Here is a 922,746-nt window from a genome sequence, read left to right as displayed (position 1 = left end):
GCACGCGAGGTCGAGCTGGATCTCGACGAAAATCCGGTCCTGGCACGGAAACTCGGGGTGCTGTCGCTGCCCACTACCTTCGTCTTCGACGGCGAGGGGCGCGAACGGTTCCGAGTGTCCGGCGTTCCGTCCGTCGACGACCTGCGCACAGCCCTGTCGTCGTTGTGATCCCGGGGGTCCACCCCCGAGGGGACGTGCGTTAAACTCCCTCGCGTGCAGAACCGCCACGAGCTGATGCTCACCCGACGCCGCGCAGTCGATCTGTGCCGCCTCGGTGGCTGTTGTTGTCCCTGCTGAACGCATCGACGGGCTGGCCCCGATCCTTGCGGCACCGATGCCGCCGAACCGATGCGTCGCCCCGCGGTCGTATGAATACCCTCCGCCCAGCGAATCAGAATCCAGCAGGAGATTCCCCATGTCCGTATCCACTCCCCGCACGTCCGGTCGGCAGGTCGACGTCCGTGGCCCGCGTTTCGCGGCGTGGATCACCACCGGCGTCCTCGTCCTCGCCCTGGTCGTCGCCACCTTCTCTCCCGTCGCAGCGGCCGTGATCCTGGCCCTGCAGACGATCGTGTTCGCTCTCGGAGCGGCACTCGGCCCGCGACGCAGCCCGTACGGTGCGCTGTTCGCGAGGCTCGTCGCTCCCCGCCTCGGTGCTCCGATCGAGACCGAGCCGGTGGAGCCGCTGCGGTTCGCGCAGCTCGTCGGATTCGTCTTCGCCCTCGTCGGAACGGTCGCGTTCTTCGCCGGCGCCATCGTCGTGGGCTCGGTGGCCGCAGGCTTCGCGCTGTTCGCGGCGCTGCTCAACGCCGCCTTCGGCGTGTGTCTCGGCTGCCGGATCCACCCGCTGGTCGCTCGAATGCGTCGCGTGCCCGCCTGACCGGCGGTCACCGAACTCGACATCCCACACCTCACCCTGGCACGGACCCTCGCACGGGTTCCGGTCACGGAAACCTCCCGGATTCCCTCACCGAAAGGAACACCCATGGCTCGCTCCGACGTCCTGGTCTCCGCCGACTGGGCAGAGCAGAACCTCACTGCGCCGAAGACCGTCTTCGTCGAGGTCGACGAGGACACCTCCGCCTACGACGGCGGCCACGTCGAAGGTGCCGTCAAGCTCGACTGGCGCAAGGACCTGCAGGACGCCGTCCGTCGCGACTTCCTGAACCGTGAGCAGTTCTCCGAGCTCCTCTCACGCAAGGGCATCGCCAACGACGACACGGTCGTGCTCTACGGCGGCAACAACAACTGGTTCGCCGCCTACGCCTACTGGTACTTCAAGCTCTACGGCCACCAGGACGTCAAGCTCATCGACGGCGGCCGCAAGAAGTGGGAGCTCGACGGCCGTCCGCTGTCGAAGGACGAGGTCACCCGCCCGGCCACCGAGTACAAGGCCGCCGAGCCCGACTACTCCATCCGCGCCTTCCGCGACGAGGTCATCGACTCGATCGGCACCAAGAACATCGTCGACGTGCGTTCGCCCGACGAGTTCTCCGGCAAGATCCTCGCCCCGGCGCACCTGCCGCAGGAGCAGGCGCAGCAGCGCGGCCACGTCCCCGGCGCCATCAACATCCCGTGGAGCACCACCGCCAACGAGGACGGCACCTTCAAGTCCGACGAGGACCTCGAGAAGCTGTACGCCGAGAAGGGCTTCGACGACAGCAAGGAGACCATCGCCTACTGCCGTATCGGTGAGCGCTCGAGCCACACCTGGTTCGTGCTCCAGGAGATCCTCGGCAAGAAGAACGTCAAGAACTACGACGGCAGCTGGGTCGAGTACGGCTCGCTCGTCGGTGCACCCATCGAACTGGAGGTCAACTGATCATGTGCGGCGCCCCTGTCCAGACCCAGACCCTGCCCGCCGGCGTGGACACCGAGAAGGAGACGGTCATCACCGGCCGTGTCCTGAACGCCGACGGCGAGCCCGTGGGCGGTGCGTTCGTGCGCCTGCTCGACGGCACCGACGAGTTCACCGCCGAGGTCGTCGCCTCGGCGACCGGCGACTTCCGTTTTTTCGCCGCCCCCGGCGACTGGAAGATCCGCGCCCTGTCGAGCTCCGGCAACGGCACCTCCACCGTGAGCCCCACCGCTCCCGGCGTGCACAACGTGGACGTGACGGTCGCCAAGTAATCCGGCCGGAACACCCCGCCGAAGGGCTCTGCTCCACCAGGAGCGGAGCCCTTCGTCGTACCGGAAAAGGGGTTGTCTAGAATGACCGCGTGGTCATCTTCTTCGAAATCCTGCTGGTCGCCGCGGCGCTCCTCATCACCTGGTTCGCGCTGTACACCATCTACCGCGTGGTCTCCGACGGATCGTGACGAACGACGGATCGGACGCCCAGCGGCGTAGCGGCGACGAGGCGATCGCCCGGGCCGCCGAGCGCGCTCGCGCCACCGCCGAGCTGAACCTTCCCGTCCTGGCCGGGCTGCCGGGCGCCGAGGACACCGCGAACCTGCGGCTCGGCCCCGACCTGAGCCCTGCCCTGCTCGCCGTCCTTCCCTTGGTCGGTGTGTGGCGCGGCGAGGGTGAAGCCAACGATCCCGAGACCGGCGACTATCCGTTCGGTCAGCAGATCACCGTCGCGCACAACGGCGGCGCGTATCTGGTGTGGGAGTCGCGCACGTGGCGTCTCGACGACTCGGGTGAATACGTGGGCGAGGATCGGCGCGAGAGCGGCTTCTGGCGCGTGTCCGGAACGGGCGCGCCCGACAGCGACGATCCCGAGACGCTCGAACTGCTGCTGACGCACAGCTCCGGCGTCGTCGAGCTGTACTACGGCACCGCACTCACCCAGTCCTCGTGGGAGCTCGCGACCGACGTCGTGATCCGCACCAAGTCCGGTGAGGTCGTCGGTGGCGCCAAGCGCCTCTACGGCATCGTCGACGGCGGCGACCTCGCCTACGTCGAGGAGCGCGTCACCGCCGACGGCGAACTGAAGCCCCGGATGTCCGCCCGCCTGTCACGCCACATCGGCTGACCAGGCCTCTTTCTTCCGAGACTCGAACGGTCCGGGTCTGTTCCCCTGTGAGGGAACAGACCCGGACCGTTTTTCTCAGTTCTCCTCGACGACCGTCGTGCCGGTGGCACTCTTCTTGTCGGCATGTTCACCGTCGCCTCGTACACGGAGCGCATCGGGTTCGCCGGCATGGACCCGGTGGATTCCGGCGTCCTCGGCATCCTCGGCTGCGTTCTCGCCGTCCTCGCACTCGTCCGGGATGGCCCGCGTGTGGATGACGACCTCGGGTGCGGGTAGTTCCTGAGCAGCCTCGAGTTCCTCGGCCGACCGCACCTCGGGCCACTGACGGGTGATCGGCTCCGGCCGCTCGCCCAGGTCCTCGCGGATACCGCGCACCAGGCTGTACATCATGATGAAGCCCATCACGAAGAACGGCAGACCCACCACGGTGATGACCTGTTGCAGGGCGTCGAGCCCGTCCTTACCGGTCGCGACGAGCATGGTCGCTGCGACCAGGCCCATGAGCACCGCCCAGAACAAGCGCTGATGGATGGGCGCCTTCCCCTCGTGACCGGCCGCCATCATGTCGAGCACCATCGCGGTCGAGTCCACCGAGGTGACGAAGAAGATCACCACCAGGATGATCGCGATGCCGGACACCAGGCCGGTGAGGGGGAAGTTGCCGAGGAATTCGAACAACGCACCCGGGATGTCCCCGTCGCCCACGACCCGCTCGACGAGACCACCGTTGCCCTCGAGTTCGATGTGGAACGAGCCCATCCCGAAGATGCTGAACCAGATCACCGAGAACAGCACGGGCAGACCGAGGACACCGCCGACGAACTCGCGGATGGTGCGGCCTCGCGAGATGCGCGCGATGAAGATGCCGACGAAGGGCGACCACGTGATGGTCCACGCCCAGTAGAAGACCGTCCAGGTGTTCTGCCAGCCGGAGTCGGCGAAGGTGTCGTTCCAGAACGCCAGGCGCGGCAGGGCCTCGGCGTAGATACCGGCCGACTCGATCATGCCCTTGAGCAGGAACAGGCTCGGTCCGGTGACGAGCACGAAGACCAGCAACATCACGGCCATGCCGATGTTGATGTTCGACAGGCGCTTGATGCCCTTGTCGAGACCGAGAGCGACCGAGATGCCGGCCATCACCGTCACGATCGCGATGAGGGCGATCTGGACGATCCCGGATTCCTGGATGTCGAACAGCTGCGCGAGACCGGCGTTGATCTGCAGGGTGCCCAGGCCGACCGAGGTCGCGACACCGAAGATGGTGCCGATGATCGCGACGACGTCGATGGTCTTGCCGATCGGGCCGTAGATGCGACCTCCGAGCAGGGGCGCGAAGATCGAGCTGACGCGCGGCGGCAGGTGCCGCTTGTAGATGAAGTAACCGAAGCCCAGGCCGGGCAGGGCGAAGATCGTCCAGGTGTGCAGTCCGAAGTGGTAGAGCGCGAAGCCCATGGCCTCTTCCGCGGCCTCCACGGACTGCGGCTCGACATCTTGCATGGGCGGGTTCGCGAAGTGGGAGATCGGCTCGGCGACGCCCCAGAACATGAGGATCGTGCCGATACCGGCGGCGAACAACATGGCGAACCACGCCAGGGTCGAGTGCTCGGGCCGTTCGTCGTCGCCGCCGAGCCGGACCCGGCCGTAATGGGTGAAGGCGATTCCGACGAGGAAGAGCAGGAAGGTCGTGACGCCCAGGATGTAGAACCATCCGAGGTTCGTCATGATCCAGTTGGACGCGGTACTGAAGATGGAATCGACGCCGTCGGTGAACGCGATCGTCACGACGACGAAGAGCAGCGCGATGAGCGCAGAAGAGAAGAAAACCCCCGGTGACGTGCGCAATCTTAACGAATCGTGAGCTTTTTGAAGTATCGGCACCAAACCGGTGTACCCAGAACGGACGAACTTGTACACCCGAAACGCCGATTTTGCACGAATGCGAACAGCCCCCGAGCCGCACCGCCGCACGGATCGCTCCGTGGACCGGCGGTCCCGATCGGACGGACCGGGAGCTCGGGGGCCGGGTGACTACCTGGGATTCGCCAGCCGCGCGCGGTCGGTGAATTCCGTCGTCTCGAGCAGCTAGCGGGTAGCCACCTCACGCGTCCGAATATCAATCACTTCCAGACCACCTCCTTCCTCGTGTACCAGCGAAACTACGCTTCGTTCACGAGGCGGGCAACGCATTTTTCTCGACGCGAACGACCAGGTCGGCGGCGGTATCCGCGGGCAGGCGGTGGGTGACCACCACGACGGTGCGCTCGGGGCCGACCAAGCGTGCGTCGCGGTCCAGGAGGAGCCGCTGCATCAGGTCGGCGCTCTCGTCGTCGAGATGTTCCGTGGGTTCGTCGAGCAGCAGGATCCGTGCGGGCGACAGCAGAGCCCGGGCCAGCAGGAGGCGACGGCGCTGCCCACCGGAGACCGTGCGGGCTCCGGCCCCCAGGACGGTGTGGACTCCCTGCGGGAGTCCGTCCACCCACTCCCCCAGCCCCACGGCGCCGAGGGCGGCCAGTGCCTCGTCCTCGTCCACGTCGCCCCGCGCGACACGCAGGTTCTCGAGGATCGACGTGTCGAACAGGTGGGCGTCCTCCGCGAAGAAGCCGATCTTGCGGCGCAGGGCCGCGGGATCGATGTCCGCGAGGTCGACACCGTCGAGCGTCACTGCGCCTCCGCGTGGGGCGAGCAGACCCGCGAGCGTCATGAGCACGGTGGTCTTGCCGCTGCCGCTGCCGCCCACGATCGCGACGCGACAGCCCGGCCTCAGGTCGAGGTCGACCGGTTCCGTGGACGGTCCGCCGGGCCATCCGCCTCGCAGACCCACCGCACGTAGCCGGCCGGGTCCGTCGGCCGGTTCGATGCCGTGCGGCACCGTCCTGTCGGCGCGGTCGAGCATCTCCGTGATGCGACCGGCCGCCAGGCGTGCGCGGTTGAGGGTCTGCGCGGCTGCCGGGAGGACGGCGGTGGCCTCGAACGCCGACAGCGGCAGCAGGACGAGGATGCCGAGTGTCGTCGGGCTCATGGCCGCCGGGCCGGAGCCGAAGACGGCGATACCGACGAGGAGCGCACCGAGCACACTCGCGCCGACCGCGAGGGGTGCGGCCGCGTCGGCGAACGCCGCGGGGACCGCGGAACGGTCGGTGGCACGGATGGAGGCGACGTTCGCGGCGCGGGCCCGCCGGGTGAGCGTGTCGAGCCGTCCCGCGACCCGCAGTTCCGCCGCGTGGTCCAGCACCGTGACCGCGTCCTCGGTGAACCGGGTCCGTGCGGCGTTCGCATCGGCGTCCGCACGGGCCGCGGCGCGGGCGGACAGCCACGGTGCGAACAGTCCGGCAACGAGCAGCGCCGCGGCGAGGACCACGCCGGCAGCGGGAGTGATGACGGTGAGGGTCACGACCGCCGCGAGGGAGAGCACGGCCGCGACGGCGATGGGCACGAGTGCGCGCACCACGACGTCGCCGAGAGCGTCGACGTCGGCACCGGTTCGCGCGAGCAGGTCGCCGCGTCCCACGCCCAGGGCGGCGGCCGGGTCGCCGTCCGCGAGTCGCCGGTAGAGATTCGCGCGGGCCGAGGTGGTGCCGCGCAGCGCGGTCTCGTGCGTTGCGAGTCGTTCGAAGTAGCGGAACAACCCGCGGGAGATTCCCAGCGCCCGCACCGCGACGACCGCGACGGTCAGGTCCAGGACGGGCGGCATCTCCCATGCCCGCACGATCAGCCACGCCGAGAGACCGGCGAGCAGCAGGGCACTGCCGAGGGTCGCGACACCGGCGAGGACGGCGAGCAGCACTCGGCGCGGCTCGAGCTCGAGCAGGGCCATCGCCCGGCGCAGATCCTTCACCGGGACACCTCCGTCGGTGCTGCGTGGACGGTGACGACCTCGTCCGCGATGGCGAGCAGGGTGGGGCGATGCGCCACGACCACCACGGTGCGGCCGGCCGCGGCGAGCCCGCGCAGCGTGGACAGGACGGTGGCCTCGGTGTCCTCGTCGAGGTGGGCCGTGGGTTCGTCGAGCAGCAGGACCGGGCGCGGGGAGGCGAGGGTGCGGGTGAGCGCCAGTCGCTGACGTTGGCCGAGCGACAGGCCCGTGCCGCCGGCCCCCACGGGGGTCCGCCAGCCGTCCGGGAGTTCGGCGAGCACGCTGTCGAAGCCGGTGGCGGCGCAGACGTCGTCGAGTTCGGTGGCCTCCGGGTCGACACCGGTGAGTCGCAGATTGTCGGCGAGCGTGCCGGGCAGCAGCACCGGCCGCTGCGGAAGCCACGCCATCTGCGACCACCAGTTCTCGTCGCCCGCGACGGGACGTCCGTCGACGGTGACGGTCCCCTCGCTCGGCTCGGCGAGCCCGAGCAGCGCCAGCAGGGCGGTGGACTTGCCGGCCCCGTTGGCGCCGGTGAACGCGGTGATCCGGCCGGGACGGCAGATCGCGTCGAGCCGGTGCGGGGCGCAACCGTCGCGGCCGGGCACGGAGACGCCGTCGAAGACGATCTCGCAGTTCGCGACCCGGTCGGTGCCGATCGTGCCCGTGGAGGTGCGACGCGAGGAGGCGCGGCGAGAGGAGGCTGCGTCCGGCACCGAGTCGAGCACGGCGAATGCCTTGTCGGCCGCCGCCATCCCGTCCTCGGCGGCGTGGAACTTGCTGCCGACGGTGCGCAGCGGGAGGTAGGCCTCCGGCGCGAGGATCAACGCGATGATGCCGGCTTCGAGGGGCATGGATCCGTAGACGAGGCGCATACCGATGCTCACGGCGACGAGGGCGACGGACAGCGTCGCGAGGAATTCGAGGACCGTGCCGGACAGGAAGGCCACGCGCAGGGCCGACATCGTAGTCGCGCGATGCTCGTCGCCGAGTTCGCGCACGCGATCGGCGGGCCCCTTCTCACGACCGAGGGCGCGCAGTGTGGGAAGACCCGCGAGGAGGTCGAGCAGTTGTGACGACAGCGTCGTCATCGCGCGCAGGGTGCGGTCGGCCTTGCCTTTGGTGAGCAGGCCGATGAGGATCATGAAGATCGGGATGAGCGGCAGCGTGATCACGACGATGACCGCCGAGGTGAGGTCGTGCAGGGCGATCACGACGATCGTCACCGGGGTGAGGATCACGGCCAGCAGCAGCGCCGGCAGATAGCCGGTGAGATATTCCTTCAGCCCGTCGAGTCCGCGGGTGAGAACCACCGCGATCTCGTCGCGTCGCGGGTCGAGTTCGCGCGGGGGCAGATTCGCCGCGGAATCGAGGACCTCGTGTTCGAGTTCGGCGACCACGCGGGTCGCGGACCGGTGCGCGTACCGCGACTGCAGCCACGTCACCGCGACCCGCACGACGATCGCCACCGCGAGGATCGCCAGTTCGGTCGTCCAGTCGCCGACGGACCGGGCGTCGGTGGTGATGACGCCCGCGAGGACCCGTCCGATCATGAGTGCGGTGACGACGACCATCACGACATCGACCACCGAGGTGACCACGGTCAGGACGAGATATCCGCGGGCTGCGGCCGAGTAGCGCCACAACCGCGGGTCCACCGGCCCCCGCCGACGCGCGGGCGCGTCGGCGGGGGCTGCGGACTGCGTCATGCTCACTTCGAGCCGATCTTCAGACCGATCGAGTGCGGGATGTGGTCGGTCGACAGACGCTGACGGAACACCCAGTACGTCCAGCCCTGGTAGGCGAGGACGACCGGGGTCATGAACGCTGCGGCCCACGTCATGACCTTCAGTGTGTACGGGCTCGACGACGCGTTCTCGATCGTCAGCGACCAGGACGGGTCGAGGGTCGACGGCATGACGTTCGGGAACAGCGACGCGAACAGCAACACCGAGGTCGCGGCGATCGCGACGGTGGTGAACACGAACGCCCAGCCCTCACGCGCGACGATGGTCAGCGCGACCACCGCGAGCAGGGAGATCGCCGCCACGGCGACGAGCGCGATCGTCCAGCCCTTGCCGTAGGCGAGCTGGGTCCACACCACGAACGCACCGGCCACGAGGACGGCGGGCACGGCCAGCTTCCGCGACAGCGCCACGGCATCCGTCCGGACCTGTCCCTCGGTCTTGAGCGCGATGAACACCGCGCCGTGCAGCGCGAAGACCAGCGCCGTCGTCGCACCGCCGAGCAGGGCGTACGGGTTCAGCAGGTCGAAGAATCCGCCGACGTACTGCTTGTCGGCGTCGATCGCCACGCCGCGCACGATATTCGCGAACGCCACACCCCACAGCACGGCGGGCACCCACGAGCCGAAGATGATCCCCCAGTCGCAGCGGCGACGCCAGGTCGGATCGTCGACCTTGCCGCGCCACTCGATGGCGCACACCCGCACGATCAGGGCGAGCAGGATCAGCAGCAGCGGGAGATAGAAGCCCGAGAAGAGGGTCGCGTACCACTCGGGGAACGCCGCGAACAGCGCACCACCCGCGGTGATGAGCCAGACCTCGTTGCCGTCCCAGACCGGACCGATCGTGTTGAGCAGCACCCGGCGCCGGGTGTCCGCCTCGACGGTCCTACCGCGGCCGAGCACCGGGAAGTGCATGCCCACACCGAAGTCGAACCCCTCGAGGACGAAGTAGCCGGTGAACAATACTGCGATGAGAATGAACCAGATTTCCTGAAGTCCCATGTCCGCCCACTCCTAGTACGCGAAGGACAGCTGTTTCGGCTGCGTGTCGTCGGTGTCGTCGTCGGAGCCCGGCGGTTGCGCGTCGTGCTCCTGCGGGCCTTCCATCGCGTACTTGCGGATGAGCCAGAACCACACCACGCCGAGCGCTGCGTAGACGAGGGTGAAGGCGATCAGCGAGGTGAGCACCGTTCCTGCCGCGTGATCGGAGACACCCTGGTCGACGGTGAGCCGGATCATGTCCACGCCCGTGGGATTCGGATGCACCACCCAGGGCTGCCGGCCCATCTCGGTGAAGATCCAGCCCGCACTGTTGGCGAGGAAGGGCGTGGGGATCGCGACGAGCGACAGCGTCGAGAACCACCTCTGGTCGGGCACCCGGCCGCCGCGGGTGACCCACAGCCCGGCCAGGGCCAGGGCCGCGGAACCGGCGGCGAGGCCGATCATCGCGCGGAACGACCAGTAGGTGACGAACAGGTTGGGCTTGTAGTTGCCGGGGCCGAATTGCTGTTCGTACTGCGCCTGCAGGTCCTCGACGCCCTGGAGGGTCACGCCGCTGAACTCGCCCTGCGCGAGGAAGGACAGCACGTAGGGCACGTCGAGGACGTGGATCACGCCGTCGCAGTCGTTGTGCGTGCCGATCGTGAGGATCGAGAAGTTGGGGTCGGTCTCGGTGTGGCACAGCGACTCGGCCGAGGCCATCTTCATCGGTTGCTGCTCGAACATGAGCTTGGCCTGGACGTCACCGGTGACGAACAACCCGATGCCCGAGATGATCATGACCATCAGGCCGAGGCGGGTCGCGGGGCGGAACAGTCCGCGGGCGTCGTTCTCGAGGCGCTGGGCCTCCTCGGGTTCCGAGGTGCGGATCTCGGCGGCGCGTCGCATGTTGCGGACCATCCACCAGCCACCGATGCCGGCGACGAAGGTTGCGGCGGTGAGGAATCCGCCGGCGACCGCGTGGGGGAAGGCTGCGAGCGCGGTGTTGTTGGTGAGCAGTTCCCAGATGCTCGTCAGCTCGGCGCGGCCGGTCTCGGGGTTGTAGGTGGCCCCGACGGGATGCTGCATGAACGAGTTCGCCGCGATGATGAAGAAGGCGGAGGCGTTCACGCCGATCGCGACGAGCCAGATGGTCGCGAGGTGCACGAGTTTCGGCAGGCGCGTCCAGCCGAAGATCCACAGGCCGAGGAAGGTCGACTCCATGAAGAAGGCGACGAGACCTTCGAGGGCGAGGGGTGCGCCGAAGACGTCGCCGACGAAGCGGGAGTACTCGCTCCAGTTCATGCCGAACTGGAATTCCTGCACGATGCCGGTCGCGACACCGAGCGCGAAGTTGATCAGGAACATCTTCCCGAAGAACTTCGTGAGGCGGTACCAGTGATCCTTGCCGGTGACCACCCACATCGTCTGCATGATCGCGACGAGCGGCGCGAGGCCGATCGTCAACGGCACGAGGATGAAGTGATACACCGTCGTGATCCCGAACTGCCACCGGGACAGATCCAAGACGTCCATTGCCACTCCGAGTGAGGCCCGGTCGATACGGAGATCCAGAGCGGGGCCGACGCTGCGGTTCTCGTTCGCGAAGACACGCCGGTAGTACTGCTCCGGTCGTGCTACTACCGAATGTAGTAGCGATTGCGCGAAGTGGGACAGGTTCGTGTCGCCCGACACATCGGACTCACGTCACATCGGATACGGATCACCCGCGGGGGCACACCCGCCGCCACTCAGGAAGCTGTATCGACCGATTCGCTCACGAAGCGGCGTCGACCGCCTCGTCGACGAGGCCTTCGATCTCACCCTCCTGGACCCGCGAGACCAGCGCGTGCCCGTTGAGGGTGTGCACCCGCACCGCGAGCGCCACGCTGGAGATCAGCCAGAGACCGTCGGCGACGACGAGATCCGCCGGGCGCAGCGGCTCGTACCGGACCGTGAAGTCCCGCTCCCCCGCCAGGTCGAACAGAGCCTGCTGCGTGGTGCCGGGGAGGATCCCCTGCTCCGGCGGCGGAGTGAGCAATGTCCGGCCACGCGCGACGAGCACCGTCGACCGCGGACCTTCGAGCACGTAGCCCTCGGCACTGACGAAGATCACGTCGTCGGCGCCGACCGACTCGGCGTGACGCAGTGCCGCCATGTTCGTCGCGTACGACAGCGTCTTGGCACCGAGGAGCTGCCACGGCGCCTTCTGCGCCAGATCGGTCGAAAAACCCCGTTCGAGGGTCACCACGGACACGCCGTCGCGCCGTGCGATGCCGACACGCTCGGCCACCGGCGTCACGAGCAGGAAGGCCGTCGGCGTGTCGGCACCCTCACGACCACGCGTGTAGACCAGGCGCAGCACGCCCTCCTGCTCGGCGCCCCACTGTTCGAGTGCCACGTCGACGGCGAGCCGCCAGTCGTCGCGATCGGGTTCGGGCAACTGTGCGGCGGCCGCGGACGCCGCGAGCCGGGCGAGATGCAGTTCGAGCGCACGCGCCCGGCCGCCTCGCACGAGCAACGTCTCGAACACCCCGTCGCCACGAAGAACACCGAAATCGTCGGCGTGCAGAAGGGGTGCGTCCGCATCCCTCACCTCGCCGTCCAGCGTCACCAGCACCCGCTCAGCCATGGCGCTCAGCCTAGCCACTGGCAGACCTGTCGGCCGGTTCCCCATAGACTGGTGTCGTGACCGAGTCTCCGATCGTGTCCGAAAGCGCCCTTCTCGCACTTCCCGGCGCAGTCGCCTCGCCTTCCGGCGGGCCCGATGCCGGACTTCCCTGGCATTACGGCGACCCGCTCGGCGAGCAACGTGCCGCCGCCACGTCCGCCGCCGTGGTCGACCGTTCCACCCGCTTCGTCCTCGCTGTTCCGGGCGACGAACGCCTGAGCTGGCTGCACACCATTTCCAGCCAGCACATCGCGTCGCTCCCGAACGGCACCTCCGCCGAGAACCTGAGCCTCGACGCGAACGGCCGCGTCGAACACCACTTCGTGCAGACCGACCTCGACGGCGTGACGTGGATCGACACCGAAGCCGACCGCGGACCCGACCTGCTGGCCTTCCTGAAGAAGATGGTGTTCTGGGCGAAGGCAGAACCCCGCGACGGCAACGAACTCGCGGTCCTGAGCCTCCTCGGGCCGGACGCCGGCAGCCCCGCCGTGCTCGCCGTGCTCGGTATCGACGCGCTGCCGGCCGAACCCTATGCCGCCGTCGCCCTGCCCGCCGGTGGCTTCGTCCGCCGCATGCCGTGGCCCACCGAGCACTCCTTCGACCTCCTGGTGCCACGCGAGTCGCTCACCGCGATCTTCACCGCCCTGCGGGACGCCGGCGCGCGTCCGGCCGGCAGCTGGGCGTTCGAGGCCCTGCGCGTCGAAGCGGTCCGTCCCCGGATCGGTGTCGACACCGACGAGCGCACCATCCCCCACGAGACCCGCTGGATCGGCGGACCCGAGCAGTACGGCGCCGTCCACCTCGACAAGGGCTGCTACCGCGGTCAGGAGACCGTCGCGCGGGTCCACAACCTCGGCAAGCCCCCGCGACATCTCGTCCTTCTCCATCTCGACGGCTCGGCCGACGGACGACCCGAGACGGGCGACGACATCACCGCCGGAGGTCGCGCGGTCGGACGCATCGGCACGATCGTCGACCATCACGAACTCGGGCCGATCGCGCTCGCGCTCGTCAAGCGCACCATCACGCCCGACACGGCCCTCGTCGCAGGACCGTGCGCGGCGTCCATCGACCCCGACTCCATCCCTCCCGACGACGGCATCCAGGCAGGAAGGGCGGCGGTCGACCGATTGCGCGGCCGGTGACCGCCGAGACGGCCGGCACGCGGCCGGCGACCTCGGGGACCGTCGCAGCGGTCTGCGTCGTGCACACGCTGCACGAGACCGGACTGCGGCGTAATCCCGTCACCGCGATCGACAAGCGTCCCGTCGACGGGCCGGTGCACGTCGGCGAGCTCGGCGTGACCGGCGACCGCCAGTGCGACACCGCCAACCACGGCGGCGTCCACAAGGCCGTCTACGCCTTCTCTCAGGACGAGTCGCGCCGCTGGGGCACCGAACTCGACCGGGAACTGCCCATCGGCTGGTTCGGCGAGAATCTGCACGTCGCCGGGTTCTCCCCCACCGACGCCGTCATCGGCGAGCGGTGGCGCGTCGGCGACGGCGGTCTACTCCTCGAGGTGACCGGCCCCCGTACCCCTTGCCGCACCTTCGCGATCCGTTCGGAGGAAGGCGACTGGGCCACCCGGTTCGTCGCTCGCGGCGATTGCGGCGCGTACCTGAAGGTGATCTCCGAGGGACCGGTGGCCGCGGGCGACCGCATCGTCGTCGAGCACGTCCCCTCCCACGCGGCCACGGTGCGCGATCTGTTCACCGGGCAGGGCCACGAGCGGGTCGCCGCGATGCTCGAGCAGCAGGCCGACATCGCTCCCAGCGTCGCCGACAAGGCCCGCCGCCTCGTCGGACGAACACAGGAGGGGCGGGCACGGAAGGGAGAGAGTCGTTGAGCGTCGAACTGGTCGAGGTGGTGCGCTCGGGCTTCCGGGAGTGCATCCACCGCGGCTCGCTGATCGTTTTGGACCCGGACGGCGAGGTCCTCGTCTCGCTCGGCGAGGTGCACACGCCGATCTATCCGCGGTCGTCGAACAAGCCGATGCAGGCGGTCGCGCTGCTGCGCGCCGGCTTCGTCCCCCGCGACTCCGCCGAACTCGCGATCGCCACGGCGTCGCACGAAGGTGAGGCCGACCACGTGGAGGCCGTCGAGCGGATCCTGTCCGGTGCCGGTTTCACCGAGAAGGACCTGCGCTGCCCGACGGATCTGCCCGGCAACGAACTCACCCGCGCCGAGGTGCTCGCCGCCGGACGCACGCCGCGGTCGATCTACATGAACTGCTCGGGCAAGCACGCGGCGATGCTCGCGGCGTGCGCGGCGAACGGCTGGGACACCGACGGCTACACCGACGCCGGCCACCCGCTGCAGCAGCTGGTGACCGAGACGATCCTCGAACTGACCGGCGACATCGAGGACACCGATCTCGGAATCGACGGCTGTGGTCTGCCGATCGTGCCCGTCCCCCTGTTCAATCTCGCCCGCGCCTACTCGCGGCTCGCGACGGCGGAGGCCGGCACGCCCGAGCGCGCCGTCGCCGACGCGGTGCGCGAGCATCCGTTCCTGATCTCCGGCACCGGCAAGGACGATCTGAAGCTCATGCGCGCGGTGGGCGGTCTGCTGTGCAAGGCGGGCGCCGACGGGATCCACGCCGGCGCGCTGCCGGACGGCACATCTTTCGCCTTCAAGATCGACGACGGGCACGAGCGGGCACGCCTCCCGCTCACCGCGGCCCTGCTCCACCGCCTCGGAGCGGGTGCCGCCGCGAACGCCGCGACCTTCGATTCCGAACGGCTGGCGATGCTCTCGTCGGCACCGGTCTTCGGTGGTGGCGTGCGAGTCGGCACCGTCCGGGCCGTCCCGGGGGTGTTCTGAAGGGCATCTCTATCACATTTCAACAGCATTCATGCAGGTCGGGTCGTTATGAGGCGTAACGGACACCGGCCCAGCCGGGTGTGTGGAGGCGCAACCGAAGTTTCCACGCTAAAGTGGGCGTCAGGAAAATACTCAACACACCGGGGCCGCCACTTTTCCCCAGGCCGCCCCGTCAAAGCGCGAGGGGGTTGGCCATGGGCCGCGGCCGGGCTAAGGCAAAGCAGACCAAGGTTGCACGGCAACTCAAGTACAGCTCGCCGTCCACCGACTTCGAGAGCCTCCAGCGAGAGCTGTCTGGCGGAGCAACCAACTCGCAGCGGGACGAAGTCTTCGCCGAGCAACGTTCCGGTTGGGACGACGACTACGACGACGACTGGCGTCGCTGACCTGATATCACTCTCCGACGGAGGGGGAGGCCGACTTTCGGCTCCCCCTCCGTCGGTGGTGTGGTCGGCGTTCGACGCGAGGCCGGACGGCGCTCGTCACCGTCCGCAGCCTTCGAGCCTGTGACTTCCGAGTTCACAACACGGCAGTAGCCGAAAGGCCGGTTCCCCCATTCATCCTGGGGGAACCGGCCTTTCGTCGTGTTCGCGTCGGACGACGCGCGCCCGTCAGAAGCGCGGGTGGTCTCCGAGCAGCACCGCGCGCTCGTCGGCGCCGTCCTGCGCCTTGCGGACCGTGCCGAGCGTCCAGCAGTCGATGTGCCGGGCGGTGAGCACCGCCAGAGCCCGGTCGACGTCCTCGGGGGCCACGATGGCCACCATGCCGACGCCCATGTTGAAGGTCTTCTCCATCTCGACCCGCTCGACCCGTCCGCGCTGCGCGATGAGGCCGAAGACCGGAGCCGGGCTCCAGGTGGTGCGGTCGAGCTCTGCGACGAGCCCCTTGGGCATCACGCGCGCGAGGTTCGCGGCGAGACCACCACCGGTGACGTGGCAGAAGGTACGCACCTCGGTCTCGGCGGCGAGCGCGAGGCAGTCCTTGGCGTAGATACGGGTGGGCTCGAGCAGCTCCTCGCCGAGGGTGCGACCGAACTCGTCGACGTGCGCCGTCAGGCTCATCTTGCCGATGTCGAGCAGCACTTTGCGGGCGAGCGAGTAGCCGTTCGAGTGCAGACCCGAGGCGCCCATCGCGATGACGACGTCGCCGGGGCGCACGCGGTCGGGTCCGAGCAGCTTCTGGGCCTCGACGACACCCACGCCGGTCGCGGACAGGTCGTAGTCGTCGGCCGCCATGACGCCCGGGTGCTCGGCGGTCTCGCCACCGAGCAGCGCGCAGCCGGCCTGGACGCAGCCCTCGGCGATGCCGGCGACGATCTCCGCGACCCGCTCGGGCACCACGCGGCCGACGGCGATGTAGTCCTGCAGGAAGAGCGGCTCGGCGCCGCAGACCACAAGGTCGTCGACGACCATGGCGACGAGGTCGAGACCGACCGTGTCGTGCTTGTCGAGTGCCTGCGCCACCGCGAGCTTGGTGCCGACACCGTCGGTGGACGCCGCGAGCAGCGGCTCCTTGTATCCGTCCTTGAGCGCGAACAGACCGGCGAACCCACCCAGGCCGCCCATGACCTCCGGGCGGGTGGCCCTCTTCGCGTGCGGGGCGAACAGTTCGACGGCTCGGTCACCGGCCTCGATGTCCACGCCCGCCGCGGCGTAGGAAGCTCCGGGGGTTGCGTCCTCGGTCATGAGTTGTCGGCTCCAGCCTCGAGTTGTGTCTTGTCGTGAAATATCTGGCTACATACGGGCAGGCACACCTGCGTCCGGGCATGCGAAACGCACGCCGAACCGTGCCGACCGCGGCACTTACGGTACCCGACCAGCTTCTACGGCCGACTGAGAACGTCCGCGTTGTCGTTGTCCAACACGGTCGGGGTGGCCGAATCGGTGTCGACGACGCCGGCGAGGACGTCCTTGCCCGCCTGATGTTCGCTGGGGAGGGCGATCGGGTAGTGGCCGTCGAAACATGCAGCGCACAAACGGGATGCGGGCTGCTCGGTGGCGCCGATCATGCCGTCGATCGAGATGTAGCCGAGCGAGTCGGCACCGATCGACCTGCGCACCATCTCGACCATCTCGTCGTAGTCGTGCCCCTCCTCGACGGTGTCGCGGGTACCTGCACCGTTGGCGATCAGCTCGGCCGGCGACGCGAAGTCGATGCCGTAGAAGCAGGGCCACTTGACCGGCGGCGAGGCGATGCGCACGTGGATCTCGAGAGCACCGGCCTCGCGCAGCATGCGGATCAGGGCGCGCTGGGTGTTGCCACGCACGATCGAGTCGTCGACGACGACGAGGCGCTTACCGCGGATCACCTCGCGCAACGGGTTGAGCTTGAGCCGGATACCGAGCTGGCGGATGGTCTGGCTGGGCTGGATGAAGGTGCGGCCGACGTAGGCGTTCTTCATCAGGCCCTGGCCGTACGGGATCCCCGAGCCCTGCGCGTAACCGACGGCGGCCGGGGTGCCCGACTCGGGTACCGGGATGACCAGATCGCCGTCGATCGGGTGTTCCTTCGCGAGCCGGCGGCCGATCTCCACGCGGGTCGCGTGGACGGAGCGACCGGCGATGGTCGAGTCGGGGCGCGCGAGGTAGACGTACTCGAAGACGCAGCCCTTGGGTTCGGGGTTCGCGAAGCGCGACGAGCGCACACCGTCCGCGTCGATCGCGAGCAGTTCGCCGGGCTCGATGTCGCGAACGAAGGAGGCACCGACGATGTCGAGGGCGGCGGTCTCGCTGGCGACGACCCAGCCGCGGTCGAGGCGTCCGAGGCACAGCGGGCGGATACCCCAGGGGTCGCGGGCCGCGTAGAGGGTGTGCTCGTCCATGAAGGTCAGGCAGAACGCGCCGCGCAGCTGCGGGAGCAGCTTCATCGCGGCCTCTTCGATCGTGCTGTCCTTCGCGCCGTGAGCGAGCAACGCACCGACGGTGTCGGAGTCGGAGTTCGCCGCACCGGGCCGTGTGGGATCGAGCACGCCGAGACGACGTCCGCGTTCGGCGAGTTCGGCGGTGTTGACGAGGTTGCCGTTGTGGCCGAGCGCGACGCCCGAGCCGGCGGCGGTGGTGCGGAAGATCGGCTGCGCGTTCTCCCAGGTCGTCGACCCGGTTGTGGAATAACGGCAGTGGCCGATGGCGATGTGGCCGGTCATCGCGGCGAGCGTCTGCTCGTCGAAGACCTGGCTGACGAGACCGAGATCCTTGAACACGAGCACCTGCGAACCGTCGGCCACGGCGATGCCCGCAGCTTCCTGCCCTCGGTGCTGCAGCGCATAGAGACCGTAGTAAGTGAGCTTCGACACGTCCTCGCCGGGAGCCCACACTCCGAACACTCCGCACTCTTCGCGGGGTTCGTTCTCGGGTTCGGTGGAGGCGAGAAGATTACGTGTGTGGACCGACAGATCGGCACTGGTCACTGACGTGCTCCCTGAGGCTGGACAAGCGGGGCTCCCCCCATTCTACGGGCAGCGCGGGGTGCTTCTTCCCGGACGCCCGGCGTGAACCCCGGCAAACGTCAGAGTCGGGCGATCGGGAGCAGCCGTCCGATCTCCGCTGCGCGCCCACCCGACGCCTCCACCGCACCCGAGTCCACGGCCCCGGCGAAATCGATGCTGCCGACCACCAGACGCAGCCACGTCCGCGGATCGGTCTCGACGACGTTCGGTGGTGTCCCCCGCGTGTGACGCGGGCCTTCGATGCACTGGACGGCCACGAAAGGCGGCACCCTAACCTCCACACTCGACCCAGGGGCTATCTGCTCGAGGCTGCGGGCACTGAGCCGCACAGCGGCGGCGAGATCGGAGCGCGGCGGTTTCTCGTCGCTCTCCCCCCTCATCCACGGACCCACCCGTTCGAGAGCTGCGCGCAGTTCGGCGGGGTCGACGGGTCTCCGGGGTGCCATGGCAGCACACCCTAGCGACGCGCGTCGCGCTCGGAAGTACGCAGCCTCGTCGCGATGCCCACGGCGACGGCCCCGCCGGCGTTGATCGCCAGGTGCAGGAGCATCGGCGCGACGACGCTGCCGGTCCGTCGTCGCAGTTCGTCGAACACCACCCCGCTCAGGGCGGTGAGCGCGACGGTTCCGGGCACCGAGTCCCCGGCGTGCCGGGCGGGGGCGACGTGCCAGAGCCCGAAGGCTACCGAGGTCAGCACCCGGTGCCACCTCCGTGACTCGCGGCGGGTCAGTGCGTACAGAACCGATCGGAACAGCAGCTCCTCGGCCAGGACCGTCCCGAAGGGGATGTGCACGAAGACCCACTCGGTGTGGTCGGCGCGTCGCGCTCCGGCGGCCATCCGCCGTCGTACGGGTGGGACGGCGAGCATCACCGTGTAGGCCGCGACGGGCAGGACCACCGACGCGGTCCCCCACCGCAGGCCCTTCCCTGCCCCGCGCCAGCCGAGCTCGGTTGCGGAGACCCCGGCCGCGCGGGTCGCCGCGGCGAGCGCGACACCGAATCCGGCGTTCGCTGCGGCCCGGCCGCGCGGACCGAGATCCATCGCCGGGAGGACGAGGTTGTTCCACGCGACCAGCGCGGCGGCACATCCCGCAGCGGTGCAGCTCACGGCGGTGCCGGTCACTGCAGCGGCTCGCGGTGTCATTTCTCGGGCCCGTCGTCCTCCGCGAACGCCTCGAGGGCGATGCGCACCCGCTCGGTGTCGTTCTCGGTCCAGCCCTCGGGCTGGGTGATCTCGATCCATCCCTCGAGCACCGCCGACCCGTAGTTGTGGCCGTGTCCGTCGGGGACGCCGGCAGCGTTGGTGAGGTCTGCGGAGACCTGCCAGAAGGTGACGAAGGGGAACCACCGCATCTGCGGCAGCCGGTCGCGTCCGGGCGGCTCCGACAGCCAGTCGGGGCGGGAGAACAACAGGTCCGGCGACCACCAGACGACGGGATCCGAGGCGTGCTGGATGTAGAGCACGCGCGGCGACAGCCACGGTGTGTCGGGCTCGTGGATCGCCTCCCGGCTGTCTGCGAAGCGCACGACGAGACCGTCCGCGTACACCGGTTGCACCTCGGTCGTGCCGGGATCGCGGCGCTCGACGAGCTGCCGCCACAGACGGTTGGAGTTGGGCGGGCCCACCCACAACACCCCGTCCATCTGGGCGCGGATCTCGGCGAGGCTGTCGAAGGCACCCTCCCCCGACTGCGTGCCGAGGCTCTCGCCGTAGAGGAACAGATCGGGGCGGTCGTCCTCGGGCAGCTGCGACCAGCGTTCGTGTACCCGCTCGATCAGCATCTTGCCTGCGGCCGCAGCCTTCTCACGGTCGGCGAGGAAGGAGATCCAGCTCGGGAGGTAGGAGTACTGCCAGGCCACCATCGCCAGGTCGCCGTTGTGCACGAGCTCCATCGCGCGGGCCGCGGTGGGATTGACCCAGCCGGTGCCGGTGGTGGGGATCAGGACGAGCGTCGAGCGGTCGAAGGCACCGGTCCGCTCGAGTTCCGCGAGGACGAGGTCGATGCGTTCTTCCGGGGTGGGTGCGGTGTCGAGACCGACGTACACGCGGATCGGTTCCGGTGCGGGACTGCCGTTGACGGCGGTCAGTTCCTCGGCGTCGAGTCCTCGCGAGACGAAGTTGCGCCCCTCGAATCCGAGCGTCTCCCAGGCCGCGAGGGACTCGGGACTGCCGGACTTTGCGGGGTCGACCGGTTGGATCGCCCCGGGACGAGTGGTGTCGTCCTCCAGGCCGAACGCCTGATTGACGATCGCGTAGGAGCCTCGGACGAGCACGCCGTCGATGAGCATGAAGGTCGCCAGCACGACGACGAGAACGCCGAGCGTGCGGGCGAGACCGAGCGGCATCCGGGTACGGCGCATGAGCAGCATCGACACCCAGCGGACGATGTCGCGCAACCCGCGCCACAGAGCGATGAGGGCGGCAGCGACCGCGACGCTCAGCACGATGGTGCGCAGATATCCCGAGGTCGTGGTGCCCTCGACACCCATCAGGGCGGCGAGCTGGCGTTGCTCGCCGGCGGAGAGCACGAGCGCGACGAGCGACGCGAGAACGGCCGCGACCGGAACCGCGACCTTGATGGCACGCAGCACAGGCAGCGGCGGCGGCCACCATCGCCACGCGGGGAGCAGGAAGCGGGCCACGGGCCAGCCGACGACGCATCCGACGCCGTACCCGATCGTGGCGTTGATGCCGCCGATCAGGCCCTGGAAGAGCCAGTCGCGCGGAAGCAGCGACGGCGTCAGCGACCAGCAGAAGAACAGCGCGGCGAAGGCGACGCCCGTGAAGTCCAGGCCGAGCCACCCCCACACCCGCGCGGTGAGGGGGTGGCGCTCACCGAAGTCGGTGACCGCGGCGATGATCCGGCCCTGCCGGGCCTCGAACGCCGCCAGTCGATCGACCTGGGTGGCCGGCACGGTTACCCGAACAGGGCAGGCAGGGTCCCTTCCCACACCTCGCGCAGCTCGGTCATGGGGATCGAGAACAGGCCCTGGATCTCGACGGAGTCGGATCCCTCGTCGACGACGCCGATGCGCACCCACGGCATGTTGCGTGCGGTGCACATGCCCGTGAAGCGCGATTCCTCGGTGCGCGGCACGGCCACGAGCACGCGGCCGGCCGATTCGGAGAACAACGTCACGAACGGATCGGCGCCCTCGGGGAGCAGCACGCGGCAGCCGGTCTCGCCCGCGAGTGCGGCCTCGACGACGGCCTGCGCGAGACCACCCTCGGACAGGTCGTGTGCGGCGGAGATCAGGCCGTCGCGCGAACCGGCGGTGAGGATCTCCGACAGCAGCCGCTCACGGTCGAGATCGACCTTCGGCGGGACACCACCGAGGTGGTCGTGTTCGACCTGCGCCCAGATGGAGCCGTCGAACTCGTCGCGGGTCTCGCCGAGCAGGATCAGCGTCTCGCCCGGCTCGAGGCCGACGCCGGTGGGGATGCGACGGTGCACATCGTCGATCACACCGAGCACCGCGACGACCGGGGTCGGCAGGATCGCGGTGGCGCCGGTCTGGTTGTAGAAGCTGACGTTGCCACCGGTGACGGGGATGCCGAGCTTCGCGCAGCCGTCCGCGAGGCCGCGCACGGCCTGCTGGAACTGCCACATCACGCCGGGGTCCTCGGGCGAACCGAAGTTCAGGCAGTTCGAGACGGCCTTCGGCGTCGAACCGGTGACGGCGACGTTGCGGTAGGCCTCGGCGAGGGCGAGCTGGGCGCCCGTGTACGGATCGAGCTGCGTGTAGCGGCCCGAAGCGTCGGTCGCGAGCGCGATGCCGCGGCCGGTCTCCTCGTCGATGCGGACCACACCGGCGTCGGCGTTCTCGGCGAGCACCGTGTTGCCGCGCACGTAGCGGTCGTACTGCTCGGTGATCCACTTGCGGCTGCACAGCGCCGGCGACGCGAGCATCTTCAGCAGCGTCTCGCGCAGCTCGTCGGCGGTCTCCGGACGCTTCAGGCCGGCGGTGGTGTTCGCGATCAGCTCGTCCTGCGAGGCCGGGCGCTCGACGGGGCGCTCGTAGACCGGGCCCTCGTGCGCGACCGTGCGCGGCGGCACGTCGACGACGGTCTCGCCGTGCCAGTCGATGACGAGTCGGTCGCCGTCGGTGACCTCACCGATGACGGTGGCCAGGACGTCCCACTTCTTGCAGACGTCCATGAAGGCGTCGACGTTGTCGGGCGTGACGACCGCGCACATGCGTTCCTGCGACTCCGAGGACAGCACCTCGGCCGGGGTCATGCCCTTCGCGCGCGTCGGGACACGCTCGAGGTTGATGTGCATGCCACCGTCGCCGGCGGCGGCGAGCTCGGAGGTCGCGCAGGACAGACCGGCACCGCCGAGGTCCTGGATGCCGACGACGAGCTTCTCGCGGTAGAGGTCGAGGCAGCACTCGATGAGCACCTTCTCGGTGAAGGGGTCGCCCACCTGCACGCTCGGGAGCTTCTTGGGGCGGCCGCCGGCGCTGTCGTCGAAGGTCTCGGAGGCGAGGACGGACACGCCGCCGATGCCGTCGAGGCCGGTGCGGGCACCGAACAGGATGACCTTGTTGCCCGTGCCGGAAGCGTGGGCGAGGTGCAGGTCCTCCACGCGCATCGCACCCGCGCACAGCGCGTTCACGAGCGGGTTGCCTTGGTAGGAGGCGTCGAAGACGGTCTCGCCACCGACATTGGGCAGGCCCAGGGAGTTGCCGTAGCCGCCGACACCGCGCACGACACCGTCGACGACGCGACGGGTGTCGGGGTGATCGGCGGCGCCGAAGCGGAGCTGGTCCATCACGGCGATCGGGCGGGCGCCCATGGCCATGATGTCGCGGACGATGCCGCCCACGCCGGTCGCGGCGCCCTGGTACGGCTCGATGTAGGACGGGTGGTTGTGCGACTCGACCTTGAAGGTGACGGCCCAGCCGTCGCCGATGTCGACGACGCCGGCGTTCTCACCGATGCCCGCGAGCATCGACTCACGCATCTCGTCGGTGGTGGTCTCGCCGAAGTAGCGCAGGTGCACCTTCGACGATTTGTACGAGCAGTGTTCGGACCACATCACCGAGTACATGGCGAGTTCGGCGTCGGTGGGGCGACGGCCCAGGATCTCCTTGATCCGGGTGTACTCGTCTTCCTTCAGACCCAGCTCCCGATAGGGCTGAGCGGCGTCGGGGGTTTCGGCGGCGTGGGAGACGGTATCCACGTGCGGTGACACTGGGCGTCGGGTCCCTTCACTCTGGGATCGAAAACGGCAGGCCGGGCGGGAACTGCCGCGGATCAGTCTATCGTTGTGCAGGCGCGACGGGGTTCACCGGTGCGGGCACGAGCCCCGACGGTGTGACGGCCACCTCGGTGCCCAGCGCATCGAGGGTGACGGTGCCCGAGTGCTCCCCGTCGAATCGGTACCACCCGTCGACGAGCGTGAAGGTCGCGATCACCGGCGGTCCGCCGAGATCGACGATCCAGTACTGCGGGACGCCGGCCTCCGCGTATTCGGAGAACTTCGTGACGCGGTCGGTGCGGGCCGTGCCGTCGACGGTGACCTCCACGACCAGCTTCACCTCGGAGATCGGCGCCCGATCGGGATCGGCGTCGACGAGGGAGCGTCCCACGACGATCACGTCGGGGCACCGCACCGTCAGCGGCTTCTCCGCGACCAGCACCTCGACGCCTCCGAGCGCGCACCATTCGTCGGGCAGCTTCTCGTCGAGGAGCAACGCCAGGGTCACCGCGGCATGATCGTGCGCCGCCCCCGGCGCGGGCGCGGCGAGGAGCACGCCCTCGCACACCTCCACATGGTGCCCGTCGGATTCGGGCAGGGCCGCCCACTCGTCGAGGGACAGCAGATGATCGGGGTAGGACGGGACGTCCACTGCATTCCCCCGTTCTCTCCGACCGGACACGACCGTCTTCAGTGTGTCACCGGCGGGTGCTTCGGGGCGGGCGAACGCGGTCACGATGCCGGGGTCAGGAAAGCGGTCAGGGCCTGCGCATAGCTGGCCACGTCGTCCGCGCCCATGAACTCGCGCGCCGAGTGCATGGCGAGCTGCGGGGCGCCGACGTCGACGGTCGTGATGCCGGTCCTCGACGCGGTGATCGGGCCGATCGTCGAGCCGCACGGCAGGTCGGCGCGGTGCACGTACCGCTGCAGCGGGACCCCCGCCTGCTCGCAGGCCAGCGCGAAGGCTCCGGCGCCGGTCGCGTCGCTCGCGTAGCGCAGGTTCTGGTTCACCTTCAGGACCGGTCCGCCGTTGACCGCGATGCGGTGGGCGGGTTCGTGCCGCTCGGGGTAGTTGGGGTGCGTGGCGTGCGCCATGTCGCCGGACGCGACGATCGAGCCGGCGCGGGCGCGGAGGAACTCCTCCCGGCCGCCACCCCGGAGCAGGACGATCCGTTCGAGGACGGTGTCGAGCAGTTCCGAGAAGGCGCCGCGGTCGGACATGCTGCCGACCTCCTCGTGGTCGAACAGGGCGAGGAGCGGCATCGGGCCACCGTGCGCTGCGACGTGTGCCACGGCGGCGAGAAGGGCGTGCAGTCCGGCGTAGCAGGTGCCCTGGTTGTCGAGACGCGGTGCGCTGACCAGGTCGCCGCCCGGCCCGACGACCGCGCTCGGTGCGAGGTCGTGGGTCATCAGTTCCCAGCCGAGCACCGCGCCCGGGTCGATTCCGTGCTGCTCGGCGACCCACGCGATGAACGAGCGCGGTTCGGTGCCGACTCCCCAGACGCCGTTGACGTGGCGCTGCGGGTCGAGCTGGACGCCCTTGCGGTCCTCGGACAGGTGGATGGCGAGCTGCGGGACACGCAGGACCGGCGCGTCGACTCGGACGAGGACGTCCTCGGTCGTCTCCGCCGCGCGCACGGTGAAGCGGCCGGAGATGCCGAGGTCGCGGTCGAGCCACGAGTTGAGCCACGCACCGCCGTACGGTTCGAGTCCCACCATCCGCCAGCCCGCCGATGTGAGGTCGGGATGCTGCTTGACGCGCAGGTTGGGGCTGTCGGTGTGCCCGCCGACGATGCGGAAGGGTGCGGCCGGATCGTCGGCGACACCCTCGGTGCTCCATGCGATCAGCGACCCGCCGCGTATCAGGAAGAAGCGTCCCGGTTCGGAGGGCCAGGCCTGCTGCTCGTGCAGTTCGACGAAGCCCGCCTCGGTCAGCGCCGCGGCGACGGTGGCGCAGACGTGGAACGGCGACGGCGACAGGTCGACGAAATTACAGAGACCCCGAGCATCGGCACGCGTGGAAGACATGACTGCATCTTCGCATCACGGACAGCGGGAGCGCCGACCGAAAGCGCCGGCCCGCTCTCCTCGTACCGAGTGTCAGTGCCCCTCGGCGACGCAGAACAGGTTGCCCTCGGGGTCGGCGAGCGTCACCCAGCGGAAGTCGTCGCCCATGTCCTCACGGTGGACCTCCTTCGCGCCGGCCTGCACGAAGCGCTCGACCTCGGCGTCGAGGTCGGGGGCGGCGAGATCGAGGTGCACGCGGTTCTTCCCGGGTGTCGGATCGGACACCTTCTGGAAGCCCAGCCTGATGCCCTGTGGCAGGGCGACGATGAAGAACCAGCCGTCGTTCTCCTGCTCGATGCGGCCGCCCGTACGCTCGGCCCACCATCTCGCGATCGGAGCCGGATCGGTCGTGTCGAAGGTGATCATCGCAATGGTCGCTGTCATGGCGCGACGGTACCGCCGGGGACCGACACGCAACGCCCGTCGACGGACAGGCCCGATTTGGGTAGTCCTACTCAGGACAGGACGATTCGGCTCCGGCAGACTGATCCGCGATGTCGCGCATGGGGGATGACGACGACATCGCGCCCGGGACTTGATCGGGGGGTCGAGCTCCGGGTTGTAGGGACGAGGGATTCCGCAGCCGATCGGGACGGTGGCGGGGTCCCTCGTTCCGTCTCTCCTGTTCCGGAACTTCGGTTCGAAGGATTCCTCGAGCCCGCCGGAACGAGCGACGCCCCCACGACCCGGGAGGGTCGATGGGGGCTTCGCCGGAAAATTCCGGTCAGGCGGTCACGCGTTGACGACCGCGTCCAGCACGCTGTAGAACATGCCGAGTCCGTCATCGCTGGGGCCGGTGAGCGCCTCGGTGGCGTGCTCGGGGTGCGGCATGAGACCGACGACCCGGCCGTTCGCCGACGAGATGCCGGCGATGCCGCGCTGCGAACCGTTCGGGTTGTCGCCCGCGAAGCGGAACACCACGCGACCTTCACCCTCGAGCTCGTCGAGCACCTTCTCCGATGCCTGGTAGCGGCCCTCACCCGACTTGAGCGGGATGAGGATCTCGGCGCCGGCCTCGTAGCGCGAGGTCCACGCGGTGGTGTTCGACTCGACCTTCAGCCACTCGTCGCGGCAGACGAAGTGCAGACCGGCGTTGCGGGTGAGCGCGCCGGGCAGCAGACCCGCCTCGCACAGCACCTGGAAGCCGTTGCAGATGCCGAGGACGGGCATGCCCTTCTGCGCGGCCTCGACGACCTTGCCCATCACCGGTGCGAACCGTGCGATGGCACCGCAGCGCAGGTAGTCGCCGTAGGAGAAGCCGCCGGGCACGATCACCGCGTCGACCCCCTTGAGATCGGCGTCCCCGTGCCACAGGCTCACGGCCTCACCACCGGCGAGCTTCACCGCGCGGGAGGCGTCGACGTCGTCGAGCGTGCCCGGGAAGGTGATGACTCCGATGCGTGCGCTCATGCGTCACCGTCGATCCGCCGGATGGCCCAGTCCTCGATCACCGTGTTGGCGAGCAACGACTCGGCGATCTTCTCGAGCTCCTCGTCGCCGACGCTGCCATCGACCTCGAGCTCGAAACGCTTACCCTGACGGACGCCGGTCACGCCCGCGAAGCCCAGCCGCGACAGCGCCCCGGTGATGGCCTGACCCTGGGGGTCGAGAATCTCGGCTTTGGGCATGACTTCGACGACGACACGCGCCACGTGCTGCTCCTCGGTAGTAGTACTGGCGCCCGGGGACGGACACCGGACATCCAGCAGTTTACCGGCCGTGGCCACCGGGAAGGGCATCGGCCGAGGTCCCGCTCGTGCGAGACCCGTCACCCCCGTTCAACGCCGCTCGGCAGCAACGAGTTCGCGCACGCGGGGCGCGACCTCACCGGCGAAACGTTCGAGGTCGGACCGCGACCCGTCCGCGGTCTCCGCGAAGGTGCCGGAGATGTTGTAGAGCCGGCGGATCGCGGCGGGATCACGCCCGGCACGGTGCGCACCCTCGTCGACGCGGGCGCTCATCTCCCCCAGCTTCTCGGGCCCGGCGGCGAACGAACTCGGCAGCCATCCGCCGGCGAAGCGGCCGGTGACGTCGAGCATCCGCTTGCCGTAGGCGCCGAGCCAGATGCCGAGAGCGTGCGCGGGGAACGGGCCCCGCTTCGCGCCGGTCAGCCGGTAGTACGTGCCGTCGATCCCGGCCGCGCCCTTCTCGTCCGACCACAGAGCGCGGATCACTTCGATCGCCTCGATCAGTGCGTCGACCGCTTCGCCGGGGCTGCGATGCGGTCCAGGCGCTCTCCGACACCACGGCGAGGTCGACGACGCCCGCCGGATCGGCAGCGGACGGCGTGAGGAAGCTGCCGAAGCGGAGTTCCTGTCCGTGAGTCGGTCATCGGGCTCCTCCCGACGGCATACTCGACGACATGCAACTGACCCATTTCGGCCATTCCTGCATCCTCGTCGAACACCTCGGCGCGAAGCTCCTTTTCGACCCCGGAAATTTCTCCCACGGGTTCGAGGGCATCACCGGACTCGACGCGATCCTCGTGACCCACCAGCATCCCGACCACGCCGATACCACCCGGCTGCCCGCGCTCCTCGAGGCCAACCCCGGAGCGCAGTTGTTCTCCGACCCGCAGTCGGCGAACCTGCTCGACGGCGACTGGACCGCGGTGCGTCCCGGCGACGCCTTCTCGGTGGGTTCGCTGACCGTACGCGGCACCGGCGGACGGCACGCGGTGATCCACCCCGACATGCCCGTCATCGACAACACGGCCTTCCTCGTGGGCGACGACGAGAATCCGTCGCGGCTGCTGCACCCCGGCGACTCGCTGTACATCCCGCACGAGCGCGTCGACGTGCTGGCCCTGCCGTCGACCGCGCCGTGGCTCAAGATCTGGGAGGCGATCGACTACCTGCGCGCGGTGAACCCGCGGGTCGCCGTGCCGATCCACCAGGGCATCGTCAACGACAACGGTCGCGGCATCTTCTACGGCCGGTACAGCGAGATGGCGCCGGAGGGCACCGAATTCCGCGTGCTGCCGCACGAAGACGGCGTCGAGGTCTGACGCTGCGGAGCGCGAAACGGTCGTCGGCGCGGGATGTTTCGCACTCCTACGACCGTTTCGCGCTCTGCTGTCCCAGTCGACGCCGACGGAAGGTTCAGCGGGCGGCGGCGCGACCCGCCGCCCGGCCCGAGAAGATGCATCCGCCGAGGAAGGTGCCCTCGAGCGACCGGTAGCCGTGGACGCCGCCACCACCGAAGCCGGCGACCTCACCGGCGGCGAAGAGGCCGTCGAAGACCGACCCGTCCGACCGCAGCACGCGCGACGACAGGTCGGTCTCGAGCCCGCCGAGCGTCTTGCGGGTGAGCAGGTGCAACTTGACCGCGATGAGGGGTCCGGCCTTGGGGTCGAGGATCCGGTGCGGCGCCGCGATGCGGACGACGCGGTCGGGTGCGTAGGCCCGCGCCGAGCGCACCGCCGCGACCTGCAGGTCTTTTGTGTACTTGTTGTCCATCTCGCGGTCGCGGGCCTCGACCACCGAACGCACCTGCTCGTAGTCGAGCGGCGCCTCCGGGGTGAGTTCGTTCATGCCCGCCACGAGATCGGCGAGCGTGTCGCGGACGACGAAGTCGACACCGCGCTCCTTGAAGGCCTCGACGGGTCCGGGGGCACCCGATCTGACCCGCTGCAGCAGCAGGCGGAGGCTGCGCCCGGTCAGGTCGGGATTCTGCTCGGAGCCGGAGAGCCCGAACTCCTTCTCGATGATCTTCTGGTCGAGCACGAACCAGGTGTGGTCGTAACCCGTGCTCACGATGTACTCGAGGGTGCCGAGCGTGTCGAAGCCGGGGAACAACGGCACCGGCAACCGCTTGCCGGTGGCGTCGAGCCACAGCGACGACGGGCCGGGCAGGATGCGGATGCCGTGATCGGGCCACACCGGGTCGTAGTTGGTGATGCCCTCGGTGTAGTGCCACATGCGGTCGCGGTTGACGATGTTCCCGCCGGCCTTCTCGGTGATCTCGAGCATCCGGCCGTCGACGTGCGCGGGCACACCGCTGAGCATGTGCTTCGGCGGCTCCCCCATCCGCTTCGGCCAGTTCTTCTTCACGAGGTCGTAGTTGCCGCCGATACCGCCGGAGGTGACGATGACGGCTCCGGCGGAGAACTCGAAGTCCCCGACGACGGTGCGGGAGGACGCCACGCCGCGCGCCGCGTCGGCGGGCTCGAGGATCGCTCCGCGCACACCGGTGGCGGCGCCGTCGGTGACGACGAGTTCGTCGACCCTGTGGCGGTGCTTCAGCGTGACGAGACCGCGTTCGACGCCTTCGCGGAGCTTGCGCTCGAAGATCTCGACGAGGCCCGGACCGGTACCCCAGGTGATGTGGAATCGCGGGACCGAGTTGCCGTGCCCTGCAGCGTCGTATCCGCCGCGTTCGGCCCAGTTGACCATCGGGAAGATCTTCAGCCCGCGCTGCTTGAGCCAGGCGTGCTTCTCCCCCGCGGCGAACTCGACATAGGCCTGGGCCCAGCGCCGCGGCCAGCGGTCCTCGATCTCGCGGTCGAAGCCGGCGGTCCCCATCCAGTCCTGCAAGGCGAGTTCGTAGGAATCCTTGATCCCGAGTCGTCGCTGTTCGGGACTGTCGACGAAGAACAACCCGCCGAACGACCAGAAGGCCTGCCCACCAATGTTGTTCGAGTTCTCCTGATCGACCAGCAGAACCTTGCGACCGGCGTCGATCAGTTCACCGACCGCCACGAGCCCCGCGAGTCCCGCCCCCACCACGATCACGTCAGCATCCATGGCCGCCAACATTACCGAGCGGATGCGGCGACCGGGAGCACCGGCGGGCCAGGCGGGATCACGCCACGCGGCTGTTCGACGGACGCGGCCGCCAGGCGTGGACGGTCGGTTCGGCACCGTGGTGCAGCGCGAGGTCGACGGCATCGAGGATCGCCTGCCGGGGTCCGGACTCGGCGAGCCGGGGAGCGGCGATCGCCAGACGCAGCAGCTCCCCGCGCCGCGCCGTCCGCGACGCGCCCATCACCATCGCGCGGCAGCGCCACACGTCCGACCCCGCACCGTCACCGAGCGCGTACAGCCGCGTCTTCGTCACGGTGCCCGCCACCAGATCGTGGATCCCCGCGTTGTCCGCCATCATCCGGAAACCGACCTGCGGAAGTGCTGTCACTGCGCCCGGCGACGCGCGCCATCGCGGTGGTGCGAACAGCCGGGTGCGCAGTCCGGTCTCCTCGAGCACGCGGTCGGCGGCGAGCAGGCGCAACCGTGCTTCGTGCTCGGGCAGCGTCGCGAACTCGGCGCGACGTCGCTTCGTCGCCGCCTGGTCGTAACCGTGCAGCACGATCGCGTCGCCGCCCTCGCGTCGCTCGAGCAGCCACTCCTGCGTCGCCGGATCCCGCACGAGGCGGTAGTGGTCTTTCAGGCGGGGTGCGACGAACAGCGACAACGGCACTCCACGCGCGTCCGTCTCACGGGCGAAGGCGTCCACGAGGTCGCGCGTGACGTCCCGGATCCCCGACACCGACACGATCATCCGTCCGCTCATGCCCCCGAGCCTGCTGCACTCGGGTGAACGGCGTCCTGCCCGACCGGGAAGTCCGGATGAAGACTCGGGCCGGCGATCCGCATCCCGTTCATCGGGACAGTGTCGACGGCCACACCGGGCCGGGCATACCGTCCGGGCGTGGCAGTCCCGAACCAGACCTATACGCGCCTTCTCTCCCCCGGCACCATCGGGCCGATCACCCTGGACAACCGCGTGGTGATGCCCGCCATGGACATGAACCTCTGCGAGGACGGGGAGATCGAGCAGGGCGACATCGATCATTTCGTCGCCCGCGCGGCCGGAGGCACCGGGCTGATCGTCACCGGATGCTGCGCGGTCGCCTATCCGGCGGGATGCACCAGCACGAAGGAACCCGGCCTGTCCGAGGACCGGTTCATCCCCGGCCTCCGCGCACTGACCGACGCCGTCCACGAGGCCGGCAGCAAACTGTGCGTGCAGATGGTGCACCACGGCAAGGTCGCCCGTATCGACACCCTGCAGGGCCGGCCGCAGCTCGTGCCGAGCATCCCGAAGCCGCCGAGCGACATGAGCGCCATGGCCGACTGCACGCCCGCGGAACTGCAGCGCATGGCATCGATCCAGGGTGGCGCGCAGGCCACCTACAACGAGGCCTCCGAGAGCGACATCGAATGGTTGATCCGGATGTTCGCCGAGGCCGCGGGCCGGGTCGCCGCCGCCGGAGCGGACGCCGTCGAGATCCACGCCGCCCACAACTACGTGCTCGGCGCCTTCCTCAGCCGCTACACGAACCAGCGCACCGACGGATACGGCGGGTCGCTGGAGAACCGGGCCCGGCTGACCTGCGAGGTGATCCGCGCTGTCAAGGCCGAGGTCGGCGACCGCCTCGCCGTCATCGTGCGGCTGGCAGGGCAGGAATACGGTGAGACGGACGGCCTGACCGTCGAGGAATCCGCTGCTGCCGCAGTGCTGTTCGAGCAGGCCGGTGCCGATGCACTCCACGTCACTGGCACCGCGCTGAACGCGTTCGCGAATTTCACCGACGGCCCGTTGCCGGACAAGGTCGGCTACTACACCCACAACGCGGCGGTCATCAAGCGTGCGGTGTCGATCCCCGTCATCACCGTCGGCCGCATGCTGCCGGAGGTCGGCGAGCGAATGATCGCCGAGGGCATCACCGACTTCGTCGCGATGGGACGTCAGTTGCTGGCCGATCCCGCGCTCGTCGCCAAGCTCGAGCAGGGCCGCAGCGAGCAGATCCGCCCGTGCATCAACTGCTATGTGTGCGTGCAGGAGAACTTCTGGGATGCCACGCCCATCTGTGCGGTCAATCCGGCGCTGGGCAACGAGACACTCGTGCCGTTCGTCCGCACTGCGGCGCCGAAGCACGTCGTCGTGGTGGGTGCCGGGCCGGGCGGCCTCGAGACTGCGCGGGTCGCCACCGAGCGCGGGCACCGCGTCACCGTCCTGGACAAGACCGACCGGCTGGGCGGGACCCTGTGGTTCTCGACCCTCACCACCCCCGACAACGAGCGGCTGCTGAAATGGCTGACGGCCGAGGTCACCCGCCTCGGCATCGACGTGCGGCTCGGCGCCGAGGCCACCTCCGCATCGATCCGCGCCCTGGAGCCGGACGTGGTGGTCGTCGCGACGGGCGCCGTGCGGGAACGTCCCACCGTGCCGGGCGGGGACTTGCCGCACGTGCACACCGGCGACAGCATGCGTGCGCTCATGACGGGTGCGGGCGACGTCTCCGATCAGTCCCAGGTGCTGCGGGTGATGGGCCGGGTGGGCAGGCTCGCCGGTATCACCACGAGCCCTCGGAGGATCCGTGATCTGAGCCGGCGGTTCCTGCGTTTCCTGCCGATGGCGAAGGACGTCGTCGTGATCGGCGGGTCGCTCGTCGGGCTCGAACTCGCGGAGTTCATGGCCGAGCGGGGAAGCCGGGTGACGCTGCTCGCCGAGGGGAAGCAGCTCGGGGTGCCGATGGCGATGCCGCGCCGGTGGACCGCCGTCAAGCACGCGCGCGAGGTCGGCCTCGAGGTGCATCGTGGTGCGACGGTTCAGCGCATCACCCCGAAGACGGTGGAGTTCACCGTGGATGGCGAGACGAAATCGGTACGCGCCCGCATGGTCGTGGTCGCGTCCGGTGTGTCGGCGGCAGCACCGCTCGCCGACGAACTGGCCGGCTCGGACATCGATGTCCGCGTCGTCGGGGACGCGGGTCGGGTCGACTACATCGAGGGCGCCATCCACAGTGCCTGGAAGGTCGCGACCGAACTCTGAAAACAGGCAGGTGGCGACCGATCTGTGAAACAGCGGGTGGCGGCCGGCTCGCGCACTCACGAACCGGTCGCCACCCGTCGGATCAGGCTTCCCGGTCACCCGGCGCCGCGAACCTGTCGCGGTGCACGGCCTCCTCGAGCCGGCGCCCCTTGCGCCAGCCGAACCGTTCGAGGTCGGGTATCTCCTGGAGCCGCGTGACCGGGCCGACACACAGCCACGCGATGGGACGCACGGGTGCGCTCACTCCGACGAAGTCGGCGAGGAAGTCCTCCTCGTAGAACGACACCCATCCCACGCCGAGACCCTCGGCGGTCGCGGCGAGCCACAGGTTCTGGATCGCCAGCACGGCCGAGAACAGGCCGGATTCGTCGATGGTGTGACGGCCGAGGATGTGCTTGCCGCCGCGTTCGGGGTCGTAGGTGACGACGACGCCGGTCCCCGATTCGACGATGCCTTCGATCTTGATGGGGTCGAAGGTGCTCTTCCGGTCCTCGGGGAGCGAGTCGGCGAACGCCTGCCGGCAACCGGCGACGTGCTCGGCGAACTCCTTCAGCCGCTGTTCGTCCTGTACGACGACGAAGTCCCAGGGCTGGGTGTTGCCGACACTGGGTGCGTGATGGGCGGCCCGCAGGATGCGCATCAGCGTGTCCTCGTCGAGCCGTCCCCCGCTGAATTCTGCACGGACGTCGCGACGCATGCGGATGATGTCGTACAGCGCGTCCCGCGCTTCTGTGCCGAACATGTCAGGCCGGCAGGATCTCTTCGAGGGCGTCGAGGATCTCGGGCGCATCCGGTTCCGTGCGGGGACGGAAGCGCGCGGCGACCGTGCCGTCGGGAGCGATGAGGAACTTCTCGAAGTTCCACTGGATGTCGCCGGCCTCGCCGGAGGCATCCGGGTGCTTGGTGAGCTCGGCGTAGAGCGGATGCCGATTCTCGCCGTTGACCTCGATCTTCTCGAGCAGCGGGAAGGTCACGCCGTAGGTGGCGGAGCAGAACTCCTGGATCTCCTCCGGCGTTCCGGGCTCCTGACCCATGAACTGGTTGCACGGCACGCCCACGACGAACAGTCCGCGGTCGCGGTATTCCTGCGCGAGCTTCTCGAGTGCCGTGTACTGCGGGGTCAGGCCGCACTTGGACGCGACGTTCACGACGAGTACCGCGTGGCCCTCGTACGAGCCGAGATTCGTGGGTTCACCCGAGAGGGTGTTGATCGGGATGTCCTGGAGAGGCGTGGTCATGCATCCAAACTATCGTGTGCCCGATCACTCCCCCGAACATCGGCGTGCTACATCTTCTCCCCCGGCAGCGCGGCGGCCTGTCTCACCCACTTCCGGACCTTCTCCTCGTCGAGGTCCTCGAGCCGGCGGATGTCGTGATAACGCCGCCGGCGCGTAGTCGCTACAGAAATAGCTGCCCGCTACGGAAAATTTCCGTAGCGGACAGCCATTGTCGTAGCGGATGCCGGATCAGACGGAGACCTTCTCCAGGTTCGCCGGTTCGCGCTCGGGGGCGGGCTCGTGATCGTCGACCATCATGCTTTCGTCGAACGGCAGCCGTCCGCTGAGCACCTCGTCGACGCGGTCACGGTCCACCGACTTGGTCCACGTGCCGATGAGCAGGGTCGCGATGGCGTTGCCGGAGAAGTTGGTGACGGCACGCGCCTCGGACATGAACCGGTCGACACCGACGATCAGGCCGACACCGTCGAGCAGGTCGGGGCGGTGGCTCTGCAGACCGCCGGCCAGCGTCGCCAGACCGGCACCGGTGACCCCGGCCGCACCCTTCGAGGCGACGATCATGAACAGCAGGAGCGAGATCTGCTCACCCATGTTCAGGGGACTGCCCATCGCGTCGGACACGAACAGGGCGGCCATCGTCAGGTAGATCGCGGTGCCGTCCAGGTTGAACGAGTAACCGGTGGGCACGACCACGCCGACGGTGGTGCGCTGGACACCGAGGTGCTCCATCTTGGCGATCAGACGCGGCAGCGCGGACTCCGACGACGACGTCGCGAAGATGAGGAGGTACTCGCGGGCGAGGTACTTCACGAGCTTGAACACCGAGACACCGGCGACGGCCCGCAGCAGCGATCCGAGGACGCCGAAGACGAACACGACGCACGTGAGGTAGAAGGCGATCATCAGCACACCTAGCTGCAGGACCGCGCTCAGTCCGGTCTGACCGACGACGTTGGCGATGGCGCCGAAGGCACCGATCGGGGCGAGCCACAGGATCATCGTCAGGATGCGGAAGACCAGCTTCTGCAGGTGGCCGATGCCACGGAGGATCGGTTCACCCGACTTGCCGATGCCCTGGATGGCGAAGCCGACGAGCAGCGCCACGAACAGGGTCTGCAGGACGCTGCCGGCAGTGAGTGCGGAGAGCAGGGAGGTGGGGATGATCGACGCGATGAAGTCGACGGTGCCGCCGGCCGCGTGTGCCTTCTCGGCGAGTTCGGCACCCGATCCGGCGTTGGCCGGATCGAGGGTGAGCCCCGAACCCGGGTCGAGCAGGTTGCCCACACCCAGGCCGATCGCGAGGGCCACGGTCGACATGCCCACGAAGTAGATCAGCGCGAGTCCACCGATCCGGCCGACGCTCGCCGCTGCCCGGACCGACCCGATGCCGAGCACGATGGTGCAGAAGATCACCGGGCTGATCATCATCTTGATCAGGTCGACGAACATGGTGCCGAGGACACCGAGCGACTTGCCCGTCTCGGGGGCCAGCCATCCGACGGCGATACCGGCGACGACGGCGATGATGACGCCGATGTACAGCCAGTGGGTACGGTCGCGGCGTTTCTCGCCCCGCACGGTTGTGGTGCTCATGGAGTGCCCTTCGATCATGCGCGGGCTCGTCGCGCGATGTTCACGGATAACGGGATGCGGTGACGCACCGGCGAGGACTCGGGAATCGACCGTGGTTCGGTCGGGTACTACGGGACCCTGGTAGGGGCCGCTCCGCGCCCGGGTGGTGACCGGCATCACGTCCACATAAGGACATGGTGGTGGCCGGGTCGCCGCGGGAGAAGTTTGTGTACATAGTGTTCACGGGAGGTGAACGGTGAACCGTCGCCAGGCGAGACCGCCGATGAGCGTGGCGGGCCAGCTGCTCATCCTCCAGCTGGTGGTGTTCACGGTGATAGCGATCGTGGCGGGTGCGCTCATCGTCGTCGACGAACGCCGCGACGCCGACGAGGCCACGCGCCGCACCGTGACGGATATCGCAGTGACAGCCGCGCTCTTCCCGGAGGTCGCGGACGGGTTGCTCTCCCCCGATCCGACCGCAGCGCTCCAGCCCCGCGCCGAGCAGATCCGCGAGGCGACAGGGGTGGACTTCGTCGTCGTCGTGGACCCCGAGGGCATCCGCGTGACACATCCGGTGCCGGAGCAGATCGGGTTGCCGTACACGGGCCACACCGATGAGGCCCGTTCGGGCACGCCGTTCACCGAGACGTACACGGGCAGCCTCGGATCGTCGATCCGCACCATCGCGCCGGTCTACGACGACGGCACGCTCGTCGGATTCGTGTCGGTCGGGGTGACACGGGAGAGGATCGCCGAGAACTTCGTGCGGAGCCTTCCGGGCATCGTCGGCCTGGTGGCGGCCGGGCTCGTGGTCACCGCGGCGGGCGGATACCTGATCGCGCGGCGCCTGCGCCGTCAGACCCTCGGGCTCGATCCCGACCAGCTGCGGCGCATGTACGAACACCACGACGCCGTCCTGCACTCGATCGGCGAAGGGCTGCTGGTGTTCGGTGGAGCACCCGGCGCCTCACCGCAGGTCGACGTCGTCAACGACGAGGCACGCCGCCTGCTCGGCCTTCCCCCGACCGGGCCGGTCCCCTTCGACGCCCTGCCCGAGACACTGCGCGAACTCGCAACCACCGGCGAGGCACGCGACGAGGTGCACCTGACGCGCGACCGCACCCTCGTCGTCAACAGCGACGCGGTGAACTGGAACGAGCGCCGCATCGGCACCGTCGTCACCCTCCGCGACCACACCGAGTTGCGCGGTGTCCTCGGTGAACTCGACTCGGTCCGCGGATTCGCCGAGTCGCTGCGGGCGCAGGCCCACGAGTCGGCGAACCGTCTGCACACCATCGTCACGATGGTCGAACTCGGCCGGACGGAGGACGCGGTCGCGTTCGCGACGCAGGAACTGGCGGTCTCCCAGCACCTGATCGACAGGTTGACAAGTGCCATCCACGAGCCGGCGCTGTCGGCGTTGCTGCTCGGCAAGATCGACGAGGCGGCCGAGCGAGGTGTGGAACTGACCGTCACCGACGACACGGAACTGGGCCCGGTTCCGTCCATCCCGGCGCGCGATATCGTCACCCTCGTCGGGAATCTCATCGACAACGCCATCGACGCCTCCCATGCGTCGGACGACCCATGGGTGGAGGTGACTGTGCGTCGGGACGATTCGTCGATGATCGTCGAGGTCGCCGACAGCGGGCCGGGGATGTCGCCGGAGGTGCTGGCCCAGGCCATGCAGCGCGGCTACTCCACCAAGTCCGAGCAGCGCGGCCTCGGACTCGCACTCGTCGCCCAGGTCGTGGCGCGTCACGGGGGAACTCTGCGCACCGAACCGTCGCTGGGTTCGATGATCGTCGCCGTGATCCCCTTGGAGAGCCGGTCGTGATCCGGGTGCTCGTCGTCGAGGACGAACCGCTCATCGCCGAGGCCCACCGCGAATACGTCGGGAGGGTGGACGGATTCGAGGTGGTAGGTGTCGCGCACACGGGTAGCGACGCCGTGCGGGCGGTCGCGTCGGCTGCGCGGGTGGGCACACCGGTGGATCTGGTGCTGCTCGACATCGGGCTCCCCGACACGAGCGGCCTCGAAGTGGCTGCACGCCTGAGCGCCGGTCGTCCGAGTCCCGACATCATCGCCGTCACGTCGAACCGCGATCTGGAGGTCGTGCGGACGGCGGTCGCGCGGGGTGTGGTGCTGTATCTGCTCAAGCCGTTCACCTTCGCGGCACTGCAGGACAAGCTCGAACAGTACGTGGCCTACCGCTCGGCGTTGCGCGACGCCGAGACCGCGGCGGGCCAGCACGATATCGATCGCGCCATGTCGGCTCTGCGCACGAGCAGTTCCCGTCCGTCCACACCCAAGGGCATCTCCCCCGACACGCTGTCGAAGATCACCGATTTCCTTCATCACGCCGACGGGCCGCGAACCGCTGCGGAAGTCGGATCGGCCGTGGGGGTCTCACGCGTGACGGCGTGGCGTTACCTCGAACGGCTCGCCGACGACGGAGCCGCGACCCGCATCACCGAGTACGGCCGCGCCGGCCGGCCCCAGGTCCGGTACGAACTGCGCAGATGAGCGGTCGTGCATCCGCTACACAGTTCGTCATTCGCGTCGGCAATTCGTTGGTTGCCAGGATGGTCGTGAGACACATTCAGGGACGGACGCGGGGAAACGGAAGCATCATGATCGACGTCGAAGTCGGCCGAACACCGACAGGCATGCGTTCGTTCTCGATGGCCTACCGCTCGGAGTTCCTCCGGCAATGGGACGCGGCCATCGAACGCGGCAGCCGTGCCAAACTGCTGCGTGAAAACAACCTCGCCTACGGAACGGTCCACCGTTGGATCGCCGCCCGGGACCGCGGAGAATGGACCGCATCGATGAGGGCGGCCGCAGAGAAACCGGGTAGACGCATGGACAGTCGTGAGCGCGCGGAGCTGGCACAGCTGCGCAAGGAAAACCAGCAACTGCGTCAGAAGGTCGAGCAGGCCGAAGCTGCCCAGCAGATCCTGGGAAAAGCATTCGAGCTCTTGGAGCACGTGACCAAGAGCTCGGCGCCGGAGACACCTGCGATCCCACCGGCGCTGATGAGCGTGGCCGAGTACGAACAATGGCTCGAGGGGTACAGGCTGTCCTGACCGCCACGGTCACCACATTGCACCAGGACGCGGCGATGCCGGTGACCCGGGCCTGCACCCTGCTCGGACTGCCTCGGGCCAGTTACTACCGGCACAGTCGCGGCTATACGCATTACCGGCCGGCCGGGGACCCGCTGCCGCAGGCGAAGCGTCGGCAGCCGGCCGCGCTCAGCGAGAGCGAACGTGACACGATCTGCGATGTGCTGTGCTCCGGCGAGTACGCGGATTTGTCTGTGGCTCAGGTTTATTGGCGTGCATTCGATGCAGGGGTTCTGGCGTGCAGTGAGCGGACGTTCTATCGGGTCGCCGGCGCGGCGAGCTTGGTCGGGGACCGGCGTGGCCGCCGCGGCGGCGGGGGCGGCGGCCCTGTCCGGGCCCGGCCGGTGGTCGGGGCCGGGGCGGTCGGGGATCTGTGGTCGTGGGACATCACCGAGTTGAAGGGGCCCGGGAAGAAGGACCGGTACCTGTTGTATCTGGTGATCGATGTGTTCTCGCGGTATCCGGTCGCGTGGTGCATCGAGTTCCATGAGAGCGGCGAGCGTGCGGTGAAGTTGTTCACCGAGGCGATCGCCGAGCACGGGTGCCCGTCAGTGTTGCATGCGGACAACGGGGCGTCGATGCGGTCGACGGTGTTGCTCGATCTGCTCGAGGAGCGGGGGGTGATCGCGTCGTTTTCCCGTCCTCGGGTCAGTGACGACAATCCGTTTTCGGAGTCGTTGTTCAAGACCGTCAAGTACGACCTGACCTGCCCGCCGGTGTTCGATTCGATCGATCATGCCAGGGAGTGGACCGCGGGTTTTCTGCATCGGTATGCCACCGAGCATCGGCACAGTGGGCTCGGTCGGCATACTCCGGCGTCGGTGTTCGACGGTTCTGCTGTTGCGGTTCGGCGGTTGCGTCAGCAGATGCTCGATGAGTATGCAGCGGAGTTTCCCGAGCGGTTCCGGCGTGCGCCTCGTGCGCCGGAACTGCCCGGGTCTACAGGGATCAACATCCACCACCTGTCTCAGACAGGTTGACAACTACCGAATTGCTGCGGCGAATAGCGAGAACGCGAGCGGATACCGAGCTCAGCCCGCAGAGGTCTCCGCGCGGCAGGCGCCCGACGTCTCGAGCACCCACGCGAACTCGAACGCGACCTCGCGCCACTTCTCGTACCGGCCCGACACACCGCCGTGTCCCGCGCTCATCTCCGTCTTGAGCAGCAACGGCGCATCGCCGGTCTTCGTCGCGCGCAGCTTGGCGACCCACTTGGCGGGTTCGACGTAGAGCACGCGCGTGTCGTTGATGCTGGTGATCGCGAGGATCGCCGGGTAATCCTTGGCCTCGACGTTCTCGTAGGGGCTGTACGAGCGCATGTACTCGTACACCTCTGGGTTCTCGAGCGGGTTGCCCCACTCGTCCCATTCGATCACCGTGAGCGGCAAGGACGGATCGAGGATCGACGTGAGCGGGTCGACGAACGGGACGTTCGCGAGGATGCCCGCGAACAGCTCGGGTGCGATGTTCGCGACCGCACCCATGAGCAGGCCACCGGCACTGCCGCCGTCGGCGACCAGCTTCTCCGGGCTCGTGACGCCGGCGTCGATCAGGTGCCGCGCGCACGCCACGAAGTCGGTGAAGGTGTTCTTCTTCGTCAGCGACTTGCCGTTCTCGTACCAGTGCCGGCCCATCTCGCCGCCGCCGCGCACGTGCGCGACCGCGAAGACCATGCCCCGGTCGAGCAGCGACAGGCGTGCGACGGAGAAGGCCGGGTCGATGCTCGCTTCGTACGAGCCGTAGCCGTACAGCAGCGTGGGCGCGTTCTCGGGGGTGCCCTTGCGCGCGACGATCGACAGCGGGATCTTCGTGCCGTCCTCGGCGGTCGCCCACTCGCGGCGCTGCTCGTAGAGCGTCGGGTCGAACTCGCCGAGCACCGGCTGCGACTTGAGCAGCTTCAGCTCACCGGTGCTCACGGTGTAGTCGTAGACCCGGCTCGGGGTGATGAACGACGTGTAGCCCAGACGCAGTGTGGGCTGGGTCCATTCGGGGTTCGCGCCCGGTCCGACGGCGAAGAGTTCCTCGTCGAACTCGAGTTCGGTGAGCTTGCCGTAACCCTCGTCGGTCAACGGCCACACCGCGAGTCGGGTGAGGGCTTCGCGGCGGTAGCCGAGCACGAGGTGTCCCTCGAACGCGTCGACGTCTTCGAGGCGCACGTCGTGCCGGTGCTCGATCAGGGTGCGCAGCGCGGACGGGTCGTCGACGGGAGCCTCGGCGAGGACGAAGTTCTCGGCCTTCTTCCCCGTCTCGGGGTCGACGTCGTTGTGCAGGATCAGGAAGCGGTCCTCACCGGCGATCACGGCGTGCTCGGCACCGTACTCGACACCTTCGCGGCGCGGCAGGATCACACGGAATTCGCCTGTGGGGTTCTCGGATTCGAGCACCCATCCCTCGGTGGTGATCTTCGAGCCGACCCAGATCATGAGGTACTTCTCGCTGCGGGTCGAACCGATCGACACCCAGTACCGCTCGTCGGGTTCGTGGAAAACCTTCACGTCCTCGTCGACGGAGGTGCCGAGCTTGTGCCGCCAGACGGTGTCGGGCCGCCACGACTCGTCGACCGTCTGGTAGAAGACGTGGCTGTGGTCGAGCGCCCACGTCGCTCCCGGTGCGGTGCCGGGGATCTCGTCCGCCCGCATCTCACCGGTGGTGAGGTCCTTGATGCGCAGGGTGTAGCGCTCGTCGCCCACGACGTCGGTCGAGTACGCGAGCAGCGTGCCGTCGTGGCTGATCGAGAACGCCCCGAGCGAGAAGAACTCGTGCCCTTCCGACTCGACGTTGCCGTCGAGGAGCACCTGCTCGCCGGGGAGTTCCACACCAGGCGTGACGTCGGGCGGTGTCCAGTCGTCGGCGTCGGCGATCGGGCACCGGCACTGGATCGCGTACTGCTTGCCCTCGACGGTGCGGGCGTAGTACCACCAGTCACCCATCCGGGTGGGGACCGACATGTCGGTCTCCTGGGTGCGCGACCTGATCTCCTCGAAGATCGCCTCACGCAGCGGAGCGAGATGTTCCGTCTGCGCCTCGGTGTACGAGTTCTCCGCTTCCAGGTACGCGACGACCTCGGGGTCGTTCTTGTCGCGCAGCCATTCGTAGTCGTCGACGAAGGTGTGCCCGTGATGGGTGCGCTCGAGCGGCACCTTCTTCGCGACCGGCGGAGTGATCTTCGAGGAGGTCATATGCGGTCAGCCGATCCAATCGTCGAAGGACAGTCCCGAAATACGTTCGTACGCCTCGATGTAGCGAGCTCGCGTCTTGTCGACGACGTGCTGCGGCAGCGGCGGGGGCGGGGTGTCGGAGGCGCGGTCCCAGCCCGACTCGGGTCCGGTGAGCCAGTTCCGGACGATCTGCTTGTCGAAGCTGGGCTGAACCTTGCCCTCCTCGTACTCGTTCGCGTCCCAGTAGCGGGACGAATCCGGGGTGAGGACCTCGTCGGCGAGCACCAGATTGCCGGCCTTGTCGAGACCGAACTCCAACTTGGTGTCGGCGAGCAGGATGCCGCGGTCCGACGCGTACATGGCGGCGCGGTCGTAGATATCGAGCGTGTCCTGGCGCAGCTTCATCGCCAGGTTCAGACCGACCTTCTCGACGACGTCGTCGAAGGAGATGTTCTCGTCGTGGTCGCCGAGCGCAGCCTTGCTGGCCGGGGTGAAGATCGGTTCGGGCAGTCTGCTGGCCTCGACGAGCCCCTGGGGCAGGGTGACACCGCAGACGGAGCCCGTGGCTTGGTAGTCGAGCAGGCCGGAGCCGGTGAGGAAGCCTCGGGCGACGCACTCGACGGGCACCATCTCGAGGCGCTTGACCACGAGTGCGCGGCCGAGGACCTCCTCGGGGATACGCTCGTCGTCGGGTTCTCCCGCGAGGTGGTTGTTGGTGGCGTCGAGCAGCTTGAAGAAGAACACGCTCATCGCAGTGAGGACCCGTCCCTTGTCGGGGATCGGGGTCTCGAGCACGTGATCGTAGGCCGAGATCCGGTCACTGGCGACGAGGAGCAGGTGCTCGTCGTCGATCACGTACAGATCACGCACCTTGCCGCCGGCGAGGTGTTGGTAGGACTCGAGTGAAGGACGCACGCTGACACCCTAGTGCTCATCGAGTGGGCGTACCGCACCCCGTGGCGGATATCCCACTCGTTCACCGCCGGGTGGAACAACGAACGTATGAGTGGGAACAGGAGTGGCATGGCCACATCGTCGCGAGTGGACGTCGGGTTCGGGTCCGAGCGGGGCCCGATCCTCATCGCTCTGATGCTCGCCACCTCCCTCGTGGCGCTCGAGAGCACCATCCTGGCGACCGCGATCCCGACGATCGTCGCGGACCTGGGCGGCTTCACGCAGTTCCCGTGGTTGTTCTCCGCCTATCTGCTCACGCAGGCGGTGCTCGTCCCGGTCTACGGCAAACTCTCCGACGTCTTCGGCCGCACTCCGCTGTTGTTGTTCGGGATCGGGGTGTTCGCGGCGGGTTCGGTGCTGTGCGCGGTGGCGTGGAGCATGCCGGCGCTGATCGCGTTCCGCGCGGTGCAGGGACTCGGCGCCGGTGCGGTGCTGCCGATGGCACAGACGATCGCCGGGGACATCTACACGGTCGCCGAGCGCGCCAAGGCGCAGGGCTATCTCGCCAGTGTGTGGGGCATGTCGGCGGTGATCGGCCCGGCCGTGGGCGGTGTCTTCGCAGACTTCCTGTCGTGGCGGTGGATCTTCTGGATCAACCTGCCGTTGTGTGCCCTCGCGGCGTGGGTGCTCGTCCGCAACTTCCGCGAGGACACGCCGTCGGGACCGCGACCGCGCGTGGACTGGGCCGGCGCGGCGACACTCGCGGTAGGCGCCGCCCTGCTGATCCTCGGCCTGCTCGAGGGCGGGCAGTCATGGGCGTGGACGTCGGCGACCGGGATCGGCATCTTCGCCGCCGGTGCAGCCCTGATCGCGGTGTTCGTGTGGATCGAGTCCCGCGCCGCCGAGCCGATTCTGCCGATCCGGCTGTTTACGCGACGTGTGCTGGTCACCACCAGCGCGGTGTCGTGCCTGGTGGGCGCGGTCGTGCTGGGCCTGACCTCGTACGTTCCGTCGTTCGTGCAGGGCGCGCTGGGGACCACGGCGCTCGTCGCGGGCTTCACGCTGGCGACGATGACGATCGGCTGGCCGATCGCGGCGGCGCAGTCGGGCCGGCTCTATCTGCGGATCGGTTTTCGCAACACCGGTCTGGTGGGTGCGGTGCCGCTGTTGTGCGGCGCGGCGCTGTTGACGCAGGTCGGGGTGGATTCGGCTCCCGGGGAGGTGGCGCTCTGCTGCGTGCTCGTGGGACTCGGGATGGGGTTGATCGCCAGTCCCGCGCTGATCGCGGCGCAGTCCAGCGTCGACTGGTCCGAGCGGGGCGTCGTCACGGGCGCGAACGCCTTCGCACGTGCGATCGGCAGCGCGGTGGGCGTGGCGGTGTTCGGTGCGCTGGCCAATGCAGCCCTCGGGGGCGCAGCGGCGGACGAGACCGTCACCGGAACTCCCGGTGCGGCGCAGTTGGCGGACTCGGTGGCGCCGGTGTTCGTCGCCGTTCTGGTCTGCGCCGTGCTGCTGGTGTCGTGCGTGTGCCTGATCCCGAACCGTCCGGCGGCGGCCGGGTAGGCGACACGCCGCGTGCCTATACCGTTACCTACGAGCTGTTTCGTATTCGCTCGAGATCGGGCACCATCTCTGCGGTGAGAACGACAAGCGGCGGCAAGGACACCATCGACGACGTGACGTACTTCCCCGTCGGAGCTGCGGAGCATGCTCTGCAGCGACTGGCACACGCTACGGCGATGCAGGACACGACGGATTACGAGTCGCTGCGCTCTGCCATGGACGCGGAGTACTTCTGGCGCGGTGTCGCCGAGACCTTCCGGATCGCCGACGAGGCGTTCCGGATCGTGTCGTCCGCGACACGCGACCGGCAGGACATCTGCGCGCACGTCATGGCACGCGCTGCCGACTGGGTGGGCACCATCGAGCTCGCCACCGAGGGATCCCGGTTGTACGGCGCGCTCGTCGCTTACACCCAGGGCGTCAGCGAAGGGTATTCGGCCGTGGAGGCCTGGGCGCGCGACGGACGGGTATGACGCGAAAGCGCTGATCGACGCGAAGGCGGGGCCGGGGATCGCCCCGGCCCCGCTCGTCGACCCGCAGGTCAGCCCACAGCTTCGAGATCGCCCGTGTCCTCGAACCGCCGCAGCGTCGGGGTCGCAACGAACATGATCGCGATGATCACCACACCGGCCACGCCGTAGATGGTCAGGGCCATCGAGATCGGCACCAGCGAGGCCACGACGCCCGCCGCGACCGCGCCGACGGAGGTACCGGCCGTCACCTGCGCGCCCCACACGGCCGCGATCCGTCCGCGGTACTCGTCGGAGGTGTTGCGCTGGACGGTCGCGTACCGCACGACGTCCGCGAGCGAGTCGCCGAAACCGTGCGCGGCCAGACCGAGCAGCACGACGGCGAGGACGCCGGTCGCGCCGGCACCCACCAGACCGGCGGCGGAGACCGCCATGAGCAGGTACACCACCAGCCCGTACCGGCGGATCGAGCCGGTCCAGCCGCTGGTCAGCGAGCCGACCACGGCTCCGACGGCGGGTGCGGTGTAGAGCAGGCCGACCACCGACGGTCCGACGCCGAGCACCTCGTCGGCGAACTCCGGGATCAGCACGGCCCAGCCGGACAGCAGCATCGCGAGGAATCCGACGATCAGCACCTGCCCCACCACGCGGTTGTGTGCCGCGTACCGGAAACCCGACACCACCGACTTCAGCGGTGATTCCTCCGCCACGTGCGTCGGCGGCAGCGACGGCAGGCGGGTGATGCAGAAGGTGGTGATCGCCGTGGTGAACGCCGCGAGCGCGTAGGCCACACCCACACCACCGGCGGCGATGACGACACCGCCGAGCGCCGGGCCGATCATGGAACCGAGGTCGGCGGTCAGCGCCATGAGCGCGCCGGCCGCGGCGAGCTTGTCGCGCGGGATCAGGCTGGGGGTTACCGCCATGAGCGCGGTCGACGAGATCCCGCCCGCGATGCCGTCGACGACGGCGAGCACGTAGATCGCCCACATCTGCGGTTCGGGCAGGAACGCGTTGATCGCCAGCAGCGCGAAGGCGACGCCCGCGGTGCCGCGGGCGAGGGCGATGACGTTCCGCCGGTCGTACCGGTCGGCGAGCACCCCGCCCGCGAAGGTGGCCCCGAAGGTGGTCACACCGATCACCGCGGAGACGGCGGCGACCTGCGCCGTCGAGCCGGTGAGCTGGTACACCTGCACGGGCACGGCCACGATGAGGAAACCGAGACCGAACAGCGACACGACGCGTGCGGTGAACAGGTACCGGAACTCGCGGCTGGTCCGCAGCGGGTCGAGGTCGATGAAGAGCTTCTCGAAGACGGCCACGATCACCCGCTCATCCGCGGGTGAGCAGCGCGATCCACTGCTCGAGGTCGGGGGCGGAGGCGAGGTCCACGAAGTCGACCTCGACGCCGGCGCTACGCCACTGTTCCACGAGGGCCATCAGCCGGACGGAGTCGAGTCCCTGGTCGACGAGGCTCACCGAGGGGTCGAGTTCGTCGACGTCGATGTCCAGGATCCGGGCGGTGTCGGCGAGGACGGTAGTGCGATCGAGCATGATGTTCTCCTTCTTTCGATGTGTGCAGGCGTGCTGTGCCCTACTGAGCGGTGCCGGTGAGTTCTCTTGCGGCGACGACGACCTGCACCGTGTCCTGCCAGACCCGCGCGATCTCGGCGAGCGTGTCCGCGTCGACCACGTCCGCTGCGGCGGCGAACTCGCATTCCAGAACCGCGCCGTCCGGGGTGTCCTCGGTGATCGCGTCCACCTGCAGGACGTGGTCGAGCGGCATGTCCGGATCCACCGAACCCCCGATCGCAGCGGCGCCCGGTGCACCCGACCACGGGCTGCCCGACGCCTCGCCGAGCGTGAGCCGACCGAGGTAGTTGAAGACGACGGCCGGCGGCACGTACCGGGCGAAGCGGTCGCCGAAGTCCGGGTTCAGTCGACGCAGCAGGCCGAAGCCGATGCCGTTGTCGGGTCGTTCCCGCGACGCGCGGGCCACCGCACGCAGCACCGCGCCCGCGGCGTCGGTGTCCCGGGACGCGGACGCCATGTCGACCTCCGCCAGATCCACCGTCACCGGATACATCGACGTGAACCAGCCGACCGTGCGCGACAGGTCGGCACCGGGGACCACCTGCTCCTCCCGGCCGTGTCCCTCGAGGTCGATGCGGACCTGGTCGCCACCCCGGACCGACGCCACCGCGACGGCGAGGGCCGAGAGCAGGATGTCGTCGACGACGTCCGCGGCCAGGACCCGCTCGGTGACGTCGACGGACAGTTGCACGCGGGTCGACCGGGTCGAGAGGACGGTGTCGCGTGCCGGGTCGAGCGGGCGCGAACCGAGCATCGGTTCGTCGGCGTCGACGGCACGCTGCCAGGCCGACCACGACGTGGTGATCCGCTCCGAGCGTGCCGCTTTCGCGAGTTCGTCCGCCCACACCCGGAAGGGTGTGCCGCTCGACGACAGGGTCACCGTCTCCCCGCGCTCGGCCTGTTCGACGGCGTCGGCGAGGTCGGGGACGAGGATCCGCCACGACACGCCGTCCACCACGAGGTGGTTCACGACGATCAGGACGCGTCCGGCCTGCTGCGGCCCGAAGTCGAACCACACGATCTGCACCATCGTCCCGTTCTCGGGATCGAGTGCGGCGTACGCGTTCTCACGCTCCTCGTCGAACAACTCGTCCCAGTCCCGGCCCGTGGCGTCGACGTGCCGCACGGCTGCGGTGAGGTCGGGAACGGTCTCGGGGACCGTCCACGACGGTCGGCCTTCGTCGTCGACACGGAAGGTCGAGCGCAGCATCGGATGGGCGGCCACGAGTGCCTCGACCGCGGTACGCAGGGTGTCGAGCGTGAGCCCGACCGGCGCGACGAGCAGTCGCGCCTGCGAGAACCGGGACAACCCCGTCCACTGATCGAGGGTGTCCCACACGATCGGCGTGACGGTCACCTCGCCTGCCACGTCGCCGACGGCTGCCGGACGGGTCTGTCCGCCGCCACTGTCGATCGCGGCCGCGAGTGCCTCGACGGTGCGCAGTTCGATCACCTGACGCGTGGTGATCCACAGCCCGGCCGCCCGGACCTTCGACACGAGCTGGATCGAAACGATCGAGTCGCCACCGAGGGAGAAGAAATCGTCGTCGATCCCCACCCGTTCGAGTCCGAGCACGTCCGCGACGAGTCCCGCCAGGACCCGCTCGGTGTCGGTACGCGGTGCACGCGCCCCGACCAGCGACGAGAAGTCCGGCTCGGGCAACGCCTTCCGGTCGACCTTGCCGTTGGCAGTGACGGGGAAGGCGTCGAGTACGAGCACCACGGCGGGCACCATGTAGTCGGGCAGACGCTCGGCAACGGCGGCACGGACGACCGCCGGATCGACGGCACCGTCCGGGGTCACGTAGCCGACCGGACGCGTCACTCCACGACTGTCGGTGTGCGCGTCCACGACCGCGTCCCGCACCCCGCGCACCGCGGTCAGCGCGGCCTCCACCTCACCGAGTTCGACCCGGAAGCCGCGGATCTTGACCTGATCGTCGCCGCGGCCGAGGAATTCGAGCACGGGCCGGCCGTCGGCACCACGCACCCGCCGGACGAGGTCGCCGGTGCGGTACATACGGGTGCCGTCGTCGGCGAAAGGATTCGGCACGAACCGCACCGTCGTGAGGTCGGGTCGGCCGAGATATCCGCGGGCGACACCGGCACCGGAGACGTACAGTTCGCCGACCACACCCATCGGGACGGGCCGGAGCATCGCGTCGAGGACGTACGCGCCGGCGCCGTGCACGGCCCGGCCGAGGCACGGTGTGTCGGCGTCGGTGACGGCCCCGATGAGAGAGTCCACGGTGCATTCGGTCGGTCCGTAGAGGTTGAAGGCGCGCCCGTCGGTCAGCTCCCGCAGTCGCTGCCACGACGCCGGATTGACTGCCTCGCCACCGAATCCGACGGAGGCGGGGCGGTGTCCGCTCTCGTACAGTCCGGCAGCGAGCATGCGGTCGAGGAAGGACGGGGTGACCTCGAGGAAGTCGAGTTCGTGCTCGAGCGTGTATGCGACCATCCGTTCGGGATCACGCATGGTGTCCTCGTCGAAGACGTGCACCGTGTGTCCGTCGAGCAGCCACAGGGTCGGCTGCCACGAGGCGTCGAAACCGAACGACCACGCGTGCCCGACGCCGACGGAATCGCGTCCGGACGCCGCTACGGTCGGGACGTAGAGATCCGCGCGGTGGCTCTCGAACAGGTTGAGCAGGTTCGCGTGCGTGACCGCGACACCCTTCGGCAGTCCGGTCGAACCGGAGGTGTAGATGACGTACACGCCGTTGTGCGGGCGCAGCGCACCGCGGCGGTCGGCATCCGTCAGTGGGGCGGTGGAGAATTCGCCGAGTTGCAGGTCGGGGTCGTCGAGCACCACGATCCTCGTGTCGCCTGCGATGGGGACGATACCGTCGAGAACCGAGGCGACCGTGACGATCACCTGTGGTCGAGAGTCGGACACCATGTGCGCCAGTCGATCCTGCGGATAGGACGGGTCCATCGGCATGTACACGCCACCCGACGAGATCGCCGCCGCGATCGCGACGACCATGTGCTCGGACCGCGGCAGCGCGAGTCCCACGACCGTCTCCGGTCCGACTCCGGCGTCGACGAGGAGCCGCGCGAGTCGCGCGGAGCGCCCGCCCAGTTCCGCGAACGACAGTGTCGTGCCGTCGGCGACCACCGCAGGTGCGTGCGGGGTGCGGGCGATCTGCCGCGCCAGGAGATCGGCGACGGTCGCCGCTCCGCTCGACGGGGCCGCGGGGGTCGTCGACCGGTCGCTGCGCAGACCTGCCCGCTCGGCGGTCGTGAGCACATCGAGTTGCGCCACGGTGCCGGGGTTCTCGGCGACGAGCTGGTCGAGGATGCGGACGAGGCGCTCCCCCAGTGCGGTGGCGTCGTCCTCGGTGAACAGATCGGTCCGGTACTCGAGGCCGAGGTGCAGTTCGTCCTCCAGTCCCGCGACCAGCACGAGCGGGAAGTTCGTGGCGTCCGAACCCCCGACCGATCCGACCCGCACGCCGCCGTCCCGTTGCGCCGCGTCGAGGGCGTCGCGGTCGACGGGGTAGTTCTCGAAGACGAGGAGGGTATCGAACAGTTCGCCGATTCCGACGGCACGCTGGATGTCGGCGAGACCGACGTACTGGTGGTCCATCACGCGGTTCTGGGTGCCGTGCGTGCGAGTGACGAGATCGGTGATCGACTCCCCCGCCTGCGTGCGGACGCGTACCGGGACGGTGTTGATGAACAGGCCGATCATCGATTCCACGCCCGGCACGTCGGGGACGCGCCCGGAGACGATCGCACCGAAGACGACATCGGTTCTGCCGGTGAGCGACCCGACGAGAAGGCCCCAGGCGGTCTGCACGAGTCCGTTGACCGTGACGCCCTGTGCGCGGCTCGCTTCGACGAGCCGCCGCGACAGCCCGTCGGGCACGGCGACCGTCAGTTCGGCGGGAAACTGCGGTCGCAGCGCCGTACCGGACGGTGTGACGAGGGTGGGTTCGTCCACGCCGTCGAGCAACTCGCGCCACACTTCGACACCGGCCGCGACGTCCTGTTCGCCGAGCCAGTCGAGGTAGTCGGAGAACGGCACGACCGGCGCGAGTCCGGCGGCGGAACCCCCGGCGGCGTAGATCTGCAGGAGTTCCTGCACGAGCAGCGGGGTGGACCAACCGTCGGAGACGAGGTGGTGCATCGTGAACAGCAGTCGCGCACGCGTCGGTCCCGCGACCACCAGCGTGAAGCGCACCAGGGGTGCGGCCGCGAGATCGAATCTGCGGGTGCGGTCGGCGGCGAGCAGTTCCGCCACCCGCGTGTCGAGTTCGCCGGGCTCGACGGTCCCGAGATCGACGACCTCCCAGTGCGGTTCGGCGGCGCGACGGACGACGCCGATCGGTTCGCCCGCTGCGCCGAGTCGATAGCCGGTGCGCAGAACGGCGTGCCGGTCGATGAGTGCACGCACCGAGCGCTGCATCGTGCCGGCGTCGACGCGGCCGTCGAGGGCGAGGTCGGTCTGCATCGTGTAGACATCGACACCCTCGGCGACACTGCCCGATCCCGACGGCTCGTCCAGTCCGGCCAGGAAGTACATGCCGCGCTGCAGGGGTGTCAGCGGCACGACGTCCTCTATGCCCTCCGGATTCTCGGCGTGCAGTGCGAGCACCTCGTCGACGGACAACCCGGACGCCGTGAGCACCGACGGCACGGGGACGCCCACGGCACCGCCGGAGACCGTGTCGGTGAGAAGGTGCAGTGCCGCGAGCCAGCGCTGCCCGATCCGGCGGGCCCGATCGGCGTCGAGAGCACCGGTGGCGTAGGTGAACACCGCCGAGAGAGCGGGTCCGTCCGGTCCGTCCTCCGTGATCGCGTTGACGTCGAGGACGTGGTCGAGGGGCATGGCCGGATCGACGGAACCACCGAGCGCGGCCGCCTCGGGTGCGGCCGACCACGCGGAGTCGGCGGTATCGCCGAGGGTCATCCGGCCGAGGTAGTTGAACATCACCTCCGGGGTCCGGTAGCCATCGAAGCGGTCGCGGTCGTCGCCGAGGAAACGCAGGAGACCGAAGGAGATTCCGTTGTCGGGAATGCGTTTCAGCGATTCGGTCGCGTGGGCGACAGCCCGGAGCGGAGCACCGCCGTCGAGTGCACGGTCTCCGCCGAGTTCGACCGTCACGGGGTACAGGGAGGTGAACCATCCGACGGTACGCGACAGGTCGGCACCAGGCACGATCTGTTCCTCGCGTCCGTGACCCTCGAGATGCACTCGCAGAGCGGATCCGCCGCAGACGTCGGTGACGGCGAGTGCGAGGGCCGCGAGCAGCACATCGCCGGTGCCGATACCGAGGGCGGACGGCACCGTGGTGAGGATGCGTTCGGTGACGTCGACCGGTACGTCGATCTCGACGGACGCCGAGGTCGACACGATGTCGCGCTGCGGGTCCAGGGCGCGGCTTCCCACCGCGGGCGTACTCTCGGCGGCGAGGGCGGATTCCCAGAGCGGCCACGATCCGGTGATCCGCTCGGACGAGGCCGCTTCGACGAGCGATTCCGCCCACTCCCGGAAGGACGTCCCGGTGTCCTCCGGCGCTGGCGTCTCCCCGCGGGTGGCCGCGGAGACGGCACCGGCGAGGTCGGGCACCAGGATCCGCCACGACACGCCGTCGACGACGAGGTGGTGCGCGACGACGACGATCCGTCCGGCCTGCTGCGGTCCCGGGTCGAGGAAAACCACGCGGAGCATCACCCCGGCTTCGGGGTCGAGTGCGTCGACAGCCTCCGCCGACGCTTCAGCGATGAGGTCGTTCCACGAAATTTGTTCCGTGGTCGAGTGATCCACTCGCCGGACGAGCGTCGCGGCCTCCGGAATGTCCTCGGGCACGATCCATGTCGCACCGCGACGAGTACGCCCCGACGGTCCCGAGTCGCCGACGGTGAACCGCGAGCGCAGCATGGGGTGGGCCGCGAGCAGTGCCCGCACACCCGTGACCAGATCCGTCTCTCGCAGGCCGACGGGGGCGACGAGCGTCCGGGACTGGGTGAATCGGCGCAGCGAGTCGAACGATCCGGACGCGAGGGATTCGTGCACGATCGGCGTGACGGGCACCGGGCCGGTCGCCGCCGTCCGGGCTCGCCGGGGTTCCTCGGCGGGTGCCTCGCACGCTGCGGCGAGTGCGGCTGCGGTGCGCAGTTCGAAGACCTGACGGGCGGTCACGCGCAGGCCGGCCGCGCGTAGACGCGACACGAGTTGGATGGAGACGATCGAATCGCCCCCGAGGGTGAAGAAGTCGTCGTGGACACCCACGCGGTCGAGGCCGAGGACATCGGCGACGGTGGCGCACAGCGTCCGCTCGGTCTCGGTGCGCGGTTCGCCGGCACCCGCCAGGGACGAGAAGTCCGGTTCGGGCAACGCCGTCCGGTCGACCTTGCCGTTGGCCGTGATCGGAAGGACGGGAAGAGCGACGAGCACCGCCGGGACCATGTAGTCGGGCAACCGGTCGGCGAGCGCGGCCCGCACCTCAGCGGTGTCGGGTCCGTCGCCGACGATGTACCCGACGAGGCGGGTGGTCCCCCGGTGGTCGGTGTGTGCGACCACCACGGCGTTCCGCACGGCCGGATGCGCGGTGAGCGCGGTCTCGATCTCGCCGGGTTCCACTCGGAATCCGCGGATCTTGACCTGGTCGTCGTCGCGGCCGACGTATCCGAGTGTGCCGTCGTCCGTCCAGCGCACGACATCACCCGTGCGGTACATGCGGGCACCCGCGACCCCGTAGGGATCGGCGACGAAGCGTGCTGCGGTCAGGTCGTGGCGGCCGAGATATCCACGGGTGACACCGTTTCCGGAGACGTACAGTTCACCGGCCACTCCGATGGGCACGGGACGCAGCCAGTGGTCCAGGACCCGCACGCTCGTCCCGGGAGTGGGACCGCCGATCGTCACGGTGTCCCCCGCGATGTGCGCGGAAGTCGCGTCGACGGTGCATTCGGTGGGTCCGTAGCAGTTCGTCGCCACCACGTCGCTCGCGGCGAGTCGCTGCCACAGCGCGGTGCTCACCGCTTCGCCGCCCACGGTGACGATCGCGGGAACGTGCCCACCCGGTTCGAGGAGACCGGCGTCGAGCAGGCGGTTCATGAGCACGGGCACGGTGTCGACGTAGTCGATGCCGTGGGTGCGCACGTAGTCGACGATGCGGTCGACGTCGGCACGGTTGTCGTCGGGAAGCACATGCAGCACATGGCCTTCGAAGAGCCAGGTGAGCGCGGCGACCGCCGAGTCGAAGGCGAACGGGTAGGTGAGCAGGACGTGCCACTGCCCGTCGCGCGGCGCACGACCGGCGGCGTGCATGGGCCCGGCGGCCTGTGCGGCGTGCAGGTCGGCGAGATTGGCGTGCGTGACGGCCACGCCCTTCGGCAGACCCGTGGAGCCGGAGGTGTAGACGACGTAGGCCAGATGATCCGGGCGGAGCGGAGCGCGCCGGTCCGCGTCCGTGAGCGGAGCCGACGACAGCGCCGACAGTGTGGACTCGACATCCGGGTCGTCGAGGACCAGCACGTCGACCCCGTCGAGCACCTCACCGAGACCCGCGCGCACGGCTTCGGTGGTGATCACCAGACGCGGTGCGGCATCGGTGATCATGTGCTTCAACCGGTCGGCGGGATAGGACGGGTCGAGCGGCAGGTAGGCGCCTCCGGCGGTGAGGACGGCAACGATCGCGTCGACCATGGCGCCGGTCCGGGAAAGCGCGAGACCGACCCGGTCGTCGGGTCGCACGCCGCGGTCGACGAGCAGCCTCGCCAGTCGCGCCGAGGCCGCGCCGAGTTCACCGAACGACGATTCCTGCTCACCGCACACCACTGCGGGTCGGTCGGTGCCGGTGGTGAACCGGTGCGCGAGCAGGTCGGCGACGGTGCCGCTCGACGGTGCGGCGGGTGCGGTGGACCAGGTGCCCAGTACACGCCCCCGTTCCGAGGACGGCAGGACGTCGAGGTCGGCGACAGGCGCATCGGGCCGGGCACACAGGGCCTCGAGGATCGCGACGAGGCGGGCGCCCAGGGCGGCGGCCTCGGCCGCGTCGATCAGCGACGGGCGGTGGTCGAGCTTGACGACGAGCCGATCGGACATGCCGGCCGTGAGGACCAGCGGATAGTTGGTGGCGTCGCGTCCGTCGACGCCGGTGATCGTCACTCCCCCGGCGCGTTGCGCTCGCTCGAGGGCGTCGCGGTCGACGGGATAACTCTCGAAGACGGTGAGGGTGTCGAACAGTTCACCGATCCCGACGGCGCGCTGCACCTCGGACAGGCCCAGGTACTGGTGATCGACGGTGCGCGACTGCTCGAGCTGTACGCGTCGCAACAGTTCGGTGACGGTCGCGGCGGGATCGAGCCGCACCCGCACCGGAACGGTGTTGATGAACAGCCCGACCATCGATTCCACGCCGACGAGTTCCGGAGGGCGGCCCGAGACCGTCGCGCCGAAGACGATGTCGTCGCGGCCGAGCAGACCGGACAGGAGCATCGCCCACGCGGTCTGCAGCACCGTGTTGAGCGTGACGCCGCTCGCGCGGGTGAGCTCCGCGAGCTTCGCGCCGAGCCCGTCGGGGACCGGAACCTCGAGTTCGCCGCAGCGTTCCGACGAGCGGGTCGCTCCCGGCGGTGCCACGAGCGACGGCTCGCTCACACCGTCGAGCGCCTCCTGCCACAGCGACCGGGCGGCCTCGTGGTCCTGGCGCCCGAGCCACGCGAGGTAGTCGCGGTAGGGGCGCACGGACGGCAGGCCCGACGCCGATCCCCCGGCGGCGTAGATCTCGAGCAGCTCGCGCACGAGGATCGGGGACGACCAGCCGTCGACGACGATGTGGTGGGCGGTGAGCAGCAGGCGCACCTCGTCGGCGCCGAACCGCACGAAGGTCCAGCGAACGAGCGGCGGTTGCGTCAGGTCGAACCAGTCGTGCAGGTCGTCCTCGACGATCCTCAGGAGCCGACGTTCCGCCTCGGCGCGTTCGAGACCGGACAGATCCTCGCTGCGCCAGGGATTCTCCACACCCGACACGACGAGACCCGCCGTACGGCCGTCCTTACGGGGACGGAAGCACGTGCGCAGCGCCGGATGACGGTCGAGCAGCGCCTGCGCGGAGGCCGCCATCCGCTCCTCGTCGACCGCCCCAGAGAGTCGCACCACCGATTGCACCGTGTAGGCGTCGGGATCGGCCGCAGCCGTGTCGTCGGATGTCGAGCCGGTCGGCGCCGCAACGGTACTCAGGTAGAGCAGGCCCTGTTGCAGCGGCGAGAGCGGAACGATGTCTTCGAGCGCAGTGGAACGGGTCATCTGTCGCTTTCGGTATAGACGGTCATTTCGGGCACGGACGACGAACGGCCCCCGCGCCGGGACGTCGGGGGCCGTTCGGTCGGTGGTGCGGGGCGGGCCCGCAGCAGCGACTACTCCTGGTTCTGGTTGGCCGGAAGTTTCGCCAACTCGGCATCGATGGAATCGAGTGCCAGCAGAGCGGTTTCGTAGGTCGCTGCACTGGAGTGCTTGACGGCGACGAGGTTGCCGGCCTTCACGGCGGGAAGATCCTGCCACAGCGGGGAGGCGAACAGCTCCTCCAGCTCGGGCGGCAGCGAACCGTCGGCCTCGACGCCGTAGACGATCACGTCGGCCTCGCCGAGGTTCTCGGGCAGTTGCTCGACCGACAGGTACTCGGCATGGACGGACTCGGGATCGGTCGGCTCCCCGTAGAAGTCGAGTCCGAGGTCGTCGAACAGATTGGTGGTGTACGACGAGGCGTATTCGCGGGAGAACTCACCGGGCTCGGTACCGCACACACCGCAGACGCCGGCGAACTTCAGGCCCCCGAGCGAGTCGGCGTACTTGTCGGCGATCTCGGCAGCGCGAGCCTCGTACTCCTCCTTGAACTCCCCGTAGGAGTCGCTGACGTTCGCGGCATCGGCGTACTGCTCACCGAGTTCGCGCCACTCGCCCGGAACCGTGAGCCCGACGAAGACCACCGGGGCGAGCGCCTCGAGCTTGGCCACGTCGACCTGCTCCTGCACGCGGGCCGGGACGCCCATGATGATGAGGTCGGGATCTGCGGCGGTGACTGCCTCGTAGTTGAGCTCCGAGACGGCGCCGTCGGGAGCGACTTTCGGCAGCGCCTCGTAGGCGGCCAGGGTCTCCTCGTCCATGTTGTCGAGCTCGCGGCTCCACTCGCATACGGCGGCGAGGTTCGCGCCGGCCTGGATGAGCGGGAGGGTTGCGTAGCCGCAGGACACGATCCGCTGGGGGTCGGCCGGGATCTCGATGCTGCCGTTCTGCGCTTCGAAGGTGCGCGTCGCGGCGGAGTCGGTGCCGCTCTCCGCGCTGCTGCTGTCGCCGTCGCTCGAACATCCCACAAGTCCGACGGCCAGCAGGGCTGCCGCGCCGAGCGCCGCGGCGCCCCGCGCGCGCTTGCGTTCCAGAACGCGCATCGTTGTTCTCCCAGAGTCTCCCGCCGGGGCGCGTTGCCCCGGTCATGATTGGTTAGGCTAACCGAAAGAGAGCGCCCCGCCAAGCGCTCCGTCCTCAGCCGAATTCGAGCGCGAAATCGTCGATCTCCGACTGGTCGAGGTCGTCGAGCGTGAGGTCGGACGGTGTGAACCCGCCCGCGTCCTCGTCCGACGCGTGCCCGGCGAGCGCACGCAGCGCCGCGATCCACTCGTCGACCAACGCCGACACTCTCTCCGCAGGAACGAGATCGGGACTGTACCCGAACATCCCGCGCAGCACCGGCTCGGCACCGGAATCGTCGGTGAGCACACCGATCTCGACGGCGTGCGCCACGGGCATGTCGGCTTCGGTGGCCCCACCGAGCGCCGAACCCTCCGGAGCACCGGCCCACGCCTGCCCTTCGGTCTCGCCCAGCGTGAACCGGCCGAGGTAGTTGAATCCGATGTCCACAGCGCCGACGCTCGCGAGTTCCGGGCCGCCCACTGGGTCGAGATGCCGCAGCATCCCGAATCCGATTCCACTGTCGGGGATCTCCCGCAGCTGTTCCTTCACGCGTTTCAGAGCGTCACCCGTGCTCGCTCCGCCGGCATACGCGTCGGCGACATCGAGTCCCGCGACGTCCAGGCGCACCGGATAGAGCGTGGTGAACCACCCCACCGTGCGCGACAGATCCGCCCCCGGAACGGCCTGTTCCTCACGTCCGTGCCCTTCGAGGTCGACCGCGACCGCCCCTTCGCCGCACACCCGCGCGGAGGCCAACGCCAATGCCGTGAGCAGGACGTCCTCGACACCGGCGTGGAACCGCTCGGGAACGGTGGTGAGCAGCGCGTCGGTGAGCTCGGAGGGAACCTCGACCTGCACCCTCGCGGTTTCTGCCATGGTGTGCCGCGTGGGATCCGGATCACCGGACGCCAGACGCACGCGTCCCGCCGGGGCGAGGATGCGCCGCCACAACGACAATTCGGATCTGCGCGCCGGCACTCCGTCGAGCAGTCCCCGCGCCCAGCGGCGCAGCGACGTGCCTGCGCGCACCGGGGCGACACCGTCGACCGCACCGGCGAGATCGGGCACCAGGATGCGCCACGACACACCGTCGACGACGAGGTGGTGCACCGCGACGAACACCCGTCCCGGCGCGTCGGGACCGGCGTCGAAGAAGATCACGCGCACGAGCGCGCCGGCGGCGGGATCGAGTTCGGCATAGGCGATCCCGGTCGCGGCGACGATCGCCTCCTGCAGGTCGACCGAGTCCGAGACGTCCACGCGGGTCACGACATCGGCGGCGTCGACGGAACCGACCGGGCGGACGTCGAGCACCCGCGCCTGCGGATCGAAGACGGCCCGCAACGCGTCGTGCGTGTCGAGCAGGGCCTGGACGCCGTCGGTCAGCCGGTCGAGCGTCAGCCCTGCGGGCGCGAGGAGCAGCCGCGACTGCGCGTAGCGGGCGTACGGTCCACCACGGTCGAGCATGTCGTGGACGATCGGAGTCGCCGGGACGTCCCCGAGTGCCGCCTCGACGTCGACCGTCCCGGGCCCGTCCTCGATCTCCGCGACGCGGGCGAGTCCCGCCGGGCTGCGGTGTTCGAAGACGTGCCGCGCGGTGAACCGGATCCCGGCGCCGCGCGCCGCGGACACCAGCTGGATGGACACGATCGAATCGCCACCGAGAGCGAAGAAGTCGTCGTCGGGGCCCACGGCATCGAGTCCGAGCACCGACGCCGTCAGCTCGCACAGGCGTTGTTCGAGTTCGTCCGCCGGCAGGCGACTCTCGGTGGCCGGCGTGAAGACCGGCTCGGGAAGTGCTCTGCGGTCGATCTTTCCGTTGCGGGTGACCGGGAGCTCGTCGAGCACGACCGTGACGGCGGGGACCATGTGGTCGGGCAGCCGGTCGGCGACGTACATCCGGAGGGTGTCGGGGTCCGTCGTTCCGGCCGCGTAGGCGACGAGCCGCTTTCGACCCGGTTCGTCCTCGCGGACCACGACCGCCGCGGCACTCACCGCGGGATGGCCGCCGAGCACGGTCTCGATCTCACCGAGTTCGATGCGGAAGCCGCGGATCTTCACCTGGTCGTCGGTCCGGCCGAGGTAGTCGAGCACCGGGCCGTCGGTCCGGGAGATCCTCCAGCGCACCAGATCGCCTGTGCGGTACAGGCGCTCGCCGTCGGTGCCGAAGGGGTCGGCCACGAACCGTCCCGCGGTCTGCGCGCTCCGGCCGAGATAGCCGCGGGTGACGTGCGGGCCGCCGACGTACAGTTCGCCGGGCACGCCCGGGGGCACCTGCCGCAGGTGCGCGTCGAGGACGTACACCCGGCCGCCGTGGATCGGGGTTCCGATGTTCGGGGCGCTTCCCGGGGTGAGCGCGACGCCGGTCGCGTCGACGGTGCATTCCGTCGGACCGTACATGTTGCTCACACGCACATCGGTTTCCGCAGCGAGCTGCGTCCACAGGTCACCCGGTACCGCCTCGCCGCCGAGCACCATGGACTCGGGACGGTGCGGCGCGGCGGGGTCGAGGAGCCCTTCGGCGAGCAGGCGCCCGGCGAGCACCGGACCGCAGTCGAGCGCGTCGATGCGGTGGTCCCGGACGTACCGGACGATGCCCTCGGCATCGGCCATGAGGTCCTCGGCGAGCACGTGCACGGTGTGGCCGCCCAGCATCGCGAGGAGAGGCTCGACGGACGAGTCGAACGCGAAGGTGTAGCTCAGCAGCACGGTGCGTCGGCGCGTCGCGGGATCGCCGACGGTACGGGTGCGCACCGTCTCCCACAGGTTCACGACACCGCGGTGCGGTACCACCACACCCTTCGGGGTGCCGGTGGATCCGGAGGTGTAGACGAGATAGGCGGTGGTGTCCGGGTGCACGACCGGCAGGTGCACGTCCGGGCGGTGCACATCCGGGCGGTGATCGGTGATCGAATCGACCGCGTCGGCATCGAGCACGACACCCACACCGGCGTCGCGGAGCATGTACTCGTTCCGCTCCGCCGGCTGTTCCGGGTCGAGCACCAGATAGGCCGCTCCCGACTTCCACACGCCGAGGATCGCTGCGACCAGCACGGATTCCCGCGGAAGACTCAATCCCACGACGTTGTCGGGGCCGATCCCGTCGGCGACGAGGTGACGGGCGATCCGGTCGGACCACGCGTCGAGATCGCGGAAGGTCAGGCGACTCGACGGGGTGACCAGCGCGGTCTCGTCGCCGTAGCGCTCCACGGTGCGGGCGAACAGTGCGGGCAGGCTGCGGGTCGCCGAGCCGTCGGCGCTGCCACGGTGCGGGCCGGACGGGTCCGGGAGCGCGGTGGCATCACCGGCACGCAGCACCTCGCGCTCGGAGCCGGTGAGCAGATCGAGCTGCGAGAGCCTCGCGTCCGGATCGGCACATACCGCGGCGAACGCCCGCTCGACCCGCGCGGCGAAGGCCTCGGCGGACGACTCGTCGAACAGGTCGCGGGCGTACTCGACGCGCACGCACAGACCGCCGCCGGATTCCTCGATCACATCGAAGGTGAGGTCGAACATCGCGGTGTCGTTCGCGACGAACGAGGGTGTCGGCGTCAGCTCGTCGAATCCCGTGATGGCGGGCGGGCTCTGATACTGCACCATCACCTGGAACAGGGGGTGCCGGGCAGCGCTGCGCTCGGGGTTGAGGGTCTCCACGACGCGGTCGAACGGGACGTCCTGGTGCGAGTACGCCGCGACGTCGGTGTCCTTGATCCGGGCGAGCAACTCCCGCACCGTGGGGTCGCCCGAGAGGTCGGTGCGCAGCACCACCATGTTGACGAAGAAGCCGACGAGGTCCTCGAGTTCCGGGGCGGGCCGTCCCGCGGTGGGCGATCCGAGCGGGATGTCCTCGCCCGCACCGCTGTGCGACAGTGCGACCGCCACCGCCGCGTGCACCATCATGAACATCGTGGTGCCGGTCGTGCGCGCGGCCTCCCGGATCGTCGCTGCGCGGTCGGCGGGGATCCGGTGCTCGACACCGCCACCCGCGTAGGAGGCCACGGTCGGGCGCGGGCGGTCGACGGGGAGGTCGAGTTCGGCCGGGAGACCGTCGAGCTCCTTGCGCCAGAACGCGAGTTGTCGTGCGGCGAGCGAGTCCTCGTCGTCCTGGTCGCCGAGGAGTTCCCGTTGCCAGATCGCGTAGTCGGCGTACTGCACGGGCAGCGGTGCAGGATCGTGGGAGTCGCCACGTACGTGCGCGGAGTAGAAGTTGCCGAGATCGCGCAGCAGCAGCGGCGTGGACAGTTCGTCGCTCGCGATGTGGTGGGCGAGCACGAGCATCACGTGCTCGTCGGGCGCGATCGTGAACAACCGGATCCGCAACGGGATCTCGCGTTCGAGATCGAACGCGTGCCGGGCTTCTGAATGCAGGCGTCCGGTGAGCGCGTCGCGGTCGACGGTCTCGGCCGCGAAGGGAACGGCGACCCCGGCAACTTCTTCCACTCCGCGCACCTGCTGCATCCCCGTGCCGTCACGCTCGACGAGAACGGTGCGCAGACTCTCGTGGCGCGCGAGCACGTCGGAGACCGCCTGCCGCAACGCATCCGGGTCGACCGGTCCGTGCAGGTCCACCGTGATGGGGACATTGTAGGTCGGACTGGGCCCTTCCATGCGGTACATGAACCACAGCCGCTGCTGGGCATACGACAGTGGTGCAAGGGACAGGGCCGCCGGATCGTTCTCACCGCGCGGGACGAGCGCCGGTCCGGCCGGAGCGGCGGTCGGTCGGTCTCCACAGTGCGCGGCGAGCGCGACGACCTGCGGATGATCGAAGACCGTCCGGATCGGCAACTCCACACCGAGCTCGTCACGGATGCGGGCGAGCAGTGTCGCGGCGCTGAGCGAGTGGCCGCCGAGCGCGAAGAAGTCGTCGTCCGCGCCCACCGTGTCGAGACCCAGGATGTCGGCGTAGATCCGGCACAGCGTCCGTTTGGTCTCGGTCTCCGCGGTGCGGGACGAGACCATCGAGGAGAAGTCCGGTTCGGGCAGCGCCGTGCGGTCGAGCTTGCCGTTGGAGGTCAACGGCAGCTCGTCGAGGACGACGAGCGCGGCGGGAACCATGTACCCGGGCAGGAACTCGGCGACGAGGCGGCGCGCCTCGACCGGTTCGGGCACGTCCTGCCCCACGAGATAGCCGACGAGCTGCGCAGCACCGGAGGGATCGGTGCGCACCACCGTCGCCGCACGGGACACGCCGGGGATGCGCAGCAGGGCGGCGTCGACCTCACCGAGTTCGATGCGGAATCCGCGGACCTTGACCTGGTTGTCGACCCGGCCGCGGTAGACGATGCGGCCGTCCTCGGTCCACTGCACGAGGTCGCCGGTGCGGTACAGGCGGGCGTACGGACCCGAGGAGTCCTCCGAGTACGGATTCGCGACGAATCTGCTCGCGGTGAGTGCAGGCGCGTCGAGATATCCCCGGACCACACCCGGCCCGGCCACGTACAGCTCGCCCTCGGTTCCGGCCGGCACGGGTGCGAGTCCCGCGTCGAGGACATGGACGCGCAGGTTGGCGACGGGCCGGCCGACCACCGGTGTCTCGGCGTCGGCGACCTCCGCGACGAGGACGTCGACGCTGCACTCGGTGGGGCCGTAGAAGTTGAAGGCCGCACCCCGGCGTTCGCGCAGGCGGTTCCACAACCGCTCGGAGACGGCGTCGCCGCCGAAACCGAGGGTGGGCACGGTGCCGTCCGGGAACAGGCCGTCGTCAACGAACTGCTCGAGTTGACTCGGTGAGAACTCGACGAAATCCCATCCCTCGTCGAGGGCGCGGCGTGCGAGCGCCGCCGGGTCGCGCCGGGTCGCCTCGTCGACGATGTCGACGGTGTGCCCGGCGAGCATCCACAGCAACGGCTGCCACGACGCGTCGAATGCGAGCGACCAGGCCAGTCCGAGGCGGACGGATTCGCGGCCGGCCTCGCGGGCGGCACGGGTGAACACCTGGGCGCGGTGGCTGTGGAACAGGTTGACCAGCCCACGGTGGGGTACGACGACGCCCTTCGGTCTGCCGGTGGAGCCGGACGTATGGATCACGTAGGCGATCGTCTCGGGTGTCAGCGGGCCGCGCTCCGAGTCGTCGAGCGGAGCGTCGGACACGGCGTCGAGGTCGAGATCCTCGAGCACGACGCGCTTCGGCACCCCCGTCACCTCGGCGACCCGGTCGTCGGTCGTGCGGGTGGTGAGGATGCAGACGGGGTCGGTGGAGCCGAGGATGTGAGCGAGGCGTTCGAGGGGCTGATCGACGTCGAGCGGGACGTAGGCGGCGCCGGTCTCGAGGACGGCGTGGATCGCGATCAGCGCGTCGACGGTGCGGGGCAGCGCGAGGGCCACCCGCGCGTGCGGCCGGTCGAGATCGAAGCTCGAGACGAGGTGGCGGGCCAGGCGGTGCACCCGCGCGCCGAACTGTGCGTAGGTGAGCGTCACATGGGCGTCCGCCGCGGCCGGTGCGTCGGGGGCCGCCTCGATCCTCTCCCGCAGCAGGTCGACGAGGGTCAGGCCGGGGTCGAACGGGATGTCCGGGCTGCGGCTCCAGTCGTCGAGGATCGTCCGTCGCTCGTCGGCGGTCAGGACGGACACCTGCGCGAGCGGGGTGTGCAGATCCCGCTCGGCCACCGAACCGAACAGCATCTCCAGCCGCTCGGTGTGGATCGTCAGATCCGCCTCGCTGTAGACGTCGGCGTCGACGTCGACGAACACTTCGAGTCCGGCACTGTCGTCGAGGGGCCGCACGGTGACCATGAAGTCCTGCAGGGGTCCTCGGGCGACCGAGTGCACGGCCGCGCGCATGTCGCCGAACCGGAGGGAGTCGCCGAACGGCTTGACGTTGACCGACGGCCCGATGACACCGCGGGATCCGGTGGGCAGCCGCAGGTCGCGCTGGATGTCCTCGGTCCGGTAGCGATAGTGGTTGCGGCACAGCGCAACTCCATTGCGTACCTGGGCGACGAGATCGACGAGCGTGACCGAGGCGGTGGGATTCAGGCGCAGCGGAACGACATTGACGGCAGTGATCGGCACCCGCAGTGCAGCGGTGCCCAGGCGGTTCATGACGGGGAAACCGAGTGTGAGGTCCTCGCGACCGGTCGCGCCACGCAGATAGACGGCGACGAGGGCGGTCACCGCATCGCCCCAACTCGCGCCGACCTCCTTGCCGAGGGCCACCAGACCGCGCTGCTGTTCTGCGTCGAGGGTGAAACGCGCGCCGCGGGAGCGCCGCGCGATGCCACCCGGGCCGGGTCGCAGGGCGACCGCTTCGTCCACGCCGTCGAGGTACTCGCTCCAGAAGGTACGGTCGGCATCGAAGTCGGCCGAGTCGCGATAGACCGATTCTTCCCGGATCACCGCTTCGACCGGATCGAACCGTGCGGCAGCAACTTCCGCACCGGCGACCGCGGCGGTGTACCGCTCGGCGATACGCCGGTTGAACAGCGAGAAGCCGAAGGCGTCGAGGACGATGTGGTGGGCGCGGAGGTAGAGCAGGACGTGATCGTCGGCGAGTCGCAGGACCGCTGCCCGGACGCACGGATCCACCGACAGGTCGACGGCCCGTTCGAGGTCGCGTGCCATCCAATCGTGGGCCGCCTCCCAGGGGTTCGCCGCGGAGGTGAGGTCGACGGCCGGGGCGAGATCGAGCGGGCGCGCACCGGGGATCCGGACGACCGTACCGTCGGCGAGGGTCTCGAACCCCGCGACCAGCGCCTCGGCCTCGGACGCCGCCCCGGAAACGGCCGCGACCAGCTTTTCCTCGTCGATCGCACCCCGCAGTTCGACGCACTCCGAAGTGTTGAACAGCGGGTTGTCGGGGTTCAGTTGCTGGGCGAACCATACACCCGACTGTGCGCGCGACAGGGCGAGCCGTGAGGCGTCCGGGCCGGCAAGGGGCACTGGAGATCCTCTTTCCTTCGGTCGAAACGAATGACTGAGAACGGAATCCGCTGATGGGCGCACTGCGGCGCCGGAGGGGACAGTACCAAAGGTTAGGCTTACCGTATATGTTGCTCTGTGATCGTGTGCCCCGTGGCGCGGTCCTGCCAGCAGACCTCCTCAACCGGAAGGTACGAGAATGCAAGTGCCGGTCCTCGGCGCAACCGCTACCGACCGGGCCGAGCGGCCCGTCGCGCACCCGTTCGTCCTGTCCCGCCCGCACGGCACGGTGATCGCCGAAGGCGTGAGCGAACACTTCGACCGCGCGTCCGCCGCCGCCGACGCCCTGCGCACCGGACAGGTCGCCGCGATCGTCGGAGCACTGCCCTTCGCACCCGACGGTCCGGCCGCACTGACCGCTCCGAACACACTCCATCACTCCCCCGCGCACTACGACGCACCGGCCGCCGACCTGCCCCCGATCACGATCACGGGCGCATTGCCGTCGGAAGGCGAGCACATCGATCGGGTCGAGACCGTACTGCGCCTGCTCCGCTCGGACGACAACGACCTTCTCAAGGTGGTCCTGGCCCGGGCACTCGCCCTGCGCGCCGACCGGCCCGTCACCCCGCACGACCTCCTCGTCGCTCTCACGCGAAACGACCCGCTGCACAACGGCTTCCTCGTCGATCTCACCGCGGCCGGCGACCCGTGGACGGGCCGTCATCTGGTGGGGTCGAGCCCGGAGGTGCTCGTGCGCCGTCGCGGCGATCGGGTCACCGCCCACCCCCTCGCCGGTTCCGCACCGCGCCACCGCGATCCCGAGATCGATCGCGCGACCGCCGAGACACTCGCCGGTTCCGCGAAGAACCTCGCCGAACACGCGCACGTGATCGATGCGATCCGCACCGCGCTCGAACCGTTGTGCGCCGACCTCGACATCCCCGAGCAGCCGACCGTGACGAGCACGCGCCAGCTGTGGCATCTCGGCACTCCCATCGAGGGTCGCCTGCACGATCCGGGTGTCACGGCCCTCGATCTCGCACTCGCGGTGCACCCCACCCCCGCGATCTGCGGCACGCCGACCGCGGCCGCCCGCGATCTGATCCTCGCGACCGAGGGTGACCGGGGCTTCTACGCCGGTGCCCTCGGATGGTGCGACGCCGCGGGCGACGGCGAATGGTTGGTCACGATCCGCTGCGCCGTCCTCGATGCCGACGGTGTCGGGCTCACGGCCTACGCCGGGGGCGGTATCGTCGCCGACTCCGACCCTGCCGACGAACTGGCCGAGACGACCGTCAAGTTCGGCACCGTCCTCGATGCACTGGGAGTACTCCGATGACCGAGACCGCACCATCCCCCGTCACGCTCGTCGTCGGGGCCGCGCAGGGTATCGGCCGCGCGACCGCCGAGGCCCTGGCGCGTGCCGGTCACCGTCTCGTGCTCGCCGACCGCAACGCCGAAGGACTGCGCAAGACTGCCGCGCTGCTCGGCGGCTCCGTCCCCACCTACGCCGTCGACATCCGCGACCACGACGCCGTCGCCTACGCCGTCGACAGCATCGAATCCGAGCACGGACCGATCGAGCATCTCGCGCACGTCGCCGGTGTCTTCACCACCGGATCGGTGCTCGACTCCGACCCCGAGGACTGGCAGCACATGTTCGACGTCAACGTCACCGGACTGCTGTCGGTCCTGCGTTCGGTCGGACGGGCCATGAGGGAGCGGCAGTCGGGTTCGATCGTCGTCGTCGGGTCGAACTCCGCGGGCGTGCCCCGCATGGGCATGGGCGCCTACGGATCGTCCAAGGCCGCCGCCACGATGATCGTCCGGATCCTCGGACTCGAGCTGGGGCCGTACGGGATCCGCGCCAACATCGTCGCGCCGGGTTCCACCGACACCGCCATGCAGCGCTCGCTGTGGGAGGACCCCAACGACGACGCCGGCGCACGCAGCGCCATCGAAGGTGACCTGTCGCAGTTCAAGGTCGGCATCCCCCTCGGCCGCATCGCCGAGCCCGCCGACATCGCCGAGGCCATCGAGTTCCTGCTGTCCGATCGTGCTCGTCACATCACCATGCAGGCGCTCTACATCGACGGCGGCGCCACCCTCCGCGCCTGACCGACAGACCTGCATCGACCCTGATCCCGAAAGGAACCGTTCCGTGACAACCGGTTTCGAGCGCACGCCGCTCGCCGACACCGCCCGCTACCCCGAGGAGTTCGCCGAGCGGTATCGCGCAGCCGGTTACTGGACGAACGAGACCTTCGGCGAATTCCTCCCGGCCCGCGCCGCCCGGTTCGCCGGTCGCATCGCCGTCGTCGGACACGACGCGACGGGCACCTGGCGGCGCATCACCTACCGCGAACTCGACGACGCCTCGGCCCGCGTCGCCGCCGGTCTCGCCGACCTCGGGGTCCGGAAGGGCGACCGAGTCGTCCTGCAGTTGCCGAACATCGTCGAGTACACCGAAGTGCTCTTCGCGGTCTTCCGCCTCGGCGCGCTCCCCGTCTTCTCCCTGCCCGCGCACCGCGCGTCGGAGATCGGCTACTTCTGCCGGTTCAGCGACGCCGCAGCGTACGTGATCGCCGCCGAACACGGCGGATTCGACTACCGCGTGCTCGCCCGGCAGGTCGCCTCCGAGATGGAGAATCCGCCGGTGGTCGTGGTCGCCGGTGAGGCCGAGGAATTCACTGCGCTCGGGTCGTTGCGCGACCGCGAAGCGGCGCCGATCACGGAGAACGACGCCGGAAACGTTGCCTTCCTGCAGCTGTCGGGTGGCACGACCGGAACGTCGAAGCTCATCCCCCGCACCCACGCCGACTACCTGTACTCCGTACGCGAATCCGCGGTGATCTGCGGAGTGGACGAGAACACCCGCATGCTGGTCGCGCTGCCGGCGGCGCACAACTTCCCGATGAGCTCGCCGGGCATCCTCGGTGTGCTGCACGCCGGCGGCACCGTCGTCCTCGCTCCGGATCCGAGCCCCGACACCGCGTTCGCCCTCATCGAGAGCGAGGGCGTGACGATGGCGTCGCTCGTCCCGCCCCTCGCGCAGGCGTGGCTGTCGGCGCGGGCCCGCACCGAACGCGACCTGTCGTCGCTCGAGGTGCTGCAGGTCGGTGGTGCGAAGTTCCCGGCCGAGGCCGCCAAACGCGTTCGCCCCGAACTCGGCTGCACGCTGCAGCAGGTCTTCGGTATGGCGGAGGGTCTCGTCAACTACACCCGGCTCGACGACGACGAGGACACCATCGTCACCACCCAGGGCCGGCCGATCAGCCCCGACGACGAGATCCGCGTCGTCGACGACACGGACGAGCCCGTCGCCGCGGGCACCACCGGCCACCTGCTCACCCGCGGCCCGTACACGATCCGGGGCTACTACAATGCGCCGGAACACAATTCGATGGCATTCACCCCGGACGGCTTCTACCGCACCGGCGACATCGTCCGGCTCACCGAGCACGGCTACATCGTCGTCGAGGGACGCGCGAAGGACCAGATCAATCGCGGTGGCGAGAAGATCGCGGCCGAGGAGGTCGAGAATCATCTGATCGCGCACCCGGCCGTGCTCGACGCGGCGGTGGTGTCGATGCCCGACAAGTATCTCGGCGAGCGCACCTGCGCCTTCGTCGTCACCGAGGGGGAAGCGCCGAAGGCCCTCGCGCTCAAGAAGTTCCTGAGGGAGCGAGGGCTGGCCGAGTACAAGATCCCCGACAAGGTGCAGTTCGTCGACGCCTTCCCGGTCACGGGAGTGGGCAAGATCAGCCGGAACGAACTGCGGCGCGCCCTCGCGGCCACTCTGAAGGACTGATCTCGCTCCGCGACGAGGGGATGACTTCACCCCGTTCGGCTCGAGCGGCGAGGATTGCGTAGCGGCCACCGCGGGCGACGAGGTCGTCGTGCGTTCCGCGTTCGACGATGTGGCCCCGGTCGAGGACCACGATCTCGTCGGCGTTGCGCACGGTCGAGAGCCGGTGCGCGATGGTGATGGTCGTGCGTCCGCTGCGCGCGGCGTCGAGGGCCTGCTGCACGGCGTGCTCGGTGTCGTTGTCGAGGGCGCTGGTCGCCTCGTCGAGCACGAGGACACGCGGGTCGCGCAGGAGCGTGCGGGCGATCGCCAGTCGCTGTTTCTCACCACCCGAGAAGCGGTATCCGCGGGCGCCGACGACGGTGTCGTAGCCGTCCGGCAGCGAGACGATCAGGTCGTGGATGTGTGCGGCGCGGGCCGCGGCCTCGATCTCGTCGTCGGTCGCGTCCGGCTTCGCGTAGCGCAGGTTCTCCCGGACGGTCGCGTGGAGGAGGTAGGTCTCCTGCGAGACCACGCCGACCAGTCCGGCGAGATCGGCGAGCCTCATGTCGCGCAGGTCGACACCGTCGATGCTCACGCGTCCCTCGACCGGGTCGTACAGTCGTGCGACGAGCGAGCCGAGCGTGGTCTTGCCCGAGCCGGTCTCGCCGACGAGCGCGACCTGCGCCCCCGCCGGGACGTCGAGATCGATGCCGTCGAGGGCGTTGCGGTGCGCTCCTTCGTAGCGGAAGCTCACGTTCTCGAACCGCACCCGGCCGGCGACGGTCGCAGGGTCGACGGGCACCGGATCGCGCGGGTCGTCGATGTCGACCGGAAGGTCGAGGTATTCGAAGATGCGGCTGAACAGGGCCAGCGAACTGGTGACGGAGACACCGACGTCGAGCAGGCTCATCAGCGGCCGGAACAGCGCGCCCTGCAAGCCGGTGAAGGCCACCAGGGTGCCGATCGTCATGCCGCCCGAGGTGGCCGGCAGACCGGCGACGAGATAGAGGACGGCGGGGATCGCCGCGAAGACGATGTTCATCGTGGCCATGCGCCAGCGGCCGGACAACTGCGCGTGCACCTCGAGATCGGCGAGTTCCTCCGACGTGCGGGCGAACTTGTCGGACAGTGCCGGGCCGGTGCCCAGCGTCTTGACGAGCAGCACGCCGCTGACCGACAGTCCTTCGTCGATCTGCGACTGCATGTCGGCGAGGCGCCGTTGCTGACGGGCGGTGACGGCGCGGCGCATGAGCGCGACCCGGCGCGTGAGCCAGATGGCCGGCGGGAGCACGATCAGGGAGAGCAGAGCCAGTCGCCAGCTGAGGACCGCCATGGCGATCGCCGTGCCGACGACGGTGGTGACGTTGGACGCCAGTGAGGTCGCGGTGTTGGTGACCACGGACTGCATGCCACCGATGTCGTTGGTCAGCCGCGACTGGATCTCACCGCCGCGGGTGCGGGTGAAGAAATTCAGCGACTGTCGCTGCAGGTGGGAGAAGACCCGGGTACGCAGACCGTGCATGACGTTCTGGCCGACGGTCGTGGAGATCCAGGTCTGGACGACGGACAGGAGCGAGCTCGCGACGGTGACGGCCAGCATGCCGCCGACGGCCCACAACAGCAGGCTCACGTTCTGGTGCGGGATGGCGTCGTCGATGACGGCGCGGACGAGGAAGGGCGTCGCGAGGGAGATCACCGACGAGGCGATGATGAGCGCGACGACGAGGGTGATCTTCCACCGATAGGGCGCGAAGAGGGCGCCGATACGGCGCAGGCTCACCGGGGCCTCGCGGAGCTGCTCGAGATCCTTCTTGTCGATCCTGCCGCGGCTGCCCGGCTTGCCGCCGAGAGTGGGTGGGGGCTGCATCATGTGCGCCACCTCGATTCGTGGTTCGTGACTCGTACTTGTTGAGGTTGCCTCATTGAGTGTCAACCGTCAAGTGAGGTACTGTGACCACCATGCCGGATTCACCCGTCGCACTGCGCGATCTCCTCCTCACCACCACGCGTACGCTGCGCCGACGCTGGCACGACCTCCTCCAACCGTGGGGATTGTCACCCCACGAGTACCGGGCGCTCGACGTCATCGGACGCGCCGACGACCCCATCCGCCTCGGCGTCGTGGCCAAGGAACTGCGCATCGTCCCCCGCTCGGCCACCGAGGTCGTCGATCGCCTCGAGTCGCGGGGTCTCACCGAGCGACTCCCCGATCCCGCCGACCGACGCGCGGTCTGCGTGCGGCTGACCGACGAGGGCCGCAGGATCCGGGCCGAGCTGGCCTCGGCCCGCGATGCCGACGCCGTCGAGATGTTCGACCGGCTCGACGCCGAGGAACGCGCACGACTGTCCGATCTGCTGCACAAACTCGTCGACGACCGGCCGCGCTGATCCCTTCCGGTTCCGGGTACTCACATTCCCGACGGCAGCGACGTCTTCCCTACGAGTGTCCGTGCCGATCGAGGAGAGCCCTGTGAAGACCATCGACAGTCTGCAGTCGCGCGTCGACGCACTGAACCTGCCCGAGCTGACGAGCGAACTCGACGAGAACGGCTGCGCCCTCATCGGGCCGCTGTTGAGCGACGACGAATGCGCCGAACTCGCGGCCCTGTGGGACGACGACGCCCGCTTCCGCACCACGGTCGACATGAGCCGCTACGGGTACGGGCACGGCACCTACAAGTACTTCGGCTCACCCGTCCCCGACGCCGTCGCACACCTGCGCTCGGCGTTCTACCGGCAGCTGCTCCCCGTCGCGCGCTCGTGGGCCGAACGCCTCGGCGATCCGGCACCCTGGCCCGACGACTTCGACGACTGGTTCGACATGTGCCACGCGGCCGGCCAGACCGACCCCACCCCGCTGATGCTGCGCTACACCACCGGCGACTGGAACGCCCTGCATCGCGATCTCTACGGCGACCTCGTGTTCCCACTGCAGGTCGTGATCGGGCTCGACCGGGCGGGCGTCGACTACACCGGCGGCGAGTTCCTGTTGGTCGAACAACGGCCCCGCGCGCAGTCGCGGGGCACCGTCACCGTGCTCGAGCAAGGCCACGCGCTGATCTTCACCACCCGCGACCGACCGATCCGGTCGGCGCGCGGATGGTCGCGGGCGCCGGTCCGGCACGGCGTGAGCACCGTCCGATCGGGCCTGCGTCGCGCGCTCGGCCTGGTACTGCACGACGCCGCCTGAGCGTCCTCGTTGCTACCCGACGCGGCCTACGCCGCTTCAGCGTTCGAAGATCCGCCTCGGATTGTCCACGAGCATCGTGGTGATCTGCTCGTCGGTCACGCCCCGTTCGCGCAGGGCCGGCAGCACCTCGTCGCTGATGTGGTTGTAGTTCCAGTTGGGCACGGCGGTCTGCTTCACGTCGTGCGGGAACCAGTCGATGAAGCACGACGCATCGTGCGAGAGCACCATGCGCTCGGTGTAACCGGCCTCCACGAGCGCGACCACCGTGTCGACGCGCTGCTCGAACGGCAACAGCAGATCGAGGCCGAAGCGGTCCATCCCGAGAATCGAACCGGCGTCGGCAATGCGACGCAGGTAGTCCAGATCGGTCGAATCACCGCTGTGCCCGATCACCACCTTGGTGAGGTCGACACCTTCCTCCGCGAGCACCCGCTGCGCCACCTGCCCCGACCCGGTATGCGGATTGGTGTGCACCGTGATCGGCACACCGGTCTCGACGTGCGCCTGCCCCACCGCTCGCATCACGCGCTCGACGCCCGGCGTGAGTCCCGGAATCTCGATGGCGCACTTGAGCATTCCTGCACGCACCCCCGTGCCGGCGATGCCCTCGCGGATGTCTTTCACGAACAGTTCGGTGAGCGGCTCCGGTCCGTCCACCAGCAACCCCGGCCCGACGTTGTGGAACTGGAACGGCAGGTCGTTGTAGGTGTACAGGCCCGTCGCGACGACGATGGAGATGTCCACCCGTTCGGCGACGCGCTGGATGCGCGGAATGTACCGGCCGAGACCGACCACCGTGGGATCGACGATCGTGTCGATGCCGCGCTCCGACAACGCCTTCAACTTCGCGACCGCGTCGTCGACGCGTTCGTCCTCGTCCCACGGGCTCGGGTAGTCGGGAAAGTTGGTGCGGATCTCCTCGCCGAGAACGAAGACGTGCTCGTGCATGAGGACTCTGCCCAGACGGCCCGTGTCGAGAGGGCCGCGAACGGTGTCGACGGATGTCATGACCGGTGACGCTAGGACACCAACGTGGGCAGGGCAATCGATTTCACGAATCGGTGGGAGTCGACTCCTCGAGGGCCTGACGGTAGCGACGCATGCCGCGCAGCCACCGGTCGTAGTCGGCGCCCTTGTTCCGGTACATCTCGAGGACCTCCGGGTGCGGAAGGATCAGGAAGTGCTCCTCCTCCATTGCCGCGAACACCGTCTCCGCGACGTCGACGGGTTCGAGCACCGCACCGGCGGTCGTGACGGCCCGGGTGGCGAGTTCACCGAGTGCGTGCCCGGATGCGTCCCCCGAGTACAGCAGAGGTGTGTTGACGCCCATCGGGCACAGGCAGCTCACCCTCACACCCTTGTCGCCGTAGGTCACCGACAGCCACTCGGCGAAACCGACGGCCGCGTGCTTGGTGACCGAGTAGGTGGCCGAGCCGATCTGTGTGAGCAGGCCGGCCGCCGACGCCGTGCTGACGAAATAGCCCTCGCCACGTTCGACCCATCGGGGTACCAGCAGTCGCGCCGCACGGATGTGTGCGCGCAGGTTGACGTCGAAGGACTGCTCCCAGACCGAGTCCTCGATCTCCAGGCCGGGCACACCGGTGACACCCGCGTTGGCGAAGTACAGGTCCACGGGACCGAACTCCGCTTCGGCGCGCTCGACGAGGCCGCGGATGTGTTCGTCGTCGGAGACGTCCGCCGCCACCGCGACGGCGCTCCCCGGCGTCTCCTCCTCGAGCGTCGCGACGACGCGTTGCGCCGCGTGTTCGTCGAGGTCGGCGACCACCACTCGTGCACCTCGCTCGACGAGGCCGGCAGCGATGGCGCCGCCGATTCCGCCGCCCCCGCCTGTCACGACGGCCACTCTGCCTTCGACCTTCATCGCTGATACCTCCCCGTCGAATCGCAGTGCCGTCCCGTGCGGCACAGTTGGTACTGAACCTGTCTACACGTATCACCGGCTGTAGGTACCGCTCACACGCACGGAGGTCGAGCACCCGGGATGGACGAATTGTTCTCCGTCTCCCGTCCGCGACGCGAGATCGCGCCGGGCGCCGTGCATGTGCCCGACTGGCTCGACCCGGGCGAACAGCGCGAGCTCGTCGAGCTGTGTCGTGATTGGGCGCGCCCGCCGGCGCCGATGCGGCACACCCTGCTTCCGGGTGGCGGACGGATGTCGGTGAGCACGGTGTGCCTCGGATGGCACTGGTCGCCGTACCGCTACACCCGCACCGCGGTCGATGTCGACGACGCTCCCGTTCCGCCGCTTCCCGACCGGCTCGTCGAACTCGGGCGGCGTGCCGTCGCCGATGCCTACGACGATCCGGCGGCCGGGGGCGGGTACGAGCCCGATACCGCTCTGATCAATTTCTACGACCGCGACGCGCGGATGGGGATGCATCAGGACAAGGACGAGCGGGTGAGCGCGCCGATCGTGTCGCTCAGTCTCGGGGATGCCTGCTTGTTCCGGTTCGGCAACACCGAGTCGCGCGGCCGGCCGTACACCGACGTGCGTCTCGAGTCCGGCGATCTGTTCGTCTTCGGCGGTCCGTCGCGGTTCGCCTATCACGGGGTGCCGGTCGTGTATCCGGACACCGGCAGTTCCCGCTGCGGACTCACCGCGGGGCGCCTCAACATCACCCTGCGGAGTACCGGACTTGCTTGATCGAACCGCTCGAAAATTCCGAACGTTCGGTCTGTGACTTTGTAACCAACTACACTCGGAGTAGCGTTTCGCCGGCGAGAAATACGTCAAATCGGACGATATTCTCGTGCGGTAGTCATCGGTGTCGGGGTCGATCACAGGAGACTGCCATGCCCGACTTCGCTTGTCGTCGTGTCCTGGCGATCATCGCAGGACTCGCCCTCGGCCTGACCGGACCCGTCGTCGCCGCCGCCGCCACTGACGGCACCGCGCCCACCGCCGGCGCGGAGACCTTCCGTCCGTGCCCGGAGCGGTTCGTCATCGCGGTCGACGGAACCCGCAACATCGACACCCCGGATTCGATCGATCCCGATTCACCCCTCGCGAAGATCTCGGCGCGGTACGCGGCACCCGGCACGGTGGTCGAGCACATCCGCTATCCCGCCGTCGTGGTTCCGGTGCCGGAGTCCGGGTCGAGCGAGGGATCGGGGCGACTCGCGTACGACGAGTCCAAGAGGATCGGGCATCAGCGCCTGCGCGAGACGATCACCGTCCGGCACGGTTCGTGCCCCGACAGTGAGCTCGTCGTCCTCGGTTACTCGCAGGGCGCGTCGATCGCCGGCGACGTCCTCGCCGAGATCGCGGCCGACGGTTCGGTGCCGCCGGAGCGGATCAGCGGTGTGCTGTACTCCGACCCGCGTGACACCCGGGGAGTCGAAACGCTGTTCCCGGGCGAGGTCGTCCCGGGCATCACGCTCGGTGGCGGTCGCGACGACTTCGGCACGATCGCCGTCGAACGGATCTGCATCGAGGGCGACGCGGTCTGCGACGGCGTGACACCGGAGGAGAGCGAAGGGTGGTTGGGCGAGAACGTCACCGGCTACCTGAGGCTGCACACGACCTATCCCGACTACGACCCGTGAGGATCGTCGCACCCGGGAGAACCCGGGCCGGGATATACCGGTTCGGTATCGTCGGTTCATGAGCGTCGAGTCCCCGGCCACCCACCTCCCTGCTTCCGGTGATGATCCTCTCGCGCTGGAGCGGCAGGTGTGTTTCGCTCTCGCCGTGGCGAACCGCGCCGTGCTCGCGGTCTATCGACCGATCCTCGACAGGCTGGGACTGACCCACCCGCAGTACCTGGTGATGCTCGCCCTGTGGGAACGCTCGCCGCTGACGAGCAAGGAAGTGGGGCAGTTACTCCAGCTCGACTCCCCCACGCTGTCTCCCCTGCTCAAGCGACTCGAGGCGCTGGGCCTGATCACCCGCGCGCGCAGCGCGGCCGACGAACGGCAACTCGTCCTCGAGCTCACCGACGCCGGCCGGGCGCTGCGTGCCGAGGCCGAGTCGGTGCCGGGACAGGTCGTCGATGCCCTCGGTGTCGGGCTCGACGAACTCCAGGACCTGCACGCCGCGCTCGTGCGCGTCAACGCGGCGGCGTTGAAGGCCGGAGCACTCTGACAGCTCGGTAGCTGCCGCAACCCCGACGGCTCGCGGCAGCACTGTCCGACCGTCTTCTATCGATACGCATCGGCACGGTGCGAAATCGCGGTGACCTCGACCGTGCGGTTCGCATCATCGATCAGATACAGGACGCGATATTCACCTCGCCGGGCGCTGTACGCCGGCGCAAGAGGCGGATTCAACGGCTTCCCCACCCGCTTCGGATTCTCGAGAAGGGGTCCTGTGACGAACTCGTATACCGCAGTTGCTACCCTCTCCGGCAACGACCTCGCCATGGCGCGTGCAGCCGACCTCGCCATCACCAGCCGATACGGGTGGTCCGGAGTGCTCATTCCTCGGACGACCGAGCATCACGCATCAGCTGCGTCAATTCCTGTACATCGACGACGTCTCCCGACTCGACCTCCGTTCGGCCCTCGACGTGCGCCCGCAGCAGATCCGTATCCGACAACACCGCGATCGTCTCCTGCATCGCGTCGTAATCGTCGGCACCGAGAAGCACCGCGGCGCGGTGCCCGTTGCGGGTGATCTCGAATCGCTCGTGTGTGCGCTCGGCCTCATCGACCAGTCGTGACAATTGCGCCCGCGCGTCGGCAACAGGAAGAGTCGTCATGTACATAATTCTAGCGAATTACTATGAGAAGTCTCAGGTCATTCCGTTCGCGGCGGTTCCGACACCGGCTTTCGACGGGAGGCCACGAACGCCAGGACGAGGCCGAAGGCCGCCCAGCACAGCAGGACGATCGTAGGTAAACCCGCGCCGGCGCCGTCGTGATCCGGCCGGACGGTCGGTGACCCGGGGCGCCGCACGCGCGGACGCCCCGGGACCGGCTCAGTGCGGGAGTTCGAGCGTCGTCGGCACCAGCGGAACCGATGCCTCGCCGGTGTAGACGAGGAAGGTGAACGACTCCTGGAAGTACAGGTTCACCGTCTCTGCGTCGTGCGAGAGGTAGCCGATCGACAGATCCTGGCCGACCTGCAGGTCGTAGTCGCCGCCGCGCGTGGTCAGCACGAACGCGCCGTCGATCGCCGGGGCCCAGATGAGGTCGCCGTCGATGAGGCGGCGCAGTTGTTCGCGGATCGGGTAGCCGTGATCGGACGTCTCGCTGACCTTGGTGTACTCGTCGGCGCCGAGCAGGATCGAGTACGGGCCACCCACACCCGCCAGTCGCAGCTGCGACAGCGCCTGGCTGATGATCTCCGGGAAGTCGCGGGGATCCTCGGGCAGCTGCAGGGACGGGTTCGACGACGACGCCCGGATGCCCTCGATACCCGCGGCCGCGTAGCCTTCGAAGATCGCGCGGTCCTCGGCGAAGGCGATCTGGCGGGCCGCTTCCTTGACGGGGTCGAGGTCGATGTCGCGGGAACCGCGCTCGACGCTGTCGATCTCCTCGCGCGACAGCGTGAACGGCACCCGCAGTTCGACGACCGGCGCGACGCGGTGCTGACGCGCCCGCACTCCGGCGGCCGGGGGTTCGATCTCGCGGGTGCGGCCGAGACCCACCGCCGCGAAGTCGGTGCCGTGCGGTCCGGAGAAGTCGACGACGGTGCGCCCGGCGACGTGTCGCTTGAAGGTGCGTGCGGCCTCCTCCTCGATCTCGGTCCATGCTGCCTCGGAAATCGGGGCGAGGTCGCGATACAGATTGTTCACAGGGTCGAACTCCTTCGCAGAGCGCCAATTCCGAGTGATCCGTCGGCAGGCCGGCCGGCGGTCGAGGCACTCGGATCTTCGTGGGAGGGAATTTCCGCCGGTGACGGCGGAAGATCTTCGAGGAACTCCAGCGAGGGGCAGAAGAACAGCGATCCCGTCACCGCGGTGGAGAAGTCCAGGATGCGGTCGGTGTTGCCGGGCGGGCTGCCCAGGAACATGTTGCGCAGCATCTGCTCGGTCACCTCCGGGGTGGCCGAGTAACCGATGAAGTAGGTGCCGAACTCGTCGGCACCGAAGCTGCCGAACGGCATGTTCGCGCGCACGATCTGCTGCTCGACCCCGTTCTCGTCGACGATCACGTTCAGTGCGACATGCGAATTCGCGGGTTTGGTCTCGTCGTCGAGCTCGATGTCGTCGAGCTTGGTCCGGCCGATCGCCCGCTCCTGCTCCTCGACGGTCAACGAGTTCCACGACGCGAGGTCGTGCAGGTATTTCTGGACGACGACGTAGCTACCGCCGGCGAAGTCCGGATCCTCGTCGGAGACCAGGGCCGCCTCGACGGCCTCGTCGTCCTCGGGGTTCTCCGTGCCGTCGACGAAGCCGAGCAGGTCGCGGCGTTCGAAATAGCGGAAGCCGTGCGTCTCGTCGACGACCCGAGCCGCACCGCGCAGCCTATCGTTGATCTTCGCGGCGAGTTCGAAGCACAGGTCCATCGTCGACGCGCGGAGGTGGAACAACAGGTCGCCGGGGGTCGAGGGGGCCTGGTGCCGACCGCCGTCGAGCGGGACGAACGGATGCAGTCCGGCGGGCCGGGGGCCGTCGAACAGCCGGTCCCACATATCCGAGCCGATGCCGGTGACGACCGACAGGCCGCCCTCCGGGATGCGGAAACCGACCGAGCGGCGCAGGCCCGAGAGATCTTCGAGCAGATCCCGCACGGTGTCCTCTGCGCCCTCGTCGACGGTGACGACGAGGAAGATCGCCGCTTCGGTGAGCGGGGTCAATATCGGTTGTGCACGAACCACTCCGACAACGCTAGTGCACCCCGCACGAAACAGGCGTTCGCGGCACGCCGACGTTCGTCACTGCACAACTGCAGCGTCAAGGCACCATCCAGCCCAGCACCGAGGTGGACTGCAGCCACACGAGGACGGCGAGCACCGCGAGACCGGCGATGCTCAGCGGCCAGATCCGGCGCATGAGCAGCCCGTCCTTGCCGGACAGTCCCTTCACCGACGACACCAGCGCGAGGTTCTGCAGTGCGATCGGGGTGCCGGTGGTGCCGCCGGCCATGTTCCCGGCGACCAGCACGGTCGGGTCGAGTCCCGACTGCTGGGCCGCGGCGACCTGCAGGCTGCCGAACATCGCGTTGGAGGCGGTGTTCGAGCCGGTGACCACGACGCCGAGCCAGCCGAGCACCGGCGACAACAGCGCGAACGCCACGCCCGCACCGGCGAGGAAACCGCCGATCGTGGCGGTCTGCCCGGACAGGTTCATCACGTACGCGAGGGCGAGGACCGCCGTCACCGTCGCGAACGACCACCGCAACTGCACGACCGCCGCGACGAAGCATCGCACCGCGTCGGCCACCGCGACCTTCAGCACCGGTATCGACAGCAGCGCGGCGACGAAGACGAGGCTGCCCGGGGCAGTGAGCAGATCGATGGTGAAGGTCTCCGCGGTGGGAACGTCCCCGTCGGCCGTAGTCACGTCCACACCCGGCCAGGGGAACGACACGCTCGCGTTCGACAACAGCGACGCCACCGGACCGAACCGGCTGACGAGGAAGACGACCACGATCAGGGCGTAGGGGGCGAACGCCTCGACGACGCGTCGACGCGAGTCGTGGATCCGGTCGGATGCGGCCCGGCGGGCCTCCCGATGCATGGGGTGCACCTTCACCGCGACCAGCAGCACGAGCAGACCGGCCACGGCACCGGCGATGTTGCTCAGCCCCACGGTGAGATAGCTCGCGCACACGAACTGGGCGGCGCCGAAGGCAAGTCCGACGACGAGCGCGACCGGCCACGTCTCGCGAACTCCGCGCCATCCGCCGACCACCGCGACCAGCACGAGCGGGACGAACACCGCGAGCAGGCAGACCTGACGCGCGACGACCGGTCCGATCTCGTCGATCGGGATCTCCGAGACGCGCGACATCGTCAGGATCGGTGTGCCCATGACGCCGAGCGGGGTGACGACCGAGTTGGCGAGCAGCGACGCCGCGGCCGCACGCACCGGGGGCAGACCGGCACCGATGAGCACGACGGTCGCGACGACGATGGGGGTGCCGAAACCGGCGACCGCCTCGAGCAGCGCGCCGAACAGGAAGGCGATGACGATGGTGAGGATCCGCGGATCCGGGGATATTCGCCCGAAGGCGCGGGTGAGGACGTCGAAGTGCCCGGATTCGACGGTGAGCCGGTACACCCAGACGGCGTTGACCACCGTCCACATGATCGGGAAGAGACCGAAGACCGCACCTTCGACACCGGCACTGAGCGCGGACCCGACCGGCATGCTGTAGACGGCGGTGCCCACGATCAGGGCCACGACCACCGCGATTCCCGCGGCCGAATGCGACCGCAGTCGGAAGACGGCGAGCAGGACGAGCATGGTCAGCAGCGGGAGTACCGCCACCAGTGCCGACCACGCGAGCGACCCGCCGACCGGCGCGATCGGCTGAACGTATGCACCTGTCACTGCATCACGACCGGGGTGTCTGCACGGCGGTGCGGATGGTGGCGGCCGTGCCGTCGAGCACGGTCCGGTTCGGTGTCCGCCAATCGGCTCGGATCCCGAAGCCGTCCCCGGCGCTGCGCGGCATGAGGTGCAGGTGCACGTGGAAGACCTCCTGGCCGGCGGCGGCGCCGTCGGCGAGGAACATGTTCACGCCCTCGATCGGGAGGTCGGACGCGCGCATCGCCGTGGCGATCCGTTGCCCGGCGGCGAACACCTTCGCTCCGTCGTCGGGATCGAGTTGTGCCAGTCCGGAGGCGTGCCGCTTCGGAATCACGAGCAGATGCCCGGGAGTGAACGGGCGGATGTCCATGAACGCGAGCACGTCGGGTTCGTCGAGCACGACGCTGGCCGGCGACTGCCCGGCCACGATGGCGCAGAAGATGCAGTCCGTCACTGTGGCGTGGACTCCTCCGCACGTGCGGGTCCGCGGGCGGTTTCGAGCAGGCGTAGCAGTTCGCCCTGCACCGTAGGACGGTCGCGCACCGGGTCGTCGCTGTGCGCGAGACACAGCATCGCTTCCTCGACGGCCGCGACGAGCAGGTGCGCGAGCACCGATGTCCGCGTGGGCGACGCCTCGTAGGTCTCGGGATCGAGGGTGACGAGCATGCGCTCGATGGCCTTCAGCGAGGAGTGCCGGTGGGTCTCGCGGACCTCGGCCCAGCCGAGGACCGCGGGGGCTTCGATGAGCAGCAGCCGGCGGGTCGCGGGGTCGTAGACCGCGTCGAGCGAGGCGAGCACGGCCTGGGTGAAGCCCCCCCAGGCGTCCTCGACCGGTTCGGCCGGGACCAGGGAGCTCTCCGCTTCCGACTGGAGTCGTTCGATGACACCGCGGAACAGATCCCGCTTGTCGGCGAAGTGGTGGTAGAGCGCACCGCGCGTCACCCCCGCCACCGAGACGATCTCCTCCGTGGCCGCCGCCGCGTATCCGTCGCGCAGGAACACCTCGCGCGCTGCATCGAGCAGCGCGGTGCGTGTTCGCGCTGCGTCACGCAACCGACCCGTATTTCCCGGTTTCACCGACACTTCGTTCTCTCCTGCTGATAGCGCCACCCCCATCGGACACTCCCCCCGGCAGTCGGTTCCCGTGATTCCTGTCGAATCGGCTTCCTACAGAATCGGCGCCGGCGTGTACTTCGCTGCTTCCGGATACTGCGTTACGAGGTCCTGCACCGCCGCGACGACCGCTTCGACCTGCGCGACCGCAGCTCCGGCGAAGACCTCCCGGTCGGCCAGTGCCGCGTCGAGCGCGGCGCGGTCGAGCGGCAGCCGGTCGTCGGCGGCGAGACGGTCGAGCAGATCGGGTTCGCGACCCTCCTCGCGCATCGCGAGTGCGACGGAGACCGCATGCTCCTTGATGACCTCGTGTGCGGTCTCGCGACCCACCCCGGCCCGGACCGCGGCCATGAGGACCTTGGTCGTCGCGAGGAACGGCAGGTACCGCACGAGTTCCTTCTCGATCACCGCCGGGTAGGCACCGAACTCGGCGAGGACCGTCAGGAAGGTCTCCATCTGGCCGTCGATCGCGAAGAAGGCGTCGGGAAGGGCCACACGGCGGACGACGGAGCAGAAGACGTCGCCCTCGTTCCACTGCGCGCCGGCGAGCTCGGCGGCCATGGAGGCATAGCCGCGCAGGACGACCTGCAGGCCGTCGACGCGCTCGCACGAGCGGGTGTTCATCTTGTGCGGCATCGCGGACGACCCCACCTGGCCGGGCTGGAAGCCCTCGGTGACGAGTTCGTGGCCGGCCATGAGCCTGATGGTGTGGGCGAACGACGCGGGACCGGCGCCGACCTGCACGAGCGCGGAGAGCACGTCGTGGTCGAGCGAACGCGGATAGACCTGGCCGACGCTCGTGAAGACGTTCGCGAAGCCGAGATGCTGCGCGACCTTCTGCTCGAGCTGCGCGAGCTTGGCGGAATCACCGCCGAGCAGGTCGAGCATGTCCTGTGCGGTGCCCATCGGGCCCTTGATCCCGCGCAGGGGGTAGCGGGCCATCAGTTCCCGGACGCGCTGCAGCGCGATGAGCAGTTCGTCGGCGGCCGACGCGAAACGCTTGCCGAGGGTGGTGGCCTGCGCCGCGACGTTGTGCGAGCGACCGGCCATGACGAGCGAGGCGTACTCGGTGGCGCGCTCGGCGAGGCGTGCGGCCACGGCGACACCGTGGGAGTGGACGTGCTCGAGCGACCGCAGGATCTGCAGTTGCTCGACGTTCTCGGTGAGGTCGCGGCTGGTCATGCCCTTGTGGACGTGCTCGTGACCGGCGAGGGCGTTGAACTCCTCGATGCGGGCCTTGACGTCGTGGCGGGTGACGCGCTCGCGCTGGGCGATGGACTCGAGGTCGACCTGCTCGATCACGCGTTCGTAGTCGGCGATCGCCTCGGCGGGAACGTCGATCCCGAGTTCGGCCTGCGCCCGCAGCACCGCGAGCCACAGCTGCCGCTCGAGCACGATCTTGTACTCGGGCGACCACAGGTCCCGGAGTTCGGGGCTGGCGTAGCGGGTGGCGAGGACGTTGGGGATGTGGCTCACACAAGTGAGTTTACGGTCCGGGTCTGCTCCCGTATTCCCCGACCTCAATCCTCGACCGGGGGCGCGACGGTCTCGACGACGTCGAGCAGGATGCCGCGCGCGAGCGAGCGCGGGTCGGGATCGAGCTCGCCCAGTCCGCCGAGGACCGCGCCGTCCACGACCGCCACGAGCCGACGCACCTCGCGGGGCCGCACCGATCGGCAGCAGCGTTCGAGCAGGTCGGTGAGCAGGTGGTCGATCTGCTCGCGCATGCGGACCTGCACGTCACGCAGTTCCGGATAGCGGGCTGTCGCGACGCACCGCTCGTACCGGGAGATCAGGCGTTCGCGGTCGATGCCGCCGTCGCAGTCCCGCGGTCCGATGAGCAGTTCGACGATGAGATCGGCCGTGCCCTCGAGACTGCGCGGGAGCGGCTCGATGTCGCGGACGCGCTCCCGCATCGCGTCGAGTTCCCGCTCGCTGTTGTAGTCGACCGCGCATGCGACGAGGTCGTCGAGCGATTCGAAGTAATAGGTGGTCGATGCGAGCGGCAGGCCCGCGCGGGTGGCGACGGCCCGGTGGCGGACGGCGTCGATCCCCCCTTCGAGGATGAGGTCGGCCGCTGCCTCGACCAGCGCCTGACGGCGCCGTTCGCCCTTCGGAGTCGCAGCAATCGACACCTTCTCATGGTGACAGTCCCGACCGTCTCACCAGGGGAAAACGGAAGTGGAGACCAACCGGTACCATTGCGCCCGCCCGCGCGTGTCGAGTCCTCGGCGAGCGCAGCCCCGCGAGTAGATCATCGAACGATCGGAGCCGTACCGGATGAGACGTCGACGCTTTCTGCAGGCATCGCTTCTCGGGGCCGCCCTGGCGGGTGCCGGCGCCGCGGCGCCGGGCATGTCCGGTATCGGCCTCCCGCGTGCGGACGCGCTGCCCGTCGGGGTCGACGAGTACCGCCGTCTCGTGCCCGAACTGTTCGTTCCGCCGCCCGCCCCGCCGGAGCATTCCGAGGTCGTCGTGGTGGGCTCCGGTTTCGGTGCGAGCGTCGCCGCGCTGCGCCTGGCCGAGGCCGGGAACCGGGTCACGATGCTCGAGCGCGGCATGCGCTGGCCCCGCGACCCGCACCGCGAGATCTTCACGACCGACCTGCTCGCCGATGGTCGCGGCTACCACCACCGCACCCATTTCACCGGACCGACGGGCATCCCGGTGGTGTGCGACGACTTCGCCGGTGTCCTCGATGTGGTCGACTACCCGAACATGTCGGTGTGGCGCGGCGCGGCGGTGGGTGGCGGATCGATCGTGTTCACCGGAGTGATGATCGCTCCCGAACGGCACCTCTTCGAGCACGTCTTCGGCGGCCGTCTGTCCTACGACGAGATGACCTCCACCTGGTACCCGAAGGTGCGCTCGATGCTGCGCCTCGACCCGATGCCCGACGACATCTACAACGCCGCCGAGTTCACGCACTCGCGGCGATGGGACGACGACGCGCGCGCCGCCGGTTACAGCCCGCACCGCATCGACGGCATCTGGGATTGGGACGTCGTGCGCGCCGAACTCGCCGGCTCGGTCCGCCGATCGGCCGTCGCGGGCGAGAGCAATCTCGGCAACTCGAACGGCGCGAAGTTCGATCTCACGCAGAACTACATCCCGGCGGCAGAGGCGACCGGGCGCACCCTGGTGTGCCACGGTCACCGGGTGCTTGCGATCGGCCAGAACGGCGACGGCCGCTACCGGCTCGACGTGCAGGCCGTCGACCCGACGGGGGTGGTGCTGCGCACTACCACGATCACGTGCGACCGCCTCGTCCTCGGCGCCGGATCGATCGGCACGACCGAACTGCTCGTCAAGGCGCGGCACACCGGTTCGCTGCCGAACCTCGACGAGCGCGTGGGCCGGGGCTGGGGCACCAACGGCGACGCGGTGCTCGTCCGCTCGTTCGCGCTCACCGAGGGTTTCGGCGGCGACCAGGGCGCGCCGTCGGCGTCGCGGATCGTCGACGAGTCCGGTCTGCCGCTGAGCCTCGAGAACTGGTTCGTCGCGGGCACCGCGAAGGACGTCGGGATGCTCGCCTCCCTCGGCATGACCCTCGACCCCACCCGTGCCGACTTCGCGTACGACCCGGGTGCCGATCGGGCGGTTTTGAACTGGCCGACCGGTGGCGAACGCGAGAGCGTCGACGCCCTGCGGGCCGTGCACAACGCGATGGCGCAGGCCGGTGGCACGATCCCGGGCGCATCGCCGATGGCCGAGGACGTCAACGCGACCTTCACTGCGCATCCACTCGGTGGTGCGGTGCTCGGCGAGGCGACCGACGGTTACGGCCGCGTGCACGGCCATCCCGGTCTCTACGTCGTCGACGGCGCGCTGATCCCGGGCAGCACCGGCACCGCGAACCCGTCGCTGACCATCGCGGCGCTGGCCGAACGGAACATCGCGCGGATCATCGCCGACGGGCGGTAACCCGGCCGCGGCGGTCCGGCACGGCGATCAGGAGACGGGCAGCCAGGCCGCGAGCCGGTCGAGCGCCGCGGTGACGTCGGCAGTCGAACCCGCGAACGACAGCCGCACGGTCTCGCCGCCGCGCACGGTGTCGAAGTCGACGCCCGGTGCGAGCGCGAGCCCGGTGTCGTGGAGCAGCCGCGCGCACCACGCCGTCGAGTTCTCGCCGTCGAGCAGATGGCCGATGTCGGCGTAGACGTAGAAGGCGCCGTCTGCCGGTGCGAGTTTCGTGATGCCGAGATCCGGAAGCCCTTCGAGCAGCAGTTCCCGGTTCACCGCGTAGCGGGAGACGTGCCCGTCGAGTTCGGTGCGGGCCTCGGTCCCGAACGCCTCGACCGCCGCGAACTGCGAGACCGACGGCGGGCACACCGTCATGTTCGACGCGAGTCGCTGCAGAGCCGGACGCATCGTCTCGGGCGCGAGCATCCAGCCGAGCCGCCAACCGGTCATCGAGAAGTACTTCGACACCGAGCCGATCACCACCGAGTCGCGCGAGGTCGCCCACGCCGTCGAGGTCGCCGGTGATCCGGTGCCCTCACCGGTCTCGGACCGGACGGTGCCGAACTCGATGCCGTGGTAGATCTCGTCGGAGATGAGCAGGCTGCCGTGCTCGTCGCACCAGCGCGCGAGCGCCGCGAGCTCGGACGGTTCGATCATCGTGCCGGTCGGGTTGGCGGGGCTGGCGACGACGATTCCCGCAGGCGGAGCGTCGAGTTCCTCGAGCATCGCGACGGTGGGCTGGTAGCGGGTCTGCGGACCGCAGTCGAGTTCGACGACACGACAACCGAGCGCGGCGAGGGTGTTGCGGTAGGCCGGGTAGCCGGGGCGGGCGACGACCACGGTGTCGCCGACGTCGAAGGCCGCGAGGAACACCAGGGTGAAGGCGCCGGACGAGCCGGTGGTGACGACGACGTCGTCCGCGTCGACGTCGATGCCGTACTTGTGGCGGTGGTACGCCGCGATCTCCTCGCGCAGCGGCAGGATGCCGAAGGTCTCCGTGTAACCCAGCAGTTCCGCATCGATCGCCAGGTTGGCGGCCCGGAGCACGGGAGCGGGTGCGGGGGTCGACGGTTGTCCGGCGGCGAGACTCAGGACGTCGCCGTGGCTGCGCTGCCGCTCGGCGGCCGCCTTCCACACATCCATGACATGGAACGTCTCGATACCGGAGCGTTGGGATTCGGGGCGCACGTCGACGACGGTAGTACGCCCCGCGTCGTTCGTCAGAGCCGGACGCGCTGAAGTCGGGTGAGGGCACCCCACGAGATCGGATAGTCCTGACGATCGACGACCTTCACCTGCGTGGCCGCCGCGTCGGTGGCCGCCGCGTCGGGTTCCGGCGTCGGTTGCGGCACGACCGGCAACAGCAGATGCGAGTCGAACTGTCCGCCGGCGTGCACGATGTGGAAGCCCTTGTTGATGGTGCGATCGTGCCCGACGCGTGGGTTCTCGTCGAGGTCGTGGCCGGCGATGACGAGCACGAGGCTCGATCCGGCTTCGAAGAAGGTGCTGTGCGGCATGATCTCGATGTCGACGGGCACGATCTGGTCGGGCATCAACGGCCAGTACTTCGTCTGGTCGTGGACGGGCCGGTAGGCGGTGGAGGCCTCCGGGTCCAGCGCCCGCCGCGAGACCCGCATCCACCCGTGGGCGACGAATCCCTTCTCGTAGCCGCCGTGGCCTTCGAACCACACGTCGCGGCCGTGCTCGTCGCGCTTGGCGAGCCCGACGAACAGGTCCATGTCGTTGGCGTCCTTCGCCTGCACCCACAAACGCAGCGCCGCGTGCCCGGTGATCTCGGTGTCCTCGTCGAAGGTGTGGGTGAAGACGAGTTCGTCGCCCGCGACGGGGAAGGTGCGGCGGAACTGGCTGCTCTCGCACGGGGTGGTGCTCAGGTCGGCGTTCGCGTGGTCGAGGTGGAATGCGACGTAACGGGTGTCGGGGACCGGCCACTCGGATTCGAGGCGTTCGGAATAGGTGCGCAGGTCGTGGCGGGTCTCGAGACGGATGCGCGGGGTGTCCTCGAAGCCGTTGTCCTCGTCCTTGAGGAAGCGGTCGAAGAATCGTCGCTGGTAGTCGAGGGCCTCGTTGCCGTAGAAGGTCTGCCACATCTTCCGGCCGTGGGTGTAGAGCCACTTGTGCTCCGACGCGATGCGGCGGTAACCCTCGACCGACCCGCGGGCGCGTGGGCCCTGATCGGACCACGAGACGCCGACGAGCGCGGGCACGGTGACGTCCTCGAGCCGGGGCGGCGGGGCGAGGTGACGGAAGAAGTCGGGGAAACGGCGCCGCAACCACGGGGTGAACCGCCGGAGGGAGGCGGCGCCGCAGCGGGCCCCGGTGTTCATCGCGCTGTACCAGAACTCGCTGTAGCGGGTCTCGGGGATGCCGCCCTGGGTGAGGATGTCGCGGCAGGGATCGCTCACACCTTCCCAGGGTGCGATGGCCGCGAGACAGGGCGGGTTGAGCGCGGCGGTGTACCACTGCAGTGTGGCGAGATAGTCGGCGCCGGCGAGGCCGACGCGGCCGTTGCTCCACTCCTGACCACCGGCCCATTCCACGACGGACGCGCAGTCGAGCGCGGCCCGGCCGAGCAGCAGGCGGGGACGGCCGCCGCTAGCGTGATGACCGCGCATGTCCGCGACGACGAGGACGTAGCCGCGAGGAACCCAGTAGGCGGGGTCCGGTGCTTCGAAGGAGGTGCAGTCACTGATCTCGAGATCGCCGATGTGGTTGCCGGATTCGGCGAGGTCGTCGAAGTCGACGGGATACCGGTCGACGCCGGCGTCCTTGCCGTAGGGGGTGACGGCGACCAGCACGGGGCAGCGGTCGTGTTCACCGGAGTCGGCAGGACGGTAGACGTCGGCTCTCAGTACGGTGCCGTCGCCCGTGCGGATGGGCACGTCGCGCTCGACGAGGACGTCGTCCGGCAACCCGTGGACGACGACGTGGTGGTGCCGTAGCGGTGTCGGGTCCGGCGTCGGCGTTCGTCTTCGAGAAACCATGCAGTCACCCCTGGCGGCATCGAAATGCACCGAGTGTGCAACATACACCCGGTAGGTGCAAGGGTGAAGGACGAGAGTGAAAGGCTAGACCGAGATCCGGCCCTCGACGGCCGCCAGACCGATGTCGCGACGGAAGTGACCGCCCGGCAGCTTGACGTCGGCGAGCCGATCATAAGCGGCCTCGCGCGCGGACGCGAGATCGGCACCCACACCGATCACGTTGAGCACGCGCCCACCTGCGGAGACCAGCGCGCCGTCCTCGCGACGCTTCGTGCCGGCGTGCAGCACCGTGTCGCCCTCGGCGCCGGTGATCACATCGCCGGTACGCGGGGTGGACGGGTAGTACTCGGCGGCGAGCACCACGGTCACCGCGGCGCCGTCCTTCCAGCGCAGCGGCGGGAGCTCGGCGAGCGTGCCGGCGGCGACCGCCTTCAGGGCCTCGCCCAGCGGGGACTCGAGCAGAGCGAGCACGGCCTGGGTCTCCGGGTCGCCGAAACGGCAGTTGAACTCGACCACGGCCGGGCCCTCGGCGCCCATCGCCAGACCCGCGTAGAGCAGTCCGGAGAAACCGCATCCGCGGCGCACCATCTCGGCCGCGACGGGCTCCACGACCTCGGAGACGATCCGCTCGACGCTGCCCTCGGGCAACCACGGCAGCGGCGTGTAGGCACCCATGCCACCGGTGTTGGGGCCGGTGTCGTCCTCGCCGACGCGCTTGTGGTCCTGCGCCGGGAGCAGCGGCACGACCGTCTCGCCGTCGACGAGGCAGAACAGCGAGACTTCGGGGCCGTCGAGGAAGGACTCCAGCAGGACGGGGTGCCCGTTCTCGAGGATCTCGGCGGCGTGGTCGCGGGCGGCGGCGCGATCGGTGGTGACGACGACGCCCTTACCGGCAGCGAGACCGTCGTCCTTGACCACCCAGGTCGGTCCGAACCGGTCGAGCGCCTCGTCGAGGGTCGCGGGAGTGTCGACGACCTCGCTGTGGGCGGTGCGCACACCGGCGGCGGCCATGACGTCCTTCGCGAACGCCTTCGATCCCTCGATGCGTGCGGCGGCGGCGGACGGTCCGAAGCAGGGGATGCCCGCGGCGCGGACGGCATCGGCGACCCCGAGGACGAGCGGAACCTCGGGACCTATGACGACGAGGTCGGCCTTCTGCGCGGTGGCGAGGGCGACGACGTTGTCGGCGGAGGCCGCATCGACGGGGAACAGCTCGGCGACGTTCGCGATACCGGGGTTGCCCGGCGCGGCCAGCACGGCGGTCACGCCGGGGTCGCGGGACAGGGCGAGAGCAAGAGCATGTTCACGGGCACCGGAGCCGATAACGAGTACGCGCACGCAGGACAGACTACGGGACCGGTCTCCACACGAGATCGGCGCGGGAACGCGTGCGCTGAACGGCTTCCGCATTGGGCAGATCGACGGTCCGCACCCATTCGCGTGCACCGTCCTCGTCCCGTCCGTAGTGGCGGTGCCGGCGCACGAGACGTCGCGTGAGCGTGCGGCGGGGTGCGTCGATGTAGATGACGAGGTCGAGCAGCGGACGGATGTGTTCCCATCCCCCGGTCTCGAACATCAGGTAGTTGCCCTCGGTGACGATCACCCGGGCATCGGCCGGCACAGCGTGCACCGCCGCGATCGGTTCGTCGAGCGGCCGGGAGAAATCCGGGGCGTAGATCGTCTCGTCACGGCACTGCCGCACCCGGCTCAGCATGTCGCGGAAGCCGGCCACGTCGAAGGTGTCGGGCGCCCCCTTCCGGTCCCGCGCGCCGAAGGTCTCGAGCTGCCGGTTGGACAGGTGGTAGCCGTCCATCGGCACCTGCCCGGTGGAGACCCCCGCGCATCGGAGGGCGTAGACGAGCAGCGCCGTGGCGCGACTCTTCCCGGCACCCGGCGGCCCGCACAGACCGACGACCGTGCGCCGATCCGCGGGAAGCCCGACGAGGACGTGTGTGACGAGTTCGTCCACGAGCACGCGCAGCGGCGCCTCCCGCACGCTCCCGTCACCTTCCATGAGCCCGACGATACGACCGCCCGCGACCGTCGGAGTCGCCGTGAGCTCTCGACACGCCCACCCGACTGATCTATCGTTATTTCGAAAGTTCGGAATTTCGAACTGTCACCCCGACACGGACGGATACCGCCATGCCGAACAGGATCGGAACCACCCTCGCCGCGACGAGCGTCGTGATCGCTCTGGCCGGATGCGGGCAGAGCACTCCACCGGAGTCCGACATCCCTGCACCGGTCGGGGCGGACGCGTCCGCCCCGGCCGGTGAATGCATGCCCACCCCCGCCGCGGACGTGAGCACCGCCGAAGGCTGGATCGGCTACCTCGCCGAGAACCCCGACACGGTCGCCATCACGGTCGACGACGGCAACGGCGGGACCTTCGAACAACGACCCGACGAGCGGCAACCGCTCGCGTCGGCTGTGAAGGTCGTGCATCTCGCCGCCTATGCCCGCGCCGTCGCAGCCGGTGAACTCTCCCCCGACGAGCGCGTACCGCTCGCCGACTGGGAACGCTGGCATCTCCCGGACACCGACGGCGGCGCACACCCCCGGGCTCTCGAACGGCTCGGTGTGAACGACCCGGAGGACACCGTCACTCTCGACGAGATGGTGTCGGCGATGATCCAGGAGAGCGACAACGCGGTCCCCGACTACCTGCGCGACCGCCTCGGCGACGACGCCCTGCGCGAGGCCGCCGCCCAGGGCGGCTGGGACGACTTCACGCCGCCGACGATGCTCGGCAACACACTCGCGCTGCTCGACCCGACACTCGACGATTCGTCGGCGGTCTGGGACGCCGCGCGCCGCTACGCCTCCGACCCCGCCTACCGCGCCGAAGCGGTGCAGCACCCGGTGCCGGAGGATTTGTTCGCCCGGGTCGACCGCGTCCAGCGTTTCGACAACACCGGATCGGCCGCCGAGCTCACCGCCCTGCATCGCGCGATCGCCGACGGTTCGTTCGGTGCCGGCGGCGACCTCGCGCGTACCCACCTCGAATGGCAACCGTCCACGGTTCCGGGATTCGAGGGAGTCGGATTCAAGGGCGGCAGCCTGCCCGGCATCCTCACCGACGCGGTCACCTTCCGCCGCGACGACGACACGATCGCGACCACGGTGATGCTCGCGTCCGGCATGTCGGACAGCGACTACGCGGAAGCCCTCCAATCGTTCGCCCATCAGGAGATGCTCGCCGCGGCAGCGAACGATCCCGATTTTCTCGAGCGGATACGCTGCGCGATGTGAGCGACGGCGACGTGAACGACGAGTACGAGGCCCGGCTCGCGGATCTCGAACGCCGTGTGCGGATCCTCGAGGGCGAGGCGACCCGCCGGGGCGCCGGGGACGGTCCCGGTGGCACCGGTCCCGTGGCGGACGTGGCAGAAAGCACGGGGTCCGTGACCTACGGGGGCTTCGTCTCCCTGCACGGCCACGTCCGCTGGAACATCGAGTACGACGCGGGCGCATCCCTCGCACTCGATCCCGTTCCCGTCGCCGCCGTCCTCGACGCCTTGGGCAACCCCGCGAGGCTGGCGATCGTGCGGACTCTGCTGCGCGGGCCCGCCACCGCCACCGAACTCCAGGAGGCCACCGACCTCACGTCGACCGGCCGGCTCTACCACCATCTCCGGGCTCTGTCGGCTGCGCGGGTGGTCGAGCAGGGAAGCCGAAACCGCTACCGGATCGCGCCGGAGAAGGTCGTGCCGCTGCTGGTCCTCACCGTCGCGGCGGCCGATGTCGGGGAACAGCTCCGGTGAACCCGGTGTCCCTTATCCTCCCGGTATGACTTCCGTGTTCAGCAAGATCATCGCCGGTGAACTGCCGGGCCGTTTCGTCTGGCAGGACGACGACGTCGTCTCCTTCCTGACCATCAACCCTTTCACCGAGGGGCACGTGCTGGTCGTGCCACGGCAGGAGGTCGATCACTGGCAGAGCGTGGACGACGACCTGTGGGCGAAGGTGAACGACGTCGCCCGCATCCTCGGTCGCGCCGTCACCGCCGCCTTCGACGCCCCGCGCGCCGGCCTGATGATCGCCGGCCTGGAGGTCCCCCACCTGCACCTGCACGTCTTCCCCGCCTACTCCCTCGGCGACTTCGATTTCGCGACGGCCGAGAAGGATCCGTCGCCCGAATCGCTCGACCGCGCGCATCGCAAGATCAAGGACGCCCTGCGCGAACAGGGGCACGGCGAGCACGTCCCCGACTGATCCGCTCGACGGGATATCGGCGGAACAATTCCGACCGGTATCCCGTTGTGTTCCTCGTGTCTTCTACTCCACCGAGTTCCCCAGCCCCGGCTGGTACGGCCGAGCCGCAGGCCGCTGCCGCACCGCGCGCCGGTCTTCTGATCGCCGTTCTCGTCGGGGCCGCATTCGTCGTCATCCTCAACGAGACGATCATGAGCGTCGCGCTGCCGAAGCTGATGGTCGAGTTCGACGTCGGCGCAGCCACCGCCCAATGGCTCACCACGGCGTTCATGCTGACCATGGCCGTCGTCATCCCGATCACGGGTTACCTGCTCACCCGGCTGTCGCTGCGCACGGTCTTCGCGATCGCGATGGGCAGCTTCCTGCTCGGCACCCTGATCGCCGCGAGCGCCCCGATCTTCCCGGTTCTCGTGCTGGGTCGTGTCGTCCAGGCCGTGGGCACCGCGGTGATGTTGCCGCTGCTGTTCACGACGGTGCTCAACCTGGTTCCCGCCGATCGTCGCGGTCGCACGATGGGCGTGATCTCGATCGTCATCGCGGTCGCTCCCGCGGTCGGCCCGACCATCGGTGGCGTCGTGCTCGACCAGCTGAGCTGGCGGTGGATGTTCTGGCTGGTGCTGCCGATCGCGGTCGTCGCGACGGCGCTCGGCCTGAGCTGGATCCGCAGCGTCACCGAACCGGTCGCGGTTCCGCTCGACGCCCCGTCGGTGGTGTTGTCGGCCCTCGGGTTCAGCGGTCTCGTCTTCGGTCTGAGCAGTCTCGGTGAGGCCGCCGAGGGCGATCCGCTCATGCCGCCGTGGCTGCCGCTGGTCGTCGGCATCGCGTCGCTGACGGTCTTCGTCCTGCGTCAGCTCCGCCTCGGCGACGGCGCCCTGCTGGACATGCGCGCGTTCCGTACCCCGGCGTTCTCGCTCGCGGTTGCACTCGTCTCGGTAAGCATGATGTCGCTGTTCGGCACCCTCATCCTGCTGCCGATCTACCTGCAGAACGTGCTGGGTCAGTCGACGCTGACCACCGGCCTGATGCTGCTGCCCGGTGGTCTGGTCATGGGTCTGCTCGGCTACATCGTCGGACGCCTGTTCGACCGGTTCGGTCCGCGGCCGCTCGTCGCACCGGGCGCGATCATCGCCTGCGTCGCGATGTGGGGCATGACGACCTTCGACGCGACCACCACGATCGGCACGGTCATCGCCTGGCACGTGCTGCTCAACATCGGCCTCGCGTTGATGTTCTCGCCGCTGCTGACCTCGGCACTCGGAGCGCTGCCGCGGCGGTTGTACTCCCACGGCAGCGCCATCGTCAGCACCATGCAGCAGGTCGCCGGTGCGGCCGGTACGGCGTTGTTCATCACGGTGCTGACCCGCACGACCGTCGCGGGCGCCGAGAGCGCGGGCGATCCCGCCGGTGCGCTCGCGGACGGTGTCCACGGCGCGTTCACGTGGGGCGCGGCGATCGCGGTGATCGCAGTCGTCGGCTCCCTGTTCGTCCGACGGGCCCCGGAGCCCGAGGCGGATGCGGTGGAGGTGTCGGCCCCCGAGACCGCCGGAACGCACTAGCCGGCAGTACACACCGGCCCGGCACTCACGCGCCGGTCGTCATGACTTCCCTGTTCGACGGGAAGCGTGGCGGCCGGCGCGTTGCTGTCCGCACACGGTTCGTGGAGGAAGGCGTCCAGTTCGACCCACGAGGTGTCGCGTGCGGCGCTGCCGGACGGACGCTGGATCTCGCGTTCGATCGCGGTGAGGTGGTAGGCCGTGCGGACGATGGGTGCGGGCACCCCGCCGAAGACGGCGTCGAGCAGGCCGAGTGCGGGCTCGGCGACGAACAACGACCACGCGTTCCGCGCGGCCTTCCCGACCACGTCCGTGATCCCCATGTATGAGCTCGGAGAACCTGTCCGACGGCAGTGCTATCAAGTGATGCATGACGTGTTCACAGTGCAACCACGACCTCGACCACTGCCACGGCACACTCGTGCTCCACGCCGATACTCGGGTCGACTGCACCGAACCCGACTGCGTCGACTTCGAGATCGTGCGGCACACCCTCGTTCTCGACTGCATCGAACTGGACGGCGGATGTTCGTGCACGGTGATTGCGCAGGAATCGCAGCTACTGCGCGTGTCCTGAGCAATTTGCCAATACTCGCCCGGAATTCCTAACCTCGACGGAGGTGGCCGCCGGTCGGCCTCCCGGACGAGCGCACCGTACCCGGCCAGCGACAAGACGGTGCAGGAGCGTTGTACGTCATGGCCTGGATCGTTCTCGTCCTCTCCGGTGTGCTCGAAGCCGTGTGGGCTACAGCCCTCGGCAGATCTGCCGGTTTCAGCCGGCTCACCCCGACACTGGTGTTCGTCGTCGCCCTCGTCCTGAGCATGGCCGGGCTCGCGTATGCCCTGCGCACCCTGCCGGTCGGGACGTCCTACGCGATCTGGGTGGGTATCGGCGCCGCTCTCACGGTCGGATATGCGATGGTCACCGGCACCGAGACCGCCTCGCTGCTGAAGCTCGCACTGATCGCGGGCATCGTGCTGTGCGTGGTCGGTCTCAAACTCGTGCACTGACGTTCTCGGGCCTCACGTTCTCGGACTGACGTTCTCGAGCACTGACCGTTACAGTCGGTTCCATGAACCTCGGGTCCGTACTCGTGATGCCGGTGCGTGTGGGTCTGACCGCCGCAGAGGTCGCCCTGAGCGTCGCCGAGACGGTCGTCGGCACCGTGCGGGTCGCGGTATCGCCCACCACCTACTCCGCGCTCGGCGCGGTCGGCCTGCCCGACACCCGCAGTTCGGTGGGGCTGCTGCAGCAGATCTCGAAGCTCACGTCGGAGGACCGTGGACTCGGTCACGCGTTGCGTCCCGGCGGTCCCCTCGACCGGCTGCTCGCGCCGGGTGGTCCCGTGGATCGGCTCACCGAGCCGGGTGGCCTGCTCGATCGGTTGCTCGAACCGGGCGGACCCGTCGACCGGCTCACCGCACCGGGTGGTCCCCTCGACCGGATCCTCGCCGACGACGGTGCCCTCGACCGCCTCGTGTCGGAAGGGGGTCTGCTCGATCGCCTCACCGCGCACGACGGCCCGCTCGAACGGCTGCTCGCCCAGGACGGCGCGGTGGAACGGCTCACCGCGCCGGGCGGCATCGTCGATGTGGCGATCCGGCCCGGTGGGGTCGTCGAGCGGGCCCTCGCCCAGGGCGGCGTCCTCGACGTCCTGCTCTCCGAACGGGGCGCCCTCGAACGACTGCTCGCCGAGGGCGGTCCGCTCGATCAGATCGTCTCGCTCTCGGAGACCCTCGCGCATCTCACGCCCGGCATCTCGCAGATGAACGCGAGCATCGACATGTTGCAGGAAACGGTCGAGCTGCTGCGCGGGGCCGTCGGTCCGCTCGGCGACCTCGCCGGCCGGCTTCCCGGGCGCTGGTTGCGCAGCGGCAAGGGCGAGCTGCTTCCGCCGCCCTGACGTAGTTCCTCGCCGTGTCAGCGATCGGAGCGGCGGGATGCGACCAGCCGGGCAGCGTCGGCCGATGCCCGGCGCGCTGCCGCGAACAGGTCCTCCCCCGTGCCGAGCAACGCGGCGAGCGTGCCGGCGAAATGATCGCCCGCCCCCGTCGTGTCGACGACGTCGACCTGCGGGACCCGCAGATGTTCGATCGCGTCCTCGGTTCCGACCACGACGTCCTCCCCACCACGGGTGATCACCACGGTGCGCACCTGTCCGAGCAGGCGGGTCACGATCGCGTCGAAGGGGGTCCCTGCGGGAAGACCCGCGTAGTGCAGGGCTTCCTGCTCGTTGAGTACGAGCGGATCGGCGCCGGCGAGGACGTATTCGTCCAGGTCGATCACCGGGCTCGGATTGAGCACGAACCGGCGGTCGTGATCGCGCGCCCACTGGGCGGCGGCCCAGGTCACTGCGGGGAGCAGCTCGAGTTGGGTGAGCACCACCGCGGGATCGAGGGCATCGAGTGCTGCGGTCACGTCCTCGGCCTCGAGCAACGAATTGGCCTCGGGTACGACGACGATCCGGTTCTGCCCGTCGTCGGAGACGAGGATGACGGCCCGGCCGGTCGGGCCCGGTGTGGTTCGCAGATGGGAGGTGTCGACCCCTGCCCTCTGTTGCACGCCGCGCAGTACGTCAGCGGCATGATCGCTGCCCACCGCGCCGACGATGGCGGTGGGAGCCAGGCGGGCAGCACCGATGGCCTGGTTCGCGCCCTTGCCTCCCGGATAGGTGCGCAGATGCCGGCCGAGTACCGTCTCACCTTCTTCGGGAGCACGTGCCACGACGACCGTCAGGTCGAGGTTCAGCGATCCCACGACCGCCACCACGCATCGACTCGACTCGGTCACGGGTCGAGCCTACGACCGATCGACCCGCGGGGCGGGCCTACGATCGATCGACCGCGAAGGGCGGGCCTACGATCACTGCGCCTGCGGGTCCGGTTCCAGTTCGGGGCAGACGATGTGGACGACCTCGTCCGCCCAGGACTCCCCCACCTCGCCGTGACGCAGGTAGGCGCCGAGATACGCGCCGACGAGCATCGAGACGGCGGTGTCGACGTCGATGTCCTTGCGGATCGCGCCCGACTCGATCGCGGTGCGGAGCACGTCGGCGACGACCTCGCTCCGGGCATTGATGATCTCGCGGATCGACTCGGTGAACTCGGGTTCCTGGTCGGTGAGCAGTGCGCCGACACTGCCCATGCCCACTTCGTTCGACAGTCCGCGACGGATCAGCTCGAGGGTCCATTTGACGCGGTCGTAGACGCACAGCCCGTCGGGCACGCACGGTGAGGCGACCTGCGAGTGCAATGCCGCGTCGAGGATCTCCTCACGGTTCGCGTAGCGCCGGTAGATCGTCGTCTTCGCGACGCCCGACAGCGCCGCGACCGCCTCGACGGTGACGCGGTTGGGCCCGTGAAGCCGCAGGATCTCGAGCGCGGCCTTCACGATGCGTGCGTCGGTCCCGGCACGCTCCTTGACGGGGCGCCGCGACGTCAGGGCCGCGGATTCCGTCTCGACCTCGCCCACCATGTCTACATCCTCCTCGCGCGGGCATACACCCGCAGGATTCCCGAGTCTCCCCGACAAGGCGACCCCGAATCAAACACTACGAAACGATACGCTACGATGAGCGTATCGTTCCAATCGTCGACGAAGGGGAACGCATGACAGATATCTACGCACCGACACCCGGGCACTACACCGAATCCGAAACCGTCCTCGAGAGCTACCGCACCTACGACGCCGTCGAGAGGGCCATCGACCACCTGTCCGACGAAGGCTTTCCCGTCGAGTACCTGCGGGTCGTGGGCCAGGGAGTCACCACCGTCGAGCACATCGAAGGCCGCATGACCAACGGCAAGGCCGCGCTTCGCGGCGCCGCCGCAGGCGTCTGGACGGGCCTGCTCTTCGGTCTGCTCCTGGCACTGCTCCTGCCTGCCACCGGCATGGCCACCGTGATCCTCACCGCTGTCGTCTTCGGCGCGGTGTGGGGCGGATCACTCGGCTTCTTCACCCACTGGAGCACCGGGGGACGCCGCGACTTCGTCTCGAGAAAGAGCATCGAGGCCTCGCGCTACGACCTCATGGTCGATTCCGAGTTCGTCGATCAGGCGCGCGAGAAGCTCGCACTGCGCTGACCGGCCATTGTTTCTCCGATTCGAGAACCTCTTCGCCCACGCCGACCGGCGTGGGCGAAGTCGTTTCTGGTGGGAAAGAACAACACGAAAGGGGTATTCCACCCGAATCGCCACATTCGTCCGATGCGGATAATCCGTGTTTGCCCGGTCAATTCTTTCCACTGATGGCATGATTCGAGTTATGGCCGGATCGTCGAATACTCCCCCGAAGCCTGCTGTGGGCTCGAAGGTCGTCGTACGCGCGGGTGTCGCGGGCACCAAGGCCTGTCCCGGCACGATCGTCGAAGACTTCGGTCCAGCACAGGAAGCCGTGGGCGACAAGCTGGGTCGCGACTGGGCGCGCGTGCGCCGCTGGGCTGTGGCACTCGACGACGGACGGCTGATATTCGTCGATATGGACGCATTCGAATCCTCGAAGTCCTGATATCCGATCCATTTCGTCACTTCCGTATTCACACGCCCCTGCAGTGACATGCGGAGGGTGAACAACCGGGTGAACTGCGGCGGATCCGTTGACGCTCCGTGCGCCCGAACCGTTCTCCGGATATGACCTGGATCGGTTGGCCGCTGCTCGGATGGCTCACCGCATCCCCGGTGGTCGCCCTCGTATTCGGGCGCGTCGCCGCGGCGCACGACCTCCACGAGGCGCCGCACACGATTGCGCCGGTGATCGACCTGTCCGAGCGCCGAGCACTCCGCCTCGGTGAACATCACCGGCCGGAGCAGGACGGCAACGGCCCGGCAACCCTCCCGGAGCCCCGTCTTCCGATGTAAATTGTCCTTCTCGCCTTCGACGGGACAGGGATCCGGTCCGGGCGAACACCCGCCCGTGCATGTGTGCCTCCCGGATCGAGGGACGATGACCGCAGACCGCTTCACCCCGGTCCCGCCCCGCAACGGCGCCGGAAACACGGCACTGACCGCAGGGATCGTCGCGCTCGTCTTCGCCTTCGTACCCGTCATCGGCGACTTCGTCGCGATCCCCGCAGGTCTGGTCGCAGTGGTGTGCGGATGGATCGGTCTCGAACGGGTCGACAGGGGCACGGCGACGCATCGCCGCGAAGCTCTGATCGGTGCGTGCCTCGGCGTCGCGGCACTGTTCGCCGTGTTCGTGGTCTTCGCAGCGGTTCACAGCAGCACCGGATGAAACAGGCCCGCGCGGTACGCGACGGGCCCTACTGGAGCCCCCTGTCAGGATTGAACTGACGACCGCTCGCTTACAAGGCGAGTGCTCTACCACTGAGCTAAGGAGGCACAGAACTCGACGGTCGCGGACGACGCGTGAGCGACGCCATCATATAGCGCGTCACACTCTCGGCGCGCACCCACCCGCCTTCGTTACGGTGGATTGCATGCCCACCCTCCCCGTTTCCCCCAGCCGTACCGGAGGCCGCGGACGGTGAGCCGCTTCGACGACTTCCTCGATCGGGTTCTCGGTACCCGCCGCGCGACCATCGATGCGGTCACCGAGGCGCCGGCGCCACTGCAGCCGATCGATCTGACCGACGATGCAGTGGTCGCCGAGGCGCTCGACGTCGCCGTGCGTGTCGGTGAGGTCCTGCTCGCCTCGGGCACCGGCGCGATCGACACCGCCGAACAGGTGCGGTTCGTCGCTGCCACCTACGGTCTGGCGCAGTGCGACGTCGACGTCACCTACAACTCGATCGTGCTGTCGGCCTATCGCGGACCGACCATGCCGCCATCGAGCACGATGCGGGTGGTGCACTACCGCTCGATGGACTTCACGCGGCTCGCGGCCGTCGACCGTCTGACCCGCCGCATCCGCCGCGACGCGATCTCCCCGGCGCAGGCGCACGAAGAACTGCTCGCCATCACCACCAAGGCGCATCCGTACAACCGTTGGGTGGCGACGATCGCGTGGTCGGCGATGGCCGCCTCGATCTCCGTGCTCCTCGGCGGCGACGCGCTGGTTGCGCTCGTCGCCTTCGGTTCGACGTTCGTGATCGACCGCGTCAACCGCAAACTCAACGCGGCCGGGTTGCCGTTCTTCTTCCAGCATCTGGTGGGCGGCATCGTCGCGACAGCCCCGGCGATCACGCTGTACGGGATACGGGAGACAATCGGGATCGAAGTGTCACCGGGACTGATCATCGCGGCCGGCGTGACGGTGCTGCTGTCCGGTCTGTCGCTCGTGGGTTCGGTGCAGGACGCCATCACCGGGGCCCCCATCACGGCGTCGGCGCGTTTCTTCGAAGTGCTGATGATGACGGGCGGCATCGTCGCGGGTGTCGCGACGACCCTGCGGGTCGCGTCGGTGTTCGGCGCCGAACTCCCTCTCATCAGTTACGAGGCACTTCCCGACCTCACACAGCTGCCGACGAAGATCCTCGCCGGTGCCGCGGCGGCGTTGTTCTACGCTGTCGCCTGCTACGCCGAACGTCGCGCTCTCACGGTCGCCGCGCTCGCCGGCGCCACCGGCAGCCTCGGCTACCAGCTCGCGCTCGGGTTGTCGCTCGGTCCGATCATCTCGTCGGCGCTGGCCGCGACCGTCATCGGTTTCGCCGGTGGTCTGATGGCCCGCCGCGCGCTCACGCCACCGCTGGTCGTCGCGGTCGCCGGCATCACGCCGCTACTGCCCGGTCTCGCCCTCTATCGCGGCCTGTACGCGATGCTCCGCAATCAGATGGCCACCGGCATGACGGCGCTGTTCTCGGCGTTCGGTATCGGGTGCGCGCTCGCCGCGGGTGTCACGCTCGGTGAATGGCTCGCCCGCCGCACGCGCAACCCGCGCGGTGTCCTCCGCGTCGGCGCGCTGCGTCGCCCGCAGCTGCGGCGGATCCCCCGGATCCGGCTCGACAAGAACCGCCCGGTGTGGCGTCCGGCGCCCGGCCCCGCCACGGGTCCCATCCCGGTGGGATCGCTGCACACCGGCCCGATACCCACAGCTTCCGGGACGGGCCCCATCGCGACGGGACCGATCGCCACCGGTCCGATCGCCACCGGTCCGATCGCCACCGGTCCGATCGCCACCGGTCCGATCGCCACCGGTCCGATCGCCACCGGTCCGATCGCCACCGGCCCGATACCGACGGGCCCGATCGCGTCGGGTCCCCTGGCCACGGGCCCGATACCTCTCGACCCACACGGGTCGTCGTCGGGCCGGGAGGCAGGATCGTCCGTACAAACGACGAGAGCCACGCTGCGCTTTCGGCGCGGGCGTGACTCTCGGCGGATCTGACGGAAGCGTTCAGCTGCCCTGGCGGGCCTTCTCGTCGGCTTCCATTGCGTCGCGAAGGCTCTTCGGACGCATATCGGTCCAATTCTGCTCGACGTACTCGACGCAAGCGGCGCGCGACTCTTCGCCGAATACCACCCGCCACCCCTGCGGAACCTCGGCGAAGGTCGGCCACAGCGAGTACTGCTCCTCATCATTGATGAGGACGTAGAAGCGGCCGTCTTCGTCGTCAAATGGATTCGTGCTCATCTCGCCTCACTTGTTGCGTAGGTGTGATGGTCCGATATCCTACCAAGCTCGTCGATTCCTCCCCCGGCTCCGGGCAGACGGAGCTCTCGGCGTTCGACGATCGAGGTCAGGATCTCACCCGCGCGGATCGCTGCGTTGGACAGCAACGACGCGGTCAGACCGTGTGTCTTCTCGGTTCCGCCCTGCAGGTAGACGTCGGCCGTGACGTTCTCGGGCAGCGGCAGACGGTAGTCGCGGGCGACGGACAGAACGGGTGCCTCGGGCGCGAGATCACCCAGCAGCGACGCGAGAGGCGTGGGCTCGAAGCCGGTCGCGAGGACCACCGCATCGCACTCGAGGGTCTCGGTGTCGCCTTCGAGATTGTCGCGGATCTCGACGGTGACTCCCGCCTCGCTCTCGATCGCCGACACGACCTCCGAGGCACGACGCATGAACAAGCGGCGACGACCGCTCACCCGTTCGCGGTATTCGGTCGCGTAGAGCGCCTCGATGAGTTCGGGCGAGACGACCGAGTAGTTGGTGCTGCGGTGCAGGGCGAGCAGACGCTCACGCTCGGACAGCGGGGCCGCGTGCAGTTCGTCGACGACCTGCGGGTCGAAGATGCGGTTCGCGTACGGGCTGTCGTCGGCCGGGCTGTACCCGAAGCGGTTGAAGACGTTGTGGACCTCGGCCTGCGGGTAGTGCGTGTGCAGGTACTGCACGACCTCGGCCGCGCTCTGCCCGGCACCGACCACCACGAAGCGCTGGTTCTGCGGCTCCGGCATGTCCTCGATGTGGAAGAGGAAGTGGTGGTTGTGGAAGCAGCGGGCGGACTCGGTCGCCCACTTCGGGAGCCGGGCACGCAGTCCGACTCCGACCACGACGCTGTGCGCGTACACGACGGCGCCGTCGGCGGTCCGCACGGCGAACAGATCGGCGACCCCGTTGTGGTTGCGGACGGTCTCGACCGAGACGACCTCGGTTCCGTAGCGGACGTCGGCGTCGACGCGCGTGGCCGCCCACTGCAGATAGTCCTGGAACTCGTGACGTGTGGGGAAGAACGTCTGGTGGTTGACGAAGTCCACGAGACGGCCACGGTCGTGCAGGTAGGAGAAGAAGCTGTACGAGCTCGCGGGGTTGCGGAAGGTGACCAGATCTTTGGGGAACGCGATCTGCATCGTGGCGCCCTCGATCAGCATGCCCGGGTGCCAGGCGAAGGCCGACCGACGTTCGAAGAAACGTGCCCGGATCGCCGAGGAGGGGTTGTCGGTGTTGTGCTCCTCGACGGCGATCGCGAGCGCCAGGTTCGAGGGGCCGAAACCGATACCGACGAGGTCGAAGACGTCTCCTTGCGAGTTGCCCTCCGACCTCCCCGCGTCATCGGCGACAAGGCTGGAACGGTCGGTCATCACTCAACTTCCGTACTAGGGGGTCCGGAGGGGCCCGTGATCGGTTCGTACGAGACTCGAAGATAGCCCAGGCTAACCTTTGTTCGGTGAGCGTACCAGTGCCCGACGGTCCGCGGGACGTCCCGATCTCCCGGATCACAGGGACCTTCGTCGCATTTCGACGACGGCGGGCGCGGTGGATCGTCGCCGATCCCACCGCGCCCGCCTGCCGATTTCCCGTGTGAAGGGACTCCTCTAGGAAGCCAGGAAGTCCACCAGGATCTTGTTGACCGCCTCGGGCCGCTCGAGATAGCCGTAGTGCCCCGCGTCCGGGATCTCCTCGTAGCGCGCACCCGGAATGGCGTCCGCCACCTCGCGCGACAGATAGGCCGGGATCATCCGGTCGTCGGCGAATCCGACGGCCAGGCACGGCACGGTGATGCCGCGGTAGGCCGCGCGCCGATCGAACTCCCGGTCCATGCCGAGCTGCGCGCGCACGCCCGCCGACACCTTTCCGCCGCTGAACTCGAAGACGTCCAGCCAGTCGCGGGCGGTGTGCTCGTCGGCCAGCGAGGCCGGCGACAGATTCATCACGGCCGTGACGGCGGCCTGGTACTTCGGCGGCAGTTCGACGCCGCTGTCGTAGAGCTGCCGCTCGCCCTCGGTGAGCGTCAACTGGAACTGGTCCATACGGGCGTGACCGGCCAGGAAAACGGCCTTGCGGACGAGTTCGGGACGGGCGAGCGTCAGCTCCTGCGCGACACGCGCACCCATCGACGTGCCGATCACGTAGGCGGGGCCGCCGAGCAGTTCGATCAGGCCGGCGGTGTCCTTCACCAGGTCGTCGATGGTCATGCCGCCGAGGCTCTCGCCCGACGGTGCGATGCCGCGATTGTCGAAGGTGGCGACCCGGTAGCCGGCCTTGACGAGCGCGGGCACCTGGTGCAGATCCCACACGCGCCCCGGACTACCCGTTCCCATGATGAGGACGACGAGATCGCCCGTTCCCTTGACCTGGTAGTTCAGCGGGATGCCGTTCACGGTGGCAATGGGCATGAATACCTTCCTCGACGAGAGCGCGGTTGTGCGCCGCGGGTCGGCGCTGTGACGTCGTGCGCCGGAAACACACACGGTGTACCTACTGCACGACCGTCCTACGGTACCGCGACGTAGACGTGCAGGACCGTGCCAGGACCGCCCTCGGAAGGCGGGTGGCGGCGAGCTGTCCGATTCTCCTAGAGTCGAAGGACGATGCGTGCTCGCACAGAGCAGCGACCCCGGGAGGACATCATGGCCGCGGACCCGACCACCGCGAACGACATCGCCGACGAGGATCTCGAACCCGTCGCCGACGAAACCGCACGACAGGCGCAGCGAGTCGTCGCTGCCTACGCAGAGAACGCGGACGAGTGCCGCATGCTGCTGTCGATGCTCGGCATCGGTCCCAGCGACAAGCACTGACGAGCTCGACACCCATCCCGGTGCCGATGTCGGCACCCACACTGCCGGGCCGGCGACGGCACCGGCTCCGAAAGAGGACCACAACGTGACAGCAGGCGAAGCGGACGCAGCGGGGAACCACGACTCGCACGCCGGGTCGGACTTCGTGGTCGTCGCCAATCGCCTGCCGGTCGACCTCGAACGGCTTCGCGACGGCACCACCCGCTGGAAGCGCAGTCCGGGCGGGCTCGTCACCGCACTCGAGCCGATCCTGCGTTCGAACAACGGCGCCTGGGTCGGCTGGGCCGGCGTGGCCGACGCCGAGTCGGGCGTCATCGTCGAGGACGGGCTGACCCTGCACTCGGTGCGGTTGAGCACCGAGGACATCGCCGAATACTACGAGGGGTTCTCCAACGCCACGCTGTGGCCGCTCTACCACGACGTGATCGTGCGTCCGGAGTACCGGCGCGAATGGTGGAACTCCTACGTCGAGATCAACCGCCGCTTCGCCGAGGAGACCGCGAAGGCCGCCTCGGAGGGCGCGACCGTCTGGATCCAGGACTACCAGCTGCAGCTGGTGCCGAAGATGCTGCGGATGCTCCGTCCCGATCTGACGATCGGCTTCTTCCTGCACATCCCGTTCCCGCCGATCGAGCTGTTCATGCAGCTGCCGTGGCGCACCGAGATCGTGGAGGGTCTCCTCGGCGCCGACCTCATCGGCTTCCATCTTCCCGGGGGTGCCCAGAACTTCCTGTATCTCGCCCGACGTCTGGCAGGTGCCCAGACCTCACGCGGCAACATCGGCATCCGGTCCAAGCTCGGCGTGGTCCAGGTCGGCTTCCGCTCGGTGCGCGTCGGCGCTTTCCCCATCTCCATCGAATCGGGCCGGCTCGACCAGCAGTCGCGGAGCAAGGCCATCCGCGATCGCGCCAAGGCGTTGCGCAAGGAACTCGGCAACCCGAAGACGATTCTGCTCGGCGTCGATCGCCTCGACTACACCAAGGGCATCGACGTGCGGCTCGATGCGGTGCACGAACTTCTCGCCGAGGGTCGCATGGACCCGAAGGACACCGTGATGGTGCAGCTCGCGACCCCGAGCCGGGAGCGCGTCGATTCCTACGTCCACATGCGCGGCGAGATCGAGCGGACAGTCAGTCGCATCAACGGTGAGTACGCCGAGGTGGGGCGTCCGGTGGTGCACTACATCCACCGCCCGGTCCCCCGCGACGAGCTCATCGCGTTCTTCGTCGCGGCCGACGTCATGCTGGTAACCCCCTTGCGCGACGGCATGAACCTCGTCGCCAAGGAGTACATCGCGTGCCGCAGCGATCTCGGCGGCGCGTTGGTGCTCAGCGAGTTCACCGGTGCCGCAGCCGAACTGCGGCAGTCGTTCCAGTGCAATCCGCACGACCTCGAGGACGTCAAGGACAAGATCCAGGCCGCGATCGAGGTGCCGCGCGAGGACGGCCGCAAGAGGATGCGTGCGCTGCGCCGTCAGGTGCTCACGCACGATGTGGATCGCTGGGCCCGTTCGTTCCTCGACACCCTCGCCAACACCGGCGCCGCCGGACGCGCGCTGATCGCGCCGGGTGAGGCCGGCGAACCCGACCCCACCTGACGGCTCTCTTCTAGATCGGGGTCAACCGGCTGACGAGCCAACGCCCGTCCTGCTTTTCGAGTTCGACGCGCACCCGACTGCCGCTGCTCACCGCTTCGGGGTTCTCCGAACTCGTCGTGATCTGGTTGAGGAACAGCAGGGTCACAGCGTTGTCGGCGTCGGCGGAGACCACCGACGACGCCTGCACGCTCACCTGCACGCTGATCGCTTTCTCCTTGGCGCCCGGCGCGATGATGTTCTTCATCAGATTCGTGTACTCGTCGCGGAAGTCGCCGGTGAGACCCTCCGCGGCGGCGTCGGTCTGCGCGTCCACCTGGTCGTGGGTGTAGGCGAGCATCGCGACCGCCTGTTCCTCCGCAGCGACCCTTGCCTCCGTCCGTGCCGTCTCGGCGGCGGACTGCTGGACGGTGCCGTAGGCGAGCCATCCCACCAGGACCGCGAAAACCACTGCCACGAAAGACAATCCGATCGCGATGTGTGGCATGTACGAGGCCTTCGGATCCGAAATCGCGTCCGGGACGGAGGTGTCGGCGGCCGAGGTCTCGGCGGCGGTGGATCCGTCCTTCTCTGCGGTCCCACCGGCCACAGTGTCGTCGGTCGTCTTGTCGAGCGTCACGCGATCGTCCTTCTCGTCGGTCACGGCACGAACTCCACCTTCGACGCCAGCAATCTGCCGTTCTCGTCGCAGATCGTCACCCGCAGACGGAAGTCGCGTGCTTCGGGTTCGGTCTGGTCGGCGTTGCTCACCATCGCGCGAGAGGCGACGAGCGACGACGCGCACGTGCCGTCCTCGTTCTGGATCCCCGCTTCGAGGACCTCACCGGTGGTGTCGACGCCGGCCTGTTGCACGACCTCCACGAAAGGCCCTTCGCGGCCCTCGAACTCGGCCTTGAAATCGCCCGTCGCGCCTTCGAGCAGACGCGCGACGTCGGCGTCGGCGGTATCGGCGTTGATGGTGGTCAGGTTGAGCACCGTCTGCCGCGCGGCCTGCAGGTACGCCTCCCGCTTCTCGTCGCGTTCGTTCGCGGACTGCCTGTCGACGATGAGCCAGGCACCGGTCGCGACGAGCGCGATGACCAGTACGGACGCGATGATCGCGACCGGCTTGGCCCATGCCGGCTTCGTCTTCTTGTCGATCTCGTCTGCCATCAGCCCTGCTGCGCCTTCATGTAACTCTCCAAGCTCCGATCTCCACCGAGATCGGCGTGCGTGTACACGGTGCCGTCGGGACCAATGTACGTCCCGGTCTGCGGATCGATCCGTCGCGCCGCGACCCCCGCGGCAGCCGTGCCGTCTCCCCCGCCGTAGGAGGCGGGCGCGGGTGCGACGTTCTCCGAGGCCACCGGTGTCGGCGGTCCGGTCCACGGATTGTCCGAATAGGTAGGGCTGTACCCGGTGCGGCACGTATCGGGCGTCGGTGCGCGACGGCCCGGGTACTCCATGCACGGTACGTTCCGGGCGCCGCGGACCGCGTTCGGATAATCCTGTGGCAGTTGACAGAAGATGTCGCCGGGTGTGTCGACCACGGAGGTATCGGCCGGACTGCGCCACTGCTCCGGCGGCACGAAGCCTGCCAGGCACGGCGGCGGATCGTTGACCTGCAGGTGGAAGTCCACCACGGCACCGTCCTCGGGCGGGCCGGCGCCGGCCGCGGTGATCAGGGCCGTCGTCATCGGCGGGTACAGCACCAGGATCTGCTCGATGCCGGCGTTGTAGACCACACCCACCTCGCCGACACTCACCAGATTCGCAAGCAGCAACGGCAGGGTCGGTTTCAGTTCCTGCAACAGGGATTCGGTTTCGGCAGCGGCACCCGGTCCGACGTCGAGCAGGGCTCGCAGGTCGGGGTCGCTCTCGCGCAGGCGGTCGGTGAAGGTGACCATGTCGCGTGTCCACGACCGGATCGCATCGCTCGTGACCACCTGCGTGTCGAGCAGCGGACCGATCTGGTCGATCAACTGCCGTGTCTCGGCACTGTTCGCCGAGGCCTCCTGCACGAACAGGCGCGTCGAGTCGATCAGTTCCTGCAGTTCGGGTCCGGAGCCGTTGAACGCGTCGAACGCCTCGTCCACCACGGTCTGCAGCCGGGTGTCGCTGATCGAGGCGAGCAACACGTCGGCCTGGTCGAGCAGGGCACCGACCTCCTGCGGCACGCTCGTGCGGTCGATCGGGATCACGTCGCCGTCGGCCAGGCGTTCGCCGCCCGAACCGTCGGCTCGGGGAACGAGATCGACGTACTGTTCGCCGACAGCCGAGACGCTGCGCACCGCCGCGTCCACATCGGCGGGAATCTTCGCGTCGCTGTCGATGGACAGCAACGCCTCGACCCCTGTCGGCGACAGGGCGACGCTCCGCACGGTGCCGACGGTGTTTCCGCGATAGGTGACGTTCGAGTGCGGATACAGACCGCCGGTCGACTGCAGTTCGACGACGATCTCGTACCGTCCGATCCCGAACAGCGCCGGCAACTTCACGTACATCAGCGACATCACGACGAGTCCGACGACCGTGAGGATCGCGAAGATCGTGAGCTGGATGCGGACGAACCGCGTGAGCATCATGGTGCGGGCACCCCCAGGGGCAGGCCGGGAATGGTGATCTCACCGATGCCGGGGATCGTCAGTTTCCCTTCGGGACCGGGAGGCGGCGGCGGGGGTGGTTCGAGCGGTGCGCGGAACGGGTCCGTCGCCTGTGCGGCGAGTCCCGCGTCGCGGCCGAGGATGCCTTCCGGGCCGGCGAGGCGTCCCGCGAGCGGCGTCCCGGACAGGAAGTTCAGGTCGAGGCGGTCGAGGGTGAGGTCGATCGTCATCGCGAGGTTCGCGTAGTCGCCGCGGATGATGTTGTTGATGCCCGCCTGCGGGAAGGGATAGGTGAGCAGCACACCGAGCACCTCGGTCAGGGCACTGCCCGAATCGGCCAGGGCCTTCAACGTCGGCGCGAGCCCTTCGAGATTCGCCTTCAGATCGTCGTTCGAGGTCTCGACGATCCGGCTCGCCACGGTGCTCAGTTCACCGAGCGAACTCATCGCGGCGGTGAGGTTCGAACGCTGATCCGAGAGCACCTCCAGCGCGGGTGGCAACTCCTCGAGGGCACGGACGAGTGTCGCGTTCTGGTCGTCGACGGTCGCGGCCAGCCGGTCCATGCCCTCCAGCGCCGCGATGATGTCGCCGCGCTGCGTGTCGAGGGTGGACACCAGTTCGTCCAGGCGCGGGAGCAGATTCCGGATCGAGTCCTCCCGGCCGACGAGCGCCGCGTTCAGTTCGGTGGTGATGTCGTTGATCTGCGCGAGTCCACCACCGTTGAGCACCACCGACAGCGACGAGAGTGTCTGTTCGGTGGTCGGATACGCACCGGCGCGTTCGAGCGGGATGACGTCGCCGTCCTCGAGCCGGCCCTGCGGGGGTTCGCCGACGGGCGGGATCAGTTCGAGGTGTTGCGACCCGAGCAGACTCGTCTGCCCGATCCGGGCGAGCGAGTTGGCCGGAACGATCACGCCTTCGTCGAGCGAAACCGTCACGAGCGCGTGCCAGCCGTCGAGTTCGATCCCCGAGATCGACCCCACAGTGACGTCGTCGACCCGCACGGGCGAGTTCTGGGTCAGAGTCGTCACGTTGGGCATCTCGATCTGCACCTCGTAGGCGCCCTCCCCGCGGCCGGCGCTGCCGGGCATGGGAATCGAGTTGAGTCCGTCCCACTCGCAGGCGGTGAGCGTCGTGCTCACCGCGACCGCGGTGGCCGCGACGCCCAGGCGGCGGAACATCGAGCGGCCGGTCATCGCACTCCTCCCGGCTGCAGCAGAGAACCCAGATCCTGCGGGACCTGCAGCGACGGCAGGCCACCGAGGATCCCGTCGACCGGCGACGCGGTCTCCGAGGACGACGGCTCGGGCGCGGTGCCACGACCTGCCGACGCCTCCTGGAGCCAGCTTTCGGTGTAGACGATGTCGTCGGGGAAGGCCTGCACACCGGCGAGCGGATTGACCAGCAGCGGAAGGTAGTTGGCGTTGATGGACGACAGCACCGGGCCGAGTTGCTGGCGGCACAGTTCCTCGCTGCGCTCGGAGGTCGCGTTCGCGGCGGCCGCGACCGACCCGCACATCCACTCGACGGGGTTGGCGAGGTTGTTGATCGCGAGCGCGCCCGTGAGCGACCCCTGCGCCGGCTTGTAGATGTTGTAGAAGTTCGCGAGGGAGGTCGGGCCGGAGTGCAGCACCCGCTCGATCTCGGGACGTTTGCGGGCCAGCACCTCGGTCGCATCGGCCAGCCGCTCCACCGATTCGGTGAGCCCGGCCCGGTTGTCCTGCACGAACCGCTGTACGTCGCCGACGGCGATGTTCAGCTCGGACAAGGAGACACCGAGCTGGTCGGAGCTCTGCGCGAGCACGTCCGAGACTGACGCGAGACGACCGCCGAACTGCACGATCTGTTCGTTGCTCGACGAGAGGACCGACACGAAGGTCTGCAGGTTGCGGATCGTCGAGAACAGATCGGTGCGCCCCTCCGAGAGCGTGCGCATCGTGTCCGACAACTCCCGAAGGGCCTCGCGCACGGTCTGCCCGTTGCCCTCGAGATTCTCGGCTGCGGTGTCGATGAACCGGCCGAGAGATCCCTGCGGATCGAGTTCCTCTGGACCGAGCGCTTCGGACAATCGCATCAGTTCGGTCTTGATCTGGTCCCACTCCACGGGAGAGGCCGTGCGCTGCATCGGGATCGTCGCGCCGTCCTCGATCGTCGGGCCACCCGAGTACACAGGGGTGAGCTGGACGAAGCGCGCCGAGACGAGACTCTGCGCGATGACGACGGCACTCGCATCGGACGGGATCTCGACGCCGTCGTCGACCTTCATCGTCACCTGTACGAGGTCGTCGCGGGGTTCGATGTCGCTGATGCGCCCCACCGAGACGCCGAGCACCCGCACGTCGTCGCCCTCGTACAGGCCGCTGGTGGACGCGAATTCGGCGTGGATCGTGCGTTTACCGAGGTCCGGCAGGACGAACACGGCGAGGGCGCCGAGCACGAGCACGACGACGGCACCGATGATCACCGGCACCAGCAGGGGTGGGCGACGGCGGGCGGTCGTCGGGGCGGTATCGGTACTCATTCGCCGTCCCTCTTGATCGTCGGGGGCCCGTCCGGGATCACGTCCTGGAGATCCTCGGGGAGAAGATCGGGCGCGACCTGGCTGTCCACGATGGCCTTCCACCACGGCGCCGGCAGGATGTTGGACACGTAGGCGTTGAAGAACGGTCCGCTGGCGACGGATTCCCCGAGGGCGCTGATGTACGGGCCCAGGCCGTCGAGCGCCCCGGCGATGTTCTCCTTGTTCGCCTGCAGGTTGGCCGTCACGAGGTTGAGCTTCTCGAGTGTCGGTGCCATCTGCGCCTGGTTGTCCTGCACGAGCCCGGTGAGCTGACGCGAGACGGAGGAGATGTTCGCGATCAGTTCGGTGATGGCGTCGCGGCGCAGGCTCAGTTCGCCGAACAGAGCGTTCGCGTCGACGATGAGCGCGTTGACCTGGTCGCTGCGCTCGGCCAGGATGCCCGTCACGCTCTCGGCACGCTCGAGCAGTTGGTGCAACGACTCGTCGCGGGCGTTGATCGACTGCGACAGGCGGGTCATGCCCTCCAGGGCGCCCTGGATCTCGGGCGGGGTGTTCTCGAGGGTCTGCGACAGCGCGTCGAGCGAGTCGTTGATGCGATCGGTGTCGAGTTCGGAGACGGTCGTCGTGAGATCGCCGAGTGCGTCGGTCAGTGAGTACGGCGAATTGGTGTGCTCGATACCGATGATCGAGTTCGGGCGCATCACACCGTCGCCACCGGGGCGCAGCGCCAGCGACTTCCGGCCGAGCACGGTGTTGGTCTTGATGTCGGCTCCGGTGGTGTCGCCGAGCCCGATACCGTCCCGGATGCGGAAACTCACCAGCACGGCCTGACCGTCGAGGCGCACCTCGGTGACGTCGCCGACGTTCACCCCGGCGAGCATGACGTCGTCGCCGGGCACCAGACCGCCGGCGTCCTGGAAGCGCGCCGAGTAGCTCAGGCCGCCGGAGAGGAAGTGCAGCTGGTCGTACTGCAGACCGGCGAGAACGATCGCGGCGGACACGGCCAGGCCGATGATGCCCGTCCGGATGTAGTTGGGGTCACGGGGTGCACTCATTCGACCTTCGCACACCTTCCCGTGTCGTGGTTCGCCGTGGTGTACCGGATCGTGGTGCCGTCCGGTCCGGAGAACTTGAAAGTATTGGCACAGAGGAAGAATTGGAAGAAGTTTCCGTATGCACCCACGCGGATGAGTTTCTTGTAGTCGGAGGGCAGGCGTTCGAGCGTGCGGTTGATGTCGTCCTTGCCGAGGTCGAGCTGGGTCATGGTGCGGTTCGTCTCGGCGATGACCGTCTGCAAGTCGGGCCGGTTGTTCTGCAACAGCGCGGCGAGATCCGCGGTGCCGGAGGCGATCGGCGGGATCGACGCGCCGATGGGATCACGATCGGCGGACAGCCCGCCCACCAGGGTGTGCAGCTGTTCGATCGTGTTCTCGAACTCGCGGTCGTGATCGTCGATCGTGCCGAGGACGGCGTTGAGGTTGTCGATGACGTCGCCGATCAGCTGGTCGCGGTCGGCGAGTGAGTTGGTGAACGAGTTGGTGTTCCCCAGCAGCGACACGAGCGTGTCGCCCTGCCCCTGGAAGACCTGCAACAGAGCTCCGGAGAGGTCGTTGACCTGCTGCGCGTCGAGGCCCTGCAACAGCGGCTTGAACCCGCCGAGGAGCAGGTCGAGATCGAGGGCGGGTTCGGTCTGCTCGATCGGGATGTTGCCACCGGCGGGCAGGACGTCGACGCTGCCGGCACCTTCGAGCAGTTCGAGATACCGGTCGCCGACGAGGTTCTCGTATCGCACGGTGGCGCGGGTGCCGGTGAACAGCGTGTGTTTCGCGTCCACGTCGAACTCGATCTCGGCGGTGTTGTCGCGGCCGATGTCGACCTTCTTCACCGAACCGACCTGCACCCCGGCGATGCGGACCTTGTCGCCGGCACCGAGACCGGAGACGTCCGTGAAGGTGGCCCGGTAGTTCTCGGTGCCGGTGAACCGCGCCTGGCTGAACACGACGGCCAGCCCGGCGAAGATCAACGTCATCGTGACGGCGAAGATCAGGAACTTGACGGTGGTCGCTCTCATGGTCACCGCCCGCCCACGAGATGGTCGCCGAACAGGTACTGGAAGATCGTCGGGTAGCGGATCCAGGCTTCCGTTGCGGGCTTGTAGGGCGTTTCGCCGGTGTTCGACACGACGAACGGCGCGTGACCGTCGCGGCGCGGGTCGAAGTTCGGCAGGCCCCAGCAGTTCGGTCCGCCGGTCGCGCCGACCACGGGCAGATCCTGGGCGTCGTTGTACGGCGTCGCGCCACCCATGAAGCTGGTGCTCAGCATCAGCGCGGCGTACTCCCCGGTGCCGGCCATCGGTTCGAACGCCACCCGGGCGTCGTTGAGACCGACGATGAAACAGGTCAATTGCGGCGAGTACTCACCGAGCAGGCCGGTGGTGCGGCTCAGGCTGTCGAGTGCGGTGGTCAACTGTGTTTCGTTCTCCCCCAGGACGTCCCGTCCGGTGTTCGCGAGACCGGTGAGGTTCATCAGTAGCAGATCGAGTTGCTGTTGTTCGTCGACGACGGTGTTGCCGACGTCGGTGGCGTTGCCGATCGTGGTCATGAGGTCGGGGGCCGTGTCGGCGTAGACGTCGGTCACCTGCGCAGCCGAGACGAGGTCGGCCTGCAGTTGCGGCAGCGACGGATTCATCTCGGCGAGATACGCATCGGCCTCGGCCAGGGCGGCACCGAGGGCGTCGCCGCGTCCGTTGAGCGCTTCCGACAGCGCGCCGAGGGTGGCGTTGAGCTTCTCGGGCTGGATCTGGGCGAGCACGTCGGACAGGTGCTCGAAGACCGTGTTGAACTCGACGGTGACGTTGTCGGCCGCGATTACGGCGCCTTCCTGCATCGGCACCGAGGACGGATCGTCGGGGACGACGATGTCGACGAACTTGGCACCGAAGACGGTGGTGGATTCGATCGCCACCCCTGCGTTCGACGGGATGAGCTGCATCTGCCCGGGCTGCATGTCGAGATGCAGGACCGCACCGGCCGGTGTGTGCTCGATCGACGCCACGCGGCCCACCTCGACGCCGCGCATCGTCACCTTGGCGTCGGGTTCCATCACCAGACCCGACCGGGGCGAGGTGACGGTGAGCGGGACCGTCGAGGTGAACCCACCGGCGAACATCGTCAGTGCCACCACGACGATCGCGGCGAGGCCGCCCACGAGACCGAAGGCGGCGAACTTCTTCTTCCACGAAGGAGTGTCCATGTCGCGCGCCCTATCCCGACAGGTTGAAGTTGCCGGTCGCGCCGTAGACGGCGAGCGAGATGAGCAGGGTGACGGTGACGACCGCGACGAGCGAGGCCCGCACCGCGTTGCCGACCGCGACACCCACACCGACGGGGCCGCCACCTGCGGTGAAACCGTAGTAGGTGTGGATGAGCATCACGGCGATCGCCATCACGATGGCCTGGACGAACGACCACAGGATGTCGGTGGGTATCAGGAAGGTCGTGAAGTAGTGGTCGTACACGCCCGCCGACTGGCCGTAGAGCACCACCGTCGCGAAGCGGCTCGCGACGAACGAGGCGATCACGGCGAGCGAGTACAGCGGGACGATCGCGATCATCCCGGCGAGCACGCGCGTGGACACCAGATACGGGATGGACGGGATCGCCATGGTCTCGAGCGCGTCGATCTCCTCGGAGACACGCATGGCGCCGAGCTGGGCGGTGGAGCCGGCGCCGATGGTGGCCGCCAGCCCGATGCCGGCGATCGTCGGGGCGGCGATACGCACGTTGATGAAGGCCGCGAAGAAGCCGGTGAGCGCTTCGACACCGATGTTGCCGAGTGAGCTGAAGCCCTGCACGGCGATGATGCCGCCGGTGAAGAGCGTCAGGAAGCCGACGATCACGACGGTGCCGCCGATGACGGCGAGTGCGCCGGTGCCCATGCTGATCTCGGCGACCAGACGCACCGTCTCCTTGGGGTAGTGCATCAGCGCCCGGGGGACCGTCGCGAGGGCGCGCCCGAAGAACAGCGCCTGCTCCCCCACCCGGTCCACCGTGGACGACGCACGTGTCATGCGCCGAACCGCACGGGGGAAGCGCCAGGACATCACTGCCATGAAATCTCCGCTGCCCTCATCCCGCGGTCAGCTTGATGCCGACGGCCGTGACGAGGAGGTTGACCACGAACAGCGCCATGAACGCGAACACGACCGTCTGGTTGACGGCGTCACCGACACTCTTCGCTCCACCTTTGACATTGAGACCGAGATAGGACGCGACCAGCCCCGCGATCATGCCGAACAGCCCCGCCTTGACCTGGGAGATCATCAGTTCTCCGAAGCCGGTGAGCAGGGTGATGCCGTTGATGAACGCGCCGGGGTTGACGTCCTGGAGGAAGACCGAGAAGGCGAACCCGCCGAGGATGCCGATCGTGCACACGAGACCGTTGAGCAGTAGGGCAACGACGGTGGACGCGAGCACCCGGGGCACGACGAGACGCTGGATCGGATCGATGCCGAGCACACGCATCGCGTCGATCTCCTCGCGGATGGTGCGCGCCGCGAGATCGGCGCAGATCGCGGTGGCGCCGGCACCGGCGACGATGAGCACCGTGACCATGGGACCCACCTGCGTCACCGCGCCGAGGGCCGCACCCGCTCCGCTGAGGTCGGCCGCGCCGATCTCCCGGAGCAGGATGTTGAGGGTGAAGCTCACCAGAACCGTGAACGGCACCGCGACGAGCACGGTGGGCACGAGCGAGACGCGTGCGACGAACCATGCCTGGTCGATGAACTCGCGCCGTTGGAAGGGGCGACGGAAGGCCGCCCGGGCGGTCTCGCCGGTCATGGCGAACAGTCCGCCGACGGCCCGTAAGGGAACCTCGAGGAGGTCTACCATCGTGTACCCCCTTCGATCCTCACGTCGTCGGCGCGCGGCCGATCGATGGCGTGTGCTGTGACCCGGGTCATATTAACTAGAACGTGTTCACCTGTCAAAGCTCCGTCGAGGGGCATCTCGATCCATTTCCGTCCGAACGGACACACGGGCGTCGACCGACGCGCATCGACACGCTCATAAGTGGTTTACCCTGGGGTTTCGGTGAGATTCTCGACGCCGGGCCCGAGCTCGATCACCTCGACACGAGAGGCCGTCACGGCCCGATCGGGTCGTCGCAGGAGGGGAAAAAATTAGAACACGTACCAGGCCAAAACACGGGGCCGGGCGAGAGCCGGAGGAACGGCCCGAGTGGGCGTGACGCTACCGGAACCCCGGTGTCCGTCACCCATAGTTGCAGGATCCCGGCCCGGGGACGAAGACACGACATCCCCTGCTGTCCCCGAACGGGAACAGCAGGGGATGCCGGAACTACAGATCGAGAGCCGCCGAGGCCGAGAACGTCCGGCCCGGATCACGATCGGCGAAGTAACCGCCGAGCTCGTCGGCGAGCGCTGCGGGGGTCCACTGCCCGTCGGCGTCGAAACGCTGCTCGACGACCGGCGCGGCCATCAGGGCCACCATGGGTCCGTAGACGATGAAGACCTGCCCGTTGACGCGCCCGGCCGCCGGGGAGGCGAGATAGGCGACCAGATTCGCGACGTGGTCGGGCGAGAGCGGATCGATGCCGTCGTCCGGCGCACCACCGAAGACCGCCTCGGTCATCGACGTCCGCGCTCGCGGGCAGATCACGTTGGCGCGGACACCGTACCGCTCGAGACCGCGGGCGGCCGAGAGGGTGAGCGCGGTGATGCCGGCTTTGGCGGCACTGTAGTTGGGTTGCCCGGGCGGCCCGAGCAGACCGGCCTCCGAGGACGTGTTGACCAGACGCCCGTAGACGGGGCCACCCTCCTGCTTCGACCGGTCGCGCCAGTAGGCCGCAGCATTGCGGGACAACAGGAAGTGACCACGCAGGTGCACGGCGACCACCGAATCCCACTCGTCGTCGGACATGTTGGGCAGCATCCGATCCCGCGTGATGCCTGCATTGTTGACGACGATGTCGAGACCACCGAACTTGCCGTGCGCCGCGGCGAGCATCGCATCGGCCGTCTCACGCTCGGCGACGCTGCCGGGCACGAACTCCGCCTCGGCACCGAGATCGCGGATCCGCGCGAGGGTGTCCTCCACCGCGTCGTTCTCCACGAGATCGTTGACCACCACCGATGCTCCGGCCCGCGCGAGCGCGAGCGCCTCGGCACGTCCGAGTCCCGCTCCGGCTCCCGTGACGACGGCGACCCGCCCTTCGAGAGACACCCGATCGTCGTTCTCCGCGCCACCGTTCGCGTCCGCACTCATCCACGTACTCCTCGAGATTCGGGCCGATTGCCGGCCGCACGCCGGTGCTCTCCCCACCAGGACCCGGGGGCACCGAGAATGTAGAACTTGTTATTTTTCCCGACAAGGGTCGGTGCCGGTCACCGTCCGACGCTCATGCCTCGGCGAGGGCCGCACGCGGGCACTGGGCGACGGCCTCGCGGACGACGTCCTCGCTACCCTCGGGTACGGGATGCGTGACGATCAGCTCGTCGTCGTCGTTGAGATCGAAGACGTCGGGCGCCAGCCCGACACACACGCCGTTCGCTTCACAGCGGTCGAAGTCGACCTTGACATCCATTCCGGGACCTCGCTTCACATTCGCGCCGACCGATCGAGTCCAGACTAGAACGCGTTCCAATTCTGTGCAATGATTCGCGATGATCCCACAGAGACGATTCGCGGGGACACGCAGCGACGAAACGGAGCGTTCGTGGACATCTCCTACACCCCCGGGCAACAAGCCCTCCGCGAGGAATTGCGGGCCTATTTCGCACAGATCATGACACCCGAGCGCCGCGAGGCGCTCGCGGCCACGACCGGGGAGTACGGCGTCGGCAACGTGTACCGCGAGGTCGTGCAGCAGATGGGCAAGGACGGCCGGCTCACCCTCGGCTGGCCCGAGGAGTACGGCGGCCAGAACCGTTCCGCGATGGACCAACTGATCTTCACCGACGAGGCGGCCATCGCCGGCGCGCCCGTCCCGTTCCTCACCATCGATTCCGTCGCGCCGACGATCATGCATTACGGCACGGACGAGCAGAAGGAGTTCTTCCTCCCCCGCATCTCCGCAGGGGAACTGCACTTCTCGATCGGCTACTCCGAGCCGGGCGCCGGCACCGACCTCGCTTCCCTGCGCACCACCGCGGTGCGCGACGGCGACGAGTGGGTCATCAACGGGCAGAAGATGTGGACGAGCCTGATCGCCTACGCCGACTACGTCTGGCTCGCCGCGCGCACCAACCCGGATGTCAAGAAGCACAAGGGGATCAGCGTCTTCATCGTGCCGACCGACGCTCCCGGCTTCTCGTACACCCCCGTGCACACCATGGCCGGCCCCGACACGAGCGCCACCTACTACCAGGACGTGCGCGTCCCGGCGTCCGCACTCGTCGGCGAGGTCGACGGCGGCTGGGCGCTCATCACCAACCAGCTCAACCACGAGCGGGTCGCGCTCACCTCCGCCGGCCCCGTGCGCACCGCACTGACCGAGGTCCGGCGCTGGGCGCAGGAGACGCATCTGCCCGACGGGCGACGGGTGATCGACCAGGAATGGGTCCAGATCAACCTGGCACGCGTCCACGCCGAGGCCGAATACCTGCAGCTGATGAACTGGGACATCGCCTCGAGCGCCGGCACGACCCCGCTGGGCCCGGAGGCCGCCTCCGCCAACAAGGTGTTCGGAACCGAATTCGCGACCGAGGCCTACCGGTTGCTCATGGAGGTCCTCGGACCCGCGGCGACGGTACGGCAGAATTCGGCCGGCGCGCTGCTCCGCGGACGGATCGAACGCATGCACCGCAGTTCCCTCATCCTCACCTTCGGTGGCGGCACCAACGAGGTCCAGCGCGACATCATCGCGATGACCGCTCTCGGCCAGCCGCCCGCCAAGCGTTAGAAAAGGACGCGCACCGTGGACTTCACCCTTACCGAGGCCCAGCAGGATCTCGCAGAACTGACCCGCAGCATCGTCGCGGACATCGTCACCAACGAGCACCTGCGCACACTCGACGCCTCCGAGGACCGCCTCGACCGCACCCTGTGGGACACGCTCGCATCGTCGGGCGTGCTCGGCGCCGCTCTTCCCGAGTCGCTGGGCGGAGACGGTTACGGCCCGCTCGAGCAGGCGAGCATCCTGCGCGAACTCGGCCGCGGCGTCGCCGCCGTCCCGTACATCGGCTCGATCGCCGCGTGCGCGTCGGCGATCGCGGAGTTCGGCGCCGCCGAGCAGCAGGCCGAGTGGGGACGCCCTGCGGCGACCGGCGAGCAGATCCTCTCCGCCGCGCTCGCCGAGGAACTGAACCCCGATCCCACGACCCCGGCGACCCGGGCGCAGGCCACGGGCGACGGTCACGTGCTCGACGGCGTGAAGATCGTCGTCGACTCGGCGCCGGTCGCCGACGGTTTCCTCGTCCCGGCCACCATCGGCGGCTCGGTGTCGGTCTTCCTCGTGCGACCCGACGATCCGGGTGTCTCGATCACCCGTCAGCAGACCACCGACTTCGACAGTCGCGGCATCGTCACCCTCGAGCAGGTCGCGCTCCCGGCCGATCGTGTCCTCGGCACCGACGGCCTCGCCGTGGCGACGTGGTTGCGCGACCGCAGCCTGCTCGGCTCCGCCGCCTACCAATGCGGCGTCCTCGAGCAGGCGCTCGAGCTCACCGCGCAGTACGCGCGCGAACGCGTCCAGTTCGACCGCCCGATCGGCAGTTTCCAGGCCGTCTCCCAGCGACTCGCCGACGCCTATATCGACGTCAAGGCGGTGCGTCTGACGTTGTGGCAGGCCGCCTTCCGCATGGCTTCGGGTGAGCGTCACGACGACGCCCTGCGCACCGCGGCCTTCTGGGCGGCCGATGCGGGACATCGTGTCGCGCACACCACCGTGCACGTGCACGGCGGTGTCGGACTCGACGAGGACCATCCGGTGCACCGCTACTTCCTCGCGGCCAAGCACCACGAGTTCCTGCTCGGCTCCGCCACCGACCAGTTGCGCGCGCTCGGACGCGAACTCGCCGACGTCCCGGCCTGATCGCATGTCCGCCTTCACCGTCACCGAACTGCTCGAACGACTCGCCGACGTCGACGATCGAGGACTGCGCTTCGAGGAGACCGAGCTGTCCTGGCGCGAACACGTCGCACAGTCCCGGCGACGCGCCGCATTGCTGCGCGACCTGCTCGACGGCCCGGCACCGAAGCACATCGGGATCCTCATGGACAACGTCCCGGAGTTCTCGTTGCTGCTCGGCGCCGCGGCCTTCTCCGGTTCGGTGGTGGTGGGCCTGAACACGACCCGGCGCGGTGCGGCGCTCGCCCGCGACATCGCGCTCGCCGACTGCCGGGTCGTGTTCACCGAGGCCGCACATGCGTCACTGTTCGACGGTGTGGATCTCGGCGACGTGCGGGTGATCGACGTCGACTCCCCCGAGTGGACGGCGATGCTCACCCCCTTCACCGGCACGGTCGTGGAGACTGCCGCGCATTCCCCCGACGAACTGTTCATGCTGATTTTCACGTCGGGCACGAGCGGCGACCCGAAGGCCGTGCGGTGCACGCACCGCAAGTTCACCGATCCCGCGACGATGCTCGCCACGCGGTTCGGTCTCGGCTCCGACGACACCGTGTACGTGTCGATGCCCCTGTTCCACTCCAACGCGATGATCGCCGGCTGGTCGATCGGACTCGCCGCGCGCGGCAGCATCGCCCTGCGTCGCCGGTTCTCGGCGTCGGGTTTCCTTCCCGACGTCCGCCGTTACGGCGTGACCTTCGCGAACTACGTCGGTAAGCCGCTGTCGTATGTGGTGGCGACTCCCGAGCAGCCCGACGACCACGACAACCCGCTGCGCATCGTGTACGGCAACGAGGCGTCGGCCGCCGACGTCACCGAGTTCACGCGGCGCTTCGGCGCGCGGGTGGTCGACGGGTTCGGCTCGACCGAGGGCGGCATCGCGATCGCGTCGGCACCCGACGTCCCGGCCGGCGCCCTCGGTCGGCTTCCCGAGGGCATCGAGATCCTCGATCCCGAGACGGGGCGACGCTGCCCTCCGGCGGTGTCGGACGCGAACGGCAGGATCACCAACGCCGACGCCGCGACGGGCGAGCTCGTCAACGTGCGCGGTGCCGGTCTGTTCGACGGCTACTACAACAATCCCGAGGCCGACGCCGAGCGCCTCCGCGACGGGCGCTATCACAGCGGCGACCTCGCCTACCAGGACGAGAACGGTTTCGTGTACTTCGCTGGGCGCAGTTCGGGCTGGCTCCGGGTGGACGGTGAGAATCTCGGTGCGGCGCCCATCGAGCGCATCCTGATGCGGTACGAAGGCTTCGCTCAGGTCGCGGTGTACGGGGTGCCCGACCGGCAGGTCGGCGACCGCGTGATGGCCGCCGTGATTCCCGCTGCGGATTCCGACTTCGATCCCGCCGCTTTCGCGCGTTTCCTCGATGCACAGACCGATCTCGGCCCCAAGCAGCTGCCCACCCTGATCCGTATCTGCCGCGAATTCCCCCGCACCGCGACCTTCAAGGTCCTGACCCGTTCTCTGGCCGCCGAACGCTGGTCCTGCACCGATCCGGTCTGGATTCGGGAACGTGGCGATTCCGAATTCCGGCTGTTGTCGGACGAACTGGCGCAGCTTCTCGAACCGGCCTCCCTCGGCACTTCTGCGCGATAGCGTCGTCGCCCCTCGGCCGACGCGCCCCCGCGCGTACAGTTGTGCCGCGGCGGTGGTTGTTCGGCGACAAGTCCGGAAGGACTTCCGTCGCCGTCGAGTCGAGTGACGGGCGGGACCGATGGACACCGACGGGTCATCCGGAGGGGCGGAGCGCACGCCCGACGGCAGATATGTGGTGGTGAACGGGCGGCGCTGGCGTGCCACCGATCCCACGATTCCTGAACCGTTGCAAAAGCAACTCGTGGCGGAGTTGATGCGCGCTCGGCGTCTCGTGAAGAGCGACGGCGACTCCGCACGGCACCGCGTCCAGGACGCGAAGGTCGCGCTCGGTGAACGCGGGCATCCGTGGTGGGAACCACGCGACGAATATGCGGATCGTGAACGGCTGGCGGCCACGATCTGCGCGCTGCTCCGGGAACGGAATCCATCCACCATCTGTCCCAGCGACGCCGCGCGGGTCGCGGGTGGCGACTCGTGGCGCGACCTCATGGACGCCGCACGCTCGGTGGCCGCCGAACTCGAACGCAGCGGCCACGTGGTGATCACGCAGAAGGGCGAGCCGGTGGACTTGGAGACGGCACGAGGCCCGATCCGGATTGCACCCGGACCGAACCTCGAGCACCCTCGTCCCTCCCGGTGAGACGAATCCGAGCGGATCAGACGCTCGCGGCCTCGTTCAGCTTCTCCAGCGTGCCGGTCGCCTCGAGGTACTCCTGCACCCAGCGTTCGATGACCGCGGAGGTCTTGTCGACCTTCGTGAACTGCCCGACGACCTGACCGACGGGGTTGAACGCGACGTCGACCGACTCGTCGGGGTACTTGTGAGTGGCGGCGACGGCCATGCCGGAGACCATGTACTGCAACGGCATTTCGAGGGGCTTCGGGTTGCCCTCCTGCTCCCACGCCTCAGTCCAGTCGTTGCGGAGCATGCGGCAGGGCTTGCCGGTGAACGAGCGGCTGCGGACGGTGTCGCGGCTGCTCGCCTTGATGTAGGCCTCCTGCCGCACCGGGGTGTTCTCGGCCTCCTCGACCATGAGCCACTGCGAACCGGTCCACGCACCCTGGGCGCCGAGCGCGAGCGCCGCGGCGATCTGCTGGCCGCTGCCGATACCTCCGGCCGCCGGCACCGGGACCGGCGCGACCTCCTTGACGACTTGCGGCCACAACACGATCGAGCCGACCTCACCGCAGTGCCCGCCACCTTCGCCGCCCTGGGCGATGATGATGTCGACACCGGCGTCGGCGTGCTTGCGGGCCTGCTTCGGCGAACCGCACAGCGCCGCGACCTTGCGACCGGCTTTGTGGATGTGCTCGATCATGTCGGCCGGCGGGGTGCCGAGTGCGTTGGCGATGAGCGGGACCTTCGGATGCTGCAGCGCCACCTCCACCTGCGGGGTGACCTTGCGCGGAAGGTACGCAACAACGGACGAAGGCTCGCAACACCGGTAGTGACTGCCGACGTTGCGAGCCTTCGCCTCGCGTTGCGTACCTCAGATGATTCCGCGCTCGCGCAGTTCCTTCTGCTCGATGTCGCTCAGTCCGAGGATCTCGCCGTAGACCGCCGCGTTGTCGTATCCCGCGACGGGCGGGCCGGCACGACGCACCGAACCCGGCGTCCCGGTGAGCGTCGGCACCACACCGGGGCCGAGTACGTCTGCGCCGGTGCGCTCGTCGTGATGCGGAACGATCATGTCCCGTGCCTGGAACTGCGGATCGGCGACGACCTCCGCGACGGTGTTCACCGGCCCGGACACCACACCCGACGACGACAGGTGCGCCAGCAGGTCGTCGAGCGTCCACGTCGCCGCCCACTCGCCGATGAGGGCGTCGAGCTCGTCCTGGTTCACGCCGCGCGCGAGGTGGTCGGCGAAGCGCGGGTCGTCGGCGAGCTCGGGGCGCTCCATCGCCGCGCACAGGCGACGGAAGACGGTGTCCTGGTTGGCGGCGATGACGATCCACATGTCGTCGGACGTCCGGTACAGGTTCGACGGGGCGATGCCCTCGAGCCGGGTGCCGGAGGGGCCGCGGACGACGCCTGCGACGTCGTAGTCGGGGATCACCGATTCCTGGATCGCGAGGCACGCCTCGGTGAGCGCCACGTCGACGACCTGCCCGCGTCCGGTCCGTTCGCGGCCGAGCAGCGCGGCGAGGATGCCCTGCACGGCGAACATCCCGGCGAGGGAGTCGCCCAGGGAGAGCGCGAGTCGCGGGGGCGCCTGCCCGGGATAGCCGTTCAGGTGCCGCAGACCGCTCTCAGCCTCGGCCACGGACGCGTAGCCGGCCTGCCCGGCCTTGGGACCGGTCTGCCCGTATCCGGAGACGCGAGCCAGCACGATGCCCGGATTGATCTCGGAGAGCAGGTCGTAGCCGAGCCCCCACTTCTCGAGCGTGCCGGGACGGAAGTTCTCGACCACCACGTCGGACTCGGCGACGAGACGCCGGAACAGTTCTTGCCCGTCGGGCGCCCGGAGATCGAGGGTGACGCAGCGCTTGTTGCGCGCGTGCACCGTCCAGAAGAAGCGGTGCCCGTCCCGTTCGCCCTGCCCCCAGGTGCGGAGCGGGTCGGGCCGCTTCGGGTCCTCGATCTTGATGACGTCGGCGCCCATGTCGCCGAGCAGGCGTCCTGCATACGGCCCGGCGATCAGGGTGCCCAGTTCGAGCACCCTGATGTCCGCGAGCGCTCCGGTTGCCTGCGACTCGGCCTGTGTCACTGCGTCTTCCGTCCTCTGCTCGGTAACCGAGGTGAACGGCCTCCTCCTCGGTGAACGCTTCGAGTCCGCTGCGGTGCGGTTCACGACCGGTACCGCTCGCGTCACGTCCACCCCAGGGTAGTGCCGGATCGGGCACACCTCAGCCATCGACCCCCACCCGCGACCGCCGCTGCCCCCCCTTGTCCGGCGACACCCCGGCCGACGCAGATCCCGGAAAGGGACGATGCCCGGGGCGGATCACTCCACCCCGGGCACCTGCCACCCCACCAGTGTGGTCCTATCGCGCCTCGTTCAGCCGATCGACGGCCTCGTCGTAGCCCCGCACGAGGTCGGCCATGATCTCCGCGACGGGACGGATCTCGTTCATCCGCCCCACCACCTGCCCGACCGGCATCGCGACGGCCTCGGGGTCATCGGCCGCCGACATGCGCTGATGCGCCTCGCTCACCAGGATGTTCTGCAGCGGCATCGGCAGCGGTTCGGGCGCAACGGGTTTCGACCACGCCTCCGTCCACTTGGTCTTGAGCAGACGCGCGGGCTTTCCCGAATAGATCCGCGACCGCACGGTGTCGGACGAGCTCGCTCCGAGCAACGCGCGCTGGATCGACGACGGACCGTGCGCGGCCGCCCCGAGCTTGTACTCCGAGGTGGTGAGCCAGTACGAACCCATCCACACACCGGAGGCGCCGAGGGCCAGCGCCGCCGCGACCTGCCGTCCCGATCCCACACCACCGGCGGCGAGCACTGCCGCGGAATCGCCGAGCGCATCGACGATTTCGGGCCACAGCACCATCGATGCGATCTCACCCGTGTGCCCGCCGGCCTCGTAGCCCTGCGCGATCACGATGTCGACACCGTTCTCGACGTGCCGCTTCGCGTGCTCGACCGCACCCGCGAGTGCCGCGACCGGCACTCCCTTCTCGTGCGCGAGGTCGATGACGTCCTTCGGCGGCGACCCCAGGGCGTTGGCGATCAGGGCGGGCCGGTGTGCGAGTGCCACGTCGACGTGCGAACGCGCGACCGAATGCAGCCAGCCCAGAACACCGCTCGCCTTGCCGACGTCGTCGGACAGCGGCGGCACACCGAGTTCTTCGAGCGTGCGGTTGACGAAGGCACGGTGTTCGGCGGGGATCAGTTTGTCGAGGCCCACCGCGGTGCCTTCGGTGGGCACCTTGGCGGGCATCACGATGTCGACGCCGTACGGTTTGCCGTCGGTGTTCTCGTCCATCCAGGTCAGGACGGCGTCGAGTTCCTCCGGGTCGTTGAACCGCACACACCCGAGGACACCGAGTCCACCCGCGCGGCTGATCGCCGCCGCGACGTGTTCGGAAGGCGTGAATCCGAAGATCGGATACTCGATACCGAACTTCTTGCTGAGGCCGGTCTGCATGCGTCCTTCTATCCCGTCGCCGCGGCGCCGTTGCCGTCGCCGTTGTTGTAGACCTCGTCGGCCGGACGCAATCCGGTCTGGTCCTTGGCCCACCGGTAGTCGGGCTTGCCGGCCGGCGACCGCTTGATCTCGTCGACGAACCACACCGCGCGCGGCACCTTGTACCCTGCGATCTTCGACCGTGCCGTCGTCATGAGTTCGTCGAGCGTCGTCTGCTCGCCCTCGCGCAGGGCGATGACGGCGCAGACCCGCTCGCCGAAGCGCTCGTCCGGCACACCGACCACCAGGGCGTCGAAGACCGCCGGGTGCTGCTTGAGTGCGCCCTCGACCTCTTCGGGGTAGACCTTCTCGCCGCCGCTGTTGATCGAGACCGAACCGCGGCCGAGCATTGTGACGGTGCCGTCACCCTCGACGCGCGCGTAGTCACCGGGGATCGAGTAGCGGATCCCGTTGTACTCGCGGAAGGTCGCCTTGGTCTTGGCTTCGTCCTTGTAGTAGCCGAGCGGGATGTTGCCGGTGCGCGCGACCATGCCGACCTTTCCGGAACCCGGTTCGATCGGGTTGCCGTCGTCGTCGAGGACGGTGGTCGACTCGTCGATCTTCACCGTGGGGCCGCCGCCGAGGGTCTTGCCCTTCTCGGCGATGCCGATGCCACCGAAGCCGGTCTCGGACGAGCCGATGGAGTCGGTGATGATCTTGCCGGGCAGCAGGTCGAGGAAACGGTCCTTGATGGACGGGGAGAACAGGGCCGCACTCGATGCCATGGCGAACAGGGTCGAGAGGTCGTAGGGCTGACCGGTTGTCGGGTTGCCCTCCTCCAGTGCGTCGAGCATGGGGCGGGCCATGGCGTCGCCGGTGATGAAGATGACGTTGACCTTGTGGTCGTCGATGATGCGCCACACCTCGTGGCCCGAGAACTCGGGGTGCATGACGACCTTGCCGCCGCTGAACAACGACTGGAACAGCGCCCACTGGGCGCCACCGTGGATCATCGGCGGGATGGGATAGCGCACGAGACCGGGATTCTCGGCGCCCTCCTTCGCCAGCTGCCATTCGTCCTTGACCCATTCCCCGGTCATGAAGTTGATACCGCCGCCGAGGACGCGCCACACGTCCTCGTGACGCCACATCACGCCCTTGGGGTGACCGGTGGTGCCGCCGGTGTAGAGCATGTAGATGTCGTCGGCGCTGCGGTCTTCGAAGTCGCGTTCCGGGTTGCTCTGCGCCAGTGCCGCTTCGTATTCGATGCCGCTATAGGCCGAGAAGTCGACGTCGGTGCCGTCCTCGACCACCACGACGGTATTCACCAGCGGAGTGTTCGGCAGGACGTTCGCGACCTTGTCGGAGTAGCGACGTTCGTGGACGAGCGCGACCATGTCGGAGTTGTCGAAGATGTACTGCAACTCGTTCTCGACATAGCGGTAGTTGACGTTGATCATGATCGCGCGGATCTTGAAGACCGCGATCATCGCCTCTACGGCCTCGATGGTGTTGCGCGAGTAGATGCCGACCTTGTCGCCCGGCTTCACACCTTGTTCGCGCAGGTAATGAGCAAGTCGGTTGGCTCGTTCCTCCAGCTGTGCGTAGGTGACCTCACGTCCGTCCGAGGCCAGCGCGACGCGCTCGGGAACGAGGTCGATTGCGTGTTCGACGAGGTCTGCGATGTTTAGGGCCACGCTGACAAAAGTAGAACGTGTTACCGTTTCTGACAAGACCCGAATATGATCCAGTTCACAATCCTGCGAGGAGTCCTGCCAGTGTCCGCTACCGAAGCCCCCGGCGCAGCCGATTCGGACATTTCGTCCCGCGAACCGCATTGCCTCGTCGAGCAACGCGGCCACGTTCTGATCGTCACGCTCAACCGCCCCGAGGCACGAAATGCGTTGTCCGGCGAAATGATGGCGATCATGAACGAGGCCTGGGATCGCGTCGACAACGATCCCGAGATCCGCGTCGCGATCCTCACCGGCGCCGGTGGAGCGTTCTGCGCGGGTGCCGATCTCAAGGCCATGAATGCAGCGCCTCCCGGAGACAAGTTCGAGCAGGGCGAGCGGAGCGACGGGAAAGGCAACGACGGGGGCTGGGACCTGTCGCGTCTGCCGGCGTTACTGAAGGGTCGCCGCCTGACGAAACCGCTCATCGCGGCGGTCGAGGGCGCCGCGATCGCCGGCGGCACCGAGATCCTGCAGGGCACCGACATCCGCGTCGCCGGCGAGAGCGCGAAATTCGGCGTCTCCGAAGCGAAGTGGGGATTGTTCCCGCTCGGCGGATCCGCCGTGCGCCTCGTCCGGCAGATCCCGTACACGATCGCCGCCGACATCTTGCTCACGGGCCGCCACATCAAGGCCGCCGAGGCCAAGGAGATCGGGCTCATCGGCTACGTCGTCCCCGACGGCACCGCACTCGACAAGGCCCTCGAGATCGCCGAGACGATCGCGAACAACGGCCCGGTCGCCGTGCAGGCCATCCTCCGGACCATCCGAGACTCGGAAGGTCTGCACGAGGAGGAAGCGTTCCGGATCGACGCCGAGCTCGGTGCCGCCGTCTTCAAGAGCGCTGACGCCAAGGAGGGGCCGCGGGCGTTCGCGGAGAAGCGTGCCCCGAAGTTCTCGGGTTCCTGACCTGCGCCACTGTGGACCGCACTCCCACCCGTGAGAGCACGGTCACAACCATCTCCTTAGCTCTGCTACATTGTCGGCCGTGATCCAGACCACAAGATCACAGTGTTCGTCGAGGCGATGTCGAGGCAATGAGGAGCCCCCATGTATCCAGGAGTCCACGCCCGCACCGCCCCGGACAAGCTCGCCGTCGTCCTGGCAGACAGTGGCCGGAGCCTGACCTACCGCGAACTCGACGACCGGTCGGCGGCGCTCGCCCGAGTGCTGCACGATGCCGGGCTCCGCCCCGGCGACGTCGTCGCCCTCCTCACCGACAACCGGCCGGAGGCATTCGAGGTGTTCTGGGCCGCAATGCGGTCCGGGCTGTACATCACGGCGGTCAACAGCCACCTCACCGCCGGCGAGGTGGCGTACATCGTCGAGGACAGCGGCGCGAAGGCCCTGATCGTCTCGGCGACGCTGGGTGAGCTTTCCGAACAGGTCGGCGAGAAGGTCACGATCGGTTCCGCGCGACTCGCGTTCGGCGGCGCCGTGCGCGGTTTCGAGTCGTACGAGGACGCCCTCGCCGGGGCCGGTCCGCGGCTCGAGGAGGAACCGTGCGGCGCCATCATGCTGTACTCGTCCGGAACTACGGGCTTCCCCAAGGGAATCCAGCCGGATCTCCCGGAACGTCGCGTCGACGAACCCGGTGAGCCGCTGGTGACGGTGGCGCAGTTCCTCTTCGGCCTCACCGACTCCGACGTCTACTACTCCCCCGCCCCGATCTATCACGCAGCGCCTCTGCGCTGGGGTGGGGCGATCCACGCGCTCGGCGGCACGGTGGTCCTGGCCGAGAAGTTCGACGCCGAGACCGCGCTCCGGCACATCGAGGAGCACAAGATCACCGCCGGGCAGATGGTGCCGACGATGTTCGTCCGCATGCTCAAGCTCGACGACGAGATCCGTGCCCGCCACGACCTGTCGAGTCTGCGCGTGCTCGTCCACGCCGCCGCGCCGTGCCCGCCGGAGGTCAAGCGGTCGATGATCGACTGGCTCGGACCGGTGATCTACGAGTACTACAGCTCCACCGAGGCCAACGGGATCACGTTCATCAACAGCCAGGAATGGCTCGAACACCCGGGTTCGGTCGGCAAGAGCGTGCTCGGGCCCGCGCACATCTGCGACGAGGAAGGGCGGGAACTCCCGGCCGGTGAGGTGGGGACCATCTACCTCGAGTACGAGAAGGTTCCGTTCTCGTACCACAACGATCCCGAGAAGACCGCGGAGTCGCAGCATCCCGAGCATCCCACATGGACCACGGTCGGCGACCTCGGTTACCTCGACGAGGACGGTTATCTGTATCTGACCGACCGCAAGTCGTTCACGATCATCTCCGGCGGAGTGAACATCTATCCGCAGGAGATCGAGAACGTGCTCGCCCTGCACCCGGCCGTCGAGGACGTCGCCGTCATCGGCGTACCCCATCCGGAGATGGGCGAGGAGGTCAAGGCCGTCGTGCAGGTGTCGTCCGGTGCCACCGCATCACCCGATCTCGCCGACGACCTCATCGCGTACGTCCGCGAGCGGGTCGCCCACTTCAAGGTGCCGCGGTCGGTGGACTTCGTCGACGAACTGCCCCGCACCCCCACGGGCAAGCTGGTGAAGGGCAAGCTGAAGGCGGTCTATGCCTCCTGACGCCACACGCGGCGGGCGGAAGCCGTCCTCACGGAACGGTTTCCGCCCGCCGTGGCGTTGGCCCAGTACCACTGGTCTAGCGCAACACCACGTCGGCGATCGTGCGCACCTGGTCGACGTCACGGCATCCGACCAGGAGCATCGTCACGCCGGCCTCCTCCCACCGCTTCACGCCTTCGCGTACCTCGTCGGCGTTCCCGGCGATCATCGTCTCGGTGACCATCTCGTCCGGGATCGCTGCCGCCGCTTCTTCCTTACGGCCGGCACGGAACAGCGCGGTCACCTCGTCGACCACGGCCTCGTATCCCATCCGCCGGTAGACCTGCGCGTGGAAGTTCAACTCCGGCGCGCCCATTCCCCCGACGTACAGTGCCGTCACCGGTTTCATCGCCGCGATCGTCCCTGCGCGGTCGTCCGTGATCACCACCTGGCAGGTCGCCGCGATCTCGAAGTCCTCGCGGGTGCGCCGGGCGCCCGGCCGGGCGAACCCCTCGTCGAGCCACTCGTCGTACATCGGCGCCAGGCGCGGGGTGTAGTAGATCGCGAGCCAGCCGTCGGCGATCTCGGCGGTGAGCGCGACGTTCTTCGGACCTTCGGCACCGATCCAGATCGGGATGTCCGACCGCAGCGGATGCGTGATGGGCTTGAGCGGTTTACCGAGCCCGGTGGATCCGGTGCCTGCGTAGGGCAGCGGGAAGTGCGGTCCGTCGCCGGTCACCGGCGCTTCGCGCGCGAGCACCTTGCGGATCACGTCGACGTACTCGCGGGTCCGTGCGAGGGGCTTGGCGAACGGTTGCCCGTACCAGCCCTCCACCACCTGTGGCCCCGAGACGCCGAGGCCGAGGATGTGCCGGCCACCCGAGAGGTGATCGAGCGTGAGCGCGTGCATCGCGCAACTCGTCGGTGTGCGTGCGGAGATCTGCACGACGGACGTGCCGAGCCGCACCCGCTCGGTGGACGAACCCCACCAGGCGAGCGGAGTGAACGCGTCCGATCCCCACGATTCGGCGGCGAAGACGGCGTCGAATCCTTCGGCCTCGGCCGCAGCAACAAGTTCCGGTGCGTTCGAGGGCGGCTGAGCACCCCAGTAGCCGAGTTGCAGTCCCAGTTTCATTGGACGCCTTTCCTGTCGGACGAATCGTGGCGAGATGCAGTTCGCGCGCCGCTCTTGCCAGCACCACTAGAACCTGTTCTACTCGAAATTGTGAGCCTGGGAAAGAGCACGGTTGCCGAGCCACCGCTGAGCGCACCGCTGAATCTGAAGTTCGACTACACACGATCCACCGGGCCGACCGTCGGAGCCTTCGTCACCGGATTGCGCGACGGCCGCATTCTCGGCGCCCGCGGATCCGACGGACGGGTCCTCGTCCCACCCCCCGAATACGACGCGGTCACCCATGAACCGCTCACCGATGTCGTCGAGGTCGGACAGACCGGCACCGTGGTGAGCTGGACGTGGAACGCCGAGCCGTTGCCCGGACAGCCCTTCGACCGGCCCTTCGCCTGGGCACTGATCCGCCTCGACGGCGCCGACACCGCACTCCTGCACGCCGTCGACGTCGCCTCCCCGGACGACATCGAGACGGGTCTGCGTGTACGTGTGCGGTGGGCCGCCGAACGCACCGGCGACATCCACGACATCGAGGCCTTCGAACCCGGCGAGGCGACGATCACCGTCGCAGCGGCCGAGGGTGATCCGGTCACGATGATCACCACTCCCGTCGACCTGGACTACCGGCACTCGGCCTCCCCCGAGGAATCCTGGTACCTGCGAGGGTTGAAGGACGGCAGGATCATCGGTGGCCGCACCGGCCCGGGCGGGAAGGTCTACGTGCCCCCGCGCGGTGCGAGCCCCACCGACGGCGTACCGACGAAGGAACCCGTGGAAGTGTCCGACAAGGGCATCGTCACCACCTTCTGCATCGTGAACGTGCCATTCCTCGGCCAGCAGATCGAGCCGCCCTATGTCGCCGCCTACGTACTGCTCGACGGTGCCGACATCCCGTTCCTGCACCTGATCCTCGAATGCGATGCGTCCGAGGTGCGGATGGGCATGCGTGTCGAAGCGAAATGGCGTCCTCGCGAGGAGTGGGATCACACGCTACGCAACATCGAGTACTTCCGTCCCACCGGCGAACCCGACGCCGACTACGACACCTTCGAACACCACCTCTGAGAGCGGCGGACACATGACAGACATTGCAGTCGTCGGCTTCGCGCACGCTCCGCACGTGCGCGAGACGTTCGGCACCACCAACGGCGTCGAGATGCTCGTCCCGTGTTTCCAGGAGCTGTACGGCAAGCTCGGCATCACCAAGTCCGACATCGGTTTCTGGTGTTCGGGTTCCTCCGATTACCTTGCCGGACGAGCATTCTCGTTCATCTCGGCGATCGATGCGATCGGCGCCGTCCCGCCCATCAACGAATCGCATGTCGAGATGGATGCGGCCTGGGCGCTCTACGAGGCGTGGGTCAAGCTCATCACCGGTGAGGTCGACACCGCCCTCGTGTACGGCTTCGGCAAGTCCTCGGCCGGCACTCTGCGCCAAACCCTGTCCCTGCAGCTCGATCCGTACCTCGTGGCCCCTCTGGGCGTCGACTCCGTCTCGCTCGCGGGCCTGCAGGCCCGCATGGGTCTCGACTCCGGTAAGTGGACCGACCGCGAGATGGCGGAGGTCGCGGTCCGTAGCCGCGCCGCCGCCAAGGACAATCCCAAGGCGCAACTCTCCGGCGACTTCGACATCGACGAACTGCTCGCCCAGCCGTACATCGCCGACCCGTTGCGTAAGCACGACTGCGCCCCCGTCACCGACGGCGCGGCCGCGATCGTCCTCGCGACCGGCGACCGGGCGCGCGAGCTGTGCGAGAACCCGGCGTGGATCACCGGGATCGAGCATCGCACCGATTCACCGAACTTCGGCGCACTCGATCTGATCGTCTCACCCTCGACCCGGGCCGCAGCGCAGGCCGTCACCGGCGGGGACACCGCCTTCGACGTCGCCGAACTGCATGCACCGTTCACGCACCAGGAACTCATCCTGCGCGAGGCGATCGGCCTGGGCGAGTCGACGATGATCAACCCGTCCGGTGGGCCGCTGACGGGCAACCCGATGTTCTCCGGCGGTCTCGAGCGCATCGGTTACGCAGCGCAGGCGATCATGGACGGCACCGCCGGACGTGCACTCGCGCACGCGACGAGCGGTGCTGTGCTGCAACAGAATCTGGTAGTTGTTCTGGAGGGACGCAACTGATGGCGAAGCAACCCGCAGCTGTCCTCGGAACCGGGCAGACCCATTACGTCGCCAAGCGGCACGACGTGTCGATGTCCGGCCTCGTCCGCGAGGCGATCGACCGCGCCATGACGGACGCCCAGATGGGCTGGGACGACATCGACGCCGTGGTGATCGGCAAGGCCCCCGACCTGTTCGAGGGCGTCATGATGCCCGAACTGTCGATGGTCGACGCCATCGGCGCCACGGGCAAGCCGATGCTGCGCGTGCACACCGCCGGGTCCGTCGGGGGCTCGACGGCGAACGTCGCGGCAAGCCTCGTCCAGGCCGGCGTGCACCGCCGGGTACTCGCGGTGGCCTGGGAGAAGCAGTCCGAGTCGAACGCGATGTGGGCGCTGTCCACACCGGTCCCGTTCACCATGCCGGTCGGTGCCGGCGCGGGCGGCTACTTCGCGCCGCACGTCCGTTCGTACATCCGCCGGTCCGGTGCGCCCGAGCACATCGGGGCGATGGTCGCGGTCAAGGACCGCCTCAACGGCGCGAAGAATCCGTACGCGCATCTGAAGCAGCCCGAGATCACCCTCGAGAAGGTGCAGGCCTCGCAGATGCTGTGGGATCCGATCCGGTACGACGAGACGTGCCCGTCGTCCGACGGTGCGTGCGCGGTCGTGCTCGGCGACGAGGACACCGCGAAGGCCGCCGAGCAGGCCGGCCGCCGGACGGCGTGGATCCATGCCACGGCGATGCGCACCGAACCCACCACCTACGCCGGGCGCGATCAGGTGAATCCGGAGGCCGGACGGGTCGCTGCCGCAGCACTGTGGAAGCAGGCCGGTATCACCGATCCGCTCGGCGAGATCGACTGCGCCGAGATCTACGTGCCGTTCTCGTGGTTCGAGCCGATGTGGCTCGAGAACCTCGGTTTCGCGTCCGAGGGGTCGGGGTGGAAACTCACCGAGGCCGGCGAGACGGCGATCGGCGGTCGGCTTCCGGTCAACATGTCCGGCGGCGTGCTCTGCTCCAACCCCATCGGGGCATCGGGCATGATCCGGTTCGCCGAAGCCGCGATCCAGGTGATGGGCACGGCGGGAGATCACCAGGTCGACGGCGCCCGCAAGGCACTCGGACATGCCTACGGCGGTGGATCCCAGTACTTCTCCATGTGGGTGGTGGGCTCCGACCGGCCCACGAATTAGGAGGCATCATGGTCTCGTTCACCGTCGGGGTCGCGATGACCCCACTCGACCAGCTCACCGGCATCGCGCAGACCGCCGAGGAGTGCGGATACACCTCGATCGCACTGCCCGACTCCCTGTTCTACATGGAGAAGCAGACGGTCGACTATCCGTACACCCCCGACGGTTCGCGGATGTGGACGCCCGACACCCCGTGGGTGGATCCGCTCATCGCCGCGGCGTCCATGGCAGCCGCCACGTCGACGATCCGGTTCTACACGCAGGTGCTCAAGCTCGGTTCGCGCAATCCGGTGCTACTGGCCCGGCAGGTCGGTTCGGTCGCCAACCTCACCGGCAACCGATTCGGTCTCGGTGTCGGGATCGGATGGGCGCCGGAGGAATTCGAGTGGTGCGGCGTCCCGTACACCAAGCGCGGCAAGCGCGTCGACGAGATGATCGACGTGCTGAAGCTGATCCTCGGCGGCGGCATGGTCGAGCACCACGGCGAGTTCTACGATTTCGACCGGCTCCGGATGAGCCCCGCCCCCACCGAACCGGTGCCGTTCTACGTCGGTGGGCACACCGAGGTGGCACTGCGTCGTGCGGCCCGGGTCGGTGACGGCTGGACGTCGGCGATGATCGGGTTCGACGATCTGGTCGGGGTCATCACCCGACTGCGCGAATTGCGGGCCGAGTACGGCCGCAGCAACCTGCCGTTCGAGATCCAGACGGTGTGTGTCGACAGGTTCGGTGGTTCCGGTTACGCCGAACTGGCCGACGCCGGGGTCACCGACATCATCGTGGTGCCGTGGATCTTCGACGGCCACGGTTTCGACTCCCCGCTCGAGGCCAAACAGGAATCGCTGCGGAAGTTCGCCGACAAGTACATTCCCGGAAGGGATGCCGCATGAGCGAGGAACACCCGGCGCGTATCGCAGCGAAGGCATCGCAGGCGGCGGCGAGCGGGAAACGCAAGGACGAGTGGCTCGCGCTGTTCGCGGAGAACGCGTGCGTCGAGGATCCGGTGGGTCCGTCCGGCTTCGATCCGGAGGGCAAGGGGCACCACGGACACGAGGCGATCGCGAAGTTCTACGACATGACCATCGCGAACACCGACAAGCTCGAGTTCCTCGTCGACGACGTGCTGGTGTGCGGCAACGAGTGCGTCAACATCGGCACGATCCGCACCACGATGGCGGGCAATCTCATCGACGCGGAGGGCGTGTTCGTCTACCGGGTCGACGACGACGGCAGGATCGTGTCGCTGCGTGCGTTCTGGGAAGTGGATCGCGCGATGAAGACTCTGCGGCCGGTCTCGTAGCATTGGCGGTATGCCGACCGCCGGAATCGTTCTCGCAGCAGGGGACGGCTCTCGGTTGGGTGGACGCGCGAAGGCGTTGCTCCCCCACCGTGGCCGTCCCCTGCTGCATACCGTCGTCGAGGCACTGCTCGGCGGTGGCTGCGACGAGGTCGTGGTGGTAGTCGGGGCGTTCGGCGACGAGGTCGCCGCCGCCTGCCCGACCGGCGCCACGGCGGTGCACAATCCCGACTGGTCCGACGGCATGTCGACCTCCCTGCGCCATGGGGTCGACGGCGCGCGCACTCACGACCGGGTCGCGCTCACCGTCGTCGACTTTCCCGGCATCACGGCCGATCTGGTGCGCCACGTCCTGGACGAGCACCGGCCGGGCACGGTCACGCTCCCCGTCTTCGGAGATCACCCCGGCCACCCGGTGGTGTTCGACCTCGCCGACGCGCTGACCGCGGCCGACGAGGCCGCCGGCGACGAAGGTGCGCGGTCGTTCCTCGCCCGCAACCGCGATCGGGTACGCCGGGTGGACTGCAGTGATCTCGCCGAGGCCGGCGACGTGGATACGCCCGAGGATCTTCGGCGTCTGCGCTGAACTTCCCCGACTGCAGCGCCCGACGTCGAAAGATCGGTCAGCAGGAGGCGCAGCTGTTCGCGCGGGGTGATCGGCACAGAAACGACGAGGTCCCCGGACACCTGACGGTGTCCGGGGACCTGTGCTGTGGTCGCTCAGTGCTGGACCGGGCATCCTCCCGAGGTCTTGTAGTCGACCTGGAATTCCTTGATGCCGTTGAGCCAACCCGACCGCAGACGGTGCGGGTCGCCGATCTTGGTGATGTCCGGGATGTGGTCGGCGATCGCGTTGAAGATCAGGTCGATCTCCATACGTGCGAGGTTCGCGCCCAGGCAGTAGTGCGCGCCCGTTCCACCGAATGCCAGGTGCGGGTTGGGATCACGAAGGATGTCGAACTCGCGGGGGTTGTCGAACACTTCTTCGTCGTTGTTGGCCGAGGCGTACAGCATGACGACGCGCTCGCCCTTGCGGATCGTCTGACCGCCGAGTTCGGTGTCCTCGAGCGCCGTGCGCTGGAACGAGGTGACGGGAGTGGCCCAGCGGATGATCTCGTCGGCGGCGGTCTTCGGCCGGTCGCGCTTGAAGATCTCCCACTGCTCGGGGTTGTCGAGAAAGGCCGCCATGCCGTGGGTGATCGCGTTGCGGGTGGTCTCGTTGCCGGCCACCGCGAGCACGATGAAGAAGAAGCCGAACTCCTCGGGAGCGAGTTCGTCGCCGTCGATGTCGGCCTCGATGAGGGTGGTGACGATGTCGTCGGCCGGGTTCTCCTTGCGGGCAGCGGCCATCTGGTAGGCGTAGCCCAGCACCTCCATGGAGGCGGCCGCCGGATCGGCGGTGTTGTCCGGATCGTCGTAGCCCGTCATCTGGTTGGACCATTCGAAGATCTTCGCGCGGTCCTCCTGCGGGACGCCGATGAGATCGGCGATCGCCTGCAGCGGCAGTTCCGCGGCGATCTGGGTGACGAAGTCGCCCCGACCGGCCTGGCAGGCCTCCTGGACGATCATCTTGGAGCGACGGTCGAGCTCGTCGCGCAGGCCGTTGATCGCACGGGGCGTGAAGCCTCGGGCGACGAGTTTGCGCAGCTTGGTGTGCTCGGGGGCGTCCTTGTTGAGCAGGACGTGACGTTGCAGCTCGACGGCCTCACGAGGAATGTCGTCGTTGAACCGCGGAATCGCAGTGTTCTCCCAGTTGGAGAACACGTCGCTCCGGCGGGAGACCTCTCGGACCTCCTCGTGCCGGGAGACAACCCAGAAACCCTCGTCGTGGAAACCACCGACGTCGGGAGACTTCTTGTTCCACCACACCGGTGCCGTCTTACGCAGTTCCGCGAACTCTTCGAACGGCATACGGTCTGCGTACAGATCGGGATCGGTGAAGTCGATGTCTTCGGGGATGTTCGGCTGCGCCACTGATATCTCTCCTGCCCTGGCGAGTACCGCTCGCGTGATTTGTAACACGTTCTAGAACCATTCAAACACAGGCGCGCCGCGCGACCAAGAGATCTGCACGTCCCGTGGATAATCGAGTTCTGTTGCCTCTCGGAGAAACCTGTTCTATTTTGCGAAGAACGTAGGAGAAAGGAGCCCGATGTGGGCACACCAGTCATCGTCGAGGCCGCACGGACCCCGATCGGCAAGCGGGGTGGATGGCTCGCGGGCCTGCACGCTGCCGAGATCCTGGGCGCCGTCCAGGCCGGACTCGTCGAACGCGCCGGCATCGACGCCGAGCTCGTCGAACAGGTCATCGGTGGCTGCGTCACCCAGGCGGGCGCCCAGTCCAACAACATCACCCGCACCGCATGGCTCAACGCGGGGCTGCCCTGGCAGGTCGGCGCGACCACCATCGACGCCCAGTGCGGATCGGCGCAGCAGGCCAATCACCTCATCGCAGGCCTCATCGCCACCGGCGCCATCGACGTGGGCATCGCCTGCGGCATCGAGGCGATGACCCAGGTGCCCCTCGGCGCCAACGTCGGCGACCAGGCGGGCCCGCGCCGGCCGGAGTCCTGGAACATCGACATGCCCAACCAGTTCGAGGCCGCCGAACGCATCGCGCGGCGCCGCGGCATCACCCGCGAGGACGTCGACGCACTCGGCGTGCGCTCGCAGCAGCTCGCGAAGCAGGCCTGGGACGAGGGCCGGTTCGACCGCGAGGTGCTGCCGGTCGTCGCACCCGTCGTCGACAAGGAGGGCAACCGCACCGGCGAGAAGGCGACCGTCACCCGCGACCAGGGTCTGCGCGAGACGTCGGCCGAGTCGCTGGCGAAGCTGAAGCCCGTGCTCGAGGGTGGCATCCACACCGCCGGCACCTCGTCGCAGATCTCCGACGGAGCCGCGGCCGTGCTGCTCATGGATTCCGACCGCGCGAAGGCACTCGGACTGAAGCCGCGGGCGCGGATCGTCGCGCAGGCTCTCGTCGGCGCCGAACCCGAGTTCCACCTCGACGGCCCGGTCCAGGCCACCGCGAAGGTTCTCGAGAAGGCGGGCATGAGCATCGGCGATCTCGACCTGTTCGAGGTCAACGAGGCGTTCGCGTCGGTGCTGCTGTCCTGGGCCCAGGTGCACGGACCCGACATGGACAAGGTCAACGTCAACGGTGGCGCGATCGCGCTCGGCCACCCCGTCGGATCCACCGGTTCCCGCCTCATCACCACCGCGCTGCACGAGCTCGAGCGGCGTGACGCGTCGACCGCTCTGATCTCGATGTGCGCCGGTGGAGCGCTGGCGACGGGCACCATCATCGAGCGCATCTGACATGGGCACCGAAGCGGCGCCGAAGGGCCTCGACTCGAAGGCCACGATCTCGATCATCAAGTGGATGTCGCGGTTCAACGTCGCGGCGTACCGGGCGACCGGCGGTCGCATCGGCGGGAAGTGGCGCGTGGGAAGCGCCTTCCCGTGGGGCATCCCGGTGTGCCTGGTGACCACGATCGGGCGGAAGACCGGGCAACCGCGAACGGCCCCGCTGCTGTTCCTCGAGGACGGCGACAAGGTGGTCCTCGTCGCCTCCCAGGGAGGACTGCCCAAGCACCCCTTGTGGTTCCGCAACATCCAGGCGAACCCGGAGACCACGGTGCAGATCAAGTCGCGCATCCGGACCATGCGGGCGCGGGTCGCGAGCGACGAGGAACGAGCGGCCTACTGGCCACGTCTGACGGCGATGTACCCGGACTTCGACAACTACCAGTCGTGGACCGACCGTGTGATTCCCGTCGTCGTGTGCGAGTGAGCGTCCCGCCCGGCACGGTTCACCGGGACGGTTCGCCGGGACGGTCCCGTGCGGGAATACTGAGTCTCGTACGTCCAGGTTCTCGACGAAGGGATGTCGCACGATGGAAACCACCGATCACGACAAGGTGCTCGACCGGCGGGAAATCGCGGCCGCGCTGCTCCGGGCGCTCGAACGACGCCACGAGGTGCTCGACGTGATCGTCGAGAGCAAGGATCGGGGCGACGCGGTCGCGAAGCTCGCCTCGCTGCTCGACACCGACGAGTTCTGCGCGGAGGCCGTGCTGAACCTTCCGTTCCGCCGTCTGACCCAGGCGGAGCGGAAGAAGATCCGTGAAGAACTCGACGATCTCGATGCGGTGCTGCAGTGGACGACGGCGGCGCGTCCGTACGCGACCGGCGCGCATTTCCGGTTGCGGCCCATTTCCCACAGCGCGGCCGACACGGCGCTGTTCAAGCAGCGCTGCGCCGACCAGCTGGGTGACGACAGCGACGAACAGGTCGAATCCGAGCGGCAGCGCGGCAGCGAGCTGATGGACGACGAGTCCGGCATGTGGCTTGTGGCCGAAGATCTTTCGGGCGACGAGCCGAAGGCCATCGGGTTCGCGTTCGGCGAGCTGACCGGCAACGAGGTCGAGGTGCGGATCTGGGTGCATCCCGAGTTCCGCAAGCAGGGTTACGGCACCGCCACGCTCAAGCAGGCACGTTCCGAACTCGCTGCCTACTTCCCCGGCTCCACCCTCATCGTCCGCGCGCCCGCCTAGAGCGGCGACGCCGTCCGTGCGCGTTTCCGGTGATGACCACCGGAAACGCGCGGGGACATCACGCTCCGTAGACCGGCGTCGGCGGCTGCGACGCTGCGATCAGCTTCTCGACGACGGGACCGAGTTCCTTCGGATCCCAACGGTCGCCCTTGTCGATCGCCTCACCGTGGCGCCATCCGTCGGCCAGCGACACCTTGCCGCCCTCGGCCTCGAACACGCGACCGGTCACGTCCTTCGCTTCGGCACTGCCGAGCCACACGACGAGCGGCGAGACGTTCTCCGGCGCCATGGCGTCGAAACCCTCTTCGGGTGCGGCCATCATCTCGGCCATCGCGCCACCGGCCCCGACGGTCATGCGGGTGCGTGCCGAGGGTGCGATCGCGTTGACGGTTACCCCGTAGCGGCCGAATTCGGCTGCGGCCTGGATCGTGAGCGTCGCGATACCGGCCTTGGCGGCGGCGTAGTTGCCCTGGCCGATGCTGCCCATCAGGCCGGCACCCGAGCTGGTGTTGATGATGCGGGCGTCGACGGGGTTGCCGGCCTTGGCCTCGGCGCGCCAGTAGGTCATGGCGTGACGCATCGGCGCGAAGTGCCCCTTGAGGTGCACGCGGATGACCGCGTCCCACTCCTCTTCGCTCATGTTGGCGAGCATGCGGTCGCGCAGGAATCCGGCGTTGTTGACGAGCACGTCGAGCCGGCCGAAGTTGTCGAGGGCGGTCCTGACGAGGTTCTCGGCGCCGGCCCAGTCGGCGACGTCGTCGCCGTTGACGGCGGCCTCTCCCCCGGCCGCACGGATCTCCTCGACGACCAGCTCACCGGGGCTCTCCCCCGTGGCGGTTCCGTCACTGCCGACACCGATGTCGTTGACGACGACCTTCGCACCCTCCGCGGCGAAGGCGAGGGCGTGGGCGCGACCCAGTCCTCGTCCGGCGCCGGTCACGATGACGACGCGCCCGTCCAGCAGTCCACTCACTTCGTCTCCTTCGTTTCGGCCGCTGCCATGTAGGCAGGGCGTTCACCGCCGCCGTGGACGGTCAATGTCGATCCGCTGACGTAGGCCGACAGCGGAGAGGCCAGGAATGCGGCGCAGTGGCCGATATCTTCGGGCTGGGCCAGCCGTCCCAGCGGAACGGTCTCGCCGACTGCGGCGACGCCGGCCTTGTCTCCGTAGAACAGGTGCGACTGTTCGGTTTCGACCAGGCCGACCACCACCGAGTTCACCCGTACCTTCGGGGCCCACTCGACGGCGAGCGACTGTGCGAGGCTGTCGACGCCCGCCTTGGCCGCACCGTAGGCCGCGGTGCCCGGCGAGGGGCGGGATCCGCTCACGCTCGAGATGTTGACGATCGAGCCTCCGGTGTCCTGCTTCTGCATCACCGCGTTGGCGGCCTGCGCGACCAGCAGCGGGGACAGCAGGTTCAGTTCCACGATCTTGGCGTGGAACTTCGGGCTGGCATCGGCTGCCAGCGCGTACGGTGACCCGCCGGCATTGTTCACCACGGCGTCGAGCCGCCCGTGGCGGTCGACGATGGTCTCGATCAGCGCGGCCACCTGATCGGCATCGCGGACGTCGCACGTCAGGAACTCCGCGGTCCGCCCGTCCACCTCGAGAGGCTGTTCGGGCTCGTTGCGAGCGCACGTCACGACGGTCGCACCGGCACGCAGGAACACCCTGGTGATGCCTGCACCGACTCCCCGTATTCCCCCGGTGACGAGCACGACCGCGCCGTCGAGTCCCAGATCCATTCGCTGCCTCCACGTCATTCATCCCGCGGGATGTGCGGGTCTCACGTCGACAACTTACCAAGCAATCGCTTGGTTCGGTACCGGCTCCCCCTCACCCCGCCACTGCTCCTGCTCAGTGGGAATCACGGGAACTCGCTTGTCGGCCCCACTTAGCGTGACGACGAACGCGCGCGTCGAAGAGGAGTGACTGGGCCATGCAGACCGTCGAGCAGGATTACGAGAAGTACGTCGGGCAGGTGGCCGAACCACCCCGCGTGGCCCGATACGCCGTCAACGACGCCATGATCCGCAACTGGGTCGAGGCCCACGACGACTTCAACCCGATCTACGTCGACGCCGAGGCCGCGCGCGAGACCGGACGCGACTCCGTCGTGTGCCCGCCCGCCATGATCTCCACCTGGATCATGGCCGGCTACCGCCGCTGGCGTGACGTGCAGCGCAAACGCGCCGAGGGCGTCGTGGAGGACTTCGCATACTCCCGGATGCTTGCCGACCTCGATCGGGAGGGTTTCACCTCCGTCGTCGCGACGAACGTCGAGCAGGACTACCACCGCGAACTCGTCCCGGGCGACCACATCACCGCCCACTACACGATCGAGTCCGTATCCGAGGTCAAGCGAACGGGTCTCGGCGACGGCCGATTCTTCACGCTGTACAAGCGCTACGAGGACCAGAACGGCGAAGTCGTCGCCGAGGAACGCTTCCGGATGCTCCGGTTCAACCCGAACACCGACAAGGAGACGCGATGACCGCCGTCCCCCGGCTCACCATCACCCAGGACAACCAGTTCTGGTTCGACGCCGTCCGTGAAGGCCGACTCGAGATCCAGCAGTGCAGCAAGTGCGGCACTCTGCGCCATCCTCCGGGCCCGGCATGCCCCGCGTGCCGCTCGTTCGAATGGAAGACCGTCGAATCCTCACGGCGCGGAACGCTTCACAGCTGGACGGTCATTCACCACCCGCAGGATCCGGCCTTCGAGTACCCGCTCGCCGTCGGACTGATCGACCTCGACGAGGGGATCCGCATCGTCGCCGACATCGCGGGCGTCGACCACGACACCCTCGAGATCGGCATGGAACTCGAGGTGGGATTCGCCGAGCACGCACACGGCGAGATCCTGCCTCAGCTGCGCAAGCCCGGAGGAGGCGCATGAACCTCGCCGAATACACTGTCGGACAGGAACTTCCCCAACTCACCCTGCCTATGGATCGCACCACCATCGTGGCTACCGCGATCGCGTCGCAGGATTTCGAGGATGTGCACCACGACCCGGACGCCGCACTCGGACGCGGCACACCGGACGTCTTCATGAGTATCAATGCCACCAACGGTTTCGTCGACCGGTACGTCACCGACTGGACCGGACCGTCGGCGCGGGTGCGCCGCGCGTCGCTGCGCCTGGGCGTGCCCTGCTTCCCCGGCGACCCCATGCACATGAACGGTGAGGTGACCACCGTCGACGGCGCGACCGTCACCTTGAAGGTGCAGGGCCGCAACAGCAGAGGCGTCCACGTCACCGCGGAGGTCGTGGTGGAGCCGTACGAGAGGAAGAGCCGATGACCGTCAAGGGCTTCTCCGGAGCCGCCGCTATCGCCGGTATCGGAGCCACCGAGTTCTCCAAGAACTCCGGCCGCAGCGAATGGCAGCTTGCGTGCGAGTCGGTCCTCGCCGCTCTCGATGACGCGCAGATCGGCGTCGAAGAGGTCGACGGCTTCGCGCTGTTCACCATGGAGACCAACCCCGAGATCGCCGTCGCCCGCGCGCTCGGCATCCCGGAATTGAAGTTCTTCAGCCGGATCCCGCACGGCGGTGGCGGCGCCTGCGCACCCGTGCAGCAAGCCGCACTGGCCGTCTCGAGCGGTGTCGCCGACGTCGTGGTCGTCTACCGCGCCTTCAACGAGCGCTCGGGTCACCGTTTCGGCGCCGGGCCGCCGCCCTTCGCATACAACTCGAACACCGACCAGGAATACCGGAACTGGATCAACCCGTACGGCCTGCTCACTCCCGCTCAGCAGGAGGCCTTCCTGGCCCGCACCTACATGCACAAGTACGGGGCGACCAGCGCGGACTTCGGGCAGATCTCGGTGCTCTCGCGCAAGCATGCGGCGAACAATCCCAAGGCCTGGTTCTACGAGCGCCCCATCACTCTCGACGACCACCAGAACTCGCGGATGCTCGCCGACCCGCTGCGTCTGCTGGACTGCTGCCAGGAGAGCGACGGCGGCCAGGCACTGGTCATCGTGAGTGCCGAACGCGCGCGAGATCTTCCGCATCCTCCGGCGATCATCACCGCCGCGGCGCAGGGCGTCGGCCCTCAGCAGATCTCGATGAGCAGCTACTACCGCGAGGACATCGACGCGATGCCCGAGGTGGAGCTCGTCGCCCGGCAGATGTGGGCACAGGCCGGCTTCGGTCCCGAAGGTATCGACGCCGCGATCCTGTACGACGCGTTCACCCCCATGGTGCTGCTCCAGCTCGAGGAGTACGGCTTCTGCGGCCGCGGCGAGGCGAAGGACTTCATCGCCGAAGGCAACCTCGAGGTCGACGGCCGCCTGCCGATCAACACCCACGGCGGGCAGCTCGGCGAAGGCTACATCCACGGCGTGAACGGCATCGCCGAGGGTGTCCGGCTCATCCGCGGCACCTCCGTGAACCAGCCCACCAAGACTCTCGACAACGTGCTCGTCACGGGCGGATCGCCGGTGCCGCACAGCGCGCTCGTCCTCTCGGCCGACCGTTAGGCCCGCAACCCGGGCCCCGAACACTTCTCAGGAGACCACATGCATCCCGAGCTGTCCGACACGTCACGGCGGCTGCGCACCGAACTGCGGGAGTACTTCGCCCGCATCATCGACGACGACGATCGACGCGCCCTGGTCGATCAGACCGAGGGTGGACCGGTCTTCGACAAGATCTACCGGCAGATGGGCGCCGACGGCTGGCTCGGCCTGGGGTGGCCCGAGGAGTACGGCGGACGCGGGGAGGATCCCGAGGCGCTGTACGTCTTCTACGACGAGACGATCCGCGCCGGCGCGCCGGTCTCGCTGGTCACTCTCAACACCGTTGCGCCGGCACTGATGAAGTACGGCACGCAGGAGCAGAAGGACTTCTTCCTTCCCAAGATCCTCACGGGTGAACTGAAGTTCGCGATCGGGTACACCGAGCCCGGTGCCGGCACCGACCTCGCTGCACTTCAGACGCGGGCGCGTATCGACGGTGACGAACTGGTCATCGACGGCAACAAGCTGTACACGAGTTCGGCGATCTTCGCCGACTGGATCTGGCTCGCCGTACGCACCGATCCGGATGCGCCCCGCCACAAGGGGATCTCGGTCGTGCTCGTGCCGACCTCGTCGCCGGGCTTCTCCGCCACCGAGATCCAGACGGTCGGCGGTATCAGCACAGCGGTCACGTACTACGAGAACATCCGCGTTCCGCTGAGCAACGTCGTCGGCGAGCTCAACGGCGGCTGGACCCTCATCACGAGCCAGCTCAACCACGAGCGTGTCGCGCTGGCCGCCCGCGGTGGCATCGCCAACGAGATGTACGACGAGGTCCTCGCCTGGGCGAAGCAGGAGCCCTTCGGCCCCGGTGTGCTGTTCGACGTCCCGTGGGTGCGTTCGACTCTCGCCGAGGTCTACGCGCTGCTGTCGGCAGCCGACCTCGTGAACCTGCGTCTGGTGTCGGACATCGCGGCCAACACCCTCGACGGTGGCGACTCCGCCGCAGCGAAGGTGTTCGGAACCGAGGGTGTCGTCGCGGCCTACGGAATGTTGCAGGAGGTGCTCGGCGCCCGCGGTCTGCTGCGTCCCGGTAGCCACGGCGCCGTGATCGAAGGCCGCGTCGAAGCGCTCGGTCGACGCGCGCAGAACAACACCTTCGGTGGTGGCAGCAACGAGGTGATGCGCGAGATCGTGGCGGCGAAGACCCTCGGAATGACCCTGGGCGCCCGTAGGCGCCCCGACGCGACGGCACAGGCTGCGGTGAAGACGCCGGCCGAGACGAGGAGCTGACATGGAATTCGAATTCGATGACGACCTGATCGCGGTCGAGGACCTCGCGTCGCAGGTCTTCGGTTCGCTGGCCAAGGTCGAGCGTGTGGTCGAGGTGGAGCGCACCGAGGGCGGTTTCGACGCCCCGCTGTGGCAGGCACTCGCCGACGCCGGCCTCCTCGGACTCGCACTACCCGAGTCCGTCGGCGGCGCCGGCATGGGCATGCTCGGGCTCACGACGATCCTGCAGCAGCAGGGCCGTCGCGTCGCTCCCGTGCCGGTGTGGTCCACCGTGGCAGGTGCGGCTCTTCCGCTCGCACAGTTCGGCACGGGAACCCAGGTCGAGCGTTACGTTCCCAAGCTCATCGACGGGTCGGTCGTTCTGACCGGCGCGTTCGACGACACCCCGGGCGCGAGCCCCGCCGTGACAGCGATCCGCAAGGGTGACGAGCTCGTCATCAGCGGCGAGATTCCGTCCGTTCCGTGGGCGCCCATCATCGCCGGCGTCGTCGTCCCGGTCCGCTGCGACGACGACTCGGTCGCCGTGGTGGTCGCACCGGTGGACGCGACCGGCGTCGAGGCCGTCCCGGTCGCCGTGACCGGACGTGGCGCCGAAGCCGCGGTGCGCTTCACGGACGTGCACATCGGAGCCGAGGACGTCCTGCCCGGTGACGGTGAGGAGATCGCGGCCTGGACCCGTCGTCGTATCCGCATCGCTCTGGCTGCCGTTCAGCTCGGGGTGTGCGAGGAGACGCTGCGGGCAACGGCGAAGTACACCTCCGAGCGCGTACAGTTCGGCCGCCCGCTGTCGACGAATCAGGCTGTCGCATTGCGCGCGGCCGATGCCTACCTCGACACCGAAGCGATCCGACTCACGGTGCGGAAGGCCGCGTGGTCGATCGACGTCGGACGCGAGGACGAAGCCGACTCCGCGGCCCTGGTCGCCAAGTGGTGGGCGTCCCGCGGCGGTGTGCGGGTGGGCTTGACCGGCCAGCACCTGCACGGCGGCATCGGCGCCGACATCGACTACCCCATCCACCGCTACTTCCTGTGGGGCCGGCAGCTTGCGTTCACCTTCGGCGGCGCCGACGCGACGGCAGCTGCCCTCGGGGACGTCCTGGACACCGCACCCCCGATCGGTGCGGCCGGATAGTCTTCTCGCACCGATGACGTGAGTCCTTCTCCGCAGACCGCGGAGGGGGACTCACGTCGTTTCCGGTGCCCTACTCCGACAGGTGCGCGAGCAGCAGGTCGCAGCTCCTCCGCACATCGGCCTCGGTCTCCTCGAGGGTCGCTCCGCCGTTGAGATAGGTCACCAGCAGTCCGGACCACAACATCGACAGCAGCCGCACGGCGTTGCGATCCTCCTCTGTCGGCTCGTCGAGGCCTGCCCTCTCGAACAGGATTCGGTGGAACGTCCGCCTCACCTCGGTGGAGTCCGGAACCACCGAGGCCGGGGCGGTGCTGTTGGACAGCAACATCGCGGAGGCCAGGCGTGGTCGGTCGACGAACCGGCGGGTCATCTCGACGAGCGTCTCGGTGATCGCCTCGCGCGCGCTCGTCCCCGGTTTCCGTTCGGGCAACCGGTCGGCGCCGAGCTCGAGCCGGTGGAGCAGCAACGCCACGAACAGGTGCGTCTTCGACGGAAAGTATCGGTACAGGGTGCCGATCGCGACCTCGGCGTTCTTCGCCACCTCGGTCATCTGCACGCGGGCCAATTCGTGCTCGGACCCCAGCTGAGCTGCAGCCTCGAGGATCCGCACATGGCGTCGCCGTTGTTCGACCGAGGTCGGCTCGGCTCCGTCCCGCGCCTTACCGATTCTGGGCACCGGTCCCCCTTTCCACAATGACGACCCGTCGATTCTGCACCGAACCGCCCGGCAGATTGTCGCATCGCGGATCGTCCACGGTCCCGAACGGTGGGAGCACGGGCACCGGACGTCGTGCTGGGACGGCATCGGATCCGAGCGTCCACTGAGCGAGAAGCCGGTCCGTCCCGACTTTCTCGGGCCGTAACGTCGGAGTCGGAGAAGGACGGTCGGAGTCGACCTCCACGATCGAATCGGAGTGAGCCACATGCAGACCCGGATACCGACCCGCGACACCGACCACAGGATCGAACTGCCGGGCCCCGACGAGATGCGACGTGCCATGGGACGGTTCGCGAGCGGCGTCACCGTCGTGACCGGTCTCGACGAGGACGGGCCCACCGGCTTCGCATGCCAGTCGTTCGCGTCGGTCTCGCTCGAACCGCCCCTCGTGTTGTTCTGCGCGGATCACCGCGGGCGCGCGTGGCCGCGGATCCGCCGCGTCGGCCGGTTCACCGTCAACGTGCTCGGTGCCGACCAGAGTGATCTGTGCGCGCGTTTCGGGTCGAGCCGCGGTCCGAAGTTCGACGGTCTCCACTGGGAATTGTCCCGCTGGGACACTCCGTCGCTGCCGGATGTCCTGCTGCGGGTACACGCATCGGTGGAGGACGTGCACGTCGCGGGTGATCACGACGTCGTCATCGGCCGGGTCGCCGAACTCGAGTGCCTCGCCGACGACGGTCCGATGGTGTTCTACCGCGGCGGGTTCGATCTCGGACGCTGACGGGGAAGGTGTGCGTGCGATGGACGGGCACCGCACGCACATCCCGTCGTCTACGAGGCCGATCGGCCGCACCCACTCGGGCTTCTTCCCGATTACCGGATCCGTCCCCTGCTCGGCGTGCTCGTTGTACAGCTCCACCGTCGCGGTCAGGGCTCCCGTGGGCAGTCCGATCTCGGATTCGAGTTCGGCGACAGTCTCACGCACCCAGGTGGGCCGGTGCCGCAGCTGCGGACTCGAACTCGGCGTCGCCATCCCCTCGTCGTAGGCCTGTTCGTCGAGGACGAGGAACGCCTGGTTGCCGTTCTGGTACAGGGTGAGTTGACCGACGCGGCCGAGGCGCGTAGGCCTGCATCATCTCGTCGTTGTAGGCGAACGATCCTGTGGCCAGGACCACGCCGCGACGCGCTTTCACCGCGAGGGTGTCGCCGAAGCGCTGGGCGACGATCCCGACGACCCGTCCGGTGTCGTCGACGACGAGACGCTGGACGCGGATATCGGACTCGACGCGCACGCCGAGGTCGGCGACCTTGGCGATGAGAGTGGGCATGAGCACGTGGCCGGCGGCCTGCTCGCCGTTGCGCGGCATGGGCACCCGGGCGAGATGTCCGCGCGGGGCGGCATCGACGAACGTGCGGAACGGCGCAGTGTTCTCTCCGCCGCTGTACATCAGCGAGTCATCCACAGGGCACTCCCAGCCCGGCTGCGGCCAGAAGCTCTCCTTGTAGGGCACGCCGCACGGTTCGAGCCAGTCGAAGTGGTCGACGCTGCCCTCGCAGTTGCGACGTCTCGTAGTTGCTCTTCACACGATGGTCGGGCACGAAGACGTCGTCGACGACGATCTCGTCGCTGCTCGTCCCGCGCATCCCCACGACGTTCCAGACGTCGCGGATCGTATAGTCGCTGCGAGGAACGAGCACCGTGACGAGATCGACCGGCCTGCCCTCCGATCCGACCACCACCGCACCGAGCAACGCCCACGACGCGAACCGGCAACCGGACGAGAACATCCACGTCCCCGACAAGCGGTAACCGTCGCCGACGGGGATCAAACGACCCACGGGGGTGGCCGCCGACGGCGGACGAGGTCAGCCTGCCGGCGGCGAGAACGCCGCGAGAGGCTCGGAACCCGACCAGTCGTGACCCCAGTAGCTGTCGTCCGTGATCTCCTCCGCGGTGTAGAAGGTCTCGTCGACGAGCATGCCCTCGGTACCGAACTCGATGTCCCATCCGCCGGGGGCACGCACGTAGAAGGAGACCATCTTGTCGTTGGTGTGCCGGCCCAGGGTCGACGAGATCGAGAAGCCCAACTTGTTCACTCGGTCCAGGGCCTGACCGACCGCGTCGAGCGTCTCGACCTCGAGCATCAGGTGCACGAGACCGGGTTCGGCGGTGGGGGGAGCCGGGCACAACGCGAGGCTGTGGTGGCGGCGGTTGACGCCCAGGAACCGCACGCGTCGCACGGGCGGCGGTGCCGACAGGCCACCGAGCCGCGTCGCTCCGCGCGGCAGGAACCCGAGTACCTCGGTGTAGAACTCGTAGGACTCCGCGAACGCGGCGGTGGGCAGGACGACGTGGCCGAGTCCCTCCTCACCGGTGTGGAAGACACCGGCGAACGGCGTCACGAGGGGGCTGTGGTCGAGCACCGGACCGAAGAACACCTCGGTGCGGGTGCCGCCCGGATCGTCGAATGCGATGACCTGCTCGGCGTCGCGGTAGGTCGACTCCTCCTCGGAGAGGACCCCGACGGCGATGCCGGCCTTCTCGACCGCTTCGCGCACGCGACGCAGCGCGAACTCGTCGCGCACCTCCCAGCCCACGGCGAGTGCCTTGTCGACCTCACCGGGCAGCACGATCAAGCGTGCCCGCCGCTCGTCGACACGCAGGTACAGGCCGTCGGGTTCCGGGCCGGTACCGATCGCCATGCCGAGTCCGTCGACGACGAGTTCGCGCCATCGTGCGATGTCTGTGGTCTGGATCCTGAGATAACCCAGGCCCCGAATATCCGTCATATCCGAATGTTCCTTCGCTGTAATGGATGTGATGTCAGATCATCGACCGCATCATGCCCTGCGGCTCTTCGCCGAGCTGGGTGAGCGTCGCGGCGTGGAAGATCGAACCGGGGACGTGGATGGCGTGGCTCAGACCGGCGTGGGCGTCGCGCCAGAAGCGCTGCAGCGGATTGCTCAGCTGCAGCGCGCCGCCGCCGGCCCGCGAGAAGATCTCGTCGACGGCGCGCACGGCCCGCCATGCCGCGGCGACCTGGGTCCGGCGTCCGATCGCGCGTTGCTCGAAGGTGACCTCGATGCCCCGCTCGGTCAGATCCCAGAAGCGGTCGACGGTTTCGAGCAGGGCGGCGCGCGACGCGGCGATCTCCGCTGCGGCGTCACCGAGGTTCGACAGCACGTACGGGTCCTGCTTGATCGCGGTGCCGGACACCGTGACCCGCTCGCGCTGGGACTCGATGTAGCAGTTCAGCGCACCCTCGGCGATGCCGATGAGCGACGAGGTGATGCCGAGCGGGAAGATGCACGAGAAGGGGAACTTGTAGAGCGTCTCGTCGCGTCCGGCGTCCTGCCACGCCACCCCGCCCATGACGCGCTCGGCGCGCAGGGTCCGGTACTCGGGGAGGAAGGCGTTCTCGACGATGAGATCCTTCGAACCCGTGCCGCGCAGGCCGACGACGTTCCAGCTGTCGTGGTCGATCCGGTAGTCCGACCGCGGCAGCAACACGTGCAGGCTCTGTGGCGGGTTCAGGCGGTTGCCGTCCTTGTCGCCCACGGCCGCACCGATCATCACCCAGTCGCAGTGGTCGGTGCCCGACGAGAACGACCAGCGGCCGTTGAGGATGTATCCGCCGTCGACGGGGGTCGCCACACCCATCGGTGCGTACGGGGAGGCGATCCAGGTGTCGGGGTTCTCACCCCACACCTCCTCCTGGGCCTTCGGGTCGAAGAAGGCCATCTCCCACGGGTGGACACCGACGATGCCGCTGACCCAGCCGGTCGCGCCGTCCATGGCGCCGATGGCCATGGCGGTCTCCGCGAACTCGCGCGGGTGCGCCTCGAGGCCCCCGAGTTCCTTCGGTTGCAGGAGACGGATGACGCCGGCGTCGCGGAGCCTCTTCGCGCTGCGGTCGGTCAGCCGCATCAGCGTGTCGCCTTCGGCGCCGTCCGCGCGGATCTCGTCTGCGAACTCCGAAACGGAGTCGAGCACCTGTCCCATGATCTCTCCAGCTCTGTGAGGGTGACGCCCCCGATACGGCGTGGTGAGCGTCGGTTCCGTTGACGCCTACGGTCCCAGGTGGACCGCTCCCGTATCGTCGTTTTTCCACTGAGCGGGAGCGGTCGATGGGGCTGAGCGGGAGCGGTCGATGGGGCTGAGCGGGAGCGGTCGATGGGGCTGAGCGGGAGCGGGTTACGAGTCCGCGCGGACGGGGCCTACGCGTCGTCGCGGCGAAGGAACGCGAGCACCGCCGACAGCCACGCCTCGCGCGCCTCGATCATCGTCCAGTGGCCGCAGTTGGGGAAGACGTGGAGCTCGCCGCGGCGCAGTTCGCGCATGGGAAGCATCGCCATGTCGACGGGGCTGACACGGTCGTCGCGACCCCAGGTCAGCAGCACCGGCGCGGTGATCTTGTGGAGCTGCGCCCAGTACGGGGTGGCGTCGGAGGCGGCAGCGGCCTTCGCGCCCGCAGCGAAGGCCGCGGTGCTGTACATGCGTCGGGCGATCTCGAGGGTCTTCGGTTCGGTGGCCAGTGCCCACCGCTCCTCGATGAGTTCCTCGGTGACGATCGCGGGGTCGTAGACCATCGACCGCAGCCAACGGACGAGCTTGTCGCGCGTGGGGTCGTCCGTGAACTCCATGAGCAGCCGGATGCCCTCGCCCGGCGACGGCGCGAAGACCGAACGGCCGGCGCCTCCGATGGTGACGAGCTTCTTCACCCGCTCGGGCTGCGCGATCGCGAACTGCGTCCCGACGATGCCGCCCATCGAGTTCCCGATGATCGACACGCGGTCGAGGCCGAGTCCGTCGAGGAAGTCGGTCACCGCGACCGAGGCCATCGCCATCGGGTGTCCTTCGCACGGGTAGCTCACGCCGAAGCCGGGGAACTCCAGGACGAGGCACCGGTAGTGCTCGGCGAGATCGGCGAGCACACCGCGGTAGTTCCGCCAGCCGGTGACGCCCGGTCCGGAGCCGTGGAGCAGCAGGAGTGGTTCACCCTGACCGGCTTCGTGGTAGCGGAGGGTGCCGCGGTCGGTCGCGAGTTCTCTCGCCGTGTTCTCGAAAGTCGATACCGTCGTCATGACGAGAAGGTTTCCAGTGATCCACCTCACGCGGCTCGAACGTTCCCGATCACCGGGATGTTCCGCCCGCCGCGGGGTGGTGCGTGATGTTGCCCGGCTCCGGCCGTCAGATCCAGCCGTTCGACTGCGTGGTGAGCATTCGCTCCATGACCTGCGGCGACCACGACGCTCCGGACGTGCGTGCGGCGCGATTGCGTCGAGGGGTGTCGAGTTCGGGATAGAGCGTGCGCGAGATCGTGCGGACCGCATCGGCGACCAGCGGCGCGATGCGTTCGAGGTGTCCGGGGCGGGTGGGACCGCACAGGGAGATCGCGGCGACCGACGATGCAGGGCTGCGGATCGCGGCGCCCGCACAGGACATACCGGCGGTGGCCTCTCCGGTCTCGAAGGCCAGACCGTGGCGACGGCGGATGCGGTTGAGTTCGAGGTGCAGGGTCGACAGATCGGTGATGGTCCGCTCGGTGCGACGCGGCAGTTGCGGGCCGGGGTAGAGGGCATCGACCTGCTCCGGCTCGAGTCCGGCGAGCAGCGCCTTGCCGCCGGCGGTGGCGTAGGCGGGGACACGTCCGCCGACCCGCGACGGCAGTGCCGCGGCGAGCTGGCCGCCGATCTTGTCGAGGTAGACGCAGTCGGGCCCGTCGAGCACGGACAGGTGCGCGACCATCCCGGTGGTCATGTGCAGTTCGTGGAGGAGCGGTGCCGCGGCCTCACGGACGCGGATGTGCCCACTGTCGCCCTCTCCCATGGACTTCGCACGACGTCCGAGGCAATACCCGAACGACGCGTGGTCGATCCAGTCGAGTCGCACCATCTGGTCGAGGATGCGGTGGACCGTCGAGCGCGGAAGCCGGGTGCGGCACGCGACTTCTTCCAGGGTGAGCCGCGACGAGAGATCGTCGAAGGCATCGAGGATGAGGGTCATTCGCTCGACCATCGATGCAGGCAGTTCGCGCTTCGGTGCCTGGGAGACCTGCGTACGTTGCGCCTCGGACATCGTCACCCTTTCTCCGGAATCCGATCACCCACGAAAGCAAGAATTGAAATTGATTCTTGTGAGTGATGCCCAGAGTACAAGGCGAGTGACCTGTCGCACAATTCCCGATCAGCGGACTCGATGCTCCCGCGATCCACGTCCCTCCCCTCGCGCTTCCGCCGGCACGTCTCACTGAGCAGGAGGTCCCTGTCCCGCGGACCGGGCGGTGGGTACAACCTCGGATGTGGGCCGAACCCGCCTGCACCCGTCGCCCGCACGAGCCGAAAGAGTCGAGACCACGATGCCGGATACCGAGTCCCCCCTCTTCCGTCCCCTGACGGTCCGTTCCCTCGAGCTCCGCAACCGCATCGTGATGTCGCCGATGACCCGCTCGCACTCGCCGGGTGGCGTGCCCGGCCCGGATGTCGTGGAGTACTACCGGCGACGCGCCGCGGGCGGCACGGCCCTGATCCTCACCGAGGGCGTCGCGATCGATCACCCGACAGCAGTCGACAATCCCCGCGTGCCACACATGCACGGCGAAGAAGCCCTCGACGGCTGGCGTCGCGTCGTCGACGCGGTTCACGCCGAGGGTGGACGCATCGTCCCCCAGCTCTGGCACGTCGGCCCCCTCTGGGGCGCGATGACCGCAGATGTCGACCCCGACCTCGTCCCCATGCGGCCGTCGGGAGTCTGGGGCGAGCTCGGCGTGACGTCCTACGGCGAGGACTACATCTCCCGGGCCTCAGCGCCCACGCGGGCCATGACCGTGGAGGACATCGAGCAGGTCGTCGCGGCCTATACCGACGCGGCGGCCGCCGCTGCCCGAGTCGGATTCGACGGCATCGCACTGCACGGTGGGCACGGCTATCTGCTCGACGCGTTCCTCTGGGAGGGAACGAATCTCCGCGACGACGAATGGGGCGGCGACCTCGAGCGCCGCACCCGTTTCCCCGCCGCGGTGGTCGCCGCCATCCGCGCGCGCATCGGCGACGACCTGCCGATCTTCTACCGGTTCTCGCAGCACAAGCAACAGAACTACGAAGCCCGGATCGCCCACACCCCGGACGAACTGAAAGCCGTCCTCACCCCATTGAAGGAAGCCGGCGTCGACGTCTTCGACGCGAGCATCCGCCGCTTCGACATGCCGGCCTTCGAAGACAGCGACCTGACACTCGCAGGCTGGGCCAAGAAGGTCACCGGCGCACATTCGATGGCCGTAGGCAGCGTCGGAATCGCAACGACGTTGCGGGAGAGCCGCCTCCAGGGCAGCGCACCTGTGCGCAACAACGTTCCCGAACTCGAACGACGCCTGGGCGACGACGAGTTCGATCTGATCGCCATCGGTCGGCTCCACCTCGCCGACCCGTCGCTCGCGACGACCCTTCGCAACGGCGCGGAACTGCCCGAGTTCGACCGCGCAGTACACGAGGCCGCGCTCATCTGACCCACCAAAATCGTTCTCGCTCAGCGAGATAGAACAGCGTGACAGCCCTCACCTGCGATACCAAGTGATCCGAGCCACTCCCATTCGTGGGGCAGGAAACACGGCCCGCGATCGGGCCGCCGAGAGTCTGGAATGCGCTTTGACGTCCTACGCCAATGACCTCTCCCGGCCGGAATCCGCAACGCCGAAGGGGCGGAGCCGGTTCGACCGGCAGCAGCCGGTATGGGTGATCGTGTCGGTCCTGATCGCCGTCGAGATCATCAGTGCGTTCGAAACATCGATGATGTTCGCCGCGATCCCGACGTTGATCGTCGAATTCGACAGCAACGCATCGACGGTCGGATGGGCGGTGACGGCCTTCCTCCTCGTCTCGGCCGCCTCGGCCGCCGTGTGCGGCCGGCTCGGCGACATGTACGGCCGGGAACGGATCCTGATGGTCCTGCTCGCCGTCGCGGCGCTCGGCTCGATGGTCAGCGCCCTCGGTGACAGCCTCACCAGCATCATCATCGGCCGCGCGATCCAAGGTGTGGCCGGTGCGATCCTGCCGCTGTGCATCGGGCTGGCGCGCGAGCATCTTCCCGCTTCCCGCGTTCCCGTTGCCGTCGCACTGATCTCCGGCTCGGCGGTCGCCGCCGGTTCGGCGTCGCTGCTCGTCGCCGGTCTGCTGATCGACAACGCCAGCTGGCACATGATCTTCGTCGTCGCCGCCGTGTACGCGATCTTCGCCCTGCTGCTCGTCTGGTTCGTCCTCCCGTGGCGCCGGCCCACCGGGACCTCCGAGAAGATCGACTACATCGGTGCGGTCACCTTCGCCGGCGCGGTCGCCGCGATCCTGCTCGGCGTCAACAAGTCCCAGTCATGGGGCTGGCCGGACCCGCGGACCCTCGGTCTCATCCTGGGCGGGGCCGTCGCTCTGGTCCTGCTCGTGCGGTGGGAACTGCGCACACCCTCCCCCATCATCAACGTGCGCCTGTTCGCCGACCGCAAGTTCTCGCTCACGATGCTGGCCACCGTCGCGATCGCGGTGGGACCGCTGGGCGTGGTCACCATGATCATTCCGATCATCATGCAGACGCCGTCCACCGGCGACTTCGGCCTGGGCCTGAGCGCGACGCACGCGGGTTGGCTCTCGTTCATCGGCTCCCTGTTCGGATTCGTCTGCACTCCGCTGAGCGGCCGGATCTCCGCCGCGGTGGGTTCACGCGCGTCGATGCTGCTCGGTACCGCCCTGTTCATCGTCGGCGTCGTCGTCGTGCTCACCGCGCACCACTCCGTGGTGGCCATGACCGCGATGGTCGTCGTGGTGTCGGTCGCGACCGCCTTCGCCTACACGGCGATTCCGAACCTGATCGTCGAGTCCGTGCCCGAGCACAACACCAGCGAGACGACCGGCACGAACGCCGTGCTGCGTACCGCGGGTCAGGGTGTCGGAACGTCGATCGCGACCATGCTGCTCGCGTTCGCTGCGACCCCACTCGCGGGAATCAACATGGTCGGCGGCATGCTCATCGCGCTCTCCGTGGTGACCATCGGGATCACCTTGCTGATCCCACGCAGCGTGCGCACCGCCTGATCCGAACGCCCGTCTCCTCCCGTGTCCCGATTACCGGGAGGAGACGGGCGTCGGCGTCCGTCGGCGTTCTACGGTGATCCGATCGAGAAGTACTCGTATCGAAGGGAACCACTGCGATGACAGCCGTTGAGACACCGGTCGGTTCACGCTCCGTCGTACTGACCGTCGGTGCAGTCGTCCAGGAAACCGCCGACGCCGTTTCGCTGGTGTTCGACGTGCCAGAAGAGCGCCGCGCGGGCTTCGCCTACAAACCGGGACAGTTCCTCACCCTGCGCATCCCGAGCGATCGGACCGGTTCGGTGGCACGGTGCTACTCGCTCGCGAGTTCCCCCCACACCGGCGAGCCTCTCAAGGTCACCGTCAAGCGCACCGCCGACGGATACGGATCGAACTGGCTGTGCGACAACATCACTGCAGGGCAAACCCTCGAGGTGCTGCCCCCGGCGGGCGTGTTCACTCCGGTCGATCTCACCGAGAAACTCGTACTGTTCGCCGGAGGCAGCGGTATCACGCCGGTGTTGTCCATCCTCGAGTCGGCTCTCCACAGCGGCAATCGCAACGTGGTGCTCGTCTACGGCAACCGCGACGAGAAGTCCGTCATCTTCGCCGAGAGGCTGCGCGAACTCGCCGCCCGGCACGCCACTGCCCTCACCGTCGTGCACTGGCTCGAGAGCGTGCAGGGCCTGCCGACGCCGCAGCAGCTCGCGACCCTGGTCTCTGCCTTCGCCGATCATTGCGCGTACATGTGCGGACCCGGGCCGTTCATGGATACCGTCCGCGAAGGCCTGCTGCTGGCCGGCGTCCCGAAGGACCGCATCCACGCCGAGGTCTTCACCTCCCTGTCCGGCGATCCGTTCGCCGACGTACCTGCCGTCGAGATCGACGAGTCGGACACCGACGCCGCCTCCGTGACGGTGCAGCTCGACGGCGAGGAACACGACCTCGTCTGGCCGCGCAGCGCGACTCTCGTGGACGTCATGCTCTCGAAGGGCCTCGACGTGCCCTACTCGTGCCGGGAAGGCGAGTGCGGGTCGTGCGCGTGCACCGTCGTCGAAGGCGACGTCGACACCCCGCCGTCCGCGATCCTCGACGAGGAGGACATCGCCAACGGATACGTCCTCGCGTGCCAGGCCAAGCCGAAAAGCAAGCACGTGCGCATCGACTTCTGACCCCCGACAATGAAGCGTCCCCGGCTGCCGTTCCGCAGCCGGGGACGAGTCGTAGAGGAAGCGGCAGAGCTCAGCGGTTCAGGAGCGCTCGCATCGCGGCAGCCGCGCCTCGGACGAGCTTGTCGCGCGGGAATCCGCTGCGCTTGACCGCAGCCTCGTAGTTGCCGCCGGCGACCCACACGGGACCGTCCTGGAGGCGTTCGAGACCTTCACGCGCAACGTCTTCCGGCTCGGCGACGAGCATCCCCGGGATGTCGAAGTTCAGGCCCGCGCGCACCATCGCCGGGGTGCGGGTGACACCGAGTACCAGTTCGACCACGTGCACGCCGTGCGGTGCGAGCTCGAGCCACAGACTTTCGGCGAAGACGCGGCTGAACGCCTTCGAGGCCGCGTAGATGCTCTGGTGTTCGGCACCCATGTAGCCGGAGAGCGACCCGAGCAGCATGATGCCACCGCGCCCGCGCTCTTTCATCGGTCCACCGAACAGGTGCGACAACTCGATCTGCCGGTGGACGTTGAGTTCGATCACGCCGCGGAACCCGTCGAGGTCGCCGGTGACGAACTCGTGGCCGTAGCTGTTCGCGCCGGCGTTGAAGATGAACAGGCCGACCTCGATGTCCTCGGTCGCCTTGCGGATCTCTTCCACGGCATCGTCGTCGAGCAGATCCAGCGCGAGGGTGCGCACCTGCACGCCGTTGCTCCGTGCCTTGTCCGCCGTCTCCTCCAACGGGCCCGGCTTACGCGCGATGAGCACGAGATCGAAACCCGCGCGGCTCAATTCGTCGGCGAATGCCGCGCCGACGCCTTCGGAGCCCCCGGCGACGACGGCCCACGGGCCGTAGTACGAGCGGTCGAGATCGAGGGTTTCGGTCATCACTGGTCCTTCGGGAGGTAGTCGGAAGCTGAAGAGGTCACTGCACGATGGGGGCTCGGATCGGGGTGTCGTCGAAGACCTCGATGACTCCCGAGGCGGCCGCCTTGGCGATCGCGGCGTCGAGGTGCGTGCACGACATCCGGGGCGCACCGGGGCGGCCGTCGCGCCCGTCGTCGTCCCGGACGACGGGACAACGACGGTGCGCGTCGGTGTTCCACTGGATGGACGTGTGCTCCCAGCTGTTCTTCTGGACGAGCACCTGCGCGGCGCATTCGCCGCACCGCAACGGTTCCATCCGGTCCTGCATGTCTTTGGCTCCTAGCCCGTCGTGGTGGACTGCTGCGCGCCTGCCTGCTCGTCGAGGGCCGCCTTGCGAGCGATGTTCTCCTCGACCTCCTTCATCCACGCGGCCACCGGACGGGTGGTGTCCATCTCGAACTCGAAGCGGTCGGTCATCGCCGGCTCGACGTCCTCGACGTCGACGTAGAACTGCTCGTACCAGCGTCGCAGCTGGTAGACGGGGCCGTCCTCCTCGCACAGGAGCGGGTTGTCGATGCGGGTCTTGTTCCGCCAGATCTCGATGTCCTGTTCGAAGCCCTTCGCGATGAAGTTCCCGAACTGCTGGGCGGTCTGCAGGGCCTGCTCGCCTTCGAGGCGATCGGACTTCTTGACGATCATGCCGTACATCAGGACGAACTTGTCCTGGGACACCGGGTAGTGGCAGTTGATGAGGACCGACTCGACGTCGTAACCCTCGTACTGGTAGACGAGATCGTCGATCATGAAGGACGGTCCGAAGTAGCTCGCGTCGGAGCGGCTTCCGAGCATCTTCGGCTGTCCGTCCGCGTGCGGACGAGCGTCCATACGAGCCTGACCCCGCATGAACTGGCTGGCCACGTGGCCGTCGAAGACGTTCTTGAAGTAGACCGGGAAGGAGTAGTGCACGTAGAAGAAGTGCGCCATGTCGACGATGTTGTCGATGATCTCGCGGCAGTTCGTATCGACCTCGGTGGTGTACCAGACCCAGTCGGTCCACTCGTCGCTCGTGGCGCCCTCGATGTGCGGGATGGTCACGTCCGCGGGCGGCGGGTTCCCCTGGGGGTCGTGCCACACGAAGAGCATGCCGTCCTGGTCGAGAGTGTGCCACGCGCGGGTCTTGGCGATCGGAGGAACACGCCGCGCGTACGGGATGTTCTTGCAGCGCCCGTTGCCGCCCCAGCGCCAGTCGTGGAACGGACACGCGATCTCGTCGCCCTTGACCGTGCCCTGGCTGAGATCCCCACCCATGTGCCGACAGTACGCGTCGAGGATCTTGATCTCGTCGTTGCTGTCGGCCCACACCACGAGCTTGGTCCCGAATGCCTCGATCGAGTGCGGCTTGCCGTCCTTGAAGTCCTTCGACAGGCCGAGGCAGTGCCAGCCCCGGGCGAAGCGGGCGGGAGCCGACCCGGCGACGATCTCGCGGATCTCGGATTGTTCGGAAGTGCCGATGCTCACGGTCGTCCGTCCTTTCGGGAGGGAAGCGTTGAGGAGGTCAGGCGGCGGAGTCCGCTGGAGCATTCCGTCGCGATACGACCGAAACGCTAGGTGATCGGTATCACCCCTGATGAGGACATCTCACTGGTCGAGACCTTCCGATGTCGTGAGACCGGGCCGGACCGCGATCATGCGACCGGCGCAGGTTCGGGGGTCGGCAACAGGGCCGCCCGGCCGTTGGCCACGAACTCCCGCTCGATGCGTGTGCGTTCCGCGTCGCCGAGCAGGACGTACTCGGAGGTCCGTCCGACACGCACGTAGACCGTGTCTGGGGTGTTCCACGCGACCGCCCGCAGCGGGGCTTTGTTCACCTTGTTGCTGCCCGTCAGCGGGATCTGCGCGGTGACGCGCACGAATCGCGGCCACCACTTGTCTCCCATGTCGGGCTGCTCGGCGAGGGTCGCCCCGAACACCGCCGGGTCGAACTCCGCGCCGGGTTCGAGTTCGACGGCGCACATGACCTGATCCCCGGTCGTGGGATCGGGCACGGCGAAGACCGGGGCGGACAGGATGCCCGGCACCCGCAGGATGATGCGCTCGACGGGAGTGGCGGAGAAGTTCTCGCTGTCGACGCGAAGCCAGTCGGAGGATCTTCCGGCGAAGTAGAAGAAGCCGTTCTCGTCGCGGTACCCGAGATCCCCCGACCAGAAGTCGTCACCCTTGACCCGATCGGCCATCGCCTCGGGATTCTTGTAGTAGCCCTCGAAGGTGTGGGCGGCACCGCACGCGACGATCTGCCCGACGGCGTCACTGTTGAGGAGGCGACCGGTCTCGTCGAAACGGGCGCGGGGGCACTCCTGCCCGGTGTCCTCGTCGAGGATGCGGACATCGACGCCTCCGACGGCGACCCCGAGCGATCCGGTCGGGGTGTCGGGGGTGCGGTTGATGCGGAAGACGCCTTCGCTCATCCCGTAGCCTTCGACGACCGTGCAGCCGAAGCGTTCGGAAAAGCGGGCCACGTCGGCTTCGGATGCCTCGGTGCCGAACGCGAGTTCGAGGGTGCTCGCGCGGTCGCGGGGGTCTTCCGGCCGGCTGAGGATGTACGACAGGGCCCGGCCTACGTAGTTGACGAAAGTGGCGCCGTAGCTGTGGATGTCGTCGGAGAACCGGCTCGCGGAGAACCTCCGGATCATGCAGACGGTCGCGCCGGCCCGCATGGCCGTGCCGAGGTTGAGCATGAGTGCGTTTCCGTGGAAGAGCGGCATGCACAGATAGGCGATCGAATCCTCGCGCATGCCAACACGTTCGGTGAGTGGACCGAGGAGGCGCGCGAGCCGGCCCTGGCCGACGATCACGGCCTTCGGAGCGCCGGTGGAACCGGAACTGAACAGCAACAATGCGATGTCGTCGGTGGACGGGATCGTCTCCGGCAGATCCGCACCGCGGAACGGCGCGAGGAACTCCGCGTAGCGATCGTCGTCGATGTCGAGGATGCGGTCGGTCGGCAGTCCGTGGCCGGTGTCCTCGAGCAGATGGGCGAGGCGGGATTCGGTGACGACGAGGTCGATGTCCGCGTGCGCGATGTCGCGGGCGATCTCGGGGCCGCTGCGGCTGGCGTTGATGCCCACGACGGCTGCTCCGGCCAGGGCGCCGGCGCCGATCCAGAAGACGAAGTCCGGTACGTTCTCGAGCAGCACCCCGATGTGGCGCTGCCGATCTGCGGGAGCAGGCACGGTCGCGACGATCGCGGCGGCACGATCGGCGCTTTCCTGAACCACCTCGCCCCAGGTCCACTGTTGGTCCTCGAAACGCAACCCCACCTTCGGGTCACCGTGACGAGCGCGCACTATATCTGCGAACGTGTCCAAGTCTTTCCTCCAGACGGTTGTGGCGATCAAGCGAAAACGGCGCGACCGCCGGACAGGACGGCGCCGGTCTCCGTGACGACGTCGAACCGAACATCCGCTGCGTCACCCCAGGCGCGGACCTGTGCCGCATCGCCGGGGAAGACGGGGGCCGCGAAGCGCCCGAACAGCGTCTTCAGGTCGGCGGGGTGCCCTCCGAGCATGTCGGCCAGAGGCAGGGTCGCGGCCGCCAGCGTGCACAGGCCGTGCAGGATGGGGCGGGGTTGTCCGATGCGCGCCGCAGCCTCGGGATCGATGTGGATGTGGTGCCGGTCGCCGGTCAGCCGGTAAAGCGCCGCCTGGTCGGCGCGTGTGGCGAGCGTGCCGACCACGTCGGCATCCCCCTCCGGTGCGGACGGCGCCGACGGTCCGCGCTCGCCGCCGAAACCTCCCGCTCCCGGTGCGAACAACGACCACGTCGCGATGAAGAACTCGCTCTCGACGACGACCTCGAACACCGCTGCCCGGCCCTTGTCCCAGACCTCACCGACGCGCGCCGACATCGCGATCTCCCCGGAGCGTGGCAACGGTGCGAGCACCTCGAGGCTCTGGGAACCGTGGAGCGCGGTGGCCGTGTCGAAGGCACCGAGCGCACCGAGCGCATCCGGTGCCCACTGGGCCAGCGTCAGGGCGAACGTCGGCAACACCCGCAGCCGGTCCTCGAACACGAGATCGAGGTCCGCCGCGCCGGCGCCCACCGCGAGCGCGTACAGGATCGCGTCCCGCTCGTCGTAGCGGATCGTGCGGGCACCCAGGTCGTGGCCTCGCCACTGCGCGGGCGTCGGCGTCGTTGCGGTCATTCGTCTTCGGTCCTTTCTCACAGGGGCGCCGGGCGGCGGCCCGACGGAGACAGGACCTCGCTTTTCCACAGACGCCCAGGTCACAGGCTAGGGAGAGCGATGGTGACCGTCACCGCCCGTCCCACTCACCGGTACATTCGAAGTCGGGGTGACCCGTCGTGAGATTCTGGCGGTACGCACTCGATGGAGGAGGGGACGTCCGTGAAGCGTGCAGGGGCACCGGTGGGATACAGGCGATGACCATCCCCTCCGATCCCTCCCATTTCCTCGATCAGCTGGTATCGCGACTCACCGGTCCGGGTGGCGAGTTCGAGATCGTCGTGCAGGACGTCCTGGGCACCGAGATACCCGTCATGCGCAGACGCGACGTCGCCGTGGCGGATCTGCTCTCGCAGTCCCTCGCCTGGGGCGACCGCGAGTATCTGGTCACGACCGATCAGCGGATCACCTTCGCCCGGAACGCGCGCATGTCGTACGCCCTCGCCGCGGCGCTCCACGAGCGGTACGGGGTGGGCGTGGGCGACCGGGTCGCGATCCTGTCGGCGAACCGGCCCGAGTGGGTCACCGCCTTCTGGGCGACGCAGGCCCTCGGTGCGATCTCGGTGGGCCTGAACGCGTGGTGGGTGCAACCGGAACTCGAATTCGGTATCCGTCATTCGCGACCCCGGGTGCTCTTCGTCGACGGTCCGCGTGCCGCGGCCGTGGCCGGCATCGACCGTGCGCAGACGGTGGTGCTGTCGATCGAGGAGGATCTACCGCGCCTCATCGCCGAATTCGACGGCGCGCAGCCGCCGCCCCCGAGAGTCGCCGAGGACGATCCGGCCGTCCTCCTGTACACCTCGGGCACGAGCGGGGATCCGAAGGGTGCGTTGCACTCACAGCGGAATCTGCTGGCAGTGGTCGACTACCACCGGTACCTCGACGCGATCGCGACGATCTGGACCGGCGGCACATACGACCGGTCCGCACCATCGGACTCCCGCTATCTGCTGACGTCCTCACTGTTCCACATCACGAGCCTGCACAACACGATCGTGCCGCGCCTGGCCACCGGCAGCACCGTGGTGATGAACCAGGGCTGGTACGGCGTGCGTCCCGTGCTCGAACTCATCGAGGCGGAACAGGTCACCCACTGGATGGCCGTGCCGTCGATGGCGGCGCGGATGCTCGAGGACGAAGATCTCGACAGATACGACCTCACCTCGCTGAGCCGGTTCACCCTGTCCTCGGAACCTTCGACGCCGGAGTTCAAACAACTTCTGCGCGAAGGGCTTCCGTTCGGCAAGCATGCCATGGTCGACAGTTACACCATCACCGAGTGCAGCACGTCGATCGCTGTGGCCTCCGCCGCCGAACTCGAGGAGTTCCCCGGCACGGTGGGCGCGCCGATCATCACGGTGAGCCTCGAGATCCGGGATCAGAGCGGCGCCTGGCTGCCCGACGGCCGCGTGGGCGAGGTGTGTGTGCGCAGCCCCTTCGTCATGCTCGGCTACTGGGACGACGAGGCGGCGACCGCCGAGGCGATCACTCCCGACCGCTGGTTGCGCACAGGTGATTTCGGCGTGGTCGAGAACGGCCGTCTGCGTCTGGTGGGCCGGCGCGCCGACCTCATCCACCAGAACGGCGAGAACGTCTACCCGTCGGAGGTCGAGCGCGTCCTGGCCCTGCACCCGGCGGTCCGCGAATGCATGGTGACCGGCGCACCCCACCCGGAATGGGGCCAGGAGGTGGCTGCGGTGGTCGTGCTCGTCGAAGGCTCCACGGTCACCGTCGAGGAATTGACGACCTTCGCATCCGAGCGTCTCGCCTACTTCAAGGTGCCGACGCAATGGACGCTGACGTGCAATCTGTTGCCGCGCAACGCCACCGGGAAGATCATCCGCAAGGGCTGGCGCGACACCCACGGCCACTGGTGACGACGGATCTGCACATCTACGGCCGGAGCAGGCGCTGCAGGGCGTCGCGGAGCGTTTCCTGTTCGAGCACGGGGTCGAAGGACGTCTCGGCGGCGACGACGCCGAGGTAGCCGTCGAGCAAAGCCTGTAGCCAGGTGACGAGCCGATCCGCGGGCAGGTCGGTCCGGATCTCTCCGGCCTGCTGCGCGAGCCGCACCCAGGGAAGCAATCCGTCGCGCAGCGCGCGGGCGTCGCGGTCGAGAGCAGCCGCGATCTCCGGCCGGGTCATCACAGCCCCGACCGCTCGGACGAAGCCGGCCGTACGGGGATCCGACGCATCCTCTGCTGCCCGAACGGCGTATTCGTCGAGTACACGGGTGGCGTCGGTTCGCCCGCTCTGCGCCTCGAACCACGCCACGCTTTCGGCTGTGCCCAGTTCGAGAACGGCCACCATCAGCGACAGTTTCGTGGGGAAGTAGTGGAAGAAGGTTCCGGACCCGATGCGGGCCTCGCGGCAGATCGCGGCCGTGGTCGTGCCGTCGTAGCCGTGTCGGGCGAAGCAGGTCAGAGCTGCGTCGATGATCCCGAGGCGGCGCGCCTCGTGCCGGACCGGATCGACCGTACGTGCCATGTCCCCGGCTCCCTGGATGCCATTGATGGAGTGTCCGCTCTATTATTACTGTATGCCGAAGACTCCGGAGCGCTGGCTGCTCACCTGGGAGAGCGCCGAGCACGCCGTGGAAATCGACGATGCCGGGCTGGGCCGCAGGATCACCTGGACGATCGACGGCGAGGAGATCGCCACGAAGAAGACCTCCGACGACAAGGTCGTCCTCGACGGGCACGAACGCGGCGCGATCGCCGTCAGGCTCCCCACCTTCATCGGACCGGCCCGACGAGTCACCTGGTGGGACGGCGACACCGAACTCGGTGCGGCAGCAGCCGCCCTCACCGGCATCGGCGGGGTCGACCTCGACCCCGAGCCCGGATCCAAGGCGGCTGTTCGCGAGGAATGGATCCGGGCGCACCCCCGGAAATACGCCGCCCAGCGCACGGCGGTCGCCGTAGCCGGGGTCGCCGTGCCGCTGATCGCGCTCTGGCTGCTCGCACAGATCCCGATCCCCGAAATCGATTGGCCCGACTGGGATACCAACATTCCCTGGCCGGACATTCCGTGGCCCGACATTCCGTGGCCGACCATCTCCCTGCCGGAATTCTCCCTGTTCGACTTCACCGTGCCCGAGTGGGTGAAGGCCGTCGCAGACAAGGCGAAGTACGTCTGGCCGGTCGTGCTCGCGGCCGTCCTCGCGAACCGGGAGGTCGCGCGCCGCCGGCGCCAGGACGAGCGCAAGCGGCAGACCGACGACCCCCCGACCGACTCGGAGGACTGAGCTCAGCTGAGGCGTTCGAGCACCATCGCCATGCCCTGACCCCCACCGACGCACATCGTCTCGACGCCGAACTGCTTGTCGTGGGTCTGCAGGTTGTTGATGAGTGTCGCGGTGATGCGGGCACCGGTCATCCCGAAGGGGTGACCGAGCGCGATCGCACCGCCCGAGACGTTGAGCTTGTCCTCGTCGATCTTCAGCTCACGCGCCGAACCGAGCACCTGCACGGCGAACGCCTCGTTGATCTCGAACAGGTCGATGTCGTCGATGCCCATGTTCGCGTTGGCGAGAGCCTTGCGGGTCGCGTCGATCGGTCCGAGACCCATGATCTCCGGCGACAAGCCCGAGACACCGGTGGAGACGATGCGCGCGAGCGGGGTCAGTCCGAGTTCCTTCGCCTTCGTGTCGGACATGATCACCAGAGCGGCCGCACCGTCGTTGAGCGGGCACGCGTTGCCGGCGGTCACCGTGCCGTCCGGGCGGAAGACCGGCTTGAGCTGACTGACGGCCTCGTAGTTGGTGCCCGGACGCGGACCGTCGTCGGTGCTGACGACCGTGCCGTCGGCGAGGGTCACCGGAGTGATCTCCCGCTCGAAGAAGCCGCTCTTGATGGCTTCCTCGGCGCGGTTGTGCGAGCGCACGCCCCAGCGGTCCTGGTCCTCGCGCGAGATGCCGGTGTGGGACGCGACGTTCTCGGCGGTCTGTCCCATCGCGACGTAGACGTCGGGGAGCAGACCCTCGGTGCGCGGGTCGGTCCACGGCACTCCGCCTTCGGCGAGCTTGGCGGTACGCGCTTGGGCGTCGTCGAACAGCGGGTTCTTGGTGTCGGGCAGACCGTCGGCGTTGCCGGTCACGAAGCTCGACACCGATTCGACGCCGGCGGAGACGAACACGTCGCCCTCGCCGGCCTTGATGGCGTGCAGCGCCATGCGGGTGGTCTGCAGCGACGACGAGCAGTACCGGTTGACGGTCACGCCGGGAAGGAAGTCGTAGCCGAGTTGCACCGCGACCACGCGGGCGATGTTGAAGCCGGACTGTCCGGCGGGCTGGCCGCAGCCGAGCATGAGGTCGTCGATCTCGGTGGGATCGAGATCGGGGACCTTCGCGAGCGCTGCGGCGACCATCTGGGTCGCCAGGTCGTCCGGGCGGATCGACGCGAGCGAGCCCTTGCGTGCTCGCCCGATCGGCGACCGTACTGCGGACACGATTACTGCTTCGGGCATCTTCTCTCCTCGATGATCGGTCGTACCTCGACCCTACGGCCCTTCGACCCTCTGGGTCCGGCGGCTATCCTGTGCTAACTTACCAAGCAATCGCTTGGTTTGGTACAGACGTTAGGAACATGCCATGGGCATCACCTCGACCTCCGACAGCGCCGGTATCACCACGGTCACCGTCGACTTCCCGCCCGTGAACGCTCTCCCCTCACAGGCCTGGTTCGACCTGGCCGAGGCCGTGACCACGGCCGGGCGCAGTCTCGACACCCACGCGGTGATCCTGCGCGCCGAGGGCAGAGGCTTCAACGCGGGTGTGGACATCAAGGAAATGCAGGCCACCGAAGGGTTCGACGCCCTGATCGCCGCCAACCACGGGTGTGCCGCGGCATTCGCCGCCGTCTACGACTGCGAGGTACCGGTCATCGTCGCCGTCAACGGCTTCTGCGTCGGAGGCGGTATCGGCCTCGTCGGCAACGCGGACGTCATCGTCGCCTCCGACGACGCCGTCTTCGGCCTGCCCGAGGTCGACCGCGGTGCACTGGGCGCCGCAACGCATCTCGCGCGCCTCGTCCCCCAGCACATGATGCGCACCCTCTACTACACGGCGCAGAACGTCACCGCGCAGCAGCTCGAGCACTTCGGCTCGGTGTACAAGGTCGTGCCGCGCAGCGAACTCGACGCCGCCGCACGCGAGGTCGCCGAGAGGATCGCTGCGAAGGACACCCGCGTCATCCGCCGCGCGAAGGAAGCCATCAACCGCATCGACCCCGTCGACGTGAAGACGAGCTACCGCCTCGAGCAGGGCTTCACCTTCGAGCTGAATCTCGCCGGCATCGCCGACGAGCACCGCGACGAGTTCGTCGCAACAGGAAAGCCGCGCAGCAACAGCTGACGCCTCACACCACCAGGAGTTCGGAACACCATGCGTGACAAGAGAATGTCGCTCGACGACGTGGTCGGCGAGCTGCGCAGCGGAATGACCATCGGCCTCGGCGGCTGGGGATCGCGCCGCAAGCCCATGGCCCTCGTGCGGGCCATCCTCCGTTCGGACGTGAAAGATCTGACCGTCGTCACCTACGGCGGTCCCGATCTGGGCCTGCTGTGTTCGGCGGGCAAGGTGAAGAAGGCGTACTACGGATTCGTCTCGCTCGACTCGGCACCGTTCTACGACCCGTGGTTCTCCAAGGCCCGCACGGGCGGCGAGATCATCGCCCGTGAGATGGACGAGGGCATGATCAAGTGCGGCCTGGAAGCCGCCGCCGCGCGCCTGCCGTTCCTGCCCCTCCGCGCGGGCCTGGGTTCGGCCGTGGTCGACTTCTGGGAGGGTGAACTGAAGACCGTCACCTCGCCGTATCCCGGACCGGACGGCACCGAGACCCTCATCGCCATGCCGGCGCTGAACCTCGACGCCTCGTTCGTGCACCTCAACATCGGCGACAAGCACGGCAACTCCGGTTACCAGGGCGTGGACCCCTACTTCGACGACCTCTACTGCATGGCCGCCGAACGTCGCTACGTCTCCGTCGAGAAGATCGTCGAGACCGAGCAGCTCGTGAAAGAGGTTCCGCTGCAGCAGCTCCTGCTCAACCGCATGATGGTCGACGGGATCGTCGAAGCACCGAACGGGGCGCACTTCACCCTCGCGGGCGACAGCTACGGCCGCGACGAGAAGTTCCAGCGCCACTACGCCGAGTCCGCCAAGGACCCCGAGGCATGGCAGGCATTCGTCGACCGCTTCCTCTCGGGCAGCGAGGACGACTACCAGGCCGCAGTCCAGAAGTTCGCACAGGAGCAGGCATGACCACCACCGAGACCGTGACCCGCGCCGAGTACTGCGCGATCGCATGCGCCGACATCTTCTCGGGTGCCGGCGAGATCATGGCGAGCCCGATGGCGACACTGCCGCAGATCGGTGCACGCCTGGCCAAGCTCACCACCGAGCCCGACCTGCTGATCACCGACGGTGAAGCACTCATCCTCGCCGACGTCCCGGCCCTCGGCGCGAAGGCACCGATCGAAGGCTGGATGCCGTTCCGCAAGGTGTTCGACGTCGTCGCGTCGGGTCGCCGTCACGTCGTGATGGGCGCCAACCAGATCGACCGGTACGGCAACCAGAACCTGTCGGCCTTCGGTCCGCTCCAGCAGCCGACACGCCAGATGTTCGGTGTGCGCGGCGCTCCCGGCAACACGATCAACCACGCGACCAGCTACTGGGTCGGCAAGCACTCCTCGCGCGTCTTCGTCGACACGGTCGATATCGTCTCGGGTGTCGGATACGACAAGGTCGATCCCGAGAACCCGGCGTACCGCTTCCTGGACATCGCGCGGGTCGTCACCAACCTCGGTGTCTTCGACTTCGGCGGTCCCGACCACACCTTCCGGGCGCTCTCGTTGCACCCGGGTGTCGAGGCGTCCACCGTCGCGGAGAACACCTCCTTCGAGGTCGCCGGCCTGGACGAGGCGGGCGTGACCCGCGAGCCGACCTTCGAGGAACTGCGTCTGATCCGCGAGGTGATCGACCCCAAGGGTCTGCGCGACCGCGAGGTCTCGCTGTGACCGTCCTGCGCACCGCCCTGACCGACCTGGTGGGGATCGAGCACCCGATCGTTCAGACGGGCATGGGCTGGGTCTCCGGTCCCCGCCTGACCGCCGCGACGTCGAACGCCGGTGGTCTCGGCATCCTCGCCTCGGCGACGATGACCTACGCCGAACTCGAAGCGGCGGTCGCGAAGACCAAGTCGCTGACCGACAAGCCGTTCGGCGTCAACATCCGCGCCGACGCCTCGGACGCCGGTGAGCGCATCGACCTGCTGATCCGCGAGAAGGTCAAGGTCGCGTCGTTCGCCCTCGCACCGAAGAAGGAGCTGATCGCCAAGCTCAAGGATCACGGCATCGTCGTCGTGCCGTCGATCGGTGCTGCCAAGCACGCCGTGAAGGTCGCCTCGTGGGGCGCCGACGCGGTGATCGTGCAGGGCGGCGAGGGCGGTGGCCACACCGGTCCCGTCGCGACAACCCTGCTGCTGCCGAGCGTCCTCGACGCCGTCGACATTCCCGTCGTCGCCGCCGGTGGCTTCTTCGACGGTCGTGGGCTCGCGGCCGCGCTGTCCTACGGCGCGGCCGGCATCGCGATGGGCACTCGGTTCCTGCTCACGAGCGACAGTGCTGTTCCCGATTCGGTGAAGCAGCAGTACCTTTCGCGGGGACTGCAGGACACCACGGTGTCACTCAAGGTCGACGGCATGCCGCACCGGGTCCTGAACACCGACCTGGTGAACAGCCTCGAGAAGTCCACCTACGCGAAGGGACTGCTCGCGGCCGCGCGGAACGCGACGAAGTTCAAGTCGATGACGGGCATGAAGTGGTCGACCATCGTCAAGGACGGCCTAGCCATGAAGAAGGCGAGCGACCGCACCTGGCAGCAGATCATCATGGCCGCCAACACCCCCATGCTCCTCAAGGCCGGTCTCGTGGAAGGCAACACCGAAGCCGGTGTGCTCGCCTCGGGCCAGGTCGTCGGCATGCTCGACGACCTGCCGAGCTGCCAGGAACTGATCGACCGCATCGTCGCCGAGGCAGTCGAGCGCATCGACGCCCTCTCCGCCCTGCGCGATCAGGGGCGTCCCGCCGCCTGATTCCGATTCCCAGCAGATCGAGACCGGTGTTGTTGTCGAGTTTCCGCGAGAAATCGACAACAACACCGGTCTCGATCGGTTCCGACGTGCGCAGACTCCGCCGCGCGTCGCCGGACACAGGCGCTGGGTCGTTCACGATGCCTCCCGCGGTCCGGAAAATCGACCCCACTCCGCCGAAGCCCAAGCCATGGCCCGGTCAGGAAGATTCCCGATACCGCGTGACAACAGTTCGCCGCTGTTTCAGTGAATTGCGCTCGGCACGGAGCCAGGCAGGGGTATCAGTGTCCCGTTGCGCACGGCACAGGCGCGGTCGACGAGAGTCAGCCGGCTCAGGTCGTGAGTGACCATCACGATCGCCACATCCCGATCCCGGCTCAGATCGGCGAGCAGGGCCACGACCTCGCGGCTGCGGTTCTCGTCGAGGGCCGAGGTGGGCTCGTCGACGAGCAACACCGAGGGGTCGTTCATCAGTCCTCGCGCGATCGCAACCCGTTGCCGTTGCCCTCCCGACAGTTGGTGGGGACGCCGGTCCAGGTGCCCGTCGAGACCCAATGAACACAACAGGTCCGTGGCACGGGCACGACTCTCGCGGACCGAGTCGCCCGCGAGATGGGACATCATCTGCAGTTGTTCGACTGCGGTCAACGAGGGCAGCAGGTTCGACTGCTGGAACACGAATCCGAGCTTCTCGCGTCGCACGGTCGTGCGCTCGTCACGGTCCAGTCCCGTCATGTCGCTGCCGTCGATAACGACACGACCCGAATCGGGGGTGATGAGAAGGCCGGCGACAGCGAGCAGGCTCGATTTGCCGGACCCGGACGGACCGGTCACAGCCACGAATTCGCCGCGTCGGACCTCGAAATCCACGTCGTCGAGGACGCGTCGATGCCCGTCACCGTCGGGATAGCTGAGGACGATGTTGTGTAAGCAGATACTCATGTCGAAGTCCTTCGTTCTCGGTAGATGACTCATCGAGCGGCTGCAAGGGCAGCGAGCGGGTCGACCTTGGCGATACGGACCAGGGAAGCAGCCGCGCCGATCATGCCCGTCGCAACGAGGGCGAGGAACGGAACCACGGTGGTGGACATCGTGAGCGAGAACGGAACCAACCGCGAGGCTGCCGTTCCGAGACCGGCTGCGGCCAGGGTTCCAAGTCCGGATCCGAGTACCAGCACGATCGAGCTCTGCCCGAGTGCGTCCTGGAGCAGATAGCGGGTGGAGGCACCGACAGCCTTGAGCACAGCGAGGTCCTGGCCGCGCTGGATGGTCCATACCGTGAAGAAGGCCCCGACGACCAAGGCGCTGACGATCATCAGCATCGTCTGCATCAACAGCAGCGATCCACGCTCGGAGGTGTACGACCCGATCGCGTTCAGCGCACCGCGGCCGTCGGTGACGGCCGTCCCGGTCGCCTCACCGACAGAATCGGCGTCGAACCCTGCGGAGGTCCGCAATGCAACGACGGTGCCGTCACTGCCACCGGCCGACGGCAGTGACATCCATGCGTCGTGGTCCATCCAGACCACGGGCTGATGACTGTAGAACGAGTCGTCGACCAGAGCGGTGATGGTGAATACCTTTCCGCTCATCGAAATCCGGGTTCCGTTCGTCCATCCGTTGTCATTGGCGAGGTCGGCGTCCACGGCTACCGAGCCGGCACCGAGCACGACCGGAGCGGCGAAAGAATGCCCGTCGACGCCGAACGCAGAAGCGGCAACTTCTCGACCGTCGACGCTGATCCGAGCGGGTGCCACCCCGATGATCGACGCAGCATCGACACCGTCGGCCTTTGCAAGTTCCGCATACTGCCGCGTCGTCACGGTCGACTCGGCGAACGAGACCGAGCGGCCATCGGGGGGAGCACCGAATGCGAAGTGGTCGGCGCCGATGTTCTCGATCGCAGCGATAGACCGATTACCCAGTCCGGAGGTCAGCCCCGACAGCGTGACCACCATCAGCGAAATGAGGAACAGGGCCGAGGTCATCAGCGTGAAGCGACCTTTGGCGAACCGGAGATCACGGAAAGCGAGGAACATGCATCTCAGCGTCGTGCAAGGCAACATTCCCGGCATCGCGCATTGGTTGGGTTCGCTGATCCATCGAAAGTTGGAGATCGTCGATCGGTGCGGTCGACGGCATAGTGCGGTATTAGAGTGGGCGAAATGCGGAATTCCGATGGGTCTGACTCGGGCGGGGCCGTGCCGGTGCTACGCGCCATGCAATTCGGCGCCCATCTGCTGTTCTTCCTGCTCCTCGCGGTGGGTGTCGTGCGCACGGTTACCGACAGTGCTCATCCCGTTCCGATCGTCGCGCTCGCTGTCGTGGTAGCGGGGTGGTATCTCTTCGGGATCTGGTTCGCGCAGCGTGAGGGCTTCGAGAACGGGGAGCCGGTACAGCGCCGATCGGGGCAGATCTGGTTCGCGGCGCTCGGGCTGGGCTGGCTGGCTCTCGTGGTGGCGGATGTCAACTTCGTCTGGTTAGCGTTCGCCCTGTTTTTCTTGTGCTTTCCCCTGTTCTCCACTCCGGTCGCGTTGACGGTGACGATCATGCTGACCGCGATAGCGATCGCAGCGACGCTGTGGCACGGCACCACGAACACGGTTGCCTCGATTCTCGGACCGGTGTTCGGGGCGGCAGCTGCCGCCGGAATGGCCGTCGTCTATCAACAGTTGGTGCGGCAGTCCGCGCAGCGACAGCAGTTGGTGGACGAACTCACCGAGGCGCACCGAGAGTTGCTCGGGGCGCAGGACGAATTGGTCGCGCTGCAACGGGAAGCGGGCGCACTGACCGAACGTTCCCGCCTCGCGCGTGACATCCACGACACTCTGGCGCAAGGATTTTCGTCCATTCTGCTGCTCTCTCGAGCCGGGCAGCGCGCTCCCGACAATTCCGCGGCGATCTTCGCGCAGATCGCGGACACCGCGCAGCAGAATCTGATCGAGGCCCGCCGGGTGGTCGACGCGCTCGCGCCGGTTGCGCTCGAGTCCGCACCGCTCGAATCCGCGTTGCGGCGCCTGCTCGACCAACTCGAACAGCAGACCGGGATCACCGGTGACCTGCTCACCGACAGCGATCCGATCCCGCTGGTGACGGACTGCGACGTCGCCTTGCTCCGCGTCGCCCAGAGTGCTCTCGCCAACGTGCGGTTGCATTCGCGGGCGCGTCGGGTACGGGTGACATTGAGCTACGCATCCGACGAAGTACGGCTCGATATCGTCGACGACGGTATCGGCTTCGATCAACGTCAGGACGGTGGATTCGGCTTACGGTCGATGAGGGAACGACTGGCCGAACTGGGTGGCACACTCGTCGTGGAATCGGCACCCGGAGACGGAACCGCGGTCGCCGCAACCCTTCCGATCGGGCGGGTCGCATGAGTGCGGTACGTGTACTGCTCGTCGACGATCACCCGGTGGTACGGGCGGGACTACGCGCGTTGCTGGCGTCGCACGATGACATCATGGTGGTGGCCGAAGCATCGTCGGGTGAGGAAGCCGTGGCTTCGGCGGCGGCCGCGAAACCCGATGTGGTGCTCATGGATCTGCGTCTGGGATCGGGGATCGACGGGGCGCAGGCGACCGCCCGGATCCTGACTGCGGCCGATCCGCCGAGGGTCGTCGTACTCACCACCTACGACACGGACGCGGACATTCTGCGCGCGGTCGAAGCCGGTGCGGCGGGCTACCTCCTCAAGGACACCGACCCGAAAGTGCTGATCGAATCGGTGTTCGCGGCGGCCCGTGGGGAGACCGTCCTGGACCCGGACGTGGCCCAGCGCCTTTACCGCCGCATGCAGCAGCCCCGCACCGACCTCAGCGCCCGCGAAATCGAAGTGCTGTCGCTGGTCGCCGAAGGGTTGTCCAATCGCGCGATCGCCAAACAGCTCTTCGTCAGCGAGGCAACCGTGAAATCCCATCTGGTGCACGCTTTCACCAAATTGGACGTGGACAATCGCACCGCCGCAGTGGTCGCGGCGCGCGAGCGGGGCCTGATCGCGTGATCGGTGTCGAGGATCGGGCCAGGAGAACGAACCGTGCCTGCCCTCCCCGGACGCGAACCGCGCTGCCCCTCCGACCGTGTCGCTTCCAACGGACTCCATACCGAGGGCGAATACGAATCCGAGCGCCTCGGATTCGGAGCGGCCGAACTGTTCGTAGACCGAGCGGCGGTCGTTGCGCATGCAGGTCTGTGGGAAGACTGTGACAGTTCGAGTCCACCGGCAACCGCGTAGCCTTCCACCGCCGCGATCACCGGTTTGGAGAGCACGAGGCGCGTCGGCCGGTTCGGCGGCCATCGGACCGTCGACCGCGTTCCGGCGCTCGGGACGGGCCATGATCACAGTCGTTACCCGATCGCGCGTCTCGACGCGGATCGATTCGTACGGCGTCATGCCCGACCTCCCCGCTCAACAGCATCGGCTTCCCGGGTTCGCATCCGCTGCAGCGTGCCGCTCACGCCAGTAGTCGCGTTCGCTCTGCGGTGGTCGATCCGGATGCTGCCGGCGGTGCAGTTCGACGTACCTCGCGTAGTCGTGGTCGCCCATGACGGCACCGATCCACCACCACGCCCGACGCAGTGCTGTGATCACGACCCACCTCCGTCCCCGTCGCGATGCCGCGAGGCATGGGTGTGTGCGGCGCCCGGGGCGCGGACCTTGCCCGATGCGATCAGTTCGTCCCACTCCTTCTGCAGTTCCCTCTCGGCCGGGGTCGGCACGAAGCCCGCGGGCGCGAATATCTTCGACGGCACGTCGGGTGTTTCGGTGGTGGGCATACCTCCGGCCCGGACCGATCTGGTACACACCACTACTCCTGCGGCGACCACGATGAGCACGAGCACTGCGAACACGATCGACAACGTGCCCTGGATGAATGTGTTGCGGATGACGGCATCGATCTCGTCGGCAGTCTTCGCCGAACCGAATGTGGTTGCGCCGGAGTTCTTCGCGTCGACGAAAGCTCGGTGCTGGGCCCAGTACCCCACCGCGCGGTCGCCGGAGAAGATCTTCTGCCACGACGCCGTCATGGTCACGATCAGATCCCACACCAACGGCACGCCGGGGATCCACGCCCACTTCACCAGTCCCTTCTTCACGACGACGGTGAGCACGACGGTCAGGGCGATCGCGGCGAGCAACTGGTTGGCGATGCCGAACAGTGGGAAGAGCGTGTTGATGCCGCCCAGCGGGTCGGTGACGCCCATCAGCAGGATCGCACCCCACAGGCCGACGACGACCGCGGAGCACAACCAGGCGCCGGGACGCCAGGACGGATCCTTGAAGCGACGAGCGGGACCGCCGAAGTTGCCGAGCGAGTCCGAAAGCATGAACCGCGCGACACGCGTTCCCGCGTCGACGGTGGTGAGGATGAACAGCGCCTCGAACATGATCGCGAAGTGGTACCAGAACGATTTGAGGCTGTCGCCGCCGAACAGGTCGCTGAGCACCTGGGACATGCCGAACGCGAGCGTCGGGGCACCACCGGTACGGGAGATGATCGACTCCTCCCCGACGGATTCGGCTGCCGCCGAGATCTGTTCGGGGGTGATGTCGGGCGACCCCAGCCCGAGACCGTTGACGTAGGCGGCGGCGGTCTCCGGGGTGCCGCCGGTGAGGGCGGCCGGAGCGTTGAGCGTGAAGTACAGGTGCTGATCGATGATGCAGGCGGTGACCAGCGCCATGATCGCGACGAACGACTCGGTGAGCATGCCGCCGTAGCCGATCAGCCGGATCTGTTTCTCCTTCTCGAGCAGTTTCGGGGTGGTGCCCGAGGAGATGAGCGCGTGGAATCCAGACAGTGCGCCACATGCGATGGTGATGAACAGGAACGGGAACAGCGACCCCGCGAAGGCCGGGCCGTCACCGTCGATGGCGAACGACGTGATGTCGGGCATCTCCAGGTTCGGTCGTGCGACGAGGATCCCGATCGCGAGCAGGACGATCGTGCCGACCTTCATGAAGGTCGACAGATAGTCGCGCGGGGCGAGCAGCAACCACACCGGCAGCACCGACGCCGCGAATCCGTAGGCGATCATCAGCCACGAAATCGTCACCGGGGACAGGGTGAACCAGTTCGTTCCCCAGTCGGTCTCGGCGACCCAGCCACCCGCGATGATCGCGACGAGCAGCAGAACGACGCCGATCAGCGACACCTCCGCGACCCTGCCGGGTCGCAGGTAGCGCAGATAGACGCCCATGAACAGTGCGATGGGAATGGTCATCGCGATGGAGAACAGGCCCCACGGGCTGTCGGCGAGCGCGTTCACGACCACCAATGCCAGCACCGCGATCAGGATGATCATGATGACGAAGACCGCGATCAGGGCCGCGACGCCGCCGATCGGTCCGAGTTCCTCGCGGGCCATCTGGCCGAGGCTGCGTCCGCGGCGGCGCGAGGAGATCCACAGGACGAGGAAGTCCTGGACCGCACCGGCGAAGACGACGCCGACGATGATCCAGATCGTGCCGGGCAGATAACCCATCTGGGCGGCGAGCACCGGGCCGACGAGCGGGCCCGCGCCGGCAATGGCGGCGAAGTGGTGGCCGAACAACACCCGACGGTCCGTCGGCATGTAGTCCTTGCCGTTCTCGAGTTCCTCGGCAGGTGTCGCACGGTCGTCGCGTGGCTGCACGATCTTGCGTTCGATGAACTTCGCGTAGAAGCGATAGGCGACGAGATAGGTGCACACGGCGGCGATGACGAACCAGACCGCGTTGATCTCCTCGCCGCGGACCAGCGCGATGATCGACCAGGCGACCGCCCCCAGAATCGCGAGCACGAGAAAGACGATCCTCGCGGTGGGTGATATCGGTGTCCGGTCGACGACACCGACCGGTGGAAGATCGGGGTCGGTCCGGAGATATTCCACCTCGCTGCTGGTCGGCGGCGCCGGGTCCACAGCCATATCGGCTCCTCACCAGGCTCGCCCGCAGACCCGCGGAGGTCGCGACGGGCCTCGAACGTGCTCGAATCTCGACCAGCGTCACGCTACCCGCGCGCGTCGACGAACGAACCGGAATCGATCAGCCGCGTGCGGCGATCCTGGCTTGCACCTCGGGCCGACGTAGCGGCGGCACCGACGGCGGTGGTTGCCGCCGCTCGGGAAGGGCCGCGAGCAATCTCGTCGTCGTCGCGGTCACTTCGGCGACGGCCTGTTCGAACGGCTCCCGGGTGGCGTCGGAGAGTTTGTGGATCCCGCTGACCTTACGGACGTACTGCCGTGCGGCCGCTTCGATCTCCTCGGCGGTCGCAGCCGGCTCGAGCCCCCGCAGCTCCGTGATGTTCCGGCACATGCTTCGAGGGTAGACGTCACCTCCGGACCGGACCATACGTTCGCTTCCGCGCGCCCGCTGTCCGTCCGCTGCGGCGATCGCAGCAGCGGATGACGAACGGGCGCGCGGATGTGAAGGGGGTGGGTCAGACGCGTTCGATGATGGTCGCGTTGGCGGTCCCGCCACCCTCGCAGATGGTGAGCAGGCCGTAGCGACCACCGGTGCGCTCGAGCTCGTTGAGCAGCGTCGCCATCAGCTTGGTGCCGGTCGCGCCGAGCGGGTGGCCGAGGGCGATCGCGCCGCCGTTGACGTTGACCTTCGACGGGTCGGCGCCGATCTCCTTGATCCACGCCAGGACGACGGGCGCGAAGGCCTCGTTGATCTCGATGAGGTCGATGTCGTCGATCGTCAGGCCGGCCTTCTCGAGGGCGTACTGCGTGGCGGGGATCGGGGCGGTGAGCATGAAGATCGGGTCGTCGCCGCGGGCGCTGAGGTGGTGGATGCGCGCGCGGGGCTTCAGGCCGTACTTCTTCACGGCCTCATCGGAGGCGAGCAGCACCGCGGATGCGCCGTCGGAGATCTGGCTGGCGACGGCGGCGGTCAGGCGTCCGCCCTCGACGAGGGTCTGCAGCGACGCCATCTTCTCGAGGCTGGTCTCGCGCGGGCCTTCGTCGACGGTGGCGTCACCGAAGGGGACGATCTCGTTCTCGAAGCGTCCCTCGGCGATGGCGGCCTTGGCGCGCTCGTGGCTTTGCAGCGCCCACTTCTCGAGTTCCTCGCGGCTGAGGTCCCACTTCTCGGCGATCATCTCGGCACCCTTGAACTGCGACACCTCGTCGCTGCCGTAGCGCTCCGTCCAGCCCTTCGACCCACCGAAGGGGGTGTCGAAGCCGTACTGCTGCCCGACGATCATGGCCGCGGAGATCGGGATCTGCGTCATGTTCTGCACGCCACCGGCGACGATGAGATCCGCGGTGTCGCTGAGGATCGCCTGGGCGCCGAAGTGCAGGGCCTGCTGGCTCGACCCGCACTGACGGTCGACGGTCACGCCGGGCACGTGCTGCGGGTAGCCGGCGGCCAGCCACGCGGTGCGGGCGATGTTGCCGGCCTGGCCGCCGATGGCGTCGACGCAACCGAACACCACGTCGTCGACGTCGGCGGGGTCGATGCCCGTGCGCTCGACGAGCGCCTTGATCACGTGCGCGCCCAGGTCGGCCGGGTGCACGTCCGCGAGCCCACCCTTCTTCTTGCCGATGGGGGTGCGCACCGCGTCGACGATGTAGGCCTCGGTCATGATGTCTCCTTACGAAGAATTCTGGTTCGACAGTCCGTCGAGAACGATGGAAAGATATTGCTGGGCAACCTGATCGATACTGAGGGAGCCTCCGGGCCGGTACCAGCGCACGGCCACCCACACGGTGTCGCGCAGGAACCGGAAGACCAGTTCGACGTCGACGTCGGGCCGGAACGAACCGTCCGCGACGCCGCGTTCGATCACGCCCACCCACAGGTCGCGGAACTCGGTGTTGAGTTCGCCGATGTAGGCGAAGCGGTCGCCCTCGAGATGCTTGGCCTCACCCTGGTAGATCGCCACCGCGGCGTGCGACCGGTCGATCGCCTCGTAGGAGGTGGTGACGAGTGCCGCGAGGGTTTTGCGGGACGGCAGACCCGACGCGACGATCTTGCGGTACCGGTCGAACAGGTCGTCGAGGAAGGCCCGCAGGATCTCGTCCACCATCGACTCCTTGGAATCGAAGTGGTGGTAGAGGCTGCCGGAGAGGATTCCCGCCGCGTCGGCGATGTCGCGCACGGTCGTGGCCCGCACACCGCGCGACGCGAACAGGTCGGCTGCGATGTCGAGCAGTTCCGCGCGGCGTCCGGACTTGCTGGAGGTGTCGTCGCGTGAGGGAGTCATGACGGACATCCTTTCAAGCCGACCGAGAGCGGGTTCATGCGCGCTGGGAGGAGACCGACACGACCTCGCCGGTCAGATAGGTCGTGTAGTCGCTCGCGAGCATCGCGATGGTCGCCGCGACCTCCCAGACCTCGGCGGCGCGGCCGTAGGCCTCACCGGCGGCGAGGTTGTCGAGCAGTTCCTCGCTGGTGACCTTCGCGAGGAAGGGGTGTCGGGCGATGGACGGGGCGACGGCGTTGATGCGCACGCCGTATTCGGCGGCCTCGATCGCGGAGCAGCGGGTCAGGGCCATGACGCCGGCCTTCGCCGCCGCGTAGTGCGCCTGCGAGTGCTGGGCGCGCCAGCCGAGTACCGACGCGTTGTTGACGAGCACGCCGTTGTGGTCGACCGAGCGGAAGTAGCGCAGTGCCGCGCGGGTCGCGCGGAAGGTGCTGGTGAGGGTGATGTCGAGGACGCGATCCCATTCCTCGTCGGTCATCTCGACGACGGGCGTCTCGCCACCGAGTCCAGCGTTGTTGACGAGCACGTCGATGCGCCCTAGCCGGTCGGCGGCGCCGGTGATGAGGGCGTCGACCTGTTCGGTGGACGACACGTCGCACACGATCGTCGCGACCTGCTGTTCGGGGAACTCGGCCGCGAGCTTCTCCGCGGACTCGCCGAGCCGGCGCTCGTGGAAGTCGGAGACGAGCACGTCGGCGCCCTCGAGCAGCGCGCGACGCGCGGTGGCGAATCCGATGCCGGTACCGGCGGCGGCGGTGACCACGACCTTCTTGTCGCGGAGCAGTCCGTGGCCGGGGGTCTCGACCGGCGGGGTCGCGAGCGGGGATGCGGGACGGGGTGTTGCGGTCACGGACGTGCCTCCCGGGGAAGGCCGAGCACGCGCTCGGCGATGATGTTGCGCTGGATCTCGTTGGATCCGCCGTAGATGGTGTCGGCGCGGGTGAACAGGAACAGCCGCTGCCATTCCGCGAGCTCGAGATGTTCGGGATCGGTGATGTCGGAGGGGTTTCCGGCATGGTCGTGATCGGGGCCGACGAGCGATGACGATCCCTGCACGTCCATGGCGAGTTGCCCCAGGTCGCGATGCCAGTTCGCCCACAGCAGTTTCGCGACCGAGGCCTGACCCGGGTCGGCGTCGCCGAGGGTGCGCAGGGCGTGGGCACGCATGACCCGCAGTTCGATCCGCGCGCGGGCGATGCGTTCGCGGAGGTGCGGATCGTCGATCGCACCGTTGCTCTCGGCGACGGAGACGATGCCGTCGAGTTCGCGGGCGAAGCCGATCTGCTGCCCGAGGGTGGAGACGCCGCGTTCGAAGGTGAGCAGACCCATCGCGACCTTCCACCCGTCGCCGGGGGCACCGACGACGAGGTCGGCGTCGGTGACGGCGTCGTCGAAGAAGACCTCGTTGAACTCGGAGGTGCCCGTGAGCTGCTGAATGGGCCGCACCGTGACGCCGGGCTGGTCGAGGGGCACGAGCAGGAAGCTCAAGCCGTGATGGCGGGTCGAACCGGGTTCCGTCCGCGCGACGACGAAGGCCCATTGTGCGACGTGTGCGAGCGACGTCCAGACCTTCTGACCGTTGATCACCCACTTGTCGCCCTCGAGGCGGGCGGTGGTGGAGACGTTGGCGAGGTCGGAGCCGGCTCCCGGTTCCGAGTAGCCCTGCGCCCACAGTTCGGTGACGTTACGGATCCCGGGTAGGAAGCGCTGCTTCTGTTCCTCGGTCCCGAACGCGATGAGGGTGGGGCCGAGCAGTTCCTCACCGAGGTGGTTGACGCGCGCGGGCGCGTTCGCCTTCGCGTACTCCTCGTGGAAGATCACGCGCTGATCCATGCTCGCGCCGCGCCCGCCGTACTCGGTGGGCCAGCCGATGCAGGTCCATCCGGCAGCGGCCAGATGCCGGTCCCACGCGAGTCGCTGTTCGAAGAACTCGTGTTCGCTTCCGGGTCCGCCCTTGCCTCTGAGCTCGGCGAATTCGCCGGTCAGGTTGTCTTCGAGCCACTGTCGGACGGTGGCTGCGAACTCCGCATTTTCCTGGCTCTCGCTCTCGTGCACATCCGTACGATAACCTACCAAGCAATTGCTAGGTAGGGAGCTCTGTGAACACACGACCGAGAACCACTCCGGCCGCACTCGTACGTGCCGCCGACACCTGGCCGGACCTGCTCGCGATCGCCGATGGCGACACCCGGCTGACCTTCGCACAACTGCGCGACCACGTCCGCGATGTCGCCGCGGCGCTCGTCTCCCGCGGCGTCGAACGCGGTGCGCGCGTCGTCATCTGGTCACCCAACACGTTCCACTGGGTGATCGCTGCCCTGGGTACACATTGGGCCGGCGGGGTCGTCGTACCCCTCAACACCCGCTACACCGGAAGCGAGGCCGCCGACGTCGTCGAGCGCGTCCGCCCCGAGGCCCTCGTCGTGGTCGGCGAGTTCCTCGGCAGCGACCGGTACACCGAACTGAGCAAGGCGGCGCCGGAACTGTCGATCCCGACGACCGTGCGGGTCCCGCTGGGCGGGAACGACGCGCCGATCGACGGGGTCGTCGAGTGGGCGGACTTCCTGTCCTCCGCCACCGACGCCGCCCGCACCGAGGCCGACGCGCGCGCCGCGGCCGTGACCCCCGACGACGTCTCCGACATCCTGTTCACCTCGGGCACGACCGGCCGCAGCAAGGGCGTGCTCAGCGCCCACCGTCAGTGCATCGATGTCGCGCAGGCGTGGGCTGAGTGCGCCGAACTGACGATCGACGACAACTACCTGATCATCAACCCGTTCTTCCACAGCTTCGGGTACAAGGCCGGTTTCGTCGCTGCACTGCTCGAGGGCTCCACCGTCATCCCCCTCGCGACCTTCGACGTGGAGAAGGTCATGGCGATGGTCGCGGCCGAGCGCATCAGCGTGCTCCCGGGTGCTCCGACGATCTACCAGTCCATCCTCGACCACCCGCGTCGCGGCGAGTACGACCTGAGCAACCTGCGCATCGCCGTCACCGGCGCCGCACCCGTGCCCGTCTCCCTCGTCGAGCGCATGCAGAACGAACTGAGCTTCGACGCGGTGCTCACCGCCTACGGGCAGACCGAGGCGGTCGTCGCGACGATGTGCCGCACCGACGACGATCCCGTCACCGTCTCCACCTCGTCCGGACGCGCCACCGCGGAGTTCGAGGTGCGCATCGGCGACAAGGGCGAGATCCTGCTGCGCGGTCCGAACGTCATGCTCGGTTATCTCGACGACCCCGAGGCCACCGCCAAGACCGTCGACGAGGACGGATGGCTGCACACCGGCGATGTCGGGACCCTCGACGAGCGCGGTTATCTCGACATCACCGACCGCCTCAAGGACATGTACATCAGCGGCGGATTCAACGTCTATCCGGCGGAGGTCGAAGCGGCACTGCTGCGCCTGCCGGGAGTCCACGAGGTCGCGGTGATCGGTGTCCCCGACGAGCGCATGGGTGAGGTCGGCCGGGCGTTCGTGGTCCCACTGGACGGACATCCGCTCACCGAGGACGACGTGATCGCGTATGCCCGAGAGAAACTCGCCAACTTCAAAGCGCCGCGATCGGTTCGGTTCGTCGATGCGCTACCCCGAAACCCGTCCGGCAAGGTACTGAAGAACGTTCTGCGTGAGGAGAAGTCATGACCGTCCCGTTCGAGCCCGATGTCGTCACCTACGAGGTGCGCGACGGCGTCGCGATCGTCACTCTCAACCGACCCGATTACCGCAACGCCCAGAACTCGGTCATGACCTACGCGCTCGACGCCGCCTTCGAGAGGGCCGTCGAGGACGACGAGGTCAAGGTGATCGTGCTGGCCGGCAACGGCAAGCACTTCTCCGCCGGCCACGATCTGGGCACCCCGGGCCGCGACCACCACGTCCACTACGACAACAAGGCCGTGATGTGGTGGGACCACGTCGACAAGCCCGGCGGCGACCAGCGCTACGCCCGTGAGATGGAGGTCTACCTGGGGATGTGCCGCCGCTGGCGCGAGATCCCCAAGCCCACCATCGCGTCGGTGCAGGGCGCCTGCATCGCCGGCGGTCTCATGCTGGCGTGGGTGTGCGACCTGATCGTCGCGTCCGAGGATGCCTTCTTCTCCGATCCCGTAGTCCGCATGGGCATCCCGGGTGTCGAGTACTTCGCGCACCCGTGGATCCTCGGAACGCGCTTCGCGAAGGAGATCCTCTACACCGGTGACCGTTTCAGTGCCCAGCGCGCCTACGAGGTGGGCATGGTCAGCCGCGTCGTGCCGCGTGAGGAGCTCGAGAACGAGACGCTCGCCCTCGCCGCCCGCATCGCGGAGATGCCGCGCTTCGGTCTCGCGCTCACCAAGCGCGCCGTCAACCAGTGCGAGGACCAGATGGGCATGCGCAACGGCATGGACTCGGTGTTCGGCCTGCACCACTTCGCGCACGCGCACAACGCCGAGGTCGGCGCCGACTCGCTCGGCGGCATGAACGCCAAGTCGATGGCCGCGAGCGCTCGTCCGGTGGAAGGAGCGAAGTAGTGGATCTGCAGCTCGACGACGCCACCCTCGCGTTCCGCGACGAGGTACGCGCCTTCCTCGCCGAGAACGTCCCCACGACGCCGCTCGAGTCGATGGACACGGCCGAGGGCTTCGAGGAACACCGGCAGTGGGAACGGACCCTCGCCGATGCACGCCTGTCGGTCGTCTCCTGGCCCGAGGAACTCGGCGGCCGCGACGCGACCCTCGAGCAGTGGGTCGTGTTCGAGGAGGAGTACTACCGCGCCGGTGCGCCCGGCCGGGTGAGCCAGAACGGCATCTTCCTGCTCGCCCCCACCCTGTTCGAGCATGCCCACCCCGAACAGCTCGCCCGCATCATGCCGCGCATGGCCCGGGCCGACGACATCTGGGCCCAGGCCTGGTCGGAACCCGAGTCCGGCTCCGACCTCGCGTCGCTGCGCTCGACCGCCACGAAAGTCGACGGCGGCTGGCTGCTCAACGGCCAGAAGACCTGGAGCTCGCGGGCGTCCTATGCCGACATGGGTTTCGGCCTGTTTCGCTCCGACCCGGAGGCCCAGCGGCACAAGGGCATCACCTACTTCATGTTCGACGTGCGGGCCGAGGGCGTCACCGTGCGACCGATCCCGCAGCTCGACGGTGAGCCGGGCTTCGCAGAGATCTTCCTCGAGGACGTCTTCGTCCCTGACGACCCGGAGCGTCCCGGTGAGTCCGGTGTGATCGGTGCGGTGAACGAAGGATGGCGGGTCGCGATGAGCACCGCCTCCAACGAGCGCGGTCTGTCGCTGCGTGCGCCGGGCCGATTCCTGGCGGCCACCGACCGGCTGCTGCGCGCCTACGGCGAGTCCGATCTCCACGGCGACACCGCGCTGCGCAACCGCGTCGCCGACGCGTGGATCGGGGCGCGCGCCTACGAGCTGTCGACCTGGGCGACCGTCACGCGCCTGACCGCGGGCGGACAGCTCGGCGCCGAATCGTCGATCAACAAGGTGTTCTGGTCCGAGTGGGACATCGCCGCGCATGAGACGGCGCTCGACCTGCAGGGTGCGGACGCCGAACTCGTCGACGGCTGGACCGACGGTTACCTGTTCTCGCTGTCGGGCCCGATCTACGCCGGTACCAACGAAATCCAGAAGAACGTCATTGCCGAGCGGCTGCTCGGCCTTCCGAGGGGTGATCGATGAGATTCGCACTCGACGAGTCCCATGAGGACTTCGCGTCCAGTATCGACGCCCTGCTCACCAAGTCGGATATGCCGCAGGTGATCCGTGCGTGGAACAGCGGCGACACGGCACCGGGTCTGCAGGTGTGGGAGCGACTGGCCGAGACCGGCGTCAACGGTCTGCTCGTTGCCGAGGAGCACGACGGCCTCGGGGCCGACGCGGTCGATCTCGTCGTCGCCGTCGAACAGCTCGGTCGCCACGCTGTGCCCGGTCCGGTGGTCGAAACCGTCGCGGTGGCACCGGTTCTGCTCGCCGCCGTGGCACCCGAGCGTCTCGGCCCGCTTGCCGCCGGATCGCTCGCCACCGTCGCGATGCTCCCCCACGCGCCGTACGCGGTCGACGCGCACGTCGCCGACCTCGCGCTGCACGTCGCCGACGGCACCGTCTCGATGGGCACCGCCGGGGACACGCGCGAGTCGGTCGACCGGTCGCGCACGCTTGCCTCGCTCACCGTCGGCGAGTCGCTCGGATCCACAGATACCGCTGCGGCTTTCGACATCGGTGTCCTCGCGTCTGCAGCTCAGCTCCAAGGCCTGGGCCGGACTCTGCTCGACACCACCGTCGAGTACGCGCAGCAGCGCAAGCAGTTCGGCCGCGCGATCGGCTCCTTCCAGGCGGTCAAGCACCATCTCGCCGAGGTGGCGGTCGCGCTGGAGATGGCACGTCCGCTGCTGCACGGTGCGGCCATCGCCGTCCGCGACGAGCTGTCCACTGCGTCCCGGGACGTCTCGGCGGCCAAGGTCGCGTGCGGCGACGCCGCCTATCTCGCCGCGCGCACGGCACTGCAGGTGCACGGCGCCATCGGCTACACCCAGGAATACGATCTGTCGCTGTGGATCACGAAGGTCCGCGCGCTCGTCACCGCGTGGGGCACCCCCGACGAGCACCGGGCACGCGTGGTCGCGGCACTCGAGAGCGAGGCGTCATGACGTTCGAGACGGAAGATCGTGCCGCACTGCGGGACTCGGTACGCACCCTGCTCGCCAAGCACTCCGATTCGGCTGCCGTCCGGCGGGCGATCACGACCGGCAGCGGGTACGACGACGAACTGTGGACGATGCTCGTCGAGCAGGTCGGGGTCGCAGCCCTCGCCGTCCCGGAGGAATACGACGGAGTGGGCGCCTCGTGGGTCGAGGCCCACGTGGTGCTCGAGGAACTCGGCCGCACGCTCACCCCGTCGCCGTTCCTGGGGTCGGCGGTGCTCGCGGCGCAGACCGTGCTGCTGTCCGGTGATGCCGACGCGGCGGCGCGTCTGCTCCCCGGCATCGCGGCCGGCGAGGTCGTCGCGGTGTGCTGGGCGTCGGCCACCGGCTGGCAGCGTCCCGGCGTGAGCGCCGAGGGCAACGTGCTGACCGGAACCGCGCACTACGTGCTGGGCGGCGACATCGCGTCCACCCTGCTCGTGCTCGCCGCCGACGGTGACACGGTCGGTCTGTTCGAGGTCGATCCGGAGACCGACGGGGTGTCGCGGCGCCGCGTGCCCACGATGGATCCCACGCGTTCCCTCGCGGAGGTGTCGTTCTCGGCGGTGACCGGTCGTCGCCTGTCATCGTCCGACGATCTCGTCGACCGGTTGCGGGCGTCCGCGGCGATCGCCCTGTCGGCCGAGCAGGTGGGTGCCGCGCAAGCGGTGCTCGACCTGACCGTCGACTACGCGAAGAACCGCAAGCAGTTCGGTCGCGCAATCGGGTCGTTCCAGGCGCTCAAGCACCGCATGGCCGACATGTACGCGCTCGTGGAGACGGCGCGATCGATGTCGTATGCGGCTGCGTTGTCGCAGGATCCGCAGGACGCGTACGCCGCGAAGATCTACTGTTCGGAAGCCCTCCAACAGGTCGCGTCGGAGGCCGTGCAGCTGCACGGCGGGATCGCGATCACCTGGGAGCACGACGCGCAGTTGTTCTTCAAGCGGGCGCACGGCAGCGCCCAGTTGTTCGGGCAACCGCGCGAGTACCTGAGCGCAATATCGGCCTGAGCAATATCGTCGGCGGCGATCCCTGCGAAAGATCGGTGATGCGCCTCCTCGATTCCTCGGTTCCACTCCCCGTGCGTCCCCGCCGCGTCCTCGTGGCGGGGACGTCGAGGAGTTCACCGCGCACCCACGGTGGGTACCGCGACCGCGTCCTCACCGCGCTCGCACAACGTCTCGATCTGCCGGTCGTGCGGCTGACGGGCCGACGGGAGGTCGATACGTGGGCGGCACTGCTCGCCTGCCGTCCCCCGGCGTCCGGCGGATGAACTCGACACCCGTCCTCGGAGCCCGCGGGCCGGAGAGCACCCGATCGTCCGGGATCACTCGCGCCAGCCGCGGCGGCTCGCTAACGTCGGAGAGATGACACCTCCCACGATCACGCTGAATTCCGGAACGACGATCCCGCAGCTGGGCCTGGGAGTCTGGCAGGCCACCAACGACGAGACCGAACACGCGGTCCGATACGCGATCGACGAGGCCGGTTACCGGCACATCGACACGGCCGCGGCCTACGGCAACGAGGAAGGCGTCGGCCGCGCACTCACCGCGTCGTCGGTGCCGCGCGAGGACATCTTCGTCACCACCAAGCTGTGGAACGCCGATCAGGGTTACGAGCCGGCACTGAAGGCATTCGACACGAGCCTGAAGAAGCTGGGCACCGAGTACGTCGACCTCTACCTGATCCACTGGCCGCTGCAGGACCGCGAACGGATCCTGCGCACCTGGGACGCCCTCGAGAAGATCGCCGAGTCCGGGCGCGCGAAGGCGGTCGGGGTGTGCAACTTCGAACCGCACCACCTGCAGTTGCTCGTCGATCGTGGCGGGTTGTTGCCTGCGGTGGATCAGGTGGAGTTGCATCCGCACCTGCCGCAGCAGGAGATCCGCCGGTTCGCGTCCGAGCACGGCATCGCCGTCGAGTCGTGGAGCCCGCTCGGTGGCACGAGCAACTCGGGGTGGGGTCCGAACTCGAAGCCGAACACCCTGCTCGTCGACCCGATCGTCACCCGCATCGCCGATCGTCACAGCAAGTCGGCCGCGCAGGTGCTGATCCGCTGGCATCTGCAGAACGGGCTGATCGTCATCCCGAAGTCGGTGCACGAGCAGCGCATCTCCCAGAACATCGACGTCTTCGACTTCGAACTCGACGAGCTCGACCTCAGCGAACTCGACACGCTCGACGACGGCACGCGGGTGGGCGCGCATCCCGACGAGATGAACATCGGCGCTCCTTCCTAGTCCCTCCCCCCCGGAACTGGAACGTGTTCTCATTGTCGGGGTACGCACGTCCGACTTCCGGAAGGCAGCGATGAGCGAGACGACGACGCATGTGGTGCTGGGCAAACCGGTCACGATGCCCGTGCAGGTCCGAACGGCCACGGCGTTCCTGGGGATGTTCTCGGTTCCCGTGCGCGCCGCGCAGGAACTCGTCGCCCGCACCGGGCTCGAGATCCTGCAGTACCGCCCGGGCCACGGGATCTGCACGCTCGTCTTCGTGGACTACGTCGACGGGGATCTCGGCCCGTACAACGAGTTCGGGGTGTGCTTCCTCGTCCGCAACCACCGCAACCGCGGCGACGGCATCGTCGGCGACTGGCGGAGCCTGGTCGGCGGGCAGGCCGGTGCGCTCATCCACCATCTGCCCGTCGACGGCGACTTCACTCTTGCGGCGGGACGCGGCATTTGGGGTTTCCCGAAGACCCTCGCCGACTTCGACGCCGACCACGACAGCAGCACCAAGCGCGGTTCGGTCTCCGCCGACGGAGTGCTGATCGCCGAACTGGCGGTGGCGCCCGGATTTCCGGTGCCGGGCAACGGCCTTGCAGCCTCGCTCGCCGCCTACTCGCACATCGACGACGTCACCCGTTGCACGACCTGGGAGATGAATCCGAGCGGCGTGCGCACCCGGCTCGGCGGCGCGACTCTGCGGTTGGGGACGCATCCGATCGCCGACGAACTGCGGTCGCTCGGTCTGCCGCGACGCGCACTGGCCTCGTCGTCGATCCCTGATCTGCGGATGACCTTCGGCGACGCGACCGTCGTCTGACGATCCTGAGGACTCAGGAGAGCGCGCCCGAGACGGCGAGGACGATCACCGCGACACCCAGCAGGGTGTCGAGCACACCGCAGAACTCCGCGAGCGAGCGGGCGACCACGGTGTTCCGGCGGAAATGAACGTAGTCCCACGCGGCGTGACCGAGCAGTCCGAGCCCGACGATCACGCCCGCCGGGACGGGGGTGACCGTCACCGCGGCCACCGCGACGGCACCGAAACCCAGCATGGCCACGGCCGACGGCCCGACGAGCATCGCCCGGCCGGCCGGGGTGCGCGCGAGTCCGTAGACGGCGCCGGCGGCACCGAGCGCGACCATCACCACGGTGATCTCGACCGGTACCCCGAACGCGACGACGGCGACCTTGCCGATGCCGATCAGCGCGACGGCGCCGAGGAACAGCGGCCAGGCCGCGCTGCGACGACCCAGCACGGCGGCACCGAGATAGACCAGTGCCGCGCCGGTGAGGATCGCCGGGAAGTCGGTGCCCCCGTCCGCGAGGACGAACGCGGCGAGGGCGACTGCGACGAGGCTCGGCCACCGGCGCAGCACCCCTCGTAGCAGCGCCTTCGGGTCGATGCCGGTCGCAGGTCGATCGATGGGAAGGGTGGTGATGCCGGAGCTCGTCATGAGGATCCGCCTAAGTTGAACAGAGACGTTCGAGTTGGTGATCAGCGTAACCTGAACATCAGTGTTCGACAAGAGGAGGATCCGTGACCACCCACGAGACATCCCGCCGTCCCGTATCGCTTCGAACCAGGAAACGTGCGGACGCCGAGCGGAACATCGAGGCGATCCTCCACGCCGCGCGCATCGCACTCAGTCGTGACCCCGACGCGAGCATCGGGGAGATCGCCAAGGCGGCCGGCGTCGGGCGTGTCACCCTCTACGGCCACTTCCCCACTCGCGCAGAACTCGTCACCGCCGTGGTGCAGCGCGCGCTCGCCGAGGCGGAACAGACCGTGGACCGGATCGACCTCACGGGCGACCCCCGCGACGCCCTTCACCGCCTCATCGCGGGCTCGTGGTCGCTGACCGCCGACGCGGGGGCACTGCTCGCGGCCGCCGAACAAGCACTTCCCGCCGAGGACGTACGCGCCGCACACGACGGCCTGCTTGCCCGCGCGACCGCCCTCATCGAGCGCGGTCGCGCCGAAGGGACGTTCCGCACCGACCTGTCGTCGTCCTGGCTGGCGTCGGTCCTGCACAGCCTGGTCCATTGTGCCGCAACCGAAGTCGCGGCAGGACGGTTGACGTCGGAGGACGCCGGCGGCAACATCGCCGCGACGGCCCTGTCGTCGTTCACCCCTCCCGGCTGAGCCGTATCAGCCGGACGCGATCACGCCGTCGACGTTCTGACGCTCGCGGAGCCGGGTGACCGTGTCGTGCAGGTGCTCGTCGAGCAGACGCCGCACCTCCTCCCGGTCGGCGGTGCGGATCGCCTCCCGCAGCACGACGTGCTCGTCCACCTGCACGTGCAGGTCGGGATAGGTGGTCTGCAACGCGCCGAGGCACATCCGCGTCTCGACGAGCAGCGTGCGGGCTGCCCGCACGAGCCGCGGACTGTCGGCACTGGCCACGAGGATCTCGTGGAAACGCCGGTCGCCGTCCGAGACACCGGTGGCGTCCTCGCGTTCGGCGGCGGTGCGCATCTCCTCGATCGCCGGTTCGAGGGCCTCCCACGTCTGTTCGCGACGGCCCTCCAGCACCAGGTCGAGGGCACCGCCCTCGATGACCCAGCGGCTGCGGTAGATGTCGACGACGTCGTCGAAGGTGAGCTCGGTGACGAAGATGCCCCGGTTGCGGATGCTGTAGAGCAGACCTTCGGACAGCAACCGCTGCATGGCTTCTCGCAGCGGGCCCCGGGAGACCTGGAAGTGCGCCGCGAGTTCGGCCTCCCCCAGCTGTTCCCCGGGACCGAGCGCACCCCGGACGATGGCCGACCGGATCTGTTCGGCGATGAGCTCGGCCGTGGACGGCCGGGTGACAGGACGTAGATCTTCCAGATCACCGAGCACCATGATCGGTATCCTCCTCGAACAGTGAGCCCAGCTCCGGGCATTCCACTGTATATCCGGCCAGTTCCAGTCCGTGCCACACGGTGACCTGGTTGGCGGTCAGCACCGGCTTGCCGGTCTCCTTCCCGAGTTCCCGCATGATCCGCAGCGTGTGCATCGCGGTGTCGGGCACCAGGACCGCCTGTGCGTCGGGATGATCGTTGGTCCTCACGAATTCGAGGACGGCCTCGTCGGTCAGGGTGCCGACCTCGGCGGCGGTGTCGATGCCGGCGTCGGCGAGCGAGACGACCTCGACATCGGCGTCCGCGAGGAAGGCGACGAACAGTTCGGCGACGTCCCGCGGATAACTCGCCGACACGGCCACCCGGCCGACTCCGAGCGCCCGTAGTGCGGCGACGAACGCGATGCTCGTGCTGGTCGTGGGCACGCCTCCCGCGTCCCGGGAGAGCTGCTCGACCTGGGTGCGTGCCCCCTCGGGTCCGTACACGAAGCTGCCCGACGTGCACGCCCACACGAGAGCGTCGAGGGGCTCGTCCGCGAACTGCGCCGCTCCCCCGGCGAGCTTGGCCGGGCTCCCGAGGTCGAGGAGTTCGGGAACGGCGTGCAGATCGGTTCCGTAGATGTGGGCGACGGGCAGATTCACCCCCAGGAGTTCGGCGGCGAACGGGTAGTCGTCCTCGGCGGCATGATCCGGGTAGACGATCCCGATGGTCGGACGGTCACGATGCATTCAGAACACTCCTCTCAACCACTTCCCCGGTCCGGTCATGGGCAGCTTCATCCGTCCCAGGCACGCCCAGATGGTGAGCTGGTTGGCCGTGAGGACCGGCTTGCCGAGTTCCCGTTCGAGCGGCGCGATCAGGTCGTAGGTCGGCAGGTTGGTGCAACTGACGAAGATCGCCTGCGACTCGGGGGTATCGGCCCCGATGATGTGTTCGGCGATGGTGCGGTAGTTGACCTTCCAGATGCCGCCGCCGAGCCCGAGATGCGACGACCGGACGACATCGGTTCCGGCCTCGTTCAGGAAGTCGCGCAGTAGGTCGGTGAGCTCCCGGTCGTAGGGGGTGATCACCGAGATGCGGGTCAGGTCGAGTGCGCGGAGGGCTTCGAGCAGCGCTCCGGAGGTCGTGACCGCGCACGGTGCGCCCGCCCCGCAGATCGCGTCGCACAGGGCCTTCTCGTAGGCCACCCCGTTGACGAAACTGCCCGAGGTACACAGATACGCAACGACTTCCGGTTCCACCGACAGCACGTCGCGGGTCGCGACCATCAGGTGCCGCCGGTCGGAGACCATCTCGGCCATGGCACGGCTGACCGGCACCGGCTCGTAGGGGGTTCGAGCGAGGTGCAGACTGACCTCGAGCGGCGCCCATCGCCACAGTTCTCGTTCCAGAGCGAGATCGAAGGGTGCGATCACACCGATGCCCCGCTGAGCCAGAGGACCTTCGAATTCGGGAATGTTCAGTTCCATACGGTCCCTCGGCTTCGTCAAGAGTTCCCTCAGCCTTGAGGATTGTTGACAATAATACGAGGCGCTCTTACGGTGTCAACGTGGATGCCCAGCCGGTCGTTGCAGTGCTTCATGCCGAAGCCTTGCCGGATCGTGCGTGGATGGCCCCGGTGGCCGAACACGCCACGGTGCGCTACACCGACGCCGCCGGCCTGGCCGACGCACTCGACGGCGCCGACATCCTCTTCGCGTACGACTTCCTCACCGACGCCCTGCCCGCGGCCTGGCACGCCGCGACCTCCTTGAAGTGGATCCATGTCGCCGCGGCCGGGGTCGACGCCCTCATGTTCCCCGACCTGCGCGACAGCGACGTGGTCGTCACCAACTCCCGCGGAGTCTTCGACGGGGCGATCGCCGAATACGTACTCGCCCAGATACTTTCCTTCGCCAAGGACATCCCCGAATCCCTGCGGCTCCAGCGCGAGCACATCTGGAAGCACCGCGAGTCCGAACGCATCGCCGGTCGCTCCGTGCTCGTCGTCGGCACCGGTCCGATCGGCCGCGCGATCGCACGCCTGCTCTCGGCCGTGGGGATGACGGTCCGAGGCTCGGGCCGGCGCCCTCGCGACGACGACCCCGATTTCGGCACCGTCACCACGACCGCGGATCTTCCCGGCGCCCTCGCCGACGCCGATTTCGTCGTCGTGGCCGCGCCTCTCACCGAGCAGACCCGGCACCTGTTCGACGCCCGGATGTTCGCCGCGATGAAGTCGCAGGCCCGCTTCGTCAACGTCGGGCGGGGCGAACTCGTGCGCACCGACGACCTCGTCGAGGCACTGCGGTCGGGCGCCATCGCCGGTGCCGCACTGGATGTGCTCGACGTCGAGCCGCTCCCCGAGGACCATCTGCTCTGGGACATGCCGAACGTCTCGATCACCCCGCACAATTCGGGGGATTTCGTGGGCTGGCGCGATGCGCTGGTGGACGTCTTCATCGACAATTTCCACCGTCACCGCAGTGGCGAACCTCTTCGGAACGTGGTGGACAAGAAGCTGGGTTACGTGCCCGGCGCGTGAGAGTCGGCATCGTCCGACGAGAAGGAGGCACGATGGAGCCCACAGACATGACCGCCGTCGAACTCGTGTCGGCGTTCTCCTCGGGCGAGTTGTCTCCCGTCGAGGTGACACGGGCCGTGCTCGATCGGATCGCGGCGCACGATCGCGAGATCAACTCGTTCTGCCTCGTCGACGAGGAGAAGGCCCTCGACCAGGCACGCCGCTCCGAGGAGCGGTGGCGGACCGGCTATTCGAAGGGTCTGCTCGACGGGGTCCCCATCTCGATCAAGGACGTCTTCCTCACCGACGGATGGCCGACCCTGCGGGGCTCGCAGGCCATCGACGAGAACCAGGACTGGAACGTCGACAGCCCGGTCGCGGCCCGGCTGCGCGAGGACGGAATGGTGCTGGTGGGCAAGACCACCACCCCGGAGATCGCGTGGAAGGCGGTGACCGATTCGGCCCTGTACGGGGTGACCACGAATCCCGTCGATACGACGAAGACCGCCGGTGGCTCGTCCGGTGGCAGCGCGGCGGCTGTCGCGGCCGGCTTCGGTCCGTGCTCCGTCGGCACCGACGGTGGGGGCAGTATCCGCATCCCCGCATCGTTCTGCGGCGTGGTGGGTTTCAAGCCCACTCACGGCCGGATCCCGATCTTCCCCGCCAGCCCGTTCGGGCCGCTCGCGCACGCCGGGCCGATCACCCGGACGGTCGAGGACGCGGCGCTGCTCACCGACATCCTCGCGCTGCCCGATCCCCGGGACCCGACGGCCCTTGCGCCGCCGCTGACGACCTTCCGCGGTGGCCTCAACCGCGAGGTGGTGGGGATGGACGTCGCCTATTCCAAGACCCTCGGCTACGTCGACGTGGACCCCGAGGTCGGTGAGATCGTCGACCGGGCGGTCCGCGTCCTCGACGAAGCCGGGCTGCGCGTGACCGCCGCCGATCCCGGTTTCCCCGATCCGCTCGATGCCTTCGAGAACCTTTGGGCGGCAGGTGCAGCGACGATGCTGAAGACCTTCCCCGAGGGCACGCGCGACAAGGTGGACCCCGGTCTCGGACGCGTGTGGTCCCACGGCGAACAACTCGGTGCCGTGGACTATCTCGAGGCCCGCGCGGTCGCGGCGGCGGTCGGCATCACGATGGGGATCTTCCACCAGAGGTACAACGTGCTGATCACCCCGACGATGCCGATCCCCGCCTTCGAGGCCGGCCACGACGTGCCTCCGGATTCGTCGCTGACCTCGTGGCCGCAGTGGACCCCGTTCACCTATCCCTTCAATCTCACGCAGCAGCCGGCCATCAGCATCCCTGTGGGCACCACCTCGGCGGGTCTGCCCGTGGGTCTGCAGATCGTCGGGCCGCGGCACTCGGACGACCTGCTGCTCGCTGTCGCGCGATTCGCCGAGTACGCGTTGAGCTGAAGAAGAGGTCTGCACGGGAACGGCACCGCACAGTCTGTGCGGTGCCGTTCCCGTGCGGTGCCCGTCTATGCGCGTGCGAAGCTCAGCGTCTCCCCCACGACCCCCTGGATCCACAGGTCGTTGCACGCGACGGCGAGTTCGGGCAGGCCATCCTCGATCGTCGCGAAGACGTTGCCCGGCACCCAGCCCACATCGCCGTTGAGCAACAGATTGTTCCGGCCGTAGAACAACGCGAGATCGGTCGCTCCCTGCTGCGCATGGGCCTGCGAGCCGGGTTCGTAACCGTATGCGGGATTACCGATCTCCCACGGTTCGAAGTCGAACAGGCACACATCCCCCGGGATCGGCGTCACCGTCGGGTTCTCCCGGTGCGGTGCCGCGGTGATCCTCGGGACGAGGGTGTAGAGCTCGTTGCGGGCGTACTTGGCGTGGAACGCCGAACCGCTCTGCGGCAGGGCGTCCCACACCGCCGCGCAGGTGAGCGGCGCCTCGTCGTCGAGAAGCCTTGCTCTGCACGTGATGTCGCGCTTGTCGAGAGTGATCGTGATGTATCGGGCCACGCGGACTCCCTCGTTCGACGGATTATCGGACCTCGGCGAGGACCTCGGACCAGATCCCGAGCGCATCCTCGATCTGCCGGGTGGTGACGATCAGCGGCGGGATCATGCGCACCACGTTCATGTGCGCACCGCAGGTCAACAGCAGCAACCCCTTCTGCGCGGCGAGCTGCTGCGCTGCGGACGCCCGCTCCCGGTCGGGTGCTCCGTCGGTGGTGAACTCGAGGCCCACCATGAGGCCGAGGCCGCGCACGTCGCCGATGGCGTCGATCGTGTTCTCCCGTGCACCGGAGAGCAGTTCACGTCCACGTGCGGCGGCGTTGTCGACGAGCCCCTCCTTCTCGATCACGTCGAGAGTGGCCACGGCCGCCGCGCAGGAGACCGCATTCGCTCCGTACGTGCCGCCCTGCGATCCCGGACGGGCGCGCTCCATGAGTTCCTCGGAGGCGGCGATACCCGACAGCGGGAAACCGCTCGCGAGGCCCTTGGCGATGGTGATGATGTCGGGTCGCACGTCGAAGTGCTGATGCCCGAAGAACTTTCCGGTCCGCCCGAATCCGGTCTGGATCTCGTCGAAGACGAGCAGGATGCCGTGTTCGTCGGCCCGCTGCCGCAGTCCCTGGAAGAACCTGGTGTTGCCGGGGACGTAACCGCCCTCGCCCAGGACCGGTTCGACGACGAAGGCCGCGATCTCGTCCGGCGCCACGAGGGTCGCGAACAGGTAGTCCAGTTCCTGCAGGGCGAAATCGGTCGCTTCCTCCTCCGACCAGCCGTAGCGATAGGCCGTGGGGAAGGGAGCAACGTGCACACCGCCCATGAGCGGCGAGAACCCTGCGGAGAAACGGGTTCCGGAGGTGGTCATCGTGGCGGCGGCGACGGTACGGCCGTGGAAACCGCCGTGGAAGACGACGATTCCGGGTCGCCCTGTCGCCTGGCGGGTCAGACGCAGCGCCGCCTCGACTGCCTCGCTGCCCGAATTGGCGAAGAACAGCGAGTCGAGTCCTTCGGGGAGCACCGTGCCCAGGCGTTCGGTGAGTTCGAGCAGGGGCCGGTGCATCACGGTCGTGTACTGCCCGTGGATGAGCGAGCCGATCTGCCGGCGGGCGGCCTCGACGACGTGCGGGTGACAGTGGCCGGTACTCGTGACGCCGATGCCGGCGGTGAAGTCGAGATACCGACGTCCGTCGGTGCCGTGGATGTAGCACCCCTCGGCGTGGTCGACGGTGACGGGCGTCGCCTGCAGCAGGCGGGGTGAAAGACGGGTCATGACGATCCCTCCGAACAGCCGAGGGCGCGAACCCTCGTGCCGGTTGTCGGATTGTTGACAATATGGATAACACGCGGGGATGGTCGACGCAACGGCGAACGGTGTAACGGCAGCGTTTCGTCACTCGCACCGGAGGGCATCCGCACAGCAGGAAGCCGCATCGCCCACGGATGAGGACATCATGATCAGCAACGACGACATCGACACCCTCGCTCGCGCCACCGCGTACGGGCCGGACGGTGACAAGCTCGGACGCGTCGGAGAGGTCTACCTGGACAACGACACGGGCCGACCCGCCTGGATCACCGTCGTCACGGGTCTGTTCGGAACGCGCCGGCACTTCGCCCCGATCGACGAAGCCGTGCTCGACAGCACCGGAGTGCGCCTGCCCTTCGACAAGGACACGATCACCGGCGCCCCGAACATCGACGAGAACGGTGAGCTGACCCCGCTCGAGGAGGACGAGCTGTACCGCTACTACCGCCGGTTCGGGGACACCCCTGCAGGGGGTGGATCCACCGGCGATCAGGGCGGATTCACGGACGATCGGGCCGGGTTCACCGACGACCGCAGCGGCCTCGGCGAGCGGAGCGCAGCCGGTGGTGGCCTCGTCGGTGGCGCGGCCGGCGGACCGGGAGGCACCGGGACGCCGCACACCGGCGAGACGTACGGCACCACCACATCGGCGGGAACCGGGCCCTCACCGACACCGCCCGACGTCGCGCGTGAGGAGATCGCCGGCAACTACCGGCCGAGCGAGGGCCAGCGGGACGAATCGCTCGAGCACTCGATGCCGGGGCATACCGCGTCGACGCCGTCCACACCGTCCGGGACCGCGGACTCGTCCACACCGTCCGGGACCGCGGACTCGTCCACACCGTCCGGGACCGCGGACTCGGCGGCGGACACCGCCCGCCACGCAGCTCCCGGCAGCGGCAGCGGCAGCGGCAGCGGCAGCGGCAGCGGCAGCGATCAGGAGATCGTCGGTCCGGGACCGACGGGGCCGGCGCACTTCACGCCGCCGCCGTCGGCCGACACGAGCACGGCCGATGCGAAGACGGACACGGCAGGCGGCGAGGACGCCGACCGGCCGCGCAAGCCGCGCCTGGTGCGCCGCGTCGTGACCACGGAGTACTACGAGGAGGAACCGGACGACGCGACCGGCGCCGGCCGTTCCTGATCCACACACGAAGCCGGGACGACCACAATCGATGTGGTCGTCCCGGCTTCGTCGTGCGGTACCACGTGTCGCGCGGTACGGTCCTGCGATCTACAACCAGGTGTCCTCCGTGACGGAGGTGAGGAACGCTTCGAGGTCTTCGCGCCAGGGCGCCGGCGTCGTCTTCTCCGGTTCGATCCCGGTGTACTGCCCGCGGTAGAAGAGCAGCGGGCGTTCCTTCTCGTCGCGCACCTCGCTCAGCGACGACACGCGACCGAAGACCACCCAGTGGTCTCCCCCGTCGTGCACCGTCTCGACCGTGCAATCGATGTGCGCAAGCGAGCCCGTCAGGACGGGTGAGCCCAACGGGGACGGCGTCCAGTCGAGTCCGGCGAACTTGTCGGGTTCGCGAGAACCGAACCGCGCGCAGGTCTCCTGCTGTTCCTCGGCAAGGACGTTGACGCAGAAGCGGCCCGCTCGTTCGATGGCCGCCCACGACCGCGACTGCTTCGTGGGGCAGAACAACACCAGCGGCGGGTCGAGCGACAACGCTGCGAACGACTGGCACGCGAATCCTACGGGCGTTCCGTCGTCCTCGGTGGTGGTGATGACGGTGACGCCGGTGCAGAACTGCCCGAGCACGGTGCGGAAGGCCCGTGGGTCGATCGCACCGTTCTCTCCGGCCTCCGGCGCGGTCATTACTGCATTCCCACCGAGAAGTCGTGGCCCCACAGGCTCACGGCCGTGGATTCACGGGCGATCCAGTCGTCGTCCTCGACCTGCAGCCCCTCGCAACCGAATTCGACGTCGAATCCGCCGGGGGTCTTCATGTAGAAGGACAGCATCTTGTCGTTGACGTGGCGACCGAGCGTCGCCGACATCTTGACCTTCTTCCGCAGTGCGCGGTCGAGGGCGAGACCGACGTCGTCGGAGTTCTCCACCTCGATCATCAGGTGCACGATACCCGACGGGGTGGGGATGGGCAGGAAGGCGAGGCTGTGATGGCGCGGATTGCATCCGAAGAACCTCAGCCAGGCCGGTTTTCCGTCGGCGGGCCGGCCGACCATCTGCGGAGGCATCCGCATCGAATCACGCAGGCGGAAACCGAGCACGTCGCGGTAGAAGCGCAGCGATTCCTCGTCGTCGCGGGTCGAGAGCACCACGTGCCCGAGACCCTGCTCGCCGGTGACGAACTTGTGCCCGTACGGGCTGACGACGCGGCGGTGTTCGAGGGCGGCACCGTGGAACGCCTCGAGGGTGTTGCCCGACGGATCCTGGAAGACGATCAGTTCGTCGACGCGACGATCGGCGAGTTGCTCGGCGGTGCCCTCCTTGAACGGGACGCCTGCCGCGGACAGACTGTCGCGAACCGACTGGAGATCGGCGGCGTTCGCGGTCTCCCAGCCCGAGACGAGCAGCGTGTCGGATTCGTGCGGCTCGATGACGAGCCGGGCCGGGAAGTCGTCCATCCGCAGGTACAACGCGGCGGCGTGGGTGCCCTTGCCCTCGATCATGCCGAGGACCTTGAGTCCGTACTCGCGCCAGGCCGGGACGTCGGTGGCGCCGATCCGGAGATATGCCAGCGACCGGATACTCATCTATTCGACTCCGTCCGTGAGGAAATCCGCTGTCAGGCGGTTGAATTCGTCGAACTTCTCGAGCTGGGCCCAGTGGCCGCATCCACCGAACACGTGCAACTGTGCACGCGGGATCATCTTCAGCGCGACGAGTGCACCGTCGAGCGGGTTGACGCGGTCCTCGCGACCCCAGATCAGCAGTACCCGCTGACGGAGTTTGTAGGCGTCGCGCCAGAGCATCCCCTTCTCGAATTCGGCGCTGGAGAACGACTTCCCCATCGCCTTCGCCGCAGCGAGCGACTCGGGGGTGCTCGCCGACGCGAACCGCTCCTCGACGAGCTCGGGGGTGATCAGCGACTGGTCGAACACCATGATCCGCAGGAACGCCTCGAGATTTTCGCGGGTGGGCTCGTACGAGAACCGGCCGAGATTCTTGACGCCCTCGGTGGGGTCGGGTGCGAACAGGTTGACGCTCAGCCCACCCGGCCCCATGAGGACGAGCCGTCCGGCGCGTTCGGGGTAGTCGAGCGCGAACCGCACGGCGGCACCACCACCGAGCGAGTTGCCGAGGAGGTGGACGCGGTCGGTGATCCCGAGCGTGTCGAGCAGGTCCTTCAGCGCGGACGCGCTGTGCACGAAGTACTGCGGATGCTCGGTCGGCTTGTCGGACCTGCCGTAGCCGGGCTGGTCGACGGCGAGCACGTGGAACCGTTGTGCCAGCACCGGAATGTTCCTGGCGAAGTTCGACCACGACGACGCGCCCGGGCCACCGCCGTGGAGCAGGACGATCGTGGTGTCGTTGCCGACGCCGGCCTCGTGGTAGTGCAGGCGAAGGTCGTCGCGGACCTGCGCGAAACGGGAGGTCGACTCGTAGGTGATCTCGTCGATTGCGGTCACATCCACCCCTAGACCATCGTGTCGGTGATCGGCAGGCCGAATTCGGCGGCACCGAACATCACGTAGGCGCGTTCGGCGTCGTTGGCGGCGTGCACACGACCGGCGTGCGCGTCGCGCCAGAAACGCTGGATGGGTGTGCCGTCCGCGAGTGCGGTGGCACCCGAGTTCTCGAAGAGACGGTCGATCGACGTGATTGCACGGCCGGTCGCGCGGACCTGGTCGCGACGCGCCCGCAGGCGCAGTTCCATCGGAACCTCCTCGCCGGCGAGGAGGTGGGCGTACTCGTCGGCGACGTTGCCCGACAGCTGACGCCAGGCCGCGTCGATGTCGCTCGAGGCCTCGGCGATGCGCACCTTGGCGAACGGATCGTCCTTGGCCTTCTCGCCGGCGTACGCCGCACGGACCCGCTTGCCCTGGTGTTCGACGTGGGCCTCGTACGCGCCGTAGGCCATGCCGACGATGGGCGTCGAGATGGTCGTGGGATGGATGGTGCCCCACGGCATCTTGTAGACGGGTGCGGTGTTGCGCTCGAGCCCGGGCGAGGCGAGGTCGTTCATGGCCTTGAAGCTGAGGAAGCGGTGGCGCGGGACGAAGACGTCCTTCACCTTGATCGTGTTGGATCCGGTGCCGCGCAGGCCGACCACGTGCCACACGTCGTCGATCTCGTACTCGGAACGAGGGATCAGGAAGCTGCCGAAGTCGACGGGGCGGCCGTCCTTGATGACCGGGCCACCGACGACGACCCAGCTCGCGTGGTCGCATCCGGACGACCAGGCCCACGCACCGTTGACCTTGTATCCGCCGTCGACGACCTCACCGGCACCCATGGGCGCGTAGGACGAGGAGATGCGGACGTCGGTGTCGTCGCCCCAGACCTCTTCCTGGGCCTGCTGGTCGAAGAGTGCGAGGTGCCAGTTGTGGACGCCGATGATCCCGGAGACCCATCCGGTCGAGCCGCACGCGCTCGCGATGTTGCGCACCGCGGTGAAGAAGGTGACGGGATCGGCCTCGTATCCACCCCACTGGGCCGGTTGCAGAAGTTTGAAGAAGCCGGCCTCCTGGAGTTCCTTGATCGAGTCGTCGGGCACCCGGCGCAGATTCTCGGCCTCCTGCGCACGTTCTCGCAGCGTGGGCAGCAGAGCGTCGATCCGCTGCAGTACCTCGTGGCTGTCGTGGTCACCCACTGGACGCTCCCGTCTGTTCAGGAATTGATCGCTTGTACCGAGACTAGAACATGTTCTTATTCGTGTCGAGACGCGCCGCACCCGCAGGTAGACAATCCCTATGGCGGGACCAAAGCCCCCGAACCCTTCCCCTCGGGACGCGACTTCTATAACGTGTTCTAGAAGAGATTTCCGGAAGGAAGTGAGCGGACATGGCACAGATTCGCGAGATCGACGTCGGAGAGGTCCGGACGCGTTTCGCGCGAGGCTGGCACTGCCTCGGCCTCAGTCGCACGTTCAAGGACGGCAAGCCTCACGCCGTCGAGGCCTTCGGCACGAAACTCGTGGTGTGGGCCGACAGCAACGGCGACGCGAAGGTGCTCGACGCGTACTGCCGCCACATGGGCGGCGACCTGTCACAGGGCGAGATCAAGGGCGATTCGGTTGCGTGCCCGTTCCACGACTGGCGCTGGGGCGGCAACGGCAAGTGCACGGACATCCCGTACGCCAAGCGTGTTCCCCCGCTGGCCCGCACCCGTTCGTGGATCACGATGGAGAAGCACGGCCAGCTGTTCGTGTGGAACGACCCCGAGGGCAACACCCCGCCTCCGGAGGTCACCATCCCCGAGATCGAGCAGTACGGCTCGGACGAGTGGACGGACTGGACCTGGAACCAGATCCGGATCGAAGGTTCCAACTGTCGCGAGATCATCGACAACGTCGTCGACATGGCGCACTTCTTCTACATCCACTACGCCTTCCCCACGTTCTTCAAGAACGTCTTCGAGGGGCACATCGCGGAGCAGTACCTCAACACCCGCGGCCGGCCGGACAAGGGTATGGCGACGCAGTACGGGCTGGAGTCGACGCTCGAGTCGTACGCGGCCTATTACGGCCCCTCCTACATGATCAATCCGCTGAAGAACAACTACGGTGGGTACCAGACCGAATCCGTGCTGATCAACTGCCACTACCCGATCACGCACGATTCGTTCATGCTGCAGTACGGCATCATCGTCAAGAAGCCGCAGGGCATGTCACCCGAGCAGTCGGACGTGCTGGCCGCCAAGCTCACCGAGGGTGTCGGCGAGGGCTTCCTGCAGGACGTCGAGATCTGGAAGAACAAGACAAAGATCGACAATCCCCTGCTGTGCGATGAGGACGGTCCGGTCTACCAGCTCCGCCGCTGGTACGAGCAGTTCTACGTCGACGTCGCCGACGTGACGGAGAAGATGACGGGCCGCTTCGAGTTCGAGGTCGACACCGCCAAGGCCAACGAGGTCTGGGAGAAGGAGGTCGCCGAGAATCTCGAGCGTAAGAAGCGCGAGGAAGAACAGGGCAAGCAGGAAGCGGAGGTGTGACGATGAGTGCCTCGACCCGGCGGAGCAGATGGGCGAAGTCCCCGGACTTCTCCCAGTGGCCCGAGCGGGCCGAGGCCGTCGCCGCCCAGACCGCGATCGACAAGATCAACTATCTGGATTCGGGTCAGCACGAGGTGCAGTGCCGCGAGTGCGGCACCTGCGTGCTGGTGCGCAAGAACAGCCTGTCGCACACGAGCGTGCAGTGGCAGGAGGATCCGGACACCGTGTGCCCGACCTTCCGCGCGACCGCCTCGCTCCGAGGCTCGTCCATCACACCGCGCGAAGGGTGTCCGCGGCTCCGGGAGAGCATCGACCGAGCCGTGCTCGACGGCACCCTTCCCGTACCGGACGGATCACCCACCTGACCGATTCCGACCCCGATCGACCCCGCGACGGCACCGTCCCTATCCTCAAACTTTCGTCTGGCTAGGCTGACCTGCGGATAAGTCGTAGGTGGCTGCGTTGTCGGATGAAGGCATGAGGGATCGCCGGCGCTGCGTTCGCCGGTTCTCCATGATTGCTCGTCGGTTCGAGGTGAATGCTCAGGCGGTGCGCAATGTGGTCCAGGCGGCGTCAATGAGGTGGTTGTAGGGCCAACCCTTCGGCAGTCGCAGCAATCGTCTCCTGCCGGTGTTGATGATGCGGCCGGCGACAGTGAGGATCCGCAGGCGCAGCCGTTTGGGTTCCCACCGGCGGACCGGTGCACGCTCACCCCAAGCAAGAGTCTGAGTCCAGGCCAGTAATTCGGCTGCGAGGGAGACGATTTCGAGCCAGATCTGATTCTGGGCGAACCCGTGAAACGGCAGGTTCCGCATGCCGGTGTCCTTCAACCCGCGGATACGGTCCTCGGCTCGGGCCCGTTGCCTGTGCCGGACCTCGAGGACCGGCAGGGTCCAGCCGGGACCGCGGGTGTTGGTCGCGAAACAGGTGATCCGCCACCCGTCGGCATCGGTCAACCGCAACTGCGCGCCGGGATGCGGACGCTCACGTCGGACGATCACCCGCATCCCGGCGGGCCAGTCCTTCGGCCCGGGCCTGGTGACCCGGGTCGGTTCCGGCATCCACGCGGTCAGCTCCGCGACCTGGGCGCCGTCACGAGGTTCACCCTCGCCGTCGACCGCCGCCCGCCACGCCTGAACAGGGATTGCCTCGATCGCCGTCTTCACCGTCTCGTGCGCGGGGAACCCGATCGAATACTCGAGCCCGAGGTCGGTGATGTGATGCAGGAACGCTTTGGAGCACCCGCCGGAATCGGTACGTACCAACACCTGCCCACGCTCCGATGCAGGCAGCTGATCGAGGGCGTGGTCGAGGGCGGTGATGTGGTCCTCCTTGTCGAATGGGGAAGCCTTGCCCGGCCGCAGATCCAGGACCAGCGGTTCGCCGGTGCCGTGTTCGCCATGGTCGACGAACACGCACATCGGCGAGAACCCGAACGTGCGCTTGTAGGTCGGCTCGGCGAGTTCCTTGTCCGAGTGCGCGGTCACCAGTGTCGAGTCCAGATCGACGATCACCTGACCACCGTCACGGTTGCCCGCGGTGCCGGCCAGTGGTCGGCGGCGATCCCACGCCGCCGCTCGAGCCGATGCACGAGCAGCCCGGATCGCGGGCAGCACCATCTCGATTTCTGCGGCAAGGCCGGTGACCAGCCGGGACACCGTCGGATCGGAGGCGACCGGTCCGAACAGTTCGGGTTGGGCGCGCACCACCGCGAGGTCGGCGGCGCAGTCACCACCGAGCGCGATCGCCATGGCCAGGTCGATCAGCACCTTGCCCGGGTCATGACGTGATCGCGGCGCCCGCCACGGTGTCAACGCCGTCGACAGTGCCCGATCGACGCCACAGACCCTGACCGTCTCGCGCAGCAGCAGTGCCCCGGACGAGGAAATCAGCGACTCGCGGCGAGGATCGAGAACCAGAGCTGGGTACGGGTTAGGCTTCACCTGCGGAGTGCCTCTCTCGATGACGGATACTTGACCTTCGACAAGCCAAGAATCCACTACCGGACAGGCACTTCCGTGCTTTACACGCCGGGCTCAGCCCGCATGAGAGGAAATCTCCAGGCTATCGGACGGTGCCGTCGCTCGTCGTCGGCCGGCGATATCGCGTTCCAGTGTCGACGTCACCGCGTCTTCGCTTCACGTCCAGGACTCTTCGCATTCGGGGATGGACTCGGCACCGCCATTTCTATAACGTGTTCTACATGACGAAGCAGGAGTACGACATCGTTGTCGTCGGCAGCGGTGCCGGCGGAATGACCGCCGCCCTCACCGCAGCCCGCAAGGGCGCCGACGTGGTCCTGATCGAGAAGGCGTCGCGCTACGGCGGGTCGAGCGCCCGATCGGGCGGCGGTGTGTGGATTCCCAACAACGAGGCGCTGAAGTCCGCCGGGGTGGACGACACCCCCGAAGAAGCCCGGAAGTACCTCCACAGCATCATCGGCGACGGCGTACCTGCCGAGAAGATCGACACCTACATCGATCGCGGACCGGAGATGCTCTCCTTCGTCCTGAAGAACAGCGCCCTCGAACTGCAATGGGTACCGGGCTATTCCGACTACTACCCCGAGGCGCCGGGCGGACGTCCCAGTGGCCGTTCGGTCGAACCGACGCCCTTCGACGGCCGCCGTCTCGGCGAGGATCTCGCTCTCCTCGAACCCGACTACGCCCGAGCTCCCAAGAACTTCGTCATCACCCAGGCCGACTACAAGTGGCTGAACCTGCTCATGCGGAATCCGCGCGGACCGGTTCGCGCCATGCGGGTCGGCGCTCGGTTCGTCTGGGCGAACATCACCAAGAAGCACCTGCTCGTCCGAGGCCAGGCGCTCATGGCCGGGCTGCGGATCGGTCTGCGCGACGCCGGTGTGCCCCTGCTACTGGAAACGGCGCTCACCGACCTTGTCGTCGAGGACGGGGTCGTGCGCGGCGTCGAGGTGGGCGCGAACGGCGAGAAGTGCGTCATCCGTGCCCGCAAGGGCGTGATCCTCGCAAGCGGCGGTTTCGAGCACAACGCCGAGATGCGGGCGCAGTACCAGCGTCAGCCGATCGGCACCGAGTGGACCGTGGGCGCGAAGGCGAACACCGGAGACGGCATCCGCGCCGGACAGAAGCTGGGCGCCGCAGTCGATTTCATGGACGATGCCTGGTGGGGACCGTCCTTCACTCTCACCGGCGGCCCGTGGTTCGCACTGTCGGAACGCAGCCTCCCCGGGTGCCTCATGGTCAACGCCGCAGGCAAGCGTTTCGTCAACGAGTCGGCGCCCTACGTCGAAGCGACGCATGCGATGTACGGCGGCAAGCACGGCCGCGGCGAGGGACCGGGCGAGAACATCCCCAGCTGGCTGATCCTCGATCAGCGCTACCGCGACCGCTACACCTTCGCCGGCATCACCCCCCGCACTCCCTTCCCCCGCCGGTGGCTCGAGGCCGGGGTGCTCGTCAAGGCCGGTTCCGTCGCCGAACTCGCCGAGAAGATCGGGGTACCGGCCGACGCCCTCACCGAGACGGTGCAGCGGTTCAACGGCTTCGCCCGGGCCGGCAAGGACGAGGACTTCGGCCGCGGCGAATCCCACTACGACCACTACTACGGGGATCCGCGCAACAAGCCGAATCCGAGCCTCGGCGTGGTCGACAAGGCCCCGTTCTACGCGTTCAAGGTGGTCCCCGGCGATCTCGGCACCAAGGGCGGGCTCGTCACCGATGTCCATGGCCGGGTGGTGCGCGAGGACGGCAGCGTGATCGACGGCCTGTACGCGACCGGTAACGCCAGCTCCCCGGTCATGGGTCACACCTACGCCGGGCCCGGCGCCACCATCGGACCGGCGATGACCTTCGGCTATCTCGCGGCCCTGGACATCCTGGACCGCACGCGTGACGAACGTGCCGAAGAGCTGCGAGAATCCGCCGACACCGTGTGACCCGATCGACTCGCGTTCGAGCCGTAGAAAGGAAGTACCCGTGCCCATCGATCCCTCGGTTGCCGTCGGAGCCGAACTGCCCGCTCAGGAGTTCGAGTGGAGCAGCACCGATGTCCAGCTCTACAACCTCGGCATCGGTGCCGGGTCCCATCCCACCGACGCGGGTGAACTGCGTTACCTCCGGGACAGGGGTCCCCAGGTACTCCCCACCTTCGCGACCGTCGCCGCGACCTTCCACCAGGTCGAGCCGCCGAAGGCCTCGTTCCCCGGGATCGAGATCGATCTCGCCAAGGTCGTCCACGGCAGCCAGGAGGTGACCGTGCACGCGCCCATCCCCGCTTCGGGCAAGGGCCGCACGGTCACCCGCATCGCCGAGGTGTGGGACAAGGGCAAGGCCGCGGTCGTCGTGCAGGAATCGGTGACCGAGGATCTCGACGGCAATCCCCTGTGGACCGCGCGGTCGTCGATCTTCGCCCGCGGTGAGGGTGGTTTCGGCGGCGAGCGCGGCCCGTCGGAGTCGGTGGAGTATCCCGATCGTGAACCGGACGCCGAGTTCGACGTGCCGACCCTTCCACAGCAGGCGCTGCTCTACCGCCTGTGCGGCGACCGCAATCCCCTCCACTCCGATCCCGAGTTCGCATCCGCGGCGGGCTTCCCGGCACCGATTCTGCACGGGCTGTGCACCTACGGCATCGTGTGCAAGGCGGTGACCGACGGTCTGCTCGACGCCGACGCATCGCGCGTGAAGGGATTCCGCGCCCGGTTCGCCGGTGTGGTCTTCCCCGGCGAGACCCTCCGGGTGCGCGTGTGGAACGACGGCGACCGCAAACTCGTGACCGTCTCCGTCATCGAACGCGATCTCGCCCCTGCCCTGGCCGACGTGGTACTCACCGTGGCGTGATCGCCGCGCCCTCCCGAAAGAGCGACATTCGAACATGACACTTCGTGATTCGTCGCCGCGCCTGTCGCGGCGCGGTTTCCTCGCGGCCGGCGCCGGTGCGTTGGCGGTCTCCGCCCTCGGTGGATGGACCCCGGTACATGCCGTCCCCTCCGGGTCCGCGGCCTCGACGCTCCCCACTCCCCCGGTGTTCCCCGACGGCATCGATCTCTACCAGCAGGCGTACCAGAACTGGTCCAAGGAGATCATGCTGGACGCCATCTGGACCTGCGCGCCTCGCACCCCCGACGACGTGGTGCGCCTGGTGAACTGGGCGCACGAGAACGGATACACCATCCGTCCGCGCGGGGCCATGCACGGCTGGACACCGCTGACGATCGTCAACGGCGCACCCGTCGACCGGGTGATCCTCGCCGACACCATGCTCCATCTCGACTGGGTCCAGGTGAACCCCGGAGGCTCCCCCGCGACGGTCACGGCAGGTCCCGGCGCGACGCTCGACGTCATCACCACTGCATTGCAGGACCACGGTCTCGGACTCGCGAATCTTCCTGCGCCCGGCGTGTTGTCGATCGCCGGGGCGCTCGCCGTCAACGCGCACGGCGCCGCCCTGCCCGCCAACGGTGAATCCACCCTCCCCGGTCACACCTTCGGGTCGCTGAGCAATCTCGTGACCGAACTGACCGCCGTCGTGTGGGACGGCAGCGCCTACGCACTGCGTACCTTCACCCGCGCCGATCCCGAGATCACCCCGCTGCTCACGCATCTCGGCCGGACGTTCATCACGTCCGTCACGTTGCAGGCCGGACCGAACTATCGCATGCGCTGCCAGTCCTTCACCGACATCACCTGGCAGGAACTGTTCTCCCCCGCCGGTTCGCCGGGTCGGACCTTCGAGTCGTTCGTCGATTCGGCGGGGCGGGCCGAGGCGATCTGGTATCCGTTCACGGAACGTCCGTGGATGAAGGTGTGGTCGCTCGCACCGGAGAAGCCGGCCACCTCGCGGGAGGTCACCGGGCCGTACAACTACCCGTTCTCCGACAACGTGCCCGAACCGATCACCGACCTGCTGGGGCACATCACGGCCGGGAACACTTCGATCGCACCGGCTTTCGGTCAGACCTATTACGGCGTGACCGTGGCCGGTCTCGCAGCGACGGGATCGTCCGACATCTGGGGCTGGTCGAAGGATCTGCAGTTCTACATCAAGGCGACCACCCTGCGACTGACCGAGGGTGGCGGTGCGGTGCTCACGAACCGCACCAACATCGCCAACGTGATCCACGACTTCGCGCACTGGTTCTCCGAGCGCATCGAGCACTACCGCAGCCTGGGACAGTTCCCTCTCAACGGTCCGGTCGAAATCCGGTGCTGCGGACTGGATCGGCCGGAGGACGTCCTCGTCCCGTCGGCGGGACCGCCGACGATCGCGTCGACCCGCCCGCGTCCCGACCACCCGGAATGGGACACCGCCATCTGGCTCAACGTTCTCGGTGTCCCGGGAACTCCCGGCATGTTCGCCTTCTACCGGGAGATGGAGCAGTGGATGCGGCAGCGGTACAACGGAAGCGACTCGACCTTCCGGCCGGAATGGTCGAAGGGCTGGGCGTTCGGTCCCGACCTGCCGTACACCGACGAGCAGATCCTGACGCAGGGCCTGCCCGACACCTACCGGGAAGGTGTTCCCTCGGACGAGAACTGGGATTCGGCTCGCGCGGTCTACAACCGTCTCGATCCGCATCGGGTCTTCAGCAACACCTTCATCGACACCCTGCTCCCCTGATCTCCCACGGGCGTCCTCGCTCACCACGGGCACAGCGCAGTCCTTTGCTAGGGTTCGCACCATGCGGAACGTGCGAAGGTGGATCGGTGCTGCTGCTGTGCCCGTGCTGGTTCTCGCGGGAGGTGTGACACTCGCGGGAACCGCGGTGGCCCTTCCCGACACGGGTTCGGTCGCCGTGCCGAACGGCACCGACGCCCCGGTGACCTTCGAGGCCGACGGCACCACCTTCCACGGCAGCCTCCGCAACCCGGACGGAGCCGCGGTGGCCGCCGCACTGCTGCTCCCGGGCAGCGGCACCACCGATCGCAACGGCAACCAGCCCGGCTGGGCGGCCGACACCCTGGTGCGCACCGCGGACGCACTCGCCGCCCACGGCATCGCGAGCCTGCGCTTCGACAAGATCGGGGCCGGTGAGACGGGCCTCGGGTCCTACACGGTCGAGACCATCGGCGAGTACGGCTTCACCGAGCAGGTCGACCACGCCGAAGCCGCGGTGCGTCTGCTCGCTGAACACACCGGAATCTCCCCCGAGGAGATCTTCGTCCTCGGACACAGCGAGGGTGCACTGACCGCGCTCGCACTCGCCGATCGCGGTATCGGAAGCGGCTTCGCACTTCTCGCTCCGCTACCGATGCGCTACCTGGACCTGCTGACCGCCCAGCTGAATGCCGTGGTGGATTCCGGACAGCTCGGCCCCGACGGCGAGGCGGTCCGGGCCGACCTGCCGCGTGCCGTCGAGTCGCTGCGGACGACCGGGGCCTTCCCCACCGATCTGCACCCGATCCTCGCGCAGTTCGGCATGAACCCCGCGAACGCGAAGTTCCTCTTCGAGTCCGACCAGCTCGACCCGGTTGAGCTCGCCGCGGAGCTGGCGGCCGACACCCCGGTGCTGCTCACCTGTTCCGACAAGGACCTGAACATCAACTGCGCGCAGGTCGAGCCGCTGCGAAACGCCCTCGCCCACACCGACCTGCAGTTCGAGCACTTCACCACCGCCAACCACAGTCTCGAGGAACTCGGCCCGCTGCAGCCCGGCCCGGCCGACCAGGTGGCACTGCTGCCCACCTCGTTCGAGTTCTCGGCGGCGATCGACAGTTGGGCGGCCGCACGCGGTCGCTGACTGTCGTGTTGTAGGTGATTGTCGTGGTGTAACTCGGGTATCCCGGGCACATGACAGCACTGCACGCCGTGGCCCTGAACTGCACGCTCAAGCCGTCCCCCGCCGAGTCCAGCACCGACAAGATGGTGGCGCACGTGTTCGACGCACTGTCGAAGCACGACGTCAGCGTCGAAACCGTCCGGGTCGTCGACTTCGACGTCAAGCCCGGTGTCGAAGCCGACATGGGCGATGGGGATCAATGGCCGGAGATCGTCGAGCGCATCGTCTCGGCCGACATCCTGCTCGTCGCCACACCGACCTGGGTGGGACACATGTCGAGCGTCGCCCAGCGCGTCCTCGAGCGGCTCGATGCCGAACTGTCGAACACCGACGACGAGAACCGTCCACGCATGGTGGGCAAGGTCGGGATCGCCGCAGTCGTCGGCAACGAGGACGGCGCGCACAAGATCGTCGCCGACCTGTTCCAGAGCCTCAACGACATCGGTTTCTCGATCCCTGCGCAGGGCTCGACCTACTGGAACGGCGAGGCGATGTCGGGCACCGACTTCAAGGATCTCGACGAGATCCCCGAAGCGGTGCGCTCGACCACCGAATCCGTCGCCCGCAACGCCGTGCACCTGGCGACGCTGTTGCGTCAGCGCCAGTACGCGCCCTACCCGGGATGAACCCACCCGCCGGCCGGACGCCGACGGTCAGCGGCTGACGGCCTTCTGGTACCTGCGGATCGCGAACGGCACGAACACGATCAGCATCAACGCTGTCCACATCAGCGACGCGAGGACCGGATTCTGCAGGGGCCACACGTCGGGGGGCGGCACCATGGGATTGGTGTTGCCGAACAGTTCGCGGACCGCCTGCGTGACGGCCGAGATGGGATTCCACTCGGCGATGACGCGCAGCACCGTCGGCATCGACGACGGGTCGACGAACGTGTTGGCGATGAACGACAGCGGGAAGATCACCATGAAGCTCGCGTTGTTGAAGACCTCGGGCGTGCGGATCCACATGCCGATCACGGCCATCACCCACGACAGGGCGTAGGCGAACAACAACAGCAACAGGTAGCCGGCGAGCGCCTCACCGACCGAGGTGTTGATCCGCCACCCCACGAGAAGACCGGTCAACGACATCACCACGAGGCTGAGCACATTGATCAGCACGTCGGTGCTGGTGCGTCCGATGAGCACCGCGGACGGGGCCATCGGCAGCGACCGGAACCGGTCGATGATGCCCTTCTGCAGGTCTTCGACCATCCCGAGGCCCGTCCAGGTGGATCCGAAGATGACCGTCTGGGTGAAGATGCCTGCGATGAGGAACTCCCGGTACGAGACGCCGGGAACGTCGATCGCGCTGCCGAAGACGTATGCGAAGAGCAGCACGAACATGATCGGCGACAGCGTCGTGAAGACCAGCAGATCCGGCACACGCTTGATCTTGATCATGTTGCGCTTGGCAATGGTCAGGCCGTCGGATGCGACCATCTCGAGTGTGTTCACGACACCGCCTCCTCGACCTTCTCGTCCGTGCCGCGACCGGTGAGCGTGAGGAACACGTCGTCGAGGGTCGGTTTCCGCAGTGCGACGTCGGAGACCCGGATGCCCGCGGCCGACAGCTTCCCGAGCGCCGTCACGAGCCCGTCGGTTCCGCCGCCCGAGTCGCCGCTGACCGGCACGGTGATGCGGCCGGTACTGCGCTCGACCCTGACCTCCCCGGACGCCACCGATTCGAGCTCGCGAACCGCGCGGTCGCGCTGATCGGTGTCGGTCACGGCGAGTTCGATGCGTTCGCCACCGACGCGGCTCTTGAGCTCGTCGGCCGTGCCGCGGGCGATGACCGTGCCCCGATCGATCACGACGATGTCGTCGGCGAGGCGTTCGGCCTCGTCCATGTACTGCGTCGTCAGCAGCAGCGTCGTGCCGCGTTGCACGAGGGTGTCGATGACGTCCCACAACCCGAGGCGGGCCCGCGGATCGAGACCCGTCGTGGGTTCGTCGAGGAACAGCACCGGAGGATCGGCGACGAGCGCACCGGCGAGGTCGAGGCGGCGTCGCATACCGCCCGAATAACCCTTGACCGGGCGATCGCCCGCTTCTTCGAGATCGAACTGTTCGAGCAACTCGCGTGCCCGGAGGCGACTGCGTTTGGCGCCGAGGTGGTACAGCCGGCCGACCATCTCGAGGTTCTCGAAGCCTGTGAGATATTCGTCGACCGCCGCGTACTGCCCCGATGCTCCGATCCTGGAGCGGAGCTTTCGCGCCTCGGTGAGGACGTCGTATCCCGCCACTTCGGCGCGACCGGCATCGGGGACGAGCAGTGTCGTCAACACCCGCACCGTGGTGGTCTTTCCGGCCCCATTGGGCCCGAGGAGCGCGGTGACCGTCCCCTCCGGCACTCGCAGATCTACCCCGTCGAGCGCTCTGAGCTGCCCGTATGTCTTGATCAGTCCTTCTGCAACTATGGCGTCGGCCATCAGTTTCTCCCCTGACTGTGGTGGTGAGCACAGTGTGCACGAAGAGACCGACACGGTTCGACGGGTTTTCTCATCGCTCCGCCGGGAGGATCGCTCAGCCCGTCACCCGGGCGGCGTTGCCGGCGTCGATCGGCAGCACGGTGCCGGAGATGTGTGCGGACGCCTCGTCGGCGAAGAACAGAACCGCACGGGTGACCTCGGCCGGGTCGAGCCACGGCACCGGTTGTGCGTGCAGGGAGGTGAACACCGGAGCGACATCGTCGGCGGTCGGATGTTCGAGGTCGGGCCGCAGCATCCCGTAGAGCGCGTCGTTGTGGATCATCGGCGTGGAGATGTTGCCCGGGGCGACGGCGTTGACGGTGATGCCGTTCTGCGCGAGGTCCAGGGCCGCGCTCTTCGTCAGGCCGATCACGCCCCACTTCGACGCTGCATACGCGGCCATGTTGGTGTTGCCCGCTCGGCCGAGCATCGACGACACCGTGACGATACGACCGTAGCCGCGTTCGATCATCCCCGGCGTGACCGCGGCGACGGTGTTGAACACCCCGGTGAGATTGGACGCGATCGCTTCGTCCCACATCTCCTGCGGCATGCGGTACACCGGTGCCGCGACCGACACCCCGGCATTGGCGACCGCGATGTCGATCCGCCCGAGTTCGGCGTGGGCACGAGCCACCAGCGCGTCCATCGCCGGACGGTCGGCGGTGTCGAGTGTCGCAGAGACGGCGCGGCGACCGGTCGCCTCGACGAGTTGCACCGTCTCCGCGAGGTCCTCCTCGGTCGCCAGCGGATATCCCACCACCGGTGAGTCGGAACACCGGTCGCAGACGACCACGTCGGCGCCTGCCTCGGCGAATGCGACGGCGTGCGAGCGTCCTTGGCCCCGCGCCGCTCCCGTCACGAATGCGACCCTGCCCTCGAAACCCATCATGACGTCCTTCCGTCGGCGCGTGATCGCCTCCCTTGTACCGCGCCGAGCGAAAGGACGGATGGGTGATTCCCGGACAGCGGACATGCCCGGGGAGCAGGCACGAATCAGACGGGGATCAGAGCCCGGTCCGGGCCTTCACCCGTCCCTGTTCGATGGCGTCGTGCAGCGCCTGCAGGTCGCGTTCGTTGCGGTCCGCGTAGGCCACCGCGAACGACGAGACCGCCTCGTCGAACTCCTCGTCCGTGCCGAGATAGGCCGCCAGTGCGATCCGGTCGCCGGCCCGCGCATGGGCGAAGGCGAGGACTCGGCCGCAGAGTCGGCCGTAGAGCTTCAGGCCCTTGGGCACCATCTCCTCGATCACCGCCGAACCCTTGCCGTCGCGGAGCTGACGGATATAGAAATCCCGGTTCACCCCGTCGGCCCCGGCGCCCTGCTGCCAGCCGAGGAAGATGTCGCTCGCCGACTGCATCAGCCGCTGACCGTTGACAACCCGTTCGCCCTCGTTCCGGAAGGTCGGACCGTCGACGTAGTACGACAGCACCGAACGCTGGGCCTCCTTCGCCTGCAGGAACAACGGATCGTCGTCGTCCGCACCGCGCAGCAGGAGGATCCACGCCCGCGTGCCGACACTGCCCACTCCGACGACCTTCCGCGCGGCCTGGACCAGTTCGAACTGTTCGAGGAGGACTCGGCGGTCCCACTGTAGTGTCGCCCGGTACGAACGGACACGGCCGTACAACTCGTCGTAGATCGCCTCGGCGTCGAGGTCGGCGAAGACCTCTTCGACGGGCACGATGAGCGGCGGATCGCTGATGATCCGGCGGTGACCGTCGATGATGGTGGTCAGCTTCTCCAGTGCCTGGAGGCTGTCGCGGCGCGAGGCCTTGTCGAGCGCTTTCCGCGTGCGTTTTCCCATCTTCGCATCCAGCAGGCCGCCCAACTCCGCTATCTCGGTCGTGGGATCGAGGTGGGAGTACCGCACGGCCAGATTTCCGAGTTGCGCTTGCCTACAGATCGTCTCGCGGTACTCTGCGGCACATGCCCGGGTGATCTTCCGGCGTTCCTTCGCGGTGAACCCGTTGTCGCGACCGGCGATCTCGAGGCTTGCGACCAGGCGCTTGACGTCCCATTCGAACGGCCCCGGATAGGTTTCGTCGAAGTCGTTGACGTCGAAGGCCGTTCTCCGTTCCGGAGTCGCGAACAGGCCGAAATTGCTCGCGTGGGCGTCGCCGCACAGCTGTGTGTGCAGACCACTGTCGGATGTGCGCGACAGATCGTCGGCCATCACCAGTGCAGCACCGCGGAAGAACGCGAACGCCGACGTCGCCATGCGGCCGTACCGGACCGGAACGAGCTGGGGGACGCGCGACTGCGCCTGACTCTCGAGCAACGCGATCGGATCCCGGGACGACTCCCCGAGATCGGCCAGCGACTCGACGGGAGTGCCCCTCCGAGCGGCGAGACCGTTCTGGACCCGCTGTTCGCGAGTCGGATGCACGACATGTCCGTCCGTGACCGACATGGGTCCTCCCACGGGGATATCACCGGAGTGTGGGCCTTCATAGTAGGCAGGCCTGCGGTCCCCTGGGAGGGAAACGGCGTCAGGACCGCGACAGCACCAGCCCTGAGGTCGGAACTCCTGTTCCTGCCGTGACCAGGACGTGGTCGACGTCGTCGACCTGGTTGACGGCCGTGCCGCGGATCTGCCGTACGCCCTCCGCGATGCCGTTCATGCCGTGGATGTAGGCCTCGCCCAGCTGACCGCCGTGCGTGTTGATCGGTAGCCGTCCGCCCACCTGGATGCCGTCGGCGACGAAGTCCTTGGCCTCACCGCGGCCGCAGAAACCGAGTTCTTCGAGTTGCATGAGCACGTACGGGGTGAAGTGGTCGTAGAGCACGGCCGTGGCGATGTCCTGCGGCCCGATGCCCGCCTGCTCCCACAACTGGTCGCCGACGATGCCCATCTCCGGCAGGCCTGTGAGCCCGTCCCGGTAGTAGCTGGTCATGATGTACTGATCGGGTCCGCTCCCCTGCGCCGCGGCCGCGATCATCGCCGGGGTCTGCTTCAGGTCCTTCGCCCGCTCGGCGCTGGTGACGACGATCGCGACGCCGCCGTCCGATTCCTGGCAGCAGTCGAGCAGGTGCAGCGGCTCGGCGATCCACCGCGAGTTCTGGTGGTCCTCGAGCGTGATCGGCTTGCCGTGGAAGAACGCCTTCGGATTCGTGGCGGCGTGCGCCCGATCCGCGACCGCCACGGCGCCGAAGTCGGCGCTCGTCGCACCGGAGACGTGCATGTAGCGTTGCGCGACCATCGCGACGAACGAGGCCGGTGTGCTCAGCCCGTGCGGGTAGGAGAACGCGTTGTCGGTACCCGACGAATTCACCTGCGCGGCAAGGGCAGTGTTGACCTGCCCGTACCGCGCGCCGGACCGCTCGTTGAACGCCCGGTACGCGACCACCACGTCGGCCACGCCGGTCGCGACGGCCATCGCCGCCTGCTGCACCGTCGCGCACGCCGCACCGCCGCCGTAGTGGATGCGGGAGAAGAACTTCAGGTGCGGAATCCCCACCGAACGGGCCACGGCCACTTCGGTGTTGGTGTCCATCGTGAACGAGACCAGACCGTCGACGTCGGCCGGGGTCAGTCCCGCGTCGTCGAGGGCGGCGCACACCGCTTCGGCCGCGAGGCGGAGTTCGCTGCGGCCGGAGTCCTTCGAGAAGTCGGTCGCGCCGATGCCGACGATCGCCGCTGCACCCGACAGGCCGCTCATGTGGTGCCTCCGATCACGAAAGTGGCTGTGGCCGTGATGTGTTTGCCCAGACTGTTGGTGCCGGTGATGTCGACGGTGACCAGTCCGTCCTCGACGGACGCGACGGTGCCCGAGAGGGTCAGGGTGTCGTAGGCGTACCAGGGCACACCCAGTCTCAGCGAGATCGACTTCACCACCGCGCGGGGGCCGGCCCAGTCGGTGACGTAGCGCTGCACGAGGCCGGTGTCGGTGAGGATGTTGACGAAGATGTCCTTCGATCCGCGCTGCTGTGCCTTGTCGCGGTCGTGGTGCACGTCCTGGAAGTCGCGTGTGGCCAGGGCCGTCGACACGATGAAGGTGGGATCGGCGTGGATCTCGAGGGAGGGCAGGCTCTCGCCCGTCGTGACGGTCGGGGTGCTCACACGTCCTCCTCGAGGGGCTTCCAGGCGTACAGCGTCCACGGCTGCCCGCCGGTCTCGTCGTCGCCGGGGAAGTCGAGGAAGGTGACCTCGACCGGCATCCCGATGCGTACCTGTCCAGGGTCGACGTCGCGGAGTTCACCGAGCATCCGGACACCCTCGTCGAGTTCGACGAGCGCGACGACGAAGGGCACCTGCCGCCCCGGCACCTTGGGAGCGTGGTGGACGACGAAGCTGAACACCGTTCCGCGACCGGAGGATACGACGTAGTCGGTGGTTTCCGACTTGTCGAGCCAGAGCGCCGGGACGGGTGGGTGCTGCAGGGTGCCGTCGGGGCGTCGCTGGATGCGCAGTTCGTGGGTGGCCACGCCGTCCCAGAAGAATTGCGTGTCGCGGGAGACGGACGGGCGGAGCATCCGCGTGGGGTCGAGATCGTCGGGTACCGCGGATGTGGGCCGGTCTTCCGACGTCTCCGCGCGCTCGTCCTTCGACGGCGGTGCGAACTTCAGGATGCGGAAGAGCATCTCGGCGACGACCTCGTCGCCGACCTTCCACAGGTTGCGGGTGGTGAAGAACCATCCCTCTCCGAGCCCGGTCCGCTTCGGGCCGACGACGTCCTCGAGGGTGGATTCGATCGTCACCTGCTCGCCGTGGCGCAGGTAGCGGTGGTAGATCTGGTCGCAGTTGGTGGCGACCACCGAGGTGTAGCCGGCGTCGTCGAAGATCTGCGTCATCCGGCCGAGCGGGTCGTCCTTCTCGCGTTCGGCGCCGAGGCCGCGCATCGTCCACACCTGCGCCATCGCGGGCGGGGCCACGAGACCACCGTGACCGGCTGCGATCGCCGCGGTCTCGTCGGTGTAGATCGGGTTGTCGTCGCCGATCGCCTCGAGCCAGTTGCGGATCATCGGCATGTTCACCGGATCGCGGCCGGGTCGCGGCGCGGACGGGCCGTCGCCGCGGACCTTCTCGGCCGCCTGCCGGATCTCCTCGGGGATCCTCCCCCGAGCATCTCGTGTCACCGAACCTTGTGTCACCGAATCTCGTGTCACCGAATTCTCCTGCCTCACCGCGGGACCCGCGGCATGCCCAGACCGGCGGTGGCGATCAGTTCGCGCATCACCTCGTTGACCCCACCGCCGAAGGTGATGACGACATTGCGTTTGGCCATCATGTCGAGCCAGCGGAGCAGATCGGCGGTGTCGTCGTCGGCCGGATCGCCGAAGGCACCGACGATCTCCTCGGCGAGGCGCCCGACGCGCTGGATCCGCTCGGTGGCGAACACCTTGGTCGCCGAGGCATCGGCGATGTCGACGGCGTCGTTGCTGCTCGCCGCGACCTGCCAGTTGAGCAGTTCGTTGAGTCGCCAGGTCGCGTGGATCTCGCCGAGTGCGCGTCGCACCTCGGGGCGGTCCCGGAGTTCGTGGGCGCGGACCCATTCGACGAGCCGGTCGTAGATGCCGGCGACGCGACCGGCCGGGCCGAGCATGACGCGTTCGTGGTTGAGTTGGGTGGTGATGAGCTTCCAGCCCTTGTTCTCCTCGCCGACGAGCATCTCGACGGGAACGCGTACGTCGCTGTAGTAGGTGGCGTTGACGTGGTGGGCACCGTCGCACGTGATGATCGGCGTCCAGCTGACGCCGGGATCCTTGGTGTCGACGATGAGCACGGAGATGCCGCGGTGACGCGAGTCGGCGGGGCCGGTGCGGACGGCGAGCCAGATGTAGTCGGCGTCGTGCCCGCCGGTGGTGAAGATCTTCTGTCCGTTGACGATGTAGTGGTCGCCGTCGCGGACGGCGGTGGTGCGCAGGGCGGCGAGGTCGGTACCGGCCTCGGGTTCGGAGTAGCCGATGGCGAAGTGCACCTCGCCGGCGAGGATGGCGGGCAGGAACTTTCGCTTCTGTTCGTCGGTCCCGTAGACCTGCAGGGTCGGGCCGACGGTCTGCAGGGTGACGCTCGGCAACGGCACGTCGGCGCGGACGGCCTCGTTGGCGAAGATCTGCTGTTCCACGTCGCCGAAGCCGCGGCCGCCGAACTCGACGGGCCAGCCCACGCCGAGCCAACCGTCCTTGCCCATGCGACGCACGACCTCGCGATAGGTGGGGCCGTGCCGCTCCGTGCGCATGATCGCAGCCTCCTCGGGTGAGACGAGGCTGCTGAAGTAGCGCCGCAGTTCGGCTTGCAGTGCGCGCTGGTCGTCGGTCAGATCGATGAACACCGGGCCCCCACGAGGTCGAGTCGGTACGAGGCGCCGCCGAGCAACCGGGCGAGGTCCTTGGCGGTCGACGAGTACTTGTGCAGCGGATAGGTCTCGTCCACACCCACGCCGCCGTGCAGGTGGTGCAGCACCCGCATGGCCGGCGGCAGTTCGGCGGCGATCCAGTAGGCGGTGATGTCGAGATCGTCCGCGGCGTCGAGACCTTCGGCCAGGCGCCAGACCGACGACAGCGCCGCGACGTGCAGGGTGCGGGCGGTGACGTAGACGTCGGCGATCTGCTGTGCGACGGCCTGGAAGGTCGCGAGCGGCTTGCCGAACTGGTGCCGCTCGCTGACGTGCTTCGCCGTGAGTTCGGTTGCCCCGGAGAGCAGTCCGTCGGCGAAGGCCGCCACGGCGGCGAGCGCGATCCGGTGGAGCATCGCCACAGCGTCGGTGCCGGATTCGGCGAGCAGGACACCCACGGCACCGTCGGCGAGCAGGACACCCACGGCACCGTCGGCGCGCACCGAGAACTCGGGAGAGCCGGTCGAGGTGGGGCTCGAACGCAGGGTCATGCCCACGGCGTCGGGAGCCACCGCGACCACGCCTGCGTCGGTGGGCAGCAGCACCACGCGTGCCCGATCGGCGTAGGGCACGGCGACGAACGAACCGGTGACCGCGTGGCCCCCGTCGGTGGCGACCGCCGTGGCGGCCGGTTGCTCCGGGAAGGCGCGCCCCGGTTCGCCGAGCGCGGCCGTGAGCACGGCTCCTTCGGCGACGCCGGCGAGCAGGTCGTCCTGTTGCTGTTCGGAGGCGAGCGCGAGGATCGGCAGCACGCCCAGGCCGAGGGTGGCCAGGGCCGGGGTCTGCGCGGCTCCGCGTCCGATCTCGGTGAGCACGGTGGCGACCTCGCCGAGCCCGAGGCCCGACCCGCCGAGACGCTCCGGCAGAGCGAGCGAGAGCAGGTCGGCGTCGGCCAGCCCGGCCCACAACGCGTCGTCGGTGAGGCCGCGTTTCAGGAGACCGGCCGCCACACCGGCGATTTCCTCCTGTGTCTCGTCACGTGCGAAGTCCACCGTCACCCACCTTCGAATAGAACGTGTTCTAGTTGTAGCACTCCCCGGCGCCCTGCGGAAGGACCGCTCAATCGCGCGGCAGGCCCAGGAGCCGCTCGGCCGCCACGGTGAGCAGGATCTGCTCGGTTCCGCCGGCGATCGTCAGGCACCGGGTGTTGAGGAACTCCCGGGTGAGCGGACCTTCCACCCAGCCGGCCTCGCCCGCGAGATCCATGGCGAGCTCGGCGGTGTCCTGCCGCTGCCGCACACCGATGAGCTTGCGGACGCTGGACGCGGCGCCCGGATCCTGCCCTTCGAGCTGCGCGAGGGTCGCCCGCAGATCGAGGAGCGAACCGACCGTCGCCTCCCCGATCTGCGTCGCGATGCGGTCCTCGGCGACGGGATCGCCGGGGGTCGACAGTTCGAGCAGTTCCTCGATGCGCGGCCCCAGCGACGATTTGCCCCCCATTGCGACGCGTTCGTTGGCGAGGGTCGTGCGGGCCAGCTTCCAGCCGTCGCCGAGATTGCCCACCACGCAGTCGTCCGGCACGAAGACCGAATCGAGGAAGACCTCGTTGAACAACGCGTCGCCGGTGATCTCGCGCAGCGGCGAGATCGTGATGCCCGCCGACTTCATGTCGACGAGGAAGTAGGTGATGCCCTTGTGCTTGGGGACGTCGCGGTCGGTGCGGGCGAGACAGATCGCCCAGTCCGCCTGCTGTGCGAGCGAGGTCCACACCTTCTGCCCGCGCAGCACCCATCCGCCGTCGGCCTTCTCGGCACTCGTGCGCAGCGCCGCGAGGTCCGAGCCGGCGCCGGGTTCGGAGAACAGCTGACACCAGACCACATCGCCGCGCAGGGTGGGCATCACGAAACGCTCGATCTGCTCGAGTGTTCCGTGTGCGAGGACGGTCGGAATCGCCCACCAGCCGATCACGAGGTCGGGACGTTCGATGCCGGCGGCGGCGAGCTCCTCCTGGACGACGAGCTGTTCGGCGGCGCCGGCTCCGCGACCGTAGGGCGGCGGCCAGTGCGGCGCGAGCAGGCCCGATTCGGCGAGGGCGACACGGCGCTCGGATTCGGGTGCGGCGGTAATCTTCTCGACCTCCGCGCGGATCCGTGCGCGTTCCTCCTCGTGATCGGACAGGTCGATACCGAGGTGACGGCGCGCGCCGTCGCGGACCAGGGTCGTCAGCCGCGAGCGCCACGCGGTGGAACCGCCGAGCACCTGGCGGGTGGCGACCGCACGGCGGAGATAGAAGTGTGCGTCGTGTTCCCATGTGAACCCGATGCCGCCGAGCACCTGGATCGCGTCCTTGGCGGTCTGCACCGCGGCATCGAGTGCGATCGCTGCGGCGGCCGCCGCCGCGATCGGCAGTTCGTCGGGCTGCGCGTCGACGGTGACCGCCGCATCCCAGGCCACGGCCCGGATCTTCTCGGTGCGGCACAGCATTTCGGCGCAGATATGTTTGACGGCCTGGAACGAACCGATCGGTTTTCCGAACTGTTCGCGGATCTTCGCGTACTCGACGGCGGTGGTCAGCGCCCAGCCGGCGAGACCGGCCAGCTCCGCGGCGGCGAGGCCGGCGGTCAGGTCGCGCACGAAGCCGGCCGGGACGGTCGCGACCCGATCGACCGGGACCGTCGCGTCGTCGAGGCGGACGCGGGCCACCGCGCGGGAGGCGTCGATGGTCTCGAGCGGTTCGACGTGCAGACCCGGATCATCGGCCTCGACGAGCGCCCAGCTCTCGACGGCCGGATCACCTTCACCCGCGACACGGACGAGCACGGCGACCCCGGCTTCGGCACCCACGGCCGGTCCGGCCTCACCGCGCAGCAGGACTCCGTCACCCGCCGGCTCCGCGGTCACGGCCGAGTCGAGAGCGAGCGCGGTGGGGACCTCACCCTCGGCGAGCCGTTCCGTCGTCTTGGCGACGGTCTCACCGGCACGGCCGAACACGAGGGCGGCCACGACGGTGGTCAGGATCGGGCCCGGTGCGAGTTCGTAGGCGGCCTGCTCGAGCATGACGGCCAGGTCCACGGTGGTCGCGCCGAGGCCGCCCGCCTCCTCCGGGACGGCGACGCCGAAGACTCCGAGTTCTGCGAGGGAGGACCAGCCGTCGCGCCACGTCGCGTCGCTTGCGCGACGTATCGTCGACATGGGGTCTACGGCACGTGACCAGGCCTGGACAGATGCCTGAACGGCCCGCTGCTCCTCGGTCGTGGCGATACTCACAGCGGTTTCCGCCCTTCCGAATGACATCATTGCTAGAACGTGTTCTAATATGGCACCGATTCAGAGTCAAGGCGTGAGGAAACGAATCTATGGCCACCCCGTCCCGCTCCCGTGCCAACGGACACGGAACTCTGACCGCCCTCACCGAGGACGATCTCAGTTCCAATGCCCAGAAGGAACGGCGCAAGCGGATTCTCGACGCCACCCTGGCGCTCGCGTCGAAGGGTGGTTACGAGGCCGTGCAGATGCGGGCGGTGGCAGAACGCGCGGACGTCGCGGTCGGCACCCTCTACCGATACTTCCCGTCCAAGGTCCACCTGCTGGTCTCCGCCCTCGGCCGTGAATTCGCCCGCATCGAAGGCAAGGGCCGGATCCCACCCGGCCACAGCCCCCTCGAGCGCATGCACCTCATCCTGGGCCTGATCACCAAGGCCATGCAGCGCGATCCCCTGCTCACCGAGGCCATGACACGGGCGTTCATGTTCGCCGACGCTTCCGCCGCCGCCGAGGTCGACCAGGTGGGCACCCTCATGGACCGACTGTTCGCACGGGCCATGAACGACGGCGAGCCCACCGAGGAAGAACTCGCCATCGCACGCGTCATCAGCGACGTGTGGCTGTCGAATCTCGTCGCCTGGCTCACGCGCCGTTCGTCGGCCACCGATGTCGCCCGCCGGCTCGAACTGACGGTGGAGCTGCTGCTCGGCGACGGCTCGCGCGTGCCGAAGACGGTCGCGTCGGAAGCCTGACGGCGCTCGTCCGAAGCCCCGCGGCGCTCGCGCCGGAAGCCCCGCGGCGCTCGCGCCGGAAGCCCCGCGGCGCTCGCGCCCGAAGCCCCGCGGCGCTCGCGCCGGAAGCCCGACGTCCGATCCGCCGCTTCCTGTAACCGGAAACACGTGGTCGCAATACCCACCGGGTCGGATTCGTGCCCCACTCTGACCTAACGTGGAGCAGGTGAGTGCCCACGATCTTCCGATTGACCTTCGACGTGCTCTGGTGGCTGTCGCGCGGACGCCCCGCCTGCTCGTGGCGACCGACTACGACGGCACCATCTCCCCCATCGTGAGCGATCCCGAGAAGGCCTACCCGCACGACGATGCGGTGCGGGCGCTGCGGGGCCTCGCCGCTCTGCCGTCGACGGCCGCTGCCGTCATCTCGGGACGCGCTCTCAAGGATCTCGCCGCTCTGTCGCGTTTGCCGGTCGAGGTCAAACTCGTCGGCAGCCACGGCTCCGAGTTCGACATCGGATTCGTCCACGAGATCGATCCCGACGCGAGGGACCTCCTCGCCACGATCGTCGAGGGACTGCACTCGGTGGCATCCCGGTTCGACGGCGTGCAGGTGGAGGCCAAGCCCGCGAGCGCCGCGCTGCACGTGCGCAATGCCTCTCCCGCCGATGCCGAGCAGGCCCTCGATCTCGTGCGCAGCGGCCTCGCACTCCGGCCCGGTGTGCAGGTCACCGAGGGCAAGGCAGTCATCGAGTTGTCCGTGGTGCCCACCGACAAGGGCAAGGCGCTCGACGTCATCCGCCACCAGGAAGCCGCCAGCGCGGCGGTCTTCTTCGGCGACGACGTGACCGACGAGAAGGCCTTCCGTTCGCTGCAGGGCCCGGACGTCGGGGTGAAGATCGGCGACGGCGACACCGCCGCCGAGTACCGCGTCCGCACCAGCGAAGAGGTCATCGCCGCACTCGCGTTCCTGCTCGAGGAACGTCGCACCTGGTTGTCCGGCGCCCACGTCGCGCCGATCGAACGCCTGACCATGCTCGCGAGCCCCCGCTCGAAGGCACTCGTCACCCCCGACGGCACGATCACCTGGCTGTGCCACCCCGAACCCGATTCCGCGGCGGTGTTCGCCCATCTCCTCGGCGGTGACGCAGCCGGTCACTTCACCATCGGCCCGACCCGCCAGGCACTGCCGCTCAGCCAGCGCTACGTCGACTCGACGATGACGGTGGTGACCCGGTGGGCGTCGCTCGCGGTGATCGACTACCTCCCGCACGACGCCGAGGCCGGCCGTACCGACCTCACGCGCGTGATCACCGGGCGCGCGAGCGCGGTGGTGACCTTCGCCCCGCGACCGGAGTTCGGACAGGGACAGGTCACCCTCGAGGTCGAGGACGACGGCATCCGCGTCATGGGCTTCAACGAGCCCTACGTCCTGCGCTCCCCCGGCGTGCGGTGGGACATCACCACGGACGGCGTGCACCAGACGGCCCACGCCGTGGTCGACCCCACCGAGAACGACATCATCCTCGAACTCCGGTGCGGCACCGACGATCTCGATGAGCACCCGGTGCCGGAGGTCGAGCGTCGGGCACAGTCCGAGGCCTACTGGCACACGTGGGCGTCCCAGCTCGAGCTGCCGCCGCTCAAGCCCGATCTCATGAAGCGTTCGGCGCTCACCCTGCGGGGGCTGGTCCACGGTCCGACGGGCTCGATCCTCGCCGCGGCGACCACCTCGCTCCCCGAGGAGATCGGCGGTGTCCGCAACTGGGACTACCGCTACTGCTGGCTGCGCGACGCCGCGCTCACGGCGCAGGCGCTCGTGCGGGTCGGATCCCTCGAGGAGGCCGAGAACTATCTCGACTGGGTCCACCGCGTCCTCGAGACCGTGCCGGGCCCCGAACGTCTGCACCCGCTGTACACGCTCGCCGGCGGACCGCTGCCGCCCGAGGCCGTGATCGACTCGCTTCCCGGATACGCCGGTTCGAGGCCCGTGCGGGTCGGCAACGCGGCGAACCAGCAGGTGCAACTCGACGTCTTCGGCCCGATCGTCGACCTGATCGCCGACCTCGCGCACAGCCGCGAGTCGCGCGGCGTGTCCCACGACCGTGCCCTCACCGACCGGGACTGGGAGCTCGTCTGCTCGATGGTCACCGCGGTCGAACGGCGCTGGTTCGAACCGGACCACGGCATCTGGGAGATCCGCCACGCACCCCGCCACCATGTGTACTCGAAGGTCATGGGGTGGCTGACCGTCGACCGGGCACTGACGCTCGCCGAGAAGTTCGGCCGGACCGCCGGCGAGGGCTGGGCGGCGCTGCGCGACGAGATCGCCGAGGAGGTCACCGAGAAGGGCTGGAACGACGAGGTCCAGTCGTTCACCTCGGCCTACGACGGCACCGATCTCGACGCGGCCACCCTGTTCATCGGCCTCACCGGACTCGTCGACCCGCAGGACGAGCGGTTCCGGGCGACCGTGCAGGCCACCGAACGGGAGTTGCGCAGCGGCGCGACCGTCTACCGCTATCACAGCGACGACGGCCTGCCGGGCGCCGAAGGCGGCTTCCACCTGTGCGCGGCGTGGCTGGTCGCGGCCTACCTGCTGGTCGGGCAGCGCAACGACGCCGAGGCGCTGTTCGCGCAGCTGGTCGCGGCGGCCGGACCGACCGGGCTGCTCAGCGAGGAGTACGACCCCGTCGCGGAGCGTGCGCTGGGCAACCACCCGCAGGCGTACAGTCACATCGGTCTGCTGCGCTGCGCCCAGCTGCTGTCGGGCGCGAAGGCCACGGGCGACCGGCAGCACTGAGCTACGAGCGGGGCCGCTCGGTCACTCGGCGTACCACTCGCTCTCGACCCGACCCGAGGTGGCACCGAACCACAGCTGGGTCCCCAGGGTCTCGAGCGCGGGCACACCGGAGTGCGAGGGGGCGGCGAGGAGCAGTTCGCCTGCGCGCCGCCCCTTGTCCTTCTGCGGTTGCCGCACGGTCGTGAGGCCTTCGCGGATCGCTTCGTCGATGCCGTCGAAGCCGGTGATCGACAGGTGGCCGGGCACGTCGAGACCCATCTGATTGGCCCAGGCGAGAGCGCCGAGCGCGAGCACGTCGGTGGTGCACACGAGCGCGGTGATCCGCGGGTTCATGCGCATGATCTGCGCCGCGGCGGACAGGCCGTCCTCCGCGGTGTGGGTGTAGCGCTCGACGACGGTGAGCGATTCGGGGGCCAGCCCTGCGGCGCTCATGGCGTCCTGGACGCCGCGGATGCGTTCGCGCTGCACGTGGAAGGCGCCGGATTCGAGGGTCGACAGGTCGACGACCCCGTCGTGCCGTTCGCGGCCGAGGCGCATCGACAACATGCCGATCTGGCGGTGGCCGAGTTCGATGAGGTGGGCGGCGAGATCGCGCATCGCCCGCCGGTCGTCGATGCCCACCACCGGGGTGTTCTCGAGCCCGCGCGGCTGGTCGCACGCGACGATCGGCAGGTGCCGTTCGAGCACGGCAGCGAGATAGGGGTCCTCGGCGGGGACCGAGTAGACGACGAAGCCGTCGACGGACGAGCGGTGCACGACCTGTGCGGCCTCGTCGTCGGTCCGGCCCGGTCCGGCGGGGATGAGCAGTAGTCCCTGTCCGGCCGCTTCGCAGGCCTCGGACAGTCCCGACAGGAAACTCATGGCGGCGGGATCCCGGAAGGAATAGCTCAACGCTTCGGTGAGCAGGACCCCCACGGCTCCTGCCTTGCGGGTGCGCAGCGACCGCGCCATCGGATCCGGGCCGGCATATCCGCGTCGTTTGGCGACTTCGAGGACACGTTCGCGTAGCTCGGCGGACAACTGGTCGGGGCGGTTGTACGCGTTCGAGACCGTGGTGCGGGAGATCTTCAACTCGGCGGCAATCGACGCCAGGGTCGCCTGTCGGCGCGGCTGACGAGACCTGGACATGAGAGGACCGTAGTCCTGTGTCCATGGTCACGACCACCCAGGGATGGTAGGAGGGCTCGGTGTCGTCCGCTAAAGTGGAACGGTAACGGTTACCAATAACGTTTGGGTCGGTCGCTCGGTCGTTCCGGACCCCGTTCGTCGAAGACCGCCGATCCTCAGGAGAAGAACTGTGCGACTGTCCTCCCGCACGGCCCTCGCAGCCGCCGCCGTAGCCTGCGCGACCGCCCTCGCCGCGTGCGGCACCGATACCTCCGGCGCCGACGACGACGAGATCAGCGTCGTCGCCTCCACGAACGTGTGGGGGTCGATCGCGCAGGCGGTGGCCGGAGACCGCATCGAGGTCCGCTCGCTCATCACCGAACCGAACGCCGACCCGCACTCCTACGAGGCCAGCCCCCTCGACGCCGCGGCGATCTCCGACGCCTCGCTCGTCGTCTACAACGGCGGTGGCTACGACCACTTCGTCGACGACATCCTCGGCGCCACCGGGGACAAGCCTGCAGTCGTGGAGGCCTTCGCCCTGTTCGAATCCGGCGCGTACTCGGATCTGCACGCCGGACACGATCACGGCGACGAGGACGGCACCGACGACGCCATCGAGAGCGACTCGGAGACAACCGTTTCCGAGGACCACTCGCACGAGAGCGGTGAGGTGTCCGACACCGGCGACGGGCACTCGCACGAGGGTCACGACCACGGCGGCATCAACGAGCACGTCTGGTACGACCTCGCGACCGCCGACGCCGTCGCGCACGCCGTCGCCGAGCAGCTCGCCGAACTCGACCCCGACGGCGCCGCCGTCTACGAGGCCAACGCCGCGGGCTTCCACGAGAACCTGCACTACGTCGCGGATGTTGTCGACAAGCTCGCCGACACACACGGCGACGCACCCGTCGCCCAGACCGAGACGATCGGCCACTACCTCGTCTCGGCCGCGACGCTCGACGACATCACTCCCCCGGATTTCACCAACGCCATCGAGAACGGCACCGATCCGTCCCCGGCGGCGATCGCGGCGACACGGCAGTTGTTGGTCGACAAGCAGGTTCGCGTCCTGATCTACAACCCGCAGACCGAGGACCGGATCAGCCGCGAGATGCGCACGGCAGCAGAGTCGTCGGGCGTCCCCGTGGTCGAGGTTTTCGAAACCCTGCCCGAAGGTGTCGACTACATTCAGTGGCAGGCCCGGACGGCCGAGACCCTCGCCGCCGCGCTCGAGACCGCCTCCTGACCATCCGATCGAGAACACGGACTCCGGTGACACCTCCTCCATCCGACCGCACGCCCACAGTCGAACTCCGCGATGCCCGGCTGGCATTCGGCGATCGGGTCCTCTGGGACGGACTCGACCTCGTCGTCGAACCCGGCGAGTTCCTGGCGGTGCTCGGACCGAACGGTGCCGGCAAGACGTCGCTGCTCAAGGTGCTGCTCGGCCAGCTCCCGCTCACCTCCGGAACCGCGACCATCGCCGGGCAGGCCGTCCGGACCGGGAACTCGCACGTCGGATACGTGCCGCAGCAGAAGTCTCTCGACGAGGGCGTCCCGCTGCGGGGACGCGATCTCGTAGGCCTCGGCATGGACGGACATCGCTGGGGCACCGGCCTGCGCGCGCGCCGGCGGCGCCGCGTCGCGGTCGACGACGCGATCGCTCAGGTCGGCGCAGAGACCTATGCCGGAGCCCCGATCGGCACGCTCTCCGGTGGTGAGCAGCAGCGGCTGCGTATCGCGCAGGCGCTCGTGGGAGATCCGCGCGTACTCCTGTGCGACGAGCCGCTGCTCAGTCTCGATCTCGCCAACCAGCACCTGGTGTCGGCGCTCATCGACCGCCGCCGCCGCGACCACGACACCTCCGTCCTGTTCGTCACCCATGAGATCAATCCGATCCTGCCGCTGGTGGATCGCGTGCTGTACCTCGTCGACGGCCAGTTCCGCATCGGCACCCCCGCCGAGGTGATGACCTCGCAGGTGCTTTCCGAGCTCTACCGCACCGACGTCGAAGTGCTCGAGATGCGCGGCCGCCTGGTGGTCGTCGGCACCGGCGACGCCATCGACGCGCTCGGCAGCGCCGGCGGACTGCGCCCCGGGGAAGGCGTCCACCACGATCACGAGGATCACGAATGAGCAGCAAGTTCACCGACGCCCTCGGGCGGATGTTCGACGTGGAGACCACCGTCGAACTCCTGCAGTACGACTTCGTGCAGCAGGCGCTCGTCGCCGGTGCGATCCTCGGTCTGCTCGCCGGCGTGATCGGCCCGCTGATCATCAGCCGTCAGATGGCGTTCTCCGTCCACGGCACCTCCGAACTGTCGCTCACCGGTGCCGCGGCGGCGCTCATCATCGGGGTCTCCGTCGGGATCGGTGCGGTCGCGGGTGCCGTGATCGCCGCGATCCTCTTCGGGGTCCTGGGGACACGTGCCCGCGAACGCGACTCCGTCATCGGCGTGGTGATGGCCTTCGGACTCGGTCTCGCCGTCCTGCTGCTGTGGGCCTACGACGGACGCACCGGTGCCGCCTTCTCGCTGCTCACCGGTCAGATCGTGGCGCCCGGCGGTACCGGCATCGCCCTGCTCGCCGCGTGCGCTGCCGTCGTGATCCTCACGCTGCTGGTGATCTACCGTCCGCTACTGTTCGCCAGCACCGACCCGGAGGTCGCGGCTGCACGCGGCGTCCCGGTGCGCGCATTGTCGATCGTGTTCGCGGTGCTCGTCGGTGTCACCGCCGCACTCGGTGTGCAGATCGTCGGCGCGCTGCTGGTGATGGCACTGCTCATCACCCCGGCCGCCGCGGCGGCCCGGGTGGTCAGCGGGCCGCTCGCCGCCACGGTGCTGTCTGTGGTCTTCGCGGAGATCTCGGCGGTCGGCGGCATCCTGCTCGCGCTGGCGCCGGGCGTGCCGGTCTCGGCGTTCATCACGACGATCGCGTTCGTCATCTACATGATCTGCCGCGTGATCGGCACCGCCCGCAACCGACGTGGTTCCGGGCGGGTCGCCGCAACTGCCTGATTCACGGCCCGTCGGGACGTGATCTTGACGCGCTCCTCGACGTCCGCCCAGTTTCCCGAGGTTGCTCCAGTAACGGGACGTCACAGACATCGGGGGTGGAGAGTGCAGCACGTCACGCGTCGTTCCTTCGCGTCGACAACCCCGACAAGCGGTTCCTGTGGCACCGGTCGAGCCCCGAGGTGTTCGGTCGTCACCTCGCCTTCGAGCCCTACACCTGGTCGAGGCGTGCGTCGGCGAGAACATGACGGCCCTGTGCGCCGCCGGTGTCGGCGGCGGGTCGCTCGTCTACCAGGGCATGACGCTGCAACCCGACGAAGCGGTGTTCAACGCCCACTTCCCGAACGAACTCGACTGGGCGCGCATGGACCGCGTCCACTACCCGCGCGTCGCGCAGATGCTGCGCCTGGCCGTGGCGCCCGACGAACTCGTCGACAGCCCCAACTACGCGACCTCGCGCATCTTCGCCGACCCTGCGCGGAAGGCCGGCTTCCCTATCGACAAGATCCCGATGCCGATCGACTGGGACTACGCGCTCGCCGAACTCCGCGGCGAGATGGCCCCGGCCTACACCGACGGTTCGGGTGCGACGGGTGTCAACAACGGCGGCAAGCAGGGCTACGGCGTCAGTGAGGGTCGCGGGCACTTCGTCTACGACGCCGCTCGCGACGACGCCGTCCTGCGCTGGCCGCACGAAGGGGACGCGGTGCTGCAGACGGGTCACATCGACCCCACCGTGCGCCGCATCACCGGCGAACGCAGCATCCTGACCGACACCAACTCGATCGTCCCCGTCGACCTGGCACCCGCTCGGCGGCGCGAGCATGAGCACGGTGTGCGATCTCGAGGGCCGGGTGTTCGGCCAGCGCGGGCTGTACGTGCTCGACGGAGCCCTCATGCCGGGCAACACCGCCGCGTGCAACCCGTCGATGACGATCGCCGCCGTCGTCGAACGCGCCCTCGACGACATCGTCGTCCGCGACGTCGGAACGGTCTTCTGAGCGGGCATAGACTCGGGTCGTGACCCGCATCGACCTCAACAGCGACCTCGGCGAGAGCTACGGCCGGTGGCGTCTCGGCGACGACGAGACCATGCTCGACATCGTCACCAGCGCCAACGTGGCGTGCGGATTCCACGCCGGCGACCCGGCGACACTGCTGCACACGTGCCACGGCGCCGCGAAGCGCGCGGTAAGGATCGGTGCCCAGGTCGGCTACAACGACATCGGCGGTTTCGGCCGCCGCTTCATCGAGGTGCCGTCGGCGGATCTCACCGCCGAGATCATCTATCAGATCGGCGCGCTCGACGGTCTCGCCCGGGCGGCCGGTTCGTCGGCGAGCTACGTCAAACCCCACGGCGCGCTGTACAACGCGATCGTCCATCACCGCGAACAGGCCCGTGCGGTCGTGGATGCGGTACGCGCCTACGACGCCTCGCTGCCCGTCCTCGGACTGCCCGGCTCCGTCTTCCTCGAGGAGGCCGAACGGGCCGGACTGAAGGTGGTCGCCGAGGCGTTCGCCGACCGCGCCTACACCCCCGAGGGCACGCTCGTCTCCCGACGCGAACCCGGTGCGGTACTGCACGATCCGGAGGAGGTCGCCGAGCGGGTCCTGCGCATGGTCACCGAGGGGGTAGTCACCGCCGTCGACGGCAGCGACATACGCGTGAACGCGCAGTCGGTGTGCATCCACGGCGACTCCCCCGACGCCACGGCGATGGCCGTCGCCGTGCGCCGCCGCCTCGACGCCGAGAAGATCGACATCCGGGCGTTCGTGTGAACGCCCGACACCGCGAGGTCCACCGATGAAAATCCTTCGTGCCGGAGACAGCGCCCTGCTCGCCGAATTCGATTCCCTCGACGAGGTTCTCGCCCACTTCCGGGCACTCGACCGCGAGCGGCCGCGTGGCGTCGTCGATCTCGTGCCGGCGGCGCGGACACTGCTGGTGTGCTTCGATCCGTCGGAGACCGGCGCGCAGGTCGTGCACAAGTGGGTCACCACCACCCCACCGGTGTCCGGGGACGACGTCGACATCGAGGAGGTGACGCTCGAAGTCCGGTACGACGGCGTCGATCTCGAAGAGGTCGGCGAGTTGACCGGCCTCGGCGCGGACGGCGTGATCGCCGCCCACACCGGCAGCCTCTGGACGGTCGCCTTCGGCGGGTTCGCGCCCGGCTTCGCGTATCTCACCGGCGGGGATTCTCGATTGCACGTGCCGCGTCGCAGTTCACCGCGCACCTCCGTCCCGTCCGGCGCCGTGGGACTGGCGGGTGAGTTCTCGGGCGTCTATCCGCGGAAGTCGCCCGGAGGATGGCAACTCATCGGAACCTCCGATGCCCCGCTGTGGCAACCGGACCGGACTCCTGCGGCGCTGCTGCGACCGGGATGTGCGGTGCGCTTCGTCGCGATCTGAGCCGTCCCCGGATCCACTGCGCCGCTGCGCTCAGATACCGAGCACGGCCTTCGCGACGAGGAAATAGATCACCAGGCCGGTCGCGTCGACGAAGGTCGTGATGAACGGATTGGAGAAGACCGCGGGGTCGGCGCGGATCGATTTGGCCACCAACGGCATCGCACCACCGACGGTGGCGGCGAGGGTGCAGATGCTCACCAGCGTCAGCCCGATCACCGCGCCCACCGACGAGTCGTAGACCAGGGACGTCAGGACGAACGCGACCGAGCCCAGCAGGACACCGAGGGACAGACCCACCCGGAGCTCGCGGGCGATCACCCCGCCGATGTCGCGTGGCGTCACGTCGTCGAGCGCCAATGCGCGGGTGACCGTGGTGGCGGCCTGGTTTCCGGTGTTGCCCCCGGTGCCGATGATCAGCGGCACGAACAACGCCAGGGTGACCACCTGATCGAGGGTCGACTCGAATACCTCGAGGACCTGGACCGTGAGGGTCGCGCCGAGTGCCAGGAAGAGCAACCACACCACCCGCGAGCGCACCAACTGCCCGACGGGTGTCGCGAGATAGGGCCGGCGCAGCGGCTCGGTACCGCCGATGCGCGCCTGGTCCTCGCTGTCGGCGGCTTCGAGGATCCGCAGGGCGTCGTCGACGGTCAGGATGCCCACCAACCTGGTCTCGCTGTCGACGACGATCAACGCCAGCAGTTTGAGTTCGGCGCAGCGGCGCGCGGACTCCTCGGCGTCGTCGGTCACGCGCGCCCAGTAGGGCTCGTTCATGATGTCGGCGAGCACCGTTCCCGGCGCCGCAGTCATCAGCTCGCGCAGACCGACCACCCCGACGAGCACACGACCGTCGTCCACCACCGGCAGCGTGTACACCGTCTCCGCGTCGTCGAGCCGACGACGCACGGCGTCCATCGCCTGCTCGACGGTCATGTCCTGCCGCAGCGACACGAAGGCCGGGCTCATCCGCCGGCCGATCGACCGCTGCGGATAGCCGAGGATCGTGGCGGTCACCTCGCGGTCGGCGGGCGGCAGGCCGCGCATGAGGGTCGACGCGACCGTCGCGGGCAGTTCGTCGAGCAGTTCCACCCGGTCGTCGGGTTCGAGGTCGGCGAAGATTGCGGCCACCTGATCGTCGCGCAACCCGCGGAGCAGTTCGCTCTGCATGCTCGGGTCGAGCTGTTCGAAGACGTCGATCGCCCGGTCCTTGGGCAGCAACCGGTAGAGCACTGCTCGATCCGTCCGACCGAGCCGTTCGAGCACGTCGACGACCTGTTCGACGCTCAGTTCCGCGACAGCGTCGTGCGCGGCCTGAAGGTCGTCGGCCTCGACGGCCTTCTCGATCAGTCGCGTCGTCGCCGCCCGGACGTCTGCTTCATCCATGATCGTCACCTCCTTCCTCATGATCTTCAACCTAACGCGATCGTTCGGCCGGAGTGCGGACGTGCGATCGAAGCCGGTGAGTGAGAATGAACATCGTGGCGTGGTTCGAGGTGCTCTCCGGCGGAATGCTCACGACGGTCCAGGATCGCGGACGTCCCGGTTACGGTTCCTCGGGCCTCACCCGGTCCGGTGCCGCCGACCGGCGCGCACACGACGCCGCGAACCGGCTCGTGGGGAACCAGCCGGACGCGGCGACACTCGAGGTGACCGGCGGCGGTCTCGCCGTCCGCAGCGTCGGCGAGACGATCGTGGCCGTGACCGGTGCCCGCGCCGACGTGACCGTGTGCGACCGGCCGGTCGGCGACTGGGCGCGCATCACCCTCCGCAACGACGACGTGCTGCGGATCGGCGTCTCGAACGAAGGCCTGCGGATTTACCTCGCGGTACGCGGCGGCATCGACGTGCGGGAGGTGCTCGGCAGTAGATCCACCGACATCCTGTCGCACACCGGACCGTCACCCGTTCGCGCCGGCGACAGTCTGCTGGTCGGGGCGATGTCGGGTCACCTGCCCGACGAGGAGCAGTTCCCACCACCGCCGCCGATGGACGACCCCGTGGAGATCCGGGTACGGCCCGGCCCGCGCGACGACTGGTTCACGCCCGGATCACTGCGGGCGCTGTTCCACGAGACATGGACGGTGACACCGGAACTCGACCGGGTGGGTATCAGGTTCCACGGTCCCGGCCGACTGCACCGGGCACGGCAGGAGGAGATGCCCAGCGAGGGCATGGTTCCAGGCTCGCTGCAGATACCGCCGGACGGGCATCCGGTGCTGTTCCTCGTCGACCATCCCGTCACGGGCGGCTATCCGGTGGCCGCGGTGGCGGTCGCCGCCGATCTGCCGGTCGCGGCGCAACTGCGTCCCGGACAGCGGGTGCGGTTCGTGCCGGTACGGTGATCGCTGCTGGGTGACCGTCAGGCGCGTGACGGCACGGAGGTGTCGTCCTCGTCGGTCGGGTCGGTAGCCGTCACCCGACGTACGAAGGTGATCGCCTCGTCGAGTGCGTGTGTCGCGGGCGGAGAGATGCCGGGCAGGCTGAGATAGCCGTGCACGGTGTCGGGATAATCGGTCTCCGCGACGTCGCCGCCCTTGGCCCGCAATGCTTCGGCGTATCGAACGGCGTTGTCGCGCAACGGGTCGTGCCCGGCGATCTGGACGAGGGCCGGTACGGCGGCACCGGCGAGCGTGCCGCGCAGGGGAGCCGCGGTCGGCGCATACGGATCGGCTCCGGCCAGATACAGGCGCACGAACGCCCGCATACCGCGGGAGGTGAGCACGGGAGCGTTCGCGAACTGCCGCTCCGACGGGAACTCCTCCTCCATCTCCGTCGCCGGATAGATCAGCACCTGACCGGCCGGCAGCGGACCACCCGAGCGGGCGGCCACGTCGGCGACGACCGCGGCGAGGTTGCCTCCGGCACTGTCACCGGCGACCACGACGCGGGACGGATCACCGTCGAGTTCCGCAGCGTGTGCGACGACCCACCGGAACGCCGCCCAGCAGTCCAGCACCGCTGCGGGATAGGGATGTTCGGGGGCGAGCCGGTAGTCCACCGACACCACGACGCTCGGGGTCCGCGCGGCGGTGTGGCTCGCCCACCACTCGTTCTGCTCCGGATTGCCGAGCACCCACCCGCCGCCGTGGAACAGCAGCACGACCGGCAGCGGACCGCTCGTTCGCGCCGAGGGCCGATAGATCCGCAGACGGGTCCGGACCGGGGAGTCCTCGGGGGCGAGATCGTCGATCACCTCGTGCTCGAGTTCGACCCATCGGTCCTCGATCCGCACGCCGGGATGCGTCCGGCCCGAGATCAGCCGTCCGACCGGGGACGACAGGAGCTTCGTGCGCGCAGCACGACGTGCCGGGATCTCGTCGACGGACGCGTCGGCAATGGACTTGTCGGCGAAGCGTGCGAGGAAGGCGAACACCTTCGTACGGAACGGCAGGGATGCGACCACGAGGACAGACTAGGCCCTCGCGACCGCAGCTCGGGCAGACTCGATCAGACCCGACGCTGCCGCGCGATGTCCGCGAGCACCACGCCCGCCGCGACGGAGGCGTTGAGCGACTCGACGTCTCCGGCCATCGGGATGGAGAGAACGGCGTCGCAGGTCTCCCGCACCAGGCGCGAGAGTCCCTTGCCCTCCGACCCCACGACCACGACGACGGGATCGGTGCCGTCGAAATCGTCGAGGTTGGTGTCGCCACCGGCATCGAGACCGACGACGCGGACACCGCGGGACTGCCAGTCCTTGAGCGTGCGCGTGAGGTTGGTGGCACGCGCGACGGGCAGTCGCGCTGCGGCACCGGCGCTCGTGCGCCATGCCACGGCCGTCACCGACGCCGAACGGCGCTGCGGGATGACCACACCGTGGCCGCCGAAGGCCGCGACCGAACGGATCACCGCGCCGAGATTGCGCGGATCGGAGATGTTGTCGAGGGCCACGAGCAGCGGACGCTCGTGGTTCTCCGCGGCGCGGGCCAGCAGGTCGTCGGGGTGCGCGTAGCGGTACGGCGGCACCTGCAGGCCGATGCCCTGGTGCATCCCGTTCGACGACAGACGGTCGAGTTCGGAACGCGAGACCTCGAGGATCGAGATGCCCATCTCGGCCGAGCGCTGCACGGCTTCCTTGAGCCGCTCGTCGGCCTCGGCGCCGAGGGCGACGTACAGAGCGGTCGCGGGCACACCGGCACGCAGGCACTCGACGACCGGATTGCGGCCGAGCACCATCTCGGGCCCGTCCTCGGCCTTGCGACCCGCCGCGGGACGACGACCGCCACCGCGCGGGTCGGCGGCCTTGGCCGCGGCCCGGGCACGCCGTGCGGCGGGGTGGTAGGGCCGGTCCTCGGCCTTGGGGGTGGCGCCACGCGCTTCGAGCCCGCGTCGCCGCTGCCCGCCGGACCCGACGACCTGCCCCTTCTTCGTGCCGCCCTTACGAATAGCGCCGCGACGCTGGGAATTGCCTGCCATCACTGTCCTGCTTTCAGAGACCACTCGGGTCCGTTGGGCGTATCGGTCACTTCGACCCCCGCGGCTGTGAGGCGGTCCCGCACCTCGTCGGCCACCGCCCAGTTCTTCTCGGCCCGGGCGGTCGTGCGGCGTTCGAGATCCGCGCCGACCAGCACGTCGAGTGCCGCGAGTGCGGCCGACCCTGAATCGTCGGTGGAGCACCAGTGCTCGTCGAGCGGGTCGACACCGAGGATGCCGAGCATGCTCCGGACCTGCGACGCGATCTGCACGGCCGTGTCGAGATCGCCGTTGTCGAGCGCCTTGTTGCCCTTGCTGCGCTTGCGGTGTATTTCCGCGAGCGCCTTGGGCACACCGAGATCGTCGTCGAGAGCCTCGGCGAAGGCCTCGGTCCACTCGCCCACGGGCACCTCGCCCGCGCGGTCGCGGGTCTTGAGCACGAACGACTCGAGTCCCCGGTAGGCCGCCGCCGCTTCGGCGAGCGCGTCGTCGGAGTATTCGAGCATCGAACGGTAGTGGGCGCTGCCCAGGTAGTAGCGCAGTTCCTGCGGCCGGACGCGGGCGAGCACGTTGGGGATCGACAGCACGTTACCGAGCGACTTCGACATCTTCTCGCCGCCCATCGTCACCCAGCCGTTGTGCAACCAGTAGCGGGCGAAGCCGTCGCCGGCGGCGCGGGACTGCGCCATCTCGTTCTCGTGGTGCGGGAAGACGAGGTCCATGCCTCCGCAGTGGATGTCGAAGGTGCCGCCGAGATAGAAGCCGGCCATCGCGGAGCACTCGAGATGCCAGCCGGGGCGACCACGTCCCCACGGGGTGGGCCAGGACGGCTCACCGGGCTTCTCGGCCTTCCACAGCGTGAAGTCGCGGGGGTCGCGCTTGCCGAGTCCGGCGCTCTCACCCTGGTGGACGTCCTCGATGCGGTGTCCGGAGAGGGCACCGTATTCGGGGTAGCTCAGCACGTCGAAGTAGACGTCGCCGTCGGCCGCGTAGGCGTGCCCGGCGTCGATGAGGCGCTGGATGAGTTCGACCATCTGCGTGATGTGGCCGGTCGCGCGAGGTTCCACCGAGGGAGGAAGCACACCGAGCGCATCGTAGGCGCGGTTGAAGGCCCGCTCGTAGGTCGCGGCCCACTCCCACCACGGCCGACCTGCCTCTGCCGCCTTGCGGAGGATCTTATCCTCGATGTCTGTGACATTTCTCACAAACAAGACATCGAGACTCTTGGTAGCGAGCCACCGGCGGAGCACGTCGAACGCAACGCCGCTGCGTACGTGCCCGATATGGGGTTCGCCTTGGACGGTGGCCCCACACAGGTACACCGAGGCCTGGCCGGGGACCAGCGGTTCGAAATCCCGCACGGCCCGCGATTCGGTGTCGTATAAGCGCAAGGTCACGACCGTCTATCCTACCGCTCGTCCTGCTGGGCCAGGACCAGTGCGGTCGCAACCGCCGCCACACCTTCTCCCCGGCCGGTGAGCCCGAGTCCGTCCGTGGTGGTCGCCGACACGGAGACCGGACCGCCGAGCGCCTCGGACAGCACCGCCTGTGCCTCCTCGCGCCGCGGCCCGATCTTCGGGCGGTTCCCGATCACCTGGACGGCGGCATTGCCCACCACCCAGCCGGCGTCGTCGAGCAGGCGACGTACCTCGCCGAGCATCGCGACACCGGAGGCGCCGGCCATCTCCGGTCGGCCCGTGCCGAAGACCGATCCGAGGTCGCCGAGACCGGCGGCCGAGAGCACCGCATCGCACAGCGCGTGCGCAGCGACGTCCCCGTCGGAGTGACCCGCGCACCCGTCGGCGTCCTCGAACAGCAGACCGGCCATCCAGCACGGCCGTCCGGCCTCCACGGGATGCACGTCCGTTCCGATGCCGACACGCACGATGCTCACATCTCCTTCTCGGTGCGGACGCCGGACGCGAGCACGGTCCGTGCCAGCACCAGGTCCAGTGGGGTGGTGATCTTGAAAGCGAGAGGGTCTCCCACGACAGTGGTGATCCGCTCCCCCAACCGCTCGACGAGTCCCGCGTCGTCGGTCGCGTCGGCGGCGTCGCGGTTGGCCCGCTCGAGCAATTCGACGTCGAATCCCTGCGGCGTCTGCACCGCGCGGAGGGTCGACCGGTCGGGAGTCCCGGTGACGACTCCGTCCTTGTCGACACTCTTGATGGTGTCGACGACGGGCAGGACGGGGATCACCGCGTCGCTGCCGGCCCGCAACGCGTCGACGACCCGGACGAACAGCTCGGCCGGGGTGAGCGCACGCGCGGCGTCGTGGACGAGCACGAACCGCGCGCCCGATGCCGCCGCAAGACCGGCGCGCACCGAGTCGGCGCGTTCGGCGCCACCCGCGACGACGGTGACCCGGTCGGCGAACGACTCGCCGACGAGCCGGTCCGCGGGCGTCGCAGCCAGTTCGGGCGGCGCGACGATCACCACTCGATCGATGACCGCTGAAGCGAGCATCGCCTCGACCGAGCGGTCGAGCATCGTGCGGCCGTCCAGTTCCACGAACGCCTTGGGCAGTGGTTCTCCCAGGCGAACACCGCGGCCGGCCGCCGGAAGGATTCCGACGACCGGCCCGTTGCGATCGCTCATGTGCAGTTTGCCGATGTCTCGCGCGTCAGGAAGCGGCGGCGAGAACCTCGTCGAGCATGGTCTCCGCCTTGACGTCGTCGGTGCCCTCGGCGAGCGCGAGCTCACCGACGAGGATCTGACGTGCCTTGGCAAGCATCCGCTTCTCACCTGCGGACAGGCCGCGGTCCTGCTCCCGGCGCCACAGGTCGCGCACAACTTCTGCGACCTTGTTGACATCGCCGGAGGCCAGCTTCTCGAGGTTGGCCTTGTACCGCCGTGACCAGTTGGTGGGTTCTTCCGTGTGGGGTGCGCGCAGCACCTGGAAAACCTTGTCGAGGCCTTCCTGCCCGACGACGTCGCGCACTCCGACGTACTCCGCGTTCTCTGCAGGTACCCGGACCGTCAGGTCGCCCTGCGCGACTTTCAGAACCAGATATTCCTTCTGCTCACCCTTGATGGTGCGTGTTTCGATTGCTTCGATCAGCGCCGCACCGTGGTGGGGGTATACGACGGTGTCTCCGACCTTGAAAATCATGTGTCCCGTGCCCCTTTCGATTCTCCCAGTTTAACACGTGACCACATCACCCTCCCGTCAACGATGCAGGTCAGGGGCACCGAGCACTGAGCCTAGGGCTTGACAGGCAGTTGCTTCCGTGTATCGGGTGACCTCCGACACACCCGCCCGTGGGCGCCTGTCGATCTCGTCTTCCGCGCGCGAATCCGCACGAGATCCGGCCCCGACGTACACAGCGCACACGGGAACTACTACTCTGCCTAGTGGATTGCGAGCCTTACTCGAGTGGAGGAACCCGTGACTGCTCTCAAAGCGCCGACTCGCCGAGTCGTGACCGCTCTCGCCCTTGCCGCGGGAGCGGCGCTCACGATGTCCGCGTGCAGCGCCGGTCAGATCACCCAGACCTCGACCCAGGTCGCGGCCATCAACGGTTCCAACGTGGACGCCGGCAGCCTCGCGCTGCGCAACGTGCACGTGATCTACCCGAACTCCGAGGAGTACAGCATCGAGCCCGGCGGCACCGCCCAGCTCGGCTTCACGATCGTCAACCTCGACCCGTACGTCGGCGATCAGCTCACCGGTATCTCCACCGATTTCGCAGCCTCGGTCACCGGTGCCCGCCTCGAGATTCCGCCGCAGTCCTCCGTGGTCGCCGGTGTCTCCGAGGAGAACGCCGCCCTCGTCGAGGAGGTCGACGAGTCGCCGCGTCCGAACAGCACCGAGGAGACCCCCTCCCCGGCCCCGGCAGGCGTCGTCAACAACGTCGAGCTCGTGAACCTCTCCGAGGGTGTCCGCCCGGGCCTGACCATCCCCGTGACCTTCACGTTCGCCGAGGCCGGCGACGTGACCCTGTCCGTGCCGATCGACGCCGGCCCGGAGCTCCCCCGCGACGAGTCGGAGCTCTCGCCGATCGTGGGCGAAGCACACTAGGACTTCCTGCTGGAGAGCCCGGTCGAGCACAGCTCGGCCGGGCCCTCCTCGCATCCGCTCCGGTGTCGGTGCGACCGACTATCCTCCGGCCGTGGCAAAGACCAAGACCCTCTACCGCTGTTCCGACTGCTCGCACACCGTCGCGAAGTGGGTCGGGCGCTGTCCCGAATGCGGAACGTGGGGGTCGATGGACGAAGCACCCGTCCAACCGGTCGCGGTCGCCTCGCGGTCGGGTACCTCGCTCGCCCGCGCCGGTGCCGCCGCCGTACTGCCGAGCACCCCGGCCACCCCGCTGTCGCAGATCGACGGCAAGGCCACCCACGCGAAGCCCACGGGCATCCCCGAGCTCGACCGCGTCCTCGGCGGCGGTGTCGTACCCGGTTCGGTCGTCCTGCTCGCCGGCGAACCCGGTGTCGGCAAGTCCACGCTGCTCCTCGAGGTGGTGCACCGCTGGGCGTTGCGCGGCGAAGCCGATCGCGCGCTCTACGTCACCGGCGAGGAGTCGGCCGGTCAGGTGCGCCTGCGCGCCGACCGCACCGGCGCCGTGCACGACCGGGTCTATCTTGCCGCCGAGAACGACCTCGCGACGATCTTCGGGCACGTGGAGCAGGTCAAGCCCACGCTGCTGGTCGTCGACTCCGTCCAGACGATGCTCGCCGCCGACGTCGACGGCGTGACCGGCGGTGTCACGCAGGTCCGCGCAGTCACCAGCGCCCTGACCTCCCTCGCGAAGTCCAGCGGCATCCCGGTGCTGCTCATCGGCCACGTCACCAAGGACGGCGCGGTCGCCGGTCCGCGTTCCCTCGAGCACCTCGTCGACGTGGTGCTGCACTTCGAAGGCGACAAGCACTCCACGCTGCGCATGGTGCGCGGGGTGAAGAACCGGTTCGGAGCCGCCGACGAGGTGGGCTGCTTCGAACTTGCCGAGGACGGGATCGTCGGCGTCAGCGACCCGTCGGGATTGTTCCTGCAGCACCGCGACGAGGCCGTGCCCGGCACTGCCGTCACGGTCACGATGGACGGCAAACGCCCGCTCCTCGGTGAGGTCCAGGCGCTCGTGGTGCCCACGCACAATCCTTCACCGCGACGCGCCGTGAGCGGTCTCGACTCGGCGCGGGTGGCGATGGTGCTCGCGGTGCTCGAGCGTCGCTGCGGGCTCGGCCGGCTCGGTAACTGCGACGTCTACGCCTCCACCGTCGGCGGTATGCGGATCACCGATCCGTCCGCCGACCTCGCGCTCGCACTCGCCGTCGCCTCAGCCGTACGCGACCAGCCCGTCCCGGCCGGCACCGTGCTGCTCGGCGAGGTCGGTCTCGCCGGGGAGGTCCGTCGTGTCGTCGGTGCGGGTCGCCGACTCGCGGAGGCGAACCGGCTCGGCTTCGACCGCGGGGTGGTTCCGCGCGATGTCGAGGGTGTCCCGAAGGGCATGAAGAAGTTCGAGGTGTCCAACGTGGCGCAGGCACTGTCGACCCTCACGCGCTGACCTGCGGACATGTCGGCAGCGCCGATCTGCCGAGGTGTCGGCGGCCGGTGCGAACATGTGTTCGTGTCCGATGCGACGGTGCTGCATGCCGATCTCGACGCGTTCTACGCGTCGGTGGAGCAGCGCGACGATCCGTGGCTGCGCGCCAAACCGATCGTCGTGGGCGGGGGCGTCGTACTCGCGGCGAGCTATGAGGCCAAGGCTCACGGCATCGTCACCGCGATGTCGGGCCGAGCCGCCCGCGCCCTGTGCCCGGGACTGATCTCGGTGCCTCCCCGCATGGAGGCCTATGCGCAGGCCTCGCGCGACGTCTTCGCGATCTTCGATCGCACCACACCGATCGTGGAGGGGATCTCCATCGACGAGGCATTCCTCGACGTCTCCGGTCTCGGGCGCATCGCCGGCAGACCCGTCGACATCGCCGCACGCCTGCGCCGCACGGTCGCCGAGGAGGTGGGGCTGCCGATCACCGTCGGTGTCGCGCGCACCAAGTTCCTCGCCAAGGTCGCGAGCGGGGTGGCCAAGCCCGACGGACTGCTCCTCGTCCCTCCGCACGCCGAACTCGAGTTCCTCCATCCGTTGCCGGTGGAGCGGTTGTGGGGCGTCGGCAAGGTGACGGCGGCGAAGTTGCACGCGCACGGTCTGCGGACCGTGGCCGATGTCGCCGCCCACTCCGAGTCCGATCTCGTCTCGCTGCTCGGACGCACGGCGGGACGCCACCTGCACGCGCTCGCGATCGGTCACGATCCGCGTCCGGTCCGGCATCGGCGGCGCAGTTCGATGGGCGCGCAGCACGCGCTCGGCCGCGGACCCCACAGTCTCGAGTCGGTCGGCGAGACGCTGCAACTGCTCGTCGACCGCGTGGGCCGGCGGATGCGCCGGGCCGGACGCCTCGGCCGCACGGTGGTCCTGCGGATGCGCTTCGCCGACTACACCCGCGCGACACGCTCTCACACGCTGCCCGGGGCCACCGCACGCACCGATCTGCTGTCGGCGGCGGCGCACGACCTGCTCGAGCAGACCCGACCGCTCATCGCCGAGCGCGGTCTCACGCTCATCGGGATCGCGGTGACGAATCTCGTCGGTGAAGGCGTCGAGCAACTCGAGCTGCCGTTCGACGAGCCGGTCGAGGCCGCCGGGGACAGTACTGGAGACACGCGAACGCAGCACCGCGCCGTCGACCGGCATGCCCTCGATGCCGTCCTGGACGATCTGCACTCCCGCTACGGCGCGGGCGCGGTCACTTCCGCGGCGTTGCTCGGACGCGACCACCGGCCGGGTGTTCCGCTGCTCCCCGACGGACCGGAGACCTGAACGCGAGAACCCGGAGGGCGGAGATGTCAGACGGCGGAGATGTCGTGTTCACTCTGCGGGATGCCGTCGGCGTAGTCGCGGCCCTTCGCGAAGTGCTCGTGCCCGACGACGACGAACAACCCGACCGACGACGCCACCACGACGTCCGGATCGGCCGGCGGACCGGCGACGATGCGCGCCTCCGCACTGGTGTAGACCTTGCGCCGCACCACGCCGTCGACGCGGGCGCGGAACTCGAGCACCGAGCCCAGGGGGATGGGACGGGCGAAGTCCGTCTCGAAGTGCCCGGTGACGACGGCGGTCCGCAGGGCGGCGTTGCACGCCATTCCCTGGACCTCGTCGAAGGCCGTCATGAGGATGCCGCCGTGGATGAATCCCGGTCCGCCCTGGTAGCGCGTGGCGACGTCGAGACGGCCGAGCACCTCGAGGCCCTCGCCGATCGTGAACTCCATCGCGAGGCCGGAGGGCTGGTCGTCACCACACCCGAAGCACTTGTTCCAATGCTGCGGTACCGGCGCACCCGGGCCGGGATGATCTTCCGGCAGATCGGGAACGACGAGGTCGTCGGGCAAAGTCCAGGTGCTGCGCATAAGCAAGTAATGTAGTTGCGCGGTCGGGGCGCCGATCCACGAGTCCGCGCATTGTGACGACGACCGCAGACCGCACAGGGGAAGGAAGTCCAGATGACCGAGTCGGCGCCGGCATCGACGCTGAGCGACACCATCGCTCGTCTGGCGCCCGGCACCGCGCTACGCGACGGTCTCGAACGCATCCTCCGCGGCCGCACGGGCGGCCTGATCGTCCTCGGTTTCGACGACAAGGTCGCCGAGCTGTGCGACGGCGGTTTCGAACTCGACGTCGAGTTCGCCCCCACCCGACTTCGGGAGCTGTCGAAGATGGACGGCGCCGTGGTCGTGTCCACCGACGGTTCGCGCATCGTGCGTGCCAACGTGCAACTCGTGCCCGATCCGAGCATCCCCACCGTGGAGTCCGGCACCCGGCACCGCGCCGCGGAACGCACCGCCATCCAGACCGGATATCCGGTGGTTTCGGTCAGCCAGTCGATGAGCATCGTCAGCGTGTACGTCGACGGTCGCCGCCACGTCATCAACGACTCCGCGACCATCCTGTCCCGGGCCAACCAGGCCGTCGCGACACTCGAGCGGTACAAGGCCCGCCTCGACGAGGTGACCCGGCAGTTGTCCGTGGTCGAGATCGAGGACATCGTCACGCTGCGCGACGCGCTCACCGTGGCGCAGCGGCTCGAGATGATGCACCGCCTGTCCGTGGAGATCGAGCAGGACGTGCTCGAACTCGGGACCGACGGTCGCCAGCTGGCCCTCCAGCTCGAAGAACTCGTCGGCGACAACCAGCTCGCCCGGCAGCTCATCGTGCGGGACTATCTTGCGGGCGAGCACGTCCCCACCCAGCAGGAGGTCGAGCAGGCGCTCGAGCGTCTCGCACACCTGACCGACGTCGACCTGCTCGACCTGACGAGCCTCGCCCGCGCCTTCGGCTATTCGGGCACCATCGAGGCCCTCGACACCTCGATGAGTCCCCGCGGTTATCGCGTGCTCCATCGGGTGCCGCGCCTGCAGGCCCGGCAGATCAACCGGCTCGTAGGTGCGTTCGGCACACTGCAGGGCCTGCTCGCGGCCACCGCTGCCGATCTGCAGGCGGTCGACGGGGTCGGCGCCCTGTGGGCCCGGTACATCCGCGAGGGACTGTCGCGGCTCGCCGAAGCCGCGATCAACCACTACGACTGAACAACTACCGGACGAGCAGCAGGTCAGGGCGTGATGTTGAACGGCTCGGGCGCGCTGCGCAGGCCGCCGAGCTGCCCGACCACGGTGTACGCGCCGGGACCGACCGGTTCGCGCGGCGCCTGGCAGCCGGGCTCGGAGGTCGTCGCCGACCACTTGACGGAATAGGCGGCCTGGTCGCCCGGAGCGAGCGACCGGATGTCGGCGGTCGATTCGGGGAAGCAGTCGGTGTTCGCCCAGAGTCGCTCGTTGCCGTCGAGGCTGTAGACGAGCACCTGCTGAAGGCCCGCACCGAGGTCGCGTTCGCACTGCGACGTGCCGATGTTGGTGATGACGATCGTGAAATCGGGTTCGGAACCGACCCTGTAGTTCGGCTCGTCCGCCGTCACCCGCACGGCGAGCGACTGATCGGAGCACTGCCCCGGCGGAACCGGAGCAGCGGAGGTGGTGGCGGACGTGGACGTGTTGTCCTCGTCGTCCGCGTCCTCCGAGGCCGAATCCCCTGCACTACGCGTCCCGGACGAACCCGAGGATCCACCGCTCCGGGTGGTGCTCGCGGACGCCGCGTCGGCGGACGCATCGGCCGCCGTCGTGGTGGCGGAGGTCGTCACCTCCGCTGCTGCGGGTTCGGGATTCTGATCGGGGTCGTCGCCGCCGGTCAGCGCCACTACGAGCCAGATGACCAGAGCCAGCACGACCACCGAGACTCCGATCGCGAGAATGCGTCGTCGCCAGTAGATCTCGGGGGGCAGAGGACCGGTCGGTTCAAGCACGCCCCCCACGGTATGTGTCACAGGCTGCGCACGGCTACACCGCCGTCGGCGTGTCGCTGTGACCTGCAGTCACATCGTTGTGACCGCAGGTGCACCCGTCTTCAGTTGTCGGAGACCTCGCCGATGTCTCCGAAGTGGCCCCGCAGACTCACCTTGCCGTCCTCGAGCTTGTAGGTGACGCCCACGATGGCGCAGCGGCCGTCGGCGATGCGGTCGGCGATGATCCGCGAACGATCCGTGAGCAGCTTGCCCGTCTCGACGACGTGGCGCCCCTCGAGTTCGTCGACGGTGGACAGACCCTCGGCCCTGCCCATGAGGATCGAGGGAGCGACACGCTCGACGAGGCTGCGGATGTGGCCGCCCGGCACCGTGCCCTTGTCGAGGGCATCGATGGTCGCCGCCACGGCACCACAGCTGTCGTGACCGAGGATGACGATGAGCGGAACGTTGAGGATGTCGACTGCGTACTCGATGGAACCGAGGACGGAACTGTCGATGACGTGACCCGCGGTGCGGACCACGAACATGTCGCCGAGCCCCTGGTCGAAGATGATCTCTGCGGCGACGCGGGAGTCTCCGCAGCCGAACAGCACGGCGGTGGGGTGCTGGCCGTTGACGAGTTCGGCGCGACGATCGATTCCCTGGCTCGGGTGCAGCGGCGTGTCGCTGACGAAACGATGATTACCCTCGGTCAGGGCTTTCCAGGCGGAGATGGGATTGGAGTTCGGCATGCGTACATTATTCACCTGCGCACATGTCCGATTTCGTTCGACATCTCCTCAGCGGATCCCCACACCCGACCCCGTGACCGGAGGAGACCCGAGATGTCCGTGGACGCACCGTCGTTGCTGCGCTGGTATGCCGCGCAGGCGCGCGACCTGCCGTGGCGCCGCGACGGGGTGACGGGCTGGCAGATCCTCATGTCCGAGGTCATGCTGCAGCAGACGCCGGTCGCCCGGGTCGCTCCGATCTGGGAGGAGTGGGTGCGGCGCTGGCCCGTGCCGTCCGCGATGGCCGCCTCGAGCCAGGCCGAGGTGCTGCGGGCGTGGGGCAAGCTCGGCTATCCGCGCCGCGCGCTGCGCCTGCACGAGTGCGCCGGCGTACTCGCCGCCGAGCACGACGACCGGGTTCCCGAGGACGTCGACGTCCTGCTGACCCTGCCCGGCGTCGGCGCCTACACCGCCCGTGCCGTGGCGTGCTTCGCATACGGACAGCGTGTGCCGGTGGTGGACACGAACGTGCGTCGTGTCGTCGCCCGCGCCGTCCACGGTCGGGCGGAGCCAGGAAACCCTTCGACCACAAGGGATCTCGCCGACGTCGAGGCTATCCTTCCGCGTCAGCGTGCACGTGCGGCGACCTTCTCCGCGGCGCTGATGGAACTCGGTGCGACCGTGTGCACCGCTCGCACGCCCGACTGCGGACGCTGCCCGCTGCCCGAGTGCGCATGGGTACAGGCCGGGCGGCCCGCCCACGACGGACCACCCCGGAAGGTGCAGAAGTTCGCCGGCACCGACCGGCAGGTGCGCGGCCGGTTGATGGCGGTGCTGCGCGAGAGCAGCGTCCCGGTGGAGCGTCCCGTCCTCGACAGCGTGTGGACCACGGATCCGGGCCAGCGCGACCGCGCCCTGCATTCACTGCTCGTGGACGGTCTCGTCGAGCAGACCGACGACGGCCGGTTCGCGCTCGCCGGTGAGGGGTCGGTGTCCTAGAGTCGACTGCCCGACAGCGACTGCGTCGTCAGGAAGCGCTCCACGGCGGCACGGAACTCGTCGGGCCGGTCGTCGTGCACGAGATGCCCGGCGCCGTCGACGAGGACGTGGTCGGTGCCGGGTCGCGTCGCCATCCGCCGCATCTGCCCCTCGGGGGTGATGGTGAACTCGCCTTCGAGCAGCAGCGCGGGCACGCGGATCGAGTTCCACTCGTCCCAGAAGTGCCGCGACCCCCACTCTTCCGAGATGTCGCGGAAGGTCTCGACCTCGCCGTGCAGATACCAGCCGTCATCGCGGCGGACGAACGAGTCGAGGAAGTAGCGACCCGCGACGGGCCCGAAGAAGTCGAACACCGCATCCCCGGTGGGGAACGGTTGCGGCCACTGCGCGATCATCGCCGCCCAGTTCGCGGCCGTGCGTCCCCGGAAGTCGGGCGCCATGTCCTCGAGCACCAGCGCGGTGACCCGCTCGGGATGGGTCGCAGCGAAGCACCACGCGTGCAGGGCACCCATCGAATGCCCGATCACGACGAGCGGTTCGGTGATCCCGGTGAGATGGGTTTCGAGATCGGCGACGAACGCCTCGGTGGTGAGTTCATCGGGAGCGGGACGACCGTGACCGGCGGCGTCGAAGGTGTACACGTGTCCGTGTTCGCGCAGCCACGGCACGTGACGACGCCACGTGCGGGCGCTGCCCATGAGACCGTGCAACAGCAGGATGGGTCGTCCGGTTCCGCCCTCGTCGTGCAACACAATCGACCAAGTTAGCGGAGTAGGCTCTCGCGCATGGCAGTCGTGAAGATCAACGCAATCGAAGTTCCCGAAGGCGCCGGCCCCGAGCTGGAGAAGCGATTCGCCAATCGGGCGCACACCGTCGACAACTCCCCCGGCTTCCTGGGCTTCCAGCTGCTCCGCCCCACCGCGGGCGAGAACCGGTACTTCGTGGTGACTCAGTGGGAGTCCGAGGAGGACTTCGCCGCGTGGCGCGACGGCGACGCACGTGCTGCCCACGCGGGTGAGGCGAAGAAACCCGTCGCGACCGGCGCATCGCTGCTCGAGTTCGAGGTCGTCCTCGACGTCAAGAAGTCCTGAGATGTCCGCGTCCGGCGGGTCCGGGCGTGAGTTCACCTATGCGGAGGTGGGAGCGAGCCTGCGTGCCTTCCGGGACGAGGCACCGCTCCCCTCCGGTTATCGACATCTGAGGGTCGAGAGCGAACTGGGCCGCGGCGACACCGTGTTCGAGGTCGCCGCTGCCCAGTTGTTCTCGTGGGACATGCACCGCGGCGCGGGCATACGGATCCCGCCCGGCACGCCCCTCGCAGTACCCGGCGTCGAAGTGGATCTCGGCTTCGGTCTCGGACCGGTGCGCGCGTCGGCGCGGTGCCGCGTGATCGAGATCGTCGACACCCCGGACATACGCGGGTTCACCTACGGCACACTCCCCGGTCATCCCGCCAGCGGCGAGGAGACCTTCGTCGTCGAGCGCACCGTGGACGGACGGGTGCGGGGAACGGTGCTCGCGTTCTCCCGCCCCGCCCGCTGGTACACGAAGCTGGCCGGTCCCGTCGGGCACCTGCTCCAGCAGCAGATCGCGCGACGTTATCTCGCGGCACTCACAGCTTGACCGTCACATCGTCGACGGCCCTGCGCAGGAACTGACGGAAGACGTCCACAGGCAGCGCACCCGACACCGCGACGGCGCGGTTGGCCACGAAGAACGGCACCCCCTGCACGCCGATCCGTCGCGCGTCGAAGAGATCGGCGGTCACGGCGTCGGCCGCCGCTTCACCGGCGGGATCGTCGCCGTCGAGCGCCGCGCGCGTCGACTCCGGATCGAGCCCGACCTCGGCGGCGACCTTCACGAGGACATCCACATCGTCGATCACCTCGCCGTCGACGAAATGCGCACGGAACAACGCTTCGAGCACCTCGTCGCGCTTGTCGCCCGCCAGATGCACGAGTCGGTGCGCATCGAAGGTGTTGGCGGCGACGACGTTGTCGAAGTCGATCTCGAGTCCAACGTCGGCAGCGGTGTCCGAGACCTGCGCGAACATCTGCCTGACCTGCTCGGCCGGCATCCCCTTCATCGCGACGAGCGCCTCCACCTCGGGGACCCGACGCCCGACCGGCGTGTCGGGCGAGAGCTGGTACGACCTCCAGGTGACCTCGATCCGGTCGCGGTCGGCGAAGGACTCGAGGGCCTCCGCGAAGCGCCGCTTGCCGATGTAGCACCAGGGGCAGGCGATGTCGGACCAGATCTCGATGTGAGCGGTGGGGAGAAGTACGTCAGGCATGCTCATATTCGATTGCAACCCGGCCCTGACGTGCTCTGTTCCCGGCCGATCGGTCCACGAACCCGTCAGCTCTCGAGCGCGGCGTCCAGGGAGATCTCGACGCCGGTGAGTGCCTTGCTCACAGGGCATCCGGCCTTCGCGTCCTCCGCGGCCTTGACGAAGCCGTCGGCGTCGAGGCCGTCGACCTCGCCCCGCACCTTCAACCGGATTCCGGTGAGTCGAAATCCGCCCGCCGGATCGGGCCCCAGCGAGACGTCGGCGGTGACCTCGAGGCTCTGCGGCGTGCCGCCCGCCTCCGCGATCAGCGCGGACAACTGCATCGCGAAGCACGACGAGTGTGCGGCGGCAATGAGCTCCTCGGGGCTGGTGGTGCCGTCCGCGTTCTCCGCCGAGCGTTTCGGGAACGACACGTCGAACGTGCCACGGCCCGAGCTGGTGAGCTCCACCTGACCGGAGCCCTTCTGCAGATCCCCGTTCCATGCGGTCCGTGCGGTACGAGTGGGCATGACCTCTCCTTCTCTGGGTGCGACAGCACTGCATGCGACAGTGCTTCACGAAGACAGTGCTTCACGAACCACACTTGCAGAGTCGTCGTGGTGGCGAGGGCCGTTCGCGCCAGAGCGTTCCTGATGTCCGGATCAGGCCGTTCGCGCCCTGAGTTCGCGGTCGCGCTCACGGATCGACTGCACGGCTCCGTCCCGTTCGTAAGGCCGCGCCTCGAGCCGCCGCTTCACCTCGGCGATCTCCCGCATACGCTCGGCGTGACCACGCCGGGCGGCGCGTCCGGCGCCTCCGGGCACCAGGACATTCAGGTCGCGTAGGAGGTTGCGCGCGAACCACACCGGGTGCTCATCGGCATCCGCACGATCGCCCGCGCGGCGAGATCGAGCTTGTCGTAGTCGACCCGGAACGGCACGCCGTCGAGGGTGGCGATGAACGCTGCCATCTCGGGCGCGGAATCGTCCACGGTCTCGATGCCGTGTTCGAGTGCCTGCTCGAACTGCGTGCGGATGCGGAGCCGGTCGCGGCGTATCGCGGCGACCAGATCGTCGGCCACGGGATCGCAGGTGTGCGCGAACTTGGCGAACGCCCGGGACTGGGCCCTGGTGGGCCGCACCGAGTCGCCGACGAGCAACGACATCGCCAGACGCGGGCCGCCTTCTCGCAGGATCGGCTTCGGTGCGAGTCGATCGGTTCGGTCGTGCAGGTAGGCAGTCGACGATGCATCGATCGTCACGTTTCCTCCTCGTCCGGACTCGGGGACCGACCATGACGAGGATTCCACAATTAGTACACACTTAATTCCGGAATTGGTCGATTCCGGAAGCCTGGTCGTGTTGTGCCACACTCGACGATGTGTCCGAGCCCGAAGCCACCCGCGCGTATCGCGGCGTCGCCCCGGCCGACCGGCGCGCCGAACGCCGCAAGCGTCTCCAGAACGCGGTGATCGACGTCGTCGCCGACGAGGGCTGGTCGGCGACGACGGTACGGAAGGTCGCGGCCACCGCGGGAGTCGGCCCCCGCTTCTTCTACGAGAGCTTCACCGACATGACCGACCTCGTCACCACCGCCTACGACGAGCTCGGCGCGACCCTGCTCGAACGCGCCGTCGACGCCATCGCGGCGGCCCCCGACGAGCTGCACGCCAAGGCACGCGCCGCGGTGGGAGCGATCGTCGGCGCCGTCGAACGCAACCCCCAGCAGGGTCGCTTCCTCATCTCCGACGCGCCCCCGCTCGCCGAGCGGAAGAGCGCGTTCATCCGGTCCGCCGCCGACGAACTCGCCAAGCAGAGCGACGCGATGGGCACCCGCCTCGACTCCCGGCAGGCCGAACTGCGTGCGGTGGTCGTCATGGCCGGCGCCGTCGAGCTCGTCCGCGGCTGGCTCGACGGCACGCTCGACATCCGTCCCGACGAACTCACCGAGATCGTCGCCAGCACCCTGTCGACACTCACCGCGCACATGCCGACCATCGGCAGATAAGCAGGCGGCAAGGTCGGCCGCGACCCGCGGCAGGGCAGATCGGCCGGAAAGAAGATCTCTGCTCAGCCCTGCACCGCGGCAGACAACCCGCTCAGAGCCTGGTCGACGTGGGCGGGCCACTCCCGGGCGTCGATCCGATGCACGCCCGCCTCCCCCGCGAACGCACTCGAGACCACCACATCGGGTTCCGTCTTCGCCAGCAGGCGCAGACTGTCGGCGAGCACACGGGCGTCGCTCATCCCCTCGATGTAGCCGGCCCGCCACGTCCCCGAAGCACCGCGATACAGCGTGTCGCCGGTGAACAGGTAGCGGGTCCCGTCCGCGCCGGGCACCAGATAGCAGGTGCTGCCCACCGTGTGCCCGGGTGTCGGAACGATCTCCACCCCGTTGTCGTCCACATGACGTTCCGTCAGCGGGACGTCGATGCGGGCGTGCCGGCCGACCACGTCGGCCTCCGCCGCTGCCGCGTGGAGTCTCGGCCCGAAGCGCTCGGCGATCCTGCCGAGCATCGGACCGGCCTCGTCCTGGTGGGACAGGTACTGGTCGGTGATCCCCCCGAGGCGGCCCAGTTCGTCGAAATCGGCCTCACCCGCGACCGAGTAGAAGAGCACGTTGTTCGTCCCGGTCCACAGATAGGCGTGCGTCCTCAGCCCCGGGAACGGATTGTCCTCCTGCGTCTCCCACAGATCGGGCAGTACTTGCCGCATCGCGATACCTCCTGGTCGTCGTCCGGTCACCACCACCATGCAACCTCGAGCCGACTGGAGGTCAAGTGCGTCGGACGACGAGAGGGGCGACACCCTCTCGGGTGCCGCCCCTCTCGGTACAGCAGGTGCCTGCTCCCACAGGCAGCGGACGCTTATCCGGCTTCGGACTCGCCCTCGCTGGACTTGGCCAGCGCGACCGCCGGGGTGTCCGGGACCTCGGCCGGCTTCTCGCTCGGCGTGAACGTGAACTTCGCGTTCTCGCCGGCACCCTCGCCGTCCCAGCCCTCGACGTCGACGAGGACGATCTGGCCTGCGCCGATCTCGCCGAACAGGATCTTCTCGGAGAGCTGATCCTCGATCTCGCGCTGGATCGTGCGACGCAGCGGACGTGCGCCGAGCACCGGGTCGAAGCCGCGCTTGGCGAGCAGCGACTTCGCCTTCTCGGTGAGCTCGATACCCATGTCCTTGTTCTTCAGCTGCGCCTCCACACGTCCGATCATCAGGTCGACCATCTGGATGATCTGATCCTGCGTGAGCTGGTGGAAGACGATGATGTCGTCGATACGGTTGAGGAACTCGGGCCGGAAGTGCTTCTTCAGCTCGTCGTGGACCTTGCTCTTCATCCGCTCGTAGTTCGACGCCTCGCCCGTTCCGGCCGAGAAGCCGAGCCCGACGGCCTTCGAGATATCGGCGGTGCCCAGGTTCGACGTGAAGATCAGCACGGTGTTCTTGAAGTCGACCGTGCGTCCCTGGCCGTCGGTGAGGCGACCGTCCTCGAGGACCTGCAGGAGGGTGTTGTAGATCTCCTGGTGGGCCTTCTCGATCTCGTCGAACAGAACCACGGAGAACGGCTTGCGGCGCACCTTCTCGGTGAGCTGGCCGCCCTCTTCGTAGCCGACGTAGCCGGGAGGAGCACCGAACAGGCGCGACGCGGTGAAGCGGTCGTGGAACTCGCCCATGTCGATCTGGATGAGCGCGTCGTCCTCGCCGAACAGGAAGTTCGCGAGCGCCTTGGACAGCTCCGTCTTACCCACACCGGACGGGCCGGCGAAGATGAACGAACCGGACGGACGCTTCGGGTCCTTCAGGCCGGCACGCGTACGGCGGATCGCCTTGGCGACGGCCTTGACGGCGTCCTCCTGGCCGATGATCCGCTTGTGCAGCTCGTCCTCCATGCGGAGCAGACGCGTGGTCTCCTCCTCGGTGAGCTTGAACACCGGGATACCGGTCCAGTTGGCGAGGACCTCGGCGATCTGCTCCTCGTCGACCTCGGCGATGACGTCGAGATCGCCCGCACGCCACTGCTTCTCGCGCTCGGCACGCTGCGCGACGAGCTGCTTCTCCTTGTCGCGCAGGCTCGCGGCCTTCTCGAAGTCCTGCGCGTCGATCGCCGATTCCTTCTCGCGACGGGCGTCGGCGATCTTGTCGTCGAACTCACGCAGGTCCGGCGGCGCGGTCATGCGACGGATGCGCATGCGGGCACCGGCCTCGTCGATGAGGTCGATCGCCTTGTCCGGCAGGAAGCGGTCGTTGATGTAGCGGTCGGCGAGTGTGGCCGACGCGACGAGCGCCTTGTCGGTGATCGAGACGCGGTGGTGCGCCTCGTAGCGGTCGCGCAGACCCTTCAGGATCTCGATGGTGTGCTCCACCGTCGGCTCCCCGACCTGCACCGGCTGGAAGCGGCGCTCGAGAGCGGCGTCCTTCTCGATGTACTTGCGGTACTCGTCGAGGGTCGTCGCACCGATGGTCTGCAGCTCACCGCGAGCGAGCTTGGGCTTGAGGATCGACGCAGCGTCGATCGCGCCCTCGGCGGCACCGGCACCGACGAGCGTGTGCAGCTCGTCGATGAACAGGATGATGTCGCCGCGGCTGTTGATCTCCTTGAGGACCTTCTTCAGGCGTTCCTCGAAATCGCCGCGGTAACGGCTGCCGGCGACGAGCGAGCCCAGGTCGAGCGTGTAGAGCTGCTTGTCCTTGAGGGTCTCGGGGACTTCACCGTTGACGATGGCCTGCGCGAGGCCCTCGACGACGGCGGTCTTGCCGACACCCGGCTCGCCGATGAGCACCGGGTTGTTCTTCGTACGACGCGACAGCACCTGCATGACGCGCTCGATCTCCTTCGCCCGGCCGATGACCGGGTCGAGCTTGCCTTCGAGAGCTGCCTGCGTGAGGTTGCGGCCGAACTGGTCCAGGACGAGCGACGTGGACGGAGTGCCGGTCTCGCCACGGCTCGTGCCGGATTCTGCGGGCTCCTTGCCCTGGTAACCGGACAGCAGCTGGATGACCTGCTGGCGCACCCGGTTGAGGTCGGCGCCGAGCTTGACGAGCACCTGCGCCGCCACGCCCTCACCCTCGCGGATGAGACCGAGCAGGATGTGTTCGGTACCGATGTAGTTGTGTCCGAGCTGGAGCGCTTCGCGAAGGCTCAGCTCGAGGACCTTCTTGGCACGAGGAGTGAAGGGAATGTGCCCCGAGGGCGCCTGCTGACCCTGGCCGATGATCTCTTCGACCTGGCTGCGCACACCTTCGAGGGAGATACCCAACGACTCGAGCGACTTCGCCGCCACACCCTCACCCTCGTGGATGAGGCCGAGGAGGATGTGCTCCGTGCCGATGTAGTTGTGGTTGAGCATCCTGGCCTCTTCTTGAGCCAGGACAACGACGCGCCGCGCGCGATCGGTGAACCTTTCGAACATCGCACTCCCTCACACTCTCCGGCCGCCGGTCCGGTACGCCGATCGTCCCGCACCCTGCTGCCGCTCTTAAGCTCCGGCACTCGAGTCGTTCGTCGGAACCTTTCAGAGGTTCCAAGCTCCCACTCCACACTCTAGTGGCCGTGGTATCGACTCGCTTTCCCTCTACCCTTCGGAAGGCGGCGAGAAAACCCGGTTTCAGAAGTCAACGCTGCACGTGGCGGATACGTTTCCGCAAGCTGTACGCCACAAGCGAACAAAGGCTGTGGGGGATCAACGGGCGAAGAATCGCTCGATCCTGCGTCCGAAGCTCCGCGAGGCGCGTTCGGGATCGGCCAGAGCACTTTCTGCGAGGACACTGTCCTCGTCCGACACCGTACCCGCTTCGAACGGCCGCAGCGAACGTCCCGGACCGCGCAACCGTTCGATGACGGAGATGAGCGAACCACCGTCCTTCGTGGCCTCCGCGATCACCTCGGGGTCGACGCCGAGATGTTCCGCCACCAGGATGTTGCGCAGCTCGACGGCGGCGCGGCCGACCGCGTCCCCGGGTTCGGCGGACTCGATGGCCAGGTCGCATTCGGTGTCGAAGCCCATCGAACGGTTGTTCAGGTTCGACGACCCGATCCGCAGCAACGTCTCGTCCATGACGACGACCTTCGCGTGCACGTAGATCGGCTCCCCGCCGGCGGTGACGGGATAGTAGGCGGCGAAACGGCCGTGCACGTCGGCCTCCCACAGCATGTGCAGCAGGGCCCGCCGGGCACCGTCCATGGCCTTGCGTTCGAGCCAGCCGTCGGCGTTGCGTGGGATCACCACCACGATCTCGGGGCCGTCCGGTTGCTGCAGTCGCTCGGCGAGAGCCTCCGCGATCCTGCGCGAAGCGAGGTACTGGCTCTCGAGGTAGAGAGTGTGCCGCGCCTTCTCGATCACCGACAGGTACAGCGCCTCGATCTCGTGGACGCCGTCCTTCCCGTCGTAGGCGGGCAGCGTGCGCGCGATGCCCACGTCCACACCGCGGAGGGTCGGCTCGAGATCGTCGGGCCAGATCGGCTCCGGCTCCGGCACGGGATCGAGCTCCTCCCCCGTGGCCGCCTTCCACCGGGCGCGGGCCTGGTCACCGAGGGCCCGCGCGGCGTCGCCGTCGACGGCGGTCGTCACGTCGTGCCACGGTCCGTAGCGTTTACCGCTCGGCTCCCGCCGGTATTTGCTCCGGTCCGGATGATCCGGGGTGTCCCAGCGGTCGACGGTCATATCGATACCGCCACAGAAAGCGATGCTGTCGTCGACGACGAGAATTTTCTGATGGTGCGCCGCGCCCACGGGATGCGCCCCGTCGATTTCGAAGTGCAGGCTCGGGTCGGTGAGCCAATCGAGCACGAACACCGGCGTCATTCCGCGTGCGAGGGCACTGAACGCACCGATGTTCCACTTGAGCAGATAAATATCGAGACCGGGTCGACGTTCGGGAAGCCATTCGAGGAATTCACCGAGTTTGTTCGGTCCCTCGAGAGTTGCACCCTCGGGTTCGAACTTGATCCGGGTGTCGAAATCCCACCCGATCAGCATGATGCGTTTTTCCGCCCGGAGCATCGCCGCCTTGGCGTGACGGAAATAGTCGGCGGCGTCGACTATGCAGGCCAACCTCTCCGCTCGCGCGATTCGCCAGCAGGTGGAACCTGGTTCGAGCACGGTCTCGGCCATGAGCGGATGCTACTCCCCGACCGCATCGTGCCGGGTCGTCCGCACGATCGACGTGTGTGACAGGCGCCACTGTGCCACAACCCAACCCGTCCACCGACGATTGTGGGGCGCCGTCCACGGATGGACGACGCCCCACGGACGAGGATTCGTCAGTGCGCTTTGTTGTACGCCTCGACGATCTCCGCAGAGATTCGGCCACGGGCCGACACCGGCAGATCGTTGTTCCGTGCCCATTCACGGATAGCGGCCGTCTGTTCGCGACCGGCACTTCCGGATCCGCTCTTGCGCGCAGCAGGCGCAGTTCCGGCAGCGGTCTTGCTCCGCTTGCGGCCGCCGACCTTACGAGCGTGTTCGATCCAGAATTCCAACTGCTCGCGCAGCCGTGCCGCATTGTCCTCGGAAAGATCGATCTCGTACGTTACTCCGTCGAGACCGAACTCCACCGATTCGTCCGCCGCGGACTCCTGATCCACATCGTCGATCAGGGTGACAGTGACTTTTTTCGCCATGTGGTGTAAATCCTCTCAAATGCGCTTCCCCCCGCGGGACGGGCACCACACTACCCGCCGATTAACGCATCGCAATATGGAGCGGTGAAATCCGATTAACGGGTGTTCGGTCGAACAATCGGGAACAGGATTGTTTCGCGGATTCCCAGACCGGTAAGTGCCATCAACAGACGGTCGATTCCCATTCCGGTACCGGTGGTCGGCGGCATTCCCTGTTCCATCGCGGCGAGGAAGTCTTCGTCGAGAGCCATTGCCTCGTCGTCCCCTTCCGACGCCAGACGCGCCTGGTCGACGAAACGCTCGCGCTGGATCACCGGATCGACGAGTTCCGAGTAACCCGTGGCGAGTTCGAAACCTCGGACGTACAGATCCCATTTCTCGGTGACCCCGCGCACCGTGCGGTGATCGCGTGTCAACGGCGACGTCTCCACGGGGAAATCACGCACGAAGGTCGGCTCGTGCAGCTGGTCGCCGCACATGTGCTCCCAGAGCTCCTCGACGAGCTTGCCGTGACCCCAGCCCTTGCCCTCGGGAATCTCCAGACCGACACGATCCGCGAGAGCCGTCAATTCCTCCAGTGTGGTGTCGGGGGTCACGTCCGTGCCGATCGCCTCGGACAGCGAGGGATACATTTCGAGAGTTTTCCATTCACCCCCGAAGTCGTATTCCGTACCGTCGGCGAGCGTCACCACATGGGTGCCGAAGACCCCGAACGCGACCTCCTGGATGATCTCGCGGATCATCCGCGCCGAATCATCGTAGGTTCCGTACGCCTCGTACGTTTCGAGCATCGAGAACTCCGGCGAGTGCGTCGAGTCGGCACCCTCGTTACGGAAATTGCGGTTGATCTCGAAGACCTTCTCGATACCGCCGACGACGCAGCGCTTGAGGAACAGTTCCGGCGCGATACGCAGGTACAGATCGATGTCGAGTGCGTTCGAGTGCGTCACGAACGGGCGGGCCGCCGCACCGCCGTGCAGGGTCTGCAGCATGGGCGTCTCGACCTCGAGGAAGCCGCGACGCTCGAGCGCGTTGCGCAGCTCGCGCACCACCGCGACACGCATGCGTGCATTGCGACGTGCTTCGGGACGCACGATGAGGTCGACGTAGCGCTGACGCACCCGCGCCTCTTCGTTCATCTCCTTGTGCGCGACCGGCAGCGGACGCAGCGCCTTCGACGCCATGGTCCACGAGTCGGCCATGACGCTGAGCTCACCGCGACGGGAGCTGATGACCTCGCCGTGCACGAACACGATGTCGCCGAGGTCGACCTCGGACTTCCAGGCGGCGAGCGCCTCCTCGCCGACGCCGGCGAGGCTGAGCATGACCTGCAGCTGGGTGCCGTCGCCCTCCTGCAACGTCGCGAAGCACAGCTTGCCGGTGTTGCGCGAGAACATCACGCGGCCGGCGACGCCCACGACGGTGCCGGTGGCGGTGTCGGGCTCGAGGTCGGGATACTCGGCGCGGATCTCCGCGAGCGTATGGGTGCGCGGGATCTCGACGGGATAGGCCTCCGAACCCTGTGCCAGGAGCCGTTCGCGCTTCTCGCGGCGAACCCGCATCTGCTCGGGGGTGTCGTCGGGCTGCTGAACGGTGGCATCACTCACGGGTAACCAGACTATCGGACACCCGAGGTCACCATTCCTGCAGATGCGCGCTTTCAGTGAGCGGTGACCCGCGCCACGTCCTGCGCGACGTGCTGGGCCTCGGCGACTGCGCCGACCAGGCGGGCCGCGCGGATGGCGTCGTAGCCTCCGACGAGGTGGGTGACCCGGCGCAAACCCTGCGCGTGCAGTTCGGTGACCACACCGTGCGAGCTCGCGCCGTCCGACGAGACGAGGATCCATTCGACGTCGCGGTCGACGGCGAGGGCGAGACGGCCCGGGCCGCCCGGATCGAGTCGCTCGGCGACGAGATCGGCGGAGATGGCCAGTGCACCGGGAAGCGTTCCCTGAGCGGCACGTTCGGCGTTCGAGCGGATGTCGACGATGACGGCGCCGCGGGCGACCGCTGCGGACAGTTCGGTGGGGTACGTGCGCTCGACGGCGAGCCGGTGGAAGGCGACCGGAGCAGTAGCGGTAACCGTAGAAGCGGCAACCGGAGCAGCGGTGGAAACAGAAGTGGTGGAAAGAAGCGCAGCGCGCATGAGAAAACTCCCAGGAATGTGTTATCGGTCGAGGCGGCGGTCAGCCTCGACAACACTCCTGGGTGCTCATGCAACGGATCACGAGGAACATCTTTACACAGAATGACGCTCAGCGGAACCCGCAGTTCCGCGTGCCGCTCGTCTCACCTGGTTCCGCTCGTACACCAGACGCAGCCCCTCGAGGGTCAGATCCGGCTCGTGGTGCTCGAGGGTGCGCGACTCCGGCATGATCAGCGGCGCACTGTCGCCGGTGCCGATGACGGCCACGTCGTCGCCGTCGAAACCGGGCACCTCGGCGCAGATGCGCCGCACGATGCCGTCGACCATCCCGGCGAACCCGAAGACGGCCCCGGACTGCATGCACTCGACGGTGTTCTTTCCCAGAACACCTCGGGGACGGAGCAATTCGACCTTCCGCAGCGCCGCCGACCGCGACGCCAGCGCATCCATCGAGATCTCCACACCCGGAGCGATGGACCCGCCGAGGAACTCCCCCTTGCCCGACACGACGTCGACGCACGTGGAGGTCCCGAAATCCACGACGATGCACGGGGATCCGTAGAAGTGGTAGGCCGCCAGACTGTTGACGATGCGGTCGGCGCCGACCTCCTTCGGGTTGTCCACGAGCAGCGGCACTCCCGTGCGCACCCCCGGCTCCACCACTACGTGCGGCACCGACGACCAGTAGCGGTCGAGCATGACGCGCACCTCACGTAGCACCGACGGCACGGTCGACAACGCCGCCACCCCGGTGACCTGCTCGGCAGATTCGCCGAGCAGACCGCGGAACAGCAGGGCGATCTCGTCAGCGGTCATCCTGGGGTCGGTACGGACGCGCCAGTCGCGCAGCAGCCGCGCGTGCGAGCCGCTGCCCGCGAACACCCCCAGGACGATATTGGTGTTGCGGACGTCGACGGTGAGGAGCACCTCTAGACCAGGGACGGGGAGTCGAGAGTCGACAGCATCCGCGGCGTGATCAGGCCCGAGCCCTCGGGAGCGTGGGCGGGATCGTTGCCGAGCTCGACCTGGCGGTTGTCGGCGTCGACGAACACCACGCGCGGGTCGTAGTCCTTGCACTCCTGCTCGTTCATCACGCCGTAGGCGATGAGGATGACGAGATCGCCGGGGCTGACGAGACGTGCTGCGGCACCGTTGATCCCGATGACGCCCGATCCACGCTCACCGGCGATGACGTACGTCTCGAGCCGGGCGCCGTTGTCGATGTCGACGATGCAGACCTGCTCGCCCTCGAGCAGATCCGCGGCGTCCATCAGATCCTGGTCGACGGTCACCGAACCGACATAGTGCAGATCCGCGTGGGTGACGGTGGCGCGGTGGATCTTCGACTTCATCATGGTGCGGAACATGCTCGTCCTCGGTTTCTTTCTCGTTTCCGAATTCGATCGGTGGGTCAGCGGTTCGTCAGGTTGTCTTCGGCGTCGGGATCCACCGGACCGGTGGCTCGTTCGAGGAAGCCGGTGCCGACGGCGACCCCGACGTTGTCGATGAGGCGTGTGGAGCCGAGTCGTGCGGCGACGAGCAGTCGGCCGTCGCCGCGTTCGGGTGCCGGCCCCAGATCGGCGCCGCGCACCTCGAGATAGTCCACCTCGATCTGCGGACTCTGCGCGAGCACGTCGCGTGCCGTGGACAAGATCGCCTCGGCTCCGCCCGCTGCGGCGTGTGCGCCGGCGACGAGCGCCGCAGACAGCGTGGTCGCGATCTCGCGCTGCTCGGGGTCGAGATAGCGGTTGCGGGAAGACAGTGCGAGCCCGTCCTGTTCGCGCACGGTGGGAACGCCGAGGATACGGATGTCGAGATTCAGGTCGGCGACCATCTGACGGATCAGAGTGAGCTGCTGGTAGTCCTTCTCACCGAAGAACGCCGTGTTGGGACCGACGATGTTGAACAGCTTCGCCACGACCGTCAGCATGCCCGCGAAATGACCGGGACGCGCAGCACCTTCGAGCTCCGACCCGAGTGGACCCGGATGGATCGTGGTGCGCGGGCCCTGCGGGTACATCGCCGAGACCGTCGGCACGAGGGCGAGTTCGACGCCCGCTTCGCGGAGCAGTTCGAAGTCGGCGTCGAGGGTGCGCGGGTAGGCGTCGAGATCTTCGTTCTTCCCGAACTGCAGCGGGTTGACGAAGATCGACACGACCACGACGGCCCCGGTGAGCTTGGCCTGGCGCACGAGTTCGAGGTGACCGGTGTGCAGCGCACCCATCGTCGGTACGAGTGCGACGGTGCGGCCGACGCCGCGCAGAGCCCGGGTGACCTTGGTCAGGCCTGCGGGATCGTGGTGAACGGTCAGTTCACCTCGCACGTATCCGCGCTGTCCTGCTTCACTCACCGTATTCAGCTCCTTCGAGAATTGCCATCAGTTCCGGCTTCGACCCGGTCCGTTGCGCCGATCGCAGCGACAGCGCGCGGTACCCGGCGGCGATCAGCGGGTCGACGGCCTCGAGCGCACGCAGGTGCGCGGCCACGGCGTCGGCATCGCCGCGCGCGACCGGCCCGGTGAGGGCCGAGGGCCCGCGCCGCAGCACGTTGTCGAGCGCTGCGGAGAGCAAAGGCTGCAACACCCGTTCGGCGACTCCACCGGGGGCGTCGTCGACGAGTTGCTGGCCGAGCAGTTCCTCCCCCTGCAGGGCGCTGCGCAGTGCCTCGACGGCGTCGGCGACCAGCGTGACCAGGTGGTTGCTGCCGTGCGCGAGCGCAGCGTGGTAGGTCATGCGCATGGACTCGGGGACGCGGACCGGCTCGCCGCCGATCTCGAGGACGAGGGACTGCGCGATGGCGTAGCCGATCTCGTCGGCGGCCGTGATGCCGAAGCACGCGGAGGAGAGCCGGTCGATGTCCTCGTCGTGGCCGGTGAAGGTCATCGCGGGATGGATCGCGAGCGGCACGGCGCCCTGCTCGGTCAGCGGCTCGAGGATCGCGGTGCCGTGAGCACCGGAGACGTGGACGACGATCGTGCCGGCGGCGACCGAACCGGTGGCTGCGAGGCCCTTGACCAGGGACGACAGTTCGGTGTCGGGAACGGCGAGAAGAAGGAGATTGCAGCGGCCGGCAACCTCGTCGACCGGCAGGATCTGCGAATCCGGCAGGCGCGTGGCGGCACGGTGCCGCGAGACGTCGGAGACGGCCGAGCAGGCCACGACGACATGACCAACGCGTTCGAAAGCTGCGCCGAGTGCAGTGCCGACCCGTCCGGCGGACACGATTCCTACCGACAGGCGCGCAGGCGCGGGTGCGTTGGTGATCCCGAAGGAATTCACGGGAGTCCTCTCGTTCGTTCCAGTCCCGCTCAGCGGGTACCGGACGTTCCGCTCGACAATAGCGCGCGTTTTCCGGGGCTCGCCACGGTCGGGCCGAGTGATCTGCGCCTCATCGTCCGAGGTGGGGCGGGTGCGACCTGCCGCGCGATCGCCCCGCGATCAGCGCTCGGCCGACAACGACGCGAGGATCTCCGCGACCGTCCGGCCCTCACCGTCGGCGCGACGGCGCCGGGAGCGACGTCCGGACGATTCGTGGTCGCCCTCGTCGTCCTCCTGGGTCGTTTCCGCAGCTCCATCGGCCTTCGCGGCGGTGTCCTTCCCCTCCGCGGGGTCATCGCCCTTCGTCTTCGCTCCGGCCCCGTCTGCGTCCGTTTGCGGGTCGGGATCGGATCCGGACTCGTGCTTGCCGGGCTTCTGCGGCTCCGGCTTCCCGTCCGCCGCCTTCTCGGCGCTCGCGACCTTCGCGTCCCCGGTCTTCGGGTCCCCCGTCTTCGTGTCTCCGACCTTCTGATCCTCGACTTCCGCGTCCTCGATCTCGGCGTCCGGTCCTGCGGCCGCTTTTCCAGCCGTCGCCTTCTCGACCGTGACCTTCCCGGTAGCGGACTTCCCCGTCGCAGAATCAACCTTCGCCTGTTTCTCGGTACGCGGTTCTTCGACATCACCCTTCGCGGACGTCTTCTCCGACGCCTCCGCCGCCCGCATGGCCGCCTCGACCGACTCGGTCTCCGCGGTGACCGGCTCGTCGTCGGGAGAGGCGAAGGCCGGTCCCGACGGACGCGGAGCGGACACCCGCGCCGCCTCGCTCAGTCCACGCAGCTTCTCCGCCTGGCCCTCGAGGGCGACGACATCGTCGGGGAGCCGGCCGTCGAACAACATCTCGAGCGTGCGGCGCAGGGTGGCCAGCTCGGTGCGCAGGGCCGCCATCTCCCCGGCGTCGAGTTTCAGATCGGCACGGACCTTCTCCTCGACGGTCAGCTCGTACTCGCGCCGCGCCGCGATCTCTCGTTGCAACTGCAGTTCGTAGACCGTCTTCAGGTCGTCGGCCTTCGCCCGATCGAGCGCCGATTCCCGGCGGTACTTGTTCATCGCGATGGCTCCGACAGTGGCAGCCCACAGGGCGACGACCACCGCGACACGCAGCAATTGCACGCTCTCACTGAAGATCAACAGCAGCGAGGCGATCATCGCCAGAGCGAGCAGACCGGCCACGATCATCGAGCCGGTACTGCGCCACGGACGGCGATTCCTGTCTGGTCGCGCCGAGGTTGCCATGACCATCAGGGTACTTGGGTGGGTCCTCGGATCGGAGCCGGACGACACGCCCTTCCCCACCCCGAAATCCGATGTCAGAGCGCCGGTTCGTTCGGTTCGTCGGGGTCTTCCGGTGTCCGGCAACAGTATTCGAGCCACAACGCGGCCGCCGCCAGCGCTATGCCGGCGAGGGCTCCGACGAGCACCCCCGACGTGTCGTCGGTGGCGGCCTGCACGACGCCGCGTTGCGGTACGAGATACAGCAGGAAACCGGCCCACACTCCGGCGCTCGCGGCACCCACCAGTGCGGACGCCTTGGCGAGCGCGACCGCGCGGGCGGCGGTGATGGGATGCAACCTGCCGGGGCCCTCACCGATCTCGTGCTTGCCGACCCGCGACCGGATCATGAACGCCAGGATCACCTCGATGACCGCGACGGGATACAGCGAGGCTCCCGCGTAGACGGGGATGGGCGGCAGCGAACCGTACATTGTGCGGACGAGCAACCACGCGACGATCGCTGCCAGCACGGCCAGCGCCAGCAGATCTCGGATCCGGGTCTGTTTCAGCACTCGGCGTGTCCCTGGGTCTTCGGCCCGGCCAGCGTCAGGTCGGTGCGGTGCACACCTTCCCGTTCGGCGGCGTCGAGTTCGTCTAGCCAGTCGCCGATGCCCAGCCGCCGGCCCTCGGCGGTGAGCACGGCCTCGGGTTCGACGTCGAGCCACGGGACGAGCACGAACGCCCGCTGGTGTGCGCGCGGGTGCGGCAGGATCAGTTCCCGATCGTCGCTGCGCACCTCACCCTCGCCGCTGACGCAGGTCACGACGTCGACGTCGAGGCTGCGCGGACCCCAGCGCTGGATCCGGACGCGTTCGGCGGCCTCCTCGAGTTCCTGGCCGAACCGCAGCCAGTCGCGCGGACCGAAGGCGGCATCCTCCGCGACGACGACCGCGTTCAGGAAATCCTCCTGTTCGACGCCGCCCCACGGTGCCGTCGAGTACACCGCCGAGACGGCGACGGCCCGCTCGCCCAATGCGTCGACGACCGACCGCAGGTGCGCGAGCCGGTCGCCGATGTTCGATCCGATGGACAGCACAGCACGACTCATCAGGCGCTCCCCGTCACATCGCTGCGGGAGCGGTCGATCACCACGGCGACGTCGCCGAAGGTCAGCGGGATCGGCGCCGACGGCTTGTGGAGCGTGACCTCCACCCGGGCGACACGCGGGTCGGTGAGCACCTCGTCGGCGATCTCCCCCGCGACCGTCTCGATGAGATCGCGGCCCGGACCGGCGATGATCGCCGCGGCTCGCTCGGCGAGTTCGCCGTAGTGCAGCGTGTCGGCCAGCTCGTCGGATGCCGCGGCCGGCGCGAGATCGAGCCACACGACGATGTCGACGACGAAGTCCTGACCGTCCCGCTTCTCGTGCTCGAAGACGCCGTGGTTGCCGCGGACCGTCAGTCCCCGTAGTTCGATGCGGTCGCTCACGCGTGCACTCCTTCCGCGCTGCCGCGCTGCCAGGCACGCACCACCGCGAGCGCGTCGCGGGATGCCTGCACGTCGTGGACGCGTACGCCCCATGCGCCGTGTGTGGCGGCGAGCGCCGAGACGACGGCCGTGGCGACCTCACGACCCGAGGGCGGGCGGACCGTGCCGTCGGGCGCCGCGAGCAGCGATCCGAGGAATCGCTTCCGGGACGCCCCGATGAGCACCGGGAAACCCAGTTCGGTGAGTTCGGGCAAGCGCTGCAGCAACTGCCAGTTGTGGTCGGGTTCCTTCACGAAACCCAAACCGGGATCGAGCACGATCTTGTCGGAGTCCACGCCTGCGGCCACCGCGATGTCGACCTGCGTGAGCAGCTCCTCGCGGACCTCGCGGACGACGTCCTCGTAGTGCGTCGAACCGCCCGCGTGGACGAACTCGCCGAGGGGACGCCAGTGCATGAGGATCCACGGCACCCCGGCCTCGGCGACCACCGCGGCCATGTCGGCGTCGGCGCGCCCACCCGAGACGTCGTTGATCATGGTCACCCCGGCCTCCACGGCCGCCTCGGCGACCGAGGCGCGCATCGTGTCGACGCTCGTGGGGATGCCTGCCTCCGCCAGAGCGGCGATGACCGGCGCCACGCGGGACGCCTCGACCTCCGGGTCGACGCGCACGGCCCCGGGCCGGGTGGACTCGCCACCCACGTCGACGATGTCGACGCCGAGCTCGCGCAGCTCGAAGCCGCGGGCTATCGCGGTCTCGCAGTCCAGATAGCGACCGCCGTCGGAGAAGGAATCACTGGTGACGTTCAATACGCCCATCACGACAGGCCACTGTTCGGCGGGGAAGACGGTCACCGGCGCAGGATCAGGTCCAGGGCCTCGGCACGCGACGCCGAACTGGTCTGGAACAGCCCGCGCACGGCGGAGGTGGTGGTGCTGGCACCGGGCTTGCGGATGCCGCGCATCGCCATGCACAGGTGCTCCGCCTCGACCACGACGATCACGCCGCGCGGCTGCAGCTTGCGCATCATGGCGTCGGCGATCTGGCGGGTGAGGCGTTCCTGGACCTGCGGACGCTTGGCGTAGAGGTCGACGACACGCGCCAGCTTCGACAGACCCGTGACGCGGCCCGTGGGGCCCGGGATGTATCCGACGTGGGCGACGCCGTGGAACGACACGAGGTGATGTTCGCACGTCGAGTACATCGGGATGTCTCGCACGAGGACGAGTTCCTGATGACCTTCGTCGAAGGTCGTGTCGAGGACCTCGTCCGGGTCGGTGAACAGTCCCCCGAACACCTCGCGGTAGGCACGGGCCACCCGGGCGGGAGTGTCGCGCAGGCCCTCGCGGTCCGGATCCTCACCCACCGCGATCAGCAGTTCACGCACGGCCGCTTCGGCTCGGGCCTGGTCGAACGTACGACCCGCGTCCACGCTCAATTCGTGGGTCGTCACATCCTCCGGGTCGGAACCCGTATCCGACTTCAGGTGGTTCACCGACACCCGCTCGCCCTCCACTCTTCGCTCACTCGTCTCCATCGGAACCGACGGCCCCGATGCGCGCCCCGTACCGACTCACCGACACGGATCAGTGCCGGCCGGCCGGGCCTTCCCACCGCTGTGTGGGAGGGGGTTCGGGAGCGCCGTAACCATCGCGCGGTTGCGAGTCTCCCACGTGGTTCTCACCACGGTGCGCATCTGCCGCACCGTCTTCGCCGGAGTCCGACGGACGGTCGGCGTCCTGCGGCTCCTGCGGACGCCCGAAACTCTGCGTTTCCTGGGCCTGTTGTCCGTAGCTGGGCTGTCCGTAGCTCTGCGGGTTCTGCCCCTGATTGCCCTGCGGATATCCGTATCCCTGAGGCTGTCCGGGGCCCTGCGGCCCGTGACCCTGCTGTTCCTGCGGGGTCTGCTCGCGCGGCGGCCAGCCGGGAGCCGACCATCCGGCGGGAGCACCGTAGTCCGGACGCGTCGCGTGCCGCGGACCACCCGGATACGGAGCCGTCGGCTGGAAGCCCGGAAGCGGCTCGGAGGCCGGGACCGGCTGCGACTGCTGTTGGGGTTGCGGCTGCTGTTGGGGCTGGGGCTGCTGTTGGGGCTGGGGGTAGCCGTTCGCCGGCTGGTACTGCGGCTGCGCGCCGGGCTGGTAGCCGGCGGGAGCGGGCACCTCGCCCTGGCCCTGGCCCTGGCCCGGATACTGCGGGTGCTGATGCGCCGGCTTCGTCAGCGACGGCGGTTCCGGCGGCCACGGCTCGCCACGCTCGGCCGCGAGCTCGGCGGGCGTCTTGATCGGCGGCTTGTCGGACGGGACCCGATCACCGAAATCGTTGAAGGTCGTGATCCGCGGACGCTTCTTCACATCGGCCAGGATCCGGTCGAGATCCTTGCGGGTCAGCGTCTCGTGCTCGAGCAGCTCGCCCGCCAACACGTCGAGGGCGTCGCGGTACTCGTTGAGGATCGCCCACGCCTCGGTGTGCGCGGCCTCGATGAGGTTGCGGACCTCCTCGTCGATCTCGCGTGCCACTTCGTGCGAGTAGTCGGACTGCACACCCATCGACCGGCCGAGGAAGGGGTCGCCCTGCTCCTGGCCGTAGCGGACGGCGCCGAGCTTCGCGCTCATGCCGTACTCGGTGACCATCGCGCGCGCGATCTTCGTGGCCTGGTCGATGTCGGACGAGGCGCCGGTGGTGGGCTCGCGGAAGACGAGTTCCTCCGCGGCACGACCGCCCATCGCCATGACGAGGCGCGCGATCATCTCCGAACGCGTCATCAGGCCCTTGTCGTCCTCGGGCACCGTCATCGCGTGACCGCCGGTGCGGCCGCGGGCGAGGATGGTGACCTTGTAAACCGGCTCGATGTCGGGCATCGCCCACGCGGCGAGGGTGTGACCACCCTCGTGGTAGGCCGTGATCTTCTTCTCGTGCTCGCTGATGATGCGGCTCTTGCGGCGGGGACCGCCGATGACACGGTCGACCGATTCCTCGAGGATCGCCTCGGTGATCACCGTGCCGTTCTCACGGGCGGTAAGCAGCGCGGCCTCGTTGACGACGTTCGCGAGGTCGGCACCGGACATGCCCACCGTGCGCTTGGCGAGCGCACCGAGATCCGCGTTGGGATCGATCGGCTTGCCCTTCGAGTGCACGGCGAGGATCGCCCGGCGACCGGCGAGGTCGGGGTTCGTCACCGGGATCTGACGGTCGAAACGGCCGGGACGCAGCAGTGCCGGGTCGAGGATGTCGGGGCGGTTCGTCGCGGCCATCACGATGATGCCGGAGCGGTCGCCGAAGCCGTCCATCTCGACGAGCAGCTGGTTGAGGGTCTGCTCACGCTCGTCGTGACCACCGCCGAGGCCGGCGCCGCGCTGGCGGCCGACCGCGTCGATCTCATCGACGAAGATGATGCAGGGAGCGCTCTGCTTGGCCTGCTCGAACAGATCGCGCACGCGGGAGGCGCCGACACCGACGAACATCTCGACGAAGTCCGAACCGGAGATCGTGAAGAACGGGACGCCCGCCTCGCCGGCGACGGCACGCGCGAGGAGGGTCTTACCCGTGCCGGGAGGACCGTAGAGCAGTACGCCCTTGGGGATCTTCGCGCCGAGCGCCTGGTAGCGCGCCGGGTTCTGCAGGAAGTCCTTGATCTCGTAGAGCTCCTCGACGGCCTCGTTGGCGCCGGCGACATCGGCGAAGGTCGTCTTGGGCATGTCCTTCGACAGCTGCTTGGCCTTCGACTTGCCGAAGCCCATCATGCCGCCGCGACCACCGCCCTGCATGCGGCTCATCACGAAGAAGAACACGCCGAGCAGGATGATCATCGGCAGGACGAAGATGAGGATCGAGGTCAGCCAGCTCTCCTGGGTGACGCTCGTGTCGTACTTCTGCGCGCCCGACGCGGCGACCAGGTCGAAGATCTGTTCGGAGGCCGACGCGGGGTACTTCGCGATGATCTCGGTGCTGCCCTCGGTCGCGTCGTTGCCGTTCTCGAGCCACAGACGCACCTGCTGTTCGCGGTCGTCGATGCGGGCTTCGCTGACGTTCTGCGATTCGAGTTGGGACACCGCGACGGACGTGTCCACCTGGGTGAAACCGCGCGTGTCGTCGCCGAAGTAACTGAAGGCGTAGATCACCAGCAGAATGCCGGCGACGATCGCCAGATTACGGAACACTGTCTTGCGGTTCATACAGGTTCGGCCCGAGCGGCCGGTCCTTTCGATCGAGTTCGTCGGGGTCTCGCAGTCGCGGCGCTTCGCGCCCGGGGTGGCCGCACGCCGCGACGGTCACTGACCAGGCAACGCAAGGTTACCGCGTAGCAACGAGCGGTCGCCCCGGCACCGGCCGGAGCCGACACCGGGAAGACGTCGTAATCGACAACGATCGGGACGGAACCGGAGTTCCCCGAGCCGGGGACCTCACGACGCGGCTCGACCGGAGGTCAGCTGCTGTAGACCTTGGGATCCAGCGTGCCGATGTAGGGCAGGTCGCGGTAGCGCTCGTCGTAGTCGAGTCCGTAGCCGACGACGAACTCGTCCGGGATGTCGAATCCGACGTCCTTGACCTCGACGTCGATCTTCACGGCCTCCGGCTTGCGGAGCAGCGTGACGACCTCGAGCGACGCGGGGTTGCGCGTCGAGAGGTTCTTGAGCAGCCACGACAGCGTCAGACCCGAGTCGATGATGTCCTCGACGATGAGGACGTTGCGACCGGCGATGTCCTTGTCGAGGTCCTTGAGGATGCGCACGACACCCGAGGACGAGGTCGACGACCCGTACGAACTTACGGCCATGAACTCCATCTGCGTCGGGATCGGCAGAGCGCGCGCGAAGTCGGTCATGAAGAAGATGGCGCCCTTGAGCACCCCGATGAGCAGCAGATCGCCTTCCGGCGCACCCACCGGGTAACGCTCGGCGACCGACTGCGCCAGCTCTGCGGTCCGCTCCTTGATCTGTTCTTCGGAGATCAGCACCGACGCTATGTCGTTCTCGTACACCGGGGTCCTTCCCTACCTTCTGCTGCCGGTCGCCCGGACCTTCGCCCGGTCGACGTACTCCACGGCAAGCGTGCCACGCCGACGCGACACCACCAACCTCGTCCCCGTCCGCGGGCCCCGTCCGACCGCGACCGGGCCCTGTCCGCGCCACGCCGCTACCAGATCGTCGACCGTCCGCAGCATCGTCTCGTTCGGCGTGACGGTGTGATCGATCAGCCACGATCGGAGGGCTCTGCGTCGTACTGCGGCGGGAGCCGCCGCGAGAGTGTCGGTGTCGAGCAGGTCGTCCTCGCGCCGCGCTGTCGCGAGCAGGTCGCCGGCCCAGACATCGAGGGCGTGGCCGTCGTCCTGCAGTTGCCCGGCCGTGCGCGCGAGGGCTTCGGCGACGCCCCCACCGAGCACGTCCTCGAGCAGCGGCAGTACCTCACGGCGCAGACGCACGCGCGTGAACCGGTCGTCGGTGTTGTGCGGATCCTCGTACGGGCGGTAGCCGAGTTCGTCGCACGCCCGGCGGGTCGTGTCGCGGCGCACGCCGAGCAGCGGCCGGCCCCACGGCGGGTCGAAGGGTGCCATCCCGCGGATCGAACGCAGCCCCGATCCGCGGCCGAGACCGAGCAGCACCGTCTCGGCCTGGTCGTCGAGGGTGTGCCCGAGCAACACGGTCCGGTCGTCGCGGTTCTCGTCGAGCGCCCGGTAGCGGGCCGCGCGCGCGGCGGCCTCGAGACCTCCCCCACCGGTGACGTCCACACCGACCACCATGACGGTCGCGCAGCCGCGGGCCCGGGCGAACTCCGCGGCCCGCGCGGCGACGACCTCGGAACCGGACTGGAGGCGATGATCGACGACGACGGCGTGCACCGCCTCGGTCTCCGCGACGGCGGCGGCGGTCAGGGCGGCGGAATCGGCCCCGCCCGACAACGCGACGGTCACCGCGTCGGCCGGGTGCGCGCCCAGCCAGGCCCGCACGGCGAGGCGCACCTCGTGGATCGCCGGGGCTTCGGGCAGCAGCGGACGATCGTTGGACGGTGAAGCCACGATCAGCTCAGTACCCGCGCGATCCACGCATCGGGATGGTCGATCTCCGTCAGGGTGGGCAGGGCGTCCGGACCGGACCACACGGCGTTGAAGTCGTCCGTGCCTACCTTCGCGACGACGGCGTCGACGAACTTCTTGCCGTGCACGTACTGGGCCATCTTGGCGTCCATGCCGAGGACGAGCCGGATGAGGCGATGCACCGGGCTGCTGTTGCGGTGCCGCCGGTTGTCGAACGCCCGCCGGATCCGCGCGACCGACGGGACCACGGCCGGGCCGACACCGTCCATCACATGATCGGCGTGGCCTTCGAGCAGCGTTCCGAGCGCGAGGATCCGATCGAACGACTCGCGCTGAGACTGTGCCTGCAGCGCCCGCACGACACCGAGCATGCCCCGCTCCGACATCGCCTTGTCGCCAGGAGTGCGCAGGTCCTTCACCGCCGACACCACGCGGGTCGCGACGTCGCCCATCGGTTCGTCGACCGCGGTGGCGAGGTCGGCGGCGGCCTCGCGCATCAGCTCGGCCATCCACGGTGCCTGTGCGAACTGCACGCGGTGGGTCACCTCGTGCAGGCACACCCACAGCCGGAAGTCGGCGGGCGGCACCTTCAGGGCGCGTTCGACCGCGACGACGTTGGGCGCGACGAGCAGCAGCGAACGGGAGAACGGGTCGTACTGTCCGAGCACCGCGGACGACAGGTAGGCGAGCATCGCGCCGGCCTGCGCGCCCGCCGGTTTGCCCACCCAGCGGAGGGAGGAGCCGGCCGGATCCTCGCCCGAGGTCGCGGTGAGGTCGGCCATCGACGCCGCGGCCGCACGTACCCAGCCCGGCCGGTCGACGACCTGCGCGGGCGGCGGCTCGGTTCCGTCGTCGAGACGCGTGTGCTCGCGCACCGGTCCCTCGGCGCGCGCGGCGGCCGAGAACAACTCGTCCTGCACCGCATCGCGGGTGTACCGCGACATCGCGGGTTCGGAGCGGGTGAGGCGCACGCCGACCCCGGCCGCGAACGACCAGTCGATCGCGTCGCCGAGTGCCCGCTCCTTGCCGGTCATCGGCAACCGCACTCACGCAGTACCGACGCCACGGCGTCGAGGGCGGGCCGAGCCTCGCTCGGGGCCCGGCCGTTGGACAGCAGAGCGAACGACAGCACGCGGCCGTCGGAGTCGACGGTGTATCCCGTGAGTCCGTTGACCTCGGTCAGAGTGCCGGTCTTCGCCCGCACCCATCCGGCTCCGGCGCGGGTCGTGGTGCCGTAGCGGTCGGCGAGCGTGCCGGTCGCTCCGGCGACGGGAAGATAGTCGAGCATGGGTCGCAGCTCCGTCCTGTTCGGTCCGGCCGCCTCGGAGATCACGCGATCGAGCGTGCGAGCGGGGATCCGGTTCTCGACCGAGAGCCCGCTGACGTCGCGCAACGTCACACCGGTGACGTCCAGACCCGCTTGCTGCAGGGTACCGGTCACCGCCTTCGTCGTGCCCTCGAACGAGTGCTCGTTGCCGGTCGCGACGGCGACCTCCCGTCCGATGGTCTCCGCGAGGACGTTGTCGGATCGGCGCAGCATCTGACCGAGACGCACAGTGAGTGGCGCCGACTGGACCGACGCCATGGGCGCCGCACCGGGTGAGGCGGATCCGAGTGCTACCCGCGCGGGGTCGGCACCGAGCGCCGTCGCCAGTGCACGACCGGCGTCCAGGGCGGGCGTAGCGCTGCGAGGCGATTCGTCCTCGAGTGGGTTCGACCGGGCGCCGTCGAGCATCACCGGTTCGATGGGTGCGACGTAACCGTCGCCGACGTCCTGGGGAAACCAGCCCGGCGCGAGCGGATCCCCGCTGTACAGACTCGTGTCGACGAGGACCGTCTCGACCGTCGTGCCGCTGCGCCGGATCTGTTCGGCGAGGTCGGCGATGCGGGGACCACCGGGGTAGAAGCTCTCCTCGCCGGGCGGCATCGCCGAGAGGGTGGGGTCGCCACCCGCGATGAGGACGATCTCCCCCGGCTTCGAACCCTCGACGACACGCGTGGTGATCCGATGATCGGAGGGCAGCACGAGCATGGCGGCCGCGGCGGTGAGGATCTTCGTGGTGGAGGCCGGGATCAGCGCGCGATCGGCGTCCTTCGACCACAGCACCGTGCCGGTCGTGGGGTCGGTGATCGACCCGGCGAAGTCACCGAGGCCGGGATTGTTCACCGCCTGGTCGAGTGCCGCCGCCAGCGAGGTCGGGTCGGGCGTCGGAGCGTCGGGCGAGACCGCGGCGACCGCGGGGGTCGCGATCACCGGTGCCGGTGCGGGGAGCACGACCGCGCCGGCGGACGCCCGCACGTCGTAGATCGCGAAGGCTCCGCCCACGACGAGAGCGAGGAAACCCGCTCCCCAGATCCCGAAGAGGATCTTCATGTTCCGTCGTCGCCTGGTTGCCAGTGAACCCTGCTTCTTGTTGCCGCCCTGCCCCGTCAACACGCCTCCGCTGCATCCTGCACACACTGGTCGACCAGCTACCCGCACTTCCCGCTGCCGGCCGCACACTGCTGTGACGCACTCGGGGCCCCGGTACCTGCACCTCCAGCCTAGCGCCGCGACCGTTATCCTCTCTGCGGACCATCACCGCAGATACGGATGTCGTATCCGCCGGAAAAACACCGACGAAGTGAGGCAAGGCGTGGAGTTCGAGGTCACCATCGAGATCCCCAAGGGACAGCGGAACAAGTACGAGGTCGATCACGAGACCGGACGCGTCAAGCTCGATCGTTACCTGTACACCTCGTTCGGCTACCCGGCCGACTACGGCTACATCGAGAACACTCTCGGTGAGGACGGCGATCCGCTCGACTGCATGGTCCTGCTGCCCGAGTCGGTCTTCCCCGGCGTGATCGTCGAGGCCCGCCCCGTCGGCATGTTCAAGATGGTCGACGAGGCCGGTGGCGACGACAAGATCCTGGCCGTCCCGGCCGGCGACCCGCGGTGGGATCACGTCCAGGACATCAGCGACGTCTCGCAGTTCGAGCTCGACGCCATCAAGCACTTCTTCGTGCACTACAAGGATCTCGAGCCGGGCAAGCACGTCGAGGCCGCCGACTGGGTCGGTCGCGCCGAGGCCGAGGCCGAGGTGACCGCGTCGGTCGAGCGCCTGAAGAACAACGGCGGGCACTGACACCGAGCCTGTACAACGCGGATCCCCCGGACGATGCGATCGTCCGGGGGATCCGTCGTCTGCGGGGTCTATTCGCCCTTGAACTGCGGCGGGCGCTTCTCGAAGACGGCGGTGATCGCCTCGGTGAGGTCCTCCGACGGCAGGAACGCCGCGTTCCACGCCGCGACGTAGCGGAGGCTGTCGTCGACCTGCGGCGAGCGCGTGTGGTCGAGGACGTTCTTGATGCCCTGGACGACGAGCGGCGGGTTGGCGGCGATCTCCGCGGCGGTCGCGTGAGCGGCGGCCAGCACTGCGTCGGCGTCGTCGTGGACGTCGTTGACGAGACCGATCTTCTCGGCGCGGGCGGCGTCGATGTCCTTGCCCGTGAGCGCGAGCTCGCGGACGTGACCGTCGCCGATGATGAGCGGGAGCCGGGCGAGGGTGCCGACGTCGGCGACCATTCCGACCTTGACCTCGCGGACGCTGAACTTCGCGTCGGCGCTCGCGTAGCGGATGTCGGCGGCGGAGATGAGGTCGACCGCTCCGCCGATGCACCAGCCCTGGACCGCGGCGACGACCGGCTTGCGGCAGTCGGCGACGGCCGTGATGGCCGCCTGCATGTTCTTGATCAACGTGTGGAAGTCCGTGCGCGGCTTCGCGAGCGCCTTGCCGGAGACGACGGCGCCGAGGCTGCCGCCCATGGCGACGAGGTCGAGGCCGTAGGAGAAGTTCCGGCCGGAACCGGCGAGGACGACGGCGCGGACCTCGGGGTCGGCGTCGAGCTCACCGAACAGGACGGGCAATTCCGCCCAGAAGTCGGGGCCCATGGCGTTGCCCTTGCCGGGGCCGATGAGCGTGACCTGTGCGACGTGATCCTTGCGTTCGACGGTGAACGCTTTCCAAGGCGAGAGATCGGACATTGTGTGTTCGGCGGCTCTCGGCCCTCACAAGGGTGAGAACCGCCGTCCTCCTTCCAGGGTCGGGCTTGTGATGGTGACGACGGAATCTGTCGGTGGGCGTCGATAGCGTGCCCGGGCATGGGGGTCGAGGTTGTGCGTTACAACTTCCGGTTGCGTGCGGGCAGCAACGCCGAATGCGCGCTGCTCGACGAATGGCATCGCTGCAGGTTCCTGTGGAACGAAGCCGTGCACCTCCAGAAGACGGGCGCACGACCCACTTCCGGGAAGCTGAGCAAACAGCTGACCGAGACGCGCAGACGATCGGCGTGGTTGCGGGCCGGCTCCCAGGTCGCTCAACAACAGACGTTGCGGACCTACGCTCGTGCGCTCGACTCGTCGTTCGCGGTGAAAGGACGCAACCGCCCGAAGTTCAAGTCCCGGAAGGCAACGTCGCCGACTCTCGAGTACACCCGTCGCAGCTTCCGGATCCAGGAAGGCCGATTGCGCTTGCCGAAGGGCGTCACAATTCCGGTGGTGTGGTCGCGGAAACTGCCATCCGAACCGTCGAGTGTGCGCATCACCCGCGACTCGGTCGGAGATTGGTACGCGTCGTTCGTCGTCACCCGCAGCACCGAACCTCCGGCTCCGGCGCCGCCTGGTTCGGCGATCGGTGTCGATTGGGGAGTGACCCACACGGCAACCACCACCGACGAGCGGTTCGACCTGCCGCACCGGGGTCATCGCAAGCGTTGCGCGGCGGAGCTGGCGAAGGCGCAACGAACCATGGCTCGCCGACGCAGACCCAAGGGAAGCCGACCGTCCAGCGGATACCGGCGAGCCCGCAAACGTGCGTCGCAGGTGCAGAAGAAGGCCGCTCGGCGGAACCAGCACGAGGCACGGATGTGGGCGCGCGGGGTGGTCGCACACCACGCACTGATCGCCGTGGAGGATTTCCGCCCCCCGTTCCTCGCCCGATCCACGATGGCGAGGAAAGCGGCGGACGCCGCGATCGGCGCTGCGAAGCGCGAACTCGTCGAGCAGGGCACGCGGGCCGGCCGGAAGGTGGTGCTGGTACGGCCCGCATACACGTCGATGACGTGTTCGAGATGTTTCGCGAGAGCCAAGCAACGCCTCGAACTCGGCGAACGAACCTTCCGATGCTCGGCCTGCGACTACAGCGCATGCCGGGACCGGAACGCTGCCAGAGTGATTCTGGCTGTGGCGGAGCGTGGCCACACCGGTGTCGACGACGTCAGACAGGCGGATCACCTCCTGGGTGGTTCGGTTGCGGTCCGAGCCGGGAATCTCCTGCCTTCTGGCAGGAGAGGCGTTAATACCGAAGGGTAACTTGTTTACGTACGGACTGTATCGAGCCACCCCACGACACGACACGACGACGACGCGTCCTCGGAACCGCGCCCATCGGGCGGCGATTTTCCTACTCTTGATCCATGACCAGGTCGCTGCATCCGAATGCCCACCGCGTCTCGGACACGCTCATCGCCCGCGGCCATCACGGTCTGATCGTCCAGCAGCCGGAGACCGTGCACACCGCTGAGCAGGCCGCCGCCGCGGTCGGTGTCGAGGTGGGCGCGATCGTGAAGTCGCTCGTCTTCCTGCTCGATGACGACCCGATCCTGCTGCTGGTGTCCGGGGCGCATCGCGTGTCGGTCGAGCGGACCGGCGAGCGGCTCGGCGGCGAACTCGTGCCGGCCTCCTCCGACCTGGTCACGGAGGTCACCGGCCAGCCGCTCGGTGGCGTCGCACCGCTCGGTCATCCCACGAACCTGCCCACCTACATCGACCGTGCGCTGCAGCACTACCCCGATCTGTGGGCGTCGGGTGGATGCCCGAACACACTGTTCCGGACCGTCTATTCGGAGCTCATGCGCATCACCGCGGCGATCGATGTCGACGTGGACTGAGACGGTCCACCTACCGGTACCACCGGCATCTCCATCCGGGTACACTTTCCGTCGTGACAGTCCGAGCGTGGAGCCGCAGGCATGTCGACCTGTGTCGCACCCGCTCGTGCCTCTGTGCGTTCTGAGATCCGCACCATCCCTTCCTCTTTTCCGGCGCCGCACTGCTGCGGGTAGTTGCCTGCCCGGCGCCGTTCACCTTCCGACCAGCGGAGCCCTTCCATGACCACGTCCTCCATCGAGAACCCGGCCGGCAGCTCGGTCGATTCCCCCGAACTCGTTCTCATCGTGCAGATCTCGGACACGAACGCCGGGTCGGCGGGCGATCTCGCCGCCCTCGCCGATGCTCTGCGGGAGACCGCGCTCGATCTGCTCCCGGGTGCGCGCACCCACACTCTTCTCAGCCCCGGCCCGACCCCTCTGGTCATCGATCTGCCGGCCCGCGGGCTGGTGCTCGACAATCAGCGGGTCGAGTTGAGTCACAGCGAATTCGAGATCCTCGCGCACCTGGTGCGGCGGCCCCGCGTCGCGGTGTCCCGCGCGGCATTGAGGCCGCTCGGCGCCGGATACTCGGAGAACGACGACTTCGACACCGACCGCGGCAACCGCAGTGTCGACGTCCATGTCTCCCGGATCCGTTCCAAGCTGGGACGTTTCGGCAACATCATCACCACTGTCCGTGGGTCGGGCTACCGGTTCGACCCCGATCCGCGCGTACACGTCGTCGAATCACTCGACCGCCGTACGGCGTGAACGCATGCGAAGGAGGGGCAGGAGTCGAAACTCCTGCCCCTCCTTCGCAATACCGATGCGTGTCAGGAAGCGCGCACGGATGTCCGAGCGCCCTCACCGAACCGGCGCAGGACCTCGACGACGGTCGGCGAGACCTCGACGAGGCCGCGCGACTCCAGCCACGGCAGCGTTCCGTCGACGAGATGCTCGACGGTGAACGGCGCGGCGAGCGGGATCAGCGTGACGCCGTCGGCGACCTGCACGGCATGGATGTCCGCGATCAGCCCGGCGAGACCGTGCGGCGTTCCGACATAGGACAGCGTGCCGGCCTCCCCGCGAGTCGATTCCGGGCGGGTGCGGCGGGTGCGGGCGGTGCGGGCATCGGAGGCGAGGACGATCTCGACGTCGACGAGCACCGTGACCGAATCGGGATCGCGGCCCTCCTCGGCGGCCTCTGCACGGATGCGGTCGCGCAGTTTCCCGGCTTCACGCAGGTCGGCGGCACGCACCCGCACGACGTTGGATACATCGGCGCTGAGGTCGAGCGGCGGGTCGCCGACACGTCCCAGGGTCAGGTCGGCCCAGTAGTCGGGCCCGGAGTGACCGGTGAGTTCGACGGCGACGCGCAACGGCCGGATCGCGGCGGACTCGACGACGGCCGGGTCTGCGGATACAGGGGTGACGGTGGATGCGACGGACATGGGATACCTCTCGGTACGGGCCGCGGAGCGGCACGGAGGGATAGGCCTGTGAGCCGGAAGACTGTGAGGGAGAAGACCTTCAGTCCGGACAGATTCCCGATGCCGTACGGCAGAGGTCGACATGACGACGGCACCAGCGTGCCGCAGCGATCGTCCTCGTCCGTCCCATGCGAATTACCCTACTGATCCTATGGGGAATTGTCGACCGTTAGACGCACGGAGATGCGTCGCCGTCGGTCGCTCCGAGGCCGGGACGCGTCTCCGGCGAGGGGTTCCACACGCCGGCGGTCTTCGCGTGCACCCACGTCGGCCCGTTCTCGACCAGCGACCGGAGCGCTCCGAGGAGCCGCTCGACATCGTCGGACGAGCTGCCGAGTCCGAGCGACGCCCGGACGGCTCCGCCGGCACGACCGACCCGCGCGAGCAGCGGGTGGGCGCAGAAGCGTCCGTCACGGACGCCGATGCCGTACTCGGCGGACAGATAGGAGGCGACGTGGCCGGGCTCGTAGCCGTCGACCGTGAAGGTGACGATCCCGACACTGTCGGCCGAATCGTTCCACAGCCGAAGCACTTCCACGCCGTCGATGGCCTGCAGACCGTCGACGAGCAGGGCGCACAGGGCCTCCTCGTGACGGATCACCGCGTCGGCGTCGAAACCGGCGAGCGCATCGCACGCGGCGGCAAGGGCGGCGACGCCGAGCACGTTGGGGGTGCCGGCCTCGTGACGCGCAGGGGCGCAGGACCATTCGGTGTGATCGAGGCGCACCTCGCGCACCGCGCCGCCACCGGCGAGGTACGGCTCGGCGGCGTCGAGCCAGTCTCGGCGGCCGACGAGCACTCCCGCACCGAACGGCGCGTACAGCTTGTGGCCGGAGAAGGCGAGGTAGTCCACACCGAGCTCGACGAGATCGACACGGCGATGGGGCACGAGCTGCGCACCGTCGACGAGGATCCGGGCACCGGAAGCGTGTGCGAGCTCGGCGAGTTCGGCGATCGGCAGGACCTCACCGGTGACGTTGGAAGCACCGGTGACGGCGAGCAGGGCCGCGGGTGCGCGCTGCAGTTCGACCGCGAGACGCCACACCGTCTCGGAGACGGTGTCCGCAGCCTCGACGATGCGAGAGTTCTTCCAGGGCAGCAGATTCGCGTGGTGCTCGATGTCGAGCACCACGACATCGCCGGGCACCGCACTCGCGAGCAGGTTCAGCGAATCGGTGGTGTTGCGCGTGAAGACGACGACCTGGTCGTCGGCCGCGCCGACGAAGCGCGACACGGAGGAGCGGGCGTCCTCGTAGGCGGTGGTGCTGATCCGCGAAGCGTATCCGGCGCCGCGGTGCACGCTCGCATAGAAGGGCAGCAGCTCGGTGATGCGGTCGGTGACGGCGGACAGCGCCGGTGCGCTCGCCGCGTAGTCGAAGTTCGCATAGGTGCAGGTACCCCCCTGGACGAGCGGAACCTGCACGTCACAGCCGGAAACGGTGGCAAAGGGAGCGATGCAGGTGGTGGTGGCTACAGCAGTCATGACAAATCCCTTGTGTACTCGGGGACCCGCCGGTGACGCCTACGACGGAGAATTCTCGTCGCCGGCGGAGTCCGCGCTTGCCGTGTCCGGTAGTGGATTCACGGCCCGGTCGTCACCCGGAGCACCCCACCGCGGTTGGAGGGTTGCCGACCAGCTAGCCGGGGCTTGACGCTGGTACTCATGACCTGGCGAAGAGAATGGCAGGACGACCGGGCCGTGTCAACCCCGCACAGCTCCGCGTCGCCCGGCACCGCACGACGCCGACACGCGTTCTGCGCGCCGAACGTTCACCTGCCGTCCACCCGGACGTGAGATAACCGGAAGCACCATCGAGCAGAAGGACCAGCGGAATTGCCAGCCATAACCTCGACCCCCGTCGGCCGGTCCCCCATCCCCGACGAGTTCCTCCGCGCGTCGCACGCTCCACCCGCCCGCACCCTCGTCGACCTGCTGCGGAGCACTGCCGAAGCACATCCCGACGCCCCCGCGATCGACGACGGCGCGACGGTCCTCGAATACGCCGAACTGGTCGAGGCGGTGATCGCCGGTGCGTATGCGCTGAACGACGCGGGCGTCGGGGCCGGCGACAGGGTCGGGGTCCGCATGACCTCCGGGCGCAGCGACCTGTATGTGACGATTCTCTCCATTCTCGCCGCGGGCGCCGCGTACGTCCCCGTCGACGCCGACGATCCCGACGAGCGGGCCGAACTCGTGTTCTCGGAAGCGCAGGTCACCGCCATCGTCACGGACGAGGGCATCGGACCGGGCACGGCCGCGCCGTCGGGCACCCCGGTGGTGCGGGGCCCGAACCTCGATGACGACGCGTGGATCATCTTCACCTCCGGTTCAACCGGAACACCGAAGGGTGTCGCCGTCACCCACCGCAATGCGGCGGCCTTCGTCGACGCGGAAGCGCGGATGTTCTGCCAAGGGGAGCCGCTCGGTCCCGGCGACCGGGTCCTGGCCGGGCTGTCCGTGGCGTTCGACGCCTCGTGCGAGGAGATGTGGCTCGCCTGGCGGCACGGCGCCTGCCTGGTTCCGGCGCCCCGCGCGCTCGTCCGCTCCGGCATGGACCTCGGGCCGTGGCTCGTCTCGCGCAACATCAACGTCGTCTCCACGGTGCCCACCCTCGCGGCGATGTGGCCGGCCGAAGCCCTCGAGGCGGTGCGTCTGCTCATCTTCGGTGGCGAGGCCTGCCCACCCGATCTCGTCGAACGTCTCGCGGTTCGGGGACGCGAGGTGTGGAACACCTACGGCCCCACCGAGGCGACGGTCGTGGCCTGCGCGTCGCTGATGGACGGCACCGGACCGGTCCGCATCGGCCTGCCCCTCGACGGATGGGATCTCGCCGTCGTGGACGCCGACGGCAACCCCGTCGAGGAGGGCGCGACCGGTGAACTCGTCATCGGTGGTGTCGGCCTCGCGCGCTACCTCGATCCGGCGAAGGACGCCGAGAAGTACGCTCCGATGCCCATGCTCGGCTGGGACCGCGCCTACCGCAGCGGTGATCTCGTGACGCTCGACCGCGCCGGTCTGCTGTTCCAGGGACGCGCCGACGACCAGGTCAAGATCGGTGGCCGCCGCATCGAACTCGGCGAGGTCGACAACGCACTGCAGAACCTGCCCGGCGTGGCGGGCGGTGCGTGCGCGGTCCGCAAGACGGCCGCGGGACATTCGATCCTCGTGGGATACCTCGCCTCCACCGATCCGGACTTCGACATCGCGTCGGCCCACGACCTGCTGTCCGAACAACTCCCGGCCGCGCTCGTCCCCCGACTCGCGCTCGTCGACGAACTGCCCACCCGCACGTCCGGCAAGGTCGACCGCAACGCTCTGCCGTGGCCGCTGCCCGGCGCCGATGCCGACTCGGTGGAAGCACTCGGTCTCGATCCCACCGCCGAATGGGTCGCCGAACTGTGGACCGACATCCTCGGCGCCCGGATCGAGGGCGTCGACGACGACTTCTTCGAACTCGGCGGTGGTTCCCTCGCGGCGGCGCAACTCGTCACGGCGCTGCGGAGCCGGTATCCGGAGATGACCGTCGCAGAACTGTACGACCACCCGAGGCTCGGATCGCTCGCCGTCTACCTCGACGAACTCGCGCCGACGGAAGCGGCGACACCGCGAGAGGTGACCCCGGTGCCGCGGCTCGCCCAGCTCGGGCAGATCGCCGTGACCGCCGTCCTCACCACCCTCACCGGACTGCAGTGGGTGACCTGGCTGGCGATCCTGAACAACGTCGTCGCGCTCGTCGTGGACGTGCCGTGGACCGTCACCCTGTCGTGGTGGTGGGTCGCGCTCGGTGTCCTGCTGTTCCTCACGCCCGTCGGGCGCATGGCGATCTCCGTCGCGGGTTCGCGTCTGCTCCTGCGCGGCATAGAGCCCGGAAGCTACCCACGCGGTGGGAGCGTCCATCTCCGGCTGTGGACGGCTCTGCGACTGTCCGAGGCCGTGGGTGCCGTGAACATCTCGAGCGCTCCCTGGATGCGGCAGTACGCGCGGGCGCTGGGAGCGAAGGTCGGCCGCGACGTCGACCTGCACAGTCTTCCACCGGTCACCGGTCTCCTCGAACTCGGCGACGGGTGTGCCGTCGAGCCGGAGGTGGACCTCGGCGGCTACTGGGTGGACGGCGACGTCGTCCACATCGGAAGCATCCGGATCGGTGCCGGCGCCACGGTGGGCGCCCGCTCGTTTCTGGCCCCCGGCGCGCGGATCGGTAAGGACGCCGAAGTGGAGGCCGGATCCGCGGTGTTCGGTCGCGTGAAGGCCGGGCAGAACTGGTCGGGCTCCCCCGCCCGCAAGGCCGGCAAGGCCGACCGGCCGTGGCCCGCCGCGATACCGCCGCGGGGCGGCAGGTGGGTGCCGGTCTACGCGCTGTCGTCGATCCTGCTCGGCGGCCTGCCCGTCGTCTCGATCGCCGCCGGGGTCGCGCTGCTCGTGTGGTGGGTGCACGACACCCCCACCGTCTCCGACGCCGTGGTGCACTCCCTGGCGATGCTGCCCGTCGCGGCGCTGCTGACGATGTTCGTCTTCGCCCTGCTCACCCTGACGGCCGTGCGACTGCTTGCCGTCGGGATGACCGAGGGCTGGCATCCCGTGCGCAGCCGCGTGGGCTGGCAGGTGTGGTTCACCGAGCGCCTCATGGACTCCTCGCGCACCTTCCTGTTCCCGCTCTACGCGTCGATGCTCACCCCGATCTGGCTCCGATTGCTCGGCGCCGACATCGGTAAGGACGTCGAGGCGTCGACCGTGCTGATGGTTCCCAAGTTCACCAAGGTCGCCGATGGAGCGTTCCTCGCCGACGACACGATGGTCGCCTCCTACGAACTCGGCGGCGGGTGGCTGTACATCTCGCATGCGAAGGTCGGCAAGCGTGCCTTCCTCGGCAACTCGGGTATGGCGGCGCCGGGTCGGCGCGTCCCGAAGCACGGGCTCGTCGCGGTGCTCTCCGCGGCTCCGGAGAAGGCGAAATCCGGCTCGTCGTGGCTGGGCAGTCCCCCGGTGCGCCTGCGGCGCGCAAGCGGTGACAGCGACGCGAGCCGCACCTTCGCACCGCCGCTGAAACTGAAGATCGCGCGCGGCGCGGTGGAGACCTTCCGGCTCGTGCCCATGGTCGTCACCTACGGCATCGGGCTCGGTGTGCTCTTCGCACTCAACACCCTCGCCGTGCACTGGGGCTATCTCGCCGCTGCGCTGCTGGGCGGTCTCGTGCTCATGGTGGCCGGAGCCGTGGCGTGCCTCGTGACCGTGATCGCGAAATGGCTCGTCGTCGGTCGGATCGGACGCGTCGAGCACCCGCTGTGGAGTTCGTTCGTGTGGCGCAACGAGGTCTCCGACACCTTCGTGGAGACCGTGACGGCACCGTGGTTCGCCCGGGCCGCGGCGGGCACCGCCGTGATGAACCTGTGGCTGCGCGCGCTGGGGTCGAGGATCGGGCGCGGTGTGTGGTGCGAGAGCTACTGGCTGCCCGAGGCCGACCTGGTGTCCCTGGGCGACGGTGCGACCGTCGAACGCGGTTGCGTTGTACAGACCCACCTGTTCCATGATCGGATCATGTCCATGGACACCGTGACCCTCGGCGCCGGCGCCACGCTCGGCCCCCAATGCGTCGCGTTGCCCGCCTCGGGCATCGGCGACGGTGCCACCGTCGGCCCGGCCTCGCTGGTGATGCGCGGCGACGTCGTCCCGCCGTCCACTCGCTGGCAGGGCAATCCGATCACGCCGTGGACCACGCCGAACGACTGGTCGCCGCGGTGAAGCCCATCAAGGCCGCCAAGCCCGTCGCGCCGGTCGCCGCGGACCGGCCGCTCGACCCTTATCTGCCCGAGAGCGGGAACCGCGGCTACCGGGCCTCCCGCTACGAACTCGAACTCACCTACAAGGTCGTGTCCAATCGGCTCGACGGCCGGGCGAAGATCATCGCCACGACTACGGACGTGCGCGCCAAGTATTCGCTCGATCTCGCGCAGTCGATGCGAGTCACGAAGGTGACCGTCAACGGGCGACGTCCCGCCAAGTTCGCGCATCGTGGCGGCAAGCTCACCGTCACCCCCGCCGAGAAACTCCCTGCCGGGGCGGTCCTCGTCTTCGGTGTGCAGTACTCGGGGACCCCCACCCCACTGCGGACCATGTGGGGTGAGGTCGGCTGGGAAGAACTCGACGAGGGTTCGCTCGTCGCGAGTCAGCCCAACGGCGCACCCACCTGGTTCCCCTGCGACGACCATCCCGGTTCGAAAGCCACCTACCGCATCGCGGTCACCACCGACGCTCCGTTCGTCGCGATCGCGAACGGCACCCTCGTGCACAAGACCACGAAGGCGAGTCGCACCACCCGCGTCTACGAGCAACCCGAACCCATGGCGACCTATCTCGCCACGGTCCAGACCGGGCACTACGAGATACGCACCCTCTCAAACGAACCCGTGCCCCAGTACGGCATCCATCCGCCTCGGTTGCGCGCGGCGTTCGATCGGGACTTCGCTCGCCAGACCGAGATGCTCGAGTTGTTCACGCGCCTGTTCGGCCCGTACCCGTTCGCGCACTACACCGCTCTGGTGACCGACGACGACCTCGAGATCCCCCTCGAAGCACAGGGATTGTCGATCTTCGGCGCGAACTTCTGCGACGGCACCGGCCGCGAGGAACGGCTCGTCGCACACGAGTTGGCGCACCAGTGGTTCGGCAACAGCCTCACGCTGAACCGTTGGTGCGACATCTGGCTCCACGAAGGATTCGCGTGCTACGCGGAGTGGTTGTGGTCGGAGAACTCGGGCGGCAGGTCGGCGCATGCACATGCGCTCGACGCCCACCGGGGTCTGGCCCGCAAGCCGCAGGACATCCTGCTCGAGGATCCGGGCCCGAAGGACATGTTCGACGACCGCATCTACAAGCGCGGAGCGCTGACTTTGCACGCCCTGCGAGTGCAGCTCGGCGACGAGCCGTTCTTCACCCTCCTACGGACGTGGACCGCGGAACACCGGCACGGCAACGTGACGACGGCGCAGTTCAAGGATCTCGCCGCACGTTTCTCGGACGTCTCGCTCCGGCCGCTGTGGGAGGCGTGGTTGAGCACGCGAGAGCTTCCCCCGGCACCGACCGCCTAGTTCCGAGGGCGCAGAGATGCATCCAGTGCGCTCATCAACTGTCCGACACGACTTCTCGAGGTAGGGGCGATCGGATATCTGGACAGGACGTCGACCACCACGGGGGTCGCACGGCGCCGGGCGTCGTCGAGCGAGTCCTCAGCTGCCGTCGGGTCTCCGCCCGCACGGAGTTCGGCGATGCGCGCGACACTCGCAGCGGTACGCAGGATGTGCCCGACCTGAGTGGCCTTCGCGATCGGGTGCAGATAGGCAGCCGCGGCGGCATCGCCGGCACACCGCGCGGCGAGGGAAGCCGCTTCCGTCGGTGCATCCTTCGCAGCTCGGTGGGCATCCAGGGCGGCGACGCGCTGGAGTCTCGTTCGTCGCGCACCGTCGACGAATTCTCGCGCCGCATCGAGTGCTGAACGTGGACGACGGTCCTCGGGCACGGATTCCTCGAAGACGGGAAGCACGTCCTGTGCACTCTCCGTCACGTATCGGACGACCGCCCGCAGTTCGTCCATGGTGAGTTCGAAATCACCGGTCACGCTTGTCGCCGGCCCGTTCCGTCCCACGTATCCGAGCATAGCCCGACCGAATGTCCGCGTACGAGAAAAGGGGACCCGCGAAAGCGGTTCCCCTCCTCAAAGCCGAAGACCCCCAACAATGTTGGGGGTCTTCGGTAACGGGTGTTCGGCGGTGTCCTACTCTCCCACACCCTGTCGAGTGCAGTACCATCGGCGCAGACAGGCTTAGCTTCCGGGTTCGGAATGGGACCGGGCGTTTCCCTGTCGCTATGACCGCCGTAACTCTATGAAACAATAGTCCACGCAGATTCCTCGAATCACCTGCTGCTGCAGGATTTTCGGATCTGTGTGTGTTGTTTCAGATACCGCACAGTGGACGCGTAACATCTTCGTGGTAAGTCCTCGGCCTATTAGTACCGGTCACCTCCACCCATTGCTGGGCTTCCAGTTCCGGCCTATCAACCCGGTGGTCTGCCGGGGGCCTTACCCCCTCGAGGGGGTGAGAAACCTCATCTTGGAACAGGCTTCCCGCTTAGATGCTTTCAGCGGTTATCCCTTCCGAACGTAGCCAACCAGCCATGCCCCTGGCGGGACAACTGGCACACCAGAGGTTCGTCCGTCCCGGTCCTCTCGTACTAGGGACAGCCTTCCTCAAGTTTCTAACGCGCGCGGCGGATAGAGACCGAACTGTCTCACGACGTTCTAAACCCAGCTCGCGTGCCGCTTTAATGGGCGAACAGCCCAACCCTTGGGACCTACTCCAGCCCCAGGATGCGACGAGCCGACATCGAGGTGCCAAACCATCCCGTCGATATGGACTCTTGGGGAAGATCAGCCTGTTATCCCCGGGGTACCTTTTATCCGTTGAGCGACACCGCTTCCACATGCCGGTGCCGGATCACTAGTCCCGACTTTCGTCCCTGCTCGACCTGTCAGTCTCACAGTCAAGCTCCCTTGTGCACTTGCACTCGACACCTGATTGCCAACCAGGCTGAGGGAACCTTTGGGCGCCTCCGTTACATTTTGGGAGGCAACCGCCCCAGTTAAACTACCCACCAGGCACTGTCCCTGAACCAGATCATGGTCCGAGGTTAGAGGTCCAATACGATCAGAGTGGTATTTCAACAACGACTCCACCCATACTGGCGTATGAGCTTCACAGTCTCCCACCTATCCTACACAAACCGAACCGAACACCAATACCAAGCTATAGTGAAGGTCCCGGGGTCTTTTCGTCCTGCCGCGCGTAACGAGCATCTTTACTCGTAATGCAATTTCGCCGAGTCTGTGGTCGAGACAGCAGAGAAGTCGTTACGCCATTCGTGCAGGTCGGAACTTACCCGACAAGGAATTTCGCTACCTTAGGATGGTTATAGTTACCACCGCCGTTTACTGGGGCTTAAATTCTCAGCTTCGCGGAGTAAACCCCGCTAACCGGTCCTCTTAACCTTCCAGCACCGGGCAGGCGTCAGTCCGTATACATCGTCTTACGACTTCGCACGGACCTGTGTTTTTAGTAAACAGTCGCTTCTCTCTGGTCTCTGCGACCACCCCCAGCTCGGACCGCAAGGGCCGTCACCGGGCGTGGTCCCCCTTCTCCCGAAGTTACGGGGGCATTTTGCCGAGTTCCTTAACCACAGTTCTCTCGATCGCCTCGGTATTCTCTACCTGACCACCTGTGTCGGTTTGGGGTACGGGCCGTGTACCAACTCACTAGAGGCTTTTCTCGGCAGCATAGGATCACTGAATTCCCCTCAACGGGTACGCATCACCTCTCAGGCCGTATGTGACACGGATTTGCCTATGTCACGCCCTACCGGCTTACACCAGGTACTCCATCACCTGGCCCAGCTACCTTCCTGCGTCACCCCATCGCTTGACTACTACAATCAGGGTCCCGTGCAGCCATCCCCACAGTTCCCGAAGGAACAGCGGAAACTTTTGGACGGTTAGCACAACTGATTCGCCATTGGGCGCGGATACACGGGTACGGGAATATCAACCCGTTGTCCATCGACTACGCCTGTCGGCCTCGCCTTAGGTCCCGACTCACCCTGGGCGGATTAACCTGGCCCAGGAACCCTTGGTCATCCGGCGGACGAGTTTCTCACTCGTCTTTCGCTACTCATGCCTGCATTCTCACTCGCACAGCCTCCACACCTGGATCACTCCGGCGCTTCCACGGCTGCACGACGCTCCCCTACCCACCCACACCACTGCACACGTTCCCGCAGGAACGAATGGGTGTTGTGTGAGTGCCGCGGCTTCGGCGGTGTACTTGAGCCCCGCTACATTGTCGGCGCAGAACCACTTGACCAGTGAGCTATTACGCACTCTTTCAAGGGTGGCTGCTTCTAAGCCAACCTCCTGGTTGTCTCAGCGATCCCACATCCTTTTCCACTTAGTACACGCTTAGGGGCCTTAGCCGGCGATCTGGGCTGTTTCCCTCTCGACTACGAAGCTTATCCCCCGCAGTCTCACTGCCGCGCTCTCACTCACCGGCATTCGGAGTTTGGCTGATTTCGGTAAGCTTGTGGGCCCCCTAGACCATCCAGTAGCTCTACCTCCGGTGAGAAACACGCGACGCTGCACCTAAATGCATTTCGGGGAGAACCAGCTATCACGGAGTTTGATTGGCCTTTCACCCCTACCCACAACTCATCCCCTCAGTTTTCAACCTAAGTGGGTTCGGGCCTCCACGACGTCTTACCATCGCTTCACCCTGGCCATGGGTAGATCACTCCGCTTCGGGTCTAGAACATGCCACTCATGCGCCCTATTCGGACTCGCTTTCGCTACGACTACCCCACACGGGTTAACCTCGCGACATGCCACTAACTCGCAGGCTCATTCTTCAAAAGGCACGCCATCACCCACCACGAACTGAATCGTGCATCGGCTCTGACGGATTGTAAGCGCACGGTTTCAGGTACTATTTCACTCCCCTCCCGGGGTACTTTTCACCTTTCCCTCACGGTACTAGTCCGCTATCGGTCACCAGGGAGTATTCAGGCTTATCGGGTGGTCCCGACAGATTCACACCGGATTTCACGGGCCCGGTGCTACTCGGGTACTTTTCACGAGAGCCGGCAAGTTTTCGTCTACGGGATTCTCACCCTCTACGACAGGCCGTTCCAGACCACTTCGACTAACCAACCGGTTTCTTACTCTCGCCCGTCATGACAGTGACGGGAAGAAAAGCCCCACAACCCCACGGATGCAACGCCTGCCAGCTATCACACACCCATGGTTTAGCCTCATCCGCTTTCGCTCGCCACTACTCACGGAATCACATGTTGTTTTCTCTTCCTGTGGGTACTGAGATGTTTCACTTCCCCACGTTCCCTCCACACACCCTATATATTCAGATGCGGGTAACACGACATCACTCGTGCTGGGTTTCCCCATTCGGAAATCCTCGGATCACAGCTCGGTTGACAGCTCCCCGAGGCATATCGCAGCCTCCCACGTCCTTCATCGGCTCCTGGTGCCAAGGCATCCACCGTACGCTCATAAACACTTACAACAAAGATGCTCGCGTCCACTGTGCAGTTCTCAAACAACACACAACACCGAATACTCACCCCGTGGACTCCACGGAACTTTCTTCGACATCGTCGCTGATCAAACACATTGCGTGTTCTCTCAGGACCCAACAGTGCACCGATATAACCACCGCGACGAGGATCTGTATCCCCGCCATACGCGGTGATGGTTGTCAGCGTTCCACCCATGAGCTTCTGCCGTTCCACCTGCGGGAACGAAACAGTCTCTGCCCGTGAGGAAGTCACCTGTGTGACCCCTCGCCGGGAGAAATGCTCCTTAGAAAGGAGGTGATCCAGCCGCACCTTCCGGTACGGCTACCTTGTTACGACTTCGTCCCAATCGCCGATCCCACCTTCGACGGCTCCCTCCCACAAGGGGTTAGGCCACCGGCTTCGGGTGTTACCGACTTTCATGACGTGACGGGCGGTGTGTACAAGGCCCGGGAACGTATTCACCGCAGCGTTGCTGATCTGCGATTACTAGCGACTCCGACTTCACGGGGTCGAGTTGCAGACCCCGATCCGAACTGAGACCGGCTTTAAGGGATTCGCTCCACCTCACGGTATCGCAGCCCTCTGTACCGACCATTGTAGCATGTGTGAAGCCCTGGACATAAGGGGCATGATGACTTGACGTCGTCCCCACCTTCCTCCGAGTTGACCCCGGCAGTCTCCTGCGAGTCCCCACCATCACGTGCTGGCAACACAGGACAAGGGTTGCGCTCGTTGCGGGACTTAACCCAACATCTCACGACACGAGCTGACGACAGCCATGCACCACCTGTCTACCGGCCACAAGGGAAACCACATCTCTGCAGTCGTCCGGTACATGTCAAACCCAGGTAAGGTTCTTCGCGTTGCATCGAATTAATCCACATGCTCCGCCGCTTGTGCGGGCCCCCGTCAATTCCTTTGAGTTTTAGCCTTGCGGCCGTACTCCCCAGGCGGGGCGCTTAATGCGTTGGCTACGGCACGGATCCCGTGGAAGGAAACCCACACCTAGCGCCCACCGTTTACGGCGTGGACTACCAGGGTATCTAATCCTGTTCGCTACCCACGCTTTCGCTCCTCAGCGTCAGTTACTGCCCAGAGACCCGCCTTCGCCACCGGTGTTCCTCCTGATATCTGCGCATTTCACCGCTACACCAGGAATTCCAGTCTCCCCTGCAGTACTCGAGTCTGCCCGTATCGCCTGCAAGCCCGCAGTTGAGCTGCGGGATTTCACAGACGACGCGACAAACCGCCTACGAGCTCTTTACGCCCAGTAATTCCGGACAACGCTCGCACCCTACGTATTACCGCGGCTGCTGGCACGTAGTTGGCCGGTGCTTCTTCTCCCACTACCGTCACTTGCGCTTCGTCATGGGTGAAAGAGGTTTACAACCCGAAGGCCGTCATCCCTCACGCGGCGTCGCTGCATCAGGCTTGCGCCCATTGTGCAATATTCCCCACTGCTGCCTCCCGTAGGAGTCTGGGCCGTGTCTCAGTCCCAGTGTGGCCGGTCGCCCTCTCAGGCCGGCTACCCGTCGTCGCCTTGGTAGGCCATTACCCCACCAACAAGCTGATAGGCCGCGGGCTCATCCTGCACCGAAAAACTTTCCACCCCAGAACATGCATCCCGAGGTCATATCCGGTATTAGACCCAGTTTCCCAGGCTTATCCCAGAGTGCAGGGCAGATCACCCACGTGTTACTCACCCGTTCGCCACTAATCCACCCAGCAAGCTGGGCTTCATCGTTCGACTTGCATGTGTTAAGCACGCCGCCAGCGTTCGTCCTGAGCCAGGATCAAACTCTCCGTTGAAGACTCACAATCACCCCCAAAAAGGGGCAATCAGTCAAAGACAAAAGAGTCAAATCACTAGCAAAAAAACTCAAACTAGCTCAAACACTGGACCACCGCAGACGGAAGAATGCGATGTCCAGCAACAACCACCCACAAAAGTGAAGTGGCCGCACCAAAATTATTTGGCACTGACATTCATCGGCACACTGTTGAGTTCTCAAAGAACACGCACACACCATCGCTCCCGAACCTTCCGATTCGTTCACTCCGGGGTGACTGTTCATCCGAGGGCCTTCCGGCTCTCGGGCACGGCTCCAAACCTTACCAGAAGGTTTCGAACCAGTGAAATCTGCAGGCGCCTTCGTCCAACCTCGTTGTCCCGTTCCTCTCGGCCCGGGTCGGTGTCCGTGTCGCTCTGACCTGGAATAAGTTACGCGAACATCTCCGAGAACACCAAATCGCCAGGTCAGAGCTGGTTTATCGACTTACGAAGCGTCGTTGTGAGGGTGTTCAGGGGACCCAGTACTTCGCCGCGAGGTGCTGGACGATCGGATCGTCCTCGCCGGCCTGCTCCAGCATCGCGAGGTCGCTGCGGAGATCCATGAGGCGAGGGTCGTCCCCTTCGGCGTCGCCGATCGGCCGGCCTCCGTCCTCGGCGCGCTGCCGCAGGATCTTCTCCCGAACCCGGTCCTTCAACGACTCAGCCATGAGAGAAGCATGCTGCGCGGTGACCGGGTTGTCGAGGATTTCGGCGCCGTGTCCGAGACCGCTCTCGTGCGCGCCGATAGTCGCGGTCGCTTCGCGTCAACGGTCCTTGTCCCGGAAGACCCGGACGGCCATAGGCAGCACCACGGCGAGAGCGCCGATGATCAGGACCAAGGAGAACAGTTCCATCAACATGTCTCCATCATCCGTGCGAATCGCACACCGCGCAGAAACGTCGAAGGCCCCTCACCGTGGTGAGGGGCCTTCGTTGAGCTGCCTGTCGGAATCGAACCGACGACCTTTTCATTACGAGTGAAATGCTCTACCGACTGAGCTAAGGCAGCGAGCCTTTCGGCGTCCGAAGTCTAGCGGACTACCCCCACCCCGATGCAAACCGGCACTTCGGCTACCGGAACGCCGAGCTCAACCGGGCTGCAAGCGCCGCGAGAGCGAAGCGGGGTTTGACGTTCTGGCCGAGCGCCTCCCGGCAGTCGAGGATGGCTTCGATGCACTCGAGCAGCGACTCCGGCCGGGTCCTCGCCGCGAGGTCGGCCGCACGATCCGACATGTCCGGATGGTTGAGCGTGACCCGCGATCCGAAGGCGTGCACCAGTGCGTCCCGGTAGAGACCGGCGAGATCGATCAGGGCTCGGTCCATGATGTCGCGCTCGGTTCGCGTCTTCCGCGACTTCTGAGTGCGTTCGAGTTCCTTGAGGACCCCGGCCGAACCGCGAAGCGCACCCGCGGCACCCTTGCCGGTACCGCCGGCACCGAGCGCGGTCTTCAGCTCTTCGGTCTCGCGCTCGTCGCGCTCCGCACTGATCTCCTTCGCCTCGGTCTCGGCGCTGCGGCCGAGGTCGTCGGCTGCGGAATAGGTGGTGGCGGGGCGCAGGACCGCGCCGGCGACAGCGAGGGCACGTGCCCGGTTGTCGCGGGCGCCCTCGTCGGTGGCCAACCGTCGGGCCCGGCCGACGTGGCCTGCGCTGACGGATGCGGCCCACTGCGCCGTCTTCGGATCGATGCGGTCGGTGGCCTCGAGGACGCGCGCGATGGCGTCGGCGCTGGGAGTGACCAACCCGATGTGACGGCAGCGCGAGCGCAGCGTCACCGAGATGTCCTCTGGATCGACCGACGGCGCACACAGGAGGAAGACCGTTCGCTGCGGAGGTTCCTCGACCACCTTCAGCAGCGCGTTCGCGGCGCCTTCGGTGAGACGGTCGGCGTCCTCGATCACCACGACCTGCCATCGGCCCGTGCTGGGACGCCGCGACGCGACCTGCACGATGTCGCGCATCGACTTGACGCTGATCGTCAGTCCCTCGGGCACGACCCGCCGTACGTCGCCGTGGGTGCCGGCCATCGTGGTGGTGCAGGCGTGGCATCGCCCGCAGCCGGAAGTTTCCTCGTCGGTGCACTGCAGGGCGGCGGCGAAACACAGCGCCGCGACCGAGCGACCGGACCCGGGAGGACCGGTGAACAGCCACGAGTGCGTCATCGCCGACCCGGTGTCGCCCCGACGGGCAGCTACCGCGGCCGCGACGAGTTCGGTCTCGACATCGCGTTGACCGACGAGACGATCGAAGACCCCGGGCATGCGCTCAGCCTAACGACCGGGTCCGACGGGTCCGGATCACGTGTCCGAAACGTTCAAGACGGCCGCACGTGCTCGGTCCTACCGTCGGGCCATGACCATTCATTTCTCCGCAGTGGGGCTCGTCGTCGCCGATCTCGATCGGTCCTTCGCGTGCTATCGAGTGCTCGGCCTCGACCTGCCCACCGAAGCACCCGAGGTACCGCACTTCGAGGTCACTCTCCCCGGTGGTCTGCGCCTGATGTGGGACACCGTCGAGTCCGTCAGCAGCTTCGATCCGGAGTTCGAGCCGTCGTCCGGAGGCGGGGCGGCGCTCGCCTTCGACTGTGGCTCCCCCGACGCGGTCGACGAGACACTTGCGGCGTTGATCGAGGCCGGGTGCACGTCGACGAAGGCACCTTGGGACGCATTCTGGGGACAGCGCTACGCGAGCGCGATGGATCCGGACGGCCACAGTCTCGACCTGTTCGCCGCGCTCCCGGGATGACTCCGGACGAGTTCACCGAGGGTGACACCCGACAGCGCACGAACCTCCCGGGCCAGATGCGCCTGGTCGCTGTACCCGCAGTCGGCTGCGACACGGGCGAAGTCGTCACCGGCCCGGGCACGCGCGACCGCCCGACGGAAGCGCAGCACCCGCGACAACGTCTTCGGTCCGTATCCGTAGGCCCGAGCCGAGCGACGACGCAGCGTCCTGTCGCTCCAGCCGAGGGTCGCGGCGACCTCCGTGACGGCCGCACCGGCGGCCAGCGCCCGCGCGAGGTCGGCCATCGGATCGTGTTCGTCGACCGCGCCCCGCACGGCGTCGACAAGCGCAGCGACGGGATCGTCCTCGGCTCGAACCGCGAGGAGACGCACACGACGTGACGGCCACAGATCGTCGAGCGGAACCCGTCGATCGGTCAGCTCGCTCGCGTCGACACCGAAGAACCGCGGCCCCAGGCCGGGTTCGAACCGGACGGCCGTCAGCGGTCGATCCGCCGCCAGATCGGAGAACTGGGACGTCGTGTCCGGGCCGGCGACGAGGAAGCCGTCGGCGTGCCGAATGAGGTCCATGCAGCCGTCCGGCAGCACGTGGGTTCCGCCCACGCGGGCACCGGACGGCCCGGACCGCCACAGTGTGACACCGAGGATTCCCGACGGCAGTTCGCGGTACACACCGTGAGGCTATCCGCGTACCCCGACGGGAACCGTCAGTCCGTCGTCTTCTTCGCGGCGGCCTTCTTCGTCGTCTTCTTCGCCGCCGTCTTCTTGGCGGTGGTCTTCTTGGCGGCAGTCTTCTTCGCCGCCGTCTTCTTCGCGGTCTTCTTGGCCGGACCGCGTGCCCGACGGTCGGCGAGCAGCTCGGATGCCCGCTCGTCGGTGATGGACTCGACCTCGTCGCCCTTGCGCAGGCTCGCGTTCGTCTCACCGTCGGTGACGTACGGACCGAACCGGCCGTCCTTGATCACCATCTGCTTGCCGCTGACCGGGTCGGTGCCCAGCTCGCGCAGCGGCGGCGTGGCGGCGGCCTGCCGGCCGCGGCGCTTCGGCTCCGCGTAGATCTTCAGCGCCTCGTCGAGCGTGATCGTGAAGATCTGCTCCTCGTTGGCGAGCGACCGCGAGTCGCTGCCCTTCTTCAGGTACGGACCGTAGCGGCCGTTCTGGGCGGTGATCTCCTCGCCGGACTCCGGATCGACACCCACCACGCGCGGCAGCGACAGCAGTTTCAGGGCGTCTTCCAGGGTGACCGTGGACAGGTCCATCGTCTTGAACAGCGAACCCGTCCGCGGCTTCGGACCGGTCTTCTTCGCGGGAGCCTTCTTCGCCGCTTTCTTGGCGACGGCCTTCTTGGTGGCGGTCTTCGTGCCGCCCTCTCCCTCCGAGCCGAGTTCATCGACGGGGATGGGCGTGACGTCCGGCTCCGGTTCGGGCTCGGGTTCCGGATCGGGGATCAGCTCGGTCACGTAGGGACCGAAGCGACCCTCCCGCGCGACGATCTCGTAGCCGGTCGACGGATCGACACCGAGGACACGTCCCTCCTGCGGCGTCGAGAAGAGTTTCTCGGCGTATTCGAGGGTGAGCTCGTCCGGCGGCAGGTCGTCGGGCAGGTTCGCGCGCTGCGAGGTCGGCTCGGCGTCGGGGTTGTTCGGGTCGGTGACCATCCGTTCGAGGTACGGACCGAAGCGGCCCACACGCACGTGGATCTCGCGACCCTCGGAGTCGTCGAACAGGCGGATGGAGTTGATCTCGCGGGCGTCGATGTCCTCGAGGTTCTCCCCCACCAGCTTCTTCAGGCCGCCCTTGCGCGCGACCGACTCCTCGTGACCGTCGTCGCTGCCGAAGTAGAACCGCGTCAGCCAGTCGGTGCGCTGCCGGTGACCGGAGGCGATCTCGTCGAGATCGTCCTCCATCCCGGCCGTGAAGTCGTAGTCGACGAGCTGGGCGAAGTGCGCCTCGAGCAGGCCGATGACGGCGAACGCCACCCACGACGGGACGAGCGCGCTGCCACGCTTGTAGACGTAGCCGCGGTCGAGGATGGTCTTGATGATCGACGCGTAGGTCGAGGGCCGGCCGATCCCGAGCTCTTCGAGCGTCTTGATCAGGCTCGCCTCGGTGTACCGGGCCGGCGGGTTGGTGGAGTGACCGTCCGGATCGAGCTTCGTCGCGGTGACCGAGGCACCCTCGGACAGGTTCGGCAGGCGCGACTCCGCGTCGTCCGACTGACCACCGGCCTCCTCGTCGACACTCTCGACGTATGCCTTGAGGAAGCCCGGGAACGTGATGGTGCGACCCGACGACGAGAAGGTGCACTCCTCGCCGGTGCCCGCGGTGCCGGTGATGCGCAGCGTCAGCGTGGTGCCCCGCGCGTCGGCCATCTGGGAGGCGACGGTGCGCTGCCAGATGAGCTCGTAGAGCTTGAACTCGTCGCCGTCGAGGCGCGCGTGCAGCTCGCCGGGGGTCGCGAAGACGTCGCCGGCGGGACGGATCGCCTCGTGTGCTTCCTGCGCGTTCTTGACCTTGCGGGTGTACTGGCGCGGCGTCGGATGGACGAACTCGGCACCGTACAGCTGGGTGGCCTGTGCGCGGGCCGCCGCGATCGCCGACTCGGACAGCGTCGTCGAGTCGGTACGCATGTAGGTGATGTAGCCGTTCTCGTACAGACGCTGCGCGGTGCGCATGGTGCGCTCGGACGAGAACCGCAGCTTGCGGCCCGCCTCCTGCTGCAGCGTCGACGTCATGAACGGCGCGTAGGGCTTGCGGGTGTACGGCTTGCTCTCGGCCGACGACACCGTCAACGCGACACCGGCGAGTGCCTCCGCGAGGCGGCGGGCGCGGTCCTCGTCGAGGACGACGACACCGTTCGACTTCAGGTTCCCGTCGGGCCCGAAGTCGCGACCCGAGGCAACACGGGAACCGTCGACGTTGACCAGGCGGGCACCGAACGACCGGGGGCTCGCGTCGGCGCCGGCGTCCATCGTGGCCGCGATGTCCCAGTACTCGGCGGACTTGAACGCCATGCGCTCGCGTTCGCGCTGCACGATCACGCGGGTCGCCACCGACTGCACACGACCCGCCGACAGACGGGGCATGACCTTCTTCCACAGCACGGGACTGACCTCGTAACCGTAGAGACGGTCGAGGATGCGGCGGGTCTCCTGCGCGTCGACCAGGTCGTTGTCGAGGTCGCGGGTGTTCTCGGCGGCCGCGCGGATAGCGGGCTCGGTGATCTCGTGGAAGACCATGCGCCGGACCGGCACCTTGGGCTTCAGGGTCTCGAGCAGGTGCCAGGCGATGGCCTCGCCCTCGCGGTCGGGGTCGGTGGCGAGGTAGAGCTCGTCGGCGTCCTTGAGCAGGCTCTTCAGCTCCGAGACCTTGGTCTTCTTGTCGGCGCTGACGACGTAGAGGGGTTCGAAGTCGTGATCGACGTCGACACCGAGGCGCGCCCACGACTCGCCCTTGTACTTGGCGGGGACGTCCGCGGCACCGCGCGGCAGGTCGCGGATGTGACCGACCGATGCCTCGACGACGTAGTCGCGGCCGAGGTAGGGGGCGATCTTCCTCGCCTTGGTCGGGGACTCGACGATCACGAGCCGACGCGTGCCCGACGAACCGCCCGCAGTGCTCTTCTCCCGTGCTGCCACCGTGCCGCCCGCACCTTCCCTCATTGCCGACATGTCGCCTTGTTCGAAGACATGTATACCGACCCGTTCCCCAGACGCGGCCACACACAGGGTCGCACATCCTCGGGGAACGGCTCTTCACAAGTGATGATCACCCGGTTCCACGTGCGGCCAGATCCGTCGTGCCGCGTCGGCGTCCGGAGGTGCACCGATGTTCTCGACGAGCCTCGTCAGACGCCTCCGGCCGGAGATCCTCAACCCCGGTCCACCGGTGCCGTGCGTACCGATCAGGGTCGGTGCGATGCCGGCGCGCATGAGCGCCTGCGCCAGAACTGCATGAGTGTCGGGAGCCGTCGCATCCAGACCGAGAACATACTGTGCTCCCTCGACCTCCATGCGACCGGACGCGAGGAACCACGCCCGCTGGGCCCGCGAGGACGGGATCCAGCCGGTCGGGACCGTCTTGCCGTCGTCGCTGCTCCACTGGGTCGCGAGCGGGATGAGAGCGGGGTCGACGGATGTGCTGACGGTGAACAGCTCGCCGTCGACGGCGATGTCCGCCTCGACTCCCGTGTCGGTCACGAGCTGCCCGATCGCACGGGCGCGCCATTCGGCGTCGACCTCCACGGTCAGCACCGCGCCGTCGTCGGTGAGACGCGCACGTCCGTGTGCCGCGAGCAGGCCGCTCAGGTCGGCCAGGGCCGGCGGCATCGTGTCGGCCCCGAAGAAGGACAGTTGACTCACGGGTCCTCCTCTCCCGGCTCCGTGAGCGCGACGAGGCGGTGAGGTCCCACGACCGGTTCGCGCACACGTCCCGGAAATGCATCGTCCCCCATCACCTGAGGCGACGGGGGACGATCGGGCGAGGTGGTTGACCTTGCCCGGTTGCTCGCTCGAGCGGGTGGATCAGAGTGCGCGCACGCCGGTGGCCTGCGGGCCCTTGGTGCCCTGACCGACCTCGAACTCGACTCGCTGGTTCTCCTCGAGGGTGCGGAAGCCGGAACCCTGGATCTCGGAGTAGTGAACGAACACGTCGGCGGAGCCGTCCTCAGGAGCGATGAAGCCGAAGCCCTTCTCCGCGTTGAACCACTTCACAGTGCCCTGTGCCATGCTTTTCCTTCTCTTTCTAACACCGGATTCGACGAACCGCCGGGTACGCGATCCGCCAGGTCCCGGTTCCGACCGCTGTACTTCTCGAGTCCCCCGTTGGAAGAGCTAAAGCACCGCGCTCGCAACCATCGATCCTGCGAGCGTGCACTTTTCCAAGTCTACGAACACAGAAGCTGCGACCGGGTGTCAGTCAACCACGTTCTGGGCACGCGCAACAGTAGGAATGGGCACAAACGTGCCAATTCCCTGATCTTGTTCATGTCTCGGTAGCATTACCCACGGGTAGCTGTTGCTCCCATGTTACGGGAGGCCACTGTGGCCCCACTCGTCCCGGACCCGGGTCTCCCGCATCCGACACAGCCTCGCCGTATCCGACACATTCCTATCCGACAGACGTTTTCGACAGACACCTCGTCCGACCCAGCGGAGTACTGCGTGACCGGCTCGCCCTTCCTCCACAACGGCGACGCCACCGCCCCCACCTACGGTCGCGAGCTGCTCGACCGGCTGCTCGCCGGCACCCCGACGCGCGAGTCACCGCTGACCCACGTCGCAGAGATCCCGGCCCGGCCCGCCCACCACAGCGACTGGCCGCAGTGGGCGCACGAGGACGTCGTCCGGGCCTTCCGCGACCAGGGCGTCCAGCGTCCCTGGCACCACCAGGCGAGCGCCGCCGACATCGCGGCCGGCGGGGAGAACGTGGTGGTGTCCACCGGCACCGCGTCGGGCAAGTCGGTCGCCTACCAGCTGCCCATCCTGAGCGCGCTCGCCGACGACCCGCAGGCCACCGCTCTCTACCTGTCGCCCACCAAGGCCCTCGGCGCCGACCAGCTGCGCGCGGTCACCGAACTGACCTCCGACATCGACGGCCTGTCGACCGTGTGCGCGTGTGCCTACGACGGCGACACCTCCACCGAGATCCGGCAGTGGACGCGCCGGCACTCGCGCTGGATCTTCACCAATCCCGACATGCTGCACCTGTCGCTGTTGCCCGCCCACGCACGATGGGCCCGGCTGTGGCGCCGCCTGCGGTACGTCGTCGTCGACGAATGCCACTCCTACCGGGGTGTGTTCGGCTCGCACGTCGCCCTGATCCTGCGTCGGCTCCGGCGCGTGGCCCGCCGGTACGGCGCCGATCCCGTCTTCGTCCTCGCCTCCGCGACGACCGCGGAACCGGGGGCAGCGGCGTCCCGGCTCATCGGAGCACCCTGCCGCGAGATCACCGAGGACGGCTCGCCGCACGGACCCCGCACGGTCGCGATGTGGGAGCCGCCCCTGCTGCGCGAACTCACGGGCGAACACGGCGCCCCGGTGCGGCGGGCCGCCGGGACCGAGGCCGCGCGCCTTCTCGCCGACCTCGTCGTCGAGGGTGCCCGCACCCTGGCGTTCGTCCGGTCGCGTCACGGCGCCGAGCTCACGGCCATGGGTGCACGTCGGCTTCTCGCCGAGGCGGCACCGGATCTCGTCGACCGGGTGGCGGCCTACCGGGCGGGCTACCTCGCCGAGGACCGGCGCGACCTCGAGGCCGCGCTCTCCGACGGCCGTCTGCTCGGCGTCGCCAGCACCAACGCCCTCGAACTCGGCGTGGACATCGCCGGTCTGGACGCGGTGATCGTCGCCGGATTCCCGGGCACGGTCGCGTCCTTCCGTCAGCAGGGCGGTCGCGCCGGTCGCCGCGGGCAGGGTTCGCTCGTCGTGCTGGTCGCGCGGGACGATCCGCTCGACACCTATCTCGTGCACCATCCGCAGGCACTGCTCGACCGGCCGGTCGAGGCGACGGTCACCGATCCGAACAATCCGTACGTGCTCGGGCCCCAGCTTCTCTGCGCCGCATCGGAACTGCCGATCAGCGATGCCGAGGTCGAGGAGTTCGGCGCGCTCGACGTCCTCACGGACCTCGCGGAGCAGGGACTGATCCGCCGCCGCCCGCACGGCTGGTTCGTCACCCCGGGAACGCAACCGCACGGCGATGTCGAGATCCGCGGCGGGATCGGCCGCCAGGTCTCGATCGTCGAGGGCGACACCGGTCGCATGCTCGGCACCGTCGACGCCGCCCGCGCCCCCGCGACCGTCCATCCCGGAGCTGTGCACCTGCACCAGGGTGAGACCGTCGTCGTCGACGAGTTGTATCTCGAGGATGGCATCGCCCTCGTGCACGCCGAGGACCCGGAATGGTCGACGAGCGCACGCGAGATCACCGACATCTGTTGCATCTCCGTCGACGAACACCGCGAGTTCGGACCCGTCACCGTCGCGTCCGTGGGGGTCGAGGTGACGCACCGGGTGGTCGGCTATCTGCGCCGCCTGCCGTCCGGAGAGGTGCTCGACCAGATTCCCCTCGACATGCCCGAGCACACGCTCGACACCCGCGCGGTGATGTACACGATCGACCCCGACCTGCTCGACCGGATCGGGGTGACCCCCGATCGCGTGCCCGGGGCACTCCACGCCGCCGAGCACGCCGCGATCGGCCTGCTCCCCCTGCTCGCGACGTGCGATCGGGGCGACATCGGCGGCGTCTCCACCGATCTGCACCCCGACACCGGGCTGCCCACCGTCTTCGTCTACGACGGACAGCCCGGCGGCGCCGGATTCGCCGAACGCGGATACCACCGGATCACCAAGTGGCTCACCGCGACCCGCGATGCGGTCGCGGCCTGCGAATGTGCCGCCGGATGCCCGTCGTGCGTGTACTCCCCCAAGTGCGGGAACGGCAACGATCCGCTCGACAAGGCCGGGGCGGTCGCGGTCCTCGATGCCGTCCTCGCTGCGATCGAGGGGTGACGGCGATTCAGGCCACCGGCGCGCCTACTCGGCCGGATCCGGGACGGGCACGGCTGCCGGCAGCCGCTTCGTGTACGGGTCGGGCGGCAACCGCTGGATGCGAGCACAGGCAAGCAACGAGCGCCAATGCGCTGGATACGGCCGCGAGCGACCGCCGACGGGCCTCATCGGGCAGGACCGGCTCGCGCGACGGCCGTCGCCTCCTTGCCGCCGAAGAGAGCCGACACCTCAGCGGTGACCTCGACGAGCGCATTCCACTCTTCGATCTCGCAGCGCCGCAATCGCACTCGCATCCGTGTGGTGATCGCCTCGCTCGCCTCGCAAGCCTCCACGACCCCGCGGTCCAGTGCCGAGGCGACCGCCACCGCCGCCAGGTCGGCCGCCGCCTGCGCACGATGACGTGCGACGACGACCGACCCGACGTGCAGCAACGTGGCCGTGATCGCGATGAGGCCGGCCATCACGGCGCAGCCGATCACACTCGCGCTCCCGTCGTCGCCGAGGAGGGACGGGCCCGACCTCATCGCGTTCCTTCCGGTTCGCGCACCGCCACCGCCTCGGCCGTGAGGGTCAGCAACGGGAGCAGCGGACTCTCCGCGGTCACGACCGCCACGATCAGATCTCCTTCCTCGCGTACCGCCACGCGTGCGTCCGGAGGCGCGACTCGCGTGGCCACATCGACCGCCCTCGCTTGATCTCCCCGCGCGGCGAGGCGGGCGGCTTCACGGGCGGCGTCATGGCACCGCACCTGGTACGCGATGCCCAGCACCGCGCCGAGGCACAGCACGAGCACCGTGACCAGGCTTGCGACGGCGAGAGCCGCTTCGACGGTGACCCCGCCTTCGTCCTCACGAACGAAGGCGCGTAACCAGCGTCGTCCGAGCATCTTTCGCATGCGTCGGTATCACACCGCCGTGTTCAGGGCACGCTCGACGATGCCCGTCAGCGCGGACACGATCGAATCGCCGGTCACCACGGTGTACAGCACCGCCCCGAAAGCCGCCGCCGCAATGGTCCCGATCGCATATTCCGCCGTCGACATGCCGTCGTCCTGCACGACGAGCCCGCCGAGGCGACCGCGCAGACTGTGTGAGAACGCTTCGGTCACTGTTCGTTTCCCCATCTTCCGTCCCTCCCATCCGAGCGGCGCGGACCGTCCGCGCCGACGTTCACATCAGCCCCGCACCCAGGACGTCCCGCGCCAGGCCGACGACGACCGGCACGATGCCCAGGCACACGAAGGCAGGCAGAAAGCACAGACCGAGCGGCCCGCTCACGAGTACTCCGGCCCGATCGATCTCGGCGGCGACCCGGTCCTCCGTCTCGGCGCGATGCCGGACCGCGAGTTCGGCGACGGTGTCCGACAGGGGCGCACCGGATTTCGCGGATCGTCGTGCCGCGCGGGCGAAATTGTCCAGCGCGTCGACCGCTCCCGAACCTCCCCACGCATCGGCCGGATCGGCTCCGAGCGCCAATCGGTCGGCACCTCTCCGCAACGCCGCCGCGAGGTCGGGCGGAGCGGATTCCGCGACGACCCGCGCCGCAGAACCGGCGGGCATCCCTGCGCGCAGGCACGCCGCGAAGAGATCGAAGGCAGCGGGAAACGCGTGCGGGTCGGTCTCGGGTTCAGTTGTATCCGACGCGGCAGCAAGGGTTCTCGTGGAGAACAAGCGGGTGGTTCCACGAGGGGTCGGTGCGACGACGAGAGAGGCCGCTCCCAGCAACACCGCCCACGTCGCGCTCATGCCCTCACCCGTGCCGCGATCCGGTCCGTCCACAGCAGACCCGCACAGACCAGCGCAGTGCCGACCACGAGCATGATGCCGCCGAGCCCACCGGCGAGGAGGATGCCGAGCGGAGCAGCGCCCATGAGTTGCCCGAGACCCACCCCGAGCACCGGCAGTCCCGCCAGAACCGTCGCCGTGGCCCGAGCACCGGCAAGTCCGGCCTCCGTACGGGCACGGATCCGCATACGCGCGGCCAGATCGATACGCGCGGCCCCGAGCAGTTCGGCGAGGGCGAGACCGTGGCGGTCGGAGACGGCCCACGCATCGGCGACACGACCCAGACTGTCGGCGACACCATTCGAGGATGCTGTGGCCGAACGTAGTCCGTGTGCCGCCGACCCGCCGAGTCGCGCCCGGGCCGCAGCGACCCGGAAGGCATCGGCGACGGACCCGGCCGTCTCCCGGGCCGCCGTCTCGCACGCGTCGGCGGGATGCGTCCCCACCCGCAGATCGGCGATCACGGTGTCGAGTCCCGACAGCAACATCCGTCGTTGCCGATCGAGCTCAGCAGCGCGGCGCCGGGCTCGGCGACGCCACACCGCGGTCGTCGCGACGGTCGCGCCGGCCACAGCCGGTGTGATTCCCGCCCACACCACAACCATCGCGAGCACGACGACCATCACCCCGACGACTAGGGCGCGCGGTATCGGGCGCGGCGCCGCGTCGGGCACCCCGCGTCGCAGTCGACGGCGGGCCGAGGACGACGGCAGGACGAACAGCGCCGCCGCGAGGCACAGGATCGTCGCGTTCACGGCGCATCCCGTCGACGCAGGATCCGCTCGAGGGCGTCCATGCCGTGCTCGTCGCCCCTGTCGTGGGTCCATGCCGGTGTGACGATCACGCCTGCGACGGGGTCCCGCTCGACCACGCCGATCCCCACGAGACGTCGCGCTCCGTCGCTGCCGCGGTGGACGTGCAGGATCACCTGCACCGCGGCGACGAGCTGGCTGTGCAGCGCCGCTCGATCGAGGCCGCCGAGTGCGGCGAGAGCCTCGAGTCGCGCGGGCACCTCGTCGGGCGAATTGGCGTGCACGGTCCCTGCGCCGCCGTCGTGACCCGTGTTCAGCGCGGTCAGAAGATCGACGACCTCGGCGCCTCTCACCTCGCCGATGACGATGCGGTCCGGTCGCATCCGCAGCGCCTGCCGCACGAGATCGCGGACGGTGACCTCGCCGACGCCCTCCACGTTGGGTGCCCGTGCCACGAGGCGCACCACGTGCGGGTGGGCCGGGACCAGTTCGGCGGCGTCCTCGACACAGACGATGCGTTCGGTCGGATCCACCGCGCCGAGCAGCGCCGCGAGCATCGTCGTCTTGCCCGCACCCGTGCCGCCGACGACGAGGAATGCCAGGCGCGCGCGGACGATGCGCAGCAGCAACCGATAGGCGACCTCGGAGACCGCACCGCGATCCCGCAGTGCTTCGAGTCCCTGGGTCGTGGGCCGCAGGACCCGCAGTGACAGGCACGTCCCGGCCTGCGCGACCGGGGAGAGCACCGCGTGCAGCCGGACACCGAACTCACCGTGCCCGGGCAACCTACCGTCGACCCACATCTGGGCGTCGTCGAGCCGACGCCCGGCGAACAGCGCCAATCGCTGCGCGAGCCGTCTGACCGCGGCCTCGTCGGGGAAGGTGACCTCGGTCAGGTGCAGCCCGTTGCCACGATCCACCCAGACGCGATCGGGCGCGGTGACGAGCACGTCGGTCACGGCCGGGTCTGCCAGCAGATCCTCGAGCGGGCCCGCACCGGTCAGTTCGGTCTGCAGATGCCGCAGTGCCGCAAGCAAATCGGAGTCTCCGAGTACTCCACCGGATTCCGCGCGCAGGGCTGCGGCGACGCGGGTCGGAGTGAGCTCCCCGGTCTCGTCGGCCAGCCGGTCGCGGACCCGCGAAAGGAGGTCGTCCCCGAGGGTCCCGGTCATGCCGCACGTCCCGGGCCGGCGCGGTCGGCCCCGACGGCCGCCAGCACGTCGTGCGCCGCACCGAGCAACGGCGAGCGTGACCGCAGCCGCAGGCCCCCGCGTTCGAGCATCTCGCTCAAGCCCGGCTCGGGACGCATCGAGGTGAGCACGTCCAGGCCCACCGCGTCGGACACGTCGACGGCTCGCAAGCCACCGGGTGCGGGCCCGCGGACGACGACTCCGGCCGGTTCACCCCGCGCCGCGAGCGTGCGGGCGACCCGGGCAGCGGAGAGCACCGCACCGATCCGAGCCGGCACGACGACCACGGTGAGGTCGGCCAGTGCGATCACCGCGTCGGCGACCGGGTCGAAGCTGCGCCCCACATCGCAGACGACGGTTGCTCCCGCTCCGCGCACCCCGTCGACGACCGACTCTGCGGCGACGGCGGTGAGCCGATCGGTGTTCTCGCGGTCGGTGGACAGGACGCCCACCCCGGATGCCCATACGGGTACGGCGTCGCGCAGGGCACGCGCCGAGACCCGTCCACCGTCGACGGTGAGACCGGACCACCGCACTCCCGGACACTCCTCGAGACCGGTCAGGACGTCGAGTCCCGCGCCGAACGGATCGGCGTCGACGAGCAGGGTGTCGCGTCGTTCGTCGTTCCCCGCGGCCCAGGCGAGTGCGGCGGCGAAGGTCGACGCGCCCGCTCCCCCGCATCCTCCGACGACCGCGAGGACGGTGCCGGCACCCGTCGAGGGCTCGTCAGCGGCCGCGACGATCGAGAGCAGTTCCACCTCCTCGGACGGGAGGGCGAGGACGTGTTCGGCGCCGACGGTCGCGGCGGCCTGCCAGTCCGCCAGGCCGGCCGTCCCGCTGCACACGAGGATCACGCCGGGGCGGCGGGGATATCCGGCCGCGCATGCCGCTGCGGCGGACGCATCGAGGACGACGATCGCCGCGTCGGTCCACGCCCTGCGGGGCACCGGCACGGACATCTCGTGCAGTGTGCGGTCGGCCGCCGCGACCACACGATGGAGGTCGGCGACCAGCGCGGGATCGTCGACCAGTCCGAGGATGTCGTTCATGCCCGACAGGCTGCCCCGCTACGGGGTCGTGCGTGTCGCGGAAACGGCCTCGGAAGCCCCGCCTGTGGATGGATCAGGGGCCTGTGGACAACCCGGCCGTGCGCACCCTCGTCGCACCTGTGCGCAGGTCGGCGGGTGTAGAAGACAGTACGGAGACGTGTGGAAAAGGTCTCGGACAAAGCGACAGCCCTCGCCAGGGGGGAGGAGGCGAGGGCCGTCTGCGTTCAGCCCCGGGGGGTCGGGCTGAACACAACCCGAGTATCGACCCGGGCATTCGCGATAGTACACCGCTAGGCGTGACTGCTTGCAACTTCAAACACCGGCGCGGCGCGCCCCTATTGTGGTGATCGTGACCGATACGTCCGTGAATCCGTCCCGACCGGCCCCGTCGACGGGGGGCTCACCGGACTCGGCTCGCATCGCAGCGTTCTTCGATCTCGACAAGACCGTCATCGCCAAGTCGAGCGTGCTGGCGTTCACCCGGCCGTTCTTCGAGGAGGGTCTCCTCAGCCGCCGGGCCGTGCTGCAGAGCACCTACGCCCAGCTCCTCTACCTGTTGTCGGCGGCCGATCAGGCCCGGGTGGACCGGATGCGAGAACACATCGCGCACATGTGCAAAGGATGGGATGTCGAGCAGGTCGGATCGATCGTCGAGAAGACCCTGCAGGACGTCGTGACACCGCTCGTCTACGCGGAGGCGAAGGATCTGATCGCCGATCACCGGGCCCGCGGTCACGACGTGATCATCGTGTCCGCATCCGGCCAGGAAGTGGTGACTCCGATCGCCCGGACACTCGGTGCCTCCCACAGCACGGGGAGCCGGATGCGGATCGTCGACGGCCGCTACGCCGGCGAGCTCGAGTTCTACTGCTTCGGGGAGGCGAAGGCGGTCGCGATCCGCGAGCTCGCCGAGCAGTACGGTTACGATCTCTCCCGCAGCTACGCGTACTCCGATTCGGCCACCGACCTGCCGATGTTGCTGGAGGTCGGCAATCCGCGCGCGGTCAACCCCGACCGCCCGCTGCGCCGGGAAGCAAACGAAAACGGTTGGCCTGTTCTCACTTTCGCCCGGCCCGTACCGCTCGGACGTCGTGCCCGTCCGTCGCCGCGCGCCCTGGCGACGCTCGCCGCGACCCTCGGAGCGACCGCACTGATACTGGGTGCCACCCGCCGACTGGCCAAGCGCCGGATGCGTTGACACTCAGGGTCACTCGCCGCGGAATCGAGAACAAACATTGCCGTCGGGGGCTTGCCGACATCTCGCGGACGGGGTAGAAAGGAGTTACGGAAGGACGGAAGGCCAAGACCGAATCGGAAGAGAAGATTCGATCTCCCGACTGTTCTTCCCAGCACGGACACCGAGTACCCACGCGAAGCCGATGCCACTATAAGGGCACGAGTGTTGTGGGCCTGCGAGTTCCGGATTTTCGAAGACGAGTACCCCGCACCCGTTGCGAGGACGAATCGACGATACCCGGATCATCGCCGAGGCCGTTGAATCACAACCCATTTCAGCACGCATGGTAACTCGGACCGCCCGTGCTAGCGGGTGGCGGAATCGATCTCGATCGATATGCCACCCGCTTTCGCGTGCAGGGGGTTTCGCGTACAGGCCGCGATTCGGCCGGCGAAGCCCCGCCCGGCACTCAGCCGGCGAACGCCTCGGCGATCGAGCCGGCCTCACGAGCCCCGGCCTCGAGCGACCCACAGCAGAAGAGCACCCAGCCGCCGACGCCCTCCACGGTTCCCGCCCCGAATCCGGCGACCCCGTCGCGGTAGGCCTGCAACCGGCGCATCCAGTGGACCTCCGGTACGCCCAGATTGCGCGTATCGAGTCCGGACGCGACGCACACGAGCCGGGACGCGGCCCGCGCCACGATGCCGTCGGCGACCCCGAAGGGCTTCAGGACGGACAGTTCACCGTGCACGACCGCAGCGAGAACGGGCGCCGGGGCGTTCGTCCCCCCGGTGACGAGTTGCGCGAGCCCGTCGAGACGCTCGGCGACCCCCGGCTCCGTCCGCGGACGACCCAGCTCCTCGGCGTCCTCCACGAGATCCGCGGCAGCGAGAAGGTGCAGGCGGGCGAGTGCCTGAAGCGGGGCACGTCGCCACGTCGCGACCATGTTGTCGAGCGCGTCGCCGTCGAGCGACTGCGCGACCCGCAGCGCTCCGGCCAGGATCGGATCGCCGCTCTCCCCCGGCTGCGGAAGTTCCATCGACCCGCCGTCGATCGACGCCGAGGCGCGGGCGGCCCGCACCGATGCCTCCGCGGCGGTGTTCGCCCAACCACGCCGATTGGTTCGATGACGATGCACCTCCGCGAGCGCGTCGCGGGCACGGTCGGCGGCGTCGCGTACGCCGGGAAGGTCGACGAGAGGCTGAAGAGGGTCGGTCACTCCGACGACGGTACCGGCGCGCACGCGGTGGACGGACGAGAGGTTCACCGGTCGTGCCCGAATGCCGTTCGTCGCGCGAATTCGACCGATGAGCGAAAGTGACGGGGTTGCATATCGATGCAACGGTGCGGCGCCGGTCACAGATGATTACGCTCACAAGAGCCCGAATGGAACCATCCCGGAAAGAGGCCCTGCACCATGACGAGCGCAGCCCAGGAGCACGAATCGAAGGCGTACCCGCCGAGCCCGGAGTTCACCGCCACGGCCAACGCCGGTCCGGAACTGCAGGCCGCGGCCGACGCCGATCGGCTCGGATTCTGGGACGAACAGGCGAAACGACTCGACTGGGCGCAGCCCTGGACGGAAGTGCTCGACTGGTCGAACGCTCCGTTCGCGAAGTGGTTCGTCGGCGGCAAGCTCAACGTCGCCTACAACTGCGTCGACCGGCACGTCGAGGCCGGTAACGGCGATCGGGTCGCCATCCACTTCGAGGGCGAGCCCGGCGACAGCCGGTCGCTGACCTACAACGACCTCCTCGCCGAGGTCTCCCGCGCCGCGAACACCTTCACCGAGCTCGGCCTGGTCGCCGGCGATCGCGTCGCGATCTACATGCCGATGATCCCCGAGGCCATCGTCACCATGCTCGCGTGCGCGCGCCTCGGCCTGACCCACTCGGTGGTGTTCGGCGGCTTCTCGTCGTCGGCGCTGCGGTCGCGCATCGACGATGCGCAGGCCAAGCTGCTCGTCACCGTGGACGGGCAGTGGCGGCGCGGCCAGGCCGCGCCGCTCAAGAACGCCGCCGACGAGGCCGTCGCCGACGCAAAGTCGATCGAGCACGTGCTGGTCGTCGCGCGCACCGGCATCGACGTGGAGTGGACCGAAGGGCGGGACCTGTGGTGGCACGAGACCGTCGAGAAGGCCTCCCCCGAGCACGAAGCGCAGCCGTTCGACTCCGAGCACCCGCTGTTCATCCTGTACACCTCGGGCACCACGGGTAAGCCCAAGGGCATCATCCACAGCTCGGGTGGCTACCTGACGCAGGCGTCGTACACCCACCACTACGTCTTCGACCACAAGCCGGGCAAGGACATCTACTGGTGTACCGCCGACATCGGCTGGGTCACCGGCCACAGCTACATCGTCTACGGCCCGCTGAGCAACGGTGTCACCCAGGTCGTCTACGAGGGCACCCCCAATTCGCCGAACGAGCACCGGCACTTCGAGATCATCGAGAAGTACGGGGTGTCGATCTACTACACCGCCCCGACGCTGATCCGCACGTTCATGAAGTGGGGTCGCGAGATTCCCGACGCCCACGACCTGTCGTCGATCCGTCTGCTCGGCAGCGTCGGCGAGCCGATCAACCCGGAGGCGTGGCGCTGGTACCGCGAGGTCATCGGCGCGGATTCGGCCCCGATCGTCGACACCTGGTGGCAGACCGAGACCGGCGCGATCATGATCTCGCCGCTGCCCGGCATCACGGCCACCAAGCCCGGCTCGGCGATGGCGCCGCTGCCCGGCATCTCCGCGAAGATCGTCGACGACGAGGCCACCCCGCTCGGCGCGGGCGGTAACGGCTACCTGGTGCTCGATCAGCCGTGGCCGGCGATGCTGCGCGGCATCTGGGGCGACGAGCAGCGTTACCGCGAGACCTACTGGTCGCGCTACGCCGAGCAGGGCTGGTACTTCGCCGGCGACGGTGCCCGTTACGACGACGACGGCGCGCTGTGGGTGCTCGGCCGCGTCGACGATGTCATGAACGTCTCCGGTCACCGCATCTCCACCTCGGAGGTCGAGTCGGCGCTCGTGTCGCACCCGTCTATCGCCGAGGCCGCGGTCGTCGGCGCGGCGGACGAGACCACCGGTCAAGGCATCGTCGCGTTCGTGATCCTGCGCGAGCACGTCGAGAACACCGGCGACACGCTCATCAAGGAACTGCGCGATCACGTGGCGGTGGAGATCTCCCCGATCGCCAAGCCCCGTCAGATCACCGTTGTGCCGGAACTGCCGAAGACCCGGTCGGGCAAGATCATGCGCCGCCTGCTGCGCGACGTCGCCGAGGGCCGCGAGCTCGGCGACACCTCGACGCTCGTCGATCCGGCCGTCTTCGACGCGATCCGCGGCAAGTAGCCGAACGACGAAGGCCCCTTCCGGATCGGATCCGGAAGGGGCCTTTCGCGGTCGGTACGACTACACCTCGTCGAGCGACCGGTCGCGGGTCTCCTTGACGACGAGCAGCGCGACGAAGGTCGTCGCCGCGGCGATCAGCAGGTAGATGCCCACCCAGCCGACGCCGTAGCTCGTGGCCAGCCACGTCGCGATGAAGGGGGCCACCGCGGCACCGAGGATGCTCGACACGTTGTACGAGATTCCGGAACCCGTGTAGCGGACGTTGGTCGGGAACAGCTCGGGCAGGATCGCGCTCTGCGGTCCGAAGGTCAGACCCATGAGCAGCATGCCGACGATGAGGAAGAACAGCATGCGTCCGGAGCTCATGCCGTCGCTCGACAGCAGGAACTGGAAGCACAGGCCGAACACCATGATCGCGCCCGTGACGACCAGCAGGGTCGAGCGGCGACCGTAGCGGTCGGCGAGCCACCCGGCGACGGGAACCGCCGCGGCGAAGAACAGCACCGCGACCAGCTGCAGCACGAGGAAGTCCGCGTACTGGAAACCGGCACCGTGGCCACCTTCCTCGGGGGTCTTGCCCGTTCCGAAGCTCAAAACCCAGGTGGTCATGATGTAGAAGAGCGTGTACGTCGCGAGCATGACGAAGGTGCCGATGATCAGCTCACGCCAGCTGTTCTTGAACACCTCGGCGAGAGGCGTCTTGACCTTCTTGCCCTCGGCGACGGCCTTGGCGAAGACCGGCGTCTCTTCGAGCTTGAGCCGCACGTACAGCCCGATGATCACCATGATCGCGCTGAGCAGGAACGGAATGCGCCAGCCCCATTCGAGGAAGGCGCTCGACAGGTCGGGGTCGCCGTTGTCGTGGCCGAGCGCCAGCGTGATGATCAGGAACAGGCCGTTGGCGCCGATGAAGCCGATGGGTGCGCCGAGCTGCGGCCACATCGCCGCCCAGGCGCGCTTGCCGGGTTCGGCCGTCTCGGTGGCGAGCAGCGCCGCACCCGACCACTCCCCACCGAGACCCAGGCCCTGGCAGAAGCGCATGAGCGCCAGCAACGCCGGTGCGATGAGCCCGGCCTGGTGATAGGTCGGCAGCAGGCCGATGAGGAAGGTCGCGATGCCCATCGTCAGGAGCGAGCCGACGAGCGTGACCTTGCGGCCGATGCGGTCGCCGAAGTGCCCGAAGACGACGGATCCGACCGGGCGGGCGACGAAAGCGATACCGAAGGTCGCGAGGGAGGCGAGCAGCGCGGTCGTGCTGTTGCCCTGCGGGAAGAACAGGTGCGGGAAGACCGAGACGGCGGCTGTCGCATAGATGTAGAAGTCGTAGAACTCGATGGACGTGCCGACCATGCTGGCGACGACGATGCGCCGGCGCGGAACGCCTGCGACGAGCGAGGAACCCCCGTCCTCGACTCCGACCGATGTGCTCACTGAACCATCCCCACTACTCCACTCACATTCTGAGACCAGATCCCACTTACTAGGAAAGTGAACACCCGAGTTTCCGCCCACCGCAAATCGGACACCCCTACGGACGCCCTCCGTCCGGCGTTAGACTCTTCCCCGGTGTGCCGGGAAGTCTGGTCGGCGACGGTTCGCCCGTGCCCGTATCCGCCCAGCGAAAGACGCCCGTGTCCGACACCTCCTCACCCACCTGGACCGCACCTCTGGGTCGCTTCCTCCGCACCGAGACGGTCGGCGGTTCACTGCTGCTCATCGCCGCAGCAATAGCGCTGATCTGGGTCAACTCCCCCTTCGGCGACTCCTATCTCGCTCTGCGGGACTTCGAGATCGGCCCGGAGTTCCTGCACCTGCACCTCTCGGTCGGCGACTGGGCCAAGGACGGCCTGCTCGCCGTCTTCTTCTTCGTCGCGGGCCTCGAACTCAAGCGCGAACTCGTCACAGGCGAACTCGCCGATCGCAGGAAGGCGATCCTGCCCGTGATCGCCGCATGCGGCGGCGTGATCCTTCCTGCCGTCATCGCAGCCGTCGTGGGCTGGGGTGCGCCGGGAATGGACCGGGGTTGGGCGATCCCCGTCGCGACCGACATCGCCTTCGCTCTCGGCGTGCTCGCCCTCACCGGTTCGCGCATCCCCACCAGCGCCCGGGTGTTCCTGTTGAGCCTGGCGGTCGTCGACGACCTCATCGGCATCGCGCTCATCGCGATCCTGTTCACCTCGGGACTCGCCGTCGCGTGGCTGCTCGCCACAGTGGCCGCAGCGGCGGCGTACTGGTTCGCGCAGCAGAAGCGCATCACCACGCCGTGGTTGTATGTGCCGCTCGCACTGTTCACCTGGTACGCCATGCACAACGCAGGCATCCACGCGACCGTCGCCGGGGTCCTCCTCGGCCTGCTCACCCGTGTCCGCACCGATCCCGGGGAGGACTACGCACCCGCCGAGCGGCTGGTCCACCACATCCAACCGTGGTCCGCCGGTCTGTGCGTCCCGCTGTTCGCCCTGTTCGCATCCGGTGTACCCATCGGTGCGGAGATGCTCGGCCAGGTGTTCACCGATCCTGTCGGCCAGTCCGTCGTCCTCGGACTGCTCCTCGGCAAGACCGTCGGGATCTTCGGCGCCACCTGGATCTCGATCCGGCTCGGTCTCGCCACCCGCCCGACCGGGCTGATGTGGGGAGACGTGCTCGCGCTCGCCGTGATCGGCGGCATCGGGTTCACGGTGAGCCTGCTCATCGCCGAACTTTCGCTCGGCGACATCCACGGTGGCGAGCCCGCCGAGATCGCCAAGGCCGCCGTGCTGGTGACATCATTGATCGCCTCTGTCCTCGGGTCGGCGCTACTGTTACGGCGTGGGCGCGCCCACCGCCAACGGAACGAACCAACCGAAGGGGTCGAGTAGTGAGCGTGACGAACGCGAATCGTCCGGAGAACGGAGTCCCGTCGAGCATTTCGGGCATCCCGTTGACGAAGGTGGACGCTCCGACACCCCGCGATGCCAGTGTGGGCGAACTGGTACGCGACGCCGCGACACAGCTGTCCACACTGTTCCGCGCCGAAGTCCAGCTCGCCAAGGCCGAGGTGACCGGTGAGGTCAAGAAGGGCGTGCAGGGCAGCCTGTTCTTCATCCTCGCGCTCGCCGTGCTGACCTTCAGTTCGTTCTTCTTCTTCTTCTTTCTCGCCGAACTCCTCGATGTCTGGGTGGCGCGCTGGCTCGCCTTCCTCATCGTCTTCCTGATCATGCTGGTGGTGACGGGCCTGCTGGCCCTGATCGGCTATATGCGGGTCCGGAAGCTGCGCGCACCGAACAAGACCATCGAGTCGCTCAAGCAGACCGCGTCGATCCTCCCGAGCAGCCAGGACGGACACGATGCGGACGGCCCGCGCCACGCCGCATCCCGCCGCGTCACCCGCTGACGAACCGGAACAGCCAGTGCCCGTCCCCGACCCGTCCACGGTCCGGTATCCCGGACCGTGGACGCATCGAGACATCCACGCCAACGGCATCCGCTTCCATGCCGTCGAAGCCGGTCCACACGACCCGGACACACCTCTCGTGGTGTTCGTGCACGGCTTCGCCGACCTGTGGTGGTCGTGGCGTCACCAGCTCACCGCCTTCGCCGATCTCGGCTACCGGGCGGTCGCGGTGGACCTGCGTGGTTACGGCGACACGGACAAGCCGCCCCGCGGATACGACGGCTGGACGCTCTCGAACGACATCGCGGGACTGATCCGCGCGCTCGGGCACACCGAGGCGGTCCTCGTGGGCCATGCCGACGGGGGCCTCGTGTGCTGGGCGACCGCGGTGATCCATCCGCATGTCGTGCGGGCCATCGCGGTCGTCGACTCCCCGCACCCCATCTCGCTGCGCGACGCGACCCTGCGCGACCGCGCGCAACGCAAGGCTCTGGTGCCGACCTTCCTCGCCTACCAGCTGCCGTGGCGTCCCGAACGGAAGCTGGTTCGCGACAACGGCCTGGAGATCGAACGGCTGATGCGTGTGCGGTGCGGCCCGGACTGGCGACGCACCGACGAGTTCGCCGATGTCGTCGACCGGCTGCGCACCGCGATCCGCATCCCGGGCACGGCGCACCTGACCCTCGAATACCAGCGCTGGGCGTTCCGCAGCCAGTGGCGTCCCGACGGTCGCCGCTTCATGAAGGCCATGGACGTCGAGCTCACCCTGCCGATCCTGCAGCTGCACGGCGCGCTGGATCCCTACGTGCTCGCCGCGACCCTCCGACGCTGCGTGCGGCACGCCCCCGGACGGATCCTGAAATTCGTCGACGGGGCCGGCCACTACGCCCATCAGGAGAAGCCCGAAGCGGTGACGGCACTGCTCGCCGACTTCGTCCGCGGACTCGACTGATCTGCCCGTCCGCCGGACGGGCAGACGTCAGACGATGCAGGCGCCGGTCGCAACCGGCTGATTCACCCCGGCCATCTCCAGCTGCCGGCTCACCTCTGCACCGGTGAGAACGAAACCGGTGTCGGTGTTGTCGACCGCCGCGCCGAAGACCATGCCGAGGACATCGCCGGACGGATCGACCAGCGGACCCCCCGAGTTGCCCTGCCGGATCGTGCCGCGCACCGTGTACACCTCGCGTTCGACGGTGCCGCCGCGGTAGATGTCCGGGCCCTGCAGGTCGAGCGTCTCGCGGATCCGCGCCGCGCTCGCCGTGTACGGACCGCCGCCCGGGTAGCCGAGCACGATCGCGTCGTCACCCGACTCCGCCGGCTCCGGGGCGAAATCCAGCGGCTGCGCGGTCAGTCCCGGCACCGCGAGGATCGCGACGTCCACCTCCGGATCGAACAGCACGACGGTCGCTTCGAGCGGGCCGCCGTCCGTATCGACGGTCACCGCTGCGGTTCCGGCCACGACGTGCGCGTTCGTCATCACCCGTTCGGGGGCCACGACGAAACCGGATCCTTCCAGTGCCTTCTGGCAGCTGGGTGCGACACCGTTGATGCGCAGCACGCTCGTCTGCAGCCGGGCCGGGACCGATCCTTCGAGGAGACCGCCGTCGGGTGCCTCCACCTCGGCGATCGGGGTACGCCCGAACGGCCCGATCACCTCGGGCAGACCCGAGGTGTCGAGCAACGCCGAGAACTCGTTGGGGATCGCACGCATCCAGTCGGGGGCGACGTCGTCGACGGTCCCGAGCACCTGGGATCCCCGCACGGCTGCGGAGACGGCGGGCTGGGTCGTGGCGGTCAGCGGGATGGCGAGCAGCCACGCGGCGACGAGCACCGCGACCGATTGCAGACCGGCACCGACGACGCTGTCGACCGCCCGCGCACCCGGACTGTGGATGCCGCTGCGCGCGGCACGTCCGAGCACCATGCCGGCCACCTCGCCGATCACCACCAGCACCACGATCAGAGCGATGCCGGCGAGGATGCGCATGCGCGCATCGTCGATGTGCACGAGCACGTGCGGGGCGATGAGGATGCCCGCGACCGCACCGAGCAGCACACCCAGGAAGGCCAGCGCCGAGGCGACGGCGCCCTGCCGGAGCCCGGAGGACGCGGCGATCAGGACGATCACCACGATGATCAGATCGATCCAGCCCGATCCGGTCATGATTCGACCACCCCCGTCTCCAGTTCGGCGAGTACGACGTCGAGATCACGGACGTCGTGGTGATCCCACTCGATCTCCCACCCCGATACCGCGAACAGACCCGCGAGCACACCCGCGGTGAAACCCCAGACCAGCATCCCGTCCACCTGGAAGGCCGGGCCCTGATAGCCCAGACGGTGCCGGACCTGGAAACGGTTGTCGGGGTCGAGCAACTCGTGCAGCGACACCCGGACCACGCGGGTCGCCTCCTTCGGATCGACCACTCCGACCGGGCTCGGGGTCTCCCAGTAGGCGACCACGGGAGTCACGTCGAAGCCGGAAGGCGGGATGAACAGTTCGGGGAGCACGGCGAGCGGCCGGATCCCGGACGGATCCAGGCCGGTCTCCTCCTCCGCTTCACGAAGTGCGGTGTGGATGGCGCCGTAGTCCTCGGGATCGGCGGCGCCTCCGGGAAAGGCCACCTGCCCGCTGTGCTGCCGCAGCGTCGCGGCGCGCTGGGTGAGCAGGACGTCGGCGTCGGCGGGAAGTCCGCCGCGGGCCATCGGATCGGCCTCCGGCGACCCGCCGAACAACACCAGCACCGAGGCCTGCCGCACCCGCGCGTCGCGCGGGGCGCGACGGTTCAGGATCGGGTTGAGACCGTGCGGGTCGGTCGGCGACACCGAGGCGACACGCCGGAGCCATTCGGGGATCATGCGGCCACCCCCAGGTGCTCCTCGACGACCGAGGCGACCTCGTCGGCCGACCGGAACGGGATGGGGAGCACGGCGGCGACCGACCCGTCGGCGCGGAGCAGCACCGTCACGGGAAGGACGGCGGGCGCGCCGACCGCGGCCTGTACGCGACCCGAGCCGTCCTGCACACCCGGCAGGTGCACGTCGTAGTCGGCGAGCCGGCCGAGGGCGTTCGACTCGTTCGGGTCGGTGTGGACGGTGACGACGGTGACCTCCTCGCCCACCCGGGCGGCGTAGTCCTGGAGGACCGGCAGTTCCTCGGCGCAGGGAGCGCACCACCAGGCCCACAGGTTCACCACGGCGGGCCTTCCGGCGAGGGCGGCCGCGAGGTCGACGGAGGATCCGTCGCTCACGCACTCGAAGACCAGACCGACGAGCGGACCGGCGGGAGCGGGCGTGGACCCGCCCGGCTGCGGGCACGGATCGAGTGCGGCGGTCTCCCGCAGCGGAGCGAGGGCCTGCGCGCCGTCCTGGGGCCGGCGGTCCACGGGTGCGGTCGAGGGTGCGGCCGGTCCCGGGCCGGTGGCCGGCGGAGGGTCGCTGCGGTCGCGCGGCCAGATGGCGACGATCAATGCGATGACGACGACGAGAGCTGCCAGGCTCCAGCGGCCTGCTGTGGAAGGACGCACTCCGTCACCGCCCGGCCAGCTCGAGCAGGTGCTCGGTCTCCGGTCCCTTCACCAGCGTGGCCGCGGCCTGCGGATCGGTGGGCCCGGTCCCGTAGGAAGGGCAGTCCTTCGCGAGGACACACACCCCGCATGCCGGCTTGCGTGCGTGGCACACGCGCCGACCGTGGAAGATCACGCGATGGGACAGCAGCGTCCATTCCTTGCGCTCGATGAGCACACCCACCGCGTGCTCGATCTTGACCGGGTCGGTCTCGTCGGTCCATTCCCAGCGACGCACGAGCCGCTGGAAGTGGGTGTCGACCGTGATACCCGGCACATCGAAGGCGTTACCGAGGATGACGTTGGCGGTCTTGCGGCCGATGCCGGGCAGCGCGACGAGATCCTTCAGCCGGGCCGGAACCTCGCCGTCGTGCCGCTCGAGCAGGGCCTGGCCGAGACCGATGAGCGAGTTGGCCTTGTTGCGGTAGAAGCCGGTCGAGCGGATGTACTCTTCGAGCTCGGCGCGGTCCGCCTCCGCGTACGCGCGGGCGTCGGGATACCGGGCGAACAGAGCGGGGGTCACCTGGTTGACCCGCACATCCGTGCACTGCGCCGACAGGATCGTGGCGACGGCGAGCTCGAGCGGATTCGTGAAGTCCAGTTCGCAGAAGACGTGCGGAAAAGCCTCGGCGAGGCGCCGGTTCATCCGTCGCGCGCGACGGACGAGGGCCAGTCGCGACTCCGGTCCGCGAGCCTTTCCGTTCACTCGGCGCGGGGCCGTCTCGGGGCTCTCGGACTGGGAGGCATGCACCTGATCCACTCTACGTAAACACTCTCCCCAGGATCCGGCCCCGTGTCTCTTCCGAGACCTTGCGGGTGTTTACTTCCGGGTATGCAAGCTCTTGCTGTCGTCCTCTTCCCGGTGCTGCTCATGTTGTTCGCACTGTCCATGGAACGCGTCGAAGCGCGCTTGAGCCGGTTGTCCGTCCGTGAGCAGGAAGTGGAAGAGTTCCTCGACAAAGCGGACCAGGCCGATGTCGCGGCACTCGCTCGTGAAGGTTTCCCGGGGGCTTTGGCCCGCTTCCAGCGTCGCCGCCGCCGCGGACCGAGCACCGACGGAGCGGACGATTCGGACGGTCATCTGCGCGCGCGCCGCGCCAGCTGAACGACTACTTGCCGGTAGCCTCGAGGTACCGATGATCGGGTTCGTCGATCGTTTCCGTGGTATCGGTCACTCACTCGTGCAGCGCGCACGATAGACTGGGCGCTCGTACGCCTGACAGGTGACCTGCCCAGGAAGTCCGTCGACGTGCAGACCCGGCAGTAGATGACGAATCATTCCCAAAAGGAGCGCACGTGGACGAGGTCCTGGCCAGAGCAGGCATCTTCCAAGGAGTCGAGCCCTCGGCGGTTGCGGCGCTGATCAAAGAGCTTCAGCCTGTAGATTTCCCGCGCGGCCATGTCATCTTCAACGAGGGTGAGCCCGGCGACCGGCTGTACATCATCGTTTCCGGCAAGGTGAAGCTCGGACGTCGTTCGCCCGACGGTCGTGAGAACCTCCTGACGATCATGGGCCCGTCCGACATGTTCGGCGAGCTGTCGATCTTCGACCCGGGTCCGCGCACCTCCACCGCCACCACCGTCACCGAGGTGCGAGCCGTGAGCATGGACCGCGAGGCGCTCAAGGCGTGGATCGACCAGCGCCCCGAGATCGCCGAGCAGCTCCTCCGCGTGCTGGCCCGTCGTCTGCGTCGCACCAACAACAGCCTCGCCGACCTGATCTTCACCGACGTCCCCGGTCGTGTCGCCAAGGCACTGCTCCAGCTCGCCCAGCGTTTCGGCACCCAGGAGGCCGGCGCCCTGCGTGTCACGCACGACCTGACGCAGGAAGAGATCGCGCAGCTCGTCGGCGCGTCCCGCGAGACCGTGAACAAGGCCCTCGCCGACTTCGCGCACCGCGGCTGGCTGCGTCTCGAGGGCAAGAGCGTGCTGATCTCCGACTCGGAGCGTCTGGCGCGTCGCGCTCGCTGACCCACGGACATACGAAAGGCCGGGACGCTCGCCGCGTCCCGGCCTTTCGTATGTGCGTATCCCAGCCGTAGCTGCTTCGACCCAGCCGTAGCTGCTTCGACCCAGCCGTCCGGCTGCTTCGACTCAACCGTGGCTGCGCAGGTACTCCAACTGCACGTTGACGGACTTCTCCGCCGCACCCCACAACGAGGGGTCGACGTCGGCGTAGACGTGCTCGACGACCTGCCGTGCGGTGGCTTCGGCGCCGAGGGTGCGCAGCGCACCGCGCACCTGCTCGAGCCGACCCTCCCGGTGCGCGAGGTACTCCCGCGCGATCGTCTCGAGGTCGGGCAGCTCGGGGCCGTGCCCGGGCAGCACCGTGTAGCCACCGCCGAGACCGATGAGCGACCTCAACGACCGCAGGTAGTCGCCGAGGTCGCCGTCGGAGTCGTCGAGCACGGTCGTGCCGCGGCCGAGGATGGTGTCGGCAGTGAGCACACTGCGGTCCTGCTCGATCACGAACGACAGCGAATCGGCGGTGTGCCCCGGGGTCGCGACGACCCGGATGCGCAGACCCGCCGCCTCGACGACGTCACCGCCGGACAGTTGTTGCCCACCGCCGTGGCGGTGTTCCGGCAGCACTGCGTGCACCGGGCATTCCGCGAGTTGCGAGAAACGCTCGGCACCCTCGGTGTGGTCGAAGTGGCGGTGACTGATGAGGGTCGCCGCCACCGGCACCTGCGCGATCCGCTCGAGATGGCCTTCGTCGAGGGGACCCGGATCGACCACGACGCACTCGTCGCTGCCGGGGGCCCGGAGGATCCAGGTGTTCGTTCCCTCGAGGGACATGATCGAGGGGTTCTCGGCCAGGATCACCGCGGCGTTCTCGGTGACCTGGCGCAGCTGCGCGTAGGCGGGGTGGACCAGCGCCATCACATGTGCCTCTCGTGTCGGATCCGTCGGGAGCCGCCTCCGATCGGGGAGGGTGGCGTCAGCGTACTTCCACCATCAGCTCGACCTCGACGGGAGCGCCGAGGGGCAGTTCGGCGACGCCGACGGCCGAGCGGGCGTGCGCGCCGACCTCACCGAAGATCTCCCCGAGCAGTTCCGACGCGCCGTTGATGACGCCGGGCTGTCCGGTGAAGCCCTCGGCGGACGCCACGAAGCCGACTACCTTCACGACGCTCGCGATGTTGTCGAGTCCGACGAGACCGTCGACTGCGGCGAGCGCGTTGAGCGCGGCGGTGCGGGCCGCGGTCTTCGCCTCCTCCGCTGACACCTCGGCACCCACCTTGCCGGTGTGCGTCAGCTTCCCGTCGGCCAGCGGCAGCTGACCGGAGGTATAGACGACGTCGCCATTGCGGACGGCGGGTACGTAGGCCGCCACCGGGGCGGCGACCGGCGGCAGGGTGATGCCGAGTTCGGTCAGGCGTTCGCTCCAGGTGTTGTGCGACACCGATCAGCCCTTCGGACGCTTGAGGTAGGCGACGTGCTGCTCACCGGTGGGGCCGGGCAGGACGGTGACGAGCTCCCAGCCGTCGGCACCCCACTGGTCGAGGATCTGCTTGGTCGCGTGCGTGAGCAGCGGCACGGTTGCGTATTCCCATGTGGTGGTTTCACTCATATCCTGACCTTATCCGGCACCGTTCACCGTCCACGACTTATAGGCTCGTGATCGTGGCATCTCCGACATCACATTCCGGCGAATGGCCGGCAGGCGCCGCCCAGGCGCGACTGCACTTCGTGTCCGGCAAGGGTGGCACCGGGAAGTCCACGGTGGCCGCGGCGCTCGCACTGGCGCTCGCCGCCGGAGGCCGCAAGGTCCTGCTCGTCGAGACCGAGGGACGTCAGGGCATCGCGCAGCTGTTCGACGTGCCGCCGCTCCCGCCGGTCGAGACGAAAATCGCGACCGCGCCGGGTGGCGGTGAGGTGTCGGCTCTCGCGATCGACATCGAGGCGGCCTTCCTCGAGTACCTCGACATGTTCTACAACCTCGGATTCGCAGGTCGCGCGATGCGACGGATGGGAGCGATCGAGTTCGTGACCACGCTCGCGCCGGGTCTGCGCGACGTCATCCTCACCGGCAAGATCAAGGAGACCGTGGTACGGACCGACGCGTCGGGCGCACCCGTCTACGACGCGGTCGTCGTCGACTCCCCGCCCACCGGCCGCATCGGCAGCTTCCTCGACGTCACCAAGGCTATGGCCGATCTCGCGAAGTCCGGTCCGATCCGGTCGCAGAGCGAGGGTGTGGTCCGGCTGCTGCACTCCGACCAGACCGTCGTCCATCTGGTGACCCTGCTCGAGGCTCTGCCCGTGCAGGAGACGGCCGACGCGGTGGAGGAACTCGAGGCCGCCGATCTCCGGATGGGGACGGTCATCGTCAACCGCACCGCTCCCGAGCACCTGCCCGAGGAACTCGTCGACGACGTCGCCGCCGGCCGCATCGCCGGGCCCGCGATCCGGACGACGCTGGAGAAGGTGTCCATCAAGCTCTCCGACGACGATTTCGCCGGCCTGCTGACCGAGACCATCGAGCACGCCGCGGTACTCCAGGCGCAACAGGTGAGCGCCGCTCAACTCGACGAAGTGAAGGTGGCACGCATGTCCCTACCGGCCCTCGCCGACGGTGTCGATCTCGGTGGCCTCTACGAACTCGCCGACGTTCTCGCCGAGCAGGGTGTCCGATGAACGCACCGATCCGGAAGGTCCTCGACGTCGCCCGCATCCTGGACGACCGCTCGTCCCGGGTGATCGTGTGCTGCGGGTCGGGAGGTGTCGGCAAGACGACCACCGCCGCGGCGCTCGCGTTGCGCGCGGCCGAGCGGGGCCGTAGCGTCGTGGTGCTCACGATCGACCCGGCGCGGCGACTGGCACAGGCCCTCGGGGTCGCCTCGCTCGACAATTCACCGCAGAAGGTGGAGCTCGGGCCGGAGGCGAAGGGCGAGCTGCACGCGATGATGCTCAACATGCGTCGCACCTTCGACGACATGGTGCTCGAGCACTCGACGCCGGAGAAGGCCCAGCAGATCCTCGACAACCCCTTCTATCAGACCGTGGCGTCGTCTTTCTCCGGCACGCAGGAGTACATGGCGATGGAGAAGCTCGGTCAGCTCGCGCAGAGCGACGAGTGGGATCTCATCATTGTCGACACTCCGCCGTCCCGGAACGCGCTCGACTTCCTCGACGCTCCCCAGCGGCTCGGAGCCTTCCTCGACGGGCGGATGATCCGGATCTTCACGGCACCCGGGCGTGGCTTCGGCCGCCTGGTGACCGGCGCGATGGGGCTCGCGCTCAAGGCGGTCTCGACGATCGTCGGGAGCCAGATGCTGTCGGATGCGTCGGCCTTCGTGCAGTCGCTGGACTCGATGTTCGGGGGCTTCCGCGAGCGCGCCAACCGCACCTACCGGTTGCTGCAGCAGCCGGGAACCCACTTCATGGTGGTCGCGGCACCCGAACCCGATGCCCTGCGCGAGGCGTCGTTCTTCGTCGAACGACTGTCGGGCGATCGCATGCCGCTGGCGGGCCTGGTGCTCAACCGCACCCATCCGACACTGTCGGCGTTGCCGTCCGATCACGCCCTCGCCGCGGCGGACCAGCTCGCCGAGGAGGAGGGCGTGGACGCGAAGGCCGCTGAGGCCGTTCTCCGCATCCACGCGCACCGGGCCGTGATCGCCAAGCGGGAGCTGCGGTTGCTACGCAACTTCACCGCGGCGAACCCTGCCGTCCCCGTGGTCGGGGTGCCCTCGCTGCCCTTCGAGGTCTCGGATCTCGAGGCGCTGCGGGCGGTGGGCGAGCAATTGACCCGCGAGGCGTGATGTCTCGCGGGTCATGATCTCGGCGGTTCGTGTACCGGTGAGGTGGTGACTAGACCGCGCTCTGGTGCTGTCGCTGCGCCTGGAAGAAATCGGCCCAGGACTCGACCTCGGGATGCTGCTTGAGGAGAGCACGACGCTGCCGCTCCGTCATGCCTCCCCACACGCCGAACTCGACACGGTTGTCGAGGGCGTCCGCCCCGCACTCGAGCATCACCGGGCAGTGCCGGCAGATCACCGCAGCCTTGCGCTGCGCTGCGCCACGCACGAACAGTTCATCTGGATCGACTTCGCGGCAGCGAGCCTTGGAGACCCAAGCGATACGCGCTTCGGCCTGGTCGACGTCGAGTCGGGTCGTCGGGGTGGTCATGTGCATTCAGTTGCCCCTTTACTTTCCGAACGCCGGTTCGCGGTGTTCGAGGTCTGCGCCGTCCGTGTGCCGCAACGGCGCAAAACCTGCCCGTCAAGGTGTTATCTGCGTCACACTGATGTCTCAATCTAGGTAAACTGATGCCCACGCGCAAGGCGAACGAAACCTTTTCTGGTACGCACGTACAAAGTCCCACGTCGGAGGCGTTTTCACCTCGCCCGTCGTGCCACGCCCGCTCCCTGGAAACGGCCGGCCGGTCCCTCGCCACGTAGTGTGTAGGCGTGTCGATCCGAAGAACGGTGGCGAAGCTCGCTGGTTGCACGGCCCTCGGCGGCGTTCTCGTAGCAGGGATGCTCTTCCCGGCCGCGGGTGGTTTCGGGTACGTCTCGAACCGAGCCGCGGACACCGTCGACAACAGTTCCGCAGAGCTCGTCGAAGGTGTCGTCCCAGCCGTGACGACCATGGTCGACAAGGCGGGCGAGCCGATCGCGTGGCTCTACGACCAGCGTCGCTTCGAGGTGCCCAGCGACCAGATCTCCAACGAGATGAAACTGGCGATCGTCTCGATCGAGGACAAGCGGTTCCCCGAGCACCAGGGCGTCGACTGGCAGGGCACCATCCGCGCGTTCCTCACCAACACCACGAGCGGTCAGGTCGAGCAGGGCGCCTCCACGATCGACCAGCAGTACGTCAAGAACTACCTGCTCCACGTGATCGCGAAGACCGACGCCGAACGCCGCGCGGCGATCGAGACGACGCCGGCCCGCAAGATCCGTGAGATCCGCATGGCGCTGACCCTCGACGATCAGCTCACCAAGGACGAGATCCTCACCCGCTATCTGAACCTCGTCCCCTTCGGCAACGGTTCGTTCGGCATCCAGGACGCCGCCCAGACCTACTTCGGCATCGACGCCAAGGACCTGAACATCCCGCAGGCCGCGATGCTCGCGGGCATGGTGCAGTCCAGCTCGGCGCTGAACCCGTACACCAATCCCGACGGCGTGCTCGCCCGTCGCAACATCGTGCTCGACACGATGATCGACAACATCCCGGAGCGCGCCGACGAGATCCGCGCCGCGAAGGAACTGCCGCTCGGCGTGCTGCCCGAGCCCAACACGCTCCCCCGCGGCTGCATCGCTGCCGACGACCGCGGTTACTTCTGCGAGTACGCGCTGCAGTATCTCGAGAACTCGGGCCTGTCGCGCGAGCAGATCGACCGGGGCGGATATCTCATCCGCACGACCCTCGACCCCGAGGTCCAGAACTCCGTCAAAGAGTCGCTCGACCGGTTCACCAGCCCCACCGTCGACGACGTGGCCTCGGTGATGAACGTGATCGAGCCGGGCCAGGATTCGCACAAGGTCCTCGCCATGGGGTCGAGCCGCAAGTTCGGTCTCGACGCCGAGGCCAAGGAGACGGTCCAGCCGCAGCCCTACTCGCTGGCCGGTCACGGCGCCGGGTCGATCTTCAAGATCTTCACCGTCGCCGCCGCCATGGAACAGGGTCTCGGCACCTCTGCCGTGCTCGACGTCCCGTCCCGCTACAACGCCCGCGGTCTGGGCGACGGCGGTGCCCGCGGCTGCCCGGCCAACTACTACTGCGTCGAGAACGCCGCGCCGTATCCGTCGCGACTGTCGGTGACCGACGCGCTGGCACAGTCACCGAACACGGCGTTCGTCAAGCTCATCGAGGCCACCGGCGTCGACGCGGTTGTCGACATGTCGGTGCGCCTGGGTCTGCGGTCGTACCTGCAGCCCCGCACCTCCGGCTTCGGCGACCAGTCGATGGCCGAGATGCAGAAGAACCAGCACCTCGGCTCGTACACGCTCGGCCCGACGTGGATCAACGCGCTCGAGCTGTCGAACGTCGCGGCGACGCTGGCGTCGAGCGGCAAGTGGTGCCCGCCCACCCCGATCGAGGGGGTGTTCGACCGCGAGGGCAAGCCCGTGCCGATCACGCAGCAGGCGTGCGAGCAGGCCGTCGAGCCCGGTCTGGCCGACACCCTGACGACGGCGATGAGCAAGGACACCGCCGCCGGCGGTACCGCTTCGGGTGCCGCGGGGTCGGTGGGCTGGAACCTGCCGGTCGCGGCGAAGACCGGTACTACCGAGTCGCACATGTCCTCGGCATTCCTCGGATTTACCAACCGGTTTGCCGGAGTCGTCTACACCTACGGCGACTCCCCCACTCCCGGCCAGATCTGCTCGGGTCCGGTCCGCCCCTGCTACGACGGCAACCTCTTCGGCGGTACCGAACCGGCGCGGACATGGTTCTCAGCGATGCTGCCGGTGGCGAACAAGTTCGGCTCCATCGAACTGCCCGCCCCCGATCCCCGGTACGTCCGCGGCGCGGGCAACGCCCAGGTTCCGGACGTGACGGGCCTGTCGAAGGACCGCGCGGTCCAGCGACTGCAGGACGCCGGATTCTCGGTCTCGGAGGCGACGATCGCCGGTGAGGAACGCGCCGGAACGGTGACGGGTACGTCCCCGAGCGGCTCGGCCGTCCCGGGATCGACGGTCACGCTGTTCATCAGCGACGGATCGGTCCGCGTCGCTCCCACCACGAGCGCCACCCCGGCCCGCCCGCGCGACCGCGAGGTGCCCGACACGACCCGCCGGTCGACGCCCGCGCCCATCCCGGGACGTGAGCTCGAGCAGAGCGAGTCGAGTCCGCCGGCGGAGGAGGAGTCCACTCCCACGACGACACCGAGCCGCCCCGACAACTGAGCCGCAGGGCTTCCACGGTCGGTTTACAGGCGTGAACGCACGGCTGCGGACAGGCGCTTGCCGTCGGCCTTGCCTGCCGCGATCTCGGTGGCGGCCTTCATCACCTGGCCCATGTTCTTCGGACCCGGCCGCGTGCCGAGTTCCTCCGCAACGCGCGCGAGGGCGGTGTCGACGACGTCGACGAGTTCGGCATCGGTGAGCGGGGTGGGCAGGTACTCGTCGATGATCCGTGCCTCGGCGTGCTCCTTGGCCGCGAGCTCTCCGCGTCCGTTCTCGGTGTAGACCTCGGCGGCCTCGCCGCGCTTCTTCGATTCCTTCGCGAGGACCTGGAGCACCTCGTCGTCGGACAGCTCACGCGCCTCCTTGCCGGACACCGCCTCGTTCCGGATCGCCGCGAGCAGCATCCTGAGGGTCTCGGTCCGCAGCTTGTCCTTGTCCTTCATCGCTGCGGTCAGGTCGGTCCGCAGCCTGGATTCGAGGGAGGATGTGGTGTCGCTCATGCCGGAAACGCTACGCGGGGCAGGCGAACCACGTGCGAGGACCACGCACGGCGGTACGCTGGAGAAGTGCCTGACCTGTCTGCAATTCGCCGCGTAACCCTCGGTGCTGCCGGCGCCGCCGCTCTCGGCCTCGGTTACACCACGCTGATCGAACGGAACGCGTTCACCCTTCGCGAGGTCACGGTGCCGGTGCTCGCGCCCGGCGCGTCGACACTGCGGGTCCTGCACATCAGCGACCTGCACATGACTCCCAATCAGAAGCTGAAACAGAACTGGTTGCGCGAACTCGATGGCCTCGAGCCCGATCTCGTCGTGAACACGGGCGACAACCTGTCGCACCCGAAGGCCGTTCCGGCCGTCGTCCAGGCCCTCGGCGGACTCCTCGCCCGCCCGGGTCTGTTCGTCTTCGGGAGCAACGACTACTTCGCTCCCGTGCTGAAGAATCCGCTGGCCTACTTCGACAAGGACCACGACCGCGTCTACGGGCCTCCGCTCCCGTGGGGCGACCTGCGTGCGGCGTTCACCGAACGTGGCTGGCAGGACATGACGCACGTGCGGCGCGACATCGAGATCGGCGGCGTGCGCATCGCCGTCGGCGGTGTCGACGACCCGCATCTCGACCGCGACCGGTACGAGACGATCGCAGGTGCGGCCGATCCCTCGGCCGATCTGCGACTGGGCATGACTCACTCCCCCGAGCCGCGGGTGCTCGATCGCTTCGCCGAGGACGGCTACGACCTCGTTCTCGCGGGCCACACCCACGGCGGCCAGCTGTGCCTGCCGTTCTACGGCGCGCTGGTGACCAACTGCGGGATCGACCGGTCGCGGGTGAAGGGCGCGTCGCGCTGGGGTGCCCACATGCGACTGCACGTCTCCGCGGGTATCGGTACGTCGCCGTTCGCTCCTGCCCGGTTCTTCTGCCGTCCGGAGGCCACCCTGCTGACCCTCGTTCCGGCCTCGCGCGACACCTCGCAGCAGGCCAGCGGTGATTCGGCAGAGCGCGCCGGGTTACGTCGCTGACCAGCCGATTTAATCTTCTGCGGACTCGTGTTGTAAGCTGACCGAGGTTCAATACGGGGTGTGGCGCAGCTTGGTAGCGCGCTTCGTTCGGGACGAAGAGGTCGTGGGTTCGAATCCCGCCACCCCGACTCGTGGAAGAACTCGTCAGGGCACTTTCTCCTCACGGAGAAGGTGCCCTGACCGCGTTCCGGGGCACCTTGTTCACCTCTCCGGAAAAGGACGTCCCCTCCCGTCACAAAAGATTCTTCAAGTCGGTTTTTAGGGATTAAAACAGACTTGAATACCCTAAACTGAAAGGCGGCACCGCACTCGCGAGACGCCTCGGCTCTGGTCGGGCGGGAACGGACTCGGCGGATGACGCGACGACACAGGGCCTCCCGGCAGGACGCACCGGAGAACTCCGGAGGTTCCACACTCACCAGACCACGCCCCCGGCGACGACGGTGGCTCGCCGTCCTCGTGCTCGTCGCGTGCGCGTTCATCGCCGCGGGCCTTCCCGTCTACGTGGCCCCGCAGATCGAGATCGAGAACCTCAGCCCGTATCGCCGGGCCGATGCGATCTTCGTCCTCGGCGGTGCGATCTACGAGCGCTATCCCTACGCGCTCGAACTCGCACTCGAAGGCTTCGCACCCGAGGTCGTGGTGTCGAATCCCAACGGCACGAAGGACGTCTGGTTGACGGACCTGTGCGACCACCCGCGCTACGAATTCCCCGTCACGTGCTTCGAACCGGACCCGCCGACCACGCGCGGTGAGGCCATGGAACTGCATCGTCTCGCGGAGCAGCGCGGCTGGAACAGCGTCATCGTCGTGACGTTCGTGCCGCACGTCTCCCGCGCGCGCTTCATCCTCGACCGATGCTTCGACGGCGAACTCATCATGGCCGCCAGCCCGGCCGACATCGCCCTGTCGTACTGGGCATGGGCGTACGCCTATCAGACCGCCGGCTACATGCGGGCCTTCTCGCACACGGGGTGCTGAAGCGGAACGTCAGGGCAGCAACCGGTCGAGGAACCGGTTGCTGAACACCCGGTGCGGGTCGTACTGCTCGAAAGCCGCGAGCGCGGCGTCCCAACCCTGCCCGGACGGTAGGCCGGTGCGGTACATGGCCGGCACCGTCTCACCGAGGAAACCGGGGTCGCGGTAGCCGCCCTCGTCGTCGAACGCCCAACCCTTCGACCACTCGGACCGGAAGGTCGCGTAATCGCCCGAGTAGTGGGCGGCCATCCACTGCTCCATCTCGCGGAAGAAGGCCGGCATCCCGGCCGTTCCGGGGATGGAGACGACGTTCATCCAGATCGCGGTGTCCCAGTCGGGCCGGTCGGGGCGGGGACGCACCGGCGACAGGTCGGGCACACCGGCGGCGTCGACGAGCACCTCGTCGGCGTCGTCGACCTTGCACAGACGTACCTCGAACGGCATGTTCACGGGGTACTGCCCGAGCGAGGCGTAGTGCGTCATCCGCTCGTGCAGCCACGTCGTGAACTCGTTGATGACGCGGGCGATGTTGTCGCGTCTCGTCACGACGACACCGCCACCGGCGACCACGCGCAGGGTCGCGGCGCGCAGGTAGAACAGCAGGTCCTTGGACCAGCCCCACAGATCTTTCGTGCCGGTCGCTGCGAGTCCCGCTGCCACCGCACCGAACTGCGACGCACCGAAGGTCGGTGTGACGCCCTGGGCGCCACGCACGACCTGTCCCAGCAGGTCGGTGAGTTCCTCGGGCAGACTGTCCGAGAAGTAGTAGTTGTACGGATCCTGCACCTCGCGGGAGGCGGCGGGCTTCTCCGGGGAGACCGACCAGATCTTGAGCCAGGGTGTCTCGGTGAAGGGGAACCAGATCGCCTCGACCCGCCCGTGCTCCTCGACGTAGCGCTCGAAAGTGCGCCCCGGCGAGCCGGGCGGGGCGAACAGTTCGCGCCACGGGATGTCGGTGAAGCTCTGGCAGCGCACCCGGTAGTTCGCTCCGGCCTGCAGCGTCACCGAAGTGACGAAGGTGCGTCCGAGGTGGGCGAGCAGGGGTCTGATCTCCGGTTCGGCGCGGCGGAACTCGCGGAGTTCGTAGGCAGCGGCCGACGGGTTCCACACCACGGCGGTCAGAGCCAGGACGAGATTGGACAGGGAGCCGAACGACTGGCCGGGGATCACCGTCTCCCCCGCCGCCGGGTAGGTGGCTCCGTGGGCACCGATCGACAGTGCCCCCGCGATGGAGATGTCGCCGATGGCGGGCGAGTTGGCCCAGCCCAGTCCGTTCGCTTCGAGCGTGGTGAGGATGGATTCGATGCTCGCGCCCCCTCCGGCCGTCACGCGCGGAGGTGCGGCGTCCGCGTCGACGACGACCTGGTTCAGCTGCGACATGGTGTCGACCAGCACGACGTTCTCGATGTCCTGCCCGGCCTCGAGGGTGAGCGGACTCCAGCTGTGCATCGATCCGCGGGGACGGATGCGGAAGCCGTGGGCGTGCGCCCAGTTCGCGAGGCGGACGACGTCGTCGGCGGTGCGCGCGGTCGCGGTCCACACCGCGTCGAACCGGATGGTCTTCGCCCAGTTGACGAACTGTTGCTGCGAGAGCGGGATGTCGGCCGGGAAGTCCGGCGGCGCCGGGATCGTGGCTGCCGGGTCGCCGAGCGGTACCGCACCCGCGAGCGTCCATCCCGTGCCTGCAAGGACGGCTGCTCCGGCGGCTGCTCCGAGAAGACCGCGACGGCTGAGGGTGGGACCAGAGGCTCTAGCGCTCACGAGGGCGGGTTCCGTTCTGTTCTGCGGGCGCGGACTCCGCGAAAATAGAACAAGTTCTCTCTATTCTCCAGTACCGCTACCGGTGTGCGGCGCCCTCGCTCCAGAACGACAGACCCGACGCCTCCAACGTGCCGAGGATGTGTTCGGGAGCGCCGTCGACCGACCAGACCGCCATCGCGACCGCCGCCACGGTGAGGGCCGGACCGAGGATGCCGAGCTCGAACGGGCCACCCGCACGGATGGACAACGCCGACGGCAGCTTGATCTCCCACCAGCGCGACCCGCGCCAGGGCACGAACGGAGCGAGGAAGGGGATTCCCTCCTTGGTGATGGCGTCGCCGAGACAGTGCGTCGCGCATCCGAGGGCCACCGCGACCCCCAGGCCCGTCGACGCAACCTCCTGCGGGAACCACGTCCACGACAGGATCGACAGCACTGCCGCGCTCAGGGTGACGACCACCCACCCGCGCTTCTTCGCCCACGACCCGAACAACCCGCGCAGTGCGAGACCGAGAGTGACGAACAGGACCCCGATGATCGCTTCCCTGCCGAAGCTCGCGACGAGTGCCGAGACTCCGGCTCCGAGCAGTGCCGCGAACAGCGCGGTGTGCGTCATGGTGCGGTGCCCGCCGCGCCGCTTCCGGTCGCGGCTGCCCTTGGTGAGCGAGTAGTAGCCGAGCGAGACCGCGTCGATGCCCCTGGCGAAGGTCTGGCTCACGGGCCCGAACGACCTCGCGACCGTCGACTGTGCCGTGTCGAGATCCGGAAGCAGGGCCGCCCCCGAACACACCGCCGCGAAGGCGAAGGTCTCCGCGGTGGACGCGGGTGCACCCCAGTCGGTAGGAAGCAGATCTGCGACGACGAGCCCCACCAGCGCCCCGGATACTGCATGGGTAGGACCCATCACCATGTCGGACAACACCTTTCGACGAACGAGCGCGAACCCGACCCGGCGTGACGACGCCGGCCCCGGATCTCCAACCTAACAACCACAGTCGACACACCTGTCACACGCGTGTTCGAACAGCCGATATGCTCGGCAGACGCCGGCAGGGCCGCCCACCGGAGAGGTGGACGGCCCTGGCGTCTGTGCCGGATTCCTCGTTTGCGAGGAAGATGGAGTTGTCGTCGTCGGATGGAGGGAGAGCGACATGGACACCACGCTGATCGTGCTGGCGCTGGCAGCCCTGATCTACTGGTGGGGACTGCTCTGATCCCGCCGCATCTCCCCCGGTGACGGGTCAGGCTCCGGCGCGCACGCCCGCCTCGACCCGCTTGCCGAGCTCCTCGTCGACGTTGCGCCAGTACTCGAAGATCCGCTCGTAGAGCGCCTCCGAGGTACCGCCGAGGACGTGTCCGACGATGTTGTTCACGAGGCGTTCGCGCTCCGCGTCGTCCATCACGTCGCGGACGAGGGTGCCCGCCTGACCGAAGTCGTCGTCCTCTGGGTGCTGCACGTAGCCCGCGCGCACGGCCTCGGTTCCGAAGTTCCACAGACCTTCGTCGCCGGCCCGCTCGGGATCGGCATGCGGACCACCGAAGCTGTTCGGTGCGTAGACCGGGGTCTGCGGATCGTTGAAGGTGAAGGCCATGTTGCCCTCCTTGCTGTAGGAGTCGACACGGGCGGCCTTCGCGGAGTTCACCGGCAGCTGTGCGTGGTTGACGCCGATGCGGTAGCGGTGGGCGTCGGCGTAGGAGAACACGCGGCCGAGCAGCATCTTGTCGCGCGAGAAACCGATGCCCGGCACGACGTTCGACGGGGCGAACGCGGCCTGCTCGATCTCTGCGAAGAAGTTGCGCGGGTTGCGGTTCAGGGTCATCGTGCCGACCTTGATCAACGGGTAGTCCTTTTGCGACCACACCTTGGTCAGGTCGAACGGGTTGAACCGGTAGTTCTCCGCCTCCGCGACCGGCATGATCTGCACGTGGAGCGTCCAGCTCGGGAACTCGCCACGCTCGATCGCCTTGTAGAGGTCGGCGCGGTGGTAGTCGGGATCCGAGCCGGCGAGGCGGTCGGCCTCGTCCTGGGTGAGGAACTCGATGCCCTGGTCGGTCTTGAAGTGGTATTTCACCCAGAAGCGCTCACCGTCGGCGTTGATCCATTGGTAGGTATGCGAACCGAAGCCGTCCATGTGGCGCCACGTGCGCGGCAGGCCACGGTCGCCCATCAGCCAGGTGACCTGGTGTGCGGTCTCGGGGCGCAGGGTCCAGAAGTCCCACTGCATCGTGTGGTCGCGCAGGCCGGAGCCGGGCAGGCGCTTCTGCGAGTGGATGAAGTCGGGGAACTTGATCGGGTCCTTGATGAAGAAGATCGGCGTGTTGTTGCCGACCAGGTCGTAGTTCCCGTCCTCGGTGTAGAACTTCAAAGCGAAACCGCGCGGGTCGCGCCAGGTGTCGGGGCTGCCCTGTTCACCGGCGACCGTCGAGAAGCGTGCCAGCATCTCGGTTTTCACGCCCGGCCGGAACAGCTTGGCCTTCGTGTAGGCGGAGACGTCCTCGGTGACGACGAGCTCACCGAACGCGCCGGCGCCCTTGGCGTGCACGACGCGCTCGGGCACCCGCTCGCGGTTGAAGTGCGCGAGCTTCTCGACCAGGTAGTGGTCGTGGAGCAGGATCGGCCCCTGGGTGCCCGCGGTGAGCGACTCGTTGTCGCTGGCGACGGGGATACCGACGTTGTTCGTGGTGTAACGGGCATTCGTCATGGTGACCTCCGTATACGGATGTTCCGGGTCTCGGGACACGAAGCCGATGGTTCGGCCCGCGGAGGGGCCGGACCACCGGTGAAGCGAGTGGGCGCTAGTCGGCGCGGCAATCGGGGCACAGGCCCCAGAAGGTGACCTCTGCTTCGTCGATGACGAAGCCGTGGTCGTCGGACGGCGTCAGGCAGGGCGCGGCCCCGACGACGCAATCGATGTCGACGACCGTGCCGCATGCGCGGCACACGAGGTGGTGGTGGTTGTCGCCGATGCGGGTCTCGTACCGTGCGGGTGATCCGGCCGGTTCGATCCGGCGGAGCAACCCGTTCCCCACGCATGCCTTGAGTACGTCGTACACGGCCTGCGTCGACACCGAGCCGAGTTCGTCGCGCACGTGGGCGGCAATTCCGTCCGCATCGGAATGCGGATGCTCGGCAACGGTTCTCAGTACGGCAACGCGGGGAGCGGTCACCCGCAGACCCACGGAGCGCAGTTGCTCCTTGGGGTCGAAGTGATGCTCGTGTCCTTGTTGCATGACACCAAGTATGCCCCTTTTCTGGAATAAGTCAAGAAAAGGATCGGTGCGGTGCCCGTCACGCCCACTTCGGGTCTCCGATCGGATCGGGGGTCGGTGTGGTCGGCGCCCGCCGGCGCCCGGCGCGCCTCGGTCGTCTCTCCGCACGGCCGGATACTCACCGAGTGTCGAATCGGAAAGTGCGAGCTAGTCTTTCGTCAGGAAATCGGTCCGCACGTATCCCGGTTCGATCAGATTCACCCCGATACCGAGATCGGCGACCTCCGCGGCGAGCGCTTCCGTCAGGGCCTCGAGCGCGAACTTGCCCGCACTGTAGAGCCCCCAGCCCGGGAAGGTCGTGAGCCCCAGGATCGACGAGACGTTGACGATGTGCCCGCGACGGTTGCTCCTGAACACCGGAAACGCCGCCCCATCACGTTCAGCACCCCGAAGATCTGCACGTCGAATATCGCGTGTGCGTCGGCATCGGCGATCTCCTCGACGGCGGAGAGACCGGCTGACCTACATACGCGACACGACTCGCGACGCGCCCGTGGACATCCGTCCGGAGGTGATGACGATGCCGTGGTGGGTGCCGGGGCGAAGCCAGCGGCTCAGCGTCGGTCCCTCCGCCGCGACGGTCACCCGCGCGTAACGGAACTTCCCCCGCAGCCGGGCGGTGGCGCGTTCGACGGCGCCGCCGGGGATCGGCTGCGCGAAGGTCAGTCCACCTGCGATCGGCAGTTCCGGGCCCTTCGGCGCGGCCGAGGTGGCCACGCTCCATCGGGCGCCGGTCGCGGAGAAATCGCCGAGGACGTCGCCGTCGAACTTCGCGAGCACCTTCGGCAGCTTCCAGTGTTCGCGACCACCGTGCACCGACGGCTCGGAGTCGACGGCGATGAACGGCACCGCCATCGCCGGGATCAGGTCGCGGCGCAGCACCGGGCTGGCCAGCACCTCGCGGTACGGCCCGACCGGCGAGTCGAGGTAGTCGACCATCATCGCGAGGGTGATGGGCAGGGTTGCGCCGGTCGGCCCGTACTGGGAGGCGTCCGGGGTGCTGCGATGCCACCACAGGGCGGCCCGCACGGAGGCCGGCCATGGCGGTGGCGGCGAGACCGGATAGTCGGTGCGTTCGTCCTCGCTCTCAGGCACTGTCCAGAGCACGGGCGCTCTCCTTCCGAACGGGGGTGATGGGCAGTCGCAGCGCCGCCGGGGCCTCGACGGGCACGGCCGGACGCACGGGCTGCACGGGCTGCACGGGTTCGTAGGCCGACCCGAGCGGAGGCCGGTTGTCCTTCTCCCCCTTGTTCGGCCACAGCGCCAGCGCACGTTCGGCCTGCGCGGTGATCGTGAGGGACGGGTTCACGCCGAGGTTGGCGCTCACCGCGGAGCCGTCGACGACGTGCAGACCCTTGTGCCCGTAGACACGCAGGTACGGGTCGACGGTGCCGGTACGCGGCGAATCGCCGATCGCGCACCCGCCGAGGAAGTGCGCGGTCATCGGGATGTCGAACAGGTCGGCGATCGAACCACCGGCGTCGCCGTCGATCTTGTCGGCGACGCGGCGGACCGCTTCGTGGCCCACCGGAATCCACTCGGGCGGCGGAGTGCCCGGCCCCTGCTTGCTGGTCAGGCCCCGGCCGATCGGCGTGCGCCGGGTCGCGAGCTCGAGAGAGTTGTCGTCGGTCTGCATCACGAGAGCGATGACCGTGCGCTCGGACCAGTTCCGGACCGACAGCGAGCGGAGGAAGGCGGCGGGATTCTTCGCGGCGACACCGAAGAACTTCAGCAGTCGCGGCATCCGCGTGCCACCGTCGACGAGCAGCGCCTGGAGCAGACCGATCAGGTTGCTGCCCTTGCCGTACCGCACCGGTTCGATGTGGGTGTGGTCGTCCGGGTGGAAGGACGACGTGATGGCCACGCCCTTCGTGTAGTCGACGACGCGATCCTGCGCGGTCGCGGCGAGCACCGCCTCGGAGTTGGTGCGCACCACGGTGCCGAGGGCCGGAGACAGGTTCGGCAGGTCGCCGGTCTCGCGGCTCGCGAGCAGCAGGCGCGCCGTACCGTAGGTACCGGCCGCGATCACCACCTGGTCGGCGGTGAAGACCTTGCGGCGCTTCCTGATGCCGTTCGTGCTGCGGGTGTGGACCTCATACCCACCACCGGTACGGGGCACCACACGGGTCACCGTCGTGAGGGCGTGGATGTGCGCGCCGGCCTTCTCCGCGAGGTAGAGGTAGTTCTTGACGAGCGTGTTCTTCGCTCCCACACGGCAACCCGTCATGCAGCTGCCGCACTCCGTGCAGCCGGTGCGGTCGGGGCCGGCTCCACCGAAGAACGGGTCGGGCACCGTCCTGCCGGGCTCGTCGAAGAACACACCGACCGGGGTGGTCGTGTAGGTGTGGCCGACACCCATCTCGTCGGCGACCTGGCGCATCACCTCGTCCGCGGGCGTGATGCTGGGATTGGGGCGGACGCCGAGCATCCGTGCCGCCTGGTCGTAGTACGGCGTCAGTTCCGCTTCCCAATCGGTGATGTGACCCCACTGCGGGTCGCGGAAGAAGGGCGTCGGCGGCTTGTACAGGGTGTTGGCGTAGTTCAGCGACCCGCCGCCCACACCGGCTCCCGCCATGACGAGCACGTTGGGCAGCAGGTGCATGCGCTGCACCCCGTAGCATCCCACCTGCGGCGCCCACAGGTACTTGCGCAGCCGCCAGCTCGTCTCGGGCAGCTCGTCGTCCTCGAAACGCCGTCCGGCCTCGAGAACTCCTATCTTGTATCCCTTCTCGGTGGCGCGCAGTGCTGCGACGCTGCCGCCGAATCCGGATCCGATAACGAGGACGTCGTAATGGGTCATGCGGTCGCTCCTGCCGTCGCTCTGCTTCATGCGCCCGCTCCTGCCGTCGCTCGGTGTTCCGTGTAGCTCTCCGGGTCGAACTGCTTGGTCCGCGCCCGGTACTGCCACGTGAAGGTCGGCCACATCACGGAATTGCGGCCCTTCTCGTCGATGTACCAGCTGCTGCAGCCACCCTGGTTCCAGACCGTGTTGTTCAGCGCCGGGTCGAGATCGGCGGTGTAGCGGCGCACCGCGTCGTCGCGCACCTCCACGGCCGAGATGCCGTGACGCTCCATCGTGCGCAGCGCGTCGGAGATGTAGTTGGCCTGGGATTCGAGCATGTACACGATCGAGCTGTGGCCGAGATTGGTGTTGGGGCCGTACATGAGGAACAGATTGGGGAAGCCGGGCACGGTGATGCCGAGATAGGCCGAGGGGCTGCCGTCCCAGGTCTCGGCGAGGGTGCGGCCGTCGCCACCGCGGATATGGTGCGCGACCGGCGGTTCCGTCGGCGTGAAACCGGTACCGAAGATGATGGTGTCGACCGGGTACTCGGTGCCCTTGTCGTCGACGACACCGTTCTCGGTGACCGCTGCCAGACCGGAGGACACCACGTCCACCTTCGGGCGGGTGATGGCCGGGAACCAGTCGTTGGACAACAGGATCCGCTTGCAGGTGATCGCGAAATCGGGGGTCAGGCGCTTGCGCAGCTCAGGATCGCGCACGTTCTTGCGCAGCACCTGGCGTGCCCGGACCTCGAACAGCGGCAGGAGGTACTTGCGGGCGAAGGGCTTCGTCATGCCGACGACGTAGATCTCCCTCTGCCCGTACACGAATCCGCGCATGAGCTTCTGGGCCAGGGAGAAGCGCCGGTAGAGCGTGCGGACCGACCGCGCGATGACGTGGTCGTGCTTGGGCATCACCCAGGAGGCCGTGCGCTGGAACAGCGTGAGATGTTCGACGCGGTCGACGATCGCCGGCACGAACTGGATGGCCGACGCGCCGGTACCGATGACGGCGACACGCTCACCCGTGAGGTCGTGGTCGTGATCCCACTCGGCCGAATGAAACTTCTTGCCGCGGAACAACTCCAGGCCGGAAACCTTCGGATAGGTGGGTGTGGAGAGGGCGCCGGTCGCGGCGACGAGCACGTCGGCCGTCAGGTCGCCACGGGAGGTGGAGATCCGCCACACGGCACGCTCGGCGTCCCACTGCGCCGCGCGCAGTTCGCACCCGAACATCGTCCGGTCGGTCACGCCCTGCTCACGTGCAACACGGCGGAGGTACGCGTAGATCTCCTCCTGGGTGCCGTACGCTCGCGACCAGTCGGGTTCGGGCGCGAAGGAGAACGAGTACAGCGCGCTCGGAACATCGCATGCGGCACCGGGATAGGTGTTCACGCGCCAGGTTCCGCCGACGTCGTCACCGCGCTCGAGGACGAGGACGTCGGCGTCGGGGTTCTCGCGCAACAGCGTTGCGGTCATACCGATGCCACCGAAGCCCGCGCCGACGACGAGCGTGTGCACGTGATCGGGAAGCAGTGCGAGACTCATTTCATCACCAGCGCCTTCCAGACCGGGAGCAGGCGCTCCCGGAATTCTCGATCGGATTCGGGGGTACGCATCAGGGCCGAGACGGCGAAGCCCCGGGCGATTTCGATGCTGAGGTCGATGTGGTCGGGCGAGACCCGGTCGCCCATGATCTCCAGGCAACCCGTGCGGAGCGCGTCCGACACCTTGCGTTCGAGCGGGATCACCGCCTCGTGCAGGGACGGATCGGTCCGCGCCGCGACCCACAGTTCGAGCGCTGCGGCGAAGAGCGGGCCGGAGAAGGCATCCATGAGCGTTTCGAAGCCGTGCTCCGGATCGGGTCGTGTCTCGAGGATCTCCTGCAGCCGCCTGTCGACGAGGTGCCCGACCGCCGCGACGACAAGGCTCTCCTTCGTCGGGAAGTGGTGGAGCTGGGCGCCTCGCGAGACTCCGGCACGTTTGGCGATGCCCTGCGTGCTGGTTCCCGAATAGCCATGCTCGACGAGCGAGTCGACCGCGGCGTCGAGCAGCTTGGCTCGCGTCGCGGCTGTGCGTTGCGCCTGGGTGCGACCACCGTTCGGCGCAGTGTCCTGGATCACGCATCGCAGCGTAACGGGAAAACAACAAACAGTCCAGACTGCTTGTAAATATTTCTCGGGTATACCGGATCAGGCCCGAAACGCGACGGAGCGGGTGGACCCGAAGAGGTCCACCCGCTCCGTCGAGAAGGTCGGAAGGTCGCCTAGACGAGCAGCTCAGCGATCTGGATGGTGTTGAGAGCAGCACCCTTGCGCAGATTGTCGCCCGAGACGAAGAGCGCGAGACCGCGGCCCTCAGGAGCACCCGGATCCTGACGGATGCGGCCCACGAGCGAGACGTCGTCGCCCGCTGCGGCGAGCGGGGTCGGCACGTCGACGAGGCGGACGCCCGGAGCGTTCGCGAGCAGCTCCTGCGCACGCTCGACCGACAGCGGCCGCTCGAACTCGGCGTTGATCGACAGCGAGTGGCCGGTCACGACGGGAACGCGCACGCACGTGCCCGACACGAGCAGGTCCGGCAGGCCGAGGATCTTGCGCGACTCGTTGCGCAGCTTCTGGTCCTCGTCGGTCTCACCCGTTCCGTCGTCGACGATCGAGCCGGCGAGCGGCACGACGTTGAACGCGATGGGCGCGACGTACTTGTTCGGGGCCGGGAAGTCGACGGCGTCGCCCGCGTGGACGAGCTTGTCGGCCTCGTCGGCGACGGCACGCACCTGGCCGACGAGTTCCTCGACGCCCGCCAGTCCGCTACCGGAGACCGCCTGGTAGCTCGACACGATCAGGCGCTGGAGTCCGGCCTCGTCGTGCAGTGCCTTGAGCACCGGCATCGCGGCCATCGTGGTGCAGTTCGGGTTGGCGATGATGCCCTTCGGTGGGTTCTTCACCTGCTCCGGGTTGACCTCGCTGACGACGAGCGGAACCTCGGGGTCCTTGCGCCATGCCGACGAGTTGTCGACGACGATCGCACCGGCGGCCGCGAAGCGCGGAGCCTGTTCCTTGGAGAGGGTGCCACCGGCCGAGAACAGCGCGATGTCGATGCCCTTCAGATCCTCGTCGGAGGTCGCCGCGACGTCCTCGACCACGATCTCCTCACCGCGGAACGGTAGCTTCTTGCCGGCCGAGCGGGCCGACGCGAAGAACCGAACCGTGTCGGCCGGGAAGTTGCGCTCCTCGAGCAGGGTGCGCATGACGATACCGACCTGCCCCGTGGCGCCTACGACCGCAATGGTCTTGCCCGTCGCTTCGCTCGCCTGATTGGTGGTCACGTTTACCGCCCCGTTCCTGCGTGCACGACGGCCTCTTCGTCGCCGCCGAGCTCGAATGCCGCGTGCAGAGCGCGCACGGCGTCGTCGAGTTCGTTGTCATCCACGAGCACGGAGATGCGGATCTCCGACGTCGAGATCAGGTCGATGTTGATGCCGGCGTCGGCGAGAGCCTCGCAGAACTTGGCCGTGACGCCGGGGTGGCTCTTCATGCCGGCACCGACGAGGGAGACCTTGCCGATGTGGTCGTCGAAGAGGACCTGGGTGAAGCCGATGTCGCCCTGCTGCTTGGTGAGGAGCTCGACCGCGCGCGGGCCGTCACTCTTCGGGCAGGTGAAGGTGATGTCGGTCTTGCCGGTCTCGACCTTCGAGATGTTCTGCAGCACCATGTCGATGTTGATCTCGGCGTCGGCGACGGCGCGGAACACCTTGGCGGCGTAACCGGGGGTGTCGGGGATACCGACGACGGTGATCTTCGCTTCGCTGCGATCGTGCGCAACGCCGGTGATCAGGGCCTCTTCCACAGGGATGTCCTCCATCGATCCGGACACCATGGTGCCGGGCTTGGTGGTGTACGACGAACGAACGTGCACGGGCACGTTGTAGCGGCGGGCGTACTCCACGCACCGCAGCATGAGAACCTTCGCGCCGCACGCGGCGAGCTCGAGCATCTCCTCGAAGGAGACCTTCTCGAGGCGCTGCGCGTCCTTGACGATGCGCGGGTCCGCGGAGAACACGCCGTCGACGTCGGTGTAGATCTCGCAGACGTCCGCGTTCAACGCGGCGGCGAGTGCGACGGCGGTCGTGTCCGAACCGCCACGACCGAGAGTCGTGATGTCCTTGCTGTCCTGGCTCACACCCTGGAAGCCGGCGACCAGCACGATGCTGCCCTCGTCGAGGGCGGTGCGCACACGGCCGGGGGTGACGTCGATGATCTTCGCCTTGCCGTGGCTGCCCGTGGTGATCACGCCCGCCTGGGAACCGGTGAACGACCGGGCCTCGGCGCCGAGCGAGTGGATCGCCATCGCGACGAGGGAGTTGGAGATGCGCTCACCGGAGGTGAGGAGCATGTCCATTTCGCGGGCCGGCGGGGCCGGGCACACCTGCTGTGCGAGATCGAGGAGTTCGTCGGTCGTGTCTCCCATAGCCGAGACGACGACCACGACGTCGTTGCCCGCCTTCTTGGTCTCGACGATCCTTTCAGCGACGCGCCGGATCCGCTCGGCCGTCGCGACCGAGGATCCTCCGTACTTCTGGACGACGAGTGCCACGCTGGCCAACCTCCGGGTCTCGGGAACAAGTCCAGTGGCCCAGCTTACCGACCGCGGCTTCCATCGACCCGGGGCGTCTCAGGAAAGTGTCGTGCGCAACAGGATGACGTTGTAGTCGCCCCACCGCGAGGCGGTGAAGTAGAGATCCGTATCCGTGGACCACGGGTGGATGAACGGAGCGTAGAGACCACCGATCTCGCGGTGGGTGACCAGCACGCGGGCCTCGCTCCACGGCCCCTCGGGTCTCGCGGACGTCCTCATCTCGATCGTGCCGTTCGCCTCGTTGCCGTAGAGCATGACGAACTCACCGCCCAGGAACTGCACCGACATCTCCCCGACGGCGGGTGGCACGTCCGGTGTGGCAGCTGCTGCACCGTTCGCGGGAGTGCCCCGAGCTGCGGTCCTGATGATTCCGTGCCGGTGATCCCGTGCCGATGATCCCGTGCCGAAGGATCCGGAGCCCGAACCCGAGCCGGGGAGTTCCCGAGTCGCAGGGTTGGGCGTGCGCCGCGGGGGCGGAGACCGCCATGAGTCCGAGTGCGAGCAGTGCAAGTACCGCTGTCAGGCACGTTCGTATCGATCGGGTCACGACATCACCGCCGCCCGGTCACACGGGACGCATGCGTGTGGGAGGTGCCACTTGGTCGAGGTGGGGTATGGCGCGATACACTGCTGGGCATGCAGCGCGTGCTTCTCCTCGGCCGCCGCGGCGGGATCTGACCAGACCGGCTTCCCGTCGCGGGGTTTCGACGCGCCGGTCGATATTCGATCTGGGCCCACAGGTCCCCTTTTCTCTTTGGAGTTACGTCATGTCACCCGCCGACGCTTTCACCTCCGGCTCGCGCACCATCACGCCGCCGAGCAAGCCGGCCCCGGCCGACCAGCCGTCGTGGAACAAGCAGAAGAACTCGTCGATGCCGACCTACCGGTACCGGCCGTTCGCCGAGGAAGTCGAGTCGATCTCGCTGCCCGACCGCACCTGGCCCGACAAGATCATCGATCGCGCCCCGGCGTGGTGCGCCGTGGACCTGCGCGACGGCAACCAGGCGCTGATCGACCCGATGAGCCCCGCCCGTAAGCGGCGCATGTTCGATTTGCTCGTACGCATGGGCTACAAGGAGATCGAGGTCGGTTTCCCGTCCGCGAGCCAGACCGATTTCGATTTCGTCCGCGAGATCATCGAGGACGGCGCGATTCCCGACGATGTCACCATCCAGGTGCTGACGCAGTCCCGCCCCGAACTGATCAAGCGCACCTTCGAGGCGTGCGCCGGGGCGCAGAACGTGATCGTGCACTTCTACAACTCGACGTCGATCCTGCAGCGTCGCGTGGTGTTCCGCGCCGACAAGGAGACCGTCGAGAAGATCGCGACCGACGCCGCGGAGCTGGTGCTCGAAGAGGCGAAGAACCACCCCGACACCAACTGGCGCTGGGAGTACTCCCCCGAGTCGTACACCGGAACCGAGCTGTCGTACGCCAAGGATGTCTGCGACGCGGTCGTCGAGACCTTGGGCGCGACCCCCGAGAACCCGGTGATCATCAACCTGCCTGCCACCGTCGAGATGGCCACCCCCAACGTCTACGCCGACTCGATCGAGTGGATGCACCGCAACCTGGCGAAGCGCGACTCGATCATCCTGTCGCTGCACCCGCACAACGACCGCGGCACGGGTGTCGCCGCGGCCGAGCTGGGCTACCAGGCCGGTGCCGACCGCATCGAGGGCTGCCTCTTCGGCAACGGTGAGCGCACCGGCAACGTCTGCCTGGTGACCCTGGGCATGAATATGTTCAGCCGTGGCGTCGACCCGCAGATCGACTTCTCGAACATCGACGAGATCCGCCGCACGGTCGAGTACTGCAACCAGCTGCCCGTCCACGAGCGCCACCCCTACGGTGGCGACCTGGTCTACACCGCCTTCTCCGGCAGCCACCAGGACGCGATCAACAAGGGCATCGACGCGATGAAGGTCGACGCCGAAGCCGCCGGTGTCGACGTCGACGACCACACCTGGGCCGTACCCTACCTGCCGATCGACCCGAAGGACGTCGGCCGCACCTACGAGGCCGTGATCCGCGTGAACTCGCAGTCCGGCAAGGGCGGCATCGCGTACATCATGAAGCACGACCACGGCCTGAACCTGCCGCGTCGCCTGCAGATCGAGTTCTCGCAGGCCGTGCAGAAGGTCACCGACGGTGATGGTGGCGAGGTCAGCCCCAAGGAGATGTGGGACATCTTCCACGAGGAGTACCTGGCCCCGGTCTCGCCGCTCGAGCGCATCCGGCAGAAGGTCACCGCGGCCGAGACCGACGACGGTGAGGACAGCATCGCCGCCGTGCTGAAGGTCGACGGCGTGGAGAAGGAGATCTCCGGCAGCGGCAACGGCCCGCTGGCGGCCTTCGTCGACGCCCTCGAGTCGCTGGGTTACCAGGTGGCCGTTCGCGGTTACGCCGAGCACGCCATGTCCGCCGGCGACGACGCCAACGCCGCGGCCTACGTCGAGGCCGACGTCACGCGTCCCGACGGCACGACCGTCCTGGTGTGGGGCGTGGGCATCGCCCCGTCGATCACCACGGCGTCGCTGCGCGCGATGGTCTCCGCGGTGAACCGCTCGCACCGCTGATCCGTCTCCGAACCGAATGCGGTGGACCCATGAGGGTCCACCGCATTCGTCGTTTTCGGGGATTTTCACCCCGACAATTCATCTCGCAAATACCGTTTCGGGCAATTACCGCACTCTCCGGAAAGATACAGTTCCGAATGTTCGACGAGAACGAACCCGTTCACGGGTGATATCCGTCGAATTCCGCAATTCTCGTCCCGCAGAGTCGTTCTGCTCGAACCCCGGAGTGTGCGTATGGAATTCATGGACATCATCTGGTACATCATCGTCTGCTTCGCATTCATCGCGTACCTCATCATGTTGTGGATGATCATCGGGGATCTGTTCCGCAACCGCGAACAGTCCGGCTGGGTCAAGGCGATCTGGATCGTCTTCCTGTTCGTCTTCCCGTGGCTCACAGGCCTGATCTATCTGATCGTCCACGGCACCGGAATGGCAGAGCGCTCCGCGAAGGAGGCCGCGCAGTACAAGGCCGTGCAGGACGACTACATCCGCTCGGTCGCCGGCAAGTCGCCCGCCGAACACATAGCCGACGCGAAGAAGCTGCTCGACGAGGGTGTCATCGACCAGGCCGAGTTCGACGCACTGAAGGCCAAGGCACTCGCCTGATCCCGCGCGACCACCCGTTCGTTCACATCGACAGCTTCCGTGCCGCTGCGGCCCGGAAGCTGTCGAGCACGGCACCCACGGCTGGCCGTCGCGCCGCTCCCGGGCGAGTGACGAGCTCGTAGATCCGCGCCGCACGTACACCGGCCAGCGGCAGGCGCACCAAGGCGGGATGCAGAACCGAGTACCGCGGCAGCAGGGCCACCCCGTGCCCCGCCGCGACGAGTTCCTCGATGACACGGAAGTCGTTGATGCGGTGCACAACCCGAGCACGGATACCCGTCACCGCCGCGACGGAGAGCAACACGTCGTCGACGGGGAATCCACCCCGCACGCTGATCCAGCGCTCCCCCACCAGTTCGTCGACCTGCACGCGGTCCTGCGCCGCGAGCCGGTGCCCGGGAGGGAGGACGACATCGATCGGTTCGCGCATGAGCGTCTCGACGTGGACACGCGGCCCGGACAGCGGAGCCGAACGCTCGTCGCGGTGGGTGAGCACCACGTCGTAGTCGGCGAGCAGTGCGGGCGCGGCCGAGGCCGGGACGTCCTCGTCGCTCACGTCCAACTCGACGCCGATCGCCCCGGCCGCCTCGAGCACGGCCGGCAGCAGGAGTGCTGCCCCGGAGGGGAACGACGCCACGCGCACCCGTCCGCGGGGCGACCGCGCATAGGCGGTCATCTCGTCGGCGGCCCGGTCGAGGGCGTCGAGCACCTCGTCGGCGCGCACCACGAGCGCACGACCCGCGTCGGTGAACCGCAGGCGTCGGCCGTCGGGTTCGAGTAGAGGCACTCCCGCCTCCCGGGCGAGCACCTTGAGCTGCTGCGAGACGGCTGACGGTGTCATCGACAACGCTGCGGCTGTCGCAGCCACGGTTCCGCGGTCGGCGAGTTCGCGCAGTATCCGCAATCGCACGACGTCCATGTAGTAAAACTACATACTTTCTTCAGAAACATTCGCTTGTACTGATTGTTTCCTGCGCAAAGAATTGACGGCATGTCGTTCCGGGACCGTCTGCTCGCGTTCACCGTCGTGGTGCTCTGGGGATGCAACTTCCTCGCGATCAGACTGGGCCTCGACCACTTCCCGCCGTTCTTCTTCGCCGGACTGCGCTTCGCGATCATCGCCGTCCCGGTCCTGCTGTTCGTCCCGCGACCCGCCGTTCCCCTGCGCTGGCTCCTGCTCTACGGCGCCGGGTTCGGCTTCGCCCAGTTCGCCTTCCTGTTCTGGGCGATGGAGGCCGGTCTACCCACGGGCCTCGCGTCGCTCGTACTGCAGTCGTCCGCGCCCTTCACGGTCCTGCTCGCCGCACTGTTCCTGCGCGAACGGCTCGACGGTGTCCGCCTCGCCGGTCTCGTCGTCGCCGTGTCCGGCATGGTGATCGTCGCCGTGGGGCAGGGCGCCGCGGACGCGAGCCTGCTCCCCATGACCCTCGCCTTGCTCGCCGGTCTGTCGTGGGCGGTCGGCAACATCGCGACCCGCAAAGCGGGCGCCGCCGACCCCATGCGCCTGATGCTGTGGATGTGCGTCGTGCCCGTGCTCCCCTTCTTCGGGATCTCCTGGTTCGCCGAGGGCCCGCATGTCTGGTCCACCCTCGGCACCGCCGTCACCACCGTGGACGGGGGCCTGGCGCTGGCCGGACTCACCTACGTCGTCCTGGCGGGCACGATCGCCGGCACCGGCATCTACGCCTCGCTGCTGTCGCGCTATCCCGCCGGGACCGTCGCGCCGCTCTCCCTCATGGTGCCGGTCGTCGGGTTTACCGTCGCGTGGATCACGCTCGGCGAGCGACCGGCACCGTCCTCCCTGATCGGCGGTGTGATCGTCATCGTCGGAGCCCTCGCCGCCCAGGGCGGACACCGCAGTGTGACGAGCAGGACGCTCCTCCGGCGACACAACGCTCCCGCGCCTGTGGAACACTCGCCGACGTGGGAACCAGCACAGGAATCACCGCACGTGGACGGCTCGCATTGCGCGCAGCCCGAGCCGCCGCGTGGGCGTCCCAGAAGGCCGGACGCGGTAAGGGCTCGATGATCGGAGGGCTCGTCGCCCTGAAGATCGACCCGGCACTGATGAAGCAGCTCGGCCACGGCCGGCAGACCGTGCTCGTCACCGGGACGAACGGCAAGTCCACAACGACCCGTATGACGGCCGCCGCGCTCGAGACGATCGATTCGGTCGTCACCCAGGCGGACGGCGCGAACATGGACGCCGGGATCGTCGCCGCGCTCGCCACCGATCTCCGGGCGCCGCTCGCCGCGATCGAAGTCGACGAACTCCACACCCCGCACGTCGCCGACGCCCTCGAGCCCCGCGCGATCGTGCTGCTCAACCTCACCCGCGACCAGCTCGACCGAGTCGGCGAGATCAACATGATCGAGCGGAAGCTGCGTGAGGGCCTGAAGCGGCATCCCGACGCCGTGATCGTCGCGAACTGCGACGACGTGCTCGTCACGTCCGCCGCCTACGACAACCCGAACGTCGTGTGGGTCGCCGCCGGCGCCGGCTGGGCCAACGACTCGGTGAGCTGCCCGCGCACGGGCGAGCCGATCGCCCGCGAAGGCGACCACTGGTACAGCACCGGCTCCGACTTCGCCCGGCCGACACCGGACTGGTGGGTCGACGACGAGAACCTGTACGGACCGGACGGCCTCGTCCTCCCGCTGAAGCTGACCCTCCCCGGTCGCGCCAACCGGGGCAACGCCGCCCAGGCGGTCGCGGCCGCCGTCGCCCTCGGTGCCGATCCGGCGAAGGCCGTCGCTGCCGCCTCGGTCGTCGAAGAGGTCGCCGGTCGCTACAAGACGGTGCAGGTCGGACCGCATTCGGTGCACATGCTGCTCGCGAAGAACCCCGCCGGCTGGCAGGAGGCCCTGTCGATGATCGACCCGACCGTCGACGGCCTGGTGATCGCCGTCAACGGTCAGGTGCCCGACGGTGAGGACCTGTCGTGGCTGTGGGACGTCCGCTTCGAACACTTCGAAGGCGTGCAGGTGGTGGCAGCCGGAGAACGCGGCACCGATCTCGCCGTCCGCCTGACCTACGCGGGTGTCGAGCACACGCTGGTGCCGGATCCGCTGAAGGCCATCGCCTCGTGCCCTCCCGGCCGCGTGGAGGTGCTCGCCAACTACACCGCGTTCCGCGATCTCAACACCGCCATCGCCAGGAGAGCTGCCCATGTCTGAGTCGACCGTCCGCATCGGACTCGTCCTGCCCGACGTGATGGGCACCTACGGCGACGGAGGCAACGCCCTGGTGCTGCGCCAGCGCCTGCGGATGCGCGGCCACGACGCCGAGATCGTCGAGATCGGACTGAACGATCCCGTCCCCGAGTCCCTCGATCTCTACACCCTCGGTGGTGCCGAGGACGCCGCGCAGCGACTGGCCACGCGGCACCTGCAGCGTTATCCGGGTCTGCAGCGCGCCGCCGAACGCGGAGCGCCCGTGCTGGCCATCTGTGCCGCGATCCAGGTGCTCGGCCACTGGTACGAGACGTCCTCGGGCGAACGCGTCGACGGTGTCGGCATCCTCGACGCGACCACCTCGCCGCAGCAGACCCGCGCGATCGGCGAGATCGTCATCCGCCCCACCCTCTCCGGCCTCACCCAGCCGCTGACGGGATTCGAGAACCACCGCGGCGGAACGACTCTCGGGTCCGATGCCACCGGACTCGGCCGCGTCGACCGCGGTGTCGGCAACGGCGTGGGCGACGGACTCGAAGGTGCCGTGCAGGGTTCGGTGATCGGCACCTATCTGCACGGTCCCGTGCTCGCCCGCAATCCCGAGCTCGCCGATCATCTCCTGATGCGCGCTCTGGGAGTCGACTCGCTGCCGCCGCTGGATCTGCCCGAGGTCGATCTGCTGCGGCAGGAACGGTTGCGCGCCTGAGTGATCAACCGTGCGCGGCGATGTGTTCGAGGACCAGCCGCGCGAGCTTCTCCGGCTCCTCGTCGGGAATCCAGTGGCTCGTACCGACGAGCGTTTCCCGTCGGTACGGCCCACTGACGTAGTGGGCCGTCGCGTCGACCCCGGCGGATCCGATCGCCCGCTGGTGAAGAACGAGCGCAGGAACGCCGTCGGATGCGGAACGGACACCGCCGTCACGGTGCGGACGAGATCGGGACGATGCGCCGCGAGCACCCCCGCGACGGCAGCTCCCCAGTCGTGGCCGACAACGTGCGCGCGACCACCGGGTACCGACTCGATGAGCGCCGCGACGTCGCCGACGAGCAGGTCGAGGCCGTAGTCACGGCGGCGGGGTGGTGGGGCGCCGGGCGAGTAGCCGCGCTGATCCGGGGCGAAGGTGCGAACCCGCGGCGTGCAAGTGGGGCGCGACCGCCTCCCAGACGCCCTGTGCAACCCCTGCTGCAGTCGCGGCGATCGGCCGCGAAACCTCCCCTGAACAGGGGTTCGGCCCGGTGATTCGCTTTACGCGTTCTCCGGGCCGGATCTCTGCTTCACGAGCTTCTCTCTGTCGTCCGCGGACGTCTCATAAGCTCGATTCGCACCTTCGATGTTAGCTACGTCACAGTGCGAACGCAAGCCCTTTTCACGACGCCGGCCGGACCGGGGCGAGGGGGAATCCCAGAGTCGCCCAGTCGTGCAGTCCCCCGCGGTAATAGGCGAGCGCGGACGAGGGATATCCGGCATCGATCAGCTTCCGGATCGCATCGGGCGACTGAGGGCACTGGGGACCGTTGCAGAAGACGATCGTCGTCCGGGCGGGGTCGAGCTCACCCCTCCTCTCGACGATGTCCTCGTGCGGGATGTTCACGGCACCGGGGAGGCTCACCCCGCTCCGGGAATCGGGCACCCGCGTGTCCACCAGCGCAGCGCTCCGGTCGAGCAGTTCGATCACCTCGAGTTCACCGACGGTTGCCACGCCCGCCGCCACCTGCATCGGCTGCACCTCGCCCCAGGTCGTCTCCACCACCGTGCGGTCGGCTTCACCCTCCAGCGGGCGGGGAACGTTCTGGGGATCGCCGTCGCGCGTACGATCGGCACGCCTGATCTGCTGCTCGTTCGTCACGAGCCGGACTCTACGGGAGAGCAGTCGCGCTTCGCGGGATTGCCGGAATCCCACTCCCGCTGGGCGAGCATCGCCGTGCCCATCCATCGTCGCAGGTAGCGGCGCAGATCGTCGTCGGAGCGTGGCGGGGTTCCCGGCGAGACGAAGAACGACTGCATCGTGCGCAGCACGTACTCGACCAGCTCCGCGAGGGAGTCGTCGTCGTAGCCGTGTTCCTCCCAGTCGACGTCGAACCGCTTGATCATCGCCATGCCGAACATCCACGCCTCCTCCGAGGCGATCGCTTCGGGATGCGGGTTCGAATAGGTGCTCGACAGCAGGATGCCGAGATGCGGGGTGCGACGCACCTCCGCGAGCGTGTAGACCACACCTTCGGTCATGGCCTCGACCGGATCGTCGAGTCCCGCGACCTGCCGGGTGAGTCGTTCCAGGAATCCTTCGACCGAGGCGATGGCGGCCGCACGCATGAGGGCGTCGGCGCTCGGGAAGTAGCGGTAGACCGTCTGGCGGATCACGCCCAGGGACTGGGCCACATCGGCGATGCTGATCTCCGCGCCGGTCCGGTCGATCAGGTCGACGGCAGCGGCAACGATCCGCTGCGACGCCTCTTCGTCGCTGGCGGGAGGACTCCCGCCCCACCCACGTCTACGTGCCACTTCGCGCTTCCTCGAACCGTCGCCTGGAGAAGGCCCGACGGTAACACGGCCGACCTCGGTGGATGTGGTCCGAAACGGGCTTCCGTGAGCGGATGGGACACCTATCATACACATGACGCATTTCGTGTATGGTCACGCCGATCGGGGCCTCCCGGCTCGTTAGAGGTCCTCCCGACCGTGTCCCGAAACAGGTCCACAGCCAGCCCGGCGTCGACGAGACGAGGTACCGCCCCATGACGAACCTGCAGGTCCGCAAGATGCGTTTCGCATTCGCGGATTACGACGTGCCGTTCCTGTGGAACGAGGAGAACCCGGCCTTCTCGAGCATGGCCAACGCCGTCTCGTTCCTCGCGATCGGCTTCGAGAAGATGATCGTGAACATGATCCGCGAGATCACCCCGCGCATCACCGATCCCGAGGTCCTCGAAGAGGCCAACGCCTTCATGTACCAGGAGGGGCAGCACTCCACCGCCCACCGGCAACACGTGAAGGGGCTGATCAAGAGCTATCCGGGACTGCAGGAGACGCTCGACGACGTCATCGGCGCCTTCGACAAGCTCACCGCCGAGACCTCCGCCGAGTACCGCCTCGCGTACACCGCCGACCTCGAGGCGACCTTCACCCCCGTCTTCAAGCTCATGCTCGACAACGACTCGGCGCTCTTCCGCCCCGGCGACGACCGGGTCGCGTCGTTGTTCATCTGGCATTTCGTCGAGGAGGTCGAACACCGCAGTTCGGCGCTCATCATCTTCGACGCGGTGGTCGGCAGCGATCTGTACCGCATGCGTCAGGCCCCCTCGGTGTTCAAGCACGTGCTCGACGTCATCGCCATCGCGTGCGAGGGCTTCAACAAGCATGTGCCGCTGCAGGAACGGAAGATCGACACGATGTCGATGTTCGCATCGCACCGCCGTAAGCAGAACCTGCGGCGCCGGTTGCCGTTCCTCCAGTACCAGGATCACGGCCCGATGCCGCGCGCCTTCGACGTCCTGCCGCTCGGCGAACAGCTCGTCGCGCTGGTGGGCATCATCCGCAGCCAGATGCCCAAGCACAATCCCGACCACGAGAAGCTGCCGGCCCTCGCCGACGTGTGGTTCCGTCGATTCGACGAAGGCTACGACGTCTCGCACTGGTACACGGCGGAAACCGTGGGCGGGAGGAACAACTGATGTCGGACCTGTGCTCGCCCACCTTTGAGGACCTCTCGACCCGCCTCGGATTCTCGTGCGACGAAGCCGGGGGGATCTTCGAACTGCGCAGCCCGTTCGCGCTGGAGAACTGGACGCTGCCCGTCCTCGAGCTGACCATCGTGCTCGGGGCGGTGCTGATGCTCGTGTACGCGATCGTCCGGCTGCGGCGCACCGGTGACGCCACGAACCTCGTCGTCTGGCTCGGCACCCTCGCGTTCCTGTTCATCATCGAACCGCTGCTGTACTTCCCCGACGCCTTCGGCGTGGAGGACTACCTCGACACGATGTTCGCGCACAACGTGTTCACCGTCGAGTTCATGTGGGGACGCCTGCCGCTGTACATCATCGCGATCTACCCGATGATGGCGACGATCGCGTTCGACATCGTTCGGATGCTCGGGGTGTTCCGGCAGTACGGCACCGTCGTCGGCGCCGTCTGCGTGGGCTTCGTCCACCACGCCTTCTACGAGATCTTCGATCACCTCGGACCGCAGCTGCGGTGGTGGGAGTGGTCGCTCGACAACCCGATCAACCAGCCCTTCTTCGACTCCGTTCCGCTCCCGAGCGTCGTGGTCTTCGCTGCCCTGTGGCCGATGTCGCTCGCATTCTGCGCGCAGTTCTTCGTCGGCCGGCACATCGACGCCGGTCGCACCTTCGGCGGGCTCGAACTGACCTGGCGCACGGTCACCGTCGGACTACTCGCGTCCGTGGGTGTGGTGATCCTCCCTGCGCCGGCGACCGTCATCGGCATGGGCAGCACGACGGTTCGGGCAACGATCTACGCGGCCGAACTCGTGATCCTGTCGATCGTGGCGATCTACGTGCTCTCACGCCAGTGGTCCCGGCTGCGGAGTACACCCACGGATCGGCCCTATTCGAACGACCTCGTCCGCTGGTACGCCGTCGCCTATCTCGCCGTGATGGCCGTGCTGTGGATCAGCGCTCTGCCCGACTGGTTCTCCGCCGTCGACGGGGTCACCGAGGCGGGCGACCCGATCGGCAGCCTGTGGTACACCGTGGCGTGCTTCGTCGTCGCGATCGCCTGTGTCGCTGCGACCTTCACCGTCCCGCGCGAGGCCGATGCGAGTCCGGACGACACGGCATCGAAGACGCTCACCGAGGCCTGACAGATCCGACGGAGCCGGCCCGCGCTACCGCGCGTCGGCTCCGTCGAGCAACCACCGGTCGCCGACCCGCTTCAATGTGATGACGAAGCGGGTCGCGTCGGTGCGTCCCTCCGGCACGACGACGAACGAGGACACGGACCGCAGTGGTCCGGTCCCCGTTCGTTCGTACGAGGAGTGAGCCGGGGATCAGCCCTGGGCGACGGCGGGGAGACCGCCGCGGAGTTCACCCTTGACGACCTTGCCGCTCGCGTTGCGCGGCAGGGCGTCGACGATCACGACCTCCTTGGGGTGCTTGTACCGTGCGAGGTGCTCGTCCAGGTACGGCTGGAGCTCGTCGAGGGTGAGGTCGTCGTTGCCGGGTTTCAGCGCGACGACGGCGACGGGCACCTCGCCCCACTTCGCGTCGGGGCGACCGATGACCGCGGCCTCGAGCACCTTGGGGTGCCCGAACAGGACGTTCTCCACCTCGGCGCAGTAGATGTTCTCGCCACCCGAGATGATCATGTCCTTCTTGCGGTCGACGACGTAGACGAAGCCCTCCTCGTCGACGCGCACGAGGTCGCCGGAATGGAACCATCCGCCGTAGAATGCCTCGCTGGTAGCGGTGGGGTTGTTCCAGTACTCGCGCATCATGGTGGGACCGCGGTAGACGATCTCGCCGACCTCACCGGGAGCGACGTCGTTCATCTCGTCGTCGACCACACGCGCCTGGATTGTGGGGATGACCCGGCCCACGGAGCCGAGTTTGCGGATGGCGTCGTCGCCGTCGAGCACGCAGGTGATGGGCGACATCTCGGTCTGGCCGAAGACCGCCACGTTGAAGGCATCGGGGAAGGTCTCCGCCATGGCCCGCAGGATCGTGTCGGAGCTCGGCGCCGCACCCCAGGAGATGTTGCGCAGCTTCAACTTCCGCGGCTCGGCCTGCTGCGCGGCGCACATCGCCTGCCACTGCACCGGCACGAGAAACAGGCTGGTGACGTTCTCGGCCTCGAGCACGTCGAGCAGTTCCTCAGGGTCGAAGGCGCCGACCGGGTGGATGACGGTGGGCGTGCCGAGCATCAGGCTCGGCGCGATCGAGCCGAGGGCCGCGATGTGGAACATCGGCGACGCGCAGAAACCGATGCCCGATTCGTCGAACAGACGGAAGGCCCGGATGCAGGTGAGCGACTGCGCTTCGAGATTGGAGTGGGTGAGCACGGCGCCCTTGGGCCGGCCCGTCGTGCCCGAGGTGTACATGATGAGCGCGGGCGTGTCGTTCGGGATCTCAACCGGCGGGTGGGGTTCGCCCTCTTCGGCGACGAGTGCCTCGTAGGAGAGCGAGTCGCCTTCCGGCTCGACTCCGACCGTGATGGACAGTTCGATGCCCTCCGCCTGGCCACGCGCGGCGGCGGCGAGCGGGACGAGCGGCCCCTCCGCGACGATCGCCGTGGCGCCGGAATCGCCCACGAGGAAGGCGACCTCGGGTGCGGTGAGGCGGAAGTTCACCGGCACGGCGATGGCACCGAGGGCGTTGGCCGCGAGCACGATCTCGACGTACTCCGGACGGTTGAGCATGAGGATGATGATGCGGTCGCCGAAGCCGATGCCGCGACGCGAGAGTGCATCGGCGAGCTTCTCGACACGCGTGTCCAGCTGCGACCAGGTGATGGTCTCGCCGCGGAATCGGAAGGCCGTGCGATGGGGAATCATCAGGGCGTGGCGCGCCACCTGATTGTTCCAGTTGTTGCTACGGAAGCGGGTGGCGTCGGAGCCGACCGCTTCGGAAACGACAGAGGGGGGAACCATCGATGATCCTCTCGTGACGTGGCGGGAGTGCGGGCACGGCCTGTTCCGAGCCGTCGATGTGTGAGGCACATTACAGACCCGGAACGGTTTGGGCCAGAGCTTTTGTTAATGGAGATTCCACGAATGCGGACCGCCTCGCTCCAGGCGTCGTCGCCGAGCGAGAACGGGTGAAAGAGGCAGAAAACACTGGTCGAGCGTTGGTTTCACCGGACGGGAGCGGGTGTTCGACGAGCACGTCGGTTCCTACTCCCGTCCGGAAAGTTCCTTGTCGATCCTCCTAGAACCATGCCGGAAAGGATCGTCCCGTCAGGCGAAGCGAGCGGGACGCTTGTCCAGCATCGCCATGGCACCCTCCGCGAAGTCGGCTGAGCCGAGGAGCTCGATCTGACCGTCCTTCTCCCGCGCGAGCGCCGCGTCGAGCTCGCCGAGCGTCGAGGCGTTGAGGGCCCGCTTCGTCAGTTCCAGGGCACGTCGCGGACCGGATGCGGTCCGCGAGGCGACGGCGTCGACGTGCGCGGCGAGTTCGGCGTCGGGCAGGGTGCGGGCGACCAACCCGAACCGGTCGGCGTCCTGCGCGGACACCCGCTCGCCGAGCAGTGCCATCTCGGCGGCCCGGGCCCGCCCGATCGCGGCCGGAACCAGCAGGCTCGCGCCGCCGTCGGGCATCAGTCCGATGTTGACGAAGGCGAGCAGGAAGTACGCGCTCTCGGCCGCGTAGGTGAGATCGGCCGCGAGGGCGATCGAGACACCGACGCCCGCCGCGGGACCGTTGACCGCCGCGACGACGGGCACCGGGACGGATGCGATCGTCCGGACCAGTTCGTTGGCGGTGTCCATGACGACACCGGGGTCCTGCGGATCCGCCGCTCCCGCAGCCAGGTCCGCGCCCGTGCAGAACGCCGATCCCTCACCGGTGACGACGATCGTACGGACGCGTTCGTCGTCGCCGGCCGCCTTCACCGCGTCGCTCAGCGTCTTCATCGTGGTCAGGTCGATCGCGTTCATCCGGCGCGGACGCGTGATGGTCAGTCGCAGGATGCCGTCGGCGAGTTCGGACCGCAGGCTCTCGGTGGTGGTCGAGGTCATGCGCGCACCGCCCGATCTGCACCGGCGATGTCGTTCAGGCGACCCGTGATGATGGCCTCCGCCTCGGCGACCATGCGGTCGACCAGTTCTCCGACGGTGGGGATGTCGTGGATGAGCCCCTGGCTCTGCCCGGCCGTCCAGATGCCGGCGTCGAGTTCGCCGTCCTCGAAGACCTTGCGGCCTCGGGCGCCGGCGACCAGGTGGGCGATGTCGCCGAATTCGGCTCCGCGCGATTCGATCTCGACGACCTCTTCGCTCACCGCGTTGGTGGCGACACGAGCGGTGTTGCGCAGCGTGCGGAAGATGAGCTTCGTGTCGAGTTCGGTGTTGCGGACGATCTGCTCCTTGACCTCGTGGGCCACGGGCGATTCGACCGTGCACATGAAGCGGGTGCCCATGTTGACGCCGTCGGCGCCGAGCGCGAGTGCCGCCACGAGCCCGCGGGAATCGGCGATGCCTCCCGACGCGATCACGGGAATGTCGAGCTTGCTCGTCGCGGCGGGGATGAGGATCAGGCCCGGAACGTCGTCCTCGCCCGGGTGCCCGGCGCACTCGAAGCCGTCGATGCTCACGGCGTCCACGCCGATGCGCTCGGCCTTGACCGCGTGCCGCACGCTCGTGCACTTGTGGATCACCTTGATGCCGGCGTCCTTGAAGTGCGGCAGGTGGTCGGCCGGGTTGAAGCCGGCGGTCTCGACGATCTTCACGCCCGAGTCGATGATCGCCTGGCGATACTCGGCGTACGGCGGCGGATCGATCGACGGCAGGATCGTGAGGTTGACGCCGAACGGCTTGTCGGTGAGTTCGCGTGTCCGTTCGATCTCGCGGACGAGATCCTCCGGGGTGGGCTGGGTCAGTGCAGTGATGAAGCCGAGCGCTCCCGCCTCCGCCACGGCGGCCACGAGTTCGGCGCGGCCGACCCACATCATGCCTCCCTGGACGATGGGATGCTCCACCCCGAAAATCTCGGTGAATCGGGTTCTCACGAGTCCTCCTCGGTCCTTCGAAAAGTGCCGCTGTCGTGACGGTTCCGTATGCGCCCAGCGGTGACGCAGCTGAAGAATTGGTGCTAACTTTGCGGTCTGGGTGCTGGTTTGTCAATACGTTCTACCCTGCAGTTTTGGCCATTCTTACCCAAAAGTAGTGTTTCTCCGCAGGGGGTTCGACTGTTACCTTTGAGGCCGACGAACATTCACCGCGACATCGCGGCCGGCAACAGGATCCACGACGAGGAGGCAGGGTGCCCGAACAAGCGCAGGCCGGGGCACGCACAGCCGCCAAGACCGGCACCCCGACCCCCACCGTGCGGCGCCGGCCGAAGAACCGCAAAGCACAGATCGCCACGGTCGCGGCCGAGGCGTTCAGCGAACGCGGCTACCACGGCGTGAGCATCGACGAGATCGCCACTGCCGTCGGCATCTCCGGCCCCGCCCTGTACCGGCACTTCCCGAACAAGTACGCCCTGTTCCACCACGCCGTGGTCACCCTCGCCGACGCCCTCGGTGCCGCCCTCGCGGAGTTCGACGAGCAGAGCGGAGCGAACGCCACCGGACTCGCCGCCGCCGAGGAGCTCGAACGCAAACTCCTCGCGCTCATCCGCACCACGATCGAGAACCGCCGGACGGGCGGGTTGTACCGCTGGGAACGCCGCTACCTCACGGGTGAGGACCACAGTGAGATCCGCTCGAAGACGCGGGCACTCAACCGCCATCTCGCCCGCACGGCCGCGCGGCTGCGGCCCGATCTCACCGACGACGACTACGTGCTGCTCAGCAGCGCGATGCTCAGCGTCATCGGCTCCATCACCACTCACCGCGTTCCGCTGTCCAACCGGCGCCTGCAGCAGCTGCTGCTCGACGCGTGCACAGCGGTCGCGGCAACCGACCTGGTGCCCGACATCGACGAACCCGCACCGACTCCCGAGCCGGGCGGGTTGTCCGTGGCGAACAAGCGCGAGGTCCTCCTGCACGAGGCCGTGCTGCTCTTCGACGCCCGGGGCTATCACGAGGTGAGCATCGAGGAGATCGGTGCTGCGGCAGGTATCAACGCGTCCGGCGTCTACCGTCACTTCGCGAGCAAGGCCGATCTGCTCGCCGCCGCCTTCCACCGGGCCGGTGATCGCGTCGCGATGATCATCGGCGAAACGCTCACCGACTCGACGACCTCCGCGCAGGCCCTCGACGTCCTCACCGAGGCGTACGTCCGGATGTCGTTCGAGAACAGCGAACTGATGTCGGTGTACTTCGCCGAGATCGGCAACCTGCCCGCGCACCATCGCAGCGACCTGCGGAACATCCAGCGGCTCAACATCGAGGAATGGGCCCGTCTGGTCGGGGAGCTCCGCCCCGAGCTGCCCGCCGTCGAATGCCGTTTCCTCGTGCACGCCGCGCTCAACCTCGTGCTCGACACCGGCAACCTCGTGCACTTCCTGCCCACCCCCTCCCGGCAGCGCAGGGTGCAGCAACTGATGCTCTCGGTACTGCTCGGCGACACCGGTTCGCCGGAGGCGGTGGGATGACCCGCACCAGGGCCGCAGCGGTACTCCGCGAGTACGGTGCACCGCTGAGGCTCGAGACCGTGACCGTGCCCGAACTGCGCGACGACGAAGTGCTCGTACAGATCCACGGGGTCGGGATCTGCCACACCGACCTCACCGCCGCCGCGGGAGGCGTTCCCGTCCCGAGGCCCGTCGTACCGGGACACGAGGGTGCCGGAGTCGTCACGGAACAGGATTCGACGATCGTCGTCTTCGATCTCGGCGCCGTCGGCACGGCCGCGGTGATGACAGAACGGATTTCCTTGTGCGAGCACATCATCGGCGTCGCCCCCGATCCACGACGGCACGGGCTCGCGCGATCGCTCGGGGCCACCGAGGTCCTCTCCCCCGACGATCACGACGACCTCGGACGCCATCTGCGTCGCCTCACCGGCGGTGGTGCCGGCGATGCGGTGGAGTCCGTGGGCGCCGAATCCGTGATCCGGCAGGCACTGTCGTCGCTGACCAGCCCCGGTGTCTCCTTCCCGAACTGGCCGCGCCGTGGCGCGACGGGCACTTTCCGCTCGACGAACTCGTGCAGACCTTCGATTTCACGAAACTCGACGACACTCTCGCCGCTGTCGACTCCGGCGAGATCATCAGAGCCGTACTCACTTTCGACATCCGGGGGAACACATGAACGTCGTCCAGCGACTCGAGGAACTGCGCGCCCGCACCGACCGGATCGATCCTCGCGAACTCGATGCTCTCTGGGAGCATCTCACTCCGGCACGCCTCGACGATCTCGTCGGATACCGGTGGAAGGGTTACAGTTTCGACACCGGGCACCGCACCCACACACTGCTCGGCAGGTCGCGGTGGTACGGAAAGACGTTCGCGTCGGTGTCCGAGGTCCAGCCGCTCGTGTGCTACGGCGAGGACGGCGAGTTGTTCTCCGACACGAAGACCGGACGCGGCGAAGCGAGCCTGTGGGAGATCGTCTTCCGCGGTGAGGTGACGGCGACGATGGTCTACGACGGCATGCCGGTCTTCGACCACTTCAAGAAGGTCGACGACGACACCGTCGTCGGGGTGATGAACGGCAAGGGCTCGCTGGTGTTCGACGACGGCGAGCACTACTGGTTCGGTCTCGAACGCGACACCGCCGTGTGATCGTCGGACGGGAAACGCACCGTGGCCGGACGCGCGTCCGGCCACTCGGCGTTCTCGGCGGAGAGCTCAGATGACGTGTCCGTGCGCCTTCATTCGGCGGCGCATGTCGTTGAGGTAGTAGGTGGCCGACAGCTGTCGGATCGGCCTGGGCACCGCGCGGTAGATCGGCGGGACCACCTTCCAGAACAGGTCGAAGCGCCGCTGGTCGCGCGGGCTCCACGGCAGCGCGAATTCGTCGCGCATGCGTTGCGGGAGAAGACCGATCGTCATGAAGCGCTGCAGCGGCACGAGGGCGCGAACGGGAAGCGGGGCGTCACCGCCGGTGAGGAGATCGCGGGTGAACGAACGCACCTTCCGGTCGACCTCGAAGGTCGCGATCATCTCGTCCCAGTACCTGTCGAACTCCTCCCGCGTCTTCGGCCACATATCGTCCTCGACCTGCAGGGCCGTGCCGTAGACCGCGGACTGGCGGTAGATGCGTTCGATGTCGGCATCGGTGACAGGCCCGAACATCCGCCGGTACATGTCGACACCGTTACGGTACAGCGTTGCGGCGACCCACAACTGGAGTTCGGGATCGAAGGCGTTGTAGGTCTCCGAGCGCACCGGGACGTGCGCCTTGTTGACCATCCGGACGATCTGCTTCTTCTCCTCGGGAGTACCGAGCGTGACCGCGTAGACGTAGGTCATCGTGGTGCGCAACCGGTCGAGCGGCCGCTGCAGGGTGGTGCTGTGACCGGCGACGCCGTGCCCGACACCGCGCGATGCCAGCTGCAGGAGGACCGTCGCGCCGGCGCCGAGCAGGAGCATCGACTCTCCGACGAAGTCGGCCAGTTCGACCGAGCCCGCCGGAAGCGGAGCGGGGGTCGCCACCGGTTCGTCGGTGGTGACGGTGGGGACGCGCTCTTCGGCGTGGGTCGTCATCGGAGGTCTCCTGATGGTGAAAGCACTGGTGCAGCACTGTCATACAAATTGCGCACACCCGTACTCAGATATGCAAGTGCCTATCCGGGAGGCGAATCGACACCCGCTCGCTCGCGGTGGGCGACCAGACGCGCGGCCGCGTCCTCGAACTGCACCAGAGTCTGCGTGATCACCTCGCTGTGGTCCTGCGCGGCGATCGCCTCGATCAGCTTCGTGTGCGATCGGATGGCGAGCGTTCCCCACTCGGCGTCGCGCGCGTAGAGGCGGTACGGAATCGTGCGCGCGGCGGTGTTGAGGAACCACGCGAGCTTGGGGCTGTCGGCGATGCGGTTGAGCTCGCGATGGAAGTCGAACTCCGCGTCGGCGATCCGCTCGATGTCGGGTGTCACTCCCTCCGGGGCAACGACGAGCCTGCGCAGCCTCTCGTTGAGTTCGGACAGACGCTCGAGGTCGGCCGGCGTGGCACGGTCGACCGCTCGGAGCGCGAGCTCGACGGCGATCTGTCCCTGCAGCCAGAAGATGTCGTCGATGTCGCCGCGCGTGAGGGGCGAGACCCGGTAGCCGCGGTTCGGGGCGGATTCGACCATCCCCTCCCCGCGCAGCGTCAGCAGCGCCTCCCGGACCGGGGTGACGCTGACGCCGAGTTCGACGGCGGTCTCGTCGAGCCGGATGAAGTCGCCCGGACGCAACACGCCGGACATGATCGAGCCGCGGAGGTGACCGGCCACCTCGTCGGAAAGCTGCGGACGGCGCCGTACGGCCCCCTCCGAACGTCGGGATGCCGCAGCGTGATCCGCCGCTGTCCCGGGGCTACGTGTCGGTGCCGCCATCGTGTCTCCTGTAGGAATCCGGACAACTGCGCACGGGGGTTGTCCAATTGTCCCGCGAACGCCTAATGTGATGTCCACTACAGCTATCACATCAAATATATGTGATGTGGTTCACCAGGAAGTGTCGAACATGACCCAGAACCTCACCAGTCCGAAGAACGCGAAGAGCAGCTCGGACAAGGCATCCACGGCAGCGAACACCGACACCTTCGCCAGCCTCGACCCCCGGAACGGCGAGGTGATCGCCGAGTATCCGGTCGCCGACGAGGCCGCCGTGGGCGCGGCCGTCGAGCGCGCCCGCGTCGCCGCGCGCTGGTGGGAGGCGCAGGGCTTCCGCGGCCGCCGCGACTGGCTCCTCGAGTTCAAGAAGGCCATCGCATCCGACGCGACCTCGCTCGCATCGGTGGTGGCGAAGGAGACCGGTAAGCCCTTCGGCGACGCCTTCCTCGAAGTCATGCTGGCGGTCGAGCACCTCGACTGGGCGGCCAAGAACGCCAAGAAGGTGCTCAGGCCCCGCAAGGTGCCCTCGGGCGTCGCGAGCTTCAACCAGGCCGCGACCCTCGAGTACAAGCCCCTCGGTGTCATCGGCGTGATCGGCCCCTGGAACTACCCCGTGTACACCCCGATGGGTTCGATCGCCTACTCGCTGGCCGCCGGCAACGCCGTCGTCTTCAAGCCGAGCGAGCTCACCCCCGGTGTTGCGAAGTGGCTCGAGGACAAGTGGAACTCGATCGCCCCCACCCAGCCGGTCTTCCAGGTCATCACCGGTCTCGGTGAGACGGGTTCGGCGCTCGTGCGTTCGGGTGTCGACAAGGTCGCCTTCACCGGCTCCGGCCCCACCGCCCGCAAGGTCATGGCGGTGTGCGCCGAGTCGCTCACCCCGCTCGTCGCCGAATGCGGCGGCAAGGACGCGATGATCGTCGCGGCCGACGCGAACATCGACGAGGCCGTCGAGTTCGCCGCCTTCGGCGCCTTCGGCAACGCCGGCCAGACCTGCGCGGGCGTCGAGCGCATCTACGTCGAGGAGCCTGTCTACCGCGAGTTCCTCGACAAGCTCACCGCCACCGTCCGGCGCGCGAAGCCGGGCGGCGACGAGGACTCCACCTACGGCCCTATGACGCTTCCGCGCCAGGTCGACATCGTGCGCAGTCACATCGAGGACGCCCTGAAGTCCGGTGGCAAGGCCGTCCTCGGCGGACTCGATTCGGTGCAGGAGCGCATCGTCGAGCCCGTCATCCTCACCGACGTGCCCGAGACCTCGGCCGCGGTGTGCGAGGAGACCTTCGGCCCGACGGTCGTCGTCAACAAGGTTCGCGACCTCGACGAGGCCGTCGAACGCGCGAACGGCACGAACTACGGTCTCGGTGCGTCGATCTTCACGCGCAACAAGAAGAAAGGCCGTCAGCTCGCCGAGCGCCTGCGCAACGGCATGGTGTCGGTCAACTCGGTGCTCGGCTTCGCCGCCATCGCCTCGTTGCCCTTCGGCGGCATCGGCGAGTCCGGCTTCGGCCGCATCCACGGCGCCGACGGCCTGCGCGAGTTCAGCCGTCCCAAGTCGGTCACGGTGGCGAAGTTCAGCTCGCCGCTCAAACTCATGAGCCTCGAGCGTCCGGAGCGCGATCTGAAAATCTCGCGAGCGATGCTCCAGTTCATGCACGGAAGGTGAGCCGATGACGACCACTCCCCCGCGCACTCGCAGCCGAAAGGCCGCCGTCGTCGCGAAGCCCGAGGCACGCATCGAGAAGGCCGGTACGTTCCCACCCCCGAACAGGGACCCGCACCCGAAGCGTGGGCGGATGGGCTGGGTCGAGGTGATCGAGGAGCTCGACCCGGTCACGCAGCACCAGGACATCGTGCGGATCACCGCCGGTTACGAGTTCCCGTGGGACTACCAGCGGTCGCTCGAGTTCGCCCTCTTCCGCACGTACTGCGTGCCCAGCATCTCGGAGTTGCTCGCCCGCACCGGCGAGTTCGAGAAGCGGCCGCAGAAGCGGTACGACGACACGGCGCTGCTGATGGCCGAGCTGGTCGAGCACGGCTACGACGCCGAGCGGGGACGCGAGTCGCTGCGCAACATCAACCGGATGCACGGCAAGTACTCGATCGACAACGACGACATGCTGTACGTCCTGTCGACCTTCGTGTACGACCCGCTCGACTGGATCGACCGCTACGGGTGGCGTCGCCTGCACCCGAAGGAGCGGCTGGCGTCGTTCTACTTCTACCGCCAGGTGGGCATCCGGATGGGCATCAAGGACATCCCGGAGTCGTTCCAGGAGTTCCACCGGTTCAAGCTCGAATACGAGCGCGAGAAGTTCACCTACAGCGACGACAACCACGCCATCGGCACCTACACGCTGCGCCTGTTCCAGTCGTGGTACCCGAAGGTGCTGAACAAGGGCATCGAGAAGGTCGTTTTCGCGCTGATCGACGACCGCATGGCGTCGGCGTTCGGTTTCCCGAAGAGCTCACCGCAGCTGACGGAGATCGTCGAGGGCGCGCTGCGGGCACGGTCGGCGTTCGTGCGGCGACTGCCGAAGCGACGCGTGTCGCTGTCGGCGGGCAACGCCACCAACCGGACGTATCCGGGTTACCCCCTCGGTTACCGTCCGAACGATCTGGGCGTCGAACACTGACGCACCGACAGACCTGGGGGACAGGAGGGGCGGCCCCGCATTCCTGTTTCACCACCGGGGTGCGGGGCCGTAACTGTTCCGGGAGGAGCGGGCCGGGCTCAGTTCTCGACGGGCCGCAGGGCCTGCTTCGACGGGAGCGCGAAGCCCGAGACGAAGACGACCACGGCGCAACCGGCGCACACGAGATAGGCGATCACGAAGCCCGCGGTGCCGATGCCGAGCCCGCCCCCGAGGGTGTGGGCCGCGAGCACCGAGGCGACGACCGCGCTGCAGACGGTGCTGCCCACGGTGCGGAGCAGGACGTTGACGCCGTTCGCCGCGGCGTTCTGCGACAGCGGCACCGCGCCGAGGAGGAGCACCGGCAGCGTGCAGTACACGAGCGACGTGCCGATCGCCGCGACGAAGATGGCGGCGACGACGAGCCACAGCGGCTTGCCGGGCACCGCGTGGACGCTGTAGCCGGCGAGCAGGAAGACCGCTCCGGTCATGATCGTGATCTTGGGTCCGAAACGTTCGGTGATCCGGGAGGCCACGATCGCGAAGATCATCATCGCGAAGCTCGCGGCGAGCTGGCAGGCCGCGGCCTGGAGGATGGTCAGGTCGTATCCGGCTCCGTGCCCGGACGGCGCCTGCAGCAGCTGCGTGGTGATGAGGGTGTTGCCGTAGAAGGCGAACCCGACGAGCAGTGCCGACAGGTGCGGCGCGAGGACGGAACGGCGGGCCGAGACACGCAGGTCGACGAGCGGGTTGCGGTTGCGCAGCTGCTGCACTCCCCAGAGCACGAACAGCAGCACCGACGCGGCGAACGAGAGCAGCACCGCGGGGCTCGTCCAGCCCCACGTGCTGCCCTGGGTGATGGGCACGAGCAGGCACACCAGGGCGGCGGACAGGCCGGCGGCGCCCACGGCGTCGAAGCGACCGCCGGTGCGGGTGTCCGATTCCGGGATGACGATCCACGCCGCGAGGGCGACACCGGCGCCGATGGCGGCGGTGGTCCAGAAGAGCAGGTGCCAGTCGGCGAACTGGACGATGGCGGCCGCGAACGGGATACCGACCGCGGTGCCGATGCCGAGGGTGGAACTGAGCATCGCGATCGAGCGCTCCACGTGCTCACGGGGCAGGACCTCGCGAAGGATCGCCATGCCGATCGGCAGCACCGCCGCGCCGGCGCCCTGCAGGCCACGGGCGACGATGAGCAGTCCGATGTCCGAGGTCAGCGCGCAGATCAACGAGCCGAGGGTCATGAGCGAGAACGCGATGAGGAGCATCCGCTTCTTGCCGATCATGTCGGCGAGACGGCCGAAGATGGGCGTCATCACCGCACCGACCAGCAGGGTGCTCGTCACCAGCCACGAGACGGCGGTGGTTCCGGCGCCGGTGAAGCCCGGCATGCTCGGCAGGAGCGGCACCATGACGGTCTGCATGATGGCCTGGAAGACGGCACCGACCGCGAGAACCGGGAAGACGAGATGCCGCAGGTTGCGCGTCTTCTTCTCCGCCGGTCCGCTCGCCTTCGTCGTTCCGGACGCCGAGCGCGTCGGCGCGGAGGCGGACCTACCCGCCACGTGCAGGCGCAGGGGGAGCGAGATCGACATCGACACCCCCTCCTCGACAAACAGGTAAATAGCCGTTCACCACATTAGGTGAACGGCTATTTACCCTCAAGAGGAGTGACCAAGGTCATTCGTGCCGCTAAGAACCGTCTCCGTCGAGCAGTCGCTGGACCAGTGGCGCGTACAGCGCCACCACTTCCTCGACCGTGCCGGTCGCGCGCTCCTGCATCATGCGACGCCGCATGATCGCCAACCCCATCAACGCCGACATCGCCAGCTCCGCCCGGAGGCGGGCATCCGGCCCCGGAAGCCTCGCGGCGAGAGCGTCGACCATCTGCGTGGAGTAGTTGTCGCGGAGCATGCGGTTGCTCTCCTCGCTGCCCCCGCTCATGAAGAGGATGTTCATCGACAACGGCTTGTAGGGCTCGAGTGGGCGGGCGAACATCGCGACCATCCGCTCCCCCAGGCTCTCGAGCGGCCCCTCGAACAGCACCTGAGCGCCGTACTGGAAGTCGACGAGCTCCTCGTACAACTGCTCCTTCGAGCCGAAGTACTTGATGATCAGCGGCGCGCTGACACCCGCTTCCTCCGCGATGTCCTTGAGCGTGATGTCGCGGTAGGGACGCGTGGCGAACGCCTTCCCGGCAGCGTCGATGATCAGCTTCCTGGTCTCGTCGGAAGTCCGGCGACGCTTCTCGGGCTCACCCCGATGCGATGCCTCCGTGCTGCGCACGGTCACATCGCCCGCCTCCCCGACAACGCTCGTCCGAGCGTCAGTTCGTCGGCGAACTCGAGATCGCCACCCATCGGCAGACCCGACGCGAGGCGGGTGACGCTCAGCCCCGGGAAGTCGCGCAGCATGCGCACCAGATAGGTGGCCGTCGCCTCGCCCTCCGTGTTGGGGTCGGTCGCGATGATCACCTCGGAGACGTCGACGCCGTCCTCCTGGTTGCCGATGCGGGTGAGCAGTTCGCGGATGTGCAGCTGATCGGGACCGACGCCGTTGAGCGGGTCGAGCGCACCACCGAGGACGTGATAGCGCCCCCTGAACTCACGGGTGCGTTCGATCGCCTGCACGTCCTTCGGTTCCTCGACCACGCAGATCACCGTGCGGTCGCGGCGAGGATCGGAGCAGATCCGGCAACGCTGCTGGTCGGAGACCGTTCCGCAGACCTCGCAGAACTGCACGCCGTCGCGGATCCGCTGCAACGCCGCCTGCAGGCGGTCGATCTCGGGCGGCTCGACCGAGAGCAGATGGAACGCGATGCGCTGGGCACTCTTCGGGCCGACGCCCGGAAGCTTGCCCAGCTCGTCGATGAGGTCCTGTACCGGTCCTTCGTACAACGCCGACCTCTAGAAACCGGGCAGGCCGGGGATTCCGCCGCCGAGCCCACCCGCGAGCGGACCGAGCTTCTCGGCCGCGATCTCCTGGGCCTTCGCCGAGGCGTCGGCGATCGCACCGACCACCAGATCCTGCAGGGTCTCGACGTCCTCGGGGTCGACGACCTTCGGATCGATCTTCACGGACACGACCTCGCCCGTGCCCTTCACCGTCGCCGTCACGAGGCCACCGCCGGCCTGGCCGGTCACCTCCGCCTGCGCCATCTCGTTCTGTGCAGCGGCGAGCTGCTGCTGCATCTGCTGGGCCTGGGCGAGGAGTTGCTGCATGTCGGGCATTCCACCACCGGGTTGCACGGCACGTCCTTTCTGCACGTTTGTGATGCCAGCCTAGTCGCCGCGTATCGGGGTCGACACAGACGCCGAGGTCGACGGAACCGGGCTCAGTCGACTTCCTTCTTCAGGTTCTCGAGCACCTGCTGCTGGATCTTCTTCAGGCCGAGCGGCGCGAACGTCTTCTCGAAGAAGCCCTTGACGCCACCGGCACCCTTCCACTGAGTGAGCACGACGACCGTCGAACCCGTCCCGTTCGGCACGACGCTGTAGGTCGTCACGAGCGAGGAGTTGGCATCCGTCTCCGTGACGGTACTGCCCTTCACCGACACGGTGGCCTGCACGTCGCGCTGACGCTTCTCCGTGGCCTGGAGGATCCAGTGCACGACGGTGCCGTCGCCGCGACCGCCGGAGATCACGCGGTAGTCGCGGTAGTGCTCGGTGAGGATGCGCGGGCGCACGGTCTCGTAGTCGGCCAGGGCGGTGAGCACCACCTCGGGAGCTGCCGCCAACTGGATCGAACTGCTTGCGCTGACCTGTGCCATGAACGACTCCTTCTACTTCTTCCGCGCTGATGCGGGCTCGAATGTGCCTGTGACGACAGCATCCATCCTGCCCTGCGCGTTCCGGGACGGATGCGACCGCCGGGTCTATTGTGGACGTGCCACTGATGCGCCGCTCCCGAGGAGTCGAATGCAGATGCCGAGATCGTCAGGTGTGAAGGTCCCGTACGGTGAGGCGGTACACCGCCAGGGTGTAGACCGCCTGCTGCGCTCGTACAGCGCGATTCCGGCCGACGCGCCCGTGCGACTCGCGAAGAAGACGTCGAACCTCTTCCGGGCACGCGCCGCGGCGAACGCGCCGGGGCTCGACGTCTCCGGTCTCGGCGGTGTCATCTCCGTCGACCCGCAGGCCCGCACCGCCGACGTCGCCGGCATGTGCACCTACGAGGACCTCGTCGACGCGACCCTGCCCTACGGCCTCGCACCGTTGGTCGTCCCGCAGCTGAAGACGATCACGCTCGGCGGCGCCGTCACCGGGCTCGGCATCGAGTCGACGTCCTTCCGCAACGGCCTCCCCCACGAGTCCGTGCTCGAGATGGACATCCTGACCGGGTCCGGCGAGATCATCACGGCCCGTCCGGAGGGGAAGCACGCCGATCTGTTCCACGGCTTCCCCAACTCGTACGGTTCGCTCGGGTACGCCACGCGCCTGCGCATCGCACTCGAACCGGTGAAACGTTTCGTCGCACTGCGTCACCTGCGTTTCGACACGATCGCAGATCTGCAATCCGCCCTCGCGCGGATCGTCGACGAACGGACCTGGGACGGCACACCGGTCGACTATCTCGACGGTGTCGTCTTCTCCGCGACCGAGAGCTACCTGACGCTCGGCACACAGACCGACGAGCCGGGTCCCGTCAGCGATTACACCGGGCAGGACATCTACTACCGGTCGATCCAGCACGTCTCCGTCAACCGCCCCAAGGAGGATCGGCTCACGATCCGCGACTATCTGTGGCGGTGGGACACCGACTGGTTCTGGTGCTCCCGGGCTTTCGGCGCCCAGAACCCGAAGATCCGCCGGATGTGGCCGAAGCAGTTGCTGCGCAGCAGTTTCTACTGGAAGCTCATCGCGCTCGACCACAAGTATTCGGTGGCCGACCGGATCGAGGCACGCAAGGGCAATCCACCCCGCGAGCGCGTCGTGCAGGACATCGAGGTCCCGCTCGAACGCACGCAGGAGTTCGTCGAGTGGTTCCTCGACGAGATTCCCATCGAGCCGATCTGGTTGTGCCCCTTGAAGTTGCGCGACATCGAGTCGTCCCCGGACGCCGGCCGTCCGAGCACCTCGGACGCCCAGCGCCCGTGGCCGCTGTACCCGCTCGAGCCGAAGCGCGCCTATGTGAACGTCGGGTTCTGGTCGTCCGTTCCCATCGTGCCCGGCGCCGAGGAGGGCGCCGCCAACCGGTTGATCGAGAAGAAGGTCGCCGAACTCGACGGGCACAAATCGCTCTACTCGGACTCCTACTACTCGAAGGACGAGTTCGAGAAACTTTATTACGGCGGCGGTGAATACCCCGCTCTCAAGCAGAAATACGACCCTCGGTCCCGTCTACTGGACCTGTTTTCGAAGGCGGTGCAACGAAAGTGACCATATTCAAGACCGACAACGATCGGTCCACCGAGGACAAGCTCGCACTCGCCCAGATCGTCGAGATCGTGACCGGCGGCGACATGCCGCTGCGCTTCACGGCCTACGACGGATCGGCAGCGGGCCCCGAGGACTCCCCCTACGGTCTGCATCTCGCATCGCCCAAGGGCGCGACGTACATTGCCACTGCCCCTGGCGATCTGGGCATGGCACGGGCATACATCTCGGGTGATCTCCAGGCGAAGGGAGTGCATCCCGGCAACCCCTACGAGTTGCTCGCCTCGCTCGGCGACCTGCACTTCGAGCGTCCCCCGGCACGTATCCTCGCGCAGATCGCCCGGTCGCTCGGCACCGAACTGCTCAAGCCGATCGCACCGCCGCCGCAGGAGCACCTGCCGCGCTGGCGCCGCATCGCCGAGGGTCTGCGGCACTCGAAATCGCGCGACGCCGAGGTCATCCATCACCACTACGACGTGTCCAACGAGTTCTACGAGTACGTTCTCGGCCCCTCGATGACGTACACCTGCGCCGTCTTCGAATCCGAGAATCAGAGCCTCGAGGACGCCCAGGAGAACAAGTACCGTCTGGTCTTCGAGAAGCTGCGGTTGAAGCCGGGCGACCGCCTGCTCGACATCGGTTGCGGCTGGGGCGGGATGGTGCGTTACGCCGCTCGGCGCGGTGTGAAGGCCCTCGGCGTGACGCTCTCCAAGGAGCAGGCCGAATGGGCGCAGAAGGCCATCGTCGAGGAGGGCCTGAGCGACCTGGCGGAGGTCCGGCACTCCGACTACCGCGACGTGCCCGAGGAAGGATTCGACGCCATCTCGTCGATCGGCCTGACCGAGCACATCGGTGTCGCCAACTATCCGGCCTACTTCTGGTTCCTCCACGGCAAGCTGCGGGTGGGCGGTCTGCTGCTCAACCACTGCATCACCCGGCCGACCAACAACACCCGCGCCAAGGCCGGCGGGTTCATCGACCGGTACGTCTTCCCCGACGGGGAGCTCACCGGTTCGGGTCGCATCATCACCGAGGCGCAGAACATCGGCTTCGAGGTGATGCACGAGGAGAACCTGCGCGAGCACTACGCCCTGACGCTGAAGGGCTGGTGCGAGTACCTCGAGAAGCACTGGCAGGCCTGCGTCGCCGAGGTCGGTGAGGGCACGGCCCGCCTGTGGGGCCTGTACATGGCAGGCTCGCGCCTCGGCTTCGAACGCAACGTGGTCCAGCTGCACCAGGTGCTCGCGGTCAAGCTCGGCGACGACAAGAAGCCGCAGACGCCGCTGCGCCCCTGGTGGGTCGCCTAGCCGACCTCATCGGCACGAAAACAGAAGAGCGCGAACGGGAAGGGCTCCCGACGCCGTGGCGTCGGGAGCCCTTCCGTGCAACCGTCGTGTGCGTCAGCTGCGCAGCGACGCCGGCGGGTTGAAACGCTCGCCGTACTTGGCGGCGAGTTCCTCGGCGCGCTTGACGAAGCCTTCCTTGCCACCCGGGTAGCCGACGATGTACTGAGCGACACCACCGGTCCAGGCCGGGAAGCCGATGCCGAAGATCGAGCCGATGTTGGCGTCGGCGGTGGTCTCGAGAACACCCTCGTCGAAGCACTTCTGGGTCTCGATCGCCTCGGCGAAGAGCATGCGGTCGATCAGATCCTGCAGCGGCACATCGAGGGTCGCCTCGGTCTTGAAGTGATCACGCACACCCTGCCAGATGCCCTGACGCTTGCCGTTCTCGTCGTACTCGTAGAAGCCGGCCTTCTCGAGACGACCCGGACGACCCTGCTCGACCATCCAGTCGACCACGTCGAGTGCGGGATGACGCGTGGTGCCGAGCTTGGTGTCGCCCTGCTTGGCGGCCTCCTCGGATTCCTTCGCGATCTTCTGCATGAGCTTCATGTTCAGCTCGTCGGTCAGCTGCAGCGGCGGAGCCGGGTAACCCGCCTGCGAACCGGCCTGCTCGATGGTCGCGGGCTCGATGCCCTCGCCGAGCATGGCGATGGCCTCGTTGACGAAGGTGCCGATCACACGCGAGGTGAAGAAGCCGCGACTGTCGTTGACGACGATCGGAGTCTTGCGGATCGCGAGCGTGTAGTCGAACACGCGGGCCAGGGCCTCGTCGGAGGTCTTCTCACCCTTGATGATCTCGACCAGAGGCATCTTGTCGACCGGCGAGAAGAAGTGGATACCGATGAAGTCCTCGGGACGCTTGACGCCGGTCGCGAGACCGGTGATGGGCAGCGTCGAGGTGTTCGAGCCGAGCAGCGCGTCGGGATCGACGATGTCTTCGATCTCCTGGAACACCTTGTGCTTGAGCTCGGTGTTCTCGAACACTGCCTCGATGACGAAGTCGACGCCCGCGAAGTCGGCGGGGTCGGCCGTCGGCGTGATGCGGTCGAGCAGAGCCTTCGACTTCTCCTCGGTGGTCTTGCCACGCGAGAGAGCCTTCGTCTCGATCTTCTCCGAGTAGTTCTTGCCACGCTCGGCGGCCTCGAGGGTGACGTCCTTGAGGACGACCTCGTAACCGGCCTTGGCGGAGACGTAGGCGATGCCGGCGCCCATCATGCCCGCACCGAGAACGCCGATCTTCTTGATCTCGCGCTTCGGCACGTCCTTCGGACGCGAAGCGCCCGAGTTGATGGACTGCATGTCGAAGAAGAACGCCTGGATCATGTTCTTCGCGACCTGGCCGGTGGCGAGTTCGACGAAGTACCGCGACTCGATGGTCGACGCATTGTCGAAGTCCACCTGCGAGCCCTCGACGGCGGCGGCCATGATGGCGCGCGGAGCCGGCATCGGGGCGCCCTTGATCTGCTTGCGCAGGTTCGCGGGGAAGGCCGGAAGGTTCGCGGCGAAGGCCGGGCTGGAAGGGGTGCCGCCGGGGATCTTGTAGCCCTTGACATCCCACGGCTGGATGCCGCCCTCGGGGTTGGCCTTGATCCATTCCTTGGCGGCCGGAACGAGTTCCTCGACGCTACCCACGACGTCGTGGACCAGGCCGATCTCCTTGGCCTTGACCGCGTTGTACTTGTTGCCCTGCAGCAGAACCGAGAGCAGCGCCGTCTGGATGCCGAGCAGGCGCACGGTGCGGGTGATGCCACCGCCACCGGGGAGCAGGCCGAGGCTGACCTCGGGCAGACCGATCTGCACGCCCTTGACATCGGCAGCGATGCGGCGATGCGTCGCGAGGGCGATTTCGAGGCCGCCACCGAGAGCCGCGCCGTTGATGGCGGCGACGACGGGCTTACCGAGGGTCTCGAGACGACGCAGGTCGGCCTTGATGCCCTGAACCTCGTCGAACGCGACCTGCGCGTCGTCGGGGCCGATCGCGATGATGTTGCGCAGGTCGCCGCCGGCGAAGAAGGTCTTCTTCGCGGAGGTGATCACCACACCTGTGATGGAGTCCTGCTCCTCGTACAGACGGTCGACGGTGGCCTTCATCGACGCCTTGTACAGCTCGTTCATCGTGTTGGCGCCCTGGTTCGGATCGTCGAGTGTCAGCACAACGATGCCGTCGGCGTCCTTATCCCAGGAAATCATGTTGTCGCTCACTGTTTTTCGAATTCCTTCCGGTGTCAGACGCGCTCGATGATGGTGGCCACACCCATGCCGCCACCGATGCACAGGGTGACGAGGGCGCGCTTGGCTCCGCGGCGCTCGAGCTCGTCGATCATGGTGCCGGTGATCATGGCGCCGGTGGCGCCGAGCGGGTGGCCCATCGCGATGGCGCCGCCGTTGACGTTGAGCTTCTCGTCCGGGATGTTCAGGTCCTTCTGGAACTTCAGGACGACGGAGGCGAACGCCTCGTTGATCTCGAACAGGTCGATGTCGTCGACCGTCAGGCCCGCCGAAGCGAGAACCTTGTGCGCGGCCGGCGTGGGGCCGGTGAGCATGATCGTCGAGTCGGCACCGGAGGTGGCCGTGGCGACGACGCGGGCACGCGGGGTCAGACCGAGGTCCTTGCCGGCCTGCTCGGAACCGACGAGCACGAGTGCCGCGCCGTCGACGATGCCCGAGCTGTTGCCGCCGTGGTGGACATGATCGATCTTCTCGACGAAGTGGTACTTCTGCTGCGCCACGGCGTCGAAGCCGCCCATCTCACCGATGGTCGCGAACGACGGCTGCAGCTTGGCCAGACCCTCGAGGGTCGTGTCCGGACGCATGTGCTCGTCCTGATCGAGGATGGTCAGGCCGTTCTGGTCCTTGACCGGCACGACCGACTTGGAGAAGTAGCCGCCCGACCAGGCTGCCGCCGCGAGCTGCTGCGAACGCAGTGCGTAGGCGTCGACGTCCTCGCGGGTGAAGCCCTCGATGGTCGCGATGAGATCGGCGGAGATGCCCTGGGGAACCAGGTAGCTGTCGTAGTTGGTGGCGGGATCGAGCATCCACGCGCCACCGTCGGAGCCCATGGAGACACGCGACATGGACTCGACGCCGCCGGCGAGAACGAGCTCGTCCCAGCCGGAGCGGACCTTCTGCGCAGCCATGTTGACGGCCTCGAGGCCCGACGCGCAGAACCGGTTGATCTGCACGCCGCCCGTGGTGGCCGGCAGGTTCGCGATGGTGACAGCGGTGCGGGCGATGTCGGCACCCTGATCGCCGACGGGGCTGACGACACCGAGGACCAGGTCGGAGATACGGTTCTCGTCGAGATCGGGGAATCGAACACGCAGCTCGTCGATCAGGCCCGTAACCAGGGAGATCGGCTTGACGGAGTGCAAAGAGCCCGTCTTCTTGCCTCGGCCGCGTGGTGTTCGGATGGCTTCATAGATGAATGCCTCGGTGGTCACAGTGCGCAGGTTCCTTCCCGTGCTTGCGGAGCGACAGCACCCACGGCCCTGCAGAGGGCCGCCGTGCCCAACCTCTCCTACGATAGAAGCGGGCACCCCTCGGCCGTAAGGACCGAAGCGATCGGTGTCCGTGACCGAACCGAACGTCCGGAAACCGCCTACGGAGCCACCGCCGCCCGCAGGCCGGACCCCCTGTGCAGGACTTCTCCCAGCGCATCGAGGGGAACGGGGGCGTCGACGAGCTCGGCCCAGGGGTGGACGGCGACCGTGCGGGTCAGGAACGCCACGGCCTCGCGCAGGTGCCGGGGTTCGTAGTTGTGCACCCCGCTGATGGTGAGCCAGCCGCGCACGATCGCCTCCGGATCGACGGGGACGACAGGTGCAGGGGCCACCGATCCCGCGAGGACGAGGCGGCCACCGATGTCCAGGCGCGGTACGAGCGCGGCGATCGCCTCCGACGACCCGGAGAAGTCGAGTGCGACGTCCACGGAACCACCGTCGTCGGCGACCGCACCGAATCGTTCGGCGCATGCGGTGCGCCGGGGGTCGACGTCGAGGACCACGACCTCGGCACCGGCCTCCACGCACATGGCCACGGCCGTGACACCGAGCATTCCGGTACCGCACACCACGACCCGGCGTCCTGCGAGGTCACTGGCCGCGTCGATCACCGCGGCGGCAGTGGCGGTCGCGCACGCGGCGGGGGCTGCGACGACGTCGGGCAGCAGGTCCGGGACGGGCACGAGTTCCGTGCCCGCGGGCAGGACGATGTACTCGGAGTACGTTCCCGACAACGGCCACGGTCCGGTGAACGGTTCGTGACCGACCTTCGTCACCGACCTGCACTTGGCCGTGCGTCCGGATCGGCAGCGGTCGCACTCGTGGCACACGCGCGTCACGCTCCACACGACCCGCTCCCCCACGTCCGAGGTGGCGTGCGGGCCGACCGCGACGATCTCCCCGACCCCTTCGTGTCCGAGCACCGACGGCGCCGGGCCGCAGCGTCGTCCGGACACGGTGTGCAGATCGCTTCCGCACACCGTGGCGAGACGGACACGGACGAGCACGTCGCCGTCGCACAGGGCTGGTATCGGCACCTCCCGCACCTCGATGTCCGCCCCCGTCCACACCGCCGTGCGGCTCACACGACCTTCGAACGGATCCATCCCGACACCCTCTCGATGACGTACACGACGGCGAACACGATGACGACGATCGCACCGGCGAATTCGAAGTTCAACGTCCGGACCGCTTCGAAGAGAAGGAATCCCACTCCTCCCGCACCGACGACACCGAGAACGGTCGAGGTGCGGATGTTGACGTCGAGCAGGTACAGCGTCGAACCGACGACGGACGGAACCACCTGGGGGATCACCGCGGCGAACAAGGTCTTCCACCATCCGCCACCGACGGCGCGGACCGCGTCGAGCGGACCGGAGTCGATCTCCTCGACGGCGTCGGCGACGAGTTTGCCGAGGAATCCGACGGATCCGACGGCGAGCGCGCACGCACCGGCGACGGGGCCGAGTCCGATGGCGGCCACGAAGATCACCGCGAGGACGAGTTCGGGGACGGCACGCACGACGAGGATCACGGCGCGCGCGGAGGCGTAGACGGTGGGATGCGGTGACACGTTGCCCGCAGCCAGGATTCCGAAGGGTAGCGACAACGCCGCACCCACAGCGGTCGCGACCGCACCGATCGCGAGGGTCTGCAGCACCGCGTCGGCGAGATCCCATCCCACCGCGGCGAAGTCCGGCGGCACGAGACGCGTGAAGACCTCGAGGGACGGACCGATCCACGTGAACAGCTCGCGCGGGTCGATACGGAGGGTGATCAGGGCGAGCAGCGTGGATCCCACGACGGTGGCCGAGAAGACGATACGTGAGACACGTTCGCGTCCGGGCCCGCTCGCGGAAGGGGTGAGCAGGGCGCGCCGGACGAGGATGGCGACGACCTCCATCGCGGCGATGATCACCAGGATCACACACACGATTCCGAGCGCACGCGGATAGACCAACCCGCGCAGTGCGTCCTGCAGCGCGAACCCGATGCCGCCGGCACCGACGAAACCGAGGACGACGGAGGTTCGGAGGTTGATGTCGATGCGGTAGACGAAGTTCGCGGTCCACGACGGAACGACCTGCGGCAGAACCGCATTGATCATCTCGCGGACGTACCCGACGCCCGTGCTGCGCACGGCTTCCCGCGGCCCGGCGTCGGTCTGTTCGATCGCGTCGGCGAACAACTTGCCGAGCATGCCGATCGAATGCAGCGCGAGCGCGAGAACACCGGGGAGCACGCCGATTCCGAGTGCGCGGACGAACAGGACCGCGAACAGCAGGTCGGGCATGGCGCGGCAGAACGTGATGACGGCGCGGGCGATGCGGTAGAGCACCGGGTGCGGTGTCGTGTTGCGTGCCGCGAGGAATGCGAGCGGGACCGAGGCGACCGCCGCGAGGACGGTGCCGAGCACCGCCATGAGCAGCGTCTCGAGGGCGAGGACACCGATGCGGCCCGGATCGTCGAGTCGCGGCGGCAGCATGCGTTCGATCAGGCCGGCCGTCGAATCGAGTCCGTCGAGCAGAGTCGCGGGCGCGAAATCGATATACGCGGCCGATGCCAGGACGGCGACCGCGACGATCGCCCACCCGGCGGTGATCGTCCGCCGGCGGCCGCGACCGGCGTCGTGGGACACCGGCTCACTGCGGGGCGGGGCGAGGATGCTCATGTCGACCCGGCTCCGAGCGGGTCGGAGGCGGGCTCGACGCGCCGGTAGATCTCCATGGTCTCGTCACGGGAGAGACCGACCGCGGGGCGATCGAGAACCTTGCGGCCGTCGCGCAGACCGACGATGCGGTGTGCCCAGCCGAGTGCGAGGTCGACCTGGTGCAGCGTGCACACGACGGTGAGCTTGTCCTCCATGCACACCCGGAACAGCAGATCCATGACCACGCCGGCGTTCTCCGGGTCGAGGGAGGCGACGGGTTCGTCGGCGAGCAGGACCGTGGGCCGCTGCATGAGGGTTCGCGCGATCGCGACGCGCTGCTGCTGGCCTCCCGAGAGTGTGTCGGCGCGCCGGTCCGCGAGGTCGGCGAGACCGACCCGGTCGAGATGCTCCCGCGCCTCGACACGCATGGCCTTCGGGTAGGTGAGTGCCCCGTAGCGAGGCAGTGACAGTCTGCCCAGTCCGCCGACGAGTACGTTCTCGAGGCAGCTGAGCCGTCCGACCAGATTGAACTGCTGGAAGACGAATCCGACGTCCCTGCGCAGCGACCGCAGTTCACGACGCGACGCGAGATCGACGCGTGTTCCGGAGACGTCGATGCTGCCCTCGGTGACGGGGTGCAGACCGTTCAGGCACCGGAGGAAGGTCGACTTCCCCGAGCCGGACAGGCCGAGCAGCACGACCAGTTCGCTGCGGTGGACGTCGAGGTCGACGCCGGACAGCGCGGTGGTGGTGCCGAATTCCTTGGTGGCACCGCGGGCGGAGACGACGAGATCGTCGCCGGCGACCTGGTGGGTGGGATCGATGCTCATCGTCAGCCCTTGCACTTCTCGGAGCCGGTGATCTCGCAGACGTGGCGTACCCCGTCGTAGTCGGCGTCGGTCGCGGGCACGACACCCCAGGCACGTTCGTCGGTGATGCGGCATTCGCCGTCGCAGTATCCCTGTGCGCGCAGGTAGTCGGCGTTGCCCTTTTCGGTGAGGATGCCGGCGAGTCGTTCGACGACCTCGGGACCGAGGGAATTGTCGCCGACGAACAGGGATCCGGCGATCGTCTCGGATTCCCAGACCTTCTTCAGTTCGCCTTCCCGGAGGTCGCCGCTCTCGATCATCGTCTTGTCGACCATGGTGTCGAATGCGAAGCCCGCATCGCAGTCGCCCGCTGCGATCGCCAGTGCGGAGGCGTCGTGTCCGCCGGCGTAAACCGGGGTCAGGCCGGCGACGAGATCCTGCTCGGTGCCCGATCCGACGACTCCCGCTTCGATGAGTCCTGCAGAGGGGTACAGGAATCCGGACGTCGACCCGGGATCGACGAAGCACACGTCCTTGCCGGCGAAGTCCTCGATGCTGTCGATCCCGGAGTTGCCCGACTGTGTCAGACCGTAGGAGCGGTAACCGGGTTCGGCGCCCGGATCCTGGACGACGGCGCCGAGCGGGGTGGTGTCGGCGCCGTTGAGCTGCGCGACGACATATGCGAAGGGTCCGAAGAAGGCGAGGTCGACGTTGTCGGCGATCATGCCTTCGACCACGCCCGCGTAATCGGAGGCCTGGACGAACTCGACGGTCGATCCGGTCTCGTCCTCGAGCATCTTCAGCAGCGGTTCGTAACTCGCCTTCAGGTCGGACGAGTTCTCGGCCGGAATCGCACCGAGCGTGAGGGTTTCGGGGAAGCCTTGTTCGGTGAGCGCGTCGGGATCCGAACCACCGCAGGCGGTCAGGGCGAGGGTGAGTCCTGCGGCGAGACCGGCACAGGCGGCGGCGCGCCGGGACGACAGGTAACGCATGGGGGGTGTCCTTCGTGTCGAGGGTCAGGCGAGGAGCAGAGCGGGCAGATCGGTGATCGAGTCGAGAACGTGGGTGGCTCCGGCTTCACGGAGCGTCGCCTCGTCGTGGGCACCGGTGCGGGTTCCGGCGACGACGGATGCGCCGGCGCGCAGACCCGACAGAATGTCTCCTGCTGTGTCACCGACGACGGCCACGTCACGGACGTCGTCGGTACCGGTGCGCAGCAGGGCGGTGAGGATCATGTCGGGGTAGGGGCGTCCGCGACCGGCGTCGGCGGGTGTGAGAGCGAGGTCGGCGAGGTCGTGCCAGCCGAGTGCATCGAGCAGCCTGCCCTGGGTGGATCGGCTGAATCCTGTGGTGAGTACGACTTTCACACCGACCTCACGCAGCTGCGTGATCGCCTTCTCGGCGCCGGGGACGGCGGAGACGTCGCCCTGGTCGACGAATCGTTCGTAGGCGCGTTCGAAGGCGTCGTTGGCGATCCGGGCACGTTCGTCGCTGCCGAACAATGCGCGGAAGACGACGATCTTCGACTGCCCCATGGTGTCGAGGACGTATCTGCGTGCGTCGTCCCGCTCCGGGCCGCTCGCGGGAAGGCCGACGGCGGTGGCCGCCTCGTCGAATGCACGAACGACGAGTCCGTCGTCGGCGACGGTGGTTCCGGCCATGTCGAGCACGGCAAGTCGGATGGTCATGTTCTTCTCCAAGGGTTTCGGGGCGTCCGGTTCCGGGATGTCAGAGGCCGAGCAGGTCGGCGGTCTCCTCGCCGAGATAGGGGCCGAGCGTCATACCGCGGCCACCCGGGCCGGCGACGACCCATACGTCCTCGTCGGCCTTCGTGCGGTGCACGAGCGCCGTGGGGTCGATGCACTGGCTGTACACACCGGCCCAGCGCCGGACGACGCGCGGCAGTCGGCGGCCGAGGAACTCCTCCGTCACTGCGACGAGGTGGTCGTAGGGTTCTTCGTCGACGTCGAAGTCGAACGGTTCGTCGTAGGCGTGGGTGTCGCCGATGGTGAGGCCGCCGTGCAGGCGCTGGACGCACAGCAACTGCATGCGATGCTGCGCGGCGACGGGTCGTTGCTCCTCGGAGGCGGTGAGCTCGTCGAGGGCGGTACCGGCGAATCCCGGGTAGTAGCGCAGGCTGTCGCCGTCGGCGATCGACGTGGTGAGGTCTTCGCCGAGCGGTGCGGTCTGCATCATCTGCAGCCGGACCCTGCGCAATGGCAGGTCGCCGGCGAGGTCGCGGGCGAGGCCACCGAGTGTCGCGCCGGGACAGACGAGAACGAGGTCGGTCTCGTGCACGGTGCCGTGGTCGTCGCGCACCTGCACGGTCCCGTGGGCCGTGCGGGAGACGTCCCGGGCCTCTGTGGACAGCAGGAACCGGTAGCGGCCCGAGGTGGCGAGATGTTGCCGGATCGCCGGGAGCGCGATGCGGGATTCGACGGTGGCGTCCGTGCTGCAGTGCAGTGCCGCGAGGAAGTTACCATGTAGCGCGGGGTTACGGCGGCGCGTCTCGTCCGCATCGAGCAGGGCGAATCCCCGTCGCTGCGCGTCGTCGCGTGCGACCGCTTCCTCGGCGACGGCGACCTCGGCGTCGGTGCGCAGCAGCGTCAGCGAACCGTTCGCGCGGAAACCGACGTCGGGAACGCGGGCGCCGAGGTCCTCCCACAGCTCGCGGGACCGCAGGGTGGCGTCGAGTTCGCCACGTGTGCGGCCGGAGACCCAGACGAGTCCGAAGTTCCGCACGGTGGCGCCGCGCGCTTCCGGTTCGCGTTCGAGGTGCAGGACGTCGTGTCCGCGACGGACGGCGGCGTCGGCGTGTGCGGTGCCGAGGATGCCGCCACCGATGATCAGGATTCGCATGGGGACGACAGTGGCGGATGGTCTAGACCATATGGGGCCGGTTCGGCGAACGCCCGGTGAACAGTTGGTATAGACCGGAATTCGGTTACGCTGGATGTGTGGCCACCGTCGTTCGCGAAGCGCGCACCCTCAAGCACCAGGTCGTGCGCCGCCAGGTCGAGTGCCTCCTCGACCAGCTCAGCGTGGGAGATCAGGTCCCCTCCGAGCGCGATCTCGCCACCCGGTTCGACGTCGCCCGCGAAACCGTCCGCCAGGCACTGCGAGAACTGCTCGTCGACGGCCGCATCGAACGGCGGGGCCGCAGCACCGTCGTCGCCGGCCCGAAGATCGTCCAGCCCCTCGTCATCGGTTCCTATACCGAAGCCGCCCTGCTCGAAGGGCGCAGCGCCGGGCGTGTGCTCGTCGCGTGGACCGACCTCGTCGCCGACGACGAACTGGCCTGCCGCCTCGGTCTCGAACCCGGCGATCCCGTCCTCGAACTCGAACGTGTCCTGCTCACCGACGGAGTGCATGTCGGACTCGAACGCACGCGCCTTCCCGCACACCGCTTTCCGGATCTGCGCCGGACGCTCGATCCGTCGTCGTCGCTGTACGCCGCGATCCGTTCCTACGGGATCACGTTCGCGCGGGCGGTCGAGCGGATCGAGACCACGCTGCCGGATGCGCGCGAGGCGGCGCTGCTCGACGCCGACACCCGCACACCGATGCTGCTGCTCGAGCGGATCTCCTACGACGAGAACGACGTCCCGATCGAGCACCGCCGGTCGCTCTACCGCGGCGACCGGATGTCGTTCGTCACGACCGTCACTCCCTGAGCAGCAGGTCAGTCGACGCCCAGGCCTGCTTCCCGCGCACGGACGATCGCGCTCGCCCGGTCGGCTGCACCGATCTTGCCGAGGATATTGGACACGTGGTTGCGCACCGTCTTCTGGCTGAGCACGAGTCGGCGGGAGATCGCGGCGTTGTCGAGTCCGCGGGCCACGAGGTCGAGGATCTCCCGCTCCCGTTCGGTCAGATCCGGGAAGACCGCCGACGTGTTGCGGGAGGTCGCGACCGCCGCAAGGGCTTTCGCCGCGACCGCCGCACCGACGATCATCTCACCGTCGGCCACGGCCCGGATCGCCCGTTCGACCCCCGACGGATCGGCCCCCTTGACGAGATAACCCGAGGCACCGGCACGGATGGAGGCGATGAGGATGTCCTCGTCCTCGTGCATCGTGACCATCAGGATGCGGGTGCCCGGCGACTTCCGGAGGATGCTGCGGGTCGCGTCGATCCCCGATCCGTCGCCGAGTTCGATGTCCATGAGCACGACGTCGACATCGCCGGTCACGACCTCGAGGGCCTCTCCCACCGAACTCGCCTGGCACACGACGTCGATCCCGTCGAGGGTGCCCAGCAGTGCCGCCATACCGAGGCGGAAGACGGGATGGTCGTCGACGACCGCAACGCGTATCGCTCCGTTGTCGCTCATGATTCGGACCAGGGTAGCCGCGCCCGCACCACGACACCGCGCGGGTCGCCGGGTTCGATGCCCACCGTTCCGCCGACCTCCCGGGCCCGTTCCCGCATGCTCTGCGTCCCCACACCGATTCGTGCGTCGGTCGCGAGTCCTCGTCCGTCGTCGACGATGTCGAGGGCCAGCACGTCGCCCTCCGCCGCGACCCGCACCGTGCATTCGTCGGCACCGGAATGCCGTCGCGCGTTGATGATCGCCTCGGAGGCGATGCCGTAGGCGGCCCACGCGATCGGCCCGGATATCCCGGCGGGGAGGTCGGACCGCAGGTCGACGCGGAATCCCGCGCGGGCGTGGGTGATCACGAGTTCATCGAGTGCGGCGGTGAGGCCGAGTTCGTCGAGAACCGGGGGCAGCAGACTGCGCGAGAGCTCGCGGACACCGTCGACCTGCCGATCGAGTTCGCGGAGCAGTTCGTCGACGAGTCCGGCCGCGGCGTCCGGGTCGGTGGTGACGAGATTGCGTGCGCCCTGCAGGCCGAGCCGCACCCCGGCGAGCGACGGGCCGAGACCGTCGTGCAGTTCGCGGCGGATGGTGCGGCGTTCCTCGAGTCTCACCTCGGTGAGGCGGCGACGCGCGTTTTCGAGGTCCTCCGCCGACCGCAGGACGACGAGCCCGGCGTCGACGACGGTCGCGAGTTCGGTGAGCGCCCGCCGGCTGCGTGCCCCGAGCGATTCGCCCGGAGGTGGGGTGACGGCGAGGGTGGCATCGCCGTTACCGACCGGAACCTCCTCGACGGGTCCGGTCGCGGTCCCCCAGCGTGCGATCACGTCGCCGCCGCGGCGCACCTCGACCGATTCGAGACGCAGTGCGGTGCCGATTCCGGCGGCGAGTTCGCCCAACAGCAGGTCGGGCGAATCGGCACCGGCGAAGTGCCGCCCGAGGATCCGGACGGCGCGTGCCGGGTCGACGCCGTCGCCGTAGACGAGGCGGTGCACCTTCCGGCCGAGCCACATCCGCACCGGCTGCACGGCCAGGGCGACGGCGGTGGCGGCGACCGCCTGGGCGAAGACCGATTCGTTCGGGAGCACCAGCGACACCGCGACCGTCACCGCGAGATAGCAGGTGACGAGCACGGCGATGAGACTGCCGGCGAGCGCGGCGCGACCCACCGCGAGGTCGATGCCCCAGAGTCGTTGGCGCAGCACGACGGCGAGGATCGCGACGGGATAGAAGGCCTGCGTCGCGAGGTGGAGCAGCGGTGTGAGCATCCACGGCACGTCCGGGACCGCCAACGGGATGTACGAGGCCGTCATCAGGGCACTGCCGAGCGCGAGCCATCCCGTCCCGGATCGTTCGCCCGCCGAGGCGTGACGGCGACGCCACTCGACGTGCCCGGAGGTCAGGAAACCCACGGCCACAACGGGTCCGACGAACCAGATGTCGGCGATGTCGGTGAAGGTGCGCGCCCAGAAGAACCAGGCGATCGTCAGGACACCGACGCCGATCCCGGCCCGCACCACGGGATCGGCCGGATGGTCGCGGACGAGCCACGGCACCACCAGGAACAACGCGAGTGTCCCGGGGATCCAGGTGGTGTTCTGCAGCGGACCGAGGAATCCGACGGGCAGTTCGGGGCGGACGAGGGCGAGCTGGGTCCAGCTGTAGGACATCGCTGCCACACCGACGCCGATCGACGCGACGGCCAGCAGGATCGGCACGGCGTGGACCCGGCGGGCGAGGATCACCCCGGCGACCGTCCCGTAGACGGCGGCTCCGACGACGTCGACGACGAAGAACAGCTGGTCGGAATCGAGCGCGGGCCGTGCCGCGACGAACACGACGACGGCCGCAACGGCGAGCAGCCAGGAGGCGACGGCCACGACGGCGGCGGGTACCGGAGCCCCGGTACCCGCCGATCCGGTCGTCGTGACGGTGTCCTTCATGGTGCGGTGAGTATGCACCACCGTGCCTTTGACGCGGCAGGTACGCCGCTGGGCCGCTCGCAGTGGCACTAACGTGCACGCCGGTCCGCGAGGGCGAAGCCGACTCCGGCCACCAGCACCCACACCGGGCCGGTGAAGCCGGCCATGTACTGCAGTGGGGAGATGCCGAGGAGCAGTGTCAGACCACCGAGAACGATGCTCGCCCAACCGATCCACCGGGGCGCCGCGCGGTGACGCAGGACCGCGACCGCGACCGCGACGCCGCTGACACCGGCACCGACCCACAGCCATGGGATGGTGCCCATCCAATGCGAGGCGAAGACCGCCACCTCGGGCACCATCTGATCGGTGTTGCCGAGGCCGAACAGCAACTCGGTGTCGAGTCCGGTGCCCATGAGGGTCGCGACCGAGGTGAGCACGAGACCGAATGCCGCGACCGTCGGCACGAGGCTGAATTCCGGAGTGCCTGCGCGCAGTCGGCGCTGCAGTCCGGCGGCGAAGACGAGCAGCAGCGTCGTCGACACCATCAGCGTCAGGTGCATGACGAGCATGGGCGTGCGCTGCCCGGCGAACTCGGTCATGATCGCCACCGCGTTGCCGGCGGTGCGCTCGTTGTATGCCGCGCTCATCGCCATGCTCGCCTGGATGCCCACGACGCCGGCGAGGCCGGCGACCGCACCCGTCCACGCCCAGAGCGAACCGGGGCCACGACGATCGGGAGCGATCGGCGCGAGGGGTTCGGTCTCGGTGCCGAGAGTGTTCATGAAGGTCCCTTCGGATCGGTGCGACGCCCTGCGCGTCGTGGAAGGAACGATCCGGTGCCCGGTGTCCCGGGTGGAAGGGACGACTGTCCCGATCTTCCGGGATCGCCGCCGGCGTCCCTCGTCGGGCAGACGTCGTGCACCTACCACAACCGAGGGGAGGTTGTGTGCGATTCTCCCGACGGAAACGCACACAACCTCCCCCATGACCGAGGATGCCGACGCGGATATTTCCGTGGGCTGCCGGATCCGCGTCGCCCCGAATTCACTCAGGGATTTCGGGTGCGGCGCTCGTCCGCCGAATGAAGAGCGGCGACGGACGCGAAGGCCGCAGCCAGTACCAGTAACAACAACACAACATTGAGTGCCATGGAATGTCCTTTCACGGGGCCGGGTGAATTTCTCCCGACTTCGAAACAGGCGCTCCCCTCTTCTATCCTATTTATGAGAAATATGCGAGTCGACGCATTTTCCACCGGCGAATTCGATACGTTCGCAATTCGCACGCCGCGGAATTCCGGGTCGGATATTCCGTGGGGAAATGCGGCGGATCAGCCCAGTGACCTGCGCCTCATGCGCGCCTGCCGGCGGTAAGCAGTGCCCCGTCGGTTCCTAGGGTGGTACGACGTGGCGGAAGCGAGCGGAGATCATCGGGTCGTCGACCTTCCGCTGCCCACCCCCGCCCCGTTGCGGACGGCGATGCTGTCGGTTCCCCGGCAAGGACGCCGGTGGCCCGGCGCCGCGCGCGCAGCCGCCACGGTCGCGGTGCCCGGTCTCGTGGGCGTCGCTCTCGGATTCGGCGCCGTCTCCGCCATCGCCACACTCGGCGCTTTCGCCGTCGTCTACGGCGAGCAACGCCCCTATCGCGTCCGTGCCCGAGCGGTCGCCGTCATCGGGACGGTGCTCGTGACACTGGCGACGATCGGTGCCCTCGCAGGTTCGGTCGTCCACCACGAACTGGCCGCGGGCGGGTCGGCGTGGTGGTACCTGGTGGTCGTCGCGGCGATGACCGCGACCGTCGCGGTGTGCGCCTTCGTCGTCGACGCCCTGCGGATGGGTGCGCCCGGCGCTTTCCTGATGTTGCTGTCCCTCGAGATCGCATCCGCTCTCCCCGCGCTGGGAGTGTCCGTCCCGACGGTCTCGGCGTGGACCGCGATCGGCGCCGGAACGGCCGTCGTGGCCTCCATGTCCGGTGCCCCGTTCCGGCCGCGAACCCCGGAACGCACCGCCGTGGCCGCGGCGGTCGCTGCCGTCGACGCGGTCTTCGAGGAGAACTCACCCGGCAATCGCCGCGCCGCGGTCCACGATCTGCACGCGGCCTGGCAGTGCCTGCACGACGCAGGACTCATCGATTCGGGGCATCCGCTGGAGCAGACGCTGCGCGCGGCGCACCTCCGATGCGCGGAGACACTGGACGAGCGTCCGCGGGACGAGGCAGTTCCCGAGGACGATCTGCGACTGCGGACCCCGCTGCGACGCCCCTCCGTGCGGTACCGCCTCGCGCGCGCCGCGCACCTGCGCAGCCGGTCGGCGACGATCGCGGTGCGCCTGCTCGTCGCGGGACCTCTCGCCGGGACGATCGCCATCGCGCTGGGCGTCGGACGTCCCGACTGGGCGGTCATCACGGCCGCGATGATCCTGCATCAGGGACCGGATCGGATCCTCGGCTCCTACCGGGCGGCGCACCGCTTCCTCGGCACCGTGCTCGGACTCGTCCTGGTGGCCTGCCTGACGCCTTTCCATCCCGGTGGTGTCGCCCTCGTCGTGGTGCTGGCCGCGGTGATGGCCGGCACGGAAATGTTCCTGGTGCGGAACTACGGCCTGGCGATGGTCTTCATCACCCCACTCGTCGTCGTCCTCGGCGGGTTGGGTGCCCCCGGCGATCTGGTGACGGTCGCGCGCGACCGCTTCCTCGAGACCGTTGTCGGCGTCCTCGTCGCGCTCGCGGTGCTGTGGGGCGTACTTCCCCGGGCCCACCGTCGCGTCCTCGACTTCGCCGACGGCCGCGTCCGCGACGCCGTCACGAGAATCGCCGCGTCGACGGACGTCCGCGAGCTGCCCGAACTGCGCCGCGACCTCGAGTTCGACCTCCACGCCTCCACCACCGCGGCCGTCATCGCCGCGCACACCGAGCCGGCGTGGACCCGGGAACGCTGGATCGAGCACCGCCGTCTCCACGAACTCGGCTACCGGATCCTGACCCTCCCGGAACGACCGGGCCCCTGAAGCAGGGACCCGGTCGCTTCCGTCGGAACACGCGCCGTCGTCAGAACACCAGGACTGCGAAGACGGTCGAGAGGATCAGCCCCGCCATCACCGGCAGGAAGCACTTGCGGGCGAGATCGAGCACGGGCACCCGGGCGAAACCGGCCACCGCGACCAGCGAGGACCAGGCGATGATGACGCCGCCACCGGCCCAGATGTTGCCCATCTGACCGATCGCCGCGAGCGTCGAGGGGTCGACGTCGACGGCCGGTCCGAGAGCACCCGACAGCGCACCGGTGAGGGGCAGTCCGCTGAATCCGGACCCGTCGAGCCCGGCGACGAGGCCGATGAGCAGGATGCCGAAGGACGTGATGAAGGCGTTCTGCGGAAGGTGCGACTGCACCGTGGTCACGAGGTCGAACAGGATAGCCGGGCCTGCGGCGTCGGCGGAGATGCCGAGGATCGGTCCCGCGAACTCCGGATTGCCGATGAAGAAGAAGCCGGCGATCGGGAGGACGCAGCCCATGGCCTTGAAGGCGAAGACCAGGCCGTCGACGAGATGGTCCGAAGTCGTCTCGAGGAAACCTCCGCGGTCGGTCGACGCGGCGGCGGCGAACAGGATCAGCGCTGCGATCCCACCCACGATCGCGGCGGCGTCACCACCCTGCAGTGGCGGCACGACCTCGGTGAACTTGCCCAGCATCAAGTAGACGATGAACGCGAGGTAGGCGAGCGGCACGAGCATCGCGAACGCCTTCGCGGTACCGCGGCGTTCCTTCTCCGCCGCGGAGTCGGGGTCGGCGATCGGGTCGGACGGCGCCACGAGCACCGCCGTGGCCGTCGCCGCCTGCTCTCCGCCGCCGCTGGGGCCACCGGCGGGTTCCGGCCGACGCGGGGGACGGGAGCCACCCCCGTCGCCCGAGGAGTCCTCACGGGTCTCGCCGATGCCGCGGTCGGCTGTGTCACCGATGCCGCGGTCGGCTGCGGCCTCCCACTCGACGAGGAGGTCGGGGGACGGTGCACGCCAATGCCGCTTCTGCACGAGGTAGGTGATCAGCAGAGCCGTGCCGCCGACGATCAGGGACAGGACCATGGCTTTGTCCGCCACGGCGTCGGCCTCGACGCCGGCCGCCGATGCGGAGATACCGGGCGCCACCTTGATGATGTAGTCCGAGGACAGCGCCATGCCCTGGCCGCAGATCGCGATGACCATGCCCACCGACAGCGGGGACATGCCCGCGCGGATCGCGACGGGGATGAGCACCGCGCCGACGAGGGGCACGGCCGGGGTCGGCCAGAAGAACAGGGAGATCACGTAGGTGACCGCGGCGAGGACGAGGAAGCTGCTGGTGCCCGCACGCATGACCCGCCGGAACGGCGCGACCATCATCCGGTCGGCGCCGAGCTGGCGCAGCGCGCCGAGCATGGCCGTGACCATCGCGATGATGAGGAAGATGTTGAACAGTTCCTTCGCCGCGACGAGGCTCGCATTGAAGATGGCCGACAGTCCCGTGACGATGCTGCCGGAGAACGTCAGTGCGGTCAGGAAGGTTGCGACGACTGCAGGAACGACGATGTTCTTCCGCAGGGCCATGGTGGCCAGGATGACGAGGATGCCGGCCAGGTAGACCCAGTGCGCGGCGGTGAGTTGTACGTCCAAGGCGATTCCTTCGACAGGGGGTGGAACGAGTCGGGCTGTGTTCGTGGACGGTGAATGGGAACTCGATGTATTGGGGGAACTTTCCGCTACGGCCCGTGCTCGGTCAACGAGAACGGTGCACAGTGCCCGCCACGCTAGTTGTGCACTGTGTTCCACTTTTGCGATTTCGTGACGACGAAGCGCTCCGGTGTGAAATATTGCTACGAACATGTGTCGCGCGCCCCGCGCCGCCCTCATGACGTCGTCGAATATGCACCCTGCACCGGCTCACGCGGATCCGATGTGCACCTTCACTCCGCGATGGCGATGCATCCGACGGTAGCGCAGTGCGAAAGTGGTTCGACGGTACGAACCGTGCCGCGCAGTTCCCCGAGGTTCCGGAGAGTTCGATGACCACTCGCACCGATACACCGGCAGCGCCGGCAGCCGAGACGGATACGGGCACTCCCCTGGCCCTGTCCGCCCTGCTCGCCGGAACCCTCGTCGGGACATTGAGCAACAACATCATCAATGTCCCACTGCCACAGATACTTTCCGACTTCGACGCGAGCCTCGAAGACGGCGCACTCCTGGCCGTCGGCTTCCTTCTCACTTTTGCTGCGACAATGCCCCTTGCAGGGTACATCGGTGACCGATACGGTCGGCGTCGCGTCTACTGCGGTGCCCTGCTCGGCACCGCGATCTGTGCGGCCGGAGCGGCGACGGCGCCGACCCTCGAGATCCTCGTGGTCTGGCGCGCCCTCGGCGGAGTCGCGGCGGCTGCATTTGCGCCTGCTGTCATGGGGTTGATCGCGTGGATGTTCGGCGGTCATCGACGCGCACGCGCGGTGGGCGCGTGGGCCACCGTGAACGGACTCGGTCAGGCCATCGGCCCCACCCTCGGCGGTTTCGTTGCGGGACATTGGGGTTGGCGATGGGTATTCGTCCCGATGATCCCGATTGCACTGATCGGTCTTGCCGGGACGTTGCGCTGGATCCCGATCTTCCCCGGCCGCCGGATGACCCTCGACGTGCCCGGTGCGATCGCACTGACCCTCGGTTCCGCCGGAGTCGTGCTGGGACTGAGCATGTTCGGACAAGCAGGTGTTCCCACGTCCGTCGCGGGGATCGCCCTGGCGGTCTCGATCGTCGTACTGGTCGGTTTCGTCGTGCACTGCCTACGCGCGGACGTGCCGTTCGTCGACGTCCGACTGCTGGTCGAGAGCAGATTCGCGCGGAGCGCGGCCGGCGCCTTCGCGCAGATGTTCTGCCTGGGCGCCGCTCTGCTGGCGGTGCCGCTGCGGTTGCACGCGACGGGCGCGTCGACAGCCACGGCCGGGGCGATCCTGTTCGCACTGCCCGCAGTCATGGCGGTCCTCGCACCGGTGGTCGGCCGCACTGTCGATCGCGTCGGCGGACGGCGCATGTTGCGGGCGGGACTGGTGGTGCTGCTCGTCGGTCAGATCGCGCTTGCCGTCGTCCTCTCGGCGGACGAACCGCGGCTGTGGCTCGTCGCGACCGTCCTGGCGATCACCGGTGCCGGCATCGCCGCCGTGCAGACCCCCGCGGCGGCCGGCTCGACGCGGTCCCCGGCGGGCGAGCGCGGGACGGGCCTGGGGGTGTTCAACCTGATCCGCTTCGGCGGCTCCGCCGTCGGGGCCGCGTGGGTGACCGTCGCGCTCGGTTCGTGGACGGTCGGACCGCTCTTCGCGGTGTGCGCCGTGGTCGTGTGCGCGGGGTTCGCCGCGTCGTTCCTGGGGGCCGACCCCGAGGATCACGCACCGACCGGCTCCGAGTCGACCGCTCTCAGCGGTAGTTGATCTCGTTCTCGACCGAGGTGCGCAACCGGTCGAGAAGCTCGAGGCGGACGGCGAGCCAGGCCGTGAACTGGTTCTCCGGCAGCCGGACGTCCATCCCCATCGCACGGGAGATCCGGTCCAGCTTCGACAGCATCGTGTTGCGGTGGACCGACAGCTCCCGCGCCGCCGCGTTGACGTTCCCGCCGGCCGCGAGATAGGCCAGCAGGGTGTCGTACAGGTCGGTGCCGGGCTCGAGCGTCCCGAATACGTCGCCGACGAATCTGCGGCTGCGATCGGTCTCGGCGACCAGCTCGAGCACACCGTAACCCCGCAGGTCGCGGTAGGCCACCGAACCCGACATCCCGAGCCGCTGCCCGATGCCGAGCGCCACGCGGGCCTGCCGGTAGCTCTCCCGGATCTGGTCCGCGCCGACGGCCGGAGCGCCGTGGGCGACGGGCACCGGACGCACGCGCCGGCGGGACAGGTCCTGCGACACCGCGTCGGCGTATTCGGCGATCTCGAGTTCGACGTCGCTCGGGTCGCGGTAGCGGAGCGACCGCACCACCACCAGGACGTCGCCGATCACCGTGACATACGAGCGCACCGACGGGTGGGGCAGGACGCTCGCGGCGTACCGGGCCAACCGCAACAGTCCACCGGATTCGTCGCCACCCGGACCGGCCGGGTTCTCCCCGTAACCGGGCGCGACGAAGACCGCGAACGACGAGGTGAGATCGATGTCGTGGTACTCGGCGCGCGCCTGCATGTCGTGCTGGCTGGTGAAACTGCCGTGCACCAGCGCCTGCACGAAATCGCCGCGGGCCCGTTCCTCGGCCTCGTCGACACTGCGTTGCCGCAGCATCTCCGATCCGATGATCGCCGTCGCCTGTTCGGTGACGACCGCGTGCTGGGCCAGCTCGTGCGGTCCGGGAGACGCGCCCGAGGCGAGCACGACCACCCAGCCCTCGAACCGTTTGCCGAGCCGGATGGTGCTGGCCGTGCACGTCCAGGGTGTGCCTCCGACGACCTCCTCCAGCACGCGGGTGTCGTGGGGGGCGTGACGTTCCGCGGCCGTCACCGTCGACAGCTGCTTATGCAGTATCTCCGAGATCTCTTCCGCCCGAACGGCATCCACGCCGTGGAAGGCGACGGCCTGACCACGTGCATCGAGTGCGATCGCCGGATGCTGTGCGAGCGCCGAGACCTCCTTGACGAGCAGGGTCAGTCCCGCGCCGCGGTGCAGCAGACCGGCGAGCGTCGAGTGCACGTGCGCGGAATAGCGCATGACGTGCACTTCCTGCATCAGCGACCGCTCGGCGAGCAACCGGTTGAGTGCCGCGAATCCGACGGGCAGGTCGAGTTCGATCACCACCAGTCCTGCCGGCCAGGACATTCCGGCGGGCACCGCGCCGTCGACGACCAGGGCCGCCGCGTCGCGGGCCGCGAGCGCGGACAGGGCGTGCGCGCTGTCGGCCAGTGCCTCCGGCCGCATGTACACGGCGACGCCGGTGAGATCATCGAATCGGCCGACGACCTCGCCGAACGGCAGCACCCAGGTGAGCGCCCGGTCGAGATCGGCCTCCCGATCCACGACCCGGGCGCCCTCCATGAGCGGTTCGTCGAGCAGCCCTCGGACGGTCAGACGCGGGCTCGATTCCATGGGGACCTGCTTCCATCGGGAGCATCGGCGGGCTGTGAGGGGGTGGGCCCGTCGACACCGTGGCGGTGTGCACTTTCTACACCAGATACCAGAGTCATGCGTCCCAGACGCATGTGCACTGTGTACACCGAATCCCGAAAACGACGGTGATCCTGACCGTCCCCATCGGCGCACGGCCCTGTTAGAAATGAGCCACGCCGGACACACCGCTCCACCGCTCCGGCACCCGCCGACACTTCAGCGACGCGACATCGGCGGGACGCACACGGATCCCGACGCGGACCAGGAATCGTCCGACTCTCCGACCCGACTCCGAAAGTGGAGACCAATGCATCGAATCCACCGCATCACCCTCGACGACGCACTCCCCCTGCTGGCCGCCGGCCGCGCGAAGGCCGAGGAGATCGGCGTGAAGCAGACCCTCTGCGTCTGCGACGAGAGCGCGAACGTCATTGCTCTGCACCGGCTTCCCGGCGCCCGCCTCACCGGCGTCGAGATCGCCATGGCGAAGGCGTTCACCGCCGCCGGCCACGAGCGCGCCACCCACCTGTTCAACGAGGGTCCCAACGGACCCGCACTCCCCGGCAACGAAGCGTTCGGCATCAGCCACATGCTCCCCGGGAAGTTCGCGATCTTCGTCGGCGGCTTCCCCCTCGTCTACGACGGACAGATCGTCGGCGCCGTCGGCATCAGCGGCGGCAACGGCGAGCAGGACAAGGCGGTCGGCGCCGCCATGATCGCCGAATTCGAAGCCCTGACCTCCGCGATCAACGCCTGATCGCATCCCCCCGCACGACCTCCTCATCGAAAGGCATCATCATGACCGAACTGCTCGGACGCGACGAATTCCGCGCCGCACTCGAAGACGCCATCAAGGGACGCGAAGCGAAGAACGCATCGTTCAGCAAGGCGTGGGCCGAAGGCAAGCTCGAGAAGCACCACTTCGCCCGGTGGGCCGAGAACCACTACCACTACGTCGGCCCCTTCGCCGACTACCTGGCGAACATCTACTCCAACACCCCCGATCACTTCACCGACGCCAAGGACTTCACCCTCCAGAACATGTACGAGGAGGAGCTGGCCGACATCCGGCACACCGACCTGCTCATCAAGTTCGCCGAGGCGTGCGGCACCACCAAGGAGCGCGTCGAGGATCCGAACAACATGAACGCGGTCACCCGCGGACTGCAGGCCTGGTGCTACGCGGTGTCGCAGCGCGAACACTTCGTCGTCGCCACCGCGGCCCTGGTCGTGGGCCTCGAATCGCAGGTGCCGAGCATCTACAAGAAGCAGATCGTCCCGCTCCGCGAGGTGTACGGCTTCACCGAGGACGAGATCGAGTTCTTCGACCTGCACATCACCTCGGACGTGGTGCACGGTGAGCGCGGCTACCAGATCGTCCTCGACTGCGCCGACACCCCGCAGCTGCAGCAGCGCTGCCTGCAGCTCGTTCGCTGGGGAGCGGAGATGCGTTTCTCGTACACGAAGGGCCTGTACGACGCGTACGTCGCCCCCGATCTGGAGCTGGCGTCCGCCTGATCCGATGCGCGGGAGCGGAAGTCGCTCGCGGCTTCCGCTCCCGGTCTCGCACACGAGCGAAGGAGAAGCATGTCCACCGAAATCATGGGCAGCGGGACCGCCGGCACCGACACCGCCGCGGAGTCCCCGACCTGGGTCGCCGTCGCCACGGTGAAAGAGGTGACCCGCCGCCGCAAACTCCGCGTGGAGGTCGACGGCCTCGCGATCGCACTGTTCCATGCGAACGACCGCATCTACGCCTTCGCCGACCTGTGCATCCACCAGGACCGTTCGCTCGCGAAGGGCACGCTCCTGCACGGCCGGGTCATCTGCCCCGGCCACCAGTGGCGCTTCGATCTCGAGACCGGATACGAAGAGGACCAGGACCTCTGCCAGCCGGTCTATCCCGTCCTCGTGCGCGACGAGACCGTCCTCGTCGACCCCACCCCGCGTCCGGCACCGGCCGCATCCGGAAAGGAGTGCTCGGCATGACCGTTCGCACCGTAGTCACAGTGGGCGCCGGCCAGGTCGCCGCCGTCGCCGCACGCACCCTGCGCCGCCGCGGCTTCGACGGACGCATCGTGCTGCTCGGCGACGAGCAGCACGCCCCCTACCAGCGCCCACCCCTGTCGAAGGATTTCCTCGCAGGCCGCGAAGGAGTCGACTCCCTCGCACTGCTGACCCGGAAATGGCTCGACGCCAACGACATCGACATCCGAACGGGTGTGTCGGTTCAGCGCCTCGACACCGCGACCCGCACCGTCGAGTTCGACGGCGGCGAGATCGCCGCCGACGCGATCGTCCTCGCCACGGGCGGACGCCCCCGCACCCTCACCACCACCGGATCCCGGCCCGATCTCGTCCACTACCTGCGCACCCTCGACGACGCGACCGCCCTCGCAGCCCGCCTGACCCCGGGTTCGAGTCTCGCGATCGTCGGCGGCGGCTTCATCGGACTCGAGATCGCGTCGACCGCAAGATCTCTCGGCGTGACGGTGACGGTCCTCGAACAGGCCGAACGCCTCCTCGGAGGCATCCTCGGCGAGCAGGTCGGCCGGCACTGCGCCGAACTGCACCACCGCAACGGTGTCGACCTGCGCGCCGGCACGGGCGTCGCCTCGGTGACCACCTCCGATGATGGCGTGCGGATCGAGACCACCACCGGGATCGTCGAGGCCGACGCCGTGGTCGTCGGCATCGGCATCGTCCCCAACACCGACATCGCGGCGGCGAGCGGACTCGCCGTCGACGGCGGGATCGTGGTCGACGCTACCGGGCGCACCTCGGTCGAGAACATCTACGCGGCAGGCGATGTCGCGAAGCGGTTCTCTCCGCGCGAAGGCCGGCACGTGCGCGTCGAACACTTCGACAACGCGAACCGCCAGGCCGCGGTCGTCGCCGACACGATCGTCGGGCGGCAGTCGCTCTCCGACGACCCGCACTGGTTCTGGTCCGATCAGTACGACACCAACATCCAATTCGCCGGATCGGCTTCCGGAACAACCGAACTCGTCGTCCGCGGTGACACCGACAGCGGAGAGTTCTCGGTCTTCTACCTCGCCGGCGACGTTCTGACCGCTGCCTTCGCGATGGACCGCGGCGAGGACATCATGGCGGCCCGCGAACTCATCGGCCGCAGGGTCGACGCAGCGCTGCTCGCCGACGAGGACACCGATCTGTGGGAGATGTACGAGGAGGTCGAGCCCGCATGACGATCACCGGACTGAACCACATCGACGGCAACTGGGTACCGGCCGCCTCCGGCGCGGTCTTCGAACGCCGCAACCCCGCCGACGAGACCGATCTGATCGGCACCTTCCCGGACTCCGACGCCATCGACGTCCGCAACGCCGTCGATGCTCTCGACAAGGCCGCGCCCGAATGGGCCGCCACCCCGCCCGAACGCCGCGCCGCGATCCTCGAAGCAGCCGCCGACCACCTCGCCGCACACTCGGCCGAACTCGTCGACGAACTGATCCGCGAAGAGGGCAAGACCCGCGCCGAGGCGTCGATGGAGGTGACTCGCACCCCCATGAACCTGCGCTTCTACGCAGGTGAGGCACTGCGCGCCACCGGTGCGACCTTCCCGGCACCGGGCTCCACGACCATCTACACCGTGCGCGAACCGATCGGGATCGTCGGTGCGATCACGCCATGGAACTTCCCCCTCAACATCCCCTCCCGCAAGCTCGGGCCCGCGCTCGCCGCCGGCAACACGGTGCTGTTCAAGCCGTCCGAGATCACCCCACTGATGGGACAGCGACTCGTCGAGGCCCTACTCGCCGGCGGTCTGCCGGCGGGCGCGATCGCGCTGATCCAGGGCGACGGCAAGGCCGGTGCGGCGGTGTCCGGCGACGAGCGGATCGCAGCGGTGACCTTCACCGGGTCCACCGAGGTCGGACGCGCCATCCACCGCAGCGTCGGCCCCGACCGGCGCGTGCAGCTGGAGATGGGCGGCAAGAACCCCGTCGTTGTCCTGGACGACGCCGACCTCGACGCGGCGGCCGCGCTGATCGTCAAGGGCGCCTTCGGATTGTCGGGCCAGGCGTGCACCGGCACCAGCCGGGTCGTCGCCGTCGACGCGATCCACGACGAGTTGCTCGAGAAGGTCGCCGAACGCACCCTCGCACTGCGGGTGGGACCAGGTTCGGGTGCCGCCGTCGATGTCGGCCCGCTCGCGGGTCGCGGTCAGCTCGACAAGTTCCTCGAGTACGTCACCATCGGCACGGACGAAGGCGCACGGCTCGTGTGCGGCGGCGTGCGATGCGAGGACGACGCGCTGCGAGACGGATTCTTCGTGCGGCCCACAGTGTTCGCAGACACCGCCCCGGGGATGCGCCTGCTCACCGACGAGATCTTCGGCCCGGTCCTGGCTTTCCAGCGCGCCGGCTCCTTCGACGAGGCCCTGGCTCTGGCGAATGACACCGCCTTCGGGCTCAGCGCCTCGGTCGTCACCCGGAGTCTGTCCGCTGCACAGCGTTTCATCGCCGGGTCGCGGACCGGGCTCGTGAAGGTCAACCAGCCCACGACGGGAATGGCCATGAACGCGCCGTTCGGCGGCTACAAGCAGTCGAGCACACAGACCTTCAAGGAACAGGCCGGCCCCACGCTCATGCAGTTCTACCAGTCCGAGAAGACCGTCTACCTGTCCCCCGACGCCTGACCGGCGACACCGACCCTCGACAAGCCTGGAGGAAAGACCATGGAGTTCAAGCGAGTGGCCCGATCCGGGCAGGTGCCCGAAGGCATCGTCCGCCGGTTCTACGCCGAGGACTACGAGTTCGCCATCTCCCGACTGGACGGCAAGGCGTACGCGACGTCCAACTACTGCTCACACCTCGACTGCCTGCTGTCGTCCGGCAAGCTCGTCCAGGACGGCATCGGATGCTCCTGCCACGGAAGCGCATTCGACCTCGAGACCGGTGAGCCGATCTGCCCGCCGGCCACCGAGCCCATCAAGACCTATCCGTGCGAGGAGCGCGACGGCGAGATCTTCGTCGGGATCGACCCCGCCGAGCCGCCGGAAGGACCCCGTCGACGTCGGATGCGGTCGGCATGAGTCGGCGCGCGACACGAGCGGCGACGCTCGCGACCGGAGGCATGGTCGCGTCGAGTCATCCGCTCGCGAGCCTCGCCGGGGTCCGCGTCCTCGAGGACGGTGGCAACGCCGTCGACGCGGCCCTGGCGATGGCAGCGGTCACGTGGCTGACCCTGCCCGGGCAGTGCGGCATCGGCGGCGACGCGTTCGCCGTGGTCCGCGAGCCCGACGGGTCGGTGTGGACCGTCAACGGCAGCGGTTACGGACCCGACGGCGGTACACCGGATTTCTACCGGGCACGGGGACTCGACGCGATCCCGCTCGACGGGGCGCTCGCCGTCGCCGTTCCCGGCGCACCCGCCGCGCTGGCGGCACTGCACCGGCGGGGAGCGAGCAGGTCGCTGCCCGAACTGTGGGCGCCGGCAGCCCGGATCGCCGAGAGCGGCCTGCCGTGCTCGGCGAAGACCCGAACCGATGTGCAGACCGCTCTGCATGCGATCCGCGGCGACGCCGGACTCGCCTCGGTGTACGCACCGGGCGACCGGGTCCCGCGCCTCGGCGACGTGCTTCCCCAGCCCGATCTGGCCCGCACGATCCGTGCCCTGGCCGAGGATCCGGCATCGTTCTACACCGGCACGCTCGCCGAACGCTGCGTGGCTGCGCTGCAGGGGGGCGGAGCACCGTTCAGCGGCGACGAATGGCAGGCCGGGGCGTCAGTGGACGCGGAGGCGGCGCTCACCGGCAGCTATGCCGGTCACGTCGTGCACCAGACCCCGCTCCCCACACCGGGATGGATGGTGCTGCACCAGGCCGCCCTGTGCGACGACGCGCTCGGCACCCACCCTGTGCTCGGCGCGGCATCGATCGACCGGATGGCCCGCGCGGCCACCGTCGCCTTCGAAGACAGGCTCCGCTGGTGCTCGTCGGACAACGACGGGGTCGCACGGGTGCTCGATCCCGCGAACATCGCAGCCGGTCGCGCACGGATCGACGGGCGTGCACCGGCCGAGGCGTTCGCCGTCTCCGCCGGGGACACGACGTCGTTCGTCGCCGTGGACTCCGAGGGGCGGGCGGTGTCGTTCATCCACTCGCTGGCGTTCACCTTCGGAGCGAAGCTCACGGTGCCCAGGACGGGCATCGTGCTCAACAACCGGCTCGGTCGCGGTGCCTACCTGATCGACGGGCATCCGAACGAGGTGGCGCCGCGCCGCAAGCCCCTGCACACGCTCAACGCGTGGATCGTCACCGACTCGGCGGGCGAGCTGCGGCATGTGGGCAACACGCCCGGCGGCGACGGCCAGGTGCAGTGGAACATGCAGTTGCTGTCGCACCTGCTCGACCACGGTCTCGACCCCCAGGAGGCGGTCTCGGCGCCGCGCTTCACCGTCTTCCCGGGATCGGACGCCAACGTGCTCGGCGAACCGACCGCATTGCGGATCGAAGGCGACGTCGCCGACGGCGTGTGCGACGAACTGCGCGAACTCGGCCACCTGGTGGAAGTGCTCGAACCACTCGACGCCGAGGGCAGCGCGCAGGTGATCTCGATCGACGACCGCGGGGTGCTCTCCGGCGGCAGCGATCCACGACAGGAGGGGGTGGCTCTGGGTGTCCTCTGACATTGCTTCGCAATGGGTGTCCACTGATGTGACCGCTCTCGCACCGCGTCCGCAGGGGCGATACGTCCCGGCCGTGTTGGCCGGCGACACCGTCCGCACGGCGGGCATGACCCCACGGCGAGACGGCGAGCTGATACTCACCGGACGGGTCGGCGCGGAGGTCACCGTCGAACAGGCCCGGGCCGCCGCGGTCGTCGCGGTGGGCAACGCGTTGGCAGCGATCCGCGCGACGCTGCCGGAGGGCACGTCGTTCCGGCCGGTCGAGATGGTCGTCTACGTCGCGAGCGCGCCCGGTTTCGTCGATCTGTCGGTGGTCGCGGACGGCGCGTCGGACCTGATCGAACGCGAACTCGGTGTGGATGCGCTACCGGCGCGCACCGCCGTCGGCGTCCACACCCTGCCCGGCGGGGCACCGCTCGAGATCGCGCTGACCGCCGTGTGCGGATAGACGGAGGTTCACAATCCTGGTGGTCGACCATCAGGGTTGTGAGCCTCGTTTCTCGGTTGTGAACCTCGGGGACTAGTGCTCAGCGCTTGGCGCCGATGTCCTCGAGTTCGGCTGCAAGATCGACACTCTCGGACGGTCGCTGCCACCGATACACTCCGCCACCCTGGGCGTAGGAGAGGTGACCGCCGAGAGCGCCACCGACTCCGACCGCGCCGAGACCGATCAAAGTCCAGATCGTCCCCGCCCGGTCGTGGCGGGCATGTCGCGCGCGATAGGACGTCGCCATGCAGATCACCCCGATCGCGTTGGACACGGCGTGCACCGCACCGACCCTGCGCTGAGGGGCATCCTCCAGGGTGGAGAAGTCGGTGTAGCCGGTGACGATCGTCGGGACCGCCGCGCCCAGTCCCAACGCGACGAGTCGCCGGGACGCGGTGCGCTGCCCGGGCAGCGCGTCCAACGCCGCCGCGGACACCCACGACCCGATCGGGACGGTGACGAGGAGCGGATGGACGGGGTGTCCGAGCCAGGAACCTCGGAGCAGGTCGTCGACGACGGAGCCGTCGAGGACTCGCCGTATGCGCTGCGCGATGCGCTCGGCGGGCCGATCCACAGCGTCGAACGATTCGACGGCGCGCAGGAGTTCGTGCAGGTTCATGATGAGGCGATACCCGTCGGCAACAGATACGAATCGCCGGGTGAGCGCGATACGACGGCACCCTTCGATCGCTGGCCATGACGACGGCGGCATTCGTATTTCTGTCGTATCCCGAGGGCACCATGTGGCCGTGACCGAGAAGACCATCGGCTTCCCGAGGACTATCCGCAATTCCTGGACGAACTCGAAGCACAGGTTCGTCGACCAACTGGCCAGGGACCTGCGCTCCGAGTTTCCACACATGCGCGGTCTCTCGCGCCGCAATCTCTTCTACATGCGGTCCTTCGCGGACGCCTGGCCCAGGAAATAGTGCAACAGCCTGTCGCACAATTGCCATGGGGACATGTGACGGTCCTTCTCGAGAAGCCCGACAACCGAGAGCTTCGCGACTGGGACGCAGCTCGCGCAGCAGAACACGGGTGGTCGCGTCACGTTCTGACTCATCAGATCGTCGGGGCAGTTACATCGCCGTGTAGGTGCCGCGCCGTCGAATTTTCCGGACCATCTTCCTCCACGGGACTCCGACCTCGCACAGCAACTCGTCCGCGACTCGTACATCTTCGATTCCCTCGATCTCGACGAGCGGGCCGCGGAACGAGAACTCGAAGCGAGCCCGAGTACGCCGGCAAACTCGGTTTCTACGTCTCCTGGGTGGACGAGAACCTGCGAGTCGCGGACCGGCACGCACCGACCATCGGGATCCTGCTGTGCGCGGGGCGCAACGACCACGTGGTGCGCTATTCGCTCGCGGGCACGACCGCTCCCTTGGCGGTTGCGAACTACACCTACGACACCCTGCCCGAACCCATCCGCGAACTTGTGCCTACCGACAGCGAACTCGCCGACGCGGTCGATGCGACCTGGGACGAGCTCACGACGGACCGCACCGACGGAGACAACCTGCAGACCTGACACCGTTCGTCGGCCACTCCAGGCCCGGTACGGCTACTTCTCGTCGAGCGGTTTCGCTCCCAGCACGTCCTTGAGCAGTTCGATCGCGACTTCTTCAGGATCGCGGCGCGTCGACGGGTCGCCGGGCGTGGCGGCCTCGGCGAACATCTCCTCGACGTCCGCCTCCGTCATCTGCGACGGTTCGGGCGGCGGTGCGTCGTAGCCCGGGCCCGGATCGTCGGGAAGGTCGGGGGCTTCGGGCGGCGGGATGTCGTCGACGCTCTCCACGGACGGACGCGTGAACGTCGGAGCAGCCGACGGTGCGGCCGCGGGTCGCTGCGGCGCGGCGGGGGCTTCGGCGGGTGCGGGCGGCGCGGCATTCTTCGCCTGGCTCGGCCGGGAGAAACGCGGTTGACCCGCCGGACGCGAATTCTTTTCGGGCGCCGGGGTTCTGGCAGGCGCCTCCGCAGCAGCGGATCCGTGGACGCAGGTGACCTCGAACTCTCCACCGAAGACCGCCTTCAGCGCATCGGCGATGACCGTGGCGTTGCGCGCGTCGGCGAGTCGCTTCGCGAGCGGAGCGGAGTCGTGCACGAGAACGACGCGGGTGCCGTCGACCGATCGGACGGTGGCGCCCGAGAGCATCACCTCGACGGTGCGGCTGCGTTCGCGGACCTTCGCGCGCACCTCCGACCACACGCCCCGCATCTGGGCCGCGTCGGGACCGCCTGCCGCGCGGGCGGGTTCGGGCTCGGGCTCGGGAGCAACCGGATCCTCGGGAGCGGGCGGCGGAACCTCCTGTGCGGCAACCTCGTCGGGCACACTCTGCGGCTGTGGAGCCTCCGGGACGACGGGAGGTTGTGCGGCGGCGGGAGGCGGTGTCGGGGCGGATGCCGGCTGGGCCGGTTCGGGCTGCACCGGTGCCTGCTGGGCAGGGGATTGCTGGGCAGGAGGTTGCTGGGCAGGAACTTCCGGCTGCGGCTGAGCGACCTCGCGGGGCTGAGCAGTCTCGCGGGGCTGAGCAGTCTCGTTGGACGGTGCGGCAGGCGCCGCCTCCGCTGCCCGGCGCTGGGAGGGACGCTGGAAACGTGCCGCGGGTTCGTCGGGCGAGATGGGCGGTGCGGCAGGCGCGGCGGGTACTGCCACCGGCTTCGGCGCGACACCTCCCGCCGGGGCTGCGACGATGCCCTGCTCGAGTCGTTCGAGGCGTTGCAGGACAGCGGTTTCCGCGTCGGACGCCGCGGGGAGCAGCATGCGCGCGCACATCACCTCGAGCAGCAGACGCGGCGACGTCGCACCGCGCATCTCGCCGAGCCCGGCGTGCACGATCTCGGCGTAGCGGGTGAGGGTGGCCGGGCCCAGGCGGGTCGCTTCGTCGCGCATCCGCTCGAGGACGTCGCCGGGTGCGTCGACGAGTCCGCGCTCGGCGGCGTCGGGGACGGACTTCATGAGGATGAGATCGCGGAGCCGTTCGAGAAGGTCGACGGCGAAGCGACGCGGGTCGTGCCCGGCGTCCATGACCTTCTCGACGGTGCCGAACAGCGCCGCGCCCTCGCCGGCCGCGAGCGAATCGACGGCCTCGTCGATGAGAGCGACGTCGGTGACGCCGAGCAGCGACAGGGCGCGCTCGTAGGTGACGCCCTCGGGGCCGGCACCGGCGAGGAGCTGGTCCATCACCGACAGCGAGTCGCGGGGGGATCCACCGCCGGCACGGATGACCAGCGGATAGACCGCGTCCTCGACCGGCACGTTCTCCTGGCCGCAGATCTGCTCGAGCAGACCCCGCATCGCCGTGGGAGCGAGGAGCCGGAAGGGATAGTGGTGCGTCCGCGACCGGATGGTGGGCAGCACCTTCTCGGGCTCGGTGGTCGCGAAGACGAAGATGAGGTGCTCCGGCGGCTCCTCCACGATCTTGAGCAGGGCGTTGAAGCCCTGCGTGGTGACCATGTGCGCCTCGTCGATGATGAAGATGCGGTAGCGCGATTCGGCCGGAGCGTAGAACGCGCGGTCGCGGAGTTCGCGGGTGTCGTCGACACCGCCGTGGCTCGCGGCGTCGAGTTCGGTGACGTCGAGGTTGCCTCCACCGCCCGGGCCGAGCGACACGCACGACCGGCACGTTCCGCACGGCGTGGACGTGGGGCCGGTCTCGCAGTTGAGCGAGCGGGCGAGGATGCGCGCCGAGGACGTCTTGCCGCATCCACGAGGACCCGAGAACAGGTAAGCGTGGTTGATGCGGCCCGTGTCGAGCGCCGTGCTGAGGGGCACGGTGACGTGCTCCTGCCCCACCACCTCCGCGAAGGTCGCAGGTCGATACTTCCGGTACAGAGCCACGCGCCGAGCGTACCGGCGGCTCCCGACATGCACGGAGGTCGGTCCGTCGACATCTGTGGCCGAGACCACTGTTGCGTTAACGATATATCGAGATCTATCGTGATCGTATCGACAAAGAAGGAGACGCACGGATGCGAACCCACGAACATCCCCGCGGCCGTCGCCGCGCCATGCACGATCGAAATCTTCCCGGCGGCCCGTTCCGCGCCGACGGCCCCCGCCGTCGCGGACACCACCCGCACGACGAACCCGGCTTCCGCCCGCACCGCGGTGGCGGCGGACGAGGACACGGCGGCCCGCGAGGAGGACGACGCGGCCGAGCACAGCGAGGCGACGTCCGCGCGGCCGTGCTGCGCCTGCTCGGCACCGAACCGATGCACGGCTACCAGCTCATGGAAGCGATCGCCGAACGGACAGGCGGCGCCTGGCGCCCCAGCCCCGGCGCGATCTACCCGACGATCTCCCAGCTCGAGGACGAAGGACTCGTCACCGTCGAGAAGGAGGGCGGACGCAAGCTCGTCTCACTGACGGATGCGGGCCGCACGTACATCGACGATCCGGAAAACGAGCTCCTCGACCCCTTCGCCGCTCACGATCCCGATTCCGACGCCCCCGACCTGCGACTCGCACTGCGCGAACTGCAGGTCGCGACGCGGTCGGTCGCGATGAGCGGTTCCGACGCCGAGGTCGCCGCGGCACACGCGGTCCTCACCGGAGCCAAGAAGTCGCTGTACCGGATCCTCGCCGGCGACATCGACACGTCCGATCAGGAGTGAAGGCTCAGCCGCGGGCGAAGAGGCGGATGCGCTGCTCGCGGCTGCGCTCGAGATGAGCACGCATGTGTTCGCGGGCCGCGGACTCGTTCCGCGCCCGCAAGGCGTCGAGGATCTGCGCGTGCTCCCGGTTGAGCAGATCGGGCTCGCCGTAGTTGGACGGCGGCCCGGAGTCGTAGATCCGCAGCTGGGTGGTCAGACGCACGAGCAATGTCGTGATCGTCGTGTTGTGCGCGGCCTGCCACAGCGCCTCGTGGAACCGGAAGTTCCCGATGCGCACCGCGCCGTCGTCGGTGGCTGAGCAGCACGAATCGTGCAGTCGCTCGAGCCGGGCCATGTCGAGATCGGTGTGCCGGATCGCCGCGGCGCCGGCCGCCTCGGATTCGAGCGCGACGCGCGCCGCATAGATCTCGATGACGTCCTCGGGGGTGCCCGAACGCACCCGGAAGCCGCGACTGGCCCGTTCGAGCAGACCGTCGTGCGCGAGCCAGTTGAGCGCCTCGCGGATGGGGGTGCGGGACGCCCCGTAGGTCTCGCTGAGCTGGGTCTCGTGCAGAGCGGCGCCGCGTGGGAACTTCCCCGCGAGGATGTCCGAGCGCAGGCGCAGGTACTGCTTGGAGGTCTGGTCGTCGCGCCCGGTGGGCGATTCGACGAGAAGAGAGCTCCCCAGCTCGGCCGTCGCGTCCTGCTCGGTCATCTACACCCTCCGTAGGCATGCCGTTTACGTGCGCCGATTATGCCACCGTGGACTTACGAATACTTGCGTATACGTTATTCGTCGTTTAGCGTCGCTCCTCGAACACGACGAGAGGACCCAACGCGTGACCGAGGCGGCTTTCCGGGACGAACAGGTGCTGATCAGCGCCGAAGAGCTCGCGAGCGACCCCGGCGCCCACACGGTCCTGCACGCCACGGTCATCTTTCCGAAGCCCCGTTTCGACGGCGACTACCGTCCGGAATCCGGCTACGCGACCTGGCGCGCCGCGCACATCCCGGGCTCCGTGCACGCCGACCTGCTCGGCGGATTCAGCGCCCCCGGCACCGACCTGCACTTCTCCCGCCCCGCCCCGGACGACCTCGCGGCCGCCCTGACCGAACTCGGCGTGACCCCCGACACCGACCTCGTGATCTACGACGACGGCGGCATGACCTGGGCGTCCCGGTTGTGGTGGATGCTGCGCAACATCGGTGTCTCCGCCCGCGTCCTCGACGGCGGCTTCGCCCGCTGGACCGCGCTCGACCTGCCCGTGGAAACCGGCGACGCCGCCGAGCGCACTGCCACCACATCCCGGACCGGGCTGCCCGACCACGGCCTGTGGCGCGATCGCGACGACGTGCTCGCCGTGGTGTCCGGTGACGCACCGGGCACCCTCGTCTGTGCGCTCGACGCCGAGCAGTTCGCAGGCACCGCCACCACTCGTTACGCGCGCCGCGGGCACATCGGCGGGAGCCGGAACCTGCCGGCCAAGAGCCTGCTCGCCGACGGCGTCCTGCGGAGCACCGATCGGATCGCCGAGCTGGCCGAGCAGGCCCTCGCCGATACCTCCCGGCCCCTGATCCTCTACTGCGGTGGCGGCGTCTCGGCCTGCCTGGTGGCGCTCGCACTGGTCCGGACGGGCCACGACGACATCGCCGTCTACGACGGATCCCTCGAGGAGTGGACCGCCGACCCCGCACTCCCCATGCGGACACTCGGAGAAGGGAAGGGCGACGCATGATGCGATGTCCGCGATCCTGACCGGCTTCGTCCCCTCCCCTCCTCCCGACAGGATCTCCCGTGACCACGACCCCCACCGTCGACGATCTCGCCGTCACCCTCGACGCCCTGCGCGCGCAGACGCCGCTGGTGCACTCGCTGACCAACATCGTCTCGGCCAACTTCCTCACCAACGTGCTGCTCGCCGCAGGCGCCAGTAACGCGCACATCGACAACGCCCACGAGGCAGGCGATTTCGCGCGCATCGCCGGTGGAGTGCTCGTCAACCTCGGCACGCCCTTCGACGAGACCTCGGTGGCCTTCACCCGCGCGGCCGAGGCCGCGCACGACGCCGGCACCCCGTGGGTCCTCGATCCCGTGGGCGTGGGCGGACTGGCGTGGCGCACCTCTCTCGCCGCCGACCTGCTGAAGTTCCGTCCCACCGCGATCCGCGGCAACGCCTCCGAGATCATCGCGCTGGCCGGTCTGGGCGGTGACACGCGCGGCGTCGACAGCGCCGACGAGGCCGCTGCTGCCGTGCCTGCCGCGCTCGCGCTGCTCGATCGCGCGGACGCCGTGTCGGCCTCCGGTCCCGTCGACTACCTCGTCGGCCGCGACCGCGACGGCGGGATCGTCGGATTGCGCATCGCCGGTGGCAGCGCCATGTTGCCGCGCGTGACCTCCACCGGATGCTCCCTCGGTGGACTCGTCGCGGCCTATCTCGCGGTCGCGGAGACCCCTCTCGTCGGCCTCGCGGCCGCCCACACGCACGTCGCCGTGGCGTCCGAGATCGCCGAGGAGAACTCCACCGGCCCCGGCTCCTTCGCCGTCGCCTACCTCGACGCCCTGTTCGCCGTGGACGCCGGCACGCTGCGCGCCCGCGCCCGCGTCGAACCGTTCGAACTCCCCTCGAAGGACACGAAGTAATGCCCCTCAAGACCTTCTGGTATCTCACCCAGGCCGACGGCGACTACCCCTGGAGCCCTGGCGGGTTGTACCCGGTGGACGGGCAGCGGCAGATCGAACTCGCGAAGACCATCGACGACGGCGGCTTCGAAGGTGCGCTCGTCGCGACCTGGCCGAACGACCCCTTCATCTCGGCGACCTGGGCTGCGGCGCACACCAGCCGGATGAAGTTCCTCGTCGCGATCTACGCGAACATGATGCCCGCGCGACTGCTCGCCGAGAAGGCCCTGACCTTCGACGCGTTCAGCGGTGGTCGCCTGATGATCAACTCGGTCAACGGCCGGGAGAACATCCTCACCAAGTACGACATGAACGTCGAGCACGACCGGCGGTACGAGCTCGGTGAGAAGTACTGGGCGGAGTTCCGGCGCATCTATGCCGAGGGCACCGAGTCGAACTTCCCGAACACCCCGTTGCGTATCGATGCTCCTGCGGACCACTCGGTCCCGCTGTGGGGCACGGGCGACTCCCCCGCCGGTCTGCAGAACGCCGGCAAGATCCTCGACGCCTATCTGATCATGCTGCGTGAGACCTCGTTCGTCACGCAGAAGTTCACCGCTGCCCGCGAATCCGCTGCTGCGGAGGGACGCGAGTACACCGACTTCGGCGCACTGTCCGGTGTGATCGTGCGCCCGAGCCGGGACGAAGCGATCGAGCGGTTCCGGTCGCTGTTCGAGAAGGCCGGCATCGAGCAGATCCAGGACGTGCTCGACAAGGCGGTGCGCCGCCGCACGCACGGCAAGCAGGACCTGAAGACCTTCACCGCGCGCGACGCGCAGCGGCAGGGCTGGGTCGACACCATCAACGCCGGCAAGCTGCCCGAACCCGAGGACCTGTATCTCGGCGACGGCCTCTACGCGGGCATCACCGCGTGGTCACCGCTGGACATCTTCGCCACGGGATCGTCGGCCGTCTACTACGTCGGCGACCCGGACGAGATCACCGGCCACGTGCGCACCCTGCGCGACGCGACCGGACCGACCTCCCTCATCCTCGCCGGATGGCCGCTCATCGACGAGGCGAAAAACGTTGCCGAACACCTGATTCCGCGTTTCGAGAAGCTCTGACGGTAACGCGGGCGGGATCGGTCAGGGGGTGTCGACGAGACGGAACCCCGAGCCGATCCCGTCGCGCGCGTCGATCTCGGCGAGGATCCGGTCGGCCCGCTGGTAGGCGGCGAACCTCGTGTCGGGAACCTGCCGGTCGTCGGAGACCGCGGTCTGCGGGAACCGGTAACCCACCGACAGTCCCATCCATTCGCCCGTCTCGGTACGCACGAGCGGCCCGCCGGAATCGCCCGGTCGCATGAGCAGCGGCGAGGACATCAGGTTCCCGTCCACCCGCACATCGCCGGTCGCGCAGGCCACCGACGTGCTCCGCCCTGCCGCGCAATGTGTTCCGGCCGGCAGCTCGCCTTCGCCGAACGCCGCGACCGATTCGAGCACGACTCGCTCTCCCCGGTCGTTGGGCACCGACGTGTTCGATCCCCGCACGCGGGTCTCGTCGAGCAGGACCACCGCGTAGTCGGCGATCTCGTCGGTGGGGAATCCCAGCTGATCGACCGAACCCGTACTCGCGACGTCCGTTTCGGTTCCGATCGGCCCTCGGTGCTGCTCCTCGACCTTCCAGACGGGCGACGATCCCGTCTGATAGCAGTGCCCCGCCGTGATCGCGACGAGCCGACCCGCGTCGTCGTGACCGACCGCCGCCACGGAACACCAACCCGGTGTCGGCTCCGCGGAGAACACGATCCCGTCGCCGGGCCGGAGGACGACCCGGTCGTCTCCCCCGCCGGCCGAGGCCACGCCCACGGTTCCCCCGGCGAAGGCGACGGCGGCGCCGCACACCGCTGCGACGCGTCTCATGACTTCTTCGCTACCTTCATCGACTTCTTGAACTCGCGCACCTCGCGCAGCGACTGCTCGTCGACGACGTCGGCGATCGACCGGCGCGCATCCTCGTGCCCATAGTCGCCGGCGGCCTCGCGCCATCCCTCGGGCCGCACACCCATCTGCTTGCCGAGCAGCGCCAGGAAGATACGTGCCTTCTGGTCGCCGTAGCCCGGCAGCTTCTTCAGCCGCCGCAGCACTTCCTTGCCGTCCGGGTCGCCGGACGTCCACAGTGCGGAGGCGTCGCCGTCGTAGTCCTCGACGATCGCCGCGCACAGCGCCTGGATCCGCTGTCCCATCGACTTGGGGAACCGGTGGACGGCCGGTTGCTGCGCGCACACCGCGACGAACTCGTCGGGGTCGGCCGACGCGATGCGGTACACGTCGAGACCGCCGAGACGGTCGGCGAGCTTCTTCGGTCCCGCGAACGCGACCTCCATCGCCACCTGCTGGTCGAGCAGCATGCCGATGAGAAGCGCCAGCGGGTTCTCGGCCAGCAGTGCGTCGGCGTCGGGATCTCCGACCAGGTTCAGCGTCGAGGACATGCAGACGATCATGCCCTGCGCGTCAGGGGCGGCGCCACACGACCACCGCGATCACGATGCCCAGGGTGAGCGCGATCGACGTGGTCAGAGCATGCAGCCAGTGCGGGAACAGCGTCGGTTGCGAGGTGTCCGGAACGGCGGCCAGGGCGGCGAACAACGCCACGACGGCGATGACCGACGCCGCCGCGGACCAGCCCTTGGCCAAGCGGGTATGCCTCGCACCGCGCAACTCGGCACTGCGCAGCAGGGCGTGCTCGACGATGTCCACGGCCTCGGACAGTTCCGCGTCGAGTTCGGCCAACTCGTCGGCGACCCGGCCGGCCATGAGTGCTCGCAGCTGGGTGGGTTGCGTCCACGAGTGGAACCGGTCGTCGTGGATCGATTCCTTGCGCAGCAGGGCCCGTTCCATCCGGCGCGCCTGCATGATCGCGATGTCGTCGAGGACCGTGGCCAGCCGATCGCCGCCGAGCCCGTCGGGGTGGCGCAGATGCTCCATGGTCGTCCAGTAGTCGGCGGAGGCCCGGGCCCGCACCGCCACCCACGGGATGAGCCCGTAGATCATCTCGCGGGTGCCGTGCCCGACATAGTCGCTGCCGAGGGCGGTGGCCTCGAGGTCGAACAGCACCGCACCGGAGTCCTCCCGCACGGCGATGGTGGCTCCCGGCTGCACGGGCCGGTCCACCAGCGGAACCCGGTCCCACTTCCACAACACACCCCAGGACCGTGCCGCCGCGCGGGCCTCCGGTCCGATGCGCGGGCCGTCGACGAGCGAGCGGACGCGTTCGCCGCCGCTCGAGACCACTTCCACGACCATGCCCTCGGCGACCTCGCGATCGCCGACTCCCCGGTGGCGGTGGACGACGAGTTCGTGCAGGGGCTGATAGGTCGTCGGCGCACACAACCGCCTGTTCAGTCCGGGAAACACGTCGTTCAGGCAGGCGTCGGCGGTCAGTTCGAAGGGCGCGAGGAACTCGCCGAGCACCGGGCGCAGACCGGCGCCGTCGCGGTCCTGCAGCGGGTCGCTGCGCCAGTCGACGAGCGGCGACCCGTGGTCCGACAGCGATTCCAGCGCCAGGACGAGACCGTGGCCGGGGACGTCCCACAGCGACACGCACGTCGCGGGGTGTCCCACATACGGTCGGGTCGTGTCCGGCGCCTCACGCAGCGACCCCGTCGACGCACCGAACGAGATCTCCGGTCGTGTCGGGTCGACGACGTGCCGGAACGCGAGCAGGCACGGCGGACGCACACCGTGGTCCGTCTCGGGCTGCTCGGCGATGCGTGCCGGCAGGAAGGGCTCCACCTTCTCGACGGGTGGGACCCGCGGGGGCGTCTCGGGCGCCGCCTCGATGTCGAGCGCCAGTAGGAACACCTTCAGTCCACCGAGACACCCCGTGACAGATCCGACGGCCGATACGCCGACTCCGGAATTCACGAGAGCGCGGTTTTCCATCACACTCACCACTTCCGAACCCGCCGCACGGTATGCGGCGACCCTGACCAGCGAGTATGTCAGGTCGGTAGGGGAAAGCAAGTCGCGGTGACGGCGGGCACCGAGAATGCCCCGACCAGGGCCGATCCGAGTTGTCCACCGCCCGTCCACGTGTTGTGCACAACTTTATCCACAGGCTGGGAACAAACTCACACCCGGAGTGCAGGTTCTTGTCGACGGAGGTACGCAACAAAGAATCGAGGCTCGCAACGCCGGCAGTGACTGCCGATGTTGCGAGCCTCGTCCTCGCGTTGCGTACCTACCCACGCACTACTTGTCGGCGAGCGCCTTCTCCGCTGCGGCCAGCAGCACGCAGGTCGCGACACCGTCCATGGCCTTCTCGAGCTCACCGAGCGAAGGGAAGCTCGGTGCGAGGCGGATGTTCTTGTCCTCGGGGTCCTTCTTGTACGGGAACGCCGAACCGGCACCCGTCAGCGCGATACCCGCCTCCTTCGCCAGGGCGATGACGCGGGCCGCCGTGCCCTCGACGACATCGAGGCTGATGAAGTAGCCGCCCTCGGGCTCGGTCCACGACGCGACCTTCGACGTGCCGAGACGCTCCTCGAGGATGCGGCGCACGAGCGCGAACTTCGGCGCGAGGATCTCGCGGTGCGTGGCCATGTGGGCACGCACACCCTCGGCGTCGCGGAAGAAGCGCAGGTGACGCAGCTGGTTGACCTTGTCGGGACCGATGGTCTTGATGCCCAGGTACTTCTGGTACCAGGTGAGGTTCTCGGTGGAGCTGCCGAAGAAGCTCACGCCCGAACCGGCGAAGGTGATCTTCGAGGTGGACGCCAGCGCGAACACGCGGTTCGGGTGACCGGCCTGCGCGGCCAGACCGAGGATGTCGATCGCGGGCGCGAGGTGCTCGGTGAGCGGGTGCACCGCGTAGGCATTGTCCCAGAAGATGCGGAAGTCGGGAGCGGCCGTCGGCATCGACACCAACTCGCGGGCGACCTCCTCGGAGTACACCGCGCCGGTGGGGTTCGAGTAGGTCGGCACAGCCCACATGCCCTTGATCTGCGGGTCGTTCGCGACGAGCTCGGCGATGAACCGCACGTCGGGGCCGTCCTCGCGCAGCGGCACGGGGATCATCTCGATGCCGAGCGACTCGGTGATCGCGAAGTGCCGGTCGTAGCCGGGCGCCGGGCACAGGAACTTGACGACCGACTCCTGCGACCACGGGCGCGGCGAGTCGACGGTGCCGTGCAGCAACGACCAGACGACGAGATCGTGCATGATCTCGAGGCTCGCGTTATTGCCTGCGACGAGGTTCTCGACCGGGATGTTCAGCAGCTCGGCGAAGATCGCGCGCAGCTCGGGCAGGCCGGTGAGGCCGCCGTAGTTGCGGGTGTCGGTGCCGTTGCCGTCGCGGAAGTCGTCGGCACCCGGCAGCGACAGCAACTCCGCGGAGAGGTCGAGCTGCTCGGGCGAGGGCTTGCCGCGGGTCAGGTCCAGCGTCAGCTTCTCCGACTTCAACCGTTCGTAGTTGGCGGACTGGCGCTCGTGCTCTGCAACGAGTTCCTCATGGCTCATCAACCCGTACTGGGTCTGCGTAGGCATGCGGAGGGACCTTTCACCGTGCACGGTGACACGGGCATCGGCGGAAATTAAGAGGACCCCGCGCACCCGGCAGAGCCCGTTGACCCTTGCTGCCTTCCGGCCCTGGGGGAGTTCACAGGATGCGCGCCGCGCGGGATCCATCGGCAAGTGTAGAGGAACGAGCGCCTCGGCGGCGAACCCGCCCCCGCAGCACCCCTGGAATCAGGGTGCGACGTGCCCGTTTGGCAAGTTGGGGTCTCCATTCGGTATGCTTCCCCACGGAGGATTCGCCTAGTGGCCTATGGCGCTCGCCTGGAACGCGGGTTGGGTTAACGCCCTCAGGGGTTCAAATCCCCTATCCTCCGCCACGGAACCCCGTGGGGCGCACAGCGTCCCACGGGGTTTCTACTTTTCCGGTCCCCCTGTTCGCGTACCGGGCCGATCTCGGGCACGATGCGTCTCGTGACCGCGGACGACAATTTCCCGCTCGGCGGCGACGCCGACCACGAGCAGGCTTCGGTCTGGGTGGAGATGCTGGACCGGGAGATCGACGAGGTGTCCGCAGCCATCGAGAAGACCGAACAGAAGGCCCTCGCCGAACACCGGGTGGGGGCCGTGGACCGGGCGCGCCGGTTCGACGCCGAGGTCGAGCGGCTGGGCGCCCAGCTCCGCGAGCTGCACCGCATGCGCCGCAATCTCACCCACCGCTTCAGCTGACCGAGAGATCACGGCGGTGTGTGCTACTCGCAGGCGACGCCGTCCCCGTCACCGTCCATCTTCGGCCGGTAGCCGGGCTCTCCCACATACAGCGGTGCGGCTCCCGCGGCCCGGGCCGCCGCGCAGTTCTTGTAATACACCTCCGCCGGAGCAGGGGCCGGCTCGGCGGGGGCGGGCGCAGGTGCAGGAGCAGGAGCAGGAGCCGGCGAGGGTGCGGGCGCCTGGCGCGTCGTCGTGGTGGGCGCGGGTGCAGCTGCGGGAGCCCCACCTCCGCATTCGGTGAGGACCCGCGCCATCGCGTCGTGCTCGGCCTGCGTCACCCACAGGCCGTAGATCGCCTTGACCTCGATCTGCCGCGCGACATACGTGCAGCGGTACGCGCGGTTCGGCGGCAGCCAGGTGGCGGCGTCGCCGTCGCTCTTCTGCTGGTTGGTCGGCCCGTCCACGGCCTGGAGGTTGCGCGGGTCGTTGGCGAAATCGGCCCGGGTGCCCGCGTCGAGTTGCTGCGCGCCCTTCTGCCACGCGTCCGACAACGCGACGACGTGGTCGATCTGCACCGCGGTCGAGGTGTCCTGCCCGCGGGTGAACGCGATCGTCGTACCGGTGTACAAGTCGTTCAGGGTTCCCGACGCGACGACGCAGTCGCGGGTACCGGGCCGGTAGACGATATCGACGAGGTCGCGTCGCAGGATGTCGTTGCGGGTGTCGCAGCCGTTGCCCCCGAACTCCACCGACACGTCGTCGCTCCACGCCTGGCCGAACAGGTCGCGGCTGTACCCGGTCTTGGGCGCGCGCCCCTTGATCGGCAGGGTCGCCAGCCGGGCCAGGGCCTCCGACGAATCCGCCGACGCTGCCGGGTTCGGTGCGGTCGTCGAGGTGGAGCGCGTCGTGGTGGGGGACGGTGTCGTCGTGGGGGTTTCGGAGCTCGGCACCGGGGACTGTTCGGAAGTCGCCGCCGGAGCGACGGAAGTGTCCTCGGTGGTCGAATCACAACCGGTGAGGGTCAGACCCGCGACCGTCGCGACGACGAGCAGGGACAGCCGGGACGACAAGCGGGGCAAGGACATCGAGGGAACTCCTGAGAACGACGGCGCCGGACGGCTCCCCTTGTCCATCGCGCCCGCAACGCCCGGTCGTTACACCGCGTAAGTATCCGCGAGCCGACGTCGTCGGCATCCGGCGGGAACGGTTCCTACTATCGTCTGGTGGTCGGTTACGGCAGGCAGTTGCAGGGACTCGCGATCGCGTTGTCCTCTCTCGCAGGGTTCATCGATGCCCTCGGTTTCATCACCCTGGGCGGCGTCTTCGTGTCGTTCATGAGCGGCAACTCCACGCGCTTCGCGGTCGGGACGGCCGACGGTGCGTGGCAGACGGTCACCCTCATCGGCGGTGTGCTCGCGCTGTTCGTGCTCGGAGTGATTCTCGGCAGCGTGGTAGCGGAACTGACCGACCGAGACCGGCGGACCCGCAAGACCGCCGTCCTCGCGACGGTGACCGTGTTGCTGACGATCGCCGCCGCGGCCGTCTTCGTGGACTGGACGCCGGTCGCCGTGATCGCGATGACCTTGGCCATGGGAACGGAGAACTCGGTGTTCCGGCGGCACGGGGAGACGACCGTCGCCCTGACCTACATGACGGGTGCGCTGGTCAAGATCGGGCAGCGGATCGCGGCGGCGTTCTTCGGTGGTCCGCGCTGGAGCTGGCTGCCCTATCTGGGCCTGTGGGGCGGCCTGGTGACGGGCGCCGTTCTCGGCGCGCTCGCCCACCGGGTGCTGGGGCTGCACGCCCTGTGGATCGCAGCGGCGTTCGCAGCCGCGCTGACGGTGTCGGTCCGTTTCCTGTCAGATCGCGAGCTCACCGACGGGGTGTGATTCCCACCTCCCCGTACGTTCGTATGGTGGAGAGCTCGGCTACGGTGCTCCTCATGCGCACGCGCCCCTACATCACCACCAGCCCCACCAGGCTTGCTGCGGCCCTGCTCGACGTGGCCGCACGCAACGGTCTCGACGCGGCGAGTGTGCGGGAGGTGGCCAACGAGGCAGGGGTCTCGATCGGGGCGGTGCAGCACCATTTCCCAACCAAGGACGAGATGCTCGCGTACTCGTTCCGCACGCTCTCGGACCGGGTGCTGAACCGGCTGACGAACGTCGATCCCGACATCGATCCGGCGCGCACCCTGTTCTCCGCGCTCAGCCAGCTGCTCCCCCTCGACGAGGAACGTGGCAGCGAGGTGCACGTGATGTCGGCGTTCGCCGTGCGGGCGGTCACCTCCCCCACGCTGAGCGCCATCCGCACCGCCACCCTGTTCACGATCCGCACGGGCATAGCGCGCGTATTGATCCGCGCCGGTACACCCGACCCGGAGACCCGGGCCGCTCTGCTGCTCTCGGCCGCGAACGGGCTCGCACTCGACGCGGCGGCGAGCCCCGAGCTCTACCCGCGCGAGTATCTGACCCACGCTCTGCACGCCCAGGTCCAACTCGTCCTCGACGGCGCCGACGCGCACTGACCCGCGCCCCGGAATCCGGGACGCGGGTCGGTGATTGCAGTCGGACCGTCCTGTCAGTGGGCCGACCAGCCGCCGTCCATCGTGTACGACGCGCCGGTGACCATCCCGGCTTCGTCGGAGGCCAGCCACGACACGAGCGAGGCCACCTCCTCCGGCTCGACCAGCCGGGTCACCGCCTGATCGGTGAGCAACACATCCGAGAGCACGCGATCCTCCGGGATGTCGTGCGCGCGGGCCTGTTCCGAGATCTGCTTCTCCACCAGCGGGGTGCGGACGTAACCCGGATTGACGCAGTTGCTCGTCACGCCACGGGGACCGCCTTCGAGCGCGACGACCTTGGAGAACCCCTCGAGGCCGTGCTTGGCGGTGACGTACCCGGCCTTGAACGCCGACGCCCGCAGCCCATGCACCGACGAGATGTTCACGATCCGGCCGAAGCCCCGCTCGTACATGCCGGGCAGCGCGGCCTTCACGAGCAGGAACGGCGCCTCGACCATGAGCGTCTGGATGCGGCGGAAGTCGGCGAGGGCGAAGTCCTCCACCGGCCGCACCACCTGGATGCCGGCGTTGTTGACGAGGATGTCGACGTCGAGGCGGAGACCGTCGAGGCCGTCGGTGTCGAGCAGGTCGACACCCCACGCCTCTCCCCCGATCTCGTGGGCGAGCGTCTTCGCGGCGACCTCGTCGACGTCGGCGACGGTCACGCGGACTCCCTGCCGGGCGAGGGCGCGGGCGCAGGCCGCCCCGATCCCGCCGACACCACCGGTCACGAGTGCGGTGCGGGCCCTCATGCCGAGATCCTGGCGTTCTCGGCGGCCTTCTTCTGGGCGACCGTTTCCGCGTCCGCGGCATCGATGTCGCGCAGCGAGATGCCCTTCGTCTCCCGGGCCACGATCACCGCGACGATCGTGATCAGCGACGAGCCGAGCAGATAGAAGGAGATCGGGACCGACGACTCGAAGCGGCTGAGCAGACTCGCGGCGATGATCGGGGCGAGCGACCCGGCGACGATCGAGGTGACCTGGTAGCCGAGGGAGACGCCCGAGTAGCGCATGCGGGTCGGGAACATCTCCGCCATGATCGCCGGCTGCCCCGCATACATGAACGAGTGGAAGACGAGTCCGATGACGATCGCCGAGATGATCCACGCACTGTTGCCGGTGTCCATCATCGGGAAGGCGAGGAAGCCCCAGGCACCGGCGGTGACGGCACCGATCATGTAGACGGGACGGCGTCCCAGCGTGTCCGACAGTCGTCCGACCATCGGGATGATCACGAAGTGCACGGCGTGCGCGGCGAGCATCCACCACAGGATGTGGCTGGTGTCGGCACCGACGATGATCTTCAGATAGGTGATCGAGAAGGTGACGACGAGGTAGTACATGACGTTCTCGGCGAACCGCAGGCCCATGGCCGTGAACACGCCGCGCGGGTAGCGCTCGAGCACCTCGAAGACGTTGAACGACGTCTCCTTCAGCTTGTCGGCCTCCTGCTGCGCCTCGAGGAAGATCGGGGCGTCGGTGACCTTGGTGCGGATGTAGTAGCCGATCAGCACGATGACGGCCGAGAGCCAGAACGCGACTCGCCAGCCCCACGACAGGAAGGCCGATTCGGGCAACGTGGTGGTGAGGACGAGCAGGACGATCGTCGCGAGGAGATTGCCCATCGGCACACCGGCCTGCGGCCACGACGACCAGAATCCGCGCGAGCGATCGGGGCTGTGTTCGGCGACCAGCAGTACCGCGCCGCCCCACTCGCCGCCGACCGCGAAGCCCTGGATGAACCGGAGCGTCACGAGCAGTGCCGGCGCCCAGTACCCGATGGCACCGAAGGTCGGCAGGCAGCCCATCAGGAAGGTCGCGACGCCGACCATGATGATGCTGGTCTGCAGCAGCTGCTTGCGTCCGAACCGGTCACCGAAGTGGCCGAAGACGATCCCACCGAGCGGCCGGGCGACGAAGCCCACGGCGTAGGTGACGAACGCCGCGATGATCGCGTCGAGTTCGTTGCCGCCGTCGGGGAAGAAGACCTTGGCGAAGACGAGGGTCGCGGCGGTGCCGTAGAGGAAGAACTCGTACCACTCGACGACGGTGCCCGCCATGGACGCACCGACGACCCTGCGCAATGCCGACGGTGAACTCTCCGGTCCATCCGTTCGTGCCTGTTCGACGCTCATGCCTGCACCCTCCCGGGACACTGTGTGACGGGGAACACTTCCAAACACATATGCCGAGTATCGGTACGCACATTTGCATCCACAATGACGCGATTCGCAGATGCGATCTGCAAAACTGCACACATGAGCGTGCCCTCGGCCGATGACCTCCTCGTCCTGCTCGCCGTCGGGCGCAGTGGCAGGTTCACCAGTGCCGCCGACGACCTGGGCGTCAACCACACCACGATCTCCCGGCGGATCGCCGCGCTCGAGCGCAGCCTCGGCGGTCGCGTGCTCACGCGGTCGGCGGCGGGATGGGAACTGACCGACCGCGGTCGCGAGGCGCTCGAGGCCGCCGAACGCATCGAGGCCGCGGTCGGAAGTCTGCGGAACCCCCGGGGTGAGCGCCGCCTCGAGGGCGTCGTGCGTATCTCCGCCACCGACGGCTTCAGCGCCTACATCGCCGCCCCGGCCGGCGCGCTCGTGCGGCAACGCCATCCGGGTATCTCCGTCGAGATCGTCGCGACCACCCGTCGCGCCTCACAGCAGCGGTCCGGCATGGACATCGAGGTGGTCGTGGGACGCCCGCAGGTGCATCGGGCCGAAGCGCACCGTCTCGCCGACTACAACCTGGGCCTGTATGCCTCGCGCGATTATCTCGCCACGCACGGCTCCCCGTCGTCGGTCCGCGACCTGCGTGAGCACACCCTCGTGTATTTCATCGATTCGATGCTGCAGGTCGACGATCTCGACGTCGCGCGGCGCATCGCCCCCGACATGCAGGATTCGATCAGCTCGACGAACGTGTTCGTGCACGTCGAAGCGACCCGCGCCGCCGGAGGACTCGGTCTGCTGCCGTGCTTCATGGCCGATCGGCACGCCGATCTCGTCCGGGTCCTGCCCGGCGAGGTCGAGGCGCGTCTGGCCTACTGGCTCGTCGCACGCTCGGAGACGCTGCGGCAGCCGGAGGTCGCGGCCGCGGTCGCGGCGATCCGGGAGGTCGTGCACGCCCAGCGAGCGGTACTCCTGGGGGTCGCTCGATAGAGTGCACGGGTGTCACTTTCGGACGAGGACGAAGCAGGAGCGGGTCGCTTCGCACCGAGTCCCTCCGGCGACCTGCACTTGGGCAATCTGCGCACCGCCGTCCTGGCGTGGTTGTTCGCACGGTCGACCAACCGTCGGTTCCTGGTCCGCGTCGAGGATCTCGACCGGGTGCGTCCCGGCGCGGAGCAACGCCAGCTCGCGGATCTCGCGGCGATCGGTCTCGACTGGGACGGCCGGGTGGTCCACCAGTCCCGCCGCCGGCGCCTGTACGACGAGGCGATCGCGCGGCTCGAGCAGGCCGGTCTGACCTACGAGTGCTACTGCACCCGACGCGAGATCCTCGAGGCCACCTCCGCACCCCACGGCCCTGCGGGCGCCTATCCGGGCACCTGCCGCAACCTCACCGACGAGCAGCGGGCCGAGCGCCGAGCCTCCGGCCGCGCCCCCGCGATCCGGTTGCGGGCGACCGAGGAGTGGTTCACCGTCCACGACCTGCTGCACGGAGATTTCACGGGCATCGTCGACGATCTCGTGTTGCGCCGCAACGACGGAACCCCCGCGTACAACCTCGCAGTGGTGGTGGACGACGCCGACCAGGGCATCGATCAGGTGGTACGCGGAGACGACCTGCTCACTTCCGCGCCCCGGCAGGCCTGTCTCGCACACCTTCTCGGACTGTCGGAACCCGTTTACGCGCACGTGCCGCTCGCGCTCGGCAAGGAGGGTAAGCGACTGGCCAAACGGGACGGCGCGGTGACACTGGCCGATCAGCTCGCGCTCGGTCACACGGCCGCCGACGTGCTGGGCACGATCGCCGTGTCGCTGCGACTCGCCGACCCCGGCGAGCCCGTGTCGCCGGAACTGTTGCTGGACCGCTGGAATCCCGTGAGACTCCCCCGCGATCCGTGGGTGTTCACCCCGTCGGAGGAAGGCATCCGATAGGACACGATGCGGACATAGCGGATGCGGACCCGAGGTGATGTCCGTACTCTCTCGGAAGTGTCCGATCCCGGAGACGAGAGGCAGCCATGACCACCGGTGGTTACGACCCGAATCAGGATCCGAAGAACCCGGGTGGTTATCCGCCACCCGGAAGCTATCCGCCGCCCTCGGGCGGTGGCACTCCCCCGCCGGGTGGGAACTATCCGCCGCCCGGCAACTACCCCCCTCCGGGGAACTACCCCCCGCCCTCGGGTGGCAACTACCCGCCGCCGGGTGGGTCCTACCCGCCGCCGGGGAACTATCCGCCTCCCCCGTCGGGTGGTGACTACCCGCCCCCTCCGGGTGCGTACGGCGCCGGGAGCTTCGGTGGTCCGCCTCCGAATCAGCTGAATGTCGGCGACGCGATCTCCTACGGCTGGTCGAAGTTCAGCGGTAACGCCGGCGTGTGGATCGTCTTCATGCTTGCCGCGTTCGTCATCCAGGGCCTGATCAGCGGCATCTTCAACGGGTTCGACTTCACCGGTGAGGCGACGGACTTCACCTTCCTGAGCGCCATCGGCAGCATCGTCTCGGCGATCGTCGGATACCTGATCCAGGCCGCCTTCGTGCGCGGTGCGCTGGCCGAAACCGACGGACAGCGCCCCGCTTTCGGGACGTTCCTCCAGATCGGCCCGATCGGTGCGGTCATCCTCGCAGGTCTGCTCGTGGGCATCGGCACGTCGATCGGTCTCGTGCTGTGCATCCTCCCGGGCCTGGTGTTCGCGTTCTTCGCGTGGTGGACGATGCAGTTCGTCATCGATCGCAATCAGGATGCCGTCACCGCGATCAAGTCGAGCTTCAATGCCGTCAAATCGAATGCGGGAACGCTGGTGTTGCTCGCCCTCGCACTGCTCGGCATCAATCTCCTCGGTGCCCTGTTGTGCCTGATCGGCCTGCTGGTCACCGTGCCGGTGTCGATCATCGCCGTCACGTACGCCTACCGGGTCACCACGGGTGGTCCCGTAGCGGCCTGACACAACCCCGGCGGGGACCCTCCCGTCGCATCCGTAGGCATATCTACCGACGCGCCACGGCACGCTGTACCGTGGCGCGTTGCCATGCCGATCGCGACAAGGGAGACATAAGTGACCACTGGTGGCTATCCACCCCCTCAGCAGGATCCTCGGGCGACGGGCGCTCATCCCGGCGCCCCCTCGTACGGCGCCACCCCGCCCGATTACACCCAGCAGTTCCCGCAGTACGGCGCGCCCCAGAACGGTGGCCCCCAGTACGGCGCTCCTCAGTACGGAAGCCCGCAGAACGGAACGCCCCAATTCGGTGCGCCCCAGTTCGGCGCTCCTCAGTACGGTGCACCCCAGTACGGGGCGCCGCAGGACGGTGGGTTCGGCGGCCCGGGATTCCCCGGCCCGGATCCGAATTTCGGTGCCGGCACCCCGGGGGAACTGCTCCCGCGTCTCGGCGCCCGCATCATCGACGGCCTCATCGTTGGTATCCCCATGGGGATCCTGAGCGCGATCATGATCCTCGCGAGCGGTGGAAGCGGTTTCGTGGACTTCTTCATGACGGTCGTCAGCGGTGTCGTCGCCTTCGGCTACTGGACGTACATGGAGTCCGCTCGGGGCGCGACCATCGGCAAGAAGCTCCTCGGCTTGTCGGTCGCCGGCCCTACCGGTGGTAACCCCACCCTCGAGCAGGCCGCCAAGCGCAACGCCTTCGTCGCGCTGCAGATCCTCACCGGCGTCCCGCTGCTGGGCTTCCTCGCCGGTCTGCTGTCGCTCGCCGCATACATCGGTATCGCGGTCACCATCGAGCAGGACGGCAACAAGCAGGGTTTCCACGACAAGTTCGCCGGCGGCACCCGGGTACGCAAGTCCTGATCTCCCGTGCGCTCCGGGTCCCGTCCTCGTCAGGACGGGACCCGTTCGTCGCATATGGGGTGTTCGCGCACGTACAGACGGTCCGCAACTTCGTGATCACCCCGCGGAGATGCTTGGATGTCCGGGTGACCGAGCACGGATCGAACACCTCCCCCGCCCTCTTCGACCACGCCGCCTTCGCGCGCGTGGGACGCAGCCCGTACACGGGGATCGTCGTGCTGTTCACCGCGGTGCTGATGATCTCCAACATCTCCGCGACGAAGGGCATCGCGTTCTTCACCGGCTCCGAACTCACCGTCGGGCCGCTGCAGATCCTGCCGATCATCACCGACGGCGGGTTCTTCCTGTTCCCTCTCGCCTACATCCTCGGCGACGTGCTCAGCGAGGTGTACGGCTTCGCGGCCACCCGCCGCGCCGTCTTCTACGGCTTCGGGGCGGTCGCGCTGTCCGCGCTGTGCTTCTGGATCACGCAGCAGCTGCCCCCGGCCGACTTCTACGCCGGTCAGGAGTCCTTCGAGAACGTGCTCGGTGTGGTGCCCCGGATGTTGATCGCCGGGCTCGCCGGGTACGCGGTCGGGCAGTTGCTCAACTCGTACGTGCTCGTCCGCATCAAGGAACGCACCCGGGAGAAGCACCTGTGGGCGCGGCTGATCGGGTCGACCGTCGTCGGCGAGTTCGCCGACACCCTCATCTTCTGCTCGATCGCCGCAGGGGCCATCGGCATCACGACCTGGGCCGACTTCGTCAACTTCGTGATCGTCGGGTTCCTGTGGAAGACGCTGGTCGAGATCGTCGTGCTCCCGGTGACCTACCGCGTGATCGCGTACGTCAAGAAGCGCGAACCCTCCTACGCCTGACGACTCACGCCCTGACGACTCAGGCCCGACGCCGGCTCGCGTAGAACCGGCCGAGCGTCTCGGCCTTGAACTCGGCGAGCGTGCCGTTCTCCATGTTCGCCCGGATGTCGTCGACGAGGCGCACCGTGAACCGTTCGTTGTGGATCGTGCACAACGTCGAGGCGAGCATCTCCTTCGCCTTGAACAGGTGGTGGATGTACGCGCGCGTGTAGTTCCGGCAGGTGTAGCAGTCGCAGTTCTCGTCGATCGGCGTGAAGTCGCGCCGGTGACGGCTGGTGTTGATGTTGAACCGGCCGTCGGGGTGGTAGATCGCGGCGTTGCGCGCGACCCGCGACGGATTGACGCAGTCGAAGGTGTCGACGCCGTGCTCGACCGCGACGAAGATGTCGTCGGGTTCGCTGATGCCCAACAGGTGTCGCGGCTTGTGCTCGGGCAGCTCCTCGGTGCACCACCGCACGATCGTGCCGAGATTGTGCTTCTCGAGCGCACCGCCGATGCCGTACCCGTCGAATCCGCGGCCGGTCTCGCCGACGATGGACTCGAGGCCCCGGCAGGCCTGTCGTCGCAGGTCCTCGTACTGCGCGCCCTGCACGACGCCGAACAACGCCTGGTAGGGGCGGCGAGCGCGTTCGGCGGTGAGCTTCTCGTGCTCGGCGATGCACCGCACCGCCCACGCCTGGGTCCGTTCGAGGGAGCGTTCCTGGTAGCCGCGGGTGTTCATGAGGGTCGTGAGCTCATCGAAGGCGAACATGATGTCGGCGCCGAGCTCGTGCTGGATACGCATCGACACCTCGGGGGTGAACCGGTGCCGCGACCCGTCGAGGTGCGATTTGAAGGTCACCCCGTCGTCGTCGACGTGGGCGAGCCGCTCCTTGCCCTTGGCGATGACGTCGTCGTTCTGGACACCGACGGACTCCATCGCGATGACCTTCTTGAACCCGGCTCCGAGCGACATGACCTGGAAGCCGCCGCTGTCGGTGAAGGTCGGACCGGGCCAGTTCATGAACTTCCCGAGCCCGCCGGCCTCGTCGACGATGTCGGAGCCGGGCTGCAGGTAGAGGTGGTAGGCGTTGGCGAGCAACGCCTGCGAGCCGAGCTCGGCCATCGTCTCGGGCAGCACCGCCTTGACGGTCGCCTTCGTGCCCACCGGGACGAAGGCCGGGGTGCGGATGTCTCCGTGCGGGGTGTGGATCGTGCCCGTGCGGCCGAGTCCGTTGTCGAGACGCGCTCCGACCGTGAAGAAGGGATCGGGCGGGGTCGGAATGCTGGAATCGGTCACTTCCGTATCCAATCACGTCGGGAAGGTGCGGCCTTCTCGCGGCGGCGGACGGAGATCGCGAACACGGCGACACCGGCGAGCGCCAGCAGCACACCGACCGCGGCGGGAGCGGTGTAGCCGAACCCGGCCGCGATCACGACCCCGCCGATCCACGCACCGAACGCGTTGGCCAGGTTGAACGCGGCGTGGTGCAGCGACGCCGCGAGCGTCTGGGCGTCCTCGGCGACGTCCATCAACCGCACCTGCAGGGCCGGGCCCACCGCGGCGCATCCGACACCCAGGCCGAAGACCATCACGAAGGCGGTCCACGGGTTGTGGGCTGCGGCGACGAACAGCGCGAGCAGCACCGCGAGCGAGGTGATCGACGCGTAGACGCCGGGGATCACACCGCGGTCGGCGACGCGACCACCGATGGCATTGCCGACGACCATGCCCACGCCGAAGAGCATCAGCGCGACCGGCACCAGCGATCTCGACACTCCGGCGACGTCGGTCAGCGTGGTGCTGATGTAGGTGTACACCGCGAACACACCACCGAAGCCGATGACGGCCACGGCGAGCGTGAGCCAGACGGTGCTGCTCTTCAACGCCCCGAGTTCGACCCGCACGCTGGTCGTCGGTATCGACAGTGTCGGCACCCAGGCGGCGAGAGCGACGATGGTGGCCACTCCGATCACCGCGACCAGCACGAACGCCGCGCGCCAGCCCAGCGCCATGCCGAGCCACGAGGCAGCGGGCACCCCGACGACGTTCGCCACCGACAGCCCCATCATCACCAGCGACACCGCCCGCGCGCGGCGACCGGGTCCGGCGAGGTGCGCCGCGACCAGTGCGGCGACCCCGAAGTACGCGCCGTGCGGCAGGCCGGCGACGAAGCGGGAGACGACGAGCAGACCGTAGTTCGGGGCCAGCACCGTGGCGGCGTTCCCGAGGGTGAACGCGACCATCAGCGCGACCAGCAGTGTCTTGCGCGGCACGCGGGCGGCGATCGTCGCGATGAGCGGGGCACCGACGACGACACCGGCCGCGTAGGCGGAGACGACGTGGCCCGCGGTGGGTTCGGAGACCCCGATGCTCGTCGCGATCTCGGGGAGCAACCCCATGGCGACGAACTCGGTGGTTCCGATCCCGAACCCACCGAGGGCGAGCGCCCACATCACGAGCGTGCGCGCGGGATGTCCGGAGTCGGTGTGGGCAGGATCGTCGAGTGGGCGGCCGGAAGCCGTGGTGGTCATCGGTGAGGAAACCTTCGATCTGTCGAGGGTCCCGGAGCCGGAGGTCGTGCGGGCCGGGACGCGGGCGCGCTGGGGGAGCGACGCGGGGGCAGCCTCCATTCTGGGGCAGCCCGGCCTCACACTTCTCCCCGCGGCGACGTGAGTTCCGCCATCTCCCGATCGTCAGGTGAGGAAGGTCGTATCCGCCCGCTCGGCCCTGCGCGCCTCGATCCTCCTGGCGACGAACTTGCCGATCTCGTCCACCCACAGCACGGACGAGCCGACGGCGACCGCGAGCAGCCACTGCTCGGAGGTGAGCGAGGTGGTGTCCATGAATCCCTGCAGGGCGCCGAGTTGCACGACGCAGATCTGAAGGACGACGACGGCGCCGATCGCGATCCAGATGGTGTGGTTGGTGAACGTCTGCGCCGAGAACACCGATCCGAGATCCGAGCGCACGTTGAACAGGTTGAACACCTGGTAGAAGACGAATGTCGTGAACGCGAGGGTGGTGGCGAACAACGGGTCGGATGCACTGTCGGGGAACAGTTCCGGTCCGAAGTGCAGGACCGCGATCGTGCCCACCGTCATCACGATGCCGAGGCCGAGGATGCGCTGGACCCGGGAGCGTTCGAGCAGCGCCTCGTTCGCGGGCCGCGGTCGTCGCCGCATCGCGTCGGGGGCGGTCGGGTCGACACCGAGCGCGAGCGCCGGCGGTCCGTCCATGATGATGTTCACCCACAGGATCTGCAGTGCGCTGAAGGGCGCGCCACCCGCGAGGCCGAGCACACCGGCCGTCAGGAAGATCAGGACGAAGCCCCACGCCGTGGTGAGCTGGAACTTCACGAATTTGATGATGTTGTCGTAGATTCCGCGTCCCTCGGCCACGGCGGCGACGATGGTCGCGAAGTTGTCGTCGGTGAGGATCATGTCCGCGGCGCCCTTGGAGACGTCGGTTCCCGTGATGCCCATGGCCACACCGATGTCGGATTGTTCGAGCGCGGGAGCGTCGTTGACGCCGTCGCCCGTCATCGCGACGATCTGCCCGTCGGCCTGCAGCGCTTCGACGAACCTGATCTTGTGTTGGGGCGCCACGCGGGCGAGGACACCGAATTCCTTTGCCCTCCGGCGCAGTTCGTCGTCGGTGAGTTTGTCGAGATCCGCACCGGAGGCAGCCGACCCGCGGATTCCGAGTTCCTCGGCGATCGCGGAGGCCGTCACCAGATGGTCGCCGGTGATCATGTGCACCGAGATGCCCGCCTCGTGGGCGACGGCGATCGCATCCTCGGCTTCGGTCCGCGGCGGGTCGACGATGCCGACGATCGCGTGGATCGTCAGGTCGGCCACCTTCTCCTGCAGGGCATCGGTGTCGCCGCGGGGAACGGCGTCGAGGTCGCGCCCGGCGATCATGAGAGTTCGCAGACCTTCCGACGCGAGCGCCTCCACGGCCCGGTGGATCCTCGCGCGACCGTCGTCGTCGAGTGGAATCGGACCGTCGGGACCGGCGATCGAGGTGGCACGGTCGAGGAGCACACCCGGTGCACCTTTCACGAAACAGCGGTATCCGCCGTTCGGCAGGGTGTGGAAGGTGGCCATGTACTTGTAGTCCGAGTCGAACGGCACCTCCGCGATGCGGTTCAGCGCGGCCCGCGCACCCTCGACGTCGATGCCGCCCTTCTCGGCGAGCACCACGAGGGCACCCTCGGTGGGATCGCCGACCAGTATTCCGTTGCGCACGGTCGCGTCGTTGCACAGTCCCATCCCGAGCAGTGCGTCCGTGAAGTCCGGTGCGGGCAGGCCGTCGCCGACAAGGATCTTGCCGTCGGTTCCGTACCCGGTGCCGGTGACGCGGAAGGCACGACCCGCGACGAGCAGTCGCTGCACCGTCATCTCGTTGAGGGTGAGGGTGCCGGTCTTGTCGGTGCAGATGTGGGTGGTGCTGCCGAGTGTCTCGACCGCGGCGAGTCGTTTGACGATCGCGCCGCGGGCCGCGAGGCGTGAGGCTCCCATCGCGAGGGTGAAGGCGACGACGGCCGTGAGCCCTTCGGGGATCGTCGCGACCGCCAGCGACACCGCGGTGACGAGGAGATCCGACCAGGTCTGCCCCCGCAGCAGTCCGAGGACGAACACCAGCGCTACCGTCACGATCGCGATGATCGTCAGGGCCTGGGCGAGCTGGCCGATGCGTCGTTGCAGCGGCGTCTGTTCGACGCCTGCCGATCCGAGAAGGGTTGCGATGGCTCCCATCTCGGTGCGCATGCCCGTTCCGGTGACGATCATCGCGGCACGTCCGCGTGTGACCTCGGTGTTCATGAACAGCATGTCGGTGCGGTCGCCGAGGGGTGCGTCGGGATCGTCGACGACGTCGACCTGTTTGTCGACGGGCTGGGATTCGCCGGTGAGGGCGGCCTCGGCGACCTGCAGCCGGACGGCGGTGACGAGTCGGCCGTCGGCCGGGACGGTGTCGCCGGCCTCGAGGAGCACCACGTCTCCGGGGACGAGTTCGGCGCGCGGCACCTCCGTCCCGAGACCGTCGCGCAGCACCCGGCTGGTGGACACCGACATCTTCTTCAACGCAGCGAGGCTGCTCTCGGCCCGGGATTCCTGCACGTAGTTCAGCACGGTGTTGAGCGCGATCACCGCGAAGATGACGACGGGGGTCTCCCACTCACGGGAGACGGTGGCGCTGACCACCGCCGCGACGACCAGAACGAGGGTCATCCTGTCGGCCAGCAGCGACAGCACACGTCGCCAGGTCGGCACCTTCTTCGCCTCGTCGAGCAGGTTCGGGCCGTACTCGCCGCGGCGTCGTTCGACCTCGTCCGCGCTCAGTCCTCGTTGCGGATCGACCTCGAACGCCTCGGCGACGTCGGCCGCGGCGCGGGTGTGCCAACTCGAGGTGGTCGCGGGAGCCTGTGCGGACATCGGCACTCCTCGTTCGGGCTGCTCTCGGCGGATCGGGCGAACACGGTCCTGACGGCCGGTTTCACCGTAACCGGCGGAGCGTTCCACTGCGCCGGAAGCCGGTTCGTGATGTGCTGGATACGGCAGCGGAACCGGAGGAGTGAACGCGATGCGCGACAACCCGAACACCGACGATCCTGTCGTCCCCCTCGACGAGGACCAGTGCTGGGACCTGCTCGCGACGGGCAAGGTGGGCCGCCTCGTCACCGTCGTCGGCGGACGACCGGAGATCTATCCCGTCAACTACGTCACCGACGATCGCACGGTGTACTTCCGCAGCGGTGAGGGCAGCAAGCTCTCCGAACTGGCGGTGCACCCGCAGGTGGCCTTCGAGGTGGACGAGATCCGCGAGGACTCCGCATGGAGCGTCGTGCTGCACGGACACGCCCGGATCCTGCGGAGCTTCGACGACGCGGCGCGGATCGACGCCCTCGGACTGTCGCCGTGGGTTCCCACCCCGAAGTACGACTACGTCGCGCTGACGGCCACCGACCTCACCGGGATGCAACTCACGCTCGTCAAGCGCTGACCGGTGGTGCCCTCTGCGCAGCAGCACCGCCTGTTGATGCGGTTCATGCTGTTGTCGGTGGCGACCGCGCTCGCGACGATGCTGCTGAAGGCATCGGCGGCGTGGATCACCGGATCCGTGGGTCTGTTGTCGGACGCACTCGAATCCGGGGTCAACCTCGTCGCGGCGCTCGTCGGTCTCGCGGCGCTACGTCTCGCCGCGAAGCCGGCCGATGCGAACCACGATTTCGGGCACGGGAAGGCCGAGTACCTCTCCGCCGCGGTCGAGGGCACCATGGTCTTCGCCGCCGCGACGGTGATCCTGTGGACCTCGGTCGAGCGCCTGATCTCACCGCAGCCGGTGACCGAGGTCGGACTCGGTCTCCTCCTGTCGGCCGGATCGTCGGCGCTCAATCTCGTGGTCGGTCTGCTGCTCATCCGGCAGGGTCGGGCACACCGGTCGATCACGCTGGTCGCCGACGGGAAACACCTGCTGACGGACGTGTGGACGTCGGCGGGCGTGCTCGTCGGCGTCGCGCTGGTCGCGCTATCCGGGTGGGACGTGCTCGACCCGATCGTGGCGATCCTCGTCGCCCTGAACATCCTGCGGATCGGTTTCGGCCTCGTGCGGCAGGCGGTCGTCGGCATGCTCGACGCGGTTCTTCCCCCGGAGGACGTGACGGCGGTGAACGCCGTCCTCGACCGCTATCGGGAACCGGGGGTGGTGACGATCCTGCCGCCGCGCACCCGCGAGTCGGGACGTCAGCGCTTCGTCTACCTCGTCGTGCGGGTGCCGGGCGACTGGACGGTGCGGGCCGGGCACGACCTGCTCGACCGCATCGAGGCCGATCTCGCCGAGGCGCTGCCCGGTGTCGTGGTGTTCAGCCATCTCGAGCCCGACCGCGCCCCCACGGGACGCAGATGAGTGATCAGGACGAGGCGACGAGTCCGGCACCGAGGCCGAGCATCAGCACCGCGACGCCACCGTCGAGGATGCGCCACGAGGACGGCTTGGCGAACCAGGCGCGCAGATAGCGGGCCCCGTACCCGAGGGCGGCGAACCACACGACGCTCGCGGTGATCGCCCCGGCACCGAACCACCACCGGCCGGGGTTGCCGTAGTGGTTGGCCACCGAACCGAGCATGAGCACGGTGTCGAGATAGGTGTGCGGGTTGAGCCAGGTCAACGCCAGACAGGTCAGCAGGGCCGCGCCGATGGTGACGGCACCGCCCGGGGCAGCGGACAGTGCCGACGGCTTCAGCGCGCGACGTGCCGCGAAGAGTCCGTAGCAGATGAGGAAAGCGGCACCCGCCCAACGGATCACGTCGATCGCGCCGGGAGCGCGGTCGAGGATCGTCGCGATCCCGGCGATGCCCGCGGTGATGAGCACGGCGTCGGAGATCACGCAGATCGCGATCACAGGCAGCACGAATCGTCGCGCGATCGCCATGCGCAGGACGAAGGCATTCTGCGCACCGATGGCGGCGATGAGGGACAGACCTGTGACGAATCCGGCGACGACGAGTGACATGGCATCGACGCTAGGAATCCTGTCGAGATAAGAACAGTTGATTTTGCTGTACCTGCATTAGAGTTTCTTGATGTGGATCTCGACTTCGCTCAACTTCGCACTTTTGCAACGGTATTGGACGAGGGCACTTTCGAGGGTGCGGCGGCTGTTCTTCGCGTCACACCGTCCGCGGTGAGCCAACGCATCAAGTCGCTCGAACAACACGTCGGTCAGGTACTGCTGCGACGGACCCGGCCCGTCAGCGCGACCGCGGCCGGCGAAGTGGTGATGCGGCTCGCCCGGCAGGTCGCGCGGCTGGAGCAGGACGCCTCCGAGGAACTCGGTCTCGGCGCCGACACCGGGAGTTACGCCACGATCCCGCTCGTCGTCAACGCCGACTCGATGTCCACCTGGATGCTGCGCGCCCTGGCCCGGATGCCCGTGCGCTACCGAGCCCTGTTCGAACTGCACCGCGAGGACGAGTTCCACTCCACGGATCTGTTGCGCGACGGAACCGCCATGGCAGCGGTCACCTCCGTCCCCGAACCCGTGCAGGGCTGCACGTCCGAGAAGCTCGGCGCCATGCGCTATCACGCGATGGCGAGCGTGGACTTCGCCGAACGCTGGTTCCCCGAGGGCATGACCCCCACCGAGCTGCGGGAGGCCCCGATGCTCACCTTCGACCGCAAGGACGACATGCAGGATCGCTTCGTCCGCAAGCGGACCCGGCGGCGGCTGAATCCGCCGCGCAACTACGTTCCGGGCGCCCTCGAATTCGTCGAGGCCGCGCGGCTGGGGTTGGGCTGGGCCATGCTCCCCGACGCGATGGTCGCCGACACGACCGATCTCGTGAGCCTGGCCCCGGACGACCCGATCGCCGTACCGCTGTACTGGCAGCGGTGGCGGCTGGACTCCCCCGTGCTCGACGCGCTGACCGATGCGGTCCGTCGCACCGCGCGCGAAGTGCTGCACTGACCTCCCGGAATCCGACCTTCCGAAACGGGAGCGGCCTGACGCCCCACCTCGGTCAGCGGCATGCGCCAGACCTTGTCGTCTCACCGCGCCTGCATCGCGCCGATCGGGTCGACATACATCACCCGCGACGCCGCACCGAGCGCCGCCGCCGACCGCAGATCGTCATCGGCTTCCGAGAACCGCAGTGGCACATCGTTGTACGACGACTGCTGCCGGTAACCGTCGGACACGTCCTCGCGCTCCCATCCATGTCGGGTGAACAGCTCACCCCCGACGGTCACCACGTCGGGATTGACGACGTCGCGCACCAGCGCGACCGCACGGCCGAGGAGCACCGCCCGGTTCGGCGACGGGTCGGTGCCATCGGCACTCCCCGGTTCGAGTACAGCACAGAACGATTCGATGTCGTCGGCCGAGGACCGTGCGAGGCCGTCCACGAGCCACGCCATCGAGATCGATTCCTCCGCACACAGATACAGCCAGCTCTCGGGTCGTCGCCGGAAGGCGCTCTCGCACCGGCGGTATTCGACCTCCGCGACCGCCTCCACGTACGGAACGACCGTGTACGGCGTGGGCACGATCGCCCGGAACAACACGTCCACGGGCGCTTCGCACCAGCCCAGTCGCGGGTGGTCGAGCGCCCCTCGGTGCTCGTCGTACAGACCACCCACCGCGAGCCCTGCCCACAGCGGCTGCCTGCCTCGCTGGTGGGACTCGTGCACCCGCAGCGCCGCACCGATCGCGGCGAAGACGTCGAACACCGACGCCGGTGTCGCGAAGGTCGTCCGGTGCAGTTCCCGTCCGAGCAGGTCGCCGGAAACCACCCGGGTCTCCCGCTCCCCCAGATGGATACCGGCGAGGAAACCCCGTTCGGTGTCCACCTCCACCGGCACGTGCGGCCGTCCCACCCGTCCCCGCGGAGCGAGATCGGGGCGGTCGCGCAGCAACCCGTGCTCGAGCAACGACGTCACCGCCCGGTTGACCGTCGACGCCGACAGGCCCGTGAAATCGGCGAGCATCGTGCGCGTCGCCGGTCCCCCACGTCGCAGATGCTGCATGATCCACCCCGCCGGTGTGGTCTCGTCGACCCGGAAGACCCCCGGTCGTCCAGATCGCACGGAGACCCCCGGTCGCGCAGAGCGCAGGAGATCGAGAGGTGACCGTACCGCTGTTGTCCGCACCTCCGTCATGGCCAGAAGTGTCCCGTCCCGCCCGCGAGGACGGAATGTTTCGTATCAGGCCGCGCCGAAGTCTCCCGCGTTCACTCCACGAGTGCCTTGAACTGCGCGTCGTACAGCCTCGCGTACGCACCGGCCGCCTCGAGCAGCCCCTCGTGGGTGCCCTGTTCGACGATCCGTCCGTCCTCCATCACCACGATGCGGTCGGCGTTCCGGATGGTCGACAGGCGGTGAGCGATGACGAAGCTGGTGCGGTCGTCGCGCAATCGCGCGGTGGCCTGCTGGACGAGCAGTTCGGTGCGGGTGTCGACCGAGCTCGTCGCCTCGTCGAGGATGAGGATCGACGGCTTGGACACGAACGCCCGCGCGATCGTGATGAGCTGACGCTCACCGGCGCTGAGGTTGCCGTCGTTCTCCTCGTCGATGATCGTGTCGTAGCCGTCGGGCAGGGCCCGCACGAAACGGTCGACGTAACTCATCCTGGCCGCGGACATGATCTGGTTCTCGGTGGCGTACGGATTGCCGTAGGCGATGTTCTCGCGGATGGTGCCGCCGAACAGCCAGGTGTCCTGCAGGACGATGCCGATGCGCGAGCGCAGTTCGTCGCGGGACATCGAACGGATGTCCACGCCGTCGACGAGGATCCGGCCCGCGTCGACCTCGTAGAAGCGCAGGATCAGGTTGATGAGGGTGGTCTTGCCGGCGCCCGTGGGTCCGACGATCGCGATCATCTGACCCGGTTCGGCCCGCAACGACAGGTTCTCGATGAGCGGCCGATCGGGGGTGTACGAGAAGGCGACGTTCTCGAACTCGACGAGTCCGTGCCGGCTCCACGGCATCGTCGGCGCCGCGACCTCCGGTTCCTCCTCCGGTTCGTCGAGCACCGCGAACACCCGCTCGGCCGACGCCGACGCCGACTGCAGCAGGTTGACCATCGCCCCGATCTGCGCGAGCGGCTGCGAGAGCTGCTGCGAGTACTGGATCATCGCCTGGATCTCACCGAGGGTCGCGGTGCCCGACGCAATTCGCAGGCCGCCGAGCACCGCGATGACGACATAGCCGACGTTGCCGAGGAAGGTCACGAACGGCATCACGAGCCCGGACACGAACTGGGCCTTGTAGGAGGCCTGGTACAGCGACTCGTTGGTGTCGGTGAAACGACGCTGCACCTCCGCCGTCCTGCCGTAGGCAGTGATGAGCTCGTGTCCGGTGAAGGCTTCCTCGATCTGCCCGTTGAGCTTGCCGGTCATCTCCCATTGCGCTGCGAAGTGCTTGTGTGAGCGCCGAGCGACCAGCATCGTTGCCACCACCGACGCGGGGATCGTCAATATTGCGACGAGGGCGAGCACCGGCGAAGTGAAGAACATCATCACCACGAGACCGAGAAGTGTCATCACTGCAAGTACCAGCTGCGCTACGGACTCCTGCATACCGGCAGCGACGTTGTCGATGTCGTTGGTGACGCGGCTGAGCAGGTCACCGCGCGAATGCGTGTCGAAGTACCGCAAAGGCAACTGGTGGATCTTGCGTTCGATCCGCGACCGCATGTCGCGCACGACGCGCTGCACGATCTCGTTGAGGCCGTAGGCGGCGACCCAGATCAGACCGGACGAGAGCAGGTACAGCGCGAGGACGATGACGAGGATCCGGCCGAGGGCCGAGAAATCGATGCCGAGGCCGGGCACCACGTCCATCCCCGAGACCATGTCGGCGAACTGGTCGCGGCCCTCGGCGCGCAGACCGGCGACGGCTTCTTCCTTGGTCTGTCCGGCGGGGAGCTGCATACCCACCACCCCGTCGAAGATGACGTCGGTGCCGCGGCCGAGCACGAAGGGCGCCACCGACATGCTCACAACGCCGAGGAAGGCGGACAACAGCACCGAGTAGACGGCGTAGCGGTGCGGGTGGAGCAGGCCGAGCACCCGGCGGATGGTGCGCAGACGCGACGGTGCCGCCGCTTCCGGAGTCGTCATACCGTGGCCATCCTCTGCGACTCGACGATCTCCGAGTACGTCCGGCACCGGCCGAGCAGACCGAGATGCGTCCCGGAATCGACCATGACGCCGTTGTCGAGGACGACGATGCGGTCGGCGTCCTGCACGGTGGAGACCCGCTGCGCGACGATGAGGACGCACGCGTCGCGCGTCTCAGGTTCGAGCGCCGCGCGCAGGCGGGCGTCGGTCGCCGGGTCGAGTGCGGAGAAGGCGTCGTCGAACAGGTAGATAGCGGGCCGGCGGACGAGGGCGCGGGCGATCGCGAGTCGCTGCCGCTGCCCGCCGGAGACGGTCGTGCCGCCCTGCGAGAGGACCGTCTTCAGCCCATCCTCGGTCTTGTGGACGAAGTCGGCGGCCTGCGCGACCTCGAGGGCGTGCCACAGTTCGTCGTCGGTGGCGTCGGCGCGTCCGTACCGGAGGTTGTCGGCGATGGTGCCGGAGAACAGGTAGGCCTTCTGCGGCACGACGGCGATGCGCGAGCGCAGCACGTCGGTGTCGAGTGCCCGGACGTCGACACCCGCGACGAGCACCTGCCCGGCAGTGACGTCGATCAACCGCGGCACGAGCCGCATCAGGGTGCTCTTGCCCGATCCGGTGCCGCCGATGATCGCGGTGGTGGAACCGGGGTCGGCGCGGAACGACACCCCGCTGAGCACGGGAGCATCGGCACCGGGATAGGAGAAGCCGGCATCACGCAGTTCGAGGGTGACGCGGGGCGGCAGTTCACGGACGGGCTCGGCGGGCGAGGACACCGTCGGTTCGGTGTCGAGCACGTCGAGGATGCGCTCGGCGCAGACCGTGGCGCGTGGCGCCATGATCGCGACGAACGACGTCATGAGCACGGCCATGAGGATCTGGGCGATGTAGGTGATCATCGCGGTGATCGAACCGATCTGCATCGCACCGGCGTCGATGCGGTGACCACCGACCCACAACACGGCCACGGTGCTCACGTTCGAGATGAGAAGGACGGCCGGATACAGCACGGAATTCACGCGTCCCACGCGCAGGGCGGTCGCGGTGAGATCGTCGTTGGCGCGATCGAAACGGGCATTCTCCGTCTCGTCGCGCACGAACGCCCTGATCACACGGATACCGGTAATCTGCTCACGCAACACCCGGTTCACCGAGTCGATGCGCTTCTGCATGACCCGGAAGCCGGGCAGCATGAGCGCGATGAGCGTGATCATCGTGAAGATCAGCACCGGGACGGCGACGACCAGGACGAGCGAGGTGCCGGGGTCCTCCCTCAGTGCCATGATCACGCCACCGATTCCCATGATCGGGGACGTCACCACGATGGTGCAGGTCACCAATACGAGCATCTGCACCTGCTGCACGTCGTTGGTGTTACGGGTGATCAGCGAGGGAGCACCGAATTTCCCGAATTCGCGCGCCGAGAACCGCCCGACGCTCCGAACCACCGCGAGTCGCACGTCACGGCCGAAACCCATCGCCGCACGTGCCGCGAAATACACTGCTCCGATCGATGCGCCGACCTCGACGGCGGTCATGACCAGCATGAGCAGACCGGTCCGGGTGATGTAGTCGATGTCACCGACCGCAACACCTTGGTCGATGAGGTCGGCGTTGAGACTCGGGAGGAGCAACATGCCTCCGGTCGCGACCAGCTGGAGGAATACCACTGCCACGAGGGCACCCCGGTAAGGCGCCAGGAAGCGGCGCAACAGCCGTAGCAACATGGGCATTACGCTACCTGCGACTCCCTGCAGCAATCTTCACGATCCATCCGGGCGGCCACGCACCGCGTCGGGTACGTGGCCGCCCGGGGGTTCGTCACACGCGTGCGGATTCCGGTGCGGGCTCGGTGGCACCGAGCTCGCGGGTGAGCTTCTCGCCCTCGACGTCGACGTTCGGAAGGATCCGGTCGAGCCACTTCGGCAGCCACCACGCCTTGTCGCCGAGTAGCGCCATCACCGACGGGATGATGACCATGCGGACGATGAAGGCGTCGAAGAAGACCGCCGCGGCGAGTGCGAAACCGATCGACTTGATCAGCGAGTCCGGTTCGGCGATGAACGCCGCGAACACCGAGATCATGATGATCGCCGCTGCGCTCACCACGCGCGCGCCGTGTGCGAAGCCGCTGCGGACGGCCTCGAGTGCGCTCGCGCCGTGGACGTAGTCCTCACGCATACGCGTCACCAGGAACACTTGGTAGTCCATCGCAAGACCGAAGACGACGCCGATGAGGATGATCGGCATGAAGCTCACGATGGGCTGCGGGTTGGCGATCAGGCCGCCCCAGCCCTCCTGGAAGACCGCGACGGTGGCACCGAAGGTCGCCAGGACGCTGAGCAGGAAGCCGAGGGTTGCGGTGAGCGGCACCAGGATCGAGCGGAACACCAGCATCAGCAGGATGAAGGCGAGGCCGACGACGACCGCGAGGTACGGAGCCAGTGCGCTCTGGAGGCTGTCGGAGACGTCGCCCTCGAGCGCGGTCTGGCCGGTCACGCCGTAGGACAGGCCGAACTCCTCGTTCAGCTCGGTCTCGCCGTCGCGGATGCTCTGGACGAGGTCCATCGTCGCGGGATCGGTCGGGCCGCTGCGCGGAGTGACGAGGATCTGGGCGGTGTCTCCCGCCTCGTTCACCGCGACGATCTGGGCGTTGACGACCTCGTCGTTCTCGTACAGCTTGCCGACGACGGCACCGAACGCGACTGGGGCCTCCACGTCGGCGTTCTGGGTGTCGACGACGACGACCAGCGGGCCGTTGCGTCCGGGACCGAATCCCTCGTCGACCAGGTCGTAGGCCTTGCGGGCGCTGGTCGCCGGATCGGCGGTGGCCTCCGACGGCAGGGCGAGGTTCAGTCCGGTGGCGGGCAGCGCGAGCGCACCGAGGAGGACCACACCGGCGATGAGCGGGATGGCCGGGCGTCGCGTGATCAGGCCGACGAACTTGGCGCCCGCCTTGGGGGTGTCGTCGTCGGAACCGCGCTTGTTCAGGAACGGGATGCGGCCGGCGAAGGCCTTCTCCCCGAACAGTCCGAGCACGGCGGGCAGCAGCGACACGGCGATGAGCACGGCCATGAGCACCGTGAACGCGGCAGCGTAACCCATGACCGACAGGAACGGGATGCCGACGACGCTCAGCGCCATGAGGGCGATGATGACCGTCAGGCCAGCGAAGACGACCGCGGAACCGGCGGTGCCCACGGCACGGCCGGCGGCCTCGGTGCGATCAGAGGTGATGGTGAGTTCGTGCCGGAAGCGCGAGACGATGAACAGCGAGTAGTCGATCGCCACGGCCAGACCGATCATGACCGCCAGCGTCGGGGTCATCGAGCTGAGGTCGGCGAAGCCGGAGGCGATGGTGATGCCGAGGCTGCCGATGCCGACGCCGACGAGTGCGGTGACCAGCGGAAGTCCGGCGGCGACGAGCGAGCCGAAGGTCAGGGTGAGCACGATCGCGGCGATGCCGATGCCGATGAGTTCGGCGGTGCCACCGGGCATGCCCATCTCGGCGGCTGCCGTACCGCTGACCTCGACGGTCAGGCCGGCGTCACGGCCGATCTCGGCGGCGTCGAAGATCTGGTCGCGCAGGGCCTGGTCGACGTCGGTGATCTCGCCCTCGAACGGGACGGTGACGAAGCCGACGGTGCGGTCGGCGCTCAGCGGCGACAGGGCCTGAGCGTCGGACAGCGCAGCCTCTTCGGAGGTGCCCTGCTGCGCGGCGACGGCCTTCATCTGCTCGACGAGACCGGCGTCGGCGAGGACCGGGTTGACCAGCGCGCCGGCCTGTTCCTCCGGCGAGGCGGTGGCGGGGTCGACCTTGGCGGGCGGCGAGACGCGGTCGATGCCGCGGACCGCGGCGAGGACCTCGTCGACGGCGGCCAGGTTCTCGGGGTCGTCGAGCGTCTGCCCGTCGGGCGCGGCGAAGACGTAACGCGCGCTGAGCCCGTTCATCGGATCTTCGGTCGACGGGAACCGCTCCGCCATGAGGTCCTGGGTCTTCTGCGCGGGGGTGCCCGGAAGCGTGAACGCGTCCGTGGTGGGCCCGGACAGGGTTGCTGCACCGACCCCGAAGAGCACGAGCAGCGCGATCCAGAAGGACAGCACTGCGCCCTTCCGTCTGTGGGCGAACTTGCCCAGCCGGTACAGGTAGGTCGCCACGGGGCACCCTTTCTATGTCGGAAGATCCTGGTGGGGTCGGATGGTCGGAACGGGCAGAGGTCCGGAATCAGGAGAATCCGCGTCGGAGCTGGTCGAACGCCTCGCGGATGAGCTCTTCGACCGACCGGTCCGTCGTCCCGGTCGCGTGTGTCTCCATGGCCGCGCGCACGGCGCCCATGGCGGCGTAGTTCAGCAGCGAGGGGTACAGGTCGGCATCGGGGTCGGTGCCGGTGCGTTCGGCGATGATCTCGACGAGCAACTGCGACGAACGCCGCTCGACCTCGATCTGCCGGGACAACAGCACGTTGCTCTCCTCGAGCAGGGTGATGCACGCGACGATCTCGCCGAACGGCCAGTCGGGGTTCTGCACGACGTCCAGGGCCACCGTGAGCAGCGAATCCATGATGTCCTCGTCGGCGGGACGATCGCGCAGCAGGTCGATCCACTCCTCGACCCGGGTCTCGAGATACGCGAGGACGGCGTCTTCCTTGCTCGCGAAGTAGTTGTGGAAGGTGCGGGTCGAGACACCCGCGCGCGCTGCGATCGCATCGGCCGTCACGGCGGCCAGACCGTGTTCACGAGCGAGTTCGGCCGCGGCGGTCGCGAGAGCCGCACGAGTGGCCGCCTTCTTGCGGTCGCGCAGGCCGGGAGTGATGGTCACTCCATCCAGGTTACTGATTTTGCAGAGTTCTGTAAGTTTGCAGAGTCATGCAAATTTATGACATCGCCCACAGGCGTTCCCGGCCTATCGCGGGCTTCACACCCGGCGACGCTCCCAGGCGCCCGGATCCTTCGTAAGATCCTCCACGAAACCGGGGAGGTCTCCCGTGACGACATCCGCGAGCGATACCTCTTCGAGCACGGCGCGCAGGTTCACACGCACCGCGATCCACACGTCCTGCAGTCGTTCGGCCGCCCCGCTGTAGACGACGTCCTCGGGCCGCTCGCCACGCACCGACGCCAGCGGGCCCTCGACCGTGCGGATGATGTCGGCAATGGAGATCTCGGTCGCGGGTCGCGCGAGCCAGTAACCGCCCTCCGGTCCCCGCCGGCTGTTCACCAACCCACCGCGACGCAGGTCGGCGAGAACGGCCTCGAGGAACTTGTGCGGGATGGTCTGCGCCGTCGCGAGGGTCTCCGCCTTCGTCAGGCGACCGTCCTCGATCGCCGCGAGTTCGAGCAGGGTCCGCACGGCGTAGTCGACCCTCGCGGTGATGTGCATGCCATGCCTCTCGCGCTGCCTGATGTCGTCGGCCGGCCCGTCTCGACGGGACGGGTCAATTCCTACCAGCAATACCGAACCACCCGGAATCGTGAGGACGCGAGTCGCCACCCGGGTCCCGATTCGAGGGCCCTGGTGATGCAAGCCACACCAGCGGTAATGTGGACGGTTGTTCACAGCTATCGGAGGTCGTTGCGATGTGGGAAACCCTGCAGGAATCGTGGGGGTCGCTGCTCGACCCCCTCCACGATCCGGTGACCCTGGCGATCCCCGCCTTCCTCACCTTCCTGATCCTCGAATGGATCGCGGCCCGCACCCTCGAACACGTCGAGCCGGGCCCCGACGGACGCACCCGCCCCCCGCGCGGCGGCTACGAGAAGCGGGACGCACGCGCGAGCATCTCGATGGGTCTGGTCTCCATCGTCACGAGCGCCGCATGGAAGGTGCTGGCCCTCGTCGGATATTCGGCACTGTGGGTCTACGTCGCACCCTGGCACCTGCCCGCCGACGCCTGGTACACGTGGGTGATCCTGCTCGTCGGCATCGACGTCCTCTGGTACTGGTACCACCGGATGGCGCACCGCGTCCGCCTGGTCTGGGCGACCCACCAGGCGCACCACTCGAGCGAATACTTCAACTACGCGACCGCGCTGCGCCAGAAGTGGAACAACAGCGGCGAGATCATCATGTGGCTGCCGCTCCCCCTGATCGGCATCCCACCGTGGATGGTCTTCGTCGGCTTCTCCGTCAGCCTCGTCTACCAGTTCTTCGTGCACACCGAGCGGGTCGGCACGCTCCCCCGCCCGATCGAATTCGTGTTCAACACGCCCTCGCACCATCGGGTGCACCACGGCTCCGATCCCGACTACCTCGACCGCAACTACGCGGGCATGCTCATCATCTGGGACCGGATGTTCGGCACCTTCAAGGCCGAGGACCACCGGCCCACCTACGGGCTCACCAAGCCCGTCGGCACGTACAACATCTGGGACCTGCAGACGCACGAGTACCGGGCGATCGCCCGCGACTGGCGTACGGCCGGGACGTTCCGCGACAAGCTCGGTTACGCCTTCGGCCCGCCCGGCTGGGCGCCGAAACAGACCCACGCGGAGGAGACCGAGAACGTCAGTTCTGCTCGAACGTGACGAGGAAGTCGACGCTGCCCGCGCCGTCGACCGTCACGAATCCGAGGTTCGGCGGCTCCACGCCGTAATCGGTCCAGGTGGTGGGGATGCTCCCCGACGCCACGAGACGCTCACCCGTGCGCAGGACGTCGACGTCGACGGTCACGGGCCGTTCGGCGCCGCGCAGGGTGAGCGTGCCGGTCGCGGTGACGGAACCGATGCTGCCGTCGTCGGGCAGGGACGTCAGATCCACGGGCTCGGTGAGGGCGAACGTCGCCGTCGGGTGCGCCGCGGTGTCCATCACCCGAGTGCGAAACTGGCCGTCGCGCTGGCCACTGTCGGTGGTGATGCCCTCGACCTGCACGACGACCTCGGCGGCCTCGAGGGTGCCGTCGGTGATGGTCGCCGAACCGGAGACCTGATCGGTGCTGCCCACCACGGTGACGTCGGCCCCGCGCAGGATCTCGTGCACCGTGTAGCCGGCGGCGGTGCGGTTGGGTTCGGCACCCTCGACGACGGTCCACTCCCCGTCGAGCTCACCGGTCGCGGCTTCGGCACCTTCGGTCGAGACGGACGCGGCGGGCGCGTCGTCCTCGGCGATGAACGTCCCGTATACCCATGGGGCGACGAAGAAGCCGAGCAGCGCCACGACCACGACGGCGACGAGCGCCCACACCAGTTTCCGCATCCTGCAAATTTAAACGATGTCGGATTCCGTGTGGGGTGCTACGTCACTGCGGGGGCGCAACGTGAGCCACGCGATTCCGGCGGAGGCGATCATGAGGACCACCCCGATCCCGGAGGTGATCGTGACGCCGCTGTCGAACGCCGATCCTGCTGCGGCGAGCAACGCGTCGGCCCGGTCGGCGGGCAGGTTCCCGGCCACGGCGTGGGCGCCGCCGAGCGTCTCCCGAGCAACCTCCGACTGTTCCGTGCTCAGCCCGGCAGGGAGCAGGAGATGCGCAGTGTAGGACGCGGAGAGCACCGACCCGAGGATCGCCGTACCGAGCACGGCACCCATCTCGTAAGCCGTCTCCGACACCGCCGACGCGGCACCGGCCTTCGCGGGCGGGACACTCGACACGATGAGGTCGTTCGACAGCGTCTCCGCCGCACCGATACCCGCGCCGAGGACCGCGAACGCCACGATGATCGGGGTGAGCGCCGACGGTGAGGCGAGCAGGAACACCAGCGCGTAGCCGGTCGCCGAGAGCAGGAGCGCGCAGACGATGATCGACGACGGCTGCACCCACCGCACGAGCGCGACGACCGACATCCCGGCCACGACCATCACCGCCAGTCCCGGGACCAGGCTCAGGCCGGCCTCCATCGGGCTCTGTCCGATCACCAGTTGCAGATGCTGGGACACGAAGAACAGGAAGCCCACGAGGGAGACGACGGACAGTAGGTTCACCGCGACGGCACCGGAGAAGGTGGGCACGCGGAACAGACGGACGTCGAGCATGGGGTTCGGGCGCTGCAACTGCCGGCGCACGAACGCGACGAGCGCGACCACACCGACCACGGCCGGAACGACGGCGACGGCACCGAGGCCACTGTCGGCGATCTTCTTGATCGCGAAGACGATCGGCGCAAGGGTCAGCAGTGACAGCGCGATGCTCACGATGTCGATGCGGCCCGGATTCGGGTCCTTCGACTCGGGGACGAACATCGGCGCGAGCACGAGCAGCGGGATCAGCACCGGCACGGCCAACAGGAAGACCGAGCCCCACCAGGCATGTTCGAGCAGGAATCCGCCCATGATCGGCCCGAGTGCAGCGCCCGCCGCGAAACACGAGGCCCAGATCGCGATGGCGAGACGGCGCTGGGTGGCATCGAGAAAGATGTTGCGCAGCAACGACAGCGTGGACGGCATGAGCATGGCCCCGAAGAAGCCGAGTGCACCGCGGGCGGTCACGAGCAGTTCCGCGGAAGGTGCGTAGGCCGCAGCGACCGAGACGGCGGCGAATCCGGTCGCGCCGATGAGCAACAGGCGGCGTCGCCCGATGCGGTCGCCGAGGCTGCCCATCGCCACCAGCAGACCTGCGAGCACCAGCGGGTAGATGTCGATGATCCACAACTGTTGCGCAGCGGTGGGCTGCAGCGCGGAGGAGATCCCGGGCAGCGCGAAGGCCAGGACGGTGTTGTCGACCGACACGAGCAGCACCGGAAGCATCAGTACCGCGAGCGCGACCCAGTCCCGAGGAGCCGCCTTCGTCACGGTGGGTTCCGAAACAGGCACAGATGTCGCCACGGATATCGAACTTTCGCGAGAGAGGAATCGAACCGTCGTTACTGTACCAGCTGGACGGTACAGTAACCACGTCGTACGATCGGGCCGTGCCACCTGCCCCTGCCGCCCGCGCCAAACTTCTCGACGCCTTCGTGACGATCCTGCTCGAGCAGGGCGAGCGCGCCGCGACACTCGAGTCCGTCGCCGCGGCGGCGAACGTGTCCAAAGGTGGTCTGCTCTATCACTTCCCGTCCAAGGACGCCCTCGTCGAGGCTCTCGCCGAACACCTCGAGACACTGGCAGCCGACGACGCCGAACTGATGCGCACGGCTCCCGAAGGACCGGCGACCTACTACATCCGCACCTCGGTCTTCGCCGACACCCCGCTCGACCGGGCCATCGTCGCCCTGACCCGCCTGAGCCAGACCGCGAACCCGCGCGCCCAGCAGGCGCTGCGCCGCATCCATCAGGGCTGGTTCGAGGCACTGTCCGACGAGGTCACCGATCCCGCTGCGGCACGAGCGGTGATGCTCATCGGCGACGGGCTCTACTACGGCGCCGCCATGTCGGGCGAGACAAGCACGACGCCGCCCGAGGACGTCGACGAACTCCTGAAAGTCGTGCGGAAACTGATCGGCTCGAGCGACTGAGTTCGGGGAGGTTGTGTGCGTCCGTTCGCGAAAATACGCACACAACCTCCCCTTCGATCGCCCTCACCCGAGCCGATGCAGTTCGACGTCGCGGAGCACGCCGTCGTCGATGGTCGCGGTCATGTAGGTGCAGTACGGCTGCCGACGCCGGTCGGTGGGTGAACCCGGGTTGAGCAGGCGCAATCCGCTCGGCGCGGTCGTGTCCCAGGGGATGTGCGAGTGGCCGAAGACGAGGACGTCGGTGTCGGGATAGGCCGCGGCCATCCGATTGTCGCGCCCGGTCGACGCCCCGGTCTCGTGCACCACCGCGACGCGCACACCGTCGAGGGTCACCCGCGCGACCTCCGGCAGCCGTTCCCGCAGGAGCGGACCGTCGTTGTTGCCCCAACACGCGACCAGCTGCCGGGACCGCTCTTCCAGCGCGTCGAGCAGTGTCACGTCCATCCAGTCGCCCGCGTGGATCACCACGTCCGCGCGGGCCACCTCGTCCCACACCTGCGACGGCAGGTCGCGGGCGCGCGTCGGTACGTGGGTGTCGGCGAGCAGCAGCAGTCGCATGGCCCCAGTCTGCCGTGGGGTCACAGTCTGCCGTGGGGTCACGGTCTGCCGTGGGTTCGCAGTGTGCCGCGGGCGTTCATGGGTAACCACGACGCATGACCACTCCAGCTCACGACAGACTCGCCATCGTCACCGGCGCCGACTCCGGCATGGGCAAGGCGACCGCCGAACTGCTCGCCACCGAGGGGTTCGACGTCGGCATCACCTTCCACACCGACGAGGCCGGGGCCGAGGACACCCGCGCCGGGGTCGAACAGCGCGGACAGCGGTGCTTCGTGGCCCGACAGGACCTGACCAGCCCGGACACCGCCGATGTGATCGACGAACTCACCGGAAAGCTCGGCGGTCTCGGGGTGCTGGTGAACAACGCCGGCACCGGACACCGCGACGAGGTGCTCGACCTGTCCTTCGAACGGTGGCGGGAGATGCTCTCCACCGACCTCGACGGCCCGTTCCTGTGCTCCCAACGCGCCGCGCGACACATGATCGACTCCGGGGGCGGCGGCCGCATCGTCAACATCACGAGCGTCCACGAGCACATCCCCCGCTACGGCGCCTCCGCCTACTGCACGGCGAAGGCCGGCCTCGGCATGCTCACGCAGTGCCTCGCACCGGGCAACCCCACCGGACGTCCCGGACACGTCAACGAAGTCGCCTCCGTCGTCGCCTTCCTCGCGTCCCCACGCTCGTCGTACCTGACGGGGCGCTCGATCCCCGTCGACGGCGGCCTCATGTTGATGGCCGCGCACGGACACGACATGAACGACGGGAGTTGGCGCGAACTCTGACGACGACCGGCCGCCCATCCGCTAGCGTCCACCGGCGGATCGGTGGTCGACTCGGAATGGGGGAACTGGATGCGCACGACACCATCTGCGGAGCGATTCGGGCCGGGAACGGCGAGGGGTTACCGAGCGACCCATCGTCCCGAGGTGTGGGGAGCGCTGATCGGCGCGGGTGGCGCGTCGGCCTTCATGCTCGTGAACGGTGCCGCTCTGGGATCACCGTGGACCTGGATCGTCGTTGTCGGATGGTTCTGCGCCATCGCTGTTTTCGTCTGGGCTGTGCTCATACGACCGCGGAGTTTCGAGCAGTTGGAGCCGCCCTCGAAGCAGGCATCGACGATCCACCTCGTGTCGGTCGCGGCCATGGTCGTGCTGATCGTCGGTGGCGCAAGGCTTCTCGCGTTGTTCGATCGTTCGGAACTGACGGTCGCGTGGGTGGTCTGCGTCGTCGGTGCGCACTTCGTTCCCTTCGCACGGGCCTTCGGTCGCGCGATGTTCCGGGTCATGGGCTGGGGAATGCTGGTGATCGGAATCGTCGGTCTGGCAGGCGGTCTCGCATCGCCTGCGGTGGCAGCCGTCGCCGGTGTCGCGGCGGGGCTGTGGATGTTCGCCGTGGTGGTCGCCGACGCCGTCGGCCGACCTCTCGTCACCGGGCGTCGGCCCGACTCCACAGTTCCTCGAGCGCCTCGTTGACTCGTTCCGGCTGCTGGACGTGCGGGTAGAAACCGGGAACTTCGAGCAGTTCTCCCCCGATCCGGTCGGCGACGACCCGCGCCGTGATCGTCAGCGGATCTCCCACCAGCCGCTTGTACTCGTCGGGTGCGCCCGCCCAGTCACCGACGACGACGAGCTTCGGCCACGGCGCCGCCGCGAGCGACTCGAGGGGGATGTCGGCGTCCCAGCACGGTCTCTCCCGCATCGACGTCGCCGCTGCGCGTAGTCGCTTCGGGGTGGGTTCCGCCGGCGGCATGCCGACGCTCTCCGTGATGAGACGCAGATAGTCCTCCGCAGTGAGCTCGGGCGGGAGCGTCACCTGGGACGCGCGAGCGCGGGCGAGGTTCTCGGCGACCACCGGTTCGCTCTCCGCAACCTTCAGGCACCCGGGCTGGATCAGGCACAGCGACCGCACCAGGTCCGGCCGTTCCACCGCCGCGAGCATCGCTGCGACCGCACCGTACGAATGTCCGACGAGATGGGCGCCGTCACCGAGCAGTTCGACGATGTCGGCGGCGTCCACCTCGTAGTCGGTGCGATGGGCCCCGTCGAGATCCGGCGAGTCGCCGTGCCCGCGGCGGTCCATCAGGATCAGCCGACGTGACGCCCCCAAGGGCCGCTGCCGACCGAATCCGTAGGTCTCGTCGTCTCCCCAGGCCAGCACCCCGTGCACGAGAACGGCCGGCGGGACGTCGGATTCGGCGGGTCCGACGATCGTCGAGCAGACGCGATCCACAGTTCTCCTTCCGATTGCGAGCATGCAGGCGCGAACCTATCGGAAGACCTGGGCGGATGCAGGTAGCCCGACCCACACTCCCTCGGGCGCTTCGTCGACTCCGCAGTCCACTCGCAATCAAGTTCGCTATCCGCCACAGCAATTGCCGCGGCGGATAGCAAAAGCCGTAGCGGATGCTTCGGACCCCGGCCTTGGCGACCTGCAGACATGAGAAAAGCCCCTCACCTGCACTAACAGGTAAGGGGCTCTCTGGCGGTGGCGGTGGGATTTGAACCCACGGACGGGGGTTACCCGTCACGCGCTTTCGAGGCGCGCTCCTTCGGCCGCTCGGTCACGCCACCGCTGACGACTCTAGCGGATTGCAGGCCTCATCCTGAAATCGCCTGGTCACAGCTCCGAAGCCGGCCCTCGATGTTCCCGGAAGAACGCCTCGAGCACGGCCGCGCACTCGGCTTCGAGCACACCACCGCGCACTTCCGGACGGTGCGTGAGGCGCCGATCGCGCACCACGTCCCACAGCGACCCGACGGCGCCCGTCTTCGGCTCCCACGCCCCGAAGACCACCCGCGATACCCGGGAGAGCACCAACGCTCCCGCGCACATCGTGCAGGGTTCGAGGGTCACGGCGAGGGTTGCGCCCTCGAGACGCCATCCGTCGCCGTAGACCTGCGCTGCCGCGCGCAGAGCGAGCACCTCGGCGTGCGCTGTGGGGTCGCCGGTGGCCTCGCGGGAGTTCGCCGCTCGCGCGATCTCGGTGCCGTCCGGCCCGAACACCACCGCGCCCACCGGTACGTCACCGGCGGGCGCGGCAGCGGCGGCCTTCAGCGCGACCCGGATCAGTGCCTCGTCGTCGCGCAGCCCCATCTAACGGAGCTTGTCCAGGGTGTTACCCAGGACGTCGTCGAAACCGAGTCGCTGGGCGATCTCGTCGAGTTGCTCGTCGGGATACAGGTCGGTCTCCGACAGGATCACCGAGAGCACCGGCTCGGGCAGACCCATGTCGGCCAGGATGCCGAGGTCGCCTTCCTCCCACGGCTCGATGTCGTCGAGCTCGTCGGGATCGATATCGGGGATCTCGATGTTCAGCGCATCGAGGACGTCGGCGGCGATGTCGTAGTCGACGGCCATCGTCGCGTCGGACAGCAGCAACCTCGTTCCCGCAGGTGCGGGACGCACGATGATGAAGAATTCGTCGTCCACATTCAGCAGACCGAAGACTGCGCCGGAACTTCTCAGCTCCCGCAACTCGGTCACTGCGGTATCGAGACTCGTCAGTGCGGCACCGGACAACACCCGGCACTTCCAACGACCTTCCTCCCGCGTCACGGCGACGGCGAAGCCGTCGAGGTCGTCGCTCGAATTCCCGGCGGGGTTCCCGCTCTGGGTCACGGAAGGGCTCTTGTTCCCTACACGCTGTGCAGCCATGGGCGCAACGGTAGTCGGCCACGTCCGGTGAATGAAGCCCAGCACGGGATATGCCAACCTGATGAGGTGTCCTCAGCCGTCTCTTTCCCGCCCGTCTGTGTCCTCGGCCTCGGTCTGATCGGTGGTTCTCTGCTGCGCGCCGCCGCGGCCACCGGAAGGCAGGCGTGGGGTTACAACAGGTCGTCGCAGGCCGTGGAGGCCGCCGTCGCCGACGGCTTCGACGCGTCCACCGACCTCACGGCCACGCTGCGTCGCGCAGCCGACACCAGCGCCCTGGTGGTGATCGCGGTGCCGATGCCGGCAGTGGGCAGCATCCTCGAGGCGGTGGCCGAGCACGCCCCCGAGGTCGCGCTCACCGACGTGGTGAGCATCAAGGCGGAAGTGGCCGCTGCCGTCGCCGCTCACGGCCTGTCGCGGCGTTTCGTGGGTGGACACCCCATGGCAGGTACGGCGGAGTCCGGCTGGACCGCTGGGACCGCCGACCTGTTCCGCGACGCGGTGTGGGTGGTGACCGTCGACGACGGCACCGATCCCGAGGTGTGGCGGCAGGTCGCCGACCTCGCGCTCGACTGCGGCTCCGTCGTCGTGCCCGCCGAATCCCGGGAGCACGACGCGGCGGTCGCGCGAGTCTCCCATCTCCCCCATCTCCTCGCCGAAGCGCTGGCCCTCTCGGGCGCCGGAGGCGGCGATCTCGCACTCGGTCTCGCCGCCGGCTCCTTCCGGGACGGCACACGGGTCGCCGCGACGGCCCCGGCCCTGGTCGACGCGATGTGCGAAGGCAACGCGGAAGCCCTGCTGGTCGCGCTGGACGAGACACTCGAGGTGCTGAGAACGGCCCGGGAGCAACTGGCCGACCGCAGCACCTCCGAACTCACCCGCGCCGGTCACGCGGCTCGGACCCGCTACGAACAGCGCCGTCGCGACCCCATCGTCGGCACGCAGCCCGGCGACGAGGGCTGGATCGCAGCGTTCCGCGAGGCCGGACGACGCGGTGGAGTGTGGACACGATGAACCTCCGCGACATCGCCTCGGCGCTGACCACCGGCAAGACGACCCCCACCGAACACGTCCGCTCGGTTCTCGCCGAACTCGACGCCCTCGTCGGGACCCCCTGGGGGAACACCGTCGCCGCCCGCAACGACGAGGCGGCGCTCGAAGCCGCAGCCCTCGCCGACGAGCAGATCGCCGCCGGGAACTGGATCGGCCCGTTGCACGGCGTCGCGGTCGCGGTGAAGGACAACATCGACGTCGCCGGGTTCCCCACCCGCTGCGGCAGCGCGGTCCTCGCCGATGCGCCTCCGGCCCGGCGCGATGCTCGCGTCATCGAGAAGCTCCGCGAAGCCGGAGCCATCGTGGTGGCGAAGACCCATCTCCACGAGTTCGCCTACGGGCCCACCGGGTTGATCAATGTGTCCGGCGCGGCCCCCCACCCCCACAACCCGGACCTGATCAGCGGTGGTTCGTCGTCGGGCTCCGCAGTGCTGGTCGCGAGGGGCGTCGTGCCCGTCGCGCTGGGAACCGACACCGGCTGCAGCGTCCGTACCCCGGCGGCGCTGTGCGGGATCGTCGGATTCAAGCCGGGCTTCGGTGCCCTGCCCGAGCAGGGCGTGTTCCCGCTGTCGACGACCTTCGACCACGTCGGTCTGCTCGCCGCCGACGCTCTGGACGCCTCACTCGCGTGGGGCGCCCTTCCGGGCATCGCGCACCTGCGCACCCCGGTCTCCGAACTGCGCATCGGACGCCTGCGGGGCGGCATCTGGGATCTGTCACCCGTCTTCGACGAGGCCGTCGAGACGGCGTGCCGCACCCTCACGGATCTGGGCGCCCGCGTCGTCGACGTGGAACTGCCCGAGACCGACGAGATGCTCGAGCTGTATCCCGTGGTCACCGGCTCGGAAGCATACGAGACGCATCGCGCGTGGTTCGAAGCCGATCCCGACCGCTACCAGCCTCCGACGGCCGCTCTGCTCGCCGCGCAACGCGACCGGCCGGCCTACGAATACATCCACGCGGCCCGGGCGGTGGCGCGACTACGTCACGACGTCGTGCACCGCCTCCGCACCGTGGACAAGCTCGACGCGCTGATCACCGTCACTACCGGCGTGCGTTCGGCGCCGCTGACGAGCGATCCCGTCGAGCTGCGCGCACCGCTGCTGCAGATGTGTGTCCCGTTCAGCGTCCTCGGTGTCCCGGCCCTGTCGGTGCCGGCTCCTGACGGCGGGTCGTCGCCGGTCGGACTCCAGATCGTCGGCCTCACCGGCGGCACGCACGGGCACGGCAGCCACCCCGCCGAATCGGCCGCGTTCGCCGTGGCGATGGCGGTGGAGGCGTCGGGACAGCCCTAGATGCGGGAGGCGAGTCCTCGGTACTCGAGGACGAAGCCGTCCTCGTCGACGGTCACCGACGACGACGAGCGCGGCGACAGCACATGGATGCCATCGGACGCACTGCTGTAGACGACCGTCGCCTCCTCGATGCTGAGATCGATGAGGTTGACGTAGACGACGGGCACCTCCACGTCGTCGGCTCCGGCCTGCAGGTCGTGCCGGCGGATGGGCAGGGCGTTGAAGAACGGGCTGAACACCACATCGACGTCCAACGCCCCGCCGAAGGTGGACCGCTGATGGTCGATGCCGTTGTCGGACATCCAGATGCCCTCTTCGGACCGGGTGAGGGACATGTGCCGCTCGCCCGAAGCGAGGGTGGTGCGCACCGACAATCGGCGGGTGACACCGTTCTCATCCGTCACCAGGTCGTACGACGCGCTGAAGGCCGGATGGTCGGTGCACTCCGCACCCACGATGCGACCGGACGCCTTGATGCGGCGGCCGGAGAGCTGTACTCGTACCGACTCCATCCGAGACACATCGGCCGCACGCCACGTGAGTAGCGCGGGCCACGTCGACGCGGAACCGGTGGCGTCAGAGGCTGGGGTGCTCACGGTCTATACGGTATGCGACGAAGCGCACACGGTGGGCAGCGGTGCCGTGATTCGTCCACAACACGGTTGCGGCGGGGCCCACCTGCTCACGCCGTGTCCGGCAGCGCCTCGTGCCGGGACATCTGACGCAGGTGGTGTGAGAACACCGACAGCGCCGCGGCGCCCACGGCGACGTTGAGCAGCGCCCCGAACTCCTGGACGGCGAACTCCAGCACGTCGACGAAGAAGACGGTGATCAACGCGGCCGTCCGGAGCGCACGGATCGCCCACCTCCGCCTGCGCCACAAACCCACCGATCCCACCACGCACAGCAGGACGGTGACTCCGGAGCCGACGAGCTGGATCACGGTCACCACGTTGCTCGTCCGCGCGGCGAGATCCTCCTCCAAGGTCGCAGCGGCATTGAGGAGAATGCCGACGGAGAAAACGGTGAGCAGGGCTGCCGCGACGCGGACGCTGCGCTCACCTCGCAGTCGCTCCGGCAGCCGGAGCGACACCCACGAGAAGCGCGATGGTACCTCCCGGCACCGGGCGAGCAGGAGATCGATCTGTTCGACGACTTCGGGATCGACTCCACCCTCACGTGCGCGTTCGAGCTGCACTCGCGCCTGGTCGCGATCGGTCGGGGTCAGGCCGTGGGCGAGCCCGTCCGTCGCCGTGAGCGCGGCGTTGGCGAGATACTCGTCGGGCGACGGCCCGCGACGGAGGTGCACCGCTCGATTGACGACGAGCAGCAACACGACCACCACGTACATGATCGCCACCGAGGGTCGGTAGAAGTAGTCGTTGGTCTTCGTGACGAACTTGCCGACCTCGTCGAGGAAGAGACCGAACCCGATACCGCCGAGCAGCACCGCGATGCGGTCGGGCGCCCTGCCGATGAAGGTCAACGAGACCATCAGCGCGGCGACCATGAGCAGACCGCCCCACAGCACGTGAGCGATGTGCAGGACCGACCCGCCGACCTGCGGATAGCCCGTCAGATGCAGGTACAGACGGGTGACGAGGATGGTCGCGACCGTGATGATCAGAAGTGCTTCGACCTGCGCGGACGACGCGGTGTCCCGCAACAACCGAGAACGGGAACGGGTCCGCACCGCTGTCATGGCACGCGAGCTTATCCGGCTCGGGTTCTCCTCGGGTTCTTCCTCCGGATTCGGCGGCGCGGCGCCTGCGCGGAGCGACTCCCCAATCTTGTGTGTGGCCTAGAGTCGCTCTATGCGCACAGTGTGGACAGTTCCTCCGAACATTGCCCAAACTCTGTTGGAATCTCCCGAGATCCAGATGTTCCTGACCAGCAACGAGTTGCCGGATACAGCGGACGATCCACGCCAGAGACTTGCGGAGTTCACCCACGCGCTCGGCGCCCTCAGCCGTCACATCGGACGCACCTTCGGTTCCGTGGACGCAGCCAACCGCGAACTGTTCGGCGGCTCCGCCGGCAAGGTCCCCGTGGCACTGCGCCTGACCGTCCTGCGGGCTCTCGTGAACCATGTCGAAGACCGCGCCCCCAGCCCGAAACTGCTTCCGAAGAACATCTGCGACCAGCTCGGCGCCTACGTCTACGCCCTGCTCGACCCTCGCGACCGGAGCATCTTCTACGTCGGCGCCGGACGCGGAAATCGCATCTTCACCCTCGTCTGGACGGCGCTCGGAGAGACCTCGAAGCTGACCGAGGCCGGCGAGAAGACACCGCTGGCCACCCCCGAGACCGAGGCGGCTCTGCGGCGCATCCGAACCGTCTACGAGTCCGGCTACGCGGTGGAGCATTTCGTCGTGGCCGACGCGCTGAACCCGAAGACCGACGCCGACCACACCGCCGCAGTGACGGCCGAAGCGGTCATCGCGGCGCTCGGACTGACCGAACCGCACCGCGGCGAATGCGTACTCACCAACCTGGCGGGCGCAACCGAGGAGTCCGAAGCCGATCGCACGGCGATCCCGATCGCGGAGCTCGTCCGTCAGTACTCGGCCTCGCCTGCTCCCGAGCTGCCGACGCCATGCGTGGTGCTGCGGGTCAACGAAGCGAAGAAGGCGTCGCCGGCTGCGGTGCGCGAACTCGCGTCCAAGCCGTGGCCGGCAGGATCGGCGGCGCGTGGAATCGACGGACTGCCGATCATCGTCGTCGCCGACAACATCGTCCGCGCGGTCTACCGCGCTACCGGGTGGGAGGCAGCCGCTCGCACGGAGGAGAACGGCGGCACGATCCTCTACCGGTTCGTTGGGGAGGCCGACGAAGAGCTCGAGGGCAAGTTCGTGAACACTCGCGTCACGCCGGACCGGCTGGGTCTCAAGCGTTGGCCGTCGCACGGTTGGGCTCCGCGTCTGACGCGTGCACTGCCGCGGCCGGTCGCGCGTCCGAAGGCACCGCGCCCCTGATTCTCCGGCTGCTTCCCGGTTCGTCTGCGGACCGGGAAGCAGCTCGTGCCGGTTCTCGAAAACCGTTGGGCCGGCACATTTTCTGCATAAGAAAACACGAAAGGGGACCCACAGTGTGGGTCCCCTTTCGGAACGGGTGTTCGGCGGTGTCCTACTCTCCCACACCCTGTCGAGTGCAGTACCATCGGCGCAGACAGGCTTAGCTTCCGGGTTCGGAATGGGACCGGGCGTTTCCCTGTCGCTATGACCGCCGTAACTCTATGAAACAATATTCCACGCATCAGGAGTATCGAAAACCCGTGTCGGGCTTCGATATCTGATGTGTGTGTTGTTTCAGATACCGCACAGTGGACGCGTAACATCTTCGTGGTAAGTCCTCGGCCTATTAGTACCGGTCACCTCCACCCATTGCTGGGCTTCCAGTTCCGGCCTATCAACCCGGTGGTCTGCCGGGGGCCTTACCCCCTCGAGGGGGTGAGAAACCTCATCTTGGAACAGGCTTCCCGCTTAGATGCTTTCAGCGGTTATCCCTTCCGAACGTAGCCAACCAGCCATGCCCCTGGCGGGACAACTGGCACACCAGAGGTTCGTCCGTCCCGGTCCTCTCGTACTAGGGACAGCCTTCCTCAAGTTTCTAACGCGCGCGGCGGATAGAGACCGAACTGTCTCACGACGTTCTAAACCCAGCTCGCGTGCCGCTTTAATGGGCGAACAGCCCAACCCTTGGGACCTACTCCAGCCCCAGGATGCGACGAGCCGACATCGAGGTGCCAAACCATCCCGTCGATATGGACTCTTGGGGAAGATCAGCCTGTTATCCCCGGGGTACCTTTTATCCGTTGAGCGACACCGCTTCCACATGCCGGTGCCGGATCACTAGTCCCGACTTTCGTCCCTGCTCGACCTGTCAGTCTCACAGTCAAGCTCCCTTGTGCACTTGCACTCGACACCTGATTGCCAACCAGGCTGAGGGAACCTTTGGGCGCCTCCGTTACATTTTGGGAGGCAACCGCCCCAGTTAAACTACCCACCAGGCACTGTCCCTGAACCAGATCATGGTCCGAGGTTAGAGGTCCAATACGATCAGAGTGGTATTTCAACAACGACTCCACCCATACTGGCGTATGAGCTTCACAGTCTCCCACCTATCCTACACAAACCGAACCGAACACCAATACCAAGCTATAGTGAAGGTCCCGGGGTCTTTTCGTCCTGCCGCGCGTAACGAGCATCTTTACTCGTAATGCAATTTCGCCGAGTCTGTGGTCGAGACAGCAGAGAAGTCGTTACGCCATTCGTGCAGGTCGGAACTTACCCGACAAGGAATTTCGCTACCTTAGGATGGTTATAGTTACCACCGCCGTTTACTGGGGCTTAAATTCTCAGCTTCGCGGAGTAAACCCCGCTAACCGGTCCTCTTAACCTTCCAGCACCGGGCAGGCGTCAGTCCGTATACATCGTCTTACGACTTCGCACGGACCTGTGTTTTTAGTAAACAGTCGCTTCTCTCTGGTCTCTGCGACCACCCCCAGCTCGGACCGCAAGGGCCGTCACCGGGCGTGGTCCCCCTTCTCCCGAAGTTACGGGGGCATTTTGCCGAGTTCCTTAACCACAGTTCTCTCGATCGCCTCGGTATTCTCTACCTGACCACCTGTGTCGGTTTGGGGTACGGGCCGTGTACCAACTCACTAGAGGCTTTTCTCGGCAGCATAGGATCACTGAATTCCCCTCAACGGGTACGCATCACCTCTCAGGCCGTATGTGACACGGATTTGCCTATGTCACGCCCTACCGGCTTACACCAGGTACTCCATCACCTGGCCCAGCTACCTTCCTGCGTCACCCCATCGCTTGACTACTACAATCAGGGTCCCGTGCAGCCATCCCCACAGTTCCCGAAGGAACAGCGGAAACTTTTGGACGGTTAGCACAACTGATTCGCCATTGGGCGCGGATACACGGGTACGGGAATATCAACCCGTTGTCCATCGACTACGCCTGTCGGCCTCGCCTTAGGTCCCGACTCACCCTGGGCGGATTAACCTGGCCCAGGAACCCTTGGTCATCCGGCGGACGAGTTTCTCACTCGTCTTTCGCTACTCATGCCTGCATTCTCACTCGCACAGCCTCCACACCTGGATCACTCCGGCGCTTCCACGGCTGCACGACGCTCCCCTACCCACCCACACCACTGCACACGTTCCCGCAGGAACGAATGGGTGTTGTGTGAGTGCCGCGGCTTCGGCGGTGTACTTGAGCCCCGCTACATTGTCGGCGCAGAACCACTTGACCAGTGAGCTATTACGCACTCTTTCAAGGGTGGCTGCTTCTAAGCCAACCTCCTGGTTGTCTCAGCGATCCCACATCCTTTTCCACTTAGTACACGCTTAGGGGCCTTAGCCGGCGATCTGGGCTGTTTCCCTCTCGACTACGAAGCTTATCCCCCGCAGTCTCACTGCCGCGCTCTCACTCACCGGCATTCGGAGTTTGGCTGATTTCGGTAAGCTTGTGGGCCCCCTAGACCATCCAGTAGCTCTACCTCCGGTGAGAAACACGCGACGCTGCACCTAAATGCATTTCGGGGAGAACCAGCTATCACGGAGTTTGATTGGCCTTTCACCCCTACCCACAACTCATCCCCTCAGTTTTCAACCTAAGTGGGTTCGGGCCTCCACGACGTCTTACCATCGCTTCACCCTGGCCATGGGTAGATCACTCCGCTTCGGGTCTAGAACATGCCACTCATGCGCCCTATTCGGACTCGCTTTCGCTACGACTACCCCACACGGGTTAACCTCGCGACATGCCACTAACTCGCAGGCTCATTCTTCAAAAGGCACGCCATCACCCACCACGAACTGAATCGTGCATCGGCTCTGACGGATTGTAAGCGCACGGTTTCAGGTACTATTTCACTCCCCTCCCGGGGTACTTTTCACCTTTCCCTCACGGTACTAGTCCGCTATCGGTCACCAGGGAGTATTCAGGCTTATCGGGTGGTCCCGACAGATTCACACCGGATTTCACGGGCCCGGTGCTACTCGGGTATTCGAATCGACAGTCACCGTGTTTTCGTCTACGGGATTCTCACCCTCTACGACAGGCCGTTCCAGACCACTTCGACTAACACGACGATTTCTCACTGTCGGCCGGCATGGCAGCGCCGACACAACGAACCCCACAACCCCGAATACACAACCCCTGCCAGGTATCACATGTACTCGGTTTAGCCTCATCCGCTTTCGCTCGCCACTACTCACGGAATCACATGTTGTTTTCTCTTCCTGTGGGTACTGAGATGTTTCACTTCCCCACGTTCCCTCCACACACCCTATATATTCAGATGCGGGTAACACGACATCACTCGTGCTGGGTTTCCCCATTCGGAAATCCTCGGATCACAGCTCGGTTGACAGCTCCCCGAGGCATATCGCAGCCTCCCACGTCCTTCATCGGCTCCTGGTGCCAAGGCATCCACCGTACGCTCATAAACACTTACAACAAAGATGCTCGCGTCCACTGTGCAGTTCTCAAACAACACACAACAACCCCTACCAACGCCGGCCACACGGCCAACCGCCTTCGTAAGTCATCGTCGCTGATCAAACACATTGCGTGTTCTCTCAGGACCCAACAGTGCACCGATATAACTTTCTTCCTGCCGGCACTCGGGCCCGCAGTAGTGAAGAAAATGCTTGTCAGCGTTCCACCCATGAGCACCACCGGATTACCTGTGAATCCGTAATGGCTCTGCCTGCATGCGTTTACCGTCCCCGACTACTCGGGGTGCATGAGGAGTTGCTCCTTAGAAAGGAGGTGATCCAGCCGCACCTTCCGGTACGGCTACCTTGTTACGACTTCGTCCCAATCGCCGATCCCACCTTCGACGGCTCCCTCCCACAAGGGGTTAGGCCACCGGCTTCGGGTGTTACCGACTTTCATGACGTGACGGGCGGTGTGTACAAGGCCCGGGAACGTATTCACCGCAGCGTTGCTGATCTGCGATTACTAGCGACTCCGACTTCACGGGGTCGAGTTGCAGACCCCGATCCGAACTGAGACCGGCTTTAAGGGATTCGCTCCACCTCACGGTATCGCAGCCCTCTGTACCGACCATTGTAGCATGTGTGAAGCCCTGGACATAAGGGGCATGATGACTTGACGTCGTCCCCACCTTCCTCCGAGTTGACCCCGGCAGTCTCCTGCGAGTCCCCACCATCACGTGCTGGCAACACAGGACAAGGGTTGCGCTCGTTGCGGGACTTAACCCAACATCTCACGACACGAGCTGACGACAGCCATGCACCACCTGTCTACCGGCCACAAGGGAAACCACATCTCTGCAGTCGTCCGGTACATGTCAAACCCAGGTAAGGTTCTTCGCGTTGCATCGAATTAATCCACATGCTCCGCCGCTTGTGCGGGCCCCCGTCAATTCCTTTGAGTTTTAGCCTTGCGGCCGTACTCCCCAGGCGGGGCGCTTAATGCGTTGGCTACGGCACGGATCCCGTGGAAGGAAACCCACACCTAGCGCCCACCGTTTACGGCGTGGACTACCAGGGTATCTAATCCTGTTCGCTACCCACGCTTTCGCTCCTCAGCGTCAGTTACTGCCCAGAGACCCGCCTTCGCCACCGGTGTTCCTCCTGATATCTGCGCATTTCACCGCTACACCAGGAATTCCAGTCTCCCCTGCAGTACTCGAGTCTGCCCGTATCGCCTGCAAGCCCGCAGTTGAGCTGCGGGATTTCACAGACGACGCGACAAACCGCCTACGAGCTCTTTACGCCCAGTAATTCCGGACAACGCTCGCACCCTACGTATTACCGCGGCTGCTGGCACGTAGTTGGCCGGTGCTTCTTCTCCCACTACCGTCACTTGCGCTTCGTCATGGGTGAAAGAGGTTTACAACCCGAAGGCCGTCATCCCTCACGCGGCGTCGCTGCATCAGGCTTGCGCCCATTGTGCAATATTCCCCACTGCTGCCTCCCGTAGGAGTCTGGGCCGTGTCTCAGTCCCAGTGTGGCCGGTCGCCCTCTCAGGCCGGCTACCCGTCGTCGCCTTGGTAGGCCATTACCCCACCAACAAGCTGATAGGCCGCGGGCTCATCCTGCACCGAAAAACTTTCCACCCCAGAACATGCATCCCGAGGTCATATCCGGTATTAGACCCAGTTTCCCAGGCTTATCCCAGAGTGCAGGGCAGATCACCCACGTGTTACTCACCCGTTCGCCACTAATCCACCCAGCAAGCTGGGCTTCATCGTTCGACTTGCATGTGTTAAGCACGCCGCCAGCGTTCGTCCTGAGCCAGGATCAAACTCTCCGTTGAAGACTCACAATCACCCCCAAAAAAGGGGCAATCAGTCAAAGACAAAAGAGTCAAATCACTAGCAAAAAAACTCAAACTAGCTCAAACACTGACCATCCCAGACGGAAGAATGAGACGATCAGCAAATACCCACCCCATCCAAACTGATGGAGCGGAGTACCAAAAATATTTGGCACTGACATTCATCGGCACACTGTTGAGTTCTCAAAGAACACGCACACATCATCACGCTCCGGACTGACGTCCGACCCGCTCTGAGGCAACTGTTCCAGCCTACTTCCTCATCCTCACGAACGCAAGTCCGTATGGTTTTCGGAACCAGGGGCGGCTCGAAACCTTACCAGAAGGTTCGCAGCCATCACATTCGCAGGCGCCTTCGTCCAACCTCGTTGTCCCGTTCCTCTCGGCCCGGGTCGGTGTCCGTGTCGCTCTGACCTGGAATAAGTTACGCGAACATCTCCCAGAACACCAAATCGCGAGGTCAATGGCTGTTTCGATGGCCCGTAGCCCTTCACCGGAGGGGTAGGACGACCCCTCCATCGTGGTGCTCGTCGCGTCCGCTCACGGATCGTCCTACTTCTCGAGTAACGTTCACCGTTGAGCTGAGCGAGGAAGGGTGCCGTGACGTCGACGGGGAACATGGTGGGGTTGTTCGCCGGTATCGGCGGACTGGAGCTCGGACTCGGGCGACACGGGTGGAACACCGAACTCCTCTGCGAGATCGAGCCGGGTGCTCAGGCAGTACTACGTACGCGCTTCCCCGACGTTCCGCTTCATCCGGACGTCACGCGTCTCCGCTCTCTCCCCCGCGATACGGAACTGGTCGCCGCAGGCTTCCCGTGCCAGGACCTCTCCCAGGCCGGACGCACGGCCGGCATCACGGGATCGAAGTCCGGACTCGTCGACGAAGTGTTCCGTCTCGTGAAGCGTAAGAACGGCCCGCGCTGGCTCGTCGTCGAGAACGTTCCCTTCATGCTGCAGCTCGGTCGCGGTGCGGCGATGCGTCACATCACCGACGCTCTCGAGGAGCTCGGCTACATGTGGGCCTACCGCGTCGTCGATGCCCGCGCCTTCGGTCTCCCCCAGCGTCGGCACCGCGTCCTGATGGTTGCCTCTCGCACGGACGATCCCCGCACGGTGTTGTTCGGCCAGGACGCCGGCATGCCCATGGAGGGCAATCCCGATCTGTTCCCCTGCGGCTTCTACTGGACCGAGGGGGTGCGCGGTCTCGGATGGGCAGTCAACGCCGTGCCCACGCTCAAGGGCGGTTCGACGCTCGGTATCGCCAGCCCTCCGGCCGTGCGACTGCCGTCCGGTGAGATCGTCACCCCCGGCCTGACCGACGCGGAGAGACTCCAGGGCTTCGACGCCGACTGGACGGCTCCTGCCGTCGAGGCCCCCGGTGTCCGCGCCGGACACCGGTGGCGTCTGGTCGGCAATGCGGTCAGCGTGCGGATGGCGTCGTGGGTGGGCCACCGGCTGAACAACCCCATCGCGTACAGCTCCGACCACGAGACCCCGCTGCTTCCGGGCGACACTTGGCCGACCGCCGCGTGGGGCGCCCGCGGACAGGCGTTCCGCGTGCACGAGTCGCAGTGGCCCGTTCAAGCTCCCTACGAGGACCTCGGCGGTTTCCTCCTCGACGCCCGTCTGCTGTCGGCGCGGGCGACGGCAGGTTTCCTCCGACGCGCACGCTCCGGCAACCTGCGCTTCCTGCCCGGATTCCTCGAGGACGTCGAGAACCACCTCGAACGCATGGGTGGCTTCCCGCGAGTGGCGGCCTGAAAGACACCGTGATGGCGGCGTCGGATCGGCCCGGGACGGATCCGCGTACGAGTGCGCGGATGAGCCGGCAGCGCCGACGCGACACCGTTCCCGAAGTGGCGTTGCGCAAGGAACTGCATCGCCGGGGGCGGCGGTTCTTCGTCGACCGCGCTCCTCTGCCGGGGATGCGACGCCGGGCCGACCTCGTCTTCCCTCGTCGTCGGGTCGCGGTCTACGTGGACGGCTGCTTCTGGCACAGCTGCCCGCAGCATGCGACGTTCCCGAAGAACAACGCCGAGTGGTGGGTGGCCAAGCTCGCTGCCAACGTGCAGCGCGATCGGGACACCGATGCACGTCTGCAGGCCGCGGGCTGGACGGTGGTGCGGGTGTGGGAGCACGAGGATCCCGTCGTCGCCGCGACGCGTGTGGAGGATGCTCTGTCGGCTCCGCCGGAAACGGATGCAGGGCCGGCGCAGGGGTGATCCCCCGCACCGGCCCCTGGACCGATCCGATCAGCCCTTCGTGAGCTGTGCGTACCGGGCGACGTGCTGTTCGGCGGTGCCGAACTCGTACTCGATCGCGGTCAGTCGCTTGAAGTAGTGCCCGACGGCGAGTTCCTCCGTCATGCCCATGCCGCCGTGGAGCTGGACGGCGTTCTGGCCGACGAAGCGTGCCGCACGGCTGATCGTCGCCTTCGCGGCCGAGACCGCGCGTGCCCGCGTGGCGTCGTCGCTGTCGAGATGAAGAACGGCCAGGTAGACGGCGGACACCGCCTGCTCGACCTCCATGTACATGTCGACCATGCGGTGCTGGAGTGCCTGGAAGCTGCCGATGGGCTGACCGAACTGCTGACGCTGCTTGGCGTACTCGACGGTGTCGGTGAGCACCTTGCGCATCAGACCCACGGCTTCGGAGGACACGGCGGCGGTCGCCTCGTCGATGCCGCGCGAGACGGACGGCCATGCGCTGCCCTCCTCGCCGAGCAGCGAGTCGGCGGGCAGTCGCAGACCCGAGAAGACGATGTCGGAAGCGCGTCGGTCGTCGATCGTGCGGTAGGAGTGGATCTCCACGCCGGCCGGCGGGTTCGCGGGGTCGAAGTCGACGAGGAACAGCGAGATGCCGTCGGTGTCGGTGCGCTCGCCCGACGTGCGGGCGGTGACGAGCAGGTGCGTTGCGAGCGGAGCGCTGGTGACGACGGTCTTCTCACCGTCGACGACCCACTCGTCGCCCTCGCGACGCGCGGTGGTGGACACGTCGTGGAAGACGTATCCGGAGGTGGGCTCGGTCGCGGCGAACGCCGTGACGGCTTCACCGGCAGCGATCGCCTCGAGGACGGACCGGGCTCGATCGACCCCTGCACGACCGAGCAGCCCGCCCCCGAGGACGACCGTGTCGACGTACGGTTCGATGACGAGTGCGTGCCCGAGTGCCTCGGATACCACCATCAACTCGACCGGTCCGCCGCCCATCCCCCCTACCTCTTCCGGAAGCGTGGCCCCGAGGATTCCGAGATCCTCGGCGAATGCCCGCCACACCTCCGGTTGCCAACCTTCGCCGGTGGTCGCGACCTTCCGGCTTTGCGCCAGGTCGTAGCGACCGGCGAGGAACTTGGTGACCGAATCACGAAGGAGCTCCTGCTCCTTGCTCAAACCGAAGTCCATCAGAGCCCCAATGCTGCTTTGGCGAGAATGTTTCGCTGGATCTCGTTGCTGCCGGCGTAGATCGACCCGGCGCGGTCGTTGAAGTAACGCAGCGGCGCGACAGCCTGCCACTCCTCACCGCTGACGTAACCGTCGGCGGGCGGCACGTAGTCGGCCACCGGACCACCGGGCGCGGTGATGTGCGGCTGGTAGACCCGACCGCGCGGACCGGCCGCCTCGAGGGTCAGCCGGGTGATCGTCTGGCTGAGTTCGGTGCCCAGGATCTTGAGCATCGACGACGCGGGGCCGGGGTTCTTGCCCGCGGATAACGCTGCGAGAGTGCGGTATTCGAGGATCTCGAGTACGTCGGTGCGGATACGTGCCTCGGCGAGCTTGGCCGAGAACGCCGGGTCGTCGATGAGTCTGCCGCCCGACGGACCGGGCTGTTCGGCGGCCGCCTCGGCGATTCGTTCGGCCATGACCTGCAGGGCCGGCGCTGCCGCCGCTCCCCCGCGTTCGAAGACGAGCAGGTATTTCGCGACGGTCCAGCCGTCGTCGATTTTCCCGAGCACGTTCTTCTTCGGGACGCGCACACCGTCGAAGAAGACCTGGTTCTGCACTTCCTCACCGGACGTCATGACCAGAGGGCGGATCTCGATGCCGGGCGAGGTCATGTCGATGAGCAGGAAGGTGATGCCCTGCTGCTTGCGACCGGTCTTCGACGTGCGCACGAGCGCGAACATCCAGTTCGCCTCGGTGGCGTGCGTGGTCCAGATCTTGCTGCCGGTGACGATCAGGTCGTCGCCGTCGTCGACCGCCGCCATGCTGAGCGACGCGAGGTCTGAGCCGGCCTCGGGCTCGGAGTAGCCCTGACAGAAGAAGACCTCACCTGTGAGGATCCGGGGCAGGAAGTAGCTCTTCTGTTCTTCGGTGCCGTAGGCGACGATCGCGTGCGCGACCATGCGGATGCCCATCGGCGACAGGTTCGGGGCGCCCGCGAGGATCGACTCGCGGCTGAAGATGTAGTGCTGCGTTTGCGTCCAGTCGCATCCGCCGTACTCGACCGGCCAGGCCGGCGCCGCCCAACCACGCTCATGGAGGATGCGCTGCCACTCCATGCTCGCTTCGTGGTCGGAGTACACGCTCGTCGCGAGTCGGCCGGCCCGCCGCAGTTCGGGCGTCAGCTTCTCCTCGAGAAACGATCGCACCTCGTCTCTGAAGGCGGCGTCTGCCTCTGACCACGCAAGTTCCATGTCTTCTCCCCGCAGAGCGCGACCGCCGTTTCCGGACCATCGTGCGAATTGTCGTTAACTTTTCGAGAGTGGTACGAAATCTACTTCCGCCCCAGCGGGCTCGTCAATAGACGGATTCCCCCTGCGGTACCGGCAGGATCTCCGACCGGGGACGCGAACGATCGAGGCCCCGACTCCAGGTGGAGGGTCAGCTCGACACAAAGACGGAACGTTCACTCGTAGCGCAGGACCGGGGAGGGTGGCGTTCACCTCATGACTGCGGTCACACACTCTGATAGAACCTTGCTCTTGGGGATGTAAACGTCACTCTTTCATCGTCGGCGGGCATCGAAGATTCGGAGGGCATTCGAGTGAAGTTCCGGAGCGGGACCGCATTCATGAAGGCCACGGAGATGCCGGTCGTCGCCCGCATGCTCGACGACGCCGGATTCCACGGCCTGCTCGTCTCGGACCACCTCATCTACCCGAAGGGGTTGAAGACGATCCACCCCGGGCACGAGAGCGGCAAGCCGTTCTGGTCGCCGGAGACCGGGTCTCCATCGGACTGTCCGCGGGATGGATGCGCGAGGAGTTCGAACTGCTCGGCCAGGACTTCGACAACCACAGGGACCTCGACCGAACGAAATGATCGGGCGTGGCCCCTGGATAGTGGACACTGGGTGTGTACGTCAAGCGGCCTGATCGAGGGTAGACCCATGGTCGACCTCGAAGTCAAGTGGTGATCGGTTCCGCAGTGATGAGTGCCGTCGGCGTGTGTTGTATCGAGTGATCCAGCGGAAAACCTCGGTGCGGCATTGCGCTTCGTCGATCCAGCGTTTCGCGCCCTGAAGCGTCTCCCGCTTCAACGACGCATTGAAGGACTCGGCCATCGCGTTGTCGGCGCTCGACCCGATCCGGCCCATCGATTGCCGCACGCCGTGCCGGCGACATGTCGCCTGGTAGTCCGAGGAGGTGAATTGACGGCCGTGGTCGGAGTGAAAAATAGCTCCTTCCAGCGACCCTCGGGCCGCCGCCGCATTGTCGAGCGCGTTCTCCACGAGCTCGGTACGCATGTGATCTGCGATCGACCAGCCGACGAGCCGTTTGGAACACACGTCGATCACGGTCGCCAGGTAGAGGAACTCACCGGTGCTGCTGTGCGGAAGATAGGTGATGTCACCAACGAATACTCGTCCAGGCTCGTCAGCGGTGAAATCACGGTTGACCAGGTCTTCGAAGACCTGCGCCCCAGGATCTTTGATCGTCGTGTTCTTCGGTTTACGCAGGTGCACACCGACGATGTTGTTCTGTCGCATCAACCTGGCTACCCGCTTGTGATTGACCGTGCCCGGCACCGCGTCATCATCGGCCAGTTCGGCGGTCATCCGCCGGTAACCGAGGGTGTGGTCCCATTCCTGGTGGTGGGCACGTATTCGGTCGACAAGCGCCGCATCGGCCTGCTGGCGGGCACGCCGAGCCGCCTTTCCGGCTCGCCACTTGTAGTAGCTCGACCGGTGGATGCCGAGCACCGTGCACATCCGCTTCACCTCATGGGTGTCTCGGTGGTCGTCAACGAACCGGAAGCGGATCACCAGTTCGTCTCTGCCGCGAAATATTTCGTGGCCTTGCGCAGGATGTCTCGTTCCTCGCTGAGCTTGTCGTTCTCCGCGACCAAAGCCTGGTTGCGGGCCCGAATCTGCTCGATCTCGGCCTGCATCCGCGCACACTGCTCCTCGGGTGTCTCCGAGGCATCCACGCTCTTCTCGGGCGCAGACCGCGCCATCGCGGCCTTCTTACGCGCCAAATGCACCCACGTCTTCAACGACCCCCGAGCGACTCCCAGATCCGCGGCCAACGACGAGTACGACACTTCCGGGCGACTCTCGTAGAGTCGCACGGCGTCGGCCTTGAACTCGTCAGAGTATTTCTTCTTCGTCATGGTGATGTCCTGCATTCTCCGGCCCAGTATGGGCCAGTGTCAGCGTGTTCACCACCCAGGGGCTACCCCCATCCGGGCGCTGCGCGAACTGTGGAAGGGAGGATGGATCTCGTTCCGGGGCGAGTACTACGACATCCCCGAGATGACCATCGAACCCCACCCGCCGAGCCCGGTACCGATCCTGTGCCGGCGTCATGGTGTCGCCGTGGGCCAACTGGGAGGCCACCCACTCGGGCGACCACGATCACCTCCTCGGCACCGCCGAGCAGTACCGCGCGCCGATCGAGGACTTCGCCGAGAGGATCATCGCGAAGCTCACGTGAGCGCAACCGGAAACAGTAATCCTCGAACGAGAAAACCCTCACCGACAGGATCGATGAGGGTTTGGTCTGTGTGCCCGAAGGGGTCGAACCTAGCCTGTCAGGCGGACGTAACCGTCCGGTCGGCAGTCTTCCGGTTGTACTCGATCACGAAAGCCGTCACTGTTCCATCCCCTTCCGCTGTGCGTCTCGAAGCAGCTTCTCTACATCGTCGAGCAGAGGAGAGAGTTCGGCTTCGTCTTCCAGCACCTTGCACCCGAGCTGGCGCCGTGAACCTCTGCCGCCAACTCGTCGTACCAGATCATGACGTCGTCGTAGTCGGCGCGCCCTCCGGTGTCGCCACATTGTCACGGAGGCACTGGGCAAGAATCTCCATCTGTTCGTTGGACCAGGGCCGATCTTGCACACACCCTCCTCTAGTCCGGGGAAGTCACGTGACGCCCCTTGCGGAGTGAAGATAGCCACAAGATGTCGCTGAAGCCGGTCAGCAAGCCGTGTCGATTCTGTGTCGTGGCGACTCCGTAACCAGATACGAGAAAACCCTCACCGGAAGTACCGGTGAGGGTTTTCGTGTGTGCGCCCGAAGGGATTCGAACCCCTAACCTTCTGATCCGTAGTCAGATGCTCTATCCGTTGAGCTACGGGCGCATGTGTATTCAATTGTCGTTGGTGACGCTACACCAACTGGCGGAGGCGAGAGGATTTGAACCTCCGGTCCCCGGTAAGGGGGACAACTCATTAGCAGTGAGTCCCATTCGGCCGCTCTGGCACGCCTCCTCGGGGATTCGATGCTCTCGAACCGCCGGATCGAAACATTACACATGCCCCCAGGGGAAACGCAAAACGCCTGGTCAGAGGCGTGTAGATGGACGGTCTCCCCAATCCTGCCGACCGGCGGTCACACGACGAGGCGCATAATCGGCTCGTGACTCCACAGACCCGCCCCGACCTCGAATCGATCCCCGCCTACGTTCCGGGCCGCTCGTTCCCCGGTGCGGTGAAGCTCGCCAGCAACGAGACGACCATCGGTCCGCTCCCCAGCGTCCGGGAGGCGATCGCCGACGCTGCCGCCGGCCTCAACCGCTACCCCGACAACAGCGCGACGGAGCTCATCGCGGCACTGTCGGAACGACTCGGCGTCCCGACCGAGTGGATCGCCGTGGGCTGCGGATCGGTGAGCCTGTGCCAGGAGCTCGTGCAGATCACGTGCGATGCGGGCGACGAGGTGATCTTCGCGTGGCGGTCGTTCGAGGCGTACCCGATCATCGCGGCCGTCGCCGGCGCGACCGCCGTGCGCGTCCCGAACACCGCGGACCACGGTCACGACCTGAAGGCCATGCTCGCCGCGATCACCGACCGCACGCGGCTGATCTTCGTGTGCAATCCCAACAATCCCACCGGGTCGCTGCTGGGCAAGGAGGAGCTCGCGCAGTTCCTCGACGCCGTCCCCGAGCACATCGTCGTCGCCCTCGACGAGGCGTACTTCGAGTACGTCCGCCCCGAGCCCGGTGAGGATCTGGCCGACGGTCTCGAGCTCGCGGAGGGTCGCCGCAACGTCGTCGTGCTCCGCACCTTCTCCAAGGCCTACGGTCTCGCCGGTATCCGCGTCGGATACGCGGTCGCCGACCCGTCCGTCGTGACGGCGCTGAGCAAGGTCCACACCCCGTTCTCCGTGAACTCGCTCGCCCAGACGGCTGCCGTGGCCTCGCTCGCCGCCGCGACCGAGTTGCTCGCGCGCACCGAGGGCGTCGTCGCCGAGCGGGAACGGGTCCACGCGGCACTCGTCGAGGCCGGCTACGAGGTGCCCACGAGTGCCGCGAACTTCCTCTGGCTGCCGCTGGGTGAACGCTCCGCCGCGTTCTTCGAAGCCGCAGCGGAGGCAGGCGTGGTGCTCCGCAACTTCACGGGCGAGGGCACCCGGGTGACGATCGGCGACCCGCACGAGAACGACCTCTTCCTCGACTTCGCGACCGGGCAGGGACGGGCACTCGCCGGCATCGGCTGATCCTGTGACGAGACCCAACCGTTATAGCTGGGTATCGGTGGCGTGATCCGGCCCTGACAGACTCGGGCGGTCGGATCGGGCGGGTGGCGGAGGAACTGCATGGGGGCAGGCAAGGTGCGGCGCGCCCTGTCGGCCTGCGCAGTCGTCGGCTCACTGGTCGCCTTCGGTGGTGCGGCACCTGCCGGAGCCGCGCCGACGAGCACAATCCCCTCGAACGCCGTCCCGCTCCGGGTGATCGCATTCGGCGACCTGCACGGAAATCTGCTGCCCCCACAGGGACTGCACGGCGAGGTCGTCCGGTCGGACGGCGTCTCGGTCCCCGCGGGGGGTGCGGCCTATCTCGCCGCCTACGTCCGGCAGCTCAGGGAACAGGCCGACAACTCCGTGCTCTACGCCGTGGGCGACACGTGGGGTTCGTCGCCGCTCGAGTCGGGCCTGTTCCACGACGAGCCGACCATCGCCCTGCTCGACGAACTCGATCTCACCGCCGCGACCCTCGGCAACCACGAACTCGACCGCGGCTACGCCGAACTCGAGCGACTGCGGGACGGCGGTTGCCACCCGAAGGAAGGGTGCCTCTACACCGAACCGTTCGAGGGCGCGAACTTCCCGATCCTCGGCGCCAACCTCACCACGACGGACGGCACACCGGCCGCACTCCCCTACAGCATCGACTACGTCGACGGACTGCCCGTGGGCGTCATCGGTGTCGTGCCGAGCAACACCCCCGACATCATCCGGCCCGACGCGATCGCGGGACTGCAGTTCGAGGACGAGATCGCCGCTGTCAACCGCACCGCCGACATCCTCGGTGCGCTCGGCGTCCGTTCGATCGTGGTGCTCTACAAGGGCGACATCGGGGCCATCGACGGCGACGATCCGTGTCCGAGCGGGGACGACGGAGCGGCGGCGATCGCGACGTCCGTCTCCCCCGACGTGGACCTCATCGTCACCTCCGACGGCGATCGGCACTTCAACTGCACCTACACCGACCCGGCGGGCAGGCCGCGCACCGTCGTGCAGGGTGCTTCGCACGGGCGCATCCTGTCGGTCGCCGATCTCGTCATCGACCGGCAGAGCCGGGAGGTGCTGCGCGACCGAACCGTCGTGTTCACGCAGGTCGTCACGCACGACATCGATCCGGATCCGACCACTCTCGAGTTCGTCGACCGGGCAGTCGAGAAGTCGGCGGAGGTCGCGAACCGGTCCATCGCGCGCATCGGCGCCGACGTCACGCGCAGCGAGAGCCCGAGCGGAGAGTCGGCGCTGGGCAATCTGGTGGCCGACGCACAACTCGCGGCGACGCGGCATCTCGGCGCGCAGATCGCGCTGATGAACCCCGGCGGACTCCGCGGCGACCTCCTCGCCGGCGACGGCACCGTCTCGTACCGGGAGACCTACGCTGTGCAGCCCTTCGGGAGCATGCTGCAGGTGCTCGACCTCACCGGAGCCCAACTCGACGTGCTGCTCGAGCAGCAGTTTCAGGACAGCCCGGTCGGCTCGGAGGTCGAACGCATCCTGGCGCCCTCGCACAATCTGACCTACACGCTCGACCGCCTGGCGCCGCGCGGCGAACGGATCCGTTCGATCACGATCGACGGCGAGGCCGTCGACCCCGAGCGTGTGTACAAGGTCGTGATGAACAACTTCCTGGCCGGCGGCGGAGACGGTTTCACCGTATGTACGGAAGCGCACGGACTGGTCGGCGCGGGCAAGGATCTCGACGCCCTCAACAGCTATCTGGCGACCCGCTCACGCGTGGAGCCGCCGGCCGTCGACCGCATCCGCCTCCACTGAGACGGTGCCGTCGACGCGCGATCAGCGGAGTCGGAGTGCGTCGGCGAGGGTCGGCCACGCGGCCTTGATGTCGTCCTGCCAGTAGCCCCACGAATGCGTACCCCACGGGCGGTAGACGACCTGCGCGGGGATACCGAGTTCGCGGAGGCGACGGTCGTAGGTGACGGTGCACACGAAGGTGCCGATCTCGAGCGGCGCGCCGACGGTGAGCACGTCCTGACCGGCGCCGAGATCGTGCGGGCCGAGCAGGCCGTTGCCGGTGCTGAGGAAGACCTGCTTGCCGCGCAGCTTCTCGGCGAGCAGGTAGGAGTCGTGCTCCTCCCATCGGGCGTCGTCGGGCGGTCCCCACATGTTGTCGGGGTTGCCGCCCTTGTACGCGACGGTTCCGCGGACGGTGTCGCGGGAGCGGTCGCTGGAGGTGTCGTAGCAGCCGCTGAGCGCCGCGACTCCCTGGTAGAGGTCGGGATTGCGGGTGATCAGGGACATCGCCCCGGTGGCGCCCATCGACAGGCCCGCGACGGCGTTGGTGCCGTTGCCGTCGAACTCGGCGTCGATCAGCGGGGGTAGTTCCTCAGTCAGGAAGGTCTCCCACTTGTTGATCCCGAGCACGGGGTCGGGGTTGTTCCAGTCGGTGTAGTAGCTCGCGGTGCCACCCACGGGAAGGACGACGTTGGTGTTCTTGTCGGCGAAGAACTCCGCGATGTCGGTGCGTTGGGTCCACGTGCTCTCGCGGAACTCGGACTCCTCGCCGGCGCTGACGCCGTCGAGCAGGTAGAGGGTGGGGCGCGGCCCCGCCGAGGCCGGGTGCAGCACCTGCACCGGCACGACCCGGTTCATCGCGGCCGAGTGGACGAACAGCTTCGTCTGCCTGTCGCCGACCCGCTCGACATGGTCGATCCTGGCCGACACCGGCTGGACGTGCGCCGGTTGTGCATGGATCGGTTGGGCATGGGCGATCGTCGTGCCGGAGACCGGCACCATCAGGGCCACCGCTACAGCCGCCGCGCGTCTCTTCACCATCGAACTCCCCGTCCCCCGACGACCTGCAGTGATCTCACAGTCACTACCTGTACCCGGTCAAGCGGACCTGCACGCGACCCTAATATTCACCCTCCGATTCGTGACGAATCGGAGGATCCACGGCCGCGTCGCCCCCGCCGGGCGACGGGAGCGACGCGTGGGAGAGCTGTGTCGGTCAGCGGAGGTGGTGCACCTCCTGCAACCCGTAGACCGGGGTCGGGAGGCCCTCGTAACGCGCCTTGAGTTGCAGCGCCAAGTAGAGCGAGTAGTGCCGCGACTGGTGCAGGTTGCCGCCGTGGAACCACAGGCCGTCCTGCTGCGTGGGCTTCCACATGTTGCGCTGCTCACCCTCCCAGGGGCCGGGGTCCTTGGTGGTGTCGGAGCCCAGGCCCCAGCACTTGCCCACCTTGTCGGCGACCTCCTGCGAGATCAGGTCGGCGACCCAGCCGTTCATCGAGCCGTAGCCGGTCGCGTAGACGACGAGATCGGCCTCGAGTTCGGTGCCGTCCTCGAGGATCACCGACGTCTCGGTGAGTTCGCGGACGTTGCCGTGGGCGAGCTTGATGTCGCCGTTCGCGACGAGTTCCGAGGCACCGACATCGATGTAGTAGCCGGATGCGCGACGCAGGTACTTCATGAACAGGCCCGAACCGTCGTCACCCCAGTCGTGCTGGAAGCCAGCCTTCTCGAGCCGGTCGTAGAACTCGGCGTCGCGTTCGCGGATCTTCTCGTAGATGGGGATCTGGAACTCGTGCATGATCCGGTACGGCAGGGACGCGAAGGTCAGGTCGGCCTTCTGGGTGGTGACGCCGGCGGCGAGGGCCCGCTCGGAGTACAGGTCGCCGAGACCGAGATCCATCAGCGAATCGGACCGGACGATGTGCGTCGACGAGCGCTGCACCATGGTGACGTCGGCGCCCACCTCCCACAGGGCACCGCAGATGTCGTGGGCACTGTTGTTGGCACCGATCACGACGGCCTTCTTGCCGGCGTAGGCGTCCGGGCCCGGGTGGGCGCTGGAGTGGTGCTGCTCGCCCCGGAACAGGTCCATGCCGGGGAAGTCGGGGATGTTCGGCTTACCCGACATGCCGGTCGCGATGACGAGCTGCTTCGGCCGGAGGACCACCGGTTCGCCGTCGCGCAGGACGTTGACGGTCCATTCGCCCGTTGCCTCGTCGTAGCTCGCGGAGGTGCACTCCGACTTCGACCAGTAGGGGACCTCCATCACCTTCGTGTACATCTCGAGCCAGTCCGCGATCTTGTCCTTGGGCGCGAAGACCGGCCAGTTGTCGGGGAACGGCATGTACGGCAGGTGGTCGTACCAGACGGGGTCGTGCAGACACAGCGACTTGTAGCGGCCGCGCCACTGGTCGCCGGGACGGTCGTACTTGTCGAGCACGATCGCGGGCACACCGAGCTGACGCATGCGGGCGCCGAGCGCGATACCGCCCTGACCACCACCGATGATCACGACGTAGGGCTGACGCGTGTAACCGAGTTCGCGTTCCTCGATCTCGCGCTGCTCCGACCACGTGACGCGGTGCTTGTCCGCACCGTGCTTCGTGCCGCGGGGACGACGCGTGCCCCTGTTCTCCTCGTAGCCCTTCAGTTCCTGCATCGTGGTCAGCAGCGTGAAGGCGCGGTCCTGGCCGCTCTCCTCGTCGCGCTCGAGACGCAGGTGGCCGACGCCGCGACCGACCGCGGTCTCGAACGCGATCCAGGCGCTGAGTACGCCGTCGTCGTCGCTCGCTGGTTCGGTGGTGCGGAAGCCGCTGGGATCGGTGTCGGCGAGTCGCGCGTGCAGCATGTCCGAGACGCCCTCGCGTCCCTCGACGGTCTTGAGGTTCCAGGTGAAGGCGACCAGGTCGCGCCAGAAGGAATCGGTGCCGAACAGGCCCGCAGCGGCGTCGACATCGCGCTGTGCGAGGGCGGTTTCGAAAGCTTGCAACCAGGCGTCGACGCGTTCGTCGGGCGTCGCGGTGCCGGAGGTCGTGGGCTTGTCGAGGGTGTCGGTCATGGTGAGTCCTTTCCCGTGGTGATGTGATCCAGGACACTCCCCGCGGCCGGTCCCCCGCAAGCGTTGCGTCACGTTGCACGGCGCCCCACTTGTGGCGCAGCACACATTTGCCACCTATGCTCCGAGGACGACGACGAAGAGGAGACCGTGACCACGTTCAGCGCGATCGCGCCCGGCACCGACCTGTCGCGCTACGCGCGCGAGTTGACGCGGATGCACGACGCGGTCATCGGCGGCGCCCGGTCACCCATGCGACCCCGTCCGCTCGTGTCCCGTTCGTGGCAGCGCGTGCTCGACGCGGGCCTCGATCCCACCGGCACCAACGAACGCAGCCGGCTGCCCGTCGCGGAGATCGAGCGACGTCGCCGCGCGTCCGCCCTCTCCGCGGTGATCGGCGATCTCGAGCAGGTCATCACACCCGTCGCCGACGCCTCGCATCTGCTGCTGGTGGTGACCGACGCCGACGGCGTGATCCTCTGGCGCAGCGGTTCGGCACCGATCCGGTCACGCGCCGACGCCCTCGGTTTCCAGGAGGGAACTGTGTGGACCGAGTCGACCGTCGGCACGAACGCCATCGGCACGGCGCTCGCGGAGGCCGCGCCCGTGCAGTTGTTCTCGGGTGAACACTTCGAGACGACCCAGCATCCCTGGTACTGCACCGCTGCGCCGATCCACGATCCGATCCGCGGCGACCTCCTGGGCATCGTCGACGTCAGCGGTCCCGCGCTGACCCTGCACCCGGCCATCATCGCCCTCGTCGACACCGCCGTCCGGCTCGCCGAAGCACAACTGTGGCGACGGCACGAGGTGCGACTCGAACGGCTGCGCACCGAGGCTGCTCCGTTGCTGTCGTCGACGCGGGGACCGGTGCTGCTCGTCGACGAGGACGGCTGGGTCGCGCACGCCTCCGGTATCGCCGCCGAGCGGGTCGCGGTTCCGCGGCACGCACGCCCACTGACAGTTCCCGGTATGGGACTGTGTGTGCCCGAGCGGCTTTCGCACGGCTGGCTGATCCGCGGCGCGGCCTCGTCGTCGCGCATGCGGATGGTGCTGCACGTGTCGTCGTCGCCCACAGTGGAGGTCTTCGGGGACGACGACTCGTGGCACAGCATCGTCACCGCACGTCAGGCCGAGATCCTGCTGTTGCTGCACGAGCGCGGCCCGGACGGCATGACGGTCGCAGCGCTCAGCCGGGCCCTCTACGGGGACGACGACCATGCCGTGTCGGTCCGCGCCGAGGTGTCGCGACTGCGACGCGCGATCGGGGACGTGATCGAGAGCAAGCCCTACCGGCTCGCCACCACCGTCGACCTGTCGCTGGATCTCGGTGCGGACGAACGCCTCGCCGACTCCGAGTTCGTCCGCCGGTCGGGGGCGCCGGGGGTGCGGGCACTCGGCGTCTACCGCTGACACGGCCGGGGGCATGTTTCCGCCCCTCGGGGACCGGGAACGCACCAGTGAACCCAAGTCGCCGAACATGCTGGAGACACAATGACCGTTCTCGTCGTCACGGACAGCCCCGAAGGTCCGGCCCAGAAGATCGCCCGGCTCGTCGCCGACGCGCTGGGAGAGCGGGACATCGACGTCACCGTCGGTGACACCTCCGATCTCGAGCGGTCGGAAGAGTTCGAGGGCGTCGTCTTCGGAGGCGAGGTCGACGCCGGCGAGTACTCGCCCGACACCGTCGAACTGTTGTCGTCGCGGGCCTCCGGGCTGAGTCAGCAGCTCGTGTGGTTGTTCGCGGTGGTCGACGAAAGCACCGAGGACACAACAGATCTGGTGTCCGAACTCGCCGCGCTCGACTACCGGTCGTTCAGTCCGTCCGCAGGCGAGGACGAGGTGCGGTCGTGGGCCGCCTTCATCGCCGACGAGATCGACGGACACAGCTGAACCCGCACGTTCACCCGAGCGAAGGGCCGCCATGCTCCACACGGATGTCGCACCGGGCGTGCATCGCCTCGCGCACGCCGACGTCAACGTCTACCTGATCGAGGACGACGCCGGAGTGACCGTCGTCGACACGGGACTACCCGCGACCGCTGGTCGCATCGAAGAGGCGATCTCACGCATCGGTCGCCGGATCGACGACGTGCAGGGAGTCGTCCTCACGCACGCCCACTTCGATCACGTCGGGTCGGCGAAGCGGCTGCGTGAACGGTGGCGGGTTCCGGTATGGGCGCATCGCGACGAGAAGTTCCTCGCCGCCCACCCCTATCGCTACCAGCACGAACGCAACCGGCTGCTCTATCCCGTTCGATATCCCGCCTGCATCCCCGTTCTCGCCCGGATGACCGTGGCCGGTGCGCTGTGGGTGCGCGGGGTCCACGACGTGACGCTCTTCCAGGACTCCCAACCGCTCGACCTGCCGGGCCGCCCCGTCCCCCTGCACACACCCGGCCACACCTACGGGCACTGCGCGCTGCATCTCCCGGACCGCGACACCGTGATCGTCGGCGACGCCATCGTCACCCTCGATCCGTACACGGGCAGGCACGGTCCGCAGATCGTCTCGGGTGCGGCGACCGCCGACAGCAGGACGGCCCTCGCCTCGCTGGCGGCCATCGCCGGCACCGGCGCGAAGCACGTCCTCGTCGGCCACGGTGAGCCCTGGCACGACGGTGCGGCCGTGGCCGTGGAACGAGCGGTGGCCGCCGGACCGAGCTGACAGATGTGATCGGTCCACGGGAACCGGGGACATGCCCACGCGGCGCGGGCACACCGGCCGCATGAATGCTCTCGATGCCACTCTTCTGACCGGCGTCGCCGACCCGAAGCTCGGGGCTTTCTCACGGTTCGACGGAAGCTGGGGACGAGGGGCGCACCTGGATCCTCGAGGAGAAGATTGTCGCCACCCGGCGGTAGAAACGAGAAGAGGCTCCGACTCCCTGACGGGTGCCGGAACCTCTTCCGTGGCGGAAGCGGAGGGATTTGAACCCCCGTTGGTGTTACCCAAGCTCGCTTTCAAGGCGAGTTCCTGGAGAGCGTTCGGGTTCACACGGGTTCACTACCTGGTCGAATAGTCCACTCGAGAACACGGCAGATCGCGTCGGACCACTCATGTTGTGACAACCCGGTGACAACTTGCCTCTGGCGCGTTCGATGGACAGGCAGAGATCCCCTGTGCCAGGATGCCCGTACAACAGAAAAGGACCCCGGCGAGTGCTGGAACACTCCCGGGGCGTGGCCGAACTGACAAGGAGTTCGACAGTGCCTCAGCATACTCATGCCCAGCCGCAGGGTGGTATCCGACGCGGCCCCCGTCTGGCCGACAACTTCACCATCGTTTCGAACCGGCTGCTCAATAACAAGCGTCTCAGCTTCCGCGCCCGCTGCATCCTTCTGTGGCTGCTCTCCAAGCCCGAAGACTGGCGCATCCGCTCCGAAGCGATCGCCGATCAGTCCGACGTCGAAGGCCGCACCGCCGTCCGCACCTGCATGCGCGAGCTCGAAACCCACGGCTACCTCGTGCGCGAGAAGGTCCAGGACGAACGTGGACGCTGGTACACCATCCAGACCGTCTACGAAGAACCCCTCCTCAGCGGCGATCCGTCTCCCGAACCGACGACCAGGAAATCGAACTCCGGTCGTCCGCGCGACGGAAAGACGGGCGTCTTTACAAAGAACCGATCACCCAGGACTGAAACAAACAACAACACCGCGGGCACGGAAACGTCAGCTGTCGAGGTGGCCGGGGTGACGGTGTCGTTGTCCGACGATGCCCGCAAAGAACTCGTGAGGCTCGAGACGAACTACGCCGAGCTGATCACGGCCTGCCGAAGCGCCGGTCTGCTCGGATCGTTCGACTACGTCAAGCCCGCCCAGAAGGCCGAGATCCTCGAGCTGATCGACCAGCACGGCGCCGCGGCCCTGGCCGAGCGTGCGAAAGCCATGCACCGTGACGACAACCCCACCCTGTATGCCCAGGGCTGGATCCGGCTGTGGAAGGCGATGTCCCCGCCCCGCCTTACGCCGACGCCCCCGCAGCTGCACGCACCCTCCCCGATCGACGACTGCGATCTGTGCGACGAGTACGCCTGGGTCCTCGGTGACCTCGGGGCGCCGATCGATCCTCCCCAGCGGTGCACGCACGGCCGGGCGGCCGCGTGATGAACGACCAGACCCTCGCCGCGCTGATCGCCGACTCCCAGATCCACATCGACATCGCACACCGTCGCCTCCTTGAGGACGGCATCGACACCTTCGCCGACGCCTACCGTGACGCCTTCGTCACCCTGTGCTCCGGTCTCTACGACACGTTCGGAAGGACCCACTGATGACCCTGCCCCGTCTCATGGTGCCGTCGCGTACCACCGTCGCCGTCCTGCTCGCTGCTATCGCGGCCGCTGCCGTGGCCGGCACCAGCTTCTGGCGGTCGTTCACCGCGATCGCCGAGCTCGCTGTCGCATACCAGGTGCCGGTCGACCAAGCGTGGATGATCCCCGTCGCAGTCGACGGCCTGGTCGTCGTCGCAACCGTCGCCGCGGCGGTCGCGCGACACCGGATTGCCCGCGGGTACTCCTGGGCGCTGCTCGTCGCAGGCACCGTCGTCTCTGTCGCAGGCAACGGCATCCACGCCTGGCAGCTCACCGAGTCCCCGATCGGTGTCGGCATCGCCGTCATCCCACCGCTCGTCACACTCGCCGCGGTTCACCTGACGATCCTTCTCGCGCGACAGGACGACAGCGCGACACAGGAACCGCGTCGCACGACACGCGACGACACCCCCACCACCGACGAGACACCGGAGCCACAGCCCGTCATGCGACCCGTGACCCAGCTGCGTGTCGCACCCGCTACACCGTCACGACCTGCTGCGACACTCCAGTCTGCGACACCGAAGATCCTCGCCCGCGACGTCGCACCGCCCCCGGCGACAGACGACCTCGCAGCGAAGGCGGTCCGTCTCGTCGCAGAAGGCATGTCGTACCGGACGGCTGGCGACAAGCTCGGCGTGTCGAAAGACAAGGTGTCGCGGTGGGTGAACGCGCACCGTCGCGCGGCGCAATGTGAGACCGCCGCGAGCTGAGGAGAAACGGCGTCGCGTCGAGTGGCGACGCGACGCCGCAACCAGTCTCGCGGGGCGAACGAGGCTATGGCGGCTACGCCGAACACCATGCTGAGGCCGCAGAACTCACACACTCTGCGGTGTAACAAAAGAAGTCACGGAACGTATTGTCCGGGCATGAAACTTCGTTCCCTGGCGTTCGTTCCGGTTCTTCTTCTACTCACTGCTTGCGGAGCGAGTGAGGAAGCATCCACGGGATCCGCTGGCACCACGGAAAGCATGTCGCCTGACGAGCGCTACTTGAACAGCATCCGCAGCAACGGTATTGATGAGACCGGTGACATCGCTGTCCTCGAACTCGCTGAAGCTACGTGCACGGCGTCGAGCATGGTTGACGCTGGAGAGGACTTCGCCATCGAAATTCTGAAACAGAGTCCGCGGTACCTTGATAGCGGAACGGAAAGCACGTTCGTGAAGGTGACGTTAGAGGAGTACTGCACAGATCTACCGACACAGAAGACGACCACATCTCCTCCTGCCTCCCCGCCTAACGGCAGCAATTCCATAATGGATGCCGCCTACCTCAGGGTTCTTGAGTCACGCAATCTTGGCTATCTAGAAGATCAGCAAGCGATCAAGATCGGTAAGCTCGCTTGTGAAGGAATGGACGAAGGGCGAAGTCCTGGCGCAATCGGTGCTCAGATTGCACGGGATTCAGGCGGAATCTTCACGTTGAATGAGGGCGCAACGTTTGTGGGTGTGGCCATTGCTTCCTACTGCCCGGAACACAAATCGCTCCTTGGAAACTAGAGCTACGTTTTCGACAGACCCGCGCAAGGAAAGTAAAAGCGCCCCACCTCCCGAAGAGGTGGGGCGCTTCGCTATCGCAGCGTCTACGCGGCCATGAACGTTGACACGACGTACGCGGCGTGGTTGTCGAGACTGACCCGGCCGCGGTCGTAGGCGAGCGTCTGACGGATGTCGGAGTGTCGCGCTGCGAGCTGCACCTGTCGCAGCGGGACTTTCGCATCCAAGGCCGCGACGACAAAGGTATGTCGCAGCGTGTGGCATGAGACAGGCTTGTTGATCCCTGCGTGTCGCGCGAGACGCTTCACGACACGATCGGCTGAGCGTCGCGTCATGCGTGAGCCGTCGCGTCGCAACAGCAGCGGGCCGCGACGACGTTCGCCGGCGGCACGTTCCATCGAGCGCAGCACCGGAACGGGCAGCGGGATCGATGCGGACTTGGTGCCCTTGCCGGTGAAGCGCACGACCCGGTGCCCGCGTTCGGTGTCCTGGAAGTCCTCGACGTTGATCGAGCAGGCTTCCGAGACACGCAGACCGAGCAGACCCAGCATCGCGACGAGAGCCTCGTCGGCCGGGGTGGACTGTCGCGCCGTGAACATCAGCGACTGGAAGTCCTGTCGCTCGAGTCCGATCTTCTTCGTCAGGTCCGTCGTCCACCGTGGCATCTTCACGTTGACGGCCGGCGATTTGTCGATCACGCCGTCCTCCTGCATGAGCCAGAAGAACACACGCAGGCACACCAAGCGACGGTGCACGGTGGCCGGCGCGTTGCCGCGTTCGATCTCGAGGTACCGCGCCCACAACTCGATGTGCGCGCGTTCGATGCCGAAGATCGGGTCGAGCCCGTAGCCGCGGCACCACTGGAACCACAGGCGCATGTCGGTCTCGTAGGCGGTGAACGATTGTCCGGTGTAGCGGGCGAGGAATCCCGCCACCAGCAGATCGTGCTTGTCCATCTGGCGGGGCGGGAGAACTTCTGTCGGGGTAGCGTCATGCACGGTCATCACTCCATTACGGGTGGCGTGGTGGCAAGGCCCCGGCCGGTGCTGCAATCACCGGTGCGGGGCCGATCTTGTTGACGCTTCCGGAAGGTACCCGCGGTACCTGAGAACAACCTGGAAACTCCCATATGTGACGTTCAACACTACCCGTCCGGCAGGGAACGAGGTCACGACCTCATAATGTCCGGACATCACTTCACGAAAAACGCCGGTCAGCGACCCTATCCTCGCCCCCGAGATCACTCTTCAGTTGTCGCATCATGCCCGGCCCCCACACCGCCAAGTGTTATATCCAGCGATATTTTATAGCGCCATGCGCTATATTATTCCCCTATGGATAACACTCTGCCGGAGCTGATCACTGATCGGATCGGCCCGCTCGTCGAGCCGGTGCACGAAGCGTTCGAGTTCGCACGCCACACCCTTCAAACTAAGCATGAAGGTCTGTACGACGAGCGTGAGCAGCGTTGGCTACGGACACACGCGCTTCGCGGTGGAGCCTGGCGCAATTTACGCGACTTGGGTTTGCCCGCGTCGTGGGCACTGACCGGCAGGCACCGACGCAATGGCGAGATTCATCTGGCGTACGGAAGCGGAGAGATGCAGGTCCGCGTACTTCACACGTTTCCCGTCAACTATGCACCGGTCGCCGGATACAACGGGGCACGGCGCGCGTACTACACGAACACCGCCATTGAAGAACTCAGCGATCCATTCACTACGCAAAGGTTGATCCTGCTGTGGCAGGAACCTGATGACTCGGCAGAGTTTGAGCTCACGATGATCCGTCCGCTCGAACCCGGTCGAATCGGTCGGCACGTCAAGTCCGACTTGGTCATCCCCATGCCACGGACCCTCTCGGCCTTCGAGGCTCTCACATTCGACCCGCAGGACGACGAACAGTCGTTGCTATTCGAAATCGACGACGACGAGCTGGAAGATGGGACCGATGTCTAGCTCCTGGAGCGCTCACCATGGCGAGCGAGTCACGGATCTTCGACGTTTGTTATCGCTGACCCAGGGCGAACTTTCCGAAAGGTCCGGAATACCGCAGCCGAATCTCTCGATGATTGAGCGTGGCAAGCGGGAGCTGACCGTGGAGTCCGCCTATCGAATTGCCCGCGCGACAGGAACTCCGTTGGAGTTCTTCGGCTTCAAGAGTGCGACTTACTCGGCAGAGGAGATCAACTTCCGTAAGTCGAGTAAGACCAGCGCGCGTGGACGGGAGTACGCAGTGCAAGCGTTCAAGGAGATTGAGCGCATCTCGATCTCGCTTGAGAAGGCTCCCGTCCGGATCAAGAACACCGACATACCCGTTGCCGAAGAAGCTGACATTGTCAGCGACAACGACATCGAGGCATTCGCATTGGACGCTCGCCGCTGCGCAGGACTCGCCGACGACGAACCCGTCCGCAACGTCATCCGAACGATCGAACGGACAGGAGCAGCGGTTGCGCCGCTCGCCGTGTCGGTTGAAGACCCGGCCTTGCTTGACGGCCACAGCGGGCTTTCGCGTTGGGACGAAAGTGCAGCTCGGGCCACGGTTGCCTTCATCAGCGGCCAGCCGGGAGACCGTCAACGATTCACTCTCGCTCACGAGTTCGGGCATGTAGTACTGCATACCCGGCGCAATCTGCCCCTAGAGCTCCGGGAAACGGAGGCCAACCTCTTCGCCGGCGCATTCCTTCTGCCCAGAACGGTGGCGATCGAGAACCTCTCCGAGACGCTCACGCTCCACGGCTACATGCGCATCAAGTCGCGATACGGAATATCCGTTCAAGCAGCAATTTCACGCGCCAAACGGCTTGGAATCATCTCAGCCCAACGGTACAAGTCACTGATGATTCAGATCTCCAGTCGAGGCTGGAGAAAAGCCGAACCGGTCGAGGTCGGCATCGAGAAGCCCGCTCGCTTGTGGACGGAACTGACGGCGACGTACGGTCCCAAGCCCTACTTTCCCGCCTCGCCCGATCTTGGCGTCGCTCCAGTCTTTCTTGAGCAGTGGATCCCCGCGCGGGAAGGAAGGGCAGCCGGGCGGACCACCACACCCACGGACTCCAACGTCGTTTCTTTCGCAGCGAGGGGTCGGCAATCTTAAGGAATGATCTGACACGACCCACCTCGTGACGCACACGCTCGCGTTCGTACATTTGTTCGACTCGAGCTACAGTTCGAAGTGCGGGTGGTGGGGCTTCGGCCCGGGAAGCACCGCCCGCACTCCGCACCTTCCCCAAGATGCGACGAAAGTCCCCCGCCTCGTCACCGAGGCGGGGGACTTTTCGTTTGCGCTATGCGTCGGGTCCGAAGTCCTGCTCTTCTATCGGGTCCCGGTGCGGGAGCTCGTGTCCCTTCGCGAGGCCGCAGATCAACTCCTCGTCGTCGGAGTAGACACCGCACGCCGGGTTCGTGCACTCGTGAGCTGTCGAGTGCTGCTCGCAGTAGTACTTCCCGCAGCCCGGTTCCTCGGGATCGCGATGACCGTCCGGGTCCTCCCCGCACAGATACCCGAGACCGCGATTGATGCGCTCGTGGCAGTCGGGGTGATCGCATTCCGCTTCGACGCCGTATCCGGCGTCGCGGCCATCGGGAAGGGTGTAGTACGCGTAGCCCATCTCGAGCCTCTCTGTTCAGTTGGAGTGGCAGTCCCAGCCACCGGAAAAATGGGTCATGTAAGGATGCGCTAGTGATGTGGCGGGGATTGCCACGATTCAAGCGAAGGGCCCAAAACTTTAATTCCAGGCATCCAAATTCAAGCTTCGAGCCGTTCACTTGAAAAACGCAGGTGGCGAGGAACTTATCGGGGATCCCGATCGGTTGGGTCGAGGTGCTCGAGCGCCCGTGTCGCCGCGTCGATCCGGGCGTCCCAGTCCTCGACCTCGGCGCGCTTCGCCGCCCGCGCCGCCTTCTGTGCCGGGGACGGCCATCCGCCTTCGCGCCCCCAGCGTTGGATCGTGTTCGTCGACATGCCAGTGAGGTCGGCCATCTCGCGTACCGATCCGCCGGCCAACAGTCCGGCGACGACCGCGGCGCGCAGCTCCACTTCGGCGTCGTCGCGGGCACGCATCGCGGTGAGGATGCGCGCCCGCTCCGGATCAGGAATCAGTCCACGCTTCTGCGGAGTCACCGATTCTCGCGACGAAGGTCGACCAACTGTGCGAGCCAGTGCTGTCCGTTGTCGAGGTCAACCTGAGCGAACGGCCGGCTGACCGAATAGATGCGCGCCACTACTCCCGGCTCGTTCACTACCTCCCCGCTGGGAGAGGAGAACATGACCCGGTCGCCGACCTTGAATTCCATGCCGCCCATTCTCCCATATGCATGTAGCGATCATCGCCACATAAGGATGCGTTACGAGCGGGTCAGGCTACGAGTTCCTTCGTGGACGCCGACGCGTGAGGCGTGCCCGTCCACACAGCGCCAGGGCTGTCGCCGTTGAAGTACTCGGTCAGCGTCGAACCCTTGGTGACCATGTAGTCATCGATCCGCAGGGTGTCCCCGACCGCGAACACCGTGCCACCGCCCGACGTCGGGGCCGCTGACACATCGATCCGCAGACTGACCGTGCTCGCTGGCATCGGATCCGTCGTCACCGACAGGCGTGTCCACTCCCCGGCAGGAACATCGACGAACGTGCCTGTCTTGAACCCGGTACTCGTGCCACCCGCATTGGGCGCGTTGTAGTAGGTTGAGTTCAGCCGGAACTTGCGGGCCACGCTCGACTTGATGAACACCGACAGCGTGTAGACCGCACCCACCTCGACATCCTCGATCGCGGTGAGGCGGCAGCCGCCACCGGACGGGTCCGTGGTCGCGGTGGACCAGGTCATCAAGTACGAGTACGTACCCGAGTGGGCCTCGCCCGCATCGCTCTGCCGTGTGGCCGAACCTGCACCACCGGTACCCCACTGGGAGGTGAAACCACCGGTCGCCTCGAAACTCGGGTTGAGCGCCTTGTTCCGCACGATCACCGGAGCCGCAGCAAACTCGCCTGCCGGGAGGATGCGGACCTTGCGGATCGATCGGGTCGAGGGTGTCGAACCCGTGGTGCCTGCGACACCGCCTGCACCGGCCACACCCGCATTGGCGGACGCGGCGACTGCGGGCACATCCACCGTGTGCACGGGAAGACCGTCGAGGAACATCGTGGTCACCGTCGATCCGGCCTCGCGGGCCAGAGCCACCCGATGCCCTTCCAGGCCGCTCACATCCGACTCCCACAGCAAGGTCGCGGTCCCACCGACTACCTGCCACATCGCGTAGTTCGGACGCGCACCGAACTGGCTGGACACATCATCGACACCCGCCACGATCGAGTCTGCGTCGTTGACGGAGATCGCGACACCACGCAACCTGTTCGCGCCGGCACCCTGCGCCGACTCCGGTAGCTGCACCTCCGCATACACACCTGTGGTGCCGACATCGCGCTGCTGGATCGCCAGCGCACCCCAGGTGCCACCCGAGGGGCGTGCACCGGCACTCGACCGGATCCAGTCCGGGGTCGCACCGGTCGCCGCAGCGGTCCAGCCGTCGCCGAGAGTGGGTGCGGTGATGTTGTCCGGCTTCGTCGACAGATACGCATCGAACAACTCCGGCGCATCCGGATCGTCCGGGGCATCGACCGCGAGGTTTCCGGTGATCAAGTCCTGATCGAGCCGATCGGCGTTGACCAGGCCGCGAGCGTGCCGCCGCCACGTGTTGCCCTGCACCCGAGGAACAGAGACAGGCTCGGCCGGGTGGAACATGATCGCATCGAGCTGCCGTGCCACGCCGTCACTGTTCGCGAAGTCGTTGCCCGTGATGCGAGGCGCGTTCATCGGCACCAGCAGACCGAGGCCGACCTTGCCGTTGCCGTCGAAGAAGTTCTGCGAGATCACGAGATCACGCAGGGGCTTCGACGCGAATCGGGCGCACAGGCCGTAGCCGCCATTGCGGACGAACTGGTTGCCGCGCACCGTCAGGCCGCCTTCTTCGAGTTCGAAGTCGTGCGCGAGGAACCCGTCGAGGATGTTGTCCTGGATGCGGTTGTTCTCCACGACATATCCGCCGCCGGAACCGACCGGGATGTCTGCGGGGCTGGCCTGCAACGATCCGGTCATGTAGATGCCGTAGCCGTTGCGCAGGATCGTCGATCCGGTGATGCGGCCGTAGATGCCGGACTGCACCGCCTGCGTGTTCGGGCCTTCGTAGAACCCGGCAGCCTTGTTGTCGGTGATCTTGCAGTTCTCCACCACGACACCGCCGCACCCGGCATCGGTGATGCCGTTGCCGTTGAACGATGCCTCGCAGCCGATCAGGCGAATGACGGAGTTGCGCTTGAGCGATCCTCGCGAGTCCTGCCGTTCGAAGAAGAACCCGGACCGCGAGCAGTAGTTCGCCGAGCAGCCGATGAAGGTGGCCGACTCGTCCTCGTAGTGCCCGAAGCCGATCCCGAACCCCGACCGCATCTCCGCGAACTTCGTCGGATCCCCGGTGGTGACAGTGCCGCGGCCCGCCTCGAGGGCGTGGCAGTCGGTGAACACGCAGCGCACCGGATAGTCGGTGCCGAACATCGTCGCGGTGGTGCCCACGGCATTGACGCGGGTGAACGAGCATTCGAGCCAGCCGCCACCCTGGAATGCCTTCTGCAGCGGACCGGTCTCCGGAAAGGAAGTGTTGCGGCAGTTGATGGTGAAGTCGGTGAAGTGGCAGTGACGGAACCAGAAGAAGTCCGTCGGCGTATCCGGGTTGATCGCAGCGCCGGGCGAGTGGATGCCCGATGCTGTGCCGTACGGCAGGAGGATTGTGGAGGCACGGCCCGCGCCACGGAGCGCGAGACGTTCCGCGAACGGGCTCGAGCCGACGAGGTTGATTGCACTGTTGAGCCGGAACTTGCCGTCCGGCAACACGAGTTCGTGCACCCCGTCGACTGTCTTGACCAGGGCAGCCAACTGGGCCAGCGCCTCATTGATCAGCGGAGCCGCGTCGAGCACACCATCATTCGGCAACGGCTGTCCAGGGGTGAGGAAGCTCCGCAGGTCGTACTGATAGACCCGCTCGTAAGTGGCATTCAGGTTCGTTTGCCCGAGGTGCGCGGGCAGGTGCTTTTCCTTGAGCCGACCATCGGGTCCCGGGTTGGGCCAGCGCGGCTGAGAGGGGGATGTCACGTGGCCTCCTAGGCGAACGTCAGATAGTCGGGGTCGGCCGGATCCGGGGCGATGCCACCGCCGGAGGCGACCAGATAGTCAGGGTCGGCGGGGTCGACGGCGATCGATCCGCCGCCGCCGGAAGCCGGCGGATCGGTCCACACGACACCGGTGCCGGACTTGGCGAGGACCTGCCCGTCGGTGCCACCGTCAGGCATCGTCACGGCAGCTGCGATCTTGGCGCGCAGCTCTGGTTTCAGTTTCTGCAGATCGACGGACCCGTCGAGCAGAGTCCCACCGAACCCCAGTTCCATCAGCCGAGACACCAGCTGACCGACCGTCGATATCGGATCAGGTGCAGTCATGAACGCCTCCTAGGCGAGGTCGTAAGCTTCGATCCGGTCGATAGCGAACCCGAATCCGTTGTTGAAAGGCTGTGTTCCGAAACCGAATCCGCGATGGCCTGCGTCGACCGGAGCGATCATCCCGCTGTCTGTCCACTGCGCGACCTGCACGCCAGCCCGGAACGCGGTGTACACATTGCCGTCGCAGCGCAACTCCGCAGTCTGTCCAGAGGTCCACCGGTCAAGCCCCTGGTAGTGGTGTAACTCGTTTTTGATCCTTCGTTGGTGGTCAGGCGGGTAGTTGCATCAGTTCATCGGTGCTCACCTCCGTCGCCTGGCTGGTGTCGGTGTTGGTGGTCAGGGTGAGCCGGCAGCGGCTGAGCACTTCTAGGCCGAGGTATCGGCGGCCTTCGGCCCATTCGTCGGTCTGCTCGGCCAGGACGGCGCCGATGAGGCGGACGATGGCATCCCGGTTGGGGAAGATGCCCACGACGTCGGTGCGGCGGCGGATCTCGCGGTTGAGCCGCTCGGTTATCCGGCCCTCAGGGATGAGATCAACCCTGATCTCACATCGAATCAGCGATCGAGACGCTGCAAGTGGTCGGTCAACGCCTCAGCGACACGATGATGCCGGGCAGCTTCATCGGGCCATCCACGGTCACGAGCATCGACCTCGAGAGCCTGGATGTCGGTGCGTTGCGCCTCGAGCGCGCCGCGGAACTCAGGTCCGGTGACGAAGTTGTCGCAGGTCTCGCAGATGTTGGCATAGGGACACGCACCCGCGCTCTCGTGACGGGAACAGTAACCGTGGGCAACACGCGTTTTGAGCATCTCACTGCCGAGCCAACTCACCGCGTCGGGGACGATCGGTTTGCCGACCGGAGTGAGCGTGAACCGCCGCCGCATCTTGCCCATCGCCTGGTCATAGGCATCCCGCAACGTCGGTGAAGCCAAAGTGGCGTAACGCAAAGTCATCTGCGGAGTGACATGCCCGAGCAACGCCATCAACGCCTGCAGGCTCATCCCGGCGTTGGCGAGTTCGGTGGCCCAAGTATGCCGCAGCTGATGCGGGGTCACCACCAACGGCGCACCCCCGGCCCCACGCAGTCCGCAAGCCTCGACGGCAGCGAGCAGACCGTTGCGCAGCCGGGTCTGGCTGAGACGGCGGCCGTGTGCGACGAACAGGAAATCGGTCAACTCTCCGGTGCGGGGATGCGGCAATGGCCGACAGATACCACGCCCGCCGGTCCACTCGTCCAACGCGGCGATAGTGGTCGCCGAGAGCGGGACCATGCGTTCGGTGGCGAGCTTGCCCAACGGAACCTTGAGCCAGGTCCCGGCCGGGCCGTAATCGATGACGCTGCCGAGCTCGAGATCCAGTAGCTCCCCGACCCGCAGACCGGCTCCGCGCAGCACCGTCAACCCGATACGAGCGAACGAATCATCCAGCTGGGAAACCGCATTCATCACCGCAGCATCGATGTCGGGCGGCAATGCCCGCGGAAGCGGTTGGTCGAGTTTCGGGACGTCGGCGGCGAAGACCAGACGGCGCGGTGGGGCCTGCTCCCAGCCCCATTCGGTGATGTCCTCGAGCAGGTTGCGCACGCTCAGTACCGTCGATTGGATCACGGCCTTGGAGATGATGCGCCCGGCCCCGGCAGCGGCGCGTTGCCCACGCCAGGTGCGGGTGCGATTCCAGACGAGGAAGCCCTCGATGTGACTGCGGTCGAGATCCTCGAGGGAGGTGACCTCGGGATGGTTGGTGGTGAGGTAGTCCGCGAACGGCAGCAGGTCGTTGATCAGCGATTCGGCCGATTTCGGGCGGAGCACCGATGCCCGGACGGTGACGTAACGCAACAGGGCCTCGCGGATCGGATCGGCCATCGGGGCGTCGGCGAAGCGTTGGGCGTAGGTGCGGGCCCACGGTCGGCGCCGTGGTGGGGTGTCGACGATGCGGGCCTGAAACAGCATTTGTCGCAGTCCCGCGATACGGTTGCGGTAGGCGCGTTTCGATGTATCCGGGATTGACTGTGTGGCAGCCAATGCGGCGTCGAACTCGCCGACGGTCTCGGCGCTCACACCGCTGACGGAACCGCCGTGCCAGGCGAGCAGCACCGCCAGGCACTCGCCGAGGACGGTCTCGACCCATTGCGGTGTCCACCCCAAAACCAGGCCGGCGGCCCGGACCGCGGCGAACCCGTCCGGGTCGCGGTCCTCGACGGCCCGGCCGAGTCCGGTGAGGTTCTTGACGGCCGCGAGTTCGAGGTCGAGCCGCAGGTTGCCGCGTCCGATGAGGTGACACAGCAGTGGCCAGGCCCCGGTGCGGCGTAGTTCGGCCAGCCGGTCGGCAGCGGGTCGGGTCATCCAGTCCCGCAAGTCCGGATGCGTGGTGAGGAAGGTGGTCGCGATGAGGGTGCGAGCGCGCACCGACCTGTCGCTGAGCCCGAGGCTGGCGACGTGCTCGAGGTAGTCGGTGAGCACCGCACCCGGTCCGGCCGGCAGGACGACCGTCGCAACCACCGCGGTGCTCATTGTCGTGTTCCGGCGAGACTGGCGCGGGCCGCGCCGTATTCGGCGGCGAGCTGCTCGACCGACAAATGCACATATTCGGCAGTGGTGTCCGGAGACACATGCCCCATCAATTCTCGCAGCACCATCAGATCGATTCCGGCGGCAGCGAGTTCGGTGCCGTAGGTGTGGCGCAATCGGTGCGGACGCACCCTCGTCGCACCGGAGAGGTCCCGGTGCCGCCGGAACAGCGACCGCAGTCCCGCCTCGGTCACCGGCGCCCCCGCGGTGGGGCCGCGCAGCACCACGAAACACTCCTCGGTCGCCAACCCCGGTGGCCGTTCGAGGCGCAGATAGGCCGACAGTTCGGTGAAGAACACCGCATCGACCGGCACCACCCGTTCCTTGCAGCCTTTGCCGAGCACCCGGAGTCGTCGCTGGCCGAAATCGACGTCTGCCAACCGCAGGGATCGCACCTCGGCGTTGCGCAGCCCGCCGAACAGCATCGCCCACAACATCGCTCGATCCCGATGGGTGCGCAGCGACGCCGCAAACTGCTCGATCGCGTCGGCGTCGAGGGACTCGGGCAGTAGCCGCGGTTGGCGTACCAGCCTGCCTCCGGCTCGGGGTCGGCCCGGCCCGAGGTGTCCGAGCAGTCCTCGCGCTGGTGGTCGCAGTCCCTGTCCGCGCCGCGGTGAGGGCACCGGATTTTCGGTGCGTATCCCGGTCATCACCAGGTATTCGAACAATGCGCGTATCGCCGCGACTCGTCGGTTGATCGTCGATGCCGCAGTGCCCCGATCACCTCGTGTCGCCATGCCTGGGCGGGGTTTGCGGTGCACGTTCTGCCAGTCGACCCACTCGAACACCGTCACCGGCGTCACCGCAGCCACCGTGAGGTCGCGATCGAGCAGGAATCGGGCCAGATTGAGCACGTCGAACGCATATGCCCGCACCGTTGCCGAACTGAATCCGCGTCCGGCCAGATGCGTCAGGAACGCGTTTGCTGCTGCGCATCCTTCCCATTGGCCGTCGATCACATGCCCGTTGCTGCTGATGCGCACCCGAACGGTCATTGTCCGCCGCCTTTCGATCGGAGCCGACACCGCCAGCATGCGCCTCAACCGGTCGTCGGCTCAGGACCTCACGCTGCAACCGTGATCGTGTCGTGGGAGGGCCGGTTAACCGATATGGGGTTGTTGGACCAGATCTGTCGCCACACGTCGTCGGGAAATGCGGTGAAGGCGAGCAGGTCTTCGCGGGCGTCGCCGAGGTGGTCGGCGACCTCGGGCAGCCGGTGCTCGGCGTACTCCAGCAGCCGGTCGAATTGCGCGTTGACCGCCTCCGCGGTGGGCTGGTCGTAGACGCTGTGCAGCATCGCCTTCACGGCCGGCCACATGGACTTGGGGCACACGGCCATGAGGTTCGCCGAGTAGTGGGTGCGGCAGCGTTGCCACGCGGCGCCGGGCAGGTTCGCCGCGATCGCCTCGATGAGCCCGGCGTGGGCATCGGAGGTCACCAGCCGCACCCCGCCCAGGCCGCGGGCAACCAGGTCGGCGAAGAAGGTGTTCCACGAGGCCGTGGTCTCACTGGTGGCGACCTGTATGCCCAGCACCTCGCGGTGGCCGTCGCCGTTGACGCCGGTGGCCAGCAGCACGGAAGCCTTGACGACCTGCTTGTTCTCGCGGACCTTGATCGTCAACGCATCGGCGGTGACGAAGGTGAACGGCCCGGCCTCGTCCAGGCGGCGGTGCCGGAACGCGGCGACCTGCTCGTCCAGGTCCTGGGCCATGCGTGAGACCTGCGACTTGGACAGCGAGTCGATACCCAGGGTCTTGACCAGCTTGTCCATCCGGCGGGTAGACACCCCGGCCAGATAGCAGTCGGCTACGACGGTGATCAGCGCGGACTCGGCTCGCTTGCGGCGCTCGAGCAGCCACTCGGGGAAGTAGCTGCCCGAGCGCAGCTTCGGGACGGCGACGTCGACGGTGCCGACCCGGGTATCCAGGGGCCGGTGGCGGTAGCCGTTGCGGTGGTTGGTGCGCTGTTCCGAGCGGGCGTTCCACTCGGCGCCGCACACGGCGTCGGCATCGGCGGAGAGCAATGCGTTGATCATGGTCTGCAGTAGCTCGCGCATCAGATCCGGCGACGCGTCGGCGAGGGCTTGGCCAAGCAGGCCTGCAGGGTCGACAATATGAGGTGCGGTCATCGTGATGACTCCGTTCGAGGATTCGGTAGAAGGTTGACTCGAAGGATCACACGGTGGCCGCTCTACACCCGTGCACAACACGGAATCGCAGACGATCTCGGCCACCGAGTTACACCACTCTATGGGGCACTACTCGCGGCGGGCGCGTCCTCGGGTCACGAGCACCCCGATGAGCGCGATCACCCAGATCGGGTACTGCGCGAACCATGCGACGCGGAAGGCGTCGAAGGTGTAGCCGCCGAGCCGGTCGAGCACGATGCCCATCGTCTGCACGACCAGCAGTGTCGCGAGGAAGCCACCGATGTTGACGATGCCGTTGGCCGTGCCGAGCGCGGTCCCGGGATTGAAGGTGCGGGCGTAGTCGAAGCCGATCATCGATCCCGGCCCGCCCACCGAGATGACGACGACGAGCACCACGAGCAGCCACAGCGGTGCGGGTCCGGGCAGGGCGAGCACCGCCGACCACGTCACTGCGCTGGCGAGGATGATCATGAGCACGAGCCACGAACGTCTGGTCGGGAAGCGTCCCGACAGCACGCCGAGGATGGGTCCGGCGGAGATGGCCGTGACCACCGAGACCGTGAGCATCGAGCCGGCCGCCGCGGGTGACAGGCCCTGAGCGGAGACCAGATACGGCACGCCCCACATGAGCGCGAAGGTCGTCACCGAGAACTGCGTGCCCATGTGGGTGAAGAAGCCGAGTTTGGTGCCGGGGCGCCGCCACACCGTGCCGAGCCCGCCGATCACCTCCCGCAGCCCTGACGCGGTGGCTTCGCGCGTCTCACCGGGCGGGGTGTCGCGCACGACCGCGAACACCAGCACGCACGCGAGCAGGCCGAGCGCCGCGGCACTGCCGTAGGCGGCCGTCCATCCCGTGCCGGTGAGCAGCAGGACGAACGGCACCGCCGACAGCACCTGGCCGAGCTGGCCGAAGATGCCCGTCAGCTGCGAAACGACAGGCACGCGGCGCGGCGCGAACCACACCGGCACGAGACGCAGCACCGAGATGAACGTCAGGGCGTCACCGACACCGACCAGCACTCGGGCCAGATACGCGACCGGCAGCGACTCGGTGACGGCGAGGATCGCCTGACCGACGGCGAGGATCACGGCGCCGGTCGCGATCATCCGCCGCGAACCGAACCTGTCGAGGAGCACACCGGCCGGGATCTGCATCCCCGCGTAGACGATGAGCTGGAGGACGACGAAGCCGGACAGCACCGACGGTGAGATATCGAAGCGTTCGGTGGCGGCGAGTCCGGAGACACCGAACGCCGTCCGGTGGAGGACGGCGACGATGTAGGCGAAGACTCCGATACCCCAGACCAGCCATGCCCTCATGTGACAAGGACGATACGCGTCGGTCTGTTAACGGTGCTGATTACTCACGTCCGAGCGACACCCACGTCGGGTCGGCCGCACGCGGACCGGCGACCTTGTCGGCGAGACGATCCAGCCGTGCGACCTGCTCGTCGGTGAGCGTCACGTCGAGCGCTCCGGCGTTCTCGGTGACGCGATTCGCGTAGCGGGTGCCGGGGATCGACACCGACGGCAAGCCGAACTCGCGCCCCTTCGCGTCCAGCCATGCCAGGGCGATCTGCGCGATGGTCGCGTCCGCCTCCTTCGCAACCGACCGCACCTCTTCACGGACCGCGAGGTTGGTCTGCAGGGCGTCGGCGTCGAAGCGCGGGAAGCGCTTGCGCAGGTCGTTCTCGGCGACCTGTCCGGGATCGAAGGCGTCGGTGAGCAGCCCCCGGCTCACCGGCGAGTACGGCACGAAGCCGATGCCGAGTTCGGCGGCGGTGGGCACCACGTGCCGTTCGACGTCGCGCGAGACGATGCTCCACTCCGACTGGATCACCGCGATCGGGTGGACGGCGTGCGCGCGGCGCAGTTCGTCGCCCGTGGCCTCCGACAGTCCGATGTGCTGCACCTTGCCGGCCTGGACGAGTTCGGCGAGGGCACCGACCGTATCCTCGACCGGCACGTCCGGATCCACGCGGTGCAGGTAGTACAGGTCGACGTGGTCGACGCCGAGACGCCCGAGCGACTCGTCGATGGCCTGCTTCGCGTATTCGGGACGGCCGTTGATGCGACGGTTGGCGGTGCCCTTGCCGCCGACCGCGCCGACGAGACCGAACTTCGTCGCCAGCTGGACCTCGTCCCGCCGGTCGGCGAGCAGCGTGCCGACCACCTTCTCGCTGGTGCCGTCGCCGTAGACGTCGGCGGTGTCGATGAAGGTGATGCCCAGATCCACGGCGTGGTGCAGGGTCGCGAGTGCCTCGTCGAGATTCACCTCGCCGTATGCGGGGGCGACGGACATCGCGCCGTAACCCTGGGCGCTGACGACGAGACCGGGCGCGAGCTGGACGGTGGGGACAGGCATGTACTTCTCCTCGACGACGACACGGTGCGACTCCCGATCGTCCCGCATCCCGCGCATGATCGCAGGAGTTGAAATCGCCGTGATCCGAGCAGCCCGCGCCCTAGGCTGAGATCCATGGTGACCGACTGGCTTTCCCTGCAACGAACCGCGCGTCGCGAGTTCGACGACCGTGTCGCGCAGATCCGCGACTGGCACGCACCCACCCCGGACACCGAGTGGGACGTCACCGACCTGGTGTGGCACATGGTCGACGAGCAGCGCTGGATCCAGCCGCTGCTCTCCGGCCGTTCCCTCGACGACGCGAAGGCCGCACTCGAACCGATCGGGGACGATCTCGCCGCCGAATGGGCACGCTTCGCCGAGCAGGCGACCGCCGCGTGGGCGATGACGTCACCGTCCCAGGAGGTCCACCTGTCCTACGGCACCGTCCCGTGCCTCGACTACATGAAACAGCAGGTCGCGGACATCACCGTGCACACCTGGGATCTCGCCCGGGCCATCGGTGCCGACGAAACGCTCGACGCCGACCTCGTCGACGCCGTGCTCGCCGACATCGAACCGCAGAAGGACATGCTCGCCTCGAGCGGTCTGTTCGCCGATCCCGTCCCGGTCCCCGACGATGCGTCCCCGCAGGACCGGCTCATCGCCCTCACCGGCCGCGACCCCAGGAAGGCGTCATGACGGACCGACCCGATATCAAGCCCCGCAGCCGCGACGTCACCGACGGCATGGAGAAGGCCGCCTCGCGCGGCATGCTCCGTGCGGTGGGGATGGGAGACGAGGACTGGGGCAAGCCGCAGATCGGTGTGGCGTCGTCGTGGAACGAGATCACCCCCTGCAACCTCCCGCTCGAACGCCTCGCGCGATCGGTGAAGGAGGGCGTGCACGCCGCGGGCGGTTATCCGCTCGAATTCGGCACCATCTCCGTGTCCGACGGGATCTCGATGGGGCATGAGGGTATGCACTTCTCCCTGGTCTCCCGTGAGGTCATCGCCGACAGCGTCGAGACGGTGATGCAGGCCGAGCGACTCGACGGCTCGGTGCTGCTCGCGGGATGCGACAAGTCCCTGCCCGGCATGCTCATGGCTGCCGCCCGCCTCGATCTCGCCGCCGTCTTCCTGTACGCCGGGTCGATCCTGCCGGGCATCGCGAAACTGTCCGACGGCACAGAACGCGACGTGACGATCATCGACGCCTTCGAAGCGGTCGGGGCGTGTGCGCGGGGCCTGATGTCCGAGACCGACCTCGACGCGATCGAGCGTGCCATCTGCCCCGGCGAGGGTGCGTGCGGCGGCATGTATACCGCGAACACGATGGCCGCCTCGGCCGAGGCGCTCGGCATGTCGCTGCCGGGAAGCGCGTCGCCGCCCGCCACGGATCGTCGCCGCGACGGTTTCGCCCGGCGCAGCGGGCAGGCGGTGGTCGAGTTGTTGCGTCGCGGAATCACGGCCTCCGACATCCTCACCAAGGAGGCGTTCGAGAACGCCATCGCGGTGGTCATGGCCTTCGGGGGATCCACGAACGCCGTGCTCCACCTGCTCGCGATCGCGCACGAGGCGCAGGTGGATCTGAGCCTCGACGACTTCGTCCGCGTGGGTGCGCGGGTGCCGCATCTCGCCGACGTCAAACCGTTCGGCCGGCACGTGATGAAGGACGTCGACCACATCGGCGGTGTCCCGGTCATCATGAAGGCGCTGCTCGACGCGGGTCTGCTGCACGGTGACTGCCTCACCGTCACCGGGGAGACCGTCGCGGAGAACCTCGCCGGCATCAGGCCACCCGACCCGGACGGCAAGGTGCTGCGTGCCCTGAGCGACCCCATCCACCCCACGGGGGGCATCACGATCCTGCGGGGCAGTCTCGCTCCCGGCGGAGCGGTGGTGAAGTCCGCAGGCTTCGACGAGTCGGTCTTCGAGGGAACGGCGCGGGTCTTCGAACGCGAACGCGCCGCGATGGACGCGCTCGAGGACGGCACCATCACCGCAGGCGACGTGGTGGTCATCCGGTACGAGGGTCCCAAGGGCGGCCCGGGCATGCGCGAGATGCTCGCGATCACCGGTGCGATCAAGGGTGCCGGGCTCGGCAAGGACGTCCTGCTGCTCACCGACGGACGATTCTCCGGTGGTACCACCGGGTTGTGCGTCGGGCACGTCGCCCCGGAGGCCGTCGACGGCGGCCCCATCGCCTTCGTCCGCGACGGCGACCGGATTCGTCTCGACGTCTCGAACGGCCTGCTCGACGTGCTGGTCGACGAGAAGGAAATGGAAACGCGGCGACAGGGCTGGGAGCCACTGCCGCCGCGCTACACCCGGGGTGTACTGGCGAAGTACACGAAGCTGGTCGGTTCCGCATCGAACGGTGCGGTGTGCGGATGAGGGTCGGGTGAACCCTCCCGCTCCGGGGGTGCTGCTAGATCGGACGGAAACCTGCGCCCGGCCCGCCCCGACCGTTGATGTCGGCCATGATCACGTCGATGTTCGTTCCGACCTCGGGGCCGGCGCACGGCGCGAGCAGGTAGGCGTTGACCATCGCGACGAGCGTCGTGCCCACCACGAGCGGTGCGCCCGAGTCGCCTTCGATGACGCACACCTGCGTCCAGGTCTCCTGCGAGCCGAACACGTCGCCCCAGACGATGCCGCAGGTGTTGCCCGTGGTGCGGCCTTCCTTGCAGGCGATGTTCGGGAAGCCCGCGGGGGCACCGAGGCCGGTGATCGTCACGTTGCCGACGCGGTTGACCGGAACGACCTTGCTCCGGTCGAACTCGATCACGGCGTAGTCGAGCCGTTCGTTGGTCGACACGATGCGGCCCACCGAGCCGGCAGCGAGGTCGTATTCGGCTTTCACCGTCATGCCGGGAGAGCCGCAGTGCGCGGCAGTGAGACCCACGAGGCGTCCGGCGGCGTCGTTGCCGATCGTGGTGAGCGTGCAGTCGAAGATGTCCTGCCCGTTGTCTCCGAGAGTGATGCCCGAACCGCCACCGAGGGTGACCGGAGGAGCCGCGACGGCCACCCCGGAACCCGCGCCGACCAGCGCGACCGCGCTCGCGATTGCAACAACCAGTTTTCTGAACATGGAGGCCCTCCTGCGCTGCGCCGTCCGGCAGCCGTCGGGCTGAGCGTACTAGAGGTTTCCGCCGGATTTCCGGGTTGCGCCCAAGCTTTCCAGAGCTTGACGGGCCTCCTCGAGCTCGCGGCTGAGCTGCGCGACCCGCTCCTCGGCCGCGCGACGCGCCTCCTCGATCACCGACTGGACGGCCTCGGTGGCCGTGGGATCGCCGAGTTCCTTCACCGCACGTTCGACGGCGTCGGGTGCGACCGTTGCGGGCTTACCGACCTTGCGGGTGCCGTGCGCGACCCCCACCGTCCACTCGTTCTCCGGGTCGATCGTGACGGTGATCGTGATCGACGGCGCCTTCTTCGCCTTGCGGGCCGGGGCCTTCGGCTTCGCCGGTGCCGGCGGCCGGGAGGCGGGAGTGTCGGACGAAGCGGGGGTCGTCTGGGTCACGGGCTTCTTCTCCTGGGCGCGGGGAACCGCAGCGACTGCTGGGCTCTCGGATTTCTGGGGAGCAGGCTTCGGTGCAGCAGGCCTGGATGCGGTAGCCCGTGGGGTCGCGGGTTGCACAGGTGCCACCTTCGCGGGAGCTGCCTTCGCCGGAGCGGGCTTCGCACCACCGGACGTGCGTGCGGTCTTCGCCGGTGCGCGCTTCGTTCCGGCCGGCTCGCGGGTGGCGCGCAGTTCGTCGGTCTCGAACGGCAACTCGTCGTCGACGCCCTTCGGCCGCACCATCACGGTGCTGCCGCTGATCGATACCACCCGCGCCGACGTCCCCGGGTCGATGCCGAGACTCGGAATGCCCTCGACGAGGTAGACGGTCGCGCGGCGCCCCTCGGCGAGAGCGGCACCGAGCTCTCCGAGTTGTTCCTCCGTCAGGTGGTCCGCGCGTCTGCGGGGCGACATGCGACGTCCTTTCTCGGTTCGCCGAAGGGTCGGCAGGGCTTCGATGTCGGTCACTGTCGCACATCCGTACGACACGCCTGTACACCTGTTCGATACGACCTGCCGCGCGCATGGGCCCGGGGCACGGTAAGGATGGAGGAGTGACCCCGTCCGATCCGGCACCTGCATCAGGAACCGACGTGCTGTCCGTGATCCAGTCACAGCTGGAGAACGCGCTGCTCGGTGGTCCTCTTCGTTACACCCTGAACGAGGTGGCCGAGTTGTGCGGGCTCGCACCTGCGCGGGTGCGCCGGCTGTGGCAGGCACTCGGTCTGACCGTCGATCCCGATCCCGACGTCGTGATGTTCACCGACGGCGACGTCGAGGCCCTGCGTGCGACGGCGGCCATCATCGCGAGCGGCGCGATCGACGAAAGCCTCGAGGTGCCCGCGGCCCGGTCGATCGGACAGTCGATGTCGCGGCTGACCGAGTGGCAACTGAATCTGCTCAACACCCACGTCTTCACCCAGTTGGCCTCCGCCTACGCGAAAACGGAGACTCCCCCGCAGGAAGAGGAGATCCGCGCGCTGATCGACCACATCGTCGATCGCACGACCGAGCTCGTGGTGAGCCTCCAGAGCCACATGTGGCGTCGGCACCTGGTGGCCACGACCGCCCGGGCCGCCGCGCGCCCGCAGGATTCCGGGGAGCTCCACGAGTTGGTCGTCGGTTTCGCCGACATGGTCGGCTACACACGGTTGACCCGGCAGATCGATGCGGCCGCGCTGAGCGAGCTGCTCGACTACTTCGAATCGGAGGTCTCCGACGTCATCGCCCGGCACAACGGCTGGGTGATCAAAACCGTCGGCGACGAGGTGATGTTCGCGGCCGAACGTCCGGTCGACGCCGCACGGATCGCCCTCGAACTGCAGGATTCGTTCAGGTCTCAGAAGGACTATCCGGACCTGCGGATCGGACTGGCGTGGGGCCAGGCGTTGCCGCGCTTCGGCGACCTGTTCGGTTCGGTCGTCAACATCGCGGCCCGTCTCACCGGCGCGGCGCGGCCGGGCACGATCCTCGTCGACGAGAACCTCGCCGACGCCCTCTCCGACTGCGAGGAGTTCCGCTTCCAGACGGTGCGCACGCTGCGGCTGCGGGACTTCCAGCATTCGCGGCTGTACGTCCTGCGTCGTCCGCGCGAGGAGAAGAAGGCGGCGGTGGGCGTGGAGGGTCTGCACGACGAGGACATGGGTCTGTGACCGGCAGGCTGACAACAGTCGACGAGAAGCCCGATACTCCCTCATACAGGTCGCCGAGCATGCGGGTCCGCAGGGCGAGCAACTCGCCGAACTCGCACAGAACGCCTTCCTCGACGGCTTGCAGCAGGCGTCGTGGGCAGTTGCCGCGATCTTGCTGGTCGGAGCGTTGATCTCCGCCTTCTGGCCACCCCGGCGCTCGTAACCCTCCCCTCTCTTTTCTTTCTCGATGCCCGCGACGCAGGTCGCGGGCATTGTGCTGTGCGCGTGATCACGCTAACCTGGATAACAGTTACTAGTCGTCACACTAAAAAGGTGGAGGCATGACCGCATCGCTCACCCGCGAGACCAGCAAGGGCTTCATCCCCGGCGTCGCACTGTCCGATCGCGAAGAAACCGCCGGACGACTGCTCGCCTCGTCCGCACGTAAGTCGTACGACCCGGTCGTCGAGGTGGACTGGGAAGCCCCCGTCCCCGACGACAAGTTCGGAATGACCCCCGAATGGAGCACGCTCTACGGCACCGCACTGTGGGACGAGCTCACCGACGAACAGCGCATCGAGCTGACCAAGCATGAGGCCGCGAGCGTTTCGAGCGTCGGCCTGTGGTTCGAGATCCTGCTCATGCAGATGCTCCTGCGCGACGTCTACGACCGCGACAAGCATTCGCGTCACGTCCAGTTCGCCCTCACCGAGGTCGCCGACGAGTGCCGCCACTCGGTGATGTTCGCGCGCGCCGGCGAACGGCTGAACATGCCGGGCTACGGTCCGGCCCGCTACATCCACCAGCTCGGTCGCCTGTGGGGCCATTTCTTCAAGGGCGCCAACGCCTATGCATCGGTCATGGCTGCCGAGGAGATCCTCGACATGATGCAGCGCGACTTCATGCGCGACGAGCGGGTGCAGCCCGTCACCCGCGCGGTGTCGAAGATCCACGTCCTCGAGGAAGCGCGCCACATCCGCTTCGCCCGCGAGGAGGTCGCACGCCGACTCGCCGGTGCGAGCCGCACGCGACTCGCGTTCGAGCGGTTCAACACCGCGCTCGTGGTGTTCTTCGTCGTCAAGAGCATGATCCACCCCGACGTTTACGCCAATGCGGGCCTCGATCGCGAGCGCGCTCTGCAAGAGGCGAAGGGCAACAAGCACTATCACGATCGCGTGCGCAAGTCCGGCGCGAAGCTGATGACCTTCCTCGACAACGTCGGCCTCATCGGCGGACCGTCGAAGATCCTCTACAAGAAGGTCCACCTGCTCTGACACGGCCTACGGCCATACAACGAACTGTGCGCAGTTCTCGTCGATCTCCTCGAGGGATTTCCGACGAGAACTGCGCACAGTCCTTCGTGGCGAAAGCCGAAAGGCGTCAGCCCACCTTCTCGGTGGCTTGCAGGCTGTCGTCGCGCTCCTGCTCCGGGAACAGCGTGCGCGTGATCTTTCGAGCGGTATCGGCGACGATCGGCGCCACCCACTCCAGGCGGGTCGAACGCGCGTCTGCTGCCAGCGACAGGGCGGCGACCGGGCCGTCGACGCCGCGGAGCGCGACGCCCACGCATCCGATGCCCCGCGCAGCTTCCTCACGCTCGAACGCGACGCCACGACGCTTGCGAATGCGGTTGAGCTCCTGGTGCAGTGCGACGTGATCGCGGATGGTGCGCTCGGTGCACGGCACGAGAGTCTTGCCGTACAGCGCGTCGATGCGTTCGGGCTCGAGCCACGCGAGGATGGACTTGCCGGCCGCGGTGGCGTAGGCGGGGAACCGACCGCCCACCCGTGACGGCACGCTCGACGCGAACTGTCCACCAACTTTGTCGAGGTAGAGCACCTCGTTGCCCTCGAGGACCGTCAAGTGGACGACGGCGCCGGTCTGCATCGCCAGGTCGTGGAGATGCGGCGCAGCGGCCTCCCGGATGCGGCGGTGGCCCGTGTCGCTGCCACCGAGACCGAGGGCACGCGGGCCGAGGCAGTAGCCGAAGGATGCGTGCTCGATCCAGTCGCGACGCACGAGGTGATCGAGGATGCGGTGCACCGTCGAACGGGGCAACCCGGAGCGACAGGTGACCTCTTCGAGAGTGAGTGCGCCGCGGCTGTCGAAGGCCTCCAGGATGAGGGTCATCCGATCGACCATCGATGGTGGAAGTTCTCGTTTCGACGAGGTTCCGACGGGCTCGAGCGCGGAGTCGACGGCGGTCAACTGCACCTCCATAAGTCCTGGCCACGACCCTGCGCGCCTCATGAAACTGGAATCTGTTCCAGAACGTTAGCAGTAACAGAGGTCACACCGGAAGGGGTACACACAGACTGTAGGTACTCCGGAGTCAGTTTCCTGGCGAGAGCGAATTCCTATGAGTCTGGTCGGAATCGTGCGGACAGGTTATTGTCGGGACCGTGAGCAAGACGTACGAGCGCGCGAGCCGGTCGCCGCACCGTCGTGCCCAACTCTCGTGTATCCGCGGGTGCCTGGCCCGCTGACCGCCGCACCCGTTCCTGCCCCCTCCACACCGCCGTACGGTCATGTCGTGTGCGAGGCCCGAAGGTCAGCATGTCGACGATCAGAACACATCCCGAATCCGGAGCAGAGCCATGAGCGACACCACCCCTGAAGCAACCGATCCCAGCGCGAACTGGAGCTTCGAGACCAAGCAGATCCACGTGGGACAGCCCGCCGGCGGCGACACGAAGGCCCGGGCCCTGCCCATCTACCAGACCACCAGCTACACCTTCGACAACACCGATCACGCCGCGGCGCTGTTCGGTCTCGCCGAACCGGGCAACATCTACACCCGCATCATGAACCCGACGCAGGACGCGGTCGAGCAACGCATCGCTGCCCTCGAAGGTGGCGTCGCCGCCCTCCTCCTCGCGTCCGGACAGGCCGCCGAGACCTTCGCGATCCTCAACCTGGCGCAGGCCGGCGATCACATCGTGTCGAGCCCGTATCTCTACGGCGGCACGTACAACCTGTTCCACTACACGCTGCCCAAGCTCGGCATCGAGGTCACCTTCGTCCAGGATCCCGACAACCTCGACCAGTGGCGCGAGGCCGTCCGCGACAACACCCGCGCGTTCTTCGGCGAGACGATCGCCAACCCGAAGAACCACATCCTCGACCTGCCCGGCATCTCGGGTGTCGCCCACGAGAACGGGCTACCGCTGATCGTCGACAACACGGTCGCCACCCCCTACCTGCTCCGCCCGCTCGAGCACGGTGCCGACATCGTCGTGCACTCGGCCACCAAGTACCTCGGCGGCCACGGCACGGCCATCGCCGGTGTCATCGTCGACGGCGGCACGTTCGACTGGACGCAGGGCCGCCACGTCGGTTTCACGACCCCCGACCCGAGCTACCACGGTGTCGTCTTCGCCGACCTCGGCGCTCCGGCCTACGCACTCAAGGCGCGCGTGCAACTGCTGCGCGACATGGGGGCGGCGGTCTCCCCGTTCAACGCCTTCCTCATCTCGCAGGGCATCGAGACGCTGAGTCTGCGCATCGAGCGGCACGTGGAGAACGCACAGAAGGTCGCCGAGTTCCTCGAGGGACGCCCGGAGGTCACCTCCGTCGCCTACGCCGGCCTGAAGTCCTCGCCGTGGTACGACCGCGCCCAGCAGCTCACCCCGCGCGGCGCCGGTGCGATCGTGGTGTTCGAGCTCTCCGGCGGCATCGACGCCGGCAAGCGCTTCGTCAACGCGCTGACCCTGCACAGCCACGTCGCGAACATCGGCGACGTCCGTTCGCTGGTCATCCACCCCGCGTCGACCACCCACTCGCAGCTCACCGGCGAGGAGCAGATCGCCGCGGGTGTCACCCCGGGTCTCGTGCGACTCGCCGTGGGCATCGAGAACATCGACGACATCCTTGCCGACATCACCACCGGTCTCGAGGCTGCCGGCAGCTGATTCCGGCACATCGACAACGGCGACGGCCCATCCCTCGGGGTGGGCCGTCGCCGCGTTCGGCGTATGTGCGCTCAGTCGTTGCGTGCGAGCGCCTGCGCGATCCGCTCGGCCTGCGTGCTGCTCTCGAGCAACTGCCTGACCAGCCACAGACGCAGGACACGAGTGACCGCGGCGGCGAGATGGACCGCCACACCGATCAGAGTGACAGCCACGAAGCCGAGAGCGAGCAACTGGTAGGACAGCAGGTCACGGGTATCGGAGAGGGTCAGCGACGCAATGTAGACGACGAAGATCGCGATGGCGCCGATCACCATCAGGGCCAGGCCGACGATGCGGGCCTTTCCTCCCGAATCCGGACGGGGAGCGTCGAGACCCAGCGCTGCAACGTCCTTCTTGAACTGTTCACGTCGCTCGTCGGCGAGTGCGGTCATGGTCATCCTCCTAGATAGGTGGTGGAAAGTTCTTCTTCGATCTCCGCCGGATCGCCCGTGCGCACCACCCGGCCCTGCAACATCAGCGCGGCACTGGTGGCGATCGGGAGCACCGCTCGCGCGAACTGTTCGGCTACGAGAATCGACACCCCCTCGGCGGCGAGTTCGCCGACGATGTCGTAGATCCGGGAGACGATGCGCGGTGCCAGGCCCATCGACAGTTCGTCGAGCAACAGCACCGTGGGATGGGTACCGAGCGCCCGCGACAGCGCAAGCATCTGCTGTTCGCCGCCGGACATCGAACCGGCCAGCTGCGATCGGCGCTCACCGAGAACGGGGAATCGCGTGTACGCCACCTCTTCGAGGTCTGCGAGAGGAACACCGGTGCCGGTTCCGATCCACAGGTTCTCGCGGACGGTGAGGTTGGGGAAGATGCCGCGTCCCTCGGGAATCGAGCACACCCCCAGACGTGCGAATTCCGCTGCGGACACACCGTTGACGACGCGGCCGGCCAGCCGGAACTCACCCGACGAGACCGGATGGATACCCGAGCACACACGCAGGGTCGTCGTCTTACCTCCGCCGTTGGGCCCGAGCAGGGCGACCACCGCGCCCGGTTCGAGTACGAGATCCACGCTGTGCAGCACCTCGATCGCACTGTATCCGGCCCGGACACCCGACAGTTCGAGCAACGGTTCGACGCTCATACCGCTTCCTCCTCGGTGCCGATGTAGGCGTTGATCACTGCCGGATCGTTCTTGATCTCGTCCGGGACGCCACTGGCCAGCACCGCGCCGTAGTCGAGCACGTGGATCCGGGAGCAGATCTTCATCACGAGCGGAATGTCGTGCTCGACGAGGCAGATCGCGAGACCCGAATCGGCCAGATCGCGGAGCAGGGCAGCGAACGCCTCCGTTTCCTGTTCCGTCTGCCCGGAGGCGGGTTCGTCGAGCAGCAGTACCCGCGGCGAGGTCATCAACGCGCGGGCGACCTCCACGACGCGGGCGCGTCCGGTGGGCACATCCGAGACGTCGGTGCTCGCGATATCGGCCAGGCCGGTCAGCTCGAGGAGCCGGTCGACTTCCTCGTCCAGATCGATCTTGTTGCGTCCGTTGGCATTGTGGATGTCCCCGGCCACTCGGAGGTTGTCGCGCACGGACAGCGACACGAACAACTCGAGACGCTGGAACGTGCGGGCCATACCCATGCGGGCCCGCTTGTAGGGCGGTAGCGGCGTGATGTCACGACCATCGAGGAAGACCTTGCCTACCGTCGGCCGTTGCAGGCCGGTGATCGTGTTGAACAGGGTCGTCTTCCCGGCGCCGTTGGGTCCGATCAGGCCCGTCACCGTTCCCGGTTCGATTCCGAGGCTCACGTCCTTGACCGCGACGTGTCCGCCGAATCGGACTGTGATTCCGCGTGTTTCCAGAATAGGTATCTCAGCCATGAGGAATCAGTTCCTTCTCCGACCCGGTGGCACGTGCGGCCAGAAGTTCGTCGATGCCGAGTTCACGGTCGATCTCGTTCCGTGCCTGCTCGTTGTAGGGCTCGTCGATTCCGATCCGTTCGGGAACCAGCGGCGCGCGACGTTGCGCTTCCTCTGCGCCGAGCACAGCTTCGGGCATCAGCCACTGTCCCACGACCGGAAGCATGAACACCGTCGCGATGGTGATCGAAGCGAACCACCAGTTGTCGAGCACGCCGACGAGCGCGAGCAGGTAGGACACGAGCACCACCGCGGCACCCCCGACCAGCACGGGCTTCGCGTTCTTCAGGTGACGGTAGCCCTCCACCATCTGGTGGACGCTGCCGCTCGGGTTGGCCGCGACGCCGATACCGATGAGCGCGGGGCTCACTGCGGCGACGTGACCGAGGAAGGTCCACATTCCGGCCAGTTCCGGCTGTCCCGCAGCGAGATCGGAGAACGAAACCATGATGACGGCGAAGCCGATACCCGACATCAGACCACCGAACAGCGCACCGGAGACGTAACCGATACCGGCCACGACGGTGAGCATCAGCAGCGACAAGCTCACCATGATCGAGAAGCTTTCGTTCGACACCGAGCCCATCGCACTCGACATGAACAGCCCGCCCAGTCCGGCGATGCCCGCCGACAGGGTGAAGACCCCGAGCTTCAGACGCACCAGGCTCTGGCCGAGCATCGCCGCCGCGGCGGGGCTGTCCTTCATCGCTGCGAGCCGGCGGCCGTAGCCGCTGTTGCGCAGGGCGATGAGCCCCACGCCGAGAACGGCGAAGATCACCGTCACCGTCATGAGGAAGGCCGTCTCGTTCCGCAGGTCGAGTGGGCCGACCTTCAACGGCGGGATCGCGATGTTGCCGTCGGTGAACAGCGAGAACCTGATGCCGAACAGCTCGTGCTGGGTGGTGTCGCGCAGCACCATGTTCGACAGGAACACACCGAACGCCATCGTGGCCAGGGCGAGATAGAGGCCGCGCAACCGCAGGGCCGGAAGCGCGATGAGCCCGCCGATCACGGCCGTGACGGCGACGCCGAGCGCCACGCCCCACAGGTTCAGGTGGGCAGCCAGTCCGCTCCCGGAGATACCGAAGTGGAACGCCACGATCGTCGCGATGGCACCGAAAGATACCGGCGCGAGGTTCATCTCGCCCGCGTATCCGGTCAGCAGGGTCAGCGACAACGCGATGATCGCGAAGGCCATGCCGATCGTGAGGGTCGTGACCGCCGACGTCACCATGAGCAGGCGGATGGCATAGACGATGACGACGAGCGCGACCGCCCAGGCGATCGCCTTGCGCACCGACGGCACGTGGTAGCGCTCCCGGGTACGGGTGACGGCACCGCGCAACCGATCCTGCGGCAGTACGACGAGAACCACGAACAGCGCGATCATCGGCAGGGACACCCGCAGATTCGACGTCCACGTCCACGCGGTCGGGAAGTAGGCGAGCACGTATGTGGCTGCCAGGCCGAGGAACAGCGCACCGGCGAAGGTGCGCGGAATGCTGCGCAGCCGGCCGAACATCGCCGCCGCGAACGCGTCGATGACGAGCAGGGTCAGCATGTTCGCTTCGAGGGTGCCACCGTTGATCGGTGTCACGAGGACACCTGCCAGCACCGCGAGGGTCGAACCCATCATCCAGGACAGCGCGGCGAGCCGGTCGGGGTCGTGCCCGTTCAGGCGCAGCAGATCGGGATCGTCGACCACACCTCGCATCGCCACTCCGACGCGGGTGCGCAAGAACATGATTCGCAGTCCCACGGCGATGAGCACCGCGGCGGCGAGACAGATCAGTTCGTGGTAGCGAATGGTGACGCCGAAGAGGTCGATCCTTGCCTGGTCGCCGAAGAACATCGTCATGGTGCGTGCGGTCTCCGGATGCCAGAACCAGTGCGACACCGAGACCATGCCGAGCAGGATCGACACGGTGACGACGATTTTGGTGACCTCGGCGGTGTCACGCATGCCGCGCATGATCACGACGTAGAGCAACAGGCCCGTCATCGGGCCGAGGACGCCGAGGACGAGAAGCAACGCGACGGGTGTGGGCAGCCCCCAGCCGTAGCGCAGTTGCCAGTAGGCGAACGCACCGAGCATCGCCTGTGCGCCGTGCGCGAAGTTGAAGATGCCGGACGTGTTGTAGGTGAGAACGAGGCCCGATGCAGCGATCGCGTAAACCGATCCGAGCACCAACCCCACGATCGTGAAGGTCAGAAAGGTGTCCATACGAGTACCTCTGGTCGGGGTGCCGGCGAGTGCGTGTCATGCCTCGCCGGCACCGGGCGCTCGGATCAGACGGTCGGTCTGATGATGTTCGGGTTCAGGTATTTCGTCGCGACGCGGTCGGGTCCGAGTTCGGTGCCCCACGTGCTCGGATCGGTTGCGACGCGGTAGCGGTCGTCGCACTTGAAGGTGCCGGCCTCCGTGGGGAACGCCTGGGTGTATTCGGCGCCGCTGAGCCTCACGACAAGCCCGCAGGTTGCCGGCATGTTGTTCCCGGGATCGGTGACGGCGTGCAGCCCGCCTCCGTCCCACTCGTCGATTCGGGACAGTTCGTCGATGACGCACTGACGGGACAGGTCCGATCCGCAGGCGTCCGCAGCGGTCGCCCACAACAGGAACGAAGAGGTGGCCTGCATGCCGAGCAGCGCGGTCTTGCCGTCCTGCTCGGTGACCAGCTCGACGTACTTCTTCACGGCCGGTACGGCATCAGCGTTCTCGATCATCTGGAAGGTCATGCCGGCGTGGAGGTTGTCGAGCAGACCGCTCTCCCCGTTCCACACCTGGGCGGCGTTGCCGTACCAGGTGGCCTCACCGAGCAGGATCGGGTCGATGCCGGCCTGGTCGAGTGCCTTCACGAAGTTGAACTCGGCCGGCACCGGAGAACGGGACGTCCACAGGCCCTTGACGCCGCACTGCTTGAACTTCTCGGCGAAGGGCGCGTAACTCGACTCGCCCTCGTAGTTGAGCGTGACACCGCAGTTCTTCAGCGTGAAGCCGGCGGCCTCGGCGATGGACCGGATCTTGGTGCTCGCCGAGATGATCGTGGGCATCGTGCTGTCGATGACGTCGAACTCGCCGACCAGGTCCGGGTACATCTCGGCGATCTGGAACCACTGCGAGCCGTTCGCGTAGTCGACCGGGAACGGGACGCCCTGGTAGGTCATCGGGCCGTTGGCCGCGTCGGGGGACACGGTGAAGGCGGGGACAGCGGCGAGATTGCACGCGACCCGAGTCTGCTCGGACGTCTGGTCCATGGCGAAGCCGTGACCGACCATCATGAACTCGCTCGCACACGCGTTCTGCATCACGGCGTTGGCCTGCGTCATCGCAGCGTCGTAGTGGGTACCGACGATCGTGCGACCGTTGATGCCACCCTGGGCATTGCACCAGTCGATCATCGCGGAGACGGCGTCACCGATCTCCTTGTTGAGTCCGGGACTTTTCGAGTAGCCCCGGTCGTCGCCGTATCCGATGCGGATCTCGGTATCCGACACTCCCTGGTCGGTGCTTCCTGCCGCATCCCCCGGCCCGCACGGAGACGCGAGGGTTCCGAACGATTCCTCGGCCGTGGGGGCCGCCGCTGCGGCGGCTGCCGCCGGAGCGAGGGCGCCCGCCGACGGGTCGGCGCCGCGGTCCGACGCACAAGCGGACGTCGCCACTACGACGGCGAACAGACCCGCCATCGATTTCGAGGCAGCGCTGAGTTTCACGACGATGGACTCCTTGGTCTCGGTCTGGGCTGAAGCGCAATTCCGGGGTGCCGGACGGTAGGCCGGGTGTCGCGAAGGTAGCCACCCCACAGAGTGAGACCTGGGCCACTCTCACTGACCGGGACAAATTTGTGACAGCGAACACAGAGCCTAGGGTTCGATGTACTACGTCACCCGAAACAGTTCTCCGATCCCCCTGTGTACGCCCTGCTGCGCGACGAAACCGTGCGGGACCGAGAAAGGCGAATCCTTGACAGCACAAGCAGATCTGCAGCAGATGTTGCAGATGGTCGTTTCCCAGCTCACCGGCCCCGGTGGCCGATTCGAAATCGTCGAAGAGGACGTGCGCGGCAACCGGATGCAGGTCATGCGCAACCGCGACCGCCGCATCGGCGACCTCGTCGCCGCGTCCCGGCAATGGGGCGACCGCGACTACCTCGTGACGGCCGATCGCCGCCTCTCGTTCAGCGCGCACGCCGACGCCGTCGCCGCCCTGGCGACCGTCCTGCGCGACGAGCACGGCGTGAAGAAGGGCGACCGCGTCGCGCTTCTCGCGGCCAACTCTCCCGAATGGATCATCACCTTCTGGGCCGCTCAGTGCCTGGGTGCAATTGCGGTGGGCCTGAACTCCTGGTGGACGCCGCCCGAGATCGCGTACGGCGTGAACCTGGTGCGGCCCAAGGTGATCGTCGCCGACGCCAAACGCGCCGCGTTGCTGGCGAGAGCGGGGGTCTCCGGGTTCGATCTGCTCACCACCGAGCAGGACGTGCCCCGGATCGTGGCCGCGGCGTCCGGCGCCGAACTGCCGTCGGCGGACGTGGAAGAGGACGATCCCGCGGTCATCCTGTTCACGAGCGGTACCAGTGGGCGTCCCAAGGGGGCACTGCACTCCCACCGCAACGTGCTCGCCGTCGTCGACTATCACCGATACTCCGACGCGCTGGTTGCCGCGATGCAGCAGCGCCCCTATGACGACTCGGTGCCCAACGACAACCGGTATCTCCTGACCTCACCGTTGTTCCACATCGCGAGCCTGCACAACCTTGCGGTGCCGCGACTCGCAACGGGAAGCGCCGCTGTCATGACGGAAGGCGGGTTCGACGTCGACAAGGTCTTCACGCTCATCGAGCGCGAGAGGGTGACCAACTGGGGTGCGGTGCCGACGATGGCTTCGCGCATGCTCGAGCACGAGAACACCGACAAGTACGACCTCGGCTCGCTCACTGCGTTCGCGCTGGCTTCTGCTCCGTCCTCCCCCGAGTTCAAGCAACGCCTGCAGGCGAAGTTCCCCTTCGCGCGACAGGCTCTGGTGGACAGCTATGGGCTGACCGAGTGCAGCACCGCGATCGCCATGGCGACGGCCCCGGAAATCGAGGCCTTCCCCGGAACCCTCGGCTCCCCCATCATCACGGTGAGCATGGAGATCCGCGATCCGTTCGGCGAACGGGTGCCCGACGGCACCGAGGGTGAGATCTGCGTCCGCAGTCCCTACGTAATGCTCGGCTACTGGGAGGATCCGGCCGCAACGGACGCGGCCATCACCCCGGAGGGATGGTTGCGTACCGGCGACTACGGCGCGATCGAGAACGGACGTCTGCGGCTCACGGGCCGACGGTCCGATCTCATCCTGCGCGGCGGCGAGAACGTCTATCCCACGGAGATCGAACAGTGCCTCGACGAGCACCCCGGCGTCGTCGAGAGCGCCGTGATCGGCGTGGACCACGAGGATCTGGGACAGGAGATCGCCGCCGTCGTCGTGCTGCGACCCGGCAGCACGATCACCGAGGACGAGTTGCGAGCCTTCTGCGCCGAGCGACTGGCCTACTACAAGGTCCCTACCGTCTGGCGGATCACGCAGGATCTGCTCCCCCGCAACGCGACCGGCAAGATCGTCCGACGCTCGATCACCGTCTGACCGGCGAACCCGTCGATCACTCGCCGAGCCCGAACAGCGACGTGGCGTTGTCGCGGCACACCGCGCGGATCCACTCGCTGTCGGGCGCGACGCGCTCGAGCACCTCGAGCTGGTGCAGATAGTCGTACGGAATGTTCGGAAAATCCGTGCCGAGCAGGATCTTCCGACACAGCGCGTCGAGACGCGGCAGCTGATCCCTCGGGAAGGGTGTGTCCTCCTCGACGAAATCGGTGAACGCCATCGTCGTGTCGAGATACACCCGCTCGTACTGTTCCGCGAGGTCGAGGAACTCGCGGTACTCGGGCAGACCCATGTGCGCGACGATCACCGTCAGCTGCGGGTACCGGCGCATGAGTTCCTGCATCGGAGCCGGACCGGTGTACGTGCCGGGCGCCGGGCCCGACCCGCAGTGCACGACGATGGGCACGCCCGAGTCCTCGAGCAGGCCCCACACGTCGTCGAGGAGCGGATCGAGCGGCGAGTAATCGCCGACCTGGATGTGGGATTTGAACACGCGCGCGCCCGCCTCGATCGCCGACGCGACGTACTCCTTCGCCTCGGCCTCCGGGTAGAAGGTGGCGGTGTGGAGACAGTCGGGGGTCCGGGCCGCGAAGTCGGCCGCCCACGAGTTGAGCCACGCCGCCATCTCCGGCTTGTGCGGGTACAGCATGGCGGTGAACCGGCGTACCCCGAAGTCGCGGAGACGCGCGACGCGTTCCTCCTCGTCGTGCCGGTAGGTGATCGGCCAGGGCCGTCCGACGAGCGGACCTGCGGAGTCGAAGTACGCCCAGACCTTGTCCATGACCTGGCGGGGCATGAAGTGCGTGTGGACGTCGATCAGGTGATCGAGACCGTGGGTGCTCCGAAAGCGTGCGACCGACTCGACTTCGTTCATGCCGCGACCCTATCCGGCGACCCTCAGCAGGGGTGACGTGAGTAGTTGATATTCGCTCCGGGAGATCGTTGTCACATACCCCCAGCAGGACAAAGGTTTGCCTTACCAATACTATGTGAAACTTGAATTACCGATCCGCGAGCGTCTTGGCACATGTCAGCACGCCGTCCGACCCTTCCTCGGAGTCACCCGTGAAACTGAATCTCAAGCGCCTGCTCCTCGCACCGGCCCTCGCCGGGGCGCTCGTCCTGACCGCCTGCGGTGACAGCGATATCGACAGCGCCGACGCCGAGAACGGCGCGACCGTCACCATCGAGACCAACAACGGTGAGATGGAAGTTCCTACGGACCCCGAGCGTGTGGTGGCCCTCGACAACAAGTCGTTCGAGATGCTGCGCGATTGGGGCATCACGCCCGTCGCCCTGCCGAAGACCCTCCTCCCCAACACGGGCTTCGACGAGTGGCGTGAGGACGACTCCATCCTCGATGTCGGCACGCACCGCGAGCCGAAGCTCGAACTGGTCAGCGAGGCCGAGCCGGATCTGATCATCGGTGGTTCGCGCTTCACCGAGTTCACCGGAGAACTGTCGAAGATCGCGCCGGTCGTCGACGTCTCCGCGCTGGACGATTCCGAGGGCGGCTACATCCAGGGACTGAAGGATCAGGCCCTCGCGCTCGGGCAGATCTTCGAGAAGGAAGCCGAGGCCGAGGAGATCGTCGCCGAGCTCGAGGCTGCCACCGAAGCTGCCCAGGACGCCACGAACGGTGAGAGCGTCTTCCTCGCGGTCGTCGCGGGCGGCAAGATCGACAACGGTGCAGGCCGTATCGGTCGCCTCCTCGATGGCGTGAACCTGAAGGACGTCTTCGCCGGCGACGCCGGTGATGTCCACGGCGATTCCGGTCTCGCTCCCGAGACCATCGCGCAGGCGAACCCCGACTGGATGATCGTCCTGGACCGCGACTCCGCCACCGCCGTGCCGGGCGAGGAAGCCCCGCAGCCGGCCGCCGCGGTGATCGACGCGCAGGAAGCGTTCGCCAACACCACCTTCGCCACGAAGGACCAGATCATCTACCTGGACGGCGACTTCTACAAGCGTGAGGGCATCGAGTCCTACACCGAAGCGTTCCAGCAGATCGCCGACGCGTTCGAAGCTGCGAACCAGTCGGCACAGTAAGTCCCTGTTGTTCGACGCTCCACAGCAGCCTGCCCCGACCCGAATCACGGGCCGGGGCAGGCTGCGTGTGTGAGCGCACCTTCTCCGGATCCGAGCCCCCATGACGAAGAACAAAGTGCTGCTGCCGGTGATCTCGGTGGTCGTTCTGGCACTGACCGTGGCGTCCCTGATGGTCGGCGGCTACGACATCACCCTCGAATCGCTGACCCACGACCCGGCGGCCCGCGAGATGTTCTTCATCTCCCGCGTGCCGCGAACCCTCGCCCTGATCTTCGCGGCCGTCGCGATGAGCATCTCGGGCGTGATCATGCAGTTGATCACCCAGAACAAGTTCGTCGAACCGACCACCGCGGGCACCGCGCAGTGGGCCGGTCTCGGCCTGCTGGCCACATTGATCGTCGTTCCCGACGCGTCGCCGATGGTCAAGATGGTGATCTCGGTGATCTTCGCGTTCGCGGGAACGATGGTGTTCATCGTCGTCCTGCGCCGGATCGCGCTGAAGTCGTCGATCATCGTGCCGCTCGTCGGCATCATGCTCGGTGCCGTGGTCGGCTCGATCACCACTTTCCTCGCCGGCAACTTCGACCTGCTGCAGTCGATGTCGGCGTGGCGTTCGGGTGGCTTCAGCAGCGTGGTTCGCGGCTTCTACGAACCGCTGTGGGCGGTGCTCGCCGTCGCCGTCCTCGCCTATCTCCTCGCCGACCGGTTCACCATCGCCGGTCTCGGTAGAGACCTCGCCACCAACGTGGGGCTGAAGTACGAGCAGGTCGTCTTCCTCGGCGTCATGCTCGTCGCGATCGCCACCGGCGTCACTACCGTGGTGGTGGGCTTCATCCCGTTCCTCGGCCTGATCGTCCCGAATCTCGTGTCGATGATGCTCGGCGACGACATGCACAAGAACCTGCCCTGGGTCGCCGTCATCGGCGCCGGACTACTTCTCGCGTGCGATCTCGTCGGCCGCACGATCGTCGCCCCCATGGAGATTCCCGCGTCCGTCGTCCTCGGCGTCGTCGGCGCCGTCGTCTTCATCACTCTCGTTCTGAGGCAGCGTCGTCATGTCAGTGCTTGATTCCGTACGCGCCCGGGCCGTCCCGACCGGCAAGGGTGAGCGCCGTCGCCTGTCGCCGGGAGTGCGCCTGGCCATCGTCGCCGCGATCGCCGCCGTAGCGGTCGCCTGCTATCTGTTCCTGTTCATCCGCGGCTCGTTCGACTTCACCTTCCCTCGCCGGCTCACCGTCCTGGGAGCCATGGTGGTCGCGGCGTTCGCGCACGGCATGGGGACCGTCGTGTTCCACACGGTCACCGACAACCGCATCCTCACGCCGTCCATCATCGGGTTCGATTCCCTGTACACGCTGATGCAGACGCTGACGGTCTTCCTCTTCGGAGCCACCGCGATCGCGACCTCCGAAGGCATCCCGAAGCTCGTCCTCCAGACCGGGCTCATGGTGGCACTGGCGACGCTGCTCTATCGCTGGTTGTTCTCCGGCCGTTTCGGCAGCCTGTTCCTGATGCTGCTCGTCGGCGTCGTACTCGGAATGGCGTTCGACAGTCTCTCGACGTTCATCCAGCGGGTGCTCTCCCCCACCGAGTACGACATGCTCTCGGTCGAGCTGATGGGTCGCCTGTCGTCCGTACCCGGCGACTATCTGCCCCTCGCGTTCGGCATCTGCATCGTCGTGGGGGTGATCCTGTGGCGCCGTCGCCACCGTCTCGATGCGCTGCTGCTCGGCCGCGACACCGCAACCAACATCGGTGTCGCCTACAAGCGCGAGTTGACGCTGATGCTCGTCCTCATCGCGCTGCTCGTGGCGTTCGCGACCGCCTTGGCCGGGCCCATGACCTTCTTCGGCTTCCTCGTCGCCACCCTCGCCTACCAGATCGCCGGTTCGTACAAGCACCAGTACGTCATGCCCATGGCGTTCCTGCTCGGCGTGATCACCCTCGCCTTCGGCCAGTTCTTCATGCAGCACATCTTCTACGCGGGCGGGTTCCTGACGGTGATCATCGAGTTCGTCGGCGGCATCCTGTTCCTGTTCATGCTCCTGAGAAAGGGAACGCTGTGATCGAGTTCCACGACGTCTCGATGTCGTACCAGGACAAGCGGGTCCTCGGACCCGTCTCCGGCACGATCCGCGAGGGCGGCATCACCTCCCTGATCGGACCGAACGGTGCCGGCAAGTCGACGCTCATGACGATCATCGGCCGACTGCTGCAACCCACCAGCGGCACCATCACCGTGGGCGGACTCGACGTGCATTCCACGAAGACCCGGGAGCTGGCCAAGCATCTGTCGATCCTGCGGCAGGAGAACCACATCACCGCGCGCCTGACGGTCCGCGAACTGGTCGGCTTCGGTCGATTCCCGCACTGCCAGGGCAGACTCACCGCGGAAGACGTGCGGCACGTCGACGAGGCGATGGAATTCCTCAACCTCACCGACCTCGCAGACCGCTTCCTCGACCAGCTCTCCGGCGGTCAGCGGCAGCGCACCTTCGTGGCGATGGTGCTGGCACAGGACACCAAGTACGTGCTGCTCGACGAGCCGCTCAACAACCTCGACATGAAGCACGCCGTGCTGATGATGCGTCAGCTGCGGCGGGCAGCGGACGAACTGGGCAAGACGATCGTGCTCGTCATCCACGACGTGAACATCGCCGCCGCGTACTCCGATCACATCATCGCGTTGCGCGACGGCCTGATCGTCACCAGCGGCACGTCCGACGAGATCATGCGGGACGAGATCCTCACCGACGTGTTCGATACCCCCGTGACCGTCCACGCGATCAACGGGCAACCCACCGCGGTCTACGCGCGCTGAGCGGAACTTCGCTCAGAACAAGGTCAATTCGGCGTCGTCGGCGCACTTCGGCGGCTTGTGCGCGACCACGGGCGTGCTCGGCACCTCGATCGGTCCGGGCTGCGCCGCGATCTCGCGGGCGGCCTGGCCGGCGAGCGTGTCGGCCATCTCGTTGAAGTGGTTGCCGACGTGGCCGCGCACCCAGCGGAACCGCACCGGACCGGTGCGGTCGGTGAGCTCGCGGTCGATGGCGCGCACGAGTTCGAGGTTCTTCACCGGCGCGCCGGTGGCCGTCTTCCAACCCTTGCGCTTCCATCCGGGCAGCCATTCGGAGGCGCACTTGATCGCGTACTGCGAATCGGATTCGATGATCATCGGCTCGGCGCCGGGATGCGCGCGCAGTGCCTCGAGCACCGCCCGGAGCTCGGCGATCTGATTCGTGCCCGAACGCTCACCGCCCGACGCGCTGGGCCCCTCGTGATTGACCCACGCCCACCCGATGGCGCCACCGGGATTGCGAAGGCAGGATCCGTCGGTGCTCACGATGATCATGCGCCCGACCATAGCCGCACCCTCCGACACCACGAAAGTCGGCTCGAGCGCACAGAGTCGCGAAAGTCGGCTCCAGCGCACAGAGTCGCGAAAGTCGGCTCCAGCGCACAGAGTACGGTAGGACGGTGACCGTGTCCGACGAGCGAGGCCGTCGCATCGCGAGCGTGGCGGACGAAGCACCCCTCGACACCCGCGTGCGCGTGCCGTGGCCGGTCGACGTGGTGCGCACCCTGCGCCCGCTGCAGCGCGGGCCGTGGGATCCGTGTCATCGCGTCGTCGCCGGCGCCGTCTGGCGTACCTCCCGGATGAACACCGGTGCCGTGACGTACCGACTCACCCAGGACGGTCCGCACGGCGCGCGGTGTCTGGCGTGGGGTCCGGGCGCATCCGAGTTGGTCGATCGGCTTCCGGCGCTGCTCGGCGCCGACGACGACCCGTCCGGCTTCGTACCCGAGCATCCCCTGCTCGTCGAGGCGCACCGACGCATGCCTGCCCTGCGCATCACCCGCACGGGCCGGGTGCTCGAATCCCTGGTGCCGGCCATCCTGGAACAGCGGGTGCACGGGGTGGCGGCGTTCGCGTCCTGGCGTCGTCTCGTCACGTGGTTCGGCGATCCGGCGCCCGGTCCGGCCCCGGAGGGCATGCGCGTGCCGCCCTCCGCGGCGACCTGGCGGACCGTGCCGTCCTGGGAGTTCCATCGGGCGAACGTCGACCCCGGCCGCGCACGCACTGTGGTGCGGTGCGCGCAGGTCGCCGACTCTCTCGAGCGCCTCGTGCATGAACCGGCCGCCGACGCCCGACGGAAGTTGCGGGTCGTGCCGGGGGTGGGCGTGTGGACGGCCGCGGAGGTCGCCCAGCGCGCGTTCGGCGACACCGATGCGCTCTCCGTCGGCGACTACCACCTCGCGAAGGTCGTCGGATGGGCGCTGCTCGGTAAGCCCCTCGACGATCCCGGCATGATCGAATACCTCGAACCCCTGCGCCCGCAACGCTATCGGGCGGTTCGACTGATCGTGGAGTCCGGTGGGTACGCGCAGGTTCCGAAACGCGGCCCTCGCACCCCCATCACCGACCACCGTCGGCGGTGACGGGGTCTCGATCCACAGGGCTCGTAATCGTAGACTCGGTCACATGTCCGCCACCCACGACGCGGCCGGCCCCGATCGGCTCGGACACCTCCCGAGCTATCTGATGACCCTGGCGGCGCGACACGTGCATCGCGTCGTGTTCGACCGCCTCGATTCCGCCGATGCCCGAGGTCACCACTACCGGATCCTGGCCGCCCTCGAGGTACACGGTCCGTCCAGTCAGATCGACCTCGCCCGTCGCTGCGGACTCGATCGCAGCGACGTCGCCGCCGCCGTCGACGCACTCGTCGATCGGCGTTTCGTCGAACGAGCACCCGACCCGACCGATCGGCGACGCAACATCATCACCCTCCCCCAGCGCGGGCGCCGGCGACTGTTCGATCTCGACCGGATGCTCACCGCGGCGCAGGACGAGGCGTTCGCTCCCCTCGACGCGGCCGAACGCGCACAGCTCACCGCCATGCTGACCAGGATTGTCGAGTATCACACCAGGCCTGCGCCGATTTCCGCGCAGCAGTCGTAGGCTTGTAGAGGTGCATCCGGCGTAGATCCCGCCGTGAGCACCATCTACGAAAGGACCATCGGCGTGCAGGCCAAACCTTGCCGAGAATCGCGAGTCGTCAAAACCAGCAGGGTGTTTCCCAACGACGTCAACGACCACAACACGTTGTTCGGCGGGAAGCTGATGAGCGACATCGACATGACCGCGTCGATCTCGGCGACCCGTCACAGTCGTGCCTCGGTCGTGACGGCGTCGACCGATTCCGTGGCCTTCCTCGAACCCGTCCGTCCGTCCGATTCGGTGTGCCTCGAGTCGTTCGTGACGTGGACCGGACGTAGCTCGATGGAGGTCTTCGTCAAGGTCACCGCCGAAGATCTGCGCAGCGGGGAGCGGCGCATCGCCGCCACCGCCTTCCTCACCTTCGTCGCCGTCGACGACGGCGGTCGAACCATGCAGGTCCCACCGGTGCTGCCCGAATCCGACGAGGAACGCAAGCTGAACGAGTCCGGTGACGAGCGGGCGGAGCACCGCCGCATGCACCGCGCGCAGAGTCAGGAGATGGCGAAGTATCTCACCACGAGCCGGCCGTGGTAGGTGCCTTCACCCGGTGAAGGTCCGTCAACGGCCCGTCGCGAAGGCCGGCGAGCAGCCTCGTGAGGTAGATCGGGCAGTGGGACACTGCGCGGACGACATTCGCAGCATCCTCGGGTGGTACGGCGTCGAGTCGCCGGCTCGCGTTCCGGAGGATCGGTCGTTGGAGCCGTGCCCAGGCCCGCTCACCGAGCACCCGCGCCGCTGCCGCCGACGGAAACTGCGCAATGAACGACAAGCCGATACGGAACTCCCTCCATGACAAACGTTTCCGACCGCGACTCGGACTGACAGCAGCCGGCGAACGTGCACGGCCATGGCGTTCGAGTTCGAACCCGACCTGTCCACGGAGGGAGTTCCCGACGATGTGGCAGGTGCCCCAGCCCGATGCGTCGAGTTCACGCTCGATACCGTCGGCGATTCCGCGGACCCGACCTCATGCACCCTGACACGTTCCCGACGACGAGAAAGGAGCATCGTGACCGAGTATTGGAATCACAACACGGCCTTCCACTCGGAGTTGCTCGCAGCGGTTCCGCACCGTGACAGCAGCGTCCTCGATATCGGCTGCGGCGACGGACTTCTCCTTCGGAAACTCGCCACGGCAGCGGCATCGGTCACCGGCATCGATTCGGATCACTCGGCTGTCGCCCGAGCGCGCGCACGCCTTGCCGACACCCCCGACGCGCACCTCGTCGAGGGAGATGTCCTCACCTCGTCGGAACTCGATGATCGGCGCTTCGACCTGATCACGTGCGTCGCCACCCTCCATCACATGCCGCTGATCATCGCGCTCGAACGCATGCGAGAACTTCTGGCCCCGGGAGGGAGCCTGCGCATCGTGGGGCTGTCTGCCAACAAGACCGTGATCGATCGGCTCGTCGCCGGGGCCCTTGTTCTTCCCGTTCGCGTAGCGAGCACCATCCACCGCGAATCCGGCTACCCCGGCATGACGACCGAACAACCCCGCGAGTCACTCGCCGATATCCGTCGCGCGGCCGCGATGGTGCTGCCCGGAAGCCGTATCCATCGACGCTTCTACTATCGCTACACGCTGGACTGGACCAAGCCCCTCTGAGGGAATCGGTGAAATCCCGGTGATCGGCGTCGAACTGTGGAAGTATCTCGACGACTCGACGCGAAGGGGGATCGCGTGTTCGACATCGAGCTTTCGGCAGGAACGATCGAGTACGAGGACACCGGTGGCGACGGACCGGTTCTCGTGTTCATCCACGGTCTACTGATGGACGGAACCGCGTGGCGAAACGTCGTGGAACAACTCTGCGGCACCTACCGCTGCATCGCGCCGACCTGGCCTCTCGGCTCGCACCGCATACCGATGCGCCCGGAGGCAGACCTCACCCTCGTCGGCATGGGCCATCTCATCGGGGAGTTCCTCGACGCTCTCGACCTGCGTGACGTCACGCTGATCCAGAACGATTGGGGCGGCGCCCAGGCCTTCTTCGCCGTGTCGAATCCCGAACGGGTCTCGCGACTCGTGCTCGCCGCGTGCGAGGCATTCGACAACTACCCTCCCGGCCCGGTGAAACGACTCCTGCCGCTGGTCAAGCTTCCGGGTGGGGTACGCCTGCTCATGGCGGTGCTCGGCACGAAGTTCGGCCGGCGTGGCCCCGGCACCTGGGGATGGATGAGCAAACGTCCGGTACCCGGACCCGTCATGGACGCCTGGTTCCGCCCGGCCACCGTCGACCGGAACATCCGGCGTGATCTGGCCAAGTACGCACTCTCGGCCCCGCCCAAGCAACAGCTGCTCGAGATCGCTGCGAAAGCGGCGCAATTCTCCGGGCCGGTGCTGGTCGTGTGGGCCACCGAGGACCGCATGATGCCGCGCGATCACGGGCGACGCCTCGCCGAGGTCTTCCCCGACGCGCGGCTGGTCGAAATCGACGACAGCTACACCCTGCTGGCCGAAGACCAGCCCGAGAAGCTCACGGCGGCGATCGAAGAGTTCTTGACCGCCACAGCCCGCTGAGACGTCCCGCATCCGGATACGACTCGGCGGTTACAGCGCCCGCGCGATGATCTGCTTCATGACCTCGTTCGCGCCGGCGTAGATCCGCTGGACGCGCGCGTCCTCGTACATCCGCGCGATGAGGTATTCGCGCATGTAGCCGTAGCCGCCGTGCAGCTGCACGCACCGGTCGATGACCTCGCACTGCTTGTCGGTCAGCCAGTACTTGACCATCGCGGCATCGGACGGATCGAGTTGGCCCTTCAGGTGCTGCTCGATGCAGTGGTCGAGGAAGATGCGGCAGGTGCGGGCGATGGTTTGGCACTCGGCGAGTTCGAAGGCCGTGTTCTGGAACTCGAACAGGCTGTGCCCGAACGCCTGTCGCGCCTTGGTGTAGCGGACGGTCTCCTCGACGGCCCGGTCCATCGCACCGGCGGCCTGCGCGCCGATGATCAGACGTTCCTGCACGAGCTGCGCCATGAGCTGACCGAAGCCGAGACCTTCGGATTCGCCGAGCAGGTTCGTCACGGGCACGCGCACGTCGACGAACGACAGCTCGGAGGTGTCGGCGGCGTGCTGGCCGACCTTGTCGAGCACACGGCCCACCGAGAAGCCCGGGGCGTCACGGAGATCCACGATGAGCAGCGACACACCCTTGGCGCCTGCCTTCGGGTCGGTTTTGACGGCGAGGACGATGACGTCGGCCGAAGAACCGTTGGTGATGAAGGTCTTCGAGCCGTTGACGACGTAGTGGTCGCCGTCGCGCACCGCGGTGGTCTTGATCGCTTTGAGGTCCGAACCCGCGCCGGGTTCGGTCATGCCGATGGCACCGAGGATCTCGCCGGTGGCCATGCCCGGCAGCCACGTCTTCTTCTGCTCCTCGTTGCCGTATTCGAGGATGTAGTGCGCGACGATGCCGCTGTGCACGGAGTTGCCGAACGCGAGATCGCCGGAGTAGCCCTGCGCGTCGAACACCGCGAGGTCGTGCGCGAAGGTACCGCCGCCACCCCCGTATTCCTCGGGGATCGAGCAGCACAGCAGACCGAGTTTGCCGGCCTCGAGCCACACCTCACGATCGATACGACGCTGCGAATCCCACTTCTCGGCCTTGCCCATGACCTCGCGATCGAAGAACTCGCGCGCGAGATCGTAGACGGCAGAGACCTCGTCGTCGTACCAGGAGGCGACGTGCTTCTTCGGCATCGGGTTCGGATTTCCTTTTCGCAGTGTTCGGTCGGAGTGGTCAGGATCCGCGCAGTTCGCGCTTGAGGAGCTTGCCGCTCTGGTTACGCGGCAGGACGTCGGCGAAGCGAACGGCCTTGGGCACCTTGAACGGTGCGAGGCGCTGCTTGACGTGGTCGATCAAGGTGGGCTCGTCGAGCTCGTGACCGTCCTTGAGGACGACCACCGCGGTCACCGCTTCGATCCATTTCTCGTCCGGAGTACCGATCACCGCGACCTCCGCGACGGCCGAATGCGTGTAGATCGCGTCCTCGACCTCACGTGAGGCGACGAGGATGCCGCCGGTGTTGATGACGTCCTTGATGCGATCGACGACGGTGATGAAGCCTTCGGCGTCGCGGGTGACGAGGTCGCCGGAGTGGAACCAGCCGTCGCGAAAGGCCTCCTCGGTCGCGGTGGGGTTCTCCCAGTAGCCGAGGCACAGTTGCGGTGAGCGGTACAGGATCTCACCGGGTTCACCGTCGGGGACGTCGTTGCCGTCGGCGTCGACGACGCGGGTCTCGACGAACAGCACGGCCCGGCCGCACGAGGCGGGACGCGCGTCGTGTTCCTCGGGGCGGAGGACGGTGGCGAGCGGACCGATCTCGGATTGGCCGAAACAGTTGTAGAAGCCGAGCTCCGGGTAGCGGCCGCGGAGTCGCTCGAGGACGGTGACGGGCATGATCGACGCTCCGTACTGCGCCTTGCGCAGCGACGACAGGTCGCGCTCGTCGAGGTCGGGATGGTTGGTCAGCGGCACCCACACCGTCGGGGCGAGGAACAGCGATCCGATGCGCTCCTCCTCCACCAGCCGCAGGATCTCGGCGACGTCGGGTGCGGGCAGCAGCCGCACGGTCGCACCGACCGCGAAGTACGGGATGAGGAAGACGTGCATCGCCGCGGAGTGGTAGAGCGGCATGCACACGAGCGGGTCGTCGCCGGCCGACAGGTCGAGCGCCTCGATCGACGACATGTATTCGAAGGTGAGCGCCTGGTGGGTCATCATGGCGCCCTTGGGCTTCGACGTCGTGCCCGAGGTGTAGAGGAGCTGGACGAGGTCGGTGTCGGCCACGGCGACGTCGAGCGCCGGCACGTCGCCGGTCTGCGCGACCGTCACCAGGGAGTCGTCGGCGTCGCGGAGCGGGACGACGGTCTCGGCCGGCACGTCGGCCAGGACGGCGTCGAGATTGTCGCGCAACACGGGGTCGACGAGCACGGCTTTCGCGCCCGACTGACCGAGCAGGTACGACAGTTCCTCGCCGCGCAGTGCGTAGTTGATCGGCACGTGCACCAGGCCGGCGCGGGCAGCGGCGAGATATCCGATCGCGTAGCCGTCGGAGTTGGTGCCGTAGGCGGCCACGCGGTCGCCCTTGGACAGGCCCAACGAGAGCAGGTGCGCAGCGGCACGGGTGACGGCGTCGTCGAGTTCCCGGTAGGTGAACTGCCGGTCGCCGAAGCGGAGTGCGACGCGGGCGGGATAGCGCGCGGCGGTGCGGTGGAGGATGCCGTCGACGGTGCTCTGACGCGGGTCGGGGGTCATGCAGTGGACTTTATAGGACGTCCAACCAACTAGTCCAGACCTAGCGATCGCTCGGGATCAGCGGTCCTTCCAGACCGGTGCCCGCTTCTCGAGGAAGGCCGTCATCCCCTCCTGCGCGTCGTCGATCATCGCGTTCGACGCCATCGTCTCCGCCATTGCGGCATAGGCCGTCTCTTGCGGCAGATCGATCTGCCGGTAGAACGCCTCCTTGCCGATCCGCATCGTCTCGGGGGACGACGTGGCGATCTTCAGGGCGAGCTCGGTGGTCGCGGTCTCCAGCGTCTCCGGTTCGACGACGTAGTTCACCAGGCCCCAGTCGGCGGCGGTCTGCGCGTCGATGGTGTCGCCGGTCAGCAGCATCTGCAGCGCCCGCTTGCGGCCGATCGCGCGGCTGACCGCGACCATCGGCGTCGAGCAGAACAACCCGATCCGCACACCCGGGGTACCGAAGCGGGCGTCGCCGGCAGCGACGGCGAGATCGCACGCAGCGACGAGCTGGCATCCCGCCGCGAGCGCCGTGCCCTGCACCGATGCGATCACCGGTTGAGGGATCGACTGCACGGTCCGCATCATCTCGTTGCACGTCTCGAAGATCGCGCGTTCCTCGTCGAGCGTGCGTCCGATCATCTGCCGCAGGTCGTGCCCGGCCGAGAACACCGGGCCTTCCGCGCGGACCACGATCACCTTCGTGTCGGCCGCGAGCGCCGTCAGACCGGCGATGACCTCGCGCATCGTCTCCACCGACAGCGGGTTGCGCTGCTCCGGGCGGTCGAGGGTGAGCACCCCGATACCGCTGGCCTCGTCGACAGCGATGAGCACGGGCGGGGGCAGGGTGTCGACGGCGTCGGGGCCGTCCGCAGAGCGATCCGTCACGTTCCCTTTCCTACACCACCGGCGGGTTACCGGCGCGGCATCGATGAGACGAGATCCGCGACGCGGGCGGGCGCCCGACCGAGCAGTGCCGCCGTCACGGCGCTCCCTGCGACGAAGCCGTGATCGTCGTAGAAGTCGAACATCGCCGCCAGACGCTCCCGGGTATCCGCGGGCAGGTCGCGGCCGTGGCGCTCCATCCACACCGGGACGGACACCTGCTCGATCTCCACCGACCGCCCGGCGACCGCGCACAGCTGCCGCACACTCACCGAGTCCGGTCCCCCGAGCTCGTAGGTGGCGCCGTGGTGGATGTCCGTACCCTCGACGAGGACACGGGCCGCCACCGTCGCGACGTCCGACAAGGCGACGAACGAGAACGGCGCGTCGGGGTCGTAGGGGACGTCGAGTGCATCGACCGAGCCGTCGAGGACGGATGCGAAGTTCTCCGTGTACGCGCAGGGCTGCAGAACGGTCCATTGCACCCCGGAAGCGTGCAGGATGTCCTCGCAACGCGCCTTGTCGAGGTGGTGCGGCATCGCCGGCGTGTACGGCCAGGCGACGGAGTGGTAGACGACGTGATCGACACCTGCCTCGGCCACCGCCGCGAGGAACCGTTCGAACAGCGCCGGTTCGTCGGGGTGCATGTTCGGGGCGATGAAGTAGACGCCACGGCAGCCCGACAGGGCGTCGACGAGCCCGGCACCGGTCTCGAGGTCGACAGCACGATCCCCCGCCTGCCGAGCGGTGTGCACCACTCGGCGGACGGGGGTCGTGTCTGCTGTCTCCAGCGCCGCGATGACAGCCGTTCCGGTCTTCCCCGCGGCACCGATCACTGCGAGATCGGTGCCGCGGGAGAAAGTGGCCGTCGTCGACATCAGTTGCCGATGAAGTCGTACTCGGCGAACTCGGCACCACCCGACAGGCGGGCGTAACCGGGACCGCGGTCGAAGAAGGGCTCTTCCTCGCCGCGCTCGGCGCGCATCTGCGCACGCAACGCCTCGGTGGCCTCGACGTCGGCGACGGGCTCCTCCGCCGAGGTGTCCTTCAGGATCACGCCGTAGTCGTCGCGGGCGCCCTCGACGGACACCTTGCGCCACAGCACGTCCCGGACCACCTCGTCGATCGGACGATCGAGCGGGTCGCCCCAGCCACCGCCACCGGTGGTGCGGATGCGCACGACCTCGCCGGCCTTGATCGGCTCGGCGTCCGTGAGGGCGTCGAACTCGCGCTCGTTCGGGCCGCCGGGATCGAGGGTGACGGAGAACGGCTTGCCGGCCTTGCCGCCCTTGACGCCCCAGCAGGCGAGGATCGAACGGTCCGCGATGGACATGAAGTTCGCGTCCTTGAGCATGCGGATGTGCTTCTCGTAGCCGAGACCACCGCGGTAGCGGCCGGCCCCACCGGAATCGATTGCCAGACCCAGCTTCTCGACGATGAACGGGAAACGGCTCTCGGTGAACTCCGTGGGCAGGTTCCGCGAGTCGGGCACCACGTGGATGGTGTCCTCACCGTCGGCGTAGTGCCGGCCACCGGAGCCGCCGCCGAGCACCTCACGCATGAGGTAGGAGTGGCCGTCGAAGTCCTCGCCGTACACACCGGTGTAGCGGATGGTCTCCTGGTCGGCGGGCATGTTGCCGTCGACCGCCTTGGCGACCACACCGGAGAGCACACCGAGCAGACGCAGGATCACGAACGTGCGAGCGTTGGTGGGAGCGGGGAAGATCGGCGTGATGAGCGTGCCCGGCTCCGGGAACCTCATCTCGATCAGCGGCACGACACCTTCGTTGACGTCCAGTTCCGCCATGCGGTCCGGGGTGTCGGCCAGGTTGCGGAGGATCGGCGCCAGCCACTTGATGAGGAAGTTGCCGTCGGCGTAGTCACCGCAGTGGTTGATCGGGCCCTTCGCCTGCGGACCGGTGCCGTTGAAGTCCAGGATCAAGCGCTCGCCGCCCTCGTCCTCCGGGGAGGTCTTGGTGAGGGTGATGCGCTGCACGTGCAGCATGGGCTCGTCCACACCGTCGTGCTCGGCGTAGTCCTCCCAGGTGTACGTGCCCACCGGGATCTTGCTGAGGATCTCGCGGCGGTAGGTCTCCGTGGTGGCGTCGAGGATCGCGTCGAAGCAGGCCTCGACGGTCTCGACACCGTAGCGTTCGAACAGTTCCGACAGTCGACGCGCACCCATGAGGCACGCCGAGCACTCGGCGTCGAGGTCGGCGGCGAGCGAATCGGGCATGCGGGAGTTGCGGGTCATGATCCGCAGTGCCGCCTCGTTGGGAACGCCCTGGTCCCACAGCTTGATCGGCGGGACCATCAGTCCCTCCTCGTACACGGTGGTCGCACCCGAGGGCATGGAGCCCGGGCAGCAACCGCCGATGTCGTCGTGGTGGCCGAAGGCCTGCACGAACGCGACCACCGAAGGCTCGGTGTCGCCGGGGCGGGTCGCGAAGACCGGGACCGTGACGCACAGGTCGGGCAGGTGCCCGATGCCGCCTTCGGAGAGGTAGACGTCGTTGTGGAAGAAGACGTCGCCGGGCTTCATCGTCTCGAGCGGGAAGTCCCGCGCCACCGGATGCACGAGCGCCGAGTACGAACGACCGGTGAGCTTGCGCAGGTTGCGGTCGTGGATGCCGGCACGGAAGTCGTGGGCGTCGCGGATCATCGGCGAGCGCGAGGTCCGGGAGATGGAGGTCTCCACCTCCATCTCGACACTGGCGAGATAGCCGGCGACGATCTCGACCAGCACCGGATCGGGAGCGCTACCCGAAGCGTCGGTCAGCCGGAAGGGCTTGCGGGTCGTGGCCGCGGCGGGTTCGAGAGTCGCAGTCATCGGGTGGCTCCGTTCGAGTCGGACGTCTTGCTGAGGCGGATGTTGCCGAAAGTGTCGATGCGAGCGCGGAATCCGGGATGAACCGGGATGGTCGAGCTGAATTCCTCGATCACGGCGGGACCTTCGAGTTCGTCGCCGGCGCCGAGGCGGACGCGGTCGTACACGCGGGTGGTGACCCACTCGTCGAAGTACGCCTGACGGGTGCCGGTGAGCGCGTCGTCCGCCCCCGTGCCCGGGGCGATCTCGGCGAGTTCCGGTCGCTTGATGGGGCCGATACCACTGACGCGGAGGTTGACCCATTCCACGTGCTGGTGGGGATCGTTGCGGAAGTCGTAGCCGTAGAGCTCGCGATGGGCCTGGTGGAAGCGTTCGGCCGCCTCGTCCATCAGTTCCTGGGTGATGGGGCCGTCGCCGACCGGCACACGCACCTCGAAGGCCTGGCCGAAATAGCGCAGGTCCGCCGAGCGGGCGTACTGCCGCTGATCGGGCCCGAATCCCTCGTCCCCCAGGGCACGTTCGGCCTCGGCCGCGAGGGCGTCGAGTCCGGCCTGCAGTTCCTCGATCTCCAACCGGTCGTGGCGGCTGACGTGCGTCTGCACATAGTCGTTGCGGACATCGACGGTCAGCAGCCCGAAGGCCGAGACGTTGCCGGGCTCGAGCGGCACGAGGACGTCCTTGAGACCGAGGATGTCGATGAGGCGACAGGCCAGCAGCGACCCGGAGCCGCCGAAGGTCACCAAGGTGAAGTCGCGGACGTCGAGACCACGCTTGACGGTGATCTGGCGCAGCGCGTTGGCCTGGTTCCAGGCCGACACTTCGAGAATGCCCGTGGCGCACGCCTCGACTTCGAGGCCGAGACGGTGTGCGAGCTCCTCGACGCCCTTGCGGGCGAGCTCGGTGTCGAGCGGGATCTCACCGCCGAGCAGGTGGGGAGGGATGCGACCGAGCAGGACGTGGGCGTCGGTGATGGTCGGCTCGTTGCCACCCTTGGCGTAGCACAGGGGTCCGGGATCGGCGCCCGCCGACTGCGGGCCGACGCGCAGGGTGCCCTCGGGGGTCATCCACGCGATGGAGCCACCGCCGGCGCCGACGGTCACCACGTCGATCATGGGGATCTTGGACGGGTAGACACCCACGCGACCTTCCGTGGTGAGTGCCGGCTCGCCGCCGACGACCACGGTGACGTCCGTGGAGGTGCCGCCACCGTCGCAGGTCAGCACCTGGTCGACACCGGCGACGCCGGCAATCAGCGCCGCACCCAGGGCACCGGCTGCAGGGCCGGAGAGCACGGTCGTGATCGGCTGGTGCACGACCTCCTTCGCCGACAGCACGCCACCGTTGGACTTCATCACGTAGAACGGGATGTCGCGCTGTTCGCCCTCGGCGGAGGAGAACTCGCGGAGCCGGTTCGCGATGTTGTTGACGTAGTTGCGGATGTTGGGCTTGACCGCGGCGTCGACGAGGGTCGTGATGGACCGCTCGTACTCGCGGTACTCGCGCAGCACCTCGCTGGAGATGCTCACGGTCGCCTCCGGGTACTCCTCCATGAGGATGTCGCGGACGCGGCGCTCGTGCTCGGGGTTGGCGTAAGAGTGCATGAGGCACACGCCGACGGTGCGGATCTCGCGGTCCTTGAAGAAGCGGGCGGCGGCGCGGACGTCGTCCTCGTTCAGGGGACGGATCTCGCTGCCGTTGTAGGCGAGACGACCGCGGATGGTGCGGACACGGTCGGCCGGCACGATGCGGTCGGGCTTGACCCAGAAGTAGGAGTTGCCGTAGCCGTCGGGGACCGACTGGCGGGCGATCTCGAGGACATGTTCGTAGCCCTCGGTGGTGATGAATCCGAGGGTGCCGACCTTGCCCTCGAGGAGCTTGTTGGTCGCGACGGTGGTGCCGTGACTGACGGCGTCGATCGCGTCGCCGGTCTCGCCGAGCTGCGCGAGGACCTTCTCGATGCCTGCGAGGAAGCCGATGGCCGGATCCTGCGGTGTCGACGGGGTCTTCGTGGTGACGATGGCGCCGGACTCGTCGTCCACCGCGACCACGTCCGTGAATGTTCCGCCGGTATCGATACCGACCCGAATCTTCCTGGATCCCATGTTTCCTCCTGGGTTCGTCTCGCCGGTGTCCCACCTGACGTCTGATGACATTCCACCCCCTGAGCGGCGGTGTTTCTTTGTCACATCTCGCCGAACTCGTCGCCTGGAGTTCGGGGTTCGTGCACCTGCCACCTGCAGACGACGGCACCCCCGGGCCGTGATGGCCCGGGGGTGCCGTGGAGATTCGACGAGAAGGTCAGCGTCGGGCGAGGATCGCTCCCAGGGCGACGCCCGCCAGCGCGATACCGGCGCCCACTCCCGCGGACAGCAGAACGGTTGCTACCGAAGGTGTTCCGGCCGGTACCGGTGCAGCGGACGCAGCGGCCACGGGCAGCGCGGTGGTCTTCACACCCGCACCCTCGGCGACCTCGGCCACCTCGGCTCCGTTCACGCCCGCGACAACTTCGGCTTCGGCCGCACTCGGCGCCGCCGGCAGACCGTCGGCGATCACACCGTCGATGCCGTTGAAGAACACACCGGCCATCTTCTTGGCGACACCGGTGATCATCCGTTGTCCGACACCACCGACCATGCCGCCGACGACCGCGTCCGCGTCGTAGGTGAGCACGGTGCCGCCGTCGCGTTCTTCGAGACGCACCGTCACATCGGCCTTGACCGTTCCCGGGGCACCGGATCCCGATGCCGTCATAACGAACGATTCGGGGCGATTCTGCTGCGACAGAACCACTTCCCCGTCGTAGGTGCCCTTGATGGAGGCTACTCCGGCGGTGATGGACAGCTTGTAGTGGTTGTCGTTGATCTGCTCGAGCGACTGCACGCCCGGGATCGTCGCCGCGAGAACACGGCCGTCCTGCAGGCTGTCGTACACCACGTCGGGAGGTGCCTGCAGTTGCGCGGTACCGGCGATTCTCATTCGTTCTCCTTGTTTCGGGACGCCGCGTGGGTCAGACGCAGCTCGAACAACTCCGAGGGGGAAATCGGCATGCTGGTGATCGGGATACCCTCCGCGTCCTCGACGGCCGCGGCGATCACCGCCGAGGTCGGGATGACACCGGCCTCACCGGCGCCCTTCATCCCGAGGGGATTGAGTGCGGACGGGGTGACGGTGTGGTCCATCTCGAGAGAGTCGGGCATCTCCGTCACGAACGGCATGAGGAAGTCCATGTACGACGCGTTGAGCATCTGCCCGTGCTCGTCGTAGACGATCTTCTCGTAGAGTGCGCCGCCGATGCCCTGCGCAACCGCGCCCTGCACCTGGCCTTCGACGATGCGCGGGTTGATGACGTTGCCGCAGTCGTGCACCACCGCGTACCGGAGCACCCGGATCTCGGCGGTGACGGGATCGGTCTCGACGATCGCCGCGTGGATTCCCGACGCGAACGTCGAGGTGGGCGGCGAGTAGTAGCCGGTCGCCTCCAGGCCGGGCTGCTCACCCTCGAGGACGGGCGGCACCGACATGTCGGTCTCGGCGTTCGCGAATCCCGTTGCGCGACGGGATGCGTCGTCGAATGCGTAGCGGAGCGGGTTCGACAGTACGGCCACGACACCGAGTGGGATCGAGGTGCCCTCCGCGCCGGGTTCGGTGCCCACCACGCACACGTGCCCCTCGCGCAGTTCGAGATCGGCGACGTCGGCGTGGAGGTGGTCCGCGGCGATCTTCTTCGCCTTCTCCGCCACCATCTGCGCGGCGACGTGGAAGGCGGATCCGGACATCACGGCACCGCGCGAGGCGAACGTGCCGACCGCGTACCCGAATCGGCGGGTGTCGCCGGTGACGATCTCGACATCGGAGACCGGCACACCGAGATCATCGGCGACGATCTGCGCGAAGGAGGTCTGGTGTCCCTGGCCCTGGGTGGTCAGGCCCGTGGCGGCCTTGACCTTGCCCGAGGTCTCGATGAGCACGTGGGCGCCCTCGTACGGGCCCGGTCCCGTGCCCTCGACGTACGCTCCAACACCGATTCCGACGCGGCGGCCCTCGGCGCGGGCACGTTCCTTGTACTCGGCGAACTCGTCCCAGCCGATGAGCTTCTTGAGCTTGTCCATTCCGGCCTGGTAGTCGCCGGTGTCGTAGATGAGGGGACGGCCGTCCTGGAAGATCAGGTGGAAGTCGTAGGGCATCTCCTCGGGGCGGATGAAGTTGGTCTCGCGGACCTCGAGGACGTCCTTGCCGAGATACTTGGCGATGGCGTCCATCGCCCGCTCCATTGCGAACACGCCCTGGGGTCGTCCCGCGCCGCGGTAGGGCGTGACGATGACCGTGTTGGTGTACAGCGAATAGGCGTCCACCCGGAAGGCGCGCGGTTTGTAGGGGCCGAGCACCTGGGTGGAGGTGTTGAGCAGCACGATGATTCCGTACGGCAGGTACGCGCCGTTGTCGTGCCAGATCGAGAAGTCGAAGGCCAGCAGCCTGCCGTCGTCGTCGAACCCGACGGTGACCTCGTGGACCTGCCCGCGCTCGTGGGCGCTCGAGATGAAATGTTCGCGCCGGTCCTCGACCCACTTGACCTCGCTGGAGATCCCGGCCTGCCCCAGCTTGCGGGCGGCCCAGGTGACCATGACCTCCTCGGGCCACGGGTGGACGATCTTCACACCGAAACCACCACCGACGTCGGGGGCGATGCAATGGACCTTGTTGTGCGCCATGCCCAGTCGCGCGGCGATCGCAGCACGGGCGGACGTCGAGGTTTGGGTGGACGTCCAGAAGGTCAGCACCTTCTCGTCGTCGTCCCAGCGGGCGTAGACGCCCTTGCCCTCCATCGGCATCGACGCCGAACGTTCGATCTCGAGGTCGAGGGTCAACGTGTGCGGTGCCGCGGCGAGTTCCGCCTCGATGTCGCCGAACCCGTGCTGGAGGTGCGCCGCGACGTTGTCGGGCACATCCGGATGGACGACGTGCTCGGCGTTGCGTGCGGTGTCGACACCGACCACGGCCGGAAGGGCCTCGTAGGTGATGTCGATCAGCGCGCAGGCGTCCTCGGCGATGTACCGGTTGTCGGCCACGACCATCACGATCGCCTCGCCGACATGGTTCACCTCGTCCTTGGCGAGCGGATATCCGTTGCGCGGAGCGGTGATCGCGGGGTGCGGGATGAGCAGTGGGAGATTCTCGGCCATCTCGGGCGAGTCGGCCTCGAGATCGTCGTAGGTGTAGATGGCGTGCACGCCCGGCAGTTCGAGAGCCGCATCGACGGCGATGTCGAGGATGCGGGCGTGCGCGTGCGGCGACCGGACGAAGGCCGCGGCGAGCGCGCCGTGCCCGAGATCGTCGAGATAGCGGCCGTTACCGCTGACGAGCCGGTTGTCCTCGACACGCGGGATGGGCTTGCCGAACGACTTGCCCGACTCGGTGGCACCACCGATGTCGGCGGGGGCGAGGTCGGTTGCCGTGCTCGTCGAGACCGAGGTGGAGACGGGCGAATCGGAGACGCTGGTCATGCTCGTCCTGCCTTTCCTCCGACCGGAGCGGTGGCGCCGCGGACCTTGGCGTCGAGCGAGGCGCGTGCCGCCTCGCTGTCGGGGCCGAGCGGTGAGCCTCCGGACCGTTCGCGCTTGATCTCGGCGGCGCGCAGCACGGCCGCCCGGATGTTCTGGTAGCCCGTGCACCGGCAGAGGTTGCCGGCGATCGCCTCGGTCGCCTCCTCGTGGGTGGGCGACGGGTTCTCCTCGAGGAAGGCGGCGATCGTGGTGACGAATCCCGGTGTGCAGAAACCGCATTGCAGACCGTGGCAGTCGACGAACGCCTCCTGCACGGGATGCAGGGTGCCGTCCGGTTCGACGAGCCCTTCGACCGTCGTCACCGAGCGGCCCTCGAGGCTCGCAGCGAGCACGAGGCACGACCGCACCGGCTTGCCGTCGAGCAGCACCGTGCACGCGCCGCACACACCGTGCTCGCATCCCACATGGGTCCCGGTCCGGCGGAGGTGATGACGGATCGCGTCCGATGCCAGCGTGCGCGAGGGCAGCACCACGGTCTGCGTCACGCCGTTGAGGGTGAAGGTCACGGCGACGTGGTGCTCGCCGGTCTCCGCCTGCAGCTCGTCGACCTGTTCGGCGACGGTCCGCCGCGAGGCATCGCGACCACCCTTGTGGATCGAGCTCGTCATCGACTTCCTCCCGTGTGCATCGGTACCCGTGTGTCGTCGCGGATCGCGTCCTGCGCGGCCGCGAAGCCGACACGGCCGGTCAGTGCCGCCACCAGCTGCGACCGGTAGCGGTCGGTGGCGTGGATGTCCGCCTCCGTCTCGACGGTCTCGCGTGCCTTCTCCGCGACCTGCTGCCAGAGCGGGTCGCGCTCGTCGTGCGCCGAGGCTCCGCGCAGGATGTCGGTGTAGTCGACGACCTGCCCGAGTTCTCCCGCGGAGACGTAGGTCATCCGGGCGGACGTCACCGCGCCGTCCTCGACCTCCACCTGCGCGACCACGCCGACGAGGGCGTAGTCGCCGTGGCGTCGTGCGATCTCGTCGATGGCGGTGCCGGTGCCCGGCCGCGCAGCCGGCACCATCACGCTGGTGGCGATCTCGTCGGCCTCGAGGGTCGATTCGAGCGGCCCGGCGAACAGCTCGGCGGCGGGGATCTGCCGGACTCCGCGGACGGAGCGAACGGTGAGCGTTCCCCCGAGCAGCGACAGCACGGCCGGCATCTCCGCGGACGGATCGGCGTGGACGATCGATCCCACGGTCGTTCCGCGATTGCGGATGGTCGGGTGTGCGACCAACCGGAGCGCGCGGCCCAGCAGGGGCTGGACCTGCGCGACCGTCGAATCGGATTCGAGCGCTGCGTGGGTGGTGAGAGCGTCGAAGGTGACGCCGAGTTCCGGTGAAGCGGAGATCGCGTCGAGGCGCGGGATCGAGCCGATGTCGACGAGGTGAGCCGGTGCCGCCAGGCGCATCGACAGCAGCGGAATCAGTGACTGGCCGCCGGCGAGCACTTTGCCCTCGTGCGCGACCCCCGCGAGGATCTCGCAGGCTTCATCGATCGACCGCGGTCGGTGATAGGTGAGTGGCGACGGTTTCATTGAACAGATCCTGCCCGCATAGTGTGATCGGCGTTTCGTGGAGAAGTGACAAAGCTCACCGGTCGACAATGTCAGATGTAATAGAGGTCACGCGAACTCCTTCAGCCTCCCGGCGCCGCTCTCGCCGTCGGGATCGGGCTCCGTCCGGACCGGTTCTCCCTGATCGGAGGGGGTATCGGGATCCTCGGGTGCGATGTCCTTGGGGGCGATGACCCGGCACAGGTGGTAGAGGCCGATCACGACGATGGTGCCCAGCGCGATGCCGCTCAGCGAGAACGTGTCGGTGAACTCGAGGCTGGTGTCGCCGATGGCGATGATCAGGCCGGCCGCGACGGGCATGAGGTTGCGCGGGTCGCCGAAGTCGACGCCGTTCTCCTTCCAGATCTTGGCGCCGAGCAGGCCGATGATGCCGTAGAGGACCACGGTGATGCCGCCGAGCACGCCGCCGGGGGTCGCGGAGATGACCGCGCCGAACTTCGGGGAGAAGCCGAGGAGCATCGCGATGACACCGGCCGCGGCGTAGGCGGCCGTCGAGTACACGCGGGTCGCGGCCATGACGCCGATGTTCTCCGCGTAGGTCGTCGTCGGGGAACCGCCGACACCGGTGGCGAGGGCCGTGGCGAGACCGTCACCGGCCAGCGCGCGTCCCATCATGGGGTCGAGATCGGTCTTGGTGATCTCGGCGACCGCTTTGACGTGTCCGGCGTTCTCCGCGATCAGGGCGATGACGCCGGGCAGCACGAGCACGATGAAGGTGAGGCTGAACGACGGGGCATGGATGCCGACGACACCGGCGGCTTCGTCCGTGAACGGCGGCAGACCGAACCACGGCGCGGACGCGACGCCGTCCCAGTTCACGCGGAAGTGTTCGGTGACGGCGTCGGCACCGGCGTCGTAGGAGGTGATCGGTCCGCTGATCCGGTCGAGGATCCACGACAGTGCGTAGCCGAACAGCAATGCCAGGAAGATGGCGACGCGGCCGAGGAAGCCGCGCAGCACGACACTGCCCACGATCAGCGCGATCATCACTGTCAGCGCGACCCACTGATCCTGCGGCCAGTAGGTACCGGCCACCACCGGCGCCAGGTTGAAGCCGATGAGCATGACCACCGCGCCGGTGACGACCGGCGGCAGGATCTTGAAGACCAGCGAGCCGCCGAGGAAGTGGATCACCACACCGATCGCGGCGAGCACGAGCCCGGAGACCATGATCGCACCGGTGACCTCCGACGGCGAGCCGCCCTGGGCGTAGATCGCGGCGATGCCGCCGACGAAGGCCGCGGAGGTACCGAGATAGCTGGGGATCCGGCCCTTGACGACAGCGAGGAAGAACAGGGTGCAGAAGCCCGAAAGCATGACTGCGAGTTGCGGGTTGAGTCCCATGATGATGGGGAAGACGAAGGTGGCGCCGAACATCGACACCACGTGCTGGCCGCCCAGGCCGATGGTGCGGCCCCAACTCAGGCGCTCCATCGGCGCCACGACCTGTCCCGGTTCTATGTTCTTGCCGTCTCCGTGCACTGTCCAGATGGGCATATCGGACCTTTCAGCAGAGTGTGGGTGCCGATAGCGTTCACGTGGATCGTTACGCCTGTGTTGCCGATCACACGTGTACTTCGGTAGCCGCAAACGCTAACGGAGCAGCTCCGGCCCGGCGTGGGAGGAATCTGCCAGGAGCGACCTTCCGAAATTGGCAAGATCGGTGGTTGATCGTCAGGAATCGATCCCGCGCATCGCGATGATCTTGAGGGCGAGCGAAAGGTCCAGCCGCAGTTCGGGCTGCTCGGTGAAGGGACCGAGGATCTTTTCGAGTTTCGCCACACGATAGCGCAGAGTGTTGTAATGAAAATGTAACTGGCGCGCGGCTTCTGCGATGTTGATGTTGGTGGCGAGGAGCACCTCGAGGGTACGGCACATGTCCTGCGCCTCGGCCGTGCCGTCGGTCAGTTCCTTGAGCGTCTCGCGCGCGAACGACTCGAGTTCCTCGGTGTCCTCGACGAGGCTCAGCAACCGGTACACACCCAGATCGTCGAAATGGGTCACCGCCCACGGCCCGGAGATCTTGCGCCCCACTTCGAGTGCCGTGCGCGCCTGGGCGTAGAGCACCGGCAGGTCGTCGGTGGACGACGACGCACGCGAGACCCCCACACCGAACGGGCGACGTCCTCCCCCACCGGCTCCGCGCACCTGGGCGACGAGTTCGTGCACGAGGGTCATCGTGTCGCTGCCCTCACCCATGAGCACGACGGTCTCGGTCGCCAGGGCCGTGACGGACGCTCCGGAATCGCGGCCGGCGAGCGCACCCGCGAACGCGCGGGCCTGCCGTTCCACGACGGGCAGTCGCGCCGGTGCCGCCGAGGAATCGTCGTCCACGCGATCGGGTTCGACGGCGACCACCACCACCGGGCGGTCGAGATTCCAGCCGAACATCTGGGCGTGCACGATCACCTGTTCGGGTTCACCGGCGCGGCCGCGCAACAGGTCCCGGACGAAGTTGGCCCGGTGCTTCTCCTCGACCGCCGACACTGCGAGTTCACGACTGACGACGAGCGCACACACCGTCGCCGCCTGCTCCACGAGATACAGATCCGGCGCGGAGAGATCGCGTGCGGGACAGAAGAACACGAGCCGGCCGTGGTCTATGCCATTGGCGGAGATCGCGGCGATCGCCACGTACTCGTTGCCGAATCGGTGCAGACCGAGCCCGCCCTCGATCGAATCGGTCCGCACCCGGCCAGTCGCGTCGACAGCCGCCGTCGAGGACAGCCAGGCGAGATCGGACTCTTTTCCGGCCCTGTAGGTCTGGCGTCCGTCGGGCGTGGTGATCAGAACCGCCCCGTCGAGCCGGCGCGAGATGCCTTCGGCGAGCGCCCTGTGCCCACCACCCGCCATGACGATCTCGAGCAGCCCGCGACGGAGGTGATCCGCCTCGAAGACCGCTTCCACCTGAGCGACGGCCATGTCGCGGAGATCCCGCGCGAGACGGTGATCCGCGACGACCTCCTCCGGCGTCGTCAGCACAGGGAGGGGAACGTCGTCCGTGAGACCCTGCGGCAGCGGGTGTCCGGTGTCGAGTCGGACCACCAGAGCCGAGACCTCGCTCCGGTCCAGCCGCGCCAGGAAGTCGGCGATCGGCACGGCGAGTCGCGCGAGCACGGTGGTGGAGGTGACGAGCAGCAGTCCCGGACGCAACCAGGGACCGATCTCGGGGAGCATCATCACCGCGACCCCGGTGACGGCTCGCGCCGTGGAGACGTCACCGGCGAGCACCGTCGGTGCGACGAGGAAGCCCGAGGAGACGACGTCCGTGAGCGGGCAGGGTTCGAATGCGACCGCTGCGCTGTCCTCCGGATCGGCTGCGCTGCGATCCGGTTCGGCTGCGCTGGGCCCCGGTTTCTCAGCCTTGCGCACCGTCACAGCAATACCCGTCCACCTGCCAGTCGTTCACCCCTGCGTGGGAGACACGTGACATTAGAGGGCTGTGGCAACACCGTCAATCGCAGGCGGACAAGCCGCAGGTCGGGCAGCACGTCCCGCCGGGACCCGGTGGATGGGTCCGCGCAGTGTCGCGAGGCTGCGTCCGGTGGCACCGCGCGTGCTCACGAGGACCTCGGCGAAGATCGACACGGCCGTTTCCTCCGGGGTGCGCGCCCCGAGGTCGAGTCCGATCGGCGAGTGCAGCCGTCCCAGTTCGTCGGCGGACAGACCGGCCTCGCGCAACAGGGCGACCCGGCGCTCGTGCGTGGAGCGGCTGCCCATCGCCCCGATGTATCCGGCCTCGCAGCGGAGGGCCCGTTCGAGCAGTGGGATGTCGAACTTCTCGTCGTGGGTGAGCACCGCGACGACCGTGGTGGGGTCGATCGGCGCCGACTCGAGGAAGACGTGCGGCCACGCCACCACGACCTCGTCGGCGTCGGGGAATCGGGCGGGCGTCGCGAAGACGGGCCGGGCGTCGATCACCGTCACGCGGTAACCGGCAAACTTCCCCAGCGTGCACAGGGCGGACGCGAAGTCGATGGCACCGAAGACGTACATCCGCGGTCGCGGCGCGAAGATCGCCACGATCTGCGCACGCCCCTCGTCGACATAGACCTCCGAATCGCCGTAGGACAGGCGCAGGCGCACCTCGTCCCCGACGTCGGTGCCGTCGTCCCCGTCGAGGGTGACCACACGATGGTCGGCGGACTCCCGATCGGTAACGACGGCGACCGGCTCTCCAGCCCCGATCCGCCGTGCCACCTCGGGGAACTCGGGATAGGTCGCGGCATCGACCCGCTGCACGAACACCTCGATGGTGCCGCCGCAGGTCAGACCCACTCCGAAGGCGTCGTCGTCAGTGACGCGGAAGACCTCGGTCCGTGCACGCCCGTCGGCGAGCACGTCACCCGCGATGTCGTACAGCGCGCCTTCGATGCACCCTCCCGAGACACTGCCCACCACCTCGCCCGACCGCGAGACGGCCATCGCGGCGCCGGGTTCGCGCGGCGACGACTTCCAGGTGCGCACGACGGTTGCGAGCGCGAACGTCTCACCGTCGTCGAACCATCGCGACAGCTCGTCGAGAATGTCCCGCACAGCGGTCTCCTTACCGGTGTGTCACAGACGCGCGGCGACGGCCAGCGCGACGTGGTCGTGGAAGGGGCGCGCGACGACCTGCACGCCGATGGGCATGCCGTCACTCGTCCGCCCGACAGGGACGACGACGGACGGGAGGCCGGTGACGCTGATCGTGCGGCAGCTCGCCAGTGCCTCCTGCCAGGTGAGCAGCCGGTCGCCGACAGCGAAACGATCGTCGCTGAGCGGAGGCGCCCCGATGGACGCGACCGGCAGCACCAGCACGTCGCCCATCTCGTCGAGCAGGCGATGGATCAGCGCGGTGCGCCACGCCCAGAGGCCCTCCACCTCCCGATGTTCGGCGCGACCGGCCGTGGACAGCAGGTCGCGGATGACAGCACCGAAGCGGTCGGTCCTCGCCAGCGCGTCGATGTCGGCGTGGGTCTGGGTGGCCCTCAGCCGCCCGAACAACTCGTTCCCCTCTACCAGGGCCGACCCGCGGTATTCACGGGCACCGAGGCGCCGCGCGCTCTCGCGGACGACGTCCTCGATCTCGTCGTCGACGGGCACGGTGCCCTCCCCGGGCGCCCAGGTGATCGTCAGCGTGTCGACGTCGACGGTCGCCGGGTCGGTCCACGCGACGTGCGGTTCGGAGATCATGCGCAGGGCGAGGACGAGGTCGTCGAGGTTCCGTGTCATGGGCCCGACGGTCTGCAGCGCGCCGTGCACCGTCGTCGGATTGGCACGTACATGATCACCGACGAGCACCCCCGGGTACTGGCCGTCCGCGGACACCCGGCCGACGGTGGGGCGGATCGAGCACAGGCCGGTGCAGTGCGCGGGCCAGCGCACGGACCCGCCGAAATCGGTGCCCAATCCGAGGACGCTCATGCCCGACGCGATCGACGCGGCTTCGCCCCCGCTGGATCCGCCGGGTGAGCGCGGCGACTCGGGGCTGCCGAGCGGGTTCACGGCCGGTCCGAACATCTCGTTGTCGGTGAGCCCGGAGGTCCCGAATTCGGGCGTGTTGGTCTTGCCGACGAGGATCGCGCCGGCCGCCTTCATCGCGGCGACGGCCGGTGCATCGACGACGGGGACGTTGTCGGCCAGCGCCCTCGAGGCGGCCGTCGTGCGCACGCCTGCGGTGGCGATGAGGTCCTTGACGGTGAACGGCACCCCGGCGAGCGGACCGGCCACCTCGCCGCGGTCGAGGCGTCGGTCGAGGGCGTCGGCCTCGGCGAGGGCACTTTCCGCCGCGACGGTGACGATCGCGTTGAGGCGCGTGTTCTGCTCGGCGATCAGGGCGAGATGGTCCTCGACGACCCGACGGGCGGTGACTTGGCGGTTGCGGACCACGGCGGCGATCGACCGCGCGTCGGCGCCGGTCCACGTGCCGGTGCGCTCGGTGTCGAGCGTCGGGGATCGACCGTCTACCGCCACTGGCCCTCCTTGGTCTGCGTTCGACGAGAACGCTATGGCCGGCTCCGGGCCCCTCCTACGTCCACACTCCACAGGAAGCCGGTCGCCGCGGTGTGAAGAGTTGATACTTTCCCGCCGGAACGGGCCTGAGAGGATCGGGGAATGATTCCGTCCTGGGCTCGTCTCGCGTTCGCCGTATTCGCGGTGAGCTGGGGCGCCAATCAGTTCGCTCCGATGCAGCTCGTCTACCGCGACCACCTGGGACTCGGCAGCGACTCGTTCACCGCCATGCTCGGCTCCTACATCGTCGGGTTGATCCCCGCCCTGCTCTACTTCGGGCGCGTGGCCGACCGGATCGGGCGTCGTCCGGTGATCCGGGCGATGATCCCGGTGAGCATCGTGTCGTCGATCGTCCTGCTTCTCGGCGCCGATATCCCGGCGTTGCTGTATCTCGGCCGGGTCCTCGCCGGATTGGCATCCGGGATGGCGTTCGGAGCAGGCACCGCGTGGATGAAGGAACTGAGCGAAGGTCCAGGTGTGGGAGCGCGCCGAGCCGCCGTCTCACTGTCGGCGGGATTCGGCAGCGGCGCCCTGTTCGCCGGTCTCATCGCGCAGTGGCTGCCCGCCCCCGACCGTCTGCCCTATCTCGTGCACATCGCTCTGATGGTGGTCGCGCTGGTACTGGTGTGGACCGTCCCCGACGCCCACCGGCCCCGCACCGTGCAGGGCTCGTGGCGCCTGTCGACGCTGTCGTCCCCGCGCTTCCGCTGGGGTGTCGTGCCGTGGGCCCCGTGGGTCTTCGGATGCGCGACCGTCTCGTTCGCCACGATGCCGCCGATCGTCTCGGACCGCGTGGACAGCGTGGCCGTCGCGTTCACCGGCGTGGTCGCCGCCCTGACCCTGCTCACCGGTGCGTTGATCCAGCCCGTGGCCCGGCGCATCACCCGGCACGGTGAGGACCGTGGCGTCTGGACGGGGGTGGGTCTCGGTGTGCTGGGCTTCGTGACCGCCGGCGTCGCAGTGCTCGTCGACGGCCCGGTATCGGTGCTTGCCGTCCTCGTCACCGCCGTCCTTCTCGGCGGGGGTTACGGCATGCTGCTCGTCTCCGGTCTCGTCACCGTCGAGCACATCGCTCCGCCGGACGAGCTGGCGCAGACCGTCGCCGTCTTCTACTGCCTGATCTATCTGGGTTTCGCGGTGCCCTTCGTCATCTCGCTCGCCGCACCCCACGTCGGGTTCGTCGCATGCTTCGCGGTCGCCGTGGCACTGCTCGTGCTCGCGCTCGTCCCCCGGAAGTTGCTCGCCGATCAGGAAGCGACCCTCGTCGGCTCGCGCTGAGCGAGGCCGACGGGGTCCAGGCCGACAGGGTCCAGGCCGACGGGGTCCAGGGCGCGCACGTGCCCGAGCAGATCCGACAGCGCACCGGCGACCTCCTGGGGACGGTCGGCGAGCACGCGGTGACCGGCACCGACGAACCGCACGAGGTTCGCGTGCGGCAGCCGCGCCGTCATCATCTCCGACAACGACAAGGGCACGAAGACGTCCTCCGTGCCCGCCGCGACGACCACCGGCACTCTGGCGAGCACATCGAGGGCGGCGGACTCGTCGAGCACCGCGAAGTCGGCCAGCAGTCGCGACCAGGTGACGACGGAGGTCTCGTTCGACAGCGCCGATCCGACCACCCGCAGCCACGATTCCTCCGTGCGCCTGCGTGCGGCAACCGTGCACACCCGGCCCCCGGCGCGTTTCGACAACTCCATGACGCGCGGTGCACGCGACACCGCCCGGTGCACGATGGAGGCGGCCGGATGCCGCAGATAGCGTCCGATACCGCCGTCCGCGAGTCCCGATGCTGCGGTGGCGAACAGGCCGACACCCACGATGCGGTCGCCGACGGCGTCAGGGTGACGACGGACGTAGGACAGTGCGACCATGCCGCCCATCGAATATCCCGCCAGCACCACCGGTCCGTCCGGCGCGAGGGTCCGGAGCACCGCGTCGAGGTCGTCGGCCATCCCGGAGACCGTGCACGCCGTGACGTCGCCGGTCCCGGAACGACCGTGTCCTCGCTGGTCGTAGCGGACGATGCGCAGACCCGGCAGGTCCACCGATTCACAGACGGCATCCCAGCTCGCGGCGTCCTGGCAGTGGCCGTGCAGGCACACGAGGGTCAGACCCGCATCCCGCGATCCGGTCACCGTGGTGGCCAACGGCACTCCGTCGTCGGCAACCACGGTCACACGAGCGATCGTGTTCGGGTCCGTACTCGACGTCGGCTCGGCCATCTCGCCTCCTGCACAGCGCATCTGCAGGAGTTGTCGCGTCGCCCTCGGGTGCCGTTAACCACCGACATCGAATCGTGACGTCCGGTCGTCAGCGCGGGGCGAGCGCCCGGATCATCGGTGCGGGATCGCCCGAGGGCACCAGGGCGATGGCCGGTGTGGTCACACCTGCCTCGACGTAGCGCTCCACATGCTCGCGGCAGGCCTCGGGTTCGCCGTGGATCACGAGGGCGTCGACCACGTGGTCCGGGATCGCTTCGAGGGCGGCCTTGCGGTCGCCTTCCGCCCACGCCTTCCACATGCCGGCGAAATCGTCCGAACGGCCGAGGAATTCGTGGAAGGCCCGATAGACGGGGACGTTCATGTAGGCGGCGATCATGCGGCGGCCGATGGCGCGGGCGGTCTCGGTGTCGAAGCCGGGGAGCACGAAGATCCGCGCGACGATCTCCTTGTTCTCGCCGCCCTCGTGGACGTAGGGCGCCACGGTGCGGACGTCGTCGGCGGACAGCCAGTTGATGATGGCGCCGTCGGCCTCACGTCCGGCCAGACGCAGCATGCCCGGGCGCAGTGCCGCCAGCAGCACCGGCGGCGCCGGGTCGGGTACGACGCCGGCCCGGAAGCCGTCGACGGCGAAGGTGTCGTACTTCTCGGAGACCTTCTCCCCCGCCAGCGCCGCACGCAGGAACCGCAGGGTGTCACGGGCACGCTTGAACGGTTCCTCGAAGGGGATGCCGTTCCACTTCTCCACGATGACGTCGGAGGAGGTGCCCACCCCGAGCACGAAGCGGCCGGGTGCGGCGGCGGCGAGGCTCGCGGCCGACATGGCCAGCGTCGCGGGGCCGCGAGTGTAGACGGGGACGATCGCGGTACCCAGGCGCAGGCCGGGAGCCCACACGCTCGCGAGGGTCAGCGGGGTGAACGCATCGGCAGCGCCGGCCTCGGACGACCACACGTCCGTGTACCCGAGATCGGGGAGCTCTTCGATGATGCGTCGCTGGTCGGGCAGGGGGATGCCGTCGAGCGGGACGGTCAGGCCCCATCGTCGTGTCGTGTTCTCCGTCATGACCGTCACCCTAGCCACACTGTGGTTCAGGTCATATCCGGGCGTGTCCCGCCCCGGGCGATCGAGCCCGCCCCGCGCCCACTCCGGTCCTCGGTAGCTGTGTCCAGACTCTGTCCGAAGGTGCGCAAAGGAAGTCACGACGACCGCATCAGCCGATCGGTGCATTGAGGCCAAATCCTGTTGACGGCGCTCGGAAGTCGGACAGTTCCGACCACGCTGATGCCGTCCCGACGGAGGTCCGCGATCTGGATCCGCTAGTCTTCGGGCAGACAGAGGGAACTGATCTCGCGGACGACGAGGCGGTCGAGTGGGGCGACGGTCGTGATCGATCTGCCGTCCCGCTCGAGAATATAGCCGTCGGCCCAACTCCCCGGCGGCAGGTCGGGCTCCAACCTGTCGAGCGACGGTGCGTACGCCCTATCGGCGGGCACACAGCTCGAGGAATCGTCGGGGTTTGGCAGACAGTGGGCGCCGCCCCGCGCCCTATTGACATATCGAGTCGACGGCACAGCCTCCAGATGTGCAGGTGCGTGTCGCACACGATGGAGTGCGACCACCTCGGGGCCAGCTGCTCACTTTTCGACCGGACCCAACAACGAAGCTCAGGGATGCTCCCCGAATCATCCCTGACACGTCTCATTTCCGGTGCAGCCGAAAATGTCCCGACGATTCACCCTTTCCGTTCGGCTATCCCGAACAGTGCGACGCACAGCCGACGATTCCGACCATCCTCGTGACATCAGACACAAACCGACGCGGTTCGGTGAAGTTGGGAAGCCGGATCCTGCGGGCTCATGCCCGACGCTATTCGTGTGCGCGCCGCCACCCGCCGGCCGCCACACCACCTCTCACTCCGCCGCAGGTGACGAAGGAGAACGACGCATGAGTGACCGCCGCGACCGGTTCGATATCCAATCTCTGGCGCACGCGAAACCACTGAGCCTCCAACCCCGGGGAACTGAGATCGTCTTTACGCGGCTTCTAGGCGTGGACGGGGACCCATGGTGAGGTTCGAGCAGCTTGTCTGCGCTGCTACGAAGATCCGCGCCAGTGGCGTCCGAGGATGAACGAGGCCCCTGACACACGACTCGACCGTGCAGCACTTCGTACCAGCTCTCTCGACGCTCTCGAGCGCAGCACACGCTAGCGATCAGGTCCCATCAGACATCCCGATAATCGGCACACCCAACTGACGTTTGTCGCGGCCAGCTCACACAGACATTTACCAGCGCTTCGCTGACCCGACGATCACCTCCGCCTGGTCAACCGAAGCAGCTCACAGCCGCCTCAGCCCGCCTCCCGGCTCAAAGCACCCGAAATCAGAAGGAGCATGATGACTTCCACCCACAGCTTCATCGACGAAATCACCATCGAGGAGCTCGAGGCCGATCCATACCCGTTCTACGAGCGCCTCCGCAAAGAGGCACCCATTGCCTACGTTCCCGCCCTCGGCATGCACATCGTCTCGACGAAAGAACTGTGTGCTGAGATCTCCAAAGACGACACAACCTGGCCTGCGGTGATCTCCGCTGCCGGCGGCCGCACCTTCGGCCCTCAGGCATTGCTGAATACCAACGGAGACGAGCACCGCGACCTGAGGGACATGGTCGAACCACACCTGCAGCCCTCAGCCGTCGACAAGTACATCGACGATCTCGTCCGACCGTTTGCGCGACAGCGCATTGCCGAGTTCGAGAACGACGGGCACGCGGATATCGTCGCCGCCTACTGCGAGCCGGTGAGTGTCCGCGCACTGGGCGACCTGCTCGGTCTCGGGGATGTCAGCACCGAAAAACTGCGCGAGTGGTTCCACAATCTGAGCGTGTCGTTCACCAATGCGGCAGTCGACGAAAACGGTGAGTTCGCCAACCCCGAAGGGTTCGCCCCCGGCGACCGCGCCAAAGCGGAAATCATCGCGCATGTCGACCCGAAGATCGACAAATGGATCGTCGAACCGGACCATTCAGCCATCTCGCACTGGCTGCACGACGGGATGCCGGAGGGCCAGACCCGCAGTCGCGACGTCATCTACCCCAACCTGTATGTCTTCCTGCTCGGAGCAATGCAGGAGCCCGGTCATGCCATGGCCACGACCTTGGCCGGACTGTTCAGCCGACCGGACCAGCTCGAACGTGTCATCGACGATCCGACTCTGATCCCCCGCGCCGCATCCGAGGGCATGCGCTGGGTTGCCCCGATCTGGTCCGCCGCGGTCAAGCGCGCCGCGAGAGAAGTTACCGTGGGCGGGGTCACGCTTCCTGAGGGTTCGATCGTGATGCTGTCGTACGGTTCGGCCAATCAGGACGAAAACGCGTACAACGCCCCCACCGAATACGACCTCGATCGTGCCCTGGTGCCGAACATGACCTTCGGCGGCGGAAAACACGCATGCGCCGGAACCTATTTCGCCAATGCAGTCGTCCGAATCGGACTCGAAGAATTGCTCGAGGCAATTCCGAACATCGAACGAGACGAAACCCACGAGGTGGACTTTTGGGGATGGGGTTTCCGCGGCCCCAAGCAGCTGTTTGTCGAATGGGAAGTGTAGGCGACCTCGACCTCACCCCTCCTGAATCATCTGCACAGATACGGCGAGCATCGGGAACACCCGAGGTTATCGATATTGAATTGGAGCGCTACCGGAAATGTCTGATCAATATTTGGTCCGTATAGAGGGAAAGAACACGGACATTGCCGTTGAAGAAACCCAATCCGTTCTCGATGCTGCCCTGCGGGCCAACGAGTGGCTGCCCCACTCGTGCACTCAGGGAACCTGCGGGACATGCAAACTCAAGGTGCTGCGCGGTGAGGTCGACCACCGTCAGACTCCGGAGTACACCCTGACCGTCGAGGAAAGGGCCGACGGACTGGCTCTGGGGTGTATGGCCACTCCCCGCTCGGACTTGACCGTCGAGCCGCTCGGCAACGTCAGCGATGACGGCGTGCCTCGTCACCCTCTACGCGACTATGAAGGCACCGTCGTCGTGTTGGACGACATCGCTGCCAACACGCGCAGACTGGTGATCGAGTTGGACACTCCGATGCAGTTCAATGCCGGTCAGTACGCCGAACTCATCGTTCCTGAGCACGCAGGGGCGCGGCAGTACTCGATGGCTAATCCTCCGACCGAGACTCGGCGGCTGGAGTTTCACATCAAGCTCACCGCGGGCGGGTTGTCGACCGATGGGTGGATCTTCCGCTCGATGACGCTCGGGGAACGAGTCTCGCTGCGCGGCCCCCTCGGGCAGTTCAATCTCGTCGCGAAACAGGATGAACCGGCGATCTTGATCGGCGGTGGGACGGGGTTGGCTCCACTGAAATCGATCGTCCAACACGCCCTCGTCGAGGACCTCGTCCCAGAACTGTTCCTCTACCACGGCGGCCGCCGGCGGGAAGACCTCTACGATGTCGAATTCTTCCGCGATCTCGAACACCGGCACCCGCATTTCCACTACCGACCCGTTCTCAGCGAGGAGCAGTGGGAAGGGGCAACCGGGCTGGTCACCGATGTCGTGGTCAGCGACTTTCCCTCGTGCAAGGGGATGAGCGCATTCCTGTGCGGCCCACCCGCGATGGTCGATGCGGCGGTCAAGGCACTCAAGCGCAGGCGTATGGCTCCTCGATTGATCTTCCGCGAGGAGTTCGCCATCACGCCCGCAACCAGCACAGCGCCGGCAGTGCTCTGACCTTCAGGATCCACCACGACAAGAGTCTGGGGCAGCGCGTATGTACTCGCTGCCCCAGACTTTGTTCGTTGCCAGTTCATTCGCCCGGGGACGTAACCCGCAGATCTTCCGCAAAGCTGGACCCGAAGGCCGTTCTGTAGCCCCGCCCCGTGAACCGCCGAGCATACAAGAACCCCAATTACGCGACTTCAGTGACGTCGGCGGATGCACGGTCCTGCGCGGTTAGGCGTCACCGTATCCAGCTCGCGTCCTCGGATGTTCCGAGTCCCGATTTATCGAGCATGGCAAGTGGCGGGAAATGTTGCCTTCAGCCCGAGTAATCCGAGGAGGCTGGCTCGCCCGGCAGCTCGCTCTGCGCTCTGCTGCAGTTCACCAACGGCATCGGTCGATCAGTCTTGACCACCGTGTTCACAGGCAATCGCCCCTCCGAACCAGGGGCGGCCATCACCTCGGCCTTCGTCACAATCCTTGGTATCGCGACTGCCGGCCTTTTCGCATTCCTACCCCTGCCCGCCACAGCTCTAGGCGAGCACAAGCATCTCGTACAGGCCAGTTCTACTGTGCACCAGAGCAATGCACCATCGAATTCGACAGTATGTCTTCACAACTGATGCGGGATATCCACACGAGACATCCTCTCGAGGTCGAGAGCAGACTCGACAGCCTCGATATCAACGGCCTCCATAGGGCGACCGGTCAGCGCTTGCAGCACTACCTCGAGATCGCGTGCGGTCACCGATTCGGTCGTCGAATCTGATACTCGATAACGAATGGGATACTCCATGACATCTCCTGACAGGATAGGGAGACAAGACATCTGGTAGCACTGCTCAACGGACCCAGCTGGGCTGCGACGGTATCCCTGCGAACTTCGCCATCAGCGCCAGCAGCCCTTCCCAGGGTGGAGTTGACGCTCAATGCCGTCATCCCGAACCGACACCGATTTCCTTCACAGCAGAGGAAGAACTCGACCGCCACGGACCTCATTCGAGACCACCCGCCGATGGACATCGCCCCTCAGTCCGTCGATTCGACTACACCAACGGCAATTCTGTATGGGAAGCGCTCCTGTACACACAAAGGTCTCCGATGTGGAGAGTTGTTCAACTCGCTGTCCACATCGGAGACCTCTGGCTCTCAACAACAATCACACGATTGCGGTTGAGCGGGTGCACGATCCCGATCAGGCGGGCGAACCGGAAACCGCCCGCGAGTGCTCGATGTCGTCCGGGATGGCCTGCTCGGCAGCAGCCACATCCGGATCCTCGATCGGCGCGCCGGGACCGAAGTGGGCGAACTTCTCGATGTGCTGATCCAGCGCGAGCGGATTGGGAGTGCCGTACGTAAAGTATGTTTCCCACGGCAGTTGCGCACCGCCAACAGCGAGACCGGTATCGATGTCGGACATCTGCCAGGTCTTGGTCTCAGCGTCAGGATCGAGATGCAGATAGCCGGCTTCACCGAACAGCTCGATACGGTTTCCACCGGGCTCGAACACGTACAGGAACTGCCCCTGGGTGATGCCGTGCTTATCCGGACCAGCCTCGATCCGGATGTCATAGTCACGGAACATCTCGACCGCGTCGGCCAGGTGCTGTCCGGTGCCGTAGTAGAACGCCACGTGATGAAGCTTGCCGTTCCCACCGGTCATGTCGCGCATACAGGCAACTTCGTGACCGAGCAGGTTCGAGCTCATCCACGCCCCGATTTCGACGTTGCCGTCGACGACACGTTCAGTGGTCCGGAACCCGAGGTGCTGCTCGAACGATTCCTTGAGCGCGGTGACATTCGACGCCATCAGGTTGAGGTGATCGATGCGCTTGACCGGAATACCCGACAGCGGCTTCTTGGAAGGACGCGAAAGGATCTTGCTCTGCAGTGCCGTCGGGGCGACGTACTTCTCGACCTCCCACAACAACTGCAGGTTGTGTCCATCCGGGGACTGGAACTCGAAGGTCTTGCCGTAACCGAACTGGTCCTCGCTCCACTTACCGTCGACGTTGCCCTGCTCGAGCGATGCCACCCGACGTTCGAGTGCTTCCGGAGAGCTCGCGCGCAGCGCGGCGTGACCCATTCCTGCCTCGGGTGCCTCGGTGATCTTCAAGCTCCACTGGTACGGATCCTCGTAGCCTCGAAGGTATACGGACTGACCCTCCCGATGAGTGACATACATGCCGAGGAACTTGGTGAAGAAGTCGAGCGTCTCCTGCGGCTTGGGAGTGAACAGTTCGGCGCGGGCGAGATGCGCGATATCGAATCGAGCAGTGAGTTCGGTCATGGCTACTCCTGATCTGAGCTGTCCGGGCGAGCTGCACCGGGCTGTGGTGGTGACCACGAGCTTGCGGCGATGTAAACCAGGCAGTCGCCGACATCCGGGATAACCGAACAGGGACGTTCCCGACCGCGCACATGTTCAGGACCACAGGATTTCCGCCTTCCGACCAGCAACCCCTTCCTAGCGTCGAGCCCATCACCCGAGAGTTCAGGGAAGGCCGCACAGATGAGTCGATTGAAAGCTGCGATCGTCGGATCCGGCAACATCGGAACAGACCTGATGTACAAGTTGCTGCGATCCGAGCACGTCGATCCCATGTACATGATCGGTATCGATCCGACCAGCGAGGGGCTCGAACGAGCCCGACAGGAAGGCCTCGAGGCCTCCGCAAAGGGAATCGACTGGCTACTCAACCGGCCCGACCTTCCCGACGTGGTCTTCGAAGCGACATCAGCGAAAGTCCACGCCGCCGCTGCCCCGCGCTACGCCGAAGCCGGCATCCGCGCGATCGATCTGACACCTGCCTCAGTGGGCCCGTACGTGGTGCCGGCCGTGAACCTCAGCACGCACCTGGACGCGCCGAACGTGAACATGGTCAGTTGCGCCGGCCAGGCCACCATCCCGATCCTGTATGCCATCAACGAGGTCGCCGACGCGTCCTACGGCGAGATCGTCGCTGCCATCGCCTCGCACAGCGCCGGACCCGGCACCCGGCAGAACCTCAGCGAATTCAGCGAGAAAACCGGCAAGGCACTTGCCCAGGTCGCCGGAGCCGATCACGCCAAGGCCATCTCGGTGATCAACCCAGCCGAACCACCGATGAACATGCGCGACACGGTCTACGCCAAAGTCCGCAACCCCGACCCGGCCGCGATCGAGCGCGCAGTGATCGACATGGTCGCCAAGGTCCAGCAGTACGTCCCCGGCTACACCCTGCGCCTGGTCGACGTCGACGGCGACCAGGTCACCGTCATGCTCGAGGTCGTCGGCGCCGGCGACTTCTTGCCCACCTACGCCGGAAATCTCGACATCATCACCGCCGCCGCCGTGCAGGTCGCCGACGTCATGGCCCAGCGCACCCTCGTCAAGGAAGCAATCCAGTGACCACCACCGCCACCACCGATACACCCCGCAAGGTCACCCTCGTCGACACCACACTGCGCGACGGCATGTCGTCGGTCTCGCATCAGTTCACCACGCAGAACGTCGCCGATATCGCCCGCGGACTCGATCAGGCCGGCATCCCGACCATCGAGGTCGCCCACGGCATCGGCCTCGGCGCCTCGTCCATCCAGTACGGCTTCGCCGCCGCCACCGACCCCGAGTACGTGCGCGCCGCGGTCGACGCCGTCGACAACGCCGACATCGCCGCGCTCTACGTGCCGGGCATCGCTACCCTCGCCGAACTGCAAAGAGCGATCGACGCGGGCATCAAAACCGTCCGGGTAGCGGTGCACTGCACCGAAGCCGACTGCGGCCAGCAACCCATCGAATGGGCGAAAGAACAAGGCCTCAACGTCATGACGTTCCTGATGATGAGCCACAAACTCGACCCCGAGCCGCTCGCCGAGCAAGCCGCCAAGCTCGATTCCTACGGCGCCGACGTCGTCTACGTCGTCGACTCTGCCGGCGCCATGGTGCCGCAGCACGCCGGCGAGCGCGTCGCCGCGCTGCGGCAGGCGATCTCCGCCGACATCGGCTTCCACGCCCACAACAACCTCGGGGTCGGTATCGCCAACGCTTTGGCCGCCGCGGAGAACGGGGCGACATTCATCGACGGATCTCTGCGCGGGCTCGGCGCCAGCGCCGGCAACGCCCAGACCGAGGTATTGGCCGCCGCGTTCGAACGAGCCGGCTGGGACACCGGCGTCGACCTGTTCACACTCATCGACACCGCCGAGCACGTCGTCGCGCCGCTGATGAAAGAACCCCAGATCGTCGACGAGACCGCACTGATCCTCGGCTACGCCGGTGTCTACTCGACGTTCTTCCACCCCACCAAACGCGCCGCGAAGAAATTCGGTGTCTCCACCCGCGACATCCTGATCGAACTCGGCCGACGCGGTGTCATCGGCGGCCAGGAGGACATGATCATCGACGTCGCTTCCGAGCTCGCCGGCCGCACCTACGAACTCCCGGCCCGCGCCGGAGTCTGACACAGGAGACTGTCATGACCCACACCCACAACGCACCGTCGATCACACAGGTCCGTCATCTCATCGGCGGCGAATGGAAGCACGCATCGGACGGAGCAACTTTCGAATCGATCGATCCGCACGACGGGTCGCTACTCGGTGTCGTACCCAAGGGCACCGCCGAAGACGGACAAGCTGCGATCACCGCCGCCCGCCACGCCTTCGACAGCGGGCCCTGGCCACAGATGTCGCCGAAGGAACGCGCAAAGATCCTGCACGCGGTCGCCGACAAGGTCGACGAGCACCGCGAAGAACTCGCCCAGCTCGAAACCCGCGACGGCGGTAAGGGCATCAACCAGTCCCTGCACGCCGAAATCCCGCGCGTGGCGCACAACCTGCGGTTCTTCGCCGACTACGCGTCGATGGCCGCCAACGAGGCCTACCCCGACGGGGATCTGCTGTCCTACGTGCTCTACCCGCCTGCCGGCGTGGTCTCGGCGATCAGCCCCTGGAACGCACCCCTGATGCTGGCCACCTGGAAGATCGCGCCCGCCCTGGCGTTCGGTAACACCGCAATCCTCAAACCGGCACCCCAAACCCCACTGACTGCACACCGCTTCGCCGAACTCGCACTCGAAGCCGGACTGCCTGACGGAGTACTCAACGTAGTACACGGTTTCGGTGGCGAAGCCGTCGCCGGCCCGCTGACCTCCGATCCGCGAGTCGACCGGATCACCTTCACCGGGTCGAGTGCCACAGGAGTCAAGATCCTTCAGGCAGCAGCACCCAACCACACGCCGGTCTCGGCCGAGATGGGCGGAAAGTCCGCAAACATCATCTTCGCCGACGCCGACCTCGACGTGGCCGTACCGATGTCGATCCGTGCGATCTTCGGCGGCAACGGACAGGTGTGCCTGGCCGGATCCCGACTGCTCATGCAGAACAGCATCATGGACGAGTTCCTCGAGCGGTTCGTCGACGAGGCGAACAAGCTCAGCGTCGGCGATCCGAAGGATCCGTCGAACTTCATCGGCCCGCTCATCGAACAACGCCATCTCGACAAAGTCCACGGCTATGTCGAACTCGCGCAGCAGGAAGGCGGGAAAGTCGTCACCGGCGGCGCCCGTCTGACCGGCGACGCCCACGCCAAGGGCTTCTACTATCCCCCCACCGTCATCACTGGGCTGACCAATGACTCCCGGACCGCGCAAGAGGAGATCTTCGGGCCCGTCGAAACCGTCCTGGGTTTCGACACAGAAGACGAGGCACTGCGCATCGCCAACGACTCACGCTATGGCCTGGCCGGGATGCTGTTCACCCAGAACCTCGACCGCGCCCACCGGATGGCCGCGCGCTGGAAGGCCGGCACCGTATGGATCAACTGCTTCTTCGAACGCGACCTGCGTCTCCCCTTCGGAGGCGAAGGTGCCAGCGGCCTGGGACGTGAAGGCGGTCAGTACTCCCGCGACTTCTTCACCGAACCGCGCGCCGTGACCCTTCGGCTGCGCGGCTGATCCGGTCCTTCGACTCATCCACGTGGGCGGCCGGTGCAGTAGGTGCTGCACCGGCCGTCCCCGCTTCTCCCCGAGGAGTAATCACCCGTGACCTGCCCCAAGTTGTGTGTCGTCGTCGGCGCCACCGGTGCGATGGGCACCGAGTTCACCCGACGCCTGGTCCGTCGAGGACTACGCGTGATCGCGGTCGCGCGCAACGCCGAAGACCTCAAAACCCTTGCAGCCGAAAACAGCCTGATCATCCCCTGTGTCGCCGACATCAGCGACGACAGTGCGATCGAGGCGATCTCCGCCTATGTCGACGCGCCGATCCGGATGGCCGTGTTCGCCGCGGGTCTGCCGGTACGTGGTTCCGCCGACACCATCAGCCCCGGCGAGCTTGCTGTAGGGGCGAACATCAAGGTCGGCGGGCTGGTACGGCTGCTGCACGCAGTCCGCGGCCAGCTGGTCCCCGGATCGCGATTCGTCGCCGTCGCCGGATCGCTCGGTTTCGAACCCGGCCCGCTCGACGCCGCGCCGGGCACCGTCAACGCCGCAGTGTTCAATCTGATGCGCCAGCTCAGCGCCCTGTACGGACCGAAGGGCATCACCACACACACCATCGCGCCCGGCCCGGTCGACACGCCACGGCTCCGCAAATTCGTCGAAACCGAAGCAGCCGAGACCGGCCGCGATCTCGACACCATTTGGGAGCGCTACCGCGCCAAGACCACGCTCGGCCGGTTACCGACGCTGGACGAGCTCGGCTGGATCCTCGAGATGCTGCTCGCCCCCGAGGCGAGCGTGCTGCACGGCAGCGTCCTCAACGTCGACGCCGGCACACGCCACGGCGTCCAGTAGAGCACCACTCCAGAAAGGCCCTCTCATGCCTGTCGCACATTTCCATCTGCTCGACGGACGGTTCAGCGCCGAGCAGCGGCACCGTCTGCTTGTCGAGGCGAGCCACTGCTATTCGGAGGTTCTCGACTCCCCGCTCGAGCGAGTTCGGACCTTCATCGTCCGCTACACCACCGATGATGTCGCGGTCGCCGGCGCGGTTGCCTCCGAGAGCAGCACGGCTGCACCGTACTTTACAGCCATCGTGCTGGCGGGTCGTCCTCGCGCACAGCGCGAGGAGCTCGCGGCCCGGTTCACCGACCTGATCGTCGATGTACTCGGGGTGCCGCGTTCGGCCGTCCGTGGTCGGATCATCGAGGTGGACCCGGCGAACTGGTTCATCGGCGGCCACTCAGCAGCGGGGGTACGCGCCGACGAAATCGCCGCTCGCGCGGACAGCGGATCGTCCATCTGATCTACCCGACACCGCAAGGGGGTGGGATCGACCTTCGGCAATCCCACCCCCTGTCCGAGGGGTTTACTCAGAACCCCCACGGGTCGTCGCGCAGCAACTCGAGCGACCGGAAGCTACCGGTGTAGAAGACGAGCGGATGTCCGTCGTCATACCACAGTTGCTCCACTCGGCCCACGTGCAACGTGTGGTCACCGGCGGGATACGAGGCGTCCACCGAACAGGCCAGGTGCACCAGCGCGCCTTCGAGGAGAGGAACCTCCCGGCGCCAGACGAATCGCACCAGATCGGGTTGATGGGCAGCTCCTGCGAAGTGCAGTGACAACGGCTCCTGATCTGTCGCCAGGATCGAAACACCGTACTTGCCGGTCTTGTTGATCCGCTCGTTCGTCTTGGCTCGGTTCGCGATGGATATCAGAACAAGCGGGGGGGTCGAGCGAAACGGAGGTGAATGCGTTGGCCGTCATACCGTGCACCGACGCGTCGTCCTCGCTTTCGGCGGTCGTGACGATGGTGACGCCGCTGGCGAACCGGCCGAGGGCCTTCCGCATCTGTAGGGGGGTGACCTCGATCCCGCCGTTCGGGGTGTTGTCGGTCATGGTCGTGCTCGTCATCGTCGCGTCCCGTTCAACCACGCACGATCTTCAGATCATCATTGCTGATCAAGTCCGGACGTGTCCACCCGTCGACGTTGTACTCGGACATGCACTTCTCGGCGAAGCCCTTGAGCTCGGTATCCAGTCCCTGGGCCTGGTAGGCGAACAATGTCTGGAAGCGGACGGCCTCGTGGTCGCCACCGTAGTTGCGCTCGTACAGCTCGTGCCGACCTCCGAACTCGGTGCCCACGGCATCCCACAGCAGCTTGAGCAGCTGCACACGATCGATCGCGGTGATGCCGTTGGACCCGCGCACGTACTGGTCGAGGTAGGGCCGGATGTCGGGGTTACCCCAGTCGCTCGAATGCGAATTCAGGTAGATCAAGCTGCTACCGCAGCGTCTGCTGGATGATCTCCTTGATCCGCGGATAGCCCACCCCCATGAACGTGCGATAGGCCAGACCGTAGTTCAGGTTCGGCTGCACAGCCCCGTTCACCCACTCATCGGGAGACTTGGCCATCGCATCCGACAAGCCCCAGAACATATCGCGCCAGTTGAGGATCTCGCCGATCTGCATCTGGACACCACGAAAATTGTTGGTACCTGTCGTCTCCACCGCCTTCAGAACACAGCCGGCGATGAAGTCGAGCTTGACCGCCAAGCGTGCACAACCATGGAACATGAACCGAGCCATGAACCCGGACTTCGTCACAAATCCGTTCGTGGTGTCCGCGTCATAGGCAAACACGTTCTCCCACGGAACCAGCACACGATCGAACACCATGATCGCGTCGTTCTCGTCGAAGCGGCTCGACAAGGGATTATCGAACGGGCTGCCCATCACTGCAGCGTTCATCTCGTAGGACGTCCGACAGAACAGCTTCAAGCCCGGCGAGTCCATCGGAACAGTGAAGATCAACCCGAACTTCTTGTTGCGCAGCGGAAGTCCATAATGGGCGATGAAATTGGCATTGGTGATCGCAGACCCGGTCGCCACCACTTTGGCGCCGGAAACGATCACGCCGGCGTCGGTTTCCTCCACCACATGTACGCAGATGTCCGCGGTCTCGTCGGCAGGCTTATCACGGTCGATGGGCGGATTGACGATCGCGTGATTGAGATAGAGCACCCGCTCCTGCGCCTTCTTGTACCAGTCGAGTGCGTTCTGCCTGTACTCACCGTAGAAGTCCGCGTTGGCACCGAGGGTCCCGAGGAAAGAGGCCTTGTAGTCGGGCGACCGGCCCATCCACCCGTACACCTCACGTTGCCACGCGACGATCGCGTCGCGGGACAGAAGAAGATCGTCGGAACTGTGGGCGGTCTTGAAGAACGGGTGCGTGAATCCACCGTTACCCGTATCGGTCGGCACCGCCAGCACCCCCTGGGCTTCGGGGGTATGAAGCGCGTCGTACATCCGAGCAATCGAGCGAACCGAATTCCGGAAAGCCGGATGAGTCGTGACATCCGGGACACGTTCTCCGCGGAAATACACTTCGCGTCCATCCTTCAAGGACTCGATGTACTCCGCGCCGGTCATCGGCCGGACATCGTTGGGGGTTCCGGTGGAGGTCTCGAGAATAGTTGGCGTCGTCACGTGCTCACTCCTGTTGTCGAGCTCAGACCGAGACGGTGTTCTCGGCCGATGCGAATCCAGGCGCCGCTCCGAGGCAATTCCGCACTCGACGGTCCGTACAGAGCCGGCTCCCTGTGACACGGAACACTAGATTCCGGAGGTACCGATAAACATGACTGAGCGCGAACGATGGAGTGACTCCACGCGTAAATCCACCAAACCCACTGTGGTATCTCTCGATACGCGAGGACTCGACTCCACGGAAGGCCGTAATCTGTGGGCGAACACAGTCGGCACCCTCTATTGCGAGTCGGACGTGGCATGGCCCAATCCACGCCAACCGTTCATCGCAGAATGGGGCGGTCATCCCATCGGAGAACTGCATGTCAGCACGATGCGCGCGGACGTCCACTCGGTCATCCGTTCGCCGGCGATGGTGCGTTCGGACGACGCGGGAGACTTCCTCGTGTTGGTGGTGACCGACGGTAACGTCCGCGTCACCCAAAACGGACGCAGCGGAGTTCTCGAGCAGGGATCGTTCGCGTTACTGGACTGCGCCGCCCCGTTCGAATTCGAAGCCGAGTCGAATTTTCGTCAGGTCGTCATCGACACTCCCAGACCCCTGCTCGAAGCGCGGTTACCCCAGCGAGTACTCGAGCAGGGAACCGGGCTGCCCCTCAGTGGGATCTCGGGAACGGGCCGACTCGTGAGCAGGTTCCTCCTCGACGTCGCCGAACAGGACCGGACACTGCCGACGAGGTCAGCGGTCTCGATATCATCCGTCGCTCTCGACCTGCTGGTCACCGCCCTCACCGACAGCGCCACCGAGACCGACCCGACGAAGATCAGTCACGCGCGTGATCTGGCCGAAGTGCAGCGGATCGTCGAGCGACAGCTACACGATCCCGCTTTATCACTATCCAGGGTCGCTGCAGAAGCGGGGATGTCTGTGCGACACATTCAGAACCTCTTCCGTGAGCAAGGCACGACCCCCCGCGCCTGGCTGTACCGCACACGGGTGGAGCGAGCACGTAAGTACCTCCTGAGCACCGATCTGACAGTCGCCGAAGTGAGTGAGCAATCAGGCTTTCGCGATGTGTCCCATTTCAGCCGCACATTCCGCGCCGCATACGGTTCCAGCCCTGGCCGTTATCGAACCGAACACCGCTGACCTACACAGGTGGCCCGATTCGCTCCGCGTCACCTCCGCGGCTCATGCCGACAGTCGAGCCGGTCCTGCGCCCACTACCGCGAACTCTTCCGTCGAGACAGTTCGCGAGATCGACACCAGATGCATGCCGACTACGCGGACGTAGGACACGGGTGCTTCGCGGCGAAGTCGAGCGTCATGGGGTTCCGGTCGGTGTCACTCCTTCAGGTGATCCAATCGCCCCAAGCGGAGCAGCGCGGGTCACGATCTACTCCGTTCGGGACGAGTGCGGGACGTGGAAGCTGTGGGCGTGACTCCGGGGAGCGAATACCTCCTACATCCGAATCCGGTGTGATCTGCAACACTAGAATATGGAGGTGGGCAGCGACATGACCGACAGTGCACAGAACAATGACTCCGATTGCACCGACAAGGCCAGCGCCAAGGTCGTAATCAGCACACGCGAGCTCGAATCGAGCGAGGTACGTTCGCGGTGGATAGACACACTCGACTCGACATACTGCGAACTCGACGTCGACTGGCCTGACACATCGAACTCGTTCGGGGCGGAACTGTCGGTGCGTCCGTTCGTCGACGTCACAGTCAGTGTCGTACGCGCAGACCCACACACAGTAATCCGCACCCCGAACATGATCTCGTCCGATCCCAACGACGACTACCTACTGTGCTTGATCACGAGCGGTACAGCGGTCATCGGTCAACACTCTCGGTCCGCAAAGCTCGAAAGCGGGGCGTTCGGAATCCTCGACTCATCGGCGCCGTTCATCGTCGACGCCCAGACCGAGTTCGAGCAGATTGTCGTCCGCGCGCCGCGCGCGGTGTTTGCGCCACATCTTCCCCTGGAAGCCGTAGCGGAGATTACCGGTGAAGGTTTTTCCGGCCGCAGCGGCATCAGCCGATACGTCTCTCGCCTATTCGTCGACATGGCAACTGACGACTCCCTTCTTTCGCCCAACTCCTCAGCCTCCGTTGCCGCGTGCGCGATGGACCTACTCGTATCCGCCATCAGTGAACGCACAACTCCGTTCAACACCACTAAACGAATTCACAACAAGGACTTTCGAGTCATACAGCAGGCAATGCAACGACACATGACAGACCCCGAATACTCGATCAGCGACCTTGCAGCCGAACTGGGAATGTCCGTGCGGTACATCCACAAAATTTTCAGCGCAGCAGGCACGACACCACGCACATGGCTGAATCAACAGCGGCTCGAGCGAGCTCGCAAACTCTTGCTGAGCACCGACGCCACGATCTCTACCATCAGCGTCCGCGTAGGTTTCCGCGATGTCTCGCATTTCAGTCGAGCGTTCCGACGTCGCTTCGGGACCAGCCCACTGCATTTCCGCATGCAGCAACTCGGCACCAGCACCAGCAGCGACAACGGGTGATCCAGACCGCCACGTTCTGACCTGTAGCCGTCATCGTGTATCCAATAGCAGTTTCCGAACTCCCGCGAAGGTTTTCAGCAACCGCTGGCAAGCTGTTGCGCAATCTCGTCTACCCGGCGTGCTGGCGCGTCCGCAAATCGAACGCGCCAGCACCAGCGTTGAATCTCGCCGACACCCTCGTAGATTTCCGACGATCTCGCCTGCGACGTCCAACCGCAGCCATCTGCGACGTTGCTCGTCTGTCCCCGGTCAAGGCATTGCCGGCGACGACGTGCCGTCGTCATAGCGACTCCCCGAACGAGAGAAGGAACAGGGCAGTCCGTCCCAAGCCCGGTCTACGTGTCCCTTGCACTCATCGTCTTGTCCCGACTCGCTTGCATTGACACGAAGATCGTTCGGGAGAATCAAACGAAAGTCATTGAGCAGGAGATCGTTCTGCAATCGTCACATCACCGGCGGCAAAGTGAGTAGCCGGAACTTCACGCAGCACCACCCGAATGTTGCTCAACGGCGCGTCCACGGCCCGCTGGGTGGCAAAGGTGAGTTCATGTATCAGTGCGCGGAGCTGTTCGGGCGAACGCCCTGCGGAAATAGTCACCTCGATGAACGGCATCATCAGCCTCCTGACACATTTACGGTACCGAGATGAGTGAAGTGAGCAGCGATCCGCGCCCCCGGCCGGACCGGAACCGCATCCGTCATCCCCCCGGTGAGGATCACCCAGCCCGGCTCGATTGCCAGGCCACGCTCGGCGAGGGTGTTCGCCGCGAAAGCCAGCGCCTCCGCCGGATGGCCGTGCACAGCAGCTCCTGTCGCCGAATCGACGATCTCACCGTCCACTTCGAGCAAGCAGGCTTCGAGACCGAGGTCCAGCGAGTCCGGCCGCACACTGATGGGACCGGTGACGTACCGGCCGGACGAATTGTTGTCCGCGACAGCATCCATCATGGAGAACTTGTAACCCGAGAACCGGCTGTCGATGATTTCGATCGCACCGACCACATGGTCGACCGCCGCGAGCGCAGTCGCCGCCGAGACCCCGGGCCCTTCGAGTCGACGTCCCATGACGAACGCAATCTCCGGTTCGGCACGCGCGTGGATCATCTTCTCCCGGGGCACCGGCTCACCGATCGGAAGGATCATCGCGTCCGTCAACCACGCCGTCGACGGCGAGTCGACTCCCACCTGACGCTGCTTCGCCTTGGAGGTCACACCCAGTTTGACACCGGTGACCCTCTCCCCCCGCGAGATCCGCATTTGCAGCGCAATATCTTGAGCCTCATATGCCGCGGCCAGATCGAGACCGTCCCATTCTGCGAGAATCGACGTCTGCGCGACGCCGCTATCCTCCGCTCGTATAAGAACATCGGCCACTTTGGCCGGGCTCCATAGTTGCTCGGTCACTGTTCGTCCTTTCCGCCGAGCACGGCGGTGACGGTGCCGAGCCCACTGATAGTCGCGACGATGGAATCGCCGGGTGCGACAGGATACGCACCGGTCATCGAGCCGGGCAGCACCACGTGCCCCGGCTCGAGAGTCACGCCGAGCGGACCCACCGTGTTGGCCAGCCACACCAGCGCATTGAGCGGTGACCCGAGAACTGCGCCACCGGCACCGGTTGCGACGAGCTGGCCGTTGATGTGCAGGTTACAGCCAGCCAGACGCAGATCCAGCTGGTCCAACGAGACCGGGCAACTGCCGAGTATGACCCCGCCGGACGAAGCGTTGTCGGCGATGGTGTCGAAAATTCCGATCTTCCAATCCTTGATCCGCGAATCCACAATCTCCAGCGCAGGCAGGACGAAATCCACTGCCCGCGCTGCCTCTGCGGCAGTCACGCCTGGGCCGGCCAGTGGACGACCAAGGACGAATGCAATCTCCGGTTCGATACGCGGTTGCAGAAACGTGCCGCTGGCGATGGGATGGTGCTCCAGATGAAACATGCTCTGGGTGAGATGCCCGAAGTCGGGCTGGTCGACCCCCATCTGTCGCTGAATTGCTCGCGACGCGAGGCCTACCTTGTGTCCCTTGACGACATCGCCGGCCGATGTCCACTGCTCTACTTGCGCCTGCTGGATGCGGTATGCCACTTCTAGGGATGCGTCGGGATACTCGGGCGTCAGCGGGTCGATCGGCTCGGCGGTGCGATACGCGTCGAGCAGACGATCCGCTGCCTTCTGAACAGCAATATCCATAGTTCCTCGGTTGTGTCGTGCGGTTGATACAGATGTCAGGACGCTCGGGGACAGCTACCGACCGGCTCCAGCGATGGGTGGTTCCGGGATTCGAGTGGAACGATGTCCGCCGCCTCGGCAATAGAGCGAGTGATCTTGTTGGCGGCAGCGATCACAGCACGCTCGAGTTGAGCTCGCCGCGAAGCGAATCGGGTGGCCGGAACACTTATGCTCACTGCAGCAACCACCGAACCCATGTCGTCTCGTACCGGTGCGGCGACACAGTGCACCTCCGACACCGTCTCGCCCATGTCCACCGCGACACCAGCCGTGCGAGTCATTTCGAGAGCATCGGCGAGCGCATGCGGACTCGTAGTCGTCGACGGTGTCAATCGACGTAACGGACGCGCTGTCAAGTACCGCTGTAATTCAGTCTTGTCGAGTTGCGCGAGCAGGACCTTGCCCACAGCTGTGGAGTGGGCATCGAGCCGGGTGCCCACTCGAGCCCCCTGCACGGTGATGTTGTGCGTACCGATCACCTTGTCGACGTAGAGGACACTCCAGCGTTCCATGATGGCCAGGTGTGTCGTTTCTCCATAGTTTTCGACCAGCTCTTCCAACACAGGAGCGGAACAGGACCGTACGTCCACAGTGCTGCGGAGTGTTTCCCCCAATTCGACGATGCGCCAGCCGAGCCGGTATCGGCCGCGATTCCGGCACTGCAACAACCCGGTGTCGACGAGACTGGCCAGCAATGCATGAGCACTCGACCGGGGCACGTCGATGGCCGCTGCAACTTCGGAAACACCCCATTCCGGACGCTGAACTGTGAACAGATCGAGCACCGGACCAATCTTTTGCACTGTTTGCAGACCAGCCACGCCGACAGCCACCTTTCAAAGTTCAATCTGGATGACGGTTGAGCAACCCCGTCGCATCGCTGTGAGGTGGAACACTAGGTGGCCGAGCAGAGAACGAACATGTCCTGAAGCGCACGAATGAATGACCTCGAGCGCACGAGTTCACGACCGACAGCCACCAACCGCGACCTTCGATCCCCCGAGGCGCACAGATACCTGTGGCGCGAGTTGATCGCGGTCTGGTTCCCCGAAGTGGTGGACCCGGCGGCGCGGGCGGTGACCTGGCCGGCGATCGCCGCCCACCACACCTGGATCGAAGGCCAGCTCGACGAGTCGGTGACTCGTAGCAACGATCGCCCAACGACTGCGCGACGACCACGGTGTCCCGGTATCGGAATCAACTGTGCGTCGCTATATTTCGGCGCGATTCGCCGATCGGGTCGCGGCGTCGAAAGCCACGATGCCCCGCGGAGCGGTCCCGCCGGACGACGAAGGTCAGGTCGGGTCTTCGGTGATCAGGCCGTCGCCGCCGCGATGATCGACCGGATCGTCCATCACGCCGACGTGTTGACGCTCGAAGGTGCCGGCTACCGCCTTTGAGGACGCGGAATCGACAGTCTTCCCAGGATCAGAATGGAGAATTAGGCAGACTAGCCACACACCGACACGGTGGTCTCGTTCTCCATCGTCGCATCGGCCTCGAATTCAAGCATTGTCGACACTCGACTCCCGTTTTGCTCTCTTCGTCCCATCCGCACACTTCTCTCCAATCAGCAGGGTTACGACCAATACTTGAACCCGCCGCGTCGATTCCCCCATTCCATGACGGTAGGCACCGTTCTGGGCGATACTGAGAAGTGCCCCGGACCGAGTAGAGGCCAGGTACATGCAGGACTCACGCGATCTTGACGCGACGATTCTCACTGCGGCCGAACCGCATCGGATGACACTGGGACTGCCCCTACGCAAAACCCCAGGCATCCGCGGCAGCGGCACCACACGGAGATATTCTGGCCGGCCAACCCATCAGGCAGGGAGGTGATGTCAGAGTCCAGTGGCGGGACTACCACGGTACGTCCGCACCGATCTGCCCCTCAAATATAGTAACGTTCGCCAACTTCGCCGAAACTGGAAACGCCGTCGACGACCTCTCCGGCCAGCATTTCGCAGTAGGCAAACTAGCCATCGTGCGCCGGGACATCGAGCCGGTCGAATAGGTCATCGGCACACTGAACTACCGCTGGGCCGCGCCCGCGCCGCCGCGGGCGCGTGGACAGCTACACCATTAGGCTGGATCTTTGGATTACTCCACATCTTTGGATTACTCCACCGAGGCCGGCCGCCGCGCACAGGCCTCGATCTCAGCTTCTACGCGCCGATCTTCGGTGCCGTTGTCGGCGCTCCGTTCGGCCTGCTCATGCACGCATCACAGGACAGGGCAGCCAGCGCGAGTTAACCTCGTTCCCAAGTCCTTACGACCATGTCCCTACACAACCACGGCACTCCGAAGTCCTCGCCGACGTCGAAGTCGCGGACCGAGCCGTCCGCCGACTCACCGGCCGGACCAATCGAAAGGAATGAATCATGGCAACTGCGGTAGGCATCGACTTGGGCACCACCAACTCGGTCATCGCAAGCTGGCAAGGCGGCGAACCGGTGGTGATCTCCAATGTCGAGGGTGCGCGGACGACGCCGTCGGTGGTGGCATTCACCGATAGCGGCGAGCGCCTGGTGGGTCAGCTGGCCCGACGACAGGCGATCCTGAACCCGAAGGGCACGATCTACTCGGCGAAACGCTTCATCGGACGTCATTTCGACGAGATCTCCGAGGAGGCCAAAGCGGTCAGCTTCGACGTCGTACCGGGCGACAACGGTGAGGCACGATTCGACGTGCGAGGTAAGAAGTACGCACCAGAGGAGATCAGTGCCCTGGTGCTGCGCAAACTCGTCGACGACGCCAGCAAGTTCCTTGGCGAGAAGGTCAAGGAAGCGGTCATCACCGTTCCGGCCTACTTCAACGACGCGCAGCGCAACGCCACCAAGGACGCCGGCCGGATCGCGGGCCTCGAGGTCCTGCGGATCATCAACGAGCCGACCGCGGCGGCATTGGCGTACGGCATGGACAAACAGACCCACGAGACCGTACTGGTCTTCGACCTCGGCGGCGGCACGTTCGATGTGAGCCTGCTCGATGTCGGCGAGGGAGTAGTCGAGGTTCGTTCCACGGCCGGCGACTCCCACCTCGGCGGAGACGATTTCGACCGGCGCCTGGTGGACTACCTCGCCGACGAATTCCAGCGTGCGGAGAATATCGATCTGCGCAAGGATGCGCAGGCATTGCAGCGCCTCTTCGAGGCCGCGGAGAAAGCCAAGGTCGAGTTGTCCTCGGTGACACAGGCCCAGGTCAACTTGCCCTTCGTCACCGCTGACGCGAACGGTCCCAAGCACCTCACCACCACGATCATGCGATCGAAGTTCGAGGATTTGACGGCGGATCTGGTGGAACGCTGCCTCGGTCCGGTAAAGCAGGCGATGAGTGACGCCAAGGTCACCGCCAACGACATCGACGAGGTGATCCTGGTCGGTGGTTCGACACGTATTCCGGCGGTGCAGGCGCTGGTTCGCCGGCTCACCGGCGGTAAGGACCCCCACATGGGCGTCAACCCGGACGAGGTCGTGGCGCTCGGTGCCGCAGTCCAGGCGGGCGTGCTCAAAGGTGAGGTCTCCGACGTACTGTTGCTCGACGTCACCCCACTGTCCCTCGGCGTCGAGACGCAGGGCGGGGTAATGACCAAGATCATCGAGCGCAACACGACGATCCCCGCCCGACGCAGCGAAGTGTTCTCCACAGCGGAAGACAATCAGTCCGCCGTGGACGTCGTAGTCCTGCAGGGCGAACGCGAACGCGCCGCCGACAACCGGGTGCTGGGCCGGTTCCGGCTGGAAGACATCCGACCTGCGCCACGTGGCGAGGCGCAGGTCGAAGTCACATTCGATATCGATGCCAACGGCATTCTCAACGTCACCGCCCGTGACAAGGACACCGGCAAGGAGCAGAGCATCACGATCAGCGAACAGGGCAACCTCGACCAGAGCGAGGTCGAGCGCATGCTCGCCGAGGCCGAACGGAACCGGCGTGAGGACGAGGAGCTGCGCAAGGCGGTCGACGCACGTAACGCCCTCGATTCGGTTGCCTACCAGGTGGAACGGCGACTCGCCGAACTGGGTGACAGTGCGCCACCGCACGACAAGGCGCGGGCCGAGATGTTGATCGCCGACGCGAGGAAGGCTGTAGAAGACGGTGCTCCACCCTCGGAGGTAGAGCCACTGACCTCGGAGCTGCAGCAGTTGCTCTACGGGCTTGCAGCGGTTCAAAACGGCGGCGAGGGATACCAGACCGGCGGTAGAGACGCTGCGTCGTCGGATGACGACGACGTGATCGACGCCGAGTTCGATCGGAGCTGAGGCACCTGATGGACAGATCTGCTGATCATTCGACGACCGAGCAGGCTACCGACCGTACTGACACGGACCAGACCGAGACGAGGCCGGATCACACCGATACCGAAGCCAAGCTGGCTCAACTCGAGGACCGCTGGCGCAGAGCACTCGCAGATCTGGACAACCTGCGCAAGCGGTATGCCAAAGATCTCGACCGTGAACGCGCCACGGAGACAGCGAGGGTATCGGCGGCGTGGCTGCCTGTCCTGGACAACTTGGAGCTCGCGCTGGCCCATGCGGATAGCGATACTCAGGCCGTCGTCGAGGGTGTGAAGGCAATCCGGGACCAAGCGGTGCAGATACTGTCACGGCTCGGCTTCGAGCGCCACGACGAGGTCGGTGTGCCGTTCACCCCGGAACTCCACGAAGTAGTCAGTGTGGTGACCCAACCCGACCTTCCCTCCGGAACCGTGATCGAGGTCTTGCGGCCAGGTTACGGAGAAAACGGACAGCAGTTGCGTCCCGCCACCGTGGTCGTCAGCCGACCTGAGGAGTGAGCGCCATGGCGCGTGACTACTACGAAGCGCTCGGGGTCCCGCGCAGCGCCGACACCGACGAAATCCAGCAGGCCTACCGCCGACTTGCCCGCAAATATCACCCCGACATCAACAAAGACCCCACTGCGGAAGACAAGTTCAAAGAGATCAACGAGGCCTACCAAGTGTTATCCGACCCGGACACCCGGAAACGCTACGACCGATTCGGGGACGACTTCCGGCGTGTGCCCGAGGACTACGACGAACGGGTCCGGGCAAGCGCCGGTGGGTACGGCGGCGGGTTCGGCGGCGGTGGGGGCGGGGGCAGAAGGGTGCACTTCGGTCACGGTGTCGGTGGCGAGGGCGGCGTCGACTTCGAGGACCTCTTCGGGCAGATGTTCGGCGGCGGTGGCGGGTACGGGCCGATTCCCGGCGCCGATCAGGAAGCGGAACTGGAACTGCCCCTGGAAGAGGCGTATCGGGGCGGCAAACGCACTCTCAGACTGGACGGCCGGCAGTACGACGTCGACATTCCGGCCGGTGTCCTGGACGGCCAGCGAATCCGGCTGGCCGGGCAAGGCGGCCGGGGCAACGGCGGCGCACCGCCCGGGGATCTGTACCTCGTGGTGCGGATCAAGCCGCATCCCCGGTTCCGCGTCCAGGGCCGGGACATCTACGTCGACCTGCCCGTATCGCCATGGGAGGCGGTCCTCGGGTCGACCGTCGTCGTTCCCACCCCGGGTGGCGAGGCGAAAGTCAAAGTGGTGCCGGGCTCGTCGACGGGACGGAAGCTTCGCCTGCGCGGAGAAGGAATGCCCAATCCGCGGGGCGCCAACGGCAACCTCTACGCCGAAATCAAGGTGATGGTGCCGCCGAAACCGACAGCACGCGAACGCGAGCTGTTCGAGCAGTTGGCCACCGAATCGAACTTCGATCCGAGGAAAGACACATGAGCACCCCGACCCCGGTCACCCAGTACGTATTGGTTCGCCGTGCCGGTTTGTCACCAGATGCCTTCGCCGAACGTACCGGGCTGCACCCCGACCTGGCACGAAAGCTTGTGGCTCTCGGCCTGCTCGACGCCCACCGCGACGCCGGCGGCGAGATGTCGTTCGAACCATCCGAAGTGGTCCACGCCGCCCGCATCCAACGGCTGCGGACCGGCCTGGGCCTGAACTACTCGGCAATCGGGCTCGTGCTCGATCTGCTGGATCGAATCGAGAAACTCGAAGCAGCTTCCCGCAGAAGGAGGACACCCCCATGGACACCGGCAGCCTGACTGAAAAGTCACGAGAAGCCCTGCAGGAAGCCCAGAACGTCGCGACCAGAATGGGTCACACCGAGGTCGACGGAGAGCACCTGCTGCTCGCGTTGGTCGATCAGCAGGAAGGGTTGGTACCCCGACTGCTCGAGCAGGCCGGCGCGAACGTCGATGCCCTACGCTCCGATCTGGAACGTGAACTGTCGCGTAGGCCGAAGGTCAGCGGCCCCGGCGCGACACCCGGTCAGGTGACGATCACCCAGCGCCTGGCCAAACTGCTCGACGCCGCCGAACGAGAGGCAAAGCGACTCAAGGATTCCTACGTGTCGGTGGAGCATCTCGTGATGGCCCTCTCCGAGGAGGGGTCGACCAGTGCGGCCGGACGGGTTCTCACCAGTCATGGGGTCACACGAGACGCCTTCCTCACGGCGCTGACGAAAGTGCGCGGCAACCAGCGCGTCACCTCGGCCACCCCGGAGGGGGCGTACGAGGCGCTCGAGAAGTACGGACGCGACCTCGTCTCCGAGGGCCGCGCAGGCAAACTCGATCCGGTCATCGGGCGAGACGCCGAAATCCGCAGGGTAACGCAGATCCTGAGCCGGAAAACGAAGAACAATCCGGTGCTGATCGGCGACCCCGGCGTCGGCAAGACCGCGATCGTCGAGGGACTCGCCCAGCGGATCGTCCGCGGCGACGTGCCCGAGGGCCTACGCGACAAGACGATCTTCTCGCTCGACATGGGTTCCCTGGTGGCCGGCGCGAAGTACCGCGGCGAGTTCGAGGAACGGCTGCAGGCGGTGCTGTCCGAGGTGAAAGCGGCCGAGGGGCGCATCCTGTTGTTCGTCGACGAGTTACACACCGTCGTCGGCGCAGGATCGGTCGGCGGCGAGGGATCTCTCGACGCCGGCAACATGCTCAAACCGATGCTCGCCCGCGGCGAACTGCACATGATCGGTGCCACCACTCTCGACGAGTATCGCAAGCACATCGAATCCGATGCAGCATTGGAGCGTCGATTCCAGACCGTTCTCGTCGACGAGCCCAGTGCCGAGGATGCAATCTCGATTCTGCGCGGACTTCGAGAACGCCTCGAGGTGTTTCACGGCGTGAAGATCCAGGACGGCGCACTGGTGGCCGCCGTGACCCTCTCGCACCGGTACATCACCGACCGTTTCCTTCCGGACAAGGCGATCGACCTGGTAGATGAAGCGTGCGCCCGGCTACGAACCGAAATCGACTCGATGCCCGCCGAACTCGACGAACTCACCCGGAAAGTGACCCGGCTGGAGATCGAAGAGGCCGCCCTGTCCAAGGAAACGGACGCCGCCAGCAAGACACGCCTCGAGGAGTTGCGTAAGGAACTGGCCGATCTGCGGGCCGAGACCGACGCCCGGCACGCTCAGTGGGAGGCAGAGCGCCAAGCGATCCGTCGGGTGCAGGAGCTACGGGGAGAGCTGAAACGATTGCGACACGAAGCCGAGGAGGCCGAACGCAATTACGACCTCAATCGGGCCGCCGAGCTGCGATACGGCGAGATCACCGAACTCGAACGCAAACTCAAGGCGGCGGAGGAGCAACTGGCCACCAGGCAAGGCCGCAATCCGTTGCTGCGCGAGGTGGTCACCGAAGACGAGATCGCAGAAATCGTGGCCGCATGGACGGGTATCCCGGTCGCTCGACTGCAGGAAGGCGAGCGGGAGAAACTGTTGAAGCTCGACGAGATCCTGCACGAGAGAGTCATCGGTCAGGACGAGGCGGTACAACTAGTCGCAGACGCGGTAATCAGAGCAAGGTCGGGTATCCGCGATCCGCGCCGGCCGATCGGTTCGTTCATCTTCCTGGGCCCGACAGGTGTGGGGAAGACCGAACTCGCAAAGACGCTGGCCAGTGCCCTCTTCGACAGCGAAGACAACATGGTGCGCCTGGATATGAGCGAGTACCAGGAACGGCACACGGTGAGCAGACTCATCGGTGCACCCCCCGGGTACGTCGGGTATGACGAGGGGGGTCAGCTCACTGAGGCGGTGCGTCGCAAGCCGTACTCCGTGGTGCTCTTCGACGAGATCGAGAAGGCCCATGCCGACGTCTTCAATACCCTTCTACAGGTGCTCGACGACGGCCGGATCACCGATTCTCAAGGCAGGCAGGTCGATTTCCGGAACACGGTGATCATCATGACCTCGAACATCGGATCCCAGCATCTCCTCGACGGAGTCACAGCGGACGGCGAGATCAAGCCGGACGCCCGGGCGCGGGTGCTGGCGGAACTGCGCGGGCACTTCCGTCCCGAGTTCCTCAACCGGATCGACGACATCGTGTTGTTCACCCCGCTCACGCTGCCCCAGATCGAACATATCGTCGAGCTACAACTCACCGATCTTCGGAACAGATTGTCAGAGAGACAGATACACTTGAATATCACACCGGAAGCACGCCGGCTCATCGCCGAACACGGTTTCGACCCGGTCTACGGTGCACGACCCCTGCGCAGGTATATCGCCCATGAGGTCGAAACCAGGATAGGTCGTGCGCTGTTGCGCGGCGAAATCGAACCGGGCGGCACCATCGATGTCACGGTCGATGACGGCGAACTGTCCGTCGCATATACGGAACCCACCATCGCGGCCTGAGAAGGGGTGTCGTCATGGGATCCGACAAGGTGAAGTGTCCACACTGCGGCAAGGTCAACAGGGTACCGGCGGCCGGGAACGGGAGACCCCGCTGCGGAAATTGCCACGAGCCGCTGCCCTGGATCGCCTCGGCAGGGGATGGTGACTTCGCGGAGGTCGCCGAGAAATCCTCGGTGCCTGTACTCGTTGACCTCTGGGCGACGTGGTGCGCTCCGTGCCGAATGGTCAGCCCCGCGCTCGAGCAGCTCGCCACAGAACGCGCAGGTCAGATCAAGCTCGTCAAGGTTGACGTGGATGCTGCACCCCAGACGGCCGAACGTTTCACCGTCCGTGCCGTTCCGACGCTGCTGGTGATGGACCGAGGTGAGGTACTCGCTCGTCAGGCGGGCGCCGCTCCGGTACCGGTGTTGCGCACATGGCTCGATCAGGCGCTCTCGGAAAAAGCAGGCAAGGAGGCGAACTCATGACTTTTGCCCACGCGGACCCACATGTGATCGCGATCCGGGCCGTGGCGCCCCGCACTCCACAAGGTTGCGAGGAATGTCTTCGCCTCGGCACCCCGTGGGTACATCTGAGGCTGTGCCTGTCGTGCGGACACGTCGGTTGCTGCGACTCCTCGCCGGGCAAGCACGCGAGCGCACACGCTCACGCCCTTGGCCATCCGATCGTCCAGTCGATGGAACCCGGTGAAGATTGGCGTTGGTGTTATGTCGACCAGAATTTCGTCTGACGACGCCCCACGCCTGGGCGACGGTCAGCTCGTCGACGACGAGACTCCGGATACAGTCGGGGCATTCCCGCGGTTGACGGACGCCCAGGTAGCGACGCTCGAGACCGGAGGCACACGTCGATCGGTTCACGCCGGCGAGGTGCTGATTCGAGCGGGCACCCGCAGCAGCGACTTCTTCGTCGTCCTTTCCGGCAAGGTCGCGATCATCGACGAGGGCGCCGAGGACGGTGAGCGTCGGATATTGCGCCTGCACGGTCCGGGCCGATTCCTGGGCGAGCTCGGACTGCTGGAAGGCCAGGTGGCGTTCTTCACCGCCGAAGCGATCGAGGACGGCGAGGTGCTCGTCGTCCCAGCCGAGCGGGTGCGCGAGCTCGTCGCCCACGACCTCGTGCTCAGCGACCTGATCCTGCGCGCCTACCTGATCCGCCGGCACCTACTGATCGGGCTCGGCGCGGGGTTCCGGATCATCGGCTCCTGCTATTCCCCGGACACGTTGCGGCTTCGCGAATTCGCGATGCGCAACCGGCTGCCCCACAAATGGATCGATCTGGAGCAAGACGAACGGGCGGAGCAGCTGCTGCAAAGCCTGGGTGTCGCCCCAGAGGACACTCCCGTCGTGATCTGGCACGGCGAGAAGGTGCTGCGCAATCCGACGAACGCCGAACTCGCCCGCATCGTCGGGCTCCCGGTCCCGGACTCGGTCCCGGACGCAGCGCAGGACGTGTGCGACCTCGTCGTCGTGGGTGCCGGACCGGCCGGTCTGGCCGCGTCCGTGTACGGCGCCTCGGACGGGTTGAACACGGTGACACTGGAGTCGATCGCCGCCGGCGGCCAAGCCAGTACCTCCTCCCGGATCGAGAACTACCTGGGCTTCCCGGCAGGGGTCTCCGGCGCCGAATTGGCCGAGCGCGCCATAATCCAGGCCGGGAAATTCGGCGCCCGCCTCCTGGTGTCGGCGGACGTCGCCGGCCTCGGCTCCGAGGCCGGGCACCATGTGCTCCGGCTGGCGGACGGCGGCGCGGTTCGCGGCCGGGCCGTCGTGCTCGCCACCGGGGCGCGATATCGCAAGTTGGCCGTTCCGGGGATCGAGGCACTGGAGGGGACGAGCGTGTACTACGCCGCGACCCATCAGGAAGCGCGGATGTGCGGCACCGACCCGGTGGCCATCGTCGGCGGCGGAAACTCCGCCGGACAGGCCACCGTCTTCCTCGCCGACCATGTCTCCCACGTTCACCTGCTCATCCGCGGCGGTGACCTCGGAAAGAGCATGTCCCGATACCTGGTCGACCAGATCGAGCGGCATCCGCGGGTGACCGTGCACCGGAACACCGAGATTCGTCAGGTCCACGGCGAGAAATACCTCGAAGAGATTGTGGTCGAGGACAATCGCACGGGCGACCAGGACACGATCCGGGTGCACGCCCTGTTCGTCTTCATCGGGGCGACGCCGCATACCGGGTGGCTGGCCGACACGATCGCACTCGACGACCACGGCTTCGTCCTCACCGGCATGGACGCGGTCCACGCCCGAGGAGACGGCAACCGGCCGATCAGCGCCGGGCTGTCCAGGACGCTCGAAACCAGCCGGTCCGGCCTGTTCGCGGCGGGCGACGTCCGCCGGGCTCGGTGAAACGGGTCGCATCCGCAGTCGGTGAAGGAGCGATGGCGGTACGACAAATCCATGAATACTTCGAAAGGAGCTGACGACATGCCAGTGATGGGCACCGTCAAATTCCAGCGGTTCTTCCGGGCAGCGGCCGGACTACAGGTCGACCGGAACGACCTCAAACGCTATACGGATTTCATCGACGACAAGATCTACGACCTGATCCTGATCGGCAAGGCCTCGGCCAAGGCCAACCTGCGGGACGTGATCGAACCGTGGGACCTGCCGATCACCAAGGGGCTGCAGGAGAACATCCACCGGTTCGAGAAGCTGGACGAAGAAATCGAACTACAGCCCCTGCTCGACCAACTGGCGGCCCGGCCACCCTTGGACGTGGCTCTCTCCGAGGAGACCGAGCAACGACTGCCGCTGATTGCCGGCGGCTTGAGCGTGGCGCTGGCGCGCACTTTCGTCACTGTCCAGCCGGACCGCAAAAACCCCGGGACCGCCGAATGGAACGTCACCTTCGACATCTTCCATCAACTCCTCTGAACCCAGCCAGCGACCGGGCACTGATGGCGGACAAACGTGCCAGACACATCGAGGACGATGTGATCTGGCCGAGATACAAAGGCGGAATGGACCGCTACTCACAAACAACATCTCGTAGATGAAGACGATCAACATCCACGTATCGGTCTTTCCCCCCTGTGGTCGTTGTCGTCGAAGCATGCTGATACATCACCACGTTCATCCGGGCGGAACACCTCTCGTTGCCGCTTCGTCGTCGACCTACATTGCGCCGCTCCGTCAACTCGATCTGTAGCGACATACAGAAGGAGGGGTCACCCCGGGGCGTGCCGCAACTTCACCACCCCGCATAGACACGCTCGATACCCGCTTCCAACATGCACGGGATGCGCGGGCCGGGGACGGACCTACTCGGTCCATGTAGTCGCGTTCACGCACACTTTCTCTCATGAACCGCTGCACCCGCTTCACCGCGACGGGCACCGCATACACCAACCCGACCGAGCACGTCGACGGCTGGAACCGACAAGAGGGATTCCGGGTTCCGTACGCTGTGACCCCGCAACCGCGCCACCATCCCGCGGAGCACCACCGGGCGCCGTACCGCACATCCGCACCTCCCGCGCCCCAGACACCGGTCTTGACCTCGACGAACCTGTCGATATCCGGATCACCCGGCGAACACTGGACAGACTCCGCTTCCACCACGAGAAAGAACAACGCAGCGGCTGCGCAACATGCTCGAAGACTCTCTGCTCGAGGCCTCGAGCACAGTCACCGCAAGCCGCTACGTGCGCGTGTCCCGACAAGAGCTACAGTCATGGTCCTCTCCCCTAATCGCCCCGCCGTCACCGGCATACTCAACCGTGCACCGCGCGCACCTGGCGAACAGGTCGAATAAAGATGCTGGCCCGGTGTTGGACGGTCAACAGCGCCGAGAGCAGGTCCGCGTCGAGGTCCTGCATTTCGTCGATGAACAGGCCGAAGGCGCTGCCCCGAGGTTTGAGTGCGGCGGTGATCGCTTCGACGAGTTCCTCAATGTCGAGGTCGATGTCGCCGCTCGAAGCCGCGGGTTGAGAGGTGCCGACGTTGACGGTGGCCGGCCCGAGGCCGATTTCGACGGAGAATCCGCGGGCCAGCTCGATCAGGGGATCGATGAGCTTCTGAATTTTGTGCTTGCGGCTGTATCGGCGCAAGCCGACAGTCAGTTCCTGGCCCAGTTTGGCGCGCACAGCGGCGGTACCGGCAGCGTTGGGTCGTGCTTCGATGCCGATAGTCAGCCAACCTTCCCGGTCGGCATGTTCGGCGAGAGTGTTCAACAAAGTCGTTTTACCGATTCCACGCAGGCCGGACAGGACCATGCCCCGGTCGTAGTTGCGTCGCTTGCTTCGCGCGACGAGCAAGTCGAACGCCCCGATCTGTTTGTCCCGACCTTCCAGCGCGGGAGGCCGCAATCCTGACCCGGGCTTGAAGGGGTTCAGTTCTAGATCCGTATGGAACAGCATAGAGAGATATGGACTTTTTCCAATACTTTCCCATAAAGTCCCCGATTCACGAGATGACATCAGCTCGGCACGCTCCTGGACGCCCCTCCTGGAGGGCGCGGATCGCCTCACGGATCTGCGAGATCTCGCGCAGAAGTGCCTACCGCCGGAACCATCCGAATCCCGACCGTGCCTGGATACACAGCGCTCAAACCCGTCGCCTGACCCGACTGGAGCGAGGTCGGCGGCGGCGATGCCCCTGGTTGCGGACGGAGCCATTCCCGCTACGCCGACGCCGTAGGCAAAACGAGGTGCCGCAGTGCCCTATACGAGCCCCTGCTCCCTATCAGGGCACTGCGGCACCTCAGTGTCGCAACCGCCACCACCCTCATAGAAGACTTGCCATCCGCACGAACGAATCCTCCGACGCAACCCTTCGCACCCGAAATAAAGCACCCGATCCGGCAGTAACGTCGCCCCCGCAGAACCCCACCCCACACCGACAGGACACACGGCGCTCGTCATCTAGCCCGCGCACCGCATCATCCTTCGCTACCGTGCCGACCGTGGGTACGACCCTGCACGCACCCCACCCCTGGCCACACATCACCGCTACCCTCCGCGGACCCGGTCCCCACCGTGTCGCCATCGCCTACCTCGACCACACCGCCCCCGACCTGCTACCACTGCGCGCCGGGGACCAACTCATCGTCAACGCCGCACGACCCGCCGTCCGCGCGCACGCCACCTCCCCCACCTCCCTCGGACGGATCGCCCGCCTCGATCCCAGCGCCACTGCGAGCCGGCAGTCCGGGATCGAGCCACCCTCCTCGAGGTCGAGGGCTCCGATGCCGATCAGGTCGTAATCACCGTGGAAGTCGTGCGTGTAGTACGGGTTGTCGATCATCGAGATCGTCCTCCTGAGCTATGAGAAAGCGGTAGCAGCGCGTGCTCACCCGATGACATGTGCGTACGCCGCGGTGAGACGAGCAGTGGTCGACCGCAGGGGTCGGATATCCGAGAAGGTCAGCTCAGCTGGAATCCCTTGTAGCCGGCCGCGGCGGCCGCGAGAGTGAGTTCTCGATAGGTGCCGACCCCGCCGGTGTAGGACAGCACGCGGCGAGGTTTTCCGGGAACGTTCGCGCCGTTGTACCAGGAATTGGTCTTCGAGATCAGCGTGGCATTCGCGGTTTCGTCGTGGTGGGCGACCCATTCGCCCTCACCCTCGACGGTCGGTTCGATGACGGTGTACCCGTGCTCACGCATGTGCCGGATGCACTCGGTGATCCATTCGGTCTGTTGCTGCAGACAGGTGGTCATGTTGCACAGAGCCGCGGAGGGGGCGAGTGGGGCACCGGTGGTCAGCATGTTGGGATAGCCGTGCACCATCAGGCCCATCGTCGTGCGGATGTCACGCGACCAGTCGCTCGTGAGCGATCGGTCCTCACGTCCACGGATGTCGATTCGTGTCAGCGCGCCGGATCCCGCATCGAATCCCGTGGCCAGGATGATGACGTCGACTTCGTGCAGCGTGCCGTCGTCCAACAGGATCCCTTCCGGGACGATTCGGCTGATCGGATTGGTGCGCACCCCCACTGCTTCGACATTCGGACGGTGGTAGACCTCGAGATAATTGGTTTCCAGCGGTACCCGGTGTGTACCGAAGCCGTAGTCGGTCGGAATCAACAGTTCACACAGCTTCGGATCCTTCAGTCGCGCACGCATCTTCTCTCGCACGAACTCGGACACCTGCTCACTGACCTCTTCATCGGAGAACACCTCCGCGAAAGAAGCGAGCCAGAGCTTGAGTGAACCGTTGTCATAGATCTCTTCGAGCCTTTTCCGCCGTTGCTCGGGAGTCAGGTCGACCCATGCATGCTCGAAGTCGTATTCGAAGCCACTGAACGTATGCGGCAACGTCGCGCGAAGTTCCTCGAAGCGCTCCTTGTACGCGGCAACATCCCGGTCGTCGTAGGACGGATTCTTCATCGGCAGGGCGTACTGCGGTGTACGGATGAACACCTTCAGATGTTCGACCTTGTCGGCGATGGTCTGGATGACCTGGATCCCGGTGGCGCCGACACCGATCACTGCAACTTTCTTGCCCGCGACATCGGCGCCCTCCTTCGGCCATCGAGAGGTGTGGAAGATCTGGCCGGCGAAGCTTTCCTGACCCTCGAACACCGACGACATCGGTGCCGACAGCATGCCGGCGCAGGTGATCAGGAACTGGGTGGCAATCGTGTCCCCGCGATCGGTGCGCACGATCCATCGCTTCGAGTCCTCGACGTAATGCGCACTGGTGATCGTCGTCGAGAATTGGATGTCGCGACGCAGATCGAGACTGTCGGTCACATAATGCAACCACTGCTCGATCTCGGGTTGGCCGGGGAAACGCTGACTCCAGCTCCAGTTCTTGTACAGCTCATCGGAAAACAGGTACTGGTAGATGTAGGCCTCCGAATCGAATCGAGCGCCCGGATAACGATTCCAGTACCAGGTGCCGCCGACGTCGGAGGCGGTATCGAAGGCGCGCACCCGCAGCCCCAGCTCGCGAAGCTGATGCAGCTGATACAGGCCGGCGACTCCCGCACCGATGATCAACGCGTCCAGCTCGAGTGACACCTCGGTATCAGCAAGTCCGACCGCAGAGGAAGAGTGAGGCGACATGTCCTAGCCTTTCTGTAGTTCAGGTCACATGGAAGCCATCATCGTGATGTGCGCCTCACTCAGCTGTCCCATCTTCGGACACTTCCCGGCTTCGCAGACACGGATATCACCGAGTCCGGCGCCTCTCGCACCGCCAGCACCCCAGCAGAACCGATTTACAACTCGGGGGATGTTTTCGACGACGCGGTGGGCAACCTTCGGCACAGAGTCCTGCAATATATCCGGAATATACTGTTACGCACTGATTTCTACCACCAGTCCAGTTCCGGACCCATCTTGCCGCATGCTCGACACCGCCGCGATCGCCATCTCGATTCGGGTCGCCGCCGCACCGATATGAGCACACAGTCGGCGATCCGACACATTCCGGCCTTCCAACCGCGACCGTTGGATGCCACAGAATCCGAACTCTGTTCTGGTAGCTGCAATTCGAATTCCCATCGCCTGATCCCTCATCCCCCGGTAGCCGCCACGAAGACGGGACGAACCACAGCTTCCCGACTACCCGAATGAAAGGGAAATTCACCGAATCATGGCCACGAGACCGAATAAACCTGTTCAGAGTACGCATGATCATGCAAAACGAACAGTCTGTCGCTGCTCGGGGGGCCGAGATCGCAGTCCTGCCCGGACGGTTCGGCGCGCCACCGCCGGCGCAGGTGCTCGAGCGTGCCTTGGTAAGGAACACTGATGTCACACGAAATGCACCATCTCGATCTGGGACTGTGGGCGCTCTTTCTCGCCTACGGCACCTCGATCGCCGGGTCCTTCGTCGGCCTGTCCTGCGCTCGCCGAGCCGCTACCACCCCACTCGGTCCGACATGCTGGCGCTGGTTGGTGATGGCAGCCTTGTCCATCAGCGGTGTCGAGATCCGGATGACCCACTTCATCGCCATGATGGGCTTCGCGGTGAGCCTGATGCACTACTGCGGCATGGCTGGATTTCACGCGTCCTTGGACTCGACGGCCACCACGCCGGAGGGCGCGACGCTCCTCGATTCGATGCTTCAGGCATACATTTTCGGCACGACCATACTGGCGGCGCCGCTCGTCGCATCGGTGCTCGCTCGTCAGAGTGCCGACACCGAGGTCGACGAAGCGATCGCCACGTGGAGCGCGGAGATCAATGATGCTGTCCCCTACCCCGGTGACCGAGGGCAGGAGGCCACAGCTGAACTCGACACCCGTCGAGACGTTCCGCGTCGACCTGCCGACCCCCTTCGCAAGGGTGATGTGCAGGTAGTGCCACACGAACGAGTGCGGTAACCACCTCTCTGGTGAAGGACCCACCGTTCGGCGGGTCCTTCACCAGCCCCCGGCGCACGAGTGTTTGTTGAGGGCAGGGGCATTCGCCGGTCTGGATGCTGCCACTGGTGATCAGTGTGCGATGTACTTGGTGGCGAGATACTCGTCGATACCTTCGACCGATCCTTCGCGGCCGAAGCCGGACTCCTTCACCCCTCCGAAGGGCGCGGCCGCGTCGGCGATGATGCCTCGGTTGATTCCGACCATGCCGGTCTCGAGTGCGTTGGCGACTCGGGACGCTCGGTCGAGATTCTGGGTGTAGAAGTACGCAGCGAGGCCGTATTCGGTGTTGTTCGCCGCCGCGATCGCTTCGTCCTCCGTATCGAAGGTGGTGATCGCGGCTACCGGGCCGAAAATCTCCTCACGCAGCAGACGCGCGTCGGGACTCACGCCGTCGAGAACGGTGGGGGAATAGAACGTTCCCGGCCCGTCAGGACGGCCACCGCCGATGCGGATACGCGCACCCTTCGCGACGGCGTCTTCGACCAGAGCATCGACGGTGGCGCACTGCTTCGCGGTGATCAGCGGTCCGATATCGGTTCCTGCGTCGAGACCGTGTCCGGTGCGCAAGGCACCGATGCGTGCCGTGAACTTCTCGCTGAACTCTTCTGCGACGCTACGTGCGACGTGGAATCGGTTGGCTGCTGTACATGCTTGGCCGCCGTTGCGGAATTTTGCAGCCATCGCGCCGTCGACCGCTGCATCGACATCAGCGTCATCGAACACGAGGAAGGGGGCATTGCCTCCGAGTTCCATCGACATCCGCAGGAGCCGATCCGCTGATTGACGAATCAGCATCTTGCCGACACCGGTGGATCCGGTGAACGTGATCTTGCGCAGATCAGCGCTGCTGATCAGTGGTGCGGTCAGCGCTGCAGCATCGGAGGTCGGCAGAATCGACAGCACACCCTCGGGCAGACCCGCATCGGCGAAAATCTGACCGACGAGCAGCATCGTCAAAGGCGTTTCGGCCGCTGGTTTGACGATGATCGAACATCCGGTCGCCAATGCTGGACCGATCTTGCGCGTGGCCATGGCCAACGGAAAGTTCCAGGGGGTGATGGCCAGTACCGGCCCGACCGGTTCTCTGGTGACGACGATGGTGCCGGTTCCCGAGGGGGACGGCGAGACTCGCCCGCTGATTCGGTTCGCTTCCTCGGCAAACCAGTGCAGGAATGATGCGCCGTATTCGATCTCCGCATACGCCTCGTGGAGCGGTTTACCCATCTCGAGAGTGATGGTGCGCGCGAGGTCGTCTGCCCGCTGGTGGATGAGTTCGAATGCGGTGCGCAGTATTTCGGCACGTCGACGCGAGGGAGTCCGCGCCCAGTCCCCCTGCACAGCAGTGGCGTGTTCGAGAGCTCGGCGTCCATCCTCGGGCGCGGCATCGGCGACATGCGCAATCACGGCACCGGTCGCGGGGTCCTCTACGGGGAAAGTGGTGCCGGTAGACGAATCGACGAGTTCTCCACCGACCCAGAGTTGGGTGGGGACGCCCGCGGGGAGAGTGTGGGTCATAGCTCCTGCCGAGTGTGTGAAGGTTCATCGCCACGCCCGACCAGTCGGCACCCGAACCGGGAGCCGAGGCCGATGCAGGTCGCTCGGGTGTAGCCACGCGCGTTCGGTGGCCACACCCGAGCGGGCGAGCGGGTACTAGCTGGTGGTGATGGACTTGCGTGCCTTGTCCTGGAGGGTTTCGAGTGCCCGGATGAGATATCCACGGAAGACAGTGTGGTTTTCGCTCATCGGGAAGTGGCCGATCTCCTTCATCTCGATGAACTCGGCGTTCGGGATCTGCGCCGCGGTCCGGGCGCTGTCCTCGGGGGTGGTGAGGTAGTCGTAGTCACCGGTCAGCATCACAACCGGGCACCGGTCACCGTCGATGTCCGCGAGCTTTCCGCGCAGGTCGTGATCGACCGAGTAGAAGTGCAGGTCACCGCGGAAGGACTCGGAACCCTGGCTGTAGTAGAACCAGGTCTTCCAGCGATCAGCCTCCGGCGACTGAGGTGCCATCAGGTCCCACACGCCGCTCGCGCAGACCTGTGCCGCGTTGGCGTGGGGGTGCTGCCACCAGTCGAGGTAGAAGCCCGGCGAATAGTCCGCACCCTCGACAGGGATGACGCCGGCGAAGCGGTCAGGGTGCCGAAGCGCAAGCTGCAGGGCGATGTTCCCACCGAACGAGGATCCCATGAAGATCGGGTTCTCGAGTTCGAGCGCGTCGCACAACGCCACGATGAAATTGGCGAAGTGGTCCGCGGAAAGCTGGTACTCCTCGGTCCACCATTCGGTGTTCTCCGGCGGATCGGACTTGCCGTGCCGCGGCAGGTCGTAGGCGATGACACGGTAGTTGGCGGTGATCTCCTCGTCTTCGAGCAGACCGCGCCACTGGTGGTTGTGGCAGCCGGCGGTGTGCTGGCACACCAGCGGCTGGCCGGTGCCGTTCTCGAGGTAGAAGACCTTGTACAGCAGTCCGTCGACGTCGACGTCGACGTAGTGGCCGGTGACCGGGGAAATCTTGCTCATCAGTGTTCCTTACGGCTCAAAGGGGGTGGGAGGATCAGACCGGGACGCCGACGGTGCGCAGGAGTTCGATCTGGCGGGTGATGCACCGCAGGTTCTGCATCAAAACCAGGATGTCGCCTTCGAGCTTCATGTCGCGCTGGAAGCTCGCGGCCCAGATGCCGTGGTACATCGGGGCGGGCACCGGGACGCCGAAGTTGCGCCAGGTCTCAGCGCTGGCACGCAGCGCGAACTGGTACGGCACATCCAGCGGACCGGGGTCGATCGCGATGTCCACCACGTTGCCGCGGCTCATCTGGATGACGAACGTGTGGTCGGTCATGTCGAGCAGGTACGAGCAGGTGAAGTACTTGCCGTGTGCCTGGATCTCGGGGTCGGTGTTATTCGCCTCGGTGAACGAGGCAGCCCAGTCGGCCGTGTCGAGGGCACGCGTAGTGACGGTCATGTGGGATTCCTTCGATGAGGGAGACAGCGAGGCCGAGTGCGAGCACTCGCTCCGGTATGCCGACCCGAATCCGGAAAGTGCTGGCCTCCCGGATGCCGTGTCGGCCATGACAGCCATCACACCTCGTGTCCGCCGGGTGCGTCCAATACCTATCCGGCCCGGATCGATAGGCAATGACTACTGGTCTCCCGGGGTGGTGTTGGCTATCTTCGGAAACATGCAACCCCAGCTCGACCTGCGACTTCTGTCCTATTTTGTGGCAGTTGCGGAAGAGCTGCACTTCGGGCGCGCAGCCGCCCGTCTGCACATCGCTCAGCCCTCATTGAGCGTGCAGATCCGCAAACTCGAGCAGAACCTCGGCGCGGTGCTGCTGCTGCGCAGCAGCAGGCATGTCGAACTGACCCCTGCCGGCCAGATCCTGCTCGACGAAAGCCGCCGGTTGCTGGCGAACGCCGAACGAGCCGTCAACCTCACCCGCGAAGCCGCCCACGGCGTCAGTACCCGCAAGTTGGTCATCGGCTTCCAAGGCAACGCAGCTGCCGAGCTCACACCGCACATTCTCAGTACGTTCCAGTCGCTGCATCCGGGCATCCAGGTGCAGATGCATTCCTACGATTTCTCCGACCCGTATGTCGGGTTGGCCGACGGATCCTCCGATGTCGCCTTCGTCCGGCCCCCGCTGTTGATGCAGGACTGGCTGGGCATGGAAGCCCTGTTCGTCGAACCCCGGGTGATGGTCGTGTCCGCGAATCATCCGCTCGCCCAGTTGCCCGAGGTGAGCGTCGAACAGGTCACCAACGAGTTCTTCGTCGCACGCAAAGCCCCCGAGAACTGGCGAAACTACTGGCTGGCCACAGAATCGCGCCAAGGCGAACCGGTGCGGGTCGGCGCAGACGTCGCCACCGTCGACGAATGCTTCGAAGCGATCCTCGCCGAGCGCGGCGTGGCATTCTCACAAGCCTCGACGCAACGCTTCTACAGCAGACCGAGCCTGGCATTCGTGCCGGTGACCGACATCCCTCCCACGGCGCTGTCCATCGCCTGGCGCACGGATGTCGCGTCCAAACCCGTACAGGATTTCATCGACACAGCACGCGCTGTGGCCTCGCTCCACACCGTGCCCGGAGCATGGTCCACCCGGCCTCACAACTCGATCACCGAAGGTGCCCACCGCACGACAGGCTGACTTCTCCTGGCCCCTCGAATCAGCATTCCGATCACTGGTGCCTTCTTACCGAACCCATTGCTCAGCGTGCGAGTACCGCTCGACGTCACGAACGGTCACGGTCTTTCCCGAGCCGACGTGGACCTGTTGCAGACAACCAACGACACGGCGGCCTCCCTCCGGAGACCGCCGTGTCGTTGGTTGTGCAGCACACCTGGGCGTGACTACCCGCGCCGGTCCGGAAGGTCGTGTGACACAACGCCACATACAAACCCGGTCCGAAGCCACGCAACAGACGTAGTCCTCTGCGCACCCAGTCCGAACCGAGGCGACATCGCGAGCACCGGTGGCCCTACGACAGCCGGCCGTTCACCCGGCGGGGGATACCCCACGGGTTCGCATCGACGAGAGCGGACGGCAGGTTCGCTTCGGGCACCGACTGGTAGGCGACCGGACGCAGGAACCGCCGAATCGCGGTCGCTCCGACGGAGGTGTGTACCGAGTTGGTGGCCGGGTAGGGACCACCGTGGTGCTGAGCCCAGCCCACGGCCACACCGGTGGGCCATCCATTCCAGATGACGCGCCCCGCACGGCGCGCAAGCGCACCGAGCAGTCCCGCAGCATCGGGATCGTCATCGGTTCCGTGGACGGTCGCTGTCAACGTGCCCGGCAGGACAGCCATCGCCGCGTACAGCTCCTCGATCGATGCGTAGGTCACGATCAGCCCGAACGGACCGAAGCATTCTTCGAGCAGGTCCTGAGGGTTTCGACGCAGTGCCCGAGCGTCGGTCACGCCGATGACCGGCCGCACCGACAGTTCGTCCAGACCACTCTGCTCGGGCACTGCCACCGGCCGGACCTCGGGATGGTCGAGGATCTGCTGGGACACCTCGAGAAACGACTGCCGGATCCCTGCGTGCAGCAGACGGAACGAATCATCCGCGACCGCGGTTCGAACGAGCCACTCGATCGAACTCTGCTCGGGAACGAACAGCAGCCCCGGCTTGGTGCAGAACTGCCCCGCGCCGAGCAGCAACGATTCGAGGAACTCACCGGCGATCTTGCCCGACCGGTCCTCGGCGGCCGCAGGTGTCACGAACACCGGATTGGTGCTGCCGAGCTCACCGTAGAACGGGATGGGATCCGGGCGACCGGCTGCCAGATCGGCCAGCGCACGGCCACCCGATGTCGAGCCGGTGAACCCGACGGCGGTGATACGCCGATCCTGGACGAGCTGACGTCCGATCTCGGCGCCCTGCACAACCCCGAAGGTGCCGTCCGGGGCGCCGCCCGCCCGCAGTCCCTCGTCGATCGCCCGCGCATAAGCGGCGGTCAATCGCGGCTGAGCAGGGTGGGCTTTCGCCACGACGGGGCAGCCGGCAGCCAATGCCGAAGCAGTGTCTCCGCCGCCGAGTCCGAATGCGAACGGAAAGTTGCTCGCACCGAACACTGCGACAGGTCCGGTGGGTACGAGCATCCGGCGCAGATCGGGACGCGGAGCAGGGTGCGCATCCGGATCGGCCGTGTCGATGATCGCTTCCAGCCAGGAGCCCTCCTCGACGACCTCGGCGAACATCCGCAGCTGCGTCGTCGTCCGCGTGACTTCGCCGCGCAGGCGCGGCTCGGGCAGTGAACTGTCGGCGGCCGCCAGCGGCACCAGTTCCGACGCTGTGGCGTCGAGCGCATCGGCCACCGACCGCAGAAGGTGCGCTCGCTCGTGCAGGTCCGTACGAGCAAGAGCCGCCGCGGCGGCCTCGGCGGCGTCGAGAATCCGCTCGTAATCCTGCGCGGAGGTGTCGAGAAGAGTGTCTGTCGCAGTGGTTTCCATTGCTGTCCTGTCGAATTCGGAGCATTCCGTGCTGAGTGTGTGGATCTCAGTGTGCGGGAGAACCGATGTGATGCGACATCTCCACATGGAGATGGTGTGAGTGCAGTCACCGCCTCCAGGATGGGCATCACACGAGATACCGGATGACTTTGGAGGACGACGATGACCGCAACGACAGGACCACTCGCGGGGGTTCGGGTACTGGATATGACACGTCTGGCGCCCGGACCGTACGCGAGCATGCTGCTCGCGGACCTCGGCGCAGAAGTGATCGCAATCGGTGGTGGTCGTTCCGGGCTTCCGGTGCCCGCGCTGTCGCGAGGCAAGGAATTCATCTCGCTCGATCTCAAGACCGCCGACGGCCTCGACGCCCTGCACACCCTCGTTTCGGAAGCCGACGTCTTCATGGAAGGATTCCGCCCCGGAGTGGCAGACAAGCTGGGCGCCGGCTACGCGGAACTGTCGGCCCTCAATCCCGGACTCGTCTACTGCAGCGTGACGGGCTACGGCCAGAACGGGCCCATGGCGCAGCGCGCCGGGCACGACATCAACTACCTGGCCATCGCCGGTGCCCTCGGGACCTTCGGCCCCTCGGATCACCCGCCGACACTGCCGCTGAACCTGGTCGCCGACTTCGCAGGCGGCGGATTGCTGTCGGCATTCGGCATCATGTCCGCCCTCTACGACCGCACGCGTACAGGCAAAGGCCGGTACATCGATGCCGCCATGGTCGACGGCGTGCTGTCGATGATGGGAATGAACTTCGTCGATTGGCAGACGCCGACGCTGCCCGGACGTGGACACGGCGTACTGACCGGATCGATGCCGTTCTATCGGTGCTACCGCTGCTCCGACGATCGCTACGTCGCAGTCGGGGCCCTCGAGACCGCCTTCTTCGAACGGTTGTGGACCACCCTCGACCTCGGTGCCGTTCCGAACCATTTCGACGAGTCCACCTGGGACCACATCGAAAAGTCACTGACCACAGCATTCGAGACGAAGACGATGGCGGAGTGGACCACAGTGTTCGCCGATGTCGATGCCTGCGTGACACCGGTACTCGAACCGCACGAACTCGCCACCTTCGATCAGATCGTCGCCCGGGACCCGGACTTCGCACTGGATTCGGTCCCCGTGGTCCCGGTGTTCTCCGACGGCCCGACACGGCGCGCCACCGACACCCACGTCAAGACCGAGGAAGTGCTGCGCCGTGCCGGTGTCGCCGAAGACCTCGCCCACCGGGCGGCCGCAGCCGGTATCCCCTCGTCCGTGACGGGTCTGAGCTGGCCCCCACTGTGACCGTCGAACTTCCGAATCATCACCTTCCCCACACAGACCAGGAGTAATTCATGAGTATCGAGTATCGCGAATTCCGCGAGAGCGTCCGCAAACTCGCGCAGACCAAGATCGCACCGCACGCCGCCGATGTGGACGACAAGGAACGTTTCCCCTCGGAATCCTGGGCAGCCCTGCGCAGCAACGACCTGCCCGGACTCGCCTACCCCGAGAGCCTCGGCGGCAGTGGAGCCGACCTGCTCGCCCAGGTCATCGCTGTAGAAGAAGTCGCAGCGTCCTGTGCAAGCACGGCACTGGTCATGCTGGTCAACTGGGCCGGCACCTCCACCGTGCTCCGTCAAGGCTCCGACGAACTCAAGCAACTGGTGGTACCGAACGTCGCATCGGGCGCCGCCGGCGCCGCATGGTGCATGACCGAGCCGCGCGTGGGCTCGGACCTGTCGGCGATCGCAACGACCGCAACCCAGGATGGGTCCGACTGGATCCTCAACGGTCAGAAGCGGTTCATCAGCAATGCGCCGTGGGCCGACTGGTACGCCGTGCTGGCGAAGACCGGAGAGAAGTCACTCGGCATCTTCATGGTGCACAAGGACGACGCCGGCGTCAGTTTCGGCGCTCCCGAGAAGAAGATGGGTATGCGCGGCAGCCCCACGACCGACGTGAACTTCGACGAGTGCCGACTGCCCGCCGTCCGGGTCGTCAACGACCCCTACCAGGGGTTCGCGTACATCTCCGAGGAACTGAACGTCAGCCGGGCACTCATCGCCGCGCAGGCTCTCGGCATCGCACAGGGCGCATTCGATGCCGCCGTGTCGTACACGACCGACCGCGAGCAGTTCGGCCAGTCCATCTCCCGCTTCCAGCTTCTGCGCGGCATGGTCGCCGATATGGCCGTCAAGATCGAGTCGGCCCGCACGCTGCTGTACGACGCAGCCCGTCTCATCGACGACGGGGAACCGGCGGGACGGACGAAGGCGGCCATGGCGAAGCTGCTGTGCAGCGACACCGCCATGTCGGTGACCACCGATGCGCTCCAACTGCACGGCGGATACGGCTATGTCCGTGATTATCCGGTCGAGCGGATGATGCGCGACGCCAAGATCACCCAGATCTACGAGGGCACCAACCAGATCCAGCGACTCATCATCGCCAAGTCGGTATACGGAAAGTAGGCGCACCGTGCACCACCCCCAGCAACAACAAGCGCTGAGCGGCATCCGGGTCCTCGACCTCGGCGAGATCATGCAGGCGCCCGTGGCCGCGCAGGTTCTCGGCGACCTCGGCGCCGAAGTGATCAAGGTCGAGCGCGGTGTCAACGGAGACATGCTGCGAGGCCTCGATCGCGAGTCACTCGACGAAGGTCGCCCCAGTGCCTACTTCGCCGCGGTCAACCGCAACAAGCGCAGCATCGCACTGAACCTGAAAACCTCTGAGGGGCAGGACATTCTCCATCAGCTCCTCGCGGAGGCGGATGTTCTCATCCACAGCTACCGGACCGCGGCAGTCGAACGACTGGGCTTGACCTACGACGATCTGCACGAGCGCTATCCTCGGCTCGTCTACGGCACTGCGACCGGATTCGGCGAGACCGGGCCATACGCCCACAAAGCAGGCCAGGACATGCTCGCGCAGGCACTGAGCGGAATGGCACGCGCGTGCGGCGACCCGTCGATCTCGGCATACGTACATCCGGTACCGACCGTGGACTACGCCTCGGGTATGGCCCTCGCCCAGGGAATCTTGGCAGCACTGTTCGAACGCGAGCGCTCCGGCCGCGGCCAGAAGGTCAGCGTCAACCTCTTCGATACAGCACTGGCCCTGCAGACTCTCGAAAGCTCCACACTGCTGGCGTACCAGCGCGAGACCAACTGGGTCAGCGACTGGTACAGCGGCATCTTCGAAACGACCGACGGTCTGCTCTTGGTACTCGGCCTGTTCCGCGAGAACGCTCTGGGTCTGGCATGCAAAGCTCTCGACATCGACGATCTGTCCGTCCAGCCGACGTTCGCCACACCACAGCTCCAGGCAGAGAACAAAGAGGCCGCCAACGCGGTTCTGCGTCCGCTGGTCGCACAGTTGAGCACCGCCGAGGCGGCAGAGTTGTTCGACGGGGTCGATCTGCTGTGCGCACCGCTGCTCACCCTGCAAGAAGCGCTCGATCATCCCCAGACGCGGCACAACGGCACGCTCGTCGACGTCGAGATCGAGGGTGTGCGCACCACCCGGTTGATGGGCAACCCTGTCACGTTGTCCCGCACCCCCGCCCAGGTGCACCGTGGGGTGCCGGCGGTCAGTGAACATGCCGACGAAATCCTCCATGAGCTCGGTATCTCCGAGTCCGATGTCCAGACCTTGCGCAATAAGGGAGTGATCCGATGAGTAATGCGATGCAGACGGACCCGACGAGCCCGACCACCGGCACCGCCACCGCGATGGTGCTCGAAGGCTTCGGACAGACCATGACCGCGACGACGTTTCCGCGCGTGACCCCCGATGCCGGCGCGGTCGTCGTCGACGTCACGCACGCGGGAATCTGCGGAACCGACATCCACCTGCAGCAAGGTCGCCTGCCCATTCCGGTACCGCTCATCCTCGGACACGAGGCGGTCGGTCGCGTACACGCCCTCGGCGAGGGAGTCACCACCGATGCCCGGGGCGAGCAACTGCACGTCGGGGACGCGATCTCATGGGCGTCCAACATCCCGTGCGGGCACTGCTACTACTGCCAGGACCAGCACGAACCGTCGCTGTGCGAGACCCGCAAGGTGTACGGCATCAACCAGTCGTCGGCCGACTGGCCCCATCTGTCGGGTGGGTGGTCCGAACAGATCTACCTCCAGCCCGGCTCGACGATCATCCGCATCCCGTCCTCGGTGACCCCGCAGCAGGTGATCGCACTCGGCTGCGCCGGCCCGACGGCCGTGCACGCCGTGAACGATATCGCCAAGCCGCAGACAGGTGATGTCGTCGTGGTCCAGGGCAGCGGACCGGTCGGTCTGGCCTGCGCCATGTACGCCACACTCGCCGGCGCGGCGAAAGTGATCATCGTCGGCGGGCCGGCCAACCGTCTCGAGGTCGCGCAGGCCGCCGGCATCGGCGACATCCACATCGACATCTTCACCGAGACCGATCAAGAGGCCCGTCTGGAACGGATCCTCGCGCACACACCGGACGGGCGCGGCGCCGACGTCGTCATCGAGGCCACCGGCGTCCCGACCGCAGTAGCCGAAGGCATCGACCTCGCCCGCCGCGGCGGCAAGTACCTCGTCGTCGGGCAGTACACCGACCACGGCACCACTCCGATCAACCCCCACTACATCACCAAAAAGCAGCTGCAGGTGCTGGGAAGCTGGGCGTTCTCTCCGCAGAACCACCTCGAATACGTCGAATCCCTCCCCCGGCTGACCGCCCACTTCGATCTCGCGTCGATGGTCACCGAATACCCGCTCACCGAGGCGGACGATGCCATGGCCGATATGCGGGACGGGCGCACGCTCAAGTCGGTCCTCACCACCGGAGGCCGGTCGTGACCAACTCCCGGTACACCGCGGCGATCGAGGCGATGCTCGAGCGGATCGACTCGACCGCCAAGCAGACCGACGGCACCTTCCCGCACTACGGCGACATCGAATCCGGCGAATGGACCACCACCGCCGACGGAAACTGGACGGGAGGATTCTGGGGTGGCCTGGCCGCACTCGGCTTCGCCGCCTCGGGTGACAAGCGCCTGGCGCACCTCGCCGACGACATCACCGCGCAGATCCTGCCCCGGCAGAATTCCGACACCGCATTCCGCGGCTTCCTCTTCTGGTACGGGGCCGCAGTCAACCACCTCGTCACCGGAAGCGACGACGCGGCGCAGACCGCTCTGGCAGGTGCCCACGGCCTGCTCACCAGCTTCAACGATCGCGCCGGCATCATCCCACTCGGAGCAGAAGCAGAAGAAGCAGAGGCGGTCGGAGAAGGCGCCGCGAACATCGACGCCGTGCCGGGCACCGTCGCGCTGCTGTCGTGGGCCTCGGCACATACCGGCGACCCACGCTTCCTCGACGCCGCGATCCGCCACGCGCAGCGGCACATCGAACTGTGCATCCGCACCGATGGCTCGGTCTGTCAGTCGGCACGATTCGACACATCCAATGGTGCACTGCTGGATCGCTATACCCACAAGGGCATGAACGCCGACAGTACCTGGGGCCGGGCACAGGCGTGGGCGATGGTGGCATACGCCCAGGCTGCGCAGTGGGCATCGCCGTCCTTCCTGCCGACCGCCGTCCGACTGGCCGAATGGTGGCTCGACCGCACACCGAACGGCGGCGTCGTGTCCTGGGACTTCGACGCCGGCACCGGTCCGGACGTACCGATCGACACCTCCGCCACGGCCATCGCCGCTGCCGCGCTGCTCAAGCTCGATCGGCTCGTCCCTGAGCGGACCGACTTCCGGGACCGGGCCGTCGCCCACGTCGAGGCACTCCTCGATCACCTCACCCCCACCGGACCACACGACAGCAGACCGGCAGGGATCCTGATGGACGGTTGCTTCGACAAACGCCGCGACTTCGCGACCCGAAACGAACTGATCTGGGGCGACTACTTCCTGCTCGAGTGCCTGATCAACCTGAACAACCGGTCCGATACGCTGAAGTTGTGACCGAACTACCATGACGGGTCACCCGAGACCCCGGAAAGAAGATCGAGGAAAGCCGGTGTCGGAAAATACACCTACTGCAGCTCACGAGTTCACCCACTCGGACCTCAAACCGTCGATCCTCGACAATCTCGCACTTTCGCGCGCCGAGCTGCTGGTTCTGACCGACGAAGCGTCGGCGATGACCACAGCAGGCCAGCGGATCCGGGAGATCGGCGACTTCGACATGTCGCTCATCGGGCGCGTCGAGGTCGATGGGGTGATGGTTCACCGCAGTTGGCAGGGCACGAAGAGCAACGCTCTGCACCGACTGGTGGTGCCGGAAGGGATCGGGCTCGGCGGCAAGAGCATCATGCTCCAACAACCCGTCTGGGTACGGGACTATCTGTCCGACCCTGGAATCACCCACGACTTCGACGCGCTCGTCGAACAGGAGTCACTGCGAGGAATGCTTGCCGTGCCCATGGCTTATGAAGGTCATGTACTCGGCGCCATGTACGTCGGCACCCGCGAATATTCGTCCTTCGGTGATCGAGTCATCGCAGAGATCCAGTCAATCGCCGAAACGGCCGCCGTCACTCTCCTCAGCGCCCAAAGGGCCGCCACCCAGACAGAACTCGCCCTCGAAGCCGAACGGAAACGGCTCGCCGAATCCCTACACGATTCCGTGAGCCCGGTCCTTTTCCGGATCGGTGCCGAACTGCAGAGCCTGCGCGCCCTCGCTGACGCGCAGGCGATCCACGATCGCCTGCAGGAGATCACCGAACAGGTACACGCCGTCAATGCTTCCATCCGCAGATCGCTGACCGACCTCACCGCGCGGCCCCCCGAACGGAATCTTCCGGTCGGCATCGAGGAGGACTGCCAGGCATTCACGCTCCGGACCGGTATCCCGGCCCGTTTCGTGCCACTGACCGAATCCCCCGACCTCGATGTCAGCCGCGTCGAGGCACTCCAACGCCTTGTTCGCGAAGCGCTGGTCAACGTGGAGAAACACGCCGACGCGTCCACTGTGGTGGTCAGCTTGTCGGCGCGGTCGGGCAAGGTGACGGTCGTCATCAGCGACGACGGCCGGGGCGTCGACGGCACCGACGATCCGATGCGAGGAAGCCAGCTGGGGCTCGGATTGGCTGCAGGGCGCCTCGAGCGGCTCGGGGGCGGCATGTCGGTGGTCAGCGACGACGAAAGCGGCACCACCGTGCGCGGCTGGGTAGACGCTCTGGAGGGACCGAGCACATGACCGCGCCACCGAAGACCATCCGCATCCTCGTCGTCGACGATCATCCGATCGTGCGTGGCGGCGTGGAACTACTCGCCCGCGAGGACACCGACCTCGAAGTCGTGGGAGGTGCACTGACCGGCTCTGCCGCGGTCGAATTGGCCCGCACCCTGCCCGTCGACGTCATCCTCCTCGATCTTCGGCTCCCCGATATCCCTGCACCGGAACTGATTCCGCGTCTTCGTCGAGTTGCGCCGCACGCGCGGATACTGCTGTTCACCGCGTTCGCCGATCACGGTGCCATCGATCTACTGATGGAAGCAGGCGCCGACGGCTGCCTCGTCAAGGACATCAGCGGACAGGACTTCGCCACAGCCATTCACCGTGTGTCCAGCGGAATCCGGGTGGTCGACCCGAGGTTGACGGGACCACGAAAAGTCGTGACCTCCGAGGCGCTGTACCGGGCCGGCCTGACCCGGCGCGAGTACGAAGTGCTGCGTTTTGCGGCCATGGGTCACAGCAATCCCGAAATCGCTCAGGAACTGTCTCTCACCCGCAACACCGTGAAGACCTATCTGCAGAGCGCCATGCAGAAACTGAACGCGCGCAATCGCGTCGAAGCCATTGCACGCGCTCACGAACTTCGCTTGCTCTGAATCGAATTCGCTATACCCGGAGCGCACTCCACCTCTCCACATGGAGATGTTATGTGTTCTGGGTCACCCATATATTGAGCCGCAGAAATCATCTCGCGCTCGCGGCAACGGAGGCCCCACATGCCCAAAATGTCCCAAACATCGAAAGTAGGCTTTGCCAGCGGTGTCGGCACAACAGTCGAATGGTACGACTTCTTCATCTACGGCACCGCAGCCGGACTCGTCTTCAACAAGATCTTCTTCCCCGAGTTCGACTCTCTGATCGGCACTCTGCTCGCCTTTGCCACGTTCTCTGCCGCCTTCGTGGCGCGCCCGCTCGGCGGAGTGGTGTTCGGTCACTTCGGTGACCGGATCGGACGCAAGTCCATGCTCGTGATCACCTTGACCATCATGGGCTTGACCACTCTCGGAGTCGGGCTGCTCCCGAGCTACGAGACCATCGGCGTCGCCGCACCGATCATCCTCGTCACCTTGCGTTTCGTGCAGGGTCTCGCACTCGGTGGTGAGATCGGCGGGGCGATCCTCATGGCCGTCGAACACGCTCCCGCCGACAAACGCGGCTACTACGGCAGCTGGGTGCAGATGGGCGTGCCGGCAGGACTGATGCTCGGTAACACGGTCTTCCTGTTGATGGCCGGACTGTCTCCCGAAGCGTTCGAATCCTGGGGATGGCGCATTCCCTTCTTGATCGGCGGCGCATTCGTCGCGATCGGCCTGTTCGTCCGACTGCATGTCGGCGAAAGCCCGAACTTCGACCGCGTCAAGAAGAACGCACAGTTGGAGAAGCTGCCCATCGGGGTGGTCCTTCGCCACTACCCCAAGCAGGTCCTCCTGACCTGTGGTGCCTACTTCGCCATCGGCGTCACCTTCTACGGCACTACGGTATTCGGCCTCAGCTACGGCGTCACGCAGGTCGGCTACACCCGAAACCAGATGCTGACACTCGTCCTCGTCGCCATGGCGGTCACGTTCGTCGCACTACCGTTGTTCGGCAAGCTGTCGGACGCCTACGGCCGAAAGCCGGTCTTCCTCGCCGGGGTTCTCGCCATGCTGCTGTTCACCTTCCCCTGGTTCTGGCTGGTCAACTCCGGATCCTTCGCGCTGGCGATGATCGGGTTCGTGGTGTTCTGCCTCGCCTTCGCCACCTCCTACGGTCCCCTCGCAGCCTTCTTCGCCGAAGCCTTCGACACCCGCATCCGCTACACCGGAATCTCCTTCGGCTACACGATCGGCACCCTCGCCTCGAGCGCTCCCGCACCGATCGTCGCCACCTACCTGCTCGATCGCACCGGCTCGTACGTCGCCGTGGCGCTGTTCATGGTCGCAATGTGCGCCGTCTCCGTCGTCTGCGTGATCGCCATGCGCGAGACTTACCGACAGGACCTGTCCGACAACGACGAAACCTCCGGACAGGAACAGCTGTCACCGACCTCTCACTGAGCACGCGCACGCACCGGTCCCCGGTCGCCGACGCCCTGCCCCCTTCGGCCGGCCGCCGATTCGTCCGCACACGATCCCACGGCCGTGGACCTCGACAGACATCCACCCCACCCCGATTCCCGGGGGCGCGGAACTCCTCCCCCCGCGCCCCCGGCACCCTCGAAACGAGTCCAGATGAGCATCGCCGAACCGTCGCTGCACCCGTTGGCTCTACCCACCACCTCACTGCGTGTCCTGGTCACCGGCGTCGAACAGAACGAAGGCGCCCACGTGGCCCGAACGTTGGCAGCAGCTGGACACCACGTGTTCACGCACAGCTTCACCCTCGATGCTGCCGAGCACCTCGCCGGCCGAGTCGCCGATGACGACGGGATCGCTCATCCGGTCGCGGCCGATCTGACCCTCGAATCCGACGTCGACAGCATGTTCACCCACCTCGAGCGACGACATGGCGGCATCGACGCGCTCGTGCACACCGCATGGCTACCCGGCCCGGAAACCGCATGCCACTCGCTGAGCAAGATCCGCCCCGCCGACTGGGGCCGGTTCACCTACGACCACATGGCGTTGTTGTTCCACACGACCAGACGTGCTGCAGTATCCCTCCACCGCACCGGCGGCATCGGATCGATCGTCACCGTCACCGGGCTGGACACGCTCCGCAGAATCACCGACACCGATCGAGGACCGGCGCGAGACTCCATGGACGGCGCAATCGAATCCTTCGCTCTCGCCGCCGGACGTGAACTCGGCAGTAACATTTTGCGGATCAACAATATTCGTCTGGTACCCACCCCGACTCCGGAGACAAGTGTCACCGCTGCTGCCCCGATACGCCTCGAAGCGGTGCTGCCGGAGCTGATCGACCCAACATCCGATATCGGCTCCGGTGGCATCTTCACTGCCTACACCTCGTTCCCTGCACCGGTGCGGTGATCGGCGTCGGCCCGATGTCCCCCTTCGTTGTCATCGGCGCGTCGAATGTTGCCCGGCTCGTGTGCGCGTCGCTCACCCAACGCCACTTCGATGTTCTCCACCTCGATGCACCCGACGACCCGGAACTTCTGCAGATCACCCAGCACGACCCGGCCGGGGTCGCCGTCGTCACCCACGACGACGCGGTCGCCGTCCGTTATGCCCTCGCCATCGCCCACATCAGTCCCCACACACCGATGGTCGTGACCGTCTTCGATCGCACCATCGCCAACCAACTCACCCGATTGATTCCCCACTGTCAGGTCACCTCCCCCGCAGACCTCGCGACACCGTCCCTGGCCGGCCCGTGCATCGCTGCCACGATCGACGCCGCGCACACCGCGCCCGATGGCACCACACGCGTCCTCCGGCAATCGGCCCACGGTGACCAACCGACCTGGCAGCCGCTACCCCACAGCCGCACCAGCAGAATTCGCCGCCGATTCGTCCACTCCGTAGGCACACTGCGATCCCACGACGCCGGCACCCGCATGCTGCTCACCGGCCTTATCGGACTGCTCGCCATCCTCCTGATCGATTGGATATGGCTCACCGTCGGCAAAGGCCACCACTGGGTCGAGTCCCTCAAAGAAGCAGTCCAGGTCGTCGCCACCGTCGGTCCCGCACCGGCCTCACACGGCGACCACACCTATGACGTGTTCGCGGCTCTGGCGATGTTGGCGGCGATCGTGTTCACCGCCATGTTCACCGCCGGGATAATCGAACGTCTGCTCGGAACCAGCCTCATCGGCTTGATCGGTCAACGGGTTCTCCCCCGCCGCAACCACGTCATCGTCGTCGGATTGGGACAGGTCGGTCTCCGGTTGTGCCTCGAACTCCGCGAACTCGGCATTCCCGTCGTCGCCATCGAACGCGACGATCGAGCCCGCAATCTGCGCCTGGCCCGAGCACTGAACATTCCCACCATCGTCGGGCACGGTACCGACAGAACCCTCCTCGAACGCGCCCGCCTCGACCGGGCCCGATGCCTTGCCGCCGTGGGCTCCGACGACCGTGACAACATCGCCGTGTCCGTGGCAGCCCACGGAGTGCACCCCGACGCCAGACTCGTCCTCAGAGCCGGCGAACACGAAGCCCTCACCGACACCGGATCCCTCCTCCCGCTAGGGATCACCAGGAATGTCGCAACCTTGAGTGCAACCTTCGTCGTCGCCCGACTGCTCGGTCTCGACGCACACCGTGTGGTAGTCGCAAACGACACGATCCACCTCGAACTCGACGGGTCCTTCGAACAGTTCGTCCTCGCCGCACGACACCATTGCCCCCATGTCACCGGGACAGATGCTCACTACCCCTCGTTCGAGGTACGACTCCGACGAACGCCTTCGAGGCAGCGCACATCAACATGGCACGAATCCGGAGCCGACAGACAATAGCGTCGACGATTGTCCAGCCATGCAGCGCTGGCGAGTTTCCTCCGTCGCACTGTGACCGCCAGCGACATTGGGAACTCACCCGACTCCTTACGTGGGCACACCGCCCGTTTCGGCTCCAATCGACTCGTGCCCCGCCACATCCTCGAGGGCCGGAACGGTGGGCGCGTTCAAGTACACCGTGCTGCCGGCGGCCCTGAACTGGTCGGACATATGTTGCATCCCGGCGACGGCGGCCTGGTCGGCGGCGTCACCGAACCTGGTCCGGATGTCTTGGGAGATACGCATCGAGCAGAACTTCGGCCCACACATCGAGCAGAAGTGCGCTGTCTTGGCCGGTTCGGCCGGAAGCGTCTCGTCATGGAACTGCTCGGCCGTATCCGGATCCAGCGACAGAGCGAACTGATCCCGCCACCGAAACTCGAAACGCGCCTTCGACAACGCGTCGTCACGCTCGACGGCACCGGGATGGCCCTTGGCGATGTCGGCGGCATGAGCGGCGATCTTGTACGTGATGACCCCGGTCTTCACGTCGTCCCGATTCGGCAGTCCCAGATGCTCCTTCGGGGTGACGTAACACAGCATCGCGGTGCCATGGCGGGCGATCTCGGTGGCCCCGATCGCGGAGGTGATGTGGTCGTAGCCCGGAGCAATGTCGGTCACCAGCGGCCCCAGGGTGTAGAAAGGCGCTCCATGACATAACTTCTGTTGACGCTCCACATTTTCCCGCACCCGATGGATCGGGATGTGGCCAGGGCCTTCGACCATCACCTGAACGTCGTGAGCCCAGGCACGGGTGGTCAGTTCGGCAAGAGTGTCCAGTTCGGCGTACTGCGCGGCGTCGTTGGCGTCGGCGATCGACCCCGGTCGCAGCCCGTCCCCGAGGGAAAATGCCACGTCGTAGCGGGCGAAGATCTCACACAGTTCGTCGAAGTGGGTGTAGAGAAAATTTTCCTCGTGATGGGCGAGGCACCAACCGGCCATGATCGACCCACCTCGGGAGACGATGCCGGTGAGCCGCTCGGCCGTGAGCGGTACGTAGCGCAGCAGCACTCCGGCGTGGATGGTCATGTAGTCCACACCCTGCTCACACTGCTCGATCACGGTGTCGCGGAAGATCTCCCACGTCAGCGCATCGGCCTGGCCGGCGACCTTCTCCAGAGCCTGGTAGATCGGCACCGTGCCGATCGGCACCGGGGAGTTGCGAATGATCCATTCTCGGGTGGTGTGGATATCTTCGCCGGTGGACAGGTCCATCACAGTGTCCGCGCCCCAACGGGTGGCCCAGCGCATCTTGTCGACTTCGTCGACGATGGAGCTGGTCACCGCTGAGTTGCCGATGTTGGCATTGATCTTCACCAGGAAGGACTTGCCGATGATCATCGGCTCGGACTCGGGGTGGTTGACGTTGGCGGGGATGATCGCCCGACCCGCCGCCACCTCCGAGCGCACCAGTTCCACGTCGCAGTTCTCCCGCAGCGCCACGAACCGCATTTCCTGGGTGATGATCCCCGCCCGGGCATAGTGCATCTGCGTGACCGTCCGGCCTGTCTTCGCTCGCACCGGGACAGGTCGGGGCCCCTTCCACTCCTGGGACGCCTCTCCACGCCGCACAGCCGAGCGGCCATCGTCGAGCAGATCCCGTTCTCGCCCCGGGTAGTGCTCGACGTCGCCGCGAGCAGCAATCCAGTCGGAGCGCGTCGGCGGGAGCCCGACCAGCGGATCGCTACCGGGACCTGCAGTGCGGTAGACCTGCAGCGGCGGGTTCGGCACCCCGCCGGGAGAGTCGTTCAAGCGGATCTCTGTGACAGGTACACGCAGGTCGTGTTCCTCGTCGTGGACATAGCTCAGGGCATGCGAATTGGATGCACTCATCGGAATCGTTCCTACTTCCTTCGCCGGCATTACCCGGGCAGGTTCGACGGTCGCAGGCTGCCTCAGCCCGATCTCAGCCCCTGCAATGGGGCTCCCGTGGGGACGTCACAGACCCTAACACCCGACTCGTCTCGCTGCAGATGTAGCTGGTCCGGTCGTCGGAGCGGTGCGAAGTCGGCCCGTCCTGTACGCCCGGATACACCGATTCGGTTGGGGTGGCGAGCGGGTCGTAACGACGAAATGCCCTGCCGTAGTGGAAGAATCGATCTTGTCTAGGGATCAGTTCACACCACACCGGAGGGCATCTCGCAGATGCAACTATCTCACACCCGGCCCGTCGCCGCGGCGAGGTTCGACGACCCGAATCTGATGTCGACCGCGGGGCTGGTCCCGGTGATGGCGTTGGCGCAGGCCAGCGGCCTGCTCACCCTGGCCGATCAGCACCTGAGCGTGCCGACCGACAAAGGTGCCAACGCCGGCTACAAGGTCGGGTCCCTGATCGGTGGGATGGTCGCCGGCGCCGACAGCATCGCCGACCTGGCACTGTTGCGGCACGGGGCGATGGAGACCGTCTTCGACCGCCCCTATGCACCGTCGACCCTGGGATCGTTTCTTCGCCAGTTCAGCTTCGGACACGTCCGGCAACTCGACGCCGTCGCCTCGCGGTTCCTGGGCAACCTCGCCGAGAAGACCCCACTGGTCCCCGGCATCGACACCGGGCGAGTCCTGGTCGATATCGACGATTCGATCATCGAGGTCCACGGCCACGGCAAACAAGGCTCCGGCTACGGCTACTCCGGCGTGCGCGGACTCAACGCCCTCATCGCCACCGTCACCACCGAGACCGCTGCTCCGGTGATCGTCGGCCAACGCCTGCGCCGAGGAGCGTGCGGCTCCGCACGCGGGGCCGCCCGGATGGTCTCCGATGCGCTGGCCACCGTCGACCGGCTGCGTTCCCAGGCCGGCGGGGCGGACGGCCACGGCGCGTCGAAGCCCCTGGTCCGCGGCGACTCCGCTTTCTACGGCTATCCCACCATCGGGGCCGCGCTCCGCGCCGGCGCCGATGTCTCGGTGACCGTGCGCCTGACCTCCACCATCAAACGTGCGATCGCCTCCATCGGCGACGACGAGTCCTCGTGGACGCCGATCCAGTACACCGACGCCCTCTACGACGAGGGCACCGACACCTGGATCTCGCGGGCGGAGGTCGCCGAGATCCCGTTCACGGCGTTCGCCTCCCAGAAGAAGGCCCACCACGTTGCGGGACGGTTGGTCGTGCGGCGTATCCCCGACCTGCGACCGAAGAAAGACCAAGGTCAGGGCACGTTGTTCGACATCTGGCGGTTCCACGCGTTCTTCACCACCACCGACCCCGACGACCTCGATACCGTCGCCGCCGACAAGACTCACCGCCAGCACGCCATCATCGAGCAGGTGCACGCGGACCTGAAGAACTCCGCACTCGCCCATCTACCGTCGAACTCGTTTCCGGCGAACGCCGCGTGGCTCGTCTGCGCGGTGATGGCGTTCAACCTCACCCGCGCCGCCGGGACCCTCACCAGCGATCCCAAACTGACGAAAGCGACGACCGGCACCCTCCGCCGCACCATTGTCTCGGTCCCCGCCCGCGTCGCCTCCTCGGCGAGACGGTTGACGCTGCACCTCCCGCAGAACTGGCCGTGGGAAACAGCGTGGCACAACTTGTTCGACAACACCTTCGGTCGCGCACACCCGATCGTCGCCTAACGCCCAGGACATCTGCCCACCCTCAACGCGAAAGCCCCAGTGGAACAACCCGACACGAGAGGTCGGATGCTCAACCATGCCCACACACCGTCCCATGCCACCCAACGAAACTCGCTGCGATCAGGCCAGCGAATCGGTGCATCCGGGGTACGAGCTACGAGGAGGTACTCTTCTGAATGTCATCGACTGTTGACTCGAGGAGATCGGGACCTTGTCCGCACAGCTGGCCTTCGATGGGGACTGCTGCACGATTCGGTGACAGTTTCGGTCACGCAGCCTGTGCGACCGGTGTGGTCATGATGGTTTCGAACTCGACCGGCGTCGATCGGGGGAGAGGCAGGTCCGGGACACCAGCAGGTCGACGGTCACGCCGAGAGGCCGTAATGCTTCGGCGATCTCTTCGAAGTGTTGCGCCGAGCGAGAATATCGGTCGGGGCCATGAGGACCGCCTGAAAGCCGCCTTCGATTACCAGTAACGCAAACGCAGTGGCTGCCAGGGCGGGGGCCTTTCCGGCGCCGACGTCTCCCTGCAGCAGCCGATTCATCGGCCGGAGGCGGTCATGTCGGTGTGGATATCGGCTATCGCCCGCAGCTGTGCACCTGTGGGGTGTACGGCAGGCCGGCCAACCATGCATCGAGCAGTCGTCCGGTGGGCTTGTGGGCGATGCCGACTTCTGCGGCTTGTGCGTTTCGAAGCACTCCGAGGGCAAGCTGCGACCGCAGGAGTTCGTCATAGGCCTGTCGGTCCCGTCCCTTTTCTGCGTGCTGTTCGGATGCGGGGACATGGACAGCGCGTAGCGCGGTCAGCCGCGACGCCGGCTTCCGTTGAGCCAGCAAGGTCGAGGGATTCGGGTCATCCAGCTTCGGGAGTCGGCGGCGTGCATCGACCGCGGCACGGCGCAGCATCCACGTGTCCACCTCATGTTTCTGCGATTGGGGTAGATCGCGAGCAGTGGTGCGGTGGATTCGCTCATCGGTTCCAACAGTGGTGAGGTCATCTGCAATGCGCCGTTGAAGAACATGGCGGAGACTCGGGTGTTTTCGTCCGCGAGTTGGAATCGCACGTAACATTTTCCCCAGTTCCCCGTATGCTCACGAGTCGTGCGTATCGATCAGGTGTGGCGTTATCCGGTGAAATCGTTCGGAGGAGAACGGATCGACGCCGCAGCGATCGAAGCGGACGGTGTGCGCGGCGACCACCTGTGGGCGCTGGTCGACGCCGAAACCGGAAACATCGCGAGTGCGAAGCGTTTCCGACGCTACGGACTGCTGTTGACCTGCTCCGCACGACTTCTGAACGACGACGACCCCCGCGATCCGGCGGCACTCGAGCTCACGCTCGCCGACGGCACGGTGGTGCGCGGCGACGATCCCGAGGTCGACGACCTGCTGTCGAAGCTGGTTGGTCACGACGTGCGGCTCGAACCGCGCGACCGCACCTACGACGAGGCGCCGTTGCATCTCGTCTCCCGCTCCGCGGTCGAAGCGCTCGGCACCGGCGACCCCACCGATGTCGCGTTGCGGCGGTTCCGGCCGCAGCTGGTCGTCGACACTCCGGACACGACCGGTTTCGTGGAGGACGAATGGGTCGGCCGACGGGTGTCGGTGGGCTCGGCAGTCCTCGAACCGCACAAGCGCACCGCGCGGTGCGTCATGGTGACGCTCCCCCATCAGGAGGTTCCCGCGCGGCGCGACATGCTGCGTGAGGTGATGACCGCGCATCAGGTGCCCAATGTGCCGGAGGGCAAGCCGATGCCGTGCATCGGTGTCTACGCGACCGTCCCGACTCCCGGCGACATCACCGTCGGCGACGAAGTCCGGATCGGGTAGACCGGGTCACTTCCCTGCGAGGTAGTCCTCGACGAGAAGCTTCTTCTGCACCTTGCCCATGGCGTTGCGCGGAAGAGCGTCGACGGTGCGGATCTCGCGGGGGCGCTTGTGGATCGACAGGGTCTGCGCGACGAAGTCCGAGAGTTCGCCCGGATCACGGAGATCCCCGACGACGTAGGCGACGATCCGCTGTCCGAGATCGTCGTCCGGCACACCCACCACCGCCGCCTCCTGCACGCCGGCATGGTTCAGCAGCGCATGCTCCACCTCGCCGGCGCCGATCCGGTAGCCGCCGGACTTGATCATGTCGACCGATTCGCGGCCGACGATGCGGTGGAAACCCTGGTCGTCGATCACGGCGATGTCGCCGGTCTTGAACCAGCCGTCCTCGGTCATCGACTCGGCGGTCTTCTCGGGGTTGTCGAGGTAGCCGTCGAACAGGGTCGCGCCGGACACCTCCAACTGGCCGAGGGTGTCGCCGTCGTGCGGCACGAGGTTGCCGGCCTGGTCGCGCAGGCGGGTGGAGACGCCCTGGATCGGCAGTCCCACCCAGCCGGGCCGGCGCTCACCGTCGTGGCGGGTGCTGATCGTGATGATCGTTTCGCTCATTCCGTACCGCTCGATCGGCGCGGAGCCGGTGAGGGCGAGCATGCGCTCGAAGACCGGCACGGGCAGGGGTGCGCTGCCCGAGACCAGGAGGCGTGCGGACGACAGTGCGCGAGCGGACGATTCGTCGGCGACGACCCGCGACCACACGGTGGGAACACCTAAGTAGAGCGAACCACCCGCCGCTGCATAGGCTTCGGGCTTCGGTCGCACCGTGTGCACGAGCGACGAGCCCTGCCGGAGCGCACCGACGACGCCGAGGATGAGTCCGTGGACGTGGAACAGCGGAAGTCCGTGGACGAGAGTGTCGTCGGACGTCCAGTTCCACGCCTCGGCGAGGCCGTCGAGGCCGGCCGCCACGGCGGACCGCGAGAGCACGACTCCCTTGGGGGCACCGGTGGTTCCGGAGGTGTACATGATCATTGCGGCGCTGCCCGGGTCCGCCTCGGCGTGCGAGGACGACGAGCGCGCGTTCGCGTCGACCGGGATCGCGGGCAGGGTGACGTCCTCGGGGGCAGTGCCGAGCCACACCTGCGCACCCGAGTCCTTCAGGATGTGCGCGCGTTCGGCCGGACCGGAATCCGGCGGCACCGGCACGGCGGCCACACCGGCCATGAGGCATCCGGTCGTGGCGATCACCGTCTCGATGCTCGCGGTGGCGTCGATGGCGACCCGCGAGGAACCGGCGACCTCGTCGGCCACCGCGGCGGCGGCTGCGATCAGTTCGGAACGGGTGAGCGATCCGTCTCCGACTCGGACGGCACTGCGGTCGTCGCCGCCTGCTCCGGACTCGGTGAGCGAGGTCAGCAACGGCACGGGCATGGTGGTCATCGGTGGGTCCCTTCTCGACGTCCTGCCGGACGGTGTCGCGCAGCGTATGGTCCATATTGTGGACCGATGTGCTACGATGCAGTCCGGCTCAACCTATATTCCGTGACGCCTGCCGTCAACGACGCGTGAAAGGTTCCGATGAACAGCGTTCTCACCGCACTCCGCGTGTTCGAGGAGGTCGCGACCACGCAACCGGTCGGGCTGTCGGAGTTGAGCAAGCGCCTCGACGTCCCCAAGAGCACCGTCCAGCGATGCCTCAGGACCCTCGCCGAGGCCGGCTGGCTGCGCCCCTCGACGGCGAACGCCGGGCAGTGGGTCATTACCGGCCGCGCGTTCAGCCTGGGCAGTGCGACGTCGTCCGGCGACGACCTACGCGAGGTCGCACTCCCGGAACTGAACCGCCTGCAGGCCGAGACGGGTGAGACCGTCCATCTCGCCGTGCCGGACGGGAACGAGCTGGTCCTGATCGAGCGACTCGACAGTCCCCATCAGCTGCGCGCCTTCCTCGCCCTCGGCACGCGCCTTCCCCTCCACGCCGCGTCGACCGGCAAGGCCTATCTCGCGTCGCTGCCCGACGAACGGATCGAAGACTTCCTCGCGACCGAACTCCCATCACTGACCGAGCGCACCGTCACCGAACCGGCGGCGCTGCGCGAGGAGATCGCCGAGATCCGCGCCCGCGGGTATGCCGTGACCGAACAAGGGCTGCACGACGGCATCGCCGCCGTCGCCGTCGCGCTGCGTGGGCGCGGTGGCACCGTGCGCGGTTGCTTCAGCATCTCCGGTCCGGCTTCGCGGCTGACACCCGACCTCTTCGCCGACTACGGCGCGAAGGCGCTGGCAGCGCGGGACGCGATCGAGCGTCGCCTACCCTGATCCGCTCCGAGCAGGACTGGCGGGCGCCCCCACCTCTGGACATATCGTTTATCGATAGGTATAACGATTATCGATGGTATCGACAATCGATAGCCCCGCCGTCCGGCGAGTTCGGAGACGACCATGAATTCCACCCACGACACCGACCGCCCCCAGGGCCCGGGCGCCGAACCCGACACGCTCTCCCCCACCGAGACGTCGAAGAAGGACCGCACCGATCTGCGGGCGTCCCTCACCGTCTTCGCGCTGACCTCACTGATCGTGCTCTTCACCTATGTCCGCGACCTCGCGAGCTCCCTCGGCGACGGCATCGTGACCGCGCGGGTCCGGTTCGACGACGCGGCAGCGGCGCCGGTGCTGTCCACCCCGAACGGCACCGACCTCCAGACCACCTCGACGACGGTGATCGACGTTCCGACCGACACCCTCTCACCCGTCAGCGTCGGCCTCCTCCGCGCCGGGGAGGCGGTACAGACGTTCGGTTACCTGACAGCCCTGGCCCTGCTGAGCTGGATCGTCGTGCGATTCGTCCGGGGCCGATTGTTCGACCGGGGTGTCATCCGGCTCGTGTGGGTCACGTCGATGGTGGCGATCGCGACCATCATCGTCCCGATGATTCCCCGCACGCTGGGCACCAACATGTTGATCCGTGACGTGGACATGAACGAGGTCCTCTCGAACGCGCCTCTCGGACCGGAGTTCTGGTACGCCTACGTCTTCTGCATGGTGATCTCGGCCGTGGGCGTGGTACTGCGGATCGGCAGCCGCATGGCGCGCGACAACGAAGGACTCGTCTGATGCCTCCGGACACCGAGCATGCCGTCCGGTGTCATCTCGACGAGCTGCTGGCCGATCGGGGCATGACGCTCACCGAGTTGGCCGACAAGGTCGGCGTCAGCGTGGTGAACCTGTCGGTACTCAAGAACGGACGCGCCCGCGCGATCCGCTTCTCGACCCTCACCGCCCTGTGCCGCGTACTGGATTGCTCTGTGGGCGACATTCTTTCGGTCGACTGACCCACACCGGAAAACAGCGATGCCCGAAACCTCGTGGGTTCCGGGCATCGCCGATCGGCCCGGCCGGTGGCTCTCCGGCTGACGCACGGACCTGTTTCCTCTATTCCCCGATCGCGGGAAGAATGCGGGTGCGGACCTCACCGAAGCCGATGCGGGTCCCGTTCGGGCCGGGCGCGGTGGCAGAGATGGCGATCTCGTCGCCGTCCTCGACGAAGGTGCGCGTCTCGTCGCCGACCTGCACGGGTTCTGCTCCGCCCCAGGTCAGTTCGATGAAGGCGCCGCGCTGGTCCTTCTCCGGGCCCGAGATGGTGCCGGAGCCGAACAGATCACCGGTGCGGGTCGCGGCACCGTTGACCGAGGTGTGGGCGAGCATCTGCGCGGGCGACCAGTACATCTGCGCGTACGGCGGGCGCGACACGACGTGCCCGTTCCACTCGACCTCGAGATCGATGTCCAAGCCCCACTTCTCGGTGCCCTTCAGGTACGGCAGCGGTTCCGGGTCCTGCACCGGGGTGTCGATGCGGGCGGCCTCGAGCGCGGCGATCGGGACGACCCACGGTGAGATCGACGTCGCGAAGGACTTGCCGAGGTTCGGGCCCAGCGGCACGTACTCCCACGCCTGGATGTCGCGGGCCGACCAGTCGTTGAGGATGACCGCGCCGAAGCAGTGGTCGGCGAACTCGTCGGGGGTGATCCGCGAACCCATCGGGGAGCCGACACCGACAATGAAGCCCATCTCGGCCTCGATGTCGAGGCGGATCGACGGACCGAAGACCGGCACAGGATCGTTGGGGCCCTTGCGCTGTCCGCACGGACGCACGATGTCGACGCCCGAGGTCACGACGGTGCTCGACCGGCCGTGGTAGCCGACGGGCAGGTGCTTCCAGTTCGGCATCAGCGGGTCGGGATTCTGCGGGCGGAACAGCCGGCCGAGGTTCGACGCGTGGTTCTCCGACGCGTAGAAGTCGACGTAGTCGGCCACCTCGATCGGCAGGTGCATCGTCACGTCGGCGACGGCGAAGACGGCCTCGTCGGCGACGTCACCGGCGACGAGTTCCTTGATCGCAGCGCGGACTTCGTCCCACCGGGCGCGGCCCCGGGCCATGAACGCGTTGAGCGACGGCTCGGCGAAGACGATGTCGTCCTCGAAGACACGGCTCAGGTCGAGGACCGAATCTCCGACGCGGACACCGACGCGGGGTTCGCTGTCGGCCGTGGAGAAGATGCCGTACGGCAGGTTGTCGAGGCCGAAGAGCGAGCCCTCCGGAATGGCGATGGTGGTCATGCGTTCGTTCCTTCGGTGATCGGGGAAACGGTCGAGGGTGCCAGACCGAGGCCGAGCAGATCCTCGAGCGGTTCGGCGATGCTGCAAGTGCCGTACGACAGGAAACGGCGCCGGACCTCTGCGGCCCGGTCGTCGGAGAGTGCGCCGAGACGTGCGGAGAGCACTGCCCCGTCACGTTCGGCCAGCACGGACGCGACCTCGTCGATGTCGGCTCCGGACAGCACCGCGTCCACCGCGGCCAACAGGTTCACGAACCCGTGCTGTTCGAAGCCCGTCCTCGGGTCGGTGTTGCGCACCGCGTGGTGCAGACCGGCGGTCGCCTTGAACGGAACTCCCGTGGTGACGACCGTCGAGACCGCTGCGGCGAGCTCGGCTTCGTCCGGATACGCCTCCGCCACGATCCCGCCGGTGCGGAACTTGGCGGCGTACGGCGTCCCGGTCAGTCGGGCGAGGATCTCGGCTCGGCGCTCGTCACGCGGAACCTCGACGAATACATCGATATCCGGTCGACTCACCCTGATCTCGTCGAGCGCCGCGAACAGCTCGTCGACGGATTGCTCTGCGGGGACCGCGATCTCGAGGGCCACCACGGACACCGAGTCCATTGCGTCGACCTGCTCGAGTGCGGGCCGGACGGCGGCGGTGCCGGTCGGTGCGGTCAGGCTCAGGGCCAGCTCACCGGGATACGGGTGTTGCGCCAGGTGATCTGCGAGTTCACCGAGGCGACCGGCCGGGAAGACGAACGCTCCGACGAGCGGTGCGTGCGCGGACGAGCGGTGCCCGGCGTGGGCGGGGACGGCGACGGGCAGCGGGGCGTTGCCCGGAGGGAACAGCGCAGCGTCGTCGCACAGTCCGGTCAGGAGAGGTCCGAAAGTCATTTGGCCGCTCCTGCATTGCGGTTCCAGCTGCCGGCGTAGGCGGCGTCCTCGCACGCGAGCGCACCCTCACCGAGTTCGAGCGGGCGGAAGGTGTCGACCATGACGGCAAGTTCGTCGAAGAACTCCACACCGATGCTGCGCTCGTAGGCACCCGGCTGCGGGCCGTGCGCGTGACCACCGGGGTGCACCGAGATCGAACCCTGGCCGATGCCCGATCCCTTGCGGGCCTCGTAGTCGCCGCCGCAGTAGAACATGACCTCGTCGGAGTCGACGTTCGAGTGGTAGTACGGCACCGGTACGGCCAGCGGGTGGTAGTCCACCTTGCGGGGCACGAAGTTGCAGATGACGAAGTTGTTGCCCTCGAACGCCTGGTGCGCCGGCGGCGGCTGGTGGACGCGACCGGTGATGGGCTCGAAGTCGTGGATCGAGAAGGTGTACGGGTACAGGCAGCCGTCCCAGCCGACCACGTCGAAGGGGTGGTGCGGCATCAGGTAGCGGGTGCCGACGATGCCCTGCGAGGTGCGGTGCTTGACCAGCACCTCGACGTTCTCCTCCTCGACCTGCATCAGCTCGGTCGGTCCGTGCAGGTCGCGTTCGCAGAACGGCGCGTGCTCGAGGAACTGCCCGAACTTCGACAGGTAGCGCTTGGGCGGCACGATGTGGCTGTTGGCCTCGATCGTGTAGGCGCGCAGCGGTGCGTCGCTCTTGGGTACCCAGCGGTGGGTGGTGGCCATCGGTAGCAGCACGTAGTCGCCGGCCTTCGCCTCGAGCGGACCGAATACCGTCTCGACGGTGGCCTCACCGGACTCGACGTAGACCATCTCGTCGCCGACCACGTTGCGGTACAGCGGCGAGGGCTCGGTCGACACGACGTACGAGATGCGGACGTCGGCGTTGCCCAGGACCAGACGACGACCCGTCACGACATCGGTCTCGGCCCAGATCGTCTCGGGGAACAGATCGTGCAGCTTCAGGTGCCGCGGCTCGAGCGGATGGTTGGGCCTGGTGGTCTGATCGGGCAGCTTCCACTCGGTCGCGTCGACGATCGCCGACGGGATGTACCGGTGGTAGAGCAGCGCCGAGTCGGACGAGAAGCCCTCCTCGCCCATCAGCTCTTCGTAGTACAGGTTGCCGTTCTCGTCGCGGTGCTGGGTGTGACGCTTGGGCGGGATGACGCCGAGCTGTCGGTAGAACGCCATGATCTGACTCCTCGCGGATCTCGGGCGTGCGAGGGAAGGTCGCTCGCCTGGAATTAGTAAATACGTTAACTAATCCGAGGGTGTGAGCGCAACCACGGAGAGGTCACGAGGCTGTGTCAGTTGCGTCCGCGCACGTCGAACTGGCTGCGGTTGGTGATCAGCTTGTTCAGAAGCATCACGAGAATCTGCTGCTCGGTGGGGGTGAGCACCTCCACCCAGGCCTCCTCGCGCTCGTTCTGAGCGCGGAAGCTGTCGCGGATCTCCTTCTCCCCCGCTTCGGTGAGCGACAACTGCACCGAACGCGCGTCGTGACTGACCGGAGTCTTCTCCAGGATTCCCGCCTCGACCAGCGGTTTCGCGAGGTTGGACACGGCGGCGCGGCTCATCCCGGTGAGCCGCGCGGCGACGTTCGGTTCGATCGGGCCCGCGAGCCAGATGACGAACATGAGCCGATAGGCCGACCACGACCGGCCACGCGGACGGTGGACCGTGGCCTCGAGGTCGTAGGTGACGATATCCGAGGCCCGGTTGAGGGTGAGCAGGACTTCGGTTGCGCTGCGGTGATGTTCGCCGCCGAACTTGCTGTTCAGACGCTCCTGTGCGAGTTCGACGAAGGACCAGTAGTCGAGGTCGCGGGGTCTGGACATGCGGTCACAGTACCGCAGATCCAGGATAATTCATCTATTTACTATCCGGTCGAGCGACCGGCATTCGGCAGGACTGCGGAAAACCGCGCTCCGAACGCCGCGAAGTCGGCGGAAAACCGCAGCGACCTGCACGTTCATCGCTCATAGTGTTCCGGACATGAACCTCGCACACACCCTCACGCAGTCCCCCACGGACGAACTCCACGGCCTCGCGGGTCTGTCGCTACAGCTGATGGAGATGCTCGGAGCACCCGGTGCCGGTGTCGCGGTCGCCGCGGAGAACCTCTTCCCGCCGATCCCGAGCGAGGTGATCCTTCCCCTCGCCGGCTTCGCGGCCTCCCGCGGGGAGATCTCCCTCGTCTCGGCCGTCGCGTGGACCACCCTCGGCTCCCTCGTCGGCGCACTGCTGCTCTACCTCGCCGGACGCGCCTTCGGCCGTCAGCGGATGTATGCCGTTGTCGAGCGACTCCCCCTGGTGAACACCTCCGATCTGCGGCGCGGCGAAGAGTGGTTCGCCCGGCACGGCGAGAAGTCGGTGCTCCTCGGCCGGATGGTGCCGCTCGTACGGAGCGTGATCTCGGTTCCCGCCGGGGTGGAGGCCATGCCCGTCGGTCGGTTCGTCGTCCTGACCGCCCTCGGTAGCGCCCTGTGGAACTCGATCTTCGTACTCGCCGGATACCTCCTCGGTGAGAACTGGGGAGTCGTCGAACCGTATGCCGATGTTCTGCAGAAACTCGTGATCGTCGCGGTGGTCGCAGCAGTGGCGGTGTTCGTCGTCCGCCGTGTCCGATCGATTCGCGCCCGTTAGGGTCGGTCCGTGATCGATCACCTTCGGCGCTCACTCGGGACCTCGGTCCGCGCCGTCGTCGGGCTTCTGCTCGGGATCGTCACCGCGGTGACGGGTGTGGCGGCATCGGCTCGCCGTACCACCGACGGACCGGGTCGCGCGGCCGAACGCGACCGTATTCGTCTCGTGCGATGGTTCGACGCCGAGGCGGTCCGGGATCTTCCGGATCGCGAGCCGACCGGATATTTCCTCGTCCGCCTGGCCTACGGTCCGCTCGTCGGCCTCGTCGTCCTGCTCGTCCTGATCTCCGCGACCGGCTACGGGGGCTGGGCGATCGTCCTGCTGGCAGGCGGTCGCATCTCCGTCGCCGACGGTCTCGTCTCGCTCCTCGTCGCCGCCGTGATGATCTATCTCTCCGTCCGGATGGCGATGATCGTGGGCCAGTGGGACGTCCGCACAGCCCTGCGGTTGCTCGGCGACGATGCCACGCAGCATCGCCTCCGCGACCTGCAGCGCACCCGCGCCGACGTCGTCACCGCCATCGACGACGAACGCCGGCGGATCGAACGCGCCCTGCACGACGACGTCCAGCAGCGGGCCGTCGCGCTCGCACTCGACGTCGGTCGCGCGCGTCGCACCGCCGAACGCGGCGGCGGGAACCTCGTCGCCGACCTCGACAACGCCGTCGCCCAGGCGCAGGCGTTGCTCACCGAACTGCGCGACGTGGCGTGGCGGATATACCCGGCCGCGCTCGACGAGCACGGACTCGCCGCGGCGCTGGAAGGGTTGTCCGCGCACACCTTCCTCCCCGTCGACCTGGATCTGTCGATCGACCCGGAACCACCACACGATGTCGCGGCAGCCGCGTACTACGTTGCCGCGGAAGGGGTCACGAACTCGACGAAGCACTCCGGCGCCGACAACGTGTCGGTGACCGTCGCGGCGGACGGTCACGTCGTCACGGTCACGGTCGTCGACGACGGATGTGGCGGGGCCGAGATGACGGGCTCCGGGCTGACAGGTCTCGCGCGCCGTGTCGCCGCGCTGGACGGGCAGTTCTCCGTACACAGCCCCCGCGGAGGGCCGACCGTCGTGGAAGCGAGGATCCCGTGCGCATCGTGATAGCCGAGGATTCGACCCTTCTTCGCGAGGGCCTGTCCCGGTTGCTCGCGGACGAAGGCCACGAGGTGGTCGCCGGTGTGGGCAACGCCGTCGAGCTGCGTCACGTCGTCGAGCGCGACGTGCCCGACCTCGTGTTGCTCGACGTGCGTATGCCCCCGACCTACTCGACGGAGGGCATCGACGCCGCGCGGCGCATCAAGGAGGAATACCCGCAGGTCGCTGTGCTCGTGCTGTCGCAGTACGTCGAGCACCGGAACGCGACCGGTCTGCTCACGAACGGCTGGGGTGGCGTGGGCTATCTGCTCAAGGACCGCGTGTCGGACGTGGGGGCGTTCCTCACCGATCTGGAACGTGTCGCCGCGGGCGGGACGGCCTTCGATCCCGAGGTGGTGCGGCAACTGTTCGCGAGCACCCGCCGCACCGACCCTGTCGCCACCCTCACCGAACGCGAACGCGAGGTGCTCGAGGCCCTCGCTCAGGGGCTGACGAACACCGGCATCGCCGATCGTCTGACCATGTCGGTCAGCGCCGTCGAGAAGCACGTCAATTCGATCTTCGTGAAGCTCGACCTGCCGCGCGAGGCCGACCGTAGTCGGCGGGTACGGGCGGTTCTCCTCTATCTCGAGAGCACAGGCACCCCGAGCTCGCGGGACGACCGCTGACGCCCCGTACGGATCAGAAGAGCGGATACACGAAGTGCCCGACGCCTCCGCCGGGTGCGCTCGACCCCGTCACATTCGGAAGGTTCGCGGGCAGACGCTGAAGCTTATGTGGACGGCCTTCGAGGTCGGCCTGCCAGCAATCGGTCGTCACGCCGTGGAAGCCCTGACACACGATGCGGGTGTTCGTGCCGAAGGGCGAGGTCAGCCGCGGCTCGTTCACCAGCGGATTCCAGTAGGCAAGCTCGTCCGGCGTGAGCCAGTTGGCGGGGTCCACGTCGTACACGTAGATCGGGCTGTTCGGTTGCTGGACCGGCCACTCGTCCTGCGCCGCCGCGATGCCGGCGCCGCCGAGGACGATTCCTCCTGTCACTGCGGCGACCGCTCCCGCTCGCAGTACCCGCCGAAATCCGTTCGCCATCGTTCCCTCCACCCATTCTGTCGGATCCGTCCGTCGACCACATCGAAACACGGACCGCGGGGTCCGATACGACAAACCGAAATTGTCGATCTCCGACGCTTTCCGGCAATTCGGGCAGGGAGGTCTCCTTCGAGTGACAGATCATGCAACCCGACCTCGCGTGCATTCGAGCACTCGAGCCCTCCAAGAGCACACATCTGTGTGCACAATTGATAGGTGAGTTCAACCCAGTCGACCACCGATCCGCACCACGGCACCCTTCGCAGCCCGCGCTTCTGGCTCGCGCCCTTCGCTGTCGTCGCAGCGATGATGAGTGCCCTGGCCTACTTCTATCTCGGCGCACTCCTCGATCCGAGCGAGAACCTGAGACAGTTCCCGATGGCCATCGTCAATCAGGACGTCGGCGATGTGCTGCCCGGATCGGACGAGCGACAGAACTTCGGCGACCAGATCACCGAGGGCATCCTCGACGGCATCGATCCCGAGGAGATCGACCTCCGACGGATGGGAATCTCGGCCGCCAACCAGGGCCTCGACGACGGCAGCCTGTACGGCGCGATCGTCATCCCGAGCGACTTCACCAAACGCATCTCGATCCTCGCGCAGGCCTCGGTCGTTCCCGGTGACATCGAGAAGCCGATCATCACCCTCTACACGAATCCCCGGACGGGCGCGTTCGCGACGGGCATCGTCACGAAGATCGGCGACCGCGCGCTGACCCAGGTGAACGACACGGTCGGGCAGCAGCTGACCGAGACCGTCACCGCGACGCTCGCAGAGTCGGCACCCGACCTGCAATTGTCCGGAGCATCCAGCCTCGTCCTGACCCAGCCGATCGATGCACTCACCGTCGAGCACAAGCCGCTGCCCGACGGGACGGGCGCCGGCCTGTCCGCCTTCTTCTACACCCTGCTGCTGATCCTGGCCGGCTTCACCGGCGCCACGATCATCAACGCGGTCGTCGACAGCGCCCTCGGTTTCGTGCCCACCGAATACGGCCCCCTCTACATCGCGCGGGAGACCACCCGGATGTCGCGCCTGCAGGTGCTGGCACTCAAGTGGGGCATCACGGTGGTCATGTCGTTGATCGTCTCGGCGTTGTATGTGTGGATCGCCACCGCACTCGGTATGCCGGCGCCGCGCGCGCTGCTGCTGTGGGAGTACGGGGCGCTCGCGATCTCGGCCGTGGGCATCACGTCCCTCGCGGTGATGTCGATCTTCGGCGCGGCGGGCCTGCTGGTGAACCTGATCGTGTTCATCGTGCTCGGCCTGCCGTCGTCCGGTGGCACCATTCCGATCGAGGCCACCCCGCGGATGTTCGAATGGTTGTCGACCTTCGAGCCGATGCACCAGATCTATCTCGCGGTGCGGTCCATCCTCTACTTCGACGGACGACCCGACGCCGGGCTCGGCCACGGCGTGACGATGACGATCGTCGGCGTCGTGTTCGGTCTCGTCGTCGGCGCCCTGGTGACGTGGATCTACGACCGCGTCGGTTTCCACCGGGCCGCGGACGCACCCGTGCGTCTGCCCTGGCGGCCGTCGCGACAGCAGGTTCGGGATTCTGCGGTCGCGACCGACACGGTTCGTTCGAACGACAGCGTGGACGCCGGTGAGGACGATCGTGACGATACGGGCGAATCCTCCGGCAGCTCCGAGCATGCGGGCGAAAGCGACGGGCCCACGAACGAAATGGGGGACCCCGCCGCGCGTCGGGGGTAGCGGCGGAGTCCCTCCACTACCACGGTAGTGGCGGTTCTCGCGGGGATCGCTCTCGATACGGGTGAATTCGAGGGTGAATCGGGGGGTCACCGCGCGTCGGGGTCTGTCGCCGTGATGGAGCACACTGTATGGGTGCGCACGGTCGTCGTTCCTCATCCTGCGGACGGCCGGGGCCGTCGCGGTGCAAGCATCGTCGAGGTCGACGCATTCGGTGCGCCGCTCGGTTCGGTGCGGGAGTACCCCGGATTCGCGGATGCAGTCGCTGCGATCGAAGCCGAATCGCGACCGCGCTGGGTGTGGACCTCGACGGCATCGGTCTATCCCGAGCTGCTCCGCGCCGATGTTCGGGTGCAGCGATGCCACGATCTCGCCACCACCGGCGCCATCCTTGCCGTACGCGAGGGCCTGCCCCCTCCCACTGCGGAGGAGCCGGTCGACGAGCGGCCCGGCCTCTTCGATGCGGCTCCCGCGATCGACGTCGAGGCGGTGGTCGAGCAGTTCGCCGAGCAACGTCGCCGCATCTCCGGCGACGCCCGCCTCGAGTTGCTCACCGCCGCCGAATCGGCCGGCGCTCTCGCAGCGGCCGAGATGGGTTTCGACGGGTTGCCGTTCTCGGCGCAAGCGCATCGTCGCCTCCTCGAGGACACCCTCGGGCCGCGCCCGACCGGCTACGACCTGCCGAGCCGTATCGCCGAAGTGGTCGAGGAGGTCAGCGCGGTCTTCGGCCGCCCCGTGAATCCCGCCTCCCACAGCGAGGTGCTCGAGGCGTTCCGTCGCGAGGGCATCACCGTCGAGTCGACCCGCAAGCATGTGCTGCAGCGGATCGACCATCCCGCGGTGCCTCTGTTGCTGCGGCACCGCGAGCTGTCGAAGTTGTACAGCACGAACGGCTGGCACTGGCTCGACACCTGGGTCCGCGACGACCGGTTCCGTCCGGTCTATGTTCCCGGCGCGGTCGTATCGGGCCGGTGGGCGAGTCGCGGCGGTGGCGCTCTGCAGATCCCCAAGGCGCTGCGGTCGAGCGTGATCGCCGACCCGGGGCGGTCGTTCGTCGTCGCCGACGCGGGCCAGCTCGAACCGCGCATCCTGGCGGCGATGTCGGGCGATCGGCGCATGGTCGCGGCTGCCGGTTCGGACGATCTGTACGCCCCGGTCGCCGCGGCGTCCTTCGGCGGCGACCGCGCGAAGGCGAAGGTCGCGGTGCTCGGTGTTCTGTACGGCGCCACGTCGGGCGACGCGCGTGCCCTGCTGACGGTGCTGCGTCGCAGCTTCCCGACCGCCGTCGACTTCGTCGAACGTGCCGCCCGTGCGGGTGAACGTGGCGAGGTGGTGCATTCGTGGCTGGGCCGTGCGTGCCCACCCGCTCCGGAAGGCTTCCACTCCCACGGTGATGCGCATGCGCGGGGCCGGTTCACGCGGAACTTCGTCGTGCAGGCCACCGCGGCCGAGTGGGCGCTGTGCGTGCTTGCGGAACTGCGACGGCGGCTGACCACCGATCCCGACCCGACGGCCGGCGATCTCGTGTTCTTCCAGCACGACGAGGTGGTGGTGCACACCGGCAATCCGGAACTCGCGTCGTCGCACATCACGGCGTCGGTCGAGGTGGCGACGCGCCTGATGTTCGGCGACACGCAGGTTCGTTTCCCGATGGACACCGCCGTGCGCAGCGTCTACGCCGAGGATGCGGGCGGCGAGTAGGTGGCGTGTGTCCACAGATGCATGACGGCGTAGGCCCGCCACGGCCGCCATTGTTCGGCGCGCTCGGCGGCTTCGCGCGCACTCTCCACCTGCAGGGCTCGTCGGAGAACGAGGTCGCCGGACGGATACGCGTCGCGGTCGCCGAGTCGTAGAGCGAGATAGTCGACGGTCCACGGTCCGATCCCGGGAAGCGCGAGAAGGTCTGCCGCGAACGACAGATGCTCCGGCGCCACCCCGTCGGCTGCGGCCCGGGCCAGTTCGGCGACGGTGCGGGCGCGCGACTGCGTCGTGCCGATGACGGCACGCAGCTCGCTCTGCTCGACCGTCGCGAGTCGGTGCGGCGTAGGGAAGCATCGCAACCCACCGGGTGCACCGTCGCCGAAGGCTGCGACGAGTCGTCCTGCGAATGTGCATGCCGCAGCGACACTCACCTGCTGCCCGAGCACTGTCGACACGGCGGTGGCGAACCAGTCGGTGGTGCCGAGCACGCGCAGACCGGGGTGGGTCTGCACGAGAGGCCCGAGCACGGGATCGGGCTCGAATGCCGCATCCACGACGGACGGGTCGACGCCGAGATCGAGCCACTTCCGGACCCTCTCTTCGATCTCCTCGACATCCGCGCGACCTGCGGTCTCGACATGAACCTCGAGATGTCGCACATCCCCGTGTCTCCCGTCGTCGGGTGTCGCAGGGTCGGCGAAGCGGACGGCGACGTGCGCGGCGCCGCCGTTCGTGCGGATCGCGCGGTGATGGGTGCCGGTAGCGCTGTTGTGGTGTTCGTAGCCGGGGACGTTGTGGCTTCGCAGCGACGCGAGCATCGGCCCCACCGCAACGGGTTCGGCCACCGGGATCCGGAGGGTGGTGATCATGCCACCGACTCGAGTTGCAGCAGCGCCCTCTTCGCCTCGACTCCCCCGACGTACTGCCCCATGCTGCCGTCGCTGCGCACCACCCGATGGCACGGCACCACCACGGGCAGCGGGTTCTTCGCGCACGCCGTACCGACCGCCCGCACCGCGCGCGGGCTCCCGGCCGCGGCGGCGATCTCGGCATAGCTCGCCGTGCGCCCGTATTCGATCTCGGGCAGACGCGTGATCACTTCACGACGGAATCCGTCGGCGAGACGCAGATCGAGCGGAACGTCGAAATGTGTCCTCGTACCGGCGAAGTACTCGTCGAGTTGCCGGACCACCGGGTCGAGTCGCCGCGGCGCGTCGAGCACGCGCGGGCTGATCCGGCGGGAGAGTTCGTCGAGCACGGCGTCGGATCCGTCGGCGACGTAGGCGACCCGCACGAGTCCGACGGGGGTGGTGGCCAGCAGGAGCGGACCGACGGGGGTGTCGACGACGCGGAACGCGACATCGAGCAACCCGGCCGCCTCGGCGTCGAGTACGAGCTTCTCCCGCAACCACGCGAGATCGGCCGATCCGACCGAGGGTTGTGGAAAGTTCATGAGCGACACCCTGTTCCGTGTTCGATCCGACGACGCAACGCAACCCGACCGTCGGCCGCCGCGCGACGTGCCGCGGCCGGGCTGTTGCCGAGGATCGCGCCGATCTCCGCATAGGGCAGGCCTCCGACGTAGTGGTAGACCAGCGCCGCACGCTGCGTGAAGGGAAGTTCGGCGACCGCGCTCCACAGTTCGTCGTCGCCCTCACCGGGGTTTCCCGTGGCCGACGCGGGTTCGGGGAGGTTCTCGGTGGGCACCGGCGTCCGCCCGCGCACCCGGTGGATGTCGACGGCCTTGCGGTGCGCGATGGTCACGAGCCACGCTTCGATCTTGCTGCCCGGTGGCAGGTCGGGATAGGCGCGCAACGCCGCGAGGAAGGTCTCGGACCAGGCGTCGTCGGCGTCGACCGGTCCGAGCAGTGCGCGGCAGACCCGGAGGACCGTCGCGCCGTGGCGGGTGACCACCTCCTCGAAAGGAGGCAGGCTCGCCCGCGGTAGGTGATCAGGCAGGGACATGGGTATCGCCGGCGACATCGGGCTCGGCGGAACTCGGCACCCGTGCCTCCTGGTCGAGCAGGAAGCGTTTGCGCTCGAGACCACCGGCGTAACCGGTGAGCTTGCCGCTGCTACCGATGACGCGATGGCACGGCACGATGATGCAGAGCGGGTTGCGGGCATTGGCCGCAGCGACCGCCCGTACCGCAGTGGGCCGGCCGAGGGCGAGTGCAATCTCCGAGTAGGTGCGCGTGGTGCCGTACTCGATCGTCATCAGCGCCTCCCACACCTCGCGTTGGAACGGGGTGCCGACGGGAGCGATGGGGACGGTGAACCGGGTACGGCGACCCGCGAAGTACTCATCGAACTGGGTGATCGCCTCGTCGAACCCCCCGGTGACCTGCTCGCCGAAACCGGCGCGGTCGGGCGCGGGGTGATGCTCGGCCATGTACACGCCGCTCAGGACGCCGTCGGTGTTCACCAACGTCAACTCGCCGATCGGTGTGTCGATCACGGTGTGGGTGCGCAATGCGGTCACGGCCTCGATCCTTCCATCCGGTGTGTGCTCTGTATCGGGTAGACGAACGGGACGCCGAAAATGTGAGGTCCGTGATCACGACGATCGGACGTACTGCACTATGACGACATGATCTCGCTGCCTGTGCCCGCGCTCGGAGTCTCGGTCGCCGGTTCCATCGTCGACGTCACCCGGACCGTGCTCGGACGCACCCGCGAGACCGCCGAGTTCGCGCTGTCGCTCCCGACGCGGGTGGAAGGCCTGCTCAACGAGGCCGAATCTCTCATCGACTCGGTCGAATCGCTGATCCGCCGCATCGACAGCGTGGTCACCGACGCCACCGACATCGTCGAGGGAGCGTCGGTGGCCGTCGCGCAGGCCACGCAGGTGATCGCCTCGACCATCGGTGTGGTGGAGGAAGCCGCCGATGCGGTCACGCGCGCCACGGAGATCATCGACTCGACGGGCGGGGTCGTGCGCGATGCGACGGTGGTCGCGGCCGACGCGCGGATCGTCGTCGAGTCCGCCGGCCGCAGCTCCGACGCCGCCGGGGAACTGCTCGAGACCTACAAACCCCTCGCCGAACGTGCCGCTCCCCTCGCCACCCAGTTCGTCGAGGAGTTCTCACCAAAAGAACTGCGCGCCGCGATCAAGCTCATCGACCGGCTCCCCGAGATCACCGAGCGGGTCGACGCGGTCCTGCCCATCATGGCGACACTCGACACCGTCTCCCCCGAGATCCACGAACTGCTCCTCGTCGCCAAGGACGTCCGCCAGGCCATCGTGGGCGTGCCCGGGTTCAACTTCCTGCGCCGACGCGGCGAGGAGAAGGAAACCAACGGTGATGATTGACCGCACCGCGGTCGGTGATGATTGACCGCACCGCGGTCGGTGATGATTGACCGCCCCCGGACGGCTCTACTGATGGGCCGTGGAGAGGAACTGGTGGGTCGCCACGTCGACGATCTCGTCGGGCGAGATGGCGATCTCGTCGTTCAACCACGCGGTGACCAGTTCGGCCAGACCCCCGACGAACAGCAGTCCGTTGATCTCGCCCCGTTCGGGCGGCCACGCCCGGTCGCCGTACATGCGGGTCGCTTCGTCGGCGACCATCTGGGCGAAACTCCGTAGCGACGCTCGTCTGTGGGTGCGCAGGGGTTCGAAGCCGGCGGACTCGATGAGTGAGACCCGGCCCTTGCGCGGGTCGTCGGTGAGGATCGCGACGAACGACGCGATGGCGTTCCGCACGAGGTCTTCGAGTGTGCCCGTGCCGGTGCGGAGCGCGGCGAGTACGGCCTCGCGCACCTCGTCGGCGATCTTGTCGAGGACCTGCTGCAGCAGATCGTCCCTGCTGGTGAAATTCTCGTAGAAATACCGCTCCGTCAGCTTGGCGTGGGCGCACATGGCGGTCATGGTGGCGCCGCTCTTCCCCGAGGCCGCGAACAGTTCCAGTCCTGCTTCGAGCAGGGCTTCGCGCCGCAGCGCGACACGCTGTTCGCCGCTCAGACCGGCATAGCGGCGGGGCGCGGGGGAAGTCATGGGACCGATCTTGACAGACCGGACCGATGTGACGCAGACTACACCCCAATCTGACAGGGTCTCCTGTCAGATATCCGCAGAACTGGAGGTTCGTCGTGACCCGGATCCTGGCGGCTCCCCCCGCCCACTCCCATCTGCGCCCGGTCCCGGGACGATCGGGAATACCCGGTATCGGGCACGTCCTCGAATACATCCGCGATCCACTCGCGATGATGCAGAAGCACTGGGACCGATACGGCGAGGTCTCCTGTTTCTCTGCGGCCGGTCGACGCTGGATCTCGGTTCTCGGACCCGACGCCTGCCAGGAGGTGCTGCAGAACAAGGACCGGGCCTTCGCCAACGGCGACGGCTGGTCGGCACTGATCGGGCCGTTCTTCCACGGTGGCCTCATGCTCCTCGACTCGGAGGAACATCTCCGACACCGCCGCATCATGCAGCAGGCGTTCACCCGATCACGCCTCGAGAAGACCGTCGATGCCATGAATCCGTCGATCGCCCAGAAGCTCGACAGGTGGGTTCCCAGCGACGGATTCCGCGCCTACACGGCACTGAAGACACTCACGCTCGATCTTGCCACCGACATCTTCATGGGCGGCGGCGAGGACTCCACGCCGGCCGAGATCGAAGTGGTGAAGAAGGCATTCATCGACTGTGTGCAGGCTGCGACCTCGATCGTGCGGTATCCCGTCCCCGGCACCAGATGGAAACGCGGACTCGACGGACGCCGAGTGCTCGAGGACTTCTTCCGGCACTATCTACCGGCACGACGCTCGCGCGAGACGGACGACCTCTTCTCCGTGTTGTGCCACATCGAATCCGAAGCGGGACAACGGTTCAGCGACGACGAGATCGTCGATCACATGATCTTCCTGCTGATGGCCGCGCACGACACGTCGACCATCACGATCTCCACGATGATGCAGTATCTCGGGCAACACCCGCAGTGGCAGGACCGGTGCCGGGCCGAGTCGCTCGCGCTGGGCACCGCCGCACCGAGTCACGCCGATCTCGACGCGCTCGGCAGCCTCGATCTGGTGATGAAGGAATGCCTCCGGCTGGTCTCCCCGGTCCCGGTCCTGGCGCGACGGGCCGTGCGCGACACCGAGGTCCGGGGATATTTCGTGCCGGCCGGTACGTATGCCTCCGTGGCACCGCACTTCACGCACCACATGGCGGAATACTGGCCGGAGCCCGAACGTTTCGATCCCGAACGCTTCGCGGAGCATCGACGCGAGGACAAGGTGCACCGCTATGCGTGGGAGCCGTTCGGTGGGGGCGTGCACAAATGCCTCGGCATGCACTTCGCCGGGGTCGAGGTCAAAGCGATCGTCCACCAACTGCTGCTGCGCTTCGAGTGGCACGTCGACCCCGGCTACGTCGCCCCGCTCGACTTCACGTCGTTGCCGTTCCCGTCGGACGGACAGCCGGTCGACCTGCGACTGCGGTCGACCGACCCCGATCGTCAGGCCGTATAGACAATCAGGCCGTGTAGAGACCTGCGCCCGCGCGGCTGAGCACGAGCTTGGGCACCACCGCCCGCGACGACAGCTCGAGCAGCGCGTCGACGATCTCGACGACGTCGTTCACCTCGATCATGGACTCGGCCGGGATCTTGTCCTTGATCCAGTCGGACATGTCGGTGTCGACGTAGGCGGGGGCGAGCGCCGATGCCGAGACGCCGTTGCCGGACTCCTCGGCGTTGAGCGTCTCCACCAGCGAGATCAACGCGGCCTTCGTTGCACCGTAGGCGGCGAGACCGGCCTCGGCGTAGACACCTGTGATCGACGAGAGCGCAACGATCTTCGATCCGCGGGCTGGATCGTTCTCGGCCTCGGTGCGCAGCAACGGCAGCGACGCCTGGATGAGCGCGAACGGGGCGTTGAGGTTCACGGCGACCGTCTTGTCGAACCGCCGGGCCGGGAACTCGGCGATCGGACCTGCCGTGCCGACACCGGCATTGAGGATCAGAGCCTTCATGGAACCGAACGCTTCGCGGTGCGTCTCCACGACACGTGCGGTGGCTTCCGGATCAGCGAGATCGGCTGCGACGGCGCGTACCTCCTTGGCACCCGCCTCCAGCAGACGCTCGGCGACGCTCTCGAGGCGTTCCGCCCCGCGGGCGCTGATCGTCAGTGAATAGCCGCGTTCGGCGAGACGAGTTGCGATACCGAGGCCGATTCCCCTCGATGCTCCGGTCACGAGCGCGCTGGTCACGCGTGGGCTCCCTTCAGTGCTGCGAGTCCTGCTGCCACCAGGTCCGGCACGGCTTCACCGGCACAGTCGAAACCGTCGCCGACGGTCGCCCCGGCACGCCACCGATGGTTGATGCCCTCGGCGATCACGGCGAGCTTGAGGTAGGCCAGACCCATGTAGAAGTTCCAGTCGGCGATGTCGCGACCCGACGCCGTGGCGTAGCGCTGCACCAGATCGTCCGCTGCCGGCAGGCGGTCGCTCGACCATGCCGCCGGGAATCCCAGGATGTCGTCAAGGGCCGGATGCCGGTACGCGCACATCATGGCGAGATCGGTGAGCGGGTCGCCGAGGGTGGACAGTTCCCAGTCCACCACGGCGACGACGCATGTCGGATCGGTCGGGTCCAGGATGGTGTTGTCGATGCGGTAGTCGCCGTGCACGATCGACGGAGCGGGTGATTCCGGAATCGACTCGGCGAGCGCGGCGTGCAGCCGTTCGAGGTCCGGAAGTTCGCGGGTCTTCACGCGCCCCCACTGGCTCGCCCACAGCTTCACCTGCCGGGTCACGTAGCCGTCCGGCCGGCCCAGTCCCCCGAGACCGACGGCCTCGAAGTCGACGTTGTGCAACTCGGCGATGATGCGCACGAGTTCACCGACGCAGCGGTCGATCTCGTCGTCACCGAGCGCATCGAGGTCGGCCTTGCTGCGCACCACACGTCCGTCGACGAACTCGACGACGGTGAACGGCGCACCCATCACCGAGTCATCCTCGCACTGGACGACGGTGGGCGCGACCGGCACACCGGTGCCCTTCAGCGCCGACGTGATGCGGAACTCTCGGGCGACGTCGTGCGCCGACGGGGTCAGACCCGTGGTCGGAGGGCGACGCAGGACCCAGTGGGACTTCTCGTCGCGCAGCCCGTAGGTGAGGTTGGACTTGCCGCCCGAGATGAGCTCCGCCCGGAGTTCACCCTGAACGGTCACACCGCAATCGGCGAGGAAGCGCTCGAGGACGGCGAGGTCGAGTCCCTCGCGCACTGCGGTCATTTCGCGGCCTCGCGGGCTGCCTTGCGGACGGCGCCGACGGCACGCTTGGCGATGGCCCAGCGGTGAACCTCGGACGGGCCGTCGTACACGCGGAACGGCCGGACCTCGCGGGTGAGGCGTGCGATCGGAAGGTCCTCGGAGACACCGAGACCGCCGCACATCTGAGCGGAGCGGTCGACGATGCGGAAGATCGCCTCGGCGGCGAAGGTCTTGGCGATCGACGTGGCGTTCGACGCGTGCGAACCCTGGTCGAGTTCCCAGCACGCCTGCACGAGCAGCGCGCGGGTCGCGGCGATGTCGATCTCGTTGTCGGCGATCATCTTCTGGATCATGCCGAGATCGCCGAGGCGGGAGCCGAATCCTTCACGCTCCGCGACGTAGCGGACGGCGGTGTCGTGACCGCGGCGGGCGGCGCCGAGCCAGCGCATCACGTGCGTCATGCGGGCAGGGCCGAGGCGCACCTGCGCGTAGGCGAAGCCCTGATCGACCTCGCCGAGCACGGCGGAGTCGGGGACGAACAGGTCCTCGAAGTCGACCTCGCAGTGACCACCGATCATGGAGCGGTCGAGGGTGTTGATGTGGCGGCCGACCTTCAGGCCCGCGGTGTCGGCGGGCGCGAGGAACATCGTGGCGCCGCCGCGCTGGCCGGGTTCACCCGAGGTGCGGGCCATGATGATGAAGAATCCGGCACCGTCGGCACCGGTGATGAAGTGCTTGCGGCCGTTGATCTTCCAGCCACCGGAGACCTTCTCGGCGCGCGTGTTCAGAGCGTTGGGATCGGCGCCGGCACCGGGGGCGGGCTCGGTCATCGCGAAGGCCGAGCGCACGTCGCCGGCGGCGAGGGGCGCGAGGAACTGCTGCTTCTGCTCGTCGCTGGCGATGTGCGCGAGCATGTGCACGTTGCCTTCGTCGGGGGCGGCGATGTTGAGCGCGGTGGGGCCGAAGAGCGAGTAGCCCGCGGCCTCGAAGACCGGGGCGCGGTCGGACATGTCCAGGCCGTGGCCGCCGTATTCGACGGGCGCGTGCGGAGCGAAGACACCGGCAGCCTTGGCGGCCTTCTGCAGATCCGCCCGGATCGCGTCGCCACCGGCTGCGGTGATGTCGCCACCGTGGGTGTCCTCGACGGGAAGCACCTCGTCGCGGATGAACTGCTCGGTCCGCGCGATGAGGTCCCGGACGTGGTCCGAGTAGGACAGGTCGACCGCCATGCTGAGCTCCTTCCATACCGACCGATCGATCGCTCGGTCGAGTTCACGGTGGCATATTCCCCGCCATCGGGTCAAGCCCGGACGGGGTGCTCGGCTACCTCGCTCCGACCGCGTTCCGCGCGACCTGCAGGTAGCGGTGCACGATCTCGTCGGGCGACAGCGAGCCGTCCGGCCGGTACCAGCTCGCCACCGCGACGCACATCGTCGTCACGGCGCGACTGGCGTCCTTCGGATAGGGCGTGGAGAAGGTGCCGTCGGCGACACCGGCCTCGACGATCTCGTCGATCATGCACTGCTGCTCGTCGCGCAGGGCGACGAATGCACGGCGGGCCTCGGGTTCCATGCTGCGCATCTCGGTCGACGCCACGAACGCCTGATCGCGGCGGAACATATGGAAGCGCAGCAGCGACTCGACGACGGCGTCGAACTTCTCGGAGGGGGTTGGTCCGGCTTCATCGATCGCCTGCCGGCTGCGGGCGAGCAGGTCGTGCAGCACGGTGGTCGTGAGCGAGACGAGCAGCGCCTGCTTCGAGGGGTAGTGGTGGTACAGACCCGGCACCGACAGACCGGACCGCGACGCGACCTCGCGGATGGACGTGCCGTCGTAACCGCGTTCGGCGAACGCCTCGAGTGCAGCGGCGAGCGGCTTCGGCAGGTCGGTCGGGCCGTAGTCCCGCCAAGAGCCGACGTCGCCGGAAACCGAATCCTCACGCGTGTCCATGCTCAACACCGTAAGGGACGGCTCCGGCGACGTCGGCGCTCACAGGATCAGTAGTCGTCCTCGCCGTAGAGGACGAGACCGCGGAGGTTCTTGCCGGCGTGCATGTCGGCGTAGCCCTCGTTGATGTCCTCGAGCTTGTAGGTCTTGGTGATGAGGTTGTCGAGGTCGAGCTGCCCGTTCCGGTACAGCTTGAGCAACTTGGGGATCTGCGAGCGCGGGCCGGTGCCACCGAAGATGGCCCCCTGCAGACGCTTCTGCAGCAGCGTCAGCTCGAACAGGCTCATCGTCACCTGCGAGTCGGTGGCGTGACCCATGCCGACGACCACGACCTGGCCACCCTTGGCGGTGAGACCCAGTGCGGGGCCGATGATGTCGCCGGTGATCTCGCCGACGGTGATGACGGTGACGTTGGCCATCTGACCCCACGTGATCTCACCGATCACCGGTGCGGCCTCCTCGATCGACGCGAAGACATGCGTCGCGCCGAACTCCTTGGCCTTCTGCCGCTTGAACTCGACCGGGTCGATCGCGACGACGAACCGCGCCCCGGCGTGCGCCGCTCCCTGGACGGAGTTGATGCCGACACCGCCGACACCGATGACGACCACGGTGTCGCCGAGCTTGGTGCCGCCGATCTCGGTGGCCGAACCCCAGCCGGTCGCGACACCGCACCCGAGCAGGGCCGCCTTCTCGAGCGGGATGTCCTTCTCGATCTTGATGACCGACGCCTCGTTGACCGTGACGTACGGCGCGAACGTGCCGAGCAGGCACATCTGCAGCACCGGGTCGCCGTTCAGCGTCGCGCGGTAGGTCTTGTCGGAGATCGCCTGACCGGTGAGCAGGCCGGCACCCTCGTCGCAGATGTTCTGCATGCCCTTGGCGCAGGCCCGACAGCGGCCGCAGGCGGGGATGAACGCGAGGACGACGTGGTCGCCCTCCTCGAGACCCCGCACTCCCGGGCCCACCTTGGTGACCACGCCCGCGCCCTCGTGACCACCGAGGACCGGGAAGGACGGAAGCGGTGTCGCCCCCGAGCGCAGATGCTCGTCGGAATGACACAGACCCGAGGCCGCGAGGCGGATCTGCACCTCACCTGCGACGGGATCGCCGAGATCGATCTCCTCGATCTCCCACGGCTGGTTGATTCCCTTGACGACTGCTGCCTTCGTCTTCACCCGAGCCTCCTGAACCGAAAGTGTGTGTGACGTTCGTCACGGCATTCAAACACTTATCGGACGTTAGAGCAACGGGTTCGGACCTCTTCCACAGCGGGCAGTTACCCGCTACATTCGGTAACAGACAACTTCTCGTGAAGGGCTCCAGCCATGATTCACGTCCGCCACAGCGCCGTCGCAGACATCCCTATCGACCTCGCGTTCACCTACGTCGACGACTACCGGAACGTCCCCGACTGGATGTTCGGGGTGGCCCGCTTCCAACCCGTGAGCGAGCAGGTCTCCGGCCTCGGTGCCATCTACGACTCGACCATGCGGATCGGCCCCAAGGATCTCGACTCGCGCGTGGAAGTCGTCTAATGGGAACGCAATCGCGTGATCGTCCTCGACTCGATCGCCGGATTCCGCGCCGCGTCGTCATGGACCTTCACGGACCTCGGCGACGCGACGCGGCTCGACGTCGACTTCGGCTACCGACTGCCCGGCGGGATCGCCGGCCGCACACTCGGCATGCTCATCGAACCGATTGTGGGAACGGCGATCCGGCAGACCGAGCACGCGTTGCGCACGCGGCTCGGTCAGCTCGTCTAGGACCGGACTCAGAAATTGCCGCGCGCGGCCTGCTCCCGCTCGATCGCCTCGAACAGCGCCTTGAAGTTGCCCTTGCCGAAGCCGAGCGAGCCGTGGCGCTCGATCAGCTCGAAGAACACGGTCGGGCGGTCGCCGACGGGCTTGGTGAAGATCTGCAGCAGGTAGCCGTCCTCGTCGCGGTCGACCAGGATGCCCCGCTTCTTCAGTTCCTCGATCGGCACCCGGACCTCACCGATACGGGCGCGCAGCTCCGGATCGTCGTAGTACGCATCGGGAGTCGCGAGGAACTCGACGCCCTCCTCGCGCAACTGGTCGACCGCCGTAAGGATGTCGTTGGTGGCCAGCGCGAGGTGCTGTGCACCCGGTCCGCGGTAGAAGTCGAGGTACTCGTCGATCTGCGAACGCTTCTTCGCGATGGCGGGCTCGTTGAGCGGGAACTTCACGCGGTGGTTGCCGTTGCACACCACTTTGCTCATGAGCGCCGAGTAGTCGGTGGCGATGTCGTCGCCGATGAACTCCGCCATGTTCGTGAAACCCATGACGCGGTTGTAGAAGTCGACCCACTCGTCCATGCGCCCGAGTTCGACGTTGCCGACGACGTGGTCGAGCGCCTGGAAGATGCGCTTGGGCGCACCCTCACGCTTGCGGTAGGTCGAGGTGCGCTCGATGTAGCCGGGCAGGTACGGGCCGTTGTAGCGCGACCGGTCGACGAGCGTGTGCCGCGTGTCGCCGTAGGTCGCGATGGCGCCGATGCGGACGGTGCCGTTCTCGTCGCTGATCTCGTAGGGTTCCTCGAGGACGGTCGCCCCCTGCTTGCGGGCGTGCTCGATGCACTTGTCGACGTCCGGAACCTGGAGCGCGATGTCGACGACGCCGTCACCGTGGAGGCGGTGGTGCTCGATCAGCGGGCTGTCCGGATCCACCGCACCCTTGATCACGAATCGCACGGCGCCGCTGCGCAGTACGTAGGCGTGATGGTCGCGGTTGCCGGTGGTGGGTCCGGAATAGGCGATGAGTTCCATGCCGTAGGCGGACTGGTAGTAGTGCGCCGTCTGCGTGGCGTTTCCGACCACCCACACCACGGCGTCCCAGCCGCTGACGGGGAAGGGATCCCGTTCGCTGTCGTACTCCACGAGACCGACCAGGCGCCGGAGCTCCTCGGCGTCGAGCTGAGCGAGTCGTTCGCTGTCGGTCAGGGTGTATTCCAGAGTCATCGCTGCAACCTCCTGCCGCTCACTGCGGCACAGTCGTTGTGTCGTGTGTCACCAGGAGAAACCCACCCGTCGGTGCGACGCAACGTCGCCTTCGGCAACTGGTCCGACTGACTGGAATCTGCCGGAATCCGCGCGTTCACCTATACAATCGGGCTAGTTTTCGGCGCTCGATGGGAAGGAACCGCGATGCGCGAGCCCGTGCAGCTGGACGAATTGGATTTCGCTCTCCTCGAGGCCCTGCACGCCGACCCGAAGATCGGCGCGCTCGAACTGTCCCGTCGCCTGAAGGTCGCGCGTGCCACCGTCTCGGCCCGACTGCGACGCCTCGAGGACACCGGGGTCATCGCCGGCTACGAACCCCGGATCAACCTCGCCGCAGCAGGTTTCGAAGTGCAGGCGTTCGTGACGATGGAGATCGTGCAGGGCGCGCTCGAAGACGTCACCGAGGTCCTCGAAGGCATCCCCGGCGTCCTCGAGGCGTTCGCCACCACCGGCGCGGGCGACGTCCTGTGCCGCATCGGAGCCGAATCACACCTCGGTCTCCAACAGACCCTCATCGAGCTGAACCGCTCCTCGATCGTCGCGCGGTCCACGAGTGTGATGGTGCTGTCGGAAGTGGTGCACTACCGGGCGATGCCGCTGCTCCGCACCCTCGAGCCGGAACGATCCGCGAAGGCACCGGCCTACCGCCGCTGAACCGATCACGTCCACAATCCGTCTCCGACTAGCCGGATTGCACAGAAAAAAGCGCTTCGGGCATCCGGACCCTCCGCACGCTGCACAGTTCGATGAAGCACAGTTGCGCAGCATTTGTTACTGCCGTCACAGTCTTTCGCCATGAAGAACCTGCTGACGCGATTCGAAGAAAAAGCCCCCGAGATCGTCTTCGAGTGGCACGACACCGAGACCACCGCCCGGGGCTGGGTCGTCATCAACTCGCTGCGGGGCGGCGCGGCCGGCGGCGGCACCCGCATGCGCCGCGGCCTCGACCGGCGCGAGGTCGAGTCGCTGGCGAAGACCATGGAGATCAAGTTCACCGTCTCCGGACCTGCGATCGGCGGTGCCAAGTCCGGCATCGATTTCGATCCGTCCGACCCCCGCAAGGAAGGCGTGCTGCGCCGCTGGTTCGCGGCCGTCACTCCCCTGCTGCGTGCCTACTACGGCACCGGCGGCGACCTCAACGTCGACGAGATGAACGAGGTCGTTCCCCTCACCGAGTCCAACGGCTTGTGGCACCCGCAGGAAGGTGTCGTCAACGGACACTTCGGCAAGGACGAGCGCCAGCGCATCCAGCGGGTGGGCCAGCTGCGACTCGGCGTCGCGAAGGTCGTCGAGGACGCGCGGTTCACCCCTGCTACCAGCACGAAATACACTGTCGCCGATCTGATCACCGGCTACGGCGTCGCCGAGTCGGTCCGTCACCACCAGCTCGTCTATCGGGGCACCGACCTCACCGGCAAGCGCGTCGTGGTGCAGGGCTGGGGCAACGTCGGCGCCGCTGCTGCCTACTATCTCGCTCAGGCCGGCGCCTCGATCGTGGGCATCATCGACCGCGACGGCGGCATCCTCGCACCCGAGGGTCTCTCCTTCGACGAGGTCCGCACCCTGCTGCTCGAGCGCGACGGCAACGCCCTGCGCAGCGACCGCATGATCCCCTTCGACGAGGTGAACGCCCGCATCTGGGATCTCGGAGCCGAGATCTTCCTCCCCTGCGCCGCGAGCCGCCTCGTCACCCGCGAGCAGGTCGACCGCATGGTCGCCGCGGGACTCGAGTCGATCGCTTCCGGCGCCAACGTTCCGTTCGCCGACGACGAGATCTTCTACGGCCCCACCTACGAGCACGCCGACAAGTCCGTCGCCGTGATCCCCGACTTCATCGCCAACTGCGGTATGGCCCGGGCCTTCGCCCAGCTCATGGAGGGCGACGTGGAGGTCTCTGACGCCGCCATCTTCGGCGATGTGTCCACCACCATCGAGACGGCACTGCGCCGCTGCCACGACCGGTCGACCGAGCTCACCGGGCTCGCCGCGACCGCCTTCGAGATCGCACTGGACCAGCTGGTCCCGGCCGGGGAGCGCATCGATGACTGACACCCTGGCCACGGCGACGACCGGCGCCCAGAGCACCGCCGGGACGACGACCGGCACCCAGAGCACCGCCGGGACGACGACCGGCACCCAAAGCACCGCCGGCCTGCATCGCGCCATGCGGCCCCGCCAGCTCGTCATGATGAGCCTCGGTGGCGCCATCGGGGCCGGCCTGTTCGTCGGGTCGGGGGCGGGTATCGCCGTCGCCGGCCCGGCGATCCTGATCTCGTTCCTGGTGGCGGCCGTTCTCGTCGTGTTCGTGATGCGCATGATGGGCGAGATGGCCGCGGCCAACCCCTCCAGCGGTGCGTTCTCCGAGCACACCGAGAACGCGCTGGGCCCTGTCGCGGGACGGACCATCGGGTGGTTGTACTGGGTGCAGGTCATCATCGTGATCGCCGCGGAGGCCACCGGCGCCGCCGCGATCACCGCGGTGGCGCTGCCCGGCATCCCCCAGTGGGCGTCCGCGCTGTTCTACATGGTCGTGCTGACGGGCGTGAACCTGGTCGGCGTCCGCCGCTTCGGTGAGGTCGAATTCTGGTTCGCCGCAATCAAGATCGTCGCGATCGTCGGCTTCCTGGTGATCGGCATCGCGATGATCGCCGGGTGGATGCCCACCTTCGAGACGACCGGCTTCTCCAACCTCACGGCGCACGGCGGGTTCGCCCCCACCGGTATCGCGGGTATCGCCGCCGGCCTGCTCATCGTGGTCTTCGCGTTCGGTGGCACCGAGATCATCGCGATCGCCGCCGCGGAGACCGCCGATCCCCGTCGCAACGTGGGCCGCGCGGTGCGCACCCTGGTGTGGCGCATCCTCGTGTTCTACATCGGGTCGGTGCTCGTGATGGTGACGATCCTGCCGTGGACCTCCGAGGATCTCGCGACCGGTCCGTTCGTCGCCGTGCTGCAGGCCGGGGCCGTCCCGGGCGCCGCCGCGGTGATGACCGTGATCGTCGTGGTCGCGCTGCTCTCGTCGCTCAACGCGATGCTGTTCAGCGCTTCCCGGATGATCTTCTCGCTGTCGCACCGCGGATCGGCGCACCCCGTCTTCGGGCGGCTGTCGTCCAACGGCGTTCCCCGCAATGCGGTGCTCGCCTCGGTAGCGTTCGGCTTCGTCACGGTCGGACTGAACTATCTCTACCCCGATCGGGTGCTGCCGCTGCTGCTCAACGCCGTCGGCTCTACGATCCTGGTGCTGTGGACGTTCGTCGCGGTCTCGCACCTCGTGCTCCGTCGTCGCGCACGCCGCAACGGCACCGAGGATGCACTGCCGCTGAAGATGTGGGGCTTCCCGTACCTGTCGTACGCGACGCTCGGTCTGCTGGCCGGCATCGCGGTGCTCGCCCTGTTCGACACCGCTGCCCGCACGCAGCTGCTCGCGACCGGCGCGTTGACCGCAGCGATCGCCGGTACCTGCACGGTGCTGGCACGGCGACGCGCTGCGGCCGGGACGGCTCGGGTCGAGACGGTTCAGGAGCGCCAACCGTAGGGACGCGTGATTATCTCCATGAAGTGACCGGCGGGGTCGAGGAAGTAGGTTCCTCGACCCCCGTCGTTTCTGTTGATGCCGTGCGCCGACTGCCGGGGATCGGCCCAGTGTTCGATCTTCTGCTCGAGGATCCGGGCGTAGATCTCGTCGAACTCCTCCTCCGACACCAGGAATGCGTAGTGCTGCGGCGGATACTCCACATCCGGTGGCGGTTCGGCGAAATCGAGGGTGACGCCGTTGGCGAGTTCGACAGCGAGGAAGTGCCCGGCGGGCACCGGATCGGGCAGCCCGAACAGGGTGGTGAGGAAGTAGGCCGAATGCTGCTTGTCGTCGGCCGCGACGATGGTGTGGTTGAACGCAATACTCAAGGAGAACTCCTTGTGGTCCCGCGCCTCCATGCCTGACGCAGTCCGTCATCGACACGCGACGCTGCGTCCAGAGATACCTTCCGTGCCGGAGGGATGCAAGCGATGAGTTCTCCGCGCTTCCCGGGTCTGTACTCGGCGACAACCTTCGAAAGGGGACGACGATGAAGCTCACGGTGACGACCTTCGTATCGGCCGACGGTGTGGCCCAGGGACCGGGTGGCCCCGACGAGGACCGCAGTGACGGCTTCGACCGCGGCGGTTGGGTGGTGCCGCTGTTCGACGAGGACACCGGCAAGTTCATCGACGAGGTGTTCTCGAAGGTCGACGCATTCCTGCTGGGCCGGAACACCTACGACGTCTTCGCTGCGTCGTGGCCGAACTCGACCGATCCCGACGATCCGGTCGCCCGTGCACTCAACACCCTCCCGAAGTACGTCGCCTCCACGACGCTCACCGCCCCCGAGTGGCAGAACACGACGGTCCTCGAGGGCGACGTGCCCACCGCGGTCGCGGAACTGAAGAAGCAGCCGGGACGGGAACTGCAGGTGCACGGCAGCATCCGTCTCGTCCACACGCTCTTCGAACACGATCTCGTCGACGAGTACCGCCTCATCACGTTCCCGGTCGTCCTCGGTCAGGGGCGGCGACTGTTCCCCGTCGGGGGTCGCGACACGAAGTTCGATCTCGTCGAATCGCGCACCACCTCGTCCGGTGTCCTCATCACCGTGTACCGGCCGGCCGGGCGACCCGAGTACGGACTCGCCGAAGTCGAGTGACCCCGACAACGAGGGGCGCGGTCAGGAGTCCTTGCCGCGCCCCTCGCGTTGCGCAGCCTCGTACCCCGTGGTCAGCCAGTAGACCGTGCGATCGATCGTCGGCATGATTTCGGCGATCCCGATCTGCCCCTCGATGCACCGGCCGACGAGGCTCGACCTTTCCGACGACGACATCGCAACCTGCGACGAGAACCCTCCGGAAAGACTATGGCCCAAGGCATATTCCGCCGCCACCGCCTGTCCTCGGCAGGCCATCGGCATCGTCGAGAACCTCCCCTCCTCCCCGAAAGGTCAGTGATCCGATGACCGATCTCGCATCCTCCGACTACTTCACCGACGGAGAGATCGCCCAGAGTCCGTTCGAGTACTTCGACCACATGCGCAGTCGCAACCCGGTGTACCGGGAACCCCACTACGGGGTCGTGGTCGTCACCGGCTATCAGGAGGTGGTCGAAGGATTCAAGAACAGCGAGGGACTGTCGGCCGTCAACTCGATCGGAGGTCCGTTCCCGCCGTTGCCCTTCGAACCCGAAGGCGACGACATCACCGAACAGATCGAGGCCCACCGTCACCAGTTCCCGATCTTCGAGCACATGGTGACGATGGACCCACCCGACCACACGCGCGCCCGGTCGCTGCTCGGACGACTCCTCACCCCGAAACGACTGAAGGAGAAAGAGGAGTACCTCTGGGGACTGGCCGACGACGTCATCGACGAATTCGTCGGCGAGGGCCGATGCGAGTTCCTCGGCGATTAAGCAAAACCCTTCGCCACCATGGCGATCACCGACCTGCTCGGTGTGCCGGAAGAGGATCGCGAGGAGTTCCGGCGGGTACTCGGCGCAGGTGAACGGCCCGGCACGCGGGTCGGCGCACTCGATCACGAACCCGTCGGGATCAACCCCCTCGAATTCCTCGACGGACGTTTCGAGAAGTATCTCGCCGACCGGCGTCGCGAACCCCGCAACGACATCCTCAGCGGTCTGGCCGCAGCGACCTATCCGGACGGCTCGATACCCGAACTCCTCGAGGTCGTCCGACCTGCAACCTTCCTGTTCGCCGCCGGCCAGGAGACGGTGACGAAACTCCTCAGTTCGTCGCTGCGGGTCCTATGCGAACGTCCCGAGTACCAGAAGATCCTGCGCGAGGACCGCAGTCTCATCAAACCGTTCATGGAGGAATCGCTGCGCTTCGACAGCCCCACGAAGGTGGACTTCCGCCTGGCGCGCAAGTCCACGACCATCGGCGACGTCGAGGTGCCGGCCGGGACCGTCGTGATGCTGAGCCTCGCCGCTGCGAACCGTGATCCGCGTAAGTTCGATGATCCCAACGAGTTCCGGCTCGATCGGAAGAACTCGCACGATCACATCGCATTCGGCCGCGGTCTGCACACCTGCGCCGGTGCACCGCTCGCACGCATCGAAGGGCACGTCACCCTCAACCGCCTGCTCGATCGGATGGAGGACATCCGCCTCAGCGAGCAGGCACACGGCCCGGAGAACGACCGCGTGTTCGCCTACGAACCCACCTTCCTCCTTCGCGGGCTCGTCGATCTGCATATCGAGTTCACCCGCAGCACGCAGTAACCCGGCAATCCCATGGCTCTGCATCGCCCGACTGGACGGTGCACGAAGTGAGAGGTGTTCAATGGCAGGAAGAGTCGAAGGCAAGGTCGCGTTCATCACCGGAGCCGCACGCGGACAGGGGCGCAGTCACGCCATCCGGCTGGCACAGGAGGGTGCCGACATCATCGCACTCGACATCTGCGGCCCGATCCGGGAGAACGCGCAGATCGAACCGTCCACCCCGGAAGACATGGCCGAAACCGTCGAAGCCGTCAAGAGTCTCAACCGACGGATCGTCACGGCCGAAGTCGACGTCCGCGACTTCGACGCGGTGAAGGCCGCCGTCGACAACGGCGTCGAACAACTGGGCCGTCTCGACATCATCGTCGCCAACGCCGGCATCGGCACCGGTGGCGCGATGCTGCACGAGACGGACGAGTTCGACTGGCAGGAGATGCTCGACATCAACCTGTCCGGCGTGTGGAAGTCGATCAAGGCCGGAGTGCCGCACATCATTGCGGGCGGGAACGGTGGATCGATCGTCCTGACGAGCTCGGTCGGAGGATTGAAGGCATACCCCACCATGGGGCCGTACATCTCCGCGAAGCACGGGATGGTCGGCATGATGCGCACCTTCGCCGTCGAACTGGGGCAGCACTCCATCCGGGTCAACACCGTGCACCCCACCAACGTGAACACACCGATGTTCATGAACGAGGGTGCCATGAAGATGTTCCGTCCCGACCTCGAGAACCCGGGTCCGGAGGACATGAAGGCGGCTACGCAGTTCATGCACGTCCTGCCCGTGGGGTGGGTGGAACCGGAAGACATCAGTAATGCCGTCCTGTTCCTGGCATCCGACGAGTCCCGTTACGTCACCGGACTCACGCTCACGGTTGACGCTGGTAGTACGCTCAAGTGATCGGGCAAGTGGCCGAGCGGGTTCTGTCGGGGAATCCGCTCGGCCACTCCGTTATTCCTCGTCGGGTACGAAGATGTCCTCGATGCGACGCCCGAACAGACGCGCGATGCGGAACGCCAACGGAAGGGACGGGTCGAATCGTCCCTTCTCGATCGAGATGATCGTCTGCCGCGAGACGCCGAGTTCGTCGGCGAGCCTCTGCTGCGACCATCCGCTCTCCGCGCGCAGGGCCGCGAGCGAGTTGCGCACCTCAGACCTTCCGACGCTGCACGGCGTAGCGCACACCGAACGACGCGAAGGCCACGAGAACGACCGCCATCAGCGCGTGCAGGCCCTCGACCTCGATCGGTGCGAACGCCAGAGCGGTGCATCCGAGGCCCGTGACGAGAAGGATGTCGGTGAAAGCGCCCGAGGCGGCTTTCTCGTACCAGGACGCCTCGACCGAATCCTCCGGCCGGTCCGTTGCACCTTCGAGAGTCGACCGATCCACGAGGAGCACCCATGCCAGACCGACCAGCGGAGACACGGTCGCCAACGCCACGGCGATGCCCGAGACGACAGGATGTTCCGGCACCAGTTCGAGTAGTGCACCCACCACTCCGAGTGCCACCGCCGCCACCATGCCGAGGACGATGGCCGGCGGTACGGCGGCGATCCACCGTGTGCCCACTCGAACCTTGCCCCATTTGCTCCGCGCCACCGCCGATCCGGCACCCCCGCTGTCCATCATCGCCCCTTTCACCGTAAAGCGTGATTTACATGTAAAGGTAACTTAACAGCCTCCTCGGCGCAGCGGAAACGAGGGGTTCCGTTCGGCCGGGCAGGTGTCATGATGGATCGAGCAGATCGAGACGCCACGAGGCGAAGGGACTGCCATGGGCCTCTACAACGATCACGTCGTACCGCGACTGGTGAACATCGCCTGTGCACCGTCGTTCACTGAATCGAACCGCAAACGAGTGTGCGCCGGCCTCAGCGGCCGCGTCGTCGAGATCGGATTCGGATCCGGTCTCAACGTTCCCTACTACCCCACCACCGTCGAGTCCGTCAGCGCCGTCGAACCCGCGGACCTCGGATGGAAGCTCGCACGTCCGCGCATCGAGGGCTCCCCCGTGCGCATCGAACGATCCGGCCTGGACGGGCAGTCACTCCCGTTCGAGGACAACACCTTCGACAGCGCACTGTCGACGTGGACCCTGTGCACCATCCCCGATGCCGACGCGGCTTTGCGCGAAGTACGTCGTGTCCTCGCACCGGGCGGCACCCTGCACTTCGTCGAACACGGGCTCGCCCCGGACGAGAACGTCCGACGGTGGCAGCACCGGCTCGAACCGATCCAGAAGCGCGTCGCGGGTGGCTGTCATCTGACACGGCGGATCGCCGACCTCATCCGCGGGGCGGGGTTCGACATCCGCGAACTCGACACCTTCTACGAGGAGAAGACGCCGAAGTTCTTCGGTGCGTTGTCGCTGGGAGTCGCCGAGGCCTCCCGGTAATCGGCGTTGTTCAGCCGACTATCCCCGCGTTCTTCGCCGCCTTCAGCCAGTCGGGGAACTCACTGAGCATGCGCCGGTACAGCTCGGCGTCGGTCACCTTCGAAATGTCGTCGACGCTGAAGAAGCCGGCATTGTCGACGCGGCGGCCGGACATCGTGTTGAGCCGTTCGAGCACACCGTAATTGGCCTTGCCCAGCCCGACGAACTGCCAGAACGCCGGCAGAGCCGAGGCGCTCTTCATCAGGTCGGCGATCTTCTGCTTCTGGGTGAAGCCACCATCGGTGAAGAACAGCACCAGCGTGGGCATCGTCGCTCCCGGGACGAGCGAGTCGATGATCTCGCTCATCACCGGTAGTTCGTCGTTGACGCCGCCGATCCGTCCGTAGTCGATACCGCCATGTGTTCCGCTGAGGTGCAGGTAGGTGGACGACCACCCGTCGACCTCGTGGACGACGATGTCGGGCAGCCGCGCGAACGACTTCGCGTACAGATACGGTTCGAGCTTTCCGTCGTCGTCGACCTGCACCGCGATCGGCACCATACGTTCGACGACCTCGTGGATGCGTTTGCTCGAGTACTCCCGGTTCATGCTGCCGGTCTTGTCGATGACAAGCACGACGCGAGCCCGAACCCCCGGAGCACCCTTGTCGAGCAGCACCTTCGCGACCTCGCGCTTACGCATGTCGAGCTTCTGTCGCTTCTCGAGGGAGAGCTTCTCCTCACCCGCCACGGTGCGCACACCGTGCGGGTCGACGGCGGGCGCGGCAGGCTCGTCGTCGACCTGCACGCCGTGTTCGCGCACGAGCGCGGACAGTCCGGCGTCCCAGCCCGCGGAGACGTTGCGGACCTTCCACGAGTCGTTCCGACGATAGATCTCGAGCAGCACCGCGGCGCGTTCCGTCGTCAGATCCAATGCTCGCGCAGAGGCCGTGCCGGCCGGGTGCGCGACCTCCACACCCAGGCCGGTCACCGTCGCCAGGCTCCCGGGGACGCTGTCGTCGAGTGCGACGGCGATCGACAACCGCTCGATGGCTGCCGGCACCGCCGTGAGGTCGATCGAGAGTTTGTCCGCTGTGACCAGGCGAACCGCGCCCTCCGGTGAGGACGGTTGGTTGAAGAACACGAAGTCGGCGTCGCTGCGGACGCGCGAGTCGGCGCCGAGCTGGAAGACCATCAGGTCGACGGTTCCCTGCCTGGCTCCCGCCACCGAGACCGTGACGACCCCGGTTGCGATTGTCGTGTTCTCACCGCGCGCAAGTTCGGTCATGGGGTTTCCTCGGGAAGGGGACGGACGTCGTGACATCCGCACCCTATCCAGCAAGCGGGCCTTCATGTTCTCAGAGGGGTAACGATCGGGACGAATGTAACGATTTCCCAATGACTGTCCGTACGTCGAAGGGAACTATCGAATGAAGCGTCGCATCCTCGCAACCGGTGTCGCGTGCCTGGCCGCCGTGCTCGTCTCCCCGGCAACAGCGTCCGCTGCTCCTACCGGAAGTGCGGATTCCGGAAGCGCCCAGGTCGCCAACAACTACATCCAGCTTCTGCCGCACCTGGCGGAGGCTGCGATCAACTGCCTCATCACCGGAACTCCACTGCAGCAGTGCGGTTACACCGGTATCGATCCCGCACCCCTGCCGCTGCCCCAGAACTGATAGACCTTCTCACGAAACCTGTTTGATCGGGCCTCGATCGTCCCGGATCATTCGAATATGACTTCCGACGGCCCCGCCCTCGCGGCGCGCACGCTGCTGAAGCAACTCGACCTGGTCTGGCTCTTCACGGAACAACACGTACTGCCGCGGATCGACGAGACGGCCGTGCACTGGGAGCCGTCGTCGAACTGTGTGGGCGTTCGACCAGTCGACGGTCGCCTCGTCGCCGACTGGCCGGACGAGACGGCCGAGGTCCTTCCCGAGCCCACGATTGCGTGGCTGCTCTGGCACATCGAGTGGTGGTGGACGAACACCGTGGCGGTCTGCAGTGGGGGAACTGCGGTCGGGCCGGACGCCTACGAATGGTCCGGCTCGACCGGCCGCATCCGGGCTCTTCGCACCGAATGGGCCGCGCTTCTCGAGACTGCCGACATCGAGAAGACGATCGTCGGCCTCATGCCCGAACCTTCACCTCTGTGGGAAGTAGCCGGGTGGGTCAACTTCGAACTGGCGAAGAATGTTTCGGAGATCAGTCAGGTACTGACGCGGAAGGCGAACACGCCGGGCTGAGAGTTCCGGCGCTCACGCTGCGACGATGCCCGCGACCGGAATACGTGCGTCGACCGCCTGCCGGAAGTTGATCATCGCGCGTTCGAGGTGGTCGCGGTTCGTCACCAGCACAGCGCCCGTGGCTCGCCGTTCGAGCAGAACGTCGTTGGTGAAGCGTGCGTTCTCGACGGTGGAGGTCGACTGCGATTCCTCGGTGATGCGCTCCGGCGGAATGCCTCGCACGACCAGCCAGTCCTTCATGGCCTGCGCTTCGGTGACGCCGTTGCGCGGCACGCCACCGGTGACGACGATCGGAGATTCCGGATAGCGTTGCGCTGCACGGAGAGCTGCCTCGAGCCGTTCTTCGAGCACCGGCCGGATCTTGCCGTCATCGGTGAGTCCGGCCCCGAGCACGACGAGATGCGTACCCCGCGGATTCAGGTCGAGCATCAGCGGGAAGTGCGGTGTCAGCTTCTCGAGCTCGGTGCACGCGATGATCAGCGCGTCGATGGTTCCCTGGCACAGCGGGGTGACGGACAGTGCACCGTTCACGACGGTGTCGATTGCAGGAGTCGCCGCTGCCTGCCCCGTCGATACACCTACCGCGGCTGTGGCCGCGACTGCGGTCGCCACCACCGTGCGTCGCACAGCTCCCACGCGAGTCCCCTTCTTCTCGGATGTCGGCCGTGCCGCACTGTGCCATCTCGACGCGCACTTGTGGGAAGTTGGAGCTCGACGCGAAGAAGTCTCACCATAGGCCGCGTCGGATTCGATGACGGCTGACAATCGGTTTTACATCCAAACCACTGGTCTATCCATGAACAAGCGCGACAATCGTTGCAAGAGGCGCCATTCGGACGAATCACTGCGCTTTCCGTACTTGCAGAACAGACAGAAACAGAACGTGTGTTCGAGTTGACGACTTCGCACACCCGTGCGACCATCCCTCCACCGACCTGAAAACAGGTCGACCCCGGAAGGTGCGCCAACACCTCACCGGGGTCTGGGCACAAGACAGATAGGGACTGTCATGCACCGTAGGGTGGAGTCTATCCACACGCCTTCGAGAGGCGTATTCCAGCAACGAGCCGCGAGCGCATTCGTCCGCGCCGGTCGCCGCACACCCGCTCCCCCGGGTTCACGCCCGACGTCCTGACTTTCCAGCCCTCCGATCCACCGTGATCGGAGGGCTCGAGGCGTTTCACCTGCATCGTCGCGCACGAGGGCCGTTCCGGTAGCCGAGGCGCGTCGACGCAGCTCGTCGCTCGTCTCCCACAGTCCGACGTCAGCGCGCCGACGCTGCGAGCCGGGGCCGTTCCCTGTCTCGAAACCGACTGGGCACCAGTATCCCTCGTCTCCACAGCTGGTGGTGGAGCACCCGATCGTGCGGGTCGACACGAACGACCGGGTCCAGTGCGAGCCGCACGTCCTCCGCGACGTGGGGCTATCCGTGCTGGCCGAGACGGTCTATCGGGGCATGGCGACCGGGCAGCCTTGGGGAAGGGGACGACGACTCAGGGACCCGAAGGGTCTCCGATCGGTCGAGGGCAGCCGCCCGCAGGGCGCCCGATTCGTTCCCGATCGAATTCATCCTCGTTGCGCGAACCCCGGGTGGAGTGCTGTGATCGAAGCACGGGTCTACGGGAGGGGCCGACGTGACCGGCGTCGTTCAGTTCCGCGAGCGGAACGACACCCCGAAGGAACAGGCCTCTTCCGGCCGAATCGCCTCGACCATCAAGGATCTCGGACTGAAGGCCGCGATGGCGGGCCTGCGGGTCGAGGCCCTACGGCCGGGATCGGTGGGATTCCCGAGGGGCGGCCGGCATCCGTCGAACACCGCCACCGAGGATCTCTCACGCACGGAGCAACCGATGGCCTAACAACCGCTGAACTCGTCCTCTTTCAGAACCGACAGCACTGGGTCGCCTTCACCGATCGATGCTCCCGCCGAGGGAGTCTGGTCGACGACGACCCAGTTCCTGTCCCATACCTGCGCGCGTCCCTGACCGGTCGCGTCGACGCTCGTGGAGTAGAACACGCCGGCGGCCTGGATGGTGTCCTGTGCCGCTTGAAGATCCATGCACACGACGTTCGGCATCACCGCAGTGGACGCGACAGCCGCGACCTGCGTGGTGGAAACTCTCGTGGCGGGAGTGGTTTCCGGAGCGACGGTCCGCGCCGTGGTGGCAGCCGACGTCGTGTACGGCGTGGTGGTCGTCGGTGCGGCAGCGCGAGGAGTCGTACTCGCGTCGTCCTTCGTGGGTGAATCCAGCCCGTCCGAGATATCGCTGATGATTCCCATAAGGACGATCAGTCCGGCGACGGCAGCGGCGATGACCACCCCGCGCCGGATCCTCGGAGGCTTCGGCGGCTCGGGCGGCGGCGCCATCGCCGCCCGCACATCCCCTGCAAGGAACGCGCGGTGGCCGGCTTCGGCACGTGCGGCGATCGCGTCCTGCTCGGCCTTGATGCGCCTGCGGTGGTCGCGCAGGGGCTTGCCGATCGCGAGATATCCCAGGCCGGCCGCGAATGCCACGAACAGGATCGCGTCGGCAAGGTTGCCGTTGACTACTTCCACGATCGCCAGCCACAGCGTGATGGCGGCGAACATCCCCGCTACGACTCGCAGGTAGGGGACGACGAACTTCATGTTTCTCCTTCAACCCGACACCAGGCCCCGTGTGCCGCTGCTTTCTCGACCGCACACGCGCTGAGCGCCTTCCTGAACTGGTGTCGGAGCACCGCCCCTCGTCGTTACGGGAGGCCGTTGATGGAGGTCATGCGGCCATGGTGGGTGCGATGGCCTCCATCTGCTCGATAACGAGCTTGGTAGCGCTGGTGCGACGGTCCGGCGGTCCGGCGGGCGCAGACCTCACCCGCCCGGGTCCACATCTCCGACGGCGTGCTGCGTCGCACCTTGAAGGACGTCGCCGAGTCGTTCCCGGCCGCACAGTTCGTCGATACGGCCTTCGGCCCGTTCGGCGTGCTTCTCACTCGCGCATCCGACACCATCGGGGCACACGTCGCGGCCCTGCTCGCAGCGGACGAAGCACGCCGCGAGGCGGCACTCGAAGCGCGCCCGCCGCTGGTGGTCGCGACCGACGCATCGAAGGCCCGCAATCGTCGCGGCACCGGACTCGGCTGCGTATCGAACGCCGGTGCACATCACATGCGGATGGCCTGCGACGCCCGATCGATCCTCGAAGGCGAACTCCTCGCGATCGACATGGCCGTCGCTCGCTTCATGCACCCCAAGCTGCACATCCTCACCGACAGCCGGCTTGCCCTCGCCTGCATCGAGGGCACCTACGAAGGCCGTCTCGAGATCGCGGACGTCGTAGAGCGCATCCGGAATCGGATCAAGGGTCGCACCGTCAAGTTCTCGTGGGTGCGCGGGCACAGCGGACACCCGCTCAACGAGGTCGCCGATCGGCTGGCGGTCGCGGCGAGGCGCTGCCACGACGCGAACGTTTCGCCGGAGGTGGCGTCGACGATCGCGAACAACATCGTCGCTTCGTTGAAGAACCCGCTTCCCGAAACCGCTTGACCCGAACAAGTTCCACGAATTGCAAATAGGAGACCCAATGAGTACTCGAGATTTCGACCAGCGCTACAACGCACATCTGATCGCGTCGCTCGCCGCAAGCGTCGGCATCATGCTCGGCAGCATCGGCCCCTGACCCAGATGGTCGACCAGCAGGGTTGTGAGCCTCATCTTCAGGTTGTCTACCTCTCGAGAAGCTTGTCGGGCACAGCAACATAGGCAGTGGGACGAGTGAGATGTACCCTGGCAATTTGCACACAACGGCGCAATCCTCCGCCCTCGACCGAGGGCAGCAGAGCGCGAAGTGGTCATAGGTGCGCGCTATTACGCGCTCTGCTGACCGTCTCGCGCTCCGCTGCCGGGGTCGGTGAGTGCGGGCTCCCGCGAGGTGTCCTTCAACGCCACCCCCGACGCCCCCAACTGTCGGGCCCCGTTCACGAGGGCTGCGACGACGCGCGCCGCGTGCTCGTAGGTCATCCCGCCGGGCGGGTGGATGTTCGACACGCAGTTGCGTTCGGCGTCACTGCGTCCCGGCGTCGGGTGGTGCGTCAGGTACACGCCGACACTGTCGGCCACCGACAGGCCGGGTCGTTCGCCGATGATCACGAGCATCGTCGTGACGCCGAGTTGTTCACCGATATGGTCGCCCAGCGCGACGCGGGCCTGCGTCGCGATCACCGGTGACGCCACGGTCAACCCGGGCAGGGCAGCGACGATCGCCGCGAGCAGATCGGGTCCGTGGGCGTCGAGAGCGGTGGACGACAACCCGTCGCACAGCGCGATACCGAGATCGGCCTCCATGCGCGGCAGCGTGGTCCCCTCGGCGAGCTGCCGGCCGAGGTCGGGGCGACGCAGATACGTACTGCGATCTCCTGCTGCACTTTCCACGATCAACTGCTCACCGAGCCCGAGATCACGAACCCGCTGAGCCAAGGAATGCACATCGAGCGGGACGTGCACGGCGTCGCGCGCCTCGGCATGGGCCGCCACGAATTCCAGATGACGGCGCGTCGGGATGCTGTTCCCGGTGCGTCCCAGGCCGATCCGTGCCTGGGTGTTCCGGCGCAATTCGTCCCACAGGTCGCTCACAAGGCACCTCCGAGTGCGCGCAGAGGGGACGCGCCGACGTCCACCGGCAGGATGCGACCGACGTCGTCCGCCATGCCCTGCCTGCGTAGCCAGTCCTCGAATTCCGGTGCCGGCCGCAGGTCGGCGGCCTCCCGCACGTACAGCACGTCGTGGAACGACAGCGACTGGTAGCCGAGCATCACGTCGTCGGCGCCCGGCACGGTGATGACGAATGCTGTTCCGGCGACGGCCAAGAGGGTCAGCAGGGTGTCCATGTCGTCCTGGTCGGCCTCGGCATGGTTGGTGTAGCAGACGTCCACACCCATCGGCAGGCCGAGGAGTTTGCCGCAGAACTGGTCTTCGAGACCCGCGCGGATGATCTGCTTGCCGTCGTACAGGTATTCCGGTCCGATGAACCCGACGACCGTGTTGACGAGCAGCGGATCGAACTCGCGCGCAACGGCATACGCGCGCGCTTCGAGCGTCTGTTGATCCACCGGTCTGCCCCCGGTCCCGAAATGGGTGCCCGACGACAACGCCGAGCCCTGCCCGGTCTCGAAGTACATGACGTTGCTGCCGACGGTCCCCCGTCGCAGCGACCTGCCGGCCTCGTTGCCCTCCCGCAGCACTGCGAGGTCCACCCCGAAGCTGCGGTTGGCGCCCTCGGTGCCGGCGACGGACTGGAACACCAGGTCGACCGGCGCGTCCTTCTCGATCAGATCGATGGTGGTGGTGACGTGGGTCAGCACGCACGACTGTGTGGGGATCTCGAATCGTTGCCGGATCTCGTCGAGCAGGTGCAGCAGGTCGGACACGGCGTGCGGTGAGTCGCTCGCCGGATTGATGCCGACCACCGCGTCGCCGCATCCCATCAGCAGACCGTCGAGGACGGACGCGGCGACCCCACGCGGGTCGTCGACGGGATGGTTCGGTTGCAGGCGCGTCGCGAGACGGCCGGGCAACCCGATGGTCGTGCGGAACGCGCTGGTCACCGTCGCAGCGCGGGAGACCGCGATGAGGTCCTGGTTGCGCATGATCTTGCTGGTCGCCGCGACCATCTCCGGGGTGAGTCCCGGCGCGAGTGCCGCGAGCACGTCGGCGGAGTCCGGTCGGGCCGCGACCTCCAGGAGGTGGTCGCGCAGTTCCCCGACGGTCATGTGCGAGACCGGCGCGAAGGCCGTCGCGTCGTGGGTGTCGACGATCAGCCTGGTGACCTCGTCGGTCTCGTACGGGACGACTGCCTCGGTGAGGAAGGTGGTCAGCGGGAGGTCGGCGAGGGCCAGCTGTGCCGCGGCGCGTTCTGCATCCGAGCTGGCAGCGCATCCGGAGAGTTCATCGCCCGAGCGGCGCGGAGAGGCTTTCCCGAGCAGGTCGACGAGGCCGTCGAAGACGTAACCGGTTCCGCCGAGCTGTTGTCGGTAGATCGTCATCGAGGCCTCCCGCGCAGGACCGGTTCGACGGATGTGAGCACGCAGTGGAGTGCAGCATTCCACTATTTCGCCGTCGTGTCCGGCGAGTGTCGCGAACGAAACGCCGCTGGTCGTCGGTTCCTAGCCTCGCTGATACCAGACGTTCGTCACCCGCTGCGCCATGTGCCGCATCCCCGCAGCGGTAGGGTGCAGTGCCTTCGCCAGCGACAGCGACTGCCGTCCCTCGTAGAAGCGCTGCTCGGAGGGCGCACACGCGTCGTGTCCTTCGGATCCGGCCATGACGTCGACGAACTCGGCACCGGCCTCGCCGGCGGAGCGGGCGAGTACTCGGTTCATCCGCACGAAGAAGTTCGTCACGAAGGAGGCGTCGGCATCGCTGGTGGGGATGTTGGGCCAGCACCCCCGGTTGCCGAAGACACCGCCGTGCCCGACCAGCAAAACCCGTGCGCGCGGTGCGCGTTGCTGGACGGCGGTGAGTGTCGCGGTGAGCTTCGGTCCGAGTGCACTCAGGGCGGTGTCCATGCGCGACGTGGTGCCCGAATCGGTGCGGCAGTGCGCATCGCCGCCCGGAAGCTCGGTGTAACAGGCCGAGACGAGCCCCGCCCAGCCGACATCGTTGCCGCCGATGCTCAGCGTGACGAGATTCGTGTCCGGAGGGAGCGAATCGATCTGCGGCGGGACCGATCCGGTCGACGTCTGCTGCGGGACGGACGTGATGTGCTCGGTGCGTGCACCCGAACACGCGACGTTGACGAAGCTGACGGTCTGAAGCGAACCCGCGACGAGGTTCGGATATCCCGCATCCGCGCGGGCACATCCGCTGAGCATCGCCGCTGCGTCGAGGTAGGGTCCGGCGGCACGCGAGTCACCGAGCGCGACGTATCGGATGCCCTGCTCGCTACCCGGGTCGCTCATCGCGGACACCGGCCACACCATCGATGCAGCTGCCATGCCGGCGACGATCCCGGCTCGCACAATCGTCTTCATCCAGACCCTCCGGCAGCGTGGTTCTCCCGGGCATGAGATCGGCACGAATTACAAACGCGTTACGAGCACCGGGTGAAGATCACGGATGAAGCTCGGGCACACATCCTCCCACCAGCGCATTTTGTTTACTCCCCCCTTCGAACGGCTACCGTCGACCTGTGACCGTCCACAAAGTTCTCGACGGCCGCTACGAGCTGAGCGGTCTGCTCGGCGTGGGCGGCAGCGGCGAGATCCACGACGGTTGGGACACCCGCCTCCACCGGCCCGTCGCCGTCAAACTGCTCGGACGGGAGGTCTGCAGCAGACCGGACGTACGACGTCGTTTCGAAGTCGAGGCCCGGGCCGCCGCGGCCCTGAACCACCCTCGCATCGTCGCCGTATACGACACGGGTGAACACGACGGACGTCCCTACATCGTTATGGAACGGCTCTCCGGCCGGACCCTCGCCGACGACATCACCCGCGGACCCCTACCCGCCGATCGGGTGCGCACGGTGCTCGCCGGAATTCTCGAGGCGCTCGTCGCCGCGCACGGTGCGGGGATCCTCCACCGGGACATCAAGCCGGCGAACGTGCTCATCACAGAGAACGGCGAGATCAAGGTCGCCGACTTCGGTATCGCGAAGAGCGTCGGCGACGACCTCACCCACACCGGTGAACTCGTGGGGACCGTCGCCTATCTGAGCCCGGACCGCATCACCGGACACCCCGCGTCCGTGACGGACGATCTGTACGCGGTCGGCATCGTCGGCTACGAGTCCCTGTGCGGGCGGAGGCCGTTCGCCGAGGACAACATCCTCGCGCTGGCACGGGCCATCACGCACGACCGTCCGCGGCCACTCGCCGATCTCCGCCCGGACGCCCATCCGGGGTTCGTCGCAGTGATCGAACGGGCCATGGCACGAGAGCCTTCCGACCGGTTCCGCAGTGCGCACGAGATGCTCGCGGCATTGCAGAATTCCGACGGAAACCGCGCTGCGACAGCCTTCCTTCCGGCGAGTGAGATCGGCGGACCGACGACCACTGCAGGCACGGACCGTTCCCGTGGAGTTCTCGTCGCAGCGGGTCTGACGCTGGTCGGGGCGCTCGCCGTGGGCGGTCTCGCACTCGGATTCGGGCGGGGCGATTCCCCGCCGGCGGCCACACCGGAGACGCGGACGCCGGGCATGTCCGCATCGACGCCCGAGCGGGTACCGGCCACCACCGAGCTTCCTGCGACCCCCGAATCCACGGTCGCCCCGGCGCGCACAGCGGACGAGACCGCCGTGGTTCCGCCCGTCGTGCCCGCTCCGGAGACCACTCCCGTCGCACCGCCTGCGGATGCCGGGCCCACGAGGTCCGAACCCGAGTCCCGCGGGAACAGCGGACCCGGCAACAACAACGGTAACGGAAACGGAAACTCGCAGGGGAACAACGGGAACCACAACGGCAACAACGGCAATGGGAACGGGAACACCGGCAACGGGAACAGTGGCCGCGGTAACGGGTGAGATCGCTCAGCTCGAGGCGCGCACCACGAGTTCGACGGGAAGTCGCGTCGATTCCGTTTCTCCATTTCGCACGAGTTCGAGGAGCCGCTCGATGGCCGTCACCCCGATATCGTGCGCGGGCGATCGCACGGTGGTGAGCGGAACCGGCAGCTGCGCCACGACGGGGATGTCGTTGTAGCCGACCACGGCGAGATCGTCCGGGATGGACAGACCGAGGTCGCGGGCGACACCGAGGATGCCGATGGCGATGGTGTCGCTGACCGCGAAGATCGCGCGGGGACGGTCGGGGCGGTCCAGCAGCGCACGCGCGGCCTCCACACCCCCGGCGACGTCGAAGCTCGACCGCATGATCCGCTCGGGCGGCAGTGGCGCCGACGCTTCCTTCAGAGTGTCGACGAAGCCGTCGCGGCGGTCGCGGGCGGTGCTGGCGTGGTCGGGGCCGGCGATGATCGCCAGGTCGTCGTAGCCGCGGTCGAGAAGGTGCCGGGCGGCCAGTGCTCCACCCCGGTAGTCGTCGCCCACCACGAACGGCAACCCCGCATCGGCGTGCCGGGTGACCGCGAGGATGGGCAGCGATCCGAGTACCAGCGACTCGACGAACGGACCACCCGGGAGGTGCATGCTGCTCAGCAGCAGACCGTCGACCTGCCGGCCCACGAGCAGCGCGATGGCGCGACGTTGTGCCTCGAGGTCGTCGGGCGGGCTCGACAGCAGTACCGAGTAGCCCGCTTTCGTGGCGGCTTCCTCGATGCCCTGGTAGGTCGTGGCGACCACGCCGTCGGTGAGTCGCGGCATGACGACACCGAGGGTCGTGGTCTTGCGGGTCCGCAAGCTCGCCGCCCACAGGTTGGGGCGATATCCCAGTTCGGCCGCGACCTCCCGCACCCGCAGTGCCGAGTCCGACCAGCCGTCGACCGGTTCGGGCTGGCGCAGCACACGGGATGCCGTCGAGACGTGGACACCGGCGCGCTCGGCGATCTCCTTGAGCGTCGGGGCGCGGTCGGGACGGGGCATGCGGCTCTCCTGCTCGTACGGCATCGAGTTCGCGTTCCGAGTTGACGTGCCCGGAACGTGTCTTTAGCGTAGGCCATGCAATCGATCGCGCAAACGTTCTCACAATCGTTCTGACAAACGTTTCCTCGACCACCGGAGAAGGCCATGTCCAACGCTCAGTCGCTCACCCAGCTGTTCGCCCTCGACTCCCTGCTCGAGCAGGAGGAGATCGACATCCGCGACACCGTCCGCAAGTTCGGCAACGAGCGCATCCGCCCGCACGTGGCCCAGTGGTTCGAGGAAGCCAAGCTCCCGGCACGCGAGCTCGCCAAGGAACTCGGACAGCTCGGTGTGCTCGGCATGCACCTCGACGGCTACGGCTGCGCCGGCATGAGCGCCACCGCCTACGGCGTGGCCTGCCTCGAACTCGAGGCCGTCGACTCCGGCATCCGCAGCCTCGTGTCCGTGCAGGGCTCGCTGGCGATGTTCTCCATCCACCACTGGGGCAGCGAGGAGCAGAAGCAGGAATGGCTCCCCCGCATGGCCGCCGGTGAGGCCATCGGTTGCTTCGGCCTGACCGAGCCCGACTTCGGTTCCAACCCCGCCGGGATGCGCACCAACGCAAAGCGCGACGGCGACGACTGGATCCTCAACGGCACCAAGATGTGGATCACCAACGGCTCGATCGCCGACGTCGCCGTCGTCTGGGCGCAGACCGACCTCGAAGAAGGCGCCAAGGGCATCCGCGGCTTCGTCGTCCCCACCGACACCCCCGGTTTCTCCGCACCGGAGATCCACTCCAAGATGTCGCTGCGCGCCTCGGTCACATCGGAGCTCATCCTCGACGGCGTGCGTCTGCCCTCCTCGGCGATGATGCCGAAGGCCGAGGGTCTGCGCGGACCGCTGACCTCCCTCGGCGAGGCCCGCTTCGGCATCGTCTTCGGTGCCATCGGTGCCGCCCGCGACTGCCTCGAGACCGCCGTCGAGTACTCGCAGTCCCGCGAGGTGTTCGACAAGCCGCTCGCCGGCTACCAGCTCACCCAGGCCAAGATCGCCGACATGGCGCTCGAGGTCGGCAAGGGCCACCTGCTCGCCTACCACCTCGGTCGCATCAAGGACCGCGGCGAGATCGCCCCGGAGCAGGTCAGCCTCGGCAAGCTCAACAACGTGCGTGAGGCCATCGCCATCGCCCGCGAGTGCCGGACCATCCTCGGCGCCAACGGAATCACGCTCGAGTACCCCGTCATCCGTCACGCCAACAACCTCGAATCGGTGCTGACCTACGAGGGCACCTCCGAGGTCCATCAGCTGACCATCGGCAAGGCTCTGACCGGTGAGGCAGCCTTCCGGTGAGCGGAGCGTTGGAAGGGCTGGTGATCGCCGACTTCGGTCGCGTGCTCGCCGGCCCCTACGCCACCATGCTGCTCGCCGACCTCGGGGCAGAGGTCGTCAAGATCGAACGACCCGGCTTCGGGGACGACACCCGGCACTGGGGACCACCCTGGGCCGGCGACGAGTCGACCTACTTCCTCGGCGTCAACCGCAACAAGAAATCGGTGGCCATCGACCTGACCACTGACGAAGGACTCGAGCAGGCACGCGATCTCGTCGCCCGCGCCGATGTCGTCGTCGAGAACTTCCTGCCCGGCACGATGACTCGGCTCGGGCTCGGATACGAGCAGGTCCGGGAACTCGACCCCGGCATCGTCTACACCTCGATCACCGGCTTCGGCGGGCACAACGACCTGCCCGGTTACGACCTGCTCATCCAAGCCGTCGGCGGTCTGATGAGCATCACCGGGCCCGACCATGCGACACCCACCAAGGTCGGTGTCGCCGTGGTCGACATCATCACCGGAATGCACGCTGCGCTCGGCATTCTCGCCGCGCTACGGCACCGCGACCGCACCGGCGAGGGCCAGCGTGTCGAGGTGAACCTGCTGTCGTCCCTGTTGTCGGCGCTGGCGAACCAATCGTCCGGCTACGTCGCGGCAGGAGTGGTGCCGAAGGCGATGGGCAATCGCCATCCGAGCATCGCGCCCTACGAGGTGTTCCACACGGCAGACCGGCCGTTCGTCCTCGCTGTGGGCAACGACCGTCAATTCGCTTCCCTGGTCGCGGTTCTCGGCGCACCCGAACTCGCCACCGACGAGCGGTTCACCACGAACACCGCCCGCGTCGCGAACCGGGAGGAGCTGACGAAGATCCTCGACGAATTGCTGTCGACGGACACCGCCGACGCGTGGTTCGACGCTCTGACCGCAGCCCGGGTGCCGTGCGGACCGCTCAACGACATCGCTGACGCGGTCGCGCTCGCCGAACGACTCGGCCTGTCGCCGGTGGTGTCGATCGACGATCCCGACCGGGACGCTCCGCTTCGTCAGATCGCCAACCCGATCCGGCTCAGCGCCACCCCTGCGACCTACCGCACCGCACCCCCGCGGCTGGCGTAGTCGGACGCTCTCGTCACTCGGACTTCTGTTCCTTCAGAGTGTGGGCGACGAGAGCATTCGCGTGCCCGTGGCCCATCCCGTGTTCCTGCTTCAGCCAGTTCACGAGCTCCATGTGCTCGGCGAGATCCGAGGCGCGGATCATGTTCTTCCACTCCTCGATCGGGCGTCCGTACTTCTGCTCGATCGACGGAAAGTACGACTGGGGCCCCTTGACCTTCTCGCTCATGCCGGAGAGGTTAACCGAGGCGACCGACACGGTCGGGCCGTTCCGTTCGATCCGCAACAGAAAAGACCGCGGCGCCGCAGTCCCGGATGGGACGCGGCGGCGCGGATGTACGGAAGGGGATCAGGCCTTCGGGCCACCGGCCACGTAGATGACCTGACCGGACACGAAGCCCGCGCCCTCGGACGCGAGGAACGATGCGGTGTGGGCGATGTCGTCGACCTCGCCGATACGGCCGACCGGGATGTCGGCCGCGATGTTCGACTTGAAGTCGTCGAACGACAGGCCGAGACGCTCGGCGGTCGCGGCGGTCATCTCGGTGGCAATGAAGCCCGGCGCGATGGCGTTGGCGGTGACACCGAACTTGCCCAGCTCGATTGCGAGGGTCTTCGTGAAGCCCTGCATGCCGGCCTTGGCAGCGGAGTAGTTGACCTGGCCGCGGTTGCCGAGGGCCGAGGTGCTCGAGAGGTTGACGATGCGACCGAACTTGGCGTCGACCATGTAGCTCTGGACGGCACGCGTCATGAGGAAGGCGCCACGCAGGTGCACGTTCATGACGGCGTCCCAGTCCTCGACCGTCATCTTGAACAGCAGGTTGTCGCGCGTGATGCCGGCGTTGTTGATCAGGACGGTGGGCTCGCCGAGTTCGGTGGCGACCTTCTCGACGGCAGCGGCGACGGACTTCTCGTCGGAGACGTCGGCGCCCACGGCGAGTGCCTTGCCACCGGCGGACTCGATAGCCGAAACGGTGTCCTTGCAGGCGGATTCGTCGAGGTCGAGGACGGCGACCCGGTAGCCGTCGCCGGCGAGCCGCTTCGCTACGGCTGCGCCGATGCCGCGTGCGGCTCCGGTGACGATGGCAGTGCGGGGCTGTGTGCTCATAGCGTTCCTCCGTTGGGGGATGGGTGGTGCCGTCAGGTGATGGTGAGTCCGCCGTCCACGGCGATGGTCTGACCGGTGACGTAGGCGGCGGCGTCGGATGCCAGCCAGACCGCAGTGGCTGCGATCTCCTCGGAATCGCCGGTCCGGCCGAGGATGATTCGCTGCTTCATCGAGTCGAGGTATCCGGGCTGGTATTCGTCCGTCATCTCCGTCCGGAAGAAGCCGGGTGCGATGGCGTTGACGCGGATTCCCTTGCGTGCTCCCCACTGCTGCGCGAGGTCGCGCGTGAGGCCGATGACGCCCGCCTTACTGGCCGAGTACGCGGCCTGCGGCAGGCCTGCCGTGGTGAGACCGAGAACCGACGAGATGTTGACGATCGAGCTACCGGGCTGCATCACACGGCCGACGGCCTGTGCCGCCCAATAGGATCCGTTCAGGTTGATGTCGATGACCTGCCGGAACTGCTCGGGGGTCTCCTTGGTGGCGGGCACGGCGGTGCCGATACCGGCATTGTTGATGAGGATGTCCACCCGGCCGAGTTGCTCGACCGCATGATCGACCATGCGCTGCGCCTGTTCGGGATCGGCGATGTCGGTCTCGACCGTGACGGCCTGCCGTCCGGCCTCCCGGACCAGCGCGGCGGTCTCCTCGAGACGGTCGACGCGGCGTGCGGCGAGCACGACGTCGGCCCCTGCCTCGGCCAGCCCTCGGGTGAATGCGACACCGAGGCCCGAAGAGGCACCGGTGACGATGGCAACGCGGCCGTCGAGACGGAAGCGGTCGAGCACGGACATACGTCATCTCCTCGCTGTGACGGGGCCTACAGGAACTGTATAGCCGACCGCCTTCTCATCCACCAAACAGCCTGTATCCAATTTGATTGGACAGCACTGCCTTTCAGAGCCAGGTCCTATTCTTCTCTTCGGCGGATCCTATGTTGCCGCGGGCGTTGCAGCGCGGAGAGGACCCCGCGTCGCACCCACCGTTACCAAGTCGATAAGCACTGGCTTATTTCTAAGCGCTCGCTTATCGTGCGATGCCGTAGCGGGCTTGTCAACACCAACCGGACAGAACGGAAGCGCTCTCGTGAGTGATGCATGGGACGACGTCGTCGGCGGATCCAAGGCCGCGGCTCGCATCCGCACGGCCGCGATAGACGAGTTCGCGGAGCACGGCTACGGCGGCACCACGACGCGCCGGATCGCGGCGCGACTCGGCATGAGTCCCGCCGCGATGTATCCGCACTACGCGTCCAAGGAGGAGCTACTCTTCGCCATCGCCTACGAGGGCCACGCGCTCGCCCTGCAGGTCGTCGAGAACGCTGACCGCCCCGATGCCGAGCCGTCCGCTCGGCTCGCCTCCGTCATCGGCCGCTTCGCCGCCTGGCAGGCGGAGAACCACCGATGGAGCCGGGTCATCCAGTACGAGCTGGCCGCGCTCGACCGCGAGCACTACCGCACGATCGTCGGACTACGACGGCAGACCACGCAGGTCGTGCGGGGTGTCGTGGACGCCGGCCACGTCTCGGGCGCGTTCACCCTCCCGGATGCCGAAGGTGTCACTCTCGCCCTGATGTCGCTCTGCGTCGACGTGTGCCGTTGGTATCCCTCGGGCCGCTACGACGACGCCGCGACGATCAGCGACCTGTATGCCGATCTTGCCCTGCGTCTGGTCGGTGCCGTGCGTTAGCATCGTCGCCACCATCGGATCGGGGGGATCTACGTGGGCAGGGGGATATCGCGCCGCCGTCGGCTCCTCGAGACGCGAGAGCATCGAGGGGGAACTGTCGTCCATGTCCACGAATGACAACGTCGTCGACCGACTACTGGTGTCGCTCGGGGTCGACGCCCCAGCCCCCGACTCCGTCGCCCGCCGGCAGTCCAATTACGACGCGCTGGCCGCGCGCATCGACGCGGGAGTCGATCCCGAATACATCGCAGCATTCGAGAACTTCCACGGCATGGAGCATGCCGACATCCACCGGCTCGCCCAGAGCATCAATCCCGTCGCGATGACCACCCTGGCCACCGAATGGGCCGAACTCGGAAAGGGTTTCAGCCTCACCGTCGCGTGGGGAACGCTGATGATCCGCAAGCTCATCGGCCAACACTGGGAGGGTCCGGCGGCCGAGGCCGCGATGGGCGCGACGGTGCGATTCGGCGAATCCGCACAACAGTTGTCCGATGCCGCACGCGCGACGTCCGAGAAACTCCGTATTGCCGCCGACGTCGGCGAGCGGGTGCGAGCGTCCGTGCCTCCACCCACGGTGATTACGTCGTCGGTCCTGTACGCGCTCGATCCCGTCGCAGGTGCTGCTGCCGCCCGGCAGGAGGAAGCCGTTCGCGCCCAGGCCGTGCGGGTGATGGAAGCCCTGTACAAGCCGTACTACCGCGATTCCGGCACGGCGGTTCCGGTCCTGCCCTCCCCGTATGCCGCCACGACGAGTCGCGCCACGGAGGCATTCGTTCCCCAGGGTTACGGCACACCAGGTGTCGGCGGCGCCCGGACCACCGGCGACCCGACGGGAATCCCCGGCGGGGACGGGGAACGTCCGGGTGGGCAGACCGCCACGGAAGCGGAGAACCGTACGGACGCACCGTCGTCCGGTGAAGGCACGGACGGCCGGTCGGAAGGATCGGATTCGGCAGGTAGGGCGGGCTCGAACGATCCTGCGGCGACCACTCCTGCATCCACCTCCCCGGCCGCGGGCGGCAACTCCGCGAGCCCGACCGGTCAGTCGTACGGTTCGCCGCCCTCCGGGTCGGGCGGAGGTGTCGGCGGTGGCCTACCGGGCGCCGGGGGTGTCGGCTCTGCGGGCGCATCGCCCGCGGCGGGTCCCGCTCCGCTCGTCGCTGGAGCTGCGCCCGCCGGTGGTGTCGCCGGTGGGCCCGGTGCCGCCGCAGCGCGGGGTGCCGGCGCCCGTCCGTTCGGCATGATGCCGGGAATGATCCCGCCGGCCTCGTCCCGCGGCGACGAGCAGGACAAACGCGCGGCCGGTTATCTCGTCACCGGTGAGAACGGGAACGAACTGATCGGGTCGCTGCCCGACACCGCCCCGCCGGTTCTGGGGGCCTGAACGCTATGGACCGGCATCTCACACCCGACCGATTCCTGGCGGCGTGGACCGCCGCGGGCGGCGACGAGTTCCCCTTCCCACTGCGTTATCGCACCTCGGCGATATGGGAGGACGAGCACGCCGCGAACCTCCAGGCCGCCCGCACGTGGCTGCACGAGACACCCGACCCTGCCCTCGACGACGCGATGCGGATCCTGCTGATCGGGGAGGTCGCGGTGGAGGTCTACGGCCGCTCCACCGACCCGGCCTGCGAGGTCTTCGTCCGTGCCGCCGCGACCGGCGAGCAGGCCGTCCTCGCCCGTCAGGCGCCTGCCGCAGGCGACATTCGCATCACCACGACCACCGACCTCGCGGGTGCGATCCTCGGGCACCTTCCGGTCGTGGCAGCGGGCCGCGAACACGCACGCACCGCCTCGAGCCGCGACGTGCTCGAGCCATCCGAGTTCGGCGCGGTCCGCCGCCCTGCGGGTGGCACGCACGCAGAGTCGTTGCGCCGGTTGCTGCGTCGCGAGCGCACGACCACCGGCAGTATCCGCGTCCTGCGGTACTCGAATCCGGGGTACACGCCCGTCGCCGACATCGGCTGGTTCGACGTCGTGGGCGACGGCCGGTATCTCTTCCTCCCCGGCCCGGAGCTCCGCGTCGCACCGGGCACCGTCGACGCTTTCGTCCGGGAACTGTCGGCGCAACTGTCCCGGGTGCGCAGGCCCTCGCACGAGGGTCGGAGCGGCGTTCTGCGACGCCAGTGATCCCTTCCCGAAGCGGCCGTTCGTCTAGGCTGGCGACATGACGGACCGGGACCGCACACCCGACGGCAGGCCGCAGAACGCGCGTCCGCGCGACGCCCTGGGGCGTCCGTTGCCGCCGGGCGAAGAAGGCGTCGAACGTGTTCCCGAAGACCTCGATCTGGATGTCGAGGAGACCATCGCCGAAGGTCAGCGTCTCCTCGACCACGGTTATCCGTTCCACGCCCACGAGGTCTTCGAGGCAATGTGGAAGAAGGCACCACCCGAGGAACGTCCCCTGTGGCAGGGCCTCGCCCAGCTCGCCGTGGGGCTGACCCACCTGCTCCGGGGCAACCCCACCGGCGCGGCATCGCTGTTGAAGCAGGGACAGACACGGGTGCGGCACTACGAGGACGAACCGCCGTACCGACTCGACATCGACGGCCTGGCGAGTTGGGCCGATCATCTGCTCACCGAGATCGCTCGCGACGAACCGATCCCCGCTCCCCCGACCCCGCGCCTGAGGATGCCCTGATGCCGACACTTCCCATGTTCCCGCTCGGCACCGCACTGCTTCCCGGGTCCGACCTGCCGTTGCGCATCTTCGAGCCGAGATACCAGCAACTCGTCCAGGACTGCACGGCATCGCCGGACGGCCCCCTCTTCGGAGTCGTCCTCATCGCCCGGGGACACGAGGTGGGCGGAGGCGAGCAGCGACACGACGTCGGCACCGTCGCGCGGATCATGGTCGACGCCGAGGTCGGTGCAGGTCGCCGCGAACTCGAATGCATTGCGGAGGAACGCATTCGCGTCACCCGATGGTTGCCCGACGATCCCTACCCCATCGCCGAGGTGGAGCCCTGGCCCGACACCGATTCGGGGCCGGTGGATTTCGCCGCGATCACCGGACCGATGGGCCGGTTGTACGGGGTGCTCGACCGCCTCACGGGTGGCCGGGCTCCGTTGCCTCCCGCCACCACCGAACTACCGGAGGATCCTGGGGCACGACTGTTCGCGCTCGCCCGGTATGTACCGATGGGCGAAGCGGACCGGTACGCGGTTCTCGCCGCACCGGGTCCGGCCGAACGTATGGCCGTGCTGCTCGAAGCGATCTCTACCGCAGTCGATCTCGCGGAATGGAAGCTGAAGGGCTGAGACGCGTGCGCCCACCCGGTGAGTGGGAACATCGCTCCGCCGGTCTCGCGGTAGCGGGCTAGGGTCCGGGACACCGTTCGTCCCCGACCGGAAGGCACCCGATGGACACCGTCGAACAACGGTTGGCCCGACTCGAAGCCCTCGAAGAGATCAGGATGCTCAAGCATCGCTACTTCCGGGCGTGCGACGCCAAGGACCCGGAGGCGATGCGTGCATGCTTCGTCGCGCACGGCGCCGACATCTACTACGGACCGGCGCTGGGCAGCTTCGACGATGCCGACGCCCTGGTCGACATCTACTCCCGGATCGCTCTGGAACGGGTCGACGACCGCTACGTCGTGCTCGACATGCATCACGGCATGCATCCGAGCATCCACCTGACCGGGTCCGACACCGCGACCGGCGCCTGGACGCTGCGATTTCGGCAGGTGGATCTGCGTGCGCGCACCGAACGGGTCACCGCGCTCGACTACGACGACGACTACGTGGTCGAGAACGACGAATGGAAGATCTCCCGCTGCCACGTGAAGGTGCTGTGGTCGATCCAGCGGGCTCTCACCGACGACGTGGAAGTGGTGCAGTGATGGCAGAAACAAAGGTCGCGCTGGTCACCGGCGCGAGTCGCAGCGTCGGCAAGGGCATCGCGTGCGCGCTCGGCTCCGACGGCTGGACCGTCTACGTCACCGCCCGCGGCCGGGTCGGTGTCGACGGACCACTCGACCGCACCGCGGCGGAGGTCACCGAATGCGGGGGGCACGGCATCGCCGTGCAGTGCGACCACCGCGACGACGCGCAGATCCACGAACTCTTCCGCCGGATCGCCGACGAGCAGGACTCCCGGCTCGACCTGCTCGTCAACAACGTGTGGGCGTCACCGCCGGGATTCGCGGGATTCTCGGAACCGTTCTGGAAGCGCCCGATCAGCGACTGGGACAGCTTGATCGGCGTGGGTCTCCGCGCGCACTACGTCGCCTCCGTCGAAGCCGCGCAGCTGATGGTGCCGCGCAACAGCGGGATGATCGTCAACATCTCGTCGTTCGGCACCCGCGGCTACCTGCATTCGGTGCTGTACGGCATGTCGAAGGCGGGCCTGGACAAGATGGCCGCCGATATGGCCGTCGAACTCCGGGGCACCGGGGTGACCACCCTGTCGCTGTGGCCGGGACTGGTGAAGAACGAGGCCATGCTCGCCCGCGGCATCGACAACTTCGAGGGCTTCTCGCTGGCCAACGCCGAGACACCGGAGTTCATCGGACGGGTGATCGTCGCGCTCGCGGCCGACCCCGAGGTGAACGCGCGCAGCGGTCGCACCCTCATCACCGCAGAGACCGCGCTCGACTACGGCATCGTGGACGTCGAAGGCAACCAACCCGATTCACACCGGGACATCTTCGGAGGCGGGCCGTTGTTCTGATGAGTGCAAGTGGCAGGCGACCTGTCCCCCTCCTGCCACTTCTGTGACAGCCGGTCGACTCTCCCGGCACACCGGCATGACCAGTGGGCAACGGGTGCTGAAGGCGCACCCTGTCGGCGGGTTCGCCGGATCGGGCAGTTCTCCACTCAGGCGAATGCGCTCTCGGCGGCGTTGCCGTGCCGGGTCCGGGACGGGGACCGCGGACAGCAATGCTTGCGTGTACGGATGCGCCGGTTCGGTGAACAGACGTTCCGTCGGTCCCCATTCGACGATTCGCCCGAGATACATCACGGCCGTGGTGTGGGCGATGTGACGCACCACCGCCAGATCGTGCGCTATGAACAGGTAGGCGATGCCCAGTTCCGCAGAGAGCTGTTCGAGCAGCGCGATGACCTGATTCTGCGTCGAGACGTCGAGCGCGCTGACGGCCTCGTCCGCGATCACCAACTTCGGTTCCACGGCGATGGCACGCGCGATGGCGATGCGCTGGCGCTGTCCGCCGGAGAACTCGTAGGGATACCGATCGGCGTGCTCCGCGCGCAAACCGACCTGCTCGAGCAGCCGACCGACCTTGCGGCGTCGGTCATCATCGGAGAGATCGGTATGTACCTGCAGAGGCTCGGCGATCGCATCCCCGACGGTGTGCGAGGGATCCAACGAGGAATAGGGATCCTGGAAGACCATCTGCATATGGCGTCTGGCGGTGCGGAGTTCACTTCTGCTCAGTGCGGTCACGTCTACACCGTCGAGCACGACGGATCCCTGAGCGACATCGACGAGCCGCAGGATTCCACGGGCCGTCGTCGACTTACCCGAACCGGACTCACCGACCAAGGCGAACGCCTCACCAGGGAAGATGTCGAAATCGACCTCATCCACGGCGCGCACCATCTGCTTCCGGCGCGCCGTTCGGCGACCGACGGGGAACTCCACGCGCAGCCCACGCACCGTCAGCAATGGTTGCTTCGTCTCGACGGCGGCGAGTTGGACGGTCATCGGTTTCCCTCCAGCATCAGATCGGTCACCCGTGCACAGCGAGACATGCGCTCGTTCTCCAGCACGTGGAGCGGTATCACGGCATCGCATTCGTCGCGGCGATGCGCACAGCGCGGTCCGAAGCGGCACCCCCTCGGCGTCGATCCGGGTGCGGGCGGAGCGCCGGGGATGGTGTGCAGGTCGCTGCGACCGTCGATGGTCGGGACCGACCGCAGCAGACCTTGTGTGTACGGGTGCTTCGGAGCCGCGAACAGTTCTTCGGTGCGGGCCTTCTCGACCACCTGTCCGGCATACATGACCACCACCTCGGTGCACAGATCGGCCACCACCCCGAGATCGTGTGTCACGAACAGCACGCCCATCTCGAACCGTTCTGCCATGTCCCTGATCAGGTCGAGCACCTGAGCCTGGATGGTGACGTCGAGTGCCGTCGTGGGTTCGTCCGCGATGAGAAGAGACGGTTCACACGCGAGCGCCATCGCGATCATGACCCTCTGGCGCATACCACCCGAGAACTCGTGCGGGTACTGACGCACTCGGCGGGTCGCATTCGGGATACCGACGAGGTCGAGAACCTCTACGGCACGCGCCAGTGCCACCTTCCGGTTCACGCCTCGGTGTCGCCGCACCACTTCGGAGATCTGGTCCCCGACCGTGAAGACCGGGTTCAGACTCGTCATCGGTTCCTGGAAGATCATCGCGATGTCGTTGCCGCGTACGTCCGCGAGTTCGCGATCCGGCATCGTCAGCAGATCACGTCCGCGGAACCGGATACCTCCGGAGACGGTGCGGGACTGATTCGCCGGCAACAGTCGTAGGACGGACGAGCAGGTGACGGATTTGCCGGAGCCGGATTCACCGACGAGCCCGACGAGTTCGCCGGCCGCCACATCGAAGGAGACGTCCTGCAGGACCGATGTCCAGCCGGAGCCGGTCGCAAACTCGACGCCGAGACCGTCGACACGCAGCAATGGTTCGGTCATCGTTCGCTCCGGTTCTCGCGGCCCATCGAGTCACGGATGCCGTCACCGAGGGTGTTGCAGGCCAGAACGGCCAGGATGATCATCAGGGCCGGAATCACCACCGGCCAGGCCGTGTAGTTCCACGCTTCGCGCCCTTCTGCGAGCATGCGACCCCAACTCGCCTCGGGCGGCTGGACACCCAGCCCGAGAAAACTGAGCGACGACTCGGCGAGCAACGCGAACCCGCACGCCAGGCTGAGCTGGACGATCAAAGGGGACAGCGTGTGCGGGAGTACATGCATGCGCACGATCCGCGCGGTCGGAGTGCCGATACTACGGGAGGCCTCGATGAAGGTGCTCTCGCGTACTCCGATCACAGCCCCGCGTACCACGCGGAAGAATCTGGGACCGAACACAATTCCGATCGCGATCATCGCGTTGGTGAGGTTGGTGCCCATCACGCCGACGATGGCCATCGCCAGCAGCAATGGGGGGAAGCTGAGAAAGGCATCGGCGACCCGAGAGAGGATCGTGTCCCACCAGCCGCCGAGGAACCCGGCGATCAGGGCAGGCACGACACCGATGAGCAGTCCGACCGACACCGAGATGAGCGCCGCCGAGACTGCGACACGCGCACCGTAGAGCAATCGGGACAGCGTGTCACGACCCAAATTGTCGGTGCCGAGCAGATATCCGTCGGACAACGGAGGCAGCCGGCGTGCGGTCAGCTCCTGCACGATCGGGTCGTGCGGAGCAATCAGCGGCGCAAGTAGTCCGAGAACCGCGACGAGGACGAGAAAGACGGCAGCAACCACGGCTCCCGGACGGTTCCGGAATCGGCGAAAGAACCTGTGACGTGGGGATTCGCCGACGGCTACGATCCTGTCGTCTGCCGGCTTCGTAGAGACGGTGATGTCGCTCATGCGGCGCTCCTTGTTCTCGGATCGAGGTAGCCGTAGGAGATGTCGACGAGCAGACTCATGATCACAGTGGCGAACACGCCGAAGATCACGACTCCTTGGATGGCGGGAAGGTCTCCCGAGAGCACCGATTGCACCGCGAAATCTCCGAGACCTTTCAGGCCGAAGACGGACTCGATGACGGCCGTGCCGCCGAGCAGGAACGCGATCTGCATGCCCAGGACCGTCGCCGTCGGAATGAAGGCATTCTTCAAGGCGTGCTTCCACAGGACACTGCGACGACTCAGGCCCTTGGCGGTGGCGGTGCGAACGTAGTCCTGCTGCATCACTTCGATCATGGAACTGCGTAGCTGGCGTGCGATCTCGGCGGCCGCGGCCAACCCCAGGGCGATCGCCGGCAACAGCAGGTGGCTGAGCCACGGCCACAACCCCTTCGCGAGCGGGGTGTATCCGGTGGCGGGAAGAACCCGCAGCGTCAGGGAGAAGACGAGCACGAGGAGCAGACCCAGGACGAAGTTGGGTGTAGCGACGCCGAGTGTCGACCCCACGCCGGTGGCACGGTCCTGCCAACTTCCGGGCCTGCTTCCTCCGATGATCCCTGCCGGAATACCCACGAAAAGTGCCACGACCACGGCCACCATCGCCAACGAGAATGTGACGGGGAGACGATCGACGATCATCTCCAGCACTGGGGCCTGGTACGTGAAACTCGTACCGAGATCGCCGCGCACCAGTCCGAACAGGAAGTCGAAGTACTGCACGAGGACCGGCTGGTCGAGGCCGAGCTCCTCACGGACCGTCTCGATCTGCTGAGGTGTCGCCGACTCCCCGGCGATCCGGTGTGCCGGATCGCCGGGAATCAGGAAGATCAGACCGAAGGTGATGGCCGTGGCGATCATCAGCAACGGGACGACCGCCAGCAGCCGCTGTCCGATGAGTCGAAACATTCTGTGCTCCTTCGATTCACGATCCGTGTGTGATCACGGCCGCGAGGCTGTCCGTCGCGCCGTACGTCACGGGGCGGCCACTCCGACACCACGCCACTCGTCGACCACCCGATTGGGCTCGTAACCCGAGAGCCGATCCGATGCGACGGCACCGAGTTCGGCGAAGGCGATCGGCAGCATTGCCGCGTAATTCATCACCACGGCGTTCACCTCGCCGAGCAGCACCGAGCGCTCCTCGGGGTCGGTGGCGCGGTTGGCCGCTTCCATGGCTTCCCGGAATCCCGGAATCGCGTCACGGGAAGGGTTCTGGGGCGAATCCTGACCGTAGAAGGAGGTCAGCAGTAGCGAGGGGTCCGCGCGGCCGACGAGCGTGGTGAGAATGGCATCGAGCTCACCGCGATTGAACGCGGGGTTGAGGTCAGTCGGCGTCATGGACCGGATCTCCATGGTGATACCGACGCGCGCCAGCTGCTCCTGCAGGATCTGCCCGATCATCTGGTTCTCAGGAAGGTTGGAAACACCTGCTACGAAGGCGAATCCGTCCGGAACACCTGCTTCGTCGAGCAGCTGCTTCGCTTTGTCGGGATCGAAGGCGTATTGACCGTCGAGGGCCTCGTTGTGGGCGAAGTAGCCTGCCGGGAAGTTCTGGCTCGCGGGTTCACCGTGTCCCTCGAGCGCCGTCTCCACGACCGACTCCCGGTCCACTGCATAGGCCAGCGCCTGCCGCACTTCCAGCTTGCCGAACTCGCTGCGCGTTCGGTTCAGGTTGAGCACGTAATTGTTGAGGCTCGTCTGCACGTGCGTCTGCAGGCCCTGTTGCTCGGCGGGGTCGAGCGACATCGGTGTCGCCATGGCGGCGTCGAGCTGGTCGGAGGCGACCGCGTTCACCCGGGTCTGTGGATCGGTCATGACGACCCACTCGAATTCCGCGGCTTGTACCGCTTCCGGGTCCCAGTAGTCGTCGCGCGCAGCGAAACGGTACTGAGCCCCCGGCTGAGATTCGACCACCGTGTACCGGCCGGCCCCTGCCGGGTCGAGTACGAGCGCAGCGTCCTTGTCCGGATCTCCGAAAGCATTGGGGTTGATGATCATTCCCGGAAGATCCGACAACGTGAGGACGAGTTGCCCGCCGGGACCGTTCAGGCGGAGCACCACGGTGTGTGCGTCGGTCGCCTCCACGGACTCGACACCCGCGAGCATCGCAGCCGTGATCGAGTCGGGTTCGAGTGCGCGGCGCAGGTTCGCCACCACGGCGGATGCGTCGAGCGGCGTGCCGTCCGAGAAGGTGACATCCTGACGCAAGTTCAACGTCAGAGTGGATCCGTCCTCGGAGAACTCCCAGGATTCGGCGAGCCCGGGCACCGGATCCGCGTTCCGATCGCGATGTACCAGTCGGTCGTAGACGAGATTCAGCATGGTCGAATCGCTGGTGATCCGCGTCTTGTGCGGATCGAAGGACGACGCACCGTACGTCGTGGCATAACGCAGAGTCGCCTGCGGGTCGATCTCTGCGGTGGCGTCGGTTGCAGCCGACGTTCCGCAGCCGGCGAGAAGCAGTGCGGTCGCGAAGGCAGCAACGACCGAGGCCAGCGATCTACGAGACATTGGATTCCTTCGTTTCTGGGGTGGGCGGCCGGTCAGGAGGAAGCGATACCGACGCCACGCCATTCGTCGATCAACAGGTTCGTCTCGTATCCGACGACCTGGTCGGTGAGCGTCGATCCGAGTTCGAAGAAGACCAAGGGCACGGTGAGGACGTTGTCCATGGCGGTCTTCGAGACCTCTCCGAGCTTGCCCCCTCGGGTCTGCAGGTCGGTCTCGCGGTTGGCGGAGTCGAGCGCCTCCTGGAATCCCGGCGCAGTGGTACGGGAGGGATTCTGAGGCGAATTCTCACCGTAGAGAGCGGACAGCAACAACGCCGGATCGGAACGACCGGTGAAGGTCGTGAGGAATGCGTCGGCGTCCCCTCGGTAGAAGGTCGGTGACGCATCCGACGGCGGCAACGGTTCGAGTTTCATCTCGATGCCAACCTGCGCGAGTTGTTGTTGCACGATCTGCGCTACCTGCACGTTCTCGGGCAGATTCAGAAGGATGGCCGTGAACGAGAAGCCATTCGGCAGGCCTGCATCGGACAGCAGCTGTCGTGCCCGTTCGGGATCGTACGGATAGTCGTCGGCGAGATCCGGGTCGTACGCGAAGTAGTCCTTCGGGAAGTTCTGCGTGGCAGCTTCGGCGTGACCCTCCATCGCTGTGTCCGCGATGGCCTGGCGGTCGATCGCGTGAGCGATGGCCTTGCGCACCTCGAGGTTGCCGAATTCGCTACGGTCCCGGTTGAAGTTCAGCGCCATGTGGTCGAGTCGAAGCGCTGTCTCCACCCGAAGGCCCTGCTGTTCGGCTGCGTCGATCGTCAGCGGCGTGGTGATTGCGACATCGATGTCCCCTGCGGACACGGCACTCAGACGCGCCTGCGGATCGGTCATCACCGTCCAGACGAAGGTTTCGGTGCCGATCGCATCCGGGTCCCAATAGTCCGCTCTGGCAGTGAACTCGTACTCGGCACCCGGTCGGGACGCCGCGAGGACGTAGCGTCCCGCACCGGCGGGTGCGAGTGCGAGTTGGGCGTCCTTCTCCGGACTTCCGAATGCGTCCGGGTCGACGATCATTCCGGCGAGGTCGGACAACGCCAGCACGTACTGCGCACCCGGACCGTCGAAGGTCAGCACGACCGTGCGGTCGTCCGCTGCGTCGACCCCGACGATGCCGGCGAGCATCGGTGCCGTGATCGAGTCCGGCTCGAGAGCACGTCGGAGGTTGGCGACCACAGCATCGGCGTCGAGGACGGCGCCACTGGAGAAAGTCAGACCGTCACGTAGGTGGAGTGTCAGGGTGGTGTCATCGATCTCCCACGACTCGGCGAGCCCTGGAATCGGTTGGCCGGCTGCGTCACGATGGACGAGGCGGTCGTAGACCATGTTGAGCATGGTGGCGTCACTCGTGATCCGCGTCTTGTGCGGATCGAACGACGAGACGCCGAAGACGGTGGCGTAGTGCAGCGGAAGCGCAGGATCACCGACTCCGGAGTTCTCGGTGGTGGTCGACCCACATGCGGTGAGCAGCACCGCACAGGTCCCGATCACTGCTCCCAATACACGGATCGGCGACCTCCTCGACCCAGCAGGCATGCCGCCCCTCTCTCGAAATTGTTCGTGCGGACCGGTTTCGAGGCAGCCGTGACACGGCGACCTGATTACGGACCGAAACTATGGGCCTGTGACGCGGCACACTCCGCAGGTCCCGCTGATCGAGATCGACGAACCGGAGGGGTGGCTTCGAAGTCGAAACGAGGGGGAGGTTGTGTGCGTCGGAACTGCGAAAAACGCGCATATCCTCCCCCTCGTTTGTACGGCTCGATGGGCGCGCCAAAGGCTTGGCGATGCGGCCGGGACGAGGGGTGGTCAGAGCACCCTCGGAAGTCGTGTATGGTTGGACATGCAACGCGGGGTGGAGCAGCTCGGTAGCTCGCTGGGCTCATAACCCAGAGGTCGCAGGTTCGAATCCTGTCCCCGCTACCACCGACCGGCCCGGACTCACACGAGTCCGGGCCGGTTCTTTTTGTGAATGCTCCTCGGCCTCGGTACGGCTCCCCCGGCCGCGCTCACCGAGTAGATTTCGCGGCAGAGTCTCTGCAGAGCGGGAGGGTGTGATGGCCAAGCGCGCAACCGTCGCCGATCGACCACGAACTCCCCGCTGGCTCCGGCCCACGATCGTCGGTGTTCTGCTGGCCGTCGCCTTCTATCAGATGTCGGGCTGGCTCTTCCACAATCTGAAGGGCTTCCTCGGCCTGCTGTTCCTGGCGTGGTTGTTCAGCATCACGATCGAACCGATCGTCGACCGCCTCGAACGGTTCGGGATGCGTCGCGGTGCCGGCACCGGCCTCGTGCTGTTCTCCCTGATCGCACTCACCATCGGGTTCTTCGCGGTGTTCGGCACGCTCCTGTTCGACCAGATCGCCCAGTTGCTCACCACACTTCCGGATGCGCTCACACGCATCACCGATTGGGCGAACCGCACCTTCGACACCAACTTCAAGACCGGGGACGAACTGTTCAAGATCACGCCCGATACGGTTCGCGATCTAGCACAACGGTTCACGCCCGGTGTCCTCGGCGTCCTCAGCACTCTGGTCGGTGCCCTGTTCCAGATCCTGACGATGCTGCTGTTCGTCTTCTACATGTCGGCCGAGGGGCCGAAGATGCGCCGGACGATCGCGAGCTGGTTCCCGGCCCGGCAGCAGCAGCTGATCGCGAACGTGTGGGAGACCTCGGTGGAGAAGGCCGGCGGCTATGTCGTCTCCCGGTTGATCCTCGCCGCCGCGGCGTCGATCTTCACCGGAATCTTCTTCCTCATCATCGGGGTTCCGTACTGGCTGCCCCTCGCGATCTGGACCGGGGTGGTCTCGCAGTTCATCCCCACCCTCGGCACCTATCTCGCGATCGGGCTCCCCGCGCTCATCGCCGCGGTGCAGCAACCGCTCGACGGCGTGTGGGTGATCGCCTTCGGCACGGTCTACCAGCAGATCGAGAACTATGTGCTGCACCCGCGCATCACGGCCCGCACGGTGTCGATCCACCCGGCGGTGGCGTTCGGTTCGGTGATCGTCGGCGCCACCCTGTTCGGCCCGGTGGGGGCTCTGGTGTCCGTGCCGGTGGTGGCGATCCTGCAGGCGCTGGCCGAGTCGTTCGGGCACCGCTACGAACTGATCCCGGAGGTGGGTGGAGAGGAACCGGAACCCGACGCCCCGGAGCTCACGGCAGACAACGACGACTACGACTGAGAGACGAGAGGGCCGGGCGTGAGATCTTCTCGCGCCCGGCCCCGTCGTCGTCCGATCAGACGATCAGCTTCGCCGCCGTCGCAGCGACGACGTCCTCGGTGGTCACACCGGGTGCCGTCTCGACGAGCTTCAGTCCCTCGTCGGTGACGTCGATGACCGCGAGGTCGGTGATGATGCGCTGCACGCATCCACGACCGGTGAGCGGCAGGACGCACTCCTCGAGGATCTTCGGGTCGCCCTTCTTGGTGACGTGATCCATCATCACGATGACGCGCTTGGCGCCGTGGACGAGGTCCATCGCGCCGCCCATGCCCTTGACCATCGCACCGGGCACCATCCAGTTGGCGATGTCGCCCTTGGCGGAGACCTGCATCGCGCCGAGGACGGCGACGTCGATCTGGCCGCCGCGGATCATGCCGAACGACTGCGCCGAGTCGAAGTACGACGCGCCGGGGATCGCGGTGATCGTCTCCTTGCCGGCGTTGATGAGCTCGGGGTCGAGTTCGTCCTCGGTCGGGTACGGGCCGACGCCGAGCACACCGTTCTCCGAGTGCAGGATGACCTCGACGCCGGATTCGAGGTAGTTCGGCACGAGGGTGGGCATGCCGATTCCGAGGTTGACGTACTGGCCGTCCTCGAGTTCCTTGGCGACGCGTGCCGCCATCTCCTCGCGGGTCAGCCCCTTCTTCGTTGCCTGTGTCATGAGCGCACCGTCCGGTTCTCGATGCCGACCTCGACGGGGCCGACGTGTACGACACGCTGCACGTGGATGCCGGGCGTGTGGATTTCGTTGGGGTCGAGTTCGCCGGGTTCGACGAGGTGCTCGACCTGCGCGATCGTGATGCGACCCGAGGCGGCGGCCGGCGGGTTGAAGTTGCGGGCGCTTGCTCGGTAGACGAGGTTGCCGTGGCGGTCGCCCTTCCAGGCGTGCACGAGCGCGTAATCGGCGACGATGCCGCGTTCGAGCACGTAGGTTTCGCCGTCGAACTCCCGGGTCTCCTTCGGCTGCGACGCGAGGGCGATGCCGCCGTGACCGTCGTAGCGCAGCGGGAGTCCGCCTTCCTCGACGGCCGTGCCGACGCCTGCCGGGGTGAAGAAGGCGGGGATGCCCGCACCACCGGCGCGCAGGCGCTCGGCGAGCGTGCCCTGCGGAGTGAGTTCGACTTCGAGTTCACCGGCGAGGTACTGGCGCGCGAACTCCTTGTTGGAGCCGACGTACGACGAGATGGTGCGGCGGATGCGGCCCTTCTCGAGCAGCAGGCCGAGCCCGAAGCCGTCGGTACCGCAGTTGTTACTGACGGTCTCGAGGTCGGTGGCGCCCTGATCGAGCAACGCGTTGATGAGGATCTCGGGGATGCCGACCAGACCGAACCCTCCGACAGCGATCGTGACGCCGTCGGGGATGTCGGCTACGGCCTCGGCGGCGGAGGCAACGACTTTGTCCATGTGTGCCACGATACCCTCAGGTGTACGTCATGTGAACTCCCGTCCGCAATGCGAACAAATCCGCGTAGGATCGTTGCAAGCGCAGAACGGCCGCGCTAGCCTGTTCGCATAGCGTCCATCCGTCCACATAGCGAACGTTTCGGATCGGAGGTCCGTGTCCCCCTCATCCCCCGACCCCGGATATCGGGGTCCGCTGTTCGATCCCGTCTTCGGCGCGGACGAACTCGGCGTCGCCCTGTCGGATCGCGCGTGGATCGGTGCCCTGCTCGACGTGGAGGTCGCGCTGACCCGCGCGGCCGCCGCACTCGGCCGTGTCAAGAACACCCACGCCGACGCCGTCGCGACAGCCGCGGCCTCGCTCGCCGAGGAACTCGATCCCGCCGACCTCGGTCGACGGTCCGCGGCGGGGGGCAACGCCGTCATCCCCCTGGTCTCCCTGCTACGCGAGCGCGCCGACGCCCCTGCGCGTGCCGTGCACGTCGGCGCGACCAGCCAGGACGTGCTCGACACCGCGCTGATGCTGCTCGCCCGCCGCGCAGGAGGGATCGCGCTGGCGAACCTGCGCTCCGCAGCCGACGGCGCAGCCCGCCTCGCTGCCACCCATCGCGAGACACCGATGGTCGCGCGCACGCTCGGCCAGCAGGCACTGCCGACCACCTTCGGCGCGCTCGCCGCCGGCTGGCTCCTGTCCCTCGACGACGCCGCCGGCGCACTCGACCGCGTGTTGTCCGCCCTACCCGCCCAGTACGGCGGAGCCGCCGGCACGCTCGCCGCCGTCCATCCCGACGGTTTCGCGTTCGCCGACGCGGTCGCCGACCTGCTCGGGCTCGCGCGTCCCGTCGCGCCGTGGCACACCGCCCGCACCCCCGTCACGACCCTCACGGGCACACTCGGTGTCGCCGCGGGCGCGGTCGCGAAACCCGCCACCGACGTCGTACTCATGGCGAGCACCGAGTTCGGTGAGGTGAGCGAGGATGCGCCCGGCGGTTCGTCGGCCATGCCGCACAAGCGCAATCCCGTCGCGGCGATCACCGCGCGCGCCGCTGCCCGGCGCGTTCCCGGTCTCGTCTCGACGATCCTGTCGTCGACCGACCACGAGTTCCAGCGGGCCGCCGGCGCCTGGCACGCCGAATGGGAGACCCTCGCCGATATCCTGCGCCTCACCGGCGGTGCCGCGCAACAACTCTCGACGAGCCTGAACGGTCTGCACGTCCACACCGACGCGCTCGACCGCAATCTCGCGCTCACCGGAGGGGCGATCCTCGCCGAGAAGGTCACGGCCGCACTCGCCGAACACACCGACGACGCCCGCTCGATCGTTACCGATGCGGCGGTCGCCGGTAGGTCGCTCGACGAGGATCCCGCCATCACCGCACATCTCGACCCGCAGGACGTGCGCGAACTTCTCGATCCCACGCGCTATCTCGGCCATGCCGCAGACATCGTCGATCGCGTTCTCGCCCGTCACGACAGCACGAACCGAACCACAGGAGATGCCCGATGACCGTCACGCTCAACTACGAACAGTACGGCGACCCCACGAAGCCGACCGTCCTGTTCCTCGGTTCGCTGGGTTCGGACCTGTCGATGTGGGGACCGCAGATCCACGCTCTGGCGACCGACTGGAACGTCGTCGCGGCCGACCATCGCGGGCACGGCGCATCGCCCGCGCCGTCCGGTCCCTACACGATCGAGGAACTCGCCGGTGACGTCGTCGCCCTGCTCGACTCGCTCGAACTCGGCGCCGTGCACTACGTCGGCCTGTCGCTCGGCGGTGCCGTCGGGCAGTGGCTCGCGGCGCATCACCCCGAGCGCGTGCGCACGCTGACGCTGCTGTGCACCTCGCCGGCCTTCCAGCCCGCCCAGCCCTGGTACGACCGGGCGGCATCGGTCCGCAACGACGGCCTGGCCTCGATCGCCGATTCGATCGTCTCGCGGTGGTTCACTCCCGAACTGGCCGAACACGATCCGGAGCTCGTCGCCCGCCACGTCGAGATGGTGAAGGGCACCACCGACGAGGGCTACGCCGCGTGTTGCGAGGCACTGGCGACCTGGGACGGCCGTCCCGACCTCGCCCGGATCGTCGCGCCCACCCTGGTGATCGCCGGTGAGCAGGACCCCGCCACCCCGCCGTCGACGATGCAGCAACTGGCCGACGGAATCGCCGACTCCACCTTCCACGTCCTCTCCCCCGGCGCACACCTCGCCAACGTGGAGCAGGCAGGACGGGTCACGAAGCTGATCCGCGAGCACATCTCGTCGCGCGCCACGCCGTCCGCCGCACACCGCACCGCGGCGTTCGAGGAGGGTCTGCGGGTGCGCCGATCCGTCCTCGGTGACGCACACGTCGACCGGTCCATCGAGTCGGCCACCGAATTCACCCGGCCCTTCCAGGATTTCATCACCCGCACCGCGTGGGGAGACATCTGGGCGCGTCCGGGTCTGGACCACCGCACCCGCCGGCTGTTGACCCTCGCGATCCTCACCGCGGTCGGCAACGAGCACGAACTCGACATGCACATCCGTGCAGCCCTGCGCGCCGGGATCGATCCCGACGACCTCGTCGAGGTCTTTCTGCACACCGCGGTCTACGCGGGTGTCCCCAACAGCAACCGGGCATTCGCGCTCGGCAAGCAGGCACTCGCCGACGCCGAGGGAGGTGCGGGCTCGTGAGCACTCCCGACGTCACCGCCCCCGAGGTCGTTCGCGAGAACCCCGGGGCGTCGCCCGATTACGTGCAGTCGCTGGCACGTGGCCTGTCGGTCATCAAGGCCTTCGGTGCGCACGCCCAGCGGCAGTCGCTCTCCGACGTCGCCCGCGCGACCGGACTCACCCGCGCTACTGCGCGCCGATTCCTGTTGACTCTCATCGAACTCGGTTACGTCCGCACCGACGGATCCCAGTTCTGGCTCACCCCACGGGTGCTCGAACTCGGCTACAGCTACCTGTCGGCACTGACGCTGCCGGAGGTCGCGCGACCCCATCTCGAGGCGCTCGCCGAGAAAGTCAAGGAATCGACCTCGGTGTCGGTGCTCGACGGCACCGACGTCGTCTACGTCGCACGAGTTCCCGTCAGCCGCATCATGACCGTCACCATCACCCTCGGCACCCGTTTCCCCGCCTACGCGACCTCCATGGGACGGGTACTGCTCGCCGGTTTGAACGACGACGAACTCGACGCCTACCTCGCGCGCGCCGAATTCGCTCCCATCACCGGCAACACCGTCACCACCGCCGAGGAATTGCGCGCCGAGATCGCCACGGTACGACGCAACGGATACTGCATCGTCGACCAGGAACTCGAGGAGGGCCTGCGCTCGCTCGCCGCGCCCATCCGCGATGCGTCGGGAACCGTTGTGGCGTCGGTGAACCTGTCGACCCACGCGGCCCGCTACCGGATGGAGACCGTGCACGACGAGTTCGTCCCGGCGTTGCTCGCCACCGCCGGAGCGATCTCCACCGATCTCGCCCGCACCCAGACCCACCAGTGAACAACCCCGATCGAGGTACATCATGACCGACGTAGTGATCTGCGAACCCCTGCGCACCCCGGTAGGTAGGTTCGGCGGCGTCCTGAAGGACATCGCCCCCGAGGATCTCGCGGCCACCGTCATCCGCGAACTCGTCGCCCGCACCGGTATCACCGGTTCCGACATCGACGACGTCTTCCTCGGCCAGGCCTCCCCCAACGGTGAGGCCCCCGCCCTCGGCCGCGTCGCCGCCCTCAACGCCGGCCTCGGGGTGGACGTTCCGGGCCTGCAGGTCGACCGTCGCTGCGGCTCGGGTCTGCAGGCGATCGTGCAGGCCGTCATGCAGGTGCAGACCGGCGCGAGCGACCTGATCCTCGCCGGCGGCGCCGAATCGATGAGCCAGGCCGAGTTCTACGCCACCGGCATGCGCTGGGGCGTCAAGGGCGAAGCCGTCGCTCTGTCCGATCGCCTGGCCCGTGCCCGCGTCACCGCCGGCGGACGCGACTTCCCCGTGCCCGGCGGCATGATCGAGACCGCCGAGAACCTGCGCGCCGAGTTCTCCATCAGCCGTGAGGACCAGGACGCCCTGGCCGTGCAGTCGCACCAGCGGGCCGTCGCCGCGCAGAAGAACGGTGTGTTCGCGCAGGAGATCGTGTCCGTGAGCGTGCCGCAGCGCAAGGGCGATCCGCTCGTCGTCGACACCGACGAGCACCCCCGCGCCGACACCTCGATGGAGACCCTCGCCAAGCTGCGCCCGATCCGCGGCAAGATCGATCCCGAGTCCACCGTCACCGCCGGCAACGCCAGCGGCCAGAACGACGGTGCCGCCCTCGCGATCGTCACCACCACAGAGAAGGCCGCCGCGCTGGGTCTGCGTCCGCTGGCCCGCCTCGCAAGCTGGGCGGTGGCCGGTGTGCCGCCGCGCACCATGGGCATCGGCCCGGTGCCCGCCAGCGAGAAGGCGCTCGGCCGCCTCGGACTGACGCTCGCCGACATGGACGTCATCGAACTCAACGAGGCGTTCGCCGCACAGGCCCTGGCCGTCACCCGCTCGTGGGGCATCGAGGCCGACGACTCGCGCCTGAATCCCAACGGCTCCGGCATCTCCCTCGGACATCCGGTGGGCGCGACCGGCGGACGCATCCTCGCCACCCTGCTGCGCGAACTCGATCGTCGTGAGGGTCGCTACGGACTCGAGACGATGTGCATCGGCGGCGGCCAGGGGCTCGCCGCTGTATTCGAACGCATCGCCTGACGTGACCTACGGTGCTCGCGACGCGATCCCCGTCGCGTGCACCGTACAGTCCGTACGCTCGTGATCATGAGCGAAGTTCAGATAACTCCCCCGACCGAAGCCCCTGCTCCGCCCACGACACGAGCCCGGACCCTCGCGCGTTATCTGCTGGCCGCCTCACTCGTCTTCGCCGGACTGAGCCATCTCTTCTGGGCCCGCAAGGACTTCCAGGCCCAGGTGCCCGACTGGGTGCCGATGGACAAGGACGGCGTGGTCATGGCGTCCGGCGGTGTCGAGATCATGCTCGGCGCCGGACTCGCCGTGGCGAACCGCGACCGCGTCCGTGTCGGCCGCCTGGCCGCACTGTTCTTCGCCGCCGTCTTCCCGGGCAACATCGCCCAGTATCTCGGCAAGCGCAGCGCCTTCGGTCTCGACACCGACCGTAAGCGCCTGATCCGCTTGTTCTTCCAGCCCGTGCTCGTCCTGTGGGCCCTGTGGTCCACCGGAACCCCCCGACGCTGACGCGGCCGGCGCCGGAGGGCGGACCTGGTGCCCGTTACTCCGGCGCGACCCGCACGAGCATCTTCCCGAAGTTCTTTCCTTCGAGCATGCCGATGAACGCCTCCGGGGCGTTCTCGAGTCCGTCGACGATGTCCTCGCGATACTGGAGCTTTCCGTCGCGGACCCATGCCGAGGCTTCACGCAGGAAGTCGCCGTACATCTCCTTCACGAACTCGCTCTGGATGAAGCCGCGGATCGTGAGGCTCTTGGTGAGGATCGAGTTGAACAGTCCCGGAAGACGGTCCTTGCGGTTGAGGTCAGCACCGTTGTACTGCGCGACCAGACCGCATACCGGGATTCGCGCATAGGTGTTGAGCAGCGGCCACACCGCTTCCTGGACGGGGCCGCCGACGTTCTCGAAGTACACGTCGATACCGTCGGGCACCGCCTCCGCCAGCTTGTCGGCGAAGTTCGGGTCGCGGTGGTCGATCGCCGCGTCGAAACCGAACTCGTCGATCAGTGCGCGGCACTTCTCCGGGCCGCCGGCGATACCGACCGCGCGGGCGCCCTTCAGCTTCGCGATCTGCCCCACCGCCGATCCCACGGGCCCGGTGGCGGCAGCGACGACGACGGTCTCACCCTTCTTCGGCTGCCCGATCTTCAGGAGCCCGGAATAGGCTGTGAAGCCGGGCATTCCGAGGACTCCCACAGCGGTGGAGATCGGTGCGGCCTGCGGATCGAGCTTACGCACGGTGGAGCCGTCGAGGACGGCATGCGACTGCCAGCCGGCTCCGGCCAGCACGTAGTCGCCCGGCTCGAGGCCGTCGTACCGCGATTCGACGACCTGGCCCACCGTTCCGGCGACCATCACGTCCCCGAGTTCGACGTGCGCGGCATACGACTTCGCTGTGCTCATCCGACCGCGCATGTACGGGTCGAGGGACAGGTAGACGACGCGCAGGAGGATCTGGCCGTCGCCGACCTCGGGCAGATCCACCGTCTCGAGACGGAAGTTGTCGGCGGTGGGCGCCCCCTCCGGGCGCGATGCGAGAACGATGCGGGTGCTCTGACTCGTCGTGGCTTCACTCATGCCGACAGTGTGCCGCACGCGCTGGCGTCCTAAACGCCGCGCGGGGGCACCCCCGCAGGCACGATGCCGCGCCTGAGGTGGTCCCGATCAGGCGCTGTGCTGCACCTCGCCGCGAGGCACCTGGTAGTTCGAGAACAGCTGCGAGTGGATGACCTCGGTGAAGGACGGTCCGTCCTGCTCGACCCGGACAGGACGGCGAGTGGACGAAGCGGTGCGCGAAGCACCCATCTGTGACGTGGAGCGGATCGCCATGTCGATCTCCTCTCGGAAGGCGGGGAGAGGTGGCCACCGGCACCGTGCAGAAGGTGCAAATCGGGTGAGCGACCCCTTGGGAGATACATATACCCCGTCGATGCCCGATATGCACCTGTCGATTTCGGCGCGCCGCACACCGCCCCCGCCTGCAGCCCCGGGAGGTTACCCGTCGACCTCGTTGCCCTCGGAGGTCGGAAGCACCCGGATCGGCACATTCGTGGCCGAGTTCGATGCCCCCACCCAGCCGCTCAACGTCGCGGCCGGAACGCAGGCCCGCACGGCGATCGTGCGAGTACCTCCGGGCGGCAGGTGGAACCAGGAATCCTGCAGGTCACCGCCGGTGATGTCGAGATGCACGTACTGTGCCGCACCCTCGGTCCGCACCTCCACACTCCACCCGTCCGGGACGGGTCGAGCGGTCGCCGCGAGACCGATCCCGCGCTCGACGGGACGTGCCGGACCACCCACGAGATACACCGACTCCGCCAACACTGCACCGGTGTGGTCGACCAGTCGGGCGGTCGCCGTGTCGAAAGTGCGCGGCCCGAATCGATACGCAAAATTGACATCGGTGAAACCGCCCGTCACCGCGGCCCACGAGAACACCCGGGTCTCGTGCGGTTCGAGACGCAGCGGCACCGACACGTCCACCGGTACCGCACCGGAGGGCGTATGGGCCTGCAACTGCAGCGTGACGTCGAGGATCTCGGCGGTGTCGTTGATCGCGTCCACGCGCAGGCCGTCGAGCCCGTCGTCGGTGAGGAGCACGGTGACGGGGGCGAACACCCGTGCCAGGACCCACCACGGCGCCTTCGGGTTCCCGTCGGCGTCGAGCACGCCCCACCCGGCACCCGGCTGCAGGTCGCGGGCGGACAGGATCAGGGCACCGCGACATCCTGATCCGGATCGTCGCCAGTACTGCAGTACCTCGGTGAACGCTTCGCAGATCGCTGCCCGTCCGAGCGCGAGATATCGCGTGGGATCCACCCACCGCACCTCGGCGGGGTCGACCCCGAAGATCGTGCGCACATAGTGGTCTCGCACGTCCTCGAAGTCCCACGACGCCCCGTTGTCGCGCGGCACAGCCGCCTTCCATCGTGGATGGTGACCCGCGACATTCACACTGCCGAACTCGGCCTCGATCGCCATGTCGGAAGGCGGAATCGAGAACGCGAGGCATTCGGCGGCGAAGCGCACGCCGGCGGCACGCACGTCGCCGAGGGGACGGCGGTAACCCCCGACACCGAAGTAGTGCGCCACACCCGAACCCACTGCGATCGGCAGTACGTCGCTGCGCGGGGGCGCGGATGGTGACGACGACACCCACACCGTGCCCGGTAGCTCACGGTCGACGATTGCGGGCAACCAGTCGTCGATCGCCGGGATGGATGCCTCCATCAGTCCGAGCATGGCAGGTTGCTGCTCGGTCTCGCTGCCCCCACACATCACCACGGGTGCCGGGTTCCCGCCCCATCGGCGCGCCAGCGCACGGATCTCGTCCTCGAGCAGCGAGCGGAAGTGCGGGTCGTCGGGCGGGTCGGTGGTGGCGAGCATGACGTCCTGCCACACCATGATGCCCAGTTCCGCACACGCCGAGTAGAACTCGTCGTCCTCGTAGACCATCGTGCCGGGGATGCGGATCATGTCCACGCCCGCCGATACGCAGCGTTCGAGGATGCGCCGGGTTGCGCTCGGGTCGTTCAGCGAGATCGGATCGGTCGGTGTCCACACCAGGCCGCGGCAGAAGACGTCGACGTCGTTGATCCGTAAGCCGAACCCGTCGCCCGGTGAGCGCTCGACCGACCGGAATCCGATGTTCCCCAGCGTAATTCGTTGCCCACCCAGAATCAGATGTGCGGCGTACAGGTGGGGGGCGCCGTAGGTGTGCGGCCACCACGGTTCCACCTCGGGGAGCGTCACCTGCATGTGCACGCGTGCTGTCCCGTCCGGCCCGTATTCGGGTCGGACGTGCGCCGTCGCCCCTCCGATCTCCACAGTCACCTCGGGGACGGCGGTGCCGGCCAGCACGAGATCGGCGTCGACGATCCCGTCGGATTCCCGCAGAGCTGTCCGTATCCCACGTTCCAGCACAACGGGCTCACCGGAATCGACGAGACGCACGGGACGCCACGGACCGACCGGCGCCGGAGCCCCCGCGTACACCGGGGCTCGCCCGAGCATGGTGGTGCGGAACCACCGCAATCCTTGGGCCGACACGAGCGACGAACGCCACCGTCCGCGTGGCCGACGCTTGCGGAGAGCAGCGTCGAGCGAGGCGCACCGGACCGCGATCCGCATCGTCGACGGCAGGTAGCCGAGGACGACGGTCAGCGGCACGAACATCGATTCCGACGTCGCGACGAGTGTGCCGTCGACCCACACGTCCGCGAGTGTCGCGAGCCCGTCGAAGGTCAGACGCCACGGTCCGTCGCCGGACACCTCGACGTCGGTGACGAACCACCAGTCGTCGCTGTCGGGAGACGACACCCTGGCCGCCGCGACTCCCTCGGATTCCCGGATCGCGCCTGCCGCCGTCCCGGGTATACGGACCGGCAGCCAAGGACCGTCCGCCGGAAAGTCACCGGGGTGCTCGACTGTCCCGGGAGCGACACGGAGACAACGCCATCGCGCATCGTGCAGGAGATCCATGTGCGTCGAATCCCGTCACCGCACCCCGGCGGCGCGGACGACGGTCGCCATGGCGTCCTCCCAGGCAGCGGCCATCGCTATCAACTGGTCGCCGGGGTCGACATTGCGGCCGCGTGCCGCACGCGCCATCCGGAACTGCACGCTCTTCGCGCCCTCGGCGACCGCGCGGAATCCGTCGGCTGCGGCAGCCGCACCGGGATATCCGCGACCGTCCATGTAGACGCTGACGTCTGCGGCAAGTTCGGCGGTGGCACCGCACTGACGGAGCACCCCGAACGTCCACGGATGGAAGACGTCCATCCCTCCGGTGCGAATCGGGTCGATGTCGGCGAGCACCCGCTCGCCGAGCTCGCGCACCGGATTCGAGCCGGCGCGCATGCGCAGGTGCCGGAGCACCACGGTGTCGAAGGCGTCGCACTGCGGTTGTGCCGCGTCGAGGCGCACCTGTTCGAGATAGGGAGGCCAGGTGGGTACCGGCTCGTCGAGGCCGAAGACTCCGCGGAAGTCCTCACCGGTGAGAACGTGATAGCCGCTGTTGTGGAAGTACTCGAGCGTCCCGCTGTCGCGGTCGATGAGATTGGGCACGATCGTCGTCTTCGAACGACTCTCCCGGTAACCGGTTCCCTCGGTGTCGGGCAACCAGAAGGCGTCCACCTCGATCGTCGACAGCAGTCCGGCGGCGGCATTGTCCTCGAGGTGCTCCACGGGGCGGCGCCAGACGTTCATCTCCGCGACGTCGATCCCGTACAGCGCCAACAGGTCCTCGGGGCGGAACTTGAGGAAGGTCCATTGGGCGCCGTCGAACCGGGCCGAGAACGCGCACGCGGCAGCGGGGACCGGATCGTGGCCGAGCGAATGCAGCGCCTCTACCCACAGGTCGACGTAGCAGTTGGTCTCGGTCCAGATCCGGTCGGCAGCGTGCACGAAGTGCGGCGAGTACCCGTCGACGCGGACGTCGATGAGCCGATCGCTCACGGGAACAGCCCGTCGCGTACCGGTGCGGGCCAGCGGTCGACGTCGAGTCCGTGGGTCCGTAACAGCGCCAGGGCGATCCGCTCCATTCCGAATCCGACGCACGCGCTGTGCGCGACTTCGCCGTCGGCAGTGCGGATCTCGAAGGTCTCGCCGAAGTGCTCGCGGTGGCAATTGCACGAGACCACGGCGGTGCCGTCGTCGAGGTCGCCGTAGAGCCGGACCGTCAGCTCGGTCTTGAGGTTCTCGATGCGCTGGTTGACGGCCAGCATGCGCCCGGCCCGCCCGAAGAACGGGTCGTTGGCAGGTACAGCGGTCGCGTCGAGGCCCAGCGAGTCGAGCACCTCGAGTCCTCGCTCCACCCAGGAATCACGGTGCTGCGCAGCGTCGTTCTCGGTACCGATACGCACGAACTCGTGCATCCGGAAGGCCTGCATGCGAGCGGGGTCGACGGCCGGCTCGTGCCGGAAGCAGTAACCGAGAACGTCGAGCAGTTCACCGCCCTCACGCAGCGTACCGGTGTACCGCGAGTAGGCGGGATGGCATGCAGCGGAGACGAGCACGGTGTCGGCGGGTTCGAGCCACGGATCCCACGCCTCGCCCTTCGACCGCGCGGCGAGCAGTTCGGCGTGCTCGGCGTTGCTGCCCGCAAAGGTGTTCACCGCTCCGGTCAGGTGCGGGAAGGAGGCGATGTAGTCGGTGCGCTCGAAACTCGTCCGCGGGAAGACCGGCGGGAAGCGCAGGCGCGTCGCGGCCCGACCCGGACCTGCCGCGACCACCACGCGGTCGATGCCGTCGACGATGTCCTCGAAGACACCCGACCGACCGTAGAGGCCGGGAACACCGGTCTCCACGAGCAGTTCGGCCTCGAGCAACTGCTGCTGGAAGTCGAGGCGGGCACGCTCGAGCTCGGACAGCTCGTCGGTTGCGGTGCTGGCAATGGCTGTACTTGTCACAGCGTCCCCCGGTAGGCGATCGACAATTGGGCCGAGTTGTTCATGATGCGGTCGTTGTTGACCATCACGGCGGCACCGTGCGCGTCGCGCAGGTGGCGGCCGAGTGAGTACTGCGAATCCTCGCGGTATCCGGCGATCCCGCAGATGAGCATCGCGCGGTTCACCAGATCCACGACGAGCGTGGACGCAGTGACCTTGAGGTTGTTCATGGCGAGCGAGAAACCCATGCCCGACATCGATTCCTCCTGCGCCGACGCGGCGGCGTCGAACCGGGCGGCGGACGCGGCGACGAGATCGGAGAACTGCTGGTGCACGGCAGCCGCTTCGGCGAGTCGCAGCGCACCGGGCGGGGTGACCCCCGGGCTGCGGCGGGCCGCCGAACGCACGAACGAGCGGGCCTTCTCCATCGCCGCGTCGGCGATTCCGAGCCACACCGCCGACCACACACTGTGTGAGACGGGAAGCATGGTGCGCGAGGAGATCTCGGCGTAGGCCGTGCCGACCACGAGATCGGCGGACGTCGTGGCGGTGAGGACGAATCCGGGGCTGCACGTACCGCGCAGCCCGAGGGTGTCCCAGCTGCCGGTGGGTTCGAGGGTCACGTCGTCGCGTCGGCACACGACGAGCACCTGGTCGCTGGGCGGGCTGTCGGCGGTGCGACGCGCGGTCACCAGGATCGCGTCGGCGTACTCGCCGTACGAGATGACCGGCGCGTTCTTCGTCAGCGTGACGGTGTCGCCGTCGCGGGCCACGGCGCAGACGCTGCTGCGCACGTCGCCACCGGTGCCGAGTTCGGTGGTCGCCGAAGCGATCAGGTAATCGTTCGCCACAGCTTCGGCGACGAAGGTGGCCACACCGGGAGTGGAGTGATGCACCAGCGACAGGATCTGCGTCTGGTGCATCGCGAAGATCATCGCGGTGGAGGCGCAGTACCGGCCGAGGATTCGGGCGACGGCGCACAGCTCACCGAGGGATGCTCCCTCCCCACCCTGATCGACGGGGACGGCGCAGTTCAGCAGCTTGTGGATGCGCAGCGCGTCGACTGCCTCGTGCGGGAACCGTCCCTCACGATCCACCGCGGCGGCCGCGGGGCCGGCGCTCTCGCGTCCGACGAGTTCGGCACGGGCGAGCAGCGACAGCCCGGCCTTCTCCGCGACGGTGAGGGGCGCGGACGTCGACGTCACGCGACGCCCAGTTCCGTCAACGCCGACCTGATGGCGCCGACGCTCGCGAAGGTGCTCTTGCGCAGCAGTTCGTCGGGGAATTCCACGTCGAAGGCGTCTTCGAGGGCGAGCATCACGTTCACGCTGGCGTGCGATGTCAGGCCGAGCTCGTAGAGGTCTGCGGCGGGGTCGAGCGCCGTGCTGTCGACCGACAGCTTCGCGTGCTCACCGAGGACCTTGCGGATCACCTGCTCCGTCATGGGTGTTCTCCAGTTTCTGCTTCGTCGACGCGGGTCGCCACGACCGTCGCGATGGCGTATTCGGGCTCGTGGGAGATCGAGACCTGTATGTCGGTCACCTGTTCATCTCGCGCCAGGGCGGCCGCGTTACCGGCCAGTACGACAGCGCATCCGCCCCAGTCCGCGCGGCGGATTTCGATGGCCTGCCAGGGAACCGCGTGCTCGCGCGGACGCAGGACCTTCATGACGGCTTCTTTCGCGGCGAAGCGCGCCGCGAGGCGTTGGGCGCGCCCCGGTCCGGTGCATACGTCCAGCTCGTGCGGGGTGAACACACGCTGCAGGTAGCGGTCGCCGAACCGGTCGATGCTCGACGCGATGTCTCGGACGGTGACGACATCGCAGCCGACACGTGTCGTCGCGACGCGGGGGCCGCTGCCATCGTTCATGGTCACTCCTCGGGATGCGCTGCACACGGTAGCCGCAGGTCGGCCGATGTACACCAGCCGAACGTCTCTGGCTTGCAGGACATCCCGGAAATCACCCCGACTTTCACCCGCCGGGCGCGTCGGTTCACGTGGTGAACCGGGGCTCGCCACCGCAAGACGCGGCGTCGATCCCGGTTCGGCGCGTCAATGACGAAAGGCCCCGACCGGGTGGTCGGAGCCTTTCGGGGATCTGAAGTTATGCGGACGTCCGCACGGGTTCCTTGTCGCTCTCCGGCTCGTCCTTCGCTGCCGGCTCCTCCTTCTCCGCAGCGGGCACCGGGACGGCGTCCTGCGCATAGTAGAAGTGGGGGCGGCGGTGTCCGAGGAAGGAACCGCACCACGACATGACGGCGATGTAGCGGTTGCGGAAGCCAACCAGGTAGACGAGGTGGACGGCGAGCCACAGCACCCACGCGATGAAGCCGGTGAGCTCGATCTTCCCGACCCGCGTGATAGCGCGGAACCGGTTGATGATCGCCATGCTTCCCTTGTCCTTGTACTGGAACGGGGTGCCCATCGCGACCTTGCCGGTGATCATCTTCGCGACGTGGCGGCCACCCTGCATGGCGAACGGCGACTGCGCCGGCAGGTTGTCGAGGGTGACCATGTCGCCGATGGCGAAGATGTTGTCGCTGCGGCCGACGGTGAAGTCGGGGTCGACGAGCAGGCGTCCGCCGCGGACCGTCTCGCAGCCGGTGCGCTCGGCGAGTACGTCGGCGAAGTCGTTGGCCTGGATGCCTGCCGACCAGATGATGGTCTCCGCGGTGAGGCGGCGGGTCTCCTCGGTCGTGGGCGTGGTGAGCGTGGCACCGTGCTCGTCGATGTCGGTGACCATCGTGCCGAGGACGACGTCGACACCGCTCTTCTCGAGCGACTCCTTGGAGTACTCGCTGAGCTTGCCACCGAACGGGGGCAAAACCTTGTCTGCGCCCTCGACGAGCGTGACGGTGACGTCGTCGGCGCGGATGTTGCCGATGTTCTCGGCGAAGTAGCGCTGCGCGAGCTCCTTGATCTGTCCCGCGAGCTCGACGCCCGTCGGGCCGGCGCCTACGACGATGAAGCTGAGCAGGTTCTTCTGACGCTCGGCATCGGTGGTGACGTGTGCTTCCTCGAAGCAGCGCACGATCTGGCGACGCAGCTTCTCGGCGTCCTCGACGGTCTTCAGCGCGTACGTCAGGTCGGCGAACTCGTCGCGTCCGAAGTACGCCTGGCGGGCGCCGGTCGCGGCGACGAGGTACTTGTAGCCGAGACGCAGGCGCTGACCGCCGGCCTCGTAGACAACCGTGTTCTCCTCGGGGAGCACATCGACGACGCGGCCCAGGCGGACGTCGGCGTTGGGGTATTCGGCCAGGATCGCGCGCACGGACGGGGCGATCTCGCCGGGTGAAAGGACGCCGGTGGCGACCTGGTAGAGCAAAGGCTGGAAAAGATGCTCGGTGGTCTCCGAGATCAGAACGAAGGGCGTGCCGGCCTTGGCGAGCTTCTTGGCGGTGGCCAATGCTCCGAAGCCGGAACCCACGATGACGACGTCCGTCCGATCGACCAGGGTCGCTGTGTCCGCATCGTCCATGCTGTCGTAAACCTCCACGTACTTGTCATCTCCGTTGATGTATGACTACCAAGGTAGGTACGAAGTACCCTCGCTATCCACTAACCTGGGATATTCGAAAAACTGTTATCTGTTTCGCTCATAAATGCGGATGGCACGTTCCCGGGAGGAGCCATGGATTTCCGTCAGTTGCGCTACTTCTTCGCCGTCGGCGAGGAGGGCAGCTTCTCCCGTGCTGCCCAGCGCTGCTTCATCTCGCAGTCGGCGATCAGCCATCAGATCGCGAAGCTCGAGCACGAACTGGGCACCACCCTGTTCGACCGCACCACCCGTTCGGTCAAGCTCACCTCGGCCGGCCGACGCCTGATGCCGATCGCCGCCGAGGTGCTCAGCCTCGAGGCGAAGGCCCTGGAAGTGGGCCACGAACCGCGGGAGAGCATCCGCATCACGGCGAACATGAGCTTCGCGGCGCAGAGCCTCGACGCCATCTCCAGCGTCCGCGAACGTAACCCCAAGATCGACGTGGAGTTCGTCATCAAGGACTTCACCGACCGCGTCAACGCCGTCGCGTCCGGGGATGCCGATCTCGCGCTCATCCGCGGCGACGTCGACCGCCCGGGGCTCGAGGCGATCCGTCTCGGCATCGAAGAGCTCGTCATCGTCACGTCGAGCGAGCACCCGCTGTCGGCGTTCTCCACCGTCGATCTCGGCGACCTCGCCCACTACCCGCTGCTGCTGCCGCCGCGCGGCAGCCAGGTGCTGTTGCACCGCGTGGTCGAGGACGCCTTCGTCGAGGTCGGTCGTCGCGTGCGCCTCGGACCTCCGATCGCGAGCGACCACACCGCGACTCTCGAGGTGCTCACCAACCCGAGGGCGTGGACCGTGCTCTACGCCGGCACCGCGGCCGACACACCCCGCAAGGGGCTGAAGTTCATGCGCGAGATCCACCACCGGCTGCAGGTTCCGGTGTGCGGGGTGGTGCGGAGCAACGCGACGCCCAATCCCGAACTCGAGTTCCTCATGCGGGCGCTCGCCCATTCGATCGTGCCGCCGACGGACAGCACGCCGTGATCCGATCGCAGACGTCGGAGCGCGAAACGGTGTGGGCGGCGTCGCGCACCGGGGCGTAGTCCAGCGGTGTGGACATCCATTCGCGGAAGGCCCGGATGCCCTCCCCGGTGATCGAGTACCGGGTCTTGGTGCTGTTGGGACCCCAGCGCACCTGTTCGCCCTCGACGAGACCCTCGCGCTCCATCCGGCGTCGGTTCTGCCATCGGCATCGGCCGAGCAGGCGCCACCCTCGCACCGACCGCGGTCGGTGTGCTCCTCGATGCGGGATGGACGCCCGAACAGCTCTACTTCGGAGTGGCCGGCGTAGTCGTGCTCGCCGCGGTGGCACTGTTCGCGCTGCGCCCGGCGCGCTAGGCGGACGCCTCGTCCGAGCCGGCGCCCGCCGTCTCCACGGAGTCGCGGAGCTGACCGACGCCCGGGAATCGGAGCGCGAAGTGGTCATCAGAGCGCGTAATTCCGCGCTCCGATGACCACTTCGCGCGTCGATCCGGTGGCCCCTGCGGCGAACAACTCCGCGGCACCCGGACTCTCATGCCTTCGGCCCCTTCCGGGTGCATTCCTTCGGGGCGAGCCCCAGCGCCAGATGCGGCCAGTGGGCGATGTCGCGTCGCATCTGCCGGTCGTGGGTGGCCACGGCGACCGCGGCGTCGGTCGCCCCCAGGGCGTCGGTCAGTTCGTCGACCAACGTGATCGACAGGTGGTTGGTGGGCTCGTCGAGCAGCAGCACGTGCGGTCGCGCGGCGAGAACCATCGCCAGGTCGAGGCGTCGTTGCTGGCCCATCGACAGGTCTCGGACCCGCTTGCCGAGGTCACGTTCGGTGAACAGTCCGAGTTCGTCGAGATCGACGGCTCCCTGGTCGGGGACGAGGCCGGCGACGATCAGTTCGCCGACGTGCGCGTCGTAGAGCTGCTGTACCCGCGCCGCCGACGGTGCCGGCGACTCCTGGGCGAGCCGTCCGATCCGCACGACGGGATCGCTCTCGCGGGTCCCCGCCGTCGGTTCGACCTCGCCGGCCAGCACCGCGAGCAGCGTCGACTTGCCGGCGCCGTTGGGTCCGGTGATGACGAGCCGCGAACCGGCGAGGACGGCCAGATCGACCGGACGGTCGAGTCGGCCGCGCACCATGACGTCCTCGACGCGCACCAAGGGTGTGTCCGGGTCGATCCCGTCGGCCTCCGCGCCGAGCGCAGGCATGGAGAACTGCAGCGGCGGTACCGGTACCGCCACGGCATGGTCGTCCAGCGCTTCCTGACGGCGGTGCACCGACTGCACGAGCGCCGGCGCGCGGGTGGCACGCTGGTGCTTGCCGGTGCCCTTCTCCGGCCGCCAGCCGGTGACGAGCCGATCCTGCGCGGACTCGAGGTCCGATTCCAGCCGGGCCCGCTCGGCCTGCTCACGGGCGTATTCGCTCACCCAACGGGCATATTCGGCCTCGCGTCCCGTCCGGAAGCCGGCGTATCCCCCGCCGTACAGGCGTGGACGACCGTCGCGGCTCGGGTTCAGGTCGAGGATCGACGTGGCGACGTCGGTCAACAGGGCGCGGTCGTGGCTGACGAGGACCACGCCGCTGCGGGTCTGCTGCAGGCGTTCGGTGAGATAGTCGAGCCCCGATGCGTCGAGATGGTTGGTCGGCTCGTCGAGCAACAGGAAATCGTGTTCGGCGCCGAGCAGTGCGGCCAGGCGCACGCGGTAGCGCTGCCCGACCGACATCTCCGCCAGCGGTCGCGAGCGGTCGGTGACGGCGCCGAGCGCTTCGAGGGCGGTGTCGACGCGACGGTCGGCGTCCCACGCGTCGAGTTGCTCGGCGATCTCGAGGGCGTCGGCGTACGCGTCGGCGGCGCCCGGACGTTCGTCGGCGAGTGCTGCGGTGCTCTCGTCGAGCGCCCGCAGCGCGGCGCGGACGTGCGCCAGCTCGATGTCGACGAGATCGCCGACGGTGCGCCCCTCGGCGACGGTCATCTCCTGCTCGGCGATACCGAACGAGCCGAACCGACGCACCGTCCCCGAGTCCGGTTCGAGGCGGCCGGCGAGGACGTGCAGCAGCGTGGACTTGCCGCGCCCGTTCTCCCCGACGACGCCCAGCCGGGAGCCCGGCGTGACCGCGAGGTCGACGCCGCGCAGGACGGGATGACCGTCGCGGGCGAGATGGACGTCGACGGCGCCGAGTTGGGCGCGAGAGCGCCGGGGCATGGTGATGCTGATGGTCATGTGGTTTCCTCCGTGCGGAGGCGCACTCGTCCCCGGATCACGGGTGGGAGGATGCGCTCGCTGACGAACGGCCGGACACTCGGCCGTATTCGGGTACGGCTCGAACCGCGACCTCGGAGGACGTCCCGAGCCGCGGAGGGGGTGTCGTCAGTGGAAGTAGAGCGCCTGGATCATGATCTCCAGGGTACCGAGCGCCCGAGCACCGTCAATCGGATTTCGGTCCTCGGCCACGGCGTACGTCCGCCTCGGCGGCGAACCGTTCCTCGTATGCCGCAGCAAGTTCCTCGAGGGTCGCGGCGCAATCACCCTCGTAGGCCGGGGCGTGCATGGGTGCGAGAGTGCTCGGGTGCAGGTCCGCGAGTGCGCGGATGGTGGGTCCGAGTTCGGGGGTCAGGCACGTCGCGCGACCCAGGTCCTCCGCCTGCAGAGCGGGGCCGACGATCTCGCTCGTCGTCCGTGCCGGATATCTACCGAACGCCGTGAACAGATCACCGCACAACAGGGTGGATGTCGTTTCCTCGAACATCAGACCTGCATCCCATCCGTGTGGAACGTGCGGGGTGTCGATGTGCCGCACCCGACGGCGCCCGGTGGCCAGGACGTCCCCGTCCTGCAGGGGATGCGGTGGACGATCCGCAAGATCGGCGACCTGGACGAAACAACCCATCGCACCGTGGGCGACCTCCGCCGCCGGCGCCACTTCGAGCCAGGAGTTCATCGATCCGCACTCGTCGGCCTCGACGTGCCCGAAGGTGATCCACCGCAACCGATCCAGCGGTATCAACCGTGCTATCGCCTCCGACACCGACGGGAACAACGACCGATATCCGGTATGGAACAGCAGAGGCTCGTCACCGTCCACGAGGAACTGGTTCATCGTCAGGTTCGCCGCGTCGAGAAATGTGGACACGCGGTAGACATCCGGAGCGATCTCGGTGATCTCGGTTTCCATCACAGGTCTCCTTGGTCGCACCCCCTTCTTTCGAGCGTGCCTCTGTCTCCGGCCGGACACAAGCCTCCGAGCCGGTACTCGTGCGAAGATGCGAGGAACATCTGTCGACGAGGCCGCAGGAGGCGCTCATGGAGCACACCGAATCGTCGTTCACCGGCGTCGGCGCGATCCCGATCGTGTACGACGTGTGGTCGCCGGAGGCCCCTACCGGCGTGCTGATCCTCAGCCACGGGCTGGGTGAGCACGCACGTCGCTACGACCACGTCGTCGCGCGGCTCACCGATCTCGGCCTCGTCGTGTACGCCCCCGACCACCGCGGTCACGGACGGTCGGGCGGCAAGCGTGTGGGCGCCCGGGAGATGCGCGAGTTCACCGACGACCTGGACAGCCTGATCGATCTGGCGACCCATGCGCATCCCGGCCTGCCGGTCTTCATGCTCGGTCACTCGATGGGCGGTGCGATCGCTCTGGCCTACGCGCTCGACCATCAGGACCGGCTCGACGCGCTCGTGTTGTCGGGGCCGGCGGTGATCGTCACGTCGGGCACACCGAAGCCGGTCGTGGAGATCGGCAAGCTGATCGGGCGTTTCCTGCCGGGTGTGCCGGTGCAGCAGTTCGACAGCAAAGCGGTCTCGCGCGATCCCGCGGTGGTCGCGGCGTACGACGCCGATCCGCTCGTGCACCACGGTCTCGTGCCCGCCGGACTCGCGCGGGTGCTGGTGCTCAACGAGCAGAGCCTCGAGCGGCGCCTCCCGAACCTGAGGCTGCCGTTGCTCGTCATGCACGGAACCGCCGATGCGCTCGCCGATCCGGCCGGGTCGCAGCTCATCGCCGACCGTGCGGGTTCGAAGGACTTGACGCTGAAGTTGTACGACGGGCTGTACCACGAGGTGTTCAACGAGCCGGAGAAGGACCGCGTGCTCGACGACCTGACGGCCTGGTTGAAGACACGACTCGACAACTGAGGCTCGACAACCGGAAGGAGAGGGCGTGTCGTCACGCATGCCGGTCGCGTTCGTCGGCCACGGCAGTCCGCTCAACGCGCTCGAATCGAATCGGTACACGCAGGCCTGGGCGGCGTTCGGGCGATCCGTGCCGACGCCCCGCGCGATCCTGGCGATCTCCGCCCACTGGTTCATCAACGCCACCGCGGTGACCGCGATGCGGTCGCCGCGCACGATCCACGACTTCTTCGGGTTCCCGCAGGAGTTGTTCGACGTCGAGTATCCGGCGCCCGGTGCTCCGGAACTGGCGGAGGAGATCGCCGACCTCGTCCACCCGACGTGGGTGGGTGCCGACGTCGACTCGTGGGGTATCGACCACGGCACCTGGTCGGTGCTCACCCACGCCTTCCCGGAGGCGGATGTCCCGGTGGTGCAGCTCAGCCTCAACGCCTACAAGCCGCTCGACTATCACGTCGAACTCGGAGCCCGTCTCGCCGGACTCCGCGATCGCGGGGTGTTGATCGTCGCGAGCGGCAACGTCGTCCACAACCTCGGCACGATGGATCCGCGACGCCCGGGCGCGGGGTTCGACTGGGCGCACCGATTCGACGAGGATGCCTTCGCCGTTCTGCGCGACCGTCCCGGTGACGCCGCGGCGCTGGGTGAGCACCCCGATTACCGCCACGCGGTGCCGACCCCCGATCATTTCCTGCCGTTGCTGTACGTCGCGGGTCTGGCCGCCGAGTCCGGGGAGCAACCGGAGACCCTCGTCGACGGTGTCGAATACGGATCGCTGTCGATGACGTCCTACGCCGTCGGCGGGAACTGTCCGCCGCGCGACGGGGACGGCCACGGCGCCGGACTGCCCGAGAGCCCGGAGCCGCCCGACACCAACCTGTGAGCGTTCAGGCGGCGTCGTCCACTGCGACGATCGCGCGTCGCGCGAACCGGGTGCTGAGCCCGATCAGTTCCATGGCTTCGGGGATCGCGCGGGCCAGGACCGGCCACGCGTGGATCTGCCCGCGCCACAGATGTGTCTCCACGGTGCGTCCCGCCGACGCGAGTCGTTCGGTCATGATCTCCACGTCCGGCCTGGTCAGTTCGTATTCGGCGGCGCACATGAACATGGGAGGGAACAGCGCCGGATCGGCGTCGACAGGGTTCGTCTCGCCCTCGATCGCCTCTTCCCCGGCGAACCAGCGCGGACTGATCTTCCCGAGTGCCTTGATGGGCAGGTAGGCGTCCCTCGCCATGTACTTCGGGTCGTGCTTGTCTAGGTCGAGGTTGAGCAGCGGCGAGTACCCGATCACCGCGGCCGGTCGCTGGATGCCGCGACGCGCGGCGAGTTCGGCGACCTTCGCCGCGAGATAACCGCCGGCCGAGTCGCCGCCGACGACGATGCGCGTGGGATCGTCGGCCACCTCGAGCAGAGCGGTGTACGCGTTCATCGCGTCCTGCACCGAACCTGCGATCGGCACCGCGGGCACCTGCCGGTAGTCCATCGAGTACACCGGGGCACCGGAATCGAGCGCGAGCTGCACGCACAGCTGACGGTGGGTGGACGGGCCGCAGAAGATGAAGCCGCCGCCGTGGAAGTAGAGGATGGTGGCGTCGTCGAGCGGATCGTCGACCGGCTTCGGGGAGATGATCCGCTCACCTGGCACTCCGCCGAGTTCGGTCTGCGTGACGTGCACGGCGCGCGGCGTGGGCGTGATCCTGTCGACCACCCACGACAGCCGGCCGAGCACGGCGATGCCGAAGTCGTTGCTCGGCCAGAGACTCAGAATCGGCTTGAAGAGGATCCGGACCACCCACAGGAGGATCAGCGCGACCCTACTGCTGCGGTCGTGCCAGGTCACCGCATCGGTACGCATGTGCACACACTATGTGACCGATACGTCTCGGGCATCGAGAGTTCCGACACCCGGCGGCCCTGGACCTCGAACGCGTCACCCGATCCGCAGCAGCGGCACGAGCAGTTCCTCGTCGGTCAACGCCCCGTGCTGCCCGGGAAGGTTCGACATGACCTGCTCGCCGTCGCTGCGGATCACCGTCGATTCGCCGCGTCCGACGGCCACGATGTCGCCGATCCGTTTGGCCAGCGCCGGATCGGGATCGGATCCGAACAGGCACGCCGCGAACGCGTCGTCGCGGGTGCCGACCCACGCGTGGTCGCCGAGCTCGTTGCGCCAGCGTTCGAGGACCCGGTCGACGTGGTAGGTGTAGATGTGGCGGCACCGCGGTTCCCCGGCGATGACGGTGACGTCCTCACCGAGACCCGGGGTGTGGTCGAAGTCGATGCGGCGACCCCGCGAGGCGTCGACCATGCCGTGATCGGCGGTGACGAGCAGGCGGGTGCCGGTCGGCAGCGCGTCGGCGAGTTGCTCGACGAAACGATCGACCACCGTGAGTTGCGCGAGCCACGCCGCGGACTCCGGTCCGTAGACGTGTCCGAGGGTGTCGACCTCGCCGATGTAGCAGTAGACGAGGCTGCGGTCGCCGGCGCTCACCGCGGCGACGACCTGGGCGAGCAGATCGCCGTAGGCGGAGACCCCGACGAAGTTGCCGCCGCGCAGCACGGCCCGGGTGAGGCCGCTGCCCTCGAAGGCATTCGGCACGACGGTGGTGACGGTCAGGCCCGCCTCGCGGCCGCGTTCGAACACCGTCGGGTGGGGCTGCACGGTCTCGGGTACAAGATCGTCGCGCTGGTCGATCGCGGTTCCGGCGAGGGTCCAGCGGAGCCAGTTGACCGGGGCCTCGATCTCGTCGACGTACGACTGGTAACCGGTGATGCCGTGGAGGCCGGACGGCAGCCCCGTCCCGAGGGAAGCGAGGCTGACGGCGGTGGTCGTCGGGAAGCCGGCACGCATCGGGCTCCCCGGCGCCTGCGTCAGGTACGGAGCGGCTTTCGCGTTGCGCTGCAGCAGCTCCCATCCCATCCCGTCGACGAGAAGGACGACGGTGTGATCGACGGGAGTGAGATCGAGTCGGTTGGTCTCACCGGCGACCCCCGCGGACGAGAGCACCGAAGGCATCAGGTCGGCGAGGGTCGGCTCGGCGTAGACGTCGCGCAGTGGCAGGCTCATAACCCGAGTATGAGCCACTCGCCTGCGCCGAGGGTCACTTGATATCGGAGCCGTGCTTCGTCAGCGGCATGACCTCGATGTTCATGTAGGGGAACAACGGCAGGTTCCACAGGATCTCGTGCAATTCGTCGGCCGACTCGACGTCGAAGATCGAGATGTTGCTGTACTGGCCGACGATCCGCCAGATCTCCCGCCACTTGCCCTGGCGCTGGAGATCCTGGCTGTAGGCCTTCTCCTTCGCGACGGTCTCGGCGCGCACGTCGGGGTCCAGATCGCGGGGGATGTCGACGTCCATCCGAACGTGGAACAGTGCCATGATGTTTCTCCTTCTTCTGTTCTGACGAGAGCGCGAATCAGGAACGCGCGTACTTCTTCACGACGTCCATGTCGAGTTCGACGCCGAGTCCCGGCCCCTCGGGCAGGTGCACCTGGCCCTCGGAGTAGTCGAGCGGCTCCTGCAGCAGTTCGACGGCGAACAACTGCGGACCGAACAGTTCGGTGCCGTAGTCGATCCCCGGTTCGGCGCAGGCGAAGTGGACGGACGCGGCGGTCCCGATGGGGCCTTCGATGGAGGTCGCACCGTGGCACCGCAGGCCGGCCGCCTTCGCGACGGCGACGACCTGCTTGCTGCGCTGCAGTCCGCCGCACTTGGTGGTCTTGAGCGCGACGACGTCGGCGGCGCCGAGCTTGGCCACCTCGTACGCGTCGTGCGGGGTCTGCACGGACTCGTCTGCCATCACCGGCGCCGAGACGCGTCGGTTGATCTCGGCGAGCACGTCGAGTTGATCTGCGGGAGTGGGCTGTTCGATGAGTTCGACTCCACCGTTGACGAGCTGCGGGACGTGGCGCAGCGCGGTGAAACGGTCCCAGCGGGCGTTGACGTCGATGCTGAATCCGACCTCGCCGCCGAACGCCTCGACGATCTTGACGACACGATCGGTGTCGACTGCCGGGTCGAGCGCACCCATCTTGAGCTTGAAGGAGTAGTTCAGGCGCTGCTCACGCTTGTGGGTGACCTCCTCGACGATCTCTTCGAGCGGCGCGGCGCCGAGCGCCCACCGCACGTCGACGCCGGTCCGGAAGGCACCGCCGAGCAGCGACGCGACCGGCACACCCAGCGCGCGTCCCCACGCGTCGTGCATCGCGACGTCGACGGCCGCCTTCGCGAATCGCGCGTTGGCGACGATGCGCTCGATATCGACCATGACGCCACTGATCTCGTCGACTCCGCGTCCGATGATGTAGGGCCCGAGGTAGCGATCGACGATCTGCTGCATCGTCTCGACCGATTCGCCGCCCCACCACGGCCCGCCCGGCACGACGCCTTCACCGTAACCGGTGACGCCGCCCTCGGTGGTCACCGCGACGAGCAGGATCGGCTGCGCTTCGGCGGTGGTGGTGGCGAACTTGTGGGGTCGGATCAGCGGTACATCGATGATCGTCGTGGTGACGGAGGCGATCTTCAGATCGGGGTCGGACATCGGAATTGCTCACAATCGGATCGGGGTGTGACGGGGAATACGTCGACCCTGCATTCAGCACGAATGCCGGTACCCCAGTGGGGCACCGGCATTCGTTACGCAGAACCGACTCGCGCGCGGGGGCCGGATCGGGCGGTTTCCGCGGTGCGGATCACGCTTCGGGGTCGAGCACGAAGTTGTAGGTCACTTCGTCGATGCCGTCGGCGTTGGGCTGCGGATCCAGGATGAGCTCGGGCTTGACGGCCGTGGCGACGTCGTCCTCGACCCACTCGCCGCCCTTGAAGTACAGCTGGGTGGTGATGGCGCGCTTGCCGGGAGCCTTCACCATGAGGTGCAGGTGGGCCGGACGCCAGGGGTGTCCGCCGTAGGACTTGATGAACCAGCCGGTCGGGCCGTCGGACGGGATCTGGTAGGGAGCCGGCTTGAGCGTGGTGATCTCGAAGTTGCCGTTCTCGTCCACCTCGACGGTGCCGCGCAGGTTCCACTCGGGGATGCCGGGGGCGAACTGCGAGTAGAAGCCCTCTTCGTCCGCGTGCCACAGCTCGACGGTGGCGCCGGGCAGACCGTTGCCCTCGAGGTCGGTGACCTGGCCCTTGAAGACCAGCGGCGGCGCGACCTTGTCCTTCTCGCGCATCGGCATGGTGCACTTCGACGGGAGCTTGGGGCTGTCCGGGACGTAGTAGGGGCCTTCGATGGAGCCCTTGGTGCCGGTGAAGCCCTTGCGGTTGTAGTGCACCTTCTCGATCTCGTGCTCGACGAAGACGTCCAGCCACAGCGGCCACTCGCCGTATTCACCCACGTCGATGAGCCACTGCTTGAGCACCCGGTACTCGTCGTAGGTCACCTGGTGCTTCTGGATGATGTCGGCGAAAGCCCCGATCACGTCCTGGTAGATCGCCGACGCACGCTCGACCGAGGTGTCGGACGTGACCCGCTCGGACTTGAACTTGTCGGTCGCAGCGTTGCCGGACCCGTGGGCGGTGGGGTTCTCCATGGTGGTCATGGCTCTCCTCGTGGGGACTGAACTATCGGAAAGTGTGGGGCCGGTGCGACACAGGGGCTGCGGTGATCACCGGTCAGTACGCTGTGCGTACTTGTGTATCGCAGTGCGTACATCACATACTGTGCGTGGTGTCACACAGCTTGTCAACACCGGATCGGGCAGTATCAACAAGTACGCAGGTAGGAGGCAGGATGCCGAGCATCGACCTAGGTAATGGCCCTAGCAACGATCGAGACTTCATCCAGAGCATCGAACGTGGTTTCGCGGTATTGCACGCCTTCGACGACAAGGACCCGAACCCCAGCCTGGCCGAGCTGGCCGCCAAGACCGACCTGTCGCGACCCGCGGTCCGCCGGATCCTGCTGACCCTGCAGAAACTCGGCTACGTCACCTCGCACGGCACGAGATGGTCGCTCACTCCACGCGTGCTCAGTATCGGCCGGCACTACACCGAATCCCACACTCTCGTGGACTCGGCATTGCCGAAACTCGTCGAGATCGCCGAGCACGCCAACGAATCCGCATCCCTCGGCGTACTCGACGGCACCGAGGTCGTCTACGCCGCACGCGTCCCGGTCCGCCGGATCATGAGCATCAACGTCTCCGTCGGCACCCGCGTCCCCGCCTACGCGACGTCGATGGGTCGGGCGCTGCTGGCCTGGTCACCACGCGACATCGTCGATCGCGTGCTCGAGGAAACCGAGTTCGTACGATTCACGAGCGCGACGATCGACAACCCCGACGACCTGCGTGCCGAACTGGCCCACGTGCGCAACCGCGGCTACGCGATCACCTCCGCCGAACTCGAGGAGGGGCTCATCACGATCGCCGCTCCCGTCTTCGACCCCTCCGGCTATGCCGTGGGAGTGCTCGCGTGCTCGACGTCGACCGGTCGGCACACCCTCGACTCGTTCCGCGATCTCGCTACGAAAAGGGTCGTGAACTGCGCCGAAAGGCTCAGCAGGGAGCTCGGCTACCACCACAACTGACGGCCCTCGATCACCCACGCAGCGTGACCGACGGTGCCACCCCGTACTTGCGCTTGTAGGCCGCCGCGAACCGGCCGGTATGGGTGATACCCCACTTCAGAGCCACATCGGTGACCGACAGTTCCGCCGCATCGCCCACCGCGAGTTCCTCGTGGATGCGCTCGAGGCGCAGGTCGAGCAGATAGGCGCGCGGGCACACCCCGAGATATTCGCGGAACCCCTCCTGCAGGCGCCGCACGCTGACCCCTGCCACCTCGGCCATCTCGGCGGTGGTCCACGCCGAGGCAGGATCCTCGTGCAACCGGTCGAGGACACGCTTGATGATGCGCGGGCGCGCACCGCCGGTCGGATCCGCGTCCTCCGGCATGACCGCGAGGATGAACGAGGTCGTCAGAGCACCCGACAACTGCTCCGAGACAAGCGGATTCCGCCACAGCGATTCGTCCGTTTTGAGCTGTTCCACGACCGAGCGCAACAGCGTCATCCAGCTCTGGCCCGCCTGCGTCGTCAGATCCACCCGATTCGGGAGCTGCAGGTCGGGACGGGCGAGGATGCGCGACATCTCGCGCTGCAGATAGTCGCGTTCGAGCTTGATCCCGACGATCTCGCAGTCGTTCGTCCACTTCTGTTCCGGAGCTGCGGTGTCGGGACGGAAGACGGCGGCGTGCCCGACCTCCGACACCAACCCGTTGCCGGCGGCGATCCGACCGGCGATCGGAATGTTCACCGCGTACGCCCCGGGATGTTCGCTGCGGATCGACACCGCCGCTCCCCAGCCGATGCGCGTGAGACGGATCGGCCCGAGCGGCAGTGTGCGGAGCCGGAGCGAGGGCGCGACGTCGTCGAGCGGCGTCAGTTCGTGCTCGAAATAGGCATTCGAGACAGCCTCTTCCACCCCTTCCCAATCGACCGGCCCCGAAGTCGGCTCCATTGCCATCGGCCCCTCACCTTCGTTTCCAGCTCGTCGTCGGCGCTCCGACCTGCGCATCCGTGTGGTTCGAGCGCGCGCGATCCAGTGTGATGCGGAACACGGCCCCAGGCAAACAGGGCCCTTCGGCCCACTCACCGCGCTAGGTGGATAGTGACCGCGCTCACTGGATCGCACAAGTTCCACGACGTCCATATGGTCTGTGTCACATCGAATCGAAGTCCACCACAACCCGCACCGGACAGGAGGACGCAGACATGGATCAGCGCACACTCCGCAATATCTTCGGACAGTTCGCCAGCGGCGTCACCGTCATCACCTGCGCGAACAGCGACGGAGAGCCCCACGGCGCGACCGTCACCGCCTTCACCGCCGTCTCGCTCGAGCCCCGCCTGTGCCAGGTCACCCTGACCCGCACCTCCAAGGCCTGCCGGTTCCTGTCCGACGCGCCGTTCGCGGTCAACATCCTCGCCGCGAACCAGCTCGACACTGCACTGCACTTCGCAGGACGCCCCCAGTCGCCCGAGCCGGTCTGGGAGCAGGGCCCCACCGCCCCGATCCTCGCCGGCACCGCCGCGACACTGTCGTGCACGCCCTGGCGCGAATACGACGGCGGCGACCACATCATCTACATCGGCGAGATCGTCGACGCCACCTTCGACGAGACGGTCGACCCGCTCCTGTTCTACCGCAGCACTTTCCATGATCTCGGCGCCCCGAGCACGTCCACCGCGTGGAACGGCTCGCTCGACGATCCGCACAGCGGATGGTTCGACTCGCAGACCCGCTTCGTGCCGTTCCACCGCGCCGCAGCCCACGCCTGAACATCTTCCACTCCCCCGGACAAGGAGAAATCCCATGACCACCACCGAACCCCGGCCCTCGGAGACCCTCGATCGTTCCAAGGTGAACGTCGCCGCGGACTACCCGGCCAACCAGCAGAAGAACTTCGCCTCCCGCCCCATGACCGGCGACGAGTACATCGCCTCCATCGACGACGGTCGCGAGATCTACCTGCACGGTGAGCGAGTCAAGGACTTCACCAACCATCCGGCCTTCCGCAACTCGATCCGGATGACGGCGCGCCTCTACGACGCCCTCCACACCGGTGAGCACGTCAACACCCTCACCACCCCCACCGACACCGGCAACGGCGGCGTGACCATGCCGTTCTTCCGCACCCCGAAGTCCGCCGACGACCTGCGGGCCGACCGCGACGCCATCGCCACCTGGGCACGGCTGACCTACGGCTGGATGGGCCGCAGCCCCGACTACAAGGCGTCCTTCCTCGGCACGCTCGGCGCGAACGACGAGTTCTACTCGCCCTTCCAGGACAACGCGAAGCGCTGGTACCGCGAGTCGCAGGAGAAGGTCCTGTACTGGAACCACGCGATCATCAATCCGCCGGTCGACCGTCAGCTACCGCCGGACCAGGTCGGCGACGTGTTCATGAAGGTCGAGAAGGAGACCGACGCCGGCCTCATCGTCTCCGGCGCCAAGGTCGTCGCGACCGGCTCGGCCATCACGAACTACAACTTCATCGCTCACTACGGTCTGCCGATCAAGAAGAAGGAATTCGCGCTGATCTGCACGGTGCCGATGGACGCACCCGGCATCAAGCTCATCTCGCGCGCCTCCTACTCTCAGAACGCGAACATCGTCGGCTCCCCGTTCGACTACCCGATCTCCTCGCGGATGGACGAGAACGACGCGATCTTCATCTTCGACAAGGTGCTCGTGCCCTGGGAAAACGTCTTCATGTACGGGGACGTCGAGAAGATCAACAACTTCCTCGGTGGGTCCGGCTTCCTCCAGCGCTTCACGCTGCAGGGTTGCACGCGACTCGCGGTCAAACTCGACTTCATCGCCGGTCTCCTCATGAAGGCTCTCGACGCCACCGGCGCCGGCGGATTCCGCGGCGTGCAGACCCGTGTCGGTGAGGTCATCGGCTGGCGCAACCTGTTCTGGTCGCTCACCGACTCCATGGTGAACAACCCGGAGCCGTGGATCGACGGCACCGTAATCCCCAAGCTCGAATACGGCCTCACCTACCGCATGTTCGCGATGCAGGGCTACCCGCGCATCAAGGAGATCATCGAGCAGGACGTCGCCTCGGGCCTGATCTACCTGCCCTCGTCCGCCGCCGACTTCAAGAACCCGGACGTGCGTCCTTACCTCGACAAGTATGTCCGCGGCTCCGACGGCATCCAGGCGGTCGACCGCGTGAAGGTCATGAAGGCACTGTGGGATTCGATCGGCTCCGAGTTCGGTGGCCGCCACGAACTGTACGAACGGAACTATGCCGGCAACCACGAGAACGTCAAGGCCGAGCTGCTGTTCGCCGCCGAGAGCCGCGGTGACGTCGCCTCCATGAAGGGCTTCGCGGAGCAGTTCATGAGTGAGTACGACCTCGACGGCTGGACCGTGCCCGACCTGATCGGCAACTCCGACGTCAGCGCGTTCTACAAGTAACCGACTCCCGCGCGCGGGCGGATGATCTCCGTTCTCCTGCCCGTCCGCGCGCGGCCCCCAACATCCACCCACCGCGAAGGAGCGTCCGAGATGACCACGACCGCTTCGACCTCCGTGTCCCATCCCCCTGCACCGGAATTCGACGCGGTAGTCCTCGGACGCTCCTTCGCCTCCCAGCGGGTCTCGGCCCGGTTGCGCGACGAACTACGGCTGGCGGTCCACGAGATCGGCACCGCGAGCGCCGTCCGCTACGACGACATCGACCATCGGTGGGAGATCCTCATCTGCGGCACCGTCGTCGGCCGAGCGAAGTTCGTCGTAGACGGGCACGGCGGCCTCACACTGCAGGGCCGAGGCGGCGCCGCGCTCGAGCGCGATGCCCTGACGGTGCACGGCTTCCCGAATCTGTTCCGCCCCATCGTCAGTACGCGCACGGACTCCGTCGGGTACACGGTGTCCTGCATCGAATACATGCGCAGCAACGGTCTGGACTACGTCGAGCGGCGGCTGCGGACGCCGGTCGCGGACGACGACTACCCTGAGCTTTCGTTCGATCGGCCCACACCCATCCTCTGGTTCGGCTGAGCCGTCCGGGGAGGACGCACGAGCGGGTGACGACCACGAGGTCGTCACCCGCATACGTGCGTCCGAATCCGCATGCGTTCAGCCCCGCAGGACTTCCGTAGGGGTGACGCCGTACCGATTCCTGAAGGCGGCGGCGAAACGCCCCGGATGGCCGAAACCCCACCGGAAAGCCACATCTGCCACGGTGATTCCCCCGGCAGTAAGATCCGCGTGGGCGCGATCGAGCCGGATGTCGCGCAGACACGCGGACGGACTGCTGCCCACGTACTCGGAGAACGCCTCCTGCAACCTGCGCACACTGGTTCCGGCGATCTCCGCCATGTCGGCTGCCGTCCAGACACGACCCGGATCCTCCTGCAGAGCATTCAACACCCGCCGGACCATGCCCGGGCGGGGTGCCGGTGACATTTCGTCGGCCGGCGCGACCGCCAGGACGAAGGCCGTGGTGACCGCACCGCCGAGCTGGGCCGACACGAGAGGATTCGTGAGCACCCGGGTCGGCCCGGCGAGCTGCTCGCTCAGCGCTGCCACGAGACGGTGCCATTCCTGCGCCGACCCCCGCAGATCGAGGCGGTCGGGAAGTTCGAGGCGCGACCGCAACGGACCACCGAGAATGCGGTCCGCTTCGCGTTCGAGATGTTCTCGATCGAACTTGATTCCGAGGACCGAACATTCGGCGTCCCACCGTGTGATGAGCGACGGGGTGTCCGCGCGGAAGACTGTCGCCGAGCCGGGTTCGGAGACGACGGTGCCCGAGCGCCCCCGCGATTCGAGCCGCCCGCTCAGCGGTATGTTCACCTCGTAGGCGCCCGGATACTCGCATTCGATCGCGACGTCCGCTCCCCAGCCCATCCGACCGATCGTGACACCCCCGAGATCGGCCGAGACCAATTCGAGCTCAGGACGATCCACCTTTCCGAGGTCCGTCAATCGGTGCGGGAAGTACACGTCCGCCACGACGCGCGAGGCATCGTCCCAGTCCTCGATCTCGGGCACACTCACGCCTTCGAGACTAACCGCTTCCGAGACCTGGATCACATAGTCGCGTGATTCGTCCAGGGACCGCGCAATGTGCATCGACCGGCCCGTCGGCCGACTCGTATGGTCCTGGCCACGTCAACAACGGCCCGGCCGTCGCCGGACGGCTCCCGACCCGGAGGTACACCGATGACCAGCACCCTTTCGTGGCTCGACGAGATCACCATGGAAGAACTCGAGCGCAATCCGTACCCGGTCTACGAGCGCTTGCGCGCCGAAGCTCCGGTCGCCTTCGTGCCCGTCCTCGGCGCCTACGTAGCGTCCACGACCGAAGCGTGCCGTGCGGTCGCGGCCGGCGACGACTTCGACGGCATCATCACCCCCGCCGGTGGCCGCACCTTCGGTCATCCCGCGATCATCGGCGTCAACGACGACATCCACCGCGACCTGCGGTCGATGGTCGAACCCGCCCTCCAGCCCGCCGAGGTGGACCGCTGGATCGAGGATCTCGTCCGCCCGATCGCACGACGCTACGTCGAGGCGTTCGAGTCCGACGGCAGGGCCGATCTCGTCGCCCAGTTCTGCGAGCCGGTGAGTGTGCGGTCGCTCGGAGATCTCCTCGGACTGAAAGACGTCAGTTCGGACAAACTGCGCGAATGGTTCCACAAACTGTCGGATTCGTTCACCAACGCAGCGATGGACGAGGACGGAAACTTTCTGAACCAGGAACGTTTCGACGAGGGCGACCGCGCCAAGGAGGAGATCCGTTCCGTCGTCGACCCGCTGATCGACCACTGGATCGAGCATCCCGACGACAGCGCCATCTCGCACTGGCTGCACGACGGGATGCCCGAAGGGCAGACGCGGGACCGCGACTACATCTACCCGACGCTGTACGTCTTCCTCCTCGGCGCCATGCAGGAACCGGGACACGCCATGAGTTCCACCCTGGCAGGCCTGTTCACCCGCCCCGAACAGTTCGAAGCCGTGGTGGACGAACCGGGACTCATCCCCCGCGCGATCGCCGAAGGGATGCGCTGGACCGCCCCGATCTGGTCCGGCACCGCACGTATCGCCAAGCGCGACACCGTCGTATCAGGAATCGAGATCAGTGAAGGGTCGGTGGTCATGCTGTCCTACGGGTCGGCGAACCACGACATCGACGTGTTCGACGCCCCCAGCCGCTACGACCTGACCCGCCCGCCGCTCCCCCACCTCGCCTTCGGTGCCGGCAAGCATGCCTGCGCGGGAATCTACTTCGCGAACAACGTGAGCCGTATCGGTCTCGAAGAACTGCTCGAGACCATCCCCAATCTCGAGCGGGACACTTCCGAGGACGTCGAATTCTGGGGTTGGGGTTTCCGCGGCCCGAAGACCCTGCACGCCCGGTGGGAGATCTGACCATGCCGTACACACTGACCGCGGGCACCGGCGTCGTTCCCTGCGAACCCGGTCGGACGGTGCTGGAAGCGTTCCTGCGCAACGGCAACTGGATGCCCAACTCCTGCAACCAGGGAACCTGCGGCACCTGCAAGATCAAGGTCCTCGACGGCGAACTCGATCATCGGAACTCGCCGGAGGAGACGCTCACCGCCGACGAACTCGCGGCCGGATTCGTCCTCGCGTGCCAGGCCACCCCGCGCGGCGACGTCGCCTTCGAGACCCCCGCAACGGAGGAACCCGCCAGCACGCACGTGCTGCGCGACGTCGTCGTCACCGTCGCCGAGGTACGCGACATCGCCGCCGACACACGCAAGGTGTTGCTCACCGCCGACGAACCGCTCGAGTTCTCGGCCGGGCAGTACGTGGAGGTGACAGTTCCCGGGACCGAGATCCGACGGCAGTACTCACTCGCGAATCCGCCCTCCGAGGCCAAAGAGCTCGAACTGCACATCCGCCGGCAACCCGGTGGAGTCGCGAGCGAATGGGTCTTCGAGCGCATCGACGTGGGTGAACGCGTGACCGTCACCGGCCCGTACGGCGACTTCACCTTCGATCTGGAGGGCACCGGCCCGATCGTCCTGCTCGGCGGTGGGACGGGCCTCGCCCCGCTCGAGGCCATCGTCCGGCAGGCGCTCTCCCTCGTCCCCGACCGGCAGATCCTGCTCTACCACGGGGTCCGTACCTGCGCGGACCTGTACGATGTCGAGTTTCTCCGCGAACTGGAGACCCGTCATCACGGTTTCCGCTACATCACCTGCGTGAGCAGGGAGAGCGGCGGAGACCGCGACGGATACGTCACCGACGCCTTCCTCGAGGACGTCGCGTCCGCGAAGGAGTTCACCGGTTACATCTGCGGATCGGACGCGTTCGTCGAGGCATCAGTGAAGGCGTTCAAGCGTCGCCGCATGTCGCCGCGACGCATCCGGCGCGAACGGTTCACCCCGGCCGGCTGAATACCCTCATCCCCGTACCGCTCGTACGCACGCGCTGCTCCGGCACCGCGATGCGCACGAGCGGTACGGCCGTGTCGAGGGGTCTTTCCGCCTCCGGTCGCTCGAGGGCCTTTCGACCCCCCACCCAGGGGTCCTAGGTATCCCTAGGTATTTGCCTGGTGTGACCGTAGCCACAGGCTGTCATCGTGGAGATAACGCCGGACACATCGCGTCGAGCCGGACCGGAGAAAGACCCCGGTCACCACGAATCTTCAGTACAGGCTCGGCCGCGTCGGACACGCCCTGTCCGTCCCGGGAACGAAGCCGATACCTGGAGGATCCCATGACCGACATCGTGGAGCACGTGCGCACTCGCCTCGACGGCGCACTCGTCGAAGACCCGAGCACCGGGCGGTACCAGATCCGCCGTGACGTCTTCACCGACGAGGAGATCTTCGAACTCGAGATGAAGCACATCTTCGAGGGCAACTGGGTGTACCTCGCCCACGAGAGCCAGGTCCCGAACGTCGGTGATTACTTCACCACGTACATCGGCCGCCAGCCCGTCGTCATCAGCCGCGACAAGGAAGGCGAGCTGCACTGCCTGATCAACGCGTGCAGCCACCGCGGTGCGATGCTGTGCCGTCGCAAGACCGACAACCGCACCACGTTCACGTGCCCCTTCCACGGCTGGACGTTCCGCAACAACGGAAAGCTGCTGAAGGTCAAGGATCCCCGCGACGCCGGCTATCCCGAGCAGTTCAACACCGACGGCAGCCACGACCTGCGGAAGGTCGCTCGTTTCGAGAGCTACCGCGGTTTCCTGTTCGGCAGCCTGAATCCCGACGTCAAGTCGCTCGAGGACCACCTCGGTGACACCACGAAGATGATCGACATGCTCGTCGACCAGTCCCCCGAGGGCCTCGAGGTGCTGCGCGGTTCGTCCACCTATACCTACGACGGCAACTGGAAGCTGCAGGCCGAGAACGGCGCCGACGGTTACCACGTCTCGGCCACCCACTGGAACTATGCCGCGACCACCGCGCGCCGCACTGCCGGTGAGTCCAGCAACGAGACCAAGGCGATGGACGCCGGCACCTGGGGCAAGCAGGGCGGCGGCTACTACTCGTTCGACCACGGCCACCTGCTGCTGTGGATGTGGTGGGGCAACCCCGAGGACCGTCCGCTGTACCCGCGCAAGGACGAACTCGCGAAGGAGTTCGGCGAGAAGAAGGCCGAGTTCATGGTCGGCGCGTCGCGCAACCTGTGCCTGTACCCGAACGTGTACATCATGGACCAGTTCTCCTCGCAGATTCGGCACTTCCGCCCGATCTCCGTGGACAAGACCGAGGTGACGATCTACTGCATCGCACCGAAGGGTGAGAGCGCCGAGTCCCGCGCCAACCGGATCCGTCAGTACGAGGACTTCTTCAACGCGACCGGCATGGCCACCCCGGATGATCTCGAGGAGTTCCGCTCCTGCCAGAAGACCTACCTCGCATCGGCTGCGCCCTGGAACGACATGAGCCGCGGTGCAACCCACATTCTCAACGGACCCGACGAGGTCGCTCAGGATCTCGGCATGACGAAGGTGCTGTCGAGCGGTGTGAAGACCGAGGACGAAGGCCTGTACCCGATCCAGCACGGCTACTGGCTCGAAGCGATGCGCGAGGCCATCGCCGCCGAGAGTTCCGCCGCCGACCCGTCCGCGCTCTGAGAGGAACCGGAATCATGACTGCCGTACACGAATTCACGCAGACCGACATCGAACAGTTCCTCTACCGTGAGGCCCGACTGCTCGACGATCGCGAGTTCGAGCAGTGGCTCGAGTGCTACCACCCCGATGCCGAGTACTGGATGCCGGCCTGGGACGACGACGGTGCTCTCACCGAGAACCCGCAGACCGAGATCTCGCTGATCTACTACCCGAATCGCGGCGGCCTCGAGGACCGGGTGTTCCGCATCCGCACCGACCGTTCGTCGGCGACCTCGCTGCCCGAACCCCGCACGGGACACAACATCACCAACGTCGAGATCCTCGAGCGTCGCGGCACCGAAATCGATCTGCGGCACAACTGGTTCTCGTTGTACTTCCGCTACAACACCACCGACACCTACTTCGGGACCACCTTCCTCACCCTCGATGTCTCGGGCGCACAGCCGGTGATCAAGAAGAAGAAGATCGTCCTGAAGAACGACTACATCCACCACATCGTCGACGTCTACGTCGTCTAGTTCCACCCCGATCACGAAAGGAGGCACGTGCCATGGCTTACCAGGTGGCATTGAGCTTCGAGGACGGGGTCACCCGCTTCATCAAGGTCAACCCGAACGAGACCGTCGCCGACGCCTCGTACAAGGCACGCATCAACATTCCGCTCGACTGCCGCGACGGCGCGTGCGGAACCTGCAAGGCCTTCTGCGAATCGGGCAGCTACGACGGCGGCGACTACATCGAGGACGCCCTCACCGACGAAGAGGCCGAGCAGGGTTACTGCCTGCCGTGCCAGATGATGCCGGAATCCGATCTGGTGGTGCAGATCGCGAGCACCTCCGATGTCGCGAAGACCGCGGCCGCCTCGTACAGCGCGACCATCACGGATCTGCGCCGTTACTCCGAGAGCGTCGTCGGGTTCACCGTCGAGATCGACAACCGTGACGATCTGGTGTTCCTGCCCGGTCAGTACGTCAACATCGGCGTGCCCGGCAGCGACGACGGCACCGGTAAGCCGGCGACCCGCTCGTACTCGTTCAGCACCGGCCCGCACGAGAATTCGCTCGCGTTCCTCGTGAAGATCACCGAGGGCGGTCTGATGTCCGAGTACCTGCGCGACCGCGCGCAGGTCGGCGATACCCTGGAGTTCACCGGCCCATTCGGCAGCTTCTTCCTGCGCGAGCGCAAGCGCCCGTCGCTGCTGCTCGCCGGCGGTACCGGCCTGGCGCCGCTGCTGTCGATCCTGTCGAAGATCGAGGCCGACGGCTCGGACCAGCCGGTGCACCTGATCTACGGTGTCACCTTCGATCACGATCTCGTCGAACTCGACGCGCTCGAGGAGTACACGAAGCGGCTGCCGAACTTCACGTTCGACTACTGCGTCGCCGACGAAGCGTCGTCCGCCCCGAACAAGGGATACGTGACGGGTCTGTTCGAGCCGTCGCATCTCAACGACGGTGATGTGGACATCTACCTGTGCGGTCCGCCGCCCATGGTGGAGGCGGTGCGTAACCACCTGTCCGAGAACGGTATCGAGCCGACGAATTTCTACTTCGAGAAGTTCAACACCTCGGCCACCCCGGGTGGGGCAACCGCACCCGCTGCCACCGACGCCGAGAAGGCCGCGGCGGAGAAGGCTGCCGCCGAGACCGGTCGTCCGGTGGTGCTCCAGAACCCCGAGCCCGGCAATTACGAGATCGGCGAGGAGCATCCGCCCGTCGCCGAATCGGACGAGCAGTTCGACGCCCGCATGGCCCTCGAACTCGGGGTCGTCGAACTCACGATCGGCCGGCTCACGCCGGAGCAGCTCGTCGAGTTCCGCATCCTCGCCGAGGCGTCCGGCGCGTCGGTCGAAGGCGACCACTTCACCGACGCCGCGGCGTTCACCGACACCAATGCGGCCTTCCACGAGTTCCTCTTCCGCTGCTGCACCAACCCGGTGCTGCTCGAGGCCTACAACAAGCTCGAGGTCACCCGGTTGATGAAGCAGGTCCTGCGCGACGCGCAGTGGATCGAGGAGCACATCGTCGACGAGCACCTGCAGCTCGTCGAGGCGTTCGAGAAGGGCGACAAGGCCGCCGCGCGCGACCTGATCGTCGTCCACTCGCAGCACGCCAAGGAGACGATGCGTCGCGCCATCGCCAGCGGTGCCCCAGCAGGTGTCTCCTCATGATCGAAACGAAGATCTTCCCGGGCCGGTTCGACGGACGGTGCCTGACGATCACCGGCGCCGCGCAGGGCATCGGTCTCACGGTGGCGACCCGCATCGCCGCCGAGGGCGGTGAGGTCGTGCTCGTCGACCGCGCGGATCTCGTCCACGAGGTGGCCGAGCAGCTGCGCGAGGCGGGCGGCAAGGCGCATTCGGTGACGGCGGATCTCGAGACCTTCGAGGGCGCGGAGGAGGCGATCTCCCACGCCGTCCGCACCACCGGCCGCATCGACGTGCTGATCAACGTCGTCGGCGGCACGATCTGGGCCAAGCCGTACGAGCACTATGCGCCGGAGGAGATCGAGAAGGAGATCCGGCGGTCGCTGTTCCCCACTCTGTGGACGTGTCGCGCCGCCGCTCCCCATCTGATCGAGCGACGCGCCGGCACGATCGTGAACGTCTCGTCGGTCGCGACCCGCGGCGTCAACCGCGTGCCGTATTCGGCGGCGAAGGGTGGGGTCAACGCGATCACCGCGTCGCTCGCCCTCGAACTCGCCCCCTACGGGGTCCGCGTGGTGGCGACCGCCCCGGGCGGCACCGTCGCTCCCGAGCGGCGGATCGCGCGCGGTCCGTCGCCGCAGTCCGAGCAGGAGAAGGCCTGGTACCAGCAGATCGTGGACCAGACCGTCGATTCCTCCCTGCTCAAGCGGTACGGCACGCTCGACGAGCAGGCCGCCGCGATCTGTTTCCTGGCCTCCGAGGAGGCCTCCTACATCACCGGCACGGTTCTTCCCGTCGCCGGCGGCGATCTGGGCTGACCGCCCCTCGCTCGGCCTCACCGGAGGCGCCAGTCCCCCCGGTGAGGCCACTTTTCTCCCCGAATCCTCTTGTGACTCCACCCACAGACCGGAGCAACGCATGCCCCACGCCACGCAGACCTGGGCCAGTCCACAACATCGGCGCAGCGTCATCTGGATCGTCGCGCTCGCCACCCTCGCGATCATCTTCGACGGCTACGACCTCGTCGTGTACGGCACCGTCCTTCCGACCCTGATGGCCGATCCGACCCAGCTCGGGGAGATCTCTGCCCAGCAGGGTGGTGCCCTCGGCTCCTACGCGCTCATCGGCGTCATGGTCGGCGCGCTGCTGACCGGTGCGTTCGGTGACCGCGTCGGCCGCCGGAAGATGATGTTGATCAACATCGTCTGGTTCTCCGTCGGCATGGGTGCGGCGGCCTTCTCCACGAGCATCACGATGTTCGGCGCGCTCCGCTTCTTCACCGGCATCGGCGTCGGCGGTCTCGTCGCCACCGCCGGAGCCGTGGTCGCCGAGTTCGCTCCGCCCGGCAAGCGCAACCTGTTCAACGCCATCGTCTACAGCGGTGTCCCCGCCGGCGGTGTGATGGCCTCGCTGCTCGCGATCCTGCTGCGCGACGCGATCGGCTGGCGCGGACTGTTCCTCATCGGCGCGTTGCCGCTGCTCATCCTGCTCCCGCTGGCACTGATGAAGCTTCCCGAGTCGCCCGCCTGGCTGCAGTCGCGGGGACGCTCCGACGAGGCGCAGCGTGTGTGCGAGAAGTTCGGTTTCCCGCTGCCGTCCGCAGCACCTGTCGCTTCCACCGAGAAGATCGGTTTCGCGGCACTCGCGACCCGCAAGTACGCCCTCGGTACGGGACTGCTCGGCATGATGAGCTTCGCCGGTCTGCTGCTCACCTACGGCCTCAACACCTGGCTGCCGAAGATCATGGCCGACGCCGGTTACAACGCCAACGGCTCGCTCGCCTTCCTCCTCGTCCTCAACGGCGGCGCCATCCTCGGCGGCCTGCTCGCCTCGAAGGTCGCCGACGGCCGCGGACCGCAGTCCGTCATCGTCACCACCTTCTTCCTCGCGGCCGTGGCCCTCGTGCTGCTCACGCTCGGTTTCCCGCTGCCGGTGCTGCTCACCGCCGTCGCGATCGCCGGTACGGGCACGATCGGCACCCAGGTGCTCATCTACGGATTCGTGTCCAACTACTACGACACCCCCGCCCGCGCCGCGGGCGTGGCGTGGTGCGCCGGCTTCGGCCGCCTGGGCGGCATCGTCGGCCCGGTCATCGGAGGTCTGCTCATCGGCGCGGGCTTCGCGAACAACGTGAACTTCTACATCTTCGCGGGTATCGCGCTCGCCGGTGGTCTGGTCACGTGGTTCGTGCCCCGCCCGGTCCAGTCCGTCTTGCCGGTCCGCAGTTCCGATCGCCCCGTGCCGACTACCGTGGATGTGTGACGGACAACGTTGTGCTGATCGGCCGGAACTCCGAGTTGTTGCAACTCGAACGCCTCCTCGACGAAGCCCGCGCGGGTGTCCCCTCGCTGGTCCTCGTCGAGGGGGCGTCCGGCGTCGGAAAATCCTCCCTCGTTTCGCATTTCGTCGCTCGCCACGACGACCTCGCCGTACACGACGCGACCGGGGCCCGCTGGGAAGCCGGCCATCCGTGGTCCGTGCTCGAACAGCTGCTCGGTGACACCGTCACGGCGGGCGACCCGGTGGAGGCGGCACGCACGCTCCTCGACCGGATCGACGACGCGACGGTGATCGTCGTCGACGACGCGCACTACGCGGATGCCGAGTCGTTGCAGTCGCTGTCGTCGTCGCTGAAGCGAGCGCACGGACGTCCCCTGCTCATGATCTGGATCGTGCCCGACGTGCTTCCCGACGATGTCGCCCCGGCGACCGCCGACCTCCTCTCGAACAGCCACCGCGTGGACACCCTCCACGTCGGCGCGCTGGCGCCCCCGGATGTCGCGCAACTCGCACTGCATCGCATCGGCGTCGACCTGTCCGCGTGGACGGCGCGTCGCCTGCAGGAACACACGCTCGGGAACACCCGCTCGATCCTGCAGCTTCTCGACGAGATCCCTCGCGACGAATGGCACCGCTGGCAGGCGCGTTTCCCAGCACCGAGACAACACGCGGGGAAAGTGGGTCGCATCCTTGCCCGGTGTTCACCGGACACGCGCGCGCTCGTCGAATCGGTCGCCGTCCTGGACACCTCCGCGACACGGGGAGCCACCGAATCCCTCGCGCTCGTCGCCGAACTCGCCGAGGTCGGCGACACGACCGGGCCGCTCGACGAGGCCCACCGGCTCGGTCTGCTCACGATGCGTGAACAGCGGGGCGTGGTGTCGTTGTCGTTCCCCGATCCCATGACCCGCGCCGCCGTGGCCGACGAGATCGGCCCGGCCCGCTGGCACAGCCTGCACGCGCGGGCCGCTTCGCTCGTCGACGACGAGGGCGCCCGGTTGTTCCACCTGGTGTCCGCGACACCGACCGGAAACGAGGCACTCGCCGCCGACCTCGACGCTTACGCCCGGAGATGCGCCGCCGACGGCGCCTGGTCCCAAGCGGCCGAAGCGCTCATCACCGCGAGCCGTATCACTCTCGACCGAGAACTACGGACCCGCAGGATGATCCGCGGTGTCGACGCACTGACCGGTGCGGCCGACCTGCCCCAGGCCCAGACGTTCGTCCCCGAGATCGAGAGCGTGCCGAGCGGACCGATGCGCAACGCCGTGCTCGGCTATCTCGCGATCCAGCGGGGGCGGGCCGCGGAAGCGCACCACCTTCTCACCGAGGCGTGGTCGATGCTCGACGATCCGGAATCCGAACCCGAACTCGCCGCGACGATCTCGCAACGCATGGTGTTGCATTCGTTGGCACGGCTGCGCGGCGACGATCTTGTCCTGTGGGCCGATCGTGCCGCGGACACCCTCCCCGAGACGGCTCCACCCGTCGTCGAGTCCCGGGCCATCCGCGGACTCGGGCTGGCGATGACCGGTCGCGTCGATGAGGCCGTCGAGTCGTATTCGGCTCTGTCCGATGTCATCCGGCTCGGAGCGCAGAGCCAGCGCATCCGCATGGCCGAGGGGTGGCTCGCATTGGTGCTCGACCGGCCCGATCTCGCCCGGACCGAACTCGAGGCGGCCGAACCGACCATCTTCCGCGGCGGGTCGCTGCGCATCTCGCTGTGGGCGCAGGCCTGGCTCGCGCGAACACAATTCGCGCTCGGTGCGTGGTCCGACGCGCTGCGCACCGTCGATCGCGCGGCGGCGCAGCTCGACGCGACACAACTCGATCTGCTCCGACCGCTCGTCCACTGGACCGGCGCCCAGGTCCAGGCGCTGCGCGGGAACTGGACCGCGGCACGGGAACACGCCCACCGTGCCCGCGCCGGGAACAACGACTACCCGCTCATGCTCGTACCGGCCTGCCTGTGCCTGGCGCAGTGCGCCGAGGTGGTCTCCGACTACACGAGCGTGTTGCGCTATCTGGAACCGATCGTCACCATGCGCGAGCGGGGCGCGGTCGACGAACCCGGCCACTGGCCGTGGCCGGATCTCTACGGCAACGCCCTCGTGATCACCGGACGCGTCGACGAAGCGGACGAATTCCTGCGGCCGCACGAGGAACTCGCCGCCGAACGCGGTCACCGCTCCGCCAAGGCCCGCCTCGGTTACGTGCGCGGTCGCATCCTCGGAGCCCGCGGCGACGTCGACGCCGCCCGCGACGCTTTCGAACACGCACTCGACGAGATCGACACGCTGCCACTGCCCTACGACCGTGCACGCATCAACTTCGCGTACGGCCAGACGATGCGCCGCGCGGGGCGTCGCCGCGACGCCGACGCGGTGATCCGCACCGCCCGTGAGCTGTACGCGTCGCTCGGCGCCGTCTCGTACGTGGAACGTTGCGACCGGGAACTCAAGGCCGGTGGTCTTCGTATCGGCGACGGCGAGACCGAGACCCCGCGTTCGGATTTCACAACCCTCACTCCGCAGGAACGCGCCGTGGCCACACTCGTCGCGTCGGGCCGCACCAACAAGGAAGTCGCCGGTGAGCTGTTCCTGTCCGTCAAGACCGTGCAGTACCACCTGACCCGCGTGTACTCGAAGTTCGGCATCCGCTCGCGCAGCGAGCTCGCCGCGAAGTTCCGACAACAGGATCGAGGTTGACCATTGACCGCCGTGGACGATCGCCCCACCGCCGAGACCGATCTGTTCGAACGCCCCGTGCGTCCCGTCGTCGGACCGCGCGGGATACTCCGGGATCTCGGCCCACGATACGCCGCGAACGGCTTGATCGGACTCGTCTTCTCGTGCACCGGACCGGTCGCCGTGATCCTCGCCGCCGGCGCCGCGGGCGGGCTGAGCGCACCGCAGTTGGCGTCGTGGATCTTCGGGGTGTTCGCCCTCAACGGGCTGCTCACCATCGTAATGAGCGTCGCCTACCGGCAACCGCTCGGGTTCTTCTGGACCATCCCCGGCACCGTGCTGGTCGGCGGATCGCTCACCCACCTGAGCTGGGCGGAGGTGGTCGGCGCATTCTTCGTGACAGCGGCCCTCGTGACGGTGCTGGGGGCCTCGGGACTGGTGCGCCGAGTGATGGAAGCGTTGCCGATGCCCATCGTCATGGCGATGGTCGCGGGGGTGTTCCTGAAGTTCGGCATCGATCTGGTTTCGGCGCTCGGTGCCGACGTCGCCATCGCCGCACCGATGGTGATCGTCTTCCTCCTGCTCAGTTCCGTTGCGGTCCTCGGTAAGTGGATGCCTCCCATCCTCGGCGCCCTGCTCGCCGGGGTGGGCGCGGTCGCGCTGTCGGGCCGGTTCTCACCGTCCGGGACCGACAGCGCGGTCTTCGCCGCACCGGTGTTCACCGCCCCGCAGTTCACGTGGTCGGCGATCCTCGAACTCGTCGTGCCGCTCGCGATCACCGTGCTGGTCGTGCAGAACGGGCAAGGCATCGCGGTGCTGCGCTCGGCCGGGCACAATCCGCCCGTCAACGTCTCGGCGATCGCGTGCGGACTGTGGTCCTTCCTTGCCGCGTGCGTCGGCGCCGTGTCGACCTGTCTGACCGGACCGACCAACGCGCTGCTCGTGTCGTCGGGCGAACGGTCCCGTCAGTACACCGCGGCGATCACATGCGGGACGCTGGCGATCGTCTTCGGACTGTTCGCGCCGCTGTTCGTCCGGTGGATGATCGCCGCGCCCGCCTCGTTCGTCGCGACTCTCGGCGGCCTGGCGATGCTCAAAGCGTTGCAGGGCGCCTTCGTGGCCGGGTTCGCGAGCAAGCACACCATGGGTGCGCTCGTCGCGTTCGTGGTCACCGCCTCGAACATCACCGTCTGGAACATCGGCGCGGCGTTCTGGGGGCTCGTCGCGGGTGTGGCCGTGTCGTGGCTGATGGAGCGTCCGGACTTCAGCCGCTGACCCCGACCCCGACGTACTCGGAGAGATGCTCGCCGGTGAGCGTCGACCGCTCCTTCACGAGTTCGCTGGGGGTGCCCTCGAAGACGATGCGTCCACCGTCGTGGCCGGCGCCGGGACCGAGGTCGATGATCCAGTCGCCGTGGGCCATCACGGCCTGGTGGTGTTCGATGACGATCACCGACTTGCCGGACTCGACGAGCCGGTCGAGCAGACCGAGCAGCTGTTCGACGTCGGCGAGGTGCAGGCCCGTGGTGGGTTCGTCGAGGATGTAGGTCTCCCCCTTCTCTGCCATCGCGGTGGCGAGCTTGAGCCGCTGCCGCTCACCGCCCGACAGGGTGGTCAGGGGCTGGCCGAGCCGCAGATAGCCGAGGCCGACGTCGGACAGTCGCTGCAGGATCTTCGACGCCGCCGGGGTGCGTGCCTCGCCGTCGGCGAAGTACTCCTGGGCCTGCGCGACGGACATGGCGAGCACCTCGGCGATGTTCTTCCCCGCCAGGGTGTAGTCGAGCACGGCGGTCTGGAAGCGCTTGCCCTCGCAGTCCTCGCAAACCGATTCGACGGTGGCCATCACCCCGAGGTCGGTGTAGACGACACCGGCGCCGTTGCAGGTCGGGCAGGCGCCCTCGGAGTTGGAACTGAACAGGGCCGGCTTGACACCGTTGGCCTTCGCGAACGCCTTGCGGATCGGTTCGAGAAGACCCGTGTAGGTCGCGGGGTTGCTGCGACGCGAGCCCTTGATGGGGCTCTGGTCGATCGTGACCACGCCATCGCCGTCGGCCACCGAACCGTGGATCAGCGAACTCTTGCCCGATCCGGCCACGCCGGTCACCACGACGAGCACGCCGAGCGGGATATCGACGTCGACGTTCTGCAGGTTGTGCGTGTCTGCGCCGCGGACCTTCAGGGCTCCGCTCGGGGTGCGCACCGTCGGTTTCAGCGACGCCCGGTCGTCGAGGTGACGACCGGTGAGGGTGTCGGCACGCCGCAGTTCGTCGACGGTGCCCTCGAAGACCACCTGTCCGCCCTCGGTGCCGGCGCGCGGGCCGAGATCGACGATGTGGTCGGCGATCGCGATGGCCTCGGGTTTGTGTTCGACGACGAGCACGGTGTTGCCCTTGTCGCGCAGTTGCAGCAGCAGGTTGTTCATCCGCGCGATGTCGTGCGGGTGCATGCCGATCGTCGGTTCGTCGAAGACGTAGGTGATATCGGTCAGCGACGATCCGAGATGGCGGATCATCTTGATGCGCTGCGATTCTCCGCCGGACAGGGTGCCGGTGGGACGATCCAGCGACAGATATCCCAGCCCGATGTCCGCGAAGGAGTCGAGCAGATGACAAAGGTTTTTCAGCAGCGGGGCAACTTGCGGAAGATCCAGTCCGCGCACCCATTCGGCGAGATCGCTGATCTGCATCGCGCACACGTCCGCGATGCTCCTGCCGTCGATCTTCGACGACCGCGCCTCGGGGGCGAGACGCGTCCCTTCACAGTCCGGGCATGTGGAGAAGACGACGGCCTTCTCGACGAACGCACGGATGTGCGGTTGCATCGCGTCGAGATCCTTGGACAGGAACGACTTCTGGATCTTCGGGATCAGGCCCTCGAAGGTGACGTTGACGCCCTCCACCTTGATCTTGGTGGCTTCCTTGTAGAGCAGGTCGTGGAGTTGCCGCTTGGTGAACTTCGCGATCGGCTTGTCGGGATCGAAGAAGCCGCAGCCGCGGTAGATCCGGCCGTACCAGCCGTCCATGCTGTAGCCGGGGATCTTCAGGGCGCCCTCGTTGAGGGAGAGACCGTCGTCGTAGAGCACGGTCAGGTCGAAATCGGAGATGTTGCCCTTGCCCTCGCATCGCGGGCACATGCCGCCGAGCCGGTTGAAGGTCACCTTCTCGGCCTGGGTCTTCCCCGCGCCCCTCTCCACCGTCACCGCACCACTGGCCCGCACCGACGGCACGTTGAACGAGTAGGCGTTGGGCGGACCGATGTGCGGCTCCGCAACCCGGCTGAACAGGATGCGAAGCATCGCGTTGGCATCGGTGGCGGTGCCCACCGTCGAGCGCGGATTCGATCCCATCCGTTCCTGGCCGACGATGATCGCCGCGGTGATGCCGTCGAGCACGTCGACGTCCGGGCGGGCCAGGGTCGGCATGAATCCCTGCACGAACGCGCTGTACGTCTCGTTGATCAGGCGCTGCGACTCGGCGGCGATCGTGCTGAACACCAGCGAACTCTTGCCCGAGCCGGAGACACCGGTGAACACCGTCAATCGCCGCTTGGGGATCTCCACGCTGATGTCGCGGAGATTGTTCACGCGCGCTCCGTGAACCCGGATCGCATCGTGGGTGTCGGCGACGTGCGCTGCATGTGCCGGTGTGTCCTTCGTCGAGGTCATGTTCGAAGACTCCAGTGGTCGTACGGATGCGGGGCGGAACGGGTGCGACGATCGGAGAGTAAGGCCGATCGTGGGATCGGTCAGCGCAATTGCTGGATGCGGACCATGTTTCCCGCGGGGTCGCGGAGAGCGCAGTCGCGGACGCCGTACGGCTGGTCGGTGGGTTCCTGAACAATCTCGGTGTCGCCGGCCTGCAGTTGCTCGAACGCCCCGTCGAGATCCTTCGTCGCGAGGATGATCGACGCGAAGGTGCCCTTGGCCATCATCTCGGCGATGGTGGCGTTCTCCTCCTCCGTGATGCCGGGGTCGGCGTCCGGCGGGTACAGCACCAGGGACGTGCCGGGAGTGCCGCTGCGGCCGAGGGTGATCCATCGCTTCCCGGCGTAGCCGACATCGTTGAGGACCTCGAAGCCGAGGGTGTCGCGGTAGAACGCGAGGGACGCCTCGGGATCGGTGTGCGGAAGGAATGTCTGGTGAATGGTGATGTCCATGCCGATCACGGTATGACCGGCGGACCCGTCCGCGCTTCTCGATTCCTGATCGGTCTGGTGACATTCTTCGCCACGCACGACGGGATGCCGTTCGTCTCCTCGGCCGCCTGCTTGCGGTACACGCTCGGGGGCACGCCGACGAGTTCCGTGAACCGGGTACTGAAGGTGCCGAGCGACGAACAGCCCGCCTCGAAGCACACCTCGGTGACGGTGAGGTCGCCGCGTCGCAGCAACGTCATGGCCCGCTCGATGCGCCGGGTCATGAGATACGAATAGGGCGACTCGCCGTACGCGAGCCTGAACTGGCGGCTGAGATGGCCGGCCGACATGTTCACGCCGCGGGCGAGGGCCTCGACGTCGAGGGGCTGGGCGTACTCGCGGTCGATGCGGTCGCGGACGCGGCGCAGCAACGCGAGGTCGCGCAGACGCTGATCGGTGACGGGTTTACCGGGCACGGGTCCGATCGTGCCACGATGCGCCGCCTCGATCCTGTCGTCGTGCGCCTCCACAGCACATCCGCCCCGCGAGGATCCCGGAACCACAAACCGGACCCGCCGGGCCCGGAAAACTGACACTCTGTCGATACCTGCTCGTACGGACGAAAGGTCACCGATGGCTCGTGCGGTTCGCGTCGTCGTTCTCGGATCGGGATCGTGGGGAACCACGATCGCGTCGTTGGCCGCACGCAACACCCCGACGACGTTGTGGGCCCGCAACGACGACATCGCGCGTGAGATCGACACCGAGCACCGCAACCGTCGATATCTCGGCGAACGGCCACTGCCGCAGGGCCTGCGCGCGACCTCCGATCTCGAAGAGGCCGCCCGCGAAGCCGACGTCCTGGTAATCGGTGTGCCGTCGCATGCAGTGCGCAAGACACTCGAGCAGGTCGTCGACGAGATCCGCGCGTGGGTTCCGGTCGTCTCGCTCGTGAAGGGCCTCGAGCCGGGCACCCGCCTGCGGCCCACCGAGGTGATCGCCGAATGCCTTCCGGGGCACCCCGTCGGGCTGCTCGCGGGTCCGAACATCGCCGGGGAGATCGCCGACGGCATGGCCGCCGCGTCGGTGGTCGCGATGCAGGACGAAGCGGTGAGTGCGGCGCTGCAACCGCTGTTCGCCACGTCGTTGTTCCGCGTCTATCGCAACACCGACGTGCTCGGCTGCGAACTGGGCGGGATCCTCAAGAACATCGTGGCGATCGCGGCCGGCATGGCCGAAGGGCTCAGCGTCGGCGACAACACCCGCGCGATGGTCCTCGCCCGCGGGCTGGCGGAGATGACGCGTCTCGGTGAGGCCATGGGTGCGGATCCGCGCACGTTCGCGGGCCTCACGGGGATGGGTGATCTCATCGCGACGTGCACGAGTCCGTCGTCGCGGAACCGCCGGGTCGGTGAGGCGCTGGCGCGCGGGCTCAGCATCGACGAGGCCGTCGAGGCGCTGGGGCAGGTCGCCGAAGGGGTGAAGACCGCGCCGACGGTCATGGAACTCGCCCGCGAGTACGGGGTGGAGATGCCGATCGCCGCCGAGGTCGCGGCCGTGGTGACCGGGAAGAGCACCCCCACCGATGCCTATCGGGGGCTGCGCCGGGTCACACCCGGCGACGAGAGGGACATCGTCTGACCTTCTCTACCGCTTTCTCGGACGGATCGTAGAAAGCCGAATAGTCGCCTGTCGTGTGCTCCCGACCGGCTGAACGAACGCTCGGTGAAGTGATGTGCCATCGTGGTGACATGACTTCTGCCGCCGACACGCTGTCGTCCCTGCTCGACACCCGTTTCAGCTGCCGCGCCTTCCTGACGAAACAGGTCCCGCGCGAGGACATCGAACGCATGCTGCAGATGGGTCAGCGCACCGCGTCCTGGTGCAACTCCCAACCCTGGCAGGTGCACATCGTCAGCGGCGACGCCACCAACCGCCTGCGCGACGCCGTCTACGCGCAGGCCACCTCGGGGAACATGGATCCCGACATCCCGGGACCCGCCGAATACCGCGGCGCCTATGCCGAGCGTCGCCGCGGCGCCGGCTACGCCCTGTACAACGCGCTGGGCATCGCCCGCGACGACTACCAGCGCCGCACCGAGCAGATGCTCGAGAACTACCGCTTCTTCGGCGCACCGCACGTCGCGATCATCACCTCCGACAAGGCCCTCGGCGTGTACGGCGCCGTCGACTGCGGTGGCTACGTCTCGACCCTGCTGCTCGCCGCCGAGTCGCTCGGCATCGCCGCCGTCCCGCAGGCCGCCGTCGCGATGACGGCCACCGCGCTGCGACGCGAACTGAACATCGGCGACGACCGCGACATCGTCTGCGCCATCTCGTTCGGTTACACCGACGAGGCGCACCCGGCCAATGCGTGTCGCACGAATCGCGCGTCGCTCGACGAGACCGTCGAGTGGGTCGACTGAACTTTCGATCGCCCCGGCCGGGTCAGTCGTTCTGGGCGCGCAGGTACCGCCCGAAGTGCGGAACGGTGAACCCGATGAACCCGCGCTCGGCGGAATAGATCAGGCCCTTCTTGATCAATCCGTCGCGCGCAGGTGACAGGGAGGCAGGCTTCCGTCCGAGTTCGACGGCGATCTTCGAGGTCGCGACAGGCCCGTCGTCGCCCGCCAGATCCGCCATGGCCCGCATGTATTCGCGTTCGGCGGGGGTCGCCCGTTCGTAGCGGGAGCCGAAGAAGCCGACGGCGAGTTCCTCTTCCGCAGACGGTGCCGCGACCCGCACGTCGTCGGCGGTGATCGGCGAATCCGCTGCGACGTCCCAGGTCGCCTTACCATAGGCCTGCACGAAATACGGGTAGCCGTCGGCGGTTTCGTACAGCAGGTCGAGGGCGTCCTGCGTGAACTCGACGTCCTCTCGTGCCGCAGGCGCGATGAGCGCGAGATCCGCTGCCGCACGGTCGAGCCGGTCGATGCGGTGGTAGGTGAACAGCCGCTCGGAGTAGGACTTCGACGCCGACAGCACCGCGGGCAGGTGCGGCAGACCGGCCCCGACGACGATGAGCGGCGCGGCGTCCTGGCTCAGCTCGTGGCAGGCCCCGCAGATCGCTGAGACGTCGTCGGAGCCGAGGTCCTGCATCTCGTCGATGAACAATGCGATGCCCACGCCCACGTCGCGTGCGAGTCCTGCTGCGTCGACAAGCAGTTCGACGAGGTCGATCTCGATGTCGCCCGAGTCGGCCCGCCCTTTCACTGCCGGAGCATCGATGCCGGGTTGCCAGCGTTCGCGCATGCCCTTGTCGGCGGTAGCCCGCAGCGCGAACGACTTGAGCACCCCGAGGAAGTACTCCACCGATTCCGGATCCGGATGCGCGGCGGCGATCTCGCGGACCGCCATGTGCAGCGCCGACGACAGGGGGCGTCGCAGTCCTTGATCGGGACGGGCCTCGATCTTGCCGGTGCCCCAGCTCTTCGCGATGGCGGCGGAGCGCAGATGGTTGAGAAGGACGGTCTTGCCGACACCGCGGAGGCCGGTGAGGACGACGCTGCGTTCGGGTCGTTCCCGGGCGATCCGTTCGAGGACCACCTCGAACGCGGTGAGTTGCTTCTCGCGGCCGGCGAGCTCGGGCGGGCGCTGTCCCGCGCCCGGGGCGTACGGGTTGCGGACAGGATCCATCCGTCGATGCTAACGGCGAACTCATCGGATTCTGAGCTCATCTAGTGCGTGTCGTAGACGGCCGTATTCGCGTATGTCCGAGCTCGAAACCGCAGTTGTTGTCGACATTTCGGCGATTTCTCGACAACAACTGCAACCTCGGCCGCCCGGAGCGACATGCACGCATGCGCATTTCAGACTTTGACATTCATTTTCGATAGTGGCTATTTCTTTCCCCATGACAACGCTCTCCCGCTACGGCGGCGCCGCCCTCACCGTCGTCGCTGCGACCTTCGCCGCCGCCTGCGGCGGTACGACCGAGGCCGACACCACTGCGGCCGACACCCCCGAGATGACGACCTCCGCCGCCGCTTCCGAAGTGGCGACGGCGCAGCCGCGCCTCGCCCTGACCTACGACGGCGGCGTCCTCGTCGTCGAGGAAGAAGAACTCACCGTCGTCGACGACTTCGCACTCGACGGTTTCAACCGCCTCTCCCCTGCCGGCGACGGACGCCACGTGCTGATCTCCACCGAAGGCGGATTCCGCGTGCTCGACACCGGCAGCTGGACGGAAGCCCACGGCGACCACGGTCACCATTACGCCGACGCACCCACGCTCACCGACCTGACGTTCGCCGCCGAGAAGCCCGGACACGTCGTGCCGCACGCCGGGGTCACCGCCCTGTTCGACGACGGCACCGGACGCATCGACGTGTTCGACCCCGCCGATCTCGCCTCGGCGACCGACCTGCCGGATCTCGACAGTCGCGCGCTCCCCGAGGCCCACCACGGCGTGGCCGTCCCGATGCCCGACGGCGGCATGCTCGTCACCCTCGGCGATTCCGAGGATCGGACCGGTGTAGCGCTGCTCGACGAGAACGGCACCGAGATCACGCGCACCGAACAATGCCCGGGTGTGCACGGTGAGACGGTCGCGGCCGACGGGGTCGTCGCCTTCGGATGCGAGGACGGCATGGTGATCTTCCGCGACGGAACGTTCACAAAGGCGCCGGTGCCCGACCCCTACGGCCGGATCGGGAACCAGGCCGGCAGCGAGGACTCGCCCGTCGTCCTCGGCGACTACAAGACCGATCCCGACGCCGAGCTCGAGCGGCCCGAGCGCGTCGCGCTCGTGGACACCCGCACGGCGTCGGTGCGTCTCGTCGACCTCGGTACGAGTTACACCTTCCGCTCCCTCGGTCGCGGACCGGCAGGGGAAGCACTCGTTCTCGGCACCGACGGCAACCTCCACGTGATCGATCCCGACTCCGGCGAGATCGTCCGGCGGATCGAGGTGCTCGAGCCGTGGACCGAGCCCGACGAGTGGCAGGCACCTCGGCCCGCACTCGAGGTGCGGGGCGATACGGCGTTCGTCACCGATCCCGCCACCGATTCCCTGTACGCGGTGGACGTGACCTCGGGTGAGATCCGCTCTGCCGAACTGCCGCACACCCCGAACGAGATCAGCGGCGTCGCCTGACCCCGCTACCGGAGTATTCGGCTTTCTAGTTATGGAGCTAGAAAGCCGAATAGTCCCCTCGCATCCGGCCGGTCGAAATCCTTCCGCAACGTGATCCGCCTCACTCTTCAAGTTCGCGAAACGGATATCCCGACCAAAACGGTTGGGGAGGCGATACTCTCGTCGCCTGATCCCGAAGACAACGATTGTGTAACGTGGCGACGCACCTGTTTCCTACCGGGAGGTACCGCCCGTGCTGTTGACCGAAGTCCGTACCCGACCTGTTCGATCCTTGTTGATCGCTATCGGTCTGACGGTCTCGGCGCTGGCAGTCGCGGGATACCTGCGCGACGCGCTGAACGAGTACCTCATGGATCTCGACGTCTTCCGCGATGCCGGCTGGGCCTTCCTGCACCACACCCCGCTGTACACCGAGGGGTTCTTCAGCCATTCCGGTTTCCGGTTCATCTACCCACCCTTCGCGGCGTTCCTCTTCGCCCCGATGGCGTTGGTGGGCAGCACCGCCCTGCAGGTGTTGTGGACGATCGGACTCATCGCTCTCGTGTGGTGGGTGCTCAAGGTCGTCTACCAGCGACTCGACATGTCGCAGCCGAGCCTGATCGCAGCCGCGTCGCTCGGACCGGTGCTGTGGCTCGAGCCGTTCCGCTCCAACTTCACGTTCGGCCAGATCAACATCGTGCTCATGGCACTGGTGGTCGCCGACCTGCTCGGTGTGATCCCGAAGCGCTTCCGCGGTGTCGGCATCGCGCTGGCCGCCGCCATCAAGGTGACCCCGGCCGCCTTCGGCCTGATCTTCCTGCTGCGCCGCGACTGGCCGTCGGCATTCCGCGCGCTGAGCGCCTTTGCCGCGACCGTCGCGTTCGGCTACTGGCTGCGCCCCGATTCGACCGTCTACTTCTGGACCACGGAGTTCTTCGCGACCGACCGCGCCGGCGACCCGTCGTTCTTCCGCAACCAGGCGCTCACCGGTCTCATCGCCCGTTTCGACTTCTCCGACGGCACCGCCAAGGCGCTGTGGCTGGCCGGTGCCCTGGTCGTCGTGGCCGGTACCGCGTGGGCCGCCTACCGCTTCCTGCGTGCCGACGAGCCCGTGGTCGCGGTGGCCCTGGTGGGCCTGGCGTCGCTGCTCGCCGCTCCGATCGCCGTCACCCACCACTGGGTGTACGCGCTGTTCCTCGTGCCGCTGCTCGTCGCGCCGGCCTACCGCCGCTGGTGGCCCGTGCTGGGGCCCGCCACCGTGGTCTTCCTCATCGGACCCAACCACCTGCTGCGTGAGGCGTCCTCCGGCGGCTGGGTCGAGCAGTTGCTCCTCGAAGTCCTCGGGACCTCGCAGTGCCTGGCCGCGATCGCAGTCTTCGTCGCCGCGATGGTCGCCGCGCGCCATCGTCGCCCCGGTGCCGAGAACGCCGTCGAGCGCGAGGAGACCGTCGCCGCGCCGGCTCAGGTCCAGAACGCCGACGCGACGAGATAGAGACCCGTCCCGACAACGGTGCTCAGCGCGGCGTTGCGTCGCCACAGATGCACCGCGATCGTGCCCGCGAGACCGACGGTCGCGGGTAGCCAGGTCGACTCCCCCACGTCACGCAGTGTGTACATCACCAGGATCACCATGACGCCCGCGGGCATCGTACGGCCCAGGAAATCGACGAAGGCGGAGTTCTTCAGCGCCGACAACGCGAGGAACGGCGCCGCGCGCAACGCGACCGTCACGACGAACATCACCGCCAGAGCGCCGAGGACATATCCGGCGCCGGGCACCGACTCAGGCACGGGCCACCTTGTTCCGGTAGACGAACCGCACGAACAGGCACACCACGAACAACCCGAGCCCGACGACGAGCATCTGGCTTTTCGCGACCAGCAATGCGACGAGACCGCAGACCAGCGCGAGCACCGGCGCCGGCACGTCGCGGTTGGCGCGGAAGGCATCGATCGCAAGCACCGCGAACAGTGCCGTGAGGGCAAACTCGAGTCCGGCGAGCCCGTCGGGGAGCACTGCCCCGATCAACGCGCCGATCGTGCCCGACACGACCCACATCAGCTGGCAGAGCACCTGGACCGTGAGGATGCGGGTACCCGAGAGCGGCTCACGTGCCTTGGGGGCGACGATCGCGTACGACTCGTCGGTGAGCGCATAGACGCCGTAGAGACGCCCGAGCCGGCTGCGGATGCGGTGCAGCGGGAACGACAGGCCGTAGAAGACGTGCCGGAAGTTCACCAGCAGCGTCGCCGCGGCGACCGAGGCGAGCGGCGTGACCGCCGCGATCAGACCGATCGCGAGGAACTCCATCGACCCCGCGTAGATGACGGTGGAGAAGATCGGCGCCCACCACCATTCGAACCCGCCCTGGGTGAGAACCACACCGAACGCGAGCCCCAGCGGGATCAGTCCCAGCCCGACGGCCCAAGAGTCCTCGATACCCGCGCGGATCTCGAGGGTACGACGGTCGGGCATGCTCATCAGGCTATCGCCGGGCCGGAAGTCTCGGCGCCCGGCCCGGAGGAAGGTGATCTGTGTCCACCTCGTTCACGGAGGTCGTGTCCTCCGCCTGGCAGGCCGTGTCGACCGTCGACCAGCCCGCTCCGACGGTGGTCGTCGTCGGAACGGCGATCGTCGCACTCGTGCTCGTCACCGTTCGGCCGCTGTGGCTGAAGACCCGCCATGTCGTCACGCAGGCGCACGAGGGGTCGCACGCGCTGGTCGCGGCGCTCGTGGGCCGAAAGCTGTCGGGCATCCGTCTGCACAGCGACACCTCGGGGGTGATGGTGTCGTCCGGCAACCCGCGAGGCCCCGGCATGGTCGCGACCACCTTCGCCGGGTACACCGGTCCGGCCGTGCTGGGATTCGCGGCGGCGACGCTGCTGACCCTGGATCGGCCCGCCGCGGTGCTGTGGTCGATCCTCGCCGCGCTCGCCGTCCTGTTGCTGCTGATCCGCAATCTGTACGGATTCGTCTCGGTGGTGATCGCGGGTGCGCTCGTCGGTGCGGCCGCCTATCTCGGGGACCCGATCGTCCGGTACACCGCGGCGTACCTGATCACATGGGTCTTGCTCCTCGGCGCGACCCGCCCGGTCCTCGAACTCGCCCGCACCCATTCGCGCGGTCGTGGCCGGGGTTCGGACGCCGACCAGTTGCGCGGACTGACCCGCGTTCCGGCGGCCGTATGGATCGCGCTGTTCGCGATCGTCACGGCGGGTACCGCCTTCTACGGCGTCACACGGATCGTGGTGACCCAGCTGTCCTGAGTGGCCTCGGGATGCAGGCGGCAGCACGGACGACCGCGTGCAGGCTCGCGGTGAGCACGGAGCGGTGACGCCCCGCTGCCCACCGTGTGTCGTCGCCGCTGCGGAATTCGATCAGGGTGAGTGCGTCGGTGCCGACGCTGCTCTGATGGAGGCCGAGCACCTCGATATCGATGCCGAGACGGGCGAGAGCGTCGGTCGATGCTTCGACGGGACCCATGCCCTCGTGGACACTGCGGTGTTCGGTGCCGCCGACACCCAGCGTGATCGTGGTGCCCGCGTCGGTCACGTCGAAGGCGCGCAGCACCGGTGCACCCGGGACGTCCGGCCGTGCGAGATATGCGGTGTCGAAGATCTCCCACAGTTCGGTCGCAGTGACCTCCCCGCCGCTGGTGTCGGTGTGGTCTTGCACGTGGCGAGTGAAGTCGATCTGGAGCCGACGCGGAATTTCGATGCCGTATTCGCTCTCGAGCAGGTAGGCGACCCCGCCCTTACCGGATTGCGAATTGACACGGATCACCGCGTCGTAGGTACGTCCTATGTCGGCGGGATCGATCGGCAGATACGGTACTCGCCAATCGATCTCGGACTCGGGACGGCCCTCGGCGACGGCGCGTGCCCGGTGCTCGGCGAACCCTTTCCTGATCGCGTCCTGATGAGTGCCGCTGAAGGCGGTGTGCACCAGGTCGCCGACATACGGGTGCCTCGGGTGGATCTCGATGCGATTGCAGTATTCGACGGTGCGGCGGATCTCGTCGATGTCGGAGAAATCGATCATCGGATCGATGCCCTGTGCGTGGAGGTTCAGTGCGAGTGTCGCAATGTCGACGTTGCCGGTGCGTTCCCCGTTGCCGAACACGCACCCTTCGACCCGCTGCGCCCCGGCGAGGACGGCGAGTTCGGCGCACGCGATACCTGTGCCGCGATCGTTGTGCGGGTGCACGGACAGGATCACCGCGTCGCGTCGCGCGAGGTTGGTGTGCATGTACTCGATCTGGTCGGCATAGACGTTCGGGGTCGCGATCTCGACGGTGGCCGGAAGATTCACGATCACCGGCCGTTCGGGGGTCGCGTCCCACAATTCGGTGATCGCGTCGCACACCTCGAGCGCGTAGTCGGGTTCGGTGAGGTTGAAGACCTCGGGTGAGAACTCGAACCGCACGTTCGGCAGGTCGCCGGCCAGTTCCATGACGTCGCGGCCACCGGCGACGATCAGTTCCGTCAGCGCGGTACGGTCGCGGTCGAGGACGACCTCGCGCCAGGTGGGAGCGGTCGCGGTGTACATGTGGACGACGACCTCGTTGCGGACACCCCGGACGGATTCCACCGTCCGCTCGATGAGGTCGCGGCGTGCCGGGGTGAAGACCACGATGGTGACGTCCGGCGGCGCGATGTCGGTCTCGACGATCAGGCGCACGAAGTCGAAGTCGGTCTGCGAGGCGGACGGATAACCGACCTCGATCTCCTTGTATCCCATCGCGACCATCAGCTCGAAGAAGCGGCGTTTGCGGCCGGGATCCATCGGTTCGGCCAGTGCCTGGTTACCGTCGCGCAGGTCCACCGGCACCCACAGCGGGGCCGCGGTCAGACGTTGCGTGGGCCAGTTCCGTTGCGCCAGTGGAACCTCCACGCGAGAGTACACATCGCGGTAGCGATGTGAGGGCATGGCGGAGTGCCGCTGCCTGTTCCAGACGGGGGCGTCGGCAGGAACCGGACCGGCAGGAGTGAAGATTCGCGGGAACGTGCTGGTGCTCATCGGGGAAGTCCTTCGTCGATCGTCGTTACGAGGGACCGACGCGTGTTCGACTCCACGACGGGGAGCCGGTCCGGCTAGGCCCCGCCGTGGCGGCGAAGGAGAAGGAACGCGAAGGAGCGCATGTCCCGAAGGCTAACATAACTCCTCGGACAAGTAGAGGAGTAGGCGACTCTGCGATGATGGAACCATGACCGTCGTCCGCCGCGAGCCTCTCGCCGACCAGGCCGCCGAACTGCTCCTCGAGCGCATCCGATCCGGAGAATGGCCGCTCGGCGCCAAGCTGCCCGGCGAGACGACGCTGGCTCCGCAGCTCGGCGTCGGCCGCTCCACCGTCCGCGAAGCGATCCGTCAGCTCGCCGGACGCGGCATCCTGACCACCCGGCAGGGCGCCGGCGTGTTCGTCACCGCTCTCGACGCACCCGAGGACTGGACGCGCACGGTCGCGCGCGCCGACATCCTCGCCGTGATCGAGGCCCGCATCGCCGTCGAGGTCGAGGCCTCGGCCCTTGCCGCCGCGCGCCGCACCCCCGCCGAACTGCGGGCATTGAAGAAGTCACTGCGGGAACGCGAAACCCATCGCACGGCCATCGAGGAACACGTCGACACCGACATCGTCTTCCACCGCACCATCGTGGTCGCCGCACACAACCCGATCCTTCTCGACCTGTTCGACGGCTTCACACCCCGTAACCGTCACGCCATGATCGAAATGCTCCGCACGCGCGGCACCCACGGGGACGACGCCGACCACGATACCCACCGACGCATCTACGACGCCATCGCGGACCGTGACGGGGTGACCGCCGCCGCCGTCACCCGCGACCACTTGTCCTCGCTCACGACGGCACTCGGCCGATAGCCGGGCCGGTTCTCTGCGGACGGTTCTCGACCTCCCGGGTGCGGGACGGTCACTTCTCGATCTGCATCGCGACTGCCCTCACCGGGGCCCCGTCGACGCCCGCGAACGGGATCGGCAGCAAGGACACGAGCGGATCCGCGAAGTCGATCGCGTCGAGATTGCGCAGGTTCTCGCAGATGATCGCGCCCGCGTCGGCGAGCACGTGGTGCGCTGCGAGCGTCTCGTCGCCCGTGGGATCCACGCTCGGCGCGTCGATTCCGACCGTGCGGACGCCGCGGTCGAGCAACCACCGGCACGCGTCGACGCTCAGGGCCGGATGCTCGAAATAGCGGTCGGTGCCGAAGTACCGCGACCAGCCGGTGAGGACCAGCGCGATGTCGCCGGAGCCGATCGCAGGCCCACCCCACATGTCGGCGGTGATGAGCGCACCGGCGCCGACGCGGGCGCGCACGTCGAGCACCACTCCGCGTCCCACGAAGTTCTCCGGCGGTACCGCGTCGATCGCGGCGCCGCCGCTGCGCACGTGTCGCGGCGCGTCGACGTGGGTGCCGGTCTGCGATCCCATGTCGATGCGCATCAGGTCGAATCCGTCGGTCTCGACGGTGGCGTGCGGTGTGAACGTCGGTGCCGGATCCCCGGGATAGACCTGGATGGCCGGGGAGATCACGTGGGTCAGGTCGACGATCCGCCGAACACGCATGACATCACTCCTGTTCGGGTCAGCCGAAATCGACCTGCCGCTGCGCATTCGCGAGCGCCGTGACCACACCGGTGCCGAACGCGCCGAGACGGTCGAACAGCACCGCCGTGCCGACCGCGATGCCCTCGCTGCTGATGTGGTTGTCGGCCTCGATACCGACCTCCGGTCCTTCCGGCAGACGGGACAGTGCCAGGGTGACATCGGAATTGATGTAGCCGACACCTTTGTCCGACCAGTTGGTCACGAACGACGTGCCCTCACCGACGGTCGCGGTGTTGACGAACGGCGACAGCTCCTCGCCGACGATGACCGGCAGCTGCCGCGACCACAGGCGCTTGCGATCGGAGTTCTGGTGTTCCGACCGCACCCGCGTCCATCCCGGGCCGTCGCTGCCGTACCACGACGAGTACTCGAGCGGCCCGGGCTGCGTCTCCGGGGAACCGGGAGGAGGCGTCGGGGACTCGCCGCGCAACCACACCGACCCGGGCGGCGGCGCCGACTTGCGGAGGAAGGTGAGCGTCGCGCGCGCCGACACCTCTCCACCCTGCATCAGGTTCGCGTCGGCGACGCGGATGCGGTTGCCGTCGCGCACCCGGGTGGTGGTGAAGGTGATCGGCTCGTTGCGGACCGGCCTGAAGAGATCGAGCGTGAACCGGGACGGGACGAAACCCTCGACGGCATGGTGGATCTCGAGCTCACGCGCCACCAGACCGCTCACACACGGCCCGTTGAGCATCGTGTCCGACCACGGGCTGGTCGCATACTTCGTGGGCAGGTAGACACCGTCGTCCTCGGTGAAAAAACCGCGGTTCTTGCGCTCGTGCATTCGGGAATTCTCCCAGCACCGGCCGCGGTGCGTTCATCGGGATACCCGAAGATGGGATCGTGCATGTACACGAACCCGATGTTCCGGCTGCCCGTACCCGCCTGATCGTCGACGTCGACACCGGCATCGACGACGCTCTCGCCCTGCTCTATCTCGTCGCGAGCCCGGAAGCCGAGATCGTCGCCGCCCTGTGCACGGCGGGGAACGTGCCGGTGGACCAGGTCACCGCCAACACGCTGTCGTGGCTCGAGGTGTGCGGTCGGTCCGATATCGAAGTGGCTGCCGGATCGCAGGTTCCGCTGGTCACGCCACTGATGACCACCGAGGACACGCACGGTCCACAGGGGATCGGGTATGCGGAACTCCCCGCTGCGTCGCAGTCGCGGTCGCCGCGATCGGCCGCGCAGGCGTGGGTCGATCTCACCCGCGAGCATCCGGGAGAGCTCACCGGGCTCGTCACCGGCCCCCTCACCAACCTCGCCCTCGCCCTGCGCATCGACCCGGAATTGCCGTCGCGGTTGCGTCGCCTCGTGATCATGGGTGGGTGTTTCCACCATCCCGGTAATACGACGCCGACCTCGGAATGGAACGTCGCGGTGGATCCGGAGGCCGCCAAGGTCGTGTTCGACGCGTTCTCGATCGTCCCTCCGGACCGGCGACCGATCGTGTGCCCGCTCGATGTCACGGAGTCGATCGAGATGCATCCCGAGCATGTCGCGCGGATCGGGGACGTCGTCGGTGTGCCCCGATCCGGGGAGCTGTCCCCGGACGCTCCGCGCGGTACGCGGTCGACGGCCGATGTCCCTCTCGTCCGCCACATCTCCGATGCACTGCGGTTCTACATGGAATTCCACCGTGACCAGGGCCTGGGCTTCCTCGCGCACGTGCACGACCCGTTCGCCGTGGCGGTCGCGCTGGGCACGGTTCCCTACACCTCCCGGCCCGCGACGGTCGACGTCGAGCTCGACGGACGGCTCACCCGGGGCACGACGGTCGCCGATCTGTCCGGTATGTGGCAGAGGACGCCGAACGCGGATATCGTGGCGGGCACCCGTCCGGCAGAGTTCTTCGATCATTTCGTCGAGCGGGTGGGATCGTACATTCGCGACTTGAACCTACCCCCGAGTAAGAACTAGCGTCGACAGCGCACAGTTCGGGGACAAGGAGATAAACGTGGCACAGAAAGTGCGCGTCCAATATTTCGACGATATCGACGGCCAACCGATCATGGACGGCCTGGCGCAGTCGTTCCGCATCACGGTCGACGACGACGAGTACGAAATCGACCTGCGGCCGGCGAACGCAGACAAGTTCCTGGCGGTACTCCGCCCGTGGCTGCACGAGAAGGCACCTGAGAAGCCCGCTTCGAGCACCCGCACCATCACGCCGAAGCAGACGGCAACGAAGGCCCGCACACGGACGGCGGGGACTCACAAGGCGATTCCGCCCACCCGGTCGCCGGAGCAACTGGCCGCGATCCGGCACTGGGCCCGTAACAAGGGTTACGACGTCAGCTCGCGCGGCCGGATCCCGCGTCACATCCTCGAGCGGTTCGAAGCCGCACACTCCTGAGCATCACCCGGCTGCCTCCCCGCGGCAGGCCATGAACGCCACCGACGACCGGTGCCGCCTCGTCACGCGACGAGATGGTGCCGGTCGTCGCGTCGGATGGTCACCGCAGCGACGATCACGCCCACGACCACGCCGATGACGGTGTCGGCGACCCGGTTGACGGCGAGGCCCGGACCCGCGTGCTGCCCGAGACCGGTGAGCAGCAACGCCATCGTCGTCACCCCGACCGAGGCGAGCCCGTAGTTCCGGGTCACCGTGAGTTCGGTGAGCGTCTGGAACAGCACGGCGGCCGCGACCACCGGCCAGTAGCCCAGGTCGAGCGCGAGCAGCACGGCAGCGATCATGGCGCCGCCGACATTTCCGATCAGACGCTGGATACCGCGCTGAACAGTGTTGCGGTAGTTCAATCCTTGCAGCGCCGCCATGGCACCCATCGCAGCCCACAACGGATGGTCGAGCCCGATCGGTGCGGCGAACGACGCGGCGAGCAACGACGCCACGAAGATCCGGGCCGCTCCGATCAGCACGAGACGGTCGAGCAGACGACCGCATCCTTCGCGGACGAAGCCGGGCGGCGTGGGCAGCACCGGCCGCCCCTCGGCATCGACACGCGGAATCTCGATGTCGCGCCGCGCTTTCCGAAGTTCCTTCTCGAATCGGGAGAAATCGTCGCGACGTGCGCGGGAGGTGTCGTGCGACCCGCTGTCGAGAACCGTCTCGGCCGCGTCGAGCAGTGCGGCCAGTTCGTGGACATGGGCGTCCGGACGTCGCGGGGCGTTCAGTGCGACGGTCTCGCGCGCCTTCCGGATGCTCTGTCGCGCAGCGGGAACGGCGTCCGCACCGCGGATCTCGACGGCGGAGACCGCCGCGAGGGCGCGTGCGACCGCCAGACGAGCAGGCGTGTGGGGATGGGAGAGCGCGGGGAGCATCGCGATGACATATCCGAGCAGCGCACCGATGGTCGCCGCGGCGGTGACCAGGCCCGCATCGCCCCATCCGTCGGAGAAACCGGCGGCGCCGGCGGCCGCGAAGATGAGGATCACCGGGCCGGGGCCCATGAGCGAGAAGGCCGTGAACACCCAGTACGCGACGGCCGAGCCCAGCGAGAGCGCAACGATCTGCACCCACAGCGGGGCGCCCATCGCGCCGAGCGCAGCCCCGAAGGCGGTGTAACCGACGATGCCGAGGCCGACCCACGGAAGGCGCACGGCGAGAAGCGGATACGGTTCGTATCGCAGGAAGGCACTGGTGAGTGCGCCGAGGGCGGCGAAGCCGGCGACTTGTCCGTAACCGAGCAGACCGCCGCCGACGAGGGCGAGCATCGTCGCGAACCCCACGCGCAGCGCCACGGCCACGGTCGGATCGCCGCGCCGCACTTCGAGGGCGTCCTTCCACGCGCTCGCCGACAGCGGATGCGCGAGCGCTCTCCGGGTGTGACGGAGCTGAGGGCGGTCGTCGAGTGGGCGGTCCAGCATCCGTCCACCCTATTGTTTCACTGGTAAAATATCTATGAAATTGTTCGTCCGCTGCCGTTAGACTTGCCACATGCCCTCCGAGACGCCCCAGCCCGATTACGTCGATCGCGTACGTCTCGGATGGACCGCCCACTACCCCGGCCTCGACCTGCGCCCCATCGACGTGATCGGTCGCATCACCCGCATCGGGTCGCTCGCGCTCACCTACTTCGATCGGGAACTCGAACCGAGCGGCATCAGCCGCAGCGAGTTCGAGGTACTCAGCGCGCTCGCCCGCAGCGACCACCCGTTACGCGCCAGCGAAGTCACCTCGATCACGGGGATCTCCGGTGCGTCGACGACGAAGCACACCGAGCGACTCGCCAAACTCGGTCTCGTCGAACGCACACGACTCGAACGCGACGGCCGCGTCGTCCTCCTCACCCTCACCGACGACGGGCGCGCACTCGTCGAGAAGGAGTTCCCGCGACGCCTGGCACGCGAGCGGCAGATGCTCGACGGACTCGACGACGACGAGGTTCAGGTCCTGTCCGACCTGTTGCGCAAGGTCGTCCGCAACGTCGAGAACCACTATCCGGCCTGATCCCCCGAACAGGTCAGGGCATCTCCTGCGTCTCGGCCCGTTCGATCTCGCTCACGGCGCGGCGCAGATACGCCTCGGGAGCCACGCGGCGTGCAGCGACGAGATCGGCGACGACGAGCAGGCCCGCGGCCAGATACTGCTCGGGACGGATCTTCGGGCGTTCGGCGTCGGAATCGGACACTCCGAGCGCACCCGTGAGCACGGCAACAACGGCTTCGGGTTCGAGCGATGGCAGCCATCGCAGTCCGGAACGGACGGAGCGTTCGAGCACGGCCTGCACGTCCTCACCGGCGAGACCGTCGGGATGCAGTTCCTCGAGCAACTCCCGGACCATGCCCGCGTGCACGGCCGTGACCTGCTCGTAGGGCAGGTCGACCAGTACCGCGACCGCCTCGTCGAAGGGCTCGGCCGACTCGCTGCGGGCAGCGGCGAGCGCATCGGCGGTGGCCGTCGCGATCTCCCGCGGCGTTCTCGGCCAGTGGTCGGGCCACACAGCGATCTCCTGTCCTTCCTCCGGACGCCCGGTCACAGGCGTTCCTGCAACGCGAGCGCGTCGTGCGGTGCACAGCCTTTCATGTCGTTGTCGAAGTACACGTAGACGTCCCTGCCGTCGCCCAGCCATCCGCGGATCCGCTCGGCCCACACGTCGAGAACGTCGGGGGTGTACCCGCTCGCATACAGCTCCTTGTCGCCGTGCATCCGCACGTAGACGAAATCGCTCGTGACGTCGGTGAGGAACGGGAACTTTCCGGCCGTGTCGGCGACGACGAGCCCGATGTCGTGCGCGCGCAGCAACTCCACGGCCTGCGGGCTCGCGAGGTCGGGATGCCGCACCTCGACGGCGTGCCGCAGCGGACGCTCGGCGTCCACCTCCACCCACACCCGATCGTCGGCGAGTTTGTCGGTGTGCCGGCGGGCGAGTTCGCCGGCGGCCATCGTCGTGCGGGGCAACCGGGTGAAGAAGTCCGCGAACCTGTCCTCCTCGAAACCGAGCGTCGGCGGGAGCTGCCACAGCACCGGACCGAGTGTCGGGCCGAGCGCGAGCACACCGGAGGCGAAGAAATTGGCGAGGGCGTCGTCGACACCCGCGAGCCGTTTCATGTGGGTGACGAACCGCCCGCCCTTGACGGCGTAGACGAAGTCGTCGGGTGCGGCGTCCCGCCACGCGAGATAGCTGCTCGGGCGCTGCAGCGAATAGAACGAGCCGTTGATCTCGATCGATCCGAACCGCTGGGCGGCGTATTCGAGTTCCCGGCGTTGGACGAGTCCTTCCGGATAGAAGTCTCCGCGCCAGCCCGGATAGCGCCATCCCGATATCCCGATCCTCGCCCCGGCCACGTTTCCGAGCGTAACCTCGGCTTCGATTCGGCACGCGAAGCAGCACGACCGCGCTTATCCTCTGGGCTACAAGATCACATCACACGCCAGGAGCCGTCATGTCCACGAGCTCGGTTTCTTCCAACGATCCGTTCCGATCATTACTGAAGCAGATCTGGTGGGTGGTGCTGCTGCGCGGCATCCTCGCGGTCCTCTTCGGTGTCGTCGCACTCGTCTGGCCCGGCATCACCGTGTGGGCGCTGGTGGTCGTCTTCGCGGCCTACGCGATCATCGACGGCATCGTACTGGTCGTCCAGTCGGTCCGTGACAAGCCCGAGGGCTGGGGCTGGTGGCTCGCCATGGGCGTCGTCTCCGTCCTCGCCGGCCTCGTCGCACTGTTCTGGCCCGGCATCACCGCACTCGCACTGCTGTACGTGATCGCGTTCTACGCCATCCTGTTCGGCATCACCGGCATCGTCGGCGGCATCCGGTTCCGGAAGGTCCCCGAGTCCGGATGGGTGTGGTCGGTGCTCGCCGGCGTCGTCGCCGTCCTGTTCGGCATCGTGCTGCTGATCTTCCCCGGCGAGGGCATCCTGAGCCTGATCGTCCTGCTCGGCATCTACGCGATCCTGTTCGGCGTGCTGCTCATCATCCTGGCGTTCCAGGCACGCAGTGCGGCGAAGAAGGCCGGCGTCATCTGACCACCGGCCTTTTCCCCGATCGATCTCAGGCGTTGCGCAGGCGACCCCACGCGTGCCAGCGGTCGATCTCGATCCACGCGTTGACGCGCTTGCCGTCGCGCGCGTGGTACGGCTCGCCCGTGTAGTGGCGAGCGATCCGGTCGATGTCCTCCAGGGACGGATCGTCGGTGAATTCGACGACCCGCCCTTGGAGGCTCACGTGCGTGATCCAGTCCTGCGGATCCATCGCCGACAGGCTCACCCGCGGATCGTTCCGCAGGTAGTCGAGGCGCTTACGGGTGGAGTCCATGTTGACGAGGATGCGGCCGTCCTCGTAGACGTACCAGGTCGGAACGGACACCGGATGACCGTCCGGGCGCAGAGAGCTGATCGTGGCGTAGTTGGGCTGGGTGAGGAATTCTGCGACGGCCCCGGGCACGGGTCGTTTCGGCACGGCACTCCCTTTCGATGCGGTGGATGGATCTCGATATCGAGACTAGGCCGCGATTCCCGGCGAAACCGTCCCGGGTGACGAGGGGAGGACCGACCATGGAGGTCGGGATCCTCGAAAGGAGACGATCATGCCGCGATATCTCTGGCAGGTGAACTACACCGCGGACGGCGCACGCGGGTTGCTCACGGACGGCGGTACGTCCCGGCGCGACGCCATCGTCCGGATGGTCGAAAGTGTGGGCGGGACGGTCGATTCGGTGCACTTCGCGCTCGGTGGTCACGATCTCTACGTGCTCGGCGAGGTGCCCGACGAGATCGCGGCCGCGACACTCGAACTCCGCACCATCGCCTCCGGCGCCGCGCGCTCCACGCCGATCGCCCTGCTCACCCCCGAACAGGTCGACGAGGCCGCGCGCCGCGACGCGAGTTACCGGACGCCGGGGAGCCAGGACGGCTGACCGCTCGCCTCCCGCGACGCACTGCTGGGTATCGTCTGCTCATCCTGTTGCTTTCTCGAAGAAAGTGAATTCGTGATGAGTGTGCGCCCGGCCCAGCGCAGTGACCACCGACCGGCCCGCATCCACCCGGCATGGTGGGTCGCCGCGGTGGCCTTCCTCGCGTTGTTCGGCGCCGCCGGCTTCCGGGCGGCACCCGGCGCGCTCATGGTGCCGCTGCACGACGAGTTCGGCTGGTCGACGAGCGTCATGTCGCTCGCGGTCAGCATCAACCTCGTCCTGTTCGGACTCGTCGCACCGTTCGCCGCCGCCCTGATGGACCGGTTCGGCATGCGCCGGGTGATCTCGTCGGCGCTGTTCCTGGTGGCCCTCGGCGCCGGTGGCAGCGTCGCCATGACCGCCTCGTGGCAGTTGCTCGTGTTCTGGGGACTGCTCATCGGTACCGGCACGGGGTCGATGGCCCTGGTCCTGGCGGCGACCATCGCCGACCGGTGGTTCGTCGAGCGGCGCGGCCTGGTGATGGGCATCCTCACGGCCGGTTCCGCGACCGGCCAGCTGGTGATCCTCCCTCCCGTGGCCGCGCTCGCGGAGAACGTCGGGTGGCGGCAGGCCTCCCTCGTGATCGCCGCGGCGGCGCTCGTCGTCGTCCCGCTGGTGTGGGCGGTGATCCGCGATCATCCCGACGAGCGCGGCGTCCTGCCCTACGGGGCCGACCCCGAGACCTACATCGCGCCGGCGCGGGCGACCGGTGGTGCCGTCGGCCGCGCTCTCGAAGGGCTGGTCTTCGCGGTGCGTCACCGGGCGTTCTGGGCCCTCGCGATCGCCTTCGCCATCTGCGGAGCCACCACCAACGGACTCGTCGGCATCCACTTCATCCCGTCGGCCCACGACCACGGCATGCCCACGACCACCGCGGCGAGCCTCATGGCCGCCGTGGGGATCTTCGACATCGTCGGCACCATCGCCTCCGGATGGCTGACCGACAAGTTCGACCCCCGCAAGCTGCTGGCCTTCTACTACACCTTCCGCGGCGTGGGTCTGCTCCTGCTGCCCTGGTTGCTGCAGGAGTCCGTGCACCCCAGCATGATCCTGTTCGTCGTGGTCTACGGCCTGGACTGGGTCGCCACCGTGCCGCCGACTGCGATGCTGTGCCGCCGGATCTTCGGCGACCGCGGAACCATCGTGTTCGGCTGGGTGTTCGCCTCCCACCAGATCGGTGCCGCGGCGGCCGCTTTCGGAGCCGGGGTCATCCGCGACAACCTCGGCACCTACACCTACGCGTGGTGGGCCGGAGCGTCCCTGTGCGCGGTCGCCGCGTCGCTGTCGATTCTCACCAGGGGCCGCGTCGCCACGACCGCACCGATGGGCCGCAACTGAGCGACGCGACCGCGTGCGGATCGAGACGACGCAGGACGCTATCCGGCTCGGAAGTCGCGTTCGCTACCGGCCCACTCGCGGGCCCACTCGCGCAGTTCCACGGCGCGGATCTTCGAGCCGTTGCCCCCGACCGTGGTGGGCATCCGTTCGATGACATGGATCGCCGTGGGCACCTTGAAGGCGGCGAGGGTCTCGCGGCACCAGGCCCGAAGGGTCACCGAGGTCGTGTCCGCGGGTGCGTCGTCGGTGGGGACGACGAAACCGATCGCCTCGGTGTAGCCGCCGTCGCCGGCGATGCCGACGACCTTGGCCGTGGCCACGCCGGGATGCTCCGCCAGACGCGTCTCGATCTCGGCGGGGTCGACGAGGAAGCCGCGCAGGCGCAGGACGTCGCCCATCCGGCAGACGTAACGGAAACCCCCGTCGCCGAGGTCGACGGCGAGGTCGCCGCTGCGGAACCAACCGTCGGCCGTGAACGCGCGCGCGGCGGCGTCGGGGTTGCCGAGATAGGCGTCGACGACGTTCGGGCCGCGGAACTGCAGTTCGCCCTGTTCGCCGGCCGGGAGGACCCGATCGTCGTAGGGATCGGCGACCCGCAGTTCGATCGCCGTGTCGACCGCGCGTCCGCCACCGTTCCAACGCACCGATTCCGGATCGTCGGCGTTCCACAGCATCGCGAGGGCGAAGACCTCGGACGAACCGAACACACCGGAGGTGTGTGTGCCGAATTCGTCGCGCAGCCATCGGGCGATCTCGTGGGAGCGGCCGAGGAAGTCGGCGATGCCGACCCAGCGCAATGACGATAGATCGACGCGTTCGCCGTCGTGCCAGGCGTCGTAGAGACGACCGAACAGGTCGTCGGCGCCCACCGCGTGCGTGACCCCGACCTCCCGCATCCGGCGCAGGACCGCATCCGGATCGAAGACCGTCTCCATGAGCAGCGCTCCCCCACCGGCGAGCGCCGCCATCGCGGTACTGAAACCGAAGACCCCCGAGACCGGGAGCACGCACAGCGCCACGTCGCCCTCGGCGACCTTCATGATCGCGGCGTCGGCGCGTCCGTGACGGACGACCGCGTTGCCGCGATGTGCGGCCAGCTTGGGCACGCCCGTGGAACCGGATGTCGTGAACGCCACCGCGATCCGATCCTCGGGATCGTCGTCGATCCCGGCCGGGGTGAGTGTCGCGGTGTCGGGGGTCTCGGGAGCGCTCGCGCCACGCGTGTCGCCGCTGCCGGCCGTCCACGTGCCTCCGCCGAGATCGAAGTCGGCCGGGGACGCCGAGGGGTTCGCCGGTCCGGGCACCACCGCAACCACCGGGGTGGACACATCGGGCACGGACGCCGCGGCCTCGGTGAGCCGACCGAACAGGTCGAGTCCGTGGAAGGCGGCCGGCACGGCCACGACGGCAGGTCGTGCTGCGGTGAGTATGTGCGCGACCTCACGGGTGTTGTAGCGGGTGTTGACACCGATGACGTGGGCACCGAGCGCGGAGGCCGCGAACTGCCACACGAGTGCGTCGGACCAGTTCGGCAACATCACCGCGATGCACTGGCCGGCGCGCAGGCCGATGCCGTCGAGTTCGCTGCGCACGGCCTCGACCCGGTCGCGGAACTCTCCGCGGCTGCGGGCCACCGCCACGTCGTCGACGATGTCGTAGGCGATCGGGGCATCCGGATTCGCGGCGACGAGCCCGTCGAGCAGTGCGGACAGGGTGTCGGTGCGGGTGGTGGTCACAGCGCTGCCTCCTCGGGAACAGCGACCCGACGCAGTTCACCGATCCAGGTGTCGGCGAGCGCGGCGAAGTCGTCGATCTCCTCCATCGGATAGTGCCCGATACCGGCCAGTGCCGTGAAGCGGGCGCGTCCGGGAAGTGCGTCGTTGATGGTGTCCGCTGCCCGGGCCACGGCGTCGGGGTCGATCCACGGGTCGTCGACGCCGGCGACGAGGTGGATCGGTGCGGTCACCCGGTCGAGGCGGTCGCGCACGTCGTGGGTTCCCCAGCCGATGAGGTCGGACGACGAGATCTCCGGGTCCTCCCGCTTGTGCATGAGCGCGATCGTGTGCGCCTTCACCTCCGGAACCGAACGTCCCACGGATGCAAGAGTTCCCAGATAGGTGCGCTCGGAGCGCGACGGCCCGGCGACGTCCTCGAGTTCGCGGCGCAGACCGGTGACGTTGACGCGGCCCGGGCCGGGCTCGGCTTCCATCGCCACGGCCCCGGACAGCGGACGGTCCGGGCGGGTCGCGAGTTCGAGTGTGAGCTTGCCCCCGATCGAGCAGCCCATGACGAACGGCCGGTCGATCCCGAGCGCGTCGAGCACCTCGCACAACCAGTCGCCGTAGGTGATCAGGCTCGTGACGGGGCCGCCGGGTGCCGGTTCGGAACGTCCGTGGCCGGGCAGGTCGGGGACGACCACCCGGTAGCCGCGGTCGGCGAGATCCCGGGCCGCGTGGCGCCACTGCACGCCGCTCTGGCCCGCAGTGTGGATACACAGGACGGTGGGCAGGTCGGTCGCGTCGAGCGCGTTGCCGGATCGTGCATCGGGAGTGACGATCTCGACGAAGCCGAGCGCTCCGCCGATCTCCAGGTAGCGGGCCTCGATCATGAGCGGGCCTTTCGGGCGAGGGCACGGGCGTGCCCGATGATCGTGTTGAGCGGCTTGGTCAGGCGTAGGTATTCGTATCCGTCTCCGGTGGAGGAGAATTCGCCGCGGATGGCGCGGCGCATGAAGTCGTTCTCCTCGGACAGGACGAGATCGGTCCAGGCGTGGTCGGACGCGACGAAGGTGAACGTCGCGCCGTGCGGGGTGCGCCGGGTGACGTCGACGATTCGCCCCTTGTAGATGCGCAGGTGCAGTTCGATCTCGCCGCTGCGCAGTCCGATGGTGCCGTCCCAGGTGGACAGCGAGGAAGTGAAGTCCCGGTCTTCCGAGAGGCTCTCGGCGAGCAGTGCGCCCCAGGCGGGTGTGCAGAAGTCCAGTTCGGGAACCGTCGGCTGTTCGTCGTCGAAGGTCCATGTCTCGGTGCCGGATTCGCGTACCGTGCCGGCCTGGTCCACGAGCCGGACGTAGCGGTGCGCGGTCCGTCCGGACACGCGGGTGATCGCGGTGTCCGCCGATACGACGTCCGATGCGGAGACCGGATCGTGTGCATTCCAGTCGAATCCGGACGGTACGCCACCGGGAACGGACGGGACGAGCGAGGCGACGGCCAGGGCACCGAGGACGGGTGAGTTCGCCGGTGCCACCGTACCGGAGGCGGTCAGGACATCGGCCACGGTGCGGGGTTCCGAGGCGGTGCGGTCCCCGACGGTGAGCGGGCGGGTGACGGTGTGTGCGCTCATGCCTGCTCGGGCCTTCCCAGGAGTTCGTCGGAGATGATGCGCATCTGGATCTCGCTGGTGCCCTCGAAGATCTTCGTCAGACGTGCGTCGCGCCAATGGCGTTCGACCTGGAAGTCGGTGGTGTATCCGGCGCCGCCGTGGATCTGCACGGCCTCGCTGGTGACCTGCTCGGCCATCTCGGTGGCGACGAGCTTGCACATCGACGCCTCGAGCGAGCACCGCCGGCCGGTGTCGATGTCGGTGGCGACCGAGTACATCAGCTGGCGTGCGGCCTCGATGTCGGCGGCCATCTTCGCGATCTTGAACCTCAGATGCTGGAAATCGCCGATGGGGCGGCCGAACTGGCGGCGGGTGTGCACGTACTCGATCGAGTCCTCGAGCGCGGCGCGGGCGAGGCCGATGGCGCGGGCGGCGGTGTGGGCACGGCCCACCTCGAGGCCGGAGACGGCGAGGTAGAAGCCCTTGCCCTCCTCGCCGAGCATCTTGTCGGCCGGGATGCGGAAGTTGTCGAACGACAGTTCCCAGGTGCTCCACCCGAAGTAGCCGATCTTGCGGACCTTGGTACCCGAGATGCCCTCGGGGAACACGCCGCGTTCCTTCTCGACGAGGAAGGCGCTGATGCCGCGATGCGGCTTGGCCGGGTCCTTGTTCGGGTCGGTGCGGGCGAAGAGCACGAGGTAGTCGGCCTCGTCGGCGTAGGTGCACCACATCTTGGTGCCGTTGACGACCCAGTCGTCGCCGTCGCGCACGGCGCGGCACGAGATGTTCGCGACGTCGGAGCCGGCCTCGGCCTCCGACAGGGCGTACGCGCCGAGGTACTCACCGCGCGCGACCTTGGGCAGCAGTGCCGCCTCCTGCTCGGGGGTGAATCCACCGCCCATGCCGTTGCCGCGGGCGAGCAGACCCGACACGCTCATCCATGCCCGCGACAGTTCCTCGGCCACGAGGCAGTACTCGAAGACGCCGAGCCCGAGACCGCCGTGTTCCTCGGGGATCATGATCCCGAAGAAGCCGATCTCGGCCATCTCCTTCTTGAGGGAGTCGGGGATGGTGCCCTGGACCGGGTCGAGTTCGTTGGCGACGGGCAGCACCTTCGTCATCGCGAAGTCGCGGGCGAGGTCGCGGATCGCGAGGCGTTCCTCGGTGAGATAGCGCGGGGAATCGGTGCGCGGCTGCGAGGGGCGGTGGGTCATGGGAGGTGCACTCCTTCGATGGACCGGAGTAGGTCATTAACGCTTGTTCACCCAGTACAGCACGGCACCCATGACCCGTCAACGGTTCAGCGCGAATATCCGACCAGATTGAGCGCGTATCCGGCGAAATCGTCGGCGACCTCCTGTGCCGAGAGGGGTCCGCTCTCCCGGAACCAGAGGGGGATGCCGGCGCACATCGTCAGCACCGCGGTGACCCCTTGATGCACTCGTTCGATCGTGAAAAGTCCCTGCTCCACACCGTCTTCCGCGATATCGACGAAGAGTTGTTCCTGCGCGTCGCGTGAGCCCACCACGCGCTTGCGGTCGAGCGGGCCGAGATACCGCAGTTCCGAATTCGCCACCAGGCAGGCCCGCGGATTCCGCGCGGTGTACAGCGCGTGGGCCGCGACCGCCGCGCGCCACCGCTCGACCGGATCGTCACCGACCTTGCGCAGCGCGTTGCGGGTCGCCGTGAACTGCTCGTCACTCGCGCGGCGGAGAATTTCCACGAGCAGTTCCGACTTGTTCTCGAAGTGGTTGTAGACGTTGGCAGCGCTGCAACCTGCGGCGTTGGCGATATTGCGCATCGTCGCCCCGTGGAATCCGCACTCGTAGAACTCGTCGAGCGCGGTCTCGAGAATCCGTTCCCGAATGGACGAGGACGCTCCGTTCGACCGGCTGTTCATCCCTGCACAGTAGGCACACATCGCGCCGACCAGCAAGAACCTTCCCGTTGACGGGCATGCGCACGCTTGTTATGGTCCAGCTCACATGAACGGACGTTAATAAAACGCACAACGGAGGATCTGCTGTGTCCAGCCCCCATCCCGGACCGTCCCTGCTCGACCGCATCACCCGCCTCGAAGACCTCGAGGCGATCCGGAAGCTCGATGCGCAGTACTGCCGCCACCTCGACGACGGCAACCGGGACGCGCTCATGGAGCTGTTCACCGATGACGGCGAGTTCGACGGCCTGTCCCACCCGCAAGGAAAAGAGGAAATGCGCACCTTCTTCGCGGGACTCGCCGACGGCGGCCTGACCTCCTTCTGGCACTTCATCACGAACCTCGAGATCGACCTCGACGGTGACCGCGCCACCGTGCGCTCGTTCCTGTGGCAGCCGTGCGTCACCGACGGCACCCCCGCGATCGCGGCCGGTCGCTACAACGACGAGGTCGTCAAGGTCGACGGCCGCTGGCTCTACAAGGTCAAGCGGGTGCGTTTCCACTTCTTCGGACCGCTCGAGTCCGGGTGGGACGAGAACCTCTTCGCGCTCGACAGCGCCCGCGGCGCGGCGGTGCGGGCATGACCGACACCGTGAACGGCGTCCCCACCTCGTCCCCGGAGGACGAGCTCGTCTGGACGCGGATGCTCCGTCTTCTCGAGATCGCCGAGTTGCGTCGCCGACGCGCCCGCGTGACCAACACGCTCGGTGGCATTACCGTCGTGCTGTTCACGTCCTTCCTCGTCGCCTTCATCGGGTTCCCCGACCAACTCGGCGCCACCGTCGTCCTCGGCATCCCGCTGTCGCTGTGGGTGGTGTTCTCCCAGTTCGCCGGAACCTGGGTGCTGGTCTGGGCGTACTTCCGTCTCTCCCGCACCTACATCGGCCCCGCCGTCGACGACGCCGTGGTGGCCGTCGAACGGAACCGTCCCGCATCCGAGGAGGTCGCATCATGACCGGTGACGCCGATTATCTCGCCATCGCGATCTGCAGCGCCGTCATCTCCCTGACCCTGTGGGTGACCTTCGCTGCATCCCGGCGCGCGAAGAGCGCCGACGGATTCTTCGCCGCAGGTCGCTCGATCTCGAGTTGGCAGAACGGATTCGCCATCGCGGGCGAATTCATCTCCGCCGGCAGCTTCCTCGGCACCACCGGTCTGATCTTCTCCAAGGGCGTCGACGGCACCGTCATCCTGTTCACGTCCGTCATCTCGTTCCTGCCGGTGCTGTTCCTCCTCGCGGAGAAGATGCGCAATCTCGGCAAGTACACCCTCGCCGACGTCCTCGTCTTCCGCACCGACTCGCGGAACGTGCGGGTCGCGGTCGCGCTGAGCACGATCGCCACCGGCACCTTCGTGCTGCTCGCCCAGCTCGTCGCCGCGGGTGTGCTCCTCGAATCCGTCTCGGGCATCCCATTCTGGCTGTCGGTGGTGGTCGCCGGATCGCTCATGGGCATCTACGTCTTCGTGGGCGGCATGCTCGCCACCACCTGGGTGCAGGTCATCAAGTCGACGATCCTGTCCGTGCTCGCGATCATCGTGTGCTTCGGCATCCTGGCGCAGTTCGGGTTCGCATTCCCGAAGGTCCTCGACGCCGCAACCGACAACGCCGTCGCGGGCGACGCGATCCTGTCCCCCGGCCTGATCTTCGGCCAGACCAGCGCGATCAACCTCGTCTCCTACGCGCTCGCGTTCGCCCTGGGCACCGCCGGAATGGCGCACATCCTCATCCGGTTCTTCACCGTCCCCGAGGCCACGACGGCACGTCGCTCGCTCGGCTGGACCGTCGCGCTGTGCAGCCTGTTCTATCTGATCGTCATCGTGATGGGCTTCGGCGCCGCAGCCGTGCTCGGACCGAACGGCACCGATCTCGTCGGGTCCGGCGGCAACCTTGCGGCACCCGTCCTCGTCACCGAACTCGGTGGCGGAGCCGGCACGGTCGGTGGGTCCATCGCGCTCGCACTCGTCGCCGCGGTCGCCTTCGCGTCCATCGTCGCAGTGGTCGCCGGTGTCGTGATCTCCGCGGCCGGCACCTTCGCCCGCGACGTGTGGCCGGCGGTCACGCGGAAGGAACCGATCGAGAATCTCGACGCGGACGAGCAGGCCCGGGAGGACCAGGCCCAGGCCCGCATCGCCCGGTACGGGGCCGTGTCCTTCAGCGTCCTCGCCATCGGCCTGTCCATGCTCATCGGCGACGACACCAACATCACCTTCTTCATGGGCATGGCGTTCATGGTGGCCGGCAGTGCGCATCTGCCCGCTCTCGTGCTGAGTCTGAACTGGCGGCGCTTCAACGCCACCGGCGCGGTCTGGGGTGTGCTCACCGGTCTCGTCTCGACGGTCGTGAGCCTGATGTTCACCGAGGCCCTGTGGATGGGCAACGGCCCCGCTCCCCTGACCATCCAGCTCCCGGTGATCGTCACCATGCCGCTCGGCATTGCCGCGTGCGTGATCGGATCGATCGTCGGCGAGAAGCGTCGGGGACGAGGCCGCCTCGAGGACGAGAAGTTCGCGGAGATGCTGGTGCGCGCGGAGACCGGCATCGGCGCGGAGGTCGCCGCCACGCACTGATCCGTCAGCGATATTTCGGGTTCGCGACCTTCAGCCGGTTCGCGGCCAACCCCCTGATCACCTCGGCGACCTGCGGGTCGTCGAGGTGATCTCGTCCTGCACGCACACCGAGGGCGAGTTCGGCTTCGGAGCGGTAGCCGAGCCCGGCGAGCCGCACCCGATAGGTCTCCCGCACCGCCGGGGCGAAGAGGGCCTCCCGTGCGGCGATGCCGAGAACGTGCGCCGCCACCCGGCTGCGGTAGCGGGTCTTCGCATCGGCGCCCGCCCCGACCTCCAGGACGAACTCGCGCACTGCCCCGAGCAGCTCCTCGACGGGCGGTGCTCCCAGGAACTGTGGGGTGGCGGGCGGAGTCTCCGTCTCGTCGTGGGGAGGGACGTCGAGCAGGTCCAGCAGGTCGTGTTCGCACTCGGCGACGCGCCGGCCGATGGCGAGCAGTTCGAGGGTGTTGTCGCCTCCCGTCGCCGCTGCGGCGGCCTGCATCCGGCAGATCACCGCCCACCGCAGCGAGCCGTAGACCTCCCACCAGTGGACGACCTCGGGGTCGGGACTCTCGCCCGATTCGTCGGCGTACCCGCGGAACAGGTCGTCGCGGGAACCGAACCCGCCCACCGGATGCGGCGAACCGAAACGCCAGGTCCGGGTGCACAGCCACCCGAGGTCCTCCATCGGGTCACCGACGTGCGCCAGTTCCCAATCGAGCACCCCGCGCACGCCCTCCGCGTCGACGAGGAGGTTCCCGTTGCGGAAGTCGCCGTGCACGAACGCTTTCCCGGTCGCCGGTGGACGGTTGCGGAGGAGCCACGCGAACGCGGCCTCGAGCGTCGGCACGGGGTTGCCGTTGGTGAGGTACTCGTCGAACAGGGAGGTCAGCGGGTCGTGTTCGGGCAGGTTCGGTACGGCCTCGATGTCCATGCGGTGGATCCGGGCGAGGATGCGTCCGAGTTCGTAGGGCAGTGCGGCGCGGACCTCGGCCAGATTCTCGTCGCGCAACAACTTCTGCGGCAGTGCCTCGCCGGGCACCTTCGACATCACGAGGTAGGCGCCGATCCCGGGGTGCGGTTCGTCGCCGCTGCGGTCGATCACGTCGGGCACGGGCACGCCGATGCGGGCAGCCTCGTCGAAGGACGCCGCTTCCATGGCGATCCTGCGTGCGTCCTCGCGTCCTGGCGGGTCGCGGCGCAGGATCAACTCCCGGGTGTCGCCGGTGGCCGACACCGCGGTGATCGCCCAGGTCTCGCGGCTCGCACCACCGGTGAGCCGTTCGATGCGCCGCAGCGTCCAACTGCCGTCGAGTACCGACGAAAGACGCTTCGTCAGTTCGTCTTTCAATTCACCGCTGACGCCACCCACCGCGACCTCCCCTGTTCGGTTTCCTGCGGTGGATACTCCCACGGTGATCCGCGGTGTGCGTGCACTTCCACCGCGACATCGTGGAGTGTCAGGCCGCGAACCCCACCGCGCCGATCACCGGGATGATCGTCATGAAGACGATGGCGAGCGCGAACAGCGTGATCGTGATCTTCTTGTCCCAGCGCGATCGCGTTCCCGTCGCGGCGAGCATGAAGAAGACGAACCCCACGCAGATCGATCCGATACCGATGACGACGGGTGTTTCCAGCATGCCTCCATCATCACCCATACCGTTTCCAGATTTCCGGCGGTCTCCTGCAGGTGGTCGGCCGCGACGGGCCGAGATGTGCCGGGGAAGGTCGTCTACTCTCCCCCGCCCGGCACATGACCCACGCCGACGTCGCCGCGTATGTCACGGACGCGATCTACCGTCCTGACTCACGCGGATCAGCGGTTGAGCTGCGTGATCCGTCCGGTCAGCAGCGTGGCGAACGCCGTCCACGCCGAGTACGGAGCCAGCGCGGCACCCGCAGCCGGATTCGCCTCGGCCGTCCGGCGCGTCAGATCCGCGGTACTGGCGGCGAGTAGGGCGGCGACCACAGTGGCAGGCATCAACCGATGCCACTTGAAGAACACCCACGACCACGACGCGTTGAGAACGAGATTCGTAGCCAGAGCCGCGATGTAGTTGCGACGACCCGCATAGTCGTCGGCGTCGGTGTACTCGTCGATCGCGACGGCCGAGGTGACAGCGATATCGGCATACAGCGCCGTCCAGACGATCGGGAACGCCGCGGCCGGAGGCTGGAAACCGGGCTTACGCAACTTGCGGTACCACCGGGAGTTCGTGTCCTGGGAGGCGATCGATCCGACGATCGCGGAGGTCGTGGTGGCAGCGGCGGTCGCGAGAACGGTACTGAGTCTCATGTCTGTCGGCTCCTGTGGATGACGGTTGATCGTCGGCTACCCGAGCCGAAGGCGCACGAAACGGACACCTCGGTAGGGTGGCGGGCCGGGAGGTCGACATGAGTGGATTGCAGCAGGTCGGTGACGGGGTCTGGGCGTTCGTGCGCACCCCCGGCGGTTGGGGTGAGGCCAACACCGGGTTGGTCGTCGCACCGGGAACGGCGTCGCTGGTCGTCGATACCGCATGGGACGTCGCATGGGCGCAGCGCATCGCCGAGGCGCAGGCACCGCTGGTCGCCGATGCTCCGATCACCGACGCGGTGAACACCCACAGCGACGGTGACCACTGGTGGGGCAACGACACGCTGCCGCCCGACGCGCGGATCACCACCAGCGCCGCCGCACTGGACGGGATGCGCGAGGATCTTCCACCGCGCGCCCTCACCGTGCTGGCCGGCACGGGCTCCCTGATCCGGCACGTCCCCGGCCCCATCGGTGCGGCCGGTGCCTACATGGCGCGGGTCCGCGGCGGTGCCCGATTCCCGCGCCGCACCCCGCGGATGCCCGACACGACCTTCGTGACCGCCACCTCACTGGACATCGGTGGTCGCACGATCGAACTCGAGCAACTCGGACCGTGCCACACGTCCGGCGACCTCGTCGTGCGCGTGGCCGATGCCGGGGTCGTCTTCACCGGCGACCTGCTGTTCATCGGGTCGACGCCGATCCTGTGGCACGGCCCGCTCGACAACTGGTTGTCGGCGCTCGATCGGCTGCTCGGCTGGGACGCCGACGTGTACGTACCCGGGCACGGGCCGACCTGCGGTGCGGCGGAGATCCGAGCACTGCGCGACTACTGGCTGTGGCTGCGCGATGCCGCCCAGGATCATCACCGGGCCGGACTCACCCCGCTCGAAACAGCGCGGAAACTCTTGCTCACGAAAGATTTCGATGCGTGGCGTCACTGGGAGTCGCCGGAGCGCATCGCACTGAGCCTGAGCACGCTGTTCGACCAGTGGAACGGCAACCCACCGGCGCCGCCCACCGTCGCACGTCGCGTCGCAGCCTTCATCGCGGCCGAAACACTGCTGCGCGAAGGAGCATTCGAGGCGTCCTGATCGACGGTCAGGACAGGTGCTTCGGCTCCGGGGTCGTCTTGTGCGACCAGTCCGATCCCGCGGGCGCGGTTCCGAGCACATCCGGGCACTCGTCGTCGCGACTTCCGGCGGGCGTCAGGGAGATCACGATCGACTTGTAGGTGGGGCAGTTGCTCTTCAGTGCAGTCGAATCGAGCGGGACGAGAGGGTTGGTCTCCGGATAGTAGGCGGCCGCACTTCCCCTCGGCAGGTCGTACTCGACGATCCGGAACCTCGTGGCGCACCGTTCGCGGTCGTCGCCGTCCCATCGTGTGAACAGGTCGACGAAGTCTCCGTCGTCGAAACCCAGTGCGGCGATGTCGTCCCGGTGCATGAACACGACGCGACGGCCGCCCTCGATCCCGCGGTAGCGGTCGCTGAGGCCGTAGATGGTGGTGTTGAACTGGTCGTGACTGCGCATCGTCTGCAGCAACAGATGCCCCGGCGGGACCTGAACCACTTCTACCGGCGAGACGGCGAATTCCGCCTTACCCGAATCGGTCTCGAAGCTTCGGGTATCGCGAGGCGGATGCGGCAGGATGAACCCTCCCGGACGCCGGACATTGACCTCGTAGCCTTCACAACCCGGGACGACGCGGGAGATGCGCGAGCGGATGTTCGCGTAGTCGTCGCGCATCGCCTTCCAGTCGATCCCGTAGCGGTCGCCGAGCGTGGCCTCGGCGATGCCCGTGATGATCGCGACCTCCGAACGCACGTGCTCGCTGGGCGGTTTCAGCGGTCCTCGGGAGGCGTGGACCGCGCACGTCGTGTCCTCGACCGACACGAACTGCGGTCCCGAGGCCTGGACGTCCTTGTCGGTGCGCCCGAGCGTAGGGAGGATCAATGCCGTTCTGCCGCAGACCAGATGGGAACGGTTGGGTTTCGTCGAGATGTGCACCGTCATGTCGATACCTGCCATCGCCTCCGCGGTGACAGCGGTGTCGGGTGCCGCCTGCACGAAGTTGCCGCCGAGGCCGAGGAAGAACCGCACCTTGCCGTCGCGCATCGCCTTGATCGAATCGACCGTGTCGTAACCGTTCTCACGAGGAGGATCGAAGCCGAACTCCTTCTCGACCGCGTCGAGGAAACTCTGCGGTGCGCGTTCCCAGATCCCCATCGTGCGGTCGCCCTGGACGTTCGAGTGTCCGCGCACGGGCATGAGGCCGGCGCCGCGCTTACCGATGTTGCCCTGCGCGAATGCGAGATTGCAGATCTCCTTGATGGTCGCGACCGCGTTGCGGTGTTGAGTCAGGCCCATGGCCCAGCAGAAGACCGTTGCCTTCGAGCGTCGCAGCATCTGCGCAGCCTCGGTGATCTGCTGACGCGACAGGCCGGTCGCGGCGACCACCTCGTCCCAGTCGATGTCCCGGACGTGTTCGACCCATTCGTCGAATCCCCGGGTGCGGCTCTGCACGAAGTCGTGGTCGAGCGCGTCCCATTCGACGAGGAGCGACCCGAACGCCTGCAACAGCGCGAGGTCGCCGTTCACCTTGATCGACAGATGCAGGTCGGACAGATCCGTTCCCCGACCGAGCACGCCGCGCGGTGTCTGCGGGTTCCGGAAGTTGACCAGCCCCGCTTCGCGCAGCGGGTTGATCGTCAGGATCTTCGCGCCGTTCTGCTTGGCCTCTTCGAGTGCGGTGAGCATGCGCGGGTGGTTGGTGCCGGGGTTCTGCCCCTGCAGGATGATCAGCTCGGCGTGGTGCACATCGTCGAGCGTGACGCTGGCCTTGCCGATGCCGATCGACTCCTGCAGCGCGATGCTCGTGGACTCGTGGCACATGTTCGAGCAGTCGGGCAGATTGTTGGTCCCGAACGCCCGCGCGAACAGCTGGTACACGAAGGCCGCTTCGTTCGATGCCCGTCCGGACGTGTAGAAGGTGGCCTGATCGGGGCTGTCCAGCGACTTCAGCTGTTCACCGATGAGGGTGAAGGCCTCGTCCCACTCGATCGGGGTGTAGTGCGTGGCGCCGGGCCGCTTGACCATCGGATGCGTGATGCGGCCCTGCTTGCCGAGCCACAGCTCGCTGTGCTCGGCCAGTTCCGCGATGCTGTACCTGGCGAAGAAGCTCGGGTCGGCACGTCGCTTGGTGCCCTCCTCGGCGACGGCCTTGGCGCCGTTCTCGCAGAACTCGGCGATCTTGCGGTGACCGGGGTCGGGATCGGGCCACGCGCAACTCGGGCAGTCGAACCCTTCGGCCTGGTTCAACTCGAGCAGTGTCTCGACCGAACGCACCAGCCCCATCTGCTCGAGGGATCGCTTCACCGCCACGGCGACGCCGGTGACACCCGCTGCGGCCTTCTTCCGGTCTTCGACCTCGAGGTCGCCTTCGTCGTAGTCGGCCCGCCGGTCACGGTTCCGCATTCGATCACCTCTCCCCACGCACGGTTTGCCGAGGAGTACCCCGGTCCGCCGCCTGCCGAAACGGGTCGGCGATTACGCCCGGACCCGCATCGCGCAGCCCCACCCGGACGTACTCTCGGGAAATGGGACGGTCGAAAATGCTCGGAATCCCGGCCGCTGCGGCGGCCGCTGTCGGTGCCTACGATCTTGTGCAGAAGCGCCATTCGCTGCTACGCAACTTCCCGATTCTCGGGCACGGTCGCTATCTGCTGGAGTCGCTGGGACCCGAACTGCGGCAGTACATCACGACGAACAACAACGAGGAACGGCCGTTCAACCGCGATCAGCGCCGGTGGATATACGCTTCGTCGAAGAACGTCACCAACACCTTCGGATTCGGCAGCGACAACGACATCGAGTACACCGACGGGTACACGATCATCAAGCACCGCACGTTCTCGGACCTGCCGCCGTCGAGTGCCCCTCACGGGGGCGACAAGGTGTCGCTCCCGTCCGCGAAGATGCTCGGCGCTGCCCGGGGACGTACCCGTGCCTTCCGTCCCGAGTCGTTCGTCAACATCTCGGCGATGAGCTTCGGTTCGCTGTCCGGTGCCGCCGTGGAAGCACTCAACCGGGGTGCCGGGACGGCCGGATGCCTGCAGAACACCGGTGAAGGCGGCCTGACGACGTACCACCGCAACGGCGGAGAATTGATCTTCCAGATCGGCACCGGCTATTTCGGGTGCCGCGACGAGGACGGACACTTCGACCCCGCACGACTGAAGCGGGTCGTCGAATCGGCACCCGTGCGTGCCCTGGAGATCAAACTCAGCCAAGGCGCCAAGCCCGGACTGGGCGGATTGCTACCCGGAGCCAAGGTCACCCCGGAGATCGCCGAGGTCCGTGGAATCCCCGTCGGCAAGGACTGCGTGAGCCCGTCGCGGCACACGGAGTTCCACGACATCGACAGCCTGCTCGACTGGGTCGAACTGCTCGCAGCCGAAACGGGACTTCCCGTGGGGATCAAGTCCGCCGTGGGCGACACGACCTTCTGGGACGAACTCACACGCCAGATGAGCGAGACCGACCGCGGAGTCGACTTCGTCACCATCGACGGCGGCGAAGGTGGAACCGGCGCTGCACCATTGGTGTTCGCCGACGCCGTATCGCTTCCGTTCCGCAGCGGCTTCGCGCGGGTCTACGCGACATTCGCCGAAGCCGGCTTGACCGACGACGTCACCTTCATCGGTGCCGGCAAACTCGGCCTGCCCGACAACGCGGTGGTGGCGATGGCGCTCGGATGCGACATGGTCAACGTCGCCCGCGAACCGATGTTCTCGATCGGATGCATCCAGGCGCAGAAATGCCATACCGACCGGTGCCCCACCGGCGTAGCGACGCAGAACCGTTGGCTCACCCGAGGACTCGACGTCCCGACCAAGGCCGACCGCGTCGCCGACTACATCGAAGCCCTCCGCCGCGACGTGTTCAAGATCGCGCAGGCGACGGGTGTGGCGCATCCCGGCCTCATCACTGTCGACGACATCGAGATCGCCGACGGCAATCGACGCGCCGTCACCCTGCGGGAGCTGTACGGCTACAGGGACGGGTGGGGACTGCCGTCGCAGGCGGACCGGGAGGAGATCACGCGTCTGATGACCGTGGAAGCGGTGACGACACCGGGTGGGACGGAGGAGTCGACGGCGACCTCGTAATCACCTGTGGTCAAAAGATCGACAAAGCGATGCGGCCGATAATGCCTCGTTATGTTAACTAGAGTGGAACCGGACCTCCTCCGGACAGGTGCGGCAGGGCGTCCGAGGCGTTCGAAGATCCCTGGTTCGCCCGAATCGATGCGATGGGCCCCACCTGTCACTCGGCCTCTGGCTCGAGTCCGGCCCACCTCCGGACTGCGACCGGCCTGCCGGCGCCCGTGCCGGATCGAGCCGCCGATCCGCTCGACGCGCGTTCGGCTGCTCATGCATCGGGTGCCATGCCGCAGCGACGCGCACACTGCACCGACCCACGGTTCACCGATGCGGCGTTGCGGCAGCACCGTGTGGTCGTCGCGTGCGCGTTGCGCGCCGCAGATCGCGCGGACGATGCGCATGTTGGTGGCGCGGGATCATCCCGTCCCCCGGGGTGCTGCGACCACCGATCGCCCCTTCTCGCCTCTTCCACATTTGATGGATAATCGGGGTTATCCATGATTTATCGCAGTGGCGGAACTGCGCAAGGGTGACCCCGCCAATCAGCGCCATCCTGCGATCCGAAGGACGCCACGTCGAGAGGCCGTCAAGCCCGCTGGCACGTGCGAGTTGCTACCGGGGATCCTCTGTGGGGGGGTTCCGGTAGTAATCGCGCGGAAAACAACACATATGGCTGGACCAGCGACGATGCCGTCGTGATCGGCTCGGGCGGTGCGCTGGTTTGCGTCAGATGCGGGGTGGGGCGGGGCTGCTGATGATGCGGTGGATGGTGGAGCGACCGACGCTGTATTCCTCGGCGAGGTCGGCCAGGCTGGCGTCGTCGCCGGGGTCGTGGTAGCGGCGGTGGATCGTTTTGCGTGCTGCGAGAGGCAGTTTCGGCTGTTTGCCCTTGAGGCGGCCCTTGGCGCGGGCCTTGGCCATGCCTTCACGGGTGCGCAGGTGGCCCAGGTTGGCCTCGAATTCGGCGACCATGGCCAGGGTTTGCAGGAAGAGTTTGCCGAACGGGTCGTTCCAGTCGTAGACGGAGCTGCCGAGCCCGAACAGGACATCGCGCTTGCGCAGGTCGGTGAGGATTTCTCCGGCTTCGGCCATGTTGCGGGCGAATCGGTCGAATTTCGTTGTGGTCAGCACGACCTGCCGCCCGCTGACGGCCGCCGCTGCCGAGGTCACTGCGGCGAGCGCGTTGTCGAGGCCCGTGCGGTTGCGGCGGGTGGTGCCGGAGAACCCGGTGTCGATGAAGATCCGGTCGCGTGGAACGCCGAGAGTGAGGAGTTGGTCGGTTTGGATCTCGACGTCTTGTTCATCGGTGGAGCAACGGCAGTATCCGACGCGGAACGGTTCACCCATACCCGGAATTGTTCCGGATAGCGGGGGTTGAGCGGGACGGTACGCGGAACACCTCTACGGAACACCTGCGAGCTGGGCGGCAGTCCGCGGATCGTGGTGTTCCGGTGGCCGATCGGCTTACGGGACAGTCGTCGAGTGCCGGTCTGCGGGGTTCGGTGGCAGGTGGGGTGGATTGTCGGGCGGGGCGTGGACGATGAGGATGTCGCAGTGGGCGTGGCGGGCGAGTTCGATGGGCAGGGTGGGTAGCCAGCGGGCCAGCAGCGGGTGGCGGTGGGGGTGGCCGGTGACGATGAGGTCGGTGCCGGTGGTGGCGGCCAGGTGCAGCAGGGCGTGCAGGGTGGGTGGGGCCAGGATGTGGGTGGTGATGTCGGTGGCGCCGTGGGCGGTGGCGTGGTGGCGGGCGGTGCGCAGGATCGTGTCGGTGGGGGTGGTGCCGCGGAGTTGGTAGGCGTCGGGTCCGAGCCGGTCGAGGTCGGGGCCGAGGGTGTGGGCGTCGATGTCGTGGCGGGCGCACAGGATGAGCAGGCGGGCGTGGCTGGCGCGGGCGAGTTCGGCGGCGTGGTCGATCACCCGGTAGGAGCGGTCGGAGCCGTCGGTGTCGACGAGGATGGTGTGGTAGGCCGTCATGACGACCTCCCTTTCACGGTGAGTATCAGCTGTGGGGGTCCTGCAGTGTGGATGCCGGTTCGCGCACCGTGGTCGTGGTCGTGGTCGTGGTCGTGGTGGGGGTGGGCCGGGGTGTGCGTCCGGGGGCGAGGATGGCCAGCGCGAGTGCTCCGGCCGCGGTGATGGCCGCCAGCGCGAGCGCGGCCTGGGTGCTGCCGTGTACGAACGCGGTCTTGGCGAATTCGGCCAGTGGCTGGGCGGCGGGTCCGGCGCGGTCGGCGACCTGCAGGGCGGCGGCGAGGGAGTCGGCGACCGGGCCGCGAGCGGGTTCGGGCAGCTGGGGCAGGGCGGGTTGGATGTGGTGGGTGTATCCGGCGGCGAGCACGCTGCCGGATACGGCGATTCCGATGGCCGCGCCGATCTCGCGGGCGGCGTCGTTGACGGCGGCGGCGACACCGTGTTTGGCCACGGGGGTGTCGGCGACGATGGCGTAGGTGGCCGGGGCGGTGCACAATCCCAGCCCGGCGCTCAGGATCAGCAACGGCCACAACAGGTCTGGGTAGTCGGCGGCCAGGGTCAACCGGCTCACCAGGAAGAGTCCGGTCGCGATGGCGAGCAGCCCGGTGACGGTCATCGCCCGCAGCCCGACCCGGCTCGACAGCCACGGCGCGATCACCGAGATCGCCACCAGCGGCACCGCCATCGGCACCAGGCCCAGCGCCGAACCGAGCGGCCCGTACCCGAGGATCAATTGCAGGTATTGCACCAGCAGCAGGAACACCCCGAAGGTGACCAGGAACTGGATGGTCACCGACAGTGACCCGGCCCCGAACCCCCGCCGGGCGAACAACCGCACATCCAGCAGCGGCGCGGCGACCCGCAACTCCATGATCACGAACACCACCGCCGCGGCGACACCGAGCGCGAGGGTGGGGGTCACGAGCGGGTCGAGCCAGCCGCGCGCGGGGATCTCGACGCAGGCGAACACGATCGCCGCGATCGCGATCGCCACCGCCACCGCGCCCACCCAGTCCACCGGCGGGTGTTCCCGCTCGCGGGATTCGGCGATGGTGCACGCCAGCGCGGCCAGCACCACCCCGGCCACGGTCAGTCCCACGAACACCGATTCCCACGACCACCGCGCCAGCAGCAGTCCCGAGCCGAGGATCCCGAGCACCGCACCGGACCCGGCGACCCCAGCCCACACCCCGACCGCGCGCCCGCGATGCGCTTCGGGCAGCCCCGCGGTCAGGATCGACAGGGTCGAGGGCATCACCAGTGCCGCGCCCGCGCCCGCCGCCGCGCGGGCCGCGATCAGCCACACCGGCCCCGACATGAGCAGCGGCAGCGCCGAGGCCACGGAGAACACCGCCAGGCCCGCGATCAGCACGACGCGGCGCCCGTAGCGGTCACCCACCGCGCCGGCGGGCAGGACCAGGCACGCCAGGATCAGGGTGTAGCCGTCGACGATCCAGGTCAGCTGCGATTGGGTCGCCCCGGTCGCGACCGCGATCAGCGGCAACGCCGAATACAGTGCAGCCATCGCCGCGACGACCAGCGCCACCGCCAGGCACGACACCGTCAGCATCCACCATTCGGCCCGCGCCAGCACACTGTGACCGTCAGTCGTTTCCGGTGCGTTCACCGGCACCTCCCACCCGACGAAACCATCGGTATCGCTTCGCTACCATGAGTATCACAGGCGAGAGTGGTTGCGATAGAGTCGAAATCGGACACATTCACCGCCGCCCGTTTCCTTGGAGGTCTTCCCGACCATGACCACCCGCGACCAGGCCGACACCCGCACCGGACCCGCCGCGCCCCACTCCGCCACCGGCGAGCAGGACGCGGATCTCGATCAGGCCGATCCGCGGTTGGCGCGCTCGCGGGCACGGTTGCTCGACGCGGCCACCCATCTGCTGGCCACCGGCGGTATCGACGCGGTCACCATCGACGCGGTCACCCGCACCTCGAAAGTCGCGCGCACCACCCTCTACCGGCACTTCGGCAGCAGCACCCACCTGCTCGCGGCCACCTTCGAACGCCTACTCCCACGCGTGGACACCCCACCCGACGACGGGCCCGTGCGCGAGCAGTTGATCGCGTTGCTCACCGCCCAAGCCGACCTGATCGAGAACGCTCCCCTCCAGCTGACCACCCTGTCCTGGCTGGCCATGGGATCCATTACCCCCGACCCCGGCGCACCCCCTGACTCGGGCGCGGTCACCTCCCTGCGCGCCCAGGTCATCCGCCGCTACCGCGAACCGTTCGACCACATCCTCACCAGCCCTGAGGCCCGCGCCCACCTCGGCGACCTCGACACCAGCTTCGCCATCATCCAACTCCTGGGCCCGATCGTCTTCGCCCGCCTGACCGGGCTGTACAGCATCGATCACGACGACTGCGCGCGCCTGGTCGACGACTTCCTCACCGCCCACCGCGGGTAGTCGGCAAAAGCCCTGCCACGCTGCCCGATCGCCTCGTCTGCGCACCCCGGCGCGCGGTCGGTTCGGATTCAGAACAGGGTGTCGCGGACCCGCAACGGCCGGTAGCCGGTGGGTCCGAGCTGAGCCAACTCGGCGTCGATGTCGACCTCGATCGCGCCGAAGAAGTTGATGTTGGCGCTGTGCGCGGGCGAGATGTGGGCCAAGACCTCCTCGTCGATGCGCCGCCCAGCCCGGCGCATCTGCTCGACCGCCAGCCCGTAATACTCGGTGGTCCAGGTGATGAGGGCGTTGGTGACCAGGGTCAGACACCATGCCTGCTCGGTCTGGGCTTCCAAGTGACGGGCGCGGAAGGCTCCTTCGTGGGCATAGAGGAGGCCACGTTTGAGGGCGTGGATGGATTCGCCCTTGTTGAGCTGGCGCGAGATCTTGCGCCGGTAGTCAGGGTCGGTCAGATACCGGCAGGCATAGATGGTGCGGCGCATCGCCCCGTACTCTTTCAATGCTGCGGCGAGGGCGTTCTGTCTTCCCGACGCCGAGAGCTTGCCGACCAGCAGCGAGGCGGTGGCGTGCCCGAACTTCAGCGATCCGGCCAGCCGCAGCAGGTCGTCGTAATGCTCGGCGATCAGGTCCAGGTTCAACTTCCGTGTCAGCAGAGCGCCGGCGTGCGGGAACAGGGTGTCGGCCTCGGCGCGCGGCACCGGCCGGTACAGGGTGATCTTGCCCAGATCCCGGATACGCGGGGACAGCTGCATCCCCAGCAGATCGAACAGCGCGAAGTTCACCAGGGTGACCCCGTGAGTATCGGTCGCATGCTCGGTGACTGGCAGATCCGTTGCGTTGCCGAGGATTTCGTCCAGGACGTAGTGGGCTTCGCGGCGGGTGGTAACGATGACCTTGGTGCCGTAGGTGGTGTGCTGATCGGTGACGTGGGTATAGGTCGACAGGCCCTCCTCGGCGAAGAAGTGATTCACCGCACGGGCGGTGACCGATTTGCCGCGCGTCGGGAACCTCTGCCCGTCCGATGACGAGAGTGTGCCGGTGCCGAACACCGTGGTCAGTGGCAGTCTCTGGTGGTAGCCGATGATCGCCAGGTTCGCCGCGCGCAGCGTCTCCTCCCGCACATACCACTCCGCGGTCCAGGACAGAATGTCGTAGGAGATCCCCGACGCCGCAGCCATATTGGTGAGACCGAGGTTCGTCGAGTACGCCAGCAGCACCGCGATCAGATTGCGTTTCAACTCCGGGCTCCGCGTCTGCTTGCCGCCCGCGTGGGTGAAACAATCCAGGTAGCCGGTGCGCTTGTCCATCTCGATCAGCACCGACACGATCGGCGCGAACGGCAGCATCTCGGTCAGCTCGGCCTTCAACTCGATGGCCTCGGTCGGAATGTCCTCGGCGCTCAGCGGGGAGATCACCAGATCACCGGTCTCGTCCAAGCGCACCGGCCCGTCACCGGCGGCGAGCATCTGCTCCAGCTCACCGACCGCCGTCAACCACTCGTCGGTGAGCGCGGCCAACGCGGCGGCCGGGTCGGCGGGTTTGTCGACCAGGCGGCAGAATTCGGCTCGCTGCGGCTCCCATTGGGTCGGGGTGAGCAGGTAGGCGGCCGGGTCGGCGTAGCGGCGTGATCCGGGCACGAACACGTCCCCGGTACGCAGCCCGTCCCGCAACCCGAGCAGCACGCACAGCTCCCAAAAGTGACGATAGGCAACGGTATTGCCGGTCTTGCGGGCCTCCTCGAGATAACCGCGCCACTTGGTCGGCACGAACCCCGCCGGTGCGTCGTCGAACACCTTGCGGCGACCGGTCGCGTTGAGTTCGCGCAGCATGTCCACCGCGATCAGCAACTCCGTCGCCGCCGTACCACCGGAGAACCGGACCGCCGACAACACCGCCGGAGTGAACTTCCTCAGATACGAATACGAACTATCGAGAGCGGCCAGATGCCCGTGATCACGCGGCAACCGCGGCTGGGCCTGCGCAATCGCCGCACGCAACCGCTCCAACCCGATGCTTCCGCCCCGGATCAACCCGCCCACATCCTCATCAGGGATCTGCGGGTCGATGAGGATGGATAGGAGGTCATCCAGCAGCGCTTGCCGGTCCTCCCCGGTCTTCGCCCGGTCGGCCAGTTGCTCGCGCATCCGGTTCTCCGCGGCACTGAACTTCCCCGACAGCGCCTGATCGAACAACGCCACCACCTCATCGAGCACATCAGCGGCCGACTGCGCCAGCACCGTCAACAAGATCGGATACCGGCGCTGCGGATCGCGACGCTCCAACGCCTGCCCGGTCAGACGGCGGCCCAGCATGGCCAGGAACCGGCGACGCTCAGTCGGCAACACCGACAGATCAAGAGTGTCCGCGCCCAAACCGCGCACGAACTCCAGCTTCTCGACCTCGTTGCGCACAGCGGCTGTCGACGCCTCCACCGGAGGCGTCGACAGCCACCGCAACCGAGACATCCGGATCGAGACATCGGTGACCAGCAAGCCGTCCAACTCCGCGCAGCGTTGCGGCGTCAGCTCATGCGCCAACCGGTCGTAGGTCTCTCGTTGGGCCTGCTCACGCGCGTGCACGACGCGGCGGACCACGGTGTCGGGGCTGGGCCGGATCACCCGCGCCGAGATCAGATACTCACACCCCAACCGAAACAGCAGGGTCGGGGAATCGTGCTCCATCGCCCGCGCCAACAGGAACTCGTCGAGTTCTTTCAACTCCATCGCACCCGCGCTCTGCCAGCTCAGATACTGGGCCACCAGGTGCAGATGCGCGGTGCGGGTCTGCGCCCGGCGGCCGTACGAACGGATCTGCGACGCATCGACTTTCAGCTGATCCGCCAACCGTGCCACCACCACCGGCGGCGCGGCGGCGACCTTGTCCGGCACGAACCCCAGCCACGGCAGCGTGCACAACGCCACCGCCAGACCGAGCTGATCCTCCGGACCACGCCCCCGCCCCGGCGCGACGAACGCGATATCGGCCGACGTCAGCGTGAAGAACCGGAACAGCTCCTCGCGGCTGACTTCTGGAAACTCCCGCAGACGCGCCAACTCCTCAGCCGCGAATACCTGCGTCGCCATGAAACCCGACCTCCAGCACACCGACCAACCTCATCGGCAGCCAAGCCAAGCACCTACCGCACCCGCCCGCAGCCCGAACCGATCACAACACCATCGCCGCTGGTCCAGCCATATGTGTTGTTTTCCGCGCGATTACTACCGGAACCCCCCTTGCCGCGGCGGGTATAGATCACCTCGTTCTCGATCCAGGCCAACGCTTCGTCCACGGCCTGCCTGTGCGCTTCTTCGACCGCGGCCTTGACCTCCTCGTCCCCGAGTCCCCACAGCAACGAGATCGACTTCATCGGGGTGAATACCAGGTCGTAGCCGGCCACTGGCTGACGGGCCTTGTTGTACTGCTCAGTGATGAACTGCCATACCTGTTCGTCGCTGAGCAGGTCTGCCGTCTCACCGTTTTCGCGGCCCAGGTGCTTGCGGGCGGTGGAGAGCTGGAGTGCCTTCTTCGTCTCGGTGGTGGGGTACTCGCCGTGCTGCGCCTTGTAGGCGGTGCACAGTTCTTCGACGTCGTGGACGTATTCCTGGCTGTTCTGAAACCACGAAAATGCCCGACCGAGGGCGGTCTTCCTGGACCAGTTCAGGTGCTCTTCGGCCGACGCTCCGGGTCCGGGTTTGGTGTCCAAGGCGTTCGGGATGCGGGCCGCGCCGAACACCGACCGCATCGCGGATTCGGTGACTTCGGTGCCGACCTCGACATCGACCTTCTCGGCCAGCTTGCCGCACCAGATGCCGGGCGGGGTGCCCTTGGCGAGGTAGTAATCGACCGCATCGGGTTTGCGGGACTCGGTGGCGTCGCCCTTGGCGACGTGCTTGGTCAGATAGACGTAGCCGTCCCCAGCGTTGAGCTTGTGGACAGTCATCACGGGAGTTGATCTTGCCATGTCGGCACTTCAGTGCATGAGGTGTGTAGAAGTTTTGGAGCTGACCACAGTCAGCCCGGGCGTGCCCAGAACCTCGACGGTTCTGGGCACGTGACGAGGGGTGCCGTCGTGAGGTAACAGGGGAGGGGGTCGGCGGAAATGGAACCAAAGTTGTGATCCGACACGGCGCCCGAGTGTGCAGCGGTGTGGAACCGCCGCGAGCCGATACACTCCCGGGCCATGGCCACGTCTTCGAAGGCGGCAGCGCGCCGCTCCCTGCGCCCGCACACCACCCCGAACGTTCGGGAGAACCTGCGGCGCGAAAGGGAGCGCTTTCTGGCACGGCAGGCCGAGCTGGAGGCGTTGGCAGCTCCGATCCACGACGCAGCGGCGCAACTGGCGAAGCTCGACGCGGTGCTCGAATCACGGGCGGCCACGCCGCAGCGCACGATCGAGAAGCTGGAGAAGGCCCGGGATCGGCGCATCGCGAAGATCCAGCAGGAGTACGCCGCCAAGATCGAGGCCGTGCAGGCGGAAGCAGAGTCGGCCGGCACGCACCTGACGCCGGAAGAGCAGGAGCAGGAGTCGTCGCTGCTGCGTGAGTACGCACTCGCGATCGTGGAGTTCAGTGCGAACGCTTCGGCCGCCGAACTTGCGCCGCTGCTGGGCGTGAGCACGCGGGAGGCGAAGAAGATCATTGACCAGGCGAAGGACGACCTGGCCGCGTCCGGTATCGGCGCCTGGTCCGCGACGGCTACGCCTGCCCCGTTGCCTGCTGCCGACGACAACCAGCCGGTAACCGCAGCGTCATGACATTGCTTCGGTCATGAGCGTCGACAGCGAGCCGTCACTCGACTTCGGCTTCCCGGAGTGCAATATCGAGTACCTCGTCTCGAAGTCGTCGGATCAACCGCGCGGTGGGTGCGTTGGTGGACAACTCGTTGCGGCCGTCTAAGGCGAGTGTCGTGGCGTTCTCGAACCGAATGTGGTGTGTGAGCACAAGTGCAACGAGCTGTTGTGCCTGCGCGTGGGACACGACCACCTCGTGGAGTCCACGCATAGCGAGAACTTGCGCTACGCGATCGCCCTCGGCCGGCTCTCGGGGCGTTCACTGCTCGACGGGGCAGGGGGGTTCGCGGTACGAGCGGTTCCTGGCGATTCGTGAGGCACTGCGACACCGCTACGACGAAGAAGCACTGTTCGGCGCGAAGATCAATTCAGGTGACTCGCAGGGCGCCTTGTTCTGAAGAAACTGCAACCAGTTGGCGATGGGAGGACGAGTGATGATAAATCCGGCTCTTCGCACTTCGTAGGGGCGTGATGTTGTCCGACCCCGTGCCGTGTCGGTGATTGAAAAAGGGCCCGCGCCCTTGTGAGCTGGGTGTTCTTCAGGCAACCAGACCAGCAAGGAACGCGGGCATGCTCCACAGTAGTGGTTCACTGCTGCTCGATCTCGACGGCGTCGTCGTCGAATCGGTGCGGCGCCTCGACGACGGCAGCCGGATCGTCCGGCTCGGCACCGACCCCCGGTGGGTCGGGGTGTGCCCGCAGTGCGGGCAGAAATCGACACGGTCGAAGGGCTGGGTGACCACCCGTCCCCGCGACGTGCAGGTCGGCCCCGACCGCCCCCGACTCGAATGGGACAAGCGGAAGTGGTTGTGCACCAACACCTCATGCGATCGGAAGGTGTTCACCGAGTCCGTGCCCGGCATCCCTCCCCGCAGCAGGGTCACCCCGCGGGCGAAGACGATGATGGCCGCGGCCGTCCTCGACGACGACCGCTCGGTGGCCGCCGTCGCCGCCGAGTACCGGTGCGGCTGGCACACCGTCCACGATCGGGTCGTCACCGTCGCCGACACCGTCCTCGACGACGAGCCCGGGCCGGTGACCGTCCTCGGTATCGACGAGACCCGCCGCGGCAAGGCGAAGTGGGAGACCGACCCGGTCACCGGAACCCGGCGGTGGGTGGACCGGTGGGACACCGGCCTGGTCGACATCGGCGGCGATCAGGGCCTGCTCGCCCAGGTCAACGGCCGCAGCGCGGCGACGGTGATCGACTGGCTCGACGCACGCGACGAGCAGTGGCGACGGCAGATCACCCACATCACTATCGACCTGTCGTCGGTCTACGCCAAGGCGGTACGTGAGGCGCTGCCGCACGCCGAATTGGTGGTCGACCGGTTCCACCTGGTCAAGAAGGCCAACGAAGTCGTCGATGCGGTGCGCCGGCGGGTCACCCAGACCCACCGCGGTCGGCGCGGCCGCAAGTCCGATGTCGAATGGATCAACCGTCGCCGGCTGCTGCGCGGCGCCGAGACTCTCACCGCCGAGCAGCGCACCGAGCTGTTCACCAAGCTGCTCGCCGCCGACCCCAGCGAGGAGATCGCCGCCGCCTGGATCGCCAAGGAGCTGCTGCGGGACCTGCTCGCGTGCACCGCCCGCGGCGGGCTGCGGCACGAGATCCGGGCCGCGTTGTATCGGTTCTACAAGTTCTGTGCGGCCTGCTCGGTGCCCGAGGTCACCGCGCTGGCCCGCACCGTCGAGACCTGGCAGGACCCCATCGTCCGGGCCATCCAGACGGGCCTGTCCAACGCGCGCAGCGAGGGCTACAACCGAATCGTCAAGCACGTCGGGCGGATCGCATTCGGATTCCGCAACCCCGACAACCAGCGACGCAGGGTACGGTGGGCCTGCACCCGCCGCTCCCGGCGGAGCACACCCAGTCGGCGTCAATGCCACTGCTAACTGCGAAGAGCCATAAATCCTCGGGCCAGCACCGAGCTCGTCCTGTCCTGGGTGTGAGGTCCGTCGTGCGAGTGTGCCGCCGCGAATCGCGTGCGTAGCTTAGAAGGCTGGACGGGTCACCAGCCCGCTCAAGACCGCGCCCCGCAGGGAAATCCGCGGTGCTCATTGGGCCGATCCGATCCTTGTGGGGGACGTCGAGTACCGCGACTACAGCAGCGGACGCCTGCGGCCTCCCAGCTGGCGGGCCTGCGCGACGACAAGACTCCCGACCAGGTCGGACTGCCCAGACTGCACTGATGTAGCGATTCCCTCAATAGCGATTCCCCTCAATTGGGAAAGTAACCATGTTGGACTGTGGGCAAGAGACCATCCAAGCCGGCGCTTCTGCTTAGACCTCCCCGCCTTCGGATGAGTCCCCATCCTCCGGTTCGTTCTTGCACATCCAGTCCGGTTTGTCCTTGAACTTCCAGTACTGATCCTCTGGGTACTCTCGCCGAAACTTAAACACGTGGCATAGATCCTCTAGGAATGTCACGCTCTGCTCGACATCCGAGATGAGCGGACACCGGCGGTGTGCGTCGAGCGGGAGGCCGGCTACACAAGGCTCATTGATCTCTTCGATCGTGAGGATCCGGGCGTCAGGTGCGTCGCCCAGACCGAATCGCCGCCAGTATTGCTTTCCTAAAATGGGTGGGGCGAACGCTCGCACGGGATCCGTGATGACCCGGGGGCAGTCGTCAGTACATACATCGGCCAGCTCATCTTGGATTCGCCCAAGGATGGGTGTCACGGCGATTTTGGTCCAAGCTTCAATGAATTCTGGATTCTTGAGGAGATGGTCTCCCTCGATACAATCCCCAAGGTTGAAGATCACCTTGTGCAATCGGTTCGCCGGCCAATAGGGCATCACCGACATGATCAGGTACGCAGCAGCCCGCACCGTCTGTCCCCCGTCCACCGGTCGCGCCAGAGGTCTCACCCCGAGCCGCGGGAGCTCATAGGCGGCCTGGTAGAGAGTCTCGGTGATCGCGAGCGGCTCGTCAGGTATCAGCGTCCCCCAGGGGCGTTCGGCGAGTCCTTCGTCCGACTCCGCGTACGTGAACATCGCAATCGCTCGTCTTTCGTCGTCGGCAGCCTGGACGACCGACTGCCGTTCCCAGAAGTAATCCAAGTCTTGCTGGGTTGGTGTCTCCCCGAGTTCCCAGAATCTGGCGGAGAGCAGTGTCAGGCGCTGTGCATCATCGAGCGCTTGCGGCAGCGTACGAGCTGCGACAGTCGGGTGATCGCGGATGAGTCGATCAAGAGTGTCTCGATCCCAAAGTCGCACTTTTGGCCGAGGATGAAGCTTCTGCCAGTCAGCCACCCAGTCCCGCGTGGGGTTGGAGAATCTGCTGTTCGTGCAGAAGACGAAGACGTCGATATCATTTCTGGCAGTCAAGTTGTTAACCGCCGTCGTGACTTCGTCTCGAGGGACTGTTGTTCCGCGTCCCTTTGATTCGATCCACCAACGGGTGCGATCCTCCTCCCCGTCAGGTGTTGGCTGCACAAAGACCGCTTCGAGATCCCGGCCGTTGTCAATCGCGGTGACCCCACTGTGGGAGCCGGCTCGCCAGGCCAGCTCTTTCGCCCCCATCGCGTCCAGAAGCCCAAAGAGAAGTTCCTCGAGCTGCGCACCAACGATCGAATCCCAAAGCACCGATGTCGACACCGGCGCAGGTGAACCTGTCGCTTGCCAGGTTGATGGGACCACCTGATTGCCAGAGGGTAGGGACCACCGTGGCGCGTTATTGAGGATGCGTGTTGTCGGTGGCGGCGTCAACTGCTCCGGGCCGGGTGCGTTGACGGTAGGACGGTCCTTCGACGACGAGGGTGTGGGCGCTGGAGGTCAGCCGGTCGATCGCGGATTGGGCGAGGAGGGTGTCTGCGGTCATCGTCAGCCACTCCGACGGCTCCCGATTTGATGTGACGATCGTGGTCTTCTTCTTGTGCCGTTCTACGATGAGTTCGTAGAAGTCGTTGGTTTCGGTGGCATCGAGCGGTCGCAGCGCGAAGTCGTCGATGATGAGCACGTCGATCGCGGTCAACCTGCGGATCTCGGCGTCGACGGTGTTATCCAATCGGGCTGCGCGGAGCCGGGTGAACAGCTTGTCCGATCGCGCGAACAGAGCACTGTGTCGCCGCCGGATTGCCATGTGCCCTAATGCTGTTGCCAGATGGGTCTTGCCGACCCCGACCGGGCCGAGAACGATCGCGCACTGCTGGTTGTCGAGGAACCGCAATGAGGTCAGATCTGCGAGGAGTGTCCGGTCGTAGCGCAGATCATCGAGCGCATTCCAGGTATCGAACACCATCGCCGGGTCGAGTCCTGCCTTGGTGGCTCGTAGTGTCGCCGAACGTGATTCACGCCGGTTCACTTCGTCGGCGAGGAGCACTTCGAGGAACCCGATGTGGCTGAGTTTGTGTTGACGGGCCAGGGCGGCGCGTTCGGGCAGCGTGTCGGCCAGCGCCCCGAGTTTGAGAGCTTTGAGCAGTCGGACCATGTCGGTACCGACAGGTTCGGTGGCTGCGGTGCGGGTGTGGGTGCTCATCGGTGGATCTCCGTGTTCTCGGCGCTGTCGCCGACGACTGACAGTGTGGGTGCATTTGCGGCAGTGTTGAATTCGGATGGATCACGTGAGAATCGTGATGCGGTGTGTCCGACTGCTTTCGGCAGATCCGGCGAGGTCTTTTCGGTGGCGCGCTCGAGCATCGAGGCGATCTTGGTGACCGAGACGACGTCGAGGTCGAGCGACAGGGTGCAGGCCTGCTCGACCCGTTCGGCTCCGTAGCGGCGGACCAGTCCTTGCAGACGGTAGACGCTGCGGATCCTCGTCCACGGCAGCGGATCGTCGAGGATGCGTTCGGCGTAGATGCCGATGTTCGGCCCGTGCGCGGTGCACTTGGCGATCAGAGAGGTGACATCACGCAGCGCGTAGTCGGATCTGTGTTCGGGCAGGTCAGCGCGGTCGGTGCTCCGTCCACCCGGCGGCGTGCGGGGGTGGATCTTCACCAGGATGCCGCGGTGATAGAACTTCACCAGTTCGGTGTCGGCGCGCACCGACAGCGTCGATCCGATCCACTGTTGCGGCAACGAATACAACGCCCGCCCGACTTCTGCGTGGAAATCACGGTGCACTTTCACGTCCTTGAAGATCGGCACATCGTAGACCGCCGGCACCGGCAACAACATGGGTCGTTCGGCAGTGTCGAAGACCTCCAGCGGTCGTGCGCAGGTGGTGCCGTGGATACGCATGCCCGCGGTGGTGCTGCACCAGCGGACGACGGACTCTTGAGCTTCGGCGAGATCGGTGAAACGTTCACCGACCCAGAAGTTTCCGCGCACGTACTGCACGGTGCGTTCGACGCGGGGTTTGTCCTTCGGTGACCGCACCCGGGCGGGATCGGTGATGAATCCGACGTGACTGCTGTAGTCGAGCCACCCCTCGCTGAAACGCGGGGTGATCGGGTCCGCCGCGGTGACGACGGGTCTGAGGTTGTCGGGGATCAGGACCGCGAAGACCCCGCCGAAGAACTTCCATGCCGCCTCGCATCCGGCGATCACCGCCGCCAGCGTCTGCGAATAGGTCAACCACACGAACATGTGCCGGCTGTACACGGCGGTGAAGATCAGGGCATGAACTTTCCGGGATCGGCCGTCCTCGGGGTCGGTGAGCATCCCCAGATACCCGAAGTCGATTTGGCATTCGACACCCGGATCTCCGTCGACGACCCGAACGGTGAGGTCCTTGCGGCCGAAACCGCACCGCTCGGTAGCGAACCGGTGCAGCGTCCGGTACGGCACCACACAGCCTTGGCGGGCGAGGAGCACGTGGATCTTGGTGATCGTCAGCGGTTTGTGCTCATCGTCCCCGGCCACCCACCTGGTGATCTGCTGCTCGTGAGGAACCAACTGTTCCCATGCCGCACCGTGTCCATGAGGCCGGTCGGGGCGCACGGTGTCGACGACCGCAGCGATCAACTCGTCATCGATGTCGGCTGCAGTGCCGTCCCTGTTCAGCCCGGCAGTCTGGGCGGCGTCGACGTAGCGTCGGACGGTCTTGCGGTCCACCCCGGCGTGGTCTGCGATGGTGCGCAGCCCAGGCGCCGGCAGAGCGGCTGTCCCGAGCCATAGTCGCAGTACTTCTCTGATCTCGTTCACACTGATCTCCCGAAAAGCCATGCCCGTCGACCTCCGCGACCTCGCTTGAGCTGTCACAGACGATCGAACGAGCAAACGACGAGATCACCGGCAAGGCGCGCCGGTGGTCCCATAACTGGCAATCCAGGTGGTCCCATCACCCTGGCAAAATCAGCTCACACCGGTCCCATGCTCATGGCAGACGACAAACCCAATTCAGACATGAGTTCAGGATGCACTGCTACCAGGGGGGTGTCTTCTTAAAAGGAAGCGGAAGAACGAGCGCCGCGGTTGACGGTCGAACTACCACGATATTCGGCCACCCGGACCGGCACGACCTACCACCTGCAGAGTCCATTTGAAGTCCCGTGCCGACCTCCGTCGACCCTGCCGCGCCGGTGCTCTCGGTCGAGAGCGGACGCGGCGTCACCGATGGGATGCCGGTGGAGCGGTCAGCACAGATTCCGCCTCGCGGCGAGGAAGCCGTCACGCAGCTCGCCAGCACCGCCGCCGGTCGCGGCCGCGGCCACCCGCCGCAACGACGCCGCCGAATGGCACCGCTTCCCCATCTGGTGCACCGCCGAAGGCCACGTGGCGCTGCCAGCGCATCTGCTCACTGACGCCCCCTACCTGCTCGACGCCGTGGCGACCATGACCGAGCGGGGGAGCACGCCTACGTCCCAAGCACGGTGGCCCACTGGGACGCGGCATCGGCTACCACCACCGCCGCGCCGGGACCTCGCCCCCGGTGCGGACGAGCTGGTCACTGCGACGTTGTCGGGATCCGCCGCGATGGCCGAACACATCGACACCCTCACCGATGAGGAGGCCCACGCCACAGCCACCGAATGGCTCCACGGGTGCCAAAGCCACGTGGACGCCCGTAACCCCTCGCCAGAGCACTCGGGGTGCTGTCCGGGTACGACCTCAGCTGTCGTTGCGCGTACGACCTCATGTGTCGGTGACCGACGGTCTTATGGTGCCGGGGCGTCGGGCTTGCTGACAAGGGCTTGGCGGTCCTCGAGTCGGTAGCTGGGCCCGTTGATGGTCAGCACGTCGGTGGTGCAGCAGTCGGTCCAAGATGGTGGTGGCGAGGACATCGTCGCCGAGGACCGAGCCCCACTCGGTGAACGATTTATTGCTGGTCACGATCGTCGCGCCCTTCTCGTATGGGCGGCTGATCAACTGGAAGACTCCCCCGAGCACTGCGTGCAGGGAGGTGCCCCCGTGTTGGCTTCTTCGCGGTCGAGTGGCAGGTAGCCGACCTCGTCGATCACCAGCAACGACGGATGCATCGGGCTGCCCAGCTGCTTGGGCAACCGGCCGACCGCATCGGCGGCTTTGAGTTTGCGGACCGGGTCGTCGAGGGTGGTGAAGTAGATCGAGTACCCGGCCTGACACGCCGCGACAGCTAACGCCACGGCGGCGTGCGTCTTGCCCACCCCGGGCGGACCGAGGAGAGCGACATTGCTTGCTCGGGAGACGAATTCGAGTGTCGCCAGGTCCCGGACCCGGCGCGGTTCGAGGCCGGGCTGGAAGCTGTAGTCGAACTCGTCGAGGGTCTTGTGGTGCAGCAGGGCCGACAGCTCGAGGGCATTGCGGAAGCGCCGTGATTCCCGCACGGCCAGCTCCTCGGCGAGCAGATGGTCGAGGAAGTCGAGATAACCCTCCCGCAAGGGTGGCTGAGCCAGCCCATTTTCGGGCCGCGCCATGCTCCCGCCACGACCGCCGAACGACTACACTCGCTGTTTCAATCGTGTGGTATCGACGAAAGCGACGCGGTGTCAACCAAGCTGATCTTATTGATCCCCGGTATAGGCGGATCGACCCTGTGTGACACCTACGGCGATCCGGTCTGGGGGTATCACGTCCGCGGCAGCGCATCGACCATCCTGCGCCGACCCGAACGGCTCGCGATCGACCAACCGCTGCGACCATCCGGGCTCTTGAAGACGATGGCGGTACTCCCTTGGAAGAAGGTGGCCGGCTACGAGTCGCTGGAACGGACGATCCGCTCGTTATACCGGTTGAGAGACGACGAAGTAGACGTCAGCCTCGAGACCCGGCCTCCGAACCTCTCGGCTCGCCTCGTCTCGTTCCCGTACGATTTCCGCCTGCCGGCTCAAGAGGTCGCACAGCGACTGCTGTGGGACGTCGAACGGCGCCTCGAGGCACTCGGCCCCGACACCAAAGTCATCGCCATTGCGCATTCGTTGGGAGGCCTCGTGGCGCGGTGGTGGTGGGCAATGGGCGGGCACGCGGTGTGCGAGCGGCTGATCACCATTGGAACCCCCCACCGAGGAGCTCCGAAGGCCGTCGACTGGCTCGTCAATGGGGTCCGGTTCGGCGGTGGTCCAGCATCAGCGGTCACCGGACATGTGTTCGGCGAAGCCACGGAGGTATTACGCTCCTGGCCATCGACATATGAACTCCTGCCCCGATACCGGGCCGTGTTCGAACGGGATCAACCGCGCTACCCTCACGAACTCGCAGTGGCCACAGCAGATTTCCGGAACAGGGCTTCATCGGCATACGCTAGCCACCTTGAACTAGAGACGATATGTACGCGACTGCACGAATTGCCACCTGCCCAGCGGCCCACCCAAGTGTCCTTCTATTCGCAGGGTCATCCCACGCCGGCGCGTGCAGTCGTCACGGAGTCGGGTCTGCAGATCTCAAAGACGGACGCGGAGTGGCTGCCCAATGTCGGTTGGCTCGGTGATGGCACTGTGCCCGCGATCAGCGCCATCCCCATCGAGCACAGCACCGGGCCCGATGTCGACCAGTTCAGGCGGTTCGCACCCGAGTCGCACATCCCGTTACAGTCGGGTCAGACGGTGGCAGCCTATTTGGCCTCGCTCAATTCCGCTTCCCTAGCTTCCGTACGCGATGTGGGTGCCACTGCTCCGTGGATCGGGTTCGACGTCGACGACGTCTATCCGGTCGGCCAACTGTCAGTCCTAAGTGTCAGGTTGAACGGGGCTGACCGGACCGATGCCGGGGCACGGATCAGCGTGCGCGGACCTGGCGACATGGACTTCGGGGATGCCGTGGCGATGGAACCCGACGAGGACGGATGGAGCGTCAGAGTCGCTCCGCCAGAAGAGGGCTGCTACTCCGTGAAGGTCCAGGTAGATTATGGACGCAACCGCCAGATCATCACGGCATACGATTCCTACGGCGCCTATGCAGTGTGAGTTCGGCGTCGATGAGGATCCGAAGACGCTGGAGCAACATGCGTTCAGTCGATTCAGGTGCCGGGCCACGCCTTCTGCATCCGAGCGCGGCGGCGGTGACCGGGCCACGACGAATACGGTGAGCATCCGTTGACCTGGGCCGCCGACGAGGCCGAGGCAGCCGTCGCGCTGCGCGCGGCGCGTCTCGAACGGGCCGCAGTGATTCTGCGGGGCAGCGTGACCGACGCCCGCTCACGTCGCAATACTGCGACTCAGGTACGCGCGCTTTGCGCCCTCACCGAGGTACTGATTCGCACCGGTGAGCTTCCTGCTGCGAAACAAAGCGCTGGTTGCGCCTATTCGCTTTCCCGAGCACACGACCACCGGGCGGGGATCGGCATGGCCCGCAATACTCTAGCGGTGTTCGAATTGCGCGCCGGAAGGATCCATCAGGCGCGCGACCTCGTCGACGCGGCAATCGCCGACGTCGGTCCCGACGACGTCCCCACGGCACTGCCACGCTTCCTGTTCACCTCTGCGCTCATCCACCGCCGCGACGGAGATCTTCGACTCGCTCATACGTCCTATGAACGGGCACTCGCATTATCGATCCGATATGGCGATCACGCCCGGGTCGCCCGCTGCCACAAGGGATTGGCGGATCTGACCCTCCGGTTTGGGGACCCAACACTTGCCACTGAGCTCTACGAGCAAGCCGTCGAGGGTTCGCGTCGCGTCGGTGATCTACTCGGGGAGGCACATGCCTTGCGATGCATTGCCGAACAAGCCATGAGGGCATCCAACCTGAATGCTGCCACCGAACGATTCGAGTTGGCCGCCGTCGCCTACGAGCGGGCGCGCGACAGGCTAGGGCTGGCCTACACCTGCGTGGGTCGCGGTGAACTCGCGGCTTTGCGTGGGGATCCCAGCACGGCGCTGGCATCGTTTTCCATGGCGATCGAGCATGGCCGGGCGGTCGGCGATCGACTCGCTCAGGCCAACGCACACTTCGAACGCGGAGAGGCCCGGCGCATCCACGGTGACCTCGAGAATGCGGCTCGCGACTACACCATCGCGTTGCGCAGTTATCGAGAGTTGGGCGATGCCTTGGGCCGGGCGAATACGATGCGGGCCCTAGGCGATCTCGCGCTGAGCACTAACGCGCCTGGGCGGTCGGAGCCGCGCTACTACACGGCGTTGGCGGTTTACAAGCACCTCGACGCGCCCAACTCCACCGGCAACGCCGAGTACGGGCTGGGGTCGCGTTTCGCTGCCGAGAACGACGACGCCCGGGCCATCCGCCACTTCGAACGTGCGCTGCGCTGCTACGAGAAAGCACAGAACCTGCTGGGACAAGCGCGGACTCGGGAAGCGCTGGCAGGGCTTCAAGCGTCGCAGCACAAGCAGGCCGCAATCGCGACACTGATTACGGCGCTGGAGCTTTACGAACAGATCGGCGCGCCGTATGAGTACCTTCGGTGCGCTGAACGGCACGCCCAACTGGTCGGCGGCCACGACCGCGAACGTGAGCTAAAGGTGCTGGCCCATGTGCACCGACGCGGTCGCCAGATGGGCCGTTGGATCAGCAGCCCCGAGGGGCGCACGGCGTACGCCCGACGGCTCGATCGAGTACAGCGCGCTGCGCTGGAGTTGACGGTGCAACTGGATCGCAGCAGCGCAGCGGCGCAAATCATCGAGGACGGCACCTCGAGCACGTTGGCAGCCCTGCACGCCTTGTCGCAGGCAGAACATTCCCCCGACGACGACGTCGCCGCCACGCTGCGCGAGCGGATCCGTTCACTCGTCATCCAGCTGATGCAAGTGGAGGGCGCCGAGGTGATCACCGACAACCGGGGCGACGCCGGGCTGTCAGGAGTGCGGTCCCGCTGGAGGGCGCCGCTCAGCGGGCCCGCTTACACCCACCAGGACTTGGCCGCCCGGCGCGCCGAACGCGACCGGCTGCTGGCCCAACTCGAAGGGCTTGTGCAACGCGACGTCCGAGCTGTTCTTGAGCCACCCACCATTGATGTGGCAGAACAACTTCGGCTCGTCGCCGCTCGGCATCCGGTGATCCAACTCGCCTGCCCTGCAGGCCTGCTCGGCGGCGCACCGCTGTTCACCGTGTACACCAGCGTCGACGGTACTACTACCATCGACCGCGCCGTGATCGACGCCCACTCCGCTGCGGCGCTGGCGGCGATGACGCCGTCCGAGCCGACGGACCAACTCGTCCCCGTCTGCACGACACCGCCCGTGACAGTCGTCGAAGGTGTGGCATCGAGTGACGATGCGCCTGGGATCGACGCGCTGTTCGCACTGCTCGATGAGTCCGACGATCAGCGCTTGCGCGCATTGGGGGCCCTGTTGTTCTCCCCCAAGCTCATCGGTTACATCTCGGCGAACGCCCCCGAACCGTGTGGCGCCATACGCGTGCTGGTGATTCCCGACGTCCGCATCTGGAGTGTGCCGTGGGCAGCCCTCCCGTATGGGGACCAGTCGACGTCCCCGAGCCGACTGGCCGAGTCGGTGATGGTGTCCGTCGCCCCATCCCTACACGTAATTCAACTCAGCAGGACTGCGCGCTCGCGCGAGTCGGCGCCCACGGCGCGAGCCATCGCGTGGCTCTCGGGTGTCAGCGGGGAAGAGATGGAGCGGGCGGCTCTGGACCAGTCGTTTCACGGCCAGGTCGACCACCCCGAGTCGGCGCGCGACTTCCTGCGCAGCCTGGCGGACCGAAGTCACGAGTTCACCATCGCCAGCGTGCACGGACGAGCCCGCGTCGGGTTAAGCCCGGATACACCGATTCGGTTGGGGTGGCGAGCGGGTCGTAACGACGAAATGCCCTGCCGTAGTGGAAGAATCGATCTTGTCTAGGGATCAGTTCACACCACACCGGAGGGCATCTCGCAGATGCAACTATCTCACACCCGGCCCGTCGCCGCGGCGAGGTTCGACGACCCGAATCTGATGTCGACCGCGGGGCTGGTCCCGGTGATGGCGTTGGCGCAGGCCAGCGGCCTGCTCACCCTGGCCGATCAGCACCTGAGCGTGCCGACCGACAAAGGTGCCAACGCCGGCTACAAGGTCGGGTCCCTGATCGGTGGGATGGTCGCCGGCGCCGACAGCATCGCCGACCTGGCACTGTTGCGGCACGGGGCGATGGAGACCGTCTTCGACCGCCCCTATGCACCGTCGACCCTGGGATCGTTTCTTCGCCAGTTCAGCTTCGGACACGTCCGGCAACTCGACGCCGTCGCCTCGCGGTTCCTGGGCAACCTCGCCGAGAAGACCCCACTGGTCCCCGGCATCGACACCGGGCGAGTCCTGGTCGATATCGACGATTCGATCATCGAGGTCCACGGCCACGGCAAACAAGGCTCCGGCTACGGCTACTCCGGCGTGCGCGGACTCAACGCCCTCATCGCCACCGTCACCACCGAGACCGCTGCTCCGGTGATCGTCGGCCAACGCCTGCGCCGAGGAGCGTGCGGCTCCGCACGCGGGGCCGCCCGGATGGTCTCCGATGCGCTGGCCACCGTCGACCGGCTGCGTTCCCAGGCCGGCGGGGCGGACGGCCACGGCGCGTCGAAGCCCCTGGTCCGCGGCGACTCCGCTTTCTACGGCTATCCCACCATCGGGGCCGCGCTCCGCGCCGGCGCCGATGTCTCGGTGACCGTGCGCCTGACCTCCACCATCAAACGTGCGATCGCCTCCATCGGCGACGACGAGTCCTCGTGGACGCCGATCCAGTACACCGACGCCCTCTACGACGAGGGCACCGACACCTGGATCTCGCGGGCGGAGGTCGCCGAGATCCCGTTCACGGCGTTCGCCTCCCAGAAGAAGGCCCACCACGTTGCGGGACGGTTGGTCGTGCGGCGTATCCCCGACCTGCGACCGAAGAAAGACCAAGGTCAGGGCACGTTGTTCGACATCTGGCGGTTCCACGCGTTCTTCACCACCACCGACCCCGACGACCTCGATACCGTCGCCGCCGACAAGACTCACCGCCAGCACGCCATCATCGAGCAGGTGCACGCGGACCTGAAGAACTCCGCACTCGCCCATCTACCGTCGAACTCGTTTCCGGCGAACGCCGCGTGGCTCGTCTGCGCGGTGATGGCGTTCAACCTCACCCGCGCCGCCGGGACCCTCACCAGCGATCCCAAACTGACGAAAGCGACGACCGGCACCCTCCGCCGCACCATTGTCTCGGTCCCCGCCCGCGTCGCCTCCTCGGCGAGACGGTTGACGCTGCACCTCCCGCAGAACTGGCCGTGGGAAACAGCGTGGCACAACTTGTTCGACAACACCTTCGGTCGCGCACACCCGATCGTCGCCTAACGCCCAGGACATCTGCCCACCCTCAACGCGAAAGCCCCAGTGGAACAACCCGACACGAGAGGTCGGATGCTCAACCATGCCCACACACCGTCCCATGCCACCCAACGAAACTCGCTGCGATCAGGCCAGCGAATCGGTGCATCCGGGTTAAGCCACACGCTCGACTTGGGTCAGGACGTTCAGCTGTCGGCAGCCCACCTACTGGGCATCCAGCCGCCCCGGGTATGGGTGATCGGTGCGTGCTGGGCCGGCCGCATCGATCCTGACCCGGCCTCAGACCCACTGGGTCTGCCGACACTCGCGATGATCACAGGCTCCGACCACATCCTGGCCGGGGTGTATCCGTTGCCCGACGGTGACCACGACGGGAGCTCTCCAACTGCCGCTCTGCTAGCCGACGTCTACCCCAGCCTTGCCCGCGACGTGTCGCCCGACGTCGCACTATGGCTGGCCCAGCAAAGGATGCGCGCCTCCGGCGGCCCAGTACACCACTGGGCCGGGCTGGTTGACATTACTTCAGGCTACGCGGACGGCTGACTCCGAGCGGCCGCGCAAACAACCAGACGGTCGGACAATGGCGCAACGGTCGGTCGCTTACGTGGGCGCGCGGCGTTCGGGCTTGGGCTCGGGCTCGACCTAACGCCAAGATCGTATCCGCGCGCATCTGTTTCCTAACGCAGGGAAAGCCACTAGTGTGACTGTTCGCTGCGAATTTTGACGCAATGAGGGGGAAAGCGTGCGGATTCAGTTCACCCGATCGGCTGGGGCACCATGACGGCGGTCATCGGTGGATGACTTCGGCCGGCTATATCCCGGTGAGTTTCTTCGCCCCGACGAGAGCAACATCGACGATCTGGTCGACAAGATTGCCACGATCTCGCAGCGACTGAAGTCGGGCGCGGAATCGATTGGGGGAAGGCGGCCCATCGATTCGACGATGCGCTACCCCGAGGCCACGGCATACCCGGCGCTGCCGCTGCGAGGTTTGACGTCCGAGCAGGCGTTCACTCATTCGTTGGAGGCGTTCGAAGGTGCTGCGCGCTGGCATGATCCAATGGCGCTGTTCAACCTGGTTCCCTCGCCATGGCTGGACACGGTGGCACTGTCAACGTTCACGTCCTTGCACAATCCCAACGCCTTCTTCGACCTAACGTCAGGCAAAGTCAATCTGCTGGAGAAGCGAGTGAGCAGGATGCTGGGCGAACTCGCGGGGTGGCCGGACGCGGTGGGGATTGCCACCAGCGGCGGGAAGGGGACATTACTCTACGCTATCAAGGCTGGCTTAAATCGACTCGACCGCGGGTTCATCCGGCGCGGCATTCACGGTGCGCCCGTGGTCATCGCCAGTCAACGTTGTCATTTCTCGCTCGAAAGCATCTGCAACTTCTTGGGTTTGGGTACTGACAACTGCATCCGGCTTCCGACTGATACCGAGGATCGGCTGGACCTCGATGCGCTAGAAGCTGAGCTCTTGCGATGCCACCGGCAGGGCAGACAAGTCGCTTGCGTAATCGCTTCCGGTGGAGGCACGTTGAACCTGTCCATCGACGACGTCGGCGGTATCCGCTCGCTACTCGACGCTTACGACGCCCCGCCGTATCTGCACTTCGACACTGTGATCAGTTGGGCGTGGCTGCTCTTCGGTGCTGACCCCGGCCACTATCAAAGCACCGTTCGCGCCGCGGACGTGCTGCGCAAGATCGAGACGGCGTCGGCCGCAGTGAGGGCAGTCCGCTCGGCGGACTCCTTCGGCGCCGATTTCCACAAGACGGGTCTGTGCCCGGCAGTCAGTAGCTTCTTCGTGACCAGGACCGCCGACAACCTTGTTGGCACCGACGACGTCAGCCCACTCGATGAGCACACGCAGTGGGGCGATGCCCGCTACTGTGATGTCAGTATCGAGAATTCACGCTCCAGCCACGGCATCGTTTCGGCCTACCACGTGCTGATGCGACTGGGCGTGCACGGGATGCAGGACTACCTCAGCTACCTGCTGAGCGTCCGCAGCGTTCTAGGCGAGTTGGTCGAAAGGCATTGGAAACACAGGTTTGAAGTCGTAAATACCCGAACACTGGGCTTCGAACTGGTGATCAAGATCCATCTCCATGGCGACAGACACAGCTACGCCGAGCTCGCGTCTGCGCCAGCGAATGTCCAGCGCGATTACGTCGCGCGCTGTGAACGGTTCCGTCGCTTCATCACCTTTGATCAGCACCCCGACGGTCGCGCCGATCCGTTCATCGGCTACGTGGCGCGGTATCAGTACGGCACGGACTCCGAGGGCCTTCCAGCGTTCCTGCTGTATCCCATCTCGGCCTTCATCGACGGCACAGCTGCGGCAGAGATACTTAGCCGACTGGCGGGGGCATGCGAACAGTTCGAATCTGCGGTACCCGACGGCGACTGTGCGCACGACGGTGCCCGACTGCGCAGGGAACCTCCGAAATGATCGAGTGGCACGCCATGTGTGACGAGCTCCGCATCGATCGCGGAACGTTGGAGGATCAGATCGCGTGTGAGCTAGGCGACTTCGAACCGAGTTCACCCGAGGCGATCCGCAGGCGACGGTGCTGACCGAGTCGGCTCCTGCTCCCGTTATCTTTTTGAGGGTCCTTGAAACCGAGGGCCGCGGTCGCCAGACCTGGTATGACTTCTTTCCCCTGTCATCAATGATCCGGGGGCTGGGCGAGTATAGGATAATTGCATCTCACCTTTGAACCGAAGCTGGAGTGCCTCGTACTCCTCGTCCCACTCTGCTTGCCTAATCTGCGGCATGTCGTCGAGGATGGTGAGAAAGCTCGGCGGCTCCGATGCCAGCTCGTAGATCTGCTTCTGACTGAAGACGCGGACCGGTGCACGGTCGCACACGCGCCCAGCCTGTGCCTCCCACTCGGATCCATCCCAGAGCTCGATCGGGCCTTATCCCCGGATTGTGGACACGGGTGGTGGATTACGCGGCGGATGCCAGCATAGCGGTGTAGAGGGTCTCATAGGTGTCCGGGGACCGGTGTCCGCACCAGGAGTGCCTCCTTCTGGTGTTGTAGCGGGTGACCCAGCGGAACACCTGGCGTCGGCATGTGGCCTCGTCGGGCCAGGTGTTCGCGCTCTGGAGGACTTCTCGTTTGAGGGCGGCGTTGAAAGATTCGGCCAGACTGTTGTCGGCACTCGTGCCGACCATGCCCATCGACTGGGTGACGCCGAGACGGTCGCAGAGAGCGGCGAACTCCTTCGACGTGTATTGACTTCCGTGGTCGCTGTGAAAGACGGCCCCGGCCAGTCCATTACGAGCCTGGTCGGCGGCACGGAGGGCGTCGGCGACGAGGTCGGTGCGCATATGGTCGGCGATCGCCCAGCCGGCGAACTTACGGGAGTAGCAGTCGATGACTGTCGCCAGATACAGGTTGGCTCCGCCCTCGATCGGCAGGTACGTGATGTCGCCTACGTAGATGCGGTTCGGTGCGTCGGCGGTGAAATCCCGCTCGAGCAGGTCGGGCACCTTCCGGTCGGCAGGTTCGGGGACTGTGGTCGTGACCCGTCGTCGGCGCCGGTAGCCGACGATGTCGTTCTCGCGCATCACCCGGGCCACCCGCTTGTGATTGATCTTCTCGTCCGCAGCAACACCATCGTTGAGTTCGGCAGTAATCCTCGGGGCTCCGTAGGTGTTGTCCTCGGTGTGGATCACCCGGATTCGCTCGGCCAGCTGCGCGTCGTCCTCGGCGCGAGCCGCCCTCGTCGGCTCTGCGGACTTCCAGGCATAGTAGGACGAGCGCTCGATCTCGGGTGAGCTCGCATAACCGCTTCACCTGATAGGTGTCGGAGTGGTCGGCGACGAAGCGGAAGCGGTTCACCATTTCGTCTCCCCGATGCTTCTATGTCAAGCCGCCGCCGAAAACGTTGCATTCGCGACCTTTCCGAGTGCAGATTCGTCGGCACGCAGGACCTGAAACACGCGGTCGGAGACGCGACGGCGGAGCAGGCGCAGTGCCTCTCGCCGGCTCTTTCCGGCGGCCTGCAGCTTGTCCACATAGCCCTTGCCCTGACCGCCACGGGCGACTTGAGTGATGGCGATGGCGTGCAGAGCAGCGTTGACAGTGCGGTTACCACCACGGTTGAGACGGACCCGCTCGTGGGCCGACCAGACCGGGATCGGGGCGGTGCCGTTGAACTTCGCGTAGGCGTCTTTGGAGGGGAACCGGTGCGCGCCGGCGGTCTCCCCGATGATCACTGCCGCCGACAACACTCCGCACCCGGGAACGGCGAGCAAGGACGGCGCCAGCACCCGTACCCGGCCGCGGATCTCGCGTTCGAGGTCGTCGATCCGGCGGGTCATCTGCCGGCACCGCTGCAGGAGTTCACCGGCAATCTGCGCGACCACTCCGGTGAACTCTGTAATCCGATCGGCGAGTTCGTCCATCACACAGTAGCGTCGGAGCCCCCGTGCGGGGACGTGCAGTTCGGGATCGAGCTCGTGCAGATGCCACCGCAACCTGTTGATGAGTTTGGTTCTCTCACAGACCAAGTCGTGGCGGTGATCACTGAGGAGCTCGATCTCACGGGCAGGTCCGTCCAGTCGCGCGATCGGTAGGTTCGGCTCGCGTAGCGCGGCCATGGCGACCGCCTGCGCGTCGATCGGATCGGACTTGCCCGGCTGGCGGGCGCTGCGCCTGTGCACGGCCATCAGTTGTGTCTTGACGCGGACCACCGCGTAACCACGGCGCAGCAGATCCGCCTCCAGTCGGCGGGTCACGTGCCGGCAGTCCTCGAGCGCGAACCGCACCTGCGGCCACTGGGCGGCCCACTCGAGCGCCGACAGATGTCCCGCAGTGGTGGCCTTGACGGTCTGCTGCCCGAGCGTGCGTCCGACCTCGTCGACCGCGACGAAGGTGTGGGTGGATTTGTGGGCGTCGACTCCGATGATGATCACCTGACGACTCCGATCCGTGAAGGGGATGGGCCAGGTCGGTCGTCGTTGGGCACGCCTCAATCGGGCATCAGCGGCACGCTTCTATCAGGCCACACGAACGACCGCCCCGGGCCCGGCGGGACCGCACATCGGGACAAGCCACCGACCAGAGTCGGGGCAGCGAAATATCGAGCGAATCCCACCGGACCTGTCCAGGATGACATTGAGGCGAAATACTTGGCCGCCTGGCGGAGGATCTCGCGTTCGGTGGTGAGCTTGGTTGTCTCGGCTCGTAGGGCGGCGTTCTCGACTTCGAGGCGGGCGAGTTTCTGCTCGACGGTCTCTGGTGCGTCACCCGCGCCCAGGCGTGGGCTGTGGGGCCGTGCCGGTGTGTGCACCCGGGTGCCGTCGACGTGGGTTTTGGTGCCGGTCCCGTATTGGTCGATCCAGCCTGTCAGGGTGCCGCGCACGACCCCGAGGTCAGCGGCGATACCTCGGATCGTCGCGCCCGGTGTCGACTCGTACAACTCGACCGCCTGGCGCCGGAACTCTTCCGAGTAGTTCTTGCGTGACATAACTGAAGATCATCTCGCTTCCCCAGCGGTGCTGGATTCCGCGTGTCCAAGAACCGGGGTCAAGGCCCCAGAACGACGACGGCGTCACCGAACCAGTTGCCCAGGTCCAGGCCTGCGAGTCGGCACCGAACAGGATTCCGTGGGGGAGAGGTATTGCCTGCGAGCTCCACTATCTGCGGCGACGACCCGACCAACGTGCTCGCCGACTTCGCTGACACAGCGCACCTGACCCGGTGCAGCACTTGCCCACGCAACCGGATGGGCACCAAACCGTTATTGCGCTGCCGGACCACGGGGGCAAGTCTGCGGCACTGATTCCACGCCGCCGGTGCGCTCTCACCGGAGGAATACCGCACGTGTCGAATTCCGCACCTCCCACCAGCCGCCTGATGGGTACAGCGATCGTGCCCAGATTGTCTGGTCATTGATTGGCGGCGGTCTCCAGCATCTGGACAGACATCTCGCGCATCTCGATCTTGCGGATCTTGCCGGTGACCGTCATCGGAAACTCGTCGACGATGTGCACGTAGCGGGGGATCTTGTAGTGCGCGAGCTTGCCCGTGCAGTACTCGCGCAGCGACTGCGCGTCGAGCGGCGCCGCCCCCTCCCGCATCCGGATCCACACCATGAGCTCCTCCCCGTACTTCTCGTCGGGCACGCCGACGACCTGCGCGTCGAGAATGTCCGGGTGGGTGTAGAGGAACTCCTCGATCTCCCGCGGGTAGATGTTCTCGCCACCACGGATGACCATGTCCTTGATGCGGCCGGTGACCGAGACGTACCCGTCGGCGTCCATGACGCCGATGTCGCCGGTGTGCATCCACCGGGCCTTGTCGATGGCCTCGGCGGTCTTGTCGGGCTGGTTCCAGTAGCCGAGCATCACCGAGTAGCCGCGGGTGCACAGCTCGCCCGGTTCACCACGCGGGACGGTCAGGCCCGTGGCCGGGTCGACGATCTTGACCTCGAGGTGCGGGCCGACGCGGCCGACGGTGGACACGCGCTGGTCGATGGTGTCGTCGCTGCGGGTCTGCAGGGACACCGGCGAGGTCTCGGTCATGCCGTAGCAGATGGAGACCTCGGTCATGCCCATCCGCTCGATGACCTGCTTCATCACCTCGACCGGGCACGGGGAGCCGGCCATGATGCCGGTCCGCAGGCTCGACAGGTCGTGGGTCTCGAAGGAGGGGTCGGCGAGTTCGGCGATGAACATCGTCGGCACCCCGTACAGGGAGGTGCAGCGCTCCTCGGCGACGGCGGCCAGGGTCTGGGCCGGGTCGAAGGCGGGTCCCGGGATGACCATCGTCGCGCCGTGGCTGGTGCAGGCCAGGTTGCCCATGACCATGCCGAAGCAGTGGTAGAAGGGCACCGGGATGCACACCTTGTCGTTCTCGGTGTAGTGGCACAGCTCGCCGACGAAGAATCCGTTGTTGAGGATGTTGTGGTGGCTGAGGGTGGCGCCCTTGGGGAATCCGGTGGTGCCGGACGTGTACTGGATGTTGATCGGATCGTCGGCCGACAGGTCACGCTGGGCGGCGTCGAGCCGGGTGCGGTCGTCGGCGAGTGCGGCGCGTCCGGACTCGGCGAGTTCGTTCCATTCGGGGTATCCGAGCAGCACCACGTGCTCGAGGTCCGGGCAGTCGCCGCGCACCTCGGAGATCATTGCGGCGTAGTCGGACGTCTTGAAACTCGGCGCGGAGATCAGCATCCGGATCCCGGCCTGGGTGAGCACGTACTGCAGTTCGTGCGAGCGGTAGGCGGGGTTGATGTTGACCAGGATCGCGCCGATCTTCGCGGTGGCGTACTGGACGAACACCCACTCCGCCCGGTTCGGCGCCCAGATGCCCACCCGGTCGCCCTTGCCGATGCCGGCGCGCAGCAGACCGAGCGCGAGGGCGTCGACCTCCGCGGCGAGTTCGGTGTAGGTCCAGCGCCGGCCGGCGGCGCGGTCGACGAGCGCGTCCCGCTCGCCGTGCCGGGCGACGGTGCGGTCGAAGTTGTCGCCGATCGTGTCCCCGAGCAGGGGCACATCTCCCGTGGCGGAGGTGTAGCTGGGAAGTGGGGGCAAGGCAAGATTGGTCATCTCCGTGCGCTCCTTGTGAGAATTGTTTGTAGAAGAGTTCGTGTCGGGGTCATCCGGCGCTGCCGGGGTTCCGGTTCCGACGGGGTAGCCACTCGTATCGGCGAACGTCGACTTCGGTGCTGGCTCGTGGGTGTTTCAACGACGTGCCCATCCGTTCTCGCGTGGTACGCAGGTTGCGGACGTTGTGGGCGCGGGAACGATGGAAAGGGAACCCCGGACAATGTCGAGTGGGTCAACCCCGCGAGTCCGTAGTTGTTCAGTCCGTGTCGTTTGGCCGGGTTGCCGGGGGAGCCCGGGGCGGTGTATTCCGACATCGGTAAGGACCTGTGCCGCGACTTCGTTGCTGCGGCAATCCCCGGACAGTCCCTGTGCGGTCCTGGCGTCGGCGCTGTCTGGAGTTACCGGTCCAGGTTCCGGCCAGCTCTATGGTGGTGGAGTATTCGTTCTCGCCGTGAGGCACGCGAGTAGCGGCGTGGCTTCTTACGGGGGCCTCGAAGCCATTGCACCCGACGGTGGACGCTCCGTACGGTATCGCGCATTTATTGCTCCCTTTCCGAGCGGGTCGTTGTGCAGAAGGCGGTTCGTCTGCAGCGGGATTCGTGGTTCGATATCTGGATCGAAGCGCTTGGATGTGAAATGGATCGGACCGAAGCCCCCGTGACAGGTCTTGCGCATTCCTGTCATCCCCCAAGTCTTCGACGGAAGGAAGTCTTCGACGGAGAGGACCTACGCCGGTCGCGGGGCGGACCGGAGGGGTAGGTCGCCGTTGATCCGCCCTTTGACCACCCCTATCGGCATAGTTCCGTGACGGCTGCGACGGAAGCGCTGGCTGCGACACTTGCAGCGGTGATGGCCAGGCTCAGCCGACTGGGTTTGGGACAGTCCAGTGCGAGTGTCCGCTCGCGCTGACGACTGACCCAGGCCGAGACCAGGACAACGCACGCCGCGGCCAGGACTGGCGGCACGGTCTCGGCTCCGCCGTGCTTGGCAGCGCGATGAGCGAGCAGAGCGGTGACGACGAGCACAGAAAAGGCGGTTCGGCGCCAGGCCAGGGCCGTACGTTCGGGTTGCAGTCCGGGATCCCGTAGGTGCGGAGTGCTCATGACGCCACGATCACCACGCAAGCAAGTAATGCCACCAGGGCCAGTGCGGCCGTGACAGTCGTGACCATGGTCGTACCGCGGAGGGGTCCACCCCTACGAATCGCCTGCTGAGCGGTCCGCCAGTGAAAGTACGCCCCGATGGCCAGCAGAACCGACAGGACGATGAACGCCAGGGAAATCGCATTCGGGGCAACGAAATTCCCGGACACAGGAAGCAGCTCGTGGATCGCGACACCGGCCGCGAGTGTGCCCAACGACGTTCTGATCCAGGCGAGGAATGTTCGCTCGTTTGCCAGGGTGAAGCGATAGTCCGGTTCGGCATCGGCAACACCGTTTTCGCGTTCGTTGTCGGTCCGTGTTGTCACCTGTGCCTGCCTTCGCCAGAGTGATGAGGGGCTACCGCGGCATGGAATGTCATTGCAGCGCGTGGTCGTCGACTCTTGAGATGCAGCGGAACCCGATGTGGCATGTCGAGGTCTCTTCCGTTTCGCCTTGTCGTGCGGCGGGGCGGTAGCGCAGGCAGTAGTTCGGGGCGCACAGGTGCGATCCGCCTTTGATGACTCGGCGTGGGTAGGGCTCATGCGGATATTGGATACCGGTGGCGGTCTCAGCACGGGGGTTGGCGGGAATGCAGCACGAGTGGGTCGGCGCCATGTTCTTGCCGCGCGTGGAGTGGTCGCCGGTGAAGTAGTCGGCGGTCCACTCCCAGACATTTCCCGCCATGTCGCTGAGGTGATAGCCGTTGGGGCGGAAGCGGCCGACCGGGGAAGTACCGGCAAAGCCATCTTCGAGCAGGTTTTGCCAAGGGAATTCGCCTTGCCAGACGTTCCCGCCGGGCCGATCGCCGGGCTCATGTTCCTCGCCCCAGACGAACGGCTTGCGATCGAGACCGCCGCGGGCCGCGAACTCCCACTCCGCTTCGGTGGGTAGCTCTTTGCCGGCCCATTGTGCATAGGCACGAGCGTCGAACCAGGACACCTGGGTGACGGGATGGCGTTCCCGACCGCCGACATTGCTGTCCGGCCCTTCCGGATGCCGCCAGTTCGCGCCAGGAACGAAAGACCACCATTGTCGGTAGTTGTCGAGGGGAACCGGTCCCGTAGGAGGGTCGAACACCAGCGACCCCGGTACGAGCAAGGCCGGATCGGCATCCGGATACAGCGACACTTCCGGGGCGAGTTCGGCGGTGGTGACGTATCCGGTGGCCTTTACGAAGCGACGGAACTGCGCGACTGTGACCGGATGGGTGTCCATCCAGAAGCCGCCGACTGTGACCTGATGGACGGGGCGCTCTTCGGGGTAGAAGTCTTCCGAGCCCATCCAGAAGGTTCCTCCGGGAATCCAGGACATGTCTTTCGGGGATGTGCCGGGAGGGTGACCGGTGGCTGGATCCCGCTGCGATCTTGTGGAGGCCTCGTCGATCCGCGATGTCATCTGTCGCCCACCGCCAAGGTCGGGGCGGGGGACCGCTGTAAGGAGTGCTTTGCGGCGCGTTTGGCGAGGCGAGTGTGGTCGGACTGCGGGTGGATGAGCAGTCCGGCGATCACGCCGGCGGCGAGCAGGATGACCGCGCAGAGGACGAAGGCCAGGTTGAACCCCTCGGCGGGGTCGGCGGCTCCGTCGAGTAGGCGTCCGGTCAGGGCTGGGGCGATGATGCCCGACAGGGAGTAGACGGCCGCGTAGGCACCGAGGACGCCACCGTTGCGCCCGGGAGGGCTGAGTTCGGAGCACAATGCCTGCCCGATGGGTACCGCCACAGCCGACATTCCCAGCCCCAGGCACAGCAGGGCGATCTTCAGCCAGACGGTTTCAACGGCGAGTGAGGTGAAGATGCATGCTCCGCACAGCAGGAGGGCGATGCTGGTTACCGCGCCGCGGGTGATCCTGCTCGAGACGCCGCGGTTCATCAGCGATCGGCTCAGCGTGCCCTGAATGATCATGGACAGGGCCATCAATCCCCACGGGATCGCGACGAGCCAACCGATCACGGCGCCGCTGAAACCGAGCACCTTGGCGAAGTAGATGGGGATCCACGCAATCATGACGGCCAGCGCCCAGTATCCGGCGAAGCCGGCAAGAACCGAGCCGATCCACGTCCTGGTGGCCAGGATGCGCCAATACGGCACCGGAGCCGCGGTTGCAGTGCCGGTCACGGGTTCCACCAGTTTCTCCTTGGTGGCTTCCAGTTGCGGTGCGGGCCCGTCCGCGCCGAAGCGGAGCCACACCGCCACCCAGATCAGGCCTACCACCGCCATCACCACGAACGCGGCCCGCCACCCGAAGGTGCTGATGACCCAGGTCAGTCCAGGTGCGGCCAGGACGACGCCCAGGGGCGCCCCGATAGTCAAGATGCCGCTGACCAGGTCACGATCCCGGTCGGGGAACCAGGTGTGTGCCGCGCGGTTGGCCACCGGGTATGCAGGACCCTCGGCAGCGCCGAGCAGCACTCGGGAGCCGAGCACGACCCAGAATCCGAAGGCGCCGAGCGGGGCCAGCAACGGTAGCTGGGCAACGGACCACAGCACCGCCATGACCACCAGCATCCACTTGGTCGGGACACGGTCACTGATGATGCCGCCGACTATTGCGGAGATGCTGAACAGCAGAAAGAACCCACTGGCGATCAGCCCGTACTGGCTCGAGGAAAGACCGATATGTTCCATGATCGGTCCGGCGGCCAGACCCAAGACGGCCTTGTCGGCGAAATTGATGAGCATGAACGCGAGGAGGAGTCCGGTGATGAGCCAGGCTCGTTTCCGGTCGACGGGGAGAGCTGAGGTTGTCATATGACTGCCAAATCTGTGGGAGGGCGTTGTCAACGGTTGCAGATCCGGACGTCCCGGGACGGACGAAACGGGGCGGAGTGGGTCCCGGGCGGTTCAGGGGGTGACGATGTCGAAGAACCGGTCGAAGGCGTCGAGCAGCGAGAACAGTTCGTGCAGGGCGTCGGCATTGCCGGCGACCGAGGCGCTACCGTCAGCAATGCACCGGTCGAGGGGCGCGCTGCCGAGCGTCACAGATCCGAGGGTGGTGCGGGTGAGCGCGACCGAGACGTCCGCGTCCTGGGGCGTGCTCGTCGCCGTGTGGACGAGGACACCGTTGGTCACCTGCAGCAGCCGGCGCTCGTCGGTGTCGGTCACGTGCAGGTCGACCCGCAGGGCACGGCCGGCGGCCTTCGGTCCGTTCAGACGGATGGCCAGGTACTTGAGCATCATGTCCGTCGTCATCGCGGCCAGCACGTCCGAGGTGGCGAGCGCGGTCGATTCGATCACCACGCCGTGACGCAATTCCTGGGCGCCGGTGAGGTAGAAGTTGCGCCACGGAGCGGATTCGGCCTGGTAGCCGAGCTGTTCGAGCGCGTCCGCCTGCAGTTCCCGTGCCTGCTGGTTGTCCGGCTCGGCGAACACCACATGGTTGACCACCTGGGCCACCCACCGGTAGTCCCCCTCGTCGAACGATCTGCGCGCGTTGCGAAGCACGGCGTCGGCTCCGCCCATGTATTCGACGTAGCGTTTGCCCGCCTCGACCGGTGGATGCTGGTGCAAGGTGGCCGGATTGCCGTCGAACCAGCCGAGGTACTTCTGGTAGACCGCTTTGGCGTTGTGGTTCAAGGTGCCGTAGTAGCCGCGGCTCGACCAGGACGAGCCGAGTGGCTCGGGCAGCTCGATCAGTTCGGCGATCTCGACCATCGTGTGGCCGTGGGCGGCCAGACGCAGGGTCTCGTCGTGGATGTAGCGGTACAGGTCCCGCTGCTGCTCCAGGAAGTCGGTGAGCTCCTGCCGACCCCACACCGGCCAGTGGTGGCAGATGAACAGCACGTCCGACCGGTGCGCGTAGAGTTCGATCGCGGCATGGATGTAGTCGCTCCATGCGGCCGCGTCACGAATCTGAGCGCCGCGGGGGGTGTACAGGTTGTGCATGTGGTGAGAGACATTCTCCGCCATGCACAGCGCCCGGAAATCGGGAAGGTAGAAGTTCATCTCCGCCGGTGCCTCGGAGTCGGGCGTGTACTGGAACTCGAACCGCACCCCGTCGAGCACGAGCTCCTGACCGGTCTCGGTGATGTGATCGGTGGGCTCGAGCAGTGTGACGGTGCCGGTGGAGAGCCCGAGGCCGAGACCGGCCGAGACCACCCCGCTCGGCCCGTGGGGCAGCTTGTTGCCGTACATGTACTGCGCACGGCGGTTCATCGCGTTGCCGGCGTAGACGTTCTCGCTGACCGTGTGCGCCAGGAACCCCGTCGGCGCGACGATCCGCACGGAGCCCGAGGAGATGTCCGCCTCCGACACGAGCCCTTTCACACCACCGAAATGATCGACGTGGCTGTGGGTGTAGACGATCGCCGTCACCGGCCGGTCACCGAGTTCCCGGCGCACCAGATCCATGGCCGCCGAGGCACATTCGGCCGAGGTCAGCGGATCGATGACGACGTATCCGGTGTCGCCCTCGATCAGGGTCATGTTGGAGATGTCGAAACCGCGCACCTGGTAGATGCCGTCGACGACCTTGAACAGGCCGTGCACCGTGTGCAGTTGCGACATGCGCCACAGGCTCGGGTTCACCGTGTCCGGTGCCTCGTCGGCGAGGAAGGCATAGGTGTCGCAGTCCCACACGACATGACCCTGAGCGTTTCTGATCACCAGCGGATCGAGCGTGTCGACGAAACCGCGGTGTGCATCGTCGAACGCCTTCTTGTCCTCGAAGTCCAGGCGAGCAGACACGGCGCGGTTGGCGGCTCTGGTTGCAGCCGTCGCCGGTTTCCTGTTGGCAGTCATAAGGTCCCTTCCCGTCTTCACGAGCGGTCGATACAGGGGCGTCCGATCTAGTCGGCCACCGGATGCGTTGGTCGAGGTGCTCAACCTCGCCACCGTTCGTGTCGGACGGTGGCGGCGAGCCGTCGCCGACATCGCGACGCTTGAGTGTGATGTGCACCACGATGTCGATGAAGACGAGATTATGGTGTGACCATGAACAGATCAATGGGCCCTTCCCATAGCCAACCGCGCTGTACATTGTGCTCATGCACAGCCGCAACTCGGGTGGGAGTTCCGCAGTGATCGGCGAGCATCCCGATGTGGACCCCGCGGTTCGCCGCATCCTCGACAACGTGCAGTCCCGCATCAACGCACTCGCGAAATCACCCGCAGCGGGTGATCAGCACGCGTTCCAGAGTTTGCCAGTCGATTTCCGGCATGAAGAAATTCCGCAACTCCAACGCCGATACTTCCGCATCCTCGTGCAGGCCATCCGAAAGAACGTCCCGTTCGGGGAGCGGGACCTGCAAATGGCGCAGCAGATCGCCGCGGACAGGGCAATCGAAGGGGTCCCGCTCACCCTGGTGCTGCGCAACTGGCAGAACGCCACAAGCATTCTGTGGAATGCCTGCACGGAGGCGGCACGAGACGACGAGGCGAAAGCCCTCAGCTACATCGGGCGCACGTTGATGGCGCTCGAGCAGGAGATCCTCGGCACAGTCACAACCTCGTACCTGGTCGAACGGGAGGCCATTGCCAGCGGTGAACGGGGTGCGGTGCATCTGGTGGCGCAAACGCTTGTCAGTGGTCGCGATCCTCATGCCGAAGCCGAACGGCTCGACATCGAACTCGCGCCCGGATACGACGTGATGGCCGTCCAATTCGACGCGTTCGAGGGGGAAGTGGACACGCAGTATCCCGGTCGGCAGATCGCGCACCGTCGCAAACTGCGGAAGATCCTGCGCACCCTGGGCGAGTACCGCGGTGCCTACCCGGTGCTGGCCACCCTCGACTCCCACGGTGGGCACGTTCTTGTTCCTCAGGACGAGACCGCGACAGCCACGACGGAGGAGGTGGGGCGCGATCTCGTGGACCGTATGAGGGTCGCTGCAGGAGTGAATGTCACGGCCAGTCACGTAGATTCTGTCAGCTTCGACGACCTGCCCCGCGCCGCGAAACTGTCCACCGAGATACTGGAGATCGTCATCTCCACGAATCGCCCGCCCGGTCTCTACCGGCTATCAGACGTGGCCCTGGTCTACCAACTCGCGCATCCGACCGCAGCCACCCGCTACTTTGCCGACCTTCTCGCGCCACTCGAGCCGCATCCCGAACTGCTCGAGACCCTCGACCACTACTTGTTCCTCGATTTCGACCGCGGCCGCACAGCGCGGCGTTTGAAAGTGCACCCCAACACGGTGAACAACAGACTGCATCGCATCACCACTTTGACCGGATGCGATCCGAGCCGGTTCGACGGCATCATGTTGCTCGGAGCCGCATTGTCCATCCGCGAGGTGTCGAGGTGATCGCCGCACCGACGCCCTCATCCTCGTAGAGACGATCACACCGAGGTAGAAAGTCTTGACCAGGGGACCTGCCGATAGACGTGCGTCTCGGAGGCACTGCGCTGTACCAGGGCCCTGCGGATCGGATGCGATCGTCGGGCCGGCAGGGAGGAGAATGGCGTTGCACGGGTCAGCACAAGCGCGGCCAGAGATCGCGTTGTCATGGAGGCGCTCGGCGATGTGCGGTCTCAGGCCGACGTCCCGCCCTGCGTTCTGTCCCGGTCCGATCGATGAGGCCGCCAACGGTTCGTTGCTGCGGGCGGCCGAGCCGGTGCTCAGCGAGGTGACCGAGCAGATCCGTGGCACCGACACCGTCGTTCTCCTCGCCGATCGGGACTGTACGGTGATCCGCCTTGTCGGTGAAGACATGCTCGTCAAGACCGCCGTCGAACAGGTCGGTTTCGATGTCGGCGTCTGCCTGGGGGAGGACGTTGCTGGCACCAACGCAATCGGAACAGCAGCCGAGACACGTGGGGGAATCTTCGTCGACGGCGCCGAGCATTACCTGGATGTGTTCAAGCAGTTGAGCGGCTACGCCCAACCGATCGTGCATCCGGCAACCCAACGAGTGGAAGGACTGCTGGGGATCGTCGGACCTACCGAGACTACTTCTGCGCTGTTCAAATCCTTTGTCCAGCGTGTCGTCGACTCGATCGAACGCCGACTCTTGGACAGCTCCTACGAATCCGAAGGGCGGCTGGTCGCCGCCTTTCAAAGCGCGACGCGTCGTGTGGGTGGCGCGGTATGCATCCTGGGCGAAGACTTCGTGTTGAGTAACGCAGCTGCGCACGACCTGCTGGACATTGCGGGGGTACCCGAGCTGCGACACCTGGCTGCCGGCGTCCGCGCCGACGAGCCGCTTCGCACCACTATGCAGATCGACAACAACCGCGAAATCGCAGTCACGGTAACCAGGATCGTGGGGGCCGGTGCCCTCTACAGCCTTGAGCCGCTGTGGGTGCGGTCGAATCCTGTACCTCGTCGCCCCCTGTCGGTGGCCTCGTCTCGGTACGTCTGGGGACCGCGGCTCAAGGCGCTGCGCGATGCAAAGGGCTCGGTGTCCATCACCGGCGAAGCCGGCACCGGACGAACCGTCGGTGTACGTGCGCTCGCCGCATCGCACCCGTATGCCGTACTCGACGCTGCAGATCTGCCTCTGGAAGGCGAGAGCCGGTGGGCCAAGAAGCTGGTCGAGTTGTCGACCACCTTCGACGGGGTGTTGATCGTCGAAAACGTGGAACTGCTGCCGCCTCGGCAACGAGCACTCCTCGCGCGGGTGCTCGCCGAGCCTCATTCCCGCCCCCGACTGGTCGTCACTTCCCTGTCCGGGCGGGACTCGACGGGGCTCGAGCCCATCCTTGCCCGATGCACCCACCACGCCGAGCTGCCACCTTTGCGGGAACGGATCGGCGATTTTCCGGCGTTGGTGGCCGCGTTGACCTACGAAATCACCGGTCACCACCGCATCACATTCACCGCCAGTGCGCTCAAGGCGCTGTCCACCCAACCGTGGCCCGGCAATCTCATCGAGTTACGGACTGTCTTGGCACGCGCCCTCGACGGCCGTACCACGGGCGCCGTCACTGCAGCCGACCTGCCGGAAACACACCGCGAAAGTGTCCACAGCGCGTTGTTGGGCCTCGACCGCGCCGAACGCCAGGCGATCGTCGAAGCTCTTCGCGCAGCCTGCGGCAACAAGGTGCACGCCGCGAGAGCCCTCGGGATCAGCCGCACCACCCTCTACCGACGTATGCGGATATTGAACGTGCCGGGTTGATGCTCCGCTCCTCTACGCGGTGTGTCAAAAGTGAACACTTACAGGTCTTGCCGACACGGTATTATGGTGTCCGTCACGTTCCGATTCATGGCAAAACCCTGGAGAACCGCCGGCTCGAAGCTCGGCGCACGCGTGCCCGCATGAATGGGAATCGTGTTGTTCGGCAACGTATCTGAAAGAAACCTGGTCGAGTTCACTCGAGACCGGGCCTTCCGGACGCATCGTCGGAACCGGTCCAAAGCCCGGACGGTGGGGTAGAAAGCGCGCATCTACCGCATGCGCCAGTCTTCGGGCAGTACAGCCTCCGCCTCGACCGGGGCACGCACCGTCAAACGTAGGGAGAACAACGATGAAGACCAAAGCCGCAGTCCTGCTCGAGGCTGGCAAGCCGTTCGAGATCATGGAGCTCGACCTCGACGGCCCCGGCCCCGGCGAGGTGCTGATCAAGTACACCGCGGCCGGGCTGTGCCACTCGGACCTGCACCTGACCGACGGCGACCTGCCTCCCCGCTACCCGATCGTCGGTGGTCACGAGGGCTCCGGCATCATCGAGGAGGTCGGTGCCGGAGTGACCAAGGTCAAGCCCGGCGACCATGTCGTGTGCAGTTTCATCCCGAACTGCGGCACCTGCCGCTACTGCTCGACCGGACGCCAGAACCTGTGCGACATGGGCGCCACGATCCTGGAAGGATCGATGCCCGACGGCACCTTCCGGTTCCACAGCAATGGCAAGGATTTCGGTGCCATGTGCATGCTCGGCACCTTCGCCGAACGTGCGACGATCTCGCAGCACTCTGTGGTGAAGGTCGACGACTGGCTGCCCCTCGAGACCGCGGTCCTCGTCGGATGCGGTGTCCCGTCCGGGTGGGGTACCGCCGTCAACTCCGGCAACCTGCGCGTCGGTGACACTGCCGTCGTCTACGGCGTCGGCGGCCTCGGCATCAACGCGATCCAGGGCGCCGTCGCCGCCGGCTGCAAGTACGTCGTCGCCGTCGACCCGGTTGCACTCAAGCGGGACACCGCCCTGAAGATGGGCGCCACCCACGCCTTCCCGGATGCAGAAAGTGCCGCGGCGAAGGTATCCGAACTGACCTGGGGGCAGGGAGCAGATGCCGCGCTGATCCTGGTCGGCACCGTCGACGAAGCTGTAGTGTCCGCGGCGACTGCCGTGATCGGCAAGGGTGGCACGGTTGTGATCACCGGGGTCGCCAACCCGGAGAAGCTGACCGTCCACGTCTCCGGCTGCGACCTGACGCTGAACCAGAAGACCATCAAGGGTTCGCTGTTCGGCTCAATGAACCCGCAGTACGACATCGTCAAGCTGCTCCGCCTCTACGACGCAGGCCAGCTCAAGCTCGACGAACTTGTCACCACCCGGTACAGCCTCGAACAGATCAACGAGGGCTACCAGGACCTGCGCGACGGCAAGAACATGCGCGGCGTCGTCGTGCACAGCTGATCCAGTCGCCCCCGGCACGAGCGTGCCTCGGCCTGCGCCGATGCACGCTCCTCGGATCGCCGATCAATCGACCTACCGAAGCCAAGGATTCCCATGAACCGCTACACATTGCCGATCGACAATCGCGGCACATCGACGGTCTCGGCTGCAATCGACTACCGAGACCAGACCGTGGTCTTCCGGTTCGACTACGACGGCGGTATCGGGCAGGGAGGAACCGGGACGATCGAAGTCGACGGCACGAAGACGGGAAGCGCTCGCGTGCCGCGCACCACCCCGTACTTCTTCTCGATCAGCGGCACCCTGGACGTGGGAATCGACCGCACCACCCCGGTGTCCAACGAGTACGAGCCTGGGCAGGCGAATGCGTTCACCGGGGTGATCGACTTCGTCCGCCTCGACGTCGAAACCCCCGGCTCCGACACCACACGGGAAACTGCTGCAGCGGCGCTCCGGACCCACTGACCACCTCGCCTGCGCGACCGGATTCCCGCGGCGAGAAGACCCGCTCGACCAACCGGCCGTTCACCGGGGCCGTGTCCGAGAGACCCACCCACCTCGGCCGGCTGTGGCACCACTTCGGCACCAGGCCCGACGCCTCGCTCGGTGGGTACGCCTCGGTGCGTACCCACCGAGGGGGCACCGCCACCGTGGCTTCACCCCACGCCTCGGCGCCCCGGACAGTCGCTCAGGGAACCCGGACCAGCGCAGGTCCACCTTGTGAAGTACAGATCCCCCTCGTGAAAGGCCACGACAATGACCACGACACCGAGTATCACCAGACCGATCGGACTCGACCCAACCGTGGAGAGCTTTCTTTCCCAACCGAAGAAGATGTACATCAACGGGCAATGGGTCGAGGCCGCCTCCGGCCGCAGGTTCGATACCGTCGACCCTGCCACCGGGCAGGTACTGACCACCGTCCCGCACTCGGACACCGTCGACGTCGACCGAGCGGTGACCGCTGCCCGTACGGCGTTCGAATCCGGTCCGTGGCGCTCACTCACCCCGGCTGAACGGCAGCGAATGCTGTGGAAGATCGGCGAGGGCATCTTGGCCCGGGCCGACCAGTTCGCCCAGCTCGAGTCGCTCGACAACGGCAAGTCCGTTGCCGTGGCGAAGGCGGTCGACGTCACCTGGGCCGCGGAGATCTTCTTCTACTACGCCGGCTGGGCCACCAAAATCGAAGGCCGCACCGTCCCGGTATCGGTGCCCTGGGCCCCCGGTGCTCGGTTCCACGCCTTCACCACCCGCGAACCCGTCGGGGTGTGCGCCCAGATCATCCCCTGGAACTTCCCGCTGGTGATGGCCGCATTCAAGGTGGCACCGGCATTGGCCTGCTCGAACACCGTCATCCTCAAGCCCGCCGAGCAGACGCCACTGACCGCGGTGCTGCTCGCCGAGGTGATCGCCGAGGCCGGTGTCCCGGACGGGGTGTTCAACCTCGTAACGGGGTTCGGTGATGTCGGTGCCGCTCTGTCCTTGCACGAGGACGTCGACAAGGTGGCGTTCACGGGATCGACCGAGGTCGGTAAGAAGATCGTTCACGCTGCGGCCGGGAACCTCAAGAAAGTGTCACTCGAACTCGGCGGCAAGAGCCCACAAGTGATCTTTGCCGACGCCGACCTCGAGGCCGCCATCCCCGGGGTGGCCAGCGGCTTCTTGTTCAACCACGGTCAGGCCTGCACGGCCGGCACCCGCTTGCTCGTCGAGGAGACCATCTTCGACGACTTCACCGCCGGCATCGCCGAGTTCGCCGGAAAGCAGAAGATCGGTCCAGGCCTGGACCCCACAAACGACATCGGCCCTTTGATCTCACAGGAGCAACTGTCGAAGGTCACCGGCTACATCGATGCCGGTATCGCAGACGGCGCTCACGCACTGTCCGGCGGTAAGCGTCACGGCGACAGCGGATTTTACGTCGAGCCGACATTGCTGGTCGATGTACGGAGCGACTTCAGCGTCTACCAGGAAGAGATCTTCGGCCCGGTCGCCGTTGCCATGCCGTTCACTCGCGAGCAGGGTGTACGCGCCGCCGCCAACGACACCCCCTATGGTCTCGCAGCAAGCGTCTGGACCCGGGACGTGTCCAAAGCACACGAGGTCGCCGCCGACATCAAGGCCGGCACCGTATGGGTCAATTGCCACAATGCCTTCGACACCGCACTGCCGTTCGGTGGGTACAAGCAGTCCGGGTGGGGCCGCGAACTGGGGGAAGGCGCGATCGGCGAGTACACCCAAACCAAGTCGGTCAATATCGCCCTATGATCGCGTCTCGGCCGGCCCCGGTCGAGGGGCCGGCCGAGACCGACGCTCACCGCTGCTCGACGCAGGAGACGTTCCGGCCCGAGTCGTGAAACCGGCGGCGCACAAGATTCATGCCCTTCCCAGCGTGACGATCACCTCTACCGCGCACACAGAGCAGAATCGGCGCTAATCGGAACGCACTTCGGCACAATTGAACTCATTATTTTGGAAGCGTCGGAACGCCCACACCCCCCTCAGGGAAGGAATTTCGATGACCACCGAGACCACCGCGCGTGCGCATTCCGGGCAGGAGGCACGAGTGCGGGAACTGCTGGACCGCTACGACACCGCCGACGCGTGTGCCGCACAGCTGCTGTGCGACGGGCATCCCGCGGACGCCGTCGCGTTCACGGTGGTCGAGGCGGACCTGAGCGCGACCGATCTGACCTTCGGTTACCTGCGCGAGCAGTCCTCCCGCTTCGCCGCGGCCCTGGCCGACCTCGGCGTCGAGCCGGGCGACCACGTCGCCACCCTGATGGGCAAGTCCGCGGACCTGGTCGTGGCGCTGCTCGGCATCTGGCGCCGCGGTGCCGTGCACGTGCCGCTGTTCACCGCGTTCGCACCCCCGGCGATCGGTTTCCGGCTGCAGGCCAGCGGCGCGAAGGTCGTCGTCGCCGACGCGGACCAGGTGGGCAAGCTCGCGCCTGGCGAGGACATCCCCGCCGACGCGCCCTGGCAGATCGTCGTCGCAGGTCACACCGAGGGCGGTGCCGCCGGCATCGGAGTGAGCTTCGCCGACCTGGTGGCCTCGCACGACGCGGACGATCCGCGCGGTGCCGCGGTCGCCGTCGGCGGGCACGGCGGACTCGTGCAGCTGTTCACCTCCGGCACCACCGGCACCCCGAAGGGCGTGCCCGTGCCGGTACGGGCGCTCGCGTCGTTCCACGCCTACCTGGACTTCGGCCTCGACGTGCGTGAGGACGACGTGTTCTGGAACGCCGCCGATCCCGGCTGGGCCTACGGGCTGTACTACGCGCTGCTCGCGCCGCTGGCCGCCGGTGTGCGCAGCCTGCTGCTGCACGCCGGGTTCTCCGCCCCCCCTCACCTGGCAGGTGATGGAAAAGTTCGGGGTCACCAACTTCGCGGCCGCGCCCACCGTCTACCGCAGCCTGCGAGCGGACTCGGCGCCCGTGCCGGAGTCGATCTCGCTGCGCCGCGCGTCCTCGGCCGGCGAGCCGCTCACCCCGGACGTCGTGGCATGGTCCGAGCAGACCCTCGGCGTGATCGTGCGCGACCACTACGGCCAGACCGAGCACGGCATGTTCGTCGTCAACGCGTGGGCCGACGGGCTGCGCGAAGAAGTGCGGCCCGGATCGATGGGCAAGCCGCTGCCCGGGTGGTCCTGCGCCGTGCTGTCCGACGACTCCGACGACATCGCCGCCCCCGGCGTGCCCGGGCGCGTGGCGATCGACACCCACGCCAGCCCCCTGCTGTGGTTCACAGGGTACGTGGACGCCCCGGAGAAGACCGCGCAGCGGTTCACCGAGGACGGCCGCTGGTACCTCACCGGCGACGCCGGACAGGTCGACGAGGACGGCTTCTTCTACTTCTCCGCCCGCGACGACGACGTGATCATCATGGCGGGCTACCGGATCGGCCCGTTCGACGTCGAGAGCGTGCTGGTGATGCACGAGCACGTCGTCGAGGCCGCCGTCGTCGGCATGCCCGACCAGCTGCGCGGCGAGGTGCTCGAAGCGTTCGTGGTGCTGCGCGACGGCGTCGACGGCACCGACGAGCTCGAGGCGGCGCTGCAGCAGCTGGTCAAGCGCAAGTTCGCGGCGCACGCCTACCCGCGGACCGTGCACTTCGTGCCGCAGCTGCCGAAGACGCCCAGCGGCAAGATCCAGCGCTACATCCTGCGCCAGGGCTGAGCCCGGAGTCGGAAATAGTGTGGCTGTTGCATTCGGTCCCGTTGATTCGGCGCCCGGGTCTTGGCCTATCTGGAGGCGTCGATCGAGGCGCGACGGAAGGGAAGTACCGCCTGGGAGCTCCGATCGACCATGATGGATAATTCCGGTTATCCATCATTAACTGGCGCCCGGATGCGCTGCGCAGCACCAGGTATCAAGTATGACGTTCTGTCACGGTGACGGAACGTGGAGGTACTGCCGGCGCACGCGTAGCGCCCGCCTCAACATTGCCAGCTCGCAACGCCGGCCCGCGGACCCGACCAGTCCGCGGGATGCACCCACCGACAACGCCGCCGGCGCGCCGGCACCGACGGGCCCGTGCATGTGCGCTCGCGCAGCACCTCGTTCACTTGAGAGACTGCGCCGATTTCACCTGAAAATCACTGTGGCACAATCGGTCACGAAACGCCGATAAGCGTGATTATGTCAACTCCTTATTGTGCAGCTGACCGGCGCGATCGTCGGATACCGCCATCGCGGCGCGCGTGTCAAGGTTCGAGGTTACCTTCCGCACGGTGACTGCGAGGGACGGCTTGCCCTGGTCCGATGTGCGCAGCGGGGTCAGGTGCTCCCACATGGCGTCGACCATCGGCTGCAGGAACAGCCGACCTACCTGGCGGATCATCGTTTCGACGATCTGGGTGGCTTCGTGGCGGTCGGTCGAGGCGAGGCCGGCCTCGCGCAACGCCACCACCTCGCGCCGGGTGAGGTCGGTGAGTTTTTCCAGGAGCGTGTTGCGGGTGTCGCCGGGTTCGAGCAGGGCGCGGCGCATGTAGTTGACGACTTCGGGATGCGCGTCGAGCATGCGCGCCACCGCGGCGTCGCGGGCGGTGGCGATCTGTTGGGGTGTGCCCTGGTTCGGTGCGTGGGCGATGGCGTGGGCGAAGTGGTCGACGACGTGGTCTTCGACGGCGGCGCGGATGCCGTCCTTGGTGCCGAAGTGGTGCACGAGCAGACCGACGGTCACCCCCGCTGCGGACGCGATCGCGCGCATCGAGGTGCCGTCCTCGCCTTTGGTGCCGAACAAATCGAGGGCGGCGTTGCGGATGCGGGCCTTGGCGGTCAGATCGTTCGTACTCATTTGCGGGTCGTGTCCTGGCTCCATCCGATTCCTCCTTTCTCGGCAGCATAGCGACGTAGCTATTCCTATACAGTCATCCCGTCTGCTATACATTCGTATAGTACCTGATGGGAAGGTTCCCCATGACCCGCATTCTCGACGGCATCGATGTCGTCACCCTCGCCCCCAACCTGCCCGGCCCGCTCGCAGCCCATCGACTCCACCGACTCGGCGCCCGCGTGACCAAGGTCGAGTCGCCGGCCGGTGACCCACTCGCCGGCGTCGCCCCCCACTGGTATGCAGAACTGGTCGCCGGCCAAGACATCGTGGTGCTGGATCTGAAGGATTCCGACTCCCGCGTCCGCCTGGACGGCATGCTCGACTCCGCGGACCTGCTCGTCACCGCGATGCGTCCCTCCGCTGCGCAGCGCCTCGGGCTGGGTCAGGTGACCGCGACCTTTCCTCGCCTCGGCCATGTCGAAATCGTCGGCTACGACGGCGAATTGGAGGAAACCGCCGGACACGACCTGAACTACCAGGCCGCGTACGGCACCCTCACTCCCCCGTCGATGCCCACCGTTCCGGTCGCCGACCTGCTCGGCGCCGAACGCGCCGTGGCCGCTGCCGTGCTCCTTCTTCTCGAACGCACCGCTACCGGACGCGGCGGGCGCCGTCGGGTCGTCCTCGACCACGCGGCGTCCGACGCGGGTGCCGCGGTCCGGCACGGACTCATGGGCACCGGTGCCCCGCTCGGCGGCGCCCTGCCGTCCTACCGGATCTACCGGGCAGCCGACGGCTACGTGGCGCTGGGTGCACTCGAACCCCATTTCGCCACCCGCCTCGCCGAAGTCCTCGGCGACGAGCTGACCCACGAGGGTCTCGAACGGTTCTTCGGCACGCACACCGTCGACGACTGCGAACAGCTCGCAGTCAAAGCCGACATTCCCCTCACGCGCATCGCCGCCGCGTGACCAACCCCCACCTGCAGGAGGAAACCACCACCATGCGCGAAGCAGTGATCGTCGGCGCGGTGCGCACCCCCGTCGGCAAACGAGGCGGAGTCCTCAGTGCGTGGCACCCGGCCGACCTGCTCGGCCACACGCTGCGGCACCTGGTCGAACGCACCCGCATCGACCCGACGCTGCTCGACGACGTCATCGCCGGCTGCGTGCTCCAGCACGACCAGCAGTCCTCCAACATCGCCCGCCACGCCGTCCTGTCGGCCGGGCTGCCCGAATCGGTGCCCGCGGTCACCGTCGACCGCCAGTGCGGCTCGGGTCAGCAGGCGGTGAGTTTCGCCGCCCAGGGCATCATGGCCGGCACCTACGATCTGGCCGTCGCGTGCGGTGTCGAATCGATGTCGCAGGTGTCCATGCCGTCCGCGTTCCGGCCGGGAGCCCCCCTCGGCCCGCAGTACGGCCCCCTCGAACTCGCCCGCTACGACGGCGGTCTGATGGCGCAGGGCCCCTCGTCGGAGCTGATGAACGCACGGTTCGGGCTCACCCGCGCCGCACTCGACAAGTACAGCATCCGCAGCCACGAACGCGCCCTCGCCGCCACCCGCGCCGGCCGATTCCGCGAGCAGCTGGTGCCGATCACCGCCGATCCGCACAACCCTGCGGGCGAGGCGATCACAGCGGACGAGGGGATCCGCGACCATCTCGACCCGGTGAAGATCGCGTCGCTGAAGACGGTGTTCGCCGCCGACGGGCGCACCACGGCGGCGAACTCGTCCCAGCTCAGCGACGGCGCCGCGGCGCTGCTGATCGCCGACCGCACATTCGCCGAAGCCCACGGCCTGATTCCCCGCGCCCGCTTCCGCGCACTGACCGTGGCCGCCGCCGACCCGATCATCCAATTCACCGCCGTCCTCGACGCCACCCACAAGGCACTGAAGCGTTCCGGGCTCAGCGCCGAAGCCATCGACCGGTTCGAGGTCAACGAGGCCTTCGCCGGCGTGCCGCTGATGTTCGCACAGGAATTCGGGGTGCCCGAGGACAAACTCAACGTCAACGGCGGCTCGGTCGCGATCGGCCACCCCCTCGGCTCCACCGGCGCACGGATGCTCACCGACCTGCTGTGCGAACTCGAACGCTCCGACAGCCGACTGGGTCTGCAGACCATCTGCGAAGCGCACGGCACCGCCAACACCACCATCATCGAACGCATCTGAGAGGCACCGTCATGGCACAAGAGATCGTGAAGGGTCTGCCGTCCACCCACGGCGATCACTACCAGCTCAACACCACCACCGTGATCCGGCACTCCGCCCGCACGTACCCGGAACAGGAGATCGTCTACCGCACCGCCGACGGCGGTTGGGACCGCTACACCTACGCCGACGCCTACACCCGGATCATCCGCAGTGCCAACGCACTGCGCTCGCTCGGGGTCGGTCCGGCCGACGTGGTCGGCATCTTGGACTGGAACAGCAAGCGGCATTTCGAGCTTTATTGGGCCATCCCCGGCCTCGCCGCGGTGATGCTGCAGATGAATCTGCGTCTGGCCCCGGAGGATCTCGGCTACGTCACCGGTCACAGCGAGGCGTCGGTGGTGCTGGTCGACGAGTCGCTGCTGCCGGTCGCCGAAGCGCTCGCCCCGTATACCCCGGGTGTGAAGACGTGGGTGGTGATGACCGACAAGCCGATGTCGGAGATCGACACCACGCTGCCGAACCCGCTGCACTGGGAGGACCTCGTTGCGGCCGCCGCCCCGCAGATCGACTGGCCCGTGATCGACGAGACCTCCACCTACAGCGCGTGTTACACCACCGGCACCACCGGACGCCCGAAGGGCATCTACTACTCGCACCGCGGCATCTACCTGCACACTCTGTCCCAGGCCGCGAACCTCGGGATGCGCAGCGACGACGCGGTCATGCTCATCACCCCGATGTTCCACGGGCAGAGCTGGGGTCTGCCGCAGTCCGCCGCCTACAGCGCCGCGAAGATCGTGCTGCCCGGCCGCTACGTCGCCGAGGACACCTCCGTGCTGGTCGATGCGATGATCGCCGAACAGGTCACCGTCGCCAACGGCGCACCGGCGATCTTCCAGCCCATGCTCGACTACATCACCACCCTCGATCACGCGCCCGACTTCCGGCGCACCCGCCTGCTCTCCGGGGCGACCGAACCGGCCCTGTCGTTGATGCGCGGTTTCTACGAGCGCACCGGCGCCGACGTCATCCACGCCTACGGCGCCACCGAGACCACCCCGTTGGTGACGGTCAACGGCGCGCTCAAGCCGTCGCTGCGCGGCAAGATCTCCGACGAGCAGAAGTGGGATCTCAAACGCTCCCAGGGCCTGCCGATCAACGGCATCGACATCCGCATCGTCGATGCCGAGGGCCACGATCTGCCACACGACGGCACGAGCCAGGGCGAGGTGCTGCTGCGGGGTCCGTGGATCATCGAGCGCTACCACAAGCTCGACGACGACGCCGACAGATTCCTCGACGGCTACTGGCGCAGTGGCGACGTCGGCACGATCGACGCGAACGGTTACCTCAAGCTCACCGACCGACTCAAAGACGTCGTCAAGAGCGGCGGCGAATGGATCTCCTCGATCGACATGGAAAACGCCCTCGTCGGCCACCCGAAGATCAAGGAAGCCGCCGTCATCGGGGTCGCCCACCCGAAATGGCAGGAACGCCCCGTCGCCCTGGTGGTGACGGTCGACGGCGACGAACTCGACCTCACCGACATCCACAGCGTCCTCGACGGCACATTCGCCAAATGGCAACTCCCCGACACTGTGCTCTACGTCGATGCCCTGCCGCGTACCAGCGTCGGCAAGCTCGACAAGAAGAGCCTGCGCGCCCAGCACGCCGACCTCTACACGGAGACCCGATGACCACGACAGTCCTGCAGACCACTCGGCAAGGTGCGGTGGCGGTCCTCGCCCTGCACCGCCCCGCCTCAAAGAACAGCCTCGACGCCGAACTGCTCGCCGCGCTGACCAGCGAACTCGCGGCGCTGAAGAACGACGACACCGTGCGGGCGGTGGTGCTCACCGGCGCCGACGGCGTGTTCTGCGCCGGCGCCGACATCACCGCCTTCGACGCGCTACGTGAGCAATCGTTGCTCGGTGAGCGCACCGCATCGGGCGGCGACATCTGGGCCGACCTCGGCACCTACCGCAAGCCCGTCCTCGCCGCCGTGGAGGGCGTCGCGCTCGGCGGCGGCTGCGAACTGGCGCTGGCCTGCGACATCGTCATCGCCGGCACGTCCGCGAAATTCGGGGTACCCGAGGTCAAACTCGGCGTCATCCCCGGCGGCGGCGGCACCCAACGACTGATCCACGCCGTCGGCAAGTCCAAAGCCATGGCGATGCTGCTGACCGGCGACGCCATCTCCGCACAGACGGCGTACGACGCCGGCATCGTCGCCGAGCTCGTCCCCGACGGCGAGGCCCTCCCCCAGGCGCTGACGATCGCCGAACGCATCACGAGAAACTCACCCCTGGCGGTGGCCCTGGCCAAGGACGCGGCCGTGCGCGTGTACGAGACGACGCTGTCGCAGGGACTCGAGCACGAAAAACGCAACTTCGACCTCGCGCTGCGCTCCGCGGACAGCCGTGAAGGCCAAGCCGCCTTCCTCGCCAAGCGCGCCCCCGCATTCACCGGAAAGTAGAGACGATCATGAGCGAGTTGTTCCCCGACTACCGCTCCCCCTGGGAGAGCGACGATCAGGCGCTGCTGCGCAAGCACGCCGCCGCATTCTTCCGCAAGGAAGCCACCCCGCACCAGGAACGCTGGGCCCAGCAGCATCACGTGGACCGCGAATTCTGGACCAAGGCGGGCGATGCCGGCCTACTGTGCCTGGGCCTGCCCGAACAGTACGGCGGTGGCGGCGGCAACTTCGGCCACGAAGCTGTCGTCCAGCAGGAACTCGCGCTCGCGCACGACACCGCGTTCGGCTTCAACGTGCACTCGACGATCGTCGCGCACTACATCGCCGCCTACGCCACCGACGAGCAGAAAAAGCGCTGGATCCCCAAGATGGCCAGCGGCGAGATGGTCATCGGGGTCGCCATGACCGAACCCGGCACCGGCTCGGACCTGCAGGCCGTGCGCACCACCGCGATCCGCGACGGCGACCACTACGTCGTCAACGGCTCGAAAACATTCATCTCCAACGCCACCCACTGCGACCTACTGGTCATCGTCGCCAAGACCGACCCGTCGGCCGGCGCCACCGGCATCTCCCTGTTCGTCGCCGAAACCCGAGGACTCGACGGGTTCGAGCGTGGCCGGGTGCTGCACAAGATCGGCCAGCACGGGCAGGACACCCGCGAGTTGTCGTTCACCGACATGCGGGTGCCGGTAGAGAACCTGCTCGGCGGAGTCGAAGGCCGCGGCTTCTACCAGCTCATGGAGCAGCTCCCCCGCGAACGCCTGATCCTGGGGATCGCCGGGGTGGCGATGGCCGAAGCCGCGGTGATCGAGACCGTCAAGTACGCCAAGGAGCGCCGGGCGTTCGGCAAGCCCCTCCTGGACTTCCAGAACACCCAGTTCGTGCTCGCCGAATGCAAGACCGAGGTGCTGGCGGGCAAGGCATTGATGGACCACTGCATCGCGCGATATCTCGACGGCACCCTCGACGCCGCGACCGCGTCGATGGCGAAACTGTGGGGCACCGACAAGCAGGTCGAGATCATCGACCGCTGCCTGCAGATCTTCGGGGGCTACGGCTACATGATGGAATACCCCATCGCCCAGATGTATGCGGCGGCGCGCGTGCAGAAGATCTACGGCGGCACCAACGAGATCATGAAAGTGCTCATCAGCCGCTCCCTGTAATCCCCGCCCCACTTGCTTCGAGGAAAACACACCATGGCAACACTTGCCGGGCAGCTCGCACTCAACGCCCGACGGCATCCCGACCGCATCGCGCTCGTCTTCGGCGACCGAGAACGCACCTACCGGGAACTCGACGCCGACATCGACCGGTACGCCCACGCACTGCTGTCGTTGCAGATCACCAAGGGCGATCGCGTCGCCGTGCTCTCACCGAACTCCGATCGGTTCCTCCTGGCGATGTATGCCGCCTACCGGGTGGGCGCGATCGCGGTGCCCCTCAATCCCCGCGTCACAACCCGCGAACTGCACTACCTGCTCACCGACTCCGGCGCCTCGGTGCTGCTGTTCGGCGGCGACACCGCCGGGGCGGTACGCGGGCTGGCCCAGATGGACGATCCGTCGAGCACCCGGATCCTCTCGCTCGACGGAACATCGGGCTTCGACGACATCAATCGGCTGGCGGCGACCATGCCGGCCGACCCGCCCGCGGTCGAGGTGGCCGAGGACGACGACTGCATGATCATCTACACCTCCGGCACCACCGGTGTGCCGAAGGGTGCGCTGTTCGACCACCACCGGATGCTGTGGGTGGGCCACTCCATGAGCGCCCTGGGGATGAATTCGTTCGACCGCAACCTCCACGTCGCACCGATGTACCACTGCGCCGAACTCGTCCTGTTCGTCCTCGCCGGGTTCTCGATGGGTACCACCCACGTCGTCCTGCCGGCCTTCGACCCCGCCGCCGTCGCCGACACGCTGGAGAAGCATCGCATCACCGTGTTCCTCGGGGTGCCGACGATGTACCAGATGATGCTCACCCTGCCCGATCTCACCACCCGCGACCTGTCGGCGTGGCGCCTCGGATTCTTCGGTGCCGCACCGATGCCGCCCAGCGCCGCCGCGAAGCTGGTCACGACACTGCCGCACGTCGGCTTTTTCCAACTGTGCGGACAAACCGAAGGCGGCCCTACCGGCATCTACTCCACCCCCGAGGAGGTCAAAGCCCGTCCGGATGCGACCGGCCGCTGGGCGATCACCAACGCCGAAGTGCGGCTGGTCGACTCGGACGGCAACGACGTCGGCATCTGCGAGACCGGGGAGATGATCGTGCGCGGCGAGACGCTCATGAAGGGCTACTGGAACAACCCCGAAGCCACCGCCGCAACCCTCCGGAACGGCTGGCTGCACAGCGGCGACCTGGCGGTGCGCGACGCAGACGGGTACATCACCATCGTCGACCGGCTCAAAGACATGATCATCACCGGTGGCCGCAACGTGTACTCCGTCGAAGTGGAAAACGCGCTTGCCGCCCATCCCGACGTACGCGACGTCGCGATCGTCAGTCGCCCCGACGAGACGTTCGGCGAGACGATCGTTGCCGTGGTCACCCCTGCGGAAGGACGCACGGTGACGCTCGACGCCCTCCGCACGTTCGCCGCCGAGTACGTCTCCGACTACAAGCTCCCCCGCGACCTCGTCCTCCGGGAAATTCCGCGGAATCCGTCGGGCAAGATCCTCAAACACATCCTGCGTGAGCAGGTGCGCGCATCGTGAAGCCCGACATCGCTGCTCGCGCATCGGCCCTCGTGTACGGGGAAGATCTCGAGGTCGGCCGGACGTATCGGCTGGGGGCACACACGATCACCGAAGACGAGCTGATCGACTTCGCCTCCACCTGGGATCCTCAACGCTTCCATGTCGACAAGGACGCCGCCGAAGCCGGTGCCTACGGCGGGCTGATCGCCAGTGGCCTGCACACCCTGTCCGTGTACCAGAAACTCGTCGTCGACACCGTCTTCTCCGACTGGCACGTCATCGCCGGCCGCTCCCTGCGCGAAGTCCGGTTCCTGCGCCCGGTACGACCCGGGGACACCCTCACCGGCACCGTGCACATCCACAACGTCGTCCTCGACGAGGTCCGGAACCGCGCTCTCACCACCCTCGAGGCCGAACTGACCGGCCACCACGGTCGGCCGGTGCTGACGGCGACCGTCGACGCCTACGTCCACACCCGGTCGCACACCCGCTGACCCACCACGTTTTCGCGAGGAGAAATTCGATGCTCGAGGCGTACATCGTTGACGCCGTGCGAACCCCGGTCGGAAAGCGGGGCGGCGGTTTCGCCGCCACCCACCCGGTCGACCTTGCCGCCCACGTCATCTCCACCCTCGTTCGGCGCCACGACCTCGACCCCGCCGGAATCGACGACGTCATCTTCGGCTGTCTCGACAACATCGGTGCACAGGCCGGCGACATCGCCCGCACCGCCGCCCTCGCGGCGGGCCTGCCCGAGACCGTGCCCGGGGTGACACTCGATCGACAATGCGGCTCGTCCCAACAGGCAGTGCACTTCGCCGCCCAAGCCGTGATGAGCGGCACCGCCGATCTGATCGTGGCCGGCGGGGTGCAAAAAATGAGCCAGTTCCCACTCCTGTCCGCCGTCGACGCCGGCAGTGCCTACGGGTCCCCCGACCTGTACTCCGGCGCGACAACCTGGCACGCCCGATACGGCGACGCGGAGATCTCCCAGTTCCGCGGCGCCGAGCTGATCGCCGAACAGTGGCACATCGCCCGCGACGCCATGGAGGAATTCGCCCTCCAAAGCCACCGGCGGGCGCTGCATGCCATCGCTGCAGGCCGATTCGATGCCGAAATCACCCCGTTCGCCGGGGTGACGATCGACGAGGGACCACGCCCAGACACCACCGTAGAGAAGATGGCGACGCTGCGCCCCCTCACTCCCGGGGGCAGGCTCACCGCCGCTGTGGCGAGCCAGATCTCCGACGCAGCATCGGCAATGCTCATCGCCTCCTCCGATGCCGTCCGCCGATACGGCCTCACCCCACGCGCACGCATCCACCACATGACCGTCCTCGGCGCAGACCCGGTCCTGATGCTCACCGCTCCGATTCCCGCCACACAGCGGGCCTTGGAAAGGACCGGGATGCGCATCGACGACCTGGACGTCATCGAAATCAACGAGGCTTTCGCTCCGGTGGTCCTGGCCTGGATGCGTGATCTCGACGCCGATCCGGCGCGGGTGAACCCCAACGGCGGTGCAATCGCCCTCGGACATCCGATCGGCGCCACCGGCACCCGGCTGATGACCACCCTCCTGCACGAACTCGAACGCACCGGCGGCCGCTACGGACTGCAGACCATGTGCGAAGGCGGCGGCCAGGCCAACGTCACGATCATCGAACGAATCTCCTGACCCCACCGACACCGCATCGACCAGAGAACAGGACCGACATGAACATTGCAGGAACCACCGCGCTCGTCACCGGCGGTGCCTCCGGACTCGGACTGGCCACCACCACGGCCCTGGCCCAGGCCGGCGCGCGCGTCGTCGCCCTCGACCTTCCCACCGCGCACACCGACGCGCTCACCGCCCTCGGCGACACCGTCCACTTCGTACCCGCCGACGTCACCGACGAGACCGCCGTCACCGCGGCCGTTGACCTCGCCAACGCCGAGAACAACCTGCGCGTCACCGTCAACTGCGCCGGCATCGGCAACGCCGTCAAAACGGTCGGCAAGGACGGACCCTTCCCACTCACGGCCTTCAAAAAGATCATCGACGTCAACTTGATCGGCACCTTCAACGTCATCCGCCTCGCCGCTCACGCCATGGCGACGAACGAGCCGATCCACGGCGAACGCGGCGTCATCGTCAACACCGCCTCCGTCGCCGCGTTCGAAGGTCAAATCGGACAAGCCGCCTACTCCGCGTCCAAAGGCGGCGTCGTCGGCGCCACCCTGCCCATCGCCCGGGACCTGGCCTCCCTGCAGATCCGGGTGAACACCATCGCCCCCGGACTGTTTCTGACACCCTTGCTCGGCACCCTGCCCGAGCACGTGCGCACCACCCTCGGAGCACAAGTCCCACACCCGAGCCGCCTCGGCAATCCCGCCGAATACGCGCAACTCGTCGAGGCCATCATCACCAATCCGATGCTCAACGGCGAAACCATCCGGCTCGACGGGGCCATCCGCATGGCCCCACGCTGACACTCACCGCCAGCCGTACCACCGTCGACCCGAGCCCCCGGACCGGATCAACGGCGGTATCGACCGTACGCATGCGCTGCACCAGGGCGAGCCCTGCGGTGGAGTTGGCGTAGGCATTCCAGGGGCGACCACCACACCCGTTCGCGCACGCGTCGGCGTCTCAAGGCGACGCCGACGCGTGCTGCACCCTCCACGAAGCACCGCAGCGCGGATACCGAAGAATCCGGCACGCCGGTAACCAGGCCTTACGTCAACGTTTCATGGCCAGGGACGAATATGCAGATCACCCACCTACCCAATCAAACGTCGCAAGCATATTTTTTGCGACGGGGCGACGAGAGAGGAAACGACCTGCGTAGTTCGCGAGGTAGGCGCGAACACCGCAGTATTCAGCGGAAAGCCCCATTGCCATCTGAGCGAGTTCCTCAGCAACCTCGTCAATTTCGTACGCGCCGCGTGGGTAACGAATGGTTCGGGCGAGAGGGTCGGCGGCTAGCAGAATTATGTCTTGATGGTCGACATTGACGAGGCCAATGTCTCCAAGTGCCTCGCAGATTCTCTGTCGCAGCTCGCCACTGTCGGGGAGGATCGACTGAAGCGTCTCGCCGAGGCTGCCTACATTGGTAGTACGCAGAAGCATGGAGTCGGCAATGGGATATCCATGGCTCACCCACGAATGCAGGATAGCGTTCTCGATTTCCTCACGCTGTGCCTTGGACCATAGCTGGTTGAGCGACGACTGCAAGGCATTCGATTTGTCCTTTCGGATGGCGTGTACAGTCCCCCACGCTGTCGCCACTGCCGCCAAGCGATAATCGAGTCGTTGCTTCAGTACTTCAACGATCCGCTGACGGTATTTGAGATCTTCGCTGGCCATCTCGCCGAAGATTCTCGTGTTCTGCTCGTATCGTAGCGAGTCGGGATTATAGTCGAAGACCATCAGAGCATGCTCCAAGAGTTGCGTACGGTACTTCGGCGAGTTCAGCGAGATTCCGTCATGTAGCAATTCGATCGCAAGCTGTTGGCCTGTCGACACGAGTACCTGCTCTGCTGTTGAGGGCATCTCGCGAACAAGCTCGATAACGGCAGGTCGGAGTTCGTCCCGGGTAGCGAAGATGCGGCCCACGGACAACAGCCAGACGTTGCGCCAGTGAGCAGAGAACCGTGCCACACGGAGGCGCTCAATCATCACGGTGGAGTCACCCGAAGCTACTGCACGAGCGCACATATACTCCTGAAGGCTACGCACTTCGAAGCCGATATTTGCGACCTCTCTCGGTACCAAGAGCACTAACCGTTCAGTTGCTGCATTGATGATCGATTCCGCGATCCTCTCGGCAACAACTCTGGTGTTGCCTTCCATCTCAAGACGGCAGATAGCGATCTCTCGTACTGCGGTACGCGACATCGTTGCCTCTGCTCCAGGAGTAATTTCCTCTTGGCACTGCAACTGCACAGCAATTCGCTCATGAATGGCGTCGATGTCTTCGCGACGCCGACTCAGGAGCTCTGCTGTACCTCCTAACTTGTTTGCCTCACGCTTGTAGATGGTGTCGTAATAGGCGTCGAACAGTCCGTAGCGGGTTTGCGGGGCACGACGATCGATCTCCGACAGCAGGGTCATTATGGTGACTTGCAGCGGTGTTCTCATTAGTCTGGCGGTCAGGGGCTGTTCGGCCGATCGAACGACTCGTTGGTAAATATCTTCCTGGTGGTCTGGATCGCTGGCGTGGCGGAGTTCGATTAGTCGCTTCGCATACTCAAGGGCGGTTTTGGTGGGTAGTTCCTCAAGGGAGACGTCATCGAATTCAGAGTTTCCGAATTCGTTCGAATATCCTTGGGGTCTGGTTGTTATTACCACAAAAAGGTCGGCGTCTGCTTCTGCAGCGTCTTTAAGGAGAGTAGTGCCCCATAGAGTGGTGTAACTCGGTGGCCGAGATCGTCTGCGATTCCGTGTTGTGCACGGGTGTAGAGCGGCCACCGTGTGATCCTTCGAGTCAACCTTCTACCGAATCCTCGAACGGAGTCATCACGATGACCGCACCTCATATTGTCGACCCTGCAGGCCTGCTTGGCCAAGCCCTCGCCGACGCGTCGCCGGATCTGATGCGCGAGCTACTGCAGACCATGATCAACGCATTGCTCTCCGCCGATGCCGACGCCGTGTGCGGCGCCGAGTGGAACGCCCGCTCGGAACAGCGCACCAACCACCGCAACGGCTACCGCCACCGGCCCCTGGATACCCGGGTCGGCACCGTCGACGTCGCCGTCCCGAAGCTGCGCTCGGGCAGCTACTTCCCCGAGTGGCTGCTCGAGCGCCGCAAGCGAGCCGAGTCCGCGCTGATCACCGTCGTAGCCGACTGCTATCTGGCCGGGGTGTCTACCCGCCGGATGGACAAGCTGGTCAAGACCCTGGGTATCGACTCGCTGTCCAAGTCGCAGGTCTCACGCATGGCCCAGGACCTGGACGAGCAGGTCGCCGCGTTCCGGCACCGCCGCCTGGACGAGGCCGGGCCGTTCACCTTCGTCACCGCCGATGCGTTGACGATCAAGGTCCGCGAGAACAAGCAGGTCGTCAAGGCTTCCGTGCTGCTGGCCACCGGCGTCAACGGCGACGGCCACCGCGAGGTGCTGGGCATACAGGTCGCCACCAGTGAGACCACGGCCTCGTGGAACACCTTCTTCGCCGACCTGGTTGCCCGCGGCCTGGGCGGGGTGCGGCTGGTGACCTCCGATGCCCACGCCGGGCTCATCGAGGCGATCGCGGCGAACCTGCCCGGCGCCGCGTGGCAACGCTGCCGCACCCACTACTCGGCGAACCTCATGGCCGTGTGCCCCAAGTCCATGTGGCCGGCCGTGAAGGCGATGCTGCACAGCGTCTACGACCAGCCCACCGCGGAGGCGGTCAACGCGCAATTCGACCGGCTGCTGGAGTACGCCGAGCACCGGCTGCCCGAGGTCGCCGACCACCTCGGCGACGCCCGCGAAGACCTGCTCGCCTTCACCGCATTTCCCGACGACGTGTGGCGACAGATCTGGTCCAACAACCCCATATCGGTTAACCGGCCCTCCCACGACACGATCACGGTTGCAGCGTGAGGTCCTGAGCCGACGACCGGTTGAGGCGCATGCTGGCGGTGTCGGCTCCGATCGAAAGGCGGCGGACAATGACCGTTCGGGTGCGCATCAGCAGCAACGGGCATGTGATCGACGGCCAATGGGAAGGATGCGCAGCAGCAAACGCGTTCCTGACGCATCTGGCCGGACGCGGATTCAGTTCGGCAACGGTGCGGGCATATGCGTTCGACGTGCTCAATCTGGCCCGATTCCTGCTCGATCGCGACCTCACGGTGGCTGCGGTGACGCCGGTGACGGTGTTCGAGTGGGTCGACTGGCAGAACGTGCACCGCAAACCCCGCCCAGGCATGGCGACACGAGGTGATCGGGGCACTGCGGCATCGACGATCAACCGACGAGTCGCGGCGATACGCGCATTGTTCGAATACCTGGTGATGACCGGGATACGCACCGAAAATCCGGTGCCCTCACCGCGGCGCGGACAGGGACTGCGACCACCAGCGCGAGGACTGCTCGGACACCTCGGGCCGGGCCGACCCCGAGCCGGAGGCAGGCTGGTACGCCAACCGCGGCTACTGCCCGAGTCCCTCGACGCCGACGCGATCGAGCAGTTTGCGGCGTCGCTGCGCACCCATCGGGATCGAGCGATGTTGTGGGCGATGCTGTTCGGCGGGCTGCGCAACGCCGAGGTGCGATCCCTGCGGTTGGCAGACGTCGATTTCGGCCAGCGACGACTCCGGGTGCTCGGCAAAGGCTGCAAGGAACGGGTGGTGCCGGTCGATGCGGTGTTCTTCACCGAACTGTCGGCCTATCTGCGCCTCGAACGGCCACCGGGGTTGGCGACCGAGGAGTGTTTCGTGGTGCTGCGCGGCCCCACCGCGGGGGCGCCGGTGACCGAGGCGGGACTGCGGTCGCTGTTCCGGCGGCACCGGGACCTCTCCGGTGCGACGAGGGTGCGTCCGCACCGATTGCGCCACACCTACGGCACCGAACTCGCTGCCGCCGGAATCGATCTGATGGTGCTGCGAGAATTGATGGGGCATGTGTCTCCGGACACCACTGCCGAATATGTGCATTTGTCGGTCGAGCAGCTCGCCGCCGAATACGGCGCGGCCCGCGCCAGTCTCGCCGGAACACGACAATGAGCACCGCGGTGGTTGCGACGGTCGTCCTGCCGGCCGGACCGGGTGCGGTGCTCACCGACTACCTCGAGCACGTCGCCAGCCTCGGGCTCAGCGACAGGTCGGTGCGCGCTCGCACCCTCATCGCGACCACCTTCCTCACCACGCATCCGGACTTGCGGGACTGGATGACCCGACCCGCTGCCGACCGGCTGGCCGAACTACGCCGCACCGGGGCCTGGCCACTGCTGTGTCACCTCATCGGACGCGGCAACCTGCGGCTCGACCTCGAACTCGCGGCCGTCAAGAACCTCACCGGACTCGGCCGGGCCGTCGAGGACCGCGACCCGGACGGGTTCGCCGCGGTCCGGGCCGCCGGCCTGGTTTTGGGGTGGACACCGCAATGGGTCGAGACCGTCCTCGGCGAGTGCCTGGCGGTGCTGCTCGCCTGGCACGGCGGTTCCGTCAGCGGTGTGAGCGCCGAGACCGTCGGCGAGTTCGACGCCGCATTGGCTGCCACACAGTCAATCCCGGATACATCGAAACGCGCCTACCGCAACCGTATCGCGGGACTGCGACAAATGCTGTTTCAGGCCCGCATCGTCGACACCCCACCACGGCGCCGACCGTGGGCCCGCACCTACGCCCAACGCTTCGCCGACGCCCCGATGGCCGATCCGATCCGCGAGGCCCTGTTGCGTTACGTCACCGTCCGGGCATCGGTGCTCCGCCCGAAATCGGCCGAATCGCTGATCAACGACCTGCTGCCGTTCGCGGACTACCTCACCACCAACCATCCCGAGGTCACCTCCCTCGAGGATCTCGACCGCAGTCACATCGAGGGCTTCCTCGTCTGGAATCGCACCCGCACCTGGCGTGGGCAACGCGCCGCTGCCGGGGCCGGGCGCATCATCTCCAAGGCCGTGATCCAATCGACGGTACTGAGCGTGCGCAACCTGCTCGAGGACATCACCGAATGGGGCTGGGAGCAGGCCCCACCGCGCCGTCTGGTCTTCGCCGCCGACGTCCCGAAACTCGACCAACCGCTTCCGCGGGCATTGCCGCCCGACATCGATGCTGCGGTGATGAATGCGGTTTCCCAGCTGGATGATTCGTTCGCTCGTATCGGGTTGACGGTGCTGCGCGGAGCCGGTCTGCGGGTCGGGGAGCTACTGGATCTCGAGCTCGGCAGCGTCATCGATTACGGCCCGGCCGGGACCTGGCTCAAGGTTCCGTTGGGCAAGCTCGCCACCGAACGCATGGTCCCGCTCTCGGCGACCACTATCGCCGCGTTGGACGAGTGGACCGGCGGGCGTGGTATCTGTCGGCCATTGCCGCATCCCCGCACCGGAGAGTTGACCGATTTCCTGTTCGTCGCACACGGCCGCCGTCTCAGCCAGACCCGGCTGCGCAACGGTCTGCTCGCTGCCGTCGAGGCTTGCGGACTGCGTGGGGCCGGGGGTGCGCCGTTGGTGGTGACCCCGCATCAGCTGCGGCATACTTGGGCCACCGAACTCGCCAACGCCGGGATGAGCCTGCAGGCGTTGATGGCGTTGCTCGGGCATGTCACTCCGCAGATGACTTTGCGTTACGCCACTTTGGCTTCACCGACGTTGCGGGATGCCTATGACCAGGCGATGGGCAAGATGCGGCGGCGGTTCACGCTCACTCCGGTCGGCAAACCGATCGTCCCCGACGCGGTGAGTTGGCTCGGCAGTGAGATGCTCAAAACGCGTGTTGCCCACGGTTACTGTTCCCGTCACGAGAGCGCGGGTGCGTGTCCCTATGCCAACATCTGCGAGACCTGCGACAACTTCGTCACCGGACCTGAGTTCCGCGGCGCGCTCGAGGCGCAACGCACCGACATCCAGGCTCTCGAGGTCGATGCTCGTGACCGTGGATGGCCCGATGAAGCTGCCCGGCATCATCGTGTCGCTGAGGCGTTGACCGACCACTTGCAGCGTCTCGATCGCTGATTCGATGTGAGATCAGGGTTGATCTCATCCCTGAGGGCCGGATAACCGAGCGGCTCAACCGCGAGATCCGCCGCCGCACCGACGTCGTGGGCATCTTCCCCAACCGGGATGCCATCGTCCGCCTCATCGGCGCCGTCCTGGCCGAGCAGACCGACGAATGGGCCGAAGGCCGCCGATACCTCGGCCTAGAAGTGCTCAGCCGCTGCCGGCTCACCCTGACCACCAACACCGACACCAGCCAGGCGACGGAGGTGAGCACCGATGAACTGATGCAACTACCCGCCTGACCACCAACGAAGGATCAAAAACGAGTTACACCACTACCAGGGGCTTGACCTAGCACTCGGCGTCCTCGGGCACGTCGGTGAGCACGGTGGGTTCGAAGAACAGCGGTCCGAGGTCGGGCCGCGTCTTCCCGCCGGCGACGACGGTCGCGCCCTTGGCGACGGCGTCCTCGATGTGCCGGGTCACCGTCTTGACCTGGCTCTCGCTGATGAGGCAGCCCATCTCGGTACCGAAGTCGTAGTCGGGACCGAGCGACATCTCGCGCACCCGTGCCCCGAACATCCGGATGAACTCGGGGGCGATCGACTTCTCGACGTAGATCCGCTCGATCGAGATGCACAGCTGCCCGGAGTTCGAGAAGCATGCCCGCACGGCGGCGTCGGTGACCTCGCGCAGGTTCACCCCGGAGGTGACGATCATGGGGTTCTTGCCGCCGAGTTCGGCGGAGAACCCGATCAGGCGCCGGCCGGCCTGCTCGGCGAGCAGACGTCCCGTCTCCGACGAACCCGTGAACATCAGGTAGTCGGTGCTCTCGACGATCGCGGTGCCTACCACGGTGCCGGGACCGGTGACCACGGCGAAGACGTCGCGGGGGACCCCGGCCTCGTAGAGGAGTTCGACGACGGCGAGCGCGCAGTAGGGCGTCTGGCTGTCGGGCTTGAGCACCACGCTGTTGCCGGCGAGCAGGGCGGGGATCGCGTCGGAGACGGCCAGCGTCATCGGGTAGTTCCACGGCGCGATCACGCCGACGACGCCCTTGGGATGGTGCAGGACGGTGGTCTTCGTCAGGACCGGCAGCATGCCCGTGGCCTTGCGGGGGCGCAGGAGCTTCGGTGCGACGCGCGCGTAGAACCGCGCGGTCATCGAGATGTCGAGCACCTCTTCCTGCGCGGAGACACGGGACTTGCCGGTCTCGGCCTGCGCCATGTCCATGAGCTGCTCGCGTCGGGACAGCACGAGCTCGCGGTAGCGGTGCATGATCGCGGCGCGCTTCTCGACGGGCAGCTTCGCCCACGCGACCTGCGCGGTGCGGGCCCGGTCGATCGCGGCCTTCGCGTCATCGGCCGTGCCGACCGGCACGGTGGCCAGCTGCCGGCCGGTGAACGCCTCGACGACGGGGCGGGTGGTCCGCTCGGCGGCGTCGGGGATCGCGATGAGGTCGGCAAGACGCTGGAAGGTCGCAGCGCTCGGAGCTGGCATGTTGCACCCCTACCGGTGAGTAGTACTTGCAGTTTCACTAAACCTACCCGGGTGCGTGTGTGCTGTCACACAGGCGTGGCGTCGAGGCCCGTCTCCCGATCGTCGCGTCGCTCGGGACCTGCTTCGACGATCCCCTGAGCGACCTCCGCGAGAGGGACGTTGCTGTCCTGCGAGAGCCGGCGCAACAGTTCGAAGGCCGCAACGGCATCGATACCGAAACGCTCCATGATCATGCCCTTGGCCTGCCCGATGATGTCGCGGGTCGCCAGGGCGGACGCGAACTGTCCCCGACTGCGGGCCGCGCTCATCGCCATCGCGGCATGAGCGGCCAGGACCTCGGCGGTCGCCTCCGCCGGAGGACCGAACGCCTCGGCTTTCGCAGAGAACATGTTCAGCGCTCCCATGCTCTCCTGATCGAGATACAGCTGGAACGACAAGGCACTGAGCACACCCGCGTCCACCGCGGCCTTCGCGAAACGCGGCCAGCGGGTCTCCGTCCGCAGGTCTTCGGAGCGCACCACGAGATATTTGAAGCTCGCATCGAGGCACGGACCTTCCCCGAACTGTTCCTGGACGTCGTCGAGATGTTCGGCGAGTTCCGACGTCGCGGCGAGAGAGCGGAAATGCTTCCCTCCGGTCACGATGAGGACGTCGGCGCAGTCGGCCCCCTCCACCAGTTCGACCGCGGCCGCGGTCACGCCGCGCAGGGTCTCGTCGAGATCGGCCGGATGGTAGAAGCCGCGAGCGAGCTGGGCCATACGCCGCCCGAGATCGCCCGCTTCCGACGCATGTGTCATGGGTTCATCCCTTCTCCACCGAGTTCGCAACCCCGCGGATCCGACGACCGTATTGCCCGATTCAGCGAGCTCTACACCGCCGTCCTCCTCATCGGAACACGACCTCTTCCATTTCTACCCCGATAGTCTGGACTGATGGATCCGCCGGTGACCCGGTATCTACCCCGCGATGGTCTGTTTCCAGCGCCGCGGTTTCGGGCTCTCCGATCCCGTCGACCACGTGCCCACGATCGAACAGCAGGCCGAGGACGTCCCCCGCCGTCATGGACGCCGAGCAGATCCGGCACGCCACCCTCATCGAGGATCGGCCCGATCGCCCAGGAAGCCGGCGTGGGAACCCTGGTGCTCTCGCACATGGTCCCGGGCGATCGGCCCGATTCCACCTGGGAAGGATGCGGCGCCGGATTCGACGGGCGCCTCGTCATCGGCCACGACCTCGACGTGATCGGCGTCGGAGCCCCGGCCTGACCCCGTGCGTCGGAGACGCAGCCTGAGCCCGTTCTATTCGCCCGTGTAGAACGCACTCGTCCGCTCGGCGGCTGCGCGTGCCTGTTCGGGGTCCTCGCCCGCGGCGATGTCGGCCTCGCACCAGCCTTCGCTGCTGTCGCGGACGAACTGCAGACCTTCCTCGGACATCGACCAGGTCTCGAATTCCTTCGGATCCACCGTTTCTCCCGATTCGATGTGCAGTCCGAGTCCGAGAAGCGCCTGGTCCCAGCCGATACCGACTGCGCCCGGACCGTACTGCTCCCAGTGCTCGTCGGGGTAGGCGATGTGCGTCAGTTCCAGGCGCGCCCGGTCTCCCGGTTCGGGCAGGACCGACACCTCGATCCAGCTCATGCGACCAGCGAATTCCCAGGTGGCCCTGAACGTCCGGGGCGGTTCGCAGGTGAGGATCTCACCGCCGGCGTTGCCCTGGAGCTGGTACCGGCCACCGACCTCGAGGTCGCCCTCGACGGGCAGGAACCAGCGGGGGATGCGCTGCGGGTCGGTGCACGCCTCCCACAGGTCCTCGGCGCTCGTGCGGTAGCTGCGCGAGATCGTGACGACCTTGGCCTCGTGGCCCTCGACGGTGCGACGACCGACCGTGCGGCGACTCGTCTCGTTGCTCGTGATCACGTTCTTCATGAGGATTTCCTTCTCTCGTCGGAAGCAGGGAGCGCGGGCGGGACGGCGTCGCGGCTCCGCCGCTCACGCTTGCCGCGCGCGATCTCGGTCTCCAGGGCGTCCAGCGCCGCGAATACCGGCGTATGCAGACCCGCGAGCCAGTCCTCGAGTTCGACGAGGACCTCGGGATCGAGTTCGTAGTAGCGGCGGGTGCCGTCCTTGTGGACGGCGGCGAACCGCTGGTCGCGCAGGATCTTGAGATGTTGCGAGACCGCCGGCTGGGAGATCGAGAACTCCCGGCCGATCGCCGCGACGATTTCACCGGCCACCTGCGGACCGCCCGCGAGCAGTTCGAGAATGCGGCGGCGAACCGGATCTGCGAGGACCTCGAACCCGTGCATGGACCAACTATATAAGTTCCTACTTATATTCACCAGAAGGACGGTTCCGCTACCTAGACTGCGACATATGACGACAACGACGCGCGTCTCCGAGGAAAAGGTCGACCGAGCGGTCATCGACGAACGGGCCCCCTCGGTCGCCCGCCTGTTGCTCGATCGAGTGGCCGCCACACCCGACGCCGAGGCCTTCCGCTACCCCGACGGGAAGGACGGCTGGACGTCGGTCACCTGGGAACAGACCGGGGATCGGGTACGACTGCTCGCGGCCGGCTTGATCTCCCTGGGTATCGAGGCCGAGGACCGCGTGGCCCTCGCGTCGTCCACCCGCTACGAATGGGTGCTCGGCGACCTCGCCGTCATGTGCGCGGGCGCCGCGACCACCACCGTCTACCCCACCACCCACGCCGACGACGTCGCGTTCATCGTCGCCGACTCCGGCAGCCGGATCGTCATCGCCGAGGACGCCGGGCAGGTCGAGAAGCTCGTGAGCCACCGCAGCGATCTGCCCGAGGTGGCGAAGGTCGTGGTCGTCGAGGGCACCGGCGACGGTGATTGGGTCATCAATTTCGACGAGCTCGCCGACCTGGGCCGCGGCCTGCTCGCCGAGGATTCCGGAGCGGTGCTCAACCGCATCCACAGCATCAGGGCCGAGCACCTGGCCACCCTCATCTACACCTCGGGTACCACCGGCAAGCCGAAGGGCGTGCGCCTGCCGCACTCGGCGTGGACCTACGAGGCCGCCGCCATCGACGCGCTGCACATGCTCAGCTCCGACGACCTGCAGTATCTGTGGCTGCCGCTGTCGCACGTCTTCGGCAAGGTGCTGCTCACCCTCCCTCTGCAGATCGGCTTCCCCACCGCGGTGGACGGACGTGTCGACAAGATCGTCGAGAACCTCGCGGTGGTCCGCCCGACCTTCATGGGTGCGGCCCCGCGCATCTTCGAGAAGGCCCACGCGCGCGTCGAGGGAATGATGGAGGAGGAAGGCGGCGCCAAGAAGAAGATCTTCGACTGGGCCGTAGGCGTGGGCCGGAAGGTGTCGAAGGCGAAGCAGGCCGGCAGGTCGCCCGGACTGCTGGACAAACTGCAGCACGGCCTCGCCGACAAGCTGGTCTTCTCCACCATCCGCGAACGCTTCGGCGGTCACCTGCGGTTCTTCATCTCCGGTTCGGCGGCGCTCAACCCCGAGGTCGGCGAATGGTTCGACGCCGTCGGCATCCCCGTCCTCGAGGGTTACGGACTCACCGAGACCTCTGCCGCGACGTTCGTCAACCGTCCCTACGCCAACCGCATCGGCACGGTCGGCTGGCCCGTCCCGGGCACGGAGGTCCGCATCGCGGAGGACGGCGAGGTGCTCGTCCGCGGCCCCGGTGTGATGACCGGCTACCACAACCGGCCCGACGCGACCGCCGAGTCGCTCTCCGACGACGGATGGTTCCACACCGGCGACATCGGCAGCCTCGACGACGAGGGCTACCTGCGCATCACCGACCGCAAAAAGGACATGTTCAAGACGTCGCAGGGCAAGTACGTCGCCCCGTCGTCGCTGGCAGCGACCTTCAAAGGCATGTGCCCGTACGCGTCGGAGATCGTCGTCTACGGCGAGGGCAAGCCCTACTGCGTGGCGCTGGTGGCGCTCGATCCGGAATCCGTCGGCGAGTGGGCGAACAAGAACGGTGTGAGCGGATCGTTCGAGGACATCACACGGCACGACAAGACCCACGATCTGATCTCCGGATACATCGACGAGCTGAACCTGCAGCTCAACCGGTGGGAGCAGATCAAGAAGTTCACGATCATCGAGCGTGAACTGTCGGTCGAATCGGGTGATCTGACGCCGAGCATGAAGCTGCGCAGGAAGGTCGTCGTCGACAACTTCGCCGACAGGCTGGCAGGCCTCTACGAAGGGTGACGGCCTATCCTGGGTCTCATGATGAGTAGTGCACGACCGAATTTCCTGCAGCGGATCGGCTACATGTTCGGTCGCGCGCTACCGCCCGAGATGCGGGAGTGGGTACGCGACGACGTCCTGGGCCCCGGCGGAACACGCCGCTACCTGCTGCGATGGAACCTGCCGATCATCCCGCTGCTCCTGCTGTTCCTGCTGATCCCGGGGCCGGTGTGGATCCCGATCGCGATGATGCTGTTGCTGCTGCTGCCATGGGTCTACTTCTCGGTGGCGTTGATGCCCATCTGGCAGCGGCACCGCCTCCAGCAGCACGGTCTCGATCCGGAACTGCTCAGCGCGAAGGCACGCGCCCGCGCCGCCCGCGAACGAGAGGACTACGAACGCCGTTTCGGTCGCGCGTCCTGACCGGACCTCCCACGGTGCGGGGCAGCGTGTCCGCTTATCCTCGCACCATGAGTGACACCCCTGCCTTCACAGCCACAGCAGACCTCGCCGACGAGATCGGCCCGGACATCCGCAGCTGCGACACGCAGTTCATCCAGTTCGGCGGCCGCACCGAGTTCGTCGGCCCCATCACCACCATCCGCTGCTACCAGGACAACCTGCTCGTCAAGCAGACCCTCTCCGAGCCGGGCAACGGCGGCGTGCTCGTCGTCGACGGCGGTGGCAGCATCCACACCGCGCTCGTCGGTGACATCATCGCCGGTCGCGGTGTCGACAACGGCTGGGCCGGGGTCATCGTCAACGGCGCGGTCCGCGACTCCGCCATCCTGCGCACACTCGACATCGGCATCAAGGCCCTCGGCACCAACCCGCGCAAGAGCACCCAGACCGGCTCCGGCGAGAAGAACGTGCCCGTCGAGATCGGCGGCGTGACGTTCAACCCGGGCGAGATCGTCTACAGCGACTCCGACGGCGTCGTCGTCCGCGTCGAGAACTGATCAGCCGAGCGCGCGGGTCGACCCGCTTATTCGTGCGCGACCCGCGCGCTCGCCCCGGCGATCTCCACCACGTCGCCCACCTTCAGCTGACGGCCGCGACGCACCTCCACCTCACCGTTGACCGACACCAGGCCGTCGGCGATCACTTCCTTGGCCTCCGCACCCGACTCGATGAGGCTTGCGAGCTTGAGGAACTGACCGAGCCGGATCGACTCGTCACGGATCGGTACATCGAATGCGTCGGACATGGCACCCATTGTCCCCGACACTGGATCCATGGCCCGCCCCAGCATCATCTGGTTCCGTCGTGATCTCCGACTGAACGATCTGCCCACCCTGCTCTCGGCCACCGAGGCCGCCGACGACGTCCTCGCCCTGTTCGTCCTCGACGACGCACTGCTCCGCCCGTCCGGTGCCCGCCGGCGCGACTTCCTCATGGGATGCCTGCAAGCCCTCGACCGGGATCTCGACGGGCGCCTGCTCGTCGTCCAGGGAGACCCGATGATGCTGGTGCCGCAAGTCGCCGCCGAGTTCGATGCGGCCGCGGTCCACATCAGTTCCGACCACGGTCCCTACGGCACGCGACGCGACCGAGCGGTCGCCGAAGCGCTCGGCGACGTCCCGCTGGTGGCCACCGGCTCGCCGTATGCCGTCACGCCGGGCCGCATAACGAAACCCGACGGCACTGCATACAAGGTGTTCTCGGCCTTCCGCCGCGCCTGGAACGACCACGGATGGCACACACCCGCAGCAACCGGACCGGACACCGCCGACTGGGTCGACCCGAGCGGCTGCTCCACACGCGTGCCGATTCCCGAAGCCGGCGACGAACCCACACCTCCCCTCGGAGAGGCGGCCGCACTGGAGCGATGGCGCGAATTCCTCGACGACGGTCTCGAGCGGTACGCCACCGACCGTGACCGGCCGGCCTACGACGGCACGAGCGGCCTGTCGCCCTATCTGAAGTTCGGCTGCATCCATCCGCGGACCCTGCTGCACGACATGAGGAACCGGTCGGACGAGGGGGCCGTCACCTTCCGCAGCGAACTGGCGTGGCGCGACTTCTACGCCGACGTCCTGTTCCAGCGGCCCGAGACCGCCCGGACCAACTACAACAGCGACTTCGACGCCATCACCTACGATTCCGGACCCGACGCCGACGCCCTGTTCGCCGCGTGGTGCGAGGGCCGCACGGGATTCCCGATCGTGGACGCCGGGATGCGGCAGCTCCTCGCAGAGGGCGTCATGCACAACCGGGTGCGGATGATCGTCGCGTCGTTCCTGACGAAGGACCTGCACCTGCCGTGGTGGCGTGGGGCGCGACATTTCATGAAGCATCTGGTGGACGGCGATCTGGCCTCCAACCAACACAATTGGCAGTGGACGGCGGGCAGCGGCACCGACGCCGCTCCCTACTTCCGGGTGTTCAATCCGACCCGGCAGGGCGAGAAGTTCGATCCGACGGGTGAATACGTACGCAGATGGGTACCCGAGCTGCGGAGCATCGACGGCGCTCGTGTGCACAGCCTGCCCGACGGCCCTCCGGACGGATACTCGGAACCGGTCGTCGATCACGCACACGAACGCCGCGTCGCTCTGGACAGATACGAGCGGATTCGCTCACCCCGATGAAGAAGACGGCGAAACGACCCATCCGGTCGTGGCGGTGCTCCGAACAACTTCTGGACGGACAACCTGTTCGCCGTACACCCAACGAAAGGACATCGCAGTGCGCGCTCTCGTCGAGGCAGCTTTCATGGCCATCCACAACCCGCTCGTCGACGCATACACCTTTCTGATCAGCGTCCTTCCTGCTTGAGTGGATACGGTGCAGGAGTCCGCCCCGGCGCCGTCACCACCGGGCGCCCCGGCGCCGTCACCACCGGGCGCCCCGGCGCCGTCACCACCGGGCGCCCCGGCGCCGTCACCACCGGGCGCCCCGGCGCCGTCACCACCGGGTGAGCATCACTGCAAACAGGAGGTAGGGCATGGGCATCGAATTCTCGAGCGTCGTCGACGCACCGCGTGACGAGGTGTTCGACTGGCACTCCCGGCCCGGCGCCATCCTCCGCCTGATCCCGCCCTGGCAGCCGATGAACGTCGTCGCCGAGGCCGACTCCCTCGAATCCGGTACGGCCGTCCTCGGTCTCCCCGGCGGTCTGCGCTGGATCTCCCGGCACAGACCCGAGGATTACGACCCGCCAGCACGTTTCGTGGACGAACTCTCCCACGACGGCCTGTTGTCGCGCCCCGCCACCGTCATCGGCTCGTGGCGCCACGAACACCGCTTCGACGTCGTCGACGAATTCCGCACCCGCGTCACCGATCGCGTCGACACGCCGGTACCGGGCTGTTTCCTCACCCAGACCTTCCGTTACCGGCACCGCCAGCTCGCCGACGATCTCGCGAGCCACCGCTGGTCGCACGCGCAGGGCATCCGACCCGGGACGGTCGCGGTGACCGGATCGAGCGGACTCGTGGGTACTGCCCTGACGGCCTTCCTGTCCACGGGTGGCTACCAGGTAGTCCGCCTGGTGCGCCGGAAACCGCAGCGCACCGACGAACGATGCTGGGACCCTCAGGATCCGGCGCCCGACCTACTCGAAGGCGTCGACGCCGTCGTCCACCTCGCGGGCGCGTCGATCGCGGGACGGTTCACCGACTCCCACAAGGCCGCGATCCGCGACAGCCGCATCGAACCGACACGCCGACTCGCCGAACTCGCCGCGACCACACCCAACGGTCCCGCGACCTTCGTCTCCGCGTCCGCGATCGGCCTCTACGGTTACGACCGAGGAGACACACCGCTCGACGAGAACGCATCACGTGGAACGGGTTTCCTCGCCGACGTCGTCTCCGATTGGGAGGCCGCGGCACATCCCGCGGAGAAGAAGGGCATGCGGGTCGTGCACGTGCGCACCGGCATCGTCCAGACACCCCGCGGCGGAACGCTCCAGTTGATGCGGCCGCTGTTCGCGAGCGGTCTCGGTGGCCGGATCGGCGACGGCCGGCAGTGGTTCTCCTGGATCGACATCGACGACCTCCTCGAGGTCTACCACCGTGCCCTCACCGACCCCGGCCTGACCGGACCGGTGAACGCCGTTGCACCGCAGCCGGTGCGCAACGAGGAGTACACCCGGGTACTGGCGTCGGTGCTGCACCGTCCCGCACTGCTGCCCGTCCCCGGTTTCGGCCCCCGGTTGCTGCTCGGCGACGAGGGTGCACGCGAGGTCGCCCAGGCCGATCAGTTCGTCGTCCCGAAGGCGCTGATCGACGCCGGGCACCGGTTCCGGCGTCTCGATCTCGAAGCGTCGCTGCGCCACCAACTCGGCCACATCCTGGAGGAACCGTGAGCGGAAAACGTGTCCTGGTCACCGGAGCGACCGGCTACATCGGTGGCCGGCTCGCTCCGCGCCTGCTCGAGGCGGGTTACCGGGTACGGGTGCTCGCGCGCAGCCCCGACAAATTGCGCGACGTGCCGTGGGCCGACGACGTCGAGATCGTCCGTGGCGACCTCGACGACGCCGAATCGCTGCGCGCGGCATGCCGCGACATCGACGTCGTGTACTACCTGGTGCATTCGATGGGTGGTCGCGACGAGTTCGTCGACGCGGAGAAGCGAGCGGCGCAGAACGTCGCCGACGCGGCACGCGACCACGGCGTCTCCCGCATCGTGTACCTCGGTGGGCTGCACCCGGAGTCGGGTGATCTCTCACCGCACCTGTATTCACGGGCCCAGGTCGGACGTATCCTGACGGATTCCGGTGTTCCGACGCTCGTGCTGCAGGCCGGCGTCGTGATCGGTTCGGGTTCGGCGTCGTTCGAGATGATCCGGCATCTGAGCAACCGGCTCCCCGTCATGACGACCCCACGCTGGGTGAACAACCGGATCCAGCCCATCGCGGTGCGCGACGTCCTGCACTATCTGCTCGCTGCCGCAGATGCACCCCTCCCCCGCAGTGGCACCTACGACATCGGTGGGCCCGACGTCCTGCGGTACGGCGAGATGATGCAGCAGTACTCGGAGGTCGCCGGTCTGACGAAACGCCGGATCCTCGTCCTGCCCGTCCTCACACCGAAGCTCGCCGGTTTGTGGATCGGTCTGGTCACGCCGATTCCTCCGCCTCTCGGTCGCGCGCTCCTCGAATCGCTGTCGACCGACGCGGTAATGCGCAACCATGACGTCGACTCGATCATCCCCCCACCGGAATCCGGCCTCACCGGCTACCGCGACGCGGTCCGGCTCGCCCTCGGCCGTATCGAACGGGGAGAGGTCGAGACGACGTGGACGAACGCATCACCGGTCGGTGCACCCGCCGATCCGCTTCCGTCCGACCCGGACTGGGCCGGCGAGGTCGTCTTCACCGACGAGCGGTCACTCGAGTCGGATTCGTCCCAGGAGAAGGTGTTCGCCGTCGTCGAGAGCATCGGCGGCGAGAACGGTTGGTATTCCTTCCCGTTGGCGTGGACCATCCGCGGCTGGCTCGACCGGTTCGTCGGCGGCGTCGGACTCCACCGCGGTCGCCGCGACCCGAAAACCCTGCATACCGGTGACGCCCTGGACTTCTGGCGCGTCGAACGGATCGAACGTCCGACGCTGCTGCGCCTGCGCGCGGAGATGCGGGCACCCGGCGGAGCGTGGCTCGAGTGGCGGGTCGAACCGCTGGAGTCGGGCCGGTCGCGCGTGCATCAGCGGGCGATCTTCTTCCCGCGCGGAGTCGCCGGTCGTCTCTACTGGTACGCGCTGGTTCCCTTCCACGGCATCATCTTCCGCGGCATGCTCGAGAACATCGCGGGCACCGCCGGCCGCTAGAGCGATCCGCTACGTTGTTCGCCATCCGCTGCAGCAATTGCCGTAGCGGATGGCGAATTCGCGAGGGGATGCTCTCGGGACGACGGATCTGGGTGGTGTGCGGATCTTCCTCGGGATCCGCACACCACCACGATCGACCGAGAGTTACACGGCGCAGAGCGGTTTGATGTCCTGCAGTCCCTCGGTGGTGGGCGAGGTGAGCATCAGGCACGAGTTGTACCCGCTCGCCTCGACGACGTTCCGGATCTCGCGCCACGCGTCGTCGCTGACGACGGGCGAACGCGACAGCACGAATCCGGAGATGCGCGTCGGGTCACCGACGACTGCCCACGAGTAATCGTCCGCGAGGTACGTGACGATGTAGTTGCTCGGTCCGTCGAGCGAATCCTGGAAGGGTACCCCCGGAAAAGACACATGCAGTGCGGCAGTGTCGTTCACGCGGGCGTTCCCGATGATCCCGCGACGATCACCGGTGAACGTGGTGCACGAGTTCTCCACGCGCACGTTGCGTTCGTCGAGCAGCGTGTAGAACGCCGTCGTGTCGCGAGCGCAGTCGATGTTGTAGGGAGCCGGATTGGCGGCGAGCTGATACCACTGCCCCACATACCGGTTCACGTCGAGCTCGGGAACCGGAGTGAGCGGCGCTGCGGCGGCGGGCGTGGCGAACAGGAGCGCGCCTGCGGCGGCGATGAACGCCGCCGCAAGCCCCCGAACGCCGTGTCGGGATCTACGCATGCCTTCTACCTTTCCGTCGTCCGGTATCGGTTACTGCTGGGGCATGAGAACGCCGTCGATCAGGTACACGGTGGCGTTCTCGGTCTCGATGCCACCGCAGATCACGTTGGCGTCGTTGACGGTCCACATCTCACCCTCGCCGGCGACCTCGACGGTGCCGCCCTGGACGGTGGTCTGCGTGCCGGCGATATCGGCCGGGGTCAGCTCACCGGGAACCACGTGGTAGGTGAGGATGTCGGTCAGTAGAGCCGAATCCGTCTGCAGCGTCTGGACGGTCTCCGGCGGCAGGGCGGCGAACGCGTCGTCGACCGGCGCGAAGACGGTGAACTCGCCATCGTTGAGCGTCTCGACCAGGTTGACGTCGGGGTTGAGCTGGCCGGACAGTGCCTGCGTGAGAGTGGTCAGGATCGGCACGTTTCCGGCGGCCTCGGCGACAGGCTGGTTCGCGAGTTCCTCGACGGACGACGGGCCGGTAGGGTTCGCGGCGACATAATCGGCGCAGCCCGGTCCGACGGGGCCGGCAGCGGGGGCTGCGGTACCGGTTGCAGCCGTAGTGGTTTCCTGCATTGTCTCCTGGGTGGTCTCCATCGTGGTGGTGTCGGTGGTGTCCGTGCCCGAATCATCCGAACACGCCGCGACACCCAGCAGGGACATCGCACCGATTCCGACGACGGCCAGGCTCTTGCGCGCAGTGATGTTCATGACTGTGGTTCCCTTCGTAGGCCGTGGCCGGAAACGGCCACGTCGATCAGGTGTGTCACCGGTCATTCGAACCTCGGGTCGGCCCGGATGGGTCGGATCGAGAGATTTTTTCTCGGATCGGTATCCGGTGTTCGACCCATCCGTATTGCGGTCGGCTCCGAATGCAGGTCATGGACGACGTCGAGGATCTCCGACCGGCTCACGTATTCGTGTTGCCCGGTGGGCGTCCGGTCGGCACCACAGCCGATTTCCTCACGTGCACACTGTCGGGGAAACCGACCCCGTGCCCCGGAGACGACCATGCATCCTGACCTTCCCCGCGCAGTCGCGATGATCGGCGACGACGTCGAGTTCCCGGGTGGCCGGGAGGCGGTCGCGCCGGCGATCTACCGGACCTTCGTCCGCCACGCGCAGGGCTCGGCCGAGCGCCCCTCGCTCGAGTACCGCGGCTTCGGCTGGGTCATGGATGTCGACGAGTCGATGCCTTCGTCCTGGTGGTTGCGCACGCTGATGCGGTTCGAGCCGTGGGACCACTTCGTCGCGAGCGATTCGGACACCTTTCGCGGGCGGGTCGAGGATCAGCTCGTGGCCGACGGGGTGCGGGTTCCGGTCGGGCGCATCACTGCGCTGCTGAACATCCGGCGCCTCGGTCTCGGATCGGATCCGCTGAACCTGTTCTGGTGTCACGATCCGAGCGGTTCCCTGGCCTGCGTGGTCGCGGAGATCCATTCGCGCCGGAACGGACGGCACTGTTACACGCTGCGCTCGGACGAGATCGACATCATCACCCGGGCCGGCGACACGTTCGCGGTCTCGGTCGCCCTGCGGCGACCCGGCGTCCCGGTGTTCACCGCGACCGTCAGCGGCGAACGGCTGCCGGCCGATCTCACGACTGTTCTACGTGCTCGGATGTGGATGGGGTGACGCTCGTGGTCGACACGGTTGCCTTGAGTGGAGGGAAGGTCCAGGCTAGGCTTCCCCTCGATGAGCGGACTGAGCCGATGACCGGCGTCGGAGGCCATACCGATACCCTCGGCGAACTGCTCGGGCGGGTGGCCCGGCAAGACCCTACGGCGTTCGCCGAACTGTACGACGCGACGCGTTCCCGAGTCTTCGGCATGGTGCTGCGGGTCCTGCGGGATCCCGGTTACAGCGAGGAGACCACCCAGGAGGTCTACCTCCAGGTATGGAGGTCGGCCGACAAGTACGACCCGCGTCAGGGTTCCGCTCTGTCGTGGATCATCACGCTCGCCCATCGGCGTGCCGTCGACCGGGTCCGCAGCGAACAGTCCGGAGCCGACCGCGAGTCGCAGTACGGTTCGACGAACGTCGACGCGGCCTTCGACTCGGTGAGCGAGGAGGTAGCGCAGCGCGACGATCGCCGCCGGGTGAACGAGTGTCTGGGTTCGCTCACCGAACTGCAGCGACGCTCGGTCGAGCTCGCCTACTACAGAGGCTTTACGTATACCGAAGTGGCAGAAGAACTTTCGTCCCCGTTGCCGACGGTCAAGTCGCGCATCCGGGACGGCCTGAAACGACTGAAGAATTGTCTGGGGGTGACTGTGGATGGCTGACGAGGCGAACGATTCCTCGCGCGATCTGCTCGACATGGCACCCGTCTTCGCATTGGATGCCGTCACGCCCGACGAATGTCGAGAGCTTGCCGAGCGACTCGCGGAAGCAGACCCGGAGGTGGCCGAACGGTTCGGCGTCGAGGTCCGCGAGGTCCGCGAGGTCCTCGCAGCGATGTCGGCCGGTACCGCGACCGAGCCGCCGCCCGGACTCCGGGTGCGACTGCTCGATCTGGTCCACGCCGAACTCACCGCGAAGACGCCCGCCGAGAAGACGCACACGGAACGACCCGGTGACCCGGAGGCGACCGAGGCACCTCGGGCGGAGGATGATCACCCTCCCCCGCCCGTCTCCCTCGACGAGCGCCGCCAGGCCCGACAGCGGAACTTCCTGCTCGCCGCGGCAGCGGCCGTGATCGTCGCGATCGGCGGCGTCGTGGTGGCCGGTCAATGGCAGAACACGTCCGAGCCGGGCACGAGCGAGCGGGTCTTCGCCGCCGAGGACGTACGGACCTCGTCGGGCGAGCTCGATGGTGGCGGCACCGCGACCGTGGTGTTCTCCAAGGAGGAGGACGCCGGCGTGCTGGTGATGAACAACGTCGCCCCGCCGGCCGAGGGCAGCGTCTACCAGATGTGGCTGGTCGGGCCCGAGGGAATGGAGCCCGCAGGCACGATGACACCCGACGACGTCGCGCCGTCGACGACCGCGGTGCTCGAGGACATCTCGGGTGCCACCGCGCTCGCCTTCAGCGTGGAACCGACGGGCGGGTCGACCCAGCCGACCGCGATCTTCGCTCAGCTGCCGCTCGACTGACATGTTCGCGGCAGCGAGCACGTCATCGGCGGGTGCCGATGACGACGGTCGCGTCGGCCTCCTCGAAACCCCGCGTGTCGGCGTCGAGTCCGGCCCGGGTCATGAGGTCGCGCACGACGGGTGCCTGCGACGCGGCCGACTCGACGAGCAGCGACCCACCGTCGGTGAGCCACCGACCCGCGTCGGCGACGAGCCGACGGTGGACGTCCAGTCCGTCGGGTCCGCCGTCCAGTGCATGTCGCGGCTCGCTGCAGCGCGCCTCCCGCGGCATCGACGCGATCGCCCCCGACGGCACGTAGGGCGCGTTGGCGACGAGCACGTCGACGCGACCGCGCAGCGTGCCCGGCAGGGCGTCGAACAGATCGCCGACGAACACCCGGTGGGGCGGCAGGTTCAGGCGGGCACACGCGGTGGCGACGGGATCGATGTCGGCCGCGTAGACCTCGCAGGCCTCGACGGCGGTGGCGAGCGTGGCACCGACGGCACCGCACCCGCAGCACATGTCGACGATCACGGCGCCGGGCCGCGCGAGTTCGATCGCGCAGTCCACCAGGTACTCGGTGCGGCGACGGGAGACGAACACCCCCTCTCGCACCGCGATGCGCCTGCCGTGGAAGAAGACCTGTCCCAGTACGTGTTCGAGGGGTTCTCCGCCGGCCCGCCGCGCGATGAGCCGCTCCAGATCCGAGGGTGTGGGAGCGGCTTCGACGAGCAGCTGCGCCTCCTCCTCGGCAAACACGCACCCGGCCGCTCGCAGTGCGGAGACAACGTCGGCGTGGGTCCGGTGGGCGGAGACCATGCGGAACCCTACCGCGCGCTCATCCGGCGAATCTCTCCGTTTCCCGGGGCGGGGGCCGGCTCACACCCCGTGAAGGGGTGGAATCTCCCGATCATGGGTATTCCGCGGGCTGTCACGAGGAGCGCTGTGGGAACGAACGATCTCGTGCAGGAGCCTGCGCAGGGTCGCCGGGTCCGAGACCGCGACCGGAGAGTCGCCACCGGTCGCGTCGTCGCGCTCGAGTTCGATCACACGCCGGTAGGCGTCCACGCCCCCGCGTGGGTCGACATATCCGTTCACGCCAGGAGGAATCTTGAGCACTGCTACCGCGCCCCCACGTAGAACCGGCCGATGGCGGTGGCTGCTACCCGCCCTGTTGCTCATCGCGTGGCTCGTGGCCGCCGGTGGCGGCGGCCCGTTCGCAGGCAAGCTCAGCGAGGTCGCCTCCAACGACGCGAGCACCTTCCTCCCGGCATCGGCCGAATCCACCCGCGCGGACGAGCTGTACGCGCAGTTCGACGAGAGCGAGTTCATTCCCGCGATCGTCGTCGCCGAACGCGACGGTGGGATCACCGACGAGGACCTCGCCTTCCTCGCCACCGAATCGGCAGGACCGCCGCCGATCCCGTCCGAGGACGGCGCAGCGGCGCAGATGATCGTGCCGCTCGACGCCTCCGGGGAGGTCCAGGAGGCCGTCGAGGAACTCCGGACGGCCCTCGAAGGCGCACCGGACGGCCTGACCGTCTACGTCACCGGCCCCGCCGGGCAGGCCGCCGACCTGTCGTCGGCCTTCGGCGGCATCGACGGACTGCTCCTGCTCGTCGCGGGCGGTGTCGTCCTCGTCATCCTCGTGGTGGTCTACCGCAGCCCGATCCTGCCGTTCGTCGTCATCATCTCGGCGCTGTTCGCACTCGCCCTCGCGAGCCTGCTGATCTATGTGCTCGCCGACGCCGGAGCGATCGCGCTCAACGGCCAGAGCCAGGGCATCATGTTCATCCTCGTGTTCGGCGCCGCCACCGACTACGCGCTGCTGCTGGTCTCCCGGTACCGCGAGGAACTGCGACTGCAGCAGGACAAGTACGCCGCGATGCGCAGCGCGCTCCGCGGCTCGATCGAGCCGATCGCGGCGTCGGCCGGCACCGTCATCCTCGGTGTGCTGTGCCTACTGTTGTCGGACCTGAACTCCAACCGCGGTCTCGGCCCGGTGGCCGCCATCGGCATCGCGACGTCGTTCCTCGCGTCGCTCACCTTCCTGCCCGCAGTGCTCGTGCTGCTCGGCCGCGTCGCGTTCTGGCCCACCCGCCCGGTCTACGACCCGAACGCCGACGCCGACGACATGCAGAAGTCCCACAAGGTGTGGGGCCGGGTGGCCGACTTCGTCGGGTCGAAGCCGCGTCCCATCTGGATCGTGTGCAGCCTCGTGCTCGTCGCCTTCGCCCTGCTGGCACCGCAGTTCAAGGCGAGCGGTGTCGCGTCCTCGGATCTGTTCCTCCTGCAAACCGATTCGAAGTCCGGCCAGGAGGTGCTCGGTGAGCACTTCGACGCCGGCACCGGTTCGCCCAGCATCGTCGTCGCCCGCGAAGGCGCGCTCGAGGGTGTCGTCGGCGCCACCGAGGGCGTCGAGGGCGTGACGACCGTCCAGCCCGTCCCCGGCCCCGACGGCGCGCCGCGCGTGGTCGACGGACTGGTCGCGGTGCAGGCGACGCTCTCGGATCCCGCCGACTCCCTCGCCGCCGAGGAGACCGTCGAACGCATCCGCGAGGCGGTGCACGCCGTGCCCGGGGCCGAGGCACTCGTCGGCGGACCCACGGCCGTCGACCTCGACACGAAGGACACCGCGACCCGCGACCGCACCGTCATCATCCCGGTTGTGACGCTCGTGGTGCTGCTGGTGCTCATCGCGTTGCTGCGGGCGGTCGTCGCACCGATCCTGCTGATGCTCACCGTGATCGTCTCGTTCGCGGCGACCCTCGGTGTCTCGTCGCTCGTGTTCAACCACCTGTTCGGTTTCCCGGGCGCCGACCCGGTGGTGCCTCTGTTCGGGTTCGTCTTCCTCGTGGCGCTGGGTATCGACTACAACATCTTCCTCATGACCCGCGTCCGCGAGGAGACGAAGAAGGTCGGTACCCGTGCGGGCACCCTGCGGGCGCTGACCGTCACCGGTGGTGTCATCACGTCCGCCGGCGTGGTGCTCGCGGCCACGTTCTCGGCGCTGGCGGTGATCCCACTGCTGTTCCTGGCTCAGCTGGCGTTCATCGTCGCCTTCGGTGTCCTGCTCGACGCGCTGCTCGTGCGGTCGCTGGTGGTGCCGGCCCTGACGATCGACATCGGCAAGAAGATCTGGTGGCCGAGCAAGCTGGCGCGGGCCGAACCGTCCGAGCCGGACGCCACCGAGGACGTCGCGACCGCGGGAGCGCCGCGCTCATGAGCGCGCTGAGCGCGCAGTGCTACTGACACGCGCATGAGCGGATGAGAGCGGCCGCGGGACCGGGCATGTGATCCGGTCCCGCGGCCGTTCGTCCCACGGCTGCCGCGTTTGCCCGTTACCGTTCTATTCCATGTCTGCGGATTCCGCCGCTCCTGTCGAGCGCCCGCGTCCGGTGGAGGACGCCCGACCGCCCTCCCGGCCGTCGCTGACCGACCGTGTCGGTGGACGTCTGTCCGCCGTACCGCACATCTTCGGCCTGATCCTGGGCATCTACGCGGTCGTGGTCGCATTGTGGTCGATCTCCCCGACCCTGCGTTACTGGATCCACGCCCCGCGCGAATATCTCGACGAGTACTACTTCGACGCCCCCGACACGAGCCTGTCGTTCGCGCTCGTCCTCGGCCTGCTCGCCGGTGCGATCGCCGGCCGAAAACGCATCGCGTGGTGGATCCTGACGATCTACCTCGGCGGATTCTCCATCACCAATCTCGTGATGAGCATCGTCGAGCGCGACCCGAACCACCTCGTCGCGTTGGTCGTCCACCTGCTGATCGTCGCGCTCCTGCTGCTGTCCTATCCCGAGTTCTACACGCGCGTGCGGCGCGGAAACGCCTGGGCCGCACTCGGTGTGCTCGTGGGTGGTCTGGTCGTCGCGACGCTCATCGGCTGGGGCCTGGTGGAACTGTTCCCCGGCACCCTGCCCGCTACCGACCGGTTCCTGTGGGCGCTCAACCGCGTCACCGCGCTGACGTTCATCGACAACGACCAGTTCGGTGGCCGCCCGAACGGGCTGGTCAACACGATCCTCGGCCTCCTCGGCGCCCTCGCCGTGCTCGCGGCGGTCGTGGTGCTGTTCCGTTCACAGCGAGCGAGCAACGCGCTCACCGGCAGTGACGAATCGGCCATCCGCGGTCTGCTCGCCCAGAGCGACGATTCGCTCGGCTACTTCGCGACCCGCCGCGACAAGGCCGTGGTGTTCGCCCCCAGCGGCAAGGCCGCGGTGACCTACCGCGTCGAACTCGGCGTGTGCCTCGCGAGCGGTGATCCGATCGGCAACCCCGAAGCGTGGCCACACGCCATCGACGAATGGCTCGACCTCGCCCGCGCCTATGGGTGGACACCCGCGGTGATGGGAGCGAGCGAGGACGGTGCGACGGCCTACCACCGTGCGGGTCTGAACGCGCTGCAACTCGGCGACGAGGCCGTCCTGCTCACCCGCGACTTCAGTCTCGCCGGACGCGACATGCGACCGGTGCGGCAGGCCGTCAACCGCGCCCGCAAACACGGTGTGACCGCGCGGATCATGCGTCACCGCGAACTGTCACCCATCGAGCTGTCGGCGGCGATCCAGCGCGCCGAGGCCTGGCGCGACACCGAAAACGAGCGCGGTTTCTCGATGGCCCTCGGCCGGCTCGGCGACCCGCTCGACGGCGACTGCCTGCTCGTCGAAGCGGTCGCGGACGGCAAGGTCGTCGCGATGCTCTCGCTCGTGCCCTGGGGATCGGACGGCGTGTCACTCGACCTCATGCGCCGCGACCCGCAGGCCCCCAACGGCGTCGTCGAACTCATGGTCTCCGAGCTCGCCTCACGCGGTGCCGAATTCGACGTCGAGCGGATCTCGTTGAACTTCGCGGTCTTCCGGTCGGTCTTCGAGGAGGGCGCGCGGATCGGTGCCGGCCCGATCCTGCGGTTGTGGCGGTCGATCCTGCTGTTCTTCTCACGGTGGTGGCAGCTCGAGGCGTTGTACCGGTCCAACGTCAAGTACCACCCCGAATGGGTGCCCCGCTTCCTGTGTTTCCGCGACAACCGGCTCATCCCGCGCGTCGCGCTCGCGTCGGCGATCGCCGAGGGCTTCCTCACCCTCCCCACCTTCGGTCGCCGGAACACCCAGCAGCACACGGGAACACACTCGGCGTTCCCCGAGGACCAGGTGGCCGCGGCAGAACTGCACGACGACGGCAGCGCACCCGACGTCGAGCTTGCCGAGGGCACGCCCGCCGTCTCGCACGGACGTCGCCGCCCCGAACAGGTCCAGGTGCGGATGAACACCCTGCAGCGGATCGTCGAGCACGGTGTCGATCCCTATCCGGTCGCGCATCCCCCGACCCACACGGCCGCCGAGGCCCGGGCCGCGAAGTCCGGCACCCCGGTGACCGTGGCGGGACGCCTGCTGCGCATCCGCAACTTCGGCGGTGTGCTGTTCGCGGTGCTGCGCGACTGGTCGGGCGACATCCAGATCCTCATCGACCGGCAACGGGTTGCCGGACAACGCTTCCTGTTCGACCTCGGTGACCTCGTCGAGGTGTCGGGCGAGGTGGGACGCAGCCGCACCGGCGAGATCTCGGTGCTCGCCGACTCGTGGCGCATCGACGGCAAGTGCCTGCATCCGCTGCCCGACAAGTACCACGGCCTCGTCGACCCGGAAGCCCGCGTGCGGCAACGCTATCTGCATCTCGCGATCGACCGCGGGGCACGCGACCACCTCGCGGCACGCAGCGCGGTGGTGCGGTCGCTACGCGACGAACTGCAGGCGCGCGGCTATCTCGAGGTGGAGACCCCCATCCTGCAGTCGGTGCACGGCGGCGCGAACGCCGCACCGTTCATCACGCACATCAACGCCTACGACGCCGATCTGTACCTGCGGATCGCCCCCGAGCTGTATCTGAAGCGGTTGTGCGTCGCGGGCATGGCGAAGGTCTTCGAGATCGGCCGGGTGTTCCGCAACGAGGGTGCGGATTTCAAGCACAACCCGGAGTTCACGATCCTCGAGGCATACGAGGCGCACAGCGACTACGAGAAGATGCGGGTGGTCGCACGCGAGTTGATCCAGGCAGCGGCCCGCGCGGCACACGGACGCGAGATCATCCTGCGGCCTGGACCCGACGGTATCCCGGTCGAGATCGACATCTCCGGCGAGTGGCCCGTCAAGACCTTCCACGACGCGATCTCCGAGGCGCTCGGGACGTTCGTCGACGCGCAGACCCCCGTCGACGTCCTGCGACGCCTGTGCGACGAGCACGAGATCCCTTACAACCCGGCCTGGGACGCCGGCGCCACCGCGCAGGAGATGTACGAGCACCTCGTCGAATCGAAGACGGAGTTCCCCACCTTCTACACCGACTTCCCGACCTCGGTGTCGCCGTTGACCCGGCCGCACCCTCGCAAGCCGGGTGTCGCGGCGAAGTGGGACCTGGTCGCCTGGGGTGTCGAGCTGGGGACCGCCTACAGCGAGCTCACCGATCCGCTCGACCAGCGTGCTCGCCTCACGGAGCAGTCGCTGCTCGCCGCGGGCGGTGACGAGGAGGCGATGGAACTCGACGAGGAGTTCCTCGAAGCACTCGAATACGCGATGCCTCCCACCGGCGGCCTCGGTATGGGTGTCGACCGGATCGTGATGCTCGTACTCGGAGGGAGCATTCGCGAGTCGCTGGCGTTCCCGTTCACGAAGCCGCGGCGCTCCTGACGGGTGGTTTCACGTGAAACCGCTCCACCTGGCATCGTGAGGTCGTGCAGCTACTCCTGATCCGTCACGCCGAGCCGAACAACGCCCGCGCCGAGACCGGGGGCGCCGACCCGCCGCTCACGGAGGCCGGTCGTCTCCAGGCGTCGCGGTTGCCGGACTCGCTGTCCCCCTACAACATCACCCGCCTGTTCTCGAGCCCGCAGTTGCGGGCCCTGCAGACGGCCGAGCCGGTCGCGGAACGACGCGGGCTCGACGTGGAGAAGATGGAGGACATCGCCGAGTACGACTACGGCCACGACCACTACTTCACGATCGACGCCGCGAAGGACGTCGCACCGGCCGCCTACAAGCGCATCCTGGCAGGTCACCTGCCCGATTTCGTGGACGGGGACGCCTTCCGCACGCGGGTGCTGCGAGGGATCGACCACGTGGTGGACACGTGCGACCACGCCGAGACCGTGGCGCTGTTCGCCCACGGTGGGGTCGTGAACATCGTGCTGCAGCACCTGCTCGAGCTGCCCCGGCCGCTGATGTTCCCCATCGAGTACGCGTCGGTGACGCGCATCCTCGTCTCACGCAGCGGCGCGCGCCGCGTCGCGTCGATCAACGAGACCGGGCACGTACGCGACACCCTGCGCGTCTGAGCGCCCCGGGAGCCGGCCGCGGGTGAGCCCCCAGCGCCCACCCGCGAGTCGTGGGTTCAGCGCCGTGCGCTCGCGAGGAGATCGCGGGCGGCGGTGCTGCCGTCGAGCAACCGCGACGTGCGGCGCACGATCTTCCAGCTGCCGTCGATCCGGGCGAGTTCGAAACGATTGGCGCTCACCCGCCACACCCGGAACGAATCCGAATCGGCGTTGCGGCGCAGCAGCAGGGAGTGGCAGGTCGCGACGGCGGTGTCGCCGTCGACCCGGATGTGCACCGGGTCGAGCAGATGACCGCAGCCCTCCTCGATGTAGTCCTGGTGCGGTCGGGTGCGCACCATCTTCATGATGGCGTCGCGACCCTCCATCAGGCGGATGTCGACGTCGTAGACGGCGTCCTCGGCCCACAGTTCCCCCACCGCCTCGGCGTCCCCGGCGTCGACGGCCGGGCCGTAGGCCGTGAGGACCTCGTGGATCGCAGCCTTGTCCTCGAGGAGCTGTACGCGTTCGAGGAGGGAGGCCAGCAGGGCGGAGTCGGTCATCTCGATCCTTCCGGGCGGGGGCGTCGCCACCCGTTCTACCGGGGTCCGGAGTCCTGCCTCCCGGGTCGTCCCGGTGACCGGAAGCAATCGACTGTGCAGCCCCTGACCAGGGCATGACACGGACGCCGACGTGATCTTCCCGTGCAGGATTGATACGGTCACCGCCGGAGGTGCACCGGATGGATGCGGACAGGATCGACGAACTCGTACAGGGCGGGATACGGACACAGGACGAGCTCGAGGCCGTCCTGGGCATTCCGCACCCGGCGATCGTCGACAAGGCGCGACCACACCTGACGCCGCTCATCAGGCATTTCCTGTCGCTGGCGCGGTTCTTCACGATCGCCACCGCCGACGCCGTCGGCAACTGCGACTGCTCGCCGCGCGGCGACATCGAGTCGGCGGTGCTCGTCCTCGACGACCACACGATCGCGCTGCCCGACCGGCCCGGCAATCGCCGCGCCGACTCGTACCGGAACATCCTCGAGAACCCTCACGTCGGGCTGCTGTTCTTCGTCCCCGGCGACGAGGAGGTGCTGCGGATCAACGGCCGCGCCACGCTGTCGACCGACCCCGACCTGCTCGGGAAGCTGTCGCTGCAGAACAAGCCGGCGCAGCTCGCTGTGATCGTGCAGATCGACGAGGTCTTCCTGCACTGCGCGCGGGCGTTGCTCCGCGCCAAGCTGTGGGATCCGTCGACCTATCCCGACCGCGCGGCGGTCCCCTCGATGCGCGACATGCACGCCGAACTCCACTCGATCGAGATCCCGGCCGACGCCGAGCCGGGCAAACGCGAGCTCTACCGCGAGTTCCTGTACTGACCGGACCACACGCGGCGCGTGCGTCACGATGGTGGGGTGACCTCTCGGATCGCCCAGATACGCCGCTGGCGCGCCGGCGCTGCACTACGCAGCCGCCTGCGCGACCTGACCGGCGCCCTCGTCGTCGTCACCGGTGGTGGTAGCGGGATCGGCCGGGCCTCGGCGATCGCCTTCGCCGCCGAAGGTGCCATCGTCGTCGTGGCAGACAAGGATCTCGACAGCGCCCGCGAGACGGTGGCGCTCGTGAACGTCCCGGCTCCCGGTGCCGGAGGTTCCGAGGCCGTCTTCGGCGGCGCCGCTCACGCCTACGAACTCGACGTCTCCGACGAACAGCAGGTCCGGAAGTTCGCGCAGACCGTTCGCGAGCGGCACGGCGTCGCCGACGTGCTCGTCAACAACGCGGGCATCGGTGTCATCGGTGCCTTCGCCGACACTCCGCAGAGCGTCTTCGAGAAGGTGATGGACGTGAACTTCTGGGGAGTGGTCTACGGCTGCCGCGCCTTCACGGAGCAGATGATCGAGGCCGGCACGGGCGGGCAGATCGTCAACGTCTCGTCGGCCGCGGCGTACATGCCGCAACGCAACCTCGCCGCCTACACGACGAGCAAGGCCGGGGTGTTCATGCTGTCGGAGTGCCTGCGCGCCGAACTGCTCGAACACGGGATCGGCGTGACCGTCGTGTGTCCCGACCTGGTGGACACCAACCTCACCCGGGCGACGGAGTACGTCGCGCCGAACAAGGAACTACGAGCAGCACGACGCACCCGCACCCTCGCGATGTACCGGCGCCTGCACATCGCGCCGGAGAAGGTGGCCAAGGCGATCGTCGGGGCGGTCCGTCACAACAAGCCTGTGGTGACGGTCGCCCCGGGCGCGAAGGTCCGCAAGTGGCTGATGCGCTTCGCGCCCCGTGTCATGCGTGTGGGCGCACGATTCGACATCGATTGATGGTCAGGCCTTCGAGGCGATCCAGTCGTGCAGCCACCGCGTGGCCGTCGTTCCGCGACCGTCGACCACGTAGTTCGAGTAGTCCTGGTGGATCTGCGACTCGTAGAAGGTTCGGATCTTCTGCTCGCGCAGCTCGTTCGCCTCGGGCGTGAGCTGTAGCTGCAGCATCGGGATGCCCCCGGCGGTCATGATGTCGTTGTAGAGCGCCGTCGCCTCGTCGCGGTAGTTCTCGAGTTGCTCGAACGGGCTGCCCGCCGAGATCGCGAGGAAGCCGGCCAGTCGCGTGACGAAGTCCTCCGGCGGCGTCGAGCAGTAGAGGTCGCCCACCGCGCAGATGGTGCGCACGTTGGGCGTTACGAATCCGAAGCCTCCCGCGCGGGCACCTCCCGCACCGGTGCCGGCGACGGGCGGACCGACGAACGGGTCGAGTTCGGAGCGGCGCGGATCGGACAGCAGACCCACCGCGACGAGGCGGTGCGGACCGATCACTCCCAGCCCGGTGCCGATCTCGGCGGCGAGATCGCCTGCGGCATCGGCACCCTGGCTGTAGCCGACGAGGGCGAAGTTCGTGAGGGGGCACCGCTCGGCGGTGGCCGCGATGATGCCGCGTGCGTTGTCGACGGCGCGATTGCGGGAGGCCGCGTACACGTCGCCCTCCCACGGAAAGGCCGTGGCGGGATACGCGACGTAGTCGACGCGGGCGCCGGCGGGAAGATTGGACGTGACCTGGGCGAGCATGCCGTTCCCGCGGCCGGGGTCGGGGGTGTTCGAGGTCTCCCATGTTCCAGGCACAGCGACCACGTTCAGGGTCGGACATCCGGGCGGATCGGCTTGCGCCGCAGGCATTGCGGCGAATACTGCTGCACATGCCGCCACTGCGGCCACCGTTGCCGCCCACACTCTTCTCATAGCCATGTCCCCGCCCCGCTACTGTCCTGGTGCCGCGTCCCTCCCCGGCAGTATCGAGTAGAAGGATGACATATTCGTGAACCGGATGTGATGTATCCGAGTCCGGAACGTTGTCGGTAAACGACGGGGCCGGCGGATCAGCCGCGGACGACGGTCACCTGTCCCCCACCGATGTTCGTCACGAAGACGTTGCCCGTCCCGTAGTCGACCGCCGTTCCCGGAACCGGCCGCTCGACGACGCTCCCTTCGGCGGTCGAGGTGGCTTCCGCGACGACGATGTCGGGCCCGAAAAGGTTTGTCACATAGATGTTTCCGCTGAACGGATCGGTGACCACCGCGCCCGGCGGAGGCGGTGGCGGGGCCGGGAGCTCCGCCGGCGCGACGGCACGGTCGACGACCGTGACACCGCCCGTACCGACATTCGTGACGAAGACGCCGTCGGTTCCCGCGTCGAGGATCAGCTCCGGCATCCCGGGGAGCGGAGCCTGTGCAGGCCCCGCAACGGGCTCGGGCGTGACCTCCGTCCGGTGCACCGTGACCGCACCGGTACCGACATTGGTGACGGCGACGTTGCCGAGCCCGCCGTCGACCCGCATCTCCACGAGCGCGGTGGACACCTCGGTGCGTCCCGGGACACGCCCCTCGGGATGCGTGACGGTCACGGCGCCGGCACCCACGTTGGTGATGCATGCGTTGCCGACGCCGCCCTGGAGTCCGAGCAGGCGGGGACCGTCGAATCCGAAAACCGGTGGGACGGGCTCGGCGCCGTCGATCGTCACGAGCCCGCCACCGTTGCGGATGCACGCGTCCGCAGGGTCCGCGGTCGCGGTGGGAGCCGCCGCGACGGCAGCCACGACGGCACCCGCACCCATCACGACCGTCGCCAGTGCCCGTCTCGTAGCCGTCATGCGCAGAACCATAACGGGTGCGACGCCCGGCGACACGGAAATATCACAAGCGCAGCGCGTCCGGTGGTCCCTGTCGAGCGGATTTCTGTGGATCCACCCCCGGAAAGCAGGGGCAGCTCCACCGAAACCGGAGGAACGATGACCAAGCACCCCGCATGTAAGGGTAGGCATGCTTTACTTCCGCACGTGATGAACTCAGTGCGCCATTGGCCGGACCTTTTCGGCGATCACGCCGTCGCCGCCTTCCGCATCGCCGTCGGTTTCCTGTTCCTCTGCCACGGCACCACGAGCCTGTGGGCGTGGCCGGCGGAACCCTACGGCGGAGCCACCGCACAACTCGGCGCATGGCCCGGCTGGTGGGGTGCGATCATCCAGGTCGTGTGCGGCACCGCCCTGATCGTCGGTCTCGGTACCCGGCTCGCGGCCTTCCTCGGCTCCGGATCGATGGCGTACGCCTACTTCTGGGGCCACCAGGCCGACGGCGCACTGCCCATCCAGAACGACGGTGAATCCGCCGCGCTGTTCTGCTGGGCGATGTTCGTCCTGATCTTCCTCGGCTCCGGATCGTGGGCCGTGGATCGCCTCCTCGCGCGGCGGCGCGAGGAGGCCACACCCGAACCGGCGCCGGCCACCGCAACCGACACCGATCCCGCGTCGCTCGTCGACGCCTGACCCCACCCACGAACGCCGCCCCCCCGAACGCCACTGGGCCGCACACCTTCCGGTGTGCGGCCCAGTGGTCGTACCTCGTTCAGCGCTGCGACGCTGGAGCGCTCAACTCTCCGGCGCCACTCGGACGCCGGCAGATTCCCGCGTTCAGCGCTGCGGCATCGTGGTGGTCGCGATCGGCGCCGGCAACGCCGTCTCACCCTCGAGGAAGCGGTCCACCGCAGCGGCGCACGCGCGACCCTCGGCGATCGCCCAGACGATGAGCGACTGTCCGCGACCCATGTCGCCGGCGACGAAGACACCGTCGACGTTGGTGGACCACTCCGACGAACGGGCGACGTTGCCACGCTGGTCGAAGTCGACCCCGAGATCGGTGAGCAGACCCGGCTTCTCGGCGCCGGTGAAGCCCATCGCGAGCAGCACCAGATCGGCCTCGAGTTCGAAGTCGCTTCCTTCGACCTTCTCGAAGCGACCGTCGACCATCTGCACCTCGTGCGCCTTCAGCGCGGTGACCTTGCCGTCCTTGCCGATGAATTCCTCGGTGTTGACGGAGAAGACGCGCTCGCCGCCCTCCTCGTGCGCCGACGAGACGCGGTACATGAGGGGGTAGGTCGGCCACGGGGTGGACTCGGCGCGCTGCTCCGGCGGCCGCGGCATGATCTCGAACTGGTGGACGCTCTCCGCACCCTGACGGTGCGAGGTGCCCAGGCAGTCGGCGCCGGTGTCGCCACCGCCGATGATGACGACCTTCTTACCCTCGGCCGTGATGGTCGGGGCCGGCAGATCGCCGAGCTGCACGCGGTTGGCGATCGGCAGGAACTCCATCGCCTGGTGGATCCCGTCGAGCTCGCGTCCGGGGATCTGCAGGTCGCGGGCGACGGTCGCGCCGCCGGCGAGCACCACGGCGTCGAACTGCTCGCGCAGCTCATCGGCGGTTATGTCGACACCCACGTTCACGCCCGGCTTGAAGACGGTGCCCTCGGCCTCCATCTGCGCGAGACGGCGGTCGATGAAGCGCTTCTCCATCTTGAACTCGGGGATGCCGTAACGGAGAAGACCACCGATGCGGTCGGCCCGCTCGAACACCGTCACCGAGTGACCGGCACGCGTGAGCTGCTGTGCCGCAGCGAGACCGGCAGGCCCGGAGCCGACTACCGCGACCTTGCGGCCGGTGAGCTTCGACGGCGGAACCGGCTTGACGCGGCCGTCGTCGAAGGCCTTCTCGACCAGCTCGACCTCGACCTGCTTGATGGTCACCGGGTCCTGGTTGATGCCGAGCACGCACGACGCCTCGCAGGGCGCCGGGCAGAGCCGGCCGGTGAACTCGGGGAAGTTGTTCGTGGCGTGGAGACGCTCGATCCCGTCCTCCCACTTACCCTTGTAGGCGAGGTCGTTCCACTCGGGGATGAGATTCCCGAGCGGGCAACCGTTGTGGCAAAAGGGGATACCGCAGTCCATGCAACGGCTTGCCTGGGTCCGGAGGGTGTCGAGCGGGAACGGCTCGTAGACCTCCTTCCAGTCGAGGAGTCGCAGCGGGACAGGCCGGCGGACCGGCGTCTCGCGGGAACCGTGCTTGAGGAAACCGGTGGGATCAGCCACGAGCAGCCTCCATGATCGCCTCGTCCACGTTCGCACCACGGATGGTGGCGTCCTTGATAGCCATGAGTACCTTCTTGTAATCGCGAGGCATGACCTTCGCGAAGTGGCTGACCTGTTGTGACCAGTCGGCCAGGATGCGGGCTGCGACCTCGGAGCCCGTTTCGTCACGATGCCGTTCGACGGCGCCCTTGAGCCACGCGAAGTCCTCGCCCTCGAGATCCTCGAGGTCGACCAGCTCGGTGTTCAGGTTGTTCTCGAAGTCCTTGTCCGGGTTGTACACGAACGCGACGCCACCGGACATGCCCGCACCGAAGTTGCGACCGGTCTTGCCGAGGATGACGACCTTGCCACCCGTCATGTACTCGCAGCCGTGGTCGCCGACGCCTTCGACGACGGCCGTGGCTCCGGAGTTGCGGACCGCGAAGCGCTCACCCGCGATGCCACGGATGAGGACCTCACCCGAGGTGGCACCGAACAGGATGACGTTGCCGGCGATGATGTTGTCCTCGGGCACGAAACCCTCGGCCGCATTGTGCGGCGGGCGCACGATGATGCGACCACCCGACAGGCCCTTGCCGACGAAGTCGTTCGCGTCGCCGTTGAGCCGCATCGTGATGCCGCGCGGGACGAACGCACCGAAGCTGTTGCCGGCCGAACCTGCGAAGGTGATGTCGATCGTGTTGTCCGGCAACCCTTCCACACCGTACTTCTTGGTGAGCTCGTGGCCGAGCATCGTGCCGACGGTGCGGTTGACGTTGGTGATCGGAGTGTCGAACGAGACCGACGTACCCGACTCGAGAGCGGGCTGCGCTTTCGCGATCAGCTCGTTGTCGAGTGCCTTGTCGAGAGCGTGGTACTGCTCCTTGGTGCAGTGCATGTCCTGCCCCCCGAAGATCGGGGAGATGACCTTCTCGAGCAGCGGCGACAGGTCGAGCTTCGACGCGCGGTAGTGCTCGACGGCCTTGCGGGTGTCGAGGACGTCCACCTGGCCGATGGCCTCGTCGAGACTGCGGAAACCGAGTTCGGCGAGGTACTCGCGCACCTCTTCGGCGATGTACAGCATGAAGTTCTCGACGAACTCCGGCTTGCCGGTGAACCGCTTGCGCAGCACCGGGTTCTGCGTCGCGACACCCACGGGGCAGGTGTCGAGGTGGCACACACGCATCATGATGCAGCCCGAGACCACGAGCGGCGCGGTCGCGAAACCGTACTCCTCGGCGCCGAGGAGAGCGGCGACCACGACGTCGCGGCCGGTCTTCATCTGGCCGTCGACCTGCACGACGATGCGGTCGCGCAGACCGTTGAGCATCAGCGTCTGCTGGGTCTCGGCGAGACCGATCTCCCAGGGAGCACCCGCGTGCTTGAGGGAGGTCAGCGGCGACGCGCCGGTACCACCGTCGTGACCCGAGATGAGCACGACGTCGGCGTGTGCCTTCGACACACCCGCGGCGACCGTGCCGACACCGAGCTCGGAGACCAGCTTCACGTGGATGCGGGCCTTCGGGTTGGCGTTCTTCAGGTCGTGGATCAGCTGCGCGAGATCCTCGATCGAGTAGATGTCGTGGTGCGGCGGCGGCGAGATCAGGCCGACGCCGGGCGTCGAACCACGGACCTCGGCGACCCACGGGTACACCTTGTGCGGCGGCAGCTGGCCGCCCTCACCGGGCTTCGCGCCCTGCGCCATCTTGATCTGGATGTCGGTGCAGTTGCTCAGGTAGTGCGCGGTCACACCGAAGCGACCCGAGGCGACCTGCTTGATCGCCGAGCGCCGCCAGTCGCCGTTCTCGTCCGGGGTGAAACGGCTCGGATGCTCGCCGCCCTCACCGGAGTTCGAGCGGCCACCGAGACGGTTCATCGCGATCGCGAGGGTCTCGTGCGCCTCGGCCGAGATGGAGCCGTAGCTCATCGCACCGGTCGAGAAGCGCTTGACGATCTCGCTCGCCGGCTCGACCTCGTCGAGCGGCACCGGCGGGCGCACGCCCTTCTTGAACTCGAACAGACCGCGCAGCGACGCGAGTCGCTCCGACTGGTCGTCGACGAGCTTCGTGTACTCCTTGAAGATCGAGTACTGGCCGGTGCGGGTCGCGTGCTGGAGCTTGAACACCGTGTCCGGGTTGAACAGGTGGTACTCGCCCTCACGACGCCACTGGTACTCGCCACCCACCTCGAGCTCGCGGTGCGCGCGCTCGGACTGGCGGTCGAGGAAGGCCGTGCGGTGACGGGCCGCGACGTCCGCGGCGATCTCGTCGAGACCGACACCGCCGAGCTGCGACTGCAGACCGGTGAAGTACTCGTCGACGAGTTCCTGCGACAGGCCGATGACCTGGAACAGCTGCGCACCGGTGTAGGAGGCGAGCGTGGAGATGCCCATCTTGGACATCACCTTGAGCACGCCCTTCGAGGCCGCCTTGATGTAGTTGGCGATGGCCTTGTCGAGGGTCACGCCCTCGGGCAGGTCGCCGTTCTGCAACAGCTCGTCGATGCTCTCGAACGCCATGTACGGGTTGACCACGGCCGCACCGAAACCGCACAGGGCGGCGATGTGGTGGACCTCGCGGGCGTCGCCGGCCTCGACGAGCAGACCGACCTTGGTGCGGGTCTTCTCGCGGACGAGGTGGTGATGCACCGCGGAGGTGAGCAGCAGCGACGGGATCGGCGCCAGCTTCTCGTCGGACTCGCGGTCGGACAGCACGATCAGGCGTGCGCCCTTCTCGATGGCCTGCGAGACCTGCTCGCGGATCGAGGCGAGGGCGCGACGCAGACCCTCACCGCCCTCCGCGACCGGGTACAGGCCGCGGATGATGACGCTGTTGAAGCCGGGGAACTGCTTCTCGTCGTTGACGTGGATGAGCTTCTGCAGGTCGTCGTTGTCGATGACCGGCGCACCGATGAGAATCTGCCGGCACGACGCCTCGGTCGGGTTCAGCAGGTCGCCCTCGGGGCCGAGCATGCCGCCCATGCTGGTGACGATCTCCTCGCGGATGGCGTCGAGCGGCGGGTTGGTGACCTGGGCGAACAGCTGCGAGAAGAAGTCGAACAGCTGACGCGGACGCGACGACAGCACGGCGATCGGCGTGTCGGTGCCCATCGAGCCGAGCGCCTCGGCTCCGGAGGCCGCCATCGGCTTGACGAGGAGGTCGACCTCTTCGCGGGTGTAGCCGAAGACCTGCTGCCGTAGCACGACACGCTCGTGCGACATGTAGGTGTACTTGCTCTCGGGCAGATCCTCGAGACGGGTGACGCCGCCTGCGACCCACTCCTCGTAGGGATGCTCGGCGGCGAGCTCGCGCTTGATCTCCTCGTCCTCGACGATGCGGCCCTTGGCCGTGTCGACGAGGAACATGCGGCCCGGCTGCAGGCGACGCTTGCTGACGATCTTCTCGGTGGGGATGTCGAGCACACCCACCTCGGAGGCCATGACGACGAGGCCGTCGTCGGTGACCCAGGCACGCGAGGGGCGCAGGCCGTTGCGGTCGAGCACGGCGCCGATGACGGTGCCGTCGGTGAAGCACACCGAGGCCGGTCCGTCCCACGGCTCCATGAGGGCCGCGTGGTACTCGTAGAACGCGCGACGGGCCGGATCCATCGAGTCGTGGCGCTCCCACGCCTCGGGGATCATCATGAGCACGGCGTGCGGCAGGCTGCGACCACCGAGGTGCAGCAGTTCGAGCACCTCGTCGAAACGCGCGGTGTCGGACGCACCCGGCGTGCAGACCGGGAAGATCTTCTCGAGCTTGTCGCGACCGCCGAAGACCTCGGTGTCGATGAGTGCCTCACGGGCGCGCATCCAGTTGGCATTGCCCGTGACGGTGTTGATCTCGCCGTTGTGCGCCACGCGGCGGAAGGGATGCGCGAGCGGCCACGACGGGAACGTGTTGGTGGAGAACCGCGAGTGCACGAGACCGAGGGCCGAGACGACGCGCTCGTCCTGCAGGTCGCGGTAGAAGCCCTTCATCTGGGGCGTGGTGAGCATGCCCTTGTAGACGAAGGTCGACGCCGACAGGCTCGGGAAGTAGACGGTCTCGCTGCCGGGACCGTCCTCGCCCGCGCCGTGGTGGCCGAGCTCGTGCTCGGTGCGCTTGCGCACGACGTACGCGCGGCGCTCGAGCTCGAGGCCGGTGAGCGCGCGGGCGCCGGAGGCGATGAAGATCTGCCGGAAGGTGGGCATGGCGTCCTTGGCCATGGAACCCAGCTCGGACTCGTCGATCGGCACCTCGCGCCAGCCGAGGACCTCGAGGCCCTCTTCGGCGACGATGCGGTCGACCTCGGCGGCCGCGGCGTCGGCCTTGGCGGTGTCCTTGGGCAGGAACGCGATACCGGTCGCGTATGCGCCTTCGGCGGGAAGATCGAAGTCGACGACCTCACGGAAGTAGGCGTCGGGGACCTGGATCAGGATGCCGGCGCCGTCGCCGGTGTTCTGTTCCGCTCCCGCTGCACCGCGGTGTTCGAGATTCACCAGGGCGGTGATCGCCTTCTCCACGATGTCGCGACTGCGACGACCGTGCATGTCGACGACGAACGCGACGCCACAGGAGTCGTGCTCGTTCGCCGGGTGGTAGAGCCCTCGAGGCCCGGGGAGATGAGTCATACCTAGCCTTCGTTGATGCGATAGCACCGACGACCAGCAGCGCTGATGGCCATCTACTGCCGTAGACGGGTATCGGCCGGGTGCCCGATACCTTCGACATCGCCAGTATCCGCTCATCCGCGACGGTGCGGGTGCCTTTTCGGCAGCGCGAGCGTGGACCCGGCGACCGGTGGGACGTCGTGGTCCCACCGTCTTCGAAACGAACGATATGCCAGGTGGCGGGGGGTAATGCAAGCAAGCCTGCCCTATTCTTCCCCCCACCTGCGGAAACGCAGCCGTAACGCACCGGAATCGCGGGCGTCACCCTGCCGTGGAAAGCAGCATTCGCACCATTCGGGACACGCCGTCGCGCGGGTCCGGCCCGTCGTCCTGCGAGGTGCAGCGATGCAGGATCAGTCCGTCCAGGTAGTCGATGAGAACCCGCGCGGCGGTGGCGGAATCGTCGACGCCGAGGCCCGCGAGCACGGTCCCGATCCATCCGCGCAGTTCGCTGCGGCGGGTTTCGACCCCGGCACGCAGTTCGGGCGTCGCCATCGCCTCGACGAACATCGCGAAGCGTGCGCGGGTCCGCACGAGGTCGTCCCCCGTCACGAACATCACATATCCGTGCGCCAGGTCTTCGAGCTCACGTGCGTCCCCCGGCAACGCGGCGCCGATCGCCTCGAGCTGGACCCGGTCCCGCTCGAGGAGCCTGTCGAGCACCCCTTCGACGAGAGCCTGGCGGGTGCGGAAGTAGTTCGACGTGGAGCCGGCCGGCACACCGGCGATGGCATCCACGCGGCGGTGGGTGAGGGCGCGCAATCCTTCGGTCCCCACGAGTTCGATTGCGGCGTCGAGGACGGTGGCGCGTTTGTCGGTCACGAGAGACATTCTACGAGGATCACTACAAGGGTAGTGACTGTCCACTACATACGTAGTACCGTCATGACATGACCGTGAAGCCAGGCAGTGCAGCGATCCTCGGCGGCGGAATCGGAGGGCTCACCGCCGCGAACACCCTCCTCCGCCACGGATGGCACATCGACGTGTTCGAACGATCTCCGGAGCCTCCGCGCACCGGCACCGCGCTCGGGATGTGGCCTCCTGCCCTGGCCGCACTCGAAGTTGCCGGCGTCGGCGGACGGGTGGAACAACTCGGCGTGCCACAGCGCTCCGCGACGCTCAGACGCTGGGACGGTGTGGTGCTCGCCCACGTCGGGGACCTTCGCCGGGCACCGGTCATGGTTTCCCGGCCCGCCCTCCTCGACATCCTGCTGTCCGGCCTCCCCGACCACATCGTGAAGTTCGACGCCCCCGCGCCACCGCTCACGGCCCTCGCCGGATACGACGTGATGATCGGCGCGGACGGAATCGGCAGTGCGGTACGTGACGAGGTGTTCGGTCCGACCTACCGGCCCGTGCACACCGGGTACGGAGCGTGGCGCGGCTGGGTCGGCGGCTCCACCACGAACCATGGAGAAACCTGGGGTCCCGGCGCGCTCTTCGGAATCACCGACCGCGACGGCGACCTCACCAACTGGTTCGCCGCCGTCCGCACCACCGAAGGCACCGGCGGCACCCTCGACGATCTGTACGGCCGCTTCCACGACTGGCACCCCGGCGTACGCGACATCCTCGGCCGCCTCGACCCCGACGACGTCATGTACCACGACCTGTACGAATCCCCCCGCCTCCCGTCGTACGTCCGCGGCAACACCGCACTGATCGGCGACGCGGCGCATGCGATGGCACCGAATCTCGGCCGCGGCGCATGCGAAGCAATCGTCGACGCCACGACACTCGCGACGCTGTTGTCCGAGCATCCGGTACCGATCGCTCTGCAGCGCTATGACCGTGCCCGTCGACGCCGCACCCAGCTCCTCGTGCCCGCGTCACGGGCGGTCGCCAGGATCGCGACCGCGTCCCGGCTGACATCTCTCCGCGACTCCTCCATCACAGCATTCGGCCGCATCGCCTGAAACGTTCCGAAAATCACCCGGTCGAGGGAACCGATCGTCACGCTGCTGCGTCCAACCCTGATGGAACGTCTGCCGGACAGGAGTTGGTGAGCTGATGTCAGCGCTGAAGGTCGACCCGGACTCGTTGAAGAGCCTGGCCTATGCCCTGGAGGGAGAAGCCGAGACCATCTACGCGTTGGAACCGTCCGCGGCGCTCGAGTCGGTAGCGGGCGCGATGCCATCCTCAGCGGTCGGTGGTGTCGCCGGACGCGCGGGAGCACCACTCGACACCGCCTACCGCGCTATGGCCAACTGCCTGCGACGCATGGCCGAGGCCACCGAAGCGGCCGCACGGAACTACGAGGTGGCCGAGGAGGAATTCAGCCGCCAACTCGCGGCCGTCGGATCCGACTTCGAAGGAACGGCCCCGTAGATGTGGTCTCCTTCCGCGATCCGCTCGCTCGATCCGGCTGCGCTCACCACGGCTGCCGACGCGGTCGAGTCCGCAAACAACACATTCCGGGAGTCGACCCACCGCGTCGACCGGAATGTGGACTCCACATTCGGTGGATGGGACGGTGAAGGCGGGGCGGCCGCCGCGGCACGTGCGTGGAGTGATCGGGTGGCCGGCCAAGGCATCAACCGCGCTGTCGACGAGCAGGTCGACGCCCTCCGCGACGCTGCGAACACGCTCATTCCCGCCCGCGCCACCGTCGTCGGAATCGTCGACACCGCGGTTGCAGCCGGCTTCACCGTCCACGACGACGCGCGGGTCGAGGCACCCCGAACCCACACGGGCGACGCGCAGACCGACCTCGTCGTGCAAGCGGGTCTCGACGACACCGCCATGAACTTCGAGGTCCAACTGAAATCGGCGGTGCGCACATTCGACGAACTGGATCGAGACGCCGCCGTCCGACTCGAGCAGGTCAGCATCCGGCTCTCCACGTTCGGCGGGGAATTCCGTTCCCAGAACACACATTCCATCGATGCTCCGGACGGTGCTGCCGACGCTGCGCTCCTAGCATCCGGGGCTGCACGCGATACCGATCTCGAACGCATCGGACGCACCCTGTCGCTACCGTCGGGTGCGAGCATCGAGTACCTCGACGCCTTCTACAACAGCCTCGACGAGGACGAACTGGCGAACCTGCACGAGACGTACAAGACATGGGAAGCCGAAGGCAACCCCGACGCGGCGCGCTGGGCCGACGGTCTCGGCAACGGTCTGCTCATCCTTTCGAATCCCGAATACGGCGGGTCGTGGGAGTCGGTGCCGCAGGACATCCGAGACACCATTCGATACGGCTACGAACCCGACCCGAACGCCGAGCACCCCGGTGAACCACTGGACCGGCTGGATCGACTCGGCGCGATACTCGGCGAGGCCAACCCTCAGTATCGACCCGGAACCGAGATGGGCATCGAGATGAGCCGGGTCGCCGGATATATGGCGGGCATCCCCACCTACGCCGATCCCCACATCATTCCCACCCCCGACCCTTCCTATTACGACCACACGGCAAGCACATTCCTCGACCTCGCCACCCGGAACACCGACACGTCGTATCACCTGCTCACCGGCACCGACGTCGACGGCAGCCCTGCGGACTTCAGTAGGGACGAGGTGCTCGTTCCGCTGCTCACCCGCGAATGGGCCGACGACGGAGCAACTCTGGCCGGCCTGACGGAGTGGATCGCTGCCGACGCGTTGCCCGCCGACCCGGGTGACCCCGCCGCAGTAATCCGAGCCGAACGTGCGGGCGAGGCAGCCTTCGGTTTGGCCGAGGTGTTGTCTGCGCCGGAATCGGAGTGGAACTCCGACAACAACTTCAACCGTTTCCTCCATATGCCGGGTGCCTTCCGGGAAGAAACCGACCTGACCATAGGTGACGTCAATCCTGTTGCTGTCCGTTCCTTCGCGACCGCCCTGTCACCGTTCGTCGGCGACATGGTCGGTTCCGTCGACGACGCCACCGCCACCAGCGGCTTCGGTGAACTCGGCCCCGTCCCGGCGACGCGCGTATTCACCCTCATGAACACCGACCCTGCGGCAGGTGCCCTTCTCAACGGTGCAGCAATCGCGCAGGCCACCGATTTCGACCGCCGGTTCGCTCTCGAACAACTCGACGGTGTGAACAAGTACAGCTACGGAACGTATTCGGGCCGGTTGCAAAACCTCGTCGAGGTCGGTTTGAGCAGCACCTACGAGAACGAGAAGCTGGTCGAGCAGGCGGCGATCGACAACCGGAACCAGTCCAGAGCAGACGCGTATGCCGTGGCCCAAACCCTCGTCACCGGTGCGGTGACGGCGTTGCCGGGTGGCGTGGTCACGGGTCCGCTCGTGTACTCGACAGGGGTTTTGTTGCAATCCGAAATCGTCGATGCTGAAGGGCAATACGTGGGGCATCCGTCGGGGGTCGAGGGGTTCGATTCCGAAATGTATCTGACGGAGACGGGCGCCGAAAATACTCGGAGATACAACATGCTCAATGCGTTGGTCGACGCCGGAAGAGTGGATCCAGCGGACATGCCCTTCAGCCAGGCAGAGGGTCACACCATCCCTGAACGCACCAAAGCCGATGAACACGTCCTGACGAATCAAGCTGCCAGCATCATTTCGGAAAACGGGATCGATTACGGGTCCCAGGACATGTATCTCGGATCTGCCTCGAACGGAGCGGGTGACCTCCGAAATATCGTCTATGCAGACCAGAGGGACGGCACCGACGGATTTCGCGATGTGCTCGTAAACGATGTTGTTCCGGCCGGAGGAGAAAGGTGGAACTACGGCGCATGACAACAACGTGCCCGCGGGGGAACCGGAAACTCGTTACCACTCTAGTCGTTTTCATGCTTGTCGCATGCACGTCGGAAACCGAGCCGGCACCGCAGCAATCCCCTTCCCTTCCCGTAGACGCGAGCGAATACCAAGCGCCGGAGCAGGTTCGCAACGCGACCTACGTCTGGTCGGCGGAGCCCGGAATTGATCTGCTGGATAACCGTGGAAAATTGATCCGGGCATCGCACGAATCGATGATGATCGCATTCTACGGAGGTATCGAAACAACCTACCCAGGATTCAGCAATGCGATCGATCCCAGGTATGCGCGCAGGATAAATACCATCGCTACGCGCGCGCTAGTGGGCACGATCCGAGCGCACCTTCTTCAGGTGCATCAGACAGAAAAGGGTTTCAACGCGACCGTCTGCATTCAGCCCTCACACTATGCAGTGCGAAGAGACGACGGCCAGTATCACACTGTGCATGGCTCGGCCATCGAAGAGAGAGTCGAGTTCAACCACCCCACCGCTGAGGATCGCGACCTCGCCCGGGTCCGACCCAACGTCCCACCGAGCACCACTCCCCGCCCGCCATCTCCTCCCATCGCCGACGCGACTCACCAATGGTCTGCGCCGACGGAGGACGTCTTCGCGGGCACCGAGTGGTTGATCAGTTTCGGCGCAGATCTCGGCGATGCCAAGAAACGTTGCGAAGAGTGGGGACGCAGCATCGAGCCGGGGGTGCCCGATGACGGGGCCGAGTTTCTCGTCTCCCCCACCCCACCCGAAACCCTGCCCGCCTACCCGGGCTGGTGAGCACATGAACCGAATTATTTGCGCTGCAATAGCATTCCTTGTCGGATCATTCCTACTTGCAAGCTGCACACCCGATCGAGCGCCGGCACCGGTTGCGCCCCAGACCATCATCACCGCCGAGTACGAACCACCCGGACAGGTCCGAAGTTCCACCTTCGTGTGGTCCGCAGAACCGGGAATCGACCTTGCGGATCAACGCAGCATCCTCACCCGAGCCGCGTACGAATCCATGATTATCGCCCACTACGGCGGACTCGATACCGCCTATCCCGGGTTCGCCGGAGCACTCGTCCCTTCCTACGCACGCAAAGTCCCAACTGCGCTGGAAACATCCCTCGTCGGAACATTTCGGGCGCACATCCTCCAGGTGCTCGATACGGCGGCTGGGTTCAAAGCAACCGTGTGCACCCAATGGTCGAAGGTGGGCATCAGGGTCCGAGACGGCGACTATCGCATCAACCAATTTTCCGGGCAGGAGGAATTTGTCGAGTTCACCCGTGACACCGAGGAACATCGGCGCGAAGAGCAACTCCACAGGCACGACCCGGAACCACCGACACCAAGCGATCAGTACCTGACTTCTCTCCCCACCACCGAGCACCAATGGTCCGCTCCTACGGAAGATCTGTTCACCGATACCGGACTCAGAATCGACTTCGGGGGCGACTCGGGCGAAACGATGTATCGATGCGAAGCATGGGGTCGCAGCATCGAACCCAGCTTGCCGCCCTACAGAAGTTCCGAAACCATCATCTCCCCCACCCCACCCGAAACTCTCCCCGCCTACCCGGGCTGGTGAGAAAGGAACCGTGTTGACGTATCCAGAAGAACTCTCTGTCACCGTCAGGCGTGTGCAGGACACGATCGAACGGATAGTAGGCAACGGATCGGTCCACGGCATCCGTATCAGCGTCACCCCGACCGGCCGCATCGTCGCCCTCGAGATCCCGCCCGAGGCGTACAACTGGTCGCCGGACGTGCTCGCGACTCGCATTACCGCCGCCCACGACCTCGCATCCGCGGACGCCGACGAGCAGGCCCGCTACGCGCGCGTCGAGTTGGCCGACGACCTGCGTATCCGGCGCATCGTCTCTGGGATCGGGCAGCGCTGACCTCGAGGTGAACGGCCCGTAAATAACAACTGGCCGCAGCGATAAGAATCAGCTGCGGCCAGAGGTAACGAAAGAATAACTTGGGGCACCCGAAACCGTAAGCCCGCCTCAGGTGACGTCTGTCACAAAGTGTCTCGTTGCCACACCCGGTGGGTACCGAGCAGATCGAGCACCTGCGTAACCGCCGTCTGGGGATCGTCCGCGACGACGACACCCGGTGCCGCCAGACCCTCGAGTGCCGCAGCTCCCGGACCCCACGCCGCCAAGGTTTTCTGGTGGCGGAACGTCTCGTCCACGAGGATCTGCACCCTCTTATCTGCGGGTGCAGCGGCCAGAACGACCGCGTCGAACTCGATCGAGCGGGCCGTGAGGAAGGTGCGCGAGATCGGCACGACTCCCCCGAGCATCCCGCCGTGCGGGGCGACGACCAGCGGGACGCAGTCGGCCGCGTCCACGGCCTGCACGGCCGCGAGCACCTGATCGACGTCGGTGGTGTCGTCGGCGACGATGCCGATCAACCGGCCCTGCACGGGCCACGTCTTGCCGACCTGCGCCAGCGCGGGGCTCTGCGGGAGATCGGAGACCTCGACGGTCGGCTTCGGAGCGGGCAGACCGAGACCGGCCGCCACCTTCTCGCACAACCCGGTGTCGATGTTCGCCAGGATCTGCAGCTGCCGCTCCTTGATGGACTGCTCGTAGCACTTGCCCAGCTCGAAGGTGTAGGCGTAGGCCACGTGGTCCTGCTCTATCTCCGACAGGCTCAGGTAGAACTGGCGGACCTGCGTGTAGTGGTCGTCGAACGACCGGGAGACCTCACGCTCCTTCTTCGCCGCAGGTACCTCCACCGGCAGGTCGACGAAGGCACCCTCGGTGACACCGGCCATGAACGGGCATCCCGCGTCGAGCGAGTTCGGCTTGTACGGAGCGACACCGGTGTGGACGGCGTGCTGATGGAAGCCGTCGCGGAACATGTCGTTGACGGGTGCGTGCGGACGGTTGATCGGGATCTGCCCGAAGTTCGGTCCGCCGAGTCGCGTCAGCTGGGTGTCGAGGTACGAGAACAGGCGGCCCTGCAGCAGCGGATCGTCGGTGACGTCGATGCCGGGGACGAGATGGCCCGGGTGGAAGGCGACCTGCTCGGTCTCGGCGAAGAAATTGGTGGGGTTGGCATTGAGGACCATCGTGCCGATGATCTGCACGGGCGCGAGTTCCTCGGGGACGATCTTGGTGGGATCGAGCAGGTCGATGCCTTCGAAGACCTGCTCCGGGGTGTCCGGGAAGACCTGTACGCCGAGATCCCATTCGGGGTAGGCACCGGCCTCGATCGCGTCGGCGAGGTCGCGGCGGTGGAAGTCGGGATCGAAGCCGTTGATGAGCTGGGCTTCCTCCCACACCAGCGAATGCACGCCGAGCCGCGGCTTCCAGTGGAACTTCACCAGCGCGGTATCACCCTCGGCGTTGACCACACGGAAGGTGTGGACGCCGAAGCCCTCCATCATGCGGTAGGAGCGCGGGATGCCGCGGTCGGACATGTTCCACATCGTGTGCGCCGTGGCCTCGGTGTGGAGCGAGACGAAATCCCAGAACGTGTCGTGAGCGCTCTGTGCCTGCGGGATCTCGCGATCCGGGTGCGGTTTGGCCGCGTGGACGACGTCCGGGAACTTGATGGCGTCCTGGATGAAGAACACCGGGATGTTGTTGCCGACGAGGTCGAAAGTGCCTTCCTCGGTGTAGAACTTCGTCGCGAAGCCACGAGTGTCGCGCACCGTGTCGGCCGAGCCACGGGAACCGAGCACCGTCGAGAACCGCACGAACACCGGTGTCTCCACGTCCTTCTGGAGGAACTGGGCACGCGTGATCGAGCTTGCGGCACCCGTCGCGCGGAAGACGCCGTGGGCACCGGCGCCGCGGGCGTGCACCACGCGCTCCGGGATGCGTTCGTGGTCGAAGTGGGTGATCTTCTCGCGGAAGTGATGATCCTGCAACAGGATCGGCCCGCGCCGACCGGCCTTGAGCGAGTGGTCGGTATCCGTCAGCCGCGCCCCCTGAGCCGTCGTCAGGTACTCGCCCTGCTGGGCACGGCCGCGCGGCAGATCCGCGGGAGTGCCGGTGGCCGTCCTGACCTCGGGCTCCGCCTGATCGGGCTTGGGCTCGGGCGGAGTCGTGGGCGTCGTGGGTTCCTCCACGGGTGGCACGGTGGACGAGGGAACACCGGGGATCTTCGGGGTGTCGGCGGGCATGGGAACTCCGATTCGTGTGCTGTCGTCGGGGCTGGACACGTCTTTTCCACGGCTACCCGGAAGGACGGCGGCCAAACGCGGCGGCGGGGCCGTCGGGTCAGAAGTCCTCGTCGATGCAGGCGAGCCGGTCGCCGGCCTGTCCGGCCTCACCCGGTGCGGTCTTGGTGTGCTGTGCGTGGAGCACCACCGAGTTGGCTTCGCCGTCGCGGAACTCCCAGTCGACGGTCGTGGACGCCTCGGCGTTGCCCTGCGCGTCGGTGGTGATGTCGAGCCAGATCTCGTTCTGCGGATTGGCGTAGGCGGGATCGGTGGACGGGGAGTCGGGGTTCGCCGCCGGGTCGACCCGGTTCTGGTAGTGCGGCCCCGAATCGGACGGGTTCGGCCCGCACGGCCGGGTGTGGACGTGCGCCCCGAAGTCCCGATCGGGTTGCAGACCCATCACCCTGAGGGTGACGGTGGTCCGGCCGTTCTCCTCTTCGGATTCGACGTCGAAGGTCGCGCCGACCGGCACGGCCGCTTCGTCGTAGGTGAAGGCATTGTCGTCGTCGCCTCCCTCGTTCGGGAGCCCGAAGGCGTCGCCACTCATCCCGGGCAGCGGCGTGGGCATGGAATCGGTGGTGGTGGTCGTGAGCGAAGTGTGTGGGGTCTCGACGGTGGTCTCGGTGTCGGTGGACGGTTCGTCGCTGCTGCACCCGGCAGCCACGAGCGTGGCGACGGAGAAGCCCGCGACGAGACATGCGTGACGTGTGTTCATGACTTCGACGTACCCCGAGGGGGCCGTCGGCGAACCTGGCCGCAGGGGACGTGCCCGCGCCGGGGGCGCGCAGGTCCTGCCCGGTGCTACGACCCGGCCTCGCCGTCCTCGGCCTTCTGCGCCTCGACGATCGCGGCGAGATCCTCCGCGACCTTCTTCTCCACGGCGCTCTTGTTCACGCCGGCCGCCGAGAGCACGCCGTCGCCGTTCTCGAGTTCGAGGAGCGCGAGGAGGATGTGCTCGGTGCCGATGTAGTTGTGCCCGAGTCGCAGGGCTTCGCGGAAGGTCAGCTCGAGGGCCTTGCGGGCACCCGCGTCGTACGGGATGAGTTCGGGGACGTCGCTCGACGGTTCGGGGAGCGTCGCCACGGCGGCCGAGCGCAGCGCCGCGAAGTCGATATCCTGGGCCGCGAGTGCGCGGGCGGCGAGCGACTCGGTGTCGACGAGCAGACCGAGAATCAGATGGACGGGCGTGATCTCGGGGCTTCCCGTGGCACGCGCTTCGTTCATCGACGCCATCACGGTGTTCTGCGCGCGCGGGGTGAATCGCGAGAACCCCTGCTCGGGGTCGAGGTCGTTGTCGCTCTTCGAGACGAACCGTTTCTGGGCTGCCTGCTTGGACACGCCCATGCTCTGGCCGATCTCCGACCACGACTTGCCGGACCGTCGGGCCTGGTCGACGAAGTGGCCGATCAGGTGATCGGCGACCTCACCGAGGTGATCGGCCGCGATGACGGCATCGGAGAGTTGTTCGAGCGGATCGTCGTGGACCTTCTTGATCGCATCGATGAGGTCGTCGAGCCGGATGGGATGGGACGGCCGAATGGGTTCCATGCGTCAACTCTAAGTTGACGCATGGTTTTCGTCAACCTTGGGTTGACGATCAGGTTTGCGCGGTCGTCGTAGCGGAGAGCGAGACCTCGATGCGCGTGCCCTCGCCTCCCACCGCGAGCACGTCGCCGAAGCCCTCCACCAGCGACTCGACGAGGACGGGCAGGTCGGGGACGGCGGCGGAGTCTGCGTTGATTCCGATGCAGCAGTGGCTCGTGTGCGACATCAGCGTGATATTGACGGCCGAGCCGACGGTGGGAGCGAACGGGTAGTACCTCAGCACCTCCGCCCCGGCCATGTACAGCGGGATCGGGGAACCCGGGACGTTCGACGCGAGAAAGTCGATGTGCTCGAGGATCCCACCCAGCACACCGGCCGGGAGCACGTTGAGCACACCCGCGATGGCGGACGAGAGCGGCACGGCCGGTTCGTCCCGCCACGACCGGACGATCCGGTCCACCCGGTGCATCGACGCGACCGGATCGGCGACATCGAGGGGAAGAGCGAACCGCGCCAGGGTGATCCGGTTTCCTCCGATCGCGTCACTCTCGCGCCGGAGACTGATCGGCAGCGTCGCCCTCAGTTCGGCGACCTGCGCGCCGTGCCGGGAATGGTAGTGCTTCAGCCCCAACAGGATTCCGGCCAGGAAAGCGTCGTTGAGCGAGGAGTCCGCTGCCCGTCCGGCCTGCCGCAGAGCGTCGAGCGGCATATCGAGGGCCGCGACCTCCCGGACGGTGCTGCGGCCGACCATCACCGGGGACAGCGTCGTGAACACCGGTTGCACGAACCGGGCCGTCGAGCGGGTCGTGTCCACCACGCTGCGCAGCGCCGCGACCGGATTCGTCACCGACCTCAGACCGGAACGCACGAGCCACGGCACACCCCTCCCCACCATCTCGCCGGCCGTCGAGAGGTACCAACCCACGGAATCGGCGAGGGCCGACGCCGGAGCCGAGGTCGGCGGATCCTCGGGCAGTGGCCCGCGGTCGGTACCGTCGCGCTCGAAGTCGACCATCTCGTTCGCGATCTGAATGCCGCCGATGCCGTCGGTGAGCGAGTGGTGCACCTTGAGAACGATCGCGGCGCGACCGTCGGCGAGGCCGTCGACGATCGTCGCCTCCCAGAGGGGACGGTCCTTGTCGAAGGCCGACATCGCCGCGGCGCGCACGAGCGGGAGCACGGCGTCCAGTCCCCCGGGATGCGGGAGCGCGATGCGCCGCAGATGCCAGGACAGGTCGAAGTCGGGGTCGTCCACCCATCGCGGTGGGGTCCGCCCGAACGGGGATTCGACGAGCTTGCGGCGGAAGCTCGGCACCGCACGTGTTCCGCGCTCCATCATCCGGACGAAGCGCTCCTGGTCGGGTGACCGGTCGAGCAGAGCCACCGCGACGATCGTGGACCGCAGGACGGGGTCCTTCTCCATCCGCCACGACATCAGATCCGGCTGCGACATGTGCCGACCGTCCGCACCCATGCGCACCACCTCCCGCCTCCGGTTCTCCTCGCACGGTAACCGCCGCGATGTGCGGATACCGGCGATATCGGCCCGCGAACAGCACCGATGGGCCGGATCGAGGACCTTTCGCTCATGCTGACGCAAACCCTGGTCCCCCGCCGACGGATCGCACAGGATCGGTGACGACTTCGACGCCGTCGAAGTTCGCTCCCCATCGCCAGTACCGTGAGGAAGTCCATGCCCCGTCTACGTCGTGCCGGATCGACGGCCGTCATCGCGCTCCTTCTGACCGCGGTCGCGGCATGTAGCTCCGGTTCCTCGGGCGACGGCCTCGCTTCCGACAGCGCGCTGCCCACGGAGATCCCGGCGGGCACCAAGCTCGTCATCGCCGACCAGGGTGAGCGACAGCTGTCCCTCCTCACCGGTTCCGGACAACTCGACGCCCTGCCGTTCGAGTACGAGTTCGCGACCTTCCAGGGCGCGCCCGCGATCCTCGAGGCCTTCCGCGCCGACGCGGTCGACGTCGCGTGGGCCGGCGAGATCATGACCGTCCAGTCGCTGGTCGCCGGTGACGACGTGCAGGTCGTCGCGGCCATGCAGACGAACAACAGCCTCAACATGGGCATCGCCCCGAACGCTTCGGACATCACGACGCTCGCGGACCTGAAGGGCAAGCGCATCGGCTACGCCGAGGGCACCTCGCAGCAGGCCTTCGTGCTCCGCGGTCTCGACAAGGCAGGCCTGTCGGTCGACGACGTCGAGCTCGTGTCGATGTCGCTGCCGGATTTCCCGGATGCACTGCGCTCCAACCAGATCGACGCCGCCCCGATGAGCGAGCCGGTCTTCTCCCGGTACATGCAGACCCCGGGTGCGACGTCGCTGCCGCGCCCCGAGATCGAGGACCTCAGCGAAGGCATCTCGTACCTCTACTCGAGCAAGAAGGCCCTGTCCGACCCGGCGACCGCCGCAGCGGTCCGCGCCTACGTCACCGCGTACATCACGTCCGTCGACTGGGCCGACAACAACCGCGACGCGTACATCGACACCTACTTCGTGAAGAGCCAGGGCCTGACGGCCGAGGCCGGCGAGCGCATCCTCGACACCTCCGGGATCACCACCTTCCCGCACCTCGACGAGGAGCTCATCGCGACCCAGCAGCACACCATCGACGTCATCGATGCCGCCGGTGAACTGCCCAAGCCCGTCGACGCCGCCGACGCCTTCGATCTGCGCTTCGACGAGGTCGTCACCGAAGCGGTCGCCGAGACCGGCGCCTCCCACACCCGCAGCTGACCTTCCGAGGGGAATCCGACATGACGAACCGCCAACTCAACCTCAACGCCTTCATCTACCCGACCGGCCACCACGAGGCCTCGTGGCGCCATTCCGGCAGCGTGCCCGAGCGTCTCTACGACGTCACCTACTTCCAGGAACTCGCCCGCCTCGCGGAGAGCGCGAAACTCGACGCGGTGTTCTTCGCCGACGGTCCGGCTCTGCGCACCGAGGTGAAATACCGTCCGGACTACGGCCTCGAACCGATCACCACGCTGGTCGCGATGGCCACGGTCACCACGCATCTCGGGCTGATCGCCACGGCGTCGACCACCTACTACGAGCCCTACAACCTCGCCCGGTTGTTCTCCTCGCTCGATCACATCTCCGGTGGCCGCGCCGCCTGGAACATCGTCACCACCGCGACCGACGCAGCGGCAGCGAACTTCGGGTACACCGAACACCCCGACGTGCACGAACGATACGCCCGGGCACGCGAATTCGTCGACGCCGCGATCAAGCTGTGGGATTCGTGGGAGGACGACGCACTCGTCCTCGACAAGACCGCCGGCGTCTACGCCGACCCGGACAAGATCCACCGCATCGACGTCGAGGGTGACTACGTCAAGGTGCGCGGCCCGTTCGGTTCGGCCCGCTCGCCGCAAGGGCGCCCGGTGCTCGTGCAGGCCGGATCCTCCAACGACGGCCGCGATTTCGCGTCGACCTACGCCGAGGCGATCTTCACCGCGCACCAGCGCATCGAGGACGCCCAGGCCTTCTACACCGACATCAAGACCCGCGCAGCAGCATTCGGACGCAACCCCGATCACGTGAAGATCCTTCCCGGCCTGAGCCCGTTCATCGGCGCAACCGAGGCCGAAGCGAAGGAACTGCATCGCGAGTTCAACGAACTCACCATCGTCGAATACGGTCTCGGGCAGCTCCAGAAGATGGGCCGCATCGACGTGTCCCGGCTCGAGTTGGACGAGAAGGTGCCGGTCGAATTGTTCGCCGGCGCAGGCGACATCACCGACAACAACAACAGCCGCCGCCTGGTCTTCGCGAAGATCGTCGAGCGCGAACAGCCGACCCTGCGTCAGCTGCTGCACAAGCTCGCCGGCGCACGCGGCCACAACGTCGTCGCGGGCACGCCGGTGCAGATCGCCGACATCATCGAGGAGTGGTTCACCAACGGCGCCGCCGACGGCTTCAACATCATGCCGCCGCAGTACCCGCAGGGCCTCGAGGCGTTCGCTTCCCAGGTGGTGCCGATCCTGCAGGAGCGCAGCCTGTTCCGGACCGAGTACACCGGCACCACCCTGCGCGACCACTACGGCTTGCCGCGTCCGGAGAGCCAGTACGCACACGAACTCGCCCTGTCCGGTGCCACCGGTGATTTCGCACCGGGCGGCGCCACCGGCGACTTCGCACTGTCCGGCGTCTGATCGAACCGACGAAAGGACTGGAGCCATGAGCGTCTCCGTCGAACCCCGGCGTTTCGGCAGTGGCCTGGCCGGTGACGCCGACACCGACCAGAAGCCCGACTCCGGCGCGACGGCCGACCTGTCGCCGCGCACAACCCGCAGCCGCCTCGCTCCCGGCAAGCCGATCAAGTTCGGCCTGGCGATCGGCCCGGCGCTGCTGCTGGTGGCATGGATCGTCACCTCGGCCACCGGGGTACTCGATCCGAAGACCCTCTCGGCGCCGTGGACGGTCGTCACCACCACATGGGAACTGATCGGCGACGGGCGACTGCAGTCGAACCTGTGGACCTCCGTCCAGCGCGCCCTGATCGGCGGGGTCATCGGCGTCGTCCTCGGACTGGTGCTCGCACTGGCCGCCGGCCTGTCGCGCATCGGTGAGGCGCTGATCGACGGACCGGTGCAGATCAAGCGCTCCATCCCCACCCTGGCGTTGATGCCGCTGGCGATCCTGTGGTTCGGCATCGGCGAGGAGATGAAGATCCTGCTCATCGCCCTGTCGGTCTTCGTCCCCGTCTACATCAACACCTACTCGGCGCTGCGCGGCATCGACGCCCGCTACGTCGAACTGGCCGAGACGCTGGATCTGTCCCGCGCCCAGTTCGTCCGGCGCATCGCCCTGCCGGGGGCGCTGCCCGGTTTCTTCACCGGCCTGCGCCTGGCGGTGACCATCTCGTGGCTGGCCCTGGTGGTCGTCGAGCAGGTCAACGCTTCGAGCGGTATCGGCTATCTGATGTACCAGGCCCGCAATTACGGCATGACCGAGATCATCATCGTCGGACTGGTGGTCTACGCGATCCTCGGATTCGGCAGCGACCTGCTGGTCCGTGCGGCAGAGAGGAAGGCGCTGGCATGGCGCAGGACGATCGGCAACTGACCGTACGCACCCGGGGACTGAGCCGCGGCTTCGACGGACGTGCGGTGCTGAACAACATCGACCTCGAGATCGCCCCCGGCGAGTTCGTGGCACTGCTCGGCCGCAGCGGCTCGGGCAAGAGCACCCTGTTGCGTGCCCTGGCCGAACTCGACCACGGCGTGCCCGGTTCTGGCACCCTCGAGGTGCCGCAGAAGCGGGCGGTGGTCTTCCAGGACTCGCGACTGCTGCCCTGGGCGCGGGTGCTCGACAACGTGATCCTCGGCCTCGACGGCGACGACGCCGCCGAGCGCGGCCGCACGGCCCTGGCGGAGGTCGGGCTCGCCGGACGCGAGAAGGCCTGGCCCACCGAGCTGTCCGGGGGTGAACAGCAGCGGGTGTCGCTGGCGCGGTCGCTCGTGCGCGAACCCGAACTGTTGCTCGCCGACGAACCGTTCGGTGCCCTCGACGCACTGACGAAGATCAGGATGCACGGACTGCTGCAGGAACTGTGCGCCAAGCACCGGCCCGCGGTCCTGCTCGTCACCCACGACGTGGACGAGGCCATCGCTCTCGCCGACCGCGTGCTCGTGCTCGACCACGGCTCGTTCGCCGTCGAACTGACCATCGACCTGCCGCATCCGCGAGCCGATCACGTCGTCGAGATCGCGGAGTACCGCCGCACCCTGCTCGAGGCACTGGGGGTCGAGGTCGCCGTCTGAGCGATCCACGCTGTCTCCGATGGAGCGCCCCCGCTCCGTCTCCGTCCGAGCGATCCGCTCCGGAGCGATCGATGAGAGAGAATCGAATCGTCGCTCCGGAGTCGCCGACGGGAGATGCATCGTGTGTGGACGCTATGCCAGCACCAGTACCCGTGGGGATCTGCTCGCGGCCTACGACGCCGTCGAGGCAGTGGGTGAGGAACTGCCCCCGTCGTACAACATCGCCCCCACCCAGCGCGTGAACGTCGTGCTCGAGCGGGCGCCACGCGAGGACCCGGATGCCGAGCCGAGCCGCATCGTGTCCTCGCAGATCAAGTGGGGGCTCGTGCCGTTCTGGGCGAAGGACCCGAAGATCGGGTCGCGGATGATCAACGCCCGGTCCGAGACCATCACCCAGAAGCCGGCCTTCAAGGCGGCCGCGGCGAAGCGGCGGTGCGTGCTGCCGGCCGACGGATACTACGAGTGGATGAAGGGTGAGGACGGGAAGAAGATCCCGTTCTTTCTGCACGCGGACGGGCCGATCTCGATGGCCGGGCTCTACGAGCTGTGGCCGGACCCGGAGCTGCCGGAGGACCATCCCGACCGCTGGTTGTGGACGTGCACCGTGCTGACCCGTCCGGCGACCGACGCCGCCGGGCACATCCACGAACGGTCGCCGGTGATCCTGCCCGACACCTTCGTCGATCCGTGGCTCGATCCCGACCTGAAGAACCGCGACGACGTCGACGCCCTGCTGAATTCGATTCCCGAACCGACCCTCGAACCGTACGAGGTGAGCACAGCGGTCAATTCGCCGCGGAACAACAACCCCGACCTGCTGCGTCCTGTCGATTCGTGATATTTCGGCCGTATGGCGTTCCCCACGTCGGACCGGAACGAATATCGGAATTGACTAAAGTTGCCGGGTGCGACAATCACGGCTGACTCCGACCGGTTCGACGACGCCTCCGTTCCTCACCGGATCTCGCGGTACCGCCGTCGCGGTGATCGCGTCGCTCGTCTCCGCGGGTGTGCTCATCGCGATCCTCGTCCGAAGCGAACTCATCGACTTCCTGGTCTACCGGATGGGCGCGCGGGTCCTGCTCGACGGCGCCGACATCTACGGACAGATGCCTCCGGTGACCGATGACTTCGCGTTGCCGTTCACCTACCCGCCGCTGTCGGCGATGCTCTTCGCTCCCCTGGCGCTGATCCCCGTGACGTTCGGCAAGATCGTCTTCACCCTCGTCTCGGTCGCCGCGCTCGTCGTCACCCTACGGGTCGTGCTGGACCGGCTCCGTCCGGACTTCGAGGCGCGGACGGCGTGGATCGTCACCGCGGTCGCGGTCGCCGGAGCACTGTTGCTCGAACCCGTGCGTGAGACGATCTCGTTCGGGCAGATCAACCTCGTCCTGATGGCGCTCGTCGCCCTCGACGTCCTGGTGAAGACCCCGAAGTGGCCGCGCGGAATGCTGATCGGACTGGCCGCCGCCGTCAAGCTCACGCCCATCGCGTTCCTGCTGCTGTTCCTGCTGCGGCGCGACCGGCGGACCAGTGCCACCATCATCGCGTCGACCTTCGGGTTCACCGCCCTCGCATTCGCCGTGATGCCCGCGACCTCCGCGAAGTACTGGCTGGACACCCTGCCCGACACCGGCCGGATCGGCGCGGCGTACTTCGCCACCAACCAGTCCTTCAAGGCCGTGATCTCCCGCTTCGGGCCGCCCGAACTCATGGCTTCCGTGCTGTGGCTGCTGGCCGTCGCGGTGATGCTGCTGGTCGCGGTGGTGGCCATCCGCCGTGCCCTCGAGCAGGGCGATCTCGTGCTCGCCCTGTTCGCGAACGCGACGGCCGTGCTGCTGGCGTCGCCGGTGTCGTGGTCGCACCACTGGGTGTGGGTCGCGCCGGCACTGCTGGCCCTCGCACTAGCGGCGTGGCGCGCAACCGATGCGCAGAGACTCACCGCGATCGCCGTCGGCGTCGCGCTCGTTTTCCTGATCGGCCCGCACCACCTGTTCCCCACGGGAGGCGATCTCGAACTCGGCTGGGCCGCATGGCAGCACCTGCTCGGCACGCTCTACGTCACGGCCGGATTCGGATTCCTGCTCTGGCTCGCCTTCGGTCGGCGGACCGATCCGGACTCCGCCTCACCGAAACAACTGCCGAACGCGGAGACCGCGAGTTGATCGTGTAGACGGTGCGCCGGTTGTCGGGCATCCGGGTTGTTGTTCGCGAAAGGCCGACGAGAACCCGGAAAGAACGTAATAGTGAGAGGATGTCGCCCCCGCACAGGACGGTCGACAACTCGATTACGAGAAAGCCCATCAACTGCATCCGAGGGGAGAACACCGTGACCGATGTTTCGTCGCAGGGCCCGGCCCGGAGAGACGACCGACGTGTGTTGACGAACCGCCAGGGCCATCCCGTATACGACAACCAGAACCAGAGGACGGTGGGCCCACGCGGACCCGCGACGCTGGAGAACTATCAGTTCCTCGAAAAGATCAGCCATTTCGATCGAGAACGCATTCCGGAAAGAGTGGTGCACGCGCGCGGTTTCGTCGCCTACGGATATTTCGAAGCCACCGGGAAATGGGGCGATGAACCCATCACGAACTACACGCGCGCGAAACTCTTCGCCGAGCCGGGGAAGCGGACCGACGTCGCCATCCGGCTCTCCACGGTCATCGGTGGACGCGACTCATCGGAAACCGCCCGCGATCCGCGAGGTTTCGCGGTCAAGTTCTACACCGAGGACGGTAACTGGGATCTTGTCGGAAACAACCTCGCGGTCTTCTTCATTCGCGACGCGATCAAGTTCCCCGACGTCATCCATTCGCTGAAGCCCGACCCCGTCACTTTCCGGCAGGAACCCGCACGCATCTTCGACTTCATGTCGCAGACCCCCGAAGCAATGCACATGCTGGTGAATCTGTTCAGTCCCCGGGGCATTCCGGCCAACTACCGGACTCAGCAGGGCTTCGGGGTCAACACCTACAAGTGGGTCAACGCAGAGGGCGTGACACACCTCGTGAAATACCATTGGATTCCGAAGATCGGTGTCAAGAGCCTGACCGAGGACGACGCGGCGGCCATTCAGGCGCACGATCTCGGGCATGCCAGCAAGGACATGTACGAGGCCATCGAGCGCGGTGACCATCCCGAATGGGAACTGCGCGTACAGATGATGAGCGACGACGACCATCCGGAGTTGAACTTCGACCCCCTGGACGACACGAAGGTCTGGCCGGAGAACGAATTCCCCGCCATGCCGGTCGGCAGGATGGTGATCGACCGCAACGTCGAGAACCACTTCCTCGAGAACGAACAGATCTCCTTCGGCACCGGCGTCCTCGTCGACGGACTCGACTTTTCCGACGACAAGATGCTCGTAGGACGCACGTTCTCCTATTCCGACACGCAGCGTTACCGGGTGGGTCCCAATTACCTGCAACTTCCGGTCAACTCGGCGAAGAACGCCCACGTGGCCACCAATCAGCAGGGCGGACCGATGGCATACGGCGTCGACGATGTCGGCGACAACCCGCACGTGAACTACGAACCGTCCATCACCGGCGGTCTGCGCGAGGCCGAGTCCCCGACCCACGACGAGCAGGGGCCGGAGATCCGGGGTCGTCTCACGCGCAAACGTATTCCGCGTACCAACGACTACGAGCAGGCCGGTCAGCGCTACCAGCTCATGGAGCAGTGGGAGAAGGACGACCTGGTGAAGAACCTCGTCGACGGTATCGGGCAGGCCGTCCGCGACGTGCAGGAGCGGATGGTGTGGCACTTCTTCATGTGCGACGACGAGCTCGGACAACGCGTCGGCGACGGACTCGGTATCAGTGCCGACGACGTACGGGATCTACCTCCGTTGCAGAGCCAGACCCTCGACGAGGACGAACTGCAACGCGCAGCGAATCTCGGCAAGAACGGTCCCCGTGATGTGACCGGATTACAGATGACGCATTGCGTGCCCAACGAGCGCGAGGTCCACGCGTCCTCGTAGCGTCCGTCCGTCTCGGCCCGGTGGGCAGTCACTTGTCGAAGTGGCTGCCCACCGGTCGTTCTCCGGAACCGTTCTCAGGCGCTGACGTCGACGACCACCCGGCCGCGCACCTTGCCCGCGAGGATCTCCTCGGCGAGTCGCGGGACGTCCGAGAGCGGTTCGACCCGCGATAGCGAATCCAGGGTGCTCGCAGGCAGATCGCGGGCGAGACGATCCCATGCCGACCGGCGCAGCGGAGCCGGCGCCATCACCGAGTCGACGCCCAGCAAGGCGACGCCGCGCAGGATGTGCGGCATCACCGTGGCATCGGGCATCGACGGCGACTCCGTGAGACCGCACGCGGCGACGGCACCGCCGTAGCGGATCTGCGACAGCACGTTCACGAGCGTCGAACCGCCCACCGCGTCCACCGCGGCATCCCAGCGTTCCTTGCCCAGGGGCCGGCCCTTGCCCTGCAGTTCGGCGCGGTCGACGAACGACGACGCACCGAGTTCGCTCAGGAAGTCGTGGGTCTCGGGACGGCCGGTCGCGGCGACGACCGTGTGTCCCGCGGCAGCGGCTAGGGCGACGGCGATCGACCCGACGCCACCGGCCGCGCCGGTGACGAGCAGTTCAGCGTCCGATGCGATCCCGTACCGCTCGAGCGCGTCGAGGCACAGGGCGGACGTGTAGCCGGCGGTGCCGATGGCCATGGCGTCGCGGGTGGAGAAGGCGTCGGGGATGCGCACGAGCCATTCGGGCTTCACACGCTGGCGCCGGGTGTACCCGCCCGACTGGGTCTCGGACAGACCCCAGCCGTTGACGACGACGCGGTCGCCCGGCTTCCAGTCGGGATTGCTGCTCTCGAGGACGGTCCCGGCGAGATCGGCTCCGGCGACCAGCGGGGTGCGTCGCGCCATCTTCTGCGGTCCCGCGATCACGAGACCATCCTTGTAGTTCAGCGAGGAGTACTCGACCTCGACGAGGACGTCGTGGTCGGGAAGGTCGGTGTCGGTCAGTTCGCGGAACTGTGCCACCTGGCCGTCGTCGGTGTCGTCGACGACCAGGGCACGGAAGGAGGACTGCTGTGTCATGGATCCGATCCTGACAGGCCGTCCTCCTCCCTGCAGCCGAAAGCGGTCAGGCCGCGTGTGCGCGGAACCGTCGCAGTCGCAGGCTGTTGGAGACCACGAAGACCGACGAGAACGCCATCGCGGCACCGGCGAGCATCGGGTTCAGCAGGCCCGCGGCCGCCAGCGGCAGTGCCGCGACGTTGTATGCGAACGCCCAGAACAGGTTGCCCTTGATCGTCGTCAGCGTCCGGCGCGACAACCGGATGGCGTCGACCGCGACCATGAGGTCGCCGCGGACCAACGTCAGGTCGCTCGCCTCGATCGCGACGTCGGTGCCCGTGCCCATCGCCAGGCCCAGGTCGGCGCGGGCGAGCGCCGCGGCGTCGTTGACACCGTCGCCGACCATCGCGACCACCGCGCCTTCGCGCTGGAGTCGCTCGACCACGTCGACCTTGTCGGTGGGCAGCACGTCGGCGATCACGTCGGCCTCGTCGATGCCGACCTCGGCCGCCACGGTGTGGGCGACGGCGGCGTTGTCGCCGGTGAGCAGGATCGGACGCAGCCCGAGTTTCCGCAGTTCGGCGATTGCCTGCGCGGAGGTCGGCTTGACCGCGTCCGCGACGACGACGATGCCACGGGCCTTCCCGTCCCAGCCGACGGCGATGGCCGTGCCGCCGGACTTCTGCGCCTGCTCGAACGCCCGCTGCAGCTTCTCGGAGAGGTGCTGCGACCAGTCGGCCAGCAGCGTCGGACGACCCACCAGCACCGCGCGGCTCGTGTCGCCGTCGACGAGCACTCCCTGGACACCGAGACCCTCGACGTTCGTGAAGTCCTCGACCTCGGGCAGACCGCCGAACCTGTCCGCGGCCGCATCACCGACGGCACGTGCGATCGGGTGTTCCGACGCCGACTCGAGTGCCCCGGCGTACCGCAGCACCTCGTCGGCGTTCTCACCGTCGTCGGCGACGACCTCGCGCAGGGTCATCCGGCCGGTGGTGACCGTGCCGGTCTTGTCGAGGACCACGGTGTCGACCGAGCGGGTCGATTCGAGGACCTCGGGGCCCTTGATGAGGATGCCGAGCTGAGCGCCGCGACCGGTACCGACCATCAACGCGGTCGGGGTGGCCAGGCCGAGGGCGCAGGGGCAGGCGATGATCAGCACGGCGACCGCCGCGGTGAAGGCCGCCGCGGGCCCGTTGCCGGTGCCGAGCCAGAAACCGAGGGTGCCGGCGGCGATCAGCAGCACGATCGGCACGAAGATGCCGGAGATCCGGTCGGCCAGACGCTGCACCTGAGCCTTGCCGTTCTGGGCGTCCTCCACCAGCTTCGCCATCTGCGCGAGCTGGGTGTCGGAGCCCACGCGGGTCGCGCGCACCACAAGTCGTCCACCGACGTCGACCGTTCCGCCGACGACACTGTCGCCCACACCGACCTCGACGGGAACCGATTCACCGGTCAGCATCGACGCGTCGACCGCCGACGTGCCCCGTTCGATCACACCGTCGGTGGCGATCTTCTCGCCCGGGCGCACGACGAACAGATCTCCGACCTCCAACTGCTCCAACGGAATTCGGGTCTCGGTGGTCCCGTCCGGTCCGAGGACCGCGACGTCCTTGGCTCCGAGTTCGAGCAGGGCACGCAGGGCGGCGCCGGCACGTCGCTTCGACCGTTGCTCGAAGTAGCGCCCGGCGAGGATGAACGTCGTGACACCGGCCGCGGCCTCGAGATAGATGTTGCCGCTGCCGTCGCCCCGCGCGATGGTGAACTCGAACGGGTGGACCATCCCCGGTTCACCCGCCGTTCCCCAGAACAGGGCGTAGACCGACCACCCTAGGGCGGCAAGGGTTCCCAGCGACACGAGCGTGTCCATGGTGGACGTGCCATGACGCAGGTTGATCCACGCCGCGCGGTGGAAGGGCCAGGCACCCCACACCACCACCGGTGCGGCGAGGGTGAGCGAAAGCCACTGCCAGTTGGTGAACTGCAGGGCCGGGATCATCGCCATCGCGATCACCGGCACCGTCAGGATCGCCGAAACGACGAGCCTGTGACGAAGCGGCGCAACGGGATCGGATTCGGGCACGTCATCGGACCGCCCCACCGCCTGTGCGGGCGGCGGCGGCAGTGCGGCGCCGTAGCCGGCCTGTTCGACGACCGTGACGAGATCCTCGGGTGTCACGTCGTCGGGGTAGCTGACCTTCGCCTTCTCCGTGGCGTAGTTGACGGTCGCGGTGACGCCGTCGAGCTTGTTGAGCTTGCGCTCGATGCGATTGGCGCAGGATGCGCAGGTCATGCCGGTGATGGCGAGTTCGATCGATTCGGCGGCGACCGGCTGACTCTGCGTGGTCATGTGCGTCTCCTCGGAAGAATGGGCCGTCAGCGGCCGGAATGGCTGTGGTCACCGTGTGCGCCGGGCCCCGGCTGCACCTCGCCGGTGCCTCCGACGGTGAGGGTGAAGGCCGCGGTGCGAACCACTCCGTCGTGCTGGAAGTCGAGATAGAGGTGATAGGTGCCGGCACTCGGGACGGAGGTGTGGAAGACGACCTCGGGACCGGATCGAGTGGTGCCGTCGCCGGGTGTCCCGTCCGGGTGGACGTGGAGATAGGCGAGGTCGCCGCCGCGCAGCGCCACCAGGTGTCCGTAGGCACCGAGATAGGGCTGCAGGTCGGTGACCGGCCGGCCGTCCTTGCTCACGGTGAGGGTGAGCATCGCGTCGCTACCCGACGACAGGTCGCCGTCGAGGGTGACCTCGTAGTCGTCGACGGTTGCGGTGCGGTTGTCGGCCTGCGGTGCGGCAGGAACGAATTCGCCTGCCACCGCGAGGTCGGTGCCCAACGTGAGCGCCTCTCCCCCGGTGGGTGTGAAGTCGGTGAAGACCTGCCACGTGCCGGGCGTGAGGTCGACGTCGACGGACCAGATGCCGGTGTTCTCGTCGAGCACGGGATGGACGTGCTGGAAGCCGGTGAAGTCGCGGCGCACGGCGATCAGGTGCAGCTCTTTGTCGTGGGTGACGTCGAAGTCGGTCACCGGCGCGCCGTCGGGACCGTTGATCGCGAATGTCAGGTTCCTGTCCTCGCCCGACTCGAGGTCGGTCTCGGCGAGTGCGAGGACATAACCGTTCCGGTACGTCATCAGACCTCCCGGGATCTCTTCCACAGCAGGTGTTTCCGCGGCGCTGCCGGTGGCGGTGTCATCACCGTGCCCGGCGTCGTGGGCGCTCGCGGTCGGATCCTCGGTCTGCTCTTCCACCGGGCCGATGGTCGCGCCGACGAGCAGCGCGATACCGAAGACCGCGGCTACGGCGGTGACGAAGCCGGTGAGCTTGGCCGGGGTATTCATGCGAGGCTGTAGCCGGCCTCCTCGACGGCGGCCGCGACGGCGGCATCGTCGAGGGACTCGGCGCTCGTGACGGTGACGGCACCGGTGGCCAGATCGACCGCGACATTCTCGACGCCCGGGATCTCCTGGACCTCTTCGGTGACCGACGCGACGCAGTGTTGGCAGGTCATGCCGGTGACGGTGTAGGTGCTGGTCCGGCTCATGGGAACTCCTCGGATACGGGTCGTGAACGGGTCTGGACGATCAGGAACGGACGAGTCGCGCGATGGCGTCGCTGGCTTCCTTCAACTTGAGGTCGGCCTCGTCGCCGCCGGCGCGCACGGCACCGGCCACGCAGTGCGCCATGTGCTCGTCGAGCAGACCGAGCGCGACGGCCTCGAGGGCCTTCTTCATCGCCGCGATCTGCGTGAGGATGTCGATACAGTACTTCTCTTCCTCGACCATCCGCTGCAGACCGCGGGCCTGCCCCTCGATGCGACGCAGTCGCTTGAGGTAGTCGGCCTTGGTGTTGTTGGCGATATAGCTGTGCTGATGCGCGTCGTCGTGTGCGACGGCATCGGTGTGCACGGTCTCGCTCGGGGTATTCGGCATCGGAGTCGTCCTTGTCGCGTCGGTCGTCCTGCCGGATACCATACCCCCCTAGGGTATGTACGGCAACTGAGAGGATGCTCAGGCTATTTGCACAGGTAGAGGCGCATGACATCGTGACGGCTGCAAGAGTCGGCCCCGCATTCCTCGAAAATGCGGGGCCGCTCCGAAGAGGTTCCGTAGCCGGTGGACGACATGCCCGAGCGCCTCACGAGACGGTCGAGCGCCTCGTAGTCGATTCGTCGCGGGACGTCACGGCACGTGCATCATCTTCCCGGCGAGGGTGAACAGCCGGCGGGAGAGCCGGATGACGGGGATGCCCAGTGGGATCAGCAGGATCGTCACGCACAACACCGCACCCAGGAGCATCACCACGGCGGCGACGATCCCCAGAACGGTGCCGAGCAGGGCGGTGAGAAGTCCGAGCACGACATCCAGTAGGCCACTCAGAGCACGCATGACGACCTCCTACCCCCATCTCCCATTATGCGCCGGTCGCGGGCGTTCACTTCCTCCAGAACAGGTGATGCACCACCCCGCTCGCGCTGGGCACGACCTCGAGGTGGAAACGGTCTCGTAGCTCGTCCGGGGATTCCCAGAGCTTCAGACCGGTGCCGTACCGCACCGGCGCCACCACGACGTGCATGGTGTCGACCAGATCGGCCTCGAGGAACTCACGGATGGTGGAGACGCCACCTCCGAGTCGGACGTCCTTGCCCTCCGCGGCGGCGCGAGCCTGTTCGAGCACCGCGGCCGGTTCACCGTTCACGAAATGGAAGGTGGTGTCGGAGAGCGTGAAGGACGGACGTTCGTGGTGGGTCAGAACGAACACGGGGGTATGGAACGGCGGCTCGTCACCCCACCAACCCTGCCATTCGTGGTCCTGCCACGGACCCCGCTGAGGACCGAACTTGTTGCGTCCCATGATCTCCGCGCCGATATTGCAGGAGAAGTCCCGGATGAAGTAGTCGTCGAGCCCGCGGCTCCCGCCGGGTTCGGTCCGCAGGTGCCAACTCGCCGTGGCGCCGGCCCACTCGAACATCGGACCCGGATCCAGACCGAAGGGACTCTCGAAGCTCTGGTCCTCCCTCGCACCGATGCCGTCGCTCGACACCGAAAAGTTCTGCACTCGCAGCAACTGGCCCACTTTCTTCTCCTCACATCCCGATCGACCGGTACGAAGAGGAAGACCCCGTGAACCCCGCGAAGTCATCGGCCGCTGCCCGGATCACGGAGACGGTTCCGGCGCCGTCCGGGCGAGGACCTCGACGGCCGGATCGCGTGCCTGACGCGTAGTCGTGACGCCCTCGGCGAGTTGCTGCGCTTCTCCCTGACGCAGGGGGGGTCGCGCGAGGCGAGCGTCTGAACTCGGGGTCCTCCCGAGGTTCGACGACAGCAGTCCGGCCCGCTGACACCGCGCGTGCCGACCGGTATCGTCGTGGCCAGTGATCAGCACCGTGTATCCGTGAGACAGATGTCCCGCGCCGTCCGCGAACCGCGCTTGCAGGCGGCGGTGATTCCGTGTGCCCCGAGAGGGAACCCGCGCCAGGGTTCCCCGGTCCCGTCATGCATCGGAATCGACTCTCGGAGTTCACATGCTCATCCCATCACGTCACTCGTCCCCATCACCGACCGGTCACCGATCCGAACTTCGGGGTGACTGCAGCCGTTGCTTCGCATTGTGTTGCACGGCTTTCGCATTCATGAGGTCTTCGGATTTCGCCGAGGACAAGCCTGCCGGGTCGCCGTGCCGGCATCTCGATGCGTCCTTCTCGTGCACCATCCATGAGACGCTGTCGTCCCGCGGCTTCCGCGGCTGCACTGTCTTCGATTGTTTCGGTGCGGGACAGGTGGTCTCCCAGCGGTTGTTCGCCGGCGTGAGTTGGCGGGACCGACCCGAGACCCGCGACGGGATGTTCTCGGCATTCGCCGTTGTGAAAGAACTGCACGAGATGATGTGGCACCTGCTCGAAGCCCAGCAACGTACCTACGATCCGGATATCGCCGACGACGCGCGGGAGCTCGTCGAATCTCTTGCCTCCCAGACCCGCCGGAGCGTGGACGAACTCGAGTCCCTCGAGACCGACGAGATGCGTGCATCCGTTCGATCGGTCCTCATGGAGGTCAGTGCGGAGGTGCGGGCTTCGTACTTCGCGGACGACGGACGGATGAATCCCGATCTCGTCCCGGGCGCCGACCTCGTCGGCACCGATCTGCGTGCCTACCGGTTGTGCGGCGCCGACCTGCGGAATGCACTGCTCATCGGCGCCGACCTCCGAGAATGCGACCTCGCGGGAGCGGACCTGCTCGGCGCGGATCTCCGCGGCGCGCGGGTGGAGGACGCCGATCTGTCCCTCGCGCTGTATCTCACCGGACCGCAACTCGCCGGCGCGCACGGCAATCGACGGACGCGAGTACCCACCGGAGTGCCGGTACCGCGGAGTTGGTCGAGCGAGTAGCCGGATCGGGAAGGGCGCAGCCACCCTGCGCCCTTCCTTTCGCTCAGGGAAACCCGATGCGGCGGCACACCAGCATGTGGTGGGCGCCCTTCTGGAATCGGTAGTCGACCTCCACGACCTCACCGTCGATGCCGTGTTCCCGGAGGTCGGTGAGCAGTTCGTCCAGGTAGGGGCAGAGGACCGAGGTTCCGGACTCCACGAGCGGGAAGATGCGCAGTTCGTCCCGGGCGACACGCATCAGTTCCCGGATCGCGTCGAGGTGGAAGGTGCGGTCGAGTCGGTCGGCGTAGCTGAACAGCAGGTGCGAACTGAGCACGAGATCGAATGCCGCATCGGGGAACGGCAGGGACGGCAACCACCCGGCGACATATCGGTGCGGATGCCGACGGATGTCCTCGGCGAAATCCCGGACCGCCTGCCGCCGCACCCGTGCGTGTTCGTCGGGGTCGGCGAAGAACGTCCAGTCGTAGTTCTCGGCGTGGTCCCGGATGTACCGGTTCCCGCGCTCGGCCTCAGCAGCGGCAACGACGGTGAGGTGCTCAGCGTCGGAGTCGGAGTAGGCCGTGTCGCAGGCCGTCACGTCACCACCGAGGCGGTTCACCACGGCGGTGAAGCCCGCCGCGCCGGCCGGGCAGTCCAGGATCCTCCGCGACAGATCGTCGTCGGAGAGGTCGAACATCGACCGGTACTCGTCCAGGGAGCGCGAGCTGATGAGGATCGCGCCGATATCTGCCGTGTTGGGAGTCACCGGGCCATCACCGCCCCAGTAAAGCACGGCCGAAAAGGGCATCGGATCGGGGCCGGACAAACGAAAACGAGGTCACGATCTCCGAAGAGTTCGTGACCTCGTCCGTCGCAGTTCGTGGAACTGCACACTGTGGGCGAAGGGGGACTTGAACCCCCACGTCCCGAAGGACACTGGCACCTGAAGCCAGCGCGTCTGCCATTCCGCCACTCGCCCGAGCAACGCCGAAAACAGTAACACACACCGGAGCCGAACAACTATTCGCCTGGTCAGAGGGCCGCGAACACTTCCGGCTCGATCGCCGAGCACATCCGGGCGAGACGTGCCGCATACCGCAGGGTCGAATCCGGGGAAAAGTGGATACCATGCAGTGACGAGATCTGCATTGCGACACGCTGAGTACGGAAAGGGGGTCGCCATGGGCATCGCCCAGCGCTTCGAGCGCAAACTCCAGGCCGCGATCGGCGACGCTTTCGCCCGCGTGTTCGGCGGAGGTGTCGTGCCCCAGGAAGTCGAGGCGGCGCTGCAGCAGGAGGCAACGGACGGCGTCCGACAGCTCGATCGGGGCCACATGCTCGCCCCCAATCACTACGTCATCACGATCAGCGAAACCGATCACGACGCCCTCGCAGCGGATCGGGACTTGACTGTGAAGGCATTCTCCCGTCACCTTGAGGACTTCATCCGAGAACAGGGATGGCAGACATACGGTGAGATCCAAGTCGTCTTCGAGTCGTCGTCGGCACTGCACACCGGGCAGTTCCGGACTCGCGGCTCGGTAGATCCCGATGCGGGGCGCTCAGCGACGCGTGCTCCGTCACCGCGGAACCCGCAGAACCGCCCACCCGTGACCTCTGAACCAGGAGCTGGCCCAATGACGCAGAACCCCGGCTACGACCCCAGCCGTGACCCCGCCGAGGCGGAACCGCAGTACGCACGCAACGGTCACGCGCACGTCGGCCAGGAGCAGCGCTACAACCAGGGCTACGGCAACGCCGGCTACGACCAGGCTCCCGGCGGTTACGACCAGCAGGGCGGTTACGACCAGCAGGGCGGTTACGACCAGCAGGCGTACGGCCAGGCCTACAGCGAGCAGGACTACCAGCAGGGCGGCTACGACCAGGGTGGCTACGACCAGCAGGCCTACGGCGCTCGAGACGCCCAGCCGCAGGCGTACGGCCAGGACTACCCGCAGCAGGGCGGGTACGACCAGCAGGCGTACGGCCAGCAGGGTTACGCACAGCCCGGTTACGACCAGGCCTACCAGGACCAGGGCTACCAGCAGGGCGGCTACGACCAGCAGGCCTACGGCCAGCAGAGCTACGCACAGCCGGGTTACGACCAGCAGTACGGCGCGCAGCAGGGCGGTTACGACCAGGGCTACGCCGCCGCGGCCCCCGGCTACGACCAGGGTTACCAGCAGGCCGGCTACCAGTCCCCCGCCGCCGGCCGGGTGCTGACCGCGACGCTCCAGCTCGAGGACGGCAGCGGCCGCTACTACCAGCTCCGCGAGGGCAGCAACATCATCGGCCGCGGCCAGGACGCACAGTTCCGCTTGCCCGACACCGGCGTCTCGCGTCGCCACATCGACATCCGCTGGGACGGCCAGGTCGCGATGCTCTCCGATCTCGGGTCGACGAACGGCACGACGGTCAACGGCGCCTCGGTGCAGGACTGGCAGCTCGCCGATGGTGACGTGATTCGCGCCGGGCACTCCGAAATCCTCGTGCGCATCCTCTGATCAGCCGGTATCGAAAGACCTACCGGACCCGTTCATACCGTCCGACGCGTGTGACAGCGCGTCGGACGCTGCATGGAGTCGTCCGGTGTCCGTATTGTGAGTGACCGCACGACCTGGAATACGACCGGTCGACTACCCCGAAGGAGGATGCACCGTGCAGGGGCTGATTCTGCAGCTGACCCGAGCGGGATTCCTCCTCCTGCTGTGGTTGTTCGTATGGGCGGTGTTGCGCACGCTCCGGTCCGACATCTACGCCGGTGCCGCGCGACCGCTCCCGCGTTACTCGCCCAAGCAGTCGGTGCTGCCGACGCTGAGCCGTAACAAGACCGCCAAGTACCTGGTGGTCACGCAGGGCGCGCTGGCCGGCACGAGGATCACGCTCGGCACCCAGCCGGTTCTCATCGGCCGTGCCGACGACTCCACACTCGTGCTGACCGACGACTACGCATCCACGCGCCACGCACGCCTGTCGCCACGAGGTTCCGACTGGTACGTCGAAGACCTGGGGTCGACGAACGGCACGTATCTCGACCGCGCGAAGGTCACCACCGCTGTCCGTGTCCCGCTCGGAACCCCGGTCCGGGTGGGCAAGACCGTGATCGAGCTCCGCCCGTGACCCTCGTACTCCGTTATGCCGCCCGCAGCGATCGCGGCCTCGTGCGCTCCAACAACGAGGACTCCGTCTACGCCGGTGCCCGCCTGCTCGCCCTCGCCGACGGCATGGGCGGCCACGCGGCCGGTGAGGTCGCCTCACAGCTGATGATCGCGGCGCTCGCCCACCTCGACGACGACGAGCCGGGCGGCGACCTCCTCGGCAAGCTCGCCGCGGCCGTCCGCGAAGGCAACGCCTCCATCGCCGACCAGGTCGAGGAAGAACCCGAACTCGACGGCATGGGCACGACGCTCACGGCCATCCTCTTCGCAGGCAGCAAACTCGGACTCGCCCACATCGGCGATTCCCGCGCCTATCTGCTGCGCGACGACCAGCTCACCCAGATCACCCGCGACGACACCTTCGTGCAGTCGCTCGTGGACGAGGGCCGCATCACCCCCGAGCAGGCGCACACGCACCCGCAGCGGTCGTTGATCATGCGCGCCCTGACGGGCAGCGAGGTCGAACCGACCCTCACCGTGCGCGAGGCCCGCGCCGGCGACCGCTACCTCGTGTGCTCCGACGGTCTGTCCGACGTCGTCAGCGACGAGACGATCGCCGACACCATGCGGCAGGGCACGCACGACGAGTGCGCCGACCGGCTCATCGAGCTGGCGCTGCGCAGCGGCGGCCCCGACAACGTCACCGTGGTCGTCGCCGACGTGATCGATCTCGACTACGGCCAGTCGCATCCCATCGTCGCCGGAGCGGCATCCGCGGACGACGACGAGGACACTCCCCCGCCGAACACCGCAGCGGGTCGCGCCGCCGCGATGCGGCCACCGCGCGCCACCCCGAAGCGGGTCATCAACAAGACCCCGGAGCCGGCGCCGAAGAAGAAGCGCAGCCGCCTGTGGTGGCCGGTCGCCGCCGTCGTGATCATCGCGGTGCTGGTCGGTGGTCTGTTCGTCGGCCGCCAGCTGATCCGCAACAACTACTACGTCGGCGCCGACGACGGTCGCGTGACCGTGCTGCGCGGCATCCCCGGCGACGTCTTCGGCTACTCGCTGCAGGAGGCCGCGCGCGTCGGGTGCGTCACCGACGAGGGCGACCTCACGCTCGTCGACCCCGCCAGCGCGTCGTGCCGGGTGATGCTCGTCGACGATCTGTGGCCTGCCGCCCGCGAACAGGTCCGTGCCGGTCTTCCGTCGGGGTCGCTCGACGACACCCGCGAGCAGATGCAGCGGCTCGCCGAACTGGACCTGCTGCCGGTGTGCACCCCGGAGGAACCCGAGCCCACTCCCGCACCGGCCCCCGGGCCGGGCGAGCCGGCGCCGGATCCCGGACCGAACGGCACCCCGCCCACCGAGACACCCGCGGTGCAGCCCCCGGCGCCCGGTGAGCCGCAGCCGGGCGAACCGGCACCGGCCTCCCAGCCCGGTGAACCGCTCCCCGGCGAACCCCAGCCCGGCGAGCCGACTCCCGGCGAACCCGCTCCGAACACGGAGCCGGCTCCCGAGCCCGCGCCCCAGATCCCCGGTCAGAACTGCAGGGTGGGCGCCTGATGTCGGTGTCCCATGGTGTGGGGGACTTCCCGAGCCCTCCGGGAGGTTTCGCCCCGGCGCCCGTCCAGTCGACCCGGCGCAACACCGAACTGGCCCTGATCGTCGCGGCCATCGGTGTCACGACGGTGTCGCTCATGCTCGTCGAGGTCTCGATGGAGCAGGCGCTGACCCTCGACCTGCTCAAGTACGGGGTGACCTTCGCTGCGCTGTTCCTCGCCGCGCACCTCGCGGTCCGGCGCTTCGCGAAGTACGCCGATCCCCTGCTGTTGCCGATCGTCGCGCTGCTCAACGGTCTCGGACTCGTGCTCATCCACCGGCTCGACCTGTCCGATCAGGAGAACGCCCGTTACATGGGCCTGCCGCCGCCGTCGCCCGATGCGACGCAGCAGGTGCTGTGGACGGCGCTCGGCATCGCGCTGTTCATCGTCGTGCTCGTGTTCCTGCACGACTACCGTCTGCTCGCGCGGTTCAGCTACACGCTCGGTCTCATCGGCCTGATCGCACTCGCGATCCCGGCCCTGCTGCCGAGCAGGTTCTCCGAGGTCAACGGCGCCAAGATCTGGATCCGGCTGCCCGGTTTCAGCATCCAGCCCGGCGAGTTCGCGAAGATCCTGCTGATCATCTTCTTCGCATCGGTCCTCGTGGCGAAGCGCGACCTGTTCACCACCGCAGGCAAGCACTTCCTGGGGATGGACTTCCCCCGCGCCCGCGATCTCGGCCCGATCCTGGCGGCCTGGATCATCTCGATCGGTGTGATGGTCTTCGAGAAGGACCTCGGCACGTCGCTGCTGCTGTTCACCACCGTGCTGGTGATGCTCTACATCGCGACCGAACGTGTCGGCTGGCTGATCATCGGATTCTCGTTGCTCGCCGTCGGCTTCTACGCGGCGTACCAGATGTTCGGTCACGTGCGGGTGCGCGTGGAGACCTGGCTCGATCCGCTCGCCGACTACAACAACACCGGCTACCAGATCTCCCAGTCGCTGTTCGGTCTCGCGACCGGCGGGGTCGCCGGCACCGGCCTGGGCAGCGGACGGCCGGGGCAGGTGCCGTTCGCGAAGACCGACTTCATCGTCGCCGCGATCGGTGAGGAACTCGGCCTGATCGGCCTGGCCGCCATCCTGCTGTTGTTCCTGATCCTCGTCGTCCGCGGCATGCGCACGGCGCTGGCGGTGCGCGACAGCTTCGGCAAGCTGCTCGCCGCCGGCCTGTCGTTCACCCTCGCCGTCCAGCTGTTCGTGGTGGTCGGCGGTGTCACGAAGTTGATCCCCCTGACCGGCCTGACCACACCGTTCGTGTCCTACGGTGGTTCGTCGCTGCTCGCAAACTATCTGCTCCTGGCTCTGTTGATGAAGATCTCGCACGCTGCCCGCCAACCCGCGATCCCCCGTAAGAAGGCGCCCACGCCGATCGCCGAGGCCAAGACGGAAATGATGGGGCGCGAATGAACGGTCCGCTCCGCAAGGTCGCGATGGCCGTGATGTTCATGGTCGTCGCGCTGCTCGCAAACGCCACCTACGTGCAGGTCATCAAGGCCGACGATCTCCGTACCGATCCGCGCAACTCGCGTGTGCTGATCGACGAGTACTCCCGTCAGCGCGGACAGATCGTCGCGGCCGGTCAGGCTCTCGCGGTGTCGGTGCCCACCGACAGCCGCTACAAGTACCTGCGCGAATACCCGGCGCCGCCGACCCAGCCGATGAGCCCGCTGGCCTACGCGCCGGTGACCGGCTTCTACTCGATGCAATACGGCAGCACCGGACTCGAACGGTCCGAGGATTCGCTGCTCAACGGTTCCGACAACCTGCTGTTCGGACGTCGACTGTTCGACCTGGTGTCGGGTCGCAACCCGCGCGGCGGAAACGTCGTGTCCACGATCGATCCGGTCGTTCAGCAGGTGGCCTACGACGAGCTGACCTCGAAGGGTTACACGGGCTCGGTGGTCGCGATCGAACCGAGCACCGGCAGGATCCTCGGGATGGTGAGCACGCCGAGTTACGACCCCAACCGGTTGTCGGGACACGACGGCGCCGCGACCTCGCAGGCCTGGGACGAGCTCAACGCCGATCCCGAGAAGCCGATGCTCAACCGCGCGATCTCCCAGACCTACCCTCCGGGCTCGACCTTCAAGGTCGTCGTGACGGCGGCCGCGCTCGAGAACGGCGTCACCCCCGACACGCAGTTCACCGCAGCGCCGCAGATCACCCTGCCCGACACCGCGACGACCCTCGAGAACTACGGCGGGGCCGCGTGCGGCGACGCATCGACGGTGACGCTGCGGGAGGCGTTCGCGCGGTCGTGCAACACGGCCTTCGTCGAGATGGGCATCGACGACGGACGCGAGGCCCTGGTCTCGCAGGCGGAGAAGCTCGGCATCGGCGAGACCCTCGACGTCCCGCTGCCCGTCGCGGCGAGCACCGTCGGCCCCATCCCGGACGGCGCGGCACTCGGCCAGTCGAGCATCGGCCAGCGGGATGTGGCCCTCACTCCGTTGCAGAACGCGTCGATCGCCGCGACCATCGCCAACGGCGGGGTGCGCATGAAGCCGTATCTCGTCGACCGTCGGCAGGGGCCCGACCTGACGGTGCTCGAGGAGACCAAGCCCGAATCGCTGGGCCAGGCGATCTCGCCGGAGGTCTCGGCGACCCTCACCGACCTGATGATCGGTGCCGAGAACAACGCCGGCGGTGGCGGTGCCATCCAGGGTGTGCAGATCGCGTCGAAGACGGGCACCGCGGAACACGGCAACGATCCGCGGAACACCCCGCCGCACACCTGGTACATCGCATTCGCACCTGCACAACAACCCCGCATCGCCGTCGCGGTGATCGTGGAGGACGGCGGCGACCGAGCACTCGCCGCGACCGGCGGTTCGGTGGCCGCCCCGATCGGACGGGCCGTCATCTCGGCCGGATTACAGGGAGGCTGACATGGCTCTGAGCAGCGGCGCCATGATCGCCGACCGTTACCGTCTCCAGCGACTCATCGCGACCGGCGGAATGGGTCAGGTGTGGGAAGGACTCGACACCCGGCTCGACCGGCGGGTCGCGGTGAAGGTCCTCAAGGCCGAGTTGTCCGGCGACGAGGACTTCCTCGCCCGGTTCCGTTTCGAGGCCCGCACCACCGCCCAGCTCAACCATCCCGGCATCGCCGGGGTGTTCGACTACGGCGAGACCACCGACGCCGAGGGCCAGTCCATCGCCTATCTCGTGATGGAACTCGTACACGGCGAACCGCTCAACGCCGTCCTGTCGCGGCTCGGACGCCTGTCGCTACCGCACGCGCTCGACATGCTCGAGCAGACCGGACGCGCCCTGCAGGCGGCCCACAACGCCGGCGTGGTGCACCGCGACGTCAAGCCCGGCAACATCCTCATCACCCCGACGGGCCAGGTGAAGATCACCGACTTCGGTATCGCGAAGGCAGTCGACGCCTCCCCGGTCACCCGCACCGGCATGGTGATGGGCACCGCACAGTACATCGCTCCCGAGCAGGCACTGGGTCAGGAGGCGACGTCCGCGAGCGACGTGTACTCGCTGGCCGTCGTCGGCTACGAGGTGCTGTCGGGACGCCGTCCGTTCCTCGGCGACAGCGTCGTGACCGTCGCGATGAAGCATGTCCAGGAGACCCCGGCGCCGCTGCCGACGGATCTTCCGCCCGAGGTGCGCGAACTCATAGAGATCGCGATGTCGAAGGACCCGGCCTACCGCTATTCGAACGGTGGCGAATTCGCCAACGCCGTCGCTGCGGTGCGGTCCGGACGGCCCGTGCCCCCGCCCGGCAACGTGCCGCCGGTGACCAGCGCCAACCGCGTGCTTCCGCCCGGCGTGCCCGGGACGACGGCCCACACTTCTTCGACCCGTGCCCTGCACCCGACGCAGTACGACCAGACGGCCTATTCGTCGGTTCCCCGCTCGGCTCAGCCGCCGACCGCCGGCCGTCCGCCGGTGGCAGGTCCGCCGACTACGGGAGTGCCCGCCGACGATGACGGACGACGGTCCCCGAGTCCCACAGCGCTGGCCTGGGCCGCAGGTGCGGCAGTGGTGCTCGCCCTCGTGACGCTGGGAATCGTGCTGTTGGGTGGCGACGACGAGGAGACCCCGCGCGCTCCGTCTCCGACGACGCAACTCACCACGACCCGCGCGACCACCACGACGACCCGTCCGCCGCTGACCACCACGACGACGTTCGTGCCGCTGCCGCCGCCCGTCGAGACGGAGACCTTCACGCCTCCTCCGACCACGACGACGACGCAGCCGCCGACGACCACGGTGGAGCCGACGACCGAGCCGACCACGACGCAACCGCCCACCACCACGACCGCCCCGACCACGACGACGACCACCACCACAGCGGAGGACACGGGTGGCGGCGACGGCGGCACGGGCGGCGCGGAGGGTAACGGCGACGACGAGACCGACCCCGAGGCCGCCGGTGGAGGGGACGACAATTCATCCGAAACCAGCAACGGTACGAACAACCAAGGAACGTCATGACCACACCCCGCAAGCTCTCCTCCCGCTACGAGCTGGGTGAGATCCTCGGCTTCGGCGGTATGTCCGAGGTGCACCTCGCGCGGGATCTGCGGCTCGGCCGGGATGTGGCCATCAAGGTGTTGCGCGCCGACCTCGCACGCGACCCCACGTTCTACCTGCGCTTTCGGCGCGAAGCGCAGAATGCCGCTGCGCTGAACCATCCGGCGATCGTCGCCGTCTACGACACCGGTGAGGCCGAGACCGAGGCCGGGCCGCTCCCGTACATCGTCATGGAGTACGTCGAGGGCGACACGCTGCGCGACATCGTGCGCGCCGACGGGCCGATGACCCCCAAGCGGGCGATGGAGATCATCGCCGACGTGTGCGCGGCCCTGGACTTCAGCCACCGCAACATGATCGTGCACCGCGACGTGAAGCCGGCCAACGTCATGATCAACAAGGCCGGCGCGGTGAAGGTCATGGACTTCGGCATCGCCCGGGCCATCTCCGACGCCGCGAGCCCGATGACGCAGACCGCCGCGGTGATCGGCACCGCGCAGTACCTCTCCCCGGAGCAGGCGCGCGGTGAACAGGTCGACGCCCGGTCCGACGTGTACTCGGTGGGCTGCGTCCTGTTCGAGATCCTCACCGGCGAGCCCCCCTTCAAAGGCGACTCGCCCGTCGCGGTGGCCTACCAGCACGTGCGGGAGGATCCGCCGCTGCCGTCATCGGTGAATTCGTCGGTGCCGCCCGAGCTCGACTCGGTGATCCTCAAGGCGATGGCGAAGAACCCCGCGAACCGCTACCAGTCGGCTGCGGAGATGCGCAGCGACCTGATCCGCGTGCTGAGCGGGCAGCGTCCGAGTGCGCCGATGGTGATGACCGACGAGGACCGCACGACGCTGATCGACTCCGTCGACAACAACACGGGGCGGCACGGCCGCGTCGCGGCCGCCGGTGCCGCCGGGGCACCCGCCGAGGATTCCGGCGGCGGCTCAGTTCTCAAAAAGGTGCTGCTCGGCATCGCCGCGCTCGCCGTGGTCGGTATCGTCGGCGTCTTCCTGTGGTCGCTCGGACCCGGTTCGACGGCCGCCCAGGTCACGGTGCCCGACGTCCGCAACGTCTCCGCCGAGCTCGCCGAGAGCCAGCTGCAGAACGCCGGCTTCCGGGTCTCGATCCAGCAGAAGAGCGATCCGGTCGTCGCGAACGGCAACGTCATCAACACCCGTCCCGTGCCCGGGAGCCAGGCCGAGGAGGGTTCGACCGTCACCCTCGAGGTCTCGACAGGACCGGAACAGGTGCAGATCCCGCGGCTCGAAGGAATGACGCAGGAACGCGCAGCCCAGGAGCTGTCCGCCGCTGGTCTCCGGCTCGACCCGAACGTCGGACGTGCTCCGTCGAATGCCGACGACGAGGACCTCGTCGTCGACCAGAGCCCCGGTGCGGGAGCCAGCGTCGACCGCGACAGCCCCATCACCATCACTTTGGGATCCGGCCCCGAACTGGTGCGCGTCCCCAACGTCGTGGGCCAGACCGTCGAGGTGGCGAGCGACAACATCGAGGGTGCCGGTTTCGAGGTCGTCGTCGAGAACATCGACTCCAGCGAGACCGAGGGCACCGTCGTGTCGACGAGTCCGGCCGGTGGCGCCTCCACCGAACAGGGGTCGACGGTGACGGTGCGGGTGTCCAACGGCGACCGCATCGAGATGCCCGTCGTCACCAACCGGTCGGTGTCGGATGCACTCGCCGCTCTGCGCGGCGCCGGCTGGACGGGCAACGCCTCTCAGCTCCAGCAGACGCGTGAGGCGACACTCGATGTCGATCTCGTCGGCACCGTGATCACGCAGGCCCAGCCGCCGGGTTCGGAGATCTCGAAAAACCAGCCCCTCACCGTGGGCGTCGGTGTGCTCGGCATCCGCTGAACGAGCTTTCGACGAAAGGCGCCGATCCTCGAAGGACCGGCGCCTTTCTCGTCGGAAATGGGGTGCGTCAGGCGGCTCCGCCGTCGAGCGCGCGTGCCATCTGCGCCTCGAGGCGCGCGACGAGCGTCTCGTCCGGTGCCTCGCCGCAGGCCGCGAGCCAGTTCGCGAGCATGCGGTGACCACCCTGGGTGAGCACCGATTCGGGGTGGAACTGCACACCGTGGATCGGCAGCTCGGCGTGACGCAGGGCCATGACGATGCCGGTCTCCGTGTGGCCGGTGGGCTCGAGTTCGGCGGGCATCGTCTCGGGCAGCACGGTCAGCGAGTGGTAGCGGGTCGCGGTGAACGGATCGGGCAGGCCCGCGAGCACACCGGCACCGTTGTGACGAACCAGGCTGGTCTTGCCGTGCAGCAGCTCGGGGGCGCGATCGACGGTCGCGCCGAACGCGACACCGATGGACTGGTGGCCGAGGCACACACCGAGCAGCGGAGTGCTGCTGTCGGCACATGCCTTGACCAGATCGATGCTCGCCCCGGCGCGTTCGGGTGTGCCCGGCCCTGGGCTGAGGAGGATGCCGTCGTACTCCTTCGCGACCCGCGCGAGAGCACCCGGTGCGGTGAGCCGCTCGTCATCGTTGCGCCACACGTCGGCCGTCGTTCCGAGCTGCCCCAGATACTGGACCAGGTTGAAGACGAAGCTGTCGTAGTTGTCGACGACGAGAATGCGCATGAGACGAGGGTACTCAGTGGCCGGTAGAGGGCGACCCGCCCGGTGGCCGGTAGAGGGCGACCCGCCCGGTGGCCGGCAGAGGGCGACCCGCCCGGTGGCCGGCAGAGGGCGACCCGCCCGGTGGCCCGATTCGGACAGTGCTCCCGGGCACCGCTCAGCGCGCGGACGAACTACCGGTGTAGGCGGGTACCGACAGTTCCTCCGACGCCTGCTGCGTGTAGCCGAGTTGATAGCGGGCCGCGTACTGCTTGTAGATGCGGATACCGGGCTCGGCGTCGAGCGCGGCCTGCAGCCGTGCCGGGTCGCCGAGCGCGGTGACGACATAGGGCGGTGAGTAGGTGCGTCCGTGCAGCAGCAGCGTGTTGCCGATGCAGCGTGGCGCCGACGTCGCGACGATCCGCTGATCCTGCATGGCCACGGCCTCGGCACCGCCGGCCCACATCGCGTTGAGCACGCTCTGCACGTCCTGCTGGTGCACGACGAGATCGTCGGGTGAGGCACCGGACGGATAGCGTCCGTTGGCGTCGCGGGGTGCGTCGGTGAGAGTGACGGTCACGCCCGGACCGCGGCGGGCCACGAGTCCGGCCGGGTCCTCGATCGCGGACAGGTCGTCGAGCACCGCGGCGACGTCCTCGTCGTTCACCGCGGCACGGTCCTGGAGTTCGTCGATGCGGGTAGTGAGATCGTCTCGGGTGGCGGCCAGTTCGTCGGCCTTCTCCTGCGCGGCCCGGACCAGATCGGACAGTCGCGGGGAGTCGCCGGCGCGCAGTTCGTCGCCTTCGGACACTCCGCGGGTGGTACCCACGAGCAGACCGGCCACGAGGCAGACGACGAGGGTCGCGACACCCCACACGGGCGCGCGCAGTCGTCGTTCCGACACGTCGTACCTCCGATCCTGGCCTTACGTTAGCGTGATCTCAACAGGTAGTTGACCGACCACTCCATCCGTGTACGACGGGTGGAGACGTGAGAACGAGGACACCATGCCCAAGTCGAAGGTTCGCAAGAAGGACGTCTCCGCGACCCGGACGGTGAGCCGCACACCGGTGAAGGTCAAGGGCACGCCGTCGAGCACGTTGTACGTGACGGTGATGCTCGCCCTGATGGTCATCGGGTTGCTGTGGCTGATCGTCTACTACCTCGCGGCCGAGCAGATCACGTGGATGAACGATCTCGGTGCCTGGAACTTCCTGATCGGTTTCGGGTTCATGGTGGTCGGTCTGATCATGACGATGAACTGGCGCTGACCTCCACCCCGCTCGGGTTACACCGATGTTATTCATCCCCACCTGGGGATAACACTGTGCACAACCCGGTGAGAGGTCCCCGGGGAACGGATCGGAAGAGGACGCAGATGCCCGACGAGACACCGCTGCGGTGGGCGACGCCGCCCGCCGCGATAGCGGCGTTGTCGGCCGCCGGTATCGCCTTGGCCGTGACCGCCGCGGTTGCGGTTCCCGACGCGGCCGGTCGCGTACTGGTGGGTTTCGCGGCGGTGCTCGTCCTCGTGATGGTCGCGCTCGCGCTGCGGCAGCGTCCGCGTCTCGAAGTGCTCCCCGGAGGAACGGGGATCGCGACGATGCGGTTGACGGGTCGTCGCGAGTTCCCGCGCGCGGCCCTGCACCGCGTGCGTATCGTCGAGTACCCGCGCTTCGGGCGGCGCGTGCCGATGCTCGAGATCGACACGATCGACCCCGCGACCGGCACGGAGAACCTGATGATCTTCGGCCGGTGGGATCTGGGCACCGACCCGCGGAACGTGCACGCCGCGCTGGCGATGCGCGATCTCGCGCCCGATCAGACACCCAGTTGATCGCGTAGCCGCACGACGGCGAGCACGATCGCGACCAGCGTCACCGCGACGACCGCGACCAGCGCGATCCATCCGGTGCGCACGATGCGGTCCCGGTCGGTGCCGGCACCGAGATACTGCGGGGCGTAGAGCAGGGCCGCTGTCGCGGCGGCACCGGCGACGAGACCGCCCAGGTGACCCCACAGGGAGATGCCCGGGACGGTGATGCTGATGATCACGTTGAGGCCGACGATGGTCAGCACGGGTGCCGGGCTGCGACGCAGGCGCAGCAGGATGACGGCCTGCGCGCCGAGCAGACCGAAGACCGCTCCCGACGCTCCGGCGGTGACCGCTCCGGTCTCCATGAACATCACTGCGGCGGACCCGCCGAGGATCGACACGAGGTAGACCGAGAGGTACCGGGCGCGTCCGAGCACGAGTTCGGTGTCGCGTCCGATCACCCACAGGGCGAACATGTTGACGGCCAGATGGAGCAGGCCGAAGTGCAGGAATCCGCTGCCGAGGATCCGGATGTACTCGCCGTGCGCGGCGATGATGGGCGGCCACAACGCCCAGTCGAGGAACAGCGCCGAGTCCTGCTCGTTGGTCATCACGCTGCCCGACTGCGCGGCGGTGATGCCGAAGACGAGCACATTCAGCGCGATGAGCACGTACGTCATGATCGGCGAGGGCCGATCGGAACGGACGGGTGCGCCGGCGATGGTTCGGGCCTGCGGTGTCGACCGTTCGGCCGCGGCGACGCAGTCGACGCAGTGCTGACCGACCGAGGCGGGACGCAGGCACTCGGGGCACGCGGGCCGGCCGCATCGGGAGCAGGCGAGAAGGGTCGGGCGGTCGGGATGGCGAACGCACCGCGGCTGGGGTTGCGGGCCACCACCCTCGGCCGCGGAGCCCCAGCCGGGGTTCGTCATGGGAACTCTCTCAGGAGATGGTGATGCTGTTGATCACGACGTCGTCGACCGGGCGATCGGCGCGGTCGGTGGCGGTGGTCGCGATCGCGTCGACGACCTTCTTCGACTCGGCGTCGACGACCTCACCGAAGATGGTGTGGCGACGGTTGAGGTGCGGGGTCGGGCCGACGGTGATGAAGAACTGCGAGCCGTTGGTGCCCGGGCCGGCGTTCGCCATCGCGAGCAGGTAGCCGCGGTCGAACTGCAGCTCGGGGTGGAACTCGTCGGCGAACTGGTAGCCCGGGCCGCCGCGGCCGGTGCCGGTGGGGTCGCCACCCTGGATCATGAAGCCGTCGATGACGCGGTGGAAGACCGCGCCGTCGTAGAACGGACCGCTGGTCTCGCCCTTGGCGTTCTGGGTCTTGTACTCCTTGGTGCCCTGAGCCAGGCCGACGAAGTTCTCGACGGTCTTCGGCGCGTGGTTGCCGAAAAGCGCAATCGCGATGTCGCCGCGGTTCGTGTGGAGCGTGGCCGTTGCTGTCTGATGCGGTGAAGTCACCCCACCATGGTGCCATTGCCCGCTTCCCGGGCAGGACAGGCGGCGCGGGACACGCTCTCCGGTCACGACCACAGGTCCGGGCGGTATGGAAGAGTGGACGCATGAGCAAGCTGATTCATGCCGAGACCGACGACGAGTGGCTTCCGGCATTCGTGCGACGCCACGACGAATCCGGCAATCTCGCGGGTGCTCTCCGCGTGGCCGGCGAGGGCGCGGTAGCTCTCGCGCAGGGCTCGAGTGCGGCCGGACTGTTCGCAGCACGCAAGGGTCTGGACGTCGCGGGCGAACTGCTCTCGGTGGCCCGGCGGGCCGCGGCCGAGCGGTGTGCCGCGAAGTCGTCCTCTCGTCCGGAGCGCACGGGCAGGCGGTTCGGTCTCGTCGTCGCCGGCGCGGTTGCCGTCGTGGCCGCAGGCGGGGTCGTGTTCTACCGGCGACGACGGCCGGATCACCCTCCGATCGCTCCGGAACCGCCGCGCGTGCGGCCCGCGGAGTCCGCGGCGACGACGACCGACGAGGCCGCCTCGACGCCGGTCTCCCCCGAGTCCACCGACACCTCGGAGGCCTGATCGCCGTCCGCGGTGCCGAATTCTCGTTCCGCCGATCGGATCTCGCGGTCGACGATGAGGCACGCCGCGAAGTAGAGCGCGCCGAGGAAAGTGAGCAGGACGGGGACGAAGGCCAGGAATTCCATGGCCACCTCCGTTCCGATCCGCGATGGGGATCGGCGAGTGACGGGCGGGGCACGTCGTCGGTGACGATTCGAGCGTAGGCGCGTCCGGGAGTACCCGCACGTCCCCGACGACCTCCGCGGTAGTGATCTAGTTCATACCCCGACTGCTTCATGATCGACTCGCCCGAACCTGTGATAAGAGACACATCCGGGTGCATACTCACCAGTAGGCACGCGACCCGGAGGCAGTCATGGCAGAGAGCGCCGATGTCCGAACCCCACAGGTCACCGAGCGGCAGGCTCGTGAAGTAGCGGAGCAGGCGCGCGAATCCGAGTGGAACAAGCCGTCCTTCGCGAAGGAACTGTTCCTCGGACGGCTCACCCTCGACCTCGTCCACCCCTTCCCGCGACCGACACCCGACGAGGACTCCCGTACCGAGGAGTTCCTCGCACGCCTGCGCGCCGCGTGCAGTTCGATGGACGGCGGCCGCATCGAACGCGACGCGCGGATACCCGACGAATACGTCCGCGAGCTGGCCGAACTCGGCTGCTTCGGCATGAAGATCCCGCAGGAGTACGGCGGCCTCGGGCTGTCGCAGGTCGCCTACAACCGGGCCCTGACGGTCGTCGCCTGCGTGCATCCCAGCATCGGCGCGCTGCTGTCGGCCCATCAGTCGATCGGTGTGCCGGAACCGCTGAAGCTCGCCGGCACCCCTGAGCAGAAGCAGCGCTTCCTGCCGCGATGCGCGCGCGGCGCCATCTCGGCTTTCCTGCTCACCGAACCCGACGTCGGGTCCGACCCCGCCCGACTCGCGTCCACCGCCATCCCGGTCGAGGACGGCAGCGCCTACGAACTCGAGGGCGTCAAGCTGTGGACGACCAACGGGGTGGTCGCCGAACTGCTCGTCGTCATGGCCCGCGTACCGAAGAGCGAGGGCCATCGCGGCGGGATCTCCGCCTTCGTCGTGGAAGCGGATTCACCCGGCATCACCGTCGAACGCCGCAACTCCTTCATGGGCCTGCGCGGCATCGAGAACGGCGTGACCCGGCTGCACAAGGTGCGGGTTCCGAAGGAGAACCTCATCGGACGTGAGGGCGACGGGCTGAAGATCGCGTTGACGACGCTCAACGCCGGTCGCCTCGCCATCCCCGCGATGTGCTCGGGTGCCGGCAAGTGGGCGCTGAAGATCGCCCGCGAATGGTCGTCGGAGCGGGTGCAGTGGGGCAAGCCGGTCGGTGAGCACGAGGCCGTCGCCGCGAAAATCTCGTTCATCGCCGCGACCACCTACGCACTCGAGTCCGTCGTCGAACTGTCGGGCCAGATGAACGACGAACAGCGCAACGACATCCGCATCGAGGCGGCACTGGCGAAGTTGTGGGCGAGCGAGATGGGATGCCTCATCGCCGACGAACTCGTGCAGATCCGCGGCGGACGCGGCTACGAGACCGCCGAGTCGCTGGCGGCGCGCGGCGAACGGGCCGTTCCCGCAGAGCAACTCGTCCGCGACCTGCGGATCAACCGCATCTTCGAGGGGTCGAGCGAGATCATGCGTCTCCTCGTCGCCCGCGAGGCGGTCGACGCCCACCTGCGCGCAGCCGGCGAACTCGCCGACCCCGATTCGACGGGCAAGGAGAAGGCGCAGGCCGCGGTACGGGCGAGCGGGTTCTACGCCCGGTGGCTCCCGAAGCTCGTCGCCGGCAAGGGGCAACTACCGCGAACCTACAACGAATTCGGTTTCCTGGCGCCGCATCTGAGGTACATCGAACGCAGTTCGCGCAAGCTCGCCCGCTCGACCTTCTACGGGATGGCCCGCTGGCAGGCCGGACTCGAGAAGCGGGAGAACTTCCTCGGCCGGATCGTCGACATCGGAGGCGAACTGTTCGCCGCGACCGCCGTGTGCGTGCGCGCCGAACGGCAACGCGTGGACGGGCATCCGGGAGCCGACTCTGCCTTCGAACTGGCCGACGCCTTCTGCAAGCAGTCGCGACTGCGCGTGGAGAAGTTGTTCGACGCGCTGTGGACGAACACCGACGCCGAGGACCGGCGCACCGCGGCCGGCGTTCTCGAGGGCAGATACGAGTGGCTCGAGCGCGGTGTGCTCGATCCGAGCGAGGGCACCGGTCCGTGGATCTCCCGCTGGGAACCGGGCCCGTCGACCGAGACGAACGTCGCACGCCGGATCATCGACACCCGTCACTCGGTGTAGACCCTGCACAAGGATCCGGCCCGCACCCCCGGAAGGGAGTGCGGGCCGGATCGATTGCGGATTCGAAGGATCGTCAGAAGGCTCCACAGTTCGACGGTGCGGGCTCACCGCGCAGTCGCGCTTCGATGTACGCGACGGAGTCGGGCAGTCCGCCGATCATGGGCACCGCATGGTTGATGATGAAGCCGGGCAGGATCGGCGGCGTCGTGTTGGGCAGGAACTGCACCGTCGCGCCCTGATCGCACCAGTCCAGCGCCAGCTGACGGCCCTGACCGTAGGGGACCGTGTCGTCCTGCGTGCCGTGCTGGAGGAGGACGGGCACGGCAGGCGTGCGGTTGCCGATGCGCTGCTCCGCGAGGATCTTCTGGACCTGGGGCAGGCGGTCGAGCACGACATCGAGGGGCTCACCCGTGCGGGTGTAGTCGCCGGTGCGCTGGAATGCGAAATTCGCGACCGTCTCCGGGACGCACTGGTTCGCCACGGCCGCGAGCATCTCGCGGCCACGATCACTGATCTCGGCGTCGATCTCGTCGCGGATCTCCGGGTAGGCGTCGGCCAGGCCGTTGATCGTGTACCCGATGGCACCGGTGAGCAGCGTGCCGTCGATCTGCTTCAACGTGGCCACGAGGTCGGCGGGCGGAGCACCCACGTAGGCGCCGACGAGGTTCAGTTCGGGGGCGTACTCGGGAGCGAGCTCGGCCGCAGCGCCCGACGCGCCGCCGCCCTGCGAGTAACCGAAGAGGCCGACCGGGCTGTTCTCGGTCACCGACGCGTTCTCGAGCTTCAGCGCCGCGCGCACCGAGTCGAGCACCGCGTGGGCTTCGGCGGCGCGGTTCACGTAGGTGTGGTGCCCCGGCGTACCGAGACCGTCGTAGTCCGTGACGACCACGGCGATGCCGCGCAGCAGCAGCGCGTTGATCGACAGCACCTCGTACTCGGTGAAGAAGTCGAGGGGCGGATTATAGTTGACGAGCGCGCCGAGATTGCGGGACGGCGCGCACTGATCACCTTGACCGTGGGTACCGACGGCCAGCGCGACGAGCGGCCGGTCGCCGGGACCGTTCCACGGCGTCGACGGCTCGATGTAGGTGCCGCTCACCGCGTCGGGTGCGCCCTTGGCGTCGTTGCTGCGGTACAGCAGCTTGGTGCCCTGACCCGGGAAGATGCCGTCGGCGACCGGTGCGCGCAATGCCAGATCGGACGGTGCCGTGCGCAGGACGTCGCCGGGAGCACCCGTCGGCAGCGGGTCGGGCGGGAGATAGAAGTCCGTCTCGGCTCCCGCTGTCGCCGCGGTTCCGAGAATTCCGCCGGCAAGAACGGTCGTCGTCACCGCCGCGGCCATCCACTTCCGAGCACGCCCCACCATGTTGTTCCTCCACCTGGATCCACCGGAACCGTGTGTCCCTCGTCACGGCGGTACGGACTGTAACACGTACTTACCGGAAAGTAAGGTCGGCACTTCCCTCCCTGTCTGCCACAATCGTTCTTCGCGCCCGAAGCGGTGCATTTGTCCGGCGCACCCGGAGCGAGTCGGGTCCTCGGCAGCACGACGGACGAGCAGCCTCTCGAGGAAGGGAAGACATGGCAATCGGTGTCGGCCTCCGGATCGGGCGAGTCGTGTCCACGGCGGTCATCGCATCCAACGAACCCGGCACTCCCGACCCTGTCGTCCTCGCCCGCGACTCCGTCCTGCACGTCGACCACGACGGCAACACGTCGCTCGGCAGCGTGGCGCACGGGGACGAAGCACGCACGATCGCGGGCTTCCTCACGCGGGTCGGCGACGCCTCGGGCATCACCGCGAGCGACGGTCGCATGTACCGCGCCGAGGACGCGATGGCCACCGCCATCCACTGCCTGTTGCGGGAGTGCCACCCGTTGCCGACCTTTGGTGGCATGGACAGGGACAGCGATCCCGGCTACGCCGCCACCTACCCGTCGCACTGGGATCCGGACACCATCGCGACCTTGCGTGCCGCCCTGGACTACGCGAATCTGCGGCACGTGGATCTCGTGTCCGATGCGCAGGCGGCCGCCGCCTGGTACGCCTCCGAGATCTCCGAGACCCCTGGCCAACTCGTGGGGGTCTTCCATCTCGACGACGGCGGCTCGACCGTCACCCTCGTACGCTCGGGCGTGCCCGCCGGCAAGGCCTACCGCACCCCCGCTCAGGGCGCTCCGTCCCCGGCGGCCCAACTCGCCACGGCCCTCGGATCGTTCGGCTGGATACCGGACAATCTCGAGGCCGTCGTCGTCATGGGCGACGGTCTCGTCGCACGAGATCGCACCCACATCCAGGAGATCGCGAACAGCCTCGCCACGAAGCTCACGGTGCGCAGCCTCGTCGGGCCGGGCCCGGAACAGACGGCGGCGCTCGGCGCCGCGATCCTCGCGGCCGGATTCACGCCGGCACGCGAGACCAACAAGACCCGGATCGGACTTCCACCTTCCTACGACGAAACCGACGTGCTCACCGGCGGTTTCGCTCGGCTGCGCGAACTCGAGGAGAGACGTCTCGGGGCCGAGAGCACCGCCGAGAACCGCGGAGCCGCGAGGAAAGAGGCCGCACCCGTTCCGGTGCTCACCACGGGCACCGCAGACGAGAACACCGGCAACACGAGAACGGTCGCCATCGGGGTGGTCGCCGTTCTCGTGCTGATCGCGATCCTCGCCGGCATGCTGCTCTGATCGATCTCCTGCCTCCGATCGACCCTGCTCAGTCCGCCGGGGTGCGGTCGGGGGCCGGAACGGCAGCGAGCGCGGCGGCGTCCTCGTCCCCGAAACGGTCCTCGAGCACGGCGGGAGCGAAATCGAGATCGATCTCCTCCAGCGGGCGTCCGCGCGCGGATTCTATTGCGCCGAGCCGTCTCTGTGCCCGGTCGGCCGCATAGGAGATGAACTCGTCGTTGTCGAGACCGTAGGGCTGTTCGTCGAACTGCTCGTTCTGCCACTGGATCATTCCGGTCGCGAGGGGAAGCAACTCCTCCATCCGCTGCAACACGACGTTCCAGTTCGAGTCGTCCGCTGCCACATGCCGTCGGCAGGTGAACGTGCCCCAGGCCATGTGCCGGCGCTCGTCGGAGCCGATCCGCCGGATGATCTCCTGCATGCCCGGCAGGATCCCGTACTTGGTGCACACCTTCTGCCACGCGTAGTAGCCCGTCAGCGCGAGACTGCCCTCGATGACGTGGTTGTAGGTGACACTCGCGCGGACCTGATTGGCCGGGGACGGATCTCGATCGAGCACGCGCAGGCTGTGCGGCAGTTCCTCGTAGAACAGCCGCCGGTAGTAGGGATTCTCGGCAACGAACGGGTGCAGGTCGGATGTCAGTCCCACGGTGTCCATCCAGCGACGGAACACCTGCACGTGCTTGGCCTCCTCGTAGCAGAACTGGGTCAGGTACATCTCGTCACCCAACCGGCCCTCCGCTTCCATGGCGCGGAGGAACGGAAGGATGTCCTGCGTGACGGCCTCCTCGCCGGCGACGAACAACGCGACCAGATAGGTCGAACTGCGGCGTTGTTCCGAGTTGAGCGACGCCCAGTCCTCGGCGTCGTGGGAGAAGTCGATGTCCATCGGATCCCAGTGCGCTGCGTTGCCCTTCGCGAAGAGCCGGAGCGGGAAGGCGTCCCAGTTCAGGCCGCCTTCCCGCAGCGACGCGAAACCCTGACGTATCTGTGTAATCTCGGTCACACCATCGAGGCTAGACCTCGATTTCACATACGTCGCGGTCTTGTCTCAGTCACCCAGCAAGGTGTCGCCGGGATACCCCTTCGGACCGAATCCCGGAGGGACGAGAAAGACCGCCGACCCGATCGGCGTGATCCACGGATTCAGCGCGTCGTGCTCGGCGAGGCGCTGCTGCACCGGGACGAACTGACGGTCCACGTCCACCTGATAGGTGGCGAACAGCAATCCGGCGCCGTCCTGGTCGTCGTAGTTGTAACCCCGTCGCAGGAACTGCTCGTCGCCGGTGCGGGGACGTGCCCGCGCGACGTGCGATTCCGGCGGGATCACCGGGATACCGAACCGGTCGGTGGCCTCGAAGTCGGCGTCGTCGTGTTCCTCCGAACCCGTCAGCGGAGCACCGTTCGACAGTCGCCGGCCGACGGCGAGTTCCCGAGCGGGACGGTCCAGCTCGTCCCAGGTGTCGAGTTCCATGCGGATCCGGCGTAACACGAGCGAGGTGCCACCGGCCATCCACGGCGGGTCACCCGGATTCCACACCTGCCGGTCGAAGTCCGGGCTGTGCGGCGCGGGATTGACGGTGCCGTCTACCTGCCCCATGAGGTTGCGCATGGTCGTCCCGTCGGGTCGCGTGCCGGCCGCACGCCGGAACCCTCGCTGGATCCAGCGGACCGTCGCCACCGATCGCACACTCCTGGTGAGTGTGCGGACCGCGTGCGAGACGGTCACCGGGTCGTCGGCGCAGACCTGCAACAGCAGGTCGCCGCCGGACCATCGTTCCTCGAGCCGGTCGATCGGAAAGGCCGGCAGCGGCTTCAGCCACGCGGGTCGTCGGTCGGTCAGGCCCGCGGCGTCGAAGACCGCGGGACCGTAGCCGACCGTGACCGTCAGCCGGGCCGGGTCGACGGCGAGTTCGGGTTCGGTGTCGCCCAGCGCCGGCGTCCCGGTGGTGAGTCGCCGCGAATCCTCGGCCCACACCCGCATGATCCCGACGAGCCCGTCACGATCGACACCCTCGGCGAGGTCCAGTGCCACGAACGACGCGAAGGACTGCGCGGGGGTGTCGATACCGGCCTGATGGGTGCCGTGGATCTCCACGGTCCGCGCGCCGATCGGTTCGGAGATGCGGGACGCGACCGCCGTCCCACCTCCGACCGCGCCGAGTCCTGCTGCACCCAGCGCGGCGACACCGCCCCCGAGCAGGGTGCGTCGAGTGAACCTAGCCATCGTGGGCTGCCCCGTCGTGGGACGGCACGTACTCCTCCTGTGCCCCGGCGAAGTCGCGGACCTGGGCCGTGAACTCCTCGGTCGATCCGTCCGCGAACTCGAGTGTGAAGGTCACCGTGCTCCCGGGTCGCAGAGGCTCCACGAGGTCCATGAGCATGAGGTGGTCGCCGCCGGGCGCGAGGCTGTGCACGGTGTCCGCGGGGATGACGAGCCCGTCCCCCATCTCCTGCATCACCATCGAGGCGCCGCCGGACGACACCATCTCGTGCAGTTCCGTGGTGGCGGATGCAGGACTGGACGCGCCGACGATGTGCACGTCACTGCTGCCGGTGTTCTCGATCTCGGCGAAGGCACCGGTCATCCCGGTGTCGGATGCCTTGACCCAGGCTTCGGACACGACGACGGCCTCGGCCGAGTCGGTGGTGCCGGTGTCGGAACCGCAGGCGGCGGCGAGCAGGGCCGTTGCGGCGATCGCAGTGCCGAACATGGTCTTCTTCATGATTCTCCGTAAGTGTCGGTGCCTCTGCGGGCACACGGAACGAGCGGTCGCCGGCGGCGGCGACCGAGAAGGTTGACCTAACGGAGAACAACGGGAGGTGCGCGGCTGCCGGTTCCGCCGACGAGTAGTACGCCGGGACCGATATCGGGGCGGTGGATCGTCGGGACAGGTTCGGCGACGGCCACGGGCAGCGTGCGGTACGTCTCGGGAACGATCCGGCGCAGCGCTGCGAGTGCTGCTTCGCAGCCCTTCTCGGCACCCCGTACCAATACTGCGGCGAGGAGGACTGCAACCGCGTGGGCGGACATCATTCCGGATCCCGGTGTGTGCAGGTGACCGTCGTGGAGTCCCAGCACGAGGTGGCCGGCGACCTGCCCGAGGACGAGGACGAGCGGCACCGGAAGCCTGGTTTTGCCGGTGAGGACTCCGACAGCGAAGGCAAGCCCGAGGAGGAATACCAGGGCGTCCTGGTGGGGAATCGCTCCGCCGGCGAAGGCGTGCGCGGCGATGCTCAGTGCGGCCGAGATTCCGCTCACGAAGACCGCGCGCATGCGCATCACGGTGTTCACCTCGGCCATGAAGTCAGAATACTTCCCTCACCTGCGATTACTACCCCATGTAGTAACTATCACCGAATATAACGACAGAGCGTCGGTAAGATATCGACGTGCCGTCGAGAAGATTGGGCACATACCCGGTCCAGCCCACGAAGGACTCCACATGTTTCTTGCCATGCGCGAACTATGGTTCGCGCGCACCCGCTTCCTGTTGATGGGCGCCGTCGTCGCGCTCATCTCGATCCTCATGGTGATCCTGTCCGGTCTGTCGTCCGGTCTCGTCGTCGACGGCGTCTCCGCACTGCAGCGCACACCGGTGCAGGCATTCGCCTTCGCCGAAGGAACCAAGGCCGACTCCGCATTCTCCCGATCCGTGGTCACGGAAGACCAGGCCGACACCTGGCGTGCCCGCCCGGACGTCGCTCGCGCCGAACTGTTCGGCAACACCATCGTCAACGCGAAAACCGAGAGCGGGGTCCCCGTGGACCTCACACTCTTCGGCATCCGGCCGGGCTCGTTCCTCGAACCCTCGGTCTCCGAGGGGGCGCCGCTCGGTGGTGACACCGATGTCGTCCTCAGCGACAGCGCCCGCGCCACCGGCGTCGAACTCGGCGACACGATCGTCGTCGATCGTCTCGGTACCCGGTTGGACGTCGTCGGGTTCACCTCCGACAAGCGCACCTTCGGTCACGTCGACGTCGCCTACCTTCCCCTGAGCACCTGGCAGGAGATCCACGCCGGTGTCCGGCTCGGTGAGCAGGTCCCTCCGAGCGCGTACACCGAAGCCAGTGTGGTCGCGATCGAGGGTGTGGACGGAGCACTGCCCGATCTCACCGCGGGTGACGCAGCAGCCGGTACGACAGCGAAGACCCTGGAGGAATCGTTCGATTCCTCCCCCGGCTACAGCGCCGAGATGATGACGATGTCGATGATCACCGCCTTCCTCTACGCGATCTCAGCCCTCGTCGTAGGAGCGTTCTTCACGATCTGGACCGTGCAGCGCAGCCGTGAGATCGCCGTCCTCCGCGCGATGGGCGCCTCCACCGGATTCCTCCTGCGCGACGCCCTCCTGCAGGCCGTGATCGTGCTCGTCGGCTCCGTGGCCGTCGGCGTGCTCGTCAGTCTCGGACTCGGGTCGGGCCTCGAGGGCAGCGGCATGCCGTTCGTCCTCGAATCCGGCCCCGTCGCTCGAGGTGCCGTTCTGCTCGTCGTCCTCGGCCTGCTCGGCGCCGCCCTCGCCGTGGTCCGCATCGTCCGTGTCGATCCGCTCGCTGCCCTGGGAGAGAACAGATGACCGTCACCACCTCCACCGGCCTCGCACTGTCCGACGTCTGCCTGTCCTTCGGCGACGGCGACAGCACGGTCCACGCCCTCGATCACGTCGACCTCGGCGTCGAGCCGGGTGAGCTGGTCGCCGTCGTCGGGCCGTCCGGTGCCGGCAAATCGAGTCTGCTGGCGGTCGCCGGTGGCCTCAGCCGACCCACTTCCGGCACCGTGAGTGTCGACGGTATCGAGGTGACCGCACTCGACCCGCGGGCGACCGCGAAGCTGCGCCGAGAGCGGGTCGGCTTCGTATTCCAGTCCGGCAATCTCCTCCCCGCCCTGACCGCGCGCGATCAACTGCTCCTCGTCGAGAAGATCGCCGGACGCCCCGGACGGAACCCTGACGAGCTGCTCGCCTCGGTAGGTATGGGGCACCGCGCCCATCGGCGACCCGGGCAGCTCTCGGGCGGTGAGCGTCAACGTGTCGGCATCGCGCGGGCCCTGATGGCCGAACCGTCGTTGTTGCTCGTCGACGAACCCACCGCCGCCCTCGATCGAAAACGCAGCCACGAGGTCGTCGAACTGCTGGCACGGGAAACCCACACCAGTGGAGTGGCTACGATCATGGTCACCCACGACCACGAAATCCTGCGGCACTGCGACCGCGTGCTCGAGATGGTCGACGGAAGACTTCGACCACACGACTGAACGGTCGACAGCCGAACGAGGAGGGCCGGCGGTGCCGAAAATTTCCGCAGCGACGGTCGCGGAGCACCGCGCAGCGCAGCGCCGTGCCCTCCTCGACGCAGCGCTCGAACTCCTCGCCGAGAAACCGGAACAGGCACCCTCACTCGGCGACGTGGCGCGTCGTGCGGGTCTGGCCCGGTCGAGCGTCTACAACTACTTCGATTCGCGCGACGACCTGCTGCACGCGGTCGTCGTCGACATGTTCCCGCGCTGGAACACGCGCGTGATCGAGGCGATGGAGAAGGTGTCCGATCCGACGGAGCGGGTGCTGACGTACATCGACGTCAATCTGCAGCTGGTCGCCGAGGGAGAGCACGCGATCGTCGGTGCTCTCGCCGCTTTCACCCCTCAGGCGTTCAGTGACGAGAGCATGCACGCCATGCATCAGGACCTCGTCCTCCCCCTCGTCGAGTCGCTGCGGGCCCTCGGAGTCGCGGATCCCGAACTCGATGCCGAGCTCGTCACCGCGCTCGTGCACAAGGGAACGGAATTGATCGAATCCGGCCGCAAGCTCGACGAGGTGCGCTCCTCGATCCGAAGAGTCCTCACCACCGCGCTCTCCTGATGTTTCACGTGAAACGGTGCACCGATTAGGGACTCTTCACGATCCTCTCGGGATCGGAAGTTCCCTCAACGGCTCACCACCGTCGATGAACAGTCGCGCATCCGGGCGCGTCGCCGCCGCGATGCGTGCCAGAGCTGCCCTACCGGCTTCGGGGTGCCGTCCGTCGAGGGCGCCGACCCTGATTGCGAAGACTAGGTCGAACGGCTCCTCGTCCACGCCCGGGACGAAGTCCTCGACGGCGACACAGCGCGCCCTCAACCGGCCCGCAGCGATCAGATCTCCAGACGACGACGTCAGCCGGTCGATCGCCACCGGGGACCGGTCGAGAGCGAGAATGTGTCCGGTGGTCAACCGTTCGGCGACCGCACGCGCTGCGGCCCCGGGCCCACAGCCGATCTCCAGCACCCTCAGGTGCGGCTCCAGAGGCAGGGCCGCGACGATCTCGGCGAGTCGCGGAGAGAGGCGAGGCGTCATCCTTCGAGTGTGGGATGTAGGCGCACCATCGGGGGCAGCAACAGAGAAAGGGCGCTTCCGGAATCCCGGAAACGCCCTCTACCTGAATATTTTCTTGTGGAGCCTAGGAGATTCGAACTCCTGACATCTGCCTTGCAAAGGCAGCGCTCTACCAACTGAGCTAAGGCCCCGTCCGCCGCGTCAGCAACTGGGAACCGCGTGCCATTCGTCTTCGCTCCGAAGCATGCGAGCGATTCCGAGAACGATCAGAATCCCGGTTCCCACGAGTGCGAGAACCCTCATTCCGATCACCCTTTCGGCACGGGAGTGGGCCTAGGAGGACTTGAACCTCCGACCTCTTCGTTATCAGCGAAGCGCTCTAACCGCCTGAGCTATAGGCCCTCGAACCGAGATGGAACACTACCCCACCGGGGTCGCCGGAAACAAATCGCCTCGGCGGGGCAGCGTTCCGGCAGGTCAATCCGGGTCGGCGAGGGTGGCCTGAACGCCGCCTACGAGATCGGTGCAGAGGTTGTAGATGAACGCACCGAGGGTCGCGAGAGCCGTCAGCAACACGGTGTTGGCGATGCCGATGATCGTCGCGTAGCCGAACACCTGGCCGGCCGAGACGAGCGCACCGCTACCGGCGTCGGAGACGATGTCGGTGAACGCACTGTTGAGGCGTTCCCATACCCCCATGCCGGCCAGCACGCCGTAGAGTAGGCCGACCGCGATCATCCACACGAAGAACAACGACACCGAGATCACCGACGAGATCTTCAGCATCGACCAGGGGTCGATACGGCGGATCTGCACGGTGGCCCGCAGCGGTCCGGCGGCGGGGATCGCCGTGGGCACCGCGGTGGTGGCGGGGGCGCTCACCTGCGGGGTCTCCCCCGTGCTCGGCGAACCGGTCGACGGATGCTTCACTGCGGACAGATCCGGCAGGTCCTTGGCGAGATCCTTGCGTTCGATGTGCCGTGTCGGGCCGTCGATTACCGCGGACTTCGCCTTCGCTGCAGCAGCCCGGTCGCGCGTCCCGCGCGCGGCGTCTCCGCCCCCGGCCGGGCCAGCTCCTCCGGCGGCATTGGGAGCCGCTGTGCCGGTCACGACGGGACGCGTCGACGGCTCCGGGCCTCCGGCCGCAGAGCCCTTGGCCGAGGCCCCAGCGGGGCGTTGAGGCGCTCCACCCTGCTTGGACAGACCCTGACCCACACCCGGAACGTTCGTCTGCGGAGCGTTCTGCGGGGAGCCCGACTGCGCCGACGCCGCTCCCCGCTGCCAGGGCGGGGTCGGGCCGCCGGAGCGGGGCATCTGGGCGGTGCGTTGCTGACCTGTGGCCGGCTGATCGGCCGCAGCCGATCCGTTCTTACCGTCCGCTGAGGCACCACCGGACTTCTGGGAGCCGCCCTGAGCAGGCGTGTCCTGCGCCGCCTTCGCCGTCGGCTCGGCGGCCTTCCTGCCTGCTGCCGGCTGCTGGTCGGCCGGACCCTGCACGGGTGCCGGGTCCGCTGCTCCCGCTGCGGGAGCGGACGAACCCTCCGCCGGTGCCCCAGGAGCCTGCGAAGGCTGGGCCGGTGACGACTGCGACGGCCGGTTCTCCGGCGCCGGTTTCTGCTCCGAGGCCGGGCCCTGCTGCGTGCCCTTGTTCTCGGGCTTCACCTCGTTCTCTGTACGGTCCTCCGGCTTCCGACCGGTTTGCCCGCGATCGGCCCCGTTCGGTCCCTGGGGAGTGCTCACTTACGACTCCTTAGCTCCGGCTGCGTCGGCTTCGTCCGGCTCGTCGGCGTTGCGCGCGATCGCGAGCAATGTATCGCCCTCGGCCAGGTTCATGAGCCGCACGCCCTTGGTCTGACGGCCTGCCTTGCGCACCTGCTTCGCCGCAGTGCGGATGACACCGCCGCTCGAGGTGATGGCGTACAACTCGTCGTCGTCCTCGACGATGCGCGCCCCGACCAGGTTGCCACGCTTGCGGTCGTACTGGATGGTCAGAACACCCTTACCGCCGCGACCTTGGACCGGGTAGTCCTCCATCGGGGTGCGCTTGGCGTAACCACCCGAGGTCGCGACCAGCAGGTACGTGCCCTCCTTGACGACGTTGAGCGAGAGCAGCTTGTCCTCGCCGTTGAACCGCATGCCCTGCACACCGGAGGTCGCGCGGCCCATCGGACGCAACGCCTCGTCGGTGGCCGAGAAACGGATCGACTGGCCCTGCTGCGAGACGAGCAGCAGATCGTCCTCGGCGGAGCACAACACCGCGCCGACGAGCTCGTCGTCGCCGCGCAGGTTGATCGCGACGATGCCGCCCGAACGGTTGGAGTCGAAGTCCGACAGGCGCGACTTCTTGACCAGGCCGTTGCGGGTCGCGAGCACCAGGTACGGCGCATCCTCGTAGGTTTTGAGGCGGATGACGCCCTGGATGCGCTCGTCGGGCTGGAAGGCCAGGAGGTTCGCGACGTGCTGACCACGCGCCGTGCGATTCGCCTCGGGCAGCTCGTACGCCTTCGCGCGGTAGACGCGGCCCTTCGTCGTGAAGAACAGCAGCCAGTCGTGCGTGGACGTCACGAAGAAGTGCTTGACGATGTCGTCCTGCTTGAGCTCGGCACCCTTGACGCCCTTGCCGCCGCGCTTCTGCGAGCGGTACAGGTCGGTGCGCGTGCGCTTGGCGTAACCGGTCTCGGTGATGGTGACGACGACGTCCTCACGTGCGATGAGGTCCTCGTCGTTGACATCGCCGTCGGCCGCGACAAGCCGCGTGCGGCGCTCGTCGCCGTACTTGTCGACGATCTCCTTCAGCTCGTCGCGGACGATGGCGCGCTGCCGCTCCGGACGGGCCAGGATGTCCTTGTAGTCCTCGATCTCGCGCTCGATCTCGGCGAGGTCGTCGACGATCTTCTGACGCTCGAGAGCAGCCAGGCGACGCAGCTGCATCGCCAGGATGGCGTCGGCCTGGATCTCGTCGACCGTGAGCAGATCGATCAGGCCGGCGCGCGCGATGTCGACGGTCTGCGACGCGCGGATGAGCGCGATGACCTCGTCGAGCGCGTCGAGGGCCTTGACCAGGCCGCGCAAAATGTGGGCGCGTTCCTCGGCCTTGCGCAGCAGGTACCGCGTACGCCGGACGATGACCTCGATCTGGTGGTTGACGTACAACCGGATCATCTGGTCGAGGCGCAGCGTGCGCGGCACCCCGTCGACGATCGACAGCATGTTGCAGCCGAAACTCGTCTGCAGCTGCGTGTGCTTGTAGAGGTTGTTGAGAACCACCTTGGCCACCGCGTCGCGGCGGACAGTGACGACGATGCGCATGCCCACGCGGTCGGACGACTCGTCGTGGATGTCGGAGATGCCCGCGATCTTGCCGTCGCGGACCTGTTCGGCGATCGACGTGATGAGGTTGTCCGGGTTGACCATGTACGGCAGCTCGGTGATGACGATGCTGGTGCGGCCCTTGGAGTCCTCTTCGATCTCCACGACGCCGCGCATCTTCACCGATCCGCGACCGGTCGTGTAGGCATCGTGGATGCCCTGCGTGCCCGTGATCAGGCCGGCGGTCGGGAAGTCCGGTCCCTTGATCCGCTCCATGACCGCGGCGAGGGTGGTCTCCTCGTCGGCCTCGAAGTTGTCGAGCGCCCAGTAGATGGCCTCCGCAACCTCCCCGAGATTGTGCGGCGGGATGTTGGTGGCCATACCGACCGCGATACCGCCCGAACCGTTGATCAACAGGTTGGGGATACGGCTGGGGAGAACCGTCGGTTCCTGCGTGCGGCCGTCGTAGTTCGGCTGGAAATCGACCGTCTCGTGGTCGATCTCCCGCAGCATCTCCATCGCGAGCGGCGTGAGCCGGCACTCGGTGTACCGCATGGCGGCGGCGCCGTCGTTGCCGCGGGAACCGAAGTTGCCCTGGCCGTCGACGAGCGGATAGCGCATCGACCACGGCTGCGCCAGACGCACGAGCGTGTCGTAGATCGACGCGTCGCCGTGCGGGTGGTAGTTGCCCATGGTCTCGGCGACCGCGCGCGCCGACTTCACGTACCCGCGGTCGGGGCGGAAGCCGTTGTCGAACATCGCATAGAGCACGCGACGGTGCACCGGTTTGAGACCGTCACGCACGTCGGGCAGAGCACGGCCCACGATCACGCTCATCGCATAATCGATGTAACTGCTCTGCATCTCCTGCTGGATGTCGACGGGCTCGATGCGGTCGTGCCCCGGCCCCTCCGGAGGCAACGTGGTGTCGGTCATGAGCTCCTTCTTCTACTCGGCTCGCACGCCCGGCTCCGGCCTTCGGCCCGACGGACGTCTCGCAACCACACGAGTCTATAGGTGCAGGTCAGCCGATGCCGAGAAGGACAGGCACTTCACAGCCCGAGATCTGTCCGGAACCGAGTTCTCACATGTGGGATCCGGTGACCGGGTCGCGGTCCACCTGCCGTTCCGCCTCCGACGCCCACTGCCCGAGCCGGGCGTCGCGCACGGCGTCCTCCGGGTCGGAGGCGAGCAGCAGCGCGGTGATCGGCACGGCCAGGACGATGATGCCGAGGACGAACGCAGGGAACAGCAGCGACATCACGGTCATGCCTTCGGGCGCGGGCAGGCTCGGATCGAGGGTGACCCGCACGCCGGCCATGCCGGTGTAGTGCAGCGCCACGACCGCGCATCCCATGACGAAGGCCGCGACGACGCGGATCTCGAGACGACGCGTGCGGCGGGCCAGTGCGAGCGCGGCCGTGGAGGCGACGACACCGATGATCACCGAGGCGATTCGGGAATGCGGTGCTTGCTGACGTCGTGCACGTCGGCGATCCGCAGACCCACGAGGGTCGCGACGACGGCGAGCACGACAGAGAAGACCGTCGGTGCCAGTTCGTATCGGATGGTCGTACCCGGCACGGAGAAGCCCATCATGCCGATGAAGTGCATGAGCCAGATGCCCACGCCGCCGATGGACAACGACGCCATGAGGAGCCACCAGTTACCGCTGCGCCGCGGCTCTTCGAGCGACCGCCGGACACAGGACAATCCGACGAAGGAACCCATCACAGCGGTGGCGTAGGAGAGGAGGAAAACCCACATCCCCATGGAGAAGTGGTGTACGTCGTGCGACACGTGAGGTCTTCACAGCGGCGCGCTGTCACCACCGCGCTCGGAGGGCACGCGCCACGACCTACCCGATGCGGGCTGCACCCCGACTTTCCAGCAGCGTAAGCGAGCTTATCGCGCTGTGGGTGTTCACATCACATCACCGTTTCACATGTCGTCCGTAAGGACGGGAGACCGTCTCGGGGCCGTCCCCACCGAGCCAGATCGCCATCTCCCGCTCCTGCTCGAGGTCCTGTGTGCTCGCCGATGCCATCAGAGCTACGACCGGCACCGCGAGCAGCGCGACACCGATGATGAAGCCAGGGAACAGCAGGGTCATGATGGTCATCCCCTCCGGATTCGGAGCGGACGGATCGACGGTCACCGCGATCCCGGCCATGCCCGTGTAGTGCAGTGCCACCACGGCGCATCCCATGACGGCGGCGGCCGGGATCCGCACAGCCGGCCGTTCCGCGACCCGCGACAGCCACAACGCGACGATCGACGCGACGACACCGATCGCGACGGACGCCGCGACGTACGACCGTCCCTGCTCGAGTTCGCCCTGGATCCGCACCGCGGCCATGCCGCTGTAGTGCATGCCGGCGACCGCGAAGCCCATGATCACGCCGCCGACGAGAAGCCGGACATCCGACGGCAACCCACGGATCCACTGCACGTCGGTGTCGAGGATCCGCAATCCGACCAGCGTGGCCGTCACGGCGAGCGCGACCGACAGCAGCGTCAGTCCGAGGTCGTAACGGATCGCGGAACCGGGTACGTCGAAGCCCATCATCCCGATGAAGTGCATCAACCAGATTCCGACGCCCCCGATGGACAGGGCTGCCATGAGTGTCCATCGGGTCCGGGCGACCGACGTCCATGCGTTCGCAGCCTTGCGCGCGCAGGACAGACCGGCATAGCACCCCACTGCGGACGTGATGTAGGCGAGTGCGAAAAGCCAACCGCCCATGGAAAAATGGTGAACCTCGTGCGACATGTTGCCCCCCAGGAAGCGGCACGCACGGCACATCGATCCGTGTCGTGCCGAGTAGACCGACAGCGACCCCCGACGCTGCACAGAAGACTACTCCATTTCCGGGATTTCAACCAGATATGTTGACTTACAACATGTTCGGACGATATTCAGAAGGTCCGACCGTCGACGGGATCTACCGGGCCGTCGGCCGCCCACCGCTCGGATTCCTCTTCCAGTTCCGCCGCAAGACGATCCGGGGCCTGGAGCACCAGGACGATCGGAACGGCCAGCAGCAACAGGCCTACGACGAAGAGCGGGAAGAGAATGGAGAAGACCTCGATCCCACCGGAAACCACCACGGCGGGGTCGATCTCCACACGGACCGACGCGGCGGCGAGGAAGTGCACCGCGATCACGGCGACGCCGGCCAACGCGCTGCTCAGCAGGCGCTTGGGCCACGTGTCCGCCGTCTTCACCTGGGCCAGGAAGCCCACGGCCGTCGCGATCGCCAGCCCCACCGCTGCGGCGACCCAGAGCGGATCGAAGGTCAGCGATCCCTGGATCCGCACCGCTGCGAGGACCGAGAACGGCGCGCCCGCAAGGCCGGCGCCCAGCACGAGAGCACCCGTGACCGTCCGGGCGAGGGTGGCGGGAGCGTTGTCCGGGATCGCGACGAGCAGCGCCACGTACACCGACACCAGCGCGACGAGCATCGAGAACACGATGGTGACGGTGTCGAACCGCACCACACTGTCCTCGACGTTGAAGCCCGCCATCGGAAGGAACATAGCGAGCCAGACACCGACGCCACCGCTCACCAGGGCAGCGAGAATCATCCAGTACGAACGCAATCGGTCGCTGGAGGTGGTACGGACCCGTCGAGCACCGGTGACCCCGATGAACACCCCGATCGCCGAGGTCAGATAGGCAAGGACCGTGACCCACGAGCCCATCGTGAAGAGTTCGAGGCCCTCCCCCATTACTGGGTCACCGGCTGGTGCAGCTTCCGCAGAGCGTATTCGGTGACGGTGACCAGGGCCTGCTTCGCCGACTCACGTGCTCGCGCATCGATCGACACGATCGGCACATCCGCCGAGATCGCCATCGCCTGACGGATGTCCTCGAGCGGGTACCGGGGAGCATCGTCGAATTCGTTGATGGCGACGATGAACGGGAGATTGCGCGCCTCGAAGAAGTCGACGGCGGCGAAGCTCTCATCCAGGCGACGCGTATCGATCAGCACAATCGCCCCGATGGCGCCGCGGATCAGGTCGTCCCACATGAACCAGAAGCGGTGCTGTCCGGGCGTGCCGAACAGGTAGAGGACGAGGTCGTCGGCCAGACTGATACGACCGAAGTCCATGGCGACCGTGGTGGTCGCCTTCTGCGGTGTCGCAGAGAGGTTGTCGACGCCGTCGCTGGCGTTCGTCACGAGCGCCTCGGTACGAAGCGGCACGATTTCCGACACCGTCCCGACCAGAGTCGTCTTACCGACGCCGAAGCCTCCGGCGATCACGATCTTGGTCGAGGTCACGCGCTTCGTGGCGTTAGAGTTCGCGAAGTCCACTGAGGACCCTTTCAATCAGCTCACGACGCTCCGCGTCGCTCGAATCGTCTTTCAGCGTGGCCAGGATCTGTACGTGTCCGGCTTCGACGAGATCGGCGACGAGCACGCGTGCCACGCCGATCGGCACCCCCACGCGCGCGGCGATCTCCGCGACGGAGGGTGATTCCTTGCACAGCTCCAGGATCGTGGCATTGATGTTGTCCAGATCCCGGGACCGATCGTCGGTTCCCGGAATGGCCTGGATGAGCGCCTCCAACGCCAGTTCGACCGCAGGACTCGTACGTCCCGAAGTCAGGGAGTAGGGCCGGACCAGACTGGGCTGATCCGGCACGGACTCCGGCTTCCGCGATTCCATGGCCACCTCGACGTCAGGACCCTAGACCGACCCGCGGGGTGGCTTCGACCGAAGCACCCACTCGATCGACCAAGAGCGCCATCTCGTAACCGACCTGTCCGATGTCGCACTCGGAGGCGGTCAGAGCCGCCAGGTGCGAGCCGTCGCCGACGCTCATCAGCAGCAAGTAGCCGTGCTGCATCTCCACGACGGACTGCAGCACACCCCCACCGTCGAACAGCTGCGACACACCGTTGGACAGGCTGGCCAGGCCCGAGGTCACCGCAGCGAGCTGCTCGGCACGATCCACCGGGAGGTGGGCGCTGGCGGCCATGAGCAGACCGTCGGCGGACACGAGCACGGCATGCGAGACACCCGGGACTTCGCGCGCGAAGTTGGAAACCAACCAGTCCAATGGACGAGCTGCGTCGGATCCATGATCAATATTCATCGAACTCCCTGTTCGTCGTTCTCGCGATTGCTGGAATTCGCCGAGGCGCGTCCGTTGCGGACACCCTGCTGATGGCGGCTCAAGTTGGCCCGGATGGCTTCCGGGTCTCGACGTCGAATGGTCCTCGGCAGCTCACCCGTTGCCGGTGCCCGAACAGCACCCGGCACCAGACGCTCGCCGGGAGCGCGCCGCGGAAGACCCGCGGTGGTGTGCTCCTCCACGGGGGACTCGGTAGCACGCTGTGCGGCTTCCCAACCCGCGTCCGCCGCGGAGTGCCACTCCCGCTTCCTGCGGTCCTCCGGAAGGCTCGTCGGGTCGACGAGCCAGTCCGACATCATCGTGGTGAAGATCGGGGTGTTCGCCGGCTGCGGACGGGCCGACGCGAGGTCGGACCGCGGCTGGAAGAACGATGCGGTCTTCGCCGAGTTGGTCCGGTAGCGATGGCGGGCCGCCTGCTGCGCGTCGCTGTGCGGCGAGACGGAGCCACCGTCGGCGATGCTCGGGCCGGAGACCGCTGCGGCCGAATCGGGTTCGGAAGCGTTGGTCGACGCAGCGGGTTGCTGCGGAAGCCCCGGCGTGCTGCCCGGCTGACGACGCGGCAGACCGGGCGTGCTTCCCGGACGACGCTGCGGGAAACCCGTCGAGGGTTCCTGCTGCCGACGGTCCGCATCCTGCTCGGGGGCGCGCTGTGCGTCCGGCGCGGGGGCGCGCTGGGGCAGGTCGGGACGATTCGGTGTGTCCGAGCGACCCGCGGCGTCGCCACCTGCGAGCGGTCCCGCCGACGGCTGTTGCTGCGGCCGATTCTGCGGAACGGACGGGGACGATCCGGAAGCCCGTCCCGGCAGGCCGGGAGTCGCGCCCGGCCGACGCTGCGGAAGACCGGGGGACGCGGGTCGCTGCTGCGGGGCGGGTGCACGATGCGCCGAACCCTGCTGGGGCTCACGGACCGGCAAGGACTGCGACTGCGACTGCTGGGAGTCCGTTGGCGACAGGCCCGGTGTGGCACCGGGACGACGCTGCGGAAGACCCGAAAGCCCTTCCCGGCGAGACCGATCGGCGTCGGGTCGTGGCCCGGCACCGTTGCGGCCGTCGCCGTTGCGGCCGTCGAGCGGGTGACCGTTGGTCTCGTCCGGCCCGCGACGAGGACCGCGCGGAGGCAGCGACGACGCGAAGGCTGCTGCGGCGTCCGGCTCGATCCGGCGCGGCTGCGGCGACCGGGGTGGAGTCGGGAGACCAGGCGTCTCGCCCGGCTGACGCGTGGGCAGACCCGGAGTTCCACCCGGGCGACGCTGCGGAAGACCCGACGGGCCGAACTCGCGGGATGCCGGCGGTGCCTGATTGTCGCGCTGCGGCTCGTCGCGTCGCTCGTCGTCGTAGGACGGCTCCGCATCCCATGCGGCGGAAGTGCTCTCGTCGACATCGGCGGCGTAACCGTTGTTCGCGTAGCCGTTGTCGTAGGCATCGTCGGACTCGTCCGCACGGACATCGTCGGCGGAGTCGAGCGACTGCGAGGACGCGTACTCGTGCCGGTCGTCGGCCGCGGGCAGACCCTGCGGGGCGACGGGCGCCGAGAGCGCCTGCGGTGCCGAGTACTCCTCCGCTTCGATCTCGATGCGCGGCTGGGGACCGGTGTGCGACAACGCCAACGGGGAGACCAGCAGGACGTCCGGGATGTGGACGCTCGCGGTGATACCCGGGTTGCGCGCGGTGTCGAAGGTCGGGCGCAGGCGCACGGTGAGACCGTGCCGCTCGGCCAGTCGCGAGACCACGAACAGACCCATGTGGCGTGCGGTGTCGGGACCGACCTCGCCGCCCTTGGCGAGACGCTGGTTGATGGACTCGAGTTCGTCGGCCGGGATACCGATACCGCGGTCGGCGATCTCGACGAGCAGGCCACCGTCGACGGCTCGCGCGAAGCTGAAGGTGACGTTGCTGTCGGGCGGCGACGCGCGCAGCGAGTTGTCGACCAGCTCGGCGAGCAGATGCACGATGTCGGTCGCGACCGCGCCGCTGAGGGCACCGTCGGGAGTCGAACCGATCTGCACGCGCTGGTAGTCTTCGACCTCCGACATCGCGGCGCGCAGGATGTCGCCGAGCTGCACGGGCGCGGAGTGACCGCGGCGCGTGCGGGTACCGGAGAGAATCAGCAGGTTGTCGCCGTTCCGGCGCATACGCGCGGCGAGGTGGTCGAGGCGGAACAGGCTCTCGAGTCGGGCCGGATCCTTCTCCTCGTACTCGAGTCGTTCGATGAGGCCGAGCTGCTGCTCGACGAGCGACTTGGAGCGACGTGCGAGTGTCTCGAACATGTCGCTGATCTGCAGGCGGAGGTGTGCCTGCTCGCCGGCGAGACGCAGTGCCTGCCCGTGCATGTCGTCGACGGCGCGGGCGAGCTGACCGATCTCCTCGGTGGTGTGCACCGGGACTCGGGTGAACTCGATATCCTCGATGTTGTCGCCGACCTTGATGCGGTCGATGGCCTCGGGCAGCTCCTGCCGCGCGACCTTCAGCGTGCCGTAACGCAGGCGGCGGATCGGGCCGACCAGTGAGCGGGACACGAGCAATGCGAGCACGAGGGCTGCGAGCAGGGCTGCGAGCACGATCGCGGTGTCGCGGAGAGCGGCCGAGCGGGTTTCCGCGGCGCGGTCCTGAATCGTGGTGCTGACCTGCGACGACGCTTCGTCGATGATGGTGCCGTAGATGTCGACACTGTCGAGCAGCGACGCGCGGATGTCGAGGACCGGGAGCGGACCGGAACCGGCCGCGTCGACCATGTCGGCACGTTCCTGGACGCCGGCCCGCAGTTCGGCGATCTGCTGATCGGCCATCAGGTAGGAGCGGGCGAGCAGGTCGAGCATCGCGAGCTCGGCGCCGGAGGCGGACACCAGCGCGGTGCCCGGCTGGGTCGGGTCGTCGACCAGCTGGAGCAGACCGAGAACCTGACCGAAGAGGTAGCGCTGCGAGTACCACGCGTTGATCAGCTGGTCGCCGTAGCCGATGATCTCGCGATCGTCGACCTCGCCGAGGATGGCCTCGACGACACGGTTGAGGCTGTCGCGCACCTCGTTGGTGACGGCACCGATCTCCTCGATCGGCACCGGACCCGCCTGAATCTTCGTGTAGAGCGACTGGGCCGTGGCGGCGGTGCGGCTGAGGTCGGCGGTCACGGCGGGATCGAGCTCGGGGTTCTCTGTGATCGCGGCGATCGTGCCGAAAGCGTCACCGAGAGCCGCCATTTCCTCGGGGGTCGCCGTTCCGACCGCGGCATCCGCGGTGGCGGTGGCGAACGCCGTCGAGAAATCCACGATGTCCGGCACGGCTGCGACCTGATCGGCTGCGGACGAGAAGTGGACGGCGTTGCTGAGCTCGTTCTCGACCCGAAGACCACCGAGGACCATTGCCACAGTCACGGGGACAGCGAGAACGGCGGTGACCTTCCTGCGAAGACCCCACCCCTCGATGTTCCACCACCGCTGCTGGGGCGGCGACTTGTCACTCATGGATCACAGCTCTCCTTCCACCCCGTCCGCGCCGGGCGACGAACACCAGTCGGCACTGCACTCCGTTGAGCGCGTTTTCGATCGAGTGCAGTCGAACGAGACGTTTCGGGTGAGGGCACCATATCGGGACATACAGCGGATACGGAAGAGTGAGTTCTTCCCGTACCACGCGCTGCCCCAGCCCCCTCGTCGGCAGCCACACGTACAGATGGCCGATAGAAGTGTACTCACGAGTAACGAAGAAGGCTAACGGCCCTGCCCACTTCCGGGCGCACGACATGCGAATCCCCGCCGTGATGTACGACACAGCGGGGATTCGCATGCAGTTCTCTGGCGCTGCCGGCCGTGATCAGACGTCGAGGAAGCGGACATCCTTCGCGTTACGGGTGATGAAGCTCCGTCGTGCCGCGACGTCCTCACCCATCAGAACGCTGAACAGCTCGTCGGCGGCAGCGGCGTCGTCAAGGGTCACCTGACGCAGGACGCGGACGCTCGGATCCATGGTGGTCTCCCACAGCTCTTTGGCGTTCATTTCACCGAGGCCCTTGTAGCGCTGGATGCCGTCGTCCTTGTTGATCCTCTTGCCGGCCTTCAGACCCGCCTCGAGCAGGGCGTCGCGCTCGCGGTCGGAGTACGCGAACTCCGGCTCGCTGCGCTGCCACTTGAGCTTGTACAGCGGCGGCTGCGCCAGGAAGACGTGGCCTTCCTCGACCAGCGGCCGCATGAAGCGGAAGAGCAGCGTGAGCAGCAGCGTCGCGATGTGCTGACCGTCGACGTCGGCGTCGGCCATCAGGACGATCTTGTGGTACCGCAGCTTCGAGATGTCGAATTCCTCGTGGATGCCGGTACCGAACGCCGTGATGATCGACTGGACCTCGGCGTTCTTGAGGACCTTGTCGATCCGGGCCTTCTCGACGTTGATGATCTTGCCGCGCAGCGGAAGGATCGCCTGGTACATCGAGTCGCGACCCGACTTGGCGGAGCCACCCGCGGAGTCGCCCTCCACGATGTAGATCTCACACTTGCTCGGGTCCTTCGACCGGCAGTCGGCGAGCTTGCCGGGCAGACCACCGATGTCGGTCGCGCTCTTGCGGCGGACGAGCTCGCGCGCCTTACGAGCGGCGACACGCGCGTGCGCCGACGACACGGCCTTGGTGACGATCGTCTTCGCGTCGGCCGGGTTGGCCTCGAACCAGTGCGAGATGTGCTCGTTGCACGCCTTCTGCACGAAGGACTTCACCTCGGTGTTGCCGAGCTTGGTCTTCGTCTGGCCCTCGAACTGCGGCTCAGCGACCTTGACGGAGATGATCGCCGCGAGACCCTCACGGATGTCGTCACCCGTGAGGTTCGGGTCCTTGTCCTTGAGGAGTTTCTTGTCCTTCGCGTAGCGGTTGACGACCGTGGTCAGCGCCGCACGGAAGCCTTCCTCGTGCGTACCGCCCTCGTGGGTGTTGATGGTGTTGGCGAAGGTGTGGACGGACTCGGAGTAACCCGAGTTCCACTGCATCGCGACCTCGAGTTCGTGGCCGGTGCCCTTGGCGGTGAACCCGACGACGGAGTTGTGGATCGGCGACTTCGTGCGGTTGATGTGGCGCACGTAGTCCTCGAGACCACCCGGGTAGTGGTAGGTGCGGACCTTGAGCTTGTGCACCTCGGACTCGGTTGCCTCGACGGCCTGGTCCTCGGCGGTCTTCGGCGCCTCGGCGGTCTCCGGGACGTCCTCGTCGGTGACCTCTTCGGGAGCGACCCGCTCGTCGGTGAGAGTGATGGTCAGTCCCTTGTTGAGGAACGCCATCTCCTGCAGGCGACGCGCGACGGTCTCGAAGTTGAACGTCGTGGTCTCGAAGATCTCCGGGTCCGGCCAGAAGCGGACGGTGGTACCGGTCTGCTTGGTGGCCTCACCGCGGACGAGCTCGCCCGGCTTCGAGGCGGTGTACGTCTGCTCCCAGTGGTAGCCGTCGTTGTCGATCTCGACCTCGAGGGTTGTGGACAGGGCGTTCACCACGGAGATACCGACACCGTGCAGACCGCCGGAGACGGCGTAGGCATCGGAGTCGAACTTGCCACCCGCGTGGAGCTGGGTGAGGACGACCTCGACGGTGGGCACACCGGAGGCGTGCATACCGACGGGGATACCGCGACCGTCGTCGACGACCTGGACACCGCCGTCGGCGAGGAGGGTGACCTCCACCTTCGACGCGTAACCGGCCATGGCCTCGTCGACGGAGTTGTCGACGACCTCCCAGATCAGGTGGTGCAGGCCACGCTCTCCGGTGGAACCGATGTACATACCGGGGCGCTTGCGCACCGCCTCGAGACCCTCGAGGACGGTGATGGACGACGCACCGTACTCACTCTTGTTGTTGTTCGACTTCTGGGCAGCCACGGGTGGGTAGCTCTCCTTCTCCGATCGGCCCCGCGCACGCGCGCGACGCATTCCTGTCCATCCTACGTGCCCGTGAGCCTTGCGCCGGGGCGGACACGAAAGCGGGCGTTCCGTACCGCTGACGTCCCCGTAGCGGCCTCTTCGCGACCCGGACAACGTGATTTCCTACGCGCTCCGATTTTCGCCCCTCGTACGGGCCGGGAGCGAGCCCGGGATCACCCGTAGGTGTCGCGCGGTCCGCGGCCGCGGATGTGGCGTTCGCCTTTCCGCCAGCTCGGAGCCGCCGGGCCGGTGATCCGCAGTTCCTTGACCACCCCGTGCCCCACGGCCGCGGCGATCTTGGCGAGAATCTGCGATTGCATCATCCGCAGCTGGGTCGCCCAGGCGGTCGACTCGGCCGAGACGTGCAGGATCCCGTCGCGCAGTGTGGTCGGCTGGGCATGGCTCGCGATGTCGTCGCCGACGACCCGCGCCCAGCTTCCCATGACGGTGCCCTCGGACACGTGCGCCGACCAGCCCCGCTGTTTGGACAGCGACTGCGCGAGCGAACCGAGGGTCTGGGGATCGCGGTCGTCCGGCCCTGGCCCCGACCAGCCACGACGTCGGCGTTTCGGGCGCAGCGGCCCGCGCGACGCGCGTCCCTGGCCGACGGCCTTACCGCTCGCCTTGGCGGCAGCTCGAGCCTCCTCGAGCGCGCGGCGGGCCAGATCGATGCCCTTCGGCTCCGGCCCGGCACCGCGTTCGGGACCTGCTTGTTCGTCGTTCATCCGACCTCCCCGGTGAGCGGGTCCGTCTCCCGTTGCACCGATCCCAGCACAGAGATACGACCTTCTTCGGTGTCCTCGGCATGCACGGGGTATCGGGCGCCGTTCAGTTCGGCCGGCACGTCCTCCGGCACGGCCGCCGTGATCAGCACCTGTTCGGCCGTCGCGGCGACCTCGGCGAGGGCGGAGCGGCGCCGTCGGTCGAGTTCGGCGAAGACGTCGTCGAGCATGAGCACGGGATCGGTGCCGTCGGTGCGGAGCAGGGCGAATGCCCCGAGCCGCAGTGCGAGCGCGAACGACCACGATTCGCCGTGGCTCGCATAGCCTTTCGCGGGTTCGGCACCGAGCGTCAGGTCGAGATCGTCGCGGTGGGGTCCGACGAGGCAGACGCCGCGTTCGATCTCCTTCGACCGCACCTCCGCGAGGCGGTGGAGGAAGACGGTCTCGAGAAACTCCCGGTCGTCGGGCGCGGGCGTGCGGGCCGGGTCGGAGAACTCCGGCGGCAGCGCGTCGGCCAGGCTGCTGCGATAACGCAGGCTCGCCGGACGCGACTCGGGTGCGATCGAGCGGTACGCCTCGGACACGTGCGGGGCCAGTTCGTGCAGCAACGCGATGCGCGCGGCGAGCAGCTCGGCTCCGTGGGCCGCGAGATGACCGTCCCACACGTCGAGGGTCGCCAGAGCGCCCGCCCCGTCGCTCGAGCGACTCCCTCGCCGCAGTGCTCCCCCCGCGGTCTTGAGCAGGGCGGATCGCTGGCGCAGCACCTTGTCGTAGTCGGCCCGAACCCCGCTCATCCGCGGGAAACGCGTGCTGAGCAGTTCGTCGAGGAACCGCCGGCGATCGCCCGGGTCGCCGCGCACGAGCGACAGATCCTCCGGGGCGAAGAGCACCGTGCGGAGGATGCCGAGGATCTCTCGAGGACGCCGGGCGGGCGACTGATTGATCCGCGCCCGGTTCTGCTTGCCCTCGTTGATCTCGATGTCGATACCGAGCTCACGACCGTTGTTGACGACCAGCGCCCCGGCGAACGCCCGCGACGTGCCGGCCCGCAGCAGCGGGCCGTCGGAGGACACCCGGTGCGACGACAGCGTCGACAGATATCCGAGGGCCTCGAGCAGATTGGTCTTCCCGTGTCCGTTGCGCCCGACGAAGACCGTCGCCCCCGGAGTGAGGTCGACGGAAACCGTTCTCCACGAACGGAAGTCGCGCAGCGAGAAGGTGCGAACGTACACGGGGGTCCAGTCTCGGGGCCGGTCAGCCCGGCAGGCGCACCGGCATCAGAAGATAGGTGTAATCGCTGTCCGGAGCGGCGAACGTACCCGAGGAATCCGGCACGGGCTCCTCGTCGAGCGCCGGCCGCAGCACGGCCGGACGACTCGAAGTGGTGAACCCGAACGAGACCTTGTCGGTGTGCAGCGACGTCAGACCGTCGAGCAGGTAGCCGGGGTTGAACGCGATGATCAGCGGCTCACCGAAGAACTCCGCGGGATGCGATTCCTCGGCGCGGCCGGCGTCGTCGCCACCGGCGGACAGCATCACGCTGCCCTCGGTGAACTCGAGTCGGACCTGCGCACCGCGCTCGGCGACCAGCGCGACACGCTTGATCGCGTCCACCAACGGTGCGATCTCGACGGTCGCCATCGCGGTGTGCTCGTTGGGGAGCAACTGGCGGAACTTGGGGAATTCGGCGTCGAGCAGGCGCGTGGTGGTGCGGCGACCTTCGGCGACGATGCCGAGCAGGCCCTCGGCGCCCACCGACGACCCGCTGCCGAGCGCGAGCTGGACCGGGGAGTTGGACGACCCGCCAACAGTTTTCGCGGCCTCGGAGAGGGTCTTTGCGGGCACGAGCACGGCCGAGCTGGTGGACTCCGCGGTGGGCATCCACTCGAGCTTGCGCACTGCGAGACGGAAACGGTCGGTGGCAGCGAGCACCATGTCGGTGCCCTCGATCTCGACTCGGATGCCCGTGAGCATGGGAAGCGTGTCGTCCTTGCCGGCGGCGACGGCGACCTGGCTGATGGCCTCGGCGAACAGATCGCCGGAGAGTGCACCGGTCTGCTGCGGGAGCGCGGGCAGCTGCGGGTAGTCCTCCACAGGCATGGTGGGGAGCGAGAACTTGGCGCTACCGCACGTGATGAGCACACGGGTGCCGTCGAGCACGACATCCACAGGCTTGTGGGGCAACGCGCGGGTGATGTCGGCGAGCAGCTTGCCGGACACCAGCACCTGACCGGGGGTGATGACCTCGGCCGAGACGTGGACCTGCGCGGATACCTCGTAATCGAAGCCCGAGACCGTCAGCCCGCGTTCGTCCGCTCCGAGCAGGACACCGCCCAGGACGGGAACGGGGGGTCGCGACGGAAGGCTTCGGGCAACCCATGCAACGGAATCAGCGAAGTCCTCGCGAGGCACACGAAACTTCATACTTCCCAGCTCCATCGCCCGGTGGATCCCTTCGATCGTGGTCTCGACAAGTCTACGAAGTCTGTCACAGAACCCCGACACCGATGAGAGCGGAGCCGGGGGATGCGGGTCCACGCTATGCCTTCCCTCGCTGCTTGGAAAGCCGGGAGGCTCGAGGCGTGAGCCTCACTCGAGGGCCTGTGGACCGACGCTCTCCACACACCTGTTTTGAAAGAAGATTTCTGAAGAGAACTCACAGAAGTAGTAATAGGGCCTGTGGAATCTGTGGACGAACGACCGTCTAGGCTGGTGGGGCGACGTTCTCGAGGGCGTCGAACTCGAGGATGAACTCGAGGAGTTCTCGAGGATGAATGTGGATTCCTCGAGACTGTTCATTCTTTGTCCACCGTTCGTCCACAAAGATCCCACGTTCTGCACACCCTTGTCCACAGGTGTGGGGACCGGAAATTTCTCGAGATACGGGACAGGGAGCGCCCTGTGGACGCTCCCTGTGGATGGAAACTCGAGGCTCGAGGAATCAGCGCTTGGACCGCTGCTTGATACGCGCGGTGAGCTCCTGCACCTGGTCGTAGACCTTGCGACGCTCGGTCATCTCCTTGCGAATCTTCTTGTCCGCGTACATGACTGTGGTGTGGTCGCGACCGAAGGTCTGCCCGATCTTCGGCAGCGACAGGTCGGTGAGCTCGCGGCACAGATACATCGCGATCTGGCGGGCCTGCGCCAGCGGCCGTGCCTTTCCGGGGCCGCACAGGTCGTCTATCGACGTCCCGAAGTACTCCGCGGTCACAGCCATGATCGTGGCGGCATTGATCTCGAGAGCCGAGGAATCCGGCATCAGATCACGCAGCACGACCTCGGCGAGGGTGAGATCGAGCGGCTGCCTGTTGAGCGACGCGAAGGCCGTCACACGGATCAGGGCACCCTCGAGTTCGCGGATATTGCGTTCGATCCGGCTCGCGATCAGCTCGAGCACGTCGTGCGGCACGTTCAGACCGTCCATGCGCGCCTTCTTCGACAGGATCGCGATGCGCGTCTCGAGTTCCGGCGGCTGGACGTCGGTGATCAGGCCCCACTCGAACCGGGTCCGCAGTCGTTCCTCGAGCGTCGCGAGCTGCTTGGGCGGCCGGTCGGACGAGACGACGATCTGCTTGTTGGCGTTGTGGAGGGTGTTGAAAGTGTGGAAGAACTCCTCCTGGATGCCTTCCTTGCCCTCGATGAACTGGATGTCGTCGACGAGGAGGATGTCGGTCTCGCGGTAGCGCCGCTTGAACGCGACCTTGCGGTCGTCGCGGAGGCTGTTGATGAAGTCGTTCGTGAACTCCTCGGTGGAGACGTACTTCACCCGCATGCCCGGGAAGAGGCGCTGTGCATAGTGGCCGGCGGCGTGCAGCAGATGGGTCTTCCCCAGGCCCGAGGCGCCCCAGATGAACAGGGGGTTGTAGGCGCGCGCCGGTGCCTCGGCGATGGCCACCGCCGCGGCGTGCGCGAACCGGTTCGACGCACCGATCACGAAGGTGTCGAAGGTGTACTTCGCGTTGAGGCTGCTGCTGCCGATGGGCGGCGTCTCGGGCGGCGGGGGCTGGGTGAAATAGGACGGCCACGACTCGCGGACGGCGGTCATCGCCTCCCGGTCGTCGTCGACCTCCTCGAGTTCGCCGTGGTCGGCCTCGAGCATGTCGTGCTCGCGCGAGGAGATCAGGCGTCGCCGATAGGCCGCACCCTCACCGGGAAGCATGCCGTCCCGGGTGAATCCCCCGTCCATCGGCCCGACGCCGTCCCTGGCCACAGCCCCGTCCCGCGCGCCGGCGACATCCCGGGGCATCGGAGGGTCACGACGCAGATCACGGCTGCGGGGCTCTGCCGTGCGCGGGTCACGGCTGCGGGGCTCTGCCGTGCGCGGGTCACGGCTGCGGGGCTCTGCCGTGCGCGGGTCACGGCTGCGGGGCTCTGCCGTGCGCGGGTCACGGCTGCGGGGCTCTGCCGTGCGCGGGTCACGGCTGCGGGGCTCTGCCGTGCGCGGGTCACGGCTGCGGGGCTCTGCCGTGCGCGGGTCACGGCTGCGGGGCTCTGCCGTGCGCGGATTCACAGGCTGTGCATCTTCTGGCAGACCCTCGAGGGGCAGCGTGTCGCGGGGTTCGGCGTAGGGATCCTCGGCGGGGTCGTCCATGCGTTCCCGCGGTTCGACACGCACACCGAGACCCTCGACCCGGTGACCGAGGTGCCGGTTGAGGGTGCGGAGGATGGGTTCGCGCAGATCGCGTTCGATCGATTGCTGGGCGAGGGTGGACGGCACCGAGAGCAGCGCGAATCCCTGTGCGAGCGTGATCGGTTTTACCAGCGCGAGCCATGCCTTCTGGCTCTTCGTCAGCATTCCGTCGTCGATGGTCAGCTCGGATACGACGTCCGTCCACACATCGGCCAGCGCGTTCGGCTCGTCGCTCACGCAGCTTCCCTCCCTTTGGTCACCGGTTTTCCACACGATTATCCACAGGTGTGGACAACCGGGGGAATCACCCGGTGGATGTGTGGATGGGAGGTGTGTATTCGCTCGGCGGGGCTCGTGGGCCCGGGCGGTCTGCGGGGATCAGTGTGACACACGGTGCTACGCGGTCCGACTCCGTGTTCGGTGAACGCGCCCGGAGAAGCTGCGCGACGACGCCCGAAGAGGCGCGGGGCAGCAGGCCGTCACCGGCCGGCACATCGTCGTCGAACGGAGCGAGACGCGGGACTGCACAGGTAGTCGCGATGCGCCGTCGAAGACATGGCCCAAAGCGTACCCGAGCTGTGCTCCGGATCACATATCTTCTCGGCGAGTAGTTTTCGCCGAACAGGTCCGGCGTGTCGCGTTGATCGGCGCTGTTCGTCGCGGTTTGATTTCGCGCCCGCGTCCGAGTAGCCTCGAACAGTCACTCATACCGAGGTGACGGGTTCGTCCGGCTCGAGTCGAGCAATACGAATCCTGCGAATTCACGTACACGTTGGACGACGGTGCTTGCCGCGCCGTCGCAGAATTATCGAGGAGTGTCGACCGTGGCCAAGGGCAAGCGGACGTTCCAGCCGAACAACCGACGCCGCGCGCGCGTTCACGGCTTCCGTCTCCGGATGCGCACCCGTGCGGGTCGCGCGATCGTTTCGGCGCGTCGCCGTAAGGGCCGCGCTTCTCTCACCGCCTGATTCCCTAACGGGAGCTCGGGGTGCTACCTGAGCCGTATCGACTGCGGCGCCACTCGGATTTCTCGGATACCGTCCGCCGAGGGCGTCGTCAGGGGCGGCGGGATCTGGTCGTTCACGTTCTCGAACGCGATCGCACCGAGTCCTTGGTGAGTGTCGGCGGTCCGCGTTTCGGACTGGTCGTGAGCAAGGCTGTCGGGCCGGCGGTGATTCGACATCGAGTCGCACGCCGGCTTCGTCATATCTGTGCAGGTCTCGTCGAGGCTCTGCCCTCCGAGACCGACATCGTGCTGCGCGCACTACCCGGCGCTGCCATCGCGGATTCCCGTGAGCTCGACAAACAGGTGCGGTCGGGTCTCACCCGCCTCGGACTGCTCGACGCCGGTGCTTCCGCCTCGCATGGGAGTGCTCGCGCATGACCGAGCCCGAGCGGAGGTCGTGGTGGCGGTCCCTGCGGTCCGCCCCGGCCCGGGCATTGATCTTCTGTATCGAGCTCTATCGCACCTATGTGTCGCCCACACGGATGCCGACCTGTCGATTCACCCCGACTTGTAGCGAGTACGCCGTGGAGGCGCTGCGCACGCGGGGTGTCGTCGTCGGTGCGGTCCTGGCATCGGTGAGACTGCTCAAGTGTGGCCCCTGGCACCCTGGTGGGTGGGATCCGGTACCCGAACGGAAACATCGGTCGTCCCCAGTGGGTACCTGACCGGAGCCGAGACCCGAGACCGACGCCTCTTCGTGGCGATCATGGACGACCAGAGGAGTACATAGAGCCGTGCTCGACTTCATCTACTATCCCGTGTCCTGGATCCTCTGGGTCTGGCACAAAGTCTTCGCCGCGATCCCGTTCCTAGGACCGGACAGCGGTTGGACCTGGGCGCTGTCGGTGGTGTTCCTCGTGTTCACCCTGCGCGCGATTCTCTACAAGCCCTTCGTCAAGCAGGTTCGCACGACCCGCCAGATGCAGGAGCTGCAGCCGCAGATCAA

At 67.3% G+C, this 922,746-nt stretch carries 828 protein-coding genes, 11 tRNA genes, 6 rRNA genes, 1 other RNA gene, 29 pseudogenes and 3 riboswitches (2 of these 878 running past the window's edge); of the genes and pseudogenes, 401 read left to right on the top strand and 474 right to left on the bottom strand.

Annotated features, from left to right (window positions below; translation table 11 throughout):
* The 6 genes from BO226_RS24810 to BO226_RS24790 form a co-directional block, all read left to right on the top strand.
* Positions 1-168, top strand: the end of a protein-coding gene (locus tag BO226_RS24810) for a thioredoxin family protein (protein ID WP_071936302.1). The gene continues 258 nt to the left of window position 1, outside the view; the window shows 168 of its 426 coding nt (coding positions 259-426); its start codon lies beyond the left edge, outside the window; the stop codon is at positions 166-168.
* A 66-nt stretch (positions 169-234) separates the two neighbouring features.
* Positions 235-297 (top strand): putative leader peptide, encoded by a 63-nt coding sequence (locus BO226_RS28805; protein ID WP_350247722.1) that lies wholly within the window; start codon positions 235-237, stop codon positions 295-297.
* A gap of 118 nt (positions 298-415) precedes the next feature.
* A complete protein-coding gene (locus tag BO226_RS24805; protein WP_064852792.1) occupies positions 416-880 on the top strand; it encodes a DUF4395 domain-containing protein in 465 nt (154 codons plus the stop codon).
* 105 nt (positions 881-985) lie between these two features.
* A complete protein-coding gene (locus tag BO226_RS24800) occupies positions 986-1,822 on the top strand; it encodes a sulfurtransferase (RefSeq protein ID WP_006551800.1) in 837 nt (278 codons plus the stop codon).
* Positions 1,823-1,824: 2 nt separating this feature from the next.
* Positions 1,825-2,130 carry a DUF1416 domain-containing protein gene (locus BO226_RS24795; RefSeq protein ID WP_006551801.1) on the top strand — a complete coding sequence of 102 codons (306 nt, stop codon included), beginning with the start codon at positions 1,825-1,827 and terminating at the stop codon, positions 2,128-2,130.
* 184 nt (positions 2,131-2,314) lie between these two features.
* Complete coding sequence (locus tag BO226_RS24790) at positions 2,315-2,977, top strand: FABP family protein (protein ID WP_006551803.1); 663 nt, start codon at positions 2,315-2,317, stop codon at positions 2,975-2,977.
* Between the two features lie 75 nt (positions 2,978-3,052).
* Here BO226_RS24790 and BO226_RS24785 read toward each other — a convergent pair whose 3' ends face one another.
* On the bottom strand, positions 3,053-4,759 hold the full coding sequence (locus BO226_RS24785) for a BCCT family transporter (protein ID WP_228045097.1): 1,707 nt from the start codon (positions 4,757-4,759) through the stop codon (positions 3,053-3,055).
* Here BO226_RS24785 and BO226_RS28265 point away from each other — a divergent pair.
* Positions 4,698-4,835, top strand: a complete 138-nt coding sequence (locus BO226_RS28265; RefSeq protein WP_228045205.1) for a hypothetical protein — start codon at positions 4,698-4,700, stop codon at positions 4,833-4,835. The genes BO226_RS24785 and BO226_RS28265 overlap by 62 nt on opposite strands.
* Before the next feature lie 309 nt (positions 4,836-5,144).
* On the opposite strand, the gene cydC is transcribed toward BO226_RS28265, so the two are convergent.
* From cydC to BO226_RS24760, 5 genes are all read right to left on the bottom strand, one after another.
* Complete coding sequence (cydC, locus tag BO226_RS24780; RefSeq protein ID WP_198040678.1) at positions 5,145-6,791, bottom strand: thiol reductant ABC exporter subunit CydC; 1,647 nt, start codon at positions 6,789-6,791, stop codon at positions 5,145-5,147.
* Between the two features lie 17 nt (positions 6,792-6,808).
* The gene (gene cydD / locus BO226_RS24775; protein ID WP_071936300.1) at positions 6,809-8,536 is read right to left on the bottom strand and encodes a thiol reductant ABC exporter subunit CydD; all 1,728 of its coding nucleotides are present in this window, start codon (positions 8,534-8,536) and stop codon (positions 6,809-6,811) included.
* Between the two features lie 2 nt (positions 8,537-8,538).
* Positions 8,539-9,576 (bottom strand): cytochrome d ubiquinol oxidase subunit II, encoded by a 1,038-nt coding sequence (gene cydB / locus BO226_RS24770; protein ID WP_071936299.1) that lies wholly within the window; start codon positions 9,574-9,576, stop codon positions 8,539-8,541.
* A gap of 12 nt (positions 9,577-9,588) precedes the next feature.
* A complete protein-coding gene (locus BO226_RS24765) occupies positions 9,589-11,088 on the bottom strand; it encodes a cytochrome ubiquinol oxidase subunit I (RefSeq protein WP_006551808.1) in 1,500 nt (499 codons plus the stop codon).
* A gap of 241 nt (positions 11,089-11,329) precedes the next feature.
* On the bottom strand, positions 11,330-12,184 hold the full coding sequence (locus BO226_RS24760; RefSeq protein ID WP_024103013.1) for an aminodeoxychorismate lyase: 855 nt from the start codon (positions 12,182-12,184) through the stop codon (positions 11,330-11,332).
* Positions 12,185-12,240: 56 nt separating this feature from the next.
* Here BO226_RS24760 and ygfZ point away from each other — a divergent pair, with 56 nt between their 5' ends.
* From ygfZ to BO226_RS24740, 4 genes are all read left to right on the top strand, one after another.
* Positions 12,241-13,371, top strand: coding sequence for a CAF17-like 4Fe-4S cluster assembly/insertion protein YgfZ (gene ygfZ, locus BO226_RS24755; RefSeq protein WP_071936298.1), 1,131 nt, complete (start codon positions 12,241-12,243; stop codon positions 13,369-13,371).
* Complete coding sequence (locus tag BO226_RS24750) at positions 13,368-14,072, top strand: MOSC domain-containing protein (RefSeq protein WP_071936297.1); 705 nt, start codon at positions 13,368-13,370, stop codon at positions 14,070-14,072. The genes ygfZ and BO226_RS24750 overlap by 4 nt, the downstream gene beginning before the upstream one ends.
* Entirely contained in the window at positions 14,069-15,049 is a 981-nt protein-coding gene (locus BO226_RS24745; protein WP_071936296.1) for an asparaginase, read from the top strand. The genes BO226_RS24750 and BO226_RS24745 overlap by 4 nt, the downstream gene beginning before the upstream one ends.
* Positions 15,050-15,243: 194 nt before the next feature.
* The gene (locus tag BO226_RS24740; protein ID WP_006551813.1) at positions 15,244-15,435 is read left to right on the top strand and encodes a DUF3073 domain-containing protein; all 192 of its coding nucleotides are present in this window, start codon (positions 15,244-15,246) and stop codon (positions 15,433-15,435) included.
* A 225-nt stretch (positions 15,436-15,660) separates the two neighbouring features.
* Here the strand turns inward: BO226_RS24740 and purM are convergent, their stop codons facing one another.
* The 12 genes from purM to BO226_RS24680 all read right to left on the bottom strand — a co-directional run bounded on the left by purM (position 15,661) and on the right by BO226_RS24680 (position 27,939).
* Positions 15,661-16,734 carry a phosphoribosylformylglycinamidine cyclo-ligase gene (gene purM / locus BO226_RS24735; protein ID WP_006551814.1) on the bottom strand — a complete coding sequence of 358 codons (1,074 nt, stop codon included), beginning with the start codon at positions 16,732-16,734 and terminating at the stop codon, positions 15,661-15,663.
* Positions 16,735-16,871: 137 nt separating this feature from the next.
* Positions 16,872-18,455, bottom strand: a complete 1,584-nt coding sequence (gene purF / locus BO226_RS24730) for an amidophosphoribosyltransferase (protein ID WP_006551815.1) — start codon at positions 18,453-18,455, stop codon at positions 16,872-16,874.
* Positions 18,456-18,553: 98 nt separating this feature from the next.
* Complete coding sequence (locus tag BO226_RS24725; protein ID WP_024103011.1) at positions 18,554-18,940, bottom strand: sterol carrier family protein; 387 nt, start codon at positions 18,938-18,940, stop codon at positions 18,554-18,556.
* Between the two features lie 11 nt (positions 18,941-18,951).
* Positions 18,952-19,638: a CPBP family intramembrane glutamic endopeptidase gene (locus BO226_RS24720; protein WP_071936295.1), complete on the bottom strand. Its 687-nt coding sequence runs from the start codon at positions 19,636-19,638 to the stop codon at positions 18,952-18,954.
* Entirely contained in the window at positions 19,635-21,410 is a 1,776-nt protein-coding gene (locus BO226_RS24715) for an alpha/beta hydrolase (protein WP_006551818.1), read from the bottom strand. The genes BO226_RS24720 and BO226_RS24715 overlap by 4 nt, the downstream gene beginning before the upstream one ends.
* A 2-nt stretch (positions 21,411-21,412) precedes the next feature.
* Positions 21,413-23,692: a phosphoribosylformylglycinamidine synthase subunit PurL gene (gene purL / locus BO226_RS24710; protein ID WP_024103009.1), complete on the bottom strand. Its 2,280-nt coding sequence runs from the start codon at positions 23,690-23,692 to the stop codon at positions 21,413-21,415.
* Positions 23,693-23,759: 67 nt separating this feature from the next.
* A complete protein-coding gene (locus tag BO226_RS24705) occupies positions 23,760-24,350 on the bottom strand; it encodes a Uma2 family endonuclease (RefSeq protein ID WP_024103008.1) in 591 nt (196 codons plus the stop codon).
* A gap of 80 nt (positions 24,351-24,430) precedes the next feature.
* On the bottom strand, positions 24,431-25,726 hold the full coding sequence (locus tag BO226_RS24700) for a M18 family aminopeptidase (protein ID WP_071936294.1): 1,296 nt from the start codon (positions 25,724-25,726) through the stop codon (positions 24,431-24,433).
* A gap of 72 nt (positions 25,727-25,798) precedes the next feature.
* A complete protein-coding gene (locus BO226_RS24695) occupies positions 25,799-26,149 on the bottom strand; it encodes a VOC family protein (RefSeq protein WP_024103006.1) in 351 nt (116 codons plus the stop codon).
* 348 nt (positions 26,150-26,497) lie between these two features.
* Complete coding sequence (gene purQ, locus BO226_RS24690; protein ID WP_006551823.1) at positions 26,498-27,175, bottom strand: phosphoribosylformylglycinamidine synthase subunit PurQ; 678 nt, start codon at positions 27,173-27,175, stop codon at positions 26,498-26,500.
* Positions 27,172-27,417, bottom strand: a complete 246-nt coding sequence (purS, locus tag BO226_RS24685; RefSeq protein WP_071936293.1) for a phosphoribosylformylglycinamidine synthase subunit PurS — start codon at positions 27,415-27,417, stop codon at positions 27,172-27,174. Before purS ends, purQ begins: the two co-directional genes overlap by 4 nt.
* A 126-nt stretch (positions 27,418-27,543) precedes the next feature.
* A complete protein-coding gene (locus tag BO226_RS24680) occupies positions 27,544-27,939 on the bottom strand; it encodes an LLM class flavin-dependent oxidoreductase (RefSeq protein ID WP_006551825.1) in 396 nt (131 codons plus the stop codon).
* Between the two features lie 188 nt (positions 27,940-28,127).
* Here BO226_RS24680 and BO226_RS24675 point away from each other — a divergent pair, with 188 nt between their 5' ends.
* Positions 28,128-28,772: an MBL fold metallo-hydrolase gene (locus BO226_RS24675; protein WP_064852801.1), complete on the top strand. Its 645-nt coding sequence runs from the start codon at positions 28,128-28,130 to the stop codon at positions 28,770-28,772.
* A gap of 94 nt (positions 28,773-28,866) precedes the next feature.
* On the opposite strand, the gene BO226_RS24670 is transcribed toward BO226_RS24675, so the two are convergent.
* Positions 28,867-30,510 carry an FAD-binding dehydrogenase gene (locus BO226_RS24670; RefSeq protein WP_064852802.1) on the bottom strand — a complete coding sequence of 548 codons (1,644 nt, stop codon included), beginning with the start codon at positions 30,508-30,510 and terminating at the stop codon, positions 28,867-28,869.
* A gap of 58 nt (positions 30,511-30,568) precedes the next feature.
* Positions 30,569-31,273, bottom strand: coding sequence for a DUF2334 domain-containing protein (locus tag BO226_RS24665; protein ID WP_024103003.1), 705 nt, complete (start codon positions 31,271-31,273; stop codon positions 30,569-30,571).
* Between the two features lie 138 nt (positions 31,274-31,411).
* Here BO226_RS24665 and BO226_RS24660 point away from each other — a divergent pair, with 138 nt between their 5' ends.
* Positions 31,412-33,538, top strand: a complete 2,127-nt coding sequence (locus BO226_RS24660; protein WP_071936292.1) for an oxidoreductase — start codon at positions 31,412-31,414, stop codon at positions 33,536-33,538.
* An 82-nt stretch (positions 33,539-33,620) separates the two neighbouring features.
* On the opposite strand, the gene bluB is transcribed toward BO226_RS24660, so the two are convergent.
* The 3 genes from bluB to BO226_RS24640 all read right to left on the bottom strand — a co-directional run bounded on the left by bluB (position 33,621) and on the right by BO226_RS24640 (position 36,369).
* Positions 33,621-34,280 carry a 5,6-dimethylbenzimidazole synthase gene (bluB, locus tag BO226_RS24655; RefSeq protein ID WP_071936291.1) on the bottom strand — a complete coding sequence of 220 codons (660 nt, stop codon included), beginning with the start codon at positions 34,278-34,280 and terminating at the stop codon, positions 33,621-33,623.
* A gap of 1 nt (position 34,281) precedes the next feature.
* Positions 34,282-34,776, bottom strand: coding sequence for a glutathione peroxidase (locus BO226_RS24650; protein WP_019290035.1), 495 nt, complete (start codon positions 34,774-34,776; stop codon positions 34,282-34,284).
* A gap of 228 nt (positions 34,777-35,004) precedes the next feature.
* A complete protein-coding gene (locus BO226_RS24640) occupies positions 35,005-36,369 on the bottom strand; it encodes a cation:dicarboxylate symporter family transporter (RefSeq protein ID WP_071936559.1) in 1,365 nt (454 codons plus the stop codon).
* 262 nt (positions 36,370-36,631) lie between these two features.
* Here BO226_RS24640 and BO226_RS24635 point away from each other — a divergent pair, with 262 nt between their 5' ends.
* The 4 genes from BO226_RS24635 (at position 36,632) to BO226_RS24620 (ending at position 40,456) form a co-directional block, all read left to right on the top strand.
* Entirely contained in the window at positions 36,632-38,185 is a 1,554-nt protein-coding gene (locus tag BO226_RS24635; protein WP_006551833.1) for a sensor histidine kinase, read from the top strand.
* Positions 38,182-38,874, top strand: coding sequence for a response regulator (locus BO226_RS24630; protein WP_006551834.1), 693 nt, complete (start codon positions 38,182-38,184; stop codon positions 38,872-38,874). The genes BO226_RS24635 and BO226_RS24630 overlap by 4 nt, the downstream gene beginning before the upstream one ends.
* Positions 38,875-38,981: 107 nt before the next feature.
* Entirely contained in the window at positions 38,982-39,437 is a 456-nt protein-coding gene (locus BO226_RS24625) for a hypothetical protein (protein WP_071936290.1), read from the top strand.
* Positions 39,410-40,456 (top strand): DDE-type integrase/transposase/recombinase, encoded by a 1,047-nt coding sequence (locus BO226_RS24620; RefSeq protein WP_071936289.1) that lies wholly within the window; start codon positions 39,410-39,412, stop codon positions 40,454-40,456. Before BO226_RS24625 ends, BO226_RS24620 begins: the two co-directional genes overlap by 28 nt.
* Before the next feature lie 51 nt (positions 40,457-40,507).
* Here the strand turns inward: BO226_RS24620 and BO226_RS24615 are convergent, their stop codons facing one another.
* Both BO226_RS24615 and BO226_RS24610 read right to left on the bottom strand, forming a co-directional pair.
* Positions 40,508-42,655 carry a S9 family peptidase gene (locus BO226_RS24615; RefSeq protein WP_064852806.1) on the bottom strand — a complete coding sequence of 716 codons (2,148 nt, stop codon included), beginning with the start codon at positions 42,653-42,655 and terminating at the stop codon, positions 40,508-40,510.
* A gap of 6 nt (positions 42,656-42,661) precedes the next feature.
* Positions 42,662-43,549, bottom strand: a complete 888-nt coding sequence (locus BO226_RS24610; RefSeq protein WP_006551836.1) for a phosphoribosylaminoimidazolesuccinocarboxamide synthase — start codon at positions 43,547-43,549, stop codon at positions 42,662-42,664.
* Between the two features lie 108 nt (positions 43,550-43,657).
* On the opposite strand from BO226_RS24610, the gene BO226_RS24605 reads away from it, so the two are divergent.
* Both BO226_RS24605 and BO226_RS24600 read left to right on the top strand, forming a co-directional pair.
* A complete protein-coding gene (locus BO226_RS24605) occupies positions 43,658-45,091 on the top strand; it encodes an MDR family MFS transporter (protein ID WP_071936558.1) in 1,434 nt (477 codons plus the stop codon).
* Between the two features lie 74 nt (positions 45,092-45,165).
* Positions 45,166-45,564 carry a hypothetical protein gene (locus BO226_RS24600; protein ID WP_006551838.1) on the top strand — a complete coding sequence of 133 codons (399 nt, stop codon included), beginning with the start codon at positions 45,166-45,168 and terminating at the stop codon, positions 45,562-45,564.
* 68 nt (positions 45,565-45,632) lie between these two features.
* On the opposite strand, the gene entS is transcribed toward BO226_RS24600, so the two are convergent.
* The 5 genes from entS to BO226_RS24575 form a co-directional block, all read right to left on the bottom strand.
* Positions 45,633-46,883: an enterobactin transporter EntS gene (entS, locus tag BO226_RS24595; RefSeq protein WP_071936557.1), complete on the bottom strand. Its 1,251-nt coding sequence runs from the start codon at positions 46,881-46,883 to the stop codon at positions 45,633-45,635.
* 10 nt (positions 46,884-46,893) lie between these two features.
* Positions 46,894-47,115 carry a phosphopantetheine-binding protein gene (locus BO226_RS24590; RefSeq protein WP_006551840.1) on the bottom strand — a complete coding sequence of 74 codons (222 nt, stop codon included), beginning with the start codon at positions 47,113-47,115 and terminating at the stop codon, positions 46,894-46,896.
* Positions 47,116-47,155: 40 nt separating this feature from the next.
* Entirely contained in the window at positions 47,156-56,416 is a 9,261-nt protein-coding gene (locus BO226_RS24585) for a non-ribosomal peptide synthetase (protein ID WP_071936288.1), read from the bottom strand.
* 110 nt (positions 56,417-56,526) lie between these two features.
* The gene (locus tag BO226_RS24580; protein WP_071936287.1) at positions 56,527-57,555 is read right to left on the bottom strand and encodes an ABC transporter substrate-binding protein; all 1,029 of its coding nucleotides are present in this window, start codon (positions 57,553-57,555) and stop codon (positions 56,527-56,529) included.
* A gap of 94 nt (positions 57,556-57,649) precedes the next feature.
* Positions 57,650-65,458, bottom strand: a complete 7,809-nt coding sequence (locus tag BO226_RS24575) for a non-ribosomal peptide synthetase (protein WP_071936286.1) — start codon at positions 65,456-65,458, stop codon at positions 57,650-57,652.
* Positions 65,459-65,636: 178 nt separating this feature from the next.
* Between BO226_RS24575 and BO226_RS24570 the strand changes: the two genes are divergently transcribed.
* From BO226_RS24570 to BO226_RS24560, 3 genes are read left to right on the top strand one after another with little or no spacing between them, the layout of a single operon-like run.
* Positions 65,637-66,779: an isochorismate synthase gene (locus BO226_RS24570; RefSeq protein ID WP_071936285.1), complete on the top strand. Its 1,143-nt coding sequence runs from the start codon at positions 65,637-65,639 to the stop codon at positions 66,777-66,779.
* Positions 66,776-67,558, top strand: coding sequence for a 2,3-dihydro-2,3-dihydroxybenzoate dehydrogenase (locus tag BO226_RS24565; RefSeq protein ID WP_071936284.1), 783 nt, complete (start codon positions 66,776-66,778; stop codon positions 67,556-67,558). Before BO226_RS24570 ends, BO226_RS24565 begins: the two co-directional genes overlap by 4 nt.
* A gap of 43 nt (positions 67,559-67,601) precedes the next feature.
* Entirely contained in the window at positions 67,602-69,251 is a 1,650-nt protein-coding gene (locus tag BO226_RS24560) for a (2,3-dihydroxybenzoyl)adenylate synthase (protein WP_071936283.1), read from the top strand.
* On the opposite strand, the gene BO226_RS24555 is transcribed toward BO226_RS24560, so the two are convergent.
* Positions 69,202-71,100 (bottom strand): ABC transporter ATP-binding protein, encoded by a 1,899-nt coding sequence (locus tag BO226_RS24555; RefSeq protein ID WP_024102988.1) that lies wholly within the window; start codon positions 71,098-71,100, stop codon positions 69,202-69,204. The two genes, BO226_RS24560 and BO226_RS24555, sit on opposite strands and share 50 nt — an antisense overlap.
* A gap of 89 nt (positions 71,101-71,189) precedes the next feature.
* On the opposite strand from BO226_RS24555, the gene BO226_RS24550 reads away from it, so the two are divergent.
* Complete coding sequence (locus BO226_RS24550) at positions 71,190-71,618, top strand: MarR family winged helix-turn-helix transcriptional regulator (RefSeq protein WP_033096969.1); 429 nt, start codon at positions 71,190-71,192, stop codon at positions 71,616-71,618.
* Positions 71,619-71,700: 82 nt separating this feature from the next.
* Positions 71,701-72,420 (top strand): 2OG-Fe(II) oxygenase, encoded by a 720-nt coding sequence (locus BO226_RS24545; protein WP_071936556.1) that lies wholly within the window; start codon positions 71,701-71,703, stop codon positions 72,418-72,420.
* 36 nt (positions 72,421-72,456) lie between these two features.
* Here BO226_RS24545 and BO226_RS24540 read toward each other — a convergent pair whose 3' ends face one another.
* Together BO226_RS24540 and BO226_RS24535 are read right to left on the bottom strand one after the other, a co-directional pair.
* Positions 72,457-73,428, bottom strand: coding sequence for a phosphotriesterase family protein (locus BO226_RS24540; protein ID WP_006551850.1), 972 nt, complete (start codon positions 73,426-73,428; stop codon positions 72,457-72,459).
* A 43-nt stretch (positions 73,429-73,471) separates the two neighbouring features.
* Positions 73,472-74,302, bottom strand: a complete 831-nt coding sequence (locus tag BO226_RS24535) for an SDR family oxidoreductase (RefSeq protein ID WP_006551851.1) — start codon at positions 74,300-74,302, stop codon at positions 73,472-73,474.
* A gap of 120 nt (positions 74,303-74,422) precedes the next feature.
* Between BO226_RS24535 and BO226_RS24530 the strand changes: the two genes are divergently transcribed.
* The 3 genes from BO226_RS24530 (at position 74,423) to BO226_RS24520 (ending at position 76,525) form a co-directional block, all read left to right on the top strand.
* Complete coding sequence (locus tag BO226_RS24530) at positions 74,423-75,085, top strand: alpha-ketoglutarate-dependent dioxygenase AlkB family protein (RefSeq protein WP_024102984.1); 663 nt, start codon at positions 74,423-74,425, stop codon at positions 75,083-75,085.
* Between the two features lie 149 nt (positions 75,086-75,234).
* Positions 75,235-75,987, top strand: a complete 753-nt coding sequence (locus tag BO226_RS24525) for a cutinase family protein (RefSeq protein ID WP_064060432.1) — start codon at positions 75,235-75,237, stop codon at positions 75,985-75,987.
* A 58-nt stretch (positions 75,988-76,045) separates the two neighbouring features.
* A complete protein-coding gene (locus BO226_RS24520) occupies positions 76,046-76,525 on the top strand; it encodes a MarR family winged helix-turn-helix transcriptional regulator (RefSeq protein WP_006551854.1) in 480 nt (159 codons plus the stop codon).
* A gap of 56 nt (positions 76,526-76,581) precedes the next feature.
* On the opposite strand, the gene BO226_RS24515 is transcribed toward BO226_RS24520, so the two are convergent.
* The 9 genes from BO226_RS24515 to BO226_RS24475 form a co-directional block, all read right to left on the bottom strand.
* The gene (locus BO226_RS24515; protein WP_442977410.1) at positions 76,582-76,803 is read right to left on the bottom strand and encodes a type II toxin-antitoxin system RelE family toxin; all 222 of its coding nucleotides are present in this window, start codon (positions 76,801-76,803) and stop codon (positions 76,582-76,584) included.
* 53 nt (positions 76,804-76,856) lie between these two features.
* Positions 76,857-77,147: a type II toxin-antitoxin system Phd/YefM family antitoxin gene (locus tag BO226_RS24510; protein ID WP_006551856.1), complete on the bottom strand. Its 291-nt coding sequence runs from the start codon at positions 77,145-77,147 to the stop codon at positions 76,857-76,859.
* Positions 77,148-77,360: 213 nt separating this feature from the next.
* On the bottom strand, positions 77,361-78,179 hold the full coding sequence (locus BO226_RS24505) for a family 1 encapsulin nanocompartment shell protein (RefSeq protein ID WP_006551857.1): 819 nt from the start codon (positions 78,177-78,179) through the stop codon (positions 77,361-77,363).
* Complete coding sequence (locus tag BO226_RS24500) at positions 78,176-79,204, bottom strand: Dyp-type peroxidase (RefSeq protein ID WP_071936281.1); 1,029 nt, start codon at positions 79,202-79,204, stop codon at positions 78,176-78,178. Before BO226_RS24500 ends, BO226_RS24505 begins: the two co-directional genes overlap by 4 nt.
* Before the next feature lie 76 nt (positions 79,205-79,280).
* Entirely contained in the window at positions 79,281-80,882 is a 1,602-nt protein-coding gene (locus BO226_RS24495) for an L-lactate permease (RefSeq protein WP_071936280.1), read from the bottom strand.
* A 4-nt stretch (positions 80,883-80,886) separates the two neighbouring features.
* Positions 80,887-81,315 (bottom strand): HIT family protein, encoded by a 429-nt coding sequence (locus BO226_RS24490; protein ID WP_071936279.1) that lies wholly within the window; start codon positions 81,313-81,315, stop codon positions 80,887-80,889.
* Positions 81,312-81,914, bottom strand: coding sequence for a TetR/AcrR family transcriptional regulator (locus BO226_RS24485; protein WP_019290064.1), 603 nt, complete (start codon positions 81,912-81,914; stop codon positions 81,312-81,314). Before BO226_RS24485 ends, BO226_RS24490 begins: the two co-directional genes overlap by 4 nt.
* 114 nt (positions 81,915-82,028) lie before the next feature.
* Positions 82,029-83,450, bottom strand: coding sequence for an adenylosuccinate lyase (gene purB, locus BO226_RS24480; RefSeq protein WP_006551863.1), 1,422 nt, complete (start codon positions 83,448-83,450; stop codon positions 82,029-82,031).
* A gap of 44 nt (positions 83,451-83,494) precedes the next feature.
* Positions 83,495-84,109: a TetR/AcrR family transcriptional regulator gene (locus BO226_RS24475; RefSeq protein ID WP_006551864.1), complete on the bottom strand. Its 615-nt coding sequence runs from the start codon at positions 84,107-84,109 to the stop codon at positions 83,495-83,497.
* Positions 84,110-84,254: 145 nt separating this feature from the next.
* On the opposite strand from BO226_RS24475, the gene BO226_RS24470 reads away from it, so the two are divergent.
* Positions 84,255-85,898, top strand: a complete 1,644-nt coding sequence (locus BO226_RS24470) for a GMC oxidoreductase (RefSeq protein ID WP_006551865.1) — start codon at positions 84,255-84,257, stop codon at positions 85,896-85,898.
* Positions 85,899-85,925: 27 nt separating this feature from the next.
* Here BO226_RS24470 and BO226_RS24465 read toward each other — a convergent pair whose 3' ends face one another.
* The 4 genes from BO226_RS24465 to BO226_RS24450 form a co-directional block, all read right to left on the bottom strand.
* Positions 85,926-87,125, bottom strand: a complete 1,200-nt coding sequence (locus BO226_RS24465) for a pyridoxal phosphate-dependent aminotransferase (protein WP_019290068.1) — start codon at positions 87,123-87,125, stop codon at positions 85,926-85,928.
* Between the two features lie 32 nt (positions 87,126-87,157).
* Positions 87,158-88,939, bottom strand: coding sequence for a CocE/NonD family hydrolase (locus tag BO226_RS24460; RefSeq protein ID WP_232238021.1), 1,782 nt, complete (start codon positions 88,937-88,939; stop codon positions 87,158-87,160).
* An 84-nt stretch (positions 88,940-89,023) separates the two neighbouring features.
* Positions 89,024-90,277, bottom strand: coding sequence for a phosphoribosylamine--glycine ligase (gene purD, locus BO226_RS24455; protein WP_006551868.1), 1,254 nt, complete (start codon positions 90,275-90,277; stop codon positions 89,024-89,026).
* 10 nt (positions 90,278-90,287) lie between these two features.
* The gene (locus BO226_RS24450) at positions 90,288-90,953 is read right to left on the bottom strand and encodes a nucleoside/nucleotide kinase family protein (RefSeq protein ID WP_071936277.1); all 666 of its coding nucleotides are present in this window, start codon (positions 90,951-90,953) and stop codon (positions 90,288-90,290) included.
* 131 nt (positions 90,954-91,084) lie between these two features.
* Between BO226_RS24450 and BO226_RS24445 the strand changes: the two genes are divergently transcribed.
* Genes BO226_RS24445 through BO226_RS24430 form a run of 4 tightly spaced genes read left to right on the top strand, consistent with a single transcriptional unit; the run spans position 91,085 to position 94,713 of the window.
* Complete coding sequence (locus BO226_RS24445) at positions 91,085-92,194, top strand: serine hydrolase (RefSeq protein WP_071936276.1); 1,110 nt, start codon at positions 91,085-91,087, stop codon at positions 92,192-92,194.
* Positions 92,191-92,706, top strand: coding sequence for an ArsR/SmtB family transcription factor (locus BO226_RS24440; protein ID WP_232238020.1), 516 nt, complete (start codon positions 92,191-92,193; stop codon positions 92,704-92,706). The genes BO226_RS24445 and BO226_RS24440 overlap by 4 nt, the downstream gene beginning before the upstream one ends.
* A 25-nt stretch (positions 92,707-92,731) precedes the next feature.
* Positions 92,732-93,157, top strand: coding sequence for an HIT family protein (locus tag BO226_RS24435; RefSeq protein WP_006551872.1), 426 nt, complete (start codon positions 92,732-92,734; stop codon positions 93,155-93,157).
* A 56-nt stretch (positions 93,158-93,213) separates the two neighbouring features.
* Entirely contained in the window at positions 93,214-94,713 is a 1,500-nt protein-coding gene (locus BO226_RS24430) for an MDR family MFS transporter (RefSeq protein ID WP_231911983.1), read from the top strand.
* Here BO226_RS24430 and BO226_RS24425 read toward each other — a convergent pair.
* Positions 94,710-95,033 (bottom strand): hypothetical protein, encoded by a 324-nt coding sequence (locus tag BO226_RS24425; protein WP_071936275.1) that lies wholly within the window; start codon positions 95,031-95,033, stop codon positions 94,710-94,712. The genes BO226_RS24430 and BO226_RS24425 overlap by 4 nt on opposite strands.
* Before the next feature lie 47 nt (positions 95,034-95,080).
* Here BO226_RS24425 and BO226_RS24420 point away from each other — a divergent pair, with 47 nt between their 5' ends.
* From BO226_RS24420 to BO226_RS24410, 3 genes are all read left to right on the top strand, one after another.
* On the top strand, positions 95,081-95,287 hold the full coding sequence (locus BO226_RS24420; RefSeq protein ID WP_006551874.1) for a hypothetical protein: 207 nt from the start codon (positions 95,081-95,083) through the stop codon (positions 95,285-95,287).
* A gap of 40 nt (positions 95,288-95,327) precedes the next feature.
* Positions 95,328-95,393: riboswitch (guanidine-III (ykkC-III) riboswitch) on the top strand.
* Positions 95,394-95,406: 13 nt separating this feature from the next.
* Positions 95,407-95,721, top strand: a complete 315-nt coding sequence (locus BO226_RS24415; protein ID WP_006551875.1) for a DMT family transporter — start codon at positions 95,407-95,409, stop codon at positions 95,719-95,721.
* Between the two features lie 62 nt (positions 95,722-95,783).
* Positions 95,784-96,614: a hypothetical protein gene (locus tag BO226_RS24410; protein WP_019290078.1), complete on the top strand. Its 831-nt coding sequence runs from the start codon at positions 95,784-95,786 to the stop codon at positions 96,612-96,614.
* Positions 96,615-96,631: 17 nt separating this feature from the next.
* On the opposite strand, the gene BO226_RS24405 is transcribed toward BO226_RS24410, so the two are convergent.
* Both BO226_RS24405 and BO226_RS24400 read right to left on the bottom strand, forming a co-directional pair.
* Positions 96,632-97,501 (bottom strand): ribokinase, encoded by an 870-nt coding sequence (locus BO226_RS24405; RefSeq protein ID WP_083543714.1) that lies wholly within the window; start codon positions 97,499-97,501, stop codon positions 96,632-96,634.
* 72 nt (positions 97,502-97,573) lie between these two features.
* Positions 97,574-98,185 (bottom strand): TetR/AcrR family transcriptional regulator, encoded by a 612-nt coding sequence (locus BO226_RS24400; protein WP_071936273.1) that lies wholly within the window; start codon positions 98,183-98,185, stop codon positions 97,574-97,576.
* Between the two features lie 134 nt (positions 98,186-98,319).
* Between BO226_RS24400 and BO226_RS24395 the strand changes: the two genes are divergently transcribed.
* The 4 genes from BO226_RS24395 to BO226_RS24380 all read left to right on the top strand — a co-directional run bounded on the left by BO226_RS24395 (position 98,320) and on the right by BO226_RS24380 (position 99,940).
* Positions 98,320-98,793: a general stress protein gene (locus BO226_RS24395; RefSeq protein WP_006551879.1), complete on the top strand. Its 474-nt coding sequence runs from the start codon at positions 98,320-98,322 to the stop codon at positions 98,791-98,793.
* Between the two features lie 181 nt (positions 98,794-98,974).
* Positions 98,975-99,217 carry a hypothetical protein gene (locus BO226_RS24390; protein ID WP_024102965.1) on the top strand — a complete coding sequence of 81 codons (243 nt, stop codon included), beginning with the start codon at positions 98,975-98,977 and terminating at the stop codon, positions 99,215-99,217.
* A 122-nt stretch (positions 99,218-99,339) separates the two neighbouring features.
* Positions 99,340-99,567 carry a hypothetical protein gene (locus BO226_RS24385; protein ID WP_064255983.1) on the top strand — a complete coding sequence of 76 codons (228 nt, stop codon included), beginning with the start codon at positions 99,340-99,342 and terminating at the stop codon, positions 99,565-99,567.
* 85 nt (positions 99,568-99,652) lie between these two features.
* A complete protein-coding gene (locus BO226_RS24380; protein ID WP_006551882.1) occupies positions 99,653-99,940 on the top strand; it encodes a hypothetical protein in 288 nt (95 codons plus the stop codon).
* Between the two features lie 32 nt (positions 99,941-99,972).
* Here BO226_RS24380 and BO226_RS24375 read toward each other — a convergent pair.
* Positions 99,973-100,047: transfer RNA gene (locus BO226_RS24375), tRNA-Thr, on the bottom strand.
* Between the two features lie 145 nt (positions 100,048-100,192).
* Between BO226_RS24375 and BO226_RS24370 the strand changes: the two are divergent.
* Positions 100,193-101,590 (top strand): annotated as a pseudogene (locus BO226_RS24370) (threonine/serine ThrE exporter family protein); the annotation flags it as partial.
* Positions 101,591-102,001: 411 nt separating this feature from the next.
* On the opposite strand, the gene BO226_RS24365 reads toward BO226_RS24370, so the two are convergent.
* From BO226_RS24365 to BO226_RS24355, 3 genes are all read right to left on the bottom strand, one after another.
* On the bottom strand, positions 102,002-102,238 hold the full coding sequence (locus BO226_RS24365) for an MbtH family protein (protein ID WP_006551884.1): 237 nt from the start codon (positions 102,236-102,238) through the stop codon (positions 102,002-102,004).
* Entirely contained in the window at positions 102,235-103,626 is a 1,392-nt protein-coding gene (locus BO226_RS24360) for a lysine N(6)-hydroxylase/L-ornithine N(5)-oxygenase family protein (RefSeq protein WP_071936271.1), read from the bottom strand. The genes BO226_RS24365 and BO226_RS24360 overlap by 4 nt, the downstream gene beginning before the upstream one ends.
* Positions 103,627-103,860: 234 nt before the next feature.
* Positions 103,861-104,661 (bottom strand): alpha/beta fold hydrolase, encoded by an 801-nt coding sequence (locus BO226_RS24355; protein WP_016692418.1) that lies wholly within the window; start codon positions 104,659-104,661, stop codon positions 103,861-103,863.
* A gap of 195 nt (positions 104,662-104,856) precedes the next feature.
* Between BO226_RS24355 and BO226_RS24350 the strand changes: the two genes are divergently transcribed.
* The gene (locus tag BO226_RS24350) at positions 104,857-105,066 is read left to right on the top strand and encodes a hypothetical protein (RefSeq protein WP_016692417.1); all 210 of its coding nucleotides are present in this window, start codon (positions 104,857-104,859) and stop codon (positions 105,064-105,066) included.
* An 85-nt stretch (positions 105,067-105,151) separates the two neighbouring features.
* Entirely contained in the window at positions 105,152-106,663 is a 1,512-nt protein-coding gene (locus BO226_RS24345; protein WP_006551888.1) for an alpha,alpha-trehalose-phosphate synthase (UDP-forming), read from the top strand.
* Between the two features lie 10 nt (positions 106,664-106,673).
* Here BO226_RS24345 and BO226_RS24340 read toward each other — a convergent pair whose 3' ends face one another.
* The 12 genes from BO226_RS24340 to BO226_RS24285 form a co-directional block, all read right to left on the bottom strand.
* Positions 106,674-107,303: a twin-arginine translocation pathway signal gene (locus BO226_RS24340; protein WP_071936270.1), complete on the bottom strand. Its 630-nt coding sequence runs from the start codon at positions 107,301-107,303 to the stop codon at positions 106,674-106,676.
* Positions 107,300-107,812, bottom strand: coding sequence for a hypothetical protein (locus BO226_RS24335; RefSeq protein WP_064256901.1), 513 nt, complete (start codon positions 107,810-107,812; stop codon positions 107,300-107,302). The genes BO226_RS24340 and BO226_RS24335 overlap by 4 nt, the downstream gene beginning before the upstream one ends.
* Positions 107,812-109,224, bottom strand: a complete 1,413-nt coding sequence (locus BO226_RS24330) for an MCE family protein (protein ID WP_071936269.1) — start codon at positions 109,222-109,224, stop codon at positions 107,812-107,814. The genes BO226_RS24335 and BO226_RS24330 overlap by 1 nt, the downstream gene beginning before the upstream one ends.
* Positions 109,221-110,438: an MCE family protein gene (locus BO226_RS24325; protein ID WP_024102958.1), complete on the bottom strand. Its 1,218-nt coding sequence runs from the start codon at positions 110,436-110,438 to the stop codon at positions 109,221-109,223. Before BO226_RS24325 ends, BO226_RS24330 begins: the two co-directional genes overlap by 4 nt.
* Entirely contained in the window at positions 110,435-111,763 is a 1,329-nt protein-coding gene (locus tag BO226_RS24320; protein WP_071936268.1) for an MCE family protein, read from the bottom strand. Before BO226_RS24320 ends, BO226_RS24325 begins: the two co-directional genes overlap by 4 nt.
* The gene (locus BO226_RS24315; RefSeq protein WP_019290089.1) at positions 111,760-112,818 is read right to left on the bottom strand and encodes an MCE family protein; all 1,059 of its coding nucleotides are present in this window, start codon (positions 112,816-112,818) and stop codon (positions 111,760-111,762) included. Before BO226_RS24315 ends, BO226_RS24320 begins: the two co-directional genes overlap by 4 nt.
* Positions 112,815-113,834, bottom strand: a complete 1,020-nt coding sequence (locus tag BO226_RS24310; protein WP_024102956.1) for an MCE family protein — start codon at positions 113,832-113,834, stop codon at positions 112,815-112,817. The genes BO226_RS24315 and BO226_RS24310 overlap by 4 nt, the downstream gene beginning before the upstream one ends.
* Before the next feature lie 2 nt (positions 113,835-113,836).
* The gene (locus BO226_RS24305; protein ID WP_071936267.1) at positions 113,837-115,015 is read right to left on the bottom strand and encodes an MCE family protein; all 1,179 of its coding nucleotides are present in this window, start codon (positions 115,013-115,015) and stop codon (positions 113,837-113,839) included.
* A 10-nt stretch (positions 115,016-115,025) separates the two neighbouring features.
* Positions 115,026-115,874 (bottom strand): MlaE family ABC transporter permease, encoded by an 849-nt coding sequence (locus BO226_RS24300; RefSeq protein WP_024102955.1) that lies wholly within the window; start codon positions 115,872-115,874, stop codon positions 115,026-115,028.
* Positions 115,875-115,890: 16 nt separating this feature from the next.
* Positions 115,891-116,655, bottom strand: a complete 765-nt coding sequence (locus BO226_RS24295; protein ID WP_006551898.1) for an MlaE family ABC transporter permease — start codon at positions 116,653-116,655, stop codon at positions 115,891-115,893.
* A 468-nt stretch (positions 116,656-117,123) separates the two neighbouring features.
* Positions 117,124-118,050: a 3-oxoacyl-ACP reductase gene (locus BO226_RS24290; protein ID WP_071936266.1), complete on the bottom strand. Its 927-nt coding sequence runs from the start codon at positions 118,048-118,050 to the stop codon at positions 117,124-117,126.
* A 133-nt stretch (positions 118,051-118,183) separates the two neighbouring features.
* Positions 118,184-118,369: a ferredoxin gene (locus BO226_RS24285; protein ID WP_006551900.1), complete on the bottom strand. Its 186-nt coding sequence runs from the start codon at positions 118,367-118,369 to the stop codon at positions 118,184-118,186.
* A 132-nt stretch (positions 118,370-118,501) separates the two neighbouring features.
* On the opposite strand from BO226_RS24285, the gene BO226_RS24280 reads away from it, so the two are divergent.
* The 4 genes from BO226_RS24280 (at position 118,502) to BO226_RS24265 (ending at position 123,096) form a co-directional block, all read left to right on the top strand.
* The gene (locus BO226_RS24280; protein WP_071936554.1) at positions 118,502-119,686 is read left to right on the top strand and encodes an acyl-CoA dehydrogenase family protein; all 1,185 of its coding nucleotides are present in this window, start codon (positions 118,502-118,504) and stop codon (positions 119,684-119,686) included.
* 15 nt (positions 119,687-119,701) lie between these two features.
* On the top strand, positions 119,702-120,817 hold the full coding sequence (locus tag BO226_RS24275) for an acyl-CoA dehydrogenase family protein (protein WP_071936265.1): 1,116 nt from the start codon (positions 119,702-119,704) through the stop codon (positions 120,815-120,817).
* Between the two features lie 4 nt (positions 120,818-120,821).
* A complete protein-coding gene (locus tag BO226_RS24270; RefSeq protein WP_071936264.1) occupies positions 120,822-122,456 on the top strand; it encodes a long-chain-fatty-acid--CoA ligase in 1,635 nt (544 codons plus the stop codon).
* Positions 122,457-122,574: 118 nt separating this feature from the next.
* Positions 122,575-123,096, top strand: coding sequence for a DUF3253 domain-containing protein (locus BO226_RS24265; RefSeq protein ID WP_071936263.1), 522 nt, complete (start codon positions 122,575-122,577; stop codon positions 123,094-123,096).
* A 16-nt stretch (positions 123,097-123,112) separates the two neighbouring features.
* Here BO226_RS24265 and BO226_RS24260 read toward each other — a convergent pair.
* The 4 genes and pseudogenes from BO226_RS24260 to BO226_RS24245 form a co-directional block, all read right to left on the bottom strand.
* Positions 123,113-123,853: pseudogene (locus tag BO226_RS24260) on the bottom strand (nitronate monooxygenase); the annotation flags it as partial.
* A gap of 93 nt (positions 123,854-123,946) precedes the next feature.
* Complete coding sequence (locus tag BO226_RS24255; protein WP_024102948.1) at positions 123,947-125,167, bottom strand: CaiB/BaiF CoA transferase family protein; 1,221 nt, start codon at positions 125,165-125,167, stop codon at positions 123,947-123,949.
* A 277-nt stretch (positions 125,168-125,444) separates the two neighbouring features.
* Positions 125,445-126,557 carry an NAD(P)H-dependent flavin oxidoreductase gene (locus BO226_RS24250; RefSeq protein WP_071936262.1) on the bottom strand — a complete coding sequence of 371 codons (1,113 nt, stop codon included), beginning with the start codon at positions 126,555-126,557 and terminating at the stop codon, positions 125,445-125,447.
* A gap of 8 nt (positions 126,558-126,565) precedes the next feature.
* Positions 126,566-128,233, bottom strand: a complete 1,668-nt coding sequence (locus BO226_RS24245) for an acyl-CoA synthetase (RefSeq protein ID WP_071936261.1) — start codon at positions 128,231-128,233, stop codon at positions 126,566-126,568.
* 45 nt (positions 128,234-128,278) lie between these two features.
* Here BO226_RS24245 and BO226_RS24240 point away from each other — a divergent pair, with 45 nt between their 5' ends.
* Entirely contained in the window at positions 128,279-129,178 is a 900-nt protein-coding gene (locus BO226_RS24240; protein WP_228044846.1) for a crotonase/enoyl-CoA hydratase family protein, read from the top strand.
* 141 nt (positions 129,179-129,319) lie between these two features.
* Positions 129,320-130,849, top strand: a complete 1,530-nt coding sequence (locus BO226_RS24235) for an AMP-binding protein (protein WP_071936260.1) — start codon at positions 129,320-129,322, stop codon at positions 130,847-130,849.
* A 76-nt stretch (positions 130,850-130,925) separates the two neighbouring features.
* On the opposite strand, the gene BO226_RS24230 is transcribed toward BO226_RS24235, so the two are convergent.
* Positions 130,926-131,963: an LLM class F420-dependent oxidoreductase gene (locus BO226_RS24230; protein WP_024102943.1), complete on the bottom strand. Its 1,038-nt coding sequence runs from the start codon at positions 131,961-131,963 to the stop codon at positions 130,926-130,928.
* A 90-nt stretch (positions 131,964-132,053) separates the two neighbouring features.
* On the opposite strand from BO226_RS24230, the gene BO226_RS24225 reads away from it, so the two are divergent.
* The 6 genes from BO226_RS24225 to BO226_RS24200 are packed head-to-tail and all read left to right on the top strand — an operon-like array spanning position 132,054 to position 137,158.
* Positions 132,054-133,025 (top strand): Zn-ribbon domain-containing OB-fold protein, encoded by a 972-nt coding sequence (locus tag BO226_RS24225; RefSeq protein WP_024102942.1) that lies wholly within the window; start codon positions 132,054-132,056, stop codon positions 133,023-133,025.
* A gap of 13 nt (positions 133,026-133,038) precedes the next feature.
* Complete coding sequence (locus BO226_RS24220; RefSeq protein WP_071936259.1) at positions 133,039-134,100, top strand: thiolase domain-containing protein; 1,062 nt, start codon at positions 133,039-133,041, stop codon at positions 134,098-134,100.
* Positions 134,100-135,275 carry a thiolase domain-containing protein gene (locus tag BO226_RS24215; protein WP_071936258.1) on the top strand — a complete coding sequence of 392 codons (1,176 nt, stop codon included), beginning with the start codon at positions 134,100-134,102 and terminating at the stop codon, positions 135,273-135,275. The genes BO226_RS24220 and BO226_RS24215 overlap by 1 nt, the downstream gene beginning before the upstream one ends.
* Before the next feature lie 8 nt (positions 135,276-135,283).
* Positions 135,284-136,165, top strand: coding sequence for a TIGR03619 family F420-dependent LLM class oxidoreductase (locus tag BO226_RS24210; RefSeq protein ID WP_071936257.1), 882 nt, complete (start codon positions 135,284-135,286; stop codon positions 136,163-136,165).
* The gene (locus BO226_RS24205; protein WP_024102939.1) at positions 136,162-136,575 is read left to right on the top strand and encodes a nuclear transport factor 2 family protein; all 414 of its coding nucleotides are present in this window, start codon (positions 136,162-136,164) and stop codon (positions 136,573-136,575) included. Before BO226_RS24210 ends, BO226_RS24205 begins: the two co-directional genes overlap by 4 nt.
* Before the next feature lie 10 nt (positions 136,576-136,585).
* On the top strand, positions 136,586-137,158 hold the full coding sequence (locus BO226_RS24200) for a nucleotidyltransferase family protein (RefSeq protein ID WP_071936256.1): 573 nt from the start codon (positions 136,586-136,588) through the stop codon (positions 137,156-137,158).
* Between the two features lie 134 nt (positions 137,159-137,292).
* On the opposite strand, the gene BO226_RS24195 is transcribed toward BO226_RS24200, so the two are convergent.
* Positions 137,293-138,546, bottom strand: coding sequence for a cytochrome P450 (locus tag BO226_RS24195; protein ID WP_019290108.1), 1,254 nt, complete (start codon positions 138,544-138,546; stop codon positions 137,293-137,295).
* Between the two features lie 180 nt (positions 138,547-138,726).
* Between BO226_RS24195 and BO226_RS24190 the strand changes: the two genes are divergently transcribed.
* The 3 genes from BO226_RS24190 to BO226_RS24180 all read left to right on the top strand — a co-directional run bounded on the left by BO226_RS24190 (position 138,727) and on the right by BO226_RS24180 (position 141,128).
* Positions 138,727-139,890, top strand: coding sequence for a steroid 3-ketoacyl-CoA thiolase (locus BO226_RS24190; protein ID WP_006551920.1), 1,164 nt, complete (start codon positions 138,727-138,729; stop codon positions 139,888-139,890).
* A gap of 1 nt (position 139,891) precedes the next feature.
* Positions 139,892-140,365, top strand: coding sequence for a nitroreductase family deazaflavin-dependent oxidoreductase (locus BO226_RS24185; protein WP_071936255.1), 474 nt, complete (start codon positions 139,892-139,894; stop codon positions 140,363-140,365).
* A 103-nt stretch (positions 140,366-140,468) separates the two neighbouring features.
* Entirely contained in the window at positions 140,469-141,128 is a 660-nt protein-coding gene (locus BO226_RS24180) for a GNAT family N-acetyltransferase (protein ID WP_064256915.1), read from the top strand.
* 58 nt (positions 141,129-141,186) lie between these two features.
* Here the strand turns inward: BO226_RS24180 and BO226_RS24175 are convergent, their stop codons facing one another.
* Both BO226_RS24175 and BO226_RS24170 read right to left on the bottom strand, forming a co-directional pair.
* Positions 141,187-142,101, bottom strand: a complete 915-nt coding sequence (locus BO226_RS24175; RefSeq protein ID WP_006551923.1) for an SDR family oxidoreductase — start codon at positions 142,099-142,101, stop codon at positions 141,187-141,189.
* Positions 142,098-142,874, bottom strand: a complete 777-nt coding sequence (locus BO226_RS24170; RefSeq protein ID WP_006551924.1) for an SDR family oxidoreductase — start codon at positions 142,872-142,874, stop codon at positions 142,098-142,100. Before BO226_RS24170 ends, BO226_RS24175 begins: the two co-directional genes overlap by 4 nt.
* Before the next feature lie 194 nt (positions 142,875-143,068).
* On the opposite strand from BO226_RS24170, the gene BO226_RS24165 reads away from it, so the two are divergent.
* From BO226_RS24165 to BO226_RS24140, 6 genes are read left to right on the top strand one after another with little or no spacing between them, the layout of a single operon-like run.
* Complete coding sequence (locus BO226_RS24165) at positions 143,069-143,623, top strand: FAS1-like dehydratase domain-containing protein (protein ID WP_024102933.1); 555 nt, start codon at positions 143,069-143,071, stop codon at positions 143,621-143,623.
* Complete coding sequence (locus BO226_RS24160; RefSeq protein WP_071936254.1) at positions 143,620-144,027, top strand: Zn-ribbon domain-containing OB-fold protein; 408 nt, start codon at positions 143,620-143,622, stop codon at positions 144,025-144,027. The genes BO226_RS24165 and BO226_RS24160 overlap by 4 nt, the downstream gene beginning before the upstream one ends.
* Positions 144,024-144,434, top strand: coding sequence for a MaoC/PaaZ C-terminal domain-containing protein (locus BO226_RS24155; RefSeq protein ID WP_071936253.1), 411 nt, complete (start codon positions 144,024-144,026; stop codon positions 144,432-144,434). The genes BO226_RS24160 and BO226_RS24155 overlap by 4 nt, the downstream gene beginning before the upstream one ends.
* Positions 144,431-145,615: a lipid-transfer protein gene (locus BO226_RS24150; RefSeq protein ID WP_071936252.1), complete on the top strand. Its 1,185-nt coding sequence runs from the start codon at positions 144,431-144,433 to the stop codon at positions 145,613-145,615. The genes BO226_RS24155 and BO226_RS24150 overlap by 4 nt, the downstream gene beginning before the upstream one ends.
* A gap of 39 nt (positions 145,616-145,654) precedes the next feature.
* Positions 145,655-146,887 carry an acyl-CoA dehydrogenase family protein gene (locus BO226_RS24145; RefSeq protein ID WP_071936251.1) on the top strand — a complete coding sequence of 411 codons (1,233 nt, stop codon included), beginning with the start codon at positions 145,655-145,657 and terminating at the stop codon, positions 146,885-146,887.
* 1 nt (position 146,888) lies between these two features.
* Positions 146,889-148,019, top strand: a complete 1,131-nt coding sequence (locus BO226_RS24140; protein WP_071936250.1) for an acyl-CoA dehydrogenase family protein — start codon at positions 146,889-146,891, stop codon at positions 148,017-148,019.
* A gap of 70 nt (positions 148,020-148,089) precedes the next feature.
* Here BO226_RS24140 and BO226_RS24135 read toward each other — a convergent pair whose 3' ends face one another.
* Positions 148,090-148,629 carry a TetR family transcriptional regulator gene (locus BO226_RS24135; protein WP_006551931.1) on the bottom strand — a complete coding sequence of 180 codons (540 nt, stop codon included), beginning with the start codon at positions 148,627-148,629 and terminating at the stop codon, positions 148,090-148,092.
* Between the two features lie 313 nt (positions 148,630-148,942).
* Between BO226_RS24135 and BO226_RS24125 the strand changes: the two genes are divergently transcribed.
* Entirely contained in the window at positions 148,943-149,458 is a 516-nt protein-coding gene (locus tag BO226_RS24125) for a flavin reductase family protein (protein ID WP_071936249.1), read from the top strand.
* A gap of 57 nt (positions 149,459-149,515) precedes the next feature.
* Here BO226_RS24125 and BO226_RS24120 read toward each other — a convergent pair.
* The 6 genes and pseudogenes from BO226_RS24120 to BO226_RS24095 all read right to left on the bottom strand — a co-directional run.
* Positions 149,516-150,233 (bottom strand): annotated as a pseudogene (locus BO226_RS24120) (FAD-binding protein); the annotation flags it as partial.
* Positions 150,222-150,531 (bottom strand): annotated as a pseudogene (locus BO226_RS24115) (3-hydroxy-9,10-secoandrosta-1,3,5(10)-triene-9,17-dione monooxygenase oxygenase subunit); the annotation flags it as partial. The pseudogenes BO226_RS24115 and BO226_RS24120, both read right to left, overlap by 12 nt.
* 12 nt (positions 150,532-150,543) lie before the next feature.
* Positions 150,544-151,467 (bottom strand): VOC family protein, encoded by a 924-nt coding sequence (locus tag BO226_RS24110; protein WP_071936247.1) that lies wholly within the window; start codon positions 151,465-151,467, stop codon positions 150,544-150,546.
* 34 nt (positions 151,468-151,501) lie between these two features.
* Positions 151,502-152,680 (bottom strand): acyl-CoA dehydrogenase family protein, encoded by a 1,179-nt coding sequence (locus tag BO226_RS24105; protein WP_071936246.1) that lies wholly within the window; start codon positions 152,678-152,680, stop codon positions 151,502-151,504.
* Between the two features lie 215 nt (positions 152,681-152,895).
* Positions 152,896-153,762: an alpha/beta fold hydrolase gene (locus tag BO226_RS24100; RefSeq protein WP_071936245.1), complete on the bottom strand. Its 867-nt coding sequence runs from the start codon at positions 153,760-153,762 to the stop codon at positions 152,896-152,898.
* Between the two features lie 106 nt (positions 153,763-153,868).
* Complete coding sequence (locus tag BO226_RS24095; protein ID WP_387399352.1) at positions 153,869-154,762, bottom strand: IclR family transcriptional regulator; 894 nt, start codon at positions 154,760-154,762, stop codon at positions 153,869-153,871.
* A gap of 274 nt (positions 154,763-155,036) precedes the next feature.
* Here BO226_RS24095 and BO226_RS24090 point away from each other — a divergent pair, with 274 nt between their 5' ends.
* The 3 genes from BO226_RS24090 (at position 155,037) to BO226_RS24080 (ending at position 158,924) form a co-directional block, all read left to right on the top strand.
* Positions 155,037-156,182 carry an oxidoreductase gene (locus tag BO226_RS24090; protein ID WP_019290124.1) on the top strand — a complete coding sequence of 382 codons (1,146 nt, stop codon included), beginning with the start codon at positions 155,037-155,039 and terminating at the stop codon, positions 156,180-156,182.
* 226 nt (positions 156,183-156,408) lie between these two features.
* Positions 156,409-157,755 carry an MFS transporter gene (locus tag BO226_RS24085; RefSeq protein WP_071936244.1) on the top strand — a complete coding sequence of 449 codons (1,347 nt, stop codon included), beginning with the start codon at positions 156,409-156,411 and terminating at the stop codon, positions 157,753-157,755.
* Between the two features lie 116 nt (positions 157,756-157,871).
* A complete protein-coding gene (locus tag BO226_RS24080; protein WP_071936243.1) occupies positions 157,872-158,924 on the top strand; it encodes a ferredoxin--NADP reductase in 1,053 nt (350 codons plus the stop codon).
* Positions 158,925-158,994: 70 nt separating this feature from the next.
* On the opposite strand, the gene BO226_RS24075 is transcribed toward BO226_RS24080, so the two are convergent.
* The 5 genes from BO226_RS24075 to BO226_RS24055 form a co-directional block, all read right to left on the bottom strand.
* Entirely contained in the window at positions 158,995-159,798 is an 804-nt protein-coding gene (locus BO226_RS24075; RefSeq protein ID WP_064256927.1) for an SDR family NAD(P)-dependent oxidoreductase, read from the bottom strand.
* A gap of 37 nt (positions 159,799-159,835) precedes the next feature.
* Positions 159,836-160,093, bottom strand: a complete 258-nt coding sequence (locus tag BO226_RS24070; RefSeq protein ID WP_064256936.1) for a hypothetical protein — start codon at positions 160,091-160,093, stop codon at positions 159,836-159,838.
* A gap of 23 nt (positions 160,094-160,116) precedes the next feature.
* On the bottom strand, positions 160,117-161,295 hold the full coding sequence (locus BO226_RS24065; RefSeq protein ID WP_071936551.1) for a Rieske 2Fe-2S domain-containing protein: 1,179 nt from the start codon (positions 161,293-161,295) through the stop codon (positions 160,117-160,119).
* Positions 161,296-161,462: 167 nt separating this feature from the next.
* Positions 161,463-163,142, bottom strand: a complete 1,680-nt coding sequence (locus tag BO226_RS24060; protein ID WP_071936242.1) for an AMP-binding protein — start codon at positions 163,140-163,142, stop codon at positions 161,463-161,465.
* A gap of 26 nt (positions 163,143-163,168) precedes the next feature.
* Positions 163,169-163,978 carry a MaoC/PaaZ C-terminal domain-containing protein gene (locus BO226_RS24055; RefSeq protein ID WP_024102911.1) on the bottom strand — a complete coding sequence of 270 codons (810 nt, stop codon included), beginning with the start codon at positions 163,976-163,978 and terminating at the stop codon, positions 163,169-163,171.
* A gap of 236 nt (positions 163,979-164,214) precedes the next feature.
* Between BO226_RS24055 and BO226_RS24050 the strand changes: the two genes are divergently transcribed.
* Positions 164,215-165,894, top strand: a complete 1,680-nt coding sequence (locus BO226_RS24050) for a class I adenylate-forming enzyme family protein (protein ID WP_006550411.1) — start codon at positions 164,215-164,217, stop codon at positions 165,892-165,894.
* A 16-nt stretch (positions 165,895-165,910) separates the two neighbouring features.
* Here BO226_RS24050 and BO226_RS24045 read toward each other — a convergent pair whose 3' ends face one another.
* Positions 165,911-166,504: a TetR/AcrR family transcriptional regulator gene (locus tag BO226_RS24045; protein WP_024102909.1), complete on the bottom strand. Its 594-nt coding sequence runs from the start codon at positions 166,502-166,504 to the stop codon at positions 165,911-165,913.
* A gap of 52 nt (positions 166,505-166,556) precedes the next feature.
* Between BO226_RS24045 and BO226_RS24040 the strand changes: the two genes are divergently transcribed.
* Positions 166,557-167,264 (top strand): hypothetical protein, encoded by a 708-nt coding sequence (locus tag BO226_RS24040; protein ID WP_071936241.1) that lies wholly within the window; start codon positions 166,557-166,559, stop codon positions 167,262-167,264.
* Positions 167,265-167,266: 2 nt separating this feature from the next.
* Here the strand turns inward: BO226_RS24040 and BO226_RS24035 are convergent, their stop codons facing one another.
* A complete protein-coding gene (locus BO226_RS24035; protein WP_006550414.1) occupies positions 167,267-168,484 on the bottom strand; it encodes an acetyl-CoA C-acetyltransferase in 1,218 nt (405 codons plus the stop codon).
* 124 nt (positions 168,485-168,608) lie between these two features.
* Here BO226_RS24035 and echA20 point away from each other — a divergent pair, with 124 nt between their 5' ends.
* From echA20 to BO226_RS24015, 4 genes are read left to right on the top strand one after another with little or no spacing between them, the layout of a single operon-like run.
* Positions 168,609-169,370: a (7aS)-7a-methyl-1,5-dioxo-2,3,5,6,7,7a-hexahydro-1H-indene-carboxyl-CoA hydrolase gene (gene echA20, locus BO226_RS24030; protein WP_071936240.1), complete on the top strand. Its 762-nt coding sequence runs from the start codon at positions 168,609-168,611 to the stop codon at positions 169,368-169,370.
* 30 nt (positions 169,371-169,400) lie between these two features.
* Positions 169,401-170,279, top strand: a complete 879-nt coding sequence (locus BO226_RS24025) for a CoA transferase subunit A (RefSeq protein ID WP_024102906.1) — start codon at positions 169,401-169,403, stop codon at positions 170,277-170,279.
* Complete coding sequence (gene ipdB, locus BO226_RS24020; RefSeq protein ID WP_024102905.1) at positions 170,276-171,034, top strand: cholesterol ring-cleaving hydrolase subunit IpdB; 759 nt, start codon at positions 170,276-170,278, stop codon at positions 171,032-171,034. Before BO226_RS24025 ends, ipdB begins: the two co-directional genes overlap by 4 nt.
* Complete coding sequence (locus BO226_RS24015; protein WP_071936239.1) at positions 171,031-172,110, top strand: NAD(P)H-dependent flavin oxidoreductase; 1,080 nt, start codon at positions 171,031-171,033, stop codon at positions 172,108-172,110. Before ipdB ends, BO226_RS24015 begins: the two co-directional genes overlap by 4 nt.
* Before the next feature lie 240 nt (positions 172,111-172,350).
* Here the strand turns inward: BO226_RS24015 and BO226_RS24010 are convergent, their stop codons facing one another.
* Together BO226_RS24010 and BO226_RS24005 are read right to left on the bottom strand one after the other, a co-directional pair.
* Positions 172,351-173,049 (bottom strand): ABC transporter ATP-binding protein, encoded by a 699-nt coding sequence (locus BO226_RS24010; RefSeq protein ID WP_071936238.1) that lies wholly within the window; start codon positions 173,047-173,049, stop codon positions 172,351-172,353.
* 29 nt (positions 173,050-173,078) lie between these two features.
* Positions 173,079-174,146, bottom strand: a complete 1,068-nt coding sequence (locus BO226_RS24005) for an ABC transporter permease (protein WP_071936237.1) — start codon at positions 174,144-174,146, stop codon at positions 173,079-173,081.
* A 126-nt stretch (positions 174,147-174,272) separates the two neighbouring features.
* Here BO226_RS24005 and BO226_RS24000 point away from each other — a divergent pair, with 126 nt between their 5' ends.
* Both BO226_RS24000 and BO226_RS23995 read left to right on the top strand, forming a co-directional pair.
* Positions 174,273-175,487 carry a sensor histidine kinase gene (locus BO226_RS24000; protein ID WP_071936236.1) on the top strand — a complete coding sequence of 405 codons (1,215 nt, stop codon included), beginning with the start codon at positions 174,273-174,275 and terminating at the stop codon, positions 175,485-175,487.
* The gene (locus tag BO226_RS23995; RefSeq protein WP_071936235.1) at positions 175,484-176,110 is read left to right on the top strand and encodes a response regulator; all 627 of its coding nucleotides are present in this window, start codon (positions 175,484-175,486) and stop codon (positions 176,108-176,110) included. Before BO226_RS24000 ends, BO226_RS23995 begins: the two co-directional genes overlap by 4 nt.
* 27 nt (positions 176,111-176,137) lie before the next feature.
* On the opposite strand, the pseudogene BO226_RS28260 reads toward BO226_RS23995, so the two are convergent.
* The 8 genes and pseudogenes from BO226_RS28260 to BO226_RS23960 all read right to left on the bottom strand — a co-directional run.
* Positions 176,138-176,500 (bottom strand): annotated as a pseudogene (locus tag BO226_RS28260) (crotonase/enoyl-CoA hydratase family protein); the annotation flags it as partial.
* 15 nt (positions 176,501-176,515) lie between these two features.
* Positions 176,516-176,698, bottom strand: coding sequence for a YbdD/YjiX family protein (locus tag BO226_RS23990; RefSeq protein WP_198040591.1), 183 nt, complete (start codon positions 176,696-176,698; stop codon positions 176,516-176,518).
* Positions 176,695-179,013 carry a carbon starvation CstA family protein gene (locus tag BO226_RS23985; RefSeq protein ID WP_024102900.1) on the bottom strand — a complete coding sequence of 773 codons (2,319 nt, stop codon included), beginning with the start codon at positions 179,011-179,013 and terminating at the stop codon, positions 176,695-176,697. The genes BO226_RS23990 and BO226_RS23985 overlap by 4 nt, the downstream gene beginning before the upstream one ends.
* Before the next feature lie 118 nt (positions 179,014-179,131).
* On the bottom strand, positions 179,132-179,401 hold the full coding sequence (locus tag BO226_RS23980; RefSeq protein WP_006550426.1) for a DUF2277 domain-containing protein: 270 nt from the start codon (positions 179,399-179,401) through the stop codon (positions 179,132-179,134).
* Between the two features lie 124 nt (positions 179,402-179,525).
* A complete protein-coding gene (locus BO226_RS23975) occupies positions 179,526-180,674 on the bottom strand; it encodes an acetyl-CoA C-acetyltransferase (protein WP_033096893.1) in 1,149 nt (382 codons plus the stop codon).
* 9 nt (positions 180,675-180,683) lie between these two features.
* Positions 180,684-181,295 (bottom strand): TetR/AcrR family transcriptional regulator, encoded by a 612-nt coding sequence (locus BO226_RS23970; protein WP_006550428.1) that lies wholly within the window; start codon positions 181,293-181,295, stop codon positions 180,684-180,686.
* A 34-nt stretch (positions 181,296-181,329) separates the two neighbouring features.
* The gene (locus tag BO226_RS23965; RefSeq protein WP_006550429.1) at positions 181,330-182,145 is read right to left on the bottom strand and encodes an SDR family oxidoreductase; all 816 of its coding nucleotides are present in this window, start codon (positions 182,143-182,145) and stop codon (positions 181,330-181,332) included.
* On the bottom strand, positions 182,142-183,350 hold the full coding sequence (locus tag BO226_RS23960) for an acyl-CoA dehydrogenase family protein (RefSeq protein ID WP_033096895.1): 1,209 nt from the start codon (positions 183,348-183,350) through the stop codon (positions 182,142-182,144). The genes BO226_RS23965 and BO226_RS23960 overlap by 4 nt, the downstream gene beginning before the upstream one ends.
* Positions 183,351-183,394: 44 nt before the next feature.
* On the opposite strand from BO226_RS23960, the gene BO226_RS23955 reads away from it, so the two are divergent.
* From BO226_RS23955 to BO226_RS23920, 8 genes are all read left to right on the top strand, one after another.
* Positions 183,395-184,942 carry a FadD3 family acyl-CoA ligase gene (locus BO226_RS23955; protein WP_071936234.1) on the top strand — a complete coding sequence of 516 codons (1,548 nt, stop codon included), beginning with the start codon at positions 183,395-183,397 and terminating at the stop codon, positions 184,940-184,942.
* Positions 184,939-185,808 carry an enoyl-CoA hydratase gene (locus BO226_RS23950; RefSeq protein ID WP_019290144.1) on the top strand — a complete coding sequence of 290 codons (870 nt, stop codon included), beginning with the start codon at positions 184,939-184,941 and terminating at the stop codon, positions 185,806-185,808. The genes BO226_RS23955 and BO226_RS23950 overlap by 4 nt, the downstream gene beginning before the upstream one ends.
* Complete coding sequence (locus BO226_RS23945) at positions 185,808-186,968, top strand: acyl-CoA dehydrogenase family protein (protein WP_071936233.1); 1,161 nt, start codon at positions 185,808-185,810, stop codon at positions 186,966-186,968. The genes BO226_RS23950 and BO226_RS23945 overlap by 1 nt, the downstream gene beginning before the upstream one ends.
* Entirely contained in the window at positions 186,965-187,936 is a 972-nt protein-coding gene (locus BO226_RS23940; protein WP_064061674.1) for an acyl-CoA dehydrogenase family protein, read from the top strand. The genes BO226_RS23945 and BO226_RS23940 overlap by 4 nt, the downstream gene beginning before the upstream one ends.
* Positions 187,933-188,982, top strand: coding sequence for an acyl-CoA dehydrogenase family protein (locus BO226_RS23935; RefSeq protein ID WP_064256775.1), 1,050 nt, complete (start codon positions 187,933-187,935; stop codon positions 188,980-188,982). The genes BO226_RS23940 and BO226_RS23935 overlap by 4 nt, the downstream gene beginning before the upstream one ends.
* 38 nt (positions 188,983-189,020) lie before the next feature.
* On the top strand, positions 189,021-189,245 hold the full coding sequence (locus BO226_RS23930) for a hypothetical protein (RefSeq protein ID WP_024102893.1): 225 nt from the start codon (positions 189,021-189,023) through the stop codon (positions 189,243-189,245).
* Between the two features lie 94 nt (positions 189,246-189,339).
* Positions 189,340-190,215: an aldo/keto reductase gene (locus tag BO226_RS23925; protein ID WP_024102892.1), complete on the top strand. Its 876-nt coding sequence runs from the start codon at positions 189,340-189,342 to the stop codon at positions 190,213-190,215.
* Between the two features lie 70 nt (positions 190,216-190,285).
* Positions 190,286-191,023 (top strand): acetoacetate decarboxylase family protein, encoded by a 738-nt coding sequence (locus BO226_RS23920; protein WP_071936232.1) that lies wholly within the window; start codon positions 190,286-190,288, stop codon positions 191,021-191,023.
* 13 nt (positions 191,024-191,036) lie between these two features.
* On the opposite strand, the gene BO226_RS23915 is transcribed toward BO226_RS23920, so the two are convergent.
* The gene (locus BO226_RS23915; RefSeq protein WP_041803546.1) at positions 191,037-191,660 is read right to left on the bottom strand and encodes a hypothetical protein; all 624 of its coding nucleotides are present in this window, start codon (positions 191,658-191,660) and stop codon (positions 191,037-191,039) included.
* Between the two features lie 83 nt (positions 191,661-191,743).
* Here BO226_RS23915 and BO226_RS23910 point away from each other — a divergent pair, with 83 nt between their 5' ends.
* Positions 191,744-192,349: a TetR/AcrR family transcriptional regulator gene (locus tag BO226_RS23910; RefSeq protein ID WP_071936231.1), complete on the top strand. Its 606-nt coding sequence runs from the start codon at positions 191,744-191,746 to the stop codon at positions 192,347-192,349.
* A gap of 6 nt (positions 192,350-192,355) precedes the next feature.
* Here BO226_RS23910 and BO226_RS23905 read toward each other — a convergent pair whose 3' ends face one another.
* From BO226_RS23905 to BO226_RS23895, 3 genes are read right to left on the bottom strand one after another with little or no spacing between them, the layout of a single operon-like run.
* Positions 192,356-193,051, bottom strand: a complete 696-nt coding sequence (locus BO226_RS23905) for a GntR family transcriptional regulator (RefSeq protein WP_071936230.1) — start codon at positions 193,049-193,051, stop codon at positions 192,356-192,358.
* Positions 193,038-193,778 carry a maleate cis-trans isomerase family protein gene (locus BO226_RS23900; RefSeq protein ID WP_006550440.1) on the bottom strand — a complete coding sequence of 247 codons (741 nt, stop codon included), beginning with the start codon at positions 193,776-193,778 and terminating at the stop codon, positions 193,038-193,040. Before BO226_RS23900 ends, BO226_RS23905 begins: the two co-directional genes overlap by 14 nt.
* A complete protein-coding gene (locus BO226_RS23895) occupies positions 193,779-194,519 on the bottom strand; it encodes a maleate cis-trans isomerase family protein (protein WP_006550441.1) in 741 nt (246 codons plus the stop codon).
* 140 nt (positions 194,520-194,659) lie between these two features.
* Between BO226_RS23895 and BO226_RS23890 the strand changes: the two genes are divergently transcribed.
* Both BO226_RS23890 and BO226_RS23885 read left to right on the top strand, forming a co-directional pair.
* Positions 194,660-195,574 carry a D-2-hydroxyacid dehydrogenase gene (locus BO226_RS23890; RefSeq protein WP_050993520.1) on the top strand — a complete coding sequence of 305 codons (915 nt, stop codon included), beginning with the start codon at positions 194,660-194,662 and terminating at the stop codon, positions 195,572-195,574.
* A gap of 32 nt (positions 195,575-195,606) precedes the next feature.
* Positions 195,607-196,977, top strand: coding sequence for an amidase (locus tag BO226_RS23885; RefSeq protein WP_071936229.1), 1,371 nt, complete (start codon positions 195,607-195,609; stop codon positions 196,975-196,977).
* 65 nt (positions 196,978-197,042) lie between these two features.
* Here the strand turns inward: BO226_RS23885 and BO226_RS23880 are convergent, their stop codons facing one another.
* Together BO226_RS23880 and BO226_RS23875 are read right to left on the bottom strand one after the other, a co-directional pair.
* The gene (locus BO226_RS23880) at positions 197,043-197,537 is read right to left on the bottom strand and encodes a DUF3830 family protein (protein WP_019290153.1); all 495 of its coding nucleotides are present in this window, start codon (positions 197,535-197,537) and stop codon (positions 197,043-197,045) included.
* 22 nt (positions 197,538-197,559) lie between these two features.
* The gene (locus tag BO226_RS23875; protein ID WP_071936228.1) at positions 197,560-198,801 is read right to left on the bottom strand and encodes an aspartate aminotransferase family protein; all 1,242 of its coding nucleotides are present in this window, start codon (positions 198,799-198,801) and stop codon (positions 197,560-197,562) included.
* A gap of 181 nt (positions 198,802-198,982) precedes the next feature.
* Between BO226_RS23875 and BO226_RS27365 the strand changes: the two genes are divergently transcribed.
* Complete coding sequence (locus BO226_RS27365) at positions 198,983-199,981, top strand: PRC-barrel domain-containing protein (protein WP_156895319.1); 999 nt, start codon at positions 198,983-198,985, stop codon at positions 199,979-199,981.
* 90 nt (positions 199,982-200,071) lie between these two features.
* On the opposite strand, the gene hsaB is transcribed toward BO226_RS27365, so the two are convergent.
* From hsaB to hsaA, 4 genes are read right to left on the bottom strand one after another with little or no spacing between them, the layout of a single operon-like run.
* Complete coding sequence (gene hsaB / locus BO226_RS23865) at positions 200,072-200,659, bottom strand: 3-hydroxy-9,10-secoandrosta-1,3,5(10)-triene-9,17-dione monooxygenase reductase subunit (RefSeq protein ID WP_071936227.1); 588 nt, start codon at positions 200,657-200,659, stop codon at positions 200,072-200,074.
* Entirely contained in the window at positions 200,659-201,558 is a 900-nt protein-coding gene (gene hsaC / locus BO226_RS23860) for an iron-dependent extradiol dioxygenase HsaC (RefSeq protein ID WP_071936226.1), read from the bottom strand. The genes hsaB and hsaC overlap by 1 nt, the downstream gene beginning before the upstream one ends.
* The gene (hsaD, locus tag BO226_RS23855) at positions 201,559-202,434 is read right to left on the bottom strand and encodes a 4,5:9,10-diseco-3-hydroxy-5,9,17-trioxoandrosta-1(10),2-diene-4-oate hydrolase (RefSeq protein ID WP_006550449.1); all 876 of its coding nucleotides are present in this window, start codon (positions 202,432-202,434) and stop codon (positions 201,559-201,561) included.
* 8 nt (positions 202,435-202,442) lie between these two features.
* Positions 202,443-203,618: a 3-hydroxy-9,10-secoandrosta-1,3,5(10)-triene-9,17-dione monooxygenase oxygenase subunit gene (gene hsaA / locus BO226_RS23850; RefSeq protein WP_006550450.1), complete on the bottom strand. Its 1,176-nt coding sequence runs from the start codon at positions 203,616-203,618 to the stop codon at positions 202,443-202,445.
* A gap of 191 nt (positions 203,619-203,809) precedes the next feature.
* Between hsaA and BO226_RS23845 the strand changes: the two genes are divergently transcribed.
* Both BO226_RS23845 and BO226_RS23840 read left to right on the top strand, forming a co-directional pair.
* Complete coding sequence (locus BO226_RS23845; protein ID WP_064851571.1) at positions 203,810-204,958, top strand: Rieske 2Fe-2S domain-containing protein; 1,149 nt, start codon at positions 203,810-203,812, stop codon at positions 204,956-204,958.
* 2 nt (positions 204,959-204,960) lie between these two features.
* Entirely contained in the window at positions 204,961-205,323 is a 363-nt protein-coding gene (locus BO226_RS23840; RefSeq protein ID WP_071936225.1) for a hypothetical protein, read from the top strand.
* A gap of 177 nt (positions 205,324-205,500) precedes the next feature.
* Here the strand turns inward: BO226_RS23840 and BO226_RS23835 are convergent, their stop codons facing one another.
* The gene (locus tag BO226_RS23835; protein ID WP_071934671.1) at positions 205,501-206,901 is read right to left on the bottom strand and encodes an IS1380 family transposase; all 1,401 of its coding nucleotides are present in this window, start codon (positions 206,899-206,901) and stop codon (positions 205,501-205,503) included.
* 260 nt (positions 206,902-207,161) lie between these two features.
* Between BO226_RS23835 and kstD the strand changes: the two genes are divergently transcribed.
* The 5 genes from kstD (at position 207,162) to BO226_RS23810 (ending at position 213,340) form a co-directional block, all read left to right on the top strand.
* On the top strand, positions 207,162-208,874 hold the full coding sequence (kstD, locus tag BO226_RS23830; RefSeq protein WP_198040590.1) for a 3-oxosteroid 1-dehydrogenase: 1,713 nt from the start codon (positions 207,162-207,164) through the stop codon (positions 208,872-208,874).
* Between the two features lie 40 nt (positions 208,875-208,914).
* Positions 208,915-209,775, top strand: coding sequence for a MaoC/PaaZ C-terminal domain-containing protein (locus BO226_RS23825; RefSeq protein WP_071936223.1), 861 nt, complete (start codon positions 208,915-208,917; stop codon positions 209,773-209,775).
* A 34-nt stretch (positions 209,776-209,809) separates the two neighbouring features.
* Complete coding sequence (locus BO226_RS23820) at positions 209,810-211,555, top strand: cholesterol oxidase substrate-binding domain-containing protein (RefSeq protein WP_064061663.1); 1,746 nt, start codon at positions 209,810-209,812, stop codon at positions 211,553-211,555.
* Between the two features lie 61 nt (positions 211,556-211,616).
* Positions 211,617-212,675, top strand: a complete 1,059-nt coding sequence (locus tag BO226_RS23815; RefSeq protein ID WP_232238019.1) for an alpha/beta hydrolase family protein — start codon at positions 211,617-211,619, stop codon at positions 212,673-212,675.
* Between the two features lie 50 nt (positions 212,676-212,725).
* A complete protein-coding gene (locus tag BO226_RS23810) occupies positions 212,726-213,340 on the top strand; it encodes a flavodoxin family protein (protein ID WP_019290163.1) in 615 nt (204 codons plus the stop codon).
* Positions 213,341-213,367: 27 nt separating this feature from the next.
* Here BO226_RS23810 and BO226_RS23805 read toward each other — a convergent pair whose 3' ends face one another.
* The 10 genes from BO226_RS23805 to BO226_RS23760 form a co-directional block, all read right to left on the bottom strand.
* Entirely contained in the window at positions 213,368-214,156 is a 789-nt protein-coding gene (locus BO226_RS23805; protein WP_170318477.1) for an ABC transporter permease, read from the bottom strand.
* Between the two features lie 11 nt (positions 214,157-214,167).
* Positions 214,168-215,145, bottom strand: coding sequence for an ATP-binding cassette domain-containing protein (locus tag BO226_RS23800; protein WP_071936221.1), 978 nt, complete (start codon positions 215,143-215,145; stop codon positions 214,168-214,170).
* Positions 215,146-215,239: 94 nt separating this feature from the next.
* Positions 215,240-216,076, bottom strand: coding sequence for a mycofactocin-coupled SDR family oxidoreductase (locus BO226_RS23795; protein ID WP_197481867.1), 837 nt, complete (start codon positions 216,074-216,076; stop codon positions 215,240-215,242).
* A 115-nt stretch (positions 216,077-216,191) separates the two neighbouring features.
* Positions 216,192-217,598: a DUF2252 domain-containing protein gene (locus BO226_RS23790; RefSeq protein WP_064256763.1), complete on the bottom strand. Its 1,407-nt coding sequence runs from the start codon at positions 217,596-217,598 to the stop codon at positions 216,192-216,194.
* 79 nt (positions 217,599-217,677) lie between these two features.
* Positions 217,678-218,847: a lipid-transfer protein gene (locus BO226_RS23785; RefSeq protein ID WP_064256762.1), complete on the bottom strand. Its 1,170-nt coding sequence runs from the start codon at positions 218,845-218,847 to the stop codon at positions 217,678-217,680.
* Positions 218,844-219,248: a MaoC family dehydratase gene (locus tag BO226_RS23780; protein ID WP_071936220.1), complete on the bottom strand. Its 405-nt coding sequence runs from the start codon at positions 219,246-219,248 to the stop codon at positions 218,844-218,846. Before BO226_RS23780 ends, BO226_RS23785 begins: the two co-directional genes overlap by 4 nt.
* Complete coding sequence (locus tag BO226_RS23775; RefSeq protein WP_071936219.1) at positions 219,245-220,264, bottom strand: bifunctional MaoC family dehydratase N-terminal/OB-fold nucleic acid binding domain-containing protein; 1,020 nt, start codon at positions 220,262-220,264, stop codon at positions 219,245-219,247. The genes BO226_RS23780 and BO226_RS23775 overlap by 4 nt, the downstream gene beginning before the upstream one ends.
* Positions 220,265-220,308: 44 nt before the next feature.
* A complete protein-coding gene (locus tag BO226_RS23770) occupies positions 220,309-221,460 on the bottom strand; it encodes an acyl-CoA dehydrogenase family protein (protein WP_071936218.1) in 1,152 nt (383 codons plus the stop codon).
* Entirely contained in the window at positions 221,445-222,515 is a 1,071-nt protein-coding gene (locus tag BO226_RS23765) for an acyl-CoA dehydrogenase family protein (RefSeq protein ID WP_071936217.1), read from the bottom strand. Before BO226_RS23765 ends, BO226_RS23770 begins: the two co-directional genes overlap by 16 nt.
* 67 nt (positions 222,516-222,582) lie before the next feature.
* Positions 222,583-224,730, bottom strand: a complete 2,148-nt coding sequence (locus tag BO226_RS23760; RefSeq protein ID WP_071936216.1) for an acyl-CoA dehydrogenase — start codon at positions 224,728-224,730, stop codon at positions 222,583-222,585.
* An 89-nt stretch (positions 224,731-224,819) separates the two neighbouring features.
* On the opposite strand from BO226_RS23760, the gene kstR reads away from it, so the two are divergent.
* Together kstR and otsB are read left to right on the top strand one after the other, a co-directional pair.
* Complete coding sequence (gene kstR / locus BO226_RS23755; protein WP_006550468.1) at positions 224,820-225,479, top strand: cholesterol catabolism transcriptional regulator KstR; 660 nt, start codon at positions 224,820-224,822, stop codon at positions 225,477-225,479.
* A gap of 205 nt (positions 225,480-225,684) precedes the next feature.
* Positions 225,685-228,261: a trehalose-phosphatase gene (gene otsB / locus BO226_RS23750; protein ID WP_071936549.1), complete on the top strand. Its 2,577-nt coding sequence runs from the start codon at positions 225,685-225,687 to the stop codon at positions 228,259-228,261.
* Positions 228,262-228,282: 21 nt separating this feature from the next.
* Here the strand turns inward: otsB and BO226_RS23745 are convergent, their stop codons facing one another.
* Entirely contained in the window at positions 228,283-229,389 is a 1,107-nt protein-coding gene (locus tag BO226_RS23745; RefSeq protein ID WP_071936215.1) for a LacI family DNA-binding transcriptional regulator, read from the bottom strand.
* Positions 229,390-229,558: 169 nt separating this feature from the next.
* Here BO226_RS23745 and BO226_RS23740 point away from each other — a divergent pair, with 169 nt between their 5' ends.
* The 6 genes and pseudogenes from BO226_RS23740 to BO226_RS23710 all read left to right on the top strand — a co-directional run bounded on the left by BO226_RS23740 (position 229,559) and on the right by BO226_RS23710 (position 234,801).
* Positions 229,559-230,620 (top strand): metal ABC transporter solute-binding protein, Zn/Mn family, encoded by a 1,062-nt coding sequence (locus tag BO226_RS23740; RefSeq protein WP_071936214.1) that lies wholly within the window; start codon positions 229,559-229,561, stop codon positions 230,618-230,620.
* Positions 230,621-230,646: 26 nt separating this feature from the next.
* On the top strand, positions 230,647-231,510 hold the full coding sequence (locus BO226_RS23735) for a metal ABC transporter ATP-binding protein (protein ID WP_071936213.1): 864 nt from the start codon (positions 230,647-230,649) through the stop codon (positions 231,508-231,510).
* The gene (locus BO226_RS23730; RefSeq protein ID WP_006550474.1) at positions 231,507-232,391 is read left to right on the top strand and encodes a metal ABC transporter permease; all 885 of its coding nucleotides are present in this window, start codon (positions 231,507-231,509) and stop codon (positions 232,389-232,391) included. The genes BO226_RS23735 and BO226_RS23730 overlap by 4 nt, the downstream gene beginning before the upstream one ends.
* Before the next feature lie 119 nt (positions 232,392-232,510).
* Positions 232,511-233,389, top strand: a pseudogene (locus tag BO226_RS26850) (GMC oxidoreductase); the annotation flags it as partial.
* Positions 233,390-233,408: 19 nt separating this feature from the next.
* Entirely contained in the window at positions 233,409-234,167 is a 759-nt protein-coding gene (locus BO226_RS23715) for a LamB/YcsF family protein (RefSeq protein WP_019290174.1), read from the top strand.
* A gap of 25 nt (positions 234,168-234,192) precedes the next feature.
* On the top strand, positions 234,193-234,801 hold the full coding sequence (locus BO226_RS23710) for a 5-oxoprolinase subunit B family protein (RefSeq protein WP_006550478.1): 609 nt from the start codon (positions 234,193-234,195) through the stop codon (positions 234,799-234,801).
* Between the two features lie 30 nt (positions 234,802-234,831).
* On the opposite strand, the gene mgtE is transcribed toward BO226_RS23710, so the two are convergent.
* Positions 234,832-236,184 carry a magnesium transporter gene (mgtE, locus tag BO226_RS23705; RefSeq protein WP_024102862.1) on the bottom strand — a complete coding sequence of 451 codons (1,353 nt, stop codon included), beginning with the start codon at positions 236,182-236,184 and terminating at the stop codon, positions 234,832-234,834.
* An 86-nt stretch (positions 236,185-236,270) separates the two neighbouring features.
* On the opposite strand from mgtE, the gene BO226_RS23700 reads away from it, so the two are divergent.
* Positions 236,271-237,143, top strand: a complete 873-nt coding sequence (locus tag BO226_RS23700) for a biotin-dependent carboxyltransferase family protein (RefSeq protein WP_071936211.1) — start codon at positions 236,271-236,273, stop codon at positions 237,141-237,143.
* Between the two features lie 17 nt (positions 237,144-237,160).
* Here the strand turns inward: BO226_RS23700 and BO226_RS23695 are convergent, their stop codons facing one another.
* The 6 genes from BO226_RS23695 to carD are packed head-to-tail and all read right to left on the bottom strand — an operon-like array spanning position 237,161 to position 242,326.
* Positions 237,161-238,204: an alpha/beta hydrolase gene (locus tag BO226_RS23695; protein ID WP_071936210.1), complete on the bottom strand. Its 1,044-nt coding sequence runs from the start codon at positions 238,202-238,204 to the stop codon at positions 237,161-237,163.
* Between the two features lie 44 nt (positions 238,205-238,248).
* The gene (gene rlmB, locus BO226_RS23690; RefSeq protein WP_006550482.1) at positions 238,249-239,217 is read right to left on the bottom strand and encodes a 23S rRNA (guanosine(2251)-2'-O)-methyltransferase RlmB; all 969 of its coding nucleotides are present in this window, start codon (positions 239,215-239,217) and stop codon (positions 238,249-238,251) included.
* Positions 239,217-240,611 carry a cysteine--tRNA ligase gene (gene cysS / locus BO226_RS23685; protein WP_006550483.1) on the bottom strand — a complete coding sequence of 465 codons (1,395 nt, stop codon included), beginning with the start codon at positions 240,609-240,611 and terminating at the stop codon, positions 239,217-239,219. Before cysS ends, rlmB begins: the two co-directional genes overlap by 1 nt.
* Before the next feature lie 11 nt (positions 240,612-240,622).
* Positions 240,623-241,099 (bottom strand): 2-C-methyl-D-erythritol 2,4-cyclodiphosphate synthase, encoded by a 477-nt coding sequence (ispF, locus tag BO226_RS23680; protein ID WP_024102859.1) that lies wholly within the window; start codon positions 241,097-241,099, stop codon positions 240,623-240,625.
* A gap of 5 nt (positions 241,100-241,104) precedes the next feature.
* On the bottom strand, positions 241,105-241,812 hold the full coding sequence (gene ispD, locus BO226_RS23675) for a 2-C-methyl-D-erythritol 4-phosphate cytidylyltransferase (protein ID WP_039583832.1): 708 nt from the start codon (positions 241,810-241,812) through the stop codon (positions 241,105-241,107).
* Positions 241,813-241,837: 25 nt separating this feature from the next.
* Positions 241,838-242,326 carry an RNA polymerase-binding transcription factor CarD gene (gene carD, locus BO226_RS23670; RefSeq protein ID WP_006550486.1) on the bottom strand — a complete coding sequence of 163 codons (489 nt, stop codon included), beginning with the start codon at positions 242,324-242,326 and terminating at the stop codon, positions 241,838-241,840.
* A gap of 276 nt (positions 242,327-242,602) precedes the next feature.
* Here carD and BO226_RS23665 point away from each other — a divergent pair, with 276 nt between their 5' ends.
* The 3 genes from BO226_RS23665 (at position 242,603) to dinB (ending at position 246,032) form a co-directional block, all read left to right on the top strand.
* Complete coding sequence (locus tag BO226_RS23665) at positions 242,603-243,235, top strand: hypothetical protein (protein ID WP_024102857.1); 633 nt, start codon at positions 242,603-242,605, stop codon at positions 243,233-243,235.
* 91 nt (positions 243,236-243,326) lie between these two features.
* Positions 243,327-244,718 (top strand): DNA repair protein RadA, encoded by a 1,392-nt coding sequence (gene radA / locus BO226_RS23660; RefSeq protein WP_006550487.1) that lies wholly within the window; start codon positions 243,327-243,329, stop codon positions 244,716-244,718.
* A 57-nt stretch (positions 244,719-244,775) separates the two neighbouring features.
* Positions 244,776-246,032: a DNA polymerase IV gene (dinB, locus tag BO226_RS23655; protein WP_006550488.1), complete on the top strand. Its 1,257-nt coding sequence runs from the start codon at positions 244,776-244,778 to the stop codon at positions 246,030-246,032.
* A 26-nt stretch (positions 246,033-246,058) separates the two neighbouring features.
* Here the strand turns inward: dinB and BO226_RS23650 are convergent, their stop codons facing one another.
* Positions 246,059-246,622, bottom strand: coding sequence for a PaaI family thioesterase (locus tag BO226_RS23650; RefSeq protein ID WP_071936209.1), 564 nt, complete (start codon positions 246,620-246,622; stop codon positions 246,059-246,061).
* Between the two features lie 93 nt (positions 246,623-246,715).
* Between BO226_RS23650 and disA the strand changes: the two genes are divergently transcribed.
* Entirely contained in the window at positions 246,716-247,798 is a 1,083-nt protein-coding gene (disA, locus tag BO226_RS23645) for a DNA integrity scanning diadenylate cyclase DisA (protein ID WP_006550490.1), read from the top strand.
* Positions 247,799-247,821: 23 nt separating this feature from the next.
* Here disA and BO226_RS23640 read toward each other — a convergent pair whose 3' ends face one another.
* Together BO226_RS23640 and BO226_RS23635 are read right to left on the bottom strand one after the other, a co-directional pair.
* Positions 247,822-248,568 carry a hypothetical protein gene (locus BO226_RS23640; protein WP_006550491.1) on the bottom strand — a complete coding sequence of 249 codons (747 nt, stop codon included), beginning with the start codon at positions 248,566-248,568 and terminating at the stop codon, positions 247,822-247,824.
* 101 nt (positions 248,569-248,669) lie between these two features.
* Positions 248,670-249,299: a carbonic anhydrase gene (locus BO226_RS23635; RefSeq protein WP_019290184.1), complete on the bottom strand. Its 630-nt coding sequence runs from the start codon at positions 249,297-249,299 to the stop codon at positions 248,670-248,672.
* A 93-nt stretch (positions 249,300-249,392) separates the two neighbouring features.
* On the opposite strand from BO226_RS23635, the gene BO226_RS23630 reads away from it, so the two are divergent.
* Positions 249,393-250,277, top strand: a complete 885-nt coding sequence (locus BO226_RS23630) for an A/G-specific adenine glycosylase (protein WP_071936208.1) — start codon at positions 249,393-249,395, stop codon at positions 250,275-250,277.
* On the opposite strand, the gene BO226_RS23625 is transcribed toward BO226_RS23630, so the two are convergent.
* Complete coding sequence (locus BO226_RS23625) at positions 250,274-251,029, bottom strand: alpha/beta fold hydrolase (protein ID WP_064256749.1); 756 nt, start codon at positions 251,027-251,029, stop codon at positions 250,274-250,276. The genes BO226_RS23630 and BO226_RS23625 overlap by 4 nt on opposite strands.
* A gap of 33 nt (positions 251,030-251,062) precedes the next feature.
* Between BO226_RS23625 and BO226_RS23620 the strand changes: the two genes are divergently transcribed.
* Positions 251,063-251,368 (top strand): antibiotic biosynthesis monooxygenase family protein, encoded by a 306-nt coding sequence (locus BO226_RS23620; RefSeq protein ID WP_006550495.1) that lies wholly within the window; start codon positions 251,063-251,065, stop codon positions 251,366-251,368.
* A gap of 1 nt (position 251,369) precedes the next feature.
* A complete protein-coding gene (locus BO226_RS23615) occupies positions 251,370-251,900 on the top strand; it encodes a DUF1990 family protein (RefSeq protein ID WP_006550496.1) in 531 nt (176 codons plus the stop codon).
* On the opposite strand, the gene BO226_RS23610 is transcribed toward BO226_RS23615, so the two are convergent.
* The 3 genes from BO226_RS23610 to BO226_RS23595 form a co-directional block, all read right to left on the bottom strand.
* Entirely contained in the window at positions 251,890-252,576 is a 687-nt protein-coding gene (locus BO226_RS23610) for a DsbA family oxidoreductase (RefSeq protein ID WP_071936207.1), read from the bottom strand. The genes BO226_RS23615 and BO226_RS23610 overlap by 11 nt on opposite strands.
* 59 nt (positions 252,577-252,635) lie before the next feature.
* On the bottom strand, positions 252,636-253,076 hold the full coding sequence (locus BO226_RS23605; protein WP_006550498.1) for an OsmC family protein: 441 nt from the start codon (positions 253,074-253,076) through the stop codon (positions 252,636-252,638).
* A 302-nt stretch (positions 253,077-253,378) separates the two neighbouring features.
* Positions 253,379-253,807: a hypothetical protein gene (locus BO226_RS23595; protein ID WP_156895317.1), complete on the bottom strand. Its 429-nt coding sequence runs from the start codon at positions 253,805-253,807 to the stop codon at positions 253,379-253,381.
* Positions 253,808-253,926: 119 nt separating this feature from the next.
* Between BO226_RS23595 and BO226_RS23590 the strand changes: the two genes are divergently transcribed.
* Complete coding sequence (locus BO226_RS23590; RefSeq protein WP_064256747.1) at positions 253,927-254,553, top strand: TetR/AcrR family transcriptional regulator; 627 nt, start codon at positions 253,927-253,929, stop codon at positions 254,551-254,553.
* A 62-nt stretch (positions 254,554-254,615) separates the two neighbouring features.
* Here the strand turns inward: BO226_RS23590 and BO226_RS23585 are convergent, their stop codons facing one another.
* From BO226_RS23585 to dacB, 21 genes are all read right to left on the bottom strand, one after another.
* Positions 254,616-255,260, bottom strand: a complete 645-nt coding sequence (locus BO226_RS23585) for an MBL fold metallo-hydrolase (protein ID WP_024102848.1) — start codon at positions 255,258-255,260, stop codon at positions 254,616-254,618.
* Between the two features lie 152 nt (positions 255,261-255,412).
* Positions 255,413-257,956, bottom strand: a complete 2,544-nt coding sequence (locus BO226_RS23580) for an ATP-dependent Clp protease ATP-binding subunit (RefSeq protein WP_071936204.1) — start codon at positions 257,954-257,956, stop codon at positions 255,413-255,415.
* Positions 257,957-258,226: 270 nt separating this feature from the next.
* Positions 258,227-259,657, bottom strand: coding sequence for a phospholipase D-like domain-containing protein (locus BO226_RS23575; RefSeq protein ID WP_071936203.1), 1,431 nt, complete (start codon positions 259,655-259,657; stop codon positions 258,227-258,229).
* Positions 259,658-259,806: 149 nt separating this feature from the next.
* Positions 259,807-260,166 (bottom strand): histone-like nucleoid-structuring protein Lsr2, encoded by a 360-nt coding sequence (locus BO226_RS23570; protein ID WP_006550504.1) that lies wholly within the window; start codon positions 260,164-260,166, stop codon positions 259,807-259,809.
* Positions 260,167-260,261: 95 nt separating this feature from the next.
* Positions 260,262-261,728: a lysine--tRNA ligase gene (gene lysS, locus BO226_RS23565; RefSeq protein ID WP_232333457.1), complete on the bottom strand. Its 1,467-nt coding sequence runs from the start codon at positions 261,726-261,728 to the stop codon at positions 260,262-260,264.
* A 98-nt stretch (positions 261,729-261,826) separates the two neighbouring features.
* The gene (locus BO226_RS23560) at positions 261,827-262,312 is read right to left on the bottom strand and encodes a rhodanese-like domain-containing protein (protein ID WP_064851585.1); all 486 of its coding nucleotides are present in this window, start codon (positions 262,310-262,312) and stop codon (positions 261,827-261,829) included.
* A gap of 93 nt (positions 262,313-262,405) precedes the next feature.
* Entirely contained in the window at positions 262,406-263,239 is an 834-nt protein-coding gene (locus BO226_RS23555) for a type III pantothenate kinase (protein ID WP_064256742.1), read from the bottom strand.
* A gap of 2 nt (positions 263,240-263,241) precedes the next feature.
* The gene (gene panD / locus BO226_RS23550) at positions 263,242-263,679 is read right to left on the bottom strand and encodes an aspartate 1-decarboxylase (RefSeq protein WP_006550510.1); all 438 of its coding nucleotides are present in this window, start codon (positions 263,677-263,679) and stop codon (positions 263,242-263,244) included.
* Between the two features lie 44 nt (positions 263,680-263,723).
* Positions 263,724-264,662, bottom strand: coding sequence for a pantoate--beta-alanine ligase (panC, locus tag BO226_RS23545; RefSeq protein ID WP_071936202.1), 939 nt, complete (start codon positions 264,660-264,662; stop codon positions 263,724-263,726).
* Positions 264,655-265,590: a Rossmann-like and DUF2520 domain-containing protein gene (locus tag BO226_RS23540; protein ID WP_024102843.1), complete on the bottom strand. Its 936-nt coding sequence runs from the start codon at positions 265,588-265,590 to the stop codon at positions 264,655-264,657. The genes panC and BO226_RS23540 overlap by 8 nt, the downstream gene beginning before the upstream one ends.
* Before the next feature lie 159 nt (positions 265,591-265,749).
* Positions 265,750-266,862 (bottom strand): DUF6779 domain-containing protein, encoded by a 1,113-nt coding sequence (locus BO226_RS23535; protein WP_232238017.1) that lies wholly within the window; start codon positions 266,860-266,862, stop codon positions 265,750-265,752.
* Positions 266,863-266,936: 74 nt separating this feature from the next.
* Positions 266,937-267,413, bottom strand: a complete 477-nt coding sequence (locus tag BO226_RS23530) for a DUF3180 domain-containing protein (RefSeq protein WP_019290198.1) — start codon at positions 267,411-267,413, stop codon at positions 266,937-266,939.
* Positions 267,407-267,949, bottom strand: coding sequence for a 2-amino-4-hydroxy-6-hydroxymethyldihydropteridine diphosphokinase (gene folK / locus BO226_RS23525; RefSeq protein ID WP_006550515.1), 543 nt, complete (start codon positions 267,947-267,949; stop codon positions 267,407-267,409). The genes BO226_RS23530 and folK overlap by 7 nt, the downstream gene beginning before the upstream one ends.
* On the bottom strand, positions 267,949-268,329 hold the full coding sequence (folB, locus tag BO226_RS23520; RefSeq protein WP_071936200.1) for a dihydroneopterin aldolase: 381 nt from the start codon (positions 268,327-268,329) through the stop codon (positions 267,949-267,951). Before folB ends, folK begins: the two co-directional genes overlap by 1 nt.
* Positions 268,326-269,147, bottom strand: a complete 822-nt coding sequence (gene folP / locus BO226_RS23515; protein ID WP_197539145.1) for a dihydropteroate synthase — start codon at positions 269,145-269,147, stop codon at positions 268,326-268,328. The genes folB and folP overlap by 4 nt, the downstream gene beginning before the upstream one ends.
* Before the next feature lie 32 nt (positions 269,148-269,179).
* On the bottom strand, positions 269,180-269,845 hold the full coding sequence (gene folE, locus BO226_RS23510) for a GTP cyclohydrolase I FolE (protein WP_006550518.1): 666 nt from the start codon (positions 269,843-269,845) through the stop codon (positions 269,180-269,182).
* A gap of 70 nt (positions 269,846-269,915) precedes the next feature.
* Positions 269,916-272,504 carry an ATP-dependent zinc metalloprotease FtsH gene (gene ftsH / locus BO226_RS23505; RefSeq protein WP_071936199.1) on the bottom strand — a complete coding sequence of 863 codons (2,589 nt, stop codon included), beginning with the start codon at positions 272,502-272,504 and terminating at the stop codon, positions 269,916-269,918.
* A gap of 251 nt (positions 272,505-272,755) precedes the next feature.
* Positions 272,756-273,310: a hypoxanthine phosphoribosyltransferase gene (gene hpt, locus BO226_RS23500; RefSeq protein ID WP_006550520.1), complete on the bottom strand. Its 555-nt coding sequence runs from the start codon at positions 273,308-273,310 to the stop codon at positions 272,756-272,758.
* 12 nt (positions 273,311-273,322) lie between these two features.
* Positions 273,323-274,372 (bottom strand): tRNA lysidine(34) synthetase TilS, encoded by a 1,050-nt coding sequence (gene tilS, locus BO226_RS23495; protein ID WP_071936198.1) that lies wholly within the window; start codon positions 274,370-274,372, stop codon positions 273,323-273,325.
* Positions 274,348-275,397 (bottom strand): zinc-dependent metalloprotease, encoded by a 1,050-nt coding sequence (locus BO226_RS23490; RefSeq protein WP_033096982.1) that lies wholly within the window; start codon positions 275,395-275,397, stop codon positions 274,348-274,350. The genes tilS and BO226_RS23490 overlap by 25 nt, the downstream gene beginning before the upstream one ends.
* Entirely contained in the window at positions 275,394-276,737 is a 1,344-nt protein-coding gene (gene dacB, locus BO226_RS23485) for a D-alanyl-D-alanine carboxypeptidase/D-alanyl-D-alanine endopeptidase (RefSeq protein ID WP_071936197.1), read from the bottom strand. The genes BO226_RS23490 and dacB overlap by 4 nt, the downstream gene beginning before the upstream one ends.
* A 262-nt stretch (positions 276,738-276,999) precedes the next feature.
* Between dacB and BO226_RS23480 the strand changes: the two genes are divergently transcribed.
* Positions 277,000-277,491, top strand: a complete 492-nt coding sequence (locus tag BO226_RS23480; protein ID WP_006550524.1) for an inorganic diphosphatase — start codon at positions 277,000-277,002, stop codon at positions 277,489-277,491.
* Positions 277,492-277,559: 68 nt separating this feature from the next.
* Here BO226_RS23480 and BO226_RS23475 read toward each other — a convergent pair whose 3' ends face one another.
* A complete protein-coding gene (locus BO226_RS23475) occupies positions 277,560-278,390 on the bottom strand; it encodes a crotonase/enoyl-CoA hydratase family protein (protein ID WP_033096936.1) in 831 nt (276 codons plus the stop codon).
* Positions 278,391-278,507: 117 nt separating this feature from the next.
* Here BO226_RS23475 and BO226_RS23470 point away from each other — a divergent pair, with 117 nt between their 5' ends.
* From BO226_RS23470 to BO226_RS23460, 3 genes are all read left to right on the top strand, one after another.
* Entirely contained in the window at positions 278,508-279,716 is a 1,209-nt protein-coding gene (locus BO226_RS23470) for an RNA-guided endonuclease InsQ/TnpB family protein (RefSeq protein WP_071936196.1), read from the top strand.
* A 104-nt stretch (positions 279,717-279,820) separates the two neighbouring features.
* Positions 279,821-280,294 (top strand): YbaK/EbsC family protein, encoded by a 474-nt coding sequence (locus BO226_RS23465; RefSeq protein WP_071936195.1) that lies wholly within the window; start codon positions 279,821-279,823, stop codon positions 280,292-280,294.
* A 219-nt stretch (positions 280,295-280,513) separates the two neighbouring features.
* A complete protein-coding gene (locus BO226_RS23460; RefSeq protein ID WP_071936194.1) occupies positions 280,514-281,044 on the top strand; it encodes a winged helix-turn-helix domain-containing protein in 531 nt (176 codons plus the stop codon).
* A gap of 62 nt (positions 281,045-281,106) precedes the next feature.
* On the opposite strand, the gene BO226_RS23455 is transcribed toward BO226_RS23460, so the two are convergent.
* Together BO226_RS23455 and BO226_RS23450 are read right to left on the bottom strand one after the other, a co-directional pair.
* A complete protein-coding gene (locus BO226_RS23455) occupies positions 281,107-281,724 on the bottom strand; it encodes an LLM class flavin-dependent oxidoreductase (protein ID WP_083543709.1) in 618 nt (205 codons plus the stop codon).
* A 208-nt stretch (positions 281,725-281,932) separates the two neighbouring features.
* Positions 281,933-283,246, bottom strand: a complete 1,314-nt coding sequence (locus BO226_RS23450; RefSeq protein WP_071936193.1) for an aminotransferase class V-fold PLP-dependent enzyme — start codon at positions 283,244-283,246, stop codon at positions 281,933-281,935.
* 68 nt (positions 283,247-283,314) lie between these two features.
* Positions 283,315-283,432, bottom strand: a riboswitch (SAM riboswitch).
* Positions 283,433-283,597: 165 nt separating this feature from the next.
* Between BO226_RS23450 and BO226_RS23445 the strand changes: the two genes are divergently transcribed.
* Complete coding sequence (locus BO226_RS23445; protein WP_071936192.1) at positions 283,598-287,503, top strand: Pls/PosA family non-ribosomal peptide synthetase; 3,906 nt, start codon at positions 283,598-283,600, stop codon at positions 287,501-287,503.
* Positions 287,470-288,849: a M1 family metallopeptidase gene (locus BO226_RS23440; protein ID WP_033096938.1), complete on the top strand. Its 1,380-nt coding sequence runs from the start codon at positions 287,470-287,472 to the stop codon at positions 288,847-288,849. Before BO226_RS23445 ends, BO226_RS23440 begins: the two co-directional genes overlap by 34 nt.
* Here BO226_RS23440 and BO226_RS23435 read toward each other — a convergent pair.
* The 7 genes from BO226_RS23435 to BO226_RS23405 form a co-directional block, all read right to left on the bottom strand.
* Positions 288,846-289,376, bottom strand: coding sequence for a putative immunity protein (locus tag BO226_RS23435; protein WP_006550533.1), 531 nt, complete (start codon positions 289,374-289,376; stop codon positions 288,846-288,848). The genes BO226_RS23440 and BO226_RS23435 overlap by 4 nt on opposite strands.
* A gap of 143 nt (positions 289,377-289,519) precedes the next feature.
* A 5S ribosomal RNA gene (gene rrf, locus BO226_RS23430) occupies positions 289,520-289,636 on the bottom strand.
* Positions 289,637-289,745: 109 nt separating this feature from the next.
* Positions 289,746-292,881: ribosomal RNA gene (locus tag BO226_RS23425) — 23S ribosomal RNA — on the bottom strand.
* Between the two features lie 300 nt (positions 292,882-293,181).
* A 16S ribosomal RNA gene (locus BO226_RS23420) occupies positions 293,182-294,703 on the bottom strand.
* Together the 16S, 23S and 5S rRNA genes form the textbook arrangement of a ribosomal RNA operon.
* 492 nt (positions 294,704-295,195) lie before the next feature.
* Positions 295,196-295,393 carry a hypothetical protein gene (locus tag BO226_RS23415; protein ID WP_006552400.1) on the bottom strand — a complete coding sequence of 66 codons (198 nt, stop codon included), beginning with the start codon at positions 295,391-295,393 and terminating at the stop codon, positions 295,196-295,198.
* A gap of 268 nt (positions 295,394-295,661) precedes the next feature.
* A tRNA-Thr gene (locus BO226_RS23410) sits at positions 295,662-295,734 on the bottom strand.
* A 62-nt stretch (positions 295,735-295,796) separates the two neighbouring features.
* Positions 295,797-296,984 carry a DNA polymerase III subunit delta' gene (locus BO226_RS23405; protein WP_071936191.1) on the bottom strand — a complete coding sequence of 396 codons (1,188 nt, stop codon included), beginning with the start codon at positions 296,982-296,984 and terminating at the stop codon, positions 295,797-295,799.
* 91 nt (positions 296,985-297,075) lie between these two features.
* Here BO226_RS23405 and BO226_RS23400 point away from each other — a divergent pair, with 91 nt between their 5' ends.
* Positions 297,076-297,468 (top strand): VOC family protein, encoded by a 393-nt coding sequence (locus tag BO226_RS23400; protein WP_041803956.1) that lies wholly within the window; start codon positions 297,076-297,078, stop codon positions 297,466-297,468.
* Here BO226_RS23400 and BO226_RS23395 read toward each other — a convergent pair.
* The 4 genes from BO226_RS23395 to BO226_RS23380 all read right to left on the bottom strand — a co-directional run bounded on the left by BO226_RS23395 (position 297,405) and on the right by BO226_RS23380 (position 302,194).
* Positions 297,405-298,139 (bottom strand): helix-turn-helix domain-containing protein, encoded by a 735-nt coding sequence (locus BO226_RS23395; RefSeq protein ID WP_071936190.1) that lies wholly within the window; start codon positions 298,137-298,139, stop codon positions 297,405-297,407. The genes BO226_RS23400 and BO226_RS23395 overlap by 64 nt on opposite strands.
* Before the next feature lie 35 nt (positions 298,140-298,174).
* Positions 298,175-301,129 (bottom strand): type I DNA topoisomerase, encoded by a 2,955-nt coding sequence (gene topA / locus BO226_RS23390; RefSeq protein ID WP_387398848.1) that lies wholly within the window; start codon positions 301,127-301,129, stop codon positions 298,175-298,177.
* A 93-nt stretch (positions 301,130-301,222) separates the two neighbouring features.
* Positions 301,223-301,828, bottom strand: coding sequence for a hypothetical protein (locus BO226_RS23385; RefSeq protein WP_071936189.1), 606 nt, complete (start codon positions 301,826-301,828; stop codon positions 301,223-301,225).
* Between the two features lie 162 nt (positions 301,829-301,990).
* Positions 301,991-302,194 carry a cold-shock protein gene (locus BO226_RS23380; protein ID WP_003935252.1) on the bottom strand — a complete coding sequence of 68 codons (204 nt, stop codon included), beginning with the start codon at positions 302,192-302,194 and terminating at the stop codon, positions 301,991-301,993.
* A 435-nt stretch (positions 302,195-302,629) separates the two neighbouring features.
* On the opposite strand from BO226_RS23380, the gene BO226_RS23375 reads away from it, so the two are divergent.
* A complete protein-coding gene (locus BO226_RS23375; RefSeq protein WP_071936188.1) occupies positions 302,630-304,978 on the top strand; it encodes a DEAD/DEAH box helicase in 2,349 nt (782 codons plus the stop codon).
* 164 nt (positions 304,979-305,142) lie between these two features.
* Here the strand turns inward: BO226_RS23375 and BO226_RS23370 are convergent, their stop codons facing one another.
* From BO226_RS23370 to ssd, 7 genes are read right to left on the bottom strand one after another with little or no spacing between them, the layout of a single operon-like run.
* Positions 305,143-305,502 carry an Rv3654c family TadE-like protein gene (locus BO226_RS23370; protein WP_071936187.1) on the bottom strand — a complete coding sequence of 120 codons (360 nt, stop codon included), beginning with the start codon at positions 305,500-305,502 and terminating at the stop codon, positions 305,143-305,145.
* The gene (locus BO226_RS23365; protein ID WP_100167921.1) at positions 305,499-305,873 is read right to left on the bottom strand and encodes a TadE family type IV pilus minor pilin; all 375 of its coding nucleotides are present in this window, start codon (positions 305,871-305,873) and stop codon (positions 305,499-305,501) included. The genes BO226_RS23370 and BO226_RS23365 overlap by 4 nt, the downstream gene beginning before the upstream one ends.
* A gap of 9 nt (positions 305,874-305,882) precedes the next feature.
* Positions 305,883-306,101, bottom strand: a complete 219-nt coding sequence (locus BO226_RS23360) for a DUF4244 domain-containing protein (protein ID WP_071936186.1) — start codon at positions 306,099-306,101, stop codon at positions 305,883-305,885.
* Positions 306,102-306,147: 46 nt separating this feature from the next.
* Positions 306,148-306,723: a type II secretion system F family protein gene (locus BO226_RS23355; protein WP_071936185.1), complete on the bottom strand. Its 576-nt coding sequence runs from the start codon at positions 306,721-306,723 to the stop codon at positions 306,148-306,150.
* The gene (locus tag BO226_RS23350) at positions 306,720-307,517 is read right to left on the bottom strand and encodes a type II secretion system F family protein (protein WP_071936184.1); all 798 of its coding nucleotides are present in this window, start codon (positions 307,515-307,517) and stop codon (positions 306,720-306,722) included. Before BO226_RS23350 ends, BO226_RS23355 begins: the two co-directional genes overlap by 4 nt.
* Positions 307,514-308,686, bottom strand: coding sequence for a TadA family conjugal transfer-associated ATPase (locus BO226_RS23345; RefSeq protein ID WP_024102820.1), 1,173 nt, complete (start codon positions 308,684-308,686; stop codon positions 307,514-307,516). The genes BO226_RS23350 and BO226_RS23345 overlap by 4 nt, the downstream gene beginning before the upstream one ends.
* Positions 308,683-309,753, bottom strand: coding sequence for a septum site-determining protein Ssd (gene ssd, locus BO226_RS23340; protein WP_064061132.1), 1,071 nt, complete (start codon positions 309,751-309,753; stop codon positions 308,683-308,685). The genes BO226_RS23345 and ssd overlap by 4 nt, the downstream gene beginning before the upstream one ends.
* A 343-nt stretch (positions 309,754-310,096) precedes the next feature.
* Here ssd and BO226_RS23335 point away from each other — a divergent pair, with 343 nt between their 5' ends.
* Entirely contained in the window at positions 310,097-310,951 is an 855-nt protein-coding gene (locus tag BO226_RS23335; RefSeq protein ID WP_372513954.1) for an HAD family hydrolase, read from the top strand.
* Positions 310,952-311,399: 448 nt separating this feature from the next.
* Here BO226_RS23335 and BO226_RS23330 read toward each other — a convergent pair whose 3' ends face one another.
* Entirely contained in the window at positions 311,400-312,149 is a 750-nt protein-coding gene (locus BO226_RS23330) for a hypothetical protein (protein WP_033097956.1), read from the bottom strand.
* Between the two features lie 198 nt (positions 312,150-312,347).
* On the opposite strand from BO226_RS23330, the gene acs reads away from it, so the two are divergent.
* The gene (acs, locus tag BO226_RS23325) at positions 312,348-314,279 is read left to right on the top strand and encodes an acetate--CoA ligase (RefSeq protein ID WP_071936183.1); all 1,932 of its coding nucleotides are present in this window, start codon (positions 312,348-312,350) and stop codon (positions 314,277-314,279) included.
* Between the two features lie 60 nt (positions 314,280-314,339).
* Here acs and BO226_RS23320 read toward each other — a convergent pair whose 3' ends face one another.
* On the bottom strand, positions 314,340-315,710 hold the full coding sequence (locus tag BO226_RS23320) for an MFS transporter (protein WP_006552417.1): 1,371 nt from the start codon (positions 315,708-315,710) through the stop codon (positions 314,340-314,342).
* Positions 315,711-315,910: 200 nt separating this feature from the next.
* Between BO226_RS23320 and nhaA the strand changes: the two genes are divergently transcribed.
* Genes nhaA through BO226_RS23305 form a run of 3 tightly spaced genes read left to right on the top strand, consistent with a single transcriptional unit; the run spans position 315,911 to position 318,604 of the window.
* Positions 315,911-317,137: a Na+/H+ antiporter NhaA gene (gene nhaA / locus BO226_RS23315; RefSeq protein WP_041803540.1), complete on the top strand. Its 1,227-nt coding sequence runs from the start codon at positions 315,911-315,913 to the stop codon at positions 317,135-317,137.
* Positions 317,137-317,652, top strand: coding sequence for a phage holin family protein (locus tag BO226_RS23310; protein WP_071936182.1), 516 nt, complete (start codon positions 317,137-317,139; stop codon positions 317,650-317,652). The genes nhaA and BO226_RS23310 overlap by 1 nt, the downstream gene beginning before the upstream one ends.
* A 16-nt stretch (positions 317,653-317,668) precedes the next feature.
* Positions 317,669-318,604 (top strand): alpha/beta fold hydrolase, encoded by a 936-nt coding sequence (locus BO226_RS23305; RefSeq protein WP_024102813.1) that lies wholly within the window; start codon positions 317,669-317,671, stop codon positions 318,602-318,604.
* A 27-nt stretch (positions 318,605-318,631) separates the two neighbouring features.
* On the opposite strand, the gene BO226_RS23300 is transcribed toward BO226_RS23305, so the two are convergent.
* From BO226_RS23300 to nth, 4 genes are read right to left on the bottom strand one after another with little or no spacing between them, the layout of a single operon-like run.
* Entirely contained in the window at positions 318,632-319,819 is a 1,188-nt protein-coding gene (locus BO226_RS23300; RefSeq protein ID WP_006552421.1) for a MarP family serine protease, read from the bottom strand.
* A complete protein-coding gene (locus BO226_RS23295) occupies positions 319,816-320,514 on the bottom strand; it encodes an NUDIX hydrolase (RefSeq protein ID WP_006552422.1) in 699 nt (232 codons plus the stop codon). Before BO226_RS23295 ends, BO226_RS23300 begins: the two co-directional genes overlap by 4 nt.
* A complete protein-coding gene (locus BO226_RS23290) occupies positions 320,511-321,182 on the bottom strand; it encodes a TlpA family protein disulfide reductase (RefSeq protein ID WP_071936181.1) in 672 nt (223 codons plus the stop codon). Before BO226_RS23290 ends, BO226_RS23295 begins: the two co-directional genes overlap by 4 nt.
* Before the next feature lie 4 nt (positions 321,183-321,186).
* Entirely contained in the window at positions 321,187-321,981 is a 795-nt protein-coding gene (nth, locus tag BO226_RS23285) for an endonuclease III (protein ID WP_071936180.1), read from the bottom strand.
* 72 nt (positions 321,982-322,053) lie between these two features.
* Between nth and BO226_RS27360 the strand changes: the two genes are divergently transcribed.
* Together BO226_RS27360 and BO226_RS23275 are read left to right on the top strand one after the other, a co-directional pair.
* Complete coding sequence (locus tag BO226_RS27360) at positions 322,054-322,326, top strand: hypothetical protein (RefSeq protein ID WP_033097906.1); 273 nt, start codon at positions 322,054-322,056, stop codon at positions 322,324-322,326.
* A gap of 191 nt (positions 322,327-322,517) precedes the next feature.
* A complete protein-coding gene (locus tag BO226_RS23275) occupies positions 322,518-323,192 on the top strand; it encodes a Crp/Fnr family transcriptional regulator (RefSeq protein WP_016934470.1) in 675 nt (224 codons plus the stop codon).
* Between the two features lie 123 nt (positions 323,193-323,315).
* On the opposite strand, the gene BO226_RS23270 is transcribed toward BO226_RS23275, so the two are convergent.
* The 3 genes from BO226_RS23270 to BO226_RS27355 are packed head-to-tail and all read right to left on the bottom strand — an operon-like array spanning position 323,316 to position 324,795.
* Positions 323,316-324,104, bottom strand: coding sequence for an MBL fold metallo-hydrolase (locus BO226_RS23270; protein WP_019290225.1), 789 nt, complete (start codon positions 324,102-324,104; stop codon positions 323,316-323,318).
* A 58-nt stretch (positions 324,105-324,162) separates the two neighbouring features.
* Positions 324,163-324,627 (bottom strand): RidA family protein, encoded by a 465-nt coding sequence (locus BO226_RS23265; RefSeq protein WP_006552428.1) that lies wholly within the window; start codon positions 324,625-324,627, stop codon positions 324,163-324,165.
* Between the two features lie 3 nt (positions 324,628-324,630).
* Positions 324,631-324,795, bottom strand: a complete 165-nt coding sequence (locus BO226_RS27355) for a DUF4177 domain-containing protein (protein ID WP_006552429.1) — start codon at positions 324,793-324,795, stop codon at positions 324,631-324,633.
* A 50-nt stretch (positions 324,796-324,845) separates the two neighbouring features.
* Here BO226_RS27355 and BO226_RS23255 point away from each other — a divergent pair, with 50 nt between their 5' ends.
* Together BO226_RS23255 and BO226_RS23250 are read left to right on the top strand one after the other, a co-directional pair.
* Positions 324,846-325,862, top strand: coding sequence for an ArsA family ATPase (locus BO226_RS23255; protein ID WP_371683113.1), 1,017 nt, complete (start codon positions 324,846-324,848; stop codon positions 325,860-325,862).
* Positions 325,859-326,989, top strand: a complete 1,131-nt coding sequence (locus tag BO226_RS23250; RefSeq protein ID WP_071936179.1) for an ArsA family ATPase — start codon at positions 325,859-325,861, stop codon at positions 326,987-326,989. The genes BO226_RS23255 and BO226_RS23250 overlap by 4 nt, the downstream gene beginning before the upstream one ends.
* A 49-nt stretch (positions 326,990-327,038) precedes the next feature.
* Here BO226_RS23250 and BO226_RS23245 read toward each other — a convergent pair whose 3' ends face one another.
* Entirely contained in the window at positions 327,039-327,362 is a 324-nt protein-coding gene (locus tag BO226_RS23245) for a WhiB family transcriptional regulator (protein WP_006552432.1), read from the bottom strand.
* Positions 327,363-327,655: 293 nt separating this feature from the next.
* Here BO226_RS23245 and BO226_RS23240 point away from each other — a divergent pair, with 293 nt between their 5' ends.
* A complete protein-coding gene (locus tag BO226_RS23240) occupies positions 327,656-330,082 on the top strand; it encodes a penicillin-binding protein (protein ID WP_064256713.1) in 2,427 nt (808 codons plus the stop codon).
* A gap of 23 nt (positions 330,083-330,105) precedes the next feature.
* Here BO226_RS23240 and BO226_RS23235 read toward each other — a convergent pair whose 3' ends face one another.
* Complete coding sequence (locus tag BO226_RS23235; RefSeq protein WP_006552434.1) at positions 330,106-330,582, bottom strand: GatB/YqeY domain-containing protein; 477 nt, start codon at positions 330,580-330,582, stop codon at positions 330,106-330,108.
* Between the two features lie 66 nt (positions 330,583-330,648).
* Between BO226_RS23235 and BO226_RS28485 the strand changes: the two genes are divergently transcribed.
* The 3 genes from BO226_RS28485 (at position 330,649) to BO226_RS23220 (ending at position 332,583) form a co-directional block, all read left to right on the top strand.
* Positions 330,649-331,602, top strand: coding sequence for a metallophosphoesterase (locus BO226_RS28485; protein ID WP_071936178.1), 954 nt, complete (start codon positions 330,649-330,651; stop codon positions 331,600-331,602).
* A gap of 54 nt (positions 331,603-331,656) precedes the next feature.
* A tRNA-Pro gene (locus BO226_RS23225) sits at positions 331,657-331,730 on the top strand.
* A 331-nt stretch (positions 331,731-332,061) separates the two neighbouring features.
* On the top strand, positions 332,062-332,583 hold the full coding sequence (locus tag BO226_RS23220) for a YdcF family protein (protein ID WP_071936177.1): 522 nt from the start codon (positions 332,062-332,064) through the stop codon (positions 332,581-332,583).
* Positions 332,584-332,592: 9 nt separating this feature from the next.
* Here the strand turns inward: BO226_RS23220 and BO226_RS23215 are convergent, their stop codons facing one another.
* Together BO226_RS23215 and BO226_RS23210 are read right to left on the bottom strand one after the other, a co-directional pair.
* On the bottom strand, positions 332,593-334,341 hold the full coding sequence (locus BO226_RS23215; protein ID WP_024102808.1) for a cholesterol oxidase substrate-binding domain-containing protein: 1,749 nt from the start codon (positions 334,339-334,341) through the stop codon (positions 332,593-332,595).
* Between the two features lie 76 nt (positions 334,342-334,417).
* Complete coding sequence (locus BO226_RS23210; RefSeq protein ID WP_024102807.1) at positions 334,418-335,251, bottom strand: metal-dependent hydrolase; 834 nt, start codon at positions 335,249-335,251, stop codon at positions 334,418-334,420.
* A gap of 160 nt (positions 335,252-335,411) precedes the next feature.
* Here BO226_RS23210 and BO226_RS27350 point away from each other — a divergent pair, with 160 nt between their 5' ends.
* Entirely contained in the window at positions 335,412-335,555 is a 144-nt protein-coding gene (locus BO226_RS27350) for a hypothetical protein (protein ID WP_019290230.1), read from the top strand.
* A 27-nt stretch (positions 335,556-335,582) separates the two neighbouring features.
* On the opposite strand, the gene BO226_RS23205 is transcribed toward BO226_RS27350, so the two are convergent.
* From BO226_RS23205 to BO226_RS23160, 10 genes are all read right to left on the bottom strand, one after another.
* The gene (locus BO226_RS23205) at positions 335,583-337,043 is read right to left on the bottom strand and encodes a catalase (protein WP_071936176.1); all 1,461 of its coding nucleotides are present in this window, start codon (positions 337,041-337,043) and stop codon (positions 335,583-335,585) included.
* A gap of 94 nt (positions 337,044-337,137) precedes the next feature.
* Positions 337,138-337,572: a Fur family transcriptional regulator gene (locus BO226_RS23200; RefSeq protein ID WP_024102806.1), complete on the bottom strand. Its 435-nt coding sequence runs from the start codon at positions 337,570-337,572 to the stop codon at positions 337,138-337,140.
* A gap of 186 nt (positions 337,573-337,758) precedes the next feature.
* The gene (locus BO226_RS28250; protein WP_071936175.1) at positions 337,759-337,968 is read right to left on the bottom strand and encodes an SDR family NAD(P)-dependent oxidoreductase; all 210 of its coding nucleotides are present in this window, start codon (positions 337,966-337,968) and stop codon (positions 337,759-337,761) included.
* Between the two features lie 105 nt (positions 337,969-338,073).
* Positions 338,074-338,706, bottom strand: coding sequence for a hypothetical protein (locus BO226_RS23190; RefSeq protein WP_071936174.1), 633 nt, complete (start codon positions 338,704-338,706; stop codon positions 338,074-338,076).
* Positions 338,699-340,411 (bottom strand): FAD-dependent oxidoreductase, encoded by a 1,713-nt coding sequence (locus BO226_RS23185; RefSeq protein WP_071936547.1) that lies wholly within the window; start codon positions 340,409-340,411, stop codon positions 338,699-338,701. Before BO226_RS23185 ends, BO226_RS23190 begins: the two co-directional genes overlap by 8 nt.
* A gap of 26 nt (positions 340,412-340,437) precedes the next feature.
* Complete coding sequence (locus tag BO226_RS23180) at positions 340,438-341,943, bottom strand: flavin-containing monooxygenase (protein ID WP_064256709.1); 1,506 nt, start codon at positions 341,941-341,943, stop codon at positions 340,438-340,440.
* Positions 341,940-342,518 carry a TetR/AcrR family transcriptional regulator gene (locus tag BO226_RS23175; RefSeq protein WP_024102801.1) on the bottom strand — a complete coding sequence of 193 codons (579 nt, stop codon included), beginning with the start codon at positions 342,516-342,518 and terminating at the stop codon, positions 341,940-341,942. Before BO226_RS23175 ends, BO226_RS23180 begins: the two co-directional genes overlap by 4 nt.
* A gap of 143 nt (positions 342,519-342,661) precedes the next feature.
* Positions 342,662-343,645, bottom strand: coding sequence for an aspartate-semialdehyde dehydrogenase (locus BO226_RS23170; protein ID WP_016693204.1), 984 nt, complete (start codon positions 343,643-343,645; stop codon positions 342,662-342,664).
* Positions 343,646-343,725: 80 nt separating this feature from the next.
* Positions 343,726-344,991 carry an aspartate kinase gene (locus tag BO226_RS23165; protein WP_006552446.1) on the bottom strand — a complete coding sequence of 422 codons (1,266 nt, stop codon included), beginning with the start codon at positions 344,989-344,991 and terminating at the stop codon, positions 343,726-343,728.
* Between the two features lie 78 nt (positions 344,992-345,069).
* Positions 345,070-345,342, bottom strand: coding sequence for a DUF4185 domain-containing protein (locus BO226_RS23160; RefSeq protein WP_332260656.1), 273 nt, complete (start codon positions 345,340-345,342; stop codon positions 345,070-345,072).
* Positions 345,343-345,800: 458 nt separating this feature from the next.
* On the opposite strand from BO226_RS23160, the gene leuA reads away from it, so the two are divergent.
* Together leuA and BO226_RS23150 are read left to right on the top strand one after the other, a co-directional pair.
* Positions 345,801-347,612: a 2-isopropylmalate synthase gene (gene leuA, locus BO226_RS23155; protein WP_024102798.1), complete on the top strand. Its 1,812-nt coding sequence runs from the start codon at positions 345,801-345,803 to the stop codon at positions 347,610-347,612.
* Positions 347,613-347,846: 234 nt separating this feature from the next.
* Complete coding sequence (locus tag BO226_RS23150; protein ID WP_006552449.1) at positions 347,847-348,221, top strand: SHOCT domain-containing protein; 375 nt, start codon at positions 347,847-347,849, stop codon at positions 348,219-348,221.
* Positions 348,222-348,243: 22 nt separating this feature from the next.
* Here the strand turns inward: BO226_RS23150 and BO226_RS23145 are convergent, their stop codons facing one another.
* Positions 348,244-349,140: a LysR family transcriptional regulator gene (locus BO226_RS23145; protein ID WP_071936172.1), complete on the bottom strand. Its 897-nt coding sequence runs from the start codon at positions 349,138-349,140 to the stop codon at positions 348,244-348,246.
* 72 nt (positions 349,141-349,212) lie between these two features.
* On the opposite strand from BO226_RS23145, the gene BO226_RS23140 reads away from it, so the two are divergent.
* Genes BO226_RS23140 through BO226_RS28245 form a run of 3 tightly spaced genes read left to right on the top strand, consistent with a single transcriptional unit; the run spans position 349,213 to position 352,101 of the window.
* Positions 349,213-350,250: an EamA family transporter gene (locus BO226_RS23140; RefSeq protein WP_071936171.1), complete on the top strand. Its 1,038-nt coding sequence runs from the start codon at positions 349,213-349,215 to the stop codon at positions 350,248-350,250.
* Entirely contained in the window at positions 350,145-351,398 is a 1,254-nt protein-coding gene (locus BO226_RS23135) for a Mur ligase family protein (protein ID WP_024102795.1), read from the top strand. The genes BO226_RS23140 and BO226_RS23135 overlap by 106 nt, the downstream gene beginning before the upstream one ends.
* Positions 351,391-352,101 (top strand): type 1 glutamine amidotransferase, encoded by a 711-nt coding sequence (locus BO226_RS28245; protein WP_006552453.1) that lies wholly within the window; start codon positions 351,391-351,393, stop codon positions 352,099-352,101. Before BO226_RS23135 ends, BO226_RS28245 begins: the two co-directional genes overlap by 8 nt.
* 147 nt (positions 352,102-352,248) lie before the next feature.
* Here the strand turns inward: BO226_RS28245 and BO226_RS28240 are convergent.
* The 3 genes and pseudogenes from BO226_RS28240 to BO226_RS23115 form a co-directional block, all read right to left on the bottom strand.
* Positions 352,249-352,572 (bottom strand): annotated as a pseudogene (locus BO226_RS28240) (alpha/beta fold hydrolase); the annotation flags it as partial.
* A gap of 190 nt (positions 352,573-352,762) precedes the next feature.
* Positions 352,763-353,242 carry a rhodanese-like domain-containing protein gene (locus tag BO226_RS23120; protein ID WP_071936170.1) on the bottom strand — a complete coding sequence of 160 codons (480 nt, stop codon included), beginning with the start codon at positions 353,240-353,242 and terminating at the stop codon, positions 352,763-352,765.
* Positions 353,239-353,898 (bottom strand): TetR/AcrR family transcriptional regulator, encoded by a 660-nt coding sequence (locus BO226_RS23115; protein WP_071936169.1) that lies wholly within the window; start codon positions 353,896-353,898, stop codon positions 353,239-353,241. Before BO226_RS23115 ends, BO226_RS23120 begins: the two co-directional genes overlap by 4 nt.
* 233 nt (positions 353,899-354,131) lie before the next feature.
* Here BO226_RS23115 and BO226_RS23110 point away from each other — a divergent pair, with 233 nt between their 5' ends.
* A complete protein-coding gene (locus tag BO226_RS23110) occupies positions 354,132-355,067 on the top strand; it encodes a metal-dependent hydrolase (protein ID WP_071936168.1) in 936 nt (311 codons plus the stop codon).
* The gene (locus tag BO226_RS23105) at positions 355,067-356,215 is read left to right on the top strand and encodes a hypothetical protein (RefSeq protein ID WP_071936167.1); all 1,149 of its coding nucleotides are present in this window, start codon (positions 355,067-355,069) and stop codon (positions 356,213-356,215) included. Before BO226_RS23110 ends, BO226_RS23105 begins: the two co-directional genes overlap by 1 nt.
* A gap of 186 nt (positions 356,216-356,401) precedes the next feature.
* Here the strand turns inward: BO226_RS23105 and fadD5 are convergent, their stop codons facing one another.
* The 3 genes from fadD5 to BO226_RS23090 form a co-directional block, all read right to left on the bottom strand.
* A complete protein-coding gene (gene fadD5 / locus BO226_RS23100; protein ID WP_006552459.1) occupies positions 356,402-358,000 on the bottom strand; it encodes a fatty-acid--CoA ligase FadD5 in 1,599 nt (532 codons plus the stop codon).
* Between the two features lie 306 nt (positions 358,001-358,306).
* Positions 358,307-359,086, bottom strand: a complete 780-nt coding sequence (locus BO226_RS23095; RefSeq protein ID WP_071936166.1) for an enoyl-CoA hydratase — start codon at positions 359,084-359,086, stop codon at positions 358,307-358,309.
* The gene (locus BO226_RS23090) at positions 359,083-360,072 is read right to left on the bottom strand and encodes an NAD(P)H-dependent flavin oxidoreductase (RefSeq protein WP_071936165.1); all 990 of its coding nucleotides are present in this window, start codon (positions 360,070-360,072) and stop codon (positions 359,083-359,085) included. Before BO226_RS23090 ends, BO226_RS23095 begins: the two co-directional genes overlap by 4 nt.
* Before the next feature lie 254 nt (positions 360,073-360,326).
* Between BO226_RS23090 and BO226_RS23085 the strand changes: the two genes are divergently transcribed.
* From BO226_RS23085 to BO226_RS23075, 3 genes and pseudogenes are all read left to right on the top strand, one after another.
* Entirely contained in the window at positions 360,327-361,604 is a 1,278-nt protein-coding gene (locus BO226_RS23085; RefSeq protein WP_064061158.1) for a TetR/AcrR family transcriptional regulator, read from the top strand.
* A pseudogene (locus BO226_RS26835) lies at positions 361,601-362,038 on the top strand (alcohol dehydrogenase catalytic domain-containing protein); the annotation flags it as partial. The gene BO226_RS23085 and the pseudogene BO226_RS26835, both read left to right, overlap by 4 nt.
* Positions 362,039-362,258: 220 nt before the next feature.
* On the top strand, positions 362,259-362,735 hold the full coding sequence (locus BO226_RS23075; protein WP_071936164.1) for a DUF4334 domain-containing protein: 477 nt from the start codon (positions 362,259-362,261) through the stop codon (positions 362,733-362,735).
* A gap of 66 nt (positions 362,736-362,801) precedes the next feature.
* Here the strand turns inward: BO226_RS23075 and BO226_RS23070 are convergent, their stop codons facing one another.
* Positions 362,802-363,659, bottom strand: coding sequence for an oxygenase MpaB family protein (locus tag BO226_RS23070; RefSeq protein WP_071936163.1), 858 nt, complete (start codon positions 363,657-363,659; stop codon positions 362,802-362,804).
* A gap of 80 nt (positions 363,660-363,739) precedes the next feature.
* The gene (locus BO226_RS23065) at positions 363,740-364,489 is read right to left on the bottom strand and encodes a GntR family transcriptional regulator (protein WP_198040587.1); all 750 of its coding nucleotides are present in this window, start codon (positions 364,487-364,489) and stop codon (positions 363,740-363,742) included.
* Between the two features lie 130 nt (positions 364,490-364,619).
* Between BO226_RS23065 and BO226_RS23060 the strand changes: the two genes are divergently transcribed.
* Together BO226_RS23060 and BO226_RS23055 are read left to right on the top strand one after the other, a co-directional pair.
* Entirely contained in the window at positions 364,620-366,155 is a 1,536-nt protein-coding gene (locus tag BO226_RS23060; protein WP_071936161.1) for an aldehyde dehydrogenase family protein, read from the top strand.
* A gap of 4 nt (positions 366,156-366,159) precedes the next feature.
* Positions 366,160-367,125, top strand: a complete 966-nt coding sequence (locus tag BO226_RS23055; RefSeq protein ID WP_060653912.1) for an oxygenase MpaB family protein — start codon at positions 366,160-366,162, stop codon at positions 367,123-367,125.
* Between the two features lie 98 nt (positions 367,126-367,223).
* Here the strand turns inward: BO226_RS23055 and BO226_RS23050 are convergent, their stop codons facing one another.
* From BO226_RS23050 to BO226_RS23030, 5 genes are all read right to left on the bottom strand, one after another.
* Complete coding sequence (locus BO226_RS23050; protein WP_232238015.1) at positions 367,224-368,720, bottom strand: MFS transporter; 1,497 nt, start codon at positions 368,718-368,720, stop codon at positions 367,224-367,226.
* 97 nt (positions 368,721-368,817) lie between these two features.
* Entirely contained in the window at positions 368,818-369,417 is a 600-nt protein-coding gene (locus tag BO226_RS23045; protein ID WP_071936160.1) for a TetR/AcrR family transcriptional regulator, read from the bottom strand.
* Entirely contained in the window at positions 369,414-370,022 is a 609-nt protein-coding gene (recR, locus tag BO226_RS23040) for a recombination mediator RecR (protein ID WP_016693177.1), read from the bottom strand. Before recR ends, BO226_RS23045 begins: the two co-directional genes overlap by 4 nt.
* Positions 370,023-370,031: 9 nt before the next feature.
* Complete coding sequence (locus BO226_RS23035) at positions 370,032-370,355, bottom strand: YbaB/EbfC family nucleoid-associated protein (RefSeq protein ID WP_016693176.1); 324 nt, start codon at positions 370,353-370,355, stop codon at positions 370,032-370,034.
* Positions 370,356-370,459: 104 nt separating this feature from the next.
* Positions 370,460-370,894, bottom strand: a complete 435-nt coding sequence (locus BO226_RS23030) for an SRPBCC family protein (RefSeq protein WP_071936159.1) — start codon at positions 370,892-370,894, stop codon at positions 370,460-370,462.
* Between the two features lie 148 nt (positions 370,895-371,042).
* Between BO226_RS23030 and BO226_RS23025 the strand changes: the two genes are divergently transcribed.
* Positions 371,043-372,503: an FAD-binding oxidoreductase gene (locus BO226_RS23025; RefSeq protein ID WP_071936158.1), complete on the top strand. Its 1,461-nt coding sequence runs from the start codon at positions 371,043-371,045 to the stop codon at positions 372,501-372,503.
* Positions 372,500-373,807: a class I SAM-dependent methyltransferase gene (locus BO226_RS23020; RefSeq protein WP_071936157.1), complete on the top strand. Its 1,308-nt coding sequence runs from the start codon at positions 372,500-372,502 to the stop codon at positions 373,805-373,807. Before BO226_RS23025 ends, BO226_RS23020 begins: the two co-directional genes overlap by 4 nt.
* 93 nt (positions 373,808-373,900) lie before the next feature.
* Here BO226_RS23020 and BO226_RS23015 read toward each other — a convergent pair whose 3' ends face one another.
* From BO226_RS23015 to BO226_RS22980, 8 genes are all read right to left on the bottom strand, one after another.
* On the bottom strand, positions 373,901-376,048 hold the full coding sequence (locus BO226_RS23015; RefSeq protein ID WP_019290266.1) for a 3-hydroxyacyl-CoA dehydrogenase NAD-binding domain-containing protein: 2,148 nt from the start codon (positions 376,046-376,048) through the stop codon (positions 373,901-373,903).
* A 23-nt stretch (positions 376,049-376,071) separates the two neighbouring features.
* Positions 376,072-377,286, bottom strand: coding sequence for an acetyl-CoA C-acetyltransferase (locus BO226_RS23010; protein WP_071936156.1), 1,215 nt, complete (start codon positions 377,284-377,286; stop codon positions 376,072-376,074).
* 158 nt (positions 377,287-377,444) lie between these two features.
* Positions 377,445-378,452 carry a zinc-binding dehydrogenase gene (locus BO226_RS23005; protein WP_071936155.1) on the bottom strand — a complete coding sequence of 336 codons (1,008 nt, stop codon included), beginning with the start codon at positions 378,450-378,452 and terminating at the stop codon, positions 377,445-377,447.
* Positions 378,428-380,017, bottom strand: coding sequence for a phosphonate ABC transporter, permease protein PhnE (phnE, locus tag BO226_RS23000; protein ID WP_071936154.1), 1,590 nt, complete (start codon positions 380,015-380,017; stop codon positions 378,428-378,430). Before phnE ends, BO226_RS23005 begins: the two co-directional genes overlap by 25 nt.
* Positions 380,014-380,826 carry a phosphonate ABC transporter ATP-binding protein gene (gene phnC, locus BO226_RS22995; RefSeq protein WP_071936153.1) on the bottom strand — a complete coding sequence of 271 codons (813 nt, stop codon included), beginning with the start codon at positions 380,824-380,826 and terminating at the stop codon, positions 380,014-380,016. Before phnC ends, phnE begins: the two co-directional genes overlap by 4 nt.
* Before the next feature lie 2 nt (positions 380,827-380,828).
* Positions 380,829-381,797, bottom strand: coding sequence for a phosphate/phosphite/phosphonate ABC transporter substrate-binding protein (locus BO226_RS22990; protein WP_071936152.1), 969 nt, complete (start codon positions 381,795-381,797; stop codon positions 380,829-380,831).
* 24 nt (positions 381,798-381,821) lie between these two features.
* On the bottom strand, positions 381,822-382,493 hold the full coding sequence (locus tag BO226_RS22985; protein ID WP_071936546.1) for a phosphonatase-like hydrolase: 672 nt from the start codon (positions 382,491-382,493) through the stop codon (positions 381,822-381,824).
* Between the two features lie 40 nt (positions 382,494-382,533).
* Positions 382,534-383,664, bottom strand: a complete 1,131-nt coding sequence (locus BO226_RS22980) for a TIGR03364 family FAD-dependent oxidoreductase (protein WP_071936151.1) — start codon at positions 383,662-383,664, stop codon at positions 382,534-382,536.
* Positions 383,665-383,762: 98 nt separating this feature from the next.
* Between BO226_RS22980 and BO226_RS22975 the strand changes: the two genes are divergently transcribed.
* On the top strand, positions 383,763-384,479 hold the full coding sequence (locus BO226_RS22975) for a GntR family transcriptional regulator (protein ID WP_071936150.1): 717 nt from the start codon (positions 383,763-383,765) through the stop codon (positions 384,477-384,479).
* 8 nt (positions 384,480-384,487) lie between these two features.
* Here the strand turns inward: BO226_RS22975 and BO226_RS22970 are convergent, their stop codons facing one another.
* The 3 genes from BO226_RS22970 to BO226_RS22960 form a co-directional block, all read right to left on the bottom strand.
* Positions 384,488-385,138, bottom strand: coding sequence for a response regulator (locus BO226_RS22970; RefSeq protein WP_071936149.1), 651 nt, complete (start codon positions 385,136-385,138; stop codon positions 384,488-384,490).
* Positions 385,135-387,066, bottom strand: a complete 1,932-nt coding sequence (locus BO226_RS22965) for a sensor histidine kinase (protein ID WP_071936148.1) — start codon at positions 387,064-387,066, stop codon at positions 385,135-385,137. The genes BO226_RS22970 and BO226_RS22965 overlap by 4 nt, the downstream gene beginning before the upstream one ends.
* 68 nt (positions 387,067-387,134) lie before the next feature.
* Entirely contained in the window at positions 387,135-387,830 is a 696-nt protein-coding gene (locus tag BO226_RS22960) for a hypothetical protein (protein ID WP_071936147.1), read from the bottom strand.
* 624 nt (positions 387,831-388,454) lie between these two features.
* On the opposite strand from BO226_RS22960, the gene BO226_RS22955 reads away from it, so the two are divergent.
* Positions 388,455-390,053: an FUSC family protein gene (locus BO226_RS22955; RefSeq protein WP_033097930.1), complete on the top strand. Its 1,599-nt coding sequence runs from the start codon at positions 388,455-388,457 to the stop codon at positions 390,051-390,053.
* 40 nt (positions 390,054-390,093) lie between these two features.
* Here BO226_RS22955 and BO226_RS22950 read toward each other — a convergent pair whose 3' ends face one another.
* Positions 390,094-391,692, bottom strand: coding sequence for a hypothetical protein (locus BO226_RS22950; protein WP_071936146.1), 1,599 nt, complete (start codon positions 391,690-391,692; stop codon positions 390,094-390,096).
* A gap of 326 nt (positions 391,693-392,018) precedes the next feature.
* Between BO226_RS22950 and BO226_RS22945 the strand changes: the two genes are divergently transcribed.
* Positions 392,019-393,491: an MFS transporter gene (locus BO226_RS22945; RefSeq protein ID WP_083543707.1), complete on the top strand. Its 1,473-nt coding sequence runs from the start codon at positions 392,019-392,021 to the stop codon at positions 393,489-393,491.
* On the opposite strand, the gene BO226_RS22940 is transcribed toward BO226_RS22945, so the two are convergent.
* Positions 393,478-395,130 (bottom strand): PucR family transcriptional regulator, encoded by a 1,653-nt coding sequence (locus tag BO226_RS22940; protein ID WP_071936145.1) that lies wholly within the window; start codon positions 395,128-395,130, stop codon positions 393,478-393,480. The genes BO226_RS22945 and BO226_RS22940 overlap by 14 nt on opposite strands.
* A gap of 328 nt (positions 395,131-395,458) precedes the next feature.
* On the opposite strand from BO226_RS22940, the gene BO226_RS22935 reads away from it, so the two are divergent.
* The 8 genes from BO226_RS22935 (at position 395,459) to BO226_RS22900 (ending at position 402,250) form a co-directional block, all read left to right on the top strand.
* The gene (locus tag BO226_RS22935; protein WP_006552488.1) at positions 395,459-395,908 is read left to right on the top strand and encodes a GlcG/HbpS family heme-binding protein; all 450 of its coding nucleotides are present in this window, start codon (positions 395,459-395,461) and stop codon (positions 395,906-395,908) included.
* 41 nt (positions 395,909-395,949) lie between these two features.
* Positions 395,950-396,669 (top strand): TenA family transcriptional regulator, encoded by a 720-nt coding sequence (locus BO226_RS22930; RefSeq protein ID WP_064852195.1) that lies wholly within the window; start codon positions 395,950-395,952, stop codon positions 396,667-396,669.
* A gap of 84 nt (positions 396,670-396,753) precedes the next feature.
* Entirely contained in the window at positions 396,754-397,140 is a 387-nt protein-coding gene (locus tag BO226_RS22925) for a Rieske (2Fe-2S) protein (RefSeq protein ID WP_051121625.1), read from the top strand.
* Positions 397,137-398,360, top strand: coding sequence for an NAD(P)/FAD-dependent oxidoreductase (locus tag BO226_RS22920; protein WP_071936544.1), 1,224 nt, complete (start codon positions 397,137-397,139; stop codon positions 398,358-398,360). The genes BO226_RS22925 and BO226_RS22920 overlap by 4 nt, the downstream gene beginning before the upstream one ends.
* Positions 398,357-399,811, top strand: coding sequence for an aldehyde dehydrogenase family protein (locus tag BO226_RS22915; RefSeq protein WP_041803530.1), 1,455 nt, complete (start codon positions 398,357-398,359; stop codon positions 399,809-399,811). The genes BO226_RS22920 and BO226_RS22915 overlap by 4 nt, the downstream gene beginning before the upstream one ends.
* A 39-nt stretch (positions 399,812-399,850) precedes the next feature.
* Entirely contained in the window at positions 399,851-400,207 is a 357-nt protein-coding gene (locus BO226_RS22910) for a Rieske (2Fe-2S) protein (RefSeq protein WP_006552493.1), read from the top strand.
* On the top strand, positions 400,204-401,802 hold the full coding sequence (locus tag BO226_RS22905) for a gamma-glutamyltransferase family protein (RefSeq protein WP_071936144.1): 1,599 nt from the start codon (positions 400,204-400,206) through the stop codon (positions 401,800-401,802). Before BO226_RS22910 ends, BO226_RS22905 begins: the two co-directional genes overlap by 4 nt.
* 28 nt (positions 401,803-401,830) lie before the next feature.
* On the top strand, positions 401,831-402,250 hold the full coding sequence (locus BO226_RS22900) for a RidA family protein (RefSeq protein ID WP_083543706.1): 420 nt from the start codon (positions 401,831-401,833) through the stop codon (positions 402,248-402,250).
* Between the two features lie 79 nt (positions 402,251-402,329).
* On the opposite strand, the gene BO226_RS22895 is transcribed toward BO226_RS22900, so the two are convergent.
* A complete protein-coding gene (locus BO226_RS22895) occupies positions 402,330-402,908 on the bottom strand; it encodes a DUF2231 domain-containing protein (protein WP_071936143.1) in 579 nt (192 codons plus the stop codon).
* 130 nt (positions 402,909-403,038) lie between these two features.
* Between BO226_RS22895 and BO226_RS28800 the strand changes: the two genes are divergently transcribed.
* The 3 genes and pseudogenes from BO226_RS28800 to BO226_RS28230 all read left to right on the top strand — a co-directional run bounded on the left by BO226_RS28800 (position 403,039) and on the right by BO226_RS28230 (position 403,820).
* The gene (locus BO226_RS28800) at positions 403,039-403,218 is read left to right on the top strand and encodes a DUF1016 N-terminal domain-containing protein (protein WP_235367226.1); all 180 of its coding nucleotides are present in this window, start codon (positions 403,039-403,041) and stop codon (positions 403,216-403,218) included.
* A pseudogene (locus BO226_RS28795) lies at positions 403,218-403,298 on the top strand (hypothetical protein); the annotation flags it as partial. The gene BO226_RS28800 and the pseudogene BO226_RS28795, both read left to right, overlap by 1 nt.
* Positions 403,299-403,559: 261 nt before the next feature.
* Complete coding sequence (locus BO226_RS28230; RefSeq protein WP_144376968.1) at positions 403,560-403,820, top strand: PDDEXK nuclease domain-containing protein; 261 nt, start codon at positions 403,560-403,562, stop codon at positions 403,818-403,820.
* A 33-nt stretch (positions 403,821-403,853) separates the two neighbouring features.
* Here BO226_RS28230 and BO226_RS22875 read toward each other — a convergent pair whose 3' ends face one another.
* A complete protein-coding gene (locus BO226_RS22875; protein ID WP_071936542.1) occupies positions 403,854-406,130 on the bottom strand; it encodes a DNA polymerase III subunit gamma and tau in 2,277 nt (758 codons plus the stop codon).
* Between the two features lie 131 nt (positions 406,131-406,261).
* Between BO226_RS22875 and BO226_RS22870 the strand changes: the two genes are divergently transcribed.
* A complete protein-coding gene (locus BO226_RS22870; RefSeq protein WP_006552498.1) occupies positions 406,262-406,906 on the top strand; it encodes a PadR family transcriptional regulator in 645 nt (214 codons plus the stop codon).
* 4 nt (positions 406,907-406,910) lie between these two features.
* Here BO226_RS22870 and BO226_RS22865 read toward each other — a convergent pair whose 3' ends face one another.
* Positions 406,911-407,600 carry a GntR family transcriptional regulator gene (locus tag BO226_RS22865; protein ID WP_071936142.1) on the bottom strand — a complete coding sequence of 230 codons (690 nt, stop codon included), beginning with the start codon at positions 407,598-407,600 and terminating at the stop codon, positions 406,911-406,913.
* A 124-nt stretch (positions 407,601-407,724) separates the two neighbouring features.
* Between BO226_RS22865 and BO226_RS22860 the strand changes: the two genes are divergently transcribed.
* From BO226_RS22860 to BO226_RS22850, 3 genes are read left to right on the top strand one after another with little or no spacing between them, the layout of a single operon-like run.
* On the top strand, positions 407,725-408,621 hold the full coding sequence (locus BO226_RS22860; RefSeq protein WP_071936141.1) for a sulfurtransferase: 897 nt from the start codon (positions 407,725-407,727) through the stop codon (positions 408,619-408,621).
* 59 nt (positions 408,622-408,680) lie between these two features.
* Positions 408,681-409,526, top strand: coding sequence for a hydroxyethylthiazole kinase (gene thiM, locus BO226_RS22855; protein WP_006552501.1), 846 nt, complete (start codon positions 408,681-408,683; stop codon positions 409,524-409,526).
* Positions 409,526-410,632, top strand: a complete 1,107-nt coding sequence (locus BO226_RS22850) for an LLM class flavin-dependent oxidoreductase (RefSeq protein WP_071936140.1) — start codon at positions 409,526-409,528, stop codon at positions 410,630-410,632. Before thiM ends, BO226_RS22850 begins: the two co-directional genes overlap by 1 nt.
* A 21-nt stretch (positions 410,633-410,653) precedes the next feature.
* Here BO226_RS22850 and BO226_RS22845 read toward each other — a convergent pair whose 3' ends face one another.
* From BO226_RS22845 to ffs, 5 genes are all read right to left on the bottom strand, one after another.
* On the bottom strand, positions 410,654-411,430 hold the full coding sequence (locus BO226_RS22845; protein WP_006552503.1) for a trypsin-like peptidase domain-containing protein: 777 nt from the start codon (positions 411,428-411,430) through the stop codon (positions 410,654-410,656).
* On the bottom strand, positions 411,427-411,999 hold the full coding sequence (locus BO226_RS22840) for an HhH-GPD-type base excision DNA repair protein (RefSeq protein WP_006552504.1): 573 nt from the start codon (positions 411,997-411,999) through the stop codon (positions 411,427-411,429). Before BO226_RS22840 ends, BO226_RS22845 begins: the two co-directional genes overlap by 4 nt.
* Before the next feature lie 22 nt (positions 412,000-412,021).
* On the bottom strand, positions 412,022-413,371 hold the full coding sequence (locus BO226_RS22835; RefSeq protein ID WP_232238014.1) for a hypothetical protein: 1,350 nt from the start codon (positions 413,369-413,371) through the stop codon (positions 412,022-412,024).
* Between the two features lie 390 nt (positions 413,372-413,761).
* Positions 413,762-415,054 carry an aminotransferase class I/II-fold pyridoxal phosphate-dependent enzyme gene (locus BO226_RS22830; RefSeq protein WP_071936138.1) on the bottom strand — a complete coding sequence of 431 codons (1,293 nt, stop codon included), beginning with the start codon at positions 415,052-415,054 and terminating at the stop codon, positions 413,762-413,764.
* A gap of 47 nt (positions 415,055-415,101) precedes the next feature.
* Positions 415,102-415,196, bottom strand: an RNA gene (ffs, locus tag BO226_RS22825) — signal recognition particle sRNA small type.
* Positions 415,197-415,313: 117 nt separating this feature from the next.
* Between ffs and BO226_RS22820 the strand changes: the two genes are divergently transcribed.
* Positions 415,314-415,401, top strand: a tRNA-Ser gene (locus BO226_RS22820).
* A gap of 85 nt (positions 415,402-415,486) precedes the next feature.
* A complete protein-coding gene (locus tag BO226_RS22815; protein WP_006552507.1) occupies positions 415,487-415,750 on the top strand; it encodes a hypothetical protein in 264 nt (87 codons plus the stop codon).
* 23 nt (positions 415,751-415,773) lie between these two features.
* On the opposite strand, the gene BO226_RS22810 is transcribed toward BO226_RS22815, so the two are convergent.
* Positions 415,774-416,817 carry a GmrSD restriction endonuclease domain-containing protein gene (locus BO226_RS22810; RefSeq protein ID WP_071936541.1) on the bottom strand — a complete coding sequence of 348 codons (1,044 nt, stop codon included), beginning with the start codon at positions 416,815-416,817 and terminating at the stop codon, positions 415,774-415,776.
* A gap of 138 nt (positions 416,818-416,955) precedes the next feature.
* On the opposite strand from BO226_RS22810, the gene BO226_RS22805 reads away from it, so the two are divergent.
* A complete protein-coding gene (locus BO226_RS22805) occupies positions 416,956-417,621 on the top strand; it encodes a YoaK family protein (protein WP_064061177.1) in 666 nt (221 codons plus the stop codon).
* A gap of 53 nt (positions 417,622-417,674) precedes the next feature.
* On the top strand, positions 417,675-418,259 hold the full coding sequence (locus BO226_RS22800; RefSeq protein ID WP_024102753.1) for a TetR/AcrR family transcriptional regulator: 585 nt from the start codon (positions 417,675-417,677) through the stop codon (positions 418,257-418,259).
* Positions 418,260-418,312: 53 nt separating this feature from the next.
* Here the strand turns inward: BO226_RS22800 and BO226_RS22795 are convergent, their stop codons facing one another.
* Together BO226_RS22795 and BO226_RS22790 are read right to left on the bottom strand one after the other, a co-directional pair.
* Positions 418,313-419,050: a 3-hydroxybutyrate dehydrogenase gene (locus BO226_RS22795; RefSeq protein WP_006552511.1), complete on the bottom strand. Its 738-nt coding sequence runs from the start codon at positions 419,048-419,050 to the stop codon at positions 418,313-418,315.
* Complete coding sequence (locus tag BO226_RS22790; protein WP_064256675.1) at positions 419,047-420,435, bottom strand: MFS transporter; 1,389 nt, start codon at positions 420,433-420,435, stop codon at positions 419,047-419,049. Before BO226_RS22790 ends, BO226_RS22795 begins: the two co-directional genes overlap by 4 nt.
* 123 nt (positions 420,436-420,558) lie before the next feature.
* On the opposite strand from BO226_RS22790, the gene BO226_RS22785 reads away from it, so the two are divergent.
* The 5 genes from BO226_RS22785 (at position 420,559) to BO226_RS22765 (ending at position 425,134) form a co-directional block, all read left to right on the top strand.
* Positions 420,559-421,458: a LysR family transcriptional regulator gene (locus BO226_RS22785; RefSeq protein ID WP_071936540.1), complete on the top strand. Its 900-nt coding sequence runs from the start codon at positions 420,559-420,561 to the stop codon at positions 421,456-421,458.
* Between the two features lie 9 nt (positions 421,459-421,467).
* Positions 421,468-422,400, top strand: coding sequence for a tRNA glutamyl-Q(34) synthetase GluQRS (gluQRS, locus tag BO226_RS22780; protein WP_071936137.1), 933 nt, complete (start codon positions 421,468-421,470; stop codon positions 422,398-422,400).
* An 86-nt stretch (positions 422,401-422,486) separates the two neighbouring features.
* On the top strand, positions 422,487-423,413 hold the full coding sequence (locus BO226_RS22775; RefSeq protein ID WP_006552514.1) for a hypothetical protein: 927 nt from the start codon (positions 422,487-422,489) through the stop codon (positions 423,411-423,413).
* A 111-nt stretch (positions 423,414-423,524) separates the two neighbouring features.
* Positions 423,525-424,277 carry an RDD family protein gene (locus BO226_RS22770; RefSeq protein ID WP_071936136.1) on the top strand — a complete coding sequence of 251 codons (753 nt, stop codon included), beginning with the start codon at positions 423,525-423,527 and terminating at the stop codon, positions 424,275-424,277.
* A gap of 125 nt (positions 424,278-424,402) precedes the next feature.
* Complete coding sequence (locus tag BO226_RS22765; protein WP_033097971.1) at positions 424,403-425,134, top strand: queuosine precursor transporter; 732 nt, start codon at positions 424,403-424,405, stop codon at positions 425,132-425,134.
* Positions 425,135-425,153: 19 nt separating this feature from the next.
* Here BO226_RS22765 and tgt read toward each other — a convergent pair whose 3' ends face one another.
* The 3 genes from tgt to BO226_RS22750 all read right to left on the bottom strand — a co-directional run bounded on the left by tgt (position 425,154) and on the right by BO226_RS22750 (position 430,552).
* Positions 425,154-426,413, bottom strand: a complete 1,260-nt coding sequence (gene tgt / locus BO226_RS22760) for a tRNA guanosine(34) transglycosylase Tgt (protein WP_006552517.1) — start codon at positions 426,411-426,413, stop codon at positions 425,154-425,156.
* Positions 426,410-427,648, bottom strand: coding sequence for an MFS transporter (locus BO226_RS22755; RefSeq protein ID WP_019290300.1), 1,239 nt, complete (start codon positions 427,646-427,648; stop codon positions 426,410-426,412). The genes tgt and BO226_RS22755 overlap by 4 nt, the downstream gene beginning before the upstream one ends.
* Positions 427,649-427,810: 162 nt before the next feature.
* On the bottom strand, positions 427,811-430,552 hold the full coding sequence (locus tag BO226_RS22750; RefSeq protein ID WP_071936539.1) for a calcium-translocating P-type ATPase, PMCA-type: 2,742 nt from the start codon (positions 430,550-430,552) through the stop codon (positions 427,811-427,813).
* Between the two features lie 148 nt (positions 430,553-430,700).
* On the opposite strand from BO226_RS22750, the gene BO226_RS22745 reads away from it, so the two are divergent.
* Both BO226_RS22745 and BO226_RS22740 read left to right on the top strand, forming a co-directional pair.
* Entirely contained in the window at positions 430,701-431,120 is a 420-nt protein-coding gene (locus BO226_RS22745; protein WP_006552520.1) for a pyridoxamine 5'-phosphate oxidase family protein, read from the top strand.
* 36 nt (positions 431,121-431,156) lie between these two features.
* Positions 431,157-432,023, top strand: a complete 867-nt coding sequence (locus BO226_RS22740; protein WP_170318520.1) for a cation diffusion facilitator family transporter — start codon at positions 431,157-431,159, stop codon at positions 432,021-432,023.
* A 4-nt stretch (positions 432,024-432,027) separates the two neighbouring features.
* Here BO226_RS22740 and BO226_RS22735 read toward each other — a convergent pair whose 3' ends face one another.
* Positions 432,028-432,630 carry a LysE/ArgO family amino acid transporter gene (locus BO226_RS22735; protein ID WP_006552522.1) on the bottom strand — a complete coding sequence of 201 codons (603 nt, stop codon included), beginning with the start codon at positions 432,628-432,630 and terminating at the stop codon, positions 432,028-432,030.
* Between the two features lie 72 nt (positions 432,631-432,702).
* Here BO226_RS22735 and BO226_RS22730 point away from each other — a divergent pair, with 72 nt between their 5' ends.
* Positions 432,703-433,584, top strand: a complete 882-nt coding sequence (locus BO226_RS22730; protein ID WP_024102747.1) for a LysR family transcriptional regulator ArgP — start codon at positions 432,703-432,705, stop codon at positions 433,582-433,584.
* 80 nt (positions 433,585-433,664) lie between these two features.
* On the opposite strand, the gene BO226_RS22725 is transcribed toward BO226_RS22730, so the two are convergent.
* The 6 genes from BO226_RS22725 to BO226_RS22700 all read right to left on the bottom strand — a co-directional run bounded on the left by BO226_RS22725 (position 433,665) and on the right by BO226_RS22700 (position 442,112).
* Positions 433,665-434,642: a MarR family transcriptional regulator gene (locus BO226_RS22725; protein ID WP_071936538.1), complete on the bottom strand. Its 978-nt coding sequence runs from the start codon at positions 434,640-434,642 to the stop codon at positions 433,665-433,667.
* A 203-nt stretch (positions 434,643-434,845) separates the two neighbouring features.
* Positions 434,846-436,735: an ABC transporter ATP-binding protein gene (locus BO226_RS22720; RefSeq protein ID WP_071936135.1), complete on the bottom strand. Its 1,890-nt coding sequence runs from the start codon at positions 436,733-436,735 to the stop codon at positions 434,846-434,848.
* Positions 436,732-438,459, bottom strand: coding sequence for an ABC transporter ATP-binding protein (locus BO226_RS22715; protein ID WP_071936537.1), 1,728 nt, complete (start codon positions 438,457-438,459; stop codon positions 436,732-436,734). The genes BO226_RS22720 and BO226_RS22715 overlap by 4 nt, the downstream gene beginning before the upstream one ends.
* A gap of 94 nt (positions 438,460-438,553) precedes the next feature.
* A complete protein-coding gene (locus tag BO226_RS22710) occupies positions 438,554-440,890 on the bottom strand; it encodes an MMPL family transporter (RefSeq protein WP_006552527.1) in 2,337 nt (778 codons plus the stop codon).
* 67 nt (positions 440,891-440,957) lie between these two features.
* Positions 440,958-441,551 carry an acyl-CoA-like ligand-binding transcription factor gene (locus BO226_RS22705; protein ID WP_006552528.1) on the bottom strand — a complete coding sequence of 198 codons (594 nt, stop codon included), beginning with the start codon at positions 441,549-441,551 and terminating at the stop codon, positions 440,958-440,960.
* Positions 441,552-441,647: 96 nt separating this feature from the next.
* On the bottom strand, positions 441,648-442,112 hold the full coding sequence (locus BO226_RS22700) for an RrF2 family transcriptional regulator (RefSeq protein WP_019290305.1): 465 nt from the start codon (positions 442,110-442,112) through the stop codon (positions 441,648-441,650).
* A gap of 197 nt (positions 442,113-442,309) precedes the next feature.
* Between BO226_RS22700 and BO226_RS22695 the strand changes: the two genes are divergently transcribed.
* Positions 442,310-443,257 (top strand): sterol desaturase family protein, encoded by a 948-nt coding sequence (locus BO226_RS22695; RefSeq protein WP_071936134.1) that lies wholly within the window; start codon positions 442,310-442,312, stop codon positions 443,255-443,257.
* On the opposite strand, the gene BO226_RS22690 is transcribed toward BO226_RS22695, so the two are convergent.
* A complete protein-coding gene (locus tag BO226_RS22690; protein ID WP_006552531.1) occupies positions 443,238-443,924 on the bottom strand; it encodes a YceI family protein in 687 nt (228 codons plus the stop codon). The genes BO226_RS22695 and BO226_RS22690 overlap by 20 nt on opposite strands.
* 9 nt (positions 443,925-443,933) lie before the next feature.
* Positions 443,934-445,478, bottom strand: coding sequence for an MFS transporter (locus BO226_RS22685; protein WP_112319922.1), 1,545 nt, complete (start codon positions 445,476-445,478; stop codon positions 443,934-443,936).
* Between the two features lie 98 nt (positions 445,479-445,576).
* Here BO226_RS22685 and BO226_RS22680 point away from each other — a divergent pair, with 98 nt between their 5' ends.
* Positions 445,577-446,119: a TetR/AcrR family transcriptional regulator gene (locus BO226_RS22680; RefSeq protein WP_071936536.1), complete on the top strand. Its 543-nt coding sequence runs from the start codon at positions 445,577-445,579 to the stop codon at positions 446,117-446,119.
* A gap of 63 nt (positions 446,120-446,182) precedes the next feature.
* Here the strand turns inward: BO226_RS22680 and BO226_RS22675 are convergent, their stop codons facing one another.
* Positions 446,183-446,677, bottom strand: coding sequence for a metallophosphoesterase family protein (locus tag BO226_RS22675; RefSeq protein ID WP_006552534.1), 495 nt, complete (start codon positions 446,675-446,677; stop codon positions 446,183-446,185).
* Between the two features lie 95 nt (positions 446,678-446,772).
* Between BO226_RS22675 and BO226_RS22670 the strand changes: the two genes are divergently transcribed.
* Complete coding sequence (locus tag BO226_RS22670) at positions 446,773-447,465, top strand: SDR family oxidoreductase (RefSeq protein WP_071936133.1); 693 nt, start codon at positions 446,773-446,775, stop codon at positions 447,463-447,465.
* Between the two features lie 69 nt (positions 447,466-447,534).
* Positions 447,535-448,155, top strand: coding sequence for a hypothetical protein (locus BO226_RS22665; protein WP_232238013.1), 621 nt, complete (start codon positions 447,535-447,537; stop codon positions 448,153-448,155).
* On the opposite strand, the gene BO226_RS22660 is transcribed toward BO226_RS22665, so the two are convergent.
* The 4 genes from BO226_RS22660 to BO226_RS22645 all read right to left on the bottom strand — a co-directional run bounded on the left by BO226_RS22660 (position 448,109) and on the right by BO226_RS22645 (position 450,337).
* Positions 448,109-448,912: an alpha/beta fold hydrolase gene (locus tag BO226_RS22660; RefSeq protein WP_071936131.1), complete on the bottom strand. Its 804-nt coding sequence runs from the start codon at positions 448,910-448,912 to the stop codon at positions 448,109-448,111. The two genes, BO226_RS22665 and BO226_RS22660, sit on opposite strands and share 47 nt — an antisense overlap.
* 250 nt (positions 448,913-449,162) lie before the next feature.
* Positions 449,163-449,253 (bottom strand) — tRNA-Ser (locus BO226_RS22655).
* Between the two features lie 46 nt (positions 449,254-449,299).
* The gene (locus BO226_RS22650) at positions 449,300-449,776 is read right to left on the bottom strand and encodes a nucleoside deaminase (RefSeq protein ID WP_071936130.1); all 477 of its coding nucleotides are present in this window, start codon (positions 449,774-449,776) and stop codon (positions 449,300-449,302) included.
* Positions 449,777-450,337 (bottom strand): tRNA adenosine deaminase-associated protein, encoded by a 561-nt coding sequence (locus BO226_RS22645; RefSeq protein WP_024102735.1) that lies wholly within the window; start codon positions 450,335-450,337, stop codon positions 449,777-449,779. It abuts the gene before it with no gap.
* 48 nt (positions 450,338-450,385) lie between these two features.
* Here BO226_RS22645 and BO226_RS22640 point away from each other — a divergent pair, with 48 nt between their 5' ends.
* Together BO226_RS22640 and BO226_RS22635 are read left to right on the top strand one after the other, a co-directional pair.
* Complete coding sequence (locus BO226_RS22640) at positions 450,386-451,348, top strand: prephenate dehydrogenase (RefSeq protein WP_071936535.1); 963 nt, start codon at positions 450,386-450,388, stop codon at positions 451,346-451,348.
* Positions 451,336-452,682 (top strand): amidase, encoded by a 1,347-nt coding sequence (locus BO226_RS22635; protein ID WP_071936129.1) that lies wholly within the window; start codon positions 451,336-451,338, stop codon positions 452,680-452,682. The genes BO226_RS22640 and BO226_RS22635 overlap by 13 nt, the downstream gene beginning before the upstream one ends.
* On the opposite strand, the gene BO226_RS22630 is transcribed toward BO226_RS22635, so the two are convergent.
* On the bottom strand, positions 452,679-453,278 hold the full coding sequence (locus BO226_RS22630) for a putative glycolipid-binding domain-containing protein (RefSeq protein WP_071936128.1): 600 nt from the start codon (positions 453,276-453,278) through the stop codon (positions 452,679-452,681). The genes BO226_RS22635 and BO226_RS22630 overlap by 4 nt on opposite strands.
* An 86-nt stretch (positions 453,279-453,364) precedes the next feature.
* Entirely contained in the window at positions 453,365-454,384 is a 1,020-nt protein-coding gene (locus BO226_RS22625) for a hypothetical protein (protein WP_033097952.1), read from the bottom strand.
* A gap of 157 nt (positions 454,385-454,541) precedes the next feature.
* Between BO226_RS22625 and BO226_RS22620 the strand changes: the two genes are divergently transcribed.
* A complete protein-coding gene (locus BO226_RS22620; RefSeq protein WP_231413647.1) occupies positions 454,542-455,657 on the top strand; it encodes a GIY-YIG nuclease family protein in 1,116 nt (371 codons plus the stop codon).
* Positions 455,658-455,795: 138 nt separating this feature from the next.
* Here BO226_RS22620 and rrf (BO226_RS22615) read toward each other — a convergent pair.
* The 3 genes from rrf (BO226_RS22615) to BO226_RS22605 all read right to left on the bottom strand — a co-directional run bounded on the left by rrf (BO226_RS22615) (position 455,796) and on the right by BO226_RS22605 (position 460,988).
* Positions 455,796-455,912 (bottom strand): 5S ribosomal RNA (rrf, locus tag BO226_RS22615).
* 110 nt (positions 455,913-456,022) lie between these two features.
* Positions 456,023-459,158 (bottom strand): 23S ribosomal RNA (locus BO226_RS22610).
* 308 nt (positions 459,159-459,466) lie between these two features.
* A 16S ribosomal RNA gene (locus tag BO226_RS22605) occupies positions 459,467-460,988 on the bottom strand.
* 639 nt (positions 460,989-461,627) lie between these two features.
* On the opposite strand from BO226_RS22605, the gene BO226_RS22600 reads away from it, so the two are divergent.
* Together BO226_RS22600 and BO226_RS22595 are read left to right on the top strand one after the other, a co-directional pair.
* Positions 461,628-462,773, top strand: a complete 1,146-nt coding sequence (locus BO226_RS22600; protein WP_024102730.1) for a DNA cytosine methyltransferase — start codon at positions 461,628-461,630, stop codon at positions 462,771-462,773.
* Positions 462,774-462,832: 59 nt separating this feature from the next.
* Positions 462,833-463,234, top strand: a complete 402-nt coding sequence (locus tag BO226_RS22595; protein WP_231913248.1) for a very short patch repair endonuclease — start codon at positions 462,833-462,835, stop codon at positions 463,232-463,234.
* Positions 463,235-463,264: 30 nt separating this feature from the next.
* Here BO226_RS22595 and BO226_RS22590 read toward each other — a convergent pair whose 3' ends face one another.
* The 4 genes from BO226_RS22590 to BO226_RS22580 all read right to left on the bottom strand — a co-directional run bounded on the left by BO226_RS22590 (position 463,265) and on the right by BO226_RS22580 (position 467,563).
* A complete protein-coding gene (locus BO226_RS22590) occupies positions 463,265-464,413 on the bottom strand; it encodes an acyl-CoA dehydrogenase family protein (RefSeq protein WP_071936127.1) in 1,149 nt (382 codons plus the stop codon).
* Positions 464,413-465,645 carry an acyl-CoA dehydrogenase family protein gene (locus BO226_RS22585; RefSeq protein ID WP_071936126.1) on the bottom strand — a complete coding sequence of 411 codons (1,233 nt, stop codon included), beginning with the start codon at positions 465,643-465,645 and terminating at the stop codon, positions 464,413-464,415. Before BO226_RS22585 ends, BO226_RS22590 begins: the two co-directional genes overlap by 1 nt.
* A 460-nt stretch (positions 465,646-466,105) precedes the next feature.
* Entirely contained in the window at positions 466,106-466,249 is a 144-nt protein-coding gene (locus BO226_RS27330) for a hypothetical protein (RefSeq protein WP_156895313.1), read from the bottom strand.
* Between the two features lie 64 nt (positions 466,250-466,313).
* Positions 466,314-467,563, bottom strand: a protein-coding gene (locus BO226_RS22580; RefSeq protein ID WP_153008490.1) for an IS3 family transposase whose coding sequence is annotated in 2 segments (ribosomal slippage) — positions 466,314-467,233 and positions 467,233-467,563 — 1,251 coding nt in all. Because the reading frame shifts where the segments join, the coding sequence is not laid out codon by codon here.
* 70 nt (positions 467,564-467,633) lie between these two features.
* Here BO226_RS22580 and BO226_RS28225 point away from each other — a divergent pair.
* A pseudogene (locus BO226_RS28225) lies at positions 467,634-467,750 on the top strand (TIGR03619 family F420-dependent LLM class oxidoreductase); the annotation flags it as partial.
* 7 nt (positions 467,751-467,757) lie between these two features.
* Positions 467,758-467,886: a hypothetical protein gene (locus tag BO226_RS28480; protein WP_019290319.1), complete on the top strand. Its 129-nt coding sequence runs from the start codon at positions 467,758-467,760 to the stop codon at positions 467,884-467,886.
* A gap of 572 nt (positions 467,887-468,458) precedes the next feature.
* On the opposite strand, the gene BO226_RS22570 is transcribed toward BO226_RS28480, so the two are convergent.
* Together BO226_RS22570 and BO226_RS22565 are read right to left on the bottom strand one after the other, a co-directional pair.
* A tRNA-Arg gene (locus BO226_RS22570) sits at positions 468,459-468,531 on the bottom strand.
* Between the two features lie 37 nt (positions 468,532-468,568).
* Positions 468,569-468,660, bottom strand: a tRNA-Ser gene (locus BO226_RS22565).
* Between the two features lie 148 nt (positions 468,661-468,808).
* On the opposite strand from BO226_RS22565, the gene hisC reads away from it, so the two are divergent.
* Together hisC and BO226_RS22555 are read left to right on the top strand one after the other, a co-directional pair.
* Positions 468,809-469,888: a histidinol-phosphate transaminase gene (gene hisC / locus BO226_RS22560; protein ID WP_071936125.1), complete on the top strand. Its 1,080-nt coding sequence runs from the start codon at positions 468,809-468,811 to the stop codon at positions 469,886-469,888.
* A 99-nt stretch (positions 469,889-469,987) separates the two neighbouring features.
* On the top strand, positions 469,988-471,685 hold the full coding sequence (locus BO226_RS22555; RefSeq protein ID WP_071936124.1) for a bifunctional metallophosphatase/5'-nucleotidase: 1,698 nt from the start codon (positions 469,988-469,990) through the stop codon (positions 471,683-471,685).
* 21 nt (positions 471,686-471,706) lie between these two features.
* On the opposite strand, the gene BO226_RS22550 is transcribed toward BO226_RS22555, so the two are convergent.
* A complete protein-coding gene (locus BO226_RS22550; RefSeq protein ID WP_071936123.1) occupies positions 471,707-472,705 on the bottom strand; it encodes an alpha/beta hydrolase in 999 nt (332 codons plus the stop codon).
* 175 nt (positions 472,706-472,880) lie between these two features.
* Positions 472,881-474,722, bottom strand: a complete 1,842-nt coding sequence (locus BO226_RS22545; RefSeq protein ID WP_071936122.1) for an NAD(P)/FAD-dependent oxidoreductase — start codon at positions 474,720-474,722, stop codon at positions 472,881-472,883.
* Positions 474,723-474,869: 147 nt separating this feature from the next.
* Between BO226_RS22545 and BO226_RS22540 the strand changes: the two genes are divergently transcribed.
* The 7 genes from BO226_RS22540 (at position 474,870) to BO226_RS22505 (ending at position 480,537) form a co-directional block, all read left to right on the top strand.
* The gene (locus BO226_RS22540) at positions 474,870-476,132 is read left to right on the top strand and encodes a helix-turn-helix domain-containing protein (protein ID WP_019290322.1); all 1,263 of its coding nucleotides are present in this window, start codon (positions 474,870-474,872) and stop codon (positions 476,130-476,132) included.
* Positions 476,133-476,213: 81 nt separating this feature from the next.
* Positions 476,214-476,612 (top strand): flavodoxin domain-containing protein, encoded by a 399-nt coding sequence (locus tag BO226_RS22535; RefSeq protein WP_071936121.1) that lies wholly within the window; start codon positions 476,214-476,216, stop codon positions 476,610-476,612.
* Positions 476,613-476,643: 31 nt separating this feature from the next.
* Complete coding sequence (locus tag BO226_RS22530) at positions 476,644-477,387, top strand: MBL fold metallo-hydrolase (RefSeq protein WP_064853101.1); 744 nt, start codon at positions 476,644-476,646, stop codon at positions 477,385-477,387.
* A 542-nt stretch (positions 477,388-477,929) separates the two neighbouring features.
* On the top strand, positions 477,930-478,829 hold the full coding sequence (locus BO226_RS22520; protein WP_071936119.1) for a hypothetical protein: 900 nt from the start codon (positions 477,930-477,932) through the stop codon (positions 478,827-478,829).
* A complete protein-coding gene (locus BO226_RS22515; RefSeq protein WP_156895312.1) occupies positions 478,829-478,996 on the top strand; it encodes a hypothetical protein in 168 nt (55 codons plus the stop codon). Before BO226_RS22520 ends, BO226_RS22515 begins: the two co-directional genes overlap by 1 nt.
* Complete coding sequence (locus BO226_RS22510) at positions 478,996-479,748, top strand: helix-turn-helix domain-containing protein (protein ID WP_071936117.1); 753 nt, start codon at positions 478,996-478,998, stop codon at positions 479,746-479,748. Before BO226_RS22515 ends, BO226_RS22510 begins: the two co-directional genes overlap by 1 nt.
* 156 nt (positions 479,749-479,904) lie before the next feature.
* Positions 479,905-480,537, top strand: coding sequence for a DUF732 domain-containing protein (locus BO226_RS22505; RefSeq protein WP_198040585.1), 633 nt, complete (start codon positions 479,905-479,907; stop codon positions 480,535-480,537).
* An 83-nt stretch (positions 480,538-480,620) separates the two neighbouring features.
* Here BO226_RS22505 and BO226_RS22500 read toward each other — a convergent pair whose 3' ends face one another.
* The gene (locus BO226_RS22500) at positions 480,621-481,538 is read right to left on the bottom strand and encodes a tyrosine-type recombinase/integrase (RefSeq protein WP_083543701.1); all 918 of its coding nucleotides are present in this window, start codon (positions 481,536-481,538) and stop codon (positions 480,621-480,623) included.
* 330 nt (positions 481,539-481,868) lie between these two features.
* Here BO226_RS22500 and BO226_RS22495 point away from each other — a divergent pair, with 330 nt between their 5' ends.
* Together BO226_RS22495 and BO226_RS22490 are read left to right on the top strand one after the other, a co-directional pair.
* Positions 481,869-482,492 carry a hypothetical protein gene (locus BO226_RS22495; RefSeq protein ID WP_071936114.1) on the top strand — a complete coding sequence of 208 codons (624 nt, stop codon included), beginning with the start codon at positions 481,869-481,871 and terminating at the stop codon, positions 482,490-482,492.
* The gene (locus BO226_RS22490; protein ID WP_198040584.1) at positions 482,485-483,633 is read left to right on the top strand and encodes a helix-turn-helix domain-containing protein; all 1,149 of its coding nucleotides are present in this window, start codon (positions 482,485-482,487) and stop codon (positions 483,631-483,633) included. The genes BO226_RS22495 and BO226_RS22490 overlap by 8 nt, the downstream gene beginning before the upstream one ends.
* Before the next feature lie 190 nt (positions 483,634-483,823).
* Here the strand turns inward: BO226_RS22490 and BO226_RS22485 are convergent, their stop codons facing one another.
* The 12 genes and pseudogenes from BO226_RS22485 to BO226_RS22440 all read right to left on the bottom strand — a co-directional run bounded on the left by BO226_RS22485 (position 483,824) and on the right by BO226_RS22440 (position 495,104).
* On the bottom strand, positions 483,824-484,147 hold the full coding sequence (locus BO226_RS22485; RefSeq protein WP_071936112.1) for a hypothetical protein: 324 nt from the start codon (positions 484,145-484,147) through the stop codon (positions 483,824-483,826).
* Positions 484,148-484,329: 182 nt separating this feature from the next.
* Positions 484,330-484,659, bottom strand: coding sequence for a hypothetical protein (locus BO226_RS22480; protein WP_071936111.1), 330 nt, complete (start codon positions 484,657-484,659; stop codon positions 484,330-484,332).
* Positions 484,656-484,832, bottom strand: a complete 177-nt coding sequence (locus BO226_RS27320) for a hypothetical protein (protein WP_156895311.1) — start codon at positions 484,830-484,832, stop codon at positions 484,656-484,658. Before BO226_RS27320 ends, BO226_RS22480 begins: the two co-directional genes overlap by 4 nt.
* A gap of 62 nt (positions 484,833-484,894) precedes the next feature.
* Positions 484,895-487,678: a right-handed parallel beta-helix repeat-containing protein gene (locus tag BO226_RS22475; protein ID WP_156895310.1), complete on the bottom strand. Its 2,784-nt coding sequence runs from the start codon at positions 487,676-487,678 to the stop codon at positions 484,895-484,897.
* A gap of 8 nt (positions 487,679-487,686) precedes the next feature.
* Positions 487,687-488,022 carry a hypothetical protein gene (locus tag BO226_RS22470; protein WP_156666154.1) on the bottom strand — a complete coding sequence of 112 codons (336 nt, stop codon included), beginning with the start codon at positions 488,020-488,022 and terminating at the stop codon, positions 487,687-487,689.
* Between the two features lie 9 nt (positions 488,023-488,031).
* Positions 488,032-488,172 carry a hypothetical protein gene (locus tag BO226_RS28790; RefSeq protein ID WP_442977409.1) on the bottom strand — a complete coding sequence of 47 codons (141 nt, stop codon included), beginning with the start codon at positions 488,170-488,172 and terminating at the stop codon, positions 488,032-488,034.
* A 118-nt stretch (positions 488,173-488,290) separates the two neighbouring features.
* A pseudogene (locus BO226_RS22465) lies at positions 488,291-488,530 on the bottom strand (transposase); the annotation flags it as partial.
* 47 nt (positions 488,531-488,577) lie between these two features.
* Complete coding sequence (locus tag BO226_RS22460; protein WP_064257806.1) at positions 488,578-490,533, bottom strand: tyrosine-type recombinase/integrase; 1,956 nt, start codon at positions 490,531-490,533, stop codon at positions 488,578-488,580.
* Positions 490,530-491,585 carry a tyrosine-type recombinase/integrase gene (locus tag BO226_RS22455; protein WP_064257805.1) on the bottom strand — a complete coding sequence of 352 codons (1,056 nt, stop codon included), beginning with the start codon at positions 491,583-491,585 and terminating at the stop codon, positions 490,530-490,532. Before BO226_RS22455 ends, BO226_RS22460 begins: the two co-directional genes overlap by 4 nt.
* A gap of 116 nt (positions 491,586-491,701) precedes the next feature.
* Positions 491,702-492,718: pseudogene (locus tag BO226_RS22450) on the bottom strand (IS256 family transposase); the annotation flags it as partial.
* Between the two features lie 129 nt (positions 492,719-492,847).
* Positions 492,848-494,059: an MFS transporter gene (locus tag BO226_RS22445; RefSeq protein WP_071936110.1), complete on the bottom strand. Its 1,212-nt coding sequence runs from the start codon at positions 494,057-494,059 to the stop codon at positions 492,848-492,850.
* A 40-nt stretch (positions 494,060-494,099) separates the two neighbouring features.
* Positions 494,100-495,104 (bottom strand): aldo/keto reductase, encoded by a 1,005-nt coding sequence (locus tag BO226_RS22440; protein ID WP_071936534.1) that lies wholly within the window; start codon positions 495,102-495,104, stop codon positions 494,100-494,102.
* Positions 495,105-495,218: 114 nt separating this feature from the next.
* Between BO226_RS22440 and BO226_RS22435 the strand changes: the two genes are divergently transcribed.
* Entirely contained in the window at positions 495,219-495,785 is a 567-nt protein-coding gene (locus BO226_RS22435) for a TIGR03086 family metal-binding protein (RefSeq protein WP_024102154.1), read from the top strand.
* On the top strand, positions 495,782-497,479 hold the full coding sequence (ilvD, locus tag BO226_RS22430; RefSeq protein WP_071936109.1) for a dihydroxy-acid dehydratase: 1,698 nt from the start codon (positions 495,782-495,784) through the stop codon (positions 497,477-497,479). The genes BO226_RS22435 and ilvD overlap by 4 nt, the downstream gene beginning before the upstream one ends.
* 34 nt (positions 497,480-497,513) lie before the next feature.
* On the opposite strand, the gene BO226_RS22425 is transcribed toward ilvD, so the two are convergent.
* Positions 497,514-498,176, bottom strand: a complete 663-nt coding sequence (locus tag BO226_RS22425) for a hypothetical protein (protein ID WP_006550994.1) — start codon at positions 498,174-498,176, stop codon at positions 497,514-497,516.
* 48 nt (positions 498,177-498,224) lie between these two features.
* Positions 498,225-499,061: a DUF6319 family protein gene (locus tag BO226_RS22420; RefSeq protein ID WP_071936533.1), complete on the bottom strand. Its 837-nt coding sequence runs from the start codon at positions 499,059-499,061 to the stop codon at positions 498,225-498,227.
* 140 nt (positions 499,062-499,201) lie between these two features.
* On the opposite strand from BO226_RS22420, the gene BO226_RS22415 reads away from it, so the two are divergent.
* Together BO226_RS22415 and BO226_RS22405 are read left to right on the top strand one after the other, a co-directional pair.
* The gene (locus BO226_RS22415; protein ID WP_071936108.1) at positions 499,202-500,299 is read left to right on the top strand and encodes an adenylate/guanylate cyclase domain-containing protein; all 1,098 of its coding nucleotides are present in this window, start codon (positions 499,202-499,204) and stop codon (positions 500,297-500,299) included.
* 320 nt (positions 500,300-500,619) lie between these two features.
* Positions 500,620-501,552, top strand: a complete 933-nt coding sequence (locus BO226_RS22405) for an AurF N-oxygenase family protein (RefSeq protein WP_006550998.1) — start codon at positions 500,620-500,622, stop codon at positions 501,550-501,552.
* 106 nt (positions 501,553-501,658) lie between these two features.
* On the opposite strand, the gene BO226_RS22400 is transcribed toward BO226_RS22405, so the two are convergent.
* Positions 501,659-502,498 (bottom strand): IclR family transcriptional regulator, encoded by an 840-nt coding sequence (locus tag BO226_RS22400; RefSeq protein WP_041803465.1) that lies wholly within the window; start codon positions 502,496-502,498, stop codon positions 501,659-501,661.
* A gap of 377 nt (positions 502,499-502,875) precedes the next feature.
* Here BO226_RS22400 and BO226_RS22395 point away from each other — a divergent pair, with 377 nt between their 5' ends.
* Complete coding sequence (locus tag BO226_RS22395) at positions 502,876-504,189, top strand: bifunctional o-acetylhomoserine/o-acetylserine sulfhydrylase (protein WP_006551000.1); 1,314 nt, start codon at positions 502,876-502,878, stop codon at positions 504,187-504,189.
* A gap of 71 nt (positions 504,190-504,260) precedes the next feature.
* Here BO226_RS22395 and BO226_RS22390 read toward each other — a convergent pair whose 3' ends face one another.
* The 5 genes from BO226_RS22390 to BO226_RS22370 all read right to left on the bottom strand — a co-directional run bounded on the left by BO226_RS22390 (position 504,261) and on the right by BO226_RS22370 (position 509,790).
* On the bottom strand, positions 504,261-504,626 hold the full coding sequence (locus BO226_RS22390; RefSeq protein WP_019290778.1) for a hypothetical protein: 366 nt from the start codon (positions 504,624-504,626) through the stop codon (positions 504,261-504,263).
* Positions 504,623-505,327 (bottom strand): ABC transporter ATP-binding protein, encoded by a 705-nt coding sequence (locus BO226_RS22385; protein ID WP_071936107.1) that lies wholly within the window; start codon positions 505,325-505,327, stop codon positions 504,623-504,625. The genes BO226_RS22390 and BO226_RS22385 overlap by 4 nt, the downstream gene beginning before the upstream one ends.
* On the bottom strand, positions 505,324-506,067 hold the full coding sequence (locus BO226_RS22380; protein WP_071936106.1) for an ABC transporter ATP-binding protein: 744 nt from the start codon (positions 506,065-506,067) through the stop codon (positions 505,324-505,326). The genes BO226_RS22385 and BO226_RS22380 overlap by 4 nt, the downstream gene beginning before the upstream one ends.
* Complete coding sequence (locus BO226_RS22375; protein ID WP_071936105.1) at positions 506,060-508,330, bottom strand: ABC transporter permease; 2,271 nt, start codon at positions 508,328-508,330, stop codon at positions 506,060-506,062. Before BO226_RS22375 ends, BO226_RS22380 begins: the two co-directional genes overlap by 8 nt.
* 65 nt (positions 508,331-508,395) lie before the next feature.
* Positions 508,396-509,790 carry an ABC transporter substrate-binding protein gene (locus BO226_RS22370; RefSeq protein ID WP_198040677.1) on the bottom strand — a complete coding sequence of 465 codons (1,395 nt, stop codon included), beginning with the start codon at positions 509,788-509,790 and terminating at the stop codon, positions 508,396-508,398.
* 304 nt (positions 509,791-510,094) lie between these two features.
* On the opposite strand from BO226_RS22370, the gene BO226_RS22365 reads away from it, so the two are divergent.
* Complete coding sequence (locus tag BO226_RS22365; RefSeq protein ID WP_198040676.1) at positions 510,095-511,732, top strand: class I adenylate-forming enzyme family protein; 1,638 nt, start codon at positions 510,095-510,097, stop codon at positions 511,730-511,732.
* Between the two features lie 16 nt (positions 511,733-511,748).
* On the opposite strand, the gene BO226_RS22360 is transcribed toward BO226_RS22365, so the two are convergent.
* On the bottom strand, positions 511,749-512,627 hold the full coding sequence (locus BO226_RS22360; protein WP_071936103.1) for an amidohydrolase family protein: 879 nt from the start codon (positions 512,625-512,627) through the stop codon (positions 511,749-511,751).
* Between the two features lie 191 nt (positions 512,628-512,818).
* On the opposite strand from BO226_RS22360, the gene BO226_RS22355 reads away from it, so the two are divergent.
* From BO226_RS22355 to BO226_RS22340, 4 genes are all read left to right on the top strand, one after another.
* A complete protein-coding gene (locus BO226_RS22355; RefSeq protein WP_071936102.1) occupies positions 512,819-513,802 on the top strand; it encodes an ABC transporter substrate-binding protein in 984 nt (327 codons plus the stop codon).
* A gap of 100 nt (positions 513,803-513,902) precedes the next feature.
* On the top strand, positions 513,903-514,871 hold the full coding sequence (locus tag BO226_RS22350; protein WP_071936101.1) for an ABC transporter permease: 969 nt from the start codon (positions 513,903-513,905) through the stop codon (positions 514,869-514,871).
* On the top strand, positions 514,858-515,868 hold the full coding sequence (locus BO226_RS22345; RefSeq protein WP_231912080.1) for an iron chelate uptake ABC transporter family permease subunit: 1,011 nt from the start codon (positions 514,858-514,860) through the stop codon (positions 515,866-515,868). The genes BO226_RS22350 and BO226_RS22345 overlap by 14 nt, the downstream gene beginning before the upstream one ends.
* Positions 515,865-516,623, top strand: a complete 759-nt coding sequence (locus BO226_RS22340) for an iron ABC transporter ATP-binding protein (RefSeq protein WP_071936100.1) — start codon at positions 515,865-515,867, stop codon at positions 516,621-516,623. The genes BO226_RS22345 and BO226_RS22340 overlap by 4 nt, the downstream gene beginning before the upstream one ends.
* Before the next feature lie 12 nt (positions 516,624-516,635).
* Here BO226_RS22340 and BO226_RS22335 read toward each other — a convergent pair whose 3' ends face one another.
* The gene (locus tag BO226_RS22335; RefSeq protein ID WP_033098456.1) at positions 516,636-517,154 is read right to left on the bottom strand and encodes a ribonuclease H family protein; all 519 of its coding nucleotides are present in this window, start codon (positions 517,152-517,154) and stop codon (positions 516,636-516,638) included.
* 125 nt (positions 517,155-517,279) lie between these two features.
* On the opposite strand from BO226_RS22335, the gene BO226_RS22330 reads away from it, so the two are divergent.
* The 5 genes from BO226_RS22330 to BO226_RS22310 all read left to right on the top strand — a co-directional run bounded on the left by BO226_RS22330 (position 517,280) and on the right by BO226_RS22310 (position 521,328).
* Positions 517,280-518,242 (top strand): DNA-3-methyladenine glycosylase family protein, encoded by a 963-nt coding sequence (locus BO226_RS22330; RefSeq protein WP_006551013.1) that lies wholly within the window; start codon positions 517,280-517,282, stop codon positions 518,240-518,242.
* A gap of 43 nt (positions 518,243-518,285) precedes the next feature.
* Entirely contained in the window at positions 518,286-518,765 is a 480-nt protein-coding gene (locus BO226_RS22325; protein WP_019290768.1) for a MarR family winged helix-turn-helix transcriptional regulator, read from the top strand.
* A gap of 111 nt (positions 518,766-518,876) precedes the next feature.
* Positions 518,877-519,338: an acyl-CoA thioesterase gene (locus tag BO226_RS22320; RefSeq protein ID WP_197481883.1), complete on the top strand. Its 462-nt coding sequence runs from the start codon at positions 518,877-518,879 to the stop codon at positions 519,336-519,338.
* A 475-nt stretch (positions 519,339-519,813) separates the two neighbouring features.
* Positions 519,814-520,413, top strand: a complete 600-nt coding sequence (locus tag BO226_RS22315; RefSeq protein ID WP_083543755.1) for a class I SAM-dependent methyltransferase — start codon at positions 519,814-519,816, stop codon at positions 520,411-520,413.
* A 75-nt stretch (positions 520,414-520,488) separates the two neighbouring features.
* Positions 520,489-521,328: an alpha/beta fold hydrolase gene (locus BO226_RS22310; RefSeq protein ID WP_071936099.1), complete on the top strand. Its 840-nt coding sequence runs from the start codon at positions 520,489-520,491 to the stop codon at positions 521,326-521,328.
* Positions 521,329-521,358: 30 nt separating this feature from the next.
* Here the strand turns inward: BO226_RS22310 and BO226_RS22305 are convergent, their stop codons facing one another.
* The 14 genes from BO226_RS22305 to BO226_RS22240 form a co-directional block, all read right to left on the bottom strand.
* Positions 521,359-522,510: an acyl-CoA dehydrogenase family protein gene (locus BO226_RS22305; RefSeq protein ID WP_006551018.1), complete on the bottom strand. Its 1,152-nt coding sequence runs from the start codon at positions 522,508-522,510 to the stop codon at positions 521,359-521,361.
* Between the two features lie 40 nt (positions 522,511-522,550).
* Positions 522,551-524,068: an acyl-CoA synthetase gene (locus tag BO226_RS22300; RefSeq protein WP_071936098.1), complete on the bottom strand. Its 1,518-nt coding sequence runs from the start codon at positions 524,066-524,068 to the stop codon at positions 522,551-522,553.
* 57 nt (positions 524,069-524,125) lie between these two features.
* Positions 524,126-524,941 carry an enoyl-CoA hydratase gene (locus BO226_RS22295; RefSeq protein ID WP_006551020.1) on the bottom strand — a complete coding sequence of 272 codons (816 nt, stop codon included), beginning with the start codon at positions 524,939-524,941 and terminating at the stop codon, positions 524,126-524,128.
* 26 nt (positions 524,942-524,967) lie between these two features.
* Positions 524,968-525,816, bottom strand: coding sequence for an SDR family oxidoreductase (locus tag BO226_RS22290; RefSeq protein ID WP_064257030.1), 849 nt, complete (start codon positions 525,814-525,816; stop codon positions 524,968-524,970).
* Complete coding sequence (locus BO226_RS22285) at positions 525,816-527,768, bottom strand: hydantoinase B/oxoprolinase family protein (protein ID WP_006551022.1); 1,953 nt, start codon at positions 527,766-527,768, stop codon at positions 525,816-525,818. Before BO226_RS22285 ends, BO226_RS22290 begins: the two co-directional genes overlap by 1 nt.
* Positions 527,765-529,867 (bottom strand): hydantoinase/oxoprolinase family protein, encoded by a 2,103-nt coding sequence (locus BO226_RS22280; protein ID WP_071936097.1) that lies wholly within the window; start codon positions 529,865-529,867, stop codon positions 527,765-527,767. Before BO226_RS22280 ends, BO226_RS22285 begins: the two co-directional genes overlap by 4 nt.
* 196 nt (positions 529,868-530,063) lie before the next feature.
* Positions 530,064-530,741 (bottom strand): SRPBCC family protein, encoded by a 678-nt coding sequence (locus BO226_RS22275; RefSeq protein ID WP_006551024.1) that lies wholly within the window; start codon positions 530,739-530,741, stop codon positions 530,064-530,066.
* Complete coding sequence (gene cutA / locus BO226_RS22270; protein WP_071936096.1) at positions 530,738-533,266, bottom strand: aerobic carbon-monoxide dehydrogenase large subunit; 2,529 nt, start codon at positions 533,264-533,266, stop codon at positions 530,738-530,740. The genes BO226_RS22275 and cutA overlap by 4 nt, the downstream gene beginning before the upstream one ends.
* Entirely contained in the window at positions 533,263-533,934 is a 672-nt protein-coding gene (locus BO226_RS22265) for a (2Fe-2S)-binding protein (protein ID WP_071936095.1), read from the bottom strand. The genes cutA and BO226_RS22265 overlap by 4 nt, the downstream gene beginning before the upstream one ends.
* Positions 533,931-534,845 (bottom strand): FAD binding domain-containing protein, encoded by a 915-nt coding sequence (locus BO226_RS22260; protein WP_071936094.1) that lies wholly within the window; start codon positions 534,843-534,845, stop codon positions 533,931-533,933. Before BO226_RS22260 ends, BO226_RS22265 begins: the two co-directional genes overlap by 4 nt.
* Positions 534,846-534,932: 87 nt before the next feature.
* Positions 534,933-536,381 (bottom strand): uracil-xanthine permease family protein, encoded by a 1,449-nt coding sequence (locus tag BO226_RS22255; RefSeq protein ID WP_006551031.1) that lies wholly within the window; start codon positions 536,379-536,381, stop codon positions 534,933-534,935.
* Between the two features lie 177 nt (positions 536,382-536,558).
* On the bottom strand, positions 536,559-538,262 hold the full coding sequence (locus BO226_RS22250) for a helix-turn-helix domain-containing protein (RefSeq protein ID WP_071936093.1): 1,704 nt from the start codon (positions 538,260-538,262) through the stop codon (positions 536,559-536,561).
* A gap of 54 nt (positions 538,263-538,316) precedes the next feature.
* On the bottom strand, positions 538,317-539,420 hold the full coding sequence (locus tag BO226_RS22245) for an XdhC family protein (RefSeq protein ID WP_006551033.1): 1,104 nt from the start codon (positions 539,418-539,420) through the stop codon (positions 538,317-538,319).
* A 21-nt stretch (positions 539,421-539,441) separates the two neighbouring features.
* Positions 539,442-540,839 (bottom strand): amidase, encoded by a 1,398-nt coding sequence (locus BO226_RS22240; RefSeq protein WP_024102182.1) that lies wholly within the window; start codon positions 540,837-540,839, stop codon positions 539,442-539,444.
* A 141-nt stretch (positions 540,840-540,980) separates the two neighbouring features.
* On the opposite strand from BO226_RS22240, the gene BO226_RS22235 reads away from it, so the two are divergent.
* Positions 540,981-542,156, top strand: a complete 1,176-nt coding sequence (locus BO226_RS22235) for an MFS transporter (RefSeq protein ID WP_024102183.1) — start codon at positions 540,981-540,983, stop codon at positions 542,154-542,156.
* On the opposite strand, the gene BO226_RS22230 is transcribed toward BO226_RS22235, so the two are convergent.
* Both BO226_RS22230 and BO226_RS22225 read right to left on the bottom strand, forming a co-directional pair.
* Entirely contained in the window at positions 542,126-543,058 is a 933-nt protein-coding gene (locus BO226_RS22230; protein ID WP_232238012.1) for an alpha/beta fold hydrolase, read from the bottom strand. The two genes, BO226_RS22235 and BO226_RS22230, sit on opposite strands and share 31 nt — an antisense overlap.
* Positions 543,059-543,191: 133 nt before the next feature.
* Positions 543,192-544,163, bottom strand: a complete 972-nt coding sequence (locus BO226_RS22225) for an LLM class F420-dependent oxidoreductase (protein ID WP_019290753.1) — start codon at positions 544,161-544,163, stop codon at positions 543,192-543,194.
* 1,333 nt (positions 544,164-545,496) lie between these two features.
* Between BO226_RS22225 and BO226_RS22220 the strand changes: the two genes are divergently transcribed.
* Together BO226_RS22220 and BO226_RS22215 are read left to right on the top strand one after the other, a co-directional pair.
* Positions 545,497-546,711 (top strand): cytochrome P450, encoded by a 1,215-nt coding sequence (locus BO226_RS22220; protein WP_071936531.1) that lies wholly within the window; start codon positions 545,497-545,499, stop codon positions 546,709-546,711.
* A gap of 97 nt (positions 546,712-546,808) precedes the next feature.
* Positions 546,809-547,849, top strand: a complete 1,041-nt coding sequence (locus tag BO226_RS22215) for an NADH:ubiquinone reductase (Na(+)-transporting) subunit F (RefSeq protein WP_071936091.1) — start codon at positions 546,809-546,811, stop codon at positions 547,847-547,849.
* Positions 547,850-548,450: 601 nt separating this feature from the next.
* Here BO226_RS22215 and BO226_RS27315 read toward each other — a convergent pair.
* Positions 548,451-548,633 carry a hypothetical protein gene (locus tag BO226_RS27315; RefSeq protein WP_138844707.1) on the bottom strand — a complete coding sequence of 61 codons (183 nt, stop codon included), beginning with the start codon at positions 548,631-548,633 and terminating at the stop codon, positions 548,451-548,453.
* Between the two features lie 399 nt (positions 548,634-549,032).
* Complete coding sequence (locus BO226_RS22210) at positions 549,033-550,127, bottom strand: VOC family protein (RefSeq protein WP_071936090.1); 1,095 nt, start codon at positions 550,125-550,127, stop codon at positions 549,033-549,035.
* A gap of 222 nt (positions 550,128-550,349) precedes the next feature.
* Between BO226_RS22210 and BO226_RS22205 the strand changes: the two genes are divergently transcribed.
* The 5 genes from BO226_RS22205 to BO226_RS22185 all read left to right on the top strand — a co-directional run bounded on the left by BO226_RS22205 (position 550,350) and on the right by BO226_RS22185 (position 555,064).
* Positions 550,350-551,228 (top strand): acetaldehyde dehydrogenase (acetylating), encoded by an 879-nt coding sequence (locus tag BO226_RS22205; protein WP_071936089.1) that lies wholly within the window; start codon positions 550,350-550,352, stop codon positions 551,226-551,228.
* A gap of 65 nt (positions 551,229-551,293) precedes the next feature.
* Positions 551,294-552,280, top strand: a complete 987-nt coding sequence (dmpG, locus tag BO226_RS22200; protein WP_229568472.1) for a 4-hydroxy-2-oxovalerate aldolase — start codon at positions 551,294-551,296, stop codon at positions 552,278-552,280.
* A gap of 14 nt (positions 552,281-552,294) precedes the next feature.
* Complete coding sequence (locus BO226_RS22195) at positions 552,295-553,773, top strand: aldehyde dehydrogenase (RefSeq protein ID WP_071936087.1); 1,479 nt, start codon at positions 552,295-552,297, stop codon at positions 553,771-553,773.
* A gap of 87 nt (positions 553,774-553,860) precedes the next feature.
* Positions 553,861-554,613: an SDR family NAD(P)-dependent oxidoreductase gene (locus BO226_RS22190; RefSeq protein WP_024102192.1), complete on the top strand. Its 753-nt coding sequence runs from the start codon at positions 553,861-553,863 to the stop codon at positions 554,611-554,613.
* A gap of 25 nt (positions 554,614-554,638) precedes the next feature.
* Complete coding sequence (locus BO226_RS22185) at positions 554,639-555,064, top strand: tautomerase family protein (RefSeq protein ID WP_064257723.1); 426 nt, start codon at positions 554,639-554,641, stop codon at positions 555,062-555,064.
* Between the two features lie 67 nt (positions 555,065-555,131).
* On the opposite strand, the pseudogene nphA reads toward BO226_RS22185, so the two are convergent.
* Together nphA and BO226_RS22175 are read right to left on the bottom strand one after the other, a co-directional pair.
* Positions 555,132-555,660, bottom strand: a pseudogene (gene nphA / locus BO226_RS22180) (NADH-dependent flavin reductase).
* A 28-nt stretch (positions 555,661-555,688) separates the two neighbouring features.
* Positions 555,689-557,195, bottom strand: a pseudogene (locus BO226_RS22175) (4-hydroxyphenylacetate 3-hydroxylase family protein).
* A gap of 208 nt (positions 557,196-557,403) precedes the next feature.
* On the opposite strand from BO226_RS22175, the gene BO226_RS22170 reads away from it, so the two are divergent.
* Together BO226_RS22170 and BO226_RS22165 are read left to right on the top strand one after the other, a co-directional pair.
* Positions 557,404-558,402, top strand: a complete 999-nt coding sequence (locus BO226_RS22170; protein WP_071936086.1) for a helix-turn-helix domain-containing protein — start codon at positions 557,404-557,406, stop codon at positions 558,400-558,402.
* Between the two features lie 368 nt (positions 558,403-558,770).
* Complete coding sequence (locus BO226_RS22165; protein ID WP_071936530.1) at positions 558,771-559,796, top strand: AraC family transcriptional regulator; 1,026 nt, start codon at positions 558,771-558,773, stop codon at positions 559,794-559,796.
* 415 nt (positions 559,797-560,211) lie between these two features.
* Here BO226_RS22165 and BO226_RS22160 read toward each other — a convergent pair whose 3' ends face one another.
* Genes BO226_RS22160 through BO226_RS22145 form a run of 4 tightly spaced genes read right to left on the bottom strand, consistent with a single transcriptional unit; the run spans position 560,212 to position 562,851 of the window.
* Positions 560,212-560,409, bottom strand: coding sequence for a tautomerase family protein (locus BO226_RS22160; protein ID WP_071936529.1), 198 nt, complete (start codon positions 560,407-560,409; stop codon positions 560,212-560,214).
* 2 nt (positions 560,410-560,411) lie between these two features.
* Positions 560,412-561,200 carry a 2-keto-4-pentenoate hydratase gene (locus BO226_RS22155; protein WP_037216937.1) on the bottom strand — a complete coding sequence of 263 codons (789 nt, stop codon included), beginning with the start codon at positions 561,198-561,200 and terminating at the stop codon, positions 560,412-560,414.
* Complete coding sequence (locus BO226_RS22150; protein WP_064257366.1) at positions 561,197-561,991, bottom strand: 2-keto-4-pentenoate hydratase; 795 nt, start codon at positions 561,989-561,991, stop codon at positions 561,197-561,199. Before BO226_RS22150 ends, BO226_RS22155 begins: the two co-directional genes overlap by 4 nt.
* A gap of 35 nt (positions 561,992-562,026) precedes the next feature.
* Positions 562,027-562,851 carry an IclR family transcriptional regulator gene (locus tag BO226_RS22145; RefSeq protein ID WP_060650768.1) on the bottom strand — a complete coding sequence of 275 codons (825 nt, stop codon included), beginning with the start codon at positions 562,849-562,851 and terminating at the stop codon, positions 562,027-562,029.
* A gap of 198 nt (positions 562,852-563,049) precedes the next feature.
* Between BO226_RS22145 and BO226_RS28220 the strand changes: the two are divergent.
* The 12 genes and pseudogenes from BO226_RS28220 to BO226_RS22090 form a co-directional block, all read left to right on the top strand.
* Positions 563,050-563,332 (top strand): annotated as a pseudogene (locus tag BO226_RS28220) (IS21 family transposase); the annotation flags it as partial.
* Positions 563,323-563,430 (top strand): annotated as a pseudogene (locus BO226_RS27305) (ATP-binding protein); the annotation flags it as partial. The pseudogenes BO226_RS28220 and BO226_RS27305, both read left to right, overlap by 10 nt.
* Positions 563,431-563,871: 441 nt before the next feature.
* Positions 563,872-564,411, top strand: a pseudogene (locus tag BO226_RS28785) (general stress protein).
* A 3-nt stretch (positions 564,412-564,414) separates the two neighbouring features.
* On the top strand, positions 564,415-566,295 hold the full coding sequence (dnaK, locus tag BO226_RS22130) for a molecular chaperone DnaK (protein WP_071936084.1): 1,881 nt from the start codon (positions 564,415-564,417) through the stop codon (positions 566,293-566,295).
* Positions 566,296-566,303: 8 nt separating this feature from the next.
* The gene (locus BO226_RS22125) at positions 566,304-566,828 is read left to right on the top strand and encodes a nucleotide exchange factor GrpE (RefSeq protein WP_071936083.1); all 525 of its coding nucleotides are present in this window, start codon (positions 566,304-566,306) and stop codon (positions 566,826-566,828) included.
* Positions 566,829-566,833: 5 nt separating this feature from the next.
* A complete protein-coding gene (locus tag BO226_RS22120; RefSeq protein WP_071936082.1) occupies positions 566,834-567,760 on the top strand; it encodes a DnaJ C-terminal domain-containing protein in 927 nt (308 codons plus the stop codon).
* Positions 567,757-568,086 (top strand): chaperone modulator CbpM, encoded by a 330-nt coding sequence (locus BO226_RS22115; RefSeq protein WP_005259200.1) that lies wholly within the window; start codon positions 567,757-567,759, stop codon positions 568,084-568,086. The genes BO226_RS22120 and BO226_RS22115 overlap by 4 nt, the downstream gene beginning before the upstream one ends.
* On the top strand, positions 568,068-570,698 hold the full coding sequence (gene clpB, locus BO226_RS22110) for an ATP-dependent chaperone ClpB (RefSeq protein ID WP_071936081.1): 2,631 nt from the start codon (positions 568,068-568,070) through the stop codon (positions 570,696-570,698). Before BO226_RS22115 ends, clpB begins: the two co-directional genes overlap by 19 nt.
* Positions 570,699-570,712: 14 nt before the next feature.
* Positions 570,713-571,165 (top strand): thioredoxin, encoded by a 453-nt coding sequence (trxA, locus tag BO226_RS22105; protein ID WP_029540149.1) that lies wholly within the window; start codon positions 570,713-570,715, stop codon positions 571,163-571,165.
* The gene (locus BO226_RS22100; protein ID WP_071936080.1) at positions 571,162-571,428 is read left to right on the top strand and encodes a UBP-type zinc finger domain-containing protein; all 267 of its coding nucleotides are present in this window, start codon (positions 571,162-571,164) and stop codon (positions 571,426-571,428) included. Before trxA ends, BO226_RS22100 begins: the two co-directional genes overlap by 4 nt.
* Positions 571,406-573,132, top strand: a pseudogene (locus BO226_RS22095) (FAD-dependent oxidoreductase). The gene BO226_RS22100 and the pseudogene BO226_RS22095 overlap by 23 nt, the downstream one beginning before the upstream one ends.
* Before the next feature lie 13 nt (positions 573,133-573,145).
* Positions 573,146-573,586 carry a DUF1931 family protein gene (locus tag BO226_RS22090; RefSeq protein ID WP_198040675.1) on the top strand — a complete coding sequence of 147 codons (441 nt, stop codon included), beginning with the start codon at positions 573,146-573,148 and terminating at the stop codon, positions 573,584-573,586.
* A gap of 839 nt (positions 573,587-574,425) precedes the next feature.
* On the opposite strand, the gene BO226_RS22085 is transcribed toward BO226_RS22090, so the two are convergent.
* Entirely contained in the window at positions 574,426-575,070 is a 645-nt protein-coding gene (locus tag BO226_RS22085; protein WP_232238010.1) for an ATP-binding protein, read from the bottom strand.
* A 545-nt stretch (positions 575,071-575,615) separates the two neighbouring features.
* Here BO226_RS22085 and BO226_RS28215 point away from each other — a divergent pair.
* Positions 575,616-575,813, top strand: a pseudogene (locus tag BO226_RS28215) (phosphatidylserine/phosphatidylglycerophosphate/cardiolipin synthase family protein); the annotation flags it as partial.
* A gap of 262 nt (positions 575,814-576,075) precedes the next feature.
* Here BO226_RS28215 and BO226_RS22075 read toward each other — a convergent pair.
* Complete coding sequence (locus BO226_RS22075; RefSeq protein ID WP_071936078.1) at positions 576,076-577,719, bottom strand: flavin-containing monooxygenase; 1,644 nt, start codon at positions 577,717-577,719, stop codon at positions 576,076-576,078.
* Between the two features lie 690 nt (positions 577,720-578,409).
* On the opposite strand from BO226_RS22075, the gene BO226_RS22070 reads away from it, so the two are divergent.
* Positions 578,410-578,985, top strand: a complete 576-nt coding sequence (locus BO226_RS22070; RefSeq protein WP_232238009.1) for an MHYT domain-containing protein — start codon at positions 578,410-578,412, stop codon at positions 578,983-578,985.
* Between the two features lie 111 nt (positions 578,986-579,096).
* Here the strand turns inward: BO226_RS22070 and BO226_RS22065 are convergent, their stop codons facing one another.
* The 3 genes from BO226_RS22065 to BO226_RS22055 form a co-directional block, all read right to left on the bottom strand.
* Complete coding sequence (locus BO226_RS22065; protein ID WP_071936076.1) at positions 579,097-580,542, bottom strand: NAD-dependent succinate-semialdehyde dehydrogenase; 1,446 nt, start codon at positions 580,540-580,542, stop codon at positions 579,097-579,099.
* Positions 580,543-580,677: 135 nt separating this feature from the next.
* A complete protein-coding gene (locus BO226_RS22060; protein WP_019288297.1) occupies positions 580,678-581,547 on the bottom strand; it encodes an alpha/beta fold hydrolase in 870 nt (289 codons plus the stop codon).
* 34 nt (positions 581,548-581,581) lie between these two features.
* Complete coding sequence (locus BO226_RS22055) at positions 581,582-581,989, bottom strand: hypothetical protein (protein ID WP_006553284.1); 408 nt, start codon at positions 581,987-581,989, stop codon at positions 581,582-581,584.
* Between BO226_RS22055 and BO226_RS22050 the strand changes: the two genes are divergently transcribed.
* Complete coding sequence (locus BO226_RS22050; RefSeq protein ID WP_269666641.1) at positions 581,988-583,175, top strand: LysR family transcriptional regulator; 1,188 nt, start codon at positions 581,988-581,990, stop codon at positions 583,173-583,175. The two genes, BO226_RS22055 and BO226_RS22050, sit on opposite strands and share 2 nt — an antisense overlap.
* Before the next feature lie 331 nt (positions 583,176-583,506).
* On the opposite strand, the gene BO226_RS22045 is transcribed toward BO226_RS22050, so the two are convergent.
* Positions 583,507-584,982, bottom strand: a complete 1,476-nt coding sequence (locus tag BO226_RS22045) for an aldehyde dehydrogenase (NADP(+)) (RefSeq protein WP_071936075.1) — start codon at positions 584,980-584,982, stop codon at positions 583,507-583,509.
* A 207-nt stretch (positions 584,983-585,189) separates the two neighbouring features.
* Between BO226_RS22045 and BO226_RS22040 the strand changes: the two genes are divergently transcribed.
* From BO226_RS22040 to BO226_RS21995, 10 genes are all read left to right on the top strand, one after another.
* Positions 585,190-586,281 carry a CaiB/BaiF CoA transferase family protein gene (locus tag BO226_RS22040; protein WP_019288294.1) on the top strand — a complete coding sequence of 364 codons (1,092 nt, stop codon included), beginning with the start codon at positions 585,190-585,192 and terminating at the stop codon, positions 586,279-586,281.
* A 50-nt stretch (positions 586,282-586,331) separates the two neighbouring features.
* Positions 586,332-587,450 carry an acyl-CoA dehydrogenase family protein gene (locus BO226_RS22035; protein WP_006552209.1) on the top strand — a complete coding sequence of 373 codons (1,119 nt, stop codon included), beginning with the start codon at positions 586,332-586,334 and terminating at the stop codon, positions 587,448-587,450.
* A gap of 70 nt (positions 587,451-587,520) precedes the next feature.
* A complete protein-coding gene (locus BO226_RS22030; protein ID WP_051121615.1) occupies positions 587,521-588,657 on the top strand; it encodes a CaiB/BaiF CoA transferase family protein in 1,137 nt (378 codons plus the stop codon).
* The gene (locus BO226_RS22025) at positions 588,654-589,808 is read left to right on the top strand and encodes a zinc-binding dehydrogenase (RefSeq protein ID WP_071936073.1); all 1,155 of its coding nucleotides are present in this window, start codon (positions 588,654-588,656) and stop codon (positions 589,806-589,808) included. The genes BO226_RS22030 and BO226_RS22025 overlap by 4 nt, the downstream gene beginning before the upstream one ends.
* Complete coding sequence (locus BO226_RS22020) at positions 589,805-590,929, top strand: glycoside hydrolase family 88 protein (protein ID WP_006552212.1); 1,125 nt, start codon at positions 589,805-589,807, stop codon at positions 590,927-590,929. Before BO226_RS22025 ends, BO226_RS22020 begins: the two co-directional genes overlap by 4 nt.
* A 55-nt stretch (positions 590,930-590,984) precedes the next feature.
* On the top strand, positions 590,985-592,166 hold the full coding sequence (locus tag BO226_RS22015; protein ID WP_024102243.1) for a GAF domain-containing sensor histidine kinase: 1,182 nt from the start codon (positions 590,985-590,987) through the stop codon (positions 592,164-592,166).
* Positions 592,163-592,801 carry a response regulator gene (locus tag BO226_RS22010; RefSeq protein ID WP_019288290.1) on the top strand — a complete coding sequence of 213 codons (639 nt, stop codon included), beginning with the start codon at positions 592,163-592,165 and terminating at the stop codon, positions 592,799-592,801. Before BO226_RS22015 ends, BO226_RS22010 begins: the two co-directional genes overlap by 4 nt.
* Positions 592,802-592,921: 120 nt before the next feature.
* Positions 592,922-594,241, top strand: coding sequence for an MFS transporter (locus BO226_RS22005; RefSeq protein WP_170318517.1), 1,320 nt, complete (start codon positions 592,922-592,924; stop codon positions 594,239-594,241).
* 174 nt (positions 594,242-594,415) lie between these two features.
* Entirely contained in the window at positions 594,416-595,177 is a 762-nt protein-coding gene (locus tag BO226_RS22000) for an SDR family oxidoreductase (protein ID WP_071936072.1), read from the top strand.
* 14 nt (positions 595,178-595,191) lie between these two features.
* Positions 595,192-596,613, top strand: coding sequence for a potassium channel family protein (locus BO226_RS21995; protein ID WP_232238008.1), 1,422 nt, complete (start codon positions 595,192-595,194; stop codon positions 596,611-596,613).
* Between the two features lie 87 nt (positions 596,614-596,700).
* Here the strand turns inward: BO226_RS21995 and thiC are convergent, their stop codons facing one another.
* The gene (thiC, locus tag BO226_RS21990; protein ID WP_071936528.1) at positions 596,701-598,485 is read right to left on the bottom strand and encodes a phosphomethylpyrimidine synthase ThiC; all 1,785 of its coding nucleotides are present in this window, start codon (positions 598,483-598,485) and stop codon (positions 596,701-596,703) included.
* A riboswitch (TPP riboswitch) is annotated at positions 598,484-598,593 on the bottom strand. Its footprint overlaps the gene before it by 2 nt.
* A gap of 204 nt (positions 598,594-598,797) precedes the next feature.
* On the opposite strand from thiC, the gene BO226_RS21985 reads away from it, so the two are divergent.
* Positions 598,798-600,231, top strand: a complete 1,434-nt coding sequence (locus tag BO226_RS21985) for an IS1380 family transposase (RefSeq protein ID WP_071935986.1) — start codon at positions 598,798-598,800, stop codon at positions 600,229-600,231.
* A gap of 1,101 nt (positions 600,232-601,332) precedes the next feature.
* Complete coding sequence (locus tag BO226_RS21975) at positions 601,333-602,061, top strand: MOSC domain-containing protein (RefSeq protein WP_071936071.1); 729 nt, start codon at positions 601,333-601,335, stop codon at positions 602,059-602,061.
* A 6-nt stretch (positions 602,062-602,067) separates the two neighbouring features.
* Here the strand turns inward: BO226_RS21975 and BO226_RS21970 are convergent, their stop codons facing one another.
* Positions 602,068-603,489: an acyl-CoA synthetase gene (locus tag BO226_RS21970; RefSeq protein ID WP_387398157.1), complete on the bottom strand. Its 1,422-nt coding sequence runs from the start codon at positions 603,487-603,489 to the stop codon at positions 602,068-602,070.
* A 147-nt stretch (positions 603,490-603,636) separates the two neighbouring features.
* Here BO226_RS21970 and BO226_RS21965 point away from each other — a divergent pair, with 147 nt between their 5' ends.
* The 3 genes from BO226_RS21965 (at position 603,637) to BO226_RS21955 (ending at position 605,390) form a co-directional block, all read left to right on the top strand.
* On the top strand, positions 603,637-604,374 hold the full coding sequence (locus BO226_RS21965) for an IclR family transcriptional regulator (protein ID WP_071936069.1): 738 nt from the start codon (positions 603,637-603,639) through the stop codon (positions 604,372-604,374).
* Between the two features lie 123 nt (positions 604,375-604,497).
* Positions 604,498-605,172, top strand: coding sequence for a hypothetical protein (locus BO226_RS21960; RefSeq protein WP_071936068.1), 675 nt, complete (start codon positions 604,498-604,500; stop codon positions 605,170-605,172).
* Positions 605,172-605,390, top strand: coding sequence for a helix-turn-helix domain-containing protein (locus tag BO226_RS21955; protein ID WP_024102285.1), 219 nt, complete (start codon positions 605,172-605,174; stop codon positions 605,388-605,390). Before BO226_RS21960 ends, BO226_RS21955 begins: the two co-directional genes overlap by 1 nt.
* A 100-nt stretch (positions 605,391-605,490) precedes the next feature.
* On the opposite strand, the gene fahA is transcribed toward BO226_RS21955, so the two are convergent.
* The 4 genes from fahA to BO226_RS21935 all read right to left on the bottom strand — a co-directional run bounded on the left by fahA (position 605,491) and on the right by BO226_RS21935 (position 609,399).
* On the bottom strand, positions 605,491-606,675 hold the full coding sequence (gene fahA, locus BO226_RS21950) for a fumarylacetoacetase (protein ID WP_064852321.1): 1,185 nt from the start codon (positions 606,673-606,675) through the stop codon (positions 605,491-605,493).
* A complete protein-coding gene (locus tag BO226_RS21945) occupies positions 606,672-607,553 on the bottom strand; it encodes a hypothetical protein (RefSeq protein ID WP_064256484.1) in 882 nt (293 codons plus the stop codon). The genes fahA and BO226_RS21945 overlap by 4 nt, the downstream gene beginning before the upstream one ends.
* Positions 607,550-608,752, bottom strand: coding sequence for a homogentisate 1,2-dioxygenase (locus BO226_RS21940; RefSeq protein ID WP_071936066.1), 1,203 nt, complete (start codon positions 608,750-608,752; stop codon positions 607,550-607,552). The genes BO226_RS21945 and BO226_RS21940 overlap by 4 nt, the downstream gene beginning before the upstream one ends.
* 116 nt (positions 608,753-608,868) lie before the next feature.
* Positions 608,869-609,399: a MarR family winged helix-turn-helix transcriptional regulator gene (locus tag BO226_RS21935; RefSeq protein ID WP_071936065.1), complete on the bottom strand. Its 531-nt coding sequence runs from the start codon at positions 609,397-609,399 to the stop codon at positions 608,869-608,871.
* Between the two features lie 157 nt (positions 609,400-609,556).
* Here BO226_RS21935 and BO226_RS21930 point away from each other — a divergent pair, with 157 nt between their 5' ends.
* The 3 genes from BO226_RS21930 to BO226_RS21920 are packed head-to-tail and all read left to right on the top strand — an operon-like array spanning position 609,557 to position 611,970.
* Complete coding sequence (locus BO226_RS21930; RefSeq protein WP_006554664.1) at positions 609,557-610,207, top strand: DedA family protein; 651 nt, start codon at positions 609,557-609,559, stop codon at positions 610,205-610,207.
* Positions 610,208-610,216: 9 nt separating this feature from the next.
* The gene (locus tag BO226_RS21925) at positions 610,217-611,308 is read left to right on the top strand and encodes a sensor histidine kinase (protein ID WP_071936064.1); all 1,092 of its coding nucleotides are present in this window, start codon (positions 610,217-610,219) and stop codon (positions 611,306-611,308) included.
* Complete coding sequence (locus tag BO226_RS21920) at positions 611,296-611,970, top strand: response regulator transcription factor (protein ID WP_071936063.1); 675 nt, start codon at positions 611,296-611,298, stop codon at positions 611,968-611,970. Before BO226_RS21925 ends, BO226_RS21920 begins: the two co-directional genes overlap by 13 nt.
* Positions 611,971-611,983: 13 nt before the next feature.
* Here BO226_RS21920 and BO226_RS21915 read toward each other — a convergent pair whose 3' ends face one another.
* The gene (locus BO226_RS21915; RefSeq protein ID WP_024102291.1) at positions 611,984-612,388 is read right to left on the bottom strand and encodes a hypothetical protein; all 405 of its coding nucleotides are present in this window, start codon (positions 612,386-612,388) and stop codon (positions 611,984-611,986) included.
* A 216-nt stretch (positions 612,389-612,604) separates the two neighbouring features.
* Here BO226_RS21915 and BO226_RS21910 point away from each other — a divergent pair, with 216 nt between their 5' ends.
* Positions 612,605-614,110 (top strand): YhgE/Pip domain-containing protein, encoded by a 1,506-nt coding sequence (locus BO226_RS21910; RefSeq protein ID WP_071936062.1) that lies wholly within the window; start codon positions 612,605-612,607, stop codon positions 614,108-614,110.
* A 132-nt stretch (positions 614,111-614,242) separates the two neighbouring features.
* Positions 614,243-615,808, top strand: coding sequence for a bifunctional 3'-5' exonuclease/DNA polymerase (locus BO226_RS21905; protein ID WP_198040583.1), 1,566 nt, complete (start codon positions 614,243-614,245; stop codon positions 615,806-615,808).
* On the opposite strand, the gene BO226_RS21900 is transcribed toward BO226_RS21905, so the two are convergent.
* From BO226_RS21900 to BO226_RS21885, 4 genes are read right to left on the bottom strand one after another with little or no spacing between them, the layout of a single operon-like run.
* Positions 615,781-616,677: a DNA-3-methyladenine glycosylase family protein gene (locus BO226_RS21900; protein ID WP_071936060.1), complete on the bottom strand. Its 897-nt coding sequence runs from the start codon at positions 616,675-616,677 to the stop codon at positions 615,781-615,783. The two genes, BO226_RS21905 and BO226_RS21900, sit on opposite strands and share 28 nt — an antisense overlap.
* Positions 616,674-617,261: a methylated-DNA--[protein]-cysteine S-methyltransferase gene (locus tag BO226_RS21895; protein WP_071936527.1), complete on the bottom strand. Its 588-nt coding sequence runs from the start codon at positions 617,259-617,261 to the stop codon at positions 616,674-616,676. The genes BO226_RS21900 and BO226_RS21895 overlap by 4 nt, the downstream gene beginning before the upstream one ends.
* Positions 617,258-617,773 carry an RNA polymerase sigma factor gene (locus tag BO226_RS21890; protein WP_071936059.1) on the bottom strand — a complete coding sequence of 172 codons (516 nt, stop codon included), beginning with the start codon at positions 617,771-617,773 and terminating at the stop codon, positions 617,258-617,260. Before BO226_RS21890 ends, BO226_RS21895 begins: the two co-directional genes overlap by 4 nt.
* Complete coding sequence (locus BO226_RS21885; RefSeq protein WP_071936058.1) at positions 617,760-618,290, bottom strand: methylated-DNA--[protein]-cysteine S-methyltransferase; 531 nt, start codon at positions 618,288-618,290, stop codon at positions 617,760-617,762. The genes BO226_RS21890 and BO226_RS21885 overlap by 14 nt, the downstream gene beginning before the upstream one ends.
* A 108-nt stretch (positions 618,291-618,398) precedes the next feature.
* On the opposite strand from BO226_RS21885, the gene BO226_RS21880 reads away from it, so the two are divergent.
* Positions 618,399-619,121, top strand: coding sequence for a ribulose 1,5-bisphosphate carboxylase large subunit (locus tag BO226_RS21880; RefSeq protein ID WP_071936057.1), 723 nt, complete (start codon positions 618,399-618,401; stop codon positions 619,119-619,121).
* Between the two features lie 66 nt (positions 619,122-619,187).
* Here BO226_RS21880 and BO226_RS21875 read toward each other — a convergent pair whose 3' ends face one another.
* Complete coding sequence (locus tag BO226_RS21875; protein WP_006554893.1) at positions 619,188-619,808, bottom strand: TetR/AcrR family transcriptional regulator; 621 nt, start codon at positions 619,806-619,808, stop codon at positions 619,188-619,190.
* Positions 619,809-619,903: 95 nt separating this feature from the next.
* Between BO226_RS21875 and BO226_RS21870 the strand changes: the two genes are divergently transcribed.
* Complete coding sequence (locus BO226_RS21870) at positions 619,904-621,283, top strand: cytochrome P450 (RefSeq protein ID WP_071936056.1); 1,380 nt, start codon at positions 619,904-619,906, stop codon at positions 621,281-621,283.
* A 4-nt stretch (positions 621,284-621,287) separates the two neighbouring features.
* Here BO226_RS21870 and BO226_RS21865 read toward each other — a convergent pair whose 3' ends face one another.
* The 5 genes from BO226_RS21865 to BO226_RS21845 form a co-directional block, all read right to left on the bottom strand.
* Positions 621,288-622,022, bottom strand: a complete 735-nt coding sequence (locus BO226_RS21865) for an SDR family NAD(P)-dependent oxidoreductase (RefSeq protein WP_071936055.1) — start codon at positions 622,020-622,022, stop codon at positions 621,288-621,290.
* A complete protein-coding gene (locus BO226_RS21860) occupies positions 622,019-623,047 on the bottom strand; it encodes a phosphotransferase family protein (RefSeq protein ID WP_071936054.1) in 1,029 nt (342 codons plus the stop codon). The genes BO226_RS21865 and BO226_RS21860 overlap by 4 nt, the downstream gene beginning before the upstream one ends.
* Positions 623,044-624,255: an acyl-CoA dehydrogenase family protein gene (locus BO226_RS21855; RefSeq protein ID WP_071936053.1), complete on the bottom strand. Its 1,212-nt coding sequence runs from the start codon at positions 624,253-624,255 to the stop codon at positions 623,044-623,046. Before BO226_RS21855 ends, BO226_RS21860 begins: the two co-directional genes overlap by 4 nt.
* A 94-nt stretch (positions 624,256-624,349) precedes the next feature.
* The gene (locus BO226_RS21850; protein WP_064256474.1) at positions 624,350-624,976 is read right to left on the bottom strand and encodes a TetR/AcrR family transcriptional regulator; all 627 of its coding nucleotides are present in this window, start codon (positions 624,974-624,976) and stop codon (positions 624,350-624,352) included.
* A gap of 47 nt (positions 624,977-625,023) precedes the next feature.
* Positions 625,024-626,151, bottom strand: coding sequence for an NDMA-dependent alcohol dehydrogenase (locus BO226_RS21845; RefSeq protein WP_071936052.1), 1,128 nt, complete (start codon positions 626,149-626,151; stop codon positions 625,024-625,026).
* Positions 626,152-626,301: 150 nt separating this feature from the next.
* Here BO226_RS21845 and BO226_RS21840 point away from each other — a divergent pair.
* Positions 626,302-626,742 (top strand): annotated as a pseudogene (locus BO226_RS21840) (SRPBCC family protein).
* Positions 626,743-626,750: 8 nt separating this feature from the next.
* Here the strand turns inward: BO226_RS21840 and hppD are convergent.
* A complete protein-coding gene (gene hppD / locus BO226_RS21835) occupies positions 626,751-627,956 on the bottom strand; it encodes a 4-hydroxyphenylpyruvate dioxygenase (RefSeq protein ID WP_006554688.1) in 1,206 nt (401 codons plus the stop codon).
* A gap of 186 nt (positions 627,957-628,142) precedes the next feature.
* Here hppD and BO226_RS21830 point away from each other — a divergent pair, with 186 nt between their 5' ends.
* The 3 genes from BO226_RS21830 (at position 628,143) to BO226_RS21820 (ending at position 631,533) form a co-directional block, all read left to right on the top strand.
* On the top strand, positions 628,143-628,652 hold the full coding sequence (locus tag BO226_RS21830; RefSeq protein WP_006554689.1) for an Lrp/AsnC family transcriptional regulator: 510 nt from the start codon (positions 628,143-628,145) through the stop codon (positions 628,650-628,652).
* 141 nt (positions 628,653-628,793) lie between these two features.
* A complete protein-coding gene (locus BO226_RS21825) occupies positions 628,794-630,047 on the top strand; it encodes a Glu/Leu/Phe/Val dehydrogenase dimerization domain-containing protein (RefSeq protein ID WP_071936051.1) in 1,254 nt (417 codons plus the stop codon).
* Positions 630,040-631,533 (top strand): amino acid permease, encoded by a 1,494-nt coding sequence (locus tag BO226_RS21820; RefSeq protein WP_198040582.1) that lies wholly within the window; start codon positions 630,040-630,042, stop codon positions 631,531-631,533. The genes BO226_RS21825 and BO226_RS21820 overlap by 8 nt, the downstream gene beginning before the upstream one ends.
* Here BO226_RS21820 and BO226_RS21815 read toward each other — a convergent pair.
* Positions 631,515-631,931, bottom strand: a complete 417-nt coding sequence (locus BO226_RS21815; RefSeq protein ID WP_006554692.1) for a VOC family protein — start codon at positions 631,929-631,931, stop codon at positions 631,515-631,517. The two genes, BO226_RS21820 and BO226_RS21815, sit on opposite strands and share 19 nt — an antisense overlap.
* Positions 631,932-632,062: 131 nt before the next feature.
* Here BO226_RS21815 and BO226_RS21810 point away from each other — a divergent pair, with 131 nt between their 5' ends.
* Positions 632,063-632,677 (top strand): dihydrofolate reductase family protein, encoded by a 615-nt coding sequence (locus BO226_RS21810; protein ID WP_071936050.1) that lies wholly within the window; start codon positions 632,063-632,065, stop codon positions 632,675-632,677.
* A 21-nt stretch (positions 632,678-632,698) separates the two neighbouring features.
* On the opposite strand, the gene BO226_RS28780 is transcribed toward BO226_RS21810, so the two are convergent.
* Entirely contained in the window at positions 632,699-632,938 is a 240-nt protein-coding gene (locus BO226_RS28780) for a hypothetical protein (RefSeq protein ID WP_156895309.1), read from the bottom strand.
* A gap of 41 nt (positions 632,939-632,979) precedes the next feature.
* Here BO226_RS28780 and BO226_RS21800 point away from each other — a divergent pair.
* Positions 632,980-634,263 (top strand): annotated as a pseudogene (locus BO226_RS21800) (cytochrome P450).
* 61 nt (positions 634,264-634,324) lie between these two features.
* Positions 634,325-635,164, top strand: a complete 840-nt coding sequence (locus BO226_RS21795; protein ID WP_060652688.1) for a mycofactocin-coupled SDR family oxidoreductase — start codon at positions 634,325-634,327, stop codon at positions 635,162-635,164.
* A gap of 51 nt (positions 635,165-635,215) precedes the next feature.
* Here BO226_RS21795 and BO226_RS21790 read toward each other — a convergent pair whose 3' ends face one another.
* Positions 635,216-635,413, bottom strand: a complete 198-nt coding sequence (locus BO226_RS21790) for a helix-turn-helix transcriptional regulator (RefSeq protein ID WP_060652687.1) — start codon at positions 635,411-635,413, stop codon at positions 635,216-635,218.
* 1 nt (position 635,414) lies between these two features.
* Positions 635,415-635,894 carry a hypothetical protein gene (locus tag BO226_RS21785; protein WP_071936048.1) on the bottom strand — a complete coding sequence of 160 codons (480 nt, stop codon included), beginning with the start codon at positions 635,892-635,894 and terminating at the stop codon, positions 635,415-635,417.
* A 145-nt stretch (positions 635,895-636,039) separates the two neighbouring features.
* Between BO226_RS21785 and BO226_RS21780 the strand changes: the two genes are divergently transcribed.
* Positions 636,040-636,660 carry a class I SAM-dependent methyltransferase gene (locus tag BO226_RS21780; RefSeq protein WP_071936047.1) on the top strand — a complete coding sequence of 207 codons (621 nt, stop codon included), beginning with the start codon at positions 636,040-636,042 and terminating at the stop codon, positions 636,658-636,660.
* 10 nt (positions 636,661-636,670) lie between these two features.
* On the opposite strand, the gene BO226_RS21775 is transcribed toward BO226_RS21780, so the two are convergent.
* A complete protein-coding gene (locus BO226_RS21775) occupies positions 636,671-637,927 on the bottom strand; it encodes a vWA domain-containing protein (protein ID WP_071936046.1) in 1,257 nt (418 codons plus the stop codon).
* A gap of 142 nt (positions 637,928-638,069) precedes the next feature.
* Between BO226_RS21775 and BO226_RS21770 the strand changes: the two genes are divergently transcribed.
* A complete protein-coding gene (locus BO226_RS21770; protein ID WP_071936045.1) occupies positions 638,070-638,315 on the top strand; it encodes a hypothetical protein in 246 nt (81 codons plus the stop codon).
* Positions 638,316-638,372: 57 nt separating this feature from the next.
* Complete coding sequence (locus BO226_RS21765) at positions 638,373-638,885, top strand: DinB family protein (RefSeq protein ID WP_071936044.1); 513 nt, start codon at positions 638,373-638,375, stop codon at positions 638,883-638,885.
* A 12-nt stretch (positions 638,886-638,897) separates the two neighbouring features.
* On the opposite strand, the gene BO226_RS21760 is transcribed toward BO226_RS21765, so the two are convergent.
* Complete coding sequence (locus tag BO226_RS21760) at positions 638,898-639,512, bottom strand: YdcF family protein (protein WP_006554700.1); 615 nt, start codon at positions 639,510-639,512, stop codon at positions 638,898-638,900.
* Between the two features lie 1,007 nt (positions 639,513-640,519).
* Here BO226_RS21760 and BO226_RS21755 point away from each other — a divergent pair.
* Positions 640,520-640,744 carry a hypothetical protein gene (locus BO226_RS21755; protein ID WP_232238007.1) on the top strand — a complete coding sequence of 75 codons (225 nt, stop codon included), beginning with the start codon at positions 640,520-640,522 and terminating at the stop codon, positions 640,742-640,744.
* Here BO226_RS21755 and BO226_RS21750 read toward each other — a convergent pair.
* Positions 640,741-641,514 carry a PASTA domain-containing protein gene (locus BO226_RS21750; protein ID WP_024102313.1) on the bottom strand — a complete coding sequence of 258 codons (774 nt, stop codon included), beginning with the start codon at positions 641,512-641,514 and terminating at the stop codon, positions 640,741-640,743. The genes BO226_RS21755 and BO226_RS21750 overlap by 4 nt on opposite strands.
* A 252-nt stretch (positions 641,515-641,766) precedes the next feature.
* On the opposite strand from BO226_RS21750, the gene BO226_RS21745 reads away from it, so the two are divergent.
* Complete coding sequence (locus BO226_RS21745) at positions 641,767-642,411, top strand: ribonuclease HI (RefSeq protein WP_071936043.1); 645 nt, start codon at positions 641,767-641,769, stop codon at positions 642,409-642,411.
* A 321-nt stretch (positions 642,412-642,732) separates the two neighbouring features.
* On the opposite strand, the gene eutC is transcribed toward BO226_RS21745, so the two are convergent.
* The 3 genes from eutC to BO226_RS21730 all read right to left on the bottom strand — a co-directional run bounded on the left by eutC (position 642,733) and on the right by BO226_RS21730 (position 645,893).
* Complete coding sequence (gene eutC / locus BO226_RS21740; RefSeq protein WP_071936042.1) at positions 642,733-643,497, bottom strand: ethanolamine ammonia-lyase subunit EutC; 765 nt, start codon at positions 643,495-643,497, stop codon at positions 642,733-642,735.
* Positions 643,494-644,906, bottom strand: coding sequence for an ethanolamine ammonia-lyase subunit EutB (locus BO226_RS21735; RefSeq protein ID WP_071936041.1), 1,413 nt, complete (start codon positions 644,904-644,906; stop codon positions 643,494-643,496). Before BO226_RS21735 ends, eutC begins: the two co-directional genes overlap by 4 nt.
* A gap of 120 nt (positions 644,907-645,026) precedes the next feature.
* Complete coding sequence (locus tag BO226_RS21730) at positions 645,027-645,893, bottom strand: SGNH/GDSL hydrolase family protein (protein WP_071936040.1); 867 nt, start codon at positions 645,891-645,893, stop codon at positions 645,027-645,029.
* Between the two features lie 158 nt (positions 645,894-646,051).
* On the opposite strand from BO226_RS21730, the gene BO226_RS21725 reads away from it, so the two are divergent.
* Complete coding sequence (locus tag BO226_RS21725) at positions 646,052-647,383, top strand: serine/threonine-protein kinase (protein ID WP_071936039.1); 1,332 nt, start codon at positions 646,052-646,054, stop codon at positions 647,381-647,383.
* 6 nt (positions 647,384-647,389) lie between these two features.
* On the opposite strand, the gene BO226_RS21720 is transcribed toward BO226_RS21725, so the two are convergent.
* Positions 647,390-648,397, bottom strand: a complete 1,008-nt coding sequence (locus tag BO226_RS21720; RefSeq protein WP_024102320.1) for a LacI family DNA-binding transcriptional regulator — start codon at positions 648,395-648,397, stop codon at positions 647,390-647,392.
* A 144-nt stretch (positions 648,398-648,541) separates the two neighbouring features.
* On the opposite strand from BO226_RS21720, the gene BO226_RS21715 reads away from it, so the two are divergent.
* Both BO226_RS21715 and BO226_RS21710 read left to right on the top strand, forming a co-directional pair.
* Positions 648,542-649,729 carry an acyl-CoA dehydrogenase family protein gene (locus BO226_RS21715; RefSeq protein WP_071936038.1) on the top strand — a complete coding sequence of 396 codons (1,188 nt, stop codon included), beginning with the start codon at positions 648,542-648,544 and terminating at the stop codon, positions 649,727-649,729.
* Positions 649,726-650,829, top strand: coding sequence for a CaiB/BaiF CoA transferase family protein (locus tag BO226_RS21710; protein ID WP_039584222.1), 1,104 nt, complete (start codon positions 649,726-649,728; stop codon positions 650,827-650,829). The genes BO226_RS21715 and BO226_RS21710 overlap by 4 nt, the downstream gene beginning before the upstream one ends.
* Positions 650,830-650,842: 13 nt before the next feature.
* On the opposite strand, the gene BO226_RS21705 is transcribed toward BO226_RS21710, so the two are convergent.
* From BO226_RS21705 to BO226_RS21695, 3 genes are all read right to left on the bottom strand, one after another.
* Entirely contained in the window at positions 650,843-651,055 is a 213-nt protein-coding gene (locus BO226_RS21705; RefSeq protein WP_006554713.1) for a DUF4287 domain-containing protein, read from the bottom strand.
* A 120-nt stretch (positions 651,056-651,175) separates the two neighbouring features.
* Complete coding sequence (gene fabG / locus BO226_RS21700; RefSeq protein ID WP_006554714.1) at positions 651,176-651,934, bottom strand: 3-oxoacyl-ACP reductase FabG; 759 nt, start codon at positions 651,932-651,934, stop codon at positions 651,176-651,178.
* Between the two features lie 32 nt (positions 651,935-651,966).
* On the bottom strand, positions 651,967-652,728 hold the full coding sequence (locus BO226_RS21695) for an SDR family NAD(P)-dependent oxidoreductase (RefSeq protein ID WP_071936037.1): 762 nt from the start codon (positions 652,726-652,728) through the stop codon (positions 651,967-651,969).
* A gap of 292 nt (positions 652,729-653,020) precedes the next feature.
* Between BO226_RS21695 and BO226_RS21690 the strand changes: the two genes are divergently transcribed.
* From BO226_RS21690 to BO226_RS21660, 7 genes are all read left to right on the top strand, one after another.
* Positions 653,021-653,623, top strand: a complete 603-nt coding sequence (locus tag BO226_RS21690; RefSeq protein ID WP_071936036.1) for a TetR/AcrR family transcriptional regulator — start codon at positions 653,021-653,023, stop codon at positions 653,621-653,623.
* 103 nt (positions 653,624-653,726) lie between these two features.
* The gene (locus BO226_RS21685) at positions 653,727-655,010 is read left to right on the top strand and encodes a PPE domain-containing protein (RefSeq protein ID WP_071936035.1); all 1,284 of its coding nucleotides are present in this window, start codon (positions 653,727-653,729) and stop codon (positions 655,008-655,010) included.
* A 5-nt stretch (positions 655,011-655,015) separates the two neighbouring features.
* A complete protein-coding gene (locus BO226_RS21680; protein WP_071936034.1) occupies positions 655,016-655,759 on the top strand; it encodes an ESX secretion-associated protein EspG in 744 nt (247 codons plus the stop codon).
* A 37-nt stretch (positions 655,760-655,796) separates the two neighbouring features.
* Complete coding sequence (locus tag BO226_RS21675; RefSeq protein WP_071936033.1) at positions 655,797-656,270, top strand: DUF309 domain-containing protein; 474 nt, start codon at positions 655,797-655,799, stop codon at positions 656,268-656,270.
* The gene (locus BO226_RS21670) at positions 656,270-656,890 is read left to right on the top strand and encodes an LON peptidase substrate-binding domain-containing protein (protein WP_071936032.1); all 621 of its coding nucleotides are present in this window, start codon (positions 656,270-656,272) and stop codon (positions 656,888-656,890) included. The genes BO226_RS21675 and BO226_RS21670 overlap by 1 nt, the downstream gene beginning before the upstream one ends.
* A 101-nt stretch (positions 656,891-656,991) precedes the next feature.
* Positions 656,992-657,474 carry a nuclear transport factor 2 family protein gene (locus BO226_RS21665; protein ID WP_071936031.1) on the top strand — a complete coding sequence of 161 codons (483 nt, stop codon included), beginning with the start codon at positions 656,992-656,994 and terminating at the stop codon, positions 657,472-657,474.
* The gene (locus BO226_RS21660; protein ID WP_071936030.1) at positions 657,474-658,304 is read left to right on the top strand and encodes an SDR family NAD(P)-dependent oxidoreductase; all 831 of its coding nucleotides are present in this window, start codon (positions 657,474-657,476) and stop codon (positions 658,302-658,304) included. The genes BO226_RS21665 and BO226_RS21660 overlap by 1 nt, the downstream gene beginning before the upstream one ends.
* On the opposite strand, the gene BO226_RS21655 is transcribed toward BO226_RS21660, so the two are convergent.
* From BO226_RS21655 to BO226_RS21630, 6 genes are all read right to left on the bottom strand, one after another.
* Positions 658,266-659,300 carry an ABC transporter ATP-binding protein gene (locus BO226_RS21655; RefSeq protein ID WP_071936029.1) on the bottom strand — a complete coding sequence of 345 codons (1,035 nt, stop codon included), beginning with the start codon at positions 659,298-659,300 and terminating at the stop codon, positions 658,266-658,268. The two genes, BO226_RS21660 and BO226_RS21655, sit on opposite strands and share 39 nt — an antisense overlap.
* Entirely contained in the window at positions 659,297-660,283 is a 987-nt protein-coding gene (locus tag BO226_RS21650; protein ID WP_071936028.1) for an ABC transporter ATP-binding protein, read from the bottom strand. Before BO226_RS21650 ends, BO226_RS21655 begins: the two co-directional genes overlap by 4 nt.
* Positions 660,280-661,077 (bottom strand): ABC transporter permease, encoded by a 798-nt coding sequence (locus BO226_RS21645; protein WP_232238006.1) that lies wholly within the window; start codon positions 661,075-661,077, stop codon positions 660,280-660,282. Before BO226_RS21645 ends, BO226_RS21650 begins: the two co-directional genes overlap by 4 nt.
* A gap of 104 nt (positions 661,078-661,181) precedes the next feature.
* A complete protein-coding gene (locus BO226_RS21640; protein ID WP_071936026.1) occupies positions 661,182-662,129 on the bottom strand; it encodes an ABC transporter permease in 948 nt (315 codons plus the stop codon).
* 66 nt (positions 662,130-662,195) lie between these two features.
* On the bottom strand, positions 662,196-663,734 hold the full coding sequence (locus tag BO226_RS21635; RefSeq protein WP_071936025.1) for an ABC transporter substrate-binding protein: 1,539 nt from the start codon (positions 663,732-663,734) through the stop codon (positions 662,196-662,198).
* 32 nt (positions 663,735-663,766) lie between these two features.
* Positions 663,767-665,311: an ABC transporter substrate-binding protein gene (locus BO226_RS21630; protein ID WP_071936024.1), complete on the bottom strand. Its 1,545-nt coding sequence runs from the start codon at positions 665,309-665,311 to the stop codon at positions 663,767-663,769.
* Positions 665,312-665,624: 313 nt separating this feature from the next.
* Between BO226_RS21630 and BO226_RS21625 the strand changes: the two genes are divergently transcribed.
* Together BO226_RS21625 and BO226_RS21620 are read left to right on the top strand one after the other, a co-directional pair.
* Positions 665,625-665,701: transfer RNA gene (locus BO226_RS21625), tRNA-Met, on the top strand.
* Positions 665,702-665,832: 131 nt separating this feature from the next.
* Positions 665,833-666,963 (top strand): AI-2E family transporter, encoded by a 1,131-nt coding sequence (locus BO226_RS21620; protein ID WP_019288228.1) that lies wholly within the window; start codon positions 665,833-665,835, stop codon positions 666,961-666,963.
* A 55-nt stretch (positions 666,964-667,018) separates the two neighbouring features.
* Here the strand turns inward: BO226_RS21620 and BO226_RS21615 are convergent, their stop codons facing one another.
* Both BO226_RS21615 and BO226_RS21610 read right to left on the bottom strand, forming a co-directional pair.
* On the bottom strand, positions 667,019-667,666 hold the full coding sequence (locus BO226_RS21615; RefSeq protein ID WP_019288227.1) for a CoA transferase subunit B: 648 nt from the start codon (positions 667,664-667,666) through the stop codon (positions 667,019-667,021).
* The gene (locus BO226_RS21610) at positions 667,663-668,409 is read right to left on the bottom strand and encodes a CoA transferase subunit A (protein ID WP_006553189.1); all 747 of its coding nucleotides are present in this window, start codon (positions 668,407-668,409) and stop codon (positions 667,663-667,665) included. The genes BO226_RS21615 and BO226_RS21610 overlap by 4 nt, the downstream gene beginning before the upstream one ends.
* Positions 668,410-668,563: 154 nt before the next feature.
* Between BO226_RS21610 and pcaB the strand changes: the two genes are divergently transcribed.
* The 5 genes from pcaB (at position 668,564) to BO226_RS21585 (ending at position 673,635) form a co-directional block, all read left to right on the top strand.
* Entirely contained in the window at positions 668,564-669,913 is a 1,350-nt protein-coding gene (gene pcaB, locus BO226_RS21605) for a 3-carboxy-cis,cis-muconate cycloisomerase (RefSeq protein ID WP_071936023.1), read from the top strand.
* Positions 669,910-671,082, top strand: a complete 1,173-nt coding sequence (gene pcaDC, locus BO226_RS21600; RefSeq protein ID WP_071936022.1) for a bifunctional 3-oxoadipate enol-lactonase/4-carboxymuconolactone decarboxylase PcaDC — start codon at positions 669,910-669,912, stop codon at positions 671,080-671,082. The genes pcaB and pcaDC overlap by 4 nt, the downstream gene beginning before the upstream one ends.
* The gene (locus BO226_RS21595) at positions 671,079-671,900 is read left to right on the top strand and encodes an IclR family transcriptional regulator (RefSeq protein WP_071936021.1); all 822 of its coding nucleotides are present in this window, start codon (positions 671,079-671,081) and stop codon (positions 671,898-671,900) included. Before pcaDC ends, BO226_RS21595 begins: the two co-directional genes overlap by 4 nt.
* 22 nt (positions 671,901-671,922) lie before the next feature.
* Complete coding sequence (locus BO226_RS21590) at positions 671,923-673,134, top strand: acetyl-CoA C-acetyltransferase (protein WP_024102334.1); 1,212 nt, start codon at positions 671,923-671,925, stop codon at positions 673,132-673,134.
* Positions 673,135-673,200: 66 nt separating this feature from the next.
* Complete coding sequence (locus BO226_RS21585; RefSeq protein ID WP_174556246.1) at positions 673,201-673,635, top strand: DoxX family protein; 435 nt, start codon at positions 673,201-673,203, stop codon at positions 673,633-673,635.
* A gap of 34 nt (positions 673,636-673,669) precedes the next feature.
* Here the strand turns inward: BO226_RS21585 and BO226_RS21580 are convergent, their stop codons facing one another.
* The 9 genes from BO226_RS21580 to BO226_RS21545 all read right to left on the bottom strand — a co-directional run bounded on the left by BO226_RS21580 (position 673,670) and on the right by BO226_RS21545 (position 682,993).
* On the bottom strand, positions 673,670-674,704 hold the full coding sequence (locus BO226_RS21580) for an NADP-dependent oxidoreductase (protein ID WP_024102335.1): 1,035 nt from the start codon (positions 674,702-674,704) through the stop codon (positions 673,670-673,672).
* An 87-nt stretch (positions 674,705-674,791) separates the two neighbouring features.
* Positions 674,792-674,956, bottom strand: coding sequence for a hypothetical protein (locus tag BO226_RS27795; protein ID WP_169823814.1), 165 nt, complete (start codon positions 674,954-674,956; stop codon positions 674,792-674,794).
* Between the two features lie 165 nt (positions 674,957-675,121).
* Positions 675,122-677,608, bottom strand: a complete 2,487-nt coding sequence (locus tag BO226_RS21575; RefSeq protein ID WP_071936020.1) for a glycosyl hydrolase 2 galactose-binding domain-containing protein — start codon at positions 677,606-677,608, stop codon at positions 675,122-675,124.
* A 15-nt stretch (positions 677,609-677,623) separates the two neighbouring features.
* Complete coding sequence (locus BO226_RS21570; RefSeq protein WP_071936019.1) at positions 677,624-678,583, bottom strand: DUF1839 family protein; 960 nt, start codon at positions 678,581-678,583, stop codon at positions 677,624-677,626.
* Positions 678,580-679,536 (bottom strand): amino acid--[acyl-carrier-protein] ligase, encoded by a 957-nt coding sequence (locus BO226_RS21565; protein ID WP_071936018.1) that lies wholly within the window; start codon positions 679,534-679,536, stop codon positions 678,580-678,582. Before BO226_RS21565 ends, BO226_RS21570 begins: the two co-directional genes overlap by 4 nt.
* The gene (locus BO226_RS21560; protein WP_071936017.1) at positions 679,533-680,720 is read right to left on the bottom strand and encodes an acyl-CoA dehydrogenase family protein; all 1,188 of its coding nucleotides are present in this window, start codon (positions 680,718-680,720) and stop codon (positions 679,533-679,535) included. The genes BO226_RS21565 and BO226_RS21560 overlap by 4 nt, the downstream gene beginning before the upstream one ends.
* The gene (locus tag BO226_RS21555) at positions 680,717-680,959 is read right to left on the bottom strand and encodes an acyl carrier protein (RefSeq protein ID WP_024102340.1); all 243 of its coding nucleotides are present in this window, start codon (positions 680,957-680,959) and stop codon (positions 680,717-680,719) included. The genes BO226_RS21560 and BO226_RS21555 overlap by 4 nt, the downstream gene beginning before the upstream one ends.
* The gene (gene acpS / locus BO226_RS21550) at positions 680,956-681,384 is read right to left on the bottom strand and encodes a holo-ACP synthase (RefSeq protein ID WP_024102341.1); all 429 of its coding nucleotides are present in this window, start codon (positions 681,382-681,384) and stop codon (positions 680,956-680,958) included. The genes BO226_RS21555 and acpS overlap by 4 nt, the downstream gene beginning before the upstream one ends.
* Positions 681,385-681,619: 235 nt before the next feature.
* Positions 681,620-682,993, bottom strand: a complete 1,374-nt coding sequence (locus BO226_RS21545; protein WP_071936016.1) for an NAD(P)/FAD-dependent oxidoreductase — start codon at positions 682,991-682,993, stop codon at positions 681,620-681,622.
* 153 nt (positions 682,994-683,146) lie between these two features.
* Between BO226_RS21545 and BO226_RS21540 the strand changes: the two genes are divergently transcribed.
* On the top strand, positions 683,147-684,043 hold the full coding sequence (locus tag BO226_RS21540) for a LysR family transcriptional regulator (RefSeq protein ID WP_071936015.1): 897 nt from the start codon (positions 683,147-683,149) through the stop codon (positions 684,041-684,043).
* A 171-nt stretch (positions 684,044-684,214) separates the two neighbouring features.
* A pseudogene (locus tag BO226_RS27295) lies at positions 684,215-684,397 on the top strand (MFS transporter); the annotation flags it as partial.
* Between the two features lie 175 nt (positions 684,398-684,572).
* On the opposite strand, the gene BO226_RS21530 reads toward BO226_RS27295, so the two are convergent.
* On the bottom strand, positions 684,573-686,252 hold the full coding sequence (locus BO226_RS21530) for an ABC-F family ATP-binding cassette domain-containing protein (protein ID WP_071936013.1): 1,680 nt from the start codon (positions 686,250-686,252) through the stop codon (positions 684,573-684,575).
* Between the two features lie 205 nt (positions 686,253-686,457).
* Entirely contained in the window at positions 686,458-687,204 is a 747-nt protein-coding gene (locus BO226_RS21525; RefSeq protein ID WP_071936012.1) for an MBL fold metallo-hydrolase, read from the bottom strand.
* A gap of 128 nt (positions 687,205-687,332) precedes the next feature.
* Here BO226_RS21525 and BO226_RS21520 point away from each other — a divergent pair, with 128 nt between their 5' ends.
* Together BO226_RS21520 and ygiD are read left to right on the top strand one after the other, a co-directional pair.
* Positions 687,333-688,169, top strand: a complete 837-nt coding sequence (locus tag BO226_RS21520; RefSeq protein ID WP_033097470.1) for an alpha/beta hydrolase — start codon at positions 687,333-687,335, stop codon at positions 688,167-688,169.
* A gap of 37 nt (positions 688,170-688,206) precedes the next feature.
* The gene (gene ygiD, locus BO226_RS21515; protein ID WP_019288822.1) at positions 688,207-689,049 is read left to right on the top strand and encodes a 4,5-DOPA dioxygenase extradiol; all 843 of its coding nucleotides are present in this window, start codon (positions 688,207-688,209) and stop codon (positions 689,047-689,049) included.
* 4 nt (positions 689,050-689,053) lie between these two features.
* Here ygiD and BO226_RS21510 read toward each other — a convergent pair whose 3' ends face one another.
* The 5 genes from BO226_RS21510 to catA form a co-directional block, all read right to left on the bottom strand.
* Complete coding sequence (locus BO226_RS21510; protein WP_006553169.1) at positions 689,054-690,022, bottom strand: alpha/beta hydrolase; 969 nt, start codon at positions 690,020-690,022, stop codon at positions 689,054-689,056.
* Positions 690,023-690,097: 75 nt separating this feature from the next.
* Positions 690,098-691,234 carry an alkaline phosphatase family protein gene (locus tag BO226_RS21505; RefSeq protein WP_006553168.1) on the bottom strand — a complete coding sequence of 379 codons (1,137 nt, stop codon included), beginning with the start codon at positions 691,232-691,234 and terminating at the stop codon, positions 690,098-690,100.
* Positions 691,235-691,268: 34 nt separating this feature from the next.
* The gene (gene catC, locus BO226_RS21500; protein ID WP_006553167.1) at positions 691,269-691,550 is read right to left on the bottom strand and encodes a muconolactone Delta-isomerase; all 282 of its coding nucleotides are present in this window, start codon (positions 691,548-691,550) and stop codon (positions 691,269-691,271) included.
* A gap of 37 nt (positions 691,551-691,587) precedes the next feature.
* Positions 691,588-692,715 carry a muconate/chloromuconate family cycloisomerase gene (locus tag BO226_RS21495; protein WP_071936011.1) on the bottom strand — a complete coding sequence of 376 codons (1,128 nt, stop codon included), beginning with the start codon at positions 692,713-692,715 and terminating at the stop codon, positions 691,588-691,590.
* A 151-nt stretch (positions 692,716-692,866) separates the two neighbouring features.
* Positions 692,867-693,718: a catechol 1,2-dioxygenase gene (catA, locus tag BO226_RS21490; protein WP_071936010.1), complete on the bottom strand. Its 852-nt coding sequence runs from the start codon at positions 693,716-693,718 to the stop codon at positions 692,867-692,869.
* Positions 693,719-693,909: 191 nt separating this feature from the next.
* Between catA and BO226_RS21485 the strand changes: the two genes are divergently transcribed.
* A complete protein-coding gene (locus BO226_RS21485; RefSeq protein WP_071936009.1) occupies positions 693,910-694,707 on the top strand; it encodes an IclR family transcriptional regulator domain-containing protein in 798 nt (265 codons plus the stop codon).
* 10 nt (positions 694,708-694,717) lie between these two features.
* Here BO226_RS21485 and BO226_RS21480 read toward each other — a convergent pair whose 3' ends face one another.
* A complete protein-coding gene (locus BO226_RS21480) occupies positions 694,718-695,638 on the bottom strand; it encodes an AraC family transcriptional regulator (protein WP_071936008.1) in 921 nt (306 codons plus the stop codon).
* Between the two features lie 254 nt (positions 695,639-695,892).
* On the opposite strand from BO226_RS21480, the gene BO226_RS21475 reads away from it, so the two are divergent.
* From BO226_RS21475 to BO226_RS21465, 3 genes are all read left to right on the top strand, one after another.
* The gene (locus BO226_RS21475) at positions 695,893-696,459 is read left to right on the top strand and encodes a flavin reductase family protein (protein ID WP_071936007.1); all 567 of its coding nucleotides are present in this window, start codon (positions 695,893-695,895) and stop codon (positions 696,457-696,459) included.
* A 34-nt stretch (positions 696,460-696,493) separates the two neighbouring features.
* Positions 696,494-698,107, top strand: coding sequence for a 4-hydroxyphenylacetate 3-hydroxylase family protein (locus BO226_RS21470; RefSeq protein ID WP_071936006.1), 1,614 nt, complete (start codon positions 696,494-696,496; stop codon positions 698,105-698,107).
* Positions 698,108-698,197: 90 nt separating this feature from the next.
* Positions 698,198-698,692 (top strand): hypothetical protein, encoded by a 495-nt coding sequence (locus tag BO226_RS21465; protein WP_064256509.1) that lies wholly within the window; start codon positions 698,198-698,200, stop codon positions 698,690-698,692.
* A gap of 78 nt (positions 698,693-698,770) precedes the next feature.
* Here BO226_RS21465 and BO226_RS21460 read toward each other — a convergent pair whose 3' ends face one another.
* On the bottom strand, positions 698,771-699,694 hold the full coding sequence (locus BO226_RS21460) for an AraC family transcriptional regulator (protein WP_085989312.1): 924 nt from the start codon (positions 699,692-699,694) through the stop codon (positions 698,771-698,773).
* A gap of 165 nt (positions 699,695-699,859) precedes the next feature.
* Here BO226_RS21460 and BO226_RS21455 point away from each other — a divergent pair, with 165 nt between their 5' ends.
* The 9 genes from BO226_RS21455 to BO226_RS21415 all read left to right on the top strand — a co-directional run bounded on the left by BO226_RS21455 (position 699,860) and on the right by BO226_RS21415 (position 712,150).
* Positions 699,860-701,071: a cytochrome P450 gene (locus BO226_RS21455; protein ID WP_024102362.1), complete on the top strand. Its 1,212-nt coding sequence runs from the start codon at positions 699,860-699,862 to the stop codon at positions 701,069-701,071.
* A gap of 2 nt (positions 701,072-701,073) precedes the next feature.
* Positions 701,074-702,066 (top strand): 2Fe-2S iron-sulfur cluster-binding protein, encoded by a 993-nt coding sequence (locus tag BO226_RS21450; RefSeq protein ID WP_024102363.1) that lies wholly within the window; start codon positions 701,074-701,076, stop codon positions 702,064-702,066.
* A gap of 322 nt (positions 702,067-702,388) precedes the next feature.
* Entirely contained in the window at positions 702,389-703,762 is a 1,374-nt protein-coding gene (benA, locus tag BO226_RS21445; protein WP_006553156.1) for a benzoate 1,2-dioxygenase large subunit, read from the top strand.
* Positions 703,763-703,776: 14 nt separating this feature from the next.
* Positions 703,777-704,280 (top strand): benzoate 1,2-dioxygenase small subunit, encoded by a 504-nt coding sequence (gene benB, locus BO226_RS21440; protein WP_006553155.1) that lies wholly within the window; start codon positions 703,777-703,779, stop codon positions 704,278-704,280.
* Between the two features lie 32 nt (positions 704,281-704,312).
* Positions 704,313-705,932 carry a benzoate 1,2-dioxygenase electron transfer component BenC gene (gene benC / locus BO226_RS21435; protein ID WP_071936005.1) on the top strand — a complete coding sequence of 540 codons (1,620 nt, stop codon included), beginning with the start codon at positions 704,313-704,315 and terminating at the stop codon, positions 705,930-705,932.
* Positions 705,929-706,726 carry a 1,6-dihydroxycyclohexa-2,4-diene-1-carboxylate dehydrogenase gene (locus BO226_RS21430; protein WP_006553153.1) on the top strand — a complete coding sequence of 266 codons (798 nt, stop codon included), beginning with the start codon at positions 705,929-705,931 and terminating at the stop codon, positions 706,724-706,726. The genes benC and BO226_RS21430 overlap by 4 nt, the downstream gene beginning before the upstream one ends.
* 100 nt (positions 706,727-706,826) lie before the next feature.
* On the top strand, positions 706,827-708,170 hold the full coding sequence (locus tag BO226_RS21425) for an MFS transporter (protein ID WP_071936004.1): 1,344 nt from the start codon (positions 706,827-706,829) through the stop codon (positions 708,168-708,170).
* Positions 708,167-710,896 carry a LuxR family transcriptional regulator gene (locus BO226_RS21420; RefSeq protein ID WP_071936003.1) on the top strand — a complete coding sequence of 910 codons (2,730 nt, stop codon included), beginning with the start codon at positions 708,167-708,169 and terminating at the stop codon, positions 710,894-710,896. The genes BO226_RS21425 and BO226_RS21420 overlap by 4 nt, the downstream gene beginning before the upstream one ends.
* A gap of 12 nt (positions 710,897-710,908) precedes the next feature.
* On the top strand, positions 710,909-712,150 hold the full coding sequence (locus BO226_RS21415; RefSeq protein ID WP_006553150.1) for a benzoate/H(+) symporter BenE family transporter: 1,242 nt from the start codon (positions 710,909-710,911) through the stop codon (positions 712,148-712,150).
* Here the strand turns inward: BO226_RS21415 and BO226_RS21410 are convergent.
* The 3 genes from BO226_RS21410 to BO226_RS21400 form a co-directional block, all read right to left on the bottom strand.
* On the bottom strand, positions 712,140-714,539 hold the full coding sequence (locus tag BO226_RS21410; protein WP_071936002.1) for an ATP-binding cassette domain-containing protein: 2,400 nt from the start codon (positions 714,537-714,539) through the stop codon (positions 712,140-712,142). The two genes, BO226_RS21415 and BO226_RS21410, sit on opposite strands and share 11 nt — an antisense overlap.
* 80 nt (positions 714,540-714,619) lie before the next feature.
* A complete protein-coding gene (locus BO226_RS21405) occupies positions 714,620-715,030 on the bottom strand; it encodes a VOC family protein (RefSeq protein WP_198040581.1) in 411 nt (136 codons plus the stop codon).
* Between the two features lie 5 nt (positions 715,031-715,035).
* Positions 715,036-715,485, bottom strand: coding sequence for a helix-turn-helix transcriptional regulator (locus BO226_RS21400; protein ID WP_071936525.1), 450 nt, complete (start codon positions 715,483-715,485; stop codon positions 715,036-715,038).
* A 157-nt stretch (positions 715,486-715,642) separates the two neighbouring features.
* Here BO226_RS21400 and BO226_RS21395 point away from each other — a divergent pair, with 157 nt between their 5' ends.
* A complete protein-coding gene (locus tag BO226_RS21395) occupies positions 715,643-716,650 on the top strand; it encodes an NAD(P)H-dependent glycerol-3-phosphate dehydrogenase (protein WP_006553146.1) in 1,008 nt (335 codons plus the stop codon).
* Positions 716,651-716,760: 110 nt separating this feature from the next.
* Positions 716,761-717,435 (top strand): nitroreductase, encoded by a 675-nt coding sequence (locus tag BO226_RS21390; RefSeq protein WP_041803487.1) that lies wholly within the window; start codon positions 716,761-716,763, stop codon positions 717,433-717,435.
* Between the two features lie 22 nt (positions 717,436-717,457).
* Here the strand turns inward: BO226_RS21390 and BO226_RS21385 are convergent, their stop codons facing one another.
* Complete coding sequence (locus BO226_RS21385) at positions 717,458-718,645, bottom strand: ATP-binding protein (RefSeq protein WP_071936000.1); 1,188 nt, start codon at positions 718,643-718,645, stop codon at positions 717,458-717,460.
* A gap of 217 nt (positions 718,646-718,862) precedes the next feature.
* On the opposite strand from BO226_RS21385, the gene aztD reads away from it, so the two are divergent.
* Together aztD and BO226_RS21375 are read left to right on the top strand one after the other, a co-directional pair.
* On the top strand, positions 718,863-720,104 hold the full coding sequence (gene aztD / locus BO226_RS21380; protein ID WP_071935999.1) for a zinc metallochaperone AztD: 1,242 nt from the start codon (positions 718,863-718,865) through the stop codon (positions 720,102-720,104).
* A 232-nt stretch (positions 720,105-720,336) separates the two neighbouring features.
* On the top strand, positions 720,337-721,575 hold the full coding sequence (locus tag BO226_RS21375; protein WP_024102374.1) for a glycosyltransferase 87 family protein: 1,239 nt from the start codon (positions 720,337-720,339) through the stop codon (positions 721,573-721,575).
* Here the strand turns inward: BO226_RS21375 and BO226_RS21370 are convergent.
* Both BO226_RS21370 and BO226_RS21365 read right to left on the bottom strand, forming a co-directional pair.
* Positions 721,545-721,874, bottom strand: coding sequence for a branched-chain amino acid transporter permease (locus tag BO226_RS21370; protein ID WP_059382666.1), 330 nt, complete (start codon positions 721,872-721,874; stop codon positions 721,545-721,547). The genes BO226_RS21375 and BO226_RS21370 overlap by 31 nt on opposite strands.
* A complete protein-coding gene (locus BO226_RS21365; RefSeq protein WP_071935998.1) occupies positions 721,867-722,565 on the bottom strand; it encodes an AzlC family ABC transporter permease in 699 nt (232 codons plus the stop codon). The genes BO226_RS21370 and BO226_RS21365 overlap by 8 nt, the downstream gene beginning before the upstream one ends.
* Positions 722,566-722,618: 53 nt before the next feature.
* Between BO226_RS21365 and BO226_RS21360 the strand changes: the two genes are divergently transcribed.
* A complete protein-coding gene (locus BO226_RS21360) occupies positions 722,619-723,350 on the top strand; it encodes a M50 family metallopeptidase (RefSeq protein WP_006553139.1) in 732 nt (243 codons plus the stop codon).
* On the opposite strand, the gene BO226_RS21355 is transcribed toward BO226_RS21360, so the two are convergent.
* Positions 723,319-725,103 carry a 2-isopropylmalate synthase gene (locus BO226_RS21355; RefSeq protein WP_071935997.1) on the bottom strand — a complete coding sequence of 595 codons (1,785 nt, stop codon included), beginning with the start codon at positions 725,101-725,103 and terminating at the stop codon, positions 723,319-723,321. The genes BO226_RS21360 and BO226_RS21355 overlap by 32 nt on opposite strands.
* A 187-nt stretch (positions 725,104-725,290) precedes the next feature.
* Here BO226_RS21355 and BO226_RS21350 point away from each other — a divergent pair, with 187 nt between their 5' ends.
* The gene (locus BO226_RS21350) at positions 725,291-725,962 is read left to right on the top strand and encodes a FadR/GntR family transcriptional regulator (protein WP_006553137.1); all 672 of its coding nucleotides are present in this window, start codon (positions 725,291-725,293) and stop codon (positions 725,960-725,962) included.
* 49 nt (positions 725,963-726,011) lie between these two features.
* On the opposite strand, the gene BO226_RS21345 is transcribed toward BO226_RS21350, so the two are convergent.
* Positions 726,012-726,662 (bottom strand): cyclase family protein, encoded by a 651-nt coding sequence (locus BO226_RS21345; RefSeq protein ID WP_071935996.1) that lies wholly within the window; start codon positions 726,660-726,662, stop codon positions 726,012-726,014.
* A 19-nt stretch (positions 726,663-726,681) separates the two neighbouring features.
* Complete coding sequence (locus BO226_RS21340; protein ID WP_071935995.1) at positions 726,682-727,488, bottom strand: acyl-CoA thioesterase domain-containing protein; 807 nt, start codon at positions 727,486-727,488, stop codon at positions 726,682-726,684.
* A gap of 59 nt (positions 727,489-727,547) precedes the next feature.
* Here BO226_RS21340 and BO226_RS21335 point away from each other — a divergent pair, with 59 nt between their 5' ends.
* Entirely contained in the window at positions 727,548-728,624 is a 1,077-nt protein-coding gene (locus BO226_RS21335) for a nucleoside hydrolase (protein ID WP_071935994.1), read from the top strand.
* Between the two features lie 37 nt (positions 728,625-728,661).
* On the top strand, positions 728,662-729,060 hold the full coding sequence (locus BO226_RS21330; protein ID WP_006553133.1) for a histone-like nucleoid-structuring protein Lsr2: 399 nt from the start codon (positions 728,662-728,664) through the stop codon (positions 729,058-729,060).
* A 62-nt stretch (positions 729,061-729,122) separates the two neighbouring features.
* Here BO226_RS21330 and BO226_RS21325 read toward each other — a convergent pair whose 3' ends face one another.
* Positions 729,123-730,535 (bottom strand): FUSC family protein, encoded by a 1,413-nt coding sequence (locus BO226_RS21325; protein WP_071935993.1) that lies wholly within the window; start codon positions 730,533-730,535, stop codon positions 729,123-729,125.
* A gap of 70 nt (positions 730,536-730,605) precedes the next feature.
* On the opposite strand from BO226_RS21325, the gene BO226_RS21320 reads away from it, so the two are divergent.
* On the top strand, positions 730,606-731,118 hold the full coding sequence (locus tag BO226_RS21320; protein ID WP_006553131.1) for a MarR family winged helix-turn-helix transcriptional regulator: 513 nt from the start codon (positions 730,606-730,608) through the stop codon (positions 731,116-731,118).
* 13 nt (positions 731,119-731,131) lie between these two features.
* Here the strand turns inward: BO226_RS21320 and BO226_RS21315 are convergent, their stop codons facing one another.
* Together BO226_RS21315 and BO226_RS21310 are read right to left on the bottom strand one after the other, a co-directional pair.
* Complete coding sequence (locus BO226_RS21315; protein WP_006553130.1) at positions 731,132-731,647, bottom strand: hypothetical protein; 516 nt, start codon at positions 731,645-731,647, stop codon at positions 731,132-731,134.
* Positions 731,644-732,456: a DUF72 domain-containing protein gene (locus BO226_RS21310; RefSeq protein ID WP_071935992.1), complete on the bottom strand. Its 813-nt coding sequence runs from the start codon at positions 732,454-732,456 to the stop codon at positions 731,644-731,646. The genes BO226_RS21315 and BO226_RS21310 overlap by 4 nt, the downstream gene beginning before the upstream one ends.
* Before the next feature lie 98 nt (positions 732,457-732,554).
* Between BO226_RS21310 and BO226_RS21305 the strand changes: the two genes are divergently transcribed.
* Positions 732,555-733,136, top strand: a complete 582-nt coding sequence (locus BO226_RS21305) for an HdeD family acid-resistance protein (protein WP_041803490.1) — start codon at positions 732,555-732,557, stop codon at positions 733,134-733,136.
* Between the two features lie 25 nt (positions 733,137-733,161).
* Here the strand turns inward: BO226_RS21305 and BO226_RS21300 are convergent, their stop codons facing one another.
* Entirely contained in the window at positions 733,162-733,569 is a 408-nt protein-coding gene (locus tag BO226_RS21300) for a TIGR03618 family F420-dependent PPOX class oxidoreductase (RefSeq protein WP_024102384.1), read from the bottom strand.
* 127 nt (positions 733,570-733,696) lie between these two features.
* On the opposite strand from BO226_RS21300, the gene BO226_RS21295 reads away from it, so the two are divergent.
* The gene (locus BO226_RS21295) at positions 733,697-734,026 is read left to right on the top strand and encodes a GYD domain-containing protein (RefSeq protein ID WP_006553126.1); all 330 of its coding nucleotides are present in this window, start codon (positions 733,697-733,699) and stop codon (positions 734,024-734,026) included.
* Positions 734,027-734,101: 75 nt separating this feature from the next.
* On the top strand, positions 734,102-735,400 hold the full coding sequence (locus BO226_RS21290; protein WP_019288841.1) for an MFS transporter: 1,299 nt from the start codon (positions 734,102-734,104) through the stop codon (positions 735,398-735,400).
* A 38-nt stretch (positions 735,401-735,438) separates the two neighbouring features.
* On the opposite strand, the gene BO226_RS21285 is transcribed toward BO226_RS21290, so the two are convergent.
* From BO226_RS21285 to BO226_RS21265, 5 genes are all read right to left on the bottom strand, one after another.
* Positions 735,439-737,136, bottom strand: a complete 1,698-nt coding sequence (locus BO226_RS21285) for an AMP-binding protein (RefSeq protein WP_071935991.1) — start codon at positions 737,134-737,136, stop codon at positions 735,439-735,441.
* Complete coding sequence (locus tag BO226_RS21280; protein ID WP_024102387.1) at positions 737,133-738,008, bottom strand: alpha/beta fold hydrolase; 876 nt, start codon at positions 738,006-738,008, stop codon at positions 737,133-737,135. The genes BO226_RS21285 and BO226_RS21280 overlap by 4 nt, the downstream gene beginning before the upstream one ends.
* On the bottom strand, positions 738,005-738,745 hold the full coding sequence (locus BO226_RS21275) for a hotdog fold domain-containing protein (protein WP_071935990.1): 741 nt from the start codon (positions 738,743-738,745) through the stop codon (positions 738,005-738,007). Before BO226_RS21275 ends, BO226_RS21280 begins: the two co-directional genes overlap by 4 nt.
* Positions 738,742-739,938 (bottom strand): acyl-CoA dehydrogenase family protein, encoded by a 1,197-nt coding sequence (locus BO226_RS21270; RefSeq protein ID WP_071935989.1) that lies wholly within the window; start codon positions 739,936-739,938, stop codon positions 738,742-738,744. The genes BO226_RS21275 and BO226_RS21270 overlap by 4 nt, the downstream gene beginning before the upstream one ends.
* Before the next feature lie 86 nt (positions 739,939-740,024).
* Complete coding sequence (locus BO226_RS21265; protein ID WP_064256427.1) at positions 740,025-740,624, bottom strand: TetR family transcriptional regulator; 600 nt, start codon at positions 740,622-740,624, stop codon at positions 740,025-740,027.
* 125 nt (positions 740,625-740,749) lie between these two features.
* Here BO226_RS21265 and BO226_RS21260 point away from each other — a divergent pair, with 125 nt between their 5' ends.
* Genes BO226_RS21260 through BO226_RS21250 form a run of 3 tightly spaced genes read left to right on the top strand, consistent with a single transcriptional unit; the run spans position 740,750 to position 743,231 of the window.
* The gene (locus BO226_RS21260) at positions 740,750-741,247 is read left to right on the top strand and encodes a nuclear transport factor 2 family protein (RefSeq protein ID WP_064256426.1); all 498 of its coding nucleotides are present in this window, start codon (positions 740,750-740,752) and stop codon (positions 741,245-741,247) included.
* On the top strand, positions 741,244-741,618 hold the full coding sequence (locus BO226_RS21255) for a DUF485 domain-containing protein (protein ID WP_064256425.1): 375 nt from the start codon (positions 741,244-741,246) through the stop codon (positions 741,616-741,618). Before BO226_RS21260 ends, BO226_RS21255 begins: the two co-directional genes overlap by 4 nt.
* Complete coding sequence (locus tag BO226_RS21250; protein WP_064256424.1) at positions 741,615-743,231, top strand: solute symporter family protein; 1,617 nt, start codon at positions 741,615-741,617, stop codon at positions 743,229-743,231. Before BO226_RS21255 ends, BO226_RS21250 begins: the two co-directional genes overlap by 4 nt.
* Before the next feature lie 4 nt (positions 743,232-743,235).
* On the opposite strand, the gene BO226_RS21245 is transcribed toward BO226_RS21250, so the two are convergent.
* The 3 genes from BO226_RS21245 to BO226_RS21235 form a co-directional block, all read right to left on the bottom strand.
* Entirely contained in the window at positions 743,236-744,582 is a 1,347-nt protein-coding gene (locus BO226_RS21245; RefSeq protein ID WP_064256423.1) for a phosphotransferase family protein, read from the bottom strand.
* An 88-nt stretch (positions 744,583-744,670) separates the two neighbouring features.
* Positions 744,671-744,853 (bottom strand): hypothetical protein, encoded by a 183-nt coding sequence (locus tag BO226_RS21240; RefSeq protein ID WP_006553115.1) that lies wholly within the window; start codon positions 744,851-744,853, stop codon positions 744,671-744,673.
* 176 nt (positions 744,854-745,029) lie between these two features.
* Positions 745,030-745,509: a TspO/MBR family protein gene (locus BO226_RS21235; protein ID WP_064256422.1), complete on the bottom strand. Its 480-nt coding sequence runs from the start codon at positions 745,507-745,509 to the stop codon at positions 745,030-745,032.
* Between the two features lie 98 nt (positions 745,510-745,607).
* Here BO226_RS21235 and BO226_RS21230 point away from each other — a divergent pair, with 98 nt between their 5' ends.
* Positions 745,608-746,606 (top strand): MBL fold metallo-hydrolase, encoded by a 999-nt coding sequence (locus tag BO226_RS21230; protein ID WP_064256507.1) that lies wholly within the window; start codon positions 745,608-745,610, stop codon positions 746,604-746,606.
* A gap of 7 nt (positions 746,607-746,613) precedes the next feature.
* On the opposite strand, the gene BO226_RS21225 is transcribed toward BO226_RS21230, so the two are convergent.
* The gene (locus BO226_RS21225; RefSeq protein WP_064256421.1) at positions 746,614-748,989 is read right to left on the bottom strand and encodes an FdhF/YdeP family oxidoreductase; all 2,376 of its coding nucleotides are present in this window, start codon (positions 748,987-748,989) and stop codon (positions 746,614-746,616) included.
* Positions 748,990-749,111: 122 nt separating this feature from the next.
* On the opposite strand from BO226_RS21225, the gene BO226_RS21220 reads away from it, so the two are divergent.
* Positions 749,112-750,683, top strand: coding sequence for an FMN-binding glutamate synthase family protein (locus BO226_RS21220; RefSeq protein ID WP_197481848.1), 1,572 nt, complete (start codon positions 749,112-749,114; stop codon positions 750,681-750,683).
* 720 nt (positions 750,684-751,403) lie between these two features.
* Here BO226_RS21220 and BO226_RS21215 read toward each other — a convergent pair.
* The 3 genes from BO226_RS21215 to BO226_RS21205 all read right to left on the bottom strand — a co-directional run bounded on the left by BO226_RS21215 (position 751,404) and on the right by BO226_RS21205 (position 754,218).
* Positions 751,404-752,024, bottom strand: coding sequence for a recombinase family protein (locus BO226_RS21215; RefSeq protein WP_010596700.1), 621 nt, complete (start codon positions 752,022-752,024; stop codon positions 751,404-751,406).
* Between the two features lie 117 nt (positions 752,025-752,141).
* A complete protein-coding gene (locus tag BO226_RS21210) occupies positions 752,142-752,651 on the bottom strand; it encodes a universal stress protein (protein WP_010596699.1) in 510 nt (169 codons plus the stop codon).
* A 25-nt stretch (positions 752,652-752,676) separates the two neighbouring features.
* Positions 752,677-754,218: an MFS transporter gene (locus BO226_RS21205; protein ID WP_064257765.1), complete on the bottom strand. Its 1,542-nt coding sequence runs from the start codon at positions 754,216-754,218 to the stop codon at positions 752,677-752,679.
* A gap of 187 nt (positions 754,219-754,405) precedes the next feature.
* Between BO226_RS21205 and BO226_RS21200 the strand changes: the two genes are divergently transcribed.
* A complete protein-coding gene (locus BO226_RS21200) occupies positions 754,406-755,077 on the top strand; it encodes a TetR/AcrR family transcriptional regulator (RefSeq protein ID WP_064257764.1) in 672 nt (223 codons plus the stop codon).
* 68 nt (positions 755,078-755,145) lie between these two features.
* On the opposite strand, the gene BO226_RS21195 is transcribed toward BO226_RS21200, so the two are convergent.
* Positions 755,146-758,160, bottom strand: a complete 3,015-nt coding sequence (locus BO226_RS21195; RefSeq protein ID WP_071935988.1) for a Tn3 family transposase — start codon at positions 758,158-758,160, stop codon at positions 755,146-755,148.
* 53 nt (positions 758,161-758,213) lie between these two features.
* A complete protein-coding gene (gene mobF / locus BO226_RS21190) occupies positions 758,214-759,017 on the bottom strand; it encodes a MobF family relaxase (protein WP_083543696.1) in 804 nt (267 codons plus the stop codon).
* A 240-nt stretch (positions 759,018-759,257) separates the two neighbouring features.
* On the opposite strand from mobF, the gene BO226_RS21185 reads away from it, so the two are divergent.
* Both BO226_RS21185 and BO226_RS21175 read left to right on the top strand, forming a co-directional pair.
* The gene (locus BO226_RS21185; protein WP_064257819.1) at positions 759,258-759,830 is read left to right on the top strand and encodes a hypothetical protein; all 573 of its coding nucleotides are present in this window, start codon (positions 759,258-759,260) and stop codon (positions 759,828-759,830) included.
* 559 nt (positions 759,831-760,389) lie between these two features.
* Positions 760,390-761,762: pseudogene (locus tag BO226_RS21175) on the top strand (ISL3 family transposase).
* Positions 761,763-762,150: 388 nt separating this feature from the next.
* Here the strand turns inward: BO226_RS21175 and BO226_RS21170 are convergent.
* The 5 genes from BO226_RS21170 to BO226_RS21155 all read right to left on the bottom strand — a co-directional run bounded on the left by BO226_RS21170 (position 762,151) and on the right by BO226_RS21155 (position 767,651).
* Positions 762,151-763,470 (bottom strand): restriction endonuclease, encoded by a 1,320-nt coding sequence (locus tag BO226_RS21170; protein WP_198040580.1) that lies wholly within the window; start codon positions 763,468-763,470, stop codon positions 762,151-762,153.
* A gap of 76 nt (positions 763,471-763,546) precedes the next feature.
* Positions 763,547-764,350, bottom strand: coding sequence for an IS21-like element helper ATPase IstB (istB, locus tag BO226_RS21165; RefSeq protein WP_039585263.1), 804 nt, complete (start codon positions 764,348-764,350; stop codon positions 763,547-763,549).
* Positions 764,347-765,981: an IS21 family transposase gene (gene istA / locus BO226_RS21160; RefSeq protein ID WP_059381859.1), complete on the bottom strand. Its 1,635-nt coding sequence runs from the start codon at positions 765,979-765,981 to the stop codon at positions 764,347-764,349. The genes istB and istA overlap by 4 nt, the downstream gene beginning before the upstream one ends.
* Positions 765,982-766,890: 909 nt before the next feature.
* Positions 766,891-767,088: an ATP-binding protein gene (locus BO226_RS28475; RefSeq protein WP_269666622.1), complete on the bottom strand. Its 198-nt coding sequence runs from the start codon at positions 767,086-767,088 to the stop codon at positions 766,891-766,893.
* A 32-nt stretch (positions 767,089-767,120) separates the two neighbouring features.
* The gene (locus BO226_RS21155) at positions 767,121-767,651 is read right to left on the bottom strand and encodes an ATP-binding protein (RefSeq protein ID WP_269454833.1); all 531 of its coding nucleotides are present in this window, start codon (positions 767,649-767,651) and stop codon (positions 767,121-767,123) included.
* Positions 767,652-767,720: 69 nt separating this feature from the next.
* On the opposite strand from BO226_RS21155, the gene BO226_RS21150 reads away from it, so the two are divergent.
* The 5 genes from BO226_RS21150 to BO226_RS21130 all read left to right on the top strand — a co-directional run bounded on the left by BO226_RS21150 (position 767,721) and on the right by BO226_RS21130 (position 775,908).
* A complete protein-coding gene (locus tag BO226_RS21150) occupies positions 767,721-769,136 on the top strand; it encodes a lipase/acyltransferase domain-containing protein (protein WP_064257621.1) in 1,416 nt (471 codons plus the stop codon).
* A 129-nt stretch (positions 769,137-769,265) separates the two neighbouring features.
* The gene (locus tag BO226_RS21145) at positions 769,266-771,989 is read left to right on the top strand and encodes a tetratricopeptide repeat protein (RefSeq protein ID WP_156895308.1); all 2,724 of its coding nucleotides are present in this window, start codon (positions 769,266-769,268) and stop codon (positions 771,987-771,989) included.
* A gap of 36 nt (positions 771,990-772,025) precedes the next feature.
* Positions 772,026-773,459, top strand: a complete 1,434-nt coding sequence (locus tag BO226_RS21140; protein WP_071935986.1) for an IS1380 family transposase — start codon at positions 772,026-772,028, stop codon at positions 773,457-773,459.
* A gap of 66 nt (positions 773,460-773,525) precedes the next feature.
* Positions 773,526-773,996, top strand: a complete 471-nt coding sequence (locus tag BO226_RS27290) for a CHAT domain-containing protein (protein WP_156895306.1) — start codon at positions 773,526-773,528, stop codon at positions 773,994-773,996.
* Positions 773,997-774,246: 250 nt separating this feature from the next.
* Complete coding sequence (locus tag BO226_RS21130) at positions 774,247-775,908, top strand: pyridoxal phosphate-dependent decarboxylase family protein (protein ID WP_064257623.1); 1,662 nt, start codon at positions 774,247-774,249, stop codon at positions 775,906-775,908.
* Between the two features lie 501 nt (positions 775,909-776,409).
* Here BO226_RS21130 and BO226_RS21120 read toward each other — a convergent pair.
* The 9 genes and pseudogenes from BO226_RS21120 to BO226_RS21080 form a co-directional block, all read right to left on the bottom strand.
* Positions 776,410-777,322, bottom strand: a pseudogene (locus tag BO226_RS21120) (IS3 family transposase); the annotation flags it as partial.
* A gap of 11 nt (positions 777,323-777,333) precedes the next feature.
* On the bottom strand, positions 777,334-778,383 hold the full coding sequence (locus tag BO226_RS21115; protein WP_064257624.1) for an IS110 family transposase: 1,050 nt from the start codon (positions 778,381-778,383) through the stop codon (positions 777,334-777,336).
* 209 nt (positions 778,384-778,592) lie between these two features.
* Positions 778,593-778,937, bottom strand: a pseudogene (locus BO226_RS21110) (transposase); the annotation flags it as partial.
* A gap of 421 nt (positions 778,938-779,358) precedes the next feature.
* Positions 779,359-781,017 (bottom strand): AMP-binding protein, encoded by a 1,659-nt coding sequence (locus BO226_RS21105; protein WP_071935984.1) that lies wholly within the window; start codon positions 781,015-781,017, stop codon positions 779,359-779,361.
* A gap of 788 nt (positions 781,018-781,805) precedes the next feature.
* Positions 781,806-782,120, bottom strand: a complete 315-nt coding sequence (locus BO226_RS21100) for a DUF202 domain-containing protein (protein ID WP_071935983.1) — start codon at positions 782,118-782,120, stop codon at positions 781,806-781,808.
* Positions 782,117-782,485 (bottom strand): YidH family protein, encoded by a 369-nt coding sequence (locus BO226_RS21095; protein ID WP_064257269.1) that lies wholly within the window; start codon positions 782,483-782,485, stop codon positions 782,117-782,119. Before BO226_RS21095 ends, BO226_RS21100 begins: the two co-directional genes overlap by 4 nt.
* A 49-nt stretch (positions 782,486-782,534) precedes the next feature.
* Positions 782,535-783,470: a formylglycine-generating enzyme family protein gene (locus BO226_RS21090; protein WP_064257268.1), complete on the bottom strand. Its 936-nt coding sequence runs from the start codon at positions 783,468-783,470 to the stop codon at positions 782,535-782,537.
* An 80-nt stretch (positions 783,471-783,550) separates the two neighbouring features.
* Entirely contained in the window at positions 783,551-784,906 is a 1,356-nt protein-coding gene (locus BO226_RS21085) for an MFS transporter (protein ID WP_064257267.1), read from the bottom strand.
* A gap of 93 nt (positions 784,907-784,999) precedes the next feature.
* Positions 785,000-786,895, bottom strand: coding sequence for an alkyl/aryl-sulfatase (locus BO226_RS21080; protein ID WP_064257266.1), 1,896 nt, complete (start codon positions 786,893-786,895; stop codon positions 785,000-785,002).
* Positions 786,896-787,140: 245 nt separating this feature from the next.
* Here BO226_RS21080 and BO226_RS21075 point away from each other — a divergent pair, with 245 nt between their 5' ends.
* The 6 genes and pseudogenes from BO226_RS21075 to BO226_RS21050 all read left to right on the top strand — a co-directional run bounded on the left by BO226_RS21075 (position 787,141) and on the right by BO226_RS21050 (position 795,856).
* A complete protein-coding gene (locus BO226_RS21075; protein ID WP_156666171.1) occupies positions 787,141-788,403 on the top strand; it encodes a PucR family transcriptional regulator in 1,263 nt (420 codons plus the stop codon).
* Positions 788,404-788,557: 154 nt separating this feature from the next.
* Positions 788,558-790,219 carry a sigma-54-dependent Fis family transcriptional regulator gene (locus BO226_RS21070; RefSeq protein ID WP_064257264.1) on the top strand — a complete coding sequence of 554 codons (1,662 nt, stop codon included), beginning with the start codon at positions 788,558-788,560 and terminating at the stop codon, positions 790,217-790,219.
* A 349-nt stretch (positions 790,220-790,568) separates the two neighbouring features.
* Positions 790,569-791,678 carry an NDMA-dependent alcohol dehydrogenase gene (locus BO226_RS21065; protein ID WP_064257263.1) on the top strand — a complete coding sequence of 370 codons (1,110 nt, stop codon included), beginning with the start codon at positions 790,569-790,571 and terminating at the stop codon, positions 791,676-791,678.
* Between the two features lie 93 nt (positions 791,679-791,771).
* Positions 791,772-792,143 carry a hypothetical protein gene (locus tag BO226_RS21060; protein WP_064257262.1) on the top strand — a complete coding sequence of 124 codons (372 nt, stop codon included), beginning with the start codon at positions 791,772-791,774 and terminating at the stop codon, positions 792,141-792,143.
* 291 nt (positions 792,144-792,434) lie between these two features.
* A complete protein-coding gene (locus BO226_RS21055; RefSeq protein WP_064257261.1) occupies positions 792,435-793,946 on the top strand; it encodes an aldehyde dehydrogenase family protein in 1,512 nt (503 codons plus the stop codon).
* Between the two features lie 250 nt (positions 793,947-794,196).
* Positions 794,197-795,856 (top strand): annotated as a pseudogene (locus BO226_RS21050) (AMP-binding protein).
* 460 nt (positions 795,857-796,316) lie between these two features.
* Here the strand turns inward: BO226_RS21050 and BO226_RS21045 are convergent.
* Positions 796,317-797,000 (bottom strand): TetR/AcrR family transcriptional regulator, encoded by a 684-nt coding sequence (locus tag BO226_RS21045; protein WP_064257260.1) that lies wholly within the window; start codon positions 796,998-797,000, stop codon positions 796,317-796,319.
* Between the two features lie 98 nt (positions 797,001-797,098).
* Between BO226_RS21045 and BO226_RS21040 the strand changes: the two genes are divergently transcribed.
* The 9 genes from BO226_RS21040 to BO226_RS21000 are packed head-to-tail and all read left to right on the top strand — an operon-like array spanning position 797,099 to position 806,766.
* On the top strand, positions 797,099-797,926 hold the full coding sequence (locus tag BO226_RS21040; RefSeq protein ID WP_064257259.1) for a CoA transferase: 828 nt from the start codon (positions 797,099-797,101) through the stop codon (positions 797,924-797,926).
* Between the two features lie 32 nt (positions 797,927-797,958).
* Positions 797,959-799,128 carry a thiolase family protein gene (locus BO226_RS21035; RefSeq protein ID WP_064257271.1) on the top strand — a complete coding sequence of 390 codons (1,170 nt, stop codon included), beginning with the start codon at positions 797,959-797,961 and terminating at the stop codon, positions 799,126-799,128.
* Between the two features lie 11 nt (positions 799,129-799,139).
* Entirely contained in the window at positions 799,140-800,807 is a 1,668-nt protein-coding gene (locus tag BO226_RS21030; protein ID WP_064257258.1) for a long-chain-fatty-acid--CoA ligase, read from the top strand.
* Positions 800,804-801,586, top strand: a complete 783-nt coding sequence (locus BO226_RS21025; RefSeq protein WP_064257257.1) for an enoyl-CoA hydratase/isomerase family protein — start codon at positions 800,804-800,806, stop codon at positions 801,584-801,586. The genes BO226_RS21030 and BO226_RS21025 overlap by 4 nt, the downstream gene beginning before the upstream one ends.
* Before the next feature lie 8 nt (positions 801,587-801,594).
* On the top strand, positions 801,595-802,755 hold the full coding sequence (locus BO226_RS21020; RefSeq protein ID WP_064257256.1) for an acyl-CoA dehydrogenase family protein: 1,161 nt from the start codon (positions 801,595-801,597) through the stop codon (positions 802,753-802,755).
* A gap of 33 nt (positions 802,756-802,788) precedes the next feature.
* Positions 802,789-804,309, top strand: a complete 1,521-nt coding sequence (locus tag BO226_RS21015; RefSeq protein WP_064257255.1) for a class I adenylate-forming enzyme family protein — start codon at positions 802,789-802,791, stop codon at positions 804,307-804,309.
* Positions 804,306-804,785 (top strand): MaoC/PaaZ C-terminal domain-containing protein, encoded by a 480-nt coding sequence (locus BO226_RS21010; RefSeq protein WP_071935982.1) that lies wholly within the window; start codon positions 804,306-804,308, stop codon positions 804,783-804,785. The genes BO226_RS21015 and BO226_RS21010 overlap by 4 nt, the downstream gene beginning before the upstream one ends.
* 29 nt (positions 804,786-804,814) lie before the next feature.
* Positions 804,815-805,969 (top strand): acetyl-CoA C-acetyltransferase, encoded by a 1,155-nt coding sequence (locus BO226_RS21005; RefSeq protein ID WP_064257254.1) that lies wholly within the window; start codon positions 804,815-804,817, stop codon positions 805,967-805,969.
* A gap of 38 nt (positions 805,970-806,007) precedes the next feature.
* Complete coding sequence (locus BO226_RS21000) at positions 806,008-806,766, top strand: 3-hydroxyacyl-CoA dehydrogenase (protein WP_064257253.1); 759 nt, start codon at positions 806,008-806,010, stop codon at positions 806,764-806,766.
* Between the two features lie 283 nt (positions 806,767-807,049).
* On the opposite strand, the gene BO226_RS20995 is transcribed toward BO226_RS21000, so the two are convergent.
* Complete coding sequence (locus BO226_RS20995; RefSeq protein ID WP_156895304.1) at positions 807,050-808,390, bottom strand: hypothetical protein; 1,341 nt, start codon at positions 808,388-808,390, stop codon at positions 807,050-807,052.
* Positions 808,391-808,800: 410 nt separating this feature from the next.
* On the opposite strand from BO226_RS20995, the pseudogene BO226_RS20990 reads away from it, so the two are divergent.
* The 4 genes and pseudogenes from BO226_RS20990 to BO226_RS20975 form a co-directional block, all read left to right on the top strand.
* Positions 808,801-809,817: pseudogene (locus BO226_RS20990) on the top strand (IS256 family transposase); the annotation flags it as partial.
* Between the two features lie 116 nt (positions 809,818-809,933).
* A complete protein-coding gene (locus BO226_RS20985; protein ID WP_064257805.1) occupies positions 809,934-810,989 on the top strand; it encodes a tyrosine-type recombinase/integrase in 1,056 nt (351 codons plus the stop codon).
* Positions 810,986-812,941: a tyrosine-type recombinase/integrase gene (locus tag BO226_RS20980; protein ID WP_064257806.1), complete on the top strand. Its 1,956-nt coding sequence runs from the start codon at positions 810,986-810,988 to the stop codon at positions 812,939-812,941. The genes BO226_RS20985 and BO226_RS20980 overlap by 4 nt, the downstream gene beginning before the upstream one ends.
* A 47-nt stretch (positions 812,942-812,988) precedes the next feature.
* Positions 812,989-813,228: pseudogene (locus BO226_RS20975) on the top strand (transposase); the annotation flags it as partial.
* Between the two features lie 52 nt (positions 813,229-813,280).
* Here BO226_RS20975 and BO226_RS20970 read toward each other — a convergent pair.
* Together BO226_RS20970 and BO226_RS20965 are read right to left on the bottom strand one after the other, a co-directional pair.
* A pseudogene (locus BO226_RS20970) lies at positions 813,281-814,426 on the bottom strand (succinic semialdehyde dehydrogenase); the annotation flags it as partial.
* Positions 814,427-814,491: 65 nt separating this feature from the next.
* On the bottom strand, positions 814,492-815,223 hold the full coding sequence (locus tag BO226_RS20965) for a GAF and ANTAR domain-containing protein (RefSeq protein ID WP_064255995.1): 732 nt from the start codon (positions 815,221-815,223) through the stop codon (positions 814,492-814,494).
* 330 nt (positions 815,224-815,553) lie between these two features.
* Here BO226_RS20965 and BO226_RS26805 point away from each other — a divergent pair, with 330 nt between their 5' ends.
* Positions 815,554-815,691 (top strand): hypothetical protein, encoded by a 138-nt coding sequence (locus tag BO226_RS26805; protein WP_197481819.1) that lies wholly within the window; start codon positions 815,554-815,556, stop codon positions 815,689-815,691.
* Between the two features lie 33 nt (positions 815,692-815,724).
* On the opposite strand, the gene BO226_RS20955 is transcribed toward BO226_RS26805, so the two are convergent.
* Together BO226_RS20955 and BO226_RS20950 are read right to left on the bottom strand one after the other, a co-directional pair.
* Entirely contained in the window at positions 815,725-816,351 is a 627-nt protein-coding gene (locus tag BO226_RS20955) for an SRPBCC family protein (RefSeq protein ID WP_064255997.1), read from the bottom strand.
* Positions 816,348-816,731: an ArsR/SmtB family transcription factor gene (locus BO226_RS20950; RefSeq protein ID WP_006553358.1), complete on the bottom strand. Its 384-nt coding sequence runs from the start codon at positions 816,729-816,731 to the stop codon at positions 816,348-816,350. Before BO226_RS20950 ends, BO226_RS20955 begins: the two co-directional genes overlap by 4 nt.
* Positions 816,732-816,798: 67 nt before the next feature.
* On the opposite strand from BO226_RS20950, the gene BO226_RS20945 reads away from it, so the two are divergent.
* The 3 genes from BO226_RS20945 to rraA are packed head-to-tail and all read left to right on the top strand — an operon-like array spanning position 816,799 to position 819,581.
* Positions 816,799-818,643: an AMP-dependent synthetase/ligase gene (locus BO226_RS20945; RefSeq protein ID WP_064255998.1), complete on the top strand. Its 1,845-nt coding sequence runs from the start codon at positions 816,799-816,801 to the stop codon at positions 818,641-818,643.
* Between the two features lie 18 nt (positions 818,644-818,661).
* The gene (locus tag BO226_RS20940; protein ID WP_006553356.1) at positions 818,662-819,045 is read left to right on the top strand and encodes a DUF5313 family protein; all 384 of its coding nucleotides are present in this window, start codon (positions 818,662-818,664) and stop codon (positions 819,043-819,045) included.
* Positions 819,046-819,092: 47 nt separating this feature from the next.
* Positions 819,093-819,581: a ribonuclease E activity regulator RraA gene (gene rraA, locus BO226_RS20935; protein ID WP_024102609.1), complete on the top strand. Its 489-nt coding sequence runs from the start codon at positions 819,093-819,095 to the stop codon at positions 819,579-819,581.
* Between the two features lie 26 nt (positions 819,582-819,607).
* Here rraA and BO226_RS20930 read toward each other — a convergent pair whose 3' ends face one another.
* Entirely contained in the window at positions 819,608-819,829 is a 222-nt protein-coding gene (locus BO226_RS20930) for an RNA-binding S4 domain-containing protein (protein ID WP_006553353.1), read from the bottom strand.
* A 28-nt stretch (positions 819,830-819,857) separates the two neighbouring features.
* Here BO226_RS20930 and BO226_RS20925 point away from each other — a divergent pair, with 28 nt between their 5' ends.
* The 4 genes from BO226_RS20925 to BO226_RS20910 all read left to right on the top strand — a co-directional run bounded on the left by BO226_RS20925 (position 819,858) and on the right by BO226_RS20910 (position 824,394).
* Positions 819,858-821,213 (top strand): cryptochrome/photolyase family protein, encoded by a 1,356-nt coding sequence (locus BO226_RS20925; protein WP_064255999.1) that lies wholly within the window; start codon positions 819,858-819,860, stop codon positions 821,211-821,213.
* 183 nt (positions 821,214-821,396) lie between these two features.
* Positions 821,397-821,543, top strand: a complete 147-nt coding sequence (locus BO226_RS20920) for a hypothetical protein (RefSeq protein ID WP_156895302.1) — start codon at positions 821,397-821,399, stop codon at positions 821,541-821,543.
* 26 nt (positions 821,544-821,569) lie between these two features.
* Positions 821,570-822,934 carry a TIGR01777 family oxidoreductase gene (locus BO226_RS20915; protein ID WP_064256000.1) on the top strand — a complete coding sequence of 455 codons (1,365 nt, stop codon included), beginning with the start codon at positions 821,570-821,572 and terminating at the stop codon, positions 822,932-822,934.
* Entirely contained in the window at positions 822,931-824,394 is a 1,464-nt protein-coding gene (locus tag BO226_RS20910) for an SDR family oxidoreductase (RefSeq protein WP_019290405.1), read from the top strand. Before BO226_RS20915 ends, BO226_RS20910 begins: the two co-directional genes overlap by 4 nt.
* A 144-nt stretch (positions 824,395-824,538) precedes the next feature.
* On the opposite strand, the gene BO226_RS20905 is transcribed toward BO226_RS20910, so the two are convergent.
* Both BO226_RS20905 and BO226_RS20900 read right to left on the bottom strand, forming a co-directional pair.
* Positions 824,539-825,129, bottom strand: a complete 591-nt coding sequence (locus BO226_RS20905; RefSeq protein WP_024102605.1) for a lipocalin family protein — start codon at positions 825,127-825,129, stop codon at positions 824,539-824,541.
* Between the two features lie 30 nt (positions 825,130-825,159).
* Positions 825,160-825,831 (bottom strand): fasciclin domain-containing protein, encoded by a 672-nt coding sequence (locus BO226_RS20900; protein ID WP_064061457.1) that lies wholly within the window; start codon positions 825,829-825,831, stop codon positions 825,160-825,162.
* A gap of 300 nt (positions 825,832-826,131) precedes the next feature.
* Here BO226_RS20900 and BO226_RS20895 point away from each other — a divergent pair, with 300 nt between their 5' ends.
* From BO226_RS20895 to BO226_RS20885, 3 genes are all read left to right on the top strand, one after another.
* On the top strand, positions 826,132-826,755 hold the full coding sequence (locus BO226_RS20895; RefSeq protein WP_064256001.1) for a DUF1365 family protein: 624 nt from the start codon (positions 826,132-826,134) through the stop codon (positions 826,753-826,755).
* 77 nt (positions 826,756-826,832) lie between these two features.
* Positions 826,833-827,405 (top strand): sigma-70 family RNA polymerase sigma factor, encoded by a 573-nt coding sequence (locus BO226_RS20890; RefSeq protein WP_024102602.1) that lies wholly within the window; start codon positions 826,833-826,835, stop codon positions 827,403-827,405.
* Positions 827,398-828,216 carry an anti-sigma factor gene (locus BO226_RS20885; RefSeq protein ID WP_064256002.1) on the top strand — a complete coding sequence of 273 codons (819 nt, stop codon included), beginning with the start codon at positions 827,398-827,400 and terminating at the stop codon, positions 828,214-828,216. The genes BO226_RS20890 and BO226_RS20885 overlap by 8 nt, the downstream gene beginning before the upstream one ends.
* A gap of 22 nt (positions 828,217-828,238) precedes the next feature.
* Here the strand turns inward: BO226_RS20885 and BO226_RS20880 are convergent, their stop codons facing one another.
* On the bottom strand, positions 828,239-829,015 hold the full coding sequence (locus tag BO226_RS20880) for a putative protein N(5)-glutamine methyltransferase (RefSeq protein ID WP_019290411.1): 777 nt from the start codon (positions 829,013-829,015) through the stop codon (positions 828,239-828,241).
* Between the two features lie 292 nt (positions 829,016-829,307).
* On the opposite strand from BO226_RS20880, the gene BO226_RS20870 reads away from it, so the two are divergent.
* The 3 genes from BO226_RS20870 (at position 829,308) to BO226_RS20860 (ending at position 835,529) form a co-directional block, all read left to right on the top strand.
* Entirely contained in the window at positions 829,308-831,422 is a 2,115-nt protein-coding gene (locus BO226_RS20870) for an MMPL family transporter (protein ID WP_197481820.1), read from the top strand.
* Between the two features lie 130 nt (positions 831,423-831,552).
* Positions 831,553-834,885: a bifunctional lysylphosphatidylglycerol synthetase/lysine--tRNA ligase LysX gene (gene lysX / locus BO226_RS20865; RefSeq protein WP_442971519.1), complete on the top strand. Its 3,333-nt coding sequence runs from the start codon at positions 831,553-831,555 to the stop codon at positions 834,883-834,885.
* A gap of 44 nt (positions 834,886-834,929) precedes the next feature.
* Positions 834,930-835,529, top strand: a complete 600-nt coding sequence (locus tag BO226_RS20860) for a histidine phosphatase family protein (protein WP_064256005.1) — start codon at positions 834,930-834,932, stop codon at positions 835,527-835,529.
* A gap of 56 nt (positions 835,530-835,585) precedes the next feature.
* Here the strand turns inward: BO226_RS20860 and BO226_RS20855 are convergent, their stop codons facing one another.
* Positions 835,586-836,068, bottom strand: coding sequence for a nuclear transport factor 2 family protein (locus BO226_RS20855; protein ID WP_024102596.1), 483 nt, complete (start codon positions 836,066-836,068; stop codon positions 835,586-835,588).
* Positions 836,069-836,247: 179 nt separating this feature from the next.
* On the opposite strand from BO226_RS20855, the gene BO226_RS20850 reads away from it, so the two are divergent.
* Together BO226_RS20850 and BO226_RS20845 are read left to right on the top strand one after the other, a co-directional pair.
* Positions 836,248-836,889 (top strand): MSMEG_1061 family FMN-dependent PPOX-type flavoprotein, encoded by a 642-nt coding sequence (locus BO226_RS20850; protein ID WP_006553337.1) that lies wholly within the window; start codon positions 836,248-836,250, stop codon positions 836,887-836,889.
* A 36-nt stretch (positions 836,890-836,925) separates the two neighbouring features.
* Positions 836,926-837,837, top strand: a complete 912-nt coding sequence (locus tag BO226_RS20845) for an SDR family NAD(P)-dependent oxidoreductase (protein ID WP_064256006.1) — start codon at positions 836,926-836,928, stop codon at positions 837,835-837,837.
* Between the two features lie 3 nt (positions 837,838-837,840).
* Here the strand turns inward: BO226_RS20845 and BO226_RS20840 are convergent, their stop codons facing one another.
* Together BO226_RS20840 and BO226_RS20835 are read right to left on the bottom strand one after the other, a co-directional pair.
* The gene (locus BO226_RS20840) at positions 837,841-838,629 is read right to left on the bottom strand and encodes a cutinase family protein (protein ID WP_006553335.1); all 789 of its coding nucleotides are present in this window, start codon (positions 838,627-838,629) and stop codon (positions 837,841-837,843) included.
* Between the two features lie 254 nt (positions 838,630-838,883).
* Complete coding sequence (locus BO226_RS20835; RefSeq protein ID WP_231911986.1) at positions 838,884-839,654, bottom strand: hypothetical protein; 771 nt, start codon at positions 839,652-839,654, stop codon at positions 838,884-838,886.
* Between the two features lie 189 nt (positions 839,655-839,843).
* On the opposite strand from BO226_RS20835, the gene BO226_RS20830 reads away from it, so the two are divergent.
* Positions 839,844-840,326, top strand: coding sequence for a DoxX family protein (locus BO226_RS20830; protein WP_064256009.1), 483 nt, complete (start codon positions 839,844-839,846; stop codon positions 840,324-840,326).
* Positions 840,327-840,470: 144 nt separating this feature from the next.
* Here BO226_RS20830 and BO226_RS20825 read toward each other — a convergent pair whose 3' ends face one another.
* From BO226_RS20825 to BO226_RS20815, 3 genes are all read right to left on the bottom strand, one after another.
* Positions 840,471-841,922 carry a glutamate synthase subunit beta gene (locus BO226_RS20825; RefSeq protein ID WP_006553332.1) on the bottom strand — a complete coding sequence of 484 codons (1,452 nt, stop codon included), beginning with the start codon at positions 841,920-841,922 and terminating at the stop codon, positions 840,471-840,473.
* Complete coding sequence (gene gltB / locus BO226_RS20820) at positions 841,915-846,510, bottom strand: glutamate synthase large subunit (protein ID WP_064256010.1); 4,596 nt, start codon at positions 846,508-846,510, stop codon at positions 841,915-841,917. The genes BO226_RS20825 and gltB overlap by 8 nt, the downstream gene beginning before the upstream one ends.
* Before the next feature lie 300 nt (positions 846,511-846,810).
* Complete coding sequence (locus BO226_RS20815; protein ID WP_269064397.1) at positions 846,811-847,380, bottom strand: TetR/AcrR family transcriptional regulator; 570 nt, start codon at positions 847,378-847,380, stop codon at positions 846,811-846,813.
* Between the two features lie 59 nt (positions 847,381-847,439).
* Between BO226_RS20815 and BO226_RS20810 the strand changes: the two genes are divergently transcribed.
* From BO226_RS20810 to BO226_RS20785, 6 genes are all read left to right on the top strand, one after another.
* Positions 847,440-848,468, top strand: a complete 1,029-nt coding sequence (locus BO226_RS20810; RefSeq protein ID WP_064256011.1) for an FAD-dependent monooxygenase — start codon at positions 847,440-847,442, stop codon at positions 848,466-848,468.
* Positions 848,469-848,562: 94 nt separating this feature from the next.
* Entirely contained in the window at positions 848,563-848,880 is a 318-nt protein-coding gene (locus BO226_RS20805) for a type VII secretion target (protein WP_039584141.1), read from the top strand.
* Positions 848,881-851,247 (top strand): TPR repeat region-containing protein, encoded by a 2,367-nt coding sequence (locus BO226_RS20800; RefSeq protein WP_064256012.1) that lies wholly within the window; start codon positions 848,881-848,883, stop codon positions 851,245-851,247.
* Between the two features lie 53 nt (positions 851,248-851,300).
* The gene (locus BO226_RS20795) at positions 851,301-852,047 is read left to right on the top strand and encodes a hypothetical protein (protein WP_024102586.1); all 747 of its coding nucleotides are present in this window, start codon (positions 851,301-851,303) and stop codon (positions 852,045-852,047) included.
* A gap of 157 nt (positions 852,048-852,204) precedes the next feature.
* Entirely contained in the window at positions 852,205-852,846 is a 642-nt protein-coding gene (locus BO226_RS20790; RefSeq protein WP_064256013.1) for a hypothetical protein, read from the top strand.
* Positions 852,847-852,898: 52 nt separating this feature from the next.
* Complete coding sequence (locus tag BO226_RS20785) at positions 852,899-853,159, top strand: YbaB/EbfC family nucleoid-associated protein (RefSeq protein WP_064256014.1); 261 nt, start codon at positions 852,899-852,901, stop codon at positions 853,157-853,159.
* 122 nt (positions 853,160-853,281) lie between these two features.
* On the opposite strand, the gene BO226_RS20780 is transcribed toward BO226_RS20785, so the two are convergent.
* From BO226_RS20780 to BO226_RS20765, 4 genes are all read right to left on the bottom strand, one after another.
* The gene (locus BO226_RS20780; protein WP_064256015.1) at positions 853,282-855,399 is read right to left on the bottom strand and encodes a catalase; all 2,118 of its coding nucleotides are present in this window, start codon (positions 855,397-855,399) and stop codon (positions 853,282-853,284) included.
* Between the two features lie 97 nt (positions 855,400-855,496).
* Positions 855,497-856,153: a superoxide dismutase family protein gene (locus BO226_RS20775; protein WP_064256016.1), complete on the bottom strand. Its 657-nt coding sequence runs from the start codon at positions 856,151-856,153 to the stop codon at positions 855,497-855,499.
* 86 nt (positions 856,154-856,239) lie between these two features.
* Positions 856,240-856,986 carry a Clp protease N-terminal domain-containing protein gene (locus BO226_RS20770; protein WP_064256017.1) on the bottom strand — a complete coding sequence of 249 codons (747 nt, stop codon included), beginning with the start codon at positions 856,984-856,986 and terminating at the stop codon, positions 856,240-856,242.
* Positions 856,987-857,035: 49 nt separating this feature from the next.
* Entirely contained in the window at positions 857,036-858,457 is a 1,422-nt protein-coding gene (locus tag BO226_RS20765; RefSeq protein WP_064256018.1) for a wax ester/triacylglycerol synthase domain-containing protein, read from the bottom strand.
* 219 nt (positions 858,458-858,676) lie between these two features.
* Between BO226_RS20765 and BO226_RS20760 the strand changes: the two genes are divergently transcribed.
* The 7 genes from BO226_RS20760 to BO226_RS20730 all read left to right on the top strand — a co-directional run bounded on the left by BO226_RS20760 (position 858,677) and on the right by BO226_RS20730 (position 866,758).
* The gene (locus BO226_RS20760; RefSeq protein ID WP_064256097.1) at positions 858,677-859,732 is read left to right on the top strand and encodes an ABC transporter substrate-binding protein; all 1,056 of its coding nucleotides are present in this window, start codon (positions 858,677-858,679) and stop codon (positions 859,730-859,732) included.
* A gap of 20 nt (positions 859,733-859,752) precedes the next feature.
* Positions 859,753-861,156, top strand: coding sequence for an LLM class flavin-dependent oxidoreductase (locus tag BO226_RS20755; protein ID WP_064256019.1), 1,404 nt, complete (start codon positions 859,753-859,755; stop codon positions 861,154-861,156).
* Between the two features lie 25 nt (positions 861,157-861,181).
* On the top strand, positions 861,182-862,069 hold the full coding sequence (locus tag BO226_RS20750; RefSeq protein ID WP_064256020.1) for an ABC transporter permease: 888 nt from the start codon (positions 861,182-861,184) through the stop codon (positions 862,067-862,069).
* Entirely contained in the window at positions 862,045-862,767 is a 723-nt protein-coding gene (locus tag BO226_RS20745) for an ABC transporter ATP-binding protein (protein ID WP_019290435.1), read from the top strand. Before BO226_RS20750 ends, BO226_RS20745 begins: the two co-directional genes overlap by 25 nt.
* Before the next feature lie 121 nt (positions 862,768-862,888).
* The gene (locus BO226_RS20740) at positions 862,889-863,605 is read left to right on the top strand and encodes an SOS response-associated peptidase (RefSeq protein WP_064256098.1); all 717 of its coding nucleotides are present in this window, start codon (positions 862,889-862,891) and stop codon (positions 863,603-863,605) included.
* Positions 863,606-863,672: 67 nt separating this feature from the next.
* A complete protein-coding gene (locus BO226_RS20735; protein ID WP_041803504.1) occupies positions 863,673-864,932 on the top strand; it encodes a glycosyltransferase 87 family protein in 1,260 nt (419 codons plus the stop codon).
* Positions 864,933-865,096: 164 nt separating this feature from the next.
* Complete coding sequence (locus tag BO226_RS20730) at positions 865,097-866,758, top strand: catalase (RefSeq protein WP_071935978.1); 1,662 nt, start codon at positions 865,097-865,099, stop codon at positions 866,756-866,758.
* 74 nt (positions 866,759-866,832) lie between these two features.
* Here BO226_RS20730 and BO226_RS20725 read toward each other — a convergent pair whose 3' ends face one another.
* From BO226_RS20725 to BO226_RS20695, 7 genes are all read right to left on the bottom strand, one after another.
* Positions 866,833-867,831: an MDR family oxidoreductase gene (locus BO226_RS20725; RefSeq protein ID WP_064256022.1), complete on the bottom strand. Its 999-nt coding sequence runs from the start codon at positions 867,829-867,831 to the stop codon at positions 866,833-866,835.
* Between the two features lie 46 nt (positions 867,832-867,877).
* The gene (locus BO226_RS20720; protein ID WP_064256023.1) at positions 867,878-870,160 is read right to left on the bottom strand and encodes a heavy metal translocating P-type ATPase; all 2,283 of its coding nucleotides are present in this window, start codon (positions 870,158-870,160) and stop codon (positions 867,878-867,880) included.
* Between the two features lie 26 nt (positions 870,161-870,186).
* Positions 870,187-871,149, bottom strand: a complete 963-nt coding sequence (locus BO226_RS20715; RefSeq protein WP_064256024.1) for a hypothetical protein — start codon at positions 871,147-871,149, stop codon at positions 870,187-870,189.
* A complete protein-coding gene (locus BO226_RS20710) occupies positions 871,146-871,352 on the bottom strand; it encodes a heavy-metal-associated domain-containing protein (protein ID WP_064256025.1) in 207 nt (68 codons plus the stop codon). The genes BO226_RS20715 and BO226_RS20710 overlap by 4 nt, the downstream gene beginning before the upstream one ends.
* 40 nt (positions 871,353-871,392) lie before the next feature.
* Complete coding sequence (locus BO226_RS20705) at positions 871,393-871,740, bottom strand: metal-sensitive transcriptional regulator (RefSeq protein ID WP_024102573.1); 348 nt, start codon at positions 871,738-871,740, stop codon at positions 871,393-871,395.
* A 249-nt stretch (positions 871,741-871,989) separates the two neighbouring features.
* Positions 871,990-872,196, bottom strand: a complete 207-nt coding sequence (locus tag BO226_RS20700) for a hypothetical protein (protein ID WP_006553307.1) — start codon at positions 872,194-872,196, stop codon at positions 871,990-871,992.
* Positions 872,197-872,242: 46 nt separating this feature from the next.
* Complete coding sequence (locus BO226_RS20695; RefSeq protein WP_064256026.1) at positions 872,243-872,884, bottom strand: dihydrofolate reductase family protein; 642 nt, start codon at positions 872,882-872,884, stop codon at positions 872,243-872,245.
* Positions 872,885-873,440: 556 nt separating this feature from the next.
* On the opposite strand from BO226_RS20695, the gene BO226_RS20690 reads away from it, so the two are divergent.
* Positions 873,441-874,196 (top strand): pentapeptide repeat-containing protein, encoded by a 756-nt coding sequence (locus BO226_RS20690; RefSeq protein WP_231911987.1) that lies wholly within the window; start codon positions 873,441-873,443, stop codon positions 874,194-874,196.
* 43 nt (positions 874,197-874,239) lie between these two features.
* Here the strand turns inward: BO226_RS20690 and BO226_RS20685 are convergent, their stop codons facing one another.
* A complete protein-coding gene (locus BO226_RS20685) occupies positions 874,240-874,944 on the bottom strand; it encodes a methyltransferase domain-containing protein (RefSeq protein WP_064256027.1) in 705 nt (234 codons plus the stop codon).
* A gap of 130 nt (positions 874,945-875,074) precedes the next feature.
* A tRNA-Leu gene (locus tag BO226_RS20680) sits at positions 875,075-875,157 on the bottom strand.
* A 202-nt stretch (positions 875,158-875,359) separates the two neighbouring features.
* On the opposite strand from BO226_RS20680, the gene BO226_RS20675 reads away from it, so the two are divergent.
* The 7 genes from BO226_RS20675 (at position 875,360) to pknB (ending at position 885,236) form a co-directional block, all read left to right on the top strand.
* On the top strand, positions 875,360-876,682 hold the full coding sequence (locus tag BO226_RS20675; protein ID WP_071935976.1) for a DUF3662 and FHA domain-containing protein: 1,323 nt from the start codon (positions 875,360-875,362) through the stop codon (positions 876,680-876,682).
* Between the two features lie 154 nt (positions 876,683-876,836).
* The gene (locus BO226_RS20670) at positions 876,837-877,298 is read left to right on the top strand and encodes an FHA domain-containing protein FhaB/FipA (RefSeq protein WP_006550946.1); all 462 of its coding nucleotides are present in this window, start codon (positions 876,837-876,839) and stop codon (positions 877,296-877,298) included.
* A complete protein-coding gene (locus tag BO226_RS20665; RefSeq protein ID WP_064256029.1) occupies positions 877,295-878,839 on the top strand; it encodes a PP2C family protein-serine/threonine phosphatase in 1,545 nt (514 codons plus the stop codon). Before BO226_RS20670 ends, BO226_RS20665 begins: the two co-directional genes overlap by 4 nt.
* Positions 878,839-880,287, top strand: a complete 1,449-nt coding sequence (locus BO226_RS20660) for an FtsW/RodA/SpoVE family cell cycle protein (RefSeq protein WP_006550944.1) — start codon at positions 878,839-878,841, stop codon at positions 880,285-880,287. Before BO226_RS20665 ends, BO226_RS20660 begins: the two co-directional genes overlap by 1 nt.
* Entirely contained in the window at positions 880,284-881,768 is a 1,485-nt protein-coding gene (locus BO226_RS20655) for a peptidoglycan D,D-transpeptidase FtsI family protein (RefSeq protein ID WP_006550943.1), read from the top strand. Before BO226_RS20660 ends, BO226_RS20655 begins: the two co-directional genes overlap by 4 nt.
* A gap of 1 nt (position 881,769) precedes the next feature.
* Entirely contained in the window at positions 881,770-883,335 is a 1,566-nt protein-coding gene (locus BO226_RS20650) for a serine/threonine-protein kinase (protein WP_024102565.1), read from the top strand.
* Positions 883,332-885,236 carry a Stk1 family PASTA domain-containing Ser/Thr kinase gene (gene pknB, locus BO226_RS20645; protein WP_006550941.1) on the top strand — a complete coding sequence of 635 codons (1,905 nt, stop codon included), beginning with the start codon at positions 883,332-883,334 and terminating at the stop codon, positions 885,234-885,236. Before BO226_RS20650 ends, pknB begins: the two co-directional genes overlap by 4 nt.
* A 67-nt stretch (positions 885,237-885,303) precedes the next feature.
* Here pknB and BO226_RS20640 read toward each other — a convergent pair whose 3' ends face one another.
* Both BO226_RS20640 and BO226_RS20635 read right to left on the bottom strand, forming a co-directional pair.
* A complete protein-coding gene (locus BO226_RS20640) occupies positions 885,304-885,966 on the bottom strand; it encodes an aminodeoxychorismate/anthranilate synthase component II (RefSeq protein ID WP_006550940.1) in 663 nt (220 codons plus the stop codon).
* Positions 885,967-886,120: 154 nt separating this feature from the next.
* The gene (locus tag BO226_RS20635; protein ID WP_064256030.1) at positions 886,121-886,846 is read right to left on the bottom strand and encodes a DUF881 domain-containing protein; all 726 of its coding nucleotides are present in this window, start codon (positions 886,844-886,846) and stop codon (positions 886,121-886,123) included.
* A gap of 103 nt (positions 886,847-886,949) precedes the next feature.
* Between BO226_RS20635 and crgA the strand changes: the two genes are divergently transcribed.
* Positions 886,950-887,213 carry a cell division protein CrgA gene (gene crgA / locus BO226_RS20630; RefSeq protein ID WP_006550938.1) on the top strand — a complete coding sequence of 88 codons (264 nt, stop codon included), beginning with the start codon at positions 886,950-886,952 and terminating at the stop codon, positions 887,211-887,213.
* Between the two features lie 107 nt (positions 887,214-887,320).
* Entirely contained in the window at positions 887,321-887,779 is a 459-nt protein-coding gene (locus BO226_RS20625) for a PH domain-containing protein (protein ID WP_006550937.1), read from the top strand.
* Here BO226_RS20625 and BO226_RS20620 read toward each other — a convergent pair.
* Positions 887,764-888,690: a rhomboid family intramembrane serine protease gene (locus BO226_RS20620; RefSeq protein WP_064256031.1), complete on the bottom strand. Its 927-nt coding sequence runs from the start codon at positions 888,688-888,690 to the stop codon at positions 887,764-887,766. The genes BO226_RS20625 and BO226_RS20620 overlap by 16 nt on opposite strands.
* Before the next feature lie 10 nt (positions 888,691-888,700).
* Positions 888,701-889,228, bottom strand: a complete 528-nt coding sequence (locus BO226_RS20615; RefSeq protein WP_024102562.1) for a peptidylprolyl isomerase — start codon at positions 889,226-889,228, stop codon at positions 888,701-888,703.
* 101 nt (positions 889,229-889,329) lie between these two features.
* On the opposite strand from BO226_RS20615, the gene BO226_RS20610 reads away from it, so the two are divergent.
* Both BO226_RS20610 and BO226_RS20605 read left to right on the top strand, forming a co-directional pair.
* Positions 889,330-889,794, top strand: a complete 465-nt coding sequence (locus tag BO226_RS20610) for a hypothetical protein (RefSeq protein WP_071935975.1) — start codon at positions 889,330-889,332, stop codon at positions 889,792-889,794.
* A 355-nt stretch (positions 889,795-890,149) separates the two neighbouring features.
* The gene (locus BO226_RS20605) at positions 890,150-892,105 is read left to right on the top strand and encodes an acyl-CoA dehydrogenase family protein (protein ID WP_064256033.1); all 1,956 of its coding nucleotides are present in this window, start codon (positions 890,150-890,152) and stop codon (positions 892,103-892,105) included.
* Positions 892,106-892,178: 73 nt separating this feature from the next.
* On the opposite strand, the gene BO226_RS20600 is transcribed toward BO226_RS20605, so the two are convergent.
* Positions 892,179-893,471 (bottom strand): lipase family protein, encoded by a 1,293-nt coding sequence (locus BO226_RS20600; RefSeq protein ID WP_064256034.1) that lies wholly within the window; start codon positions 893,469-893,471, stop codon positions 892,179-892,181.
* Positions 893,472-893,686: 215 nt separating this feature from the next.
* Here BO226_RS20600 and BO226_RS20595 point away from each other — a divergent pair, with 215 nt between their 5' ends.
* Entirely contained in the window at positions 893,687-894,793 is a 1,107-nt protein-coding gene (locus BO226_RS20595) for a hypothetical protein (RefSeq protein WP_064256035.1), read from the top strand.
* Positions 894,794-894,821: 28 nt separating this feature from the next.
* Here the strand turns inward: BO226_RS20595 and BO226_RS20590 are convergent, their stop codons facing one another.
* The 4 genes from BO226_RS20590 to BO226_RS20575 form a co-directional block, all read right to left on the bottom strand.
* The gene (locus BO226_RS20590; RefSeq protein WP_016931505.1) at positions 894,822-895,799 is read right to left on the bottom strand and encodes a R2-like ligand-binding oxidase; all 978 of its coding nucleotides are present in this window, start codon (positions 895,797-895,799) and stop codon (positions 894,822-894,824) included.
* A 45-nt stretch (positions 895,800-895,844) separates the two neighbouring features.
* Positions 895,845-897,020 carry a Dyp-type peroxidase gene (locus tag BO226_RS20585; RefSeq protein ID WP_039584441.1) on the bottom strand — a complete coding sequence of 392 codons (1,176 nt, stop codon included), beginning with the start codon at positions 897,018-897,020 and terminating at the stop codon, positions 895,845-895,847.
* On the bottom strand, positions 897,013-897,519 hold the full coding sequence (locus BO226_RS20580; protein WP_024102556.1) for a copper chaperone PCu(A)C: 507 nt from the start codon (positions 897,517-897,519) through the stop codon (positions 897,013-897,015). Before BO226_RS20580 ends, BO226_RS20585 begins: the two co-directional genes overlap by 8 nt.
* Before the next feature lie 77 nt (positions 897,520-897,596).
* A complete protein-coding gene (locus tag BO226_RS20575; protein WP_064256036.1) occupies positions 897,597-898,097 on the bottom strand; it encodes a hypothetical protein in 501 nt (166 codons plus the stop codon).
* Positions 898,098-898,239: 142 nt separating this feature from the next.
* Here BO226_RS20575 and BO226_RS20570 point away from each other — a divergent pair, with 142 nt between their 5' ends.
* Genes BO226_RS20570 through BO226_RS20560 form a run of 3 tightly spaced genes read left to right on the top strand, consistent with a single transcriptional unit; the run spans position 898,240 to position 900,651 of the window.
* Complete coding sequence (locus BO226_RS20570) at positions 898,240-899,370, top strand: FtsX-like permease family protein (RefSeq protein ID WP_064256037.1); 1,131 nt, start codon at positions 898,240-898,242, stop codon at positions 899,368-899,370.
* Positions 899,367-900,047: an ABC transporter ATP-binding protein gene (locus BO226_RS20565; protein ID WP_064256038.1), complete on the top strand. Its 681-nt coding sequence runs from the start codon at positions 899,367-899,369 to the stop codon at positions 900,045-900,047. Before BO226_RS20570 ends, BO226_RS20565 begins: the two co-directional genes overlap by 4 nt.
* A 31-nt stretch (positions 900,048-900,078) precedes the next feature.
* The gene (locus BO226_RS20560) at positions 900,079-900,651 is read left to right on the top strand and encodes a TetR/AcrR family transcriptional regulator (RefSeq protein WP_064256039.1); all 573 of its coding nucleotides are present in this window, start codon (positions 900,079-900,081) and stop codon (positions 900,649-900,651) included.
* 36 nt (positions 900,652-900,687) lie between these two features.
* Here BO226_RS20560 and BO226_RS20555 read toward each other — a convergent pair whose 3' ends face one another.
* From BO226_RS20555 to dnaA, 18 genes are all read right to left on the bottom strand, one after another.
* Entirely contained in the window at positions 900,688-901,125 is a 438-nt protein-coding gene (locus BO226_RS20555) for a class I SAM-dependent methyltransferase (RefSeq protein WP_064256040.1), read from the bottom strand.
* 97 nt (positions 901,126-901,222) lie between these two features.
* Positions 901,223-901,295 (bottom strand) — tRNA-Ala (locus tag BO226_RS20550).
* Positions 901,296-901,432: 137 nt separating this feature from the next.
* A tRNA-Ile gene (locus BO226_RS20545) sits at positions 901,433-901,506 on the bottom strand.
* A 75-nt stretch (positions 901,507-901,581) separates the two neighbouring features.
* Positions 901,582-902,844 (bottom strand): DUF3566 domain-containing protein, encoded by a 1,263-nt coding sequence (locus BO226_RS20540; protein ID WP_024102550.1) that lies wholly within the window; start codon positions 902,842-902,844, stop codon positions 901,582-901,584.
* On the bottom strand, positions 902,845-905,349 hold the full coding sequence (gene gyrA / locus BO226_RS20535; protein ID WP_024102549.1) for a DNA gyrase subunit A: 2,505 nt from the start codon (positions 905,347-905,349) through the stop codon (positions 902,845-902,847).
* Positions 905,350-905,497: 148 nt separating this feature from the next.
* Positions 905,498-905,860: an MHYT domain-containing protein gene (locus BO226_RS28205; protein WP_231911988.1), complete on the bottom strand. Its 363-nt coding sequence runs from the start codon at positions 905,858-905,860 to the stop codon at positions 905,498-905,500.
* Positions 905,857-906,213: an MHYT domain-containing protein gene (locus tag BO226_RS28200; RefSeq protein WP_231911989.1), complete on the bottom strand. Its 357-nt coding sequence runs from the start codon at positions 906,211-906,213 to the stop codon at positions 905,857-905,859. Before BO226_RS28200 ends, BO226_RS28205 begins: the two co-directional genes overlap by 4 nt.
* Before the next feature lie 133 nt (positions 906,214-906,346).
* Positions 906,347-907,186, bottom strand: coding sequence for an MHYT domain-containing protein (locus BO226_RS20525; RefSeq protein ID WP_024102548.1), 840 nt, complete (start codon positions 907,184-907,186; stop codon positions 906,347-906,349).
* Positions 907,187-907,332: 146 nt separating this feature from the next.
* Entirely contained in the window at positions 907,333-908,145 is an 813-nt protein-coding gene (locus BO226_RS20520; RefSeq protein ID WP_006550920.1) for an MHYT domain-containing protein, read from the bottom strand.
* The gene (locus BO226_RS20515) at positions 908,145-908,699 is read right to left on the bottom strand and encodes a GTP-binding protein (RefSeq protein ID WP_024102547.1); all 555 of its coding nucleotides are present in this window, start codon (positions 908,697-908,699) and stop codon (positions 908,145-908,147) included. Before BO226_RS20515 ends, BO226_RS20520 begins: the two co-directional genes overlap by 1 nt.
* A 13-nt stretch (positions 908,700-908,712) precedes the next feature.
* On the bottom strand, positions 908,713-909,087 hold the full coding sequence (locus BO226_RS20510) for a DUF742 domain-containing protein (protein WP_006550918.1): 375 nt from the start codon (positions 909,085-909,087) through the stop codon (positions 908,713-908,715).
* A 13-nt stretch (positions 909,088-909,100) separates the two neighbouring features.
* The gene (locus BO226_RS20505) at positions 909,101-909,517 is read right to left on the bottom strand and encodes a roadblock/LC7 domain-containing protein (RefSeq protein WP_006550917.1); all 417 of its coding nucleotides are present in this window, start codon (positions 909,515-909,517) and stop codon (positions 909,101-909,103) included.
* Complete coding sequence (locus tag BO226_RS20500; RefSeq protein ID WP_064256041.1) at positions 909,514-913,014, bottom strand: sensor histidine kinase; 3,501 nt, start codon at positions 913,012-913,014, stop codon at positions 909,514-909,516. Before BO226_RS20500 ends, BO226_RS20505 begins: the two co-directional genes overlap by 4 nt.
* A gap of 349 nt (positions 913,015-913,363) precedes the next feature.
* Positions 913,364-915,400 carry a DNA topoisomerase (ATP-hydrolyzing) subunit B gene (gene gyrB / locus BO226_RS20495; protein ID WP_064256042.1) on the bottom strand — a complete coding sequence of 679 codons (2,037 nt, stop codon included), beginning with the start codon at positions 915,398-915,400 and terminating at the stop codon, positions 913,364-913,366.
* A gap of 215 nt (positions 915,401-915,615) precedes the next feature.
* Entirely contained in the window at positions 915,616-916,167 is a 552-nt protein-coding gene (locus BO226_RS20490; protein WP_064256043.1) for a DUF721 family protein, read from the bottom strand.
* Complete coding sequence (gene recF / locus BO226_RS20485; protein ID WP_064256044.1) at positions 916,164-917,396, bottom strand: DNA replication/repair protein RecF; 1,233 nt, start codon at positions 917,394-917,396, stop codon at positions 916,164-916,166. The genes BO226_RS20490 and recF overlap by 4 nt, the downstream gene beginning before the upstream one ends.
* Positions 917,397-917,418: 22 nt before the next feature.
* A complete protein-coding gene (dnaN, locus tag BO226_RS20480) occupies positions 917,419-918,603 on the bottom strand; it encodes a DNA polymerase III subunit beta (RefSeq protein WP_024102543.1) in 1,185 nt (394 codons plus the stop codon).
* Positions 918,604-919,105: 502 nt separating this feature from the next.
* On the bottom strand, positions 919,106-921,031 hold the full coding sequence (gene dnaA, locus BO226_RS20475) for a chromosomal replication initiator protein DnaA (RefSeq protein WP_071935974.1): 1,926 nt from the start codon (positions 921,029-921,031) through the stop codon (positions 919,106-919,108).
* Positions 921,032-921,618: 587 nt separating this feature from the next.
* On the opposite strand from dnaA, the gene rpmH reads away from it, so the two are divergent.
* The 4 genes from rpmH to yidC form a co-directional block, all read left to right on the top strand.
* Positions 921,619-921,762, top strand: a complete 144-nt coding sequence (gene rpmH, locus BO226_RS20470) for a 50S ribosomal protein L34 (RefSeq protein ID WP_006550910.1) — start codon at positions 921,619-921,621, stop codon at positions 921,760-921,762.
* Positions 921,763-921,782: 20 nt separating this feature from the next.
* Positions 921,783-922,178 (top strand): ribonuclease P protein component, encoded by a 396-nt coding sequence (rnpA, locus tag BO226_RS20465; RefSeq protein ID WP_024102541.1) that lies wholly within the window; start codon positions 921,783-921,785, stop codon positions 922,176-922,178.
* Positions 922,175-922,465 carry a membrane protein insertion efficiency factor YidD gene (yidD, locus tag BO226_RS20460; protein WP_006550908.1) on the top strand — a complete coding sequence of 97 codons (291 nt, stop codon included), beginning with the start codon at positions 922,175-922,177 and terminating at the stop codon, positions 922,463-922,465. The genes rnpA and yidD overlap by 4 nt, the downstream gene beginning before the upstream one ends.
* A 69-nt stretch (positions 922,466-922,534) precedes the next feature.
* Positions 922,535-922,746 carry the start of a membrane protein insertase YidC gene (yidC, locus tag BO226_RS20455; RefSeq protein WP_006550907.1) on the top strand. It continues 883 nt past the right edge of the window, so 212 of the gene's 1,095 nt are visible here — the first part of the coding sequence; it begins with the start codon at positions 922,535-922,537; the stop codon falls past the right edge of the window.

This window comes from Rhodococcus sp. 2G (assembly GCF_001886355.1).
GTDB lineage: Bacteria > Actinomycetota > Actinomycetes > Mycobacteriales > Mycobacteriaceae > Rhodococcus > Rhodococcus pyridinivorans.
This window is presented reverse-complemented; position numbering and strand designations above follow the sequence as displayed.

Excerpts from the sequence above, each read along its gene's own strand:
- BO226_RS24805 (WP_064852792.1), top strand. The coding sequence starts at position 416 with ATGTCCGTATCCACTCCCCGCACGTCCGGTCGGCAGGTCGACGTCCGT.
- BO226_RS24800 (WP_006551800.1), top strand. The coding sequence starts at position 986 with ATGGCTCGCTCCGACGTCCTGGTCTCCGCCGACTGGGCAGAGCAGAAC.
- BO226_RS24795 (WP_006551801.1), top strand. The coding sequence starts at position 1,825 with ATGTGCGGCGCCCCTGTCCAGACCCAGACCCTGCCCGCCGGCGTGGAC.
- BO226_RS28265 (WP_228045205.1), top strand. The coding sequence starts at position 4,698 with ATGATCCAGTTGGACGCGGTACTGAAGATGGAATCGACGCCGTCGGTG.
- cydC (WP_198040678.1), bottom strand. The coding sequence starts at position 6,791 with ATGGCCCTGCTCGAGCTCGAGCCGCGCCGAGTGCTGCTCGCCGTCCTC.
- cydD (WP_071936300.1), bottom strand. The coding sequence starts at position 8,536 with ATGACGCAGTCCGCAGCCCCCGCCGACGCGCCCGCGCGTCGGCGGGGG.
- cydB (WP_071936299.1), bottom strand. The coding sequence starts at position 9,576 with ATGGGACTTCAGGAAATCTGGTTCATTCTCATCGCAGTATTGTTCACC.
- BO226_RS24765 (WP_006551808.1), bottom strand. The coding sequence starts at position 11,088 with ATGGACGTCTTGGATCTGTCCCGGTGGCAGTTCGGGATCACGACGGTG.
- BO226_RS24760 (WP_024103013.1), bottom strand. The coding sequence starts at position 12,184 with ATGGCTGAGCGGGTGCTGGTGACGCTGGACGGCGAGGTGAGGGATGCG.
- BO226_RS24740 (WP_006551813.1), top strand. The coding sequence starts at position 15,244 with ATGGGCCGCGGCCGGGCTAAGGCAAAGCAGACCAAGGTTGCACGGCAA.
- purM (WP_006551814.1), bottom strand. The coding sequence starts at position 16,734 with ATGACCGAGGACGCAACCCCCGGAGCTTCCTACGCCGCGGCGGGCGTG.
- BO226_RS24725 (WP_024103011.1), bottom strand. The coding sequence starts at position 18,940 with ATGGCACCCCGGAGACCCGTCGACCCCGCCGAACTGCGCGCAGCTCTC.
- BO226_RS24720 (WP_071936295.1), bottom strand. The coding sequence starts at position 19,638 with ATGACACCGCGAGCCGCTGCAGTGACCGGCACCGCCGTGAGCTGCACC.
- BO226_RS24700 (WP_071936294.1), bottom strand. The coding sequence starts at position 25,726 with ATGTCTTCCACGCGTGCCGATGCTCGGGGTCTCTGTAATTTCGTCGAC.
- BO226_RS24695 (WP_024103006.1), bottom strand. The coding sequence starts at position 26,149 with ATGACAGCGACCATTGCGATGATCACCTTCGACACGACCGATCCGGCT.
- purQ (WP_006551823.1), bottom strand. The coding sequence starts at position 27,175 with ATGAGCGCACGCATCGGAGTCATCACCTTCCCGGGCACGCTCGACGAC.
- BO226_RS24675 (WP_064852801.1), top strand. The coding sequence starts at position 28,128 with ATGCAACTGACCCATTTCGGCCATTCCTGCATCCTCGTCGAACACCTC.
- BO226_RS24670 (WP_064852802.1), bottom strand. The coding sequence starts at position 30,510 with ATGGATGCTGACGTGATCGTGGTGGGGGCGGGACTCGCGGGGCTCGTG.
- BO226_RS24665 (WP_024103003.1), bottom strand. The coding sequence starts at position 31,273 with ATGAGCGGACGGATGATCGTGTCGGTGTCGGGGATCCGGGACGTCACG.
- bluB (WP_071936291.1), bottom strand. The coding sequence starts at position 34,280 with ATGTTCGGCACAGAAGCGCGGGACGCGCTGTACGACATCATCCGCATG.
- BO226_RS24650 (WP_019290035.1), bottom strand. The coding sequence starts at position 34,776 with ATGACCACGCCTCTCCAGGACATCCCGATCAACACCCTCTCGGGTGAA.
- BO226_RS24640 (WP_071936559.1), bottom strand. The coding sequence starts at position 36,369 with ATGAGCACCACAACCGTGCGGGGCGAGAAACGCCGCGACCGTACCCAC.
- BO226_RS24635 (WP_006551833.1), top strand. The coding sequence starts at position 36,632 with ATGAGCGTGGCGGGCCAGCTGCTCATCCTCCAGCTGGTGGTGTTCACG.
- BO226_RS24625 (WP_071936290.1), top strand. The coding sequence starts at position 38,982 with ATGATCGACGTCGAAGTCGGCCGAACACCGACAGGCATGCGTTCGTTC.
- BO226_RS24620 (WP_071936289.1), top strand. The coding sequence starts at position 39,410 with ATGGCTCGAGGGGTACAGGCTGTCCTGACCGCCACGGTCACCACATTG.
- BO226_RS24615 (WP_064852806.1), bottom strand. The coding sequence starts at position 42,655 with ATGACCTCCTCGAAGATCACTCCGCCGGTCGCGAAGAAGGTGCCGCTC.
- BO226_RS24605 (WP_071936558.1), top strand. The coding sequence starts at position 43,658 with ATGGCCACATCGTCGCGAGTGGACGTCGGGTTCGGGTCCGAGCGGGGC.
- BO226_RS24590 (WP_006551840.1), bottom strand. The coding sequence starts at position 47,115 with ATGCTCGATCGCACTACCGTCCTCGCCGACACCGCCCGGATCCTGGAC.
- BO226_RS24585 (WP_071936288.1), bottom strand. The coding sequence starts at position 56,416 with ATGACCCGTTCCACTGCGCTCGAAGACATCGTTCCGCTCTCGCCGCTG.
- BO226_RS24580 (WP_071936287.1), bottom strand. The coding sequence starts at position 57,555 with ATGCGCGTTCTGGAACGCAAGCGCGCGCGGGGCGCCGCGGCGCTCGGC.
- BO226_RS24570 (WP_071936285.1), top strand. The coding sequence starts at position 65,637 with ATGCAAGTGCCGGTCCTCGGCGCAACCGCTACCGACCGGGCCGAGCGG.
- BO226_RS24565 (WP_071936284.1), top strand. The coding sequence starts at position 66,776 with ATGACCGAGACCGCACCATCCCCCGTCACGCTCGTCGTCGGGGCCGCG.
- BO226_RS24555 (WP_024102988.1), bottom strand. The coding sequence starts at position 71,100 with ATGATGCAGCCCCCACCCACTCTCGGCGGCAAGCCGGGCAGCCGCGGC.
- BO226_RS24550 (WP_033096969.1), top strand. The coding sequence starts at position 71,190 with ATGCCGGATTCACCCGTCGCACTGCGCGATCTCCTCCTCACCACCACG.
- BO226_RS24540 (WP_006551850.1), bottom strand. The coding sequence starts at position 73,428 with ATGACATCCGTCGACACCGTTCGCGGCCCTCTCGACACGGGCCGTCTG.
- BO226_RS24535 (WP_006551851.1), bottom strand. The coding sequence starts at position 74,302 with ATGAAGGTCGAAGGCAGAGTGGCCGTCGTGACAGGCGGGGGCGGCGGA.
- BO226_RS24530 (WP_024102984.1), top strand. The coding sequence starts at position 74,423 with ATGGACGAATTGTTCTCCGTCTCCCGTCCGCGACGCGAGATCGCGCCG.
- BO226_RS24525 (WP_064060432.1), top strand. The coding sequence starts at position 75,235 with ATGCCCGACTTCGCTTGTCGTCGTGTCCTGGCGATCATCGCAGGACTC.
- BO226_RS24520 (WP_006551854.1), top strand. The coding sequence starts at position 76,046 with ATGAGCGTCGAGTCCCCGGCCACCCACCTCCCTGCTTCCGGTGATGAT.
- BO226_RS24515 (WP_442977410.1), bottom strand. The coding sequence starts at position 76,803 with ATGGCGAGGTCGTTGCCGGAGAGGGTAGCAACTGCGGTATACGAGTTC.
- BO226_RS24510 (WP_006551856.1), bottom strand. The coding sequence starts at position 77,147 with ATGTACATGACGACTCTTCCTGTTGCCGACGCGCGGGCGCAATTGTCA.
- BO226_RS24470 (WP_006551865.1), top strand. The coding sequence starts at position 84,255 with ATGAGACGTCGACGCTTTCTGCAGGCATCGCTTCTCGGGGCCGCCCTG.
- BO226_RS24460 (WP_232238021.1), bottom strand. The coding sequence starts at position 88,939 with ATGGTTTCTCGAAGACGAACGCCGACGCCGGACCCGACACCGCTACGG.
- BO226_RS24450 (WP_071936277.1), bottom strand. The coding sequence starts at position 90,953 with ATGGAAGGTGACGGGAGCGTGCGGGAGGCGCCGCTGCGCGTGCTCGTG.
- BO226_RS24445 (WP_071936276.1), top strand. The coding sequence starts at position 91,085 with ATGCCGAACAGGATCGGAACCACCCTCGCCGCGACGAGCGTCGTGATC.
- BO226_RS24435 (WP_006551872.1), top strand. The coding sequence starts at position 92,732 with ATGACTTCCGTGTTCAGCAAGATCATCGCCGGTGAACTGCCGGGCCGT.
- BO226_RS24425 (WP_071936275.1), bottom strand. The coding sequence starts at position 95,033 with ATGGGGATCACGGACGTGGTCGGGAAGGCCGCGCGGAACGCGTGGTCG.
- BO226_RS24420 (WP_006551874.1), top strand. The coding sequence starts at position 95,081 with ATGACGTGTTCACAGTGCAACCACGACCTCGACCACTGCCACGGCACA.
- BO226_RS24415 (WP_006551875.1), top strand. The coding sequence starts at position 95,407 with ATGGCCTGGATCGTTCTCGTCCTCTCCGGTGTGCTCGAAGCCGTGTGG.
- BO226_RS24410 (WP_019290078.1), top strand. The coding sequence starts at position 95,784 with ATGAACCTCGGGTCCGTACTCGTGATGCCGGTGCGTGTGGGTCTGACC.
- BO226_RS24400 (WP_071936273.1), bottom strand. The coding sequence starts at position 98,185 with ATGGTGGGCGAGGTCGAGACGGAATCCGCGGCCCTGACGTCGCGGCGC.
- BO226_RS24395 (WP_006551879.1), top strand. The coding sequence starts at position 98,320 with ATGACAGATATCTACGCACCGACACCCGGGCACTACACCGAATCCGAA.
- BO226_RS24390 (WP_024102965.1), top strand. The coding sequence starts at position 98,975 with ATGGCCGGATCGTCGAATACTCCCCCGAAGCCTGCTGTGGGCTCGAAG.
- BO226_RS24385 (WP_064255983.1), top strand. The coding sequence starts at position 99,340 with ATGACCTGGATCGGTTGGCCGCTGCTCGGATGGCTCACCGCATCCCCG.
- BO226_RS24380 (WP_006551882.1), top strand. The coding sequence starts at position 99,653 with ATGACCGCAGACCGCTTCACCCCGGTCCCGCCCCGCAACGGCGCCGGA.
- BO226_RS24365 (WP_006551884.1), bottom strand. The coding sequence starts at position 102,238 with ATGAGCACGAATCCATTTGACGACGAAGACGGCCGCTTCTACGTCCTC.
- BO226_RS24360 (WP_071936271.1), bottom strand. The coding sequence starts at position 103,626 with ATGACCGACCGTTCCAGCCTTGTCGCCGATGACGCGGGGAGGTCGGAG.
- BO226_RS24355 (WP_016692418.1), bottom strand. The coding sequence starts at position 104,661 with ATGCCCATTGCCACCGTGAACGGCATCCCGCTGAACTACCAGGTCAAG.
- BO226_RS24350 (WP_016692417.1), top strand. The coding sequence starts at position 104,857 with ATGCGTGCTCGCACAGAGCAGCGACCCCGGGAGGACATCATGGCCGCG.
- BO226_RS24335 (WP_064256901.1), bottom strand. The coding sequence starts at position 107,812 with ATGGCAGACGAGATCGACAAGAAGACGAAGCCGGCATGGGCCAAGCCG.
- BO226_RS24330 (WP_071936269.1), bottom strand. The coding sequence starts at position 109,224 with ATGATGCTCACGCGGTTCGTCCGCATCCAGCTCACGATCTTCGCGATC.
- BO226_RS24325 (WP_024102958.1), bottom strand. The coding sequence starts at position 110,438 with ATGACCGGCCGCTCGATGTTCCGCCGCCTGGGCGTCGCGGCCACCGCG.
- BO226_RS24320 (WP_071936268.1), bottom strand. The coding sequence starts at position 111,763 with ATGAGTACCGATACCGCCCCGACGACCGCCCGCCGTCGCCCACCCCTG.
- BO226_RS24315 (WP_019290089.1), bottom strand. The coding sequence starts at position 112,818 with ATGAGTGCACCCCGTGACCCCAACTACATCCGGACGGGCATCATCGGC.
- BO226_RS24310 (WP_024102956.1), bottom strand. The coding sequence starts at position 113,834 with ATGAGAGCGACCACCGTCAAGTTCCTGATCTTCGCCGTCACGATGACG.
- BO226_RS24305 (WP_071936267.1), bottom strand. The coding sequence starts at position 115,015 with ATGGACACTCCTTCGTGGAAGAAGAAGTTCGCCGCCTTCGGTCTCGTG.
- BO226_RS24300 (WP_024102955.1), bottom strand. The coding sequence starts at position 115,874 with ATGGCAGTGATGTCCTGGCGCTTCCCCCGTGCGGTTCGGCGCATGACA.
- BO226_RS24295 (WP_006551898.1), bottom strand. The coding sequence starts at position 116,655 with ATGGTAGACCTCCTCGAGGTTCCCTTACGGGCCGTCGGCGGACTGTTC.
- BO226_RS24290 (WP_071936266.1), bottom strand. The coding sequence starts at position 118,050 with ATGAGTGCGGACGCGAACGGTGGCGCGGAGAACGACGATCGGGTGTCT.
- BO226_RS24285 (WP_006551900.1), bottom strand. The coding sequence starts at position 118,369 with ATGGATGTCAAGGTCGACTTCGACCGCTGTGAAGCGAACGGCGTGTGT.
- BO226_RS24270 (WP_071936264.1), top strand. The coding sequence starts at position 120,822 with ATGTCCGCCTTCACCGTCACCGAACTGCTCGAACGACTCGCCGACGTC.
- BO226_RS24265 (WP_071936263.1), top strand. The coding sequence starts at position 122,575 with ATGGACACCGACGGGTCATCCGGAGGGGCGGAGCGCACGCCCGACGGC.
- BO226_RS24250 (WP_071936262.1), bottom strand. The coding sequence starts at position 126,557 with ATGCAGACCGGCCTCAGCAAGAAGTTCGGTATCGAGTATCCGATCTTC.
- BO226_RS24240 (WP_228044846.1), top strand. The coding sequence starts at position 128,279 with ATGATCCAGTTCACAATCCTGCGAGGAGTCCTGCCAGTGTCCGCTACC.
- BO226_RS24235 (WP_071936260.1), top strand. The coding sequence starts at position 129,320 with ATGTATCCAGGAGTCCACGCCCGCACCGCCCCGGACAAGCTCGCCGTC.
- BO226_RS24230 (WP_024102943.1), bottom strand. The coding sequence starts at position 131,963 with ATGAAACTGGGACTGCAACTCGGCTACTGGGGTGCTCAGCCGCCCTCG.
- BO226_RS24220 (WP_071936259.1), top strand. The coding sequence starts at position 133,039 with ATGACAGACATTGCAGTCGTCGGCTTCGCGCACGCTCCGCACGTGCGC.
- BO226_RS24215 (WP_071936258.1), top strand. The coding sequence starts at position 134,100 with ATGGCGAAGCAACCCGCAGCTGTCCTCGGAACCGGGCAGACCCATTAC.
- BO226_RS24210 (WP_071936257.1), top strand. The coding sequence starts at position 135,284 with ATGGTCTCGTTCACCGTCGGGGTCGCGATGACCCCACTCGACCAGCTC.
- BO226_RS24205 (WP_024102939.1), top strand. The coding sequence starts at position 136,162 with ATGAGCGAGGAACACCCGGCGCGTATCGCAGCGAAGGCATCGCAGGCG.
- BO226_RS24200 (WP_071936256.1), top strand. The coding sequence starts at position 136,586 with ATGCCGACCGCCGGAATCGTTCTCGCAGCAGGGGACGGCTCTCGGTTG.
- BO226_RS24185 (WP_071936255.1), top strand. The coding sequence starts at position 139,892 with ATGGGCACCGAAGCGGCGCCGAAGGGCCTCGACTCGAAGGCCACGATC.
- BO226_RS24180 (WP_064256915.1), top strand. The coding sequence starts at position 140,469 with ATGGAAACCACCGATCACGACAAGGTGCTCGACCGGCGGGAAATCGCG.
- BO226_RS24170 (WP_006551924.1), bottom strand. The coding sequence starts at position 142,874 with ATGGATCTGGGACTCGACGGCGCGGTCGTGCTCGTCACCGGGGGAATA.
- BO226_RS24165 (WP_024102933.1), top strand. The coding sequence starts at position 143,069 with ATGCAGACCGTCGAGCAGGATTACGAGAAGTACGTCGGGCAGGTGGCC.
- BO226_RS24160 (WP_071936254.1), top strand. The coding sequence starts at position 143,620 with ATGACCGCCGTCCCCCGGCTCACCATCACCCAGGACAACCAGTTCTGG.
- BO226_RS24155 (WP_071936253.1), top strand. The coding sequence starts at position 144,024 with ATGAACCTCGCCGAATACACTGTCGGACAGGAACTTCCCCAACTCACC.
- BO226_RS24150 (WP_071936252.1), top strand. The coding sequence starts at position 144,431 with ATGACCGTCAAGGGCTTCTCCGGAGCCGCCGCTATCGCCGGTATCGGA.
- BO226_RS24145 (WP_071936251.1), top strand. The coding sequence starts at position 145,655 with ATGCATCCCGAGCTGTCCGACACGTCACGGCGGCTGCGCACCGAACTG.
- BO226_RS24140 (WP_071936250.1), top strand. The coding sequence starts at position 146,889 with ATGGAATTCGAATTCGATGACGACCTGATCGCGGTCGAGGACCTCGCG.
- BO226_RS24125 (WP_071936249.1), top strand. The coding sequence starts at position 148,943 with ATGCAGACCCGGATACCGACCCGCGACACCGACCACAGGATCGAACTG.
- BO226_RS24110 (WP_071936247.1), bottom strand. The coding sequence starts at position 151,467 with ATGACGGATATTCGGGGCCTGGGTTATCTCAGGATCCAGACCACAGAC.
- BO226_RS24105 (WP_071936246.1), bottom strand. The coding sequence starts at position 152,680 with ATGGGACAGGTGCTCGACTCCGTTTCGGAGTTCGCAGACGAGATCCGC.
- BO226_RS24100 (WP_071936245.1), bottom strand. The coding sequence starts at position 153,762 with ATGACGACGGTATCGACTTTCGAGAACACGGCGAGAGAACTCGCGACC.
- BO226_RS24090 (WP_019290124.1), top strand. The coding sequence starts at position 155,037 with ATGCCGGATACCGAGTCCCCCCTCTTCCGTCCCCTGACGGTCCGTTCC.
- BO226_RS24080 (WP_071936243.1), top strand. The coding sequence starts at position 157,872 with ATGACAGCCGTTGAGACACCGGTCGGTTCACGCTCCGTCGTACTGACC.
- BO226_RS24075 (WP_064256927.1), bottom strand. The coding sequence starts at position 159,798 with ATGACCGAAACCCTCGATCTCGACCGCTCGTACTACGGCCCGTGGGCC.
- BO226_RS24070 (WP_064256936.1), bottom strand. The coding sequence starts at position 160,093 with ATGGAACCGTTGCGGTGCGGCGAATGCGCCGCGCAGGTGCTCGTCCAG.
- BO226_RS24055 (WP_024102911.1), bottom strand. The coding sequence starts at position 163,978 with ATGACCGCAACGACGCCGACGCCCGCGCAGTGGCGAGGCCACGACCTG.
- BO226_RS24050 (WP_006550411.1), top strand. The coding sequence starts at position 164,215 with ATGACCATCCCCTCCGATCCCTCCCATTTCCTCGATCAGCTGGTATCG.
- BO226_RS24045 (WP_024102909.1), bottom strand. The coding sequence starts at position 166,504 with ATGGCACGTACGGTCGATCCGGTCCGGCACGAGGCGCGCCGCCTCGGG.
- BO226_RS24040 (WP_071936241.1), top strand. The coding sequence starts at position 166,557 with ATGCCGAAGACTCCGGAGCGCTGGCTGCTCACCTGGGAGAGCGCCGAG.
- BO226_RS24035 (WP_006550414.1), bottom strand. The coding sequence starts at position 168,484 with ATGCCCGAAGCAGTAATCGTGTCCGCAGTACGGTCGCCGATCGGGCGA.
- echA20 (WP_071936240.1), top strand. The coding sequence starts at position 168,609 with ATGGGCATCACCTCGACCTCCGACAGCGCCGGTATCACCACGGTCACC.
- BO226_RS24025 (WP_024102906.1), top strand. The coding sequence starts at position 169,401 with ATGCGTGACAAGAGAATGTCGCTCGACGACGTGGTCGGCGAGCTGCGC.
- ipdB (WP_024102905.1), top strand. The coding sequence starts at position 170,276 with ATGACCACCACCGAGACCGTGACCCGCGCCGAGTACTGCGCGATCGCA.
- BO226_RS24010 (WP_071936238.1), bottom strand. The coding sequence starts at position 173,049 with ATGAGTATCTGCTTACACAACATCGTCCTCAGCTATCCCGACGGTGAC.
- BO226_RS24005 (WP_071936237.1), bottom strand. The coding sequence starts at position 174,146 with ATGTTCCTCGCTTTCCGTGATCTCCGGTTCGCCAAAGGTCGCTTCACG.
- BO226_RS24000 (WP_071936236.1), top strand. The coding sequence starts at position 174,273 with ATGCGGAATTCCGATGGGTCTGACTCGGGCGGGGCCGTGCCGGTGCTA.
- BO226_RS23995 (WP_071936235.1), top strand. The coding sequence starts at position 175,484 with ATGAGTGCGGTACGTGTACTGCTCGTCGACGATCACCCGGTGGTACGG.
- BO226_RS23985 (WP_024102900.1), bottom strand. The coding sequence starts at position 179,013 with ATGGCTGTGGACCCGGCGCCGCCGACCAGCAGCGAGGTGGAATATCTC.
- BO226_RS23980 (WP_006550426.1), bottom strand. The coding sequence starts at position 179,401 with ATGTGCCGGAACATCACGGAGCTGCGGGGGCTCGAGCCGGCTGCGACC.
- BO226_RS23975 (WP_033096893.1), bottom strand. The coding sequence starts at position 180,674 with ATGACCGAGGCCTACATCGTCGACGCGGTGCGCACCCCCATCGGCAAG.
- BO226_RS23970 (WP_006550428.1), bottom strand. The coding sequence starts at position 181,295 with ATGACTCCCTCACGCGACGACACCTCCAGCAAGTCCGGACGCCGCGCG.
- BO226_RS23950 (WP_019290144.1), top strand. The coding sequence starts at position 184,939 with ATGACCGTCCCGTTCGAGCCCGATGTCGTCACCTACGAGGTGCGCGAC.
- BO226_RS23940 (WP_064061674.1), top strand. The coding sequence starts at position 186,965 with ATGAGATTCGCACTCGACGAGTCCCATGAGGACTTCGCGTCCAGTATC.
- BO226_RS23935 (WP_064256775.1), top strand. The coding sequence starts at position 187,933 with ATGACGTTCGAGACGGAAGATCGTGCCGCACTGCGGGACTCGGTACGC.
- BO226_RS23930 (WP_024102893.1), top strand. The coding sequence starts at position 189,021 with ATGCGCCTCCTCGATTCCTCGGTTCCACTCCCCGTGCGTCCCCGCCGC.
- BO226_RS23925 (WP_024102892.1), top strand. The coding sequence starts at position 189,340 with ATGACACCTCCCACGATCACGCTGAATTCCGGAACGACGATCCCGCAG.
- BO226_RS23920 (WP_071936232.1), top strand. The coding sequence starts at position 190,286 with ATGAGCGAGACGACGACGCATGTGGTGCTGGGCAAACCGGTCACGATG.
- BO226_RS23915 (WP_041803546.1), bottom strand. The coding sequence starts at position 191,660 with ATGACGAGCTCCGGCATCACCACCCTTCCCATCGATCGACCTGCGACC.
- BO226_RS23905 (WP_071936230.1), bottom strand. The coding sequence starts at position 193,051 with ATGGTGCTCGGTGATCTGGAAGATCTACGTCCTGTCACCCGGCCGTCC.
- BO226_RS23900 (WP_006550440.1), bottom strand. The coding sequence starts at position 193,778 with ATGCATCGTGACCGTCCGACCATCGGGATCGTCTACCCGGATCATGCC.
- BO226_RS23895 (WP_006550441.1), bottom strand. The coding sequence starts at position 194,519 with ATGGAACTGAACATTCCCGAATTCGAAGGTCCTCTGGCTCAGCGGGGC.
- BO226_RS23890 (WP_050993520.1), top strand. The coding sequence starts at position 194,660 with ATGGCCCCGGTGGCCGAACACGCCACGGTGCGCTACACCGACGCCGCC.
- BO226_RS23885 (WP_071936229.1), top strand. The coding sequence starts at position 195,607 with ATGGAGCCCACAGACATGACCGCCGTCGAACTCGTGTCGGCGTTCTCC.
- BO226_RS23875 (WP_071936228.1), bottom strand. The coding sequence starts at position 198,801 with ATGACCCGTCTTTCACCCCGCCTGCTGCAGGCGACGCCCGTCACCGTC.
- BO226_RS27365 (WP_156895319.1), top strand. The coding sequence starts at position 198,983 with ATGATCAGCAACGACGACATCGACACCCTCGCTCGCGCCACCGCGTAC.
- hsaB (WP_071936227.1), bottom strand. The coding sequence starts at position 200,659 with ATGACCGCGCCGGAGGCCGGAGAGAACGGTGCGATCGACCCACGGGCC.
- hsaC (WP_071936226.1), bottom strand. The coding sequence starts at position 201,558 with ATGAGTATCCGGTCGCTGGCATATCTCCGGATCGGCGCCACCGACGTC.
- BO226_RS23845 (WP_064851571.1), top strand. The coding sequence starts at position 203,810 with ATGGCACAGATTCGCGAGATCGACGTCGGAGAGGTCCGGACGCGTTTC.
- BO226_RS23840 (WP_071936225.1), top strand. The coding sequence starts at position 204,961 with ATGAGTGCCTCGACCCGGCGGAGCAGATGGGCGAAGTCCCCGGACTTC.
- kstD (WP_198040590.1), top strand. The coding sequence starts at position 207,162 with ATGACGAAGCAGGAGTACGACATCGTTGTCGTCGGCAGCGGTGCCGGC.
- BO226_RS23820 (WP_064061663.1), top strand. The coding sequence starts at position 209,810 with ATGACACTTCGTGATTCGTCGCCGCGCCTGTCGCGGCGCGGTTTCCTC.
- BO226_RS23815 (WP_232238019.1), top strand. The coding sequence starts at position 211,617 with ATGCGGAACGTGCGAAGGTGGATCGGTGCTGCTGCTGTGCCCGTGCTG.
- BO226_RS23810 (WP_019290163.1), top strand. The coding sequence starts at position 212,726 with ATGACAGCACTGCACGCCGTGGCCCTGAACTGCACGCTCAAGCCGTCC.
- BO226_RS23805 (WP_170318477.1), bottom strand. The coding sequence starts at position 214,156 with ATGGTCGCATCCGACGGCCTGACCATTGCCAAGCGCAACATGATCAAG.
- BO226_RS23800 (WP_071936221.1), bottom strand. The coding sequence starts at position 215,145 with ATGGCCGACGCCATAGTTGCAGAAGGACTGATCAAGACATACGGGCAG.
- BO226_RS23795 (WP_197481867.1), bottom strand. The coding sequence starts at position 216,076 with ATGATGGGTTTCGAGGGCAGGGTCGCATTCGTGACGGGAGCGGCGCGG.
- BO226_RS23790 (WP_064256763.1), bottom strand. The coding sequence starts at position 217,598 with ATGTCGGTCACGGACGGACATGTCGTGCATCCGACTCGCGAACAGCGG.
- BO226_RS23785 (WP_064256762.1), bottom strand. The coding sequence starts at position 218,847 with ATGAGCGGCCTGTCGGGTGCAGCGGCGATCGTCGGCATCGGCGCGACC.
- kstR (WP_006550468.1), top strand. The coding sequence starts at position 224,820 with ATGGCCACCCCGTCCCGCTCCCGTGCCAACGGACACGGAACTCTGACC.
- BO226_RS23745 (WP_071936215.1), bottom strand. The coding sequence starts at position 229,389 with ATGTCCAGGTCTCGTCAGCCGCGCCGACAGGCGACCCTGGCGTCGATT.
- BO226_RS23730 (WP_006550474.1), top strand. The coding sequence starts at position 231,507 with ATGAGCAGCAAGTTCACCGACGCCCTCGGGCGGATGTTCGACGTGGAG.
- BO226_RS23710 (WP_006550478.1), top strand. The coding sequence starts at position 234,193 with ATGAAAATCCTTCGTGCCGGAGACAGCGCCCTGCTCGCCGAATTCGAT.
- mgtE (WP_024102862.1), bottom strand. The coding sequence starts at position 236,184 with ATGGATGAAGCAGACGTCCGGGCGGCGACGACGCGACTGATCGAGAAG.
- BO226_RS23700 (WP_071936211.1), top strand. The coding sequence starts at position 236,271 with ATGAACATCGTGGCGTGGTTCGAGGTGCTCTCCGGCGGAATGCTCACG.
- rlmB (WP_006550482.1), bottom strand. The coding sequence starts at position 239,217 with ATGGCAGGCAATTCCCAGCGTCGCGGCGCTATTCGTAAGGGCGGCACG.
- ispD (WP_039583832.1), bottom strand. The coding sequence starts at position 241,812 with ATGAGCGATCGCAACGGGCCGGTCGTCGGAATCCTTCCGGCGGCCGGC.
- carD (WP_006550486.1), bottom strand. The coding sequence starts at position 242,326 with ATGATTTTCAAGGTCGGAGACACCGTCGTATACCCCCACCACGGTGCG.
- BO226_RS23650 (WP_071936209.1), bottom strand. The coding sequence starts at position 246,622 with ATGCGCAGCACCTGGACTTTGCCCGACGACCTCGTCGTTCCCGATCTG.
- disA (WP_006550490.1), top strand. The coding sequence starts at position 246,716 with ATGACCGAGTCGGCGCCGGCATCGACGCTGAGCGACACCATCGCTCGT.
- BO226_RS23635 (WP_019290184.1), bottom strand. The coding sequence starts at position 249,299 with ATGCCGAACTCCAATCCCATCTCCGCCTGGAAAGCCCTGACCGAGGGT.
- BO226_RS23630 (WP_071936208.1), top strand. The coding sequence starts at position 249,393 with ATGTCCGTGGACGCACCGTCGTTGCTGCGCTGGTATGCCGCGCAGGCG.
- BO226_RS23620 (WP_006550495.1), top strand. The coding sequence starts at position 251,063 with ATGGCAGTCGTGAAGATCAACGCAATCGAAGTTCCCGAAGGCGCCGGC.
- BO226_RS23615 (WP_006550496.1), top strand. The coding sequence starts at position 251,370 with ATGTCCGCGTCCGGCGGGTCCGGGCGTGAGTTCACCTATGCGGAGGTG.
- BO226_RS23610 (WP_071936207.1), bottom strand. The coding sequence starts at position 252,576 with ATGAGCATGCCTGACGTACTTCTCCCCACCGCTCACATCGAGATCTGG.
- BO226_RS23605 (WP_006550498.1), bottom strand. The coding sequence starts at position 253,076 with ATGCCCACTCGTACCGCACGGACCGCATGGAACGGGGATCTGCAGAAG.
- BO226_RS23585 (WP_024102848.1), bottom strand. The coding sequence starts at position 255,260 with ATGCGGCAAGTACTGCCCGATCTGTGGGAGACGCAGGAGGACAATCCG.
- BO226_RS23580 (WP_071936204.1), bottom strand. The coding sequence starts at position 257,956 with ATGTTCGAAAGGTTCACCGATCGCGCGCGGCGCGTCGTTGTCCTGGCT.
- BO226_RS23575 (WP_071936203.1), bottom strand. The coding sequence starts at position 259,657 with ATGGCCGAGACCGTGCTCGAACCAGGTTCCACCTGCTGGCGAATCGCG.
- BO226_RS23570 (WP_006550504.1), bottom strand. The coding sequence starts at position 260,166 with ATGGCGAAAAAAGTCACTGTCACCCTGATCGACGATGTGGATCAGGAG.
- lysS (WP_232333457.1), bottom strand. The coding sequence starts at position 261,728 with ATGCGGGTTCGCCGCGAGAAGCGCGAACGGCTCCTGGCACAGGGTTCG.
- BO226_RS23560 (WP_064851585.1), bottom strand. The coding sequence starts at position 262,312 with ATGCGCGCTGCGCTTCTTTCCACCACTTCTGTTTCCACCGCTGCTCCG.
- panD (WP_006550510.1), bottom strand. The coding sequence starts at position 263,679 with ATGTTCCGCACCATGATGAAGTCGAAGATCCACCGCGCCACCGTCACC.
- BO226_RS23535 (WP_232238017.1), bottom strand. The coding sequence starts at position 266,862 with ATGGCAACCTCGGCGCGACCAGACAGGAATCGCCGTCCGTGGCGCAGT.
- folK (WP_006550515.1), bottom strand. The coding sequence starts at position 267,949 with ATGAGTCGTGCTGTGCTGTCCATCGGATCGAACATCGGCGACCGGCTC.
- folP (WP_197539145.1), bottom strand. The coding sequence starts at position 269,147 with ATGGGCGTATTGAACGTCACCAGTGATTCCTTCTCCGACGGCGGTCGC.
- ftsH (WP_071936199.1), bottom strand. The coding sequence starts at position 272,504 with ATGAACCGCAAGACAGTGTTCCGTAATCTGGCGATCGTCGCCGGCATT.
- BO226_RS23490 (WP_033096982.1), bottom strand. The coding sequence starts at position 275,397 with ATGACCGGCAAGGAGCGGGCACTCGGCGACGCGATCGACTGGTCGTTC.
- dacB (WP_071936197.1), bottom strand. The coding sequence starts at position 276,737 with ATGAAGATCCTCTTCGGGATCTGGGGAGCGGGTTTCCTCGCTCTCGTC.
- BO226_RS23475 (WP_033096936.1), bottom strand. The coding sequence starts at position 278,390 with ATGTCCGATCTCTCGCCTTGGAAAGCGTTCACCGTCGAACGCAAGGAT.
- BO226_RS23470 (WP_071936196.1), top strand. The coding sequence starts at position 278,508 with ATGGGGGTCGAGGTTGTGCGTTACAACTTCCGGTTGCGTGCGGGCAGC.
- BO226_RS23465 (WP_071936195.1), top strand. The coding sequence starts at position 279,821 with ATGACCAGGTCGCTGCATCCGAATGCCCACCGCGTCTCGGACACGCTC.
- BO226_RS23460 (WP_071936194.1), top strand. The coding sequence starts at position 280,514 with ATGACCACGTCCTCCATCGAGAACCCGGCCGGCAGCTCGGTCGATTCC.
- BO226_RS23455 (WP_083543709.1), bottom strand. The coding sequence starts at position 281,724 with ATGTCCGTCGCATCCACCGTCACCCCTGTATCCGCAGACCCGGCCGTC.
- BO226_RS23450 (WP_071936193.1), bottom strand. The coding sequence starts at position 283,246 with ATGACTGCTGTAGCCACCACCACCTGCATCGCTCCCTTTGCCACCGTT.
- BO226_RS23415 (WP_006552400.1), bottom strand. The coding sequence starts at position 295,393 with ATGGCTGAGTCGTTGAAGGACCGGGTTCGGGAGAAGATCCTGCGGCAG.
- BO226_RS23405 (WP_071936191.1), bottom strand. The coding sequence starts at position 296,984 with ATGCCCGGGGTCTTCGATCGTCTCGTCGGTCAACGCGATGTCGAGACC.
- BO226_RS23400 (WP_041803956.1), top strand. The coding sequence starts at position 297,076 with ATGACCATTCATTTCTCCGCAGTGGGGCTCGTCGTCGCCGATCTCGAT.
- topA (WP_387398848.1), bottom strand. The coding sequence starts at position 301,129 with ATGAGGGAAGGTGCGGGCGGCACGGTGGCAGCACGGGAGAAGAGCACT.
- BO226_RS23380 (WP_003935252.1), bottom strand. The coding sequence starts at position 302,194 with ATGGCACAGGGCACTGTGAAGTGGTTCAACGCGGAGAAGGGCTTCGGC.
- BO226_RS23370 (WP_071936187.1), bottom strand. The coding sequence starts at position 305,502 with ATGAGGTCGGGCCCGTCCCTCCTCGGCGACGACGGGAGCGCGAGTGTG.
- BO226_RS23365 (WP_100167921.1), bottom strand. The coding sequence starts at position 305,873 with ATGCGAAAGATGCTCGGACGACGCTGGTTACGCGCCTTCGTTCGTGAG.
- BO226_RS23360 (WP_071936186.1), bottom strand. The coding sequence starts at position 306,101 with ATGGGGAAACGAACAGTGACCGAAGCGTTCTCACACAGTCTGCGCGGT.
- BO226_RS23355 (WP_071936185.1), bottom strand. The coding sequence starts at position 306,723 with ATGAGCGCGACGTGGGCGGTGTTGCTGGGAGCGGCCTCTCTCGTCGTC.
- BO226_RS23345 (WP_024102820.1), bottom strand. The coding sequence starts at position 308,686 with ATGACCGGGACCCTCGGGGACGACCTCCTTTCGCGGGTCCGCGACCGG.
- ssd (WP_064061132.1), bottom strand. The coding sequence starts at position 309,753 with ATGAACGACATCCTCGGACTGGTCGACGATCCCGCGCTGGTCGCCGAC.
- acs (WP_071936183.1), top strand. The coding sequence starts at position 312,348 with ATGACGAGCGCAGCCCAGGAGCACGAATCGAAGGCGTACCCGCCGAGC.
- BO226_RS23300 (WP_006552421.1), bottom strand. The coding sequence starts at position 319,819 with ATGACCGGATCGGGCTGGATCGATCTGATCATCGTGGTGATCGTCCTG.
- BO226_RS23295 (WP_006552422.1), bottom strand. The coding sequence starts at position 320,514 with ATGATCCCCGAATGGCTCCGGCGTGTCGCCTCGGTGTCGCCGACCGAC.
- BO226_RS27360 (WP_033097906.1), top strand. The coding sequence starts at position 322,054 with ATGCAAGCTCTTGCTGTCGTCCTCTTCCCGGTGCTGCTCATGTTGTTC.
- BO226_RS23270 (WP_019290225.1), bottom strand. The coding sequence starts at position 324,104 with ATGGCGCTGGTCCACCCCGCCTACGCGCAGCTGCGCCAGGTCACCGAG.
- BO226_RS27355 (WP_006552429.1), bottom strand. The coding sequence starts at position 324,795 with ATGAGTGAAACCACCACATGGGAATACGCAACCGTGCCGCTGCTCACG.
- BO226_RS23250 (WP_071936179.1), top strand. The coding sequence starts at position 325,859 with ATGAACGCACCGATCCGGAAGGTCCTCGACGTCGCCCGCATCCTGGAC.
- BO226_RS23245 (WP_006552432.1), bottom strand. The coding sequence starts at position 327,362 with ATGCACATGACCACCCCGACGACCCGACTCGACGTCGACCAGGCCGAA.
- BO226_RS23235 (WP_006552434.1), bottom strand. The coding sequence starts at position 330,582 with ATGAGCGACACCACATCCTCCCTCGAATCCAGGCTGCGGACCGACCTG.
- BO226_RS23210 (WP_024102807.1), bottom strand. The coding sequence starts at position 335,251 with ATGGTGATGGGTCCTACCCATGCAGTATCCGGGGCGCTGGTGGGGCTC.
- BO226_RS23205 (WP_071936176.1), bottom strand. The coding sequence starts at position 337,043 with ATGACGAATGCCCGTTACACCACGAACAACGTCGGTATCCCCGTCGCC.
- BO226_RS23200 (WP_024102806.1), bottom strand. The coding sequence starts at position 337,572 with ATGCAACAAGGACACGAGCATCACTTCGACCCCAAGGAGCAACTGCGC.
- BO226_RS23185 (WP_071936547.1), bottom strand. The coding sequence starts at position 340,411 with ATGACCCATTACGACGTCCTCGTTATCGGATCCGGATTCGGCGGCAGC.
- BO226_RS23180 (WP_064256709.1), bottom strand. The coding sequence starts at position 341,943 with ATGAGTCTCGCACTGCTTCCCGATCACGTGCACACGCTCGTCGTCGGC.
- BO226_RS23170 (WP_016693204.1), bottom strand. The coding sequence starts at position 343,645 with ATGCGCACCCTGCTCGAGGAGCGCAACTTCCCGGCCGACACGGTTCGG.
- leuA (WP_024102798.1), top strand. The coding sequence starts at position 345,801 with ATGTCACCCGCCGACGCTTTCACCTCCGGCTCGCGCACCATCACGCCG.
- BO226_RS23150 (WP_006552449.1), top strand. The coding sequence starts at position 347,847 with ATGGAATTCATGGACATCATCTGGTACATCATCGTCTGCTTCGCATTC.
- BO226_RS23145 (WP_071936172.1), bottom strand. The coding sequence starts at position 349,140 with ATGGACGTCGTGCGATTGCGGATACTGCGCGAACTCGCCGACCGCGGA.
- BO226_RS23140 (WP_071936171.1), top strand. The coding sequence starts at position 349,213 with ATGTCGTTCCGGGACCGTCTGCTCGCGTTCACCGTCGTGGTGCTCTGG.
- BO226_RS28245 (WP_006552453.1), top strand. The coding sequence starts at position 351,391 with ATGTCTGAGTCGACCGTCCGCATCGGACTCGTCCTGCCCGACGTGATG.
- BO226_RS23110 (WP_071936168.1), top strand. The coding sequence starts at position 354,132 with ATGACGAACCTGCAGGTCCGCAAGATGCGTTTCGCATTCGCGGATTAC.
- BO226_RS23105 (WP_071936167.1), top strand. The coding sequence starts at position 355,067 with ATGTCGGACCTGTGCTCGCCCACCTTTGAGGACCTCTCGACCCGCCTC.
- fadD5 (WP_006552459.1), bottom strand. The coding sequence starts at position 358,000 with ATGGTTCCCCCCTCTGTCGTTTCCGAAGCGGTCGGCTCCGACGCCACC.
- BO226_RS23095 (WP_071936166.1), bottom strand. The coding sequence starts at position 359,086 with ATGACCTCGACCACCACCGAGAGCCTGCGGTCCGAACTCGCCGACGGC.
- BO226_RS23075 (WP_071936164.1), top strand. The coding sequence starts at position 362,259 with ATGAACGTCGTCCAGCGACTCGAGGAACTGCGCGCCCGCACCGACCGG.
- BO226_RS23070 (WP_071936163.1), bottom strand. The coding sequence starts at position 363,659 with ATGACGACCCACGCCGAAGAGCGCGTCCCCACCGTCACCACCGACGAA.
- BO226_RS23065 (WP_198040587.1), bottom strand. The coding sequence starts at position 364,489 with ATGGCGGCACCGACACGTAGCCCCGGGACAGCGGCGGATCACGCTGCG.
- BO226_RS23060 (WP_071936161.1), top strand. The coding sequence starts at position 364,620 with ATGACCCAGAACCTCACCAGTCCGAAGAACGCGAAGAGCAGCTCGGAC.
- BO226_RS23055 (WP_060653912.1), top strand. The coding sequence starts at position 366,160 with ATGACGACCACTCCCCCGCGCACTCGCAGCCGAAAGGCCGCCGTCGTC.
- BO226_RS23050 (WP_232238015.1), bottom strand. The coding sequence starts at position 368,720 with ATGTCGATCTCGCTCCCCCTGCGCCTGCACGTGGCGGGTAGGTCCGCC.
- BO226_RS23035 (WP_016693176.1), bottom strand. The coding sequence starts at position 370,355 with ATGCCCGACATGCAGCAACTCCTCGCCCAGGCCCAGCAGATGCAGCAG.
- BO226_RS23030 (WP_071936159.1), bottom strand. The coding sequence starts at position 370,894 with ATGGCACAGGTCAGCGCAAGCAGTTCGATCCAGTTGGCGGCAGCTCCC.
- BO226_RS23025 (WP_071936158.1), top strand. The coding sequence starts at position 371,043 with ATGCAGATGCCGAGATCGTCAGGTGTGAAGGTCCCGTACGGTGAGGCG.
- BO226_RS23005 (WP_071936155.1), bottom strand. The coding sequence starts at position 378,452 with ATGGATCCGTTCGAAGGTCGTGTGAGCCGCACGGCGGTGTGGACGGGG.
- phnE (WP_071936154.1), bottom strand. The coding sequence starts at position 380,017 with ATGAGCATCCTCGCCCCGCCCCGCAGTGAGCCGGTGTCCCACGACGCC.
- phnC (WP_071936153.1), bottom strand. The coding sequence starts at position 380,826 with ATGAGCATCGATCCCACCCACCAGGTCGCCGGCGACGATCTCGTCGTC.
- BO226_RS22990 (WP_071936152.1), bottom strand. The coding sequence starts at position 381,797 with ATGCGTTACCTGTCGTCCCGGCGCGCCGCCGCCTGTGCCGGTCTCGCC.
- BO226_RS22985 (WP_071936546.1), bottom strand. The coding sequence starts at position 382,493 with ATGACCATCCGACTTGCCGTGCTCGACATGGCCGGAACCACCGTCGCC.
- BO226_RS22980 (WP_071936151.1), bottom strand. The coding sequence starts at position 383,664 with ATGCGAATCCTGATCATCGGTGGCGGCATCCTCGGCACCGCACACGCC.
- BO226_RS22970 (WP_071936149.1), bottom strand. The coding sequence starts at position 385,138 with ATGAGCGACAACGGAGCGATACGCGTTGCGGTCGTCGACGACCATCCC.
- BO226_RS22965 (WP_071936148.1), bottom strand. The coding sequence starts at position 387,066 with ATGAAGGACACCGTCACGACGACCGGATCGGCGGGTACCGGGGCTCCG.
- BO226_RS22960 (WP_071936147.1), bottom strand. The coding sequence starts at position 387,830 with ATGAACACTCTCGGCACCGAGACCGAACCCCTCGCGCCGATCGCTCCC.
- BO226_RS22940 (WP_071936145.1), bottom strand. The coding sequence starts at position 395,130 with ATGGAATCGAGCCCGCGTCTGACCGTCCGAGGGCTGCTCGACGAACCG.
- BO226_RS22935 (WP_006552488.1), top strand. The coding sequence starts at position 395,459 with ATGCATCGAATCCACCGCATCACCCTCGACGACGCACTCCCCCTGCTG.
- BO226_RS22930 (WP_064852195.1), top strand. The coding sequence starts at position 395,950 with ATGACCGAACTGCTCGGACGCGACGAATTCCGCGCCGCACTCGAAGAC.
- BO226_RS22925 (WP_051121625.1), top strand. The coding sequence starts at position 396,754 with ATGGGCAGCGGGACCGCCGGCACCGACACCGCCGCGGAGTCCCCGACC.
- BO226_RS22920 (WP_071936544.1), top strand. The coding sequence starts at position 397,137 with ATGACCGTTCGCACCGTAGTCACAGTGGGCGCCGGCCAGGTCGCCGCC.
- BO226_RS22915 (WP_041803530.1), top strand. The coding sequence starts at position 398,357 with ATGACGATCACCGGACTGAACCACATCGACGGCAACTGGGTACCGGCC.
- BO226_RS22910 (WP_006552493.1), top strand. The coding sequence starts at position 399,851 with ATGGAGTTCAAGCGAGTGGCCCGATCCGGGCAGGTGCCCGAAGGCATC.
- BO226_RS22905 (WP_071936144.1), top strand. The coding sequence starts at position 400,204 with ATGAGTCGGCGCGCGACACGAGCGGCGACGCTCGCGACCGGAGGCATG.
- BO226_RS22895 (WP_071936143.1), bottom strand. The coding sequence starts at position 402,908 with ATGAACCTGCACGAACTCCTGCGCGCCGTCGAATCGTTCGACGCTGTG.
- BO226_RS22870 (WP_006552498.1), top strand. The coding sequence starts at position 406,262 with ATGCGAACCCACGAACATCCCCGCGGCCGTCGCCGCGCCATGCACGAT.
- BO226_RS22865 (WP_071936142.1), bottom strand. The coding sequence starts at position 407,600 with ATGACCGAGCAGGACGCGACGGCCGAGCTGGGGAGCTCTCTTCTCGTC.
- BO226_RS22850 (WP_071936140.1), top strand. The coding sequence starts at position 409,526 with ATGCCCCTCAAGACCTTCTGGTATCTCACCCAGGCCGACGGCGACTAC.
- BO226_RS22845 (WP_006552503.1), bottom strand. The coding sequence starts at position 411,430 with ATGAGACGCGTCGCAGCGGTGTGCGGCGCCGCCGTCGCCTTCGCCGGG.
- BO226_RS22840 (WP_006552504.1), bottom strand. The coding sequence starts at position 411,999 with ATGTCCTCGACGCTGAACCTGGTCGGAGATCCCGACGCCGACGCACTG.
- BO226_RS22830 (WP_071936138.1), bottom strand. The coding sequence starts at position 415,054 with ATGCCTACGCAGACCCAGTACGGGTTGATGAGCCATGAGGAACTCGTT.
- BO226_RS22815 (WP_006552507.1), top strand. The coding sequence starts at position 415,487 with ATGCGTCTCGTGACCGCGGACGACAATTTCCCGCTCGGCGGCGACGCC.
- BO226_RS22810 (WP_071936541.1), bottom strand. The coding sequence starts at position 416,817 with ATGTCCTTGCCCCGCTTGTCGTCCCGGCTGTCCCTGCTCGTCGTCGCG.
- BO226_RS22800 (WP_024102753.1), top strand. The coding sequence starts at position 417,675 with ATGCGCACGCGCCCCTACATCACCACCAGCCCCACCAGGCTTGCTGCG.
- BO226_RS22795 (WP_006552511.1), bottom strand. The coding sequence starts at position 419,050 with ATGAGGGCCCGCACCGCACTCGTGACCGGTGGTGTCGGCGGGATCGGG.
- BO226_RS22790 (WP_064256675.1), bottom strand. The coding sequence starts at position 420,435 with ATGAGCGTCGAACAGGCACGAACGGATGGACCGGAGAGTTCACCGTCG.
- BO226_RS22785 (WP_071936540.1), top strand. The coding sequence starts at position 420,559 with ATGAGCGTGCCCTCGGCCGATGACCTCCTCGTCCTGCTCGCCGTCGGG.
- BO226_RS22775 (WP_006552514.1), top strand. The coding sequence starts at position 422,487 with ATGACCACCGGTGGTTACGACCCGAATCAGGATCCGAAGAACCCGGGT.
- BO226_RS22755 (WP_019290300.1), bottom strand. The coding sequence starts at position 427,648 with ATGACCACCACGGCTTCCGGCCGCCCACTCGACGATCCTGCCCACACC.
- BO226_RS22750 (WP_071936539.1), bottom strand. The coding sequence starts at position 430,552 with ATGTCCGCACAGGCTCCCGCGACCACCTCGAGTTGGCACACCCGCGCC.
- BO226_RS22745 (WP_006552520.1), top strand. The coding sequence starts at position 430,701 with ATGCGCGACAACCCGAACACCGACGATCCTGTCGTCCCCCTCGACGAG.
- BO226_RS22740 (WP_170318520.1), top strand. The coding sequence starts at position 431,157 with ATGCGGTTCATGCTGTTGTCGGTGGCGACCGCGCTCGCGACGATGCTG.
- BO226_RS22735 (WP_006552522.1), bottom strand. The coding sequence starts at position 432,630 with ATGTCACTCGTCGTCGCCGGATTCGTCACAGGTCTGTCCCTCATCGCC.
- BO226_RS22725 (WP_071936538.1), bottom strand. The coding sequence starts at position 434,642 with ATGCAGCATCTGCGACGTGGGGGACCGGCGACGCGCACGATGCTCGCC.
- BO226_RS22720 (WP_071936135.1), bottom strand. The coding sequence starts at position 436,735 with ATGACGACTCCGGAAGCGGCGGCACCGTCGCGTCTGCGCACCATCCGC.
- BO226_RS22715 (WP_071936537.1), bottom strand. The coding sequence starts at position 438,459 with ATGTTGCTACGGCTGTTGCGCCGCTTCCTGGCGCCTTACCGGGGTGCC.
- BO226_RS22700 (WP_019290305.1), bottom strand. The coding sequence starts at position 442,112 with ATGCACATCACCGCGAGGGTCGACTACGCCGTGCGGACCCTGCTCGAA.
- BO226_RS22695 (WP_071936134.1), top strand. The coding sequence starts at position 442,310 with ATGTGGGAAACCCTGCAGGAATCGTGGGGGTCGCTGCTCGACCCCCTC.
- BO226_RS22690 (WP_006552531.1), bottom strand. The coding sequence starts at position 443,924 with ATGCGGAAACTGGTGTGGGCGCTCGTCGCCGTCGTGGTCGTGGCGCTG.
- BO226_RS22675 (WP_006552534.1), bottom strand. The coding sequence starts at position 446,677 with ATGCGACTGCTGCTGCTCGCCGACACCCACGTACCGACGCGCGCCCGC.
- BO226_RS22670 (WP_071936133.1), top strand. The coding sequence starts at position 446,773 with ATGACCACTCCAGCTCACGACAGACTCGCCATCGTCACCGGCGCCGAC.
- BO226_RS22665 (WP_232238013.1), top strand. The coding sequence starts at position 447,535 with ATGCGCACGACACCATCTGCGGAGCGATTCGGGCCGGGAACGGCGAGG.
- BO226_RS22650 (WP_071936130.1), bottom strand. The coding sequence starts at position 449,776 with ATGGGGCTGCGCGACGACGAGGCACTGATCCGGGTCGCGCTGAAGGCC.
- BO226_RS22645 (WP_024102735.1), bottom strand. The coding sequence starts at position 450,337 with ATGGCTGCACAGCGTGTAGGGAACAAGAGCCCTTCCGTGACCCAGAGC.
- BO226_RS22625 (WP_033097952.1), bottom strand. The coding sequence starts at position 454,384 with ATGACAGCGGTGCGGACCCGTTCCCGTTCTCGGTTGTTGCGGGACACC.
- BO226_RS22600 (WP_024102730.1), top strand. The coding sequence starts at position 461,628 with ATGGTGGGGTTGTTCGCCGGTATCGGCGGACTGGAGCTCGGACTCGGG.
- BO226_RS22595 (WP_231913248.1), top strand. The coding sequence starts at position 462,833 with ATGAGCCGGCAGCGCCGACGCGACACCGTTCCCGAAGTGGCGTTGCGC.
- BO226_RS22590 (WP_071936127.1), bottom strand. The coding sequence starts at position 464,413 with ATGGACTTCGGTTTGAGCAAGGAGCAGGAGCTCCTTCGTGATTCGGTC.
- BO226_RS22585 (WP_071936126.1), bottom strand. The coding sequence starts at position 465,645 with ATGGAACTTGCGTGGTCAGAGGCAGACGCCGCCTTCAGAGACGAGGTG.
- BO226_RS28480 (WP_019290319.1), top strand. The coding sequence starts at position 467,758 with ATGGTGTCGCCGTGGGCCAACTGGGAGGCCACCCACTCGGGCGACCAC.
- BO226_RS22555 (WP_071936124.1), top strand. The coding sequence starts at position 469,988 with ATGGGGGCAGGCAAGGTGCGGCGCGCCCTGTCGGCCTGCGCAGTCGTC.
- BO226_RS22550 (WP_071936123.1), bottom strand. The coding sequence starts at position 472,705 with ATGGTGAAGAGACGCGCGGCGGCTGTAGCGGTGGCCCTGATGGTGCCG.
- BO226_RS22545 (WP_071936122.1), bottom strand. The coding sequence starts at position 474,722 with ATGACCGACACCCTCGACAAGCCCACGACCTCCGGCACCGCGACGCCC.
- BO226_RS22535 (WP_071936121.1), top strand. The coding sequence starts at position 476,214 with ATGACCGTTCTCGTCGTCACGGACAGCCCCGAAGGTCCGGCCCAGAAG.
- BO226_RS22530 (WP_064853101.1), top strand. The coding sequence starts at position 476,644 with ATGCTCCACACGGATGTCGCACCGGGCGTGCATCGCCTCGCGCACGCC.
- BO226_RS22515 (WP_156895312.1), top strand. The coding sequence starts at position 478,829 with ATGAACGACCAGACCCTCGCCGCGCTGATCGCCGACTCCCAGATCCAC.
- BO226_RS22510 (WP_071936117.1), top strand. The coding sequence starts at position 478,996 with ATGACCCTGCCCCGTCTCATGGTGCCGTCGCGTACCACCGTCGCCGTC.
- BO226_RS22505 (WP_198040585.1), top strand. The coding sequence starts at position 479,905 with ATGAAACTTCGTTCCCTGGCGTTCGTTCCGGTTCTTCTTCTACTCACT.
- BO226_RS22500 (WP_083543701.1), bottom strand. The coding sequence starts at position 481,538 with ATGACCGTGCATGACGCTACCCCGACAGAAGTTCTCCCGCCCCGCCAG.
- BO226_RS22495 (WP_071936114.1), top strand. The coding sequence starts at position 481,869 with ATGGATAACACTCTGCCGGAGCTGATCACTGATCGGATCGGCCCGCTC.
- BO226_RS22490 (WP_198040584.1), top strand. The coding sequence starts at position 482,485 with ATGTCTAGCTCCTGGAGCGCTCACCATGGCGAGCGAGTCACGGATCTT.
- BO226_RS22485 (WP_071936112.1), bottom strand. The coding sequence starts at position 484,147 with ATGGGCTACGCGTACTACACCCTTCCCGATGGCCGCGACGCCGGATAC.
- BO226_RS27320 (WP_156895311.1), bottom strand. The coding sequence starts at position 484,832 with ATGGAATTCAAGGTCGGCGACCGGGTCATGTTCTCCTCTCCCAGCGGG.
- BO226_RS22470 (WP_156666154.1), bottom strand. The coding sequence starts at position 488,022 with ATGACTGCACCTGATCCGATATCGACGGTCGGTCAGCTGGTGTCTCGG.
- BO226_RS22460 (WP_064257806.1), bottom strand. The coding sequence starts at position 490,533 with ATGAGCACCGCGGTGGTTGCGACGGTCGTCCTGCCGGCCGGACCGGGT.
- BO226_RS22455 (WP_064257805.1), bottom strand. The coding sequence starts at position 491,585 with ATGACCGTTCGGGTGCGCATCAGCAGCAACGGGCATGTGATCGACGGC.
- BO226_RS22445 (WP_071936110.1), bottom strand. The coding sequence starts at position 494,059 with ATGAGGGCATGGCTGGTCTGGGGTATCGGAGTCTTCGCCTACATCGTC.
- BO226_RS22440 (WP_071936534.1), bottom strand. The coding sequence starts at position 495,104 with ATGCCTGTCCCCACCGTCCAGCTCGCGCCCGGTCTCGTCGTCAGCGCC.
- BO226_RS22435 (WP_024102154.1), top strand. The coding sequence starts at position 495,219 with ATGGTGACCGACTGGCTTTCCCTGCAACGAACCGCGCGTCGCGAGTTC.
- ilvD (WP_071936109.1), top strand. The coding sequence starts at position 495,782 with ATGACGGACCGACCCGATATCAAGCCCCGCAGCCGCGACGTCACCGAC.
- BO226_RS22425 (WP_006550994.1), bottom strand. The coding sequence starts at position 498,176 with ATGTTCAGAAAACTGGTTGTTGCAATCGCGAGCGCGGTCGCGCTGGTC.
- BO226_RS22420 (WP_071936533.1), bottom strand. The coding sequence starts at position 499,061 with ATGTCGCCCCGCAGACGCGCGGACCACCTGACGGAGGAACAACTCGGA.
- BO226_RS22405 (WP_006550998.1), top strand. The coding sequence starts at position 500,620 with ATGACCGCATCGCTCACCCGCGAGACCAGCAAGGGCTTCATCCCCGGC.
- BO226_RS22400 (WP_041803465.1), bottom strand. The coding sequence starts at position 502,498 with ATGGAGGTGCAGTTGACCGCCGTCGACTCCGCGCTCGAGCCCGTCGGA.
- BO226_RS22395 (WP_006551000.1), top strand. The coding sequence starts at position 502,876 with ATGAGCGACACCACCCCTGAAGCAACCGATCCCAGCGCGAACTGGAGC.
- BO226_RS22390 (WP_019290778.1), bottom strand. The coding sequence starts at position 504,626 with ATGACCATGACCGCACTCGCCGACGAGCGACGTGAACAGTTCAAGAAG.
- BO226_RS22385 (WP_071936107.1), bottom strand. The coding sequence starts at position 505,327 with ATGAGCGTCGAACCGTTGCTCGAACTGTCGGGTGTCCGGGCCGGATAC.
- BO226_RS22380 (WP_071936106.1), bottom strand. The coding sequence starts at position 506,067 with ATGGCTGAGATACCTATTCTGGAAACACGCGGAATCACAGTCCGATTC.
- BO226_RS22375 (WP_071936105.1), bottom strand. The coding sequence starts at position 508,330 with ATGGACACCTTTCTGACCTTCACGATCGTGGGGTTGGTGCTCGGATCG.
- BO226_RS22370 (WP_198040677.1), bottom strand. The coding sequence starts at position 509,790 with ATGGCGGGTCTGTTCGCCGTCGTAGTGGCGACGTCCGCTTGTGCGTCG.
- BO226_RS22365 (WP_198040676.1), top strand. The coding sequence starts at position 510,095 with ATGTTGCAGATGGTCGTTTCCCAGCTCACCGGCCCCGGTGGCCGATTC.
- BO226_RS22360 (WP_071936103.1), bottom strand. The coding sequence starts at position 512,627 with ATGAACGAAGTCGAGTCGGTCGCACGCTTTCGGAGCACCCACGGTCTC.
- BO226_RS22350 (WP_071936101.1), top strand. The coding sequence starts at position 513,903 with ATGACGAAGAACAAAGTGCTGCTGCCGGTGATCTCGGTGGTCGTTCTG.
- BO226_RS22345 (WP_231912080.1), top strand. The coding sequence starts at position 514,858 with ATGTCAGTGCTTGATTCCGTACGCGCCCGGGCCGTCCCGACCGGCAAG.
- BO226_RS22335 (WP_033098456.1), bottom strand. The coding sequence starts at position 517,154 with ATGATCATCGTGAGCACCGACGGATCCTGCCTTCGCAATCCCGGTGGC.
- BO226_RS22325 (WP_019290768.1), top strand. The coding sequence starts at position 518,286 with ATGTCCGCCACCCACGACGCGGCCGGCCCCGATCGGCTCGGACACCTC.
- BO226_RS22305 (WP_006551018.1), bottom strand. The coding sequence starts at position 522,510 with ATGCCGAAGAAGCACGTCGCCTCCTGGTACGACGACGAGGTCTCTGCC.
- BO226_RS22300 (WP_071936098.1), bottom strand. The coding sequence starts at position 524,068 with ATGACCCCCGACCCGCGTCAGAGCACCGTCGACGGCATCCTCCACCGC.
- BO226_RS22290 (WP_064257030.1), bottom strand. The coding sequence starts at position 525,816 with ATGTCGACGACGGCCACTTTCTCCCGCGGCACCGATCTCGCAGTGATC.
- BO226_RS22285 (WP_006551022.1), bottom strand. The coding sequence starts at position 527,768 with ATGACTGCGACTCTCGAACCCGCCGCGGCCACGACCCGCAAGCCCTTC.
- BO226_RS22280 (WP_071936097.1), bottom strand. The coding sequence starts at position 529,867 with ATGGGATCCAGGAAGATTCGGGTCGGTATCGATACCGGCGGAACATTC.
- BO226_RS22275 (WP_006551024.1), bottom strand. The coding sequence starts at position 530,741 with ATGAGAATCGCCGGTACCGCGCAACTGCAGGCACCTCCCGACGTGGTG.
- cutA (WP_071936096.1), bottom strand. The coding sequence starts at position 533,266 with ATGACCAGCGTCTCCGATTCGCCCGTCTCCACCTCGGTCTCGACGAGC.
- BO226_RS22265 (WP_071936095.1), bottom strand. The coding sequence starts at position 533,934 with ATGACGAGCTCGATCCACAAGGGTGGTCGCGATGCCTCGCGGCGGACC.
- BO226_RS22260 (WP_071936094.1), bottom strand. The coding sequence starts at position 534,845 with ATGAAACCGTCGCCACTCACCTATCACCGACCGCGGTCGATCGATGAA.
- BO226_RS22255 (WP_006551031.1), bottom strand. The coding sequence starts at position 536,381 with ATGCCCATCTGGACAGTGCACGGAGACGGCAAGAACATAGAACCGGGA.
- BO226_RS22235 (WP_024102183.1), top strand. The coding sequence starts at position 540,981 with ATGATTCCGTCCTGGGCTCGTCTCGCGTTCGCCGTATTCGCGGTGAGC.
- BO226_RS22225 (WP_019290753.1), bottom strand. The coding sequence starts at position 544,163 with ATGACGGAGAACACGACACGACGATGGGGCCTGACCGTCCCGCTCGAC.
- BO226_RS22220 (WP_071936531.1), top strand. The coding sequence starts at position 545,497 with ATGACTTCCACCCACAGCTTCATCGACGAAATCACCATCGAGGAGCTC.
- BO226_RS22215 (WP_071936091.1), top strand. The coding sequence starts at position 546,809 with ATGTCTGATCAATATTTGGTCCGTATAGAGGGAAAGAACACGGACATT.
- BO226_RS27315 (WP_138844707.1), bottom strand. The coding sequence starts at position 548,633 with ATGGAGTATCCCATTCGTTATCGAGTATCAGATTCGACGACCGAATCG.
- BO226_RS22210 (WP_071936090.1), bottom strand. The coding sequence starts at position 550,127 with ATGACCGAACTCACTGCTCGATTCGATATCGCGCATCTCGCCCGCGCC.
- BO226_RS22205 (WP_071936089.1), top strand. The coding sequence starts at position 550,350 with ATGAGTCGATTGAAAGCTGCGATCGTCGGATCCGGCAACATCGGAACA.
- dmpG (WP_229568472.1), top strand. The coding sequence starts at position 551,294 with ATGTCGTCGGTCTCGCATCAGTTCACCACGCAGAACGTCGCCGATATC.
- BO226_RS22195 (WP_071936087.1), top strand. The coding sequence starts at position 552,295 with ATGACCCACACCCACAACGCACCGTCGATCACACAGGTCCGTCATCTC.
- BO226_RS22185 (WP_064257723.1), top strand. The coding sequence starts at position 554,639 with ATGCCTGTCGCACATTTCCATCTGCTCGACGGACGGTTCAGCGCCGAG.
- BO226_RS22170 (WP_071936086.1), top strand. The coding sequence starts at position 557,404 with ATGACTGAGCGCGAACGATGGAGTGACTCCACGCGTAAATCCACCAAA.
- BO226_RS22165 (WP_071936530.1), top strand. The coding sequence starts at position 558,771 with ATGACCGACAGTGCACAGAACAATGACTCCGATTGCACCGACAAGGCC.
- BO226_RS22160 (WP_071936529.1), bottom strand. The coding sequence starts at position 560,409 with ATGCCGTTCATCGAGGTGACTATTTCCGCAGGGCGTTCGCCCGAACAG.
- BO226_RS22150 (WP_064257366.1), bottom strand. The coding sequence starts at position 561,991 with ATGGATATTGCTGTTCAGAAGGCAGCGGATCGTCTGCTCGACGCGTAT.
- dnaK (WP_071936084.1), top strand. The coding sequence starts at position 564,415 with ATGGCAACTGCGGTAGGCATCGACTTGGGCACCACCAACTCGGTCATC.
- BO226_RS22125 (WP_071936083.1), top strand. The coding sequence starts at position 566,304 with ATGGACAGATCTGCTGATCATTCGACGACCGAGCAGGCTACCGACCGT.
- BO226_RS22120 (WP_071936082.1), top strand. The coding sequence starts at position 566,834 with ATGGCGCGTGACTACTACGAAGCGCTCGGGGTCCCGCGCAGCGCCGAC.
- BO226_RS22115 (WP_005259200.1), top strand. The coding sequence starts at position 567,757 with ATGAGCACCCCGACCCCGGTCACCCAGTACGTATTGGTTCGCCGTGCC.
- clpB (WP_071936081.1), top strand. The coding sequence starts at position 568,068 with ATGGACACCGGCAGCCTGACTGAAAAGTCACGAGAAGCCCTGCAGGAA.
- trxA (WP_029540149.1), top strand. The coding sequence starts at position 570,713 with ATGGGATCCGACAAGGTGAAGTGTCCACACTGCGGCAAGGTCAACAGG.
- BO226_RS22100 (WP_071936080.1), top strand. The coding sequence starts at position 571,162 with ATGACTTTTGCCCACGCGGACCCACATGTGATCGCGATCCGGGCCGTG.
- BO226_RS22090 (WP_198040675.1), top strand. The coding sequence starts at position 573,146 with ATGGGCACCGTCAAATTCCAGCGGTTCTTCCGGGCAGCGGCCGGACTA.
- BO226_RS22085 (WP_232238010.1), bottom strand. The coding sequence starts at position 575,070 with ATGCTGTTCCATACGGATCTAGAACTGAACCCCTTCAAGCCCGGGTCA.
- BO226_RS22075 (WP_071936078.1), bottom strand. The coding sequence starts at position 577,719 with ATGTCGCCTCACTCTTCCTCTGCGGTCGGACTTGCTGATACCGAGGTG.
- BO226_RS22070 (WP_232238009.1), top strand. The coding sequence starts at position 578,410 with ATGTCACACGAAATGCACCATCTCGATCTGGGACTGTGGGCGCTCTTT.
- BO226_RS22065 (WP_071936076.1), bottom strand. The coding sequence starts at position 580,542 with ATGACCCACACTCTCCCCGCGGGCGTCCCCACCCAACTCTGGGTCGGT.
- BO226_RS22060 (WP_019288297.1), bottom strand. The coding sequence starts at position 581,547 with ATGAGCAAGATTTCCCCGGTCACCGGCCACTACGTCGACGTCGACGTC.
- BO226_RS22050 (WP_269666641.1), top strand. The coding sequence starts at position 581,988 with ATGTGGGATTCCTTCGATGAGGGAGACAGCGAGGCCGAGTGCGAGCAC.
- BO226_RS22055 (WP_006553284.1), bottom strand. The coding sequence starts at position 581,989 with ATGACCGTCACTACGCGTGCCCTCGACACGGCCGACTGGGCTGCCTCG.
- BO226_RS22045 (WP_071936075.1), bottom strand. The coding sequence starts at position 584,982 with ATGGAAACCACTGCGACAGACACTCTTCTCGACACCTCCGCGCAGGAT.
- BO226_RS22040 (WP_019288294.1), top strand. The coding sequence starts at position 585,190 with ATGACACGTCTGGCGCCCGGACCGTACGCGAGCATGCTGCTCGCGGAC.
- BO226_RS22035 (WP_006552209.1), top strand. The coding sequence starts at position 586,332 with ATGAGTATCGAGTATCGCGAATTCCGCGAGAGCGTCCGCAAACTCGCG.
- BO226_RS22030 (WP_051121615.1), top strand. The coding sequence starts at position 587,521 with ATGCAGGCGCCCGTGGCCGCGCAGGTTCTCGGCGACCTCGGCGCCGAA.
- BO226_RS22025 (WP_071936073.1), top strand. The coding sequence starts at position 588,654 with ATGAGTAATGCGATGCAGACGGACCCGACGAGCCCGACCACCGGCACC.
- BO226_RS22010 (WP_019288290.1), top strand. The coding sequence starts at position 592,163 with ATGACCGCGCCACCGAAGACCATCCGCATCCTCGTCGTCGACGATCAT.
- BO226_RS22005 (WP_170318517.1), top strand. The coding sequence starts at position 592,922 with ATGCCCAAAATGTCCCAAACATCGAAAGTAGGCTTTGCCAGCGGTGTC.
- BO226_RS22000 (WP_071936072.1), top strand. The coding sequence starts at position 594,416 with ATGAGCATCGCCGAACCGTCGCTGCACCCGTTGGCTCTACCCACCACC.
- BO226_RS21995 (WP_232238008.1), top strand. The coding sequence starts at position 595,192 with ATGTCCCCCTTCGTTGTCATCGGCGCGTCGAATGTTGCCCGGCTCGTG.
- thiC (WP_071936528.1), bottom strand. The coding sequence starts at position 598,485 with ATGAGTGCATCCAATTCGCATGCCCTGAGCTATGTCCACGACGAGGAA.
- BO226_RS21985 (WP_071935986.1), top strand. The coding sequence starts at position 598,798 with ATGCAACTATCTCACACCCGGCCCGTCGCCGCGGCGAGGTTCGACGAC.
- BO226_RS21970 (WP_387398157.1), bottom strand. The coding sequence starts at position 603,489 with ATGCCCGTGCCGTTGCTGACCTCGCTCACCGAGTCCGGAGCAGGCGGC.
- BO226_RS21965 (WP_071936069.1), top strand. The coding sequence starts at position 603,637 with ATGAACAGCGTTCTCACCGCACTCCGCGTGTTCGAGGAGGTCGCGACC.
- BO226_RS21960 (WP_071936068.1), top strand. The coding sequence starts at position 604,498 with ATGAATTCCACCCACGACACCGACCGCCCCCAGGGCCCGGGCGCCGAA.
- BO226_RS21955 (WP_024102285.1), top strand. The coding sequence starts at position 605,172 with ATGCCTCCGGACACCGAGCATGCCGTCCGGTGTCATCTCGACGAGCTG.
- fahA (WP_064852321.1), bottom strand. The coding sequence starts at position 606,675 with ATGACCACCATCGCCATTCCGGAGGGCTCGCTCTTCGGCCTCGACAAC.
- BO226_RS21945 (WP_064256484.1), bottom strand. The coding sequence starts at position 607,553 with ATGACTTTCGGACCTCTCCTGACCGGACTGTGCGACGACGCTGCGCTG.
- BO226_RS21940 (WP_071936066.1), bottom strand. The coding sequence starts at position 608,752 with ATGGCGTTCTACCGACAGCTCGGCGTCATCCCGCCCAAGCGTCACACC.
- BO226_RS21935 (WP_071936065.1), bottom strand. The coding sequence starts at position 609,399 with ATGTCCAGACCCCGCGACCTCGACTACTGGTCCTTCGTCGAACTCGCA.
- BO226_RS21930 (WP_006554664.1), top strand. The coding sequence starts at position 609,557 with ATGAACCTCGCACACACCCTCACGCAGTCCCCCACGGACGAACTCCAC.
- BO226_RS21915 (WP_024102291.1), bottom strand. The coding sequence starts at position 612,388 with ATGGCGAACGGATTTCGGCGGGTACTGCGAGCGGGAGCGGTCGCCGCA.
- BO226_RS21900 (WP_071936060.1), bottom strand. The coding sequence starts at position 616,677 with ATGATCACCACCCTCCGGATCCCGGTGGCCGAACCCGTTGCGGTGGGG.
- BO226_RS21895 (WP_071936527.1), bottom strand. The coding sequence starts at position 617,261 with ATGAACTTTCCACAACCCTCGGTCGGATCGGCCGATCTCGCGTGGTTG.
- BO226_RS21890 (WP_071936059.1), bottom strand. The coding sequence starts at position 617,773 with ATGTCCCTGCCTGATCACCTACCGCGGGCGAGCCTGCCTCCTTTCGAG.
- BO226_RS21880 (WP_071936057.1), top strand. The coding sequence starts at position 618,399 with ATGATCTCGCTGCCTGTGCCCGCGCTCGGAGTCTCGGTCGCCGGTTCC.
- BO226_RS21875 (WP_006554893.1), bottom strand. The coding sequence starts at position 619,808 with ATGACTTCCCCCGCGCCCCGCCGCTATGCCGGTCTGAGCGGCGAACAG.
- BO226_RS21860 (WP_071936054.1), bottom strand. The coding sequence starts at position 623,047 with ATGACCGCAGTGCGCGAGGGACTCGACCTCGCCGTCCTCGAGCGCTTC.
- BO226_RS21855 (WP_071936053.1), bottom strand. The coding sequence starts at position 624,255 with ATGGCGGTCGACCTGTCCTACTCGGACCACGTCCGGGACCTCATCGCG.
- BO226_RS21850 (WP_064256474.1), bottom strand. The coding sequence starts at position 624,976 with ATGGACACGCGTGAGGATTCGGTTTCCGGCGACGTCGGCTCTTGGCGG.
- hppD (WP_006554688.1), bottom strand. The coding sequence starts at position 627,956 with ATGACTCTGGAATACACCCTGACCGACAGCGAACGACTCGCTCAGCTC.
- BO226_RS21830 (WP_006554689.1), top strand. The coding sequence starts at position 628,143 with ATGCGCGAGCCCGTGCAGCTGGACGAATTGGATTTCGCTCTCCTCGAG.
- BO226_RS21825 (WP_071936051.1), top strand. The coding sequence starts at position 628,794 with ATGAAGAACCTGCTGACGCGATTCGAAGAAAAAGCCCCCGAGATCGTC.
- BO226_RS21820 (WP_198040582.1), top strand. The coding sequence starts at position 630,040 with ATGACTGACACCCTGGCCACGGCGACGACCGGCGCCCAGAGCACCGCC.
- BO226_RS21815 (WP_006554692.1), bottom strand. The coding sequence starts at position 631,931 with ATGGAGGCGCGGGACCACAAGGAGTTCTCCTTGAGTATTGCGTTCAAC.
- BO226_RS21810 (WP_071936050.1), top strand. The coding sequence starts at position 632,063 with ATGAAGCTCACGGTGACGACCTTCGTATCGGCCGACGGTGTGGCCCAG.
- BO226_RS28780 (WP_156895309.1), bottom strand. The coding sequence starts at position 632,938 with ATGCCGATGGCCTGCCGAGGACAGGCGGTGGCGGCGGAATATGCCTTG.
- BO226_RS21795 (WP_060652688.1), top strand. The coding sequence starts at position 634,325 with ATGGCAGGAAGAGTCGAAGGCAAGGTCGCGTTCATCACCGGAGCCGCA.
- BO226_RS21785 (WP_071936048.1), bottom strand. The coding sequence starts at position 635,894 with ATGATGGACAGCGGGGGTGCCGGATCGGCGGTGGCGCGGAGCAAATGG.
- BO226_RS21780 (WP_071936047.1), top strand. The coding sequence starts at position 636,040 with ATGGGCCTCTACAACGATCACGTCGTACCGCGACTGGTGAACATCGCC.
- BO226_RS21775 (WP_071936046.1), bottom strand. The coding sequence starts at position 637,927 with ATGACCGAACTTGCGCGCGGTGAGAACACGACAATCGCAACCGGGGTC.
- BO226_RS21770 (WP_071936045.1), top strand. The coding sequence starts at position 638,070 with ATGAAGCGTCGCATCCTCGCAACCGGTGTCGCGTGCCTGGCCGCCGTG.
- BO226_RS21765 (WP_071936044.1), top strand. The coding sequence starts at position 638,373 with ATGACTTCCGACGGCCCCGCCCTCGCGGCGCGCACGCTGCTGAAGCAA.
- BO226_RS21750 (WP_024102313.1), bottom strand. The coding sequence starts at position 641,514 with ATGAAGTTCGTCGTCCCCTACCTGCGAGTCGTAGCGGGGATGTTCGCC.
- BO226_RS21735 (WP_071936041.1), bottom strand. The coding sequence starts at position 644,906 with ATGACGATCTACCGACAACAGCTCGGCGGAACCGGTTACGTCTTCGAC.
- BO226_RS21730 (WP_071936040.1), bottom strand. The coding sequence starts at position 645,893 with ATGAAGACGATTGTGCGAGCCGGGATCGTCGCCGGCATGGCAGCTGCA.
- BO226_RS21720 (WP_024102320.1), bottom strand. The coding sequence starts at position 648,397 with ATGCCCCGTCCCGACCGCGCCCCGACGCTCAAGGAGATCGCCGAGCGC.
- BO226_RS21715 (WP_071936038.1), top strand. The coding sequence starts at position 648,542 with ATGTCCAACGCTCAGTCGCTCACCCAGCTGTTCGCCCTCGACTCCCTG.
- BO226_RS21705 (WP_006554713.1), bottom strand. The coding sequence starts at position 651,055 with ATGAGCGAGAAGGTCAAGGGGCCCCAGTCGTACTTTCCGTCGATCGAG.
- fabG (WP_006554714.1), bottom strand. The coding sequence starts at position 651,934 with ATGAGCACACAGCCCCGCACTGCCATCGTCACCGGAGCCGCACGCGGC.
- BO226_RS21695 (WP_071936037.1), bottom strand. The coding sequence starts at position 652,728 with ATGTCCGTGCTCGACCGCTTCCGTCTCGACGGCCGCGTTGCCATCGTC.
- BO226_RS21685 (WP_071936035.1), top strand. The coding sequence starts at position 653,727 with ATGTCCACGAATGACAACGTCGTCGACCGACTACTGGTGTCGCTCGGG.
- BO226_RS21680 (WP_071936034.1), top strand. The coding sequence starts at position 655,016 with ATGGACCGGCATCTCACACCCGACCGATTCCTGGCGGCGTGGACCGCC.
- BO226_RS21675 (WP_071936033.1), top strand. The coding sequence starts at position 655,797 with ATGACGGACCGGGACCGCACACCCGACGGCAGGCCGCAGAACGCGCGT.
- BO226_RS21670 (WP_071936032.1), top strand. The coding sequence starts at position 656,270 with ATGCCGACACTTCCCATGTTCCCGCTCGGCACCGCACTGCTTCCCGGG.
- BO226_RS21665 (WP_071936031.1), top strand. The coding sequence starts at position 656,992 with ATGGACACCGTCGAACAACGGTTGGCCCGACTCGAAGCCCTCGAAGAG.
- BO226_RS21660 (WP_071936030.1), top strand. The coding sequence starts at position 657,474 with ATGGCAGAAACAAAGGTCGCGCTGGTCACCGGCGCGAGTCGCAGCGTC.
- BO226_RS21655 (WP_071936029.1), bottom strand. The coding sequence starts at position 659,300 with ATGACCGTCCAACTCGCCGCCGTCGAGACGAAGCAACCATTGCTGACG.
- BO226_RS21650 (WP_071936028.1), bottom strand. The coding sequence starts at position 660,283 with ATGACCGAACCATTGCTGCGTGTCGACGGTCTCGGCGTCGAGTTTGCG.
- BO226_RS21640 (WP_071936026.1), bottom strand. The coding sequence starts at position 662,129 with ATGTTTCGACTCATCGGACAGCGGCTGCTGGCGGTCGTCCCGTTGCTG.
- BO226_RS21635 (WP_071936025.1), bottom strand. The coding sequence starts at position 663,734 with ATGTCTCGTAGATCGCTGGCCTCGGTCGTTGCTGCCTTCGCGACCGCA.
- BO226_RS21630 (WP_071936024.1), bottom strand. The coding sequence starts at position 665,311 with ATGCCTGCTGGGTCGAGGAGGTCGCCGATCCGTGTATTGGGAGCAGTG.
- BO226_RS21620 (WP_019288228.1), top strand. The coding sequence starts at position 665,833 with ATGGCCAAGCGCGCAACCGTCGCCGATCGACCACGAACTCCCCGCTGG.
- BO226_RS21615 (WP_019288227.1), bottom strand. The coding sequence starts at position 667,666 with ATGACACAGGCAACGAAGAAGGGGCTGACCCGCGAGGAGATGGCGGCA.
- BO226_RS21610 (WP_006553189.1), bottom strand. The coding sequence starts at position 668,409 with ATGGACAAAGTCGTTGCCTCCGCCGCCGAGGCCGTAGCCGACATCCCC.
- pcaDC (WP_071936022.1), top strand. The coding sequence starts at position 669,910 with ATGACCGTCACGCTCAACTACGAACAGTACGGCGACCCCACGAAGCCG.
- BO226_RS21590 (WP_024102334.1), top strand. The coding sequence starts at position 671,923 with ATGACCGACGTAGTGATCTGCGAACCCCTGCGCACCCCGGTAGGTAGG.
- BO226_RS21585 (WP_174556246.1), top strand. The coding sequence starts at position 673,201 with ATGAGCGAAGTTCAGATAACTCCCCCGACCGAAGCCCCTGCTCCGCCC.
- BO226_RS21580 (WP_024102335.1), bottom strand. The coding sequence starts at position 674,704 with ATGAGTGAAGCCACGACGAGTCAGAGCACCCGCATCGTTCTCGCATCG.
- BO226_RS27795 (WP_169823814.1), bottom strand. The coding sequence starts at position 674,956 with ATGGCGATCCGCTCCACGTCACAGATGGGTGCTTCGCGCACCGCTTCG.
- BO226_RS21575 (WP_071936020.1), bottom strand. The coding sequence starts at position 677,608 with ATGGATCTCCTGCACGATGCGCGATGGCGTTGTCTCCGTGTCGCTCCC.
- BO226_RS21555 (WP_024102340.1), bottom strand. The coding sequence starts at position 680,959 with ATGACGGAGCAGGTGATCCGCAAGGTCCTCGGTGAGCACGCGAAGCTG.
- acpS (WP_024102341.1), bottom strand. The coding sequence starts at position 681,384 with ATGAACGATGGCAGCGGCCCCCGCGTCGCGACGACACGTGTCGGCTGC.
- BO226_RS21545 (WP_071936016.1), bottom strand. The coding sequence starts at position 682,993 with ATGGACGATGCGGACACAGCGACCCTGGTCGATCGGACGGACGTCGTC.
- BO226_RS21540 (WP_071936015.1), top strand. The coding sequence starts at position 683,147 with ATGGATTTCCGTCAGTTGCGCTACTTCTTCGCCGTCGGCGAGGAGGGC.
- BO226_RS21530 (WP_071936013.1), bottom strand. The coding sequence starts at position 686,252 with ATGACCATCAGCATCACCATGCCCCGGCGCTCTCGCGCCCAACTCGGC.
- BO226_RS21525 (WP_071936012.1), bottom strand. The coding sequence starts at position 687,204 with ATGGAAACCGAGATCACCGAGATCGCTCCGGATGTCTACCGCGTGTCC.
- BO226_RS21520 (WP_033097470.1), top strand. The coding sequence starts at position 687,333 with ATGGAGCACACCGAATCGTCGTTCACCGGCGTCGGCGCGATCCCGATC.
- ygiD (WP_019288822.1), top strand. The coding sequence starts at position 688,207 with ATGCCGGTCGCGTTCGTCGGCCACGGCAGTCCGCTCAACGCGCTCGAA.
- BO226_RS21510 (WP_006553169.1), bottom strand. The coding sequence starts at position 690,022 with ATGCGTACCGATGCGGTGACCTGGCACGACCGCAGCAGTAGGGTCGCG.
- BO226_RS21505 (WP_006553168.1), bottom strand. The coding sequence starts at position 691,234 with ATGAGCCTGCCACTGCGCGACGTCTACGCCGAGCCGACCCTCGCCGAC.
- catC (WP_006553167.1), bottom strand. The coding sequence starts at position 691,550 with ATGGCACTGTTCCACGTTCGGATGGACGTCGACATCCCCCGCGATCTG.
- BO226_RS21495 (WP_071936011.1), bottom strand. The coding sequence starts at position 692,715 with ATGTCCGACCCCGATCTGAAGATCGCCTCCGTCACCACGACGATCATC.
- catA (WP_071936010.1), bottom strand. The coding sequence starts at position 693,718 with ATGACCACCATGGAGAACCCCACCGCCCACGGGTCCGGCAACGCTGCG.
- BO226_RS21485 (WP_071936009.1), top strand. The coding sequence starts at position 693,910 with ATGCCGAGCATCGACCTAGGTAATGGCCCTAGCAACGATCGAGACTTC.
- BO226_RS21480 (WP_071936008.1), bottom strand. The coding sequence starts at position 695,638 with ATGGAGCCGACTTCGGGGCCGGTCGATTGGGAAGGGGTGGAAGAGGCT.
- BO226_RS21475 (WP_071936007.1), top strand. The coding sequence starts at position 695,893 with ATGGATCAGCGCACACTCCGCAATATCTTCGGACAGTTCGCCAGCGGC.
- BO226_RS21470 (WP_071936006.1), top strand. The coding sequence starts at position 696,494 with ATGACCACCACCGAACCCCGGCCCTCGGAGACCCTCGATCGTTCCAAG.
- BO226_RS21465 (WP_064256509.1), top strand. The coding sequence starts at position 698,198 with ATGACCACGACCGCTTCGACCTCCGTGTCCCATCCCCCTGCACCGGAA.
- BO226_RS21455 (WP_024102362.1), top strand. The coding sequence starts at position 699,860 with ATGACCAGCACCCTTTCGTGGCTCGACGAGATCACCATGGAAGAACTC.
- BO226_RS21450 (WP_024102363.1), top strand. The coding sequence starts at position 701,074 with ATGCCGTACACACTGACCGCGGGCACCGGCGTCGTTCCCTGCGAACCC.
- benA (WP_006553156.1), top strand. The coding sequence starts at position 702,389 with ATGACCGACATCGTGGAGCACGTGCGCACTCGCCTCGACGGCGCACTC.
- benB (WP_006553155.1), top strand. The coding sequence starts at position 703,777 with ATGACTGCCGTACACGAATTCACGCAGACCGACATCGAACAGTTCCTC.
- benC (WP_071936005.1), top strand. The coding sequence starts at position 704,313 with ATGGCTTACCAGGTGGCATTGAGCTTCGAGGACGGGGTCACCCGCTTC.
- BO226_RS21430 (WP_006553153.1), top strand. The coding sequence starts at position 705,929 with ATGATCGAAACGAAGATCTTCCCGGGCCGGTTCGACGGACGGTGCCTG.
- BO226_RS21425 (WP_071936004.1), top strand. The coding sequence starts at position 706,827 with ATGCCCCACGCCACGCAGACCTGGGCCAGTCCACAACATCGGCGCAGC.
- BO226_RS21410 (WP_071936002.1), bottom strand. The coding sequence starts at position 714,539 with ATGACCTCGACGAAGGACACACCGGCACATGCAGCGCACGTCGCCGAC.
- BO226_RS21405 (WP_198040581.1), bottom strand. The coding sequence starts at position 715,030 with ATGGACATCACCATTCACCAGACATTCCTTCCGCACACCGATCCCGAG.
- BO226_RS21395 (WP_006553146.1), top strand. The coding sequence starts at position 715,643 with ATGGCTCGTGCGGTTCGCGTCGTCGTTCTCGGATCGGGATCGTGGGGA.
- BO226_RS21390 (WP_041803487.1), top strand. The coding sequence starts at position 716,761 with ATGACTTCTGCCGCCGACACGCTGTCGTCCCTGCTCGACACCCGTTTC.
- BO226_RS21385 (WP_071936000.1), bottom strand. The coding sequence starts at position 718,645 with ATGGATCCTGTCCGCAACCCGTACGCCCCGGGCGCGGGACAGCGCCCG.
- aztD (WP_071935999.1), top strand. The coding sequence starts at position 718,863 with ATGACAACGCTCTCCCGCTACGGCGGCGCCGCCCTCACCGTCGTCGCT.
- BO226_RS21365 (WP_071935998.1), bottom strand. The coding sequence starts at position 722,565 with ATGAGCATGCCCGACCGTCGTACCCTCGAGATCCGCGCGGGTATCGAG.
- BO226_RS21355 (WP_071935997.1), bottom strand. The coding sequence starts at position 725,103 with ATGAGCACCAGCACGTTCCCGCGAATCTTCACTCCTGCCGGTCCGGTT.
- BO226_RS21350 (WP_006553137.1), top strand. The coding sequence starts at position 725,291 with ATGACCGTCGTCCGCCGCGAGCCTCTCGCCGACCAGGCCGCCGAACTG.
- BO226_RS21345 (WP_071935996.1), bottom strand. The coding sequence starts at position 726,662 with ATGCGTGTTCGGCGGATCGTCGACCTGACCCACGTGATCTCCCCGGCC.
- BO226_RS21340 (WP_071935995.1), bottom strand. The coding sequence starts at position 727,488 with ATGCACGAGCGCAAGAACCGCGGTTTTTTCACCGAGGACGACGGTGTC.
- BO226_RS21325 (WP_071935993.1), bottom strand. The coding sequence starts at position 730,535 with ATGCTGGACCGCCCACTCGACGACCGCCCTCAGCTCCGTCACACCCGG.
- BO226_RS21320 (WP_006553131.1), top strand. The coding sequence starts at position 730,606 with ATGCCCTCCGAGACGCCCCAGCCCGATTACGTCGATCGCGTACGTCTC.
- BO226_RS21305 (WP_041803490.1), top strand. The coding sequence starts at position 732,555 with ATGTCCACGAGCTCGGTTTCTTCCAACGATCCGTTCCGATCATTACTG.
- BO226_RS21295 (WP_006553126.1), top strand. The coding sequence starts at position 733,697 with ATGCCGCGATATCTCTGGCAGGTGAACTACACCGCGGACGGCGCACGC.
- BO226_RS21290 (WP_019288841.1), top strand. The coding sequence starts at position 734,102 with ATGAGTGTGCGCCCGGCCCAGCGCAGTGACCACCGACCGGCCCGCATC.
- BO226_RS21280 (WP_024102387.1), bottom strand. The coding sequence starts at position 738,008 with ATGATCGAGGCCCGCTACCTGGAGATCGGCGGAGCGCTCGGCTTCGTC.
- BO226_RS21275 (WP_071935990.1), bottom strand. The coding sequence starts at position 738,745 with ATGAGCGCACACACCGTCACCCGCCCGCTCACCGTCGGGGACCGCACC.
- BO226_RS21270 (WP_071935989.1), bottom strand. The coding sequence starts at position 739,938 with ATGACCCACCGCCCCTCGCAGCCGCGCACCGATTCCCCGCGCTATCTC.
- BO226_RS21265 (WP_064256427.1), bottom strand. The coding sequence starts at position 740,624 with ATGAACAGCCGGTCGAACGGAGCGTCCTCGTCCATTCGGGAACGGATT.
- BO226_RS21255 (WP_064256425.1), top strand. The coding sequence starts at position 741,244 with ATGACCGACACCGTGAACGGCGTCCCCACCTCGTCCCCGGAGGACGAG.
- BO226_RS21250 (WP_064256424.1), top strand. The coding sequence starts at position 741,615 with ATGACCGGTGACGCCGATTATCTCGCCATCGCGATCTGCAGCGCCGTC.
- BO226_RS21240 (WP_006553115.1), bottom strand. The coding sequence starts at position 744,853 with ATGCTGGAAACACCCGTCGTCATCGGTATCGGATCGATCTGCGTGGGG.
- BO226_RS21235 (WP_064256422.1), bottom strand. The coding sequence starts at position 745,509 with ATGAGACTCAGTACCGTTCTCGCGACCGCCGCTGCCACCACGACCTCC.
- BO226_RS21230 (WP_064256507.1), top strand. The coding sequence starts at position 745,608 with ATGAGTGGATTGCAGCAGGTCGGTGACGGGGTCTGGGCGTTCGTGCGC.
- BO226_RS21225 (WP_064256421.1), bottom strand. The coding sequence starts at position 748,989 with ATGCGGAACCGTGACCGGCGGGCCGACTACGACGAAGGCGACCTCGAG.
- BO226_RS21220 (WP_197481848.1), top strand. The coding sequence starts at position 749,112 with ATGGGACGGTCGAAAATGCTCGGAATCCCGGCCGCTGCGGCGGCCGCT.
- BO226_RS21215 (WP_010596700.1), bottom strand. The coding sequence starts at position 752,024 with ATGGGTGAACCGTTCCGCGTCGGATACTGCCGTTGCTCCACCGATGAA.
- BO226_RS21210 (WP_010596699.1), bottom strand. The coding sequence starts at position 752,651 with ATGACGGCCTACCACACCATCCTCGTCGACACCGACGGCTCCGACCGC.
- BO226_RS21205 (WP_064257765.1), bottom strand. The coding sequence starts at position 754,218 with ATGCTGACGGTGTCGTGCCTGGCGGTGGCGCTGGTCGTCGCGGCGATG.
- BO226_RS21200 (WP_064257764.1), top strand. The coding sequence starts at position 754,406 with ATGACCACCCGCGACCAGGCCGACACCCGCACCGGACCCGCCGCGCCC.
- BO226_RS21195 (WP_071935988.1), bottom strand. The coding sequence starts at position 758,160 with ATGGCGACGCAGGTATTCGCGGCTGAGGAGTTGGCGCGTCTGCGGGAG.
- mobF (WP_083543696.1), bottom strand. The coding sequence starts at position 759,017 with ATGACTGTCCACAAGCTCAACGCTGGGGACGGCTACGTCTATCTGACC.
- BO226_RS21185 (WP_064257819.1), top strand. The coding sequence starts at position 759,258 with ATGGCCACGTCTTCGAAGGCGGCAGCGCGCCGCTCCCTGCGCCCGCAC.
- istB (WP_039585263.1), bottom strand. The coding sequence starts at position 764,350 with ATGAGCACCCACACCCGCACCGCAGCCACCGAACCTGTCGGTACCGAC.
- istA (WP_059381859.1), bottom strand. The coding sequence starts at position 765,981 with ATGGCTTTTCGGGAGATCAGTGTGAACGAGATCAGAGAAGTACTGCGA.
- BO226_RS21155 (WP_269454833.1), bottom strand. The coding sequence starts at position 767,651 with ATGGCGCGGCCCGAAAATGGGCTGGCTCAGCCACCCTTGCGGGAGGGT.
- BO226_RS21140 (WP_071935986.1), top strand. The coding sequence starts at position 772,026 with ATGCAACTATCTCACACCCGGCCCGTCGCCGCGGCGAGGTTCGACGAC.
- BO226_RS27290 (WP_156895306.1), top strand. The coding sequence starts at position 773,526 with ATGCTCAACCATGCCCACACACCGTCCCATGCCACCCAACGAAACTCG.
- BO226_RS21105 (WP_071935984.1), bottom strand. The coding sequence starts at position 781,017 with ATGACCAATCTTGCCTTGCCCCCACTTCCCAGCTACACCTCCGCCACG.
- BO226_RS21100 (WP_071935983.1), bottom strand. The coding sequence starts at position 782,120 with ATGAGCACTCCGCACCTACGGGATCCCGGACTGCAACCCGAACGTACG.
- BO226_RS21090 (WP_064257268.1), bottom strand. The coding sequence starts at position 783,470 with ATGTCCTGGATTCCCGGAGGAACCTTCTGGATGGGCTCGGAAGACTTC.
- BO226_RS21085 (WP_064257267.1), bottom strand. The coding sequence starts at position 784,906 with ATGACAACCTCAGCTCTCCCCGTCGACCGGAAACGAGCCTGGCTCATC.
- BO226_RS21080 (WP_064257266.1), bottom strand. The coding sequence starts at position 786,895 with ATGACTGCCAACAGGAAACCGGCGACGGCTGCAACCAGAGCCGCCAAC.
- BO226_RS21075 (WP_156666171.1), top strand. The coding sequence starts at position 787,141 with ATGCACAGCCGCAACTCGGGTGGGAGTTCCGCAGTGATCGGCGAGCAT.
- BO226_RS21070 (WP_064257264.1), top strand. The coding sequence starts at position 788,558 with ATGGCGTTGCACGGGTCAGCACAAGCGCGGCCAGAGATCGCGTTGTCA.
- BO226_RS21065 (WP_064257263.1), top strand. The coding sequence starts at position 790,569 with ATGAAGACCAAAGCCGCAGTCCTGCTCGAGGCTGGCAAGCCGTTCGAG.
- BO226_RS21060 (WP_064257262.1), top strand. The coding sequence starts at position 791,772 with ATGAACCGCTACACATTGCCGATCGACAATCGCGGCACATCGACGGTC.
- BO226_RS21055 (WP_064257261.1), top strand. The coding sequence starts at position 792,435 with ATGACCACGACACCGAGTATCACCAGACCGATCGGACTCGACCCAACC.
- BO226_RS21045 (WP_064257260.1), bottom strand. The coding sequence starts at position 797,000 with ATGGAGCCAGGACACGACCCGCAAATGAGTACGAACGATCTGACCGCC.
- BO226_RS21040 (WP_064257259.1), top strand. The coding sequence starts at position 797,099 with ATGACCCGCATTCTCGACGGCATCGATGTCGTCACCCTCGCCCCCAAC.
- BO226_RS21035 (WP_064257271.1), top strand. The coding sequence starts at position 797,959 with ATGCGCGAAGCAGTGATCGTCGGCGCGGTGCGCACCCCCGTCGGCAAA.
- BO226_RS21030 (WP_064257258.1), top strand. The coding sequence starts at position 799,140 with ATGGCACAAGAGATCGTGAAGGGTCTGCCGTCCACCCACGGCGATCAC.
- BO226_RS21025 (WP_064257257.1), top strand. The coding sequence starts at position 800,804 with ATGACCACGACAGTCCTGCAGACCACTCGGCAAGGTGCGGTGGCGGTC.
- BO226_RS21020 (WP_064257256.1), top strand. The coding sequence starts at position 801,595 with ATGAGCGAGTTGTTCCCCGACTACCGCTCCCCCTGGGAGAGCGACGAT.
- BO226_RS21015 (WP_064257255.1), top strand. The coding sequence starts at position 802,789 with ATGGCAACACTTGCCGGGCAGCTCGCACTCAACGCCCGACGGCATCCC.
- BO226_RS21005 (WP_064257254.1), top strand. The coding sequence starts at position 804,815 with ATGCTCGAGGCGTACATCGTTGACGCCGTGCGAACCCCGGTCGGAAAG.
- BO226_RS21000 (WP_064257253.1), top strand. The coding sequence starts at position 806,008 with ATGAACATTGCAGGAACCACCGCGCTCGTCACCGGCGGTGCCTCCGGA.
- BO226_RS20995 (WP_156895304.1), bottom strand. The coding sequence starts at position 808,390 with ATGACCCTGCTGTCGGAGATCGATCGTCGTGCCCCGCAAACCCGCTAC.
- BO226_RS20985 (WP_064257805.1), top strand. The coding sequence starts at position 809,934 with ATGACCGTTCGGGTGCGCATCAGCAGCAACGGGCATGTGATCGACGGC.
- BO226_RS20980 (WP_064257806.1), top strand. The coding sequence starts at position 810,986 with ATGAGCACCGCGGTGGTTGCGACGGTCGTCCTGCCGGCCGGACCGGGT.
- BO226_RS20965 (WP_064255995.1), bottom strand. The coding sequence starts at position 815,223 with ATGACACATGCGTCGGAAGCGGGCGATCTCGGGCGGCGTATGGCCCAG.
- BO226_RS20955 (WP_064255997.1), bottom strand. The coding sequence starts at position 816,351 with ATGAAGAACGTGATCACGAGCAACGAGACGAGTCGCCGCACGGTCGGT.
- BO226_RS20950 (WP_006553358.1), bottom strand. The coding sequence starts at position 816,731 with ATGCACGGGTTCGAGGTCCTCGCAGATCCGGTTCGCCGCCGCATTCTC.
- BO226_RS20945 (WP_064255998.1), top strand. The coding sequence starts at position 816,799 with ATGACGACAACGACGCGCGTCTCCGAGGAAAAGGTCGACCGAGCGGTC.
- BO226_RS20940 (WP_006553356.1), top strand. The coding sequence starts at position 818,662 with ATGATGAGTAGTGCACGACCGAATTTCCTGCAGCGGATCGGCTACATG.
- rraA (WP_024102609.1), top strand. The coding sequence starts at position 819,093 with ATGAGTGACACCCCTGCCTTCACAGCCACAGCAGACCTCGCCGACGAG.
- BO226_RS20930 (WP_006553353.1), bottom strand. The coding sequence starts at position 819,829 with ATGTCCGACGCATTCGATGTACCGATCCGTGACGAGTCGATCCGGCTC.
- BO226_RS20925 (WP_064255999.1), top strand. The coding sequence starts at position 819,858 with ATGGCCCGCCCCAGCATCATCTGGTTCCGTCGTGATCTCCGACTGAAC.
- BO226_RS20915 (WP_064256000.1), top strand. The coding sequence starts at position 821,570 with ATGGGCATCGAATTCTCGAGCGTCGTCGACGCACCGCGTGACGAGGTG.
- BO226_RS20905 (WP_024102605.1), bottom strand. The coding sequence starts at position 825,129 with ATGCGTAGATCCCGACACGGCGTTCGGGGGCTTGCGGCGGCGTTCATC.
- BO226_RS20900 (WP_064061457.1), bottom strand. The coding sequence starts at position 825,831 with ATGAACATCACTGCGCGCAAGAGCCTGGCCGTCGTCGGAATCGGTGCG.
- BO226_RS20895 (WP_064256001.1), top strand. The coding sequence starts at position 826,132 with ATGCATCCTGACCTTCCCCGCGCAGTCGCGATGATCGGCGACGACGTC.
- BO226_RS20890 (WP_024102602.1), top strand. The coding sequence starts at position 826,833 with ATGACCGGCGTCGGAGGCCATACCGATACCCTCGGCGAACTGCTCGGG.
- BO226_RS20885 (WP_064256002.1), top strand. The coding sequence starts at position 827,398 with ATGGCTGACGAGGCGAACGATTCCTCGCGCGATCTGCTCGACATGGCA.
- BO226_RS20880 (WP_019290411.1), bottom strand. The coding sequence starts at position 829,015 with ATGGTCTCCGCCCACCGGACCCACGCCGACGTTGTCTCCGCACTGCGA.
- lysX (WP_442971519.1), top strand. The coding sequence starts at position 831,553 with ATGTCTGCGGATTCCGCCGCTCCTGTCGAGCGCCCGCGTCCGGTGGAG.
- BO226_RS20855 (WP_024102596.1), bottom strand. The coding sequence starts at position 836,068 with ATGACCGACTCCGCCCTGCTGGCCTCCCTCCTCGAACGCGTACAGCTC.
- BO226_RS20850 (WP_006553337.1), top strand. The coding sequence starts at position 836,248 with ATGGATGCGGACAGGATCGACGAACTCGTACAGGGCGGGATACGGACA.
- BO226_RS20835 (WP_231911986.1), bottom strand. The coding sequence starts at position 839,654 with ATGACGGCTACGAGACGGGCACTGGCGACGGTCGTGATGGGTGCGGGT.
- BO226_RS20830 (WP_064256009.1), top strand. The coding sequence starts at position 839,844 with ATGAACTCAGTGCGCCATTGGCCGGACCTTTTCGGCGATCACGCCGTC.
- gltB (WP_064256010.1), bottom strand. The coding sequence starts at position 846,510 with ATGACTCATCTCCCCGGGCCTCGAGGGCTCTACCACCCGGCGAACGAG.
- BO226_RS20815 (WP_269064397.1), bottom strand. The coding sequence starts at position 847,380 with ATGTCTCTCGTGACCGACAAACGCGCCACCGTCCTCGACGCCGCAATC.
- BO226_RS20810 (WP_064256011.1), top strand. The coding sequence starts at position 847,440 with ATGACCGTGAAGCCAGGCAGTGCAGCGATCCTCGGCGGCGGAATCGGA.
- BO226_RS20805 (WP_039584141.1), top strand. The coding sequence starts at position 848,563 with ATGTCAGCGCTGAAGGTCGACCCGGACTCGTTGAAGAGCCTGGCCTAT.
- BO226_RS20800 (WP_064256012.1), top strand. The coding sequence starts at position 848,881 with ATGTGGTCTCCTTCCGCGATCCGCTCGCTCGATCCGGCTGCGCTCACC.
- BO226_RS20795 (WP_024102586.1), top strand. The coding sequence starts at position 851,301 with ATGCTTGTCGCATGCACGTCGGAAACCGAGCCGGCACCGCAGCAATCC.
- BO226_RS20780 (WP_064256015.1), bottom strand. The coding sequence starts at position 855,399 with ATGCCCGCCGACACCCCGAAGATCCCCGGTGTTCCCTCGTCCACCGTG.
- BO226_RS20775 (WP_064256016.1), bottom strand. The coding sequence starts at position 856,153 with ATGAACACACGTCACGCATGTCTCGTCGCGGGCTTCTCCGTCGCCACG.
- BO226_RS20770 (WP_064256017.1), bottom strand. The coding sequence starts at position 856,986 with ATGGAACCCATTCGGCCGTCCCATCCCATCCGGCTCGACGACCTCATC.
- BO226_RS20765 (WP_064256018.1), bottom strand. The coding sequence starts at position 858,457 with ATGGGTGCGGACGGTCGGCACATGTCGCAGCCGGATCTGATGTCGTGG.
- BO226_RS20760 (WP_064256097.1), top strand. The coding sequence starts at position 858,677 with ATGCCCCGTCTACGTCGTGCCGGATCGACGGCCGTCATCGCGCTCCTT.
- BO226_RS20755 (WP_064256019.1), top strand. The coding sequence starts at position 859,753 with ATGACGAACCGCCAACTCAACCTCAACGCCTTCATCTACCCGACCGGC.
- BO226_RS20750 (WP_064256020.1), top strand. The coding sequence starts at position 861,182 with ATGAGCGTCTCCGTCGAACCCCGGCGTTTCGGCAGTGGCCTGGCCGGT.
- BO226_RS20745 (WP_019290435.1), top strand. The coding sequence starts at position 862,045 with ATGGCGCAGGACGATCGGCAACTGACCGTACGCACCCGGGGACTGAGC.
- BO226_RS20725 (WP_064256022.1), bottom strand. The coding sequence starts at position 867,831 with ATGACACAGCAGTCCTCCTTCCGTGCCCTGGTCGTCGACGACACCGAC.
- BO226_RS20720 (WP_064256023.1), bottom strand. The coding sequence starts at position 870,160 with ATGACCACGCAGAGTCAGCCGGTCGCCGCCGAATCGATCGAACTCGCC.
- BO226_RS20715 (WP_064256024.1), bottom strand. The coding sequence starts at position 871,149 with ATGAATACCCCGGCCAAGCTCACCGGCTTCGTCACCGCCGTAGCCGCG.
- BO226_RS20710 (WP_064256025.1), bottom strand. The coding sequence starts at position 871,352 with ATGAGCCGGACCAGCACCTACACCGTCACCGGCATGACCTGCCAACAC.
- BO226_RS20705 (WP_024102573.1), bottom strand. The coding sequence starts at position 871,740 with ATGCCGAATACCCCGAGCGAGACCGTGCACACCGATGCCGTCGCACAC.
- BO226_RS20700 (WP_006553307.1), bottom strand. The coding sequence starts at position 872,196 with ATGCGTGCTCTGAGTGGCCTACTGGATGTCGTGCTCGGACTTCTCACC.
- BO226_RS20690 (WP_231911987.1), top strand. The coding sequence starts at position 873,441 with ATGAGGTCTTCGGATTTCGCCGAGGACAAGCCTGCCGGGTCGCCGTGC.
- BO226_RS20675 (WP_071935976.1), top strand. The coding sequence starts at position 875,360 with ATGGGCATCGCCCAGCGCTTCGAGCGCAAACTCCAGGCCGCGATCGGC.
- BO226_RS20660 (WP_006550944.1), top strand. The coding sequence starts at position 878,839 with ATGTCGGTGTCCCATGGTGTGGGGGACTTCCCGAGCCCTCCGGGAGGT.
- BO226_RS20655 (WP_006550943.1), top strand. The coding sequence starts at position 880,284 with ATGAACGGTCCGCTCCGCAAGGTCGCGATGGCCGTGATGTTCATGGTC.
- BO226_RS20650 (WP_024102565.1), top strand. The coding sequence starts at position 881,770 with ATGGCTCTGAGCAGCGGCGCCATGATCGCCGACCGTTACCGTCTCCAG.
- pknB (WP_006550941.1), top strand. The coding sequence starts at position 883,332 with ATGACCACACCCCGCAAGCTCTCCTCCCGCTACGAGCTGGGTGAGATC.
- BO226_RS20640 (WP_006550940.1), bottom strand. The coding sequence starts at position 885,966 with ATGCGCATTCTCGTCGTCGACAACTACGACAGCTTCGTCTTCAACCTG.
- crgA (WP_006550938.1), top strand. The coding sequence starts at position 886,950 with ATGCCCAAGTCGAAGGTTCGCAAGAAGGACGTCTCCGCGACCCGGACG.
- BO226_RS20625 (WP_006550937.1), top strand. The coding sequence starts at position 887,321 with ATGCCCGACGAGACACCGCTGCGGTGGGCGACGCCGCCCGCCGCGATA.
- BO226_RS20620 (WP_064256031.1), bottom strand. The coding sequence starts at position 888,690 with ATGACGAACCCCGGCTGGGGCTCCGCGGCCGAGGGTGGTGGCCCGCAA.
- BO226_RS20610 (WP_071935975.1), top strand. The coding sequence starts at position 889,330 with ATGAGCAAGCTGATTCATGCCGAGACCGACGACGAGTGGCTTCCGGCA.
- BO226_RS20605 (WP_064256033.1), top strand. The coding sequence starts at position 890,150 with ATGGCAGAGAGCGCCGATGTCCGAACCCCACAGGTCACCGAGCGGCAG.
- BO226_RS20600 (WP_064256034.1), bottom strand. The coding sequence starts at position 893,471 with ATGGTGGGGCGTGCTCGGAAGTGGATGGCCGCGGCGGTGACGACGACC.
- BO226_RS20595 (WP_064256035.1), top strand. The coding sequence starts at position 893,687 with ATGGCAATCGGTGTCGGCCTCCGGATCGGGCGAGTCGTGTCCACGGCG.
- BO226_RS20585 (WP_039584441.1), bottom strand. The coding sequence starts at position 897,020 with ATGGCTAGGTTCACTCGACGCACCCTGCTCGGGGGCGGTGTCGCCGCG.
- BO226_RS20580 (WP_024102556.1), bottom strand. The coding sequence starts at position 897,519 with ATGAAGAAGACCATGTTCGGCACTGCGATCGCCGCAACGGCCCTGCTC.
- BO226_RS20575 (WP_064256036.1), bottom strand. The coding sequence starts at position 898,097 with ATGGCCGAGGTGAACACCGTGATGCGCATGCGCGCGGTCTTCGTGAGC.
- BO226_RS20570 (WP_064256037.1), top strand. The coding sequence starts at position 898,240 with ATGTTTCTTGCCATGCGCGAACTATGGTTCGCGCGCACCCGCTTCCTG.
- BO226_RS20565 (WP_064256038.1), top strand. The coding sequence starts at position 899,367 with ATGACCGTCACCACCTCCACCGGCCTCGCACTGTCCGACGTCTGCCTG.
- BO226_RS20555 (WP_064256040.1), bottom strand. The coding sequence starts at position 901,125 with ATGACGCCTCGCCTCTCTCCGCGACTCGCCGAGATCGTCGCGGCCCTG.
- gyrA (WP_024102549.1), bottom strand. The coding sequence starts at position 905,349 with ATGACCGACACCACGTTGCCTCCGGAGGGGCCGGGGCACGACCGCATC.
- BO226_RS20525 (WP_024102548.1), bottom strand. The coding sequence starts at position 907,186 with ATGTCGCACGAGGTTCACCATTTTTCCATGGGCGGTTGGCTTTTCGCA.
- BO226_RS20520 (WP_006550920.1), bottom strand. The coding sequence starts at position 908,145 with ATGGGGGAGGGCCTCGAACTCTTCACGATGGGCTCGTGGGTCACGGTC.
- BO226_RS20510 (WP_006550918.1), bottom strand. The coding sequence starts at position 909,087 with ATGGAATCGCGGAAGCCGGAGTCCGTGCCGGATCAGCCCAGTCTGGTC.
- BO226_RS20505 (WP_006550917.1), bottom strand. The coding sequence starts at position 909,517 with ATGAATATTGATCATGGATCCGACGCAGCTCGTCCATTGGACTGGTTG.
- BO226_RS20500 (WP_064256041.1), bottom strand. The coding sequence starts at position 913,014 with ATGAGTGACAAGTCGCCGCCCCAGCAGCGGTGGTGGAACATCGAGGGG.
- BO226_RS20490 (WP_064256043.1), bottom strand. The coding sequence starts at position 916,167 with ATGAACGACGAACAAGCAGGTCCCGAACGCGGTGCCGGGCCGGAGCCG.
- dnaN (WP_024102543.1), bottom strand. The coding sequence starts at position 918,603 with ATGGAGCTGGGAAGTATGAAGTTTCGTGTGCCTCGCGAGGACTTCGCT.
- yidD (WP_006550908.1), top strand. The coding sequence starts at position 922,175 with ATGACCGAGCCCGAGCGGAGGTCGTGGTGGCGGTCCCTGCGGTCCGCC.